This window comes from Thermus caldilimi (assembly GCF_004684245.1).
GTDB lineage: Bacteria > Deinococcota > Deinococci > Deinococcales > Thermaceae > Thermus > Thermus caldilimi.
On sequence record NZ_CP038452.1, the window covers coordinates 222677 to 1105464 of the forward strand.

Here is an 882788-nt window from a genome sequence, read left to right on the forward strand (position 1 = left end):
TTAAGGGATGGAGCCTCCCTGGAGGCGCGGGTCCATGCCCGTTTCCCCTCGGTTTCCGTGGGCTTCAGCCAGGTGGAGGGAAAGGAGCTTGTGCAGGCTCTCGAGGCGGCCGATGGGCTCATGTACCGGAAGAAGGGGAGATGAGAACCCTTGCCGCGGGGTTTTGGACCGGGTAAACTTTTGCCAGGGGTTCCCGTGGACCTGGAGAAATCCGTTCAGGCGCTGGCCCGGCGCTTTGCTCGGGAGCGCATCCTGCCCCAGGCCAGGCATCTGGACCAGGAGGCCCGGTTTCCCTGGCCCCTGTTTCGGGAGGCGGCAGAGCTTGGTTTTCCGGTACTGGTGGTCCCGGAGGAGCTGGGCGGGGCCGGGCTTGGGCCCAGGAGCCTGGTCCTGGTGGCGGAGGAACTGGCCTACGCTTGCACCGGGGTGGCGGCGGCCTTGCTCCTCAACAACCTGGTGGCGGACGCCCTTCTTCTCTCGGGAAGTGCCCACGCCCGAAGCTTTCTGCCCCGGCTCAGGGAGGAGGTGGCCTCCTACGCCCTCACCGAGCCCCACGCGGGCTCGGATGTGGCCGCCATCCGCACCCGGGCGGAAAGGGTGCCGGGCGGATACCGCCTCCACGGGCGCAAAACCTGGATCAGCCACGCCCCGGAGGCTTCTTTTTTCGTGGTCTTTGCCAAGGTGGCGGAGGGCCGGGAGGGGATCGCCGCCTTTCTGGTAGAGCGGGGGATGGGGGTGGAGGTGGGGCCTCCTTTGCCCAAGCTGGGGCAGAAAGCCTCCCCGGCGGCGGAGGTGTACCTGGACGGCGTACTGGTGCCCGAGGAGGGCTTGATCGCCCGGGAGGGGTTTGCCCTGGCCATGCGGGTGTTCAACCGCTCCCGGCCCATGGTGGCGGCCTTGGCGGTGGGGCTATTGCGGAGGGCCTTGGACGAGGCCCTGGCCTACGCTGCCATGCGGGAGGCTTTCGGTAGGCCTCTTCTGGAGCACCAGGGGGTGGGGTTTAAGCTTTCGGAGATGCACATGGACCTGGAGGCCGCCCGCCTCCTCACCTTGAAGGCCGCCGAACTGGCGGAACGGGGCGAGGAGAACGCCTTGGAGGCGGCCACGGCCAAGGCCTTTGCCGCCGATGCCGCGGTGCGTGGGGTATCCGAGGCCCTCCAGGTCTTTGGCGGCAACGGCTACAGCGAGGAGTATCCCTTGGCCAAGCTGTACCGCGATGCCAAGGTGCTCCAGATCTATGAGGGAACCTCCGAGATCCAAAGGCTCATCATCCTGCGGGAGGTGGTAAGGAGGAGGGTATGGGAGAGTCGGTGATCCTCGAGGCGGTACGGACCGCCATCGGCAAGAGAAATGGAGCCCTAAGGGGGTGGCGGCCCGATGCCCTTTATGCCCAGGTCTTGGATGCCCTCCTGGAGCGGACCGGTATCGACCCCGGGCTCATCGGGGATGTGGTCACGGGTTGCGTGACCCAAACCGGGGAGCAGGGGGCCAACATCGGACGGCTTGCCGTCCTCCTTTCCCGCCTACCCAAAGAGGTTCCTGCGGTAAGCCTAAACCGCATGTGCGGCTCCAGCCAACAGGCGGTTCACTTCGCTGCCCAGGCCATCGCTGCCGGCGACCTGGACTTCGTCATCGCCGGTGGGGTGGAGAGCATGACCCGATCCCCCATGTTCTCCGATATCGGGGGAGGTTTTCATACCTTGAATCCTGCCCTCTTCCAGCGGTACGAGCTCGTTCACCAAGGGGAAAGCGCTGAGCGTATCGCCAGGAAGTATGGCCTATGCCGAGAGGAGCTGGACGAGTGGAGCTATCTCTCCCATAGGCGGGCGGCCTGGGCCATCCAGGAGGGGCGCTTCCGGAGCCAGATCCTTCCCCTCGAGGGGGTGGATGGGGAGGGAAGGCCCTTCCTGCTGGACCGCGACGAAGGGGTGCGTTTCGACGTGGACTACGAGCGGATGCTGGCCTTGAAGCCTGTCTTCCGGGAGGACGGGGTGGTGACCGCGGGCAACTCCAGCCAGGTTTCCGACGGGGCGGCGGCCCTGCTCCTGGGGGATAGGGAAAAGGCCTTGGCCTTGGGCCTTCGCCCCCGGGCCCGTTTCCTTGCCCGGGTGGTGGTGGCGGGGGATCCCACCCTGCAACTATTGGAGGTGGTTCCCGCCACCCAAAAGGCCCTGGAGAAGGCGGGGCTTTCCCTTAAGGACTTAGACGTGATCGAGATCAACGAGGCCTTCGCCAGCGTGGTTCTGGCCTTCCTGCGGGAGTTTAGCCCCGACCCGGAAAGGGTGAACCCCAATGGCGGGGCCATCGCCCACGGGCACCCCTTGGGGGCTACGGGGGCCATCCTCATGACCAAGCTCCTTTACGAGCTGGAGCGCACCGGGGGGGAGTTGGGTCTGCAGGTGATGTGCATCGGCCACGGGCAGGCCACGGCCACCATCATCCAACGGATCTAGGGGTGGACCATGGAAAGAAGCGCTTTGGTGACGGGTGGGGCCTCGGGGCTGGGAAGGGCTATGGCCTTGGCCCTCCGGGAGAAGGGGTACCGGGTGGTGGTCCTGGACCTGAAGCGGGGAGAGGAGGAGGGCCTCCGCTACCTGGAGGGGGATGTGACTCGGGAGGAGGATGCCAGGCGGGCGGTGGAGCTCGCGGCCTCCCAGGCTCCCCTTTTCGCGGTGGTCAATGCCGCGGGCATCGGTTTGGCCTGCAAGGTTCTGGGGCGCGAAGGCCCCCACGACCTGGAGGGCTTCCGCAAGGTGGTGGAGGTGAACCTTATCGGCACCTTTAACGTCCTGCGTCTCGCGGCTTGGGCCATGCGGGAGAACCCTCCCGATGCCGAGGGGCAGCGGGGGGTGGTGGTGAACACCGCCAGCGTGGCGGCTTTTGAGGGCCAGGTGGGCCAGGCGGCCTATGCGGCCAGCAAGGGGGGAGTGGTGGGCCTCACCCTCCCCGTGGCCCGGGAGCTTGCGGACTGGGGCATCCGGGTGGTGACCATCGCCCCGGGCCTCTTCGATACCCCCCTCCTTCAAGGGCTCCCTGAAAAGGCCAAGGCCTCGTTGGCCGAACAGGTGCCCTTTCCCAGGCGCCTGGGCCGGCCGGAGGAGTACGCCCTATTGGTCCTCCACATCCTGGAAAACCCCATGCTGAACGGGGAGGTGATCCGCCTGGATGGCGCCTTGCGCATGGCCCCCAGGTAGGGTTGACAGCAGTCGTTTCCTTTATTGTCATCCATTACAGCCACGGGCAAAGCGACACCTGAAGCGGGTCATTTCTCCCCATCCTCTAGAATGGGCCAGGGGGAATAGCCCATGTGGGTCATCCAGGCCTTCCGCTTCGAGCTAGACCCCAACGCCACCCAGCGAAGGGCCCTGGCCCAGCACGTGGGGGCGGCCCGCTTCGCCTACAACTGGGGCCTGGAGCGGGTCTTCAAGGCTTTGGAAGAGGGGAGGAAGATCCCCACCTCCGTAGACCTCCACAGGGCCTGGAACGAATGGAAACGGGAAAACGCCCCCTGGTGGCAAGAGGTTTCCAAGTGCGCCCCCCAGGAGGCCTTCCGGGACCTGGAGCGGGCCGTGAAGGGGTGGAGGGCTGGGAGGGCCAGAAAGCCCCGCTTCAAGCGGAAAAAGCTCACCCCCGACAACGGTGCCCGGCTCACCGGGGCCATACGGGTCCACCCCCAGCACATCCAGCTCCCCCGCATCGGCCAGGTGCGGAGCAAGGAGCCCACGGATAAGCTTCTCCGGCTCCTGGAGGCGGGGAAGGCTCGCATCCGGTCGGCTACCCTCTCTCGGGAAGCCGATCGCTGGTATGTGAGCCTCGCCTGCGAGGTGGAACGGCCCGACCCCGAGCCAAAGGAGGGGGAGCCCGTGGGGGTGGACCTGGGCCTGAATGCCTTCGCCGTCCTCTCCGACGGAACCCGCTTTGAGGCCCCCAAACCCCTGGGGAAGCTGGAGAAGCGGCTCAAAAGGCTCAGCAAGAAGCTCTCTCGCAAGCAGAAGGGCTCAAATAACCACAGGAAAGCTTCCCTAGCCCTGGCCCGCCTGCACCGGCGGATCGCCAACATCCGCAAGGACTTCCTGCACAAGCTCAGCACCGGACTGGCGAGAACCAAGCCGGTCCTGGTGCTGGAGGATCTGAGTGCGAAAGCCCTGATGCGAAGCCGCCTCTCCAGGTCCGTGGCCGATGCGGGCTGGGGCTCCTTCCGGCGGATGCTGGAGTACAAGGCCAAATGGTATGGGAGCCAGGTCATCGTGGCCCCCAGGGACTTCCCCTCCACCCGCCTCTGCTCCTCCTGCGGATACCTGGCCCCCAAGATGCCCCTTCACGTCCGGGTCTACCGCTGTCCCGCATGCGGCCTGGAGATGGACCGGGACTGGAATGCGGCCCTGAACCTGCGTGCCTATGGTCTGGCCCACCTTACGGGCCCTACCGGGAGGCCAAGATAGCCCTACGGGCTGACCCTCGGGAAGTAACGCCTGTGGAGATCCCTCTGGCGGCGGAACGCCCTCTCGGGCGGTCTACGAGCCATGGGTCGGGGAAGCAGGAAGCATCCCTTCGTCTGGGTGAGATGGATGATGATGGGATGCGGAACGGTTCTGGATCTCACCCGGCTTCTTCCCGGGCCCTTGGCGGGAAAGTTCCTTGCGGATCTGGGCTTTCCCGTTCTCAAGGTGGAGCCCCCTCGAGGGGATCCCCTCAGGGACTGGGCCCCGGAGGCCTACCGCTTTTTGAACGGGAAAAAGGAGATCCTGACCCTGAACCTGAAGAGGGGGGAGGATCGGGAACGTTTCCTGGCCTTGGTTCCCGAGGCCGCCATCCTCCTCGAGGCCAACCGCCCCGGGGTCATGGAGCGGCTGGGCCTCGGGCCTGAGCTGCTCCTTGGGATCAACCCTCACCTGGTCTATGCCCGGCTTCGGGGCTATCCGGATGCCCCAGACCCCGGCCACGACCTCACCTACCTGGCGGAGGCGGGGCTTCTCGGGCGCTTTCCCTGGAGGTCCTTCCAGTTCGCCGACTTGGCCGGGGCCTATGCCCTGGTCCTGGTGGCCTTGAAGGGGCTGCTTCTTGGAGGTGGGGTGTACGAGGTGGCTCTCTCCGAGGCGGTGAAGGCCATGGCCTATCCCCCCATTCCCTTCCTGGATGGCTCTGTCCTGTGCTATGGGATTTACCCCACCCGGGAGGGGGAGGTGGCCCTAGCGGCGTTGGAGCCCCACTTTTGGGCCCGGTTTTGCGAGGAGGCGGGCCTTATGGAACTTCTTTCCTCGGCTTTCAGCCCGGCTAAGCCTGGCCTTCCGCCTTACGAGCGGCTCCTGACCTTCTTCCAAGGGAAAACCGCCCAGGAATGGGAAGCCTGGGCCAAGGAGAAGGGGATTCCCCTACGGGCGGTGCGGGGCTAGCGGGCGGTCCAGCCCAGGTCGATGGGGAAGACGGCGCCGGTGATGGCCGAGGCCTTCTCCGAGGCCAGGAAGAGGGCTAGTTCCGCCACCTCCTCGGGCTCGATGAGGCGCTTCACCGCCGCTTGCGCCAGGAAGACCTTCTCCACCACCTCCGCCTCCGGGATCCCCAGGGTGCGGGCCTGGTCGGCGATCTGGTTCTCCACCAAGGGGGTGCGCACGTAGGCGGGGGCGATGGCGTTTACGGTGATGCCAAAAGGACCCGCCTCGAGGGCCACGGTCTTGGTGAGGCCCAAGAGGCCGTGCTTGGCAGAGATGTAGGCGGACTTATAGGGACTGGCCACCAGGCCGTGGATGCTGGCGATGTTGAGGATCCGCCCCCAGCCCTTCGCCTTCATCCCGGGGAGTAGGGCCTTTATGAGCTGGAAGGGGGCGGTAAGCATCACCTGGATCATCCTTTGCCAGGTTTCCAGGGGAAAGTTTTCCACGGGGTCGACGTGCTGGAAGCCTGCATTGTTTACCAGGATGTCCACGCCATACTGGGCGGCTTCTCTTCCCAGCTCCTCTACCGCTTGGGGGTTTGTCAAGTCTGCTTGGAGAAAAATTCCTCCGAGCTCTTCCGCCAAAGCGGAGGCATCTTTAAGGTCGTGCACCAGCACCTTGGCGCCTTCCCGGGCGAAGGCCCGGGCCAGGGCTAGGCCGATGCCGCTTGCTGCGCCGGTGATCAGAATCGTATACTCTTTAAAGTTCACGGTAGTTAGACCCCTCCTTTACACCGGTTAAGGCCCGGATCCGCTCGGGGTCATGGCGGAGTTCCATGGCAGGGCCCGAATGGACTATCCGACCGTCGTCCAGGATGTAGACCCAGTCGGCCAGCTCGAGGGCCAAGCGGGCATTTTGTTCTGCTAGAAGTATGGAAACCCCTTCTCCCTTAAGCTTTTGCAAAGTTTCCCCAACCAAGCGAACCACAAGTGGCGCGAGGCCTTGGGAGGGCTCGTCTAGGATCAGGAGGTGGGGGTTTAGGAGCAAAGCTCTGGCGATGGCTAGCATCTGCTGTTCTCCTCCGGATAACTGGCGTCCAGAGTGATGCCGCCTTTCTTGGAGCCTAGGGAAGAGCTGGTATATACGGTTGAGGTCAAAGGGTCCGGGGCGCTTACCCAAAGTGATGCGCAGGTTCTCCTCCACGCTAAGGTTGGGGAATGCCCTCCGCCCCTCAGGCACATAGCCCACGCCCAGCATGGCAATCTGGTGGGGCGGTGCGTGGGTGATGTCCTGTCCAAAGAGAAAAACTTGACCCTCCTTCCTTGGAGGGATGAGACCCAGAATTGTACGGATGGTGGTGGTTTTTCCAGCCCCATTTCGTCCAAGGAGGGCAACAAGCGTTCCTGCTTTGACTTGTAAGGAAACCGAGTGCAGGATATGGCTTTTGCCGTAAAAGGCGTTGACCCTATCCAGTTGCAGGGCATTCACCCCGCCATCACCTCCTCCCCCAGGTAAGCCGCTTGAACCTTTTCGTCCTTGGTAATTTCATCGGGGGTCCCCTCTGCAAGAACCTCTCCTAGGTGAAGCACGGTGACCCGATCGGCAATACCAAAGACCACGGCCATGTCATGCTCAATGAAGAGGAGGGTGAGTCCTTCCTCACGGTGAAGGCTTTTAAGCGTTTGTACCGTGCGCCAGGTTTCGGCATCGCTCATCCCCGCTGTAGGTTCGTCGAGGAGAAGAAGTTTAGGACGCAAACAAAGAGCCAAGCCAATTTCCACCAGGCGCTGGTCCCCATGGGCTAACTCTCCCACAAGACGGCTGGCCTGTTCTTCCAGACCTAGACGTTCTAGGAGAGCGGATGCTTCCTCTTCCAGAAAACGGGATTTCCGGGACCAGGGGTAAGAGGAGAGGCTGTGGGCTGCCTCCAAGGCAATGATTAGGTTCTCCCTTACCATCAAATTGGTAAAGACCTGGGGTACCTGAAAGGTGCGGGAAAGGCCTAAGCGAATTCGTTCCTCAACGGCGATGTGGGTGATTTCCTTGTCCATGAAGTAAACCCTCCCACTATCAGGCCTTTTGGCCCCGGAGAGCAGGTCGAAGAGCGTTGACTTTCCCGCACCGTTGGGACCAATGATGGCGTGGATGCTGCCCGCTGCCACTTCCAGTTTCACCCCTGATACTGCTAGTAAGCGGCCAAAGGCCTTGCTTAGACCTTCTGCTCTCAGGATGGGCCTCACGTTGACCTCCTCTTGGTTGCAAGGCCAGCGATCCCACCGGGAAAGAATAGGACGACTAGGATGAAGAGGATTCCGATGAATAGCATCCATTCCTGTGTGTAGGAGCTAAGAAGTTCCTCAAGGAGCACGTAGAGGGCCGCACCAATTAAGGGGCCGAAAAAGTGCCACCTGCCCCCAAGAAAGGTCATCATTACCAGGGTTCCAGAAGTGGTCCAATGGAAGAAGCTAGGTTGGGCGAAGTTGATTTGGAGGGCAAGCAGGGCTCCTGCGATACCCACTATGCTTCCTGATATCGTGAATGATATCCAGAGATAACGTTCCGGCCTTAGGCCAAGGAATCGCGCACGAAGCGAATTCTCTCTTAGAGCCAAAAAGGAACGACCTAGCGGGGAATGCACTAGCTGCCAAAGCAAGAAGCTTGATAGGAGGAAGATGGGGAGGACAAAGTAATAGTAGGCCTCGCTGCTGGAGAGATCCAGGGTGAAGCTTGGAAAGTGCAGGGGTTGTCGGGCAAACCCCCTTAAACCATCATCTCCCCCGGTGAGATCGTTCCATTGAAAAGCTATAAAGTAGAAGAATTGACTAAAAGCGATGGTGAAGGTAGCGAAGTAAATCCCCCTTAGCCGAGTGATAAGTAGGCCCATTAGGGCAGCCGCAATACCAGCTAGGAGAAAGCCACAGGTTACGGCTAGCGGCGTGCTCGGGAAAAGATGTTTCAGGGTGAGGCCTGCCCCATAAGCTCCAAGGCCTAGGAAGGCGGCGTGCCCGAAGGATAATTGACCAGTATACCCCATGAGGAGATTGAGACCTATAGCAGCGAGGCCCCATATGAGGATATAGCTTGCGATGGCCGCGTAACTGCCTATAGCCTGGAGTATCCAGGGTAAGGGAAGGAGTACAGCCAAGAGGATGAACCAGGTTTTCATTCGAAAAACCCCTCCTGTCCAAAAAGCCCTCTAGGACGCAACAAGAGCACGAGAGCTAATATGATGTAGATGGACAGCTCGCTGGCTAGGGCCAAGAAGTTTCCGGCTAGACCAGTGGCCATGCCCACCAGCAGGCCTCCAAGGTAGCTGCCCCCCAGGCTTCCTACCCCACCCAAAATTAGGGCTACGAAGCTAGGCATGAGCAGACTCGTTCCCATGGTGGGCGAAAGGCCCAGCTGGCCAGCGGCCAGAACCCCAGCTAGACCAGCCAAAAAGGCTCCAAGGGCAAAGGCCAAAGTGTACAGACGTCTTACGTCCGTGCCAAGTGCGTTGAGGATTTCCCGGTCTTGGGCTCCTGCGCGGAGATAAAGACCCAGACGAGTGAAGCGCAGAAGCAGGTATACTCCTAGCCCAGCTACTAATGCGACGATTAGAACCAAGATCCGATAGCGCGTGAGGAAGAAAAGGCTGCTCCCTGGGAATAAAGGGCTTCCTAAGCCCTCTGGAATCCGGAAGGGTACCGCTACGGGGCCGAAGAGGACGCGCACCGCTTCCTCGAGAGCCAAGGCTAACCCAAAGGTGAGAAGAAGGCTCTCTAAGGGGTCGCGGCCGTATAGGGGGCGCAAAATACCCATCTCAAGGATGACCGCTAGGAGGGCAAGGCTGATTGGGGCTAGGAGTAAGGACCAGTAGAACCCCACTAGCCCAGAAAGTACATAGCCTATGTAAGCTCCTACTACCAGGAAGGCTCCATGGGCTAGGTTGATGATGCGGGTCAAAGAGAGGATTAAGGCCAGGCCTAGGGCTAGGAGGGCATAAAAAGCCCCGCTTACCAGGCCATTGAGAAGTTGTATTAAAAGTAGATCCATACTAAGGATAGACAATACGGCAACCCGTTTCCTGGACAGGGGGTGCAGCCTCTTCTCCTGGCACTACTCGTACCACCTCAAATATGTCATCGGGATCTTGACCTTGACGCACATATCCCACGAAGACCCCAGTCAGCAGTTGGTGATCCTCTTTTCGGTAGTAGACTCGCCCCGGCTGAAGGGCTATGCTGCGGGGCAACTCCAGGCCCTCCATGGCCTGAGCTACCTTAATGGCCTCCAGAGTCTTAGCCTTGTTAATGGCTAAGGCTAGGCTCCATATAGCAGCGTATCCGAACCAGCTTCTTGCAGTAGGTACTTTCCGGTAGCGCTTGCGGTACCGGTCTACGAAGGTTCTGACTTCAGGGACGTTGGGCTGGATCCAGTACCACTCGAAAGTCCACCAGCCTATTCGCGCTTCTTTAGGCAGGGCCACAATATTCTCCCATTCCTGTAGCCCTCCAGCGACAGCCATCTGTTTGTCCAGGCCGAACTGGGCGATCTGTTTGAGAATCGCTACCGCATCATCGCCTGCTTGGAACACGAGAAGAACGTCAGGCTTGGCCCTAGCTGCTTTGAGGAGAACGGCGGAATAGTCTACGGTACCCAAGGGTAACCGATCGGCTCCAAGTACCTTGCCACCCAACCGCTCTAACACTTTAGTGAAGCTCTCCTGCAACGACCAGCCGTAGGCGTAGTCGGGAGTGATAATATACCAGTTTTTCCCAAAGCGTTCGGCCAAAAGCCGACCAATGGCGTTGGCTTCCATGGAGGCACTTGTGGGAATACGAAAGGTGTTCCAGCGGCAGCTTCGGCCTGTAATGTCGTCAGCGTGTCCTCCAGTAACAATGTGGAGCATCTTATATTCGGCGGCGGTCTGGCTCAGTGCTAGGGACACTCCGCTGGATACTTCTCCCAAGGAGAACTGGATTCTGTCCCGCTCTACCAGCTTTCTTAGCTTCTGTACCCCTACGTCGGTTTTGGCAGCCGAATCTTCGGCCAAGAGCTCTAAGGGCCTACCTAGGACCCCACCCCTCACGTTAACGTCATCTACCGCCATGCGGGCCCCCTCAAGTTCATTCCGACCCAAGGCGGCGTACACGCCAGAAAAGGGATCGACAAGGCCGATGCGAATAGCTTCCCGTCCTTGTCCTTGGCTATTAAAGGTTAAGAAGGCGGAACCTAAACCTAACTTCAGAACCCCTCTACGCGTAAGCTTGTACTTCAACATACTTTAACCTCCTGTTATCACCACCGCCCGGCCCAGGATCGCCCCTTTGTTCAGACGTTGGTAGGCCAGGTCGGCTTCTTCCAAGGAGAAGCGATCGGTCACCTCTGCACCCGCCTTTACAACCCCGGTCTGCGCTAACCGGAGAAGGGTGGGCATATCCCTACGGGGTTTGGCCCCGTAGGAACCCAGGATCCTGAGCTTGCGCCGGACCAGGCGGGTGATTTCTACCCCAGCCTCGACGCCTTGAGGGGCGATGCCCACGGGTACCATCCTTCCCCCATCCCGGAGGAGGCTTAGGGCCAAACGGAAGGTTTCCGGTCTCCCTAGGGCCTCGAAGGCTACGTCCACTCCTCGCCCGTCCGTCAGGTCTTGAATGGCTTGAGGGGCTTCCGCTGGGACGAAGGCGTGGGTAGCGCCAAGGGCCATGGCCTTACTCAGTTTTTCGGGACGCAGGTCAATCGCCACCACTGGATAAGCGCCAAACGCCCGGGCAATCTGGACGATTCCTAGACCCACTCCACCGGTAGCTACCACAGCCACCGACTCCCCTCCCTCGAGGCCAGCGGTCTTCACCGCACCGTAAGCGGTGAAAAGGGCGCACCCTAGAATGGCTGCTGCCTCAAGGGTGATCCCTTCAGGCAGGGGAAAAACATCCGTGGCCGGAACCACCGCATACTCTGCCAAGCCCCCCATGGAGTACATCCATAGGGGACTTCCATCCTTACGGAAAAGTCGAGTGGTGCCGTCGTATAGAACCCCTTTCAGGCGGTTATAGCTGAAGAAGCGTTCGCATAGGTCTTCTTCTCCTCTAAGGCAGTAGTAGCACCGCCCGCAGGGCATGATGAAGCTGGCCACCACCCTCTCGCCTACCCTCAGACCTTCAACCCCTGGACCCAAGGCATCCACGGTGCCCGAGATCTCGTGCCCTAGCACGCAAGGGGTGGGGAAGGCCACCTCTCCTTTAATCACATGGAGATCTGTATGGCACACTCCACAAGCCGCGACCCGGACCAGCACCTCCCCGACTTTAGGTTCCGGAACGGGTACCTCCTCTACCCTTAAGGGTTCCCCCACCCGCTCTAAAACCGCAGCCCGCATCACCACCTTTCCACCACCACCTTCCTTTGGGTGTAGAAGAGGAAGGCATCAGGGCCATGAGGGTGGAGGTCACCGAAGAAGGAGTTCCGCCAGCCGGAAAAGGGGTAGAAGGCGAAGGGCTGGGCCACGCCCACGTTGATCCCCACCATCCCCGCCTGCACCCTCTCCCGGAACTCCCGGGCCGCCCGGCCGCTTTGGGTGAAGAGGGTGGCCATGTTGCCGTAGGGCACGGCGTTGGCCTGGGCGATGGCCTCCTCCAAGGTATCCGCATAGGAGACCGAGAGCACAGGACCGAAGATTTCCTCCCGGCCCACGGCCATCCGGGGGGAAACCCGGTCCAAGACGGTGGGTCCTAGGAAAAAGCCCTTCCCCTCGATCCCCCTTCCGTCCAGGGCCAGGCCGGCCCCCTCCTCCAGGCCCCTCTGGATGTAACCCACCACCCGTTTCCGGTGCTCCTCCCGGATCAAAGGCCCCACTTGCACCCCCTCCTCCCAGCCCGGGCCCACCCTGAGCCTGCGGGCGCTCTCCACGATTCTCTCCAAGAGCTCAGGGCCAATGCCCCCCACCCCCACGGCCACGCTCCCCGCCAGGCACCGTTCCCCGGCGTTGCCGAAGGCGGAGTTGAGGATGGCGGGGACGGCCTGGTCCAGGTTGGCGTCGGGCATGACCACCAGGTGGTTCTTGGCCCCCCCGGCGGCCGAGACCCTTTTGCCGTGCTCCGCGGCCAGCCGGTAAACCCTGCGGGCCACGGGCTCGGAGCCCACGAACTGCACCGCCCGCACCTCGGGGTGGCTCACCAGGGCCTCCGCCGCCTCCTGGCTCCCGTGGACCAGGTTGAGGACCCCCTCGGGAAAGCCCGCCTCCAGGAAGAGCTCCGCCAGGCGCACCGCCCCCAAGGGGGTTCTCTCCGAGGGCTTGAGGACGAAGGTGTTCCCCGCTACCACCGCGATGGGGAACATCCAAAGGGGGATCATGACGGGGAAGTTGAAGGGGGGGATGCCGGCCACGACCCCAGGGGGTAGTGGAAGAGGTTTTGGTCCACCCCGCCCGTGACCTCCCTGAGGGTGCGCCCTTGGAGGAGGGTGGGGGCGCCGCAGGCGAAGTCCACCACCTCGATGCCCCGGCGGACCTCACCCCTGGCCTCCTCCAGGGTCTTGCCGTGGTGCAGGGTCACCAGGCGGGCCAGGTCCTCGAAGTGCTTCTCCAAAAGCTCCTTGAAGCGGAACATGAGGCGGACCCGCTCCATGAGGGGAGTCCGACTCCAGACCTCAAAGGCCCTCTTGGCCGCGGCCACCGCCTGGTCCACCTCCTCTTTCCCCGAGAGGGGTACCTCCTCGATCACCTCCCCCGTGGCCGGGTTGTAGACGGGCAGGGTGGGGCGGGAAACCTCGCGCCACTCAGCACCGATCAGATTCTTGACCATCCTTCCTCCTGGGCGTTAACTCCTTTGGCTCTGCGTCTAAGTGTAGAGGTGCCGTTCCCGGCTGTCCACTGTGATCCCCCCCAAGCGAGGCCCTGGGATTTTGTGCTAGATCCCAAGGTGCCGACCCTTGCTATACTAGGGAAACGCCGAGGAGGGGAAGGCATGGGTGCTCTTCAGCGGACCTTTTGGTCTTGGGCTGAGACCATGGCCTGGCACTATGCCCGGGAGATTCCTGACTATGCCCGGCTAGACACACGCGTCCTCGAGCGGGATGTAGCCGTGGTTTCCTTTGAGTACTTGCGGGCACTCGAGGAAGGTGGTGAGGTGGACAACCTGGCCCTAGCGGTGGGCCAGCGCCGGTGGAGCCAGGGGGTCTCCCTCCCGGCCCTGCTCCGGGCTTATCGTATATGGGCAAGGGATACCATCGAGGCCTTAAAGGCCTCCATGCCAAGCCGTGTGGCGGAGCTAGCTCCTCGTGTGCTGGAGCTCTTGGACCGGGTTAGCGAGGCCTCGGCCCGGGGCTATCATCAGGCCCTTGAGGGGAGGCTTCCCCGCGGACCGCTGGTGGGGGTCGGGGTGGGGTTTGCCGATGCCGGGGCCATGGCCTTAGCCCCACGCCACTTGAGCTCCCCTCCTGAGGCGATGTTCTACGAACAGAGCCCCTTTGGCACCCTTCTCTTCCTGGCGGCAACGCTATCCGAGGTGGAGTGGGAGCTTAAGGGCCTAGCCCGGCAGTGCGGGGCTGTGCTTTGGGTGGAGGAAGGGACGGATGCCCTAAAAACCAGGGCGGGTTTGGAGGAAGCCCTGGTTCTTGGAAAGCATCTGCACCTACCCCCGGGGCTTTACCCCACCCGCTTCCTGTGGCCTTTGGCCATCGCCCTGGATTCCTCTAAGGGAAGGGATCGGCTCTTAGGGCTCCTGGCTCCCCTTAAATCCCACCCGGAGCTTTTGGCTACCTTGGAGGCTTATCTGCAGTCCGGGTTCTCCCTGAAGAGAGCAGCCCACTGCTTGGGGCTCCATTCCAACACGGTTCTTTATCGGCTCCGCCGGGCTGAGGAGCTGACGGGCCTTTGCCTAAGCCGGGTGGAGGATTTATGCCTCGTAAGCATGGCCCTCTACCTCTATCGTGCGCTGGGGAATGGTTCGTAGCCTGCCGGCTTCTAAAGGCTCAGATAGGCTTCTCTTACCCTGGGGTCCTCGAGGACCGCGGGGGCGGTACCCTGGAGCACGATGCGGCCGTGCTCCATCACATAGGCCCTGGCGGCTACCTCTAGGGAAAGTGCCACGTTCTGCTCCACTAGCAACACTCCCACCCCTTCCTCCGCCACCCGCTTAAGGGTAAGGAGGACCTCCTCGGCCAGCCGGGGTGCCAGGCCTAAGGAGGGTTCGTCTACCAGAAGGATTCTCGGGAAGCCCATAAGGGCCCGGGCGATGGCCAGCATCTGTTGTTCCCCGCCGGAGAGGGTGCCGGTGAGTTGCCTCCTGCGCTCTGCAAGCCGGGGAAAGAGGGCGTAGACCCGTTCAAAACCCTCTTTTTCCCGGCCAGGGGCCAAGAAGGCTGCTCCCAGGCGGAGGTTTTCCTCCACGGTCATCAGGGGAAAGAGCTGCCTGCCCTCGGGCACGTGGCCGAGCCCCAGCCTGGCTCTTTTGGCGGAGGAAAGACCCGCGAGGTCCCGCCCATCCCAGAGGATCCTGCCCCGCCAGGGGCGGATCAGGCCGGAAATGGTCCGGAGCAAGGTGGTCTTGCCCGCCCCATTGGCTCCTAGGAGGGCCACCAGTTCCCCTTCGCGCACCTCGAGGTCCACCCCGAAGAGCACCTGGGCCTTGCCGTAGCCGGTTTCCAGGCCCTCCACCCTGAACTTCATGCTCCCCTCCCCAGGTAGGCCTCTCGTACCCTCTGGTCCTGCGCTACCTTCTCGTAGGTTCCCTCGGCGATCACCTCGCCGTAGTCCAGAACCACCACCCGGTCGGCCAAAGCGCGCACCACGGGCATGAGATGTTCGATGAACAGGATGCTGACCCCGGCGTCGCGGATCCGCTGCACCAGGGCCACGGCTTCTTCGGCTTCCTTGGGGCGCAAACCGGCCATGACCTCATCCAGGAGGAGCACCTTGGGCCGGGTGGCCAGGGCCCGGGCCAGCTCTAGCCGTTTGTCCTCCAGAAGGGTAAGATCTCCGGCCAAAGCCTCCGCCCGTGCCTTCAATCCCGTGAGGCGCAGCACCTCCTCCACCCAGGCCTCCGCCTCCTTCTTCCGCACCTTGGGTTTGCCAAAGCGCGCCCCCACCAACAGGTTCTCCCGCACGGTGAGCTCGGGGAGGGGTTGCACGATCTGGAAGGCCCGTCCGAGGCCCAGGTGGGTGCGGGCTTCCGGAGGGAGATGGGTGATGTCCTGCCCTTGGAATAGGATCCGGCCCGAGTCGGGCCTTAGTAGGCCTGAAAGAAGGTTCAAGAGGGTGCTTTTTCCGGCTCCATTGGGGCCGATGACCGCCAGGATCTCCCCTTCTTCCAGGTGAAGGCTCACCTCCTTAAGGGCCTGTAGCCCCAGGAAGCGTTTGCTCACCCTTATGACTTCCAGAACCTTACCCACGGCGCCTCCCCAAAACGCCCACCAGGCCGCGGGGCAGGAAGAGGATGACCAGGATGAGAATGGCCCCGTAGACCACCAGGTATCCCTCCTTGATCCAAAGCCTAAGGGCCTGCTCGAGGCCTACCAAGGCCACGCCCCCCACTAGGGGTCCCAAGGTGGTGTAAAGGCCCCCGAAGATGGGGATAACCAGGGCTTCCACAGCCCTTCCCAAGCTGAAGGCGTCGTAGGGGGAGAGAAACAGGGTCTTCATCCCGTAGACCCCTCCGGCCAGGCCGGCCACCAGACTGCCCAAGAGGAGGGACCACAGCTTCACCCGGACCACCCGCACCCCCAAAACCCGGGCCACCGCCTCCGATTGCCGGGTGGCGGCTTGGGCGAGGCGGAATGGGCCCTTTTCCGCCCAGAGGCTTAAGGCCGTGGCCAGAAGGAGGACGCCAAAGCTCAGGTAGTAAGCGGCCAAAGGCCAGGTTCCCGCAAAAGGGGGCGGCACAGGAAGGCCGATGGGTCCTCCGGTAAAGGGCAACTTCAACGCAAGGGTGCGCAGCACCTCGCTGAAGGCCAGGCTAGCGATGGCGAAGTACAGGCCGTGGAGGCGCAAGGTTACCCACCCCAGGACCAGGGCCCCGGCCCCCGCTGCCAGGGCTCCCAGGCAAAGGGCGGGGAGCGTGCCCACCTGGGGAGCCAAGAGCCCTGCCCCATACGCCCCTAGACCGAAGAAGGCTCCGTGGGCCAAGGAAAGCTGGCCGGTGCGGGCCACCAGGTCCCAGGAGAGGGCCAAGGCGGTAAAGAGGAGGACGAAAAAACCCACGTCCAGGAGAAAGGCTCGCCAGACCCCCAAGGGGAGAAAAGGCAGCAGGGCAAAGAGGAGGAGGAAGAGGAGGATCCAAGGGAGCTGACTGAAACCCTTCATGCATTCCTCCATGCCCGGCCCACCAGGGCGAGGAAGAGCACCAAAAAGAAGACCGCCTCCACGAGCCCTCCGCCTCCCGGTAGATAGGTGCTCACCAAGGCCTCGGCCAGGGCCAGAACAAAGCTGGCGGGCACCACCCCCTTGAGGTTGCCAAGCCCGGCCAGGGCCACGATGGCGAAGGATTTGAGGGTAAAGGCGAAGCCCACGGTGGGGCTGGCGTACAGCATCACCGATAGCATCACCCCGGCTACTCCAGCCAGGGCAGCGGCCAGGCCGAAGGCCAGGAGGTAGACCCTTTCCGCCTCGATCCCCAGAAGCCCGGGGGCCAGGCGGTTTTGGGCCACGGCCCGCATGGCCAGGCCTAGCCGGCTTCGGGTGAGGAAGACCTGGAGCAACAAGAGGAGGGCGAGGGAGAGCAAAAAGGCCCCCAAGGGTACGGCTCCCAGGAAGAAGGGGCCCAGGGAGAGGGTGGTCGCTTGGTAGGGCGGGGCCACCACCCGGGTGTCGGCACCGAAAAGGAGGAGGGCTAGGTTTTGCAGGAGGATGGCCAGCCCGAAGGTGAGGAGCATCTGGTTGAGTTCCGGGGCCTTTAGCACCGGCCGGATCAGGCCCTGGTAGGCCAGGCCTCCCACCAAAAAGGCAGCCAGGAAGGCGAGGCCCAAGGAGAGGAGGGGGTCTACCCCCCAGAAGGCGAAGAGGAGGTAGGAGAGGAAGGCCCCTATCATCAAAAACTCCCCGTGGGCGAAGTTAACGATCCCCACCACCCCCAAGGAGAGGGCTAATCCCGTGGCCACCAAGGCGTAGATCCCGCTCATGAGGAGGCCGTTCAGGAGGGTTTGCAGCAGGAGCTCCATGGTCTTCCCGCCAACTCCTTATCTGAGGTAGTACTCCCCGGGATAACGCAAGGGCCTTGTGGCCACTTCCTTGGGGAACACGGGCCGGCGGCTTCCCTGCAGGTACTGGAACTGGAACCAGATCTCCGGACCAAACCCCTGGTACTTGGTGTGGCCCGTGTCCGAGGGCTTAAAGGATAGAGGGCCGAAGGGGGTGTTCATCTTGAGGCTGGCTAGGGCCTCGGCGATGCGGTTCTTGTCGGTGCTACCTGCCTTTTCCACCGCCAGGGCCAGGCTCTTGACAATGGTGTAGCCCATGGGGGCCATGTATTCCTCCGTGACCTCCCCATACTTCTTGCGGTAGGCCTCCACGAAGCGACGGGACTCGGGGTTGGCCACCGTGGGCAACCAGGCGGTCATGCCGGCGATGTCGTTGGAAAGCGGGTTCTTCTCGAAACCGATGGGCCAAGAGGGCGGGGCGCCGTAGATGAGCTTGGGCCTCAAGCCCACCTGCCTTGCCTGGGTGGCGATGGGCAAGGCATCCACGTCGTACCCGATCCAATAGAGGATGTCCGGGGCGAAGGCCCGGAAGCGGGTGAGGATGGCGGTGAACTGGCCGCTTCCCGCCTTGAAGGGTTCCGCCTGGACCTGGTAGCCCAGTTTTTCCAGCTGCTGTTTGTAGACCCCGATGCCCGCAGAGCCGAAGGGTCCGTCCTCGTAAAGGATGGCTACCTTCTTGGCCCCGTGCTCCCGGTTTAGGTACTGGAAGAACTGCAGGGCGGCGGCCACGTTGTGGTAGTCCCAGGGGTGGTAGTGGAAGAGGAGGGGGTACCCCTCGAAGGCCTGCTCCACCACGGAGCTGGCGGCCCCGATGGCCAAGAAGAGGGGCCCGTACTGCTTCACGGGGCCGGAAAGGGCAAAGGTGACGCCGCTAGCCAGGCCTCCGATCACGATGTCCACCTTGTCCACGGTCATGAGCTTGGTGAAGGCAGGGACAGCTTTGGCCGCATCGGTGCCGTCGTCCACCACCACCAGCTCCAACCGGACCTTGCCGGCGGTGTTCACCTCGTCGGCAGCCAGCTGGATGCCGTTCAGCGCCGCCTTACCCGAAACCGCCGAAGCCCCGGAGAGGGGGAGGATGACCCCCACCTTCAGGGAGGTCTGGGCAAAGGCCAGACCTGTCACGAGAGCCAGAAATCCCAACACCTTTCCCATCCCGTACCTCCTTTCCCTAGGGCCTTGCGCCCGTAGGTTCCTCGTAGAGCACCACCGCCTCACCCTCGATAACCCTCTCCCCCTGCTGGTTTTCGCAGAGGGTATCCAGGGTGAGGACCAGGCCGCCCTTCTCCCTCTCCCGCACCGCCTTGACGATGGCGGTGGCGGTGATGGTGTCCCCCAGGTAGGTGGGTTTAAGGAAGTGCAGGGTCTGGGAGAGGTAGATGGCCCCGGTGCCCGGCAGTTTCGTGCCGATTATCGTGGAGATGAGGCCCGCCACCAGGATGCCCTGGGCGATGCGTTTGCCGAAGCGGCTTCCTTTGGCATAGGCTTCGTCCACGTGCAGGGGGTTGGTGTCCCCCACCGCCCCCACGAAGAGGGCCACGTGGGCCTCGGAGATGGTCTGAGTGTAACTGGCCTTATCCCCTACCTTGAACCTCACCGTACACCTCCTTTACAAAGTCCTTCAGAATGTCTTTCAAGAGTGCCGGGCTTTCCAGGTTCACCGAGTGGCCCACCCCCTCGAGGGCGAGAAGCCTCCCCCTGGGGAAGAAGGCTGCGGTTTCCGCCGCCATAACCCGGGTGATGAGGGGGTCCAGGGTGCCGTAGACCACCAGGACTGGCCCGGGATAGATCCTTTCCAGCCGCCAGGCCGCCAGGGCCCGGGCGTTGCCCTGGAAGTGGGCGGGGTGCATCCCCTGCGCCTTCTCCACCAGCTCAGGAAACCAGGGGGGCCTGTGGGTGGGGGCCATGGCCGCCAGGGCCTGGGCCAGGGCCTCCCGGTTGTACCGGTAGCCTTCCAGGATGGGGTAGTAGGCCTCAGGGGTTTGCAACCCCGAGGGCGGGGCGGGGTTGATGAGGACGAGTCCCCGGGTCTTCTCGCCCGCCGCTTCCATCACCACCGCACCCCCCAGGGAGTGGCCCACCAGGATGGCTTCTTCCGCATCCTTTTCCTGGAGGAAGGCCCTTAGGGCCTGGGCGTAGGCGGGGATGGAAGGGGTGAAATCCCGGGGTGCCTGGCTTTCCCCGAAACCAGGGAGGTCGGGGGCCAAAAGCCAGGTCCCCTCGGGAGGGTTCTGCAAAACCTCCCACCACCACTCCTTGCAGGCAAAGTTTCCGTGGACCAGCACCACGGGGACTCCCTTTCCGCTTTCCAGGTGGCTAAGCATGGATTTCCTCCAGAAACTTCCCCACGGCTTGGGCGAAGGCCAAGGGGTCCTCCAGGGGGGCTGCGTGGCCTGTGGGCAGGGCTTGAAGCTCCGCTCCCAGGGCCTCGGCCAGGGCCTGGGCGTAGGGCTTGGGGAAGAGCAGGTCCTTCTTCCCGTAGAGGACCAGGGCGGGCAGGGCCAGGCTGTGAAGGCGGGGCCTGAGGTCCTCGAGGCTGAGAAACCCCAAAAGTAGCCTTTCCTGAGCCTTCTCGTCCGGGGCCTGGGCGATGAGGGAGGCTAGGCCCTCCTCCGTGAGGAGCTCGGGATGGGTGTTGAGGAAGCCCCCCCCATAGATCCAGGGTAGGGCTACCCTTAGGCGCAAGGGGGTGCCTCCGGCCTTCAGGGCGTGCAGCCAGCTGCCCACCTTGGCCCTTAGGGCGGGGTCCAGGTAAGGGGTGGTGCAGCAGAGGACCAGGCTCCGGAAGCGTGTAGGAGCCATGAGGGCGGCCTGCAGGGCCACGATGCCCCCGTTGGAAAGGCCGACCAAGGAGGCCTCCTCCCAGCCCAGCTCCTGCAAGAGGGCAAGAAGATCTTGAGCGTGCGCCTTTGGGGTGTAGGGGCCCTGGGGGGCCTGGCTTTCCCCCTGGCCTCGCATGTCGTAGCGGAGGAGGGTGTAGCCCCCAAGGAGGGGCACCACGGGGTCCCAGCTTTCCAGGCGTTGGAAGAGCCCGTTGAGGAGCACCACCTTTGGCCCCTCTCCCTCCACGCGGTACCTAAGCTTGGCCATGTTCCGCCTCCCACATCCTTTTCAGAACCTCCTTCTGCACCTTCCCGGGCCCGGACTTGGGAAGTTCCGGCAAGAGGACGATGTGTTTCGGCACCTTGTATCCGGCCAGCCGCTGCCGGAGAAAGGCGCGGAGGGCTTCCGCCTCCAGGGGTTCCCTAAGGGCCACGAAGGCCACCCCCACCTCGCCCCACCTGGGGTCCGGCACGCCCACCACCGCTGCCTCCCGCACCGCCGGGTGGTCGTATAAGGCCCGCTCCACCTCCACGGGGTAGACGTTCTCCCCCCCGGAGATGAACATCTCCTTCCTGCGCCCCACGATGTAGAAACGCCCCCCCTCATCCTGAAAGGCCAGGTCCCCGGTCCTGAGCCAGAGCCTCTCCCCGTCGTAGGCGAAGACCTTGGCGTTCTCCTCGGGGCGGCGGAAGTACCCCTTCATGACCGCGCTCCCCGAAAGCCAAAGTTCTCCGGTTTCCCCTGCCTTGGCCTCCTGCCCATCCTCCCGCACCAGCCGGGCCTTCAGGTGGGGCATGGGCCGGCCCACGCTTTCGGGATGCGCCTCCGCTTCCTCCAGCTCCAGGGTGAAGCAGTTCACCCCACATTCGGTGAGGCCGTACCCCTGCTTGAAGCGGACGCCCTTCCTGCGAAAGGCTTCTCGGACCGGGGCCGGACAAGGAGCCCCGCCGGAGATGGCGAAGCGCACGAAGGAAAGATCGGCCTCGAGGAAGCCCGGGGTTTCCAAGAGCATCTGGAACATGGTGGGTACCAGGAAGAGGAGGGTGGGGCGGTGGGTCAGGGCGAGGTCCAGGTACTCCTCGGGCCGGAAACGCTCCTGGATGACCACGCTCCCGCCCAGGTAGAGGAGGGGAGTGGCCAGGGCGTTCAGGGCGGCGTGGAACATGGGGGTGGCCACGATGTACCGATCTTCCCGGGAGAGTCCCCAAGAAAAGGCGGTCTGGACGGCGTTAACCAGGAGCTGGCGGTAGGGAAGGAGGGCCCCTTTGGGCAGGCCGGTGGTGCCTCCGGTGAAGAGGAGGAGGGCGGGGTCTTCCAGCCCTACCCGGGCGGTTTCCTCTATTTCCGCCCCCTCGAGGAGGACCTCGAGGGGCAGGGCCTTAGGATCCAAGGCCTGGGCGATTTCCTGGAGACCCTCCCCATAGAAGAGCGCTCGGGGCTCGGTATAGGCGTAAAGGGCCTGGAGCTCGGGAAGGCTGAGGCGGTGGTTGAAGGGAGTAAGGATGTGCCCGAGGAGGGGACCGGCGAAGAGGAGGTCCAGGTACGCCGGGTGGTTCCAGGCGAGAAGGCCCACCCGGTCCCCCTTACCCACCCCCAGGTCCCGGAGGGTTCCGGCGGCCCTTTGCGCCCTTTGGTAAAGCTCGGCGTAGGTCAGCCATGCCCCACGGAACCAGACCGCCTGGCGCCTTGGATGGTAGGCGGCAAGGCATCCCAGCCAGTTGGGCTCAAGCATAAAGCCCCCCTTCCAGGCGCAAGACCGCGGCCCCGTAGAAATAGCCCACGCCCGCCGCGGCCAGCGCCACCAGGCTTCCCTCCCGCAAAAGCCCCCTTTCCCAGGCCAGCTTTAGGGAGAGGATGGGGTCCAGCTGGCCCAGGTGGCCAAAGCGCTCCAGGTAGATGGATTGCTCCTCCCTTAGCCCCAGGCCCTCCAGCACCGCCCGGTGGGCTGAGCGCTTCATGTGGAGAAGGGCCAGGTAATCCAGATCGGCCTCGATATAGCCTGCTTCTGCCAGGGCTTCTCGTATTACTTCCAGGAAGGTGGAAATAGAGGTGGCGTCCAACCGCTGTTTCATGGCTTCGGGGTCCTCCACGCGGAGGCGGAACGCCGACAGGTTGCCCGGGGTGAACGGGTTACGGGTGCCGCCCACGGGCACCTTGACCGCCAGGGCCAGGGTTGGGTCCATGCGGTGGGCGAGGCCCAAAAGCCTAAGCCCTGGCCCGTCCCGGGTGAGGATCATGGCACCACCCCCTGCGGCCAGGTCGTAGAGGAAGCGGGTGTGGGGATCCAGGTAGTCCACCAGGTCCCCGTTGCGGTAGCCCCCCGCCACCAGGACCACCTGCGCCTCCTTACGGGTGGCGAAAAGCCCCCGGGCCACTTCCAAGGCCCCCATGAGGGAGGCGCACTTCTGGTTGAGGTCTAGCCCCTTGGCCCTCGAGGCCCCCAGGCCCAGGGCCAGGTAAGGGGCTGTGGTCCAGACGGGGTAATCCTTATATTCCTCCACGATGGAAATCACCCAGTCCACCGCTTCCCCGGGTACGCCTGCCACACTCAAGGCGGCCTGGGCAGCCCACAGCGCCATGTCGGCAGGGTGGTCCTTGGGTCCCGGTACGGGTTTTTCCAGGATGCCCAGCTTTTCCCGCACCACTTCCACGGGCAGTTGGGCCCAAAGGGCGATCTCCTCAGCGCCCACACGGCCCTCCGGCAGATAGACCCCAAGGCTGTGCACGACCATCTACCCCCAGGTTAGGGGTAGGGTGTTACCCATGCGTTACAAATCAACAAGGGGGGCGAAGCTACACTGATGGGAGTTAGGGGAGGTACGTGGTTACGCTGCATCTCCTGGGAGGGGCTTCGCTGGGGTTAGGGGACCGGCAGGTACCTTTGGAGCGCAAGGCAGCCGGGGTCCTGGCGTACCTGGCCCTCGAGGGACCCACACCCCGTTCCAAGCTGGCCGGTCTTCTTTGGCCGGAGACCCATGAGCGGGCCGCCCGCAACAACCTGGTCCAGTCCTTGCGGAGGCTCCGTGAGGCAGCGGGTGGATATGAAGCTGCAAAAGGGGAGGCGGTGCTCCAGCTTGCCGAGGACTTGGAGACCGATGTGGGTCGGCTTGTCTCCCTCACCCTTCAGGGCAAATACGCCCAGGTGGCGGATTTGGAGGGCGAGCTTTTAGCAGGCTACGACTACGACGACTGCCCCGACTTTGCGGACTGGCTGGAGGCCGAGCGGGAGCACCTTTCGGGGTTGTGGGGAGAGGCTCTGGAAAACGAGGCCAGGCGGTTGGAGGAGGGAGGTGAGCTGAGGAAGGCTTTAGCCCTGGCCCTGCGCCTATGGGAGGCCGACCCCTTTTCCGAGGAGCACCTGCGCCGGGTGATGCGCCTATACTACCTGCGAGGGGACCGGGGGGCAGCCCTCTCCGTTTACCATCAAGGCCGGGAGCGGCTCAGACGGGAGTTTGGGGTGGACCCCCTACCCGAGACCCAGGCCTTGGTGCAAGTGATAGAGCGGGGGATTGCTCTTCCCTTGGCCAGGCCACAGCCAAGGCGAGAGATCCCCCTTTCCCTTGGGGAACCCCCAGTGCTGGTGGGCCGGGAAGAGGCCTGGGGCCGGATGGAGGAGGCCTGGGAGGCAGGGAAGCTTATCTTCCTAACGGGTGAGCCGGGTATAGGCAAAACCCGGCTTTTAAAGGATTTTGCTAGGACAAAGGGTTCTTTTGTCTGGATGCCGGGTTTGCCTGGGGACCAGGGGACACCCTATGCCTTTTGCGCTCGGGGGTGGCGGGAGGTCATTGCGCGGTGCCCCGATCTTCCTTTGCCTTCATGGGTACGGCGGGAGCTGGGCCGTATCCTCCCCGAGGTCTTTGCCCTGGATCTGCCGCCCTGGAAGGACTCCACCGACCGCCTCCGCCTCTTCACCGCCCTGGTAGAGGCGGCGCGGGAGCTGGGAAGACACGTGGGTGTGTTGGCGATGGACGACCTGCAGTACCTGGATGCCGCAAGTGCCGAGGCTTGCGCTTATATGTTTTCCCAGCTTGCTTCTGCTTCCCCTAGTGTTCCCCGCCTTCTCGGCGCTTACCGCCAGGGGGAGCTTCCTCCTGAGGTTCAGGCCATCATGGACGGGTTGGTGGAGGCAGGGTTGGCAGTATGCATCGACCTCAAGCCCCTTCAGCCCGACGAGGTGGAGACATTTTTAACCTCACTAGACCTTCCCGGCCTGTCCCCCAGGGACCTCGCCCCAACCCTCTTTCACTACGCTGGGGGCAACCCTTTCTACATCCTGGAGACCCTGCGGACCCTTTGGGAGGTGGGGGAGTGGCCGGTGGCCCCAAGTCGTTTCCCGACTTCCCACCGGGCCAAGGCTCTGGCGATTCGCTGCGTGGGAATGCTGTCGCCGACGGCCCTGCGCCTGGCCCAGGTGGCGGCTGTCCTGGGGGATGACCTAAGCCTGGAGGTGGCTGCTGGGGTGCTTGAGAGCGCACCCCTAGAGTTGGCCGGGCCGTGGGCGGAGCTCGAGGCCGCGCGGGTTCTCCGCCAAGGCCGTTTTGCCCATGACTTGCTCCTGGAGGCGGTCAAGGAACGGATCCCGCTTTCACTTCAGGCCCACCTGCACCGCCGGATCGCCCAGGTCCTTGCCGAAACCGGGGCTCACCCTGCCCGCGTCGCCCAGCATTGGCTGGAGGCTGGCAGACCAGAGGTAGCTGCTCGCTGCTGGCTGGTTGCTGCGCGGGACTTCCAGGCGCAGGCCCTTTATGTCGAGGCCAAGGCCATGCTGGAAAAGGTGTTCCGCCATGGCCAAGCCGAGCGAAGCGAGATGGAGGAGACCGCCTGGGTCGAGGCCCAGCTTCTTTTGGCCGACATCTACCGCGAGGAGCGGCGGTACCGTGAAGCCGACGCCTTGCTGGTGGACTTGCTCAGCGGTCCGCTGCCCCTTAAGGTGCGGGTAGAAGCCCTACGGGCCCGCGCCTATCTCGCTATCGGTGATCATCCCCGAGCGGCGGAGTATGCCGGCGAAGCCTACCTGCTAGCCCAAAAGCTTGGGGACGAGGAGCTTGTGCACCTGACCCGAACCGCCTACGCTGCGGCCTTGTGGGGATTGGGCCGGGCCGATGAAGCCATACATCTTTTGGAGCCTGAGCTGGCCCATGGCCATCCCGACCCCCGCCACCGCATCCGCATCCTGGCCTACCTGGGGGCCCTATACGCCCATAAGGGCCGCTTCCCGGAGGCCTATCCCCTTTTGGAGGAGGGCTACTACCTGGCCCAGAAGCAGGATCCCTACTGGCAGGTCCTGGTAGCGGCCTTCCTGGTGGGGGCCGACGTGGAGCGGGGCGAGCCCCTGGCCCATCGAGAGCTGGCCCGGGCTGCATGGGCCCTGGGACCCTTTGACGTAAGCGAGTATCTGGCTTTGGTGTTGGCGCGGGCCTATTTGGAGGCCAACGAACCGGAGCCTGCTTTGAAGCTCTTGGCAGAGCGTCCAGGCGAGCACCTTGGGCGGGCCTACGCCTGCTTGAGCCTGGCCTATACCAGCCAGGCGCTCATGGCTTTGGGCCGGGTGGAGCCTGCCCGACAAGCCCTTACCGAGGCCCTGGCCTTGGCTGAGGGCCTGGAGGGAGCCCCGCGGGCCCTGGCCCAGGTGGCGGTGGCGGGTGCTCGGCTTGGGGAGGCCCGGGTGCAAATGCTCCTGGGGCGGATTCCCCTCGGGGCCTTGGGTCCTGCCGACCGCAGAGCCCTCGAGGAGGTTGGCTTAGCTCTCGGCCTCGAGTCCCCCTGAACCTGTCATTCTCCAGTCATCCGGGGCTATCTAACCTAACCTTACCCGGCTGGGTTTACCGCTGGGTAGGGAATGGAGGGAAGAAAAAGATGGCACATCCCTGTATTTATTGGGCAAGTTTAACCTAAAGAGGCACACATGAAAGGGAAAATCGAGAAGATCACGGGCAAGAGCTTCGATATCCCAGATGAAACGCGGCGGCCATTTGAAAAGGGCAAGATTGACGTGATCAGTGTCGGGGGGCTGACCTTCTACCGTGAAACCCTTGAGCCGGGCTGGCAGTGGTCCAAGCACGTCAAGCCGGTCGTGGGCGGCGAAAGCTGCCAGCGGTTCCATGTGAAGATCTTTTTCGCAGGGTGGCAACGGGTGCGGATGGATGACGGCACCGAGATGGAATTCGGTCCGGGGGATGTGGCGGTCATACATCCTGGGCATGACGCTTGGGTGGTTGGTGACGAACCCAATGTGCTGATCGAACTGGCAGGTATCGTCAAGATGTCCGCCAACGCGCCCGAAGAAATGCTGACAAAATTCACGCTCGAAGCGGTTCAGCGCTTCAACAACGCCATCAACAGACATGATGTTGGCGCGGCCATGGCTGCCATGACCGCGGACTGTGTGTTCGAAAACACTTATCCGCCCCCGGATGGCGGGCGTTATGAGGGCCAGGCGGCTGTCCGTGCCTTCTGGGAACGATTCTTCGCGACAAATCCAGATGCGCTCTTTGAGGTTGAGAAATGTTTGCCGTCGCCGATCAGTGCGTTGTCCGATGGGTTTACAGAGAGACGAAAGAAGGAACGCCGTGGTATCTGCACGGCGTGGATGTGTTTCGTGTACGGGATGGGAAGGTAGCTGAGAAGTTCTCCTACGTCAAAGGTTAGGTGGGTGACTGCTGCAGATAGTTCTCGGCATGGCCTAACCCAAGGTCGCCATTCGGATGAACAGCGCTGCCCAATACGCGCTTGCGCCTGACGTCGTCCCGCTGCGCTTCGCGGCGCAGTGAGGCGCAGATAGGCAGTACGTAGCGAGATTACCTAGGGGGTGGCATGATATTCGATATCGCGAGCATGGGTGCAGGTTCGGCGGGATGCGTCTTGACTGCCCGCTTGAGCGAGGGTAGAGGCCGTACGGTTCTGCTTCTCGAAGCTGGCTTGGATTACCCGGCTGGAGCCGAACTGCCAGCTGAAGTGTGCATCGGATCAAGGGGTGCGCTATCGCTCCAGATGTGCCGCCGAAAATGCTCACACAGGTGTGAAGGAATCAGCGCATCGGTTCGGAAGCACCCCGAACCTGGTGCTGTCATCCTTCGGTCATCCTGCGCTTGCTAACTTGACCCTGCCTGGCTGGATTACCGGTTGGGCAAGGAGGCAAGGGATGGCTAGATTGGGATTTCTCGGATTTGTAGTTGCGCTATCGGGTTTATTGGTAGGTGTTTTGGCGCAACCACCAGCGCAAAAGGCCAAAGCCCTGGGGTTGCCAGAAGGCGTGGTCCAGGTAAGCTCCTGTGTTCCGGGGATGGGTGAGCACTGGGCTAAGCCCCAGGACCTTCCCTTTGGCCCCATCTACGGGGTCATGGGGGAGAAGGTGGTGTTCGTGGAGATCATGGTTTCCCAGGCCGACTTTGTGGCTGGCAAGTCCTGGACCGAGGTGCTGAGGCCCCTGAAGGGTCATGCCATAGACCATGTGGACATAGAGTTCCAGCCCGGAGGCCACGAGGGCTACGAGGTTCCCCACTACGACGTCCACGCCTACTTTGTGCCGCACGCAGAACACACGGGGTACTGCCTATGAGGAGGGCTTGAAGGAGTCCTCACGTAGAGGGGTGGGTTGTCCACCCACCCCTATGTGCCTAAGGAGGAGGTATGCAGGCTCTTTGGTTCTTCAATACCCTGGTTCGCATCTGGGTCTCGGAAGTAGAGGGCCAGGATGGCCTTTCCGTCATGGAGCATTGGGCTCCTTTTGGGGATTCCCCACCCCTGCACATCCACCACACCGAGGACCAGGTCTTTATCGTTTTGGAAGGTGCGATCCGTTTTTTCGTGGGGGATACATCCCGGCTTGCTCTACCCTTTGAGGAAATCCTAGGCCCCAAGGGGGTGCCCCATACCCACCAGGTGGAGTCCCCTGAGGGAGCCCGCTGGGTTACGGTCAACGCCCACCGGGACTTCGAGCGCTTCGTGCGGGCTATAAGCCGGCCAGCGGAGCGGGAGGAGCTACCTCCCCCTGCCGGCCCACCCACCCCTGAAGAAATGGAGCGGATCGCAAGGATCGCGGAGACCTATGGCATCGAGTTCGTGGGCCCGCCCTTGGGATGAGGGGGTGAGGGGTGAAGGCAAAGCTAATGGGCTGGTTCTGGCTTTTGGTGCTGTTGTTGGCTGCCTGCACCGGTCCGGGTGGGGGTCAGGCCGAGGCAGGGCTTTGGGACCAGAGCCAGTGGGACCAGGCAAGCTGGCAGTGAGGTGATGGTACATGCAAGGGAAAAGGCTCAAGTACTTTGCGCTGGGATTTCTCCTTTCGGCCATGGGGTTTTATGTGGCTGCGGTGGGCAATCTGATCAGCTTCAGCCCGGGCACGCCCATCAAATCCGCTGAGGTCAACGCTAACTTCAAAACCCTGCGGGATGCGGTGGTGGCCCTCGAGGCTCCCGTCACCACTGAGCGCCTGGCTGACGGCGCGGTGAGTGCCAGTAAGCTTAGGACCGGCAATGGGGCTAGCGAGGGGAAGGTGCTCAAGTTCCAGGGCGGAGGGCTGGTCTGGGCCGACGATCTGAGCGGTGGGAGTGACAACCCAGGCTGGGGGCTCTCCGGCAACGTCGGCACCGACCCCACCACCCACTTCCTGGGTACCATCGATGATCAACCCCTGGTGGTGCGGGTTAACAACCAGCGGGTTTACCGGTTTGAGGCCGCCTCGAATGGCAGTGTGAACCTCATTGGCGGATACGTGTTCAACTCTCTGGCCCAGGGTGTGCGGGGGGCCACCATTGCCGGGGGAGGAACCAATGAGTTTTACCCGGGCACAAACCAGGTACTAGACAACTATGGCTTTGTTGGGGGTGGGGCGGGCAACCGGGCGGGCACCGAGGATCACAATGTACAAAGCCAGCGGTTTGCCAGCGTGGTAGGCGGGGCCTTCAACAGCGCCAGCGGGTTTGAGTCCTTTGTCGGGGGTGGGTCGGAGAATACCGCTTCTGGAGCTAACGCGGTGGTGCCGGGCGGCAAACACAACGTTGCCAGTGGGAGCTTCAGCTTCGCTGTCGGGTATCGGGCCAAAGCCCAACACAATGGAGCTTTCGTCTGGGGCGACTTCACCAATGCCGATGTGGCCTCGAGCGCAGACAACCAGTTCGTGGTCCGGGCCTCTGGCGGAGCCATCTTTTACACCAACGCCAACCTGACCAGCGGGGCCAGCCTGGCCCCCGGTTCGGGCAGCTGGAGTAGCCTGAGCGACCGCGCGGTGAAGACCGGCCTGGTTGCTGTGAACCCCAAGGCGGTCCTGGATCGCTTGGCAGCCATGCCCATTTACGAGTGGAGCTACCAAGCCCAGGGGTCCGGCGTGCGCCACCTGGGACCCACCGCCCAGGACTTCAAGGCGGCCTTTGGCCTAGGGGAGGACGACCGCCACATCAGCACGGTGGACGCCGACGGGGTGGCTCTGGCCGCCATCCAGGCCCTTTACCGGGAGAACCAGGAGCTCAAAGCCCGGCTTGAATCCCTGGAGGCCCGGTTGTTAGCCCTGGAGGGGAGAAAGCCATGAAGGTGCTTTGCAAGGTGGGCCAGGAAACCCTCTTGCTTGTCTCCCTGGACTCGGGTGAACTTCCAGGAATGCTCATAGGGTGAGGGAGTTGTGCTAAGGGGAATGGCAACCGGCTTTCTGGCCCTGGGGCTCTTGCTCCTGGCCCCTATCTGGGGCCAGGGCAACCCCCTAAGCTCGTTCCCAGGGTCCATCATCTACCTCCGGCAGGGAAACATCTGGACCTTCACCCCTTCCACCGGGGTTCGGCGGCAGCTGACCCGGGACGGGGGTTACCACAACCCCTCCCTGGCTGACGACGGCACCATCGGCGCGGTGCAGACGGTCGCCGGCCGCTCGCACTTCGTGACCATCCGTCCCGACGGGCAGAAGCGGGCTTTCCCGCCAGGGGAGATTATCAACCTGGTGCACGCCGAGCTATCGCCGGATGGGAGCCTCTTCGCCTTTGCCTACGTGGTCGTGACCCCCTTGGGGCCCAACCCCGCCCGCGTGGGCCTGACCTTCTCCGACCGCTGGGCCGCCGCCGGGGTGGCCGGGGGCAGTTGGGGGAGGTTTAGCTCGAGCTACTACCACGCCCGCTGGATGACCGCCGAGCGCCTCATCCTCTCGGGTGGGGGGGCGTATCCCTACCTGGTGCGCGGGGCGAAGAGCGGCTGGGAAGGCGAGGGGAGCCCCTACCAGTTTGAGATCCCGGGGCTTCGCTACGAGACCTACGACATCGCCCGCAACGGTGCGCGCTTTCTGGTGATCGGGGCCACTTACCAAATCGTGGGTTACGAGGAGCAAATTACCGGATGGCACGCCATCGCCTACCGCCCCGCCCGGCCGGAGGAGCGGGCCGTGGCCGAGTTCAGCCTGGAGGAGATGCGCGCCTGCCAGGGGGATTCTGCGGTGCGCTTTGGCGGGGGGAAGTGCGCCGTGGGCTGGATTCCGGAAGGGGGCTTTCCCCTCGAGGGGGAGCCCCAAGGGGGGGCCATCTCCCCCGACGGCCGGGCCATGGTCTTTGCCGATGCCCGGGGCCTTTGGGTCACTGATGGAATGGGCCCCTCCATGCGCGCCTATGTGGTGGATCCCCAGGGTTCTTACCCGGAATGGTCCCCCTTCACTCGCTAGGGAGGGGTTTAGTGAAAGGAGGATTCCAACCATGGCAAGGATAGGCTACTTGGCAGCGGCCCTGCTCCTGGGACTCCTGGGGGCTTGTAGCAGCGGCCCCCGGCCAGTTGAACCGGAACCCACCCCCAGGGGCACTCCCACCGGGGATCCGGTGACGGCCACCATCGGGCCCGAGGGGGGCAGCCTGGCCTCGGCGGATGGGGTGCTCACCCTCGAGGTCCCGCCGGGGACCGTGGAGGCCCCCACCGAGTTTGGCATCCAGCCCATCACCAACACCGCAAGGGGCCTGGGGAGCGGCTACCGGCTCACCCCGGAGGGAAGGACCTTCCCGAAGCCGGTAAAGCTCATCTTCCGCTACGCCGAGGAGGAACTGGAGGGGGCCAGGCCCGAGGGGCTGGGGCTGGCATTCCAGGACGGGAAGGGCGTTTGGTGGGCTCACCTGGGGAGCACGGTAGACCCCGTGACCCGGATCCTCACCGTGGAGACCAGGCACTTTAGCGACTGGGTGCGGAAGACCTTCTGGGTGTTCATCCCCGAGGAAGCCCGCCTCAAGGTGGGGGAGTCCATCGGGCTCATGGTGATCGCCTGTGTGCTGGAGAAGTACGCTGGGCCGGTGCCCGAGCCTTTCGAAGATGAGGAAGGGCTTCTTCTGGCACCGCTGATTCCCAAGGACCGGGAGGTCTGCGACTACTCGGTGCGCACGGGGAGGTGGGCGGTCAACGGGGTCCCTGGGGGCAACAGCGCCTACGGCACGGTTACCCCCTCACAGCCAAGCTCCCGGGCCACCTACACCGCCCCGGCCCAGGTCCCCAGCCCCAACCCGGTGACGGTCACCGCCGACATGACCTGGGAGGAGCGGAACGTCACCAAGCGCTTCACCTCGAGGATCACCATTTATGACGCCCTCGCTCAGGTTCACGTGATCGGTTCCTTCAGCTACGTTGGTTATCCCATTAATGTCGGCATCACTGCCGACGTCCAGGACCGCTTTGAGGCTGATCTCTGGCTCTCCAGCGAACCCAACGGCAGCGGCTCTTATGTGGGCAGCATGCAGAACACTCCCTCCACCGAAGCCAACGTCCGGCTCGAGCCGGGTTTAGAGCAGGGGGTCTGCAGCTTCCAACTGGACGGGGATTACGAGCACCTGACCCTCAGTTCTGGGAAGTTCATGGGGGCGACTGACAAGGATTACTTCTTCGCCTTGGAGGGCAGTAGGACGGTTCCCTCGGTCATCTTGTTCTTCCGCACCGACGAGGGGTGTATTGCCACGACCTTTCCTGGGTATTCGGATCAGGGTGAACTTTCTTTCGTGGTAGACCTCAGTCGCCTGCAGAAGCCGGGCGATGCCTATACCGCACCCGATCCGATGAATACAGGGTGGGAGCTTCGCTTCGAGCGCAGGTAAGGCATTAGGACTCGAATGGGCAGGTCTGCGAACCGGGGCTATGCCGAGCCCCGTTGACGGGGAGGTGGCTGTGATGAAACGATAACCGGCGCATTTCACAACCCCTTCTCAGCGGGCTATCTATCGTGGGCGGGGCGGTTTTTCCCCCGGATTTCAGGACGGTGGACAGCCGTTGTGTGTGCGCTAGCGAAGACGAGGGACTCGTGGTGCGCTCTGACGGGAGATTAAGCTGCCGGGTGCATGCTTGCCTCTAAAGCGGCTCCCGGGGAGAATAAGACTGTGCCCTACCCGGTGCCCGCCTCCAGGCTCCTGCTCCCTCGTACGGCCAAGGAGGTGCGACGGGACCGCCCAAGACGCTTGGTGGAGGAAGCCTTCCGCCAAAGCCCCGGGGTGGTCCTGGCTGCGGGGGCGGGGTACGGGAAGACCAGCCTGGCCTCGGAGTTTTCCGGGGTCTACGTGGCCCTGGCGGAGGAGGCCAAGGACCCGGCGGTTTTCCTGTGGCACCTTCTGGCGGCCTACCAAGGCCGGGCCGAGCTTCAGAAGGTGGCGGAGTTTTTGGAGGCGGGGGCCTGGCCCAGGGCTTTGGAGGCCTTGTTGGGTGCCTTGGAGCCCTTGGGTGGCCACCTTCTGGTGCTGGATGAGGTCCATCGGGCGGAAAGCCCAGGGTTACTTAAGGTGGTGCAGGGCCTGGTCCGGCTTCCTGGTTTAAGGCTCTTGCTCCTTTCGCGAAGGGCCACACCTTTTGCCTTCCTCACGGTGCTTTCCGAGCGAGAGTTGGCCTTTGATCCCGAGGAGGCCTGCCAGCTGGCCAGGGCCTTGGCCCCGGAACTTCCAGCCTTTGAGGTGGAACGAGCCCTTTCCCTGGTGAGGGGATGGCCCTTGGGCCTCCGGGTGGCCCTTTTGGCCATGCGCCGGGGGCTTAGGCCGGAGCTGGCGCTGGAAAGCGCCGAGGGGCTCTTGGCCTACCTGGCCTATGGGCTTCCCGAGGGAGTTTTGCAGGAAGCCTCGAGGCTGGCACTTTTGGGGGAGGTACCGGAGGCGGAGGGCCAGGCCCTTTTACCCTATGCCGAGGACCTTCTTCTGGAGAGGCGAGAGGGGAAGCTTTGTTTTCACCCCCTGGTGCGTAGCGCCTTGAAAACCCTCCTTCCCGAGGCGGAGGCCCGGGGGCTTTTGGCCAAGGCGGCGGCGGAAGCCCTAGCCCGCGGGGAGGGGATCCGGGCGGCCGGGTACCTCTTGGAGGCAGGCAGGCTGGGCCACGTGGCGGATCTCCTGGCGCAGGAAGGCTTTTCCTGGTTGGCGCACGGCCTCACCTACACCGTGCTCCGGCTTTTGGCCCATCTGCCGGAAGGCTTGCGCCAAGGACGGCGCGCCCTCGACCTGTTGGAGGCTGAGGCCTTGCGCCAGGCGGGGCGCTACCAGGAAGCGGAGGCCGCTTACCAGAAGGCCCTTAGGGCGGGGGAGGCTCGGGCCTACCTGGGTCTAGCCCGGCTTTTCCTGGACACCGTGGAACCGGCTCGAGGACGTCCTTACCTGGAGGAGGCCTCGAGGTTGTTTCCCGAGGAAGCCAGGCTTCTCCTGGCGGAGAACCTTCTCAACGAGGGCCGGGTAGCGGAGGCGGAAGCCTTAGGGTTCTCTGGGCCAAGGCTTCTCCTGAGGCAGGGGAGGCCTGCAGAGGCCCTGGCCCGCCTCAGGGAAAGCGAGGACCCCGGCCTGCACCGGCCGCCGCAGAACCATCGAGAGGGTACCCTTCTCCGGTCCCTTTTGGAGTGCGTGGCAGGGGATGCGGAGGAGGGCCTCAGATGGGCGGAGCGAGGGCTTTGGGAGGCCGAGGTGCTGGGGAGTCCTTTCGGCATGAGCCTGGCCCAGGCCAGGAGGGGGCATGCCCTTCTGGTTTTGGAACGCTTGGAGGAGGCCAAGGCAGCCTACCAGGCCGCCTTGGCCATGGCGGAAGGCGGTCCAGCGCGGCTTAAGGCGGAGGCCCTGGGGGGTCTGGCTGCCCTGGGGGATGAGGAGGCCTATAGGGAAATGGTCCGCCTGGCCCGGACCGCTGGGGATCTCTGGGTGGAAGGCTTCCTCACCCTTATGATGACGTTGGCTTGGCTTCGGCGGGGCGAGGTTTTTTCCTTGCCCGCCTTGCCCCTTTTGGACCCCTTCCTTCGGGCTTTGGCCGAGGCCTACCCCTTTGGGGATGGATGGGAAGACCTTTTGCGGGTTTACCCCTTCCTGGCTCACCGGACGCTTTTCGCACCCCCGGTTTCCCGGGTACGCCGGGCCCTTTGGCGGCTTGGCCGCCTTCCCGTTCCCTACCACCCCGGGGTGCGGGTGGAGATCCGGGTCCTGGGTGGGTTTGCGGTCCGGGTGGAAGGCCAGGCCGTCCGCTTCCGCCGGGAGAAGGCCCGGCTCCTCCTCGCCCTCCTGAGCGCCAGGGACTGGGAGAAGGAGGACCTCCTGGAGGCCTTGGGGGTATCCCCCGGGGAGTTCCGCGTCCTGTGGTGGGAGGTGGTGAACGCCCTGGAGCCGGGCCGGCCCAAGGGAGTGGTTCCCTACTTCCTCCGTACCCGCCCTTACGGGCTTAACCGCGGAGCGCCCGAGCTCTACCTGGACCTTTGGGACCCAGAGGCGCCCCTCGCCCCCCCTTACCGGGGCCTGGACCACCCGGTGCTGGACGAGGGGTCGCGGGTGTGGTTGGAGGAGCGCCGCCGCACCCTATTGCAAAGCCCCCACCCTGGGGACTGGCTGGCGGCCCTGCGCCTGGATCCATTGGACGAAACGGCCCTCCTGCGCCTGCAGGGCACCCCCGCCTACGAGGAGGGACTTCGCCTGCGCCAGCGGGCCCTGGAGGAGCTGGGGTTTCCCCCTTAGGCCGCCCTCACTCCCAGGGACCTTTCCCAGCTTCGTCCAGGAGGGGAAAAAGGCGGGGGCAGTCCTCCTCCCTTAGGGCCTGGGCCAGGGCTTCCGCGGTGCCGGGGACCCTAGGGCCCAGGAGGGGGAGGAGGTAGGAGAGGAAGAAGAGGCGGCTGGACGCCCAGGCGGCCCCCTCGTGCCCGCCGTTCAGGGGGCTCGGGCAGACCTGTTCCAGCAGGTGCCGCAGGTGGGCCAGGCCCTGCTGTGGGTCCCGGGGGAGCAGGTCCATGCCCAGGCCGGCCTCGAGGGCGTAGGCCAGGTCCAAGGTAGCTTCCCGAACCTCATCGGGATCCCGGAAGTGGACGGGAAGCTCCGAGCTCGGGTAAACCGCCCACAGGGCCGCCAGGGCTTCGCTCACCTGCGACCAGGCCGCAGGGGATAGGTGGGGCTTGAGGTCCTCCGCCAGGACCTGGAGCCGCCACAGGAGGAAGAATCCCCGGCGGTAGGCCGCCCTCTTCCCCAGGAAGCCCCCGCGGTAGCTCGCGGCCACCCCGTCCTCCCCCAGGGCCATCTGGACCAGAAGACCGGCCACAAGGGGCGGGTCCAGCTGGGGCACCAAGACCTGCTGTATCTGCTCCAGAAGCTGGAAGGCTTGGGGTAAGAGGGGCCGGAGTCCCTGGGGACCTTCCTGGGCCAGCTGCCGCACCTGGGTAGCGAGGGTCTCCAACTGGGCCTGGAGGTCGGGGTGGGGGCGCAGGTTACCTGCCAGGAGGACAAGCCCCTGGGCAAGGTCGGAGAGGGCCTGGTCCGAAGGGGCTTCGGCTTGGGCCTCGAGGGCTGCCCGGACGAGTTCACTTGCCCAGAGGTGCTCCACCTCCTCCCAGCGCCCAAGGAGCAAGGGCTGGCCCGAAGCCCAAGGCGCCAGGGCTAAGAAGCCCAAGCCCATGAGGCGCGTACGCACCGCTACCATGCTTCCTCCTGTTCTCCCCTTCAGGATAGCCCTCCTCCCCGGGTTCCAATGGAACCCAAGGAGGAGGGCTCAAGGCTTTAGGCCGCCCTTTTGCTCTGCCCCCGGCGTAGCTCCTTCCAGAACACCACCAGGGCGCTCACCACGTAGATGGAGCTGTAAGTTCCCACGAAGATGCCCACGAAGATGGCCAAGGAGAAGTCCCTGAGGACGCTTCCTCCCAGGAAGAGGAGGGCGACGATGGGTAAGAGGGTGGTGAGGCTGGTCATCACCGTGCGGGAGAGGGTCTGGTTGATGGAGCGGTTCACCATCTCCCGGTAGGGGATGCCCCGCATGAGCTTCTGGTTTTCCCGGATGCGGTCTGAAACCACGATGGAGTCGTTGATGGAGTAGCCCACGATGGTGAGGAGGGCGGCGATGGTGGGGATGGAGAACTCCAGGCCTAAGAGGCTGTACATTCCCGCCACGATGGCCACGTCGTGGGCCACGGCGATGACGCTGGCCACCCCGAAGGTCCAGTCGAAGCGGAAGGCCACGTAGAGGAGGATGAGGCCAAGGCCCACCAAGACCGCCATCACCGCGTTTCGCCTTAGCTCGGAGCCGATGGCGGGGCCCACCGTCTCGGAGGTGAGGACGTTGGCCTTTAGCTCCGTGGGAAAGAGCCGCTCCAGCTCCAGACGCTTGGCATCGGAAAGCGGCGGGAGCTTGAGGGAAAACTCCCGGAAGTCGGCGGTGGGAGCCTGCACCTGGGTGATGACCGCTTCCTTAGCGGGGAAGCCTTTGGCTTCCAGGAAGCGTCTCAGGGTGTCCACGCCCACCTCGGGGCCCGTGCGCAGGGTGTATGCCGTACCCCCGGTGAAGTCGATGGAGTAGTTGAAGCCCTTGATAAAGACCACCCCCGCCGCCAGTACGGCAAGGAGCAGGGTGGCCACGGTGACGAAGCGGGCTGGGCCCATGAAGTTGAACCTGGGGTCCACCAGCCACATGGGAGGGCGGATCTCCCCGCGCTCGGCCATGCGCTCCAGAAGGTAGCGGCTGAAAATCAGGTTGGAGAAGACGCTGGCCACCACCCCGATGGCCAGAACCACCGCAAATCCCCGAACGGGCCCGGTGGCGTACTGGTAAAGAGCGGCAGCCGCCAGCAGGTGGGCGGCGTTTACGTCCAGGATGGTCAGGGTGGAGTGTTTGAAACCCTCGGGGATGGCCTGGCGGAACTTCTTCCCGGCCCTGAGCTCCTCCTTGATGCGCTCAAAGGAAAGCACGTTCCCGTCCACCGCAGCCCCCAGGGTGAGGACCAAGCCGGCGATGCCGGGGAGGGTCAGGGTGGCCCCCAGGCCCGAAAGGAGCCCCAAGATGAGCACGGAGGTGTAGATGAGGCCCAAGGAGGCCACCAGGCCGAGGCCAAATCCGTAGTAGGCGAAGATGAGGAGGAAGATGGCCAGGGTGCCGATGAGGGCCGAGCGGATGCCCGCTTGGATGGCGTCCTGACCCAGGGTGGGACCGATGGCCCGGATCTCCGCCACCTGGAGGGGCACGGGCAATGCCCCGGAACGCAACACCAGGGCGATCTCGCTGGCCTCCTCGAGGCCCGATAGCCCCTCGATCACCGCCTGACCCCCGGTGATGGCCTGGCGGATCACGGGGGCGGTGTAGACCTTGCCGTCCAAGACGATGGCCAGCTGCTTGCCCACGTTGGCCCGGGTCACCTCCTCAAACTTCTTGGCCCCTTCCGGGGTAAAGGTGAGGGCTACCTGGGGACGGCCGAACTGGTCAAAAACCGCCCGGGCGTCGGCCAGGTCCGCTCCCGTGAGAAGGGCCGGGCCCAGGTCCTCGGGCTTGATCAGGTCTTTCTCCAGGTCCTCCCGCTTCAGGCGGGGGTTTTCCCGCAGGGCCTGGTTGATCTGGGCCACAGTGGTGCCGGTGGCCCCCTCCTTGAGGATGCGGAACTCCAGCACCGCCCGCTGGCCGATGAGCTTGAGGGCCCGGTCCTGGTCGGCCTGGGAGAGGCCAGGGAGCTCCACCACGATGCGCTTTTGCCCCTGGATCTGGATCAAGGGTTCCGCCACCCCCAGGGCGTTGATACGGTTTTCCAAGACGGTGCGGGCCTTTTCCAGGTCGTCGGGGGTGGGGTTTTCCACGGCGGCCTCGAGGACAATGCGCAGACCTCCTTTAAGGTCTAAGCCCAGCTTTACCTTGGGTTCCCCAGGGGCCCAGGGCTTCCAAACCATGAGAAGGGCCAGGAGAAAAAGGCCTAGGAGGAGCAGTCCGTTGAGAAGCTTGCGGTTCATACTCTTCACCTTTTGGGGCACACAGGTGCCCGATTCGCTAGCAGAAGGGTTTAAAGCCGTATACCAGAGCCTAACCTTAGACTGCGCCGGACGGTCTTTTGGGCTTGCGCCAGCGCAAGAAGAAAGGATGCCAGGCCCTAGCCCCCGTCCATCTGGAGGCGGCCATAAAGGAGGTAAAGGTGGGATGGGGAAGAGGTTTCCAGTGACGGCGGCTTGGCCTTCCTATTCTGGGGCTTAAGGGAAAAATGGGGAGGCCGGGTGGGAGCCTGGGCCAGGGGGGTAGGCCCGTTTCCTTGGCGGTCCTCCTTGAGGACCCAGGCAGGTCCCTTGGCGTGAAGCCCGGCTTCTCCCTTTCCCTTTCCCGCAGGGAAAGGGGGTAGGCCCTGGAGAACCAGGGCCAGGATGGCCAGGGCCAGCCCTAACCTTCCCCAAGCATTCCCTGGGGTCTTCCATTGCCCCAAGGAGGGCCTAAAGACCCCTGCCGCCTTAGGGCACGCCGCAAAGAAAGACCGCCCGATCCAGCGCAAGGAACCTCCTACGCTGGCACCTCCACCATCTGGAAAACTTCTATGATGTCCCCTTCCTGGAAGTCGTCGAACCCCTCGAGGCCGATGCCGCACTCGTAGCCCTGGGCCACCTCCCGCACGTCCTCCTTGAAGCGCTTGAGGCTGGCCATTTTCCCCTTCCAGATTTCCTCGCCCTTGCGCAAAACCCTTACCTCGGCGCTACGCACCACCTTACCCTGGGTGACCATGCATCCCGCCACCTGTTTGCCCCCGGGCAGGCGGAAGATGGCCCGCACCTCGGCCCGGCCCAGGACCTCCTCCTTGAACTTGGGCTCCCGCTGCCCTTTGACCATGGATCGGACCTCGTCGATGAGGTCATAGATGATGCGGAAGGTTTTGAGGAGAACCCCCTTGCTTTCCGCCGCCTTTTTCACCGCACCGGAGGGGTTCACCCCGAAGGCCAGGATGGCGGCGTTCGCGGTCTGGGCCAAAAGCACGTCGGACTCCGTGGGGGCCCCCACCTGGGCCAAGAGAACGTTGATCTTGACCTCCTCGGTGCTTTCCTTGGCCAGGATGTGCTGGATGGCTTCCAGGGAACCCTGGGTATCCGCCCGGAGGATGAGGTTAACCTCCTTCTGCCCTTCCTCCTGCAGGGCCCGGAGCAGGTCGGCCATGGTCCTGGGGCGGCGCTCCTTCTCGGCTTCCTCGCGGGCCTTGCGCTCCTCTTTGCGCTCCTCGGTGATCTCCTTGGCGGCCTCCAGGTCCGGTACCCACTCCACCACATCCCCGGCGTGGGGAAGCTCCTGGAAGCCCAAAACCTGCACGGCACTTCCCGGGCCCGCTTCCTTGCGCTGGTGGCCATCGGCGTCCATCATGGCCCGGATGCGGCCAAAGACCTCCCCGGCCACCACGTGGTCCCCCACCCGGAAGGTGCCCTCCTGGACCAGCATGTTGGCGATGATCCCCGCTTGCTTGTCCAGCTTGGACTCGAGGATAACCCCTTTGGGCTCGGCGTTTGGGTCGGCCCGGTAGTCCTCCAGCTCGGCGATGAGGAGGATCATCTCCAAAAGGTCCTGCACCCCTTGGCCCGTTTTGGCGCTGATGGGCACCACGATGGCATCCCCGCCGTACTCCTCGGGCACGAAGCCCCGCTCCATCAGCTGGCGCTTGACCCGTTCGGGGTCAGCTTGGGGTAGGTCCATTTTGTTCAGGGCGAAGATGATTTTGGCCCCGGCTGCCTTGGCATGGGCGATGGCCTCATCCGTTTGGGGCATAATCCCGTCGTCGGCGGCGATGACGATGACAGCGATGTCCGCCACCTTGGCTCCCCGCTGCCTTATGGTGGTGAAGGCCTCGTGCCCCGGGGTGTCTATGAAGACCACCGTGCCCTGAGGGGTCTTCACCTCAAAGGCACCCACGTGCTGGGTGATGCCCCCCGCCTCCTTCTCGGCGATGCGGCTTTTCCGCAGGTAGTCTAGGAGGGTGGTCTTCCCGTGGTCCACGTGACCCATGATCACCACCACGGGAGGCCTTTGGGGTAGGGCTTTCCTGCGTTCCTCCTCCGCCAGCTTCTCCTGCAGGCCCCGTTGCTCTTTTACCAGGTCCCGCACCGCCTCCGCATCCTCCTCGGAAAGGGTGGAGGCGTGGGACTTGTAGGCAACCCCCATCTGGTCCAGGAGCTCCAGGAGTTCCTCGTTGGTCATGCCCAGCTCTTTAGCCAGCTGGTAGATGCGTATTTTGGCCATCCGTACCTCCTAAAAGGATGACAAGCGCTTCCGACAAGGCTCTGGCTCGGCCCCCAGTAAAGCGCCTGAGTTTCTTTTCCGTCCAGCACTCTGGGTTGTCGGGGCAGATATAGGCCCCCCTGCCCGGCAGTTTCCCCGTGGGGTCCAGGCGAAACCCCTCCGGCATGAGCAGGATCCGCAAAAGCTCCCCCTTGGGCCGCCTCCTGCGGCAGGCCACGCACATGCGGATGGGGACATGCTTCGCCATTACTCGGAAAGATCCCGGAAGAGTTTCTCGAATTCCTCTTTCGCCCGGCTGGTGGTTTCCGCCTCTTCCTTGGCGGCCTTGCGAATGGCCTCGTCCAGGTCGGAGATCTCTGCCTCCTCAAAGTGGATCTCGTACCCCGTGAGCTTGGAGGCCAGGCGCACGTTCTGACCCCCGGTGCCGATGGCCAGGGAGTGCTGGTCCTTGGTCACCTTCACCCGAGCTTTCTTGCCCTCTGGGTCCAGCTCGATGGAGCCCACTTCGGCGGGAGAGAGGGCATTTCGGATGAAGTCCTTGGGGTCCTTGGCCCAGAGGATGATGTCCACCTTCTCCCGGCCTAGCTCGGCGGAAACCGCCTGGATGCGCTGCCCCTTGTGGCCGATGCAGGCCCCGATGGGGTCCACATTGGGGTTGTGGGTCATCACCGCCACCTTGCTGCGACGGCCGGGCTCGCGGGCGATGGCCTTGATCTCCACGATGCCCTCGGCGATCTCGGGGACTTCCTGCTTCAAGAGGTGCTCCAGAAGTTTCTCGTGGGCCCGGCTTACGATCAAGGAAGGGCCCTTGGCGGAGCGGTCCACCTTCTTCAGGTACACTTTGAGACGCTGCCCGGGGTAGTAGCGTTCCGTGGGGATCTGCTCGCTCTTGGGGAGGTAAGCCTCCCCCCGGCCCAGCTCCACGAAGACGTTGCCCCGGTTGTCCACCCGGGTCACCACCCCAGTGAGGACTTGGCCTTCCTTATCCTTGTACTCGTTGTAGATGCGGTTGCGCTCGGACTCCTTGAGGCGCTGGGTGAGGATCTGACGTAGGTCCTGGATGGCCATGCGGGAGAGGCCCTCGGGGTCGATGGGGAACTCCATCTCGTCGCCCACCTGGACCTCGGGGTCATACTGGAGGGCCTCGGAGAGGGCAATTTCCTTGTCCGGGTCCTCCACCTTCTCCACCACGCGGCGGACCTCCACCATCTCGATGCGCCCGGTCTGGGGGTCTATATAGACGTCCACCTCCGGACCCTTGCCCGCATCGATCTCCTCCTTGCGGTACCCCTTTTGCCGCTTGATGTAGGCCTTGCGCAGGGCTTCCTTGAAGGCCTCGAGGACCTCCTCGGTGGTCACCCCTCGCTCCAAGGCCAGCTGCTGCATGGCGTCTATAAATTCCCGGTTCATCTCTCCTCCCTGAATCTAAGCTGTTACCTGGGCTCCTCGGGCCACTCGGCAAGGTTGGCGCGGAAGGTGCCGATCCTCAAGCGCTTTTCCTCCTGGCCCACCTGGAAGACCACCTCGCCCTCTTCCACCCGAAGGATGCGCCCGGTGAAGCCCTCGGGCCCCGGCACCTTGGCCTTTAGGCCCTGGAAGCGCTCGAAGTGACGGCGGGTAAAGAGGGGGCGCTTGGGGCCGGGAGACTCCACCAGAAGGCGGTAGCTTCCCGGAATGGGGTCCTCCCGGTCAAGGATGGCTTCTATGGCCCGGCTGGCCTGTTCCAGGTCGGCCACGTGGATGGGCCTTTCGTCCTTGCGCTCCAGCCGGACCAAGACCTCTCCGGGGGCTTCCTTCACCTCCAGGACCTCGAGGCCCAGGGGCTCCACCGCTTCCTCCACCAACCGCCAAAGGTCCACAGGCACCTCCCTACCTCCCTTCACAAAGGAAGGGTGGGCTTACACCCACCCCCCTCCCTTGGGAGCACTGGACTTAGTGTACACCCAAAACCCCCTTGACTACAACCCCTTTAGCCTGGTACACTCAAGGTTGCCGGTCCGAGCCCGGCCAATCGCATGGGGGTGAACGGTCTCGACGGGGGTCGCCGAAGGCAGGTGGCGCGCCGAGGTGCGGGTGGCCTCGTAAAAACCCGCAAAAGAATAAAGGCCAACAAGCCTGCTTACGCTCTCGCGGCTTAATGACCGCGACCTCGCCCGGTAGCCCTGCCGGGGGCTCACCGACGCGGGGACACAAACCCGGCTAGCCTTGGCTAGGCCCCGTAACCCAAGGCGAAGTGAAGCGGGGCTTGCTCCTGGCCGCCCGTCCGCGGGCCAAGCCAGGAAGACACCCAAAACGCGGACTACGTGCGTAGAGGCCTGCCGTAGGGACTTTCGGACGGGGGTTCGACTCCCCCCACCTCCACCAATGGAAAAAAGGGGCCTGTGAAGGCCCTTTTTTGTTTTTGACACATGTAGTATAGCAGTCTAGAAAAGACCACCCTGTACCTGCTCAAGTCCTTGAAGCTTCTGCTGGAGATTAAGGCCCGGCGGGAGGGCCGCTCCCAGGCTGAGCCCGGTGCTTACCCTGGACACCCACTTTCTGGTCCTGGCCCGGGGTGAGGGTCTTAAGGTAGTCCATCCCAGCTTGTGATCTTCCTTCGGTTGTAAAGTAAGTTTGGTGCCGCCTGGCACCTCCTTCGGGGCGGGGTGGAAGTCCCCACCGGCGGTGAAAGCCCGCGAAGCCCCTTCGGGGCCCGATCCGGTGGAATTCCGGGGCCGACGGTGAAAGTCCGGATGGGAGAAGGAGGTCTTTTGCGAGAGCTGGACGAAAGGTTCCTTCGTAGGGCGTTGCAGCTGGCCGAGAGGGCTCGAGGCCACACCCACCCTAACCCCCTGGTGGGAGCTGTGCTGGTGCGGGAAGGCCGGATCGTGGGGGAAGGGTATCACCCTAGGGCCGGGGAGCCCCACGCGGAGGTCTTCGCCTTGAGGCAGGCGGGGGCCTTGGCCCAGGGGGCCACGGCCTACGTGTCCTTGGAGCCTTGCAACCATCACGGGCGCACGCCCCCTTGCTCCCTCGCCCTCTTGCAGGCGGGGGTAGCCCGGGTGGTGGTGGCGGTTCGGGACCCCAATCCCGTGGCCCAAGGGGGTCTGGAACGGCTTAGGGCTGGGGGGGTGGAGGTGGAGGCTGGGCTCCTAGAGGCTGAGGCCCAGGGGCAGAACGAGGTCTTCTTCCACGCGCAGAAAAAGGGCCGGCCCTTCGTGCTCCTCAAAGCTGCCTTGACCTTGGATGGCAAGGTGGCTGCCGTAGGCGGGGATGCCCGTTACGTGTCCTCGGAGGCAAGCCGGCGCGTGGCCCAGGCTTACCGCCAGTGGCTTCCCGTGGTGATGGTGGGGGTGGGAACGGTCCTCACGGACGATCCCTGGCTCACCGTGCGGGAGCCCGACTTCAGGCCCTTTCCCCTCATGCTGGAGCCCCCGCCCCTCAGGGACCCCGTGAAGGTGGTCCTGGACACGGAAGGCCGCACCCCCCCCACGGCTCAGATTTTCCGCGAGGGGCCCCGGGGGGAACCCGCCCGGGTGTATGTGCTGGTGGGCAAGGGTGCGCCCAAGGATCGGCTTAGGGCCCTCGAGGAGGCGGGTGCCCGGGTGGTGGAGCTTCCCCGGGAAGGGGGAAGGGTGAGCCTCGAGAGGGCCCTGGCCTTCCTTCTGGAGGAAGGGCTGGATGGGGTGCTCCTGGAGGGGGGCCCCCGCCTAGCCGGGGCCTTTTGGGAAAGGGGGCTGGTGGACAAGCTGGCTCTCTTCCTGGCCCCCAAGGTCTTGGGAGAGGGGAGGGGGTTCTTGGAGGGGTTTGCCCTGGAGCGCATGGCCGAGGCCAGGAGGCTGAGGCTCGTCCGAAGAGAATGGCTCGGGGAGGACCTTTGGCTGGAGGCATACCCGGAGGGGTGATGTTCACGGGATTGGTGGAGGAAACCGGCGAGATCGTGCAGGTCAGGGAGGGTCCTTTTCTCAGGGTCAGGATCGCCGCCAGGGAAGTGCTTTCTGACCTAAAGGTGGGGGATTCGGTGGCGGTGGATGGGGTCTGCCTCACCGCAGTGGAGGTGGACGAAGGAGGATTTTGGGTGGAGCTTGCCCGGGAAACCCTACGCCGCGCCGCCCCCACCTGGCGGGTGGGGCACCGGCCCAACCTGGAGAGAGCCCTTAAGGTGGGGGACCGGCTTGGGGGGCACTTCGTCACCGGGCATGTGGACGGGGTGGCGGAGGTGGTGGCCATCCGGGAGGCCCCGGGGGCCAAGGACTACTTCTTCCGACCTCCCCAAGACCTTGCCCGCTACATTGCCGAGAAGGGAAGCGTGGCCTTAAACGGCGTTTCCCTCACGGTGGCGGGCTTAAAGGGGCAGGACTTCTTCGTCACTCTCATCCCCCACACCCTTAAGGTCACCAACTTGGGAAGCCTAAAGGTGGGGGATGGGGTGAACCTGGAAGTGGACCTCATCGCCCGCTATCTGGAGCGGCTTGTGAAGGGGGAATGATGGAGGGTTTGGCCAGCGTCAGGGAACTCATGGAGGAACTCCGCCAAGGCCGCCCGGTGATCCTGGTGGACGACGAGGACCGGGAAAACGAGGGCGACCTCATCATGGCGGCAGAGCACGTGACCCCGGAGTGGGTGAACTTCATGCTCAAGGAGTGCCGGGGGCTCCTCTGCGTGGCCCTCCCGGAGGAGCGGGCCAAGGCCCTGGACCTGCCCCTCATGGTGGAGAGGAACCAGGATCCCCAGGGCACCCGCTTCACGGTGAGCGTGGATGCCCGGGGGACCACCACGGGGATCTCCGCCTTTGAGCGGGCGGCCACCATCCGCCTTCTGGCGGACCAGGAGGCCACCCCCCAGGACTTCCGGCGCCCTGGTCACATCTTTCCCCTGGTGGCCAGGCCGGGAGGGGTCTTGCGGCGGGCGGGGCACACCGAGGCCACGGTGGATCTCCTGCGCCTTGCCGGGCTTACCCCGGTGGGGAGCCTCATCGAGATCCTCAAGGAGGATGGCACCATGGCCCGGCTCCCGGACCTCCTGGAGTTTGCCCGCCGCCACGGCCTTAAGGTGGGCACCATCGCCGACCTCATCCGTTACCGCCTGGAGAAGGGGGACCTCTACGTGAAACGGGAGGCGGAGGCCCTTTTACCCACCCGGTTTGGCGAGTTCCGCATCCTGGGCTACCGGGATACCCTCACGGGAGAGGAGCACGCCGCCTTGGTCATGGGTAGCTGGGATTCTGAGGAGCCCATCCTGGTGCGCATGCACTCCGAGTGCCTCACCGGGGATGCCCTGCACTCCTTGAGGTGCGACTGCGGCTTCCAGCGGGACCTGGCTTTGGAGCGCATTTCCAAGGAGGGGAAGGGGGTCTTGGTCTACCTTCGGCAGGAGGGACGGGGAATTGGGCTCATCAACAAGATCCGCGCCTATCACCTGCAGGACCAAGGCCTGGACACGGTGGAGGCTAACCTGGCCCTGGGGTTTCCGCCGGACCTACGGGACTACGGGGTGGGGGCCCAGATCCTCTACGACCTGGGGGTGCGCAAGATGCGCCTCCTCACCAATAACCCCCGCAAGGTAAAGGCCCTGTCGGGTTTCGGCATCGAGATCGTGGAGCGCATTCCCCTGCGGGCCGGGGACAACCCCTTCAACGAGCGGTACCTCCAGGCCAAGAAGGAGAAGCTGGGGCACTGGATGGACTGAGGTGCCCTTTAGGATAGGGCTATGCTCCGCCTCCTGCGGGGAGGGGTGCTCCTCTTGCTCCTCCTGGCCTTCCTGGACCCCAGGTGGCCCCTGCCGGGCCGGGTGGTCTACCTCCTGGACTTCTCCCCCTCGGCCCGGGAGGGCGTCTTCACCCTAGCGGAGCGCCTGCCCAAGGATGGGATCTACGTGGCCTTTGCGGAGCGGGCGGTGCGGCTTCCCTCTCCCACGGCCCGCAGGCTGGACCTGGGGGAGAGGACAGACCTGAAGGCCGCCTTCCAGGAGGCGGAGGCCTTGAGGCCAAGCCGCGTGGTGTTGGTTTCCGATGGGCTCTTTGAGCCCATCCCCGCTCCCTTCACTTTGGACGCGGTCTACGTGCCCCCCAAGCCCCACGTGGGGGTGGAGCTGGTCCCCCCACCTTACCCCCTGTACGGGGAAACGGTGGGGGTGGGGGTGGTCCTCGAGGCGCCCCTCTCCGTGGAGGCACGCCTGAGGGTGGAGGGTCCCGCAGGGACCTGGGAACGAAGCCTTCGGGTGGAGGGGCGCAAGAGCCTGGTGTACACCTTTCCCCTCACGGAAAAGGCGGAGGTGCGGGCGGTGGCGGAAGGTTTTTGGGGCAGGAGCGAGGCCCAGGTGAACCTCCAACCCGCTGACCGCGGCAAGGCCCTGGTGCTGGGGGATGCGGCCCTTGCCCGGTACCTGGAGGCCCAGGGCTTCCAGGTGGAGGAAGGCCCTTTCCGCCTGCCCCTCGAGGCCGACCTGGTGGCGGTGGGCCTCGGGGTCTTGGACCTTCCGGAGGGAGCCCCGGAGGCTCTGAGGGGCTACCTCCGCCAAGGGGGCGCCCTCCTTTTCACCGCCACCCCTAAGGGCCTCTTCTTTGGCGGCTGGGACCGGGCTTTGCCGGAAGACCTCCCCTTAAAGCCCCTGGGCCGGAAGGGGGCGGCTCTGGTCTTGGTAATGGATGTATCGGGGAGCATGGAGGGGGAGAAGCTGGCCATGGCCGTGGCCGGGGCCTTGGAGCTCTTGCGCTCCGCGGCGGAGGAGGACTACCTGGGCGTGGTCCTCTTTTCCTCTACCCATCGGGTGCTTTTCCCCCCTAGGCCCATGACGGAGCAGGGGAAGAAGGAGGCGGAAAGCCTCCTCCTTTCCGTGCGGGCGGGGGGCGGGACGGTCCTGGGCCCGGCCTTCCGGGAGGCGGTGCGGCTTTTGCAGGGGGTGCCGGTGGAGCGCAAGGGGATCCTGGTGCTCAGCGATGGCCTTATCGCCGACCCTCAGGATCCCATCCTGGCCCTGGCGGGGGCCTCGGGCCTCGAGGTGAGCGCCATGGCCCTGGGGCCCGACGCCGACCGGGCCTTTTTAAAAGCCCTCGCTGAAAGGGGTGGGGGGCGGTACTACCAGGCGGCCACCGCAGGGGAGCTTCCCCGGCTTTTCCTGAAGGAAGGGCAGGAGGTTTTCCAGGGGGAGGGCCTGGAGGGCCGTTTCCCCGTCAGGGCCAGGCCCCATCCCCTGACCCAGGGCTTCTCCCCACCCCCCCTTTCCGTTCTCCTTCCGGCCCGGGCCGAGCCCTGGGCGGAGGTGGTTTTGGAAAGCGAGGGCAGGGCGGTGCTGGCCCTGGGGGAGAGGGGAGAGGGGCGGGTGGCCGCCTTGGCCACGGACCTATTCCGCTCCTGGCGGGGCTGGAAGGACGCGGCTTCTTTTCTGGGCGGCCTCGCCCGCTACCTCATGGGGGGCAAGAAGGCCCTCGCCCTGTACGCCTATCCCGAGGGAAAGGGGGCGCGGGTGGTGGTCCTAGGCCACCTGGAACGCCCCCTCTTCCTAAGCGGGGGCCAGGAGATGCCCCTGGTGCCCACGGGGCCTAGGCGGTACGAGGTCCAGGCCCAGGCTCCTGGGGTACTCCTGGACGGCCCGCGCCGCCTGCCCCTGGCCTTTCCCTTGCCCGGGGAGTGGACCCCGAGGGATGGGAAGGCGGTGCTGGAAGCGCTAGTCAAGGCCTCCGGGGGGCGGTTGCTGGGCCTCGAGGAGCTGGATCAGCCGGCCTCTACCCCCCTCCCCCTGCGCCCCTACCTCCTCCTTCTGGCCTTGGTCCTCTTTCTTCTAGAAAGGTTCCTTGAAATTCGAGTGAGCCAGGGCACACTGGTCCGGTTCCCTAGGGGGTAGCCTTTCTTGCAAGGAGGCAGTATGGAGCGCAGGCAGTTTCTGAAGGGTACAGGGGCCTTTTTGCTGGCTTCCGGCGCGGGGGCCTTGGCCCAAGGAGAGGGGCATTCGAGCCGGGGGGTGAACGGGGGGGGTTTTTACCGCTTTTCCCTGGGATCTTGGACCGCGGTGATCCTCTCCGACGGCCAGTCGGCCCCAGGGCCACTTTTGCCCAACTGGGGGGCAAACCCCGAGCTACAGGAGGCTTTCCGCCAAACCCTGAGGGAGCACTTCCTCGACCCGGAGGCTACCCGGAACAACTTCAACCCCGTCCTGTTGGACACGGGTCAAGCTAGGCTTCTGGTGGATACCGGCCGGGGAGCAGGCGCCGGAGGGAGGCTTTTGGAACACTTGGCCCTGGCGGGTTACGCTCCAGAGGACATCACCCACCTCTTCCTTACCCATGGCCACCCTGACCACATCGGCGGCCTGGTGGACGAGGGGGGAAGGCCGATCTTCCCCCAGGCGCAACACCTCATGGGCCAGGCGGAGCTAGCGTACTGGTTCCAGAACCCTTCCCCGGCGGTAAACCGGGCCCTCGTGCCCCTTAGGGACCGCATCCGACCCGTGCAGGATGGGGAGGAGATTCTGCCGGGGGTGCAGGCGGTGGCCTCCTTCGGCCACACCCCGGGGCACATGAGCCTGGAGGTCCTCTCCCAGGGCCGTCGCCTCTTTATCTTTGGCGATGCCGCGGGGCATTTCCTCCTCTCCTTGCGCTTCCCTCAGGCGTACCTGGGCTTCGACATGGACAAGGAACTGGCGGTGCGCACCCGGGCCCGCTTGCTCCGGAAGGTCTCCCAGGAGAGGAGCCTGGTCACCGCCTATCACTTTCCCTGGCCGGGGCTTGGCCACATCCACCCCTTGGGGGAAGGGTTCGAGTTTGTACCTGCCTTCTTCGAGTTTTGAGGCGATGGGCAAACCACGCGCGGTGGGCGGGGGCTTGGGTCGAGCCTACCCCTAGGCTCGCGCGGGGCGACGCCCTCGAGGGGCCTCGGCCTCCTGGCGCCTCCACGAGGACCATCTGACCAGGCTTCTTCATGAGCGGGAGGTGCCTTCCCGGTAGCGGAAAGGGGGGAGATCAAGCGGGTGCGGGAGGAGGCCTGGCTGGATCGGGTCGTTCACACCTCCCCCAAGGCGGAGGCTCCCTCCCCCTTGATCCACTTCAGGGAGCGCTATCTCCTTGGCCGAAGCCTTCAGTGATCTGCACCAGGACTGCCTCTCCCCGCACCGTAAGCACCCCTTCAGCGTAGAGTTCGGTTTCCACCACCACCTTCCTCCCCTTTACCTCCTTGGCCCGGCCCACCAGGACGAGCTCCGGACCCAGGGGGGTGGGCTTCAGGTAGTCCACCTTGAGGCTGGCGGTGACGAAACGGAGGGGATGGGTTTCTAGATCTAGGCCCTCAGCATGGGCCTTGGCGGCGGCGGCGGTGGCGGTGGAGTGGCAGTCCACCAGGGAGGCGAGAAGCCCCCCGTAGACGAACCCGGGAATGGCGGTGTGGTGGGGGCTTGGGGTGAAACGGGTTTCGCTCTGGCCCTCGTCCGCCTTCCAGTAGGTCTTGAGGTGGAGGCCCATGGGGTTCAAGTAGCCGCACCCGTAGCAGTGGGCCCACTCCGGGGGGTAGTAAAGCTGGATGGCCTTCATGCCAAGCCCTGGGCCCGCCAGCGCTCGGGCACCGCCCGTTTCAAGAAGTCCACGATGTCCTGGGTGCTGGTGCCGGGGCCGAATACCGCCGCCACCCCCAGCTCCTTCAGCCTGGGCACATCCTCATCGGGGATGATCCCTCCCCCGAAGAGGAGGATATCCGAGGCTCCTTGCTCCTCGAGGAGCCGCTTCACTTCCCGGAAGTAGTGCATGTGGGCCCCGGAGAGGATGGATAGCCCTATGGCGTCCACGTCCTCCTGGATGGCCGCGGACACGATCATCTCCGGGGTCTGCCTGAGCCCCGTGTAGATCACCTCCATGCCGGCATCCCTTAAGGCCCGGGCCACCACCTTGGCCCCGCGGTCGTGGCCGTCCAGCCCGGGCTTGGCGATGAGCACCCGTATGCGCCTGTCCATACGCTAATCCTAAACGTAAGCTGGCTCCTGGTAAGTGCCGTAGACCTCCCGCAAGACGTCCATCATCTCCCCCAGGGTACAGTAGGCCAGGGCGCACTCCACGAAGTGGGGCATGGTGTTCTGCCCCTCCACCGCAGCCCGCCTTAGGCCCGCAAGGGCCTCCTCCACCCGCTTGGGGTCCCGCTCCCGGCGCACCCGGGCCAGGCGCTCTGCCTGCACCCGTTCCACCTCGGGGTCCACCAGCTGGATAGGCACCTTCAAGGGGATCTCGTCGGTGAAGGCGTTCACCCCCACGATGATCCTTTCCTTGCGCTCCACCTCCTGCTGGTAGCGGTAGCTGGCCTCGGCCAGTTCCCGCAGGAAGTAGCCTTCCTCAATGGCCCGCACCACGCCCCCCATGCGGCGGATCTCCTCAATGATGGCCATGGCCTGGCGCTCCATTTCGTCGGTGAGCCACTCCACGTAGTAGCTCCCCGCCAGGGGGTCGATGGTGTGGGTGACCCCGCTTTCGTAGGCGATGATCTGCTGGGTACGGAGGGCGATGGTGGCGGATTCCTCCGTGGGCAGGGCTAGGGCCTCGTCGTAGGCGTCGGTGTGCAAGCTGTTGGTGCCCCCAAGGACGGCAGCCAGGGCCTGGATGGCCACCCGGGCGATGTTGTTCAGGGGTTGCTGGGCGGTGAGGGAAACCCCGGCGGTCTGGGCGTGGGTGCGGAGCATCCAGCTTTGGGGGTTCTTGGCCCCGTAGCGGTGGCGCATCTCCTTGGCCCAGATGCGCCTGGCCGCGCGGAACTTGGCGATCTCCTCAAAGAAGTCGTTGTGGACGTCGAAGAAGAAGCTGATGCGGGGGGCGAACTCGTCCACGTCCAGGCCCCGCTTGAGGGCGGCTTCCACGTACTCAAACCCGTCGGCTAGGGTCCAGGCCAGCTCCTGCACCGCCGTGGAGCCCGCTTCCCGGATGTGGTAGCCGGATACGGAAATGAAGTTCCACTTGGGGACGTTCTTGGGCCCCCACTCGAAGGTGTCGATGACCAGCTTCACGCTGGGCTCGGGGGGGAAGATGAACTCCTTCTGGGCGATGAACTCCTTGAGGATGTCGTTCTGGATGGTGCCCCCCAGCTTCTTCCAGTCGTGGCCCCGCTTCTTGGCCACTGCCAGGTACATGGCCCAGATGGCGTTGGCGGGGCTGTTGATGGTCATGGAGGTGGTGACCTCCTCGAGGTTGATCCCCTCGAAGAGGATCTCCATGTCCGCAAGGCTACTGACCGCCACCCCGCACTTCCCCACCTCCCCCTTGGAAAGGGGGTGATCGGAGTCGTAGCCCATGAGGGTGGGGAGGTCGAAGGCCACGGAGAGCCCGGTCTGGCCCGCCTTGAGGAGCTTTTTAAAGCGCTCGTTGGTCTGCTCGGCGGTGCCGAAGCCGGCGAACATGCGCATGGTCCAGAGCTTGGACCGGTACATGGAGCCGTAGACCCCGCGGGTGTAGGGGTACTCCCCGGGGTAGCCCCGCTTCTCCTCGTACTCCGGGTCCAGGACCCCGATGTCCTCCGGGGTGTAGAGGGGGTCCGGGGCGATGTCCGAAAGGGTGCGGTGGGCCACGGGCCTCTCGGGCATCTTCTCCAGGCTCTTCTGGTAGGTTTCCCTGAGCCAGTCGTGCTTCTTGCGCATGGGTCCTCCCTTGGACCATATTCTACGCTTTTATGCGCCTAAGGAAAAGAGCGTTAGAAGACTCCTTCGCCGGTGGGGAAAAGCCAACCTGTCGGCGGCACCTTGAAGCCACCTTCTCGAGTGGCCAGGGGGCAGCCCTATCCTTTAGCGCTTCCGCTCGCTTTCCGGCTCCACGTGGATGGTGACGGCAAGCCCGGGGAAAGTTTTCTCCAAAGTCCTTTCCAGCTCGTCGCAGAGCCGGTGGGCTTCCTCCACGGTCATGGACCCCGGCACCACCAGGTGGAACTCCAAAAAGGCCCGGTTCCCCGCCTTGCGGGTTTTGAGGTCGTGGACCTCGAGGGCCCTTCCCCCCAAGGCCTCGGCGATGGTTTTTCGGATCCGGCCCACCTCCGCTGGGGAGAGTCCCTCATCCATAAGCCCTCCCACGGACTGGCGCACCAGGCGGAAGCCCATGAGGAGGATGTTCCCCGCCACCAAAAGGGCCAGCAAGGGATCCAGCACCCATAACCCCGTGGCCCAGGCAAGGCTTACCCCGGCGAGAACCCCCACGGAGGTGAGCACGTCGGAAAGGACGTGGTAGCCATCGGCGGTGAGGGCGGGGGAGCGCAGGCGCCTCCCCTGGCGGAGGAGGTGCCAGGCGAGAAGGCCGTTGATCAGGGAAGCCAGGAGGCTGACCAGGAGGCCCGGTCCCAGGTCCCCTAGGGGCCTGGGATGAAGGAGGCGAGGGATGGATTCCTTGGCGATAAGAAAGGCGGCCAGCACCACAAGGACTCCCTCCAACACCGCGGAGAAGTATTCGGCCTTGCTGTGGCCGAAGGGGTGGGTTTCGTCGGGGGGGCGCTGGGCGAAGCGGATGGCGAAGAGGGCCATGAGGGCCGCGGCCACGTTCACCGTGGACTCGAGGGCGTCGGAAAGCAGGGCCACCGAGCCGGTGAGGAGGTAGGCCAAGGCCTTTAGCCCCAGGACCCACAGGGCCACCAGGAGGCTGAGGCGGGCAGCCCTTTCCGCCACCTAGGCTTCTTCCTCCACCAGTTCCCGCTTGGGTTTGAGCAAGGGGAAGAGGAGGACGTCCCTTAGGGAGGGCTGGTCGGTGAGGATCATGGCCAGACGGTCCAAGCCGAGGCCCAGCCCCGCCGCCGGGGGCATGCCGTACTCCAGGGCCAACAGGAAGTCCTCGTCGGGCTCGGGGGCCTCCTCGTCCCCTTCCCGTCTGCGCCGCGCTTGTTCCAAAAAGCGTTCCCTTTGGTCCAGGGGATCGTTAAGCTCGGAGTAGGCGGGGGCGAGTTCCATCCCACCTGCATAAAGGTCCCAGCGCTCCGTGAGCCCAGGCTTTTCCCGGTGCCGTTTGGCCAGGGGGCTGATGGCCAGGGGGAAGTCGAAGACCAAGGTGGGGTTCTGGAGTTCGGGCTCCACGTAGATGCCGAAAAGCTTGTCCAGAAGCTTGTAGCTGGGAACCTGGGCCAGTTCGGGGTGGTGGGCGTCGGCGAAGATCCTCAGCCTTTCCAGGTCCAAGGGGTCAAAGGGCAGGCCGGCCTTTTCCCTCAAAGCCTCCACGAAGGAGATGCGTTTAAAGGGTGGGGTAAAGTCCAGCACCCGGCCCTGATAGGGGACCTGGTAGCTGCCGAAGAGGTGGAGGACCAGTCCGGAAAGGAGTTCCTCCACCAGCTTGGCCATGTCCTGGTAGTCGGCGTAGGCCCAGTAGGCCTCCAGCATGGTGAACTCGGGGTTGTGGTTGTGGTCAATGCCCTCGTTGCGGAAGTTCCGCCCGATCTCAAAGACCTTTTCAAACCCGCCCACGAGAAGGCGCTTCAGGTAAAGCTCCAGGGAGATGCGCAGGTAAAACTCGTGGTCCAAGGCGTTGTGATAGGTCTTGAAGGGCCTGGCTTCCGCCCCGCCGGTGGTGGCCTGAAGGATGGGGGTTTCCACCTCCAAGAATCCCCGTTCCTCAAAGAAGCGGCGGATGTAGCGCACCATGGCGGTGCGCCGCCGAAAGACCTCCCGCACCTCGGGGTTCACGATGAGGTCCAGGTAGCGCTGCCGGTAGCGCACCTCCTTGTCCTTGATCCCGTGCCACTTGTCGGGGAGCGGGTGGAGGCTTTTCACCAGGGGGGTCCAGGAGAGGACCCTCACCGTGACCTCCCCGGTTTTGGTGGTGAAGACCGTGCCCTTGACCCCCAGGATGTCCCCCACGTCCAGCTTCTTCAAAAGCTCGTAGTTTGGGGTGAGGTCCTTTTGGAAATAGAGCTGGATCTTGCCGCTTTCGTCCAGGAGGTGGGCGAAGGTGACCTTCCCCATGCGCCTTAAGGCCACGATGCGCCCGGCCAAGGCCACCTCCTCCTCCCACTCGCTTTCCGGGGGAGCCCCCTCCTTGGCGGATAGGATTTCCTTTGCGCTGTGGGTCTTGGGATACCGATAGGGATAGGGTTGAAACCCCGCCTCCACCAGGGCTTCTAGGTTGAGTAGGCGTTGCCGCGTCTGCTCGTTCATGTTTAGCCGCGCACCGAAACCACCCGGAACTCCTTCTTGCCCTTGGGGGTTTCCAGGCTGAGCACATCCCCTTCCCTGTGGCCCAGGAGGGCTTTGCCCATGGGGGAGGCGTCGGAGATCTTCATGGGGGTTTCCAGGACGCTGGCCTCAGCGGGGGAGACCACCTGCACCTCCAGGCGCTCGCCGGTAACGGGGTCTTCCAGCTCCACCACCGAGCCCAGGCCGATGACCTCGGTGGCGGCCCCTTCTATGATCACCGCCCGGGAGAGGATGTCCTCGAGGCTGTCGATCCGGGCCTCGATGCGGGCCTTTTCCTGTTTGGCCGCTTCCAGCCCCGAATCGTCGTAGTCGTCGGAGGATTCCATGAGCTCCTGCAGGATGCGGGTAGCTTCCTGCAGGCGCTCCCTTTCCTGCAGGAGTTGCTGCATGAGCCGCTCGTAGCCGGCTTTGGTTAGCTTCACCTCGCGCGCCATAGCTCACCTCGTAAGTCATGAAGGTCGGCCAAAGCCGACCTCCTTGGCCCAAGGGCCTCCTTCTCAGGTGAGTATACCGCGAAGGAGGATTTCCCTCAAACGTTCGGGCTCCGCGTGGCTGGCGCAAGAGCCCGTGTCCAGGCAGAGCACCAGGTAGCGGAGGTGGGTTTCCCTGCCCCCCACCGGGTGGCGGAAAAAGCCCAGGGCGCTTCCTGAAAGGTGGCGGCGGCAGGCCTCGCACACCTGAGGGCTTCCCAGGGTTCCGGGCAGGGGTTCCAGGGTCAGGCGGAGCTCCGGGGGACCCTTTTCCTGGATGACCACCCGGCCTTCCTCGTCACGATAATAAAGAATCTCCCCAATGGGGAGGAGCTCGGGGGGAGTGCCTGGAAAGATCTCCAGGATCATCTCCCTTTCCTCGTGGTCCATAGGACTAGCTTAGCCCAAACCGCCCGAGGAGGGGAGGCAGGAAAAGGTAGAGGCCCAGGAGGAGGGCGAAGAAGCTCGCCAGAAGCACTGCCGCTGCCGCCGTGTCCTTGGCCCGTTTGACCAGGGGATGGAATACCGGACTCACCAGGTCGGCGAGGGCCTCGAGGGCGGTGTTCATGAGTTCCAGGGAAAGCACCAGGGCGCTAACGAGCAGCACCGGCACCGGGCTGACCTCCAGCCAAAGGGCAAGCCCGAGGGCCAGAAGGGCCAAGTAGGCCTCGAGGCGGAAGTTCCGCTGCACCCGCCAGGCGTAAAGAACCCCCTCCCAGGCATAGCCCAGGGAGCGCCAAATGCCCTTTAGAGGGCGAGGATCCTCTCTTGGACGCGGCGGAAGCCCTCCCAATCCTCCTCCTTCTGGTGGTCGTGGCCGAGGAGGTGCCATAGCCCATGGGCCGCCAGGACAAGCACCTCCTCTTCTAAAGGAACCCCTCGCTCCTCCGCTTGCCTTTTGGCGGTGTCCAGGCTGATCCAGATATCCCCCAGGTGGGAGGGTACAAAGGGGTCTCCGGGTTCGTAGTGGGGAAAGGAAAGGACATCCGTGGCCTCATCCTCCCCCCACCACTCCCGTTTCAGGGCCCGGATCCTGCGGTCCCCGGTGAGGATGACGGTGACGGCTCTCTCTCCCACGCCCAGTTCCTCCATCAAGGCGGAAAGGGCCCGGCGGAGTCTGGGGATAAGACCCCGGGGCGGACGCTTATTGGCTACGATCTCCACCACGCTCGGCTTCCTCGTAGGCCTTGATGATGCGGGCCACCAGGGGATGGCGCACCACGTCGGACTCCTTGAAGTAGATGAAGGCGATGCCCTCAATGCCCTTGAGGATGCGGGTGGCCTCGATGAGCCCCGACTTTTGGTGCTTGGGCAGGTCGATCTGGGTGACGTCCCCGGTGATGACCATCTTGGAGGAGAAGCCCATGCGGGTGAGGAACATCTTCATCTGCTCCGGGGTGGTGTTTTGCGCTTCGTCCAGGATGATGAAGGCGTCGTTGAGGGTACGGCCGCGCATGAAGGCCAGGGGGGCCACCTCGATGATCCCGGACTGCAGGTACTGTTCAAAGCGCTCGGCATCGATCATGTCAAAGAGGGCGTCGTAAAGGGGACGGAGATAAGGGTCCACCTTGGCCTGGATGTCCCCCGGCAAGAACCCCAACTTTTCCCCCGCCTCCACCGCCGGCCGGGTGAGGATGATGCGCTTGACCCTCCTGGCCCGGAGGTGGCTCACCGCCATGGCCACCGCCAAATAGGTCTTGCCGGTTCCCGCAGGGCCCACCCCGAAGGTGATGTCGTGGCGGGCGATGGCTTCCACGTAACGCCTCTGCCCCGGGGTTTTGGGCCTGAGACGGCCCGGTAGCGCCAGTTCGGTTTCCGGGGTGGTGGCCTGGTACAGGCCCTCCCCTTGCAGGGCCAGGGCCACGGATTGTTCCAGGGTGGGTGGGTCCAGCTCTGCCCCCTGCCTTAGCAGGGCCAGAAGGTCCCGCACGGCCCGCTCGGCCGCCTCCACCGCTTCCGGGTCGCCCTCCAGCTCCACCTGGTTGCCCCGCATGATGAGCTTGAGCCGGTCGCCGAAGGCTTCCCGGAAAAGGGAACGGAGCTTCTTCAGGTTTCGATCCGCCTGGCCTAAAAAGGCCAGGGTTTCCTCGGGTTTTAGGGGAATCACCAGCCTTTGGGCTTCTTCAGGATCTCGTGCCATATCACCCCTTTCAAGATGCTTTCACCGTCGGTGGTGAGCAGTCGTTTCCGCGGGCGCTTCTTTCGCTCTTCCTCCGGCAAGGATGCCTCGCGGAACCGCACTTCCAAGGGTTGCCGCTCGGGGCTCGAGGGCCCTTCTAAACTCTCTCCCTCCGGTTTTTGGGGTGGGGGAAGGGACGGGGGCGGAGGAACCTTGGGCCTGGGCCGGGCCTTGGGCTTGGGGCGAGGTTGGGGTTCGGGTAGGGGCAGGTCCTCGGGAAATCCCGGGGGGATGGGGGGAGGCTGGCCACGACGGCTTAAGCCCTGCAGGGCAGGGATGACGATGAAGAAGAGTAGGAAAAGGAGACCCAGGAGGTCGTCTAGGCTCATTCCTCACCTTCGGGCTTGGCCGCCCGGCTGATGGACTCCCGCATGTCGGTGTCGGCCTCGATGTTCTTCAAGCGGTAGTAGTCCATGACCCCAAGCCGCCCTGAGCGCAAGGCCTCGGCCAGGGCCAGAGGCACCTGGGCCTGGGCCTCCACCAGCTTGGCCCGCATGGCCTCCACCAGGGCCCGGTTCTCCTGCTCCGCAGCCACGGCCATGGCCCGGCGCTCCTCCGCCTTGGCCTGGGCGATCTTCTTGTCGGCCTCCGCCTGGTCTATTTGGAGCTGGGCCCCGATGTTCTTGCCCACGTCCACGTCGGCGATGTCCACCGAGAGGATCTCAAAGGCCGTGCCCGCGTCCAGACCCTTTTCCAATACGGTCTTGCTGATGCGGTCCGGGTTTTCCAGCACTTCCTTGTGGGAGAGGGCCGAGCCGATGGTGGTCACGATCCCTTCCCCCACCCGGGCGATGATGGTCTCCTCGCCGGCCCCGCCCACCAGGCGGTCGATGTTGGCCCGCACCGTCACCCGGGCGGTGGCGAGCAGTTGGATCCCGTCCTTGGCCACCGCGGCCACCATGGGGGTCTGGATCACCTTGGGGTTCACCGAGACCCGTACCGCCTCCAGCACATCCCGCCCCGCCAGGTCGATGGCCGCGGCCCGATCAAAGGTGAGCTTGATGCCCGCCTTGTCGGCGGCGATCAAGGCGTCCACCACCCGGTCCACATTGCCCCCGGCCAGGTAGTGGGCCTCGAGGCGGTCCAGCCGGACGTCCAGCCCCGCCTTGGTGGCCTTGATGAGGGGGTAGATGATCTTGGCCGGGGGAACCCGCCTTAAGCGCATGGCCACCAGGGTGATCAAGGGCACCCTGACCCCTGCGGCCCAGGCGGAGATCCAGAGGCCTACCGGGATGAAGCTGAAGAAAAGGAAGACGAAGATGAGGACGATAAAGGCCAGAAAGAGCACGCCAAGTCCTTCCATAGCTATTCCTCCAAAGCTTCCACCACCACCGTGGGTCCCCTGACCTCCACCACCCTCAAGGTGGTGCCCTTGGGCAGGAAACCCCGGTTGGCCACCACATCGATGCGCTTGTTGCCGAAGCGGGCCACACCCCCAGGCCTCAGGTCGGTGAGAGCCACGCCGATGGCGCCCACCTCCACCTCGTCCCCGGTGGCGTGTTCGGAGATGGCGCTTTCCAGCACCAAGGCCCTGGCAGGCCGGGTCCTGGGCAGGAAGCGGAAGACGAGGAGGAGGCCCAGGCCCAGGGCGATCACCGCAATGGCGATGACCATGAGGGCGTTCTCCCCGAAGGTGAAGTAGACGGAGGCCAAGATGGCCCCCACCCCCAGGGCCCCGGCGATGCCGAAGCCGGGGAAGAGGAAGGCCTCGGCCAGGAGGAGGGCCACGCCCAGGAAGAAGAGGACCAGCTCGAAGGCCCCGGAAAGCCCGGCAAGCCACCCCCCAGCAAAGTAAAGGGCTAAAAACGCCAGGCCCAAGGTCCCCATGACCCCGAAGCCCGGGGTGAAGAGCTCGAGGAGGAGGAGAAGAAGCCCAAGGGCCAGGAGAAGCCCCGCCACGGTGGAGCTGGTGAGGAACCGGGCCACCTGCACCCGGGGGCCAGGCTCAAGCCTTTCCGTTTCCAGGCTGTACCCTGCCTGGCGCAGGGCCTCGGAGAGGCTTCCTGCCTTGAAGTCCGCCACCTTGAGCTCCACCGCCTTGTCGGCGGAAAGGGTGAGGGGCTCTCCTTTGGCGGAAAGGCCAGGGATCTCCACCTGGGGGTCCACCATGGCCTCGGCCAGATCCACCGGCCTTCCCCGGGCCTCGGCCACCGCCCGGAACTTGCCCTTCAGGGCGGAGATGATCTTCTGGTCCGCCGCCTGGGGCTGCTGCAGGGGAAGAGCCACCACCGGCAGGGCGGCCCCGATCTCCGAGCCCGGCAGCATGGCGATCTGGCGGCAGGAAAGGGCGATCAGGGCGCCGGCGGAAAAGGCGTTCTGCACCACGGCTAGGGTGGGAAGGGGGCTTTGCAGGATCCGGTCGGAGATGCGGATGGCGGCGTCCACCCGGCCCCCTGGGGTGTCGATGAGGAAGGCCACGCCGCTGGCTCCCTCCCGTTCGGCGCGGGTCAGGGCCTGTTCCACGAAGACCGCCAAGGCGGGGTCGATCTCCCCCTGGATGGGGATGAGGTAGGTCTTCCCCAGGGCCAGGGAGAGCAGGAAGCATAGGGCAAGGAGCCTTTTCACCGACCTCATTCTATACGGCTTGGATGAGGGAGTGGGGTGGGGTATCCTGAGGTTCATGCTGCGCCTGGCGGTGTTGGGCAGTCCCATTGCCCACTCCCTGTCCCCGGCCATGCACCGGTACGCCTTGAGCTCCCTGGGCCTCGAGGGAAGCTACGAGGCCTTGGAAACCCCCCTTGAGGCCCTAAAGGACCGCCTGGAAAGGGTGCGCCGGGAATACCGGGGCGCCAACCTGACCATCCCTCTTAAGGAGGTGGCCTTACCCCTCTTGGACTGGGTGGCCCCGGAGGCCCAGGCCATCGGGGCGGTGAACACGGTACTTTCCGTGGAGGGGAGGCTTTTTGGCTTCAACACCGATGCCCCGGGGTTTTTGCAGGCCCTGAGGGCCGAGGGGATCCCCCTGATGGGCCCTGCCTTGGTCCTGGGGGCAGGGGGAGCGGGGCGGGCGGTGGCCTGGGCCTTGAAGGAGGCGGGGTTGGAGGTTTGGGTGTGGAACCGCACCTCCACTCGGGCGGAAGCCCTGGCGGAGGAGTTTGGCCTAGAGGCCGTGCCCCTGGAGCGGGCAAAGGAGGCCCGGCTCCTGGTGAACGCCACCAGCGTGGGGCTTAAGGACCCCACCGCTACCCCGTTGCCTGCGGAGTTCTTCCCCCGAGAGGGGGCGGCGGTGGACCTGGTCTACCGCCCCCTCTGGACCCGGTTTCTGCGGGAGGCCCAGGCGCGGGGGCTCATGGTGCAGACCGGGCTTCCCATGCTGGCCTGGCAGGGGGCCTTGGCCTTCCGCATCTGGACAGGCCTCCTGCCCGATGCCCGGGGGATGGAGGCGGCGGCCCTGCAGGCCCTGGGGGAGGGGTAGAAGGTGGCGGGGCTGACCCTGGCCGGTCCGGTGGAGTACGAGGAGGTCATCCAGAGAAGCCGCTTCCTTGCCAAGGCGGCCCCGGTGGCCTCGGAGGAGGAAGCCCTGGCCTTCTTGCAGGCCCACCGGGAACCCCAGGCCACCCACAACTGCTACGCCTACAAGCTGGGCAACCTCTACCGCTTCTCTGACGACGGCGAGCCCAGGGGTACGGCGGGTAAGCCCATCCTCCACGCCATAGAGGCCCAGGGGCTGGATAGGGTGGCGGTCCTGGTGGTGCGCTACTTCGGGGGGGTCAAGCTGGGGGCCGGGGGCCTGGTGCGGGCCTACGGGGGGGTGGCGGCGGAGGCCTTACGGCGGGCCCCCAAGGTACCCTTGGTGGACCTGGCGGAGGTGCGCTTCCGGGTGCCCTTTGCCCAGGCGGGCCGGGTGCGCGGGTTTCTCAGGGCCCGCGGCTTCCTGGCGGAGGAAACCTACCTGCCCGAGGGGTTGGCTTTCGCCCTGCGCCTTCCAGAAGAGGAGAAGGAGGCTTTTCTGCGGGCCCTTTGGGACCAAACCCGGGGGCAGGCCCAGGTGGAGGGGTGAGCCCTTACCATGGAGGCAATGCTGCCCCTCTTTGAATCCAAAGGCCGCCTCCTCCTCGTGGACGGCCACCACCTGGCCTACCGTACCTTTTTTGCCCTGAAGAGCCTCACCACCAGCCGCGGGGAGCCCGTGCAGGCGGTGTACGGCTTCGCCAAGAGCCTCCTCAAGGCCCTGAAGGAGGACGGGGACGGGGTGATCGTGGTCTTCGACGCCAAGGCCCCTTCCTTCCGCCACCAGGCCTACGAGGGGTACAAGGCGGGGCGGGCCCCCACGCCGGAGGATTTCCCCAGGCAGCTCGCCCTCATCAAGGAGCTCGTAGACCTTCTGGGCCTCACCCGCTTGGAGGTTCCCGGCTTCGAGGCGGATGACGTCCTGGCCACCCTGGCCAAGAAGGCGGAAAAGGAAGGCTACGAGGTGCGCATCCTCACCGCGGACCGGGACCTCTACCAGCTCCTTTCGGACCGGATCTCCATCCTGCACCCCGAGGGGTACCTGATCACCCCGGAGTGGCTTTGGCAGAAGTATGGTCTCCGTCCCGAGCAGTGGGTGGACTACCGGGCCCTGGCTGGGGATCCTTCCGACAACATCCCTGGGGTGAAGGGCATCGGGGAGAAGACGGCGGCCAAGCTGATCCGGGAGTGGGGGAGCCTGGAAAACCTTCTCAAGCACCTGGACCAGGTGAAGCCCGCTTCCGTGCGGGAGAAGATCCTCAGCCACATGGAGGACCTCGAGCTGTCCTTGGAGCTTTCCCGGGTGCGCACGGACTTGCCCCTTCAGGTGGACTTCACTCGGCGCCAGGAGCCGGACCGGGAGGGGCTTAGGGCTTTTTTGGAGAGGCTGGAGTTCGGAAGCCTCCTGCATGAGTTCGGCCTTCTGGAAAGCCCCACGGCAGCGGAAGAAGCCCCCTGGCCGCCCCCCAAAGGGGCGTTCGTGGGCTTTGTCCTCTCCCGGCCCGAGCCCATGTGGGCGGAGCTTAGGGCCCTGGCGGCGGCCCTAAAGGGGCGGGTTCACCGGGCGGAGGAGCCCTTGGCTGCCCTTAGGGAGCTGGAGGAGGTCCGGGGTCTTTTGGCCAAGGACCTGGTGGTCTTGGCCCTGAGGGAGGGGGTTCCCCTGGTGCCTGGGGACGATCCCATGCTCCTCGCCTACCTCCTGGATCCTTCCAACACCAGCCCCGAGGGGGTAGCCAGGCGCTACGGGGGGGAGTGGACCGCGGAGGCGGGGGAAAGGGCCCTGCTTTCTGAAAGGCTCTACGCCGCCCTCTTGGAGCGGCTTAAGGGGGAGGAGCGGCTTCTTTGGCTTTATGAGGAGGTGGAAAAACCCCTCTCGCGGGTTCTGGCCCAGATGGAGGCCACGGGGGTCCGGCTGGACGTGGCCTACCTGAAGGCCCTCTCCCTCGAGGTGGAGGCGGAGATGAAGCGCCTCGAGGAGGAGGTCTTCCGCCTGGCCGGGCACCCTTTCAACCTGAACTCCCGCGACCAGCTGGAGCGGGTGCTCTTTGACGAGCTGGGGCTTCCCGCCATCGGCAAGACGGAGAAGACGGGCAAGCGCTCCACCAGCGCTGCGGTGTTGGAGGCCCTAAGGCATGTCCACCCCATCGTGGACCGCATCCTGCAGTACCGGGAGCTTTCCAAGCTCAAGGGCACCTACATCGACCCTCTGCCCGCCCTGGTCCATCCCAAGACGGGCCGGCTTCACACCCGCTTCAACCAGACGGCCACGGCCACGGGGAGGCTTAGTAGCTCCGACCCCAACCTGCAAAACATCCCCGTGCGCACCCCCTTGGGCCAGCGGATCCGCCGGGCCTTCGTGGCCGAGGAGGGCTGGGTCCTGGTGGCCTTGGACTATAGCCAAATCGAGCTCCGGGTCCTGGCCCACCTCTCCGGGGACGAGAACCTCATCCGGGTCTTCCGGGAAGGGCAGGACATCCACACCCAGACCGCAAGCTGGATGTTTTCCGTGCCCCCGGAGGCCGTGGACCCCCTCATGCGCCGGGCGGCCAAGACCATCAACTTCGGGGTCCTCTACGGCATGTCCGCCCACCGGCTTTCCGCAGAGCTTGCCATCCCCTACGAGGAGGCGGTGGCCTTCATCGAGCGCTACTTCCAGAGCTACCCCAAGGTGCGGGCCTGGATTGAGAGAACCCTAAAGGAGGGGCGGGAGCGGGGCTATGTGGAAACCCTCTTTGGCCGCAGGCGCTACGTGCCGGATCTGGCTTCCCGGGTGAAGAGCGTGCGGGAGGCGGCGGAGCGCATGGCCTTCAACATGCCGGTGCAGGGCACCGCCGCGGATTTGATGAAGCTGGCCATGGTGAAGCTCTTTCCCAGGCTTGGGGAGCTAGGAGCCAGGATGCTTTTGCAGGTACACGACGAGCTGGTCCTCGAGGCCCCGAAAGAGCGGGCAGAGGCCGTGGCCGCCCTGGCCAAGGAGGTGATGGAAGGGGTCTGGCCCCTGGCCGTGCCCCTGGAGGTGGAGGTGGGCCTGGGGGACGACTGGCTTTCCGCCAAGGGGTAAGCACCCCGCCCTGACTCAAGCTGCGGCGGGGTTGATGTGTGCCTGGCCCCGGACCCAAGCGGGCCCCTCACGGGGCCGGAAGGGGACTCCATGCCTAGGGGAACGTGACCTCCTTCCAGAGGCAAAGGGGGAGTAATGCTTAGCCTAGGGGCATGGAATCCTTAGGGCCCGTCCTCCGCGCCCTGGAGGCGGGGCGGGAGGGGGAGGCGGAAGCGCTCCTCGGCGCCCTGCTCCCGGCGGGGCCGGAGGAGGCGGCGGAGGCCCTGGCCCTGAGGGGCTTCCTCCGGGGGAGGAGGGGGGACCTCCCGGGCTACCGCAGGCTCGCCCTGGAGGCCGCGAGGCAAGCCCCAACCCCCTTCACCCTCTACCATCTGGGCCTGGCCCTGCCCCCACGGGAAGGGGTGGTGGCCCTGGAGGAGGCCCTCCACTGCCTCAGGGGAGACCCGGAGGGGGAGGCCCGCCTCCACCTGGCCCTGGCCCGGGCCCGGGAGCTTCTGGGCCAGGAGGCGGCCCTGGCCCACGCGGCCTTGGCCCAGGCCAAGTGGCCCACCCCCTGGACCTATCTCCACCGCCTGAGGCTGGAGCTCCTCTTCGGGAAGATGCCCCTAGGGGAGGTCCTGGCCGGGGCGGAGAGTTACACCTTCCACCCCTACCCTGGGGTGCGCCTCCTGGCGGGCTTCACCCTCCTCCTGGCCCACCTCCTCCGGGGGAGGCGGGAGCAGGCGGCCGCGGCGATGCGGGGCCTGCTGCCCAGCCTGGGCCCCGGGGCCTACGGGAGCTTCCTGGGGGAGGGGGTCCTGGCCCTCCTGGGGGAGCCCGAGCTGGCCCTTCTTTTGGAGGGGGCCAAGGCCGCCCTGCCCGAGGGGAGGCAGGGTTACCTGGCCCTGGGCCGGGGGCTCGCCCTCTGGGAAGCCTACCCTGAGGAGGCTTACCCTCACTTGACAGAGGCGCTGCTTTGCCTGGGGGAAGGCCCCGGGGTGGACCGCCCCCGGGCCCTCCTGGCGGCCAGCCGCCTGGCCTGGTCCCGGAGCACACCCCTTCCCCCTGGGTTCCAAGGCTTGGCCTTGGCCCTCCGCCCCGAGGCTCAACGCCTCTACCTGGGTCCCTTGGCCCCAGAGGCGGGGGGCTTCCGGGCCCTGGGGGAAGCCCGGCTTTTCGGGAAGCCCCTGCCCCTCAGGCAGGCCGAGCTTCTGGTCCTCCTCCTGTTTAGGCCCGAGGGCTGGAGGGGAGAAGCCCTGGCCCTGGCCCTCTACGGGGAAGCGAATACCCCCGCCCTGCGCATGGAGCTCCATCGCCTGCGGGCGCGGGGGCTTGCTGTGGCGAGCCGCCCCTACCGCCTCCTCTCCCCCTTACGGGCGGACTTCCTGGAGGTGAGGGAAGCCCTGGAACAGGTGGACCTCCCCCGAGCCCTCCAACTCTACCGGGGCCCCCTCCTCCCCAGGAGCCAGGTCCCGGCCATAGAGGAGATGCGCGGCCACCTGGAAGAAGCTTTGCGCCATAAGGTCCTGGCCTCGGGGAACCCCCTCCTCCTGGAGGGCCTAGCAGAGCGGCTTGGGGACGACTTAGAGCTCTGGGAGGCCCTCCTGGAACGCCTCCCTCCCCTGGACCCCCGGCGCCCCGCGGTCCTGGCCCGGGTGGGGCGGCTCCGGCGGGAATGGGGCCTCTAGCCCCGCGGGGGCCAGCACCCCAGGTCCAGGCAGGCCAGGTCCGGGGGGTGCCCCAGGGCGAGGGCCCAAAGGAGAAGAACCGCCAAAAGGAGGAGGTGCACCCACCGCTCCATGCCCCCATCCTGCTCGGAAGGGCGTAACGTCCGGGAGGCTAAGGTAACGTCTGAGGGCAAAAGGTAACGTCTGACCAGGGAAGGTAACGAAATTTACCTCACCGGTTCGTTACCTCCTCCCTGCTACCCTGGGGGTGACCCTGAAGGGGGTGGGGGAGATGCTCCAGGAGGTACAGGAGGTCAAGGTGGGCGGCCGGACCCGGCGGGTGCACGTGCGGCCCTTTGCCTGGAACCTGCACGCGCCCACCCACATGGAGTGGACCCCGGACGGCAGGCTCCTGATTTCGAAACACACAGGGGACACCATCCGGGACACAACGGATAACTCTATTACACACGACTTGAGCCAAGTGCAATTTAACTCTAAAGGAAAAAAAAGAAAGGAGAAAAATCCATGAGCGCACCGATCACGAAGAGCACTGCTGAAGTGAAACTACTAAGGGTTGGTGAGTCGGCAACGACGGGGCTCCCATGTTTCATCTATCACGACCCCTATCACGAGCGCTTTGTCAACCATGTTCGCTCACTGGTGGCCCAGAACCTGCCCGTTCTGGTCCGTCTGCATCCGGGGTGGAACTACCCTGCAGAGGAGGACATTCTCCGTAAGGAAGTCGACCGAACTGGGCACGCGGTGCTGGTGGTGGGCTACGATGATGCTGCCGAGGAATTCATTCTTCTGGACCCGTGGGATCAAAGCCGCTGGGGGGGAAGCAGGGGCGGGGAGTGGCGCATTGGCTACCGTGAGTTCGGCCTCTTTACCGTGGACTGTACTAAGGACGCTGTGATTGTCGGTGACTTGCCGAAAGTGGAAATCCAGTTCGACGGCGTGGATAAACTCCGATGCAACGTCACGTATTCCTGTCCCGAACCTCTCTTCCAGACCTTTATCGCAGAGGAGGCATTCCTGACGCTGACCGTGCCAAAGGGCATGCAGCTGAACGCAGACGGGAATCGGATATGCCTTGGCCAGCTGCAGCCAGGGGAAACGTGCTCCGTGGTTATTCCCGTGACCCTGGGATATCCTGTAAACGGCGAGATTACGGCAGAGATCGAGTTCGTCATCCGCTCCCTTTGGTTGCGAGACTGGAAGGAACCAGTCCGGGTCGCCTCCCGTTATCGTATCACTGTCATCGAACGGGCCCTGGTCTAAGCAAGTGACCCATGGCCCTACTGTACGCCGCATTCCGTCATCTCAAAGGAAGCCACGCTTCTCCAAATACCGGCTCTCTGGGGAGCGTTTCATGTATGAAGCCATCGCCACCTTGATGACCAGGCTGGGGCTTGCGCTTTTCGCCCGAAACCCCACCTTCTCCTACTTTTTCCTCAGCAGGACCTCATCCCGCATCGGCGAGAACGTGTTCTCCCTTGCCGTCCCGTGGCTGGTGTTTCAGCTGACGGGCAGCGCCCTGCAACTTGGGCTGGCCTTTGCCGTCCAGGTTGTCCCTTCGCTGCTGCTGGCTCCCTTTGCTGGTGTTTACGCGGACGCTGCTTCAAGGACAAAAGTGATACTCGTTGCGGAAAGTTTCCGGGCCCTGCTCGGTCTGGCTGTGGCTGGGCTGTCGCTCCTGGGCAACTTGCAGGCGTGGCACCTGTACCTTGCTGTGGTGGCCCATGCGGTAACCGCCAGTTTTCTTACCGTCGCAGCCGGGGCTGTGGTCCCGACCATCGTTGACCAGGTGGACCTGACACGCGCCAACGCGCTGCTCAGGTTGAGCCGCAACGCGTGCGACCTGTTTGGCAAGGTTATGACGGGCGTACTCTTAGCCTGGGTAGGCCCGGTGTACACGTTCATGGCGAATGCGGCCTTGTCTGTGGCGTCGGCGGCTCTGTTGCCGATCCGTCGCATGGACGGGGAATCCCTAGTGGTGCGGGGCCGGCGGCCAAGGGTACTGCAGGATTTCGTGAGTGGGGTGGGTATCCTGCGCCGCCACGGCGCGGCTTTGCTCGCCATGGCCGATCTGGTGGTGGTCAACGTCGGTATTCCGGTTCTGGTAATAGCCCTGCCCGTTGTTTCTGAACAGGTTCTGCGCCACGGCGCCGCTGGCTATGGGTTCCTCACCGGGGCGATGGCGCTCGGGGCCATCGCTGCGACCCTGATGGCCACTCCACTGGCGGGGCGGATGGACGAGCACCGGTTGTCCGGGCTTGCCACGGTCCTGTTCGGCTTCCTGGTTGGGTCCCTGGGCTTCCTCGGGGGACTGGAGGGGTGGTTGCTGGCGGTGGCGCTCGCCGGTCTGACGGCCGAATTGGTTTCGGTCTACACGGCCAGCATCCTGCAGCGGACCCTGCCTTCGGAGGTCCTGGGCCGGGCCTTTGCTGTTCAGTATGCGGCCCTACGGGTCATCCCTGTGGTCGTGTTCCTAAGTGCCGGTGCGGTTCTCCAAAGGTTCGGCGTCCAAACGCTCTTGATCTTGGGTGGTTCGGCAACCGCCCTCATCGCGGCGCTCTTGCTCTACATCAGGGTGCGCGGTGCGCAATAGGGGAGCGGGGAGGTGGGGTTCCAACAAAGCCATCCGGGCTAAGGAGGTGATGGAAAGATGAAGCTGCGGTGGATCCAGTACATCCAAGGAGTCCCACGGTATCCTGTTCTGGTCGGCGACACTGTCATGATCGTGGCATACAACCGGACAGTACACCAGTACGAGGCGATGGCCTACTGCTCCCACAACGGGGAGCTCAGATGGAAGGTGACCCTCCCTGCCGGCGGTTACGGACGCCCAGTAACGGACGGCTCGAGACTTTACTTGCTCTGGGGCCAGTCCGGGTTGGCTGCCCTAAACGTCGAGAACGGTGACCTACAGTGGGCGTGGAAAACACCCTGGCGGATCAGGAGCGGCCCGGCTCTTTTTAAGGATATGGTCTACCTGTGTGCTGGAAACTGTCTCATCGCTGCCACCAAACAGGAAGGGCGGGAGACACGAAGGTTCCAGGTGGGGCAAACATTTCTGTTCGGCAACCCCTGCGTCTCCCTTTTTGACTCCCGCCCTTTGTTGTTTGTGTTGGGTACGGAACCGTCAAACAATTACCTGTACTGCGTTTCCCTAGACGACACGGGAGTACCCGTCAGCCTTGAGTGGAAACGGCCGATAGGTAAGACCGGGGTCGTGACGTCGGAAACGGCCGGACCTGCTGTGAGCGCTGGCCGTGTCGTGGTCGGATCGCTCGACGGCACAGTTACCTGCTTCGCGTGCGCCACGGGACAGGTGCTGTGGACAGATCACGTGGGGGAAGTCACGATTCGTAGCGCTGCCTTTACAGATGGGGAACGTGTTTACATCACCACGCTCGGGGGCTCCATCCTCGCTTACGACCTGCACACGGGGGTCCGGCTGTGGGGGCGACAAGTGTACGCAGAGGGGATTTGGGCCCCTCCGGCCCTGGCGGCCAGACATCTGATCGTCCTGGGCGGCGGTGTCCTGGAAGCCCTTGACCCGGCCAACGGGTCATCCGTGGCACAAGTTGCGGTGGGCCATGGCCCCTACTCCGCCCCCGTTCCCGCCGGAACTCAGGTATTTGTGGGTGGTGGGGATCCCCCGTTCACAGGCTATCTCTTCGCAGTGGACCTAGCGGTGACCGATTCCACCATCGTGGCGGACCCAGACCTTGCCGGTCTTGAAATCCAGCCTAGTGATTGGGAAATTCAGATTTCCTTCCAGGTTCCACCTTTGGTTACGGACCTCTGGCTCGATGGGCGGTCCCTGGGAGCGGACGCGGTGATTCGTCCCTCACGTCAGGCAGACCGGGCTTATTTTCGCTTCGCGCTTGCGCCCGGCAAGCGCATCGGAAAATATGCCCTCCCTGTTGCACTGCGGCACCAAGATGGGCTCATCTGGCACACGATTTTTGTCGATCTCGGAATGAACCGTGGACCTGCAGTGGGGTTACCCCAGCAGGCACAGGTCTCGCATCTCACCTTGGAGCACCAGGCCGAGCCAGCTGCCAGCGGTGCTGCAGCGTTAACTATGTTGCTTGGGCATTTTGGGCTGAAGGTATCCCAGCAGCACGTTAAGGAGATGGCGGACCGTCTGGTGGAAATGTGGCAGGTGGATCCACACCACAAGTGGGCGGGTGTGGCAATCCGGATTGCCCATGCAGGCACCCGCGATGTGCAAGCGAGGTAGAACTCGCCGGAATTCAGTCCAGGTCTTCCATAAGTCCACACCGGTAGACCCTGCCCGAGGCTCAGGAGCTTAGGAGCCGTTCCCATGCTTCCAGAATACCAGGCAGGGGCGTATAGTCTTCCCCATGAGGCGCTACTTCGGCACCGACGGGGTGCGGGGGGAGGCGGGGAAGCCCCCCCTCACCCCGGAGTTCGTCCTGAAGCTCGGCCAGGCGGCGGGGGCCTACTTCCGGGCCCATAGCCCCAAGCCTGTGGTCCTCCTGGCCAAGGACACCCGCGAGTCCTCCGACCTCCTGGAGGCGGCTTTGGCCGCGGGGCTCCTGAGCCAGGGCGTGAGGGTGGAGCACCTGGGGGTCCTGCCTACCCCGGGGGTGGCCTACCTGACCCGGCACCTTAAGGCCACCGCCGGGGCCATGATCTCCGCCAGCCACAACCCTTACCAGGACAACGGCATCAAGTTCTTCGGGCCCGAGGGGGAGAAGCTTCCCGACGAGGCGGAAGAGGAGATCGAGGCCCTTTTGGAGGAGGAGCATCCCACCCGGGTCATCGGCACCGTGGGGGACTTCCGGGAGGCGGAGAGGATGTACCTGGACTTCCTCCTGGCCCACGCTCCCGACCTCAGCGGGCTCAAGGTGGGCCTGGACCTGGCCCACGGGGCCACCTACCGCATAGGCCCAAGGCTCTTCCAGCGGGCGGGGGCCGAGGTGATGGCCTTCTTCAACACCCCGGATGGGCGGAACATCAACAAGGCCTGCGGCTCTACCCACCCCGAAGCCTTGAGCCGCTTCGTGGTGGAGCTGGGGTTGGACCTGGGCATCGCCTTTGACGGGGATGGGGACCGGGTGCAGTTCATTGACCGCCAGGGGCGGCTTTTCCACGGGGACCACATCCTCTACCTCACCGCCTTGGCCTTTGGGGAGGAGGGGGTGGTGGGCACGGTGATGAGCAACATGGGCCTCGAGGTGGCCCTGAAGGAGCGGGGCCTCGGCTTCCACCGGGCGGCGGTGGGGGACCGGTACGTTTTGGAAATGCTTAAGGAAAAGGGGCTTTCCCTGGGCGGGGAGCCCTCGGGGCACGTGATCTTCCTCAGGCACCACACCACGGGGGATGGCCTCCTCACCGCCCTCCTCACCCTAAAGGCCCTGAAGGCCTTGGGGGGGGACCTGGCCGACTGGTACGAGGCCCTCCCCATGTACCCCCAGGTGCTCCTCAACGTGCAGGTGGGGGACAAGGCCAAGGTGATGGGGCACCCGCGGCTTAGGGAAGCGGTACGGGAGGCCGAGGCAAAGCTCAAGGGTCTTGGCCGGGTGAACGTGCGCCCCTCCGGGACCGAGCCCGTGGTGCGGGTCATGGTGGAGGCCAAGGAGGGGGCGGAGGCGGTGGCGAGGGAGCTTGCCGACTTGGTTTCCGCCCTGGACCGGGAGTAAGCTTGAGGCGTGAGCTACGGGAAGGCCCACCTAGAGGAAAAACTCCTGCGCGCCCTGGCGGAGGCCATTGGGGAGCTGGAGGACCCCAGGCTTTTCCTCCTCACCGTGGAGGGGGTGCGCCTTTCCCCGGACGGTCGGGTGCTCACGGTGTACGTGGAAGCCTTTAGCGACGAGGAGAAAGCCCTCTTGGCCCTGCACCACGCCGAAAGAAGGCTCCTTTCCCAGATCGCCCGCAGGGTGCGCCTGCGCCACCTGCCCCGCCTGGAGTTCCTGCCGTGGAGAGCGAGACCCGCATAAAGGTGCGTTACGCGGAAACCGATCAGATGGGGGTGGTGCACCACTCCGTCTATGCGGTGTACCTCGAGGCGGCCCGGGTGGACTTCCTGGAGCGGGCGGGCCTCCCCTACCACCAGGTGGAGGCCCGGGGGGTATTCTTCCCCGTGGTGGAACTGGGCCTCACCTTCCGTGCCCCGGCCCGCTTCGGGGAAGAGGTCTTGGTGCGAACCCGCCTTGCCCACCTTTCCCGGCGGGATCTTCTCTTTCGCTACCGGGTGGAGCGGGAGGGGGCGCTCTTGGCGGAGGGCTTTACCCGGCATCTATGCCAGGTGGGGGAGAAGGCTGGCCGCATTCCGGAAGACCTCTACCAAGCCTTGAGTGTGCTACACTTAGGGTAGCCTTGTGGTCATGAACCCCGATCCCTTTACCCTCTTTGAGCGGCACATCAATCCCGGCTTGGCAGGGTTGCTTCGCTTCACCGGCCTGGACCGCATCGAGTCCCACGCGGAAGGCCCTTATGTGTGGGACACCACGGGCAAGCGCTACCTGGATTTCTTGGGCCTTTACGGCACCCTGAACCTGGGCCACCGCCACCCCAAGGTGGTGGAGGCCGTCAAGGCCCAGCTTGAGCGCATGCCCATGTCCGTGCGGGTGCTGGTTTCCGAGCCCACGGCGAGGCTTGCCGCCAAGCTTGCCGAGATCACCCCCGAGGGCCTGGAGATGGTCTTCTTCGGCAACTCCGGGGCGGAGGCGGTGGAGGCGGCCATCAAGTTGGCCCGGGCCTACACGGGGAAGCCGGGGATCGTCACCACCCAAGGCGGCTTCCACGGCAAGACCCTGGGGGCCCTTTCCCTCACCCCCAAGCCCGAGTACCAGAACCCCGCCAAGCCCCTCCTCCCCGGGGTAAAGGTGGTGCCCTACGGGGACCTGGGGGCCCTGGAAGCGGCCATCGACGAGGAAACCGCCGCGGTGATCGTGGAGCCCATCCAGGGGGAAGGCGGCATCCGCGTGCCTCCGGAGGGCTACCTGAAGGGGGTGCGGGAGCTTACCCGGGAAAGGGGCGTCCTCATGATCGCCGACGAGGTGCAGACCGGCCTCGGGCGCACGGGAAAGCTCTTTGGGGTGGACTGGGAGGGGGTGGCCCCCGACCTCATGACCCTGGCCAAGGCCCTGGGGGGCGGGGTGATGCCCATCGGGGCCTGTGTGGGGCGAAAGGAGGTCTTTGATATCTTCAAGCAGAACCCCCTCTTCCACTCCTCCACCTTCGGGGGGAACCCCCTGGCGGCGGCGGCGGCCCTAGCGGCCATTGAGGTTACCCTGGAGGAGAACCTGCCGCAAAGGGCCCTGGAGGTGGGGGGCTACCTCATGGAGGGGCTAAAAGCCCTTCAGGCCCGGTACCCCCACCTGATCGAGGAGGTGCGGGGCCGGGGGCTGATGCTGGGGGTGGAGTTTACCGATGCCGACATCGGGGCCCTGGTGGTGGCGGAGCTGGCGGAGAGGGGAGTGATCACCGCCTTCGGCCTCAACAACCCCAAGGTGGTGCGCCTCGAGCCCCCCCTCATCATCGGCAAGGAGCACGCGGACGAGGCCCTAGAGGCTTTCTCCGAAAGCCTAAAGGCCACGGAGAAGGCCCTGGAGGGCCTCCTGGGTTAGAATGCGGGAAACCTTACTGGAGTTTTTCAAGAAGACGGGCAGGCCCCACCGCCTGGAGGAGATCCTCAGGCGCTTTGGCCTGGAGAAGCGGGAGGCCAAGGCGTACCTCCGGGGACTGGTGCGGGAAGGGCTTCTGGAGAAAAAGGGAAGCCACTACTTCCTCCCGGCTCGGGTGCAGGGGCCCATCAGCCTCCACCGGGACGGGTACGGCTTTGTGCGCCTTCCCGAAAAGGACCTCTTCATCCCACCGGGCTACACCCTGGACGCCTGGCCCGAGGACCTGGTGGAGGCCCGGATCATGCCGCCTGGCCGGGACGGCAAGCCCTGGGGGGTGGTGGAGCGGGTACTCAGGCGGGCCCGCGAGCGGGTGGTGGGCACCCTGGACCTCCGCAAGGGGTACGCTGTCCTCCTCCCGGACGAGCCAGGCCTGCCGGAACTGAGGCTCCTTCCCGAGGGGCTCCACGGCCTCAAACGTGGAAGCCGCATCGTGGTGAGGGTGCACTACGGCAAGCGCCCTTTCGGGGAGTTTCTGGAGTACCTGGGGGAAGGGGATGCCCCGGAAACCGAAACCGAGGCGGTGATCGCCAAGTACGGCCTAAGGGCCGAGTTCCCGGAGGAGGTGCGGAAGGAGGCGGAGGCCATCCCCCTGGAGATCCCCGAGGCCGAGCTCAGAAGGCGGGAGGACTTCCGGCACCTTCGGGTCTTCACGGTGGACGGGGTGGACGCCAAGGACTTTGACGACGCCATCCACATCGAGCGCCTGCCCAAGGGGTACCGCATCGGGGTCCACATCGCCGACGTCGCCCACTACGTGAAGGAGGGAAGCCCTTTGGACCAGGAGGCCTTCTTGCGGGGGACCAGCGTCTACCTGCCGGGGCGGGTGCTGCCCATGCTCCCTGAGAGACTTTCCAACGGGGTGTGCTCCCTGAAGCCCCATGAGGACCGGCTGGTGCTTTCCGTCCTCTTTGACCTGAGCGAGGACCTGGAGGTAAAGCGGGTGCGCTTCGCCGAAGGGGTAATAAGGAGCGTGGCCCGCACCACCTACACTGAGGTGGAGGCCTTCGCCGAGGGGTATGGTTTACCGGAAGAACACGCTTTCTTGGCGGAGGACCTAAGGCTTCTCCTGGACCTCACGCAAAGGGTCAGGCAAAAGCGCCTTCAGGCCGGGGCTTTGGACTTCAGCTTCCCCGAGGTGAAGGTGGAGGTGGCGGAGGGCACCCTCCACCTCATCCCCCAGGAGGAGCCTAAGGCGCGAAGCCTGATTGAGGAGCTCATGCTCCTCGCCAACCAGGCGGTGGCGGAGCACCTGGTCAAGAAGGGGCTTCCCGGCCTCTTCCGGGTGCACGAGGAGCCCCTGGAGGAAGCCTACGCCAAGCTCCGGCAGGCCCTCTTCCGGCTGGGGTACGCCCTGCCCGAGAAGCTTTCCCCCAAAGCGCTGCAGAGGGTGCTCCTGGAGGCCAAGGGCCGCCCGGAGGAGCCGGTGGTGGCCAACCTGGTCCTGCGCTCCTTGCGCCTGGCCCGCTACGCCGCGGAGAACCTGGGCCACTTCGGCCTGGCCATGGAGCACTACCTGCACTTCACAAGCCCCATCCGCCGCTATCCGGACCTGGTGGTGCACCGGGTGCTGAAGGCCCTCCTGAGGCGCACCCTCACCCCGGCCAAGAGGGCCAGGTGGCAGGAAACCTTTCCCGCCATGGCCGAGCACGCCTCGGAGATGGAAAGAAAGGCGGAGGCGGCGGAGCGGGAACTCACCAAGTACTACATGGCCAAGTGGGCGGAGCTCCACCTGGGGGAACGCTTCACGGGGAAGGTGACGGGGGTGGCCAGCTTCGGGGCTTTCGTCATGCTGCGAAACGGGGTGGAGGGCCTGGTGCGCCTCGAGGTCCTGGGGCCCTACACCTACAGCGAGGAGGCCCTGGCCCTTTGGGGCCCCAAGGGCAAACGCATCCGCCTGGGGGACGAGATGGAGGTGGTGATCGCCGCCGCCAACCCCAGGCTTCGCCAGATTGATTTCCTGCCCTATCGGGAGGAGGAAAAGAAGGAAGCTTCCAGGGAAAAAACCCTGGTGAAGAAGGGAAAGGCAAAGGAGGAGGACATGCGCAAAGTGGTAGGACCCCCCAAGGAGAGGAATCGCGACGACCGGCCCGAGCGGGCCACGGTGCACACGGTGTACTTCGGCGAGTGGACGCCCAAGGAGGAAAAGGCGGGGATGCACCGCCCGGCCCAGACCCGAGCAAGGCGGAAGCGGCGGCACTGAAGGCCCTGCCGCGGCTTGGGCCGCGGGGGGTCAAAGCACGAGGGTTCCCGCCCCCACGGCGGAGAGGGTGAGGGCCTCGAGGTCCAGACGGTAGGCCAACACCTGGCCCTTCCGCCCCGCGAGGAGAGGGCTTAGGGAGGCCACCACCTCCACCGCGTCCACCCGGGTGGGGTTGGCCCCCAGGTGGGCTAAGGCGGCTTCGGGCTCCCCTTGGGCGAGCCGTTCCAGAAAGCCCAAGTCCCGCCTCCTGGCCTCCTCCGCCAGGGGGCGGGAAAAGGGCTGGTCCCCGAAGCGGGGCCCCACGTGGGAAAGGTCCACCGCCAGGACCAAAAGCCCAGGGTAGTCCCGCAGGACTACCTTGAGGGCCTCCCCCAGCTCCGGGCTTCGCCTTCCCACCAGGAGGGGAAGCGCCTTAGCCCGAGGGAAGGCCCCCTTCAGGAAGAAGAGGGGAAGTTCCAGGCTGTGCTCCTCCCGGAAGGCCAGGGGGGTGTTGAAGAGCTCAAAGGGGAGGAGGGCGTCCAGGGCCTGCAGGGCTTCGAGGTCGGGCTCCGCCGGGCCAAAAGGGGTTTGGAAGGGAACGGGCAGGGCAGCGGCCTTTTCCTTGAGGGGCCGGTGGGCTACCCCCACCAGGTAGACCCGCTCCGGTTCTGGTATACCTTCCAAGGCAACCAGGGCGGCCCCGTAGGCTTCGGGCACCCGGCTCGGCTCCAGGTGGGGAAGCAGGAGGATGGAGGGGTTCCCTTGGGGCCTTGGCCCCGGGAAGCTGGCCCGGAAGGCCTCGAGGAAGGCCCGGGCCTCCTTCTCCCCCGTGGGGTAGGAGAGCCCCGCCAGGCGCATGGGCCGCTCCTTCTTTAGCCTCCCCTCCTCCTCGCGCAGCCTTCTTTCCACCTCCTCCGTGAGGAGGAGGCCCGCCTCCTCCAGGGCCTTCAGGAGGTCTTCCAGCTCCTTTTTGGGCACCAGGACCCCGTGGGCCTTGAAGACCTCCTCCTGCACCTCTTCCAGGGTTTTCCCCTCCAAGAGGGAGAGGAGGAAAAGCCCCCCTTCCGTGAGGGCCAGGGGCTTTTCGAAGACCCCGTAGGGGTCGCTGAGGAGAAATCCCCCTTCCACCGGGGTGATCTGGGGTTCACGCAGGCGTATTCGTTCCATCGCCCTTCCAATATAGGAGAAAGGCCTTGGCCTCTTCCTTGGTGCATACCCTTCCCTCCGCCTGGGCCAGGAGGAGGGCCTCCAGGGCCTTTCCCACCTGCGGGCCGGGCTTAAGGCCCAAGAGGGCCATCACCTCCTCCCCGGAGAGGAGGGGGCGCTCGGGGAGGGGTTCGGAAAGGGTTTCCCGGTAGGCCTCCAGCACCTCCCAGGCTTCCTTCTCCACCCCTTTCGTGCCCAGGCGGTCTGCTGCCATGAGGTAGGGAAGGGCGGGAAGGAGGTTGTGGCGGCGGAAGTAGAAGCGGCGAAGGGCCTGTTTCCCCTCGGGAGGGCGGTCCATGTGCCGTCGCACCAGGGCTTTGGCCTTCTCCACCGTCTCCTTTGGGAACCGTAGCCATTCCAGGGAGGTCCCCGCTATCTCCGCCCCTACCTCCGCATGGTCAAGGAAGCGGAAGCGGCCCGCTTCCGGGTCAAAGCGACGGGTCAGGGGCTTGCCCACGTCGTGGTAAAGGGCGGCGAGGCGTGCCGCAAGGGGAGCCTCTGGCCAGAGCCAGGTGAGGTGGAAGAGGACGGAGAGGGTGTGCCGCCAGGCGTCCAGATGGTGCACCCCCCCCTGCTCTAGGCCCACCAGGGGGCGGAGCTCAGGAAGGTAGGCGTCCAAAAGGCCCGTGCGCTCCAGCAGGTGAAGGCCCCAGGCCGCTCTCGGGGAAAGGAGGAGCCGGCTCAGTTCCTCCTTCACCCGTTCCCGGGCGGGAAGAGCCTCGAGGTGGGCCTGGAGAAAGCGGGCGTGGCGGGCAAGGGCGTTTCGGGTTTTCCCGGGCAGGCCGAGGCCCAGGCTGGCCGCCAGGCGCACCGCGCGGAGGCTTCGCAGGTGGTCTTGGTAGAGGTTCTCCTCCCGCACCGGGACCAAGACCCTGCGCCGGAGGTCGTCCTCCACCCCCTTTAGCCCCCACACCCGCTCCCCCATCCAAGCCAGGGCATTTAGGCGGAAATCCCGCCTGAGAAGGTCTTCCTCCAAGGCGCCCTCCAAGGGGGAGAAGTCCAGGACCAGGTTTCCGGATACGAGACGGTACTGGCCCCGGGCTGTATCCAAGGGGAAGAGGCTACCTCCCAGGCGGCTTTGGGCTTCCTCGGCCGCCTTCAAGGGGTCCAAGGCGGCGAAGTCCAGGTCCCAGGGCCTTCGTCCCAGAAGGAGGTCCCTTAGGGCACCCCCCACGGGGATGGCCCCCTTGGGGGTATAAAAGGGGAAGTCCCTATGGGCGATCGGGCGAAGCACCCCATCATTATCGGCATCACCGGGAACATCGGAAGCGGCAAGAGCACGGTGGCCGCTCTCCTAAGGTCCTGGGGCTACCCGGTTTTGGACCTGGATGAGCTGGCGGCACGGGCCAGGGAGAACAAGAAGGCGGAGCTTGAGCGGCTTTTCCCGGAGGCCTTTGCGGGCGGGGAGCTGGACCGCAGGGCGCTGGCCCAGCGGGTCTTTTCCGACCCGGAAAGGCTTAAGGCCCTCGAGGACCTCCTCCACCCCGAGGTGCGGAGGCTTTTGGCCGAGGAGCTGGCCCGCATAAAAGCTCCCTTGATTTTTCTGGAAATTCCCCTACTTTTTGAGAAGGGGTGGGAGGCCCGTCTGGATGGAACCCTTTTGGTGGCGGCTCCTGTGGAGGAGCGGGTAAGGCGGGTGATGGCCCGCTCCGGGCTTTCGCGGGAGGAGGTCCTGGCCCGGGAAAAAGCCCAGATGCCCGAGGAGGAGAAGAGGGAGCGGGCTACCTGGGTTTTGGAGAACCGAGGGGGGCTTAAGGAGCTGGAGGAGGGGCTGAGGGAGATCCTGGCCCGGATCCAGGAGCGTTTTGGGCTAAGCTAGAGGGCATGCGGGTGGCCTTGGTATCGGGGGCGAGCCGGGGGATTGGGGAGGCCACCGCCCGGCTTCTCCACGCTAAAGGGTACAGGGTGGGGCTCTTTGCCCGGGATGGGGGAAGGCTCGAGGCCTTGGCCTCGGAGCTGGGGGAGGGGGCCTTGGCCTTGCCCGGGGACGTGCGCTCTTTTGCGGACTGGCAGAAGGCGGTGGCGGGCCTCTCGGAGGCTTACGGCCAGCTGGACCTCCTGGTCAACAACGCCGGGATTGGCGTGATGAAGCCCGTGGCCGAGCTCAGCGAGGAGGAGTTCCGCCAGGTTTTGGAGGTGAACCTGGTGGGGCCCTTTTTGGGCCTCAAGGCGGCTTTGCCAGCCCTCTTGGCCTCGAGGGGGTGGTGGTGAACATCGGAAGTTTAGCGGGCAAAAACGCCTTCAAGGGCGGAGCGGCCTACAACGCCAGCAAGTTCGGGCTTTTGGGCCTCATGGGGGCGGCCATGTTGGAGCTAAGGGAGGCCGGCGTGCGGGTGGTGAATATCCTGCCAGGCTCGGTGGACACGGGCTTTGCCGGAAACATCCCCGGAGCCTCCTGGAAGCTTTCCCCTCTTGATGTGGCCCAGGCGGTGGTTTTCGCAGCGGAAATGCCGGAAAGAGCCTTGGTGAGCGAGATAGAGCTCCGTCCCACCCATACCGCTCCCAAGGTGGGCTAAGCTAAGGCCATGGCCTTGCCCAAGAAGCTTCAGGAAGCCCTGGACCTGATTCGGGCCATGCCCAAGGAGCTCAAGGCCCAGGTGCTTCTGGAATACGCCAAAAAGGTGCCCACCCCCCCTCCTGGGGTGGAGCTGGAACGGGTCCACGAATGCCAGACCCCTTTTTTCCTGCGGGCGGAGGTGGAGGGGGGAAGGGTTAGGCTCTACTTCTTCGTCCCCGATGAAGCCCCCACGGTGAAGGCCTTCGCCGGCCTCCTGAAGGAGGGCCTCGAGGGGGAGCCCCCTGAGGCGGTGCTTTCCGTGCCCCCCACCTTCTACCAGGGGGCGGGGCTGGAGGAACTCCTCACCCCCTTGCGGCTAAGGGGCCTCGAGGCGGCCCTCTTGCGGCTCCAAGGCCAGGTGCAAAGGGCTCTTTCCTAGCCCATGTTCGTAGCCTTTCTTCTTGGGTACTTCCTGGGAAGCTTGCCCATCGCCTACTGGTTTGGGGCCCTTCGGGGAAGGAACCTCCTCCAGGAGGGATCGGGCAATCCAGGGGCCTTGAACGTCTACCGGGTGCTGGGGCCGGTACCGGGTTTCATGGTTCTCCTCCTGGACCTCTTCAAGGGAATCCTGGCGGTGGCCCTGGGGGAGGGAGTGGGGGGAAGCCCTCTGGGTGGCCTTGCCGGGGGCGTGGGGGCGGTGTGGGGGCATGCCTTTTCCCCCTGGCTCCTCTTCCAAGGGGGAAAGGGCTTGGCTACGGGGGCTGGGGTGCTCTTTGCCGTGGATCCCCGGCTTCTCTTCCTTTCCCTCCCGCTTTTCGCTACCCTTTTCGCCCTTTTCCGAAGGCCCTACCGCGTGGCCCTGGTCGTGGCCTTGGCCCAGCCCTTCCTGGCCGCCCTCCTGCACCCGTCTCCCGCTTACCTCCTTTTCGGGCTGGGGCTTGGCCTTCCCGTGGCCTTACGCCACCTTAAGGACTGGCACCGCTAGTTAGTAGGGGAGGGGCCAGGTGCGGAAGTAGTTGCGGATCCTCCCCCAAAGACCCACCAATCCCAGGGGTTCCAGGATCAGAAAGGCCAGGATGAGGAGGCCGAAGACCACGTTGCGCCAGGCCGCCAGGGTGGCGGCGTACTGGGGGCCAAGGGACCCCACCAGGCCGTTTAAGACCTCGGGGATGAGGAGTACGAAGAAGGCTCCCAAAATCGCTCCCAGCACCGTGCCTGCCCCGCCCACGATGACCATAGCCAGGTACTGGATGCTCACCGTGAGGGGGAAGTACTCGGGGGTTACCGCCTTGTAAAGCTGGGCCAGAAGCCCCCCGGCCATACCGGCATAGAAGGCGGAGAGGGCAAAGGCCAAGAGCTTTACCCGTACCAGGTCTACCCCCGCCACCCGGGCGGAGAGGTCATTATCCCGCACGGCCATGAAGGCGCGGCCCGCCCGGGTCATGAGGAGGCGCTTGCCGTAAAAGAACAGGGGTAGGGCGAACACGAGCACCAGGTACCAAAGCTTTCCAGGGGTGTCCAGGACGAAGCCGAAGAGCTCCGCAGGGGGTAGGGTCCGCCCCCGGATACCCCCCGTGACCGCTTCCCAGTTTTTGAAGACGTAATCCGCCAGAAACTGAAAGGCCAGGGTGGCGATGGCCAGGTACACCCCCTTGATGCGCAAGGAGGGAAGGCCCAGCACGAGACCCAAGAGGGCGGCGATACCTCCCCCGAGGAGGATGCCCAAGGGGGCCAAGGGACCGTAGAGGTGGCTTGCCGCGTAGGCTCCCACCCCCATGAAGGCGGCGTGGCCCAAGGAGATCTGCCCCGCACCCCCCACCAGGAGGTGGAGCCCCAAGGCGCTTAAAGCCCCGATGGCCACCAGGGTGGTCACGTACATGGGGTAGGGGGGAAGGAGGAGGGGAAGAAGAAGGAGGAAAACCAGGAAAACCCCTAGAGCCAGACGCCCCAGGGGCGTGCTGGCGTAGGCTTCGTCCTGCTGGTAGGTTTCCCGCACCGAACGGGCAAAGCGGCGGCTGAAGGCGTCGGTAAGCTGTTTGGCAAGGCGGTACATCCTAGACCTCCTGCACTTCCAAGGTGGCCTCGAGCCTCCCTTCCCCCTCGAGGTAGCGGATGGGGAGCACCACCTCCACCCGTCCCCCCTCCCCGTAGAGGGCCTGGATCACCGGGCCGTAGCGGGCCTCCACCACCTGGCGCCGCACCTTGCGGGTGCGGGTGATCTCCTCGTCGTCGGGGTGGAGTTCCTTGGGGAGGATGGCGAAGCGCTGGATCTTGAGCTTTTCGGGAAGGGTTTTGTTCACCATGCGGATTTCCTCGGCGATCAGGGCTTTGACCTCGGGCCTTTCCGTGAGGGAGAGGTAGGTGGTGAAGGGGATGCCTCGCCGACGGGCCCAGTTCTGCACGTTTTCCGGGTCCAGCTCGATGAGGGCGCTCACAAAGGGCTTGCCGTGGCCCAGGACCACGGCTTCGCGGATGTAAGGGGAGTACTTGAGCCGGTTTTCCAGGAACTGCGGGGCGAAGCGGGTGCCGTCCGCAAGGGCCCCCACCTCCTTCACCCGGCCCAGGATCACCAGGTGCCCCCGCTCGTCGAAGAAGCCCGCATCCCCGGTGCGGAAAAAGCCGTCTTCGGTGAAGGTTTCCTCAGTGGCCTTTGCCTGGCGGAAATAACCCTGGAAGACCTGGGGCCCTTTCACCTGGATCTCCCCTTCCTCGCTGATGCGCACCTCTGTGTGGGGAAGAGGGGGGCCCACGGTTTCCGGAGGGGCATCCCCGGTGGCGTGGGCGGTGGTGGCGGCGGCGGTTTCCGACTGGCCGTAGACCTGGCGGATGTCCAGGCCTAAGGCGCGGAAAAAGGTGAAAACCTCGTTCCCCAAAGGCGCTCCCCCGGTGACGGCAATCCTGCAGGCGGCAAGGCCCAGCCGGGCCCTAAGGGGCCTGGCGATGAGGGGGTAAAAAGGGCCCGCTTGAGGTTGAGCCAAGGGCCCACCCTCTCCCCCCGGAACTCCCGGCTCGCTCCTTCCAGGAGGGCCTCCATCCCCACCCGGTAGAAGAAGGCCTTTAGGAGGTCGGCGTCCGCCATGCGGCTTTGGATCAGGCTGGCCATGTCCTCCCAAAGCCGGGGTGGGGCCAGGAAAAAGTCGGGCTGGACCTCCTTAAGGTCCTCCCTCAGGGTGGTGGGGTCTTCGGGGAAGTGCACGGTGGAGCCCTCCACCAGGCCCTGAACCACGGTGAGCATCTGCTCCCCTATCCAGGGAAGGGGTAGGTAGCTGAAGACCCAGGCCCCCTTCTGGAACCCCAGGGCTTGGGCCAGGGCAAAGTGGCCGGCGAGGAGGTTCTGGTGGGAAAGCATGGCCAGCTTGCTCCTTCCCGTGGTGCCCGAAGTGGGGGCGAGGAGGGCGGTTTCCCCGGGGCGGCGCTTTTTTAGGGCCTCTTCCCCCACCTTGGGATCCCCGAAGGCCTGGCTAAACCGGAGCACCTTGCCCTGGAAGTGGCGGGACATCCCCGCCTCCTCCCAGACCAGGACGAAATCCACCCGGTGCAGGTGGGGGTAGACCTTGTCCAGTTGCTCCTCGTCGGAGACCACGATGCCCTTGGCCCCGGTGAACTCCAGGAAGTAGCCCACCTCCTCGGGCATGGCGTCCGCGTAGATGCCCATGGGAAGGGCTCCTAAGGTCTGGGCGGCCAGCTCGGCCTCCACCCACTCAGGAGCGTTATGCCCCAGGATGGCCAGGACCTCCCCTTCCCGAAGGCCCAAGGCCCAAAGCCCCCCTGCCAGGCTAAGGGTACGCTCCAAAAGCTCCTTCCAGGAGGTTTTCTGCCAGACCCCAAGCCGCTTCACCCGTAAGGCGGGGGCATGGGGAGTTTCCTTGGCGTGGTGGTACAGGTAGGCAAGCAGCGTTCCTTCCATAGTGCCTCAAACCTGCCCCAGGTAGGCTTCTGCCACCTTGGGATCCTGGCGCACCCCTTGCGGGGGGCCATGGTAGAGAACCTCCCCGTAGGAGAGGACCAGGACCCTGTCGGAAAGCTCCAAGACTGCCCTTAGGTCGTGTTCCACCCAGAGGAGGGTTACCCCCCATTCCTCCCGGGCGTCCAGGAGGAAGCGGGCGAGATCTTGCTTTTCCTCCAGGGAAAGCCCGGCCATGGGCTCGTCCAGGAGGAGGAGCTTGGGCCGGCTGGCCAGGGCCCGGGCTACCTCCACCCGCTTCTGCAGGCCGTAGGGAAGCATTCCGGCGGGGGCGTGGCGAAAGGGGGAGAGGTGGAGGTAGTCCAGGACCTCCTCGGCCCAAGCCCTGAGTTGCCACTCCCGCTCGGCCCGGGGTAGGGCGAGAGGATAGGAGGAAAGGGCCAACTCGGCTCCCAGCTTTACGTTGTCCAAAACGCTCATGCCCCGGAAGATCTCCAGACCCTGGAAGGTACGCCCCAAACCCATGCGGGCCCTTTCCTGGGGGCTTTTCCCCCGAGGCTTTGGCCCAGGAAGATCACCTCGCCCTTATCGGGCTCATACACCCCGGAAAGTACGTTGAGAAGCGTGGTTTTCCCAGCCCCGTTGGGTCCTATCACGGCGAAGAACTCGCCTTCGGCAACGCTAAACTCCACTCCCGCTAGGGCCTTTACCCCTTTGAAGGAGAGGTGGAGGTTCTTGGCCTCGAGGATCACACCCACCGCTTCCTCCTTCGGTAGCGCTTGGCCTGGCGGAAGCCAACCTCCTCCTTGCCCAGGTAGAACTCCATCACGTCCTGGTCCTCCTGGGCGGTTTTGGCATCGCCTTCAAACACCACCCGACCCCGTTCCATGACGTAAACCCGGTCCACGATGGCCAGGGCTGCCCGGGCGTTTTGCTCCACCAAAAGGAGGCTCAGGTTTTTCTCCCGCCTTAAGGCCTCCAGGGTGCGCATCACCTCCTCCACCAGCTTGGGGGCTAGGCCCAAGGAAGGCTCGTCCACCACCAGCACCCTGGGCCGGGTGAGGAGGGCCATGCCCAATAGCAGCATCTGCTGCTCGCCCCCGGAAAGGTAGCCCGCCTGCTCGTGGCGCCTTTCGTAGAGCCGGGGGAAACGGGCGAAGACCTCTTCCATGCCCTCCTTAAGCTCCCGGGGAGAGAGGCGGTGGCCGGCGGCCACCAGGTTCTCCACGGGGGTCAGGTAGCGGAAGAGGGGGCGGCCCTCGAGGACCGCGGTAAGCCCCAGGCCCGTGATGCGCACCGGGTCCAGATGGGTGGCCTCCTGGCCCAAGAGGCGCACGTGCCCATCCAGCACCCTTCCCTCAAACTTGGGGAGAAGCCCCGACACCGCTCGCACCAAAGAGCTTTTGCCGGCCCCGTTGGGCCCCAAAAGGGCCACCGCTTCCCCTTCCCTCACCTCCAGGGAAACCCCGTCCAGGACCAGGATCACCCCCCGGTAGACCACCTTGAGGTTTTCTACGGACAGGACCATACCGTTTCCCTCTCCCTCCTCGTGCGGCTGAGAAAGCCTCTGTCGGGACTCCCGGCCGGGTGGCATCACACCCTCTCAATCTGCCGCTCGCCCAATAGGCCATAGGGGCGCACCAGGAGCACGAAAAGGACCACCACGAAGGGCAAGGCCTCGGTGAATCCGGGGAGGATGGGTTCCAGATAGCGTTGGGAAAGCGCTTCCAAGACCCCAAGGATAAACCCTGCCAGCAGGGCCCCCCCCACCGAGTCCAGCCCGCCCAGGATGGCCACGGGGAAGACCTTGAGGCCCAGGAAAACCAGGTTGGGGCCTACCCCGCTAGCCACCGCCAAAAGGGCTCCCGCCAAGGTGGCCAGGAGGGCCGAGATCCCCCAAACCCCGGCCAGGATGCGGGCTGTGGGAATCCCCAAGGCCAGGGCGGCCACTTCCCTTTCGGAGATGGCCCGCACCAGGATGCCGTAGCGGCTTCTCCGAAGGAGCCAGAGGAGGCCAAGGCCCAGGGGCAAGGCCAAGAGGAGGTTCCAGACGGCCCTGGAGGGTACGAACACCTCCCCCAACTGGAAGCCGAGCTGGGGGAGTTCCCCACTGAGGTACTTAAGATCCGGCCCCCAGACCAGCTGGACCCCGCCGTCCAGGGCCGCGGCCAACCCAATGGTGGCCATGATCACCGCCACCACGTTCCGCCCCAGAAGGGGCCGCACAAAACCCCTTTCCACCAAAAGTCCGAAGAGGAAGGCGGCTGGGAGGGCGGCCAGCATGGCCAGGGACAGGGGCAGGAAGAGGGCAAAGGTGTAAGTGAGGTAGGCCCCTACCAGCAGGAACTCGCCTATGGCGAAGTTCACCACGCTGGTGGCCCGGTAGACCAAGACGAAGCCCAAGGCCAGGAGGCCGTAGAGGGCCCCGTTGCTTAGGCCGCCGATCAGATACGGTAGGAGGTCGGACATGGGCGCCTCGGGAAGCCCCCAGGCAGGGTAAACCTGGGGGCGGTACAGGGGCTAAGCCAGCTTGACCCAATCGGTAATGGCGTTGAAGCGGCCATCCTTCACACTGGCCCGGTACAGCTTGGTGTAGGGCAGGCGATGGTTCACGAACTGGTAGCTCCGCTGTAGGCCCAGGCCGTTGTAGTCCCCGAGCTTGTCCAAGTACTCCACCACCCCTGCCCGGGTGAGTTTGCCTGCCTGCGCCGCCCGGCGCATGGCCTCGGCGATGCCCAAGACCACCGCCAAGCTACCCATGTAGTAGGTGGGGCGGTAGGAGGTGTCCCGGCCCTTCCTCTGGCGGAACTTCCGCATCTCGTCCACCGCTGGCACCAGGGTGTCGTACCAGTAGGCATTGTGGTAGGTGACGGTGAAGCCCTCCGCAGCTGGACCAGCCCGCTGGATGAGGGCTAGGTCCGCCGAGTAGTAGGTGCCCATAAACTGGGCTTGTAGGCCTTGCTCCCTGGCGGCCCGCAGGATGAGGGGTTCCGCGGAAAGGGCATAGCCTTGAAGGATCACGAAGTCGGGGTTTGCCCGGCGCAGGTTCAGCACCACCGGGGTGGCGTCGGTGAAGGCGGGGGGTGTCACCTCCTCGTGGACCACCTCCATGCCTAAGGCCTTGGCCCTCTCCTTGGCGTAAGGGATGGGGTCGCGCCCGAACTCGGTGTTGGAGTAAACCAAGGCGATCCTGGCCCGGCCCTTTTGCAGGCGGACCTGGCGGAGGAGGGCCTCCATCATGTCGTTGTAGGTGGGGCCGAAGACGAAGATGGTGGGGTAGGTTTTGGGGTCGGCCAGCTCGTTGGCAAAGCTGGTGGCGGAGTAGGGGAGGCTCATGCGGGCGATCTCCGGGGCCAGGGCCTTGGAAAGCCCGGTGGAGTCCCCGTAGACGAAGAGAAGCTCATCGGGACGCTCCCGGGATACCACCCGGTTGAAGGCGGCGGTGCCCTTGGCCACGTCGTAGCCGGTATCCTCCACAATGAGCTCCAGCCTGCGGCCCCCGATCCCGCCCAGGACCTCGTTCACGTAGTCCACCCCGTCCACGAACCCCTCCCGCCCGGCGTTGCCCGCGAAGGCGAAGGGCCCGGTGAGGGGAAGGAGGGCAGCCAGCTTAACAGGCCGTGCCTGAGCGGCGGCGAAATAGGGCATGCCTAAGGCCGTCAACCCACCTACACCCAGCTTCCTTAGAAACTCCCTGCGCTTCATCCTGTGCCTCCTTTCCGGTTGTGCTTGCCGCAAAGATACCATGCTCGTCCTTCTTCGGCAAGCCCTGGGACCATGACCCGTCGGGCTCCTGGTCCGTAGGAGGTCTATTTCCCTGAGAGCATGGGGGTTGGGATGCGGTGCTGCACCTGCCCGGAGGGGCGCCTTCGCGAAGTTGGGGTTCATGTGCCCCGTCGTGGCGCAAGCTATGACGGGGTACTTAGGATGGGATCATGCGCTGGCATGCTGTTTACCGCCGCTTTGTTCTGGGCCGTCACTACCGATTCGCCCGCGAAGCCCTAGTTCCCCACTTCTTCGATGCCCTCACCGCTTACGGCATGGAGCTTTCCCGGTTGGGCATCCCAAGAGCGCAGGAAGCGGTGGCCGCTTTAAGGGAACTCCGTACGCTCCCCTTGCCTAGTTTCACGGGGGAGGTGGAGGACGTCTTCTTCTCCATCTACTCCCAGCTTGCCGAGCACTGGGGGGAGGAGGTGGCGGGGGCCATACGCCGGGGGCTATCCCGCAACGACCTGGACCTCACGGCCTTTCGCGCTTACCTGAGGGACCGGGCGGTGGCCTTGCTGGGGGATTTTCTTCGCCTACGGGGGGCGGTACTCGGAGTCGCCCGGGCCCACGCCGGGGTACCCCTGGTCCTCCGCACCCACCACCGGCCGGCCCAGCCCTCCACCTTGGACCATTACCTCCTCGGGGTGGAGGCACTTTTGGAAAGGGACTTCCGCCGTTTGCGGCAGGCTTTGGATACCTTGGATCGGTGCCCTTTGGGGGCCAGTGCCCTGGCGGGGAACCCCTACCCTGTAGACCGGTTGCGGCTTGCCGCCCTTTTGGGTTTTGCCGGACCGGTGGAGAACACCTTGGATGCCGTGGCCTCGGGGGATTATGCCCTGGAGCTGGCCTCGGCCCTGGCGGGACTGGGTACCAGCCTCTCCCGTTTTCTCACCGACCTGCTGGCCCTGGCGGAGCGGGGGGCCTTTGTGGTGGGGGAGGGGTTGGCCCAGGGTTCCAGCTTCATGCCGCAGAAGCGGAATCCCGTGGTGCTGGAGCACGCCCGCATCTATGCGGGCCAGCTGGTGGGCGGGATGGGTACGCTGGCTTCCCTGAACCACAACACCCCCTTCACCGACTTGAACGACCACTCCACCGGGGTACTGGAGCCTTTGACGGCCCTGATGGAAAGCGCCGAGGCAGCCTTGGAGCTTACCCGGGTGGCCCTCGAGGAAAGCCGGTTTGAGCCAGCCCTTCTTCTGGAAGAGCTTTCCCCGGAGGTCCTGGCCTCGGAGGCGGTGGACCTTTTGGTGCGCAAGGGGGTACCCCTTGCCGAGGCGTACCGGCGGGTACAGGGCGCCCTGCCTGGGGTCCGGCCCGAGCTCTTGGGGGTGGAACGGGAGGAACTCCTTGCCTGGATGAGCCTCGAGGGCTTTTTCGCCCGCCGGGAGGTCCTGGGAGGTGTGGGGCCTAAGGCCCGGGGGGAGGCTTTGGCTTGGGCCAGGAAGCGCCTTAAGGAAGACCGCAAGGCCCTAGCGGCCCTGCGGGCTCGGGTGCGCCTGGCCAGGCGCCTGTTGGCCAAAGGGCCTGAGGGTTTCCAGACGGAGGAAGGCGAGAAGGCTACGGACCAGCAGGGGCAGGTGGAAGGCCAGGAGCACCAGGAAGAGCCCCTGGGCTAGGAGGTGCAGGAGTAGGCTGTGCAAGCCCTCGGCCAGGGCCCGGGTGGCCAGGGTGAAGGCCGCCAAGGGAAAGACCAAGCCCCAAAGCCCCGGTTGGAAGACTAAACGCACCCGGTGCAGGAGGAGGTTTTCCAGGAAGAGGGTCATGGCCAGGGCAAACCACCATCCCCCTAAGCCCCAGAGGGCAGCGCCGAAGAGATGGAAGTTCTCCAGGTCCACGGCCAAAAGGCCCGCCGCCTTGGCCCCTTGGAGGAGGGAGAGGGGGGCCAGGATGCCCACCCCCACCGGGGCCAGGCCGATGAAGAGGCTGGGCACCAGCTCAGGGGCGGGGCGCTCGTGGGCGTAGAGGCGGGCGAAGAGGGTCGACCCCACCCAGAGGAAGAGCACCAGCCCGAGCCCCAGGAACATCAGCATCCAGAAGAAAGCCTCCCTCGCCCAGGGCCCCATGAGGGGAAGGAGAGGCCCCCCCGCCAGGGGCACCACGATGGCGGACACCGGGGGGATGAACCAGGTGCCGTTGGCCGCCTCAAAGGGGAGGCGCATCCGGGTGAAGACCAAGTAGCCCAGGAGGAGGCTGGAGAGGAGGACCAAGGGGGCTCCCACAGCGAAGAGGGTGAGGGCCAGGCCCTTCAGGCCCGCTACCTCCTGGCTGGCCAGACCGAACAGGAGGAAGGCCAGGGGGAAGGTGGCGTAGAGCTGGGAAAGAAGGGGATGGTGGAGCTCCTCCCAGACCCGCTCCCGGTGGCCGAAAAGCTTCGCCAAGAAGATGCCCAGGCTTGCCAGGAAAAGAAGGGCCACCACACCGTAATTCACCAGGGCCAGGGCCTCGAGGCCGAAGCGATGGAGGGCCAGGGTTACCCCGCTTCCCCCCATGACCATGGCGAACCAGGCGGGGTGAAAGAAACGAACGCTCATACCCCCCATCATCGGATAGGGGTGGGGGGTATGTCAACGGGCGCGGAAGTATTCCACGGTGAGCCGGATGCCCTCCCGGAAACCCACCTCGGGCCGCCAGCCATGGGCCATGAGCTTCAAGGGAGAGAGCACGCTTCTTTCCAGATCGCCGGGACGCGGAGGGGCTGGATGGACCTGCGGGGTTCGCCCTGCGGCCTCGGCCACGGCCTGGAGGACCTCCTGGGTGGTGTGTCCCTCGCCGGTGCCCACATTGTAGATCCCTTCTAGGCCCTTGAGGGCCAGGTTGTGAGCCCGCACCACATCGGCCACGTAGATGTAGTCCCGCACACACCCCTCGTCCCCGGGGGTTCTTCTGGCGTAGAGGGTGACCGGTTCTCCCCTGAGGATCCTCTCCGAGAAAATGGCCACCACCCCGGCCTCCCCATGGGGGTCCTGCCGGGGGCCGTAGACGTTGCCGTAGCGAAGAGAGACCCACTTGAGCCCGTAGTTTTGCCCGTAAGCGGAGAGGTAGTGCTCAAAGGAGGCCTTGCTGGCGGCGTAGGGGCTTTTGGGCTTGGGGGGCCAGGTTTCCTCGGCCCGTTCCCCTTCGGGAACCTCCCCGTAGATGGCCCCTCCTGTGGAGGCGAAGACCAGCTTCTCGGCCCCCCACTTTCGCATGGCCTCGAGGAGGTTCAAACCGCCCAGGAGGTTCACCTCGAAGTCCAGGACGGGGTTATCCACGCTCACCTTCACCGAGGCCTGGGCTGCCTGGTGGGAGACGTGGGTGGGGCGGAACTCCCGGAAAACCCTTTCCAGCCCCTCCCGGTTCCTGAGGTCCACCTTGTAGAAGTAGATGCCTTGGGGAACGTTTTCCCGCTTGCCCGTGGCGAGGTTGTCCAAGACCGCCACCTCCACGCCCTCGCGCATCAGGCTCTCCGCAATGTGGCTACCGATGAAACCTGCTCCACCCGTCACCAGTACGCGCATGCATACCCTCCTCGACCGCCCCTAGCGGGGCGGGGTAAACGGCCTCCATCCTATAGGGCCCTAGGCCAAGGATTAGCCGATTTGGACCTCAGGCTCGTTTCCCGGGCGCCACTTGATGGTGCAGCCGATGGCCGGGGCTTCCGCCAAAGGGGGCTCTTTCCCCTTGAGCAAGGCTTCGATGGCGGCCTCGAGGTCGTGGGTCTGGACCTGTTCGGGGAACTTGGGGCTATCGTTCACCCGGCCGTGGTAGCGGAGGAGGCGCCTTTCGTCGAAGAGGAAGACCTCGGGGGTGCGCAAAGCCTTGTAGGCCTTGGCCACCTCCTGGCTCTCGTCCAGGAGATAGGGGAAGAAGATGCCGTGCTCCTTGGCGAACTCCACCATCTTCTCCGGGGCGTCGTCGGGGTAGCGCTCGTAGTCGTTGGGATTGATGCCTACGAAGGCCACCCGGCCGCGGTACTTCTCCGCCAGGCTCACGATCTCCTGGATGGAGCCCTTCACGTAGGGGCAGTGGTTGCACATGAAGATCACGGCCAAGAGGGGTTCCTGGAACTGGGAAAGCCGGTACCGCCCGCCCCGGGGGTCGGGAAGCTCGGCGTCGATCAAAGGGCTTCCTAGGGGTAGCTCCGGGTACTGTAACATAGGGCCATCTTACCTTAGGACTCCGGAAGGGGACAATAAGCCCCTCACCCTCCCGGTATCATGTCTCCATGCGGGGGCTTACCTCACAGGAGGCGCAAAAACGCTTGGTAGAATACGGCCCCAACGCCCTTCCGGAAAAACCCCCTGAACCTCTTTGGCAACGGTTCCTGCGCCAGTTTCAAAGCCCTCTCATCTACATCCTCCTCTTTGCCTTGGCGGTGGACCTGGGCCTTTGGCTCTATAAGGGAGCCCATGGGCTTCCCCTGGAGGCCTTGGCCATTCTGGCCATCCTGGTCCTTAACGCTACCCTGGGCACCCTGCAGGAGAAGCGCTCCGAGGAGGCCCTTAGGCGTCTTAAAGCCCTGGCGGAGCCCCTGGTGTGGGTTTTGCGGGATGGTCGCTTCCAACACCTTCCCAGCCGGGAGATCGTGCCGGGGGATGTGGTTCGCCTCGAGGCCGGGGACCGGGTGCCCGCAGATGGCCTCCTGATAGAGGCCAGCGGGACCTTGGTGGACGAGAGCGCCCTCACCGGGGAGAGCATCCCCGTGGAAAAGGAAGCAGGTGAGGAGGTTTACGCGGGGACCCTCTTGGTGAGGGGCCGGGCCCTCGTGGAGGTTACGCGAACAGGGTTCCAGAGCGCCATGGGCCGCATCGCTGGCCTCCTGGCGGAAATGGAGGAGGAAAAAACCCCGTTGGAGCGGCGTCTGGCAACTTTCGGCCACCGGGTTGCGCGCTGGGTCATCCTCTTGGCCTTGGCCCTGGTGCTCCTCGGCTTCCTGATGGAGGGGTTTTCGGCGCAGGTGGTGCTCTTCGCCGTGGCCCTGGCGGTGGCGGCGGTGCCCGAGGGGCTGCCTGCCGTGCTCACCCTGGCCTTGGCCCTGGGGGTGGAGCGCATGGCGCGCCGCAAGGCGGTGGTTCGGCGCCTTTCGGCGGTGGAGGCCTTGGGGAGCGTTACCGTTATCGCCACCGACAAGACGGGTACCCTCACGGAAAACCGCATGGAGGTGCAAAAGGTGGTGGGGCCGGACCCCCAAAGGGCTCTTCTCGCCATAGTCCTCTGTAACGATGCCGACCTGGAAACCGGCGCAGGGGACCCCTTGGAGCTGGGTCTTTTGCGCTATGCGGCCCGGCACCTGGATGTGAAGCGGGTGCGCCAGGAACACCCCAGGCTTTCCGAGAGGCCCTTTGACAGCGCTTGGAAGTACATGCGGGTGACCACACCCGAGGGAAGCTTCCTCAAAGGGGCCCCCGAGGTCCTTCTCCCCCGCCTCGCCCTAAGCCCAGAGGACAAAGCTTCCCTTTTGAAACAGGGGGAGGCCTACGCAAAGGAGGGCTTTCGGGTGCTGGCCTTGGCCCATGGCGAGGGGGAGAAGGAAGAGGAGCTAGGTTTTTTGGGCTTCGTCCTCCTCCTGGATCCTCCACGCCCGGAGGTGCCGGAGGCGGTGGCTAAGGTTTTGAAGGCGGGGGTTAGGGTGGTGATGGTGACGGGGGACCATCCGGCCACCGCCTTGGCTATCGCCCGTAAGGTGGGCATTCCTGCCGAGGTGGTGGCCACCGGGGAGGAGATCAGGGAGCTCGCCGACGAGGAGCTTTTGGAGGTGGATGTCTTCGCCCGGGTAAAGCCCGAGGACAAGCTACGCATCGTTGAGGCATTCCAAAAAGCGGGCGAGGTGGTGGCCATGACCGGGGACGGGGTGAACGATGCCCCAGCCCTTAAGCGGGCGGACGTGGGGGTGGCCATGGGTCAACGGGGCTCAGAGGTCTCCCGGGAGGTGGCGGATCTGATTCTCCTAGACGATAACTTCGCCACCATCGTGGCGGCCATTGAGGAGGGGCGGAGCATTTACGAGAACATCCAGAAGTTCATCCGCTTCCTCTTCTCCACCAACCTCTCTGAGGTCTTGGTGGTGGCCTTGGGTATGGTGTTTGCCGCCCTCCTCAACCTCAGGGACGAGGCTGGGCACCTCCTTCTTCCCCTCACCGCGGTGCAGATTCTCTGGATCAACCTGGTGACCGATGGCCTTCCTGCCCTTGCCCTGGCCGTGGACCGTAATCCCGGGGTATTGAAGCGGCCGCCTAGGCCCAAGGACAGCCCCCTTTTGGACCCCCCCTCCTTGCGGTTCATCCTCCTCACGGGAACCATCAAGGCCGCCTTTGCCTTGTTGCTCTTGGCCCTTCTGCCGGGATGGGGATATACCCAGGCCCCTTTGGGTGCCGCCGAGGTGGCGCGTACCGCCACCTTCCACTTCATGACCCTGGGCCAGCTCTTCTTCGCTTACGCTGCTCGGCACACTCACCTGATGCCCCTGCCCAACCCGTATTTGCACGGGGCTGTGGCTTTGGGCATCGCCATTCAGCTCCTGCTGGGTACCCTGGCCCCGGGAGTCTTGGAAGCCGTTCCGGTGCCCGCATGGGTCTGGGGGCTGGCCTTGGGTATGGCGCTCCTTGCCTGGCTCATGGCTGAAGGAATAGACCGGTTAGTATGGCGGAAGGAGGTTAAGAGATGAAGGCCAAGGACGCCATGACCAGCCCAGTGGTGAGTGTGCTTCCGGATACCTCCCTGGCGGAGGTGGCCCAGCTGATGTTGAGAAAAGGAATCGGGAGCGTGCTGGTGGTGGACAAAAAGGGCCGCTTGGTGGGCATTGTGACGGAAAGCGATTTCCTTAAGGAACGGGGTGTGCCCTTTTCCACCTTTCGGGCGCCCATGCTTCTAGGTCGCTTCTTGGGTTCCGACGGCTTGGAGGCGATTCTGGCGGAAGCCAGGAGTACCCGGGTAGAGGAGATCATGAGCAGCTCGGTACACGCCGTGGGGCCGGAGGAACCGCTTTTCCGCGTTTTGGAGCTCATGCTGGCTTACGATATCAACCACGTTCCCGTGGTGGATGGGGAGGGTAAGCCCATGGGGATCATCACCCGGTTTGACCTGCTCCGCCTACTCCAGTCCCAGCTATGACCTGGCTGGCCTTTTTGGCGGTGGCCTTGGTCATCCTCCTGGCTGGGCGGCAGGTGGCCTTTTACGGGGATGTGCTATCGGAAAAGACCGGGCTCGGCCGTACCTTTATGGGGCTTTTCCTGGTGGGTATCACCACCAGCCTTCCTGAACTCTTCAACGTCACCAGCGCTGCCCTTCAGGGCCTTCCCGATATCGCCGTGGGGAATCTCCTTGGGGCCAGCATGGTCAACTTTCTTCTGCTCACTGTGCTGGATGCCGTTCATCCCCGTCCCCTCACCGCCCGGGCCAGCCAGGGACACGCCTTGAGCCTGGGACTCGTGGTTCTCCTTTTAGCGGTGGCGGGGCTTGGCCTTTTGGCAGAGCGGGGCCTGGGGCGAGTCGGAGGGTTTGCCCTGGGGCTTTTTCCCCTGTACCTTTTCGCTCTGTGGCTTTCCTTTCGCTACGCCAGGCGTTTCCCCCACGATGAGGCCCTCGAGGAGGAGGCCTACGCCCATATTCCTTTGAGAACGGCCTTAGGACGCTACCTCCTGGGGGCGGGGGTTTTGGTGGGGGCGGCGGTTTTGCTTCCGGATTTGGCCGAGGCCCTGGCCCGGGAAACAGGGCTGGGCCAGGCCTGGGTGGGCACCTTCCTGGTGGGGCTGGTCACCACCTTGCCTGAGGCCACGGTAACCCTGGCGGCCGCCCGCCTGGGGGCGGTGGACTTGGCCTTGGGCAACGCGCTGGGGAGCGTGATGTTTAACACCTTTCTGCTCTCCTATGCGGATGTTCTAACCCCTGGTCCCCTGCTGATCCAGATGGGGGGAAGTCATCTGCTCAGCGTCCTTGTGCTTTTGGGTATGGCAGGGACGGTGCTCACCGGGCTCATGTACCAGAGCCTGAGAAAGCTATGGGTCCTGGCCTACGATTCCTGGGCCATCGTGGCCCTTTACCTGCTTGCGGCTTCGCTTCCGCTGGTGCGGTAGGGGACTACCAAAACCGGTTTGGAGCTTCGCCGGACCACCTCCTGGGTTACGCTACCCAAAAGCACCGCATCCAACCCCGTCCGCCCGTGGGTGGCCATCGCCAGAAGGTCGTGCTTTTCTGCCTCCTTTAGGATGACCTCCGCCGCCCGCCCCTCGAGGAGATGGGCCTCAAACCCCACCCCGAACTCCTCCGCCATCCGGGTGGCCCGGTCCAAGGCGGCCATGCCCTCTTTCCGCATGTCCTCCACCAGGGCCTGGTAGTAGGGAAGGGTTTCCGGGCCCAGGAAAAGCCTTGGCCCTATGGGCTCCAGCACGTAAAGAAAGGCTACCCGGGCCCCCAGGGCCTTGGCCAGGCGGAGCCCCTCCTTTACCCCAGCTTCGGCAGCCGGGCTTCCGTCTGTGGGAAGAAGAAGGCTTCGGTACATGATTTACCCCTCGATGACCACGGGAAGGATCATGGGATCCCGGCCCGTGGCCTTCTTCAGGAACTTTTTCACCGGGAAGTAGATGTCGTCCCGGATGCGTTCCAAAGGTTTCTTTTCTCGCACCCCGTTTCGCAGGGCCTCGAGGGCCATGCGTTTCACCTCGCCCAAAAGCCGTTCCCCGGCCTTCACAAACCCCCGGGAGACCACCTCCACCACCGGGTCCTGCGCGGCCAGGGCGGTGATGACCACAATGCCCTCCTCGGCCATGTGCTGGCGGTCGGCCAGGATCTCCTCGGTGATGTCCCCGACCCCCAGGCCGTCCACATAGAGGACCCCGGAAGGCACCTGGCCCACCTTCTCAAAGGTGTCCCGGGTTAGACGGTAAATGGCCCCATTCTCCCCGATGAGGGTTTTCTCCGGGGGGCGGCTCATGGACTCCGCCAGCCACTTGAAGTTGGTCTGGTGGCGCACCTCCCCGTGCCAGGGCATGAAGAAACGGGGGGTGGTGAGGTTCAGGATGAGCTTGAGCTCCTCCTGGGAGGCGTGCCCCGAGGCGTGGACCCTGTAGGTGGGGGGGTAGAGGACGTAGGCCCCCAGGGCGTAGAGCCGGTTGATGACCCGGTTCACCGCCTCCTCGTTGCCGGGGATGGGGCTAGAGGAGAGGATCACCGTGTCCCCAGGCTTGATGGCCATCTTGGCGTGGCCCTCAAAGGCCAGGCGGTGGAGGACGGACATGGGCTGTCCCTGGCTTCCCGTGGCCAGGATCAGCACCTGGTGGTCGGGGAGGTCCTTGACCTCCTCCAGGGTGTAGAGGCGGTCCTTGACCTTCAGGTAGCCCAGCTCTAGGGCGATGCGGCTGAACTTCAGCATGCTCCGCCCCTCCATGGCCACCTTGCGCCCGTACTTCTCCGCCGCCCAGATCACCGCCTGGATGCGGTGGATGTGGCTGGCGAAGGTGGTGACGAAGACCCTGCCCGGAGCCCGGCCGATGACCCGGTCCAGCTCCTTGGCGATCTCCATCTCGCTCGGGGTGTAGCCGGGGCGCTCGGCGTTGGTGGCGTCGGCGATGAGGAGCAAGACCCCTTCTGCCCCCGCCTGGGCCAACTTGGCCAGATGAGAGAGTTTGCCGTCTATGGGGGTGGCGTCCAGCTTGAAGTCTCCGGTGTGCACGAGGGTGCCGACGGGGGTGCGGATGACCAGACCGGAGTTATCGGGGATGGAGTGGGTCATGCGGAAGAGGTCCAGGGTGAAGTAGCGCCCCACCTGGATGCGGTCGTCGGGGGAAACCTCTTTGAGGTTGAAGGCGCCCGGCCTGAGGCCAAACTCCTCGAGCTTGCCCTTCAAGAGGCCGAGGGTCAACCTGGCCCCGTAGATGGGCACCTGGCTTTCCTTCCCGAAGACCATGGGGAGGATGAAAGGAAGCCCCCCGATGTGGTCCTCGTGTCCGTGGGTCAGGACCCAGGCCTTGATGAGGTGTCGGTTTTCGATGAGGTAGTCCACCCGGGGAATGAGGAGGTCCACCCCTGGCATCCCCTCTTCGGGGAAGGCCAGCCCCCCGTCCAGCACGAAGATCTCGTCCCGAAAGCGGAAGGCGGTGATGTTCTTGCCGATCTCCCCCATCCCCCCTAGGGGGATGATCTCCACGTGGTCCTTACCCTCTCCAAGGCCTAGGGGAGCGGCGTCCGATGGCCTTCTGCGCCGTCTTTTTCGTGGCTTGCGTTCCTGGTTTTCCATAAACCTCCCATCTTCCCGGCCTGGCCGGGATCTTGTCCTAAGGAAAACCCCCCAGGGCTAGCTGCGCCGCCTGGGGGGGATCTTGCCCTCCAGCTCGGGCCGGATCAGGTCGATCTTCCCCCGCTCGTCGATGCGGTGCACCTTGACCTTGATCACGTCCCCCACCTTTAAATGGTCCTCCACCCGCTCCACCCGGCCGGGGGCGATCTGGCTGATGTGGAGGAGCCCTTCGGTGCCGGGGAACAGGCTCACGAAGGCGCCAAAGGGGGTGATCTTGGTCACGGTGCCCTCGTAGATCTCGCCCACCTTGGCCTCCATGGTGAGCTCCTCTATGCGCTTCTTGGCCTTTTGGGCGGCCTCCATGTCGCTGGAGTAGATGCGCACCGTTCCGTCCTCTTCGATGTCCACTTCCACCCCGAGCTCCTCGAGGGCGCGGACGTTCTTGCCCCCAGGACCGATGACGAGGCCGATCTTCTCCACCGGCACCTTCAGGGTGAGGATGCGGGGGGCGAAGGGCTTGAGCTCGGGGCGCGGGGTGGGGAGGACGCTTTCCATGAGGTCCAGGATTTTCATGCGGGCCTCACGGGCCTGCATAAGGGCTTCCTTCAGCACTTCCCGGGGAAGCCCGCCCACCTTGTTGTCCATCTGCAGGGCGGTGACCCCTTTTCGGGTGCCCGCCACTTTGAAGTCCATGTCCCCCAGGGCGTCCTCAAGCCCCAGGATGTCGGTAAGGATCACCGCCCGCTCCCCTTCCCACACCAGGCCCATGGCCACCCCGGCCACGGGGGCGCGGACGGGCACGCCGGCGTCCATCAGGGCCAGGGAGCCCGCGCAGACCGTGGCCATGGAGCTAGAGCCGTTGGACTCCAGCACGTCCCCCACCACGCGGATGGTGTAGGGGAAGGCCTCCTCGGGAGGCAGGACCGCCTTAAGGGCCCGCTTGGCCAGGTTGCCGTGCCCCACCTCCCGGCGGGAAACCCCCCTCAGGCGCTTGACCTCCCCGGTGGAGAAGGGAGGGAAGTTGTAGTGCACCAGGAACTTTTCCGTTTCGTCAATCCCCAGGTCGTCGATGATCTGCTCGTCCCGGCCCGTGCCCAGGGTGACGGTGCCCAGCACCTGGGTTTCCCCTCGGGTGAAGACGGCGGAGCCATGGGCGCGGGGTAGGACGTCCACCTCGATCCAGATGGGGCGGAGGTCTTTGGGACCCCGGCCGTCTGCCCGCTTGCTTTCCTCCAGCACGAGGCGCCTGAGCTCTTTGCGCACCACCTCGTCAAAGGCGCTTTCGTAAAGAGGTTTTTTGCTCTCGTCCGGGGTGCCGTCCTCCAGCCTGGGCAGGGCCTCGAGGATCAGCGCTTCCGCGAAGGCCTCGAGGGCCCGGCTCCTTTCCCCCTTGCTGGCGGTCTGCAAGACGGCGGAAAGCCCTCGCTCCAGGGCCAAGCGGTAGAAGGCTTCCTTTTCCTCTTCACTGAGGGTCTCCGGTGGGGTCCAGGCCATCTTGGGCTTGCCCAAGGCCTGGGCCATGGCCTCCTGCAGGTCCAGGATGGGTTGCATCTCCCGGTGGGCGAACTCCAGGGCCTGGACCAGGGTTTCCTCGTCCACCTCTCCTGCCCCGGCCTCCACCATGAGGATGGCATCCCGGCTTCCCGCCACCACCAGGTCCAGGGTGCTCTCCTCCAGCCCCTGCAGGGTGGGGTTCAGGACAAACTGCCCCCCGATGAGCCCCACCCGCACCGCGGCCACCGGGCCTTCCCAGGGAATGTCCGAGAGCATGAGGGCGGCGCTGGCCGCCGTGGGCCCCAGGATGTCCGGGGGGTTCTTCTGGTCCGCGGAGAGCACGGTGACGATCACCTGCACCTCGTGCCGGAACCCCTTGGGGAAGAGGGGGCGGATGGGCCGGTCGGTCATGCGGGCGGAGAGGATGGCCTTTTCCCCTGGGCGGCCTTCCCGGCGCATGAAGCTTCCCGGGATCTTGCCCACCGCATAGTGCCGCTCCTCAAACTCCACGGTGAGGGGAAGGAAGTCCGCCTCTATAGGCTCCTCCGAGGCTTGGGCGGTGGCCAGGACCACGGTGTCGCCGTAGCGCGCCAGGACCGAGCCCGAGGCCTGCTTGGCGTATTTCCCCGTCTCCAACACCAGGGGGCGGCCAGCCACCTGGGTTTCGTACCTATGGGCCTGTGGGGTGTTGGGTGTGGCTTCCGGCATAGTTTCCTCAAGGGAAAGGCGGAGCCCTAAGGCCCCGCCCCCGACCTGGATACCAGTTTACTTCCTGAGGCCCAGCTTCTCAACCAGGGCCTGGTAGCGCTCGGGGTCTTCCCGCTCCAGGTAGCGGAGAAGCCTGCGCCTTTGTCCCACCAGCATGAGAAGGCCACGGTGGGAATGGTGATCGTGCTTGTGGACCTTGAGGTGCTCGGAAAGCCGGTTGATGCGCAAGGTGAGTAAAGCCACCTGCACCTCGGTGCTCCCCGTGTCCCCGGGGAAGCGGGCGAACTCCTGTATGACCTTTTGCTTTTCCTCTTTGCTGATGGGCATCTCTACCTCCGTCAGGGGGGAAGACGCTTTTGGCCCCTTCCTCCTCGAGGCCCCAAAGGGCCTCTATCAGGTTAGGGCCTAGCCCTCCTTCCGTCAAGCAGGAAAAGCAGGAGAGCCAAAAGGGCCAGACCCGCCCCCATGCCGAAGGCCAGCTCAGGCCCATAACTTTGCCAGAGAAAACCGAAGATCAAACTGGCTGGAAGGAGCAGAATCCCCACCACCGTGTGGTAGAGGCCGATGGCGGTGGCCTTGGCTTCCTGGGGTATCAGGGTGGCCAGGTAGGCCCGGCTTGCCCCTTCAAAGGCCGCCGAGTACAGGGCGTAAAGAAGCAGAAGGGCCACGCCCCAAAACGCCGTCTCAGCCCAGGCGAAACCCAGGTAGACCGTGGCGTAAAGGGCAAATCCCAAGGCCACCACCCGCCTCAACCCCACCCGGTCCGCAAGCCCACCCAGGGGGTAGGACAAAAGGGCATAGAGGAAGTTGTAGCCGGTGTAGGCCAGGGTGACTTGCTCCTGCGGGAGGCCTAGGTCCTTGAGCCGAAGGAGAAGGAAGGCGTTGGAGGAAAGGGCGAGGGCAAAGATGCTGGAAACCAGAAGGAAGCGCCGGTAAGCGGCAGGGAGGGTCTTTAGGTAGCCAAGCCGAAGGGGTGGAAGGGGGTCCGTGGCTACCCTTACCCTTCTGGCTTCCCGGATCCAAAGGAGCGCCAGCACGGCCAGAAAGGCGGGAATGGCGGAAAGCCAAAACACGCCCCGCACTCCCACGTGGGGCAGGAGAAGGAAGGCCAGAAAGGGCCCCACGGTGGCCCCCAGGGTGTCCAGGCCCCGGTGAAGGCCGTAGGCCCGTCCCAGAGCGCTTTTGTCCACGCTTTCCGCCAGAAGGGCATCCCGGGGTGCGGTGCGCAAGCCTTTGCCAAGCCGGTCCAGGAAGCGGTAGAGGAGGACGTGCCAGGGGCTCGAGGCTAAGGCCAGGATGGGTCTTAAAGAAGCGGGAAGGCCATAGCCCGCAAGCAGGAGGGGCTTCCGGCGGCCTACCCGATCCGAAATCCTTCCCCCCACCACCTTGAAGAGGCTGGCGGTGGCCTCGGCCACTCCCTCTACCAAACCGATGGCCCCGGCTCCTGCGCCCAGGCTGGCGAGGAATAGGGGCAAAAGCGGGTAGACCATCTCGCTGGCCACATCCATCAGGAAGCTGACCAGCCCCAAAAGGTAAACCAAAGGAGGAAGTTTCATGGACGATGGCGAAAATAGAGCCAGAGCAGGAAAGGCTCAGGTAGAACCATGATGAGGGAAAGGGGGTCCAGGGGAGCGGGGGAGAGGAGGGCAGGACCCAACGGGGTGCGAAAGGGCAAGGGCAGGGTGCGGGTGGCCAGGAAAAGGAGGAGGAAAACCCCGGAAAGCCCTACCCCAAGCTTCCAGACCAGGGGAGCGAAGGGAGGGTCCCTAACTGGGTACATGAAGCGGAGGACCCAAAGGGCCAGGGCATAGGTTACCTTCAAGGCCAGGAGGACCAAAAAGAGCTGGCCGTAAAGGTAGTACTCGTTCACCAACCCGTACATGACGGCCTCAGCTTCGGAAACCCCCAGGGCGCTTCCGCAAAGCCCCTGGCCCAGCTTATCCCCCAAGCCCAGTCCTAGAAATTGCAGGAAGAAGGGAAGAAGGGAGAGGCCCACCACCCAAGGGAGGCTCCGGCCAGGGATAAAGCCCACGCCCATAGCCTTTTCCTTTGTGGCAAAAAGGTCAAGGGCCGGAAACTTCCGGCCCTTGCGCCACCCATGATCTACCAGAGGCGCATCCCCGGCACCGGGTTCAGGTTGCTGAAGAGCTGGACCAGGGTGGGGCCATAGGCCAGAAGCACCAGGATCACCGCCACCAGGAACCAGAACCCGATGCGGTCCATGGCCTGGACCAGGGGACGGTCCTCGGGTCCGGAGATGACCTCGGCGAAGGGTACCGGAGCCTCGGCCAGCTCTGCCTTGCGTTCCCGGCCCAGGAGGACGCTGAAGAGGCCGTAGATGAAAAGGAGCAGGGCTACCAGCAAGACGATGCCGGCGATGATGTTCAGGACCATGGGAATGGCCGTATAGGTGTAGGCGTCCGGCACCTGGGAGATGTAGGCCCTGCGGGGCACGTTGAGAAGGCCTTGCCAGTGGAGGCCAATGGCCATGATCATCATGCCGATGAACCAGAGCCAGACCACCGCCAGCCCGAGCCGCCTCTGGGCGTCGGAGATGGGCTTGCCCGTGAGGTTGGGGATGAGCCACCACAAGGAGCCCATGCCCGTGAGGGTCACCAGGCTGGCCACCTGCAGGTGGAAGTGGCCTGGGATCCAGACCGTGTTGTGGACAACGTAGTCCAGGGTGAAGCTGGCGTTCACCAGACCGCCGGCCCCTCCGGGGATGAAGCCGATCAGTCCCAAGACCGGGGCCACGAAGGCGGGGTTGTCCCAGGGCAGGGCCTTGATCCAGCCGAAGAGACCCTTACCCCCCCGCATCCTTCCCGCAAACTCCAGGCTGGCCGCAATGGTAAAGGCGGTCATCAGGCTGGGAACGGCCACGAACATGGTGAGGACGGAGTGGATCATCTTCCAGGTGGGGTCGATGCCCGGGTCAGCGAACTGGTGGTGGAAGCCCACCGGCGTGGAGAGCAGGAGGAAGAGGAGGAAGGCCAGGCGGGCCATGGGGTCGGAAACCAGCTTGCCCCCTGCCTGCTTGGGCAACACGGTGTAGATGATGGCGTAGGCGGGGAGGAGCCAGAAGTAGACGATGGGGTGGCCCGTCCACCAGAAGAGGGTGCGGGCGATGAGCGGGTCCACCCCCTTGATAAGGCCAAAGGACCAGGGCAGGAGGAAGAGGACCGCCTCCAATACCAACCCGATGGAGGCGATGAACCACATGAGCCAGAAGACCACGGCCATGTAGGTGGCAAGAGGGGTCACCTTGCCGGGGTTTCGCGCCTTCCAGCGCCGCCAGAGGTCCAGGACCAGGTAGATGCTCACCCAGCTGGAGAGGACGAAGACGCTAGCCCCCAGGTAGAAGGCCCAGTGGCCTTGGAGGGGAGGGTAGAAGGTGTAGAGCACCGTGGCCTCGTTGGCCAGAAGGGGCAAGGCGGCCATGACCAGACCGACGAAGGCCATCCACCAGGAGAACCACATGAGGCCCATGTTGGGCCGCATGTTGAGCTCTCGGGCGGGCAGATAAACCATTACCGCTTGGGCGAAGAGCTGGGTGAACACGATGGCGTTCAGCACCCCGTGCAGGGTGAGGCCCTGGTAGTAGGACTGGACAAAGGGCAGCAGGCGCTTGAGCAGGGGGTAGGCGTCCACATTGCCGTAGTTCAGCGCCTGGAAGGGGCCGAAGAGGCTCCCGATGATTACGGCAATGAAGCCCAAGACCAGGAAGTAGAGGGTGGCCTTCTTCTCTGGATAGGCCTCGTAGACCCGGCTGATGTCGGATGTGCGCACCGCCATAGCTCACTCCTTTACCACGATCTTGCCGAACATGTTCTGGTGGCCTATGCCGCAGTATTGATTGCAGATGATGCGGTATTCGCCCGCCTTCTTGAAGGTGTAGCGCACAGTGGACACCTCCCCGGGGAGCACCTCCACGTTGATGTTGGTGCCCTCCACGTGGAAGCCGTGAATGACGTCGGGGCTAGTTATTTTGAAGATGATTTCAGCTCCCTTAGGCACTTCTATGGGGTTGGGCTGATAGCCGAAGGCGAAGGCCAGGGCATAAACCGTGTACTGGTTGGGACCGGTCTGCACTATTGCCTGACCGGGATCGGCCCAGGGGCCTTCGGTGCGCACCTTCGTGGGATCTACATGCTCCAGTTTGCCCGCAGGGATAACCCCGGCGCTGTGGGTGGCCAGGGTGTAGGCGATGAGGGCGATGAAAACCACCAGCATGACCAAGGAGAAGGCCAGCCACCCCTTCTCGTAGGCAAGGATCGCTTTGTGGGCCTTGTGCTCGTCCACCATACCCTACCCCCTAGCGAAAAAGATGGCGTATACCCCCAGCCAGAAGACGAGGATGGTGAGGGTAAGAACCACTATCACTCCCATTGCACCGACCGGTTTTTCCTCCATACCCTTCCTCCCTTACGGCGGGTTGCCGTATACGGGGCCCATGTTAGCCCAAGGCTGAGAAAAGGGTGAAGTACATTTGTCCCTACATGAGAAGGTGCTGAGGGAATGGGGGCTCCTTTCAAGAAGATAGGGGCGAGGCCTGATGCCTCGCCCCTTGGGAAGGGAGATCCTTAAGTGCTTCCCACTCGGGCCAGCACCTGGCGGCTCACCTCCTTCAGGGTTTCAAATACCCCTCTTCCCTCTGTGGCCACGGCCTCAAAGGCGGGGAAGCGTCCTTCGGGGTCCACCACCGCCTGGATCATCTCCACGGGCAGGGCATCGGGTAGGTCCCGCTTGTTCACCTGGAGCACCACAGGGATATCCTCCACTTTTAGGCCGTACTCCGCCAGGTTCTCCCGCATGTTGCGCATACTCTCCGCGTTGGCCCTAAGGCGGTTGGGCGCGGAGTCGGCCACGAAGACGATGCCGTCTACGCCCCTAAGGATGAGCTTGCGGCTGGCGTTGTAGAAGACCTGGCCGGGGACGGTGTAGAGGTGGAAGCGGGTTTTGAAACCCTTGACCTCGCCCAGCTCCAGGGGGAGGAAGTCGAAGAAGAGGGTGCGCTCATCCTCGGTGGCCAGGGAGACCATCTCCCCCTTACGGCCTTCGGGGATTCGGCTATAAATCCACTTTAGATTGGTAGTCTTTCCGGAGAGCCCCGGGCCGTAGTACACGATTTTGAAGTTGATCTCGCGGTTGGCGAAGTTGATGGTGCTCATGCTAGTTGCCAAAGAGTTCGTCCAGCAGGGCTTTGGCCTCCTCGCGGTACTGGGTGTCCAGGTTCAATTTGGGTGGGTTGGCCAGGGCTTCCTCGGCCAGGCGGGCCAGGGTTTCCGCCGCCCGCTTCCCGTGGAGCTTGATCTTGCCCAAGGGAGCGTTCTCGTCAAAGACCAGGACCAGGAGGGCCACCTCACCGACCTCGTCCACATAAAGCCCCGTGTGTTCCCCTTGGTGCACCACCTCTTGGAAGCGTACCTCTCCCAGCAGCTTGGCCAGGGCTTGGGTGGCGGCGGCGTTTCCCGCCACCAGGGTGGCCAGGGAGTCCAGGGGCGGGGGCTTGGGGGCCCAGAGGGCCTCCTTGTGGGCCAGGACGAATCCCTTGCGGTCAATGAAGAGGGCATAGCGGGCCCCGGTTTCCTGCAGGGTTTCCTGCAGCACGTCCATGGCCCGCTGGTACAGGGTCCCGTAGAGGACCAGGGAAGGTTCCACCATAGTATGCTCAGTCTACCATGAGGTCGTTTCTGGAAGAGGCCAGGGCGCTATTGGAGGAGCTGGTAGCTTTGCCCACGGTGAGCGCCGAGGGAAGAGCCCTCGAGGAGGGTGCGGCCAAGGTGGCCGAGGTGCTTCGGGACCTAGGCCTTGAGGCGGAGCTCCATCGGGGTTATGGGCCCCCGGTGGTCTACGCCGAGGGGGGTGAGGGGGAAAGGGTCCTTTTGTTTTACAACCACTACGATGTTCAGCCCCCCGATCCCTTGGAGTTATGGGAAACCGAGCCCTTTCGCCTGGTGGAACGCGACGGCCTCTGGTTTGGCCGGGGTACCCATGACGACAAGGGGGAGCTGGTGGCCAGGGTTATGGCCCTGCGCTTGTTCCGGGAAAAGCATGGTTTTCTTCCCCGGGTGAAGTTCGTGGTGGAGGGGGAGGAGGAGGTGGGAAGCCCCCACCTCGCGGACTACGTCAGGGACAAAAAGGACCTCCTGAAGTCCGGGGCCATCGTCTGGGAGGCAGGGGGGGTGGACGCCAAGGGGCGCCCCTACCTGTATGCGGGCCTCAAGGGCATCGTGGCCCTCGAGCTTCGGGTGCGCACCGCTGCCTTTGACCTGCACTCCTCCTACGGGGCGGTGGTGGAGAACCCCATCTACCGCCTGAGCCGGGCCATCGTCAGCCTTAGGGATGAAGAGGGGAGGGTCCTCATCCCGGGCTTTTACGACCGGGTCCGTCCCCTTTCGCCCAAGGAGATGGAGGTGCTGGCGGAGATCCCCGATGAGTCGGAGGCGCTGAAGGAAGCCTTCGGCGTGCGGGACTTCCTGGGCGGGGCCAGGAACCTGGAGTTCAACCAGCGCCTTTATGCGGAGCCCTGCGTCAACGTAAACGGTTTCCACTCGGGCTACGGGGGCCCGGGTTCCAAGACCGTGCTGCCGGCGGAGGCCCTTGCCAAGCTGGACTTCCGCCTGGTACCCGACCAGGATCCGGAGGAGATCCCAGAGCTTTTGAGGCGGTACCTTGAGGCCCAAGGCTTCCACGATGTGGAAGTGGTGGTCCTGGAGAAGGGAGAGCACCCGGCACGCTCGGATCTTTCTCATCCCTTTGTGGGCCTTGCCCGGAGGGCGTTAGAGGAGGCCTTTGGGGCGAAGGCGGTGCTTTACCCCAACATGGCGGGGTCCGGTCCCATGCATCCTTTTCTGCACCACCTAAGAGCCCCGGCGGTGGGATTGGGGGTAGGGTATCCGGGAAGCCGGGTGCATAGCCCTAACGAGCACATCCGCATCCGGGATTTTGAGCGGGGCACCCTGGCCCTACTCCGGCTTCTTGAGCTTTACTTTCTCGGAAGCTAGCGCCATCTGCTAGGCTCTTAGGGGTATGCGTCTTTTCTTTGGCGAGCGGGATACCCCTTACGAGGAGGCCCGGGTGGTGGTCCTGCCCGTGCCCTACGACCTTTCCCTCTCCTTCTTGCCGGGGGCGAGGCGGGGCCCTGAGGCTATCTTGCTGGCCAGCCGGGAGCTGGAGCCTTTTCTCTTGGAGCTCGAGGTGGCCCCGGAGGAGGTGGGCATCCATGCGGCGGAGCCGGTGCCCTGGGTGGCGGGAAGCGCCGAGGAAAGCCACGCTCTGATCCGGGAAGCCGCCCTCGCCCATCTTCGGGCGGGCAAGTTCCTGGTGGCCCTGGGGGGGACCATTCCATCACCCACCCCCTGGTCCAGGCCCACCGGGAGGCCTTGGGGGCGTTTTCCCTTCTCCACATCGATGCGCACGCCGACCTTTACCCTGAGTGGCAAGGCTCGGTGTACTCCCATGCCTCGCCCTTTTTCCGCTTGCTGGGGGAGGGTTTCCCCTTGGTCCAGGTGGGGATCCGGGCCATGGATCAGGATTCCTTGGCCTTGGCCAGGGGGAAAGGGGTGGCCCTATTCCCCGCTCACCGCCTGCACCGCGAGGGCCTTCCCTTAAGGGAGATCCTCGAGGCCTTGGGGGAGAGGGTGTACATCAGCCTGGACTTTGACGCCCTGGATCCCAGCGTTATGCCCAGCGTGGGCACTCCCTTGCCCGGGGGGCTTTCCTACCGCCTGGTGGTGGACCTTCTGGAGGCGGTCTTCCGAGAAAAGGAAGTGGTGGGCATGGACTTCGTGGAGCTTTCCCCCAACGGCCAGTTCCATGCGGAGATGACCGCGGCCCAGCTGGTCTATCACGCCATTGGCCTGAAGGGCCTGCAGGCAGGGTGGCTCGAGGCCAGGGGCCTGTAGGCTACATTTCCTTCCCCCGCCTGCCGGTAGCCTGGGAACAGGATGCCCTGGCTCCTGGGCGTGCTCCTCCTGGGGGTGGGCCTGGCCCAGCCCCTCACCCTGCCCGACCTCTGGGAGAGGGCTTATGGGGAGGGGGGGTTCCGGGTGGAACGGGTCTTGGAGAGAAACCCCCGTTTCACCCGGGTGCTTTTCTCCTATCTTTCCGATGGGCTTCGGGTGTACGGATTTGCCAACCTGCCTTTGGGCCAGGGGCCCTTTCCCGTGGTGGTGGTGCTTCACGGGTATGTGGAGCCGAGCCGCTACCGGACCCTGGCCTACACCACTCCCTACGCCGACTTTTTGGCGGAGGCAGGGTACCTGGTCCTTCACCCCAACTACCGGGGCCACCCCCCCTCGGAGGGGAGGCCCGCCATGGGCCTGCGCCACGTCTATGCGGTGGATGTGCTGAACCTGCTGGCCGAGGTGCGCAAGGGCGTCCTGCCCCAGGCGGATGGGCGGTGCATCGGCCTCTTCGGCCACTCCATGGGTGGGGGGATTGCCCAGCTGGTGGCCCTGGTGGATCCCCGCCTGAAGGGCGTGGTGCTTTACGGGAGCATGAGCGGGGACGAGAGGCGGAATCTGGAGCGAATCCGCTACTGGTCGGGGGGTACTCGAGGCCGGGAGCTTCTCACCCTTCCTCCCAAAACCCTGGAGGAGGCTTCCGCCTGGACCTACCTGGACAGGCTTTCCGTGCCCTTCAGCGTCCACCACGGGACCCAAGACGCCCAGGTGCCCCCGGAGTGGTCATGGGAGCTTTGCCGCAGGCTTAAGTCCTTGGGGAAGCCGGTGGAATGCTTTAGCTACCCGGCGGGCCACCTCTTCCGCGGTCCGGTGGACCGGGCGTTCCGGCAAAGGGTCCTGGCCTTTTTCGGGCGGGTCTTGCGGTAACCTTGGGCCATGCAGGCCTTTTTTGAGAACCTCGAGGCCCTCTTCTTCGCCCTTGCCTTCGGCAGCGTGGTCTTTGGCCTTCTAGCCCGCCTGCTGGGGGTGCGGCGCACCTGGCCCTTCTTCCTGCTGGCTGCCCTTTGGCTGGTCCTTGGCTTCCTCCTTCGGTTAGAATAGCCCTTCGTGGCCAAGCACGTGGTTTCCGTGTCCCTGGGGGCTAGCCGTCGGGACTCCGTGGTCCAGGTGGAGCTCCTTGGGGAGGAAGTGGTGTTGGAAAGGCGGGGCACGGATGGGGACTTCCAGAAAGCCTTGCGCCTCATTGCTGAGCTGGATGGAAAGGTGGACGCCATCGGCCTCGGGGGCATTGACCTCTACCTTTGGGCAGGGGGGCGGCGCTACACCATCCGGGATGCCAAAAGGCTTAAGGAGGCGGCCCGTAAAACCCTGGTGGTGGATGGCTCGGGCCTCAAGCACACCCTGGAGCGCCGGGCGGTGGCCCAGCTGGCGGAGCTGATAGACTGGAAGGATACTAAGGTGCTTCTGCCCTCCGCCGTGGACCGCTTCGGCCTGGCCGAGGCCTTGCACGAGGCCGGGGCCAAGGTTCTTTACGGGGACTTCATCTTTGCCCTGGGTTTACCCATACCCCTTTACTCCCTCTCCTTCCTGCAGAAACTGGCCTTCGTCCTCCTCCCGGTACTTACCCAGCTTCCTTTCCAGCTCCTTTACCCCACGGGGGAAAAGCAGGAGAAGCGGGCGGTGGACTGGCGAAGCCGCTACTACACCTGGGCGGACCTGGTGGCGGGGGACTGGCACTACATCAAGCGGCACATGCCCGACGAGATGCGGGGGAAGGTGGTGCTCACCAACACCACCACGGAGGAGGACGTGGCCTTTTTGCGGAAGAGGGGGGTGAAACGCCTCATCACCACCACCCCTCGCTTGAACGGGCGAAGCTTTGGCACCAATGTCATGGAGGCCCTTTTGGTGGCCCTGGCCGGGCGGGAGCTTGGGGAAGAGGAGTACCTCCGGTATATTGACCTCTTAGGGCTTAGGCCCCAGGTCCTGGACCTACAGGAGGAAGCATGATCAGCGTGACCGACCTTAGACCCGGAACCAAGGTGAAGATGGAGGGCGGCCTTTGGGAGTGCGTGGAGTACCAGCACCAGAAGATCGGCCGCGGGGGGGCCAAGGTGGTGGCCAAGTTCAAGAACCTGGAGACGGGAGCTACCATTGAGCGCACCTTTAACTCCGGGGAGAAGCTGGAAGACATCTACGTGGAAACCCGGGAGCTCCAGTACCTGTACCAGGAGGGGGACGACCTGGTCTTCATGGACCTGGAGACCTACGAGCAGTTCCACCTGCCCAAGGATCAGGTGGAGGCGGCCCGGTTTCTCAAGGAGGGCATGACCGTTCTGGGGGATATGTACGAGGGGCGCCCCCTGAAGATTACCCCGCCCACCGTGGTGGAACTCAAGGTGGTGGACACCCCCCCGGGGGTGCGGGGGGATACGGTCTCCGGCGGGAGCAAGCCCGCCACCTTGGAAACGGGAGCGGTGGTGCAGGTGCCCCTTTTCGTGGAACCTGGCGAGGTCATCAAGGTGGATACCCGCACGGGCCAGTACGTGGGCCGGGCCTAGGCCAGGATAAGGGGCCTGGGTGAATCCCAGGCCCCTCTTGCTTCCGGTATATTTTGACCGGGTACAAAAGCTGTTTCGTGGGCACATGGGGTAAGCTTTATGCCGCGAGGTGTACCCATGACGCCCAAGGAGCTGAAACAGATCCTGCAGGCCCTGGTGGAGCACGGGGTGAGCGAGCTCACCCTGGAAACCCCGGATTACAAGCTGACCGTGCGCCGAGGAGGCGAGGTGCAGGTGGTGGCCTTGCCGCAAGGGGTAACCACCCCTCCGGCCCCGCCTCCCTCCTTGCCCACCCCCACTGCTTTTGGCGTTCCCGCCCCTGCGGATTTGGCTCCGGCAGCCGGAGCCCCGGGCCTCGAGGCCCAGGAGGCCAAGGGAGCCAAGGAGGCTAAGGAGGCTAAGGAGGAGTGTGCGGGTTGCGTGGAGGTGAGGGCCCCCATTGTGGGTACCTTCTACCGGGCACCGGCCCCGGATGCCCCCCCTTACGTGGAGGAAGGGGACCGGGTGGAAAAGGGACAGGTGCTCTGCATCATCGAGGCGATGAAGCTCATGAACGAGATCGAGTCGGAGGTTTCCGGGATCGTCAAGAAGATCCTGGTGAAAAACGGGGAACCCGTGGAGTACGGGCAGCCCCTCTTCCTGATCCAGCCGCTATGAAGAAGGTCTTAATCGCCAACCGGGGCGAGATCGCCTTGAGGATTATCCGGGCCGCCAAGGAGTTAGGGATCAAGACCGTGGTGGCCCACTCCACCGCCGACGAGAAGAGCCTTCCCGTGCTCCTGGCGGACGAGGCCATCTGCATCGGGCCTCCGCCTTCCGGGCAGAGCTACCTGAACATCCCCAACCTGCTCTCCGCAGCCATCGTGACCGGGGCCGACGCCATCCACCCCGGCTACGGCTTCCTGGCGGAGAACGCCACCTTCGCCGAGATGTGCCGGGACCACGGCATCACCTTCATCGGTCCCACCCCGGAGAACATGCGGGCCCTTGGGGACAAGGCCACCGCCAGGAAGGTGGCGCGGGAGGCGGGGGTGCCCACGGTGCCGGGGACGGACGAGCTGGGGAGCGTGGAGGAGGCCAAACGGGCCGCCCAGGAAATCGGCTATCCCGTGATCCTTAAAGCCTCCGCCGGGGGCGGGGGCCGGGGGATGCGGGTGGTGCACACCGAAGAGGAGCTGGAAAGGGCCATCCAGCAGGCCCAGGAGGAGGCCCGGGCCGCCTTTGGCAACCCGGCCGTCTACCTGGAGAAGTACATCGAGGAGCCCAAGCACATTGAGATCCAGGTCCTCGGGGATGGGGAGAACGTTATCCACCTTTGGGAACGGGACTGCTCCATCCAGCGCCGGCACCAGAAGCTCCTGGAGGAGGCTCCCAGCACCTTGCCCCTGGAAACCCGGAAGGCCATCGCCGAGGCGGCGGCCCGCCTGGCCCGGCACGTGGGGTATGTGTCTGCGGGTACCCTGGAGTTCCTGGTGGATAAGGAGGGGAACTTCTACTTCATCGAGATGAACACCCGCATCCAGGTGGAACATCCCGTGACCGAGATGATCACGGGCATTGACCTGGTGCAGGCCCAGTTCCGGATCGCCATGGGGGAGAAGCTTTGGCTCAAGCAGGGGGAGGTGGAGGTGCGGGGGCATGCCATAGAGGTGCGCGTCAACGCCGAGGATCCGGAGAAGGGCTTCAGGCCCTCCATAGGCAAGGTGGAAACCCTACTTTTCCCTGGGGGGCCGGGGATCCGGGTGGACAGCCACCTCTATGCGGGCTACCAGATCCCGCCCCACTACGACAGCCTGATCGCCAAGATCATCGCCTGGGCTCCCACCCGTGAGGAGGCCATCCGGCGCATGGAAAGGGCCCTTGCCGAGACGGTGATCGAGGGACCCGGCCTGAAGACCACCATCCCCTTCCACCAGAGGGTGCTGCAGAACGCCTTCTTCCGCCGGGGGGCGGTCTACACCAACTTCGTGGCCCGGCGGATGGAGATGTAGACTGGGCGTGTGATGGTGGAGTACGAGATCAGCGACCATGCCCTCGAGGGGCTGGTGGCCCATGCCCTTTCCGACCTCCAGGGGGTGCGGCTCTTGGAAACCGCTCCCCGCTCCCTGGGGGAGGTTTTCCGCCGCATGAAGCCCATCAAGGTGGAGCGCACCCCGGAGGGGTTCACGGTGGACCTGGTGCTCTCCGTGGACTACGGGGTTTCCATTCCCGAGGCGGCCCAGGCGGTGCAAAAAGCCGTAGCGGAAGCCCTTTACCTGGCCACAGGGGAGAAGGTGCAGGCGGTGAACCTCACCGTGGCCCAGGTGGAGTACCGGAAGGAGGCCCATGCTTAGGCGAGCCAGGGAACTGGCCATGCGGGCCTTGTTCGCCCATACCCAGGGGGGGTGGATCTGGAGGAGGCCTTCCGCCACGCCCTGGAAGAGATGGGAGGCGAGGAGGACTCTTATGGGGATCCCCTGGACCAGGAGGGCATGGCCTTCGCCCGGCGCTTGCTGGAGGGATACAAGGTTCATGCGCAAGAGGTGGACCAGGTGCTACGGGATACGGTGGAGGGCTGGGACTTCGCCCAGATGTCCAAAACCGACCTCACGGTGTTGCGCCTGGCAGCTTACGAGATGCTCTACGAGCCCACTCCCTTCGCCCCTCTGATCGAGGTGGCGGTGAAGATCGCCAACCGCTACGGGGGAGAGCACTCGGGAGCGTTTGTCAACGGGGTGCTGGGCCGCTTGTACCGGCGGATCCAGGGGGGTGAGCTGAAGGCGGTGCCCAAGGAGGACTGAGATGACCCTTGCCCGTACCCTTTCCGGCCATGAGGTGGCGGAGACCGTGTATCGGGAGCTGAGGGAAACCCTTGGCTCCCTGCCCTTTGTGCCCTCCCTCAGGGTGATCCGCCTGGGAGAGGATCCCGCCTCGGTGTCCTACGTGCGCCTTAAGGACAAGAGGGCCAGGGAGCTTGGCCTTTTGAGCCAGGTGGAGGTGTTCCCCGCGGATACCCCGGAGGAAGCCCTTCTCGGGCGCATAGAGGCCCTTAACCAGGACCCGGAGGTGGATGGCATCCTGGTCCAGCTCCCCTTGCCCGCTCACATCCACACGGAGCGGGTTTTGGAGGCCATCTCTCCCCTTAAGGATGTGGATGGCTTCCATCCCCTCAACGTGGGGAAGCTTTGGAGCGGGGGTGAGGGGCTTTTCCCCTGCACGCCCTTGGGTATCGTCCGCCTGCTCAAGCATTACGGGGTGGAGCTAAGGGGCAAGGAGGTGGTGGTGCTGGGCCGGTCCAACATTGTGGGGAAGCCCCTGGCAGGCCTCCTCCTGCGGGAGGACGCCACGGTGACCGTGGCCCATTCCCGTACCCGGAACCTTCCCGAGGTGACCCGGCGGGCGGAGGTGCTGGTGGTGGCGGTGGGGCGGCCCCATTTGGTGCCAAAGGAGTGGGTGCGTCCTGGTGCCGTGGTGGTGGACGTGGGGGTGAACCGGGTGGGGGGTAAGCTTCTTGGCGATGTTCACCCCGAGGTGGCCGAGGTGGCCTCCGCCCTCACCCCCGTGCCCGGGGGCGTGGGGCCCATGACCGTGGCCATGCTGATGGCCAATACCGTGAAGGCGGCGTTGCTTAGGCGGCATGGAGCTCCTCGCTAACCAGGTCTTTTGGACAGCCATCCTGGCCAACTTCTTGGCCCAGACCCTGAAGCTTTTCCTCTATTACCTGCTGGAGGGGCGGTTCCAGTGGGAACGTTTCCTGGAAACCGGGGGGATGCCCAGCTCCCACTCCGCCACCGTCAGCGCCTTGGCCATGGGGGTGGGCTTCCAGGAGGGTTTTGGCAGCACCCTGTTTGCTGTGGCCGCCGTCTTCGCCCTCATCGTCATGTACGACGCCACGGGAATCCGCCGGGCGGCTGGCCTGCACGCCCAGCTCCTAAACCAGTTGGTTCAGGAACTGCAACAGGTGCTGGAGAAAGGCCCTGCCCCAGAGCCCCTTAAGGAACTTTTGGGCCACACTTACCTCGAGGTCCTGGTGGGGGCCTTGCTCGGCGCCTTGGTGGCCTTCCTCAGCTTTCACCTTTTCCCGGCGGCGTAAAAGGCCAGAGTCTGTCCCAAAAGGAAGACGAGAAGCCCAAGCACGGGGGAGAGGAAGAAGGTGAAGAAGCTCACGAATAGGGCCAGCACCAGGGGCAGCAAGGGCTTCTTAAAGCGGTGGAAGACCCACAGGTTCAAAAGGCCGAAGAAGAGGAGGACGCCGAAGGCAACCGTTTCCACGGGGCTTTATTGTACGCCCTTGCCAGCTTGCCGGGATGGGGTAAACTTTTACCGAGTATAAGGAGGTTGCACCCATGCTGACGCTACCGGAGAAGATCCTCTTTATCCTGCTCCTTTTGGTAAGCCTTTACTACGCCTACACGGGCTTTCGCCGCGTGTATCTGGCCATCCGAAGGGGACGGCCGGAGGAACGCTTTGACCGCCTGCCCGAGCGCATTGGCCGGGCCCTTTGGCTTACCCTTACGCAGCAGACCGTTTTCAAGAGGCGGCCTCTGGTTTCCCTCCTCCACGCCTTCGTCTTCTACGGCTTCATCTACTACCTCCTGGTCAACCTGGTGGACCTTCTGGAGGGGTACTTCCCCCTGCACACCCAAGGAGGGCTTTGGAACGCCTATAACCTCGTGGCCGATCTCCTCACCGCCGCCATCCTAGTGGGCATCCTGGGGCTCATGCTTCGCCGCTACCTTCTCGCACCCCAGGATTTCACCTGGAATCCCAAGGTGCCTCTCCACGAACGGGTACGCCAGGGAATCCCCCGGGATTCGGCCATCGTGGGGGCCTTCATCACCTTCCACGTGGGAAGCCGCCTGCTTTCCAAGGCGGCGGGCCTGGCCCAAGGGGAGCCCGACCCCTTCCAGCCGGTGGCCAGCTTTCTGGCCATGGTTTTTTCGGGGCTTTCTCCTGGAGCCTTAGTGGCCATGGAGCATTTCTTCTGGTGGGGTGCTTTGGGCTCCATTCTCCTCTTCCTTCCCTACTTTCCCCGCTCCAAGCACATCCACCTGATGATGGGCCCCATCAACCTGGCCTTCCACCAGGAGAAGCCCGGGGCCCTTAGGCCCTTAGACTTTGAGAAGGAGGAGGAAAAGTTTGGGGCGGAGAAGCTGGAAGACCTCTCCTGGAAGCGGCTTCTGGACGCCTATGCCTGTATCATGTGCAACCGCTGTCAGGAGGCCTGCCCTGCTTACACCACGGGAAAGGCCCTCTCCCCGGCGGCCATCGTCATCTCCGAGCGGTACGAACTGAATGAGATCCTCCCGGCCTTTGCCAGCGGGCAGGAAAGCCCGAGGCCCCTCATGGACTTCGCCCTGAACGAGGAGGCCCTTTGGGCCTGCACCACCTGCATGGCCTGCGTGGAGGTCTGCCCGGTGGGCAACGAGCCCATGCTTCACATCCTGGATGTGCGCCGGGCCAAGGTGCTCATGGAAGGGGAGTTCCCTCAGGAGCTTAACAATGCCTTCCGGGGCATGGAGCGCTCGGGCAACCCCTGGGGCATCGGCCAGGACAAGCGCCTGGACTGGGCCGAGGGGCTTAGCGTACCCACGGTGGAGGAAAAGCCCCACCTCGAGGTCCTCTACTGGGTGGGGTGTGCGGCCAGCTATGACCCCCGGGCGCAGAAGATCGCCCGGAGCATGGTGGAGATCCTAAACGCCTCCGGGGTGGATTGGGCGGTTTTGGGCAAGAGGGAAAAGTGCACTGGGGATTCCGCCAGGCGGGCGGGGAACGAGTACCTCTTCTTCCAGCTGGCCACGGAGAACGTGGAAACCCTAAACCAGGTGGCTCCTAAAACCATCGTCACCACCTGCCCCCACTGCTTCCACACCCTGGGCAACGAGTACAAGGCCTTTGGCGGGGAGTACCGGGTGGTGCACCACTCGGAGTTCATCGCCGAGCTTCTACAAAGCGGTAGGCTTCAGGTGTCCGAGGAAACCAAGAAGGTGGTCTTCCACGATCCTTGCTACCTGGGCCGTCACAACGGGGTTTACGAGGCTCCCAGGGATGTGCTCAAGGAGGTAGGTTTCCAGCTTTTGGAGCCCCCCCGGAACCGGGAGCGAAGCTTCTGCTGTGGGGCGGGCGGAGCCCAGTTCTGGAAGGAGGAGGAGCCTGGGGCCATGCGGGTTTCGGAAAACCGCTACCGGGAGCTTAAGGGCACGGGGGCGGAGGTCATCGCCACGGGGTGCCCCTTCTGCATGGCCATGATGAACGTGGAGGCGGCCCAGGACGAGAAGCCCCCGGAGGTTTTGGATATCGCCGAGCTGGTGGCCCGGGGCCTTAGGGCTTAGGATTTTGATAGGCGGCGAAGACCCGGTAGCCCTCCATCCACCCCTCCCCGAAGGCCCGCAGCACGAGGCCTGGGGGAGGGGTGAGGAGTTCGTAGGGCTCCCAGTAGAAAGGACTTTCCGGCCTGTGGCGCCGCACGGCTTCCCGGCGGCTGAAGCCTTCCACCAGGAGAAGCCCCCCTGGGGTTAAGAGGGGAGGAAGGGCTTTGAGAAGGGGGCGGTTTACGTAATAGCTCATAAGGATGGCGGCGAAGGGGCCTTTGGGAAGGTGCGTAAGGGCGTTGGGGGCCTCGAGGTCTAGCTCCACCAGGGTCAGGCCGCGGATGCCTTTAAGCTTTCTTAGGGCCTCGCGGCTCCTTTCCACCAGGACCACGGGATGACCCCTGTCCAGGAAGTAAAGGGCGTTCCTGCCCAAGCCTCCCGCCAGGTCCAGGACCGAGCCCTTGGGGGCGAAGGGGCCGTAGGCCCGCACTACCTGGGCGGGGGCCCGCTCCAGGGCAGCTTGGCGGTAAAACGCATCCCAGTCCCTAGGCATGCTTGCGTAAAGCCAGAAGGCTTCCCCCCAAGAGGATGAGGAAGGTTACGCCCCAGAAGGCGGGTTTCGGCAGGTGCCAGGCCAGCTCCGGGCGGTGCAGGAGTTCCGCCAAGGTGGCGCTTCCTTCCAAGAGGAGCTTGACCCCGGCCCAGCCCACCAGAGCGTAGGCCACCTTCTCCAGGCTGGGATAGCGTTCCATCACCGTCACCACATAGCTCGCGGCCAGGCGGATGAAGAGGATGCCCAGGGCCACCCCCAGGAAGACCAGAAGGAGGTCCTTGGAAAAGGCTACCACCGCCAGGATGGAGTCCACGGCGAAGGCTAAGTCCACCAGGTTGATGAGGAGGACCACCCGCCAGAACTCCCGGGCGGTAGCCTCGGGCAAGGGCTTGGCCTCCGAATGGTCGCGGAAGTGCTGGAGCATGAGAAAGAGGAGGTAAAGCCCTCCCAGCACCTGGACCCACCAGAGACGTATGACGTACACGGCAAAAAGAAGGGCCAGGCCCCTTAGCAGGTAGGCCCCCAGGACCCCGTAGAAGAGGGCCTTGCGGCGCAGGTGGGTGGGCAGGGGTTTGACCATCACCGCCAGGACCAAGGCGTTGTCCCCGGATAGGAGAGCCTCGAGGGCCGCCACGGAAAGGAGCACCAGAAAGGCTTCCGGATTCATGCCTCCCCCAGCAGGTAGCGAAGCCCTGGGGCCAGGGCCTGCTTCCACGTTATCCAGTTGTGCCCCGAGGCCCTTTCCCGGTAGGCGTGGGGAACCTTGCGGTCAGCCAGGAGGGCGGCGAAGCGTCGGGCTGGGGCCAGGAGCCATTCCAAAAGGCCCACCTCCAGATAGATGCGGGGCAAAACCTGGGCCTCAGCGTATTGTTCCCAAAGCCACTCCCGGTCCCGGTAGGCATCGGTGCCGCCCGGGTGGGCCTTTAGGGCCGGGGAGAGGGCGAGGACCTTTGGGAAGCGGCTCGGGTGGCGCAGGGCCTGCCACAAGGAGAAAAGGCCTCCTAGGGAAGCCCCCACCAGGAGGATCTCCCCCAAGGGGTCCTTGCTGCGTTCCACTTCCCCTAGCACCCGGTGGAACTCCTCCTCGTAGGCTTCCGAAAAGCGGTACTCCCGGTTGCGGTCTATGGGCTCCACGAAAACCAGGCGCACCGGGGGGATTTCGCCTGCCTCCACCAGGGCCTGGGCCACCTTGTGGAGGCCTGCGGTGCGGTAGAAGGCCACCCCGTCCTGGGCCACCAGGGTGGCCTTGGGACTTGTCCCGGCTTCGGCCACGTAGAAGCGCCTTTCCCCCAGGCGGTGCCGCTCTACCCTGGGTTCTTCCCTGGGCTCGGGGGGGGCTTCAAAGCGGTGGCCGGGAAGGCGGACGGCCCGGGGGTAGGTCCACCAGGGATTGTCGGCCCTTTCCGGGTTGTCCGGGTCGGGGAAGGGCCTACCCTGTTCGTCCAGGAAGGCGTATTCCACATAGGCCCCTTCCGGGAACTCCAGGGTGATGGGGCCTTGAAGGGGGATGGGGTTCCTTTCCCAGTCGGTGAAATCCCCTATCAGGGCCCTGGCCTGGGCCGGGGGAAAGAAGGTGATGGTGCGCTTAGAAACCCGTACCACGGGAATACTCTACCCGGGCCTGGGGCGGACCTAAAGCTTCTCCAGCTCCGGGTAGAGGAGAAGGAGCTCTTCCTCCGTCAGGGCTTCGCCTTCCCTTTCAGGGGTCCAGGAGAGGTAAGCCGCCAGGAGGGTGAAGGAACTGGATCCCGCTAGGTCCATGAGGACCTCCCTGGCCAGGGACCGGGTCAAGGGGGATCGGGGAGGGAGGAGCCTGCGGTCGGCGAGGAGGAGGCTTACCACCAGGTAGCGCCCGCCGGGCTCCACCTGGGCCTGGTATGCCTCCACCGCTTGCTTCTTCCCCTCGAAGTGGCGGAAGGTTTCCTGGTACTTGCTCCTTTCCTCCAGCATCCAGGCGTCGAACCGGGCCAGGACCTCCTCCTCGGAACCCGCCGCCACCTGGTAATCCCCAAAGCGCCAGGCAGGCTCCTCCCTGAGGAGCAAGAGGGCCGCCTCGTCCAGCAGGTCGGCGAGGCCCTTGGCCGAGGTGGTGTCCGCTTCCTCAGCCAGCTGCCTTAGCGCCTTTTGCACCTGGGGGCGGGCCAGGAGGGCCAGGCGCAACCTGGCCGCGCTGGCGGTGGGCCCTTCCCCCGCCTGGCGGAGCCCCCGCACCATGTAGGCGGTCACCAAGACCAAACCCAAGACCACCAGGACGGGTACAATGCCTAGGCTTCCCCCTCCCCCGGGATAGACCACCACCGGACCAGGATACGGGGGATAGGAGGGGGCCGGGCTTGGGAAGACCGGGGCTGGCCCCGGGCTCATGGGAGGTGGGGTGGGGCTGTAGGGACGCCCACCTGCGCCGCCCCCGCTCTTCTGGGCCAGGGCCAAGGAGAGAGCCAGGAGAAGGAGCCAAATGAGGCGGCGCATGGCCTTCAGCATACTCCAGGGCCGGGAGGCTTTGTGCTAAAACCAACGATGCAGTAAACTTGATATAGGTAGGCTTAGGCTATGGACGAGAAGGGAGAAAGGAGGAAAACCATGCTGCCAGAGACCTTGCCCGTCTGCCCGGTGAGGGGGTCGGTCATCTACCCCACCATGGTCATGCCCATTGACGCGGGGAGGCCCGTTTCCATCCGGGCCATTGACGAGGCCTTGGCCCGGGAGCGGGTCTTGCTTATCGTGAGCCAGAAGGACAAGGAGGTGGAAAACCCCAAGCCCTCGGACCTCTACGAGGTGGGTACCGCCTGCAACATCCTCAAGATGCGCAAGAACCCGGACGGCTCCGTCCAGGTGCTGGTGCAGGCCTTTGCCCGGGTGCGGGTCCGGGAGTGGTTGGACCTGGGGGACCACCTCGAGGCCAAGGGGGAGGTGCTCTCCGATGAACCCGCTGACCCCACCTTGGTCAAGGCCCTGGTGCGGGAGGTAAAGGACAAGTTCCAGGCCCTCCTTAAGGAGGGCAAGTACCTGGCTCCCGAGGTGGCCCAGTTCGTCTTGAACCTGGAAGACCCGAGCCAGCTCGCCGATTACATCGCCTTTCACATGGACTTCCGCCTGGAGGACAAGCAGAGGGTTTTGGAAACCCCTAATGTGGCGGAGAGGCTGAAGCGGGTTTTGGTTCTCCTCGAGGCGGAGCTGGAGCTCATCGAAACGCAAAGGCGCATCCAGCAGCAGGTCAAGGAGGAAATCGACCGCAACCAGCGGGAGTACTTCCTGCGGGAGCAGATGAAGGCCATCCAGCGGGAGCTCCACGGCGAGGAAGGGGCGGAAGAGGTGGAGGAGTTCCGCAGAAAGGTGGAGGAACTCAACCTGCCCCCCGTGGTGCGGCAGGAGGTGGAGCGGGAGCTCAACCGCTTCGCTCGCATGCACCCCGATTCCGCCGAGGCCAGCGTCATCCGCACTTACCTGGACTGGATCGTGAACCTGCCCTGGAACACCCGCACCGAGGACAACCTGGATCTAAACCGGGCCAAGGAGATCCTGGAAAGGGACCACTACGGCCTGGAGAAGGTGAAGGACCGGGTCCTGGAGTACCTGGCGGTGCGGAAGCTCAAGGCGGAGCGGGCCAAGCGGGGGGAAATCCCACCGGACGAGGTGAACAAGGGGCCCATCCTCCTCTTCGTGGGGCCTCCTGGAGTGGGGAAGACCTCCATCGCCAAGAGTATCGCCGAGGCCCTGGGCCGCAAGTACGTGCGGATCTCTTTAGGTGGCGTGCGGGATGAATCCGACATCCGGGGGCACCGACGCACCTACATCGGGGCCATGCCGGGGCGCATCGTCCAAGGCCTGCGCCAGGCAGGCACCAAGAACCCCGTCTTTCTCCTGGACGAGGTGGACAAGCTGGGCATCTCCTACCAGGGGGACCCGGCGGCGGCGCTTTTGGAGGTTCTGGATCCCGCCCAGAACAAGGAGTTCGTGGACCACTACCTGGGGGTGCCCTTTGACCTCTCCGAGGTGATGTTCATCTGCACCGCCAACTTCCCCCAGAACATCCCCGCCCCCCTCTGGGACCGGATGGAGGCCATCGAGTTCACCAGCTACATCGAGCAGGAAAAGCTGGAGATCGCCAAGCGTTACCTCCTGCCCCGGCAGATGCGGGAAACCGGCCTTACCGAGGGCCAGGTGGTGATCACGGAAGCAGCCCTCATGCGCCTCATCACCCACTACACCCGGGAGGCGGGGGTGCGCCAGCTGGAGCGGGAGATCGGCTCCCTTTTGCGCAAGGCGGCCCGGCAGATCCTGGAGGAGGGCAAGCGGCGGGTGCGCATCACGGAGAAGGACCTGGAGCGGTACCTGGGCCCGCCCCGCTACTTGCCGGAAACCGAGGCCCGCGAGCCCCAGGTGGGGGTGGCCACGGGCATGTACTACACCCCGGTGGGGGGAGACATCATGTTCGTGGAGGTTTCCGTGATGCCCGGCAAGGGAAACCTGATCCTCACCGGGCAGCTTGGGGATGTGATGAAGGAGTCGGCGCGGGCGGCCCTTTCCTACGCCAAGCGGAACGCCGAGCGCTTCGGCATCCCCTTGAAGCGCTTTGAGGAGTCCGACATCCACATCCACGTGCCGGCAGGGGCCATTCCCAAGGAAGGGCCTTCGGCTGGGGTGGCCATCGTGAGCGCCTTGGTCAGCGCCCTCACGGAGGTGCCCGTCCGCCACGACATCGCCATGACCGGGGAGATCACCCTCACGGGCAGGGTGCTTCCCATCGGCGGGGTGAAGGAGAAGGTGCTGGGGGCCAGGCGGGCGGGGATTAGGGAGGTGATCCTGCCCAAGCAGAACGAGCCCGACCTCGCCGACATCCCCAAGCCCTTGCGCCAGAACATGACCTTCCACTTCGTGGAGCATCTGGACCAGGTTCTGGACCTGTCCCTGGTGGGCGGGCTCAAGGCCTTGGAGCATAGGGCCCGGGAGGCCAAGAGGTCCAGGGCACGGTCCAAAAAGGAAGTGGTGGCCCATGCCTAGGGGTAGCCTCTAGCGGGTAAAAGGGGTCCCCTTTCTCCCCGCCGGGTGGCTTGCCCGGCGGGGCTTGGTTCCTATTCAGGGGGAGTCCTCCAGGGCCTTTTGGTACACCTCCAGGTAGGCCTGGGTGATCCTTTCGGGGTGAAAGCGGGCGATGGCGTACTCCCGGGCAGCCTTGCGCATGCTGGAAAGTCTGGGATGGGCGAGGAGGTCCAGCACCGCTTGGGCGAAGCCTTCCAGGTCCCCAAGCTCCACCAGCCGCCCCACCTCGGGCCGTACCAGCTCGGGAACTCCTCCCACGGCGGTGGCCACCACGGGAACCCCACTGGCCAGGGCCTCGAGGGCCGCCTGCCCGAAGGATTCCTCCTCCGAGGCCAGCAGGAAAAGATCGGCGGCTCCCAGGATTTCCTCGGGATGGGGGGTGGGGGGGTGGAAGGTGACAAAGCGTTCCACCCCGAGCTCCTCCGCAACCCGCTTCGCCTCCCCTTCCTCCGGTCCCTTCCCCAGAAGAAGGAGCCGGGCCTGCACCTTCCTCCGTACCTTGGCAAAGGCCCGCACGATATCTGGCACCCTTTTGATGGGGCGGAAGTTGGAGGCGTGCACCAAAAGCCACTCCCCTTCCTCTGCGTAGAGCTTCTTGCGCTCCGGCCTGGGGTGGAAGCGGTCCGGGTCCACGGCGTTATGGATGACCACGGGGTTAACCCCGAAGGCCTTCTGCGCTTCCTGGGCTAGGGCCCGGCTCACCGCCGTGGTGGCCTTGGCCCTTTGGAGGGCCTTCCGGGTGGGTCCGTGGAAGGCCGGGTCCATGCCCAGCACCGAGACATCGGTGCCGTGGAGGGTATGCACCAGGGGGAGTTCCTCGCCAAGCCCCAGGTAGGCGGCGGCGGCGTGGGGGATGGCGTAGTGGGTGTGAACCAGCTCCAAGCTCAGCCGCCTGGCCTCCCGCTCCAGCACCCCCGCCAGGGAGAGGGTGTAGAGGGGGCCGGGGAAGACGGGGTAAAAGGGCAGGTCCACGGGGATGTAGACCACAGGGCTATCCTTGGGCAGGCGGAAGGGCCTTTCCGTGGCGAAAAGGTAAACCCGGTGGCCCATCTGGGTCAGGCGGTGGGCCAACTCCGTGGCCACGATGCCGCTACCCCCGAGGCCGGGGTAGGCCACCAGGCCCAGCCTCAGCACCCTCACGCCCAAACCCGCAAAAGGGGAAGGGAGAGAACCCATCCCCCCGGACCCTTGCCCATGGGAGACGCACCTTCAGGATGTTCCCCGATTGGTTGGCCAAAGAAGGTCATGCCTCCAGTTTACCGTAGGGGACGAGGAGCGCTCAGGGCCGCCAGCCTGAGGGGCTTGCGGGATAAGGAGGGTTGGCCCCGCGGGAAACCTCGAGGCGGAATAGCCGCGAGAGGAGGACCACGCCCCCCGTGGTTTGAGCCTGGGTAAGGGCCTGGTGCAGGAGTTGGGAAAGCTCCAGGAGGAAGCGGTCCTGCCGCTCCTTGGGCACAGGAAGGGCCCCAAAGGTGAAGCAGGCGGGGTTCGCCACCGGGCAGTGGGGTTCAAGCCTTAGCTTCCCCCCCAGGAAGTAGACCCGCCAGGCCCCGAGGTCCACCTGGTATCCCGCGCGCAGGTGGTCCTGGTACTGGCTGGAAAGCTTGCGCCAAAGCTCCTGGGCTTCCTTGCCCGAAGGGCCAAGGGTGTACCGCCACTCCCGGGCTCCCGCCTGGGTTAGGGTTTGGCTGCGGGTAAGCCGCCAGTCTTGGGCCAGGGCCCCAGGTAGGGCCAGGAGGGCCAGGATCGCCAGCCACCTGGATATCCACATGCCCATGCCTTTAGGGTGCCATGACGGGGGCAAGGGGCATGTGAGGAATGGGCCTGAGCTTTGGGATGCCCATAGCCTCCTCAGAGGTTTCTTAGGATTTCCTCCCCCTCCTCCATGTAGGTATCCCAGGGAATTAACACGTACTCCTGGCCTGAATGGGCGGCGTAGTAGGGGAGGTCCAGGCGGAGGGGTAGGCGCACCTGCTGAAGCTCCTGCACCAGAGCGGGAGGGGGTTTTAGGTAAACACGGGGACGGAGCCTTTCCAGAAGAAGACTCAGGCGGAAAACCCAGAGGGTTTTCCCGTTCCCCTTCCGGTGAGAGGCTCCCTGGTGCTTGAGGGGCTTCATGGCTCAGTTCCTTTGGACCTTCTTGTTTAGGAAGTCCAGGAGCAGGTACCGGCCGATGTTGCCGGGGTGGGTGAGGTAGGCCTTGCCCCGGGTGATCTGGGAAAGCTTCTTCACGAAGGCCAGGAGTTCCGGTTCCCGGGCCAGCATAAAGGTGTGGATGGGTATGCCTTCCTTGCGGGCCAGGGTGGCTTCCTTTAGGGTTTCCGCCAGGATCACGGGGTCAAGGCCCCAGGCGTTTTTATAGATCTCCCCGCTGGGAAGGGTGATGGCCGAGGGCTTGCCGTCGGTGATGAGGATGATCTGCCGCATCTCCCCGCCTATCTTTTTCAAGAGGGTCCTGGCCAGCTCCAGCCCCGCCTTGGTGTTGGTGTGGTAAGGGCCCACCTGGGCCAGGGGGAGCCGGGAAAGGGGGATCTCCTCGGCGGTGTCGTGGAAGAGGACGAAGCGCACCCGGTCCCCGGGGTACTGGGTGCGGATCAGATGGGCCAAGGCCAGGGCCACCTTCTTGGCAGGGGTGAAGCGGTCCTCCCCGTAGAGGATCATGGAGTGGGAGCAGTCTAAGAGGACCACGGTGCTCATGCTGGCCGTGTACTCGGAGAGGTCGATGACCAGGTCCCCGTGGGAGAGCTCCGTAAGTCCCTTGGCCATGGCCTTTTTGAGGGTTTCGGGCACGTTGAGCTCCAAGGGGTCTCCCCACTCCCACTCCTTGGTTTCCCCTGTCTTCTCCACCCCTGGGGCGTGGTGGGGGGTGGGGTGGAGCCCAGGAGCGTTTCGGCCCAGAGCCCCCAGGAGCTCCCGGAGGCTTTTTAGGCCCAGGAAATCCGAGGCCTTTTCCGTGAGCTCAAAGCGGGCCTCACCCGCCTCGCCCTTGTACCCGCCTTGGGCGGGGTTGGTGGGATCTTCTCCAGGAAGGCGGATATACCCGGCTTCACGGAGCTTTTCCATCATGCGGGTAATGGCCTGATGGAGCCGGGTTTCCTCCTTGTGGTCGGCGAAGCGGGCTTCCCTAAGCCAGTCCTCCGGCACCAACTCGTTTTTGAGGAGGGCCTCGAGAAGCGCATCGTAGAGATCCTCCAGGGTGGGCTGTCGCTCGGGGTCGGGGTCGTAGCGCTGGAAGGGATCGGAAAACCCGGAGTCCAGGAGGAAGTCCTCGAGGAGGCTCAGGATCTCCTCGGGGGAGAGGTCCTCGAGGCTTCCCTCGTAGCGGCTATAGCGAATGGCCTTCATTCATCCTCCTCAGCACCTGGCCCATAAGCTCCGTATGGCTTCTTACTTGTCTCGCTCCAGGCTAGTTGCCATAGCTCCGCGTCCTCTCCGCCGCCTGGTAGCTCATTTCTCCCCGGGCCAGCTTCCTCCTCCCTACGAGCCCCTCCAGGACGAACTCCGCCGCCGAAAGAAGCACCTCAGGCTCCTGGCTTTCCGCCAGGGCCCTTGCCGCCTCCAGGAGGCCCGGAACCTCCTCCATGGCGTTTAGGGCTTCCTCCACGCTTCCCTCGGGCAGGGTGAGGAGGTTTCCCTCTTCAAAATAGGCCACGATGGCCTCGGTCCGCAGGCGGTAGCGGGGGAGGACCATGCCAAAGGCCCTTTGCACCAGGTCCCGGGCCACCTTTTCCGCCCCCTGTAGCTCCCCCTCGTACTCCAGTTCCAGCTTCCCGGTGATGGCGGGAAGCCCCGCATACAGATCCAGGGGGCGGGCCACGGGCCTGGTGCCCTGAAGAAGAGCCTGCCTTTCGGCGCTGGCGGCCACCACTTCCAGAAGGCTTATGGAAAGGCGCTGGGAAACGCCGGCCGTCTGGTCCACCCGGCGGTCCTCCCGGGCGGCGAAGGCCACCGCTTCCACGGAAAGGCGGATCCACTCGGGGAGGACCACTTCTTCCGGTACGTAGGCTTCCTGGGCGCTGATCCTAAGGCCCTCCTCGAGGGTTTTGGGGTAATGGGTGCGGATCTCGCTGCCGATGCGGTCTTTGAGGGGGGTAACGATCCGTCCCCTGGCCGTGTAGTCCTGGGGATTGGCGGTGAACACCAGCCAGACATCCAAGGGCAGGCGGATGGGGTAGCCCCTTATCTGCACGTCTCCTTCCTCGAGGATGTTGAACAGGGCCACCTGCACCTTGGGGGCCAGGTCCGCCAGCTCGTTCACCGCAAAGATGCCCCGGTTGGCCCGGGGAAGAAGGCCAAAGTGGATGCTTTCCAGGTCCGCCATCCCCGTTCCCTTGCGGGCTGCCTTGATGGGGTCCATGTCCCCCAGGAGGTCGGCCACGGTGGTGTCGGGGGTAGCCAGTTTCTCCACATAGCGCTCCTCCCGGGTTATCCAGACGATGGGAGCTTCGTCTCCGGCCTCCTCCAGAAGCCGCTTCCCTTCCGGCGAGATGGGTCTTAGGGGGTTATCCCTAAGTTCCGTGGCCAGGGCGGGGATTTCCTCGTCCAGAAGGTTAACCAAGCTGCGAAGGATGCGGCTTTTGGCCTGGCCCCGGGTGCCCAGAAGGATGAAGTTTTGCTTGGCCAGGATGGCCTGGACCAAGGCGGGGATGACGGTGTCCTCGTACCCGTGGATGCCTGGGAAAAGCCTTTCCCCCTTGCGGAGCTTTTCCTTAAGGTTTTCCCGGGCCTCGTCCTTGACGGTGCGCTTGAGCTTATCCAAGGGATAGGTGCGCCGGAGTTCGCCGAGGGTCTTGGCCTTCACCCCTCCAGTTTAGGGCCAGAGGGAGTTAGGGATTTGTGGCGGAGGGTGGCAAGGGATTAGCATGGGGGCGTGAACCGGGCGAGGGACTGGGTGGAACAAGCCAGGTACAACCTGCGCCATGCCATAGGAAGCCTGGGCCTCGAGGACTACGCCTGGGCTTGCTTTGCTTCCCAGCAGGCTGCGGAAGCAGCGCTGAAAGGGCTCCATCTCGCCCGAGGCCAAGTGGCTTGGGGACACTCTATCCAGGATCTCCTGGGCGGTTTGCCAGGGGAGATAGAGGTGCCGGAAGAGCTCTTGGAGGCAGCCAAGGTTTTGGACAAGTATTACATCCCCACCTGGTATCCCGACGCCCACCCCGCAGGACCTGCCGCCAGGGCCTATACCCGTGGGGAGGCGGAGGAGGCCATCCGCTTGGCAGAGAAGGTTCTAAGGTTTGTGGAGGAGGTGTTGTGATGCGGATTTTTCCCTTTGATCCGCAGGCCCGCCGTGCGGAGTTGGAACAGGTGACAGCCAGGTTGGCTGAGCGGCCGGAGGTCCTGGCGGTGGTCCTCTTCGGCTCCTTAGCCCGGGGGGAGGCCACGGCCATGAGCGACGCGGACCTCTTTGTCCTTTTGGAAAGCTCCCCCCTGCCCTTCCCCGAGCGCCTGGTCCTCTACCGGCCGGAGGGGATCCGGGGGGTGGAGGTCTTTCCCTACACCTGGGAGGAAGCGGTAAAGGGTCTTTCGGAGGGGCAAGGCCTGGTTCATGCGGCTTTGAAGGAGGGTATTCCCCTTTTTGAACGGGAAGGGGCCTGGGCTCGCCTGAGGGGCCTGGCATCCTTCCCCTCATAACCCTCGCCTAACGCCCTTCTCATCCCCTAGGGGTAAGGTGCCTCTCGTGGAGATCCATGGCACTACCATCTTGGCCGTGCGCAAGGATGGGGTCACCACCTTGGCCGGGGATGGCCAGGTTACCTTCGGCCAGACCATCCTCAAGCGGGGGGCGGTGAAGGTGAGGCGCCTCGAGGTGGGGGAAGGCGTCCTGGTGGGTTTTGCCGGCGGGGTGGCGGATGCCCTGAGCCTTCTGGAACGCTTTGAGGAGAAGCTCAAGGAGGCCAAGGGCAACCTGCTCAAGGGGGCGGTGGAAACCGCTAAGCTCTGGCGCACCGACCGGGTGTTGCGCCACCTTCAGGCCATGATCATCGCCGCCGACCGGGAGGGGATGGTGCTCCTTTCCGGAAGCGGCGAGGTCATCACCCCGGAAGAACCCCTTTTGGCGGTGGGGTCTGGGGGTCCCTACGCCTTGGCGGCGGCCAAGGCCCTCTACCGGCACTCCAGCCTTTCCGCTCGGGAGATCGCCGAGGAATCGCTTAAAATTGCTGCCGAAGTGGACCTTTACACCTCGGGACAGGTAACGGTCCTCACCCTGGGGGAAGCATGAACCTCACGCCCGCGGAGATCGTTCGGGAGCTTTCCAAGCACATCGTGGGGCAGGAGGCGGCCAAGCGGGCGGTGGCCGTGGCCTTAAGAAACCGGTACCGCCGGAAGAAACTTCCGCCCGAGGTGGCTCGGGAGGTGACCCCCAAGAACATCCTCATGATTGGGCCCACGGGGGTGGGCAAAACGGAGATCGCCCGCCGCTTGGCCCGCCTGGCGGGGGCTCCTTTTGTCAAGGTGGAGGCCACCAAGTTCACCGAGGTGGGCTATGTGGGCCGGGACGTGGACGCCATCGTGCGGGATCTGGCGGAGGCCAGCTACCAGCTGGTGATGGAGGAAATGAAGAAGAAGGTGGAGGAAAAAGCCCTGGCCTTGGCCGAGGAGGAGCTGGCCACCCTCCTGCGTGCCTCCGTGGCCGAGGTGCGCGCGGGGCGGCTGGATAGCCTCTCGGTGGAGGTGCAGGTGGAGGAGGAGATAAGCCTGCCCTTCATGGGTGTTCTCGGGGGTGAGGGCTTTGGCGGCATGGGGGAGATGCTCAAGGGCCTGCTTCCCAAGCGGCCGGTGCGCAAGCGCATGACGGTGAAGGAAGCCCGGGAGGTCCTCAAGAACCAGCACGCCGAACGCCTCATCGATAAGGAGGAGCTGAAGGAGGAGGCCAGAAGGCGGGCCCAGGAGGACGGGATCGTCTTCATTGACGAGATCGACAAGGTGGCCCGTCGGGAGGGTACGGTGGGGCCGGATGTGTCCGGCGAGGGGGTCCAACGGGACCTCCTGCCCATCGTGGAGGGTACGGTGGTTTCCACCCGCATCGGTCCGGTGTCCACCGAGCATGTGCTCTTCATCGCCGCAGGAGCCTTTCATGTGGCCAAACCCTCGGACCTGATCCCCGAGCTCCAGGGCCGGTTCCCCATCCGGGTGGAGCTTTCCCCCTTGGGCCCCGAGGAGTTTTACCGCATCCTGAAGGAGCCGGAAAACTCCTTGATCCGCCAGTACACGGAGCTTTTGAGGGCAGACGGCACGGAACTCGTCTTTCACGAGGACGCCCTGAAGGCCATTGCTGAAGCAGCCTACCGGGCCAATCAGGAGCTCGAGGACATCGGGGCCAGGAGGTTAGCCACGGTCTTGGAGCGGGTGCTGGAGGAGGTCAGCTTCCAGACAAACCTGGGTCGGGTGGAGATCACCCGGGCCTACGTGGAGCAAAGGCTGGAGGCGGTTTTCGCTTCCCCGGACCTGACGCGGTTTGTGCTTTAGGAGGGAAAGATGCGCTGGATCCTTTTGGCTTTGGGTTTACTGGCTGTACCCAGTCTAGCCCAGACCCCCCACCCCCGTCCAACCAGGTGGAGAAGCAGGATACCTTCCGGCTTGGGGTGCAGCTTTACGCCCTGGGCCGGTACGAGGCGGCCTTGGAGCTTTTTGAACGGGCCTTGAAGGAGAAGCCCCAGGACCCGGATATCGTCTACTGGCTGGCCCGGGCCCAGCTCAAAGTGGGGCTTCTTAACCCCGCCTTGGAGAACGCCAAGGGGCTGGTGGCCAGGAACCCCCGGTACATCGGGGGGTACATGGTCCTCTCCGAGGCCTACGTGGCCCTCTTTCGGGCCTCGGAGGATCGGGAGAAAGGTAAGACCTACTTAGAGCAGGCCCTTACCGTGTTGCGCGATGCCGAGCGGGTGAACCCCCGTTACGCTCCCCTTTACGCCCAAAGGGGTCTGGTCTACGCCTTCCTGGGCCAGGCGGACAAGGCGGAGGAGGCCTTTAAGAAGGCCCTTAGCCTGCAGGATTCCGCAGAGGTGAGGGCGGCTTTGGCCGAGCTCTATCTGGCAGCAGGCCGCTTGGATGAGGCCTTGGAGCAGTACGGCAAAGCAGTCCAGCTTTCACCCCAGGATGGGAATCTAAGGGTTCGCTATGCCTCGGCCCTCCTGCTGAAGGGCCGGGCGGAGGAGGCGGCGAGGGTTTTGGAGGAAGGCCACCGCCTCAAGCCCTTGGACGCCGAGGGCTGGTACACCCTGGGCCAGGCCTATTTCGTCCTGGGCCGCCACAAGGAGGCGGGGGTGGCCTTGGAGAATGCGGTGGCCTTGGCTCCCTTACGCTTCCCCGTGGCCTACTACTACCTGGGTCAGATCTACCTGGCCCTGGGGGATGCCCAGAAGGCCAAAAGCCGCCTTACGGTGGCGGTGCGCCTCGAGCCCAAGCGGGCCGAGTACCGATACCAGCTCTGCCTGGCCAACGAGAAGCTGGGGGACAAGGAGGGTGCCCGGTACCAGTGCCAGGAGGCTTTAAAGCTGAAGCCCGGCTACAGGGAGGCGGAGGAGGTGCTTAAGCGGCTTTAGGGGGTATTGCCAACCTGGTAGTGAATGAAATCACTTAAAGGGCATCCCTGACGGGGTGCCCTTTAAGGACTTTTGCCCCTGGACAGCCTAACGGGGCGGGGGTATAAGGGGTGAGAAGGAGGTGAAGAAATGCTCACCCGCCGCAAGTTTATCGGCTTGGCGGGCGCGGTCACGGGAGGGGCTCTTTTCCTCGAACGGGGGATGGCCCAAGGTGCCCGGCCTGTGTTGCGCAAGCCCATAGGGGAAAAGCCCCTTATCTGCCCTTACTGCGCCACGGGTTGCGGGATGATCGCAGCGGTGCAGGGGGGGAGGTTAGTCAACCTCGAGGGCGACCCCGACCACCCCATCAACCAAGGGGCCCTTTGCTCCAAAGGCCAGGCGGCCCGGGGGTTTGTGCAAAGCCCATACCGGGTCACCAAGGTCCTCTACCGGGCCCCGGGTTCTGAGCGCTGGGAGGAGAAGGACTGGGAATGGGCCCTGGACCGGATCGCCCACTTGATCAAGGACACCCGGGACCGGGGCTGGGTGGAGGTGGACGACCAGGGCCAGACGGTGCGGCGCACGGAGGCCATCGCCACCTTGGGCACCAGCGTGGGCTCCAACGAGGAGGCCTACGCCATGAGCAAGCTCTTCCGGGCCCTGGGCATCGTCTACATTGAGCACCAGGCCCGCATCTGCCACTCCTCCACGGTTCCGGCCCTGGGCAACAGCTTTGGGCGCGGGGCCATGACCAACCACCCCATTGACTTCAAGAACGCTGATGTGATCTTGGTGCAGGGTGGGAACCCAGCAGAACAGCACCCTCTCACCTTCCGCTGGATCCTCGAGGCCAAGGAGCGGGGGGCCAAGCTCATCGTGGTGGACCCCCGCTTCAACCGCACCGCTTCCAAAGCCGACCTCTTCGCCCAGATCCGCCCGGGCACCGACATCGCCTTCATGGGCGGCATGATCCGCTACATCCTGGAGAACAAGCGCTACGATGAGTTCTACGTCAAGCACTACACCAACGCCTCCTTCCTGGTCCACCCGGAGTTCAAGACGGCCACGGAGCTGGACGGGCTTTTCTCCGGCTACGATCCTGAGAAGAAGACCTACGACACCTCCACCTGGGCCTACCAGGTGGACGAAAACGGCCAGGTCAAGACCGATCCCACCCTGCAGGACCCCCACTGCGTCTTCCAAATCCTGAAGCGGCAGTACGAGCGCTACACCCCCGAGGTGGTTTCCAAGATCACCGGTATCCCCGTGGAGAAGCTCCTGGCCATCTACGACCTCTATTCCTCCACAGGGCGCCCCGACCGGGCGGGCACCATCACCTACGCCATGGGGGCCACCCAGCACACCTACGGCACCCAGCACATCCGCACCTACGCCATCGTCCAGCTCCTCCTGGGCAACATCGGCATTCCAGGGGGCGGGGTGAACGCCCTCCGCGGCCACTCCAACGTCCAGGGGAGCACCGACTTCGCCCTTCTCTACCACGACCTCCCCGGCTACCTGGGCCTCCCCAGCGGAGACAAGCCCACCCTGAAGGAATGGCTGGGCTCCCGGGTACCCAAGGCCAACTACGCTCCCTCCGCCAACTGGTGGCAGAACTACCCCAAGTACTTCGTGAGCCTCCTGAAGGCCTGGTGGCCCAAAGTGGCCCCTGAGGAGGCCTACGGCTACCTGCCCAAGCTCTCCCCCCATAAGGACGGCATCCCCGACCAGAGCGCCGATTACTCCCACTATGCCCTCTTCCACGCTATGCTGGCGGGCCGCATCGAGGGGCTTATCGCTATCGGGCAAAACCCCGCCAACTCCGCCGCCAACGTCAACCTGGCCCGGAAGGCCCTGGACAAGCTGAGGTGGCTGGTGGTGGTGGACCCCATGGAAACGGAGACCGCCGCCCACTGGAAGCGGCCTGGGGTGGACCCCAAGGCCATCCAGACCGAGGTCTTCCTCCTGCCTTCGGCGGTGTGGGCGGAGAAGTCCGGGAGCATCACCAATACCGGCCGCTGGGCCCAGTGGTACGACAAGGCTCTGGATCCTCCAGGTGAAGCCAAGGATGAACTCTGGATCCTCACCGAGCTGGTACGGCGCCTTAAGAAGCTCTATGCGGAGGAGGGTGGGCCCAACAAGGAAGCCATCCTGAACCTCTCCTGGTGGGAGCACTCCGAGCATATGGCGGAGGAGGTGGCCAAGGAGTACAACGGCTACGACCTCACCACCGGGAAGCTCATGGCCAGGTTCGCCGACCTCCGGGACGACGGCACCACCGCCTGCGGCAACTGGCTCTACTGCGGGGCCTTCACCGAGGAGGGGAACAAGATGGCCCGCCGGGATCCCAGGGACACCCACCCCTTGGGGCTGGGGCTTTACCAGAACTGGGCTTTTGCTTGGCCCGCCAACCGGCGAATCCTCTACAATCGGGCTTCCACGGACCTTAAGGGCCAGCCCAGGAACCCCGCCAAGTGGCTGGTGCGCTGGAATCCAAAAGAGGAGAAGTGGGAAGGGGACGTTCCCGACGGCGTGGCGCCCCCGGAGAAAGCCCTGCCTTTCATCATGCTTCCCGAGGGGGTGGGGAGGCTCTTCGCTGCCCAGCTTAAGGACGGCCCCTTCCCCGAACACTACGAGCCTTGGGAGAGCGCCTTGGCCAACCTCATCTCCGGCCAGGACAAGAACCCGGTGTGCAAGGTCTGGGTGGGGGATCTGGACGTCTACGGCAGCCCCGAGGAGTACCCCATCGTGGCCACCACCTACCGCCTCACCGAGCACTGGCACACCGGGATGATGAGCCGCAACGTCCCCTGGCTTTTGGAGCTCCAGCCTGACCCCTTTGTGGAGATGGACGTGGAGCTGGCCAAGAGCCTGGGGGTCAAGAACGGGGAATGGGTGCGCATCAAAAGTGCCCGCGGCGAGATGAAGGCGGTGGCCCTGGTCACCCCCAGGGTCCAGCCGGTGAAGGTGGGGGACAAGACGTTGCACCAGGTGGGCATCGTCATCCACTGGGGCTACCAGGGCGGGAACCCCGGCGACTCGGCCAACCAGCTCACGCCCCAGGCCCTGGACCCCAACAGCTTCATCCAGGAGACCAAGGCCTTCCTGGTAAGGATTGAGAAGGCGTAGGAGGTGGGGGATGCCGAACCCGAAGGACTATGCCATCCTGTTTGACGCCAGCCGCTGCATCGGCTGCAAGGCCTGCCAGGTGGCCTGCAAGCAGTGGAATGACCTCGAGGCGGAAAAAACGGAGAACCGGGGAAGCTACACCAACCCCCCCAGGCTTACGGCCCATACCTGGATCTCCATGCGCTACTACGAGGGCTTGAGGCCGGATGGCGACCCCTATTTTGACTTCATCCGCGGGTCTTGCATGCACTGCACCCACGCCCCTTGCGTGGTGAGCTGCCCCACTGGGGCCATGGCCCACCGGGAAGGTGGGGTGGTCACGGTGGACGAGAAGACCTGCATCGGCTGTCGCTCCTGCGTTCAGGCCTGCCCCTATGGGGCGGTCCACTTTGACGAGGCTCGAGGGGTGGTCCACAAGTGCACCATGTGCTACGACCGCATCTCCAATGGCGACCAGCCCGCCTGCGTCAAGGCCTGCCCCACCGATGCTCTGACCTTTGGGACGTATCAGGAGATCCGGGCTTTGGCAGAAGAAAGGGTGCGGGTGCTCAAAGAGCGGGGTTATGCCAGGGCCAATGTTTACGGACTAGCGGAGCTTGGGGGCACCCACGTCCTCTATGTGCTCACCGAGCACCCGAGCCAATACGACTTACCTAAGGCGGTCCGGGAGGCGGAGAAGCGGGCGGCCACAGGCTGGCTCTCTGCTGGCATCGCCGCTGCGGCCCTGGGGGCGGGGCTTAAGTTTATCGTGGAGCGGCGCGAAGCCCTCAAAGGAGGCGGTCAATGATCACCGTAAACCTTCCCAACCCTATGGGCGAGGAGCACTGGGGTTTTTGGATTGCCCTTTACTTCTTCCTGGCGGGAACCACAGGGGGGGCTTACTTGCTCAGCGTCCTCTTCTACGACAAGGACCAGGGTTTGGTGCGTCGTAGCGCCCTGTGGGCGTTCCTAGGGGTGGCGGTGGGCGCTGGCTTGCTGGTCATAGACCTAGGCCAACCTTTGCGGTTTCTTAACCTTCTCTTGAACGGCTTTCACCCGGCTTCGGTCATGTGGCTGGGCAGTTGGTTCTTGGTCTTGGCTGGGGCTGGGCTTTTGTGGGTCTACCTTAGGCCCACCTCTAGGGGAGTGCAGCAGGGAGTAGCGGTGCTGGCGGCTTTGGTGGTGGGGTACACCGCGGTGCTCCTGATGCAAACCGCCAAGCCCTTCTGGAACGCCTCTCCCCTGCTTCCCTGGCTCTTCTTAGCCTCGGCGGCCACGGCGGGAGGGGCGCTCTTGCGGCTTTGGTATCCCCATGAAAAGCTGAGCCGTTTGGTCATTGCCTCCGCCCTCGTGGAAGGGGCAGTCTTGGCCTTGCACCTCATCTGGACGTATCCGGCTGCCACTCCTGGTGTTTTGGCCCTCCTGGTAGGTCCTCTGGCCTGGGCCTTCTGGGGGTTTGTGGTGGTAGGGTGGGGTCTGCCCCTCTTCTTGGAGCGGAGGAACGCGGCCCTGGCGGCCCTTCTCACCCTGGTGGGGGCTTTTTTGCTCCGCTACTTCGTGGTGATGGCAGGCCAAGTGTAACCTTAAAGCCCCCGCCCCTTTAGGGGCGGGGGTACCCTTTGCCCTAAGGGAGGTAAACCCGTGGAAATCCTGGAGGCGGTGCACCGTAGGTTGAGCCAGCTTGCGAGGCGTCGAGAACCCTGGCCGGAAGCTTTAAAAGAAGCCCTGTTGGATGTGCAACAGGCGGTGGAGCAGGTGGCTCCGGGTCTACTTTCCGGCGTGCGGCTTCCTACCCAAGGCAAGCTCTTGGAGGATGCGAAGCGCTTGCGAAGGGGTGAGGTTCCGGAGGATCCAGCTTATGCTTTTTGGCTTCACCAAGCCTTGCGGCTTATTTCCTGGCCGGAAGAAGGGGAGAGTGACCTCCCGGGGAAGGACTGGGCGGAGCGTTGCCCTGCGTGTGGAGGCTTTCCGGATGTGGGATACCTTGATGCGGAAGGGCGTCGCTTTCACGTCTGTGCCTTTTGCGATACCAGCTTCCGGGCCTTGCGCTTGGCCTGCCCTTACTGTGGAGAGGCTCGAGCGGACCACCTGGCGTACTACGAGGAGGGCCCTTACCGGGTTTATGTGTGCCGTTCCTGCGGGGAGCGCTTTGTGGTTCAGGACCTGAGGCTGAAAGCGGATCTGGATCTAGCTGTCCTTAGGGCCCAGGCTGCTTGGTACGCCCTGGCGGAGGAGGAGGATGTGGAGGTTTGAAGGGGGCCGCTTTCAGGAGGAAGCCTATCCCTTGCCGGAGGAGGAGCGATTCCTCCTTTTGGTGAACGGCAAGCCCTGGGCTTCCTTCAGCTATACCCCTGGGGATGAGGTCTACCTGGCCCTAGGCCATCTCTTCCTGAGCGGGGTGCTTTCGGGCCTCGAGGGGGTGCGGTGGCTGGTGGGCGAAGGGGTGGTGGCCGTGGACCTGCCCGGGGATCCCGAGAAGGGGGTGGGGGTGCGGGATAGCGGTTGCGCTGCGGGGCTACGCTATGGTGAACCCAGGCTTTCCCCCTTGCCGAAGGTACCCCTGGATCCCGAACTGCCCCTGGAGCTCATGGCCCAGCTGCGCCAGCATGCGGTGCGCTACGCCCGGACCCGAGGCATACATGGAGCGGCCCTCTTTGACCTTTCCGGACGGCTTCTCTACCTCAACGAGGATATCGGCCGCCACAACGCCGTGGACCGCCTGGCAGGGTACATGCTCCTGGAGGACATGCGGCCTCCCGTGCTCTTGGCGGTAACCGGCAGGGTGAGCCAGGAGATGGCGGGCAAGGCCATTGGCATGGGAGCGGTGCTCCTGGCAAGCCGCACGGGGGCAACTGCCCCTGCGGTGGGCCTGGCCCGCCGCTACGGCCTGGCCCTGGCGGCCTACGTGCGCCCAACAGGCTACCGCCTCTACGCCCCAGGCGGTATGCCGGTACCCGAAGGGGTTCTCAGGCCTTAGGCTCTTCCTTCTTCTCCTCGCCCTCCTGGAGGCCCTTTTTGAACTCCTTGGCCGACTGGCCAATGCCCCGGGCCAGCTCGGGAAGCTTCTTGGCGCCGAAGAGGAGGAGGATGACGAGAAGGATGAGGAGGATTTCCACCGGACCTAAGCGCATGGGGCCATTGTAGCACGCCTTGACCCTCTTGAGGTCAAGTGTTATCGTGGCCTCTGGGGTGGCCTTAGGCCCCGGGGCGTAGCGCAGGCCGGTAGCGCACCTGCTTTGGGAGCAGGGGGTCGCCCGTTCAAATCGGGCCGCCCCGACCACGCGGGAGTAGCTCAGTTGGTAGAGCATCGGCCTTCCAAGCCGAGGGTCGCGGGTTCGAGTCCCGTCTCCCGCTCCAGATGGCCGGGGTGAAGTTTCACCCCGGCTTCGCTTATGGGCCCGTAGCTCAGGGGACAGAGCAGCCGCCTTCTAAGCGGTAGGTCGGGGGTTCGAATCCCTCCGGGCCCGCCAGGTCCAGGATGGGGAAACCCGCCCCCTTGGGGGGCGGGGACTTTTTGTGCGGCAACCGCACCGAAACTCGCTCCATGGTCTAAGCCTGGCCGCCCCAGAGCGCTTTTACCTCCCACCCCACTTCCGCCAAACCCCAGTTCCGCCAGGGTGGTGACTCCGGTAAATCCTTCCCGCAGGCCTTATAGAGGGACGGCTAAGGAGCATAATTTGGAGGGAGGAGGTATCGATAGCTCAACCTACTCACCGTGATCGACGGTTCCCGTGCGAACGTCCACGATTTCCCAGCCTTGGTTGTCCTTCCTTAGCACTGCGATGAGCGGTTCAAACTGCCCCAAGCCATTTGGGGTGCGGGGATAGGCAATCAGCCGAGCCTCGCCTGCATGTAGGGAGAACTCCTTCACGAGAAACACCACTTTCTCTATGGGCACTGCGCCCTGAAGTGTATGCAGGATTGCCTCACGCTCAGGGTGTACCTCGGGAAATATCTCCGTAGGAACCTGGGGTAATTTTTCCTGGAAGCTTCTGTACAGAAAAGCAAGCACATCCACGGACTCCTCAGGACAAGCCACATAAGCGGGGTTAACGACGCCCTTTACCCTCCATTGCTCGCCCTCCTTGTGCAAGAGGGCGATAACCTCGAAGGCATAATTTTCCCCTTGGGCCTCCACCCACGCCCATCCGTCTTTTTCTATGAGGTGCCTCAGCTTTAACCTGACATCTATATCCTGGGACAGACGCACGTCCGCACGCTCGTACCTGAAACCTAAGCCAGCTGGGTCCTCGTCGGGGAATCGCTTCAAAGCTTCTCCTAACGCAGCCAGTATCGCTTCACGTTCAGAACCCTCCCTTCGCTCAACAGATGGGATAACCCGTACGGAGGATATCCTGTTATCCCAACCTATCCTGGAGAGGTCGGCAACGCTACCGGTCAGTTGCGTGGATTTTCCCTCGAAATGGGGATGTTCGTAAACCTCCAGAGTCCATCCAATAGGAACTTCAATGGAAGAGGTTTTGTCGTTAAACTTAAAAGCGTCAAGTTCCGCATAAAAACCATAGGTGCTCAGGTTAGGCAAAGACTGGAGAAGTGGAAGCGCTGCTCCCGTGAAGTCTTTCCCATCCCACAGGACAGCAAACGGGGGCAGATTCTGTGGCCGTCGGGGGGCACGTACAGAGCTGATTCTGTCCTCCCATCCCATCTTGTTCAGATAAGCCTCAGGATGGGTTAGGGTGAGTACCCTGCCTTGATAATTTGAGTGTTCGTAAAGGTCTAGGGACCAACCCCAAGGTGGTATCCACAGGGAGGAAACTCTATCGTTAAAGCCATTTACTTCGAGCCTTGCGCGATCGTTCAGAACGGGCAAGAATAGGCCGTCATAGTTTCTGTCGGCATAAAAAACCGGATACGAGGGCGGCTGGGGGAAATCTTCCATCATCCAGACGCTGACGTATATTCGGGCCCGCATGTCTCCTGTGCCGTCGCTTTTAATAAAGTAGCCCCCGCCTGGAGTCCGCCATATCTGATATCCGAGTTGCGATCCGTAACTTCCCGTTTCTGGGTCGAACTCCAACAAAAACGCCTTGGGGTCACCGGGAGCGATATCCATTTCCTCGTCCTTATGGTTTGTGGGGTCGCTTTCGAACATGTGGATTTGCACGCGTACCGGTTGGGTACCCCAGAGGGGTTTGATCACTCCCCAGACCGGATAGGAGTGGCTGCTATCCACATACTCTGCTTCCGTGTAGGGATGTTCGGTTTCGCCATTTATTATGAACATCACCCAATAGTCGCTGGTTCCCCCCACCTCCTCGTTATTTACGTTGTCCCAACCCGCACCCGTATCTAAATCCATCGCTTCAGGAATGCGCACTCTCAGCCATTTCACACGGTAATAGTCGCTCTGGGTTGACTTTGCCAGGAAGGAGATGGCATTGGAGATGACAGCATTATCCACAGGGAGCAGGGAATCTACATAACCGTGTACCACGTTTAAATTTTCCACGCGCAGCAACTTGATCAGGGTATACGTGCCGTTGAGTTTCAGCCGCACCTCGAACAGGTCCCGGGCGATTAGAGAAGCGTTTGAAAACCATTCTCTACCGAGAAAGGGATAGCCTGAGGACTGCTGCGTGATGCCAATACCCGGTACATTGGGCATATCATCCGCAAATATATCGCTTTCGCCCCACTGTCGCGGGGTTTTCCATGCACCGCCGTAGGTGCTTAGCCATCGTATTGTGCCCTCGTCAAAGTTGGTCAGGGTGTAGAGGTGTCCTCGATTCCCCGTGAACTGAAAGCCCTGCAGGCTATTCCAGAAATCGGGTTTCCTCATATCATCCACTATCCATTTCCGCATAAGACGTAGCCACTGCAGGGACGCTTTATAGGCGCAACGGTACGCCTGATCAAAATAGGGCTTGCCTGCGTGATCCTTGTGCAGAGCATCGTGGCTAAGCCCTCCCTCCCAGTGGGTGAACAGACCATTCTGTCCCCAAACGACGCTTCCGCTGAGAAGTGGTTCTAGTTGCTTTGGCGAGAGGTCAAAATAGGTGGCGTCTTTGATACCGGAGCGCCGAGGGAGATCAAGCTCTACCCAGTTCGAATGAGCATAGAAATCCTGCACAACGTGGAGCGTGACACCCATGACCATCAGCGCACCCAGTCTGTCCTGGGCGCGAACCTTTTCGGTGAGCGCCGCATGAGTATTGTGGATTAGCTGTCGCCAATAGCGGTTAATCCACTGCCCTTCAGGTAGCCCGTCGAAGTGGAGGAAGTCCACTAGCTGCTTTGACGCCCTGGCAAAATCATCGTCGATGACCCATTCCACAGCCTGCTCTTGGAAGAGGTCGGTATAGGAGTTTGCCGCCAGCGCTATGCTGAAAGCGTCTTTCCCGAATCCCTCCTGTCGCATTGCCTCACGAATAAGGTCATAGTGGTAGCCCATGGAGAGGCCGTAAGCGGGCGCGGGGAGCCCAAGGAACAAAATAACCACCAATGCCATCGCATGCGCGGTGGTCAAAAAAACTTGAACCGGCGTCTTCACCCGGGACCTCCTGTTTACAAGGTTGCGGAACGGAACCATGGGCAAGAAGTTGTCTGGGAACCGGCTTCTTTACTCAGAATAGCACCATGAGAAGATTTTGCCAACCGGCGCTGGGCCTGTCTTGGGTCCCCATATAGCGGCAAGGGTATGGGCAGAGTTCCCAGAACACATCGGGATCCCCTGGATGGCGGGCACGGGCTTGTAGCCAGCGGATGGGGGTTCCGCCTTCATCCTTTTGTTGGACGGCTACGGATTCCCAGCCTTCAGGACCAGTTAACTCCAATCTGCTCGACCTCGGGAGGCCTCGGCTCTTTGGGGCGTGGTATCCTCAAGGCCGGCCCTTGTGGCCCGGTCCATGCTGAAACTGGAGAACATCACCAAGCGCTTTGGTTCCGTGGTGGCCAACCGCCGGATCACCCTCGCGGTGGCCCGGGGGGAGGTCCTGGCCCTTCTGGGGGAAAACGGGGCGGGGAAGACCACCTTGGTGAGCATCCTCTACGGCCTTTATGCCCCGGATGAGGGGCGGATCCTCCTGGAGGGCAAAGAGGTACGTATCCCGTCCCCCAAGGCCGCCCAGCGGCTGGGCATCGCCTTGGTGCCCCAGCATCCGGAGCTCATTGAGGCCCACACCGTGGCCGAGAACCTGGCTCTGGGCCTGGACCTGCCCCTGGCTTTCTCCCGCCGGGCTCTGGTGAGGCGGCTTGCGGCGCTTTTAGAAGGGCATCCTTTGGGCGTGGACCTCGAGGCGCCCGTGGCCCGTCTTTCCGCAGGGGAGAAGCAAAGGGTGGAGCTCCTTCGCGCCCTCCTTAACCGCCCCCGGGTGCTCGTCCTGGACGAGCCCACCAGCGTCCTTACCCCCAAGGAGGTGGAGGGGCTCTTCCAGGAGATCCGGCGCCTCAAGGCCTTGGGCCTGGCGGTGATCTTCATCAGCCACAAGCTGGAGGAGGTCCTGGCCATCGCCGACCGGATTGCCGTGCTTAGGGCCGGGGAGAAGGTGGGGGAGGTTTGGCGCCAGGAGGCGGACAAGGACCTCCTGGTGCGCCTCATGGTGGGCCGGAGCCTGGCCCCGCCCCCCAAGGTGCCCCCGCCCCGGGAGGAAGTGGTCCTCGAGGTGGAGGACCTTCTGGTGCCCCGGCACGGTTTCCCCGTCCAGGGGGTTTCCTTCGCCTTGCGGGCAGGGGAGGTGCTGGGGATTGCGGGGGTGGCGGGAAGCGGGCAGGCGGAGCTCGTGCAGGCCCTGGCGGGTCTCAGGCCCCACCAGGGCCGGGTGCGGTTCCTTGGCAAGCCCTGGCCCCGGGACCCCATGGGCCTCTTCCGCCAAGGGGTGGCCCATATTCCCGAGGAGCGGAGCATGGGGGTGGTGGGGGGCATGAGCGTGGCCGAAAACCTGGCCCTTAGAACCTACCCTCGCTTTGTTCGCAGGGGCTTGCTGGATTACCGGGCCATGGAAATGGAGGCGGAGGGCTTGATCCAGCGCTACGGCATCCGCACCCCCTCCCCCCGCACCCCGGTGCGGTTCCTCTCGGGAGGAAACGTGCAGAAGGTGATCCTGGCCCGGGAGCTCCAGGGGGGGCCTCGCCTTCTCTTGGCCATGCACCCCACCTACGGGCTGGATGTGGGGGCCACCGAGGAGGTTCACGGGCGTATCCTGGAGCTTGTGCAAGGCGGTGCGGCCGTGCTTTTGGTCAGCGAGGACCTGGACGAGATCCTGGCCCTCTCCCATAGGGTGGCGGCCCTGTACCACGGGCGCTTCGTGGGGCCCGTTCCCCGGGAGGAGGCGGACCGGGAGCGGCTGGGGCGGATGATGACGGAGGGGCGGGTATGAGGTGGGAGCTGGATCCTAGCCCAAGCCCCTGGAAGGTGTTCTTGGCCTATAGCCTGGTCGTGGCCCTGGCCTTGTTGCTTTTAGGCCTTCTTTTCCTCCTCTATGGGGTATCCCCGCTAAAGGCCTACGGGCTTCTTCTCTCCCCTCTGGGGGATTCCTTGGGCCTGGCCGAGGTAGGGCGGCGCACCATCCCCCTCCTCCTTATCGGGGCAGGCTTGGCCCTGGCCTTTAGGGTAGGGTTTTTCAACATCGGGGCGGAGGGGCAGCTTCTCATGGGGGCGGTGGGAGGAGGCTACGTGGCCCTTTTCCTGCCTCCCGGACCCTGGACCCTGCCCCTCATGTTCCTTTTGGGGGGCGGTCTGGGGGCGGTTTGGAGTGGGCTTGCCGCCTGGCTTCGGGTGCGCTTTGGGGCCAACGAGATCCTAACCACCCTCATGCAGAACTACCTGGTCTACTACCTGGTGGTCTACCTGGTGGCGGGACCCTGGAAGGGGCAGATGGTCTTTGGCTTCCTCTACACGGACCGGTTTCCCCCGGAGGCCCAGCTTCCCCGCCTGGGGGATACCCTGGTGCACTGGCCCACCCTGCTTCTTGGGATTGCGGCGGCCTTGGGGCTTCAGCTCCTGCTCTTCCGCACCCCCTTGGGCTTTGAATGGCGCATCCTGGGGGAAAACCCGGAGGCTGCCCGGTACCTGGGCCTTAAGGGGGGCAGGCTGATCCTCTTGGCGGCGCTTCTTTCCGGTTTCCTTGCGGGCCTGGCGGGGGTGGGGGAGGTGGCGGGCATCCACCTGAGGCTTTTGGAGCCCGCCCAGATCTCCCTGGGGTACGGCTTCACCGCCATCCTGGTGGCCTGGCTGGCCCGGGGAAGGCCCCTTTGGGCGCTCTTTACCGCCCCCCTTCTCGGCCTCATCCTGGCCGGGGGGGATGCCTTGAAGCTTGCCCTTTCCATGCCCTTTCGGGTGGTGGACGTGGTGGCGGGGCTTTTGCTCCTCAGCCTCATCGGAGCCGAGGCCTTGAGCCAACGTCGCTTGGTCTGGAGGCGCTGATGGAAGAGGCTCTGGTGCGCGCGGTACTTTTCGGGACGCCCATACTCTTGGCCTCCCTGGGGGCCCTTCTTTCCGAGCGGGGAGGGGTGGTGAACCTGGGGGTGGAGGGCATGATGGCGCTTTCTGCCCTGGCCGCCTTTGCCGCGGCCCTCGAGGCCGGGCCGGTTTGGGGGGTTCTTTGCGGGGTTGGGGTGGGTTCCTTGCTGGGCCTTTTCCTGGGCGTCTTCGCCGTGTTTCTCCGGGCCAACCAGTTCGTGGCGGGGCTTGCCCTGGCCGCCTTGGGCCTTGGGGCCTCGGGGCTGTTGGGGAAGCGGTACGAGGGAACCCCCTTGCCCGACCCCCTGCCGGAAGGGGTGTTGGCCGGGCTGGCTTTGATCCTGGCCCTGGGCCTCCACCTCCTCCTTTCCCGCACCCGCTATGGCCTTTACCTGAGGAGCGTGGGGGAGAACCCCAAGGCGGCGGATCTCTTCGGGGTGAGCGTGGACGGGGTGCGGTACCTGGCCTTGGCCCTGGGGGGCGGGATGATCGGCCTGGCTGGGGCCTACCTTTCCCTGGCCTACCGCCCCTCCTGGACGGACGGCATGACCTCGGGGCTGGGCTGGGTGGCCATCGCCCTCGTGATCCTGGCGGGCTGGCAGCCTTTAAGGGCGGTGCTGGGGGCTTACTTTTTTGGCCTCCTGTTCTTCCTGCAGTTCCGTTTGCAGGGCAGTGTACCTATACCGTCCGAGGCCTTTGCCGCCATGCCCTACCTTTTGGTTATCCTGGTCCTGGCCCTCTCGGGCCGCGCCCGGGCCCCCAAGGCCCTGGGCCAGCCCTTTGACCGGGGGAGGTGAAGGATGAGGAGGATTCTGGGTTTGCTGCTATTGGCGTTGGGGTTGGTGTGGGCCCAAGGGGATAAGCTCAAGGCCTGCTTTATCTACGTGGGGCCCATCGGGGATGCGGGTTGGACCTACGCCCACGATCAAGGGCGGAAGAAGGCGGAGGCCGCCCTTCCCTGGCTGGAAACCCGGTATGTGGAAAGCGTGCCCGAGGCCCAGGCCCTTCCGGTCATCGACCGGTTAGTGAAGGAGGGGTGCCAGGTGATCTTCGCCACCAGCTTCGGGTACATGGAGGCGGTCCTCGAGGGGGCAAAGAAGTATCCGAACGTCATCTTTGCCCACGCCACCGGGATCAAGCGGGCTCCCAATGTGGCCACCTACATGGCGGACTTCTACCAGGTCTATTACCTGAACGGCCTGGCTGCCGGGGCCCTTTCCAAGACGGGCAAGGTGGGGTATGTGGCCGCCTTCCCCATCCCTGAGGTGAAGCGCCACATCAACGCCTTCACCCTGGGGGTTAGGGCGGTGAACCCCAAGGCCCAGGTGCTGGTGCGCTGGATCAACGCCTGGTACGACCCGGCCAAGGCCCGAGAGGCCACGGAGGCCCTTCTGGCCCAAGGGGCGGACGTCTTTGCCTTCACCGAGGACACCCCCACGGTGATCCAGACGGCGGCCAAGAAGGGGGCCTACTCCTTCGGCCACTACACCCCCATGCTGAAGTTCGCTCCCGACCACGTGGTCTCCGGCCAGATCGTCCACTGGGAGGTGATCTACATTGACTTCCTCAAGAAGGTGAAGGAGGGGGTCTACACCGCCAAGAACCTGGAGAATGTGGATTACTTCTGGCTCCTGCAGCACAAGGCGGTGGAGATGGGGGCGGACTACGGGGTGCCCATAAACCCCAAGCACGTGCCCCTGTTGCAGAAGGCAGAGATGACGGTGGGCGGGAAGAAGGTGAGCGTCTACGACCGCATCATGGCCCTTCTGAAGGATATGCAGAGCCCCAAGCCCACCTTTGACCCCTTCACGGGTCCCATCCAGGACCGGAAGGGGGTGTTGCGAATCCCGGCGGGGAAAAAGGCCACCCTCCAGGAGCTCCTCACCATGGAGTGGGCGGCGCCGGGGGTGGTGGGGGACTGGCCCGGAGAGCCCAAATAGAACCCGAAGGTTTGGGGCCAGGGAGGTTCTCCCTGGCCCAGTTTTCATCCCCCCTGGCTTTTAAGCGAACCGCTTCGCCGGGTATCGCGCCCTGTAGCCACTCCAGCATGGCCCCGGTGAAGGGTTTTCTGAACCCCTTGCCCTGGGGCAGGAGGGCGCTAGAGCGCCTGGAAGACCTCCTCGAGGATCTCCAGACCCAGGGCCGCCTCCTGTTCCGTGAGGATGAGGGGCGGGGCGATGCGGAGGGCGGAAGGCCCGGCGGGGAGGAGGAGAAGCCCCTTCTTGAAGGCCAGCTCCACCGCCTTGTCCCTGAGGTCGGGCCGCTCCTCCGTTGGGGTGCCGAAGTCCAGGCCGATCATGAGCCCCCTCCCCCGCACATCCCCCAGGAAGGGGAAGCGGCCCTGCATGGCCTTGAGCTCCCTGAGGAGGTAGGCCCCCACCTGCCTGGCGTTTTCCATGAGACCCGCCTCCAGGAGGTCCAAGGTGGCGTGGGCGGCGGCGGCGGCCACCGCCTGGCCGCCAAAGGTGGTGCCGTGGGCCCCGGGGCGCCAGCTTGCGAGTTCCTCCCGGAAAAGAAGGGCGCTCAGGGGGTAGCCGGAGGCCAGGCCCTTGGCCAGGACGTAGACGTCCGCCTTGACCCCCTCGTGCTCGAGGGCGAGGAAGAGCCCGGTGCGGCCAGCGCCCGACTGCACCTCATCCGCCACCAGGAGGATGCCGTAGCGTTCCAGAAGAGCCTTGAGCTCGGGGATGAAGCCCGGCGGAGGCACCAAATATCCCCCTTCGCCCTGGATGGGCTCCAGGAAGAAGGCGGCCACCTCCTCCGGGGGCACCACGGTGCGGAAAAGGTGCTCCAGGTGTTCCAGCACCGCTTTCCCCACCTCTTCCGGCCTTGCCCCCAGGGGGGGGCGGAAGGGATTGGGGAAGGGGACGTGGACCACCCCGGGAAGGAGAGGGGAGAAGCCCTTGCGGTAGGCGCTTTTGCTGGCGGTGAGGGAGAGGGCGCCCAGGCTCCTGCCGTGGAAGGCCCCGGTAAAGGCCAGGAGGTAAGGCCTTCCCGTGTGGTGGCGCACCAGCTTGATGGCGGCCTCGATCCCCTCGGTGCCGGAGTTGCCGAAGAAGACCCGGTAGCCTCCGCCGAGCCTCCCCACCAGCCTTTCCGCCAGGGAAAGGGTGGGCTCGTGGGTGAAGTCGGAAAAGCACACGTGGGCGAAGCGCTCCGCCTGGGCCCGCACGGCTTCCAGCACCCTGGGGTGGGCGTAGCCGGTGGTGTTGACCGCTATCCCCGCCATGAAGTCCAGGAAGATGTTCCCGTCCACGTCCTCCAGGAACACGCCCTGCCCCCGGGCGGGGACAAAGGGGTAGGGGCGGATGTAGGAAGGGGAGAGGACCTCCTGACCCCTTTCCAGGAGGGCCTTGGCCTTGGGACCGGGAAGCGGAGTGTGGATGCTGGGTTTCATACGGGGCCAGTCTACCAAGCCCCTGGCCCCTTTCCCAGGCGCGTTTTATGCACCCAGATACGGCTTTTTATACCCCTTCCCGCTACATCGTGCCCCACAGGGGTATCCGGGCGAGGGCAGGGTGGGGGTTTTACAGGAGGCCTTCGGCTTCCAGGTGGGGGCGGGCGTAGAAGAGGGTGAGGGCGGTGGAGGCGTCCTGGATCTCCCCGGTCTCCAGGAGGCGGTAGACCTCGGGAAGGGGGAGTTCCACGGTTTCCAGAAGCTCCCCGTCCTCGAGGGCCGGCTTGGCCACCACCTCCGCCTGAAGGGCCAGGAAGGGGTGGAAGACCACCGCGGTGAAGGAGGGCTGGGGGTGGAAGGGGGGAAGGGGGAAGAACCGCCTGGCCTCGGCGCCCACCTCCTCCAAAAGCTCCCTTTGGGCAGCCTCCAGGGGGGTTTCCCCGGGATCCACCTTGCCCGCGGGGATCTCCAGGAGGAACTTGCCCGTGGGGTGGCGGTACTGGCGGATGAGGAGGGCGGTGGCCTTGTCGGTCACGGGAAGGACGAAACTCGCTGCCACCGGCCCCGGGCGGTAGATGTAGGTGAGCTCCTTGCCGGTGTGGGTGCGCAACCTTTCCCGCACCAGCCTTACGGGCTCGGAGAGGATTTCTTCCAGCTCGAGGCGCTTCCAGGGGCTCATCTCGCCAAGCGCTCTATGACCCGGCGCACCTTCTCCCCGGGGGCCCTGGGGCCCAGGGCCTTGGTCACCACCCCGATGGCGGCCAGGGGGGTCTTGAACTGGGACAGGTCTATGTTTTCCCGGATCCAGGCCTCGATCTCCTCCTCGCTCATCTCCTTGGGGAGGAAGCGGTCCAGGAACTCCACCTCAAAGGTATTGCCCTGCTCCAGGGCGATCTCGCGCAGGGCCTTGAGCACCTTCACCGCCTCGGCATCGGGCAGGGGTTTGCCATCCCCTTTTCGGTCCAGCTCCGCCTTCACCACCCGGGCGAAGTCCAGGGTCTTCTGGTCCCGGGCCTTCATGGCCTCCTTGATGGTTTCCTTGATGGCCTCGTAGATGCTCATCCCCCTTAGTGTAGCCGGTAGAATGCACCTTATGTGGGCGCTTCTTTCCGTTTCCGACAAGAGGGGGCTCGTGCCCTTCGCCCAGGGGCTTTTAGAGCTGGGTTATAGGCTCTTGGCCACCGGGGGTACCCACAGGGCCTTGGTGGAGGCGGGGCTTCCCGTCACCTACATCTCGGACTTCACGGGTTTTCCCGAGGTCCTCGAGGGCCGGGTCAAGACCCTCCACCCCAAGGTGCATGCGGGGCTTCTCGCCCGGCCCGACCAGGAGGAGGAGCTCAGGGCCCTGGGCTTTGAGCGGATCGGGGTCCTGGCGGTGAACCTCTACCCCTTCCGGGAGACGGTGGCCAGGGGGGCGGATTTCGCCGAGGCCCTGGAGCAGATCGACATCGGGGGCCCCGCCATGCTACGGGCGGCGGCCAAGAACCACATGGCGGTCCTGCCCGTGTGCGACCCTGAGGACTACCCTCGGGTGCTTCAGGCCCTCGAGGAAGGCCCTTCCCTTGAGTTCCGCAGGGAGCTTGCCCGCAAGGCCTTCGCCCACACTGCCAGCTACGACGCCGCCATCGCCGAGTGGCTTGCCGGAGAGAAGTTCCCCCCCGAGAAGTTTTTGGTCCTCAGGCGGGAAAGCCCCTTGCGCTACGGGGAAAACCCGCACCAGGAAGCGGCCCTTTACCGGGTTTATGGGGAAAAGGGGCCTCTTTTGGAGGCCCGGGTCCTCCAGGGCAAGGCCATGAGCTTCAACAACTACCTGGACGCCGAGGCCGCCTGGAACCTGGTCTCGGAGTTTGAGGGCCCTGCTTGCGTGGCGATCAAGCACCAGAACCCCTGCGGGGTGGCCTTGGGGGAAGGTCCTTTGGAGGCGTACCGGAAGGCCTACGAGGCGGACCCGGTTTCCATCTTCGGGGGCATCGTGGCCTTTAACCGGGAGGTGGACGGACCCACGGCGGAGGCCATGAGGGAGGTCTTTTTGGAGGTGGTCCTGGCCCCGGGCTTCACCCCGGAGGCCCTGGCGGTCTTTTCCCGCAAGAAGAACCTCCGGCTCCTCGAGGTGCCCTTCCCCGCCCAGGGAGCCTACCTGGACTTGAGGCGCCTTAGGGGTGGGGTGCTTCTCCAGGATGCGGATACCCTGGATCCCATGGAGCCCAAGGTGGTCACGCAAAAGGCCCCCACCCAGGAGGAGTGGCAGGACCTCCTCTTCGCCTGGAAGGTGGTGAAGCACGTGCGGTCCAACGCCATCGTGGTGGCCAAGGGGGGCCAGACCCTGGGCATCGGGGTGGGGCAGACCAACCGCTACGCCTCCGCCAAGCATGCCCTGAAGACCGCCAAGGAGAAGGCCAGGGGGGCGGTATTGGCCTCGGATGCCTTCTTCCCCTTTGACGACGTGGTGCGCCTGGCGGGGGAGTTTGGCATCAGCGCCATCATCCAGCCCGGGGGAAGCGTACGGGACGAGGATTCCATCCGGGCGGCGGACGAGCTGGGCATGGCCATGGTGTTCACCGGGGTGCGGCACTTTAAGCACTAGGCGCACATGGGGTATGATGTTGCGTGTGAAAGCCCATGTGCGCTACACCATAAGCCTGGATCCTATTCTGGCGCAGTACGTGGAGGAGATGCGCACCCGCCTGGGCCTTACCAGAAGCGAGGTGTTCGCCTTGGCCCTGAAGCGTTTGAGAGAGGTGGAGCTTGCCCAGGGGTACCGCGCCCTAGCCAAGGATGCTGATTTTCTCCAGGATCCCCTCCTGGACTCCGGCTTGGAGGAAACCCTGGCAGAGACCTCGTGGAGCTGAGAAGGGGCGACATCCTCCTAGTAGACTTTGACCCGGGAAGCCCCGGGGAGGCCGCCAAGGTGAGGCCCGCCATCCTGGTGACCAACGATGTGGCCAACGCTTACTCCCCGGTTGTGGTGGTGGTGCCCTTAACTTCCAACATTTCCCGGATTTATCCCTTTGAGCTATTCCTTCCTGCAGACCGCACCGGTTTGGACCGGGACAGCAAAGCCCAGGTCCAGCTCATCCGCCATGTTCACCGCAGAAGGGTTAGGGCGCACCTGGGGACGCTTCCTGGGGACCTTCTAGAGGCTTTGGACATTCGGATTCGGGAGCATTTGGGTCTTGAGTAACAAAAAAAGGAGCCCGGCAGGGCTCCTTTAAACCTAAGGGAGCGCTTAGTAGGCCTTCTTGCCTTGGATTTCCCGCAGGCGCTGGTGGGCCTCCTTAAAGCCCACCAGCTTCCGGCTTTCCTCATCGTAGAGGTGCATGTCAGCGAAGGCGATTTTGAAGGCATCCTTGAGGGTAACCGTGGGGGCCACCTTCACCAGGTCCACCTCCTCCTGCACCTTGGGCAAGAGGTAGTTGGGGATCTTGGGGGCCAGGTGGTGGATGTGGTGGAAGCCGATGTTCCCGGTGAGCCACTGGAGCACCTTGGGGAGCTTCAGGTAGGTGCTTCCCTCCATGGCCGCCTTCAGGAACTCCCAGCGGGGGTCGTGCTCCCAGTAGACATCCTCAAACTGGTGCTGCACGTAGAAGAGGAAGATGCCGATCATTCCCGCCAGGTACTGGATGGGCAGGTAGACGAAGAGGAGGGTCTTAACCCCGAAAAAGACCACGATCCCCGCCAGCAAGAGGGCCAGGAAGAGGTTGGTTAAGGCCACGGAGTTGCGCACGGAAGGCTTGTCCGAGCCGTAGCCCAGAGGAAGCCGGTAGGAGAGCATGAAGACGTAGATGGGCCCCAGGAAGAACATGATCCAGGGGTTCCGGTAAAGGCGGTACTTGAGCCTGTCCCAGGGGCTGGCCTTCAGGTACTCTTCCAGGGTCATGGTGTAGATGTCCCCCACCCCCCGCTTGTCCAGGTTGCCGCTGGTGGCGTGGTGCCGGGCGTGGGATAGCTGCCAGTGGTGGTAGGGAACCAGGGTGAGGACCCCGGTGAAGAAGCCTAGAAGATCGTTGGCCCACTTCCTGGGGAAGAAGGAGCCGTGGCCGGCGTCGTGCTGCAGGATGAACAGGCGGACCAGGAACAAGGCGGCTGCGAAGTCCAGAAGGAGGGTCAGGGCCAGGGAAACGGAAAGGGCCTTGTGGGCCAGGTAAAAGAGGAGGAGAAGGGGAAGAAGGGTGTCCGCCACCTGGCGCAGGCTTCTTAGGGTGTCGGGCTTGGCATAGGGTTTGATGAGGGGGATCCAGTCCTTGGGTTCTACTTTACGCATGCTCACTCCTCCCTTTTTTCGGGAGCGGCTTATGGTACCCCCTTGGCGGATGAGGACCGTGAGGAAAGGGGAGAATTTTGTCCCTGATAAATGAAGTAATGTATGGTATGCCCAGGCGAACCCAGGTAACCCTTCAGCTCTCCGGGGTCCTCCTAAAGGAGGCTCCCTTACAGGCCAGGTTACAGGAGTTCCTCAAGGCCCTCCTGGAGGTACCTTGGCTTGGTTTGCAGGCCAGGGGGGCCATCTTCCTTAAGCAGGGGGAAAGCCTCCGCCTGGTGGCGGAGTACCGTCTGGACGAACCCTTGAAGACCGCCTGTGCCCTTTTGCCCTTGGGCCGGTGCCTGTGCGGACGGGTGGGGCTTACAGGGGAGTCGCTTTGGACTCCCGACGTGGATGAGGCTCACGAGATCACCTACCCGGGGATGCCTCCCCATGGCCACGCCATCCTTCCCCTCAAGGTGGGAAAGCGGGTTCTCGGGGTCTTGAACCTGTACCTGGAGCCAGGGGCAAGACTATCCCCCACCGCCAGGGCCACGTTGGGGATGGCCGCGGGCCTCCTGGCCCTGGCGGTGCTCAGGGAGCGGGCGGAGAGGGCAGCCAGGGTTTTGCACCGGGCCAGCCAGGTGGCCCTCGAGGCCCAGGACGAGGCCGAGTATTTCCGGCGCCTGTGCGGTTTGCTGGTGGAGGAGGGATACGCCCTGGCCTGGGTGGGGGAGGCCCTGCCCGACGGTCGGGTGCGCCCTCTGGAGGGGGCTGGGGCGGTGGGGTACCTGGAGGGACTGGTGGTGCGCCACGACGAAACCCCCGAGGGGCAGGGTCCCACGGGGAGGGCCATCCGCCTGGGCGAGCCCCAGGTGCTGAGGGATGTGGGCGAGGACCCAAACTACGGCCCTTGGCGCCTTCGGGCGCGAGCCTATGGCTTCGCCTCCGGTGTTGCCTTGCCCATTTGGTTTGGGCATCGAATCTTTGGCTCCCTGAACATATACGCCCCCGAGCCCGATGCCTTTGACCCGGAGGAGGTGGTCCTCCTCCAGGACCTGGCTCATTTGGCGGGGAGGGCCCTGGAGCGCTTCCGTGCCCAAGCCTTGGCCCATTTGCTCTCCCAGGTGGTGGAGCAGGTGCCGGAGGCCATCTTCGTCACGGACCTGGAAGGGCGCATCACCTACACCAACCCTGCCTTGCTGGCCCACACGGGCTATACCCTGGATGAGGTCTTGGGGCAGACCCCCCGCATCTTCAAATCAGGAAAGCACCCGGAGGTCTTCTACCGGCACCTCTGGGATACCTTGCGGCGGGGCCAGGTATTCCGAAGCCTCTTCTATAACCGCCGGAAAGACGGCCGGCTGGTGGTGGAGGATAAGATCCTAACCCCCATACGGGACCTCCGGGGCCAGATGGTGGCCTATGCCTCCACGGGGCGGGACATCACCCGGGAGTGGAGCCTTTACCGCATTCAGCAGGTGCTCATCCAGATGCTGGAGCGTTTTTTGCAGGAGGGGATTGGGCGTTCCTTCTTCCAGCACTTTCTCGACAAGGTCCTGGAGGCCATCCCGGGGGCTGAGGCGGGAAGCCTTCTTTTACGAAACCGGGACGGGAGCGTCTCCTTCGTGGCCCTTACGGGGCATGACCCCGGGCTAAGGGAAGTGCGCCTTGCTCCCGAGGAGGTTTACGCCCTAGAGGCCCAGGCTCCGCAGGGCCGGGTGTCTGGGGCGGTGCTTGGGGAGTTCCTCCGGCACCTGCCCCCGGAAAAGGGGGAGGTTCTCGGGCAAAAGGGGCGCCTTGGGGAGCTTAAAGAAAGCCTTTATGCCCGCCTCGAGGTGGAGGGGGAAGCCATCGGGGCCCTGTACCTGGATGCCTTCCAGGCTCCTTTCCCTGAGGAGGCCCTGGATCCCTTCCGTTTCCTGGCCCGTTGGCTGGAGATGATTTTCTCCTGGGAGCGGGCCCAGGTGCAGGCCCGGTACCTCCGCTACCACGATCCCCTTACCGGCCTGCCCAACCGCGCCTTGTTGGAGGAAGCCTGGCGGGAAGGGGATGAACCCCTTGTGCTGGTGCTGGCAGACCTGGACAGCTTCGGGGAGTTTAACCAGATACATGGCCGGAAGGTGGGGGATATGCTCCTGGCGGCAGCGGCCCAGGCCTGGGCGGAACTCCTTCCCAAGGGTGGGCAGCTTTACCGCTTGGGGGATGACGAGTTCCTCTTCGTGCTTCCCCTTGAACCGGGAAAGGTCCTGGGGTTTTATCAGGGCTTGACAAGGGCTTTGCAGGCCAGCGCCCCAAGCCCCTTGGAAAAGGCCAAGCTGGGGATCTCCGTGGGGGTGGTGGCCTACCCCACCGACGGGCGGAACCTGGGCGAACTCCTCCGGCGAGCGGACCTCGCCCTGCGGGAGGCCAAGAAGGGCCGGGGGATCGCTTACTTCAACCGCGAGCTGGAGGTCGCCTACATGGAGCGGGTGGAGGTCCTGGCCGCCCTGGAGGAAGCCTTGCGGGAAGGCCGGTTGGTCCTGTTCGGCCAGCCCATCGTGGATCTTTCCACCCTCGAGGCCGTGGCCACGGAGGTGCTGGTGCGCTGGCCCAGGGAGGGAGGCTTCTGGCCTGCGGGGGTCTTCATCCCCCTGGCGGAGGAAACCGGGTTGATCCGGGAGCTGGACCTTTACGTGCTCCGCCTGGTGGAGACCCTGCCCGAGAATAGCCTCTGGCACGTGAACCTTTCCCCGCAAACCCTGCGCGACCCCCGGTTCCTGGAAGCGGCCTCCCGCCTGCGGGGCAAGGGGGTGCGGTTTGAGATCACCGAGTACGCCCTGGCCCAAGGGGTGGAGGAGGTGCTACAAGAGCTGGTGGAAATGGGGTTCGGGCTGGTCCTGGATGACTTTGGCCAGGGCTACGCCTCCCTCAACACCTTGATCCAACACCCCTTCTGCATGGTCAAGATGGACCGGGGCTTCACCGCCGGGCTTGGGGAAAATCCCAAATCCCATGCGGTCCTGCGGGCCTCCTTGAGCCTGGCCCGGGAGCTGGGGTTGGAACTGGTGGCGGAAGGGGTGGAAACCCAGGCGCAGCGGGCCTGGTTGTTGCGCCTTGGGTACCGGTTCGCCCAGGGTTACCTCTTCGGGACTCCCCAGCCCATCAGCGGCTCCTGAACCTCTCCGCTTTCGCCTCCGAGTCCAATATGAGGGTCACGGGGCCATCGTTCACCAGGTGCACCCGCATGTGGGCCCCGTAAACCCCGGTTTCCACGTGCACGCCCTGTTGCAGGAAGGCCTCTATGGCCGCCTCGTAGAGGCGCTTGCCCAGGTCGGGCGGGGCCGCCCGGACAAAGGAGGGTCGGTTTCCCTTGCGGGTGTCCGCGTAAAGGGTGAACTGGCTCACGAGGAGCACCTCCCCGCCCACCTCCTTGAGGGACAGGTTCATCTTTCCGGCCTCGTCGGGGAAGATGCGCAGGGCCACGATCTTGCGCGCCAGGTAAAGGGCGTCCTCCACCGTGTCCCCGTGCCCCACCCCCAGGAGGACCAGAAGCCCGGGGCCGATCCTGCCCACCTCCTCGCCTTCCACCTCCACGAAGGCCTCGGAAACCCGTTGCACCACCGCCCGCATGCCTCACCCCCTGGGCCCGGCGAAGAGGGCCACGGTGCCCGGGCCCGCGTGGACGCTCACCGCAGCCCCTGCCCGCAAGGTGCCCAAGACCTCCACGCCTTCCGCCCTCAGGGCCTCGCCCAAGGTCCTGGCGCCCTCCGAGTTGCCCGCATGGGCCAGGTAGACGGGTCCCCCAGTCGGGAAGTCCCGGCGGAAGAGCTCCACCAGCCTGCGCAGGCCCTCCTTGAAGCCCCGCACCCGGGGGCCAGCCAGGACCCGGCTCCCCTTGACCTCCAGCACCGGAAGGATGCTGAGAAGCCCGCCCATGAACCTCTGCAGGCCGGAGATCCGCCCGGAGCGGTGCAGGTAGATAAGGGTTTCGGGGAGGACATAGCCCCGCACCCTCTCCCGGTAGGGGGCAAGGGCTTCCTCCAGGTGTTCCCAGGCCACCCCTCTTCCCAGAAGCCGGCGGGCTTCCTCCAGCACCAAGAGGAGGCCCCCGTTCAGGGACCAGGAATCCAGCACCTTTACCCTTTCCCCGAACTCCCGGGCCACCGCCATGGCGGTGGCCACGGTCCCCGAGAGGTGGCCGGACACGTGGACGGAAAGCACCCGCTCGTGGGTTTGCAGGAGGGTTTCGTAGGTGGAGCGCAGGTCCTCGAGGGCCACCTGGCTGGTGGAAAGCCGCTCCCCTCGGCGCAGGAGGTCCAGGACCTCCTCGTCGGTGATGCCCAGCTGGTCGCGGAGGGTTCTATTCCCCCAGATCACCTGCTGGGGCACCACGTGAATACCCTGCTTTAAGGCCCCTTCCGGGCTCAGGCCTAAGGTGGAGTCGGCCACAAAGGCTACTTTAGAGGCTGTAGGCATAGAACCCGTAGGTGCCGGGCCCGGTGTGGCTGGCGATCACCGCTCCCAGCTCGCTCACCAGGGCTTCCTCCACGGGAAGGCCCGAGGCCAAAACCATCTCCTTAAGCTCCCTTACGGCGTTTTCCTCAGCGCTATAAAGGAAGAAGGCCCGGATGTGCTCCCGTCCCCTGGCCCAGGCCTGGAAGTCCTTGAGGATCTCCTCTCTGGCTTTCCTTTCCCCCCGGGCCCGGCCCGCGGCCTCCACCCGCCCCTCCTTCAGGGTCAGGATGGGCTTGATGCCCAGGAGGGTGCCCAACAGGGCCTGGGCTCCGCCGATGCGCCCCCCTCGCTTCAAGAACTCCAGGGTGGCCACGCTGAAGCGCACGAAGTGATCCTGGCGCATGCGCTCCAGCTCGCGGAGGACCTCCGGCAGGGCCTGGCCCGCTTGCAAGAGCTCGTGGGCCCGCAGGACCATCATGCCTATCCCCAAGGAAGCGGCCTGGCTGTCAAAGACGGTGATCCGCTCGGGAAAGTTTTGTGCCGCAAGAAGGGCGGACTGCACCGTTCCCGAGAGCTTGGCCGAGATGTGGATGGAAAGCACGTGGTCGGCCTCCTGCAGGGCCTCCTGGTAGGCCCGCTGGAAATCCTCAGGGGAAGGCTGGCTGGTGGTGGGAAAGGCCTCCCCCTCCCGCACCTTCTTGAAGATCTCCTCGGGGGTGATCTCCTCCCAGTCCCTGTAGATGCGTCCTCCCAGGTTCACGTAAAGGGGCACCACCCTTACCCCCAGGCGTTCCCTTAGGGGCCTGGGTAGGTCAGAGGTGGAGTCGGTGATCAAGGCTACCTTCATATCTCCTCCTTGTGCTCCCGGACAAGATACCACAGGCTTGTGGTGTAGTGTAGCGGGCTTGTTGCTCTTAAAGGGGCTTTCTGCTAGGGTCAAGGGTATATGTGGCGGGTCTTGGTGTCCGACGAGATGCGGCTTGGGGATGTGAAGTACCCAGGGGTGCTTTTGGACTACCGGCCGGGGATCGGGCGGGAGGAGCTTTTGGAGATCATCCCCGCCTACGATGCCCTCATCACCCGGAGCCGAACCCAGGTGGATGCCGAGCTACTGAAGCGGGGCAAGCGGCTCAAGGTGGTGGGACGGGGCGGGGTGGGCGTGGACAACGTGGACCTCGAGGCGGCAAGCCGCCTGGGCATCCTGGTGGTCAACGTTCCCGAGGCCAACACCCGCTCGGCGGCGGAGCTGGCCTTTGGCCTCCTTCTGGCAGCGGCCCGGGGCATCGCCCTTTCCGACCGCAAGATCCGCGCCGGGGAGTGGGACCGGAAGTTCCTGGGCCTGGAGCTTAAGGGGAAAACCCTGGGCATCGTCGGCCTGGGGAGGATCGGAAGCCAGGTGGCCCGCTTCGCCAAGGGGTTTGAGATGCGGGTCTTGGCCTACGACCCCTACATCCCCCGGACCCGGGCGGAGAGCCTGGGGGTGGAGCTCCTGGAGGACCTTTCCGACCTCCTCCGTCAGAGCCACTTCCTCACCGTCCACACCCCCCTCACCGAGGAAACCCGGGGGATGATCGGGCGGAGGGAACTCTACCTCCTCCCCCGGGGGGCGGTGGTGGTGAACGCCGCCAGAGGGGGCATCGTGGACGAGAAGGCCCTGTTGGAGGTGTTGGAAGAGGGCCACCTGTTCGCTGCTGGCCTGGACGTGTTTGCCCAGGAGCCGCCCCCCAAGGACCACCCGCTTCTTAACCACCCGAAGGTGGTCCTCACCGCCCACCTGGGGGCCAACACCTTTGAGGCCCAGGACCGGGTGGGGGAGGCGGTTTTGGAGCGGGTGGTGCGCACCTTGGAGGGGGATCTTTCCTATGCCCTGAACACCGGGTTTGATCCCGAGGCCCTCGAGGCCCTGAGGGGGTTCCTGCCCCTGGGGGAGGCGTTGGGGAAACTTCTTGCCCAGATCACCCGGGGCCGGCCCGAGGTGCTGGAGGTAAGCTTCCTGGGCCGGTTTGAAAAGGACCCCGAGCCCGTGGCCAGCGCCGTGGCCAAGGGCTTCCTCTCCCGGGTGCTGGGGGAGGAGATGGTGAACCTGGTTTCCGCCAGGCCCCTTCTTAAGGACCGGGGCATCCGGCTCGTCACCCGCAGGCAGGAGGAGGCGGGGGAGTACACCAGGCTTCTGGAGGTGCGCCTTGCCACCGACCAGGAGGAGCGCCGGGCCCGCGGGGTGGTGATGGCGGGGAAACCCCGCTTGGTGGGCATCGACGACTATGCCCTCGAGGTGGTGCCGGAAGGGTACATGCTGGTCTGCATCAACTACGACCGCCCGGGGGTGGTGGGCCAGGTGGGAACCCTCCTGGGCGAGGCCGGGGTGAACATTGCCGGGATGCAACTGGGCCGGGATGTGCCGGGGGGAAGGGCCCTTTTTGTTCTCACCGTGGACGAGAAGCCAAGCCCGGAGGTCTTGGAGGCCCTTAGGGCCTTGCCGGTGCTGGAGAGGGTGGATCTGGCGGAGCTTTAGGTCTGGAATGGGGAGCTGGTTGGGGATGGGTTTTGGGGAGACATTGAGCACATGCGCGTTTAATCGTGAATATAAGCACACAATGCTACCTTCCCGCCGCAAGGAGTCGCCCTCATGCCGGGGCTAAGGGGGATTAGGAGAGGTGAATCGCTTCTCCGGCGTTTAGCAAAGCCCGGGCCCGGCGCCGAGTCTACGGGTTCAGCGCTTCTTCCCGAACCCGTAGACCAGTTCCTCCCCCTTGCGCACCACCAGGAGGATGGCGGACCGGCCCAGGCTGTCCTTGAGGAGGTAAAGGCTTCGCACCTCCCCGTCTATGGTTTTCTCCTCCTGCCTCTCCACGAAGTAGCCCGCGGCAGCAAAGCTGGTGAGGACCTGCTGGACGAAAGCAGCGTGGAGCCTGCTGGCGATGCCTTTGGCCACAAAGGCCTCGAGGGCATACCCCTTGGCCTCGGGAAAGCGAAGGAGGAGGGGTTCAGGGTTTTTGGCCTTGTAGCTTCCCGTGGGCAGGCGCACCGCTGGGTCCAGGCTGGAGGCCAAGGCCACCACGGCGGTGGCCTCCAGGAGGGTCTGGGCAAAGCCCACGCCGCCCAAAAGCAGGAGAACCAGGAGAACCACCCTGGGCTTTGGCATATAGGGATCTTACCCCATCAGGAGGTCTCGGGCCTTGAGGGCCAGGTGGATCTGGGCCAGGACCTCGGGGCGGGACAGGGAACCCAGGGCGGCTTCGATCCGCTTGAGGCGGTAGCGCAGGGTGTTGGGGTGGATGTGGAGGGAAGAGGCCGCCTCCTCCACATTGCCCGTGGCCATGTACACCTCGAGGGTCTTCAGGAGCTTCGGGGGCAGGGGTAGGTAGCGCTCCACCAGGGCCTTCAGGTCTTCGGGGGATTGCTGGAGGAGCACAAAGGCCACGGGATCCAGGCCGCTGAAGGAAAGGGCCTCCTCCGCCCGGGCCGCCTTGAGGGCGATGAGGGCCTCGCGGTAGGCGTTTTGCACCTCCTCGCCAGCGGCGTGGACCGCGGAATACCCCAGCCGGCTCCCCGGGGGCAGGGCAGAAAGGAGGCTTTGCGCCTCCTTCTTGGGGTTGTGCACCTGCCACATGGCCGCCAGGCGGTTTCCCCGGGTGGTGAGGAGGTAGGGCACGCCCAGCCGGTCCAGGAAGGTGCCGGCCCGGCGCCTCAGTTCCAGGGTGGCCTCCCTCCTCTGCTCCTCCGCCAGCCGGTGGCGGCCCGGTACCGCCTTGGGTTCCACCAGGGCCAGGACCCACTCCACCCCCTCGGTGAAGCCAAAGGCGAAGAGCCGGTCGGGTTCCGCTTCCCCCAGGATGAGGCCCTCCAGGAGCGCCCCGCCCAGGGATTCCTCCCGCATCCTTTCCAGGGAGCGTTCCAGGGCCCGCACCCGGAGGAGCCGGGTGGCCACCTCGAGAAGGCCCCGGGCCTGCCGTAGACCCTCCTCCTCCCCGTAGGCCACCAGAACGCCCTCCCCTGCCTCCAGGGAAAGCCATCCCCGACCTTCCCCGGGCTCCTTGGGGTGCTGGGGAGGCACGGGGCCGGCAAATCCCAGCACTTCTCCCCAGGGGGCTACCCGGGCCAGGGCCAGGCCTGTGGCCTGGTAGAGGACTTCCAGGAAGGGCCTTTCCGGAAGCCTCAACAGGAGGTCCAAAAGTCCAGCCATCCCCAGGCCCGAGCCCAGGTGGAAGAGGCGCAGGGCCACCGCCTTGGCCAGTTCCTCCCGCTTCAGCCAAGGAGGGTAGACCGCTACCCCCAGGCCCTCCTTCCGGGCATACTCCAGGAGTTCCGGGTCCGGGGCCGGAAGGAGGAAGCCGGAAGCGGTGCGGTAGCGCCAGAGGTTTCCCTCGGGACGGGTGAGGAGAAGGGCCCCCTCCAGGGGCAGGAGGGGTCTCGGCTCCTCCAGGAGGTAGAGGACCGGCCTGTGGGAGGGGACCAGGACCTCGAGGCCCAGGTCCTGGGCCAGATGGAGGAAGGTAATGGAGGTTGGGCTAAACTCTGGCGTGGGCATTGTTGTTTCGCACAATATACCCCGCTCGACCAGGGTGCAAGGGGGGTAATTTTGTATAAAGGAACAAATAAGGGCGCAATCTTGTGCTCCCTACAGTTGCCCTCCCGGGCCGGGAGGGCCATCCTAAGGGGCGAAAGGAGCAGCATGTTCCGCGGGTCCATTCCTCCCTTACCCACACCCTTTCGGCGGGGCCGGATCGACGAGGAAGCCCTCCGGGGTTTGGTGGAGCGGGTAATCCAAGGGGGTTCCCATGGCCTTAGCGTGGGGGGCACCACGGGCGAGCCCGGCACCCAGACCCTGGAGGAGCGAAAGCGGGTGATCGAGATCGCCCTGGAGCAGGCGGCGGGCCGGGTTCCCGTCATCCCCGGCACCGGGGCCCTCAGGCTTGAGGAAACCCTCGAGCTCACCCGTTTCGCCAGGGAAGCAGGGGCCCAGGGGGCCATGGTCATCGTCCCCTACTACGTTAAACCCAACCAGGAGGGACTTTACCGCTACTTCGCCGAGGTGGCCCAGGCGGTGCCCGACTTTCCCATCCTCATCTACAACATCCCGGGCCGGGCAGGGGTGGAGATCGCCCCCAGGACCGTGGCCCGCCTCAGGCGGGACTTTCCCAACATCGTGGGGCTCAAGCACTCCTCCAAGGACCTGGAGTACCTCTCCCAGCTCTTCCAGGAGGTGGGCCAGGACTTCCTGGTGTTCTGCGGCTTGGAAAGCCTCACCCTGCCCATGATGAGCCTGGGAGCGGTGGGGACCATCGCCGCCACCGCCAACTGGCTTCCCAAAGAGGTGGCGAGGCTCACGGAGCTGGCCCTGGCGGGGGATTTCCAAAGGGCCAGGGAGCTTCATTACCACCTCCTCGAGGCCAACGAGGCCATCTTCTGGGACACGAACCCCATTCCCCTGAAGACGGTGCTCTCCTGGATGGGCCTTTTGGAGAAGGAGTGGCGCCTCCCCTTGGGTCCCACCACCCCCGAGGTGGAGGAAAGGCTGAGGGCCATGGCCCGGCGCTACCGCCTGATCGGGGAGGAGGCATGAAGCTCTGCCGTTTCCTGGCTAAGGGAAGGCTCCATCACGGGGTTTATAGGGAGGGCGTCCTCCTGGACGAAGCTGGGGAGGCCCATGATCCCGAGGAGGTCACCTGGCTCCTTCCCTTCACCCCCGGCAAGGTGATCGGGGTGGCCCTGAACTATGCGGACCATGCCGAGGAGCTGGGCCTTTCCCGTCCCGAGGAGCCCGCGCTTTTTTGGAAGCCAAACAATAGCCTCCTTCCCCACAAGGGCGTGGTGCGTTACCCAAAAGGGGCGGAGTACATGCATTACGAGGTGGAGCTGGCGGTGGTGGTGGGCCGGCCCATGCGCAGGGTGAAGGCCAAGGAGGCCTTGGACTACGTCCTGGGATACACCATCGCCAACGACCTGGTGGTGCGGGACTACGTTTCCAACACCTTCCGCCCCCCCATCCGGGCCAAGGGACGGGATACCTTTGGCCCCCTGGGGCCCTTTCTGGTGGTGGGGGAGGTGGAGGATCCCCAGAACCTCACCCTAAGGGCCTATGTGAACGGGGAGCTTCGTCAGGAAGGGCACACCTCGAGGATGCTCTACAGCGTGGCGGAGCTTTTGGAGTACATATCCGAGTTCATGACCCTGGAGCCCTACGACGTCATTCTCACCGGGACGCCCAAGGGCATAAGCCGGGTGCTTCCCGGGGATGTGATGCGGCTGGAGATCCAAGGGCTTGGCGCTTTGGAAAACCCCATAGAGGAGGAGGCATGAGGTACCAGGACCAGGTGGCAGGGATTCCCTGGGAAAGGATCGAGGCCATTCGAAACGCCCTAAAGGGGTGGACGGCCCTCCACTTCATCGGCGGGGAGTTCCGCCCCTCGGAAAGCGGGGAGGTCTTTCCCACCTTGGATCCTTCCACCAACGAGGTGCTCTCCCACGCGGCCCGGGGCGGGGAGAGGGAAGTGGACCGGGCGGCCAAGGCGGCCCACGAGGCCTTCCAGCGGTGGAGCCGCACCCCGGCCCGGGAGAGGAAGCGCTACCTCCTGAGGATCGCTGAGCTTTTGGAAAAGCATGCGGATGAGCTGGCGGTGGTGGAGGCCTTGGATGCTGGGCAGGTGCTGCGGATTGTCAAGGCCCAGGTGGCCCGCTCCGCGGAGAACTTTGCCTTCTACGCCGAGTACGCCGAGCACGCCATGGAGGACCGCACCTTCCCCGTGGACCAGGACTGGCTTTACTACAGCCTGAGGGTCCCGGCTGGGCCGGTGGGCATCATCACTCCCTGGAACGCTCCCCTGATGCTTTCCACCTGGCGCATCGCCCCGGCCCTGGCCTTCGGGGACACGGTGGTGCTGAAGCCCGCGGAGTGGAGCCCCTTAACCGCCAGCAAGCTGGCGGAGATCGTGCAGGAGGCGGACCTTCCCCCTGGGGTCTTCAACCTGGTCCAGGGCTACGGCGAGGAGGCGGGGGCTGCCCTGGTGGCCCATCCCCTCGTTCCCCTCATCACCCTCACCGGGGAGACGGAAACCGGGAAGATCGTGATGCAAAACGCCGCCCGCCACCTTAAGCGGCTTTCCCTGGAGCTTGGCGGGAAAAGCCCGGCCCTGGTCTTTGCCGACGCCGATCTGGAAAGGGCTTTGGATGCGGTGGTCTTCCAGATCTACTCCTTCAACGGGGAGCGGTGCACAGCGAGCTCCCGCCTCCTGGTGGAGGAGTCCATCTTTGAAACCTTTGTGGAGAGGGTAGCCGAAAGGGCGCGGGCCATCCGGGTGGGCCATCCCCTGGACCCCGGGACCGAGGTGGGCCCCCTCATCCACCCCGAGCACCTGGAGAGGGTTTTGGGGTATGTGGAGGCGGGCCTTAAGGAGGGGGCGAGGCTTCTCGTGGGCGGAAGGAGGGCCACCACGTCCTTCCGCAGGGAGGATCTTTCCCAGGGGAACTACCTGGAGCCCACCCTCTTCGTGGGGGAAAACCACATGAAAATCGCTCAGGAGGAGATCTTCGGGCCCGTCTTGGTGGCCATTCCTTTCAAGGACGAGGAGGAAGCCCTTAGGAAGGCCAACGACACCCGGTATGGCCTTGCGGCCTACGTGTTCACCCGGGACTTGGAAAGGGCCCATCGCCTGGCCTTGGAGCTAGAGGCGGGCCTCGTATACCTGAACAGCCACAACGTGCGCCACCTGCCCACCCCCTTTGGCGGGGTGAAGGCCAGCGGGGAGCGGCGGGAGGGTGGCCTTTATGCTCTTGAGTTTTACACCGACCTCAAGGCCGTGGGGCTTCCCCTAAGGCCCCCCCACGTGCCCAAGTTCGGAAAGAGGTGAGAGGATGGCGAGAACAGGAGCGGAGTATCTGGAAGCCTTGAAGGAGCGGCCCCCCAACCTCTGGTACAAGGGGGAAAAGGTAGAGGACCCCACCACTCATCCCGTCTTCCGGGGCATCGTGCGCACCATGGCGGCCCTCTATGACCTGCAGCACGATCCTCGGTACCGGGAGGCCCTCACCTACGAGGAGGAGGGGAAGCGGCACGGGATGAGCTTCCTCATCCCCAAGACCAAGGAGGACCTGAAGCGGCGGGGCCAGGCCTACAAGCTCTGGGCCGACCAGAACCTGGGGATGATGGGCCGTAGCCCGGACTACCTGAACGCCGTGGTCATGGCCTATGCCGCCAGCGCCGAGTACTTTGGGGAGTTTGCGGACAACGTGCGGGCCTACTACCGCTACCTCCGCGACCACGACCTGGCCACCACCCACGCCCTCACCAACCCCCAGGTGAACCGGGCCAAGCCCCCCGCGGCCCAGCCCGACCCCTACATCCCCGTGGGGGTGGTGCGTCAGACGGAAAAGGGCATCGTGGTGCGGGGAGCCCGCATGACCGCCACCTTTCCCCTGGCGGACGAGGTCCTCATCTTCCCTTCCACCCTGCTTAAGGAGGGGCCGGGCAACGAGAAGTACGCCATTGCCTTCGCCCTGCCCACCTCGACCCCGGGCCTTCACTTCGTCTGCCGCGAGGCCTTGGTGGGAGGGGATAGCCCCTTCGACTACCCCCTTAGCAGCCGCCTCGAGGAGATGGACTGCCTGGTGATCTTTGACGATGTATTGGTCCCTTGGGAGCGGGTCTTCATTTTGGGGAACGTGGAGCTCTGCAACAACGCCTATGCCGCCACGGGGGCCTTGAACCACATGGCCCACCAGGTGGTGGCCTTGAAGACCGCCAAGACCGAGGCCTTTCTGGGGGTGGCGGCCTTGATGGCCGAGGGGATCGGGGCCGACGCCTACAGCCACGTACAGGAGAAGATCGCCGAGATCATCGTCTACCTGGAGGCCATGCGGGCCTTCTGGACCCGGGCGGAGGAGGAGGCCAAGGAGAATGCCTTTGGCCTGCTGGTACCCGACCGGGGGGCCTTGGACGGGGCGAGGAACCTGTACCCCAGGCTGTATCCCCGGCTTAGGGAGATCCTGGAGCAGATCGGGGCCAGCGGCCTGATCACCCTGCCCTCGGAGCGGGACTTTAAGGGGCCCCTGGCCCCCTTGCTGGAGAAGTATCTGCAGGGGGCTACCCTCGAGGCCAAGGAGCGGGTGGCCCTCTTCCGCCTGGGCTGGGACATGACCCTCTCGGGATTCGGAGCCCGGCAGGAGCTTTACGAGCGCTTCTTCTTCGGGGATCCGGTGCGCATGTACCAGACCCTCTTTAGCGTCTACGATAAAGAGCCCTACAAGGAGCGGATCCGCGCTTACCTGAAGAGGGCGCTTTCCGTGTTTGCGGAGGTGGAGGCGTGACGGGTGCCTTCCCCGAGGGGCCTGCGGGTTTGCCCAAGCCGGACGAGGCCTTGAGGGAGGCCTTTAAGGAGGCCCTAAGCCGGTTTGCCGCCGGGGTGACCGTGGTGTCCGCCCGGCTGGGGGAGGAGGAGCGGGGCATGACCGCCACCGCCTTCATGTCCTTGAGCCTCGAGCCTCCCCTGGTGGTCCTGGGCATCCACGAGAAGGCGAGGCTTTTGCCCCTTCTGGAGGCCTCCCGGGCCTTCACCGTTAGCGTTCTGAGGGAAGGGCAGGAGGCAGTCTCCCAGCACTTTGCCGGCAAACCCCAGGAAGGGGTGGGGTTGGTGGAGGCCAGGGTGCCAGGGGCCTTGGCGGTGCTGCGCTGCCGCCTGGAGGCGGTCTACCCCGGGGGGACCACCGGCTGGTGGTGGGCCGGGTGGAGGCGGTGGAGCTGGGGGAACCCGGCCTTCCCTTGGTGTACTTCGGCCGGGGTTACAGGAGGTTGGTATGGCCATCGTGAGGGTGGGGTTCATAGAGCTTTGGGTGAGGGACCTGGAGAAAAGCCTGGAGTTCTACGAGGGGCTTTTGGGCTTCCGCCTGGAGCGCAAGGAGGGGAAAAGCGCCTACCTCCGGGGCTACGAGGAGCTGGAGTGGAGCCTGAAGCTCACCCAGGCGGAACTTCCCGCGGTGCGGAGCCTGGGCTTCAAGGTGGACGAGAAGGGGATGGAAGAGGCCCAGGCTTGGGCGGAACAGGAGGGGCTTCCCCACCGGTTGGAAACGGACTGGGGTAGGCCCAGGATGCTCCGCGTTCAGGACCCCTTCGGCTATCCCCTGGTCTTCTACGCGGGGGCCGAGAAGCTTCCCCGGGTGTTGCAGGAGTACCACCTCTACCGGGGGCCGGGGATTTTGCGCATCGACCACTTGAACCTCTTCTCCCCCGAGGTGGAGCGGGCCACCCGCTATTACCAGGAGAGGCTGGGCTTCCGCCTCACCGAGTACACGGAGGACGATGAGGGGAGGCTTTGGGCCAGCTGGCTCCACCGCAAGGGGAACGTCCACGACGTGGCCTTCACCAACGGAGAGGGTCCGAGGCTCCACCACTTCGCCTACTGGCTTCCCGACCCCATGGCCATCCTGAAGGCGGCGGACATCCTGGCAGGAGCCCGCAGGACGGACCAGATCGAACGGGGGCCCGGGCGGCACGGGATCTCCAACGCCATGTTCCTCTACCTCAAGGACCCGGACGGGCACCGCATCGAGCTTTACACCTCCGACTACCTCACCGTGGACCCCGACCTGCCCCCGGTGCGCTGGAGCCTGAACGACCCCAGGCGGCAGACCCTCTGGGGGCACAGGACCCCAAAGAGCTGGTTCCTGGAGGGAAGCGCCCTTGTGGACCTCGAGGGGAAGCCCTTGCCCACGCGGCCCTCGCCCCTTGTCGGCATCCCCGAGCACGTGACCTAGCTTGACGGGACAGAAGTCCCTGGTTAAACTGGAAGGCAAACGATCGTTAGTTAGACCCAATCCGGGTCTCGCCCGGTGGGAATAGGCGGTGGGAAAGAGACGAAGGAGGGGAAGAAGATGAAGCGCTGGTTGGTAGCCCTGTTGGTTTTAGGCCTTTCGGCCATGGCCCAGGAGGCACTCAAGGTGGGTGTGGTGGTTTCGGCCACCGGCCCTGCCGCTTCCTTGGGCATTCCCGAGCGGAACACCTTCCTCATGCTCCAGGAGATGCTGGACCGCACGGGGGGCGTGGCTGGGCGCAAGGTGCAGTTCGTGATCCTGGACGATGCCTCGGATACCACCCAGGCGGTGCGGAATACCCGCCGCCTGGTGGAGGAGGGGTAGTGGCCGTCATCGGCACCACCACCACCCCGGCTTCCCTGGGCATGATCCCCGTGGTGGCCGAGGCCAAGGTGCCCATGATCTCGCTGGCGGCCAGCAAGGACATCATCTACCCCGTGGACGCCCAGCGGCACTGGGTCTTCAAGACCCCCCAGACGGAGGAGCTCATGGCCCGGGCCATCGTGGCGGACATGGTGGCCAGGGGGGTCAAGACCGTGGCCTACATCGGCTTTAACGATGCCTACGGGGAGGGCTGGGCCCGCTTCTTCGAGGCCGAGGCCAAGGCCAAGGGCCTGCAGGTGGTGGCCAGCGAGCGTTATGCCCGTACGGACACTTCCGTGACCGGCCAGGTGCTGCGCATCATCGCCCGGCGGCCCGACGCGGTATTGATCGGGGCCAGCGGTACCCCCGCCGTGCTTCCCCAGCGCACCCTGAAGGAGCGGGGCTATGCCGGCCTCATCTACCAAACCCATGGGGTGGCCAACCCCGACTTCCTCCGGGTGGGGGGTAAGGACGTGGAGGGCACCTTCCTCCCGGCCGGGCCCATCCTGGTGGCGGAGCAGCTTCCCGGCACTTTCCCCAGCAAGCGGGTAGCCCTGGACTACATCCAGCGTTACGAGGCCAAGTACGGCATCGGCAGCTACTCCACCTTCGGCGCCCATGCCTGGGATGCCTGGCTGATCCTGAAGCCGGCCCTGGAGCGGGCCTTGAAGCGGGCTGACCCGGCCAAAGACCTCGCTGCCTTCCGCGCTGCCTTGCGGGACGAGATCGAGGCCACCCGGAACCTGGTGGCCACCCACGGGGTCTTCACCTTCAGCCGGGAGGACCACCTGGGCCTGCGCTTTGAGGATGCCGCGGTGATGGTCCGGGTGGAGAACGGCCGCTGGAAGCTGGAACGCATCTTCCGCTAAGCCATGGACGCCACCATCCTCAGCTTCCTCCTTTTGGACGGATTGCAAAACGGGGTGGTCTACGGCCTTCTGGCCCTGTCCCTGGTTCTGGTCTTTGCCGTCACCCGGGTGATCCTGGTGCCCATCGGGGAACTTTTGATGTTCGCCCCCCTTTCCCTGGTGTGGCTCCTCGAGGGCAAGCTCCCCGGCACCCTGTGGCTGGCCCTGGTCCTGGGAGGGGCCTGGGCCCTCATGGCCCGGGGCCGGGGAGCCCTTCTGCCCCTTGTGGGCGGGGTGGGGCTTTTCCTCCTCTTCCTTCTGGCTAAAGAGGTTCCTCCCTTGGCCTATCTGGCGGCGGTGCTCCTCGTGGTGTACCTGGGGGTGGCCACCTACCGGGTCTTCTTCCAGCCCATGCGGGGGGCCACGGTGCTTTCGCTCCTCATCATGGCCGTGGGCCTTCACGTGGCCTACCAGGGGCTTGGCCTGGTCTTCTTTGGTCCCGAGCAGTTCCGTCCTGCCCCTCTTCTTTCGGGGGAGGTGGTGGTGGGCCTCTCCTGGCAGGGGGTTCTGGTCCTCCTCTTCGCCGCTTTGAGCCTGATGGCCCTTTACCTCTTCTTCCGTTTCTCCCTTTTCGGAAAGGCGCTGTTGGCGGCGGCGGAGAACCGGCTTGGGGCCAGGCTCTTGGGGATACGCCCGGAGGAAGCGGGGATGGTGGCCTTCGGCATCGCCAGTCTCTTGGCGGCTTTTTCCGGGCTTCTCTTGGCCCCCCTCATCAACGCCGCCTACTTCATGGGCTTCATGCTGGGGCTTAAGGGGTTCGTGGCCGCCATCCTGGGGGGGCTTGCCAGCTACCCGGTGGCCTTTTTGGGAGCCCTCCTTGTGGGCTTCTTTGAGAGCTTCACCAGCTTCTACGCCAGCGCCTACAAGGAGGCCTTGGTCTTCCTGCTCTTGGTGCCCGCTCTCTTCTACCAGAGCCTGCGGGCGCGAACGGTGGAGGAGTGATGCGCTACCTTTGGTTTTTGTTGCTCCTGTTGCCCCTGGCCCTGTCCCCCTTTCCCTACTACCTCACCCTCCTGAACTTCTTCGCCCTCTCCGCCATGGTGGCCCTCTCCCTCTACGTGCTCACGGGTCTGGCAGGGATGACCAGCTTTGCCCAGGCGGCCTTCATGGGCATGGGGGCCTACGCCACCGCCCTCCTCACGGTCAAGGCTGGGCTTTCCCCTTGGCTTGGGCTCGGGGCCGGGCTCCTTTTCGCCCTTCTGTTGGCTTTGCTCCTGGGTGCCCTGACGGTGCGGCTTAAGGGGCATTTTCTTCCTCTTTCCACCATCGCCTGGCAGGTGGCCCTGTACATCCTGGCGGGGAACCTGGTGGGGCTTACCGGGGGACACACTGGGCTTACCGATCTGCCCCCGATCCACTTCTTCGGCATCTCCCTGGACACCGGCTTCCGCTACGCCTTCCTCACCCTTTTCCTCCTGGTCCTCCTGGTCCTGGCCCTTTACAACCTGCGCCAAAGCCGTATCGGGCGGGCCCTTTTGGCCCTGAGGGGGGATGCCCTGGCTGCGGCCAGCTTCGGCGTGGACCCGGCAGCCCTCAGGCTCAAGGCCTTTTTGCTCTCGGGGGTCATAGCCGGCCTGGCGGGTTTCCTGTACGCCCACTTCCTGCGCTTCGTCAACCCCACGCCCTTTTCCCTGGAGGCTTCCATCAAGTACCTGGTGATGGCCGTGGCCGGGGGGGTGGGGAGCATTCCCGGGGTGATGCTGGGGGCGGCCTTTTTCACCGGCCTCGAGGATTGGTTAAAGGACCTCCTGCCCCTCCTCTTGGGGCAACAGGGCAACTACGAAACCATCGGCTATGGCCTCATTCTGGCCCTGATCCTCATCCTGGCCCCCAAGGGCCTCTGGCCCATGGTGGAGCGGTACCTGCCGAGCCGGGACCCAGGGCTACCCAAGGCGGAACCCCTTTCCCTCAAGAGCCCCGACGGCCCCCGGGGTGAGGTGGTTCTGGAGGTCCAGGGCCTGCAGAAGTCCTTCGGGGGACTGATGGCGGTGGCAGGGGTTTCCTTCGACCTGAAGCGGGGGGAGATCCTGGCCTTGATCGGCCCCAACGGGGCGGGGAAGAGCACCACCTTCAACCTGGTGGCGGGGGCCTTGCTCCCCGACCGGGGCCAGGTCCGTCTCTTCGGTAAGGACATCACGGGACTCCCTCCCTACCGGATCCACTCCCTGGGTCTGGGGCGCACCTTCCAGCACCCGCACCTTTTCCTGGAGCTCACGGTGCTGGAAAACGCCGCTTTGGGCACGTACAGCCGTACCCGGGCGGGCTTTCTCCAGGCGCTGCTGGGCCTTTCCCGCAGGGAGGAGGAGCGGGCGTTGGCCACTGCCTACCGGGCCTTAAAGCGGGTGGGGCTGGAGTCCTTGGCCCTGGAAAAGGCGGAGCGCCTTTCCGTGGGCCAGCAGCGCCTGCTGGAGATTGCCCGGCTCCTGGCCTCGGGGGCCGAGGTGCTCCTCCTGGACGAGCCGGCCGCGGGGCTCAGGGCCCAGGAGAAGCGGGAGCTTGCCTCCCTCCTCCGCTCCCTGGCCAGGGAGGGCTACACGGTGCTCATCGTGGACCACGACATGGACCTCATCATGGGCCTGGCAGACCGGGTGGTGGTGATGAACTACGGGGAGAAGATCGCCGAGGGCACGCCCAAGGAGGTCCAGAGGAACCCCTTGGTGCGGGCGGCCTACCTGGGAGAGGAGGAGGTGGCATGAGTCTCCTTTCCGTTCAGGGTCTCACCGTGCGCTACGGGCCCCTCGAGGCGGTGCGGGAGGTGAGTTTCTCCCTAAAGGAGGGGGAGGCCCTTACCCTCATCGGCCCCAACGGAGCGGGGAAGACCAGTGTCCTGAGGGGGCTCTTGGGCCTGGCCCAGGCGGAGGGGAAGGTCGTCCTGGACGGGGAGGAGGTGCGGGGGCGAAGCCCGGAGGCCCTTCTTTCCCGGGGTCTGGTGCTGGTGCCGGAGGGCCGGGCCCTCTTCCCCGGGCTTTCCGTGGAGGACAACCTCCTCCTGGGAGGCTTTACCCGTTTTCGCCGCAGGGAGAACCTGAGGCCGGACCTGGAAAGGGTCTACACCCTTTTCCCCAGGCTTTTGGAAAGGAGGAGGCAGCCCGCCGGCACCCTTTCCGGTGGGGAGCAGCAGATGCTGGCCATCGGCCGCGCCCTTATGGCCAGGCCCCGGCTCCTCCTCCTGGACGAGCCCTCCCTGGGCCTGGCTCCCCTGATGGTGCAGGAGATCTACCGCATCCTGAGGGAGCTTAAGGGCCAGGGGACCACCCTCCTGGTGGTGGAGCAAAACGCCAAGGTGGCCTTGGCCTTGGCCGATCGCGGGCTGGTCCTGGAAGCGGGGGAGGTGGTCCTCGAGGGGCCCGCCGAGGCTCTACGGCAGGATCACCGGGTGGTGGAGGCTTATTTGGGGCTTTCCCAGGAGTCGGACGTGGCGGTTACGCCAAGCGAGCACCTGGAGGAGGGGTAGGGAATGGGGCAGGCTGCTTCCCAGGGCGAACACCAGGAGGATGCCTTCATGCGGACCTTGGGCCTTCAGATTCAGCACCTGGCCCCGGGGGAGGCGGTGGTGGCCGGGGTGGTGGGGGAGGCGCACTTAAACCTCCACGGCACCGTGCATGGAGGATTTCTCTACGCCTTGGCGGATAGCGCCTTCGCCCTGGCCTCCAACTCCCGGGGGCCCGCCGTGGCCCTATCCTGCCGCATGGATTACTTCCGTCCCCTTTCCGCCGGAGCGCGGGTGGAGGCGAGGGCCCAGGAGGTCAACCTCTCCCGGCGCACCGCCACCTACCGGGTGGAGGTGGTGTCCGAAGGGAAGCTGGTGGCCTTATTCACGGGAACGGTGTTTCGCCTGGGAGGGGATGCCTTTCCCGGTTCAGGGGAAGGGCTACCTTCCGGGCAGAACGCTTGGCACAAGGAGGAGGGATGATGTACCAACCGGAATTGGAAACCCTACCCAGGGAAAAGCTGAGGGCTTTGCAGGAGGAAAGGCTTAGCAACATCGTGGCCTACGTGTACGAGAGGGTGCCCTTCTACCGGCGGCTTCTGGACGAGGCAGGGGTGGACCCGAAGGGAGTGCGGACCCTCGAGGACCTCCCTAAGCTCCCCTTTACCAAGAAGGACCACCTCAGGGAAAACTACCCCTTTGGCCTCTTTGCCGTGCCCCGGGAAAGGCTGGCGCGCATCCACGCCAGCAGCGGCACCACCGGCAAGCCCACCGTGGTGGGCTACACCAAAAACGACCTCCAGGTCTTTGCGGAGGTGGTGGCCCGCTCCCTGGCCGCGGCGGGGGCTAAGCCGGGGATGATGCTCCACAATGCGTATGGCTACGGGCTTTTCACCGGGGGCTTGGGTCTGCACGGGGGGGCGGAGGCCTTGGGAATGACGGTGGTCCCCGTTTCCGGCGGCATGACGGAGCGGCAGCTCATGCTCATTCAGGACTTCCGCCCGGAGGTGATCTCCTGCACCCCCTCCTATGCCCAGACCCTGGCGGAGGAGTTCAGGAAGCGGGGGGTCTCCCCGGAGGAGCTCTCCCTGGAATACGCCGTGCTGGGCGCTGAGCCCTGGACCGAGACCATCAGGAAGCAGGTGGACGAGGGGCTTGGGGTGAGGAGCACCAACATCTACGGGCTTTCCGAGATCATCGGTCCCGGGGTTGCCAACGAGTGCGTGGAGGAACGGCAGGGGAGCCACATCTGGGAGGATCACTTCCTGCCCGAGGTGGTGGACCCGGATAGCGGCGAGCCCCTTCCCGAGGGCAAGGTGGGGGTTTTGGTCTTCACCACCCTCACCAAGGAGGCCATGCCCCTCTTGCGGTACTGGACGGGGGACCTCACCTTCCTCACCTACGAGGCCTGCTCCTGCGGCCGCACGCACGTGCGCATGGGCCCCATCCTGGGCCGCACCGACGACATGCTCATCATCCGCGGGGTCAACGTGTACCCCACGCAGGTGGAGGCGGTGCTTTCGGGCATACCCGAGGTGGAGCCCTACTACCAGATCGTGGTGCGGCGGGAGGGTACCCTGGACGAGGCCGAGCTCAAGGTGGAGGTTTCCGAAGCCTTCTTCCAGGAGATCGGGCGCAAAGCCCTTTCCGATGAGGTCATCGAGGCGGACCACCGCCTCCACGCCCTGAGGGAGAAGGTGGCCCACAAGATCAAGGACAGCACCGGGGTGAGCATGAAGGTGACCCTCCTGGCCCCGGGGGAGGCCCCGAGGAGCGAGGGGGGGAAGCTGAGGCGGGTTGTGGATCTGAGAAAGAAGTAGCCATGCGTCCCATTCCCCCTGGCTTCCAGGCGGTTTTTGAGACCGTGGTCACCCCCGAGATGACCGTGAACTTCGAGGAGCTCGGCCCGGTCCACCCCGTTTACGCCACCTACTGGATGGCCAAGCACATGGAGCTGGCCGGACGCAAGATCATCCTCCCCTTCCTGGAGGAGGGGGAGGAGGGAATCGGCAGCTATGTGGAGGTGCGCCACCTGGCCTCGGCGCTTCCGGGAATGCGGGTGAGGATCGTCGCTCGCCACGAGCGCACGGAGGGGAACCGGGTTTACGCCAACATGGAGGCCTACAACGAGCTTGGGGACCTGATTGGCCGGGGGCGCACGGAACAGGTGATCCTCCCCAAGGAGAAGGTGGAGGCCCTCTTCGCCCGGCTGCGGGAGAGGTGGGAGGCTAGGGGAAGGGTCTAGCGCTGCCCCACCTTGGCTTTAGCCAAGGTGGGGGCCCCGGCAAAGCCTTTCCTAAAGCTTCAGGGGTCTGCCTGCAATAAGCAGGTAGACCTCCTGGGCTGCCTTCGCCAGCAGGGCGTTCACCTCTCCCAAGAGGTCCCGGTAGCGCCGGGCCAGGGGGTTTGCGGGAACGATCCCCATCCCCACCTCGTTGGAGATGACGATGACCCGCTTGCCGCTGGAGGAGACCGCTTCCAGGAACCGCCGGGCTTCCGCCAGGGGATCGCGGTCCCTTTCCAGAAGGTTGGAAACCCAAAGGGTGACGCAGTCCACCACCACCGTGGGGTAACGGGCCCTCTTAAGGGCTTCCACCAGGTCCAAGGGTTCTTCCAGGGTTTCCCAGGTGGGGGGGCGTTCCGCCCGGTGGCGGGCGATCCTCTCCGCCATCTCCCCATCCCGGGCCTCCGCGGTGGCGATGAGGGTGGCCCAGGGGCCAGCAAGCCTTTGGGCGTGGCGGCTTTTCCCGCTTTTGGCCCCGCCCAAGAGGAGGATGAGACCGGGGGGAGGTGGGGGGTCAAGGGATTCCGCTTTCCCCCTGGGCGCTGGGGAAGGGTTTGGCCTAAGCCCCAGGTGGCGGTGGAGGTACTCGAGGTCCAGGTGCTCCTCTAAGGCGTCGGCCAGCTGGTCCAGGACTGCCTCCAGGGCCTTGGCCTCCTGGCCGAAGAGGGCCCGCTGCACCCCAGGATTTTCCAAAAGGCCGTGAAGCCAGGTGGCGAGAAGGGGCCCCTCCTGGTGCACCGAGGGGATCCCCTGGCCGTGGTGGATCTCGTAACCCTGGGCCCTCAGGCCGTTCAGCCTGGCCCAGAAGCCGGAAAGCCCCCGGAAGACCACCCCGGCCGGGCGTACCGTTTTCTCCCTGAGCATCCGCACCTGGAAGGGAAGAAGGCCTAGGCCTGGAAAAACCCCCTTGGCCTCCACCCCTTCCTCGTCAAGGATGGCCTGGGCCAGCATCTCCGCTCCCCCGCAGATGGCCAGCACAGGTTTTCCCGCCTCGAGGTGGGCCCGCAGGAGGGGTAGGAAGCCCTGGAGCCAGGCCAGGTCCCTGGCGGGCAGGCGGCTTCCCGGGAGGATTAGGAGCTCGGCTCCCTGGGCCTCCTCGGGGGTACGGGCGTACACAGGCTGGGCGAGTTCCGAAAGAGGCCAGAACTCGTCCAGGTTGGAGGCATGGGGGTAGCGGAGGATGGCCACCTTTGGGCCCAGGCTCTTTCTCGGGTGGTGGCGGAATCCATCCTCCTCGGGCAACTCCAGGGGAAGCATGGGCAGCGTGCCTAGGACCGGGATTCCCGTCCAGCCCTCCAGGAGGCGGTAGGCGGGTTCCAGCAAGCGGATGTCCCCCCGGAACTTGTTGAGAATAAGGCCAAGGAGCTTTTCCCGGTGCTCCCCCAGCAGGGCCCAGGTGCCGTAGAGGGCGGCCAGGGACCCTCCCTGGTCCACGTCGGCCACCAGGAGGGCCTGGGCCCCCGCCCACTCCGCCACCTGAAGGTTGGGGAGGTCCGGCCAAAGGTTCCGCTCCACTGGGCTTCCCGCTCCCTCCAGGACCAGGACGTCGAACTCCTTCCCCAAGGCCTCCAGGGCTTCCCGTACGGGAGCCTCCAGATGGGGTCTACGCTCCTTCCACGAAAGCCGGGAAAGAAGGGGGTCCACCCGGCCCAGGACCACCACCTGGCTTCCCTCGAGGCCCATGGGTTTGATGAGGATGGGATTCATGCGGGGATCGGGTTCGGTCCCTGCCGCCACCGCCTGGAGCCACTGGGCGCTGGCCATCTCCCCGCCCGCCACCACCCGGGAGTGGTTGGACATGTTCTGGGCCTTAAAGGGAGCTGCCCGGAGGCCCAGGCGCCGGAAGTGCCTGAGGAGTCCAGCGGTGATGAGGCTTTTCCCCACCCCGCTTCCCGTCCCCCAGATGATGAGCGCCTTAGCCTTCACCCTGAACCTCCGGAACCGGTGCGAAGGAGGTCTTGGCCAACGTGCAAGCCTTCGCTGTTCCTTCCCAGCCGTTCTCGGCCTTCAGGCTTGGCCCAGTGGGCCGAGGTGCCCTAGGCGAGGGGAACCAGGGCTGTGTTTTAAGCCATCCCTTTTCCACGCTCATCAGGGTTCAATCCTCCATCAGGCCCTCGCGGCCAGGGTCTCGGCGAGGGTTGCCAGGAGGGCCTCTATAGCCTCCTCCTTCTGGGCAGAAAGCCTTAGCCACTCGGGCAGGCCAAAGCTGGTGGCGTCCCTTACCCGTATGCCCCTTTCCCTTAGCCTCCTGGCCACCTCCGTGGCCTGCCCCACCCGCACCAGGAGGAAGTTGGCCGGGCTTTCCCGCACCGGTAGGCCTAGCTCCCGTAGGCCGTGGGCCAGGAGACGGCGCAGGCGGATGAGTTCCCTTTTGCTCTCCTCCAACCACCCCTGGGCCTCCGGGTCCAGGTGGCCTAAGAGGAGGGCCTCCCCGTAGACGGAAACCGGCCAGGAAGGAGCCAGATGGCGGAAGGAAGTGAGGTCTATGGGGGCCAAAAGGTACCCGGCCCGTATCCCAGTGAGGCCGTGAGCCTTGTTGGGGCTGTACAGGCGCCAAGCGCCTTGGGGCAGGGGAAACGGCTTTTCCATAAGGGGGTAGTAGGCCAAATCCAACACCAAGGCCCCCCCGGCCCGTTGTGTGGCCTCCTCCAGGAAGGGGTACACCTCCCCCGTGGGGTTGTTGGGCACGCAGAGGAAGGCCAAGGAGCTCTGGGGTAGAAGCCTCAGGAACTCCTCCGGGCTTCCCGCCTCAAAAAGGGGCAGATCCAGGGCCCGCGCAGCCCTGGCGTACTCGCTGAAGGTGGGCCTGAGGAGGAGGATAGGGCCCCTGAGGTGGTTCCAGCGGGCCAGGCGGTGGATGAGTTCGCTGGTGCCCGTGCCCACGGCCACATGGCTTTCCGGAACCCCGTGGGCCTCGGCCAGAAGGCGGTGGGTTCTATGGTAGAGGGGGTCCGGGTAGCGGCTTGGATCGGCCTGCCTGAGGTACTCCAGGATCACCGGGTTGGGCCCCAGGGCGTTGGCGTTGGTGGAGAAGTCGTAGAGGGGCTCAGGACCCCCATCGGGCCCGCCGTGGATGGGCCTCAGCGCATCGTCCAGCATGGCTACATGCTACGCCCCTTTTGCTCCTCCGGAGCGTGGCCTGGCCCTAACCCCTGGCCCGCACCAGCCAGGCGGAAAGGCCCATGAGGCCTGTAAGGAGCAAGAGGGTGGCGGCGAAGGCCAGGCGGTGGTTGGGCAGGACGGCGTAGAAGAAGGCCAGGGAACCCCCGGCCAGGGCGCTTCCCAGGGCTTGGCCCAGGGCTCGGGCCACGGACAGGGCACCCGAGGCCAGCCCCTCGAGGCCCCCAGGCGCCAGGGAAAGCACCAGGGCGTTGTTGGCTGCTTGAAAAAGGGCCCGTCCTATCCCCAGGAGGAGGAGCCCCAAGGCCGAGCCCCAGAGGGGATGCCAAAGGGGCAAGAGGGCGAAGCCCACGCCCGCGGCCACCAGGAGGTAGGCCCCGAGGAGGGCCATGCGGTTGTACCCCAGGCGGTCTGCGGTGCGGCCGGCCCAGGCACCCAGGAGGAGAAGTTGCAAGGGGTTGAGGAGGAGAAGGGTGCCGATGGCGCTGGGGGAGAACCCCTCTGCCCCCAGGTGGAAGGCCAAGGCCACGGTGGTGCCCAGGGTGTGGAGGAAGTACAGGGAGGTGGCCGCGAGGGCCTGAAGGAACCCAGAGGCCTCGAACAAGCGCCTTAGAGAGCCTTCCTGCCTGGGAAGTTCCGGAAGATTGCCTGAGAGGAAGAGGGCGAGAAGCCCCACGGGAAGGGGGAGGAGAAAGACATAGGAAAGGCCCCAGGTGGCGGCCAAGCCCCCAAGGGCAGGGCCCAAGAGGGTGCCGGTGGCCACGGTGCTGGCCACCATGCCCATGGCGTAACCCCGGGCCTGGGGAAAGGCGCTGGTGGCCAGGCCGGGCACCAGGCCCACCACCATGGCGGTGGCCACTCCCTGGGCCAGGCGGAGGAGGATGAGGTAGGGAAGGCTCGAGGCCAGGGCTAGGGCCAAGGCCAAGGCGGCGTGCAGGATCAGGCCCAGGCGGAAAAGCCGCGCGGCACCCAGGTAGCGGGCCAGCCAGGCCACGGGCAAATAGGCCAAGGCCGCTCCCAAAAGCCCAGCGGAAACCGCCTGCTGGGCAGTATCCGGACCTACCTCGTAGATCTGGGACAGGAGGGGGAGGGCAGGGGCCAGGCTGCTTTCGCTCACCGTTCCGAGGAGTACGCCGAAGAGGAGGGCCACGAGCCTCGAGTCCACGGGAAAAGCCTACCCATAACCGGACCAGGGTGGGTAGGGCACGAAGCGGTGTAGACCTCCGGACCTTACACCTTTCCACGTTTCCATGCGCCGGGGGAAACTGGGGGCGTGGGTACGCACACGCAGGTGTATCTCCTTTCCGAGGCCCGGGGCCTTTCCCGGGATCTCTTGGGCGGCAAGGGGTTTGGGCTGGTGGAGATGGCCCAGGCGGGGCTTCCCGTTCCCCCGGCCCTCATCATCACCACGGAGGCTTGCCGCCGCTTCCTCAGGGAGGGGGCGGTGCCGGGCCTGTGGGAGGAGGTCCGGGCCAAGCTGGCAGCCCTCGAGGGCCTAGTAGGCAAGCGCTTCGGCAAAGGGGAGGGGAGCACCCCTCCCCTTTTGGTTTCCGTGCGGAGCGGGGCCCCGGTGTCCATGCCCGGGATGATGGACACCATCCTCAACCTGGGCCTCTCCTCGGAAGGAGTGGAAAGCCTGGCCCGGGCCACGGGGAATCCCCGCTTCGCCTGGGATGCCTTCAGAAGGCTCCTTTCCATGTACGGGGAGGTGGTCTTGGGGGAGAGGGCGGAGGTCTTTGAGGGCATGCTCTCCGCCTTGAAGGAGAAGCGGGGTGTCCAAAGCGACACGGAGCTTTCCCCCGAGGACCTCGAGGCGCTTTCCTTCCAATACCTGCGCCACCTGCAAGAGCGGGGTACGCCCTTCCCCATGGACCCCTGGCTTCAGCTGCAAGGGGCCATCGAGGCGGTCTTCCGCAGCTGGCTGAATCCCCGGGCCAAAACCTACCGCCGCATCTACGGCATCCCGGAGGACCTGGGCACGGCGGTGGTGGTCCAGGCCATGGTCTACGGGAACCTGGGGGAGGACTCGGGGACCGGGGTGGGCTTTACCCGCAACCCCGCCACCGGGGAGAAGGGCCTCTACGGGGAATACCTGCGGAACGCCCAGGGTGAGGATGTGGTGGCGGGTATCCGCACCCCTGAGCCCCTTTCCCGCCTCAAGGAGTACGCCCCCGAGCTCTATAGGGAGATCGAGCGGGTGGCCCACCTCTTGGAGCGCCACTTCCGCGACATGCAGGATTTTGAGTTCACCGTGGAACGGGGGAGGCTCTACCTGCTCCAAACCCGCTCCGGCAAGCGCACCGCCCAGGCCGCGGTACGCATCGCCGTGGAGATGGCGGAGGAGGGCCTGATCAGCAAGGAGGAGGCCGTGCTCCGGGTGGAGGCCAACGCCCTGCCCGGCCTCCTCAAGCCCACCGTGGACCGGGAGAAGGCTCCCAAACCCATTCTGCGGGGCCTTCCCGCAAGCCCAGGGGCGGCGTTCGGCCATGCGGTCTTCAGCAACGAGGCGGCGGAGCGCTACACCGCCCAAGGGCTTCCCACCATCCTGGTGCGCCCGGAAACCACTCCCGAGGACATCACCGGCATGTACCTTTCCAAGGGAATCCTCACCGCCCGGGGAGGCTTGACCTCCCATGCGGCGGTGGTGGCCCGGGGCCTGGGGGTGCCGGCGGTGGTGGGGGCGGAGGCCTTGAGGGTGGTGCCCGAGGAAGGTCGGGCCTGGGTGGACGGCCTGGAGATCCAGGAGGGGGAGCTGCTCACCCTGGACGGGAGCACCGGGGAGGTTTACCTGGGAGCGGTGCCCCTGGCTGAAGCGGCCGAGGAGGAGCTTTTGCATAAGCTTCTTTCCTGGGCGGAGCCCCACCGTTCCCTGGGGGTCAGGGCCAATGCCGATACCCCCCTGGACGCCCAAAGGGCCCGGGCTTTCGGCGCCGAGGGGATCGGACTTTGCCGTACCGAGCACATGTTTTTCCAGGAGGAACGCCTGCCTTGGGTTCGGCGGTTGATCCTGGCCCGCACCCCGGAGGAGGAAGCCGAGGCCTTGGAGCGGCTTTTCGTCTTCCAAAAGGAGGACTTCAAGGGCATCCTCAAGGCCATGGATGGCCTCCCGGTAACCGTACGCCTCCTGGATCCTCCCCTCCACGAGTTCCTGCCCTCCCTCGAGGAACTGAAGGTGCAGGCGGAGGCTGGGGACGAGGAGGCCAAGGCCCTTTGGGAGCGGGCCAAGGCCCTGGCGGAGCAGAACCCCATGCTGGGCTTTCGGGGCATCCGGCTTTTGCTCCTCAGGCCGGGCATCTTCCGCATGCAGCTTCGGGCGCTCCTGGAGGCGGCCAAGGAGCTAAGGGAAGAGGGTTTTGATCCCCGCCCTGAGGTCATGGTTCCCCTGGTGGCAGATCCCAAGGAGGTGGAAAGGGCCAAGGCCCTGGCGGAGGAGCTTTTCCGGGAGTACGGCCCCATTCCCTTCGGCACCATGATCGAGACTCCAAGGGCGGCCCTTCTGGCTTCGGAGATCGCTCCCCTGGTGGACTTTTTCAGCTTTGGCACCAACGACCTCACCCAGATGGCCTTTGGTCTTTCCCGGGACGATGCCGGGAAGTTCCTTCCCCAGTACGTGGAGGAAGGGCTTTTCCCCTTCGACCCCACGGAGCGCCTGGACGAGAAGGGGGTGGGAAGGCTTCTTCGGCTTGCGGTGCAGGAAGGGAAGCGGGCTAACCCCAGGCTTAAGGTAGGGCTGTGCGGGGAACATGGGGGCGAGGCTCGCAGCGTGGCCTTTGTGGCCGACCTCCTGGATTACACCTCGGCGAGCCCCTTCAGGGTGCTTACCGCCCGGCTTGCCGCAGCCCAGGCGGGGCTTCGGGCCTCGAGGTACGCAGGCACCTGACCGAGGCCTGAAGGAAGCCCAGGGGGGTAAGCCCCCCTGGGCTTAACGCTTTAAACTGGAATGGTTTACAGGATTAGCGGACTTAAGAAGAGGGCTATGAGGGAAGTCTACGCCTTTGTGGAGAAAAGGGACCTGGCGATGAGCCGACTGCTTTCTAGAAGGGTCTCACCTCTATCCCTGCTTCCTCCAGCGCCCTGCGCACCGCCAGTGCCACCTCGGGGGCGTTGGGGTTGTCCCCGTGGATGCAAAGGGTTTCCGCCCTGACCTCCACCTCCCCGCCATCCAGGGCCTCTATTTTTCCTTCTAGAACCATCCTGAGGGCCCGCCTGGCTGCCTCCTTGGGATCGCTGATCCAGCTTCCCGGGAGGGAGCGGGGGGCCAGCTGGCCGTTTTTCAGATACGCCCGTTCGGGAAAGGCCTCGAGGACCACCCTTAGCCCTGCCCTCCGGGCCTCCTCCTCGTACACCGTGCCGGGAAGCACCACCAAGGGCACTTCGGGGTCAAAGGCCTTCACCGCCTCGGCGATGGCCCGGGCGGTTTCCCGGTCGCGGCAGGCTCTGAGGTAGAGGGCCCCGTGGGGCTTCACGTGGTGAAGGCTTAGCCCTTCTGTCTTCAGGAAGGCGTAGAGGGCTCCTATCTGGTAGAGGACGTCCGCATAGACTTCCTCGGGCCTCAGGGCCATATCCCTGCGACCAAAGCCCACCAGGTCGGGGAAGCCCGGGTGGGCTCCCACCGCCACTCCATGGGCCTTGGCAAGAGTCACCGCCTCCCTTATGCGGGTGGGGCTTCCCCCATGAAAGCCGCAGGCCAGGTTTACCGAGGTCACCAGGGGGAAGATCTCCCGGTCGTGACCGTAGGTGAAGGCTCCATAGGACTCCCCAGCGTCGGCGTTGAGGTCTATGAACATGGCCACCCCCTTACAGGGAAAGCTTAACCCCAAACGGAATGACCTGCATGTTATCCCCCGGTCATGGTTCGGGGTAGCCACGTGGCCAACTCCGGGAACAGCATGAGGAGAACCACCATGAGAAGCAGCACCCCCATGAAGGGAAGGGCATAGCGAGCGATGTGGAAGAGGTCCTCCCCGGTTAAGGACTGGATGACGAAGAGGTTGAAGCCCACGGGGGGAGTGATCTGGGCCAGTTCCACCATGATCACCAGATACACGCCGAACCACAAGGGGTCCACGCCGATGGCCTTCACCACGGGAAGGATCACGCTGATGGTGAGGACCACGATGGAGATCCCATCCAGAAACCAGCCCAGAACGATGTAAACCAGGCTCAAGAAGAAGATGAGGGCCACGGGGGTGATCCCAGCTTCCACCGCCCAGGTGGCCAAGGCCCTGGGGATACCGGTGAACCCCATGGCCAGGGTCAGAACCCCGGCTCCTGCCAGGATCAGGCCGATCATGCTGGTGGTGCGTATGGCCCCCATCAAGCTTTCAAAGAACATCCTGGGGGATAGCTCCCGGTTTAGCCCCGCCAGGAGGAGGGACCCCGCTACCCCTATGGCCGCCGCCTCCGTGGGGGTGGCTACCCCCAGGTAGATGGAGCCCAGGACCAGGAGGATGAGGAAAAGCACCGGGAAAACGGATAGAAGGCCGACCAAGCTTTGGCGCAGGGGCTTCCGGGGTTCCCGAGGTAGTTGGTGGCGATAGAGGAAGGCCAGAAGGGCCACCAGGAGCATGAAGAGCAAGGTTAAAACCGCTCCTGGCACCACTCCAGCCATGAAAAGCCGGGCTACGGAAACCTCGGCCATGACCCCGTAGACGATCATGATGACGCTGGGGGGATGAGGAAGCCTAGGGTTCCGGCCCCGGCCAATGAGCCCAGGGCCAGGGGCTTGGGGTAGCCGCGGCGCAACAGCTCGGGCAGGGTAAACCGGCCCACGGTGGCGGTGGTGGCAGCGGAGGATCCGATGACGGCGGCGAAGAGGGCGCTGGCCACCACGTTCACATGAAGGAGTCCCCCAGGAAGGCGGGAGAGAAGGGGGCTAAGCCCCTGGAAGAGCCCCTGGGCCAGCCGGGAGCGGTAGAGAACCTCCCCCATCCAGACGAAAAGGGGCAGGGCGGCCAGGCTCCAGCCGGAGGTGGCGGACCATAGGGCGGTGGCCAGGTTGGCTCCCGGAGGGGCGGTGGTGAACAAGGCCAGGCCAGCGAGGCCCACCAGGAGGAGGGCCAGGCCCACGTAGACCCCCAGGGCCAGGAGGAGGAAAAGGAGGCCCACCAGGATAAGGCTTTCCCATAGGAGGCTCATTCCTTTCCCTCCTTCCAGGTTTTTAGGCCCGCCTCGAGAAGGGCCAGGGCGAAGATGCTGAGGCCCACCGCCAGGAAGCTTTGGGGTAGCCAGAGGGGAAGGGGGAGAAGCCCTGGGGCCAGGTCTCCGTAGCGGAAGCTCTCCGCCACCCTAAGCCAGGCTTGAACGGAGGCATAAAGGGTTGTTAGGAATCCGAGCCCCAGGGCGAAGGTTTCCAGCGGGCGACGGGTCCTGGGGGGAAGCTTTCGCAAGAGAAGCCGCATCTGGATGTGCCCCCCGGCCCTCAGGGTGGGAGCAAGGCCCAGGAAGATGAGCCCGGCGGTGGCGAAGCCGGCCATCTCTAGGGCGGAGGGCACCACGAAGCCCAGGTACCGCCCTGCCACCTGGGCCAGGATCACCAGGAGGATGAAAAGGCCCATGAGGGCCGCCAGGAACTCGGATAGACGGTAGAGGCCCTCGAGGGCCTTCTCCAAGAGGTTCATCGTCCAAGGTACTGACGGTAGATCTTGACCCCCGTGGCTCCCGCCTGCTTTTGCCACTCCAGGATCATGGTTTGCCCCACCTTCTTGAGGTCGGCCAGGAGGGTGGGGGAGGGCTTGACCACCTGCATGCCCCGGCTCGCCAGGGTTTGCATGGCCTTTTCCTCCTGTTCCTGGCTCAGCCGCCAGCCCCGCTCCTCTGCCCGCTTGGCCGCCTGCAACAGGGCTTCCCGATCCTGGGGGGAGAGGCTTTCAAAGGCCCGTCGGCCGACGACCACCATGTTCTTGGGGATCCAGGCCTTCACGTCGTAGAAGTAACGGGCGAAGTCCCAGGCCTGGCTGTCCACCCCGGTGACCGGGGAGGTGATCATGGCCTCCACAATCCCCGTGGCGAAGGCCTGGGGAATGTCTGCGGCCTCCACCTGAACTGGGTGCATGCCGAGTAGCTCCGCCAGCCGGGCGGTGGCGGGGTTGTAGGCCCGGAACCGCATGCCCTTTAAATCCGCCCCTGTATTCACGGGCCGCTTGGTGTAGAGCCCTTGAGGCGGCCAGGGAACGGCGTAGAGAAAGACCACTCCCCTTTGGGCCAGCCACTTTTCCACTTCAGGGCGCTGAGCCTGGTAAAGCCGACGGGCCTCTTCGTAGCTGGTGGCCACGAAGGGGATGGAGTCCAGGTTGAAGAGGGGGTTTTCGTTGGCGAGAAGGGACATGAGCACCTCCCCCATCTGCACCTGCCCGTTCCTTACCGCGGGCAGGATCTGGGGATGGGGGAAGAGGGAGCCTCCAGGGTGGACGGTGATCTTGAGCCGGCCTCCCGTGGTTTCCTCCACTTCCTTTACAAACTGCTGAATGTTTTGCGTGTGGAAGTTGGCCGGAGGATACGGGGTGGCCATGTTCCAGGTCTGGGCTTGGGCTACTAGGGCCAATGGGAAAAGCCAGAAAAGGAGCTTACGCATAACCATGCACCTCCAAGAATTATGTTACCGCTTGGGCACCCGGTCCACAAACTCATTGGTGTACGTGCGCTTGAGATCGATCCGGGCCCGGGCCACGTTGGGGTCAAAGGCGGAAAGCACCGTGAGGGGCCTCAGGGAAGCAGTGTCGCTGAAGCGCCCTGTGGGAGAGAAGGACTCCAGGGAGTTCCTGAGGACCTTGAGGTACAGGGCCCGGTCGCCTAGGAAGTACTCCTCCGGTAAGACGGCAGCGATTTCCTCAGGGGTTTTGCCCTGCATCCACCTCAGACCCCGCACCATGGCGTTCACCAGGCGCTGGGCGGTGTCGGGGTTCCGCTCCAACCAGGCCCGGGTGGTATAGAGGACGGCGGCCGGGTACTCCCCACCCAAAACCTCCCGGGTTCCCTTGGTGGAGCGGGTGTCCGCCAGTACCTTGATGAGGCCCCTTTCCTCCAGAAGGGTGATGGCGGGTTCCACATTGGAGATGGCGTCCACCTGGCGGTTTTGCACCGCGGCCACCGCTTGGGCCCCCACGGAAACCCCGATCACGGATACATCCGTGGGCTTGAGGCCGTTTTTCACCAGGAGGTAGTTGAGGAAGAAATGGGTGGAGCTTCCCGGAGCGGTGACCCCCACCTTCCTCCCCTTGAGGTCGGCGATGCTCCGCACCTGGTCTGCCAGGTCCGAGCGCACTCCCAGCACGATGGCCGGATAGCGCCCCACCTCCACGAAGGCCACGATGTCCCTGCCTTGGGCCTGCATCTGGATGGTGTGGTCGTAGTAGCCCATCACCACCTCCACGCTTCCCCCCACCAGGGCCTGGAGGGCCCTCGAGCCCGCCTGCAGGTCCTGGATCACCACGTCCAGGCCTTCTTCCTTGAAGTATCCCAGGCGCTCCACCACGGTGAGGGGCAGGTAGACCACGGCCGTCTTTCCTCCTACCCCCAGCACCACCCGCTTCTGGGCTAAGCCCGCCGCCAAAAGTAACACCAAAAGCGCTACAACCAGCCTCCTCATATTCCCTCCTTTCCTCTATTGACCGCTATTCCCCCTCCATTTTAGGGCGCCAACGGACTAAACGCCCTTCCACTTGGCCCACCACGGCATCCAACAGCAACACGAAGACCATGAGCACCACCATGCCGGCGAAGACCCCGGTGGTGTCAAAGACCCCTTCCGCCTGGGCGATGACGTAACCCAGCCCAGCGGCGCTTCCCAGGTACTCCCCCACCACGGCCCCGATTACCGCGAAGCCGATGGAGGTCCTTAAGCTGGAGAAGATCCAGCTGGCGGCGGCCGGGAGGTATACATGGCGCAGCAGGTGGCCGGGCCTGGCTCCCAAGAGCCTGGCGTTTTGCAGGACCACAGGGCTTACCTCCTTAACCCCCTGGTAGGTGTTGAAGAAGGCCACAAAGAAGACCAGGGTGACCCCTAGGGCTACCTTGGAGAGCACCCCCAGGCCGAACCAGAGGGTGAAGATGGGAGCCAAGACTACCCGAGGGATGGCGTTTAGGGCCTTGATGTAGGGGTCCAAGACCGCCGCCACGCTGGGGGCCAGGGCCAGCCAAAGCCCCAGGACCACCCCGAGCAGGGTTCCGAGGAAAAAGGCCAGGAGCATCTCCAGGGTGGTGATGTAAAGGTGCGGGTAGATCTCCCCGGTGCTGAACCAGCGCCAGACCCTCCCGGCGATCTCGGAGGGTTGGGAGAAGAAGAAGGGGTCCAGGCGGCCGGTCCTCGAGGCCCACTCCCACCAGGCGAGGAAGAGAAGGAGCAACCCCACCTGCCAAAGCCGTAGCCTAAGCCCCCGCATGGGCCCGCATCACCTCCCCCCTTAGGAGCTCCCAGATCTCCCGGTGCAGGCGCAAGAACTCCGGGGTGAGCCGGATCTCCGCCACATCCCTGGGCCGGGGGAGGGGGATGGGGAACTCCCCGATGACCCGGGAGCGGGGCCCCGCCGACATGACCACCACCCGGTCGGAAAGGGCAATGGCTTCCTCCAGGTCGTGGGTGACGAAGAGCACGGTCTTGCGATCCTCCTGCCAGAGCCTGAGGAGCTCGTTTTCCATGAGCTGCCGCGTCTGCACGTCCAGGGCGGAAAAGGGCTCGTCCATGAGGAGGAGCCGGGGGTTGGCGATGAGTACCTGGGCCAGCCCCACCCGCTTGCGCATCCCCCCGGAAAGCTGGTGGGGATAGTGGCGGGGAAACCGCCCCAGCCCCACCTTCTCCAGCCAGGCCTGGGCCCTTTCCCGAGCCTCTTTCAAGCCCGCGCCCCGGAAGACCAAGGGCAGGGCCACGTTGTCCAGGGCGGTCTTCCAGGGCAGGATGGCGTCCTGCTGGAAAAGGTAGCCCGCCACCGGGTTCAACCCCCTAAGGGGCTTCCCTTCCAGGAGGACCTCCCCCTGGGTGGGGGCCAGAAGGCCTGCCGCCACGTTCAGGAGGGTGCTTTTCCCGCATCCCGTGGGGCCTACCAGGCTCACAAACTCCCCTGAGGCCAGGCGGAGGCTTACTCCTTCCACGGCCACATAGGAGCCAAAGGCCACGGAGACCTGCTTAAATTCCAGAAAGCTCATGCGTAGTACTCGAGGTTGGGCTTAATGCCTAAAGCGTTGAGCAGGCGGTTGGTGAAGTTGAACATGGCTGCCACCTCGGCCGCCTCGAGGATGGCCTCATCGCTGAGACCCGCTTCCCTCAAGGGGGCGAGGTCCTCCTCGGTCATGGCGTGGTGCTGGTGCGTGACCTTGAGGGCAAACTCCACCAGGGCCCGCATCCTTTTAGGCATCTCCGCGCGGCGGGGGTTGGCGGCCAAAACCTCCGGGAGCACCCCATCCCCGGTGAGGTCCTTGAGGTAGCGCTTGTGGCTGGCCACGCAGTACTCGCACCGGTTCTCCCCGCTGATGGCCACGGCCATGGCTTCCCGCTCCTCCCGGGAGAGGAGGCCTTCCCCCCGCATAAGGGTGTCGTAGTACCGGAACCAGAGGAGAAACCTGGGGCTCAGGGCAAAGGCCCGGGCCACATTGGGAACAAAGCCCGTCTTCTCCCGGAACCGGGCGAACAGCTCCTGGACCTCCGGGCTCAACTCCTCATCCCCAGGGATGCGGAGCCAGGAGATCACCATACCGCCACCGCCCGCACGGGCCCTCCGGAGGCCCCCCGGTGCTTGGGGGCCCCCACGAAGATGAGGGTCCCGGCGGGAGGCACCTGGGCCAGGTTGGCCAGGTTTTCCAGGCCGTATTTCCCCGCGCCCAGGAGGGTCACGTGGGCCTTGAAGTCCTTGGAGGGGCCAAAGTCCAGGGAGAGGGTATCCACCCCTACCCCCACGATCTCCCGCTCCCGCACCAGAAACTCTGCCGCCTCCGGGGAGAAGCCGGGGAAGTGAAGGGTGCCCGTGGCGTCCTGGTTCAAAAAAGCCTTGGGGTCGCGCCAGCGGGCTTCCCAGCCGGAGTGCATGGCCACCAGGGCTCCTTTGGGCAGGCGGCCGTGCTGGCGCTCGTAGGCCAGGATGTCGTCTACGGTCACCTGGGCATCCGGGTTGCGGGCGGCCTTCTCGTGGATGTGGATCACGGCCAGGGGAGCGATGAGGGTTTCCACGGGCAGTTTTTCCGCGGTGAGCCCCCTTTCCGCGAAGTGGGCGGGGGCGTCCATATGGGTTCCCGAGTGCTCCCAGAAATCGATGCGGTTGCCGTAGTACCCGTTCTGCCGTACCGTGACCAGCGTGGTGATGCGCATGGGTTCAGCCCCGGGGAAGAGGGGGATCTCCGGGGAGAGCTCGTGGGTGAGGTCCACCGCCCGGCTAAAGGCCTTGCCCTGTACTTGTGCCTGGGCCACGGCTCGGCTAGCAAGAAGCCCCAGGCCCGCGCCCAACAGGGCCCTGCGGGAAATCTGCTTGGCCACTTCCTCCATCACCAGAGGGGCACACATGGTTTCCTCCTTTGTCAGGGGCAAGTTACCACGGGCCTGCAAAGGTATGCAAGCCCCTAACGCCGGGGGTCCAGGCGGTCCCGGAGGCCGTCTCCCAGGAGGTTAAAGCCCAAGACGGCCAGGGAAAGGGCCAACCCGGGAACCAGGGCGGGATAGGGGGAAAGGGGAAGGAAGCTTTGGGCTTCCCGGAGCATCCGGCCGAGGCTTGGGTTTGGGGGCTGGACGCCAAGGCCCAGGTAGGAGAGGGCGGCCTCGGCCAGGAGGGCGGCGGCGAAGGCCAGGCTGGCCTGGACCAGGAGGGGTCCCAGGAGGTTGGGGAGGAGGTGGCGGCGCATCACCCAGCCCGGAGGGGCTCCCAGGGCCAAAGCAGCTTCCACAAAGGGGGCGGCCTTAAGGGCCATGGCCCCGGCCCGGGCCACCCGGAAGAAGGCGGGAACCATGGAAAGCCCCACGGCCAGCATGCTGCTGTAGATCCCGGGGCCCATGAGGGCGGCGAGAAGAAGGGCAAGGAGCAGGCCCGGAAGAGCATAGAGGGCCTCCATGAGGAGGCTTAACGCCCCGTCCCAGTGCCGGCCCAGGTATCCCGCAAGAAGGCCTGCGGCCACGCCCAGGGTAAAACCCACGGAAACGGCGATGCCCCCCACCAGTAGGGCATTCCTAGCCCCGTGGAGGAGGCGGGCCAGGAGGTCCCGGCCCAAGGGGTCGGTGCCCAAGGGATGGGTGGGGGAAGGGGGGCGAGGCGGTGGAGGAAGTCGGGGGCGTTGGGGTCCACGGGGTAGAGGAAGGAGGCTAGGGCCATGAGGAGGAAGAGGCCCACCAGGAGGTTTCCCAGGAGGAGGCTTGGGCTACGCATACGCCACCCGCGGGTCCAAGAGGCCGTAGAGGAGGTCCACCAGGAGGTTGAAGAGGACGATGAGGGCGGCCATGACCAGCACCAGGCCCTGGAGGAGAGGGTAGTCGCGGGCCTCGAGGGCCGTCAGGGCCAGGCTTCCCATGCCCGGCAGGGCGAAGACCACCTCCACCACCACCGCCCCGGTAAGGAGGAACCCTCCCTCCAAGCCCAGCACGGTGATCAGGGGAAGGCTTGCGGGCTTCAGGGCGTGCTTGATGAGCACCCAGGTCTCGGGGACCCCCTTGGCCCGGGCGGTGCGGATGTAGTCCTGGCCCATCACCTCTAGGAGGCTTCCTCGGGCCATACGGAAGAGGATGGCTGCCCGGGAAAGGGTCAGGGTGAGGGCGGGGAGGGAAAGGTGGCGGAGGGCTTCCCATGGATGGGAAAACCCTGGGAAGCCGCTGGCGGGGAAAAGGGGCAGGTGCACCGCCAGGGCGTAGAGGAGGACCACCCCCAGAAAGAAGGTGGGCACGGATTGCAAAAAGGCCATAAGGCCGCTTAGGGCCAGGTCGCAAAGGGGAAACCTAAGGGCTAGAAGGGCCAGGGGTAAGGCCAGGAAAAGGGCGCCGCCAAGCCCCAGGAAGACGAGGCCCAGGGTGAGGGGGATCCGCTCGCCCAGGAGTTCGCCCACGGGCTTTCCGTAGCGGATGGACTCCCCTAGGTCTAAGCGGAGGGTGCGGGTGAGCCAGTCCGCATAGCGTTCCCAGGGGGGCCTGTCCAGGCCAAGGGCGCGTTCCAGGGCCTGCCGGGCAGCTGGCGAAGCCTCTAGGCCCAGGATGGCCTGCACCGGGTCCCCTGGGAGGAGGAGGAGGAAGGCGAAGACCAGGGTGGAGGCCAGCCAAAGGGTGGCTAGGGCCAGGAGGACCCGCCTCAGGAGGAAGCTTCGCATCTAGCGGTTCAAGTACACCCGGGTCACGTTGAGGCTCGGGGTGGGCTGGTTCTGCCACCAGCCCATGACCTCCTTGCGCATGGCGGCGATGTAGGGGGCGTTCATCACCCAGAGGTTCACCGCATCCTGGGCGAGAAGGCGCTGCATCTCCTTCATGATCTCGCAGGCCCGCTTGGGGTCGGGGGTGCGCAGGTACCTGGTGTAGAGGTCGCGGAAGCGGGGGGAGTCGTAGCGGAAGTAATAATTGGGGTTGGCGTAGATGCCGATGTCGTGAGGCTCGGAGTGGCCGATGATGGTCATCTGGTAGTCGGCTCCTCGGAAGACCCTGGAAAGCCAGGTGGCCCATTCCACCACCTCCAGCCGCGCTTGGACCCCGATCTGGGAAAGCTGGGCAGCGATGGCTTCCCCAAGCCGCCTCTCGTAGGGGTAAGGGGCGGCTAGGGTGAAGGTGAAGCGCAAGGGGTTATTGGGTCCGTAGCCGGCCTCTTGCAAAAGGGCCCGGGCTTTGGCGGGGTCGTAGGGGTAGTAGCCGGAAAGATCCTCGTAGCAACTCTCCCCTGGGGAGCGGTGGCTGCCGATGGGGGTGCCAAAGCCCAGCATCACCCCCTCCACCAGGGCCTTTTTGTCCACGGCATGCTGGATGGCCCGCCGTACCCGGATGTCGTTGAAGGGGGGGCGACTGTTGTTCATGCCCACGGTGATCTCCGTGGTGGTAAAGCCCGTGATCACCTTGAAGTTGGGATCCCGCTGGAGCACCAGGGCGTTTTCCGGGCTCACCCCGAGGCCGATCACCTGGATGTCCCCCGCCCGCAAGGCGGCAAGCTGGGCGTTTGGATCCGGCAGGAAACGGAAGAAGACCCGGTCCAGATAGGGAAGGCCGGGCTCATAGTATCCTTCAAACCGCTCCAGCCTCACCCCAACCCCCCGCTCCCAGGCCACGAAGCGGAAGGGTCCGGTTCCAATGGGCTGGGTTTTCTGTTCCTCCACCCTGCCCTTGGGGCCGATCACGGAATCGGGGCGGGCCAGGTTGAAGAGGAAGTCCTGGTTGGGCTGGCGCAGGCGGAAGACCACGGTGTAGGGGTCCTTGGCCTCCACGCTCTGGATGTCCTGGTAGTACTCGGGGTGGGTGTGGCCAGACTTGGGATCCCGGGCGCGGTTGAACTTAAAGACCACGTCCTCGGCGGTGAAGGGGGCACCGTTGTGGAAACGAACCCCCCGGCGCAGGTGGAAGGTCCAGGTGAGGCTGGAAGGGCTTCCTTGCCAGCGCTCGGCCAAGGCGGGGACGATCTCCCCCTTCTCGTTGAGCTTCACCAGCCCCTGGAGGACGTTGTCGTAGAGCATGCGGGGAATCTCCTGGCTGGTGGAGGCCGTGGGATCCAGGACAGGAGGCTCGGCCAGGATCGCCACCCTAAGCTCTCCTCCTTTGGGCTGGGCCAGGGCAAAGCTCAGGCCCAGCAGAAGGAACCACGCCAACCGCTTCTTCATGTCTTCCCTCCCTTTCCCCATACTATGCCCAAAGGCACTTACCCCAGATAGAGCACCGCCAAGGCGGCGTAAACCCGGGCTGCCTGGACAACTTCCCTCAGGTCCACCCACTCGTCCACCTGGTGGGGCAGGGTTTTCCCCCCAGGGCCCATGACCACCACGGGAAGACCCGCCCATGCCTGGAGGAAGGTGCCGTCCGTGGCCCCGGGTACCCCGCCGTGGCGCACGGGAAGGCCGAGAAGCCTTAGGGCTTCCTCCGCTGCCTGCACCAAAGGATCCTCCCTGGGGGTCTCCACGGGGGGGCGGTCCTCCAGGACCTCCACCTGGGTTCCCGCCAGGGCCTGGATCCTGGCCACCAACTCCTCGTGGTCCAACCCCGGCACGGTGCGCACGTCCATGGCCACCTCCGCTTCGGCGGGGATAACGTTGAGCTGCCCCTCCCCGGCGGTGGCCAGGATGCGGGTGGGGGTGAGGTAGGGAAGGCCCAGGAAGGGGTGGGAATGGACTTCCTGAAGCTCCCGTTGGAGGCCTTCCAGCTCGAGGATGAAGCGAGCCGCCTTGGGTATAGGGTTTTCCCCGGCGTAGGGCATGGCCCCGTGGGCCATGCGTCCGGGAAAGCGGAGGAATAGGCGCAGGGCTCCCTTCTGCCAGAGGCAGACCTCCATGGCCTCAGGCTCGGCCACCAAGGCACCACGGAAGCCTCGCGCCAGCCCTCCTCTCACGAAGGCCTTCACCCCCAGCATCATTCCCTCCTCATCGGCCAAAGCGGCGAGGCGTAGGGGGTACCGGGGCTGGCCTAGGGCTCGCTTCACCGCCAGCAGGGCTCCTATCAAGGCGGCGAGGCCTCCCTTCATGTCGCAGGCTCCTCGGCCGTACAGCCTGCCTCCCTCCACCACCCCTTCGTAGGGAGGGTAGCGCCATAGGCTTTCTGGGCCGGGGGTGACCACATCGGTGTGCCCCTCGAGGATCAACCCCCCCTCCCCCTCCCCCAGGTCCACAACCAGATTGGGCCGGCCCAAAGCTGCTTCCTGCCGGAAGGGGCGGAAACCCCGCTCCCTCAGGTACTCCTCCAGGAAGGCCACCACCCCCTCTTCCCCGGGTCCGGGATAGTGGCTTGGAATCCGCACCAGGGCTCTTAGGAGCTCCACCACTTCCTTCTCGTCCACCGCTTCCGCCGCCAGGAGGGCCTTTTCCATATGGAGTTCCCGAGGGGGATTATACCGCGGTATGCTGGCCTAAACGAAAGGAGGTGGCGGTGAACTACCGGCAACTTTTCGACCTAGGAGGGCAGGTGGCTTTGGTGGTGGGGGCGGCCTCCGGAATCGGGCGGGCCTCCGCGGAGGCCCTGGCGGCCTTTGGGGCTAAGGTGGTCCTGGCGGACCGGGATGAAAAGGGTCTGGAGGAGGTCCTCGAGGCCATCCGCAGGCAAGGCGGGGTGGCGGAGGCCCACCTCCTCGACCTGGCAGCCAGGGGCCAGGCCGAGGCGTTGGTGGAGAGGGTGCACCGGGCCCATGGCCGGCTGGATGCCTTGGTTTCCACCCCGGCCATCAACGTGCGCAAGCCCCTTCTGGACTACACCGACGAGGAGATCGACCGGGTGGTGGACCTGAACCTGAAGGGAACCTTGCGGCTTTTAAGGGCTGGGGGACGGGTGATGCGGGAGCAAAGGGGGGGAAGCCTCATCGCCTTTGCCTCCATAAGGGCCCTGGTGGTGGAACCAGGGCAGGGGGTTTATGCGGCCACCAAGGCGGGGATCCTCCAGATCATGCGTACCCTGGCCGCGGAGCTTGGGCCCTATGGGGTGCGGGCCAACGCCATTGCCCCTGGGCCCATAGAAACTCCCCTCACCGCTCCCATCAAAGCCCATCCCGATTGGTACCGGGCCTATGCGGAGAAAACCGCCCTCTTGCGCTGGGGAAAGCCCGAGGAAGTGGCCATGGCGGTGGTGTTCCTGGCCTCGCCGGCTTCCAGCTACGTGACCGGCACCCTCTTCCTGGTGGATGGGGGTTGGACGGCAGTGGACGGGCGGTTTACCCCGCCCCTTTAGCCCAGCTGGGCCCTAGCCCTTCAGGGCCACCAGGACCATCCGGCGCTTGATGAGGGTGCGGTCCCCTGGCCCTTCCCGGACCACCAGGGGGCGGGTCCCGGGGGAAGCCTGGGCCAGAACTTCCTCCACCCGCTTCGCTTCCCACCCTTTTGGGTCCAGGGGATAGAGCCACTCAGGCCAGGCGACTTCCTCCTCAAACGCCTCCAGGTGGAGGAGGCTTAAGCCCACCTCCTTAATGAGCCCCTGCCATTCCTCCACGGTGTACGCCCGCACGTGGGAGTTATCCCGGGCTGCCTCGAGGGCGTTGAAGAGTTGGGCGGCCTCTGGGTTTTCCGGGGCCACCATGTCGGCGATTCCCAGACGGCCTCCTGGCTTCAGCACCCTGGCCATCTCGGCTAAGGCTCTGGCGATGCGGGGAAAGTGATGGGCGGCCCTCCGGGTGGTGACCAGATGGAACTCCCCCTCAGGAAAGGGCAGGGACTCGGCGTCTCTCACCAGGAAGCGGACATTGCGCAAGCCCCGTTCGCGGGCGGCCTGGGCGAAAGGCATAGCCATTTCTGGGGTCAGGTCGATCCCGATGACTTCCCGCACAAAAGGGGCCAGGGCCAAAGCCGTGTGGCCGGGACCCGTGGCCACATCCAGGGCTCTTTCCGAGGACCTTGGTTCTAAAAGCTCCAGCAACCTCTTCAGATCGCGGCCTCCGGCGTGGCTGATGCTTTGGGCATACCCCTGGGCGTGGCGGGAGAAAAAGCTCCGGGCCAGCTCCTTCTGTTTTTTGTCCACGGCTTCCTCCGGGTTTCATTTTACGTCCGGATGTTGACGAGGGCCTGGTGGCCCCTTAGGCTGAAGGTTGAACGGGAAGGAGGAGCGTATGAAGCGATGGGCGGTTTGGTTCTTGGCGTTCCTGGGCTTGGCCGTGGCCCAGGACCGGACCCAGGTGCTGGTTTACGGCGGGGATTGGACGGACCTGATCACCCTGGATCCCCAGGTGGTCTACGAGTTCAGCGGGGTGATGATCGCCGATAACCTCTATGAAACCCTGGTGCGCTTTGAGGGGAACGACCTCTCCACCCTGCGCCCAGGGCTGGCGGAAAGCTGGAAGGTGGAGCGGGGCACCAGCGACTGGATCCTCACCTTCAAGCTTCGCAAGGGGAGCCGGTTCTCCACCGGACGGGAGGTCACAGCCAAGGACGTGGTCTTTAGCTTTGAACGGGCTTTAGCCCTTAAGGGGCCCGGCTCGTTCCTGTTCACCGAGATCGCCCAGCTCAAGCCGGGGGCGACCAAGGCCCTGGACCCCTACACGGTGGAGGTGCGCATCCCCAAGACCGCTTCGCCACAGTCCTTCCTCTCCATCCTTACCTTTACCCTGGGGGGCATTGTGGACTCGGAGGAGGCCCAGAAAAACGCTAAGGGGAACGATTACGGCAAGGATTTCCTCACCAACAACTCCGCCGGGTCCGGCCCTTACCGCCTGGTGCGCTGGGACCGGGGAAACCAGGTGATCCTCGAGGCCAACCCCTACGCCCGCATCAAGCCCAAGGTCCAGCGGGTGGTTCTGCGCTACATCCAGGAGCCCGCGGTTCTCCGCACGGCCTTGGAGTCCGGGGAGATCGACATCGCCGAGGGCCTCACCCCGGAGGGTTTGCGGGCCATCGCCAACAACCCCCGCTTCAAGGTGGTCCGGGCGGAAACCCTGCGCCTTCAGTACCTGGGCATGAACATGAAGCCAGGAAGCCCCTTCGCTAACCCGAAGGTGCGGGAGGCGGTGCGCTATGCGGTGAACCAGGATGAGCTCATTCAGGGTCTCCTCCAAGGCAATGCCGTGAAGATCCAGACCTTCATCCCCAAGGGCCTTCTGGGATATAACCCTATCGCTCCCTACACCTATGACCCAGCGCGGGCGAGGAAGCTTCTGGCGGAGGCGGGTTACCCCCAGGGCCTGGAGTTTGAACTCCTTACCAGCACCGGGATCTGCGGCGGTGGGGTACCTTGCCCGGATGTGGCCGCCAAGCTGCAGGCCGACATGGCCAGGGCAGGCCTGAAGGCCAGGATCCGCGCCATTGCCAATGCTGAAGTGCTCAACATCTACCGGGCCCAGAACCATCAGATGGTCCTGGCCGGTTGGAGCCCGGACTTCCCCGATCCCGACGGCAACGCCACCCCCTGGGCGGACTATGGGGCCCGCTCCTTGGCCTGGCGCAACAGCTACAACGACGAGGTGGCGGCCAAGCTGGCCCGGCAAGCGGCCCTCGAGGCAGACCCCACCAAGCGCAAGGCCCTGTACAAGGTGCTCACGGAAAAGGTCCTGCGGGAGGGCCCCTACGTGGTCCTCTACCAGCCTGCCTTGCCCATCGGCCTTTCGGCCAAGGTGGAGGGATTTGTGAAGAACCCCATGATGTCCGTACCCCTCTGGCAGGTGAGCAAGCAACCCTAAAGGGATGGGGTATAGTTAGGCCCGCAGGCGCTGGCTTGCGGGCTTCTGCTATGGGCGCTTACATCCTGAGGCGGCTTTTCATGGTGGTCTTCGTGGGGGTGGGCATCACCTTCATCACCTTCTTCATCGCCCAGGTGATCCCCATAGATCCGGCGGCAGCGGCTTTGGGCGAGAATGCCAGGGAGGAGCAGATCCGTGAGTTCCGGGAGCGCTACGGCCTGGACAAGCCCCTGCTGGTTCAGTATGGCATCTATCTGCAACGGCTTTTGCAGCTGGACCTAGGGCGCTCCCTGCGCACGGGGCGCCCTGTGGCCGAGGACCTCCGGGAGTTTTTCCCCGCCACCTTGGAGCTGGCCCTGGCCGCCTTTTGGGTGGCTATCCTCCTGGGTATACCCGCCGGGGTGTGGGCGGCCTTAAGGCAGAACCGGGTGCCGGACCTCCTGGTACGGCTTATGGCCCTTCTCCTCGGCTCTACCCCCGTTTTTTTCCTGGCCATCCTCCTTCTGGATCTCCTGCACCGTAGGCTTGGGGTTTTGCCGGGTCCAGGAAGACTGGATCCCTACCTCATCCCTCCTCCGCCGGTTACGGGCATGGTGACCGTGGACGCCCTCCTGGCCCGTGACTTCGCAGCCTTTCAGGATGCCCTGGCCCACCTTTTCCTGCCGGCCTTCGTCCTGGGCTCCGCCTCGGCCGCCTTGCTGGCCCGCATGGTGCGGGCGGCCATGCTGGAGGTGCTTTCCCAGGACTATGTGCGTACCGCCTGGGCTAAGGGGCTTTCTGAGCGCCAGGTGGTGCTCCGCCACGCCTTGAAAAACGCTGCCCTGCCCGTTCTCACCCTTCTGGGCGGGCTCATGGGTGGGCTTTTGTCGGGAGCGGTGCTCACGGAAACCATCTTTTCCTGGCCCGGCCTAGGCCGTTACGTGACCCAGTCGGCCACCAGCCTAGACTTTCCTGCGGTTATGGGGGTGACCCTCCTGGTAGGGGTCATCTACTCGCTGCTGAACCTGGTGGTGGACCTCCTTTACGCTCTTCTGGACCCGAGGATCCGGTATGCGTAAGTTCCTGCGCCGGTTTTTCCGCAACCCTGGGGCCGTTTTGGGCCTCGCCTTGCTGATTCTTCTCATTCTTGTGGCCCTTTTGGGACCCATGGTGGCCGGGGATCCTTTGGAACAGAACCTGCTGGAGCGGTTAAAGCCCCCAGGTCCTGGGCATCCCCTGGGCACCGACCAGCTTGGGCGGGATGTCTGGGCCCGGGTGGTTCATGGGACCAGGATTAGCCTTGGGGTGGGCTTCGGGGTGGTCCTTCTGGCCAGTTTTTTGGGCGTGAGCGTGGGCCTCTTGGCGGGCGGGCTTGGCGGGGTGTGGGACAACCTCCTCATGCGCCTCACCGACATCTTCTTTGCCTTTCCCTCCCTGATTCTGGCCATGGCCATCGCCGCCGCCTTGGGCCCGAACCTGACCAACACCGTCATCGCTGTGGCCCTGGTTACCTGGCCCATCTACGCCAGGTTGGTGCGGGCCCAGGTGCTGGCCTTGCGGGAGCGGGAGTTCGTGGAGGCAGCCAGGGCCTTGGGGGCAGGCCAAGGCCGGATTCTTTTCCGACACCTCCTTCCCAATGCCCTTACCCCCGTGCTGGTGCAGGCCAGCTACGAGGTGGGGGCCGCCATTCTGACCGCTGCGGGACTTTCCTTTATCGGCTTTGGCGCCCAGCCCCCCACCCCGGAGTGGGGGGCCATGGTGGCGGAAACCCGCAACTACATGGCCGAGGCTCCCTGGGCGGCCACAGCCCCGGCGGTGGGGATTCTGCTCACGGTTTTGGCCTTTAACCTCCTGGGGGATGGGCTTAGGGATGTGCTGGACCCCAGGGGACACTAGGCCAGCTGTTCCCCTTCCAGGTACACCTCCAGCACCCTTAGGGCCTTGTCCAGCACCACGAGATCCGCCCGCTTCCCCAAGGCGATCTCCCCCCGGTCCGAAAGGCCCAGGTACCGGGCCGGGTACAGGGATAGCCGCTTGGCCGCCTCTTCCAAGGGCACGCCCCAGGCCACCAGGTTCCTTAAGGCCCGGTCCAGGGTAAGGGTGCTCCCCGCCAGGGACTCCCCCAGCCACACCCCCTCCTTTCGCTTCTCCACCCGATGGGCCCCCAGGGGATAGGTGCCCTCCGGCATCCCCGCCGCGGCCACGGCGTCGCTCACAAAGTACAGCCCGGGAATGGTCTTCAAAGCCAGCCGGATGGCGGCCGGGTGCACATGCAGGCCATCGGGGATGATCTCGGCCCATTCCCCCCGTTCCAGGGCTAGGCCCACCACCCCCGGGGCCCGGTGGTGCAGGCCGGTCATGGCGTTATAGAGGTGGGTGAAGCCCACCGCCCCCGCCTCCAGGGCGGATAGGGCCTCCTCGTAGCGGGCTTCCGTGTGCCCGAGTTGGACCCGGATGCCCTTTTCCGCTAGGAAGCGGATGAGTTCTAGGGCCCCGGGAAGCTCGGGGGCCAGGGTAATGACCCGCACGGGAGCCAGGGAGAGAAGATGGCTGGCTATTTCCCGGTCCGGGGGAAGGGGGAAACGGGGCTGGGCTCCCAGGCGGTTTGGGCTGATGAAAGGACCCTCCAGGTGAACGCCCAGAAGGGCCTTTCCCCAAGGGCCTTCCATGGCCGCCTGCGCTCCTTTGAGGGCTCTTTCCAGGTCGGCCAGGGGAGCAGTGACGGTGGTGGCGAGGAGGCCTGTGGTGCCGTGCTGGAGGTGGAAGCGCAAGGTGGCTTCGACTCCCTCCTGGCCCTCCATCACCTCCCGTCCGCCTCCCCCGTGCACGTGGAGGTCCAGGAAGCCCGGGAGGATGTAAGGGCCCTCCACGGGAGCCTCCTCTATGGCCTCTATGCGCTCGCCGAAGTGGAGCCTGCCCCGTACGAAGCCTTGGGGAGTCAGGATGGAGCCTGTTAGCACAACCGCCTCCTTATCCGGGTTCCACCCGTTGCCCGGCCCTAAGGTCCCGGCCACCGGTGGCCCGGCCTAGCACATTCACCTCACCTATGGCGTGGAGGTAGCCCAATAGGGCGAAGGCCAGGGCTTCCCGCACCTTGGGGTTTTCCATCACGGATACGGGGAGATGTTGGGAAAGAAGCGCCACCAAAACCCGGTTTCTCGCTCCACCCCCGGCCAGGAGGACCTGGTCCACCTGACCCACAAAGCGCCGGTAAGCCTCGAGGATGCTCCGGGCGGTGAGTTCCAAGAGGCTACGGAGAAGGCGGGCGGGATCCTGGGGCAAGGGCGAGAGGTGCTCAAGCCGCCAGACCTCCCGGCCCGTGGTCTTGGGTGGGGGAGCCTGGAAGTAGGGATGGGAAAGCCAGGTCTTAAGGGCCTCCTCATCGGGCTTGGCTTTCTCCGCCAGGGCCGTGGCTTCTTCCCAGGTGAGCCCCAGGATACCAGCAGCCTCATCAAAAAGGCAGACCCCAGGCCCGGTATCAAAGGCCAGCAGGGAGCTGGGATCCTTTCCGTGGAAATAGGTTAGGTTGGAGATTCCCCCGAGGTTGTGAACGGCCTTGCGCTTTCCCGCCTCCCCGTAAAGAAGGAGGTCCGGATAGGCCACCAGGGGAGCCCCCTGGCCTCCTGCGGCCAGGTCCATGCTCCGGAAGCCGTAGACCACCGGCACCTCGAGGCCCAGGGCCAGGTGGCTGGGTTCCCCAAGTTGGAAGGTGGCCCTGGGCGGCTCATGCCAGATGGTCTGGCCCGAAAGGGCCACCAGCTCAGCACTTCCCCTGAAGGGGAACGCAGCCTCCAGATAGAACCGCCCCAGGTCGTGGTGGAGGAGGGCGATCTCCCGGGTGTCCGCGTGGCGCATGGCCCGGAGTACCCGCATCCGCAGCTCCTCCGGGTAGGCCACCTCCCGATGGGCCAGGACCCGGTGAGCCACCTCCGGAGGGGAGCCTGTGAACTCCGCCAGGACCAGGTCCACCCCGTCGGCGCTGGTTCCCGACATAAGGCCCAGTACCCTCATGAGAGCTCCACCAAAAGCTCGTACCGGTCCGCCCGGTACCAGCTCTTCACCCGTTCTACGGGCCTTCCGTCCTGCAGATAGCTTATCCGCTCCAGGTGAAGGAGGGGGCTTCCCGGCTCCACCCCAAGCAGCCTGGCCTCTTCCCGGGCGGCCACGGCCCGGAGGCGTTGCAGGGCGCGCACGGGCCTCAAGCCCTTGGCCTCGAGGGCCTGGTAGAGGGAACCTGGGGGGACCTCATCCAGAGCCCAGGCGGGCAGGGTGGCCCGTTCCAGGGCCATGGGCTCTCCGTCCGCAAGCCTAAGGCGCACTAGGCGGAGCACCTCTTCCCCCGGGGAGAGCCCCAGGGCCATGGCCTCCTCTGGGGTGGCAGGGCCTTTCTCCACGCCCAGGATCCTGGTGCTGGGCTTCATACCCAGGGCCTCCATTTCCTCGCTGAAACCCCTGAGCCGGGTGCGGAAGGTGGCCCTTTTGGCCACAAAGGTGCCGCTTCCTTGCCGGCGGACCACCAAGCCTTCCTCCTCCAGAAGGTCCAAGGCCTTGCGCACGCTATCCCGGGATACCCCGAAGGCCTCGGACAAGGCCCGTTCCGGGGGGAGGGCGTCCTGGAAGTTGCCCTGAAGGATGCCCTCCCTGAGCCGTCGGGCCAGTTCCAGGTAAAGGGGGCCGTGGGCCATGGCGATATTCTACCACTTGCCTACCAATGGCAGGCCGTTATACACTTGGGGCCATGCGGGCCAGGGCCCTTTTGGAGGAGGCGGTGGCCAGGGGTGTGGTTCCTGGGGCAGCCCTTGGGATAGTCCATGCGGATGGCCGTAAGGAGGTCGTCCACCTGGGGTTGGCCCAAAGGATACCCGAACCGGTTCCCCTGGAGGAGGGTTTCTACTTTGACCTGGCGAGCCTTACCAAACCGCTTTTCACCTTGCGGGAGGTGCTGAGGGCGGTGGAGGAGGGCCTTTTGGATCTGGATGACCCCCTCTCCCAGCACCTCCCCGAGATGCTCTGGCTTCAGGACCATCCCCTTAAGGGGGTAAGCGTGCGGGCTCTTTTGGCCCATACAGCGGGCCTCCCCGCCTGGGAGGCTTTGTACACCTGGGGGGAAGGGGAGGTTTTAAAGGCCCGGGTGCTCCAGCACCCCTGGCCCTTGGGCGAACCTCAGTACTCGGATATCGGCTACATTCTCCTGGGCCTTCTCCTGGAACGCCTAAGGGGTAAGCCCCTTGGGGCGTTCCCTTTACCCCCTGGCCTTAGCTTCTCCCCGCCTCCGGAGCGGAGCGTGGCCACGGAGCTTTGCCCCTGGAGGAAGCGGGTGCTCCGGGGAGAGGTGCATGATGAAAACGCCTTTGCCCTTGGGGGGGCGGCCGGGCATGCAGGGCTTTTCGGCACCCTGGAGGGCGTTCTGGACCAGCTTGCGGCTATCCTGGGGGGCACCTGGCTTTCCCGGGCAGCCCTGGAGGAAATGCAGAGGCCCCACGGGGAAAGGCTTTTGGGTTGGGAGAGGAAGAGGCCTGGCTGGCAAGGGGGGAGCCTGGCTTCGGAAAAGGCTTTCGGCCACACGGGCTTCACCGGGGTGGGGGTGTGGGTGGACCCGGAGCGGGGGTACGCCTGGGCTCTTTTGACCAACGCCGTGCACCCGACCCGGCACCGGTCCTCCCTGGCCCCCCTGCGCCGGGCGGTGGGAAATGCCCTGGCTGCGGAGGTGGTATGACGGAAGGCGTGGCCCAGCGCTACCGGGACCTGGACCTCTGGCCCGCAGGGGAGGTTCTCGAGGCCCTTTACGAGGCCCAGCTCCGGGCCGTGGCCGCCCTTAAGGAGGCCCTTCCTGCCCTGGAGAAAGCCGCCGGGGCCGCGGTGGAGCGTCTACGGGCAGGGGGCTACCTGGCCTACGCCGGGGCAGGGACCAGCGGGCGGCTGGCGGTGCTGGATGGGGTGGAGCTCCTGCCCACCTTTGGCTTCAGCCGGGTGCGCTTCCTCTTGGCCGGTGGGGAAAGGGCCTTTTCCGAGGCGGTAGAGGGCGCGGAGGACGACCTCGAGGGGGGGCTAACCCTGGGAAGGAGTGTGGCTCCCCAGGATGTCCTCCTGGCGGTGGCGGCCAGCGGCCAGACTCCCTTTACCCTCGGGGTACTGCGGGGGGCCAAGGAACAGGGAGCCCTGACCGTGGCCCTGGCCAACAATCCCGGAACTCCCCTCCTTCTGGAGGCGGACCATCCCATCCTTCTCAACACCGGGCCCGAGCCCATCGCCGGGAGCACCCGCCTGGGGGCAGGCACGGCCCAGAAGGTGGCCCTAAACCTTTTTTCCACCTTGGTGATGGTGCGTTTGGGCCGGGTTTATGGGAACCGTATGGCTCGCATGCGGGTGCAAAACGCCAAGCTCCGGACCCGGGCCGCGGAGATGGTGAAGGAAATGGCGGGGGTTTCGGGGGAGGAAGCGAAGAGGCTTCTGGAAGTCTACCGGGACCCCGCCTTGGCGGCCTTGGTGGCCTTGGGCCTGGGGGCGGAGGAAGCCTTGGCCCTCCTGGAGGAAAAGGGGGTCAGGGGGGCTTTGGTGGAGGTAAGGAGGTGAGGCTTTTGGCCATCCTGGCGGGAATGGGCATGGCGGCGGCCCAGGCGGGAAACTTTCTCATCGTGAGCTTCAAGGGGGAAGAGGTGCCGGTGGCCCTTCTCAAGGAGATCCGTCCCGCCGGGGTCATCCTTTACCCCTCCAACCTCCGCCGGGATCCCCAGGGGGTGGTGGCCCGTCTCAGGGCCTTGGATCCCAAGCTTCTTCTCCTGGTGGACCAGGAGGGGGGACCCTTTACGTCCTACCGGGAGGGGGTGGTGCGCTTCCCCTCGGCCATGGCCCTTTCCGCCAGCGGGGATGAGGGCCTGGTGGAGCGGGTGGGCTGGGCCCTGGGGTGCCAGGTGCGGCGGCTTGGGGCGGATGTGAACCTGGCGCCGGTTCTGGACGTGAACACCAACCCCAACAACCCCATCATCGGCCTTCGCTCCTTCGGCGCCGACCCCGAGCGGGTGGCCCGCATGGGCCTGGCCTTTGCCCGGGGGGTTTTGCGCTCCGGGGCGAAGCCCGTGGGCAAGCACTTCCCCGGGCATGGGGACACGGGGGTGGACTCCCACCTGGACCTGCCCCGGGTGGATAAGCCCAAGGAGGCCCTGGAGGGGGCGGAGCTCCTTCCCTTCCGCCGCTATGTGGCCGCGGGGATGCCGGCCCTCATGACCGCCCACATCCTCTTTCCCGCCTTGGATCCCAAATACCCCGCCACCCTTTCGGCCAAAATCCTCACAGGCTTGCTCCGGAGGGAGATGGGCTTTACCGGGGCCATCCTTACCGATGACATGGCTATGGGGGCCATCAAGCGCCACTACGGGGCGGGGGAGGCGGCGGTTCTAGCCGTGAAGGCCGGGGCTGATTTGCTCCTGCTGGAACCCGATGAGGCGGCCATCCGGGAGGTGCACGCCCGGCTCTCCAAGGCCCTGGGCCAGGAGATTCCCCTTTCCCGGGCAGAGGAGGCCAGAAGGCGGGCTCAGGGCCTTAAGGCAGGCCAGGGGGAATGCCCTTTCACCCCGAAGGAGGAGGAGGAGGCTTTGGCCCTCGAGGCGGCCCGGCGGGGCGTGGTGCACCGCTTTGGCCCCCTGCCCATACCCGGTCAGGGAACCTTGGTCTTGGGCCTGAGGATCTCCGACCGCTACGGAGCGGAGCCCACCCTGGCGGACCTTGCCCCCCAGTACCTTCCCGGAAGCCGGGGGCTCATCCTTTCGGAGGATCCCACCCCGGTGGAGATCCAGAAGGCCTTGGCGGAGGCCAGGAAGGCGGAGCGCCTGGTGGCCTCCACCTACCGCTGGCTTGGCGGTTTCAAGGAGGGGCAAAGGACCTTGGTGAAGGAGCTCCTGGCCCTGGGCAAACCCCTATACCTGGTGGCCTTGGGCAACCCCGACGACCTTCGCTTCCTTCCAGGGAGGCCCACGGGCTATCTGGCTACCCACGGCTACCGCGCGGTCCAGGTCCGGGCCGCGTTGGAGGCCCTCGCAGGGGTGTATGCCCCTACGGGGCAATGGGTCTTTGGAGGTGAACCATGAGAAGGTGGGTTGTGGCTGTTTTGGCGGTGCTCCTAGGGCTTGCTTCTGCCCAGAAGCTGGTCCTGGCCAGCTGGGGGAGCCAGGAGGAGATCAAGGCATACCAGGAGGTGCTTAAGGTCTTCCAGGAGAGGAACCCGGGTATCCAGGTGGAGTACATCAACATCCCCTCCGGGGAGTACCTGGCCAAGATCACCGCCATGATGGCGGCCGGTACCCCGCCGGATGTCTTCTTCCTCAACAACATAGACTTCCCGGGGATGGCCTCGAGAGGCGTGCTGGCTCCCCTGGACGCCTTTATCCAGCGGGACAAGTACCCCACCGCCGATATCTTCCCGGGCATCCTCAAGGCCTTCCAGTGGGAGGGGAAGCAATATGGCCTGCCCCGGGATGTGTCCAACCTGGTGGTCTTCTATAACCGCACCCTCCTCCGGAAGGCGGGCCTGCCCGATCCCAAGCCCGACTGGACCTGGGAGGATTTCCTCCGCTACGCCAAGGCCCTCACCGTGGAAAAGGATGGCAAAAGGGTCCAGTGGGGGGTTTCCTTCCAGACCTTCTACCTCTTCTGGGAACCCTGGGTCTGGAGTGCGGGCGGGCGGTTTTATGCCCCTGACCACAGCCGGTTCCTGCTGAATAGCCCGGCGTCCCTGGAGGGCTTGCAGTTTTATCTGGACCTCCGCTACAAGCACCACGTGGCCCCCACTCCCGAGGAGGCCCAGGACCGCGGGGCCTTCACCATGTTCCTGAACGGACAGACGGGGATGATCGTGGACGGGCGCTGGCGGGTACCCACCCTTAAGGCCCGGGCCAAGTTCGACTTCGACGTGGTGCCCTTTCCCCGGGGCAAGGCAGGAAGCATCGTGGACATAGACGGCTCCGGCTGGGTGATGGCGGCCGGTTCCAGGAACCCGGAGGCCGCTTGGAAGCTCCTTTCCTTCCTGGCTGGCCCTGAGGCCAGCCGCATCTTCACCAGGACCGGGCTCATCATCCCCGCCCGGGGGGTAGATGTGAAGAATGTGGACCGCAGCATCCAAAGCCTCAAGGACTTCTTCGTGCCCCCGCCTCCCAAGAACCAGCAATACTTCCTCACGGTAAACCGCACGGCAAGGCCCACGGAAACCTTCGAGCGCTGGAACGAGGCCCTGCAACTCATCAACAAGGCCTTGGAACCCGTGTGGCAGGGTAAGGCGGAGCTGAAGGCGGCCCTGGACGGCGTGGCCCCCCAGGTGCAGAAGATTCTGGACGAGGTCCAGGCGGAGCGCAAGAAGCGCTAGACCCTAAGGCCAGGAGGCCCCCATGCGTGTCTACTACCGATTCCCCCTCCTCTTCCTCCTGCCCTCCTTGGTGGGCTTCCTGGCCTTCAACCTGGGGCCCATCCTCACCAGCCTCCTCCTTTCCTTCGTCGCCTACGATGGGTTAAGACCCCTTGGCCTGGCCACCTTCCGGGAGAGCTGGGTGGGCTTGGAGAACTACCGCCAGCTCCTCGAGGACCCCGTCTTCCACAAGGCTTTCTTCAACACCCTTTTCTACGTGGCGGTGGCGGTGCCCTTGGAGATCGTGTTGGCCTTGCTCCTGGCTTTGGGCTTGAACCGCCCTTGGCCCGGGGTGCGGTTCATCCGCACCCTCTACCTCCTGCCCACGGTGACCAGCGTGGTGGCGGTGGGCCTCCTTTGGCGCTGGATCCTGAACCCCACCGTGGGGCCAGTGAACCTCTTCCTGCGCTGGGCGGGGGAGAGGATGGAGGGTGTCTATGGCCTTTTGGGGTTAACCCCTCCCTCGTGGGTGGCGTGGCTGGCCCGGGAGGGACCCGGATGGCTTTCCGATCCAGCCTGGGCCATGTGGGGGGTGATCCTGGCCTCGGTGTGGGCGGGGGTAGGGTTAAGGATGCTGATCTTCCTGGCGGGACTGCAGAACATCAACAAGGAATACCTGGAGGCGGCCAGCCTGGACGGGGCCAACAACCTGCAGCGCTTCTTCTACGTGGTTTTGCCCCTCCTTTCCCCCACGGTGTTTCTGAACACCCTTCTCGCCATGATCGGCGGTTTCCAGGTGTTCGGCCTGGTGTACACCATGACCGGGGGAGGGCCCTTGGATTCCACCAACGTGCTGATGCTTTACCTGTACCGCAAGGCCTTCGGCGTCTTTCCCTTCGAGATGGGGTATGCTTCGGCCATCGCCTGGGTCCTCTTCCTCATCCTGTTTGCCCTCACCTACCTGCAGTGGACCCTGCGCAAGCGGTGGGTGGTGGAGGAAGCATGAGGCTTTTGGGGAAGCTCTGGGATTCCCTCGTCTACCTGGTCCTCCTGGTCGGGGGGGTGAGCATGCTGGTGCCCTTCTTCTGGATGATCTCCACCAGCCTGAAGGCGCCGGGGGCGGTCTTTGACCTCCCTGTGGAGGTCTGGCCCAAGGAGCTCCACTGGGAAAACTACCAGCGGGTCCTCACCAGCGTGCCCTTCGGCCGCTGGTACCTGAACTCCTTGGTGGTGGCCTTGGGCCTCACTTTCCTGAACCTGACCAGCGGGGCCATGGCGGGTTATGCCTTCGCCCGCTTCCGTTTTAGGGGACAGGGGGCCTTGTTCCTCCTCTTCCTCGCCACCCTGATGATCCCTGTGCACGTGCTCATCATCCCCCTTTTCATCCTCATGCGGAACCTGGGCTGGGTGGACACCTACTACGCCCTTATTCTTCCCGGCCTCTTCGATGCCTTCGCCATCTTCCTCATGCGTCAACACTTCCTGCACCTGCCCAGGGAGCTGGAGGAGGCGGCCATCATGGACGGGGCTACTCCCTGGCAGGTGTACTGGAAGGTGGCCCTGCCCCTGGCAGCCCCCGCCTTGGCCACCTTGGGTACCTTCACCTTTTTGGCGGGCTGGAACAGCTTCCTCTGGCCCCTTATCGTCACCAACTCCTTGGAGATGCGCCCCCTAACCGTGGGCTTGGCGGTCTTCCAGGGGCAGTTTTCCACGGAGTGGACGGTACTCATGGCCGGGCTTACCCTGGGCACCATTCCGCCCATCCTGGTCTTTCTCCTGGCCCAGCGCTACTTCATCCAGGGCCTTACCCTGGGAAGCCTGAAGGGGTAGCATGCTGGATCCAACCTTTCAAAGAGCCTTGCTGGAAGCCCTGGATCGGTATCCCACGCCCTTTTACGCCTACGACTGGGGGCGGGTCCGGGCCCAGCTGGCGCGCCTGAGGGAGGCCTTCCCCTTTGCCCGTTTTTTCTACGCACTGAAGGCCAACCCCCGTCTTGGGCTTCTTCGGCGCCTCAGGGCCCTTGGCCTCGGGGCCGAGGCGGTTTCCCTGGGGGAGGTGCTCCGGGCCTACCGGTCGGGCTTTGGCCCGGACCAGGTGGTGTGGAACGGCCCGGTTAAGACCCCGGAGGCCCTTACCACCCTGAAGGGGCGGGAACCCCTTGTGGTCCTGGACTCCGAAGGGGATGTGGGGCGGGTGGCCCGGTACCTTCCCGGGGCCAGGGTGTTGTTGCGGGTGAACCCGGACCTCCCGGTGAACACCCACGGGCACCTGGCCACGGGCAGGGGGGAAAGCCAGTTTGGGGTGTTGCCGGAGGCGGTGCCGGGGCTGGTGAGAACTATCCGGGAAAAGGGGTTAACCTTTTTGGGCCTCCATCTGCACCTGGGTTCGGCCTTGAGCCGGGTGGAGGATTTCCTGGAAGGCTACGGGGTCCTCGATGCTCTTTATCCCCAGGTGGGGCCGGTGGCGGTCTTGAACCTGGGAGGGGGCTTCGGCTTGGACCTCCCCCTGGAGGCTCTCCAAGAACCCCTGAAGAGCCTGGCCCGGCTTTATGGGGCCCAGGTCTGGCTGGAGCCGGGAAGGTACCTGGTGGCCGAGGCAGGGGTCCTGGTGTCCAGGGTGGTGGGCCTGAAGGAAACCCGCAGGCGGTATGTGCTCCTGGATGCCGGGATGACCAGTCTCATCCGGCCTGCCCTTTATGGGGCCCGCCACCCCATCCTGCCCCTTTACCCTCGAGAAGGCCGGGAGGAAGGGATTTTTGACCTGGCGGGTCCCGCCTGCGAGGCAGGCGACATCCTGGCCCGGGAGGTGCGCCTGCCCGTGCCCCAGGAGGGGGAAGCCTTGGCTATCCTCGAGGCTGGAGCCTACGGGGCCAGCATGAGCCTTACCTACCTGGACACTCCAAGGCCCTTGGAGCTCCTTTGGACCGGGGCGGGGTGGGAGGTGCTTCGGACACGGGAGCCCTGGGAGCGGCTTTTGGAGGGGGAGGAGGCTTAGCCCGTTCACCCCAGCCGCCGAATCAACTTTCCTGTTTTGCCCTCCAGGGCTAAAAGCCACCATCCCTCCTGCGGAGGGCGGGGGAGGCTGAGGCCCTTGGGCACCGCTTGCCAGGTTCCTTGCTGGTACCGGGCCACCAGCGAGGCCTGTCCGCTGTACCCGGGCAGAACCCGCCAGAGTACTCCGCCCTCCCCCCACCAGGCCCGCACCGGTCCCTGGCCCAGGCCCACCAGGTCTCCAGGACCCTGGTAGTAGGCCCAGGTGGCCGGGCTCAACACGGCGAGGCCTTCCGGGCCCACCTCCACCACCATGCCAGGAGCCAAGTAGGGGAGAAGGGGGGTGCGCACCCGCAGGGCCCGGCCGCCAACCCATAGGGTGTCCTCCTCAACCCCCTCCACCTGGCCGTAGTAACGGAGGGCGGGCCGGTTCTCCTCCTTGGCCTCGTCCCTACGCTTTTTCCCCTCCTCGCCCTTCTTTTTCTCCCCTTCCTTCTCCTCTTCTCCCCACGCCGGGGCCAAGAAGGCCACGGCCAGGAGGAGGAGCTTAACGAGAAAGGTTCGCCGCTTCACCGCGCCACCTCGGAAGCCTCAAGCGTACCCGTAAGCCCGGGCGGGCATTTTCCAGTTCCAGCTTCCCGCCCAGCCGCTTCACCCCTTGCTCCACCAAGGCCAAGCCCAGGCCCAGCCCTTCGCGCTCTTTACGCTCCCGGAAAAAGGGCCGGGTCAGGTGGGGCAGGGCTTCTTCCGTGACTCCGGGCCCATGATCCCTCACCTCTATGACCACCTCCTCCTTTCCCCCACCAAGCCCGATCTCCACCGGGGGTGCCCCGTGGCGAAGGGCGTTTTCCAAGAGGTTATCCAGCATCCTTTCCAGCAGAAGGGGATGGGCTAGAATCCAGGCTTGCTCGGCAGGTCCTGGGTCCATCTGGCCTGGCGCTGGGCCGCCTTCCTTGGAGGGAAGGCGCCGAAACCGCACTCCCGCCTGACCTTTCAGGTAGTCCCTCAGGAACCCCGTAAGCTCCAGGGGAAGCAGGTCCACCTCCAGGTCCCCCTCCGCCCGGCTCAAGGCCAGGAGTCCCTCGAGGGTCCTTTCCATGCGGGCCAAGGCGCCTTCCAGGTGGGGCAGGACCTGTTCCAGGGGAAGAAGGCCTCCCTTGAGTGCCTCCACCTGGCTCCGGAGCACCGCCAGGGGGCTGCGGAGCTCGTGGGATGCGTAGCGGGTGAGGAGCCTTTCCCGTTCCAGCGCTCCCCGCACCGCTTCCACCAGGCGGTTGAAGCTATGGATGACCCGGGCGAGTTCCCGCTCCCGGACCGGGGCCAGGGGCTTGGGAAAGCGCAGGGCAGAGAGGCTTTCCACCGCTTGGGCCAGCTCCTGGAGAGGCCTGGAAAGAACCCCGGCGAAGTAGGACCCGAGGAGGGCGGCTAGGAGCAGCAGGGGCAAGAGGAGGCTCAGGCTTGCCCTGAGATAGGTGCCAAGGGCTCGCCGGTACTCCTCAACCCGGAGGTGGACCTCCAGCACGTACTCCTTCCAGGGGACCTTGGCCGTGCGCCAGGCCTCTCCTTCCTTGGGGGCGAAACCTCCTTCCAGAACGGGCACTCCATCCCGGGAAAGACGGAAGCCGAAGACGTAGTGGGTTCCCAGGAAGACATCCCCCTGCCTGAGCCTGGGGCCTGTTTCGGTGATTTCCAAGGCTTTCAGGACCCGCCCCGTGACCTCCGAGAGATCCAAGGCGATGTCCCGCTCCACCAGGTTGCGGAAGACCAGGTACCCCAGCAGGAGGGAGAGGAGGCCGATGGCGGCGGCCAGAAGGAAGAAGGCATAGGCTAAGCGCGCCCTAAGGCTCATGGCTTCCCCAGGCGGTAGCCCCCGGGTACCCGTTCCACCACCCAGGGGGCGAGGCTTTGACGGAGCTTTTGCACGTACACCCGGAGCACCGCATCCGTTTCGGCTCCCGGGAAGAGGCGCTCGAGGAGTTCCTCGCGGCTAAAAGTTCTGTCGGGGTGTTGCGCCAGAAGCTCCAGGAGGGCGAAGGCCTTGGGGGAAAGGGCCACCTCCCTCCCACCCAGGATCACCCGCCTGGCCACCAGGTCCACCTCGAGGGAACCCCTTCGCAGGATACGCCCCTTGAAGTCGGCATGCCTTCGGGCGAGGGCCTTGATTCGGGCCAGGAGCTCCTCCAGGTGGAAGGGTTTTACCAGGTAGTCGTCCCCGCCCAATTCTAGGCCATGGATTCGGTCCTCGAGGGCATCCCTGGCGGTGAGGAATAGGATGCCCCCGCGGAAGCCCCCTTGGCGCAGGGCCTCGGCGAAGCGGAAGCCCGCGTCCTCCCCCTCGGGCAGCATGATGTCCAGGATGAGGACATCGGGTTCCCCCTCGGCCAAGAGGCTCCAGGCTTCCTCCAGGTTCCTGGCCCCGAGGGCCTCGTACCGCTCCCGCCGCAAGAGGGCCAGGATGGGCTCCAGAATGCCTGGCTCGTCTTCCACCACCAAGATCCTCATGGCTTCCGGGCATGAAGGGCTAAGGCTCCAAGAAGCCCAAGCCCACTCAAGGCTAGGGGGGCTAGGGGTGGGGGAGAGCCTTCCTTTTCCCCTTCCCTCAAAGGCCCGGGGTAGGCGGGATATTCCCACCCCTCCTCGTCCACCAGCCGGACCACGGAGGGGGAAGAGGCCTCCAGGGCTTCCTGCATGTGCTCTACCAGGCCCAAAAGCCCCATGCCCCCCACCAGGAGGAGAAGCCCCGTGGCCCAAACCCTTCCTCTTGGGAACCCGAGGCCGAGGAGGATGGCCCCTGCTCCCAGCCCGGCGGCCAAGGGTGCCAGGATGCGGATACCCTCCCTGTGGTCCATCAGAACCAGCTCCGCTAAGACGGTGAGGAAACCCAAGCCGGTGAAAAGGGCCACCATATCGGGAAATCGCTTTTGCAGCACTTCGCCCATGACCTTCCTCCCTAGTCTCGCTTGCCCCAGGCTTTTCCGTCCAGCCCGTGGCAGTAGGCGCAGAAGTTGGGGGGCAGGGTGACGTTAAAGGCCTTTTCGTCCTCCGGGTTTTGGATCAGGGCCAGCTGGGCCCGCTGGAAGGCCTGGACCTTCAGGGCCTCTTGGGACGAAAGGCTTGAAGCTCCCCGGTGGCAGGTGGCACACTCCCTGGCCCCTTCTTCCTCGGCCCACTCTCCGTGGCTTGAGGTGAAGTCCCGGCCGTGGCTTTTGGGAGCGTGGCACTGGGAGCAGGAGGCGTCGGCCTTGCGGCCCCATGCGGTGAAGATGGGGTCCTTAAGGGAGCTTTGGCTTCCCCGTATGGCGACGGGCTGGGTCTTACCGTCGTGGCAGGTGGCGCAGAACCGCCCTAGGGAGGTAGCCCCGTGGGGCTCGAGGGCTGGGACCTGGGCCCTGCTCTTCCATACCTTGTTCTCGTCCAGGACGGTGTGGCAGGTTTCGCAGGTGCTTCCCTTGGCCCCCAGGGCCGCGAAGTGGCGTTCGTGGCTGAAGACCACGCGGCCCACCTCCCGGGGCAGGTAGACCTTGACCAGGTCCTGGGGTGGCTGCCACTGCCTCTTGGGCTTGATCCGTCCATGCTCCAGCTCCACGTACTGTCCAGGCACCACCGCAAGGCCAGGGGGAAGGGGAGAGCCATCGGAGAGGAAGGCCTGGCCCCTCTCCGCGTCCCAGCGCACATAGAGGTAGCGCTCTCCCTCGCTGGCCAGGGCCAAGCCCAAAAGGAGAAGGAGCCAGAGCCGCTTCACCTTGCCACCCCCTGGCCCTTGACCCGCACCACCACCCGGTCCTGAACCCGCATGCCCATGAAGCTGGGGGCCTTGAGCCCATAGTCGCTGAGGAGGAGCTCAAACTCGGCCTCAAAGCGCAGGGTTTGCCCCCCTTGTTCCAAAGTGTAGCGGACGGGAACCGCTACCTTGCGCTCCACGCCGTGAAGGCTCAGGGTACCCTGGACCAGGCTCTGACCAGGATCAAAGCCCTGAATGTTCAGGCAGGCCCGGGGGTACCGGTCCACCTGGAACATCTCCCGGGTATGCCGATCCCTCAAGGGTTCTTTGGAATCCCAGGCGGAAAGATCCAGGCAGACCCGTCCCTGTAGGAATCCTTTGGTAGGCTCAAAAACCACCTGCCCCTCGAGGGTAGGGTTGACCCCACGGAAAGCCCCCAGGGGAGCCCGGGCCTCGTAGAGGGTCTCCCCGCTCACCTGGTAGGTGGCGGCCGCGGCCCATCCCAGGAGGAAAAGAAGCGCTATTCCCCGCAACATTGCCTTACCTCCCACCTCGAGGTTAGAAGGAAAGCGTAAACGGGTCGTAAGCAAGGGGCGGGGCCTTGAGCCCCGCCCCCAGGTCCTTATGCCTAGCGGCCCTTAAGCTCCACCTTCTCTGCGGCGATGGTGGTTCCGGAAAGAGTCCCTTTTACCTCCACGCGGTCTCCGTTCTGCAAGAGGGTGAAGAAGTCCGCCCGGCTATAGGTTTGGTTGCGCCACTCAAAGCGGGTAGCCTCTGTGGTGGTCACGGTGTATCCCAGTAGCTGGAAGGTGTAACTGGTGGCATCCAGGTGGGAAACTGGGCCCTCCCACTCCTCCATCCCCTCGCCGTCCTGGTTGGTTTTCACCTCCACCTTGACGGCATAGTAGCGCATGTCGGCATTGGTCCGGGTGGGGTCGTACTGCACCTCCACGTAGTCCCCCACCTGGATGTCGGCGAAGGCGATGGGGCCGTCGGGGTCATCGCGTTTGAGGACGGTGGTGGCGTCCACGTAGAAGCCAAGGCTCCCCAGGGAGAAGGTATTGCCCTGGTGATCTATGGCGCTTACCGTTCCCTTGGCCTCCGCCCTGGCCGGGTAGCTCTTGGGGTACTTTACCTTCACCAGCTGGGCGTGGAAGAGGGTAGGGTCGTTGGCATCCACCTGGCCCTTGGCCTCCACGTAGGCCCCGTCAACCAAGGTGCCCACTACGTTGGCGGCGCTATAGTCCACGGTGTAGCCAAGGAGCTGGAAGGTTTTTTGGGTGGGATCCAGCCCGAGGATGGGTCCTTCCAGCTCCACCCGCCTCGAGGCTCCGAACTGGTTGTTCCCCGAGGTCTTGAACACCACCTTTGTAGCCTGAATGAGGGTACCGGAAAGGGTTCCCTTCACCTCCACCCACACCCCCTCCCTGGGGGTTCCCACCACATGGGCTTGGCCGTAGTCCACCGTGTAGCCGTTCAGGGTGAAGTGCTTGGCCGGCTCATCCAGGTTGGTGGCCCGGCCTTCCAGCTCCACCTCGTTGTTTCCCCTGGGGTGGCGTTCAATATAAGTGGCGAGGATGCCGCTTTCTGTAGCGGTTCCCTGGACCTCCACCACATCTCCTATTGCGAGATCGGAAAGGAGCAGGGTGCGGTAGGAACCCCCCACCTTTTCATAAATCCGGGTGTTGGCATCGGTGAGGACCTGTTGGCCAAGGACCGTGAGGGTTCCGGCGTTCACGTCCAGGGCAGCGATGGGGCCTTTGAGTTCTACCTGCACCTCGAGGCTCTGGAGGCGGAGGGTGTTTCCCTGGTCAGTGCCCTGAGCCACCACCACCATACCCGGCAGGACCGAGCCGCCATAGGGTTCCCCCTCCTTGGTCAGGGATGTTCCTTGCAGGTCCAAGGGCTTGCCCAGAAGGGTGGGCTTGGTTTCCGTGCCCCCCACCACCCCCGCCACCTGGACTGCCTGGGGAATGGACCCCGAGGGGTTCATCTGGCAGGACGCCAGGATGGCTAGGCCCAGCGCCAGCCAGACCAGCCGCGAAAAGCGCACCTCCTTAGCCATGGTTCACCTCCGGTAGCCACCCTAACCCATCCCCGTAAACGGAGCGTAAACGCCCGGTACCCCACCCACCTGGGCCTAGACCTTCAGAAGGCCAAAAAGAGGCCAGTGCTCCTTGATTAGCTCCGGGTGCCACTGGACCCCCAGGAAAAGGGGATGCCCATCCAGGGCTACCGCCTCCACCAGGCCGTCCGGGGCCAGGGCGATGGGCTTTAAGCCCTCTCCCAGGTCCTTGATCCCCTGGTGGTGGTAGGAGTTCACCCGGAAGCTAGGGGGGAAGAGGCGGGCGAGGGGGCTTTCGGCCACCAGCTTCATCCCGTGGGCCAGGGCAGGAGGGGGACTTTTTTCGGTGTGCTGGATCTCCCGGAAGCCCTGGGCCTCGAGGTCCTGGTAAAGGGTTCCCCCCATGGCCACGTTCATCACCTGGATTCCCCGGCATATCCCCAGGGTGGGAAGCCCCTTCTCCGCCGCGTAGCGGGCCAGGAAGAGCTCGTGTTCGTCCCGCTCGGGGCTGACCTCGCCCAGCCTTGGATGGGGTTCCTCCCTGTAGCGATCCGGGTCCACGTCGCCCCCTCCGGGAAGAAGGAGCCCATCCAGGTGGGGAAGGATTCTTTCCAAGGCTTCCGGGCCCTGGGGTGGAAGGAGCACATAGGCCAGGCCCTGGGAGGAGAGGGCTTCCAGATAGAACTCTAAAAGGCCCCAGAATCTTTTCGCCAGGAGGCCCTCGGCCATGCGGTACTGGGTGGCGACACCGATGAAGCGCATGGCTTCATGCTATGCCAGGTGGAGGGTTGCCTGCCGGGGTGGAGGCAGTATGATGGAAGCGCTTCTATGCGGGTAGGCAAAGGAGGCAATATGGGAAGAATCCTGGCGGTGTGGGTATGGCTTAGCCTGGCCCTGGCGGTCCCGGTGACCTTCCGCTACACACCTCCTTCGGGCCTCGAGGTGCGCTCGGTAAGCCTCCGGGGCTCCTTCAACAGCTGGGGGGAAACCCCCATGCAGAAGGAGGACGGGTCCTGGGCGGTAACCGTGGACCTGGATCCAGGGGAGCACCAGTACAAGTTCTTCATCAACGGCCAGTGGCCCAGGGACATGTGCAACGATCCCACCTTCGGCACGCCCATGGTGGACCCGAAGGCGGCAGGGTGTGTGGACGATGGCTTTGGGGGTCAGAATGCCGTGATCGTGGTCCAGGCCCCGGTAGCCCCCACCCCTCCTGCGGGGCCTGTGGCCCTGGACTTCACCCATGATCCGTTGGACGCCCAGTATGTGTCCCATGCCGACGGCAAGCTTTCCGTGCGCTTCCGGGCAGGGGAGGGGGCAGTGGCGGCCGCCTGGGTGGAGGTGCAGGGAAAGAGGCTCCCCATGCACCTGCAGCTGAGTTTTCCGGGAAGCGAGGTTTGGCGTGGGACCTTACCTGGAGGCGTGGGAGCCTACCGCATCCTGGTGCGGACCCAGGATGGCAAGGAGGAGGTGTTCGGCCCCTTTAACCCTCCCGAAAGGCCCTTCGCCGAGGTGGCCTGGGTGGGCGAGGGGGTGGGTTATCAGATCTTCCCCGAGCGCTTCTACAACGGGGATTCCAGCAACGATGCCCTGGCCCTGGAAACCGACGAGTACCGCTTTAACCAGGTGTGGCAGCGCTCCTCTGGGCCCAAGCCCCATCTTTCCCGCTGGGGCGATCCCCCCTCGCCCCTGCACTGCTGCCACCAGTACTTCGGGGGGGATCTTGCCGGGGTGCTGGCCAAGCTTCCTTACCTGAAGGCCCTGGGGGTTAGCGTCCTCTACCTGAATCCCATCTTTGATTCCGGGTCGGCCCACGGCTACGACACCCACGACTACCTCAAGGTTTCCCCCAAGTTCGGCGACAAATCCCTCTTGCGCAAGCTGCTGGACGAGGCCCACCGCCTCGACATGCGGGTGATCTTTGACTTCGTCCCCAACCACACTGGCCTGGGCTTTTGGGCTTTTCAGGATGTGGTAAAGAGGGGTCCCCGTTCCCCTTACTGGAACTGGTACTTCATCAAGCGGTGGCCCTTTGTGCCGGGTGACGGATCGGCCTACGAGGGATGGTGGGGGTTAGGGAGCCTGCCCAAGCTGAACACCGCAAACCCCGGGGTGAAGCGCTACCTGATCGAGGTGGCCAAATACTGGGTACGCTTCGGCTTTGACGGGGTGCGGGTGGATGTGCCCGGGGATGTGCTAAATCCTCACGCTTTCTTTAAGGAAATGCGGGCTGAACTGAAGGCCATCAAGCCCGACGCCTACCTGGTGGCGGAGATCTGGCAGAGGGATCCTAGCTGGCTTCGGGGGGATGAGTTTGACTCCCTGATGAACTACGCCATCGGCCGGGATATCCTCCTCCGCTTTGCTAAGGGGGGAAGCCTAGCCCTGTACAACGCCCGCCGAGCCTTGGCGGACCTAGCCCGGGTTTACGCCCTTTACCCGGAGGCGGTGGCCGGGATGGGCTTCAACTTGATCACCTCCCACGATACGGCCCGCCTCCTTACCGAGCTTGGGGGCGGGGGCCTGAAGGACCTTCCCAGCCCGGAAGCCAGGGCCCGGCAGCGGCTTGCGGCGGCCATGCTCTACGCCCTTCCCGGCCTCCCCGTAACCTTCCAGGGGGATGAGTGCGGTTTCACCGGGGAAAGGCCGGCCGACCCCCCTCACGAGCTCAACCGGTATCCCTTCCAGTGGGAGAAATGCCATGGGGAAACCCTGGGCTTTTACCAGGAGCTGGCGGGGCTGCGCCGGGAGCTTGCGGCCCTCAGGAGCGCCGTGTTCCGGACCTACTTCGGAGAGGGCCATCTTCTGGCCTTCTTCCGGGGTGAGCCTGGAGAAGGGGAGGTGCTTGCCGCCTTCAATAACGGGGTGGAGGCCGCCACCTTGCCCTTGCCTCCTGGGGGCTGGCGGGATCCCCTCGAGGGGCGCACCTACCGGAAGGAAGTGAGCCTGCCCCCCCTGGGCTTCCGGTACCTGGTCCACCTGGGGCGGTAGGGGGTTTGGCGGTAGCCCGTTGGCCAGGGCGGCTGAACGTAGGTCTTGCCACGGGGTATGGGCTCTTCGCTTTCCTTCACCTTGCTTTCAGCCTCGCCTCCGTATAATGTCCTCGAGGCGATGGGGCCCGCCTGAAACCGCCCAGCCGGGCTGATGGCTCCTACCCAGAAGGGGTAGGGGCCTTTTCTCCTACCCCGGAAAGGAGGAAACCCCATGGACTGGAGTGCGGCGGCAATCTGGATGGGCTTGGCGGTGGTGGCGGCCCTGCTTTCCATCTGGTTCCGGGTCTCCGTGGCCCTAACGGAGATCCTGGTGGGGGTAGCCGCAGGAGCCCTTATAGGCAAGGAGGCCCTTCACACCATGGCATCCTGGGTAACCTTTCTGGCAGGGGTGGGAAGCGTTGTCCTCACCTTTCTGGCTGGGGCTGAGCTGGATCCGGAAACCCTGAAGCGAAGCTGGAAGGAGGCCTTTGCCATAGGGCTCGCGGGCTTCTTTGCCCCGTTTCTTGGGTCAGCCTTCGTGGCCCATGCCCTCCTGGGCTGGGATCCCCGGGCCAGCTGGCTTGCTGGTGTGGCCCTGTCCACCACCAGCGTGGCCGTGGTCTATGCGGTGATGCTGGAGCTGGGGCTGAACCAGACTCCCTTTGGCAAGGTGATTTTAGCCGCTTGTTTCGTCAACGACCTGGGGACGGTTCTGGCCTTGGGCCTCCTATTCGCCCCCTTTGGGACGGCCACCTGGGTGTTTGCCCTAGGCCTTGGGGTAGGGTTGTACCTGCTCATCCGGGCTACCCCATGGCTGTTCGCTCGCTACGGCGGCAGCACCCATGAACTGGAGGCCAAGTTTCTCCTCTTCGCCCTCTTCGCCCTGGGGGCCTTAGCTGCCTGGAGCGGCTCGGAGGCGGTGCTTCCCGCCTACCTGGTGGGTATGGTTTTGGCCGGGAGTGTGGGCAAGGACCACGCGTTGATCCGCCGCCTGCGTACCCTTACCTTGGGGCTTCTCACGCCCTTCTATTTCATCAGGGCGGGTAGCCTGGTGAGCCTTCCCGCCCTCCTGCTCGGCCTGGGGGGTTTTTTCGTTTTGTTGCTGACCAAGATGGTAAGCAAGGTTCTTGGGGTCTATCCCATCACCCTGGTCTTTCGCTACCGGAGAAGGGATGCCGCCTACACCACCCTCCTCATGTCCACAGGGCTCACCTTCGGCACCATCAGCAGCCTTTACGGGTTAACCCATGGAATCATCAGTGAAGACCAGTATTCCCTGCTGGTGGCTGCGGTCATCGCCAGCGCCGTGGTGCCCACCTGGATCGCCAACCGCTTCTTCCTGCCCCACCATCACATTCAGGCAGCGCGGATTGGCCTCGAGGAGGTGCGGAATGAAGGATAGGTTGGGGCTGAGGGAAGAGGAGGTGAGAAAGCATGTTTCGTAGGATTTTGGTAGGATACGATGGATCGGAGCCTGCTAAAAAGGCCTTAATCGCTGCCCTGGAGCTGGCCCAGGCCTTCCGGGGGGAGGTATTGGCGTTGGCGGTGGTCCGGCCACCGGAGTTCGCAGAGCTGGGGATCGAGCTGGAAGGGGTACTGGAGGAGGCCAAAGGGCCCTTGGCCGAGGCCTTTCGCTTTGCCCAGCGCGAGGCCGCACGGCGGGGGGTGGTCCTGAGAACCCGAAGCCAGGTGGGGCATCCGGCGGAGACCCTGGTGCGGGTGGCGGAAGAGGAAGGCTTCGACCTCATCGTACTGGGGCGGCGGGGCCTAACCCCGGTCCAGCGCTGGATGCTGGGCTCGGTCTCGGAGAGGGTGTTGCGCTACGCCCCCTCTGCCGTGATGGTGGTGCACTGATGGAACTGCCTCCCTGCCCCTACCGTCAGGAGGGCCGCTGTAGCGCCGAAGAGGACCGACCCATCACCCCGGAGGACTGCCAGCGTTGCCCGATTCCCGAGGCCTTGGCCCATCCACAGGCGTGCCTGTACCTGGTTCCCTTCCGCATGGAAGGAACGGCTCTATTCGCCTGCCGTTTCACCTTCACCTGGGCCAGGGAACCTGCGGTGGCGGACTGGAGGTGCCTTTGCCCCTGCCCCTACTGGTTCCCCCGGGCCCCGGAGGAGGCATGGATCCGCGACCTCCGCTCCCTCCAAGACCGCTACCGCCGGGTGCTTAAGGGCGAGGAGCCCCGGTATCCTCCCTTGGTGCCCCCGAAAACCGACTCCCGAAGAAGGAGGTGGCCGTGGTCCAAAGGCTAGTCTTGGTGGGGCCCGAAGACCTCCACCGTACCCCACTTTTCCTGTCCCCACACCCCCAGCCACTTCCCCAGGTGCTGGAAGTTCTGCGTAGGTCCGTGGATGAACCCATGGACGGGGATCCCAGGGCCAGCTTTGTCCTTTACGAGGAGGGGCGTGCGCAACTTTACCGTGTACAGTACGACCTTCAGGGGCTTCTCGGGGCCCTGGAAGGTTTGCCGTTAGGCAAAGAGCAAAGGGCGGAGCTTCGCCGACTATATGAACGGGCTGGGTGAAAGCATGCGGGGGCATGAGGAAGCCGTGCTCTTGAGGATCTTTGTGAGTGAATCGGATCGCTACGAGGGTCGGCCCCTTTACCAGGCTATAATCCTAGAAGCCAGGAATCGGGGTCTGGCGGGAGCCACAGCCTTTAAGGGGTTTCTGGGATACGGGGTCCACTCCCGCATCCACAGCGCTAGATTTATTCGTTCCGAGGACTTGCCGGTTATGGTGGAGGTAGTGGATACGCAGGAGAAGATCCTCTTCTTCCTGAACGTCCTGAAGGGGATGCTGGCGGAGGGCTTGGCCACCCTGGAGCGGGTGGAGGTGATCAGATCTTCGCCGGAGGCGAGATGAACCCCGCCTGGCGTTTCGTGGTGGCCATCGGCTTGGTGAGCCTTTTTGCTGATCTTACCTACGAGGGAGGGCGCAGTATTGCTGGAGCCTTCCTGGAAACCCTCGGCTCCTCTGCAGCCCTGGTAGGCTTTGTTGCCGGGTTTGGGGAATTTCTAGGCTACTTGGTGCGCTTGGTTTCCGGAGGGCTTGCAGACCGGTTTCGGTTTCACTGGCCCCTTCTCTACCTGGGCTACGGGGTGAACCTGCTCTCGGTGCCGGCTCTGGCCTTGGCCCAAGGTCCTGTGGGGGCGGGCCTGCTTCTTTTTCTGGAACGCCTCGGGAAAGGTCTGCGCACTCCTGCCCGCGATGCCCTTCTGGCTAGGGCCGGGAAGGAGGTGGGTCACGGTAGGGTCTTTGGCCTGCACGAGACGGTGGACCAGATAGGTGCCTTTCTGGGCCCCTTGCTGGTGGCCTTGGGGGTAGCCCTGGGAGGCTACCGTCTCGGTTTTGCCTTCCTTCTTCTTCCCGCCCTCCTGGCCTTAGGCTTCCTCCTTCGGGCGCGCGGCCTCGAGCTCCAGGAGGAGAGGGTCCTTCAGGTCCAGCCCCTGCCCTCGGGCTTTTCCCTTTACCCGCTTTACAGCGCTCTCTTCGCCTTGGGATTCGTGCACTTTCAGCTTCTGGCCTTTCATCTGGAAAAGCTGGGGGCCGGGCCGGTACATATCCCCCTTTTCTACGCTTTAGCCATGGGTGCGGATGCCCTTTTTGCCCTCCTGGGTGGCCTGGCTTTTGACCGCTTGGGCCTAAGAAGCTTGTTCTTTGCTCCCCTTTTCGCCCTCGCAGCCCCCCTCCTCCTGGGGAATAACCCGGCCCTTTGGTGGACGGGCAGCTTCCTTTGGGGAGGGGCTCTGGGGCTGCAGGAAAGCGTCCTGCGGGCCGGGGTGGGCCACCTAGGGGGTTCGGCCTTTGCCTACGGGGTTTTCGACACGGCCTTCGGCTTTGCCTGGTTCTTGGGAAGCGTGGCCATGGGTTTCCTTTACGAGACCTCGCCGGTTCGTGCGATGGCCTTCGTAGGCGGCAGCGAGGTCTTTGCCCTCCTTGCCCTCCTTGCCCTTCTGGCTCGCATACGGAGGTAGAGACCATGGGGTTTTTCAGCCGGAATCGTCCGAAACCCAAGGATGCGGAAAGCGACCGCATGGTGGAGGAACTCAGGGCCAGCCTGGCCAAAGCGCAGGAGGAAATCGCCTTTCTGCGCTCGCAAAACGATCGTCTAAGCCAGGAAGCGGCGCCCGCCTTGAAGGAAAACGCGGTGTTGCGTTACGAACTCTTCAAGTGCCAAACGGACCGTCAGGTGTTGGAGTTCCACCTCTTTGGCCTGCGCGCCGAGCTGGGAGGGGCTCTGGCCCTTTTAGCCCGCTTGGCTCCGGGCGAACCCCCGAAGGAGCAGGCTGTGCTCCAGGCCTTTTTGGATCTGATGGAGGTGGGGCGGCGCCTGGGGGTGGAGGTCAGGGAACTCTACGAAGCGGAAACGCTGGCCAAGCGCTCCCTGGATGGGCCGCAGGGGTTTGATCCGGAGCGCTTTCTCCGTCTGCGCCTTGTCGGCATCCTGGCAGCTGTGGAGCGGATCCTAGGGGAGGAAATCCGGAGGGCGGAGCGGCCCGGGGAAGCCCTTGCCGGGTTCCCCGAGCATCTTCAGGAACTCCGTCAGCTCCTGGCCAAGGCCCTCTCCTCTTGGGCGGGGGCCAATTAGGCCTTGCCTAGCCGAAGATCCGGCGCAGAAGGTCGAGGCCGTAGGCGGTGGGCTCGGGAGGTGCCTCCTTGAGGCGGTAGGTGCGCCGGCCGTCGGGGAGGCGCTCGGCTCTTAGAAAAAGGGCCTTGGCGTTGCCTAAGAAAGCTGCCGCCAGGGTGTAGAAATGGGTGACGAACACCACCCGTATCCCCCGTTCCACCAGGGCTTGGATCACCTGTGCCCCCAGTTCCGATCCCTCGGGCTCGCTGGTGGCCGCGAAGCTCTCGTTGAAGAGAAAGAGCGGCCGGGCGGTCAGGTGGTCCACCAGGTCGCTAAGCCGCCTGAGCTCCTCCTCAAACCTCCCCGCCTCGAGGGATGGGTCCTCTTCCCGTTTGAAGTGCGTGAATAGGCCGTCCACCAGCCCGCTTTCAAAGAACTCGGCTCCCACGAAAAGCCCGGCCTGCATCATGATTTGGGCTAGGCCTAGGCTACGCAAAAAGGTGGTCTTGCCCCCGCGGTTTGCCCCAGTGATCAGAATCGGGTTCTTGCCGTGGGCTTCCAGATGGTTGCCCACCGCATACCCTTGCCGAAGGGCAAGGCCCACATCGTAGAGGTTGCGGAAGGCTAGGCGAACCCCTTCGGCAGGAACGGGAAAGGCTAAAGGCAGGCCTAGTGCCCGAAGCCTGTTGGCCAGCCGGATGGCTCCCAGGAGAAAGCCTACCTCGGCTCGGAGAGCCTCGAAGAACCGGGTGACTTCTTCCACCGCCAGCGCCAAGGCGCGTGCGGCGGCAAACACCCCTCTCTCCCGAAACTCCCCCAGGATCCTTGCCCCAGCCTCGTCCCGGGGGTGAAGGGTGAGAGTGAAGGCCTTCGGCCTGCTGCCGAAGGGCCAGGGGATGGGGTTTCTTTTCGGGAGCAAGAGGGTGTAGTCCCGGCTCCTTCCCCCTGGGCCCAAGGAAGCCGTCATCCAGATTCCTTGGGGAAAGCGCAGGGCTCGAAGGTGCCCTTCCGCTTCCCGGAAAAACTCCGGGGTGAGGTGGGCAGCCAGCTGATCCTTGAGACTCCGAAAGCCCCTCGTGGCCAGGTGAGCCGATTCCAGGAGCTCCCGTACCCCTCGTAAGCCCTCCAGAAGGGCCTCCATCGCCTTGATGCCCCCGTAGAGATCGGGGCGATCCCGCCGGAAAAGACCCCAGGACTCCTTGCGTTTTTCTTGCAGGGTTTGCCCGGCCAGGCGGTAAAGCGCTTCTATGAGCCTGGGATGCTCTAAAGCCTCGCGGAGCACCTCCTGACGGTGGTGGATGACCCGGGCTTCCTGGGATAATCCCTGGGCCAGGACCTGGCGGGCTACGTCTAGCAGGTAGGTGTCGCCCTCCGCCATGGCCTCCAGGACCGTTCCCAACCCGAGGTCGTGTTCCACCTCGGCCCAGGAGTAGGGGAGGGGCTTGGCCAGGCTTAGGTCCTCGTCCGGGTGCAGGAGTCCCACCCTCATGCCCCGCCTCCTAGGCGGCGCTTCAGCGCCTCGTAGGTCAGTCCGTGTCTGGCCGCCAAGGCCAGGGCGTAGGCCTTACCCTCCGCAGGCTTTTCACGGATGTGGAACGTCCGCCTTGAGGGGTCACTGGGATCCACTTCTGCCACCAGGCTCCTGGTTCCGGGAAGACGGGCAAGCTCATCCAAGAACGTGACCACCAGGGCCAAGCTCCCCTTGTCGCGTATCTTTTCCAGCAGAAAGCGGCCTATCATCCTTGCATCCACGAGGGTAGCGGAGGCCAGGGGCTCGTTCAGGATGAGGAGGGAACGAGCCGTGGCCTGCTCAAGGATATCCCTTAGCCTCAACAGGTCTGATTCCAGCTTGCTTCTAAGGTCCTCGGGGTTTTCCCGGACTTCGAAGTGGCTGAGAATCCGGTCGGGTAGAAGGAGGCGGGCCCGTCTTCCGGGCACCGGAAGACCCAGGGAGAAGAGGTGGTGAACCTGGCCTACCATACGGGCAAAGGTGGTCTTTCCCCCCTGGTTGGGCCCGGTGATCACGAGGATGTGCTCCCTTTCCACCCGAAAGTCGTTGGGTATGGGCACTTTTCCCTCGGCCACCAGCTTGGCTGCCAGGACCAGGTCGAAGGCTCCCTCCACGAAAAAGGGCGGGGTGTCCGCAGGTTCCGGGTAGGTAAAGGGAAGCCCCGCGGCACGCAAGGGGGAAAGAAAGTCCAGATAGGCCAGAAAGAAGCGCACTTCCCGCTCCAGCCGGGCCAGAACGGGGTCCAAAAACCCCTGATGGGTTGCAAAAAAGGACTGAAGGCGGGCAAAGGGCCCCGGGAAAAGAAGGGCCAGATGGTCCAGGAGCCACTCCTCTATGTGGTTGAGGATGGGGCCTTCTTCCATCCCGGGCTCTGGGAAGGTGGGGGAAGAAGGGCCGAAGAAGGGCCTGAAGGTTTCCATTATCCTCCGGCCGTAATCCCCTTCCCCCTGGTAGGCGCGAAGGGTAAGCCGCCCCTCGTGCACATGGAGCACGTAACGGAGCCCCTGCAGGTCCTGCCAGACGGTTTCTGCTTCCCGGCGTAGGTTGGAGAAGCCAGGGGATTGCAAGTAGGCCTCGAGGTGGGCGGCGTACGCCCTCAACCCTGGAGAATGGGGGGGAAGGAGGGACCAGTCCCGGCCCAAGGCCCCCACCCCCGCAAGGTAGGCCCGGGCGGCCTGCAGGTGGTAGAGGGCTTTTTGCCAGGGGTGCCGGGCCTTTTGCGAAAGCCCAAGCCGCCCCCGCACCTCCTCCATGGAGCGAAGGAAGCCCCGCAAGGAGGAGGCCTTTCCCTCCAGCTCCCGGCATACCGCCTGGCGGTGGAGCACTGCCGTTTTGTGATTGGGAAGGTTCCGGAAGAAGCTGAGGAGCCCAAAGCCGTCCTGGGAAGCAAGGAAGAGCCCCTCCAACTCGTCCAGAAGCAGATCCTGGAAGTAAGGAGGCGGGGGAACCTCCGGGGGGACCTCTTCCTCCGATCCCAAAAGGCTTGGCCTCCCCATCCATCGTAGAAGTTCCTCCTTGGCCACGGCCACCTCCTAATAGAAAAACTCCTACCGGTTTCCCGGTAGGAGTCATCAGCCCGTTTCGGGCGGTTCAGGCGGACTCCATCGCCCTCTCTTTAGTATACCTCCCCTTAAGGTTTTTTGGGGGCATGGGCTGCCGGTGCGGTGACCTTAACCGTCACCAAATTGCCGTCTTTGCCAATAGCCACATGGCGGTTCTTAAGCAGGATGGCCAGGGTGTAGGTGCTCTTCCCAATGTGCACCCGCAGGGCCTCGAGGCTACTGGCCTTTCCCACCACGGCGTAGCGATAGCTCTTCCCGTGGGGCAAGGCGAAGACCACGTAGGCTGCCTTGCCCAGCTCCTCGGCGCTCGGCAACATGCCCTTGCCCGTCTGCCACATCGCCAAACCCTTGGCATCTTCCAGGACGATGGCCGTACCCGGGGGCAGTGCCCTGGGCGGGAACACGCTGGACACCTTGAGGCCGCCACCCATGGGCGCTGCCAGGGCCAGAGCCGAAACCATAAGGAACCCAAGCATCCGTTTCATCCCTTCACCTCCGGAGCCTACGCTCCAAGGTCCATTGAAGGGGAAGAGGCTGAAGGGGGCCTGAAGAGCAGGCGGATCCGGAACCCGCCCTCCTGGGCAAGGTGGAGATTCGCTCCCAAGGCCTCGGCCACCTGGCGCACCACCCTCAGGCCCAAGCCCTCCCGGGCCCTGGGGGATGGTCCCGGTCCCTCATCTTGGACCTCCAGGTAAGCCTGCCCATCCGTGGTCCCCGTCCGCACGTACACCGTACCTTGGCCGTGAAGGAGGGCGTTGTGAACCAGGTTGTTCAAGGCCCTCTCCAAGAGGCGGGGATCGGCCACGGCTTTGGCCGGTTGGGTTTCCAGGATGAGTTCCCGCCCCCTGGCCACCGCCAAGGGTTGGAAGCGGTCGAAGGCCAGACCCGCCAGCTCGGGGAGGTCCACCTCCACCAGGCGCAGGTCCTGGGACTGGGTTCGGGAGAGGGCGAGGAGGTTTTCCGCCAGGGCCTCGAGGCGCTCCGCCTGGACCTTTAGCTTGGCCAGGGCGTCCCGTTCCAAGTGGGGAGCCTTGAGCAGGCGCTCCAACCCCACCCGAAAGGCGGCAATGGGGGTGCGCAGTTCATGGCTGGCTAAGGCCAGGAAGGCCTGCTCCCGCTCTCGTTCCGCCTTAAGGGTGCGCAGGAGCTTGGCAAAGGCCTGGGCAAGGCGGGCCACCTCGTCACGGCCCCCGGGGGCTCCACCACCTGGAAGCGCATGGCCCCGTCGGCCAAGCGGCGCAAGGGGCTGAGGGCCAGTCCCGCTAGGAAGTAGGCCAGCACCCCGGTGACCACCCCCACCAGGAAGAGAAGGGGCAGGCCCAGGCGTAGGTAAAGGAGGGCCAGGTGTTCCACCACGCCCAGGGGCTGGGCCACCACCAAGCGGTACTCTTGGCTCTCGAGGGTATAGATGCGCCAACCAGCCAGGCTTTGGGGGGTTTTGCCCTGGACCGAGCGTAGAAAAAGGGGAGGAGCAGAAAGCCCACCCGACCAAACCAGTTCTCCCTTGCGGTAGAGCCAGGCTGCTCCCGGGAGTTCCCCTGCCAGCACCTCCTGCTCCACCTCGGGGGGCACCAGGTGGTCGGGCTCTTCCCGAACGGTTTCCAGGAGGACCTTGGCCTGGAGCTTTAGGGCGTGGTCCACCTCAGCCAGGGCCAAGCGAACCAGGAACAGGCTGGAGAGCCAGAGCCCTAACCCCAGCCCCGAGAGGGCTAGGGCTGCGGTGATCAAGGCAAGGCGGAGGCGCAAGCTCATCCGGGAACACGGTAGCCTAGGCCCCGGATGGTTTCAATGACCTCCTCGCCCAGCTTCTTGCGCAGGTTCTTCACATAGACCTCCACCAGGTTGGACTCCCCCTCGTAGCCGGGCCCCCAGATCCGCTCCAGGATCTCATCCTTGGAGAAAACCCTTCCGCGGTTAAGGACGAGGAGTTCCAGCACCTGGTATTCCTTAGCGGTGAGGCCAATGGGAAGGCCGCCCTTGAGGACCCTCCGGGCTTCCACCTCCAGGACCACTTCTCCCACTTCCACCCGCCTGGGCCGCACCTCTCCCCTGCGGAGGAGGGCCCGTATGCGGGCAACCAGTTCGGAAAGGGCGAAGGGCTTGGTCAGGTAGTCCTCGCCCAGCTCGAGGCCGTGGAGCCGGTCGTCCAGGGCATCCTTGGCGGTCAGGAAGAGGATGGGTTGGGTGAAGCCCGCCTCCCGCAGGGTGCGGGCCAGGTGGAATCCCGCCTCTTCCCCTTCGGGAAGGCGCACATCCAACACCAGGGCCTGGAAAGGAACATCCCACAAGGCCTCCCAGGCCTCCTCCTGGGAGGTGGCCCAGACCACCTGGAAGCCATGCTCTTCCAGGGCCTGGGTTACGGTCCTTCCCAGGTCGGGATCGTCCTCCACCAGGAGAAGCCTCGTACCCATCAGAGCTTCAAAGTCTGCCGCAAGGCGTAGACCTTCTGTGGCGTAAGCTTCCTGGCCCGCTCCTTTTTTACCTCATCTGCGGTGTAGGGCTTGAACCCGGCCGGGGGTTTGTTGCCGAAGGCGGTGGTGATGTGGTTAAGGATGGCGGCGATAAGGTCGTCCTTGAGCTGGGGCCCCCAGGCTGGCATGGATCCGTTGTACGTCTGACCCTTCACCTTGATCTGTCCCTGCAGGCCAAACAGCACCACATCGAGCAGATAGGTCCGTCCGTCCTTCTTGGCCAGAATCTCGGGCACATGCCCAGCCAGCGGGGGGAAGGCCCCGGGTAGGCCCTGGCCATTGGCTTGGTGGCAGCTGGCGCAGTACTGTCCGTAAAGGGCCTGTCCGCTTTGTGCCGTGGCCAAACCTAGGAGAACCACCAAGGCCGCAAAGCCCAACTTCCTCATGCTTCACCTCCAGGATTTCAGGGTACTCCAAGAGCTGAAGGGGAAATGAAACCCCCCTGACTGGGGTCTTGGGTGTATCCTTAGGGCATGGGGCTTTTAGGCACGCCTAAAGCCCGGCCATGGTGGTGGTATCTGGGCCCGGGGTTTCTTGTTTCCGTGGGGTATATGGACCCTGGAAACTGGGCCACGAGCCTCGAGGCGGGAAGCCGGTATGGCTACCGACTCCTCTTCGTGGTGACCCTCTCCAGCGCCATGGCTGTTCTCTTTCAGGCCATCGCCGCCCGGCTCGGGGTGGCCACGGGGAAGGATCTCGCCGAGCATATGCGGGCGCACTATCCCGGGGCCTGGGGGCGCTTTCTTTTTCTCACCGCCTTCCTGGCCATGGTGGCCACGGACCTGGCCGAGTTCATGGGGATGGCGGTGGCCTTAAACCTTCTGTTTGGCCTTCCCCTGGTCCTGGCCGCCTGGCTGACGGTTCTCGATGTGTTCCTGATCCTTTACCTGGAACGCTTTGGTTTCCGGGCCCTGGAGTGGGCCATCACCGCCCTGGTAGCCGTAATCGGCCTAGCCTATGTGGTGGAGGTAGCCTTGGCTAGACCCCCGGCCCTGGAACTAGTCCGGCACCTTTTCCTTCCCAACGCCGCCTTGGGGGATGCCGGGGCCCTTTATGTGGCCTTGGGCATCCTCGGGGCCACGGTGATGCCCCATAACCTTTTCCTGCACTCCGCCCAGGTGAAGACCCGGCTGGGGGAAGGGAGGAAGCGGGTCTATCGATTCCTCCTCCTGGACACGGTGCTGGCCCTGTCGGGGGCCTGGCTGGTTAACGCCGCCATCCTGGTGGTGGCAGCTAGCGTTTTTCACACCCATGGCTTGGTCATCCGGGACCTTGGGGAGGCCTACCACACTTTGGTTCCCCTGTTGGGGCCCTTGGCGGCGTTCGCCTTCGGCATAGGCCTCCTGGCCAGCGGCCTCTCCAGCACCGTTACCGGCACCTTGGCCATGCAGGTGGTGGTGGAGGGTTTTCTGGGGGCTAAGGCCAACCGGGCCCGGCTACGGCTTCTGACCCGGATTTTGGCGGTACTCCCAGCCTCCCTGGCCCTCACCCTCCACGCCTCCCCCATGGCCCTCATCGTCTTCTCCCAGGTGCTCCTTTCCCTGCAGCTTCCCTTCACCCTCTTCCCGCTCATGCGGTTCAGCGGGGACCCCAACCTGATGGGTTCCTTGCTGGGACCTTCCTGGCTCCGTTTCCTGGGATGGGGGGCAACTTTTCTGGTGCTGGGCCTTAACCTCTACCTCCTCAAGCAGGCGCTGGGTTCATGAGAGGGCAGAAGCCAACAGGGAAGGATTTGGGGCAACCAGGGTTCGAGGGGAGAGGGGTGATCTACGGCAGAGTTCTGCAAGCGTTACCTTGAGCCCTGCTTCAGGCCAACTTCAGGGTTTGGCCTTTTCCTCAGGGCATGAGGCCTATAGCCTTGCTCCCGCTCCTTGGGTTGCTGTCCCTCGCCTGGGCAAAAGACCCCTTGGACAAGGGTGTGGTCATCGCTGATGCGGGCAACCACCGTTTGGTGGAGCTCGCTGGGGAGGGGAGGCTTGTTCGGGTGGTTCCCCTGCCCAGACCGTTCCGCTATACGGATGACGTCTTCTTGGCCCCCGGGGGGTCGGTGGCGTACATTACCGATCCCGAGGTGGATGTGGTGGGTGCGGTGGGCTATCCAGCGGGACGATTGCTTTGGCTCTACGGGCGGCCGGGCCACCCCGGAGCGGGACCGGGTCAGCTGGACAATCCCGATGACCTGGTGCCCTTGCCCTCGGGCCTGCTGGCCCTGGCGGACATCCGAAACTGCCGCATTCTCCTTTTTAGCCGGGAAGGAAAACTACAGAAGGTCCTGGGCCGGACAGGGGTCTGCCGCAACGCCGATGGGTTTTTCAATAAGCCCAATGGTGCTTTCCCCTTGGGGAAGGACAGGCTTCTGGTCACGGAGATCGCTGGGCATGACCTGGCGGTGGTGGACCTACAGGGCCACCGACTTGCCACCATTTCCCTTCCTGTGCACTACCCTTCCGACGCCAATCTGACGCCCTGGGGCACGGTTTTGGTGGTGGACTGGTGGTCCCCAGGGGCCGTGGTGGAGGTGGACCTTAAGGGGCACCTCCTCTGGCGCTACGCCCCTGAGGGGAAGGAGGAGCACCTCAACCATCCCTCGGTGGCCCTGGGCTTGAGGAATGGACTTGTGGTCTTTACCGACGACTGGCGACACCGGGTTCTGGTGGTGGATCGCAAGGAAAACCGGGTGGTCTTCCAGTACGGTAGGACCGACACTCCCGGCAGCGATCCGGGCTTCCTCCGGTATCCTGACGGCCTGGACCTTATCCGCTAGAGTGGGATCATGCTGGCCTTACTTCTGGCTTTGGCCCCCTTACCTTTGGTGGAGGGGTATGCCCCACCGAAACCCCTGCCCCAGGAGCCCTTGCCCTCCTTGACCCTGCGACTTCCCCAGGTGGTGAGGGCAAACTACCTGGGCAACGGTTATATGGAGGTGGGGTACGTCCTCCTTCAGGTCGCCTCTAGGGAAGCATCCCCTGCCAATCTTCTTCGCCTGGCCCAGGAGGCGGTGAGGGGTGCCCTCGAGGCCCGGGTAAGCTTGGCCGAGGTGGATCTGGCCATCTACCCTGCTCCCTACGCGGGTCCAAAGGACCTCCCCCTCTTTACCGCCAGCGTGCCGAAGGCCCGCGCGCCCGAGTTTTTGGCTTTAAGGACGCCCCTCGGCTACGATCGCCTCTGGTTGAACCCCGGGATCCGTCAGGAGAAGCCCTTGGAGGCCATTCTGGAGGACCGCCCTCGGTACGAGGGCCCCGAGGCCTACCGGGCCAAGGAGAGGGCCGAGCAAATCCTTGCCAGCCGGGTAGGCCACCGGGGAGGTGTCCTCTACCACGGCAACCCTGGGCGTCCCTACGTGGCCCTTACCTTTGACGATGCTCCCCATCCCCTTTTTACCCCTCTCCTGCTGGATTTGCTCAAGCGGGAAGGGATTAAGGCCACCTTCTTCGTGATCGGGCGGAACGCCGAAGCCTATCCCTACTTCATCCGGGATCTGGTGGCGGCGGGGCACGAGCTGGGCAACCACACCTACCACCACGTCCGCCTTCCCGGGCTTGAGCCAGGCGAGATCCGGAGAGAGCTTCTCCTTTGCAACCAGGTCCTGGAACGCCTTACCAGGGTTTCTCCCCGCTACTTCCGCCCGCCTGGGGGCCGGTACGACCGCACGGTGCTCCAGGTGTCCCGGGACCTGGGCCTGACCACGGTTTTCTGGACCGATGATCCCGGGGACTATGCGGGGCTTTCCCTCCCCGTCCTGGAAAGGCGCCTCGAGGACCACCTCCGCCCGGGAGGCATCGTTCTTCTTCACGACAACGTGGCCAACACCCTTAAGGTCCTTCCTGTCTTCATCCGTAAGGCCCGGGCCCAGGGGCTCGCCTTGGGTACGGTGGAGGGCCTGGTACTAGCCCAGCGATGACGCTCTCGGCGCGGAGCCTGGCCCTGGATGCCTTTCGGGGGCTCACCGTGGCCCTCATGCTTTTCGTCAACAACCTTCCCCCGGGGGCACCCCCGTACCTGGAACACGGCCCCTTCGGCGGAAGCGTCTACCTCGCCGACCTGGTCTTCCCCTGGTACCTCCTGGCCATGGGGGCCGCCATCCCTTTTAGCCGCGCCAGCGCCCTAAGGAGGGGCGTGGCCGAGTGGCTCTACGAACTCCGTATTCTTCGCCGGGTCGTTCTTTTGTTCCTCCTAGGCCTGGGTCTCACCAGTTTGCAGATGGGTCGGTGGGTCTTTGCCTTGGACGTCCTGCAGCTTCTGGCCCTGGCCTACTGGCTTGGGGCTTGGCTTTATGATCTTCCTCTCCTCCGCCGTACCCTTCTTGCCCTGTTCCTCATGGTCGCTTACGGGGCGGCCATTCTCCTGGTTCCCGTACCCGGAGTAGGGCCGGGGATCTTTGCCGAGGACCGAAACCTGCTCCTCCATCTGAACCGCACCTATCTGATGCCCTTGGGCTTAAGGGGGCTTCCTTCCGCCATACCCACGGGCGCCTTCGTCCTTTTGGCCACGGGCTTGGGGGAGGCCCTCATGAAAGGGCGAAGCCTCTGGCCGTGGGGGTACTGGGCCTTGTTGGGGGACTAGTTTTCCTGCCCTTTCTTCCACCCGATAAGACCTACTGGACTCCCACCTACCTCCTCCCAACCCTGTTCCTGGGGGCCTTGACCCTGGAGGTCCTTAAGCGCCTGCCCCGGGGTATCCTCCGGCCCCTGCGCCCGTTTGGGGCCAACCCCCTCTTGGCCTATGTCCTCCCCCTGGCCCTCAAGCTCACCTGGCTCCGGGGGTTTTGGAGCTTGCTCCTGGGAACCTTCTTGGCGCATGGGGGGCCTGCTGGGGGATACCTTTTCACCCTCAGCTATATCCTGTTCTGGTGGCTGGTGTTCTGGGTTCTGGACCGGCTGGGGCTATACCTTCGCCTTTAGCCTCGAGGGGGCCTTTCACCCTCGACCGGGGGTTTGGGCTGAGGAGCGTGGGGAACCGCTTGTGGATCCTCCTTCTCCGTTTTGGGTTCCTCGGCCAGGCCCTCCACGCTTTTCTTGAACTCCCGCACCGATTGCCCTAGGCCTCGGGCCAGCTCAGGCAACTTCCTCGGCCCAAACAGGAGAAGGGCTACCACCAGGATGGCCACCAACTGCGCTGGGCTGTCAATCATAGCTCTACCTTAGGCCGGGAAACTGAATCCCACCTGAAGCCCGCGCCTTTGCGGGGGAGAGCCTAAACCTTGGCAAGGGGAAGCGTTATGGCCACCCGGGCACCTCTAGAGGTATTTTGGGCGCTAACGCTCCCCCCATGCCACCGTACGATCGCGGCTACAATGGACAGGCCCAGACCGCTACCCTGAAGGCGGTGTTCCTCTTTAGCCTGGTAAAAACGCTGGAAAACGTAGGGCAAAGCCTCCTCGGGAAAACCAGGCCCTTCGTCCTCCACGGCCAACACGGCATATCCCCCTTGCCTTTGGAGAAAGAGGGTTACCCTGGCTCCCTGTGGGGAGAACTTGAGGGCGTTATCGAGGAGATTGCGCACTGCCATGGCCAGGGCTATCGGGTCTCCCCAAAGGATTAGGAGCTCCTGGGGTAGCTCCATCTCCAGCCTCACCCCCCTGGCGGCGAAGAGGGGAGAGATGTCCTCCACGGTCTCCTGGATTACGGCGCTAAGGTCTAGCCGCTCTCGCCTGAAGCCCTGGCCTGCTTCGGCCCTTGCCAAGTGCAGGAGGTCTTCCACCAATCGCAAAAGCTTTTGCCCTGCCTTTAAGGCCTGGGCTAAACGGAGTTCTAGGCGGGGGTCCCGGTTTTCCTCCCGGGCCTGTTCCAACCTCCCCAGGAGGACGGTGAGGGGGGTACGGAGTTCGTGCGCGGCGTCTTGAGTGAAGCGGCGTTCCCTTTCCAATGCCGACAACAGGGCGCTAAAAAGGGCGTTAAAGGCCTCAGCCAGGGTACGGAGCTCATCCTGGGAAGACGGCAAGGGGAGGGGTTCCCAAGTCTGGGTGTGGGCTCTGGTGTGGGCAGCCAGGGTAAGTTGGCGCACGGGTGCCAGGGCTCGGCCTACAAGGAGGTATCCCAGCAAACCGGTAAGCGTAAATGCCAGCGGACCAATCCAGAGCAGAACTCGGTCCATAGCCTCCAGGCTTTCCTGTATTCCCTCCAGGGGACGCCCGGCTAATAACACGCCACCCGGAAGTTTAAGCCCGCAAAAACGCCATGCTCTTTGGGAGAAGCATCCTTCCTGGAGGGATGAGGGGGGCGCAGGAGGCAGCTTCCCCAGGGTGCCCACGAGGTTTCCCTCACGGTAAAGCAGGATGGCCAAGTCTCCCGGGAGCTCCTTAAGAGCGGGGTCTTCCTCCCCAGGGTGCTCCAGGCGCAGGTGCCCATTTTCCTCATTGACCAAGGGGCGGGCAAGGGCCAGGGCCTCGAGGAGGGAGCGATCTAGGTTGGACCGTAAGAGGGTGGCAAGCCCCTGACGGAGACCAAGTCCCGAGACTAGGAGCACGGCCGAAACCAAGAATGCCGCAAAGAGGGTTAGGCGAAGCCTGAGGCTCATCCCACCAACCGGTAGCCCAAACCCCGACGGGTTTCGATGACGTCTTCGGCAAGTTTTCGCCTGAGGCGGGAAATGTAGGCGTCAAGACTCCTCGGATCCACGCTTGCCTCGCCGGGCCAGAGGTGCTCTAAAAGATCCTCCCGTTGAAAAAAGCGCCCGGGATTTAGGGCCAGGAACTCCAGAAGCGACCACTCCTTGGAGGTGAGGGAAACTTCTTCGCCTAGCCAAAAAGCCCGTTTTGCCCATAGGTCCAGGCGAAGCCGGCCGATCACCACCTGGTTGGCCGCCTCGCCAGCTGCCCGTCGCAGAAGGGCACGCACCCGGGCTCGCAGTTCCCGCAGGTGGAAGGGCTTCACCAGGTAGTCGTCTGCCCCGGCCTCCAGCCCCTCCACGCGGTCATCCACTCCATCCCGGGCAGTGAGGATCAGCACGGGCACACGGCTACCCCTCTGGCGCAGGTATTTTAGTACCCGTATACCGTCCTGCCGGGGTAAGCCAAGGTCCAGAACCAGGAGATCGTAGGGAAAAGCCTCTGCCAAACCTAGAGCTTCTTCCCCGTCGTGAGCCCAGTCCACCGCGTGAAGCTCCCCCTCGAGGGTTTCCTTTACCAAGGCTCCCACCTCTGGGTCGTCCTCCACGAGGAGAATCCGCATACCAACCCCCTTAGGACTTATTCGGCTGGAGCCAGACGAGAAGGGTCCAAAAGGTGGCTAAGGCCCATCCCGCCAGCACGTCCGAGGGATAGTGCACTTGGAGGTAGAGCCGTGAGATGCCTACCAAGAAGGCCCAGGGTAAGCCGAGGACCAAGACCCAAACGGCCTTATCGGGGAATCGGTGCCGAAGGAGAAAATATAGGCCTAACACCAAGGCCAGTGACGCCACGCTATGTCCGGAGGGGAAACTGAAATCGTGCTCTGGCGTGAGCTGGGGAAAGAGGTGAGGCCTTCCGCGGGCAAAGGCTAGCTTCCCCGCCTGGGTGAGAAGCACTGCTCCTCCGAAACCCAGGACAAACCGTGGCCAGGGCCAACGCCAGAGGTAGCCTCCCACCGCAAGGACCAATGCTAGTGGGCCGATAACCTTGGCCGAGGCGGTCTGGGTTAAGGCCATGGCCAATTGGTCCAAGGTGGGTGACCGCCACTGATGCAGCTGGTGCAGGATGGGCGTATCAAAGGGGAACCCCTCCTTCTCGTAAACGTCCTCAGCCAAGGATAGGAACCCCAGAAGAGCGATGAGGGAAATCCCCCACGCCCAAACAAGCGCCAAGGTGCCGGAAACTCGGAGGATGGGCCATCTGATTTTCACAGGTCCTCCCGGTCAGAATCCTAGCCTCGGGGCCGGTCGGCCCCGAGGCTAGGATAAGTTTAAGGCTTACTTATTCCTCACTTTCTCCTTCTTCCCCTCCTTGATCCTCGTGCTCACCTCCCTTGCCCTCGTGCTCCTCGTAGCCTGTAGCTTCCTTGTGGAGCACCTGCCCGTTGCCGGCATCCACCTTTACCTCCTGGCCAGTGATCACCACTTCCCAAGCCAAGTAGCCGTTCTCCACGGAAAGCTTCACTGCCGTTGGGGAAGCCTGGGTGCCCAGGGCTTTTTGAGCCACCCGTACCGCTTCGTCCGCCGTGACCTTGGCCAGGGACTGGTAGGCCTGGGAGGTAGCGTCCTCCTGCACAGGGATGCTCCCCACATAGCTAGGGGACTGGGCGCCGGCTTGGCTGGAGGAGTTCCCACCCATACCCTTCTGGGCTACAGCCATAACGCTTGCCAAGCTGCCAAGGGCCAACAGGATCCACTTTGCGTTCCTCTTCATCTTCGCCTCCTTTTTCCGAGCCTTCCGCCCGGACACCCTTACCCTAGGGGGGCAACCTTGCATGGCGGTGACAAGGCATGAGATGAGGATGATAACTTATTGCGAACGATAACTACTTGTATTTGGTTGACCTACTCCCTATACTGGTACCCATGAAGCTGGCCGACCTGGTTCAAAGTGAGCGCCATCTGGTCCTTCAGGTGGTTCAACCCGCCCTTCTTGGCCTCATGGACGGATCTGTGGCTACGCTGGCTCCTCTGTTTGCGGCTGCTGAGCTTACAGGGCAACCCCATAGTGCCTTTCTGGTAGGCATGGCCGCAGCCTTGGGGGCGGGGATTTCCATGGGCCTGGCGGAAGCGGTTTCCGACGACGGGAAGCTTTCGGGCCGGGGGCACCCCTTGCTAAGAGGAGGTGTTACAGGGTTAGCCACCTTCCTGGGAGGTACGTTTCACACCCTGCCCTTCCTGATCCCTCAGATCAGGCTGGCCCTCCTCCTGGCCTCCATGGTGGTGGTGGTGGAGCTCCTCGCCATCGCCTGGATCCGGTACCGCTATATGAAAAGCTCCTTGTGGAGCACTGTGATTCAGGTGCTCGGAGGGGGTTTGATCGTTTTCTTCGTGGGCTTGACCCTGGGTCGCTTCGGGGGTTGAGCCCAGAGGGGGGTTCATCATGGTGTTATGGTCGAGCATGTCCGGGAAGTTTTGGGAGACCCCACCACGGTGTTGTTCACCCTTCTGCGCGTGGCTGTGGTTTACCTGGTTCTCCTCGCGTACCTCCGGCTGAGCGGGAAGCGGGTCTTAGGCCAGATGACTCCTTTAGACCTTCTTACCCTCTTACTGCTATCCAACGTGGTGCAAAATGCCATGATCGGCCCGGACAACAGCCTCGTGGGTGGGTTGCTGGGGGCTGGACTGCTGCTGGCCTTGGACCGGCTCCTCTCTCAAAGTCCCCTGCGGCGGAGCTTTCTTGGGCACCCAACCCTTTTGGTCCATGATGGAAAGCCTATCCCCGACAACCTGTTGCGGGAAGGAGTGGACCTCGAGGAGCTCATGGCTGCCCTTCGCGAGCATGGAGTAGGGCACCTTGAGGACGTGCTAAGCGCTGTGTTGGAAGTGGACGGCACCATCAGCGTGGTACCCAGGGATCACCTCTTGCCTAAGCGCCTTAGGAAGGTACGCTCCAGCCGAAACCGCTAGGGGGCCATGGGCGGGTTGGAGGCGGGAGTAAAAAGCTCGTTCTTCCGCACAAAGGCCTCCATGAAGCGCCCGAGAATCTCCATCTGGCTACGATGGGCTTTAAGGGCTTGCAGTTTCCTTGCCTCCTCCTCCGGAGTGAGGTCCAGGCGCTGCCAGGCGAGGTGCCGGCCCCTGGGAGGCGGTTCCAGATAGAGCCCGGGGTGAAGGCCTTTAGGCAAGGGCCACTCCAGCCCCCCGTGGACGATGTAGAAACGGAGCCTGGAGAGCCATCCTCGCTCCCCTAGGAGCCTCAAGGCCATGTAAGCCGTGGCGCGGTGGTCCACGTGGGCATCCTCGGGGGCGGGCGCCACCACGATATCCGGGGCCACCCGCTCCAGGATACGTCGCAAGTCCGTTTCCCAGGCCTCCCCCGTGTAGGGGGCCCCTGGGGAGACGGTGCCGGGGTAGGCCACGCGATCCATGCGGGTGGCGGGGGAGCGGTAGGGGGTGAAAAAGTTTTCCAGGAACAGGTGAAGAAGACCCCGGTCCGGATACCCCAGGAAGAAGAGGTGGTTCTCGGGAACCCCTAAGGTGCGGGCCGCCGCCTTGGCTTCCCCAAGGCGCCTTTCCGCCAGTTTCCTAAGGTCTTCAGGCCTGGGCCTAAGGGTACGGTCCAAGAGAGCGGCGTCCCACTGGAAACCATCCCCCAGGGTCATCCAGGCTATGAACACCTGTCCTCCTGAGGCCTGTACCTTCTGGATCAGGCCACCCGCAGCCAGGGTTTCGTCATCGGGGTGGGGGGCCAAGACCAGGAGCCTCTGCCGGAACGACCCTTCCCAGGGTGTTAAGGCACCAACCCGGCCCCGATAGTACCATGCATACCCCTGTTGGAGAAGCCAAGGTGCGTTGATTACCAAGGCTGTCAGCAGGATTAGAAAAACGAAAAACCCAATGGCCATCCGCCGCCCCACAGCTTCAACCTAACACGGAACACTTGCCGGGGTAGAGGTCGGGGTTTCAGGTGGGCTACAGACAGGCGGACCACGCTAAGGGTGGAGGTGAGGTGGTTATGCTCAGGCGGTTGTGGATGGTAGCAGCAACGTTGGTTTTGGCTTTGGCCCAGGCCCAGGTTCAACCTCCAGACCCTGCCCAGTTTGGCTTTCCCACCGTGACGGCAAGCCTTATCGTCCAGCCGTGGGATTACATGCGCCTTGGGCTGGGCGGCTTGGTTCTCACGGTACCCTCTGGGGCCTTCGGACAGGATCCTGTGCGGCTGGAAATCCTGACCGGGGACCCTGCTTACTGGCAGGCCTACGCTCCCCAGGGGGAAAAGGTGGTCTTTGCCTTTGCCCTGCGGGTTACCGATCTCAAGACCGGACAAAGGATCCTGCGCTTTGCCAAGCCTCTCCACTTTTCCTACTATGGCCCCGCCATTACGCCTGATTCCCACTACCTGGATGTGAGCCTGACCAGTCCCCCTAGCGTGGCCCCCAATCCGGTGAAGCCCAACGTGGAGATCTTTCCCCTGGGGCCAAGGCATCGCAACGGACGGCTTTCCCATCCTATCGTGGGGGCCGGTGTGGGCTGGCTGGTGACTTCCCCCGCTACTACTTCTAGGTGAGGTCCCCATGTCCCGGCAGCACGCAGCCCTGGTCCTGGCGCTGGTGGCGCTTTCGGGCGGCATGCTTTGGTGGGCTCTGGATCGGGCCGACGGACAGGGCAGCGCACCGCCGCCACTCCCTTCGTCCGGAAACCTGCAAGGGCTTCTTCCGGATGAGGCCAACACGGTGGAGATCGCTGCCCGCTACGGCCCGGGGGTGGTTCTGGTGCAAAGCTTCCTTCCCGGACAAACCCTGCCTCCCAACGTGCCGCCCCAGTTTGCCCCCTTTTTCGCTCCCTTTCTCCAGCCTCCGCAGGTGGGTACGGGATCCGGGTTCTTTGTGGACCTCAAAGGTTACATCCTCACTAACTATCACGTGGTGCAGGGGGCGGAACGCATCCAGGTACGCCTTCAAGGGGATCCCAGGGCGTATCCCGCTTGGGTGGTGGGCTCCGTACCCTCCTTGGACTTGGCCCTGCTCAAAACCGATGCCAAGCCCCCTGTGGTGTTGCCCCTTGGGGACTCAGACAGGGTCTTGGTGGGCCAGAAGGCCATCGCTATCGGCAATCCCTTTGGCTTGGAGTTTACCGTGACCACCGGGGTGATCTCCGCCATCCGGCAAAACCCCGGGGCCGTGGATCCCTTGGTGCCCAAGCTTCTCCAGACCGATGCCCCTATCAATCCGGGAAACTCCGGTGGGCCCCTATTGGATTCCCGGGGTGAGGTGATCGGAGTGAATACCGCAATCCTTTCCCCCACGGGGCAGGTGGGAGCGCCCCAGTATTCCGGGGTAGGCTTCGCCATCCCCATCAACTTGGTGAAGGAGTGGCTACCCGCCATGAAGGCGGGGAGGCAGGTCACAGAAGGGGAGGTCTTGGCCAGGAGGCCGAGGCTAGGGGTAGAGGTTCTTCCCCTGAGCGCCCTGCCACCCACCTTGCGGGCCCAGTACCGTTTTCCGGACCAGGGTCTTTTGGTTCAGAAGGTGGCCCCGGGTTCCCCTGCCGCCTTAGCAGGGCTAAAGGGGGCGAGCCGCTTTGTTACGCTGGCCGATCCGGCGAGCGGGCAAGGCCTTCGGGTGGGGGTGGACGGCGACGTGATCCTCGAGGCTAACGGGAACTCCCTGGACCAGCCATGGGACCTGCAGAACCTCTTGGCCAACCTGGGTCCAGGCGAGACGGTGGTCCTAAAGGTTTGGCGGCAGGGTCGGATCCTGCAGGTCCGGGTGATGCCGGAAAGGGGTAGGTGATGGATTTCGGTAGCCTGATCAACAACCTCTTCTGGCTTTTCCTCGTCTTTGCCTTCTTGAGCCCCTATTTCCAGCGCCAGGCCCTCGAGGCCGCCCGCACCCGGCAGATCCTAAGCCTTGAAAGGAAGCGGGGAAGCCGGGTCATCACCCTGATCCACCGCCAAGAGGCCATCAATCTTCTCGGGATTCCCGTGGCCCGGTACATTGACGTGGACGACTCCGAGGAGGTGCTAAGGGCCATCCGCCTCACGGATCCCGGTATGCCCATCGACCTCGTTCTCCACACCCCCGGGGGGTTGGTCCTGGCGGCGGAGCAGATTGCCCTGGCTCTCCTGAAACACCCGGCCAAGGTAACCGTCTTCGTTCCCCACTATGCCATGTCTGGGGGAACGTTAATCGCCCTGGCCGCCGATGAAATCATCATGGATGAGAACGCGGTCCTGGGCCCAGTGGATCCGCAGATCGGAGAGTATCCGGCGGCGAGCCTCCTTGCCCTGGTTCAGAGCAAGCCCCTGGATAAGATCGAGGATGCTACCCTCATCAGGGCAGACATGGCTGCCAAGGCCATCAAACAGGTGGCGGAACTGGCAGAAAAGCTTCTGGCAAAGCACATGGACCCGGAGAGGGCCGCCACCACTGCCCGCCTCCTTTCCCAAGGCACCTGGACCCACGATTACCCCATCACGGTGGAAGAGGCCAGGGGACTCGGCCTTCCTGTATCCACCAGTATGCCTCGGGAGGTGTACGCCCTTATGAGCCTGTACCCCCAGACCCAGATTCGGCGACCCAGCGTGCAGTACATTCCCCTTCCCTATACCAAAGGGGGTCAAGAATGAGACGAAAACAGGAACCGTTAGGCCTTACCCAGACCATCCTTCTGGCGCTTCTTGTGGCCTTTGCAGGCACCACTTTTTACTTTGCCCTCAACTACCTGGCCTTGCGTGAACAGGGGGTAAGCAAGGGTTCCGCTACCGCCAACATCAGTGGCTCTATCCCTGCCCTCCCCCAGGACTTTCCTGGGAGTCTAGACCAGACCGTGGCCCTTGGTAAGGACATCTTCATGAACACCAAGGACCATCCCTTGAGCAAGGCCTATGTGGGCAACGCCCTCAGCTGCACCTCCTGCCACCTAAATGGGGGCACGGATCCCAAGGGGCTCACGTTGGTGGGCACTGCCACCGCCTTCCCCGCCTACTCCCCTCGGGAAAAGGCGGTCATCACCCTGCAAAACCGCATTGGGGACTGCTTTATGCGGAGCCTCAATGGTACCCTTCCCCCATTAGGGGGTCCGGTTCTGGTGGCCCTCGAGGCTTACATCGCTTCCCTTTCCCAGGGCATGCCCCTGCACATGAACCCCAAAAGCCCCACCGGACCCAATGCCTTAAAGCCCCTCTCGGTGGACTGGACCCGAGCGGACGCGCAACGGGGGAAGAGCCTCTACCAAGCCAAGTGTGCTGTCTGCCATGGGGCTGAGGGCCAGGGACAAGTAGGACCCCCCCTTTGGGGTCCGAAATCCTACAACGCCGGTGCCGGGATGGCCAACTGGAGGAATCTGGCCGCCTTCGTCCACGGGGCCATGCCCCTGGGTAACCCCAACTTATCCCCCGACGAGGCCCGGGACATCGCCGCTTATGTGGACAGCCAGCCCCGGCCCACCTTCCGCTTACAAGAACACCTTCCTCCCTCAGGGGAGCTAGGGGTTTACACCTCCAAGGTGCTGGATGAGGTTAAGGAAGTTCAGCCGGTGAGACCATGATGGGGAGAGCCTCGGCGGACCATGCTGCTTCAGGAGGGCCCGTTACCCATTTGGTGGTCTTGGGGATCAGCGGGGACCTGGCCCGGCGCCTTCTTGTGCCAGCCCTCGTGAGGCTCCAAGGGCAGGGTCAGCTTCCTCCCCTGAGGATATGGGGGTTTGGCGCAGAGAGCTGGGACACCGGGGAGCTTCTTGCCCACCTCGAGGCAGCCCTCCGGGAAAAGCCGGGTCTGGACCTTTCTGCCTGGCAGCGGCTGAAGGGATCCATCCGCTACCGGAACGCGGAGATCTCCCCGGAAGGGCTTTCCCCCTTGCGCCACCTGGAGGGGCCGGCCCTCTTCTACCTGGCCCTGCCCCCAAGCCTCTTTCCAAAGGCGGTGTTGGCCTTGGGTGAGCTCAATCTGGCCCAGGAAAACACGGGTTGGAGGCGGATTGCTGTGGAAAAACCCTTCGGCTACGACTTGGCTTCCGCACAGGCCTTGAACCGGCTTCTCCAACGCTACTTTCGGGAAGACCAGATCCTCAGGGTAGACCACTTCCTGGGCAAGACCTCCGTGACCAATCTCCTGGAGCTTCGCTATCGGAACCCTTCCCTTGAAGCCTTGTGGGAGCGGAAGGGAGTCGCCTGGGTAGAGATCACCTATGCGGAGACCTTGGGCCTCGAGGGAAGAGCCCGTTATTACGAGCAGGCCGGGGCTTTACGGGACATGCTTCAGAACCACCTGCTCCAACTCCTGGCCCTGGTGGTCATGGAACCCCCTTCCCGTCTGGAAGCCGCCTCCATTCGCGCCCAGAGGGCGGAGGCCCTGCGGTCGGTGCAGACGGCGGAGCCCCGCCTGGCCGTCCGCGGCCAGTACCAGGGTTACCTGGAAGAGCCCAGGGTGGCCCCGGATTCCCCGCGCGAAACCTTTGTGGCCGTAAGGCTTGCTACCCATGCTCCCAGGTGGCTTGGCGTACCTTTCTACCTGCGGAGCGGCAAGCGCCTAGCGGCGCGGTCCGGCTTCATCTTCCTGGCTTTTCATTCCTCCCCCGAGGGCCAAAGGGGCGGGCTTCTCCTTCGCCTGAGCCCAGAGGTGGGACTGGACCTGACCCTGCTGGGAAGGGGCAAGCCGGAAACCCTTTCCTTCCGGCTGGGGCCCGAGCCCGAGTTCGACGCCTACGAGGAAGTGCTCCTTGCCGCCTTATCCGGGGACCTCACCCCTTTTCCTTCCCAGGAGGAGGTGGAGGAGGCCTGGCGCATCCTTGACCCCGTGCTGAAGGCTTGGGAAGAGGGGGAACCCGAGGTCTATCCCCAGGGAAGCGAGGGACCTAGGGGCCAGATGGGGATCCTGAAGCCTGGCCATGCCTGGGTTTCCCTAAGGGGGTGAAGATGCTGGGGTTGATAGGGCTGGGACGCATGGGTTTGGGCATGGCCAAGAGGTGGCGGGCCCGGAGTCTGCCGGTGGTGGGGTATGACCCGGATCTGGAGGCTCAGGCCTGGGCCGGGAAAGAGGGTATAGGGTTGGCCACGAGCTTGGTGGCCCTTGCGGGGCAACTTCCTTCGCCCAAGACCTTCTGGCTCATGGTGCCGGCCGGGGCCGTGGACAGCGTTCTCGAGGGCTTGACCCCTCACCTTTCCCCAGGAGATTTGGTGGTGGATGGAGGAAACTCCTTCTACCGGGAAAGCCAGCGCCGGGGGGAAGCCCTAGCCCAAAAGGGGGTGGGCTTCGTGGATGTGGGGGTTTCCGGGGGCCTCTGGGGGCCAAGGAAGGTTACGGGCTTATGGTGGGAGGGGAGGCCAGATGGGTGGCCCGGCTTGAACCCTACCTGGCAGCCCTGGCCCCGGAGGGAGGGTGGGTGCACGCGGGGACGCTGGGGGCGGGGCACTACACCAAGATGGTACACAACGGGGTGGAGTACGCCCTTATGGAAGCTTATGCGGAGGGCGCAGAACTCCTCTATGCTGGCCGGGAGGAGTTGGGTTTGGATCCAGCCCGCATCCTTTCCGCTTGGCGCCAGGGGACCATCGTGAGGAGCTTCCTTCTGGACAGGCTAGCCGAGGTAGTCCAGGGCCCTTTGGAGGGGATAGCCCCGTTGGTGGAGGATTCGGGCGAGGGGCGCTGGGCGGTGGAGGAGGGCCTGCGCCGAGGGGTTGCCCTACCGGCCATGGCCCAGGCCTTGTTCGCTCGCTGGAAAAGCCAGGGCCGGGCCGACCTGCGCTTCCGGCTCTTAGCCCTATTGCGCCGGGCCTTTGGCGGCCATGCGGTGAGGAGGGAGGATGAGGGTTAAAACCTTCCCTAGCCCGCAGGCGGCCCTGGCGGGAGCCCTTGCCTGGCTTATGGAGAACTTGCTCTACGCCTCCTGCGGGGTTTTAGCCGGAGGGGAAACCCCTCTACCCGTGTATCGGGCCCTTGCCCGGCAGGGGGTCCGCTATCCTGGGGTTTTGCTCCTGTCGGACGAGCGCTGGCTGGAACCGGGGGATCCCGGAACCAACCTCTACCGGGTAGGCCAGGCCCTGGGGCCTCTAAGGGAGCGGCTCCTTCCCTTTCCCCTGGGGCTTTCCCCTGAGCAGGCTCGGGACTGGATGGAGGAACGGATTCGCCCTTTCTTACCCTTTGATTTTGCCCTTTTGGGGCTGGGTGAGGAAGGGCACACCGCAAGCCTTTTTCCCGGGAGTCCTGCCCTGGGGTCCTCCCGCCTGGTGGAGGTGGCGGTGGGGCCCACATACCCTTCCCTCCGCCTAACCCTCACCCCTAAGGCCCTTTCTGGCACTCGCCTGGTTCTCTTCCTGGCCCTGGGTCCGGCCAAACGGCAGGCCATCCTTCGGGTGGCCAGGGGAGAGGACCTCCCGCCTAACCGCATTCGGGCCGAAGAGAAGTGGATCTTCACCGATCAAGAGGTGTGAGCATGGAGGCCTTTGGTAAGCCGGGGATTCCGCCCACCTGGGCCAGCAGCGCAAAGGACTGGATAGGCACGGCCCTTGGGAGAAGCCGGGTCTGGTACACCCTGGGCCGCGGGATCCTCAACGAGGTTTACTGGCCCGCCACCGGCCGTCCCCAGATGCGGGACCTGGGCTTCATCGTGGCGAAAAGGGGGTTCTGGGCGGAGGTGAAGCGGGTTAACCGCTATCGCCTCGAGGCCACGCCCCTCTTCCCCACGGTGCGCGTGGTACACGAGGGCGAGGAGTACCGCCTTACCCTGGAACTGGTCCCCGATCCCCAACGGGATGTCCTGCTGATCGGTTATACCCTGGAGGGGGAAGGCTTTCGCCTGTATCCCCTCCTCGCTCCCCACCTTGGGGGAACGGGTTATGGGAACACCGCCTGGGTGAAGGAGGGCGCACTTCTGGCGGCCAAGGGATCCGAGGCCCTAGCCCTCCTGGGCCCGTTCCTTAGGGGAAGCGCAGGTTATGTGGGTTTCTCGGATGGCTGGCAAGATTTTGCCCAAAACGGGGCTATGACCTGGACCTTTGCCAGGGCCACGGATGGCAACGTGGCCCTCATGGGTGAGCTGGAGGGAAAGAAGGGCGTTATGGCCTTGGCCTTCGCCACTACCCCGGAGGGGGCCCTCACCCTAGGGCGGTCTGCCCTGGGGGAAGGTATAGAAACGATCCAGGAAAAAGCCTCTGCCACCTGGAGCGAGATAGCGCCACCCCAGTTTCCCGGAGAGGATGAGGAACTCTTACGGGAGGCACAGGTTTCCTACCACGTCCTCAAGGTGCACGAGGACCGCACCTACCCCGGGGCCTTGGTGGCGAGCCTGTCCGTGCCCTGGGGCAATACCCGGGACGACCCTGGGGGCTACCATCTGGTTTGGAGCCGGGACCTGGTGGAGGTGGCCTTCGCCTACCTGGGCCTTGGGCAGTTCGCCGAGACTCGAGGGATCCTCACCTACCTGGCGGCTGTTCAGGCCGAGGATGGCCACTGGGCGCAGAATTTCTACCCGGATGGCCGGGCCTACTGGCAGGGCGTGCAAATGGATGAAGCCGCTTTGCCCGTCCTTCTGGCCCTAAAGTTTAGGGAGTTGGGGCAACTTTCCCCAAACGGCCCTCTCCGCCAGATGGTGCGGCGGGCAGTGGGCTTTCTGGCCCGGGAGGGTCCGGTGAGCCCCCAGGACCGCTGGGAGGAAAGCCCTGGCCTTTCCCCCTTTACCTTGGCCGTAAGCGTTGCCGCCCTGTCTGGGGCTGCCTTATACGGCTTTTTGCAGGGGGAGGAGGCGGAGTATGCGCTTTCCCTTGCGGACTGTTGGAATGCGCGCATTGAGGAATGGTGCTACGTGAAGGGTTCGGGGCTGGACCGGGCGGTAGGTGTGGAGGGCCATTATGTTCGCTTATCCCCTTCGGGTCCCCTGGGTCCCAGGGGTCGGGTTCAGGTGGCCAACCGAGCTGGTGTGGCCGTGGATGTGGCGGAGCTTCTGGGCCTGGAGTTTTTGTGGCTGGTGCGCCTGGGTCTGCGACGTCCCCAAGACCCTCGCATCGTTTCTACCCTGGCCCTGGTGGACAGGCATCTTCGGGTGGATCTTCCCACCGGCATTTTCTACCGTCGCTACCCGGAGGATGGATACGGGGAGCATGGGGATGGAAGCGCCTTTGACGGCACTGGCCAGGGCCGGGCCTGGCCCCTTCTTACCGGGGAGCGGGGAATGTACGCACTGCTTTCCGGGGAAGACCCGTGCCCCTACCTAAGGAGCATGGCCCGGGGGACCGGGCGTGGTAGGCTCATCCCTGAGCAGGTATGGGATGCGGATCCTATCCCGGAAAAGGGGCTTCTTCCGGGCCGCCCTACCGGTAGCGCCCAACCTCTTCTTTGGGCCCATGCGGAGTACTTGAAGCTCTACACGGCCTATCACCAACGGACCGGTCCCGTGGAGCGCCTAGGACGGGTGATGGAGCGCTACGAGCGGGGGTCGTCGCCGCAGGTGCGCCATTGGCGGCGGGAGGTCCCCGTTCTTCGGCTTTCCCCCACGGAACGCCTTCTGGTGGAGTGCCGCAAGCCTTTCCGGCTCCACTTGGGCTGGGAGGGATGGAAGGATCCTGAGGATGTAGAGGCGGAACCCCTGCCGTTTGGGCTCTACGGGGTTCTTTTGGACCTCGAGGATCATTCCGAGGTAAACTTCACCTTCTTTTACCCGGACGAGAACCGCTGGGAAGGAAGGGACTACCAAGTGCGGAGGGGTTAGATGGAACGGGAGGATCCCACACTAAGGCGTGAGCGGCGCTTGATCCTGGCCCTGATAGGCACCAGCATGGGTTTCGCCACACTCTCGGCACTCTTGGTGGCCAAAGACCTCATTCCCAAACCTTCGCAGACCCCCGATAAGCTTCCGCCTCAGGTAGGGGACATGGTCTACGCAGCAGGTTACAAAGAGGGAACTCCCATTGACCCCGGGAGGCTTCCCTTGGGTGGGCCCTTCGTTCTGGCCTACCCCATGGATCCCAAGACCAGGGTCATCCGAAACGGGGATGCCAAAAGCACTCTCCTGGTGATACACCTGGACCCTGCATCCCTGGTTCCCGAAGTGCGGCAGCATGCCGTAGGGGGCGTCGTGGCCTATTCTGCGGTTTGCACCCACCTGGGTTGCATCGTGAGCCTGTGGCATCCCCAGAAGCAGTTAGCCCAATGCCCCTGCCATGGCGGGGAGTACGATCTGGCCCAGGATCGGGTGGTGGCGGGTCCCTTCACGGGGCCGGTGGGAGTAGTTTAGAGGAATGAGCGTTTGGGAGTTTAGCCTGGGGGTTTTCCTGGGCAGTACCCTGGCGGGGTTTCTGGGGGCACTCACGGGCCTAGGGGGAGGGGTGGTGTTGGTGCCCCTTTTGGTGCTGGTCTTCCGGGTAGACCTGCACCACGCTTTGGGGGCTTCCTTGGTGTCGGTGATCGCCACCAGCAGTGGGGCTGCTGCTGCCTATGTACGGGAAGGGTACACCAATCTCCGGCTGGGTATGTTCTTGGAGCTAGCCACCACCCTTGGGGCCCTCTTGGGTGCAGGCCTACTCGGTGTCCTGCCCAAACGGCTTGTGGCCCTGGTGTTTGGCCTTGTCTTACTTCACTCCGCCTACTTAAGCTACCAAGGTCGCCTCGAGGACCAGCCCATAGATCCCAAGGACTCGGATCCCCTGGCGAAAAGGTTGCGATTGGAAGGAGGCCTTCCCAGCCCTGAGGGGGAGCGGGCCTATGGGGTGCGCCGCCTGTTGGCGGGCCTGGGCCTTATGGGGTTGGCGGGGGTTCTCTCCGGACTTCTTGGCATCGGGTCGGGGGCCGTCAAGGTGTTGGCCATGGACCGGGTTATGGGGCTTCCTTATAAGGTTTCCACCACCACTTCCAACTTCATGATCGGAGTCACGGCCGCCGCCAGCGCTGGCATTTACCTTAGGCAGGGTTACATTGACCCCAGGGTGAGCTTTCCGGTGATGCTGGGTGTACTCCTTGGCGCCTTCCTGGGAGCAAGGATCTTGCCGCGAAGCTCTACCTCGTGGTTGCGAACCCTCTTTGCCCTGGTTATCGCGGCCCTTGGCTTGCAAATGGTAGCTCAGGGGGTTGGGAAGTGAGGCGGATGGAGCGCTGGCTTTCCTGGGTCCTGCGCACGGGGGTGCTCCTTGCCGCTCTTCTGGTAAGCGTGGGGGGGCTTTGGTATTTCATGGTTGACGGGCAAAGGGAGATTCTCTTGGACCGCGCTCTGAAGGGCGTGGACGTGCATCGGGGTCTGAGCCCCACTGGGTTGATCCACCTGGGCCTTTTGCTCCTGATCCTGACCCCCGTGGCCCGAGTGGCCCTGGCCTTGGGCCTTTACCTGGAGGAGCGGGATTGGACTTTTGCTCTTATCACCTTTTGGGTGCTCCTGGTGCTTTTGGGAAGCCTTTTGGGCTACCTTTAACCCCCGTTGGGACGAGGGTTGGGATGGGGTGGTCGGTCCTTTGTTCCGGAGGTGCCAGGCTCTAGCATAAGGGGGGTTGTTGCCTATGGAAACGCCACCTGTCCGCCGCTGGTTTTTAAGCCTGGCCCTTTTCCTGCTGGCCCTTTGGGCCCTCGGCCGCCTCTACAACCTTTTGCTCTGGGTCTTCCTCGCCTTTACCCTGGCTGCTGCCTTAGATCCCTTGGTGGGGCTTTTTGCCCGCAGGCTTCCCCGACCCTCTGCCGTTTTCCTGGCCTACCTCATGGTCCTGGGGGTGATGGGCCTGGGGTTTTACCTGGCTGCACCCCTCCTGGTCCTGCAGTTCCACCACCTGGGGGAACTCTTGCCCATGGTCCTCAAGTGGCTTCAGGATAACCTGGCCCTTTCCCTCCCTGACCTGGCCTCCTCCCTGGCTTCCTCCGCCCACGTGGCCGGGGATCTTCTCCTCAGGGTGGGGGAGACGGTTTCCGAGATGGTTTTGGCCCTGGTTCTTGCAGTGATGATCGCCCTCGAGCCCCACTTGGTGGCCCGGGCGGCACCGTACCTTCCCGGGAGCGGCTGGACCGAGGTGCTGGAGGATACCTGGAAGCGCATGGGCTACTGGGCCCGGGCTCAGTTCCTCATCGCCCTCTCCTTTGCCCTCCTCTTTGGGGGATGGCTTTTCATCCTTGGCGTTCCCAGCCCCTTCGCCCTGGGGGTGCTGGGCGGGGTCTTGGAGGTGGTGCCCTTTGTGGGCGGGATCGCCACCGCTTCCCTGGCGGCATTGGTGGCCCTTTCGGCCAAGGGCCCTTTGGCGGCGCTACTTGTGCTTACGGGTTATGGGGTCATCGCCCTTTTGGAGGGAAAGGTCCTCATTCCCTATATCTACGGGCGCACCGTGGGCTTTCATCCCGCCCTGGTGCTCCTCGCCATCTTCGCCTTCGGCAAGCTCTTCGGTTTTCTGGGCATATTCCTGGCGGTACCCATGACCATCCTGGGGGCGGGAATCCTGAAGCACTGGCGGCGCTAGCCTCCCACGTGCACGAAGGGGCGCTGGCTCCGATCGGGTTCGGTGCGGCGCAGGATCTCATGGGTAAGGGTGGGTACATCCCCTTCCCCGAAAAGGAGGAAGTCTAAGGCAGCCTGCAGGGGTCCCTCGTCCGACCACTCGAAGTAAATGTGGGGCCGTCGGCCGGTGCGGTTTCTCAGGTAGAGCAAAAAAGCAGCCAGGGTATTGGGTGCCGCTGTACCCAGGATGCGGAAGATGCGGGCCTCAGGGCGGTCCACCCCCCAGACCCGGGCTTGGGCGGTGAACTCCGAAGGATCCTGCACAAAGACCTCCACGAAGTAAATGGGATCCCCCACCGGGATGTGGGTGGCCTCGCGGATGCGGCGCTCCTTCTCCCAGTACACCCCCCGGCCTCCTCGCTCCGGCCGGTGGGCCACCAGGCGGATGGGGGCCTCCTGCGCCTTAAGCTGGGACACAAATTGCTCGGCCATCTCGTCCAGCTGGAAGCCCTCCACCCTGAGTTCAAACGCCCGTAGGGTCCGGGAGAGCAGGGAGATGATCAGGGTGGCCGCAATGAAAAAGGAGGCGATCTTCACCCCATCCGGTCGCTCCAGGACGTTGGCCAGAAGCACGTAGGCGAAGAGGGGGAGGAGGAGGCGGTAGTACCCGCTTTCGGGACGCTTCTCCTGCTCCGCCAGCAGGGCCGCCGAAAGGGCAGCGGAGGTCATGACCACCAGCACGCCGGTGGCGTAGGCAGCTGCCTGGGCCTCCACCCGGGCCTGGAAAAGGAGGGTGAGGGCAAAGGCCACCCCGGTGAAGAAAAGGACCATGGGACGTTGTTTCCTAGCCCATTCCGGGGCCATGCCAAAGCGGGGAAGGTAGCGGGGGACGATGGTAAGGAGGCCCGCCATGGCGCTGGCCCCAGCGAACCAGAGGATGACGATGGAAAGGAGGTCGTAAAGGGTGCCGAAGTCTTCCCCCAGGTAGCGGTGGGCCAGAAAGCTTATTGCCCTGCCGGAAACCTCCTCGCTGCCCCATAGCTCCTGGGGGATGAGGAGGGTGGTGGCGAAGCCCGCCCCTAAGAGGAAGATACCCATGACGAGGGCTGCGGCAAAGAGGAGGCGGTATGTTCCCCGGATGCGGCCCCAGGGGCGCTCCGGGGTATCCCCGGGCAGACCCTGGATCAAGGGCATGACGGCTACCCCGGTTTCGTAACCGGAAAGCCCCAGGGCCAGCTTGGGGAAGGCTAGGGCTGTGGCCAGCACCAGGCCTAGGGGGTCGGGCTGGCTGGAAAGGAGCTTCCGCCACCAGTCCTCCAGGTGCTCCGGGCGCACGTGGGGCAGGGCGGAGAGGAGGACTACTCCGTTGAGGAAGAGATACCCCAGGGTGATGGGTACCGCCAGGCCGATGGCCTCCCGGAACCCCAGGTAGAAGACGAAGCCCAGGAGGCCAATAAGCAGAAGGGTGAGGCCCACCTGGTGTCCCTGAAGCCAGGAGGGAGCCAGGGGGTTGCCCAGGAAGTGAACGGCGGCGTCGGCAGCGGAGAGGGTGATGGTGATCATGAAGTCCGTGGCCATGAAGCCCAGGACCACCAAAACCAAGACCTTGCCCCGCCAGCCGGGGATCAACCGGGTGAGAAGCCCGATGGATCCCTCACCGTGTGGGCTTTCCTCTGCTACCCGGCGGTAGACGGGGTAGACCGCCAGGAAGGCGAAGAGGACCAGGGCCAGGTTGGCCAAAGGGGACAGGAGCCCCGCGGCCAAAAGGGCGATCCCCGGCTGGTAGCCCAGGGAGGAGAAGAGGTCAACCCCTGTGAGGCAGAGAACCTTCCACCAGGGGTAGCGCCCCTCGTCTTCCGGGTGCCCTGAACCGGGGGGAGAAGCAGGGGGTTTCATAGACCCTTAAGGATAGCGGCCACGCTACGGGGTACGTGGCCATAGGCCCGGTAGAGGGCATGGGCCTCGAGGAGTAGGGACTTGGCCTCCATCCCCCTTCCCTCCTTTGCTAGGGTAAGCCCAAGGAGGTACCGGGCAAGAGGATTCCGGGGATCCAGGGCCACGGCCTTCCTCAGCATAGCCTCGGAGCGGGCGAGGCCTGTGGGAGTCCTCGGGGGCTTAAGAACCCCTCCTCGAGCCTGCTCGCCCCGATAGTAATAGAACTGGCTCCGGACGAAAGCGTAGGGCAGGGGCCCAACCTCATCGGGAAGCCACCTTCTTCCGTGGATGCGGTAGGCCACAATGGCTCCATCCCGGGCGTAGATGGGTTCGGCAAACCGGTACCCCTCCTTGGTGTTGAGGAAGACCCCCAAGTGCCGGGGGAAAGGAATGGGTTCCGAGGGATCCACCAGGTAGTCCTTTCCCTTAAGCCGTAGCACGGCCACGGCGTGGCCTAGGTTGCTCTCCCGGCCCTCAGGGTTTTTCCACACCATGTAGATGCCAGCGGAAAAACCCATGCTCTCCAAGAGACCTTGGACCAGGGTGGCCTGGAGCAGGCACTGCCGTTCCCCTTTCAAGGTGGCATAGGCGAACTCGTAGCCTTCCTCCAGGCTGAACCGGGGCAGTAGACGCTTCACCACCTGGAAGGCCCAGGTGGCGGCTTCTACGGGAGGGCGGTGGGAGAGTTGGCGGAGGGCCTCCTCCAGATCCCCAGGGTAGCCCCCAGGGGAGGATCTGGCAAAACCCTTACGGTAGGCGGACTTCAGCCAATCCAGAAAGGAAGGGGCTCCGGGAACCTGGTCGTAGGAGTCCTTTACGAGTCGCTGGAAAGCCGGGCTCTCCAGGGGAAAGGCCAAGGCAGTGGGGGATAGGATCAGGACAAAGGCTAAAACCCAAGGGACCACGATAAAGGAATATACACCCGACCCAGGCCTGCTGGGGTAAGGCAAGCGGGCGTGCGGCTATCTGGAGGGATGGGGCAGGTGGAGCATCCGGCTTCCCTCGTGGTAGGCCAGAAGGCCAGCGTACCGCCCCCACTCCAGGAGCACCGAGAGAACCCTTTTGGCCTCCGGTTCCGGCAGGTGTTCCTTTAGTCGGTTGAGCACCCATCCTTCAGGAACCCTTCTACGCTCCAAAAGGGCCCGGTGTAGACGAGCAAAAAGGGGTATCCGCCTAAGGAGGTGTTCGGCGAACATCACCTTGCGCTCCTCGAGGCTGGCCTCCGCCCAAGCCACGCCTGCCGGGGTGAGCTCCACGTCCCCCTTTTCCACCCGGGCAAATCCCAATAGCTCGAGGGCCTCCAGGAGGGGGAAGAGGTCGTCCACCTCGAGGCCTTCCTCCTCTGCCAGAAGGGGAAGGTCGGCCCGCCCCCCCAGGCGGGCGATGGCCTCGGCCAGGCTCATGAGGGCACCCACTCGGGCATCGGGCAGGCGGAGAAGCTCCTCCTCCAGACGCCTTTCCACCTCCTCCCGAGGGGTTAGGGCCTCATAGATTTGGTCTACCAGGGCGCGGAACTGGGGGTCGCTGGGGTCCCTGGGATGGGGAAGAGGGATGCGGATCTCCCTCCCAATGCGGGCTGGGCTTCCCTCGAGGATCAGGGCTCGGTCGGCCAAGGCCACCGCCTCCTCGATGTTGTGGGTGACCATGAGGACCGCCTTGGTGGAGATCCGCCCCGAAAGCCAAAGGTCCAGGAAATCCCCCCTAAGCCCCTCGGCAGTAAGGGGGTCCAGGGCGGAGAAAGCCTCGTCCAGGAGAAGGACCTCGGGTTCCACCACCAAGGCCCGGGCGAAGCCCACCCGTTGCCGCATCCCCCCGGAAAGCTCCTTGGGAAGAGCCTCCTCAAACCCCCTTAGGCCGATAAGGGCGATGGCCTCGCGAGCCCGTTTTAGGCGCTCTCCCTTGGGTATTCCCCGGGCCTCGAGGCCCAGGGCTACGTTGTCCAGCACCGTGAGCCAGGGGAAGAGGGCGAAGGTCTGGAAGACCATGGCCATGCCTTCCACGGGGCCTTCCACCCGCTTGCCCTTAAAGCGCACCTCCCCCGCATCGGGGAGGATGAGGCCCGCCAGGATGCGCAGGAGGGTGCTTTTCCCCCCTCCCGAGCGCCCCAGGAGGGCCACCACCTCGCCCTCCCTCAGGGTCAGGTTCACCCCGAAGAGCACCGGGTAGGCCCGTTCCCCTGCCCGGAAGGCCTTGACGATGTCCTTGGCGCTGAGCAGCATACTTTCCCCCTAGAAGCGGAACCTTTCCTCGGCCAGGCGGTATAACCGCCGCCAGACAAAGCGGTTGATGACCACCACGTAAAGGCTCATCACGGCTATGCCCAGGAGGAGATGGGGTCCTTGCCCTTCCTCCAGGGTCCAGCGGGCGATGTAACTGCCAAGGCCGGTGGCCTGGAGGGTGAGGGAGCCCCACTGCACCACCTCGGCCACGATGGCGGCGTTCCAGGTGCCCCCGCTGGCGGTGATGAGGCCCGTGAGAATGTGGGGGAAGGTGCCGGGCAGAAGAAGCCTTCTCCAAAGGGTTAGGCCCTTAAGGCCAAAGCTTCGGGCCGCTTCCTTCAAGTCCTCGGGCAGGGCCATGCTGCCCGCCACGGCGTTGAAGAGGATATACCACTGGGTCCCGAGGGCCATGAGAAAGGCGGAGAACACCTCCAGAGAGAGGTGGTGGCGGAGGAGGAAAAGGGCCAAAAGGGGATAGAGCAGGTTGACGGGGAAGGCGGCGAGGATCTGGAGAAGGGCCTCTACCCGCTGGGCAACCCGGGGCCTCAGGCCCAGGAGGATGCCCACGGGCACCCAGATGGCGGTGGCCAACAGGAGTACCCCCATGACCCGGAGGAAGGTGAAAAAGCCCAGGAGGAAGACCCGGGCCACCTCCAGCCATCCCAGGGGCTGAAGCTGGCGCCAAAGGATAAAGGCCCCAATCCCCCCGAGGAGAAGGAGGGGAAGGACCAGGACCCACTGGGGAAGGATAGGGCGGCGCGGAGGGCGCCTCCGTTCCAGCTGAAAGAGGGCCTCGAGGGCCCAGGAAAAGGTGGCCTCGGCGATTCCCCTTAGGGTGTGGGTCCGCCTTAGAAGGTCCAGAACCCAGCTTCTTGCTGGCTCGAGCCCGGGCCGTTCCTCGTACTTGAAGCGCTGGCTCCAGGCCACCAGGGGCCGGAAGAGAAGCTGGTCGTAGGCCAGGATGGCCACCAGCATGCTCAAGGAAGCGAGAACCACCGCCCGACCATCCCCCTGGGCGATGGCGGTGGCCAGGTAGGACCCGATGCCGGGAAGTTCCACCTGGGTCTTGCCCACGGCGATGGCCTCCGAGGCCACCACAAAGAACCATCCCCCCGACATGGACATCATGGCGTTCCAGACCAGGCCCGGCAGGGCAAAGGGGAGTTCCAGGCGAAAGAAGCGTTGCCAGGGGGAGAGGCGAAACAGGGTGGCCGCCTCATCCAGTTCCCGGGGAAGGGTTTTCAGGGACTGGTAGAAGCTGAAGGCCATGTTCCAGGCCTGGGAGGTAAAGACGGCGAAGATGGCCGCAAGCTCGTAGCCCAGGGCCCGTCCGGGGAACAAGGCGGCGAAGGCCCCTGCCGTGGCTGCCAGGAAGCCCAGGATGGGAACGGATTGCAGGATGTCCAAGAGGGAGATGAGGAAGGGCTCCAGCCGGGTCTTGGCCGCCAGGGGAGCGTAGACCAGGGTGAAGAGCGTGGAAAGCAGGAAGGCTACCCCCATGCGGAAGGCAGTGCGCAGGGTGTATTCCGGTAGCTTTAAAGGATCCAGGGAGATGGGATTTGGGTGAAAGGGACCTACTGTTTCCCGGGAAGCCTCGAGGAAAAGAGCCAGGAGGCCCAGGGTTAGGACAAGGGCCAGGAGGTCGTGGCGGTTCGGGCGTTCGGGAAAGCGGGTCAGGGCCATGGGGGTCTCCTTTCCCGGAGGGAAATGGACGGTGAGCGCAGACCTGAGGTCGGGCTCGGTGGGATTAGGGCCGCACTCCTCTTCCGCCGCCTCTCGGTGGATGGCGGCTTTCCTTTCCCGTTATACTCCTTTCTCCTGCGAAAGGGGCTCCCCCGCCCAAGGCACTATGATGACAATGGAAAGTGATATTGACAAATGACCCTGTCAATACTACGCTAGGAACATGCAGAACCTGGAGGAGCTTTTACGGCAGGGGGTGGAGTGGGACCTCGAGGGCCTGGTGCGGGAGGCCAACGCCCGCCTTTCCCGTTACCTTCCCGAGATGGGAAGCCGTCGGGTGCGGAATGCCCTCACCCCCCGCCTGGTCCGCCACTACGCCGGGCTCGGCATGCTGGACGAGCCCATCCGCAAGGGCAGAAGGGCCCTCTACACCCCCCGGCACCTGCTCCAGCTTCTGGTTCTGCGCCGGCTCATGGCCGAGGGGCATGCGGCAAGCGCCCTGGGGGACTTGGTTCGCCAGAAGAACGACCAGGAGCTCCTGGCCCTGTTGGAGGGCGGGGCCACCCTTGCTCCCAATCCCGCCCTGGGTTACTTGTCCGAGCTTCGGGAGCGTTACTCCTACTCCTACATGGTGCCGCCCACCGAATCCTCTCCGTCGCCACCTGAAAGGGAGGAGATTTGGCACCGCCTGGCGATTGCCCCGGGCCTCGAGGTGCACGTGCGGGAGGACTTCCGCCCGCCCAGGACCCAAAGCGAGATGGAGGCGGTTTTAGAGGAGGTAAGAAGGCGGTTAAAAGGACTAGCCCCCCACCGAAGCAGCAGCCGGACCTCAAGGAGGTGATCTGGATGAAGAACAAGAAGAAGGCGGTTTCCCAGGCAAACCCTCGGCCCGAGCTGGAGCTCCTTCCCTTGAAGCCCGGGGTGCGGGCCACGGGGCCAACCCGCATGCCCGTGCTCCTAAGGGTGAAGATTCCCCCCGTTCAGGCGGAGGTGGAGCGCCCGACCTTAAACCTGGCCTTTGTGCTGGACCGCTCGGGCTCCATGGCCGGCGATAAGCTCAGGTTCGCCAAGAAGGCCGTGGCCTACGCCGTGGAGAACCTGCGCCCCCACGACCGGGTGGCGGTGGTCATCTACGACCACCAGGTGGAGGTGGCGGTGCCCAGCACCCTGGCCGAGAACAAGGAGGAGATCCTCCGGCGCCTCCGGCCCGTGAGGCCTCGAGGCTCCACTAACTTGCATGCTGGTTGGCTGGAAGGATCCACCCAGGTGGCCGCCCATCTGGATGCCAAGCGGCTCAACCGGGTGATCGTGCTTTCCGACGGCCTCGCCAATACGGGGGAAACCAACCCCAACGTCATTGCGGAGCAGGTGCGGGGCCTATCCCAAAGGGGAGTGAGCACCAGCACCCTGGGGGTGGGCCTGGACTACAACGAGGACCTGATGATGGCCATGGCCGAGGCCGGGCAGGGGAACTACTACTTCATCGAAAGCCCCGATGACCTGCCCGGCATCTTTGCCCAGGAGCTTTCCGGCTTGGCCACCACCCTGGGCGCGGGGGTCAGGTTATGGCTTACCCCGCCCCACGGGGGAGAGATTCGCCTTCTCCACGACCTGGCTCGGGAAGACGGTGGAGTGTACCGGCTTCCGCCCCTGGTGGGCGGGCGAACCCTGGAGTATTTGCTGGAGGTGGAGGCCCCGGGAGGGGAGGCCTGGGTTGGGGTGAGGCTGGCCTGGGAAAGCCCGAGTGGCGGGGTGCACCAGGAGGAAGCCAGCCTGCATCTTCCCGCCCTGGAGGATGAGGTTTACCAAGGCCTGGACTCCCTGCCCGAGGTGGAGGCCGCGATGGCCAAGCTGAAGGCCACCTGGGCACGCCAGCAGGCCATGGAGGCTTTGTACCAGGGCGACTTCCATACGGCCCGGTCCTCCCTAAGCGCAACCCTGCCCCTGCTCGCCCCGTACCAACAGCTCCTGGAAACGGAGGGGGAAGAGCTAGAGGCGCTTCTTGAGGAGCTGGACCGCTCCCCCGCCCGTGCCCGCAAACTCCTTTCCAGCCAGGTCTACCGCAACCGCCAGGGGCGAAAGGATTCCTAGCCTGGGGGTTGTACCGGCCCGGAGCGCCCGAGGCGGCGCTTGGGCCGGACTTCCATCCGGATCAGGGTGTAGGGGTAGCGGATGACCTCGAGGCCCTGTTTCCGGAGCCAATCCTCCAGCAGGGTGGCCTCGAGGCCCGCCGTGGAGTGCACCACGTAAAGCCGGCCCGCAAGCCTTTCCGGAGGTAGGCGCTTTAAGGCCTCCAAGGCGGTGCATCCCGCCAGGTGGTAGTCCAGGCTGACCACCCAGGCCTCTCCGAAGTCCTCGGGAACCTCCGGGGAGAAGCGCACCGCCTCCACGCCCCAGCGGGAGCGTAGAAAAAGCCCCAGCACCTCGTACCGCTCTGGGGAGTCGTCCACCACCCAGGCCCACCTCATCCTTCCACCTCCCCCACGAAGAGGTGCCAGTCCTCCCGCCCATCCCGGCTCACCGCCAGGTGGTAGCGAAAGGGTCGGAGCCTGGGGTCCACCTCGGCCAAGGCCCGCTCAAAGGGCGAGAGGAAGAAATCCCGGCCCGCTCGCCGTTCTCCCCGGGTTACTTCCCTCCTCGGCCGCACCACCAGGGCGAGCTTCCCCCCGGGGCGCACCGCCTCGAGGCTCAGGCGGAGGAGCTCCATCAGGTACTCGATGTAGGCCGCATACCGCTCTTCCGGAGGCTCCCGGTGTCCTTCCGAGGCCAGCCAGGAGGCAAAGGTGGGCGGATGGAGGACCAGGAGGGCGGCCTCGCCCTGGAAACGCTCCGGAAGGGTCCGGATGTCCGCCCGTTCCACCAGGGGTCCCTTGGGATCGATGTCCCCGCCCCAGGCCCGGCGGCCCAGGGCCCTGGCGGCTTCCACCACCGTGCCGTAGCCGGCCATAGGGTCCACCACCAGCTCCCCTCTTTCCGTGTAAAGGCCCACCAGGGCCCGGGCTACCCCCTGGGGCAAGGCCTCCTTCCGGGTTTCTGGGGGGAAAAGCCACACGGGAGCCCTGGGATCCAGGTCCTCCCCGTTCCTTCCCAGGCCGACCCACGCCTCCAGGGGCCGGTGAGCCAGGTCCTCCAGGGAAACCTTTCCCCGCTTCAGGGCCCGGGCCAGGCGGTGGGCCTCGCGCAAGGGGAGGCCCACCGCCAGGGCCTGCCGCAAGGGCTTTGGGAGGAAGGCCATGGGAAGGAGATCGTACCTGAGGTACTTGGCCTGTAGACCCACCGCCTGGGCGAAGGCCAGGAACGCCTCCCGGGGCAAGTCCAGAAGAGCCCGGGCCACCTCCTGCTCTTCCCCTTGGGCCAGCCCCTGCCGGCGAGCAGCCTCCAGAACTTCTTGGTAGATCAGCCACGCCCTACGCCTCATGCCTCCAGGCTAGGGGATGGAAGCCTTCCGTCGGACGGAAAAAACCTCCCTCCTATCCTGGGGCCAGGAGGTGGTTGGGGTGAAAGGAGCCTTCCGGGGAAAACCCTTGCTTAAGGACGGGGCCCTGTGGCGGTACCAGGGGGAGTGCGGCCTCTGGGAGATATGGAGGGTTTGGGGCAAGGGGGAGAAGGAGGACCAAGGCCAGGAGCTGGCCTACCGGCAGCTGGACTGGTTCAGCGTGCGGGGGCGTAGCGGAAGCCTGCGTAGCCCCCGCCGCTTGCACCGGGAGCTGGTGCTTTCAGGGGAGGCGGAAACCCGGTTCCTCCGGGACCAGAGGGGGAAGCTTTGGCTCTACCTGGCCACGGTGGCCGAGGGAAGGCCCCAACTCGTCTGCCGGCCCTATGCCTTCCTGCAAAGGCACCAGGCCAGCCTGGTCCACAGCGTCCTCACCGATGGGGAGGGGTTCCTGCTCCTGCCCGGGAATCCCCCGGGGGATGGCACCTTCCTGGGCAAGAGGCACCCTTCCTGCCCTCCCCTGCCACCGGACCTGGACCCGGCGGTGGTCTATGGCCTCGAGGAGCGGACCCTCTGGTGGGAGCTCTTGGTCTTGCATCGGGACTGGCTCCGCCGGAACGGGGCAAAGCCCAAGGGCGAGAGAGCGTAAACCCTACTGGGGGTGAAACCCAGATGCGTCCCGTGCCTTCTGCGATGGCTTATGGAGGTACTTCGTTGCCGATCTAGTCCATCCTACGATGGTTTTCTTTCAGCGAGGTCCCCATGTGAGGAACCCCAGAACCAGACCTACTCCATAACCTAATGTAGCCACCAGGAACAAAGCCTTCCGGGTGCTTTCGTGGGTAGGAGAGGGGGCTTCTTCGTTTAAAGCGTACGCTCCCCGTTTGCGCAAACGGACCCCGAGCCTTAAGGCTAAAGCAGCCATGGGGAAGCCGGCGTTGGGGGAAGGGGTTTTGGGGGCCTCCGTTAGAAGCCGGGGCCAAAGCCTCGGGGGGCAAACGAGGAGGCCGGCGATGCGGGAGGGAAGCAGGTTAAGGAGGTCGTCGGCCCGGGCGGCCACGGTGCCCCGGGGGCCATGCTGGGGATAGCCCCACATGGCATCGGCGGTGTTGGCATATCGGTACAGGGCTGCCCCTGCGAGGCCGAAAAGGGTGTAGTAGAGGAGGGGGGCGAGGAGGCTATCCGAGAGGTTCTCGGCCAGGCTTTCCAAGGCGGCTTCCCGTACCTCTTCTGGGGAGAGGTCCTTGGTGGGGCGGCTTACGATGCGGGAGAGCCTTGCCCTGGCTTCCTCCAAATCTTCTCCCAAGGCAGCCTCCACCCCCCTCACCTCCTCCAGAAGCATCCGCAGGCTGAAAAGGGGCTTCAGGAGAAGCCCTAAGGCTACCCAGCCCCAGGCCAGGGGCCTTAGGAGGAGGTCCAGAAGGAGGGCGGGGAAGGTGAAGAGGAAAGCCCCGAGGCCCCAGAAGAAGGCCCCGGACCAGAAACCCCGCACCCTGGGCCAAGCCCAGGCCAGGTAACGGCCCATGAGGACCACAGGGTGGATGCGGCTTGGAGGCTCGCCCAGGAGGGCGTCTAGCAGGAGGGATAATATCAGGCTCATGGGGCAAACTCCGTCCTTGGGCCCACGTGCGCTTCCATTATCCTAAGGAGCCTGGTCCGCGGTGGCCATCCCTTCGGTAAACGCAAACCCCTGTGGGGCAACGGGTCCCCACAAGGGCTTTTGGTTTGAGCCACTAGCGGGTTATGGTGAGGCTAGCTCCCTTGGGGAGTAGAAAGGTCACCGCAACCACCGCCCTGGTGGAGCCCGGGTTCCCCACCACGGCGTACTCCCCCGGGATTTCCACCCAGCCCTCTCCCGGCCTGTAGGTTTTTTCCCCTCCCTTCGCTCGCACCAGAATGCTACCCTCCACTACGGTGGCGTAACCCAGGCCGCCATGGGTGTGCTCGGGAGTCCAGGTTCCGGGTGCGAAATCCAGCACGACCTGAACCAGATCGAACTGGGTGGGAAGATTGACTTCCTCAAAGCGGTTCTGGTAGAGGGTGGTTGGCCCGGGGGGAAGGGTTTGCCCGGCGGTGGCGGTGGGCACGACAAGGGTAAGGGCAGCTCCCTTGGGTAGGAGAAAGGAAACGAAGAGCCGGGCCTTGGCCTGGGTGGCGTTGCCCACCTCGGCGGCAGTTCCTGGGTGTTCGATCCAGGTTTCCCCGGCCTTGTAGGCGGTGGTCTTTCCCGCTTCCTTCACGGTCATGGTGCCTTCCAGGACGCTGATAAAGCCCACACCTCCGTGGGTGTGTAAGGGCGTCCAGGCTCCGGGAGCGAAGTCCAGGAAGAACTGTACCAGCTGCATGCGGTGGGCGTCGGCAAAGGTGTTGGAAGCCAATGCCTGGGGTCCTGGTGGGAGCTGTTGTGCCTGGGCTACCACCAGGAAGAAAACTGCACTCCAAAGGATCCGGCCAAGCTTTTTCATTCTCGTTCCTCCGTTCAAACCTCGAGGCTCACCTTGACTGGCACCGGGTTGCGAAGGATATCCAGCACCGGTGAGGTCTTCTGCACGTAGTCGCACAGCTCCAGGAGCTTCTCCTGGGAGGCATCCGCCTTGACCCGATAGCGCACCCTGATGCCCTCGTAGCCGGGGCGTGCCTTTTCGGAGAGTCCCAAAAAGCCCTGGAGGTCCAAGTCGCCCTCAATATCGAACTCCAGGGCATCCACCTGGATTCCCCTGGCGGCGGCGTTGTAGATGAAGCCCACTGCCAGGCAGGAGGCCAGAGCATGCAGCACCACCTCCACCGCATTCGGGCCCTTGTCGGTTCCAAGCAGGACGGAGGGCTCGTCGCCCTCGAGGGTGAAGGGAGCGGCCCTCGAGGTGTCCTCATGCCCTGCTCCATAGAACCCCTGGATGCGGGTCTTGACGTTGCCCCCTGAAACCCAGTCGGTGTGCGAGCGGAAGCGGAAGCGGGCCAGGTTAGGGTCAGCCTGGATAGCCTGAACCGTGGCCACAAGCCCGTCGATGTCGATGCCGTTAAGCCGGTTTTGCGCGGTCATATCCTCCTCCTTAGGTGGGGTTGGACCTTGCCATCCCCAAGCTCAGGATGGAGGAACCCTCCTTCCCAGAACCTTCCCGCGGGCATCCCAAGGGGGCTGGTTGGGGAAATACGCTTTCTGGGCCCGAGGAACTTCGAGCTGGCCAGGCTGGGTCAGGCCACCCGTGTCCATGAAGGCGAAACCAACCGGATAGGGGTCCTCAAGGCATAAGGAATGGAGTTCCAGAAGGTAAGCAGTCCGAGAGGCGGGGTATCAGGTCGATGGCGTGGCCCAGCGTGCGGAAAATGGAGGCGGCCTCGGCCAAGGCTACCCCGGCCTCTTCTGCCTGGCCTTGGGCAGCCAGGACCTCACCCTCCATCCACCGCGCCTGGGCGTAGCCAGACTGGTTCTGGAAGGCAGCGGCCAGTTCCGTGGCCTTGCGGGCGTAGTTCAAAGCGGTTTCCAGCTCCCCCGAGCACAGATGGTAGGCGGCAAGAGCTGGAAAAAGCTGAACGCTACAGACCGGACACTGCGCCCCGGAAACCTCGAGGCCCCTGCTCTTTTCGGCCAGCGTATGAAGGGCATCCAGGTCGCCAACGGCGAGCCGATTCCAGAGCCCGGCAGCGTAGAGGCGCGCCAGACAGTGATCGCGGACGGCCGCTTCTTGAGCGGCCTCGAGGCCCTGCTGTACCGCTTGCCACCCGGCTTCCAGCTCACCCCGTGCGGTGTGGAGTAGGGCTTCGCGCGCACGGGTGTAGGCCTCGCCCGCTGGGGAACCGATCCTTTGGTGCAACTCGAGGGCGCGTCCTAGGTGGTGCGCAGCCTGGTGGAAGTTGGCCCGAAGGAGCTCCATGCTTCCCAGCGCATAGTGGCACACCGCCACGCAACGCAGGTTGCCCATGGCTTGGGCGTGCTCCTGCACCTGGTGGACAAAGGTCTGGGCCTGCCGGTAAGGGTCTTCGCCATAGACGTGGTACTCCCATAGGCACAGGTGGGCGTCGGTGGCGAGGGCCACTTCCGGCGACCAGCCGGCCAGCCCACGCTTGAGCTCGTAGTGCAAGCCCTCCTCCCAGCGGCCCAGGGGCAGGTAGGAAAGGGCAAGCAGTTCGCAGGCTTGCTGGGCTTCCACCTGGGCACCCTGAGCCTCGGCGAGGTTCAGGACCTCGTGGGCCTCCGAGGCGGCTCGCTCGAACTCGTGCCAGTGCCAGTGGTAAAGAGCCCACACCAACAGGAGCTGGGCGCGCTCAAGGGGGGTATCGCCAAGGTGGGCCTCGGCCTTATGCAGGTAAGTTTTTGCGCTGACCATGTCGGTGGCAAGGATGGCGCAGAGGGCCAGCTTTCGGTAAAGGGCGGCTGGAGAGGAGGTGGCCTCAAGGGCTTCCCGGTAGGCCGCCAGGGCCTGATGCACGTTTCCCGTGGCCCGGTGGGCATCGCCGATGCGCTCCCAAATCCCCGCTCTAGTTTCACCGGAAAGCCCAAGCCCTAAGGCTTCCCGGTAGCGCTCAAGGGCGGCGGCATGGTCGTAGACCGCAGTGGCCCGCTCGCCCGCCTTAAGCAGGTACCCTAGCGCCTGCTCGGTCTTTCCCGCCTGGCGGTAATGGTAGGCCAGGGCCTCGGTGTAGGGTGTGGGATCAGAAGGATAGGTGGCCTCCAGGGCCCGGGCTAGCTCCCCGTGCAGGATGCTCCGTCGGGCCAACGAAAGCCCTTGGTAGAGGGCTTCGCGGTACAGGACGTGGCGGAAGCGGTAGCCCAGTCCCTCCTCGAGGAGGAGGTGCGCCGTCAGGGCCTCCTCCAGGGTGTCCGCTAGGCGGGGTCCCACGGCCGCCTCCAGAACCGCAAGGGGTACCGTCTGCCCGGCCACCGCTATGAGTTGGAGCAGGTGAAGGGCCTCCGGGCTAAGGCGCACGAGCCAGCCACCGACCAGCGTGGCGAGGGATGGGGGTAGGGGAGGGGAACCCAGTCCGGTACAGTGCCAACCCTCGTCCGTGCGGGTCAGCTGGCCGCTCTCCTGGAGTTGGCGGGTGACCTCCAGGGCAAACAGAGGGTTGCCTTCGGAGAGACGGTAGAGTCCCTCTTCCAGGGCCGGGGCCACCTCGCCGCCCAGCAGCTTGACCAGGAGGTCCCGGTGGGCGCTTTGGGCCAAGGGTTCCAGGGAAAGCCTGTGCAGACCTAAGCCCTCGAGGCTATGGATGAGTTGCCTTAGGGCCTGGGGTGGCTCGGGTTCGCTCCGCCAAGTGCCCAAGAGCAGGACGGGACTTTCCACGCCCTGGCGGGCGAGATAGTGGAAAAGGTGCAGGGTGCCCTCGTCGCTGTTATGGAGGTCCTCTAGGACCAGGACCAAGGGGCTATCGGTAGCCCGGCGGGACAGGAAGCGCCAGACGGCGGCAAAGAGGAGCCCCTGTGCGGCAAGGGGGTCGCCGGTGAGCACCGGTGCACCGCCCGCTGGCAGTTCGGGGATGTGCGCGCGAAGTTCGGTGGGGAGCAGTTCGGAGTCGGCGGGGTTGGTGCGTAACGCTTGCCGCAGGACTTCCACGAAAGGGGCGTAGGGAAGCTGGCCCTCGGCGGCGTGGGCGGTGCCCAAGAAGGTTTGGTAGCCCCTTTGGCGGGAGAGCCGCAAAACCTCCTGGGCGAGACGGGTTTTGCCGATGCCCGGGGGGCCCTCCAGGCCCAGCACCACCTCCCGGCCCAGGGCCAGGCGTTCGAGGGCCCGGGCCATCTGGCTAAGCTCTTCCTCCCGTCCCGCCAACGGCCACGTGGGAGAGGCGGGAACCGGGGCCTCTCCGGCCAAGGGTGGAAGGGGGGCCGCCCGAAGCCGCCGGTAAAGGGCTTCGGTTTCCGGGGCAGGCTCCACGCCCAGCTCCTCCGCCAGGGCTTGCCGGCACCGGTGGTACTGGCGATCCATCTGGAGGCGGCTTCCCTGGAGGGCATAGATCTGCATCAGACCGCGGTGAGCCTCCTCGTGGGCGGGGTCCAGCTTAAGGACGGTTCGGAAAGCTTCCGTGGCCTCTGCCAACAGGCCCTGGGTCAGCCGGGCCTGGCCCAGGGCCAGGGACAGCCGCACCTGGAGTTCCTGCAGGGCTTCGCGCCGCTCTAGGGTCCAGTCCTCGTAGCGATCGGCGGGCAATAGCTCGTCGTAGCTGGCCAGGGCCTGCTCCAATTGGGTTGTCTGTCCGCTGGCTAGGGCTATCCTGGCTTGGGCCTCGAAGGCCTCGAGGTCGCTTATCACCCCCCCTGGAGCTTGAAGGGAGAGCACCTCGCCTTTTAGGGCCAGAAGTTCCTCGGGTGGGAGGCCTAATCCTGCTGAGGCCAGGGCAGCCCTGGCTTGGTGCACTGCCTTGTAGAGCTGGCTCAGGGCAGCAGGGGGAGAAAGCGTGGGCCACAGCGCCTCCAGCACCTGATCCCTGTGTAGCCGATAGCCCTTTTGCAGGGACAAAAGCTTCAGCAGGCTCTGGGCCTTGCGCCGTTCAAAGGCCGCTTCGGCCACCTCGCACCCGCCCACCCGGACTGCAAAACCTCCCAGGAGGCGCAGTTCGATCGCCTCGAGCGGGCGGGCCATAAACGTGCCTCTTACCCAATTTGAATGCTAAATGGCAGATGTAAAGTAAGTTGCGTTACGGATTGGAAACGCCTTTGGACTCACCCCCGCTCATTGGGTGCCCTGCAGAGCCCACGGCCAAAGTTTCCTTGTCCTTTGACGTTCAGGGGGCGGACTGCTGGGTTTCGCTGGGCACCAGGCGGTCCAAAACCCTCCTTGGCCAGTCCAGGACCACGGCGCTGCCAGGAGGGAGGAGGGCATCCTCTCCCAAGGCCCGGAGCACAGCCCGGATCACCCCTCCATGGGTGAAGAGGAGGGCAGGTCCTGTGAGGCTTTCCAGAAAGCGGAAAACCCTTTCCTGAAAAGCCTCGAGGCTCTCCCCTCCTGGGGGATGGAAGCCCTCAAAGCGGAGGAGGGCTTCTTTATACCTGGGCTCCAGTTCCTCCCATAGGGCGCCCTCGAGGCTCCCGAAGTGAATCTCCCGTAGGGCAGGGGTGGGCATGGAGGGGAAGCCTGCCAGAAGGGCGGTTCTAAGGGCCCGTTGGAGGTCCGAGCTATAGGCGGGGAGGGAAGGGAGCTTCCCCCTCAGGCTTATGGCTTGGGCCTCCCCCGTGGGGGTGAGGGGCAGGTCGGTCCAGCCCAGAAGGCGGTGTTCGCGGTTCCAGAGGGTTTCGCCGTGGCGCACCAGCCATAGCTCCATGCCTCAGAGCTTATACTCCTGCCGTATGGGATACCAGGAGGTTCTGCAGGCAGCAAGGGAGCGCATGGAACGGCTCACCAAGCCCCCTAGGTCCTTGGGCCACCTGGAGGAGGTGGCGGTGCGGCTTGCCGCCATCCAGGGAAGGCTGAAACCGGAACTGGGCCTGGGGGCGGTGGTGGTGGCTGCCGCCGACCACGGGGTGGTGGCGGAGGGGGTTTCCGCTTATCCCCAGGAGGTGACCTACCAAATGGTCCTGAACTTCCTCCGGGGAGGGGCGGCCATCAACCAGCTGGCCCAGGCAGTTGGCTCTAGGGTGTACGTGTTGGACGTGGGGGTAAAGGGCGAGCTTCCCGACCACCCTGGATTGCTTAAGCGTAAGGTGCGACCGGGGACGAGGAATCTGGCCAAGGAGCCCGCCATGACCCTCGAGGAGGCGGAAAAAGCCCTGGAAGCGGGAAGGGAGGCAGCCCGGTGGGCCGTGGACCAGGGGGCCACGGTGCTGGCGGCAGGGGACATGGGCATCGGCAACACCACGGCGGCCAGCGCCCTAACCGCCGGGCTTCTCGGTCTTTCCCCGGAAAGGGTGGTGGGCCCGGGCACCGGGGTAGGAGAGGAGGGCCTTAGGCGGAAGCGGGAGGCGGTGGCCCAGGCCCTGGAACGCTTGCGCCCCGGGATGCACTCCTTGGAGGTGGCGGCGGAACTGGGAGGACTGGAGCTTTTGGCCATAGCGGGGGTCTACCTGGAGGGGTACGAAAGGGGTCTCCCCCTTGTCCTGGACGGCTTTCCCGTTTCCGCCGGGGCCCTTTTGGCCTTTAGGCTGAACCCCCGGGTGAAGGACCACTTCTTCGCCGGGCACAAGAGTCGGGAGCCCGGACACGGGTATATCCTTGAGGCCCTGGGGTTGAAACCTCTTTTGGACCTGGACCTGGCCCTGGGGGAAGGGACGGGGGCAGTGCTGGCCATGCCCCTCCTCAGGGCTGCGGCCCGCATCCTGCACATGGCCACCTTCGAGGAGGCAGGGGTTTCCGACCGCCCTTAAGCCCATGCTGCGGCTTCTGCGCCTGGCCCTAGGCCTTCTTACCGTCTTTCCCCTGGCTCCCCGGGAGGCCAGCCCGGAGGATTTCCGACGGAGCACGCTTTTCTTCCCCCTGGCGGGCTATGCCCTCGGGCTTCCCCTCTCTCTTCTCGCCCTTCTCCCCCTTCCCGAAGGGTTCCTGGCCGCCTTGCTGCTCGCCTGCCTTCTCCTCCTCACGGGGTTTTTGCACCTGGATGGGCTTTTGGACGCCGCCGATGCCCTCCTGGGCTCGAGGCCCAGGGCAGAGCGGCTTCGCATTCTCAAAGACCCCCACCTGGGTCCCTTCGCCTTCGGGGTGGGAGGGCTCTACCTTCTCCTGCTCTGGCAGGTTCTGGCCCTGGTGCGGGATCCCCTTTTCCTCCTCTTCCTCCCCGGCTTTGCCCGTTTCGCCATCCTGCCCTTTCTGAACCGGTATCCCCTTCTGCACCAAGGGATGGCTGGACTCATCCGGGGGGGACCGGTTTGGGGAGCCTTCCTCCTTGCCCTTCCCTTTCCCCTCCTTTACCCCTGGTCCGCCCTTTTGACCCTCTTCACCGCCTACCTGGTGGCCCGCTTCGCGCTTGCCCGCCTGGGCGGAATCAACGGGGATGTCCTCGGGGCCATGATCGCCCTGGGGGAACTTGGGGGCCTGGTAGGCTATGTCCTATGGCAAACCCTGAGCGGGTGAAGCCCTACACCCGGCCCACCGGGGAGCGGCGGGGCCTCCTCTTGGTCTACACCGGGGACGGCAAGGGAAAGAGCACCGCAGCCTTTGGCCTGGCCCTTCGGGCTCATGGCCGGGGCCTGAAGGTGAGGATCTTCCAGTTCATCAAGCACCAAGGGGCCCGCTTTGGGGAACATCGGGCCTTTTCTGCCCTGGGGATTCCCGTGGAGGGCTTGGGGGATGGATTCACCTGGAAAAGCCGGGACCTGGACCACTCGGCGGCCCTGGCTAGGGAAGGCTGGGAAAGGGCGAGGGCGGCCCTTCTTTCCGGGGAGTGGGACCTGGTGGTTCTGGATGAAGCCACCTATCCCGTGCGTTACGGCTGGATTCCCCTGGAGGAGTTCCTTGGGGTCCTGAGGGAACGGCCCCCCCACGTGCACGTGGTGGTGACGGGTCGGCTGGCTCCGGAGGCCCTCCTGGACCTCGCGGACACCGTGACCGAGATGCGCAAGGTGAAGCACGCCTTCGACCAGGGGGTGCCAGCGCAACGAGGGATAGAGCACTAGGGCTAAAGGGCTTGGCCTCCCTGGGCTATGGGTGGATTCCCTCACAGGGAAGGTAGAATGGTACGCATGACCGATAAGAGCCTTGGCCGTTTTTATGCTTTGGCCCAGGAGTTCTGGTCCCAGCTTCCCCCCTCCGCCCGTTTCCGCCCCCTGGAGGACGCCAGGGCTTTTTCCCGGCACAAGGAGCTCATGAGGGGCTGGGTGGGCCAGGTGGTCCAGGGCTTCTACGACACCCTCTTCGGCCACCCCGCCACCCGGGCCATCTTCCGGGAAGGGGAAAGGCCAGCTCGGGAGAAGACCCTAAGGGACTGGTACCTGCGCACCGTGGAGGGCCCCTTTAACGGCCAGTATTTCGCCTGGCAGACCCTGGTGGGGCTGGTGCACGTACGCCGGGGGGTGACCAACGCCATGATGGCCGCTATGTGGAACTGGGTGGTGGATACCGTTTCCCGCCTGGCCCGAGAGCACCTTCCCCAGGAGGAAGCCCAGGCCCTGGCGGATGCCTGGCGCCGGCTGGGCTTTACCGTAATGGCCTTGATCTCCGAAGGCTATCTCCACGCCTACCTCGAGGCCCTGGCGCAGGCGGAAGGGGTGGAGGTGGGGGTTTTCCTGCAAAGGGCCCAGGAGGAAGCCGCCCGCCTCCTGGCGGGCCTTTCTCCAGGCTAAGGCCATGGTGAGGCTCCCCCGGTTGGTCCTAGCCGCCCCCCATTCGGGGGCGGGAAAGACCACCGTGGCCCTGGCCCTCCTCCAGGCTCTTGGGGAGCGGGGTCTTAGGGTCCAGCCCTTCAAGGTGGGGCCGGATTACGTGGATCCCAGCCACCTCGAGGTGGCCTCCGGGCGCAGGGTTTACAATCTGGACGGCTTTTTCCTGGACGAAACCGGCCTCCTTTCCCTCTTCCAGCATGGAGCCAAGGGAGCCGACCTGGCCCTGGTGGAGGGGGTCATGGGGCTCTTTGACGGCAAGGATCCCTTGGGCCAGGTGGGCTCCACGGCCCAGGTGGCCAAGCTCCTCAAAGCCCCCGTGGCCTTGGTGGTGGATGCTTCGGGCATGGCGGGTTCCATCGTCCCCCTGGTGCAGGGCTTCCGGAACTTTGATCCTGGGGTCCAGGTGGTGGGCGTCTTCGCCAACCGGGTGGGTTCTCCCCGGCATGCGGAACTCATACGGGAGGCCCTCGGCCAGGTGGGCCTGCCCCTTTTGGGCTGGCTTCCGCAAGACCCCCTTCTGGAGATCCCGGAGCGCCATTTGGGCCTGGTCCTCGCCGGGGAGATACGCCCGCCTTTAGCAGCCTTGCGCCGGGCTTTCCAGGTGGACCTGGAAGCGGTCTTGCGCCTGGCCACCTCCGCCTTGCCCCTGCCCGAGGCTCCTCCTTTCCTCCCCGAGGGGAGGCCGGCCTGGGTGCGGGTGGCCTACGCCTGGGATCAGGCCTTCCGCTTCTACTACCCCGAAAGCCTGGAGCTTCTAGAAGCCATGGGGGCGGAGCTTGTCCCCTTCAGCCCCATAGGGGATTCGGCCCTTCCGGAGGCAGAGGCCATCCTCCTCGGAGGAGGCTACCCCGAGCTTTTCGCAGAGCAGCTTGCGGAAAACCGTGCCATGCGGGAGGCCATCCGTCGTTTCCCTGGCCCGGTGGTGGCGGAGTGCGGGGGGTACATGTACCTGTCCCAGGGGCTTTGGGTGGGGGAGGATTTCTTCCCCATGGTGGGCCTGGTTCCGGGGGAGGCCCATATGGCGGAAAGGCCCATCCTGGGCTACCGGCAGGTGGAGGCCTTGAGGGATAACCCGGTGGCCAAAAAGGGAGAGGCCTTCAAGGGGCACGAGTTCCACTACGCCCGGATGGAATTCTCCCCAAGCCCCGCCTGGCGGCGGGTGGGGGGAGAGGAGGTGGAGGGCTACACGGATGGGCGCATCCTGGGAAGCTTCGTCCACCTCTACCTGCCGGCCCGCCCGGAGGGAGCCGGAAGGTTCCTGGCCTTGGCCCATGGGAAGGCGAAGTTGCGCAGGCCCAGGTGAGGGCCTTTCCGTCTTCCGGGGAAGCCTTGGCTGCCCTAGACCCCTTCTTGAAGGATAGGGATCAGTTCAGGTCGTACCAGTTCGGCGGGTGGGGTTTTGCCTTCCCTTAAGAGGGACCGCACCTTGGTCATGCTGATGGAGATCCGCCTCTCCCGGTGGTGGTCGGGGCAAGTTCTTTCCGAGGCGATCCCGCCGCAGATGGGGCAGTGAAAGACCGCGCCCACCTTCACGATCTCGATGCCCAAGGGGGGAAGCTGGTCAAAGATGCGGTGGGCTGCGTAAGGATCGTAAAAATCTCCTACCCCCGCATGATCCCGGCCCACCAGGAAGTGGGTGGCCCCGAAGTTCTTGCGCACAAGGGCGTGGAATACCGCTTCCCGGGGGCCGGCGTAGCGCATCGGGGTGGCAAGGCCAAACAGGGCCACCCGTTCCCGGGGCAAAAAGCCGTCTATGAGGGCTTGGTAAGCCTTAACGATGACCTCCGTGGGGAAGTCGTCCTCTTTCTTGGCACCCAGGATGGGATGGACTAGAACTCCATCGGCCAGCTCCAGTCCTAACCGGATTAGGTACTCGTGGGCCCGGTGGGGGGCGTTGCGGGTTTGAAAGGCCACCACCTTACTCCAGCCCTTTTCCCGGAAGAAAGCCCGCATCTCCTCGGGGGTTTTCTCCAGCAGTGCAGACCGGGGTCTCCAGGCCAACACCTCTACCCGCCCCCCGAGGGCGTAGGGCCCCTTGGCGAGGAGCTTCTTGACCCCGGGGTGGGCCTCGCTCTCCGTACCGAACACCTGCCGGGACAAGGTCTTCAAGTCCAGCTCGTAGGCGTCCTCTACCTGGAGAAGGGCCACCGGCTTTTCCCGGTGCACGAGGACCACCTGATCCCCCTTGCCCACCCGGGGTCGCTCCTGGAGCTGGAGGAGGATGGGAATCGTCCAAACCTCTCCCGAAGGAAGGCGCATCTCCTGGGCCACGGAAAGGGTTTCCTCCCGAGTCATAAAGCCTCGCACAGGGTGGAAGGCTCCCGTGGCCAGGTTTTCTAGGTCCAGCCGCTCGTCCTCGCCAATGGTCACCTGGGGTAGGGTTTCCACCATGGTCCAACCTCCGCAAGGGCCCAAGCCTGTGGTGTTTTTTGGAGAACGTCAAAGACCTCCACCACCTTGCCGATCACCCAGACCGCTGGGGCGGCCACCTCCACCTTCCCCTCCGCCACCTCTTCCAGCCGGCTTAACACCTGCGCTTCCTTGGGGGTGGTGGCCCTCTCCACGAAGAGGCAAGGTTCCTTGGGATCCCTTCCCAACCGAATCAGCTCTTGGGCAATCCATGCCCGCCTTCTCACCCCCATAAGGACCACCAGGGTGGGCACCTTGGCGAAGGTGCTTAGGTCCGGGTATCCACCACCCTCTAAAACCCCGGAGACCACCGCAAAGCCCGAACTGAGGCCTCGGTGGGTGAGGGGAAGTCCTGTGGCCAGGACGCTGCTTACCCCAGGTACTACCTCCACCGCCACCCCATGGGCGCTGAGGAAAAGCACCTCCTCACCCCCTCTTCCGAAGACGAAGGGGTCCCCTCCCTTGAGCCGGACCACGAAGGGGTGGGTCCGGGCGTAGTGGAGGAGAAGCCGGTGGATGTCATCCTGCTTGCCGCTTTCCCCTTCCGCCTTGCCCACCTCCACCCTTTTCCCCTGGATTAGGGCCAGGATCTTCCCGTCCACCAGCCGGTCGTGGAGGACCACCGGGGCTTCCCTGAGGAGACGGTAGGCCTTCAGGGTGAGGAGGTCGGGATCTCCTGGCCCGGCTCCCACCAGGTAGACCTTAGCCATGGGCCACCCCCCGCCAGACCATCTGGGCACCGATGAAGAGAAGCCAGAGTAGGAGGGCTACCCGGAAGGGCTGCTTGGGCACGCGGGTGGCCACGAGGGCCCCCAGGCTGGCCCCCACGATCCCTCCTAGGCTTAGGGAGAGAAGGAGGTTTGGGTCCACCTGGCCGAAGTGGAGGTGCACCCCAGCCCCCGCCAGGGAGAGGACCAGGCCGAAGAGGATGTCCGTGCCCACCACCTGCTGGGGAGTAAGGCGGGTGGCGTAGAGCAGGAGGAGGCTGCCCAGGGCCCCTGCTCCTGCCGAGGAGAAGCCCACCTCGAGGCCAATCCCGAAGGCGGCGGGAGGCAGGAGCCAGGGCCGTTCCCGGCTTAGGATTAGCCGGGCCAGGCTCCGGTAAAGCCCAAGCCCCGCTGAAACCACCACGGTGAGCCCCACCAGGAGGAGGACCATGTCCTTGGCCCCCTTGAGGTGAACCAGGAGGAGGCTGCCCAGCAGGACCCCAGGAATCCCCCCCAAAAGGAGGAGGCTCAGCACCCTACCCGCCACCTGGCGCCTAAAGAGGTAGACGGCGCCAGCGGGAACCTTGACCAGAAAACCGAAGAGAAGGGCCGTGCCCACCGCGATCTCCGGGGAAAGGCCCAGGCCCAGGATGAGGAGGGGGGCGGTGATGGTGCCGGCCCCCACCCCGGTGATCCCGATGGCGAAGGCGATGAGGAAGCCCAGAAGAAAGGCCATCTATTCCTCCTTTGGGTGCAGGTGGATGCCACACTCCAGCTTGCCCTTGCCCGCCCAGCGGCCAGAGCGGGGGTCCTTGGGGTCTAGGGGCTTGGCCGTACAGGGAGCGCAGCCGATGGAGAGGTAGCCTTGGTCATAAAGGGGAAGGTGGGGGAGATCGGCCACAGCCAGGTAGGCGAAGACCTCCTTCAGGGTCCAATCGTAGAGGGGGTTCACCTTGATGAGGCGGTGGCCGCTTTCTAGGATGGCTTCCTCCCGGGGCTTCAGGTGGGCCCGGGTGGGGGACTGCTCCCGTCTAAGCCCTGTGAACCAAGTGTCGTAGTCCTCGAGGGCCCGGAATAGCGGGTCCACCTTGCGGATCTGGCAGCAGCGGGTGGGGTCGGTCTCGTAGAGCTTCCCGTATAGGCGTTCCTGCTCCTCCCGGGAAAGGCTTGGGGAGAGGTTGATGAGCTGGAAGCCAAGCTTCTCCTTTAGGGCATCCCGGTAGGCGTAGACCTCCGGGAAGTGGTAGCCGGTGTCCAGGAAGAGGACGGGGATGTCGGGTTTCTCCTCCAAGAGGAGATGGAGCACCACCACGTCCTCTGCTTGGAAACTGCACGTGAAGCAGGGCTTTTGGCCTTCCGCTAGGGCGTCCCGGATAAGGGCCTTGGCGCTTGTTACCTTGTCCATGGCTGAACCTCCGCAAGCACTTCCTCCACCTTTTCCTTGGCCCTGGTCAGGCCGGCCTCCGGATCCAGGTCAAGTTCCTCTAAGGCCAAATCCACTAGGCGGTACCAAAGCCGCTTGCGCTCTTCGAAGCAGGGGATCTCCGCTATCCGTGGCCTAAGGTGGCGCAGGTAGGCTACAAGTTCCCCGTACTCTGGACCCAAAAGCCGAAGAAAACGCTCCTTTAGGCGCACCGCCAAGGCAGGGGCAGCCCCAGAGGTGGAAAGGGCCACCACCAACTCCCCCCTTCGCACCACGGCGGGGAGGATGGCGGTGGCGTTTTCCGGGTCGTCCACCGCCACCAAAAACACCCTTCGCCTTTCCGCTTCTGCCTTTACCTGGGGGTGGATCCCCTTGTCCCGGGGATGGCTCACCACCAGGAAGAAGCCCTCGAGGTCCCCTTCCCGATAACCTCGGGGAAGCCAGCGGATCCTTCCCTCCTTGGCCAAGTCCGCCAGATTCCAATGGTCCTCCTCAGCCAGGACGGTGACCTGGGCCTGGGCCTCCAAGAGGGCTTGGAGCTTGGTCCCCGTCTCCGGGCCGCCGGCGATTAGGAGAACCGGCCTGTCCCTCAGGTTCAGCATGAGGGGAAAGTAGGTCATGCCACCTCCCGGTACAGGCGTAAGAAGCCCTGGAGCATGCTTCCTAGCCGCTCCTGCTCATCCACGTAGAAGGGCTGCACCCCCCACTCCCTTAAGGCATCCGCAGTAACCCGGCCCACGGCCAGGGCCTTTACCTCGTGCTGGAAGGTTCTCCTCAACTCCGAGGGGTTCCGGGCTCCCTCAAACAGGAACTCCACCTGGATGGCGGCTACAAAGGCTACCGCTTCCACCTCTTTGGCCAAAATGGTCTCCTCCAGAAGGCGGATCCCCTCAGGGTCCGGCAGGTGGCGGTAAGGCATGAGGGGGAGAACCTCATAGCCCCTTTCCTCCAACGCCTGTTCCAGGAGGGGTAGGGGCTTGCCGTAAAGCTGGAGGGCGGCCACTCCAGGTTCTTGGGGTAGGAGAGGCAGGAGGCTTGGCGTGGTCCCGTCTCCTACCCCATGAGGGGCAAGCCCTAGGTCCCTGAGTACCCGGGCGGCCTTGGCCCCCCGGGCCAAGCGGAGGGCTTTCTCCAGGCTCCCCTTCAGGTCTAGTTCCAAAACCCGCCCTCCTTCCAAAAGCTCCCTTACCCCTATCCCGGTGGTGGCCACGAAGAGATCCACCCCTTCTCCCAGCCGCCGGAGATGGTCCTGGTATTCGGGAACGGGTACCTTTTCCGTGGCCTGAACAGGGAGAAGGAGGGGGATTAAGCCTAGCTTTGTCGCCAGGGATTTGAACTCTTCCCTCCTCCTGAGACCGGCATAGGCGATGCGCATCCCCAACCTCCCTTACACCGCGCACTCCCCACGGCCTAGCTGCACCCGGAAGGTTTCCCCTTCCGCCCCCAGGTCCTGGTAGTACTCTGGGGCTTCCTCATGGGAAGGAATAGTCTGGAGGTCCTCGAGAAGGGGCTTGAAGGAGGCGGCCCCCACCCGGTCCACATAAGCCTGGAAACTTTCGCCCTGCTCCCGTTCCTCCTGGTAGCGCTTCAGGATCCTTTCCACCGCCTCAGGAGTGCGCCGGGCAGGAATCCGAGCCACTACTTGGCCAAAACGGGCCTCCCCCTCCCGGGTACGCCCCCCAGGAGGAGGGTGTAGTGAGGAACTTCGTTTTCCCCTACCTTACGGCTTGAGCCGTAAAGGCCGATATCGGCTATGTGGTGTTGACCGCAGGAGTTGGGGCAACCGGAGATCTTGATGCTAATGGACCGCACCGCTGGATCATGGGTCAGAGGAAGGGTGTGGAGGTGCGCTTCCAGGGCCTGCGCCAGCCCCCGGGAGCGGGTGATGGCCAGGTTGCAGGTGTCAGCTCCAGGGCAGCGGGTTATGTCCAGGATGGTGTGGGCCTCAGGATGGGCCAGGCCCACCCGCAACAGGGCTTCGTAAAGCCCACCCAAAGCGTCCTCGGGCACGAAGCGAAGGAGTAAGTTCTGGCTGATGGCACTCCTTATTTCTCCAGCGTAGGTTTCGGCGATATCCGCCAGCGCCCTGAGCCCTTCCGGGGTGATATCCCCAAGGGGAAGGCGCACGGCCACGGTGTAGTAGCCCTCTTGCTTTTGACGAAAGAGGTTGGTGCGGCGCCAGGCATCAAACCCGGGAGCGAAGGAGAAGGGCTTCCTGGGAGGGGAGGGAAGGCTTGGGGGTGGGAGGTCCTGCGGAGGTTGCCAGGCCTTTAGGTCCTCACCGCTTGCGGTGAGCTTCACGATCCGCCTTTCCTCCCTTACCGCCTCGCGGAAGGCGGAAATTCCCCACTTCTTTACCAGAAACTTGAGCCGGGCTTGGGTTAGGACCTTGCGGTTACCGTGGCGGTCAAAGAGACGGATGATGGCCAGCATGGTGGGGAGGAGGTCCTCCTCTGGGGTGAAGGGTTCCAAAAGTTCCGCGCTCATGGGAGCCGCTCCCAAGCCCCCGCCCACATAAAGGCGGAAGCCCCTTTTGCCCCCCTCCACCGCGGCCACCACCCCGATGTCGTGAATGGGGGTACGGGCATGGTCTGTGGCGCACCCCTCGAAGGCAATCTTGAATTTGCGGGGCAGGTTCTGCCCCACGGGGTGACGGAGGAAGTAGCGGTAGGCGGCCTCGGCGTAGGGAGTCACGTCAAAGGGCTCCTCAGGGGAAACTCCGGCGTACGGGCAGCAGGTGATGGCTCGGATGGAGTGGCCGCAGGCCTCGCGGGTAGTGAGGCCAACTCCGTTTACAGCCCGGAGGACGTGGGGTACGTCCCTTCGGTGCACGTGGTGAAGCTGCACCGCCTGCCGGGTAGTTACGTGGGCCAGACGGTTTTCTGCATACCGCTCCGCCACCTCTGCCAGAACCCTTAGGGCCTCCGGGCTTACCCGGCCCACGGGGAGTTTGATGCGCACCATGTGGTGCTCTGGCCTTCCCCGAATGCTGTAGATGCCGTTTTTCAGGCGGTAGACCCGGAAGTCCTCGGGGTCCTCCTCCCCCGCCTCGAGGCGGGCAATCATGGCCTCCAGATACTGGATTTCGGCTTCGGCCTCCGCGCTGAGTCCTGCCATCCTGCCTCCTTTCCCCCCTCCCGGGGGATTGCCCGGCATAATATACCATTGAGTGTATGAAAATCAAGGGTATAGGCTCTGTTCCCCAGGTCGGGTTTTCGAGAGCCCCGCATGCTATAGTGGAGGGGACAGGCTAGGGGTGCCCCAATGGAGGGGCTGAGAGCTGGGTTTCTCCCAGCAACCCTTAGAACCTGATCCGGGTAATGCCGGCGGAGGGAAGCCTATGCGGAAGAATCCCCTTACAAACCGACCTCTCCCCAGGCCGCGTGGGCCCTGGATACCCGCTTGAGGCTTTACCCGTAGGGCACATGCGCTGGGGAGGTGAAAGCTTGCTGGGAAGGCTCTACCTGGTGGTGACCCCGAGGCCCGGTTGGTCCATGGAGGAGGTGCTGGATCGGACGGAACGGGCCCTGGCGGGTGGGGTGGAGGTGTTGCAGCTTCGGGCTAAGGACTGGGAGGCGAGGCCCATCCTGGACCTGGGGGAGAGGATGCTGGCCCTGGCTCGACGGTATGGGGTGCCCTTCTTCCTCAACGACCGGCCGGACCTGGCGGCCCTTCTGGGAGCGGATGGGGTGCACCTTGGCCAGAGGGACCTGACGCCCGCGGAGGCCCGGCGCTTCTTTCAGGGGATGGTGGGCCGCTCTACCCACGCTCCCGAACAGGCCCTAAGAGCCCTCGAGGAAGGAGTGGACTACCTCTCCATAGGCCCTGTGTGGGAAACCCCCACCAAGCCGGGGAGGCAGGCCGCGGGCCTGGGCTATGTGCGCTGGGCCCGGGAGAACCTGGGGGAGGGGCCCTGGTACGCCATCGGCGGAATCACCCTGGAGAACCTGGGGGAGGTTTTGGAGGCTGGGGCGCGCCGAGTTGTGGTGGTCCGCGCCATCCTGGACGCTGAGAACCCCGAGCGGGCGGCCCGGGCATTCAGGGAGCGGCTTTATGGTGTGGCTTAACGGGGAGGCTAAGCCCCTCGAGGGCAAGACGCTAAGGGAGGTTCTGGAGGAGCTGGACGTGGATCTTTCCCGGGTGGCGGTCCTCCTCAACGAGGAGGCCTACCTGGGGCGGGAGCTTCCTCATCACGTCCTGAAGGAGGGGGATGTGGTGGAGGTGGTCACCCTCATGCAAGGAGGCTAGATGGACACCTGGAAGGTCGGGAACATAGAGCTTAAAAGCCGTCTTATCCTGGGCTCGGGCAAGTTCCGGGACTTCGGGGTGATGCGAGAGGCCATAAAGGCTGCGGGGGCCGAGGTGGTCACCGTGGCCATCCGCCGGGTGGAGGCCAGGATGCCCGGGCACGTGGGTCTCCTCGAGGCCTTAGGGGGCGTGCGCCTCCTGCCCAACACGGCAGGTGCCAGGACGGCGGAGGAAGCGTTGAGGATAGCCCGGCTGGGCCGGGTTCTCACCGGGGAGAGGTGGGTGAAGCTGGAGGTGATCCCTGACCCCACCTATCTCCTCCCCGATCCCGTGGAGACCCTGAGGGCGGCGAGGATGCTCATCGACGAGGGCTTCCTGGTCCTGCCCTACATCGGTCCTGACCTCGTCCTGGCCAAGAAGCTTTCGGAGCAGGGCACGGCTACGGTGATGCCCCTGGCGGCCCCCATCGGCTCCGGCTGGGGGGTGAGGACCCGGGCCCTTTTGGAGCTCTTCGCCCGGGAGAAGGCCTCACTGCCCCCGGTGGTGGTGGACGCAGGGCTTGGCCTTCCTTCCCATGCAGCGGAGGTGATGGAGATGGGTTTGGACGCTGTGCTGGTGAACACCGCCATTGCCGAGGCCCAAGATCCCGTGGCCATGGCTGAGGCCTTTCGTTTGGCTGTGGAGGCGGGGAGGAGGGCCTTTTTGGCCGGCCCCATGCGACCCCGGGAGGTGGCGAGCCCCTCGAGCCCCAGGGAGGGCATCCCTTTGGGAGGTCCTAAGCCGTGAGGGTGGAGGTGGCGGTGGTGGGGGCGGGGATTATCGGAACCCTCGCCGCCTACGAGCTCAGGAAGCGGGGGCTTTCCGTCCTCCTCCTAGATGCCGGTAAGGAGGGAGCGGCTACCCTGGCCAGTGCGGGGATGCTGGCTCCTTATCCCGAGGGGCTTTCCGGGGAGGTTCTGGAGGCGGCCCTTTTCGGCCTGGAGTACTATCCAGGCCTCCTCGAGGAGCTTGCCGCCAAGGGATGGAAGGTGGAGGCGGGGTTTGGCGGCACCCAGGTGGTGGCCCTGTCCCAGGTGGAAAAGGAGGCCTGGGAGGCCCAGGAGTCCTTGTCCTACCCGGTTCGCGGTGGAAGGGGAGCGCATACCTTCCCTGGGGGGTATGTCCATCCCAAGGCCCTCCGCAAGGCCTTACTGAAAGCTCTGGAGGTCATGGAAACCCCTTTCCTTCAAGCCGAGGTGGAGGAGGTGAAGGAAGGGGGAGTGCGAGGGCGCTGGCTGGAGGAGCCCTTTACCGCCCAGGCCCGGTTCGTCCTCCTGGCCGTGGGCGCCTGGGGTAGCCGATTTGGCCTTGGGGTCCGGCCCCTGAAGGGGGAGGCCTTGGTCCTCGAGGGCCCGGCTCCTCCCTCCCCCCTTTTCGCCGGGGAAGGGTACCTCCTCCCCCGGGAGGGTGGGGTATACGTGGGGGCCACCCAGCGAGAGGGATGGGCTCAGGGAGTGGATCTATTCGGCCTAAGGTGGCTTTCCGACTACGCCCACGAGCGCTTTCCCCTGCTGGCAGGGGCCAGGTTCCGGGAGGCCCTTTGGGGGTACAGGCCGGTGGGAGAGCTTTTCGTGGGTGAGGTGGAAAGGGGAGTGCTGGCTGCGGTGGGCCATGGAAGGAACGGCGTCCTCCTGGCCCCGTGGACGGCGAAGAGGATTCTCGAGCTTTTGGGGGTGTAGCTATGACCCAGATGGAAGCGGCAAGGAAGGGCATCGTGACCGAGGAGATGGCTTACGTGGCGGAGAAGGAGGGGGTTTCCCCTGAGTTTGTGCGGGAAGGGGTGGCGTCGGGGCGGATCGTGATTCCTAGGAACCCCAACCACCGCACCCTTCGGGACTTCAAGGGGATCGGGGAAGGGCTCAGCGTGAAGGTGAACGCCAACCTGGGTACTTCCTACGACTACGTCAACCTTGAGGAGGAGGTGGAAAAGGCCAGGGTGGCCATTCAGTACGGGGCGGACACCATCATGGATCTCTCCACAGGGGGGGACTTGAAGGCCATCCGGGAAAGAATCCTCGAGGTGGCCACCGTTCCTTTGGGCACCGTGCCCATCTATGAGGCGGAGTTCCGCGCCGCCAAGAGGAAGAGCTTCTTCGACATGTCCGCGGATGAGCTTTTCGAGGTCATAGAGGAACACGGGCGGCAGGGGGTGGACTATATCACCGTGCACGTGGGGGTTACCCTGAAGAACCTGGAGGTCTACCGGAATTCCTCCCGGACCACGGGGATTGTGAGCCGGGGTGGAGGGCTTCTCGCCGCCTGGATGCTCCACCGGGGAGAGGAGAACCCCCTTTACGCCCGCTTTGACGACCTCCTGGACATCGCCCGCACCTACGACATGACCCTCTCCTTGGGTGACGGCCTCAGGCCAGGGTCTCTGGCGGACAGCACCGACCGGGCCCAGATTGCAGAACTCCTCACCATCGGGGAGTTGGTGGAAAGGGCCCGCCGGGCAGGGGTGCAGGCTATGGTGGAGGGACCGGGCCACATTCCTTTGAACGAGGTGGCCACCAACGTGCAGATCCAGAAGAAGCTCACGGGCCATGCTCCCTTCTACATCCTGGGGATGCTTCCCGTGGATACCGCCGCTGGCTTCGACCACATCGCCGGGGCCATCGGAGGCGCCTTGGCCGGTTGGATGGGGGCGGATATGCTCTGCTACCTGACCCCGGCGGAGCACCTGGGCCTGCCCACCCCTGAGCACGTGAAGGAAGGGGTGATCGCCTTTAAAATCGCTGCTCATGCCGCCGATGTGGCCCGGGGGAACCCGCGGGCTTTGGAGAGGAATCGGCGCATGTCCGAGGCCCGCTACCGCCTGGACTGGGAAGGCCAGTTCGCTCTTTGCCTCTATCCTGAGGAGGCCCGCCGCCTCAAGGAGGAGCGGGGCTCCAGGACCAAGGCCTGCAGCATGTGCGGCCCCTTCTGCCCCATGAACCTGGTGGAGGCGGTCTTACGGGGCAAGGCCCGGATGGAACTTCAGCGTGCACCCTACGTCCATGACCCCGTGGGCTAGGGCGGGGGGTCAAGATGCTGACGAAAAGCTTCGGCCACGTCCCCCACCTCCTGATGGCACTGGGCAACCTCCTCTACCAAGGAGAAGGCCTCCTCGTCGCTAAGGGTAAGCCGGAAACCGGAAAGCCGCAGGTGGATGTCGGCCACGGCGAAGGCCGTCCGCTTGTTGCCATCCACAAAAGGATGGCCTTTGGCTATGCCGGTAAGGTAAGCTGCGGCCTTTTCCCAGGGGGTTGGGAAGCTTTCTTGCCCGGCGAAACCAGCCCACGGGCGTTCCAAGGCAGCCTCAAGCCTGCCCAGATCCAGTACCCCGGGGCTTCCCCCATAGCGGCGAAGGAGGTCCTCGTGGATGGCCAGGACCAAGGAGAGGGGAAGCTTAGGCATCGGCCAGGCGCCGGTAAAGCGCTTCGCGCTCCTTTAGGGACTGGAGGTAGGCCATCAAGGCCTTCAAGGTTTCCACGCTGGTCCCCGGCTCTGCCACCAGCAAGGTTCCTTCCGACTCCAGCACCTCCACCTCCTGGCCCGGCTTTAGCCCGGGGGCATGACCCTCGAGGACCAAAGCCAAGTGCCCGTCCAGCTCCATCACCTTGGCGCGCATATCCTCATTATGCCCGAGGTGAGGCATGCAAGTAGCGCTTACCATCGCCGGTTCCGACTCCGGGGGCGGGGCCGGGGTGCAGGCGGATCTCAAGACTTTTTTCCGCTTCGGGGTCTATGGGGTAAGCGCCCTTACCCTGGTCACCGCCCAAAACACCCTGGGGGTGCAACGGGTAAAACTCCTACCTCCTGACCTGGTTTATGCCCAGATCCAAAGCGTGGCGGACGACCTCCCCATCCATGCTGCCAAGACAGGGGCTTTGGGCAACGCGGCCATCGTGGAGGCGGTGGCCGAGGGGGTGAAGCGGTATGGGATCCGTCCCCTGGTGGTGGATCCGGTGATGGTGGCCAAGGGCGGGGATCCCCTCCTTTCCCCCGAAGCGGTCCGGGCGCTAACAGAAAGGCTTTTCCCCCTGGCCACCCTCGTCACCCCCAACCGCCTCGAGGCGGAGGCCCTCCTTTCCCGGCCTATCCGGACCCTGGCGGAAGCCCAGGAGGCGGCCCGGGAACTTTTGGCCCTCGGCCCCCAGGCGGTCCTGCTTAAAGGCGGCCATTTCGAGGGGAAGGAGGCGGTGGACCTTCTAGCTACTCGGGAAAGTATCCAGGTTTTCCGTGCCCCCCGCATTCCCACCCTTAACACCCACGGCACGGGCTGCACCCTTTCCGCAGCCATCACTGCCCTCCTGGCTTTGGGAAAGCCCCTGGAGGAAGCCGTGGCTGAGGCTAAGGCCTACCTCACCCGGGCCTTGGAAACCGCACCTTCCTTGGGTCACGGCCACGGCCCCGTGAACCACTTCGCCTAGTTCAGAGGGCGGTAGCCCCGCCGTCCACGGGAAGAATGGCCCCGGTGATGTAGTCGGAGGCGGGGCTTGCCAGGAAAAGCACCGCTCCTCCCAGCTCCCCGGGTTTCCCGGGACGCCCCAGGGGCAGGGTGGCCTTCAGGAAGGCCTCGGCCTTGGGCAGGACCTTCTCCGTCATGCGGGTGGGGAAAAACCCAGGGGCTAAGGCGTTCACCCGAATACCGAACCGGCCCCATTTCACCGCCAGATCCCGGGTAAGGGCGATAAGCCCACCCTTGGAAGCGGAATAGCCCACGGCGTCCAGGACCTCAGGGTACTCTCCTTTTAGCCCTGCCACGGAGGCGATGTGGATGATCTTGCCGTAGCCCCTTTCCCGCATGCGCTGGGCGGCGGCGCGGCTTGCCAGGAAGGCTCCCACCAGGTTGACCTCGAGGACCTCCCGCACCTTTTCCACGGGCATCTCCCAGGAGGGGGCCCCCCAGGAGATCCCTGCGGCGTTCACCAGGATGGTGAGGGGCCCAAGTTCCCGCTCCACCAGGTCCACCACCTCGAGAAGCCGCTCCTCGTCCCGCACATCCCCTTCCAGGTAAAGGGCTTCCCCAAGGTGCTTTTTGGCTTCCTCAAAGAAGCTGGCCCTCCGGGCGAGAACCGCCACCTTGGCCCCGGCCTCCTTGAGGGCTAGGGCCGCCTCGAGGCCAAGCCCCCGGGATCCCCCCGTCACCAGGGCTACTTTGCCGTTCAGGCGGAACTGCTCCAGGAACATAGTCCCCCCTTATCCCTCTGAGGAATCGTGGAACAGGTCCTTATACTGTTCCCTGAGGGCACGCTTTAGGAACTTCCCTGCGCTGGTGCGGGGGATTTCCTCCACGAAGACGAAGGCATCGGGAAGTTGCCACTTGGCAAAACCAGCCTTTAAGAGATGTTCCCGAAGCTCCTCCTCGCTGGGTTTCTCTCCCCTGGGCACCACCACGGCTAAGGGCCTTTCCTGCCACCTGGGGTGGGGAATGGCCACCACCGCCGCCTCCTTCACCTTGGGATGTCCCATGAGGGTGTTTTCCAGATCCACGCTGGAGATCCACTCCCCGCCCGACTTGATGAGGTCCTTGAGCCGATCTTTAATGTCCAAGTAGCCCTCCTCATCCCACACGGCGATGTCTCCGGTTCGGAACCATCCGTCGGGGGTTAGGGCGTTACGGCTAGCCTCCTCGTTCCGGTAGTACCCTCCGGTGATCCAGGGTCCCTTGAGCTGGACCTCCCCCATGGTTCTGCCATCCTTGGGCACCGGGCGGCCTTCCTCGTCCGCCACCCGAAGGCGCACAAGAGGAGTGGGGAGGCCGGTCTTGGCCTTGAGGCGGATCCTTTCCTCCCAGGGGAGGCCTTCCAGGTGGCTTTTCACGAAGTTCTGCACCACCACCGGAGAAGTTTCCGTGAGGCCGTAGCCCTGCCGTACCTCTATGCCCATGCGCTCAAAACGCTCCACTAGGCTTCTCGGAGCGGCGCTTCCCCCCACTACCAGGCGCCGCAGGGTCTTGAGGCGGTGTCCCGTGCTCTCCAGGTAATCGGCCAAGGCCAGCCACACCGTGGGCACTCCGGCGGTAAAAGTCACTCCTTCTCCGTCAAAGAGTTCCACCAAGGAGGCGGGATCTAGCTTGGGTCCTGGCAGGACCTGTTTGGCTCCCACCAGGGTGGCGGCATAGGGTAGACACCAGGCGTTCACGTGGAACATGGGTACCACTGGGAGGACCGAGTCCTTTTCCGAGAGGGCGGTGCCATCCTCGAGGCTCGCCGCCAGGGTGTGGAGGACCAAGGCCCGGTGGCTGTAGACCACTCCCTTGGGAAGACCGGTGGTCCCCGTGGTGTAGGCCATGCCGCAGGCGGCCCGTTCGGGTACCCGGATGGGGTCCGCCTCCTCGCCCAACACCTCCTCGTAGGCCAAGTATCCCTCTGGCGCCTTCTCGTCCATCACCACGAAGTGGCGCACGGTGGAAAGCTCCGGGCGCAGGGTCTCCACCAAGGGAAGGAGCTGGGGATCAAACAGAAGGACCTTGTCCTCCGCATGGTTCAGGATGTAGGCGATCTCCTTGGGGGAAAGCCGGGGGTTTGCGGTGTGGAGGACGGCCCCCATTCCCGGCACGGCGAAGTAGGTTTCCAGGTGGCGGAAGTGGTTGAAGCCCAAGGTGGCCACCCGGTCCCCCACCTCCACCCCGAGCCGCCTCAGGCCCCCCATGAGCCTTCTAGCCCGCCGGTAAACCTCGGCGTAGGAGATGCGGTGGACCTCCCCTGTATGGAGCCGGGATACCACTTCCTTCCTGGGAAAAAGCTCTGCCGCCCGTTCCAGGAAGTCCCACAGATTGAGTTCCTCCTCCATCATGGTGCTCGGGAACATGCCGCCTCCTTTCCTATTTGCCCCCAGCATATCCCCAGCAGGGCGTTCACGTCACCCAGTAGAACCTCCCGTGCAACACCCCTCCTCCAAACTCTCCTTCGATTAACAAGGGAACCGCCCACACCGGTAGCCCTTCCCTGGCGCTTGGGCTGGATCTCGGCTTGGAACCACCGGGCAAGGGGGCTTTGCATGCGCTATTCCTGGGGTTTCCTGCGGACCAAGGTGACGAATTCTCCTTCTTGAACTACCTCGTCCCGCTGGTTCAGGACCCGTACCCGCTGCACCACCACACCCCGGTCGGGTTTACTGGTTTCATGTTTCTCCAGGATCTCGCTTTCCCCCCTCACGGTGTCCCCTATAAATACGGGTTTCAGGAACTTGTAGTTGCGGATCTCCATCCAGGCGATAATGGTGCCCTCAAAGTGCCCGCTCCGCTGCCGAAGGCCGGTGAGCATGGAAAGGACCAGAAGCCCATGGGCGATGCGCTGGCCGAAGGGGGTGTTCTTGGCAAACTCGGCGTCGGTGTGGATGGGGTTGTAGTCCCCGGAAACTCCGGCAAAGTTCACCACGTCCGCCTCGGTTACCGTGCGGGCCGGGGTGGTAAAGCGCTGGCCTACCTGGAAGTCCTCAAAGTACATGGGCATCCTAATCACCTCCCTAGCCTTCTCCAAAAGCTTTGATCCCGGTGAGGTGGGCCCCGATCACCAGGGTCTGCACCTCGCTGGTTCCCTCGTAAAGGGTGAGGATGCGGGCGTCCCGATAAAGCCGGGCCACCTCGTACTCCTCGAAGAAGCCGTAGCCCCCGTGGACCTGGATAGCCCGGTAGGCCACGCGGTTGGCAGCTTCGGAAGCAAAGAGCTTGGCCATGCTGGCCTCGAGGGTATACCGCTCCCCTTTAAGCTTCTTGGCCACCGCCTGGTAGGTGAGGAGGCGGCTGGCCTCGAGGTCCAGCTTCATCTGGGCCAGATGCGCCTGGACCAGCTGAAAGCTGGCGATGGGCCTTCCGAACTGGTGCCTTTCCTTGGCGTAGCGGAGGGAAAGGTCCAAGGCCCGTTGCATGAGCCCCACCGCTCCCGCCGCCAGGGAAACCCGGCCGGTATCCAGGGTGGAAAGGGCGATTTTGAAGCCCTGTCCTTCCTCTCCCAAAACCCTGTCCTTGGGTATGCGCACCCCCTCCAGGAAGACCATGCCCGTGTCCGCAGCCCTAAGCCCCAGTTTTCCCTTTAACGGCGTGGTGCGTACCCCGTCCTCCCGTTCCACCAGGAAGGCAGTTATGCCCCTGCTGCCTTTCTCTGGATCGGTTTTGGCGAAGATGAGGAACACCTGGGCCACGTTGGCGTGGGAGATGAAGGTCTTCTGTCCTTCCAGCACATAGTGATCGCCATCCCGGTAAGCCCGGGTGCGGAGGCTTCCTGCATCCGAGCCCGCCTCAGGCTCGGTAAGGCCGTAGGCCCCTAGGATTTCCCCCCGGGCCAGGTGGGGGATGTAGCGCTTCTTCTGCTCGGGGGTGCCGTAGGTGAGGAGAGGGGTGAGGACCAGGCTTTGCTGCACGGAAAGAATGGAGCGCAAGGAAGCGTATCCCCCAAGCTCCTCCAGAAGGGCGATGTAGGCCCAAAAGTCCAGGCCAGCTCCTCCCAGCTCCTCGGGCACGAACACCCCCAGAAAACCCAGCTCCCCCATTCGCTTCACCAGGGGCCAGGGAAAGACTTCCTGGGCCTCGTACTCCGCCAGAGCAGGACCTGCTTCTTCCAGAAAGCGCCTGGCCAGCTGCCGGATCTCCTTGTGTTCAGGAATCTCCATGTTCTAACCCCTTTAGGATGAGATCAAAGTAGAACCTGGCCACCTCCTCCGCCCGCAAGGGCCCGCCCGGGCGGAACCAGCGGATCATCCAGTTGAGGAGGGAGAGGATGGCCCGGGCTGTGAGGCCCACATCCAGAGGGCGGAATACCCCCAGTGCCATGCCCCGCTCCAGGATGCTTCGGAGCATGCCCTCGTACCGGTCGCGCAGGGCGATGGTAACAGCTCGCTTCTCGGGAGAGAGGCTTTGCAACCCTTGAAGCATGGCCACGAAAAAGGGCCGATTCTCTTCAAAGAAGCGGGCATGGCCTTCCATGAAGCGCAGAAGGGCTACCTTGGGGTCGGGTTCGGATAGGGCTCTTTCTCCTTGGCGACGAAGGCCCTCCAGGGCCTGAAGGCTGATCTCGTAGAGAACCTCCTCCTTGCTCCGGAAGTGGTGGTAGAGTGCCGCCTTGGAGAGGCCCAGTGCCTCGGCCAGATCTTGGACGCTGGTCGCCTCGTAGCCTCTTTCCGTGAAAAGCCGGGCGGCTTCTTCCAGGATGCGGTCGCGTGTGGCGGTTCCCATATCTCACCGACCGGTCGGTAAGTACACTCTACCCCTGGAGAAGAGGATAGTCAAGTGGCTTGGTGCCCTCTTCCACGTTTCCAAGCGCCTTGGCGTTATCTGGCCGATAGGGTGTTGCCAAACCCGCCATAAGTGTGGAAGTATGGAACACGAAGGAGGAGCTTATGAAAATCACCCTTAGCGTCCTCAAGGCCGACATCGGTTCCGTCGGAGGCCACACCTTACCCAGCCGCAGGGTGCTGGCCAAGGTGGAGGAGGTGGTACGGGAGGAGGTGGGCCGCCTGCTCTTGGACGCCCACGTATTCCATATCGGGGACGACATCGTCCTCCTCCTCTCGCATACCCACGGCATTCGAAACGCATCCGTCCACGAGCTGGCCTGGAAAGCCTTCCGGGAAGGTACCCAGGTGGCCAAGGAGGAGGGTCTTTACGGGGCCGGGCAGGATCTTTTGAAGGATGCCTTCTCCGGTAACCTCCACGGCCTGGGGCCCCAGGTGGCGGAGATGGAATTCGAGGAGCGCCCCGCCGAGCCCTTCATGGTGCTGGCCGCCGATAAGACCGAGCCCGGGGCCTTCAACCTGCCCCTATACCTGGTTTTCGCCGACCCCATGTACTCCTCTGGTCTCCTGCTTTCCTCGGAGCTGCGCCCCGGTTTCCGCTTTCGCATCATGGACCTAGCCCAGACGGAGAGGGATAGCTACATCGTTTTGGATGCTCCCGAAAGGCTTTATGACATAGCCGCCTTACTTAGGGACTCCCACCGCTTCGGGATAGAGTCCATCTGGTCCAGGCGCTACGGGGAAATTGCTGCGGTGGTGAGCACCACGCGCTTGCGGAACATCGCCGGGCGCTACGTGGGTAAGGACGATCCCGTGGCCATCATCCGCACCCAGAAGATCTTCCCCGCAACGGAGGAGTTCGGTCCACCCTTTGCCCTGGCGCCCTTCGTGGCCGGGGATACCCGGGGAAGCCACCACCTGCCCCTGATGCCGGTAAAGGCCAATACCCCTGCCTCCACGTTCTTCTGCGTACCCATGGTGTGCGGGCTGGCCTTCTCCCTCAAGGAGGGCCGGTTCTCTGAGCCTGTGGATCTCTTTGCGGATCCGGTCTGGGATGCGGTGCGGGCCAAGGTGGTGGAAAAAGCTCAGGAAATGCGCCGTCAGGGATTTTACGGCCCGGCCATGCTGCCCATGGAGGAGCTCGAATACACGGGCATTGCCGAGCGGCTGAAGGAGCTTGAACGGGAGTTCTCCTAGAGCCTCGAGGGGCCCCTGGGCTTAAGGCTTGGCGCTTCAGGTGGGGGTGTAGAACTTTTCCAAGGCCTGGGCTAAATAGAGAAGGGCGAGAGCCTCTTCCTCCACTCCCCGGGTAAGTTGCGCACAAGCCGGGCGAGGTTATGCCCGCAGGGATTCAAGCCCAGAACGAACGGAAGGCTTTTCAGGGCCCTTCCCCCGGCCTACTCGGCCATGATAGCGGCCCAAGCCTTTAAGCCGCTTCTTCTCAGGACTTATAAAGGAGCACGGCTTCTTTTCCCAGGCCCTGATGCTCCCGCCAGGTCATGGGCCAGAGGACAAGATGGGCGGCCCTGCCCGCCAGGGTTTCCGCCAGGTGGGCGTGGAGGAGGAGGTGGGCGGAGCCCGTGAGCACGAAGTGTCCCGGAATGCGGGCCTCATCCACTGAGCGCTTGATGGCCAGGAGGAGTTCAGGTACCCGCTGTACCTCGTCCAGGATGAGCTTGTCCTCCCTGCTCAGGAGGGCGCGCGGGTCAGCTTCCGCCTGGAGGGGAAGGTCCAGGTGGCCCAGGGTGAGGTAGAGGTGCTGGCTCAGGCTGGGCAGGTTGCGCACCAGGGTGGTTTTGCCTACATGCCGGCCTTCCATGACCGCCACCACTAGGGAAGACCCGCATGAGCCTTTCCAGAAGGGACGCGGCCGTACGGGGTACGCAAGGCATTTCCAGGTCCGAATGATCGTCATTCACAAGCGGAATAACAAAGGGAACCCACTTGACCTCGAGGGAAGGTAAGGGGCACGCTGAAGCCCAAACTCCGACCAGGGCGCTCCACCCAGCCGAGGGATCGGGGTTCACAAGGAGAGCAGGGCCATCACCTCGTCCTTGTGCATCAACTCCTGCATGCTTCCTTCCACCCGCACCTTCCCGATTTCGAAAACGTAGCCTCGGTCCGCTACCCGGCCCGTGAAGCGGAGATTCTGCTTGGCTAGGAGCACGCGCATACCCTCCCGCTTCCACTTTTCGCTTACGGGCGGCTTTTGAGCCGTTCCTGGGACACCCTTCTCATGGTGGTGCATGGCGGGGTCATCCGGGCGCTGCTCTCCTACGCCCTCACCGGGGAGAGGCGCTTGCTGGCCCTGGAGGTGCATCCCTGCGGCCTTTCCGTGCTGGACGTGGGCGAAAAGACCTTGCTCAGGGCCCACAACATCGTGGCCTACGACCTCTTGCCGGAAAGCCGCCTGTCCACGATGGAAATGCTGTGGGAGATGTACCGGGCGTAGCCGAGGGTGTTCTCCACCGGCGAGACCTGGCTATGTTGTCCAAACCCGAGCTTCGAGTGAGGATGCATAGCGAGGATTTATTGGAAGAGTGTCTTTGAAGCCAAAATACCAGAATACCTTCTTCAAGATCCCTTAAAGCTTACCGTCCTCTGTGCAGCGGAAGGAGCAGAATGGAAGTGGGCTGGGCGGAGGTTGAAGGGTTTTGCTGGGGTGGCGGTTCATTTGGGGTTGGGGCCCCAAAGCAGATAGAGTTGAAGCGGAGGCTGGAGCAGCGTTATGCTCCCCAAACACAAACGCTTACACATAAATCTTGACATGACCGGGGAGGAGGTTTTGAGTGGTCTCTTCGATAAGACGAAGAGAACTGTGGGCCCACTTTTCAGGAAGTCAAGAGGGAAACGCCGACAGGAAAGGGGGTTCCAGGGTTGGAGACCTCAAATCCGGACTGGTGGTAAAAGGGTGGGTGGCCTAAGCCCAGCTTGTACCCGTTGAACGCGTCCCTGGAACCCACCTTCCCTTACCTGAATCTTTGCCTTATGAAACGTTGGCCAGAAAAGACTTGCTCTGCAGCGGTACTAGCCTACGGTCGGTGCACGACGCCAGCTAAGGTAAGCGCATATGGATGACGCGCCTATCGATGTCCCAGCTCACTTGGACTCCGAGGATTTCCGCAAACAATGCCGCAGGTACGAATAGATTCCCTTCTTCGAGGAATTCGGCTTCCCAATCCATGCCTATCCTGGTTCCGTTCCATTGGGCTTCGCGTGAACGCGGGAAGACGTGGAGCTCTCCTCGGTTAACGAGTAGAACCCTATATGCGGACGTGGAGCTGTCCCACATCACCCTTGCACCCAGAGCTTCAGCCACCGGTTGCAGCGGGACCATGATGTGGCCTGCCACGATCTTTGGGGACTGGGGTAGGGTGCGTCCATTCACAGTGAGCCCCAGCGCAGGACCCCCCAGGTTGCTGAAGTGTGCTTTAGAGATGAGTGCATGAATGCCTTTGGTACGGTCCACCACCTGCGAAACCTCGAAATCCCCCGCCACGCTGAGGTAAGCATAGGCCGTAGCCCTATCCAAACCCAGGCTCTCCACAAAGGCGATGGCCTCGCGGGTAGCCTTTTTCATCGCTTCATCAAGGTCAGGATCGAGTCCGATGGGTACCCATGCATCTGGTAGGTCAATGAAGGGTTGCACGAGCGTTCCCTTCCCCCCAGGAATTTGTGCATCTCCCTTACGGAGCAGGCTGAGTCGTAAGCGGGCACGCAACGATCCCTCGAGGGCCGTGAGGGCCACCTCCCCGTTTCCCTGAACAAAGTGGGGATCGCCCACGTAGAAGAGCGCACCCTGTACGAAGACAGGCAAGTAAACGGTGGCTCCCACTCCTACGTACTTTACATCCATGTTTCCACCATACTCTGCTGGTGGTATCGAGTTAACGCGCTCGCTGGTGTTGGGTGCTACCCCCATAATGCCTAGAAATGGTCGGAGCGGGAAGCGGATCTCGTCACCGTTCTGAGCATATAGGATGCCGTACCATGTACCCTTGATCTGGCGGATGGGGGTGAAAATGGACACGTTGTAGTACAAGTGAGGCCTCGACGGACTCGCTTCGGGTTGCCGTCCTTGGTTAGCTGGCAATTCACCAGGTAGCGCACCCTTACCGTGGCGATTCGAGATCACGCCATACGGCACGCGTGGTGTTAGTTCCAGCACCTCAACTTTCAACACATCTCCAGGCTGTGCGCCATCGATGGCGATGGGACCTGTCACAACATGCGGTCCGTCCTTGTCGAAGTCATGGGGCACGGAGCGAGCAATGGCTTTAGCGTCCTCCAGGACATCTTCGGGGCGTATACCATACTTGCCAAAGAACCGTACAGGGTCACGACCTTGATCTTCGAGGATCCCCTCGTGAGACACGGTGTCGATGATAATTTCGGTGCCCGACTTTACGGTCATTACGGGCTTTGCGTCCTTGTTTGGCAAGTAGCCCCAGCGGACTGTATCTGGCGAGGAGGGGAGATATTGGACCGCTGGTGGTATTGCGACTCCAGGTTGCAACACCTTGACCCCCTGTTTTTGAGCATATGAATGCAAGGTGATGGCAAGTCCTATGAAGGCGATCAGCACCCTTGACTTCCCGAGGCGTTTCATCATGGTTCACCTCCTCCTGTGCTACACCAGGGTGGGCCCACCCTTGGCCCGGAAGTATAAATATAAGGCCACGCAATGTCAAGCGGACGGATGGCGGGTGCACACAGAAGACATCACAGCGCTCACTTCTGGGCGCTATAAAGGGACTGCCTGCCACTATAGTATTGGCCAAACGAACAATACTATATCTACAAAATGCGAATCTAGCCAGCCTGGCGACCCTCCCATTTACCTGTGGCTTCGTTGTGAACGCACGGCCTTCGGGGCAGATGAGCGCTTAAGGAAGCCTCCGAGAAGTTGTGACTGTGTTGGATGGTTCTGCGCCGGAAAAACGAGAATAGCAGGAGCATTAATCAAGAGGAGAACATAGAGCCTATACTGCAGAAACAGAAAGTGAAAAAGATGCGATATACAGAACATAGTGAGCCCTAACTGGATCCTAATTGTCGAGAATCGAGTTGACGCTACGCACATGCAAGTTTATGATATTCGGCGGAAGTCGAGCCCTAGGGGCTTCTGGAGGTAGGGTATGGGGAGCGACGCTGGAGGGCTGAATATCTGGCAGGAGGGGCTAGAGGTCCCGACGTGGGGATGTCCCAGAGAGGGAAACCCGAATGAACATTTCGGAACGGTCCTGGGCATTGCGGCTACTCATAAGGTTGCATTAAGAGGGGCCCTGTTGGCCAGCAAGGAAAGCTTAACCCATGGAATGGCTCAGAGAGCGCTGAGGGTCGATGGAGTGGTAGGTGTGGCATTTACTGGTTTCGGGGTGGTTGACAAGTCCTCTGGAAGTGGTTAGCTTATGTGTCAACAGTGGTCTAACCATAAGACCAATGACCCGCATGAGACGCACCCGCTTAGCCAACCTCATTGCCCATGAGCTTGAAACCCTTATCCAGGAGGGGGTTTGGGTGCCGGGTGCGTACCTGCCCCCGGAGCGGGTTCTTGCCGACCGGTTTAAGGTCAGCAGGGTTTCCATACGGGAGGCCCTGCGTTTGCTGGAGGCACGAGGGGTTATCGAGATCCACCCAAGCAGTGGCGCAAGGGTTAGGTCCTCGACCACCGCGGTAGGGCACCTGCTGGCCAGCCGCCTGGAAGGCCTGAGCCTTACCGACCTCTTCGAATTCCGCTATATCGTCGAGCCGGAGGCGGCGGCCCTGGCCGCGAAGCGGGCGGATAAGGATGTGCTGGACCGCCTGGCGGAGATCCTTACGGAACAGGAGGCGTCCCTCCAGGACGTTCACGGCTTCCTGGCCCTGGATTTGGAATTTCACCGACTCATCGCCGTGGCCTCCGGAAACGGCGTTCTTCAGGAGATGGTTTCCGCGCTGAATGCGGGGCTCAGGGAAACCCGTCTGCGCGCGATCAAGGCCACATTCGACCCGATCCGTAGCCTGGAGGGCCACAGGCGGGTGCTAAAGGCCATCCTTTCAGGGGATGCAGATGGGGCCCGCCAGGCGATGAGGCAACACCTGAAGGAGGTGGAAGCGTCGGCTCTGGGAGCTGGCGTGCCACGGGGAGGTGATGAAGGATGGGAAGGGCATGGCTAGTGGCGGCGGTGGCGCTGTTAAGTTTGGCTACCGCGAAAACGACGGTGACCGTGGGCCTGGATGCGGATCCCCCTAACCTCGATCCCGTGTTTTCCTCGGCCTTGGTGGACCGTCAGGTGCTGAACCAGATCTACGACAAGCTCCTCGACATCGACCAGGATCTGAAGATCGTGCCCATGCTGGCCACCAGCTGGTCGGTGGGGAACAACGGCACGGTATACACCTTCAAGCTCCGCCAGGGGGTCAAGTTCCACGATGGCACGGACTTCGATGCGGAAGCGGTTAAGTTCAACCTTGACCGCGCGCTTACCGCCGAGGGTTCGCGTCGGAAAGGGGAACTTGCCCCGGTAAAGGAGGTGCAGGTCGTCGACAAGTACACGGTTCGCGTCGTCCTGAAGGACGCCTTCTCGCCATTCCTGTACGTCTTGACCGACCGGGCCGGGATGATGGTCAGTCCGGCTGCCGCGAAGCGGTACGGCCAGGACCTGGCCAACAATCCCGTGGGCACCGGACCCTTCCGGTTTGTTGAGCGGAAGCGCCAGGACCGCATTGTTCTCCAGAGAAACGAGGGCTACTGGAAGCGGGGCTACCCGAAGATCGATGAGCTGATCTACAGGCCTTTCCCTGACGACGATGTCCGGTTGGCCAACCTGCTTTCGGGTGCGGTCACGGTGATTACTCCCGTGGCCCCCAAGGATCTGGCGCGGGTTCGCGGCGATGCGAACTTAAACCTCTTCGCCTTCCCGAGCCTGGGGTTCCAGGGCGTCTGGCTCAACGTGACCCGGCCCCCCTTCAACAACAAGGCTCTCCGGCAAGCCTTTGCGGCCACCGTCGACCGCGAGACCATCGACCGGGTGGTCTTCCTGGGCACGGCCACCCCGGCCAACGGGCCCTTTCCTCCTGGCTCCCCGGCCTACGATCCCAGTATCCCGATCCCCAAGCGGGACATCAACCTCGCGCGGAAAAAGCTTCAGGAGACGGGCTTTGCCAGCGGCTTCTCCTTCACCCTGCTGACCACGCCGGGCCCTGTCCTGACCCAGCTGGCCCAGGTTTACCAGGCCATGGCCGCCGAGGCGGGGATTCGCATTCAGATCCAACAGGTGGAGTTCGGCACCCTGCTGGACCGGACAGATAAAAAGGACTACGAGGCAGCCCTCCTGGGCTGGAGCGGCCGACCGGATCCGGACGGGAATATCTACGATTTCATGCGCTGCGGCGGCCCCTTGAACAATGCGGGTTACTGTAACCCCAAGGTGGACGCCCTGCTTAACCGGGCCCGGGCCACGCGGGTCATGGAGGTGCGGAGAAGCCTGTACTCGGAGGCCCTCAGGATCATCCACGAGGATGTTCCCTACGTCTACGTCTATCACCCCCAGGTTCTGATCGGGGCCTCCAAGCGGCTCAGCGGTCTTCCCCTGATCCCCGATGGGATTCTTCGGTTTGTAGGAGCGGAGCTGAAGTGATCCCCTACCTCCTCCGCCGCCTTGTGGAAGCTTTGCCCACCCTGTTCCTGGTGTCGGTGGTGGTGTTCTTCCTGACGCGGATACTTCCTGGCGATCCCGTCCGCCTCCTGCTCGGGGAAGAGCCCGACCCCAAGGTGGCGGAGGAGGTGCGGAGAAGCCTGGGTCTGGATCGACCTCTCCTCGTCCAGTATGCCGGCTGGCTGTGGAACCTGTTTCAGGGCGACCTGGGCCGGTCCATCAAGGATGGAACTCCCGTGGCGAGGCTGATTCTCGAGAAGCTTCCCACGACCATAGAGCTCGCCACCCTGGCCATGCTGGTGGCACTGGCCATCGGCCTGCCTAGCGGAGTGGTAGCGGCCGTTCGCAGGGGGACGTGGCTCGACGGCCTGGTGACGTCGACCTCCCTAATGGGCGTTTCCGTTCCCAACTTTTTCCTCGGCATCATGCTTATTTACCTTTTTAGCCTGCGCTTGGGCTGGGTGCCGCCCTCGGGATACGTGGAGCTGTGGACCGACCCTAAGCGCAATTTACTGCTAATGGTCTTGCCGGCCTTCACATTGGGCACGGCGTTGGCTGGAGCGATCGCGAGGTTTACCCGTAACAGCTTACTGGAGGTGCTTTCTCAGGACTACATCCGGACGGCGAAGGCGAAAGGGGTTTCATCCGCGGCCATCGTGCTGAAGCATGGGCTCCGCAACGCAGCCATTCCCATCGTGACGGTCCTGGGTCTACAACTTGGGGGGCTTTTGGGAGGCGCTGTGGTCACAGAGCAGATCTTCTCCATACCGGGCTTTGGACGTTTGGTGGTGGACGCCGTGTTTACCCGCGACTTCACCGTTTTGCAGGGAGTGGTGTTGACATCCGCCCTGGCCGTATTCGTGGTCAATACCGCGGTGGACGTCCTTTATGCCCTGATCGATCCCCGGATCAGGTATCGGTGACCCATGGTTGCGCGTAGGGTATGGCGCCGCCTCCTTGGGCATCCCACCGGGGCACTGGGTGGGTTGGTCTTGGGGCTCTTTGTCCTGGGCTCCCTGGGTGCTCCCTGGCTCAGCGCTCACTCCCCCGTAACCACCGACTTCAACAGCCTCCTGCGCCCGCCTTCCCTTACCCACCCCTTTGGTACGGACGAGCTAGGAAGGGACGTGTTGGCCAGGGTCCTGTACGGGGGCAGGGTGTCCCTGACCGTAGGGGTAGCCTCAGTAGCGCTCGCCCTCCTGGTGGGCGGTCTTTGGGGGTTGGCGGCGGGTTACTTCCGGGGGTGGTTGGACTCCGTGCTCATGCGGTTGGTGGATGCGCTCCTGGCCTTCCCCTTTCTGGTGCTCGCCATCACCCTGGCGGCGATCCTGGGGCCGGGTCTTTCCAACAGCATCCTGGCCATTACCGTGGTAACTTCCCCGGCGGTAGCCCGGCTGGTGCGGGGCCAGGTTCTGGCGGAGGTGGGAAAGGATTATGTGACCGCGGCAGAGGCCATAGGGGCACCCCATTCCCGGATCCTCTTTCGGCATATTCTGCCCAACCTGTGGGGCCCGTTGATCGTGCAGGGAAGCCTGGCCACAGCGAACGCCATTTTGGCGGAGGCGACCTTGTCTTTTCTTGGCCTGGGGGTTCAGCCTCCCACGCCGGCCTGGGGCTCGATGCTAAACGCCGCTCGCGGCTATTTGGACAGCGCACCCTGGCTGGCGGTCTTTCCCGGTTTGGCCATCTTTTTGGTGGTGCTGTCGTTCAACCTGCTGGGCGATGCCCTGAGGGATGCCCTTGACCCACGGACGGAGAGGAAGCTTGCGTAAGGTAAGGGAATCCAGGACCCGATACCGCAGGCCCCACCGCCTCCTTGAGGCCGGGGTGGGCCTGGGTAACGGGGTGGAGGTGGTCGACGCCCAGGTTTCCTCCGTACCAGGGTACATTTGGTGCGGTGAGGACCGTGATGGGATCGGTGGAGAGGGGCGGTGAGGATCCGGGGGCCTGGCCTGCGGGCAGAGGATTTTCCTGTGCGCTATTCGGAGGTTTCCCTATGGGAAGGGGAGAGCATACGGAGATCCTCGATCTGGGGGCGGCGCCCTGCTGGCCACAAGGACCCCTCGGATCCTTCAAGAGGAGGGCGGGATGGGGGCCACCTGGTTGGAGCGTATGGGGGGCAATGGGCCGTCAGGCCCTGCCCTTGGAACCCCAATCCGATGGAGGAGGTCGTGGGCTGGATAGCTTTCTTTGCCACCCCGCTCATGGGTCAAGACCTTCAGCTGGCCACGAGGAGGCGATACATGATAGGGCGGTTGCTTAGGAAACACCATCAGTTTCAGGAGTTGACTTGCAGGCTTTGGGGAGCGGCTATGGACCCCAAGGTGGATGGGGTGGCGGATGCGCCCATACGGGTTGGGTCCACCCGCGGCGGTAGGGGGGGTGCACGGTGATGGACCTCACCTACTACCCCTACCCTTCCCGCCGGCACGTGGTTCTTGGCCGCCGGGGTGCGGTGGCCACCAGCCAACCCCTGGCGGCGTTGGCGGGGATGGAGATGCTGCTCAAAGGGGGAAACGCGGTGGATGCGGCCATCGCCATGGCGGCCACCCTCACGGTGGTGGAGCCCACCAGCAACGGGATCGGGGGCGACCTGTTTGCCATGGTATGGGACGGCACGCTCCACGGGCTGAACGCTTCCGGAAAGAGCCCCTTAAGCCTGACTCCCGAGCGGATTCCCGAGGGGGGAATGCCGGAAAGGGGCTGGCTCCCGGTGACGGTGCCCGGAGCGGTCTCGGGGTGGCGCGCTTTGCACGAACGCTTCGGCAGGCTCCCGTTCCCCGAGGTCCTTGCCCCCGCCATCCGCTACGCGGAGGAGGGCTTCCCGGTGGGACCGGAGACGGCCCGGGCCTGGCGCAGGGCGGAGGGGATCTACCTGCCCCTGAAGGGCCCGGAATTCCAGCCCTTCCAGGAGACCTTCTTCCCCCAGGGAAGAGCCCCCCGGGCCGGGGAGGTGTGGCGAAGCCCTGGGCACGCCAAGACCCTAAGGGAGATCGCTGAAACCTACGGGGAGAGCTTCTACCGGGGAAACCTGGCGGAGGCCATGGCGGGGTTCAGCGAGGCCACGGGAGGCCTCCTTACCCTGGAAGACCTCAAGACCCACGAGGCGGAATGGGTGAACCCCCTCTCCCTGGAGTACCGGGGCCTCACGGTCCACGAACTGCCCCCCAACGGACAGGGAATCGCCACCCTGCTGGCCCTGGCCATCCTGGAGGGCTTCGAACTCCGACCGGAAGACCCCTTCAGCTACCACTTACAGATCGAGGCCATGCGCCTGGCCCTGGCGGACGCCTTCCACTACGTGGCCGACCCCCGCTACCTGGAGAAGCCCCCCCAGGCCCTGCTCTCCCCCGAATACGTGGCCTCCCGCCGAAGCCTCATCGGGGAACGAGCCCTGCCCCAGGCCCTGCCCGGGGTGAGACCCGGGGGAACCGTCTACCTGGCGGCGGCGGACGGGGAACTCATGGTCTCCCTCATCCAGTCCAACTACCAGGGCTTCGGCTCGGGGATCCTGGTTCCCGGGACGGGGATCGCCCTGCAAAACCGGGGCCTGGGCTTTTCCCTGGAGGAGGGCCACCCCAACCGGGTGGGACCGGGTAAACGGCCCTATCACACCATCATCCCGGGATTTCTCACCCGGGAGGGCAGGGCCCTGGGCCCCTTTGGGGTCATGGGGGGCTATATGCAACCCCAGGGACACCTGCAGGTGGTGGTGGGCCTGACGAACTTTGACCTGAACCCCCAGGCGGCGCTGGACCGGCCGCGGTGGCAGGTGGTGCCGGGTAGGGGAGGGGAGGACCGGGTGGTGCTGGAGCCGGGAATCCCGCAGGCCACCGCCTTGCTCCTGCGGGACCTGGGTCACCGGGTGGAATACGGGATGGAGCCCGGATACTTTGGCCGGGGCCAGGTGATCCTGCGTCAGGGAGAGGTGCTGGTGGCGGGATCGGATCCCCGGGCGGAGGGGTTGGCTTTGGTGTGGTAATTGGGGAGAGATTGAGCACAAGGGAGTTTCATCGTGAATATTAACACAAATACCATGCACAAACGCTACTACCACTCACGCCAGCCCTTCCCTAAGGCATACAAGTACACCACCGCTGCCGCATCCCATGCCTGGGGCCTGCAAGCTACGGGATAGGGAACCGGAGGCAAGCCTCCTTCTCTGGGAAACCCCCCAACCAGCTCGGGCAGGCGCATGTCGGGTTGGGAGAGGGCCAGGTCCAAGAGCGCATTGGCCACCCTCTGGCCCTCTTCCTGGAAACCATATCGAAACAATCCCCCCGCCAAAAGCGCCGTGTCATGGGGCCATACTGAACCGTTGTGGTAGGAAAGGGGGTTATAACGCACCTCCCGGGCACCCAAGGTACGTATCCCCCAACCTGACCATAATTCCTCGGAAAACAACGTTTCCAGCAGTTCGGGCAGGACCTCCCTAGGAACAGCTCCGGCCCAGAGGAGATGGCCAGCGTTGGAAGCCTTGACCTTAAGGGGCTCTTTATAGCGGTCTAAGGCCAGGGCGTAGGTGGAAAGCTCGGGAAGCCAAAACTTTTCCTGGATGAGGCGGAAGAGCCTTCCTGCGTGCTCCAGTAAACTCTTGGCTCTATCCTTTTCCCCTAGAACCTGGTAGAGCTTTGCTCCTTCCAGGTAGGCAGCGTAGGCGTATCCCTGCACCTCACTCACCGCCAAGGGAGTTTCAGCCAAGCGGCCGTCCCGGTGGCTCATGGAATCGTGGGAATCTTTCCAGGCCTGGACGGCCAGGCCCGTGCCGCTTGGCTGAAACTCCAAAAGCCCATCCCCATCCAGATCCGCCTGATCCAGCCAGGCTAGGGCAGCCTCCCACTGTGGCCGAAGCTCCTGAATCAGGGCCAGGTCTCCTACCAAATCCAGGTACCGGCCCAGAAGGATGAGGAAGAGGGGTGTAGCGTCCACCGTGCCGTAGTACCGGAAAAAAGGCACCCGGTGAGTGCGAGAAAGCTCTCCAACCCGCACCTCGTGCAGGATCTTTCCTGGCTCCTCCTCCCGCCAGGGGTCAAAAACTGCCCCCTGCCTTGCGGCCAGGTAGCGGAGAACCCCCTGGGCCACTCTCTTTCCCCAGGGGAGGATCATAAAGGCAGTGATGAGGCTGTCCCGACCGAAGGGGGCTACAAACCAGGGAATTCCGGCAGCAGGCACAGGCCCCTGGGGGGTGGAAAGGAGAAGGGCTCTGAGGTCCAAGAGGGCCTGGCGCAAAGCACCTTCCCAAGAACCCTCTCCTTGAGGAAAGGCCTCGAGGAACTCCTCGTACCCGGGTAGGGAGCCCGGAGCCTCGAGGGGACTTTCCAACCGTACCTCCCAACCCACCTCCCCAACTCCCTTGGGGGGTAGGTAGAGACGAAAACCCCCCTCCGGTGCCTCAGGAACAAACACCACCCGCTGCTCCACTCCATCTGCGGCTCGGTAGAGAAAACCCACCCCGTTTTCCACCTTGGGATGCCATCCCCGGGCTTGAAAGAGGTCGGAGAACTCACCTTGGGCCTGCACCTCCACTCGCACTTCCTCAGGCTCAGGGGAAAGGTTTAGGAAGCTTAACCGCTCCTCCACCTTCCCCCGGTGAACCCGGAGGAGGCGGCGCAGGTAGAGCTCCCCTTCTGCGCCACGAAAGCGGGCCCAGTCCTGAACCAGGTAATCGGGTCTTGGAGAACGGCTTTCCAAGAGCACTAGACCTCGCGGCAATAGAAGCCGGTAACGGGAAAGGAAGCGGGTGTCGTGCCGGTAGAATCCCTCCGCCTCCTCTTCAGCAAAACCCCTCTCGTTCAAAACCAGGTAGGTGTCGTCCTCCTTAAGAGGCACCATGGCTACTCCCTTAGGGCACCCAGGCTGGGCCCTTCCACAAAATAGCGCTGGAAGAACATGAAAAGCACCAGGACCGGGATCATGGAGAAGAACCCCCCTGCCAGGATCAGCCCCCAGTCTCCCACTTGACCGTAGGCGTTGCGAAAGGAAAGAAGACCTAAGGGCAACGTGTAGATGTCCCGGGGGCTGGTGAGGACCACAAAAGGCCAGAAGAACTCGTTCCAAGCTCCCTGGAAGGTCAGGATCGCCAGAGCTCCCAGAGCGGGAGTGGACATGGGCAACACAATGCGGAACAGGATCTGCACCGGAGTGGCCCCATCAATAAGGGCTGCTTCTTCTACCTCCCGAGGGATGGACTCGAAGAACTGCCTCATGATAAAGACAGCTCCCGCACCCACCAATCCGGATAGGACCAAACCGGTATAGGTGTTGAGGAGGGTATCCACGCCAAAAACCTTAGAAAGGCCGAATATCCCGTCCCGCAGGACCAGGTAGTTGGAAATAAAGGTCACCTGTGCCGGCACCATCATGGAAAAGAGCATGAACAAAAAGAGAGCCTGCTTGCCGGGAAATCGCAGCCTGGCCAGGGCGTAGCCCGCCATCGAGGCGAACACCAAGGTGGTCAGAACCTTCACCGAGGCAAGGAGGAAGGAATTCAACGTCCAGCGGAGGAAGAGGCTTTCTCCTGTTTCCAGACTCCGGGTTTCCCGGAAGGCCCGCACGTAGTTGTGAAAGACATAGCCCAGAAGCCCAGGAGCAACGTTATCCCAACTGGCCACCCGTCCCCGCCGCTCCAGCCGGGTGGGATCCAGGGTTGCGCCCACCAGGACCACTCCGCGAGGCGTTTCAAGGTCTAGAGGCACCCGCTCCAGAAAGGGACCTTTCCCCGGGTAAACCAGGCGCAGCCGATAGCGAAAAACAGTGCCCTCCTGATCCCCCAAGGTAGCCGCCCTAACCTCCACCAGCTCGGGTCCCTCGAGGTGCACATAGTCGGTAGCATAGGGAGTCTCAAACACCGCTCCCATGCCGGCTCCCGGCCTTCTGCGAGGAATCACCGCCAGGACCTCGGGCTCCTGCCCTCCAGGGCTGAAGTAGGCCACATCGAACACGAGCGACCTGCCCGGGGCCATGCCGCCCAACCATGGGTTTCCTGCGCCCTCCCAACCGAGTTGCCAGGCCGCCGTCCAGTTTTTAGGATTCACCTGAGCAAAACGCAGGGTAAAGGGCCACTCCAGGGGATTGGCCTTGAGGCTGGCCAGGAAGCCCATAACGAAGGGACCGATGAAGAATACTCCAAAGGCCAGCAGTAGCCCGTAAACCCACGCCAGCCTGGTCCATATGCGCAAGGGGGCCATTAGGACCACCCCCTTTCTCCCACACCAAAGCGTCGTTGAAGAAGTACGATGGCCAGGGTAAGCACCGCCAGGACCAAGGCGGCAGCCGAGGCCAGGCCTACCCGGGGCGAGGCCCCGGCGGGGAAGACGTTTCCGTACACGTAGTAGGCCAGGGTGATGGTACTCTCCAAGGGTGCACCCCCTGCACCCCCTACGAAGAGCACCTGGTCAAAGAGCTGCAGGGTGCCGATGAGGCCCAGGGTGATGACCAAAAAGAGAACTGGTCTCAGAAGGGGCAAGGTGATACGCCAGAACATCGTCCAAGAAGTGGCACCGTCCAGGGCAGCCGCTTCGTAAAGGGTTCTGGGGATGCCTTTCAGCCCAGCTAGGAAGATGACCATGAAGGTAGGGATGGTGGTGTAGGTGTTCATGAGAATGATGGCCCAGAGGGGGTAGGGGAGACCTAAGAGGGTGGCCCGGCTGGTAAACCAGGGAATGTCCACCTGGACCTCCCGAGTAGGAGGCCAACCCAAGTGCCCCAGGGCGTACATCCCGAGGAGGGCCAAGGCAAGGGAAGCTAGGGCCAGACCTGGGTCCCAGAAGGGGGTGGGGAAACCCTGTTGCCTTCGCCAGAACACCCGCAGGCCCTGCAAAAGGACGAAGAGCCCCGCCCCGATTAGGAGGTGGGGCAGGTAGCTGAGCATCAGGGACAGCCCCTGGTTCACCACGCCGGTCCGCTGGAATAGCCAAAGGAGGAGAAGGCTTGCTGCAGCGGTGGACACCACAGAAGGAAGGTAATAAACGGTTCGGAAAAAAGTAACACCTCTCAAAGGTCGATTCAGGGATACGGCCAGAAGAAGGGCCAGGGCCGTTTGAAGGCTGGTGACGATTACGCTGTAAGCCAGGGTATGCTTTAGGGCAGTCAGGAAAAGGGGATCTTGAAATAGGCGTAGATAGTTCCTCAGGCCCACCCACTGGGGTGGGTTGAATAGGTCGTAGTCGGAGAAGCTAAAAATAAAGTGCGTAGAAAGGCGTAGAGGAAGAAGACCGTCAACGTAAAAACAAAAGGGAAAATGAGGAGAAGGGCGTAAAAGCCCTCGAGGGTCCGCGCCTTGAAACGCATAGGGGTTCCCTTAAGGGGGGCGGCTTAGCCGCCCCCCTTGACGATCACCTTCTGCCCGTAAGGCGATCCAATGCGGTCTGGGCGTCCCTTATGGCTTGATCCACGCTCTTTTGCCCGCTGATCACCGCCTGGATCGCCTCGTTGATGGGCCTCATCCAGTCACCGCCGAACCCCCGGAAGCTGAAGGGGTAAACATTCCCTCCTTGCGCAGTAGAACCCTGGAAGACCACCCGGTTCAGTTCCGACTCCTTGGTGGGGCGTTGGAAGTAGGGATTGTTGGCCAAGGCTCGGCGGCTGGGGATGGCGAGACCACGTTCCAGCACCCACTGCTGGGCCTCAGGGGAGGTGAGAGCCTTTAAAACCTTAACCGCCGCGGCCTTGTTGGCGCTGGCCGCGTTAAGGCTCCAGGAAACAGTGAAGATGAAGTTTCCGCGCTTCCGGGTGACGGGATCCAGGGGCAGGAAGGTGGTGCCGTACCTCAGGTTGGGGGCTTTGTCCCTTAGGAATCCTGCGATCCAAGCTCCCTCGAGGGCCGTGGCAGCCTTCTCGCTACCGAAGCATCCCCCGGTCCAGCCTTCACCCAGGTCCTGGGCAAACTTTGCGGCACCTCGCCGGATGAGGCCGGTGTACCACTCGAAGGCACGCCGGAAGTTCTGGTCCAGGACGGAGTGTCCTTTCTCGTCAAAGGGCTTCCAACCGGTGGCAAAGGCAAAGGCTCCAAAGCGAGCGAAGTCCGCCACCAAGCATATCCCTGCCACATCCTTCAACTGCGACTGCACCTGACGGATTTTGGCTTCAAAGGTTTCCCAGGTATCCTGCTGGTTCGGGTAGGGGACCTTGGCCTCGTCGAAGAGGTCCTTGTTGAAGACCAAGGCCAGGGTGTTGAAGTCCTTGGGGATTCCGTAGAGCTTTCCCCGGTACGTGAAGGCCTGGACCAAGTTGGGGAGGAACTCGCCCACTTCCTGTTTACTAAAGTAAGCGTCCAGGGGCTCTACCCTTCCCGTGGCAAAAAGGCTTTCCGCCCAGAAGATGTCCACATAGAAGAGGTCGGGAGCCGTGCCAGCGGAGAGGGCATTGAAAAGCCACTGCGTATAGTCGCCTTCGATGGGTTGGTAGATAACACGTATCCCTTCCCGGTCCAGCTTAGGCTGGACCACTTCCTTGAGAAGACCGTTGACAATAGCGATGTCTGTACCGCCCCAGCCAGAGATGCGCACCTGGGTCTGGGCCAAGACCAGCCCGAGCATGGCTAAAAAGACAACCAGAATTCTTAGCATACTCCTCCTCCTTCACCAGTCTGCCTAAAGCCTATAGCCTGAAGCCGATCGGGTGAGAGATCCTTTCCCTATTCCACCTCCCTTCGCGCCGTAGAACCCCTGGGAACCAGATGAACAGGCACCCGCTTCCCATATGGGCTCTTTCTCTGTAGGGCTTCCCGGAGAAGCCTTACCGCTTCGCGGGCGATGGTAGGGATGTCCTGGTGGATGGTGGTGAGCCTTTCCCCTACCTCGGGGAGGTCGTCGTACCCCACCAGGCTCACGTCAGCAGGAACATGAAGGCCCAGATCCTCCAAAGCAGCCCAGGCCCCCAAGGCCATTTCGTCGGAGGCGGCAAAAAGAGCCGAGAAGCGCAAGCCCCCTTCCCATGCCCGCCTCACCACCCGGTAGGCATGGAGGGCATCAAAGTTGCCGTCCAGAACCAGCTCCGGGCGCCAAGTTAGCCCCGCTTCCAGAAGGGCCCTCTTATACCCAAGAAGCCGCTCCCTTCCCGCCTGGTGATGTAAGTGCCCCGTGAGAAGAGCAATGTCCCGGTGACCCAGTTCTAACAGGTGTCGGGTGGCCTTATAGCCCCCCTCCTCATCGTCTGGGGCTACCCAGAAGGTTCCGGGATAACAGCCGATGAGCACAAAGGGTACGTTGTTCCTCCGCAGGGTCTCGATGCGGGGGTCGTGGTCATGAGCACCCAGTAAGAGGTACGCCCTAGTCTTCTCTAAAGGTAGGCCGCGGGCATCCGTGGCAACCTCCGTCACCCGCAAACCCAGGCGCCACACCTCCTCGGAGAGGGCTTCCAGCAGGAGGGTAAAGTAGGGTGTATAGCGCCGCACTCCTGGGGCCAGAAGGAGGCCAACGGCCGTGGATTGCCCCACCAGTTCCCTGGCAGCGGCATTGGGAACGAAACCCTGGGTACGAACCACCTCTAACACCCGGGCCCGGGTTTCCGGGCTAACCCCAGGCCGGCCGTTGAGGACTCGGCTTACGGTACCCACGGAAACGTTTGCGAACCTAGCGATCTCTTTTATCGTCAGCTTCTTTTTGGTTTCCATCGTAAACGTTTTCTACAGCTTAACCCAGGACCCGGCCCGCGTCAAGCCAAGGTTGCCCCGCTAGGATAGGGACATGGGAATATCCGAGCTGGAGGAAACCTTGAGGGCCAAGGCGGAAACGTTCTTGGCCCAAAGGCAAGGCTTCCGGGTTGAGAAAACGGAGGACGTGTTTGCCCGGCGCTTTTACCTTTCCCCGGAACGGGTGGAGGTGGTGAACCACTTGAGGGGAAAACCCCTGGCGGTATTTAACCCCGGGGTAGTGTACAGGGACGGAGTAGTACACCTTTTTGTACGTCTGATCTTCGATTACTACAGCTACGCCTCCAGCGTGGGGTACGTGGCCCTTCCCCTGGAAGACCTGCTCACCGGTCAGCTGCCTGACCCTTTGCCGGTGGAGATCGTCCTTTACCCGACTGAAGTCTGGGAGGCCTCGAGGGGATGCGAGGATCCCCGAGCCCACACCTGTGGCGCAGGCTTCCTCCTCTTCTATACCGGCGTGGGCAAGGTGGGTGAAGCCCGCCTCACCGACCACAAGGATGTCTTTTTCCCAGCCTTGGCCCTGGCCGAGTTCGATCCGGACCTCAAGCTCCGGCGCAAAGGATTGGTGCGAATAGGCCCGGAAGGAAAGAGCCTCCTTCTGCCAGCTAAGGGGGCCACGTTACTCCAGGGGAATGCCGTTCTTCTAAGGCCCAGCCTTGCCGGAGTTCCAGACCTGGGTTGGCGGGGGCGGCTGGATTGGAACAACCTCTCCATCGACCAGTTGGAACCTATCCTGGCCCCAGAGTCCTTTGAGTTTAAGGTGGGGTGGTCTACCAATGCCTACCCCTTGGGGGATGGAACCTATTTGGTGGCCTATCACGGCATCCTCCGCCGGGACTTGTCCTATCGTCATGGTTTCGCATTGCTTTCCGGCGACGGTGAACTTCTCGCTCTGTCCTCCTACCTTTTGGCCCCTCAGGGTCTCGTGGAAACGTACGGGGACCGGCCATTTACCTTGTACGGCAACGGCCTCTTCCTGCACGAGGACGAATTGGTTTTCGTGGGAGGTGTGGGGGACTACGCCGTGGGCGTTTTTACCGCCCCTTGGCAGGAGGTGCTCGGGCGGCTCAAGCCCCTGTAATGGACCGTACCACAAAAGTCTGGGATCGAGCAACCGGGAAAACCAGCGCAGGGTATTGACGGCTTTCCCCAACAAGTTGTAGCCTCCTGGGTAGGACACCCAACACTTGGGGTGTCCCGGCTGCGATGCCAGGCTGACAGGCCTGGACGCCTGCAGGCGGTGGGGGAAGTCCGGTGAAAGTCCGGCGCTGTCCCGCAACGGTAACCGGCTCTGTCCGGAAGCCCGAGTACCCGCTTCGCGGCCTTACCCCGTAGCCCTCGAGGCAAGGGTGAAGGTGGTGATGCCTGTGGGACCTTAGACTCCTAACCCCCCAAAACCCGGTGGCCCAAGGGACCTTGGGCCAGGCGACCTTAGGCAAGTTCTTGCCCAGCACGGGGTTATTCCCCTTGGGCAGGCAGCAGGCATGGTTTAGCTCTTGCGGGCCCAAAGACGGCCCTTGGAGGTCCGTGGTGAAGGAAACGCGCATGGTCTACCCAGTTTTCCCTGGGGAAACCAACCATTACGGGACCCTTTTTGGCGGCACCGCCATGGCCTGGATGGACCAGGCAGCCTTCGTGGCTGCAACCCGCCACGCCAGGCGCAAGGTGGTGACGGTGCACTCGGATGCGGTGGACTTCAAGCGCCCCGTACCCCTGGGCTCCATTGTGGAGCTGGTGGCCCGGGTGGTAGAGGTGGGCCGCACCTCCATGCGGGTAGAGGTGGAGATGTGGGTGGAACCCATTGAGCCAGGTAAGGAAGCCTATCTGGCGGCTAAGGGCGGGTTCGTGCTGGTGGCGGTGGATGGGGAGGGGCGTCCTGTTCCCGTGCCACCTCTGGAGGGGAAGGAATGATCCGTACGCTGGCTTACGGTCTTCCACGGCTCGGTCCTAACCGGGAATACAAAAGGCTTCTGGAGGGCTTCTGGTCAGGTTCCATATCGCGGGAGGATTTTTTCGAGGGCCTGGAGGCTCTCGAGGCCCTAAGGCTCGCCACCTACCGGGAACAGGTGGACCTTTACCCGGCGGGCGAGCTGAGCCTTTATGACCCCATGCTGGACCTGGCGGTGGCCTTGGGCCTTTACCCCCTGGATCCCGGGGACCTGGAGGGCTACTACGCCCTGGCCCGGGGCAAGGAAGCTCTGCCCCTCCGAAAGTGGTTCGGCACCAACTACCACTACTTGGTTCCACGCTTGCCAGAAAGGCCCCGGTATACCCCCCAGCCGGGCTGGGGCCTACCCTATCCCGTAGGCCGGAACCAGGCTTTGAAGGAGGGGCTCCCGACCCTGCTCGGACCCTACACCCTTCTGCGCATGGCGCAAAACCCCCCGGATCACCTGGGAGTACACCTGGAAGCCCTGACGGAAGCTTACGTGGAGCTGGTCCAGCCGGTTAGGGGAAGAACCGTGCTCCTCCAAGAACCCGCCTTGGGGTTGGATGGGGCAGAGGAGAACCTCCCCCACCTTCTGGCCTTCTACGGTACCTTAGCGCAGGAGGTTTCCTTGGTCCTCCTGCCCTACTACCTACCCCCCGCTCCAAGGGTGGTTGAGGCCCTGGCCACCCTTCCCCTTCGCGGTTTAGGGGTAATCCTGGCCCCAGGGATCTCCTTACCCCAAGTACCCAAGGGCACAGCCCTGGTGGTGGAGGTGGTGGAGGGTCTTGGGGTGTGGCGCACCAACCTCCTTGCCCTTGGGAAGGTTCTATCGCCTCTGGCAGAGACCGGGCAGGAGGTGTGGGTGGCTCCCAAAGCACCCTTGTACCACCTGCCGTGGGAAGTAGCGGAACCTTTGCCCGGAGCCTTGGCAGGCCGGTTGGCCTTTGCCCGAGAGCGGCTTAAGGAGCTTGCCCTGCTGAAGGCCATCCTCTTAACGTGGACCACCTCCCAGGAATCGCCGCCCTCGCCTGAGGAGGAAACTGCCTTCGCACAAGCCCGGGCCTGGTACACCCCACCCCCGCCTTGGGACTTCCGCCCCTCCCCAGTGCCGGCCTCGAGGCCACCCAGGGAAGAGCGCTCCAAAGCCCAGCAGAACCTGGCCCTTCCCCCTTTCCCCACCACCACCATAGGAAGCTTCCCCCAAACCAAGGGGCTTCGCGACTTCCGGAAAAGATTGCGCTCCAGGGCTCTTGACCAGACGGCTTACTGGCTGCACATCCAGGAAGCCATCCGGGCAAACATCCGCCTCCAAGAGGAACTGGGCCTGGACGTTTTGGTCCACGGAGAGCCCGAGCGCAGCGATATGGTGGAGTTTTTCGCGGAGCGTTTAGAGGGCTTCTATCCCACCCAGAAGGGTTTCGTCCTCTCCTACGGGAGCCGCGTCTGGCGCCCACCCATCCTCTTCGCCCCGCCCCGCCGGAGGGAGCCTTTGGTCCTTAGGGAAACCCTGTTCGCCCAAAGCCTCACCCCTAAGCCAGTAAAGGCCATCCTTACGGGACCCATCACCCTGGCTGCCTGGAGCTACCTACCCCAGGGGGTGGAGTTCAAAGAAGCGGTAATCGCCCTGGCGGAGGCCCTGCGGGAGGAGGTAAAGGAAGTGGCTTCCCACGGAATCCGGGTGGTGCAGGTGGACGAGCCGGCGCTTCTGGAGAAGCTCCCTTTGAAGGCAAAGGAGCGCCCTGGGTATTTGGCCCTGGTGGGGGAGGCCTTCCTGCGGGTAGTGGGGGAGCTTCCGCCGGAGGTCCAGGTGCACCTCCACCTCTGCTACTCCGATTACGCCGCCTTGCGCCCCTTCCTGGAGGTCATGGACCCGGATGTGGCAAGCCTTGAGGGAGCAAGGCAAGACCCCAGCTTTCTCCAAACCCTCACAGGGCTTTCCCTAGGCCTGGGCCCCGGAGCCTTTGACGTCCACTCCCCCCTGGAGGTTCCGACGGAGGAAATCCTTACCCGCCTTCAAGCCTACCTCCGGTACCTGCCTGCGGAAAGGCTATGGGTGAACCCGGACTGTGGCCTTAAGACCCGGAAGCCCGAGGAGGCCCTGGCCAACCTCAAGAACATGGTGGAGGCAGCCAAGAGGCTTCGGAAGGCCTTTGGAGGGAGCCATGCTCACGGATCCTAGGCCCCACTACCGTCCCTACGAGTATCCGAGGCTTTTAGCCTACCGGGACGCCATCCGGCACAGCTACTGGCTCCACACGGAGTTCAGCTATGCGGCAGACGTCCAGGACTACGCCCTGGCGGGTCCTGAGGTGCGCTCGTTGGTGGAGCGCTCCCTTCTTGCCATCTCCCAGGTGGAGCTTTCCGTGAAGCTCTACTGGGCCCGAACCTACGAGGTCTTCCCCAAGCCGGAGGTGGCCGAGGTGGGCATGACCTTCGCCGAGAGCGAGGTGCGTCACGCCAATGCCTACGCCCACCTTTTGGATCTCCTGGCCCTCGAGGACCGCTTTGCCCAGGCCTTGGAGGAGGAGACCGCCTTAAGGGAACGGCACCGCCACTTAACCGAGGTCCTGGGATCCGCCTTCCGAGGCGACCTGAGGGGACACGCCCTCGCCCTCCTTCTCTTTTCCGCCTTCACCGAACACGCCTCCCTTTTCTCCCAGTTCTACGTGCTGATGGCCCTGAACAAGCGCCTTGGTCGCTTCAAGGGGATCTCCAACGCCATCGAGGCCACCAGTAAGGAGGAAAACCTGCACGGCCTCTTTGGGGTAGAGCTCCTCAGGATCCTTAGGGAAGAGCGGCCGGACCTCTTCGGGCCCTCCTTTACCGAGGAGGCCCTGGATAGGGTAGAGGCCTTCTTTCGCACGGAGGAAGCCCTCCTGGAGTGGATCTTCGCCCGGGGGGACACCGAGGTGGTGAGGGGAGAGGAGGTCCTGGAGTTCCTTAAGTGGCGGTACAACCAGGTTCTTTCCCTCCACGGCCTGCCCGCGCCCTTCCCCGTGCGGAAGGAGTGCCTAAGGGATACGGAGTGGTTTGACCTAGAGCTTTTGGCGGACAAGGAAGTGGACTTCTTCAACAAGAGGAGCGTGGCCTACGCCCGCAGGGTGCAGAGCTACGACCCGGAAAGCCTTTTCTAGGAGGGAAGGATGACCAAGACCAAGCGGGAATACCGGCCCTGGTACTGGGCCAACGAATGGACGAGGCTCTACATGAGCCGGGGCTACCTTCTCCCTGGGGTGACGGTGGAGGAGAGGGTGAAGGAGATCGCCGACCGGGCTGAGGCCCTGACCCGCATCGAGGGCTTCTCCCGCAAGTTCCAGGAGTACATGGCCCGGGGCTGGTACTCCCTCGCCACCCCCATCTGGGCCAACTACGGCCTCAAGCGGGGTCTCCCCATCTCCTGCTACGGCACCTACGTGGAAGACGACACCGCCTCCATCCTGAGGGCGGTGGCGGAGATCGGCATGATGAGCAAACAGGGTGGGGGCACCTCTGTTTACCTGGGGGCCCTCCGCCCCAGGGGGGCCCCCATCCGGGACAACGGGGAAAGCAACGGTTCCTACGCCTTCGCTTCGCTCTTCGACCGGGTGATCGAGGTGTTCAACCAGGGTTCCACCCGGCGGGGGCAGTGCGCCGCCTACCTCCCTATTGAGCACCCGGACTTCGAGGAGTGGCTCAAGATCCAGCGGGAAGGAGGGGAGATCCAGTCCCTCTTCTGGGGGGTTTCCGTGGGGGATGCCTGGCTAGAGGAGGCCATCGCCGGGGACAGGGAGAAACGGGAAAGGTGGGCTAAGGTACTCAAAAGCCGTGCCGAGGTGGGGATCCCCTACATCTTCTTCCGGGACAACGCCAACCGCCAGGCCCCGGAGGTCTTCAAGAAGCTGGGGAAGACGATTCATGCCAGCAACCTCTGCACCGAGATCATGCTCCCCTCGAGCCCCGAGGAAAGCTTCGTGTGCTGCCTCTCCTCCCTAAACCTCCTCCACTTCGACGAGTGGAAGGACACAGACGCCGTGGAAACCCTCACCATCTTCCTGGACTCCGTGCTGGACGACTTCATCGAGAAGGCGGAGGGCATCCCCTACATGGAGCGGGCGGTGCGCTTCGCCAAGCGGTACCGGGCCATCGGGATCGGGGTTTTGGGCTGGCACAGCTACCTCCAGTCCAAGGGAATTCCCCTGGAGAGCGCGGAGGCCCTTTTCCTTAACAACCTCATCTTCAAGACCATCCGGGAAAAGGCGGAGGAGGCGAGCCGCTGGCTTAGGAAGCGCCATCCGGAGGACGAACTGGCCGACCTAATGGAAAGGCGGAACGCCACCCTCCTGGCCATCGCCCCCACCAAGAGCAGCTCCTTCATCCTGGGGCAGGTTTCCCCCTCCATCGAGCCCTACACCAGCAACTACTACCTCAAGGACCTGCAAAAGGCCCGAATCGCCTTCAAGAATCCCTTTTTGGAGGAGCTCCTCCAGGCGAAGGGCAAGAACGAGGAGAAGGTGTGGCGGAGCATCCTGGAGCATAACGGCTCCGTGCAGCACCTAGACTTCCTTTCCGACGAGGAGAAGGACGTGTTCAAGACCTTTTCCGAGATTTCCCAAAAGACCCTGGTCAACCTGGCCATCGCCCGGCAGAAGTACATCGACCAGGGCCAGTCCCTCAACCTGGTCATCCACCCCGAGGCTCCACCCAAGGACGTGAACGAGCTGTACCTGCACGCCTGGAGGGGTGGGCTCAAGGCCCTTTACTACCAGTTCAGCGCCAGTGCGGCCCAAGCCTACAGCCGGGACCTGCTGCTTTCCTGCCGGGCTTGCGAAAGTTAAGAGCACCCTTGGCAGCCACCACGCAAGGGGGTTATACCACCCCCACTTTGGAAGGACCAGGCTGGGGGCTCAGGCAAGGATCTTCCTTAGTTAGACCTTGTCATGGGGTGGCTGGGGGGCAAGGGGGGCGGGAAAGGGGATGCTCGGGTTAGACCCCGGCTCTGTGTTCGTGAAAAATCTTTCGCGAATGGAGTCCCCATGGCTCCTCTCGAGAAGGGCAAGCGAGCCTTCCTAGCCCACACCCCTCGGGTATGGGCCGGGGGAAGGCTTTGAGCCGAGGGTGGGGTGGGCTTAACCCCAGAAGGAAGTGCCAAAGCGGAGGCTTGTAGAGCCTCACATGGAAGATGGAAGAGGGGGTAGAGAGTATGGAGGTGCAAGCCCAACTAAGCTTCGGGAACCACTAAGTGGCACTATGAGGTCGCTTAGGGTGGCGGACGGTTTTTGGCATAGGGAGCAAGGTGGACCATCGTCACCTCGCGGTAAGTTTTTGAACGTCGTCACGCCGTTTTACCCAAGCCCATACTTAGGAACCTTTGCATGACCGGGAGCGCCCCCCTTTATACCCGATACTGGGCCCGGGCCTTACTCGCCGAATTCGACGTTGCCGGGCGAAAGGGAAAGGTAGACGGTCGGTGATCCCATCCCGGTATTGACCGTTTTCGAGTGGCCGGTGGACGCGAACCCTCTCTTTCCCGATGCGAGGAGCTGACGGAGGGTATGCGCCGGTGAATTCTCGAGTGCAGGAGGGGAAACCCATCGCGGCCCTTCGGCGGCGATGTTGATCGCTCACGCCCTCAGGTTGTTATTCCCCTTTCGTCTCTATCGACGTTTACTGGCCGATATGCCAGGCACGCCAGCCGACCTTGACATGCATGGTGCGCCAGGATACACTGGGCCAGACGAGGTTAGGAAACTAACTACGCCCATGACCGACGCGGCTACCCCGGCCATTGCGGATTTGCAAGCCTTAGGCTTCAGCCAGTACGAGGCCAAGGCTTATCTTGCCCTCCTTCGGGGCGGGCGCCAGAAAGGGTATGAAGTTGCAAAGGAAAGTGGGGTACCTCGCTCGATGGTCTACCAGGCCCTGGATCGCTTGGTGGCACGCGGTGCGGCATACCGGACGGAGGACAAGGAGGGGGTTTTTTACGGAGCCGTTCCTCCCGAAGAGCTTCTCTCCCGGTTTGAAAGGGATCTGGCGCGAAAGATAGCCCGCGCCAGGGAGAGCCTGAGCCGCATAGGGCCGGAGCGTCCCGCCGAGGCCATCTGGCGTGTTCGAGGCCCTGAAAGAACCGTGGCCGAGGCCCAGACCCTGGTGGAACAGGCGGACCGGGCCCTCACCCTTTCCCTGTGGCAGGAACAGCTGGACATTCTTCAGGATGCCCTGTTAGAGGTACGGAGGCGCGGTGTGCGCATCCGCCTTGTCCTTTTCGGAAACCGGGCTGACCCCGAACTGGGGAAGATCTACTACCACCACTTCGTTGACCCCAGGGTGGTGGAGGGAAGGCTTCGGGCACGGCTTTTTGTCGTGGTGCGGGACCACGAGGAAGTGGTGGTGGGAAACCTGGTTGGGGAAGGGGAGAGCTGGGCGGTGCGGACCAGGGACCCAGCACTGGTCCTGGTGGCGGAGGAGTACGTGCGCCACGACGTGGTGCTGGCGGAGATGACCCTTGCCTACGGCGTGGACAAGCTCACCGCCCTGTGGACGGGACGGGAGGATCTCAGGCAAATGGTGACGGGGGAGGAGGTCCATGGGGCTCCTTGACCTCTACCGGCTCATGTACCGGATCCGCCGCTTCGAGGAGCGGGTGGAGCGACTCTTTCTTACGGGAAAGATCCCTGGCTTCGTCCACCTCTACATCGGGCAGGAGGCCGTGGCGGCAGGAGTCTTGGCCCACTACCGTCCGGGGGACTACCTCACCAGCACGCACCGGGGCCACGGCCACGCCCTGGCGGTGGGGGTCGAACCGAAGGCCATGATGGCGGAGCTCTTCGGCCGTAAGACGGGGATCTGCCGGGGAAAGGGGGGGAGCATGCACCTCTTTGACGCCGACCGGGGGATGCTGGGGGCCAACGGCATCGTGGCTGGCGGTATCCCCATTGCCGTGGGTGCCGGGCTGGGGCTCCGGGTTTTAGGGCGGGAGGGAGTGGTCTTCTGCTTCTTCGGGGATGGGGCCTTGGGCCGCGGGGTGCTCCACGAGGGACTGAACCTGACGGCCTTGTGGAGGCTTCCCGTGCTGTTTGTTCTGGAAAACAACCGGTATGCTTCCACCACTGGATTTGCGGAGAGCCATGCCTTCCGTGTTCCCGCCCTGGTCGCCGCCTACGGGGTGCCGTATCTGGAAGCGGATGGGACCGAGGTGGAGGAGGTCTATGGGGCTACGGCTGAACTCCTCTCCGGCATTCGCATGGGCCGGGGGCCAGCCTTCCTGGAGGTGCACACCTATCGCTTCAAGGGGCATTATGTGGGCGATCCCGAGCGGTACCGGAGCCGCCAGGAGGTGGAGGAAGCCCGAAGAAGGGACCCCTTGGCCATCGCCCGGGGTAAGCTCCTGGCCTCAGGCGTTGCCCAGAAAGAACTGGAGGACCTGGAAAGGGAAGAGGAGGAGCCTCTGGAGGAGGCGGTGGCCTTTGCGGAACGCAGTCCCTGGCCGGACCCGGAGGAAGCCCTTACGGACCTATTCGCCGAGCCGGTGGGCGACTACCCGTGGGGGGAGGGATGAGGCAGATCACCTTCGCCGAGGCCACCCGCGAGGCCATGGAGGAGGAGATGGCCCGGGATCCCCGGGTCTTTCTCATGGGGGAAGACATTGCCAAGCAGGGGGGCATTTTCGGACAGTTCAAGGGGTTGCCGGAGCGGTTCGGCCTGGAAAGGGTTCGGGATACCCCGATCAGCGAGCCCACCCTGGTGGGGGCGGCCTTGGGGGCGGCGCTGGTGGGTGCCCGTCCCGTCTTGGACATCCACTTCGCGGACTTCCTTCTTCTGGCCATGGATGAGCTGGCCAACCAGGCGGCCAGCATCCGCTACATGTCCGGGGGCAAGCTCCGGGTTCCCCTGGTGATCCGGGCCCCGGATGGGGCCATCCGTTCCGCTGGCGCCCATCATTCCAAGAGCCTCGAGGCCCTTTTCCTCCACCTGCCGGGCTTCAAGGTGGTGGCTCCCGCTACCCCCAAGGATGCCAAGGGCCTATTAAAAAGCGCCATTCGGTCTGAGGACCCCGTGCTCTATCTTGAGCACAAGGCCCTTTATCCGCGAAAAGGACCCGTCCTCGAGGGGGAGTACCTAGTCCCCTTGGGCCGGGCGGAGGTGGTGCGCCCGGGGACGGACCTCACCCTCATCAGCTACTCCCTGACCCTGCACAAGGCCCTGGAAGCTGCCGAACTCCTGGCCGGGGAGGGCGTGCAGGCGGAGGTGGTGGACCTTAAGACCCTCTATCCCCTGGACTGGGATACCCTGCTGGCCTCCGTGGAAAGGACGGGCAGGGCGGTGGTGGCCCACGAGGGGTGGCGCTTCCTGGGTCCGGGTGCCGAGATCGCCGCCACCTTGGAGGAGAGGCTTTGGGGAAAGCTCAAGGCCCCCGTGGCGAGGGTGGGGGCGGCCCATGTGCCCATTCCCTTCAGCCCTCCGTTGGAGCGCCGGGTTCTTCCCCAGGTGGAGGACATCCTCAAAGCGGCAAAGGAGGTGTTGGCGTGGCGCTAAAACCCATCCTGATGCCCCAGCTCGGCCTCACCATGCAGGAGGGAACCTTCCAGGGTTTCCTCAAGGAGGTGGGTGAGGGGTTTCGCCGTGGGGAACCCCTCTTTCAGGTGGAAAGCGACAAGGCCTTGGTGGAGGTGGAGGCCGAGGCGGATGGCGTCTTGAGGGAGGCCTTGGCGGAGGTAGGCAGAACCTACCCCGTGGGCGCAATTCTCGGGTACTACGAGGAGGTGTGAGATGAAGAGGATCTTGACCGGCATCCTGGTGCTCTTGGGACTTGCTTTCGCCCAGTTCAAGAGCGAGTACAAGCTCTCCGTGGTGGTGGCTCCCAACACCGCCTGGGGCATGGGAGCCCAGAAGTTCGCCGATCTGGTCAAGGAAAAGACGGGGGGCCGGGTCAACATCAAGGTGTACTTCTCGGGCCAGCTCTTTGCCGGACAGCAGACCAACGAGTTCCAGCTTCTGCGCACCGGCGTGGCGGATTTCGCCATTGGCTCCACCATCAACTGGTCTCCCCAGGTGAAGGAGCTGAACCTCTTCAACCTGCCCTTCTTCTTCCCCAGCTATAAGGAGCTGGACGCGGTGGAGGAGGGCCAGGCGGGCAAGGCCATCTTCCAAAGGCTCCGGCAGCTTGGCGCCGAGCCCCTTGCCTGGGGGGAGAACGGATACCGGCAGCTCACCAACTCCAAGCGGCCCGTCCGCACCCCGGAGGACCTCCAGGGGCTGAAGATCCGGGTGGTGGGGGCCCCTATCTTCATCGATACCTTCCGTGCCCTTGGGGCTAACCCCACCTCCATGAGCTGGGCGGAGGTGCTGACCGCCCTGCAGCAAGGGGTCATTGAGGGCCAGGAGAACCCCATCGTGGGGGTGATCATTCCCTACAAGCTCTGGGAGCTTGGGCAGCGCTACCTCACGGTGTGGAACTACGTGATCGATCCCCTGATCTTCGCCGCCAGCGCCCAGACCTGGCGCACCTTCCCCAGCGATGTGCAGAAGGCCATCCAGGAGGCTGCCCTCGAGGCGGCCCGTTACCAGAAGGCCCTGGCCCGCGCGGGAATGGACGACGGCACCGCCCTCCGCTACCTTTCCTCCCTGGGGGTGAAGGTGGAGATCACCGATCCCCTGGCCTATCTCCGGTCCCAGGGCGTGCAGGTCACGGTCCTGACGCCCCTGGAGATCGGCCGCTTCCGGGAGCGGGTGTCGGGCGTGGTCCAGCGGTGGATGGGGGAGATTGGGGGGACCCTGATCGTCCAGGCGGAGGCGGATAAGAAGCGGGCCAAGTGATGCTGCGCAAGGTAGAGGAAACCCTCTTGGCCCTGCTCCTGGGCGGCATGGCCACCTTGGCCTTCGCCAACGTGCTTACCCGCTACTTCCTGCGCTATCCCCTGGCCTTCACGGAGGAACTCCTGGTGAACGCCTTTGTCTGGGCCACCCTGCTGGGCGTGGCCATCGGTTTGCGGGAGGGCCAGGAGGGTGCCCACATCCGCTTTGTGGCCCTCACGGAGGTTCTCCCTGCGCCCTGGCGCCGGGGTTTCGTCGCCCTGGGCTTTGCCGTGTTTGCCCTCCTCTTCCTGCTCTTGGCCCTTTTGGCCTGGAGGCAGGCCCAGGACGACCTCCTCCTCAGGACCACCTCCCCCTCCCTGGGCCTGCCCAATGCGGTCTACACCCTGCCCACCCCCTTCCTGGCCCTCTGGGTGGCCTTTCGTGCCTTAGAAGGGGTGTGGCGGAGCCTCCGGGGGTAGGTGGATGGGGCTCGGGATCCTCCTCATAGGGCTCTTTCTTGCCCTTCTCCTGTTGCGCGTCCCCGTGGCCGCTGCCCTGGGGGCCAGCGCCGTTTGCGTGATTGCTGCCGGGGGGCTTGGGCTTCAGGTGGTTTCCTTCAACTTCCAGGCGGGCATTGCCAAGTTTCCCCTGCTGGCCATCCCCTTCTTCATCCTGGCTGGAGCGGTGATGGACCGGGCCGGCATCGCCGAGAGGATCGTGCGCCTTCTGCTGGCCCTCATGGGGGGATGGCGGGCGGGGGCGGCGATAACCACGGTTCTGGCCGGGATGTTCTGGGGTGCCGTGTCCGGTTCGGGCCCCGCCACCGTGGCCGCTTTGGGTGGGATTCTCATCCCCATGATGGTGCGCCAAGGGTATGCCCCGGGGTTCGCCGCTGGCTTGGTGGCCGCCTCGGCGGAGCTCTCCATCATCATCCCTCCTTCCATCGCCCTGATCGTCTACGCTACCCTGGCCAGCACCTCGGTGGCCCAGCAGTTTTGGGCGGGGATCCTTCCGGGAATCCTCATAGGGGGGCTCCTGGGTCTGGCTGCGGTCCTGGTGGTCCGGGCCCGGGGCTGGGGAGAAGCGGTGAAGGTGGAGGTGCCCCGGTTCCGCCTCTTCCTCGAGGCGGTGCCCGGGCTCCTGACCCCACTGGTCATCCTGGGGGGCATCTACGGTGGGGTCTTCACCCCCACGGAGGCGGCCGCCGTGGGGGTGTTTTGGGGGCTATTTGTGGGCTTCTTCGTCTACCGGACTCTGCGCCCCGCCCATCTCGTTCCTCTCCTGGTGGAGGCAGGAGTATCCAGCGCCGTGGTCATGGCCATCGTGGCCTGGGCGGGGATCTTCGCCTGGGCTGCAGACACCGTGGGCCTGGTGGGAAGGGCTTCCCAGGTCCTTCTGGAGTGGGCCGGGAATCCCCTGGCCCTGATGCTCGTCCTCAACCTCTTCTGGCTGGTGCTGGGGATGCTTTTGGATGCCGTGAGCATCTACTACCTGACCCTGCCCATCCTGCTTCCGGTCATGCTCCACATGGGTTGGGATCCGGTGTGGATGGGCATCGTCATGACCGTGAACATGGCCATCGGGCAGATCACCCCACCGGTGGCGGTGAACCTCTTCGTGAGTGCCCGGATTAGCGGACTACCCATCGAGAAGATCTGGCGGGAGATCTGGCCTTTCGTCCTGGCCTCGGCGGTGGGCCTCCTCCTTCTGGCCTACTGGCCCTTCTTGCGGCGGGTGCTGTGGGGCAGCTAGGCGCAAGGCTCTTGCCCTACGCCCTGGGCTACGCCCTCTCCTACTTGTTGCGCTCCGCCAACGCCGTGCTGGCGGATCCCCTGGCCCGGGACCTTGGGCTCTCCCCGGCGGCCCTGGGAGGCCTGACCGCCACCTTCTACCTGGCCTTCGCCCTGGGCCAGCTCCCCCTGGGCGGCCTCCTGGACCGGTACGGCCCGCGCCGGGTGCTTTTCCCCCTTCTCCTTGTTGCAGGCCTTGGTTCCCTCCTTTTTGCCCTGGGAAGGGGCTTCACCCTGTTGCTGGTGGGGCGGGGCCTGATGGGGGCCGGTGTGGCCCTGGCCCTGGTGGGGGCCATCCGGGCGTACCAGCTCCACAGCCCCCAGCGCATGGGGGCCATGAGCGGGTTTACCGTGGCCCTGGGGGGCCTGGGTGGGTTGCTGGCCACGAGCCCGTTGGCCTACGCCGGCGAGAACCTGGGCTGGCGGGGAGCCTTTTTGCTGCTGGCCCTGCTGGCCATGGCCCTGGCCCTCTTGGGCCTGGGGGTAGCCCCACGGGACCCGTTGGCAGGAGAGGACCGCTTGGGGAGGGGCCCTCGAGGCGGCCCGTCGGGTACGGCTTCCCGCGCTTTCCAAGGGGAGGGTTCCTTGGGGAGAGGTGCGGGCAGGTGGCGAGGGAGCGCGGTTGTGGCCTCCATGGGCCTGGTGGCCTTCGCCTACATCGGCGGCTTTTTTGCCGTGCAGAGCCTGTGGGCCGGAGCCTATGCCTACGAGATGGGCCTCGAGGGGCCCTGGGTAGGTCGGTGGCTTCTGGTCCTAAACGCTGCCTCCATTGGTGGAGGCGTGCTGGCCGGGGTGCTGGCTGGCACACTGGGTACCGGGCGCTCCCTGGGGATGGGGGTGGCTCTATTCAGCCTGGGCCTGGTGCTTTGGGCGTTGGGCGCTCCCTTGCCCCTGGCCTACGCCCTGGTGGGCCTAGGGGGTGGTTTCAACGCCATGGTCCTTGCGCAAACGGCCTCCCTGGCTGCGGATTCCGCTGGCCGTGCCATGGCCCTGGTCAACGTCACGGGGGTTTTGGGCATCTTTGCCATCCAGACCTCCTTTGGCCTGGCCGTGGAGCGGGTGGGGTACCCCCTCCCGCTCCTGGGGCTGGCCCTGCTTCAAGGCCTTGCCCTGGTGGGCGCCATGCGCATTCACCGGGAAGTCCTTGGGAAGGGGAGCCGGCCCTAACCCCCACCCATCCTTTTCTTGGTGGGCTAGGGTTTCCACACGAACCTAGGGGTGCCTCGGGAAAAAGCCGGGCGTCCCGGGAGCTCGTTTCTCCCCAGGGTTCTTCGGGAACCTCCGGGACAGGTCTTGACATAATCGCGCAGGTACGCTTAAAATCGCGCAAACAATGCCCCTAGCCAGCTTAAGACGGCAAAACCTGCTTGAGCTTCTCCGCCAGCACGGGGGGTTGAGCACCAAGGACCTGGCCCGGCACCTGGGGGTTTCCGAGGCCACGGTAAGGCGGGACCTGGCTGCCTTGGCCAGGCAGGGCCTCCTGCAGCGGGACCACGGCGGGGCCTTTCTCCCCGAGGCGGAGCCCCCCTACGCCGTGAAGCTCACCCAGAATCCCAGCCAGAAGGAGGCCATTGCCCGCAGGGCGAGCAGCATGGTCCCGGATGGGGCCACGGTGATTCTGGACTCCGGCACCACCACCCTGGCTCTGGCCCGCCTGCTGGCGGGCAGGGCCCTACGGGTTGTAGCCCTGGACGTGGCCTTGGCCCAGGTCCTGGCCCAGGGGGAGACGGAGGTCCTGCTCCCGGGCGGAAGGGTTCGGAATGGGTTCTACAGCCTGGTGGGCTTCTGGACCGATGAGCTTCTGGGCCAGGTGCGGGCGGACATCTTCTTCCTGGGGGCCGATGCCTTCAATCCCGAGGGGATAACCAACCACACCTTCGAGGAGGCGGCGGTGAAGAGGAAAGCCATGGCGGTGAGCCAGCGCACCGTCCTCCTGGCGGACCGCAGCAAGTGGGGGAAAAGGGCCCCTGCCTTCGTGGCCCCTCTGAACGCCCTGCATCTCGTGATCACGGACCTCGAGGACCCTACCCTCGAGGCCCTGGTACCGGTGGAGGTGGTACGTGAAACGCTTTGAAGCCCTTTTCGGATACAAGCCGGTCATCGCCATGGTGCACCTCAAGGCCCTTCCGGGCGCTCCCCTTTACGACGGGGACCTGGAGGGGATCGTGAGCGCGGCGCGGCAGGACCTCCTGGCCCTGCAACAGGCCGGAGTGGATGCGGTGATGTTCGGGAACGAGAACGACCGGCCCTACGAGCTCCAGGTGGACCCCGCCAGCACCGCCACCATGGCCTACGTGATCGGCCGCCTGAAGCAGGAGATCCGGGTTCCCTTCGGGGTGGACGTGCTCTGGGACCCCATGGCCACCATGGCCCTGGCGGCCGCCACGGGGGCACGCTTCGTACGGGAGATCTTCACCGGCCTCTACGGATCGGACATGGGCCTCTGGCAGGGAAGGGCAGCGGAGGCCCTGCGCTACCAGAGGCGGCTCGGGCGGGATGACCTCTTCCTCCTGTACAACGTTTCCGCCGAGTTCGCCTCTCCCCTGGACTCCCGCTCACTGGTGGAAAGGGCTAAAAGCGCGGTGTTTTCCAGCCTGGCGGATGCCATCCTGGTTTCCGGCCCCATGACCGGGGAGGGGGTGAACCTGGAGCATCTGCGGGCGGTGAAGGAAGCCTTGCCCCAGGTGCCGGTGCTGGCCAACACCGGCGTCCGGCACGAGACCGTGGAGGAGATCCTTAGGGTGGCGGATGGGGTCATCGTGGGCACGGCCCTCAAGGAGGAGGGGATCACCTGGAACCCCGTGGACCCCAAGCGGGCCCGGGAGTTCATGGAGATCGTGCGGCGGGCAAGGGGGCGGTGATGATCCTCGGGGTGGATGTGGGGACGACCTCGGTGAAAGCGGTCCTCCTGTCGGGGGAGGGGGAGGTGCTGGCGGAGGCGGAACACCCCCACGCCCTCCACTCCCCCCATCCCGGCTTCGCCGAGGAGGACCCGGAGAGCTGGTGGCAGGGCCTTAAGGCCACGGTCCGCCAGGTGCTCCAGGGCCGGGATCCCCGGGGCTTAAAGGCCCTGGGCATCTCCGGCATGGTGCCGGCCCTGGTCCTCCACGATGCCCGGGGACGTCCCCTGAGGCCCTCCATCCAGCAGAACGACGCCCGGGCTGTGGAGGAGATCCGGGAGCTTAAGGAGCGCTTCGGCGACGATTGGCTCTTCGCCCGCACCGGGGCCACCTGGAACCAGCAGGTCCTGGCCCCGAAGCTCCTCTGGCTCAGAAGGCGGGAGCCCGAGGCCTGGGCAGGGGTGGCCTGGATCTCGGGGTCCTACGAGCACATGGCCTTCCGGCTCACGGGGGCCCGGTACCAGGAGGCCAACTGGGCCCTGGAGTCGGGGCTCTGGAACCCCTCCAGCGAGGCCTGGCTTGGGGAGGTGCTGGAGTACATTGGCTTGGAGGCGTCTCTCCTGGGCCCCGTGCGGCGGCCCTGGGAGGTGGTGGGGGAGGTGGATGCCCAGGTGGCCCAGGAGGTGGGCCTTCCCCATGGCCTTCCCGTCATCGCCGGGAGCGCCGACCACATCGCCGCCGCGCTGGCCTCCGGCCTCAAGGAGGAAGGGGAGGCGGTGGTCAAGCTGGGAGGGGCGGGGGACTTCCTCTATGCGGTGGACCGGTTCGCCCCCGTGCCCGAGCTCTTCATCGACTTCCACGACATTCCCGGCCTGTACGTGATCAACGGGTGCATGGCCACCACGGGAAGCCTCCTCCGGTGGTTTAGGGATGGGTTCCGGCCCGGGGTGGGGTTTGCCCAGCTGGACCAGGAGGCGGAGGCCGTGCCCGCGGGGGCCCAGGGCCTGGTGGTCCTGCCCTACTTCCTGGGGGAGAAGACCCCCATCCACGACCCCGAGGCCCGGGGCACCGTGGTGGGCCTCACCCTCACCCACACCCCCGCCCACCTCTGGCGGGCCCTGTTGGAGGCGGTGGCCTATGCCTTCCGCCACCATGTGGAGGTCCTCGAGGCCAGGGGGCACCGGGTGGAGCGGCTTTTCGTCATGGACGGGGGTGCCAGGAGCCGGCTTTGGCGGAGGATCCTGGCCAGCGTCCTGGAGAGGCCCCTGGAGAGGCTTTCTGAAGCGAACCTGGGTAGCGCCTTCGGCACCGCCTTCCTGGCGGGGGTGGCCGCAGGGCTCTGGGGGTACGGGGATATAAGGCGCAGGGTAGAGGAGGTGACGGAGCCTGTGGGGGAGTGGGTCCCTGTTTACCGGGAACTTTACGAGGTCTACCGGGAACTCTACGGCCGCCTCAAGGACCTCTACCCGCGCCTGGGAGGTAAGTATGCCTAACGCCTTGGTGACGGGTGCGGGTACCGGCATCGGCAAGGCCATCGCCGAGCGGCTGGCCCGGGATGGCTTCAAGGTGTGGGTCACGGACCTGGATGGGGAACGGGCCAAGGCGGTGGGGGAGGCCTTGGGGATGCCCTATCTGCCCCTGGACGTGACCTCGAGGAAGGACCTGGAGGCCGCCCGGGACAGGGTGTTCCGGGAGGACGGCCGGCTGGACGTCCTGGTGGCCAACGCCGGGGTGTCCACCATGAACCGCTTTCTGGACCTGACGGAGGAGGAGTGGGACTTCAACCTCACCGTGAACGCCAAGGGCACCTTCCTCACCGTACAGACCTTTGCCCGGGCCATGGTGCACCAACCCTTGATGCCGGGACGGGAGCTTAGGGGAAAGATCATCGCCACCGCCTCCATGGCCGCCCGGCAGGCGGCCCCCCTCCTGGCCCACTACACCGCCAGCAAGTTCGCCGTCTTGGGCCTGGTGCAGGCGGTGGCCAAGGAGCTCGCCCCCTACCGGATCACGGCCAACGCTGTCAACCCGGGCTTTGTGCGCACCTCCATGCAGGAGAGGGAGGTCCTCTGGGAAAGCCAGCTTCGCGGCATCTCCCCGGAGGAGGTGGTCCAGGAGTACATCCGCCAGACTCCCTTGGGCCGGCTGGAGCTGCCCGAGGACGTGGCCAAGGTGGTGAGCTTCCTGGCGGGTCCGGACTCGGACTTCATCACCGGGGAAGCGGTGGAGGTGAACGGCGGTGCCTGGATCTTCTAGGGCGATGAGGTGGCTGGCCCACGGGGGCCTGTGGCTTTTCAACCTGCTCTTCCTTCTGCCCCTGCTCTGGACCCTGCGAAGCGCCCTCCTCCCCGAGGGGCTGGCCTACGCCCTGCCCCCCGCCTTCGGACCCTGGACCCTGGAGAACTTCCGGAATGTCCTCGAGGGGCCTTTTGGAAAGGCCTTTCGCAACAGCTTCCTGGTGGCCATCTCCGTGGTGCTCCTGGGCCTGCCCCTGGCGGCGGGCCTGGGGTATGCCCTGGCCCGCTACCGGGTGGGAGGGCACGGGCTGCGCTTCGCCGTGCTGGCCACCCAGATGCTCCCCCCATCGTCCTGGCCCTGCCCCTCTTCGCCCTCATGCGGCTCTTCGGCCTGTCGGGGACCCTTTGGGCCCTGGTGCTCTCCTACCTGGCCTTCGCCCTTCCCTTCATGGCCTGGTTGCTCCTGGGGTTTTTCCAGAACCTTCCCCGGGAGCTGGAGGAGGCGGCCTACGTGGACGGGGCCACGCCCTTCCAGGTGTTCTTCCGCGTGGTGCTGCCCCTGGCCACCCCCGGGCTCTTCGCCGCCGGCATCCTGGGCTTCTTGCTCTCGTGGAACGAGTTCCTCTTCGCCCTGCTCCTTTCGGGCCGGGACACCCAGACGGTACCCGTGGCCCTGTCCACCTTCGTCACCCAGCGGGGGGTGCTCTTCGCCCAGGTGGCGGCGGGGGTGGTGCTTTCCGTTCTTCCCGTGGCCCTTCTCGCCCGCATGGTGGACCGGTATCTGGTGGAGGGTCTCACCCTGGGGGCGGTGAAGTGAAGGAAGGAGGTGGGCTGGCATGAAAAGGTGGCTGGCGGTGTGGTTGGCTCTCGGGCTTGGGGCTTCCCTGGCCCAGGGGGTGGTGCTTCGGGCCCTGATGGAGGACGTGCCGGAAACCCGGATCATCGAGGCGCTCCTCCCCGAGTTCGAGCGAGCCACGGGCATCCGGGTGGAGTTCGAGAAGGTCCAGTACGGGGCCATGCACGACAAGCTGGTGGCCCAGTTCCTGGCCCCGGAAAACGCCTACGACTTCCTGCAGGTGGACTTCCTCTGGGCGGGGGAGTTTCCCGCCGCCGGGTGGCTTGAGCCCCTGGAGCCTTATGTGAAGGCCTCGGGCTTCGACCTCTCCGTCTACTACCCCTCCATGCTGGACCTGGTGGGGTACTACCAGGGGAAGCTCTACATGATCCCCATGTACAACTACGCCATGGGGCTCATCTACCGCAAGGACCTGCTGGAGCGCAAGGACCTCAACGACCGCTTCCAGGCCCAGTACAAGCGCCCCCTGGCCCTGCCCCGCACCCTGGAGGAGTACGTGGACCTCTCCCTCTTCATGGCCAAAAACGCCGGGGTTTCCGGGGCCGCCATGCAGGGGCAGCGGGGGGACCCCAACTTCATGGAGTTCTCCAACTACCTCTTCGCCGCCGGGGGGGATTACGTGGACCGCAACTGGCGGGTGACCCTGAATAGCCCCCAGGGGGAGAAGGCCCTGAGCCTGTACGTGAGGAACATCCGGGAGGCGGCGCCCAAGGGGGCCCTGAACTTCAACCTGGACGACACCTTCCGGGTCATGTGCCAGGGCCAGGCCTTCAGCATGGTCACCTACTGGTGGATGCTTCCCCAGCTGGACGACGCCAAGCAGTGCCCCAAGGTGGCGGGCAAGGTGGCCCTGGCCCCCATGCCCGGAGGAGCAGGGGTGAACGGGGGGTGGGGCTGGGCCATCCCCAAAAACAGCCGCAACAAGGAAGCGGCCTGGAAGTTCATCTCCTGGGTGGAGTCCAAGGAGATCGTCAAGAAGCGTGCCCTGATGGGCCACGCTCCCACCCGCAAGGATGCCTTCCAGGATCCGGAGGTGCTGAGGAAGTACCCCTACTACCGCCAGGCGGAGGCCATCATCGCCAAGGCCAAGAAGGTGCCCATCTTCGCCTACACGGCGGAGATGGAGGACGTGGTGGGCCGGGAGATCAGCCTGGCGGCGGCCGGACAGAAGGCGGTTAAGCAGGCCCTACAGGATGCGGCCAAGGGCCTCGAGGGGCTCTTGCGGAAGGCGGGGCTTCTCCGCTGAGGAGGCGGGAGATGGGGCAGAGGGGGGTGGCCTGGTTCCTGGCCCTTCCGGGACTGGCGGTCCTGGGTGGGGTGGTGGGCCTCCCCCTTCTGTACGCCCTCTTCCTCTCCCTGACCGGCTACAGCTTCCTCAGGCCAAGCTACGACTGGGTGGGGCCTGCCCGGTACCAGGAGGCCTTCCGCGACCCCTATTTCCTCCATGCCCTGGGCCTCACCGCCTTGTACGTGGCTGTTACCGTGGGCCTCACCCTGGTGCTGGCCCTGATCCTGGCGGTGCTCCTGCAGCAGAACCTGCCCTGGAAGGGGTTTCACTACTTCGTGGTGAGCCTGCCCATGCTCATCGCCCCGGTGGGGGTGGGGCTCATATGGAAGATGATCCTGCACCCGGAGCTAGGGATTCTCTCCTACCTCTTCGGGAAGGTGGATTTCTTTGGGGATGCCCGCTACGCCCTCTTTTCCCTGGCCCTGGTGGACGTGTGGCAGCAGGTGTCCTTTGCCGCCTTGGTGCTCCTGGCGGGCCTGAGGAGCCTGCCCAAGGAGCCCCTGGAGGCCGCCTACGTGGACGGGGCCACCCCCTGGCAGGCCTTTTTGCGGGTGACCCTACCCCTCCTGCGTCCCGTGCTGGTGGTCCTTCTCATCCTGCAGACCCTGGCGGAGGTGCGCACCTACGACCTGGTCTACGTGCTGACCCGCGGAGGGCCCGGTTCCGCCACGGACCTGGTGAGCTACTACATCTACCGCAAGGCCTTTTTGGGCCTGGACCTCTCCGGGGCCAGCGCCATGGGCTACCTCCTCCTTCTCCTCACCCTGGCCCTGGTGGCGGCCTACTACCGGCTCCTGACGCGGGGCTGACAAGTCCTTGGGAAGGTGGTGTGCGGTGGTGGAGCTTTTGGGGGTGCGAAAGCGCTACGGCGAGGTGGTGGCCGTGGACGGGGTGGACCTGGGGCTTAAGGAGGGGGAGTTCTTCACCCTGCTGGGCCCCTCGGGGTGCGGCAAGACCACCACCCTGCGCCTGGTGGCGGGGTTCGAGGCGCCCGATGCCGGGGAGGTGCGCATCGGGGGGGAGCGGGTCAACAGCCTTCCCCCCGAGCGGAGGCCCATCGGCATGGTGTTCCAGAACTACGCTCTCTTTCCCAACATGACCGTATTCGGGAACGTGGCCTTTCCCTTGAGGCTGAAGGGGCTTCCCGAGAGGGAGGTGCGCCGCAAGGTGGGGATGCTCCTGGAGATGGTCCACCTGGTGGGCCTCGAGGGGCGCTACCCCAAGGAGCTCTCCGGGGGCCAGCAGCAACGGGTGGCCCTGGCCCGGGCCCTGGCCCGGGAGCCCAAGGTACTCCTTTTGGACGAGCCCCTCTCGGCTCTGGACGCCAAGATCCGGGAGGAACTGAGGGGGGAGCTTAAGCGCCTCCAGAGGGAAACGGGCCTCACCACCCTGTACGTGACCCACGACCAGGAGGAGGCCCTGGCCCTTTCCGATCGGATCGCGGTGATGCGGGAGGGGAGGGTGGAGCACCTGGGGACCCCCAGGGAGATCTACGAGGAGCCCGCCACCCCCTTCGTGGCCGCCTTTGTGGGAACCGGGGTCCTGGTGCCCGGGGAGGCCCGGGAGGGCCTGTTCCACCGGGACCGTCCCTGGCCCGTGCGGGTCAAGGGGGAGGGCCCGGGGTTCCTGCTCCTGCGCCCCGAGCAGCTCCACCTGGAGGAGGGGGGGTTCCTGGAGGGCACGGTGGTGCTGGCCACCTACCTGGGGAGCCTGGTGCGCCTGGAGGTGGAGGTGGAGGGGCTGGTGCTGAAGGTGGACCTGCCCCCCGGCAGGGTGCCTGCCCTGGGGGAAAGGGTCCGCCTGGGGCTTCCCGAGGAGGCCCCCTTTGTACGGGAGGAGCGATGAGGCTGGGTTTTCGTCCCCCTAAGGATCCTGCGGCCTTCCTGGACTACGCCAGGGGTTTGCTTAACCGCTACCAGTTCATAGAGGTTCCCGGTTCCGCTGCTTTGGAGCTCTTCGACGCCGCGCAGGAGGCCCGGTCCATGGGCTACGCCCTTACCTTCCACGCCCGCTACATGGACCTGTATCCCGGCTCTGGGGTTCCCGAGATCCGCCAGGTCTCCTTAAGGGTGCTCCGAGAGGATCTGGAGCGGGCCGCCCAAATGGGGGCCTTTCTGGTTAACCTGCATGCGGGCAACCTTCCCTGGACCGACTACCCGCCCCCCGGCCTCTCCCCGGCCCACGAGGCCCTGAGGGAGCAGGAGGAAAAGCTTAGGCGGGAGTATCTGGAAAGGGCCCTCGAGGGTCTGGCGGAGCTCGCCCTGCTGGCTTCGGACCTGGGCCTTAGGCTTACCCTGGAGAACCTTCCGGCTCCCCAGGAGGTTCCCAGGACCCCGGAGGAGATGGCCTTCTTCCTCCAGGTGCCCCAGCTGGAGTTCTGCCTGGACCTGGGCCACGCCCGTATGGCGGGACAGGACCCCATGGCCTTCGTGGAAGTCCTGGGAACCCGGTTGGTCCACGTTCACGCCCACGCAAACGACGGACGGTACGACCTCCACCTGCCCCCAGACCCGGAGGACCTAAGGGCCTTTGCCGGGAAACCCTGCACGGTGCTGGTGGAGCTTCCCCCCCGGAACGCATCGGAATACCTGGAGGTGTACGGCAGGTTGGCCTCAACGGGGCTGGTCCCCGAGGCAATGGGAGGTGAAGGATGAAGCGGCAAGCGGTTTGGATTCTAGCCGGTATAGGGGCCCTGGTGCTGGGCTCCCTGGCCCTAAAAGGTGGGGCCTTGGCCCAGGCGGGTGCGCAGCTTCCCCCGGAACTGGACACCCCTTACATCCGCGACCTGGCGCAGAAGGCCCGGGCGGAGGGCGGGGTCATCAACAGCTACGGGATGCCCAACGACTGGGCTAACTACGGGGGCATCTACGCCGAGTTCCAGCGGCTTTTCGGCATCCGCCAGCAGGACATCGACATGGGTAGCGCCGTGGTCTTGGCCCGCATGCGGGAGGAGAAGGCCAGCAAAAACGACGTGGCCGATCTGAAGCCGGCCTTCGCCATGACCCTGGCGGAGGAAGGGCTCACCTTGCCCTACAAGGTCACCTCCTGGGATGCCCTTCCGGAAGGGCAGAAGGGCGTGGGCAAGGATGGCTCCGCCTGGTACACGGGGTACAAGGGCACCCTGGGTTGGATCGTGAACACCCGGCTGGTCAAGAAGGTGCCCAGGACCTGGAAGGAACTGGAAAGCCCCGAGTACAAGGGCCTGATCCAGTACATGGACCCGAGGGCCACCGGCACCGGGGTAGCCACCATCATGAGCGCCGCCTACGCCCTCAGCGGGGATCCCTACAACTACAAGGCGGGGGTGGACTTCTTCGCCAGGCTTCACAAGCTGGGGGTGATCGGGGCGGTGGAGGCCAAGGTGACCACCGCCAAGTTTGAGCGGGGCGAGGTGGGGATCTTCATCAACTACGACTACAACCTCCTGGCCTGGAAGGAGCGCTTCCCCTTCCCCACGGAGGTGGTGATCCCCCAGGACGGCACCTTGGCCAACGGGGGAGGGATCGTTGCCGCCCGCAATGCCCCGCATCCCAACACCGCAAGGCTCTTCCTGGAGTTCATCTTCTCCAAGTACGGGCAAAGCCTGTTCGCCAAGGCCTTTGTGTCCCCCATCCGTCCCGACGTGGAGCTGCCCAAGGACATAGCGGCCAAGTACCCGCCTAAGAGCGCCTACGCCAAGGTGAAGTTCGTGGACTACAAGCGAGAGGAGGCGGTTTCCGAGGCCCTGCAGAAGTACTACGGGGAGACCATCCGTTAGGGGGTGACGGGTGCGCGGCGAGCGCTTCTTGCTCCTTCCCGGGCTTCTCTTTCTCCTCCTCTTCTTCGCCTATCCCCTCTTTTCCATCGTGGAGCGGAGCCTCGCCGCCCCCGAGGGCCTGACCCTGGCCCGGTACGCCAAGGCCCTCACGGCTCCCGCCTACCTGGAGGCCTGGCGGAACTCGGTGGTCTTTGCCACCCTGTCCACCCTGGTGGCCGCCCTGGGCGGTCTTTTCCTCGCCTACTGGACCAGCAAGCTTCCCCTTCGGTGGAAGGGGTTTTTGATGAGCCTCTACGCCATCCCCGTCTCCCTGTCCGGATTGGTGGTGGCCTTCGGCTTCATCGTGCTTCTGGGAAGGAATGGGGTGCTGAACCAGATTTTTGCCTCCTTAGGATGGCCCCGGTTTGACCTCTACTCCTGGGCAGGGTTGTTCTCGGTGTTTCCCTTCTACAACATCCCCCTCTTCGCCCTTGCCCTCATGCCCCTCCTGGAGAGCGTGGGCCGGAGCCTGATGGAGGCCGCCCGGGCCTCGGGGGCCACGCCTTTCCAGGCCTGGGTACGGGTCCTCCTGCCCGCCCTGATGCCGGGGATCCTGGCGGGGAGCAGCATCGTCTTCGCCGGGATGATGGGGGCCTTCGGCACGGCCCTGGCCCTCACGGGCTTTGCCAAGAACCTCCTCTCCTTGCAGATCTACAGCCTGGTGGCGGAGAGCACCTTTGACCTGCCCCTGGCCGCCGCCTTGTCCGTGGTCCTCATGGCCTCCACGGGGGTGGGGCTGTATCTGCTCGCCCTTTGGGAAAGGAGGTACCAGCGATGAGGGCTTTGGGCTGGCTTTTTTTTGCCTTCCTCCTCCTTTACCTCATTCTGCCCATGCTGGCCCCAGTGGTCTACTCCTTCAGCCGCATGTGGCTGGACGTGCTTCCCGAGGGATTCACCCTGGACTGGTATGTCCGGATCGCCAGGGATCCCAAGTACGTGGAGGCGGGCCTCCTCTCCCTGCGGATTGCCTTTACGGCTGTGGCCATCAACATCGTGGTGGGGGTGCCCACCGCCTACGCGGCCTACACCTGGGCTGGGCGGGCGGGGGAAGGGCTGAGGCGGCTTTTGCAGGTTTTGCCCCTTCTGGTGCCCCCCCTGGTGGTGGGCCTGGGGTTTCTCCTGGCCTTTAACCGCCCACCCCTTTCCCTGTCGGGAACTTTGTGGATCGTGGTGCTGGGGCATGCGGCCTTGGGGTTTCCCTTCTTCTTCCGCACGGTGTACGCGGGGTTGGCGGGCCTCGAGGTGGGCCTCCTCATGGAGGCGGCGCGGGCCTCGGGGGCGGGGCTTTGGGCCAGGCTGCGGTACGTGCTGGTGCCGAACCTGGTGCCCGCCGTGCTCTCGGGAAGCCTGGTGGCCTTTGCCATCTCCATGGGGGAGTTTGAGATCACCAGCATGGTGGCGGGGTTTGGCACCATCACCCTGCCCCTCCTCCTTTTCCAGAGCCTGCGCGAGGACTTCCGGGCGGCCAGCGCCGTGGCGGCGGTCCTTCTCTACGTCACCCTTCTCGCCCTCCTGGGCCTTACTTTCCTGAGGCGGCGTTAAGGGTCACGGGTCGGGTAAGGTATGGGTTACCGGAACTTCTGGTAGGCCTGTACATCCTGGCCTGGAGCGGGACCAGGGCTACCGCTTCTACCTGTGGCGGGTGGAGGTGAGCTCTAACCAGCTTAGGGTGGGGGAGGCCTTTACCCTGCGCTTCTGCCTGGGGAACCAAGGATTCGGGGGCTTTTGCAACCCCAAGGGGCTGGAGGTGGTGTTCAAGAGGGAGGGGGGATGGCCTAGAGGTGGAGCGTGGGTGGATGGGGTTTTCGTTGGCTCCATCCTAGGGAGAAGAGGCGGCGTACACGGTGCAGGCTTCCACGGAGCCGGGGGTCTAGGTTCTTTTGGCTGAGGATCTATGATCTGGACCTTCCCGGGAGAGCCGGTACAACCCGGGCCTGGTCGGCTGGCTGGAGTACCGGGATGGGAGGAACCATCTGGCCCTTTACGTGCAGGTGCTATGAGCAGGAACCTGCTTGGCGGGTCCGCGGGTTGCTATTCCACAGGCCGCTCTTGAGAGACGGGTGGAGTCGCCAAGAGGTAGGAGGCGTGGAGGAGGCTACGAGCCCTACCCTCCTCGACTTCCAAGAACACAAAGCTCACCCGGGCCGGGCCCTCCGCAGACCGTAGGACAAAACCTCTAGGGGGGATTCGTTTCCTTAATGCCTCCACCAGGAACTCCGGGTCGTACCCCTGGTAACCCCCGTCGTTGCCCACCATGCCCACGTCGGACACATAGGCTGTGCCCTTGGGCAGGATCCGGGCATCCTGGGTGGCCACATGGGTGTGGGTCCCCACCACGGCAACCGCCTTCCCATCAAAGAGGTAGGCGAAGCCGAGCTTTTCGAACACGGACTCCGAGTGGTAATCCACCAGGATGGGCACCCTGGGCCATTGGGACAAAAGATTTTCAAAGGCCTCGATGGGATCCCCAGCTTGCGGTAAGGCGGATCGACCCGCCAGGTTAACCACCAAGAGCTCCTTTCCCCCCTTCCTTAGGAGCAGGCTTCCCTTGCCCGGGGCGTGGCGGCTATGGTTTAGGGGACGGAGTACCCGGGCGTGGCCCAGGACCTGTTCGGCCCAGGGGGGATCGAAGGAGTGGTTGCCTCCGGTGACCGCGTCCACCCCGAGGGCGAGGAGGGCCTTTAGGGTATCGGGATGCATACCTGCCTTCCCCGCCTCGGGGAGCGTGATGTCCAGATTTTCCCCGTTGACCACCACGAAGTCGGGCCGGAACTCCTGGCGCAGGCCAGGGAGTTCCTGGGCCAAGGCCTTTAACCCAGGTTCGGCCACCACGTCGCCAAAGAACAGGATGCGCATCATCCCCTCACTCCCCCTTCCATTAGGGTTTCCAGGATGCGTCGGTGGAAGGCCAGGTAGAGGAGAAGGGTGGGCAGGGTGGCGAGAACGGAGGCGGCCATGAGAGGCCCCCATGCGTTGGCCCCTTCCCCTCCGGCAAACCGCTGCACCGCCACCGTAAGCACGTACATGTCGGGCCGGTTGGCCACCAGCAAAGGCCATATGAACTGGTTCCAGGCTCCTATGAAGAGGGTGATGGCCAAGGCGGCCAGGGTAGGAAGATTGGCGGGTATCAGGATTTGCAGGAAAAGGTCCCTGGTGGAAGCCCCGTCTACCCAGGCTGCCTCCAGGATCTCCCGGGGGAAGCTGAGGAGGTGCTGTCGCAGGAGGAAGGTGGCGTACCCTGCTGTGAGCATGGGAAGGATGAGGCCGGGGAAGGTGTTGAGGAGGCCAAGGCGAGCCACCAGGAGGTAGTTGGGCAGGTAGGTGACCACGAAGGGAACCAGCATGCTGAGCACGAAGAGGGAGAAGAGGAGCCCCGAAAGGGGTGGCCTGCGGAAGACGAAGGCGTAGGCTGCGAGAAGCCCCAAAAGGAGCTGCCCCAAGGCGGAAACTCCAGCGAAGACCAGGGTGTTGAGGACGTAACGGGCCATGGGCAGTTTCTCCAGCACCACCCGATAGTTCTCCAGGGTTATGGGATGGGCGAAGGGCCAGGGGGAGGCGAAGAGGGCTTCCGGAGGGGTGAGGGATAGGCTGAACTGGTAGCCGAAGGGAGCCAGGAGCAAGAGGGTGGCGAGAAAAAGGAGTAGGTGGACCAGAGCCTTCCTAAGCATGCTTTCTCCCCATCATGTGGAGCTGGCCCAGGATGATGAGCCCGAGACCAAGGGTCAGGAGAGCCGCTTGGGCGGCTGCCACCCCAGACCGGAAGAACCGGAAGGCCTCCTGGTACACGGCGTACAACAGGTTGGAAGTGTGGCCGAAGGGGCCCCCCTGGGTCATCACGTCGATGGGGACAAAGGCGTACTCGAGGCCGCTGGCCAGGGCGCTCAGGAAGAGGAACAGGAGGGTGGGTCCGAGGAGGGGGAAAAGGACCTTTAGCAAAAAGACCCAGCCTTCAGCCCCATCTACCCGCGCCGCCTCCAGCACTTCCCGGGGAAGGCTTTTAAGGGCGGCCAGGGCGATGAGGTAGTGGAAACCCAGGAACTTCCAGTTGGCCACCAGGCTTACCGAAAGGAGGGCGTACCGGGGGTCCGAAAGGAAATTGGGAGCTTCTATACCGACCATCCCGGCCAGCTTGGCCAAGGGACCGGCTGCGGGAAGGTAGAGGTACAGCCAAACCAAAGCCGCCACTGACACCGCCACCACCGTGGGGGCGAACAGCAGGGATTGATAAAACTCCGCCCAGCGTCCACCCACCTGGAGGGTGAGGAGGGCGAGTCCCAGGGGAAGGAGGAAGTTGCCAAGGGCGGCGAGGCCCATGTAGAGGAGGCTTTGGCGGAGAAGTTGGCTGAAGAGTGGATCCTGCAGGAGGGCCTGGTAGTTGGCGAGGCCCACAAACTCAGCCTGGGGCCGCACCAGGTTCCAGTCGTGAAGGCTCAGCCAAAGGTTGTAGACCAGGGGCCAGTAGACGAAGACCAAAAGGAGGCCGAACCCCGGGGCCACCAGGAGGATGCCCTCGAGGTCAGGCCGCCTCCCCATCCCCGGGGTTCGTTGGCGCACGGCTACTCGCTGCACCGCTCCGTTCCGATGAGGCGATGGATCTCCTGGGCGGCTTCCCTAAGGGCTGCCTCGGCTGTGGCCTGGCTGGACAGGGCCTTCTGGGTGGCCCGGAAGAGGGCTTGGCTGGCCGCCAACCCGTTGGGCCCGGGGAAGCTCGTCCAGGGAACCGTGAAGGGAAGCTGCTCCACCGCCACCTTTTGGATGGGATTCTTCTCCACGAAGTCCTTGAGGTACCGGGGGTCGCGGATGAGCTCGGGAAGGAGGGGTACATACCCCGTTCCCTTGGTCCAGATGGTGAATCCCTCCGGGGAGGTGAGGAACTGGATGAACTTCCAGGCCGCCTCCTGCTTCCTGGGGTCGCGGCTGAAGACCATAAGGACGTTGCCTCCGCCGGGGAGGGCGGGAGGCTTGCCGCCAAAGGTGGGGAAGCGGGCGGCCCGGAGCTCGAACCGGCCGCGCGTCTGCTCTTGGAGGCCCGCCCTGCGGGCGATGGTGGTCATGAAGCTGGCCGCCTCCCCTGCCAGAAAGGCCTGTTCACCCTGTTGGAGGGGGGCCCCAAGGGCCAGGCCCTCCTTGACCAGGCCCGCCCACATGGCCAGGGCCTCGATGGCCTCCTTGTCCCCGATCCCGGTGCGGTACACCCCGTTCTCGCACCGCAGGAGGGTGCCCCCGTTGGAACGGATGAGGGCCTCGATGGCCCAGTTGTCATCCAGGAGGATGAGATAGATTCCGTACTTTCCCGTGCGCTCCTTGATCTGGCGGGCGGCCCTCCGCCATCCCTCCCAGGTGCTGGGGGGGCGGTCCGGATCCAGGCCTGCACGGCGGAACAGGTCTGCGTTGTTGTAGGCGACGATGTTGGACAGGGAGTAGGGCATGCCCACCAGGACGCCATCCACCTGGCCCAAGGCCAGGATGTTGGGGGCAAAGCGACGCAGGTGCCTTTCGTTCCCGTACTTTCTCGCCAGCTCGGCGATGGGCACATACGGCAGGTTCTTGGCGGCGTACCGGGTGTAAAGGTACCCCATCTGGACCACGTCGGGTGGATTCCCGGCGGCGAGGGCGGCCTGCAGGTTTTGGAGGAGGCCCGTGTAGGCGTTGGGGTGGTACCGCTCTTCCACCTTGATACCTGGGTTCCTCCGTTCGAACTCCCGGATGAGCTCCCTTACCGCCGGCAGGCCGAAGGCCTCCGTGTTGATGTGCCAGTACTGCAGGGTGACGGTTCCCTGCCCTAAGGCCAATCCCAGGCCTAGCGCCGTGACCAGCCATGCCCGCTTCATCGCCTCACCTCCGCCAGAAGCCTAGACCTCTGCCGTCATGGCAGGGTCAGGGAGGCCCTGGGGAAAGCGGAGAAGGGGGTGGATCTGCAGCCTCACCCGCTCCCCCACCCCCGCCTCGAGGCGCACCCAGGCCTCCCCCCATTCCAGCTGGACCCGGCAGAGAACCTCCCCCCTGAGCTCCCGCCGCTCCAGAACCAGGGCCTCCAGGCTGCCGCCGGGGCGCACCCACTCCTGCCGGAAGGCCAGCACCTCCCCATCCCGGGAAAACACGTTGGCCCGGCCGAAGGCCAGGAAGCTCTCCAGAGAGTTGGGCCTCAGGTAGACCTCCTTGGGCGCCCCCACCTGGAGGAGACGCCCTTGGCTCATCACCCCCACCCGATCCGCCAGGAGCATGGCCTCCTCCGGGTCGTGGGTCACGTGGAGGGCGGTGGTTCCCCTTTCCTTCAGCAGGGTGCGCACCTCGAGGCGGAGCTCCTCCCTCAGCACCGGATCCAGGGCGCTGTAGGGCTCGTCCAGGAGGAGGAGGCGGGGCCTGCGGGCCAGGGCCCTGGCCAAGGCCACCCGTTGCCTTTGGCCGCCGGACAGTTGGTGGGGGCGCTTGTGGGCGTGGTCCAGAAGGCCCACCCTTTCCAAAAGGGCCAGGGCCTCCTTCCGGTCGGGCCTTGGCATCACCAGGAGGAGGTGGTCCAGGGCGGTCAGGTGGGGCCAAAGCCCCTGGTCCTGGAAGACATAGCCCAGCTCCCGCCTCTCCGGGGGCAGGTGGGTGATCTCCTTCCCCGCCAGGAGGATCCGGCCCCGGTCCGGGGAAAGCAGGCCCGCCACCAGGTTGAGGAGGGTGGTCTTGCCGCTTCCCGAGGCCCCCAGGAGCACGAACACCTCCCCCTCGAGGATCTCCAGTTCCACTCCCTCCACCCCTCCCCCCTGGGGAAAGCGCTTGCTGAGGCCCTCGAGGCGGATCATCTGGGCCTCCCCAAAAGGGCCAAGGCGGCCAGGGCCATGAGGACCAGGCCCAAAGCGCTGGCTTCCCGGTAAAGACCCCCATTCAGGGCGGAAAGCACCGCCACCCCCACGGTTTCCGCTCCCGGGGCGTAGAGGAGGGCGGAGAGGGTGATCTCGGAAAAGGCCAAGGGGAATATGAGAAAAACCCCGGCGTAGAGGGAAGGAAGGAGCAGGGGATACCCGAGCCGCCACCAGGCCCGCCCCGGGGAGAGGCCGTGCACCCTTCCCGCCAGGACCGCGCCCTCCACGGCGGGTCCCCCCTCAAGGGCCCTCAACGCCAGGGCGGCGAAGTGGAGCAGGTAGGCGAGGAGGAGGAGCCAGGGGGTCCCGTAGAGGGGGGTGGGGGCCAGGAGGAGGATGAGGCTCACCCCCAGGAGGGTCCCCGGGAGGAGGTAGTGGATGTCCAGCACCCCACGTATCCCCTTCAGGAGGCGGGGAGAGGGCCTCAGGGTCAGGGCCAGGAGGAGGAGCAGGCCCGTGGCCCCCAGGGCCAGGAGAAGGGAGTTCCGTAGCCCCTTCTGCACCAGGGGCAGGCCCAGGGCCTGGGTGAAGGCGGGGTCCCACCGACCCGTGTAGGGGTTCTGCAGGGCTTCCCGCAGGAGGCCCAGGAGCACCAGGGCCAGGGCGGTGAGGGCGTAGAGGGCGAAGAGAAGCCGGTAGAGGGGCTTGGGCGGGGGCAAGAGGGGTTTCCTGGCCTCCAGGAGGGCGCTACGCGCCAGGAGCACAGCGGGCAGGGCCAGGAGCGCCAGCCATAGGCCCAGGGCGGCCGCCTCCCCTAGGGGGTCCTGGGCCACAGGGCTCAGCAGGCGGGCGTAGGCCAGGGTGGGAAGCACGTACACCCGTTCGGGTAGCCCCAGGACCGCCGGTACCCCGAAGTTCCCCAAGAGGGCGAGGTACAGGGTGCCCCCTGCCACCAGGAGGGGTGGGAAGAGGGGTGGGAGGAAGGCCTTCAGGGACCGGATGCCCGTGGCCCCGTGGACCCGGGCCGTGGCCAGGAGCCCCAGGGCGAGGCCCACCTGGGGCTTGAGGAGGAGGTAGGCCAAGGGGGCGTAGTGGAGGGTCCAGGCCAGGAGGATTCCCGGCACCCCCTGGATCCGCACCCCCAGGGCCCCCAGGCTGAAGAGCAGCCCCATCCCGGTCACGAAGGGGGGACCAGGTACCCCAAAAGGAGAAGGGCCTCCCATCCCCCCACCACCCTCCCCGCCAGGCCCAGCACGGCCAGGGTCAGGGCCAGGAACAGGGTAAGGAGGGTTCCCAGGCCTGCCAGGACCAGGCTGAAAAGGATTACGTCCAGGTCGCGCCCGGTGCTGGGGAAATGAGGCAACCCCCGGACGAAGAGCACCAGGAAGGGGAGGGCAAGGGCCAGGGCCAGGGGAAGGTGCCAGGGGAAGGAGAGGGGGCGGGAAAACCCGGGTCCTGTCATCGCCTGAGCCCGAAAAGGGCGTTAAACCGGGACAGGGTTTCGGAGTCGGCAAAGCGGGCCCGGATGCCCACCACCTGGGCCGGGCTTCCCTTGGGCTTGGGGGCGCCGGGCATCACCGGATAGTACCCCCTTTCCGCAAAGAGGCGCTGGGCCTCCGGGGAGAGGAGGAAGAGGAGGAAGCGGGTGGCCAGCTCCGGATTTTTGCTCCAGGAGGTGACGGCGATGGGGGTGGGCACCAGGATGGCCCCATCCCGGGGGTATACGGTGGCCAGGGGCGCTCCCTTGGCCACTTCCTGGCGCACCCCGAAGTCCGTGGTGATGGCGAGGCCGTACTCGCCGCGGGCCAGTTTCTGCTGCAGGACGGGGTTGGACTGCTCGATGCGCATGCCTCCCGCCTTCAGGGCCTCGAAAAAGCCGAAGCCCAGACGCTGGGAAAGGGTTCCAAGGGTGGCCAGGGCCGCCCCGGAGAAGTTGGGGTCGGGCATGGCCAGGAGGCCCGGGAAGGGGGGCTTTAGGAGATCCCTCCAGGAAGTGGGGGCTTCCCGCACCCGCTGGGTGTTCACGGCGATCACGTTGTAGAGGAGGCGCACCTCGTAGTAGAGGCCGCCCCCGTGGGCATACTGCACAGGATATCCCGGCACCGTGGGGGGAATGCGGCGCAAAAGACCCTTGCCCGCCAGCTCCCGGAGGAAGTCCTCGTTGGCGAACCAGAGCAGGTCCGGCTGGGGGTTTCCCGCCTCCAGCTCCGCCCGGAGCTTGGCCACCACCTCCCCGGTGCCCGAGCGGAACACCTGGACCTGCACCCCTGGGTTCTGGGCCCGGAAAGCCTCCACCAGGGCGTTCACGTCCGCCAGGATCTCGGAGGTGTAGAGGGTGAGGGTACCCCCCTGGGCCAGTCCCACGCTTAGAGCCATACCCGCCAGGATCAGGAGCCTCTTCATGGCACCCTGACCCTAAGGGGCCCAGGTCAGGAAAAGGTCAAGGGAGGCCCAGTGGGCCTCCCAAAGACCCACGCAGGGATCACCTGCAGAAGGGCTTCAGGGCCTCGTCCACCCGGCGCTGGGCCTCGCGGGTGGCCTCCCGCACCTCCTTGCGGCCCAGGACCACCGCCTGCTCCGCCTCGGCGATGATGTCCTTCACCTGTTGCAGGTTATAGACGGGAAGCTCCGCCTTGGCGTAGGCCAGCTGCTCCCGGGCGGTGAGGGCCTGGGGCCACTGCCGCACGTAATCCCGCATGAGGGGCAGGTTCCAGCTGGACCTCCGGGCCGCCACATACCCCGAGTCAATGGACCAGCGGGCCTGGAGCTCGGGGCTGGTCATGAACTTGATGAAGCGCAGGGTGGCCTCCCGCTTGGCGAGGTCCGAGCCCTTGAAGAGGTAGAAGTTGGCCCCTCCGGTGGGCACCCCGTAGCGCACCAGCTTGGGCTGGAAGGCGGTGCCGAAGGCGAAGCGGGCGTTGGTGCGGATGAAGCCCAAGGACCCCGTGGAGTGGTAGATCATGGCCACCTTGCCGGCGGCGAAGTCCCCGGGGGTGGTACCCCAGGCGATGACCCCTTCCGGGCTCACCCCGTGCTTCCTCGCCAGGTCCGCCTTGAACTGCATGGCCTTCCGCACGGGCTCGGTGTCCACCAGGACCTTGCACCCCTTGCCGGCTGGGTCGTAGAGGAGGCCTCCCGCCTGGATGACCAACCCCTCCAGCAACCACGTGGAGCGGTCCTCCGTGGGGATGGCCACCCCGTAGCGGACCACCCGGCCCTGGGCGTCCCGCTTGGTGAGGCGCTTGGCGTACTCCACCAGCTCCTCCCAGGTGATGGGGGGCTTTTCCGGGTCCAGACCGGCCTCCCGGAAGGCCTCCTTGTTGTAGTAGAGAATCGGGGTGGAGCGCTGGAAGGGGAGGCTCCAGACCTTACCGTCCAGGGTGGAGTTCATCACGAAGGCGGGAAAGAAGTCCTGAACCGCCTTTTTCAGCTCGGGATCCCGGGCGATATAGGGGTCGAAGGACTCGATGGCGTCCATGGCCAGGAGGGTGTGGAGCTGCTGGGAAAGGAGGATGGCGGTGTCCGGGGGGTTCCCCGCCCGGATGGCCGCCACCACCTTGGCCTGGTTCTCCTCGTAGTTGCCCCCGAAGACAGTGTTCACCCGTATCTGGGGGTTCTGCTTCTCGAAGTCGCTGACGTAGCTTTCGATGAACCGGGCCAAGGGACCCGCCACACCCACCGGGTAATAGAAGGTGATGGTGGTCTGCTGGCCGAGACCCAGACCTAGGAGCGCCAACAATCCGATGCCGATCCTCTTCATGTTCATGCGACCTCACCTCCTTAGCCTTTCAACCCGCTTCGGGTGAAGGCCTCCACGAAACCCCTCTGGAAGAGGAGGAATCCGAGGACCATGGGCAGGGCCACCAGAATGGCACCGGCGGCGATAAGGCCCCACTCCATACCGCTTTCCGCTGAGCGGGCGAAGCTGGCGAAGCCCAGGGAAAGCACCCGCTTTTCCGGGCTCTGGATCACCACCAGGGGCCAGAGGAACTCGTTCCAGTGGTAGACCAGGCTCACCAGGGAGAAGGCGGCCAGGTGGGGCCGGACCAGGGGCAGAAGGACCCTCCACAGGATCTGCCAGGAGGTGGCCCCGTCCACCTGGGCTGCCTCGATGAGCTCCCTGGGGATCTGCAGGAATCCCTGGCGGAGAAGGAAGGCTCCTGTGGCCGAGGCCACGTAGGGCAGGGCCAGGGCGGTAAGGGTATCGCTGAGCCCCAGCTTGTGGATGAGGATGTAGTTGAGGAGGATCAGGGCGGAGGCGGGCAGGAAAAGCTGGGCCAGGACTAGGTAGAAGGGGCCATTCCTTCCCCGGGCCTTCAGCTGGGCTAGGGCGAAGCCCGCCGTGGTGACCGTGACGAGCTGGACGAGGAGAAGCCCAAAGGTAAACAACACCGTGTTCCCGTAGAGCCGGGGAAAGTCCGCCGCCTGCCAGGCCAGGCGGAAGTTTTCCAGGGTAAGGGTGCCCAGCTGGCCCCGGTTGAGGTCGGCGGTGGGGGTGAAGGCGGCGATCAGGGTAAAGGTGGCGATGAGGAGGAAGGGCAAGGACACGATAAGGGCAGGCACCTCCCGGAGGAAGGAGGCGGCCTTGGCCAGCCGCTTCCTGGTCCTGGCCAGGGGCAGGGCTTGCCTACCCGTCATAGTGCACCCCCCTTTCCAGCCTGGGCAGGGCCAGAAGGGCCAGGGCGGTTAGGGCCGTGAGCAGGACCAGGGTCAAGGCCCCCGCCTGCGGGAAGTCGAAGTACTCGAAGCCCAGGGTGTAGACCCGGTAGAGGAGGTGGTCCGTGGCCCCCACCGGTCCCCCCTTGGTGAGGATGAAGATGTGGTCGACGTTGCGGAGGGCCCCCAGGGTGGCCATGATCCCCACGAAGAAGGTGGTGGGGGAGAGCAAGGGCAGGGTGATTCGGAAGAAGGTGGCCAGGCGGCCTGCCCCGTCCACCCGGGCCGCCTCGAGGACCTCCTTGGGCAGGGCCTGGAGGCCGGCCAGGTAGTAGAGCATGTACAGGCCGGCATCCTTCAGCACGCCCACCAGGACCACGGCGAGAAAGGCCCCCATGGGGTCCCCCAAGGGGTTTTGCAGGCCCAGCCAGCGGAGAAGGCCCTGGAGGGGGCCCAGGGGGTTCAGGAGGTAGAGGAAGACCGCGGCGAAGGCCACCGTGGGCAGGATCACCGGGTGGAAGATCAGGGCTCTGGCCAGAAGCCGGAGCCGGGAGGTCCCCTCCACGGCCACGGCCGCCAGGAGGCCCAGGCCCACGGATAGGGGCACGGCCAGCAGGGTGTAGAGGGCGGTAACCCGCAAGGCGTTGAGGTTTTCCCGTTGGAAAAGGGATCCTAAAGCGCTGATCCCCTCCAGGGCCGCGACCCCAAAGGGCAGATAGGTGAAGGCCACCAGGAAGACCAGGGTGGGAAGGAGGAAGATCCCGACGCTCCGCATCCAGGCTGAAGCTAACCGGGGCCAGTCAGGTAAAAGTCAAGGGCAAGGCTCGGGGGCAAGAATGGCAAGCCTCTTACCTTGGCCTAGCGGGTGAGTGTCTCCTGCCTGAGGAACCCGGTTGGCGAGAACAAGGGCGCCCTGGGCCCTTTGAGCCAGGGCGCCCTGTGGCCTGCGCCTAGCGCAGGGCTTGCGGGAGAAGGACCAGCCAGAGGCGGCTGGGTCCTTCTTTGCCGGTGATGGCGAAGTCGTTATCGTCGGCAATGGCCAGGGTGCGTCCGTCTTCCAACAGGGTCAGGCCTTCCAGCTTGTTCGTATCGAACTCGGGCAGCTTCCAGGTTTCCAGAACCAGGTTGCGCTGGGGAAGGCGGATCCCCAAGGCCCCGAAGTCCGTCCCCACCTTGTCCAGCTCCGGGCCAGGCGGGGGGGTGAGGTGCTGGGAGGGGATTCGTAGTTGCAAATGCAATATCGCTATCATTAATCTGCCCCTCCCGGCCCAGGGAGGGGAGAGGCAAGGAGGTAAGGATGAAGCGCTTTCTAACCCTGGCCCTCTTCATCGTGTTGGCGGCTTTGGCCGAGAAGCCGGTGTTCGTAGCCACCCTTAAGCCCTATGGCCTCCTCCTGTCCCAGCTGGTGGGGGAAACAGGGGAGGTGGTGGTGCTGGTGCCCCCTTCCGCCAACCCCCATGTGTACGAGCCCACGCCTTCTCAGGTGCGGTTGGTGGCCCAAGCCAGGTTGGTGGTGGCCAACGGTGCTCACCCGGACGGCTGGGTGGTGGAGAAGCTGATCCGGCCCAACGCCTTGGCCACGCCGGTCCTTTGGGTGGCCGATACCGTGCAGGAGGAGCTCATTCCCACCCCCACCGGGCCCGATCCGCACGTATGGGTGGATCCCCTGCTGATGGCCAAGGCGGTGCCCGCCCTGGTGGCGGCTTTGGAAAGGGTTGATCCCGCCCACGGGGTCCTATACCGAACCCGCGGGCATTGGCTTCAGGCGGAACTGCTGAAGCTGGACCGGGAGGTGCGCGCTCTCCTTGGCGAGCGGACCAGGCCCGGAGTCTTGGCCTTAAGGAACCCGGTTCGTTACTTTGCCCGGCGGTACAGCATTCCCATTCTTTACACCGTGGTCCCCAACCCCGAGGCCCCTGAGGCCAGCGCCAGGGCGGTGGCCGAGGCCCGGAGGATCGCACAGGAGAAGCAGATCCGCTACCTGCTGGCGCCCTTAGCCACCCGCACTCAAGCCCTACCCCTGGGCAGGAACCTTGGCCTCGAGGTGATCTTCCTGGACATCCTGGGGGAGGAGGCCTCCAGCTACCCGGGGTTGGTGCGCCAGATAGCCACCGGGTTTGCCCAGGCCCTGCGCTAGAGAGAGCACAAACCGAACGAACGGGCGAGTTAAGGCAAATCCCCTACCCCAGGGCCGGGGTAGGGGATGGCTTTAGGGGGCCTTAGAGGGAACGCTTCAGGAGGGTTTCCCAGGTGGGATTGGGGGTGAGTTTCACCAGCCCCTCGGCGTTCACCTGACGGCCTTCCGTCACGGCCACCCGCCATACCTGGACCACGTTGGCCTGGGGGTCAATAGGTGGCGGAAAAGAGGTTTTTCTTCTGCTGTAGATACCGGGCGATGGCCGAATCCTCCTGGGCGGCCTTGGCCACCATGCCCGGTCCCCACCAGGGCCTTCAGGGCGTTTTTGGTAAGGCCGTAGTTCACCTCGGGGGTCGCCTGTCCCCCGAAGATCAGGGCCACGGCCTCCTCCTGCGGCTTCAAGGGAGGCACTTCCTCGGGGGCGACGAAGGTGGTCACCTTGAGCTGGCGCTGGCCCTCGAGGTCCAGGTAGCTGGCCCCCATGGCTCCCACCAGGCCAGCACGGATGCTGGTGTTGTTGGTGAGGATGTGCAGGCTCTTAAGCCCCAGGTTCTGGGCCAGCACCTGGCCAAAGGCCTTTCCCGTGCAGCCCCGGAGCACCAGGTGCTCACCCAAACTCAGGCTCTGCGCCATACCTCCCCCTACAGCGGCCAGAAACAGGATGCCCGAAATCAAAAAGCGCTTGTTCATACTGGCCCTCCCGTGGGGGCTTTTTTCATGCCTCATTTACCTTACCCAGGTGATGTATGACCGAAGGTGAACATTGGCACACTTCCATCCTCCGCGCCTTCCAGGGCCAGCATCAGGTGGTCCTTAAGCCTTAAGGGTGGAAGCCCGTGCTTCTGCCGAAACCGCTCGAGGAAGAACCGGCGCTCATCCCGGCGGTTGCCGTGGCTTTGGTTGGCGCCGTGCACCCCGATGCTCACCCCCCTTCCCTTCAGGTATCGGAAGGGAACCCCCTTGCGATAGGCCCTGAGCCAGAGGTCCCAGTCCCAGTAGTCCCCCACCTCCGGGTCCAGGCCCCCGAGCTCCCTTACAAGCCGGAGGGGAAGGGCCGTGCCCGAGGCCAGGATGCGGTTATCCACCAGGATCCAGTCCCCAGGCTCGCCGGGGCGGAAGGGTATCTCCCACGAGCCCAGGTTCAGCACCCCCTCCCCGTAGACCAGGGCCTCCTCCCTGGGCAGAATGCGCCATACCCGGTACAGGTAAGCGGGGTCCAGGAGAAGGTCGTCGTCGTCCAGGAAGAGAACCACCTCTCCCCGGGCCTGGGCCAGGGCCTGCATACGGGCCTCCACCTGGCCCCGACCCGGGTTAGGAAGGGCCCGGAGCCGCGGATCTGCCAGGCCAGCCACCACTTCCATCCCCTCGCCCTCCCCGTCGTCCACCACCACCGCCTCAAACCGGGTAAAGGTCTGCCGGAGAAGGGAGGCCAGGGCTTGGCGCAGGGCGTCCGGCCGGCTCCGGGTGGGGATGAGGACGCTAATCATGGGCCAGGGCCGGTTGGAGGCGGGCCTCGTCGGTGAGGTCCAGCCTGAGGGGGGTGGCGGCGATAAACCCCTGCTCCACCGCCCAGCGGTCCGTGCCCTCCTCCGCTTCCTTAAGGGGTTTGGCGGCGAACCAGTAAAGGGGTCTTCCCATGGGATCTTCCCCTTCCACCACCACCCCCTCATAGGCCCGCACGGATTGCCGGGTCCAGAGGAACCCCTTGGGCCGGTGAGGCAGGTTGATGTTGACCAAAAAGGGCTTTTCCAGCCGGAGAAGGTTCTCCAGCACCCGTTCCACCCAGGGCCGCAAGGCGGCGAAGTCCGGTCCGCTTCCGTTCATGGGGGTGCTGAAGGCGGCCGCGGAGATCCCGAAGAGGCGGCCCTGCTTGGCCGCGGCCACGGTGCCCGAGTGCCAGATCTCGTGGCCCAGGTTGCTCCCCAGGTTGATGCCGGAAAGGACCAGATCCACAGGCCCGAAGAGGTGGAGCCCCAGGGCCACGCAGTCGGCGGGGGTGCCCCGCACCCGGTAGGAGGGGAAGTGGGGAGCGGGCAGGGGGGAGGGATGGGGGAAGGCCCGCACGGGGTGGGCGATGGTGATGGCGTGGCCCACCCCGCTCTGCTCCACGTCAGGGGCCACCACGAAGACCTCGCCAAAGGGGCTTGCGGCCTCGGCCAGCGCCCAAAGCCCTGGGCTGAAGACGCCGTCGTCGTTGGTCACCAGGATCCGCATGCCCCTACCCTAAGGGGCCAATGTCAGCTCAAGATCAGCGGCAAAAACCGCTGGGGGACACCCCCAGCGGGAAGGAGGAGCCTGGTGGGTCAGGGTTGGGCCACGCTCCGGTTGTAGCGCTCCAGGGCCTGGTCTGCCCGGGCCTTGGCCTCCCTCAGGGCCTCGAGGGCAGGCTTCCCCTTCAGGGTTTCTTCCCAGGCGGTCTGCACGTACTGGCGTATTTCGGGGAAGGCCCCCATCAGGCAACCGGCGCTGGAGGGGTTAACCTTGCTGGTGGCTAGCTGCTGGATGGCGGTGGTGTAGTTGGGCTGCTTCACGTGGGCCTGGCGTACCTGGGGAAGCTCGGTCACGCCCCGCACTATGGGGAAGTAACCGGTGGCCAGGTGCCAGCGGGCCTGGGTTTCCGGCTCCAGGAGGAAGCGCACGAACTCCCAGGCCGCCTGGACCTGTTCCTCGGGGAAGCCCTTCAGCACGTAGAGGGCAGCGCCCCCGATGGCTACCCCATTCCGCTCCCGGAGGAAGGGGTAGAAGGCAGTGCGCAAGGGAAAGCGGTTCCCCACCTGCCGCAGCACCCCCGTGAGGCTGGCCGTGGAGTAGGCGGCGATGGCCGCCTGGCCCTGGGCGAAGAGGCTTTGCGAGTCGGCCCAGTTGCGCCCGGTGTTGGCGGCCACCCCCTCCCGCACCAAACGGGCGTACATGTCCAGGAAGGCCGCGGCGGCCGGGTTGCCAAAGGTGACCGCGGTGGCCCTGGCCTTGCGGCCGTTCTCGTTGTTGCAGAAGTATTCCCCGGAGTTATAGGAGATCTGCTCCACGAACCAGGAATCGATGGGAATGGAAAGCCCGTAGCGTACGGTACGGCCCTGGGCGTCCTTCTTGGTGAGCTTGCGGGCGGCTTCCTCCAGGTCCTTAAGGCTCCAGGTCGGCTTGAAGGGGATCCCCGCCTCCTGGAAGGCGGCCATGTTGAGGTAGAGGATGGGGTTCGAGGAGTTAAAGGGAAGCCCGTAGAGCTTCCCCTCCACCGTGTAGTAGTTGCGGGGCTGGGGGAGGAAGCGACCCAGGTCAAACCCGCTCTTCCGGGCCAGGTCCTCGAGGGGCACCACCGCCCCGGAGTCTGCCATGATCCGGGCCCCGATGTCGTAGACCTGGATCACGTGGGGGTAACCCCGGCCCGCGCGCAAGGCGGCGAGAAGCTTGTTGATGCCGTCATCGTAGCTGCCCACGTACTGGCTTTTCACCTGAATCCGGTCCTGGCTTTTGTTGAAGTCCTGCACCAGCTTTTCCGTGGCTTCCCCCAGAACCCCACCCATGGAGTGCCAGAACTCCAGGGTGACCCTTTGGGCCTGAGCGCCGCCCAAAAGGAGCAGGGTGCTGAGGATGGCCTGTGCCCAAACCCGTCTCGTCCACATGCGCATACCTATACCTCCTATCCCTTCAGCCCGCCCATGGCGATGCCCCGGACAAAGGCCCGCTGGGCGAGCAGGAAGGCCAAAAGGCTGGGGAGGAGCACCAGGATGGCCGCAGCGGCCACCACGTTCCAGCGGGCTACTTCCTCGTTGAGGATGAAGTTCACGGCGATCTGGGCCGTTTGCATCTCCCGGCTTTTGGTCACCACCAGGGGCCAGAGGTACATGTTCCAGGCCCCGATGAAGGTGAGGGCCGCCAGGGCCCCCAGGGCGGGGGCCGAAAGGGGCAGGGCCACGTGGCGGAGCATCTGCCAGTGGTTGGCCCCGTCGATCCGGGCGGCATCGAAGTAGTCCTCAGGGATGGTGCGCAGGAACTGCCTGAGGAGAAAAACCCCCAGGGGGCTTGCCAGGAAGGGAACCGTGAGGGCCAGATAGGAGTCCAGCCAGCCCAGGCGGTCCACCAGGAGGTAAAGGGGCAGGAAGGTGACCTCCCCAGGCACCAGAAGGAGGGCCACCGCCAACCCGAAGAGGGCCTCCCTTCCAAGGAAGCGGAGCCGGGCGAGGGCGTAGGCGGCCAGGAAGCTGGTGGTGAGTACGCCCAGGGTGATGAGGCTGGACACCAGGAGGCTATTCAATAGGAACCGCCCCAGGGGGAACTTGGTGAGGGCCTCCTGGTAGGCCTCGAGGCTGGGCCGCGGGGGGAGGAGGCCCGGGGCGTAGAGGTCCCCCTCCGGGCGGAGGCTTGCGGAGAGGAGGGTGAGGAGGGGGAGGAGAAGGAGAAGGGCATACCCCCCGGCCAGGAGGTAGGTGGGCCAGAGCCTTCGCCGCCTACCCATAGTGCACCCTCCGACCGAGAAGCCAAAACTGCAAGGCCGCCAGGAGCAGGAGCACCACGAAAAGCAACAAGGCCTCGGCGGCGGCCAGGGGCACCCGGAAGTTGAAGAAGGCATCCTGGTACACCCGGTAGATCCAGACCATGGAGCTTTCCGCCGGCCCCCCGCGGGTGAGGAGGTGGATCTGCCCAAAGGCGGTGAGGCTCTTCAACACCACCAGGAGGCCCACCAGGAAGAGGGTGGGGGAGAGGAGGGGCAGGGTGATCCTCCAGAAGCGGGTCCAGGGGCCGGCCCCGTCCACCTCCACCGCCTCCAGGATCTCCGCAGGGATGTTCTGCAGGCCTGCGGTGAGGAGGACCGCGGTGAACCCCACCCCGGCCCAGGCGGTGATCACCGCCAGGGTGGGCAGGGCTAGCTCCGGGCTGGTGAGCCAGGGCTGGGGCGGCAGGCCCAAGGAGGCCAGGAGGCGGTTGGCAAGGCCCCCCACGGGATGCAGGAACCAACCCCAGGCCACCGCCGCCACCGCGGTGGGCACCGCCGTGGTGAGGAAGAAGAGGGTGCGGAAGAGGGCCACCCCCGGGTAGGGCCGGTAGACCAAGAGGGCCGCCAGGAGCCCCAGAAGGAGCTCCAGGGGCGCGGTGATCAGGGCGAACTTCAGGGTGAGCCAGGCGCTTTTCCAGAACTCCGGGCGGCTTACGGCCTCCTGGTAGTTGGCAAGCCCGGTCCAGACCCGTCCCCGGCCGAAGAGATCCTCCTGGTGCAGGGAAAGCCAAAGGGCCTCGAGGAGGGGCAGGACCAGGAAGAGGAGGAAAAGGGCGTAGGCGGGTAGCAGGAAGATCAAAGCCTCCCCCTGGCCCCTCAGGTGTCTTTGGAGGCGCTGGGCCCGGCTGAGGGTGGCGTACATGTCCGGGATAAGGCTAGGCCCCTCCGGTCAGGGCTCGGTCAGGGAGGCTTTCCCGCAGGCTTCTCAGGAAGGCGATGGAAGGGGCCGGGTCAACCCGCACCTCCAGGACCAAGGTGCGGTCCAGGTAGGGACCAAGCCAGGTCCGGTGGCCGAGGACCCCGGTTCCCAGGTTCCAGTGCCGGTCGTAGAGGCCGTCTGTGTCGTTCAGGTGGAGGTGGTCGGGCTCCAAGGCCAGCCAGGGCCCTGGTTCCGGCACCCGGCTGAAAACCCGGGCATGGGCGGCGTCGAAGCAAAATCCCACCTCGGGGTAGGCCTCCAGGATGGGGGCCAGGGCCCTGGGCTCCGGCTCGTGGGTGTTCTCCAGGACCAGCTCCACCCCCAAGGTCCCGGCCCGCCGCACCACCGGCTTCAGGGCCTGGATGAGCCGGTCCGCCCGGTCCAGGGCCTCCTCCAGGGTGCGGCCGTGGGGGATGCCCGAGTGGAAGACCGCCCGGTCCGCCCCGAGCTCCGCCGCCCGGTCCAAGCCCAGGAGAAGCCGCCTGAGGGTGAGGTTGCGCACCTCCGGGTCCGGGGAGACCAGGTCCAGGTTCCAGAAGGGGAGGTGAACGGAGAGAGTTCCCTCGTAGCCGGTGGCCAGTTTGGCGAAGAGGGCGTCCTCCTCCAGGAGGGCGGGCTCCAGGTAGACCTCGAGGCCCAGCCAGGGATCCTCAGGCGCCGAAAATCTTAGAGCTTCCTCTAGGCCCATGGCGATGCGCAGGTCCATGGGTTCACCGTAAGCCCCTTGGGTCAGAGCGCGGTCAGGGTCCTTTCCATAAGGGTCGCTGGCGGCCCATCAAGGAGTTTGCCAGCGAGAAGGGCATGCTCCTCCCTAGAGGTACTCGAGGGGGCTTTCCCGCATGGCCTGAAACGCAGGGGGCAGGGCCGCCAGGATGCCCAGGGGCAGCAGGGCGAAGGCCCGGGCCAGGAGGTCCAGGCTAAGTTTCGGAGGGGGGAGGTAGAAGCCAAGCCGCTCCCCCAAGGCCCCGGAGCCGGCGGCGGCGAGCCCCCAGCCCAAGAGGACGCCGAGAAGGATCCCGAGCCCCACCTCGAGGGTCGTCTCCCACAGCAACACCGAAAACACCAGCCCCCGCGGTGCTCCCAGGGCCCGCAGGAGGGCGTTGTGGCGGCGGCGCTCGAGGCCCTGGGCATAGATTCCTTGCCAGATGAGGAGGGCGGCCAGAAAGAGCACCAGGAGGGACAAGGCCCCGTAGGCGGACTGCCCCTGGAGCATCGCCTCCCTCAGCTGGGCAAAGACCTGGCCGGGCAGGACCGCCTGGGCTTCCGGGCTCCGGTTAACCTCCTGGGCCACCTGGTACACATCGGAGAGGCGCCGGCCTGTGAAGAGCACGGCGGTAACTTCCCGCTTCCCCTCACCTTCCCCGTGGACCTCCCAGTAGGCCTCTATGGGCACCAGGATGGCCCGGTCCCAGGGGCCTCCCGTGGGCTCGAGGATCCCCACCACCCGGTACTTTTCCTCCTGGTGGTGGGCAAGGGCGCTGGCAGCCTCCGCTTGGCTGGCGAAAAACCCGTGGTCGCTCAGAAACTCGGCGCCCACCTTCAGGCCCGTTTCCCGTGCGGCCCTAGCCCCCAGCACCGCCTCGTACGTGTGGAGGAAGGGCCGCCCCTGCTTCAGGCGGAAATACGGCGGATCCGTGGGCGTAAGCCTGAGCTCAAAGACCTGGGTACTGGTCCCTATGAGCGGAAAGCCCCGATAGCTGTCCCCAAAGGCCAGGGGGACCACCCGCCTTGCTCTGGGGTCACGGGCCAGTCGCTCGTAGGTGGCGTAGGGCAGGTTGGCGATGGGGGGTTGCAGGAGATACAGGCTCGAAAGCACGGCCTGGGTAGGGCTACCTTTGGCGGCGATGAGGAGGTCGAAGACCTGGGCGGCATTGGCCGCCCCTCTTTCCAGGGACTGGAGCACCAGGGGAACCACCAAGGCCATGGCCGTGGCCAGGGCTATCCCCAGAAGGGTGAGGAAAGTGGAAAAGGCCCTCACCCTTAGGTTTCTGACGACGATCCACAGGGTCATGGACGCCTCCAAGCGGGAGACTAAAGCTCCACCTGGCGGGGGAAATGGCCCACCACCCACGGGTCGTGGGTGGCCAGCACCAGGGTGGCCTTAAGGCCGATGGCCGTGTGGATCAAGAGCTCCAGGGCCACCTTTGCCCTGGAACGATCCAGGTGGGCCGTGGGCTCATCGGCCAGGAGGAGGCTTGGCCGGTGGGCCACCGCCCGGGCCAGGGCCACCCGTTGCCGCTCCCCAGTGGAAAGGCGTTTGGGAGTGTGCCCCAGACGGTGTTCCAGACCCAGGGTCTTAAGGACCTCCTTGGCACGGTTTTCCGCCACCCTCCCCCTTATGCCCGCAAGGCCCAACCCCAGGAGCACGTTCTCCAGCACGGTATAGCCTTCGGCCAGGTAAAAGTCCTGGAAGAGATAGCCCACCTTTCCTCTCCGATAGGCATCCCGCTGGGATTCGTTCAAGGCAGCCAGGTTCATCCCGGCAACCCAGACCTCTCCCTCGCTAGGCACCAACAGGCCAGCGAGGAGGTGTAAAAGGGTGGTTTTCCCGCTCCCGGAGGGACCCAGCAGGACCACCTGTTCCCCGGCGGCCAGCTCCAGGTCCGGCAACGTCACGGCCACCTCCTCCCCGTAGCGCACCACCACCCCCTTGAGGCACACCTCCCCCATCAGGGCACCTCCTCCACCCGGTCCGCGTAGATCCGCACCAGGCTCACGAACCCGGTCTGGGAATCTTCCTTAACCCCGATATCCAGGCGCCCCGTTACCCGGATGCGGCGGGTGGTGGGCTTGGCCTCCTGACCTTTAGGCATGATCACCAGCACGATATCCGGGGGCCAGTCGGCGGCCGTGGAGCAGAAGGGGCAGGTGGCCAGGGGGACCTTGGTCAGAACAAAGAAGTCCAGCTTGGGTTTGAGGGGTGGGGCCATCCAGCCCGTCATGCTCACCCGCTGACCGTTAAGGGCTTTCAACCGGGGTGAAAACTCGATTCCCCTTACGGTCACCCGGCTGTAAAGGTCGGCAAAGTCCAGGGTGACCTGGGCGAGCCCTCCCCCGCCCAACCAAAACCCCAGCAAGAGGACCCAGATCGCGGGATTCCAGGGCAAGGGGTTTGAGGTCGGGCGGGGAAGGCTCATGGGGTATGACCCTCTTTAGAAAACGGGCTAGCGGCCCAGGTAGGGGTTGAGACCCAGGGCCTGGGCCATGCGGAAGAAGATCTCCGTTTGGTCAATCAGGCCGTTGAAGAGCTGGGATCCGGCGCCGAAGGCAAAGAGGGGGAGTGGATCGGCGGTGTGCACCCCCTGGCTGGAGTTGACGGGGAGGTTGCCGGTGCGAAGGTAGGCGCCGGGTTCCTTGCACACCTCCGGGTTGGCCACGTAGCCGCCCTTGCCGTCGGAAATGGTGGGGTCCTTGTACACTTCCCGGCCCCGGAAGGTTTCGCAGTAGTCAGGGGTGGCGGCAAAGCCCACCGCAATACCCCAGCTGGTTTCGGGCAGGGGGAACCCGTTGGCGTCCTTCCGATCACCGTAGGTGGGGAACTTCGCGTTTTGATAGACCCCGACACCCTCGCGACCCTGCTTGGAGTAGTCGTAGCCGCCGAAGACGGAGATGGAGTGCCCGTGGTCGGCGGTCACGATGACCAGGGTATCGGGGTGCTCGGCAGCGTACTGCTTGGCCCAGGCCACTGCCCGGTCCAGCTCTAGCACATCCCACAGGGCCCGTTGCCAGTCCAGGGGGTGTTCGTACTTGTCCACCATTCCCGCTTCCACCAGCAGAAAGAACCCGTTGGGGTTTTGGGAGAGGGTTTCCACGGCCTTCTGGGTCATTTCCCACAGGTAGGGCATGTCGGTGAAGCTACCCAGCATCTCAGGCCGCTTCCAAACCGCCCGGTCCAGATAGCTGGGGAAGTTGTCCAGGTGGAAGAGGCCAAAGAGCTTCCCCTGGGGTTTGGCGGCCAGGAGCTCGGTGCGGGTGCTGACGAAGGTATAGCCCATCTTTTGGGCCTCGCTGATCCAGTCGGTATCGTCCTTGCGGCGGGAGCCCGGTGCGCTTTTGGGGATGAAGTCGCGGGAACCCCCGAAGAGCATGACGTCCAGGGGAATGCCGAATCCCCCGCGCCCGAAGTACTGGTCGGCGATGGCCTGGTAATCGCTACGCCGGCGGGTGTGGGCGTTGACCGAGGCCGGGGTGGCGTCCGTACCGAAGGTGGTGGTGACCACGCCGAGGCTGGCCCCGCGCACCCGCTTCATCATCTCGGCCAGGGTTTCCACCCGGGGGTGGGCCAGGGTGTCCTTGAGGTTGGCCGGGCCGGCGTTGAGGGCGTTAACCGGCAGCTTAAGCCCCGACATGATGGAGGAAGCTGAGTTTGCGGAATCGACAATGAAGCTGTCGAGGCTGCTGGTCACCACCGTGGCCATGCCGCCATAGCCGGTTTCGATCTCGAGGAATCCCTTAGGTATCCCGTTTTCCGGGTTGTACCCTTTGGCGATGATGCGGGCGGCGTTAAGGGTGTTCCAGCCCATCCCGTCGCCGATAAAGAGGATGACGTTCTTGGCTGGACGGAGAGGACGGGGGTACTGCCTTGCCTCCCAACGCACGATCCTTTGGGTTTCGCCGGCTTCGTCCTTGACCTTCACCTCGAGGGTGTGGCTGCCTGGACGCAAGGAGAGGCCACGGAGGGTCCACTCGGCCGTTCCCGTTGCCTGGGAGGTCTGTTCCAAGCCCGTTAGCGGTACCCCATCCAGGGTGATGTGGTAATCCTTTAGCGCACCGTTTAACTCCGAGGCCTCCACCCGGAGGTCGAAGCGTTGGCCAGCCAGCAGGGCCGCCCCGTCGTAGGGAAAAACGGCCAGCTTAGCTGCCCACGCCGAACCCAAGGCTAAGGCCAGTCCCAATAGAACCCGGAAGGTCTTCCTCATAGCCTTACCTCCCGATCGCACCCTAAGGGAGACGGGTCATGGGAATGTCATCCCTTGCCCCCAGAGCCCTCCCCACCGGGATCGAAAGTTTTGTTGAGCCTCTAATAGGCTCAGGAGGTCAGAAGAGCCTTTCCTAGAAGCTCTGCTCTGCGCCTTACCTGGGTGGACTGTTAACCCGACGTTGCCGGGACCCGTTAATCCTCAGACAGAAACAGGTTGTGATCCATCAACTCATCATGTGGGAGGAAGCGATGGCCCGGCAAGACCGGAAAAGGTTGTCCAGAGCAAGATCCTCAGCAGCTAGAAGCAAGAGCGAGTGCCCCACCCTACCCGGTTACCCTTAGGTATGGGTGAGGCCACCGCTTGGGCTGGGCGGACGAAAGTATTCAGGATCTCTTTCCGTTGCGGTTCTCGGATGGAGGGAACCCCGCTTGCCTGTCGTGCACGCACAAGGCGAGCCCGGGAGGGGGGTTGACGGTTTCCAGAGGGTCCGATAAACTCTCGCGGCGTAAAGGGGGTGAGGGATGAGGGTACTCTTCATCATCAACGACGCTCCTTACGGATCTGAAAAGGCGTACAACGCCTTGCGAATGGCCATGACGCTGCAGAAGCAACACCCAGATGTAGAAATTTCCATCTTTCTGTTGGCGGATGCGGTCATCTGCGCTCTACCCAATCAAACAACGCCCCAGGGGTACTACAACATTGAGCGGATGCTGAGGGCAGTTATCAGCAAAGGTGGGAGAGTGAAGGCTTGTGGGACTTGTTCGGAAGCTCGGGGGATAAAGGGCCTTCCCTTGATTGAAGGGGTCGAAATCGGCACAATGGCCGATTTAGCACAGTGGACTGTCGAAGCGGATAAGGTGCTTGTGTTTTGAACGGCGAGCCGAGGGTGGGGTCGTGAGGCTCAGACACAAGTTCCCACCAGGGTCAGCCTGGCCCCTTCTGCGGAAATAGGCCCCGGCGTTTAGGGATCTCCTTCATCTTGTCAACAGGTGGCACCCCTCAAATCGTTGCAACTGGCGTCGTGGAGGAGCCGTAGGGGAGTTCGTGTTGGAGGTGTTCACCCCCTTTCCGAGCCTATCATCAAGGGCCAGGCCCAGGGTCTGGAAGTCTTACCCGGTGCCACCGTCCCCTTCTCCATCGCGCTTGAAGGTGAGGGGTTTCCCGCCGTTTGATCCCTCTCGGCTACCGGTGCTGGGCAGGAGCTGACTCGCCCCCCATCGTCCTAATGGTGCAAGACCCGTTGCAGGAAGGCCCGGGTCCTCTCCTCCCTGGGGGAGGAGAAGATCCCCTCCGGCCTCCCCTCCTCCACAATCTGACCCCCGTCCATGAAGATCACCCGGTCCGCCACCTCCCGGGCAAACCCCATCTCGTGGGTCACCACCAGCATGGTCATACCCCCTCGGGCCAGGTCCCGCATCACGTCCAACACCTCCCCCACCATCTCCGGGTCCAACGCACTGGTGGGCTCGTCAAACAGCATCACCTTGGGCTCCATGGCCAAGGCCCGGGCTATGGCCACCCGCTGCTGCTGGCCCCCGGATAGCTGCCCCGGGTACTTCCTCGCCTGGTCCAGGATCCCCACCCGCTCCAAAAGCTCCAAGGCCTTCCGCTCCGCCCGCTCCCGGGACCAGCCCCTCACCCGCATGGGGGCCAGGGTGATGTTCTCCAGCACCGTCATGTGGGGGAAGAGGTTGAACTGCTGGAAGACCATCCCCACCTCCCGCCGCACCTCCTTGAGGGCCCGCTCCTCCTTCACGTTGTGGCCGTCCACCACCACCTCCCCCTCCTGGAAGTCCTCCAGGCGGTTGATGCAGCGGATCAGGGTGCTCTTCCCCGAGCCCGAGGGACCGATGATCACCAGCTTCTCCCCAGGGGCCACCTCCAAATGGATCCCCTTGAGCACGTGCAGGGTACCAAACCACTTGTGCAGGTTGTGGATGCGGATGATGGGGTCCATCCTCTACCTCACGCCGAGTCCCATGCGCCGTTCCACCAGCCTTCCCACGTAGGAGAAGGCGCCCGACACCACCAGGTAGACCACTGCCAGAAACAGGTAAACCTCCCGCTCCAGACCCACGTTTCTCGGATTGGCCAGCACCGCCCTGGCCACCCCCATGAGGTCCAGGATGCCGATGAGGGCCACCAGGGAGGTGTCCTTGAAGAGGGAGATGAACTGGCCCACCAGGGCGGGGACCACCGCCCTGAGGGCCTGGGGCAGGACCACGTAAAGGGCCGCCTGGAAGGAGCTCAGGCCCAGGCTGTGGGCCGCCTCCCACTGCCCCTTGGGCACCGCTTGCAGACCGCCCCGCACGTTTTCCGCCAGGTAGGCGGCGGCGAAGAGGGTAAAGGCCAGGAGGGCCCTGACCACCTGGGGAAGCCGGAAGTCCTCGGGAAGGAAGAGGGGGAGGGTCACGAAGGCCAGGAAGAGAAGGGAAACCAGGGGTACCCCCCTCACGGCCTCGATGTAGGCGATGGCCAGGAGCCGAAGCCCCACGAGCCGGCTTTGCCGGGCAAAGGCCAGGGCCACCCCCAAGGGGAAGGCCAGGGCCATGGCGCTGAGGGAGAGGAGGAGGGAGAGAAAAAGCCCGCTCCATAGGGTTACGGGGAGGGGCAGGGCCAGAATTCCCGCTCCTATCCCTACCACCAGCACCCAGCCCGCCTTGGGCAGGGGCAGGATCCCCAGCCTTCCCAGCCATCCCGCCAGGGCAACAAGCCCGGCCAGCAGGGTAACCCAGGCCCTCCAGGTGAGCTCGGGGGGCATCTGACCCACGAACAAGTAGCGGAGGTTTTCCGTCACCACCCACCACTGGGCCCCCAGGGCCCAAAGGAGAAGGGCCTTGCCCAAGGCGTACAGGAGAGCCAGCAGAAGAAGGGTGAGGAGGGCGTTGCCGGGGGAACCGAAAAGGGCGCGGATGAGCCTCATAGCTTCCACCTCAGGGCCACGCGGCGGTTGTAGACGTTGACCAGGGCACTGATGCCCAGGCTCAGGCTCAGGTACACCCCCATGACCAGGAGGATGGCCTCGAGGCTCCTCCCGGACTGGTTGGCCACCGTGGAGTAGACGGAGAAGAGGTCGGGATACCCCACCCCCACCCCCAGGGAGGTGTTCTTGGCCAGGTTCAGGTACTGGTTGGCCAGGGGGGGAACGGCGATGCGCACCGCCTGGGGGAGGATCACGAGGAAGAAGGTATCCCTGGGGGAAAGCCCCAGGCTTAAACCCGCCTCCCACTGCCCCCTGGGCACCGCCAGGATGGCCCCGCGGATCACCTCGGCGATGAAGGCCGAGGTGTACACCGTGAGGCCAAAGAGGAGGGCGGCGAACTCCGGGGTCAGGGAGGTCCCACCCCTGGGGCCAAAGGGCCCCACCTCCACCGGGACGAGCCGGATGGGCGGCCCCAGGACCAGCCAGGCCGCAACAAGGGCCAGGAGGGGCCCGATCCATGCCCACCTCCCGGCCTTGCGCAGGGCATACCCCAAGAGGACGGCCCCGAGGAGCCCCAGGGCTCCGGGAGCCAGGGTAACTTCAGGCAGAACCAAGCCCCGCTGGGATAGATAGGCCCCCCCGAGGGCCAGCCCCTTCTCCCAAGGGGGAAGCTTGAGGAGGAGGCCGAAGTACCACACAAAAAGCTGGAGGAGAAGCGGGGTGTTGCGCACCAGCTCCACGTAGCCGAAGGCCAGTCCCCGGGCCAAGGGATTGCCGGATAAGCGGCCCATGGCCACCAGGAGGCCCAGGAGGCTTGCGGCCACAAGCCCCAGAACCGTTACCCTAAGGGTGTTGAAAAAGCCCGCCAGCAAGGCCTGCCAGTAGGTGTCCGAGGGGTAGTAGGGCCTAAGGCCCTCGCCCTGCGACCAGGTGACCCCCTCGGAGAGGGAGAAGCCCGCCTCCTGGGAGAGGAAGGCGAAGCTGAAAGGGATGCCCTGGGCGGCCATGCGGGCCTTGGCCGTCCCCACCAGGTAAGCCAGCCCCCAGGCCACCAGCCCGAAGACCAGTGCCTGGAGGACCAGGTCCCTTAGGCGAGGCATGCTTTAGCGGAAGGGAGGGCTGTACATGAGGCCGCCAAAGCGCTGCAGGGCGTTCAGGGTGCCGGTGCGCGGTATGTGGAAGGGGCTCTTGGCACCGAAGAACCGGTCGTAGATCTCCCCGTAGTTGCCCACGGCCCGGATCACCCGCACGGTGAAGTCCTTAGGGAGGCCGAGGTCCTGGCCCAAGGTCCCCTCGAGGCCCAGGAACCGCCGGATCTCGGGCACATCGGATTTCAAGAAACTATCCAGGTTCTTGCTGGTGATGCCGTATTCCTCCGCCTGAATGGTGGCGTACACAATCCAGGCGAGGGCATCCCGCCAACGGGAGTCGTTCTCGCGCACGAACCCCGCCAAGGGCTCCTTGGAGATGGTTTCCTTGAGGATGACCAGCTCCTCGGGGTTGGGGGCCGTGGCCCGGAACCCCACCAGCTGCGACTTGTCGGCGGTAAAGGCGTCGCACCTGCCCTGGAGGAAAGCGGCCATCACCTTGGCCCCGTCCTCAAAGGTGAGCAGCTTGGTGTTCCGCCAACGCTTGGCCCGGATGTAGTCGGAGATGTTCTTCTCGTTGGTGGTGCCCTGGGTGGTGCAGAAGGTGGCCCCTTCCAGCTCCCTCAGGCTGTTGGCCCGGCCCTTGCGCACCATTACGCCCTGGCCGTCGTAGAAGGTGACGGGGAGGAAGTCCACCCCCAGGGCCCCGTCCCGGTTGGCGGTGACGGTGGTGTTGCGGAAGGCCACGTCCACCTCACCGTTCTGGACCGCCTGGAAGCGGACGCGGGCGTCCAAGGGAACGTAATCCACCTTGTCCGGGTCCCCGAAGATGGCGGCGGCCACCGCCCGGCAAAACTCCACGTCAAAGCCTGTGTACTTGCCGGTTTTCTGGTCCAGGAAGCCGAACCCGGGCAGTACGGCGTTCACGCCGCAGATGAGCTTTCCCCGGGACTTGACCAGATCCATGCGGGATTGCTGGGCCCAGGATGGGGCCATGGCCAGGATGGCTAGAACCAACAAACCAACCAACCAACGCTTCATGCCAAAACCTCCTTCTGGTTCCGCGACAAGATATCACCCTGTGTTTGGCCCTGTCAACGGGGGCTTGGGGCTCTCGGGGATGGGAGTTCGCACCCGGTTTTGCCGCAGGAAGTTTGTGGTTGATCCGGGAACGAAATAGGGGTAGCTCCCGAACCTGCCCAAGCGCTGGAGTACCGGCCAAGGTCCACCCTCACCAGTCCCCAGCTCTGGCGGAACCCGTAGAGACGGTCCGTGAGCGCCCCGAGTAGGCCCGCGCCTTCGCTGGCTGTGCCGCGAAGCACCAGGTGCCCCTGGGCGGTGGAACTCCAGGCCAGTGCCCAGGTTCCCCCAAGTTCCATGCCCGGGTCGGGGGCAGGCCAGGTCCAGAACCCGCTCGCCAGGTAAGGGCGTCCTTCCATGAACCCAGGCTGGCTGGCGTTGAGGGGACTGAGCAGGAGGGCGTCCCGGAACAGGGGGATGGAGCCTTGGTCCACGTCGGTGCGTGCGTCTAAGAAGACGAAGTCCCATGCCTCGCCTCTCGCAATCCGGCCCAAGGCCCAGGTTTCCAAAAGGCCAAAGCGGGCACCGGGTTCCAGCCAGACCCTTGTTCGTTGTTCCAGGGCTGCTCGGGGGAACAGGATGGAGAGCCCCGGGTAGAACTCCAATTCGCTTTCCTGGGCGGCTTGGATCACCACCTCTTGACGCGCAAGTCCTGGATGGACCTTCCCTGCGGATTGGTTCACCAAAAGCGCCTTGGCTCCTGGCCCCAGGTGCACCTCGATGCGGAAAAGGTCGCCGTCCAGGAGGCCAGGGCCCAGGGTGATGAGCTGAAGAAGGATCCTGTCCCCTAGGTCGAAGGGGCGGAGGATGCGGAGGGCTCCTGAGGAATGGGCCCGTTGCACCAGGGTCCTTCCACCACGGTAGACCAGATGGATCTCGAGGGAGTGGACCCTCTTAGGCTCAGGCCTCTTCAAAAAGGACCTCTCGGCGAATCCAAGCCAGGATTTCATCCAGTCCCTTTCCCGTTTGGAGGTTGGTGAAAACGAAGGGACGCTCTCCCCGCTGCCTCTTGGCATCCCGTGCCATCACGCTGAGATCGGCCCCCACGAAGGGGGCAAGGTCGATTTTGTTGATGACCAAGAGGTCGCTGCGCACGATGCCGGGACCTCCCTTGCGCGGGATCTTATCCCCCCCGGCCACATCGATCACATAGATGAACACATCCACAAGCTCGGGGCTGAAGGCGGCGGCGAGGTTGTCCCCGCCGGATTCCAGGAACAGAATGTCCAGGTCGGGGAAGCGGGTCAGCATTTCCTCCACCGCTTCCTGGTTGACGGAGGGGTCCTCGCGGATGGCCGTGTGGGGGCAGCCACCCGTCTGGACGCCTTTGATGCGTTCGGGCGGTAGGGCGCCTGAACGCACCAGGAACTCCGCGTCCTCGTACGTGTAGATGTCATTGGTGATGACCGCCAGGGAGTAACGGTCCCGCATGGCCTTGCACAAACGGTCGATCAAGGCGGTTTTCCCTGATCCCACAGGGCCAGCGACGCCAATCTTCACCGGTCGCACGCATCTCACCTCCTCACGACAAGAAGAGACGGGTTTCCAAATGGGGTTGCACCGCCGCCCAGAAATCCCAACCCGGTGTGGCCGTGTGGAAGTGGCCGTCAGGGTCTTTGAGGATGGCCATGGCCTTGGTTGCGATGTGTGGCTGAAGCTGGGTAAGGATTTCTTGGGCGGCTTCGGGTGAAAGGGCCATGCTCCGTATGGCTGCGGCCAATAAGGCCATCAGGCTGCTTTGCAGGTATAGGGGCAAGGCGAGGGATAGGGGCAAGCCCAACCGGGCGAGGGCCCAGCCTGTGACCAGGGATTGGTGGGGAGGAACGGAAGAGGGCCAGGCCAAACCGTAGAGGCGGCTGAGAATGCGGAGGAGTCGTCCACCTAGCCGCAAGCTGGTTTCCCTGGGGCCCGCTATGGGTGTCCAAGCTGCGAGCTGGTGGGCAAGCTCCAATAGCTCTTTGGGACGACCTGCTCGGGAGTGGGCCAGGGCGCAAGCCGCCCCCTCGAGGCCCACGCTGCCTTGGGTTAAGCTGGCATAGAGAAGGTCATATAGGGCCCGTTGGGACAGGTTTCCCCCTTGAGCGTAGGCCTCCAGACCCCACGAGTGGGCGAAAGCTCCGATGGGGAACTGGGAGTCAAGGATCTGCTGCAAGCGCAGGAGCAAGAGCGTTCCCCCCATACCTCCTCCTAGTGGGCGTGCTCCCCTGGGGCGTTCCCCACGAATGGCCCTTGGACCCGCTCGACCGCAAAGCCCTTTTGCCTAAGCCGATGGTAAAGGCCTTCGTCCCAGAGGGCGTAGATAAACCTTCCTTCCGCAACCATGTCCCTGTGGAGGTTGCCCAAGAGGTGGCCTACCTGGGCGGCCTCCCTAAGGGTTCGTGGCCTGACCCGGAGGAGATCCTCTTCCGCCGCCGTTACCATATACGCTTTGCCCCCACCAGCCCAGAGCACGGTGCCTGGGCGCAACACGGTTCCCGTCGGCAGGGCGAGGTAGAAGGCCTGACCGTCCGGAGCGGTCAGGAGACGGCGTACCCTTCTGCGGTCGGCTGCGGTCAAGGGAATCGGTACGGTTTCAAGGCCTTGCTCACGGTTGCCGGCATCGGGTAGCGTTGTGATTAGAATCGGTTCCATGACATCCTCCTAAAAGAGAAAGTAGCGCTGGGCCAAGGGTAGACGCCCGGCCGGATGGCTGGTAATGGGTTGGCCGTCCACCCGCACCTCGTAGGTTTCCGGATCCACCTCGATGGAGGGGAGAACGTCGTTTAATCGCATGTCCCTTTTGCTAAGGTTTCGGACGCCCCCCACAGGAAGGAGCCTGCGCCGCAGGCGTGCCGGCAGGTTCCCTGATTCCAAGGAGGCCCTGGACACGAAGGTGAAGGCCACCTCTTCCAAGGCCCGACCAAAGGCGGCGAACATGGGCCGGTAGTAAACCGGTTCCGGGGTGGGGATGGAGGCGTTGGGATCCCCCATAGGGGCGGCCACAATAAAGCCCGCCTTAATGACGAGATCGGGTTTTACCCCGAAAAAACGGGGATCCCAGAGGACGAGGTCGGCGTACTTGCCGGGTTCCACAGAACCCACGTACTGTGCGATCCCGTGAGCGATCGCTGGGTTGATGGTGTACTTGGCCAGGTAGCGCCGGATGCGGAAATTGTCGTTCCTCTCCGAGTCCTCCGGCAAGGAACCACGTTCCTCCTTCATCTTGTGGGCTGTTTGCCAGGTGCGGAGGATGGTTTCCCCCACACGCCCCATGGCCTGGGAATCGCTGGACATCATGCTGATGGCGCCTATGTCGTGCAGGACGTCCTCGGCCGCCATGGTTTCTGGCCGTATGCGGGACTCGGCAAAGGCCACGTCCTCGGGGATCCGGGGGGAGAGGTGATGGCAGACCATCAGCATGTCCAGGTGCTCCGCCAGGGTGTTCTCCGTGTAGGGCATGGTGGGGTTGGTGCTGGAAGGAAGCACGTTGGCGTGGCCTACCACCTTCAGGATGTCCGGAGCATGCCCGCCGCCTGCCCCCTCGGAGTGGTAAGCGTGGATAGTGCGGCCGCCGATGGCCCTCAGGGTGTCTTCGACAAAGCCGCTTTCGTTCAAGGTGTCGGTGTGGATGGCCACCTGTACGTCGTAGAGGTCCGCAACCCGCAATGCGACGTCGATGACCGCGGGTGTGGCGCCCCAGTCCTCGTGGATCTTCAATCCGATGGCCCCGGCGAGGATCTGTTCCTCCAGTGCGCCTACTAGGGAAGCGTTGCCTTTACCCAGGAGCCCGAAGTTGACGGGTAGCCCCTCGAGGGCTTCCAGCATGCGGTGGAGATTCCAGGGGCCTGGGGTGCAGGTGGTGGCCTTGGTCCCCTCCGCAGGACCGGTACCCCCGCCGATCATTGTGGTGATGCCGCTGTAAAGGGCTTCCCATGCCTGTTGAGGGGAGACGAAGTGGATATGGGCGTCGATTCCGCCGGCCGTGAGGATCTTTCCTTCCCCGGATATCACCTCGGTGCCGGGACCGATGACTAGACCGGGGGTTACGCCCTCCTGGACATCGGGATTGCCCGCCTTACCCAGGGCCACGATGCGGCCATCCTTGATCCCCACATCCGCTTTGACCACGCCCCAGTAATCCAGGACGATCACGTTGGTGATCACCAAATCCAGGGCTCCTTGCTCCCGGCTCAGCTGGGACTGGCCCATCCCATCCCTAATCACCTTGCCCCCGCCGAAGACCACCTCTTCCCCCGGAACAGTCCGGTCCTCCTCGATTTCCAGCAGGAGGTTGGTATCCCCCAGTCTTATGCGGTCACCCTTGGTAGGGCCGTAAAGCCTGGCATAGTCTTCTCTCCGGAGCCTCATAGGAACCCCCTCTCATGGGCTTTCCTTAGAGCCACTCCTCGGTTTTCCTCCAACGATCCCGTAACCAGGGCATTCATGCCGAAAACCGTTCGCTTACCTCCCAATTCGACCAGCTCCACTTCTCGCGTTTCCCCAGGTTCAAACCGCACCGCCGTGCCAGCAGGGATGTTGAGCCGGAACCCGTAGGCTTTCTCCCGATCGAACCAAAGGGCCCGGTTCACCTCGAAGAAATGGGCATGGGAACCTACCTGGACGGGCCGGTCCCCCGTGTTGGCCACCAGGATGCGGATAACCCTGCGGCCTGAGTTGATTTCTATGGGTGTCTCCTCCAACATGTACTCTCCCGGGATCATGCTCCCCCCCGTAAAAAGTCCCACACGATGGCCGAGGCCACAGCCAGACTGCCGAGGGCAACCCCTACCGAGGCCAGGCGTTGCAGGTACCGGACCCGTCCCGCCACCAGCACAAAGGGCGCCCCCACGGCCAGGCTCATAAGGAACATTCCCAACAGGGCACCTGCGCCGAAGACGAGCACATAGAGGAAGGCCCAAAGAGGGCTGGGCATTTGGCTGGAAGCCAGGAGAACCAAAGCGGCCGAACCGGACAGGCCGTGGATAACCCCCCAGAAGGTGGGGGAGAGTAGGGGGCTTCTTGGAGAACGACCCACAAAGGAGCTCCGCTTCCAGGTTCTCAAGGTTCCCAGGCCTAGCCAGGCTAGAGCCAGAGCCACTATGAGCTCCATGGCTGCCGAGATTCCCCGGGGTAGGGGCAGGTGCAAGGCAAGGATCACGCCCCCTACCGCCGCCAGGGTCAGGAGGTGCCCCAGGCCCCAAAGGGCGCCGACCCCTGCTGCTTTCCAGGGGTTGTTTTGCTGGGTCACCAGGTTGACCACCGCTGCCACGTGGTCGGGTTCCAAGGCATGGCGCAGGCCTAAAAGCACCCCCACGGCTAAGAGGGAAAGGAACGATCCAGCGTCCACGAGCTACCTCCTCAGGAAAGGCTTGGTTGCCTGTGCGTGGGCTAGCGGGTCTGGCCTGCTAGAGACTACGAAAATCAGAAGCCGTCTTTCCACTTGCATCCCGGGCCTCCTTGCTCTGCCTCCTATCGGATGGGGTTGTGGATGGTGACCAGCTTGGTGCCATCCGGAAAAGTGCCCTCCACCTGGATCTCCTGGATCATCTCCGCAACCCCCTCCATCACCTCGTCGCGCGTGAGGACCTGTGTCCCAAGCTCCATTAGCTCGGCAACGCTCTTTCCATCCCTTATTCCCTCCAGGATCTCGGCTGTAATCAAGGCCACCGCCTCGGGGTAGTTAAGCTTTAAGCCGCGGGCTCGGCGCCGGCGGGCCACTTCTCCCGCCAGGAAAATCAGGAGCTTATCTATCTCCCGTGGGGTAAGGCGCATCTTCCCACCTCCTAGAGGCTCACCATCTGGGCCACGGTTTCCGGATTGGCCTCCCGGACCTTGCCACCCATGACCACTTGGCCCCGATCCATGACGTAGAAGCGTTGGGCAAAGCCCCAAACGAAGTCCAGGTTTTGCTCCACAACCAGGAGGGCGATGCGCAGCTCGCTACGGATCCAGAGCAAAGCCTCCTGGATCTTCTCCACCACAGAGGGCTGGATGCCCTCCGTGGGTTCGTCGAGCAGAAGCAGATCGGGAAGGCCCACGAGGGCCCGGGCGATGGCCAGCTGCTGCTGCTGGCCTCCGGAGAGGGCACCCGCCCTCTTAGCCCGCAGCTCCCAGAGGATGGGGAATAGTTCGAATACCGCCTCGGGTATCCGCTGGGCCCGCGGATGAAGGCGGCCCGCTAGGGCTGCCAAACCCGTCTTAAGGTTCTCCTCCACCGTGAGGAAGGGGAAGATACCCCGTCCTTGGGGCACGTACCCTATACCCAGCCGTGCGCGGTGGTGGGGGGCTAAGCGGGTGATGTCCCGACCCCTGTACACCACGCGGCCCGATTTCAGGGGAAGATGGCCGAGAACGGTTTTCAGAAGCGTGGTTTTCCCCACCCCATTGCGCCCCAGGAGGGCTACCGCCTCTGCCCGGTCCACAGCTAGGCTCACGCCCCAGAGGACCTGGCCATCGCCGTAGCCTGTCTCCACGTCCAGGACTTCAAGCATAGGCCCTCCCCAGGTAAACTGCCCGTACTTCGGGATCCTGGCGCACTTCCTCAAAGGTTCCTTCCCGAAGCACCTTGCCCAAATGCAGGACCGTAACGCTTGCTGCGAGTTTCCCCACGAAGTTCATGTCGTGCTCCACCACTACCACGGTTTTTGCACCCCTTAAGCGGTTCAAAAGGTCGGCGACGGCCTCCGTTTCGCTCCGGGTCAGACCAGCGGTGGGTTCGTCCAGAAGTAGGAGCTCCGCTCCGGTGGAGAGCACCATGGCCAGCTCGAGCCGCTGGCGTTCCCCGTGGCTGAGGGCGGCAGCCTTCACGTACCGCTTATCCTGTAGCCCCACGAGCCCTAGGGTGCTCTCCAATACCTCCCATTCCTCGGCGCTAAGGCCTGGTCCTAGGGATGTGAGGAGCCCTTTTCGCCTGCGGGTGGCCACCACGAGGTTTTCCAACACCGTAAGCCCGTTGAGGACTCCTGGGTTCTGGAACTTGCGTCCCACTCCCTTCCAGGCCAGGACGTGTTCGGGGGTTCCCCCGATTTCCTTTCCCCTGAACAGGATGCGTCCGCGGGATGGGCGCACCCTTCCACTTATGGCGTCCAAAAGGGTGGTCTTTCCTGCACCGTTGGGACCGAGGAGGACCCTAAGCTCTCCCTTCGTAACCTTCAGGTCCACCCCGTCCAGGGCTTTAAATCCGCCTTCGTAGGTTACCTCAAGCCCTTCTACCCTGAGGAAGTCTTCCATGGCCTTGCACCCCTTTTGCCCCTTTCCTGTAGGTGGACCGGAGGGCCGGAAGTAGGACCACCAACACGAAGAGCCCTCCCACCAGGTAGAGCCAAAGATCGGGGAAGAGGCTGCTTACCCGATCCCGTACAAATCCTCCTAGCAAGGAGGCCAACACCGCTCCGAAGAAGCTCTCCTTACCCCCCAAGACCGTCCAGATGACGAATTCGATGGAGGGCTGGACCCCCACGAAGGCCGGGGAGACCACACCCGCATGCAGGGTGAAGAGGGCTCCCCCAAGACCCGCTAGAAAGCCTGCCAGGGAAAAGGCCGCCGCCTTGTAGAGGGCCACGTCGTAACCCAGGAAGCGGGTGCGGTTTTCTCCTTCCCGAAGGGCACGAAGTACCAAGCCAAAGTGGGTGGACCGGAGGGCTAGGGAGCTCCCTATAGCCAGCAGGACCAGGAGGGCCGTGGCCCAGTAGAGGCCCCGCTGGAAAATGGGGTCGGCGAAGGACTGCCCGAGGAAGGAGGCGAAGTTGGTTAAGCCGTTGAATCCTCCTGTCAGACCCTGCTGGCTTATCAGCAGCGTGGAAAAGGCTAGGGCTAGGGCCTGGGTGATCAGGGAGAAGTACACCCCGGTTACCCGTCGGCGGAAGAGGAGAATACCCAGGGTAAAGGCTAGGGTGGCAGGCAGCAGGACAGCCATCGACATGGCAAAGGCCGGATTCCTGAAGGGAGCCCACCACCAGGGTAGGGCCTCGATGCCGTTCCAGACCATAAAGTCAGGGAGCTCCCCAGGGGAGAGGGCACTCAGTTTCAGGTGCATGGCGATGGCGTACCCTCCGAGTCCGAAGAAAATGCCCTGGCCCAGGCTTAGGATCCCTGCGTACCCCCAGGCCCAAACCAGGCCGAGAGCAACCAAACCCACCGCCAGAAATCTGCCCATGAGGGAGAGGTCGTAAGGGGTCACCAGGAAGGGTAAAACGGTAAGTACCACCGCCATGAGCAGGAGGGCCACAAGGCTTCTCTGCATGTCACACCTCCTCGAGGGCCCGCGTGCGCGAGGGTAGGAGCCCCCGGGGCCTGAGCTGTAGGAAGAGGACCACGAGGAAAAGGAGAATAACCTTGGCCAAGCTCACGCTGGTCAGCCCTTGCAAGGTGGCCGAGGTTAACCCCAGGAGGAGGGCAGCCAAGGCGGCGCCGCCCAGACTGCCCACACCCCCGAGGATGACCACCAGGAAGGCATCCACAATGTAGCTTTGCCCCACGGTGGGGGTTACCGGGGCGATCAAGGCCAGCGCTGCCCCGGCCAGTCCTGCCAGTCCTCCTCCCAGGGCAAAGGCCACGGCGTCCACCCCCCGGGTGTGGATGCCCAGGGAAGCAGCCATTTCCCGGTTCTGACTCACGGCCCTTAGCTGTAGGCCTAGGGTGGTGTGGCGCAGGAAAGCGGCGAGGCCCATAAGGGCAGCCGCGGCCAGACCGATGACAAAGAGCCGTACCCACGGGAGGCTTATCTCGCCTAGGAGGCTTATCTCGCCTAGGTGGATCGTTCCAGCCAGCCAAGTGGGTGCGGCCACCTCCACCCCCACAGGGCCGAAGGCGTTCCGTGCGGCTTGTTGAAGGATGAGGGATACACCCCAGGTGGCCAGGAGGGTCTCTAGGGGCCGCCCATACAGGTGGCGTATCACGGCAACCTCCAGCAGCAGGGCGGCAAGGGCTCCTACAACGAAGCCAAGGGGTAACGCTGCCAGGAGGTAAAGGGGGAGGGGCAGGACCTGGTGCGCCAGGTAGGCCATATAACCCCCTAGCATCAGCCATTCCCCATGGGCCATATTGATGACCCGTTGGAGCCCAAAGCTCATGGCCAGACCCACCGCCACCAGGGCTAGAATGGAGGCGACGCTAAGCCCGTTAAAGGTTTGGTTTGCAAAAAACGCCCACTCCCCCATGATGTCGTTCACCTCCTAATGGAGCTTGCAGGTCTTGCCTGGGAAGGCCAGCGGGTCGTAGGGTTCCGGCTTAATGGGTTCCTTGGAGGCCCAGAGAATCTTGAACTGGCCGTTGTCCTGTAGCTCTCCCACGTAGGCGGTTTGGTAGAGGCTCTGGTTGACATCCAGGCGCACACGCCCCAGTGGGGTTTCCACCCAACCCATGGAAACAGCCGCCTTGCGGACCTTGTCGACGTCAAAGGACCCGGCTTTTTCCACCGCCGCCTTCCACAGGTAGACCCCCACGTACCCGTGGACCATGGGATCCGTCACCACCGCCTCCTTGCCATACCGGGCCTGGTAGGCCTGTAGAAACCGCCTATTCGCCGGTGAATCCAAGGTCATGAAGTAGTTCCACGTGGCCAGGCTTCCCTTGAGAAGAGAGGGGCCTATGGCTTTGGCCTCCTGCTCTGCGATGCTGAAGGACATGACCGGAAGCTTCGCTGGCGGAAGGCCGGAGGCAGCCATCTGCTTGAAGAAAGCCACGTTGGAATCCCCGTTAATGGTGTTCAGAACGATGTCCGCACCCGAAGCCTTGATTTTGGTTACCACGCTGCTGAAGTCTGTGCCGCCCAGGGGAACGTATTCTTCCCCCACGGCCTCCCCCTTCCGGCTTTCGATGTGCTTTTTCAGGATTAGGTTGGCGGTGCGCGGAAAGACATAGTCCGACCCCACTAGGAAATAGCGCCGGTATCCCTTGCTCCAGGCCCACTCCAGGGCGGGGAGGATCTGTTGGTTGGGCTGGGCGCCAGTGTACATGATGTTCGGGGAACATTCGTTGCCCTCGAACTGAACTGGATACCAAAGGAGGCCTCCCAGCCGCTCAAAGACCGGAAGCATGGCCTTACGGCTTGCCGAAGTCCAGCCTCCGAAAACGGTAGCCACCTTGTCCTGTTGCAGGAGCTTTTGGGCCTTCTGGGCGAAAACGGCAGGATCCGAGGCGCCGTCCTCCACGATCGGCGTGACCTTGCGTCCCAAAACACCGCCTTTGGCGTTGATCTCCTCAATGGCCAGGAGCGTGGCGTTCTTCACGGTCACCTCGCTAATGGCCATGGTGCCGGAAAGGGAGTGAAGGACGCCCACCCTAACCGTTTCTTCTGCATAAGCATGCAGAAAGGTCGCAAGTCCTGCGAGGGCAAGCCATAGCCTTGATCTTTTTAGGGCCTTCAACATGGTTCACCTCCCATGGCGGTCGGGTGGGCCCACCCTTGGGCAAGCAGTATAAATGTGCGTAAGCAGAATGTCAAGTAAGGAATGGACTGGTGAAGCATATAACGTTAACGACATGTATGAGATGCTCAACTTTAGATACTTATTGTGGTGGTAGTAAAGGCCTAGTGTTAACCAACTAGCTAACAAGACGCATGATCTGACCTGCCTGCACCCCAATCCACCAGAGGTTGTGGAAGTAGGCAAGGCATCGATCAAGGAGCCGGGGTTCCAGGAAGGGAGTTCAGGCTAGACTACCCATTAGGAGCGGGATCGCCCCACGTACCGGCCACGCGGTCCCCCGAGGGTAGGAAGGGTGTACCGCAACGGGGCACCAGGGGAACACCGGCTGGGTCCTTGCGGTCACGCGAAAACCTTAATGTACCTGGCAAGGTTACCAGGCCTCGTAGATCCCTGCCCGTCAGGAGACGGGAGGCCTATGCCGATAGGGCTTCACAGAAGGTAACGGAGCCCCACCCAGGCGAGATAACCTGCAAGGACAAGCGAAAGGGCTAGAATCACGGCGGCCGCTAGCCGGCTTTGTGGAAGAGAATCTAACTTTTCGGCCTTCTCCCTGGCCTCTCGCAGAATTTCCTCGGGAATAAGGCGGAGTACCAGGGCAACTCCAAGGGGGATCAGCACAAGGTCGTCGAGGTGGCCTAGGATGGGCACAAAGTCAGGGATCAGGTCAACGGGGCTCAGGGCGTAAGCCACCACCAAAGAGGCCAGGAGACGAGCATGCCAGGGTAGCCGGGGATGGTGAAGGGCCAAGTAGAGAGCGCTAACTTCCCGTTTAAATGCCCTGGCCCTGGTCTTCCAGCCACTGATGAGGCGGTGTATCGCCCACGGGTCTTCTCCGAGGAACCTGGGCACGAGGTGAAGTATAAAGCTACGCCTGCCAGCCGTGAGGCTGGGGTCCTGAAGGGGGCAACCCTGGCGGCGCCTAAACCCCTGGCGGCTGAAAGGGGCGTGGCATTCAGCGGAAGGCACTGTCCGGAAAAGGGTGGGAACGACATCCAAGGTACTGAAAGAAGGGGTATACCTAGATGATGGGGGATACCGAGGACGCGGAGCTCCTCCGGCAGGTGACCCTGGGGAACGAGGAGGCCCTGCTGGCCCTGTACCGCCGCCATGCCTCTTATGTGCACGCTTTGGCCAGGCGGATCCTTAGGGATAAAGACGAGGCTAAAAACGTCGTCCAGGAAACGTTCTTGCGCATCTGGCACAAGGCCGAGTACTTTGACCCCGAGTTGGGAACGCCCCGCACTTGGATCCTCACCATCGCTCACCGCTTGGCCCTGAAGGCCCTGAAGCGGCGCCCGGATACCCTTCCCCTCGAGGACTGGGATGCTCCTGTGGAGAGCGTGGGCACGGAGGAACACCTTGACCGAATCCGGGTGGCTAGGGCCCTGGAGGCTCTGGATGGCGAGGAGCGGAGGCTCTTGGAGCTGGCCTACTTCTACGGCTACAGCCACAGCGATCTGGCCCTGATCCTGGGCTGGCCCCTGGGCACGGTGAAAAGCCGCCTGCGGCGGGCCTTGAAAAAGCTGGAGGTGGAGTTGAGATGATCCATCCGGACCCGGATAGCTTGATTGCCCTGGCCCTGGATACCCTTCCCGAAGCTCAGCGGAAGAACCTTATGGCTCATATCCGGCGGTGCTCTTCTTGCCGCGAGACCTACCGGCGCCACCTCGAGGCCCTCGCCCACCTGGCCCAGTCCCAGGAACCCTTGCCTGTACCGGTGGAATGGGAGCAGGAGCTCAAGGAATGCCTCAGGACATCCGCTCCACCATCGTTGCCTTCCCGTTTCCGTGCGCAACGCCGCGCCTTCCTGCTGGTCTTAGGAGGAGCCCTTCTGGGTCTGGTAGCCCTTTGGGCGTATCCCAAGTACCAAGACATCCTGGCCTGGAGGCGTTTCATGGCCCTTTCTTCCCAACCCGGGGCAAGGCTTATGCCCCTGGTGGATCCCGCAGGGTACCAGACGGGATGGGCCTTGCGCACTGCGGACGGGGGAGTGGTGCTCTACCTTAAGAAACCGCCTCCTCCGGGCCGGGTGTATCAGGCGTGGTGGATCCAGGGGGAGGGACGCAAGAGCCTGGGAACCACGCCGGGCCGGATGCTGGAGGTTGGGGTTCCTCTGCCGGAAGGCAGCTGGCTGGGCGTTTCCGTGGAACCCCCAGGTGGAAGCCCATCACCCACCACCCCATCGGTGGGGAGGGCTCAACTTTAACTTTTTGGGGGAGGGAGGAGGGCGGAAGATGGTTGGGAAGGACGTGGTCCGGGGTGCCTTGACGGGAGCAGGACTGGCGGCCATCGGCTGGGGTTTGTACCAGGGGTGGGGTCTGAGCCATCCCTTGCTCAACCTCTACGGCTGGATCACCTTCTGGCTTGGGGTCCCGAGCGTGTTCCAGTTCGCTCACAGGGTCTTCGGCTACGGGAGTTGGGCAAGAACCTGGCCTTTTTCGGCACGGTGGGGCTCTGGCTTTTCCTGCACATGGCCTTGACCTGGCTTTGGCGGACTCGGGGCCCTGTGGCCCTCCCGACCGCCCTGGTGCTCTACCTCCTGCTGAGCGGATGGCTTGCCGGACTGATCTACACGGGTCTGCTGGCGCTCTTTTGGTGGAGGAAGCGAGGCCGAACCCACTTTAGAGCCGCAGGGGGCAGGGAAGGGGTTAGCCGCCGAAAGCTCTTGGCGGTGCTGGGCGTGCTGGCTACCAGGAACGGGAGACAAGGGGCCAAGGCCCAGTCTGCTACACCCTCTAGGATCGCGTGGGACAGGGTTCCCGGCCTCTCCCTGGAGGTTACGCCCCAGGGAAAACTCTACATCGTGTCCAAAAATCCCGCCATCTTCGACCCCAACCTTAAGGGGAGGCCCTACAGCCTAGAGGTGGGCGGACTTGTGGAAAAGCCCCTTAAGCTCGGCCTGGAGGAGCTAAAGGCCCTGCCTGCCAGCCACCTTTGGAACACCCTGGTCTGCATCTCCAACCCAGTTGGGGGTGATCTCATCGGTTGCGCCCGGTGGACGGGGGTGCCCCTAAAGTTCCTGCTGGACAGGGCTGGTATGAAGCCTCAGGCCAGATGGCTGGTCTTTGAGGCTGCGGATGGGTACCGGGAATCCCTGCCCCTAGCGGAGCTTCCCGCTCAGGCCCTGATCGCCTACGCCATCAACGGTGAGGAGCTTGAGCCCCGCCATGGCTACCCGACGCGCCTGATCCTGCCTGGCCGGTATGGGATGAAACAACCCAAGTGGCTTACGCGTATCCTGGTGCTGGAGAGGGAAGAGGTGGGCTACTGGGCCCAGCGGGGTTGGAGCCGGGAAGCAGTGATCCGCACCCTAAGCCGGATCGACGTCCCCAGACCTGGCGTGCAACTGAAGGAAGGGGAAGAGGTGCTTGTCGCCGGGGTGGCCTATGCGGGCGGGCGTCCGCTGGAACGGGTAGAGATCTCCACGGATAGAGGGCCTTACGTGGCAAAGGGCCGAGCTCAAGCCACCCCGCGGCCAGTTTGCCTGGCAGCTATGGGCTTTGCCCTGGAGGCCCCTCCAGGGCAACTACACCCTAAAGGTGCGGGCGGTGGAGGTGGGTGGACGGGTCCAGGATCCCGTGGACCGGGAACCCTTGCCCGAGGGGGCGAGCGGCTACCACACGGTTCGGGTGAGGGTCAGGTAGGGGGCCAGGAATCCAAACGACCCCAATAGGGGATATACCCAGGTGGGAGGTTACGATATGAGGCGAAGGGAAGCGTTAAGGGTGGTGGGCGGCACGGCGCTTTGGATCCTGGGCCGCGGCCTGGCCCTGGGCCGGGCTACTGGGGAGCCCATCTTCCGGCGTTATCCGGAACTTGCAGCGGACGTAGCGGTTGCCCCGGATCGCCCCTTTGTGGTCAAGGGTTTGGGGGAAACCCCCTTGGGCACTTCGGTTCTAATCCGCACCCGCACGGAACAACCCCTCCATTACCACCGGGAGAGGCTGGAGGTGGCCCTGGTGCTCCAGGGGGAGGGACGTCTCGTGGTGGGAGGCAGGGAGGCCACCCTTCGTCCCGGCCAACTGGTGGTGATACCCCCTATGACCGCCCACGCCTTCGTGGGGCAGATGGACATCCTCTCCCGTTTCAGCCCAAAGCTCATGGGGGATGTGGTCTTTGTTCAGGCAGGCTCCGGCCCCAACGAGGGCACGCCTCTGGTTCTGGGATATCGGGCCCCGGAGATCCCGCAGGACCGCCCTTTTGCTGCCACTCCCTTGGCCAATGCTCCCCTGGGAACCGTGGTGGCGGTGGCCACGCGCCTGGGCCAGCCCTGGCACTACCACCGGTCCAAGGATGAGCAGATTTATGTGGTGGCCGGGGAGGGAGTGGCTCAGATGGAGTTAACCCGTGAGAAGGTAGGACCGGGGAGCCTGGTCCTGGTACCCGCCGGGGCCATCCACCAGTTCCAGGGAAGCCTTCAGTTTGTCTCCGTGTTCGGGCCTGCCCTCATGGGTGATGTGGTCTTTTTATGAGGTTGGCGGTTCTAGGCCTCGCCCTTGTTCTGGCAGGCTGCTTTCCCCGGGAAGGAGTGCCCTCAGCGGACTTGGAGCCTCATGCCGCTCCCTCTCGGGAGGTGGTGGTATCGATGAAGGATTTCACCTTTCGGCCGGACACCCTCCGGATTCCTCCGGGAACCGCCGTGGTCTTTGCCAATCAGGGCCGGTATCCCCATACCGCCACGGAGAGCGGGGGCCTCTTCGATAGCGGGGTCTTAGCCCCGGGTGAGCGTTTCCGTTACACCTTTACCCTCCCTCGGGAATATTCGGTTTACTGCAAACTCCATCCCTACATGGTGCTCCACATTATGGTCGGCCCTTGAAAAAAGGATAGGCGGCCCTGCACCTTCAACATCCCGCGCTTGACCTTTTGGCCTGAAGTCAGGTCTGGTGAACCGAGGCTGGGAGTTCCATGGGGAAGGGCACTGGTAGCAGCTTGTACCTGACCCTTTTGTCCCATGGCAGTGTTGAGGTTAACGAGAAATTCAGGCCACAGGGACAGTGCGTCTGCCTCCCTCTGCTAGGGGGTTGGTTGGATGGGCTGAGGCTACAGGGTGGGGGATTCCCAAGGGGGGCCGAGGGATCGTGAAGGAAGAGCTAGAAGGACATAAGGCTCGGGTCGGAAATTACGAAGCGTGCCGCGGAGTCGTCCGTGCCCGCGGTTGCACGCTTGCACAAGGGAGCTAGTTCAGAACAGCGTTTACCGGGGGACTCGGGCAAAGCCCTGTTCCAGCATCCTGGGCTCTGGCGGAAATGGGTAGGGGCTTGGGCTAGAATACTATCGAAGGAGCAAGTCACATGGCGAGCAAACCCGTCCGGCATAGCATAGAGTGCTGGATCATTTGTCGCAGGGTGGGTGCAGAGGATGCCGTTCTTCTCTTACACGTGGTGGAGGAGCCTGATATCCCGGGCGGCTTCTGGCAACCTATTACGGGAGGAATCAAGGAGGGTGAAGCCTCGCACGAAGCTTGCGTTCGGGAGATCTATGAGGAAACATCCCTGAGAGTACGGGCTGAGGATCTCCACCAGGTTCCCGGGCACTGGGAGTTTCAGCTACCCCATCAGGTCATCCGGAAAGATCTGTATTGGGTGGAGGTTTCTGAAACCGCCATTCGTATTGCCCCTGAGGAGCATGACGACTGGAAGTGGGTGCCCATCTCCGCCGTGGAGTCGGAGCTCCACTGGGAATCCAATCGCCGCACGTGGAAGGCAGTGCTCAGCTGCCTCCGATTATAAGTTAGAAAGTAGGGTCACTGGGCTTACGCCCCCGATTTTGTACTCTGCCCTTCTCCTCCATGTGAGGCTTTTCCAGCCTCCGCTAAGGCCTCCTTTCTCCTCCCTGGTGACGGGCGTAGCCGGTACCTTGCCTCGCGGCAAAGAACGGCTCCATCACCGGGTTCCCCCGAGGACCTGTCAGGCTGTCCGCTTCCTTGAGGGGGCGTGTTCTGGAAACCCTCTGGCGATCCAGAAGAAGCAACTCTCGTTCCCCGACGGTAGTGCCGCGGCATTGCTCAGCTAGCGTCAACCTGTAGGAGGCTCACGGCCCTCAGGTTGCCTCGGGTAGGACGCAACCAAGAAGGAAAGGGAAAGAGGCCTCGAGGACCCCAGGTTCAACCCTGGCCGCCCGGAGGCCGTGCCACCTCGACCGGAAGGCTTTCAGGCCTTCCACTTGGTGTTGACGGACCTTTGACGGATCACGAGGCACGCTGGTTCTGGAGGTGAAGAAGCTGCATAGGAAAGACCATTTGACGCAGGTTGGGGCGTTTTTTAGGCGCGCTGCGGGTGCTTCTAAGTGGGTGGCCCGTCTCCGTTTCCTACCGGCGGGACCCGGGAGCCCTGCAACTATTGCGGGAGGTTAAAAGCAACGTGCGCAAGACCTTTAATTTCGTAGAACCCCTCCGTGGCCTGGGCGAGGAGGTCTATTGGGTGGATCACTTTCGCCTCTACGTTTGGGTCAAGGGCGGGCTCCTCGTCATCGACCATGGGTTCACGGCTAACCAGAAGGAGCTGTCCATGCACCTAGCGAAGCTGGCAATGGGGCGGATCCGCTAAGGGGGTGGTGGATGGGAAGGTCTGAGGCGTTGGCTTTCTGGCTTTGGATCACCACTGTGCGGGTTTTTAGGAGCGTGCTCCGGTCTGGGATAACGGGAGGTGCGAAGCATGAAAGGAAAGCTCGTGGTCGTTTTGGCGGTAGCCCTGTGCCCGGTGCTCTTGCCTTTCGGCAAAGCCGGTAGCGGGGGCAATGCCTGTGATCTTGTGACCAAGGAGGAGGTGGAGGAAATCATCGGACAAAAGATCAATACCGTGGAGGTGCAGCCAGGGTACGGGAACTGCATCTACTCTACTAAGGAGAAATTCCTTAACGAGACCTTGAAGATTCCGGTCGTTACCATTGGTTACACTCGGAGCGACGTTCAGGAACGGTGGAACTCCTGGTCCTCCATGCCGAAGAGCGAAACCATCAAGGGACTTGGCGATGGGGCCGTTTGGTCCCCCACCTACGGATTTTTCGTCTGCAAATTCAAGGGAGGGCTCCTGATGATCTCGGTACAAAACAAGGATATGGCCATTAAGCTTGCGAAGAAGGCTCTGGGACGCATAAAACCGTGACGTGCGTGGGTTCGGAGACACAGCCACCCGGCTTATCTGTCGCTGGAGGGGCCCATTCAACGGGCGTTCCTGGCGGACCGTATCCGCAGGGGCAAGGCCCTTGCGGCAACATCCCATGGGGCGGCTTCAGGGATACTGCCTAACAGGAGCCGCCTGGTGGGCCGGGCAAGCCTCCCCGAGGCACTGGACACTGGAAGGGCGGTCGAAGTCCCTGGCGGTGGTCTGGACCTGGAGGAGGCGGGAATCGGTAGGACCGCCCTAGCCCGCCACTTCCTGGAGGGTAAGCCCCACGCTCTCCTTGCGGCACACCCGGAAGATGCCAACATCCCCTACACTTCCGTGGTCCGCTGGCTGGGCTTTAACCCTGGGCAGCCTGAAGAGGATTGGGCTTAGACGCTGAGCCCGTACTTCTGGAACAGGGCTTCCATGAGGTCCATAAGCTCCTCCTCCCTTTCCTCCCGATAGAGGCGGCGGATCCTTTCCACCTCTTCCTGGGGCAGCACCTCCATGAGGAGGTAGGAGCTGGCCTCGGCGGTGCGGGACACCGCATAGGCGAGGAGGGCCTCGAGGGCCTCGGCCCGGGCTCCTCCAAAGGAGTCTTCGGTGTAAACCAGCGCCTCCACGGTACGGCCCCCTAGGGGTCCCCGGCCCAGATCCCTCAACACCACCCCCACCCCGGAAACGGGGCCGCCCAGAGGAATCTGCTCGATGAACTCCCCGAAGGCGGCGGGCTCGTGGGGGTTGCGCGCCCGGTACTTGTTGGTGTACCGGGCCAGATTCTCCATGGGGACCCGGAACCCCAGGCCCAGCACCGGGCCGGAGACCTCCAGCATCACCCTCTTGCCCACGGTTTGGTCTGGCAACTTGTACATTTCCTACCCCGGTATGCAGTCATCTTAGCACACACCCGATACGGACCAGGGCCAGGTCCAGAAGTTGGTCAATCTCTCTCCTGGGCTCTTCGCCCCTTAGGGGCTTGCGCCCCCAATCTTGTACTCTCTAGCCCCCTCCTCCATGTGAGGCTCTACGAGCCTCTGCTAAGGCTTTCCTGGGTGTCCGGTACCCCAGCCCAGAGTGGAGCCGCTTTGCGACCCCCACCCCAAGTGAACCGTCCCTCATGGTAGCCGCAACCTCTCCGCTATCACCTCCTTCAGCTCCGTCAGGTCCTTCGCCTCCAAGAAGAGGTCCCGGTTCTCCCCCTTGGTCACGGGCGTAGTCCGTACCTTGCCCCGCGAGAAAAGCGACTACATCACCGGGTACCCCCGAGGTCCCCTTAGGCTGTCTGCGTCCTTAAGGGGACACGTTCTGGAAACCCTCTGGCCGTCTCCAAGAAGCGACTGCCCCATCCACTCGTGGCTCAAGTCAGCCGTCAGGCTAGGTTTCCTGGCTCCCCTCTGGTCGTGGTAAAATGATGGCTTGCGGTAATCCTCCCCTCAGCTCTTGGATAGCAACCTTTGCCCGCTTCCGTACCTCCAAGCCGCCTCGGGGAAAGCGGAACACCGCCCAGGCCAGCATCAGCCTTGAGCTAGCTTGCAGACACTCGGCATTCTGAGTAGGGGAGTCAAACCCCTGGCCAGGGCAGGAACCTAGCCTTGGGGCTGACGCCTGGCCAAAGCGATGCACTCCCCAAGAGACATTTTGGCTAGCTCCCCTGCCTTAGCATCACGCAAAGGGTAGAGGTTGCCTTTTAGGAGGGCGATTGCCACTTCCTCCTTGCCAATGGGTTGTTTCGAGCTCCCATATCATATCTTCTTCGCGTACTCCTTCGCCAGGGTGTTGTCCGAGAAGCAGGAGGCCCGCCAGCTCAGCAACTCAACAAGCTACGGGCTCCGCCCGTGGTCCCGGTACTTCCACAGTGTGTTGGAATTAATACCGTAGGCACAGGCGATCTCTACCGCTCTCTTCTCGCCTTTGACGGCCTCCACAGCGATCTGGAACTTCACCTAGGGTGGAAGGGACTCGGCCTTTTTCGCTTTTCTTTCCCTTCCCTCGATGCTAAGCGTATGGCCTAAGAGTCGCGTGTCCCCTTAGGCCTACCCTGCACTGTGTTCCAGCACTTCTTTTGAGCCCACCTGGCGCGCCTGGGGGTGCACGTGGCGGTTCTCAACCTGAATCGCCACCACGGGGGGTGGCACGGCTACAGGGGTGGGACTACATCACCTCCCTGACTGAAAGAGGCGCGGACGTGAGCGTAAAGTTTAAACCATCGGAACCGCCCGGCCTCGACCTAGGCCGCCCAACAGCTGGAGCATCACAGCTTCCACTCTCCTGGAACAATAAGGGCACGGTAACACGGTCTTTTCCTCGGCTAAGAGGGTTGGCTCCAGAGAGTTGTTGGGCCCGCCTCATAATTCTTGTGCCTCCTGTGGTGAAGGAAAGATATACCATCGGTAACGAGCAATCTCCCGAAAGCCGATCCGCCGATATACGGTTTCGCCCATCGGAGTTGCTTGAAGGGAGGCCAGCCGAGCTCCGCGGTCGAAGCCGGCGGATATAACAGCGCGGGTGACCAACTCACCGAGGCCTCGCCTCCGATACGCCGGGCTTACACCGACGTGGATTACCTCGGCGACCCCATGGCTCACGTACACCATCGCACCTGCCACTGGGCTGCGCTCGAGATAGGCAACAATGGCCACGATATGTGGCGCCGATAGGCTTCTCACGTCTGGATACGCCGCCCACCAAGTGTCGGCCCGTACCCCCAACTCCCGAAAGCCGCTGGAGACCGCGGTGAGGAAGTCCTCCCGCTGCTCATCGGTGTTGACCTCCTGCATCGTGACGCCAGGAAGAACCGGGGGCGGCTGGATGGGGGCTTCGAGAACCATCTGGGGGCTGTCGCTATCAGCCTTGCGGCCGATGGATTTCATGGTCGCATCTACATCGGGATCCAGCGGCCCCATCGCATGCAGAGTAAAGCCGCGCCCTCTTTCCTCGAAGAACCTCCGCGCCCGGCTGACAACCTCCTTTGCCGGAAGGCCGGGATGCACCCTTAGGGCGCCGTTCCATAGGGCAGGGTCCAGCGGCGCGCCCGCATAGAGGAGCAAGCCGCCCTCCTCGTGCACCACACCGCGGGACCGCCGTGTAATTTCACGAATGGTCTCGGCGAGATTCTGATGGACCAGCTCGACTATATCGGCTTGGTACATCTTGTGTGGGTGTAACAGACCGGCCGAGGCCTAACGACCCGCGTTTCAGCAGCGGCCAAGGGTAGCGAAGCCGTCCGCTAGAAACGCAAGCTGGGCGCATGCGCATGCCGCCACAAGACCGCTCAGCTTCACGCGCCGTCCTCCGCCGCAGGCAAGTCACAAACGATAGAAGCACGTACAAACATTATACGTGCAGCCGCAGGCAAAAGACAACAGCCGGTGATTGGCCCACACTCTACCCCGCCATCCTTAAGAAGACAAGGCTACGGATGAGGTTGTGCGCCAGGAGAGTGAGGTTAACCCAGGCCACCAGTCCCCAGTAGGACCGCGGCGCCAACCGGTGCAACCCAAAAGACTGCGCTATCGCGCCAAAACGTGTCTCAATCGAGTTCCGCACTTTTTCTAAGACCCTAGTCGTATGGCTGACCCTTCCTTGCTACCTCCTGGAAACCACTACCCCCACAGGTGCGAATGGCCAGCGTCGGCACCCCCTCCAGCCAGCGGAGGCCCTGGTCTAACAACACCGGACCCAGCCCTTCCACCCCTACTACCAACTCCCTTGCCCAGGCTGCCCGGCTTTTGGGGTCCTTTGGCGTGAGCGAGGACCTGGCCCTGGGGCGAGGACCTGGCCCTGGGGCTGGGCTGGGCCTATTTGGATGCCCAGGAGCCCCAGTCTGTTTTGGGGGTTCTGAACGAGCACCCAGGTGAGCACCTGAGGCGGGCCCATGCCTGCTTGGGCCTAGCCTATCGCAGCCAGGCTCTCCTAGCCTTGGGCCGGGAGGAGGCTACCTACCAAGCCCTGACGGAGGCCCTGGCCCAGGTGGCCGTGGCGGCCTTGCGGCTCGGGGAGGCGGCGTAGGCCCTCTTGGAGCGGATTCCCCTCGAGGCCTTGAGTCCTGGCGACCACAGAGGCCACGAGGAGGTTGGCTTCGCCCTCGGCCTTGGGTCCCCCCAAACCTGTCATCCTCCAGTCATCTTGGGCTACCTAGTCTAGTTTTACCCGGCTGGGTTTACCGCTGGGTAGGGCATGGAGGGAAGAAAAAGGGGCACATCACTGAATTTGTCGGGCAAGTTTAGCCTAAGGAGATACCATGAAAGGGAAATTCGAGAAGATCACGGGCAAGAGCTTTGATAATCCAGATGAAACGCGGCGACCGTTCGAAAAAGGCAAGATTGACGTGATCACTGTCGGGGGGCTGCCATTCTACCGTGAAACCCTTGCGCCGGGGTGGCAGTGGTCCAAGCACGTCAAGCCGGTCGTGGGTGGCAACAGCTGCCAGCGGTTCCATGTGAAGATCTTTCTCGCAGGACGGCAACGGGTCCGGATGGATGACGGTACCGAGATGGAATTCGGTCCGGGGGACGTGGCGGTCATGCATCCTGGGCATGACGCCTGGGTAGTGGGTGATGAAGCGAACGTGTTGATCGAGCTGGCAGATATCGTCAAGATGCCTGCCGACGTGCCCGAAGAAACGCTGACAAAAATCACCCTCGAAGCGGTTCGGCGCTTCAACGAGGCCATCAACAGGCATGATGTTGATGCGGTGATGGCAGCCATGACCGAGGACTGTGTGTTCGAAAACACCTACCCGCCCCGGATGGCGCACGTTATGAGGGCCAGGCGGCCGTCCGATCTGTGTGGGAGCGATTCTTTGTGGCCAACCCAGATGCGCACTTTGAGGTTGAAGAGATGTTTGCTGTTGCTGATCGCTGTGTTGTTCGATGGATTTACAGAAAGACGAAAGAAGGAAGGCCCTGGTATCTGCGCGGCGTGGATGTGTTTCGTGTGCGGGACGGGAAGGTAGCGGAGAAGTTCTCCTACGTCAAAGGTTAGGTTGGTGACTCCTTCAGATGGTCCTCCGCATGGCCTAAGCCGAGGATGCCATTCGATGAACAGCGTTGCTCAATACGCGACGTCGCCCCGGTGCGCTTTGCGGCGCAGTCGGGTGCGGATAGGGGTGCGTAACAAGATTCCTAAAGTGGCGACTTGATCTTCGATAGAGCGACCATGGGTGCAGGTTCGGCGTAATGCGCCTTGGCCGCCCTTTTGAGCGGGGATTGGGGCTGGACGGTTCCGTTTCTCAAAGCTGGGGCGGCCCGGTTTACCCGGCGGAGGCCAAACCCCTGGCTGAAGTGCGCATCGGAGCACAGGGGGTGCGGTATTGGTCCAGATATGTTGCCAAAAGGGCACGCATGGATGCTAAGGAGTCAATCCGTTCAGAAGCCCCTCGAACCCGTTCCCGTCACGCTTCGGTCATTATGCCCTTGTACCGGGCATGGGTGAGCACTGGGCTCAGCCGCAAAACCTTCCCTTCGGACCTATCTTTGGGGTCATGAAGGAGAAGGTGGTGTTCGTGGAGATCATGGTTTCCCAGGCCGACTTTGCCGCTGGCAAATCCTGGACCGAGGCGCTGAAGCCCTTGACGGGCCATGCTGTAGACCATGTGGACCTGGAGTTCTTGCCCAAGGGCCATGAGGGCTACGAGGTCCCGCACTACGACATCCATGCCTACTTCGTGTCCCACCAGGAGCACCTGGGGAACTGCCCTGCCCCCAAGCCCGCCCCCAAAGGAGTGCCCCACATGAAAGAGTGAGGGAGCCGCTGGGTGACAATCATCGCCCACTGGGGCTTTGAGCGCTTTGTGCGGGGCTATAAGCTGGCCGGCGGAGTGGAGGGTTCTGCCTCCTTCCGCCGGCCCGCCTACCCCTGGCGAAATGAGGCGGGCTACGAAGGTTGCCCGGATCTATACCATCGAGTTTGTAGGGCTGCCCTTCGGATGAGGAGGTAGGATATCGCAACCCCAAACGACATTTCACGCTGGTCTTGCCCGCCCCGTTGGGTCCCACTAGGATGAGAGCCTCGCCTCTCTCCACAGTGAAAGAGATTCCATCTGCTCCTGTGGGTAGGGAAGGAAAAGGGCCTCTAGCCACTCCTATTCCCAGCGCTCTCCCGGTCAGGAGAGCAGGCCTACCACGCAGGGCTTCCCTCGAGGCACCCGGGGTGTGAACCCGGTAAGGGAACCCGGGACTAAGGGAGTTTGAAGACCGTTCGTTATCAGCTCGTGAAAAAGAACCGTGGGAGCGCCCTGCGGGGCAATGCCTGAGTGAAGCCCGGATCGTCCTTTGGCTTCAGTCCAACACGCTTTCATTTGGCCTTCAGGGGCCAGGGTTAAAGTAGGCAATAGGAGGCAGAACATGTCCCGGCCCCTCTCCTTATCGGACGCCCAGCACCTATTGCGCCGGGTAGCGGCCCGGGGGACCCGGGAGGAGGCGGAGGAGCTTTCGGCCATGGGCCTCGAGGAGGCGGTGGATCGTCTCCTTAGGGACCCTGCCCCAGCACCCCCCTACGCCACCCGCTTCGCCCGCAACCAGCGGGCCCAGCAACACCGCGAGATCAGCCTGCTCTGGATCGAGCACTGGCTCACCACCCCCACCCCGGCTGCGGAACGGCTTGTGCTCTTTTGGCACGGCCATTTCACCTCCGCCTTCCAAGCCACCATGGGGGCCCAGGGCGTTGACTTTTGGAATCAGTTTGCGATGTTCCGCCGGCTAGGGTACGGGACTTTTGGCGACTTCCTTAAGGCGGTGGCCCGGGATCCCGTCATGCTCCTATATCTGAACAATGCGGAAAGCCGCAAGGAGCACCCGAACCAGAACTGGGCCCGCGAGCTTCTGGAGCTCTACACCCTGGGCCCCGGCCACTATTCCGAGGCGGACATCCTAGAGGCGGCCCGGGCCTTTACCGGCTGGACTGTACGCCTGAAGGGGGGCCTGAACCCGCGCGAGGCCGACGCTAACGTGCCGTGGGAGTTCACCTTCCGGCCCGCCTGGCACGACCCGGGGCCGAAAACCTTCCTGGGCCAGAGGGTTGAGGGTGGGGAAGAGGTGCTGGAGGTGCTTATCGCCCACCCTCAGACCTACCGCTTCCTCTCCCGAAAGCTTCTCCGGTTTTATCTTTCCCCGGAGCCTCCGGAGGCTATGGTGGAGGAGGGGGCGAGGGTTCTGCGATCGGAAGGAACGAGGGGTTTCCTGCGATGGCTTTTCACCCACGAGGCCTTTTACCATCCTTCGTTCCGGAATAGCTTGATCAAAGGCCCTCTGGAATACCTGGTGGGGCTCCTTTACGCTGCCGGGATCAGGGAATTACCCGCGGACTCCTCGTTAGGGAAGGGGGTGTACCAGGCCCTGGCTGCCATGAGCCAGATACCCTTCGATCCCCCCACGGTGGCGGGGTGGGAGGGGGGCCCCACCTGGCTGGCGGAAACGCCCTATTTGGCACGGCTGAACCTGATCACCGCGGTGGCAAACCAGGGGAAGAGCCTGGATCTTTTCGTCTTCATGGAAGGCGGAAAGGCGCTGGCGGATCTGGTGAAGCCGGAAGCCCAGCTCTTGTAGAGGTGGAGGATGGATCGGCGCGAGTTTTTGCAAAAATCCCTGCTTGCCCTGGCTCTGGGCCAAGGGGCACCCTCCCTGTTGGTGCGTACTGCCCTGGCCGCCAAAACCCGGGGAAGGATCCTGGTGGTGGTCAACCTCTTCGGGGGCAACGACCAGCTCAACACCCTGGTGCCCTACCGCAACGAGCTCTACCATCGCCTCAGGCCCAACCTGGCCCTGAAGGGGAAAGAGGTGCTGGATCTCGGGGTGCGGGGCAAGTGGTTGGGCCTGCACCCGGCCTTGCGACCCCTGATGGCCATGTGGGAAAAGGGGGAGCTGGCCCTCATTCCCCAGGTGGGGTACCCCAACCCCAACCGCAGCCACTTCATCTCCACGGCCATCTGGCACACCGCTGACCCTGATCGGCGGGCCCAGACCGGCTGGCTGGGCCGCTGGGCGGATGGGCAGGAGGACCCTTTCTGCGAAACCTTCCTGGGGGGTGCTGCCCCCCTGGCCCTCAGGGGCGAGCGGCGCACCGCCCCGGCCATCGCCAGCATCGATGCCTTCACCCTCCGGCTCACCCCGGCCCTCCAGCGTGCCTTTGAGGAGGAGGCCCGCCACCCGCGCCAGGGCACGGCGGAGGAGATTCGGCGGGCGATGCTTTCCCTCCGGGGGGCGCTAGACCGCGTGGGCCGGCTGCGCACGGTGAAGAACCGGGCCCAGTACCCGGAGGGCGCCTTCGGCCGGAGCCTGGCGGACATCGCCCGGATGATCGCAGGGGGCCTGGAGAGCAGCGTCTACTACACCACCCTGGGCGGATGGGACACCCATGCCAACCAGCCACCCCGCCATGAGGAGCTTCTGGGGCAGTTGGCCCAAGGGCTGGCGGCCTTGCGGGAAGACCTCCGGGCCATAGGACGGGACGGGGACGTGCTGATCCTGATCTTCAGCGAGTTCGGCCGCCAGGTGGCCGAGAACGCCTCCCTGGGCACGGACCACGGCGAAGGAGGGCTGATGCTGGCCCTGGGGCCCGGGGTAAACGGGGGGCTCTACGGCGACGAACCGGACCTCGAGGACCTCAGCCTGAATGCCCTCAAGTACCGAACAGACTTCCGCCATGTGTACGCCACGGCCCTGCAGTGGATTGGCGCCGACCCCAAGGCCGTGCTGGGGGCGGAGTTTACCCCGATGGGGCTCCTGCGGAACGCAGGGTCGTGATCCGGGATGACACTTCGCAGGGCGATAAGGTTGATTAGTGTGTTCGCGAAAGGTACATTTCGCGCATATGTTATACTACCCCGTGGAACCCGGTCTTATTTGGAAATCCATCGGCATTAAAAAGCCTGAGAAGGCCCTTCAACCCCTGGCCCCCTATGCCGAATACCTCCTTTTGGAGCGGGGATACTCCTCCAGGGGGGTGCGCCGCTACCTCCAGGACCTGGCCCTCTGGTTTCGCTTCCTCCAGGAAGAGGGTTTCACCCCGGGCCCTGAGGCGGTCCGGGCGCTCCTCCTCAAGGAGCGTTGGGCCCCAAGAAGGGTGCAGGGGTTCTTGGCGGCCCTCCGCAGCTATTACCGCTACCTGGCCCAGGTCAAGGGAGAGGCCGTGTCCGATCCCACGGAGGGCATCGGCCGCCCCAAGGCCGGGCGCAGGCTTCCCTTGCACCCCGCTCCCGAGGAGCTCAGGCGTTTCCTCGAGGCCCTGGAAACCGAAAGGGAGGCCCAGCTCCTCAGCCGCCTGGCCCGGTTCCTCTACGGCACAGGGCTTCGCATCTCCGAAGCCCTTTCCCTGAAGGGGCGGAACGTGATCCTCGAGGGCTCGGTTCCCGTGGCCATCCGGGTGGTGGGCAAGGGCAACAAGGAAAGGCTGGTGCCCCTTTCCAGGACCGCCCAGGAGGTGCTTTTGGAGCTGGGGCCGCCCCAGGGTAATGTGAGTATTTTCACGTTTGCTCAGGGAAGGCACCGGGGCAGGGTCCCTTCCGCCCGGTACGTGGAGGCCAAGTTCCGGGAAGCGGCCCTGACGGCGGGCCTGGATCCAAGGCGCTTCACCCCGCACAAGCTCCGCCACGCCTACGCCACCTTGCTGGTGGAAAACGGCGTGGAGCTGGATGCCGTAAAGGACCTTCTGGGCCACGAGTCCATCGCCACCACCCAGATCTACCTGCACGCCTCGAGGGAGCGGCTCAGGGAGGCGGCCTCGAGGTTGCCCGAGCTTTAAGCCGGATACACTGGTTCCCGTAGGAGGTACCCATGTTTGTGGTCATGAACCGCATCCCCGTCAAACCCGAGTACGCCGACCAGTTCGAGGAGGCCTTCCGCACCCGGGCCCGCCTGGTGGACCGCATGCCGGGCTTCATCCGGAACCTGGTCCTTCGTCCGCAGACCCCAGGAGACCCCTATGTGGTGATGACCTTCTGGGAAAGCGAGGCCGCCTTCCGGGCCTGGACGGAAAGCCCGGAGTTCCGCCAAGGCCACGCCCGAAGCGGCACCCTACCCAAGGAGGCCTTCCTGGGACCCAGCAAGCTGGAAACCTTCACGGCCTTTTGGGACTCGGAGGCCAGCTAGGCCCTCCTTGGCCTACCGGGACCCGCAAAAGGTGATGTGGGACACTTGTCCCTTCGCCTTAGGTGTGCTACCCTAACAAACGACCGTTAGCCATGGAGCGGCGCGAGCAGATCCTCACCCTAGCAGGCCACCTCTTCAGCCAGCGGGGCTACCACGCCACCAGCATGCGGGAGCTGGCCAAGCACTTAAACCTCCAGGGGGGAAGCCTGTACGCCCACATCACCTCCAAGGAGGAGCTCCTCCTGGAGGTGGTGCGCCAGGCCGCCGAGCGCTTCCTTAAAGTTCTGGAGGGACTTGGGGGCGATCCCGTATCCAAGCTGAAAGGCCTGGTACGGGGCCACCTTGAGGTCATCGCCCAGGAGCTACCCCGGGCCACGGTCTTCTTCCACGAGTGGAAACACCTCTCCCCTCCCCTTCTGGAGGAGGCCAAGGCCTTAAGGCGCCGCTATGAGGAAGGCGTCCAGGCGGTGATCCAGGAGGGAATGGAACAAGGGGTCTTCCGGGTGGAAAACCTCCGTCTGGCCACCCTCTTTGTCCTTTCCGCCCTGAACTGGACCTACCAGTGGTACCGGCCCGAAGGGCCCCTTTCCTTGGAAGGACTTGCGGAAGCCTATGCCACCCTCATCCTGAGGGCCTTGGGCGTAGAGGCGAATGAGGGGAAAGGAGGCGAGGATGGTTAAGCTTAAGCTCGGATACCCAGAGGATCCCGACTACGGGGAAAGGCTTGCGGAGTTTGAGGCCCGCATCGCCCGGGGGGAGAAGATCGAGCCCGGGGATTGGATGCCCGCCGAGTACCGGCGCCAGCTCATCCGCATGATCTCCCAGCATGCCCACAGCGAGTGGGTGGGGATGCTTCCGGAAGGGGCTTGGATCACCCGGGCGCCTTCCCTGAGGCGGAAGCTCATCCTGCTGGCCAAGGTTCAGGACGAGGCCGGGCACGGGCAGTACCTCTACCACGCCGCCGAAACCCTGGGGATCACCCGAGAGGAGATGGTGGAGGCCCTTCTTTCCGGCAAGGCCAAGTACTCCAGCATCTTCAACTACCCCACCCTTACCTGGGCGGACGTGGGCGTCATCGGCTGGCTGGTGGACGGGATGGCCATCAAGAACCAGACCATGCTGGCCCAATCCTCCTACGGGCCCTACTCCCGGGCTATGGTGCGCATCTGCGCCGAGGAAACCTTCCACCACAAGCAGGGGAAGGAGGCTGTCCTCCTCTACGCCAGGGGCTCCAAGAAGCAGCGCCAGATGGTGCAGGATGCCCTGAACCGCTGGTGGTGGCCCACCCTGATGATGGCCGGGCCCCACGACAGCGACTCCCCCCACACCCCCCTCCTTCTCCGGTGGGGCATCAAGACCAAGACCAACGACCAAGTGCGCCAGGAGTTCCTGAACGAGCATGTCCCCGAGCTCCTGGACGCTGGACTCACCATCCCCGATCCCGACCTCCGCTACGACGAGAAGACGGGCAACTGGATCCACGGGCCCATCCCCTGGGAGGAGTTCTGGAAGGTGATTGGCGGAGAAGGCCCCATGAACCGGCACCGGCTCATGGCCCGGAGGAGGGCCCACGAGGAGGGGCGCTGGGTCCGGGAGGCCCTCGAGGCCTACGGCCAGCGCCACCTGGCCCAGGCCGCGGATTAGGAGGGCACCATGTGGGGAACCGAGTGGCCCCGGTTTGAGGTGATCAAGCAGGACACCAAGCATGGCCCCCCGCAGATGGTGGGTTCGGTACACGCCGCTGACCCGGAGCACGCCCTCTTGGTGGCCCGGCACGTGTTCGTGCGGCGCCCCGCCACCCTCGCCCTCTTCGTGGCCCCGGCCGAGGCCTTCTTTCACGTTTCCCAGGAGGGCCTGAAGGATCTGAAGCCCAGCCGCAAGGAGGGAGGCAGCGAGGAGCCTTACTGGGTCTTCGCCAAGCGGAGCCACCGCCGGAGCATGGTCTACGGGGACCTGGTGGGCCGCTTCCTGGCGCAGGGCCCGGAGGATGCCGTAGCCCAAGCCCTCCTACAGGCCCAGGGGGTGGCCTTCTGGGCGGTTCCCGAGCGGTTGGTGGTGGGGACCGAGTCCACGGAGGAAGTGGTGGAAAGCTGGTTTGCCCCGGCCAAGGAGAAGACCTACCGCCTGCAAAGCTACTACGGGCTCATCACCGCCAAGGGGGTGGAGAATGCTTGAAGCCTACCTGAAGGACGCTCTGGTGGCCCGGCTCACCGCTCTTGCCGACGACGAGGTGGTCCTGGCCCAGCGGCTTTCCGAGTGGGTGGGGCACGCCCCCATCCTCGAGGAGGACATCGCCATCGCCAACCTGGCCCAGGACGAGCTGGGCCACGGCAAGGTCTGGCTGGAGCTCCGGCAGGAGCTGGACGGATCCGACCCCGACCGCCTGGTCTACTTCCGCGACCCCCTGGAGTTCCAAAACGCCATCCTGGTGGAGCTCCCCAAGGGGGACTGGGCCTTCACCATGGTGCGGCAGTACCTCTTTGACGCCTACGAGAACCTCTGGCTCAAGGAGGCGGCGAAGAGTGCCTACCCCCCCTGGCCGAGGCAGCAAGCCGCATCCTGAAGGAGGAAAGGTTCCACCTGAAGCACACTTCCCTCTGGGTAGAGCGCCTGGGCCAGGGCACGGAGGAATCCCACCGCCGGGCGCAAGAAGCCTTGGAAACCCTCTTCCCCTACGTTCGCCAGCTCTTCCGGCCCCTCCCCGGGGACGAGGCCCTGGTGGAGGCAGGGGTGGTACCGGACTTTCGCGCCCTCGAGGCCCCTTACCTGGAGGAGGTGACCGCCCACCTGGTGCGCTCGGGCCTAAGGCCGCCCGAGGGAGGGTACGTGCCCAAAAACCGCCAGGAACACACGGAGTACCTCTGGTCCCTCCTTGCGGAGATGCAGTCCGTGGCCCGCTGGGACCCGGAGGCCAAGGCATGGTAGAGCGGTACTGGGAAGCCCTAAAAGGAGTTAAGGACCCGGAGATCCCCGTCCTCAACATCGTGGAAATGGGGATGGTCCTGGGGGTGGAGGCGGAAGGGGAAAGGGTCAGGGTGCGCTTCCGCCCCACCTTCTCCGGCTGCCCTGCCCTAAGGCTCATTCGCGAAGAGATGGAAAGGGCCCTGCGGGAGGCGGGGGCCAAGGAGGTGGAGGTGGTGGAGGCCAGGGCCCCCTGGAGCACCGAGGACATGGCCGAGGAAGCCCGAGGAAAGCTCCGGGATTACGGCGTGGCCCCACCCCTGCCCCTCCCCCTGGCGGGGAAGGATCCCCCCTGCCCTCGGTGCGGGAGCCAGGAGGTGGTCCTCAAGAACGCCTTTGGGGCCACCCTGTGCAAAATGCTCTACCAGTGCACCGCCTGCGGGGAGGTTTTTGAGGCCTTTAAGACCGTCTGAAGGGGAAACTCCAGGCCCGGGACTAGGAGGTTGTGCTGGGCCTTTGTCCTGGAGGACATGAAGGAAAATAGACCAGCTTCAAGGAGGAAGCCTTGAAGGTCAAAAGCTACCTCATGGGCCAATGGTTAACGGGCGCAGGAGAAGGGGTGCCGGTGCAGGATGCCGCCACCCTCGAGGTGTTGGCCCACGTGACCTCGGAGGGCCTGCCCCTCAAGGAGGCGGTGGCCTGGGGGAGGGAGGTGGGGGGGAAGGCCCTCCTTGCCCTGGGTTTCCAGGAGCGGGGCCGAAGGCTTCGGGCCCTGGCTCAGTACCTTTCCGAGCGGAAGGAGGAGCTCTATCGGCTCTACGCCACCACCGGGGGAACCCGCCGGGATGCCTGGTACGATGTGGACGGGGGCATTGGGGCACTCTTCACCTATAGTTCCCTAGCCCGGACACTTCCCGAGGGAAACCTCCTCCCTGAGGAGGAAAGCCCTCCCTTAAGCAAGGACTTTTCCTTCCAGGGAAGGCATCTCCTGGGCCCCAAGGGCGGGATCACGGTTCAGATCAACGCCTTCAACTTCCCGGTCTGGGGCCTTTTGGAGAAGTTCGCCCCTGCCTTCCTGGCGGGGGTGCCCACCCTGGCCAAGCCGGCCACCCCCACCGCCCACGTGGCCGAGGGGCTGGTGCGCCTCATGGTGGAGTCCGGGCTTTTGCCAGAGGGAAGCCTCCAGTTCGTGGCGGGAAGCCTGGGGGATGCCCTGGAGGCCCTACACCACCGGGATAGCGTCTACTTCACGGGCTCCAAGGCCACGGCCGACCGCTTAAGACGCCACCCCGCCTTTTGGGAACGGGGCGTCCTCTTCAATGCGGAAACCGACTCCCTAAACGCCGCCATCCTGGGGGAAAAGGCAGGGGAAGAGGAGGTGGAGAGGCTGGCCCGGGAGATCGCCCAGGAGCTTTCCATCAAAACCGGGCAGCGGTGCACGGCCATCCGCCGGGTCCTGGCACCCCAAGGCCGCCTCGAGGCTCTCCTCGAGGCCACCCGCAGGCACCTGGAAGGCCTCCGGCTGGGCGATCCCCGGGAGGAGGGGGTGGACCTGGGCCCCCTGGCCTCTCTGGGGCAGAAGGAGGAGGTGGAAAGGGCCGTGGAAGCCCTCCTGGCCGCCGGGGCCAGGGTGTACTGGCAACACCCAGGCAGGCGGGATGGCGCCTTTTTTCCCCCTACCCTGCTCCTGGCGGAGGATCCCTGGGCGGAAACCCTCCACCAGGTGGAGCCCTTCGGTCCGGTGGCCACCTTCTTCCCCTACCGGGACCGGGAGGAAGCCCTGCGCCTGGCCCGGTTAGGAGGGGGGATGCTGGCGACCACCCTGGCCACCCCCGACCCCGAGGAGGCCCGCTTCCACCTCCTTGGGCTTTCCGGGGAGGTGGGCCGGCTCCACATCCTGAACCGCTTCAACGCCCATAGCTCCACGGGCCACGGCTCCCCCTTGCCCCGCCTCCTCCACGGGGGACCTGGACGGGCAGGGGGCGGGGAGGAGCTGGGAGGGCTTCTTGCCGTCAAGCGGCACCTGGCCCGCCTGGCCCTCCAAGCGGATCCCCACACCCTGCAAGCCCTCACCGGGGAGTACACCAGGGGAGCGGAAAAACCCGCCAGCCTCCACCCCTTCCGCAAGTACTACGAGGAACTGGAGGTTGGGGAAACCCTCTGGACCCATCGCCGCACGGTCACGGAGGCGGACATCGCCCTCTTCGCCCACCTTTCCTGGGACCATTTCTACGCCCACACCGACGAGATCGCCGCCCAAAAGAGCCTTTTCGGGAAGCGGGTGGCCCACGGATACTTCGTCCTCTCCGCCGCCGCCGGGCTCTTCGTGGACCCGGCCCCGGGTCCGGTCCTGGCCAACTACGGCCTCGAGGGCCTGCGCTTCACCGAACCTGTGGGCATCGGGGATACCGTGCAAGCCCGGCTCACGGTGAAGGCCAAGCGGCCCAGGGACGAAAAGTCCGGGGTGGTGGAGTGGGCGGTGGAGGTGGTGAACCAGGAGGGCAAAACCGTGGCCGCCTATACCGTCCTCACCCTGGTGGCGCGAAAGCCCACGGAGGCTTCCTCCTAGCCTGTGCTACCATGGGGGTATGGCCGAGCACGAACCGGCCTTCTGCCCTGTCTACGCCGCCTTGAACCTCCTCCAGGAGAAGTGGACCCTGCACATCATCAGGGCTCTCCTGGAAGGTCCCAAGGGGTTTAACGAGCTGTCCCGGGCCATTGGGGGGGTAAACCCCGCCACCCTTTCCCAACGCCTGGAGCACCTGGTGGACCTGGGCGTGGTGGAGAAGAAGGTGGAATCCTACATGCCCCCCCGCACCCGCTACAGCCTCACCGAGGCGGGTCGGGAACTGGAGGCGGTCATCGCCGCCATCGACCGCTGGGCCCGCAGGAACCTCAAGGCCCCCGTGGGCTAAGGTTTCGTGGCCGGGGCCGGTCTGGAGTATCCGTGGCCCAGGACCCCTTTAAAACCTATTCCGCTTCCCCGGCCAGGTACTGGAGGTAGTTGGGCAACCCCATCTGGTTCAAAAGTTCCCGCTGGGCCTCTAGCCAGTCCACGTGGCCTTCCTCGTCCTTGAGGATCTCCGCCACCATGTCCCGGGTGCCGTTATCCCCCAGGCTTTGGGCCAGGTTCATGGTTTCGTTGTAGCCCTTCACCGCCTGGAGTTCCCCCTCATAGTCCCGGAAAAGGATTTCCTCCACCGTTTTGCCGATCCGGATCTCCCCGATCCGGCTCACCTCCGGAAAACCCTCCAGAAAAAGGATGCGCTCGATGTGCCTCTCCGCATGGCGCATCTCGGTGATGGCGTGGGCCTTCAGGTGGCGGGCCAGGGCCTTAAAGCCCCAGTTCTCCGCCATCTCCGCATGGACCATGTACTGCAAAATGGCAGCCAACTCCTCAGAAAGCCGTTCTTGCAGGCTTTGGATCACGTCTGGATGGCCTTTCATAAAGAACCTCCAAGGGCATTATACCCCCACCGGAACTCGGTGAAGGTAGGGGCCTTCAGCCTCCAGGTGGTAGGCTGCCCCTCCTGCCTGAGGGAAGTCCTCGCGGAAGTGGGCTCCCCGGCTTTCCTCCCGGAAGAGGGCCATCCTGAGGAGGAGCCGGGCCAGGAAGGCGAGGTTCCCCGCTTCCAAGGCCGGGCGCAGCCCCAAAGACCCCTCTTGGAGGCCCGGGACTACCTCCTTTAGCGGGAGGGCTGTCATAAAGGCCAAAGCCTCCGCCAAGTCCTCGCACCGGCGCACCACCCCGGCTGCCTGGCCCATCCGTTGGCGTAATGTTTCCAGGTAAATGGGGTCCAGAAGATAGGCGGGAAGGGGCTCCGGTGCCTTGGGGGAGGTGAGATCCTGCAGAGCCGCTTCGGCTGCCCTTTGCCCCATAACCAAGCCTTCCAGGAGGCTATTGGAGGCCAGGCGGTTTGCCCCGTGGAAACCCGTGGAGGCCACCTCCCCGGCAGCATAAAGGCCGGGGATGCCCGTAAAGCCCTGGAGGTCAGTCTTTACGCCCCCCATGGCATAGTGGGCGGCTGGGGCCACGGGCACAGGCTCCTTCAAGGGGTCCAAGCCCAAGGCCCGGGCTGCGGCCACCACCGTGGGGAAGCGGGACTCCAGGTGGGGAATGGGCCTCAGGTCCAGGTAAACCCCGCCGGTCCTCGCCCTCTCCCGGTGCACCGCCCGGGCCACCACATCCCGGGGGGCCAGCTCCGCCAAGGGATCGTAGCGGGGCATAAACCGTTGCCCTTGGGCGTTGATCAAGATGGCCCCTTCTCCCCGGCACGCCTCGCTCACCAGGCTCCCATCGGGGAGGGCGGTGGGGTGAAACTGGACGAACTCCAGATCCCTGAGGGTGGCTCCCGCCAGATAGGCCAGGGCCATCCCGTCCCCCGTGGCCCCTTCAGGGTTGGTGGTCACCGGGAAAAGTCGCCCCAGGCCTCCCGTGGCCAAAAGGACTGCCCCGGCTCGCACCTCCTTAACCCCTTCCGGCCCCAAGGCCAAGGCCCCTGCCACCCTTTCCCCCTCCAGGAGAAGGCTTACCGCCATGTACCCCTCGAGGATCGGGCTTTTAAGCCGGGCAAGAAGCTCCCGGAGAAGAAAAAGGCCGCTTCGGTCCCCCCCCAGGTGCCGCACCCGGGCCCGGGAATGGCCTCCTTCCCGGGTGGGCTGGGGGTGGAAGGGAAGCCCCAGGGCAAGAAGCCTCTCCAAATGCCGGGGGGCTTCCTCCAGGATGGACCGGGCCACACGCTCCTCCACCAAACCCCGCCCGGCCCTAAGGGTGTCCTGAAGGTGGGCTTCCAGGTCGGCTTCATCCAAAGGGAAGGCTACCCCCCCTTGGGCCCAGGGGGTGGAACCCGAGGGCAAGGGGTCCTTGCTGAGAAGGAGGACCTTAGCTCCCCTTTCCTCCGCCGCCAAGGCGGCGTAGACCCCTGCCACCCCGGCTCCCAAGACGAGGAGGTCTACCCTCTCCATCAGCCCACCGCCACCATGGCCTCAAGGGCCCGCCGGGCCCTGCGGGCCACCTCCTCGGGGACCTGGACCACGTGGCGCATCTCCTTAAGGGACAGGTAAACCTTCTCCAGGGTGATCCGCTTCATGTACTCGCAGATGGCATCCGGCTTCACCGGGATGAAGGCCTTGCCCGGAGCCTCCTTGGCGAGGCGGTGGAGGATCCCCACCTCCGTGGCCACCACGAACTCCTTGGCCTCCGCCTTCCTGGCGTAGCGCACCATACCCTCGGTGGAGAGCATCTTGGCGTCAGGCTTGAGGAAAAGGCAACTACTGCCGCACCCGCACTCGGGATGGATCATGAACTCCGCCCCTGGGTGCTCCTCCAAAAGGGCCTTGATGTGCTCCTCGCGGATCCCCGCGTGCACGTGGCACTCCCCGGGGAAGAGGTCCAGCTTCCTCCCCGTCACCCGGGCCACGTGGGCCCCGAGGAACATGTCGGGCACGAAGAAGATGGGCCGGTCCTTGGGCAGGCGGGCCACCACCTCCGCCGCATTGGCGCTGGTGACGCACACGTCCGCCAAAGCCTTCACCTCGGCCTTGGTGTTCACGTAGGCCACCACGATGCCCTCGGGGTTGGCCTCCCTCCAAGCCAGGATGTCTTCGGGGCGGATGCTGTCCGCCAGGGAGCAGCCCGCCTCCAGGTCAGGAAGGAGGACGGTTTTCTCCGGGTTCAGGATGGCGGCGGTTTCCGCCATGAAGTGCACCCCGGCGAAGACGATGACCTTCGCCTTGGTTCTTTGGGCCTCCCGGGCTAGACCCAGGGAGTCCCCCACGAAGTCCGCCACCTCCTGCACCTCGGGGAGCTGGTAGGAGTGGGCTAGGATGACCGCCTGCCGCTCCGCCTTCAGACGGAGAACCTCTTGGATGAGAAGATCCCTTTCCATGCTTTGCGCTTCCGCTGGAAGAACACCCCTTCCGCTGGGCCAGGACCTTCAGGCGCCGGGCCTGCACCTCTTTGGGACCCCATTCCCCCCAAATGAACCGCAGGAAGCTGCGCCTGGGTCCGCACCATGCCCCTATGGTAGCACCCTATGGCCTCAGGGGTGCACCACCAGGAGGGAGAGGTCTAAAGCCTTGGCGGAATGGGTTAGGGCCCCCACGCTCACGTAGTCCACGCCTGCTTCGGCTGCGGCCCGGGCTCTTTCCAGGGTCATGTTGCCGCTAGCCTCCAAAAGTACCCGCCCCCCCACCCGGCGCACGGCCTCGCGGAGGTCCTCCATGGAGAAGTTATCCAGAAGAAGGAGGTCCGCCCCCGCTTCCAGGGCCTCCTCCAGCTCGGCCAGGCTCGTCACCTCCACCTCCACCTTCAGGTAGTGGGGAGCCCCGGCCTTGGCCCTTTTCACCGCCTCGGCCACGCCTCCCGCCGCCCGGATGTGGTTCTCCTTGATAAGGATCCCGTCGAAAAGGCCATGGCGGTGGTTCCTCCCCCCGCCCACCCGCACCGCGTACTTCTCCAGGGCCCTCAGGCCCGGGGTGGTCTTGCGGGTGTCCAGGACCTGGGCCTTGGTTCCTTTGAGGGCCTCCACGTAGGCCCGGGTGAGGGTGGCGATGCCGGATAGGCGTTGGAGGAGGTTGAGGGCAAGCCTTTCCCCAGCCAGGATGCCCCTTAAGGGCCCCTCGAGGCGGGCTACCTCTTGGCCGAGGCCCACCTTTTCTCCTTCTCCCACCAAAGCGGTGAAGGCAATGCGGGCATCCGCCAGGAAAAAAACCTCCTTGGCAACTGGCAATCCAGCGATAACGCCTTCCTCCTTGGCCAGGATGACGGCGCGGCTCCAAGGATCCTCCGGCACCGTGAGGAGGGTGGTGAGGTCCCCATGGCCGAGGTCCTCGAGGAGCCAGGCCTTTAGGGTTTCCGAAGGCACCATGGCCCCCATTGTAGACAAGGCAGGGTGCCTTTGGGGGCACCCTGTCAGGAACGTCTAAGTCATCTACGGGAGGGTAATGCTGCCAGTTCCGCTCTGTGTGTACTGGTTGGTGGCGTGGACTAAGGCAATATCGGTGATAGCGCTAAACGAAGCGGGGTTATTGCTATCCAGGCCCAAAACCGCCTGGGGAGAAAAGATGGCGCTCACGGAAACATAGACCGTGGTGGACGAGGCGAAGGGGATATAGGTAAGCTGGCTGGAAAGATCCGGTGCGGCATGTGGATGGAACTCCTCCCCGGCTCCCTCGAGGGCCAAACCCACCCCCGGTAGGGCCTGGGCTTCGTCCAAGAGGGCCTTTCCCCTTTCCGGAAGGCCCAGGAGGTAAAAAGCCCGGGCCTGGGAGGCAAAGGCCCCATGGACCTCCAGGGCGACTCGCTCCCGAGCGCTCCACACCCACTCCTCCAGTTCCTCTCCCAAGGGAAGCTCCACCCCCTCCAGGAAGGTTCCCCGGTAAAGCCGGCGGGCTTCCTCCAGGTGACCTTCCCTCAGAGCTTGGCGGAGGGCCTCGAGGTCCGTGGAAACCCGGGCCCGGAGGATCTCGTTCCCCTCTATAGCCCCCGTGGGCTTCAGCTGGTTCAAGGCCACGGAGAGACTATTCAAGGGGTCCTGGGCCCGGGGCCAGAAGAGCTGGGCCAGGTGTCGGCGGGCCTTGGGACCCTCCAAGGCTAAATAGGCAAGCAACAAAAGGGGTTTTAAACGGTGGAAGGTATGCCCCTCCAACTCCAGCCCTCCCAGCACCCGGAGCATGCCTCCATCTTAAGAGGCCTTTGCCCTTTCACCAAGGGAGTCCACGGGCCTGGTGCGCCGTGTGAGATGGCTACCTTTGCTCCCTTCCCCGACCAGCTAGGCTAAGGGCATGGCCAACCGCCTAAGGGGTTCTAGAAGCCCTTACCTCCTCCAGCACGCGGAAGACCCCGTGGACTGGTACCCCTTTGGAGAGGAAGCCTTTGCCACGGCTCTGCAGGAGGATAAACCCATCTTCCTCTCCGTGGGGTACAGTGCCTGTCACTGGTGCCACGTGATGCACCGGGAGTCCTTCCAAGACCCCGAGGTGGCGGGGATCCTCAACCGGCACTTCATCCCGGTGAAGGTGGATCGGGAGGAACGGCCCGATGTGGACGCCGCCTATATGCAGGCCCTCATCAGCCTCACCGGCCAGGGGGGCTGGCCCATGAGCCTCTTCCTCACCCCGGAGGGCAAACCCTTCTTCGGGGGAACGTATTTCCCCAAGGAAGACCGCGGAAGCCTTCCCTCTTTTAGACGGGTCCTCCAGGCGGTAGCCCGGGCCTGGCGGGAGGAACGGGAAGCCATCACCCAGGAGGCGGAGCGCCTTTCCCAGGCTCTTTGGCGAAGTCTGACTCCTCCTCCCGGACCTGTGCCCCAGGATGGGGAGGAAAAGGCTTTGTCGTTTCTTGCCCGCTCCTTTGACCCGGAGTGGGGTGGGCTTCTCCCCGCACCCAAGTTTCCCCAAGGGAATCTGCTCCTTTATCTCCTGGCCCTGGCCTGGCGGGGCGAGGAGGAGGCCCGCAGGATGCTCCATAAGACCCTAAGGGCTATGGCCCTGGGTGGGATCTACGACCAGGTGGGTGGAGGGTTCCACCGCTACGCCGTGGACCGCTTCTGGTATCTCCCCCACTTTGAAAAGATGCTATACGACAACGCCCTCTTGGCCCGCGTCTACCTGGGAGCTTACCGGGTTTTCGCCGACCCCCTTTTTCTCAGGGTGGCTTGGGAAACCCTGAACTGGCTTCTTTCCATGCAAAGCCCTGGCCAAGGAGGGTTCTACACGGCTTTGGATGCGGAGAGCGGGGGGGAGGAAGGACGCTATTACACCTGGACCCCGGACGAGCTACGGGCGGCTTTAGGGGAGGATTACCCCCTAGCCCACCGCTATTTTGCCCTGGGAAAGGCCTCGCCCCTGGAGGAAGGAGAATCTCCCGCGTACGTGCTTACCGCCTGGGGTGAGGAAGAGATAACGAAGGAGCTGGGGGAAGGCTTTGCAGTCTGGCGGGAGCGCCTCCGGGCTAGGCTCCTTGCCTCGAGGCGGCGCCGTATGCCTCCCAACTTGGACGACAAGGTCTTAGCCGACGGGTCTGCCTTGGCGGTGCGGGCTTTGGCCGAGGCGGGCAGGCTTTTAAGGGACGGCCGCTACTTGATGGCAGCCCGGCGAGGGGCCCACTTCTTGGTGGAAACCATGGGCAGGGACGGCCTTATACGCCACGTGTGGCGGGCCGGGGCCCTAGGGGAAGAGGCTTTCCTGCAAGACCAAAGCTTCACCGCCTTGGCCTTACTGGAGCTTTACACCGCCACCGGCGAGTGGCCTTATCTGGAGAGGGCAAGGTCCTTGGCGGAGGCAGCCTGGGAGGTCTTTCGAAAGGAAGGTCTTGAAGGACCAAGTACCCGTCCCGCCCTGAACTCCCTTCCCCTTCCCGCCAGGGAAGTGGAGGAAACCACCCTTCCCTCTGGTAAAAGCGCCCTGGCCGAGGCCTTCTGGCGCTTACAGGCCGCCTTTGGCGGGGACTACCGAAGGCGGGCCCAGTTGCTTTTGGAGGAAGGGGCTCTGTGGCTTGAGCGCCATCCCCACGCCCTCCCTGGCTTGCTCCTGGTTCACCGCCTGCTTAAGGAAGGAACGGAGCTTGCCCTCCCTACGCCCTCCCCGATTCTGGAGTCGGTACGGGAACTCTATCTACCCCTTACCCAGTTGGTGGTAGGGCCAGCGGATGCCCTTCCGGGCCTTCGCGGGAGGGAGCCCGGAAGGGCTTACCTGTGCCGGGAGGGAGCCTGCCGGCTGCCAGTTGAGGAGGCGAATAGTCTGGTGGAGGAAGTACGGGCGGTCTATGGTGGGTAATCCTCTTCGCTTGTGTGATTATTCACGATTAAAATAGCTTGTCCTTTTCCTCTCCTCAAAAGGATTGACTTTACCTCCCGGCTCCCCTACACTGTTACCGAACGGTCGGTAAGGAGGTCCCATGCCCGAAGCCTGGATTGTGGAAGCCCTCAGAACCCCCATCGGCAAGCACGGGGGAGCCCTGGCCAGTGTGCGCCCCGACGATCTCTTGGCCCTCGCCCTCTCCGCCCTCATAGAACGAAGCGGGGTCCCCAAGGAGGAGGTGGAGGATGTCTACGCCGGCTGCGCCAACCAAGCCGGAGAAGACAACCGCAACGTGGCCCGCATGGCCCTCCTCCTGGCGGGTTTCCCCGTGGAAGTGGCGGGGTGCACGGTCAACCGCCTTTGTGGATCCGGCCTGGAGGCTGTGGCCCAGGCGGTACGGGCCATCTGGGCAGGGGAAGGCCAGGTCTACATCGGGAGCGGGGTGGAGTCCATGTCCCGGGCTCCCTTTGTGGTGCCCAAGGCGGAAAGGCCCTTCCCCACCGGCAACCAGGTGATGTACGACACCACCCTGGGCTGGCGCCTGATTAACCCCAAAATGCAGGCCCTTTACGGCACGGAAAGCATGGGGGAAACCGCCGAGAACCTGGCGGAGATGTACAAGATTCCCCGGGAGGAGCAGGACCGCTTCGCCCTCCTCTCCCATCAAAAGGCCACCCGTGCCTGGGACGAGGGGCGCTTCGCCCAAGAAGTGATCCCGGTTTCCGTGAAGCGGGGGAAGGAGGAAGTCCGGGTGGAGGTGGATGAGGGGCCAAGGAGGGATACCTCCCTGGAAAAACTGGCCCAGCTCAGGCCCGTGTTCCGGGAAGGGGGCACCGTCACCGCAGGGAACTCCAGCCCCCTGAACGATGGGGCCGCCGCCGTCCTCCTGGTCTCCGATGCCTACGCCAAAACCCACGGCCTCACCCCCCTGGCCCGGGTGCGGAGCATCGCCGTGGCTGGGGTTCCCCCCAGGATCATGGGCATCGGGCCGGTGCCCGCCACCAAGAAGGCCTTGGAACGGGCAGGGCTTACCCTGAAGGACATCGGTCTGATCGAGCTCAACGAGGCCTTCGCTGCCCAGAGCCTGGCGGTGCTCAGGGAATGGGGCCTGGACATGGAGGACCCCCGCCTGAATCCCAACGGTGGGGCCATTGCCATCGGCCACCCCCTGGGAGCCTCCGGAGCCCGCATCCTCACCACCTTGCTCCACGAAATGCGGCGAAGGAAGGTCCAGTTCGGCCTGGCTACCATGTGCATCGGCGTGGGTCAGGGAATCGCCATGGTGGTGGAAGCGGTGTGAGGCTTCCCCTAGTCTTCCCAGGCGAAGACTGAAGACATGTGCTGCTTTTCACGATTGAATCTGCTCGTGAACGTCAGCTCCGCTCCCGGCCAAACCTGGCCAAGAATCCAAAAATCCCCAGGATGAACCCTGGCAGGCTTGGCGTAGCCCCCAAGGCTCCCCTTGTCCACCAAAAGCACCAGGGGGCGCCCGGAAGGCGGCACCTGGATACCTCCCAAGGGCGTAGCTTCGGAAAGCCCTTCCCCCCCGGGCACTTCCGGCCCCACGAGTTCCACGCCCATCCGGTCCGCCCGCACCACCCGGAAAGAGGCGGAAACCAGGGCCTTAAAGGCCTCCCAGGAAAACTGAGGCCCGGGAAGGAGACGGAGGCGAAAGGTTTCCGGCAAGGGCCTTTGCCGGAAGGCGAGTCCCGGCCGCACCGCCCTTTCCTCCCCTAGGCCCAAGATATCCCCCGCCACCAACGGACGGCCGATCCTGCCCCGGAGGTCTGGGGACACGGAGCCCATAAAGGAACGGCCCTCGAGGGCTCCCGCCACCGCCAAGTAAACCCTGACCCCCCGGCCCTTGGGCCGGAAGGAGAGGGTTTTGCCCCTAGGCCAGAAAAAGCTCCGGCCCGGTGGGATCTCTTCCCCCTCCAGGAGGGCGGTAAGCCCATACCCCGCCACCGCCGCCACCACATCCCTAAGAGCGGTAAGGACCGGGCCCCGGTAGGCCACCTCCAAAAGGGGTGCGCCAGGGGGATTCCCCACCAGGCGGTTGGCCAGGAAGGCGGAGTAGGGATCCAAGGGCCCGGAACGGGCCAAGCCCAGGTGGCCGGCCAGGAACCTTCCCCCATCCACCACCAGGTCCAGAAGACCCGGTTCCTCCACCCGCAGGGCAGGAATCCTGGGCTCCTGGGGAAGAAGGGCCAAGGGGCTGGGCTCCGGAGGAGGGGAGCCCCCGGCTTCCCGGAAGCGCACCCGGTCCCCGGGCCTAAGGAGAAAGGGTTCCTCCCGATGGGGATCGTAGACCGCCACCAAGGCGGTGCCCAAAAGATGCCACCCCCCAGGGGAGGGCAGGGGGTAGATGCCCGTCTGGGGCCCAGCCATGGCCACCGCATGGGCCGGCACCCTGGGCCTTGGGTGGGGGCGACGGGGCAGGCGCAAGGCCGGTTCCACCGGGGCCAAAAAGGGAAACCCGGGGGTAAACCCCAGGGCATAGACCCGGTAAAGGGGTGCTTGGTGCAGGCGCTTCACCTCCTCCAGGGGAAGCCCCGTGCGCCTGGCCACCTCCAAGAGATCTTCCCCATCGTAGCGCACGGGGATCTCCACCAGCCTGCTTTCCTCCCCGCTTTCGGCCAAGGTGGTGCCGAGGCAGGAAACAAGCCCAAGGAGCCGTTTGCGGGAAAGCCGCTTGGCATCGTACTCCAAGTACAGGGTGCCGTAGGCGGGAACCGCCTCCCAAAGGCCCTCAGGGGGAGCCTTTAGAAGCAGGCCGGCCAGGGCCTGGGCCAGGCGGTTGGCTTCCTCGGAAAGCCCCTCGCCAAAGGCCAGGTAAAACCCGTCCACCCCTTCACTCTAGCGAAGGCCGGGGCCCCAGGCCCCCCGAAAGCTCCAGGTCCGGCAGAAACACCAGGGTCACGAGGGAAAGACCAACAAAGAGGGCGCTAAGGAGAAAGATCCGCCGGAGAGCCTCCACGATGCCCTCCTGCAAGGCTTCCTTGAGCTTAAGCCGAACCGCCTCGAGGCGGGACACCACCTGGGCAGGCGCTTGGGATAGGGCCTGAGCCTCCGCCCTTTTCAAGGAAGCCTGCGCCTGGGCCACCACCCGGTCCTCCAGGGTTTTAAGCTGGGACAACACCCGGGCCCTAAGGGCTGGGGAGGGAGGTGCGGCAAGAAACCCCTCGAGGCTTTTTCCCCAGGGCAGCTGGAAAAGGGCCTCCCTGGCCGCCCCATCCCCGGACCAAATCCGCTCCAGCAAGGCGAGAGTCCCCTGGGCCACCCCGCCGGGGAGGAGAAAAACCTTAATCTCGGGCGGCAAGGTGGGATCCGCCCAAACCGCCTTCCGCGCCCCTTCGTCCCCTCGCAAGGCCTTGGCCACCAGGTCCTGGACCTCGGCGAACTGGGCGGGAATGCCCCCGGGCCTCAGGGACCGCTTGAAATCCCCGGGCAGGAAGGGATCCGCCATCAAGGCCTGGTAGGCTTCTTCCTCCCCCTTGAGGGCTCTTACCAGCAGGTCCTCGAGGCGGGCAAACTCCCGGTCCAGGTCCAGGGCCATCCCCTCCCCCGCACGGCTCAGGGCGGGGGTGGAGGTCCCCGAGGGAAAAGCACCCTGGAGGTGGTCCGTGAGGCTTTGAGCCAGGATGGTCCCCAGCAGGGCAATCCCCATGGTGGACCCGATCTGGCGCATGAACTGGACCATGCTGGTCCCACTCCCCATGCGTTCCTTGGGCAGGCCGCTTTGCGCCACGATGTTGAGGACGCTCTGGGCTGGACCCAAACCAAGGCCCAGCAGGAAGAATAAACCCACCACCTCCGCCAGAGGGGTTCCCACCGTGAGGGTGAAGTGGAGAACCAGGAAAAGGGCCAACAGAAACCCGGCGCTGGTGAGGAGGAGGGCCTTGTACCGCCCGAAACGGGCCAGGAGCTGTCCGCCGCCCAAACTTCCTACCACCACGCCCAGGGTCAAGGGCAGGACGGTGATCCCGCTTTGGCTGGCGGAAACCCCCTTCACCACCTGCAGGTATAGGGGCAGGAAGGCCACCGCCCCCAGAAAGGCCGGGCCGTAGAAGAAGGCCGCCACCGCCGAGAGGCTGAACACCCTTCCCTGGAAAACCGAGAGGTCAAAAAGCGGGTAGGGAAGCCGGGTCTCCGTCCAAATCCAAAGGAGAAGCCCCAGAAGAGCCCAGGTGAAAAGCCCCAGGATCGCTGGACTGCCCCAAGGGTAGGTGCTTCCTCCCCAGGAAAAGGCCAGCATTAGGGGCACCGTCCAGAGGACGAGGAGCATGGCTCCCAGGAAGTCGAAGGGTTCCCGCCCTTCAGGCCGAAGCCGGGGCATGTAGCGCAGGATGAACCCCAGGGCCACCGCCCCCACGGGCATGTTGATGTAAAAAACCCATCTCCAGGAAAGGTGGTCGGTGAGGAGGCCACCCAGCCAGGGTCCCACCGCGGAGGAAAGGCCGAAAATAGCCCCGAAAGCCCCCGCCAGCTTGCCCCGCTGGCGAGGGGGAAAGAGCACAGCGATGGTGGTGAGGGCCAGGGCGAAAAGGGCCCCACCCCCCACCCCCTGCAGCCCCCGGAAGAGGATAAGCTGGGTCATGTTCTGGGATAGCCCAGAAAGGGCCGAACCCAGAAGGAAAAGGCTTACCGCCCAAAGCAAAACCGCCTTGCGGGAGAAGAGCTCCGTGAGCCTACCAAAGATGGGAGCGGAAACCGTGGAGGTGAGGAGGTAGCTGGTGGTGACCCAGGCGTAGTACTCGGCTCCCCTAAGCTCTCCCACAATGCGGGGCATGGCGGTGGACACGATGGTCTGGTCCAGGGCCGCCAGCAAAACCCCCAGCAGGACCCCGATCATGGTGAAGCGAACCTCTTGCGGTGTGGGATTCATGCTTCCTCCAGCTTGCCCAGCAACTCCAACAAGTGGGCTATTTCTTCCGGCTTAAGCCGGGCGAGGCGCCGCCTGAGCGCCGCCTCCATAAGCCCCTCTGCTTGCCGCAAGGCGCTCCTTCCCTTTTCCGTGAGGCGAAAGCTGAAGCGGCGAAGGTCCTTGTTGTCCAAGGAGCGCTCCAAAAAGTTCTTTTCCTCAAGCCTCCTTAGCATGTGGCTTACGGTGGGCGGGGGCAGGCCCATGCGCCGGGCGGCGTCCGAGGGGTACGGATGAGTATCCACCACCCGGAGCAACCAGGCCTCGAGGCCGGAAAGCCCTAGGGCCTCGAGGTCCGCCTCCATCTCCTCGCGCAAGGCCCGTTGCAAACGCCAAATTCGGCCCATCACCTCCCATACCATAAGGTCATATTATTTCATCACAAACTATTTGAGTGTGGACCACCTCACCTTGACGCACCCCATGCCCGGGGTTAGCCTGGGGTTGGAGGAAGCCATGAGGGTGCGCTTTTACAGCCAAGGCGAAGATCACTATAAGCTTGACCCGGATCTGAAAGCGATATTAGCCACATTTACCCCCGGCCTCCCGCAGGAGGAGCTCTCCGCCTTCGGAAGGCTGGTGGGAGAGGAGGTTTTGGAGGTGGCCCACCACGTGGACCAGGATGCCCCACCCCGCCTGCAGATGCATGACCTGGATGGAAATCGCATAGATCGGGCCCTCCTCTCCCCTGCGCAAAAGGCTCTTTTGGAAAAGCTTCGCCCCATAATCCGCCCCGCCTATGAGGGCCGGGGCTGGCCCCTCCACTACGCTTTTGGGTACCTCCTGGCGGATGGAGGGCTTTACTGCATCCTCACCATCACCCACCAGGTGGCCTACGCCCTCCACAAGTACGCCCCCGAGCACGAAGGGGTGAAGCGGGATCTCCTTTACGGCCCGGCCTTCGGCGCCACCTGGATGACGGAAATCCAGGGAGGAAGCGACCTGGGAGCCAACCGCACCGTGGCCCGGCGGGAGGGAAACGCCTACCGCCTGTACCAGGGGGACAAGTACTTCGCCTCGGGGGCGGGCCTGGCCGATTACGCCATCGTCACCGCCAGGCCGGAGGGAGCCCCAGCCGGACCCAAGGGCCTTGGCCTCTTCCTCCTGCCCCGGGAGGTGGAGGGGAGGCTGAACTTTACCGTGCGCCGGTTTAAGGAGAAACTGGCCACCCGAGCGGTGCCCTCAGGGGAGGTGGAGCTCGAGGGAAGCCTGGCCTACCCCATCGGCAGGCTGGAGGAGGGCATTTACTACACCCTGGAAAACCTCACGGTGAGCCGGCTGGCCAATGCGGCCGCCGCCATGGGCATCGCTAAGAAAGCCCACCTCGAGGCCCTCTTCCGGGTGAGGAGACGGACTGCCTTCGGGAAAACCCTCCTCCAGCACGACCTCATTCAGCACGACCTCCTGGAGATGCGCCTGAGGCAGGTGGGAGGCACCGCCCTGGCCTTTCTGGCCATCCAGGCCTTTGACCAAGCCTGGGAGGAGCGGCCCCCCTACAGCGAGGGCTACCACCTGGCCCGCCTCCTCTCCCACCTGGCCAAGGGGCGCACCGCCGAACACGCCAGCGCCATCACCGCCTTGGCCATGGAGCTCTTCGGGGGCCTGGGCTTCCTGGAGGAATACGGGGTGGCCCGCTGGCACCGGGAAGCCCTCATCACCCCCATCTGGGAGGGCCCCGCCAACATCCAGGCCCTGGACATGCTGGAGGCCATCCTCAAGAAGCGCGCCCATGAGCCCCTCTTGGCCATGCTGGGGGAAAGCCCAAGGGCCCAGGCTGAAGCGCACCAGGTTCTCAAGAAACTGCAAGAGGAAGGGCCTTGGTACGCCAAGGAAGCCCTTAGGGCTTTGGCGGACCTGGTGACGGCCTACGCCTTGGAGAAGGTGGCCGCCGAACCCTTCCCCGAGCTTGCAGAGCTCTACGCCCGCCGCTTCCTTAAAGGGGAAACCCTTCCCCCCTCCGCCCAAAGGCCTGAGCTTTACGACCCATGGTCCAGCCTCTCGTAAAGGGGCCCCAGGTCCTCAGGGCGGAAGCGGGCGGTGTAGCCCTTGGGCGGAAGGGGCTCCTCGTAGAAGAAGCCTGGGAGGCGGTCATCCTGGTGGGTGAAGCCCGCCAGGTGGTTGAAGCGGTGTTCCAACCGCAAAACCCCTTCCCCAAGCTCGCGCCAGAAAGCAGGGGACAGGTTCGTGCCCAGGGCGGCGTTTAAGCTTTTCACCACGAACTCCACCTGCTTGTGGGTGACGCTCCCCCCGAAGACGCAAAGGCCCAGAGCGTCGTTGGCGGCGGCGTTCACCTGGGCCTGGTAACTGGCCTCGAGGATCTCCTCCACGGGCATGGCCCGGGTTTCCAGGCGCGGGGCATTCCCCGCGGTGTGGTCCGCCCCCTGGGCGGTGACCATCATGGTGATCCCCGTAGCCTCCACCACCCTGGGATCGTAGGCGCTGATGGCCTGGCGCTTGATGACGGGAACCCGCTTAAGCCCAAGCGCCTCCCCCACCCGGGCGGTGCCTTGGGCCAGGAAGCGGGCCTCCTCACTCGGGGTGTAGAGGGCTTTGAGCCTGGCCTCCATAAAGGCATAGTCCCCCCAGTCCGCCTCTCCCTTTTCCATGAAAAGGGCCAAGGTGGCCCCGGTTTCGATGGTGTCCACCCCCAGGTCGTTGGCCAGGCGATTGAGGCGGGCGAGCTGGTCCGGGTCGGCGAGACCACAGTTGGTGCCCAAGAGGCCGATGGTCTCGTACTCCAGGGGAGAAACCACCTCCTCCCCTTTTTCGTCCACGATGACGTTGGAGCACTGGATCACGCACCCCGGCATGCAGGCGTGGGTGTGTTTCCCTCCCCGGGCCTTGTTGAGGGGAGCGATGTACTGGCCACCCATGCGAAACTCCTCCGGGGAGGCGAGCTGGCCCTGGCGAAAGTTCCTCACCGGCAGGCCCCCAAAGGCATTCTGGAAGTCCGCCATTCCCATGGTGCCGATAGCGTTGTAGAACTGCATCACCAAGGGGTCCTGGCGCAAAAGCTCCGCATAGCGGCGGATGGCCCCGGTGACCTTGGGCTTGTCCCAGACCTCCACCTTCCCCGGCACCTCCACCACGATGGCCTTGACCCGCTTAGCCCCCATCACCGCCCCCACGCCCCCCCGGGCGGCCAGGCGGGAGGGGCGGCCATCCGTGTCGGAGAAGGCGATGCCGGAAAGGAGGCCCAGATACTCCCCCACCGGCCCCAAAAGGGCGAAAGCGATCCTCCTGCCATAGGCAGCAAAGAGCTTGGCCGCCGCCTGAAAGTTGCCGAGACCGAGGAGGTCCTCCGCCGGGTCAAAGAAGACCTGGTCCTCCCGGGTGATGCGGAGGACCACCCAGTCGGGGCTCGCCCCCTCGAGGACCAGGTGGGAAAGCTTCATCTGGCCTAGGGCGTAGCCAAAGGTGCCGCCCCCGTTGGCCTCCTTGATGCCCAGGGTCAGGGGACTTCGCGTGCCCACGCTGGTGCGGTTGGCGTTGGAAAAGCCCGTTCCCGCCAGGGGACCTATGGCGAACACCAGGGGGTTCTCCGGGGAAAGGGGATCCATGCGGTAGGCCTCCCGCTCCAGAAGAAGCCGGCCCGTGCGGTAGCGGCCGCCATAGGCCACCTCCTCGGGGGAGGCCGTCTGCCAGTAAACCCGTTTATCCGTAAGGTCAACCCTCAAAGACCGCCACACCATCCACCTCCACGCGTACCACCCGGGCCTCCTCCGGGTGGGTCAAAGGATTCTCCGAGAACACCACAAGATCCGCTGGCTGTCCGGACCAAAGGCGCAGGGCCTCGAGGCCACTGGCTTCCGGAGGGGTGTGGTAGAACAGGGAGCACAACATCGCTTGGGCCGCCTCTCTGCCCTTTAGCCTATTCCTCCACCCGCCTTACCTCCAAGCCCCGAAGCCGGTTCACCGCCGCCCCCAGCTCTAGAGGGCGCACCTCCGCCACCTCGGGGGCCTCTTCCAGGGAGAAAAAGTCCTCTACCCCTCCCAGTACCCCCTCCACCAGCTTCCGCAAGGGCGTCTTGCCGTCCGCCTGCCGCCAAAGCCGCTGGAACCATGCCCCCAAAGCCCGCACCTGGGCGTTTTCAAAAAGGTCCAGGGCGGACAGGTCCACCACCTCCTCCCCGTAAACCAGCTCCCTGAGGCCCCGACCCTTCACCCGGGCCTTCCTGCCCCGCCTGGGATCAAAGCTTTCGGGCAAGGGAGCCCGGGAAGCCACGGCAAGGGGATACCGAGGCTCGCCGAAAGCCCGCCCCGTGGGATGGGCTTGGGCAATGGCCTGGGCCTCAAGGGTGGCCTCCCTCGGCCGGTACTCCTCCAGAAGCAAGACCGTGTCCGCCAGGTCCAGGTAATCCCCCACCCCACCCACCACCAGGATCAGGCTCACCCCTTTGGCCTTCAAATCCCGCACCCGGTCCAAGAGGGGGGTGAGGGTTTCCCGCCTCACCAGGGCCTGCATGCGGGCATCGCGCACCAGGAGGTTGGTGGCGGAGGTGTCCTCGTCCAGGAGAAGCACCTGGGCACCCAGCTCCAGGGCCTCCAGGATGGCGGCGGCCAGGCTGGTGGAGCCCGAGGCATCCTCCGTGGAGAAGAAGGAGGTATCCTGGCCTAGGGGAAGGTCGTGGACGAAGGGCCTTAGGTCCACACCCTTCACGCTTCGGCCGTCTTCCGACTGGACCCGATGCGCCAGGGCATGGGTCACCACCCATTCCCGCCCATCTCCCGGGATATGGGGATACACCCCGTGCACCAGGGCCTCGAGGAGGGTGGTCTTCCCATGGAAGCCTCCGCCGGTGATGAGGGTGAGCCCTTGGGGAAGCCCCATGCCCAAGACCTCCCCCGCGTGGGGTACCCGAAAGGAAACCCGCAAGGAAGGGGGGCTTTGGAAGGGGACCGCACCCCTTAAGGGTCTTTGGCTCACCCCGCTTTCCCGGGGGAGGACAGCCCCATCCCCCACGAAGGCCACCAGGCCCCTTTGGGAAAGGTTTTCCTGAATGTGGGCGAAGTCCTCGGCCTGGTGGACGTGGGCAAGAAGCCCCCTCCCGTCCAGCTCCCCCAAGAAAGCCGAGAGGTGCTCTATGAGCGCCCGGAAAAGCCTCGCCGCCTCCTTGCCCAGAATCCTTCGGCCCGAGGCAGGAAGCCCCACCCGGAAACGCAGATAAAGCGCCTCCTGGCCAAGATGGGCCCCAGCCCGCCGCAACACCTTGGGGCTTTCCACCTCCACCAAGACCCTCCCCGAGTGCCCGCTCCCTCCGAGAAAGGGCAGGTGGCGGAACCGGGCCTTGAGGGCCCTCAGAAGGAAGTCCTCCACCGCCACGCGGCCCGTAGGGTGGCGGTAAACCCGAAGTTTCTCCACCGCCTTGGCCGGATAGCGCACCTCCAAAACGCTTGGGATGGCGAAGGGATCCCCCTGCACGTGGACAAAGCGAAGGTCAAACCCCTCACCCCTCCAGGTTCCCTTTAGATCCTTGTAAAAAGGGTAAGGCCTCCCCTCGAGGGAGGCCAGGAAAGGGAAAAGCTCCTCCAGCCGCCGCACCCTTCCAGGTTAGCCCAAAGCCTCCACCTCCACCTGCCTGAGGGCACGGGAAAGGCGCTCCACACCTTCCAAGAACTCCTCCTCCTTTATGGTGAGGGGTGGGGCCACCACCAGGATGTTGTGCTTGGCCAGGAGATAAACCCCCTCCTGCCACAAGGCCTTTTGCAGGGCCTGCATGGCCGGGCTAAAGGGAGCGTGCCAAGGGGAAAGGGGTTCTTTAGTATCCCGGTCCCGGACCAGCTCCACGGCGTAAAAGGCCCCGAGCCCCCGGACATCCCCCACCACGGGATGCCGGTCCTGTAGGGTCTTAAGGCTTTCCCGGAAGAAATCCTCCATGGCCAAAACCCGCTCAAAGAGACCTTCCTCCCGGTAGGCCTCGAGGGCGGCCAGCCCCGCCGCCACCGCCAAGGGATGCCCGGCGTAGGTATGCCCGGTGGGCAAGGGATTCTCGTCAAAGTAGCGGGCCAGGGTCTCCCGCAGGAGCACCCCTCCTAAGGGCACGTAAGCGGAGGTGACCCCCTTGGCGAAGGTGATGAGGTCGGGCGCCACGCCAAACCTTAGGGCGGCAAAGGCTGCCCCAAGACGCCCAAAACCGGTCATCACCTCGTCAAAGACCAGAAGGATGCCATGCCGGTCGCATAGGGCCCGCACCCCCTCGAGGTACCCTTCCGGGTAGACGATGACCCCATTGGAGCCCACCACGGGCTCTAAGAAGATGGCCGCCACCCGCTTGGGATCCTCGTGGAGGAGAATCCTCTCCAGATGGTCCAGGGCCCGGGCGGTTTCCTCCTTGAGGTCTTCCGTGTAAAAAGGGCTCCGGTAGGGATAGGGGGCGAAGAAGTGGACCACCCCGGGGACGGTGCCTGGCTCCGCTGGCCAGCGGCGGTTCTCCCCGGTAAGGCTGGCGGAGGCGTGGGTGGCCCCGTGGAAGGACCGGTAGGCGGCAAGGACCTTGAAGCGGCCCGTAAGGTGGCGCACGAACTTCAGGGCGTCCTCGTTGGCCTCGGTGCCCGAGGGGGTGAAGAAGACCCTGGCCCCTTCGGGCCAGGGGGAGAGGTCGGACAAGGCCTTGGCGAGAAGGGCCCGCTTATCGTGGAAAAGGCTAGGGGCCGCATAGGCCAAGGTGGCCGCCTGCTCGGCAATGGCCCGCACCAGCCTAGGGTGGCCATGGCCCAGGTTCAAGGCCACCAGGCCGCTGGAAAGGTCCAGGTAACGCCGCCCCTCCTCGTCGTACAGCCAGACTCCCTCACCCCGCACCACCAAGGGGGAGTTAAGGGGAGCCTGGGCCACCCAGGGGGTAAGGACGTGCTTCTTGTGGAGGGCTTTTAGGCTCATTTCCCCCTGAGTATACCCTGCTCCCTTATAAGCCCGAGGACAGCTCAGGGAGGCTTGCAGGTATACCGATAATGGTTTATCATTACTTCATGCTACGGCTAGCCCTGCTGCTCCTCCTCCTTTCCCCCGCCTGGGCCCAGGTGCAGGTGGCGGCCACCACCCCCATCCTGGCTGACCTGGTGTCCCAGGTGGGGGGGAACCGGGTCAAGGTAGAAAGCGTGGTCCCCCCGGGGGCCGACCCCCACACCTTCGAGCCCACCCCCAACACCGCCAAAAACCTGGCCCGAAGCCGCCTCCTCTTCGCCAATGGTCTGGGCCTCGAGGCCTTCTTACCCAAGCTGCAACGCCTCCTCCCCCAAGGCGCCCGGGTGGTGAAGCTGGCGGAAGGGCAACCCGGCCTTATCTGCCAGGAGGAACATCCAGAGGAAGGGCCGGGGGAACGGGAGCACGCCCACGGCCCCTGCAACCCCCACCTGTGGCTGGACCCCACCTACGCCCTGCGCTATGCCGAGCGCATCACCCAAGAACTCGCCCAGGTGGACCCCCAGGGAAAGGCCATCTACCAGGCCAACCTAAAGCGCTTTAGGGCGGAGGTGGAAAAGCGCGATAAGGCCTTCCAAGCCTGCAACCTAAAGGGCCTCAAGGTGGTCACCCAGCACGATGCCTTCGCCTACTTTGCCCGTCGGTACGGCCTGCGGGTGGTGGGGAGCCTCACCGCCTCGGGGGTGCAGGAGGCGGGAAGCCGGACCTTCCTCACCCTCCTGGAGCGAGCGCGCCGGGAGGGGGTAAAGCTGCTCCTGGCCGAACCCCAGTTCCAAGGAACCGCCCTCAAGGCCCTGGCTGAGGCCCTGGGAGCCCGCATCGCGGTGCTCTACACCGACACCCTGGACCAAAAGGTACCCACCTACCTGGCCCTTTTGGACCACAACCTCAAGGCCCTGTGCCCATAATGGAGGCATGGGGTTTAAGGAAGTCTTCGGTGCCCTGCCCGAGGCCAGCGCCCAGGCCCCTGGGCGGGTGAACCTCTTAGGGGAACACACCGACTACCAGGAGGGCTACGTCCTTCCCACCCCCCTCCCCTACTTCACCCAGGTGGAGGCGGCCAAGGCTGAGGGCCGGGTGGAGGCCTACAGCGAGGAGCTCAAGGAGCTCAGGGCCCGGCCTTTGGAAAGCCCGGCCCAAGGGGACTTTCTGGACTACCTCCTGGGGGTAGTCTGGGCCCTGAGGGAGGCGGGGTACGAGGTTCCTGGGGCTCGCTTTTATGTGCGGAGCAGGGTACCCATGGGGGCGGGGCTTTCCAGCTCGGCGGCCCTCGAGGTGGCGGCGCTAAAGGCCCTGCGCCTCCTCTACCGCCTGCCCCTTTCCGACAAGGAGGTCGCCCTTTTGGGCCAGAAGGCGGAGGTGGAGTACGTGGGGGTGCGCTGCGGCCTCATGGACCAGATGGCCGCAAGCCTGGGGGAGGTGGGCAAGGCCCTTTTCCTGGACACCCGCACCCTGGACCACGAAAACCTTCCTCTACCCCCAGGGGTGCGGGTGGCGGTTTTGGACCTGGGGTTAAAGCGGCGCCTAGCGGAGGCGGGGTACAACGAGAGGCGCCTCGAGGCGGAGGAGGCGGCGCGGAGGCTAGGGGTGCACTCCCTTAGGGACGTGGCCGACCTCTGCCTGGTGGAAAGCCTGCCCTCCCCCCTGGACAAGAGGGCGCGGCACATCGTGGGGGAAAATCTGAGGGTGCTCCGAGGGGTGGAGGCCTTGCGCAAGGGGGACCCCCAGGCCTTCGGCGAGCTCATGGTGCAAAGCCACCGCTCCCTCTCCCGGGACTACGAGGTGAGCCTCCCGGAACTGGACACCCTGGTGGAGGAGGCCTTGAGGGCCGGGGCCTACGGGGCCAAGCTCACGGGGGCAGGGTTCGGCGGGGCGGTGGTGGCCCTGGTGCCCGAAGACCGCATGGAAGGTTTCCAAAAGCACCTCCTCTCCCGTTTTCCCCATCTCCGCATCCTTTGACTGACCTAACCCCCTCGGCCAGGTAAGCTAAGGGCATGGAAAAGCCAAGCCTCCTCCCCCTCCTGGACGCCCGCCTTCCCCTAAGCGAGGAGAAGGTGGCCGAGGCCGCCCGGCTTGCCGGGGTACCCCTGGCCCAGGCCTGGGGGGTGGTGCGCTACTACCCCCGGTACCGGGGCTTGCCCCAGGGGAGGCTTTTGGTGGACGATCCCGTGGCCCGGGCCCGGGGATTCGCCCGCCTCCTAGAGGGAGCCGACGGAACCCATCCTCCCTTGGGCCTCGAGGCCCTCTCCCCCATCCACGTGCGGGTGGAGGGGGAAGAACGCTATGTGGAATGGGAGGGCCGGCTCATCCCCTTTAAGGAGTTCCGCCTTCCCTTCGCCCTGGGACAGGGAAACCGGCTCCTTCCCCCCGAACCCATCCTGGAACTTGACCAGTATGAAGCGCTGGGAGGGTCGGTGTTCTTGCGGAGGGCCTTGAAAAACCTCCTAGCCCCGGAAGCCATCCTCCAGGCTGTGGAGGAGGCCGGGCTTTTGGGCCGGGGAGGAGCCGCCTTTCCCGCCCACATCAAGATGCGGGCCGTGGCCCGGGGGGAACCCCCCAGGTATCTGGTGGTGAACGCCGACGAATCGGAACCGGGCAACTTCAAGGACCGCTTCCTCCTGGAGCACCATCCCTTCCTGGTCCTGGAGGGAGCGCTTTTGGCCGCCCTGGCCGTGGGGGCAAGCCAGGTTTTCCTCTACGTGCGGGATGAGTTCGAAGCCGCCATCCTGGGCCTGGAAAATGCCATCCGCCAACTTGGGGAAGCTGGCCTCCTTCCCGTTCCCACCGAGGTCTTCCCAAGCGGGGGCCTCTACATCTGCGGCGAGGAAACCGCCCTTCTGGAGTCCATAGAGGGCAAAAGGGCCGAGCCCCGCTTAAAGCCCCCTTTTCCCGTGGAAAAAGGCCTGTGGGGAAGGCCCACCCTGGTGCAAAACGTGGAAACCCTGGCCAACCTGCCCCTGATCCTGAGGGAGGGCCCGGGGACCTGGCGTCAAACGGAGCCCAAACTCTTCTCCGTCACCGGGGACGTGGCCAGGCCAGGGCTTTACGAGCTTCCCCTGGGAACATCCTTGGAAGACGCCTTACAGAGGGCTCAAGGTGAACCGGAGGCTTTGAAGGCCGTACTCCTGGGCGGAGCCGCCGGGGTGTTTACCCGCGATTTCACCTTCCCTTTGCGCTACAAGGGTAGGCTCCCCTTGGGAGCCGGCGCCATCGTGGCCTTCGGAAAGGAGGTGGACCTATGGGAAGTCCTTTTGGGCCTGGCCGAGTTTTTCCGGGAGGAGTCCTGCGGGGAGTGCTTCCCCTGTCCTTTGGGCACGGCGGTACAGGTGGAGATGGTGAGGCGGCGGGAGAGGAACCCGGACCTGGTTCACTCCCTGGGGCAAACCCTCAAGGGAAGCCTGTGCGGACTGGGCCAGTCCGCCTACTGGGCCTACCAAAGCCTGTTGGAGGTGGAAGGTGCGGCTTAAGGTGAACGGACAAGAGGTGGAGGTCCAGGAGGGAACCCTCCTCCTGGAGATCACGGATCCTCCCCACCTGTGCTACCATCCCCACACGGAAACCCGGGGGCTTTGCCGCCTCTGCCTGGTGGAGGTGAATGGCCGCCTGCTTCCCGCCTGCGCCACCCAGGCCCAGGAGGGCATGGAGGTGCGAACGGACACGGAAGACCTCCGCACCTTGCGCAAAACCCTTTTGGAGTGGCTGGCCCTTTTCACCGACCTCAGCCTGGCCCCGGGGCTCCAAGGGCTTCTCGAGGCCTACGGAGCCCACCCTGGGCGCTGGGGACGGGTGCCCGAAACCCGGAAGGAACGGGAGCCCATCCGGGACAATCCCTTCTTCCTTAGGGACTACGCCAAGTGCATAAACTGCCGCCGCTGCGTGGACGCCTGCGGGGAGGGGATCATGGGGGTTTGGGCCCTGACCTTGGAGGGAAGGGGCCTTCTGGCCCACCCCACCACCCCCCTGGACCGGCCCCTTCCCGAAACCCCTTGCGTCTTCTGCGGCAACTGCATCCAGGTTTGCCCCACGGGGGCCCTAAGGCCCCTGAGCATGGAGGTGTAGGATGCGCACCACGTGCCCTTACTGCGGTGTGGGTTGCCAGGTGGAGCCCGAGATCCAAGGAGGCCGCATCCTCCGGGTGCTGGCCCCGGACATCCCCCCCAACCACGGGGCTCTCTGCGTGAAAGGCCGCTTCGGCCTGGACTTCCCCTTCTCGGGAAAGCGCCTCCTCTACCCCATGGTGCGGGAAGACCGTCGCCAAGCCTTCCGCCGGGTTAGCTGGGACGAGGCCCTGGATTATACGGCAAGCCAGCTTCTCGCCGTGCTGAAAAGGCGAGGACCCGAGGCCATCGCCATCTTCCCCTCCGCCAAGACCACCAACGAGGAGGTCTATCTTACGCAGAAACTGGCCCGCGCTCTCCTCTCCACCAACCACGTGGACCACTGCTCCAGGCTTTGCCACTCCTCCTCCACCGTGGCCCTTTCCCGTTCCCTGGGCGGGGCCAGCATGACCAATCCCATAGAGGACATCTGGAAAACCGATCTCTTCCTGGTGGTGGGCTCCAACACCACGGAAACCCACCCCGTGATTGGGGCCATGATCAAGAAGAGGGTGCGGCAGGGAGCAGGGCTCATCGTGGTGGACCCCCGTTACACCGGCATGGCCGAGGCCGCCACCCTGTGGCTACGGGTACGCCCGGGTACCGACCTCTTCCTCCTGAACGCCATGGCCCGGCACATCCTCGAGGAAGGCCTTTGGGACCAAGGATACGTGGAGGAGCGCACCGAGGGCTTCGCCGAGTGGCGGGCCTCCTTGGAGCCCTACACCCTGGAGGAAGCCGAGCGCATCACCTCTGTGGAAAAGGAAAAAATCGCTCTGGCCGCCCGGCTTTACGCCACCACGAAGAGGGCGGGGGCTTACTGGGCCATGGGGGTCACCCAGCACACCAAGGGCACCGCCACCGCCCAGGCCCTGGTGAACCTGGCCCTTCTCACGGGCAAGGTGGGCAAGGAAGGAGCGGGCCTCAACCCCTTACGGGGGCAGAACAACGTGCAAGGGGCGGGGGATATGGGGGCCCTGCCCGATGTCTTCCCCGGGTACCTGAAGGTGTCGGACCAAGCGGCCAGGAAACGTTTTGAAGCCCTCTGGGGGGTGGAATTGAACCCCGAGCCGGGCCTGCGCATGACCGAGGTCTTCGAGGGGATCCCCAAGGTGGAGGCCATCTACCTCATCGGGGAGGACCCCGTGACCAGCGAACCTTACCAGGACCACCTGAAGGCCAAGCTGAAAGCCCTCCCCTTCCTTGTGGTGCAGGACATCCTGGAAAACGAAACCACCCCCTTCGCCCACGTGGTCCTGCCGGCGGCCAGTTTCCTGGAAAAGGACGGAACCTTCACCAACACCGACCGCAGGGTTCAGAGGATTCGGAAGCTCCTGGACCCACCGGGAGAGGCCCGGCCCGATTGGTGGATCGTCCAGGAGCTGGGCAAGCGCCTGGCCCGGGCCTTGGGCCGTCCCTGGGCCCTCTATCCTGGCCCCGAGGCCATCTGGGAGGAGGTCCGCCGGGCCATTCCGGAGATGATGGGCGGGATCACCTACCGCCGCCTGGAAGGCGAGGGCGTTCGCTGGCCCTGCCCCCACGAGGACCATCCCGGCGAGGCGGTGCTCTTCCGAGAGCGCTTCAACACCCCCTCGGGGAAGGCCCGCTTCTTCCCCGTGCACTTCACCCCCCCGGCGGAAACCCCCTCCGAGGAGTACCCCTTTACCCTCTCCACCGGCCGGGTCCTCTTCCACTGGCACGGGGGTACTCTAAGCCGCAACAGCCAACTCAAGGAAGCCTACCCCGAACTCAAGGTGGAGGTGAACCCCAAGGACGCCCAAAGGCTTGGCATAGGCGACGGGGAGGTGATCCAGGTGGTGAGCCGTCGGGGGCGCATCCAGGCCCGGGCCTGGGTCACGGAGCGCACCCCTGAAGGGGTGGTCTATGCCCCCTTCCACTTCGCCGAGGCCCCAGCCAACCGCCTCACCCTGAATGCCCTGGATCCCTTCAGCCGCATTCCTGAGTACAAGGTGAGCGCAGTGCGACTGGAGAAGCTGGACTGAGAACCTCCCTAAGCTTTCTTAAGCGGTGGGGAAGGCGAAGCTTTCGTAGCCCAGCTCGGCCACGGAGAACCAGCGGTACTGTTCGTTGCGGAAGGCCCAGTAAGCGGAGTACACCTTGCGGTAGGTGGCGTCCTTGGCCGCCTGCTCCTCATAGAGGGCCTGGGCCTCCTCGAGGGCTTTCTTCATGATCTCCCCCGGCCAGCGGCGCAGGCGCACCCCCGCCTTAAGGAGGCGGTTCAAAGCCGGAGGGTTCTCAGCGTCGTACTTGGCCATCATGGTGAGGTTGACCTCGGCGGCGGCCACCTGGAAAGCCTCCTGGAACTCCTTGGGAAGCCGCTGCCACTCCCTTTGGGCCACCAGGAAGGAAAGCTGGGCGCTGGGTTCCCAGAAGGAAGGGTAGTAGTAGTAGCGGGCCACCTTATAAAAGCCCAGCTTCTCGTCGTCGTAGGGGCCGGAGAACTCGGTGGCGTCTATGGTGCCCCGCTCCAGGGCCGGGTAGATATCCCCAGCGGCCAGGGTCTGCGGCACCACCCCAAGCCGCCCCATGACCATGCCCCCAAGGCCGGGGATGCGCATGCGGATCCCTTTGAGGTCGGACAGGCCGCGGATTTCCTTGCGAAACCAGCCCCCCATCTGGGTCCCGGTGTTGCCCCCGGGGAACTGCACCACGCCGAAGTCCGCATAGACCTGGCGGAGGAGCTCCAAGCCCCCGCCGTGGATCATCCAAGCGTTGTGCTGGCGGTAGGTCATGCCAAAGGGGACGCCGCCATCGAAGGCCAGGGCCGGGTTTTTACCCACGTAGAAGGGCCCATAGGTGTGCCCCGCCTCCACCGTGCCCTGTTGCACCGCGTCCAGCACTTGGCCGCCCGGGACGATCTCCCCTGCCTGGTAGGCGCGGATCTGGAAGCGGCCCCCGGTGAGCTCCGCCACCCTCTTGGCCAGATCCTCCGCACCGCCATAGAGGGTATCCAGGCTCTTGGGGTAGCTGGAAACGAGCCGCCAGCGCACCTGCGGGGCGGCCTGGGCAAAGGCCTTATAGGAAAGGCTTGCCGCTAAACCCACCCCCACCCCTTTGAGAAACTGCCTCCGCCTCATACCTGCCTCCTTTGCGCGTATAAGTATACACCACCCCGGGCCACCCCCAACCCCGCTAACCCTCGCCCCCGGCCAAGAGGCGGTCCACCTGGGCCAACAGGGTCTGGGCCTCAAAGGGTTTCCCCAGAAAGGCCTGGGCCCCCGCCTCGAGGGCCTCCCGCCGGCTTTTCTCGGAAACGCTGGCGGAAAGGGCCAGGATGGGGGTAAAGAGGCCCAAGGCCCGCATCTTTTGGATCACCTCGAGGCCCGATACCCCGGGCATCACCAGGTCGCAGACCACAAGGTCATAGGGCTCGGAAAGCTTCTCCAGGGCCGCACCCCCAGAAGGGGCCCAGTCCACCCGGTGCCCGGCCCGCTCCAGGATGCGGCGCACCAGGTGGGCCACCAAGGGTTCGTCCTCAACCAGAAGGATGCGGGCCATATACGGGTAGGATAACCCTGAAAAGGCTTCCCTTGCCCTCCTCGCTTTCCACCTCTATCCGGCCCCCATGGGCCTCCACGATGTGCTTGGAAATGAAAAGGCCAAGCCCCGTGCCTGAAATCCCCCGGGTCTCTGCGCTCTTGGCCCGGGCGTAGCGTTGGAAGAGCTTCGGGAGCTCCTCCTTGGGGATGCCGGGGCCCGTGTCCTCCACCTCCAGGACCACCTTGTCCCCTTCTTGCCGGGCCCGAAGGAAAACCCGCCCGCCCTGTGGGGTGAACTTGAAGGCGTTGGAAAGAAGGTTCCCCATCACCTGAACCACCCGGTCGGGGTCCGCCTCCAGAAGGGGAAGCTCCTCCAAAGCCACCTGGAACTCCACCCCGGAAAGCCGGGCCACGCCCTGGAAGCTCCTGGCCAGGTCCTGAAGAAGGGGCTTTAGGTCCACGGGTCTTTTGCTTACCTCAAAGCGGCCGGCCTCGAGGCGGCTGGTGTCCAGGAGGTTATCCACCATGGTCTTGAGCCGGAAGGCGCTTTCCAGGATGAGGTCCACCGACTCCTGGGCCGAGGGGGAAAGCCCCTCTTCCCGCAGAAGCTCGGCCAGGCCCATGATCACCGCCAAAGGAGTGCGGAGTTCGTGGCTTACGGCAGCGATGAACTCCCCCTTAAGCCGCTCGGCCTCCAGCCTGGGCCTGAGGTCGTGCAGGTCCACCACCACCCCTTGCACCCGCGGGTCAGCCAGAAGGTTCCGCCCCCAGGCCTCCACGGGAATCGGGGTACCGTCCGCGTGAAGGACCCGGAACTCCCCGGCGCGCACCTCCCCTGGGTGGCTCAAAAGCTCGCGGAATAGGGTCTCCGCCAGGAACCGATCCTCCGGGTGGACGAAGTCCAAGGCCCTCAAAGGGGCCTTCTTGTACCCCTCCGGGTCATAGCCCAGCACCGGGCGCACGCTGGCGCTCACATAGCGGATTACGCCTTCCCCGTCCAGCACGTACACCACGTCCTGGGAGTGCTCCAAAAGAGCCTTAAGCCGCTCCTCCTCGGCCTCCACCAGTTCCAAGAAGCGGGCCTTTTCCAACACCAGGGCCAACAAGGTACCCACCTGAACCAGGCGGGAGAGGAGCCTTTCGGAAAAGCGCCTCTCCCGCCGAAAGCCCAAGAGGAGCCCACCCCGGAACCCCCCCGCCCGGAAGGGAACCACCAAGGCGCTCTTAAGGCCCAGCATCCGCGCGACCCCACAGTCCTGGGCCTCCAGTACCTCTACCCCCAGGGGCCCTCCCTCCATCAAGGCCTTTTCCAAAAGGTTGGGCCGGGGTAGGGATTCGGGCAAGGAGCAGGTGCTGTAAAGCACCCGCTGGCTACCCCCTTCTTCCGCCAAAAGCAGCCCCTCGTCGGCGACGAAGAGGGCCTGCAAGCGCTTGACGATGGCCCCGGTCAAGGGGGCCAACCCCCGTTGTTGCAAGGCCTCCTTGGCCAGGTCCACCAAGGTCTGGGTGAAGGCCACCTGCTCCCTCAGGGCCCGCTCCATGCGGGTGCGCTCGGTGATGTCGTGGAGGACCAAAACCCGCATCTCCCCCACCAGCTTTCCCCGGACGCTATACGTGGCCCCACCCAGGCTGAACTCCAACCTTCCCCCCTCCAAGGCAGGCTCCAGGGCTGCGGGAAGGTCCTCGAGGGACACCGCAGAGCCCACGGAAAGCGCCTGGCGGGCCTTCCCGTTGGCAAAGCCCTCGGAACCGAAAAGAACCACCACCCCGTCGGGAAGCTCCTCCAGCACCTGGAAAAGCCGCCTCCGCTCCGCAGCCAAGGCCAGGGAAAGCTCCTTCTTTTCCCGGTAGAGCTGGGCATTCCTGAGGGCCACCCCCGCCACGCCCGTGAGGAGCTCCACGTAGCGCACCTCCGCCTCGCTTATCCCTGGCCCTTCGGGGCCGTGGTCCACCGCCACCACCCCCAAGGCCTCCCCCTCAGCCAGAATGGGAACAAAGGCGATAGCTGGACCCATCTCCTGGGCCACATGCGGGGGCAGGCTCTCCTTCTCCACCACCAAGGTCCTCCGTTCCCGCACCGCCTTGGCCAGGGGATCCGGGGAAGAAGCCAGGGGCAAGCGGATGCGGCTGATACCCTCCGTCCAGTACACGTCTTTTCCCCGCACGGTGAGGTAGCCCTCCAGGTAATCCTCACCCCCCTCCCCCTTCACCAGGGCCACGGTCACCCGGAAGAAACCGAAGCGCTCCGAAAGGGCCTCGGCAAGGGTTTCCAGCACGGCAGCGGGTTCTAAGGCCTTAACCACTTCCCGGGCCAAGGCGCTCACGTGGGAAAGAGCCTCAGCGTGGCGGGAAAGCTCGGCCAAAGCCCGGTTGCGCTCCGAAAGGAGCTCGCCGTTTTTCAAAGCCAGGGCCGTGAGCTGGGCCAGAAGGGGCAGAAGAGGCCTCAGGGTCTGGGGGACTCCCTCCAGGCTCAACACCCCCTTGGGCGAAAAGTAAGCACAGCTGGGACAGACCAGGAAGCGGGTCTCCCGGGTGGCCCGGGGGCGGACCATACAGCGAGCCTCGGGATCGGCCCAGCAGTAGGAGGCCTCCTCTCCCACCACCGGCAAAAGCCATTCCTCTCCCCGCCGCACGGGACCCTCGGCGAAAAAGGCCTCCTGCACATACCCTTTTGCGTATAGGGGAAGGGCGATGGCGGAAACCGTGTAGTGGCGGCCCCGGCCCGAGGCCACCTCTCCCACCAGCTCCCGGGTTTCCCGGTGGTAGAGAAAAAGGGCTGCCCGCTCCACTCCTTCCTCCGTGGCCACCTCGAGGAGGTTGCGAAGTATTTGCACAGGCTCCAGGTCTCTTAATAAGGCCCGCTGAAAACGCCCGAGGATCTCCCATTGGCCCGAGGTTCTCATCTGCCTCCAATGGTAGCATGGGAGCGGGGTTGCAAGGGGGTGGGCGAAATCTTAGACTGGGTCAAAGAGTGGGCCCTAGGCCCCACCCCTGGCAGGCCGCCAAGGAGGAGGTTATGCCCATAGACTTCAGCCTCACCGAGGAACAACGTCAGCTCCAGGCCCTGGCCCGGCGCTTCGCCAAGGAGGTCATCCTCCCCGTGGCCCAGGAGTACGACGAGAAGGAAGAGGTGCCCTGGCCGGTCATAGAAAAGCTCCACGAGGTCGGCCTCCTGAACGCCATCATCCCCGAGGCGTACGGGGGGATGGGTCTCAAGATGCTGGACGAGGTCATCGTGGGGGAAGAGCTGGCCTACGCCTGCATGGGCATCTACACCATCCCCATGGCCAGCGACCTGGGGATCACCCCCGTGCTTTTGGCCGGGAACGAGGAGCAAAAGCGCCGCTTCCTCAAACCCCTCACGGAAAAGCCCGCCCTGGCGGCCTTCGCCCTCAGCGAGCCCGGAAATGGCTCCGACGCCGCTGCCCTCAAGACCCGGGCGGTGCGCCAGGGGGATTACTACATCCTCAACGGTACCAAGATGTGGATCTCCAACGGGGGCGAGGCCGAGTGGGTGGTGGTCTTCGCCACCTTGAACCCCGAGCTACGCCACAAGGGGGTGGTGGCCCTGGTGGTGGAAAAGGGCACCCCGGGCTTCAGCGCCGTGAAGATCCACGGCAAGATGGGGCAAAGGGCCTCGGGAACCTGCGAGCTCGTATTTGAGGACGTCAAGGTACCCGTGCAAAACCGCCTGGGGGAGGAAGGGGAGGGGTTCAAGATCGCCATGAACACCCTCAACAAAACCCGCATCCCCGTGGCGGCGGGAAGTGTGGGAGTGGCGCGAAGGGCCCTGGACGAGGCCAGAAAGTACGCTAAGGAACGGGAAGCCTTCGGGAAGCCCATCGCGGACTTCCAGGCCATCCAGTTCAAGCTGGCGGACATGATGATCGGCATAGAAACCGCCCGCACGTACACCTACTATGCCGCCTGGCTCGCCGATCAGGGCCTGCCCCACGCCCACGCCAGCGCCATCGCCAAGGCCTATGCCTCGGAGATGGCCTTTGAAGCCGCCAACCAGGCCATCCAGATCCACGGGGGCTACGGGTACGTGCGGGAGTTCCCGGTGGAGAAGCTCTTGAGGGACGTGAAGCTCAACCAGATCTACGAGGGCACCAACGAGATCCAAAGGCTCATCATCGCCAGGCATCTCCTGGCGGAATAGGAGGTAAGGGATGAAGTTCGTGGCGGTCATCAGACAGGTACCGGACGGGGAAAGCAGGCTGAGGATCCAGGGGGATCGGGTGGACCTTTCCGGGGCCACCCTGATCCTGGACCAGATGGACGAGTACGGGGTGGAGGAAGCCCTTCGCCTAAAGGAGAAGCATGGGGGCGAGGCCATCGTGGTGGGCTTCGGCCCCGAGCGCACCGAGGAGGCCATCCGCACCGCCTTGGCCATGGGGATGGACCGGGGCATCCACGTGGTTTACGAGGGGTACGCCGATCCCGTGACCGTGGCCGAGGCTCTGGCCCCCATCCTGAAGGAGGAATCCCCTACCCTCATCCTCACGGGCGGGCAACAGGCCGACTGGGATAGCCAGGCCCTGGGCGGGGCTTTGGCGGAAGCCCTGGACGTGCCGGTGGTGGCCTGGACCACGGCCCTCGAGCTGGAAGGGGAAACCGCCAGGGCCAAGCACGACCTGGACGAGGGAGCGGAGTGGGTACGGGTACGGCTTCCTGCGGTCTTCACCACCCAACAAGGCCTGAACGAACCCCGCTACCCCACCCTGCCCGGCATCATGAAGGCCAAGAAGAAGGAAATCAAAAAGGTGGCCTTTCAAGGGGCAAGCCGGGTGGAAATCCTCCAGGAGAGCATCCAGGAGAAGACCCGGCTTCAGAAGATTCTGGACGGCAAGGACCCCGTGGCGGCGGCCGAGGAGCTGGTGCGGCTTCTGCACGAGGAAGCCAAGGTGATCTGAGGAGGCATCCATGATCCTGGTGGTTCTGGACCATGATGGAAACAAGCTGAGGAAGGCGAGCCTCGAGGCCCTGACCCGGGCCCGGAAGCTGGCCGAGGCCTTGGGAGAAGGGGTGGCCGGGGTGCTTTTGGCGGAGGGCCAAGCCCCCGTGGAAGAGGCCCGAGGCTACGTGGAAACCCTTTACGTGGCGGAGCTCGGTCCCTACACCGCCGAGAAGTGGGCGGCGGGAATCCTGGAAGCCGCCAAGGCTGGGGTAAAGGCCATTGTTGCCCCATCTTCCCGGCAAAGCCGCACCTACATGGGCCGGGTAGCCTATGCCCTAAAGGCCGGGCTCCTGGAGGACACCCTGGAGTCTTGGGCGGAGGGAAGCGAGGTCTACGCCACCCGCTACGCCTACCTAAACCGGGTGACGCAGAAGGTGAAAAGCGCTCCCCCGGTGGTCCTCACGGTGAAGCCCAACACCACTCCCCTGGCGGAACCCCTGGGCCAGGTGGGCCAGGTGGTGGCGCTTCCCATCCCCCCGGTTTCCAGCGTGGAGGTGCTGGAAAGGGTGCAGGAGGAGAAAAAGGGTGTTTCCCTCACCGAGGCGGATGTGGTGGTCACGGGAGGCCGGGGCATGGGTGGCTCCGAGGCTTTCAAGCAAGTAGAGGAGCTTGCCGCCCTCCTGGGCGGGGCTGTGGGAGCGACCCGGGCGGTGGTGGATGCCGGCTGGCGTCCCTATAGCGAACAGGTGGGCCAGACGGGGAAAACCGTGCAACCCTCCCTGTACATTGCCCTGGGAGTTTCCGGGGCGGTCCAGCACCTGGCGGGGATGAACAAGAGCAAGTACATCGTGGCGGTGAACAAGGACCCCGAGGCTCCCATCTTCAAGCACGCCGACTACGGCATCGTGGGGGATGTGCACCAGGTGCTTCCCGCTTTAATCCAAGCGGTGAAGAAGCTAAAAGACTAGGCCCCAGCCGGCAGAAAGGGGGCGGGCAGGGAAATCCCTGCCCGCTCGGAGTTAGAGTCCATTCCTACTCTTTCTTGGGCGGAGCTCCTTCGTTCTCCATACGGGAGGCCTCGAGGTTCTCTTGGGATGGGGACCCCTGTCCCTCGCCCCTCTCCTTTCCTCGGCTACCCCGAAGAAGCTGCAAGAGGAAGAAAAGGAGCACCGCCGCCACCACCACGCCCACCGCATAGGGCCAGGCAGGGGCGCTTGGGGCCTTTGGCACTTCAGGGAGGGAAAGGGGTGGGGACGGAGCCTTGAAGACCTCCTCCTCCAGCTTCCCCACCCGATCCCCCAAGGCCTTCAAGGCTTGCTCCTGGGCCTGCACCTGGGCTTCCAAGGCGGCCACCTGGCCCTCGAGGGCCCGGAGGCGGGCATAGCCCTGGTAGCCTGCCCAGACCACAAGGAGCGCCACTACCAGCAACAGGACTAGGCTTAACCAGCGCTTCATTCCTCTCACCTCCTCTACCGGGCCCCTTGCCGTGGAAGCAAACCCGGCTTCTTAGTATATCATGCGGCCAGTATGGCCGATAACGCCAAGCTTATCCTGGATGAGCTACTGGCTGAGCTGGAGGAAAGGCGGAAAAAGGTCCTCCTTGGCGGGGGAGAGGAACGCATCCGCAAGCAGCACCAGCAAGGGAAACTCACCGCCCGGGAGCGAATAGAATACCTTTTGGACCCGGGAAGCTTTGTGGAACTCATGCCCTTCGCTGAGCACCTGGAAACCGGCCTCATGGAGGGGGTTGAGGCTGCGGCGGACGGGGTGGTGACCGGCTACGGCACCATCGGAGGGCGCCTGGTCTTCGTCTTCAGCCAGGACTTCACCGTTTTAGGAGGCTCCCTGGGGAAGATGCACGGGCGCAAGATCGCAAGCCTCATGGACCTGGCGGCCAAGGTGGGGGCTCCCATCATCGGCCTCAATGATTCCGCCGGGGCCCGCATCCAGGAGGGGGTGGATAGCCTCTCCGGGTACGGGGAGGTCTTCTACCGCAACGCCATCTACTCCGGAGTGGTGCCCCAGATCTCCGCCATCCTGGGCCCCTGCGCCGGGGGAGCGGTCTACAGCCCCGCCATGACCGACTTCATCCTCATGAGCCGCGGTACCAGTTACATGTTCATCACCGGCCCCGAGGTGATCCGGAGTGTGACCCGGGAGGAGGTGAGCTTTGAGGAGCTGGGCGGGGCGGACGTGCACATGGAAAAAAGCGGGGTGGCCCACCTCGAGGGGCAAAACGACCAGGAAGTCCTGGACCTCATCAAGAAGCTCCTCTCCTACCTCCCGCAAAACAGCCGGGAAAAGCCCCCGGTGGTGGAACCCAAGGACGACCCCCACCGCCCCACCCCGGAGCTTCTGGACATCGTTCACCCGGACGCCCGGAGGCCCTACAACATGCACCAGGTGATCCGGACCCTCCTGGACGAGGGGGAGTTCTTGGAGATCCAGCCCGGCTTCGCCCGGAACATCATCGTGGGCCTGGGGCGGCTCGGGGGCCACCCCGTGGGGGTCATCGCCAACAACCCCCGCTTCATGGCCGGGGCCCTGGACATCAACGCCTCCGACAAGGCCGCCCGCTTCATCCGCACCATGGACGCCTTCAACATCCCCCTCCTTACCCTGGTGGACGTGACGGGCTTTCTGCCCGGGGTGGCCCAGGAGCACGGGGGCATCATCCGCCACGGGGCCAAGATGCTTTTCGCCTACGCCGAGGCCACGGTGCCCAAGATCACCCTCATCGCCCGCAAGGCCTACGGGGGGGCCTACCTGGCCATGAACTCCAAGGACATGGGGGCGGATGTGGTGCTGGCCTGGCCCACGGCGGCGGTGGCGGTGATGGGGGCGGAAGGGGCCGCCAACATCATCTACCGCAAGGAGATCCAGTCCTCCCCCAACCCCAAGGAAACCCGCCGCCGCAAGATTGAGGAGTACAAGAAGGCTTTTGACAACCCCTGGGTGGCGGCAGCCCGGGGCTACATCGACGATGTCATCGACCCCACCCACACCCGGCGCCTCCTCTACCAGCACCTGCGGATGCTCTGGGACAAAAAGGAGGAACGGCCCTTCAAAAAGCACGACAACATCCCCCTCTGAAACCCAAGGGCGCCGGGGTCGGCCCAAAGTCTTAGGACTTTGGGCCGTTTTCGTGGGGCAGCGGCTGGTCTAGCCTGGACATGAACGGGAGGTGAAGCAGAAATGAAAACCTATGGAAAGGCGCTTATCGGCGGGCTAACCCTCCTCTTCCTCGCTGCCTGCTCCGGGCCGCAGGGGGAGGTGGGGCCGCAGGAGATCGTGGTGACGGAAGGGATCCCTGCCCCTAGCGCCAAGGGGGTGGTGGTCCGGCCCCAGGGGAACCTCGAGGGCCAGCTGGCTTCCTTGGTGGGTTCCCAAACCACCCCCCTGGCGGTGGACGGGTGCGCCCACGGGGCCCCCAGCACGGTGCAGGTGGGCTACACCATCAAGACGCCGCCCGGACAGGCCTACCCCGCCTCCTTCAAGGTCTACACCACCTGGACTTACGAGGCCGGGTCGTGGGTGGGGTCGGACGAAACCACCGTAACCTTCCAGAGCGCCAGCGACCAGCCTAGGTCGGTGACGCTCACCGTGCGGAACGGGGGTGCCCCGGCTACGGGCACCAGCGCCTTCAAGGTGGAACCCCGTGACCCACAACCCAACACAGGATCAGGAAAGCTCCAGACCCCCCCCGGGCAATCCGAGGTAACCGTGTACGTGGCCTTCACCTCCTGCCCTGGCGCCGAACCCCCGCCCCCTCCCCCCAACACACCCCCCACCCTCGCCGTGCCCAACTTCGTCCTGGCCGAGGCCACCAGCCCCGCGGGGGCCCAGGTGAGCTTCCTGGTCACGGCCACGGACCAAGAGGATGGGGACCTCACGGGGAGCGTGGTCTGCACCTCAGCAAGCGGTACCCTCTTCCCCATCGGCGAAACCACGGTGACCTGTTCCGTGACCGACTCCGGGGGGCTTTCCGCCAGCGCGAGCTTCCCCGTGTACGTGGAGGACTCCACCCCGCCCGTCTTCTCTGGCCTGCCGAGTGGTACCGTGACCCGGGTCGCCCAGAACCTCCAGGGGTGGCTCCTTAGCCTTGCCGACCTCGGCATCTCCGCCAGCGACCCCAACGGGGTGTCGGAGCCCGTAACCGTGACCTGCGCCCCTGCGGAAGGGAGCTACATTCCCATCGGGGCCACCCAGACCGTGGTCTGCACCGCCCGGGACAGCGCCACCTACCGCGCCCCGGTGAGCCCTGCCCCCCCTACCCCCAACGAGAGCCAGGCCAGCTTCCAGGTCTTCGTGACCCTGAACGTGAACCCTGCAGGCTTCCTACCCCCCTTGCGCATGGCGGTCCCCTACAGCGCCCACAAGCGGGGCTCCACCATCCCCCACAAGTTCTACCCGCCCACCTACGCCGATGGCACCCCCGCCACGGATCTGGCCGACGGCCTGCGCCTCGTCCTCCGCTACACCGGCAGCTGCAACTCCACAAGCGGGGAGGCAATCGAGGGCAACGACTACCCCACCGGCTCCACCGCCTGGCGCTACGACCCCGACAGCGGCCAGTACGTCTTCAACCTGAAGACCCAGGCCGGCTGGAGCCTGGGCTGCTACCGCACCACGGTCTCCTACGCGGGCATCCCCTTGGCGGAGACCCATTTCAGCCTCATCCGCTAGGGCTAAACCAAGGTTTGGGTAAACTGGGGTCAGGCCATGGTGAAGGTCTGGCTCCAGTTTCCCATCTTCACCGAGCAGGAAGCCTTGGCGGAAGCCCTGAGGGCCCGGGGCTTCGAGGTGGTGGAGCATCCCCTCCTGGCCCAGGTGGGCCTGGTGGAGGCCGACCGGGAGGTCCCTGCCCCCCCGCCCGTCCCCGCGGTGGTCCTCTTAAAGACCCGGGAACAGTCGGCCCAAGCCCTGAAGAAGGGGTACAGGGGCTACCTCTACCCGGACCAGGGCCTCGAGGTCCTGGAAAGGGCCCTCAAGGCCGTGGCCCAGGGGGAGGTCTGGGCGGAAAGGCGGGTGGTGGCCGCCTTGGTGGGGGAGCCCCTTCCCCACCTCACCCAGCGGGAGAAGGAGGTGGCTGCCCTGGCCGCCCTCGGCCTCAGCAACGAGGAGATCGCCAAGGAGCTCGGCATCTCCGTGAAGACGGTGAAGGCCCACCTCTCCGTTGTCTTTCAGAAGCTTGGGGTAAAGAAGCGGAGCCAGCTAGCCCACGTGCGCTTCCTGAGCTGATCTATCCCGCTAAAGGCCTAGGCCTCCTGGTGCAAAAGCCTTAAGACTTTCGGCTTAAAAAGACCTAGACCAAAAGCCCGTTGCGTGCCTTCGCCCCTGCCCCCATGCTGAGGGTGAAAGGAGGTCTTTATGAGGTCCACTAGAGCGTTTTGGTTCCTGGCTGGGGCCGCCCTAGCCTTGGTCCTGGCGGCCTGCGGCGGGCAGACGGGCTCCCTGGGAGCCAGCAGCTCCAGCCTGCAGGCGGCCAACGCTCCCCTCACCGGGGCCATCTACACCACCTTGGGGGACGGCTCCCTGGTGAACGGCAACGTCTACGACGCCAAGGAGGACGTCTACCTGAACGGCGGCCCGCCCCCCAACGCCCCCTGCACCGCCGCCGGCCTGCCGGACGGGGAGTACTACTTCCAGGTGACCGACCCCTCGGGGAGCACCCTCCTCACCACCGACCCCATCGACCACCGCCGGGTGCGGGTCCAGGGCGGGGTCTTCGTGGAGTACACGGGGGCCCTTTACGGGGGCACCCGCCAGGTGGGAGTGGGCAAGTGCCCCGGGGCCATCAGCGTGCAGCTTTACCCCTACGCCGACACCCCTAACCCCGGGGGGGAGTACAAGGTCTGGGTGACCCCGGTGGCGGACTACGCCCCCGGACAGGGCGTCTACGGCTTCCTCCCCGCCCGGAGCAAGACCGACAACTTCAAGGTGCGCATGCGCGGGGAGGAACCCGCGGAAGTGGCCATCTGGGGCTACAAGTGGTACGACGCCAACACCAACGGCATGTGGGACCCGGGTGAGCCCGCCATCCCCGGCTGGCGCATCGAGAAGGTGCCCCCCACGCCCTCCGACGTGACCTACACCTCCGCAAGCGGCCAGTACAGCTTCCTGGTGCCCAGGAACTCCGGAGCCTACACCCTCACCGAGGTGCCCCCGCCTCCCGGCTGGTGGCCCGCGGGCCGCTGGCTCAACACCACCCCCACCTCGGGCACGGTCACGGTGGGCACCGCCGACGTCCACGGCCCCGATTTCGGCAACGTCTGCCTGGGCGCAGGGGGCGGCAGGACCCTGGGCTTCTGGAGCAACCGCAACGGCCAGAGCGCCATGAACGGTCTGGGGATGGACGCCATCCTGGCGGAGCTTCGCAACCTGAACCTGGTGCGGGCGGACGGAAGCCCCTTTGATCCCGGGAGCTACAGCGAGTTCCGCACCTGGCTCCTTGGGGCCAACGCCACCAACATGGCCTACATGCTCTCCGCCCAGATGGCGGCCATGTACCTGAACGTGCGGGCGGGGTTTGTGGACGGGAACGCCCTGGTCTATGCCCCAGGCACCATGAGCGCCAACGCGGCGGGCTTCGCCACGGTGAATGCCCTCCTGGCTGAAGCGAACGCGGAGCTGGCCCTCCACCCCACCGCCTATGACGGCAACCCCTGGCGCGCCTACCAGGAGGCACTGAAGGACGCCTTCGACTGGGCCAATAACAACCGGACCTTCGTCCAGCCTGGCCCCGAGGCCTGCCCCTTTGACTCCCCCTACTGAAACCCCTGGCCTCCTATCCCCCGCCCCAAAGGGGCGGGGGTTTGCTACCCTTAGGGGCGTGGACCTGGTCCGCTTCCGGGAGGAGCTCACCGCCTGCCGCCTCTGCCCCCGGCTGGTGGCCTGGCGGGAGGAGGTGGGACGAACCAAGCGCCGGGCCTACCGGGACTGGGCGTACTGGGCAAGGCCCGTCCCCGGCTTTGGCGATCCCCAAGCCCGGCTGGTGCTCTTCGGCCTCGCCCCTGGGGCCCACGGCTCCAACCGCACGGGCCGCCCCTTCACCGGGGACGCCTCCGGGGCCTTCCTCTACCCCCTTCTTTACGAGGCGGGGCTTTCCAGCAAGCCCCAAAGCGAGCCCGGGGATGACCTCCGGCTCTTTGGGGTCTACCTCACCGCCGCGGTGCGCTGCGCCCCCCCAGGGAACAAGCCCACCCGGGAGGAGATCGCCACCTGCGCCGCCTGGACCCGGGTGGAGCTCGGCCTCCTTCGGGAGGCCAGGGTCTACCTGGCCCTGGGGGGGGTGGCCCTCGAGGCTCTCCTAGACCACTTCGGCCTGAAGAAGTCGGCCCATCCCTTCTTCCACGGGGCCCACTACCCCCTGCCCCAGGGGGGGCACCTCCTGGCTAGCTACCACGTCTCCCGGCAGAACACCCAGACCGGCAGGCTCACCCGGGAGATGTTCCTGGAAATTCTGCTAAAGGCTAAAGGCCTCGCCGGGCTTTGAGCCAAGCCATAAGGTCTTCGTAGGAGAGGGTGTTCAGCACCCTCTCGGGTCCGATCCAGGCCCTTTGCGCCGTGCCCACCGCCAGCTCCATGAAGCGCAGGTGCTCCACCTGGTGGGCATCGGTGGAAAGGCTAATCCAAAGCCCCATCCCATAGGCCATCCGGGCCAGGTCGTCGGGGAGGTCCATGCGATCGTAGTAGCCGTCGATCTCCACCGCCACCCCCTTCTCCTTGGCCTTTTGGAAGATGGCCTCCCAGTCGGCCTCGATGGGGGGCCTGCGGCCGATGAGCCGGGCGGTGGGGTGGGCCAGGACGTGAACAAAGGGGTTCTCCAAGGCCTTCAGGATGCGCCGGGTCTGCTCGGCCTTGGGCAGCTTGAACTGGGAGTGGATGGAAACGAGCACCAGGTCCAGCTCCCTCAGGACCCAGTCCGGATAGTCCAGGGAGCCATCGGGCCGTATGTCCACCTCGGCCCCCGCCAGGAGGTAGGGAGGACCGTGGGTCTCGTTGAAGCGGCGGATGGCCTCAATGCGCTTTAGGGCCTCTTCCGGGGAAGGACCCCCCGCCACCCGCACCGCCGGGGAGTGGTCCGTAACCCCTAGGTACTGGTAGCCCAGGGCCCCCGCCGCCTGCCAGAGTTCCTCGAGGCTATTCTGCCCGTCGGAGTACGTGGAGTGGACCTGCAAGTCCCCCTTCACCTCGGAAAGCTCAAGAAGCCTGGGAAGACTTCCCTCCAAGGCCGCCTCGATCTCCCCGTGGTCCTCCCGCAAGGGAGGGGGAATGAAGGGTAGCCCCAGGGCCTCGTAAACCCCTTCCTCCGTCTCCCCTGCCAGGCGCTTTTCGCCCCTAAAAACCCCGTACTCGGAAAGCTTCAAACCCTTTTCCTGGGCAAGGCCCCGGAGCCGGATGGAGTGCTCCTTGCTCCCGGTGAGGTACTGGAGCCCGGAACCCCAACTCTCGGGCGGCACCACCCTCAGGTCCACTTGGAGGCCGCTTTTCAAAAACACCGTGGCCCGCTCCTTGCCCTGGGCGTACACCTCCTTCACCTGGGGAAGCTTCACGAACGCCCTCACCACCTCCTCGCTTCTTTCGCTGGCCACCAGGTAGTCCAGGTCCCCCACCGTGTCCTTATACCGCCGGGCGGACCCGCAAAGCGCTGCCCGCCCTACCCCCGGTAGGTCCTGGATGGCGGCAAGGAGGTTCCGGGCCAGGGAAAGCACCGCCCCCAGGGGCCTTCGCTTGCCCGCCACCTGCACCAGGGCCAGGCCCTCCCGAATGCGCTCCGCCTTCTTCTGGCCAAAGCCCTTCAGGCGAAGGAGATCCCCTCTATCCAGGGCTTCCCTTAATTTTTCCAGGGAGTCAATGCCCAGCTCGTCGTAGAGCTGCCGGGCGGTCTTGGGCCCCACCCCGGGCACCTCCATCACCGCCAAAACCCCTTTGGGCACCCGCTCCGAAAGCTCTCGGTGCTTCCTAATCCCTCCGGTGGCGAGAAACTCCAAAATCTTCTCCGCCAGATCGGGCCCGATCCCGGGAAGGGTCAGAAGGGCCTCCCTGCCTCCCTTGGCCACCTCCTCAATGGGGGTATCCAGGTCGTACAGGGTGCGAGCCGCCTGGTAGTAGGCCCGCACCCTAAAGGGGTTGTCCCCCAAGAACTCGCTCATGAGCCCGATCTCCTCAAAGAGGCGGGCCAGCTCCTGGTTCCTCATGCCCTCACTATACGGGTATACTGGGCCTGCCCATGCCCCCACCGGACCGGTTCCGCAAGGCGGTGTTGGAGATGCTGAAACAGGAGGGCCGGCCCCTCCACTATACCGAGGTGGGCCGCCGTCTGAAGGAAGCGGGACTCTGGGCCGAGGTGAAGGAGCCGGAAAAGATCGCCAGGATCCGCCTTTCCGCCTTAGCCCGCTGGCATAGAAGCCCGGTGGTGGCCCTGGGCAAGGGGTTTTACGCCCTCAGGGAAGAAGGCGATACGAGCCCAGAACCTTGAGGTAGTTGGCCCGTTCCAGGGCGGCGGGTTCCGCCACCTTCAGGTAGCTCATCACCCCCCGCATCTCCCCCACGCTGGCGTACTCCTTTTCCTCCATAAAGGCCTTAAGCTCCTCCAGCACGGTGCGGAAGTGCCCTGGCCCCCCTTCCAGGACGGCCGAGGTCATCATCACCACCTGGGCCCCGGCCAGAAGTCCCTTGGCCGCCTCCTTCCCCGAATGCACCCCCCCCGTCAAGGCCAGCTCCAGGCCGACCCGACCGTAGAGGAGGGCGATCCAGTGGATACGCAAAAGGGCCTCGTAGGGACGCGAAAGGCTTAAGGTAGGCACCACGGAAAGGGTCTCCAGGTCCAAGTCGGGCTGGTAGAAACGGTTAAAGAGGACCAGGGCCCGGGCCCCTGTGGCCTCCACCCGTTTGGCGAAGTGGGCGAAGGCGGTGAAGGCGTGCCCCACCTTGACCGCCACCGGGATCCGTACGGTTTCCACCACCGCCCGGATGGTATCCAGGTACATGGCCTCCACCTCCGCCCCAGAAAGGGCGGGATCGGTGGGAATGTAGTAGAGGTTGAGCTCTATCGCGTCGGCCCCCGCCTCCTCCAGGAGCCTGGCGTACTCCACCCAGCCCCCCCGGCTGATGCCGTTCAAGCTGGCGATGATGGGGATGGAAACCCGTTCCTTGGCCCGGGAGAGAAGATCCAGATGGCGGTCCGGGGTCAGGCGGTACTCGTGGGCCCGGGGAAAGTAGGAAAGGGCCTCGGCGTAGCTTTCGTGGCCGTAGTGCAGGTAATGGTCCAGCATCTCCTCCTCGAGGGTCACCTGCTCCTCAAAGAGGGAGTGCATCACGATGGCCGCCGCACCCCCATCCTCCAGGCGAAGAAACCCATCCAGCCGCTCGGTAAGGGGTGAGGCCGAAGCCACCAAAGGGTGCTCCAGCTTCAATCCCAAGTAGGTGGTGCTGAGGTCCATACCCTCCTCCCTCCTCTAGCTTGGCACAGTTTCCTTTTGGGCCATGCGGGAAAGCCTTTCCCACCTTTCCCGCACCGCTTCCTCCGCCAGCTTCAAGAAGGCCTCGGCCCCCTCGGGGTGGGTCTGGAGGAGGAGACGGTAGCGGTTTTCCGCGTAGAGGTACTCCCTCAGGGGAAGGGTAGGGGGCTTGGAGTCCAGGAAGAGGCCCTGGCCCGGTAGGTAACGGAAAAGCGGCCAGTATCCCGTGCGCTCCGCCAGCTTCTGGTGCTCCATCCCCTTGGCCATGTCGATGCCGTGGGCGATGCAGTGGCTGTAGGCGATGAGGAGGGCCGGGCCCTCATGGGCCTCGGCCTCGAGGAAGGCCCGCAGGGTATGGGCGTCGTTGGCCCCCATGGCGATTTGGGCCACGTAGACATGCCCGTAGCTCATGGCCATGAAGGCCAGGTCCTTCTTGGGGGTGGGCTTGCCTGCCGCGGCGAACTTGGCCACCGCCCCCAGCCCCGTGGCCTTGGAAGCCTGTCCCCCTGTGTTGGAGTAGACCTCGGTGTCCAGGACCAAAACCTTCACGTTGGCCCCGCTGGCCAGCACGTGGTCCAGGCCCCCGTAGCCGATATCGTAGGCCCAGCCATCCCCGCCCACGATCCACACGGAATGGGGGATGAGGGCATCCGCCACCGCCAGGAGGTCCTTGGCCCTGGGATCCGCCAGGTCCTTGAGCTTTTCCCTTAAGAGGGCCACATCCTGCCGCCTCTTCTCCACCCCCTCTGGCCCCGTTTCCGCAAGAAGCCTCTCCACCAGCTCCTCCCCCAGAACCTGCCGGAAATCCTTAAGCAACTCCCGGGCGTACTCCGCCTTTTTGTCCAAGGCCAGGCGCATGCCGAGGCCGAACTCGGCGTTGTCCTCAAAGAGGGAGTTGGCCCAGGCGGGACCCCGCCCTTCCTTGTTCTTGCTCCAAGGGGTGGTGGGGAGGTTCCCCCCGTAGATGGAGCTGCACCCGGTGGCGTTGGCCACGATGAGGCGGTCGCCGAAGAGCTGGGAAAGGAGCCTTAGGTAAGGAGTTTCCCCGCACCCCGCGCAGGCCCCAGGGAACTCAAACAAAGGCTCCAGAAGTTGCACATCCTTCACGGTGTGGAGCTTAAGGCCGGCCCTGGGGGTTTCCGGCAGGGAGAGGAAGAAGTCCCAGTGCCGGTTCATCTCTTCCCGCACCTCGAGGCGGGGGGCCAGGTTCAAGGCCTTACGGCTCGGGTTCTGCTTGTCCTTGGCGGGGCAGACCTCCACACAAAGGGAGCAACCCGTGCAGTCGTCGGGGCTAATGGCCAGGGTAAACTCCCCGGTGAGTTCCTTCCACATGGCCTTGCGGTGGGGGAAACCTTCCGGGGCCTGGACCAAGACCTCCTCCGGCACCACCTTGGCCCGGATCACCGCATGGGGGCAGACCAGGACACACTTGCCGCACTGCACGCACACCTGGGGGTCCCAGGTGGGGATGAACTCCGCGATGCCCCGCTTCTCGTACCTGGCCGTCCCCGTGGGGTAGGTTCCATCCGGGGGAAAGGCGGAAACCGGTAGGGCGTCCCCAAGCCCCAGGGCGATGGGCCCCAGCACCTCCCGCACAAAGGCAGGCGGGTGGTCCACCATAGGGGGCACCAGCTCCTTTTCCGAGGTGACCTTGCCGGGGATGGGCAGGGGCTCCACCGCCTCAAAACCCAGCTCCACCGCCTGGAAGTTCCTTTCCAGCACCGATCGGCCCCGCTTGCCGTAGCTTTTTTCTATACCCTTCTTGATGCGGGCCTTGGCCTCCTCCTCGGGCAAGACCTTGGAAAGCTTGAAGAAGGCCGCTTGCATGATGGTGTTGATACGCCCGGGAAGGCCCACCCGCCTGGCCAACTCGTAGGCGTTGACCACATAGACCCTGAGGTTCTTCCTCAGGATCTCCTCCTGAACAGGCCTGGGCAAGCGGTCCCAGACCTCCTCCTTGGGGTAGGGGCTGTTGAGGAGGACCGAGGCCCCCTCCTCCGCCACCTCCAGCATGGGAAGGCGCTCCAGGAAGCTCCACTGGTGGATGCCCACGAAGTTTGCCCGCCGGATAAGGTAGGGCTTCTGAAGAGGATTTGGGCCAAAGCGCAGGTGGCTTACCGTGCGGGAGCCTGATTTCTTAGAGTCATAAACGAAGTACCCCTGGGCGTAAAGCGGGGTTTCCTCGCCGATGATCTTGATGGTGTTCTTGTTGGCGCTCACGGTGCCGTCCGCCCCCAGGGCGAAGAAGACCGCCCGCACCGAGGCCGGGTCCTCAAAGTCCACCTGGGGGTAGGAAAGGCTTGTGCCCGTCACATCGTCCACGATGCCCAGGGTGAAGCCGTGCCGGGGCCTCTCCTTCTTGAGCTCCTCAAAAACCCCCAGGGCCATGGCCGGGGTGAACTCCTTGGAGGAAAGCCCGTAGCGCCCGCCCACCAGGATGGGCACCTCCCCGCCCCGGAGGGCAAAGGCCGCCGCCACCTCCTGGAAGAGGGGCTCCCCCACGGCACCGGGCTCCTTACCCCGGTCCAGAACGGCCACCTTCTTCACGGTCCGGGGGAAGGAGGCAAGAAAGGCCTCCCCGTGGAAAGGGCGGTAAAGGCGCACCCGCACCATGCCCACCCTTTCCCCCCGCCTCAAGAGGTACTCCACCGCCTCCTCCACCGCCAAGGAGGCCGAGCCCATGACCACCACCACCCGCTCCGCCTCCGGGTGGCCGAAGTACTCGTAGGGGGCATAGCGGCGCCCCGTCACCTGGGCAAAGTGTTCCATGGTCTCGGCCACCACCTGGGGCAGGCGCAGGTAGTAGGGGTTGATGGCCTCCCGGTTCTGGAAGTAGTGGTCGGGGTTTTGCGCGGTGCCGCGAATCACCGGGGCCTCAGGGGTCAAGGCACGCCGCCGGTAGGCCTCGAGGGCCCCGAAGGGAAAGAGGGCCTTAAGCTCCCGATCGGAAAGGGGCACGATCTTCTGCACCTCGTGGGAGGTGCGGAAGCCATCCATGGCGTGAAGCACGGGCAGGCTTGCCTTCAGGGCGGTAATGTGGGCTATGGCCGCCAAGTCCTGGGCCGCCTGCACGGAGTCCGACACCAAGATCGCCCACCCTGTGGGCCGCACCGCATAGAGGTCCTGATGATCCCCGAAGATGGACAGGGCATGGGTGGCCAAAGCCCGGGCGGCCACGTGGATGACCCCGGGCAGGGCCTGGCCAGCGATCTTGTACATGTCGGGGATCATGAGCAGGAGGCCCTGGCTGGCGGTGAAGGTGGTGACCAGCACCCCCTCTTGGAGGGCTCCGTGCAGGGCCCCCGCCGCGCCCCCCTCGGACTGCATCTCCATCACTCGGGGCACCAACCCGAACAGATTGGGCTCCCCTTCGGCCGCCCACTCGTCGGAAAGCTCCGCCATGGGGCTGGAAGGGGTAATGGGATAAATGGCGATCACCTCGCTTAGGCGGTAGGCTACCCGGGCCACCGCCTCGTTGCCATCCACGGTGATGGGGCGCATAGGATTCACCTCTCCCTTACCATAAAGGCCCGGGCGGGTGAGGAATGTCCCAACCCTGGCCCCGCCCGGGTGTACCATGAGGCCATGCCCCTACGGTATCCCTTAGCCCTTCTCTTCCTTTTGGCGGCTTTCCTCCTCGAGGATTACCGGCCTCCCCTGCTCCTCTTGGCCGGGGTCGTCCTCCTCTTGGGAAGGCCCAGAAGCTGCCCCAGGGCTTGACGGAAACCCCCGGGAGCAAAAGACTTGAGGGCGTGAGCACGTTTCAAGAGAACCTAGAAAAGCTGGCGGATCTGGCCATCCGGGTGGGGCTCAACCTAGAACGAGGGCAGGAGGTCATTGCCACCGCCCCCATCGAGGCGGTGGACTTCGTGCGCCTCCTGGCGGAAAAGGCCTACCAGCACGGGGCGAGCCTCTTCACGGTCCTCTACGGGGATAACGTCCTGTCCCGCAAGCGCCTTTCCCTAGCCCCGGAGGAAGGTCTGGACAAGGCCCCGGCCTGGCTCTACGAGGGTATGGCCAAGGCCTTCCGGGAGGGAGCGGCCCGGCTTGCGGTTTCCGGCAACGATCCCAAGGCCCTGGAGGGCCTTCCCCCGGAGCGCATAGGACGGGCCCAGCAGGCCCAGAGCCGAGCCTACAAGCCGGCCCTCGAGGCCATCACGGAGTTCGTCACCAACTGGACCATCGTCCCCTTCGCCCACCCCGGCTGGGCCAGGGCGGTCTTCCCGGATCTTCCCGAGCAGGAAGCCGTGGCCAAGCTCTGGCAGGCCATCTTTCAGGTCACCCGGGTGGACGGGCCGGACCCTGTGGCCGCTTGGGAGGCCCACAACCGAAGCCTCCACGAAAAGGTGGCCTACTTGAACGAACGCCGCTTCCAAGCCCTCCACTTCCAGGGGCCCGGCACGGACCTGACGGTGGGCCTCGCGGAGGGCCACCTGTGGCAAGGTGGGGCCACCCCCACCAAAAAGGGGCGCATCTGCAACCCCAACCTGCCCACGGAGGAGGTCTTCACCGCCCCCCACCGGGAGCGGGTGGAGGGGGTGGTGCGCTCAACCCGGCCCCTGGCCCTGGGAGGCCAGTTGGTGGAGGGCCTATGGGCCCGGTTTGAAGGGGGGTATGCGGTGGAGGTAGGGGCGGAAAAAGGCCAGGAGGTCCTCCTCAAGGTCCTCTCCACCGACGAGGGGGCTCGCAGACTTGGAGAAGTGGCCCTGGTACCCGCCGACAACCCCATCGCCAGGACGGGCTTGGTCTTCTTCGACACCCTCTTCGACGAAAACGCCGCCAGCCACATCGCCTTCGGCCAGGCCTATGCGGAGAACCTGGAGGGCCGCCCTACCGGGGAGGAGTTCCGGAAGCGCGGGGCCAACGAAAGCCTGGTGCACATCGACTGGATGATCGGCTCTGTGGAGGTGCAGGTGGATGGGATTTTGGAAGATGGTACCCGCGTGCCCCTCATGCGCGAGGGGCTTTGGGTGATCTGAAAGCTAGGACATCCTTAAGGGATCCTGCCGTGGGGCTTCCATGGCGGGATCTAAGCTTCGGATGAGAAGTTGGTGCATAGCTTCACGATGTTACACGCTTGTGCTTTTCTTCCCCCCTAAGCCCCTTCCAAGGCCTCCCGGAACCAAGCCACAAGATCCTCAGGATCCTCCAGCCCCACGGAAACCCGCACCAGCCCCGGGGTAACCCCCGCCTGCAGCCTCCCCTCCTCCGAAAGGCGGCTATGGGTGGTGGTCCAGGGATGCACCAGAAGGGTGCGGGCATCCCCCAGGTTGGCGGCCTTGGGCAAGGGGATGGCCCGGAGGAAGCGGCTTGCTGCCTCCTGGCTTCCCAGGTCCAGGGTGAGCATGGGCCCCCCCGAGGCCAGGTACTTCCGGGCCATGGGGTAGGCCGGATCCTGGGGCAGGCCAGGGTAGCGAAGGGACTGGAGCTTCGGGTGGCCCTTTAGGGCCTCGGCCAGGCGATGGGCGGTTTCGCTCATGCGCCTCACCCGTAGGGCCACGGTTTCCAAACCCTGAAAGAGAAGGTAGGCGTTGAAGGGGGAAAGGGCCATGCCCATCAGGGATAGCCCCAGGGTACGCACCCGCTCCGGATAACACCGAGGTCCCAGGGCCTCCCAGGGAACCTGGCCCCTGGCATCTTTCTCCAGGAACTGGGGATAGTTTTGCCAGATGCGGCTTTCCCTCACCACCACCGCCCCTCCCAGCACAGAGCCGTGGCCGCTTGCCCATTTGGTGAGGCTTTCCACCACCACGTGGGCCCCCCACTGAAGGGGCTTGGCTAGGGCACCGGCAGCGCCAAAGGTGTTGTCCACCACCAGGGCAATGGCCTTTTCCTCTGCCAAGGAGGCTAAGCCCTCGAGGTCCGGAACCACCAGGGCCGGGTTGGCCATGGTTTCCACGAAGATGGCCCGGGTCCTCCCCGTGAGGGCCGCCCGCACCCGGTCGGGTTCGGGCTCCACGTAGCGCACCCCTATGCCCAAGGGGGCCAAGACCTGCCCGAAAAGGCCGATGGTCTGGCCGAAAAGCCCCTTGGCCGCCACCACCTCATCCCCCGGGCGCAACAGGGAAAAGAGGGCGGCAAAGGTGGCCGCCTGGCCCGAGGCGAAGACCAGTGCCTCCATGGCCCCTTCCAGGGCCTTAAGCCTTTCCTCCAGGGCCCTCGCCGTGGGGTCCTTCTGCCTCGCGTAAACGTAACCCTCCCCGGTGGCGAAGCGCTCGGCCCCCTCCTCCAGGGTGGCGAAGCCGTAGGCCGCCACCGCGTAGATGGGGAGGCCCAAAGCCCCGTGGGGGTCCTGGGGAAGGCCACTGAGGACCGCCAGGGTTGCGTAGCGCATACCCTAAAGTCTACCCCTTCAGGCCCAGGCCCGGGCCTTTTCCCATACCCTCTCGGCCAGCCGCTCTCCCGCCTCCAGGAGGGGGTGGAAGATCACGTCCACGCCCGCTTCCAGGAGGGGAGTGTCCTCCTCCCGGGCGTAGCTCACCGCCCCCACCACGCCGCGGAAATCCTTCTGCCTCAGGGCGCGGGTGGCCCGGAGGCGGGCCTCCAAATCCGGGAGCGCGAGGATCACCCCCCGAACCCCCACCAGGTCCAGCCCTTCCCAGAGGCTGGGGTCCTCCGCATCCCCGTAAAGGACCCGCCGCCCCTTGCCGGTGTGGTAGGCCACCTTAGCGGGGTCGCTGTCCAACCCCAAGACCGCCTCCCCCTGCTCCGCCAAAAAGCGGTAGGCCGCCGCCCCCATGCGGCCCATCCCCACCACCAGCCACCTGGTCCCCAAGGCCCCTTGGGGCTCCTCGTCGGGGTGGAGGCCAGGCCGCTCGAGCCGGAGGAGCCAAGACTTCCAAAGCTCGTAAAGCCTATGCGCCCGCTGCAGAAGGGGGGCTCCCAAGAGAAAAGATCCCCCCACAGCCAGGGCCACCGCCCCCACCCCCGAAGGGGCCAGGTGCCCCAGGGCCTGAAGAACCCCGGCGGCCACCAGGGCGAACTCGGAATAGGTGGCGAGGCCCACCCCCACCAAAAAGGCGGTGCGGGCACGGAAGCCTTGGCGCACCAGAGGCAGGAACAGAAAGGGCGGCTTGAGGAAAAGGGCCAAGAGGAGGAGGAGGCCAGCGAAAAACCCATCTGGCCCCACGGCCATCCCCGCTTGCACGAAGAAGGCCACAAGAAAAGCTTCCCTGAGAGCCCAAAGCCGATCGGCCACCTCCCCTGCCCCGGGGTGGCGGGCGAGGCCAAGGCCCATGAAGAGGGCCCCCAGGGCCTCGGGGGCCCCCAGGAGGCGGGCGGCCTCAGCTCCCAGGAGGGCCAGGGCCACGCCCAAAAGGAGCTTGAGCTCCGCTCCTTGCGCCCAGGCGAAAAGGTGCACCAAAAAGGGCCTCAGGAGGGGAAAGAGGAGGACCAAAAAGCCCAAGGGCCCCACCCCCTGGAACCCCACCAGGATGAGCAAGGCCAGGGAGGCCACGTCCAAAAAGACGGAAACCCCCAAGGCGATCTGGCCGTGGAGGGCGGAAAGCTCCCCCTTGCCCTGGAGCACCCGGGCCAGGAGCACCGTGCTGGGGTTGACGAGGGCCACGGCCAGGACCAGGAGGGCCAAGGGGTTTTGGGCCAGGCCCAGGAGGTAGAGGAGGAGCAGGAAAGGAGGGAGGAGGAGGAGCTGGAAAACCCCTGTTCCCAGCACCTCCCTCCGCACCAGGCGCTCCAGCCTGAGGCCCAGGCCCACGGTGAAAAGGAGGAGGTAGACCCCGAGGTCGGCGAAAAGGGCCAGGAGGGGATCCCTCGGAAAGCCTGCCATGCGCAGGACCACCCCCACCGCCAGGTAGCCCAGGAAGGCGGGCAGGCCCAGGCGCACCATTAGGATCCCGGAGAAGTAGGCCAAAAGGAGAACCCCTGCCAAGCACACCTCCTTTGGTGCCGGAACCTTCGTTTTCGCTTGGGGAACGGGGGCCCAAGCGCCTCGGTTACCCCAGTATAGTGGGCCTAATGCCCACGGAATTTTGGGGCCCCGCCGCGGCGAAGTGCTTTAGAACCCTTAGGGCGGGGTCTGGCTCAGCGCACCAGGAGCACGGGGCAAGGAGCCTCCGCCAACACCTTCTGGCTTTGGCTTCCCAGGAAAAGGCTGCCAATCGCCCCCAGGCCCCGGGTACCCATAACGATAAGGTCGGCCTTCTCCCCAATGGCGGCTTCCAGGATGGCCTCCGCCGGGCGGCCCTCCAACAAGAGCCCGTCCTCCTTGGGAATCCCGGTGAGGGCCACGGCCTCCGCCAAAACCCTTTCCGCCCGCTCCAGGCGGCGCTTCAGGGCCTCCTGGAAGAAGGGCTCTCCCAGGTAGTCGGGGACGGGCTCGTAGACATGAACCACCACCAGCCTAGCCCCGTGAGCTTCCGCTTCCGCCTTGGCCACCTGCGCCGCCCGCTTGGCATGATCCGAACCGTCGTAAGCCAGGAGGATGGTCTTGAACATGGCCTAAGCTTATCAGGCCTGGGCTCGTTTTTCCGAAGGAATTTCCACCTTACGCCCGCAACGGCAGGTATCCCCCTCGATCCGGAAAAGCGTGCCGTCCGCCTTGGGATACAGCCAAAGGGTGCCGCAGTCAGGGCAACGCACCTCCGCCACCAGGGAACGGATCTCCTCCGGGGAGAAGCGGTAGACCTCGCCGCACCAGTGGCAGACCACCTCCGCACCTCCGTCCTTCACGATCATGTCCTCCCGTTCCTCCGGGGTGAAGAAGACCAGGGCCTCGAGGGCCTTCTCCCGGCTGCAGCGACAGCGGAAGTGGGCAGGGATCTCGTTCAGCGCGTAGCCCAGGGCCCGGAGGTCCGTGCGCTCAAACCCCAGCCCCGCCAGGAGCACCTCCAGGGCGCCCTCCAAACCCCTTTCCTTGAGGAGGGGCGTGAGGCCCGCTCGGCCCGAAAGGTTGGCCTCCAGGCGTTGCAGCACCTCTTCCGGGGCCTCCGGCATCACCTGGATCGCCACGCCCCCCGCCACATCCACCTCTCCTTCCCCTTTCACCCGCACCCCCAGGAGGACCGCGGAGGGGATCTGCTCCGACTGCCAGAGGTAGTGGGCCAGGTCCTCGGCGATCTCCCCGGAAACCAAAGGCACCGTGCTGGTATAGACCTCCCCATTCGGGAGGCTCCGGTCTACCCGCAAGACCCCAGCGCCCACCAGCTCGCCCACGTTGAGCTTGCCGTCGGCACGCAAAGGCGCCTCCGCCCCTGGGTTTTGCACGTAGCCCCGCACGTGGCCCTGGGCATCCGCCTCCACCACCAGTCCCCCCAAAGGCCCGGTCCCCTCCAGGCGCAGGGTGAGGCGCTCCTTGGGGGTTTTGAGGAGGAGCTGGGCCAGAAGAAGCGCACCCGTCATGGCCCGCCCTAGAGCGGCAGTGGCCGTGGGGGAAAGGCCGTGCCGCCTGCGGGCCTCTTCCGCCACATCCGAAGTTTCCGCCGCTACTACCCGCAGGTGGCCCTCCCCCGCCAGGCCCCTCAGGATCCTTCCCATACCCCGCCATTATGCCACGGGGCCTATAATCGCCCTATGGGCCTGCGCATATACGATACCCTGCAGCGCGCGAAGGTGGACTTCATCCCCGCCACCCCGGGGCACGTGGGCATCTACGTGTGCGGCCCCACCGTCTACTCCGACCCCCACTTGGGCCACGCCCGGGGGCCCATCGTTTACGATGTCCTGCGCCGCTACTTCTTGCACATGGGCTACAAGGTGCGCTTCGTTTCCAACATCACCGACGTGGGCCACCTCACCGACGACGCCGACCAGGGGGAGGACAAGATTGAGCGCCGGGCCAAGCTGGAAAGGCTCGAACCCATGGAGGTGGCGGAGAAGTACACTTGGAGCTACTTTGATGCCATCACCGCCCTAAACGTGCTCCGGCCCTCCATCGCCCCTAGGGCCAGCGGCCACATCCCCGAGCAGATTGAGCTCACGGAAAGGCTCCTAAAGCTCGGCTTCGCCTACGAGCGCAAGGGCAGCGTCTACTTCCGGGTACGGGCCTTCCCCGAGTACGGGAAGCTTTCCGGCAAGCGCCTGGAGGAGCTTCGGGCCGGGGCCCGGGTGGAGGTGCGGGAGGAGAAGGAAGACCCCCTAGACTTCGCCCTCTGGAAGGCTGCCGAACCCGGCCACCTCATGCGCTGGAAGAGCCCCTGGGGGGAAGGCTACCCCGGCTGGCACATCGAGTGCACCGCCATGAGCCTAAAGTACCTGGGGGAAGGGTTTGACATCCACGCCGGGGGCATAGACCTTCAGTTTCCCCACCACGAGTGCGAGATCGCCCAGGCGGAAGCGGCCGGCTACCGCTTCGCCCGCCACTGGATGCACCACAACCACGTGCTCCTGGCAGGGGAAAAGATGGCCAAGAGCACGGGGAACCTGGTCCTCCTCCACGACCTCCTTAAGGCCCACGAGCCCATGGCCCTGCGGTTTTACCTCCTCCAGACCCACTACCGGAGCCCCATGGACTTCACCTGGGAGGGCCTCGAGGCCGCCAAGCGGGGCTACACCCGCCTCCTGCAGGCCTACCGGGAGGTGCGGGAAAGGCGGCGCGCCGCGGCCCCCGGAACCACCCCCGAGCTGGAGCGGGCCCTGGACGCCTTGGAGCGGAGCTTTTTCCAGGCGATAGAGGACGACCTCTCCACCCCCGAGGCCCTGGCCGCCTTCTTCTCCTTCCTCCCCGAACTCTACCGCCTTCTGCCCGAGGCCAGGGCAGAAAGCCTAAAGCGGGCCCAAGATACCTTCCACAGCCTTGGGGAGGACCTCTTAGGCCTCTTCCCCGAGAGGGTCCTGGAGGAGCGGGTTTCTGGCCCCCTCCTGGAAGGCCTCGTCGCCCTCCTCCTGGAGCTCCGCGAGGAGGCCCGGCGGGCCAAGGACTACGCCAAGAGCGACCTGATCCGGGAGCGGCTAAAGGCCCTGGGAGTGGTGGTGGAGGACACCAAGGAAGGCCCTAAGTGGCGTCTAGAGATGGCCTAAACGCCCAACCTGCAAAAAAAGACCCCCGGGACGCCCCGGGGGTCCTGCCATTTACCCTCTAGCGGGAGATGGGGTAGCCCTCGGCCTCGAGGACCGCCTCCGCCACCTCCCGCCTTAAGGCCACCAGGTCCACGGGCTCATGCTTGGTGAGCCTGCGGGCCGCGGAGTAGACCACCCGGGCCTCATCCCCCTCCACCAGGCGGGGAAGCACGGAAAGCGCCCCCGCCTGGGCCCGGTCCAGGGCCTGGAGGAGGTAGAGGCGGGCCATGGCCCCGGCCACGCCGCCAAGCCTCCGGGCGCGGAGGAGGGCGCTTTCCGCAGCGTAGGCGTCGATCAGGATATCCGCCACCGCCCCCAGGACCTCCTGCTCCTCCTCCACCTTCTGCCCGTACTTCTGGGCCGCCAGGCCCGCCACCATGAGGGCGAGCTTCTTGAGGTTTCCGACCTGGTGGAGCTCCAGGTCCTCGGGCTCCTCAAAGCTGGGCTCCAGAAGCTCCTTCTGCAACCGCATGGCCGCCTGGAAGAGGGGTAGCTGCCCCTTGAGGGCCCGCCTCAGGAGCATGCCGGGGATGAGGAGGCGGTTGATCTCGTTGGTGCCCTCAAAGATGCGGTTGATGCGGGCATCCCGGTAGGCCCGCTCAATGGGGTACTCCTGGGAGTAGCCGTAGCCCCCGTGGATCTGCACCCCCTCGTCCACCACGTAGTCCAGGACCTCCGAGCCCAGCACCTTGATGATGCTGGCCTCCACCGCATACTCCTCGATCCCCGCCATCACCGCCTCAGGCCCCTTCTTGCCCTCAAGGGCCTCGTCGATAAGGCCCACGGTGCGGTAGACGGCGCTTTCCGCGGCGTAGATGCGGGAGGCCATCTCCCCGAGCTTCTGCTTTATGAGGCCGAAGCTCCCGATGGGGCGGCCGAACTGGTGCCGCTCCTTGGCGTACTTGGCGGAAAGCTCCAGGGCCCTTTTGGCCCCGCCCACCGCCCCCGCCCCCAGCTTGTACCGGCCCACGTTGAGGACGTTGAAGGCGATCTTGTGCCCCTTGCCAATCTCCCCCAGGACGTTTTCCACGGGGACCTTGGCGTCCTCGAGGATCACCTGGCGGGTGCTGGAGGCCTTGATGCCCATCTTCTTCTCCTCGGGGCCGAAGGAGAGCCCGGGAGTATCCCGCTCCACCAGAAAGGCGGTGAAGTGCTCCCCATCCACCTTGGCGAAAACGGTGAAGAGCTGGGCAAAGCCGGCGTTAGAGATCCACTGCTTGACCCCGTTCAGGAGGTAGTGCCGGCCGTCTTCGGAAAGGGTGGCCCGGGTCTTGGCGGAAAGGGCGTCCGAGCCCGAACCCGGCTCGGTGAGGCAGTAGGCGGCGATCCACTCCCCGCTCGCCAGCTTGGGAAGGTACTTCCGCTTCTGCTCCTCGGTGCCGAAGTAGACCAAAGGCAGGGTGCCGATGGAGGTGTGGGCCCCGTAGGTGACGGAAAAGCCCCCCGAGCCGGAAAGCTCCTCCGCCACCACCGTGGAGATCACCTTGGGAAGGTCCAGACCCCCGTACTCCTCGGGCACATCGATCCCCAGGAGCCCAAGCTCCCCCGCCTTCCGCATGAGGGGCACGTTGAGCTCCAGCTCCCCGTGCTCCATGCGCTCCAGAAGGGGGAGCACTTCCTTCTCCACAAAGGTGCGGGTGGTGCGGGCGATCTCCTTGACGCTCTCGTCAAAGTCCTCGGGGGTGTAGACCCTTTCGGGCACCTCCAAAAGCCAGCCGCCGCCCTTTTGCCAAAGCTTCTTCTCCTCGGTCATCTTGGCCTCCTTACGCCGGATACACCTCAAAGATCCCCGCGGCCCCCATGCCGCCGCCGATGCACATGGTGACGAGGCCATAGCCCCCGCCCCGCCGCCCCAGCTCGGTGACGAGCTGGGCGGTGAGCTTGGCTCCCGTGGCCCCTAAGGGGTGGCCCAGGGCGATGGCCCCGCCGTTCACGTTGGTCCTCTCCTCGGGCATTTCCAGGGTGCGCATCACCGCCAGCACCTGGGCGGCGAAGGCCTCGTTGAACTCGATGAGGCTGATCTGGTCCAGGCTCAGGCCTGCCCGCTTCAGGGCCTTGGGCACCGCCTTGATGGGGCCGATGCCCATCACGTCGGGCTCCACGCCCGCCACCGCGAAGGTGACGAAGCGGGCGAGGGGCTTTAGGCCCAAAGCCTCCGCCTTCTCCCGGCTCATGACCACCACCGCCGCCGCCCCATCGGAATAGGGGCTGGCGTTCCCCGCGGTCACCGTGCCCCCCTTCTTGAAGGCGGGCCGGAGCTTGGCCAGGGCCTCCAAGGAGGTGTCGGGGCGCACGGTTTCGTCCCGTTCAAAAAGGGTTTCCTCCACCACCTTCTTGGTGCCCTGGTAGCGCACCTTGGGCACCCTTATGGGCACCACCTCGAGGAAGCGCCCCTCCGCCCAGGCCTGGGCCGCCCTTTGGTGGCTACGGAGGGCCCAGCGGTCCTGGTCCTCCCGGCTGATGCCGAAGCGCTCCGCCACCCTTTCCGCGGTGAAGCCCATGCCGATGTAAGTGGAGTAGCCCTCCGGGGTCCACTCCGTGGGGGTGAGGTCGGGGTGGAGGCGGGTGTGGTAGCCCGACATGGGCACCTGGCTCATCATCTCCACACCCCCCGCCAAGACCCCATCCGCCATCCCGGTCATCACCGCCTGGGCGGCCATGGCGACGGTCTGAAGGCCAGAGGAGCAAAAGCGGTTGATGGTGGCCCCCGCCACTTCCACGGGAAAACCCGCCCTTAAAAGGGCCAGGCGGGCGATGTTGAGCCCCTGGGCTGCCTCGGGCATGGCGCAACCCCAGAGGACGTCCTCGAGCTCCTGGGGATCCAGGCCCACCCGCTCCACCGCCTGCCGCATCACTTGGGCGGAGAGGTCCACGGGATGCAAGGTGGCTAAGGCCCCATCCTTCTTGCCCCGGGCCACGGGGCTCCGCACTGCGCTGACGATTACCGCTTCCCGCATGATTCCACCTCTTTAGTTCCTAAGGGGCTTGCCCGTCTTCAGGGTGTGGGCGATGCGCTCCTGGGTCTTACGGGTGCCGAGGAGCTTCAAGAAGGCCTCCCGTTCCAGGTCCAAAAGGTCCCACTCGGAAACCTCCCTAGGCGCCCCTTCCCCACCCGAAAGGACGTGGGCGATCTCCAGGCCGATGCGCATATCGTGGTCCGTGATCTCCCCCGCCTCCCGGAAGGCCCAGACCGCATAGCGCAGGTTGCCCAAGGCCTCGCTACCCAGGACGCGAATCCTGGGGGGAAGGGGCGGGCGGTAGTCCGGGGCAAGATCCAGAACCCGACGCTTGGCGTCGGCGATGAGGAAATCCCGGTTCATGCTGATCCGGTCCCGATCGCGGAGGAAGCCCAGCTTCTTGGCCTCGAGGGCGCTGGTGGAGGTCTTGGCCAGGGCGATGAGGTTGAAGGCCCTCTTCACCGCCTCAAAGGGATCCGCCTCCTCGTAAGGCTCAAGCTCCTGGGTAAAGCGGAAGAGCATTTCCTTGGTGCCGCCTCCTGCGGGCAAAAGCCCCACCCCCGCCTCCACCAGGCCCATGTAGAGCTCCGCGTGGGCCTGGACCGCGTCGGCGTGAAGGGTGAACTCCGCCCCGCCCCCCAGGGTAAGCCCGAAGGGGGCCACCACCACCGGGAAGGGGCTATAGCGGAGGGACATGGAGGCCTTCTGGAACTGCCGCACCGCCAAGGCCAGCTCGTCCCAGTCCCCCTCCTGGGCCAGGGAGAGGATCAAGGCCAGGTTGGCCCCGGCGGAGAAGGCCCTCGGGTCCTCGTTGCCGATGACGAGGCCCACATAGCCCTTTTCCTCCACGTACTCCAGGCTTTTCTGGAGCATGCGGATCACGCCCTCCCCGATGGCGTTCATCTTGGTGCGGAACTCCAAAAGGGCCACCCCATCCCCAAGGTCGATGAGGGCCGCCTCCTTGCCCTCCAGCAGGGTCTTGCCCTCGGACTTGAGGGCTTTCAGGGAGATCACCCCTTCCCGCTTGGGCAGGGGGTGGTAGGCTCCGTCAAAGCCCAGGTAGGTGCCGTTCCGGTAGAAGGCCCCCTGAGCCTTGCCCAAAAGCTCGGGCTCGGAAAGGCCGTGTTCGGCAAGCAGGGCCTTAAGGCCCTCGAGGCCCAGGGCGTCCATGTTCTTGAAGGGCCCTTCCTCCCAGCCGAAGCCCCACTCCAGGGCCTGGTCCACGGAGACCAGGTCGTAGGCGATCTCAGGGGCCTTCTCCAGGGTGTAGTGGGCGGTGCGGGCGAAAAGCTCCCTGAGGAAGGCCCCGTACTTTCCGGGAAGCTGCAAAGCCCCCCGCAGCCGCTCAGGGAGGGGCAGGTCCCGAAGGGCCTTGAGCTCGGGCAGGTCCACCTTGGCCCGGGGCGCGTACCCCAGGGTGCGGTGGTCCAGGGTGTGGATCTCCCCGTTTACCCGTTTGTAAAACCCCGCACCCGTCTTTTCGCCAAGCCGGCCTTCCGCCACCAGGCGCAGGACCCACTCGGGCAGGGCGAAGTCCTCCCCGGTGGCCTGGGCCAGCTCCTCCGTCACCAGCTTCAGCACGTCCAATCCCGTGAGGTCGGCGGTGCGGAAGGTGGCGGAGTTGGGGCGGCCCAGGAGGGGCCCCGTGAGGGCGTCCACCTCGTCGATGCTGAGGCCGTGCTTTTCCATAAGGCGCACCGCCTGCACCATGCCGTAAACCCCAAGCCGGTTGGCGATGAAGCCGGGGGAATCTTTGGCCAGGACCGTGCCCTTGCCCAGGATGCGCTCGCCGAAGCGGCGGATTTCCCCTAGGACCTCCGGGTCGGTTTCAGGGGTAGGGATCAGCTCCAAGAGGTGCAGGTAGCGGGGCGGGTTGAAGAAGTGGGTGCCCAAAAAGCGCCTGCGGAAGCCTTCCGAGCGCCCCTCCAGGAGCACCCGCATGGGGATGCCGCTGGTGTTGGAGCTCACGATGGCCGTGGGTTTTAGGATCGCCTCGAGGCGCTCGTAAAGGGCCCGCTTGGGCTCGGGCTTCTCGATGATAGCCTCCACCACCCAGTCGCAGTCGGCGAGCTTTCCCAGATCATCCTCGGTGTTGCCGATTTCCACATAGCGGGCCAGATCGGGGTCCATGAAGGCTGCGGGCTTGGCCTTCAAGGCCCTCTCCAGGCCTCTTTTGGCCAGCTCGTTGCGGTCCTCCCTGCCCGGGATGTCCAACAGGACCACCGGGATCCCAGCGCTCACCACCAAGGCGGCAATCCCGCTCCCCATGGTTCCCGCGCCCAACACGCCTACCTTCTTAATCATGGCCACCTCCTTATACTGAGTCAAAGTTTACGGCAGGATTAGCGGGCTTGTCAAAGGGGGTCTCTCGACCTGGAGGGCTGTCCAGGTAGAATGCATCTGGTATGAAAAGGGCTGCCGTTTTTCTTATGGCGAGCCTCCTGGGCTTTACCCTGGCCCAGGGGGTGCGGAGCTTGGGCATGGGAGGCGTCCTTCTGCCAGGCCCTAGCGGGCAAGTAGCCAACCCCGCGTACGCCGCCTTTCCCAGCAAGTGGGACGCGGAGGGCCTGCAGGTCCCGCTAGGCCTGTTACGATTTTTGCCTTTCTTCAAGGACACCAGTCCATTCGCCTACTTTACGGATCCGGCTTCCTTCCGGAACAATTTTGATTTCCTCAGCTTCTACGATCAGGCCACCCATCTGGATAGCTTCCTCCTCAGCCCTGCCCGGAGCCCCGATGAGGTGGTGTTCAGGGTTAGCGCCAACGGAATCTCCATCACCGATGGTCAAGGAAACCCCCTAATACCCGCCTTCCAGATGGGCACCGCACCGGATAGGCCCAGCGCCTCCATCCCCCAGCCCTTCCTCCCGATACGCATGGATTTGGGACCCGGCACGTACCTTTCCCTTGGCCCCTTTATGGGTTCCCAGGGGGTACGGGTAGCTCCAAGTCCGGAGCTGGAGCAAGCCATAAAGGATGGCTCCTTTGACCGCTGTAAGACTAACACTCCGTCCCCGTGTGCCCTCGAGGGCCAAGCTTCCTTCATCTCCGGCATCAGCCTGGCCCTGGGCTTCTCAATTCCTCTTCCGGAGATTCCTGGCCTCGGCCAGGTGTACGCAGGGGTGCGGGGCGAAGGCTTTTACGGCCTAGGGTACGCAGAAGCCTCGGCCAAAGCCCGCCCCACCTTCGACCAGGATGGCAACGTAAGCGGCGTAAGCTACGAAGCCCGCTACTTCCTCAGCTATCCCTCCTACCTGGAAGGCAGCCTAGGCCAAGGCGGTGGGGGTATGGGCTACGGCCTTAGGGGGGATGTGGGCGTGGCGGTGGATGGAGGCGACTGGGCCTTTGGCCTTGGGGTGCAAAACCTCTTAGGGCTCGCCCAGTGGAGCGGCGTGGAGGTAACGGTGGTGGATGGTACAGAAACCGGCCGTGCGCCCACCACGAAGAAAAGTGATTTCTCCGCTCCCATCCTTACCCTTAACGGCGCCTACCGCTTACCCTTGGAAGTGGGCGAGCTACTCCTGGCTGCGGATACCCGTTTCGGCGCCACCGCTCCTGCCTTCCACCTGGGTTTAGAATACGGCCTTGGCCCGATGGCTCTGCGCACTGGGATAGGTCTGGAAGGAGGCCTGCGCTTTGGCCTCGGGGCTGGCTTCAATCTGGAAACCCTCAGTCTAGACCTTGCCCTCACTACCCACGAGGCGCCCTTGGTGGGTGGGACTGTGTACGGCATCGCCATGGCGGTGCGGTTTTAAGGAGGTTAAGCTGTGAAGCGCCTAGCCCTTCTGTTTGTGTCCCTGGCCTTGGCCGCCTGTAGCGGCCACACCATCCATCGGTTTGAAGTGAATCTCTTAAGCTTCATCCCTCAAGACCAGCGCCAGGGGGAACTGAATCTCACCACATCCCAAATCCTGCTTCCCGATAACCCCGCAGGACAGCTGGTGGAGGTGCCTGGGGCTGAGGCCCTGGTGGACGGACGCTTGCACCTAGAAACTACCTTGAAGAATACCGGTACCGTACCCAGTACCCTGGACCTCGTGGTCCGCTTGGGCCCTGGGAGCGACACCGACCTTTACGATGGCCAAGGAGGGGATTTTACCGCTATCCAGCAATCCGTCACCCTAAACCCTGGCGAAGAGCAGACCGTCATCCTCTCCCTAGACGTACAACCGGGTACACAGGCTTTTGACCTCATCAAGAGCGGCACGTTCCGCGTCGGTGCCAAACTAAACCTGATCGGGGAGCGGGTGCAGTACACCCTGACCCAGGCTGAAATCAGCCTAAGGCTGAAGTTTTTCAACTTTATTCCAAACCCCTAGCGATCCGCAAAGAGGTAGAGGGCCTGGAGCAAAGCCTCGGGGTAATCCCGGGGCTTCAAACCTTTTTTCTCCAGGCGGAAGCCCGGAGGGTACTGGGTGAGCTCTACCCGGAAAGGCAGTTGCCTCAGGGCCCGGGCATCGTAATCTAAGGGCCAGCGGGGGAAGATCACCTGGAGGTGGGCAAGATCCTCGGCGATGGAGACCACCCCTTTCCGCTCCGCTACTAGGCGGAGCCGGGCCAGGGCCAGGAAGTTCTCCGCCTCTTCGGGAAGGAGGCCATACCGGTCCTTGAGCTCCCTGGCGATGCGGGAAACCTCCGCCAAGCTCCTGGCCTCAGCCAGTTGGCCATAGTAGCGGCTACGGGCCTCGAGGCTCGGCACGTACTCCACGGGAAGCCGGGCGGAAACCCCTAGGTCCAGGGTGACGTGCCTCCGCTCCTCTTTGGCCTCGCCCCTAAGCTTGCGAATGGCCTCCTCCAGAAGCTCCGCGTACACCTCGAGGGATAGCACCCGAATGTGCCCGTGCTGTTCCGAGCCAAGGAGGTTCCCTACCCCTCGTATTTCCATATCCTTCTCCGCCAGGAGATGGCCGCTTCCCAGGTCGGAAAGATCAGCGATGGCGCTAAGGCGCTTTTCCGCCGCCTCGGTGAGCCTGGAAGGATGGAAGAGGTAGGCGTAGGCCTCCTGCTCCCGCCGCCCCACCCGGCCCCGGAGCTGGTACAAGGTGGCCAGGCCCAGACGGTCCGCCCGCTCAATGAGGATGGTGTTGGCCTCGCCCACATCCAGGCCCGATTCAATGATGGTAGTGGCCAACAGGACGTCGTAAGCCCCCTCGGCGAAGAGGAGCATGGTCTCCTCAATCAGCCCTTCGGGCATCTGCCCGTGGACCACCCCGATCCGGGCCTCGGGCACCAGGTTCTCCAGGTACCGCCTTCTCGCCTCAATGGAGGCCACCCGGTCGTACACGTAAAACACCTTGCCTCCCCTTTCCAGTTCCAAGAGGATGGCCTCCCGTACCAAAAGGGGGTCAAAGGGAGCAAGGAAGGTGCGAATGGGCTTCCGGCCTGGGGGTGGGGTCTTGATACTGGATAAGTCCTTCAGGCCCACGAGGGCGGAATAAAGGGTACGGGGGATGGGCGTGGCGGAGAGGTAAAGGGTATCCACTTCGGCCTTCAGCTCCCGGATCCGCTCCTTCTGCGCCACTCCGAAGCGGTGCTCCTCGTCCACAATCAAAAGCCCAAGATCCTTAAAGCGCACGTCGGACTGGAGAAGACGGTGGGTGCCGATGACGATGTCCAGGGTGCCCTTTTCCAAGCCCTCCAGGATGGACTTCTCCTCTTTCTCGGGGGTAAAACGGGAAAGCACCCCGATGCGCACGGGAAGCCCGGCAAACCGCTCCCGGAAGGTCTTGCCATGCTGCTCCGCCAAGAGGGTGGTGGGCACCAAAAAGGCCACCTGGGCCCCGTGCCCCACCACCCGGTGGGCAGCCCGGAGGGCGATCTCCGTCTTGCCGAAGCCCACATCCCCCGAAACCAAGCGGTCCATGGGATGGGGAGCCTCCAGATCCCGCATCACCTCTTCTAAGGCTTGTCCCTGATCCGGGGTGAGCTCGTAGGGGAAACCCTTTTCTATTAAAGGGTCCCACTCCGGCAAGGGGGGGAAGACCCGGCCCGGGGTAGCCTTCCGCTTGGCCTGAAGGATGAGAAGCCGTGCCGCCAACTCCTCCACATCCTTCCTGGCCTTCTCCTTAAGCCTTTGCCACTCCCCTTTGCCTAGGGAGGAAAGCTCCGGCGGATCATCCGTGGTACCGGGATGGCGCTTGAGAAGGGGTAGCTGCTCCACCGGAAGGTAAAGCTTTCCCTCCCCCTTGTAGCGGAGGACCAGGTAGTCCCGCTTAACTCCCAGGACCTCCCGGGTTTCCAAGCCCAGGTACTGGCCCACGCCGTGGTCAGGGTGGATGAGGAAATCCCCAGGGGAAAGAGCCCCGGGGTCGGTAAGCCCCTCCCCCACCCGCAACCTGGCCCGCACCGCTCCGGTGGCAAAGACCAAGGCCTCGGTGAGGAAAACCTCTTCCCCCCACTCCGCCCCCCCCTCAAAGGCTCCCTTGAAAAGGGAAAGCTGGCCTTTGGAACCCGGAAACCGCTCGGGTACCTGGGGATGAAAGAGGGCAAGCCGCCTTTTTAGGTAGTCCAGGGTGCGTTCGTGGGCCACGAAGAGGCTCACCCGCCTCCCTTCCCCAAGCCAACGGGCAAGGTCCTTTTCCAGGGCTTTAAGGCTTCCCCTGTACGGGGGGAGGGGCCTCACCCCCAGGTCCAAGGGAGGAAACTCCACCCCGTTCCCCAAGGCCACCACCTGACGCCCCCTTAACAGGGACCAGATCTCCTTGGGGGCCAGGGCTGGGGTGTCCAGGTACACGGGGCCAGGAAAGTGGAGGAGTTTTCTGGAGGTAAAGGCTTCGGCCTTGCCCGGCTTGGGTAGAAGGATGTGTCGCTTGCGTTCCTCTCCCTCCACCAAAAGCCTCTCTAGCTCTTCTCCGAAGAACTCCAGCCGGACCCCGGAAAGCTCCAGCACTTCCCCCAGCACCCGGTAATCCTCATCCCGGGCATACCCCATGCGCAGGAGGCGGTCCAGTAGCTCCCCTCGAGGATAGCTCCGCCCCACCTCCAGGACCAGGCGCCAGGCCTCGGGGTCCTCGGGGAAGGGGGCTAAGGCTTCCTCGTAGGAGAGGACGAAGAGGGCCCGCTCCTCCCAGGCCTCGAGGCCTGGGTTTAGGTAAACCGGCACGCCAAAGGCCAAAAGATCCCGGTAGCGCCTCACGCGCTCCTCTGGGGCCAGAAGGAGGGCCGGGGGCCTCTCCCGAGCAAAGAGCAAGGCCGCCACCACCTGGGGCAGGGCCAAGCGGTGCCCGTAATACCGTTCCAGGGCGATCTCCATGGGCAAGAAACATCCGCCCCCTCTGACCCGGGAGCCGGAGGGAGCACCCTTGGCCTATTCTATCGAATAAGCATGGATGGCTATGGCCCCGAGACCCACGTTGGCGGCGATGGTGGCTCCGCTGCGCGTGATGCGCCCCTTTTCCAGGCGCAAAGCGCCCTCCAAGCTCTTCTTTAAACCCTCAATCCACTCGCTTTTGGCATCGGTGTGGGCAATGGTGATGCGGGCCGGTTTTCCTTGAAGCTCCTCGAGGACCAAGCGGGCAAGAACCTCGGGCACCGCACCCTCCCTGGCCACCTTGAGAAACCGGATATGCCCCTTCTCTATGCGCAATATAGGGCGGAGGCCCAAAAGGTTACCCACCACCTCGCCGAACCGGGGAAGCCGGCCGTTCCGTGCCAAGTGGGACAAATCCGCCACGCTGAAGTACAGGCTAGAATGCTTAAGCCTCTCCCACTCCCGCACCACAGCCTCCTCCTCCGCCCCCTTCCTCAGCATCTCCACTGCCCTGAGCACCATGGCCCCAAGCCCAGCGGAAACCATACCCGAGTCCACCACCCGGATGCGGGTGGGAGCCACCTTCAAGGCTGCTTCCCGGGCCCTGTCCACGGTTTTGGAGAGTTCCCCGGAAACATGTAGGGAAAGAATGCGGTCATAGACCTGGAGGTAGCGCTCGTAAACCCCGGCAAAGTCCTCCACCCCTGGAGGCTCGGTCACGGGCTCGGCCCCTGCCCGCATGGCTTGGTAGAGAGCATCCGGGGTCAGCTCCTGCCAGTCCTTGTACTTACGCCCCATGAGGTGCACGTAAATGGGCACCAGGCCCACCGCCTCCTCCTCCAAGACCCGCGGGGACAGGTCCGCTGCGGTATCGGTTACCAGACCCAGCTCCACGCTCCCATCTTATACCGGGTCAAAGGATGGGGGGCTATAATGCTAAGAGGGTTTTATTCATGATCCTGGTAACCGGCTTCGAACCCTTTGGCAACCTTACCCACAACCCTTCGGCTGCCCTCATGGAGTTGCTCCCCCAAGAACTAGCTGGACGCCCTCTTCATAAGGCTATCCTTCCGGTAAACGCCGTAACCCTTCCCCAGGTCCTTAAGGACCTTCACGCCCTAAAGCCGCAGGCTGTTTTCACTTGGGCTTGGCGGAGACAAGGCCGCTTATCGCCCTGGAACGCCTCGCAATCAACCTCCTGGATTTTGAGCGTCCTGACAACCGGGGAAACCTTTGGGAGGACGCACCGGTGGTTCCCGGAGGACCCCTGGCCCTCGAGGCCCGTTTTCCCTTAAAAGAGGCGCTTCGTCGCTTGCGGGAAGCAGGGATCCCCGCAAAGCAAAGCCTCTCCGCCGGGAGCTACCTTTGCAACCAGGCCTTTTACCTGTCGCTTTTTCATCTGCCCCCGGAGGTCCCCGTGGCCTTTATCCACCTGCCCCCCGATGAAACCCTAGCCCTGGAACGAGGCGGGGCCTATCTCCCCCTAGCGGAACAGGCCCGGGCGGTCAGGCTCCTTCTACGGCTTCTATGAGGATACTTTTCGTGACCGATGCTAAAACCGTGGGAGGAAGCGAGATCTACCTTAAGGAAATGCTCCCCCGATTGCGCCAGCTGGGCCTCGAGGCCGAAGCGGCCATGCCCTTGGCAGAAAAAACCGCATTCATCCGGGAAGCCCTGGAAGCTATGGGGGTGCCCGTACACGCTTACCGCTCCCTAGAAGAGCTTCCCCAAGACTACGACCGCGTGGTGGCCTCCGCTTGGTATCCGCAAAGCTACAAGCGGTTCTTTGAGAGATTCCCCCGCTTAACCTTGCTGATTCACGACCAGATCGAGATTTTCTACCCTCTAGGCCTTCGATACCTCTACCGCCTAGGCTACCACCTTCTTCAGGTACCCAACCTGGTTCGCAGCGAGGCCGTGATCACCGTTTCCCGGTGGGCAGCACGCTGGTTGCAAGAGGTTCATGGGGTCAAGCAGGTCTACCCCGTACCCAATGGGGTGGACACGGAACGGTTCCGCCCTCCACAGCCCGGGGAGAAGGAAAAGCTCAGGGAACGCTACGGCCTTAAGAGGTTTTCCGTGATCGTACCCGCCCGGATGAGCCCGGAAAAGAACCACCTCACGGTGCTTCTCACCGCTAGGCTTACGCCCGGCGTAGATTTTTTGCTGGTGGGTACGGGAGAGCTGATGGGGGTCTGGCAAAAAACCGCCCGCCTCCTTAACTTAAAGAACGTGCGCTTCCTCGGGCGCCGCACCGACATGCCGGACCTTTACCGGGCTGTGGATGCCATGCTCCTGCCGACCCTGGGAGAGAACCAAAGCCTGGCCACCCTCGAGGCCATGGCCTCCGCCCTACCCACCGTAACCACGCCCATTCCGGCGCAACAGGAACTGATCACCAGCGGGCAAACAGGCCTGCTCGTACCTCCAAAGCCCTCGGCCTTGGCCCAAGCCTTGCGAAATCTACCTTTCCACCTGGGAAAGCAAGCGCGAGATCACGTTCTTGCCCACCACACCTTGGAAAAGAGCGCACATACCCTAGCATGCGTTCTGACAACCACATGATGTTAAAGGTTGCTTTTATAACCGACGCCCCGCGAATAGCTGGCAGCGAGATCTGGCTTTTAGAAACGTTACCAGAACTCCCGCAATATGGCCTTGAGCCTGCTGTCTTCCTTCCAACATCCCCAGGGGGACTTCGCCTTAAAGAACTCTTGGAGGCCAGGGGGATCCCCGCCCATCCATACCCGAACCTCGACGCCATACCTGGCCTCACCCAAAACCACCAGGTTCGCATCCTCCAGGCATGGTATGTGACCACCTATGGCCTCTTAAAGAAGCTCCCTTCCCCCAAGGTGGTGTTCCTGCACGACCAGCTGGAATACCATTATCCATTGGGGATCAAGCGGCTATACCAATTCATCTACGGCGTCAGCAAGGCAGCCAAACTCAAGGACGCAGACGCGGTCTTGGTGGGTACGCGCTGGGCCGCCCATTACTTACGCCGCCACTTCGGCCTGGAAACCCAAGTGGTACCCGTGGGCGTGGACCCCTACCGTTTTCGCCCTCCCTCCCCTGAAGAGCGGCAAGCGTTGCGATCCTTATATCAATTTTCCCGCTTTACCCTTCTCACACCCGCCAGATTCACCCTAGAAAAAAACCATCTGGCTGTCCTCTTAACCGCACGCCTCACGCCAGATGCTGATTTTGTTCTGGTGGGAGAAGGTTCCTGGTCCAAGGGCTTACGCCTCCTGGCCCGAGCCCTGAACTTATCCAACGCAAGGTTCTTGGGAAAGAGGGAGGATATCGCGGAACTCTATCGGGCAGCGGACGCGGTGCTTTTCCCTACCTTGGGGGACAATCCAGGGCTGGTCATTTTAGAAGGCATGGCCTCCGGCATACCCGTTATCACCAGCCCCTTCCCCCCGCAACGGGAAGTCATCTCACTCAAGGAGGGCTTGCTCGTGCCACCCCATCCCAGGAACTTGAGCTGGGCCGTGCGCTGGTTGATGGAAAATCCCCAGGGAGCATGGGAACTGGGCATGAAAGGCCGCCAACGAATACTTTCCGAACGGACTGTGGACGGCGGAGCACGCGCACTGGCAACCGTACTCCACGGCCTATCCAAGGTTCCGTTGTAAAATTGTGGCCGCATGCGCCTCTACCGCGTAGGCCTCTTCACCGATGTCTACTTCCCCAACCCCAACGGGGTCACCACCAGCGTCTACCTCCTCCTTAGGGAGCTTAGGCGCATGGGGCACGAGGCCTGGGTGGTGGCTCCCCACCATCCCGAAGCCCCAGCAAACGAGGAAGGGGTGGTGCGGGTGCCCTCTGTGGCCTACCCCTTTTACGAGGGGCAGCAGATCGCCCTGCCCTCCGCCCGCCATCTGCCCACGGAGTTTGAGATCATCCATACTCATACCCCCTTAACCCTGGGCGTGTGGGGGCTTAGGATTGCGCGCAATAAAGAGCTCCCCCACGTATCCACCTTCCACACCCATTACGAAAAGTACGCCCACTACGTGCCAGGTCTCGCCGTCCTGGACAAGTACACGGGAATCATCCCTAGGCTTGCCAAGGCCTTTTACAACCGGGTGGAGGTGGTCATCGCCCCCACGGAACCCGTAAAGCGGCTGGCAGAGGGCTACGGCATCCAAAGGCCCATACGGGTCATTCCCACGGGTATTGACAACCGTATCCTGGAGGAAGCGCCCCTTCCCTCCCCCTCCCCCTGGCCCGAGGGCAAACGGCGCCTCATCACCGTGGGCCGGCTCGGGAAGGAAAAGTCCTTTGATGTAGTTTTGAAAGCTGTGGCCGAGTTGGCCCGGGAGGAGGATGTTTTCCTGGTGCACATCGGGGAAGGACCGGAGCTAGAACCCTTGAAGCGCCTGGCGGAAACCCTGGGCATTGTGGACCGGGTTCGTTTCTTGGGCACGGTGCCCTACCGGTACATCGGGGGCTACTACCGGATGGCGGAGCTCTTCCTCTTCGCCAGCGAAACGGAAACCCAGGGGCTGGTGATCTGGGAAGCCCAGGCCATGGGGGTTCCGGTGGTGGCCGTGGGAGCAGAAGGGGTGCTGGAGGGGGTAGTGGACGGCCAAACCGGGTACCTGGTGGCTCCAAAGGATTTCCAGGCCCTGGCCGCCAGGGCCTTGGAGCTCCTGAAAGACGAGGATAAGCGCCGGCGCTTCAGCCTTGAGGCCCGGGCCTGGGCCATGGAACGCTCCGCGGAGCGGATCGCCGAAAAAATCGTGGCCGTATACGACGAAGCCAACGAAATCCTGCGGGTGGAACCCCGAAGGCTCATCTTTCCCTTCCCCCGTCTTCCCCGAAGTAGCCTCGAGGATCACCCAGGAGGTTTTTGACCTGCTGGGCCAAAAACCTTCCCCATCCTCCCTTTAACCTTCGGGGCGAGGTTAGGACCAAGGCCTCGGGTACATACCTGACCCTTCCCATCCGCTTGAGCTTCCAGCCCAAAAGTACGTCCTCCCGGGCCTCCACCTCGGGAAACCCTCCCACTTCCAAGGCGGCCTCCCTAAAAAACATCATGTTGGCCCCGGCCAGGTTGGGCTTTCCCAGGAGGGCCATGAGGTTCAGGAAAGCTCGGTAGCCCCACTCGGAAACCAAAGCCGTCCAGGGAGAAACCCCATAGAAGCGCAAGGGACCGTAGAGGGCCACCGCCCCTTCCCCATGCCGGGCTAGGGTCTGAAGCCACGTGGGAAGGGGAATGGAGTCGGCATCGGTCATGGCCACCCACTCCCCACGGGCGGCCAGAAGCCCTGCCTGGCGGGCGTAGGCTACCCCCTTTTGGGGGCAATACACCACCCGCACACCCAATCCCTCCGCCACCTCCCGGGTGCGGTCGGTGGAGGCATTGTCCACCACGATCACCTCAAAAGGCGGCAGAGTTTGCGTCAAAACCGCCTGTAAGGCCTTGGGCAAAAAAGCCTCCTCGTTGTGGGCGGGAATCACCACACTGATGCGCACGGGTATACTTTAGCGTGTTTCGCTATCTGCCATGGGCCAGGGAGGGACTTTTCGTATTCCTGCGCCTGGTCCTAGCTGTAGGCCTCATGGAGGGGGTACGGAGCGGCTTCTTCGCTGGCCTTCTCCCCTTCTACGCCCCCGAGCACCTGGGGCTTGGCCCCGCCACCTTCACCTTGGCCTTCACCTTTCATCAACTCTCTGAGAACCTCTCCAAAACCTTCGGGGGGCTCCTAGCGGAAAGGGTGGGGTTCGGCCGCACGGTCACCCTAGCGGCCCTCATCGGTTTTCTGGTTCTCCTCCTCACCCCCAAGGCCCACGCCGGCTGGCTTCTTTGGGGGCTCGCCATCCTCTGGGGCCTCACCATGTCCACCCTCTACCCCGGGCTCATGACCCTGGCGAGCCGCATCGCCGTGCCCGGGCGGGAGGCACGGGCCCTATCCTTTACCCTGACCCTGGTGATGCCCTGGGTGGGCATCGGCCTGGTGGGGGTGGGGCAGGTGGCCCAGAAAGAACCCGAGGCCGCCCTCACCCTGCTCCTCGCCGCCCAGGGCGTAACCCTCCTCCTCGCCCTAAGCCTCTTCCCCTTCCGCATCCCCATTCCGCAAGAGGCGCGGGAAGCCTATCCCCTTAAGCGGCTTTTGCTTTTCCTGCCCGCAGCCTTTGGTCAGACCTTCGCTCCCGCCTTGGTTTCCCTCTTCATCCTCCGCTACGCTAAAGAGGAGCTGGCCCTCGAGCCCATTGCCCTGGGAGGGCTTCTCCTTTTGGGGGGAGGCCTGGCCTTCGGCCTTTTGCCCTTTACCGGCCGGCAAGTAGACCGGAGGGGCTACCGCTTCGCCCTGGTGAGCGGGCTCCTCCTCTTGGCCTTGGTGATGGTCCGCCTGGCCTTTACCCCTAGCCTGGGCGAACTTGCCCTGCTGGCTGCCTTGGGAGGCCTGGGCTTCAGCCTTTTCCTGCCCGGGTGGAACGGCTTCCTGGCCAGAAACCTGCCCGAGGAAAACCGGGCAGCCATATGGGGCGGGCTGATGACCGTGGAGGGGCTGGGGGTAGCCTTGGGACCTGCGGTGGGAGGTCTTTTATGGGAAACCTTGGGCATAAAGGCACCCTTTCTCGCAGGTAGCGCCACCTTTTTCCTTCTCAGCGTCTTTTACACGGTTCTTTTCTGGAGGATGCGGTGGAACTGATCCTGGGCCTGATCCTCCTACTCTACGGGCTTTCCGATCTCCTCTTTCGCTTTCTGGGCCTCGGAGCTTACGCCCACGCCTCGAGGCGCACCTCCAAGGTGGCCCTGACCTTCGACGACGGCCCCTCGGAGAGGACGGAGGCTCTCTTGGCGCTCCTGCGCCAGCACGGGGTCAAGGCCACCTTCTTCCTGACCGGGGAACGGGCCAAGGCCCGGCCGGACCTGGTGGAGGCCCTAAAGCGCGAAGACCACCAGGTGGAGGACCACGGGGAGTGGCATCAGGCCTGGGGGCTTTTCCTGCCCTGGGTGGAGTGGAAGCACATGCGCAGGAACCCTGGCCGCTACTATAGGCCTCCCCATGGGCTCCACACCCCTTTTACCCGCCTCTTTGCTCGTCTCCTGGGCAAGCGCATCGCCCTATGGGATCTGGAAAGCAAGGACTGGCTGAACCTCCCCCCCGAGGCCTTAGCAGAACGCCTGCTCTACTACTTGCGGCCAGGCTCCATCGTCCTTCTCCACGACGGGCCGGAGCGAACCCTGAGGCTATTGGAACGGGCGCTTCCGGAAATGCTACGCCTGGGGTACAAGCCCGTCACCTTGGACGACCTTGCCCCCTTACCCCTCACCCCAAGGCTCGCCCTTATCCGGGGACTTCAGGGATTTGAGGAACGGTACAACGCCAAGCATCGGGTGGCCCGGGCGGGATACGGTCCCTTCGACCTCTTCCGGGTGGAGAAGAAACCCTTTCCCGGACCCGACCTGCCCGGGCTACCCCGGGGTAGCCTTGCCTTGGAGCTTCATCTGGAAAGCCAGCGGAGCATGGAGCTTTCCCCCCTCGAGGCCATCCGATACGTACGAGAAAGCCTCAAGAAGGTGGCGGAACGGGTAGCCCAAGACCCCGAAGTGCGCTTGGTCTACGGCTACAGCTACCTGGCCCAGGGGGCCAGGCTCTTTGGCTTCCACACCCATCCCCTTCCTCCTTGGCCCCGTCTCGTGGCCACCCTGAGCAGCGCCTGGTTCTTTTGGCTATACCGGGGGGAGTTACCCAAGCCGGACCGCTCCTGGGCCGAGCTGGCCTATCTCAACCGGGAGGAGGTTTTAAGGCGATTCCCACCGTCCACTCCCGCTTACCCACCCCCGGCACCCGGTGAAGGGCAAACCCCGCCTCCTTAAGGGCGCGGCGAAAGGCCCCTTGGGCGGAGTAGGTGGCAAGCCTTCCCCCACGCCGCAAAGCCCGGTGAAGCCCCTTTAGAACAGGCAAGGACCAAGGCCCCGGGTTCACTCGGGGGCTGAAGGGATCCAGGTAAACCGCCGTGGCCCAGTCCTGGGGAGGCGCCAAAGCTTCCACCTCCCCGAAGAAAATGCGAAGCTCCCCCCAAGGTCCCCGGAAGCAGGCAGCGGGCCAGCCCTTAAGGATTTCCGCAAACACCTCCTCCGCCCTGGGAAGGGGCAGGCGCACGTGGGCGAGGGCCTCCGGGGACAGGGGTTCCCGCTCCACGGCCAGGTAACGGAGGTACACCCCCCGGGCCAAGGCGCTTTCTAAGGTCACGCGGAAGTTCACCAAAAGCCCCAGACCCACCTCGAGGACCCTGGGAGCGGGATGGAGATGGGTGAGGGTCTTCTCCAGGTAAAGCCGCCTGGCCTGGAGCAAGGCTCCCTGCCGGGGATGGTAAGCCTCCCCGTAGGCCGGATGGAAGAGGGTGGGGGTTCCGTCCTGGGTGAGGATGGGCTCCACTCCCGTAGAATAGCCTCCATGGAGCTCACCCTTCTGGACAAGCTTTCGGGAACCCTGGCCAACGCCGCCACCGTGACCCTGGGCACAGGACTTGGCCTTCTGCTCCGGGGCCGGCTCCCCGAACGCATGGCCCGCATCATGGTCCAGGGGGTAGGGCTCACCACTCTTTTTATCGGGTTCTCAATGGCCAGCACCCTGGGAAAAGCCAGGGGCGGGGCCATAGACGGGGTGGTCCTGGGGCTCATCGCCCTGGTGCTGGGAGGGCTTCTTGGGGAGTGGTGGCGGATCGAGGAGGCCCTCGAGGGCATCGGAGAGAAGATCAAGCGGGCGGTAAGGGGCGGGGGAAGCTTCACCGAGGGCTTCGTAGCCGCAAGCCTTCTCTTTTGCGTGGGTCCCATGACCCTTCTCGGCTCCATCCAAAACGGCCTCACCGGGGATCCCAGCATCCTTCTCTTAAAGGCCACCCTGGACGGCCTCTCTGCCATCGCCCTCACCAGCTCCTTCGGCATCGGGGTGGGGTTTAGCGTCCTGGTCATCCTCGGCTACCAGGGAGGCATCGCCCTTCTGGCCGGTACCTTAAGCCAGGTCCTCCCCGACCCCGCCGCCGACCCCCGGGTCCTCCTGGTCACGGGGGTGGGGGGGCTCATGGTCCTGGGGGTGGGGATCAACCTCCTGGGCCTCACCAAGGTGCGGGTGGGCTCCTTTCTTCCCGCCCTCCTCCTGGCCCCTTTGGTCTGGGCTTTGGCCAACTGGCTTTCGTAGGGCTTCCCGAGGGTAAAATGCGGGGCATGGAGCTATCCCCGGAGCTTCTGCGCAAGCTGGAAAGCCTTGCCAAAATCCGGCTTTCCCCCGAGGAGGAAACCTTGCTGCTAACGGATCTTAAGCGGATCCTGGAGTTCGTGGACGCCCTTCCCCAGGTGGGGGAAGCCTCGGAGGAGGAAGCCCAAGGCCGCCTCAGGGAGGATGAGCCCCTTCCTTCCCTTTCCCAGGAAGAAGCCCTAAAGGTAGCCCCGGAGGCAGAGGAGGGGTTTTTCCGGGTGCCCAAGGTGCTGGAGTAGCCATGGTGGACCTGAAGCATCTCCGCCGCAACCCCGAGGTCTATCGGGAAGCCATCCGCCTGAAGGGGGTGGCCCTGGATCTGGATGCCCTTCTAGCCCTGGACGCCGAGGTACAGGGCTTAAAGGCCCAGCTCCAGGAGCTCCAGACCGAGCGCAACCGCATCGCCAAGGAGGTCCCCAAGGCACCCCCAGAGGCGAGGCCCGACCTGGCGGCCCGGGGCAAGGTCCTGGCAGAGGAGGCCAAGAGGGTGGAGGAAGCCCTGCGGGAGAAGGAAGCCCAGCTCTGGGAGCTTCTCCTTAAGGTGCCCCTTCCCCCCTGGCCGGGGGCCCCGGCGGGCCCCGACGACTCGGCCAACGTGGAGATCCGGCGGGTGGGCACCCCCCCGGAGTTTTCCTTCCCGCCCCTGGACCACGTGAGCCTCCTGGAGAAAAACGGCTGGTGGGAGCCCCGGGTGAGCCAGGTTTCGGGAAGCCGCACCTACGCCTTGAGGGGGGACCTGGCCCTCTATGAGCTGGCCCTGATCCGCTTCGCCGTGGACTTCATGGTGCGAAAGGGCTACACTCCCTTGACCCTTCCCTCCTACGCCAGGGAGAAGGCCTTCATCGGCACCGGGCACTTCCCGGCCGCCAGGGACCAGGTCTGGCCCATCGCCGGCACGGACCTCTACCTCACGGGCACTGCCGAGGTGGTCTTAAACGCCCTTCATAGCGGGGAGATCCTGCGGCAGGAAGAGCTTCCCAAGCGGTACGCGGGCTACGCCCCCGCCTTCCGCTCGGAGGCGGGGAGCTTCGGCAAGGACGTGCGGGGCCTCATGCGGGTGCACCAGTTCCACAAGGTGGAGCAGTACGTGCTCACCGAGGCCAGCCTCGAGGCCTCGGACCGAGCCTTTGAGGAGCTTTTGCAAAACGCCGAGGAGATCCTGAGGCTTCTGGAACTTCCCTACCGCCTTCTGGAGGTCTCCACCGGGGACATGGGCCCGGGGAAGTGGCGGCAGGTGGACCTGGAGGTCTGGGTCCCCTCGGAAGGGCGCTACCGGGAAACCCACTCCTGCTCGGCCCTTCTGGACTGGCAGGCCCGGCGGGCGGACCTCCGCTACCGGGACCGGGAGGGCAGGGTGCAGTACGCCTACACCCTGAACAACACCGCCCTGGCCACCCCCAGGATCCTGGTGATGCTATTGGAAAACCACCAGCTCCCCGATGGACGGGTGCGGGTGCCGGAGGCCCTCGCCCCCTACCTGGGCAAGGAGGTGCTGGAACCGTGCGCATAGAGGCGGCCGAGCTGCGCATCCTGGAACTTCCCCTGAAGTTCCGCTTTGAGACCAGCTTCGGGGTGCAGACCAAAAGGACCATCCTCCTCCTGAGGCTTTTCGGGGAGGGCCTCGAGGGGCTTGGGGAAGGGGTGATGGAAAAGCTTCCCCTCTACCGGGAGGAGACCGTGGCCAGCGCCCGCTACCTCCTGGAGGAGGTCTTCCTGCCCCAGATTCTGGGAAGGGATTTGCCCAACCCCGAGGCCCTGGGCCAGGTCCTTAACCCTTTCCGGGGCAACCCCATGGCCAAGGCGGTCCTGGAGATGGCCTTCTGGGACCTCTTTGCCAAGAGCCTGGGAAAGCCCCTTTGGCAGGTCCTGGGCGGGGTGAGGGAGCGGGTGGAGGTGGGGGTTTCCCTGGGCATCCAGCCCTCCATCGCCGACACCTTGAAGGTGGTGGAGAAGCACCTGGCCCAGGGGTACCGGCGCATCAAGCTCAAGATCAAACCGGGCTGGGACTACGAGGTGCTGAAAGCCGTGCGCCAGGCCTTCCCCGAGGCCACCCTCACCGCCGACGCCAACAGCGCCTACCGCCTCGCCGACTTCCCCCGGCTTAGGCGCTTGGACGAGCTCTTCTTAGACTACATCGAGCAACCCCTGGGCTACGACGACCTCCTGGACCACGCCAAGCTCGGGCGGGAGCTCGCCACCCCCATCTGCCTGGACGAAAGCCTAACCTCCTCGGAAAAGGCGAGAAAGGCCATAGAGCTCATGGCGGGAAGGGTGTTCAACATCAAGCCGGCCCGGCTTGGGGGCCACGGGGAAAGCCTCAAGGTCCACGCCCTGGCCCAAAGCGCCGGGATCCCCCTCTGGATGGGAGGAATGCTGGAGGCTGGGGTAGGTCGGGCCCATAACCTCCACCTGGCTACCCTGCCCGCCTTCACCAAGCCGGGGGACGTGAGCTCCAGTAGCCGCTACTGGGAGGAGGACATTGTGGAGGAGGCCCTCGAGGCGGAGGAGGGCCTCATGCCCGTGCCCGAGGGTCCAGGTATCGGCGTGCATCTGAAGCTTCCCATGGTGGAGCGGATCACCCTATGGCAGAGGCACATGTCCGCGAGCTAAAGGGCCCCGAGGAGATGGAGGCCGTGGTGGAGCTCCAGCGGGAGGTCTGGGGCCGCGCGGAAAGCGATCTGGTACCAAGGGGCCTTCTCATTGCGGTTCAGGATGAAGGGGGCCTGGTGGCGGGAGCCTTCGTGGAAGGGCGGATGGTGGGCTTCGTCTTTGGCTTCCCCACCCAAGACCCCACCTTGCAGCACTCCCACATGCTGGGGGTGCTGGAAGCCTACCGGGGCACGGGGGCCGCCCTCCTCCTGAAGCGCTTCCAGCGGGACTGGTGCCTGGCCCGGGGCATCAGGAGGGTGGTCTGGACCTTCGACCCCCTGCGGGGCCCTAACGCCAACTTCAACCTGAGGAAGCTTGGGGCCACCGCCAAAACCTACCTCCCCGACCACTACGGCCCCATGACGGGCATCAACGCCGGGGCCCCCTCGGACCGGCTCCTGGCGGAGTGGGAACTCCTCTCGGAAAGGGTCTACGCCCGCATCTACGCCCCGCCCGAGGAGCCCCGGGTGGACGACCTCCCCCAGGCCAACCGGGTGGAGGAGGAAAAGCCCCTGGAGGCCTTCCTGGACCTCGAGGGCCCCCGCCTCCTCTTCCAGATCCCCGAGGACTGGGGAAGGATCCTGCGGGAAGACCCAGCCCTAGCGCTAGCGTGGCGGGAACACAGCCGCCTGGTCCTGGGCCACTACTTCGCCCGGGGCTACCGGGCCGTGGACTTCACCCGAAACCCCAACCGCTATGTTCTGGCTAAAGACTGAGCTCTGGACCGCCGAGGTGGTCTATACGGGTTTCGGCACCCCCATGCTCCGGGGGGCCATCGCGGTCCAGGGAAAGCACGTGGTGGGCCAGGGAAGCCTGGAGGAGCTTCGGGCGCGCTTCCCCCAGGCGGAAGTGGTCCACAAGGGAAAGGCCCTCTTCCCACCCCCGGTGAACGCCCACACCCACCTGGACCTCTCCCTCCACCCCCTCTATCGGGGCCCCTTTTCCGGCTTCATCCCCCACGTGGTGGCCCACCGGGAAAAGCGGGGGCTGGAAGCAGCAAGGCAAGGCCTGGAGGAACTCCTGCGCTCCGGGGCGGGGGCCTTCGCTGACGTGGTGTTTAAGGACGAGGTCATGGAGTTCCTGCTCCGGGAAAGCCCCCTCCCCGGGGTGGCCTTCTACGAGGTTTTCGCCCCGGATCCCGAGGACGCCGAGGAAGTGTTCCAGCAGGTCCAGGCTAAGGTCAGGGCCTGGCGACGCTTGGAAGGACGGGTGAGGGTGGGGCTTTCCCCCCATGCCCCCTACTCGGTGAGCGCACCCCTGTTGCGGCGGCTCGCCCAGTACGCCAGGGCCGAGGGCCTTCCCCTTATGATCCACGCGGGGGAAAGCCCGGAAGAAGTGGCCTTCCTGCAAAGGGGGGAGGGCTTCTTAACCCAGATCCACAGACGCTTCAGCCGAACCCCCTTTGAACCCCCGGGCCTAACCCCCATCCGTCACCTTCAGGCCCTTGGCGCCTTGGGCCCCAATACCCTTTTGGTCCACGGGGTGCAGGTGGACGAGGAAGAGGTGAGGATGCTGGCGGATTCCGGCACCAAGGTCATCCTCTGCCCCCGGTCCAACGCCCATCTGGAGGTGGGGGAGGCCCCCATCCACCTCTACGCCCGCCACGGGGTGGAACTGGCCCTGGGCACGGACTCCCGGGCCAGCAGCCCAGACCTGGACGTGAAAAACGAGGCCCTTTTCCTCTGGGAGAAGGTGGATCCCCGGCTTCCCATCCGGGCCCTGACCCGGGGAGGGTACCGGGCCCTGGGCCTTCCCACCCCCCGCCTGACCCGGGGAAGCCCCGCCAGTCTGGTACACTCCCTCTGATGCGCCCCTTGGGCCGTGGCCCCCAGCTCAGCTTCCCCTCCCTCTGGGACCAGGAGGTCCGGCATACGGGACCCCTCATCCTCTATAGCGCCTTCACCGGAGCCCTGGCCGGGCTCCTCTTGGCCTTCCTGAACGCCTTGCTTAGAGCCTTGACCGAGGCCTTGGGCCTTTTCTTTGGGTACCTGGCCCCCGAGCCCCCCGGGGAAGGAGGCCTGGCCCAAGCCTTCACCGGACCATCCCTCTGGCCCCTTGCCTTCCTCCTGCCCCTCCTCTTCGCCCTCACCAGCTTCCTGGGAACCGGGCAGGGGCTTGCCGCTTTCCTCCTCCAGGCCCGGGAGGATCGGCCGAGCCCTGCCTCTTCCCACCTGCGGGCCGTGCTGGGAGGGACGCTCCAGCTTTCCCTCTACTCCCCCATGGGGCGCGAGGGTCCCTTTGGAGTGCTGGGGCTTTGGCTGGGCCGGGGGCTGGACCGGCGCTTTCCTCGGCTGGGCGGGGGGCTGGCCTTTGCCGGGCTGGCCGCCGGGCTGGGAGCCAGCCTCCACGCCCCCGTGGCCGGAGCCCTTTTGGCCACGGAGATCCTTTACCGGAGCCTCCTCCTCGAGGCCCGGGCCCTCACCCCAGCCTTGATCGGAGCCTTGGCTGGTTTTGCCGTCTACGGAGCCTTCTACGGCTACACTCCCCTTCTAACCTTCCAGGCCCAGGTGGATATGGGTGCCCTCCCCGCCGGCGCCCTGGTAGGGCTGGTGGCCGCTGCCCTGACCACCCTGTGGGTGGAAGGCTCGCGCTTTCTGGAAGCCCGCATCCGCCCTCTTCCCTACCCCTGGCGCCATGCCCTCCTGGGCCTGGCCTTGGCCCTGGCCCTCCTCCTCCTGCCCGAAGCCTTGGGGAGTGGCCTGGGCTGGGTAGCCGTGGCCACCACTCCCCTTCTGCCCCCCCTAGCCGTGCTGTCCCTCCTTTTCGCCAAGCTCCTCCTTCTCCTCCTGGCCAGCGGGATAAGGGCCTACGGAGGCCCCTATACCCCTGCCCTGGCCTTAGGGGGGCTTTTAGGGGCCTTCCTGGCCCACCTGCCGGGTCCTCTGGCCCTTCCCCCCGAAACCCTGGCCTTGGCCGGGGGTGTGGCGGTGTTGGCGGGGGTGGCACGCGCCCCCTTTGCCGCCACCGTTCTGGCGGCGGAGTGGGGCGGGTACGCCACTTTGCCCCTGGTCCTTCCCGCAGTGCTCTTAGCCTACGTGCTCACCCCCGCCTACAATCCCGCGGAAGGCGTTAGGGAAGAGCAGACCACGGCAGAGGAGAGTCCGTCTGAAACGCCTCCGCAAAGGGAACCCCCGCCTCCCGACCCTGAAGCCGCCGGCGGGCGCGAAACTCCTCCAGGGTAAGGGGCCAGCGGTAGAACTCCTGGTAAAAGGCAAACACCGCCTCGGCCACCTCTTGGGTGGCGGCGGTATCCACGTAGAGCCACGGTCTCAAAAGCTCCTTTCTGGGATAGTGGTAAAGCCGTACTGGCTTCCGGTGCGCTTTCCCCACGAGTTTGGGTATGCGGCAGAACTTCAAGGCGGAAAGGACCGCCTGGTGCGTGGCCCGGTGGTCAGGGTGGACGTCCAGGGGATCCCAGGTGATCACCGCATCCGGCTGGAACTCGGCCATCAACCGAGCCAAGGCCAGGGCTTCCTCCCTGCCCCCGGTGAGAAAGGTATCGCGAAAGGGTAGAAACCGGTACTCGGCCCCGATCAACTGGGCCACATGGGCCCCGTGCCCCTCCCGGATTTCGGCCACCCTGGCCTCCTCCAGCCCTCCGAACTGGCTTGCCAACTCCCCCTTGGTCATCCAGACCAAAAGCACCCGGTCCCCTCGCCGGGCGTGGAGGGCCAGGGTGCCTGCAGCCCCGATCTCGTCATCGGGATGGGCGAACACCGCCATCAGATTCACAACTCCCAGTCTACCCGTCTTGTGCCAACGACCTAAACCCCTTAGCATGGGGCCCAACTATGGTCCGGGGCATCAGGGGTGCCATCACCGTGGAGGAGGATACGCCGGAGGCCATCCACCAAGCCACGCGGGAGCTTCTCCTTAAGATGCTGGAGGCCAACGGCATCCAAAGCCATGAGGAGCTGGCGGCCATCATCTTCACGGTTACGGAGGACCTGTGTTCGGCCTTTCCCGCCGAGGCTGCCCGCCAGATTGGCATGCATCGGGTTCCTCTGCTCTCCGCCCGGGAGGTACCGGTGCCAGGAAGCCTGCCCCGGGTCATCCGGGTCCTGGCCCTTTGGAACACCAACACCCCCCAGGACCAGGTGCGCCACGTATACCTTAGAGATGCGGTGCGCCTGAGGCCCGACCTGGAAAGCGCCCAATGATGCCACCCCACCCTGGCCTCGCCAAGGTGGGGTAGTGACAAACCCCTTTTGAGCGAAATGAGTCCGCGCTAGAAACCCAGGACCTCGGCCCAGGGGGTAGGGGCCTTGGGGCTCACGTAGCCCGTATCCATCTGGGCCAGCTGGAGGCGGCCCGAGTACTCCTCGTTCACCGCATGCCAGTAAGTGTACTCCTCTATGACCCAGATCCCGGATTCCCGAGCCCCGTTGCCGCTGGCCTTTACCCCGCCGAAGGGCAGGTGGGCCTCGGCACCCACGGTGGTGTTGTTGATGCTGGTCATCCCCGCCCGGATGCCCACCTTGAAGAGGTAGGCCCAGTGACGGTGGTTGGTGTAAATGGCGCTGGATAGGCCGTAGGGCGTGGCGTTGGCCACCTCTATGGCCTCCTCGATGCCGTCCACCTTAACCAGGTTGATGGTGGGGCCGAAGATCTCCTCGGTAAACTGGCGCATGCCGGGCCTGGCCTCCCAGACCGTGGGCCAGCCGTAAAGACCAGCCTCGGGGTCGCTCTGGAAGCGGGGGTAGGGGTTTTCCCGGGTGATCCGCCCTTTGCCAAAAAGTAAGGTAGCCCCATCCTCCTGCCCCCAGGTGTAATGCTCCAGCCAGCGCTGGAACAGGCGCTCGTTGATAAAGGGGCCGTAGGTGACCTCGGGGTGGAGAAGAGGGTTTCCCACCACCGTGGCCTCGGTCCTTTCCAGGAAGCGTTTCTTGAACTCCTCGTAGATGGGGGCATCCACCAGGATGTTCCCCGCCGAGGTGCACCGCTGTCCCCCGGTGGCGAAGGCGCTCCACCAGGCCCCCTCCACCGCCAGGTCCAAGTCGGCGTCCCGCATGACCACCAGGGGGTTCTTTCCCCCGAGCTCCAGGGTGGGCCGGATCAGGTTCCGTCCCGCCACCTCCCCGATCCAGCGCCCCACCTTGGTGCTCCCGGTGAAGGCGAACTTGTTGAGGAGGCCCTCGTCCATGAGCTCCACCAACCACTGGCCCGTGGAGTCCTTCCCCCCGCCAAAGACCACGTTGATGACCCCAGGAGGCAGGCCTGCCCCCTCAAAGAGCTTCACGAAGATGTAGGAAAGGGTGGGGGAGTCGTCGGAGGGCTTCCAGACCACCGTGTTCCCGGCCAGCACCGCCGGGATCAGCTTCCAGCTGGGGACGGCGATGGGGAAGTTCCCGGCGGTGATCATCCCCACCACGCCTAAAGGCCTGCGGAAGGTGAAGAGCTCCTTGTTCCGCATCTCGCTGGGCACGGTTTGGCCGTAGAGTCTGCGCCCTTCTGAGGCGAAGAAAATGGCGGTGTCGATGGCCTCCTGGACGTCCCCGCCCGCCTCCTTGAAGGTCTTCCCCACCTCCCTGACCATGAGCCGGGTCAGGGTGGGCTTCTCCCGTTCAAGGATCTTGGCCAAGTTGAAAAGCACCTGCCCCCGCACGGGCGCCGGGGTCTGGCTCCACTCTTTGAAGGCCTCCTGCGCCTTTTGGGCAGCCTTCCTCAGGGTTTCCTTGGTGCCCTCGGGGAAACGGGCCACCAGGTCCTCACGGTCCGAGGGATTCCGCCTTTCTAGAACCGCCCCCTCGTAAACCTCCTCTCCGCCGATGAGGTGGCCGAACTCTAGGACGTTGCCATACTTGCTGGCGAAAGCCTTCATGGTAACCTCCGCCAAGGATTTTACCTGTTAGGCTCAAGGCATGCCGCCCCATCGGGACCCTCTCGTTTACCTACCCCCCTCCTCTGGGCCTGCAACGTGGTGGCCTCGAGGACCGCCATGCAGGAGATCCCCCCTGAGTGGGGATCCTTTCTCCGCTTCGCCCTGGCCCTGCCTTTCTTCTTCCTGGTGCTTCGGAGACTACCCCCGATCCAGCCCCTGGGCCAAACCCTCTTCCTGGCCTTAAGCGGGGTGGCCCTCTTCAACCTGGTCTTCTTCCAGGGCATCCGCCTGGCCCCAGCCTCCGATGCGGCGGCCGTGGCCGCCGTCTACCCTCTCGCCACCGCCTTGGCGTACAGCCTGTACTTCCGTTGGCCCCTGACCCGGCCCCTCCTCCGGGGCCTCCTCTTCTCGGGAACCGGGGTGGTCTGGCTGGCCCTGGTCCACGCGGGCCACGGGAGCGGCCCTCACCGCCTCCTCGGGGACCTCTTCCTGATAACCGCTGCCCTGATGTGGGGCCTTTACAGCGTGGGGGTAAGCCTGGCCGTGCGGAAGCGCACCCCCTAGAGGTGAGCGCGGCCAGCATGCTCCTAGGAAGCCTCCTTCTCCTGCCCTTAGCCCTGACCCGACCCTTCCCCTCCGCAAGCCCCCTGGCCTGGCTGAGCCTTTTGTACACCGCCGTAGGGGGAGCCTTCCTCGCCTTTACCCTGTGGGGAGCGGTGCTGCAGCGCCACCCCGCCAGCCAGGTGGCCCCTTTCATGAACCTCACCCCAGCCCTGGCCCTGGTCCTGGCAGCCCTGACCCTGGGGGAACCCCCGAGCCCCTGGGACCTCCCCGGCCTCCTCCTCATCGCCCTGGGGGTCTACGGGTCGCAACGGGGCTAACCGAACCTGGCCTTGAGGGCCCTTAGGGTGGCCGGGGGCACCAGCTTGGACACATCTCCCCCGTAGCGGGCGATCTCCTTGACCATGGTGCTGGACACAAAGGAATACCGGGTAGCGGCCAGGATGAAGAGGGTTTCCAAGCCCGGCAAAAGCTGGCGGTTCAGGTGGGCCATCTGGAGCTCGTACTCGTAGTCGGAAACCGCCCTCAGGCCCTTGACGATGGCCTGGGCCCCCACCTGCCTCACGAAATCCACCAGAAGACCGGAAAAGGTGCGGGCCTCCACGTTGGATAGGTGGGCGGTGGCCTCCCGCACGATGTTGAGGCGCTCCTCGGCGGTAAAGAGGTACTGCCCCCGCTTGTTGGGGTTTTCCAGCACCGCCACCGTAACCCGGTCAAAGAGGCGGCTTGCCCGCTGGATCACGTCCAGATGGCCATTGGTCAAGGGATCAAAGCTTCCGGGATAGACCACGTGCATCTAAGCCTCCACCAGGGTGAGGGCGTTTTCCCCGTAAACCCGCCGCTCCCCGAAGGGTAGGTGCAGGTCCTTAGGGTGTTGCAGGATGTAAAGCCCTCCCTTCTCCACCAGGCCGCTTTCCAGGAGAGCCTGGAAGGCCTGAACCAGGTCCAGGGGATAGGGTGGGGCCATGAAGGCCACCGTGTAGCGTTCGCCCCGGGCCTTGGCCTCCGGCAGGAAGACCTCTACGGGAAGGGGAACGATCCGGGCCCGGAGCCCCGTGCGGCGGAGGTTTTCCTTAAGAAGGGCCACCGCTTCCTGGTCCTTCTCCACCAGGATGGCCTCAAAGCCCTCGCTGGCCGCCTCGAGGCCCACCGCCCCGCTCCCCGCATAGAGGTCCAAAAACCGCCCCCGCTTGGGGTAGCGCAGGCGCAGGTAGTCAAAAAGAGCCTTCCGCAAGCGCACGGGGGAGGGTCTAGCCGAAGCCGGCACCTTCAAGGGCACCCCCTTGGCCTTGCCGCCCAGGATCCTCACCACGCTTTCTAGCTTAAAGCTCCAGGACCAGGCGGCAAAGCCTGTCCACCCCACCGGAAACCTCTTCCAGGGTGATGAGGAGGTCCAGGTGGGCCAAGGTGGTGGCCCGGCTTTCCGCCCGACCGCTCTCCAAACGGCTCAGGTGGGCCCGGCGCAGGCGATCCAGAAAGGCCGCCACCTCCCCTTCCTCGGACAAAACCCCCTCCGCCAGGGCCTTGTCCCCCGTGGCCAAGGCGGCTGCCATGCGCTCCAAGCGTCCTAGCACCAACCTTCCCGCCTCTAAAAGGTCCTCTTTGCCTTCCGGGCTAAAGGTGAGGCCCTGGGCCCAAAGCTTCGCCGCCTGGCGCACCACCCGGCGCACCAGGTCCCCGAGGTGCTCAAGCTCACTGGCCGCCACGAAAAACCGCACCGCCCGCTCGTCCCGGGTGCGGGTGGAAAGCTCGGCGGTATAGAGGACCACCTCCCGGGTAAGCCGGTCCACCTTGTCCTCCAGCGCCTCGAGGTCCGCCTCGCCCCCTTCCTCCTGGGCCAGGATCCGCACCGCCCGCGCCAGCATGTTCCGCACGGCATCCGCTACCCGGCCAAGCTCCCGCTGCACCAGGGCGTAGGCCAGGCTAGGGGTTTCCAAAGCCTCGGGGGAAAGGTACTTGGGGCTTACGGTGCGGCGGGGAAAGAGACCTTCGGTAAGGCGCAAGTAACGCCCCTGGAGGGGAAGAAAGGCTATGGCGTAGGCCAGGTGGCTTAGAAGGTGGAGCCCCACCACCCCCAGCCCCCCAAGCGGCCCAAGCAGAAGCAAAAAGGGCAGGGAAAAGAGAAAGCGATGCCCCAAAAGGACCACCCCTAAAGCCCATCCCTCCCGCCTGCCCCCCAAGGCCGCCAGAAAAAGGGCTCCCGAAACCCCCACTCCCGCCCCCAGGGTCAAGGCCATGCTCCCCCCCTGTCCCCAAAAGGGCCCAAGGGCCAGGGCCAAGGCCGCCACCCCGTTGGCGGTTCCCAAGAAAAAAGCCAGGACGATCCCCACCAGGTACAGGGCCCATGGACCCGGATTAAGCAGGCTCAAAAGGGGCGCAAAAGCCTTGGCCCCCTGCCCCATCTCCAAAAAGCCCAGGAAAAGAAGGCCCAAGCCCAAAAGGACCAACCCGCCACTTCGGCTTCCCCGGAAAAGGAAAAGGGGGAGGCCCAAGGCCAGCAGGACCTCGGCCACCTCCCTTTGCGCCAGGGCTACCACCCCCACCCAGCCGCTGGCCCCAGCGGTGGCGGCCAGGGAAAGGAGGGCGGCCTGCCCCAGGGAGAAGATTCCCCCTTCCCAAAGCCCCAAAGCTAGGAGGGAAAGGCCAGTGCCGCTACCCGAAAGAAGCCCCAGGAGAAGACCGGAAAATAGAAGGCTCCCCGGCCTGGAAAAGGCCCGGGCCAGCAGGTATCTCTTTCCCTTGACCGAGGAAAGCCCCTCCCCGATCAGGTACAAACCCAAAAGCAAAAGGGCAAGGCCCGCCAGAAAGGCCACGGGAGGAGTATACGAAAAGCCGGCCCAAGGGCCGGCTTTCTGGTCGGGGAGACTGGATTTGAACCAGCGACCCCCTCGTCCCGAACGAGGTGCGCTACCGGGCTGCGCTACTCCCCGTAGCGGAGTTCAGTATAGGGGAGGAGGGCCAAAAGGTCAAAGGGTGTTGACGGCCAAGCCCCAAGCCCCTACACTGACCCTTAACCGCGCCGGGGCGCGGCGAAAACCAGCCCGTTCTCTTATCCAGAGCGGTGGAGGGTACGGCCCTGTGAAACCGCGGCAACCTCCCATCCCTTCCGTTTCATGGCCGGATGCGGGTGGGGCTGGTGCCAAGGCCGGCCCGGGTGGGGGAAACGCCCGGGGACGATAAGAGAGGGGGGTAAGCGCCACGCCCAACCCCTTCCAGGCGAGAGAACGGTGCCTCTTGCTGGAAGGGGCCTCTTTTTGGCCCCTTCCCAAGCGCCTCAGGCGGGTTCTTGGAAAGGAGGCCAAGGATGCGCTTTGAAACCTTGCAGCTCCACGCGGGCTACGAGCCCGAACCCACAACCTTAAGCCGCCAGGTGCCCATCTACCCCACCACCAGCTACCTGTTCCAGAGTCCCGAGCACGCCGCCAACCTCTTCGCCTTGAAGGAGTTCGGGAACATCTATAGCCGCATTATGAACCCCACGGTGGAGGTGCTGGAACGGCGTCTGGCGGCCCTCGAGGGGGGCAAGGCTGCGCTGGCCACCTCCTCAGGCCACGCCGCTCAGTTCCTGGCCCTCACCACCCTGGCCCAGGCAGGGGACAGCATCGTTTCCACCCCAAACCTCTACGGGGGCACCTTCAACCAGTTCAAGGTGACCCTGAAGCGGCTCGGGATAGAGGTGCGCTTCACCTCCAAAGAAGAGCGCCCCGAAGAGTTCTTAGCCCTCACCGACGAGAAAACCCGGGCCTGGTGGGTGGAGTCCATCGGCAACCCCGCCCTGAACATCCCGGACCTCGAGGCCTTGGCCCAAGCCGCTCGGGAAGTGGGGGTAGCCCTTTTCGTGGACAACACCTTTGGCATGGGAGGCTACCTCCTTAGGCCCTTGGAATGGGGGGCGGCGGTGGTGACCCATTCCCTCACCAAGTGGGTGGGAGGGCACGGGGCGGTGATCGCCGGGGGCATCGTGGACGGGGGGAACTTTCCCTGGGACAACAGCCGCTACCCCCTCCTCACCGAGCCCCAGCCCGGGTACCACGGCCTCAGGCTGGTGGAGGCCTTTGGGAACTTGGCCTTCATCGTGAAGGCCCGGGTGGATGGGCTTCGGGATCAGGGGCAGGCCCTGGGACCCTTTGAGGCCTGGGTGGTGCTTCTTGGGATGGAAACCCTTTCCCTACGGGCCGAGCGCCACGTGGAAAACACCCTCCATCTGGCCCACTGGCTTGCGGAGCAACCCCAGGTGGCCTGGGTGAACTACCCGGGCCTCCCCCACCATCCCCACCACACCCGCGCCCAGAAGTACTTCCGGGGGAAACCGGGAGCTGTCCTCACCTTTGGCCTGAAGGGGGGTTACGAGGCCGCCAAGCGCTTCATCTCCCGCCTTAAGCTCATCTCCCACCTGGCCAACGTGGGGGACACCAGAACCCTGGCCATCCACCCCGCCTCCACCACCCACTCCCAGCTCTCCCCGGAAGAGCAGGCCTTGGCGGGGGTTTTGCCGGAGATGGTGCGCTTGAGCGTGGGCCTCGAGCACGTGGAGGACTTGAAAGCGGAGCTTAAGGAGGCCCTGGCATGAGCGAGATCGCCCTGGAAACCTGGGGGGAGCACGAGGCCCTCATCCTCAAGCCTCCCCGCTCCCCCCTTTCCATCCCTCCTCCCAGGCCCCGCATCGCCGTGCTCTTCCCTAGACAGGAAGGGTTTTACACCGAGCTGGGAGGCTTCCTGCCCGAGGTGCGCCTGCGGTTTGAAACCTACGGCCGGCTTTCCCGGCTCAGGGACAACGCGGTCTTGGTCTTCCACGCCCTCACGGGAAGCGCCCACCTGGCAGGCACCTACGACAAGGCCACCTTCCAGAGCCTCTCCCCCCTGGAGAAGGCCTTCGGCCCCCAGGGGTGGTGGGATTCCCTGGTGGGCCCTGGGCGGATCCTGGACCCCACCCTCTACTACGTGATCTCCGCCAACCACCTGGGAAGTTGCTACGGCTCCACCGGACCTCTCTCCCTAGACCCCCGCACGGGGAAGCCCTACGGCAAGGAGTTCCCTCCCCTTACCATCCGGGACCTGGCCCGGGCCCAGGCCAGGCTTTTGGACCACCTAGGGGTGGAGAAGGCCATCGTGATCGGGGGAAGCCTGGGGGGAATGGTGGCCCTGGAGTTTGCCCTCATGTACCCGGAAAGGGTGAAGAAACTGGTGGTGCTGGCCGCCCCCGCACGGCATGGACCCTGGGCCCGGGCCTTCAACCATTTAAGCCGCCAGGCCATCCTGCAAGACCCCGAGTATCGCGCAGGTCATCCTGCCCCCAAGGGGATGGCCCTGGCCCGGGGCATCGCCATGATGAGCTACCGCGCCCCCAGGGGCTTCGAAGCCCGCTGGGGCCAGGAGCCGGAAAAGGGGGAAACCTACCTGGACTACCAGGGGGAGAAGTTCCTTAAGCGCTTCCATGCGGAAAGCTACCTGGTTCTCTCCCGGGCCATGGATACCCACGATGTAGGCCGGGGAAGGGGTGGAATGGAGGAAGCCCTGAAACGGCTAAAAAACCTGCCCTCCCTCTTCGTGGGCATCGACACCGACCTCCTCTACCCCGCCGAGGAGGTGCGGCAGGTGGCCCGCTTAAGCGGAGGAAGGTACCGGGAGATCCGTAGCCCCCACGGCCACGACGCCTTCCTGATTGAAACCGACCAGGTGGAGGCCATCCTGGATTCCTTCCTGCCCTGAAGGGCCCGGCTACTTCCCCACGCAGAAATTCTGGAAAACCCGGGCCACCACCTCCTCGGAAACCTCCTTCCTGCCCCTCAAGGAAGCCAGGGCTTTGAGGGCCTCCTCCAGGGCCAATCCCATGAGATCCTCCGGGAGGTTTTGCGCCTCTGAAAGCCTCTCCTTGGCCATATAAAGGGCCTCGATCTGCCGCTCGCTCAAGAGGTACTCCCCTCCCCCCCTACCCAAAAGCACCTCCCGGATGGCCTCCTTAAGCTGGCCCAATCCCTCCCCCGTCACGCTGGACACCGGGATGAACTCCGCATCCTCCCAAAGGAGGGGGAGGTCCGCCTTGGTGGCCACCTTCAAGGTCCTTGGGGGTAAGGGAGGAAAGGGAGGCCTGGGAGCCGAGCGGTCAGCCACGTAGAGCACAAGATCAGCTTCCTCAGCGATTCTCAGAGCCCTTTCCACCCCTGCCCGCTCCAGGGGGTCCAAGGTATCCCGAACCCCCGCGGTGTCCACCGCCACCAGGGGGATGCCGAAGAGCTCCAAAGGCGCTTCCAGGTAGTCCCGGGTGGTGCCGGGGATAGGGGAAACCAAGGCCCGCTCGTACCCTAAAAGTGCGTTTAGAAGCGAGCTCTTGCCCGCGTTAGGAGCTCCGATCAAGGCCAGACGGGCCCCCCGTTGCGCCAGGCGGGAGGACCTTGCCTGGGCAAGGAGGGCCTCCACCTCCCCAAGGACTTCCCCAATCACCCGCCTGGCCTCCAAGGGTTCCACCCCCTCCTCGGGATAGTCCAGAAGAGCCTGGATGTGGGCGAGCAGGGAAAGAAGCCTATCCTCCAAGGCGGCGATTTTGCGGGAAAAGCTCCCCTCGAGGCTCCTTAAGGCCTGGCGGCGGGCAAGGTCCCCTTCCGCTTCCACCAGGGCCAAAACCGCTTCGGCCTGGGCCAGGTCCAGCTTCCCGTTCATGTAGGCCCGGAAGGTGAACTCCCCAGGACCGGCCAGACGGGCTCCCGCCTTCATCAGGGCCTCCAGGACCCTCCGCAGCACCGCCGGGGAGCCGTGGGTCTGGAACTCGCAGACATCCTCCCCGGTGTAGGAACGCGGGGCGCGGAAGACGAGGAGGAGGGCCTGGTCCAGCACCTCCCCCGTATCCGGGTCCACCACCTCCCCCAGGGTAAAGCGCCCTCCTTTGAGCTTCCTGGGGTCCTTCCCCCGCCACACCCGGCTGGCCACCTCCAAGGCCCCCTCCCCGGAAAGCCGCACCACCCCGATGGCCCCTTTGCCCGGGGGGTGGCGATGGCGCAGATGGGGTCTTTCAGGTTCATGCGTCAGAGGGCTTTTTCCAAGGCCTCGAGGGTCAGGGCCACCTCCGCCTCCCCGTGGGCGATGGAGAGGAAGGCCGCCTCGAAGTTGGAGGGCGGCCAGTACACCCCCCGGTCCAAGAGGCCGTGGAAGAAGCGCCGGAAAAGCTCCGTGTCCGTGCGCTTAGCCTCGGTAAAGGTGCGCACCGGCCCCTCGGTAAAGAAGACGGTGAACATGGAGCCCACCCGGTTCACCGCGTGGGGGATGCCCTTGCGGGAGAGGATATCCTTGAGCCCTGCTTCCAGCTTCGCCCCCACCTCCTCGAGGCGGGCGTAGTACCCGGGGTTTTTCTCCAGAATCTCCAGGGTGGCCAGGCCCGCGGCCATGGCCAAAGGGTTCCCCGAAAGCGTGCCCGCCTGGTACACGGGGCCTAAGGGGGCCACCTTTTCCATGATCTCCCGCCTCCCCCCGTAGGCGGCGGCGGGAAGGCCGCCCCCCAGGATTTTGCCCAGGGTGACCAGGTCGGGCTTGAGGCCAAGCCGCTCCGTGGCCCCACCATAGGCCAGGCGGAAGCCCGTCATCACCTCGTCGGCAACGAGGAGAACGCCGTAGTCCTTGGCCTCGTGCAGGGCCTTCAGGAACTCCTCGGTGGGCACGAGGACCCCAGCGTTCCCCACCACCGGCTCGAAGATGATGGCGGCGATCTCCTCCCCCCGCGCCCGGAGGAGGGCGCGCAGGGCCTCGGGGTCGTTGTACTCCAGGACCAGGGTGAGCTGCGCGTACTCTTCCGGGACCCCGGCGCTAGAGGGCACCCCCAGGGTGAGGGCTCCGCTTCCCGCCTCCACCAAAAGCCCATCCGCATGCCCGTGGTAGTTGCCCCGGAACTTGACGATATACTTCCTCCCCGTATACCCCCGGGCCAGGCGCAGGGCGCTCATGGTGGCCTCGGTCCCCGAGTTCACGAAACGTACCAGCTCCACCTCCGGGTAGGCCCGTTTCACCGCCTGGGCCAGCTCGGCCTCGAGGGGATGGGGAGCCCCGAAGGTCAGACCCTGCTCCGCCACCTCCTTAACCCTCCTGACCACCTCCGGGTGGGCGTGGCCCAGGATCAAGGGCCCCCAGCTCAGCACGTAGTCCACGTACCGGTTCCCATCGACGTCCCACACGTAGGCTCCCTCCCCCCGCACCAGGAAGGGAGGGATACCCCCCACCGCCTTGAAGGCCCGCACCGGACTGCTGACTCCCCCCGGGATGTGCCGTTGCGCCTCGGCGAAGAGCCTCTCAGAAGTAGGCCGCTCCATACCCTAGTAGGTTAGCACCCGCCTCAGGGCGGCGAGAACCCTCCTGGCGCTCGGGCGGTAGTGGTGTTCGATGGCGCTGAAAGGGGGGTAGGGGGCATCGTATCCCGCCACCCGCACCACGGGAGCCTGGAGGTAATCGATGGCTCCCTCAGCGATGCGGGCGGCGATCTCGGCCCCAAACCCTCCGGTGCGCATGGCCTCGTAGACCACCACCGCCCGGCCGGTTTCCCGAACGGCTTCCAGAAGCGTATCCTCGTCCAAAGGGACCAGGGTTTCCAGGTCCACCACCATGACCTCCACGCCTTCCCGAGCCGCCACCTCCGCCGCCTCCAGCATCACCTCCACCATGCCCCCGTAACCGATGAGGGTGGCCGCACCTCCTTCCCGCACCACCCGGGCCCTGCCCAAGGGGAGGGTGTAGTAGCCCTCCGGCACCTCGGCCCGGGCACCCCGGTAGAGCTTGATGGCCTCCAGGAAGAAGACCGGGTCCTCGTCCTCTATGGCGGCGAGAAGGAGGCCTTTGGCCCTTTCAGGGCTCGAGGGAATCACCACCTTTACCCCAGGGGCATGGGCCAGAAGGGCCTCGGGGGAGTCCGCGTGCTGCTCAGGGGTGTGCACCCCACCCCCATAGGGGGCCCGCACCACCACGGGGAGGCCCACCCGACCCCGGGAGCGGTGGCGCCAGCGGCCCAGGTGGGAGAGGATCTGGTCCAGGGCGGGGTAGAGAAAACCCGCAAACTGGATCTCCGCCACCGGGCGCATCCCCCCCATGGCGAGGCCAATGGCCAGGCCCAGGATGCCGCTTTCCGCCAAGGGGGTATCGAACACCCGGCCCTCGCCGTATTTGGCCTGGAGGCCCTCCGTGACCCGGAATACCCCCCCAAGCCGCCCCACGTCCTCCCCGAAGACCAAAACCCTTTCGTCCCGAGCCAAGGCCAGGTCCAGGGCCTCGTTGATGGCCTGGACCAGGTTCAGCACCCTGGCCTTTTCCGCTACCATAGCTCCTCCACGTGCTTCCCTTGCCTCAAGGCCTCCCAGGCCCGTTTCTGGTCAGGGCCCATTTCCTTGTACACATGCTCCACGATCATCTCAGGGCTGGGCTCGGGAGCCTGGTCGGCCAAGGCCAGCTCCCGGGCAAACTCCTCCTCCAGCTCCCTCAAAAGGGCCTCCTCCGCATCCCCACCCCAAAGCCCCGCCGCCTCCAGGGCCTTGCCGAGGCGCAGGATGGGATCCTTGGAGCGCCAGGCTTCCTCCTCCTCCCGGGTGCGGTAGCGGGAGGGGTCATCGGAGGTGGTGTGGGGAGCCAGGCGGTAGGTGAGGGCCTCGAGGAGGGTGGGCCCCTCCCCCTTCCGCACCCGTTCCACCGCCTTCCTGGCCTCCAGGTAAACGGCCACGGCGTCGTTGCCGTCCACCACCACCCCGGGAATCCCATATCCCTCCGCCCTCCTGGCGACGAAGTCCACCCGCATCTGCCGGCTTCGGGGCACGCTGATGGCGTAACCGTTGTTCTGCACCAGGAAGAGGACCGGAGCGTTGAAGACCGCGGCAAAATTAAGCCCCTCATGGAAATCCCCTTCGCTGGTCCCGCCATCCCCGATGGAGGTGGCCACCACCCAGTCCGCTCCCCGGTACCGGCCCGCCAGGGCCAGACCCACCGCCTGGGGAATCTGGGTGGCGATGGGGATGTAGGGATTCACCGCCCGTACCTCCTCGGGAAAGCGCCAGCCCCCGGGGTGGGCCCGCCAGTAAAGGATCAGAACATGGATGGGAAGCCCCCGGGCCAGGAGCAGGGCGGACTCCCGGTAGCTGGGCACCACCCAGTCCCCCTCCCCCAAGGCCAGGGCCACCCCCACCTGGGCCGCCTCCTGGCCCATAAAGGGGGCATAGACCCCAAGCCGCCCCTGGCGCTGGAGGGTCAAGGCCTTCTCGTCGAAAAACCGGGCCCGGCGCATGGCCCGGTAGAGGGCAAGGGCTTCCCCCTCCTTAAGGGGAAGCTCTCCTCTATCCAGGTACTGGACCACCTTGGGTTTCACGCAGGGGAGTTTACCACGGCGGCCAGGCGGTCCAGGGCCAGGGAGATCTCCTCCTTGCTCTTGCAGAAGGCAAAGCGGAAAAGCCCAAGGGGAGGGTCCTCCCGGTAGAAGGCGCTGGCGGGAATCAAGGCCACCCTGGCTGCTTCCACCAGCTGGAAGGCATCCAAGCCGGGAAGCTCGGCCATGAGGAAGTAGGTGCCCTCGGGCTCGTAAGCCTTAAGGCCCATGGACCTGAGCCCAGAAAGGAGCAGGTCCCGCCTCTCCCGGTAGCCTTCCCGCAGGGCCTCGTAAAACCCCTCCTTCCGGGCCAGCCTCAAGGCCTCCGCCACCCCCGCCTGCAGGGGGCTTGGAGCGGAAAAGCTGGTCCACTGACGCATCCCCGCCAGGGTGGGCATGAACTCCTTGGGCCCCACGATCCAGCCCACCCGGTAACCCGTGGCCTCGAGGCGTTTCCCCGCACTGCCCACGGTAAAGGTGCGCTCGGGAGCGAACTCCCTCAGGCGCCTTGGCCTTTGCCCAAAGTAAAGCTCGTCGTACACCTCGTCGGAAACCAGGAAGAGGTCGTACCTTTGGGCCAAGGTTGCCAGGGCCCTTAGCTCCTCCTCGCGGAAAACCAAGCCCGTGGGGTTCATGGGGGCGTTGACCAGAAGCAGGCGGGTGCGGGGGGTGATGGCTTTTTCCAAGGCCAAGAGGTCCAGACGGAAGCCCTTTTCCCCCAGTTCAAGCCGCACCAGCCTGGCCTCGGCCCCAGCCAGGAAGGCATCGGGCAGGTACACGTCGAAGAAGGGCTCCAGGACCACCACCTCGTCCCCGGGACCCACCAGGCTTTGCAGGAGAACATGGATGGCCTCCGTGGCCCCGGAGGTGACCACCACGTTCTCGGGCTCCACCCCGAACTCCTCCGCTAAGGCCTCCCTGAGCAGGGGAAGCCCCGCCGGGGGAGCGTACTGGTCGTAGCGCCCCAAGGCTTTGCGGACCGCCTCGAGGAGGAAAGCGGGCGGTGGATTGGAGGGAAAACCCTGGCCCAGGTTCACCGCCTGGAGCCTGGCGGCCAGCTGGCTCATCTTGGGAAAGATGCTCTCCCGGGCCGCCTGGGTGCGGGGATGCAGGCGCATAGGTAAAGGGTAGCCCAAAGCCTCCCTCGGCTCAACCGGCAATCCTGAGGAGGCTTAAAAAGCTTTCCAGCTCCAGGCTGGCCCCGCCCACCAGTCCCCCGTCCACGTTGGGCCTGGAAAGAAGATCGGCGAAGTTCTTGGGGTTCACGCTCCCCCCATAAAGGATCCGCACCCTCCTGGCGAACTCCTCGCCGTAAAGCTCGGCCAGGGCCTGCCGGATGGCCTGGTGCATGGCCTCAGCGTCCTCAGGGGTGGCGTTATGCCCGGTGCCGATGGCCCAGACCGGCTCATAGGCGATCACCAAGGCCTCGGGACCTGGGGGGTTCAGGCCCTCGAGGCTTCCCCTGAGCTGGGCCAGGGTATAGGGCACCGCCTCTCCCCTTTCCCTCACCTCCAAGGGTTCCCCCACGCACAGGATGGGGGTAATCCCTTCCTCCAAGAGCCTTTTCGCCTTTTCCGCCACCAGGGCATCCGTCTCGTGGTGGTAGCGCCGCCTCTCCGAGTGGCCCACGAGGGTGTAGCGGCACCCCAGATCGGAAAGCATCCGGGCGGAAACCTCCCCCGTATAGGCTCCCTCCCGGTGGGGGGAGACATCCTGGGCCCCGTAGGCCACCTGGGTACCGGAAAGCACCTCCTTGGCCACGGGAAGCATGGGAAAAGCGGGCAGCACCGCCACCTCGGAATCTAAAGGAGGCAGAAGCCTCTTGAGCTCGGCAAGCCAGACCCGGGCCTCCGAGGGCACCTTGTGCATCTTCCAGTTTCCCGCCACCAAAACCCTGCGCATGCCGCCATCCTACAGGAAAACCCCGCCCCAGGGGGCGGGGTTGGAACAGGCGTTCCTACTCCAGGACCTCAATCCCCGGGAGGGTGCCCTTCTCCAGGTACTCGAGGCTCGCCCCACCCCCGGTGGACACGTGGCTAAACCGGTCCTTAAGCCCTAGGCGGTTCACCGCCGCCACGGAGTCACCCCCTCCCACCACGGTGAAGGCTCCCTGCAAGGCGGCCACCGCCCGGCCCACCGCCAGGGTACCCTCGTCGAAGGGCGGTACCTCGAAGACCCCCATGGGCCCGTTCCAGAAGACCGTTCTGGCCCCCTTCAAGGCTTCGGCAAAGGCCTTCTGAGTCCTGGGCCCGATGTCCAAGCCCATATAGGGCACGGGAATGGCGTCCGCAGGGAAGGTGTGGGTTTCCACCCCAGCCTCAATCCGCTCGGCCGCCACCACATCCACGGGCAGGTACACCCTCACCCCCAAGGATTCCGCCCGCCCAAGCAGGTCCTTGGCCAGATCCAGCCGGTCCTCCTCCACCAGGCTTTTCCCCACCTCGCCCCCTAAGGCCTTGAGGAAGGTGAAGGCCATGGCCCCGCCGATGAGAAGACGGTCTATGCGGGGAAGGAGGTTTTCTATGACCCCGATCTTATCGGAAACCTTGGCCCCCCCGAGGACCACCGCATAGGGCTTTTCCGGATCGCGAAGGAGGCGGGAAAGGGCCTTCACCTCCTTTTCCATGAGGAGCCCGGCGAAGGAGGGGAGAAGCCTCGCCACCCCCACCACGCTGGCATGGGCCCGGTGGGCACTGCCAAAGGCATCCAGGACAAAGGCCTCCCCCAGCCGGGCGTAACGGGCAGCAAGGTCAGGGTCGTTCTTCTCCTCCCCTGGCTCAAAACGCACGTTCTCCAGGAGGGCCACCTCCCCCGGGGCCAGGGCCTGCACCGCCTGGTGCGCCTGGTCGGAACCGGGGCTATGGGGCACGAAGCGGACACCGGAAAGGTAGCGGCCCAAGGCCTCCGCCACCGGGGCCAAGGAGTACTTGGGGTCCACCCCCTTGGGCCGGCCCAGGTGGGAGAGGAGGACCAGGGAAGCCCCGGCCTCGAGGAGGTGGCGCAGGGTGGGAAGGCTTTCTTGGATGCGGGTATCGTCCTGCACCACGCCCTCCTGGATGGGGACGTTGTAGTCCACCCGCACCAGGATGCGCTTCCCCCGGGGGTCCAGGTCCTTAAGGGTGCGCATCTAAACCCCCTTCTTCAGCACCAGCTCCACCAGATCCGCCACCCGGTTGGAGTAGCCCCACTCGTTGTCGTACCAGGCAAAGACCTTCACCAAGTTGCCCAGGGCCTTGGTGAGCTTGCCGTCCACGATGGAGGAGTGGGGATCCATCACGATATCCTGAAGGACGATCTCGTCCTCGGTGTAGGCCAGGATGCCCTTCAAGGGCCCCTCGGCCGCCGCCTTGAGGGCGGTATTCACCTTTTCCGCGGTCACCTCCCGCTTGAGAAGGGCGGTGATGTCGGAGATGCTCCCCGTGGCCGTGGGCACCCTCAAAGCGCTTCCGTCGAAACGACCCTTCAGGGAAGGAAGCACCAGGGCCGTGGCCTTGGCGGCCCCGGTGGTGGTGGGGATGATGTTGATGGCTGCCGCCCGCGCCCGGCGCAGATCCTTATGGGGCAGGTCCAGGACCCGCTGGTCGTTGGTGTAGGAGTGGACGGTGGTCATGAGGGCCTTTTCCACGCCAAAGGCCTCCTCCAAAACCTTCATCACCGGGGCCAGGGAGTTGGTGGTGCAGGAGGCGTTGGAGAGGATGTGGTGCCTGGCCGGGTCGTACTGCTCGTGGTTCACCCCCATGACGATGGTGATGTCCTCCCCTTTGGCCGGGGCAGTGATGATGACCTTCTTGGCTCCCGCCTCGAGGTGGGCCTTGGCCCTGTCGGCATCGGTGAACACCCCCGTGGACTCGATGACCACATCCACACCCAGGCTTCCCCAGGGCAGCTCCTTGGGATCCTTGATGGCGGTGGCCCGGATGGCCTTGCCGTCCACGTAAATGTTCTCGTCATCGTATCCCACCTCGCCGGGGAAGCGGTGGTAGATGGAATCGTACTTGAGCAGGTGGGCCAGGGTCCGGTTGTCGGTAAGGTCGTTGATGAGGGCTACCTCCACCCCTCGCCCGTGGAGGATGCGAAACACCTGACGGCCGATTCTGCCGAATCCGTTGATGCCTACCTTCATAGCTTACCTCCCCACGTGGCTCCTCGCCCCCTTGCCCTAGGGGTCAAGAGCTATGGCTTCAGTATATCGGCTTTCTCATAAGTGATTGACGGAACTTGCCTTAAGCAAACCCTCCCCCTTGACCCGTCAACCAGAAAAGCATATTTTTGTTGACGACCACCCTGCGTGGTCCGGGAGGTACGGACGATGAAAACCGAGGTTCTCCCCTATCCACCCCTGGTTAAAACCCTCTGGCCCCACCGCACCCTGGCCCGGGACCTGGCCCTGATCCTGGCGGGTAGCCTTCTGGTGGCCCTGGCTGCCCGGATCAGCATTCCTTTACCGTTCACCCCCGTGCCCATCACCGGCCAGACCCTGGCGATCCTCCTGGTGGGAGCAGCTTTGGGAAGCCGCCTTGGGTTCCTGTCCCTCTTGGCCTACCTGGCGGAAGGAGCCATAGGCCTACCCGTCTTTGCCGGGGGTACAGGGGGCTTAGGCAAGATCCTCGGCCCCACCGGGGGCTTCCTCCTGGCCTTCCCCCTGGCCGCAGGCTTGGTGGGGCTACTGGTGGAGCGGTTCGGCCTGGACCGGAGCTTCCTAGGAACCCTTTTGGCCATGCTGGCGGGCAATGTCCTGCTCTACCTGGTGGGGCTTCCCTGGCTTACCGCCTGGCTCATGGGGGCAGGAAAGTTTGCGGGCACCGGCGCCCTTCTGGCCATGGGACTTTTCCCCTTCATCCCCGGGGACCTGGTGAAGGCGGTGGTGGCGGCCTTGGTCCTGCCCTCTGCCTGGAAGGTCCTGGGAAGGCGCTAGCGTGCGGCTGGCCCTGGCGCATCTTGGAAGGCAGGAAAGCTTACCCAGGCTTTTAAAGATCCTCGTCCCCCTGGTGCACCAGGCCCGGGAGGAGGAGGCCTTGGCCCTCCTCCTCCCCGAGCTGGTCCTGGGGAGGCAAGGGGAAGAAGACCTTCCCCAAGTCCTCGAGGCCCTGGCGGAGGAAAGCCGCATGACGGTGGTGGCGGGCTACCTGGCCCAAGGCCCCAGGAACCGGCTTAGCGTCTTCCCCCAGGGCCCCTTTTACGACAAGGTGCATCCCTTCCTGGCCCTGGGAGAAGAAGGGGACGAGGGCGTTGAGCCTGGGGAAGGCCCCGTGATGTGGGAGTTCCAGGGACGAAGGTTCGGGCTTGCCCTCTGCTATGACCTGGATTTCCCCGAACTTTTTCGCAGCTATGCCTTGATGGGCGCCGAGGTTTTCCTGGTGGGTTCGGCCTGGCCCGGGGAGTACCTGGAGCTTCTTGCGGTCCTGGCCCGGGCGAGGGCCGCGGAGAACCAGGCCTACCTTCTTCTCGCCAACCGGGCGGACACGGGAAGCCCTTCCCTGGCGGTAGCCCCCGATGGGCGCCTTTTGGCCTCGAGGGGGGAGGAAGGCCTCCTCGTGGTGGACCTGGACCTGGGTTTCCTGGAAGAGTACCGCGCCCGCTACCCCATCCTCCGCCACCGCCGGATGGAGGCATACCGGCTCTGGTAAGATGGCCTCCGTGCTGGAGAACCGCCGGGCACGGCACGACTACGAGATCCTGGAAACCTACGAGGCGGGGATCGTCCTGAAGGGAACCGAGGTCAAGTCCCTGCGCGCCGGTAAGGTGGATTTCACGGGAAGCTTTGCCAAGTTTGAAAACGGCGAGCTTTACCTGGAAAACCTTTACATCGCTCCCTATGAAAAGGGATCCTATACCAACGTGGACCCCAGGAGAAAGCGCAAGCTTCTCCTTCATCGCCACGAGCTCAACCGGCTAAGGGGCAGGGTGGAACAGAAGGGCCTCACCCTGGTACCCCTTAAGATTTACTTTAACGAAAGGGGTTACGCCAAGGTGCTCCTGGGCCTAGCCCGGGGCAAAAAGGCCTATCAAAGAAAAGAAGACGACAAGAAGCGGGCCGTGCGCCGCGCCCTGGAGGAGCTATGAGGTTTTTTGCTCTAGCCCTGGTTCTCCTTCCCGCCCTGGCCCAGGCTCCAAAACCCCTCCTGGTGGGGGGTGAGGTGGGCCAGGCCCTTTACCCAGGGGGGCGGGGCGTGGCCTATGGGGAGGCGCGCCTGATAGCCCGGGGCCTGGGGCTTGCCCTGTGGCAAGGGGAAGGCCAGGCGGCCCTGGGCCTGGGAAGCCGCTACAAGGTTTTCCCCCTGGTGGAAAACGAGGCCCAGGCCGCCGCCCGGGGGGCTGCCTGGAAACGGGGACAGGAGGTCTTCGTCCCCTTGCGGCCGTTAAGCGAGGCCTTGGGCCTGGAATACCGGGCCCAGGAGGGCATCCTCCTCCAGCTGCCCTGGGCCCGGCTTTTGGGGGTGGAACAGAGGCCGGGCCGGATCCTCCTTCGCTTCTCCCGGGAGGTGAACGCCCTGTTGGAGGGCAATAGCGTCCTCTTCCTCCTGGCCCAAGGGGAAGGAGCGGGCCTGAGCCAGGAAGCCCGGGGACTTCGCCTCCGCCTGGATACCCCGCCCACTAGGCTCTACTACCCCGGAGGAGGCCAGGTGATCCTGGAGTGGAGCCCCCCAGCCAGACCCAGGCCCACGGTCCTCCTGGACCCCGGCCACGGGGGGAAGGACCCGGGCATCTCGGCAGGAGGGCTTCTGGAGAAGGACCTTACCCTGGACCTAGCCAGGCGGGTGGCCGCCCGCCTGCCGGGTGCCCGGCTCTCCCGGCAAGGGGATGAAACCGTGCCCCTCGAGGCCCGCTTGAGCCTGGCCCAGTCAGCCTCGGTGGTGGTTTCCCTCCATGTCACCCAGGGGAGTGCGGTGAACCTCTACCTGCCCAAGGCCCGCTCCACCCCCTTAGCCCAAAACGCCGAGGCCCTCCTGGCCTCGGCCCCAGCAGAGCAGGCCGCCTTGCTGAAGGTCTACGCCGGCGACCCACGGCGCCTGGCCGAGGCTCTGGAAAAGGCTTTTTCCGCCCTGGGCATTGTGCTGGCCCGGGCAGAGGGTCCTTACGCCCTCACCGACATCCCCGGGGCGGCCGTGGTCCTGGAGGTGGGAGTGGAACGGTTGAAGACCCCTGAGGCCCGCAATCAGGTGGCGGAGGCCATTGCCCAGGCCATCCGCACCTATCTGGAGTAGCCATGCGCCGACTCTTGACCTTCTGGAACCTCCTTGGTCTCGCCTTCTTTACCTTGGGAGCTCTGGTCTACTGGCAAAGCCAAGGATGGCGGGCTTCATCCGCCCTGCCCTTGCCCTCGGAGGAAACCTCGGCCGCAAGCAACCTGCCCATGATCCTCTACCTACCCAACCCGCCCCAGGGCCTCCTGAAGGAAACCCGCACCCTCGAGCTGGCCCCAGGGGATACCCCGGAAAACAAGGTCCTGGCCGCCTGGGCTGAGGCCCTGGGGGCCCCCAAGCCCCGGGCCCTTTACCGGCTGGGCAAGCTTTTCGTGGTGGATCTTCCCGCCGACTTTGCCCTGGGTCTGGATGCCAGCCAGGAAGCCCTGCGCCTCTACAGTCTGGCCTATACCCTCCTTTCCACCTTCCCCCAGGCCCAGGAGGTGCGCTTCCTGGTGGAGGGTGAACCCAAGCCGGGCCTAGCCCATCTGGATCTAAGCCAGCCTTTCCGCCTGCCATGAGGGATACCTGGCGCATCGACCGCCTCGTCCTCCAGGGGTTCAAGTCCTTTGCGGAGCGCATCGCCTTAGACTTCCCGGACCCCATCACCGGGATCATCGGGCCCAATGGCTCCGGCAAGAGCAACCTGGTGGAAGCCTTGCGCTTCGTGACCGGGGCCCGCGCCCATGAGCTACGCGGGCAGGAACTGAGCACCTTTCTCTTCCATGGTGGCGAGGGCCGCCCACCCCAGGCCATGGCGGAGGTCCGCTTGGAGCTTTCCCGGGGAAGGGAAAGGCTCACCGTGGAACGGCGCATCGAAGGGGACCGCTCCCTCTTTCGGGTAAACGGCCGCCCCTTAAGCGCCAAGGCCCTGGCCCTCCACCTTGCGGGCACGGGCCTGGGCCGAGGGGGATACGCCATCGTGGGTCAGGGGGAGGTGGCCGCCCTCCTGGAAGCCCCGGAGGAAGTTCTGCTGGCCCACCTCGAGGAGGCCGCCGGGCTGAGGCCGGTGGCGGAAGCCGCCCGGGTGGCGGAGAAGGAGTTGCAAGAAGCAAGCCGCCTTCTGGAAGAGCGCCAGCGAGAACTCCAGGAGCTTAAGGCCCAGGCAGAACGGCTTAGAGGGGAAGCCCACCGGGCCAGGCGCGCCCAGGCCCTGGACCTCGAGGCCCTTGCCCTTAGGGCAAGCCTCCTGGAAGCCCGCATGGAGGAAGCCCAAGCCGAAATAGCGAAGGCCGAGGAGCGGCTTAGGGCCCTGACCAGGGAGGAGGAAACCCTAGAGAAGGAGCGCCAAGCCCTGGAGAAAAGGCGCCTGGCCCTGGCCCGCGAAGAGGAATCCCTGCGCCAAAAGCTGGAAGCGGTGCGCCTGCGCCTGAAGGAGCGGGAGGGCATTGAGCGGGAGCTTAAGGAACTCGCCCGCCTGCAAAGGGCCCTGGACCGTCCCCCACCCGAAGACCCCGGCCCCCCAGTACCCCCTCCCCCCCGGCCCCTCGAGGAGCTCCGCACCCAGCTGAGGCATCTGAAAGCGGAAGAAACCCGCCTGCTGGCCGCCAAAAAGCGTCACGAGGAAGCCTTCCGCCGGTACCTGGCGGAAACCGCCCGCTACGAGGAACGCCTGAAGGCTTACCAGGAAGCCCTGGCGGAACGTACCCGCTTGGAGGAGGAGCTTGCTGGGAGGCTTGAGGAACTCCGGGACCTCGAGGGGAAAATGGCCGAACGGAAGGGGTTGGAAACCCGCCTCGCCGACCTGCGCGCCCAGGCCCAGGGAGCCCTCAGGGAGGCCGAGCGGCTCAGGCGGCTTCTGGAGGCCGGCAGCGACCTGCTCGAGGGCCCGCGAAAGGTGCGGAGGCTTCCTGGAGTACTGGGGGTGGTGGCGGACCTGGTGCGACCCGAAGCGGGGCTGGAGCTGGCCTTGGAGGTGGCCCTGGGCCCCCGGCTCCAATGGGTCCTCACCCAGGACGAGGAGGCCGCCAAGAACGCCATCGCCCTCCTGAAACGGGAAGGGGGCCGGGCCACCTTCCTGCCCCTAACCCTTCTATCCCCGCCACCTCCCCCCTCTCCCCCTCCCGCGCCCGGCCTCCTGGGACCTGCCTTCCGCCTGGCCCGGCTCCGGCACCTGGGCTTGCCCGAGGAGCAAATCCTCCTGGCCCTCCTGGGGGATACCCTGGTCTTCGCCGACTTGGATGCGGCCCTGGCTTACCGGAAAGCGGGAGGCCGGGAAAGGGCGGTCACCCTGGAAGGGGAGGTGCTGGAGCGCCTGGGGGCCCTTTCCGGTGGGCGGCTAAAGGGAAGTGGGGAAACCCTCCTCTTAAGGCGGCGCCTGGAGGATCTGGAAACCGAGCAGGAGCAGCTCGCCAGGGAGATCAAAGCCTTGGAGGAAGCCTTGGCCTCCTTTCCTCCCCCTCGCCGCCTCGAGGAGGCCCGGGCCCAGGTGGGGGCCCTGCAAGCTAGGCTTCGCTCCCCCCTACCCCTGCCTCCCCAACCCCCCGCACCCCCTCAGGAAACCTGGGAGGAGGCCCGGCTTCTGGCTTTAGGAAAGGAAAAAGAGGAGCTGGAAGGAATCCTGGCCCAAGCGGAGGCCCACGAGCGCTGGCGCCTGCTCTCCCAGGCCCGGGAGGCTTGGGCGGCATCCCAGGAGGAAGTGCGCCGCATCCAAACCAGGATGGAGGAACTGAAGGCCAAGCTCGCCGCCACCCAGCCCCTTCTGGCCAAGGCCCAGGAGCTAGAGGAGCGCCTTAAGGCCGTGCGGGCGGAAAGGACAAACCTCGAGGACCAGCAAACCCGGGCCCTCACCCGGGCTAACGCCCTCTTGAGCGAGCGGGAAAACCTCCGCCTGCTCCTGGCCCGCAGGGAAGCCCTCCTGGAAGAACTGGGCCGGGAGAGGGCCTCCTTCCTCCCGCTAGACCGCCTGCCCGGCACCCCCAGGACCCTCCAGGCCAAGCTAGCCCAGGTGGAGCGGGAACGGGTAGCCTTGGGACCCGTAAACGCCCTGGCAGAAAGAGAGCTAATGGAGTTGGAAACCCGCCTCGAGGCCCAGGTCAAAGAGGTGCTGGAGGCCACGGAAGCCCTCCTTCGCCTCGAGGCCGAGGCCAAGGCTGTGGAACAAGCCTACGGGGAGAGGCTGAAGGAAAGCTACCAGGTTTTCCAAAATGCCTTTCAAAAATACGCCCTAGCCCTCCTCGGGGCCCGGGCCGAGGTGAAGCGGGAAGGCCAAGGGCTGAAGCTGGTGGTGATCCCGGCGGGAAAGCGCACCCAGGACCTCCGCCTCCTCTCCCTGGGGGAAAAGACTCTGGGGGCCCTCGCCTTCCTCTTTTCCTTGGGCGAACTCCAGGGCGGTTTGCCCTTGGCCGTGCTGGACGAGGTGGACGCCGCCCTTGACGAGGCCAACCTCGTCCGCTTCACCCGCTTCCTCAACTCCGGCAAGCAGTTCATCCTGGTCACCCATCAGAAGCGCACCATGGAAGCCTGCCACGCCCTCTATGGGGTCACCGCCCAAGGGGGCGTGAGCCGGGTGTTCTCTATCCGCAAGGAGGCTAGCCATGACCCTAAATGAGTACCAGCAGGAGGCCAAGAAAACCGCCCTTTACCCCGAAGCCTACCGGCTTCTTTACCCCACCCTGGGCCTGACGGGGGAAGCCGGGGAACTGGCCAACAAGGTAAAAAAAATCCTCCGGGACCATGGAGGAAACCTCAGCCAAGCTGCCCGGGAGGATCTGGTGGCTGAGCTCGGGGATGTGCTTTGGTATATAGCCCAGCTGGCCACCGACCTGGGGGTGAGCCTGGAGGAGGTGGCTCAAGGCAACCTGACCAAGCTCCGCTCCCGCCTGGAACGGGGGAAGCTGGGAGGCTCAGGAGATAATCGCTAACGAAAATCACTTGCATCTAATACCTCATTAGGGTATGATGGCCTTTGGCTGGCATATCAGCCGAGGAGGTAAAAGATGGAAGAAACCGTTACCCTACCCCGTTTGAACGAACCCGCCCCGGACTTCGTGGCCAAGACCACGGCTGGAGAGCTTCGGCTATCCGACCTCAAGGGCAAATGGGTGGTGCTCTTCAGCCACCCCGCCGACTTCACCCCGGTCTGCTCCACGGAGTTCCTGGCCTTCGCCCGGCGTCAAAAGGAGTTTGAAGAACTGGGAGTCCAGCTGGTGGGCCTTTCCATTGACTCCATCTACTCCCACCTAGCCTGGCTTAAGGACCTCGAGGAGGTGTCCGGGATCTCCATCAACTTCCCGGTCATCGCCGACCTGGACATGAAGGTGTCCAGGCTCTACGGCATGATCCACCCCGCAGCCAGCGAAACCGCTGCGGTGCGGGCGGTGTTCATCATCGACCCCAACGGCATCCTCCGGGGCATGCTCTACTATCCCCTCACCACTGGCCGCAACATCGACGAGATCCTGCGCTTCATCCGGGCCCTCCAGTTCACCGACCGCACCGGCTTGAACACCCCCGCCGACTGGCAGCCGGGTGAGCCCGCCATCGTGAAGCCCCCAGCCACCCTGGACGAGGTCAAGGCCGACGAGGCCAGGAAGGCCGAGTACACGGAGTACAAGCGCTGGTATCTACGCCTTAAGAAGGCGGAGTAAGAAGGCGGTGTAGGAAAATCCCCCGGGGACCCCACCCCGGGGGGCTTTCCTTAAAGCCTAATCGAAGAGGTCAAAGATCTCCAGGAAGCCCTTTTTCTTTCGGTAGGGCTTCCCCTCCTTGCGGTAGTAGGCCTCCCGCTCCTCCTCGTAGGCTCGCTCCACCTCCTTGGCCTCTGCCAGGAGTTTTTCCAGCTCCCCCTTATCCAGCCACACCCCCCCGCACTGGGGGCAGACGTCGATGAGGACCCCGCGCCTTTCCACCTCCTTCATGCCCACCTGGCAGTTGGGACAAAGGAGGAGGGGCATCTACTCCTCCCTCCGGCCCATGAGAAGGCTGGCATAGTAAAGGATAGTGGCCAAGGAGCTGGCCAAGGCGGCCACGTAGGTGAGGGCTGCCCAGGTGAGCACCTGCCGGGCAGGGGCCATCTCCTGCTGGGAAAGGAAGCCCATGCGCCGCAGGAACTCCAGGGCCCGCCTGGAGGCATCGAACTCCACGGGGAGGGTCACCAGCTGGAATAGGGCCACCGCCAGGTAGAGGTAAAGCCCGAGCTTGGCCAAGCCGATGGCCCCCAGCATCAACCCGCCCACCACCAGGATTGGACCTAGGTTGGTGCCCAGGCTGGCCGCCGGCCACAGGCTAGCCCGCACCCGAAGCCAGGTGTAGCCATGGGCATCCTGGACCGCATGCCCCACCTCGTGGGCGGACACCGCCAGGGCCGCCAGGCTGGGCGAGGCGTAGTTAGGCTCGGAAAGCCGCACCGCCTTGGCGTGGGGGTCGTAGTGGTCTGTGAGGGCCCCGGGCACCGGCTCCACCCGGACGTGGGTGAGGCCATGGGCATCCAGGATGGCCCGGGCCACCTGGGCCCCCGTAAGCCCCCGGCTGTTGGCCACCCGGCTGAACCGGGCAAAGGTGGCCTGGAGACCGCCTTGAATCGCCAGGCTGGCCACGAAGACCAACCCCATGAGCAAGAGCGCCAGCATGTCCATTCCCGTCCACCTCCTTCCGGAGAGTAGCAAAAACCGAGGCCACCCATACAGGTGGTCTCGCCATGCGCCCTTAAGCGCCCCAGCCGACCGGGGATTTCTCCCGTACTGACGACCGGCTGGCCCCATAAGGGGCGGCTACTCCCCGCGGTTCCCTTTATACCAGACTCCGCCCTTTCTGGCAAGGATCGGGACGGGAATGTGCACGGACCCCCTTTACTGTTCCTCGCTCAAGGGTATCTTGTGGGCGGGAGGTGAGGTATGGGCTACGCGCATCCCGAGGTTCTGGTGAGCACGGACTGGGTCCAGGAGCACCTGGGGGATCCTAGGGTGAGGATCCTCGAGGTGGACGAGGACATCCTGCTCTACGAGACCGGCCATATTCCCGGGGCACAGAAGGTGGACTGGCAACGGGATTTCTGGGATCCGGTGGTGCGGGACTTTGTGGACGAGGAGGGGTTCGCCAACCTCATGGAAAGGCTTGGGATCTCCAACGACACCACCGTGGTCCTTTACGGGGACAAGAACAACTGGTGGGCCGCCTATGCCTTCTGGTTCTTCAAATATAACGGCCACCAGGATGTGCGCCTCATGAACGGAGGGCGGCAGAAGTGGGTGGAGGAAGGCCGTCCCCTTTCCACCGAGGTGCCCACTTACCCCAAGGGGAGCTACCGGGTACCCTACCGGGACGAGTCCATCCGCGCTTACCGGGACGAGGTCCTCAAGCACATCCTCAAGGTGAAAGAGGGCAAGGGGGCTCTGGTGGACGTGCGGAGCCCCGAGGAGTACCGGGGGGAGCTCACCCACATGCCCAACTACCCTCAGGAAGGAGCCCTACGGGCCGGCCATATCCCAGGGGCCAAGAACATCCCCTGGGCCAAGGCGGTGAACCCCGATGGCACCTTTAAAAGCGCCGAGGAGCTGAGGGCCCTCTACGAGCCCTTAGGGGTAACCCCTGACAAGGATGTGGTGGTCTATTGCCGCATCGCCGAGCGCTCCAGCCACTCCTGGTTTGTCCTCAAGTACCTCCTCGGCCACCCCCACGTGAAAAACTACGACGGCTCCTGGACGGAGTGGGGCAACCTGGTGGGGGTTCCGGTAGCCAAAGGGGAGGAATAGCTCAATCCTCGGAAGCCTCCCCCAGGGCCTGGGCGGCCAGCCGACGCCCCGTGGGGGTGTCCGCCAACCCCCCCAGGCCTGTTTCCTTGAGCTCCAAGGGCAGGAGGCGGCCGATGCCCGCCATGGCCAGGATCACCTCGTCGGGGGGGATCACGCTCCTTATCCCCGCCAGGGCCATGGAGGCGGCGCTCACCGCATGCACCGCATAAAAACCATTGCGCATCACGCAGGGCACCTCCACGAACCCCCCCACGGGATCACAAACCAGGCCCAGGGTGTTCTGCAGGGCCAAGGCCGCCGCATGGGCAGAGGCCTCGGAGCTTCCCCCGAGAAGCTCGGTAACGGCGGCTGCCGCCATGGCCGCCGAGGAGCCAATTTCCGCCTGGCACCCCCCGCTGGCCCCGGCGATGTAGATCTGGCGGTGGATGATCTTGGCCACCCCGGCGGCCAGGACCATGGGCATGAGGAGGTCCTCGTCGGGGATGCCCAGGTGATCCGCCACGCCCAGCAAGGCCCCAGGAAGCGTCCCGGCGCTACCCGCCGTGGGTGCGGCCACGATTCGGCCCATGCGGGCATTTTCCTCGTTGACCGCCATGGCGTAGGCCTGGACCCGCTTTAAAAGCGGATCCCGCAAGGTATCCGGGGCCTCCCACAAGGTCTTGGCATTCTTCCCCACCATGCCCGCCACGCTGGGGGCATCCGAGGCAAGACCCCTCCGGATGGAATCCCGCATGACGCCAAGGCGCTCCCGAAGCTTATCCAGAATAGCCTCGGGAGCCAGCCCGGTTTCCTCCACCTCCTCGCGGAGCAGGGCCTCCGACGCCCGGCCGGGAAGGGCGGCAAGGTCGTTCAGGGTCAAGGGCATAGCCTAAGTATAGGCTTTGGCCTCGTTTTCACACCTCGGGCCTATGCTAAAAGCCAGGATGGGCAACCCTGGATCCCGCCTCCGCGTGCTGATCGCCGACGACCACCCCCTCTTCCGCTTGGGGCTTAGGGCGGGCCTCGAGGGGGAAGGGCTCGTGGTGGTGGCCGAGGCCCAGGATGGGAAGGAGGCCTTGGAAAAGACCCTGGCCCTGAACCCGGAGGCGGTCCTCCTGGACCTGAGGATGCCCGTATTGGATGGGCTAGAGTGCACCCGTATGCTCCGGAAGAAGGGGTATTCCGGCCTCATCGCCCTCCTCACCACCTACCAGGAGCCCGCCCTGGTGCGGGAGGCGTTTTTGGCCGGGGCCGACGCCTACTTTTCCAAGGAGCTCTCCGCTCCCGAACTCAAAAGGCGCCTTCTCCGCGTGGCCCAGGGGGAGGAAAAACTGAAGCCCCCCGACCTTCCCAGCCTCACCTCGAGGGAGGAGGAAGTCCTCCGCCTCCTGGCCCAGGGGCTTTCCGTGAAGGAGGTGGCCAAGGCCCTGGGCCTTTCCCCGGACACGGTAAAGGACCACCTGGAAAGCCTCTACGGCAAGCTCCTGGCCCGAAACCGGGTGGAAGCCCTGGAAAAGGCAAGGTACCTGGGATTCCTGGCGAAGAAATAAGGAAGGGCGGGCAAACCCACCCTTCCCATAGCCCCCAGTTTACTCGGCGGAGGGTTCCCCTTCGGAAGCCGCCTGAGTAGCGTCCTGGGGAACTTCCGCCTCCTCCTTGGCCACCCGGGCCCTTTCCTGGTCCTGGCCGATGCGCTTGCGGTCGGCGCGGAGCTTGCGGCGGATCTCCCTTTCGGAAAGCTCACGGATGAAGTAGAGCTTGGCCCGCCGGGCCCGGCCCCGCTGGACGATCTCGATCTTCTCGATGAGAGGGGAGTTCAAGGGAAAGATGCGCTCCACCCCCACGCCGTAGCTTACCTTGCGCACGGTGAAGCTGGTGTTATACCCGTTCCGCTTGATCTTGATGACGATGCCCTCAAAGTTCTGCACCCGGGTACGGTTGCCTTCCTTTACCCGGTAGGCCACCCGCACGGTATCCCCGGGCCGGAACTCGGGGAGATCGGTGCGGGCATACTTGGCCTCCACTATCTTAAGCAGCGCTCCTCGGTTCATGTTCTCCTCCCTCCCAGAGGAACCCCGAGGGGTTCATGGGCAACAGACCTAAGTCTAGCCCTCGCGGTCCATTTCCGCAAGCCAGGCCACCTCGAGGGGACCAAGCCTGGCCTCCCGCACCAGGTCCGGCCTCACGGCAAGGGTCTTCCTCAAGGCTTCCTGCCTGCGCCACCGGTCCACCTCCAGGTGGTTTCCCGAAAGGAGAACCTCCGGCACCCGAAGCCCGCGGAACTCCGGGGGACGGGTGTAGTGGGGGTGGTCCAGGAGCCCCCGGACAAAGGAATCCCTCCGGTGGCTTTCCGGATCCCCGATCACCCCAGGAATAAGCCGGGCGGTGGCCTCCAGCACCGCCAAGGCCGCCACCTCTCCCCCCATGAGCACATAATCCCCGATGGAAAGGGAGCGGGTCACAAAGGCTTCCACCCGGGCATCGAACCCCTCGTACCGCCCGGAAAGCAGGACCAGGTGATCCCTCTGGGCCAGTTCTTCTGCCACCCGTTGGGTAAAGGGTTCCCCCGATGGGGAAAGGAGGATCACCTCATCCGCAGGCAGAACGGCCTCCAAGGCGGCCACCGCCACATCTGGGCGGATCACCATCCCCGCCCCGCCGCCATAGGGGGTGTCGTCCACGCTGCGGTGCCGCCCCAGGCCATAGGCCCTGAGGTCCACCACCTCCACTTGGACGAGACCCCGCTCCTGGGCCTTCTTCAGGAGGGATTCCGAAAGCCAGGGGCGTATGAGACCGGGGAAAAGGGTGAGGATACTGTAGCGCATTCAGTCAAAGAGACCGGGGATGGGCTCCACATGGATACCCTCTGCCTCCACCCGCACGTAAGGTGCCTGCAGGGGTACCAGGCGCTCCGTCTGGTCGCGAAGCCTTTCCCCCACGCCCTTGATCACCAGGACATCCTGGGCTCCCGCGTCCAGGATGTCCACCACCTCCCCCATCTTCACCCCCCCTACGTAAACGGGTAAGCCGATAAGGGCAAAATAGTAGTACTGGCCTTCCTCGAGGGGAGGAAGCTCCTCCACCTCGGCATACACCCGGAGGCCCACCAAGGGCTCGGCCAGCTCCCGGCTGGAAACCCCCGCCAGGTGAACCACCAGGTCATCCCCCACCTGGTAGAGATCCTCCACCGCCCGCCAGCCATGCCCTTCCACGTAGACCCGCTCCAGGTGAACCACCACCGGCTCACCCCGGAACTTCAGACCCCCGCGCAGGGCATAGGGGGCACCGAACCGACCGATCTCCACCAAACGCATCCCTAATCCATTATGCCAAAGCCCCGCGGCCTAGCGCACCTCCACCCCCACCTTGCGCTTGGCGTAGGCCCTTACCAGGGTACGGATGGACTCAATGACCCGGCCCTGCTTGCCGATGAGCCGGCCCTTGTCCTCGGGGGCCACTTCCACCACGTAAAGGGGACCTTCCCGGGTACGCCTTTCCTGCACCCGGACCCGTTCTGGCTGGTCCACCACGCTCTTGGCCAGGTACTCCACCAAATCCTTCATGGCCCCATGTTAAGGCAAAAGCGCCGGATGGGTACACCCACCGGCGCCCTCAGGAGTCCTAACCCCTAGCCTTCCTTCCTGAAAACCCCCGCCTGCCTGAGAAGCCTCCGGGCGGTGTCCGTGGGCTGGGCTCCCACGGAAAGCCAGTACTTAGCCCGCTCCACGTCCACCTTCAGCCACTCGGGAGTGGTCTTGCGAGGATCGTAGTAGCCGATCTTTTCGATGTAAGCGCCGTCGCGCTTCCTTCGGCTGTCGGTGACCACGATACGGTAGTGCGGGTTGTGCTTGGAGCCGAAACGAGAAAGCCGGATCTTTACCATTCTTTCCTACCTCCTGAACATTCCCATGAGTCCCCGGCCCTTGTTCTTCTCCAGGGACTTCATTAGGGCCTTGGTTTCCTCAAAGGCCTTGATGAAGCGGTTGATCTCCTGCACGCTGGTGCCGCTTCCCCTGGCGATGCGCTTGCGCCGGGAGGCGTTTAGGATGCGGGGGTCCTTTCGCTCCTCGGGGGTCATGGAAAGGACGATGGCCTCCAGGCGCTTGATGGCCCTATCGTCCACCTGGACCCCAGCGGGCAAGGCCTTACCCACCCCCGGAAGCATGGCGAGGATCTCTGAGAAAGAGCCCAGGCGCTTGAGGTTCTGCATCTGCTTAAGGAAATCCTCCAGGGTGAGCTCCTTAGCGGACTTGGGTGTTTCGGCCTCGAGGCCCGCAGCCCGAACCTTCTCCGCCAGGGTGGCCACATCCCCCATGCCCAGGATGCGGCTCGCCAGCCGGTCGGGGTAGAAAGGTTCCAGGCCCTCGGGGCGCTCGGAAACCCCGGCGAAGTAAATGGGCTTCCCCGTCACGTGCCGGGCCGAAAGAGCCGCCCCGCCCCGGGCATCCCCATCCAGCTTGGTGAGGATGAGCCCCGTGACCCCCACCCGCTCGTCAAAAGCTTTAGCCACCGAAAGGGCCTCCTGGCCCGTCATGGCATCCAGGACCAGGAGCACCTCGTCAGGGTTCATGGCCTCCTTGAGACGGGCAAGCTCCGCCATCAAAGGCTCGTCGATCTGCAGGCGCCCGGCGGTGTCCACCAGGATGAGGTCGCGAACCTCCTGCCTGGCCCTCTCCTCCACCCGGCGGCGGATGGACTCGGGGCTCTCCCCATCCTGCACCTCCAGAACCGGTACCCCGATCTTTTCCCCCAGGATGCGAAGCTGCTCCCGGGCTGCCGGGCGCTGGGTGTCGGCCGCCACCAGCAGGGGCCTCCTTCCCTTCCCCTTGTAGAAAAGGGCCAGCTTGGCCGCGGTGGTGGTTTTACCGGATCCCTGGAGCCCCACCAGGAACCACAGGTTCTGGTTCTTCAGGGTGGGGAAACGGGGTTCCCCGCCCAAGGCCTCCTTCAGGGCCTCGTAGACCGTGGCCAGGACCACCTCCGCCGGGGTGAGGCTTTCCAGGACCTTCTGGCCCAAGGACTTCTCCCGGACACTTTCCACAAAGGCCTTCGCCACCTCCAGGTTCACGTCGGCCTCCATCAGAGCCCGACGGATCTCCCTGAGGGTGGCCTTCAGGTCCTCCTCGGTGATACGGCCCCGTCCCCTTAAGCGGTCTATGGCCTCCTGCAGTCTTCCCGCCAGCTTCGCAAACATGAGCCTCCCGGCCACCAGGCCGGGCCTTAGGATAGGCCAGACCCCTTGAGCGTGTCAACCTCAATTTTTCCCACATTTCTAGTGGCCATGGTTGACGGCCCCGACGGGGAACCCTAGGCTAAGGAAGGTATGCTAGGGGCTTTGCCCTCGAGTCCTAGGCCCTGAAGGCCGCCCAACAGGCGGCCTTCGGGTGAAAGGAGGCCGCCTGTGGAGACGACCCTTTCCCCTCTGCGCCAAGCCCTGCAAGAAGGCGACACCCTGAAGCTAAAGAGGCTTCTGGAGGAAACCCATCCCCGGGACCTGTTGGCCCTTTGGGATGACCTCGAGGGGGAACACCGCTACGTGGTCCTCACCCTCCTTCCCAAGGACCGGGCCGCGGAGGTCTTCGCCAACCTCCCTGCGGAGGAACAGGCAGAGTACTTGAAGACCCTTCCCCCCTGGCGGGTGCGGGAGCTCTTGGGGGAGCTCTCCCTGGACGACCTGGCCGACGCCCTCCAGGCGGTGGAGGAGGAAGACCCCGGTCTAGCCCACCGCCTTAAGGAGGCCCTGGACCCTGAGACCCGGGCCGAGGTGGAGGAGCTCACCCAGTACGAGGAGGACGAGGCAGGCGGCCTCATGACCCCCGAGTACGTGGCGGTGCGGGAGGGTATGACCGTGGAGGAGGTCATCCGCTTCCTGCGCCGGGCCGCCCCCGATGCGGAAACCATTTACTACATTTACGTGGTGGACGAGGCGGGCCGCCTCAAGGGGGTCCTGTCCTTGAGGGACCTCATCGTGGCCGACCCGAAGACCAAGGTGGCGGAGATCATGAACCCCAAGGTGGTCTTCGCCCGCACGGACACCGACCAGGAAGAGGTGGCCCGCCTCATGGCCGACTACGACTTCACCGTCTTGCCCGTGGTGGACGAGGACGGGGTACTGGTGGGTATCGTCACGGTGGACGACGTGCTGGACGTCTTGGAAGAGGAGGCCACGGAGGACATCCACCGGCTGGCGGCGGTGGACGTGCCCGACCTGGTCTACAGCCAGGCCTCCCCCATCGCCCTCTGGATGGCCCGGGTGCGCTGGCTGGTGATCCTGATCCTCACCGGCATGGTCACCAGTTCCATCCTCCAGGGGTTCGAGAGCCTCTTGGACGCCCTGACCGCCCTGGCCTTCTACGTTCCCGTGCTCATCGGCACCGGGGGGAACACGGGCAACCAGTCGGCCACCCTCATCATCCGGGCCCTGGCCACCCGGGACCTGGATCTTAAGGACTGGCGCCGAGTCCTGCTAAAGGAGGGTGCCGTGGGCTTTCTCCTGGGCCTCACCCTGGCCCTCCTCCTCCTGGGCAAGGTGGTCCTGGACGGACAGTGGGCCCTGGTGCCGGTGGTGGGCCTAGCCCTCTTCCTCATCGTCCTCTTTGCCAACCTGGTGGGAGCCCTCCTGCCCTTTGCCCTGAGGCGCCTCGGGGTGGACCCGGCCCTTCTCTCCAACCCCCTCATCGCCACCCTCACCGACGTCACGGGCCTGCTCATCTACCTCACCTTGGCCCGCCTCCTCCTAAACTTGGCATGATGCGGCTACGCATGGTGGTGGAGTGGAGCAAGGGAAGCCCCTTCCGCTATGCCTGGAAGGGGGGGTCCCTGGCCCTGGTGGCTGTGGACCAACCGGCGCCGGTGAACTATGGCCTCATCCCTGGCCTCATCAACCCCGCCGACGGGGAAGAGGTGGATGCGGTTTTCCTGGGACCTCCCCTCTCCCCGGGAACCGAGGTGGAGGGGGAAGTGGTGGGCATGGTGTGGCTGACGGATGGGGATCACAAGATCCTCCTCGAGGCCCAGGGGCAGGGGCCAAGCCCAAGGGAAGCCCAAGAACTCCTCGCCTGGTTCCACCAAAGCCGCAAGCCCCTTCTCCTCAGCCCACAAGAGGCCAGGGACTGGCTGGAGAAGTTGCTCAGAGGATAAGCATAGCGTCCCCTAAAGAGTAAAACCGGTACCGCTCCACCACCGCAAGCCGGTACGCCTCCATGGTTCTTTCGTAGCCTAGGAAGGCGGCCACCAGCATGAGGAGGGTGGAACGGGGCAGGTGGAAGTTGGTGAAAAGAGCGTCTATGACCTGGAAGGCATAGGGCGGGCGGATGAAAAGCCGGGTTTCCCCCATCCCCGGCACCACCTCCATCCCTTCCCGGAAGGCACTCTCCAAGGCCCGGACCACGGTGGTGCCCACCGCCACCACCCTCCGGCCCTCCTTCTTGGCCCGGTTGATGGCTTCTGCGGTTTCCTCAGGGATTTCGTAGGGCTCAGGATGCATCTCGTGCTTCTCGGGATCCCCTTTCACCGGGCGGAAGGTGCCGGGGCCCACGTGCAGGGTGAGGTAGCGGAGCTCCACCCCCGCCTCCGCCAGGCGCCTCAGCAGCTCGGGGGTGAAGTGCAGACCCGCGGTAGGAGCGGCCACAGAACCCGGGCGCCTGGCGTACACGGTCTGGTAGCGTTCCGGAGGAATTTGGGACTTGATGTAGGGGGGCAGGGGCACCTCCCCCACCTCCTCCAGGTGAGCCATCAGGTCCCCCTGGAAACGGAGGAGCCGCACCCCATCCTCCTCCACCCCCACCACCTCCGCCTCAAGGTCCGGAACCACGCGAAGGTCCCGGGGAGATAGAAAGCGGAGCCTGGTGCCGGGCTTGGCCTTGCGGCCGGGCCCCACCAGGGCCTCCCAAAGCCCTAGAGCCCGCTCCCGCACCAAAAGCACCTCCACCCTGCCCCCCGTGGGTCTTTGGGCCAAGAGGCGGGCGGGGATCACCTTGCTCTCGTTAAAGACCAGCACATCCCCAGGGCGAAGGTACTCGGGAAGGTCCCTGACCTGGCGATGCTCGGCCCGAAAGGCCCCTTCCCGGCGGACCACCAGCATCCGGGCCCTGTCCCTAGGCTCCACCCCTTCCTGGGCGATGAGCTCCGGGGGAAGAAAATAGTCGTAGGCCTCGAGGTTCATCGCTCGGTGTTCTTGGGCTCCATGAAGGCATGCGGGATATCGGGAAGGTGCACGAAGCGGTCCACAGCATCGATGAGCTTTTGCGCCGTGGTCTCCCGGAAGGCGATCACCTCCACCCGGATGCCCCGTTCCATGAGGACCTCGAGAATCTCCACAAAGTCCCCATCCCCGCTTCCCAGGACCACCACATCCAGGTGAGGCATAAGCCGCACCATGTCCGCGGCGATGCCCATGTCCCAGTTCCCCTCGTAGATGGGCTTTCCGCCCTCACCCAGCTCCTTCACCGTGAGGTACATGCGCCGCACCCGGTAGCCGATGGTGGAAAGCTTGTAAATGAAGGGCCAGGCGGAGGTATCCCCCTCCTTTTCCACCACGTAGGCGGTGGCCCGCACCAGACGCCTCCCCCCCACGGCGAACCGCAGGAGGCTTTCAAAGTTCACGTTGCGCTCGTAGTAATCCCGAGCGGAGTGGTAAAGGTTCTGGGTGTCCACGAAAACCCCCACCCGCTGGTCAGGATGCTGGCCAAGCTCCATCGGCCTCCATCTTAACCCGCATTTCTAAGGCCCGCCGCCACCCCCAGGATGGAAAGGAGAAGGGCCTTCTTCAAGGCTTCATCCTCCCGGCCCCCAGGAGCGCGGTAGCGGCGGAGAAGCTCTACCTGCACGAAGTTGATGGGGTCCACGTAGGGGTTACGCAAGGCGATCTGTCTTTCCAGGGTCCTTTGGTTGTGAAGGAGAGGGGCCTGGAAGATGCTTTCCAAAAGCGCCACCGTCTTTTGGTACTCCTGGGCGAGGCCGTGGAAGAGGAAGTGTAGCTTTTCCGGTACCAGGCGCAGGTAAAGCTCCGCCACCCCCAAATCCGCCTTGGCCAAGGCCATGGCGGCATTCTCCAGGGTAGTGGCAAAGAAGGGCCACTCCCGGTACATCCGCCTGAGAAGGTCCAGGGGCCAGGCCTCCAGGGCCGTAAGCCCGTACCAGCCGGGCAGGAGCAGGCGCACCTGGGTCCAGGCCATCACCCAGGGAATAGCCCTGAGGTCGCGGATCTCCCGCACCCGGCCGTGGCGGTACACAGGGCGGCTGGCAATGGGGAGTTCCCCAATCTCCCGGATGGGGGTAAAAGCCTCAAAAAAGGGGAAGAAACCCTCCTGGGCCAAAAGGGCCCGGTAGCGGCGCATGCTCTCTTCCCCTGCCCGCCCCAAAGCCTCCCGCCACTCAGGTCTGGGCTCCACTCCCTCCCCCAAGGCCGCCTGGGCGAAGTGAAAGAGGAGTTGTTCCAGGTGGCGCACGGCCAGCTCAGGGTGACTGTACCGGTCCGCCAAGGCTTCCCCCTGCTCCGTGAGGCGAATGCGGTGCCCCACGCTCCTGGGAGGCAGGCTGGCGATGGCCCGGCCCGCAGGCCCCCCGCCCCGGGCAGTGGAGGTACCCCGGCCATGGAAGAAGAAAACCGGCAGGCCGAAGCTTTGCCCCACCTTGGCTAAGGCCTCCTGGGCCTCGTAAAGGGCCAGGTTGGCAGCCAGGAAGCCGGCATCTTTGTTGGAATCGGAGTAGCCGATCATGATCTCCACCCCGCCCCGGCCCCGGGCGTGGGCCAGGAAGACGGGGTTTTGCAGAAGGCGGATGAGCACCTCCGGGGCCCGGTGGAGGTCCTCGAGGGTCTCAAAGAGGGGCACCACATCCAGGGGCAAAGGGGCTCCCGGCCGGTAAAGCCCCACCTCACGGGCGAGAAGGAACACGGAAAGGAGATCCCCGGGGTGGTGGGTCATGGACACCACGTGGGCCCCCTTGTCCCGCCAGGCCCGAAAGGCCCCGAGCGCCACCCGCAGGGCCTCCCCCTGGGGCTCGTGGCCCACGGGAAGGAGGGGACGGGCGCTTCTCAGCTCCTCGGTGAGGAGGGCCTCCTGGGCCTCGGGGGGCAAAGAGAGAAAATCGGGGTGGACTCCTCCCACCCTAAGAAGCTCCGCCGCGGCCTCCAAAAGCTTCCCAGACTCCTCCCGTAGGTCCAGGGGGGCAAGCTCCAGGCCGAAGGCGAAAAGGCGGACCTCGAGGGGACGGAGGAAGGAGGCCGCCACCTGGTCCAGGCCCACGGAGGCCAGGCCCTCCTCCGCCACCCTCAGGGCTCGCAAAAGCTCCTCCGTGCTCACCTCCCCCTTCTCCAGGCGGGCGTAGAGCCTGGCGAAAAACCGCCGGTAGGGCTCCCCGGGGAAACGCTCCGTTCCCTCCCCTCCCTCCCGCACTCCCCTGGGCACGGGAACTTTGGTTTCGGAAAGGGAAAGGTCCCGCACCAGGTTTTCCAGTTCCAGCAAAAACCGCTCCCGGGCCACCTGGCGAGCATATCGGGCGGCAAAGGCGGTCACCTCAGGGGTGACGAAGGGGTTGCCATCCCGGTCCCCTCCGATCCAGCTCCTGAAGCGCACCGGGCTCTTCAGGCGGGGGCGCCTGCCATAGACCTTCTCCAGAGCGGCCTCGAGGCCCTCCACCACCCGGGGCACCGCCTGCCAGAGGGTGGTGGGCAGGTAGTAAAGCCCGCCCTTGATCTCGTCCTCCACCGTGGGCCTGGCCTTACGCACCTCCTCGGTGGCGTAGAGCAGGGCCACCCTGGCCGCCAAGCGGGAACGGTCTTGGGCCTCCAGCTCCTCCTGTAGTCTTTCCAGATGGTGCCTTAGGGTCCGCCTGCGGGTTTCGGTGGGATGGGCGGTAAAGGTGAGCCATAACTCTAGGCGGTTCAGGTGGGCCTCCACCTCTTCCAGGGAAAGCCCCCTTTCCTTCAAGGCCCTGGCCAGGGCCAAGAAGCCCTCGGGCCTCGGGCTCTCCGGGGTTTCCGCCTGGGCCCTAAGGCGGTTCACCCGCACCCGGTGCCTCTCCTCCGCCAGGTTCACCAGGTGGAAGTAATGGGTAAAAGCCCGTACTAGGGCCTCGGCCTCCTCGAGGGAAAGCCCCTCCACCCGCTTCAAAAGGGTGGTCCTCGCTCCTTCGTCCCCCTGTCGTCGGGCCTTGGATAGGAGGCGCACCTCCTCCACCAAGGCGAAAAAACGCTCCCCCGAAACCGCCCGGATGGCCTCCCCCAGAAGGCGGCCCAGAAGGTCCACTTCTGCCCGCAAGAGGTCAAAGGTATCCTCCCTCGCAGGCTTCACGGCTCCTCCCACACGTAAGGACCTATGGAAACCCCTTTGCCGCCTTCGAAAACCAGCTCGGTGGCATGGAAGCGCGCCCTTCCCTGGGCAGCCCGAAAAGGCTGGGGCCTGCCCGTAAGGAAGCGGGCCAGGAAGGTCTCCACCTCCCCACCGATGATGGAGGCATATGTGCCGGTCATGCCCACGTCGGTCTGGTACAGGGTTCCCTTCGGCAGACGCATGGCATCTAGGGTGGGCACATGGGTGTGGGTGCCCAGCACGGCCGTGACCCGCCCATCCAGGTAGTGGGCCAGGGCCATCTTCTCGCTGGTGGCCTCAGCATGCACCTCCACCAGGAGGTAATCCGCCTTCTCCTGAGCTAAAAGGGCATCCAGGGTGCGGAAGGGATCGTCCAGGGGATCCATGAAGATCCGGCCCATCACCTGCACGAAGAGAAGGCTCTCCCCCCCTGCGCTAAGCCGCCACCACCCCCGCCCTGGGGTGCCGGGGGGTAGTTAAGGGCCCGCACCACGGGCTCCCCTTCCAAAAGCTCGTAGACCTCCTTGTGATCCCAAGCGTGGTTTCCCAGGGAAACCAGGTCCACCCCCGCCTCGCGTAGGAGGCGGTAGGAACGCCGGTCCAGACCCTTACCCCGGGCGGCGTTCTCCCCGTTGGCTATGACCAGGTCATACTGGTCCCGGATGTCCGGCAGGTGGAGGCTCACCGCCCTCAGGCCGGGCTCAGCCATCACGTCGCCGATGAAGAGAACCCGCATGGGGGCATTATACGCACCCATGCGGGTCCTTCCAGGTTCAGCCTACCTTGATGTACGCGTACCCCTTGGCCTGAAGTTCTCCCAAAGCCCCCACCCCGGAAGGCACCCATTTAAGGAACTCATCCGGAAGAAGTTTGTCCTTGGGGATGTTGTTCCGGCTAAAGGTGATCTCGCAGAGGTAGTACTCCACTCCAAGCTGGGCGAGCTGCTTCACCCGGCTGAACAAGGCCTCCCGGTCGTACTGGGCCGAGGCCCAGGGGGTACCCTCAAGATCCTTGAGGAAAAACTGCACCCCGGCCCCATGGGCCACCACCACGATCTTGATCTTGAAGGGGTCGTTGTCGTACACGGACAGGTGGTTGCTGATGTTGGTCAGCATCTGTCCAAAGCGGTTGGGATCCCCGAAGTCCAGGTGGTAAACCACGGCCACCGGGGTTTCCTTCTTGAAGTCTTTGTAGGCCAGCCGCTCGTTGGCCCGGGCTCCCAGCAGGGAACCTGCCCCCAGAAAAGCTCCTAACCTCAGCAGAAATCTGCGGTCCATGCTCCCTCCCTTCTATTGGGGGAAAGCATACACCCCCCACATTTCCTCCGTCAAGGGTATAAAGCGCCCTAAGGATAAGCCCAGCCCCTTAAACGGAGGCTGGGCACTTATTTCGGGTTATCCCAGGCTTTCCTCGAGCCGCTACCCTATGCCGTGCGCTTCTGCAATAGATAGACCACCCCGTAGCCGATGGCCGCCAGGATCAGCAAGGGGATAGCGAACCGCAGAAGCTCCCAGATGAGGCCGGAAAGGGCCAGAAGTACCCGGCCCAAAAAGGTGAAAACCCATCCCCCCACCCAGAGGGCCAAAAGCACTCCCACCACCACCAATAGGCCCAAAACCACCCATTCCAGGAGGTCGCGCAGGTTCCGTTCCATACTCTCAGCATACACTGGAAGGGTGGAGCGGTACCGCCTGGAGGAAGGCATCGTGGTGGGCCGGAAGGCCCTGCTCCAAGGGGACCTCCTTTTACGGTTCCTCACCCCCAAGGGAAGCCTGGAAGCCGTGGCCCGCAAGGGGGTGCGCCCCTCGGGGCGCTCGGGCAGGCTCTCCCTGTTCCACCACGTGCGCTTCCAACTTTACACCAAGGGGGAGGGCCTTCCCACCCTTACCCAGGCGGAGCTCCTCGGGAGGCTACACGGCCTGGAGGAACCCAGGCGCTTCCTTCTGGCCTCTTTTCTGGCGGAGCTCTCCTACCGCTTGGCCTCCCCGGAGGCCGCCCCCAGGATCTACCCGGTCTTCATCTCTGGCCTCCGGGGCATCGCCAAGCACGAGAGGCCCCTTCTGCCCCTGGTATGGGCGGGATGGCGGGTGGTGAAGGCGGGAGGCTTAAGCCCAAACCTTCTGGGGCCTGGCCTATACCTGAAGGCAGGCCGCCTCGTTCACGGGTCCGGCCAGCATGGGGAGGAGGGCACCTACCTGGGGGAAAAGGGCGTGGAGGCCCTCCGGGCCATCCTCCATCTCCCGGGTAGTGAGGCCCTTCCCTACCTGGAAGACGCTCCCCTGGAAAGGCTATTCCTCGCCCTGAAACACCATGCGGAAGAGGCCCTAGGCCCCCTTAAGGCCACACCTGCGCTCACCGCAAAGCTATAGGGGCTTGATCTCCAGGATGGTGTAGACCTGGGCTCCCTTCTTGCCCCTTATCTCCACCACGTCCCCCACCTTCTTACCCAAAAGCGCTTGGCCAAGGGGAGACTCGTCCGAGATCTTGCCGCTGAAGATATCCGCCTCGTGGCTACCCACGATGGCCAGGGAAAGCCGCTCCCCGGATTCGGTTTCCAGCTCCACCTGGCAGCCCAAGGCCACCTGGTCGTAGGAGCCATTCCCCTCCACCACCACCGCCCGGGCCAAGAGGTCCTCCAACTGGGCGATGCGGGCCTCATTCTGCCACATGGCCCGGCGCGCCTCGTCGTAACCGGCGTTCTCCCTTAAATCCCCTTCCTCCAGGGCCTGTTCAAAGTCAGCGGAAATCTCCTGCCGCTTGGTGGTCTTCAGGTGATGCAGCTCCTCCTGAAGGCGCCTAAAGCCTTCTGGGGTGAGGTAAACCGGCTTCTTCATTCCTTCCCTCCGTGCAAAAAGGGCACCAGCCCATGGCCATGGGCTGGAGGTACCGCTATTCAGTATAGCAGGCGGGAAGGAAGCGCTCCACCAGGGGAAGGAGCTCCTTGGGGGCCGGCCCCACGGGCAAAAGCCCTACCCCGCTTCCCGCCAGGAGCAACACCCCCTTCGCTTCCTCCCGCTCCCCTCCCCGGCGGCGCAGGGCCTGGTGGGGAGGAAGAGGAGGGAGCGTGGCCAGGGGAAGCTCCCAGGGGTAAAGCCGGGCCCACTCCACCCGAAGGCCCATCTCCCGGGCTACCTGGGCCACCTTTTCCCGGGTGATGCCCTCGAGGCCCCCCTCCAGCAGAACGAGCGCTCCCTCCCGGTAAAGAAGGGGGCTGGTGCGGCTTCCATCCACCACGTACCCCTCGCTGTCCTGCAAAAGCCCTTCAAAGACTCCCTGCCCTTCCGCTTCCTTTTGGGCCAGGCGGTAGGGCAGGTAGTTTCCGGTCTTGAAGCGGCAAAGGTCCGGATGCACCCGGTAAGGGGTGAGGAGAACCCGAACCCCCTCCTCGTAAGCGGCCAGGGGCGGTGGGGAGTAGGGACGGGCCTCGGAAAGCCACACCCCCTCCCCCACGGTGAAGCGGAGGCGGAAGCAGGGAAGGTGGGCGAACCCCTTGGCCAGGGCCTCGAGGTCCTTCAAAAACACTCCATCCCCTGGGTAGGGAAGCCCCAAGGCCAAGGCATGCCGGCGCAGGCGAAAAAGATGCTCCTCCAGCCAAAGGGGTCGGCCCTTTTCCACCCGCAAGGTGGTGAAGACGCTCATCCCGTGGTACAAAAAACCCTCGGGCAAGGGTTCGTGGAAGGGCTCCCCCTTCAGGAGCACCTGCCTCATGCTTCCTCCAAAAACCGGGCCAGAAGCTCCATCCCCCATGGAGAAAGGATACTCTCCGGATGAAACTGCACGCCGTAGGCCCGCCTGCCATCCCAGATGGCCATGGGCACCCCATCTTCCGTCCAGGCCAGGAGGCGCACCCCTCTGGGAAGGTTCCTTATGGCCAAGGAGTGGTAGCGGGCGAAGGGAAGGGGGTTGGGCAGACCCTGAAAGAGGCCTTCTCCCCGGTGGTGGATGGCATGGGCCTCCCCGTGCACGGGGGCTTCCCGGTAAAGCTCGGCCCCCAGGGCCACCCCCAGAGCCTGGTGGCCCAGGCAGACCCCGAGGAAGGGAACGCCCTCATCCAGAGCCCTTCGGGTCCACTCCAACACCCTTCCCGCCGTAAAGGGGTCCTTGGGACCTGGCCCTACCACCAGGTGGCTGAACCCCCGGAGGCTCGGAGGTTCCTCCTGGTCCACCACGGCCACCTCCGCCCCCAGGGCCTGTAGGTAGTCCACCAGGTTGTAGCTGAAGGAATCGCGGTTTTCCAGGAAAAGCACCCGGGCCCTCACTCTCCTTGGAGGAGGGGGCGGGGCCCAGGAAGCCATGGGCTTGGGAGGCAGGGGCTTGACCCCAGGCCGGCCCCGGTTCAGGGCCAGAAGGAGGCTTTCCGCCTTATAGAGGGTTTCCTGGTACTCCGCTTCCGCTTCCGAGGCGATGACGATGCCCGCTCCCGCAGAGAAATACACCTCCTCCCCCACCCTCTGGAAGGAGCGGATGAGGATGTTGAAATCCACCCCCCGGCCCGACACGTACCCCAGGCTTCCCGTGTAAGCCCCCCTTGGCACAGGCTCCAGCTCCCGTATGGTCTCCATCACCGTTCCCTTGGGAGCCCCGGTGATGGTACCTCCCGGGAATAGGCTGGCGAAAACCTGTCCCAGGGAGGCCCGGGTGTAGCCTTCCACCTGGGAAACCAAGTGCATCACGTGGGCGTAGCGCTCCACGGTGAAAAGCTCCTGCACCCGCACCGTGCCCGGCAGGGCCACCCTGGCCAGGTCGTTGCGGAGAAGATCCACCAGCATGGCGTGCTCGGCCCGCTCCTTGGGCGAGGCAAGGAGGTCCTTTTCCAAAGCCAGGTCCTCCGCCTCCGTTTTTCCTCGGGGCCGGGTCCCCGCGATGGGCCGGGCCAGGACCCGGCTACCCACCTTTTTAAAAAGCCTCTCCGGGCTACCCGAGACCACCGCCCAACCTTCTCTCTCCACAAGCCCCATAAAGGGGGAGGGGTTTAAGGCGCGGAGGCGGGCATAAAGGAGGAGGGGATCCACACCCCCCAGGAGCCGGAAGCGGTGGGAAAGGTTCACCTGGTAAACCACCCCGGCCCGGATCCTCTCCTGGACCGAAAACACCCCCTCGAGGAAAGCCTCCCTGGGAAAGTCGGACGCCAAGGGGTGGTGGGGCAAGGGAGGGGGATTGTAAGGAAGGGGCCTCAAGGGGAAGGAAGGGGTTTCCACCAATCGCCCCTCCAGGAGGGCGAATCCCTCGGGGTAGTAGAAAAAAGCGGCCTCGGGAAGGCCAGGAAGGGGCTTGTGGGTGGAGAGGCCCAGGTGCTGGGCAAACTCGTAGGCGAAGAACCCTATCCAGGCAGGGAAATACCCCCTCCCCAGGCCCTTTCCTAGGTAGGTAAAGATATCCAGGGCCTCCCCCACCTCCCTCCCGTCCAGGTAGAGCCGGCCCTCCCACACCTCGAGGCGGTGCGCTGGCCTTAAGCCCAAAAGGGAAAGCCGGGAAAAGGGGGCCCTTATCCCCAAGGATTCCAGCAGGGCTGGCCGTAGGCCCAGGCTCCTGGCGGCGTGGTAAAGGCCCAGCACGGGGCCAAGTATACCGGGCTAAGGGATGGTCTCCCCAGGAAGGCCTACCTCAAGGCCGGGAGCAGGCTCCCCTTTAGTCCACGTTGAAATACCGCGCCTCCGGGTGATGGACCACGATGGCGCTGGTGGCGTGTTCGGGATCCAGCTGGAAGTTCTCCGTGAGGCGCACCCCAACCCTGCTGAAGCCCATGAGCCGGTCCAGCTTAGCCTGGTCCGCTAGGTCCGGGCAGGCGGGGTAACCAAAGGAGTAGCGGGCTCCCTGGTAGCCCTGCTGGAAGAGCTTGCGGATCTCCGTGGCGTCCTTCCCGGCGATGCCCCACATCTGGCGCATCCTCTTGTGCCAGTACTCCGCCAAGGCCTCGGTCATCTCCACGCTGAAGCCATGCACGAAAAGGTAATCCTGGTAGGCCCCAGCCTCAAAAAGGGCCTTGGCCTTCCTGGAAGGCTCCTCCCCCATGGTTACGAGCTGCACCCCCAGGACATCCCTGGCCCCAGCTTCATAGGCGGGAAGCCACTTTTCTTCATCCGCCAAAGGAGGGGCGAAGCGGGGACGGAAGTAGTCCACCAGGCTGAGGCCCCCGCCCTTCTGCCGGGGGAAGGCAAAGCGTTCCAAAACCTCCCCGGTCTCGGGGGAGAACACCAGAAGCTCCTCCCCTTCCCGGGCCACGGGAAAGAAGCCGTAGAGGACCTTGGGCCTGAGCCACCCCTCCTCCATGGCCTCCCTAAGAAGCCTCCGGAAAACCGGCTCCGCTTCCCGCTCCACCAAAGCCTGCCACTCTTCTTGGGTGAGGCCCCTGCGGCTATACCCCCACTGGCCGCGGAAAAGGGCGAGCTTGTTCACGTAATGGGCCAGGGTGGCCAGGTCCAAGTTCTCCTCCACCCGCACCCCGAAAAAAGGAGGGCGGGGAACGAAGGGCGCCTCCCCCACGGGCTTGGCCTTGGGCGCCACCCTGGGGGCTTCCGCCTTGGGTTTAGGGGCTTTTTGGTGGACCGAGGGGGCCTTCCCGCTGGTGAGGGCTTCCATGAGCCTAAGGCCTTCGAAGGCATCCTCCGCGTAGTGGACGTTGGGGTAGATGGCCTTAAGCTCGTCCACATAGGAACGGGTGAGGGCCGCTCCCCCCAGGATCACCGGCAGGGTATACCCCCTATCCCGCATGTACTCCAGGTTCTCCTTCATGACCACGGTGCTCTTGACCAGGAGGCCGGACATGCCCACCGCATGGGGCTGGTGCTCCTCCACCGCCTTCAGGATCGCCTCGATGGGCACCTTGATGCCCAGGTTGATCACCTGGTAGCCGTTGTTGCTGAGGATGATGTCCACCAGGTTCTTGCCGATATCGTGCACGTCCCCCTTCACCGTGGCCAGGACCATCTTGCCCCGACCCTCGCCCCGCCGTTCCATGTGGGGCTCGAGGTGGGCCACCGCCCGCTTCATCACCTCGGCAGCCTGGAGGACAAAGGGAAGCTGCATCTTTCCTGCCCCGAAAAGCTCCCCCACCTCCTTCATGCCCGAAAGAAGAGAGCCGTTGATGAGGTCCAGGGGTTTATGGCCTTCCCGCAAGGCCTCGTCCAGATCCGCCTCGAGGCCCCTTTTCCTTCCCTCCACCACCCGGCGCTTCAACCTCTCCAGAAGGGGCAGGGCCTGGAAGGCATCCTCCTTAAGGACAGCGTCTTCCCGGTGGGTTTCAAAGTAGCCCATAAAGGCCAAAAGGGGGTCAAATCCCTCCCGCCTCCGGTCGTAGATGAGGTCCAGGGCCAGGGCATAGGCCTCCTCGGGAATCTGGTTTATGGGGAGGATCTTGCCCGCATCCACGATGGCGGCGGTGAGACCCTTTTTGCGGGCCTCGTCCAGGAAGACCGAGTTGAGAACCCGCCTGGCCCGGGGCTTCAGGCCAAAGGACACGTTGGACACCCCCAGGATGAACCCCACCCCGGGAAGCCTCTTTCTTAGCTCCTCCATGGCCCAAAGGGTTTCCCTGGCCAAAGGGCGGCTTTCCTCGTCCCCTTGGGTGATGGGGAAGGTGAGGAGATCAAAGAGGAGGTCCTCCGGGCGGAAGCCGTGGTGAAGGGTGAGGCGCTCGTACATGCGCAAGGCCACCCGCACCTTCTCCTCCTGGGTTTTGGCCATGCCCTTTTCGTCGATGGTGAGGACTACCAGAGCCGCCCCGTGGGCCTTGGCCAGGGAGGCCACCCGGTCAAACTTCTCCAGGCCCTCCTCCAGGTTGGCGGAGTTCAGGAGAACCCGTCCGGGAAGGTGCTTGAGGGCCAATTCCATGGCCTCGGGGCTGGTGGAGTCCACCATGAAGGGCACGGTGACCGCGGTGGCCAAGTGAGGAAGGAGCCAGGCAAGGTCCTGAAGCTCATCCCTTCCCGTCCAGGCCACGGAAAGGTCCAGGGCGTGGGCTCCCTCCTCCACTTGTTCCCGGGCCAGGGCCAGGATGCCCTCGAGGTCCCGGGCAAAGAGCATCTCGCGAAACCGTTTGCTCCCCGTGGCGTTCAAGCGCTCCCCCACCAGGAAAACGCTTGCCTCCTGGCGTAGAGGAACCGCCTGGTAGAGGGAGGCCACCTGGGGGGGGAAGGTTTCCTTCCGCTTGGGAGCGGGTTTTCCCTTCACCACCTCCGCCACCTTGCGGATGTGCTCCGGCCCCGTGCCGCAACACCCCCCCACGGCGTTCACCCCGTACTCGGTCACGAACTTGAGGTGCCATTGGGCCAGCTCCTCCGGGGTGAGGTCGTAGACCACCTTCCCCCCCTCGTTCCGGGGCAGGCCGGCGTTGGGCAGGCAGCTCACGAAGCGGGTGGCGTTCTCGGCGAAATAGCGGATCTTGGCGTCCATGAGGTCGGGGCCCGTGGCGCAGTTCATGCCCACCACGTCAATGGGTAGGCTCTCCAAGGCCGCCAGGGCCGCCTGCTCGTCGGTGCCCACCAGCATGGTGCCCGTGGCCTCCATGGTCACCTGCACCTGCAAGGGCACTTCCCTGCCCACCTCGGCCATGGCCTCCCGGGCCGCCAGGACCGCACAGCGCACCTGCAGGATGTCCTGGGCGGTTTCCAGAAGGATCAGGTCCACCCCGCCCCGAAGAAGCCCCCGCACCGCCTCCTTGTAGGCGGCAAACAACTCATCCCAGGAGATCTGGCCCAGGGAGATGAGCTTGGTGCCCGGTCCCAAGGCCCCCGCCACAAAAGCCCCGTAGGGCTCGGCCACCTCCTTGGCGACCCTGGCTCCCAGGTAGGCTAGCTCCTCCGCCTTCTCGCCCAAACCATACTCGGCCAGCACATGGCGCAGAGCACCGAAGGTATTGGTCTCGATCACCTCCGCCCCGGCCTCGAGGTAAGCCCGGTGAATCTCCTGGATGACCTCGGGTCGGGTTAGGTTCAGCACCTCCGGGCAGCCGTAATAGGCCTCTCCCCCGTAGTCCTCCGGGGTAAGGTGGCGCTTTTGCAGCTCGGTACCCATGGCCCCGTCAAAGACGAGGGGTCTCTGCAAGAGGGCCTTAAGGTAAGGGAACTTCTCTGCCCGGGCCTCCTTGTTGTAACCCAGCCGCACCAAGGGGGCATCCCCAAACCCCGCCCCTCCGAGGTGGTGGCGGCAACCAGGGCTACAGGTGTGGACCTCCACCATATCCCGCTAGTGTAGCGAAAAAAGGCGGGCTATGCTAGGCCCATGGACCCCTTCGGCATCCTCTACACGGACCTTTACCAGCTCACCATGGGCCAGGTTTACTTTAGACTTGGCCTTCACGAGAAGGAGGCCCTCTTTGAAGCCTTTTATCGTAAGAACCCCGACTACGGAGCCCACCAGGCGGGTTACACCATCTTCGCCGGGCTAGATCCCCTCCTGACCTGGATGGAGGAAGCCCGCTTCGGCGAGGAGGAGCTCGCCGCCCTGAGCGCCTTGAAAGGCCGGAGCGGGAAACCCCTTTTCGCCGAAGACTACCTGCGCTACCTAAAGGGGATAGGGGGCTTCCAGGGCCTGACCCTTAGGGCCCTTCCCGAGGGCCGAGTAGCCCACCCCCAGGTGCCCCTCATCAGCGTGGAAGGCCCCCTGCTACAGGCCCAGCTCCTGGAAACCGCCCTCTTAAACCGCATCAACTACGAAACCCTCATCGCCACCAAGGCGAGCCGGGTGCGGGAAGCCGCGGGGGAAGCCCTGGTGCTGGAATTCGGGCTCCGCCGCGCCCCCGCCAAAGGAGGGGAGGCCGCCACCCGGGCGAGCCTCATCGGAGGGGCCAACCGGTCCAGCGCCGTGAGCCTTTCCCACCTCCTTGGGCTCCCCTCCTCGGGTACCCATGCCCACAGCATGGTCCAGGCCTTCTTGGCCCTGGGCCACTCCGAGGAGGAAGCCTTCCAGGCCTTTGCCGAGGTCTTCCCCGACGACACCATCCTCCTTTTGGACACCGTGGACACCTTGGACTCGGGTCTTCCCAACGCCATCCGGGTCTTTGAGCGGTTGCGGCGCAAGGGGCACAAACCGGTGGGGGTGCGCATAGACTCCGGGGACCTCGCTTACCTGGCCATACAGGTGGCCCAGGAGCTGGACAAGGCGGGCTTCCCCGACACCCTCATCGTCCTTTCGGGGGACCTGGACGAGCTGGTCATCTGGCAAATCAAAAGCCAGATTCAGGAGGAGGCCCCCCGCTACGGGGTGGACCCGGACCGCCTCCTCAAGCGCCTGGTCTATGGGGTGGGAACCCGGATGGTGGTTTCCTGGGGTTATCCGGCCCTGGGAGGAGTCTACAAGCTGGTGGCCATCCGGGAAAACGGCACCTGGGCCCCGGCCATAAAGATCTCCGATTCCCTGGAAAAGGTGCTGAACCCCGGGCACAAGAAGGTCTACCGGGTATACGACCGCCGGGGCCTGGCCACCGCTGACCTTTTGACGGCCCACGATGAGGAGGTGCGGGAGGATCAGGCCCTGTGCCTGCGCCACCCCACGGACCCCACCAAGCGCCGCACCCTCCGCCCAGGGGAGTTCACCCTCGAGCCCCTATTGGAGGAGGCCTACCGGGGCAGGCGCCTCTTCCCGCCGCTACCCCTGGAGACACTACAGGAAAGGCGGCGAAGGGATGTGGAACGCCTGGACCCCGGGGTACGCCGCCTGGTAAATCCCCACATCTACCATGTCTCCCTCAGCGAAAGGCTCTTCGCCCTGAAGGAGGAGCTGGTGGCCCGCCTGGGCCAGGGGTAGCTCCCTAGGAAGCCTGACGAAGCTTGGCCTCCTCGAGGGCCTTCAGGGGTTGGTCCAGGTGGGGAAGGTCGATTACCAGCTCGCGGACCCCGCTTCCCGGGGCCTCAAACATGAGGTCCACCATGGTCTTCTCCAGGATGGCCCTGAGGCCCCGGGCTCCCGTGCCCCGCTTCAGGGCCCGGCGGGCGATCTCCTTCAGGGCCGCCTGGGTGAAGCGGAGCTCAATGCCCTCCATGCGCAAAAGCTCCTGGTACTGCTTCACCAGAGCGTTCTTGGGCTCGGTGAGGATGCGCACCAGGTCTTCCTCCGTGAGGGGGTTGAGCTGGACAATCAGGGGAGCGCGGCCCACAAACTCGGGAATTAAGCCAAACTTCACCAGGTCCTCGGGGATGACCTCCAGGGGCTCCTCCTTGGCCTTGGTCCGGGTGAAGCCGATGGCCGTGCGCTCCGTACGGGCCTTGACGATGTTCTCCAGCCCCTCAAAGGCCCCGCCCAGGATGAAGAGGATGTTCTTGGTGTTCACGGGAATGAACTCCTGGTGCGGGTGCTTGCGCCCGCCCTGTGGGGGCACGTTGGCGATGGTACCCTCAATGATCTTCAGAAGAGCCTGCTGCACCCCTTCCCCGGAAACATCCCGGGTCAAGGAGGGGTTTTCCGACTTGCGGGCGATCTTGTCGATCTCGTCGATGTAGACGATGCCCATCTCCGCCCGCTCCACATCGAAGTCGGCGTTTTGCAGAAGGCGGAGGATGACGTTTTCCACGTCCTCCCCCACGTACCCCGCCTCGGTGAGGGTGGTGGCGTCGGCGATGGCGAAGGGCACATCCAGGAAACGGGCCAGGGTTTCCGCCAGGAGGGTCTTACCCGTACCCGTGGGCCCGATGAGAAGGATGTTGGCCTTGCCGATCTCCGCCTCCGGGTGGAGGAGGCGCTTATAGTGGTTGTAGACGGCCACGCTTAAGGCCCGCTTGGCCGCCTCCTGCCCCACCACGTACTGGTCCAGGTGGGCCTTGATCTCCTGGGGCTTGGGAAGGCGGGTTGGCCCCTTGGGCCCCCGCTTCTCCTGGCGCAGAAGCTCCTGGGCCCGCTCCACGCAGTCCTCGCAGATGTAGACCTCGGCGATGGGGCTTTCCAAAAGCCGCCCCACCTCCGGCGGGCGCAGGCCGCAAAAGCTGCAGGAGGGTCTAGGCTTCCTCACGGGTCACCACCTGGTCAATAAGGCCGTACTCCAAGGCCTCCTGGGCGGAAAGGTAATAGTCCCGGTCGGTGTCCTTCTCCACCTTCTCCAGGGGCTGGCCGGTGTGCCGGGCCAGGATCTCGTTCAAAAGCTTCTTGGCCTTCAGGATCTCCTGGGCCTGGATGGCGATGTCGCTGGCCGTGCCCCGGACCCCGCCCCAGGGCTGGTGGATCATCACCTTGGAGTGGGGCAGGGCATAGCGCCGGCCCTTCTCCCCGGCGGCCAGGATCACCGCGGCCATGCTGGCCGCCATGCCGATGACGATGGTGGAAACCGGGGCCCGGACGAACTGCATGGTGTCGTAGATGGCAAGCCCGGCATCCACCTCGCCCCCAGGGGAGTTGATGTACAGGCGGATCTCCTGATTGGGATTCTGGGCATCCAGGAAAAGTAGCTGGGCCACGATGGTGTTGGCCACCTGGGAGTCAATGGGGGTGCCCAGGAAGATGATGCGATCCTTGAGAAGCCGGGAGTAGATGTCGTAGACCCGCTCGCCGCGGGCGGTCTGCTCTATGACGTAGGGTATGACCATACCAGTCCCCATTGTAGCGGCAAGCCCAGGGGGAAAAGCCCCCTGGGCCACCATGACGCTCCTACAGGAGCTGGGCCAAGGCCTCCTTTACGGCCTTGTCCTGGATGTAGCCCGCCCGCAAGCGGGCAAGGCCCCTCTCCCCAAACTCCCGCCTGAGCTCCTGCAAGGAGATCCCGTAGGAGCGGGCCAAGGCCTGCAGGTAGGCCTGCCACTCCTCCTCGCTCACCTCGGGTTTGAGTTCCTCCGCCAGGCGCTCCTTGGCCAAGGACCGCTTCACCCGCTTCAAGGCCTCCTGCCTCAGCTCCTCCCGGAACTTCTCGAACTCCCCCTTCTCCTCCAGGGCCTTGAGGTAGGCCTCGAGGGGAATCCCCTGCCGGGCGAGGTCCTCCGCCAGGTGTTCCAGGAGGTGACGCTCCTCCGCCTCCTGCATGGAAGGAGGTATCTCCGCCTCCAACCCCTCGGCGAGCTTCTCCAGGAAGGCCTGCTCCCGCGCCTCCTGGTACCTGGCTTCCGCCTGGCGCTTAAGGCTTTCGCGCACCTTCTCCCTCAGCTCCTCTAGGCTTTCCGCCTCGAGGGTCTTGGCAAACTCCTCATCCAGCTCGGGAAGCTGAAGGGTCTTCACCTCCAGGATCTCGGTGCGCACCTCCCGCACCTTCGTCCCCTTCTCGTTCAAGACGGGGACCATGACCACCTCCCCTGCCCGCTTGCCCAAAAGGGCCTCTCTCACATGGGGAAGGGCCTTGGAAAGGTCAATGGGAAACTCCGCTCCCTCCTCCGTGCGCACGAAGACGTGGTCGCCCTCCTGCGCTTCCCGCTCCACGGGCGAAAGCTCGGCGTAGCGATGGCGGAGCTCCTCCAAGGCCTTGTCCACCATCTCCTCCGTGACCTCCTCCTGGGCTACCTGGAGGTCAAAGCTCCGCCAGTCGGGAAGCCGCACCTCGGGGTAATTCTCCACCTCGGCCACGTAGCGAAAACCTTCCCCCTCGCTCAGCTCCTCCTCCACCACCCTCGCCGCCACGGGCAAGAGGCCCAGCTCCTGCACCGCAAGGGGATAGGTTTCCTCCACCAGGCGCTCCTTGAGGTCAGAGAGGAGCTCTTCCCGCCCGATACGGGCTTCTACCACCTTCAAGGGAGCCTTCCCCGGGCGGAACCCCGGGATCTTCACCCGCTTGGCCACGTCCCTAAGGAGGGCCTGGTACCTTTCCTCCACCTTCTCCTTAGGTACCTCCACCCGGACCTTTACCAGATAGCCGGAACGTTCCAGGATTTCCGCCACGCCTCACCTCGCGCTTCAAAAAGGGGCCCCGCCCTTGTGGTGCGAGGAGCGGGACTTGAACCCGCACGGGTTACCCCACCGGATCCTAAGTCCGGCGCGTCTACCGGTTCCGCCATCCTCGCAAAAGGAGGGCGAGGCCCCCCTTTAAAATACCACCCCTTACGGGGTGGCGGGATTGGGGTGAGCGATGGGACTTGAACCCACGACCCCCGGATCCACAGTCCGGTGCTCTGACCAGCTGAGCTACGCTCACCACGCTCAGCATCCGCCATTCTAAGGAGCTACTTGCCCCCCGTCAAGGCCTGCAGCCCGCCCTCCAGGCTCATGGCCTCGTACCCTTCCGCCTCCAGGTAAAGGGCCGCCACCTGGCTGATCAACCCCTTTTCGCACACCAAGAGCAAGGGAACCTTGGGCAGGTGGTGCTCCCCCGCCTGGATTTTCTCCAAAGGCACCCACTCCGCGGGAAAGGGCAAGGGGGTATGGCGCTTGTCCGCCGGGCGAACGTCCACCACCTTCACCCCCTGGTTCAGGAGGGCCGGCAGATCCTCGAGTTTGACCCTGCGCATACCCTTGATTGTACCAGGCGAAGGCAAGGCCTTTGCGCAAGGTTATGCAGTTAAACCCGGGTACTTTGCATAAGAAGTGGCCTTCTCCTTGGACAACCCGGGCCAAGTATGTTATCCTCGCCCATTGGGTACGCGATGCCGCCGAGAAGAGACCTCAAGAAAATCCTCATCATCGGTTCCGGGCCCATCACCATCGGCCAGGCTGCGGAGTTCGACTACTCGGGCACCCAGGCGGTGAAGGCCCTCAGGGGAGCGGGGTACGAGGCCATCCTGGTGAACTCCAACCCCGCCACCATCATGACCGACCCCGAGCTGGCCGAGCGCACCTACCTGGAGCCCCTCACCCTGGAGTACCTGGAAAGGGTGATCGCCAAGGAGCGCCCGGATGCCCTTCTCCCCACCCTGGGGGGACAGACCGCCTTGAACCTCTCCATGGCCCTTCACGAGGAAGGGATCCTTGCCCGCTACGGGGTGGAGCTCATCGGGGCCAAGGCCGAGGCCATAAGGAAGGGGGAGGACCGGGAGGAGTTCCAAAAGGCCATGCGCAAGATCGGCCTCGAGGTGCCTCGAGGGCAGATGGTGGGGAGTGTGGAGGAGGGCCTCCACTTCGCCCGGGAGGTGGGCTACCCCGTGGTGGTCCGCCCCTCCTTTACCCTGGGGGGCACCGGGGGCGGCATCGCCAGGAACGAGGCCGAACTGAGGGAGGTCCTCGGCCGGGGGCTTCTCCTTTCCCCGGTACACACCGCCCTCGTGGAGGAGTCCGTTCTGGGCTGGAAGGAGTTTGAACTGGAGGTGATGCGGGACCACGCGGACACCGTGGTCATCATCACCAGCATCGAAAACGTGGACCCCATGGGGGTCCACACCGGGGACTCCATCACCGTGGCCCCCGCCCAGACCCTCTCCGACGCGGAGTACCAAAGGATGCGGGACGCGGCCAAGGCGGTGATCCGGGAGATCGGGGTGGACACCGGGGGCTCCAACATCCAGTTCGCCGTGGACCCTAAAACGGGCCGCCAGGTGGTCATTGAGATGAATCCCCGGGTCTCCCGTTCCAGCGCCCTGGCCTCCAAGGCCACGGGCTTCCCCATCGCCAAGATCGCGGCCCTTCTGGCGGTGGGCTACCGCCTGGAGGAGCTTCCCAACGACATCACCCGCAAGACCCCGGCCTCCTTTGAGCCCACCATCGACTACGTGGTGGTCAAGATCCCCCGCTTCGCCTTTGAGAAGTTCAAAGACCTTCCCAACACCCTGGGGGAGCTAAAGGACGAACTCGGCACCCAGATGAAGTCCGTGGGGGAGGTGATGGCCATTGGCCGCACCTTCAAGGAGGCCCTCATGAAGGCCCTCCGGGGCCTGGAGCGGGACGTGCGGGCCCTGGCAGGGGTGCCCACGGAGGACCTGGAGCGGAAGCTCTACCCCAACCCCGACCGGATCTACGCCGTCTTGGAACTCCTCCGGCGGGGCATGCCCATAGAGGACCTATACCAGGCCACCCGCATCGACCCCTGGTTCCTCCACCAGATGCAGGAGATCGTGGAGGCCGAGGAATGGCTGAAAACCCACCCCCCCAAGGACCGGGAGGACTGGCGCTTTTACAAGGGCCTGGGCCTCACCGATGCCCGCATGGGGGGGCTTCTGGGCAGAAAGGGAGTGGAGCTCCGCCAGGAGCGGAAGGCCCTGGGGGTGGTGCCCGTGTACAAGACCGTGGACACCTGCGCCGCAGAGTTTGAGGCCTACACCCCCTACCACTACTCCACCTACGAGGTGGAGGATGAGGTCTGGCCCTCCAGCAAGCCCAAGGTGGTAATCCTGGGCTCAGGGCCCATACGGATTGGCCAGGGAGTGGAGTTTGACTACGCCACGGTGCACGCGGTTTGGGCACTGAGGGAGGCAGGGTACGAGACCATCATGGTGAACTCCAACCCTGAAACGGTGTCCACGGATTACGACACCGCCGACCGCCTTTACTTTGAGCCCTTGACCCTCGAGGACGTCCTGAACCTGGTGGAACACGAAAAGCCCATCGGGGTCATCGCTACCCTGGGGGGCCAGACCCCCTTGAAGCTGGCGGAGGGCCTCGAGGCGGCCGGGGTCAAGCTCCTCGGCACCCCCTTCGCCGCTATCCACCAGGCGGAGGACCGCCACGAGTTCAACCGGCTCTGCCGGGAGCTGGGCATCCCTCAGCCTGAGGGCCGGGTGGCGGCCACCCCCGGGGAGGCCCTGGAGCTTGCCGAGGCAGTGGGCTACCCCCTCCTGGCCCGGCCCAGCTACGTCCTGGGGGGGCGGGCCATGCGGGTCCTCCAGAGCCCTGAGGAACTAAAGCGCTACCTGGAGGAGGTCTACGAGCCCCTTCAGGACAAGCCCTCCATCCTCCTGGATCGGTACCTGGAGGGGGCTTTGGAGCTGGATGTGGACGCCCTTTCCGACGGGGAGGAGGTGATGATCGCCGGGGTGATGGAGCACGTGGAAAGGGCCGGGGTGCACTCGGGGGACTCGGCCACGGTGCTTCCCCCGGTCCACCTGTCCCCTACCGCCTTGGCCAAGGTGAAGGACTACACCCGCCGCCTGGCCTTGAGCCTGGGGGTGCGGGGGCTTCTCAACGTGCAGTACGCGGTGTTGGGGGAGGAGGTCTACATCCTCGAGGCCAACCCCCGGGCCTCCCGCACCGTGCCCTTCGTGTCCAAGGCCATCGGGGTGCCCCTGGCCAAGCTGGCGGCCCTGATCGCCGTGGGCAAAACCTTGCGGGAACTCGGGGTCCGCGACCTGGACCCCGTGCCCCCTTACTACGCGGTGAAGGAGGTGGTCATCCCCTGGCTCAAGTTCCCCGGGGTCATCCCGGTGCTGGGCCCGGAGATGCGCTCCACCGGGGAGAGCATGGGCCTCGATGAAGATCCCTACCTGGCCTACTACAAGGCCCAGTTGGGGGCCGGGCAGAGGCTTCCCTTGCAGGGCAGGGTGCGCTTCCTGGCCGAGGGGCTACCGCCGGGGGAGGCAGAGCGCTTGGAGGAGCTGAAGCGGGCCTACCGGGAAGCGGGCTTTACCCTTTCGGAGGATGCCTACGACCTCCTTATCTCCCCTACCCCTCACCCGGAGCTCCGAAGGGCCGTGGAAAAGGGCCTTCCCTTCATCACCACCCTGGAGGGAGCCTGGTGGAGTTTAAAGGCCATTCTGAGGGCCCGGGAAAAAGGCCCCGAGGCCAGAAGCCTGCAGGAATGGCACGGTATCCTGCAAAAAGCCTGAGGACAAGGAGGCCCAGCAGTGTACAATGAAGACCAATGAAGCTCATCGTGGCCATCGTGCAGGATACCGACGCCCCCGGGCTCACCAAGGCCCTTTTGGAGCGGGGCTTGCAGTCCACCAAGCTGGCTTCCACCGGCGGCTTCCTGCGGGAGGGGAACACCACCTTGCTGATCGGGGTGGGGGACGAAAGGGTCCAAGAAGTGCTGGAGCTGATCCGGGAAAAATGCCGTACCCGCACCCGCCTGGTCACCCGGGGCTTTCCCCTTTCCGAGGCCCCAGACCCATTCCTGGCCCAGCCGGTGGAGGTGCAGGTGGGCGGGGCGGTGGTCTTCGTCCTGCCGGTGGAAGGGTTTTTCAAGGTGTGAGGGGCTAGGCCCTGCGCTTGGGACTCTGCTTCTGCGGGATCCCAGAGGGTTTCAAACCCCTGTGAGCTGGAGAGGGCCCTGGACTCCAGGGCCCTGGCCCGCTAAAGTGTTCGGGATGGAAGGTGAGCTCTTTCTTCTCAAGGACGCCAAAGGCCGAGCCTTCCTGATTCGCCTTAAGGAGGGTGGAGTCTTTCACCACCACCGGGGCACCGTGCCTCACGAGGAAATCCGTAAGGCCGGCCCAGGGGGAAAGGTGTGGACCCACCTGGGAGAGGAACTTTCCGTCCACCACCCCACCCTGGAGGAGTACCTCCTTCACATGCGGCGTAGCGCCACCCCCACGTACCCCAAGGACGCCAGCGCCATGGTAACCCTTTTGGATCTGGCTCCGGGGATGCGGGTCCTCGAGGCGGGCACGGGCTCCGGGGGGCTCACCCTCTTCCTGGCCCGAGCGGTGGGGCCCACGGGACTCGTGGAAAGCTACGAGAAACGGCCCCAGCACCTGGCCCAGGCGGAGGCCAATGTGAAGGCCTTCTGGCAGGTGGAAAACGTGCGTTTCCACTTGGGTAGCCTGGAGGAAGCCTCCTTAGAGCCGGAAAGCGTTCACGGGGTAGCCCTGGACCTCATGGAACCCTGGAAGGTCCTGGCCAAGGCCACGGAAGCTCTTAAGCCCGATCGTTTCCTGGTGGCCTACCTCCCCAACATCACCCAGGTGCTGGAGCTGGTACAAAGGGCAGAGGGCCTGCCCCTTAAATTGGAGCGGGTCCTGGAAGTAGCCTGGCGGGAGTGGGAGATCCGGCTTCCCGTGGCCCATCCCTGGTTCCAGCAGGTGGGGCATACAGCCTTTCTGGTGGTCTTTAGAAAATGGAAGGATTGCTGATCCACGCCTTCCTGCGGGAGCTACGAAAGGAACTTCCCGCTTTAAACCTGGGCCTGGCCTTTCCCGAGGAAGGTAGCCTGGCCATCCTCCTCAAGGGTCAGTCGGGCCGTACCTTCAACCTGGTGGCCCGCTACCGCCCCCCGTCCCCCAGCCTGGCCCTGGAGGAGGGAACTCTCTTGGGAGAGCCCAAGACTCCTTTCCAGCGGCAGATCCAGGCCCGGGTAAAGGGCCCCCTGCTGGAGGCGGAGCAGATCAAGCTGGACCGGGTGGTCCTCTTCCGCTTTGCCGGGGAAAAGGGGTTCGTGGATACCCCACCCGCCACCTTGGTCCTCGAGGCCACGGGGCGGAACGCCAACCTCATCCTTTTGGATGAAGAAGGCGTGATCCTGGGGGTAGACCGCCCCATCACCCGCGAGGTGAACCGCTACCGCCAGGTGAAGCCCGGCCTGCCCTACGTGCCCCCACCCCCTTACGAGAAGCTGGATCCCAGGACCTTGACCCTGGAGGAACTCCGGGTCCTCCTGGGAAAACCCCTTAAGGAAGTGGTGCGACACGTGGATGGAATAGGGCTGGAACTCCTACGGGAGCTGGCCAAAAGGGCGGCCCTCACCCCGGAAACTCCCTTGGACGAGGCTGGCCTGGCCAGGGTTTTCCAGGCGCTAAAGGATCTTGTGGAGAATCCCTCCCTGGGCACCGCTCTTTCGCAGGAACTTCGGGAACGGTGGGCCGAGGAAGAGAAAGAGGCCTTGAGAAAACCGCTTCTCGAGGCTCTAAAGCAGGAGCAGAAAACCCTTTTGGCGAGGCTTGCCGACTACCACCGGGCCCTCGAGCGCCTGGAGGAAGCGGAAAGCTTGCGACAGAAAGCCGATCTCCTCCTGGCCCGGCTTAAGGAGGTACCTCGAGGTATGGGAAAGGCGGTTCTGGAAGGGTTTGACGGCAAACCGGTGGAAATCCCCTTGGACCCCACCCTATCTCCCCAGGAAAACGCCAAAAAGCTCTACGACCGGGCCCGCCGCCTGGAGGAGCTGGCGGAAAGGGCCCTAGAGCTCATCCCGCAAACGGAGGAGAAGCTAAAGGCACTGGAAAGGGAGATGGAGCGGGTCAGGCAGGCGGACCTCCAGGAGCTTTTGGACCTTTCCCGAAAACCCAAGGAGGGGAAGGGACCGAGGCTTGGCCTAAGGTACACCTCCCCCTCGGGCTATCCCGTCCTGGTGGGCCGGAACGCCAAGGAAAACGACCTCCTCACCCGAGCCGCCCACTCGGAGGACCTCTGGTTCCACGCCCAAGGGGTGCCGGGAAGCCACGTGATCCTCAAGGTGGAGGGGAAGAACCCTCCCCTAGAAGACCTCCTCTTTGCCGCCAGGCTCGCCGCTTACCACTCCAAGGCCAGGGGGGAAACCCAAGTCCCCGTGGACTACACCCGCAAAAAGCACGTGTGGCGGCCCAGGAAAGCGGCACCCGGCCAGGTGCTCTACACCCACGCCAAGACCCTCTTCGTGGAGGGGGCGCTTCCTCAGGAAGGAGGCGAAGGGTAAACTGGACCTTTGTGAAAAGGGTCATGTTCCACGCCAAGATCCACCGGGCTACGGTAACCCACGCAGACCTACACTATGTGGGCTCGGTCACCGTGGACCAGGATCTTTTGGACGCCGCCGGCATCCTGCCCTACGAACAGGTGGACATCTACGACATCACCAACGGGGCCCGGCTCACCACCTACGCCCTACCCGGGCCAAGGAGATCAAGGGTGGTGCAGATCAACGGGGCCGCCGCCCATCTGGTGCGCCCAGGGGACCGGGTGATCCTGGTGGCCTACGGCATCTTTGAGGAAGAGGAGGCGAGGAATCACAAGCCCACCGTGGTACTGGTGGACCAGGCAAACCGGATTCTTGAGGTGCGTCGGGGATGAGGCGGCTTCGGCTCTATCTGGAGCTCATCCGCTTCGAGCACACCCTTTTCGCTCTTCCCTTTGCCTACGGGGGGATGCTCCTGGCAGCGGGGGGCTGGCCAGGTTTCCGCACCTTTTTCCTGGTCACCCTGGCCATGGTGGGGGCCAGGACCATGGCCATGGCCCTGAACCGCCTCATTGACTGGCGCCTGGACGCCCTGAACCCCCGCACCCAAGGCCGCCACCTGCCCAAGGGTCTGGTCAAACCCTGGGAAACCCTGTTTCTAGCCCTTCTGGGCCTCCTCCCTCTGGCCTACGCGGGCCTTGCCCTGAACCCCCTCACCGCCCGGCTCCTTCCCGTGGCCGTCTTCTTCCTCACTGTCTACAGCTACACCAAGCGCTTCACCTGGCTCTGCCATTACGTGCTGGGCCTCACCATCGGGGCTGCTGCCGCAGGTGGCTGGATCGCCGTCACGGGAAGCTTCCACCCCACCGCCTACTGGCTCTGGGCAGGGGTGGGGCTTTGGATCGCAGGGTTCGACATCCTCTACGCCACGCAGGACTACGCCTTCGACCGCGCTTACGGGGTAAAGAGCATCCCGGCCCGCTTCGGCATCCCCTTGGCCCTCGGGATTGCCCGGGCCACCCACCTTACCGCCTGGCTGGCTTTCCTCCTGGCCGGCCTTAGCTACGGAGCGGGAAGCCTCTACTTTTTAGGCCTCCTCCTGGTGGGAGGGCTTCTTTTCTACGAGCACCGCCTGGTGAGCCCCGAGGATCTAAGCCGGGTGGACCTGGCCTTCTTCCAGGCCAACGTGGGGGTGAGCCTGGGCATGTTCCTTTTTATCCTCCTGGACCTCTTTCTCTGAGGGCGTTCAGGGGTAGGCTTGGGGCATGGAGGGGATTCGCAGGTCGGCGGAGAAAGCCATCCGGGAGTTTTTGGAGCTTTTCCCCATGGAGCGGGGAAGTCTCTTCGTCCTGGGGGGGTCCACCAGCGAGGTCTTGGGGGAGAAGGTGGGGACGAAGCCCAGCCTCGAGGTGGCCGAGGCCATCCTCGAGGGACTCCTTCCTCCCCTCCTCGAACGGGGGATATGGGTAGCCGTCCAGGGATGCGAGCACCTAAACCGGGCCCTGGTGGTGGAACGGGAGGCCGCCCGGGCCTTTGGCCTGGAGGAAGTGACGGTCTACCCCCACCTCAAGGCAGGGGGGAGCCTGGCCACGGCCGCCTTCCTGCGCTACCGGGACCCGGTGATGGTGGAGTCCTTGAAAGCCCAGGCCCAAGGAGGGATGGACATCGGGGGCGTCCTCATCGGCATGCATCTCCGCCCCGTGGCCGTGCCCCTGAGGCTTTCCCTGCGCCGGATCGGCGAGGCGGTGCTCCTCGCCGCCAAAACCCGGCCCAAGCTGGTGGGCGGGGCCAGGGCGGTTTACACCCGGGAGGAGATGCTCAGGAAGCTGGAAGAATATCGGCAAAAGCTTCCCTGAAAAGGGCCGCCACCCCGAAGGCCTCGTAGCGGTTGTAATAACCCATGAGGGAAAGGCGGAACACCCTGCCCTTCAAGGGCCCCTGGCCCCCGGCGATCACCGCCTGCCTTCGGGCAAAGGCCTCCTTCACCGCCCGGTAGGAAACCCCCTCGGGCAGGTAAAAGGCGGCCACCGCCGGGCTTGGTACCTCGGGTACAGGGTTTAATCCCAGCTCCACCCCAACCCGGTACAGAAGATCGTTCTGCCAGGCCTTTAAGGCCAGGTGTTCGGGAAGCTTGGGCAACACCTCCTCCAGCACCGCCGCCACCGCCCCCACGAGGTTGATGGCCGGGGTCCAGGCGCTTTCCCCCTCCCGCTGGGCCTTGAGCTCCCGGGCGAGGTCCAGGTAGTAGCCCCGGGGACGAAGGCGCTCCAGGGCCCTGGGGCCTAGGGCCACGAAGCCCAGCCCCGGCGGGCACATGAGACCTTTCTGGCTGCCGGAGGCAGCGGCGTCTACTCCCCAGGCCTCGAGGGCCACCTCCCGTACCAGCAAGCTGGTCACCATGTCCGCCCCCACCAGACCCTCGGGGTTGGCCTCCCGGAAGGCTTGGGCCAGGGCGGGAAGGTCCACCATGGCCCCGGTGGAGGTCTCCGAGTGAACCAGAAGAAGCCCTTGGTAACCCGGCCTTGCCACCTGGTCTGGACTTGGTACCTGCCCGTAAGGGAGCTCCAACCGGTCCACCTCGAGGCCCGCGCTTTCCGCAATCTCGGCGAAGCGCTCAGAGAACTTGCCGTAGACCGGTACCAAAACCCTTTCCCCAGGGGCGAAGAGGTTCAAGACCAGGGCCTCCATGGCCAGGGTGCCGCTTCCCGTGAGGATGAGCACCTCGCCCTGGGTGCGGAAGGCTTCCCGAAGAAGGCCTCGGGCCTTGAGAAAAAGCCCCCTGGCAGGCTCAGTCCGGTGGTGCAGCTGAGGGCGGGACAGAGCCTCTAGCGCCTTGGGATGAAGCCGTACAGGACCCGGTGTGAGGAGCCAGTCCATGGCAAGAGCTTAGCGCAAAACCCCCTCTACCAGCCGCTGGGTCATGCGGCCCACCAAAAGCATCAAGCCGTGGAGGATGGCTCCGGGCCTTGGCGGATCCCCAGGCACGTACACGTCCACAGGTACCACCCGGTCCACGCCGGACAGAACCTGAGGACTTCCCGCAAACACCCCTCCCGAAATGGCCTCGTTCCCCACAGCCACCACCCCTTTGGGCTCCGGCATGGCCTCGTAGGTGCGCCTTAGGGCCTCGGCCATGTTGCGGCTCACGGGGCCCGTGACCAGAAGGGCGTCCGCGTGCCGGGGCGAAGCCCCCACCTGGAACCCAAAGCGGCCCATGTCGTTAAAAGGGTTGCCAAGAAGGGCGACCTCTGAATCAGCAAGACCCGTGTCCCCGGCACTCACCTCGCGAAGGGCTAGGGTGGGTAAGCGAAGCGCTGTCCGAGGGAAAGGGGGAGGGCCTGGGTCCAGAAACCCTCCCCTTTTCAGGTCCACCCGCTGGACCAGATCCTCCTTGCGGGTCACGGCCACCTCCAGGGACCTCATCTCTCCCACGGCCTCCGGGTATACCAGGGCACACCGCCCGCATCCCACGCACCGGGCGAGGTCCAGGCTGAAAATCCCTTCCGCCTCGGCAAAAGCCTCGCCCGGGCAAAGATGGATAAGCCCTTCGCGAGCCCTCGGGGTCAAGCCCGCTGGCTTCAGCAAGGGGTAGCCAAAAGCGTGCTGGGGAACCTTCAGGATCTCCTCCAGCTTGCGGGCCAACCTGCCCACCTTAAGCGTGTGCATCAAGCTCATGGCACCCCCTAGAGGTCGCTTCCCGCATAGGACAGGTCAAAGGACTTGTTGCAAAGGGGAAAGTCCGGCAAGCCTTCCCCCCGGACCGCAAGCTCCAAAGCCCGCCAGTTCTTGAAGCTCGGGTCCACCCCCTCGGCCATGACCACCTTCCCAGCCTGCACCCGGACGAACCACACCACCTCACCCCTTCCCGCCTCCACCCGGACCAAGGCCTCACCCTCCCCCGGAGGGGGATCCAGGGCCAGAGGCCCGGCGGGAAGATGGCGAAGGAAGAAAAGGGCGTAATCGAGGGCCTTAAGGGTCTCCTCAGCATACACCTGGGCCCGGGACAGCACATCCCCTCCCTGGCGCACCACGGGGGTAAAGTCGGGGTAAAGGGGGTCGTCCTGCCTGAGGTCCCTCCCCACCCCGCTGGCCCGGGCCGTGGGGCCCACGAAACCCAGGGCCAAAGCTTCGGCCCGGCGCACCCCCCCCACATAGCGCATGCGGTCCAGCACCTGGGGATTTTTGAGGAGCCTGGGCAGCAGGCGGGCCAGCTCCTCCCGGTAGGCGGCGATGGCCTCGAGGTCCGGCTGGCCCTCCCGCCACACCCCCCCAACCCTTAGGAAGTTTCTCCCGTAGCGGTGGCCGGTTAATCGGTCCAGTTCCCCCTGCAGAAGAGCCCGTATCCGCCCTAACTGGGTAGCCCCATAGGCGTAGCCGATATCGGTGAAGAGCCCAGCCAGATGTCCCATATGGCCAAAGGCCCGCTCCAACTCCAGGGCTGCCCGGCGAAGGTACTGCGCCCGAGAAGGGGCCTCCCAGCCCAAGGCCCTTTCCCAGACCTCGGCGAAAGCCATGGCGTGGGCCACGGGCTCACTCCCCGCCCGCTCCACCAGAAGGAGCGCAGCCTCAGCCCCTTTGCCCGGAATGAGGGAGAGCAAGCCCCGGTGCTGGTAACCCAGGCGGATCTCCAGGTTCACGATCCGCTCGCCCAAAACGCTAAACCGGAAGTGCCCGGGTTCGATGATCCCCGCATGCACGGGTCCCACAGGCACCTCGTGGAGGAGGGGAAACTCCCGGAAGGTATAGGGAAGGTCGTGACGCCTGAGGGGTTTCAACCCAGGGTGCCCCACCGGCTCAAAACCCCTCTCCCAAAGGGCCCGTTCAAACCAATCCAGAGCGGGAAACTCGGCGGCCAGGCTAGGAAAGCGCCTCCTCTCACCCAAGAGGAAGGTCTCGGTGAGGCCTAAAGCACCCTTCTGGCCCCCGGGACGCTCTACCCACAGAAGCACCCGGTCTCCATAAGGGAAAAGCGCCACAGGCCTCCCCTCGCGCAGGGCCTCCCTCACTTTCTCCACAGCACCACCTCCAACCCCTTAAACACCTCCACCCCCGGGAACACGCCGAGGATCACCAGGATGCCCAGGAGCAACCACAGGATCCAGAGATCCAAGCCCTGCCCCCTAAGGGGTTTCCCCCTACCAAAGCCCATCTGGGCCATGGGAGAAAGGAGGCCAGCAAACGCCATACCCAGGCCCAAAAGGTAGAGCCCCGCCAGCCCAGGCCAGCGCATGGCCGCCTCCACCGCCTTAAACTCGGCCAAAAATAGGGGGAAGGGAGGCAGGCTCCCCAGGGCCGCCAAGGCCAGGACGTAGGGGATCCCCAAGGCCGGCAGGTGGAAGACCAACCCGCCCACCCGCCCCACCTCCTTGGCGTGCGTGAGGGACAGGATACCGCTGGCCCCCAAAAAGGCCAAGGTCTTGGCCAGGGAGTGGGCCAGGGTATGGAAAAGGGCCAGCCAGGGCAATCCCAGGCCCAAGGCGAAGACCGCCAGGCCCATGTGCTCCATGCTGGAGTAGGCGAGAAGCCTCTTGTATTCCTTCTGTCCAAAGAGGAAGAGGGCCGCAAATAAAAGGGTAAGCAGGCCAAAGGTAAGGAGCAGGCTGGAGGCAAAGGCGAAAAGCCCTGCTGCCTGCATGATGGCGGCGTAGCGGAGAAGGGCGTAAAAGGCCACGTTGAGGAGGGTTCCCGAAAGCAAGGCCGAAGCCGGCCCCGGGGCCTCGGCGTGGGCATCGGGAAGCCAGGCCTGCAAGGGGAATAGCCCCACCTTGGTCCCAAAGCCCACCAAAAGAAGGGCAAAGGCCACCTTAAGCCCCTCGGGATCGGCCTCCCCCACCAGGGACCGAACCTCTCCCCAGTCCAAGGTGGCCCCACCCACCAGGGCGTAGACCAGGATGACCCCGATGAGCCCCATGGCGATGCCCACGCTGCCCAGCATGAGGTATTTCCAGGTGGCCTCGAGGGGACGGGCTCCACCCTTGTGGTAGACCAGAAGGGCCGAGGCCAGGGTGCTCCCCTCCACGAAAACCCAGAGCATGCCCAGGTTGTGGGCCAGGTAGGCCCCATGGGCCGAGGCCAGGAAAAGGGCACCCGCCCAGTAGAAGCGCCAGGCTTCCTCCCGGGCAAAGTAGCCCCGGGCAAAAAGCGCCACCAGGGCGTAGATCAGGTTGGTCAGAAGAAGATAAAAGAGCCCTACCCCATCCAACCGGAAAGGACCCGCTGCCGTACCCAGCAGAAACGGAGCCAGAAGAAAGCTGAGGAGGGGCACGAGAACGGAAAGCCGCACCAGCAGACTGGCCTCCTTGCGGGCCAGGAAGACCACCAAGGGTAAGAGGACCAGAAGATACAGCACCATTACCCCCTTAGAGAGCGCATCCTCGCGGTATCCACATGCCCCATTTCCCCCTTAATGCGGAAGATGAGGATCCCCGCCAAAAACACGGCGGCGAAGGCATCCAAGGCCACCCCCAACTCCACGAAGAGGGGCAGGCCGTGGCTCTCGGAAAGGGCCATGAGGAAAACCCCATTCTCCAGCGCCAGGAAGCCCAGAACCTGGCTTATCGCCTTTTTTCGGCTCACCATGGAAAGGATTCCCAAAAGGACCAAGGCGAGGGCCACGGGCACCCCTTGGGGCAAGGGAGCCTCGGGTAGCACAAAGGCCTTCCCTACCCGGAAGGCCAAGGCGGTGAGGAGCCCTGCCAAGAGGAGGGAGAGGGAAACGGAGAGGTACCCCTCCACCTCGTGGCTTACCTCGAGGCGGTCGATCAGCCAGAACAGGTACCAGGGTATGAGGACCCCCTTAACCGCAAAGAGGGCCAGGCCGGCCAGCACGAAGTGGAACTCCCCTCCCGCGAGCCCGAAGGAAACCAGGGCCAAAAGGACATTCTGCAGGGCGTAGAGCCGGATGATGGCGTCCAGGCTGCGGCGGCTCACTATCAGGAACCCTGTGGCCAGAATGGCCAGGACTAAGGTGTTTAAAAGCGCCATATCGCCCCCAAAAGCGCCAGCACCCCGAAAAGGGTGTTGTACGAAAGAAAGTCCGGAAGCCTCAGGTAGCGAAGCTTTACCCCGTAGGTCTCCAGGTAGGCCAGCGCCAAAACCCAGGCCACCCCCACCCCCAGGAAGACCAGGGGCTTGAACCCTGGCAACAACAAGGCCATCAGCCCCGCATAGAAGAGCATCTTGAGCGACCCGGCAAGCTCGTACAGGGCCAGAAGAGGACCGCTATGGTCCAGAATCTGCGCCTCGTGGATCATGGTGAGCTCCAGGTGGGTGGTGGGATCGTCCACCGGCATCCTGGCTCCCTCGGCCAAAAGGCCAAGGGCGAGAGAGGCCAGGGCCAGGAGCAGCACCAAGCTGTTCTCCACCCCAAGCTCGGGTAGACCGCTCAGGGAAAACCCTTCCCCCAAGAGGACTGCCCCGGCCAAGGCCATAAGGGTCCCGGGCTCCGCCAACACCGTGACCACACCCTCCCGGTAGCCTCCCTGGGCCCCAAAACTGCTGCCCGCATCCAAGGCCGCCAGCATTGGAAAAAAGCGCCCGAGGCCCAGGAGGTAAAGGGCGAGGAGGAAGTCCCCTTTGAAGGTTGGGCCAGGGAGGATGGGCAAGAGGGCCAAGGCCCCCAGGGTTCCCAAAAGGGCCAGGATGGGCCCGAGGAGGAAAAGGGGAGTGGTGGGATGGGGCGCTATCCAGACCTTTCGCCAGAGCTTGATCAGATTTCGGTATTCCATCAGCGGGCTAAGCCCCTCCCGGTGGGTAAGCCTAGCCTTCAGCCACTTGACGCTTCCCGAAAAAAGCGGAGCCAACACCAGGGCCAAGAACGCCGTCATAGCAAGACCACCCCCAGAACCACCACCAAGGTGAGGAGTTGCAGGAGAAGGTAAAGGTGCAGGCTTCCTGACTGCAGGGTCTGCACCCAAGCCGCAAGGCGGGCGTAGATCCGCCCCACCCCGGGGTACACCTCGGCCAAGGGTTCCTCCAGACGGGGATGCTCCCCCACCTGGAGGCGAAGGAAGGGGAAAAGGCGAAGGGCCGGTTCGGCGAAGCCCAGGCCGTTGGGTTGCATCCTGGGGCTGAGGGGCTGGAAACCGCAGTCCCAGGTACCGTAGGCCCGCATGGGCATCCGGAGTAGGCCCCGGTAAAACACCCCAGCCAGAACCCCAAGAAGGATCAAGAGAAGCCCGTTGGGGTAGGTGCGAACCCCAAGGGGGTCCAGGACCAGCCCGGGCACCAAGGCCAAAAGGAGGAGGAGCCCCGCCAGCACCCCAAGACCGAGGCGCATCCCCTGGGTCCAGTGCAGGGCAGCCTCGCCTCGAGGTAGGCCCAAGAAGGCTAGCCCGTATAGGCGCACGTAGAAGTAGAGGGCCAAGGCCCCCACCAGGGCCAAGGCCCCGGCGGCCAGGGGCATCAGGAAAGGACCCTGCAAAAAGCCTTGGTAAAGCTGCCATTCCGCAAGAAAGACCGGGCCAGGAGGCAGACCCGCCCCCACCCCCATTCCCCACAAGGCGAGGGCTCCAAGTCCGGGAGCCTTGCGGAAAAGCCCACCCAAGTGGGAAATCCGCCGCTCCCCCAGGGCTCCTGCACCCAGGAAAAGGAGCCCCTTGAACAGGGCATGGGCCACCTGATGGAGGAAAAAGGCCCCCAGGAGCACGGGCATGGGCTTCAGCAAATAGGCCCCCAAGGCGGCAAGCATGAGGCCCAGGTTCTCTACGCTGGAATAGGCCAAAGCGCCCTTTAGGTCCTCTTCCCCAAGGCCCCGCACCAGGGCATACACCGCACCCAAAAGGCCCAGGAGGAGCAAAACCCACCCCACCCAGGGCGGGGGTGGACCGAACCAGTACCGGGACTGGTACAAGCCAAGAAGGCCCAGCTTGGTCATGGCCCCGGAAAGCAGGGCCGAAACCGGGCTTATGGCCACCGGGTGGGCCTGGGGCAACCAGGCGTGGAAGGGGAAGACGGCTGCCTTCACCCCGAAGCCCAAAAGAAGCCCGGCCCAGACCCAGTCAGCTCCCACATGTCCGTGCCCCAAAAAGGCCAGGTAAAGCCCAGCCCCAGAAAGGCGGCTCGCCAGGAAAAAGGCCCGGGCCCCAGCCAGGGCGTTTGGCCCCTCGAGGGCGATGAGAAAATAGCCCAAAAGGGCCATACCCTCCCACAAAAAGAGGAAGCCAAGCCCTGGGGAAGCCAAGGCCACCCCCGCCATGCTGGCCAGAAAAAGGGGAAGCAGAAGGCCATAAAGGTGCGCCTCACGGGGGTGATGGGCCAGGTAGGCAGGAAGGTAGGGAGCAAGGCCCAGGGTCAAGGCTCCGAGGAGAAAGAGGTAAAGGTAAGAAGCACCCAACCCCGAAGCCCAGCCCATACCCCCCAGCACCCCCCAAGCCAGGCCCGTCATGCCCAGGAAGAGGGAAAGCCCCCGGAAACGCCAGGGGGTCCCGGCGGATAGAAGTGCCAGGACCAAGGGCAAAAAGGTCCAAAGGGGGCTCATTCCTCCTCCCTCAGGGCTTCCAGGCGCTCCCTTTCCGCCTCGAGGTGCCGCTCAAAGATCCGCCGCCCCAGATCTAAGAAGGCGTAGACCTCCGGGTCCCGGGTGCGGTAGTAGACCATCTGCCCTTCCCTCCTGGCCTCCACCAGGCCCCGCTCCCGCAGGAGGGAAAGCTGCCTGGAAAGCACCGACTGTTCCACCCCAAGCTCCCGTTGCAGGGCGGAAACCGAGCGCTCTCCCCCCCGCAGGGCATCCAGGATGGCCAGGCGCAAGGGATGGCCCAGGGCCTTAAAGAACTCCGCCTTGTAGCGGTGGAGGGTGCTAGGCATACTTCCTCCTTTGGCTATATGCATATAGCCACATACTTTCAACCTTAAGCCTCCCCCCCGGTCCTGTCAACAGCCCCACGTGGTATCATGTCCCGCCAGCGGCCCCTTTATGCCAGACCCCATGTTTCGCCTCCGCTACCGAAGCCCAGGGCAGGAAACCCTCCTGCTTCCCCTGCCCCAAAGCCTTCCCGGGCAGAAAGTGGGGGGCCTGCTCCTCTCCCGGCGGCCCGAGGAGGTGTACGAGGCCCAGGGGAACATCCTGGCCCGCTTTTCCCTCTCCGAGGGGGAGGTCCTCGAGGTGCGCTTTCCCTTGAAGACCGAACCCCTGAAGCACCTTCCCCCCTGGGGAAAAACCCTCCTCTTTGAACCCCCGGAGGCCTGGCCCGGCATCCTGGCCCACAAAGGACACAAGGTGGAAAGGGCCTTTGGCTTTCTTCTCTCCGGCCAGCCCCACGCCTGGTACCTGGTGGACGGGCTTCCCCTGGACCCCCTCCTCTACCAAACCCTCCAGGAAAACCCCACCCACCTCCTCCCCCTGGGGGTAGCCCCCAAGCCCCCCCTCTACCTGGGGGGGCACGAGGGGAAAAGGCTTCTCCTCCTAAGAACCCCCTGGCCAGGAGGGGAGGAACCCCTGTGGCAACAGCTCCACCCCCTTGGGTTCCAACCCCTGCCCTTCCTTCGGGGCCTGGCCTTCGCCAGCCTGGGGGTTTCCGCCCTGGGCCTAGCCACCGGCCCTTGGTTCTACCTTCCCTACCTGGGGGCGCTGATCCTGCAGCAGGGGCCTGCCCTCAGAAAGCTTTTCTTGCGCACCCCGCGCCATGTTTTGGAAAGCCTTTTGTTCCATGCCTTCGCTCTTTCCGTAACGGTAAACCCCAGACCGGAGCTCGGCCTGGGGTACCTGGGCCTATTTCTCTGGAACCGCCTTAGGCCTTCCGCCGCAACTCCGAAAGAATCTCCCGAAGAAGCTTGACCTCCTCTGGCGGCTCAGGAGGAGGGGGTGGAGAAGCCTCGGCCTCCTTCTTCAGGCGCCGCTGCACCTCCTGCATGGGCCCCACCACCAGGAAGTAGATGGCCGCGCCCACCACCAGAAAGTTCGCCACGGTGTTGATGAACTTCCCCAAAGGGATGGGCCCCAGCTTGATGGCGGAAAAATCCGGCGCCCCTCCCAAAGCCCCGATCAAGGGGGTGAGGACATCCGCCGCCAAGGGGTTCACCACCTGGCCGAAGGCCCCCGATAACCACGGCCACCGACAGATCCACCACGTTGCCCCGCATGATGAAATCCCTAAAACCCTTCAACATACGTACCTCCTTGCACGTTCTCTAACGCCAAACCTGGTCCGAATCCCTGGACCCATAGCCACCCCACCCGCCCCCTTTGAAAACCTTGTGAAGAGAACCCCCGCCTGAAAGGCCAACCCCGCCCTTCCCCTGTATTCCAGACCTGGCCCACTTTGGGAAATACCCTCACCGAAGGGAGAAGCCCAGGCGGTATATAATGCCCCCGAGCCCCCGATGGGCCAAGGTCAGCCCGAAGGGCTACCTTGCGGGCTCAAAGCGTGGGGCCTAGGAGGTAAAGCATGGCCAAGGTTAGGCTGGAGCACGTTTGGAAGCGCTTCGGCAAGGTGGTGGCGGTCAAGGACTTCAACCTGGAGACCGAGGACGGGGAGTTTGTGGTCTTCGTGGGGCCTTCGGGCTGCGGCAAGACCACCACCCTGCGGATGATCGCCGGCCTCGAGGAGGTCTCCGAGGGCCGCATCCATATCGGCGACCGCCTGGTGAACGACGTCCCCCCCAAGGACCGGGACATCGCCATGGTCTTCCAGAACTACGCCCTTTACCCCCACATGAACGTCTATGAGAACATGGCCTTCGGCCTGCGCCTAAGGCGCTACCCCAAGGAGGAGATCGACCGCCGGGTGAAGGAGGCCGCCCGTATTCTCAAGATCGAGCATCTTCTAAACCGCAAACCCCGGGAGCTTTCCGGCGGCCAGCGCCAACGGGTGGCCATGGGCCGGGCCATCGTGCGGGAGCCCAAGGTCTTCCTCATGGACGAGCCCCTTTCCAACCTGGACGCCAAGCTCCGGGTAGAGATGCGGGCGGAGATCGCCAAGCTGCAACGACGGCTTGGGGTCACCACCATCTACGTGACCCACGACCAGGTGGAGGCCATGACCCTGGGCCACCGCATCGTGGTCATGAAGGATGGGGAAATCCAGCAGGTGGACACTCCCCTAAACCTCTACGACTTCCCCGCCAACCGCTTCGTGGCGGGCTTTATCGGTAGCCCCTCCATGAACTTCATCCGGGCTGGGGTGGAAGCGCAGGGGGAAAAGGTATACCTGGTGGCCCCGGGCTTCCGGGTCCGGGCCAACCCCATCCTGGCCCAGGCCCTGAGGCCCTATGCGGGCAAGGAGGTTTGGATGGGCATCCGCCCCGAGCACCTGGGCTTGAAGGGCTACACGGTGATTCCCGAGGAGGAAAACGCCATCCGGGGCGAGGTGGAGGTGGCCGAGCCCCTGGGGGCGGAAACCGAGATCCACGTGAGCGTGGACGGCACGGTCCTGGTGGCCAAAGTGGACGGCCACGCTCCGGTGAAGCCCGGGGATAGGGTGGAGCTTCTGGCCGACACCTCCCGCCTCCATGCCTTTGACGTGGAAAGCGACCAGACCATCGGCCACGCCCAGGAACGGGAAGCGGTGGCCCGCTAGGAATAGGCCTTTGGGCGGGGGATGTCCTCCCCCGCCCTTATCATGGAAGGGTGAACCGGCGGGATAAGCCCTTCATCATAGGCATCGCTGGGGGGAGCGCCAGCGGCAAAACCACCCTGGCCCGCTCCCTGGCCAAGGCCTTGGGGGAGCGGGTGGCCCTACTCCCCATGGACCACTACTACCGGGATCTTTCCCACGTGCCCTTTCCGGAGCGCCTCCAAGCCAACTACGACCACCCGGAGGCCTTTGACCTTCCCCTCTATCTTGAGCACGTGCACGCCCTTCTTTCCGGGCAGGCGGTGGAGATGCCCCTTTACGACTTCCGGGCCTATACGCGAAGCTCGAAGACGGAAAGGGTCTTGCCCGCTCCTGTGGTGATCCTCGAGGGCATCCTGGTTCTTTACCCCGAGCCCCTCAGGGCCCTTATGGACCTCAAGGTCTTCGTGGATGCGGACGCCGACGAGCGTTTCATCCGGCGGTTGGAGCGGGACGTCCAGGAACGAGGTCGTAGCCTGGAAAGCGTGGTGCGCCAGTACTTGGAAAAGGTAAAGCCCATGCACCTGGCCTTCGTGGAACCCACCAAGCGGCATGCGGACGTGATCCTGCCCGGTGGCGGGCAGAACCCGGTGGCCTTGGAGATGCTCAAGGCCAAGGCCTTGGCCCGCCTGGCGGAGATGGGGGTAGCATGAAAAGGCTCCTCCACCTTCTCCTCCTCCTGGCCCTGGTGCCCTCCCTCCTGGCCCTTCAGCCCCGCTTGCGGGCGGAGCGGCCGGGTCCCGTGGTGCTCCTCCTGGACGCAGAAGCCCTGCGGGAGGAGGCCCAAAGCCAAGGGAAAAGCCTTTTAGAGGTGCTGGAGTCCTACCGCCCCCTGGGGGTCAGAGGGGTAGCCTTCCCGGAACGATTTGTGAAGGATTGGGTGGGGCTAGGGGAGCTTATTTATCGGACCGGGAGGGAACTTTTGGAAGCGGGGCTACCCACCAAACCCAGCTGGTACTACCTCCGGGGCAACCGGGAGCTTCTTGAGCTATTACAGACGGCCTATGACCTTCCCCATGAATGGGTGGGTCCCTGGCTGGGCTTTCCCCTGGACGTCCAGGCCTTCCCCGCCTTCTACCCTTTGGACGAGATCTGGGCGGCCAAGGCTGCGGGCTTTTACGTGGCAGTCCGCCCCATCAACCAGCGTTACCGCCGCCTGGACCCTTCCCTACCCATCGTTCCCAAGGAGGCGGACGCTGTGGTCTTCGCTGGCCTCGAAGCCCTGGGCTACCCCTACCGCCTGGGGGAAGCCCGAGAGCTGATACCGGTGCCCGTGGCCCTCATCGAGGGCACTCCCCAGCCCGGCCTCGCCGCCTTTCGAGACAAGGGCATCCTCCGCCTTTTCAGCCTCCGCTACGAGTGGCAGCTCACCCTAACCCCCGAGGAGGCCGCGGACAAGTATGTGCTGGCCGCCCGGGAACGGGGCCACCAGCTCCTCTACCTCCGGCCCTACCCCTACCGCCAGGACACGGAGCGCCTCCTTAAGCGGATCCAGGAGGGCCTAAAGGCCAGCCACATTCCCCTGGGCCATCCTGGGGTCCGGGAGTTCACGCCAAGCCCCCTCCGCCTGGCCGCCTGGGTGGGGGTGGTATCGGGGCTAGGGCTTTTGGCCCTGGGGCTACCCGTGTACGGGCCGGGGGTGGCCTTCCTCCTTCTTCTCCTGGCCCTGGGGTATGCGGGAAGCCAGGCAGGAGCCCTTCTAGCCGCTTTGGTCTTTCCCGTGCTGGGCTTTCTAGGCCCCAGGAATGGCCTCTGGATGTGGCTTCGCACCCTGGGGTACGCCCTAGCCGGGACGGTTTTCCTCTCGGCCCTGGGCTCTACCCCGGAGACCCTCCTGGGGCTTCAAGCCTTCAAGGGCGTTTCCCTCACCCTCCTGGTGCCTCCCCTCCTGGTGGCCTTCAGCTTCCTGGACAGGAACTACAAGGAAACCCTGACCCGGCTTTTCCTGCACCCCCTGCGCCTGGGGGAAGTGGCCCTGGCAGGGGTGGCCCTGGCCCTCCTCCTCCTGGCCCTCCTGCGCCGGGGCAACGAGGCTCCGGTGGTGCCGGAAGTAGAGCTCAAGCTACGCAGCCTGCTGCAGGACGTGATGGTGCGCCCCCGCTTCAAGGAGGTCTTCGGCCACGCCCTCTTCCCCCTGGCCCTCCTCCTTCCCTGGCCGAAGTGGGTGCAAAACGGCCTCCTCTTCCTGGCTGCTCTCGGGGTGGCCTCCATCCTGAACACCTTCAGCCACTTCCACACTCCCCTTCCCATCTCCTTCTTCCGGGTGGTGAACGGGGCGCTTTTGGGCCTTTCCCTCGGGCTTCTCGGGGTTATGCTGGTAAGGAGGCTTCGGGCATGGTGGTTGGGGTAGCGGGGTACTACGGGTTTAAAAACGCCGGGGACGAGGCCATCCTCGAGGCCATCGCCCGGGAGCTGAAGGCCCGGGGACACCAGATTCTGGCCCTTTCCGGCGATCCTAAACAGACCGCCAAGGAGCACGGGATCCGGGCCGCCCATCGTCTAAACCCCTTGGCCCTTCTCCGGGCGGACCTCTGGCTTCTGGGGGGCGGAGGGCTTTTGCAGGATGCCACCAGCTCCCTAAGCCTTCTTTACTACCTGTCCGTGCTCCGGGCTGCCCGCTTCTTCCGCAAGAGGGTGGTGGTATTCAACCAGTCCCTCGGCCCCCTCACCCCCTGGGGGGAAAAGCAGGTGAAACGGGCCTTGCGAGGCGTGCCCATAATCCTTCGCGACCAAGATTCCTGGGAATACGCCAAGAATCTGGGCCTTTCCCCCGCCTTGGGTGCCGACCCTGCTCTCCTCCTCACCCCGCCCCCTGTAAAGCGGGAAGAGGACCTGGTCCTCGTCATTCCCCGGGCTGGGGTGGACCAGGAAGCCCTCACCAACCTCTACATCACCGCCAACCACCTGGTGCACGAGGGAAGAAGGGTGCTGGTCCTCCTCCTCCAGCCGGGATACGACGACGAGGTCATCGAGATCTTCCGCCTGCACCGGGTGGAGAAGACCGCCGATCCCAGGCGGGTCCTCTACCTGGCAGCCCAGGCAGGATACGTGATCTCCATGCGCCTGCACGGCCTCATCCTGGCCGCGGCCGCCGGCACCCCCTTCGCCGCCCTTTCCTACGACCCCAAGGTGGCCGCCTTCGCCAAGGAAACCGGGGCCTACTACCAGGAGCTCCCCGGCGACCCCATCAAGCTTTCCAAGGCCGCCATGTACGGCCGCTATCCCGACTGGGAAAAGGTGGCGGCCCTGAAGGAAAGGGCCCGGCAAAGCTTTGACCTGGCCCTGGGGGAGGCCAGCCTGGTCAAAAAGACCCACGGACGCGGTTCAAGCGGCCCCTAAGCCCCTGGGCGAAGGTCTCGAGGTCGGAAAGCGCTTCCTCCACCCCCTGCCTCAGTAGAAATTCCCCCGGGGAAAGGCGCTTGAGCACCAGGAAGGGCGGCTGGGAGAGCACCTCCACCCCCTGCCGCACCACCTCGGGGATGAGGCCTTCCTCCAGGGCCTCCGCCTCCAGGTCCGCCAGCCAAAACACCTCCCCCATGGACTTGCGGGAAAGCAAAAGGAGGAAGGCGGCAAAGGCCCCGCGCTCGGAAAGCTCGGCCACCAGCCGGTCCTCCAGGGACTCCACCGCCTCGAGGTCCACAAAACCTTCCCGAAGAAGGTCCTCCAGGTCCAAAGGCGAAAGGGGAAAGCGGGCTTTAAGGCGCACCAGGCGGCTCACCGCCTCCGGGGAAAGGTATCCCACTCCCTCCGGCACCCCTTCCTTCTGGGATTCCGGCGCCAGGATGGCCACGTACGCCCCCTGCTGGCGGTAGGACTTGAGCAAGCTGGGCTCCCCTTCCCCCAGGCGCAGCAGCACCAGAAGCACTTGGCGGCGCCCCAAGGGGGCTTTGTACACCCAAGGCGGGCCACCCTCCAGGAGGAAGCCAAGCCGCCTCAAGTCCTCGGTAACCCCAGGGGGCTCCAAGGCCCTTTGCGGCTCGTTGGGGAAAAGCACCTCCTTGGGATAGGGTGTCACCCGCACCCGCCGCTTCTCCGGCTTGGGATCCCCTGCCTCCTTGGCTTCTTTTCCGGAAGCAGTCGGCCTCGCCTCCCGCCTCTCGGGCTGGGCAGGCTCCCTGGACTCCGTCTGCCCGATCCGGGGGAGGCCCCTAGGGGTGGCCTTGAGCTCCACCTCCTCCCCGCGGAAGTGGAGAAGGATGGTCTCGTTCACGGCAAGGCGGCGCTTTTGATAGTAGGGTAGAAGCCCCCGCACCACCCCCTGTTTCCAGTCCACCTCCACCTCGTACACCTCCCCATCCTCGTCCACGAAGCGCACCCGCTCCTTGCCGAGGAGGTGCTGGCGGAGGGAGACGGTTAGGGCCATGGTGCCCGTTTGGATACAGGTGCTGGTCAACACATAACGTGCGGTCATATCACCTCCCGAGGTCCACCAAGGGACGGGGAATCCCTGAAGTGAGCATATAATACACCTCGTAGGCCACGGCAAGGGTGCGCTCCACATCCCTAAGGGCCCGGTGGGCTTCCCTGGGAGGAAGCTCCAGGACCTGGGAAAGAGCGTCCAGGCCGTAGCGCCTGAGGCCAGGCATGGCCCTTTTGGCCAGGCGGATGGTGTCCACCACCGGGTTCTCCAGGAAATAGCCCATGCCCTCAAGGGCGGGCCGCAGAAACCCCAGGTCAAAGCTGGCGTTTTGGATGACCAAGGTGGCCCCCCGCAAGAGGGGGTAAGCCTTCTCCAGAACCTCCTCGAGGGGAGGAGCCCCCTCCAGCTCCCAAGCGCGAATCCCCGTGAGCCTCTCGATAAAGGGGCTGGGAGGGCGGCTTGGGCGCACCAGGCTCTGAAAGCTTTGGCGCTCTCCCCGCCCCAGCCGCACCAAGCCCACTTCGATCACCTCGTTGAGGCCGGGGGAAAGCCCGGTGGTTTCCAGGTCCAAGACCACCACCGCCTCCCCGGGATGGGGGAAAGGGTAGTGCCACTCCCAAAGCTCCACCTCCTCCCCCAAGCGGAAGCGCCCGTCCAGCAGGGGCCGCACCACGGGCTCCACCGGACCCCTTAGCCCCAGGGCCTCCCCCAGGGCGGGAAAAGGTAAAGGCCTGCCCTCGGCCCTAAGCCTTCGGGCCAGGCGGGTGGCCAGGCGGTGGCGAAAGAAAGCCTCCACTACAAAGCCTCGCCCAAAGGGGTACGGAGGAAAGCCCGGTCGGTAGCCTCCTCAAAAGCCAAGGCCGCCCGCAGGAGGAGTTCATCCCTCCCCCAGGGAGCGAAAAGCTGAAGGCCCACGGGGAGGCCGTCCTCAAAGCCGGCGGGGAGGGATAGGGCGGGAAGGCCCGCCAGGTTAGCCCCCACGGTGTAGAGGTCCTCCCGGTACATGGCCAAGGGATCGGGCCTGCCTCCCAGGGGAAAGGCGGGATGGGGGGTGGTGGGGAGGAGGAAGAGGTCCACCTCCTGGAAAAGGGCCCGGGCCTCCGCCTTAAGCCGCCTGCGGAAGGCCTGGGCCCGGCCGTAATAGGCCTCGTAGTACCCGCTGGAGAGCACAAAGGTGCCCACCAGGATGCGGCGTTTCACCTCGAGACCCAATCGGGCCCGCGTCTCCTCCACCACCCGCCATAGCTCTTCCCCTTCGGCCCGATAGCCGAAAAGGGTCCCGTCGTAACGGGCCAGGTTGGAGCTGGCCTCCGCAGGGGCCAGGATGTAGTAGGCGTTTAGGGCCAGGGGCAAGGAAGGCCAGGACACCTCCTTCACCTGAAGGCCAAGCCCCCGGAAAACCTTCAAGGCCTGCCGCAAAGCCTCCTCCACCCCGGGGCTATTCCCGGAAAGGGCCTCCCGCACCACCCCAAGCCGCAAGGAGGGCAGGGGCTCCGCCAGGGCCTCCTGAAACCGGGGCTTCAGGTCCAGGCTGGTGGCGTCCAGGGGATCGGGACCGGAGATGGCGTCCATGACCAGGGCAAGATCTCGCACCGAGCGGGCCATGGGGCCGATTTGGTCCAGGCTCGAGGCGTAAGCGATAAGGCCATAGCGGCTTACCCGGCCATAGGTGGGCTTAAGACCATAGATCCCACAGAAGGCCGCAGGCTGGCGCACGCTTCCCCCGGTATCCGACCCCAAGGCCACAGGCGCCAGATCCGCCGCCACCGCCACCGCGCTTCCCCCGCTAGACCCCCCGGGCACCCGGGTGGGGTCGAAGGGATTCCGGCTGGGGAAAAAGGCGGAGTGCTCGGTGGAGGAACCCATCCCAAACTCGTCCAGGTTGGTCTTGCCTATGACCAGGGCGCCAAGGGCCTTTAGCCGGGCCACCGCCGTGGCCTCGTAAGGGGGCAGGAAACCCTGCAAAAGCCGGCTTCCCGCCGTGGTAGGGATGCCCTTGGTGACGATGTTGTCCTTAACGGCCACAACAAGCCCCGCAAGGGGAAGGGAAGGGTCCAGGGAACGGGCCTCCTCCAGCACCCCCTGGTTTACCGTGAGGAAGGCTCCAAGGCCTGGGTCCAAGGAGCGGATCCGCTCCAGGTAAACCTGGGCCACCTCCAGGGGAGATATCTCCCCTTGCGCCACCTTGGCGCGGATCTCGTGGGCCAACATGCCCCTACTATAGCCCGAAGTGGAGATCAAGCCAGTCCCGAAAGCCCGGGTAAGCCTCCTCCCCTCCCCTCGGCAAATAGGTGACGTCCCCGGGTTCGTGACGGAACCACGTGTACTGCCTTTTGGCGTAGGCCTTCACCGCCCGGATATCCCGGGCCAGGGCTTCCTCCAGGCTGTACGCACCCTGGAGGTATCCCACCACCTCCTTGTAGCCGATGGCCTGAAGGGCGGTGGGCATGGCGGGGTACCGCTCCAACAGGCGCTTCACCTCCTCCACCAGACCCTGGGCGAACTGGCGCCTGGCCCTTTCCTCCAGCTTGGAAAAAAGCCAGGTGCGCTCGGGCCAGAGAACCAGTTTCCTGTAGGCAAACCGGGGCGAGCGAAGGGGAAAGCGGGCAGGAGGCGTTCCCGTGCGCCTTACCACCTCCAAGGCCCGCACCAGCCTCCTGGGGTTCCTATCCACCCGCAGGGCATCCTCCGGGCTAACCCTGGAAAGCTCGGCCAACAGGGCCTCAAGACCCCTTTCCTCGAGCTCCCGCCAAAGGGCCTCTTGGACCTCTGGATCGGGCGGAGGCAGGGTGGGAAGCCCCTGGGAAAGAGCCCGGATGTAGTACCCCGTACCCCCAACCACCAAAGGTACCTTCCCCCGAGCCAAAATATCGGCGATGGCTGCCTCCGCCAGCTCCACCCAGCGCACCACGCTCAGGGCCTCGGAGGGCTCCAGGATGTCCACCAGGTGGTGGGGAACCCTTTGCCTTTCCTCCGGACTGGGCTTGTCCGTGCCGATGTCTAGGCCCCGATAGACCATGGTGGCGTCGGCGGAAACCGCCTCGAGGGGAAGCTCCTCCCCAAGCCTCAAGGCCAGGAGGGTCTTCCCGCTCCCCGTGGGGCCCGCCAGGACCGGGATCGCCTCCACATCCCTTATGCTAAGGGCATGCTGGAGCGCCTAGACCGCCTGGAGACCCTACGCAAGCTGAAAGAGCTACAGGAGCGCATCGCCGAGCTGGCCTACCAGCTCACGGGGGAGGAACCCGCCGCCTGGACCCCCAAGGTGGACCTCCTCGAGGAGGAGGACCACTACGTCCTCCTCGTGGACCTCCCTGGGGTACGCCCCGAGGATTTGGAGCTTCTGGAGGAGGGAAGCCGCATCATCCTGGCCGGGATCCGCCATCCCCTACCTGGGGTCTACCTCCTGGAGGAACGGCCCATGGGCACCTTCCGCCGCACCCTGGACCTGCCCGGCCCCATCGAGGAGGGTAGCGCCCAGGCAAGTCTGCGCCAGGGGGTGCTGGAGGTACGGTTCAAGAAGCGCAAAGGGGCTCCCCTGCCCCTCTCTCAGTAACGAACCTGGTGGCAGGCTCGGCAACGGGGCTCGTAGTGCTCCTTGGCCCCCACCAGGATCACGGGGTCCGTGTAGCGGGCGGGCTTTCCGTTTACCAGGCGCTGCGTGCGGGTGGCAGGAGCCCCGCACTGGGCGCAGATGGCCGTAAGCTTTTCCACGAACTCCGCCCGGGCCAAAAGCTCCGGCATGAGGCCGAAGGGCTCACCCCGGAAGTCCAGATCCAGCCCTGCCAGGATCACCCGCACTCCCTGGCGGGCCAGATCCTCTGCCAAGGGGAGAAGGCCAGCATCCAAAAACTGGACCTCGTCCACCGCCACCACCTGGGGCAAGGAGGATAGGTACGCTTCGATTTCCCTGGCCTCGCCAACCGGGATAGCCTCCACCCGCTGGCCGTCGTGGCTCACCACCTGGCTTTCGTGGTACCGGGTGTCCAGCCGGGGCTTGAACACCAAAACCCGTTGCCGGGCGATGAGGGCCCGCTTGACCCTGCGGATGAGTTCCTCGCTCTTGCCCGAGAACATGGGCCCGGTGATAACCTCAATCCAACCTTGACGATGCAGTACCGGGGGCATCCTGGCCCAGATTCTACCCGGGCATAGGGTATACTTTCTCCAAAATGGCGGCCTTGGACCGGGTTCGGAGGATGCTGGAGGAAGGCTCTGAGGGGGAGGCCCTGGCCCACGCTTATGACGGGTAGCTAGCGGAGGGAGCGATATCTCAAAACTTGCACTTATCCACCCCCCGCATACCCATGCGCCAGGGGACCACTTGAAAAGGGCCGCCGGGTTCCCTTCGGATGAAGGGTGCCATGACCCAAACGGCCCATTCTCTACTCTGGACCCTCCTGGCCCTCCTGCCAACCCCCCACCTCCGCGAATCCCTCAAAGCGCTTCTTCTCCTCCTTCTCACCGGCCACGGCAAGGCCAGGCCCCAGCACAGCAAGACCAAGTCCCCTTCCGCCCTCTCCCGCTTCCTCAACCGCTATCCCTGGCCCACCCGCGCCCTCATCCGCCTGGCTCGCAAGAAGGCCCAGGAAACCCTCCACCGGGCCAGGCCCAGGCGGGGGCCCAAGCCCAGGCTCCTGGTGGTCCTGGACCTGGTCACCCTGGAGAAGCGGGGCCTCTTCCCCGCCTTGCCCCTCTCCTTTTTCCACGGCAAGTGGGGGCTCCACCTGGTGGTGCTCTATCTGGTGCTGGGAGAGCTGCGCATCCCCTGGGCCTACCGGGTGTGGCGGGGGAAGGGGGAGAAGGCCCTTTCCCTCCTTGCCCTGCGTCTTCTGGCCTCCCTGCCCCCCTGGATGCGCAAGTCCTTCCACCTTCGGGTGGTGGCCGATGCTGCCTTCGGCACCGCCCGGTTTCTTGTGGGGGTGCGGGGGTTGGGTCTGGAAGCGGTGGTGGGGATGCGGCGGGACCGAAAGACGCGGGAGGGGCTTCCCCTCTTTGGGCTCAGACGGCAGGGGAGTCGGGTGCATCTGCGGGGACTTCCCTTTCCCGTGTGGGTGAGCTGGTACCGCTATCCCTTACCCGGGGGAGGGTGGGAGTGGCGGTACGTGGTGGCCACCTTTCCTGCGGGGCCACGGACTGTGCTGGTGTGGGGGCGGCGGCGGTTTACCATTGAGCACTTCTTCCGCACGGTAAAGAGCGAGTTTTCCCTGGGGCGTTTTGGGCAGCGGACGGCCTTGGGGGTGCATCGGTTTCTGGTGCTGTCCTTCCTGGCTTACCTGCTGGCCCACTGGGTGAGGCTAGCTCCAGACGGGAGAGGTCTTTCTTGGCGGGAGGCTGGGTGGGCAGCGGCGCGCCTGCTGCTGCCGGAGGTGGTCTTGCGGGTCCTCATGGCCGAGCTGGGAGCTTTGGGTCTTTGGCCCCCGCCTGCGGGGGGAAGGGGGTGTTCATGCAGGGTATTCGGGAGGTGCAAGTTTTGAGATATTGGAAAAGTGGGGACGATAAAAGCATACCTGCCCCACCCCCCATAGAAGGGCCGGGAATAAGCCGAAGGGGACCGCCACGGGAAACCCCGTTCCTGACCCCAACCAAAGAAGCGGCGAGGCCCTTTAAGGCCTCGCCGTAGACCAAAAACCTGCCCTTACCGTCCCTTGCGGTAAGAATCCCCGTAGCGGCGCTGGAAGCGCTCCACGCGACCTTCCGTGTCCACAAAGCGCTGCTGCCCCGTGTAGAAGGGGTGGCAGTTGCTGCAAACTTCCACGTGGATCTCCGGACGGGTGGAATAGGTGTGGATGACGTTGCCGCAACCGCAGATGATGCGGGCGGGAACCAGCTTGGGGTGGATGCCTTCCTTCACGTTTCGCCTCCTTTCGCACGGTCTTGGCCGTGCGCAAAGCCATCTCTTACTCTACCAGGACCCCAAGGCATCCCGCAACCTTAAGGCGGGGGCAGGCGGCGCCACCTGGGGCCGAAGAGGCGGCGGCGTAGCCGCTCCCAGGCCATCCAGAACACCCCCACCCCCACGCCTAAGACCGCCAGGAGCCAGAGAATCCCCAAAACCCCAAGCCCCACCAGGGCGAAAAAGAGGAGGAGAAGGGGCAGGTACCAGGGAAGCCTCACGCCTTCACTTTACTCCCTAGCTGGACTAGAATGAAGGATGCCCCAGGACAGGGGGGCGGTCGCGCCCGGGAGCCGAACCTCCCGGGTGAGGAAAGTCCGGGCACCATAGGGCAGGGTGCCAGCTAACGGCTGGGCGGGGTAACCCGACGGAAAGTGCCACAGAGAAAAGACCGCCAGCGGCCAGGCCAAGGCCTGGTGCGGGCAAGGGTGAAACGGTGGGGTAAGAGCCCACCGCGCCTCCTGGCAACAGGGGCGGCACGGCAAACCCCACCCGGTGCAAGGCCCAGTAGAGGGGAAGGGCTTGCCCGGCCCGCCACAACCCCTGGGATGGACCGCTTGAGGCCGGCGGCGACGCCGGTCCCAGAGAGATGACCGCCGAAAACAGAACCCGGCTTACGCCCTGTCCTGGGGCTCCCCAAGCTTCGGCTTGGGGTTTTTCTTTGCATCCGGGGTGGGAAATGTGTGGGATGTAGGTGGGAGGTAGTGGAAAACTGTGGGGAATCCGTGCTATACTCCTGGGCAAGAACTCCTCTGCGGGTAAGGCTCCAAACCGGACGCCCAAGCCCAGCCAGCCCCAGAGGGTGGGACCAGGTGGGAAATGCCCTTCGGCGAGTACCAGTACAGCCTGGACGACAAGGGGCGGGTGGTGATCCCCGGCCCCTTCCGGGATTTCCTCGAGGACGGCCTGGTACTCACCCGGGGAATGGAGGGCTGCCTCTACGTCTTTCCCTCGGACCGCTGGCGCAAGATTGAAGAGCAGCTGGTCAACCTTCCCCTCACCGACGCTCAGGCCCGGGCCTTCGTGCGCTTCTTCTACTCCGGGGCCCACAAAACCCGCATGGACAACGCCTCCCGGGTCCTGATTCCCCCACCCCTCCGTCAATTCGCAGGTCTTCAGGAGGGTGGGGAGGTGGTGATCGCCGGTGCCCCGGGACGGCTGGAGATCTGGAGCCAGGAACGCTGGTGGAAGACCATTGAGGAGATCATGCAAAACCCCCCGGCCCCCGAGGCCCTCAAGGGGCTTATCGGATAGGAGACTATGGACGCCATTACCGAGCACATTCCCGTTCTTTACGAAGAAGTTCTAAACCTGCTGCAAGTCCGCCCGGGGCAGGTGTACGTGGACGCCACTTTGGGAGGAGCTGGGCACACCAAGGGCATCCTGGAACGCGGAGGCCTGGTCATCGGCCTGGACCAGGACCCCGAGGCTGTGGCCCGGGCAAAGGCCCTGGGGCTCCCTGGGCTCAGGGTTTTTCAGCGGAACTTCCGCCATCTAAAGGAGGTCCTCCAGGAGGCCAGGGTTAGCCAGGTGGCGGGCATCCTGGCGGATCTAGGGGTGAGCAGCTTCCACCTGGAGGATCCCAAGCGGGGCTTCAGCTACCAGAGGGAAGGCCCCCTGGACATGCGCATGGGGGAGGAAGGCCCCACCGCCTACGAGGTGGTGAACATCCTTCCCCTGGAAGACCTCCGGCGGATTCTGCGGGACCTGGGGGAGGAAAAAGAGGCCCATCGCATCGCCAAGGCCATCGTGGAGAGAAGGCGGAAAGCCCACATCCGCACCACTTTGGAGCTGGCCGAGGTGGTGCGGCAGGCGGTGGGTTTCCGGAAGGCGGGCCACCCCGCCCGCAAAACCTTCCAGGCCATCCGGATGTACGTGAACGACGAGCTGGGTGCTCTGGAGGAATTCCTTAGGCAAGCCGAGGAGGTCTTGGCCCCTGGAGGGAGGCTTCTGGTCATCACCTTCCACTCCCTGGAAGACCGGTTGGTGAAGCGTTTCCTTAAGGAAAGCTGCCTCAAGATACTCACCAAAAAGCCCATCACCCCGAGTCCAGAGGAGGTAGCGAAGAACCCCAGGTCCCGTAGCGCCAAGCTCAGGGCGGCGGAGAAGGAGGTGGCCTGATGCACCGCCAGGGAAGCCTGGGCACAACCCTTCGCTTCGGCCTCCTCTACCTCTTAGCCCTTCTCTTGGTCTTCGCCGTGGGCCACCGCAACCAAATGGAGAAGGCGCACCTGGCCAAGATGGAAGAGGAGCTCGCCAGGTTAAAAGCCCGGGAGGAAACCTTGCTCAAGGAAAGGTGGCAGGCCACCGAGCCCCATCGGGTGCTCTCCTGGGCCAAGGAGAAGGGCTTCGTGCCCATGAGCCAGGGGAGGTGGGCGGAGTGACCGTAGGGGTAAGCCGGGTCTCCTGGGTTTTTCTGGGGTTCGCCCTCTGGCTGGCCCTCTTCGGCTTAGGCCTTTACAGCCTGATCGCCCACCCTCCAAGGCTCTCCGCCCCCCTGCCTCCCGCTACCCCCCTCGAGGCACCCTGTATGCCCAGGATGGCACCCCCTTGGCCCTTGACCTCAAGGAAGGACGCTACTACCCCTTGGGAAAAAGCGCCAGCCAGCTCCTGGGCTTCGGGGAACGGGGCACGGGGAAGGGGCTTGAGGGGCTGGAACGGGATTTGAACGGGGCCCTGGAGGCGGGCCGCTCCTTCACCCTCACCTTGGACCCCTGGATCCAGGCCCTGGCGGAGAAGGCCCTCTGGGAGGGCCTGGCGCGAAGCCGGGGAGCCTTTGGCACCCTGCTGGTCATGGACCGGGAAGGCAACCTCAGGGCGGTGGCCAACGGGCCAGCCTTTGATCCCCTAGCCCCCAGGGGGGATCCCAACCGGGACATCTCCTGGCGGAACCACGCCTTTTTGGTACCCCTGGAGCCTGGTTCCACCATGAAGGCCCTCACCGCCGCCATGCTCCTGGAGGAAGGAGCGGCCAGCCTCACCACCCGCGTGGAAGCCCCCATGCAACGGGTGGTGGACGAATGGACCATCCGGGACGTGATTCCCCACCCTTCCATCCTCACCCTGGCCGAGGTGCTTCGCTACTCCTCCAACGTGGGCATCAGCCTGCTGGCCGAGGCCCTGCCCAAGCAGGTGTTTTACCATTATATGGAACGTCTACACCTCACCGATCCCACCCCCCTGCCCGGGGTCAGGGTGGCTAGCCCAATCGTTACCTCTCCCCGTACCTGGAGCCCCGCCGCCTATGCCAACCACACCTTCGGCCAGGGTTTCCTTATCACTCCCCTTCACCTCACCGCTGCCTTCAACACCCTGGCGGACGGCCTCTACCACCCACCCAAGCTCTTCGTCCAGCAGGAAGGTCAGGCGGAGCGGGTCTTCTCCCCAGCCACCGCCAGGGCCATCCGTCAGGCCCTGCAGGAAGGCATCGCTCCCCGGGCCCACCTGGCGGGGTACCCCTTGGCGGGCAAAACGGGAACCGCCCAGGTGGTGGTGAACGGAAGGTATTCCCAGGAGGTCTTCACCGCTTGGTTTGCCGGCTTCGTGCCTGGGGATGAACCCCTCTACACCGTGGTGGTGGCCGTCCACCATCCCAAAGGGGAGATCCACGGTAGCCTGGTGGCCGCCCCCATTTTCCGGGAGGTGGCCGCCGGGCTCTTGGCGTACCGGGGCGTACCCCCCTATGCTGAAGGGCGGTGAGTGGCTTGTGTATCTTCATCATGTTAGGGAAGTAACGCCGGATTGGGTGGCCAGGGCCACCGGGGGAAAGCTTCACCCTGGGGGGAAACCCGTGCGCGACCTCCACTGGGATAGCCGCAAGACCACCCCCGGCAGTCTCTTCGTGGCCCTGCCCGGGAAGCGGGTCCATGGACGGGAGTATGTGGACGAAGCCCGGGCCAAAGGAGCCCACCTGGTCCTCTCCGACCGTCCGGGACCCGCCACGGTGGAGGTGGCGGACACTCACCAAGCCCTTCTCCACCTGGGAAGAGCCTTGCGGGAGCTTTTCCCCAGCCAGGTGGTGGCGGTGGGAGGCAGCTCGGGCAAAACCACCACCAAGGAAGCCCTGGCCCAAGGCCTGGGGCTTCCCGCCCCTCCCGGAAACCAAAACACGGCCCCGCCCCTCGCCCGTTTCTTCCTGAGGCTGGATCCCGAGGCCCCGGGCTGCGTGGTGGAGCTCGGGGTGGACCGGGTGGGGGAGATGGCCGAGCTCATGGGCCTGGCCAAGCCGCACCTGGCGGTGCTCACCGCCTTGGGAGAGGAACACCTGGAAGCCTTCGGCAGCCTCCAGGGAGTGGTGGAGGAGGAAGTGGGCCTGCTGTCCGCCCCCCAGGCCCTGGTGAGCCTCCAGGCGGCCGAGGTCCTGGAGCGCTTCGGCCTGGGCCGGGGCCTCCCCACTTACGGCTTTGGCGAGGCCACCTTTCGGGGAGAAGACTTGAGGCTTCTCCTTCACGAAAGCCGCTTCCGCTACGGGGCCCTCGAGGTCCGCATCCCCTACCCCGGCATGGGCCCGGCCGTGGCCGCCTTGGCCGCCTTGGGGGTGGCGGAGATGCTGGGCCTAGATCCCAAGGAAGTGGCGGAGAGGCTAGCCCACCTGATGCTTCCCCCGGGACGGATGGAGCGGCGGGAAAGGGATGGGGTGGTGTTCTTGAACGACGCCTACAACGCCAACCCCCTCTCGGTGAAAGCGGGGCTAGCCTGGCTGGCCCAGCAACCCGGCAGGAAGTGGGCGGTCCTGGGAGAGATGCGGGAATTGGGGGAGGAAGCCCTAAGGCTCCACCTGGAGGTGGCGGAAGAGGCAGCTCGGCTTGGCCTTAAACCCCTGTACCTGGGCCCCTACGCCAAGGCCCAGGCCTCCTTAGGCGGGGAAGGGGTGGAAGACCTCGAGGAGGCCGTGGCCTGGCTCAAGGAACGGGTTCAACCCGGGGACCTGGTCTACCTGAAGGCCTCCAGGAGCGTGGGCCTGGAAAGGATTCTGGAGCTATGGGACGCCTGAACGCCCTGCCCCTTCTCGCCCTCCTCAGCGCCTGTGCTCCCCTCCAGGCCACTGCCCCTGTGCTTCCTTACCCGGGCGGCTTCGCCGAGGGAGGGTGGGTGACGGGCCGCTTCTCCGTGGCCCTGCCAGGACCTCCCCTCTTGCTGGATGCTGACCAGCAAAGCCTCTACGCCGCCTACCCGTACCAGCTTCTCATCTACCGGGACGGTCATTGGCAAAGCCTTCCCCTGCCAGGCATCCCCCAATTTCTTAGGGCCTATTCAGGGAAAGTGGTGGTGGGGCTAGGAGAAAGCGTCTACATGGAAGAAGGGTTTCTCCCCTACCCTGCCCGGGACGCCGTCTGGGGCCAAGAAGGGCTCTTCTGGGTGGGGGAAAGGGGGCTTTACCGGGACACCACCCTTTTGCGCCCAGGAACGTTCTCTCAGGTGGTGGCTTGGGGCACCGGGGTGGTGGCCCTGGGCCAGGAAGCCTACTTCTACCCGGAAGGCCTCCTCCTCCCCCTGCCCCAGCTTGTCCGCAAAGCCCAGGCCGGGGCCTGCGGGGTGGTGGCCCTCATGGAGGGCTGGGTCTACCTGGTGCGGCCCGAGGGAGCGAAACCCGTGACGGCGGCTAAGGACTTTGCCGCCTGGAAAGAGGCCATCTACCTTACCCCAGGCCAACGGGTGGTTTCCTGCAAGGAGGTGGTATGGCCCTAGCCCTTCTCCTCTCCTGGTTCCTCACCGCAGTCTGGATCGTGTTCATGAGAAGCCTGGGCCTGGGCAAGAAGGTGCGGACCGATGGGCCCCAAAGCCACCTGGCCAAGCAGGGTACCCCTAGCATGGGGGGTGTGGCCTTCCTCCTAGCGGGTTTTCTGGCCTACAGCCTGATAGGGCGGGACGGGTTCGCCGGCCTTTGGCTCCTGGGCCTGGGCTTCGCCCTCCTGGGGCTTGTGGACGACCTGGGGGGAAACCTCGCCCGGCCCCTAAGGGCCCGCGAGAAGCTGGCCCTGCAGACCCTCATGGCCTTGATCTTTGCCCTTTGGGCGGTGCGGCAGGTGGCCTACACTCCCTGGCCCCTTGCGGATGTGCTGCTCATCCTCATGGCGGTGGTGGGCGCGGCCAACGCCTTCAACTTCACGGATGGCCTGGACGGTCTTTTGGCCAGCGTGGCCGCCGTCCTCCTCCTTCCCTTTTACCCCTACCCCTTTGCCCAAACCCTCCTGGGCACCCTCCTGGGCTTCCTCTGGCACAACGCCCCCAGGGCCAGGGTTTTCATGGGGGATACGGGAAGCCAGGCCCTGGGAGCCATGCTGGCCGGGCTTTTCGTCCTCACGGGGAAGCTTTGGCTTCTGCCCTTGGCGGGCATCGTACCCGTACTGGAGGTGCTCTCCGTGGTGGTCCAGGTCCTCTACTTCCGAAGGACAGGGAGGCGCCTTCTGCGCATGAGCCCCCTGCACCACCACCTGGAACTTTCCGGATGGGAGGAAAGCAAGATCGTCTTCCGCTTCACCGTGCTCACCGCCTTGGCCACGGCCTTGGCCTTCAGCCTGGGAGGAGGAGCATGATCCTGGTCTATGGGCTAGGACGAAGCGGGCTTGGGGTACTGCGCTTCTTGAAGAAGCGGGGACTTCCCGCCCGTTTCTACGACGACCGCCCTCGGGAAGAGGAGGTGCGGGAAGCCCTGGACTTGGGCTTCACCCCGGACTGGAACCTGGAGGGGGACTACCCAGAGGTGGTGGCCGCCCCCGGGGTACCCCTTTCCCACCCCCACCTCGAGGCTCTGAAGGCCCGCGGGGCCCTGATCCTTGGGGAAGCGGAGCTGGCCTACCGTTTCTCCCCCACCCCAATCATCGGCATCACCGGCACCGCCGGCAAAACTTCCACCACCCTCTTCACCGCCCATCTCCTTAAGGGGCAGGGGCTTAAGGCCCTCGAGGGGGGCAATGTGGATCCCCCCTTGGTCAGCGTGGTGGACGAGGCTGAGGTGGCAGTGGCCGAACTTTCCAGTTTCCAGCTGGAAAGAATCCATGCCTTCCGCCCCCGGGTGGCGGTTCTCCTCAACCTTGGGGTGGACCACCTGGACCGGCACGGCAGCGTGGAGGCCTACCACCAGGCCAAGCTGAACCTCCTCAAGAACCTCATCCCTGAGGACGCTCTGGTCTACAACGAAGGGGACCCCAAGGTGCGGCGGGCGGCCCTGGCCTCCCCCGCCCGGCTCTATCCCTTCCGGCCCGCGGAAAGCCCCAGGGAGACCAACCTCCGAGCGGCCCTCGAGGCCACCCGGGCTTACCTGGACCTCCTGGGCCGCCCTTTGAACCCAGCCCTTCTCCAAGAAAGCCTGCGGACCCTGCCCTCCCCACCCCACCGCTTTCAGGTCTTTGCCAAGAAGGGGGAAGTGGTTTTCATCGACGACTCCATCGCCACCCGCACCCCCTCGGTGGCCGCTGCCTTGAAGGCCGCCCCGGCCCCCATCGCCTGGATCCTGGGCGGGGAGGACAAGGGAGCCGACCTCGAGCCCCTACGCCCTCTCCTTTCTCGGGTACGGGTGGTTTTGGCCATCGGTCGGGATGGCCTCAAAATGGCCGAGGCCCTGGGGGGTGAAGTGGAGGTGGTGGCCCTCCCCCAGGCCGATGGGCGGGCCGCCTTGCGGCAAGCGGTGGCCGAGGCTTTGAAGCGCCTGGAACGGGGAAGCGTCCTCCTGGCTCCCCTGGCCGCCAGCTTCGATCAGTTCCGGGACTACCAGGACCGCGCCCAGGCCTTCCGGGAAGCGGTCTACGCCCTAGGAGGTGAGCCTTGGACCCCATCCTCCTCCTAAGCGCCCTTCTCCTCATGGCCTTCGGCCTCCTGGGCGTGGGGGTGGCGGAGCCCAATCTCCTCCCTAGCCACCTCCTCCGCATTGGAGCCGCGCTTGGGGCCATGATCCTGGGCCTTCTCCTGCCTCCCGCAAGGCTCCTTCGCCACGCCCGCTTCCTGCTTGCCGCCACCTTCGCTCTCCTCGCGTTGGTCCTCCTCGTGGGAAGCGGCCCGGGAGGGGTGCGGCGGTGGTTTTACTTGGGGCCCTTTGCCTTCCAACCCTCGGAACTCGCCAAGGTGGTGCTGGCCTACTACCTGGCTTCCTTCGTGGGACGGAAGGGAAACGACTACCCCATCGTGGGGGCCGCAGCCTTGGTGGGCCTCACCGCAGGGTTGGTGCTGGTGGAGCCCGACTTCGCCACCGCCCTCTTCCTGGTAACCCTAGCCGGCCTCCTCTTCATTCTGGCGGGGGTACCCTGGCGAAGGCTCATCATGGTGAGCCTGGCAGGGACCTTGGTCCTAGCCCCCTTTTCCGGGATCTACTTCGCCCGCTTCCGCTACGTGTCCGAGCGCTTTACGGGCTTTGTGGATTACCTTCAGGGTGAGGCCAGCCCCTCCCAGACCGCCTACCAGGTTCTCCAGGCCCAGAAGGCCCTGATCCTGGCCGGTCCCCTTGGCCAGGGTCCTTCGGGAAACCTTCCGCACCTGCCCGAGGCCCACAACGACATGGTCTTTGCCAGCGTGGTCTTCGCCACCGGCTGGCTAGGAGGGTTCATGGTGCTCTTGCTCTACTTTCTGATCTTCGTCCGGGGGCTCTCCCTGGCCCTCAGGCTTCCTGGACCCTTGGGGTTGGTGGCCCTGGGCCTTACCCTTTACCTCACCCTACAGGCTGCTTTGAACATCGGAGTGACCGTGGGATTCCTGCCGGTCACGGGGGTACCGCTCCCCCTGGTTTCCTATGGGGGAAGCTCCCTTTTGGTTTCCGGCTTCGCCGTGGGCGCCCTGATGCGCCTGGCCCGGGAAACCCCAAGGAAGGAGGTGCAACCGTGGTCCTCCTGACGGGGGGTGGAACCGGGGGGCACCTTTTCCCCGCCTTGGCGGTGGCGGAGGAGCTGAGGCGGCGGGGCCTCGAGGTCTTCTACCTGGGAAGCCAAGGGGGCCTCGAGGCCCGCCTCCTCCCCGAAACCTCCATTCCCCACGCCCTGATCCCCGCAGGAAAGCTGGACCGAAGTGCCTTCAGGCCAAAGGAAGCCCAGAAACTCCTCCTGGGCCTTAGGGCCGCCTGGCGCCTTCTTGTTGGGACAAGGCCCAGGGCCATCCTCTCCACCGGAGGGTATGCCGGGTTTCCCGGGGCCATGGTGGGAGAACTTAAGGGCATTCCCGTCCTCCTCCACGAACAAAACGCCAAGCTGGGTCTGGCCGTAAGGCTCCTCGCCCCCATGGCCCGGGGTCTTGCCCTCTCCGTGCCGGTACCCCTTTCCCCCGGACTCGCCCGCAAGGCCCGGGTCACCGGTTACCCCGTGCGGGAGGTGCGCTACCCCAAGGCCGAGGCCAAGGCCAGGCTGGGTTTCCCCCTGGACAAGCCCTTGCTCCTCATTCTCGGGGGAAGCCAGGGTAGCCTGGAACTCAACGAGCGGCTCCCTCCCCTGCTCAAACCCCTAGGCCTCCCTGTCCTTCACCAGGTGGGGGAGCGCTGGCTGGAACGTTACCGGCATCTGGAGGAAGAGGGCTACCGGATTGCGGGGTTCGTGGACACCCCCCTGGCCATGAGCGCCGCGGATCTCCTCCTCGCCCGGGCCGGGGCGGGTACCCTGGCAGAGGCCGCCTACCACCGCCTGCCCGCCTTGCTCTTTCCCCTTTCCCCCAGCCTGGACGGGGGTGCCCAGGCGGCCAACGCCCGAGCCTATCGGCAGGCAGGTGGGGCGGAGCTTGGGGATCTGGCGGGGCTTGCAAAGCAGGTGGAAGGGATCCTGGCCCACCCCGAACCCTACCGGGAGGGCATGGCCCGCCTTTCCCCCGAGGGCGCCGCGGGCAGGCTGGCGGATTGGCTGGAGGAATTCCTATGACACGGGTACACATCATGGGCCTCGAGGGAGTGGGCATGAGCGCCTTGGCCCACCTCTTGCTGGGGGAAGGAATGGAGGTGACCGGGTGCGACCTAGCCCCTGGCCGGCGGGCGGAAAGCCTAGGGGTCCCGGTCCATAGGGGTCACGATCCTGCCCATCTCCAGGAGGAGGACACCCTGGTGGTTCCCACCCCCATTCCCTTGGACCACCCCGAGGTGGAAGAAGCCAGGCGCAAGGGGATGCGGGTGCTGAGGAGGATGGAGCTTCTTGCCCATCTGCTAAGGCAACGATCCTCCTTGGGGGTTACCGGTACCCACGGCAAGACCACCACCACGGGGATGCTGGCCAGCATCCTTCTGGCCGCGGACCTGGACCCCTGGGTGCTGCTCGGGGGCGAGCTTTCCCTCCTACCTGGAAACGCCCGCTTTGGCCTCGGCCCCCGCCTGGCGGAGGTGGACGAGTCCGATCCCCTCTTCCAGGAGGTGGAGGTGGAGGTGGCGGTGGCCACCAACCTCGAGGCGGACCACATCGCCCCCGCCGGGCAAAGGGCCCCCAACTACCACGCGAGTCTGGAGGAATTGGAAAAAGCCATGCGGGGCTTTTTGAGCAGGGCCAAGACGGTGGTGGTGCCCACCTTCGACCCCAGGCTTCTAAGGCTTTCCCAAGGACTCCCCAGGAAGCTTTTCGGGGAGGGAGGGGACCTTTGGGCCGAGGAAGCTGAGCTTGGCCCCACGGGAAGCCGTTTCCAACTGGTGTACCAAGGCCGGACCCTGGGGGAGGCTAGGCTCCAAGTCCCGGGCGTTCACAACGTGCAAAACGCCCTGGCTGCCGCCTTAGCTGCCCTAAGCTTCGGGGTGGAACCCGGGGCGGTCCTCGAGGGCCTGGCCCGTTTCCCGGGGGTAGGGCGCCGGTTCCAGAAAATCGGGGAGGTGCGGGGCGCATGGGTGGTGGACGATTACGCCCACCACCCCACGGAGGTGAAGGCCACCCTGGCCACCGCCAGGCTCCTGGGCCGCCGGGTTCGGGTGCTCTTCCAGCCCCACCGCCTCCTCCGCACCCAGGAACTTTGGGAAGGCTTTGCCGAGGCGCTATCCTCCGCATACGAGGTGGTGGTTCTCCCCGTGTACACCGCGGGGGAGAAGGCAAGTATCTCCCCCGAAGCCCTTTCCCAAAGGATCGCCGAACGGCTTCTGGCCCTGGGGAAATCCGCCCGTTTTCTGGACAAGGAGGAGGCCCTGGCGTACGCCAGGGCCACCGCTACCCCGGAGGACCTCTGGCTCACCCTGGGGGCCGGGGACGTGACGGAACTCGCCTGGAGGCTCGTCCATGAGGGTTGAGCGGGTGCTTCTCAAGGACTACACCACCTTAGGGGTGGGAGGCCCGGCGGAGCTTTGGACCGTGGAAACCCAGGAGGAACTCCTAAAGGCCACGGAGGCCCCATACCGGGTCCTGGGGAACGGCTCCAACCTTCTGGTAATGGACGAGGGGGTGCCCGAAAGGGTGATCCGCCTTGCAGGAGAGTTCACCACCTATGACCTAAGGGGCTGGGTGGGAGCAGGGGTCCTTCTTCCCCTTTTGGCCCAGGAAGCCGCCCGCCAAGGGCTTTCCGGCCTCGAGGGCCTCCTCGGCATCCCCGCTCAGGTGGGGGGGGCGGTCAAGATGAATGCGGGCACCCGGTTTGGGGAGATGGCGGATGCCCTCGAGGCGGTGGAGATCTTCCACGAGGGCCGTTTTCACATCTATCTCCCCCAGGAACTGGGCTTCGGCTATCGCCAAAGCCACCTTCCCCCCGGGGGCATCGTGACCCGGGTCCGCCTGAGGCTGAAAGAACGCCCCCTGGAGGAGATAAGGCGGCGCATGGCCGAGGTGGATGCCGCCAGGAAGGGCCAGCCCAAGCGGAAAAGCGCCGGCTGCGCCTTTAAAAATCCCCCAGGCCACTCCGCGGGAAAACTTATAGACGAACGGGGCCTCAAGGGCCTTAGGGTGGGCGACGCCATGGTATCCCTAGAACATGGCAACTTCATCGTTAATCTGGGGCAGGCCACAGCCAAGGACGTGCTGGAACTCCTAAAGCGGATCCAGGAAGAACTGCCCCTGGAGCTGGAGTGGGAGGTGTGGCCTTGAGGTTTAGTCGGTTTTTCACAGGCGGGGATTAAGATGTGGGGGATGAGGCTTCTGCTGGCCTTGCTTCTCGCCGCCACCTTATATGTGGCCAGCCTGGTGCTCTTCCCCGTGGAACACATCGTGGTGATGGGCAACAAGTATTTAAAAACGGAGGACATCCTCGCCCGCACGCAGCTCCATGTTGGCGAGCCCTGGCTTTGGATTCGCTCGGACCGCCTCCAAAGCCTTCGGCGGGATCCCTGGGTGGCAGAAGTCCGGCTGGAGAAGCCTCGGATAGGAGAGGTTCACCTGATCCTGAGGGAACGGGAACCCCTCCTTCCCCTGGCGGACGACAACGCCTTGGCCACCGACGGGACCGTGCTTCCTGGAGGGGCCCGCATGGCCAAGGGCCCCCAGGTGGAGGGCCAAGGTCCCCTGCCGGTCCAAGACCTCCTGGCCGTGGCCCGCGCCTACCCCGAGGCCACCCGGCTTCGCTACACGCCCGCCGGGTTCTGGGTGGAAACACCCCAGGGCGTGGTCTTTGCCCCGGAAGCCCAGCTTTTAGTAAAGTATGCCCAGGCGGGCGTACCAAAGGGCAGGGTTTACCTGTATTCTTGGGGGGTGAGTGTAAGCCCATGATTATCGCTGGATTGGACGTCGGCACCAGCAAGGTCACCACCGTGATCGGGGAACTGGCCCCCGATGGCGTGCTGGATATCATCGGCGAGGGCAGCGTGCCCTCCCAGGGCTTGAAGCGGGGCGTAGTGGTCAACCTGGAGCGCACCACGGAGGCCATCCGCCAAAGCGTCCACCAGGCGGAGAGGGTGGCCGGGGTGAAGGTGGAGCGGGTCATCCTGGGGGTGGGAGGACCCCATCTCAAAAGCGTGACCAGCCATGGCCTGGCCGCCATCCGCCGGGGCCAAAGCATCAGCGCCGCCGACGTGGAGCGGGCCATAGAGCAGGCCAAGGCCTACCCCTTTGATGCCGATCTGGAGCTCCTGCACGCCCTACCCCTGGAGTTCAAGGTGGACGGCCAGGAGGGCATCCGCGATCCTGTGGGCATGGCGGGAGTGCGCCTCGAGGTGGATGTGCACTTGGTGGCCGCCGGCCGGGGACCCTTGGCCAACCTGCGCCGGGCGGTGGGGGAAGCGGGCCTAGAGATCGAGGCCCTGGTGGCCCAACCCCTGGCCAGCGGTCTCGGTGTGCTGTCCCCCGAGGAGGAACATATGACCGTGCTCCTCCTGGACGTGGGTGGAGGCACCACCGAGGTGGCGGTCTTCCGGGAAGGCCGTCTGGCCCACTCCTCCGTTCTCCCCTTGGGTGGGGATCACGTGACCCAGGACATCGCCCAGCTCCTCAAAATCCCCTTTGAGGAGGCGGAAAGGGTGAAGCGCAAGTACGGGGCAGCCTTGCCGGAGCTGGCGGATCCCGAGCTGGTTCTGGAGATCAATCAGGAAGGAGGGTCCTTGGGCGAGGTGCCTGCCCCCGAGCTCGCCCGCATCATCCGCCCCCGCTTGCGGGAGATCCTGCACCTGGCCCGCCAGTCGGTGGACGAGGCCCTGGGACCCTTGGAGATCAAGGTCAATCGGGTCATCCTCACCGGGGGAAGCGCCCTTCTTAAGGGCTTTGACCTCCTGGCAAGACAGCAGTACGGCCTTCCCGTGCGGGTGGGTAAGCCCCACGGGGTTTCCGGCCTCACCGACGTGGTGGCCACCCCCGCCCATGCCACCGCCGTGGGCTTGGTCCGGTACGCCACCACCTTGCCCCTCACCGCACCCGAGCCCCGGAGGGCCAGGGAAAGAAGGGAACGGCGTGAGGAAAAGACTAAGGGTGAGGGTCTTTGGGCGCGGATCAAGGAGATTCTGAATAACCTGTTCTAGTTCTGGATCTATTTGGGGAGAGGAGGCAGAGATGGAGGGAGCGGTTATCAAGGTCATCGGTCTCGGGGGAGCGGGGAACAACGCGGTGAACCGCATGATTGAGGCGGGCCTCGTGGGGGTGGAGTTCATCGCCGCCAACACCGACGCCCAGGTGCTGGCCAAGAGCCTGGCCGACCAGCGCATCCAGCTTGGGGAGAAGCTCACCCGGGGCCTTGGGGCCGGGGCCAACCCCGAGATCGGGGAGAAGGCAGCCCTCGAGGCCGAAGACCTCATCGCCGAAACCTTGGACGGGGCCGACCTGGTCTTTATCACCGCCGGCATGGGGGGCGGCACCGGAACGGGAAGCGCCCCGGTGGTGGCGGATATCGCCAAGCGGCTTGGAGCCCTCACGGTGGCCGTGGTGACCCGCCCCTTCGGCTTCGAAGGCCCGAAACGCCTCAAGGCGGCGGAAGAGGGTATCAAGCGCCTAAAGGAACGGGTGGATGCCATGGTGGTGGTGCAGAACGACCGCCTCCTCTCCGCGGTGGACAAGAAGGTGAGCCTCAAGGATGCCTTCCTTATCGCCGACCGGGTCCTCTACCACGGGGTCAAGGGCATCACCGATGTCATCAATCTCCCGGGCCTCATCAACGTGGACTTCGCCGACGTGAAAACCCTTTTGGAGGGAGCAGGCCAGGTGCTCATGGGCATCGGGGCGGGACGGGGCGAAAACCGGGTGGAGGAAGCCGCCAAGACCGCCACCCACAGCCCCCTCCTGGAACGCTCCATTGAGGGAGCCAAGCGGCTTCTCCTCAACGTGGTGGGATCCGAGGACCTTTCCCTTATGGAGGCGGCGGATGTGGTGGAGCGGGTGCGGGAGGCCACGGGCAACGAGGATGTGGACATCCTCTACGGGGTCACCTATGACGACCGGGCCCAGGACGAGCTCAGGGTGATCCTCATCGCCGCAGGCTTTGGGGAAAGCACCGTGGTGCCCAAGCCGCTTAGGCCCGTGGACTTCCCGACCCACGCCGACCCCTATAACTTCGACATCCCCGCCTTTATCCGCTACGGGGATGCGGACTACCCCCTAGAAAGGGCAACTAAGAACCTCGAGGCATGGTGGTTTTGGGCATAGACCCTGGCATCACCCATCTGGGCCTGGGGGTGGTGGAGGTGGAGCCCAAGGGCACCCTAAAAGCCCGCCTCCTCCACGGAGAGGTGGTGAGGACCTCCCACAAGGAACCCGCCCAGGAACGGGTGGGGCGTATCCACGCCCGGGTAAAGGGAACCCTTGCCCGCTTCTGCCCCGAGGCCCTGGCGGTGGAGGAGCAGTACTTCTACCGGCAGAACGAGCTGGCCTACAAGGTGGGCTGGGCCCTGGGAGCGGTGCTGGTGGCGGCCTTTGAAGCCGGGGTTCCCGTCTTTGCCTACGGCCCCATGCAGGTGAAGCAGGCCCTGGCCGGGCACGGGCACGCCGGTAAGGAAGAGGTGGCCTTGATGGTCCGGGGCATCCTGGGCCTGAAGGAGGCTCCCAAGCCCAGCCACTTGGCTGATGCCCTGGCCATCGCCTTGACCCACGCCTTCTACGCCCGCTTAGGAGCGGGGAAGCCCTTGTAGACCTCTCCCAAAAACAATGGCCCACGCCATCCGGTTAGAGGGCCGGGCTGGGTGAAGCATCCCCCACGCACCTCAGGGGCCGTCACCGGATGCCAAGCCCTTGCCAGCGTGGCCAGCATCTTCCTTCTCACAGCAGGGAGGGTAACGGTCTCCCCTTACACGGCGGCAATCAACCCCACCCGGTGAATTGGCGGATATTGCCCACGGGACATCCCTCCCTTGATACCCGTGATACAGTTGGCATAGTGGGTAGGAGGTGAACGGTGATATCCGCCTTCAGAAGCGCCCAAACCCAAACCCAGTGGGCCTTGGAGTTCATCCGCCTGGTCATGCTTCTTCTGTGCTTGGTGGGATGGGTGATGTATCCGGTGGAGCTCCTCCTCCTGGACCACTGGACGGAAAGCTGGCAGAGTAAGATCCCCTTCTTTGTAGCCATCCCGGGGTTCATTTTCACCCTATGGGTGCTCTTTGACCGGAAAACCCCCTGGGTGAGGTGGGCCTTCATCCTCACCATGTGGGCTTCGGTGTTCACCGGTCTAATTGGGGCCTACTTCCACTTGCTCTGGAACTTTGAGGGGGAGATGGTTTGGAAGTTTGAGGCTGCTATGAAGGCCATGGCCGGAAGCCGCCCGGTGCTGGCCGCCATGGCCTTCACCCACATGGGCGTGACCGGGCTCTTGTCCATCTATAGGGCGAACTAGGAGGCAAGCATGGTAGAAGCCTTGATCAAGGCCAAAACCGAGGAGGAAAGGCTCCTGGAGTTTCTCCGCGCCGTCTTCCTTCTCATCGCCATGGTGGGCTTTGCCTTCTATGGCATGGAGCACTGGATCTTAGACCACTGGACGGAAAGCTGGCAAAGCAAAATCCCCTTCTTCGTATCCCTGGTGGGCTTTCCCCTAACCCTTCTCATGTTCTTCCACCGGGGCAAGTGGGTACGCTACCCCTTCCTTTTCTGGATGCTGGTCAGCGTGCTCACGGGAATCATGGGCGCCTATTACCACCTGCTCTGGAACGCCCAGGATGCCGAGGTAAATCTGTGGAGCCTTTCCGGCTTCCTCGAGGCCTTCAAGGGAAGCCGGCCGGTTTTGGCGGCCTTGGCCCATACCCACGTGGGCGCCGTGGCCTTTGTGGTGGGGATAACCATGCGGGACTAAGAGGAGGTAGGGGATGAGAAGAACTCTGGTCTGGCTTCTGGTTCTGGTCCTAGGCGCGGCGCTAGCCCAGGCTCCCAAGGTAGACGGCAAGATCGCAGGCGGGGAGTACGCCAAAACCTACAAGCACGAAAAAAGCGGGATCACCCTGTATTGGAGCATCGTAGGGGATACGCTGTATCTGGCCCTCGAGGGCAAGAGCAAGGGCTGGATCGGCATTGGCTTCCTGCCGGAGAAGACCGACAAGAAGAAGGGGGCAGACCAGTACCTCTTCTACATGGAAGGGGGCAAGCTGGTGGCCTTGGACATGTACCAGGTGAAGCGCACGGGAACCCCTGTAGCCGACGAAAAGGAAGGGGGAAAGAACTCCATCCTTTCCGCCGCAGCCAGCTATGCGGATGAAACCTGGGTGGTGGAGTTCAGCCGCAAGCTGAAAACTGGAGAAGCCACGGACGTGGAGATCACCCCAGGTAAAAAGCTCATCGTCCTCCTGGCCCACGCGGGAAAGATGGACCCCAAGGAGGAGCATAAGAAGACCGAGCGCTGGTACCTCGAGGACTTCGTTTTCTAAGGGCTTCTATCCCCTTCTAAGGGCTTCTATCCCCAGGGCCTGGAATCCCCTTCCAGGCCCACTGTCTTGTCAGGGGATAGATACCCTTGACTTTTACAGGCTCATAGGTACCATAAAAGGCATGAATCGACCGCAGCCCATCCAGCCCCTTTATCTCGGTCTTTTTCTCCTGGCAACCCTGGGTCTTTCCTACGCCGTTTGGCTGGCTTCCGGTGTCAGGCTGGTCCTGGCCTTCTGGGTAGCCATCCTCCTAGGACTAGCCCTTTTCCACGCCAAGTTTGGCTTCGCCTCGGGGTTCCGGCGTTTCCTCCTCTCGGGGGAAAGCCGCTTGTTGAGGGCCCACTTTCTCCTCTTTGCCCTCGCCAGCCTGCTTTTCTTCCCCTTCCTGGTCCAAGGGGAGGCTTTTGGCCAGGCGGTGCAGGGGTTTGTGGTACCCGTCGGGATCGCCCTCGCCGTGGGGGCTTTCCTTTTCGGTATCGGTATGCAGCTGGGGGACGGGTGCGCCTCCGGTACCCTCTACCACACGGGAAGCGGGGACAGCCGGGGGATTTTGGTCCTCCTGGGCTTCATGGTGGGCTCTTTGCTGGGGGTCTACCACCTTCCTTACTGGCAAGCCCTTCCCGCCTGGAGCCCAGGTAGTGCCCTCACCTGGTTTCCCTCCCCCTACATGGGCCTGCTCCTCTGGATAGGCCTTTTGGCCTTCCTCTACCTTCTGGTTTCCCGGGTGGAAAAAAGGCGCACGGGCCAGGTGGTACCCCTCTGGCAACGGGAAGCCACCCACCCCCTCTTTGGCCCTTGGAGCCTGGTGGGAGGTGCCGCAGTCCTAGCCTTAGGAAGCCTCCTTATCCTCCTGCTATTGGGCCGCCCCTGGGGGGTAACGGCGGCCTTCGCCCTTTGGGGAGGCAAGCTGGCCCAACTTTTGGGGATCCCGGTGATGGATTGGGCCCTTTTCAACAACCCGGCCTTTGCCGAAAAACTAGAGCAGAGCATCCTTAAAGACTCCACCAGTGTGACCAACTTCGGGGTCTTCCTGGGAGCTTTCCTGGGAGCCACCCTGGGTGGGGCCTTTAGGCTTCAGGACCTGCGCCGCATCCCCTGGACCACCCACCTAGGGGTCTTTCTGGGCGGGGTGCTCATGGGCTACGGAGCCCGCCTGGCGGCAGGTTGCAACATCGGGGCCTACCTGGGAGGCACGGCCTCCTTCAGCCTGCACGGACCCATCTGGGGGGTTTTCGCCCTCTTGGGCACAGCCGTGGGGGTGCGGCTTAGGCCGGCCTGCCGCCTGGAAAACGAAAGCAGGACGGGGAGGAGCCTGCCTAGCACTTGAGGTAGGTGGGAAGGACCTCCTCCAAGGCCCTGGGGGCCGGGAGGAGGTCCTTTAGGGTTTCGGGAAGGGGAGCGGTGTTCCCCTCCTTCAGCATGAGGTACTGGTCCTGGGTGATGGGGGCGAAGGGAAGGCGGGACACCCAGGGAACCAGGAGGTCCATGAGGGGGAGGGGGATGGGCAAAAAGGGCTTGCGGCGGCCCAGGGCCCCCATGGTGAGCTCCAAGAGCTCCCGGAAGGTGTACTCCTTGGGGCCCACCAGATCGTAGGTACCCTCGAGGCCCCCCTCCAACGCCCGGACAAAGGCCTCCGCTACATCCCCCACATACACGGGGCGGAAGGGAAAATGGCCATCCCCAATCAGGGGCACAAAGGGTAAGGGTCCGCAGATGAGACCCCTGAGCACCCGGCCGAAGAACTCGTCCCCGGGACCGAAGATCAGACTGGGGCGGAAGATGGCGTAGCTCAAGCCACTATCCCGCACCAGCTCCTCCGCTTCCGCCTTGGTTTCGTAGTAGCGGCTTCCCGTTCCCCGGCGCGCCCCCAGGGCCGACATGTGCAGGAGCCTTCCCACCCCGGCCCGCCGCATGCCCTCCAGGAGGTTCCTCACCCCCTCCACATGAACCTGCCGGAAGGTCTGGCCCCTTTCCCGGATGATCCCCGCCAGGTAGATGGCAGCCTCCACCCCCTCCAGGGCCGGCACCTCCCGAGTAATGTCCCCAGGGATATGGACCGCTCCCTGGGGAAGGTCCCTAGGGGTGCGGGAAAGAACCAAGGGGGTGTGATCCCCCTCCAAAAGGCGGGAGACCAGATGCCGACCCACAAACCCTGTTCCTCCCACCACCAGAACCCGCATCTAGGCCGCCTCGAGGACCCCTTGGGCTTCCTGCTCCAGGGCTTTCACGTTTAAGAGATAAACCTTGCGATAAGCGGTAACGATCAGGCCCTCGTAGCGCAGGTCGGAAAGGATCTTGGACACCGACTCCCGGGTGGAGGCGGTGGCGTCGGCGATCTCCTCGTGGGAAGCGGTCACGTACAGGCCCCGCTCGTCCCGGTAGGAAGCCGGGGTGTCGGCCAAAAAGAGGAGGTAGCGGGCAATCCGGGCACGAAGCTCACCCGATTGCAAGTGGGCCTCATAGGCCTGCATCCTCCGCATTTGCCGGGCCAGGTTTCGCGCCACCTGTTGCAGCTCCTCGTGCCCCATCCCCCGCGGATCGTACCCCCGCACCACCGCCTCCGTCATGGCCTCAGCCGCATAGCGATACCGCTTGCCCTCCAAGGCTTCCTCGCCGAAGAAATCGCCAGGGAGGACGTGGCGCAGGGTGAGGGTACGGCCATCCGGCAGAAGCTCCACGATGCGCACCAGACCCGACTCCAAGCGGTACAGGGTGTCGGCTCGGTCGCCGGCCAGATAGACCACTTCCTTACGGGCAATCCTTTTCATCCTTCCTCCTCCAAGACTTTGGGCAGGGCTTCCAAACCCTCCACGTACCGGGCACCTAGCCTCTGGGCCGCCTCGAGGCTGGCCCCTGTGCCCCCCACCACCACCTTGGGGGCAAGGGAAGCCAAGGCCCCATCGGGCAAAGCCTCCAGGGATTCGGCCACTAGAACGGAAAGCACCACAGCCCGCGCCCCCAGGGCTTCCGCCAAGCCCTTGAGGTCGGGAAGGGGCGTGTCGGGACCCAGGTAGATGGCGGGAAAACCGCGGCGGCGCAGATGGTAGGCGGCCAGCATGGCCCCAAGCTCGTGCCGCTCCCCGGGGGGGTGGTGACCAGGATGGGTGCCCCCCGGGGGTAACCCGCCAGGTCCAAAAGCTCCTGAAGCCGCGCCCGCAGGAACTGGGTGGCCAGGTGCTCCTGGGCCACGCTCACCTCGCCCCGGTGCCAACCCTCCCCGAGCTCCCGCAACACGGGAACGAGGAGGCTCTGCACCGCTCCCTCGGGCCCCAGAAGGCGAACCCCCCGCCGGAAGGCGGCCTCCGCCCGGGGCAGGTCAGCCTCCAGAAGGGCTTGCTTGACCTCAAGGCCCAGAGCCTCGGGGTGGGTTTCCTGGGCCAGGTACCTGCGTATGGCCGCCTGCGGGGTGGCCCCCTCCTCCAGCCAGCGGCGGATCTGCCTCAGGGCCTCCACCTCCTCTTCCCGGTAAAGGCGGTGGCCCCCAGGGGTGCGCTCGGGACGGGGGAAGCCGTAGCGGCGCTCCCACTGGCGGAGGACCTCCGCCGAGAGGCCGGTCATGGACTCCACCTCGGCGATGGTGTACACCCCGGGCCTGGTCATGCCCTTAGCGTAGCCGGTTGAAAACTTTTTGTCAAGGTATTGTACAACTCTCAGGAGTGTGGGCAGGACAAAAGTCCCATCCCCGTGTTAGGCTGAGAGTAGAGAACGTATGGAGCCAGACTGGAAAGCCCTGGTGGGCCTCCTCCGCCGGTATTCCACCACCTTCTACGTGGGAAGCCTCCTCTTTCCCCCTGAGGCCCGCAAGGGGGCATGGGCAGTGTACGCCGCCTGCCGCCTGGGGGACGAGGCGGTGGACGGCCCGGAGGGCGGGGCGGCGGGGCTGGAGGCGTGGTGGCGGGGGGTGGAAAGGGCCTATGGGGGAAGGCCCAAGGAGGAGTGGGAGAAGGGCCTAGCCTGGGCCCTGGAGCGCTGGCCCATCCCCTTTGCAGCCTTCCAGGACATGCGGGAAGGCTTCCTCACCGACCTAGGTCCCGTGCGCCTCAACACGGAAGACGACCTCATGGGCTATTGCTACCAGGTGGCGGGGACCGTGGGCCGGATGATCGCCCCCATCGCGGGCGGCGGCCCCGAGGTGGAGGCCAAGGCCGTGCGCTTGGGGCAGGCCATGCAGCTCACCAACATCCTGCGGGACGTGGGGGAGGACCTGGAGCGGGGCCGGGTCTACCTGCCCGCGGAACTCCTGGAGCGCTTTGGCGTGGCCCTTTCCGACCTGCCCGAGGGGCGCATTACCCCCCAGTACCGGGCCCTCATGGCCCACCTGGAGGCCAAGGCCCGAGCCCTCTACCGCGAGGGGCTTTCCGGCCTCTCTGGGCTCAGGCTGGGCCGCGCGGCCATCGCCATGGCCGCCCTCCAGTACCAGGGCATCCTGGACAAGCTCCGCCTCTTTGGCTACGATAACCTGCACCGCCGGGCCCATCTGGGAACCTGGGAACGGCTCCGGCTTCTCCCCAAAGCCCTCCTCCTCTCCCGAAACGGGGTTCCGGCTACGGAAGCCTAAGGCCAGACCCCGGTACCTTAACCCCATGTACCTGGTCTGGCACCGGGCCGACCTGCGGCTTGCCGACCACCCGGCCCTCCTCGAGGCCCTGCGCTCGGGACCCCTGGTGGGGCTGGTGGTCCTGGACCCCAACAACCTGGCCGCCGCCTCCCCCAGGCGCCGGGCCTGGTTCCTGGAGAACGTGCGGGCCCTCCGGGAGGCCTACCGGGAGCGGGGCGGGGCCCTCTGGGTGCGCCAGGGTTTCCCCTGGGAGGAAGTCCCCCAGGCGGCGAGGGCGCTTGGAGCCAAGGCCGTCTACGCCCTGAAGAGCTACACCCCTTACGGCCGCTACCGGGACCAGAGGGTGCGGGAAGCCCTGCCCATTCCCCTCCACCTCCTCCCCGCCCCCCACCTCGTCCCCCCGGACCTCCCCCGGGCCTACCGGGTCTACACCCCCTTCAGCCGGAACTTTCAGGGTGTAGACCCCCCTCTCCCCGCCCCGGAGGCCCTGCCCCCAGGGCCGGAGGAGGGGGAAATCCCCAAAGAAGACCCCGGCATCCCCCTGCCCGAGCCGGGAGAAGGGGCGGCTTGGGCAAAGCTCCTGGGATTCCTCAAGGCCAAACTCCCCCGCTACCCCCTGGAGCGGGACCGGCTGGACGGGGAAGGGGGCTCGCGGCTTTCCCCCTACTTCACCCTAGGGGTCCTCTCCCCCCGGCAGGCGGCCTGGGAAGCCCTTAGGCGGGAAGGCGAGGGGGCCAGGAAATGGGTTAGCGAACTCCTCTGGCGCGACTTTTCCTACCACCTCCTCTACCACTTCCCCTGGATGCGGGAACAGGCGCTGGACCAGCGTTTCGAGGCCCTCCCCTGGCAGGAGGACGAGGAACTCTTCCTGGCCTGGTACCTGGGCAAGACCGGGGTGCCCCTGGTGGACGCGGCCATGCGGGAGCTGCACGCCACGGGCTTCCTCTCCAACCGGGCGCGAATGGCGGTGGCCCAGTTTGCGGTGAAGTACCTCCTCCTCCCCTGGCAAAAGGCGGAAGCCTGCTTCAAAGACCTTCTCCTGGACGGGGACACCCCGCAAAACCTCCAGGGCTGGCAGTGGGCGGGGGGCCTGGGGGTGGACGCCGCCCCCTACTTCCGGGTGTTCAACCTGGTGGAGCAGGGGCGGCGGCACGACCCCGAGGGAAGCTGGCTCCGGCGCTGGGCCCCCGAGTACCCCTCGTACGAACCCCAAGATCCCGTGGTGGACCTCCCTCAAGCCCGCAAGCGCTACCTGGAGCTGGCCCAGAGGCTAACCCGAGGGTAGGCGGGGCCACACCTTTTGGAAATCCGGGTAGAGTAGGCTCAGGCCATGTTCCAGGTGCGCGATCCCCAGAAGGCCCTTCGTGCCATCGCCTTTGTGCGCTACGGTATGGCCGCCCTCTTCCTCCTCCTGGCCCTTCTCCAGCCGGAAAAGCTCCTTTTCCTGGGCCTCGCCTTCCTGGCCCTGGCGATGGCCCGCACGGGCTACTGCCCCCTCCTCCGCCGCTAAGATGGCCCCATGACCGCCACCTTGGACCTCAAAAAGGCCCTGCCCGACCTGAGGCGGCTCCGGGAAGACCCCCTCTCCGCCCTCCTGGACTGGGGCCGGACGCACCCCCGGCTGCGCCTGCCCCTGCCGGGCATGCCCCTCCACCTGGTCTTCGACCCCCAAGGGGTGGAAAAGGTACTCCACGCCACCGACCACAAGGCCACCTTCCAGTACCGGGAACTTTCCCGCCTTACCGGGCGGGGCCTCCTCACCGACTGGGGGGAAGCCTACCAAAGGGCCCGCAAGGCCCTCAAAGACCCCTTCTTCCCTCGGAGCGTGGCGGGCTACCGGGGGGCGCTGGAGGAGGAGGCGGAGGCCTTCTTTGCCTCGTGGCGCCCCGGGGAGCGGCGGGAGCTGGACCACGCCATGCTGGCCCTTTCCCTGCGCTTCCTGGGCCGGGCCCTTTGGGGGAAACCCCTCCCCGAGCGGATCGCCGAGTTGGCCCTCGCCGCCCTGGAGCGGGTCGTGGAGCGGATGCAAAACCCCTTCTCCCGGCTGGACCTCCTGGCGGAGTGGCGCTTCCATCAGCAGAGAAGGGCCCTGGAGGAGGCGGCCCTTCCCCTCCTTTCCGAGCCCCCCCTCTCCGCCCTTCCCCGGGAAAGGGCCTTAGCCGAGGCCAAGACCCTCCTGGTGGCGGGGCACGAGACCACGGCCAGCGCCCTCACCTGGAGCCTCTACCTCCTCTCCCACAGGCCGGACTGGCAGGAGAAGGTAGCGGAAAGCGAGGCCCAGGCCCTGGCCGCCTTCCAGGAGGCCCTGAGGCTTTACCCCCCCGCCTGGATCCTCACCCGCAAGGCGGAGGCCCCCCTAGACCTGGGGAACGAGGAGGTCCCCCCAGGGACCACGGTGGTCCTCTCCCCCTACGTGACCCACCGCCTGGCCTTCCCCGAGGGGGAGGCCTTCCGACCCGAGCGCTTCCTGGAAAAACGGGGCACCCCTTCCGGGCGCTACTTCCCCTTCGGCCTGGGGAGGCGGCTCTGCCTAGGGCGGGACTTCGCCCTCTTAGAAGGCCCCGTGGCCCTCATGGCCTTCTTCCGCCGCTTCCGGCTCTCCCCCTTGCCCACGCCTAAGGTTCACGCCGGAGTGACCTTACGGCCCGAGGGAGGGCTTTGGGCCACCCTGGAGGCCGCATGACCTACCTGGAGTTCCACCTCGTCTTTCTCCTTCCCCCCTTGGCCCTGCTCCTCCTCTGGGCCCGGCCCAGGCCCTCGAGGCTATGGGCCTACCTCCTCATGCCCCTCATCGCCCTCCTCTACACCACCCCTTGGGACAACTACCTGGTCTGGCAGGGGATTTGGGGCTACCCCGAGGGGCGGGTGCTCTTCCGCATCGGCTACGTGCCCTTTGAGGAGTACCTCTTCTTCCTCCTCCAGCCCCTCCTCACCGGCGCCCTCCTCTTCCGCCTGGCGGGTGAGCCCCCACGCCCAGGCCCGGGCCTGGCCCGGGTGGTGGGGGGTGGGCTCTGGCTCCTCCTCACCGCCTTGGGGGTGATGCTCTTGGCGCTGGGGGGACCCTACCTCTACCTGGGCCTCATCCTGGCCTACTTCGCCCCTGTCTTCGTGTTGCAGTGGGCCTTTGGGGGGACCTCCTCTTCGCCTGGCGCAAGCCCCTTCTCCTCGGGGTCCTCCTGCCCACCCTCTACCTGTGGCTCGCGGACTTCTGGGCCATTACCCGGGAGGGGATCTGGTGGATCTCCAAGGCCCACACCCTGGGGGTGAAGGCCTGGGGGCTTCCCCTGGAGGAGATGACCTTCTTCCTCTTCACCAACCTGGCCGTGGTGCAGGGCCTCCTCCTGGCCTGGCACCCCGAGGCCCTGAAGCGGCTGCGATGACCCTGGACCCCAGGCGCCCCTTCGCCCGCTTCCTCCGGTTTTTGGTGGAGGCCATGCTCCTCGGAAGCCTCAAAGGGGGCCTGCGGGGGGTGTACCTCAGGGGGGAGGTGCCGGAAGGCCCCCTGGTCTTGGCCATGAACCACCACAGCTTCTACGATGGGCACCTGGTCTGGTTTCTGGCCCGGCGGGCCCGGAGACCCGCAAGCCTCTTGGTGGCGGAGGAAAACCTCAAGGCCTTCCCCGTTCTGGCCCTGGCGGGGGCCCTCGAGGCGGGGCGGGTGCGGGAGGCCTTAAGGCACCTGCAGCGGGGGGAGTGGGTGGCCGTCTTCCCCGAGGGGGAGATGCGCTACCCCGGCCCCCTGGGCCCCTTGCGCCCCGGGGCGGCCTGGCTCTCCGCCAGGGCCAAGGTGCCCCTCCTCCCCGTGGCCTGCCGGGTGGTCCTGCGGGGCTTCGAGCACCCCGAGGCCTTCCTCTGGGTGGGGGAACCCCTTCCCCCGGGGGGCGACCCCGCCGAGGCCCTAGGGGGACTCCTGGCCAGCCTGGACGCCCTCCTGGCCAGGACCCACCCCCGGGAGGTACCCGAGGGCTTCCGGGAGGCCTTGCGAGGGCGGCGGAGCCTGGAGGAGCGGGTGAGGCTCCTCGTGGAGGCCATGCGGCGGCTATGACTCCGTTTCCCGAGTTTGACTTTTTCTTTGGGGTCTTTCTCTTCCTCCTCCTCCGCCTCCTCGCCCTCCTCTACAACCTCCTGCGCCTTCCCCGCCTGGCCCCTAAGCCCACGCCCGCAAGACCCACCGCCTCCCTCCTGGTCCCCGCCCGGAACGAGGCGGGAAACCTGAGGCGCACCCTCCCCACCCTCCTTGGGCAGGGGGCCATGGAGGTCCTGGTCCTGGACGACGGCTCGGAGGACGGCACAGGGGAGGTGGCCCGGGCCCTGGGGGCGGGGCACCCCGGCTTCCGCCTCCTGAAGGGCAAGCCCCTGCCCCCGGGCTGGACGGGCAAGAACTGGGCCTGCTGGCAGCTGGCCCAGGAGGCCCGGGGAGAGGTCTTGGTCTTCACCGACGCCGACGCGCGCTGGGAGGAAGGGGCCCTGGGGGGGCTCTTGGAGGGGCTAAAGGGTGCGGACCTCCTCTCCGCCCTGCCCCGCCAGGAGGCCAGGGGGACCTTTGCAGGGGCCCTGGTCCCCTTCGTGATGGGGGGGCTTTTCTCCTTCCTGCCCCACCCCCTATTGGAAGCCCTCCGGGTGGCCAACGGCCAGGTGCTGGCCTTCCGCCGGGAGGCCTACTTCGCCCAAGGGGGGCACCGGGCGGTGCGGGGGGAGGTGCTCGAGGACGTGGCCCTGGCCAGGCGGGCGCCCCGGTTCCGCCTGGCCCTGGGAGTGGCCCTCTTTTCCGTGGAGATGTACCGGGGCTACCGGGAGGCGGTAGAGGGCTTCGGCAAAAACTTCCTGGAGATCCACCTCAAAAACCCCGCGGTCCTCCTGGGAAGCGCCTTCTACCACCTCGCCCTCTACACCCTTCCCTGGGCCTTGGGCCGCTGGGAGCTGGGGCTTTTGGGCCTTCTGGAGAGGCTTGCCCTCCAGGCCGCCCTGGGAGGCCCCCTCTGGCCCGCCTTCCTCTCCCCCATCGCCCCCCTCCTGCTCCTCCCCGTCTACCTCCGGGCCCTCCTCCCGGGCAAGCGGTGGAAAGGGCGGGCGCTCTGAACCCCACGCGGGCTCCGCTCGTGTGGGGGCCCCGGTGAGGAGCACTGTGGGCGGGGCCTAACTTCTCCGGAAAGGGCCCCTGGTAAACTGCCCTCCATGCGAGCCATCGTCATCGGAAGCGGCGTGGGCGGCCTTTCCGCCGCCATACGCCTGGCGGCCATGGGCCTCGAGGTCCTGGTCCTGGAGAAGCTGGACGGCCCCGGGGGCCGGGCCAGGGTGCACCAGGCCGAGGGCTTCACCTTCGACATGGGGCCCACGGTGATCACCGTGCCCCAGTTCCTGGAAGACCTCTTCGCCACCCGCCCGGGGGAGCCCCGGCTCTACCCCGACTTTTCCCGGGAGGAAGGCCTCCGGCACACCCCCCAGTACGTGGAGATCGTCCCCTTAGACCCCTTCTACCGCATCCACTTCCCGGACGGCACCCACTTCGACTACAACAACGACCGGGAACACCTCCTTTCCGAGATCCGCCGCCTGGCCCCGGAGGACCTCGAGGGCTACCTCCGCTTCGAGAAGGACGCCCGGGCCATCTTCCAGCGGGGCTTCCTCGAGCTTGGCTTCACCCACTTCGGGAGCTTTTGGGACCTCCTCCGGGTGGCCCCGGACCTCCTCAGGCTGGACGCGGTGCGGCCCCTGTTCTCCTTCGTGAAGAAGTACTTCCAGAACCCCAAGATGCGCCGGGTCTTCTCCTTTGAAAGCCTCCTCATCGGGGGGAACCCCCTATCCGTCCCCGCCATCTACGCCATGATCCACTTCGTGGAGCGGAACTGGGGGGTGCACTTCGCCATGGGAGGAACGGGAGCCCTGGTGCGGGGGCTGGTGCGGAAGCTGGAGGAGCTGGGGGGCAGGATCCGCTACCGCGCCCCCGTGCGCCGCATCCTCACCTGGAAGGGCCGGGTGGTGGGGGTAGTGCTGGAAAGCGGGGAGCGGCTGGACGCCGACCTGGTGGTCTCCAACGCGGACTACGTGCACACCTACGGGGAGCTCCTGGCCCCGGAGGACCGCCTTTGGCACGGGGACTGGCGGCTTGGGCGCACCCGGCTTTCCATGAGCCTCTTCGTGGCCTACTTCGGCTTCCGCGCCCAGGGGGACGAGGGGGAAAAGCTCCGCCACCACAACGTCCTCCTCTCCGAGCGCTACGAGGGGCTTCTGAAGGACATCTTCGTCCGCAAGGTCCTCCCCGAGGACTTCGCCCACTACCTCCACCTCCCCACCCTCACCGACCCCTCCCTGGCCCCCCGGGGCACCACGCCGCCTACACCCTGGTGCCCGTGCCCCACAACGGGAGCGGCCTGGACTGGCGGGAACTCGGCCCCCGGTACCTGGAAAAGGCCCTGGGGTATCTGGACGAGGCGGGCTACCTCCCCGGGCTCAGGGACCGCCTGGCCTACACCCACTTCATCACCCCGGACTACTTCCAGTGGACCCTCAATAGCCACCTGGGGAACGCCTTCGGCCCCGAGCCCGTCCTCTGGCAGACGGCCAGCTTCCGCCCCCACAACCGCTCTGAGGACGTCCGGGGCCTCTACCTGGTGGGCCAGAGCTACCAGCCGGGGGCGGGGCTGCCCAGCGTGATGATGTCCGCCAAGATGACCGCCCGACTCATCGCCCACGACCTGGGGCTGGAGCGGGCCCCCAAGGCCCTCCTGGAGGCCCGGGCTTGAACATCCAGGAGAGGAAGCGCAAGCACCTGGAGGCCTGCCTCCAGGGGGAGGTGGCCTACCAGAGGACCACCACGGGCTTTGAGGCGTACCGCCTCCGCTACCAGGCCCTGGCGGGCCTGGCCCTCGGCGAGGTGGACCTCTCCACCCCCTTCCTGGGCAAGACCCTAAAGGCCCCCTTCCTCATCGGGGCCATGACCGGGGGAGAGGAAAACGGGGAAAGGATCAACCTGGCCCTGGCGGAGGCGGCCGAGGCCCTGGGGGTGGGGATGATGCTGGGCTCGGGGCGCGTGGTCCTGGAACGCCCCGAGGCCCTGCGGAGCTTTAGGGTGCGCAAGGTAGCCCCCAGGGTTCTCCTCATCGCCAACCTGGGCCTGGCCCAGCTCCGGCGCTACGGGCGGGAGGACCTCCTGCGGCTGGTGGAGATGCTGGAGGCGGACGCCCTGGCCCTCCACGTGAACCCCCTGCAGGAGGCGGTGCAGCGGGGGGACACGGACTTCCGGGGGCTTCTGGAGCGCCTGGCAGCGCTCCTTCCCCTCCCCTTCCCCGTCCTGGTGAAGGAGGTGGGGCACGGGCTTTCCCGGGAGGCGGCCTTGGCCCTCAAGGGGCTTCCCCTGGCGGCCTTGGACGTGGCCGGGGCCGGGGGGACCAGCTGGGCCCGGGTGGAGGAGTGGGTGCGCTATGGGGAGGTGCGCCACCCGGAGCTTTGCGAGATCGGCATTCCCACGGCCAGGGCCATAAGGGAGGTGCGGGAAGTCCTCCCCGAGATCCCCCTCATCGCCTCCGGGGGGGTCTACACGGGCACGGAGGCGGTGAAGGCCCTGGCCCTGGGGGCCGACCTGGTGGCGGTGGCCAGACCCCTCCTCAGACCCGCCCTGGAGGGCCCTGAGGCCGTGGCTACTTTTCTTGCCGACTACCTGGGGGAGATGCGCACCGCCCTCTTCGCCATCGGGGCCAAGGGCCCCAAGGAAGCCCGGGGACGCATTGAGCCTAGGAGCTCCTCAAATCCATGAGGGCTTTCGGGTAGGGCTCAAAAAGGGCCTGGGCCTCGAGGTAATCCTCCCCAAAGCGCAAGGCCCAGGAACGGAGGAGGGCCAGGGGAGCCTCCAGGGGCACCCGCTCCTCCCGAAAATCCGCCAGCAGATCCAGGAAATGGGCTTTCTCCTTGGAGGAAAGGGCCTTTTTGAAGTACCCAAAGGCATGGAGCAGGGCATCAGCCATGGCCGGAAGGCGGAAAGGATGTCGGGTGGCCCTAAGGAAACCTTCCTCGTAAGCCCTTCGCACCTCGTGAAAAGGCTTTCCCTTAGCCTCGGCCAAAAGCCTCCCCAGGCTTCGAATCTCGGCTTGGTGGTGGGCGTGGAGCAGGAGCTTATACCGGGCGTGGAAGGCCATAAGGCCCGCCAGGTCCCGCACCTCCCTAAGCCGGGCTAGACCAAAAATACGGAAAAGAAAATGGGTCCGGATTCGGGCACTGGTTAACCGTCCCTCATCCTCCTTGGGCAGGAGGGGAAAGGCCTCCTCCACTTCCCGGGCGAAAAGTCCCGGCCCCCTGGCCACCGCCCCACCCTGGTCCGCATAGGCATATACCTTGGCATCCTTAAGGGCACAGGAAGGGGAGCGGTTCTTGAGGATGAACCCTTCCACCCGGCCCAGGGAAGCGAGGAATCCCCGGCTGAAGGCCCGCATTTTCTGGGTGAGGTCCTCTTTCGTGAGGGGCTGGACCATGTGCACCTCCTCACCCACCCGCACCAACCGCACCGTGGGCCTCGGCACCCCCAGGCCGATCTCCACTTCCGGGCACATGGGGATGAAGTCCACATGCTCCCGCAAGGCAGCCACAATCCGATCTGGTATCAGTTCCCCCGAGTAGCGCACGGCGGCAAAGCCCAAGCAGGCGCTCACCACCACTCTGGGCCTTGGCCAAAGAAGCTCCATGGGCTCATTTTCCCATGGCTTCCCTAGACAAAGCGTAGCCCTCGCCATGGAGAAATCTTCGACCCCTGACCCCCAGGAACCACCCCGTGCCCCCCTTTCACGCCCTACCGTACCCTACCTGACCTTCTTACAGAAAAAGGCTGAGGAAGGAGGCCTAAAAGGAGGCCCCCGCCCCCAGAGGGGGCGGGGATAGGCGAGCGTCAGGACTTAGTCAAACTTGTTCTGTTGCAGGAGGCTAGCCGCCTGCTGCACGAAGGGGAGGGCCCCTGCCACCTTGCGGAGGTTAGCCCGGGTGCCCTTGTACCACGGAATGGTGGTCTTGGGATCGGTGTAGCCGGAGACCAAGGAGTTGGAAGTACCCCGCCAGTGGTACATGACCAGGAAGATCATGCCGGGCTTCACCGCATCCGTCACGTACACCATGAAGGTGCCGTTTCCCTCTTCGTTGTAGACCTCCACCAGGTCCCCCGACTGGAGGCCAAGCCGCTTGGCATCCTGCGGGTTGACCTCCACATAGGGCAAGGGGAGGGCCATTGCCTTTTCCGGCAGGTGACGGTCGTGGTAGGCGGTCTGCCAGATGGTCTGGGCCCGCCCCGTGGTGACCCAGAAGGGATACTGCCGGGCCCTTTCCCCTTCCAGGTACTTGGCCACCTCTGGAGGGTAGCCCTCCCAGTCGTCGGTACCGTACCACTTGAACTTGCCGTCGGTGGTGCCGAACTTGTGGGTATAGCGGCGCACGGTACCCACCAGCTTCCCGGTCTTGGGATCCCGGCGCACAGGTGTTTGTATGCCTTGCTGACCCACCTCTTTGAGGAACTTGTAGGTGACCCCCTTGTAGTTCTCGGGCTCCAGCTTGGCCTCGTCCTCCCCGCTCACCCGGTTGTCGCTAAACTCCTCCGCCCCGGCCAGGAAGACCTCCTCATCGGTGTTCCAGTTCTTGCCGAACTCAAACTTGGCGGCCTCCTGGTGCTTGCCCTCGGCCCGATAGAGTTCAGCGATCCGCAGGCCCACCCACTTGAAGATCTCCCAATCGGGCTTGGCCTCACCGGGGGGATCCATGAACTTCTCGTACAGGCGGAGCAGACGGCTATTGCAATTGATGGAGGTGTCGTTGGCCTCACCCCAGGCGGCCGCGGGCAGGATCAGGTGGGCGTCGCGGGCGGTCTCCGTCATGTAAATGTCCTGGACCACCATGAAAAGGGCATCCGGGTCGGAGTAGAGCACGTCCAGGATTTTCTTCACCCGTTCCTGGATGGTCCCGGGCTCCCCACCAGCACCCAGGGCCTTGGTGAGCTTCTCCGTACGCTCGTGGATGCGCTTGCGGAAGACCTGGGCGTTTGGCGTGGACAAGTAAGGATCAGTGGCGATCACCCAGTAGAACTTGCCCTTGCCGTCCACCAGGAACTTGTCCACGTTGACGGGAGGCCCGCCCCGGTAGATGGAGCCCGGGGTGGGGGCAGGAGGCCGCACGTACCCCTCCTGGTGCCCGCCCTGACGGCCACAGCCCGTGCCGGGGCGGCCGATGTTGTGGGTGAGGACCGCCAGCTGCACGATGGCCGCCACCTGATCGTAGTTCTTCATGTTCCAGATGATGCCCTTCTCGTAGATGGTGAGGGTGCGGCGCTTGAACTTGCCCGCCTTGGGCTTGGCAATCCAGTCCGCAGCCTTCTCGATCTGGGCCCGGGGCACCCCGGTGATCCTTTCCACCTGGGCCATGAACTCGGCATAGGGCACCTGAAGCTTGAGGCTCTTCTGCTTGTACTCCTCGAAAAGCTTCACGTCGGTGCGGGCCTCGAGGTAGGCCATGTCGTAGTAGCCCCGCTCCCAGACCACCCGGGCGATGGCATTGGCCAGGATGTAGTCCGTGCCCAAGTTGGGCTGAAGGAGAAGGACCCGGTCCTTAGCCGCGGTTTCGGCGACGGTATAGGAGGAGGTCTTCCGCGGGTCAATCACGATCAGGTACCCGGGTTCCGCAGGCTCCCCTCGGTCAAAGACCCTCTGCTTTTCCGCCACCGTGTTCCCCTGGATGTTGGGGAGCATGTGCTCGGCGTAGAACACCGTGGCGGTTTCGTACGGGTTAGCCCCCCAGAGAACGATGGTGTCGGCCAGCCGGGCGTCCTCATAGGTGTAGTTGAGCTCGTGCACCCCCCGCTCGCGGCTGCCCCAGACCTCGGAGTTATAGGCGGGCCGGTTGTGAATGGCGATGTGCTTCACGGAAAGCGCGGTAAAGAAGAGCTTGCCCGCCCCGTAGTTGTCCTCAAAGCCCTGGCCTGATCCCCCGTGGTCGTAGCACTTCACGGCGAGGTTGTCGTCGTTGCCATCCCGGTCCCGGATACCCTTGATGACCCCGGCCATGAGGGTGAGGGCGTCCTGCCAGGTGATGGCCTGGAACTGGTCTCCCAACTCAAAACTTGCACCTCCCGAATACCCTGCATGAACACCCCCTTCCCCCCGCAGGCGGAGGCCAAAGACCCAAAGCTCCCAGCTCGGCCATGAGGACCCGCAAGACCACCTCCGGCAGAAGCAGGCGCGCCGCCTCCCGCCCAGCCTCCCGCCAAGAAAGACCTCTCCCGTCTGGAGCTAGCCTCACCCAGTGGGCCAGCAGGTAAGCCAGGAAGGACAACACCAGAAACCGATGCACCCCCAAGGCCGTCCGCTGCCCAAAACGCCCCAGGGAAAACTCGCTCTTTACCGTGCGGAAGAAGTGCTCAATGGTAAACCGCCGCCGCCCCCACACCAGCACAGTCCGTGGCCCCGCGGGAAAGGTGGCCACCACGTACCGCCACTCCCACCCTCCCCCGGGTAAGGGATAGCGGTACCAGCTCACCCACACGGGAAAGGGAAGTCCCCGCAGGTGCACCCGGCTCCCCTGCCGTCTGAGCCCAAAGAGGGGAAGCCCCTCCCGCGTCTTTCGGTCCCGCCGCATCCCCACCACCGCTTCCAGACCCAACCCCCGCACCCCCACAAGAAACCGGGCGGTGCCGAAGGCAGCATCGGCCACCACCCGAAGGTGGAAGGACTTGCGCATCCAGGGGGGCAGGGAGGCCAGAAGACGCAGGGCAAGGAGGGAAAGGGCCTTCTCCCCCTTCCCCCGCCACACCCGGTAGGCCCAGGGGATGCGCAGCTCTCCCAGCACCAGATAGAGCACCACCAGGTGGAGCCCCCACTTGCCGTGGAAAAAGGAGAGGGGCAAGGCGGGGAAGAGGCCCCGCTTCTCCAGGGTGACCAGGTCCAGGACCACCAGGAGCCTGGGCTTGGGCCCCCGCCTGGGCCTGGCCCGGTGGAGGGTTTCCTGGGCCTTCTTGCGAGCCAGGCGGATGAGGGCGCGGGTGGGCCAGGGATAGCGGTTGAGGAAGCGGGAGAGGGCGGAAGGGGACTTGGTCTTGCTGTGCTGGGGCCTGGCCTTGCCGTGGCCGGTGAGAAGGAGGAGAAGAAGCGCTTTGAGGGACTCCCGGAGGTGGGGGGTTGGCAGGAGGGCCAGGAGGGTCCAGAGTAGAGCTTGGGCCGTCTGGTGCATGGCACCCTTCATCCGAAGGGAACCGGGCGGCCCTTTTCAAGTGGTCCCCTGGCGCATGGGTATGCGGGGGGTGGATAAGTGCAAGTTTTGAGCCAAGCGAAGAAGGGGATACTCAAGACGGTCCTGGGTGCCCCGGTCCAGGCTCCAGACCGTGAGGGCGTTGGTGCCGCCCCGGATGGAGTAGTTGCCCCGGTTGATGGGGCTATCCTTGGCGGGAACGATGACCACATTGTACTGGCGGCCGTCCTTGCCCACGGTGACCGCGTGCATGGTCTCCGTGTAGCTCTGACCGGCTAAGGGAGGCTGGGCCCGGGAAAGATCCAGGCCGAAAGCGTTCTGATCAGGCTTCAGACCGCCCTGCTCGCCCACCGGCCAAACGTACACCTTGTAGCCACAACCCACGTTGCAGTACTGGCACACCGTGTTGTGCACCCGAGCGTTCTTGGGAGGAATGGGAAGCTGGTCCCTTCTAGGAATAAGCGCCATACCCTACACCTCCTACACGTTCTTAACCCGGCCCCAGATGAGACCGGCCACGGCCACCGCGTAAATATCACCCTTGCCGTCTATGCGCAAAGGAATCTGGGGAAGCCAGGAGCTGGCCAAGCCCTGGTAGGTCTGCCCGGCCTTGGCGGGGTCGAACATGGAGTAGTGGCACCGGCAGATGAACCTCTCCCCCTCGTATTGGATAGGGCAGCCCATATGGGTGCAAAGGCCCGAGAAGGCCACGATGTCCCGCCCAGGCCCCACGCCTCCAATGGCCGGCTTGCCCAGCTTAACCAGGATGGCCGGGGCGGAGGCATCGGGGTAGTTAAAGGTGATGGGCTGACCCGTTTTCACCTGAGCAACGTTGGCCACCTTCACCGCCGGGTACGTAAGGCTGGGTGCATATCCCCACTGGGCCTTGCCCCCTGCGGCGAAGAGGGCGGCGGCCGCCGCCGTCAGCTTGACAAACCGCCTACGCGACAAGGTTTGCGTCATAGCCACACACCTCCTTGGGTGCAGTTGAAAACTATCAAATACAAGGGACTTTTGTCAATCCCTTTTGACATCTGTCCATATACCCCCAAAGGGTATTGGGTTGTCTCCGCCCTCCCGATGGGCCCTCACAGGCATCAGGAATCTCCCGTTTGGCATAAGCATCCTTTCCCAAACGAGGGACCTTTGCTAAAGTATAACCTGATGGCTTGTGATCCAGCGCCCGGCCGCCCCAATGTGGCCCTTAAGTTGACCGAAGCCCTGGCGCATCCCGCCAGGCTAACTATCGTCCGCCTCCTGGCGGAGCTTCCCGACGAGCACACCGCCTTTGACCCTCGCTGCGGCACTGCTTACGGGGTGTGCTTTTGCCATCTGAAGGAGAAGACCGGGCTTTCGGGCCCCACGGTAAGCCACCACCTCAAGATCCTTCGCGAAGCCGGGCTGGTGGAGGGCGTGCGGGTGGGGCGTTGGACCTATTTCCGCCTTAAGCCAGGGGGCCTCGAGGCCCTAGCCCACGAGCTCCTTCACCTGGCCCGCCAAGCGGAGAGGGCCGCCGCCAAGGCGGGGTAAGCGCTTGTCTAAAACCCCCACCCCTGCCACCATGAGGGCATGGGAGAGATCCGGGTGGGTACCGCCAGCTGGACGGACGAAACCCTCCTCGCCTCCGGGTGGTATCCTCCCGAGGTACGCCACCATCCCGAGAAGCGCCTCCGCTACTATGCGGAGCACTTTGACACCGTGGAGGTGGACAGCACCTTCTACGCCCTACCCCGGCGGGAGGTGGTGGAGAAATGGGCCGAGAGGACCCCAGCGGGCTTTCTCTTCCACGTGAAGGCATTTTCCGCCTTTACCGGACATGGCCTCGACGCCGCCACCCTTCCCAAGGACCTTCGCTCCCTTCTCCCCAAAACGGAAGGCCACCTGGCCCAACGGGAAATCCCCCAAGAGGTTCTAGAGGAAGCCTGGAACCGGTTCTTCGCCGCCATCACCCCCTTAAGGGAGGCCGGCAAGCTGGGGTACCTGCACTTCGGCCTTCCGCCCTGGACCGAACCCAAGCCCCGCAGCTTTCGCTACCTGGAGCACCTGGCAGAAAGGACCCAGGGCTACTGGGTGGCGGTGGAGTTTCGCAACCCCAGGTGGTACGTGGCCTGGGGATTCGTGAGGAAGGAATTGGAGCGGCTCGGCCTCATCCACGTGAGCGTGGATGCCCCACCCCATCCCGAGGCCCCACCCCGGGTCCTGGAACCCACCCATCCCGTGGCGGTGCTCCGATGCCATGGAAGAAACGCGGAGTCCTGGAAAGGCCCCCACCAGAAGCCCTACGAGCGCTTCAACTGGCGTTACTCAGAGGAGGAGCTTCAAGACCTGGCCCAAGCCACCCTGACCCTTGCGGAGAAGGCCGAGACGGTTTTCGTCATCTTTAACAACAACTACGGCACCCAGGGCGTGGAGGCAGCCATGGGGCTTAAAGGCCTCCTGGGCCTAGGGCCTCCTCCCTGGGCCAAGAAACTGCTTTAACCCCTGGTGTTTCATGCTACCTTGAGGGGGATGGCGCGCCCTCCCCTGTCCGAGGCCCAGGAGGACTACCTGAAGCAGCTTTTCCTCCTGGAGGCGGAGCGGCAAGGCCCGGTGCCCACCCAGGCGCTTGCCGAGCGCTTGGGGGTTAAGCCCCCTTCGGTCACGGAGATGCTCAAAAAGCTCACCGCCTTGGGCTTGGTGGAGCATGCCCCTTACCAGGGGGCCCGGCTCACCGAGGCCGGGCGGCGGATCGCCCTGGAGGTCTTAAGGCACCACCGGCTCCTCGAGGCCTACCTGCACCAGGCCCTCGGCTACGGTTGGGAAGAGGTCCACCAGGAAGCGGAACGGCTGGAACACGTGATCAGCGAGGCCTTTGAGGAAAGGATCGCCGAGCTCTTAGGCCACCCTCCCTTTGACCCCCACGGGGACCCCATCCCCACCAAGGACCTGGCCCTGCCGGAAGCCCCAGCCCTCCCCCTCTCCCAGGCCCCCTTGGGGAAGGCCCGGGTGGTGCGGGCCCTGGCCCAGGACCGGGGCACCCTCAACCTCCTGGCCAAGCTGGGCCTGGTTCCCGGAAAGGTCCTGAGGGTGGTGGAGAAAGGGGACGGGGTGGGCATCGAAATGGCCGGGGAGGTCTTCCGCCTTCCCGAGGAGCTGGCCCAGGCCGTTGGGGTGGAGGCCCTTCAGGAAAGGGCCCCGTAAACCAGGGTGCGGAAGGCCAGGCCAAGCCGCTGCCCAAGCCGGGAATAGAGAGTCTTTTCCGGCTCCAGCACGGAAAGGAGATTGGGGGCCTGGGTGAAAAGCAAGGCACTCAGTTCTAGGGCGGGATCCGCCAGGAAGTAGGTGCCGGCAAACCCCCACCAGTAGAAGTCCCCGGGGCTTCCCGGAGCCAGACCCCCAGGGCCCAAACGCACCGCCACCCCCAGGCCGAAGCCGTAACCCGGGCCTGGGGTGTACTCCAAGCCCCGCCGCAACCCGGCTTCGTAAAGGGGACCCAGATGGTCCTGGGTCATGAGGCGGCACAGGCTCGGATGCAACACACCCCGGCCCGTGCGTAGGGCCTCCAGGAACCGCAGGTAGTCCCAGGCTGTGCTCACCCCGCCCAGGCCCCCCGCATACCGGGGGGGCTCCGCTTCCACGGGGATGAGGCGGATGGACCTGCCCGTTTCCGGGTCCTGGGGAAAGGGCTTTGCCAGACGGGTGGGATCCCTGGCCCAAAAACCCGAGTCCCGCATCCCCAAGGGGGCGAACACCCGTTCCTCCAAGAGCTCCGCCAGGCTCCTCCCCGCAAGCACCTCCAAAAGATGTCCAAGCACATCGGTGGAAAGCCCATACTCAAAGGCCTCTCCCGGCTGAAAGCGCAGGGGCAAAGCGGCCAGGCGCTCAAGAAACTCCTCCCGGGAAAGGTCAAACCGGTCCACCCCCGCCTCCAGGTAGAGCCGTTTCACCGGGGAGCGGAAGAAGACCCCGTAGGTGAAGCCCGCCGTGTGGCGCAGGAGGTCGTAGACGGTGAGGGGACGCCTAAGGGGCTCTGGCACCACCTCCTCCCCTACCTCCCGCCCCACCTTGAGTCTGGCAAACTCCGGCAGGTATTTCTCCACCGGGTCCAGAAGGGAAAGGCTGCCCTCCTCCACGAAGATGAGGGCCAGGGCGGAAACCCATGGCTTGGTCATGGAGTAGATGCGGAAAAGGGCGTCCTCCCGCATGGGAAGAGCCTTTTCCGGGCCCATATGCCCTCCCATGCCCTGGTAGACCACCTCTCCCCCCCGGGCCACCAGGGCCACGTATCCGGGAAGAAGGCCCTCAGCCACCTGCCTATTCAAAAAACCATCCAGCCGGGAAAAATTCATGGTGCCCCCTTGGAAACCGAGCCCCCCTACCCTCAGGCGGGAGCAGCCCCCACCGTTCTACCCCCGTCCACGAAGAGGACCTGGCCGGTGATGAAGCTGGACTCATCGGAAACAAGGAACAAGGCGGCGTAGGCCACCTCCATGGGCTGGCCGGCACGGCCCAAGGGGGTAGCGGCGATGGCCTTCTCCCGCACCCTCTCCGGCACCTTAGCCGTCATCCGGGTCTCGATGAACCCCGGGGCCAGGGCGTTCACCCGGATCCCGTACCGCCCAAGCTCCAGGGCCAGGGTGCGGGTAAGCCCCACCACCCCCGCCTTGGAAGCCGCATAGTTGGCCTGCCCCAGGTTGCCCAGGTACACCCGGGAACTGGTGAGCACAATGGAACCAGGGTTCCGCTCCCGCATGGCCTCGCTGGCCGCCTTGGCCACCAGGAAGCTCCCCGTGAGGTTCACCCGGATCACGACCTCCCAGTCCTCCAGGGGCATCTTCCAGTGGAAGTTGTCCCGGGTAATGCCCGCATAGTGCACCACCCCGTCCAGGCGGCCCATGGCCTGAAGGGCCTCCCGGAACCCCCTCTCCACCGAAGCAGGGTCGGCCACGTCCATGGGAAGGGCCAAGGCCCCCGTGGCCGCTGCCGCCTCCTTTAAGGGCCCTTCCTCTAGGTCGCAGGCCACCAGCCTGGCGCCCTCCCGGGCGAAAAGCTCCAGGGTAGCCCGGCCGATCCCGTGGGCCGCCCCCGTGATCAGCACCACCTTGTTCTTTAGCCGCATCCGCCACCTCCTGTGTCTGGCGACCGAACGGTCGGTAAGTTCACCCTACCCCGTGGCGGTGTTTCCGTCAAGGACTTCTTCGCCTCACCCCAGCCGCCAGGCGTAGTAAGGGGTTTCCACAAAGGCCGGAGGCCCTCCCAGATACACCCTAAGCCCCGGAAAGATCAGGGTTTCCCCTTCCCACTCAAAGGCCAAGGGGTCCACCGGCAAAGGGTAGTGGAGAACCCCTTCCCGGGGCAGGCCAAGCCGCAAGCGCTCAGGCAGGGAAAGCTGACCCACCAGGAGGTAACGGGCTCTCTTGGGTCCGGATTCCGTGTAAAAGGCCACCTCCTCCCCAAGGTCCAGGAGGAAAGCCCGGCCCCGGATGTAGAGCCTAGCCCTATCCGTCCAGGTAGACATGGGGCCTCCCCATGAGGTGGGCCACCCGCACCCCTGTACCGTAGAGGTTTTGCAGAAGGGTTTCTGTGAGCACCGCTTCCGGCCTTCCTTCCGCCAAAAGCCGTCCCCCTTTCAACACCGCCACCCGTCCGGCCAAAGCCGCCTGGTTGGGGTCGTGAAGGACGGAAAGAATCCCCATTCCCTTGACAACCAGGTTTTGGAAGAGGGCCAGAAGGCCACCCTGGTATTCCAGGTCCAGGAAGGTGGTGGGTTCGTCCAGAAGGAGGTAGCGGGGCCTAGCCGCCAGGGCCCGGGCCAGAAGAACCCGCTGGCGCTCCCCGCCGGAAAGGCTACCCAGGTACCTGCCCCGGAAACGGGAAGCCCCAGTAACCTCCAAAGCCCACTCCACCGCTTCCGCATCCTCCCGCCTCTCCCGCCCCCAAAGGCCCAGGTGGGGAAGCCTTCCTAAGCGCACCACCTCCTCCACCAAGAGCCCCTCCGGGTAAAGGCCTCCCTGGGGCAGGTAGGCGAGGAGGCGGCCCCGGGCATAGCTTCCATGGGCCGGAAGGGGCTTTCCCTCCAGAAAGACCTCTCCCGCCCTGGGCCGGAGGAGCCCCGCCATCACCCTTAGGAGGGTGCTCTTCCCCGATCCATTGGGGCCCAAAAGGGCCACCCACTCCCCTGGCCTTACGGTCAGGTCCACCCCCAAAAGGGCATAGGGCCCCACGATTCCCTTGGCCTCAAGCCCTTCCACGCCGCCTCCACATCAGGTAGAGGAAGAATGGCCCCCCAAGAAGCGTGGTCACCACCCCCACGGGAAGCTCCGCCGGCCGGGTAAGGGTGCGGGCCAGGAGGTCCGCCACGGTTAGGAGGACCGCCCCTCCTAGGGCGGAAGCGGGAAGAAGCAGGCGGTAATCCTCCCCCAAGAGACGCCGGAGGAGGTGGGGGTGATGAGGCCCACGAAGCCGATGATCCCTGCCTGGGCCACGGCGGCGGCCACCAAGAGGCTCGCCGCCAGGAGGAGGAGGAGTTTCAGGCCCTCGAGGGGTAGCCCCATACTCCGGGCCACCTCCTCCCCCAGCTGGAGGGCGTTCAACACCCGCCCCAGAAGCAACAGCGGGGGAAGGGCCAGAAGGAAAAAAAGGACCATGGCCTTCACCGAAGGCCAGCCCATGAAGGCCAGGTTGCCCAGGGTGTAGGCGAAGACCGCCCGCACCCGGTCGGCATCCTGGAGCATCAGGTAGGTGGTGGCCCCGGTGAGCACGCTCCCCACCACCACCCCCGCCAGGACCAGCTCCCCTGTCCGGGCCGCTCCCCCTGCCAGCACCAGGGTGAGGAAGGTGGCGGAGAGGGCCCCGAGGAACCCGAAGAGGGTGGCGGAAAGGGGCAGGCTTTGGAAGATGGCGTGCTGGGCAAAGGCGGGGGCCAGGCCCCCCAGCAAGCTGGCCAGAAGGGTCACGGCGAAGGCTGCCCCCGCCGCGGAGCCCATGAGGTAGGGGTCGGCCAGGGGATTGCGGAATAACCCCTGGAAGCTGGCCCCCGCCACCCCCAAGGCCGCCCCCACCAGCATCCCTCCCAGCACCCGGGGCAGGCGCATTTCGGTGACGATGGGGTTGGCCTCGAGGCCCAAAAGAGCCCGCACCACCTCCCCTGGGGAAAGGGCCACCGCCCCCAGGCCCACCCCTAGGAGCAGGGCCAGGACAAGGAGCCCCACGAGCCAAAGGAAGACCAGACTCCGCTTGAGGGCCAGGGGAAGGGCCTGGACCATGGCCTAGCGCCCGTGGAAGCAGTCCACCAGGAGCCTAAGCCCCTGGGCCACCCGGGGACCTGGGCGGGAGAGGAGGCTATCCTGACCCCCGGTAAACACGCAGATGCGCCCTGTCTGCACCGCCTTCACCCGGCTCCAGCCCGGCCTGGCCCGGATGGTTTCCAGGGCACCCGGGTAGGTGGCCACGATCACCTCGGGGTTCTTCTCCACCACGAACTCCGGGGCGATCTTGGGGAAAAGGCCCAGCTCCTTGGGAATGATGTTCACCCCCCGGGCCTTTTGGATCAGAACCCCGATGAAGCTCTCCGGACCCACGGTGTAGGGGGTGGGGTCGATCTCGTAGTAAACCCGGGGCCGGGTCTTGGCCTTGGCCGCACGGGACTCCTCCTGGTACACCTCCCGCTGAATCTGGGCCACCAGGCGCTCCGCCTGGGCCTCGAGGCCAAGAAGCTTCCCCAGGGTGCGGGTGGTGCGGAAGATATCCTCGTAGGTCTCGGTGCGCACCGCATACACCGTTAGGCCCGCCCGCTCCAGGGTTTCGTACAAACGCCCGTACTTGGAAACCAAAACCAGGTCCGGTTTCAAGGAAACGATGAGCTCGGGGTTGGGGTTGTAAAGCCCCCCCGCCTTGGGCAGGCGCTTGACGCTTTCCGGCCAGTCGGAAAAATCGTCGGTGGCCACGAGGCGGTCGCAAGCCCCTAGGGCGCAGACCGTTTCCGTCGCCGAGGGCAACAGGGTGACGATCCGTTTGGGCGGCGCCTTGACGGTGACCGTGCGCCCCAGGTCGTCGGTGAGGGTTAGGGGAAAAGCGAAGGCCAGAGCGAAAAGAACCGAAAGAACCGCCAGAACTCTCCTCATGCCTACCTCCCTAAAGCCGCTAGGGCCAGGCCCGGGGGAGGTAGGGAAAACCCCTGCCGGAAAGCGGCAGGGGCGCAAATGGCTTTGCAAACCCCCATCGCTCCCCCATCCGCGTGAGGTGCCCGCCTCGGGGTCTGGCGGGCGGCCCTGGCAGGTATTCGGGCTTCCGGCCTGGGAAGCTTAAGCCCAAAGCGTGGCCGGTTACCGTTGCGGGACAGCGCCGGACTTGCACCGGACTTCCCCACTTTAAGCCTGGACTACGCGCCCAGGCACCAGGGCAACGGACCTGGCTTTGAGGCCCTAGCGAGCCTTAAGGCCAGGCTAAGCCTAACGGGGCAAAAAGGCAAGGGCTTGACACGTCCGGGGACGGGTGATTTACTTAGTCCCGAGAACGAACTAAAGGGGCAAGGGAAAGGAGCTGGGATGCGCAAAGGGGACACGCAGGAAATCCGCAGGCTCAACCGCCGGGCCATCCTGGCCCACCTGAGGCGGGGCCCCCTTACCCGCGCGGACCTTTCCCGGCTTACCGGTTTAGCTAAAAGCGCGGTAAGCCGCCTGGTGGATGAGCTTTTACAGGAGGGCCTTCTGGAGGAAGGGGCCTTTACCTCTCCCCCCGTGGGCCGGCCCGGCACCCTCTTGCACCTGCGCCCTGGCGCCCGCTTTGCCCTAGGCGCGGAACTGGGGGTGGAGGAAACCGTCCTTCTGGCCCTGGACTGGCGGGGGGAGGTTCTATGGGCCAAGGAATGGAGCCACCCCCGGGAGGCCGGTCCCAAGGAACGCCTGGAACGGCTTCTGCAGGAGGTTCTTCCCCATGTACCGGGGCCCTTGGGCCTGGGGTTCACCCTGCCTGGGGTGGTGGTGGAGGACCGGCTCCTCCTGGCCCCCAACCTGGGCTGGAAAAACCTAGACCTCCGGCCCCTGCTCTCCCACTTTCCCCTGCCCACGGCCTTGGAAAACGATGCCAAGGCCTCGGCCCTGTCCGAGGTCTTCTTTCACGGAGAGGCCAACCTCGCCTACCTGGTGCTCAGCACGGGCCTGGGAATCGGGGTGGTATCGGATAGCCGGATCCTGCGGGGAGCGGGTGGAGCCGCTGGGGAGCTGGGCCATTGGCTCGGCCAGGGGCACAAGCCCTGCGCTTGCGGCCGGGTGGGGTGTTTAGAAACCGAACTAGGCCTTGGTGCCCTCTTGGAGCATTACCGGTTCCTGGGTGGAAAGACAGGGGACCTCGAGGCCCTGCTCCAGCAGGCCAAGCAGGGGGAGGCTTTGGCCCTCGAGGCCATCCACCACTTGGGCGAGGCCTTGGGCCGCTTCCTGGCCAACCTGGCTGTGGCCTATGACCCGGCCCGGGTGGTCATAGGGGGCAAGGCAGCCGAATTTTTCCCCTACCTGGAGCAACCCTTGCGCCAGTCCTTGGCGGCCCATGCCTTCCTGGAAGCCCATCGTTCCTTGCCCGTGCAACCTTCCCTTTATGGTCACCTGGCCCCGGCGGTGGGAGGGGCCAGTCTCTTTTTGGTGAGGTTTTTCGAGCTGGGCGGCCTGTGGGCGGAAAGCCCACGTCGCAATGGAGGTAGATATGAGGAAGTGGCTTTTGGCGATCGGCGTGGCCCTGGGGCTTAGCGCCCTGGCCCAGACGGGCAAGCTGGAGATCTTCTCCTGGTGGGCAGGGGACGAAGGTCCCGCTCTGGAGGCCCTCATCCGGCTCTACAAGCAGAAGTACCCGGGCGTGGAGGTGATCAACGCCACCGTAACCGGCGGGGCAGGGGTGAACGCCAAGGCAGTCCTGAAGACCCGCATGCTGGGCGGTGACCCGCCCGACACCTTCCAGGTGCACGCCGGACAGGAACTCATCGGCACCTGGGTGGTGGCCGAGCGCATGGAGGACCTCACCAGCCTCTTCCGGCAGGAGGGTTGGCTCCAAGCCTTCCCCAAGGGCCTCATCGACCTCCTTTCTTACAAGGGGGGCATCTGGAGCGTGCCCGTCAACATCCACCGCTCCAACGTCATGTGGTACATCCCCGCCAAGCTGAAGGAATGGGGCGTGGCCCCGCCCAAGACCTGGGCGGAGTTCCTCGCCACCTGCCAGACCTTGAAGCGGAAGGGCCTCGAGGCGCCCCTGGCCCTGGGCGAGAACTGGACCCAGCAGCACCTTTGGGAAAGCGTGGCCCTGGCCACCTTGGGCGCGGACGGCTGGGCCAACCTCTGGAGCGGCAAGCTGAAGTTCACCGACCCCAAGGCGGTGGCCGTATGGGAAACCTTCGGCAAGGTGCTGGACTGCGCCAACAAGGACGCCGCAGGGCTTTCCTGGCAGCAGGCGGTGGACCGGGTAGTCCAGGGCCAGGCCGCTTTCAACATCATGGGCGACTGGGCCGCCGGCTACATGAGCACCACCTTGAAGCTCAAGCCTGGCACGGACTTTGCCTGGGTCCCCTCCCCCGGCACCTCCGGGATCTTCATGATGCTCTCCGACTCCTTTGGCCTGCCCAAGGGAGCCAAGAACCGGCAAAACGCCCTCAACTGGCTTAAGCTGGTGGGCTCCAAGGAAGGGCAGGACGCCTTCAACCCCCTGAAGGGCTCCATCGCTGCAAGGCTGGACTCCGACCCCGCCAAGTACAACGCCTACGGCCAGTCGGCCATGAAGGACTGGAAGACGAACCGCATCGTGGGCTCTTTGGTGCATGGGGCGGTGGCACCCGAAAGCTTCATGAGCCAGTTCGGCACGGTGATGGAGATCTTCTTGCAGAGCAAGAACCCGCAAGCGGCGGCCAACGCTGCCCAGGCCATCGCCAACCAGGTGGGCTTGGGCCGTTAGAACCCCTCGGTCCGTGGGGGCTAAAGCCCCCACGGACTTTTCCCGAAAGGCTTTATGCGCGACCGGATCACGGCCTTTTTGGTCCTCCTTCCCTCCTTGGCGGCGGTGGGCATCTTCGTCTACGGCTTCATCGGGCAAAACCTCTGGGTTTCCCTCACCGATTGGGGGAAAAACCCCGCCCAGGCCCTGGCCCTCAGGCCCGAGCTCCGCTTCGTGGGCCTGGAAAACTACCGTGAGCTCTTCACCGGCTTCGTGGACGTGCGTTTCCGCCAAAGCGTGGTCAACCTCATCTTCTTCACCTTCTTCTTCATGGGGGGAAGCCTGGGCCTAGGCCTCCTCCTGGCCATGGCCCTGGACCGCGGGCCCAAGGGAGAAGGCTTTTTCCGCACCGTCTTCCTCTTCCCCATGGCCCTCTCCTTCGTGGTCACCGGCACCATCTGGCGCTGGCTCTTACAGCCCCAAGGCGGGGTCAACGTCCTGCCCACCCTCTTTGGCCTACCTCCCTTCCACTTTCCCTGGCTCACCACCCGGCAGCAAACCTGGGTCTTTGACTGGAACCAGCTGCCCTTTTACACCGCCTTGGCGGTGGGCCTAACCCTCTTGTACGTGGCTTGGAAAGCCCACCGGGAAGGGGAAAGGAAGCGGCTTTTCTGGAGCCTGTTGTCCAGTGGAGTCCTCCTGGTTTGGGCCTTCACCCTGGGCAGGACCACCCACCTTCTCCCCTATCCCGAACCCCACGGCTTCAGCCTAGCCCTGGTGGGGGTCATCCTGGCGGCGGTGTGGCAGATGTCCGGCTACACCATGGCCCTTTATCTGGCGGGTCTAAGGGGAATCCCCGTGGAGGTGCTGGAAGCGGCCAAGGTGGACGGGGCCAGCGAGTGGCAGACCTACCGGCACGTCGTCCTTCCCCTCCTCGCCCCCATCACCCTTTCCGCCATGATCGTCCTGGGGCACATCGCCCTGAAGATCTTCGACCTCATCTTCGCCATGGCTGGGTTGGATTACGCCCCCACCGATGTACCCGCCATCTACATGTACCTCCTGGCCTTCCGCGGCAACCAGTTCGCCAAGGGGGCGGCCATCGGCATACTCCTTTTGCTTTTGGTGGCCTTGGTGGTCATCCCCTACCTGGTAAGCCAGCTTCGGAAGGAGGTCAGGCGCTGATGGGCCGCTTCTTCCTGTACGCCCTCTTACTCCTCGCCACCCTCCTCTTTCTTCTCCCCGTCTATCTGGTGATCCTCACCGCTCTGAAGGAACCCGCCAAGATTACCCTGGACACGGTCTGGCACTGGCCGGACCCTGTGTACTGGGAGAGCTTCAAAATCGCCTGGGATGCCTTCCGGCCCAAGTTTCAAAACAGCGTGGTCTTGGCCCTCTCGGCCACGGCCCTCTCTGCCCTGGTGGGAGCCCTCAACGGCTACGTCCTGGCCAAGTGGCCCTTTAGGGGTTCCAACCTCTTGTTTGCTCTCATGCTCTTCGGGATGTTCATCCCCTACCAGAGCATCCTCATTCCCCTTTTCCAGTTCGTAAAGGCAATAGGCCTTTACGGCACCCTATGGGGCCTCATCCTGGTTCACGTGGTCTACGGCATCCCCATCGTCACCCTTATCTTCAAGAACTACTACAGTGAAATCCCCGATGAGCTGGTGGAGGCTGCCCGCATCGACGGGGCAAGCTTCTTCGGCATCTTCCGCCACGTCATCCTGCCCCTTTCTGCCCCCGCCTTCGTGGTGGTGGCCATCTGGCAGTTCACCCAGATCTGGAACGAGTTCCTCTTCGCTGTGACCCTCACCCGGCCGGAAAGCCAGCCCATCACCGTGGCCCTGGCGCAACTGGCAGGCGGTGAGGCGGTGAAGTGGAACCTGCCCATGGCCGGGGCCATCCTGGCCGCTTTACCCACCCTTCTGGTCTACATCTTCCTGGGGCGGTACTTCCTTCGGGGACTCCTGGCTGGCTCGGTGAAGGGGTAGACTCCTGCCATGCGCGCCTGGGTGCAAGAACGCCTTCCAGGCCCCATGACCCTTGAGGAGATCCCCAACCCCACGCCGGGCCGGGGAGAGGGGTGTTGAAAGTGGAGGCGGTGGGTCTGAACTTTGCCGGCCACCTCATGCGGCTTAGCGGATACCTCACCCGGATTCATCCGGGGCCCTATAGGCAAGATCGTCGTCCGCCTTTAGTCCAAGCCCAGGAGGTACCGCACCGCCGCCAGGTCAAAAAGGGCGTGGCCCACGCTCTTGAAAAGCACGGGGTCCCCTTCTGACCGCTTGCCCAAAAGGGCTTCCCTTAAGGTCACCACTGGCTTAGAAAGGCCCTGAAGCTCCCCGGCCTCCACAAGGGCATCCTCCGTATCGCAATAAACCGCCGCCCGCTCCACCAAGGCCCCGGGCACCTCCCGCATCTCCGGGCGGAAACTCCCCACGGCGGCGATGAAGGTGCCTTCCGGCACCCTCTCGGGCAACACCGGGGTAGGGCTCGAGGTGGCCGTGACGATGAAGGCCACCTCCTCAGGCACCTCAGGGGCCACCCATTCCTCCGCCTCGAGGCCCATACCCCTGGCCTTGGCCAAAAGGGCCTCGGTCCGCTCCCTGCTCCTTCCCCGGATCCACACCCGGCGCAGGGCAAATCCCTCGGCGAAGGCCTCGAGGTGGGCTTCCCCCTGAACCCCAGGCCCCACCAAGAGCAGGGCCCCCTCTCGCCTAGGGGTGAGGAGCCGGGCGGCGAGGAGGGAAAGGGCAGCGGTGCGCCTTTTCGTGATCTCCTCCCCCGGCAGGTGGAAAACCTCCCCGGTATCTAGCCGCTTGGCCCAGACCTCCGCCTGGACCGAAGGGCGGCGATGGGCTTCCACCGTGACCAGCTTGCAAAGGGCCACCTCTTGGTCTGCAGCGGGCATTACCAAAAACTGCCCCCCTGGAATGGGAAGGACCTGCCTTCTCGGAACCTCCGCTTTTCGGAGGAGCACCCTCTCTATAGCCTTAGAAAGCGCCAAATAGCCTGCCATGCCTTTAGAATGCCTCACATGCAGGCCCTTCTCAACACGGTTCTTCCCGTGGCCCTGGTGGTCTTCTCTGGGTATCTGTTGGGAAAGCGCATTCCCATGGACCTCACCACCCTAAGCCGCCTTACCCTCTACCTCCTGGTGCCCGCCCTCATCTTTGACGCCATGTACCGGGCGGAATACTCCCGGGAAGGCTTGGTGGGCCTTGCCTTGGGCTTTACCCTCACCTACCTCCTCCTCTTTCTGGCCATCACCGGGATGGCCAGACTCCTGGGCCTCCCCCCCGAGGCCGCCAAGTCCCTTCTCGTCTGCAGCCTGTTCCCCAACTCCGGCAACATGGGGCTTTCCCTGGTCTACTTCGCCCTAGGAGAAGAGGGCCTGAGGCGGGCCGTGGTGTACTTCATCCTCTCCAGCGTGGTCATGTTCGGCCTGGGGCCGGCCTTCATAAGGGGAGGCAGCCTCAAGGAAGGGCTCCTTTTCACCCTGCGCCTGCCCCTCTTTTACACCCTCCTTCTGGGCCTGCTGCTAAAAGCCCTTGGGGTAAGCCTTCCCTTCCGCCTGGACGAGGGGGTGCGCCTCATGGGCCAGGCGGCCATCCCCGTTCTCCTCCTCACCCTGGGAATGCAGATGAGCCAGACCCGCTTCCAGGTGGGGGCCTTTGAGGGAGTGGCCAGCAGCCTGCGGCTCCTCGTGGCCCCCCTTCTGGCCTACGGGGTGGGGTTTATCCTGGGCCTTCCCCGTCTGGAGCACCAGGTCCTGGTCCTGCAGTCGGCCACCCCGGTGGCGGTGAACGCCTTCCTCCTCACCCGGGAATTTGGAGGGGAAGCCCTGCGGGTGGCCAGGAGCGTGGTGGTTTCCACCTTCCTAGCCTTCCTGACCATTCCCCTTTTTCTCCTCCTCATCGGGGTCCGGTAGCCTGGGCGTCCCCAGGTCCAGCTGGAAAAGAACCCCACCCGCCCAAAGCCCCACCAGGCGGTGGTAGCCCTCGCTCAAGGGAAAGGAAACCCGGTAGAAGCCCACCTCCTCCAGAAAGAGGGTTTTCTCCTGGAGCAAAGCCTCCTCCCGGAACCACTTAAGGTGAAGGTAGCCCGGGGAAGGAAGGCGCTCCACCCTGAGGACCAGGATGACCTCCTCCGTGCCCTTCTCTAGGCGGGCCACCACAAAAGGCCTTTCCGGGGGCAGGGGTTTGCCGGGGTCCAGGGGCAGGAAGGTGTAGCGGCAGCCCGCAAGGAAAAGGAGGAGCGCCACACCCCCAAGCCAGCCGAAGATCCTCATCTCCCCTCCCCGGCGGTGCACAGGGCGAGGAGGGCGATGGCCGCCGTTTCCGCCCGCAAAATCCTCCGGCCCAGGAAGATTGGGGTAAAGCCCTTTTCCTGCAAAAGCTCCACCTCCTCCTCCGCAAATCCCCCTTCCGGTCCCACGGCCAAGGCCAGGGGCTTCCCAAGGTCCAGCACCTCCTGAACCAGGCTTCTTGCTCCCAGATGGGCCACCATACCCTGCTCCACCTTCGGAAGGGCGTTCAGGGGAATGGGAGGCAGGACCTCTGGCACCCTCAGCCTCCCCGACTGCTTGGCCGCCTCCACGGCGATGGCCTGAAGCCTTTTCAGTTTCCCCTCCCCCATCTCCTTGGGCACGGAGTGCCGGGTAACGAGGGGTTGGATGCGGGTGACCCCGAGCTCCGTGGCCGCGCGCACCACCTCGGCAAGCTTGTCCCCCTTTAAAAGGGCGGGGTAAAGGGCCACCTCCACCCCCACCTCCCGCTCCGGACGCCGTTCCTCCAGGATGCGGTAGCGCACCGGCGGCCCCAGCTCCACCACCTCCGCCAGGGCTTCCCGGTCCACGTCGAAGACGGTGAAGCGATCTCCCACCTTGGCCCGCAACACCTCCAGGAGGTGCCGGCTTTCCCTTAAGGGAAGCTCCCCGGTAAGGCCTGGGCTGTAGGCGCGGTGCGGGCGCATGGCTCAGATCCCGTAGGCCAGCAACACCCACTCCCCTTCCCTCTCCTCCTCCAGGAGGGAAAAGCCTTCCCTGGCCATGGCCTCCTTCACCAGGGTGGCCTTTTCCGCCAGGATCCCCGTGAGGAGAAGCCTCCCCCCAGGGGCCAAGGCCTTTGGATAAAGGGGGGCCAGCTCCCGGTGAAGCTCCGCAAACAGGTTGGCCACCAGGAGATCAAAGGGCCCGTAAGGCAGGGCTTCCTCGAGGCTACCCGGGAGGAAGCGGACCCCGGCCCCGTTTCTTCTGGCGTTCTCCTCCGCCTGGGGAAGCACGGTTTCGTCAATATCCACCCCCAAGGCCTTGCCCCCCAGCTTGGCGGCGGCAATGGCCAGGATGCCCGAGCCCGTACCTAGGTCTAGCACCCTTTCCCCAGGACGCAGGTAGCGGGCCAGGGCGGAGAGGGCCAGGCGGGTGGTCTCGTGGTGCCCGGTGCCAAAGGCCATGCCGGGCTCGATCACCAAGGGTATCCCCTCCCCCTCCCAGGGGTGCCAGGGAGCCAGCACAAGGAAGGGCCCAGCCCACACAGGCTTAAGGTCCCGCCGCCAAGCCTCTAGCCAGTCCTCGTCGGGAAACTCCTCCCATACTCCCCCAAAGGGGAGGTCCAGAGGAGCGGGGAAATAGGCCCACACCTCCCCCTCCCGCTCCTCGAGGCCCCGGGCCCCCCGGTCAAAGAGCTCGGGGATCAGGGGGTCCAGCTCCGCCGCCGTACCCTTCAGGCGGTAAACCCACACCTCGCTATTCTACCCGGTAGCGGCAGCAGCTCCCCCCTTCGGCGATGCGCTCCTCCCGAAGGAGGGGTAGGCCCAGGAGCTCCTGGTAAGCCAGGAGTTCGCTTTGGCAAAGGGCCTCGTGCTCCCGGGAGAGGGCCAGCTTGGGGCAGCGCTTCTGGCAAAGGTACAGCTTCCCCCCTTCCTCCACCACCTCCGCCTCGTAGCCCTGCTCCCTCAGGAACTGGGCCAGGCGGGCCAGCCGCTCCCTCAAGGGCAAAGCCCCTAGGTTCAGGGGGGCGAAAAGACTCCGGTTCCTTTCCAGAAGCAGGCGTACTACCCCCTCCTGACCCAGAACCTTTTCCGCTTCTCTAAGCACATCCCCACAAAGGGAAGCGTAGGGAGCCTCCCTGTCCTGGGCTATGTACAGGCGGTAGGGCCGGCCCCGGCCCAGGCACTTCCTCATCTCCGAGCGCACCAGGCCCCGGGCCTCGAGGTCCTGGAGGTGCTTCAAGATGGCCACCCGGCTCACCCCAAGGGCTTCGGCCAGCTCCTTGGCGGTATAGGGCCTGAGCCTCAGGAGGTCCAGAACGCGTTCCTTGGTGCCTTCCAGAACAAGGGCCATATCAGGCCATGGGCAAGGCGATGAAGGCTTGCACGCTGAGGGCGGCGGCCAGCTCCCGGGCCGCCTTGCGGAAGGCTTCCGCCTCGGGACCCTCGGGGGCCTCCACCAGGATGGGCCGCCCGCGGTCGCCGCTTTCCCTAAGGGGGAGGGTGAGGGGGATCTCCCCCAGGAAGCGGGTCTTGAGCTTCTCCGCAAGCCGCCTTCCCCCCCCTTCCCCGAAGATGGGGGTGGGCTTGCCGCAGTGGGGGCAGAGGAAGTGGCTCATGTTCTCCAAAACCCCCAGGACGGGCACCTGAACCTTCTTGAACATGTCCGCAGCCCTCTCGGCATCGATCAGGGCCACCTCCTGCGGGGTGGTCACGATCACCCCACCGGAAACCTTGGTGAGCTGGGTGAGGGAAAGCTGCACATCCCCGGTGCCCGGAGGAAGGTCCACCACCAAATAGTCCAGCTCCCCCCAGTTCACGTCCTCCAGGAATTGCTTTATGGTGCCGTGAAGGATGGGCCCGCGCCAGATCATGGCCTGACCCGGGGGGACGATGTTGGCGATGGAAAGGACCTTGAGGCCAAAGGCCTCGAGGGGGAGGATCTTGCGGTTTTCGTCCACCTTGAGCCTCTGCCCTTCCAGCCCGAACATCTTGGCCTGGCTGGGCCCGTAGAGATCGGCGTCCAAGAGGCCCACCCGGGCCCCCTCCTGCAAGAGGGCCAGGGCCAGGTTGGCGGCCACGGTGCTCTTGCCGACACCCCCCTTGCCGGAGCCCACCGCCACCACGTGCTTCACCCCAGGGATGGGGTACTGCTCGGGAGCCCTAACCCCACCGCCGAAACGCACCCGTACCTCCTCCACCCCCAAAGGATGAAGGGCTCGCTTGATGTCTGCCTCTATCTGGCCCTTTAAGGGACAGGCGGGGGTGGTGAGGTTGACCAGGAGGTCCACCCGGCTTCCCTCCAGCCTCACCTCCCCCACCATGCCCAAGGAAACCAGATCCTTGCCCAACTCGGGGTCCATCACCGTGCGCAGGGCCTCGAGGACCCGCTCTTCCGTAAGCGCCATACCGGGCTCAGGGTATACCCGGATATGGTTTTGGGCAAGGGGGAGACTCACAGTTTTCATCAAAACCCTCCCCAGGCCTGGGCTAATATGGGTTCGCATGTACCCCGAGTGGCGGAAGCAACCCTTCTTTGAACTCCACCTGGCCTGGCTGGTTCAGGGACCCAGGGGCTACGACCTTCTCTTCAAGGTCAACCCCTATAGCCTTTACAAAACCCGCGAGGAAGCCCTGGAGGCCGCCAAAGCCCTTCTAAAGGGAGAAAGGCTGGACCAGGATCCCAAGGTGGGAAGGAACAAGGCTCCCGTACTCCTTTCCCCGGAGGACCACACCCGCTTCCTGGTCCTTTTGGAAAGCGGCAAAGCCCTTTTGCCCCTGGACCGCTATGCCCTTTTGGGAGAGATCTCCTTGGTGGAAGAGCGCCTTCTCCACCGGGCTCCCTTCCGGGACCCCAGCAACGTCCTCTATAGCCTCAAGGACCTCCCCGTCCGGCTCTTCCACACGCCCGTCAACGACCCCGAGGCGGATTCAAAGGAGGTATCCCAGGGAATCCTCCAGCTGGAACCTGAGGGGATACGGGTGGGGGAAACCTTCCTGGCCATCCCCGGGGAAACCCCGATAGAGGGCCTGGCCTACGAGGATGCCTTCTTCGACCTGGGGGAGGGCCACTACTACCTCTATGCGCTTTCCGGTTCCACGCCCTCGTAGAGTCTAAGGTGCCCTCCAAGAGGGCCAACCGGGCCCTTTCTGGGCCAGCATCCCCTGAATGCACCCACCCAGCTTGGGTAAACTATCGGAAGCATGGACCTACCCAAGGCCTACGACCCCAAGACCGTGGAACCCAAGTGGGCGGAGAAATGGGCGAACCACCCCTTTGTGGCCAACCCCAAAAGCGGCAAGACCCCCTTCGTCATCTTCATGCCGCCCCCCAACGTGACGGGAAGCCTGCACATGGGCCACGCCCTGGACAACTCCCTACAGGATGCCCTCATCCGCTATAAGCGCATGCAAGGGTATGAAGCGGTCTGGCTCCCCGGCACGGACCACGCGGGCATCGCCACCCAGGTGGTGGTGGAAAGGCTTCTCCTGAAAGAGGGCAAGACCCGGCATGACCTGGGCCGTGAAGCCTTCCTGAAGCGGGTTTGGGAGTGGAAGGAGGAATCGGGGGGCACCATCCTAAAGCAACTCAAACGCCTTGGGGCCAGCGCCGACTGGAGCCGGGAGGCCTTCACCATGGACGAAGTCCGCTCCAAGGCGGTGCGCTACGCCTTCAGCCGCTACTATCACGAGGGCCTGGCCTACCGGGCCCCCCGCCTGGTCAACTGGTGCCCCCGGTGCGAAACCACGCTTTCGGACCTGGAGGTGGAAACCGAGCCCACCCCGGGAAAGCTCTACACCCTGGCCTACGAGGTGGAAGGCGGCGACCGCCTCGCCATCGCCACCGTAAGGCCGGAAACCGTATTCGCTGACCAGGCCATCGCCGTCCACCCCGAGGACGAGCGCTACCGGCACCTTGTCGGCAAAAAGGCCCGCATCCCCCTCACGAACATCTGGATCCCCATCCTGGCGGACAGCGCCGTGGAGCGGGAGTTCGGCACCGGGGCCCTCAAGGTGACCCCAGCCCACGACCCCCTGGACTACGAGATCGGGGAACGGCACGGACTGGAGCCGGTTTCCGTCATCAACCTGGAAGGACGTATGGAGGGGGAACGGGTGCCCGAGGCCCTGCGGGGCCTGGACCGGTTCGAAGCCCGGAAAAAAGCGGTGGAGCTCTTCCGGGAGGCAGGCCACCTCCTGAAGGAGGAAGACTACACCATCCAGATGGCCACCTGCTCCCGCTGCGGCACGCCCATTGAGTACGCCATCTTCCCCCAGTGGTGGCTTTCCATGAAGCCCCTGGCGGAAAAAGTCATCCAGGGCCTAGAACGGGACGAGATCGCCTTCGTGCCCGAGCGCTGGAAGAAGGTGAACATCGACTGGCTGAGGAACGTCAAAGACTGGAACATCTCCCGCCAGCTCTGGTGGGGGCACCAGATCCCCGCCTGGTACTGTGAGGACTGCGGGGCGGTGAACGTGCCGCACCCTGAGCGCTACCTGGAAGACCCCAAGGTTTGTGAGGCTTGCGGAGGCCAGAACCTCAGGCGGGATGAGGACGTCTTCGACACCTGGTTCTCCTCGGCCCTTTGGCCCCTTTCCACCCTGGGTTGGCCCGAGGCGACGGAGGACCTCCAGGCCTTCTACCCCGGGGACGTCCTGGTCACGGGCTACGACATCCTCTTCCTATGGGTGAGCCGCATGGAGGTCTCCGGCTACCACTTCCGGGGGGAAAGGCCCTTTAAGACCGTGCTCCTGCACGGCCTGGTTCTGGACGAGAAGGGGCAGAAGATGTCCAAATCCAAGGGGAACGTCATAGACCCCTTGGAGATGGTGGAGCGCTATGGGGCGGACGCCTTGCGCTTCGCCCTCACCTATCTGGCCACCGGGGGACAGGACATCAGGCTGGACCTCCGCTGGCTGGAAATGGCCCGGAATTTCGCCAACAAGCTTTACAATGCCGCCCGCTTCGTCCTCATGAGCCGCGAAGGCTTCCAGGCCAAAGCGGAAGAGCCCACCCTGGCCGACCGCTTTATGCAAAGCCGTTTAAGCCGGGGGGTGGCGGAAATAACCCGCTTTTACGAAGCCCTGGACCTGGCCCAAGCGGCCAGGGAGATCTACGAGCTGGTCTGGAGCGAGTTCTGCGACTGGTACCTGGAAGCCAGCAAGCCAGCCCTGAAGGCGGGGAACGCCTTTACCTTACGCACCCTCGAGGAAACCCTCGCCACCCTCCTGAAGCTCCTCCACCCCCTCATGCCCTTCCTCACCAGCGAGCTCCACCAGGCCCTCACGGGCAAGGAGGAACTGGCCCTCGAGGCCTGGCCCCAACCCAAGGCCACGGACGAGGAAGCCGAAGCTCAGTTTGAAGCCCTCAAGCAGGCGGTAACGGCGGTGCGGGCCCTGAAGGCCGAGGCCGGGCTTCCCTTGGCCCAGGAGGTGCGGGTCTACCTGGAGGGGGAAGCTACGCCCGTGGTGGAGAACCTGGAGGTTTTCCGCTTCCTGGCTCGGGCCGAGCTGTTACCCGAGCGGCCCCACAGGGCCCTGGTGAAGGCCATGCCCAAGGTGACGGTGCGCATGCCCCTAGAGGGCCTCCTCGACGTGGAGGAGTGGAGGCGTCGGCAGGAGAAGCGTCTGCAAGAACTCCTGGCCCTGGCAGAAAGGAGCCAGAAAAAGCTTTCCGCCCCCGGCTTCCGGGAGAAGGCTCCCAAGGAGGTGGTGGAGGCCGAGGAGGAAAGGCTGAGGGAAAACCTGGCCCAGATCGAGCGCCTCCGGGAGGCCCTCAGCCAAATAGGGTGAGCCGGGGATCTTGGGCCTCTCCCGGAGCCTCGGCCACCGCCTCGGCCCGGCGCAGGTTCAAGGTGACGAAGGGAAAGGTTTCCAAAGGTTCCAGGTTCACGACGGGTTCGTGGGGGTTGAGGACGTAAAGCTTGGCCTCGAGGAGGGTCTGGAAGGGCTTGGCCTGGGAAAGGTGGTCGGAAAGCCGCACCCCCCGGGGAAGCAGGAGCTCGCCCGAAAGAAGGTAGTCCCCAAAGAGAAAGGCCAGCTTGCGCCGCTCGAGAAGGCTTGGGCTGGTGCGGGGCTCGCTGGGTTTCCCCCCCGCCACCCACTGGATCCGCTCCTTGCGCAGAGCCAGGAAGCTGGTGCTGGCCTTGAGGTCCTTGGCTTCCGGGGGATGGGTGTAGCCCGGGGTGTAAAGGAGGGCACCGGTGACGGGAAGATAGGGCCTCTCCTGGTTCAAGAGGTCGGCGGTGCCCGCCCCGGGCACCAGGTAGATGAGCCCGTAGACCCGGTAAGCCTGGGTGTAGATCCTGGCCTCATGTACCTCTCGGGGCTGCTTGTACATCCTTCACCCCCTATTCGGCAATACATGTGCCCTATCGGGCAAAGCCGCCCAGTAGGCCAACAGGGCCTCGCTGAAAAGGGGGGCATGCCCTCGCTGATAGGCGAAGAGGAGCCTCTGCCCCACCAAGGCCCTAAGCCGCTCCTCGTCCGTGGGGAGCATGGGCGGAGCCAGGAGCCTGGCCCGGGTACCCGCCCCCAGGGCCACATACACCGGACCGCGGGGAAGCCCCACGGGGGTAGGGGGTATCCCTAGCCAAAGGGTAGCTTCCTCAGGGCTTAATAGGCGAAACCCCGCCCTCTTCACATACTCCAGGCCCTCGGGGTTATCCTCGGGAACGTATACCCCCTCCCCCATCCTGGCCCGGGCCAAGGCCTCGGGCAAAGGAATGGGATAGGCAAAGGGCTCCATCCCTCCCTCCAGCTCCCCGGGCTCCCGGAAGTCCAGGGCCTGGGCCTCATAGGACACGGTACCGTTCCAGCGGTTTTCCACCAGTAAGACAGCGGCTTCCAACTCCGAGGGCATAGCGGCCGCCCGCTCCCCCATGCGCCAGGCCACCACCCTAACCCCCTGCAGGCGGAAGGCGAGGTGCTTTCCCTCCCCCATGGAGCGGATCTCCTCCGGGGAGCCTTGGAGAAGGAAAAGGGGCTCGGGATTCCCTTCCCCAAAGGGCTCTAAGGCCAGCAAGGCTCGGTGAAGGTCTGGAAGGGACGCCAAAGGGGGTAAAAGCCCTACAAGGGGCACTTCCCGCACGGGGTCGGGGAGGGAGGCGGCAAAGGCCTCCACCCGCTCCTTAAACCGGGGGAAATGGGCCTCATCCACGGCAAAGCCCGCAGCCTCCCGGTGGCCCCCATAGCGGAGAAGAAGGTCCTCGGCACTCCTTAAGGCCTCCACGGCGCTGATGGGGGGGAGGCTTCGCACCGTGCCCTTTCCCTGAGCCACGAGGAAGACCGGGCGCAAGGTGGCCTCGAGGATCCGGCTCGCCACGATACCCATCACGCCCGGATGCCCCTCCGGGTCGTGGAGGACGATGGCCTTGGCCTCGGGATCCGCCTGGGGAAGGAGCCTTTTCAGCATCTCCTCCTCTATGGCCTGGCGGCGAGCGTTCAGCCGATTGAGCTCCTCCACCAAATCCCTGGCCTCCTCCTCGTCCTCCGTGAGCAGGAGCCTAAGGGCTTTCTCCCCCTCCCCCAGGCGGCTTGCCGCATTGATGCGGGGAGCGATGCGGAAGGCCACCTCCACCGCCTTCCCCGTGTAGCCCACGTTTTCTGCAAGGAGGCGAAGCCCCAAGGAGCAGGAGTCCTTAAGGCGCTCAAGCCCTTCCCGCACCAAGGCCCGGTTCCACCCCCAAAGGGGAGCCACGTCGGCGATGGTGCCCACCGCCGCCAGGTCGGCATACTCCAGGGGCGGGGGCAGGCCCAGCCGCTCATGTAAGGCCCAAAGGAGCAGGAAGGCCACCCCGGCCCCCGTGGGGTGCTCCTTAAGGTCCGGGGTGTAGGCGGGATGGAGAATGACCCCCGGAGGCGGGGTATCGCGGGGCGTGTGGTGGTCGGTCACCAGAACCTCCACCCCGTTCTCCACCAGCTCCCGAAGCTCGGCATGGTTGGCGATGCCGCAGTCCACCGTCAGGAAGAGATCGGCGGCTTCCCGATGCTCGGGGAGGCGCTTGGGGTGGACTCCATACCCCTCCTCGAGACGGTGGGGGATAAAGGGATGCACCTCCGCCCCCAAAGCCCTAAGGCCCCGCACCAGGATGGCAGTTCCGGTGAGGCCATCCGCATCGTAGTCCCCGTGGATGCGGATGCGCTTCTTCCCCTCTAGCGCCCAAAGGAGAAGCTCCACCGCCTCCTTAAGGCCGCTTAGGGGAAGAAGGCCCAGGGAAGGCCTGAGGTCCACCGGGCGGCGCACCCCCCGGTGCCAGTAGGCTAAAGCAGCCTCCGGCCCCACCCCAAAGGCCTCCATCACCTCCCGCCACTCCTTCAAGGGCGGCAAGGGAAGAAGACGCCAGCGCACCCGGTCCTTCATATAACCCCCTAAGCCTCCCTCCCCCATCCCCCAAAGTGGGGATCGCTACACCTCTTCCCGATCGGGGATTCTGGGAATCTCCTCAATGCGTTCCCGCTTTAAGGCGTTGACCTCGCCCTGAAGCCGCCGCACCTCCCGGAGAAGGGCACGCCTTTCCCCCACGCCCCAAAGCCAAAGAACCAGGGCATACACTCCCCCCACCAAAAACCCCAGGGCATAGACCCCCGGAAGAAGGTAGTAAAGGGGCCAGGAACCCAAGGGCGTGGGCACCTCCAGGAAGGGGAAGGCCAGGTACAGGTAAAACCCCGCTCCCGCCACCCCCAGGGTGACGAGGAGAAACACCCAGTGGGCCAGCTTCATGGCCTTAGAATACCCCCTCTTTGTAGTCGGAAAGGCGCACCCGCCCCTCGTACAGGGCCTTGCCTAAAAGGGCGCCCTCCACCCCCAGGCGCTTTAAACCCAGAAGGTCCTCCGGGCCAGCAATCCCCCCGCCTGCGATGAGCTCATGGGGCCAAGCCTGCCGCACCCGGGCCACCGCCTCCAGGTCCAAGCCCTTCAGGGTCCCATCCCGCCGCACATCGGTGTAGATCACCGTGCGCACCCCCAGGGCTTCCCAACGCCCAAGGAGGTCCAGGGCGGAAAGGGAAGTGGCCTCCTGCCACCCTGAGACCACCACCTCGAGGCCCCGGGCATCCAAACCCACCGCCAGCCTAGCAGGCCCCACCTCCGCCAACATGGCCTCCAAGAGGGCAGGATTCTTCACCGCCACCGTGCCCACCACCACCCGGGAAGCCCCCAGCAGGAGGATCTCCTGGAGAACCTCCAAGGAACGCACCCCACCCCCCACCTCAAAGGGAATGCGTATCTCCTGGGCGATCCGCCGGAGGGCCTCGAGGTTATCCCCCTTTCCCAGGGCCCGGTCCAGGTCCACCAGGTGCAGGAGCCTGGCCCCCTCTTCCTGCCAGCGCAAGGCGGCCGCCACCGGATCCCCGTACTGGGTCTCCCGCCCCGGGTCCCCCTCGTAAAGCCGGACCGCCTTGCCCCCCTTCAGGTCCACGGCGGGAATCAGCAACATGGGGCTATCCTTACACATTTAGACATGATACCTAGGGTTCTTGGCTACGGAGTGGACACCTTCCGGGTCAACCTGTATTGGGATGAGGGACGCTATCAGTTGCCGGAAGGTCTGGAGGCCGCCCTTGATAATCTCAAGGACTTGTATCGTCAGAACCCTGGTGCGGCCATTTTGTGGGGCGTCGATGCCTATTTCCCCCTTCCTCGTTTGGATGGTTCCGTGAATATCATCTCTGGAGACCTTCCCCTTTATGAAGCGGCTTTGGTCCAGCCTACTCGTCATTACGCTTGGCAGTTGAGCTTCGCTAACCTCCTGTTCGTCCGCCTCTCGGCGGTCCGGGACACTACCCGCCGGGCTTCCTTCCCTGCGGTGGTGGTGGAGATCACGGGTACCTACATGATGCAGGCGGGTAGGGATGTCCGGCGTGTGGTGGATTGGGTCATGGAAGCCGCCACAAACCTGGTGGGTACTCGTCCGTCAAGGGTCCAGGTGTCCCGTGTTGACCTTTTCGCTGATATCGAGGTGCCCCATGGCGCCTTCCATGTGGAGGACATAGCTCGGTTCACTAGCCGGGCTCGGTCCCGGTCCATGTGGCTCGCTGAGGGGCAGGTCCCCGCCGAAGGCGGGGCCGCCCCCAGTGGGGGGCCCATGAGTAACACGCCCCCCGCTATTCAAGTTCCTGCGTCCCTCGGTGAGGCCCCTGCTACCATGTCCGTTCATCTTCGGGGTCATACCTGGTCGGGCTTCACCTTCGGGCGTGGCCCCCTGCTGGCTCGGGTCTATTCCAAGACCCTTGAGGCCAAGACCAAACCCGCTTCCCGCTTGCTCCTCAAGGCGTATGAGGAGGTTCACGGTGCCCTTCAGGGGGAGGTCGTACGGGTGGAGTTCCAGCTAACCCCGGAGGTGTTGGCCGAAATGGTGGTGCCTGGGGATGGGGTGGATGTGCGGGATTGGGACGTGTTTGGTCCGTCTATCCCGGCGATTTGGGCGTATCTCACTGAGTCGTGGCTTGTGTTGCGTGATAAAGCCACTTACCTCAACTACTCCGTTTTGGGAAATGCCCCTGTGGATCCGCTTTGGCGGTTGGTCCAGGGTGCTTTTCGTGAGGGAGGTGATACGGGAAAGGCGGTTAGAGTGAAGTGGCAAGCACAGGTGGATGTCCTTTCGCTGGCCAAGCAGGCTCTTGGGGCCTATCTGACTGCTCTAGCGGCGGTTGGTAAGGCGGGTAAAGTCAACCTCCTCAACCCCTTCATTGCTCTTTTCCGTGTCCTTGCTGGTACTGCTGAAGATCGCAAGCGGTTCGTTGAGGAGGCTAAGGTGTCCTACTTCAAGGGTGTGGAAACAAAGCAGGCTCGCTTTGGCTACATGCCTGAGCGCATGGCATACGGAGGTGTGTGATGTTTGACGGCGTTCCGGTTAGCACGGTGGATCTCTTGGTCCTTGGTGTTTCGTCCGGTGTGCGGAAGGACGGCGTGGCCTATGCCCGTGTCCTGGTTGCCATGAGCCCCCAGATGCCTAACGTGCGGGGCCTGGAAGCGGTCTACCTGGAGGCCGATCCATCCGTGGAGGCTTCCTTCAAGACCCTCCCCGCCGTCTACCGCCTGCGCCTTCGGAAGGGTGCGGTGCGGGGTTATGGCACCCGGCGGGATGAGGTGCGGGAAGTGGTCGTGGGTGCTGAGCTCATCGGCACCCTGGCCCTCAAGGAGGCTCGGGAGGTAAAGAGTGCTTGACCTTCAGGCCCTCATGCCCTTCTTCCAGGTCGTTGCCTTTGGCCTCGGCCTCATTGGTGGGGCTCTGGTGGGGGGTGAGTGGTGAACCCGTCTGCCTGGTTCATCTGGACCCTGGCCTTTACGGTGGTGCCCTTCTCCCTGCTAGCGGCCTACCGCTACATGGGCAGGCTCTATGGAGGCTTCTAATGTGGACTGGACTCCGGTCTTTCAGGCGTTTTGGTGGGGGTTCGGTGCGGGTCTGGTGGCATCGTTCCTCCGTAATCTCCTCAAGCGGCTTTAGGGACAACCGGGGTGCTAACCCCGTAGAGGTCCAGAAAGGAGGTGAGTAGCGTGGAGTTCGAGCCTTCTCAAATCGCTTCCCAGGTTACCAACTATATCGGCCTTGTGGCTGCGGCTGGCGTCGGCGTGCTGGCTCTGAGCATTGGGCTCTCTGCGGCTTGGCGCTATGCCAAGAAGTTCCTGAAGGGGTAGCCCTATGAGGAAGGCCCTCCTGCTGGTGGCTCTCCTGCTCCTGGCAGGGGGGCCTGTCTACTCTAGCGGTGTTATCGATGTGGACTATGCTCCCGTGCGGCAGACGGTGTCCATGGTGCTGCGTACGTCCAGCAGTACTGAGATTGTGCAGCTGGCATCTGGGCAATTGCGTAACTCAAAACTTGCACCTCCCGAATACCCTGCATGAACACCCCCTTCCCCCCGCAGGCGGAGGCCAAAGACCCAAAGCTCCCAGCTCGGCCATGAGGACCCGCAAGACCACCTCCGGCAGAAGCAGGCGCGCCGCCTCCCGCCCAGCCTCCCGCCAAGAAAGACCTCTCCCGTCTGGAGCTAGCCTCACCCAGTGGGCCAGCAGGTAAGCCAGGAAGGACAGCACCAGAAACCGATGCACCCCCAAGGCCGTCCGCTGCCCAAAACGCCCCAGGGAAAACTCGCTCTTTACCGTGCGGAAGAAGTGCTCAATGGTAAACCGCCGCCGCCCCCACACCAGCACAGTCCGTGGCCCCGCAGGAAAGGTGGCCACCACGTACCGCCACTCCCACCCTCCCCCGGGTAAGGGATAGCGGTACCAGCTCACCCACACGGGAAAGGGAAGTCCCCGCAGATGCACCCGACTCCCCTGCCGTCTGAGCCCAAAGAGGGGAAGCCCCTCCCGCGTCTTTCGGTCCCGCCGCATCCCCACCACCGCTTCCAGACCCAACCCCCGCACCCCCACAAGAAACCGGGCGGTGCCGAAGGCAGCATCGGCCACCACCCGAAGGTGGAAGGACTTGCGCATCCAGGGGGGCAGGGAGGCCAGAAGACGCAGGGCAAGGAGGGAAAGGGCCTTCTCCCCCTTCCCCCGCCACACCCGGTAGGCCCAGGGGATGCGCAGCTCTCCCAGCACCAGATAGAGCACCACCAGGTGGAGCCCCCACTTGCCGTGGAAAAAGGAGAGGGGCAAGGCGGGGAAGAGGCCCCGCTTCTCCAGGGTGACCAGGTCCAGGACCACCAGGAGCCTGGGCTTGGGCCCCCGCCTGGGCCTGGCCCGGTGGAGGGTTTCCTGGGCCTTCTTGCGAGCCAGGCGGATGAGGGCGCGGGTGGGCCAGGGATAGCGGTTGAGGAAGCGGGAGAGGGCGGAAGGGGACTTGGTCTTGCTGTGCTGGGGCCTGGCCTTGCCGTGGCCGGTGAGAAGGAGGAGAAGAAGCGCTTTGAGGGATTCGCGGAGGTGGGGGGTTGGCAGGAGGGCCAGGAGGGTCCAGAGTAGAGAATGGGCCGTTTGGGTCATGGCACCCTTCATCCGAAGGGAACCCGGCGGCCCTTTTCAAGTGGTCCCCTGGCGCATGGGTATGCGGGGGGTGGATAAGTGCAAGTTTTGAGATAACCCTTTCACTCGCCCCGACATAGATACGGACGGGGATGGCTGGCCCGACTGGGTGGAGTGGTATGAGGCTAATCGCCGGGGAGTACCCTGGCCGGACGTGATCAACAACCCCCAGGTCTACCCTGACCCTAACGCTGACCCTGACGGGGACGGCTTTCCCACCTGGCAGGAGGTATCCGTAGGCACCAACCCCTATGATCCTGCGTCCCATCCTCAACCTCGCCCTAACCCTGGCACTCGCACGGATACCGACGGGGATGGCTGGCCGGATGCGGACGAGATCGCCCAGGGCACGGATCCTCGGGACCCCAACAGCAAGCCCACTGGTATCCCCCCCTTGCAGGACACGGATGGGGACGGCGTCCCGGACGTGGAGGAGATCGCCAAGGGCACTGACCCTTATAACCCGGACGATAAGCCTCAGCAGGATGCGGATACATGGCCTGGCGGCCCTCCTCCCGGTGATCTGCGCCCTGTCGAGTTGCCCCAGCGGGAGGCTCTGGAGAAAAAGAATTTGCCTGAGCTCAAAGAAGAGATATGGCAGTCTTTCCAAGAGAACGTGACCCAGCGTTGGCAGGAAGCTCTTCAGGAGTTGCGGACAACGGCGGCCCAGCGGTTTCCCTTTGCCATTGTTTCATCCTTCCGCTTCCGTGTTGAGGGTGGCTCTGCCCCCTGCGCCTTTACGGTTCCCATAGGTCCGTATCAAGCCCAAATGGACATATGTTCTACCTCTATCTGGCAAGCTGCCACCGCTTTCCGCCCCATCCTGGGGGTGCTGGTCTGGATGAGCGCCGCTTTGCTCCTGATCCGGAGGGGCCTGGATGTCCAGAAGTGAAACCCCTCACAAAACCCTTGCGCTTTTTCCCCTTGCGCCCCTTAGTTGCTCCCTATCAGGGGCGGGGTGCCGTCAAGGGCGCAAGCCCCGGAGGGCCGCCCCCATCCCATCGCGCACGTTTACCGGACGGAAGGAGGACGGGGTTTGCATATGCGGTAGGGGGCGGCCCGGAGGGGTCCTCTGGACCCTTGACGGCGGGGTCCCCGCCCCCGGATACCCTGGCTTTGGGGGCGCAAGGGGAAAGCAGGGAAAGGGGAGGTGAGGTATGGGTGCCCTGATCTCTGGCCTTCTAGAACTCCTCCAGTGGCTGGCCGCCACCTTCGCCCGCCTGGGCGGGTGGCTCGTGGATACCGTCCAGCGGGTGGCCGCCTGGATCTGGGGTGTCCTGGATTACGCCCTCACGTGGCTCTGGAATGCTGCCGTTGACGTCATCATCTGGACCTTCAACGCCTTCTTCTGGGTTCTGGGCCACGTCCTGGAGTTGCCCATACTCGCCTTGACCCTTCTGGTCCGTATCCTCCCCCAAATGCCTAGTGATTGGGTCTTTGTTGATAACGTCCTCATCCCCGCTTTCAACGTGGCTAATCAGATACTCCCTATCTCTGAGGCTGTTTCTATTCTCAGCCTTTGGCTCTCCTTCTACAGCCTTATGGCCGTCTGGCGCATCATCACCTTCATTCGGGGAGGTCGCTAGTGATTGAGGCTTTCGTGGGCATCCCTGGTAGCGGCAAAAGCTACGCCCTCGTCCTCAAGGGCCTTGAGGCCCTTTCTGCTCCCTCTCCTCGCCCCGTTTACGCTAACTTCGGTTTCATCCGGGAAAACGTCTACCACTACCTCCGCCGTCGCAAAAAGCTTCCTCACCGGGAGGCCGTCCTCAGGACCGATCTCATCCGGGAGATACGGGACTACTCGGACCTCCTCAACGTCCATGATGGCGTTCTCCTCTTTGACGAGGCCCACATGTGGCTTCCCTCCAGACAGTTTGACCTTATCCCGGTGGAGGTCATTGCCTTCTGGTCCCAGCACCGCAAGGTGGGCGTGGATGTCTATCTAGCTACCCAGCGCTACGGGTCTGTGGACGCTATCGTCCGTGAGCTGGTGGCCTTCGTCTACTGGGCTCGTCCTGCTCCGTTCTGGCTCCGTGTTCTCCTCATCCCCTGGGCTCGGGGCCGCAAGGTCCTCCGCTACACGTCCATCATGGATGAGTCCCTGGGCATGATGCAGAAACAGGCCAAGGGCATCTTTGAGGGCGTGGCTAGGAACTCCGTGGTTATCCTGGACCCCTTGGCGGCCGCTTGCTATGACACCTACGCCATCTTCGAACCCCCCATTGTCCGGCTCCAAAGGGAACTGGACCCCAAGAAGCGGGCCATCTTCGACCGCATGGGCCTAGCCTGGGACGCTTCACGGGTCCGTGGCCGTAGGGATATGCCCCGTGCCGTGGATGGTGCCCCCTATCTCACCATGGAGGAACTAGCCCATGCCTACCGCCATGGCCTCAAGCCCCACGAACTCCTTCGCAAGAAGTGGGAGGAGTGGGTAAGCTCTTCTCATGACGAACCTGCTGGTTCTCCTGCGGTCCTTTCTTCTGAAGATACTTCGGATGCTCCGCTTGACTGGTCCCGTTTCGCCTGGGGTGGCTAGGTGCCCCAAATGTGGCATGCCTCATTCCTTGGCCCTCCAAGTAAAGCAAGGCAAGCGCTTTTGCCCTCACGTGGCTTACTTGGGGTGCCCCTATGACCCCCGCCGTGGCGTCTACCGCCAAAGGCGCTAGAATGCTTGCGGGGCGGGCTGAGTGGTCGAGGGCTATCCTGGCCCTTGTGGTCGTCTGGTAGACTGGCCCCATCCCCATAGGCGTCGTTGAGGTTGGCCCTTAGTGGTCGGGTGTAAGAGTGCCATAGGGGAGGCCCGCCCCGTATATGTATGCGCTTTTTCCTGCGAGGCCTTCCACCGATAAGCCTGGTTTTATGCACGATGAGCGCATTTGTAGGCGTTGACGTATCTGCAAGGTGGCTCGATGTTGCCCTTCCCTCTGGGGAAGTCCTCCGGGTGCCGAACCCTGAGGGTATCCCTTCCCTTCTCGAGGCTCTCCCTCCCGGTGCTTCCGTTGGCCTAGAGGCCACCAGTACCTACTACCGCCCTTTGGCCTACGCCCTCCACCAGGCAGGCTTCTGGGTCTACGTCCTCAACCCTCAGGCAGTCAAAGCCTATGCCCGGTCCCTCTTGCGTAGGGCCAAGACCGATAAGGCGGATGCTAGGCTCATCGCTCGCTTTCTTGCTGAGCGGCATGTGGACTTACCCCTTTACACCCCCTTGGAGGACTCCCTTGTCCTGCTCTCCCTTCTGGTTCGCTTTTCTGAGGCCCTAACCTCTGACCGGGTGGGTGCCCTCAACCGGCTTCATGCCTGGGAGTACGTTGTGCCCGGTGTATCGGGCATCCTGGGATATGTCCCCCGTACCCTCCGGGGGCTCCGGGAGGAGGTCATGCAGAAAGCCCTTGAGGTTGCCCAGGCTGACCCTGTGGTGTCCCGGTGGCTGGACTCTCTCACCACGCTTCCGGGTTTCGGTCACGTTCTCGCTCTGAAGGTTCTCGCCTACTCTGGCGATATGACCCGCTTCCGTTCGGCTCGGGCATATGCGGCCTTTACGGGTTTGACCCCCAGGATTTACCAGTCTGGGGACGCCCCGGAGAAGTCGGCCATCTCCAGGGTAGGCCCTTCCCGCCTCCGGTCTGCCTTTTACATGGCGGCCCTATCTGCATACCGCTTCGATGCTGAGCGTAGGGAGTGGGTGGATAGGATGGTAGCTAGAGGTAAACCAAAGAGACTTGCACTCACGGCTTTGGCGGCCCGTCTAGCACGTGCGGCGTGGGCTGTGTGCGTCAGGGGGGCTTGACAAATCGCCGTTGAGGTCTACCAGCGCCCTCAGGGCTTCCTCCAGATCAGGGCTTTTCATGAGGCTGGTGCCGATGAGCACGGCGTCGAAAAGCCCCTCCAAGGGTTTCAGCTCCTCCCGGCGGGAATAGCCCGACTCCGCCACCAAAACCCCGCCAAAGCCAGCCTCTCGGGCCAAGCGGCCAAGCCTTGGGGCCGCGGTGAGGTCTATCTGCAGGGTGGTGAGATTCCGGTTGTTGATGCCCACCATCTCCGCCCCCGCCTCGAGGGCCAGCTCCAGCTCCCTTTCCGTGTGCACCTCCACCAGGGCATCCAGGCCAAGGCGCCTCGCCTCCTCCAGGTAGACCCCGGTGAGTTCCCCCAAAACGGCCACGATAAGGAGAACCGCACTGGCCCCATAGGCCCTGGCCTCCTGGAGCATGAAGGGATCCACCACGAAGTCCTTGCGCAAGAGGGGGAGGTCCACCGCTTGGCGGACCCTAAGGAGGTCCTCGAGGCTGCCTCCAAAGTAATGGGGCTCAGTGAGGACGCTGAGGGCCCTGGCCCCGCCCCGCTGGTAGGCCTGGGCAGCTGCCGCGGGATCCAGCGCCCTTATGGCCCCTTCCGAGGGGCTTGACTTCTTCACCTCAGCGATCACGGAAAGCCCTGGCTGAAGCAGGGCCTCCCGGAAGGAGGGCACCGCCTCGGGAGCAGGGGGAAGGGGATAGGGAACCACCTCTTCCGCCCGCCTGCGGGCAATCTCCCCCAGAACGCCGGGAACCCTACTCAAGTGGGGGCGCATGCCCTCGTTATACCACGCCTTCATACGATGCCTTTTTACGTGTAGGGTAAGGATTGTGCGAGGGGTGGCCCTGGCCTTGGGAGGTGGCGGTGTGCGCGGGTACGCTCACCTGGGGGTGCTGGCGGTTTTGGAGGAGGCCGGAATACCCATCCGAGGCCTTGCGGGAAGCTCCGCCGGTGCCTTGGCAGCCGCCGCCTACGCCTTCGGCCACAAGGATCCCTGGAGGGTTCACGAGGCCATCTTTGACCGGGAGATCGCCGGGCTCCGCCAGGGGGGGAACCTCCGCACCCTGGCCAGGCTCTTCACCGCCTTCCGGCGCCCTCACCTTTTTGAAGCGGAAAGGATCGCCCTGGGGTTACAGCGCCTCTTCGGAGAGGCCCGCCTCGAGGCCAGCCCCATCCCCTTAGCCATCCAGGCGGCGGACCTCCTCACGGGGGAACGGATCGTCCTTCGCCAGGGACCAGCGTGGAAGGCGGTTCTCGCCAGCATGGCTATTCCTGGCCTTTTCCCTCCCGTGCCCTGGGAGGGAAGGCTTTTGGTGGATGGGGACGTGGCGGAAAAGGTGCCGGTGCGGGCAGCCAAGGAGCTTTTCCCCAAGGTGGTGGCGGTGGACGTGTCCAACCCTCCACCCAAGGAAGGGCCAAAAACGGCCCTGGAGGCAGCGCTTCTAGCCGGGGAGGCGAGCCGCAGGCGCCTTAAGGACCTTGCCCTGCAGGAGGCTGACCTGGTCATCGCCCTAAATCCTCCCATGGCCATCGGCACCTTCGACCACAAGGCCCTCCCCTTGGTCTACCAGCTCGGGCAGAAGCGGGCCAGGGAACACCTCGAGGGGATCAAAGCCCTTTCCCGGGTCCGCCTAAAGGATGTGGCCCGGGCCCTGAGGCTTTCCCAATAGAAACTACTTTCTGGCCAGCAAGGCCTGTTCCGAACGGTACCAAAGGTACAAAAACCCAAGGGCCCCCAGGAGAAAGAGCAGAAAACCCCCTGGCCAAAGGAGGAGGCCCATCACCCCCAAAAAGAAGAAAAGGGCTCCCCCCAAACCCACCACCCGCAAGGGTGTGAGGGGCTCCTCCCCTTCCCTCCGCCAGCTGGCCTCCGCCTGAAAAAGAAGCCATAAACCGCCTCCTAGGGCCAAGGCCCAAAGCAGGGAGTGGGACGCCCGGGGCAATACCCAGGCCAGAAGGAGGAGCACCCCTCCTTGAAGAACCAGGAGGAAACCCGCGTAAAGCCTAAGCCCACGAAGGCGCAGGGAAGAAGGAGCCTTCGGATCCAGGAGGGCCTCCAAAAGCCCCCAAAGACCTTCTTTGCGCTCGGGAGCAGGCATGGGCCTAGTGGTGCAGGACCCGTTGCAGGAAGGCCCGGGTCCTTTCCTCCTTGGGGGAAGAGAAGATCTCCTCCGGCCTCCCCTCCTCCACGATCTGACCCCCGTCCATGAAGATCACCCGGTCCGCCACCTCCCGGGCAAACCCCATCTCGTGGGTCACCACCAGCATGGTCATCCCTCCACGGGCCAGGTCCCGCATCACGTCCAACACCTCCCCCACCATCTCCGGATCCAAAGCGCTGGTGGGCTCGTCAAAAAGCATCACCTTGGGCTCCATGGCCAAAGCCCGGGCGATGGCCACCCGCTGCTGCTGGCCCCCGGATAGCTGCCCAGGGTACTTCCTCGCCTGGTCCAGGATCCCCACCCGCTCCAAAAGCTCCAAAGCCTTCCGCTCCGCCCTCTCCCGAGACCAGCCCCTCACCCGCATGGGGGCCAGGGTGATGTTCTCCAGCACCGTCATGTGGGGGAAGAGGTTGAACTGCTGAAAGACCATCCCCACCTCCCGCCGCACCTCCTTGAGGGCCCTTTCGTCTTTTACCCTGTGCCCGTCCACCACCACCTCGCCCTCCTGGAAGTCCTCCAGGCGGTTGATGCAGCGGATCAGGGTGCTCTTCCCCGAACCCGAGGGGCCGATGATCACCAGCTTCTCCCCAGGGGCCACCTCCAAGTGAATGCCCTTCAACACGTGCAATGAACCGAACCACTTGTGCAGGTTGTGGATACGGATGATGGGGTCCACCGCCTTCATTTTCGCACCCGTTGCATGGCGTAGACCAGGAGGAAAAGGGCCAGACCGAGGGCATCCGTAAGAAGGCCCGGTATCACCAAGGTGAGGGCCGCCGCCATGAGCAGGGCCCTCTCCAAAAGGGTGGTGCGCTTGTGCAGGAAGCCCACCAGGCTGGCGCTGAAGGCGGTCATGCCCAAAAGGGCAGAGAGGACGATCCAAGCCCCCTCCAGGACGCTATCCACCCCGAGGAGGAGGAGCTTGGGGCTGAAAAAGAACATGTAGGCGAGGAGGGCGGTGCGAAGCTCGTACACGAAGCCCTGAACCGCCGTCTTCCAAAAATCGGATCTGGCGATGGCGCTGGCCGCGTAGGCGGCCAAGGCCACCGGAGGCGTGGAGTCCGCCATGATGCCGAAGTAGAAGACGAACATGTGGGCGGCCACGGGCGGCACCGCGTAGCCCGCTTTCTCCGAAAGCTGAAGCACCACCGGCACCACCAAGGAGGCCATGACAATGTAGTTGGCGGTGGTGGGGAGGCCCATGCCGAGAAGGAGGCTGGTGAGCTGGGCCAGGATGAGAACCAGGATCAGATTCCCCCCCGATAAGCGTTCCACGACGTCCGTGAGGCCAAAGCCAATCCCGGTCATGGTGACGATGCCCACGATGACCCCCGCGGTGGCGGTAGCCAAGGCGATGCCCACCATGCCCCGAGCGCCCGCCTCGAGACCCTCCAGGATGAGCCTTCCCCCCCTAAGCAGGCCGAAGCCGAGCCCGGTTCTCGCCCGATAGGCCCGCCACACCTCCTGGACCAGGATGAGAACCAGCATGAGGAAGATGGTGTTCAAGGCTGCCCGCTCGGGGGTCAGGCGCAGGGCCACCAGGGCGTAGACCAGGTAGACCAGGGGAAGAAGGTAATGGAGGCCCGAGCGCAGAATAGGACCCACGGGGGGTAGCTCCGACCTGGGTACCCCCTTGAGGCCCAGCTGGAGGGCCTCGAGGTGCACGGTGATGAAGAGGGTGGCATAAGCCAGGAGGGCGGGGATGACCGCGATCAGAATGAGCTGGCTATAAGGGATGCCCAAGAACTCCGCCATGATGAAGGCCGCAGCCCCCATGACCGGAGGCATGAGCTGCCCGTTGGAGGAGGAGGCCACCTCCACTGCCCCAGCCTTCTCCGGCGGATACCCCACCCGCTTCATCAAGGGGATGGTGAAGGTGCCCGTGGTGACCACATTGGAAACGGAACTGCCCGAAACCACCCCCGTAAGGGCGCTGGCCACCACCGCCGCCTTGGCGGGCCCCCCGCGGAAGTGGCCCAACAGGGCGTAGGCCACCTGGATGAAGAAATGCCCCGCCCCAGCTTTTTCCAGAAGCGCGCCAAAGAGGACGAAGAGAAACACAAAGGTGGCAGAAACCCCCAAGGGTACCCCCCAGATGCCCTCGGCGGTGGTGTAGAGCTGCCCCATGAGCTGCCCCCACTGGCTGCCCGCATGGAGCTGGAGCCAGGAGGGAAGGGTAAAGGGTAGAAGCCCCTTGGGCCCGGTAAGGGCGTAGAGGACAAACACCGAGGCGATGATGGGCAGCGCAGGCCCCACCACCCGCCAGGCAGCCAGGAAGAGAACCAAAAGGGTCAGGGTCCCCATGAAGACATCCCGCTGGCTGGGGATACCCCCCCGGAGCTGGGTGATCCCGTAGTAATCCCAGACCACGTAAAGGGCCCCGACTACTCCCAAGAGGGCCATGCTCCAATCCAGGAGGGGGATACGCTCTCGCGGTCCCCGCCTCCCCGGGTAGGCCAAAAAGGCTAGAGCCAAAGCAAAGGCCAGGTGCACCGCCCTAAGCCGCATGGGGTCCAGGGTACCCAGCTCGGTGGCCCAAAGCTGAAAGAGGCTCCAAGCCACCCCCAGGCCGAAGAGCACATACCGGCCCGCTCCCTTGAGCCTTCGCCCCCCTAGCTCGGTTTCCTCCACCAAAAGCGAGGCGTCCTTCTCCATGCTTCCTCCAGGCAAAGGGGGCCCCAGGCGGGGCCCCCTGGGCTCAGCCAAGAGCCTACTTGAGGACTCCTACCTCCTTGTAGAACCGCTCCGCACCAGGGTGCAAGGGAATGGGCAGGCCCTTCACCGCCTTCTGCAGGCTGAAGAAACGCTCCAGGTTGGGGTGGATCTTCTTGAAGGCCTCCTGGTTGCCGAACACCGCCTTCATGAACTTGTACACGGTATCGGCGGACAGCTTCTCCGAGGCAATCAACATGGCCTGCACCGCCACCGTGGGCGTGGTGACCTCCACTCCCTTGTAGGTGCTCCCAGGGATGTTGAAGCCCACGTAGAAGGGGTACTTCTTGGCGATGGCCTGGACCTTGCCCAGGTCCACCGCCACCAAGGTGATGGGCGTGGTGAGGGCCAGTTGCTGGATGGCGCTAGCCCCTAGGCCCACCGTGTAGAAGAGGGCATCCGCCCGCTTATCCTGCATGAGCTGGATGCCCTGGGTGGCGCTCACCCGGATGGCCTGGCCCAGGTCCTCAAAACGGAGGTTGTAGGCCTCGAGGATCTGCCTCGCGTTCTGCTCCGTCCCCGAGCCCACATCGCCCACCACCACCCGCTTACCCTTGAGGTCCGCCACGGTGCGGATGCCCGCATCGGCCCGGGCCACGATATGGATGACCTCAGGGTAAAGGGCCGCCAAAGCGCGGATGCCCTTCACGGGCTTCCCATCAAAGGCAGCGATGCAACATCCCTGATAGGCGTAGTAGGCGATGTCGTTTTGCGCTAAGGCCAACTCGAACTCCCCGGCAGCGATGGCGTTAATGTTGGCCACGCTGCCCCCGGTGGAGCGGGCGTTGGCCCGAATGCCCACGTTGGCATCGTTCACCAGCTTGGCCATACCCGTGGCCACGGGAAAGTAGACCCCCGTGGTGGCCCCCGAGCCGATGGTGACGAACTCCTGGGCTAGGCTCAAGCCCAGGAAGGCGATCCCTGCCAATAACGTATTCCTTAGCCGCATAACCTTACACCTCCTTTATGCCGCAGGCAGTATACCCGTAGCCCCTTCCCCTCCACAAGCCCTACCTCCCCGCCACCTGGAGCCTCTGCTCCAAAAGGTTTGTGAAGAAGGTGAGCACGGTGGTCAGGAGGAGGTAAATGGCCGCCACCGCCAGGTAGACCTCCACCGGCCGGAAGGTGGCCGAAATGATGCGTTGCCCGGAAAGGGCCAGCTCGGTAAGGGCGATGACGCTGGCCAGGGAAGAATCCTTGAGAAGGGCCACCACGTTGTTGACCAAGGGAGGTACCACGATGCGCAGGGCCTGGGGCAGGACCACGAAGCGCATGGTGTCCGCCGGGGAAAGCCCAAGAGACCAGGCGGCCTCCCACTGCCCCTTGGGAATGGCCTGGATCCCGGCCCGGACCACCTCGGCGTTGTACGCCCCCACGTTGAAGGAAAGGGCGATGAAGGCCGCCCAGTAGGGGGTGAGAACCTGCTGGGCCTCGGGCCAGAGGGGCTGAAGCAGGAGGGGCAAGGCATTGTAGGCGAAGAGGATCTGCACCAAAAGGGGCGTGCCACGGGTAACCCAGATGTAAAAGCTGGCGGGAAGCCGCACCCACAAACGCCGGGAAAGGCGGAACATCCCGGCGAACACCCCGATGACCAGCCCCGCCAGGCCGGAGATCAAGGTGAGCTTTAAGGTGATCTCCGCACCCAAGGCCATGGCCTGGCCCGCGGAAGCCGCCCGGTCAGGTCCAAAGCCGGTGAGGAGGAAGTAGCGCTCCAGCACCGCACCCAAAAGGGCGAACAGGCCGAAATACCCCCCAAGGAGGAGGGCCAGGAGCAAAAAGACCCGCAACCAAGATGGCATCTTCACGGCAGGAAAAGGGCCCAGGGCAACCCCCTCACCCCGGGCCCGGGGTTAGCTTACTTACAGCGCACGTCCTCGCCGAACCACTTCTTGCTGATCTGGGCGTAGGTACCGTCCTTCATCAGGTCGGCCAGGGCCTGGTTAAGAGCCTGGAGCACGCTCTTATTGCCCTTGGCCACGGCCATGGCCACCCTTTCCTGGAAGACCAACTCTCCCAGCTGGAGGGTATTCTCCAGCTTCCGCTCCTTGATGGCCTCCTTGGCCACGAAGCGGTCCGTAATCCACGCGTCCAGGCGGCCCGAAAGGAGGTCCTGAAGAGCATCGGGATCCTTCTGGTAGGTGCGGACCTGCTTGATGCCGGGAATCTTCTGAGCAGCTTCCATGTAGGTGGTGCCGATCTGCACCCCCACCACCTTGCCCTGAAGTTCCTTAGCCGTCTTGGGGCCTCCCTTCTTGCTCACGATGATGCCGCCCGTGCAGTAGTGGGGGTTGGTGAAGTCCACGGCCTTGGCCCGCTCCTCGGTGATGCCGTGGGAGGCGATCACGAAGTCAAACCGGCCCTGGTTCAGCTGGATGAGAAGGCTGTCAAAGGCTTGGGTGATCCACACGGGCTTCAGCCCCAGCTTTTTAGCGATGGCGTTGCCCAGGTCGATCTCAAACCCCGTGAGCTGGTTCTTCTCGTCGAAGTAGTTAAAGGGCGGGAAGGCCCCCTCCGTACCGATACGGATCTCCCCAGAGCGCTTGATCTGTTCCCAGGTGCGCACCTGAGCGAAGGCCACGGTCAACCCCAAAGCCACAAGCAAAAACAGGATCCTCCTCATGCTCATCCTCCCTGGTGCACGGGCCGATTATACCGGGTGCGCCCAAGGGGTCAAGGGAAGGGGGTGGTATCAGGCCCAACGCACCCAGACTACCCTCCCGGTGACGGGGTGCTTGAGGGCTAGGCGCACCCCGTAGGCGTAGCTCCCCGGGCGGGGGGGGCGGTAGAGCGCCTCGTACCCCTCCGGTCCCCCCTCCATGGGCACCACCTCGAGGTGGCTGCCCGCCCGGCGCACCACCAGCTGCACCTCCAGAAAAGGCCGTAGGGCCTCAGGCACCTCCCCCTGCACGTGGGCCCGCACCCGCATGGGGGTGCCGTTCAGGGTGAGGTCCCCCGGAACCTGCGCCCGCAGGCCCAGGCGCTCCAGGGCGGGAAGGGCCTGGTGGAACTGGGCGAGGAGGGCGTGTTGCCCTTGGGCCACCGCCGCCCAGTGCGCCCCCCGCTCGTAGCGCTCCAGGTACTCCCGCACCATGCGGGCAGCGCTGAAGTGGGGACCCACGGTGCGCAGGCTTTCGTGGACCATGGAAAGCCACCCCGAGGAGTAACCCTCGGGACCCTTGGCGTAGAAAAGGGGTAGCACCTCCCCCTCCAGCACGTCGTAAAGAGCCTGGGCATCGGCCATATCCTGGGCCTCCTCGCTCTCGTAGACCCGTTCATCGCCGATGGCAAAACCGTTCTTTCCGTTGTAGGCCTCAGCCCACCAACCGTCCAGGACGCTCAGGTTCAAGACGCCGTTCAAAGCCGCCTTCATCCCGCTGGTGCCCGAGGCCTCCATGGGCCTCCGGGGAGTGTTGAGCCAGACATCGCTGCCGTGGACCAAAACCCGGGCCAGGTACATGTCGTAGTCCTCCAGGACCACCATGCGCTCCTCGAGGCCGTACTCCTTGATCTTGGCAAAGAGCTCCTGGAGATAGGCCTTGCCGGGCTCGTCCTTGGGATGGGCCTTGCCCGCAAAGACAAACTGCACGGGATAGGGCCCCTGGAGGATGCGGAGGAGGCGCTCGGGATCCTTGAACAGCAACACGGCCCGCTTGTAGGTGGCGAAGCGACGGGCAAAGCCAATGGTGAGGGCCTCCGGGTCCAGGACGCGCTCCGCCTGGCGGAGGCGGCTGGGGCTTTCCCCATTCCTGCGGCGTTGTTCGTAAACCCGAGCGCGCACCTCCCGCACCAGCTCGGCCCGGAGGTCCTTGTGGATGCGCCAGAACTCCTCTCCCAGACCCTCCACCTTCCAGGTGGCGGGGTCCTCGGGCCGCTTCAGCCACTCGGGGCCGAAGACCTCGGCGTAGTGGCGGCGAAGCCTAGGATGGAGGAAGGTCCAGGTGTGGACCCCGTTGGTGACGTGGCCGATGGGCACCTCTTCCTGAAGAAGCTCCGGCCAGAGGTGGTGGAACATCTGCCGGGAAACCTCCCCGTGGAGGCGGGAAACCCCCCCGGCCTGGGCGCTGGTCCTGAGGGCCAGGTTGGACATGGAGAACACCTTGCCCCAGGGCTTCTCCTCGAGGCCCAGGGCGAAAAAGGCCTCCCTGTCCACCCCCAGCCTCTCCCAGAAGCCAAAGAGGTATCGTTCCACAAGCTCCAGGGGGAAGGCGTCGTGCCCTGCGGGCACCGGGGTGTGGGTGGTGAAAAGGGCCCCGGCGCGGGCCAGCTCCAGGGCCACCGGGAAGGCATGCCCCTCGGCCACCAGCTCCCGCACCCTCTCCAGGCCCAAAAAGGCCGAGTGCCCTTCGTTCATGTGGAAGACCTGGGGGTTAAGCCCTAAAGCCCGTAGCAGCCTGATTCCCCCGATCCCCAAGACCATCTCCTGCTGGATGCGCGTCTCCAGGCCGGGAGCGTAAAGCCTGGCGGTGATGGCCCGGTCCTCTGGAAGGTTTTCCGGGAGATCGGCGGTGAGGAGGTATACGGACACGGCGCCCACCTGCACCCGGAAGGCCCCAAGCCAGACCGTGCGCCCCGGGAACTCCACCCCCACCCTAAGGGGGCGGCCCTCCCGGTCCTGGACGGGCAGAAGGGGCAGCTCTTCCGGATGCAAAGCCTCGTACACCTCCACCTGGGCCCCATCGGGGGTAAGGCGCTGGTGGAAGTAGCCCTCGTGGTAAAAGATCCCCACCCCCACCAGGTTCAAACCCAAATCGCTGGCCGCCTTGATGTGATCCCCGGCCAGCACCCCTAGCCCACCCGCGTAGATGGGCAGGGAGCTATGGAAGCCGTACTCCGCGGAAAAGTACGCCGTGAGGGGTCCCCTCTTCGCCTCCCGCTCCTTGAGGTAAGCCTCCAAGGCCGCCACCACCGCCTGGACCCGGGCGGGATAGGTGCCCTCCGCCAGGCCCTCGAGGCGGGCGGGGTCCACCTCCAGGAGCAACCTGACCGGGTTGCCGCGGAAACGCTTCCAAAGCGAGGAATCTATCTCCTGGAAAAGCTCTGCCGCCTCCGGATTCCAACTCCACCAAAGGTTATAGGCCAGCTTCCTCAAACCCCTAAGGGCCTCGGGAAGCTCGGGCATGGCGGTAAGACGCCCCAGCACCTTCATGGGGTGGATTATACCCTTCACCGAAGCCGCCGCCAGAGCTCTGGGCTGAAAAGGAGGACCACGGGAAGGATCTCTATCCGCCCCGCCCACATCTGGAAGATGAGGACGACCTTGGAAACAGGATGGAGTTCCGCATAGGAACCCATGGGGCCCACCGTCCCAAGCCCCGGCCCGATGTTGCCGATGGCCTGGGCGCTGGCGGTAAAGGCCTCCACAAAGCTCCCCTCCAAAAGCGCCAGGGTCAGGGTACCGAAGCCAAAAAGAAGGGTGTAAAGAAAGATGAAGACGGAAACCTGCCGCAAGGCCTCCTCGGAGACCACCCGGTGTCCCAAGCGCAGGGGAAGGACCGCCCTGGGGTGGAGGGTGCGGGTGATCTCCCGCCTTAGAAGCCCGAAAAGCAGAAGCCAGCGCACCACCTTGATGCCCCCCGCCCCCGAGCCCGCGCTTCCCCCCACGAACATGAGGAGCACCAGGATGGCCTGGGCGGGCACCACCCACTGAGCGAAGTTCACGCTGGCGAAACCCGTGGTGGTCACGATGGAGATCACCTGGAAAAACGCATGGCGGAGGCTGGCCTCGAGGCTATACAGGTGGTGGGTGTAGAGGTAAAGGGAAAGCAGTAAACCCGCAAGGAGCACCAGCAGGGCATAGGCCCGGAACTCCGCATCCCTGAAGAGGGGTTTGACCTCCCGTCCGAAGAACAGCCGGTACTGCAGGAGGAAGTTCACCCCCGCCAGGAACATGAAGAAGCTTCCCAGCCACTGGGCCAGGAGGGGGTAGGCGGCAAAGCTTTGCGGGTTCGGGCTGAACCCTCCCGCCGGGATGGTGGTGAGGGCGTTGGCCAAGGCCTCAAAGACGGGTATGCCCGCCCACCAGTAGGCCAGGAAGGCCAAAGCGGTCAGGGTCAGGTACACCCGCAAGACCGCCTGGGCGGTATGCCGCAACCTGGGGGTAAGCCTTTCCTTCTCCACCCCTGTGCTCTCGGCGAAAAAGGCCTGGCGGCCCGCTACCTGAAGCTGGGGAAAGACCACCAGGAAAAGCACCACGATGCCGATACCCCCCATCCACTGGGTGAAACTTCTCCAGAGAAAAAGGCTCTTGCCAAACTGCCCGAAATCCGAAAGCACCGTGGCCCCGGTGGTGGTAAAGCCGGAAACCGCCTCAAAAAGAGCGTCCAGGTAGTTCAGCCCCCCCGAGATCCAGTAGGGTATGGCCCCCAAGGCGGGCACCAAAAGCCAAAGCAGGGCCACGGCGGCGAAGACCTCGGCCCGGTGCGGCTGGGCCTCCGCATGCCCCACCCCCTGCAGGGCCTTGCCCAACCCCACCCCCATCACCGCCCCCAGGAGAAACCCCCGGGCGTCCTCCTTAAAGCCCAGGGCCAAGAGGGCGAAGGCCAGCATGAGAAGGCCAAAGCCCTGGTAGGTAAGGCCCAGGAGGTAGAGGCTGGAGCGAAACCCCTGCCTAGCCGACGACACGGGCCACGGCTTCATCCGCCACCTCCCGGGCCACCACCAAAAAGAGCCGGTCGTTGGGCAGGGCCTCGAGGTCCTCACGGTAGAGCATCACCCGATGGTCCCGCTCCAGGGCCACCGGGGCCACCTGGGGCGTGGCCAGGGTGCTCAGGTACCGGGGTCTGAAGCTCTCTGGAAGCTCCACCTCCAGGAGCTCGATGTTCTCGTCCATGGTGGACACGTGCTCCACGTTCTCGGGCCCCAAGTAGTCCAAGACCGCCCGCACCGCCGCCTGGCGGGGAGTGAGGGGCAGGTCTATGCCCACCTGCTCAAAGAGCCTGCGGGTTTCCGAGCGGGACACCCGGGTGATTACCTTCCCCACCCCAAGCTGCTTGGCCAGGAGGGAGGCGAGGAGGTTCTTCTCGTCGTTATCCGTTACCGCCACCACCGCATCGGCTTCCTGCAATCCCTCCGCCTCCAGAAGCTCCAGATCGGTACCATCCCCTTGGATGATGAGGGCACCGGGAAGCTCCTGGGAAAGCCACTCGCACCGCTCGCGGCTGGGCTCGATGATCACCACCTCGAGGCGCCGTCTTAGAAGCTCCTGGGCCACCATGAAGCCCACATTGCCCCCGCCGATGACCATCACCCTGCGCACGCCCCGCCCCGTGGCAAAGCAGGCCTCCAGCTCAGGGAAAGCCTTTAAGGTGGTAACGAAGAGGATCTTGTCCCCGGGCTCCAGGATGACCTCCGGATACCCCGGGTGGGCAAAGCTCCAGAAGGCCCCGTCCCGCACCACCCCCACCACCAGGACGCCCTCCGGCCAGGGGAGCTCGGATAGAAGCCGGTGGGCGTAGGGCCCCCCCTCCTTCACCCGGTACTCCACGAAGCGGAGCCGCCCCTCCGCCAGCACCTCGGTGTCCACGGCCCCAGGAACCAGGATCACCTCCACGATCTCCCTGGCCATGGCCCTCTGGGGCCAGAGGACCTTGTCGATGCGGGTACCCAGAATCTCGGCGGTGCGGGGATCGGTGAGCACCTCCATGTACCCCCCCTTGCCCACAAAGCACAGGGTTTCCTTGGCCCCAAGGCCCTTGGCCAGAAGGGAGGCCAGCAGGTTCACCTCGTCGGAATCGGTGCTGGCAATGAAGAGATCCGCTCGGTCCACCCCGGCCTCCCGAAGGGCGTCGGGGTCCGTGGCCCCACCCAACACCACCTTCACGTCCAGATGGGCAAAGCGCTCCTTGGCCTGGGGGTTGCGGTCCAACACCACCACCTCGTGGGCCTTTTCCAGGGTGCGGGCCAGCTCCCCGCCCACCTCCCCGCCCCCGGCGATGACGATGTACATACCGCTCCTATCCTAAGCCTGGACCCCGTAAAGGTCGTAGGTATCCGCCCGGGTTATCCGGACCCGAATCCTCTCCCCCACCCGGGCCGTGCCGTCGGTCTCCACGTAGACCACCCCGTCTATCCCCGGGGAATCCCGATAGCTCCGGCCCACGGCCAAGCCGGGCTCCGGGAGCTCGTCCACCAGGACCTCGAGGGTCTTACCCACGAAGCCTTGGTTCTTTCGCAGGCTGATCCCCGCCTGCACCTCCATGAGCCTGGCCTTCCGTTCCTCCTTGACCTCCTCGGGGACGTGACCCGGAAGGGCGTTGGCCTCAGCCCCCTCCACGGGGGAATAGGTGAAGACCCCCACCCGGTCCAGCTCTGCCTCCTGCAAAAAGTCCAGGAGGATCTGGAAGTCCTCTTCGGTTTCCCCCGGGAAACCCACGATGAAGGTGGAACGGATGGCGAGCTCTGGGACCACCTCCCGCCAGACCTTGAGGGTCTTCAGGTGGCTTTGGTACCCCCCAGGACGGCGCATGAGACGGAGGATTCTTTCGGAAGCGTGTTGCAAGGGCACATCCAGATAGGGAAGCACCTTGCCCTCGGCCATGAGGGGAAGAAGCTCCCGCACGTGGGGGTAGGGGTAGACGTAGTGAAGCCGTATCCAGGCTCCAAGCTCCGCCATATGGGAAAGAAGTTCCTTAAGCTCCGCCCTCACCAGGCGGTCGCCCCAGAAGCTTTCCCGGTGGTGGAGGTCTACCCCGTAAGCGGAGAGGTCCTGGGCGATGAGGAGGAGTTCCCGGGTGCCCGTGGCCACCAGCCGGGCGGCCTCCGCCAGGACCTCCCCGGCCTCGCGGGAGCGCAAGCCTCCCCTCAGCTTGGGGATGATGCAGAAGCTACAGCGGTGGTCGCATCCCTCGGAAAGCTTCACGTAGGCGTAGTGCCGGGGGGTGAGCTTCACCTGGGGCGGGATGAGGTCCAAAAGGGGGTTGCGGGGTGCGGGCAGCACCTCCTGCACCGCCTCCAAGACCCGCTCTACCTCCCCCGGGCCGGTGACTTCCAGCACATTGGGGTACCTTTCCCGGATCACCTCGGGCCTGGCCCCCAGGCATCCCGTCACCACCACCTTGCCGTTTTCCCGCAAGGCCTCCCCGATGGCCTCGAGGCTCTCCTCTATGGCCGGGGTGATGAAGCCGCAGGTGTTCACCACCACCAGCTCCGCCTCCTCATAGGTGGGACTGGTCTCGTAACCCAGGGCTTTCAGCCGGGAAAGGATCTGTTCCGAATCCACCAGGGCCTTGGGGCAGCCCAGGCTCACAAAGCCGATCTTCGCCATAGACCTCCAGGAGCCCAACCAGCCCGAAGAGGCATCTTCGGGGCTCCAAGGGACCAGTATAGCCCCCTTCCCAGCCTCCTGCGCTGGGGCATCAGGGTGCCTCGAAGCGGCGGGTAAGGGGCTTCCCTGACTCCCCCAAGGGCCCCAGGTCCTTGCCGTCCAGAAAAACCCGCACCGCCCCGGGATTCCCCGAGCGCACCTCCACCGGTAGGTCAAAGGTGAGCTCCGCCCCCACCTCGGGGATGCCCTCGTATAGGCGCTTCCCCCCCTGGGTGACCCTGAGCCAGCTCCGGCCCTCGAGGCGAAGCACCAGCTTCCCCGGGGCAATCTGCGGCTGGGGATTGGAAGAGGAGGGCTCAGGGGAAGGCTTGGGAACCAGGCGGTACCTCAAGGAGAGGTCCCGGTCCAGGTTCACCTCCTCCTCCACCGGCTCGTACCCGGGTAGCTCCAACCTAAGAAGGCGCCTGCCTCCTTCCAGGGGTGGCGAGGCCAAGGGCGTCTGGCCCAGGTAGAAGCCATCCAGGTACACCCGGGCCCCCGGGGGCTCGCTCACCACCCGAAGCCCATAGCGCTCCGGCGGCTTGGGTGGGGGCTCGGGCGGCAGGGTCACCGTCCGCACCGGCGCCGGGCGCAAGACCAGGTAAGCCCCGTACCCCAAGGCCCCCAAGAGGATCAAAACCAGCAGTATAGGCCAGGGGAAGGAGCGGCGGGAGACCGGCGGGGGGGGAGGTGAGAAGGCGGGGGCCAAAGGGTAGAGGGCCAGAAGGGGCTCGGGATCCAGCCCCAAGAGGAGGGCGTAGCGCCGGAGGTAGCCCCGGGCCAGGGCCGGCTCGGGGAGCTCCTCAAAACGGCACGCCTCGAGGGCCTCCAGCACCTTGGCCTTCAGGGCCAACCGCGCCGCCGCCTCCTTAAGGGAAAGCCCCTTCTCCTCCCGGGCCCGCCTCAGCCTTTCCCCCAGTTCGCACACAAGGCTATTCTAGCCCGGCCAAGGCCAGGGCCACCCGGGCCGCCAGGCGGGCGTTTTCCAGGAGAAGCCTCTCGTTAACCCGGTCGGTCTCCCCTTGGGAAAGCTTGGAAAGGCGCCTTAAGAGGTAAGGCGTAAGGGCCTTGCCAAAAATCCCCTCCCTGGCCGCTTGGTGGTTGGCTTCCTCCACCCAAAGGGCCACCTCCTCGTAAGGCAGGCCCTGGGAAACGGGGTTCACCAGGAGGACCGCTCCCAGGCCCAGCTCCCGGGCCTTGCGGAGGACGAGGGCGGCCTCGAGGGGGGTTTCCACCCGGGCGGGCACGGGAAAGGGGGAGGAGGGAGAAAAGAAGGCGGGCAAGCGGTCCGTGCGGTAGCCCACCACGGAAACCCCCAGGGTTTCCAAGCGCTCCAGGGTAGCCCTCAGGTCCAGGATGGCCTTGGGCCCCGAGGAAACCACCAGGATGGGAGTGCGGGCCAGGGCCAGAAGATCGGCGCTCTCGTCAAAAGGCTCGGGATGCACCCCCCCGATCCCCCCGGTGGCGAAGACCGCTATCCCGTGGCGGTGGGCCAGGTGGACCGTGGCCGCCACCGTGGTTCCAGCGCTCCTCTTCTGGACCATAAGGGCAGGCAGGTTCCATAGGCTGGCCTTTTCCACGCCCCCTTGAGCCAAGGCCTCCATCTCCTCTTGGGAAAGGCCGAGGCGCACCTCTCCCTGCACGAGGGCGAGGGTCTTGGGAGTGGCCCCCTCAGCCCGCACCGCTTCCTCCAGGGCCTTAGCGGTGCGCAGGTTCAGGGGGTAGGGCAACCCGTGGGTGAGGAGAGCGGACTCCAGGGCCACCAACGCTTCCGCCATGGGGGAAGAATACCACGCCTCACACTTCCGGCCACACCAAGACCTCCTCCCCCACCTGGAGCCCGTGGAAAAGAAGCAGCTCCGGCGCAAGGCGGATCTCCACCCCAAGACCCTCCGCGCCCTCCACCGGAAGGAGTAGCTCCTTCTGGGCCTTCACCCTTACCCGCTGAAAGGGGCCGTAATGTCCCCGCCAAGCGGAAAGGAGCAAGGCCTCCACCTGCGCCCCCTGGCGCCCCAGGGCTATCCGAAGCCGAGCCGTGCGCGGCACCCGGGGAAACACCTCCACCAGGCGCAACCGGGCCAGGTGGCCCAGGCGCCTCAGAACCTCTCCCAAGGGCAGGGTGAGCCGGGAGGCCAGGTCCAAGGGGCTTTGGCCACTTCCCACGGCCAAAAGGAGGGAAAGCTCCACGGGGTCCAGGGTGCCTTGGACCGCCTGGGCCCGGGACCCAAGCCGAACCAGGTCAAAAAGACCCACCTCCACCCGCTCATCCAGAAGGCGGATGGCCTGCAAGAGGTAAACCTCTAGGGGCCCTTCCAAAGAGCCTAAGGGAGGGCGCACGGAAAGCAGAAAGCGAAAGCGCCCCTCCTTCAACGCCAGCACCTCCAGCAAGGCCTCCCGCCCCACCTTCTCCCCAAACACCGCGTGGACAGGCCGGCCCTGCTCCAGGTACACCTCCCCCCTCCCGCCCTCCGCCTCCACGGCGAAAACCCCCGTCTTTCCCCCCTGGGCCAGGAGCTGCAGCCAGTCAATGGGACCTAAGAGGCGGAAATCGCCTTCCATAGGGAACCGAGGTAGCCCTTGCCGAAGAAGTGGACATGGGCCAGGAGGTAGTAAACCTGGTACCGGGGCAGGGCCTCCTCCACCTCCTCCGGAATGGGGTAAAGAGCCCGGTAAGCCTGCCAGAAAGCCTGGGGAAACCCTCCGAAGAGGCGCATCATGGCCAAATCCACCCCCCGTTCCCCCACGAAAAAGGAAGGGTCCAGCAGGGCCGGTCCCTCCGGGGTAAAGCGGACGTTGCCGTGCCAAAGATCCCCGTGCAGGGGTGCAGGGCCCTCGGCGGGTAGAGGCCTTTGAAAGAGAGCTTCCACCCTGGGTCCAAGGCCCTCGAGGCGGTCCCAGGTGGCCTGCAAAAGGGGCTCTATGCACCGCAAAAAGAAGAACTCCGTCCAGTCGCTCCCCTCTCCACCAGGCAAGGGAAAGGTGCCTAAAAACTCTGCCTCCGCCCAATACGAGGCCTCGCGCTGCCGGTGTAGCTCCACCAGCATGCGGGCCAAGCCTTCCCAATCAGCGGGTCCTTCCGGTAAATACTCCAGGACTAGCCCCTCCTCCGCCGCAAAGAACACCCGGGGCACCCGCACCCCCCGCTCGGCCAGGGCCCTAAGCCCCCGGGCTTCCGCGGGGAAGAGGCCTGGAGGAGGGTTGGGCGCCAGTTTCACCACGTAGGCCCCCAGGCGGTACACCCGGGAAATATCCCCGCCGTAAAGGGGCTGAGGCACACCCTTGGCCTCAAGCCCCGCCCGTTCAAGGAGTTTCCCGGGGTCCATCCTCCCCCAAAAGCTGGTCCAGGAAAGCCCTGGCGGCAGCCTCCACCATCCAGTAAACCTCCTGGCAGTCCGCAAGGTCCCCATGGTACGGGTCCGGCACCTCTCCCCCGCTCAGGTAGTCCAGGAAAAGGCGCACCTTTCCCCTGGCCTCGGGGAAGCGCCTTTGCACCTCCGCCAGGTTCTCCCGGTCCATCACCAGGATGTGGTCGTAACGCCGGGCATCCTCTCGGGTCATTTGCCGGGCCACATGGGGGAAGTAGGCCCCCTCCCGCTCCAGCACCTTGCGGGCCCTGGGATCCATGGGCTCCCCGGTGTGCCAGGCCCCCGTGCCGGCGGAATCCACCTCAAACCGGGCCTCGAGGCCCCGCTCCCGGATGAGCTTGCGGAAAGCCCCTTCCGCCAGGGGACTTCGGCAGATATTCCCCAGGCAGACGAAGAGCACCCCTAAAGGGCGATCCATGCCTACCATGATAAGCGGGTCCTCAGTAAGGAACCTCCGCCACCACCTCCGTACCCTTTCCCGGCTCTGAACGCACCTGGAAACGCCCACCCCGGGCCTCTACCCGTTCCCGCATCTGGGTGAGGCCGAACCCGCCTAAACCCTGAGCCTCGGCGTTTTGGAACCCCTTCCCGTTGTCCCGGACCACGAGCCTGGCCCCTCGTTCCCCCAAGGGAAGGAGTTCCACCTCCACCCGGGTGGGCTTACCGTGCTTGGCAGCATTGGTGAGGGCCTCCTGCAAAACCCGGAAAAGAACCAGCTCGCTGGCCTGGGAAAGCCCCACCCCCTCCGGCAGGGAAAGCTGCACCCGAAAGCCCGCCTGCTCGGCAAAGGCCTGGGCGTAGCGGCGCACCGATTCCAGGAAGCCGTAGCGCTCCAGGTCAATGGGTCTTAGGGCAAAGATGCTCCGGCGCACCTCCCGGATCTGCGCCCTAAGGGTTTCCTTCACCTCGTTCAAGGCCTTTAAGGCGGTTTCCTGATCCTTGGAAAGGAGCCTTTCCGCCAAATCCAGCTTCAAGGCCATGAAGGCCAGGCTCTGGGCGATGCCGTCGTGGATCTCCCGGGCAATGCGGGTGCGCTCCTCGTTGATGGCGAGCTCCTCCGCCCGGAGGTAGGCCTGGGCGTTGCGCACCGCCAAGGCCACCTGGGAGGCCAGGAAGGAGAGGAAAGGGATGCGCCGGGAAAGGCCCTTGCCCTTGAGAACCAGCACCCCCACCGTCTCCCGGGCCTTTAAGGGCAGGGCCAAGGTTTCCTCGTCCACGAACACCGGCCCCTCGAGGCTCCCCTTCCAAACCCCATCCGGCAGGAAAGGATGGGAGGGTAGAACCAGGTTCCGCACCACCCGGGGCACCAGGAACCCTTCCTCGTCCAGCAGGAGAACCCCGCCCCCTTCCGCCTCCGCCCAGGCCTGGATCCGCTCCAGAAGCCCTTCCAGGAGGCGGTCCAGGTTGGCTTCGGCCTTGAGGGCCTGGTCCACCTCAAAGAGGGTCAGGCGGTCCCGGCTCCGGGCCACCACGGATTGCAAGGCCCCCGCCACCTCGTGGGCCAGCACCTCCAAAAACACCCTTTCCGGCTCCGGAGGGCAGGCCTCCAGGTGCCCCTTCAAACCCGGAAGCTCCACCCGCACCCCCCCGCATTCCTCCCCAGCATGCACCCCCTCGGCCTCGAGGGCCACGGGGTACCCCAAGGTCTCCCCCAAAGCCCGGGCGATGCGGGAGACCGCCTCCTCGAGGTTCTCGCTCTCCAAGGCCTCGCGGAACACCCGCCCTGCCGCCAAAAGGCGGCGGTTCGCCTCCTCCAAGGCCCTTTCCGCCCGCACCTTTTCCAAGGTCTCCTGGGCGATCCACTCCAGCACCGCATAGGTGACCAGAGGGCCCACCAGGCCGTAAAAGCCGAGCCGTAGCCAGAGGAGGCTATCCACGTGCCGGTAGGGCAGCAGGGCCAGCTCAAAGACCACCACCACCGCGGCGATCAGCGGTGGCAACAACCCCTGGGCCAGGCGTACCAGTCGGTACAGGCTGTGGCTAGCCATCCTTTCCCTTCGTACCCTCCTTTTTCAGGGGGGAGGCTATCGCATACCGGCTTTGGTGCAGAAGCCCCCTGAGAAGCTGCACCTCCCCCGGGGAAAGCCGGGCCTTGTGGAAGATGCGGCGCAGGCGGCGCATGGCGTAGGGGTGGCGATGGGGGTCGGTGAACCCGATCTCCAGCACATACCGCCCCAAGTCGGCGAAGAATCCCTCCAGAGCCGCCACATCCGCCAGTTCCTCCTTGGATACCGTACTGCCCTGCTGCAACCAGGCCTGGTAAAGCTCGTAGGCGAAGACCACCACCGCCTGGGCCAGGTTCAAGGAAGGCTGCTCGGGAGCGGTGGGGATGGTGCCGATGAGGTGGGCCAGGTCCAGCTCCTCGTTGGTGAGGCCAAAGGTTTCCCGGCCAAAGACCAGGGCAACCTCTCCCCTTACGGAAAGCACGTGGGCCGGCACCTCGCGGGCCGTCACCACCGGGGCCGGGTACAGCTCCCGGGGTCTTCCCGTGGTGGCCACCACGAAGCTCACCCCCTCGAGGGCCTCCCCGAGGCCTCCCACCGCCACCGCCCGGTCCAGCACCTCCTCAGCATGCACCGCCAGCCAGTAGGCCTCCCGGGCCCATGGAGGTCCCACCCGGGGCGAGGGATTCACCAGGTAAAGCCGCGAAAGGCCAAAGTTCCGCATGGCCCGGGCCACCGCCCCCACGTTCATGGGCTCCTGGGGTTCCACCAAGACGATGCGCGTGCGTTCCAGCACAGCCTCCTCCTCGAGGTCCTCACTGCCCGGGTGGGGGGGTAGGGGAAGCCTCCTCGTTAGAACCCGGGGGGTAGTCCGTAGGCCCCACCCCAACCGGAGGGGCTTCCTGAGGAAGCCCAATTCCATCCGAGGGTGGAGCCTGCAGAGGAAGCACGGGTACCTTCCCCTGGGGGAACCAGACCTTTACCCCTTCCTGGGAAGGCTGCCCCGAGAGGAGATCCATTCCCACCTGCACCAGGCCCGCAGGCGGGGGGAAGTCCCCGCCAGGGCGCCCCCTCAGGGCCCCCGCCACAAACTCCCGCCAGATGGGGGGGTTGACCACGGAGCTGGAAGGCTCCCTCCCTCCCATGCGCAAGGGCTTGTTGTCGTCCCGGCCCACCCAGACCACCGCGGAAAGCCCGCGGGTCACCCCGGCAAACCAAAGGTCCCGGGCATCGTTGGTGGTGCCGGTCTTTCCCCCACCACCCGCCCGGGGATGCGGGCCCCTTTGGCCAGGCCCTTCTCCCCCAGGTCGTAGACATAGCCCTTCAGGAGGTCCCACCCCTGGTAGGCCACCTGGGGATCAAAGAGCCGCCTCCGTTCCGGAAGAGCCTGGTAGAGCACCTGCCCCTGGGCATCCTCCACCCGCTTCACGTAGAGGGGAGTAACCCGGTAGCCCCCGTTGGCGAAGGCGGCATAGGCCGCCGCCAGGTCCACCGGGGTGATGGAGGCGCCCCCGATGGCGATGGCCAAGGTGGGATACTTTACCGCAAAACCCGCCTGGGAAAGCTTTCTCGCCACCTTCTCCACCCCTACGGCCTGAGCGGTGTAGATGGCGGGCAGGTTGAGGGAGAGGTCCAGGGCATAACGCACGGTGATCTCCCGGTTGAGGAAGGTTCCGGAAAAGTTTTTGGGCCGCCAAACCCCTCCCTTCTGGCTGGGATCGGGAAACTCCAGGGGGCGGTCGGGAACCAAGGTGGCCTGGGTCCAGCCCTCCTCCAAGGCGGTGGCGTAGACGAAGGGTTTGACCGCACTCCCGGGGTTGCGCAGGGCCCGGATGGCCCGGTTGTACTCATCCCCCTCCCGTCTAATCCCCCCACCAGGGCCAGCACCTCCCCCGTTTCCGGGTCCAGGCCCACGATGGCCAGCTCCGCCCCCTCCGGTAGCCTGGCTCCCTTGGCCGCAGCCTCCGCCGCCCGCTGCATGGCGGGGTCCAAGGTGGTGTACACCTTAAGCCCTCCCTCGCCGTAGACCTTTTCCTTCCCGAAGCGGGCCTCGAGGAAGCGGCGCACCTCGAGGACGAAATGGGGGGCCATCCGGTAGTCCAGCTGCCTGAGGATGCGGGCCTCGGGATCTATCAGCCTAGCCTCCTGGAGGTTCCCCTCCCCGTCGTAGCGCACCTCCCACCCCTTGGGGGCAAGGGGCTCCCGCCAGGCAGCCTCGGCCACCTCCGGACTCACCCAGCCCTCGGCCACCATCTGGTCCAGAAGCAGGCGCATCCGCTCCCGCACCCCCTTCAGGTCCTGGTACCGGGCGTTGGGAGCCGGGATCAGGGAGGCCAGGTAGAGGCCTTCCGCCAGGGTCAAGGCGGCAGGGTCCTTACCGAAATAGGCCTCCGCCGCCCCCTTGATGCCCACGGCATTGCCTCCCCAGGGCACCACATTCAGGTACATCTCCAGGATCTCCTCCTTGGTGTAGCGCCTCTCCAGCTCCAGGGCCAAGGCCCACTCCTTAAACTTGCGCTCCAGGGAACGGGCCTGGGCCAGCTCCTTGAGGAGGGTGTTTTTGATCACCTGGGTGGTGATGGTGCTCCCCCCTGAAGATCCCCCCGCAGAATGGCGTAGAGGGCCCCAACAAGGCGCACGAAATCCACCCCGTAATGCTGAAAGTACCGACGGTCCTCCGAAAAAACCACCGCCGCCACCGCCGCCGGGGAAACCTCAGAAAGCCGCACCAGGCTCCGGTGGATGGCCCTTCCCTCCTCCACGCTGGCGATCTGGGCCAAGGGGGTGCCGTCCCGGGCGTAGAGGGTGGAGGTGGCAGTGAGGCGCAGCCGATCAAACTGGGAGAGGTCGGGAAGCTGGCGGGTGTAGGCGTACGCCAGATACCCCAGGGCCAGCCCCGCGCCCGCAAGAAGTCCGGCCAGGGACAGGAGGAGGAAGCGGAGCACCCGCACGGCCCTCAGTTTACATGGGCCTACCCCAAACCCAAAAAGCGAAAGAGCTTGTCCCGGGTGAGGGGTTTTTCTAGGGCCTTCACCCGCACCACCTCGGCGGTGGTCCGGTGCTTCTCAGAAGGCTCTATGAGCACCGCCAAGGGCACCTCCTTAAGCCGGCGCACATGCCGGATGCGCGCGGCCACGGCAAAGGGATCCACGTCCAGATCCTGGTCCAAAAGCACATACCTGGGCGTATGGTCCAACAGCCAAAAGAGGCCTTCCCGGGCTAGGTCAAAGTGGCGGACGGGGATGCCCCGCTCGGAAAGCACCAAGTCCACATAAGCCCGCAGGGCATCGTTGCGGCTTAATAGGAGAAGCCCCGGATAATCCGTCGCCACGGGGCCAGTTTATCTAAGGGTTGCGAAAAGGATGTGAAAAAAATTGGCTGGGGCGCGTGGACTCGAACCACGACCGGCGGATCCAAAGTCCGCTGTCCTGCCATTAGACGACGCCCCAGCGCACAAGGTGCCTGCCCTAACGGGCAAAGCCACCCAGATTGTAGGGCAAAGAGGACCTCCCGTCAAATCCCCTTTGTTTGGGTTGGCCTCGGCCAAGCCCAGATGGGATCATACGTTAAAGAGAACGTAGAGGACATCCCCATCCTGGACCTCGTACTCCTTGCCCTCGAGGCGCACCCAACCCCTTTCCTTGGCCCTAGCCCATCCCCCAGCCTCCACCAGCCTTTCCCAGGGGATGACCTCAGCCCGGATGAACCCCTTCTCCATGTCGGAGTGGATCTCCCCCGCTGCCTCCGGGGCCTTGGTTCCCCGGCGCACCGTCCAGGCCCGTACCTCCTTCTCCCCTGCGGTAAAGAAGGTGATAAGGCCAAGGGCCCTGTACCCCGCCTGGGCCAGGCGCTGGAGGCCGCTCTCCCTCAAGCCATAGGCGGCGAGAAGTTCCTGTGCCTCCTCTGGGGAAAGCTCGGCCAGCTCCGCCTCGAGCCGGGCGGAAACCACCACCACCTCTGCCCCCTCGGCCTTGGCCTTTTCCCGCACCACCCCCACGTGGGGGTTACCTTCCCCCTCCGGTAGGTCCTCCTCACCCACGTTGGCCACGTAGATCACCGGCTTGGCGGTGAGGAGGGGGGTTTCCTTAAGCAGGCGGCGAAGCTCGGCATCCTCTCCTTGCTCTCGGTTTAAGAGGAAGGTGCGGGCGGGCTTCCCCCCTTGCAAGTGGGCGTAAAGGGCCTCCGCCACCTCGAGGGTGGGAATCAGATCCCGGTTGGCCCTAGCTTCCTTCCTAAGCCGCTCAAGCCGCCTTTCCCAGGTGGCGAGATCGGCCAGGAGGAGCTCGGTTTCCACCACCTCGGCATCTTCCAGGGGATCCACCCGGCCCATCACGTGCACCACATCGGGATCGGGAAAGCACCGGAGCACGTGGGCGATGGCCGCCACCTCGCGGATGTGGGCCAGAAACTGGTTGCCAAGGCCTTCTCCCTTGTGGGCTCCCTTGACCAGGCCCGCGATGTCCACAAACTCCACATGGGTGGGGACAACCGGAGGCCTCCGATCCCCCTTGGCAAAGACCTCCTGCAAGGCGTAAAGCCTTTCGTCCTCCAGGGATACCACGCCCACGTTCTTGTCGATGGTGGCGAAAGGGTAGTTGGCCGCCAAGGCCTGCGCCCGGGTTAGGGCGTTAAAGAGGGTGGACTTGCCCACATTGGGTAGACCGACGATTCCCACAGCCAGCATCTCGACCTCAAAAAAAGCCCCAGCTAGGGGCCTCTTTTCATCCTATCACATCCCTTGCGTATGATGGCAGGGTATGGACCTGGCCGCCCACATTGACCACACCCTCTTAAAACCCACCGCCACCCCGGAAGAAATCCTGAAGGTGGCGGAGGAAGCCCTGGAATACGGGTTTTTCGGCCTCTGCATCCCTCCATCCTATGTTCCCTTGGTGCGGGAGCGTTACCCCCATGCTCCTTTTCGCCTGGTCACCGTGGTGGGCTTTCCCCTGGGCTACCAGGCCAAGGAAGCTAAGGCCCTGGAGGCAGCCTTGGCCATCGCCCAGGGAGCCGATGAGGTGGATATGGTGATCCACCTGGGCCGGGCCGCGGCTGGGGACTACCCCTACATCGAAGAGGAGGTCCGCGCGGTGCGCCAGGCAACGCCAAAGGCTGGGCTCAAGGTAATCCTGGAAACGGGGCACTTTACCCCGGAAACCCTAGAAAACCTGGCCGAGGCCGCCATCCAGGGCGGGGCTGACTTCTTGAAAACCTCCACCGGCTTCGGACCCCGGGGGCCAGCCTAGAGGACGTGGCACTCCTGGTGCGGGTGGCCCGAGGCCGGACCCAGATCAAGGCGGCAGGCGGCATCCGCGACCGGGACACTGCCATCAAGCTCCTCGAGGCGGGGGCCACCCGGCTGGGAACCTCCAGCGGGGTAGCCCTGGTGCAGGGAGAAGGCGGGGATGGGTACTAAAAGGCGGCGGGAAAAGCCCACCCTGGCCGGGCTTCCCGGCTATTTGCTCCTCCTGGTCATCCTCCTCCTTTGGCTCTTCCAGGAGCTCCGTCCGGGCTTCCCCCCCCAGGCGGAAGCGGGGGGCGTGGAGGTCTACTTCATGCCCCAGGAAGGGGAGGCCGCCAAGGCCCGGCTCATCGCCCTTATGGACGGGGCCAAGGAAAGCCTGGATGGGGCCTTCTACGAGTTTCGCGACCTGGAGATCGCCAAGGCCCTGCTCAGGGCCAAGGAGCGGGGGGTGAGGGTGAGGCTCTACGGGGAAAGCGACTACCGAAACGACTTCCGCCGCTACCTGGTGGGTGGGGCCTTAGGCCAGCAAGGGGAAACTCCCCGGGTGCCCCAGGCAGCCCTACGGGAACGCATCCGGCCTTTGTCCCTGGACTGCGAGGAAATCGTGGGGATTCCCGTGTGCTTTGACGAACGGGAAGGCTTCATGCACCACAAGTTCTTGGTGGTGGACGGGCAGGCGGTCTGGACGGGAAGCACCAACATGACCTGGAACGCCTTCGCCCGGAACAACGAAAACAGCCTCCTCCTACCTTCTTCCACCCTGGCCCAAGGCTATGCCCAGGAGTTCACCGCCCTCTTCGAGGGCATCAAAGAAGGTCTGGGGAAACCCGTGGCCTTCCACCTTTCCCCGGAAAAGGGCATTCCGGCCGAGGGCACCGCCTACTTCAGCCCGAAAGGAGGTGCTTTGGGCCGGGAGGCCATCTTGGAACGGCTTAGGGCTTCCAGGACGGAAATCCTGGTGGCGGCCTTCGTCCTCACGGACCGGGAGGTGGTGGAAGCCTTGGTCCAGGCTCAGAGGAGGGGAGTGGGGGTCCAGGTCCTCCTGGAAGCCCGCAACCTTGGGGATAGCCGGGAAGACGACCTCCTGCGGGCCGGGGTGGCGGTGCGGAAGGACGGCAACCCCTACACCCTCCACCACAAGGTGATGGTGATCGACGGAACCTTTGTCATCACGGGAAGCTACAACTTCACCGCCAGGGCCTGGCAGGTGAACAACGAGAACCTTCTGATCCTGCAAAGCCCCGCCCTGGCGGAACGCTACCGGGAGGAGATCCTAAGGCTATGGCGGGAAGGGCAACCCCTTTAGTGCTGACCCTGGCCTCGGGAAGCCCTAGGCGCAGGGCGCTCCTCGAGGCCCTGGGCTTTCCCCTTAGGGTGGTGCCCCCTAGGGTGGAGGAAGCTGGGGAAGACCTTCCCCAAGACCCCAGGGAGCTGGCCCTAGCCCTGGCCCGGCGCAAAGGGGAGGAGGTGCCGGGGGAGTGGGTGCTGGCGGCGGACACCGTGGTGGACCTGGACGGCCGGGTTCTCGGCAAACCCAGGGATCGGGTGGAAAACCACCTTTTCCTCCGCCTCCTTTCCGGCAGAACCCACCAGGTCCACACCGCCATTTACCTGCGCACCCCTCAGGACCTGGTGGTGGAGGTGCACACCGCCCGGGTGCGCTTCCGCCACTTTTCCGAGGAGGAAATCGCTTGGTACGTGCAAAGCGGGGAAGGGCTGGACAAGGCCGGAGGCTACGGAGCCCAAGGCCTGGGAATGGCCCTCCTGGAGGGAATCGAGGGGGATTTCTACACGGTGGTGGGCCTGCCCGTGGCCCGGGTCTTTGTCCTCCTCTGGGAAAGGGGGTTTAAGCCGTGAGGGAAGTGGCCTTGCGGCGAAGCCTCTTCCTCTTCCTCCTGGCCTTGGGCCTGGCCATGGCGGCCCTAACGCGCCCCCTTGCCCCCCGCCTCGCCCTCACCCTTTCCCCCCTCACCGCCCCCCTGCCCGCCCTGGGCCACCGCCTGGGGCAGAACCTGCGGGCTGCCTCCGCCTTTCTCCTAAACCGCCAGGACCTCTACGGGGAAAACCGCGCCCTGAAGGCCCAGCTCGCCCAGTTGGAAAGCGAAAACCGCAGGCTTCGCCTCGAGGTGGAGCGCCTTTCCCGGGCCCTCAGGGTGCGGGCCTCGCAGGCCCCAGGGGTGGTGGCGGTGGCCCCGGTGGTGGGGGAGGATCTCTCTGGCCTTTACCGCCGCCTGATCCTGGGCCTAGGGGAGCGGGATGGCCTCCGGGTGGGCATGCCGGTGACCGCCCCGGAGGGACTGGTGGGGCTCATCGTGGAGGTGGAGGAACGCCGGGCCCTGGTGCGCACCCTCCTGGACCCGGAAAGCCAGGTGGGCGTGCGGCCGGAAAAGGTCCCGGGGCGGGGAGTGGCCCGGGGTGTTCCCCCTGACCACCTGGTGGCGGAGTTTCCCCCCACGGTCCAGGTGGCTCCGGGAGATCTCCTGCTCACCGGAGCTCCCTTGGGCCTTTTCCCGGACGGGATCCCCGTGGGCCGGGTGGAACGCATCGAGCGCGTCCAAGGCGGTTTAAAGCTACGGGCTTGGGTCAAGCCTCTGGTGGAGCTTTCCCTACTGGAGGAGGTTATCGTGCTGAGGCCCTTATGATGGGGATCCTTCTCCTCCTCACCCTTGTGCTCTCCGGATTCCTAGGAGCCCTCTGGCCCCAGGGGTTGATGGCCCCTGACCTCTTCCTGGTCCTGGCCCTCCTTTATGCCCGTAGCCTTCCCTATTACCTGGGCCTCCCTTGGGCCTTTTTTCTTGGACTTGTGCAAGACCTCCTGGGCTACGGGCTTTTGGGCCTCCATGCGGTGGGGCTCCTGAGCGCCAGCTACGCCTTCTATGCGGCAAGCCGCCGGCTGGCCCCGGGAGAGACCCCTGGGGTTCTCTTTTCCTTTTTGTGGGCCTTTTTGGCCAAGTGGGCGGGCTACTTTCTGGTGGCCTACTGGCTCCGCCTGGAGCTTCCTTCCCTCTTGCCTCTGGACCTTCTCCTCGAGGGCCTCTTCACCTTCCCCTTGCTCCTCCTGGCCTGGCGCCTTCTGCCCTCCCCCCGACGACCATGACCGGCCGGCTTTACACCCTCATGCTCTTCTTCCTCCTGGCCTTCGGCCTCCTGGCCTTAAGGGCCTGGCACCTCCAGGTGTTGGAGCACGAACGGTACGCCCTAAGGAGCCAGGGCAACTACCTGAAGACCGAGGGCATTCCCGCCCCCCGGGGCCGCATCCTGGACCGCAAGGGGCGGGTGATCGCCCAGGACCGGCTGGTGGTGGACCTGGTGTACGAGGGGGGCGAGGTGGCCTTCAAGGAAAGGCTCCTCCCCCTCCTGGGCTTGCAGGAACTCCCCAAGGTCCAAGGCCCCACGGTCCTCAAGGCAGGGGTACCCGAGCACCTTCTGCCCACCCTGGCGGAGATCACCGCTGGGCAGAAGAACCTCAAGCTGGTGGAGCGCATCGAGCGCTCCTACCCCAATCCCATCTCGGGTCCCGTGCTGGGGTATGTGCTCCAGGCCAACGCCGAGCAGGTGAAACGGGGATACAGCCCCGACGAGCAAGTGGGCCAAGCGGGCCTGGAAGCAGCCCTCGAGACCTACCTCCGGGGCAAGCGCGGGGTGAAGGCGGTGGAGGTCAACGTCCGGGGCGAGCGCCTCAGGGAAACCATCCTGGAGGAACCCACCCCCGGACAGGATGTGGTCCTCACCCTGGACCTGGACCTCCAGCGAGCGGCGGAAAAGGCCCTGGAGGAAGCCTTGGCTGACATCAATGCCGGGCGGAAGTCCAAGGGTCTTCCCCCCGCCACTCGGGTCAAGGGAGCCATCGTGGCCGTGAATCCCAAAACGGGGGAGGTTCTGGCCATGGCCAGCGCCCCCTCCTTCGATCCGAGCCTTTTCGCCAAGCGGCCCGTACCTCAAGAGGTCCAGGCCCTTCTTAAAGACAAGGACCTTCCCCTCCTGAACCGGGCGGTGCAACCCTACACCCCGGGTTCCACCTTCAAGTTGGCCACCAGCTATGCCCTGCTAGAGGAAGGGTACGTGACCCCCTCTACCACCTTCCGCTGTAGCCCTTACGTGGTCTTTGGGGGCCAGGTACGGCGCAACTGGGCCACCTGGGACATGGGCCCCATGACCGTGAAGGAGGCCATCGCCTGGAGCTGCAACACCTGGTACTACCAGGCGGTGGCCCAGGATCCCCTGGGGGTAGTGGACCGCCTGGCGGCGAGGGCCCACCTTCTGGGCCTAGGGGAAGCTACCGGGCTGGAAATCGCCGAGCGAACTGGGCTTCTCCCCACCCGGGCTTGGAAGCGACAGACCTTGAAAGAACCCTGGTACCCGGGGGAAACCCTTTCCCTGGCCATCGGGCAGGGCTCCCTCCTCACCACCCCAGCCCAGGTGGCCAGGATGCTCTCCACCCTCGTCAACAGCGGAGAGAAGCCCACCCTTCACCTGGTCAAACGCCTCGGCCCAAGGGAGGTTAAACCCCGTCTTGAACCGGTTCCCGGGCGTTTCTGGACCATCCTTCAAGAGGGCCTACGAAAGACCGTGAAGGAGGGTACCGCCCGCCATATCCTCGGGAACTTTCCCGTACCCACCGGCGGCAAAACGGGCACCGCGGAAACCCCAGGCAAGCGGGCGGGCCTCGAGCACGCCTGGTACATGGGTTACGGCCCTGCTGAACCCGGCTCCCCCTACCCTCCCCTGGTGGTGGTGGCCTTCTTTGAAAACGGCGGGGAGGGAAGCCGCGTGGCCCTTCCTGCGGTGCGCAAGGTAATGGCCGCCTACTGGCAGGTGGAAGAAGCCCAGGCCAGGTAGAATAGCGCCATGCGCCTCCGCGCCACCCCCAAAGCCCTAGCCCTGCGCCTGGATGGGGGCGAAACCCCAGAAGAAATTCAAAACCTCAAGCTGCCAGAAGATCTTCCCCTCGAGGTGGAGGTGGCCGGGCCTGTTTCGGGACCAGTGCTCCAAACCCTCCTGGAGCTAGGCCGGCCCCTTACCCTGATCCCTCCCAGAAACCGCCTTCCCGTCGGTACCCTGGTCCTCAGCAAGACCCTGCGTTCCGGCGAACGGGTGGAGCACCCCGGCACGGTGGTGGTCCTGGGGGATGTGAACCCGGGAGCCGAGGTGGTGGCCGGCGGGGATGTGATCGTGGTGGGCAAGCTGCGCGGCCTCGCTCATGCCGGGGCTGGCGGGGACGAGGAGCGCTTCATCTTTGCCCTGGAGCTGGCCGCCAAGCAGGTGCGCATCGGCCCCCATTTGGCCCAGGCGCCAGAGGAACAGGAAACCCGGGGCCCCGAGATCGCCCGGGTCCGGGAAGGAAAGATCGTGGTGGAGGCTGCTAGAAAGCGATAGTTCCCGTTTCCACCCCGTAGCGCTTCAGCACCACATAAATAATCCAACCCGACACGGCCACGTACAGCCATATGGGCACCAGTACCCTAGCCCAACGCTTGTGCAGGACGAACTCCCCCTTAAAAGCCCGCCAGATCACGTAAAGGGCCAAGGGGCCATTGATAGCGGCCAGTAGGGTATGGGTGATTAGGAGGAAGTAGTAACCGCCCCGCCAGGCCTCCGGCCCCCCGTAGGTGGTGGTGCCGTGAAGGGCCCATTTGGCAAGATAGAACACCAGGAAAAGGAGGGCTAAGGAAGTAGCCGTCAACATGGCCCGATGGTGGGCCACCCTGTTCCCCTTCTTGATCAAGACCACCCCTGTCACTAAGGCCAACCCGGAAAGCACGATGCTCCAAACCGCCAGCAAGCCCAGAAGCTCCTTCACCGCTCCCCCTCCCCTAAACGCTCGCCTAGAAGCCGCACCGGCTCCAGCTTTGCGGTACGCGCGTAGCTATAGCCCTTCAGATAATCCTCTTCTTGGCCCAAAAGCTGGTAGAGCCTAAGGTAGGCCACAGCCAACAGCCCATCCCGCTCCCGCCCTGGGGGAAGCCGGTGGAGAAGCCTGACGATCTCGCGGAACCTGGGGACCTGGCTGGCCTCGAGGGGAGTTCCCCTCAACGCCCGGGCCAAGTCCGCCAAGGTATCACCGTTAGGCCTCATAGCCCCCAGGAGTGTACCACACCCTGCCCCTAGGGAATACGCCGGCTGGTGCGGTTCCCAGCGGCATCCACCGCCAGCAACACAGCCCCGGCCGGCACCTCCGCGGAAAAGGCCACCGTAGCCTCCTTGGGGAGGGAAAGGGGATTGTAGCGATCGCCTACCTGAACCACCACCCGGTCCACTTGGACGTTGTCCTCCACCCGTCCATAAACCCGGTACAAGTTCCCCTCCCGCTCCACCCGCTCCAGCACGATGCGAGGGGGCGCTGCATCCAGCACCAGGGAAACCCGCTTCCCCCCACGGTTACCCCGGGTATCCTCCGCCTCCAGGAGAAGCTCCACCTTCCCGGAGGCGGGGGCCTGCAAGCGGAAACGAAACTGAACCAAGCGCTTACCCGCTTCCTCAGGGGGCAGGACCTCTTGCCCATTCACCTTTACACTCGCCACCCCCGAGGGATCAAAGGCATAGCCCTGCACCCTAACCTCCCTTCCCGGGGCCACCGCTCCACCCAAGGGCTCGGTAAGCCCCATCTCAGGGGGGGCGGTGTCGGGCCTGGCGCAGGAGGAAAGAGCAAAAATAATGAGGAGAGGATAGAGGAGATGCGCACGCATCTCCCCTATCCTACAGGGTAAGCGCACTTCAACGCAGAATCACACCTACGCGCCCCGCAAAATACGGCCCCAAAATTGGGGTGGGGAAGAGCACATGCGCACCAAGCTGACCCTCAAAGTAGGGATTAATGGCAGGATCGGGTAGTTGCATCTCCACCCCTACAAGCCCATGGGGGTAGATTCCAAACACCGTGCCACCTAAGGCAATCGTTGCCCCCACGCCAAGCCCATAGTACCAGCTCATTCCTATGCTCGAGTAACCAGGCAAGGAAGCCTTTGCCAGGATCAAAGCGGCATCCCCCGCAATACCAAAGAAACCAAACCCGGCTCCGAGGCGGAGATTAGCGCTTTGATACTGGAGGCCAAGATACGTAGGGTAACCAGAATAGAAACCAACCCCTGGCGTCTGAGCAAAGCCAACAGATAACGCAAACATTCCTAACAAGCCCCAAAAAATTTTCCTCATTGCTGGCACCTCCACTTTAAGGTTAGGGAAACCGCCGATAGATGTCAAGTAGTATATAAAGAATTTATCCTCACATAGCCCTCCGTCAGATCACACCCCCATGCCACGCCTTCCCCCTTCCCCTCCTGAAGGTCCACCAGGATCTCCACCTCCTCGGAACGCATGGCTTGGCTCGCCACTTCCCGGTCAAAGGGGAGGGCACCCCCGGCGTAAAGGGGCATGCCCTGGAGGAAGATGTGGACCCTAAAGGGGTCGAAACGGGCCCCAGAGTTGCCGAGGGCAGCCAGAATCCTGCCCCAGTTGGGGTCGTTGCCGTAAAGGGCGCTCTTCCAGAGGGCGCTTCCCGCTACAGTTCTCGCCGCCCGCCTCGCCTCCTCCTCCGTGGCCGCTCCCACCACCCGCACGGTCATGAGCTTGGTGGCTCCCTCCCCATCCCGGGCGATCTTCCTCGCCAGCTCCTGGGCCACTGCCTCCAGGGCGGGGGAAAAGGCCTCAAGGGGGACTGCACCATAAGACCCATTCGCCATCACCAGGGCGAGATCGTTGGTAGAGGTATCCCCATCCACGGTCACCTGGTTGAACGTGCGGTCTACGATACCCCGCCAGGCCTCCCTCAAGGCCTCCTGGGGTAAAGCGGCATCCGTCACCACGAAGGCCAGCATGGTGGCCATGTTGGGATGGATCATCCCGCTGCCCTTGGCGATACCCACGATCCTCGCCCCCCCTACCTCGGCCTCCGCCACCTTGGGAACTAAGTCGGTGGTAAGGATGGCCTCGGCAAAGGCATCGGCATAGGGAGCAAGTTCTATCTGGGGCAAACCCGCCTCTACCTTCTCCACGGGAAGAGGAACCCCGATAACCCCCGTGGAAGCGGTCAAAACCTCCTCCGCGGAAAGCCCCAAACGCAAGGCGGCCGCCTCCGCCATCCGCAGGTCATCCGCGAAGCCCCTTTCTCCGGTGGCGCAGTTGGCGTTACCTGCGTTGGCCACCACTGCCCGCAAGGTCCCGCCCTGGGCATAAAGGGCCCTACCCCGGTGGATGGAAGGGGCTGCAGCCCGGTTCTGCGTGGCCACATAGGCCCAGGAAGCGGGAAGACCAGAAACCAGCAAAGCCAGATCGGGCTTGCCGGAAGGCTTGATGCCCGCCCGGGTAGCCCCGGCGCGAAAACCCCGGGGGAGCCTCACGGCCATAGGCCCTCCTTGGGAAGTGCGGTCTCCTCAGGCAGACCCAGCATCCGGTTCAGGTTCTGGACCGCCTGCCCCGCCATCCCTTTCACCAGGTTGTCCAAGGCCGAAAACACCATAACACGCCCCGTTCTAGCTTCAAAAAGAGGCTTCACATCCACCCGGTTGGAAGCATAGGTGCCCTTGGTTTCCGGCAAGGCCCCTGTGATCCGCACAAAAGGTTCCTGGGCGTAGAAGTCCTGGTAAAGCTCGTCCAAGGCCTTTTGGTCCCAGTCCCCTTCCACCGCCGCCTCCGCCGTGACCAAGATACCCCGGGTCATGGGCACCAGGTGGGGGACGAAGGAAAGGCGCACCTCCCCTAGGGGCCCATGGGTGCGCACCGGGCGCCCCTGGGCCACAAGGCGGCCCAGGTTTCTTTCCATCTCCGGAATATGGCGGTGAACACCCCCCACCTTGTAGGGCTTAAGGTTCTCGTTGACCTCGGCAAAAAAGGTACCCTCCCCTTCCCTGCCCGCCCCGGAAACCCCGCTTAGACCCACCACAAAGGCCCCCCGCAGGGCACCTTCCGCCGCCAGAGGGGCCAGGGCCAAGGTGGTGGCCGTCACGTAACATCCGGGATTGGCCACCAGGCGCGCCCCCCCAAGCTCTTCCCGATGCAGCTCGGGAAGGCCATAGACCGCCTCCCGGTAGAGCTCTGGGCTTTTGTGCGGGATCCCGTACCAGGACTCGTAAACCTCCGGGGGAAGCCGGAAGTCCCCGGAGAGGTCTATGACCCGCTTGCCCTCCTCCAAGGCCTTGGGAGCAAGCTCCATGGCAAGCCCATTGGGCAAGGCCAAAAAAACCACCTCAGCCTGTTCCAGCACCTCTTCCAGGGTGCCAAAAAGCCCCTCATCCCATAGCTGGGGCCAGGCAGCGGAAAGGGGTTTGCCCTCGTGTTTGCGGCTGCTAAACCCTACCAGCTTCACCCCGGGGTGGGCCTTAAGAAGGCGGATCAGTTCCCCACCCCCATACCCCGAGGCCCCGATGATCCCCACCCTTACCACAGCGCCTCCAAAGGGATATTGGGGAAGGCCAAGGGAGCCAGTTTTTCCCCAGGAGAAAGCCAAAGCTGCTCCCGGTAGGGGTCGCCCGCAGGACCCCGGAACTCCTCGAGGGAGAAGCGGTAAGGCCGGACCATACCCCTAGCTTAGCAGGCGCAGGAGGACGGCCTTAGCGGTGTGGAGACGGTTTTCCGCCTGATCAAAGACCCGGCTACGGGGCCCGTGCACCGCCTCCTCGGTGGTTTCCTCCCCATAGTGGGCCGGAAGGCAGTGGAGAAAGACGCCCTGGGGCCGTAGCAGTTGCAAAAGCTCCCCGTTTACCTGGAATGCATTGAAGTCCCTGAGCCGCCTTTCCCGCTCCGCTTCCTGGCCCATGCTGGTCCAGACGTCGGTGTAAAGGGCATGGGCTCCCAAGGCGGCCTCCTTGGGATCATGGGTAAAGAAGGCTCCCGCCTTCTGCAAAAGGCCTGGATCCGGCTCGTACCCTCTTGGCGTGGCCACCCGCATCCTAAGACCCACCAGGGGAGCCACCTCAAGAAGGGAGTTCAACACGTTATTGCCATCCCCCACCCAGGCCACCTCGAGGCCCTCCCAACCTCCGAAAACCTCCTTCAGGGTGAGGAGGTCCGCCAAAGCCTGCAAGGGATGGGCCCGGTCAGAAAGGGCGTTGATCACCGGGATGCGGGCGTGGCGGGCGAGTTCCTCCACGGTCTCGTGCCGGTATACGCGGGCCGCGATCCCCTCCACGAAGCGCTCCAGGTTCTTGGCTATGTCCCTCACGGGCTCCCGCTCGCCGATGCCCACCTGTTTCTGGTCCAGGTAGACGGCATGTCCTCCCAGGTGAAGCATGGCCACCTCGAGGGTGGTGCGGGTGCGCAAGGAGGGCTTCTCAAAGAGAAGGGCCAGGACCTTCCCCTTAAGGTCCTCCCCGCGGTAGCGCTCCCTTTTCAGCCTCTCCGCCAAGGCCAAAAGGGCCTCGATCTCCTGGCGACCGTGGGCCGAGAAGTCCAAAAGATCCTTGGGCCGGGTGAGGGCGTCTCCCACCATGAGGCTTATAGGATACCCCATCCTTGCAAACTTATGCAACCCCGGCCTCCGGTTGACACGGGATGAGCCCGCGGGCTAGCATCCCCTTAGCCTCCGAGCCCGGAGAGACCCCCAGGGCCTTCCGGGCCGGGCTTATGGCCCCGGGGTAGCGGGGGCAACTCCGCTGCCTGCCGTGGTTGCAAAGGAGGTGGCAATGACCAAGTCCGGATGGCTTCTCTGGATTTTAGCCGTGTTCCTTGGGTTAGGCCCAGCCTGGGCCCAGCCCAAGCAGGTGCGGGTGGTAGCGGCCGCCGACCTGCAGTACGCCCTAGCCGACGTCGCCAAGGCCTTTGAAGCGAAAAACCCTGACATCCGCGTGCTTCTCTCCTTCGGTTCCTCGGGTAAGTTCTACACCCAGCTCACCCAGGGCCTCGAGGCCGACCTCTACTTCTCCGCCGAAAAGATCTACCCCGAGCGCCTCGAGAAAGAGGGCCTGGCGGAGCCCGGCACCCGCAAGCCTTACGCCACCGGGCGCATGGTCATCTGGCTGGACCGCAGGCTGGGCTTAAACCCCAACCCCGAGGCCCTCAAGGACCCCCGCATCACCCGCCTGGCCATCGCCAACCCGGTGCATGCCCCTTACGGCCGGGCCGCCGTCACCCTGTTGGAACACTACGGCCTCCTAAGGCGCCGGGCCGATGCCCAGGTCCCCGGCCTAAGCAAACCCTTTTCCACCCTTTCCTGGGAAGAAATCCCTTGGGAGAGGCTTACCAGGGGTGTGGAGGCCTACTGGGATATCACCCCCTTGCGGCAAGGCAAGCCGAACTTTGAACTGGTCTATGGCGAGAACATCTCCCAAACCGCCCAGCTGGCCCTGACCGCTACCCAGGCCGGCATCCTGGCCCTGTCCCTGGCGGTGCACGAAAGCCTCTCCCGCCCTGGCGTGTACTGGCTCGCCCCTTTGGAAAGCCACCTCACCTTGGAGCAGGACTATGTGATCTTGAAAGGTCGCAGGCGCCCCGAGGTCTTGGCCTTCTACACCTTCGTGGGAAGCCCTGAGGCGCGAGCCATTTTTAAGCGCTACGGCTTCCTTCTCCCGGGGGAGTAGATGCCGGAGCCCCTCTTCTGGACCTCCCTGAAGCTCTCCCTGGTGGTGGCGCTGGTCGCCTCCCTGATCCTCCTCCTTCTGGGAGTTCCCCTGGCCTGGCTTCTGGCCTTCCGCCGCTTCCCAGGCAAATCCATCCTGGAAGCCATCTTCCTCTTACCCCTGGTCCTTCCGCCCACGGTGCTAGGGTTTTACCTCCTCCTCTTCCTGGGGCCGGAGGGGCTTTGGCGCAAGCTTACCGGGCTTTCCTGGGCCTTCCGGTTCGAGGGGCTGGTCTTCGCCAGCGTCCTCTTCAGCCTCCCCTTCGCCCTCACCGCCTACCGGGAGGCCTTTTTGGCCCTAGACCGGAACCTCTTGGAGGTAGCCCGAACCCTAGGGGTCCCCCCCTGGAAGACCTGGGGACGGGTGGTGCTGCCTTTGGTCTGGCCTGGGTTGCTCTCAGGGACCCTTTTAGCCTTCGCCCACACCCTGGGGGAGTTCGGGGTGGTCCTCATGGTGGGTGGTTCCATCCCCGGGAAAACCCAGATGGTGAGCATTTACATCTACGACCTGGTGCAGGCCCTCCGCTTTGAGGAAGCCTCCAAGGCAGCCTCGGTGCTCCTTTTCCTCAGCCTGGCCATCCTGGTGGCGGCAAGAACCCTGGAGGCCCAGGGGCGAGCATGGAAGTCCACTACCTGATAAGGAAACCCATCCTCCTCGAGGTCCGGTTCCACATCCAGGGCTTCACCGTGCTCCTGGGGGAAAGCGGTGTAGGTAAGACCACGCTTCTCAAGGCCCTGGCGGGTCTGGCGCCTGCCGAGGGAAGGCCCTACGGCGGCCTTCCCCCCGAAAGACGGCCCGTGGGCTACCTGCCCCAGGAGCTGGCCCTCTTCCCCCACATGACCGCCTGGGAGAACGTGGCCTTTCCCCTGGCGGGAGGGAACCGGAAGGCTAGGGCCCTGGCCCTCTTGGAGCGGGTTGGCCTCGAGGAGCACGCCCACAAACGCCCGAGCCAGCTTTCCGGCGGCCAGAGGCAACGGGTAGCCCTTGCCCGGGCTTTGGCCAGGAACCCGGAGATTCTCCTTCTGGACGAACCTACCAGCGCCCTGGATCCCCTCACCAAGGACCAGGTTCTGGGGGAGCTGGTGGAACTCATCCGCCAGGAAGGAATCCCCACCCTGGCGGTGAGTCACGACCCCATCCTGGCCCGCATGGCCGACTGGCTTGTGGTGATGGGGTCAGGAACGATCCTGCAAGAAGGCCCGCCCGAGGAAGTGTACTCTGCCCCAAGCCAGCTTCCGGTGGCCAGGCTCTTGGGTTACGAAAACCTATTCCCGGCCCGCATAGAACCTGGGGGTGTGGAGGTCAACGGGGTCCATCTCCGCCTTTCCCTCCCCCCCTGGGCCCGGCCCGGGGAAACCGCCTGGGTGGGCATCCGGGCCGAGGAGGTCATCGTGGTGCGCCAGGACCGGCCCCCACCCCCGGAAAACCTCCTAGAAGGTGTGCTGGTAAACCTTCACCCGGAAGGCCTCGCCTACCGGGGCGTGTTCCAGGGATCCATCCGCCTGCAGATCCTGCTCCCCAGGCACGTCCAAGCCCGGTTGAACCTGCGCCCCGGGCAGAAGCTCCAGGTGGTCCTTAAGCCCCATTACCTTCATCTGATGCCGGGCCAAGTGGACTAACCCCTCCTCCCCCAGGCCAAACTTGTTGGTAACCCCCTTCAGGAAAAAGCGGGCCCGGTCCCGGGAAAACCCCAGGGCCCAGGCCAAGGCCCCCACCCTCGGGGGAACTCCGTTTCCCACCGCCCACAACACTGCCTTTTCCCCCGGAAGGAGCCGTAGGCCCACCCGCCCCCCAAGGCCCGAAACCAAGGTCCTAGGATCATCCCTACGGGTGAGGAAGGCCATGCCCCGAGGGTCATAGGCCCTAAGCCCCCAAGGGGTGACCCAAAGAAGCACCTCGCCCTTTTCCATCTGGTCCAGCCCCGCCAGGGCCAGACCGTGGCCTTCCTTCCAGTACACCTTCCAACCCGCTGGGCCAAGCGCCCCGTGCACCAGGGCATAAAGCTGCAAACTTTCCGTGTACACCACTGCTTCCAAAATCCTACCCTCCTTTCGCCCAAGGAGCCTTCGCCTAACTCAAGCGACGATCTTCTAGGGCAAAAGGAGGGGAGCGGGGAGAAAAAGCCCTTCCCTGGGGTTCCGGATAGCCGGGCACGGGGGCGACTCTGGCCCGCAGCACCCGCACCAGGGTAGGAGGCGCCACCTCCCCTATCGGAGGCATGCCCGGAGCCACCTGCAGGCCGCAGAAGAGGGAGTGGTCCACCTCCCTCTCCTCCCCAGGGGCCTGGCAGAGATCCGTCCGGAGGCCGGGGTTCTGCACCTGCATGAGGTACATTTGCAAGGCCACCCCGGTGGAGGCGGTGAGGGTGAGGAGGAGGTAGAGGAATACCAGAAACCCCCGTACGGAACCCCTCGAGGGCATGGCTGCAGTATAGCCTTCCCCCTCAGGTAAAGTGAAGGGGTATGGCCGTGCGCGGCACCAAGGATCTTTTCGGCAAAGAGCTAAGGCTCCACCAGCACATCGTGGCCACCGCCCGCCGGGTGCTGGAGGCGGCGGGGGCTTTGGAGCTCATCACCCCGGTGTTTGAGGAAACCCAGGTCTTCGAGAAAGGGGTGGGGATCGCCACCGACATCGTCAGGAAGGAGATGTTCACCTTCCAAGACCGGGGAGGGCGTTCCCTCACCCTGCGCCCGGAGGGCACCGCCGCCATGGTACGGGCCTATCTGGAACACGGGATGAAGGTCTGGCCCCAGCCCGTGAGGCTCTGGATGGCAGGGCCCATGTTCCGGGCAGAGCGCCCCCAGAAGGGGCGCTACCGCCAGTTCCACCAGGTGAACTACGAGGCCCTGGGCTCGGAAAGCCCCATCCTGGATGCGGAGGCCGTGGTGCTCCTGTATGAAAGCCTTAAGGAGCTCGGCCTAAGGCACCTCACCGTCAAGCTGTCCTCCGTGGGGGACCCCGAGGACCGGGCCCGCTACAACGCCTACCTGCGGGAGGTCCTCTCCCCCCATCGGGAGGCCCTCTCCCAGGACTCCCAGGAGCGCCTGGAGCTCAACCCCATGCGCATCCTGGACTCCAAGAGCGAGCAAGACCAAGCCCTCCTCAAGGAGCTCCGGATCCGGCCCATGCTGGACTTCCTGGGGGAGGAAGCGAAGGCCCATCTGAAGGCGGTAGAACGCCATCTGGGAAGGCTTTCCGTGCCCTACGAACTGGACCCAACCCTGGTGCGGGGCCTGGACTACTACGTGCGTACCGCCTTCGAGGTACACCATGCGGAGATCGGGGCGCAGAGCGCCCTGGGGGGCGGGGGAAGGTACGACGGGCTTTCCGAGCTCCTGGGGGGGCCACGGGTACCTGGGGTGGGTTTCGCCTTCGGGGTGGAGAGGGTGGCCCTGGCCCTCGAGGCGGAGGGATTCGGGCTTTCCGAGGAAAGAGGCCCGGACCTCTACCTCATCCCCCTCACGGAGGGTGCGGTGGCCGAGGCCTTTTACCTGGCGGAGAGGCTGAGGCCCCGCCTGCGGGTGGAATACGCCCTTACCCCCAAGAAACCGGGCAAAGGCGTGGAGGAAGCCTTGAAACGAGGTACCGCCTTCGTCGGCTTTCTGGGAGAGGATGAGCTCAAAGCGGGAGAGGTCACCCTAAAGCGGCTTTCCACGGGGGAGCAGGTTCGCTTACCCCAGACGGAAGCGTTGGGCTTCCTTCTTTCCGCCCTGGCGTGAGAATCCGTTAAGATTTGGGGGATTATGCGCCGTACCCACTTCGCCGGAAGCCTAAGGGAAGAACACGTGGGGGAGGAGGTGGTCCTCGAGGGGTGGATAAACCGCCGCCGGGACCTGGGGGGGCTCATCTTCCTGGACCTCCGGGACCGCGAGGGTTTGGTCCAGCTGGTGGCCCACCCGGAAAGCCCCGCCTACCAGGAAGCGGAGCGCGTCCGCTCGGAGTGGGTGGTGCGGGTGAAGGGCACCGTGCGCCTCCGCCCGGAGCCCAACCCCCGCCTGCCCACCGGAAAGGTGGAGGTGGAGCTTTCCTCCCTCGAGGTCCTCTCCGAGGCCAAAACACCCCCCTTCCCCGTGGACGCCGGCTGGCGGGGCGAGGAGGAAAAGGAGGTTTCCGAAGAGCTCAGGCTCAAGTACCGCTACCTTGACCTGCGCCGGAGGAGGATGCAGGAAAACCTGCGCCTCCGCCATCGGGTCATCAAGGCCATCTGGGACTTCCTGGATCGGGAGGGCTTCATCCAGGTGGAAACCCCCTTCCTGACCAAAAGCACCCCGGAAGGGGCCCGGGATTTCCTGGTGCCCTACCGCCAGCAGCCTGGCCTCTTCTACGCCCTCCCCCAGTCGCCCCAGCTTTTCAAGCAAATGCTCATGGTGGCGGGTTTTGACCGCTACTTCCAGATCGCCCGCTGCTTCCGCGACGAAGACCTCCGGGCCGACCGCCAGCCCGACTTCACCCAGATGGACCTGGAGATGAGCTTCGTGGAGGTGGAGGATATCCTGGAGGTTAACGAAAGGCTCATGGCCCACGTGTTCCGGGAAGCCCTGGGGGTGGAGCTTCCCCTCCCCTTCCCCCGCCTCACCTACCAGGAGGCCATGGAGCGCTTCGGCTCGGACAAACCCGACACCCGCTTCGGCCTGGAGCTCAAGGAGGTGGGGCACCTCTTCCGGGAAAGCGAGTTTCGGGTTTTCCGGGAAGCGGAAAGGATAAAGGCCCTGGCGGTGCCCAAGGCCCTTTCCCGAAAGGAGATCGCCGACCTGGAGGAGCTGGCCAAACGCCATGGGGCGGGGGGCCTCGCCTTTGCCCGGGTGGAGGAGGGAGGATTCGCAGGCGGGGTGGCCAGGTTTCTGGAGCCCGTGCGGCAAAGCCTCCTGGAGGCCACGGAAGCCGGCCTGGGGGACACCCTCCTCTTCGTGGCCGGGCCCGCCAAGGTGGCGGCCACCGCCTTGGGGCAGGTGCGGCTTAAGCTGGCGGAGATCTTAGGCCTCCCCCGGGAGGGCTTCCGGTTCCTCTGGGTGGTGGACTTCCCCCTTCTGGAGTGGGACGAGGAAAGGGGCCAGTACACCTACATGCACCATCCCTTTACCAGCCCTCATCCCGAGGACCTACCCCTCTTGGATGCCGATCCTGGGAGGGTGCGGGCCTTGGCCTACGACCTGGTGCTGAACGGCACCGAGGTGGGAGGCGGGTCCATCCGCATCCACGACCCCGCTCTTCAGGCCAAGATGTTCCAGGTGTTGGGTATCGGGGAGGAGGAGCAGCGGGAAAAGTTTGGCTTCTTCCTCGAAGCCCTCACCTACGGGGCCCCACCCCACGGCGGCATCGCCTGGGGCCTGGACCGCCTCCTGGCCCTTATGACGGCCAGCCCGTCCATCCGCGAGGTTATCGCCTTCCCCAAGAACAAGGAGGGCAAAGACCCCCTCACTGGGGCCCCAAGCCCGGTGTCCGAGGAACAGCTTCGGGAACTCGGCCTCATGGTGATCGCCCATGGCTAGGATTCCCTACGTGATCGTGGACGCCTTCGCCTCCACCCCGGGGGCCGGGAACCGGGTGGCCATAGTGCTGGACGCCCGGGGCATGAACCTCGAGGAGATGCGAAACCTGGCCCGGCACCTAGGCGAACCGGAAACCGCCTTCGTAATGGAAAGGCAAGAGACCCTGTTCGCCGTGCGCTTCTTCACCCCGTCGGGAGAGGTGGAGTTCTCCGGCCATGCCGCCATAGCCCTAGGCCTTACCCTGGTGCGCCTGGGCCTGGCCCCCGAGGGCAGCAAGAGGCTTTTCCTGCACACCCCCACGGAGGCCCTGCCGGTGGAGATCCTGTACGAGGCCGGGGAACCCAAGAAGGCCCTGGTGAGGGGCCCCGCCCCGAGGTTCCGGGATCTCCCCCCCTACCAGGTGCTCAAGGAGGTCCTCGAGGCCCTGGGCTCGGATGAGCGCTACCTGCACCGGGGTCTGCCTTACGGCATCGCCTACACCGGGCTTTGGAGCCTCTTCGTCCCCCTCATCGCCCCCGGGGTGGTGGATACCCTAGAGCCAGAGATGAAGGCCCTGGCCGAACTTTCCCACCAGCTGGAGGTGGCCACCGTCCATGCCTACGCCCCCATGGGACCAAGGAGTTTCTACGCCCGGGACTTTGCCCCCATCCTGGGCATTCCCGAAGACCCGGTGACAGGCTCCGCCAACGCCGCCCTGGGCGCCCTTCTGGCCCGGGCAGGGGTGGTGCCCAGGCGGGAAGGCCGGGTGGCCCTCACCATCTACCAGGGCCACCGCCTGGGCAACCCGGGCGTGGTGGAGGTGGTGGTGGAGTACAGCCCCACGGGCCAGCCCTACGGGGTGCAGATTGGGGGGGAAGCGGTCCAGGTATCCGCTGGGGAAGTTTGATGGTGCGACTGGTCTTCGTGGACGTGGACGGTACCTTGGTGGGCAAGGAGGGGGTGCCGGAGTGCGTGTGGCCAGCGGTGGAGGCCTTAAGGGCCAAAGGCATCCGCCTAAGCCTCATCACCGGTCGGCCGGGCCGGGGGCACGCCCTGGCTTACGCCCGCAGGCTGGACCCCGCAGGTCTCCACGTGTTCGAGTCTGGGGCAGTGGTCCTGGCGTTGTCCCGGGATCCTCACTCCCCTCCCGCTCACCCCCTCCTGGTGGAGGCCCTGCCCCAGGAGGCGGCCCGGGAAGCCATCCGCCTGGCCCGCAGGCTGGGGCTTCCCCTCGAGGGCTACACCGCCGACGGGGGCTTTTTCGTAGAGGGGGATAGCCCCCTCCTAAAGGCCCACCAGGAACTCCTGGGCGTGGTGGCCGAGGAAGCGGACCTGCTAAGGCTTCCTACCCCCCTGGTCCGCCTCCAGGTGCTGGCCGAGGCCCAAGCCCCCCTGGGCGCCCTCATGGACCCTTTGCCCCAGGACCTCCAGGCCCACGTGGCGGAAAGCCCCAGGATGCCCGGGGTGCGGTTCGTATCCCTGACCAAGCGGGGCGTGAGCAAGCTCTCGGCCGCCCGCTTTGTGGCGGAAAGCTACGGCCTGACCCTGGCCCAATGCGCCATGGTGGGGGATGGGGAAAACGACCTGGAACTTATCCAAGGAGTAGGCCTGGGCATCGCCATGGGGAACGCTTCGCCCCAGGTCAAGAAAGCGGCCCAACGGGTGGTGGCTCCCGTGGAGGCATGCGGCCTGGCGGAGGCCCTTGCCAGCCTATTGCCCAGTCAAAGGCCTTAAGGGAATGGCTTAAACCGCGCCCATACCACCCGCCCATCCCGATAAACGCCTGTCCCTTCCACCCAACCTGGAGCCAAGCTGGGGGTAGCAGACCCGAGCCCCGGGGGCAGAGCCAAGAAGCGCTTTCCATTCCGGTCCGCCGCGAGAATCCCTTGGAAAAGGAGCTGGCAAACACGGGTGCCAGGCCTCGGGAACCTCTGCGCACGCGGCAGGCTGTGCCTTCAAGCAGGGAAAGGCCTTCCCCCGTTGAGCAGGCCTCTAGGGCTATAGCCAACACACCGCGAGGTCATGCCCTTCACCCCTCAGGTTCAGGGTAGGGAATGCAGGCAAGCGCCAGGTAAACCCCTCGAGGCCCTTTAGGATATAAGGGTATGCGGGCCTTTATTGATGAGATCGCCAGATACGAGGGACAGGAAGTGGAGCTCAGGGGATGGCTCTACCAGAAGCGCTCCAAGGGAAAGATCCACTTCCTCATCCTCCGGGACGGTACCGGCTTTCTCCAGGCCACCCTTTTTAAGGGGGAGGTACCGGAGGAGGTCTTTGAAGAGGCGGGCCATCTCCCCCAGGAAACCGCCCTCAAGGTCTATGGCCTGGTGCGACGGGACGAAAGGGCCCCAGGGGGCTTTGAGCTTTCCGTGCGCGGCCTCGAGGTGGTGAGCCTCCCGCAAGCGGAGTACCCCATCGGCCCTAAGGAGCACGGGATCGACTTCCTCATGGACTACCGGCACCTTTGGCTCCGCCACCGCCGCCCCTTTGCGGTGATGCGCATCCGGGACGAGGTGGAAAGGGCCATACACGACTTCTTCGCCGAGCGGGGCTTCCTACGCTTTGACGCCCCCATCCTCACCCCAAGCGCCGTGGAGGGCACCACCGACCTCTTCCAGGTGGACCTCTTTGATGGGGAAAAGGCCTACCTCTCCCAGTCGGGGCAACTTTACGCGGAGGCCGGAGCCTTGGCCTACGGGAAGGTCTACACCTTCGGCCCCACCTTCCGCGCAGAGAGGAGCAAAACCCGCCGCCACCTTTTGGAGTTCTGGATGATTGAGCCCGAGGTGGCCTTCATGACCCACGAAGAGAACATGGCCCTGCAGGAGGAGTTGGTGAGCTACCTGGCAGGGCGCATTCTGGAGCGCAGGGCAAAGGAGCTGGAGATGCTGGGGCGGGACCCCAAGGTGCTGGAACCCGCCGCAGAAGGAAACTACCCCCGCCTCACCTACAAGGAAGCCGTGGCGCTGGTAAACCGGCTAGCAGAGAAGGACCCCGATCTATCCCCTCTTCCCTACGGGGAGGACTTCGGCGCCCCCCACGAGGCCGCCCTAAGCCGCCAGTTTGACCGGCCTGTCTTCATAGAGCGCTACCCCGCCCGCATCAAGGCCTTTTACATGGAGTCGGACCCGGAGGATCCGGAACTGGTCCTCAACGACGACCTCCTTGCCCCCGAGGGGTACGGGGAGATCATCGGGGGTAGCCAGAGGATCCATGACCTGGAACTTCTACGCAGGAAAATCCAAGAGTTCGGCCTCCCAGAGGAGGTCTACGACTGGTATCTGGATCTGAGGCGCTTTGGTAGCGTGCCCCATTCGGGTTTCGGATTGGGCCTCGAGCGTACCGTGGTCTGGATCTGCGGCCTCGCCCACGTGCGCGAGGCGATTCCCTTCCCCCGGATGTACACCCGGATGCGGCCCTAAAGGCCCGCTAGCTCCAGGAAGTACCGGTGAAGCCTGGGGTCCTGGGTAAGCTCGGGGTGGAAAGTGCTGGCCAAAATCTTACCCTGGCGCACCAGTACAGGTAGGCCCTCTAGCTCCGAAAGCACCTCTACTCCTTCTCCCAGGCGGCGGAAGGCGGGAGCCCGGATGAAGACCCCGTGGAAGGGCCCCAGGCCCCGAATCTCCAAGTCTTCCTCAAAGCTCTCCACCTGCCGGCCAAAGGCGTTGCGCTCCACCGCCACGTCCAGCACTCCCAGCCGGGGCTGTTCGGGGTAGCCTAGAATCTCCCGGGCAAGCCAGATGGCCCCGGCGCAGGTGCCAAAGAGGGCAAGGGAGCCCTCCCCCACCCGCCTTCGCACCTCCTCTTCTATGCCATACTCCCGAGCCAGCTTGCCGATGGTGGTGGACTCGCCCCCCGGGATCAACAAAGCGCTCACTCCTTCCAGGTGCTCCTTCTTACGCACCTCCTTAGCCTCTATCCCCAAGCGCCTAAGCGCTTCCTTGTGTTCACGGAAATCCCCCTGTAGGGCCAAAACGCCAACCACGCTCCTCATCCTGGACCTAGGCCCGGGCCCTGTCAAGGGAAGCCCGCACCAGGATAAACCCCAGTAGCCCCGCCAGCAGGGAAGCGGAGAGGATCCCCACCTTGGCCTGGTCCAGCAGGCCCTCCTCAAAGGCCAATCCGGCAATGAAAAGGGCCATGGTGAAGCCAATGCCCGCAAGGAAACCCACCCCTAGGATGGCCTTCAGGTCCACCCCTTCGGGTAAAACCCCAAGTCTCAAGCGCAAGGCGAGCCAGACCAAAAGCAGGATTCCCAGGGGTTTACCCAGCAAAAGCCCCAGGGCCACACCGAGGGCCACCGCTCCGAACTCTAGGCCCGTCAACGCCACCCCGGCATTGAAGAAGGCAAAGGTGGGAAGTACCCCGTACGCCACCCAGGGATGCAGGGTGTGCTCCAGGCGGTGCAGGGGGCTTTGGGCCTCTCCCACCTCTTCCTCCAAGGCCTCCAGTTCCCCTTCCAGGGCCTCAGGATCCGTTTCCATGGCAGCTCCCTGAAAAGGCCTGCCCCGCCGCAAAGGTATGGCCAAGGCCAGGAGCACCCCGGCCAAAGTGGCGTGAAGGCCGGACTTCAGAACAAAGTACCAAAGGGGCAGTCCTAAGAGCAGGTAAGGCCACAGGTACCAAATCCCCACCCGGTTCAGGAGAAGGAGTACCCCTAAGGTCAGGGCTGCCAGGAGAAGGTAGGTTCCCTCGAGGCCCCCCGTGTAGAAAAGGGCGATGACCAGAACCGCCCCCAGGTCATCCACAATGGCCAAGGCGGTGAGAAAGAGCTTTAACCCCAAGGGCACCCGGGGTACCAGAGCCAACACCCCTAGGGCAAAAGCGATATCGGTGGCCATGGGCACGCCCCATCCCCGGGCCTGGGGCAGGCTGGGATTGACCATGAGGTAGAGGACAGCGGGAAAGGCCATACCTCCCAAAGCCCCCGCCAGGACTAGGCCCGCTTTACGAAGCTCCTTCAGCTCCCCGGAAAGAATTTCCCGTTTGAGCTCCAACCCCACCAGCAGGAAGAACAGGGCCATCAGAAGGTCGTTGACCCAAAGGAGGAGGGGCTTTTCTAGGGAGAAACCGCCAAAGCGCAAGCCTACCGGAATTTCCCGCAAAGCAAAGTACGCCGCGGCCCCTGGGGAGTTGGCCAACACAAAGGCGAGAAAAGCTGCCAAAAAGAGGACCAAACCCCCCTTGGCTTCGCTCTCAAGGAACTGCTCCAGAAGTCTGGGATACCTGGGCCTGGGCATGGAATGACTATACACGGCTCCACAAAAGACGCAGGCTGTTCACCGTCACCAACACCAGCGCCCCGTTGTCCGCCAGCACCGCAGCCCAAAGCCCCGTGTACCCCAGGAGGGTGGTGAGGAGGAAAAGCCCCTTGAGCCCCACCGCCAGGGCCACGTTCTGGCGGACCACGCCCAGGGTCAGGCGGCTTAGACGGAAAGCCCGGGGCAAGGCCGCAAGGCTTAGAAGGCCCACGTCCGCTCTCTGCAAGGCCGCTTCGGCGCCCTCGGCCACCGCCAGTCCCACCGTAGCCCGGGCCAGGGCGGGGGTGTCGTTGACCCCGTCCCCCACCATGGCCACCCTGCCCCTTCCCTCCATCTCCTCCACCAGGCGGAGCTTCTCCAGGGGGGAAAGACCAGCCCGGACCTCCTCGGAAGCCAGCCCCAAGGCCGTGGCCAAGGCCAGGGCGGAGGCCTCCCGGTCGCCGGTGAGCAGGACAGGCTTAAGGCCCAGCTGGCGTAGCTTGGCCAAAGCTTCCCGAGCCTCGAGGCGAGGGGTATCCTGGAAGGCCAAGAGGGCCAGGGGAGCCCCTTCCCTAACCAGGAGGGAAAGGCTTAGGCCTTCCTCCGCCAAGGCCTTCCCCTGGGCCTGCACCCCAGGGGACAGGTCCCAGGCTTCTGGCCGCACCAAGCCCACCTCCCGGCCCTCCACCCGGGCGAAGGCCCCGAGGCCCGGCACCGTCCGGTGCTCCTCCGAGGGCAAAGCCTCAGGACCCGAAGCCTCCCGCACCGCCCGAGCAAGGGGATGGGAGGAGCCTTCCGCTACCCCTTTGGCTAGGGCCAAGGCCTCCTCCCTGGAAACCCCAAAGGTAACCACCCGCACCAGGGTGGGCTTTCCCAGGGTCAGGGTTCCCGTCTTGTCCAAGGCCACAAAGCGCACCCCGGCCAGGCGCTCCAAGGCCGCCCCGCTCTTAAAGAGCACCCCCGCCCTGGCCCCCCGGGCTACCCCCGCGGCGATGGCTGCCGGCACCGAGACCACCAGGGCGCAGGGACAGGCGATGAGGAGAAGGGCTAAGGCCTTGTACACATGCCCAAGGAAATCCCCCTGAAAAAGGGGAAGGACCAGGGCCACAAAGCCTGCCAAGGCCAGGACCGCCGGGGTGTAGCGACGGCTAAAGGCATCCACCACCCGCTCCGCCTGGCTTTTCTTGAGAAGGGCCTCCTCCGCCAGGCGTTCCATCTCCGCCAGGAAGCCCTCCTCGGGAAGGCGCTCCACCTTTACCACCAGGCTTCCCTCCACCACCAGGCTGCCCCCGTAAACCCGATCCCCTGCTCCCTTGGGCCTAGGCAGGGGCTCCCCGGTGAAGGCGGCCTCCTCCAAGGAAGCCTGCCCCGACACCACCACCCCGTCGGCCGGTACCCGCTCCCCCGGGGGCACCCGCACCAGGTCCCCCACCCGCAGGGCACTTAGGGGCACCTCCTCCAAGCCGCCTTCCCTCAGGCGGTAGGCCCTTCGGGGAAGAAGCTCTCCCAGAGCGAAAAGGGCCCGTCTGGCCTGGGCCACGCTATAGGCCTCCAATACCTCCCCCACGAGGAAGAGAAAAACCACCACCGCCGCCTCGGCCTCCGCCCCGATGAGGAGGGCTCCCAACGTGGCCACCGTGACCAGGGCCTGCATGCTGAAGGGGTTTTTCCGAAAAAGGGACGCCGCACGGCGGGCAAGGGGGAAAACCCCCACCAAGGCCGCCAGCCCATAACCCCAAGGGGCTAGTCCGGGAAAGAGGAAGGAGGCTAAAAAGGCCGCCAGGAGAAGCCCCCCAGAAGCCAAGGCCCAGCGCCAGGGTCCCAAAACACCCCTGCTCGTTTCCCCCTCGGGCTTCAAGCGATAGCCCAAGGCGGAAACCGCCTTTTCCGCCTCCTTCTCCGCCCCGGGAACCTCGAGGTGCAGGTACGCCTTACCGCTGGCAAAGCTAACCTGGGCCTGCACCACCCCAGGTACCCTGGAAAGGGCTTTCTCCACCTTTAAGGCGCAGTCGGCGCAGTCCAGACCCTCCACCCGGAACACGCGAACCCTGGGAGCCTCCATGCCCCCAGGGTAGCATCGCTTGAATGGACGTTCAAGTATTCTCTAGCGCGTGCTCCAGGGCTCCTTCCAGCAGCCTCTCCACGTGGTGGTCCGCCAGGCGGTAATAGACCTGCTTCCCCTCCCGGCGGAAGGCCACCAGCCGGGCCTGGCGCAGAAGCCTGAGCTGGTGGCTCACCGCGGAAACCGAAACCCCGGCAAGGAGGGCCAGATCGCACACGCAAAGCTCCTCCGCCGCCTTCAACGCCAGAAGAAGGCGCATCCGGGTGGGGTCGGCCAAAGCCTTAAGGAGGAGGGCGGCTTCCCCTAGCACCGCCCCCTCGGGCAAGGCCGCGCGGGCCTTCTCCACCCGCTCAGGGTGGATCTCGTACACCCCACACACTGCCCGCGCCATGGCCTTACCCTTACCCTGGGCTTCCCTTACCAGCCTCGCTTGGCCAGGCGCTCCTCTTCCCTAAGCTGGTCCAGGTTGATGCCCACCATGGGCTCGCCCAGGTCCTCGGAAACCTCGGCCAGCACCTCGGGATCGTTGTAGTGGGTCACCGCCCGCACGATGGCCCGGGCCCGCTTCTTGGGATCCCCAGACTTGAAAATGCCACTTCCCACGAAAACCCCATCCATGCCCAGGTGCATCATGAGGGCCGCGTCCGCGGGGGTGGCGATGCCGCCAGCGGCGAAGTTCACCACGGGAAGGCGGCCGTGGTCGTGGACCCACCTTACCAGCTCCAAGGGAGCCCCGATCTCCTTGGCGTAGGCCACGAGTTCGTCCTCCCGGAGGGACTGGACGTAGCGGATCTGCTTCCACATGGTGCGGGCGTGGCGCACCGCCTCCACCACGTTGCCCGTGCCCGCCTCCCCCTTGGTGCGGATCATGGCCGCCCCTTCAGCGATGCGCCTCAGGGCCTCCCCCAGGTCCCGGGCCCCGTTCACGAAGGGCACCTTGAACTTCCATTTGTCAATGTGGTGCTCCTCATCGGCGGGGGTGAGGACCTCAGACTCGTCGATGAAGTCCACCCCGATGGCCTCGAGGATCATGGCCTCCACGAAGTGCCCGATCCGCACCTTGGCCATCACGGGAATGGACACCGCGGCCATGATCTCCTTGATGACCTTGGGGTCGGACATGCGGGCCACACCCCCCTGGGCGCGGATGTCCGCGGGAACCCGCTCCAGGGCCATCACCGCCACCGCCCCCGCCTCCTCGGCGATCACCGCCTGCTCGGGGGTGGTCACGTCCATGATCACCCCGCCCTTGAACATCTCGGCAAAGCCGGTCTTGATCTGGAAGGTACCCTTCTCCATCCCGTCCTCCATCCTCCAGCTTACCGCCCGGCGGGTCAAGCCCAAAGAAGCCGGGGGCCCAAAGGCCCCCACGGCGCTAAGGCCCACCTAGGGCAGATAGGCCAAGGGGTTGCGGGCCACCCCGCCCACCCGCACCTCAAAGTGCAGGTGGGGCCCGGTGGACCAACCGGTGGACCCCACGTACCCGATCACCTGCCCGGCTTCCACCCACTGGCCCGCCCGCACGGCGATGCGGGACATGTGGGCGTAAAGGGTTTCCACCCCTCCACCATGATCCAGCACCACGTGGAAGCCGTACCCCACCGAGCTCCAACCCGCCACCTCCACCTGGCCCGCCTTGGCGGCCACGATGGGGGTGCCGTAAGGAGCAGCCAGGTCGATCCCCGTGTGGTAGCGCTGGAAAGCTCCCCGCTGGCCGAAGTAGGTGGTGATACGAAAGTCGGAAAGGGGCCAGCGCATGGCCCCTTCCTGGTAGCTCACCCGCCGCACCTGGGGCTGCTGGGCCTGGGCCCGCCGCGCCTCCTGGGCGCGCTGTTGGGCCAAAGCCTGCTGCCTCCTGCGTTCCTCCGCCAGGCGCCTCAGCTCCTCCTGGCGGCGCCGCTCGGCCTCGAGGCGGGCTTGGCGCTCCGCCTCCTGTTTGGCCAAAAGGCGCTGGTACGTGGTTTTGGCCTGAATGCCGGGCAGGAGGACCAGGTCCCCTGGCTTCAAATCCAAGGGATCCTTCACCCCATTGGCCCGGGCCACCGCCACCGGGGAGAGGCCGAAACGGGCCGCCAGGTCCACCAGGGTCTGCCCCTCGGACAGGGATACCACCAAGCCCCTAGCCCCTTTGGGAATGTAAAGGACACTCCCCGCCACCAGCTGGTCTAGGCTTTCTAAGGAAGGGTTAGCGGAAACCAAGTCCAGGACGCTTACACCATAACGGCTCGCCACTCCCTGCAGGGTATCCCCCGGGCGTACCCGGTACACCTCCACCCCCGGGGGTACCCGGGGGGAACGGTCCTCCACGGCCGCCAAGGGGATAAGTAGCCTCTGCCCCACCTGCAAGCGGTCGCTTTGCAGGTTGCTGGACCACAGGATGTGCCTTGGATCCACCCCATAACGAGCGGCAATCTGCACCAGGGTATCCCCGGGCTTCACCTCGTAGAGCACCCACCCCTTTTTAGCCGCCTGGCCCACCTCCACCGTGTTCTCGGGAAGGGGAAGGGGGCTAAGAATAGGGAGCTTAGCAAAGGCCAGAGAGGAAACCAATAGGCATAAACTTCCCCACCATATTCCCCGCAACGCTCACCTCCCAAAAAACCCCGCCCAAACCTCGCGGGGATTATACCAGGACCAAGCAGGGAAAACGCAAGGGGCACAAGGCCTTGGGGGGCGGAAAGCCCGCCCCCCAAGGGAAAATCCCGCCTAACGGGCGGCCAAGGACGCCAGAAACTCCTTGTTGTTCTTGGTACGCCCCAAACGGGCCAGGAGCATCTCCATGGCCTCCGCCGGGTCCATGTCCGCCAGGACCTTGCGCAGAAGCCACATCTTGTGCACCACCTCCTCGCCCAAGAGGAGCTCCTCCCGACGGGTCCCGGACTTCAGGATGTCGATGGCCGGGAAGATGCGCCGCTCCTCGAGGCGGCGGGAAAGGTGGAGCTCCATGTTGCCCGTCCCCTTGAACTCCTCAAAGATCACGTCGTCCATGCGGCTTCCCGTTTCCACCAGGGCGGTGGCCAGGATGGTGAGGCTTCCCCCACCCCTTATGTTCCTGGCCGCTCCCAAGAAGCGCTTGGGGAAGTAGAGGGCAGCGGAGTCCAAACCGCCCGACAGGGTACGGCCCGTGGGCGGGGTTACCAGGTTGTTGGCCCGGGCCAGGCGGGTGATGGAGTCCAGGAGGATCATCACGTGCCCCCCATCCTCCACGATGCGCTTGGCCCTCTCATGGACGAACTCCGCCACCCGGATGTGGTTCTGGGGAGGTTCATCAAAGGTGCTGGCGATGACCTCAGCTCCCTGGACGCTTTCCCGGAAGTCCGTGACCTCCTCGGGGCGCTCATCGATGAGGAGCACGATCACCTTGATGTCGGGTTCATTCTTCAGGACCGCATTGGCGATCTTCTTGAGCAGGGTGGTCTTGCCCGCCTTGGGCGGGGCCACGATGAGCCCCCGCTGCCCCCGGCCGATGGGGGCCAGGAGGTCGATCACCCGGGTGGAAAGCTCATCGGGGGTGGTCTCCAGCCGGATCTGCCGGTCAGGGAACTGGGGGATGAGCTCGTCAAAGCGGGGCCGGTTCTTGGCGGCCTCGGGATCCAGATCGTTCACCGCCTCCACCTTGAGGAGGGTGCCGTAGCGCTCGTTCTCCCGCGGAGGCCGCACCCGGCCCACGATATAATCCCCGCTCCTCAAGGCATACTGCCGGATGAGCCCCGCAGAGACGATGGCCACCCTGGATTCCAGGTTGTATAGGTTCTCGGTGATGAACCCATAGCCATCCGGGCTGATCTCCAGGTAACCCTTGACCAGCTGCAAACCCTCCCCTTGGGTCTGCCGCTCCAGGAGGGCCATGATGAGCTGGTCCTTCTTCATGCGCTTGTAGTTCTCAATCCCCGCTTCCTGGGCCAGCAGGTGGAGCTCCGGAAGGATCTTGGCCGAAAGCTCCTGGTAGGTGAGGGGCGCTTCTTGTTGGGTATCCGCTTTTCTCCTCATGGCTTGACCTTCTCCCAGTCCTCCATAAAGCGTCTAAGGCCTATGTCCGTCAAAGGATGCTTAAGGAGCTGCTTGAAGACCGCATAAGGCATGGTGGCGATGTCCGCCCCCAAAAGAGCCGCCTCCGTCACATGGCGGGGGTGGCGGATGGAGGCGGCGATGACCTTGACCGGCAGGTTCTGGACCTGGATCAGCTCCACGATCTCCCGCAAAAGCTCTCCCCCGTCCCAGGAGATATCGTCCACCCGGCCCAGGAAGGGGGACACATAGGCCGCCCCCGCCCGGGCTGCCAGAAGGGCCTGGTTGGCGGAAAAGATCAAGGTCATGTTCACCTTCACCCCTGGGTGGAAAGGCGCTTACAGGCCTTCAGGCCCTCCTCGGTGGTGGGCAACTTAACCACAATGTGGGGGTGGATGGCGGCAAGCCGCAGGCCCTCCTCCACCATGGCCTCGGCCTCCAGCGCGGTCACCTCCGCCGACACAGGCCCCTTCGCCACCTCGCATATGGCCCGTAGGTGGGCGAAGAGAACCTCCTCGGTCAGCTTTGCTCCTCGGCCCGCATACTCCTTAGCCACCAAAGTGGGATTGGTGGTAACCCCGGAAAGTACCCCCCAGGCAGCGATCTCCCGTATCTCCTCCAAGTTGGCGGTATCCAGGTACAGCTCCATGAGCACTCCTTTTGTCGGGAAGTGGACCGGCTTAGCTTGATTCTAGCAGACCCAGCCCAGGCGTTGTCAAGGAAGGGGAGGGCTGCTAGCATGGGCTTAGCCGCCAACGGGGGATTTTACCCCAGGGGGCATGAGCTGTAAAGGCGAGGATGGGGAGAGTACCCCTTTCCGATAGCCTAGAGCGAGCCGGGGAGGGTGGAAGCCCGGTGGTGAGGAAAGGCGGGAAGATCACCCCGGAGCCGCGGGAGGAAAAGGGCCGGTCCCTGAGTAATGCCCGCCGGGTGCGCCCGTGATCGCGTGGCAATGAGGGCCTGGAAGGTTCTTCCAGGAAGCGCGGTGGTACCGCGGAAGCCGTTAGCGCTTTCGTCCGCGCCCCAAGGGCGCGGGCGTTTCTTTAGGGAGGAGCGTATGTTCAAGGAGGTCGGTGAACCCAACTTTCCCAGGCTGGAAGAGGAGGTTCTGGAGTTTTGGAAGCGGGAGAGGATCTTTGAGAAAAGCGTGGAGAACCGTAAAGGCGGGCCCCGCTACACCGTCTACGAGGGTCCCCCCACCGCCAACGGCATGCCCCACGTGGGCCATGCCCAGGCCCGAAGCTACAAGGACCTCTTCCCCCGGTACAAGACCATGCGGGGCTACTACGTGCCCCGCCGCGCCGGCTGGGACACCCACGGCCTGCCGGTGGAACTGGAGGTGGAGAAGAAGCTCGGGCTAAAGAGCAAACGGGAGATCGAAGCCTACGGCATCGAACGCTTCAACCAAGCCTGCCGGGAGTCGGTCTTCACCTACGAGAAGGAGTGGGAGGCCTTCACCGAGCGCATCGCCTACTGGGTGGATCTCAAGAACGCCTACGCCACCCTGCACCCCACCTATGTGGAAAGCATCTGGTGGAGCCTGAAGAACCTTTTCGACCGGGGGCTCCTCTACCGGGACCACAAGGTGGTGCCCTACTGCCCCCGGTGCGGCACGCCCCTTTCCTCCCACGAGCTCTCCTTGGGGTACAAGGAGATCACCGACCCTTCGGTCTACGTGCGCCTGCCCCTTAAGGAACCGGGGAGGCTGGGCCTGGAAAAGGCCAGCCTCCTCATCTGGACCACCACCCCCTGGACCCTGCCCGGGAACGTGGCCGCGGCGGTGCACCCGGAGTTCACCTACGCCGCCTTCCAGGGGGAAGGGGAAGCCCTCCTCTTGGAGGAAAACCTGGGGAAAAAGCTCCTGGGCGAGGAAACCCCCATCCTCAAGACCTTTTCAGGGAAAGAGCTGGAGGGCCTCCCCTACGAGCCGCCCTATCCCCAAGGGGTGGAGCGGGGCTACTTCGTGGTCCTGGCGGAGTACGTGAGCCGGGAGGACGGCACGGGCATCGTCCACCAGGCCCCCGCCTTCGGGGCGGAGGACCTGGAAACGGGAAGGCGTTACGGCCTCCCCCTCCTCAAGACGGTGGACGAGGAGGGCAAGCTTCTGGTGGAGCCTTTTAAGGGCCTCTTCTTCCGCGAGGCCAACCGGGCCATCCTGAAAGACCTCCGCTCCCGGGGGCTTCTTTTCAAGGAGGAAAGCTACCTCCACAGCTACCCCCACTGCTGGCGCTGCTCCACCCCCCTCATGTACTACGCCACGGAAACCTGGTTCATTAAAAACACCTTCTTCAAAGAAGAACTCATCCGCAAAAACCAGGAGATCAACTGGGTCCCGCCCCACATCCGGGAGGGTCGCTACGGGGAGTGGCTAAGGAACCTGGTGGACTGGGCCCTAAGCCGCAACCGTTACTGGGGTACGCCCCTTCCCATCTGGGTCTGCGACACCTGTGGGAAGGAGGAGGCCATCGGCAGCTTCCAGGAGCTCAGGGAAAGGGCCACCCACCCCCTCCCCGAGCCCTTCGACCCCCACCGGCCCCACGTGGACCGGGTGGAACTCCGGTGCACCTGCGGGGGCACCATGCGGCGGGTGCCCTACGTGATCGACGTCTGGTACGACTCCGGGGCCATGCCCTTTGCTTCCTTGCATTACCCTTTTGAAAACGAGGAGGAGTTCAAGGAAGCCTTCCCCGCGGACTTCATTGCGGAAGGCATTGACCAGACCCGGGGCTGGTTCAACTCCCTGCACCAGCTTGGGGTGATGCTCTTCGGCTCCATCGCCTTCAAAAACGTCATCTGCCACGGCCTCATCCTGGACGAAAAGGGCCAGAAGATGAGCAAGTCCAAGGGGAACGTGGTGGACCCCTGGGACATCCTCCGGGAGTTTGGGGCCGATGCCCTTAGGTGGTACATCTACATCTCTGCCCCCCCGGAGGCCGACCGCCGCTTCGGGCCCAGTCTGGTGCGGGAGGCGGTGCGGGATCACTTCCTCACCCTCTGGAACGTGTACAGCTTCTTCGTCACCTACGCCAACCTGGACCGGCCGGACCTCAGGAACCCGCCCCCTCCGGAGAAGCGCCCCGAGCTGGACCGCTGGCTTTTAGCCCGGATGCAGGACCTGATCGGGAGGGTGACGGAGGCCCTCGAGGCCTACGACCCCACGCAAAGCAGCCGGGCCCTGCGGGACTTTGTGGTGGAGGACCTCTCCCAGTGGTACGTGCGCCGGGGAAGGAGGCGGTACTGGAAGAACGAGGACCCCTTGGACCGGGAGGCGGCCTACGCCACCCTGTACGAGGCCCTGGTCCTCATCGCCAAGCTCTCCGCCCCCTTCACCCCCTTCCTGGCGGAGGTGCTCTGGCAGAACCTGGTGCGCTCGGTCTTCCCGGAAGCCCCCCTCTCCGTGCACCTCGCCGACTGGCCGGAGGTGGATCCCCACCTGGTGGACGAGGAGCTGGTGGCCAAGATGCGCGCCGTGCTCAAGGTGGTGGACCTGGCCCGCTCCGCGCGGGCCAAAAGCGGGGTTAAGACCCGCACCCCTCTTCCCCTTCTCCTCCTCACCGCACCCAGCGCCTTGGAGCGGGAGGGCTTAAGGCACTTCGCCCCCGAGATCGCCGAGGAGCTAAATGTCAAGGAGGTGCGGGTTTTGGAGCCTGGGGAAGAGATCCTCTCCTACCGGGTGCTTCCCAACCTGAAACTTTTGGGGAAGAAGTACGGCAAGCGGGTGCCCGCCCTCCGCGAGGCCTTGGAAAGGGAGGCCTCGAGGGTGGCCAGGTCGGTCCTGAAGGGGGAGCCCGTGGCCCTAGAGGTGGAAGGGGAAACCCTGGTCCTCGCCCCGGAGGAGGTGCTCCTGGAGGCCCAGGCCCCCGAGGGCTACCTGGCCCTGGAGAAGGACGGGTACGTGGCCGCCCTGGAGGTGCGGGTCACGGAGGAGCTAAGGCTTGAGGGCCTGGCCCGGGACCTGATCCGCCATCTGCAGCAGACCCGCAAGGAGATGGGCCTCAAGGTTTCCGACCGCATCCGGGTGGGCTACGAGGCGGAAGGAGCCTACCGCGAGGCCCTCGCCCGCCATGGGGCCTGGATCGCGGGGGAGGTCCTGGCCCTGGAGTTCGGGGAAGGCCTCTTCCCCGGCCACGAGACCCGCCTCGAGGACGAGGAGGGGCGGGTGCGCTTCAGCGTGGCGAGGCTGGGATAGCCGCAGGGCGGAGGCCACGGGAAGGACCCTTGGCCTCGAGACCTACCTGCGGAGAGATGGCAGGTCCGGGCGTGAACCTAGAAGAGGGTTAGCGGGTGGTATAGTAGGCCCCGTGCTGGACCCGAAGACCCTCCTCGAGCCCCTAGGGCTGGATGCCCTTTACGTGACCCGTCCCGAGAACGTGCGCTACCTATCGGGCTTTCCCCACCCCGAAGACGCCCAGGTCCTCGTTACCCACGAAGGAGCCTTCCTCCTCACGGATCCCCGCTACCCCGAGGCGGAGCGGGAAAGCCGCATCCCCGCCAAGGTGCTGAAGCGCGAGGAAAAAGAGGAGGTCTTCAAGGGCTTGAAGGGCCGAGTGGGCTTTGAGGCGGAACATCTCCCCTACGCCGCCCTGGAACGCCTCAGGGAACTGGCCCCCGCGGAGTGGGTACCCACCAAGGGGGTTATCGAGCGGCTCCGGCTCAAAAAGACCCCGGAAGAAGTGGAAAGGATCCGCAAGGCCCAGGCCCTGGCGGAGGAAGCCCTGGCCCACGCCCTTACCCTGCTCAAGCCAGGGGTTTTGGAACGGGAGGTCGCCTTGGAAATAGAGTTCTTCCTGAAACGACGGGGTGCCGAGGTGGCCTTCCCCCCCATCGTGGCCTCGGGGGTGCGGGGAGCCCTGCCCCACGCCGGGGCCTCGGAGAAGCCCCTCGAGGCGGGGGAGCTCGTTACCCTGGACCTGGGGGCCAGGGTGGAGGGGTACCACTCGGACATGACCCGCACCGTGGCCTTGGGAAAAGTGAACGGGGAGCTCAAGCGGACCTTTGAAGCTACCCTGGCCGCCCTGGAGCGGGTTCTAGAAGTTCTGGGCCCAGGGAAGAGCACCAAGGAGATGGACGCCCTCGCCCGGGAGGAGCTTAAGCGCTTTGACCTGGACCGCTACTTCGTCCACTCCCTGGGGCACGGGGTGGGGCTTGCCGTGCACGAGGGGCCGGGGCTTTCCCCCTACATGGAGGAGACCCTGGAGCCCAGCATGGTGGTCACCGTGGAACCCGGGGTCTACCTGCCTGGGGTGGGCGGGGTGCGGATTGAGGAGCTCGTCCTCATCACGGAAACGGGCATAGAACTCCTCTCCCGCTTCCCCCGGGGCTGGCGGGAGGTTTAGGTGCGCGCCCTCATCCTGGCCCTCCTCCTTTCCAGCGCCCTGGCCCAGACCTACACCGTGCAAAAAGGGGACACCCTTTTCCGCATCGCCAAGGCCCACGGCCTGAGCGTGGCCGAACTCAAACGCCTGAACGGACTCCAAGACGACCTCATCCGCCCAGGGCAGGTCCTGCGGGTAGCTCCTGAAGAACCCTCCCAGGAGCCTGGGGAGAAGGCCCGGGTGTTCCAAGAAGGCCTGGCGGTGTGGTACGGCCCAGGCTTCCATGGAAAGCGCACCGCCAGCGGGGAGCACTACGACATGCACGCCCTCACCGCCGCCCACCCCACCCTGCCCTTCGGCACGCGGGTGCGGGTCACCAACCTGAAAAACGGCCGGAGCGTGGTGGTGCGCATCAACGACCGGGGGCCCTTTGGGGGAAGGTACATCATTGACCTCTCCTACGCCGCCGCCAAGGCCATCGGGGCCCTTTCCGCCACCCGGGTGCGGCTGGAGGTGCTGGAATGAGGCGCTACGGCTTTCACCTCTCCATCGCCGGCAAGAAGGGGGTGGCGGGGGCGGTGGAGGAGGCCCAGGCCCTGGGCCTTTCCGCCTTCCAGATCTTTGCCAAAAGCCCGAGGAGCTGGAAGAGCCGCGCCCTCTCCCCCGCCGAGGTGGAAGCCTTCCGGGCCCTCAAGGAGATGGCCGGGGAGCTTCCCGGGGTGATCCATGCCTCCTACCTGGTGAACCTGGGGGCGGAAGGGGAGCTTTGGGAAAAAAGCGTGGTGAGCCTGGCGGACGACCTGGAAAAGGCCCGCCTCCTGGGCCTGGAGTACGTGGTGGTCCACCCCGGCTCCGGAAGTCCGGAGCGGGTGAAGGAAGGGCTCCTTAAGGCCCTCCGCCTCGCCGGGGTACGGGATAAACCCAAGCTTCTCGTGGAGAACACCGCGGGAGGCGGGGAGAAGGTGGGGGCGCGGTTTGAGGAACTGGCCTGGCTCATAGAGGGCACCCCCTTAGGGGTCTGCCTGGACACCTGCCACGCCTACGCCGCGGGCTATGACGTGAAGGAGGCCCCGGAAGCCGTCCTCTCCGAGCTGGACCGCGCCGTGGGCCTGGAACGGGTGCCCGTTATCCACCTCAACGACTCCGTGGGGGGCCTGGGAAGCCGCATCGACCACCACGCCCACCTCCTCCAGGGCCAGATCGGGGAAGGGCTTAAGGGCGTGCTCCTGGACCCCCGCCTTACGGGCAAGGTCTTCATCCTGGAAACCCCCAGGAGCCCGGAGGAGGACGCCTGGAACCTAAAGGTTCTCCGCGGCTGGTTGGCAAACTTAGAATAAGGTTGGTTGCGGGAAGGAAATCTCTAACGGCCCAGCCCAGACCCAACGAGGTGGTGGAATGGACATCCAAACGATGGAAAACTGGCTGTGGAGCGCTGCGTGCGCCATCCGTGGCCCCGTGGATGCCCCCAAATTCAAGGATTACATCCTGCCGCTAATTTTCCTGAAGCGGCTTTCGGACGTGTTTGAGGACGAAATTGCCCGCCTGAGCGCTAGGTTTGGGAATGAAAAGGTAGCGCGCGACCTCGTCGAGAAAGAGCGCCAGCGCGGGAACGTGACGCTCGTGCGTTTTTACATCCCTGAAGAGGCCCGCTGGGAAACCATCCGCCGCCAGACCGTGGGCCTTGGCCAGTTCCTCACCGACGCCGTGCGGGCCGTGGCGCGGGAAAACCCTCAACTGGCCGGCGTGATAGATATGGTGGACTTCAACGCCACCGCCGCCGGTCAACGCATCGTTTCCGATGAACATTTGAAGGCTCTCATTGAGGTGCTTTCCCAGCACCGCTTGGGGCTTGTGGACGTGGAGCCGGACATCCTGGGCCGCGCCTACGAGTATCTGCTCCGCAAGTTCGCCGAAGGGCAAGGGCAGAGCGCAGGGGAGTTCTACACCCCCCGGGAGGTGGGCCTCCTCATGGCACGCCTGCTGGAGCCGGAACCGGGGATGTCGGTCTACGACCCGGCCTGTGGGTCTGGGGGGTTGCTCATCAAGTGCCACCTGCGGCTGGTGGAGAAGTACGGGCAGAAGGACCCCTCGGGCCATCTGGACCTGCCCTCCACCATCGCCCCCCTCAAAGTTTTTGGCCAGGAGATCAACCCGGCCACCTTCGCCATGGCGCGCATGAACGCCGTCATCCACGACATCGAGGCCGACATTCGCCCTGGGGATACCATGCGCCAGCCCGCCTTCAGGGACGGGAGCGGCCGCCTGCAAACCTTTGACCTGATCACGGCCAACCCCATGTGGAACCAGAAGTTCCCCCAGGAGCTCTACGAAAACGATCCCTTTGAGCGCTTCCGCTACGGGGTGCCGCCCTCCTCTTCCGCCGACTGGGGCTGGCTGCAGCACATGCTGGCTTCCCTGAACGAGCGCGGCCGCATGGCGGTGGTGCTGGATACTGGGGCGGTCAGCCGCGGCAGCGGCAACCAAGGGTCCAACCGGGAGCGGGACATCCGCAAGGCCTTCGTGGAGGCCGATCTGATTGAAGCCGTGATCCTTTTGCCCGAAAATCTCTTCTACAACACCACCGCGCCGGGGGTGATCCTGGTGATCAACCGGCAGAAGCGCCATCCGGGCGAGATTTTGCTCATCAACGCCAGCCAGCTATTTGCCAAAGGGCGCCCCAAGAACTACCTGACCGAAGAGCACATTGAGACCATCGCCGAGGTCTATCACCGCTGGGAAGCGCGCCAGGGGCTTTCGGCCATCATCACCCGCGAAGAAGCGGCCCGCAACGATTACAACCTCTCCCCCAGCCGCTACGTGAGCACAAACGGCAAGGAGGAAACCCTGCCGCTGGAGGAAGCCCTGGTGCGCTTGGAGGAAGCCGAAGAGGAGCGCGCCCAAGCCGAGCGCGCCCTGCGGGAGGTCCTGCGCGCCCTTTTCCCAAGCGAAGCTGCGAGGGAGGCATGAACGTCAAGGTCTTTCGCGAGACCAACTTCAAAGACACCAAACTAGGTCCCCTGCCTGAGGAGTGGCAGGTGGTGAGGTTGGGAGAGGTAATGATGTCTGTTCCAAAACAGAGCCGTCGTATCTATGTGCAAGACAACCAAATGTATAACTTGCTTTCAGTAGGACTTTATGCGCAGGGAGTTAAAGTAAAGGAACAGGTCCTTGGTAAAAAGTTGAGGACTAAAATATGGTATCGTGTAGAACGTGGCGACTTCCTGTTGCTCAAAATTTGGGCCAGGAAAGGCTCTTATGGGTTTCTAAAAGTTGATGTGTTTAATTCCATTGTAAGCGCAGATTACCCCATCCTTCGCGTTGATGAAAAAAGAGCTATTCTAGACTTTATAGAGCTGTACTTATCGCAGTCGTGGGTTTGGGAAAAATTGGGCACTATTGCAAAAGGTACCACGAATCGTCAGCGAGTCCACGAAAAGCAATTTCTTTCATTGATTGTATCGCCTCTCCCCCCTCTCCCCGAGCAGCAGGCGATTGCTCAAAACTTGCACCTCCCGAATACCCTGCATGAACACCCCCTTCCCCCCGCAGGCGGGGGCCAAAGACCCAAAGCTCCCAGCTCGGCCATGAGGACCCGCAAGACCACCTCCGGCAGCAGCAGGCGCGCCGCTGCCCACCCAGCCTCCCGCCAAGAAAGACCTCTCCCGTCTGGAGCTAGCCTCACCCAGTGGGCCAGCAGGTAAGCCAGGAAGGACAGCACCAGAAACCGATGCACCCCCAAGGCCGTCCGCTGCCCAAAACGCCCCAGGGAAAACTCGCTCTTTACCGTGCGGAAGAAGTGCTCAATGGTAAACCGCCGCCGCCCCCACACCAGCACAGTCCGTGGCCCCGCAGGAAAGGTGGCCACCACGTACCGCCACTCCCACCCTCCCCCGGGTAAGGGATAGCGGTACCAGCTCACCCACACGGGAAAGGGAAGTCCCCGCAGATGCACCCGACTCCCCTGCCGTCTGAGCCCAAAGAGGGGAAGCCCCTCCCGCGTCTTTCGGTCCCGCCGCATCCCCACCACCGCTTCCAGACCCAACCCCCGCACCCCCACAAGAAACCGGGCGGTGCCGAAGGCAGCATCGGCCACCACCCGAAGGTGGAAGGACTTGCGCATCCAGGGGGGCAGGGAGGCCAGAAGACGCAGGGCAAGGAGGGAAAGGGCCTTCTCCCCCTTCCCCCGCCACACCCGGTAGGCCCAGGGGATGCGCAGCTCTCCCAGCACCAGATAGAGCACCACCAGGTGGAGCCCCCACTTGCCGTGGAAAAAGGAGAGGGGCAAGGCGGGGAAGAGGCCCCGCTTCTCCAGGGTGACCAGGTCCAGGACCACCAGGAGCCTGGGCTTGGGCCCCCGCCTGGGCCTGGCCCGGTGGAGGGTTTCCTGGGCCTTCTTGCGAGCCAGGCGGATGAGGGCGCGGGTGGGCCAGGGATAGCGGTTGAGGAAGCGGGAGAGGGCGGAAGGGGACTTGGTCTTGCTGTGCTGGGGCCTGGCCTTGCCGTGGCCGGTGAGAAGGAGGAGAAGAAGCGCTTTGAGGGATTCGCGGAGGTGGGGGGTTGGCAGGAGGGCCAGGAGGGTCCAGAGTAGAGAATGGGCCGTTTGGGTCATGGCACCCTTCATCCGAAGGGAACCCGGCGGCCCTTTTCAAGTGGTCCCCTGGCGCATGGGTATGCGGGGGGTGGATAAGTGCAAGTTTTGAGATTGCGTATGTCCTTCGGACGGTGCAGGAGGCGAAGCGGGCGACGGAGCGGGTCATCGCCGCCTTGCGCGAGCTGAAAAAGAGCCTGATGCGGCATCTCTTCACCTACGGGCCCGTGCCCATCAGCGATGTAGGGGCGCAGCATGCTGCGCCCCTACAAGACACCGAAATCGGCCCCATCCCCGCACACTGGCAGGTGGTACAGCTGGGGGAGGTTGCGTTGCGCATTTTTGGTGGAGGGACTCCGTCTACTAGAAACCCCGATTTCTGGAATGGGACAATACCATGGACCACATCCGCAGAAATCCAGAACGAAGAGATTGAGCTCCGCACATCTCGGAGAACAATAACGGAAGCCGGGCTGAGGAACTCTGCCACAAACGTTGTTCCGAAGGGGAGTTTGCTTATAGGAACACGCGTAGGTGTTGGAAAGAGCATTGTTACCACGTTTGATGTAGCTCAAAACTTGCACCTCCCGAATACCCTGCATGAACACCCCCTTCCCCCCGCAGGCGGGGGCCAAAGACCCAAAGCTCCCAGCTCGGCCATGAGGACCCGCAAGACCACCTCCGGCAGCAGCAGGCGCGCCGCTGCCCACCCAGCCTCCCGCCAAGAAAGACCTCTCCCGTCTGGAGCTAGCCTCACCCAGTGGGCCAGCAGGTAAGCCAGGAAGGACAGCACCAGAAACCGATGCACCCCCAAGGCCGTCCGCTGCCCAAAACGCCCCAGGGAAAACTCGCTCTTTACCGTGCGGAAGAAGTGCTCAATGGTAAACCGCCGCCGCCCCCACACCAGCACAGTCCGTGGCCCCGCAGGAAAGGTGGCCACCACGTACCGCCACTCCCACCCTCCCCCGGGTAAGGGATAGCGGTACCAGCTCACCCACACGGGAAAGGGAAGTCCCCGCAGATGCACCCGACTCCCCTGCCGTCTGAGCCCAAAGAGGGGAAGCCCCTCCCGCGTCTTTCGGTCCCGCCGCATCCCCACCACCGCTTCCAGACCCAACCCCCGCACCCCCACAAGAAACCGGGCGGTGCCGAAGGCAGCATCGGCCACCACCCGAAGGTGGAAGGACTTGCGCATCCAGGGGGGCAGGGAGGCCAGAAGACGCAGGGCAAGGAGGGAAAGGGCCTTCTCCCCCTTCCCCCGCCACACCCGGTAGGCCCAGGGGATGCGCAGCTCTCCCAGCACCAGATAGAGCACCACCAGGTGGAGCCCCCACTTGCCGTGGAAAAAGGAGAGGGGCAAGGCGGGGAAGAGGCCCCGCTTCTCCAGGGTGACCAGGTCCAGGACCACCAGGAGCCTGGGCTTGGGCCCCCGCCTGGGCCTGGCCCGGTGGAGGGTTTCCTGGGCCTTCTTGCGAGCCAGGCGGATGAGGGCGCGGGTGGGCCAGGGATAGCGGTTGAGGAAGCGGGAGAGGGCGGAAGGGGACTTGGTCTTGCTGTGCTGGGGCCTGGCCTTGCCGTGGCCGGTGAGAAGGAGGAGAAGAAGCGCTTTGAGGGATTCGCGGAGGTGGGGGGTTGGCAGGAGGGCCAGGAGGGTCCAGAGTAGAGAATGGGCCGTTTGGGTCATGGCACCCTTCATCCGAAGGGAACCCGGCGGCCCTTTTCAAGTGGTCCCCTGGCGCATGGGTATGCGGGGGGTGGATAAGTGCAAGTTTTGAGGTAGCTATCAATCAAGATTTGACAGCATTTATCCTTAATGAAGAAGTTGTTACTCCGTACTTTTTGGTTTATTTGCTAAAAGAGGAACGTTATCAAGCTTGGTTCGCCAACAACAAGAAAGGCACAACGATTAAGGGAGTTCCACGCCAAGAGCTTGTTGGTATCAAGATTCCCCTCCCTCCCCTCCCCGAGCAACAAGAAATCGCCCGCATCCTGCGGGCGGTGGATGAGCGCATCCAGGCGGAGGAGGCCTATGCCCGCGCGCTGGACGACCTTTTCAAAAGCCTATTGAGCGAGCTGATGACCGGGCGGCTTCGGGTAGCGCCCGACTCAGCAACGGAAACAGAACCCGTAGGGACAGGCCAGCCCGGGGTAGGGGCAAGGTACCGCCTCGCCCCTACGACGTCCACCACCGAAGAAACAAAGGGGGGATGATGCCCTACGATCCGAACCGCCACCACCGCCGTTCCATTCGCCTGAAGGGGTACGATTACACCCAACCGGGCGCGTACTTCATCACCATCTGCACCCACGAGCGGGCACATCTCTTCGGCGCCGTGGTGGAGGGAGAAATGCAGAAGCTGATGAACCGGAGCGCACCCCCTCGGGAGGACCCGCCATGAGCCTCTCCTCTGAGCGCCATAACGTGCAAAACCCCCTCATCCGCTACGCCAGGGAAGCGGGATGGGAATATCTTCCGCCTGAAGAGGCGCTCCGCCTGCGCGGCGGCGAGGCCAAGCCCTTCCTGCACGCCGTGCTGGTGGAGCAGCTTCAGCGCCTCAACCCCGCCGTGGTGACCAACCCCACCAAAGCCGAGGAGGTCGTCCGCCGCCTGCTTTCCATCCGCGCCGATATTGAAGGCAACTATGAGGCCTGGGAATACCTTAAGGGTCTGAAGACGGTGTTCGTGGAAGCCGAGCGCCGTGAGCGCAACCTGCGCCTGCTGGATGCGGACCGCCCCGAAGTTAACCGCTTCCACGTCACCGACGAATTCCCTTTCCGGAGCGGCGCCCACCGCATCCGCGCCGATGTGGTCTTCTTGATCAACGGCATTCCCGTCCTCATCGTGGAAACCAAAGGGGCCACGCGGTTGGAGGGCATCGCCGAGGCCTTTGACCAAATCCGCCGCTATCACCAAGAAGCCCCCGATCTGATGGCACAGGCCCAGCTCTTTGTCCTCACCCAGCTGGTGCAGTTCTTCTACGGGGCCACCTGGTCGCTTTCGCGCAAGACCCTATTCAATTGGCGCGAAGATGTGGGGGCGCATCGCGATTCGTCCCTAGGATCCGATTTTGAAACGCTGGTCAAAGCCTTCGTTGCGCCGCGCCGCGTCCTGCGCGTGCTCACCGATTACATTCTCTTTGCCCGTAAGGATGGCGAGCTGAGCAAGGTCATCCTGCGCCCCCACCAGATGCGCGCCGCGGAACGGGTGCTGGGACGGGCGCGCGACCCTGAGAAACAGCGCGGACTGGTCTGGCACACGCAGGGCTCTGGCAAAACCTACACCATGCTCACCATCGCCCGGAAGCTCATGGAGACGCCCGAGTTCCAGAACCCCACCGTGTTGCTCATCGTGGACCGCAACGAGCTGGAGCAGCAGCTTTTCCAGAACCTCGAGGCCCTCGGCTTCGGGCACGTTCACCTGGCCACCTCCAAGCGCCACCTGCGCCACCTGCTCCAGCGCGATACGCGGGGCCTCATCGTCTCCATGATCCACAAGTTTGACGACATGCCCGCCAACCTGTGCACGCGGCGCAACGTCTTCGTTCTGGTGGACGAAGCGCACCGCTCCACCGGTGGCGACCTGGGCAACTACCTGATGGGTGCCCTGCCCAACGCCACCTTCATCGGCTTTACGGGCACACCCATAGACAAAACCGCCCACGGCAAAGGGACGTTCAAGACCTTTGGCGGCGACGACCCGCAAGGCTACCTGGACAAATACTCCATCCGCGAGTCCATAGAAGACGGCACCACCGTGCCGCTGCACTACCAACTTGCCCCCAACGACCTGATGGCCGACCGCGAGGCCATGGAAAGGGAGTTTTGGACGGTGGCTGAACTGGAGGGCGTGGCCGATGTGGAGGAAATCAACCGCGTCCTGGACCGCGCCGTCACCCTGACCAACATGCTCAAGAACCGCGACCGGGTGGACAAAATCGCCGGCTTCGTGGCCGAGCATTTCAAAAACTACGTCCAGCCCATGGGTTATAAGGCCTTTCTCGTGGCCGCCGACCGCGAAGCCTGCGCCTTCTACAAAGAAGCCCTGGACCGTTACCTGCCACCCGAATGGAGCGCGGTGGTCATCAGCGCTGCGCACAACGATCCGCCGCACCTCAAGCGCTTTCACCTCGGCGAAGAAGAAGAGCGTCGCCTACGCCAAGCCTTCCGCAAGCCGGGGGAAAACCCGCAGATTTTCATCGTCACGGAAAAGCTGCTCACCGGCTACGATGCGCCTATTCTCTACTGCATGTACCTGGACAAGCCCATGCGGGACCACGTGCTCTTGCAGGCCATCGCCCGCGTTAACCGCCCTTACGAGAGCGAGGAGGGTCAGCGCAAAACCACCGGCCTGATCCTGGATTTTGTCGGCATCTTTGAGGACCTCGAGCGGGCCCTAGCGTTTGATTCACAAGACGTGAGCGGCGTGGTGCAGGGCATCGAGGTCTTGCAAGCGCGCTTCCAGAAATTCATGGAGCAGGCCCGGGCCGAGTACCTGACCTTGACGGGCGGAAAGGAGGGCGACGAAGCCATAGAGGCGGTGTTGGAGCACTTCCGCGACAAGGAAACGCGGGAAGTATTTTACCGCTTCTTCCGCGAGCTGGAAGAGCTTTACGAAATCCTCTCGCCCGACCCATTCCTGCGCCCGTACCTGGACGATTACCAGCGCATGGTGGAGACGTACCGCCTGCTCAGTGCCGCCTACGAGCCGCACGTGCCGGTGGATAAATCCTTCCTCCGCAAGACCGCCGAAATCGTTCAACGGCATAGCCGCACGAACGCAGTTCACCAACCTAACGCCACCCACACAATCAGCCCCGCGGCCCTGCTGGCCCTGCTGCAGGAGGGAAAGCCCGAGACGGTCAGGGTCTTCAACCTCCTCAAGGAGCTGCACCGCTTGGTGGACGAACAGGGAAGAGCGGCTCCCTATCTGCTTTCCATCGGCGAGCGTGCCGAGGAAATCCGCCGCCGCTTTGAGGAGCGGCAAATGGAATCGCAGGAGGCCCTGCGTGAACTGGAAGAACTGGTCAAGCAGCTGAATCAGGCGCAGGCCGAACGGGCCTCCAGCCCTCTTTCCCCCCAAGCCTTTGCTGTGGAGTGGTGGTTGCGCACCCATCGGGTGGATCCCCCACAGGCGGCACAGGTGGCGCGGGAAATGGAAGCGGCCTTTGCCGAATACCCCCACTGGATGATCAGCCGCAAACAGGAAGGCGATCTGCGTACTCGCCTGTACGAGGGGTTGCTGAAGATTGGCGTTTCGGAATCGGAAGTGGTCGCTTGGGCAGATGCCCTTCTAAGCCTGCTGCGGAGGGCAGCGCAATGAGAAAATCCCCTTCCGAGTGGCAACCGCTGGAACAGGCTGTGCCTTCCGATATCTTCCGCGCCGAGGTGGAAGCTTGGGCGCGGCGCCTGGGCGTGACCCCGCGGGAGATCCACATTCGCCCCATGAAGCGCAAATGGGCAAGCTGCTCCTCGAGGGGGCGCCTCACCTTTTCCACCGACCTCCTGCACCAACCGGCGGAGTTTCGCCGCGAGGTGATTGTGCACGAACTGCTCCACCTAAAGTTACCCAACCACGGCCGGCTGTTTAAGGCCCTCCTCAAAGCGTACCTGAAGCAGGACTTTTAACCGAAGAAAAAGCCGAAGAAAACCCTGCGGGCCAAGCGCAACACCTCCTGGATAGGCCCCCGCAACACGGTAAGGATCAGAAGAAAGGAAAGCCAGGCATACTGCTCCAGCCGCCAAAGAAGGGGTTGCCAGGAAAGGGGAAGAAGGCTTTGCAGGATCTTGGAGCCGTCCAAAGGGGGGATGGGCAGAAGGTTGAAGACCGCCAGGACCAGGTTGATGGAACTGGCGAAAAAGGCCGCTAGGGCCAAAAGCCCCGTTAACGTCTGCCCCTCCCCCCTCAGGGTCAGCACCACCCCTAAGGGGTCCAGGGCAAATAGCCCCCGCACCAGAAGGGCAAAGAGCACGGCCAGAACCAGGTTGATGACGATCCCGGCAATGGAGACCACAAAAAGCCCCAGGCGGTAGGGGCGGAAGGCCGGGGGATAGATGGGCACGGGCCTGGCCCACCCAAACCCCACCAGGAGAAGGAGCACCGTGCCCAAGGGATCCAGGTGCCTTAAGGGGTTAAGGGTAAGCCGCCCCTGGCGCTTGGCGGTGGCGTCCCCGAAGAGGTAGGCGGCGTAGGCGTGGCCCAGCTCGTGCAGGACCAGGCTAAACACCAAGGCGGCAAAGGCCAGTACAAAGGCCAAGGGGTCCTGCTGCAAAAGTCCGATCATAGCCCAAAAGCCCTGTAGAAGGTTTCCAAAAGCCCTGCAAGTCCCCGGATCACCGAGCCCGTGACCCCAGTAAAGGAGAGAACCAGGAAGATCAGGATGAAGCCCAGGGGTCCATAGGCCGCAAGCTGGTCCAGAAAGCGCCGGGCCTCATACCCGCCCACCGCATACAGGGCCTTAGCCCCGTCCAAAGGGGGCACGGGGAAAAGGTAGATGGCGGCGTGGAGAAGCATGAGCCTTTGGGCCAGCAAAAGCCCTTCGCCGAAGGGATAGGGCAGAAAGCGGGCGAAAAGGCCATAGAAGAAGGCGGCCACAAAGAACCCCAGAGGCCCCATGAGGGCCACCATGGCCCCTTCCTCCCGGGAAGGTTCGTGGGCACGAACCGGGGCCAGCCGAAGCCCAGAAGGACCAAGAGGACCAGGCCCAAGGGCTCCAGGTGGGCCCGGAGGTCCAGGGAAAGAAAACCATAACGTCGGGGGGCGGTCTCCCCATATCGGTCCGCCAGGTAGGCTTGGAACAGGTTGTGGACTACCAGGCCAAAAACAGCGAAGGCGAAGGCCACCAGGAAGACCGGGGGGTCATTGAGGTACGGAAAAAGACCCATCGCCTATCAGTCTACGCGCTAAGGCCAGTTCCTCTTCAAAGGTCCTTACCTCCCCCCGAGCCCGCGCCTCGGCCACCTGGCGCAGGATCTCCCCCACCTTAGGACCCGGCTTCAGGCCCAGCTGCAAGAGGTCCCGCCCCATGAGGACCCGCCTTTTTTCCATTAGCCAGCCCTCCTTCTCGGGGAATAGGGCCAGAAAAACCCCACGCAAGGGCTCTTTTCCCAAAATTTCCTTGTCCGCCTCTTCCCAGGAGCCTTTGAGCAGCAGAGCCAAAACCTCCTGCAACCGCTTGGGAAGCCCCAAGGCCGAGGCCTTTTCCAGAGGGTTTTCCTGGAAGTAGAGGAGAAGGAGGAGGCGGGTTTCCACCCTCGCTCGCCCAGGCGGGAACCCTTCCTCTTCCAGGGACCCCCACCTGAGCCGTAAAAAGGGGTCCTTGGGTGGAAGCTTTAGCCCATAAAGGGGGCCCAAAACCCCAAGCTCCTCTAAAAGAAAAAGGGCTTCCAGGAAAGTCTCCTCCTCCAGGGTCAAGAAGAGTTCGTCGCGGAGGCGGCTTTTGCTGGCGGTCCTAAGCACCTCCGGCAGGAGGGCGGGAGGCAGGGCCTTCAAGGCTTCCTCGGCGAAGCGGAAGGCGAGCCTGGCCGCAAGGCGCGCCCCCCGGACGATGCGGCTCGGGTCCTCCACGAAGGAAAGGGGATGAAGGGGACGTAGAAGGCGGTTCCTTAGATCCTCGAGGCCCCCATAAGGATCCAAAAGCTCTAAGGTGGCCAAGGACAGGGCCATGGCGTTCACCGTGTAATCCCGCCTCTCCAGGTCCTTGGCGATGGGGGCCGGACGCACCTGGGGTAAGGCGCCGGGATAGGGGTAGACCTCCTCCCGGCTTTCCGCCAGGTCCACGGTAAGGCCGAAACTCAGGTGCACCCGGGCGGTACCAAAGGCATAGTGGAGGCCAAAGCTACCCCCGAAGCGCTCCGCCAAAAAGCGGGCCACCTCCCCCACCCTGACCCCCGGTTCCAGAACCAGGTCCAGGTCGGGGCCCGACCGGTCCAAAAGGGCATCCCGCACCGCCCCCCCCACCAGGTAGATCCCTTGCGGGAACACCTCCCTAAGGGCCAGAACCACCCGCCTGGCCCCTTCGGGCAAGGCTTCCAGGATCCGCTCCCCCAGGGGCTTCTCCAAAGCGGGCCTCTTGCGGTAGAGGTCGGTACGGGTGAAGATTCCAAGAAGCTTAACACCCTCCCCCAACCTCTCCCCCACCAGGACCCTTCCCCCTCCCGTCTTCAAGTGGGGCTCCACCTCGGAGAGAGGGGTCTTTGGGGGAAGGACCAGGGCCCGGGCCAAAAACCCCTCCACAGGGTGCTCGGCTAAGCCGAGCCTTTCCGCCTTCCTGAGGTCCCTTCTCCGGGCCAGGCCCAAGACCCGCACCCTTCCCCCCTCCAGGGGCTCCACCACCGGCATGGCCCCGTACCCCCGCTCCTCGAGGGTCCGCAGGGCTTCCCGCACGGTGGTGGGGCGCAGGGTTTCCACAGGCGCGGACATGACTTCGGCTAGGGTGGGCTCGGGCTCCAGGTACTGGGGAAGGCTTTCCAAAAGGCGCCGCACCGCATTGCGTACCCCCCGCACCCGGGCAAAGGCCGCCCGGGGGTGCCCCCCACCTCCCACCTGGGAAAGCCAGCGGCCCACATCCAACCGCTCCCGGCTCCGGGCGATGAGGAGGACCTCCCGGGCAAGCCGGAGGACCAGGAGAACGCCATCGGCCTCGTGCAGGTCCAAAAGAGCATGGGCAAGGGGGGCCAAGGCCGGCACATAGCCCTCCTCCTGAGCCCGGGCGAGGAGGAGCCGGAACCCCTGCCGTTCCACCACCTTGGCAGTGCGGATAAGGCTCTTCAGAACCTCCCGGGCCTCCGCTCCCAGCTGGGGCCGCACCCACTCCCGCACCCGGGGGATCTCCGCCCCCTGCTGGGCTAAAAAGTGAGCGGCCTCGAGGTCCAAGGGGGTGGTGGAGGGAAAGCTGAACCCTCCGGTATCCTCCCAGATCCCCGTGTAGGCCAAGGTGGCCTCCAAAGGCGTGAGGGTCAGGCCTCGCTCCCGGATTAAGGGAACCAGGAGGCTTACCGTGGCCCCCACCTGGGCCGCCCTACCCCCCACCGCGGGCACATCCCCCGGGGCCCGCGGATGGTGGTCATAGACCTGGAACGGCACCCGCCCCACCAGGGCCTTAAAGGGACCGATGCGCTCGGGCCGGGCGTTGTCCACCAAGACCACCTCGGTCACCCTTTCCACGGGGATCTCCGCAGCCGGAACCAGATCCAGACGATCCTCCAAAAGGGGGGCGATTTCCTTCAAGGGCCCCTCGAGGCCCCCAATCAAGGCCAGAACGCTTCCCGGAAAGAGCCTTCCCGCCAGGACCATGGAACCCAGAGCGTCAAAGTCCAGGTTCTCGTGGGCTACCACCACCCGCACACCTTCAGCTTACTTGACGATAAAAACGGGCCTTGTTAAACTCAGGCTTGGCACTTGGAGAGGTGCCCGAGTGGCTGAAGGGACACGACTGGAAATCGTGTAGGCGGGCTTAAACCTGCCTCGCGGGTTCGAATCCCGCCCTCTCCGCCAAAAGTCCCCTGCCCTTCAGGGCAGGGGATTGTCTACTTGAACGACCCGCCCCTTCCTCCTGGCCTCCTCGGCCAGGAAGGTGAGCCGGTGGGCCAGCACCGCTTCGGCGAAGGGCTCCAAAAGCCCCTCGTCCCCCCGGGCCACCGCCTCCAAAAAGGCCCGCGTGAGCCCCTGGTCCCCACCCCCGTGCCCCGTGCGGATGGAACCCTCCCGCTCCGTCTCCAGGTCAATCACCCGCTCCCCCCGCACAAAGGGGTAGACCCGCAGGTACCGCCCGTCCCCAAAAAGCTCCCCCTCCGTGCCAAAAATGCGCGTCTCCCGAAACCGCATCCGGGATAGCCCCTCCACGTGCAGGCTCGCCGTCTTCCCGTCCTCGTACTCCAGGGCCACCACCTGGTGGTCCGCCACGTCGTTTCGCCCCAGGTACACGCACTCCCCGTAGGGGCCCTCCGCCAGGGCCCTCTCCAGGTTCTCCCTGGTCACCGGGTAGGCCACCACGTCCAGGGGCCACCCCCGCTCCCCCCTTTGGTAGCTCTCCAGGTAGATGCGCCGGGCGGAAAAGGGGCAGGCCCGCTCCACCTCCTCCGGGCAGAGGAGGCAGCGGTCGGCCGCCCCCTTGGGCCTCCTCTCGGGGCGGAAGTGGTAAAGCCCCCCGAAGGAGGCCACCCGCCGCACCGTCCCGGGCAGGACGAAAAGCAGCCAGTCCAGGTCGTGGATGCTCTTGGCCAGGAGGAAGGGGCTGGACTCCGCCTCCTTCCGCCAGTTCCCCCGCACGAAGCTGTGGGCGTAGTGCCAGTGGCCCACGGGCTCCAGGTGTTGCACGGAAACGGGCTCCCCGATGGCCCCCTCCCGCAGCAGGCGCTTCAGGGCCTGGGCGTAGGGGGTGTAGCGCAGGACGTGGGCCACGGCCACCATCCTCCCGGTGCGGGCCTTGGCCTGGGCCACCTCCCACACCTCCTCCCAGGTGGGGGCGATGGGCTTTTCCAGGAGGAGGTGGTAGCCCTTTTCCATCAGGGCCACCGCCGCCTCCTTATGGAGGCGGTCGGGCAGGGCCACCACCGCGGCCTGGGCCAGCTGCGGCTTCTCCAGCGCTTCCCGCCAGTCCCGGAAGGAGTGCTCCACGTGGAAGGCCTGCCGGAAGGCCTCAAGCCGCTCGGGACGGGGGTCCGCCACCCCCAGGATGCGGGCGCCCAGGGCGTGGGCGTGGCGGGCGTAGGCGAAACCGCGGTTGCCCGCCCCCAGCACCAGGAGGGAAACCGGCATGCTTCCAGTTTAAGCGCCTCCTTCGTGCGAACAGGGGGCATGGGGGTTAAACGCTTTTCCCCCCTCGCTACCGAGGGGGGAAGCTTTGCAGCCTGGAGCTGGTGGAGCGGAGGGGATTCGAACCCCTGACCTCCCGCTTGCAAGGTCTGCGATTCACCCCCACTTCACCCCAGGTTATCGATTGCCAATCGGCAAAGGGACGTTACGGAGGCCACGAAAACCTCCTTGGGAATGGACCGAAATAGGCACCCTTCCTACCGGATAAGGGGTAAATAAGGGGTAAGACGGGAGATGCGTCCTGGACGAGGCTCCCAAAGGGGGGAGGGACTGCCAAGTGGCAAAGGGATTCCGTGCGTGGGGGCTCCCCGGGCACATGACCACCTGCTCCCCCGGGTCTCGTACCATGTTCCCGTGAGGGGGGACCCGTGCATCACCCCATTGGCCAAGGCCCTTGAGGGAATCCCCGGAGGTGAGGAGGCCCAGGCTTTGCTGGTCCTGCTCCCCTTGGGGGACGCTCCCCTCCCCAAGACCATCACCGCCTCCCTGGACGCCCTCGCCAAAGCCCATGGGGATTCCCTTCCGAAGGAGGCCTTCCCCACCCTCCTGGACCACGCCTGGGACTGTGCCCCCCTCATGCGCAAGCTGGCGGCCCGCAAGGAGGCCCCGCCCGAGGTCCTGGACCGCCTGGCCCAACACCCCGAGCCCACGGTGCGGGCTCTCGTGGCCTTCCACCCCAAGGCCCACCCGGAGACCCTTACGGTCCTCTACCGGGACCCCACCGTCCCCTGGTGGGTCCTGAGGGGCCTGGTGCGCAACCCCAACACCCCCAGGGAGGTCCTGGAGGCCATCGCGAGGGCCAAATGGGGCAGGGAGATCACGGAGAGGGCAAGGGTCCGCCTGGATGCCACACCGGGAGGAAACCCCTGACTTCCCTCGAGGGCCAATGCGCTTGCACCACTTTCTAGGGGATCAGGGGATACGAAACACATCGCCCCCCTCTAAACCGTATGGGCCTCCGCGAGGACATTTGTCCTCATAAGGGTTTGCAAGCGGATAACAATTCGTTTGGGTATAATCCCACCATGGAGCACACCAGGAAACCACAGGATATCCCAAGCCAAAGAACACCTTGTGCACGAAAAGCAGACTTTTGGACACTGGATAAACTGAGGTTTCTTGAGAAATACTTACCGGCTTTCATCAAGGCAACACAGAGAGCTAAGCATCGCTACTATATAGACGGGTTCGCAGGCCCCGGGAAGAATCTTGTGGGGCAGAAAACATATTTGGGATCGCCCCTGATCGCACTGGAAGCATGCCAAACCCCGCCAGGATTCGATAAGCTCTTCCTCGTTGAAAAGAGCAAGGAAAACTTCCGCTGTTTACAAGAAGAAGTTAATAAGTATCCTGCAGAAGTCAGAGAAAAAACCATTTTGATCAACGACGATTTCAACGAAGTGGTAGACAATATCCTTCGGGAAATACCGATCAGGGCACCAACCATGTTCCTGCTAGATCCTCATGGCCTGGAACTTTCTTGGGACACGATCGAAAAGATAGCTCAACGTGAAAAGGCCGACATTTTTATCCTCATAAGCGCTAGCGGCGTAAACAGAAACATCAAAAACGCCTCGGCACACAACACAATAACCAGGTTTTTCGGCAATGAGGGGTGGAAAAATTTAACCTCCAGCAAACCATCCTTCTACAGTTTCGCAGAACTGTATCGAAAGCGACTAGAAGAACTCGGCCTTGAAGGAACAGAACTTTTTATTGTGGCACGCAACAGGAAGAACTCCCCGATGCACATTCTTGCTTTGCATTCCAAACACAAGATAGCTCTAAAAATAGCAAATGACGTAATTGAGAGGTTAGAGGAGGAAAAACGGGGTAGGAATCTTTTCCGATACTGAGATTGCGCTTGCGGATAAGGCAGGTGAGGTATTCTCAAGCCGTACCTTCTCCGGCACCATGGGAAACTCGTCCCACGTGCGCCCGTCCAGCAACCTGCCCCCGCTCCCGGGTGTCCTTCCTCCCCATTGCTTGAAGAAAAAGGGGACGCCTGCGCTGACGCACTGGTCCCGTATCGAGCGCACCCACTCAGGCTTCATCGGGCGGTGTTTAGGCCCAGACTCTCCCCCAACGATAACCCAGTGGATGCCTGTCAGATCCAGCTCTAGCGGCCCCAACAGGGGTTCGCAGGAAAGAAAACGGACTTTCGCTGGAACCTGCCGAAGCAGGTCTGCGCGGTAGGCGTAACGTTGGTTCTCCACAGACACCCCTATCCAGACATTCTCCGGCCAAGGAAGGAGTTCCGGCACAGTTTCCACAAGTCGCTCCGCCCTCTTAGTCAAAACCTGATAGGTGTGCCAGGGAGTGTCGCGCATAACCTGAAAAATGGCCCTCAGAAAGAAAAGCGGCATCTCCTCGTGAAAAAGGTCGCTCATGGAGTTGACAAAGACCCTTCTAGGTTTGCGCCAACGGTAGGGTTCCAGCAACCTCTTGGGGTGCAGCGTGAAACGGAATCCGTTGGGGAACTGGTGGCGAAACCGCTCCGTTATCCTCTCGGCATAGCAGAACTTGCACCCAGGGCTCACCTTGGAGCAACCAGTTGTAGGATTCCAGGTTACATCCGTCCACTCTATAGCGGTTCGCAGACTTGCCATGAGCTAGAGTCTAGAGCATAAATACCCTACTAGGGGGGAGAAAGCCACATTCAAGCAAACCCTCAAAGATCACCGCCTCCCGCACCGCCTCCAGGGGAAGCCCGTAGTCCTCCGCCAGGGCTTCCAAGCTCTCCCCGCTGTCGTACCGAAGGGCCAGCACCCGGGTCTTCACCCCCGCCACCGTGGGGGCCCCGAAGGCCACCCGGGGGTCCAGGACCACCCGCTCGCTCCGCACCTGTCCTGCCACGGGCGGACGGAAGCGCACGGGGAAACCCCCCTCGTCCCGCTCCACCCGGGAGAGGTAGTCCCGCAGGATGGCCTCGAGGGCCATCTGCCCCGCCCGGGTGAGGGCCAGAAGGCCCTGGGGATCCTCCAGAAAGATGTCTCCCAAACCCGCCTTGAGGTCCAGGAGCAAGGGGCGGGCCACCCCCAGGCGCTTCCGGGCGTAAGCCACCATCTGGCGCACCTTGCCCATGGTGATGCGGTGCTCCTTCCGCAGGGCTGCAAGGACGTTGGCCTCCACCAGGTTGTGGAAGGAAAGCAGGGGACCGCCCTCGGGAGTCGCGATCAAGGGCTCAGACCACCCCTGGCCCCCATGCACCGGGTAGCTCCGCCCCCGCACCCAGGTGCGCAGGGTGGCCTCGGGAACCCCCAGGTACCGGGCCGCCTCCCGCAGGGTGTACAGGGGCCGGTCCCGAGGGTCCAGGGCCAGGACGCTGGCGATGCCCTTAGCTCCCGCCCTCATCCCCACTAAAGTACCACAGGAACATCGAGGAACACGGGAGCAGGACTCCATGAGGCCATCCCCAAAAGACGAGGGGACCCCCCAAGGGAGTCCTCCGGCCACCAGAGGGCTTGCCACAAAGGAGGCCCGCTTCAGGGTAGCTTGAGTATGTCAGAGTGTGGCAAGTTAGGGGCTTTGGCGGCTCTGGATGCCGAAGTAAAAGCCTAGGACCGCGCCGAAGATGCCCACTAAGGGGGAGAGCACAATGCCTGAGAGCTTTAGTAAATCGTCCAAGGTGTGAACCAGGGGCCACCCCTTTATGAGTAGGGCTAAGGTGATGCCCACTAGGGCCAAGACTAGGATGAAAGCAAGGGCAACCCGGGTCCATTCCTGGGGCACCCTCGGGTCGAAGGGGCGCGTTGGGGGTGGCCCCAGGTCGCTTTCGGGTACCCCTGGAAGGCGGATTTCCTCTGCTTCCTTGCCACTCTCGGAAGCCATTTGGATCCCCCTAGCGGACCACCACCTCCACCATGGACCCGTCCGGACGCCGCAGAAGCACCTTGCTCCCCTTCTCCACCTCCTCCACAAAAAACTTGCTGAGCTGCAAGGCCCGCTGCACCGCCACCGTCTGGTTGGTCCCCTCGTGCTCCGCCAGGAAGCGGATGGCCTCCAAGTCCCGCTCCGTGAGGTTCATGCTGACCCGCTTCACATTGGCCGCCATCTTTTTCCTCCTCCTGTCTGCCTGGTATGTGAACATCAGGCATACGCAATGTACCCTAGAGGTATCTATGGTGCAAAATGGGAAAGCTATGGCTTCCCATCGGCTGGAATGGGTCATAAGAACTCCTTTGGGGTGGAGAAAAGGACATAAAGGGGGGAACTCCTAGTGGGCCAGAAGTTCTCCCCTCATCGGAACCGGTCCTCCGTGTACGCCCTCAGGGGGCGCACCCGTCCCGCCTCCCAAGGGTAGCGGGGCCGCAGGCGGTCCAGGGGGAAGGCCGATAGCCGCCCGAGGATGTGGGCCCGCTCTTCCTCCGTGAGCCCGAAAAGGTCAAAGACAGCCTCGTCCACCTCTCTTAACCTTCGGAAGAAGGCCTCCTGTACCCCGGCGAAGGAACGGGCTTTCGCCTCATAGGTCGCCAGGAGTTCCTTGTAGTCCGTGGGCACGAAAAGCTTCTGGAGTTCCTCGCTTCCCACCCGCTCCGTTTCGACCGAGGTCAGCATCAGGTACACGAACCGGGCCAGGTCTGGGTCCTTCAGGTCAAGGCGGTCAAAGAGGCCCGCCTGGAGGACCGTGCCCTCCACCCGAAGCTCCTCCGGGGAAGGTGCCCCCTGCCACTCCGTGAAGTTCAGCCCTAAACCGGGGGCGCGCAAGGAAAGGCCCTCCCGGGCCTGCATCCGCTTCTCCACCTCCGCCAGAAGCCAAGCCCGGGGGTTGTCCCGGGACACCCCGGCCAGGCGCTCCAACTCCCTGTAGAGCTCCCCAAGACGCCCCAGGGTTTCCTGGTTGGGTTCCTTGGGCCAGGGAAGGGCCTCGAGGGTCCGGGGGTAGATGTGGGCAAAATAGCCCTGTATGACGCCGCTACGCAATCGCAAAACGTAGTACCAGCGCACCAGAGAGGAGTTCAGGTAGGCCGCTAGGGCTTCGCCGAGGTGCGCTTGGGGAACACCTACAATCAGCGTATCAAGCGGTACCGGCTCACCTTCTTTGTTCCCAACCAGGGCTCCGAAGGGTGACAAAGCGATATTGGCAACGGCCAGGTACGCGTCTGGGGGGTTTGCGTTACCCCAAAGGCTCAGTTTCCCGTAGGGCCTTCCCCTCACCGCCTCCAGGTCCACGTAGCCCACGGGCTCCCCGGAGTAGGCCACCGCCAGCCCCCGCCCGGCGATGACCAGCACGGGATCGGCCCCGGTGGGCCCCTCCGTGACCTCCACCCCGCCCCGCTGCACCCCGTAGGTCCACCAGAAAGGCTTTGGCCGCCTCTCCCGGGTATACTGCGTGACCATGGCCTCCGTGAGGGGCACGTACCGGCTTCCGTTGGGGTAGAGCTTGCGCAAAAGGGGAGCGTCCCCTTCCCGCAAAAGGGGGAGTAGGTACTCCCCGTAAAGATCCTTTGCCTCCCGGTTCTCCCTTGAGGCGGGATTGACCTTCTCGTCAAAGAAATCCCCGTAGGGAATGCGGGCCACCTCGTGGGGCTCGGGCTCCTTGGGCCAGGAGGAGGGTACCCAGAGCTCGATTTCGTCCTCGGGATTGGCAGGGGTGCGCTCCACGATGAGGACCATGGGCACCCGGGCCGCGTCCCAGATGGGCTTCTGCCTGCCCTCTTCTTCCACGAACTCCAGCCACACCAGCTTCCTAAGGGCGTACCCCTTCCCCGGCCACAGGAGGGACCACACGGGGGCTGCGGCTTCGCTGGAGGCGTATCCCCCAGAAACCACCATCCCCAGCTTTCCCCCCTTTCGCACCCAAGGTGTTGCCGAACCTTTCGAACCCTTGAGGGCCCTCCACAGGAAGAGGAGGCCCGTGTCCCCGTTCTGGCCCCAAACCTCCTCGTAGAGGTCCTGGATAGCCGGGCCGTACTTGGCCCGTTCGGCCCGGATGTACGGGGGATTGCCCACCACGTAGTCCCACTCCCCAGTGTCCCGGGCTCGTTCCCCTTCGGACAGGTGTTCCTCTCCAATGGCTTGGGCTACGTCCCGGTCGTCCAGGAGGCTGTTGAGGTTGTAGACGTTCACCCGGTGCTTCCCCTTGGGGTCCAGGCGCAAGAGCCCCCAGAGGAGCTGGAACATGCTGATGTAGCTGGCGAAGGGGTTGAGGTCAAAGCCCCAGATGGAGGCTCCCAGAGCCTCGGGGTCCGGGGAGACCCCCCGCCTCCGGGCGTCCTCCACCCGGTGGTGCAGGTAGCGCACCAGGAAGGAGCCCGAGCCGCAGGCGGGGTCCAGGACCCGGGGGTACTCCTCGGGGTGGGCCAGGGCGGTTTCTCGCAGGATGAAGTCCACCACCTCCTTGGGGGTGTAGAACTCCCCAAGGCGTTTGCGTTTGTCGGGTGGGAGGAAGCTCTGGTAGATGTCCCCCAGAATCTCCTCAGAAAGCCCGGAGAAGTCGTAGGCGTTCACCCGCAGAATAAGCCGCTGGAGGGCCAGGTCCATCTCCCCATTGGTTTCCAGGACCCAAGCAAAAGTCTCCTCCTCGAAGGGCTCCCGGTAGGCTTCCGACAGGTCCAGGGAGGCCACCCGCACCAGGGCCGTGGCCCGGTCGGTGAGGAACTCCACGAACTCCCGCCACCGCTCCGGTCCCCCATTGGTTAGGCGGCGTTTGGTGAGCCCCAGGTCCTCCAAAAACCGCAGGAAAAGCACCCGGGCGATAAGCGCCGCAGCAGAGTCCGCGGCGAAGGCCTCCCGGATACGAGGGTTGGTGGGGGCTTCTGACCCTTCCACCTCCCTCCCGTACTGGTCTGCGAACCGGGGCAGGTGCCGCTCGAAGAGGGCCTTGAGCCTTTCCGGGTACTCCCCTTCGATACGAGCCAGAGCCCGCCGCCGGGTGTCCTCGTGCGTTCCCTGAAGTTGCTTTCGGGCGTCCTCCAGGCGCTCCCGGTATTCCCGGTAGCGCCTCTCCAGGGCCTTCAACGCCTGCTTCGCCGCCTCTTCGAGTTCAGCAAAGGATGCCTTGAGATCCTCCTGGAGCTTCCTCGCTCCCTCCGTGTCCAAGGAGATGTAGGCATAGGGAAGCTTCCCTGCTACCAAGGTCTTCCAGAGTTTCCCGTGCTGGGCCTGCTCCCAGAGGATGGAGGCCAGCTTCTCCCGCAAGGAGGCCGTGGTCTCCTGGGTGAGGTCCAGGGTGAGGAGAACCTTCCCCGTGGCCTCCCGAAGCTGAAGGTGGCGGGGAGTAAGGAAGAGGACGTAGCGGGTGAGGCCCGTAACATACTTGCGCTTGTCCTGCCAAAGAGCTTCGTTGTCCCTGGGGTTGACAATATGGCGGTCCTCCAGCTTGAAGTCCCCCACTACCCAGGGGTCCCCATGGGCATCTAAGAGCACCAGGTCTGGGTAGCCTCCCCCCAGGCGGTCCTCCGTGACCACCTTGGTCCGGGGATAACCGAGGAGGCCAGAAAGGAAGGCCTGGAGGTCTGGATTGTAGGACCGCTCGGGCCGTGTGAAGTCCAGGGAAAGCCAGACGCTCAAGGGGTCAGTAGCAGGACGGGACATCTCCCCAGGGAGTCTACCATCCCCAAGGGGTGTTCCCGGTTTTCCGGGAACACCCGGGATTTTCGGGAACGGGATCTTTGCCTTCGTTATGGGCAAAATGGCCCTTGTTCCCGATGTTCCCGGTTTCTGCGAGATAAGACCCCCTAGGGCTCCGCAGCTTCCGTAAGCCCTAGGGGGGTTGACGGCCTCAGTCCGTTGTATCCTTAGGCCGTGAAGCGCACCTTCACCGCCCACCTTTGGCAGGAAGGGGACCTCTGGGTGGCCTAGTGCCTGGAGGTGGATGTGGCCAGCCAGGGGGCCACCGAAGAGGAAGCCCTGGCCAACCTCAAGGAGGCCCTGGAGCTTTACTTCGAGCCTCCGACCCCCACCCGGGTGCCCGTGGCGCAGAAAGTGGAGGTGGAGCTTGGGGCCGCTTAGGCCCCTGCCCTTCCGGGAGGTGAAGCGCCGCCTCGAGGCCGCGGGCTTCCAGCCCCATTCCCAGCGGGGAAGCCACCTGAAGCTCGTCAAGGAAACCCCCCGTGTTCCCGGAAGACCGGAAAGGCCCTTCGGGACCAGGGAGTTGTTCCCGGTGTGCCCGGAAGAGGAGGCTTACCGGAAACGGGGAAAGCGCCCTCTGAGAAATGGCAAACCCCTCTTGTTCCCGATGTTCCCGGTAAATGGACATGGGGCGTTCCAGGGCTTTGTGATACCTTGGGTCTAAGGGAAGGGGGGATGTCCATGGGAAGCCAAGGAAGGGCAAATGGGGGTGTCGCTCCCTTGCGTTTGCGCGTGGAGGGTTTCCGCTCCGTGCGGGAACAGGAAGTTGCCCTCGGTCCCATCACCCTTCTCTACGGCCCCAATGGGGCGGGGAAGTCCTCCCTGCTCTACGCCCTCTTTGTCCTGAAAAACCTCCTTTTGGCCCCCAACCAGCCGCTACCCTCCTTCTTCAACCTGGGCTTCCTCAACCTAGGGGGGTTCAGGGAGGTGGTGTACCGGAGGAACCCCCAAGGAACCCTGGCCCTGGCCCTGGAGGTGGAAGAGGCGTGGCAAGGGGAGCGGCTGCGCCTGAGGCACGGGGTGGCCTTGCGGGAACCCAACTGGGTGGAGTTCGCTTACACCGCTTGGGCGGAAGAGGATGAAAGGCCCCTCTTGCAAGCCCGTGTGGAGGCCAGCCTCCCCTATCCGGGGGGCGCTCTAGCCCCGGTTCCCTTCTCGTACAAGGGCACCTCGTTGCAGCTTCGCTGGAACGGCTTGGCCTGGACCCTGGAGTCCACCCCTTCCCCCGAGGTGGCCGCGGAGGTGCAGGACCTCCTGGCCCATCTCAACGCTCCCCTGGAGCGCTTGCGCCGGGTGGCCTTCGCTCCCTTGGGGCGGGGGTTTACCCAGCCCCAGTACCAGCCCGCTTCCTTCAGCGGCTTGCCCCTGCGGGAGGGGGAGGTGGCCACGGTTTTGGTCCAGGATCCAGAGCTGGAACTCAAGGTGAGCGCTTACCTGGAGGAGATCGCGGGCCGCCAGCTTCGGGCCCGGCCCCAGGTGGGCACCTCGTTGTTCGGTCTGTGGGTGCTGGATACGGCCACCAAGGTCGCCCACGAACTGGTCAACGAGGGCTTTGGCGTCAACCAGATGGTCCACCTGCTGGCCCAAGCCCTCTACCGGGACACGGAGACGCTCCTGGTGGAGGAGCCTGAGGTCCACCTCCACCCCAGCCTGGTCCGCCGCCTGGCCCGGGAGCTTGCCCGCATCGCCCTGGAGGAGGGCAAGCGCTTCGTCCTCTCCACCCACAGCGAGGCCCTCGTGAGCGCCTTCCTGGGCCTGGTGGCCGAGGGTACTTTGCCCCCGGAAGCTTTGGTCTGCTACCTGGCGGGGAAGGAGGCTGGAGAGACCCGCTTCCAGCCCCAGAGGGTCACCCCCGATGGCCGGGTGGAAGGAGGGCTCCTGAGCTTTCTAGAGGGGGAGCTGGAGGACCTGAGGACCCTCCTGAGCGTGCGGCGTGGGTAAGGGGATGGCAGGGCGGATCCTTGCCCTGGACGAGTGGCTCTTTCACGACCTCTGGGGAGAGAACGGCCCCGAGCGCCTGGGGGAAACCCTCCACCTCTTAGAGGCCATCCTAGCCCAGTGCGACCGCATTCTGTTTCCCCCAGGTAGCCCCTGGGCGGAGAAGGCCTTCGCCTTAGCCAAGCGGGGAGATCCTCCAATCAGAGTGGCGGCAAGGCTTCTCTTCGGGGGCTTCCTCTGGAACGCCGAAAAGACGACCGTGCCCGATCATGAGGGAAACCTGGGAACCCAAGGGAGCTCCATCCCCCAGGAGGATCGCTACCTGGTAAAAGCGGCCTTGGCGTCTCGGGCAGAGGTCCTGGTCACCACGGATCAGGGGCTGCTTCAGGCCCTGAGGGCAACGAACCTGTTGCCCGTGAAGGAGCGTGGAGAGTTTCTCCAGGAGTACCTGGGAAAGGGTGTCTCCTGATGCCCCGCGTCCCGGGCCATGAGGAAACCTTGCAGAACGCCCCCCATGCGCCCACTGGCATTTGGGACGGGTCACAGGATGACCCCTCGCAAACACCTAGGGGGTATACCTCGGAATTTCCGGGAACACCGGGAACAGAGGGGATTTATGCCGTGCTGAAGGGCATTTCTGGTGTTCCCGGTAAGTTGGGTGTTCCCGGAAAACCGGGAACACCCGGCGTCCCCCGAGGTCATGAATGAGCCCGGGGCGCACACGGCTTCCCGCTAATCTTTAGGAAAACCCTTTCTCCTTGGGGAGGGGGCTATCCCAAGGTCTTCCGCCCGGTGGCCCGTGCGTAATTCACGGGCGAAGCCCGTATCTTGCGGGTCAGGGGGTCAAGCTCGATCTCCCCCGGCCACGCCAGGGCCCCAAACTCGGGGTCGGGGCGGGCCTGGGCGAAGAAGGCGGGGTCCCGTGAACTCCCCCGGGGAGAAGGCCACCTCTCCCTCCGTGCCGTCGTCGAAGCCCAGGAGGAGCCGGTAGCCCCCCAGGGGCTCTGCCCTCGCGATCCGCCTCACCCCCACACCCGCACCTCCCCCACGGCCCGGTGGAGGGCAAAGTCCCCCTTCTCCAGGGTGCGCCGCTCCGGAGGGCACCCCAGGGTCTCCACCACGTAGCTCTTCCGGGGGGTGAGGCCCAGGAAGCGCACGGGGTACGGGGGCATCTCCCCCTCCCGGGCCGCCACCACCGCCAGCTCCCCCGGCTCCGGCTCCTCCCCCTCCCGGTACACCACGAACCCCTCCCGGTGCCGGAGGGCCCGCAGGTCCTTGGGGTCCACCTCGGCCCCCGGCAAGCCCAGGACCAGGTAGTCCCCCGTGCCCCACACGGGCACCTTCAGGAGGGGCACGGGAGGGGCCCCGGGCACCTCCTCGGCGGTGAGCCCCGGCACCGCCACCCCCGTGGCCTGGGCGAACTCCTCCGGGGTCCAGCGCAGGGCCCGCATCAGGGCCGTAAGCCGCCCGTAGGACACGTTCTCCAGGTTGATCAGCCCCTTCTCCAGCTTCCACACGTACCCGTCGGAAGCCTCCAACACCTGCGCCACCTGCCCCAGGGTCAGCCCCAGCTCCCGCCGCCGCCTCGCAATCGCCTCCGCCGCCCGTTGCCTCGCGCTCTCCACCATACCCCCCAGAGTTTACCACTTGGCAAAAGAAGGGGGGTGAGAGGGGGGTAGGAGTAGAGTGGGGTGCCTCCTGGCGGGGAGGGCCAGGGGGGCCCAGCCTGGGGGCATGGACTCCCCCATTTGGGGGATGTACGGGAAGCTCAAGTAGGGTATTTTCGGTTTGCAAGGAGGGGGTGATGCACAGGAAAGGGCTTACGGTAATAGAACTCCTGGTGATCGTGAGCGTGTTGGGGATCCTCCTGGGCTTGGCAGTCTCCAATCTCCTTGGCTTCCGCCGCCACCTAAGTCTGGAGGACGCGGTGAATTTACTCTCACAAGACATCCAGACATGCCGCACCAACGCCCTTTCCTGGGGAGACAGCTGCCGTCTGCGCTTCATGGGAAACCAGACCTATGTCATGGAACGAAAGACCTCCCCCACGGATTACACGTTGGTGCTGACGCGTAACCTATCCAGCCCTGTGAGCATAAGCAACGTCCCTGCCGGGGCTTGGTTGGAGTTCGACCCCCGTACTGTGCTCACGTACAGCGCGGGCTTCCCCCTGGCAAGCCCCGGCATTGCTGCCCCTGAGATCCGCCTGACTAATGGTAGCAAGACCTTCCGCCTCCTCGTTTCCATGGTGGGGGCGGTAAAAACAGCGGCTCTGTAGAAGGAGGTGGCATGAGGAGAGCCCACGGCATAACCCTGGTGGAGGTCCTGGTAGCCCTCGCCGTTCTAGGGCTAGTGGTAGGGGCGTTTACCAGCACGGTGGTGTCCAGCCTGCGGATGAACAGTGACGACCGGATCCGGACCAGGGCCATCGCTGCCGCTGAGGTTTGGCTGGACCGTTTCCGGGCTAAGAGCTTAGACTTCACGGCCTTCACGGGAGGGCGTGAGTACAGCTATGGATACGACTATGCTGGCGATTCCACCTTCGTGGCAGCGGGGGACCCCGACCCTTCGGTCTTGAACCAGGAGTGGGGACCTTTCAGGTTCAGGGTGCAGGCACGATCGTTCTCCAGTTCCCCCCAAGTGTGGACCGTGACGGTAACCACGTGGTACCGCAAGACGGGAGGAGGTGAGTCCAGCTTTGTTCTCAGCACGCTCATCAACCAGTAAAATGGGGTTCACCCTCATCGAGATTTTGGTGGCTCTGGCCATCCTGGGGATCCTCTTCACCCTCACCCTGAGGGCGTTCTCCGAGTCCCTTACCTTTAAGCGCCATGAGGACCTTCGCCTGAAGACCCAGCAGAATCTTCGGGCCGCCCTGCACTACATCACTCAGGATCTGCGTTCGGGATCCTACCTTCATGTTTGGCATCAAACCCCCTGCGACAGCACCAAGGCCTGCAGCAACCACCAACAGGTGGCCGTGGTCACCCTGACCGGGGAGTCTTCCCCAGTGGCCGAACCCCCTGGCAACAGCTTCACCAACTCGGCGGAAACAGGTATCTGTGACGCAAGGGCCTTCCAGGATGGGGATCTGGCCCTCCTGTACAACGGCGGGGAGTACCAGCTCTTACGCATCACCCAGCGGCAGCTTCAAGCCAACTACGCCCAACCCTGCTCAGGACCGCCCAACCCCAACCGGGATAAGGTCCAACACAACCAGGATAAGATCTCTGGACAGTGGACCACCAGCGCTTACCTCTTCAAGGTGGATCTCGCCACCTATGTCATCCGTGAGGATCCCCTGGAACCGGGGCTTAAAGTGCTTTACCGTATGACGGGCTACGACGGAACCGGCACCGCGGGAGCCGGCATCGTGGCCTTTGGTATCACGGACCTGCGGGTGTGGTACGGGGTACCGGAGGATCCCAACGCCCTCTCTTCCCGCCTGGTCTTCTACCCCACCCTGGAGGACGCGGCCGCTGCCTTCAGCACCCAGGGTTACGGGGCAACCCCTGACAGCACCAAATACATCGGCGGCCTGGTGCGGGCAGTGCGCATCACCCTGACGGGGACAAGCCCCGGCAACCTGCCGGGGAAGGGCACTCCTGACACCCTTTCGGTGACCCAGACGGTGGAGCTCAGGAGGTAGGGATGAGGACAAGCGGTGTCGCTTTGCTTGCGGTACTCGTGGTGGCTGCGGTGATGGCCTTGGTGGGCAGTATCCTCTTCATGGGCACCATCGGCGACCTGCGGCAAACTCGCTCCAGCCTGCAGGCGGCGCAGGCTCGCGCCGCCTCCGAGGCTGGCCTGACCTATGCCCGGTACGCTCTCGAAGTCGCCCGCCCCAATATCAAAGCCTTCCTGGCTCCCAAGATGAACCTCACGGCCAATCCGGCCACCGACTGGGTTCTCCCCGAGAGCCAGTGGGCTAGCATCGCCAGCGGCATCCAGAGCATCCTCAACTCGGGGTACAGCACCTTGCCTTCCGGCGCCATCGACCAGGGCCAGGCCACGGTCCAGTTCACCGTGGCGCGGTTCCGCGGCCACACCAAAGGGGCCACCGCTCAGGCCTACCGGGCGGACTACGTGGTGGTGGCCACAGGTCGGGTAGGGAATGCCGTGCGCCGCACCGAGGAAAAGGGGTTCTTTGAGGTCCAGCTTGGCCGTCCATCCCTCTCCCAGTGGCTCTTTCTGGTGGACGATGCTGGCGGACAAAACGGCTTCTTCCCCACGGGCAGCGTCTTCAACGGCCCGGTGCACGCCAACCACAACTGGGGATTCTGGGGGCGCCCGGTCTTCAAGGATGTGGTGAGCACCAGCGACAACGGGGCCTGGTACTGGCACCTCTCGGGAGATGGATGTACGGGACCCGGAAAACTGTGGGTTCAAGGTGACTCTCGCCCCCCTTGCACCGTACCCGATTTCCAGAAGGGGTTCCTCAGGAACCAGCCGGTGATCGAGCTGCCCACCTCGACCCTTTCCCAGCAACGGGCCGCCCTGGGGATGGACCCATCGGATACCACGACCCCTTCTAGCCGGGACATTTGCTTCGCCCTGGGGCTCCACAATCCGCCCGCCAAGAACTGCAACAGCAACCCCTCCGTGCCCAACGGGGTCTACCTGGTGAACGACGGAAGCCAGGTCAAGGGAGGGATCTACGTCCAGGGGAACCTGGATGAACTGGTGCTCCAGGCCACCGGCACCGGGCAGCAGGTATATCGCTTCAAGCAGGGCAGCAACACCTGGACCATCACCGTGGACTACACAACCAACACCACCACTCTGGTGAAAAACACCACCACCGTGGGCGTTTATACGGGTGTCCCCAACGGCCCTGCTCCCCTGGGCACGGGGGGACCCACGGGCCAGATCTACGTCACCGGAAGCATCGGTAGCCTTAAGGGACCTGAGCGCACCGCACCTTTGCCTTGCGGCAACGATTACCCAGGGAACGCAGATCTCTGCCCGGACCACCCTCCCCCATCCCAGATCCCGCCTGCCCTGTCCAAGGAAACCCAGCTTCACATCACGGCGGTCAACAAGGTGGGCATCACTGGGGACCTGGTGTACGAGTGCGATCCCACGAAGGTGAGCGATGCCGCTTACCTTGCCAGCCGACCGAGGTGCGCCCTGGGTGCGGGCCAAACCCTGCCCACGGTTCTCGGGGTGATGTCCCAAACCGATAACGTGGTCATCGAAGACTCCCCTATCAAGGCCCCCAGCAACCTCTATCTCTGGGGGTCGTACCTCTCTGGCACCTCGGGGAAGGGCTTAGCGGTGGAGAACTATTCTGGCCGTGGGAAGCAGGGGAAGCTCCGGCTTTTTGGAGGCCTCATCCAGTCCGCGGATCAGCTCCGGGGCACTATCGACTCCTCGGGTCGGCTCATCTCCGGCTACATCGAGACCTACGATTTCGACCTGCGCTTCGCCGACAGCGCTCTAGCCCCGCCCAACTTCCCCACGGTCAGGACCTTTGACGTCCAGCGGATCCTGGCCACGCCCCTCTCCTTCAGGGAGTTCTAGTGGTTCATTTGGGGGTAGGGGGCCCCAAAGCGGAGCCCCCCGGGGCCAGGCAGGCAAACCTCAGGCCTCGCCTTTGGCGTTGAGGGTAGGGAGGATTTCCAAGCTCACCCGGGCCCCCTTGGCGTGCACCCCCTCTTCCGTGGGCAGGAGGGCGAGGACGGTGTACCCCTCCGCCCGGGAGCGCTCCACCAGGTCCACCAGGACCCGGCGGACGCGGGTGCGGTAGGGCTCCTCCAGGTGCTTGAGGAGGTCGTACAGGGCCGTCTCCAGGTCCTCCGGGGTCTCCCCCCACACGATGAGCCCGGGGACGCCCTCCGCCCCCTCCACCTCCGCCCGCAAGGCCCGAAGCAGCTCCTCCCCAAAGTCGTTCACCGTCATGCTACCAGGGGAAAGCATGATCAAAGACATGATACCTCCTCCAGAAGGAAAACGGGGATTTCGTAAACTCCCGCCGTCGTGGTCAAGACCCGCCGCACTTCCAGAGTGCGGAACGAGGGAAAGCGTTTGGCGATCTGGACCATAAGCTCGGTCAACGATACCTCGTCCGCCACCAACCTTCCTCCGGGGAAAAGCTCTTCTCCATTTACGGTTACACGAAGCTTGACCGGGAAAACCTCCTCTTCCCAAAGGCGTTTGGCGAGAACTTCCGCTTCCCACATCTCCGCACAGAAAACCCCGCCTGAGGTCAGGCGGGGCTTAAGAGACCCGAGATCAGGCCTCTACTACCCAAGGTTCCAACTCTCGCCGGAGGTAGGCTACTACCTCATCGGCAAACTCCACCCCAAGGTCTAACTGGTACGAGGCGGCGTAGGGCGCCACCCCGTCCATGAGGAGTTCCACGAACTCCTCACCTTGGGGACCCCAAAAAACCCTCACTTCCTCCCTGACCTTTTTTACCCTCTCTCGAAGGAGGTATGTATCGTAATCCACCTCCAGGTCCACCTCTGCGGTGGGGTCCACCCCCACCTCCAGGAAGGCGTCCACCGACAGCTCTCCCCCCGCCTCCAGCGCCCCCCGAAGCTCCTTGGAAAGACCCGCCTTCTCAGCGGCTTCCTTGGAAGACAAGCCGTGCTTCTTGATCAAGGCAAAGTAGCGCCGCACGGCCTCCGCCTCCCGCCAGGAAAGCCGGAACACCCCGACCTCCCTGGCCCGAAGCTCCAAGAGGAACTTGCGCACCTCGGCCACGAGGTAAACCATGGGGTTCACCTTCATGGCCTTGCCCTTGAGCCTCCTCGCCACCTTTATCCCCTCCAGAACCCCCTCCTGGAAGGCGGACTCGGGATCCTTGAACCCCAAGACCTGCACCTCCCAGGCCACGGGAGCCTGGAGGAGCCTGTAGACCTGCCAATCTCCCCCTTTCCTCTCCGCAAAAACCTCTTTTACCTCCCGGTAAGTGAAGAAACGCCCGTACCGGACGACCTCCTCCACCATCCGCCGCCAACCCGTGGGCTGACGGCAAAAAGGGCGAGCCTCGAGGCCCAGGACGCGGTGGAGCTCCTCGGGGTTGTAAACGTCCACCTCCACCCCGTCCAGAAGACCCAAGACCTCCTCCTCCGGAAGGTAGACCGCCTCCACTCCCCTGGCCTCCGGGTCCAGCTGGACCCAAAGGGCCTTGAGGGCCCGCCGGGAAACCCGGGTCTGGTGCGCCCAGTCCCCAGCTACCTCGTTCTCTTCCTCCTCCTCTACCACCTCCTCCACAAGCTTCCGAAGTTCCCGAAGCGCCGCCGCAATGCGGGGCTCGGGAGCTTCCAGATCCTCCCACCTGTCCCCCTTGAGCAGGGGAACCTCCTCCCCCCAAGGCATCCGCACCTTGGAAGCAGCCTTAGCCAAAAGCCTCGCCGCCCGGTCCAAGACCATCCGCTTGACCTTGTGGGCCACCGGGCCCACAAGGTAAACGACCTTGCCCTCAGCCACCAGGTAGGCCGCCTTCCAGAGGGCAGCTTGGGAAAGCCCTTGCGGGCCCACCCGGAAAACGGCCTCCTTCGGCAAGTCCTTGGCCTGGACCACCACCACCACCCGCCGGGCCACCTCCTCGGTGACCCGGAGCTTGGAGGATCCCCCACCCCGCTTCCACCCGTACCGCTCCGCAAGCCTCCGGGTGGCCTCCGCCAGGGCCATGAGAACGACCCTGGCTTCGGGGGAGGTGTCCCCCTCGATCTCCCACCCGCCTCCAACCCAGGCCAGGTGGGCTTCTCCGATGAACTCCTCCTTCTCCGCGGGGTTGGCACGGAGAAGGGCCCCCAGCACCGCCAGGGCCTCCTCGGGCGTCTGGGGGACACGCCCAAGGGCCGCCACCACCGCCTCTACCCACTTCCTTGCCATAGCACCTGTATTCTACCATGGTGGTTGTATGGTAGGATAAGGGCACCGGGGTCAAACCCGGCCACCGCCATACCCGCCTTGCTCATAGCCGCCCGGGGTGCCCTTCAGGGGCACCCCGAAGGCGTGTAGGATGGGATCATGGTCAGGTATGCCCTCATCGGTGCGGGAACCGTGGTCCTCGCGTCCCTCCTCGGGATAAAACCTGATCCGTGGGCCCTGCACCTCTACCTGGTGGGCCTGACCTGGGACGTGTGGACCACTCTCCGCGGTCTGGAAGTTGGCGCAGAGGAGATGAACCCCCTAGCACGCCTCTTCCTGCGGTTAGGGCCTTGGGGCTTGCCTCTTTTGAGCTTCCTCTTGGCCGCCGTGCTCTCCGGGCTAAGCCAAGATCCCTGGAAAACCCTGCTCTTCATGGGGATAACCCACCTGGCGGCGGGAACCGGCAACTACATGGGGATCCGCCGGGCAGGGTTTTCCCTGGGGTGAGGGATGCCCTTCCTCGTTTACCCCCTGATCGGCCTGCTCACGATCTACACCCTGGCCCTAGGGCTGGGCCAGCCCGAAGTGTGGAAGGAGGCCTGGCCCTGGGCCCTGGCCTACTACGGGACTACCCTGGCGGGAGACCTCTGGACCACCCTGCGGGGCCTGGAGCGGGGCTACCGGGAAAGCAACCTGCTCTACGCTAAAGCCCTCCAGTTCGGCTCCTGGGGCATGCCCCTGGTGGACCTGGGGCTCCTCTCCCTGAAGGTCGTCTTTCTCACCCGCCTCACCGGGGATCCCCTCCTCTCCTACCCCCTGGCCCTGGCCATCGCAGGGCACGGGCACCTGGTGGGGTTCCTGTGGAATCTGGGACAACTCACGAGAGCACAACCCTGATTTCAGCGAAAACCCCCAGGTCTTCCAATCCGACCAAGAGGTGCCGTGGACTTCCCTTTCGGGAGCGGTTAACGCGGTTAACAAGGAAGGCTTCGGCCAGGGCGTCCCCCACGGTGCTTTCGATGACCCGCTGGAGGTCGCGGGCCCCGAACCTGGGGTCGCAGCGGGAAGCCAGATGGGCGTACACCCCCTCCTCCACCTCCACCTGAAGGCGCAACCCATTCGCCTCCTGCCAGCGCCTCAGGTATGCCCAAAGGTGGCGCTTGGCGATCTCCCGCAGGGTGGCCTCGTCAAAGGGACGGAAGGCCACCACCACGTCCAGGCGGTTCACGAACTCCGGCCTCAGCCCCAGGTGCACCAGGCGCTCCCGAAGCTCCCCCTCGGGGATCTCCTGCCCAAGAAAGGCTTCTTGGGACAGGAGGTTGGTGGTGAAGACCAGGATGGCCTCGTGGGCTTGCGCTACCTGCCCCTGGGAAAGCTCCTGAAACCGCCCCTCGTCTAAAAGCTGGAGCAGGGGGTCAAGGACCAGGGGGTGCGCTTTCTCCATCTCGTCAAAGAGAAAGACCCCCTCCGGGTGCGCCGCCAAGTCCCGGTAAAGCCTCCCGGGTTCCTCGGAGCCCACGTATCCCGGGGGGGATCCCACCAGGGCCGTGGCGGCGAACTCCTGCCCGAAGGCGTTCATGTCGTAGCGAACCAAAGGACGCCTCAGGGCCTCGGCGAGCGTCTTCGCCAGCTCGGTCTTCCCTGTGCCCGTGGGCCCCGCCAGCATCAGGGAAAGGGGCTTCTCCCTGCGGGTGAGGCCTGCCGCCTTCCGCTTGAGCCCCCGGATCACCGCTTCCACCGCCCGGTCCTGCCCGATCACCCGTTCCTTGAGAAGGGCCTCGAGGCGAGGAAAGTCCCTGAAAGACCCGTCCTGACGCACTTCCTTGGCCCGCGTTTCCCTCACCTTCGCATGGTATTCCGCTCCCTCCCTAGTCCAACCCCGGCCTACCCTGTACCCGCGAAGGGTGGACCAGACCCCCAGGGTGAGGAGGACCAAGGCTCCCCCTAGGGCCCATTCGGCTACCCCTCTGGCCGAACCCAAAAACAGGGCCAGGAACCACCCCAGCGTCCCCAGAAGGAGGGCGGCAAAGAGGATGCTCGCCAGGGCCGCCGCCCCGGTGCCGAACCACCGGGGCCGACCCGTGCGGAAGTAGGCCCAAAGGAGAAGAAACACCAGGAGCAGGACCAGAGCCTCAGCCCGCCGTTCCAGGGCAAAAAAGCCCCCGCTGGCGAGGGCCAGGAGCAAGTAAACCGCCTCCCCCCCGATCCGGGGCAACGGCTTTCCCCGCCACACCACACCTCACCCCCTAAACGGAAGTCTAGCCCTCCGCCTTGGGAACGGGACCAGACACCGCGTGGAGGCCGTACCGGAAGGTCAAGGGACGGAGGTCCAGGAGGAGCCGCGCCACTTCCACGGCCCGTGCGAGGCCCTTACGCTCCCGCACGGCCAGCAGCGCCGTCAGCTCCCCCAGGTGAGCCGTGTGGGCGATGGCTACCAGGGTTGCCCCGGGTTCCCCCTTGGGGTCTATTCTTTCCTCGGAAAGGAGTTCCCATATTTGCCTCCAGCCCCCTGCGGGAGGGCCATACACTGTGCGCTTCTCCAGGCTGGGATGGTGGGTGTACCCGAAGGCCAACCAGGCAGCCTCCTCCAAGTCCCCCTTGGTCAGGACCTCCATGACTTCCAAAAGCTGCCGGGTGTAAAGGGCTTGGGAAGCCAGGATGAGGGAAAACCCTTCCCGGTGACTGCCCCGAAGGAGAAGCCCCGCACCCGCATAGGCAAGGTCCTGCCTAACCTTCTTTTCCTGATTCCGATCGAGAGAGACCGTTACCATTTTGAGATTCCCCCCCTTTCTCCAGGGCTAAAAGCAGGGAGTAACCCAAGAACCCTCCGCCCATAGCGGTTATGAGCCCAGCTAAGGCAGCAGTTTCCAGACCCCATCCTGCCCTTGCCGCCCGTTCCGCTCCCCAAATCCCAAAGAGCAAGCTTCCGGCAAAATCCAGGGTCAGGGCCAAAAGGGGCGGCAAGGGTACCCGCCAAGAGCCGTAGGCGGCCAGGATCGCCACAAGGGGGTAAAGAGGATGATCCAAAACCCAAAGGGGCAAGCCCAGGAGCAAGTCCCGCAGAATTCCTCCTCCAACTGCGGCAAAGAAACCGATCAGCAAAACAGCCCCAAGTCCTCTCCTCCGAAACTGGCTCCCGGCCCCCAAGGCAATGGCCGCCCCTACAAGGTGTTCAATCCCCACTATGAAACCCCCCTTGCCAGGAAACAGCCCCATCCTTTCCCAAAACGACTAGAACCTGGCCTTTTCGGTCCCGCAATTCCAGGGGAACCATCCAGGCCTCAAACCCCCGCCGGGCCAGAAGCCCCCGGCTGCCAAGGAGATCCTCTGTACCGGGATACGGGACCACCTTACCCTTATAAGGTTCCCATCGCGCATACCCCCCAAGAGCTTCAAACAAGAACAGGTTCTCCCCATAGGCAACCCATCCCAACGGGTTTGCCCGCCAGAAGACCTCCTTCCACCCCTTCAACAAACGCTGTGCCTCCTCCACGATTTCCCCAGGAACACGGGCCTCCTTATTTCCCAAGAAGGTCTTTCGCAGTCTGATCTCCGTATACACGTAGGCCAAAGGCTCCATCCTCATGTCCCACTTCCCCATGTTCTACCACAGTTGTAGAATATCACTGAGCCGAAAGGCTCAGGGGGAAATCTCCCATCTGAAATCTCAAATCTCAGGAGGCAGGTATGGAAAAAATCTCATGGACCAGAGTCGTCTTTGGGGTCGGCCTTGGACTCACCCTTTTGGCAGCCGCGTTGCCTACCCTCTTCAATCTCCTCGGCCTTTAGCCCCCCCTGGCCTCCCGCTGATCCCAGCGGGAGGTTTTCGGTTTCTTCAGCGCCAGACACCGCGCCTTTCCCGCCGGGCTTCCTCCTGGGCTTGGAGGAGAAGGGAGGCGTAAAGGCCCTGCCCTGTGGTCCAAGCGCAACCTCGCAGGACCAAAAGGAGGTTGATCTGGTCTAACTTTATTTCTCCCACCTGGAAGAGAGGTCTGGGAAGCAAGAGGCTTTCCTGCCAGGGAATGTAAAGGTAACCCCGCATTCTCTGCGGATCCCCTTCCAGCTCTAAATAGGCTTGAGGTCTCACAAGTTCCTGAACACAAAGCTGGCTTTCCTGCCCCCTTGATAGGAGAGTGGAGAAGAAAAGCTTTCTCCTCCTCGCCTGTTCAGTTGCGGGGGATCCTTCCCTATGGTAGGGAAGCTCTATGCCCTCCAAAACTACCCTATGCCCGGTCGTCAGAACCGCTACATTCGGTGGATCTACCCTTTGGACCTCCAAAGGACCGTACAAGGCCCCTTGAGGCGTCAAAGAAGCCAAGGCTATCGCACCTAGTGCCAGAAGGACCGCACCTTTCATGCTCGCACCCCCTTCATGCCGATTAGGAAGAGAGAAAGAAGGATCAAAAGGTCGCCCGGGGAAAGAACCCTCCCAGGCAAAGCAATCCAGTCCCCCAGGGGAAAAGCTTCCCCGAGGTAATGCAGGCCGTCGTTCAAGCGCTCTGCCGTATGGGCAAGACCTGCCTTTTCAAGGGCTATGGGATCCACAGGCATTCCCCCGTGAAGGAAGATGGCAACGGCATTCAAGGTGGCACCAAGGGTCAAGGGGTAAACCGCCCCTTCCTTTCGGTTCAAAACCCCCCACAAGGCCACCAAAGCGTAAACCGCTCCTTGCACAGGTACTCGCAACAAAACCCCCCCGATCTCCACAGCTAGGGCAAGAAAACCAAGAAGGAAACCTTTGAGGGCTACCGGATGGAAGCGGAACCCCAAAAGGTGCCCCACATACCTCAGGGCAACCCCCATTCCTAGAGCAACCATCGCCGCCAGGGTCATGCCACGGTCACTAAGTACCGTTTCCGCTCCCGCCAGTCGGGGTTTCTTGCCCAAGCTCGGGCAAAGGCCTCCACCACCCTGGGATCAAACTGCCACCCCGCTAGGTCCAAAAGCTCTCGCATGGCCTTCTCTGGTTTTTTGGCCCTCCGGTACGGGCGATCCGAAGTCATCGCCTCGTAAGCATCGGCCACGGCCACAATGCGGGCCAGCAGGGGGATTTCGTTTCCAGAAAGACCCTGGGGGTACCCCCGGCCATCAAAACGTTCGCGATGATACAGGACCACGGGGATCACATTCCCCAAGTAGTGGACCAAGGGACGGAGGAGCATTTCACCTAACTCCGGGTGACGCCGCATCCAGGCCCACTCCTCCTCGGAAAGTGTCTGCTCTTTACGGAGGATCCTGTCAGGCACCCCCACCTTGCCGATATCGTGAAGCCTAGCTCCCCGCTCCAGAAGCTCCAGTTCCCTTTCTTCAAGACCCATCTCCCGTCCCACATCCGTAGCGATGGCGGCCACACGCTCGGAGTGGAAGGCCGTATACGGATCTCTGGCTTCCAAAGCCCGCACCATGCCCAATACCATTGCGTCCACCGCCTCTGTGAGCCGCACTTGGTAAAGCCACATCCTCCAGGCGTAAACCACAGGAAGAACCATCAGCAAAACACCCCATCCCCCCCAACCCCCTAAAGGAGAGGTTTCGTAGACACGGGCCATCAAAATAGGCCACCGGAGAAAGGCCCAGATAAGCCAGGGCGAAACCTTGGTAGTTGCGCCGCCAAAGTGTCCTGGGGTTGTAACCAAGAAAAAAGAAAAGGATCATCACCGCCAGGGTATTTACCAAGAAGTATGCCACGACCGCTCCCGGGAACCCCTCCCAGGCGTGGTAAAGCAGACTTGCCACCCCAGCAGCTAGCCCCAGTTGGGAACGGTTGAAAACTTCCTTCAGAAAAACAGGACGCTCCCGCGGCCAGTACCCAAGGGCTCCCGCAAAAAAGGCCCAGCCCGGCGGGAGAACCATTGCACTGGCCAGGGAACCCACGAAACCCATAGTCACCCGTCCTACAAGGGGCAAGGGCACGGTCAACAGAGAAAAGAAAAGGGTGAGGAGGGTGAAAAAAAGAAAGTCCCCCAACAGCGCCAGGGAAACGGAGAAACCCACACTCCCTACAAAAGCGACCGCCAAAAGGAAAACCAAAAGGACGTAAGCCTGTACCCGCCTCATTCGTTTCGCCTCACAAAGACTGCCCGGGGGGTCCCCCCGGGCAACCCAACTGCTGTCACCAAACCCAACCGCCGCCCGCGGCTACCGCCATAGCCACTAGGCCTAGCGCCCAAACCAGGGAACGGAAAACCTGGCGGTTCACTCTTCCACCCCCTTTCACATCCAAGATACCAGAAACACCTATAGTAGGAAATCCAGCCGTGGAGCAATCATCACACTATCGGGGTGCGAAAAGGGCCGCACCCCTTGGTCTACTGCAACACCGCCTCGGGCGCGATTCCCCGGGCGAGGGCCTCGAGGCGGGCCGCCTCCTTCTCCACGCTGTAGGCGATGCGGGCCATCTCCAGGTTGGCCTCGGCCACCCGCAGCACGGCCCGGGCGCTCCGCACCGCCTCCTCCTGCTCCTTGGTCTTTGCCAGGAGTTCCGCCTGGCGGGCCTGCTCGTTCTTGCCCTCCAGGCCCTCCCGGATGGCCCTGGCCCGGGCGTCCTCCAGGGCGTCCAGGGCGGCCTCGTAGGCCAGCTTGGCCTCCGCGTGGGCGGCGATGGCGGCGATGAGGGCCTGGGCTCTTTGCCGAAGAGTTTCCGTGTTCATCCCTCCTCCTTTCAGAAAAACTCCTTTCTCAAGGCCTCCGCAGAGTTGTCCTCGTCCTTGTGGATGAGTTTTTCCAGGGCGTAGACCTGACTAGCCAGGGTGCTGATCTGTTCGGCCAGGGGCTGGAGGGCTTTGGCTACCCTGTAGCGCTCCTTGCCCTTGGCCTTACGGAGGTGGTTGGCCTCCAGGAGCAAGAAGCGGGCTGAGGACTCCAGAAGCTCCAGAGCTTTTCCCAGAGGGTCTTTCATGCTTTTCCTCCTGGTCAAGATGCTCCTGTGGGCCCCCGCTCCGGGGGGGCGGGGCGTCTGGGGAGGAGGAAGGGGGTGTTAGCCTGCCTTTTCCTTTTCCCCGTCCCACGCTCCTGCCAGGGTGTCTAGCTCTTCCATTTTTCACCTCCTTCAGAACAGCAGAGGGCCAAAGACCTCCAGGTCCGCCCCCCTGGCTGCCTCCTCTGGGGCAAGCCTGGCCTCCCGCCTCAGCCTCCGGTAGGCGGCCACCCACTCCCCTAGCTCCTGCGCCTCCTCCTCCGTCCGCCCCTCGAGGGCCTGCTCCCAGGGGTCGGGGTGGGCCAGGGGCTCCCCGGGCACCCGGCCCGTGCCCTCGCAGGCCGGGCACTCGTCCCAGAGCTCCGCCGGGTCCCACAGGCCCAGGAGGGGAAGCCGGGGCGGGCCGCCCTCCAGGGGGCGGAAGGTGGGCAGAAAGCCCTCCCCCCGGCAGACGGGGCAGACCTCCATCCGGAGGCTTTTGACCTTGATTTGGACCTGTGCTTTTTCCGTCTGTACCATGGCACAAAAGCCCGAGGGGGCCTAAAGGCCCCCCCTTTAGCCGCCCAGCACCCTCTCCAGGTCTCCCCTGGTGGGGAAGGCCAGGAGGCGGCTTTCCGGCCAGCGCTCGCAGAAGAAGAGCCCGAGGAAGCCCCGGAAGGGGGTGATGGACCCCAGGACCAGGGTCGCGCCGTCCGTGAGGTCCGGGTCCGCCTCCGCCTCCTCCAGGAGGCCGTCCACCTCCAGGGGCATGAGGCGGAGGCCTCCCCTCTGGTGGGCCTCCTCGAGGGCCTTCCTGAGGGCCGGGCTCTTGACCCGCTCCACCCGGACCATGGGCCCCGCCAGGTACTTGGGCAGGAGGGCGGCGAGGCCGTACCTGTTGGCCTCGGCGTCCTGCCAGCACCCCGCCAGGGCGTTCAGGGCGCTCAGGTGGAAAAGCCCCACCGCCGGGTAGTCTGGCCCTCCAGGTACGGGTTCGAGGGGCACGGCTACCCGCTCCACACCACCCTCCCGCTGCCGTCCACGAGAGCCCCCTGCAGGGGCTCCACCTTCCCCTCCTCCACCACCCGGTAGCCGTACAGGAGCTCCTCGTCGTCGGAGAGGACGATGACCTCTCCTTTCACCAGGAAGTGGGAGAGGAAGAGGGCCTCGGCCACGCCGCCCCCGTTGTAGACCGCTCCCAGGGTGAGGAAGCCGTCTTTGTCCAGGTAGGGGTCGTCGCTGTTGAGGACGGCCCCCACCCCCTCGGGGGTGAAGGCCTCCTTCAGGTGGGGAAGCTCCTTCTGGAGGAGGGCGGCGAAGCCCTCCCGGGTGCCCTCCTCCCCGATGGCCCTCTCCCGGAGCTCCAGGATGCGCTCCATGTCCCGCACCCGCTCCGGGCGCACCTCCAAAGCCGTCAGGTACAGCACTTCGTAGCCCACTCCAAGCCTCCTTTTGGGTATCTTCAGGCCGTGAAGGCCCTTCCCTTGTTCCTGGCCCTTTTCCCCCTGTGGCTCCTGCCCCGCCTGCGGCGGCCTGCCCTCGACCTCCGCCTCCCCCTGGCCCTGGCCTTCCTCCTCCTTTGGAGCGAACTCGGGGCCGAGGTGGCCCTGGCGGCCCTGCCCGGCATGTCCGCCCTCTTCGTGGGCGGGGAGCTCCTCTACCGGAGCGGGCTCCGCCTGCCCCGGTGGGGCTACGGTTACCGCTGGGCCGTACTCCTCACCCTGCCCTGGGCCCTTGGGCTCTGGGCCCTTTGGTTTGGCGTCCTCGAGGGCCAGCTGGACTTTGCCCTGGAGGGAGGGGTCTTGGCCCTCCTGGGCTTTTTCCCCTTGAGGCACCGCTTGGAGGAGGGGTGGCGGGCTCTTTCGGTAGGGGCTGACCCCTAGTTCTCCTCCTCCGGCGTCAGGGCCACCAGGCGGTCCCCGAAGCGCTCTACGAAGTCCTCGAGGCTCCTGGCCTCCTCCTCCGTCAGCACCGCGATGTGGGTGATGGGGTTGTAGTCTTCGCTGTCCAGGTTCACACCGTACACAAACCGCCTCATCCTTCACCTCCGCACCAGGTAGTAGCTCCCCGTGGGGCTCTTCCGGGCCAGCCCCTCTTCCTTGAGCCAGGTCCTCAGGCTCTCCCAAACCTCCTCCAGGGCCTTCGGCAGGTAGCCCTCGCACTCCCGCTCCGCCTGGAGCAGGTTGAGGAGGGCCACCGCCTGCTCGGGGGTGAGCTTGAGTTCCCGCATCGGGCACCTCCCAGGCGGCTTCCGGTTCGGGGAAGAGGGGTATACGCTTGTCTCCTTTCATCCCTTCCCGGGCCGCTTTTTTCCAAGATTCAGGCAGAGGTAGGGAGAGAAGGACCTGGGCTAGGGCGGGGTCCGCCTGGAGCTTACGGGCCACCAGGACTTCCGCCTTCCGCCCCTCCTGTCCTTCCAGAAGCTCCTGAAGGAGCCTGCTCCCCAGGAAGGGGAGGCCGAAGGCGGTCTCCTCCAAAAGTCCCTGGAGGATGCGGTTGGCCCGAGCCTGAGGTGTTTTGGGCAACACTTGCAGGCGCATGGGAAGCTTCCCGCCTTTTCGCCTTTCAGACTGGGGGAGGGCCTGGGTCAGAAACCCTGGCGCACCAAAGGTTTCAGACAAACCTCTCCTTGGCCCAAGGCCTCCCCAGGCCCTCCCCCGTCTTTTTAGAGGCGGATGCGGTCCAAGGAGAGGACCATAGCCACCGCCTCCTTGCGGTCTTTAGGCACGCGGGGGAGGAGGGTGGCGAGGGTTTCTAGGGGAATGCCCCGCAGGTCTTCAGGCCGAAGGACTTCCTTGCGGATGCTCTCTGCGGGTTGGTCGAGGGCAAGGGCCACGGCCAAAACGAAAGCTTGCTCCAGCTGAGGGTGATCCCGAAGGTGCCCATCGTAGGAGTCCACGAGTTCCCGCAGGCGCTTTTTCAGAGCTCCCCAACGCTCCAGCACCTCATCGGACTTGAGGGGGGAATAGGAGGGTGCGGTGATTTGAAGGCGGCTTTTCCCCTCACCAAGGGCAGCGAGAACCACTTCGGCCATGGCTTGGCGGACATTTCCGTTGTCCACGAAGTCCAGGGCGTGGGTGAGGTCCTTAGCGAGGTTAAGGCGGGCTCGGGTGGTAGCGGGCAAGGAGTCGGAGTCTTGGGATTTCGCCTTGGATCGTTCGTAAACCAGCTCCAGGCCGCCGTATCCCCAGCGCAAGCCGTAAACCTTGTAGCCTTCGGCCTCCAAGTTTTTAGCGGTGGCGGCGATGTTTTCTGGGTCTGGGCTTACGGGGCGGCTATGCCAGGGCTTGTCCTCCACATGGATGGGGACGCCTGCGGCCTCAGCGAGGCGGGTCATGTGCTGGAGTTGAAGGCGGTAGACCACATCCCGGGAAACGTAGTGGGGGTTGCCTTCCAGGTCGTGGACCACCACACCTCCCGCCTGGCGGTATTCCTCCTCCGTGAAAAGGAAGCCCTTTTGGCTCTTGTGGCCTTCCAGGTAACGAAGAACACCATCGGGCTCCCAATGGAAACCAAAGTGCCGGAGGACTTCCTCCTGGATCTCCTCGGGAAGGCGAACCAGAAGAGCTATCTGTCGGTAGGTAAGTTGCCCTTTCTGGAAAGCTTCTTTGCCTCTGGAAACGAGCTTGTCCCTTATGGCTTGTCGGAGGGCCACGTAAGCTGGGGAGCGTCCCAGGCGTTCTGCGGCCTCTTCCACTCCCAAGAGGTCAGCGAGGCGGGCCACGCCTTCGGCTTCCTCCAAGGGGGAGAGGTCTTCGCGCTCCAGGTTTTCCACCAGGGCCACCACGGCGGCTTCCTCCCGGGGAAGAACTTTGACGGGCACGGGAGGCACATCGTGGCCTGCTTCGTGGAGAAGCCACAGGGCCCTCAGTCTACGGCCACCCCCCACCACGTAGTAGGTGCCCCCCTCCTCATAAGCCACCAGGTTTTGCAAGACTCCCACTTGGCGGATGGAATCCGCCAGGGCGGCGATGCCTTCTTCTGTGAGGACCTGGCGAGGATTTTCCGGGGCTAGCTCAAGCTTCTCCAAGGGAACCTCAACAGTCATGGCACCTCCTTTCACCTCCAAGACCGGGACGGGGGGCTTGCCCCCCCGTCCCGTTTTGTTTGTTCAGCGGGTTTCCAGGTACTTCCAGACTTCCAGAAGGTGCAGGAAGGCTTCCCTGGCCCTAGGCAGGTCCACCTCTTGGGTTTCAAAGGAGCCATCTTTGCCGATGCGAACGAGGAGTCCTTTTTGGGGGCGGAGGCCTTCCCACCACTCCAGGGCAAGGGCGTATCCCCCCAGCTGGAGGGCGTATTCGGGGTACAGGGCTTTGGAGGTCTTGAAGTCCACGAGGGTGCGGTCGGAGAGAACGAGGTCCACCTTGCCCGCGTACCCCAGCGGGGGATGGGCCACGATTTCCTCGGAGAGGAGGAAACGCCTTGGGGTGGTTTCCCACCATTCCAGGAAGCGTTCTACTGCCCTTTGGGCTTTTGGGTCCTGAGGGAGTGAGCGGGGTATACCTCCGAGGAAAGCTTCAATCCAATCGTGGACTTCGCTTCCTGTATTGGCAGCGCTTCGGGCTTCTTTGCGGTGAAGGCCAGCGGCTTCCTGGGTGAGGTAGAGCAGTTCTTCGTGGGTCATGCCCGGAGCGTAGTTGTTGAGGATGTGTTGGGCCATGAGGTCCATGGCCCAAGCTTGCAGCCTGGGTTTACCCAGGAGGGAAAGGATGCGGGTAACGGAAGGTAAGGTGCGTTCCTCGCCCTGAGGAGAGGTGAGGCGGTATTCGTGACTTTGGGGATCAAAGCGAAGGGTGTACCCCCTCCGGTTTCTGAGTATGGGTTCAGCGCGGTTCATGGGGTTCTACCATGTAGTAAACCTTGTTTTCCAGCACCTTGTACCAGGCCACTCCGTGCTGCCCTCCCTGGGAAATCCTGCGGTATTCCCTCAAGCTTCCACATGGGGCGTAGGGGAAAGCACGAGCGGTAAACCCCAGGAAAACGGGTGTGCCCAGGGAACGCAACTGGTTTTCTGCCAAGACTTCCCAGCTGGACTTACCTGATTTAGAAGGGTACACCTTGGGCCTCCAAGGTGAAGAACTGGTACACCTTTTTCGCCCGCTTGATGGCCTCTGCCTCGGCCTCTTGGGGATGGATGCGGGTGCCGTGGAGGAGGACGAGGCCGTAGACCTCACCGGGGGCATCCACCACTTCCACTCCCCACTCCACTCCTTCGTCAAAAGCCTGTGTGTAGGCCCGGAGATGCCCGTCCCCGAGGGGGCCTATGTAGGCCACCTTGCGGTCCTCCCCCAGGTCCACGAACTGGCCGGGAGCCTGCCGGAGGAGATCGCCCACCACAGTTTCCCTTTGGGCTATAAGGAGGAGGCGAGCGTAAGCCTGGGAGGGCAGGGGGAGAAGCTCCTGGAGGAAGATCAGGGCGGTTGCCGAAGCGATCCACCAGGTTTTCTGTGGAAATGGGTTCACTCACCTCCTCTTCCGCAAGGGGGAGGAGATGGGTGATGGAGCCGTGGGTCTTGGTGTCAAGGTTTACGCCGTAGGGTATCCACTTCATGTTTCCTCCTTTCGCGCACCGCCAGGATGTGCTTGCAGGGACGGGTGCGCCCATGCGTAAACGCTGGGCAGGTGCAGATGCCGGGAGGATCTTTTACCTCGTACCACCCTCGTCCGCTTTGGGAGCGCACCCGGTAATACCCAGCGCCGAAGTCCAAGATCACTCCGTTTTTGGCCAAAAGCTTTGCCCGTTCCACGACCCTATTGGGCGTCTGGCTCACGTCTACCTCCGAAGACGGACCGGGCTGCTTCCAGAGCCAGGGGGCCTTGGTGCAGGACCATGTGGGCCATCCGGGCCTTTCCCGACCAGACCTCCAGGCCGAAGGCTTGCTGCTGGGGGTCAAAAAAGGCCACCAGGGCGTCACCCCGGGCAGGAGGGAGGGGAAAGTCCCTCTCCTCCTCGTAGGTCACCCAGTAGCGGTACACCCCGTCGGGCTCCAGGTAAAGGAGGCGGTTGCCCACCCGAGCGACCGGAACAAAGGTGTCTTCGTAGGGGCAGAGGAACAAGGGGACTCCTTCGGGGGCTTCACCAAGGTTTTCGTAAACACCCTGGGGACGAGGAGAGTGCCCGTAAAAGATGAGCTTCATGGTTCCTCCTCAAAGGATGCGTCCTCCTCTTCTTCGTTTTCCTCCAGAAGGAGCCGTTTGAGTTCCTTTAGAGCCTTTTCCGTGGGTTGCCCATCTTTGAGGGGAACCCAGACTTTTTCCAGTTCATAGAGGTAGCGGCCCACTCCGAACTTGACTGCGGCTCGTTTGAGGGCATCAGAAAAGGCGGATTTGAGGGAATCGCCTTCTCCCACGTCCTCCTTAGTGACACCCAGGACTGTGAGGCGGCAACGGACTTCCACCAGGCGTTCCCGTCGTTCTCCCCGTTCGGAGCGCACGGTATAGGTGTGGTCTGCGAGAATTTCGTAGGCGTCGTGCCACCCCTCGGGACCCACCGCCTCGTCCAGGCGGTCCACTACGGTGCGGGCGTCCACGTAGGCCACCACGAGGCCGCGGGTCCGGTCCTTGTTGGTAGACTGGACCTTCCAGCCCACCTTGCTTGGGGGAAATGGAGCCTTGAGGATCCGGGAAACCTCTTGCCAGTTCATCTTCCCTCCTTTCGCCTTTCAGACTGGGGCGGGGGTTTATCCCCCGCCCCGCCCCCTAAAGCCGGTGTACCACCCTGCCCTCGCGGTCCAAGGCTTCCAAGTAGGCCACCTGGCCCCGCAACCGGGCATACAGCCAAGCCACAGCTGCGGGATGAAGCTTTTCGTAGATTTCGTTTCCATCTTCTGTGACCACTTGGTACAAAACAGCCCCTTTCCGAAGCAAAGCGGACTCGTCTAGGAACACAGGGGAAGCTCCTAAGACCTCAATCCATCCCGTGTGGTGCTTCACAACCACGACCAAGGCGTCAGCGAACATTCCTTTTCACCTCCTTCGCAAGGTGCTCAGACGCTGTGCTCTCAAAATGGAGGTGCAACCGTTGCTCCAAGTACCAAGAAAACTCTTCCCCCTCCTCCTTTCTCAGAAGCCACGCGATCTCCACGTCCACCGCTCCCCGGTCCCTAGCCTTCCGAACCTCCTGCACCGCCTCCGCCAAGGACCGAACCCGCTTCACCTCCACCCGCTCACCCGCTAAATAGGTGGCCGAAACCGCCACCACCTCCGCCTCCTCCCGCCAAAACTCCCGCAACCGAATCACCTTCCCACCTCCCTTCTCATGAAAGCTCTCATCTTTACCCTCCACAGGAGAGACGATGAGAGGTAAATTCTCATCGTAGAGAGTGCCCTTAGAAAGCCATCTGTTCTCGGTTATCCGGGAAGGAACCCACTACTGACCGAGATTGACTCTATGGTGAAGGATGAAAAGATGAGATACCCTCTCATCCTTCACCATGATTTGCGATGAGAAACGGACTGAGATCATGAGGTGAAGGATGGTGAAGGATGAGAGCCTCTCATCCTTCACCCGAGAACGCCGTGTTTAAGGGCGTTTTTGCCACGGTGAAGGATGAGAGGGGGGTTTTCCCTATTCTCATAAAAAGGACCAATACTTCCATTTCAGGTAGCCACCATTAGCGATGGAGAAAAGTTGAGCGCACTATTATCAAAGTGGACAGGCCCCCTCTGGTCACGAGGGGGCCTGCGGTTACCAGTCCAGGGAGGCGATTTGGGCGAGGCCGGAGACGGCCTCGGTGGTTTCCCTGCCGTGGTAGCCGATGGAGGGGTGGTAGGGGAGGTGCTGGCCGGGGGTTTCGGTGAAGAAGCGGCTGGGGCGGACGGGGCCCCGCTCGCCCACCTGGTAGGTGGTGAGGTAGAGGTTTTCCTTAGCCCGGGTGAGGCCCACGTAGTGGAGCCTGCGTTCCTCCTCCAGCTGGGCGGGGTTCTGGGCGCTTCTCCAGGAGGGGAAGACGCCCTCCACTAGGCCCACCAGGAAGACGCTGTGGAACTCCAGGCCCTTGGAGGCGTGCAGGGTCATGAGCCTCACGCCCTGGGGCTTCTCCAGGTCCCCATCTTCCATCTCCAGGAGTATGTCCTGGAGGAAGGTAGCCAGGTCCCCCTGGGGAGTGTGTTCGGCGAAGCCCCGCATGGCGTTCGCCACTTCCTCCGTGTTCATGTAGCGTTCGCTTGCGGCTTCCGTGTTCCCCTCGGCCCAGTCCAGGAGGACGGGCCAGAGGAACTCCCGCCACCGGCGAAGCCAGGCTTCGGTCTCCCCGGCCAGGGCCAAACCCCGGGCCTCGGCGATGCGCCGGGCATCCTCCACAGCCTGGAGGAGTTGCCGCCCCTCAGGCACGGGAAGGAGGAGCCTGGGGTCCTCGGCGGCCTTTTGGGCCTTCTTGGGGCCAAACCTGGGCACGGTGGCGGCGATGGCCTCCGCCAGGGCCAGGGTGTCCCCGGTGGCCGCCCGGAGGAAGTGGAGAAGGAGCTTGACCTCCCGGCGCTCCCAGAAGCCCACGCCTCCCACCACGGTGTAGGGGACGCGGAACCGGCGCAGGGCGGCCTCCAGGGGACGGGAGAGGGAGAGGGAGCGCATGAGGACGGCGATCTCCTCGGGGGGCACCCCGGAGGCGAGGGTCTGGGCGGCGGCCTCGGCCACGAAGAGGGCCTCGGCCTCCCGGGTTTCGGCGGTGACCTTGAGGGGGGGTCGCCGTCCCGGAGGGCGGTGAGGGGGAGGTCTTCCCGGTGGTGGTTCTGGCGGATGACCGCGGTGGCGGCGTCGGTGATGCCCCGGTGGGAGCGGTAGTTGAGGGGGAGCTTGTAGACCAGGGCGTGGGGGAAGTGGCGCTTGAACTCCAGGATGAGGCGGTAGTCGGCCCCGCGCCAGGAGTAGATGGCCTGGTTGGGGTCCCCCACGGCCATGAGGTTCTCTTCCCCGGTCAGGAGGAGCCTGACCAGTTCAAACTGGACCAGGTTGGTGTCCTGGTACTCGTCCACGGTGAGGAAGCGGCAGCGCTTTTGCCAGTCCCGCTGAAGGGAGGGGTCGGCCTTGAGGTCTTCCACGGCGGCCAGGAGGAGGTCGTCGAAGTCCAGGTAGCCCCGGGTTTCCTTCCACTCCTCGTAGCGTTCCCAGACCTGGGAGAGGTAGGGTTCAAAGTCGGCGTACTGGCTTGCGAGGGTTTCCCGGTCCCAGCGGGCGTTCTTGGCCCGGGAGATGGCCCCGTGGGCGGCCTTGGGGGTGAGGCGGTGGGGGGCTTGGAGGTCTTCCAGGAGGTTGCCGATGAGTTTGCGCGCGGTATCGGCGTCCAGGACCTTGAGGTCTTTGCGGCTTTGGCGGAGGACGGTAGCGGCGAGGCTGTGGAAGGTGGAGATCCACAGGCGGCTGGCCTCGTCTTCGGGGAGCATGTGGGCGAGGCGTTCCCGCATTTCCCCCGCGGCCTTGCGGGTGAAGGTGACCAGGGCGATTTCCTCAGGGGAGAAGCCTTCCCTCACCAGGCGGGCGGCGCGGTGGGTGACGGTGCGGGTCTTGCCGCTGCCGGGTCCGGCGATGACCAGGGCGGGCCCGAAGGTGTGCCCCACCACCGCCTGCTGTTCGCTGTTGAGCACGCATCACCTCCTACTTCAACCATGGTAGTCAAAGCCACGCAAGAAGGGGGGATTAGCCCCCCCCTTCTTGCCTGTGGTCAAGATACGGGCTTCGCCCGTGACCTAGCGCCGCTTGCGGGGAGTGATCACGTCCTCCTCCTCTTCCTCGGCTTCGGCCTCCTCGTTAGGGGGGAGAAGGACCAGCTTGCCGTTGAGGGGGAGAGCGTCCAGGAGGACGGTGATCCCCTTCTCCGAGCGGAAGGCCCGGCCCACCTGGACCCAGTAGGTGCGGGTCTCCCCCTCGCTGTCCTCGTACTCCCGGGTGGTGAACGCCCGGAGCACTTCCCGCTCTGCCTGCTTGCCCTTGCCGTTCTTCATCCTTCACCTCCTTTCACCTCTCCGACCGGGACGGCGATGCCGTCCCGTCTTGCTAAATCCACGCTCAACTTTTCTTCAGCCGTGATGGTGGCTGCCCGAAATGGAAGTATTGGCCGTTTTTATGAGAATAGGCAAAAACGGCCTCTCATCCTTCACCCACGGTAGGAATGCCCTTTAGAAGGGCATTTCGTAGTGAAGGATGAGAGCCTCTCATCCTTCACCATCCTTCACCTCATGGTTCCACCCCCTTTCCTATCGCAAAACCGGGTGAAGGATGAAAGGGCATCTCATTTTCTCATCCTTCACCGAAGAGTCAGTCTAGGATATCTGCGGGTTCCTTCCGGGATAACTTTGCTAACCCCCCTTCTGTGCGTTTTCTTCTTTCATGAGAATCGCCCCCTCATCTTTCCCTGTGTAGATGAGAGTTCTCATGATGCCACGATGGTGCGGATCCAGGGGGGAGGTGTGGGGGCGTGGGGTTGGAGGAGGACGGCGAGGAGGGGGACGGGTGTGGGGGAGGTGGGCCAGGGGGTGAGGCCGTCGGTGAGGGCGACGATGAGGTCGGGTGGGGGTTTATGGGCGAGGGCGGCGTGGATGCCGAGGGTGATGTCGGTGCCGCCGCCTCCGAGGAGGTTGATTTGTTCTTTGCGGAAGACCTTTTGGGCGGTGTGGACGGCGGCGTCCACGGTGTAGACCCTGACTTCTTTGACCCTTTGGAGGATGCCTTGGACTTCGGCGAGGGCCTGGCCGAGGAGTTCTTCGTCCATGGAGCCGGAGGTATCGATGACCACGGCCACCCGGGGTTTGAGGCCGTAGGTGCCTGGGAGGATCACGGGGTGGTAGGTGCTGGCCCGGCGGTGGGGGCGTGTGTAGGTGGCCCGCTGGCGGGCGGCGAGGTCGGCGAGGCTCTTGCGGAGGGTGTTGCGGAGGACGCTGCGCCAGTCCACCTTGGGGTTGAGGTAAGCTTCTGCCCAACGGCGCACCCCGGCGGGTACGGTGCCTCGTCCCTTGGCCTCGTAGTCCCGGATGGCTTGGGCGGTGGCCTGGCGGGCCACCTCCAGGTTGGCCCCTTCCACTCCTCCGGTGGAGGGAGAGGGGTTGCCCAGTTCCCAGTCCCCGGGATCCCCTCCTGCTCCTGTTCCGTGTTCTTGTGGGGTTTTGGGCCTTTTCTCAGGCGGGAAGCCCAGGAGCAGCTTCAGGTACTCCTCTGCCAGAAGCCCTGTGGGAAACCCGTACATTTCGGGGAAATGCCCGGCGTAGGGGTGATTTCCCCGGGGAAGGTCCACCCCTGCGGTCTGGGCGTCGTCGTTGATTTCCAGGTCCAGGGCGATTTTGGAGAGGTAGGGGTGGCGCTGGTGGAGGTTTTCTCCCCGGGGTCCCGGGTGTTCCCGGAGGAGGTGGTGGACCTCGTGCCAGAGGAGGCCCACCACCTGGGTGTCGGTGAGGGCATCCAGGAAGCAGGGATTGTAGTAGAGGCGGGCGTGCCGGTCGACGGCCATAGTTTGGAGGCGGTCGGTTTCCACGAGGGTGAGGAGGTAGACGATGGGGTAGAGGTAGGGGAACCGGGCCGCAAGGGCGGCCCTTGCGGCCCGGAGGCGTTCCCCGTGGGGTGTGGTGGGGTTGATGTACATGGTCACCTCCGCATTTCTGCCACCTTTTGCACGAGGGGAAGGAAGCGTTGGGCGGCCTCGGGGAAGGTCCAGGTGGGCTTGCGTTCCTCCCTGGCCCGTTGGTGGGCGCGGATGAGGCGTCCTGCGGCGGGGACGGCGATGTCGGCGCGGCCTTCTTGGGCGGCGTGTCCGAGGACACGCCAGGCTTGCTTCCACCGCTCCTCGCTCCACTCGCTGACCACGAGGGAGGCCACGCTCATGAGGGTGGCGTAGGCCCGGTCATCGCGGGAGGGGAGGAGGGAGGGGTTGTGGAGGACCTCTTTGGGGTCGGGGAGGTCCAGATCCAGGAGGAAGGTCATGAAGGCGTACCCCGCCTTACCCACGGCTCCGGCCACGAGGGTGCTCTGGACGCTTTCTCCGAACCCGAGGGCGCGGGCGGTACCCAGGGCTTGGGCGGCCATGGTCCAGGTGCGGTAGGAAGGCCAGGCTCTTCCCCTACCTTCACCCTGGGGGAGGTGGTAGGCGTGGGTGGGGTTGCGTTCCAGGTAGAGGGCCACCATGTCTCGGGCCCACTCTTGGTGGGCGGCGAGGGTTTCTGGGGGTGGCGGGGGCGGCAGTTTGGGGTAGATGGTGTCCCATCCTTCCCGGAGGCCCTGGGCCCACTCCTGGGGGGTCAGGTTCCACTCCAGGTGGAGGAGGCGGTTGGCTATGGGGGGTTCCAGGTCAAAGCCGCCCACGGCGATTTCGGCGGGGTTAGCGGCGGCGGCGATGCGGGAGGGGATGGGGGTATCCCCGGCCACTCTTTCGTTGATGACCCGGAGGAGGGCTGGGCGGACGTCCTCGGGAGTGGAGGAGAGTTCGTCGAGGAAGAGGATGCTTTCCCGTCCTTTTTCCAGGAGGCGGGTGAGCCAGGGGAGAGGGACCAGGCTCACCCGTCCTTCGTGGGCCACGGGGAATCCCCCGAAGTCGGTGCGGTCCCGGGTGGCACCGATGAGGACTTCCAGGTGCCACCCGAGCCGCCGGGCCAGGTGGGTGAGGGTGGCGGTTTTGCCTGTGCCTGGGGGTCCCCAGAGGATGATGGGGACGTCTCCCACGAGGGCGGTGTAGAGGGCTTCCACTTGTTCTCGGAACATTTCAATCCTCCAGGAGGTGAGCCCGGCGGCGGGCCAGGCTTCTGGGGTTTCCGCGGGGCTTTCTGCGGTCGCGGTGGCGTTTGCCCCTCTTGCGGAACTCCAGGTAGTCCTGGAGTTCCTGTGGGTTGAGCTTGATCCTGGGCATGTTATTCCACCGCGACCCAGCCTTTGGGACCGGGGGCCAACACCAGGGCTCCTTTAGGGGGGTTGGGGGTGACTACGACGGTCACTCCGGCAGGCAGGTCTTCTTCTGGGACAAGTGTGCCCTCACAGAGGGCCTGGGGATGGGCGTAGACCTGTCCTTCCAGGAGGGCCAGGTGCTTCATGCCGGTTTCGGAGAGCCTTTTGCCTTGGTGCCTTGTCTTTCCGCCTAGGAAGTAGAGCATGGCTACCTCCTTTCACCTTTCGGACGGCCAGGGGCACTAAAGGTGCCCCTGGCGTTTGGATTCGCTAGAAGGATTTTCCTCACCCTCCCCCGGAGGAAGCGCCAGCTTCCTGGGCGGAGGCCTTCCTTCAGCCACCTCTCCAGGGTGGTCTGCTTGAGCTCGAGGCGCTGAGCGGCTTCTGCCAGCCCTCCCTGGGCTCGTATGAAGGTCCAGAGGTACTCCTGGGGGTGGAAGGTGTCCGCGTAGGTCCCGCACCGGGGACAGGGGCGGGTGAACCATCCGTCTCCCCAGTCGTAGGGGAAGCCGCACAGCACGCGGGGAGGGCCTCGAGGACCAGGGTTTGCCCGGCATCATGGGTTAGCCGGGCGGCCTTCCGCGTGCCGTTGCCCCCTCCCTCCCAGCGGTGAGATCGGGACCCAGGCACAGCTCCTAGAGAGCCGTTCGGCTTGCGCCCACCTAGGCGGCTTCGCCTTCCAGACTGCCAGGGGCACCTTTGGTGCCCCTGGCGTGTTTCGGTTCACCATAGAGTTCGCTCCCTCTGGGCCGCGATGACTCCCCTCCCCCCAAAGGGGGGAGGGGTGCGGGGGGAGGGGGGATACAACCTCCCTGATTACCCATCCGCATCAAGTTTCCTTTGGCTCCTCAAGCTACCTTCTCCTCTCCTCACCCTCTTGTGTTAGGAATGCTTTCCTCAAGGAAAATCTTTTCTTTCGTTCCTTTGCCGGGATTTTTCTTAGAATGATGCGTTTGGGGTAAACGGGGCGAAGGTTGTTGGGGGCGGGGTTTTGACTTGGGGAATGGGAGTTTTTGATGTGGCGGGGGGATTTATCCCCTCTTGCTGTCAACCACGATGCCATCGGGGTCTTCTTTTCTGAGAGCCTGATCGATGGCGGCGGTGAAGTCGGGGTAAACTTTGTAGACGCCTTTAGCGAGTACGGCGATGCCTACCCGAAACACGGGGCGGGTGAGGCGTTTGCCGGTTTCCAGGTCCGGGTATCCCAGGAGGGGTCGGAGGACGGGGTTTTCCAGGACATCCCGCAGGTCTTCCCCGTGGACGGTGGCTACGATGTCCACACCCCTCCGCCTGGCGGTTTCCAGCACCTCCACGTCCCCGTGGTAGCCGATCTCGTCCACCACGATGGTTTCGGGGGAGTGGTTGGTGATGGCCTGCAAGATGATGTTGGCCTGCTTCCGGGGGTCTCCCACCATCATCCTCCGAGCAGACCCGATGATGGGGTGAGGGACTGCACCGTCCCCTGCAATCTCGTTGGAGGTGTCCACGATAACCAGGCGGGCCTTCAGGGTTTTGGCTTTTTCCTCTACGATTCCCCGCAGAAGCGTGGTCTTCCCTACTCCGGGAGGACCAATGATGAGGGTTGAGTCCCTGCCTCCTATCCAGTCCCGCAAAGGGGTGGCTATGCCTGGAATAGCCCTGCCGAACCGGATGGTGAAACCGATAGGCAGGTCATCCGCATCCCGGATTACCGAGATACGGTGAAGTGTCCCGGGTATCCCCGCCCGCCCGTTAGACCGGAAACTGCCCACTTTGGCATAGAAGTAGTCAATATCCCCTTGGGACACCTCTCGGTGCAGCTTCTGCTCTCCCCGCACCCGCACTACCAGGGGCCGCCCCAAGTCCATCGCCACCTCTTCCACGCCCTCAATGTCTTCCTGCAGAATGGCCCGTATCCAGGCGGGAAAGTAGGAAAGAAGCCGCTCCGTCCCTATCCGTTCAGCTTCCTCTATGTGCCGAAGGGTCTCCTCTTTGGGGCCCCCCACCCCCAAATGAACCGCTTTGGGGCCCCCCACCCCCAAATGAACCTCCTTCAAGCCTTACCTCCTTGCATCAAACGGGGCCCTGAACGGACCACCCACCGCCCACCCTCCTTTTCCACCAAACCTTTCTCTTCAAGGGCCTTCAACCGCTTGTAAACCGCTGCTTTACTCACTCCAAAGATCTCCACTAGCTCCTTCGCCGTCCGGGGAGTTTGCAACACCCTTAGGTAGTCTTCGTGGGAACCCTTGGATTGCCGAAATGACCCCGTTTCCTCTTCGTTTACCTCTGCTCTCCCTTCCGCACTTTCAGGCTCTTGCGAGTTTACCGAAACATCAAGGAGAAAACTTTTGGTTTCCGCTTTGGGGCCCCCTACCCCCAAATGAACCTCCCCTTGGGAAACCCAGGTGACAGCGTTTTTTTGTCCTTCAAGGAGTTCCCCAAGCACCTTGGCAATGACAAAAGTGGACACGGGAACGAACAAGGAAGAAAGGAAGACCTCAACTTCCGCCACTCCTATTCCTGCTCGCCGCATGGAGAAGTAGTTGCCTACCCACACCAGGCCAAGGGCTACCACCGCCCCCCACGATGCCCATCGCGATCCCCGAAGGAGAGAGTTGGAAAGCAACGACAGCAGGAAGGCGCTCATCTCCAAGGCCGCCGCCAGACCCACAGCAAACCATCCAGGAAGGTTTCCCAGGGTGAGCCTGTACCACTCGCTCAGGTGTCCCGTGGACATCACCAGGGCAAAGGCGTAGGACACCACCAAAAGCGTGGCTAAAAACCCCCTCACATCACCCCTCCTCTCCAACGCCAGTAAACCCGCAAAACCCGCTCCACATAGCGCACCGTGGAGGCGGGGATCCGCCCCGAGCGCACCGCCCCCAGCCCCGCGTTGTAGGCGGCCAGGGCCAGCCGCCAGTCCCGGGTGGCTAGCCAAAGCTCCCGCAGGTGCTTGGCCGTGGCCCAGAGCGCCCAGTCGGGGTCAGTCCTCCACTCCGGGGGGGCTCCCCCGGTGGTCCGGTGCCAGGTGCCGGGCATGAACTGCCCCAGGCCCACCTCCCCCGCCCGGCCCACCGCCTGGGGGCAGTAGCCGCTCTCCACCCAGACCACCGCCGCCACCAGGTAGGGGTCCACCCCCCAGGCCAGGGCGTGCCGCCAGGTGAGGTGCCAGAGGTCCTGAGGTACATACCTACAGGCCAAAGCGGGAAACAGTAACCCTAGGAAAATAACCCATCCCCTTTTCATTCCCCAGGTTTACCTGTGGTCGGTTCTCCCGAGGTTGCCTCGGTCAACTTCTTGAACTCCCCCACGTAGGCTAGCTCCTCCAGGGTTTCCAGGTGAGTAAACCACCTTTCCCACAGAAGGGGAACACCCCAAGCCAACAGGATGGCGTATGGGGTGTACCAGAGATTGAGAAAGAACACCAGGGGCACCTCTGCCCAAAGGAGTACCCTGGCCCAAAGGGGAAACTTCATCGCCCACCTCCCAAGATGCCCAATCGCCGCATCACGTGAAGCCTCATGGCCACCTCGAGGTCGTACCTGACCTCCCTGCCTGCCTGCATAAGGGCTAACCCGTAGTCCCGCCACAAACGGGCTTCATCGGGAGTCATCTCCCGCGTCCTACCCTCCAGATCAGCAATTCCAGCCACCAAAGGCCCTATCACACCTTTCCTCCCATCCACCACCACAAACGACCCCTCTATCTTCAGGGGCCAGGGGTGAACCTGGTACAGCTTCCCCCCTAACCCGCTGAACACCAGAAAGTAACTCCCCGGATCCCTTGAGGCTTCCAAAGAACCCACCAAGTAAACCCCCCCTTTTCCCTCCCGCAACCGCCTCCACACCGCCTCCATCAGGGGACGCTCCCGAAACACGGGGGCCACCAAAATAACCTCCCTCCCCCTCTCCACAAAGGAAAGAAACGCCTGCCATTCCCATCCAGACGCCTCACTCAAACAACCAGTCCAGCCCAGAGTCCCCAGAACGAGGAGAACGACTCCCCTGGGTCCCAGAAACCTCTGGAGAAACACCTTTCCTGTTCTCCCTTTCCGCTTTATCGCCTTTGTCCCCACTGCCCTCGCCCTTAGCCTTTTCCACCACCATTTCGGCACCTTTTGCGCTTTCGCCTTCTGACTGGCTATCCCACAGGTATTCTACCACAGCAGGCAGTTTCACACTCTTTATTCCCTTTCTTTGGGTGTTCTTGAGAGGCATTAGTTCCCTCACCCTTGGGGCCTCGGGGCCGAAAATTTCCTTGAAAGCTCCCTCGGGGATGGTAAGGGTAGCTTCTTCAAAGTAGGCCAAGGGAAGGTCTACCTGTTCCCCCAAGCCCTGTATGTGTTCGCGATGCTTCTTTACCCAGTCCACAAGCTTCCATGCCAAACCTAGGCGCTCCAATCCCCTTACCGTTTCCACCGGAAGAACTTCTAACCCTTTGGGCGTGATGGCAATGGCCTTCTCGTTCTTCTCAAAACGCACCCACCCTTGCCTCTTCCACTCTGGGAAGAAGGGAGGTGTACCCAGGGGTTCCGGTAAGGTTTCCCGGTTCACCTGTACCTTGGTCAACTCCAGGGTGTGAGGGTTCCTTCCCAGGTGTACCCGGTACTCTCCGTTTACCACAGCTTCCGCCCACTCTCGGAAGCGGACCAAAGGAGTGGTTTCTTCTTCGGAATCCACAGGGAAGAGGTGTTTTTCCACCTCTGCCATGACTTCATCGGGTTGTTCCCGCAAAGCCCCTAAGTGTTTCCCATAAGGGTAAAGAGGATTGCGGTGGCCTCCTATTTGCGGTTCATCCACCCGGGGCAACCACACTTTCACCGGGTAGATTCCTGGACCAAAGACGAGTCCTTGGCCCTCCGTAAACTCGTTCATCTCCATAGGAGCCAGGAAAGGACGGGCCACTTCCTTCTCTGCCACCTGAAGCCGTGGATCAAAGATAGGTATGGCTCCCTTCCACCCCTGAGCTACCGTGCGCTCGTAAGCGGTGGTCTGCCCCAGGAACTCAGACAGGTAAATGCGGTCCTCAATGGATATGGCGTAGGGAAAGATTACCCAGTGCCCCAGGTTGTTCAAGATGGCCTTGAACTCCGGCTCCCCGTAATCCTTGATCCCCTGGTGCAGGTTTTGCAAAGTGAGAATGTAGGCGATACGCCTCTCCCGCACCGTCGCCAGCATCACGTCCATCCCCGGCAGATAGCCCAGGTTCGCCCACTCGTCCAGGTAAATGATCACAGGCACCGGGCACCGCCCCCCATGGTTCCGAGCTTCCCGCAAGAGCGTGCGGTTGATATACCGCACAATCATCTGCAAGAAAACCTGGCCCACCCCTTCCATCAGCTGGTCCTGCGGTATGCCAATGTAGAAAAAGGTGGGCTCCCTAGCAATCCGGGCAACATCGATTTCCTCTTCCTCCCCTCCCCTCCCCGTGGCCCTCTCCAAGCGAGGGTCATCAAAGGGCTGTAGCTTCCCCAGGAGACCCGCAACTAGCCCCGTCTTTTGGTTAGGGGTGAGGTCCAGGAAAAATCCGATCTCTTCCTTGGCCCGGTCATCCCCCAGGCTTTCCACAAACTCCTCCACCGCCTCCGGTCCTCGCTTCAGCAAACGCACCAAGCGCCCCAAAGAGCCGGAACCTACGGTGGCTTCCAGCCGCAACAGCGTGGAGAGGATGGCCCGTTCCTGATCCTTGTAGTAGGTCATGGCGGTAGCCCTTTGGTCGACGGGAATAATCCCCTCGGCGATCTCCATAGCCACCAAAGGGTCCGCGGCATCACGAAGCAGGGGAAGTTTCTTGGAGCCCAGGGTGTAAGGCAGGAAAAGCTCTATCCGGTGCCCGGCGTTTTCAAAGAGGGGGATAAACCTGGGAAACCCCTGGGTGTTGGGCCACTTCAAGTCCACTACCACCACGCTGTTGCCGTCTAAGGCGTCCATCACCAGATTGGGTTCGTAAAACCGGGAAGTTTTCCCCGCCCCCGGCTGACCCAGGACCAGGGTGTGGGCAAAGCGGGTCCTGCTGGGGTACCGCAGGGGCCTACCCTCGTACAGGCCCAGCCACCCACTCCTTTCTCTGCCGTGAAGATACCGCCCCAGGTCCGCTTTCTGGGCATAACGGGAGGTGCCAGGAGCTTTCCTGGGTTTTTCGCTCATCTTAGCCCTTGCCAGGGCAGCCAAGGGCACCAAAGGGAGAAGGTAGTAAGGGAGGTTCTCGTCAAACCCCGAAACCACCCTTTCCTGATACCACCGATTGCATGCCCGGTCCCCCAAGCACCGAACAAGGCTCACTCCTCGCGCATTGAGTTCCTGTGTGGCCTGGATCACCCCCCGGACAAAGGTCCAAATCCCGTATCCCATCCCCAAAAGGATGGCGAGAACGCTTAGGAGAAACACCAAAAGCCACCTTCTCCGAGCCGCTTCGTCCATGGCGCTAAATCCTCACCGCAGAAGCTACCCGGTTCAAAGTGATGGAAACGCCAATCAGTATCCCCAGGATGGTCAGAAGGTACATGAAGATGCCCACAACGCCGGTTACAATCCAGCTGGCAAGGGAAGTCAGCATGTTGTTCAGCGGGGCCAACACGGTATTCATGGCGTTGCCCACCGCTTGTGCCGCACCGGAAACTGCCCCGGCAAACCACTCCCTGATGTCATCCCACTTCTTTTGAAGCGTGTTCTGCGCAACCTGGTTTTCCACCTGGTTGCCGTAGTTTTCCACCTCACTCCGTAGCTGGGCAATAGCCTGCCGTTGCTGTTGCCGCACAGATTCCGCCTCTGCCATGATCTGTTGCAGCTGTTGCTGCATTTGCGCCACGCTTGTGTGCTGTAAGAGGCGAAGAGATGCCCCAAGGACCACAGGAGCAACGATGCCCAGCAATAACCCCGAAAGGTAAAGGGAAAGGACGGCCCTGAAAACGGCTGGTACACCCAGAGCCATTGCGGTAGCGGCCAGCGGGAGAAGCACGATGGCGAGGTAGACCATGACCCCGGAAAGCATCATCGCTCCCACATAGGGAGCCGTAAGCAGAAGGGCCCCCTGCCCCATTTTGCTTACACTCGTCTTGACCGCTTGGTATGCTCCGGCTCCTCCTATACCCCGAGTGGTGCCCCCTAGCTCCCCCTTGGCTACCGTGCTTGCCCTCACAGCCGCTCGCGCCCCCGCCAGTCCCCCGCGAAAAACATTCAGCGCAAAGCCTCCCACAGCAAAGCTTCCTATGGCAACCAAAGCATTGCGGACTGTGTCCCGAATGTCCAGCAGGGCTTGCCCCACACTGTCTGCAACCGGCCCCAAAGCCCTCTGGGCAGCCACCCGGTGCCCGTTTCGCCAAGCGTCGTAGAGGGAACTCTTAAAGGCGGCCCCTTCTGGACGTGTAGCCAGATTGAACAGCAATAGGGCCACCATGGCCCTTACGAAAACGGCTTGCGCCGCCATCCGGTTGCCCCACGCGAACAGCGCCAAGGCCCACACGAAGGCAAAAACAATTGCCGCCCCTGCCGCTCCCGTGAACCACCCCTGAAGCCCCATTCCTTGTACGGTAGCGATAAACTGGCCGATGAAGTAGCTGTAGTCAGGAATACCCGGAAGGTTCATCCTTCACCCCCTACCAAGAGAGACTTCCCCCGTCGGGGAGGTTATCCGCCATGTCCACCAACGACTGAAAACGCTCTCCCAAAACCCTCAGTTCGTTTTCCGCTTCCCTCGCTCCCTCCTCAACGGCTACCGCATACGCCTGTAGCTCGTACTCGGCTTCGCCCGAATCCTTTTCCGCAAGAGCGGCGATCTCGTCGTACAACCCCACCAAGGACCCATTGGTGTAAAGCTGCGCCTGAACCTGCTTTTGCAGGAAGTCAACCAAGATGGGACTCGTGGCCGCCTGGAGCCTCAACAGGTACGAGATCCCCTCTACGGTAGCCTCCATAACTTCTCTCGTTGATGCCGCCGTTTTTGCCTTATCCACCAGCTGATCCGCCACACCTGCTCGCACCACCCCTCCCGTGGTCTGCTCCGCCTCCTTTGGTGTGACCACTTTTGTTACCAAGCTAGTTAGCTCCCCTATCGTCTCGTTGCTCTTTTTCAGTTCCTCCGAAAGGTTGGACGTGGCCTGTATGGCCGCCACACGCTTCCCGATGTCCTTGACCTCCTCCAGGTAGTCCCCCAAGAAACCCCCCGCGATAGTGGGGTTGCTCTGGGCTTGTTGGACCAAAAGGTCAGGGGGGCTCCCTGTGGGATACCGTCCCGTTAGGGGTATATGCCTCACCTTTGCATCCTCTAGCATCGCCCTGGCAATCGCTCTTCGCAAAAGCTGCGGTGCCCGCCTTACCTGCTGAGCGGCATCGGCGATTTGGTCCACAAACTGGTTCACCCCCGGTCCTATGTACCACCCCAAGGACTGCATAAAGCCCTCAATGACACCTATGCCTGCTTGGATGGCAAAGTCCTGCACATAGTCCTGGAAGTTCTCCGCTATCCAGCGGAAGTTGCCGTACACGCTCCTCAGGGTGCAAATCCAGTCCCAGTTACCGCCAAAGTTGAAGTCATAGGTAGCGCTGCAAGCGCTATTGAGCACTCCCCCAAGGGTGTCCCAGAACCCGTTGGCTTTTGCTGGAAAAGCTCCTGGGACAAAGGTCAGGACTGCTCCCACAAGAATGGCTTTCGCTCTCATGCTTCCCCCCGAGCTAGGGCTAGAACGGCATCTTTCGGATTCCCGTAGCGCTTGACAGCCTCTTCTCGCCTCCTTTTGTCGTTATTGTCTGTTGTGTAGCTCCAGTATTCCAGGGGAGAAACCCTTACTCTCAACACGCCCCCCTCGAGGCCCGTTCCCGTCCTGAGGACTACCAGCACATCCGAATACTGCCCCTTTTTGTATTCCAGCTTCTTGTAAACCTCTTCAATGGCTCGCTCAGGTATGCCAAAAAGCTTCATGATGTGTTCCTCCTGTTCCGAGGCCCGGAGAAGGTAGTGATAGTACGTGTTGCTCACGATCCCTTGGGCATACCCCGAGGTAAAGTCCTTCAGTTCCTGCGTGATGGCGTAAATCGCCGCTCCGAAGGTCCGGCTCCGCCGGTAAAGGTTCTCCACCACCCCCGCCCCGTACTTGTTCTTCAAAAGCGCCCACGCCTCGTCTAAAACCACCAGCTTGGGCCCCTTCTTCTTGGTAATCTTTTTCCAAATGAGGTCCGAAATGAGGAGGAGGCCCACCTGAGTCAAGGGGCCGTCGTTTCCCAGCCTGCCCGTTTCAAAGTAGACCACCTGGTTGTCCAGGTTCACCTGGGAAGGGCGGTCAATGAGACGCCCGTACACGGAGTCTCCCGTCCAGTTGTCCAGGGCCAGGGCAAGGCGCTGGGCGATTTCCTTCTCCGAGGGGCCCATGGGTTTGCCGTTCACCTGTTCCATGGTGCGGAGCTTGCGCACCACCGTGGAGAGGGTAAAGGGTTCCAGGTACTTCTGGCCCCTTTCGTCCTCCTGCTGCTGCATCAGGTAGGTCTGCTCCACGGCGGCCATCCAGATGGCCTCCTCTACCATGGCCTCCTGTTCGTTCAAGGGAGGAGGTATCATGGCCCGGAAAATAGCCCGAATCAGGTCTCTCTTTTCTTCCGAGGGAAAAAGCTCCCCTTCGGACAGCTCAAAGGGGTTGACGCTGGTGCCCTCTACGGGGTCCATGACCACCACGCTCCCTCCTAAAAGTTCCACCAGGAACGCGTAGTTGAAACCCCGGTCCACGATGATGACTTCCACCCCCCGGAGGGCCACCTGACTGATGAGGGACTGCACGAAAAAGCTCTTACCCGATCCGCTTCCCCCCACCACAATCCCGTGCTTGGCCGGGAATCGGTCAGAAAACAGGTCAATCTTTACTGGTACGCCCCCTGCTCCCTCATAGATAGCCATCGGCCTGTCCAAACCCCTCCAGGGGGACCACGTGGGCATCAAGTCTGCGGCGTTGTCTTCCAACAAAAGGGTCTTGTAGTACGGCACCTTGCCCGAACCCGGCGATAGGCTCACCCACGCCTCAAAAAAGTCGGCCACAGGAATACCTCTAGCTCCCCCCACCTGAGCAAAACGCCCCCTCGCCGCCGGTATCCTTTTTTTCAAATCTCGCAAACTCTTTTCGAGAAGGACCAGGTGCAGGCTAGTTTCAAAAAAGTGGCGGCTTTCCCCCTGGGCTCTCTTTAGTGCCTCTTCGTAGTTTTGTGCTTTGACAAACACCGAAGGGTCCACCACCGTGTCCGAGCGGGCCATGGCGCTAGCCGTGCGGTGCCCCGTGCTTACCTTACGGACTTCCCTCTCCCAAGGCTTGTGGTACCAATCCGCTATCAGGTAGAACTCCCCTTCGGTGCGCAAAAGCGCGTCCGCGATCCCAGGCCACGTGGAATCGGGGGAGGAAGCCATGGCTACACCGCCCACCCACCGCTCTCCCAAGCGGATGTAAAAGGGGTAAGCGTTGTCCACCTCCGTTTGCGCCACCTGTCGGGTCAACCCCCGGTAGTCAGGCGTCCCGTAAGGGGCCCTGGCCCTCGGAGGCTCGTACTCCGGGGTGGGCTTGTCTGGGTTGAACCACCGCCACAAGGTCTCAAAGAGACGCTTGTCGTCCGCCGGTACAGCCTTGATCCCCGCCCCTGCCAGCTGGACCACCACCTCTTCCCGGTACGCCAAGGCGAGGTCTTTGGCCTCCTGGTACTCCCGCTCGGAAAACATTCCCCGTATCCTCCCTCGAGGAGGGGTCAGGGACAAAAACCCGTAGTACCGCCAGGTGCGCAAAACCCCGGCTTCCGCGAGTTTACGGAAGAGTTTGACTTTTTCTCCAAAAAATAGCTTACCTAAGGGGTGAACAAAAGTGGCCTCTTCCTTTTCTATTTCTTGCAGGTAGCCCTCTGCTTCTTGCCTGGCTTCCACGAGTAGGCGGAACCGTTCTCCCTCAGGCACCGTGAGCCGTAAAAAGGTGGCAAAGCGCTCAGCGAAGTCCAGGAGATCCCGATCCGAAAAGAGGAGCATGACCGGTAGCTGAAGTTCAAACCCCACCTCCAGCCTTCCCTCTCGGGTAAAAAAGATGCCGTCCTCCAACTCCCAATGGGGAAGCTCATCGGCCAAGGGCAAGGTCTTCGTACCCAGAACGCTCATTGACCACCTCCGGTTCGGCAAGCCCAGCCCGAGAAAGTGTCAACGGAACCTCCCTCTGCGGCTCCGAAGGATAGTAGACATCCGCCTTCGTAATGAACCGAATAAACCGCCACCCCACCCCATACCCGTAGTTGTCATTCACCCAAAGGCTCACCTTGTAAACCAGCACCACCGCAGCAATGGAAACCAGTCCTCGTATCCAAATGTTCGCCACCAAAATCTGTACCACCTGAAGGGCCAAAAATCCCCCAAACAAAGAGGCCATCACCACCCCCAGGGGAAGCCCAAACAGGGTCAGGCTCGTGTCCAAGCGCGGTACCTTACGCCTGATCCGCTCCCTCTCCACCTTACCCCCCTCCATCAACACATGAGGGGAGGGAAAGCACCCCCCCTCCCCTCACGTTCCTCAACCGCCTCAACTTCTTAGGCGCACCCTGTTGCTCCCAAAATAGCGTTCCCCAAAGCCTTGGCCGCCAAGAGCAAAGCACCCCCCGCAATGGCCGTGATGATGAGCCCCATGGAGTTCCGGTTGCCGATGATAAGCCCACCAAATCCAAGGGCCAGCATGATGATAGCCAAAGCCGCCCCAAAGGGTCCCGTGACCGCATCCACAACTCCACAAATGATGCCCTGAATGCGGTTCATGGGCCCCGCCAGGGGGTTGCTACCTCCACCGCCGCCCGCCAAAGCCAGCTGGGTCCCCATCGCCATCAAAACCCCAACCGCCATCCCAGGGGACAGCCTAAAAACCCGCAACCAGTCCTTCAGCCACATCTTCACCTCACTTTCACAACACAGTTTCTCCGTTTCTACCTCAGTTGTCAATACCCCCAGCTGTGAGGTAATATTCTCTCGTGGAAAAGGAAAGGCGAGTGGACAGGGAAGCGATCAAATCAGCGCTCAAGGCAAAGTACCCGGATATGCCTGAGCCGGGAACGGCACCTTGGACGGAGTTTCTAAGGAAGCTGAAGGAGTCGGCTCCCGAGGACTACCGTTCGGCGCTTCTCCTGGGAGGAGGGGTAACCCAAGCCCTTCAGAAAGAAATCCAACGGGCTCAGCGCCGGGATGCTCTAAGAAATCTCTTCACCCGTTTTTTCCTCAGGGATCACCCCACAGGAAAAGTGCCAGACAAGCGCAAGATCGGCCTCCTGATCTTCCTCCTCGTAGGAGGACTCTTCAGTGCAGCCTTCTTCCTGGGGAACTCCCCCAAAAAGGAGGCGCGAGGGGGGGGACTGGGTGCGGGAGTGGTTTCAGGGCTAGCTTCATCTGGGAACTCTTCGGGGTCTTCGATCCCTAAGGTTTCTGTTTCCCCTCAAGAAGTCCCGGGAAACACCTCTGAGCCGGTCAGTTCCTCTTCTACCTCTGAAGCACCTTCGCCGGGTTCCTCTTCCCTGGGAAGCTCTACCTCGGGAAGCTCCGCCACACCCTTTCCGTCCACGGGTTCTCCTACACAGGGAGAAGGCATGGGAAACGTAGGTCAGCAGAACACCTTAGGTAATCTTCCACCACCTCCTCCTCCGGTGTACGGTGGAGTAGCAGGAGGAACCGTACCTCCTCCACCAGACGCCTCCCTAAGTACCCAAGGTGCACAGGTGGTAGGCCCGCCTCCCATGGTGTTGTATGCCAATCCCGGTATGCCTACAGGGACCGCTTCTTCTCCTCCGGGATTTGCCGGGTCCACACCGCCCCCTTCCGGACCTTCTGAACCTGGGGTGAGTTCCTCGCAGGGTTCAGGAAACACAGGAGAGATGGCTGTTTTCCAAACTCCCCCTGGCGGAATGTTGGTCGTACAGAGCGCTCCTGCAAGCGGTATGCAGGTAGTTAGCGAAACACCCTCCCCTTCTGGAGTAGGGGAAACTCCCACTTCTCCTGTCCCCATGGGTCCCATGGGACCTCAGTTCCCCCAAGGAGGTGGCAAGTGAGATTTCACGCCCTTGCCCTCTTCTTGTTGAGCATGGGTTTGGCCCAAAACCCAGATCCCTGGATCGTTTATCAGCGTCCTTCCTCTCCTCCAGTTCTACCTCCGGCAACACCTCCTGCTTCTTCTCCTCCTTCCGCCGTTCCTGCCCTTCCCTCCAGTCTTCCCACCAACCCTTTGCCTTTTGGGGGCTTGCCCTCTCCTTCCTCTGCCTCTCCACCTTCTGGTGAGACCCCTTACTTACCCGGCACTTTGTTGAAGGGCCGTCTTCTCACGGGGGTCTACCTTGTTCCAGGGAAGTTTGTCCCCGTAGCGGTAGAACTGGAGGACCGAGCGGTGTTGGTGGGTCAAGCGAGGTTTGATCCCACAGGACGCATCTGGATTGACCTGACCACCGCCGTAAAGGAAGGGAGCGTAACCCCTGTTAGGGCAGTGGCCCTGGAGGCCTCCGAAATTACCCAAGGGCTTCCCGCTAAGGTGGGAGAAGAAGCTCCTACCCTGTTAGCCGACCTGGTTCGCGGAGCTTTGGGGGGCATATCCGATTTTGTGAAGGCTTCCCTGGAGGCCACTCAGGTCATCACTCTTCCCGGAGGAGGGCAGGCGGTGCAGCGTTCTACTCCTCCTCTGGAGCTTTTTCTGCTTGCCCGGGCTGCCAACCTTGTAGCCTTACCTCAGGACCAAACGGCCATTATCCGCACGGTGAAGGTGGAACGTGACACTCCTCTCTATGTCCTCTTCCTTTCCGGTTCTGACGCCGGGGCTAGCGAAGAAACTTCGCCTACCCCTAGAAGGTAGGGTTCCTCATTCCATAGAGGTCCCCGCCCATAAGGGCAAGGACCGCCTTGTCCTTTCGCTTTACCTTTCTCCTCAAACAGAGGAACTATCCCCTCCCCTCTTGTACCACCTGGCTCTCACCGCTCAAGCCGTAAGCCTCCTTCAGCCCGAAGTCTGGGAAATCCCCGTGTACGGGGATACCTTCACCCCAGATGCCTACCTCCTCTTCCCTTGGGGGCCAGCCTGGCTCGAAGTGGACACAGGCCATTACGCCCAGGAAGTGGTGAAACAAAAGCTTCGCGCCTTCACGAAGAAAAACCCCCTTTACTGGGCTTCCCCTAACCAGGCTCGCTTGAAGTGGGTACAGAACCTTGCGCATAAGCTGAAAACGCCTCTAACCCCTCTTTGGCTACCTCCTCTGGAATGAACTCCACCTCAGGGTACTCTTTGAGGAACCTTCCGAACCTTCTCTTGGGAGCAGGCAGGAACCAAAAGGTTCCCGCTGTTTGCTTCACGTACCTGGCTATCTTAGTGTAAAGGGCACGGATCCCCGAAGGGGTGTACCCTCCCCACTTGGCAGCCAGGAAGACCTTTTGTTCCGTGGGGCTCTCCAGGACCATGACTTCTCCTATCCGCCCTTTCAAGCGAAATCCCTTCTCTTCCAGTACCTTGACCAGGGCGTACCGCAAGAGGGCATTCCTGGCTCCCTCAGGACTAGGTGTATACCGGGTGAAAGCAAAAAACCCTTCCCGCCCCGTGCGATCGAGCACCAATACTCTTCCCCAAAGGAAACGCTCCTCCCTCAGTCCCGTCACCATCCCCTCGCTCAGCGGTAAGACCCCGAAAAACCTAGCCTGTCCTACAGGATCCCCTTCGTATTCCCGATAGTTCAGCGCGAGAAAACGCCTAGCCACCGCAGACCTCCTAAAAACCACAGGTGTCCCGCATAGAAAGCGTAGAAAAACCACCAGGGCGCCCTTCTGCCTTCCATACGCTCCCGCAAGAGGAAAGCCCACAGGGGTACAGATAGACCCGTCAAAACCATCCCGTAAAGCGGCCACCCCATGAGCAGGGCGCTTCCTCCGTGGGCCACCGCTGCCCAGCCCCATCTCCCTTGGGACAGCAGGTAAGCCGCTATCCCCGTCAGGGGATACTCGGTCAGAAGGCCCATGATCCCTCCCAGCCAAGGACTCTTCCGCACCGCTATCACGCCCGCCAAGAGGGCCACCAAGGCGTTCAGGGGCCACAAGAGGGGAAAACCGAAGGCCAGCGCATACCCCGGCTGGGCTAGAAGCCCGAACACCCCTAGCCGCCAGAGGTACTTCCCCGTGGGCACCCCGTGGGAGAGGTTGCCCACCAGGAGAACGAGAAACCCACCGAACACCAGCCTCCCCGGCAGCCTGCCCCATCCGGAGGGGTCCACCTGGTAGGCCAGGTGGTCCACCACCATGAGGCCCACCAGGACCCACTTCGCCCCCTCGAGGCTCACCGGACAACAACGGAAAAGTACCCTCGCAACACCGCTACCACTTCCGGGCTTTCCACAATCAGCCACACCACCCTCCCGCGCTCCATCTTCCTAGCCAGAAAAAACCGCCCGTCAGCCAGAATGAACATCCCGCTGAAAGGCGTCCCTCCTAACCTCACCACCCTCGCCCCTTGTGCCCATTTGGGAGGAGCTTCCGTCCCTAACACCAAGGTCACCTTTTTGGTCCGCAAAGCTTCTCCGACCTGTTCGGGAGGAAGTCCTACCACAAAAGCCTCTCTCACCCGGTTCACCACAAACCAGTACGCTTGGTCTTCGTCCACTTCCCTCACTTGAGGTATACCCTGAGCTACCGCTAATCCCAACCAGATTGCTATCCAGAACAACACAAAAGCCCTCACCGCACCTCCTCCTCCCGGCGGGAAGCGTCCGCCACATACCGGGTGGCCAGGTTCACCACCAGGGCCACCTTGCTGGACACCGGACCGTCAAAGGTCAGCCAGAGCCAGCGGTCCGGGGTGGAGTACCCGGGGGCGAACAGGTAGGGGCGTCCCCCGGACCACACCAGGGGCAGGCCCAGGATCACCCGGGCCAGCTCCGGGCTGTCCCGCTCCCCCCCACCCCCACCACCTTGAAGAGGTTGGGGTCGTTCAGAACCTTGAGTTTTTCCTTCAGCTTCCGGGCCGTGCCGCTGTCGGTCACCACGTAGGCCCGGGTGATCTGCATCCCCCCAGGGGGGCAGGTGTAGATGGGCACCCCCCCGTAGGAGATGTTCTGGCAGGCACCCCCCTTGGCCACGAGGACGAGGTAGTCCAGGATGGCCTCCACCCCGGCCCCCGAACCCACGACCATGATGTCCCCCCGGTTGAACCCCTGCAGGACCTCGTTCCAGGAGGCGGGGTAGAGCATCTCGTCCGGGAAGCCGCACATCTTCAGGGTCAGGCAGAGGACGCACTTGGTGACCTTGTACACCCCCCGGAGGACCAGGCTGGGCTGGCTGAAGTCCAGCTGGGAGAGGCTTTGGGGGTTGCAGCTCATCACCGCCCCCACCTGCTGGAGGTTGTTGCTGATGCCTCCCCAGTCCAGCCCCGCAAGCCAGTCGAACTGGGCCAGGGCCGGACTCAGGGCCACCGCTAGCGTCAAAAGGAACCGCCTCATCCTTTCACCTCCCCAAAAGGGGCCGGTACAGGGCCGAAAGGTCCGGCCCAATCCCCCCCAGGTCCCCCAGCACCTTGTAGGGGGTGCCCTTGACCCCGGGCACCTCGTACCCCTCGGGCACCGAAACCCAGCGCCAGTGCGTCCTTTCCGCCACAAACGGCAGGGTGTAGGGGGCCACCCCCAGGGGTTGGGCGGGGCCCTCCAGGGGCGGGGAGGGGTAGGCCAGGGCGCAAGGGGGGCAGTACTCCACCCGGATGTCGATGGTGATGGGCACGTGCCAGTACACCACGAGCCGGGACAGCTGGCTCCAGGCCCAGCCCACCCAGTTGCTGGCGTTGATCTGGCTCAGGTCGATGTTGCGGATGTCCGGGATGTTGGTGGCCTCCAGGAGGTTCATGGCCTGGAAGAAGGCGGTGTACCCGAAGGCCTCGTAGACGGGAAGGGAGGAAGGGGGAAGCCACCGCTTGGCCTCCTCGAACTTCCAGAGGCCCGGGGACTCCTTCGTCCCCTTGATGGGCTCGTTCTGGGGCCGGTTGCCCATCAGCTGGGCCACGTCGTTTCCCACCTTCACCGCCCAGTCCACCTTCATCAGGGCGTTGGCGGCGCAGTCCGCCACCTGGTCCAGGCTCCCCGTGCATTCCTTCAGGACCGGTATCCCCTGGGTCAGGGCGCGCAGGGGGCTTTCCACCAGGCGCACCAGGCCCTGCTTCAGGGTGTCCGCCAGCCCCGGGATGCCGTAGAAGGCCCGGGAGTTGTACAGGGTCCTCGCCGAGCGGTAGAAGTGCACATGGTAGTAGACCTTCTCCACCTCGCTCCCCGCCTTGTCGATGAGCCCCTTGTAGGTGTTCCACATGCCCTCCAGGGTGTTCCAGAGGGCCTGGGGGTCCCGGGGCACCAGCTCCGTGTACACCGGGGCCACCACCGCCCCCCCGTTCAGGAGGTGCCCCTGCCAGGGCACGGGGAGGTACACCTTGGGGGCTCCCAGGTTCTGGAAGCTGTTCAGGCCCAGGGAGGAGAGGAAGCTGGCGGGGTCATTGGGCCTGGGTTTCAGGAGGATCTCCGCCACCTCCCGGAGGTACTCGGGGTAGTACTTCTGCCAGGCGTGCTCCATGGCCGCCCTCACCCGGGCGTCGGCGGCGTCCCAGTTGAACCAGAGGGGCCTCGAGGGGTAGCCGGGGGTGCGGAAGACCTCCCACCCCTGGATCACCACCTTGAACCCGGGGATGTACATGACGGGCAGGATTTCCAGGCCCAGGCCGTCGCAGAAGTCCTCCTTGGGGATCTGGGGGACGGGCAGGTACCTGTCCAGGCTGTGGAGCCCCGCGGAGGCCATCTTTCCCGGGTCAAAGGGGGTGAGCTTGCCCAGCATGGCGGTGTCCAGGCTCTCGGAGGGGATGTTCAGCTTTACCTCCGGCAAGGGGGGGTTCAGGTCCGGCCCCCTCAGCCCGAACCCGCAGTAGGCCAGGTAGAAGGCGGGGTTGTTCAGCTGGGTGATGACCCGCCAGTAGTACCGCTCCTCGAACCGCTGCCAGGCCTTCCGCAGGTCCCGGGCCACCTCCCGGGTGGCCTCCAGGCTGGACAGGGGCAGGCGGAACTCGTGGGCCTGGGCCTCCGCCCAGGGGAGCCGGTCCTTGCACTGGTTGGGGTCCTTCTGGGGGTCGCACGGGCCCTTCTGGTAGTCCCGCCATCGGTCCTTCCTCAGCACCTCCAGGTAGGGCCACCGCCCCTTCAGCACCTGCTCCAAGCGGTAGTCAGGCTGGGAAAGCAGGTACTTGGTCCAGTCCTCGTACTTGGGCCCCGGGGCCTGGGCCAGGGCCAGGGCGAGAAAGGGTAGCAGAGCCAGCCCGCGCATCCGTCACCTCCCCTTGATCTGGCACCACTGGGCCAGGGGCTTGTACCACTCCTGTGCCTCGGACCTGCCCGTCTGGGCGTAGGGGTTGCGGTCGGGGAGGAGGCTGCGGGTGATGTAGGTCACGTAGGGGTCCCCCTCCACCGCCTCGATCTCCTTGCCCTGGGGCATCAGGTACCCCTCGAGGCCCGGTATCCGGTACCGCTTGCCCTCCGCCGTCACGAAGCCCCCCGGCTCCACCGGGCGGTCGTTGTCCGCGGCCAGGCGCCAGGTGACCTGCCAGCGGGAGAGGTACCAGTACGCCTGCCAGGAGGTGATTTGAACCGTGGCCTTCCAGGGATAGAGGTCTGCAGTATAGGAGAAGGAGTACGTTTCCATTTCCCCCCAAAACACCTCCCTTACCGTGACCCTGGCACGACCCCGGTCCTGGTTCTGGCCGTCCCTCACCCCGCACCCATAGACGGTATCCGGGTAGTTGCTGGAAAGGACAGAGCACCCCCTGAACCAAAGGGTTTCCGGGCCTCGCCCCACGTCCGCCACAAAGGTTCGCCCCTCAGGACTCGAGTACCAATACTGGCTGAACGCACCGGTCCTCCCCACCGTTTGGGTCGTGTCCAGGCTCCAGGTGGTGGTGGCTTGGGCATACACCTGGGCGTAGCCCCGGTTCCGCCCCTGGGTGTCCGTAGCGGGCTCCACCCGGGTCCAGGCGGTGGGCGGGGGCGAGGGGAGGATGATCCGCACCTCCTCGGTACCGTTTCCCAGATCGAAGGTGTCGGAGCCGCTCCAGTCCCTCCCGTAGGTCCGGTAGCCCACATACCCCACCCCGCCCAAGGCGGTCTCCTTGAACTCCACCCGGGCCTTCAGGTTGGCCTGGGAAATGCACCCGTACAGGTAGGCCCGGGCCTCGGGCAGGCCCTGCACCGCGGGCACCAGGGCCAGGGTTTGGCCCAGGCAGTCCGGTCCGTCGGGCCAGTCGGGCCGGTCCACCAGGTACCGCCCCGCCATGGCCGCCCCCTTCTGGCTGGCGTTCTGGGGGGGCCAGATGACGGCCAGGCTGTCCTTCTTGTCCAGGGAGGGCTTGGGCAGGACATGGAAGCGGCTGTCGTTGCGGTACGTGGTAGGGCAGTAGCTCTGGGCCGTGCCCTCGGGCACCACAAACCGCACCGGTCCCCCCACCCGGGCCTGGTACTCCTGGGCCAGCTGGAAGGTCCAGGGGGACACCTCCGGCACGAAGACCCACAGCTCGCTCCCCCGCACCTGCCTCCCGTAGAAGGCCCTCAGCTTCGCCATGGAGTCGATGAGGGTCTTCCGGGCCAGGTCCCGGTCCTGGGGGCCGATCCCGGCGAAGATGCTCCCCCCGGAAGGGGGCCGGTAGCCCTCCATCCCCGGGTAGCGGTAGCGCTCGGGGCTTCCCCCTGGGGGCCTGGCGGTGAGCCACCCGCCCGTTTCCACGGGCACGGGGTTGTCCGGGCTGGGCTGCCAGGTCTTGGTGCCCTGGGGGGGCCAGACCGCGTACTCCACCCGGTAGCGGTAGGGCTGGCTGTTGTAGTACTCCGTGGTCACGCCCGCCTTACCCCTGAGCCGGTTCTGGCTGTCGTAGAGGTGGTAGACCTGCCCGCTCGGGTAGCTCCCCGGAACGAACCCCTGAAGGGCGAAGGTGTCGCAGCCTCCCACGCAAAGGTAAAGCCTGCCGTTCCAGCCCAGGGACTGGTAGACCGTCCCCTGGGTGGGGTTGGTCCCGCTTTCCAGGTAAAACTCCACCCGCACCCGGTAGCCCTCCTGGGCGTTGCCCTCCAGGTAGCCCCGCACCTCCGTGGTGGGCCTGGGGCCGTCCAGGAGCCCCACCTGGGCCAGGGCCAGGCCAAGAAAAAGGAGAACCGCTGACCCCCGCATCACCGCTTCCCCCATCCGTGAAGAGCAGGCGGACGAACCCAAAGCTCACCAGAATCAACCCTGTCCAGAACCAATGACCGCCCAGGGGCAGAAACCCTGCCCCCACAAAAACCTCGGGAAACCTCCATACCATCATGGGTACTGCCTCCCTCTCTGGAACATGGGGTCAATCATCAGGAGGGTCTTCAGGGTGGGCACGATGCCCGTGGGGGTTTCCACCACGGCCAGGCACCGCCTGCCCTCCTGGGTGTCCTTGTAGAGCCGGCAGGACTGGAGGACCTGGTTCCTCTCCTCCTCGGGCACCCCGGGGTAGTCCCGGTCCGAGGGGTCGTAGTACTTGCGGGGGATGAGCCGGTCCAGGAGGAGGTAGTCGTGCCGCCACCCCTTCACCATGAGGAAGGTCTTGATCTCCACCTTGGGGCCGATGTCCGCCCCCCGGCTGTTCTGCCCGCCGAAGCAGAAGGTGATGAACCCCCCGCAGAGCCTGCCCGTGTAGAGGAGGCCGCTGAGGATGCTGGGCACGTCCGTGAGGATCTTGATCTCCCCCGCGGGGTCCGCCCGCTGGCAAATGCCCAGCCAGTTGCAGTCGTAGAAGTACCCCTGGGCCGCCCTGGCCAGGGCGCTCCGCACCGGGTCGTTGAGCTCCTTGGCGTAGGCGTAGGCCCGCATGCTGGCGGTGGCCCGCTTGTGGTCCTCCTGGATGCGGTCGGCCAGGGCCTGCAAGACGGCATCGTAGCTGGTGCCCGCCCTCTGCTCCCAAGAGATGTAGGCGTAGGCGGTCCGCGTGGCGCTCACCACCTGGCTCTTCACCTGCCAGTAGCGGGTGTTGGGCACCTCCTGGCAGTAGCTGGGAGCGGTGTAGGAGGGGGAAACCTGGTAGTACTGGTAGTAGGTAACGGTTTGCCAACTGCTCCCGTTCCACTGCTGGGTGGTGCACTTGAAGTTCGCCCACTGCTCCCGCCAGTAGACCAGGGCCTCGGCCCGGAAGGTGTGCTGGCCGTTGTCCCGGTCGTCCAGTTCACGGGTGCTGGTGTTTACCGAAGGACACCCTTGCACCCACTGGCCTCCGTTCGGCCCCTTGAGGGGAGGGTCGTACCCGGGGGTGCCCCAGGCCACGTCCCTGACCGCCAACTGCCCCCCGGACCAGGACACCCGCACCCAGGCGGTGGCCGAGGGGCTCGTGGTGCCGGCGGTAACGGTGAAGCTTCCCGTCCGGGTCAGGGCGTTGGGGGTAACGGCGAGGCTCAGCTGGGGCATGTACAGGGGAAGCTCCTTGTAGTCGGGGGGCGTCATCTGCACCTGGCAGGTCTGGGCCAGGGTCAGGGAAAAGAGAAAGGCTCCCAAGGCTAGGCTTCGCATACCCACCTCAGGAGCTATTATACCGTAGTCAATCTACGGACCAGATGGGAGTTTGTAGGTAATAGTGAAGGAAGCCGTCTGCCCAGCCTGCACCGCCACCGTACCCCCGGGAGGATTGGGATTGTACTGCATCCCGTTCACCACCACGGCGTAGGCGGTAATCGTGTAGGTACCTGGGGGCAGGGTAAGCACCTGGCTCCGGGTTACCGTCTGGTCCCCACTCGGCCCAGACACCACCACATAGCCCTCGGTCCCCGGAGGAGCCCCCTCAAACAGGATGGAGAGGGCCAGCTGGCCGGTGGTGGGGGACACCTGCACGCTCAGGGTCTGGGTGCGGCTCACCCCGCCCCCCTCGGCTTTCACCACCAGGCTGTAGGTACCCGGGGCCACACTGGCGCTAACGCTCAGGACCAGAGGCACGTCCGTGGGGCCGTTCGGGCTCACGGGTCCCCCGGAAAGACTGAACCCCGCAGGCGGGTTGACCAGGGAGAAGCTGACCTGCCCGCTGAAGCCGTTCTGGGGGCTGACGGAGGCGATGAGGGTGGTGCTCTGCCCCTGGGACAGGCTCACACTCTGGGGGGAGAGGGAGAAGGTGAAGTCCGGCTGGGGCACCACGAGGGAGAAACCTGCGCTGGCGCTGACGCCTTGTCCCTGGGCGGTGAGGGCGATGGGGTAGGTGTCCGGAGCCACGCTGGCCCCCACCCTCAGGGTGAGGGTCGCCTGGGTGGTGCCGTTCACCTGCAGGGTGGTGGGGCTCAGGCTGATCCCGTCGGGTGCGCCCTGCAGGCCGAGGCTCACCTGGCCCTGGAAGTTCTGGGCGGTCAGGGTGGCCCGGAGGGTGGCGGCGGCTCCCCTGGGAACGGTGAGGCTGGCGGGCTCAAGGCTGAGGCTCAGGGACGCTGGCCGGTGCTCGTAGACAATCCGCACCTCCGCCTGGCCCCCCGCCTGCACCTGGACCGGGGAACCGGACACCTGGGGGACATAGGTGTCCACCGGGTCCGCTTCCACGAAGTACACCCCTGCGGGAAGGGTGAGGAGACGGCTCTCAAGGAGGGAAGCCACCGTGGTCCCATTGCCATCCTTGACCAGCACTCGGGCCTCGAGGCCAGAGGGGAGTCCCTCCACACGCACAAGCAACTCCCCTGTGCGAACTTCCTTAGTGTAGGTCACCGTTTTGGAAATCACCCCTCCCGGTGAGAGAACCACCACCTCCTGCGTGGGTGTGGGGACATATCTCTCCCCAGCCCACCCCACAGGTTCCGCCCGTAGCAAGTAGGTTCCGGCAGGAAGGCTAAGCTGCCGTGTGCCTTTGATGGACTGGTCAACCCCCTCTCCAGAGATCCGAACGCTTGCCTCTGCTCCCTGCGGCAGTCCCTCCACCACCACCACTAGAGTCCCCGGAAGGGTATCCCGGTCCAAAGCGTACACCACCCTCACCCGGCTTTCCTTCCCATACTCCACCTTGGCGGGAGAACCCTCCACGGAAGGAACAAAAACCTCCCCCGAGGACAACTGCACCGGATCAGCCTGGACCTCGTACATGCCTTCGGGCAACTCCAGCACCCCAGAAGCCGTCAGGGTTTTGTCCGAAGGCACAACGCGCACCCGAGCTTCCACTCCCGATGGAAGCCCACTCACCTCCACCGCCAACCTGCCGTTCAGAGAACCCTGTACGCTGGTGCACGCTGTAAGCCCTAACCCCAAAAGGCTCAGGGCCAAAAACCACAACCTCACCATTGGTACATCACCCCCACGCCAAACCGGGACACGATAGGACCAGACCCCAACGGGTAGGAGTAAACCCCCTCCGCCACCAGGGACAACCCGCTCAGCAAATCCACCTTGAGCCCAAAAGATCCCTCGCCATAGGTGAAGCCCGGGCCAAAAAACCCACGCCCCAGCCCCAGACCTATCCGGTACCCCACGCCTTCCCCCTCGTGTCGGTAACCCAAGGAACCGGAAAGGTACGGGCCAGGATTGCCCAAGGCCCCCAACAAGCGCACAGAAAAGCCCCCGGAGGTAACGTACTCCCCCACGCCAAACCCGGAACTTAGGCCTGAAAGGTAAAGGCCCACTCCAAACGGCTTGGGCTTGCGCACCCTAGGCACTTCCTCACGAAGCTTCCGCACCTCTTCCCGAAGAGTCTTCAGCCCCTCCTCCAGACTCGTCACACGCCTCTCCAGTGCGGCTAGATTTTTCTCTAGCTCCCCCACCTTACCCAAACTCGCTTCCAAAGCAGCCACCTTGGAAGCCGCTTGGGACAACGAAGAGGAAAGCGCATTCCACCTTTCCTCAAGCGTCCTGCGATCACCCTCCCGAGCTTGGTTCCAGGCTTCCTCCAGGGCTTTGACCTTGGCATCCAAATCACGCAAGGCTCCCGCCAAAGCCGAAAGCTCTTCCCGCTGGTCCTTGAGGGCCTTATACACCAACCCCTCAAGCCCAGAAAGCCTGGCGTAAGCCTCTTGCAGTTGTCTCAGCGCTTCTTCTCCCGCTTCCACCCCCTTGCCCGCCAAGGAAGAAAGCTCATCCCTCAGGGAAGCCAGCCTCCCTTCCATTCCCGTCAGCCTGTCCGCCAAAGTGTTCGTCCCCTGACGAGCTTCCTCCACTCCCTCCTGAAGAGCCTTTACCGCTGCCAAAAGTCCTTTCAGCCGCTCTATGTCCTCCCGGGTAAGCTCCCTCAAGTCCTTCAAGCGATACTGGAGAATCAGCCGCCACAGCGTCACCGCCGCTTGGGCCCGGCTGAACTGCCCGTCAGGACGAAAGGTTCCCTCAGGAAACCCATACAGAAGCCCCTCGTTCGCTAGCTGCTCGATGGCCTCCCTAGCCCAATGCCCCTGAGGAACATCGGAAAACTGCGCCCACCCCAGGGCACTCAAAAGCATCCCCAAGAGAAGAACCCTCCTCATTTCACCTCACCCCACCGCTGGCTCAGCATCACCTCACGACCGCTTCCCACCACCGTAGCCGTCCAAGTAAGCTCCAGAGGAGGGGTTCCCTTCTCCACAAGAAGAGCTCCCCGCTCCGTTTCCCCAGGCATCAGCCGCCCCGGAACCGCCGCTCCCTCACGCCAAAGCAGCCGGAAGCTGTAAGGCCCACCAGCTCCCCGCAAAGAAAGACGAGCCGTGTCCAGGATCACAGGATCCCGTCCCGCGTTGTAGATGCGGTACTCCAGCAACAACCCCTCCCCCGCTCGGGTAACCGTAAACTCCCCCTGCACGGGAAGTGCCACAGGAGAAGAGGCCGCACGTGAAGCCGCAGACTTCTGTTCCGGCAACGGAGGTTCAGGGTTGTCCGCCTTGGGATAACGCACCCGGTAGCGGTACGTGCTGAAGCTCCGCTCGTCAATGACCAGCCGGAGCATGAACACCCTTCCCCCCGCCGTCACCACCAAATCCGTGGTCCCCGCCCGCTTCGTGGGCCTCAGGTAGATGCTGTTGCCAAACACCCGAAGCTCAAACAGGTCCGAACGAGCAGAAACCGCCTGCTCCACCTGCTCGTCCACATCCACCACCGTCAAAAATCCCGGCGTGAGCACCACGATACCCGGACGGGTCATCAAATCCCGCACATCGTAAATCCGCTCCACGTAAGGGCCAAGTTGTGCCAGGGCTATGCTCCAAAGGGCCAACACCCAACCGAGAACGCGCATCACTCCTTACCTCCTCACCGAAAGCGGTAGGTCTTAGCCAAGGTCTTGTCCGCCACCACCACCTCTAGCCTGTATTCCCTGCCATCCCGAAGCATGATCCAGAGCTCCCCCTGCCCCTCCCGAACCAAGGGACGGAGCAGAACCAAGGTGCCTTCCAAAACCGCCACCTGGACATAGGGCCACCCTGTGGCTACATACCTCACCTCCTCCCCAAAACGAAGCACCGTTGTCCCGTAAGGAACCAGCTCCACCTTTGCCGTTACCCTCATGGGCGGGCGAACCCACCCTCCCCCCGCCGCCCAGGCCAAGCTCCCTATCGCCAACACCACTACCCAAAGGCGAAAAAAGGTCATCTCGCAAAGATTATACACCGTAGTTGAAATCTCGTGGATTGAACCTGTGATATACTCTACTTGATCCGAAAGGAGGGGATGATGAGGAAGGTTGTGGCAACCTTGGCAGTGTTCGTGGCTGTGGGAGTCCCCGCTTTACGGGCGTGGAGGGGGGAACTTCCCTTCCCTAACGTGGAAGCGGCTTGGGTTTTCGTCCTGCTAATGGTGGCGGCTGTAGCGATGGCTGCCACCGAAAGGAGGTAGGCGGTGAGGAAACCCGAACTCCCACCCGGTGACCCCCACGTCATCGATGTGGAGTGGAGGGAGATTGAGGAAAGGCCGAGGAAAGGCTTCCACCAAGCGGTCAGGGAATGGGCTCTGACTGTTCTGGTGGTGGCCGGAGCCATCGCTGGCTTCTGGCTGGCGATGGGCATTCTGGCCTACCTGCTGGGTTTCTGATCGCAGAAGCCCACGGACCGCCCTCGACCTCGAGGGCGGTTTTCAGGTTTCCTCATCCAGGGCAAGGGCTAGGAGGTAAAACAGGAAGGCCCCTAGCCACCCCAGGCTTTCCCAAAGGAACCGGATGAGAAAGAAGAAGACCCCCATTCCATGCAACAGGATGGGGGATGAAGCGGGAAAGCGCCTTTAGTTCGCCTTGAGCGTGCCCAAACGGGCCTTGGCCTCCTCGTAGGTGGGGCGGTCCACGGGCGTACCCCGCTCAAAGGCGCTAACGATGGACTCATACACCGTACGAGCTTCCCCCAGCCGTCCTAGGCCCTCAAGAGCCTTCCCCCGCTCTAAAACCACCCGCCAAAGGGCCGGGAGGCTCACCAAGGGGTTCAGCTCTCCACGCCAGGTTTCCCACTCCTTGAAGTAAACCTCCGCTTCCGAGAGGGCTTCCTCGTAGGATTTCGCAGCCACAAGTGCCCGCACCAAGAGTTCCCTCCCCCGAAGCTTCTGGGGGAGCCGGGAACTTAGGCGAAACCGATCGGAAACCGGGGCTGCCTTTTCCACCAGAACCCGTGCATCCCGCACAGCCTTCTCGGGAGTAAAGCGCAGATACGCCTCTGCCCTCCCGTACCCGTACTCCCACACGTCCCTCCCCTGGCGGTCAAAGGCATAGGGGTACAGGGCCCGCAGGCCAAGGTTGAAGTAGCTGGCCGCTACTGAGTAGTCCCCTGAGGCCAGATAGTAGCGCCCGTAGAGGTAGTAGAACTCCGGCCCCACCTCCGCTCCCCGACGCTCTCTGGACAGCTGGTCAAAAGCAATCTCCCTCACCCGAGGATCAGGGCTCACCAAGCGCTCCTCCGAAACCGAAGGCAACGCCGTTCTCTCGCGGTAAATCCCGCTCCCCGGCAAGACCTGACCCAAATCCACCTCGCCTAACGGATTGCCCGTTAGGGTAGGAGCACACCCAGCAAACACCCCAACGAAAACCAGGAAAAAGACCCGCATTTCCCCTCACCTTCCTAGAAGTCCCAGGTCAAACCCCAAGGCCACCACCATCAAAGTCGCCACAAAAACTAGTCCTGCGATCACGCTCCAGGTCACCACCGCATCCCGGTACCGTCCCCGAACCCAAGAAAGCCACACCTGCCCCCCATCTAAAGGAGGCAACGGGATAAGGTTGAACCAACCCAGGATCATGTTCAGGACAGTCCAGAAACCCAGAGCCTTGACCACACCACCTTCCACCATCTCCGCACCCCCCCGGAAAAAGGCCACGAACCCCATGTCCTCCCGGCTCAACCCACCCGAAAAAAGAAGGAACAGGTTCTCCCCCAAAATCCACGGGACGAGAAAAAAGGTGCTTATCCCCCTAACCAAAACCTCTCCGTTTCCCGTAAGTATCCCGGCCAAGACCAGGCCCAGAAAAGCTCCCAGGAAAGAGAAGAGAGGTCCTGCCAGGTAAACCCGGGTTGCTTGCCAGGGGGAAGCTGTGGAGAAGCGTTCCCCGGGTTTGACAAAGGCGTAGAGGGGCAAAAGCCCGAGGCGGTACTCGGTTTCTCCCACCCGCTTGCGCCAAACCCAAGGCGGACCGCCCAGGGCCACCGTTGCCACAGGGAAACCCATCCACTTTAGGGCCCACAGGTGTCCCTGTTCATGCACCACCAAGGCCAAGTAGAGGATGAGGAGCACGACCAAAAGCTCAAGCACTCTTCACCTCCATTCCCATGTAAGGAGGTGTGGTCTCCCCTCCTCCATGTTTCCGGCCTTCGGGGAGATACTGAACCATCCGTTTGACCACCTCCCCCAAGACCTCCGGCTCAACGCCAGCCTCCATGAGTTCCAGAAGCAAGAGAACCTCGGACTCATCCGCTTCCCCCTTCAACCGCACCGCCGCTTCCAGCACTTTCACATCGCCCAGGGGAAGAACCCGCTCCACCAAACCCTCTAGCTCCCGCCAACCCGCCCTGGGGGCTTTGCGGTTGGGAAACTTGTAGGCGTAGGGGCTCCTCGCCAGGATAATGGCGTAGGCTCCCGCCTCCCCCAAACGCCCCTCCCGCACCCAAGCCCCGTACCGGGCGAACTCCCGGTCCAAAAGCACCTTGAAACCCATGGTGAGGGCTTTCGCCAAGTAGCGGTCCCCCGAAATCCAAACCTCGGCCACCTTACGCGCCACCTCCGGTTGTTGCCTCAACTTCACCCTCGTCATGCCTCCCCTCCTTCGGCATCTCAGGCCCAGGAACCACAAACCCTATGCCCAATCTCTCCAGCATAAGCCGGTGTTCCCTCAACCACCGCACCGCGAAAGACAGGTCCTCCCAACTCACCTCCTTTCCTAGCCTCCTGTGCAAAAGCTCAAGCCAACGAGCTTCCGGCCAACTTGCCCGGCGTTTGAGGTGGATGGCCGCCTCCGCCCCCACCGCGTCCCCCTGGCGGGAAAAAAGCTCCACCAAAGGGTCCAGCTCGCGCCATCCCCCTGCAGGGCGCTCAGGCTGGTCCTTGTAAAACCAGGGGGATTTGACCATCAACCCCGCCAGCACCGCCGCCTCGCACGTCCGCCCCCGCTCCACAAGCTCCAAAAGCTTCCTCATCTCCCTCCGCCACAGCACACCCACGGCCCCTAAAAGCCCCAGGGCCAAAAACGTTTCCCCCTTCCGCAGTAGGGAAAGGATCTCGAGAGAAAGATTCTCCACAGGCTTCAAGACAGCACCCTCCCCAAGACCCCCGCCCAAAACGCAAGCTTGGTCCCCAAGCTCATAAGCTTCTCAGAAAGGTAAACCGCAGCACCCTGGGGATCCCCTAGAACCCAGGACGCCCACCTCATGGTCGTTGCTACAAATCCTTCCACTTCCCGCTCCAACCAAAGGGCCCAGCTTTGCAACCAGGCTTCCACCTCCTTCGGTGCCCAAAGCCAGTATCCCAGGACGAGTACCCCTGCAACTCCCAAGGCCCAGCGAAGGGGCACCCTAAGGAAGCTCCCCACCACCAATCCCGCCATGAACGCCAGGCTCATCGAGAAAAACACCTGCTCATACGGAAGCTGCCCTGGCATAGCTTTCCCCCCTCAACAGACCAGCGTACCTTGCCAACCCCAGGGCATCCAGAGCATGAGGGCGGTCCTTTCGGGACATTCGCCTGAGCTCGTCCAAAAGAGGGCCCCACCCGTCCAGGTACAACCGCAACCAAATCCCCCTGTCTGTGGGGTCCAGCCCCGAGGGAGGATGAAAACCGGGGATCCCTTTGAACCCTTGCGGAATCCGGGGAGCCATCTCCTGCTTCCAGCGGGGAGACACCGTTTCCGCCCCCAGGGCAACAAACGCTCCCACCAAAGCCACAGGAACCAGCGCATGCCGTCCCGGTCGTTTGCCCCGCACGCTCCACCCTTCCACCAAAATCACCTCCGCCTCCAAGAGAAGAGGGTGGAGTTCTCGCAAAGCTACACGCACAGCCTCTGTGGCATCTTCGGGTAAGCGTAGAACCCCCATTTTCCCTGGGGGAACAAGAGCGTAACCAAGGTGCTGTCCCGGATCAATCCCCAAGACCGAGAGCTTTTTTGACCCTTCCAGCCCAACCCTCATACCCTCTAAACCCCACGATGACCTCGTAATCCGAATCCCCCCGCCAAATCACGGTCGTGGGGGTGAGCTTAGCACCGGAAAGAGCGGCCTGAACTATACCCTTTTGCACCCAACGCTCGGCTTCCTCTTCCGTCCAGCCTTCCTCCTTCAGACGCTTCACCCAAAGGTCAAACGACCCCTGGTGTTTGGTCACCGGCACGTAGCGAACAAAAGGTACCAAATCGGCGTCTTGAGAGAGAGCTTCTTCCAAGCGCTGACAAAACGGACAAAGAGGATCCATAAAGAGTAAAACAAAGGGGGGTTTGCGGTAAGGCCAGGCCTCCTCCAGAACCCAGGAGGTGGGAACCACAGGAGACCGCGCGGGAGAGGTCAGAATCCCCCATGTCAACCCTATAGCCAAGAGAACCACCCCGAGAAATACTCGTTTAAGCCACCGGGGCATTCGTTACCTCCTCTATGGCTTTGGAAGCCCCTATGGAGCCATACTTCCGCAAGATGCCTACCGCCTGAGCCACCTCCACCATGCCCCGCCATCCTCTTCCCTGAGCGGCTGTTCCAAGCACCTGAAGAACCGAAGCCTCCAACCTGCCCCCGGCCAGCATCAGAAGCTCCACAACGGGCAAGCGATATTTCCCCTCTATCTCGGAAAGCACCCTCTCCGCACCTCTTCCCCTGAGCAAACCCCCCTCGTAGCTGAGCTCCGCTCCCAACAACCCAGCCCAGCTCAAGAGATGCCCCAACTCTTTGGCCTCGCGCTCTCTCAACATCCCTCACTTCAACGGTAGCATAAGAAACTTCCCTGGTAGAAAACAGGGCGACAAAACCCCCTATCCCCCTTTTGAAAGATCCGCGCCCTCCAACTCCTCCTCAAAGATCACCCCAGGGCTCTTGACCACTTCCTCCCGCTTCAGGTACAGGAGGAAACGCCTTCCCTCCTTCGTGTGCCTCACCTCCACCTCTATCCCCAATGCCCTCAGCGAGGAACGGAACCGCTGCACCAACCGCCCAAACGCCACAGGAGATGAAGGCCATCCCTTGGGACGAAACTTCGTCCCTTTGTAACCCACATGCTCCTCCAATGCCTCCAAGATCTCCTGGGAAAAACCCTCCAAACTCCCCCTCACCTGCACCAGGCTCACCAAAGTTGAGATGGCCTGGTTTTCGTGAACCGCCGTGACCTCCAAGGCCTCCCGAGAACGCTCGTAAGCCGCAAGAAACTTGTGGTGCAGATTCAGCGGAGAAAGCGCACGGTATACAAAACGAGTAAAATCCGCCATCCGGGGCAAATGAGAAAGCGTCTCCTGAGAAGCCAACCCCCAGGCCACCAGGTTCAACAACCCCCCCAGAATCGCCGAGTGCAAACGAGTAAACTCCCCCCAAACCTCCTCCTCCGGCTTACGCTCGTCCTCCGGCACCCGCACCAAGCTCACAGCTAATGACCGATCAATGAGGTCTGGTTGCGTCATGGGGTCAACCACCGAAGTCAGCACCACAGGACGCGCGTACTCCGCTACCTCCTCCTCCGCATCCGTAAAAAGCCGCCGCGCCACAAACCCCTCCCCCGTGGCTAAACGGCAAAGCGTGTCTGAAAGGTCCAAGGAAAGCTCAGAAATGTTGTCAAAAGCTAGGATCCAGCTCCAGCGGGCAGCCACCATGAGGTCCTTGGGGTCGCGTTTGGGAATGGCGCGAAGAGGAGCACGACCGGGATCCACCAGCATTTTCAAGAGCTTGGCCGTGGTTGACTTTCCAGCCCCTCGTTCCCCCTTGAGAAGCAGGGTGGGGTAAGGTCCCCTGGGGTTCAGGGTGCCCAAAAGCCAAGCCAGGAGGAGCGTAAAAGCCTCTTCTCCCTCTTCCTCATCTGGAAGGTTCAGAAGACGCCTGAGGAGCAAGGGATCCCCGTTCTTGTCAGGGAGAGGCAGAGGTCCAGCATGAGGGGAACGGACAAAACGAACGGGAGCCTCCTCAAGAGGAAGGGTATCCCACCCTCCAGGGTAAATGCGCACCACAGGCAGACCTTCCCCCAGGTCCAAGTAAATGTCCCCCCGTAGCCGGCCACCCGAACGAAAAGGGGAAACTCCGGAGCCTGATCCCCGTCAGCCTCCAGATGCAACACCAAATCGCTCCATTCGCTTCCCCGAAGCAGCACCCCCTCAGCCCGCATCTGGCCCAAAGCCCATGCCCGAAACCGACCATCCCTCACCCGGTACGAGCGTCCCCCAGGAAGGTCAGCAAAAACCTCCCGATCCTCCGTTCGCCAAAGCGATACCCTAGAACGCAAAAGGGAAAGCGCCGCATCCAGTTTGGAGCCCCCTTCAGACCTCGAGGGACTAGAAGATGACCTCCCGCCCGCCCGGTCAAGGGTCATCTCCCCATAGGTCCTACCTCCCCGGTCCTCGTCCCACTTTGGACGGTACAGGCCGGAAAGGCGGAACAACCGGTCTGCCTCGCCCTTGTCCCCCCGAGTAAAACGAAGCAAATGGGAAGCCAACGCCAAGTCAGCCTCACTCTGCGAGGGATAGCGCTCTTCCCATTCTCCCCGCCATAAGGCCTTCACCTCAGGGTGGGCCTCCAAATAGCGCACAAAGGCTTCCGGCAAAACCCTGGCGGCCAGGGAACGCAAGCGTTCCTCGGAAGCCTCCCGCAAGACACACTTTCCTTCCCAGCATCGTTCCGTCAGGGTGAAAAAGCGACCTCCAGGGGAGGAATAGACGTAGATCTCCACTCCCACACCTGACGGGAGCAAACCTCGGGAAGCTACAGGAGCAAACTGCCCCCTAAACAGAATGTGGACACCCTCCCCCGAAGGACTCCACTCCGTGTAGCTCCCCAGCGCCTCTATGATCTCAACAACCTCCTCGGGAACCCCCTCCCTCCCCTTCCAATCCAGGTCCACCCCGTGCAGGTCCCCGCCTAAAACAACGCCCACCCCGTCAAAACGCTTGGCTAAAACAAGAGCCTCCTCGTAAGTAAGCCACCCCTCCGGATTTCGCACCGAGGCTCTTCCCTTGCCGTTGTAAGGCACCTTGGTGCGCTTACCTCCGCGCTCTTCGTACCGCCACACCACAAAACGCTTGCCCAACGCCGCCCAATCAACACTCACGGCATACCTCCAAAACACAAACCACAGCGCTCCCGCTTCTACCCAACAAAACCCTCAACTCCCGCAAAACCTCCTCCAACGCCAAACCCTCCCATACCCCCACCAAACGCAAGTCCTCCTCCCGCCCCGTGGGAGAAATCAGAAGCCCCACTTCGCCCGGAAGCAAAACCACCTCCACCCGCTTCATGAAACCGCCTCCAGGTAGCTTTCAGCGAAACGGTCTAGTTCTGCCAGAGAAAACACGAGCATCCCCCGGGGGCCGGGAATGGAGCGGGGACGCAAACGGCCTTCCCGCACCGCTTGACGCACGGCTGCCTGGGAAAGTCCCAGATAACGCGCGGCCTCGGGTAGGCTAAGATAGCGGGGAATCACCCGTACCTCCAGAGGTTCCGTTCCCTCCATCCCCATGAGCTCCGCTAGAACATCGCCCACCCCCCGTCCCGTGAGCTCCGCCAGCACCCGTGCCAGTTTGGCTATGACAACTGGACGGCCCTGACGCTGGCCCATCTCCAAACGCCACACGGTGGCTTCCTCCACCCCTGCCCTCTGGGCCAACTCCCGGCGCGATAAACGAGCTTGCTCACGCAAGCGGCGCAAAACCTCTCCTCGCATACAATCATGCTATCTTTGTCTTGTCATTATGTCAATACACCCCTCAAAGTGGATATCCAAAATGGCTTTTCTTACCGCTCGGAAAATGCAGTAGTATGCTCCTATGTCCCTGGTTTGGGAGGGTTTAGACCCGAAGTCGTTATCTCAGATGAAGCCCAAGGAGTTCGGATCCTTCCTCAGGGAAGTAAGGCAAAGAAAGGGGCTTCGTCAACACCAAGTGGCCGCGAGGGCGGGGCTACATCCCGCCTACATCTCCAAGGTGGAACTGGGGGAGCGGGACATCCGCCGTATGAAAGCTACCACTGCCAGCGCCATCCTTAGGGCCTATGGGTTGAGTGAAGACATAATAGACGCACTTCTTCGCTTCTGGAGAAAACCCCAATCGCTCCCCGAACCCCCCGAACCCGTTTCTGAGAAAGAGGAGGGAGAACCCTTATATCCCGTTACTTTGCCCATCGTGGATGCAGGAGCAGGATCACCCTCGTGGGACGATGCCCGGGAGTTCGTCACCTTGTTTTTGCCGGAACTCAAAGGCAAGCGAAACCAAATCTTCGGCATCCGCATCGTGGGAGACTCAATGGAACCTCTCCTTTACGAGGGGGACGTGGCTGTGGTCTGGACAGAAGGAGGATACGACCCTGGCGCTATCGTCGCTATAGGCATCCCTGGAAACGGAATTGTGGTCAAACAACTCTATTACGCACAAAAAGGCGAACCCCTCATGCACAGCCTAAACCCTCGTTACCCAGATGAGCCATTACCTGAAGGGGCTAAAATATGGGGCCCCGTCATTCAGATAATCCGAAGCCTCCCCAATGGGAAACCAAAGAAAAAGCTTCTGACCTAGTTGGGCCTCTACTTCACCTTCCTCCCATGCGCCGGGGCCTCCTCCTCCAAACGCCGCACAAACCCCTCCAGCTCCTCCACCCGGATCAGCGTCCGCTTCCCCGCCTTGAAAGCCCTCAGCTCCCCCCGGGCAATCCAGTCCCGCACCTGCTTCTGCGACACCCCCAGCGCAAACGCCGCCTCCTTCACCCCCACCGCCAACCGCGAAAACCCACCCGCCCCTAAATGCCCTTCCAAAAACTCCCTGGACATCTCTCTCGCCTCCTTCACCTACTAAAGTAGAAAACACCTACCCCCGCTGTCAAGCGGTATCCTCTTCCCATGCCCCGCCGTCCCAAGGGTGAAGGATCCGTGCGCTACCGCAAGGACCTCAAGGCCTACGAGATCCGCCTCACCGTGGCCGGGAAGAGGAAGAGCGTCTACCTCAAGGGCCCCAGGAACCGGGAAAACGACCGGCGGGCCGATCTCCTCCGCCGCAAGCTGGCCCTGGCCTACGGCCTCACCCCCCTGGAAGGCTCGCCCCCTCCCCTCCTGGACTGGCTGGAGGCCCACACCGAAGCCCTCGCCGCCGAAGGCCGCCGGGACAACACCGTCTACAACTACGTCCTCTACCTCCGCCTCGTGCGCCTCCACCTGGGTAATCCCCGCCTGGACCAGGTGACCCCCGAGGCCCTGGAGGCCCTCTACCGCCGCCTGGCCGCAGAAGGCTACTCCAAAAGCGTCATCGCCCACGTGCGCAACTTCCTCCACAGCGCCTACGAACGCGCCCTCCGCTACGGACGCACCCCCCACAACCCCGTGGACCTCGCCAAGCTCCCCAGGCTCCCCTCCCGTGAAGCAGGCCGTGAACTCGGCGAAGACGAACTCCAGCGCATCCTCCAGGCCGCCCAAGGACACCGCCTCTTCCCCGTCTTCTACCTGGCCGCCGCCCTCGGCCTCCGCCGGGGCGAAATCCTCGGCCTCACCTGGGACGACCTGGACCTGGAACGGGGCGAGCTCCGCGTCCGCCGGGCCCTCGTCCCCAACCACATGACCGGCAAACCCACCCTCGGCCCCACCAAAACCCCAGGCTCCCAACGCACCCTCCCCCTCCCCGAAGAGGCCCGCCAGGTCCTCCTGGCCCACCGGGAACGCCTGGAAACCGAAGGCCTCTACCACCCCCAGGGCCTCGTCTTCCCCTCCACCACCGGCACACCCCTCCGCCCAGAAAACCTCCGCCGCATCTGGCTGGACATCCTCCAAAAGGCCGGGGTCCCCAGGGCCCGCCTTCACGACCTCCGGGCCACCTTCATCACCCGCATCATCCGCCAAACGGGCAACCCCAAACTCGCCGCTGCCCTGGCCGGACACCGAAGCCTCACCACCGCCCTCCAGCACTACGCCAAGGTCTCCCAAGACGACCTCAAGGCCACCCTCCGCTCCCTCAAGCTCTTGCCATCCGGCAACCCCGAGAAGGAGGATAAGGGGTAAACAAGGGGTAAGACCAAAGGAAAGCCCCGGGGGCTTCCCCGGGGATTTCTTCGTCCCCCAGCCTGGTGGAGCGGAGGGGATTCGAACCCCTGACCTCCCGCTTGCAAGGCGGGTGCTCTCCCTCTGAGCTACCGCCCCAAGCCTAGGGGAGTATAGCCCAAAAGGGGGGGCTTACGCAAAGGGCCTTCGCCCCCTATAATCGGGAAGGCGTGCCGAGCCAGCCCGCGGGCAGGGGAAGGTCCCGCGGGAAGTAGGTCGGTGCGCCAACGGAACGCCAAGCCCAACCTTCCCCGAACGGGAGGAATATGCCTGTGAACATCAGCGTCAAGGAGCTTCTGGAGGCAGGGGTCCACTTCGGCCACGAGCGCAAGCGCTGGAACCCCAAGTTCGGCCGCTTCATCTACGCGGAGCGCAACGGCATCCACATCATCGACCTGCAGAAGACCATGGTGGAGCTGGAGCGCACCTTCCGCTTCCTCGAGGACCTGGCCATGCGCGGGGGCACGGTGCTCTTCGTGGGCACCAAGAAGCAGGCCCAGGACATTGTGCGCATGGAGGCCGACCGGGCGGGGATGCCCTACGTGAACCAGCGCTGGCTGGGCGGGATGCTCACCAACTTCAAGACCATCTCCCAGCGGGTAAACCGCCTGGAGGAGCTGGAGAACCTCTTCGCCTCCCCGGAGATCCAGGACCGGCCCAAGAAGGAGCAGGTGCGCTTAAAGCACGAGCTGGATCGGTTGCACAAGTACCTTTCGGGCTTCCGCCGCCTGAAGCGCCTTCCTGACGCCATCTTCGTGGTGGACCCCACCAAGGAGGCCATCGCCGTGCGGGAGGCCCGCAAGCTCTTCATCCCCGTGGTGGCCCTGGCGGACACCGACTCCGACCCCGAACTGGTGGACTACATCATCCCCGGCAACGACGACGCCATCCGCTCCATCCAGCTCATCGTCTCCCGGGCCGTGGACCTCGTCATCCAGGCTCGAGGCGGGGTGGTGGAACCCTCCCCCTCCTACGCCCTGGTGGAGGAGGCCGAGAAGGCGGAAGCCCAGGTCCAAGGGGAATCCGACTTCGGCGAGGACGAGGTGGAAGCATGAGCCAGATGGAACTCATCAAGAAGCTGCGCGAGGCCACCGGGGCCGGGATGATGGACGTGAAGAAGGCCCTGGAAGACGCCGGCTGGAACGAGGAAAAGGCCGTCCAGCTCCTAAGGGAGCGCGGGGCCATGAAGGCGGCCAAGAAGGCGGAGCGGGAGGCCCGGGAGGGCATCATCGGCCACTACATCCACCACAACCAGCGGGTAGGGGTGCTGGTGGAGCTCAACTGCGAGACCGACTTCGTGGCCCGGAACGAGGTCTTCCAAAACCTGGCCAAGGACCTGGCCATGCACATCGCCATGATGAACCCCCGCTACGTCTCCGCCGAGGAGATCCCCGCGGAGGAGCTGGAACGGGAGCGGCAGATCTACATCCAGGCCGCCCTGAACGAAGGCAAGCCCCAGCAGATCGCCGAGAAGATCGCCGAAGGCCGTCTGAAGAAGTACCTGGAAGAGGTGGCCCTTTTGGAGCAACCCTTCGTCAAGGACGACAAGGTGAAGGTGAAGGAACTTCTCCAGCAAGCCATCGCCAAAACGGGGGAGAACATCGTGGTGCGGCGCTTCTGCCGCTTTGAGCTGGGGGCATAGGCCATGCGGGAAACCGGGGCCCTTACCCAAAGGGGCCCCGGTTTTGTTAAATCAGGTTGTGGGGCCAGATAAGCCATGAAGTACAAAAGGGTTCTCCTTAAACTCTCCGGCGAGTTTCTGACCGCAAATGGCTTCGGCATTGAACCCGAGGCCACCAAGGCCCTGGCCAAGGAGATCAAGGCCGCCTACGACACGGGAGTCCAGCTGGCCATCGTGATCGGGGCGGGGAACCTCTGGCGGGGAGCAAGGCAGGGGGTGGGTATGGACCGGGCCACCGCCGACTATATCGGCATGCTGGCCACCATCATGAACGCCCTAGCCCTGCAAGACGCCCTGGAGTCCCTAGGAATCCCCACCCGGGTCCAGACCGCCCTCACCATCACCCAGGTGGCCGAGCCCTACATCCGCAGGCGGGCCTTGCGCCACCTGGAGAAGGAACGCATCGTCATCTTCGGCGGGGGGACGGGCAACCCCTTCTTCTCCACGGACACCGCCGCCGCCCTAAGGGCCCTGGAGGTGGGGGCCGAGGTGGTCCTCATGGCCAAGAGCAAGGTGGATGGGGTCTACTCCGACGACCCCCGGAAGAACCCCAACGCGGTACGCTTTGACGAGCTCACCTACCTGCAGGTCTTGAACCGGGGCCTGCAGGTCATGGACACCACCGCCATCACCCTGTGCATGGAAGCGGGGCTTCCCATCGTGGTCTTTGATATCTTCAAACCCGGCGCCCTGGTGGGTATTATCCAGGGGGAAAAGGTAGGTACCTTGATCCACACCTGAAGGAGGTGCCATGAACCTGAAAGAGCTTTACGCGGAAACAAGGGCGCACATGCAAAAGAGCCTCGAGGCCCTGGAGCACAGCCTGGCGGGCCTTCGTACCGGGCGGGCCAACCCCGCCCTTCTCCTCCACCTCAAGGTGGAGTACTACGGCACCCATGTGCCCCTGAACCAGATCGCCACCGTAACCGCCCCCGACGCCAAGACCCTGGTGGTGCAGTCCTGGGACCAAAACGCCCTGAAGGCCATAGAGAAGGCCATCCGCGACTCGGACCTGGGCTTGAACCCCAGCAACAAAGGGGACGCCCTGTACATCAACATCCCCCCCTCACCGAGGAACGGCGTAAGGAGCTGGTGAAAACCGCCCGCCACTACGCCGAGGAGGGACGGATCGCCATCCGCAACGTTCGGCGCGAGGCCCTGGAAAAACTCAAGAAGCTCTCCAAGGAACTCCACCTCTCAGAGGACGATACCAAGCGGGCGGAAGCCGAAATCCAGAAGATCACCGACGAGTTCATCGCCAAGGCCGACGAGCTTCTGGAGAAGAAGGAGCAGGAGATCCTAGGCTAGGAAAGCCCCTTAGGACCCCGTTTTGTTGGCTGTGGACGGCTTACCCAAATCGTATGGGCCCCTTACCCGGGGGCCCACGGGGAGGGAGGGGTGATGGAGGGCAGGGACGACCTGCCCACCCGGGTCCTCTCCGCCCTGGTAGGGGTTCTTTTGCTCCTATGGGTGCTCTGGGGGGGACTCGCCCTCATCCTGCCCACCCTGGTCTTCGTCCTGTGGCTGGGGAGCCTGGAGCTTAGGGACATGCTGGCCAAAAGGGGCATCCGGCTGAACCTGCCCTTCCTGGTGGGCGGGGGGGTACTCCTCTTCCTCTTCTCCTTACCCCAGCTCTACTGGCACTTCCCCCAGGTGCCCTGGCGGGAGGTGGCCCTGGGGCTTTTCCTGCTGGGGAGCTTCAGCCATGAGCTGCTCAAGGGAGCCGACCTCACCCGCTTCGCCTTCACCCTCATGGCCTTTTTGTACCTGCCCTGGAGCCTGGGGTATGTTCTCCTCCTGCGGGAGATCCCGGACAGCACCCTGGGCCTTTGGACCCTTTCCCTGCCCCTGGTGGCCAGCTTCGCCACCGACATCGGCGCCTACTTCGTGGGCCGGGCCTTGGGGCGGCAAAAGCTGGCCCCGGAAATCTCCCCCGGCAAGACGGTGGAGGGCTCTTTGGGAGGGATTGCGGTAAGCTTCCTGGCCCTGGCCCTCTATACCGGGCTGGTGCGGGAGGTCTTCCCCTTCGGCCTCTTGGAACTTTGGCTTTTCAGCCTCCTCCTTTCCCTGGCTGCCCAGCTTGGGGACCTGGTGGAGTCCATGTTGAAGCGGTACTGTGGGGTGAAGGACTCGGGGCACTTCCTTCCCGGCCACGGCGGCCTTCTGGATAGGATTGACAGCCTTCTCTTCACCTTCCCCCTCACCTACTTTTTGGTGGTGCTCTTCACATGAAACGGGTGGTGATCCTGGGCTCCACGGGTTCCATAGGGCAGCAGGCCCTCGAGGTGTGCCGCTGGCGGGGCTACCGGGTGGTGGGGCTTGCCGCCGGGCAAAACCTGGAGGAGCTCTCCCGCCAAATTCAAGATTGGAGGCCCCTCCTGGTGGCCGCCCACAAAAGCCTCCACGGGGAGCTAAAGGCTCGCTTCCCCGGGCTAAGGCTTGGCACCCCGGAAGAGGTGGCCTCCTTGGAAGCGGAGGTGGCCGTGGCCGCCATTCCGGGCCTTGCGGGGCTTGCTCCTACCCGGGCTGCGGCCAGAACAGGAAAGCGCCTGGCCCTGGCCAACAAGGAGGCCATGGTGGCAGCGGGGCCCCTCCTCTGGCAGGAGGTGGAAGCCCAGGGGGCCGAGATCCTCCCCGTGGACTCCGAGCACTCGGCGCTTTTCCAGGCCCTTTTGGGGGAAAGGCGGGAGGACGTGGCCGAGCTCATCCTCACGGCAAGCGGAGGGCCTTTCCTGCGGGAGCCCGAGGACCTCTCCCAGGTCACCCCGGCCATGGCCTTAAACCATCCCCGCTGGCGCATGGGCCCCAAGGTGACGATAGACTCCGCCACCCTCTTCAACAAGGGCCTCGAGGTCCTCGAGGCCAAGGAGCTTTTCCGCTTTCCCTTAGAGAAGATCAAGGTCCTGGTTCACCCCCAGGCTTATGTCCACGGCCTGGTCCGCTTCGTGGACGGGAGCCTCAAGGCCCAACTGGGCCCCACGGACATGCGCCTTCCCATCCAGTACGCCCTCACCTACCCCGAAAGGGCGGAAACTCCTTTGCAGAACCTGCCTATCCCCGGGGTGCTGGAGTTTTTGGAGCCGGACCTAAAGCGCTTCCCCGCCCTGGCGGTGGCTTATGAAGCGGGCAGGCGGGGCGGGGTGGCCCAGGTAGCGGTTTCCGCCGCCGACGAGGTGGCGGTGGAGGCCTTTCTTGCCGGAAAGATCCCCTTTACTGAAATCCCAAAGATCCTGGCCCAAGTCCTGGAAAACACCCCTTCCCTTCCCCTAACATGGGAGAACCTCTTCGCCGTGGATACCTGGGCCCGGGAAGAGGCCAAGAGGTGGGCATGAGCCTGTTCTGGTTTTTGATCATCATCGGCGTGAGCATCTTCGTGCACGAGCTGGGGCACTACCTGGCGGCACGGGTCCAAGGGGTGCGGGTCAAGGCCTTCAGCCTGGGCTTCGGCCCCGTCCTTTTCCGGCGGCAAGCCTGGGGAACGGAGTGGCGGCTTTCCGCCATTCCCCTGGGAGGGTACGCGGACATCGAGGGCCTCCTCCCCGAGGAGCGGGGCCGGGGGTATGATGCCCTTCCCTTCTTGGGGAAGCTTTGGGTCCTTTTGGCGGGAGTGGTCATGAACGTCCTCCTGGCCTGGGGACTCCTGGCCTACCTCTTCAGCACTCAAGGGGTGCCGGAGGCCACGGGAAGGGCGGTGATCCTGGAAGTCCTCCCGGGGAGCGTGGCGGAAGCAGCGGGGCTACGGGCCGGGGACATCCTGGTGGCCGTGGACGGGATACCCCTCACCCAGGCCCAGGGGATTGAACGGGTGAAGACCCCAGGGGAGCACACCCTCACCGTGCGCCGTCAGGGACAAGAGGTCACCCTCTCCCTCACCTGGCAGGAAGGCACGGAGCGGCTTGGGGTGGTGTACCAGCCCGAGGTGGCCTTCCGCCGGGTGGGGTTCTTGGAAGGACTGGGGCTGGCCGTGGGCCGTACCCTGTCCTTCGGACCCCAGATGGTGAAGGCATTGGTGGGAGGGCTTTTGGGGGTGCTGGCCGGGAACCCGGATAGTGGGGTGGTGGGCCCCTTGGGCATCGTGGCGGAAACAGGCCGGGCAGCCCAAGAGGGGCCTTTCCGCCTCCTGGAGCTTACCGTGGCCATCAACCTCTCCCTGGCCCTTTTCAACCTTTTGCCCATCCCTGCCCTGGATGGCGGGCGCATCCTCCTCCTCTTCCTCTCCCGTTTCCTCCGCATCCGCCCCGAGCAGGAGGCGATGGTCCACTACCTGGGCTTCGCCTTCCTCATCCTCCTGGTCATCCTGGTCACCTTCCAGGACCTAAGGAGGCTTCTCGGGGGCTAGATGGAGGCCACGGTCCTCATCCCTGCCTACAACGAGGAGGCCACCATCGCAGGGGTGGTGCGGGTGGCCAAGGAGGCAGGGTTCCCCGTGGTAGTGGCGGACGACGGCTCAGAGGATCGCACCGCCCAGGAGGCCGCCAGCGCTGGAGCCCAGGTGGTGCGCCTGCCCCACAACCGGGGTAAGGGCGGGGCCATCGCCGAAGGGCTCAAACGGGTGAACACCCCCTTGGTCCTCCTCCTTGATGCGGATCTTCTGGGTCTTGCCCCGCACCATTTGGAGTCCCTGCTGGACCCTGTGGCAGAGGGAAAGGCGGAGATGACGGTGGGCATCTTCCAAGGGGGAAGGCTCTCCACGGATCTCGCCATGCGCCTCACCCCCTTTCTCTCCGGACAGCGGGCCCTGAAGACGGAGGATTTGCGAGGGGTGCAGGGCCTCGAGGGTGCCCGATACGACTTGGAGCTCCTCCTCACCCGCCACGCCAAAAAGGCGGGCTGGCGGGTCCTCTACCTGCCCCTTCCTGGGGTGAGCCAGGTGATGAAGGAGGAAAAGCGGGGACTTCTACCGGGATTTCTCCACCGCCTGCGCATGTACCGGGAAATCCTGCGCTACTACCTCAAGGCCAAGGCTTAGGGCCCCTGCCTGGGCGTAAGGGCCTGCGGAAGCCTTAAAAGCTCCACCCAGGCCTCCCCGGTGCGGTAGGCCACCACCCCGAGGCCGGGAACCAGGAAGATCTCCTTGAGATCCGTACCTCCTTTCTCCGTGGTGTAGGCTACCCGCACCCGGTAGGCGTTGAAGGCCCCGGCCTTCACCCTTACCCCTTCGATTCCCTCCACCCGTGCGGAAAGGGCCACCCGCTGTCCACGAAATTGGGCGCTTCCGCCCCAGGAAAGCCCCAGGTCCAGCCTCGAGGGGTAGAGGAGAAGGGGGGGCGTAAAGGGAAAGTACCCCTCGGGCAGACCCACCCCCAGGAGAAAAAGCCCCTCGGTTCCCCCCTTGAGCCGGTCCTCACGGAAGACCCGCCCCTCCTTTAGGTAGCGGAGGCGATACCCCTCCTGGGTGGGGAGGAGCTCCTGCTGGGTGCCATCGGAGTACAGGTACCGTCCCCCTCCCTGGGGAAAGACCTGGCCCAGAGCCAGGGAAAGGAAAACCGGCACCGCCCAGAGGAACCGCCAAAGTCCCCCGCCCTTAGCGCCTCCCATACCCTTACTCCGCCTCTCCCAGCTCGTGCCCGCGCCGGGTGGCGGCCTCCACCGCCTCGTAGAAGGCGGCTCTTAAGGAACGGGCCTCGAGGGCATGAAGGCCGTGGATGGTGGTTCCCCCGGGGCTTGCCACCTCGTCCTTGAGCTGGGCGGGATGACGGCTTTTCAAAAGCTCCCCCGTGGCCGCCAGGGCCTCCGCCGCCAGGCGCAGGGCCAGGGCCCGGGGCATACCCATCTTCACCCCAGCATCGGCCAAAGCCTCCGCCACCACCGCCAAATAGGCGGGGGCAGAAGCGGACATGGCGGTGAAGGGGTCAAAGAGGTGTTCGGGGATCTCGTACACATCCCCCACGGTGGCGAAAAGGGTGCGGGCGAAGTCCAGGTCCCCGGCCTCCCGGGCCTCCCTTAAGGCGGTGAGGGCGGTGGAACTCTCCCCGATCACCGCCGCCAGGTTGGGCATGGCCCGCACCACCCGCCGGGTATCCAGCCTGCGGGAAAGGACCGCCGTGGATACCCCGGCCATGATGGAGATGTACCCCACCCCGGGGTGGGCGATCTCCGGGGCCAGATGGGGAAAATCCCGGGGCTGGACCGCCAAAAGCACCCTCTCCGCCTGGGCGAGTTCCTTAAGGGCCAGAGGACGAAGGCCAAAGGCCTCGGCCAGCTCCCGGGTACGCTCCGGGGTACGGCCCACCACCCCCACCTCCCCGGGCCTGAGGAAGCCCCGGTCCAAGGCCCCCTTCAGGATGCTTTTCCCCATCTTGCCCAGGCCCACGAACACCAGCTTCATGATCTAGAGTTTACCTTCCGCAGGCGCAGGTAATAAAACCCATCCAAGCCTCCCTCCGGGGCCACATAGATACCCAGGCCCGACCGCAGTACGGGGAAGGGGCAGGCTATGGGCTCCGGCTCAAACTCCGGGTGCTGGGCAAGAAAGGCCCGGGCCACCCCTTCCCCCTCCTCCTCCGTCAGGGTGCAGACGCTATAGACCAGCACCCCTCCCTCCTCCGTGGCCCGGGCGGCGGTCTCCAGAAGCTTAAGCTGCAGCTCCGCCATGCGCCTCGGGTCTTCTGGAGCTAAGCGGTAGCGGAGCTCGGGATGGCTCCGGAAAGTGCCGGTTCCGGTGCAAGGGGCGTCCAGAAGAACCTTTTTGGCCTTCTCGGAAAGGGGTTCCGTCAGGTCCTGGGTGCGGTAGGCCACCCTCAGGCCCAGCTTCCTCGCCGTTTTCTCCCCCGCCTCCTGGCGCCTGGGGTTAAGGTCGTAGGAAACCACCTCCGCCCCCTTGGCGGCCAGGTAAAAGGCCTTAAGCCCCGCACCCCCGCACAGGTCCAGCACCCTTTCCCCCGACTTGGGCTCCAAAAGCTGCGCAGCGAACAGGGAGGCCGGGTTTTGCGGCTGCAGGCCCAAGGCGGAGAAATCGGTCTTGGGACCTTCCCAGACGTAGCTGTCCGGAAGGGGCCCCGGCCTCAACCCCTCCACGGGGCGGTACGCGGTGACGAAGAGGGGAGCGGGCTCGTTGAACCCTTCGGCGAAGGCCACCTGGCCGAAGAATTCTTGCCAGGCTTGGCAAAGCCAGCCGGGCAGGCTGAGGCGTACGCACTCCGGGGCCTCCCGCAGGCTTAAACGACGGAGCACGGCGTTGACCAGGCCGGCAAGGCGAGGAGAGGCCTTCTTGGCCTCCTCCACCCAGGGGCTCACCCGGGCATGGTCCGCCTTGCCAGACAGCCACTCCCAGGCCCCCAGGCGCAGGATCCAGCGCACCTGGGGAGGAAGCCTCTCCGGCTTCCTGAGGTGGGGCTCCAAGAGAAAGTCCAAGTACTTCAGGCGGCGCAGGACCCCGTACACCAGGTGGGTGGCGTAGGCCTTGTCCCGCTCGGACCAGGGCAGACGGTCTAAAGTCCGGTCCAGAAGCAATTGGGCCCGGCCACCCCGCTCCACCTCGAGGAGGATGCGAACGGCCAGGGCCCTGGGGCTTTCCGGCCTCAAGACTCCAGGGGATGGGCCTTGATGCTGAACTTAAGGGCGGTCCGCTCCTCGTTCTCCAGGTCCAGCTTGACGAAGGCCGGCTTGACCACCAGGTCCAGGTTGTCGGGGGCGATGTACCCCCGGGCGATGGCGATGGCCTTCACCGCCTGGTTCACCGCCTGGGGCCCGATGGCCTGCACCTCCACCTCCCCCTTGGTGCGCAAGAGCGCCGCGATGGCGCCGGCCACGGAGTTGGGGCGGGACTTGGAAGACACGCGCAACGTTTCCACTTTGACCTCCTGAAAGCTCTTGGGCCACCCCGCTTTGGAAGGACATGGGCGGCTTCAGGCCCATGGTAGAGCAAAAGGGCCCCATGTGCAACTAGGAAGCCAGAACCCGTTCCTCCAGGCCCTTAAGAAGGCTTTCTATGTTCTCCTGCATGAGCTTTTGCACCAGCTTCTGCAAAAGCCCCCCGAAGATGGGGATGGTGAGCTCATAGGTCAGGCTCAGGACCACCCGGGTCCCCTCCCCCTCCGGCAGGAAGACCCAGGTGCCCTCGTACCGGTCAAAATCCCCTTCCGGGGAGTAGAAGCGGTTCCTCAGGTTCTGGTCGTCCCACTCCTCCTCCTCCAGCCAACGCACCTTCTTGCCCATGGCCACCGCCACCCATTCGCTTCGGGTGCGGTTGCCCTCCTGGGAGAGCACCTTGAGGCTTTCCACCTCCTTGAGGTAGGGCTTCAAGCCCTCCAGGTCCTTGGCCAGGGCATACACCTTTTCCGCTGGCGCCTTGATCCAGCGTTCCGCGCGCACCTCGGGCATGGGCTCTTTTTACCCGCTTTCCTCCTCCTTGACAAGCCGGTAGGCCTCTAGCGCCACGGAAAGGGGAAAACCCCGGCCCTGAAGGAAGCGCACCGCCTTGGCCTTGTCCTGGCGGCGGGGGTAGCGGCGGAGGACGTTGAGCGCGGCCTCCAGGCTCTCCTCCTCCCCATAGGCGGCAAGGACTTCCTCCACCACCTCCTCCGGAACCCCCTGGGCTTTCAGGAGAAACCGGAGCTTATGGGGGCCGTACTTCCGCCTGCTGGCCACGAAGGTTTCCGCAAAGGCCCGGTCGTCCAGATAACCCAGCTCCTCGAGGCGGGCCAGGGCTCCCTCCACCTCCCCTTCGGGAAAGCGGCCGAGAAGCTTCTCCCGCAGGCGGGCCCGGCTCATGGCCCTTTGGGAAAGGAGCCTTAAGGCATAGGCCAGGGCCTCAGCCTTTTCCATACCCATAGGGTACGCTAAAGCCCATGCGGGTCTTCGCCATCGCCGACCCCCACCTCTCCCGCCTGCACCCCAAGCCCATGACCATCTTCGGTCCCAACTGGCAGGGCCACCCGGAGGCCTTCTTCCGGGGCTGGCGGGAGGTGGTGGCGGAGGGGGACCTGGTAATCGTCCCCGGGGACATCTCCTGGGCCATGCGCCTCTCGGAGGCCCTGCCGGACCTTTTGGACCTGGCCGCCTTGCCCGGCAAAAAAGTGCTCCTGAAGGGGAACCACGACTACTGGTGGCCTTCCATAACCCGCCTGAGGGCCGTTTTGCCCGAGGGCATGTACGCCCTGCAAAACGATGCCCTGGTCCTAGACGGGGTGGCGGTGGCGGGAAGTAGGGGCTGGCAGTACCCCCCCGCCGCCCCGGAGGACGAACGGATCTTCGCCCGGGAGGTGGAGCGGCTCAAGCTCTCCCTACAGGACCTCAAGGGCAAACCCTACCGCCACCTGGTGGTGGCCTTCCACTTCCCCCCCTTCGGCCCCAAGGGGGAGGCCACCTCCCTTTTGGAGCTGGCCGCGGAGGCCAAGCCCCAGGCCATCGTCTACGGCCACCTGCACGGGGCCGACCCGGAAAAGCTTCCCAAGGAGTACCAGGGCATCCCCCTCCACTTGGTGGCCGCCGACGCCCTGGCCTTCCGGCCCAAGCTGATCCTGGAGGTAGGATAAAGGGGTGATCACCGCCTTCGTACTCATCCGTGCCCGCGGGGACCGGATCGCCGCCTTGGGCGAGGCCATCGCCGAACTCCCCCAGGTGGCCGAGGTCTACTCGGTTACGGGCCCCTTCGACCTGGTGGCCCTTTTGCGCCTGAAGGACCTCGAGGAACTGGACGATGCCGTCACCCAGGGGATCCTGGCCCTGGAAGGGGTGGAGCGCACGGAAACCCTCCTGGCCTTCCGCGCTTACCCCAAGAAGCTCCTGGACCAGGGCTTCGCCCTGGGCGGGGAGTAGGCCTTAAGGCCTTGGTTCCCTCACCCCTGGGCTTCCTCCTGGCCCTCCAAGGAGGGCTACTCCTCCTTGGGGCTTCGGGCATGCTCCTCTTGGGCCTTCCCTTTGGCCAGGCGGGCCCCAAGGAGCTTTTCTATGCCCTGGGCCTCTTCCTGGCCTTGGCCGCTTTGGAGGAAGCCTTCCGACACCTTTTCCCCGCTTCCTTCCGGGAGGCGGAAAGCCTCCACCGGGCCTTGGGAGAGGCCCTGCGCCGGGCCGGGGTAGGACCTGCAATCCTCCTTCTCCTCGCCCTCCTTTCGGGGGTGGCGGAGGAGGTCTTCTTCCGAGGGCTTCTGCAAAGCCTCCTCATGGCCTGGCTGGGGCCCTCGGGGCTCTTCTTTCAGGCCCTGGTCTTCGCCCTTCTTCACCCCGCCCCCAGGCGGGCCCTTGCCTACCCGGTATACACCGGGCTTGCCGGGCTCCTTTTCGGGCTCACCTACCTTCTCACCGGAAGCCTTCTTCCCAGCATCCTGGCCCACTTCCTCCACAACGCCCGGGGGTTCTACGAGATCTCAAGAAGCTAGAAAAGCTTAGCGCAAAACCCCTTCCCCGGCTAGAACCAGGGCCACATTCTCCGCCCAGAACCTGCTACAATAAAGACATAGCTATCAAAACCCGTCCCTGGCCGGTATGAAGGAGGGCGTCCATGAACGAACTGGAGCGCATCCGTCGCCGTCAAGACCTCGAGGCCTACCGGGCCCTGAGCTGGGAAGGCTCCTTCGCCGACTATCTAGGCCTTCTCAAGAAGGACCCCAGGCCCTTGAGGACCAGCTTCCAGCGGGTCCACGACATGATCCTCTCCTACGGGGTGGAGGAGTATACCCTCTTCAGGGAAAAGCTTCTCCATTACCGCTTCTTCGAGGACCCCTTCGAAGGGGGAAAGGACGCCATCTTCGGCCTAGACAAGCCCCTCATGCGCCTGGTGGCCACCTTAAAGGCTGCCGCCCACCGCCTGGGGCCGGAACGGCGGATCCTCCTCCTCCACGGTCCCGTGGGCTCGGCCAAGAGCACCATCGCCCGGCTTCTCAAGAAGGGCCTCGAGGCCTACAGCCGCACGGAGGAGGGAAAGCTCTTCACCTTCTATTGGAAGACCAAGGAAGGCCCCCTTCCCTGCCCCATGCACGAGGAGCCTCTCCTCCTCCTGCCCAAGGAGATCCGAAACGAGTTTCTCGAGGAGCTTAAGCACCTCCATCCCGAGTACCCTTACCCCCTCGAGCTGGAGGGGGATCTCTGCCCGGTATGCCGCTTCCAGATGCGGGAGGCCTTGGCCCGCCACGGTGGGGATCTAGCCAAGGTGCTGGAGGAGGAGATCGTGGTGCGACGCCTGGTCCTTTCGGAAAAGGACCGTATCGGCATCGGCACCTTCCAGCCCAAGGACGAGAAGAACCAGGACTCCACCGAGCTCACCGGGGACATCAACTACCGCAAGGTGGCCATCTACGGCTCCGACTCCGACCCCAGGGCCTTTAACTTCGACGGGGAGCTCAACATCGCCAACCGCGGCCTGGTGGAGTTTATCGAGATCCTCAAGCTGGACGTGGCCTTCCTCTACGACCTCCTCACCGCCAGCCAGGAGCACAAGATCAAGTCCAAGAAGTTCGCCCAGACGGACATCGACGAGATCATCCTGGGGCATAGCGTCTCCGGAAACACACCAATCCTGTACCGCTACCGGGGCATCCCCGGGTGGACGACGCTCCAAGGCCTTTGGGAAAGGTTCAGCCACGACCCCACGGGACTCGAAGTGCTCGCACACGACTTCTCGTCCGGCAAGACGCGCTGGACCCCTGTGCGCTCGATCTTCCGGCACCGGTTTACGGGCGAGATGCTCAGCACCTCCCAGAAGTGGGGCGTGGTGGAAACGACCCCCAACCACTCCCTCTACGACCGCGACGGACGGACTTTTTACCCGGTGGAGCGGCGCGAGATCGCGGCGGTGCGCCGGATCGATGTGGATCTCGCCTTAAAGGACGAAGGGGCACTTGTGGATGTCGTGGAAGGTGTTGACGGCTTCATCCGCGAAGACGTTCGTGCAGCGGTGGGAAGCGGACTCCTGACGCGCCCCGCCCGTCCCGGGTGGGCAAGGCTCGCCCTCCCACGGCACGCAACAGAGATCCGAGCGGTTTACCACCCGGTTCAGGACGAGAGCGCCCTCAAGGACCTCCTCACCGTCCTCCTCTGGTACGCCACCGAGGGCCACGTGAACGGCAAAAACGGCGGCGTCGTGATTAGCCATGGGGACCGGAACGAGTTGGAACGGGTCCGTAGGGCTTACGCCCGCATCACCACCGCACACGGCTACATCGATGCCGGCGCCAAGACCGATTCGGCATGGCGACTCTACCTTGGTTCACAGGCTATCGCCGTGCTTGCGCGCCACCACTGTGGTGAACACGCAACCTCGAAGAGGCTCCCAGACTTCCTCTTTCGGTTGCCAAGGCCGCTTCTCGAACACGCCTTTGACGAACTGATGCGCACCGACGGTTCCCGTAAGCTCTCCGCAGAGCTCGACCGGACCGCATCGGCCGATTACCGTTCCCGCTTCTTTGAGTTCAAGACCATCTCGCCCATGCTGGCCGCCCAGGTCGGCACCTTGGCGACATTACTTGGTTACGACTATAGTGTCTACCGACAGGAGCGACCCGGTCGGCTTCCGGCCTACCGGATCCGGTTCGTTTCAGGGGATGGAAAGCGAGGGGGCCGCCACCGCCGCTTCCAGGCCCGAGTGCACTCCCGAAAGGCATTTGCGGAGTGGGTCTACGACATCGAATGCGAGGGCCTCCACAACTTTGTCTGCGGCGTCGGAAACGTTGTCTGCCACAACACCAACGAGCCTGAATACCGTAAGCTCCAAGCCAACGAGTACATGGAGGCCCTCCGGGACCGCACCATCAAGATCGACGTCCCCTACATCCTTCGGGTTTCCGACGAGGTGAAAATCTACCAGCGGGACTTCAGCAAGGTCAGAGCCAAGCACATCGCCCCCCACACCCTGGAGATGGCCGCCACCTGGGCGGTGCTCACCCGGCTGGAGCCCCCCAAGCGGGCGGGGCTCACCCTCATGCAGAAACTCAAGCTCTACGACGGCAAGCTCCTTCCCGGCTGGACGGAGGAGGCGGTGCGGGAGCTCATGGCCGAGGCCAAGCGGGAGGGCCTCGAGGGCATCAGCCCCCGCTACATCCAGGACAAGATCTCCAACGTCCTGGTCACCTCGGAGGAACCCTGCATCAACCCCTTCATGGTGATGAATGAGCTGGAAGAAGGCCTCAAGCACCACTCCCTGATCTCCGACGAGAAGACCCGGGAACGCTACAAGGCCCTTCTGCAGGAGGTCAAGGCCGAGTACGCGGAAATCGTGAAGAACGAGGTGCAGAGGGCCATCGCCGCCGACGAGGAGGCCCTAAACCGCCTCTTCCACAACTACATCGACCACGTAAAGGCCTACGTCCTGGGGGAAAAGGTGAAAAACCCCTATACCGGTGCCCCCGAGCCCCCCAACGAAAGGCTCATGCGCTCCATAGAGGAACGCATCGAGATCCCCGAGTCCCGCAAGGACGACTTCCGCCGGGAGATCATGAACTATATCGGCGCCCTGGCCCTGGAGGGGAGGCAGTTCACCTACAAGGACAACGAAAGGCTCCGCCGGGCCCTGGAGCTCAAGCTCTTCGACGACCAGAAGGACACCATCCGCCTCTCCGCCCTGGTCTCGGGGGTGGTGGACCCGGAAACCCAGGCCAAGATCGACGTGGTCAAGGCCCGCCTCATCCGCGACCATGGCTACTGCGAGCACTGCGCCAGCGGGGTTTTGGAGTTCGCCGCCTCCATCTTCGCCCGGGGTGAGCGATGAGGCCCATTGAGCGCGACCTTCTGCGCTTTAAGGAGATCGTTCGCGGGGAGGTGAAAAAACGGGCCCGGGAGTTTTTAACCCGGGAGGAGCTCTTCGGCCAGGTGGAAGGCCGCCTGGTCTCCATCCCCCTGCCCCAGCTGGAGCTTCCCAAGATCGTCTACGGGGAGCCCCTGGGGGAAGACCTGGGCCTTGGGGGTCCGGGGACGGAAAGCCTGGGCCCTGCGGGCCACGTGCCCGTGGCCGAGCTGGAGCTGGAGGAGTTCTTGGATCTGGTGGGCGAGGCCCTGCGGCTTCCCCGGCTCAGGCCCAAGGGGGAAGGGGAGGTTACGGAGGAGGCCTTCCGCTACACCACCATCGCCCGCAAGGGGCCGAGGGGCCTGCGCCACGTGCGCCGGACCCTTAAGGAAAGCCTCAGGCGGGCCCTCATCACCGGGGAGTACCGTCCGGATGAGCCCCTTTTGGTCCCCGAGCGGGAGGACCTCCGTTACAAGGCCCCGAGGAGCAAGCCCAGGCCCCACGCCCAGGCGGTGGTCCTCTTCGCCCTGGACGTTTCCGGAAGCATGCGGGAGGAGGAGCTTAGGCTGGTGAAGACCCTCTCCTTCTGGATCACCCTCTGGATCCGGCGCCACTTCCCCCGCCTGGAACGGCGCTACCTCCTCCACGACGCCGAGGCCTGGGAGGTAACGGAGGAGGAGTTCTTCCGGGCCCGGGAAGGCGGGGGTACCCGGCTTTCCAGCGCCCTCCTCCTGGCGGAGGAGATCCTGAAGCCCTACCCGGAGGCCTTTTACAACCGCTACCTCTACCACTTCTCCGACGGGGAGAACTGGCAGGGGGACACCCCCGTGGCCCTCGAGGCCCTAAGACGCCTCCTCCCCACCCTGGCCCTCTACGGCTACGCCCAGGTGCAGGGGCCCTACGGCCAGGGGCGGTTTCTGGAGGACCTGAAGGAAGCCCTGGGCAAGGAGGAAGGGCTGGCCACCACCGAGGTACGGGGCAAAGAGGATCTGCCCTTGGCCCTTAAGAGGCTTTTGGGAGGTTAAGGGATGCGCAAGGAGCTAAGGCGCTGGGCCGAGATCCTGCGGGAAAGAGCCCTGGCGGAAGGGCTTTCCTTTCCCCCGGTGCTCTTTGAGGAGGTGGGCCCGGAGGAGATGGCCATGCTGGCCGCCTACGGGGGCTTTCCCCGGCGCTATTCCCACTGGCGCTTCGGTAGTGAGTACCTGCGCTACCGGGAAACCTACCGCTATGGCCTCGGGCGCATCTACGAGCTGGTGGCCAACACCTACCCCGTGCACGCTTACCTCCTTAAGGGCAACACCCTTCTCGCCCAGAAGCTGGTCATGGCCCACGTCTACGCCCACGCCGACTTCTTTCACAACAACCTGGCCTTCAAACCCATCCCCAAGGACATGGAAGCGGAGATGGCCCACCATGCGGCCTTCGTGGAAAAGGCCATGGAGCGGCATGGGGCGAGAAGCGTGGAGGAGTTTCTGGACCTGGCCCTTTCCCTGGAAAACCTCATCGATCCCCACGCCCTCTACATCCAAAGGCAGGCGGGGGAGGATAAGGAGGAAAGACCCCCTGACCGCCTCCAGGTGCGCCCCTACCTGGATCCCTACGTGAACCCTCCTCCAGCGCCTCCCAAGGAAGCCGAGGAGGGGGCAAGCCCCATCCCCCTCCCCCCCAGGCCCACCCGGGACATCCTGGGCTTTCTGGCCCGGCACGCCCCCTTGGCCCCCTGGCAGAAGGGCATTCTGGAGATCATCCGGGAGGAGAGCCTGTACTACGTTCCCCAAGCCGCCACCAAGATCCTCAACGAGGGCTGGGCCACCTACTGGCACACCCGCCTCCTCCTCCCCCTTCTCTCCCCGGAAGAAGCCCTGGAGTTCGCCGAGCTCCAGGCAGGGCTTCTCGCCCCACACGGCTTTAACCCTTACCGCCTGGGCTACCTGCTCCTCAAGGAGGTGGAGGAACGCTGGGATAAGGGGCGGTTCGGCCCGGAGTACGAGGCTCTGCCCCTAGGGGAGCGGCTCACCTACGAGAGGCCCACCGGCCTAGGGCTCAAGCAGCTTTTCCAGGTGCGCACCGTCCACACGGACCTGAGCTTCCTGGATAGTTTCCTGACCCCCGAGTTCGCCCTCAGGCAAAGGCTCCTCAACCCCGAGGACCTTCCCCGCTTCGCCGAGGCCAAGAAGGCCCTCCTCTTCCGCCTCACCAACGGGGGCTACCCCATCGTGGAGCTGGTGGACGCCAACTATGGGAACCGAGGAGAGCTTCTTCTGGAACACGCCTACGAGGGCGTGGAGCTGGACCTGAAAAAGACCCAGGCGGTGCTGGAGAACCTCTACCGCCTGTGGGGCCGGCCGGTGCACCTGAAGACGGTGGTGGGGGAGAAGGAAACCCTGCTTTCCGCGGGAAGCTAGCGCAAAACCCTCAGATAACCAAGAAGAAGGGCCTCGGAAAGCTCCCCCAGGTGCCGGGCCACCAGGCGCCCCTGCCGGTCAAAGAAGAAGGTGGTGGGAAGGCCCTGGGTCTTCAGAACCTGGGAAAGCTGGGTTTCCGGATCCAGGAGAACCCACTCAGGGGCGAGCCCCTCTTCCTCCAGAAAGTTCCGAACCACCACCGGCCCCTCCCCCTGGCTGGCGAAGACGAAGCGCACCTCGGGGTTTTCCTGGCTCAGGCGCACCATCATGGGTAGCTCCCGCCGGCAAGGAGGGCACCAGGTGGCCCAAAGGTTCAGGACTAGGGGCTTGCCCCGGAAGTCCTGCAGGTTCACCCGGGTACCCCCCAGGGCGGTGAGGGTGAGGGAGGGCAGGCGCACCTCCTCCCCTCCCCGCTTCTGCACCAGGAAGACCCCAAAGACCAAGCCCGCCGCCAAAGCGGCCAACAGGGCATACCGCCAGAGGTTCTTGGGCAATACCATCAGCGTGTACCCTCCCGCAGCCAGGATACCCCAAAGGGGGTCAAACCCCCCTTGCCACACATAGAGGATGGAAAGGGGATCCCGGGCATAAATGGACGCATTCTCCAGAACGAAACCGACTCGGGCCCCAAGAAAACCCACAAAGATAGCGTTGTAGGCCCACAGAGGAAGCCTTCGGTCCACCCTTCGGGCCAGGACCTCAGCCACCGCCACCATGGCCAAAAGGGCCAGGAACACCTGGAACCTGGCCCAGGGAATGGCGAAGGGCCCTACCTGCACCGCATCCATCAGCGAACCAGGGGGAAGCCCTCCCTCTGGATGGCCAGGATCCCGCCCTCGAGGTTGTAGAGGTTGGTGTACCCCTTCCGCTTCAGGTACTCCGCCGCCTGGCGGCTGCGGTTGCCGCTACGGCAGTAGAGGTAAACCGGCTTGTCCTTGGGAAGGGTATCCGCCCACTGGGCGACGGCCTCCACCGGGAGGTTGATGGCCCCGGGCACGTGCCCCTGGGCGAACTCCTCTGGGGTACGCACGTCCACCACCACCGCCCCCTGGTCCACCGCCTGGTAAAGCTCCTGGGGACCGACGTTTTGGTAGCTGCCCTTGGGCCCGCAGGCCGCCAGGGCCAAAAGGGCGAAAAACCCGAGGAGGGCCCGCCGGGTCATGTTAGGCGCTCACCCCCACCGCCTTGCGGATGGCCTGGAGGAACTGGGAAAGGGGCTGGGCCCCGAGAATCCTCTCCTTGCCGTGGTTCACGATGGTGTCCGGCACCCCGTGGATGTGGTAGCGGCTGGAAAGCTCGGGAAACTCGTTGGCCTCGATCATCTCGCCCCACACCTTGGGGGAAGCGTAGGCCATGCGGTGGGCGGTGCGCACCGCCTGCGGGCAGTAGGGGCAGGTGGGGGTGACAAAGACCTGGAGGACCACCTCCTGGGGAAGGTTGTTAAGCTCTTGGACTACGTTTTCCGGAAGCCCGTGCCCGTCCCGCCCCAACATCTCGATGTCCTCGAGGAGGCTCGCGAACTCGTACCCCGCCGGGATACCCCGGTAGCGCAGGTTGATGGCCTCAGAGCCCTTCTCCCGCAGGATCAGGGTGGGAGGGTCCTCCACCCTGTACTCCTTGGCCTTCTCCTTGCCCTCGGGGGTAGCCAGGTCGTAGACCACCAGGTGAAGCCTATCCGAAAGGGCGGCCAGCTCCTCCAAAAGCTGCTTGGTTTCCTTGCAGTACAGGCAAGGCTCCTTACCTGGGGCGATTAGCGTAGAGGTGTCGGTGAAAAGCACCAGCTCCACATCCCGCACCAGGTTGGAAAGCCGCTCGCGTACGATCTCCTGCTCCTTAGGTCCCAGTAGCGCCATCGTTTCCTCCCAGATACCCCCGTAGGGGTACATCCTTTATTGAATATAGCAGATGTTTCCCGTAAAAGATAGACCTCCGTGAACGCTGTCCCCGTTGACACCTAGTACCCCCATAGGGTATTTTGGCGGTGTGGGGACAATGGTCCCATACCGGAGGTAAAGCCATGGTTTTCAGGCAAATCTACGAGGAAGGCTTGGCCCAAATGAGCTACCTCCTGGGGTGCGCCGCCACCGGAGAGGCCCTGGTGGTGGACCCCAAGCGGGACGTGGACACCTACCTGGAGCTAGCGGAAAGCCTGGGCCTGCGCATCACCGCCATCGCCGAAACCCACATCCACGCCGACTACCTCTCGGGGGCCCGGGAGCTGGCCAAGGCCACCGGAGCCACCCTGTACCTCTCGGACGAAGGGGACGAGAACTGGAAGTACAAGGGGCTGGAGGGCTTCTCCCATGTCCTCCTCAGGGATGGGGATGAGTTCAGGGTGGGGAATATCCGGGTGAAGGCCGTGCACACCCCGGGCCACACCCCGGAGCACCTTTCCTTCCTGGTGGCGGATGGGGCGGTGACGGACGAACCCCTCCTCTTTCTCACGGGCGACTTCGTCTTCGTGGGGGACATCGGCCGACCGGACCTTCTGGAGGAGGCCGCGGGCATTAAGGGGACCGCTCTACCCGGGGCCCGGCGCATGTTCCAAAGCCTCAAGACAAAGTTCCTCACCCTTCCCGACCACGTGCAGGTCTGGCCAGGCCACGGGGCAGGTTCCGCCTGCGGCAAGGCCCTGGGGGCCCTTCCCGCCACCACCGTGGGCTACGAGAAGCGGCACGCCTGGTGGGCGGAGTACCTGGAAAGGAACGATGAAGAAGGCTTCGTAAAGGCGCTTCTTGCCGGACAGCCGGAAGCCCCCACCTACTTCAAGGAGATGAAGCGGCTCAACCGGGATGGCATGCCCATCCTGGGAGGCATCCCCCACCCGGGCCGCCTCACCAAGCCCCAGTTTGACCGGTACCTGCGGGAGGGGGCCATCCTGGTGGACACCCGGGACAAGTTCGCCTTCGCCGGGGGGCACATCCGGGGAGCCATCAACATCCCCGCGGGCAGGAACTTCTCCACCTGGGCCGGGTGGCTTCTTCCCTACGACCGGCCCCTCGTCCTCCTGGCCCACCCTTCCGAGGTGGAGGCCCTGACCCGGGCCCTGATTCGCATTGGCCTGGACGAGGTGGTGGGGTATATCCCAAGCCTCCAGGGGTATGCGGATGGAGAGCTGGAAACCGTACCCCAGATCACGGCCCGGGAGGCCAAGGCCCTCTGGGAGCGGGGCGAGGCGGTGATCCTGGACGTGCGGGGCCGGGACGAGCACCTGGCCGGGCACATCCCAGGGGCTTTGAACCTCCACGCCGGGCGTGTGCTGGCCCACCTGGACCGGCTACCCAAGAACAAGCCCCTCATCGTCCACTGCGTGGGCGGGGACCGCTCCAGCACCGCCATCAGCGCCCTCTTGTCCCATGGCTTCAGGAACGCCCTGAACCTCACCGGGGGGATTAGGGCCTGGCAGGAAGCCGGCTTCCCGGTGGAAAAGGGTGAGGAGCTGGTAAACGCCTGAGCGTAGGGCAGGGGGACTGGGGTTCTGCCCCAGTTCCCCAAACACCCCAAGGAGGTAAACATGTACGAAGCCGAGGTCAAGGACCTGAACCCAGAGGAAGCCAAAAAGCTCTACGACCAGGGCGTGGCATTCATCGATGTGCGGGAGGTGGAGGAGTACGCCCAGGCCCGGATTCCTGGGGCAGGCCTAGTGCCCCTTTCCGAGTTTATGGCCCGCTACGGGGAGATCCCCAAGGACCGGCCTGTGGTCCTCTACTGCCGCACGGGAAACCGCTCCTGGCAGGCGGCCGCCTGGCTTTCCGCCCAGGGCTACGGGAACATCTACAACCTCGAGGGGGGCATCGTCCGCTGGTACAGGGCGGGACTCCCCGTGGACACCAGCCCGGTGGAGGTGGGCTACACCGCCACCCCGTACCAGGAGGTGGGCCCCCACGAGGCGGAAAAGCTTCTAAGCGAAGCCTTGGTGGTGGACGTGCGGGAACCCTGGGAGTACGCGGATGGGCACGTGCCCGGGGCGGTGAACATCCCCCTTTCCTCCCTGCCGCAACGGCTTAAGGACCTGCCCAAGGACCGGCCCATCCTCCTGGTCTGCAACTCCGGCAACCGCTCGGGGGTGGCGGCGGACTTCCTGGTGGGCCAGGGCTTCCCCGGGGAACGGGTGTACAACCTCGAGGGGGGCACCTACGCCTGGATGGGGGCGGGCCTTCCGGTGGAACGATGAGCCTTGCCCTTTTAGGCGCGCTTCTCATAGGGCTCTCCCTGGGGCTTCTGGGCTCGGGAGGGTCCATCCTCACCGTACCCGTGCTGGTCTACCTCCTGGGAGAGCCTCCTAAGCAGGCCATCGCCGAAAGCCTCCTCATCGTGGGGGGAATCGCCCTTTTGGGGGCCGTGCCCTATGCCCTAAGGGGCCTGGTGGACTGGCGCAATGTGCTCTTCTTCGGCCTTCCGGGCATGGCGGGCACCTACCTGGGGGCTTGGCTTTCCCGCTTCGTTTCCGGGGAGGTGCAGCTTCTCACCTTTGCCCTGGTGATGCTTCTTGCCGCCTACTTCATGGCCCGGCCAAGCCCCCTGAGGGCCCAGGGCCATGGGGGCCGCAAGCCCGGGAAGATCCTCCTGGACGGGCTGGCGGTGGGGGCCCTCACCGGCTTCGTAGGGGTGGGGGGAGGCTTTCTCATCGTGCCCGCCCTGGTCCTCTTGGGAGGGCTTCCCATGCACCTAGCCATCGGAACCAGCCTCCTCATCATTGCCCTCAAGTCCTTTGCTGGGTTTTACAAGTACCTCCACCTTTTACCCGAGCTGGGACTGGCCGTGAACTATGAGGTGGCCCTCCTCTTCGTGGGGGTGGGGACCCTGGGAAGCTTCCTGGGCGGCCGGCTGGCGGTGCGGCTACCCCAGGGAGGCCTGAGGCGGGGGTTTGCCCTTTTCCTGGTGGTGATGGGGATTTTTATCGTGGGCCAGAACCTGGTCCAAGGGCATTAGACTGAAGGGGTGCGCTTCCGCACCCTCTTGGCCATCCAGGCGGAGGTCAAGCCGGATTTCTACCGCACGCAAGAAGCCTTCCGCGAGCGGATCTTCTCCCTCTTAAGCCCCCTCGAGGGCACCCCCTCCCCCCGGCTTGCCGCCTTCCCCGAGCTCTTCGGGCTCCCCCTTCTCCTGCATCTGGAAAGGGATTTCCACCCCCAGGAGCTCCTCACCTCTCCCCTCTCCCCCTGGAAACGGGCGCGGAAGGCCTACGGGGTCGTTCACCGGACCATGGCCGAGGCCGCTAGGGCCTTCGGCACCTATCTCTTGGCGGGCACCCTGCTCTCCCCGCCCTATGAGGAGGAGCTGGCCCGGGGGCGGTTTGCCCGCACGCCCCTTTTCCAGAACCTCGCCCTTTTCCTCAACCCCGAAGGCCGCCTGTTGGCCCAGGTGCCCAAGATGGAACTCACGCCCCCGGAGCGCTGGCTCAAGCGGGGCACCTTCGGCCCCCACCTGGTGGAAACCCAGGCGGGCAGGGTGGGCATCCTCATCTGCCTGGACGGCTTTTTTGAGCGGTATCTGGCCCGGTTGGACGCCCTGGGGGCGGAAGTCCTCCTGCAACCCTCTGCCAACCCCGCCCCTTGGGACCGCCCCTGGCCCTGGGAGGGATCCCGAAGGGAAGGAGAGGTCTGGAGGGCTTCCGCCCAGGAGAGGCTCGTGGGCCGGGAAAACCTCCGATTCCTTTTAAACCCCATGCTGAACGGCAAGATTCTCGGCCTCACCTTTGAGGGGCAAAGCGGCATCTACGCCCCCGGGGAGGCCCTGGCCTTGGCCCCTGCCCCAAGGGGGGATGCCGCCCTCCTCCTAACCCTATAGGCGCTCGGGGAAAAGGGCGATGGGATAGGAACGGATCAGGGCCTTGGCGAGCTTTTCCCAAGCCTTGTCCTTCACCCCTTGGGCCAGCTCCTCCGCCACCTCCTCCAGGGGGTAGCGGCCCGGGGGTACCAGCCTTTCCAGGAGGATCACGTGGAAGCCAAACTCCGTCCCCACGGGAGGGGAAACCTCCCCGGGCTTCAGGGCCAGCAGGGCCTTTTCAAAGGCGGGGATGTAGGTGCCTTCCGGCTCGCAGCCCAGATCCCCCCCGGCTTCCTTGGAGCCAGGGTCCTGGGACACCTCCTTGGCCACCTGGGCGAAGGCCTCCCCCTTGGCCAGGCGGGCCAGGACCTCTTTGGCCGCCTCGAGGGTGGGCACCAGGATGTGCCGGGCGCAGTAGAGGGCGGGGTGGCGGTACTCCGGGGAAAGGAGCCATAGGGCCTTCAAGGCCGCGGGAGAAACGCTAAGCTTGGCGCGGTAGTGAGCCTCCAGGGCCTCGAGGGCCATGGCCTCGGAAAGCAGGGTGCGGTAGGTGGCGAGGTCGGGCACCCCTGCCCCCTCCAGGGCCTTCCGCAGGGCCTCTTCCTCCGGGAAGGCCTTCACGAGCTCCGCCACCCGGGCCTCCACGCTGTCGGGCAGGGGCCAGAACCCCTGGCGCCGGGCCAGGAGGAGAAGGGCGCGCTCCTCCGCCAGGGCCTCCAGGTAAGGGGCCCGGTACTGGGCGAGAAGATCGCGGGTTTCCTCCGAGTCGGGGAGGCCAAGCTGCCGGAGTGCGCTTTTGACGAAGAGGCCAAAGCGGAGCTCAAACTGGCTCTTGGTGATGTGTTCGGGCCCCACCTGGGCCACCACGGGATCTTCCTGGGCCCGGGCAAAGGGGGATAAGCTTAGGCTTAAGGTTAGGAGGAAAAAAAGGAAGCGCATGCCCCATGCTAGCATGGAGGGCGTGAACGACCTCATCCTCCAGGCGGCCCGGGGCAGGCCCACCTCGAGGCCCCCCGTCTGGTTCATGCGCCAGGCGGGGCGTTACCAGAAGGAGTACCAGGAGATCCGACGGCGCTACACCCTACCGGAGATTGTGCAGAACCCCGAGGTCTGCGCCGAGGTTACCCTTTTGCCCGTGAAGCAGCTTGGGGTGGACGCCGCCATCCTCTTTGCGGACATCACCACCCCCCTCTATGGGATGGGGGTGAAGCTGGACCTGGTGGAAGGCAAAGGCCCGGTCATCCACCAGCCCATCCGGGATTCCAAGGGGGTGGAGGCCCTAAGGCCCCTGGAGCCGGAAGAGGCCGTGCCCTTCGTGCTGGAAACCATCCGCCTCCTGAAAAAGGAGCTTAAGGTGCCCCTCATCGGCTTCGCCGGGGCTCCTTTCACCCTGGCCAGCTACCTCATCGAGGGCGGGCCGAGCCGCCAGTTCAGGGAAGTCAAGGCCTTCATGTACCAGGAGGAAGCCCTCTGGCATCAACTCCTGGAGAAGCTCACCCAGGCTATGGCCCGCTACCTGAAGGCCCAGGTGGAGGCGGGGGCCGAGCTCCTCCAGGTCTTCGACTCCTGGGTGGGGGCCTTATCCCCTGCGGACTACCGGCGGTACGTGAAGCCCCACATGGCCAAGCTCTTCCAGGAGCTGAGGCTCCTTGGGGTGCCCGTGATTCACTTTGGGGTGGGGACCATGGGCCTTCTTAAGGAGATGCGGGAGGCCGGGGGGGATGTGATCGGCCTGGACCACCACACCCCCCTTCCCTGGGCCCGGGACCTCTTGGGGAACACCCCGGTCCAGGGCAACCTGGACCCCGTGGTCCTCTTCGCCCCCAAGGAGGTGATCCGGCGGGAGGTGGAGAGGATCCTTGCGGAAAACGCTGGCCGGCCCGGGCACATCTTCAACCTGGGCCACGGAATCCTGCCCGGCACTCCGGTGGAACACGTGCGCTATGTGGTAGAACTCCTCAAGGAAAAGGAGGGAGCGGCATGAACGTACTCCTCATGGCCTACGGCACCCCCTACACCCCGGAAGAGATCGAACCCTACTACACCGACATCCGCCGGGGAAGGCACCCATCCCAAGAGCTCATCAAGGAGCTGGAAGAGCGCTACGCCGCCATCGGCAAAAGCCCCTTGAACGAGATCACCCTGGTCCAGGCCATCAGGCTTCAGGCCCTTTTGAACCTCGAGGCCCCCGCCTACCCCAAGCGCCTCCTGGGCCCCTTCGGCCCCCGCATCCCCCAGGGGCCGGCCCGGGTCTACGTGGGCACCAAGCACTGGCATCCCTCCATCGGGGAGGCCATGGCCGCCATGCACGAGGATGGGGTGAGGCGGGCGGTGGCCATCGTGGCCGCTCCCCATTACTCCTTAAGGAGCGTGGCCGAGTACCAGGAAAAGGTGGAAGCCGCCCTAAAGTCTCTGCCCGAGCCCATTGAGATGGTCTGGGTGGAAAGTTACGAGGCCCATCCCAGCTTGATCGCCGCCTACGCCAAAAGGCTCGAGGAGGCCATCTGGCGGCTCAAAGAGCCCAGGAAGGCCGCCTACGTCTTCACCGCCCACTCCATCCCCCTCTCGGCGGTGGAGCGGGGCGACCCCTACCCGCGCCAGGTGGAGAGGACGGCAGAGCTCATCGCCCAGAGGCTTGCCCTGCCCCGGTTCAGCGTGGCCTACCAGTCCGCAGGGCGCACCCCTGAGCCCTGGCTCGGCCCCGACATCAACGAGCACCTAAGGGCCCTAAGGGAGGAAGGTTTTGAGGAGGTGGTGGTCCAGGCGGTGGGCTTCCCTGCGGACCACCTGGAGGTCTACTACGACCTGGACCTCGAGGCCCAGGCCACCGCCCAGGAGGTGGGACTAAGGCTCATCCGGGCCCGGAGCCTCAACGCCGACTTGGACTATATCCACGTTCTAAAGGAGCTGGTGGAGGCAGCGTGGCTCAGGTAGCCGTGGTGGGCGGGGGCTGGGCGGGGCTTGCCGCCGCCCTTGCCCTTAAGGAGGCGGGGGTGGACTTCCTCCTCCTGGAGGCCACCCCCAGGCTGGGGGGCAAGGTGCGCACCCACAAGGGGGAGGGGTTTTTGGTGGAAGGGGGCCCGGACGCCAGCGTGCGCTACAAGAAGGAGGTCCTGGAGCTTGCCGAGCGCTTCGGCCTCACCCCCATTGGCACCCTTCCCGCCAAGCCCGCGGCCTACATCCTGCGCAAAGGAAAGGCCCACCCCCTTCCGGAGGGTCTTCTACAGATCGTCCCCGGAGACCTTAGGGGTCTCTACCGCACCTCCCTCCTCTCCTTTTCCGGGAAGCTCAGGGCGCTTTATGACCTTTTCCTTCCCCGGGGAACCAAGGAGGACGAAAGCCTGAGGGAGTTCGTGGAAAGGCGGCTCGGCCCGGAGGTTTTTGCCGCCCTGGTGGCACCCCTGGCGGGGGGCATCTACGGGGGGGAACCCGACGAGCTTTCCATGAAGGCTGCCTTCCCTCAGCTTCTGGATTTGGAGCGGAAACACCGGAGCCTCATCCTGGGGGCCATGCGGGCTCGGAGAGCACGGGGAAGCCGGGAAGGGGGAAGTCTCTTCTTCTCCTTCCAGGAGGGGCTTTCCGCTCTAACGCGGAGGCTTGCCGAGGAGGTGGCGGGGAAAACCCTCCTGGGCACCCCGGTCCTGGCCCTCGAGCCCCTGGGCGGCCGCTACCGCCTCCACACCCCTAGGGGACCCCTGGAGGTGGAGGCGGTGGTCCTCGCCACCCCCGCCCCCGTGGCGGCCCACCTCCTAAGACCCTTCCTCCCCGAAGCCACGGCCCTTCTCAAGGGCATTCCCCACACCCCGGCGGCCACGGTGAGCCTGGCCTTTAAAGAAGCGCTTCCCGTGGCAGGGCACGGCCTCCTCATCGCCAAGGGGGAAGGCTACAGGGCCAGGGGGTTTACCTGGACGCACCAGAAATGGCCCGGGAGGGCCCCGGAGGGGTTTAGCCTGGCCAGGGCCTACTTCTCCGGGGAGGTGGCGCGGCTTTCCGAGGCAGAGCTTGCCCGGGTAGCCCTGGAGGACCTCCGCCGTTTCCTGGGCCAGGAAGTGCGGGCGGAGCGCACCTTCGTCTTCCGCTTCCCCGAGGGGATGCCCGCCTACCGGGTGGGGCACCTGGAGCGCGTAGAGCGGCTGGAAATGGCCCTAGTAAAGGCCCCAGGCCTCTTCCTGGCGGGGAACTACCTGGAGGGGGTGGGCCTCCCCGAGGTGGTGCGCTCGGGGCGCAGAGCGGCGGAGAGGGCCCTCGGGTACCTGGCCCTCACCCCCACCCCCTAGGCAAGGACGGGGGATCCCGTTAGGATGGACCAAACATGGTCCTGCCCTATCCGGTTATCGCCTTGGGATCCGTCCTCTTGGGCCTCTGGGTAGGGCTTTTGGGCTACACCGACCCTTACATCCTCCCTTGGTTCATGGTCTTCACCGCGGCCACCGCCAGCGTGTACGGGCTCGGCTGGGGCCTTCTTGCCGCCGGGCTCTCCACCCTCCTCCTGCTCCCCTTCCCTGGGTTTAACCTGATGGCCCTGGCCCTGCTCCTCCTCTCCGCGCTGCTGGCGGACGGGATCGGCCAGAGCCTGCGCCGGGCCCACCGCCGGGCCAAGGCCCTGGCCCGAAGCCAGAAGCTCTTGGCGGAGGCCCTCGAGGCCCTGCCCCAAGCTCCGGACCGGGAGGCCCTTCTCCGGACCCTCCCTGAGCGCCTGGCGGCCTTAGGGGAAGGGGGGCACGTGGGGGTCTGGGTGCCCACCCCTCAGGGCTTCCGCCTCTTGGAAAGCGTCCCTCCCCTCCCCCTCCAAGAAGTACCCGCCAGCGGGGTGCTGGGCCGGGCCTTCCGGGAGGGGCACCCCGCGTATGTTCCCGACGTAAGCCAAGAGCCCGGCTACATCCCCGCCCCGGGCCTGCGCACCCTGGCGGAGCTGGCCCTGCCCCTCTGGGAACGGGGGGAGGTGGTGGCCATCCTGAACCTCGAGCGGGATAGCCCCTTTGCACCGGAAGAGGTGGAGGGCCTTTCCCGCTTCGCCCAGGCGGTGAGCCTCCAGCTGGACCGCCTGGTGGACCTGGAAGAGCGAAGGCTCATGGCTGAGCTCGCGGAACGCCTGCAGAGCGCCACCCGCCTGTCCGAGGCCGGGGAAAAGGCCCTGGCCCTGCTCCTCCAGGCCTTGAACCTGCCCTCGGGCACCCTCTGGGAGGCCCGCGGCGGGCGCATGGAAGCCCTGGCCCACCAAGGGGTGGAGGAGCCCACCCTCCTCCGGGTGCTGAAGGAGGGGCTCCCCTACGGGGTGGGCCTGGCCTGGCAGGTGTACGAGACGCAAAGCCCCGTCTTCACCGCCCGCTACGCGGAGGAAAACCAGGTGGTGCCCGCCCTCAAGGCCCTGGGCTGGCGCACCTTCGCCGCCTTGCCCATCCCCTCCCCTGGCGCCCCCAGAAGCCGCCGGGTGCTGGTGGTGGGCCAAAAGGAGGAGCGGCCTTGGCGCCAGGCGGAGGTGGAACTCCTCCTCCTCTTCTGCCGCACCCTGGGGCTGGGCTTGGAACGTTTGACGGAGAAAAACCGCCACCAGGGGGTCAACCAGCTTTTCCTCAACCTCCTCCAACACCCCCCGGAAGACCTCTACCAGCCCCTCCTGGAAGAGGCCATCCGCCAGGTGCCGGGGGCGGAGGCGGGAAGCCTCCTGGTGTTGGAGGAGGGGGTGTACCGCTTCAGGGCGGCGGTGGGGTACGACCTGGAAGGATTGCAAGCGGTACGCTTCACCCCCGAGGCCATGCTTCTTTGGTACAGCCGTCCTCCCGAAAAGGCCCGCCGAGGGGAACCCCGGGTCATGAGCACAGAGGAGCGCCCCATTGCGGAGATCAGCCACCAAACGGCGCCGGAAGAGGTCATCGACCGGGCGGGCCGCGCCCGGGAGATCCAGGCCAACCTCTGCCTGCCCATCCCCTATAAGGGGGAAATCCTGGCCTACCTGAACCTGGACAACCTCCACGACCCCAAGGCCTTCGGGGAGGATTCCCTGGGAGCCGCCCACTTCTTCGCCGCCCCCCTCGCCACCCTGCTCCACGAAAGCCGCACCCGCAAGCTCCTGGAGGAGGCCGCCCTTACCGACCCCCTCACGGGCCTCGGGAACCGGCGGGCCTTCGACCGCTTCCTCCTGGAGGAGCTGAGGCGGGCTGAGCGCTACGGCTATCCCCTTTCCCTGGCCATCCTGGACCTAAGGGGCTTCAAGGGGGTGAACGACCGCCTGGGCCACGCCGTGGGCGACCTAGCCCTCATAAAGGTGGCGGAAGCCCTGCAAAAGGAAAGGCGCAACGGGGACCGCCTCTTCCGCTGGGGCGGGGACGAGTTCGCCGCCATCTTCCCCCATACCCCCAAGAATGGGGCCATCGCCGCCGCCTTCCGCTACGCCCGGGCGATAGAGGGGCTTTGCTTTGACGGGCTTTGCCTGGGGGTGAACATCGGCGTGGCCGCCTACCCCGAGGACGGGAGGTCTGCGGACGAACTCCTCTCCACCGCCGACACCCGCATGTACCAGGCCAAAAACCTGGGCCTCCCGGTCATGGCTTGAACTTGAAGCCGGGCGGGAGGCGTGTATACTGGAGTAGCCCTAGCCATGGAGCGCACACCGGGCGGGCGCATCGTTTGGCCCCTGCTTCCCCTCCTGCGGAAGGGGCTTTCCGGCCTGGGGGAGTCCCTGCAACTGGTGGCGGAGGCCCTCTCGGCCCAACGGGCCTACCTCTTCCGCTTGGAAAGGCGGGGCGAGGCTTGGTTCGCCTCTCAGCTGGCGGAGTGGGCAGCCTCTGGCGTTTCGCCCCAGCTCCAGAACCCCGCTTTGCAGAACCTGCCTCTGCGGGAGGCGGGGTACGGGCGCTGGCTGGAGCGCTTCCTGGAGGACCAGGCGGTGGCAGGCCCCGTAGCCTCCTTCCCCGAGGAGGAAAGGCCCCTCCTGGAGGCCCAGGACATCCAAAGCCTCCTGGTGGTGCCCATCCGGGTGGAAGGGGAGCTCTGGGGCTTCCTGGGGGTGGACGACTGCCAGCGCCCCCGGGCCTTCAGCCCGGAAGAAGAGGCTTCCCTCCGGGGACTGGCGGAAGCCCTAGCCCGCACCCTGGAGCTTTGGGAACAGAGCCGTTGGCTAAAGCAGCTGGTGGAGGCCTCTCCCTTCTACCTGGCCCGCCTGGACCGGGAAGGTCGCCTCCTCTACGCCAACCCCGCCCTCCGGGCCGCCTTCCCGGACCCCCCCTCCCTCCCCCTGGCGGAGGCCTTGGCCGTCCCGGGCCGCCCCCGCACCCACACTTCCCGGGGCATGCGGGCGGTGGAGTGGACGCTCCTGGCCGTTCCGGGCCCAGGAGGTGAGGTGCTGGAGATCCTCGCCTTAGGGGTGGACGTGACGGAAAGGGAGGAAGCCCAGGCCAAGGAGGCGCGTTGGAGCACCTTCCGCAAGAACCTTCTAAAGGTCTACGAGACCCTCATGGCCGAAGGGCTTTCCGACTCCATCTTCGGCCTGATCCTGGACGCCGCCTTGGACACCCTCCCCAGCGCCCAGGCGGGGAGCGTCACCGTGCTCATGGAGGACGGTTGCTACCACTTCGTGGCCGCCCGGGGCTACGACCTGAGGACCCTGCGCCAGGTGTGCCTGCGCCCCGAGGAACCCCTCTCCCTGACCGGCCACCGGGAGGCCCAGATCTTTACCTGGAAGGACCTGGAGCGCTTTAACGCCCGCTTGGACGAGAAAAGGCGCAAGGTGATGGAGGAAGCCGGTAGGGTGCGGGAGATCCAGGCCATCCTCTCCGTCCCCGTGTACCTGGCGGGGGAGCGTAAGGCCTTTTTGTACCTGGATAACTTTGAGCGGGAGGATGCCTTCACCCCCTTGGACCTGGAGCTGGCCCAGGCCTTCGCCAGCCAGCTGGGGCTTCTCCTTAGAAGGCTGGAGCTCGAGGGGAGGCTACAGCACCTGGTCTACCACGACCCTCTCACCGGCCTTCCCAACCGCCTCTTCTTCCTGGAGAAGCTGGCCCAGGCCCTAAAGGAGGTTGGGGAAGAAACCCATAGCCTGGCCGTCTTGTACCTGGACCTGGACGGCCTCAAGCTGGTGAACGACCTGGAGGGCCACGCCGCCGGGGACGAGGTGCTGCGGACCATGGCCGCTCGGCTAAGGGCCGCCCTCCGTCCCCGGGATCTCCTGGCCCGGCAAGGTGGGGACGAGTTTTTGGTCCTCCTCACGGGGCTCAAGGCACCCGAAGAGGCCGCGCGGGTAGCGGAGCGGCTTTTAGAGGTGGTGCGCCTGCCCCTGCCCCTGGGGGGCCGGGTCCACCACCTCTCCACCTCCATCGGGATCGCCCTAGGGGAACCCGGCCTCTCCCCAGGAGAGCTCCTGCAGAGGGCCGACCTGGCCCTCTACCGGGCCAAGGGGGAAGGGAAGGACCGCCTGGCCTTCTTCGAGGCCCACCTGCAGGAGGCCCTGCGCCGGGAGATGCGCCTCTTGGAGGCCCTGCGGGAGGACCTGGAGCGGGGGGAGGGCCTTTGGCTCGCCTACCAACCCATCGTGGATCTCAGGACCGGTAAAAAAGTGGCTCTAGAAGCGCTTCTCCGCTGGCGGCTCGCCCCCCCTGCGGAGTTCGTCCCCTTGGCGGAGCGGCACCGCCTCATGCCCGAGCTGGGGCGGTGGGTGCTGCGCCAGGTCTGCCGGGAAAGGGAAAGGCACGGCCTGCCCGTCCACGTGAACGTAAGCCCCCAGGAGCTTTTGGACCCCGGTTACCCCGCTCGAGTGGCGGAGGTGTTGGAGGAAGCGGCCTGCCCCCCGGAGGAACTGGTCCTGGAGGTCACGGAAACCTCCCTCATCCCCGACGAGCGAGGCAGGGACGCCAACAAGGCCCTCGCCCTCCTCCGGAAGCTAGGGGTGAGGGTCTTCCTGGACGACTTCGGCTCCGGCTACTCCAGCCTGGAGCGCCTCTCAGCCCTCCCCGTGGACGGGGTCAAGCTGGGCCAGGCCTTCACCCGGGCCTTGGGAAGCCCCCCGGACCCGGAAAGCCCCGCCGCCCGGCTGGTGGCCGCTGTCTTGGCCTTGGCGCGGGCCCTGGGCCTCACCGCCATCGCCGAGGGCATCGAGGACGAGGCCACCCGCGACTACCTGCGGCGCCTGGGCTTCCCCTTGGGCCAGGGTTACCTCTGGGGGAGGCCCGAGCCCCTGGCACCCCTATAATGAAAAGAAGCGTGCGGCTGAGCGAGCCCTTGAAAATCACCCTCGTCTACGCCGTGTTCTCCCTGGCCTGGATCCTAGGTAGCGACCGCCTCCTCCTAGGCCTCTTCCCCGCCGCCGAAGCGCTTACGCGGTGGCAGACCGGAAAGGGCCTGCTCTTTGTCCTCCTCTCCTCCCTGCTCATCCACCTCCTGGCAAAACGCTGGGAGGAAAGCCACAGGCAAGCGGCGGAAACCCTGGAAGTTGCGGAACGACGCTTCCGTCTCCTCTTCCAGGCCCATCCCCTGCCCATGTGGGTGTACGACCTGGAGAGCTTGCGTTTCTTGGAGGTAAATCAGGCTGCCGTGGAAAAGTACGGCTATACCCGGGAAGAGTTCCTCACCATGACCATTTTGGGCATCCGGCCCGAAAGGGAACGCACCAAGCTCCTAGAGGACCTAAAAAACCCGAGGCCTCCCCTGCAACACTCGGGCCCCTGGACTCACCGCCTCAAGAACGGGCGGGAGATCCAGGTGGAAATCTTCTCCCATCTCCTTGAATGGGAGGAGAGGCCTGCGGTGCTGGTGGTAGCCCTGGACGTAACCCAACGCCTTCAGGCTGAGGCCACCATGCGCCTCTTGCAAAATGCCCTGGAAGCCGCCTATGAAGCCGTGGTCCTCACCGACCGCTCGGGACACATAGAGTGGGTGAACCCCGCCTTCACCCAGCTTACTGGCTACACCCTGGAGAAAGCCCTGGGGAAAAACCCCCGCATCCTGAAGTCCGGTGTGCAGGACCAGGCCTTCTACGAGAATCTTTGGGACACCATCCTCTCCGGAAGGGTGTGGGAAGGGGAAATCGTCAACCGCCGCAAGGACGGCACCCTTTACACCGAGCACATGACCATAACCCCCGTAAGGGAGGGCGGGGAGATCCGTCACTTCGTTGCCATCAAGCGGGACGTCACCGAAGAAAAGGCCCGGGAAAGAGCCTTAAGGGAATCGGAAGCCCTCTTCCGCACCCTGGCGGAAACCGCCCCTGCCCTCATCCTCATGTGGCAGGAGGAGCGCCTTACCTTTGCCAACGAGGAAGCCATCCGCCTCACCGGCTACACCCGGGAGGAACTCGCTAGCCGCCCCATCTGGGAGTTTGTCCACCCCGCTGACCGAGCTATGGTCCGGGAACGGGGTCTGGCCCGGCTCCGGGGGGAAGCCCCTCCCAGCCGCTACACCTTCCGCATCCTCACCAAGGAGGGGGAGGTGCGCTGGCTGGACTACTCCGCCGCCCGAGTGGAGATCGGCGGTAAGCCCGCCATCATGGGCGTGGGCCTAGACATCACCGAGGCCAAGGAACGGGAACTGGCCCTCGAGGCCTTCGCCCGGGTCAGCATAGCCCTGCGGCAAAGCGAGGAGCTTAAGGAAATGATGGAGGCCGCTTTGGATGCGGCCCTGAAAGCCTTGGAGGCCCCGGTGGGTAGCATCCTCCTCTATGACGCTGACACCGGCCGATTAGAGGAAGCGGCGAGCCACGGCTGGCTTAAGGAGATCCCCACGCCGGAAACCCTGGGGGAGGAGGGCCTGGTGGCCCGGGCCTTCCGGGGTGAGGTGGTGGTGAGCCCGGATTTGAAGCGGGATCCAAGGGTACGCCCCGGAGCCAAGCCCTTGGTCCCCGAAGGGTGGAGCGGGGTGGTGGCTCCCCTCCTGGCGGGGAAAGAACCCGTGGGCACCCTCACCCTGGCCTGGCCCCACCCCCGCACCCCCACGGCCTCTGAGGCGAACCGGATCCTCCTCTTGGTTGAGGCCATAGGCAACGCCGTCCGCCGGGCGAGCCTACGGCGCAAGCTGGCCCTGCGGGTGGAGCACCTCGAGGCCCTGCGGGCCGTGGACCAGGCCATCGCCGCCTCCCTGGAACTGGAGCCCGCCCTAGAGGTCTTCTTCAATCAGGTGATGCGCCTCCCCCTGGAGGCCGCAGCCCTCTTCCTTTATGACCCGAAGGAAAAGGTCCTGGAGCTCCGGGGCCTGCGGGGGTTCTACACCCCCAAGCGGGCGGTTCCCCGGCGCTTACTCTTGGGCCAAGGCCACGTGGGAAGGGCCGCCCTCACGGGTGAGGTGGTCTTCGTTCCCGACCTGGCCCAAGACCCTGGGACCGAGCCCGAGTTCACGCTAAAGGAGGGGCTGGTGGCGGAAAAGGCCTACCCCCTCTTCGCCAAGGGGCGGCTCCTTGGGGTTCTTGCAACCTTCACCCGTAGACCTTGGAACCTTGCACCTGAGGACGAGGAGTTTTTGGAGTCCTTGGTATCCCAGGGGGCCGTGGCCCTGGACAATGCCCTCACCTTCCAGGACCTTCTGAAAAGCCAACGGGAACTGGAGGCCGCTTACGACCTGACCCTTTGGGGCTGGGCTAAGGCGGTGGAGTTAAGGGACCAGGAAACCGCCGGCCACACCGAGCGGGTCACGGAGCTCACCCTGCGCCTCGCCCGCGCCCTGGGGGTGCCCGAGGAAGACCTGGACGACATCCGGCGGGGGGCCATCCTCCACGACGTGGGCAAGCTGGCCATCCCCGACGCCATCCTCCTCAAGCCCGGCCCCCTCACCGAGGAGGAGTGGACCATCATGAAGAAGCACCCCGTCTACGCTTACGAGTGGCTTTCCGGCATCCCCTTCCTCAAAAAGGCCCTGGAGATCCCCTACGCCCACCACGAGCGCTGGGACGGCTTGGGCTACCCCCGGGGGCTGAAGGGGCAGGAGATCCCCCTTGCCGCCCGCATCTTCGCCGTGGTGGACGTGTACGACGCCCTGACCTCCGACCGCCCTTACCGGAAGGCTTGGTCCAGGGAAAAGGCCCTGGCCTACATAGAGGAGCAAGGAGGCCAGCAGTTTGACCCCGAGGTGGTGGCGGCCTTCCTGAGGTTGATGGCCGGGGAAGAGCATCGCCTGTCCTAAGGGCCGATGCGCGAAACTTACCCGGGAGAAGGCGAGGAGGCATGACCCCGGCTTTTTGGGGGCCCCGTCGTAGCCCAAGCCAAGACAGAGCACTTAGACCCAGCCCAGGAGCCGCCGGGCCTCCGGGGAGAGGCGGGCCGGAGTCCAGGGGGGTCAAAGGTAAGCTCCACCGCCACCTCCTCTATGCCCGGGATGCGGCTTAAGGCCTGGCGCACCGCCTCCCCCATACTGTCGTGCAGGGGGCAGCCCGGGGTGGTGAGGGTCATGCGCACATAGGCCCTGGGGGGGTCCACCTTGAGCTCGTAGATGAGCCCCAGGTTGACCACATCCAGGCCCAGCTCCGGGTCATAGACCGTCCGCAAAAGGTTCCACGCCTGTTCCTCCAAAGGGTTCATCGCCGCATCACCTCCCAAAGGGCGTAAACATGGGGGAAAACCCCCAAGAGGTAGGCCCAGCCCGCCCCAGGAAAGAGGGGAAAAAGGAAGGCCCCAAGGGCCAACAAGGCCCCTGCCCCATACCCTGCACCTTCCGGGAGCATTTCCTTAAGCAGGGGCACCTTTTCCTTCCCTGCCCTTGGGGCATACCGGTGGGTCCAGACCAGAAAGGGCAGGATCTTGTAAAGCATCCCCGTCACCATCAGCCCCACGAAGCCCAAGGCAAACCAAAGAGCCGCCCATACGGGGTTAAAGGGCAGGGCCAGAAGGGCCAGGCCCAGGAAGAAGAGGCCGAGGAGGTAGTGCCGCACCCCGATATCCAGGGCTTTTTTCATGCGGTTTTTGAGGATGCGCCAGGTGTCGTAGAGGGCCAGGGCGTAGGAAAGAAGAAGGAGGAGATAGCCCAACCTCTCCCCCATGGCCAAACCCAGGAGCCCCAGGTTGGCCGCCCAAAGAAAGAGTCCCAAAACCCGCTCGTCCACCCCATGGGTGAGGGTGAACATGGAAAGAAGCTTGTACCCTACCCCCAGGATGGAGAGGAGAAAGACCCCGCCCAAACCGGCAAGGAGGTGCCAGGTGAGCCTTTCCGGATCGTAAAAGCCGTAGCGCTGGGAAAGGGCCTGGAAAAGCCCTAAGAGGGGGGTGAGGACCAGGTAGAAGACCACCCAGGCCAAGGCGGTGGCCACCCGGTTCCAGCGGGGAGCCTGGCGGAAGGTGAGGTAGGCGTGATAGGCGAAAAAGAGGAGGGCGAAAAACGCCAAGCCTCCTCCTACCGGAACCAAGGAAGGGGCCTGAGCAAAGCCCCAGGCCAGGAGCACCACCCCCAAGCCCCAAAGGGCCATCACGGGATAGCCCCACTCCGGGCGGTACAGGGGCGCCTCGAGGACCACCGGCAAGAGCTGGTGCATGGCCCCAAGAAGCACCCCCACCCCGAAGCCCAAAAGGAAGAGGTGGGCCACGGCCAAGCCCCAAGGATGCCGGGGCATGAAAAGGGCCTCGGGATGAAGGGCAAATAGGAGGCTTGCCGCTAAGAAAAAGGCCTCCCCCAGAAAGACGAAGCCAGCGGGAATGGAGAGGGGGATCACGCGGTTATGGGCGGTGACCAGCATCGGCTTAATCCTGAACTACCCGCTCGGAATCGGCCATGACCCAGGTCAAGCCCTAGCGGCCCGGGGGCAGAAGGGTGAGAAGGTCGCCTTCTCGCAAAGGGGTGGCCAGGCCCTGAAGGTAACGCACATCCCGGCCGTTTAGAAGCACCGCCCACCGGGGCCTAAGCCGCCAGAGGGTCTTAGGCTCCAGCCAAAGCCCCACCTCCTCCTCGGCGGCCAGGGCCTCCAGGGCCAGGTCCCTTAAAGCGGGGGTTGCGGTGAAAACCTTGTGTAACGCCTCCCCTACGCTTCCCGCCCTTAAGGAAAGGGGTCTGGGCAGGGCGGGGTGGGCCAGGCCCAAAGCCTGGAAGCGCACAGCCGCCTTCCCCTCCCTAAGGGCAAGGGCGGCGTCAAACCCTTTCCGCATCACCTCCTCCTGGGCGGAGAGGTAGATGAGCCAGGGGCGCACATCCCGCACCCTCTCCGCCACGTACCGCCCCACCTGGGCGAAGGAAAGGCCCACGTACTCCGGGGGAATCCAGGCTCTCTTGGGGCCCAAGCCCCCATGCCAGAGCCCCGCCCGGTATACCTCCCGGGCGAACTCCTTGGAGGTATCCACCCCGATGGCGCGGGCCAGCCAGGCGGAGAAGAAAGCCCGCCTCGCGTAAAGCTCCTCCTCCGGCACCCTTCCCTCCCAGCCCAAGGCCCGGGCGGTTCCGGGGTGGCGGCTTAGGTGGTCGTAAACCCCAGCCACAAAGGAAGCCGCTTCCTCAAGGAGCCTTTCCGCATCCAGGCGCATGGCCCGTTTCTCCTCCTCCCCAAGGCCGCCAAAGGCGAGAAGGTCGGCAAAGACCTCCTCAGGCAAAGGCGGCAGGTCCAGGACAAGGGCTTCCTCGCGCAGCACCACCCTTTTCACCCTCCCCTCCTTTCCCTTTCCTCCCGCATTTTCCTCAGCATATCCCCCGTGACCACCCGCCTGTGCATGGCACAGGCGAAGACCAAGGTGGCCAAAAGCTGAAGCCCACCGGACACCGCAAGCCAAGGGCGCAGGCCCTCTTGGCCCAGGAAATAGAGGGGCTCGAGGACGAGCCTTAGGAGCAGGCCAGCGTTGAGAAGAACGAAGGTGAGCCCCTCGAGGCGATCCTGCCTCAGGCCCCCGGGCCTGGGCATCATCCAGTAGGCCACCCCCATGACCATCTGCAGGAAGAAGCCCACCAGCCCCGCATGCACGTGGGAGGGGCGAAAAGGGCCTTGCAGGCCGGGAAAGAGGTAGAAGAAGGTGCCCAGCCAAGCAGTGTAGACCAGGTAAACCAAGGCCGCCCGCACGAAGAGGTAGTGCCAAAAGCCCATGGGTCCCTCCTGGGAAACCGGCCCCCAGGGCCTAGCCTCCCTTGCGGATCAGGATCCTCACCTGCCCCGGGCCCAGGTCCTTGAGGAGGTAGGCGTGCCCCTCCTCCTCGAGGCGGGCCAGGAGGTGCACCGGACGGCGCACGTGGTGGACCAGAAGCTTCTCCCCAGGCCTTAGCCTGGCCAAGGCCTCCAGGACCCGCATCATGGGCAGGGGGGGCTCGAGGTTCTCCTCAATGAAAACCTCCGCCTGGTAGTCCCGCCAGTCCTCCTCGCTTAAGGAAGCAGGACCCGCGACCACCCCCTGCCCTTCCCTCACCCCCTGGCGGTAAAAGTGAACGCGGTAGTGCCTCTCCCCAAGCCGCTCGCACCAGGCCAAAAAGCCCTGCTTTCCCAGGACCTTGTAAAGGGGAATGGGTTCAAAGAGCACCTCCAAAACCAGCTTCGTTCCGGGTCCCACCTCCCGGGCCGCTGCCATGATGGCCTGGAAGGGCTCTCCTCCCTGCTCCAGAATGGGCCGCACGTCCAAGTGGAAGCCAAGGGGGGCGGATAGCCAGGGAGGAGGTGGGGTGCCAAGAAGGCTTTCCACTTCCCCCACCGGCACCTCCGGCCTGGCCTCCACCCCCAGGGCCCGGTTGAGGCGGGCCACCAGCTCCTCTGGCTCCAGCCCCCCGATCTTGGCCGCCTGGGCCACGGTGACCAGGTTGGGCATAGTCTTGCGCAGAAGGGGGTTTTTGAGCTTCTGGAAAGCGGGGCTGGCCTCCGCCAGGACCTGAAGGAGCTGGGGCCAGCGCCGCAAAACCTCGGCCACCTTCATCTCAGGCCGGACTACCTCTTGCCGATCCGCACCCGCCATACCTCCGGGCCCTCCTCGAGGTACGCCCAGTCCACCTGCCCCGGCCTTTCCGCCATGAACTGGTAGTAAAGGGGCTTAGGGTCGTGGTCATTGACCAGGACAAAGCTTTCCCCGGCCTTTAGGCTGTCAAACAAGGCAAAAATCCTAGGGTGCCGTTCCCGTGGGGGTAAGGTGCGCACATCCAGCTCCATGGCCCAAGCTTCCCTCGTCTTCTCCCTATCCGCCATGACCTGGGTCAAGGGAAGACCCGGGCAAGGATGCCTTGCCCGGGAGCTTTCCCTATCCCACCCTCGCTATCGCATGCCTTCCGACCTTCCAGCTTATGAAAAGCCCTCACCAGGGCTCCCACCCTGGCAGAGCCAGGGTGGGGTGACCTCAGCAGGGCTTCTCTGCCCCCTTGCGGGCGTAGTAGTACCAGTTCAGGAAGAGGTTCAGGGCGTAGAAGACCATGAGGCCGTAGAAGAAGGCGGTGAACCCCCCGGTGGCCTTCTGGGTGTAGCCGGCCAGGGTGGAGAAGAGGAAGGGCCCGTAGGCGGCGATGGCCGCGGTCCAGCCGATGACCCCTCCCGCCTGCCTGGGCGGGAAGATCATGGGCATTTGCTTGAAGGTACTGGCGTTCCCCACCCCACTGAAGAAGAAGACCAGGAGCATGGCCAGGACAAAGAAGGGGAACTGCTCCAAGGAAGTGGGCCGGGTGAAGAGGGTGACCAGGAGAGCGGAAAGGAAGATGCCGACGGCGGAAACCTGGGTGACGATGGCCCCGCCATAGCGGTCCGAGAGGGGCCCGGCAACGATGCGGGCCAGAGAACCCACCAATGGACCCAAAAAGGCATACTTCAAGGGATCGGGCGCCCCATCAAACTTCCCGTATACCTCCCGGATCAAAAGGGGAAAGATGGCGGAAAACCCGGAGAAGGAGCCGAAGGTCATGACGTAGAGGCTGGTCATGATCCAGGTGTGCTTGTCCCGGAAAATATCAAACTGCTCCCGGAAGTTGGCCCGCACCGGGACGCTTCTCAGGTAGACCCAGGCCAGCCAAGACCCCACTAGGACGAAGGGCACCCAGAGGAAGGTGGCGTTCTGGAGCCAGATGGGCTGGGAAACCCCGGGCTGGGGGGTGAAGGTCTGGGGCCCACCCAGAAGGGAGCCGAAGAGGGCGAAGCCGATGACCCAGGGAGTCACGAACTGGACCACGGAAACCCCGAAGTTGCCGATGCCCGCTTGCAACCCCAGGGCCGTCCCCTGGAGGCGCTTGGGGAAGAAGTAGCTGGTGGAGGGCATGAAGCCGGAGAAGTTCCCCCCGCCGATCCCCGCCAAAAAGGCCAGAAGGAGAAGGACCCAGTAGGGGGTATTCGTGTTCTGCACAGCAAAGCTCCAGCCCAGCAAGGGTATGAGCAAAAGCAAGGTGGAGAAGGTCACCAGGTGCCGGGTGCCCAGGATAGGGGGCAGGAAGGTCCAGATGATGCGCAAGGAGCCCCCCGCAAGCCCCGGCATGGCCGTGAGCCAGAAGAGCTGGAGGGTGGAAAGCTCAAAGCCCACCTTGGGAAGCCGGACCACCAGGGCGCTCACCACGAACCAGGCGATGAAGGCCAGGGTGAGGTTGAAGGTGGTGATCCAGAGGGTGCGCCAGGCCAAGGCGGAATCCCAGCGCTTGGGATCCTCGGGGTTCCACTCGGGGATCCAGGTACCCTTGTAAGCCTTTAGCATGGGCGGTCTCCTTTCAGCTCAAACTCGTTCCTCAGGTGCTTGGCCTCCTCCTGCAAAAGCTGCAAAACGGTGAGGTGCATCCAGAGGAAAGCGATGGCCGTGAGGACAAAGAGGACAAAGAAGGTTGTCTGGGGCACACCGGTCCAGGCCTGGGCATAGGCGAAGAGGGGCGGCAGGAAAAAGCCCCCCAAGGCCCCCAGCATGCCCACCAACCCCCCCACCGCCCCCACGTCCTTAGGGAAGTAGGTGGGGATGTGTTTATAGACCGCCGCCTTACCCACACCCATCCCCACACCGATCAGGAACACCAAGGCGGTAAAGAGCCAAACGTTCATGGTGAACTGCATGACCTCCTTGCTCCCCTGCTTGGTGTAGAGGACGATGTGCCCTTCCGGCATCATGAGAACCCCAGTGGCCAAGAGGATGATGCCAAAGGTCCAGTACATGACCCGCCGGGCCCCGAAGCGGTCGGAAAAGTAGCCCCCGAGGGGCCTCAACAGGCTTGCCGGGAAAATGAAAAGGGCGGTGAGCAAAGCGGCCTCATGGAGGGGAAGGCCAAAGACGTCCACGTAGTACTTGGGAAGCCAGGCGCTCAAGGCCACGTAGGCCCCAAAGACCACCACGTAGTAGAGGCTGAAGCGCCAAACCCTTATGTACTTAAGCGGTGTCAGCATCTCCAAGAAGGGCCTTCCCTGTCCCGGGCGCTTGTCCTTCCGGGGCGTGCCGAACCACATGAGGAATCCCATGAGCACGAGGAGCACCGCGTAAAGAAAGGGAATGAAACGCCAGCCTCCGGGGATTAAGCCCCCCAGGTATCCCGCTGCCGGAACACTGGCGATGAGGGCTGGGCCAATGAACTTGGTCACGCTGGCCCCCACGTTTCCCGCCCCAAAGACCCCCAGGGCAAAGCCCTGCTGCTCCTTGGGGAACCAGGCGGAGTTCCAGGCGATGCCCACGCTGAAGGCATTTCCCGCAAACCCCACCAGGAAGGCGTAGAGGAGAAGCTCCTGGTAGCTTCCCGCCCGGGACACCAGATAGGCGGGGATGGCGGTGAAGAAGAGCATGAGGGTGAAGACCAGCCGCCCCCCATACCGGTCGGTGAGGATGCCGGCAAGAAGCCGCCACAGGGAGCCGTTCAGGATGGCCACCGCTGAGAGCCAGGAAAGCTGCACATCCGTGAGGCCAAACTCCTTACGGATGGGCACCCCCAGCACCCCGAACATCAGCCACACGGCGAACATCAGGGTGAAGCCGAGGGTGGAGAGCCAAAGGACCCGAAGCCGTTCGGGACGCTCTTTCTCCAGTTGAATGGGGTCGTGGACCATAGCTCACCTCGCCAACTTGCGCACCCAGATGACGATCTGCCAAGGCCTCACCACGTAGCCCAAGGGCACCGTGATGATGTGGACGAGCCGGGAGAAGGGGAATACCGCCAGGAAGACCCAGAAGTTAAAGACGTGAAGCTGGGTCCAAAAAGGGAGGTCCGCGATGAGTTCCGGCCTGGGTTGCAGGGTAAGGATGGACCAGAGGTAGGGGGTCATGACCGCGGGGAACCAAAAGCTCCCGTAGCGGTAAAGGAGGGCGGTGAGGACCCCCGTGAGGGCTGAGAGGAAGACCACCACCAGCACCGCGTAGTCCATGGAGGTGGAGGCCGCCCGCACCCGGGCCACGGAGATCCGCCGGGCCAGGAGCACGTAGGTGCCCACCAGGGCCCAAAGCCCGAGGCCAAGCCCGGTAATCTCCAGGAGGTAGAGCCTCAAAGGCACGGCGTTCCAGAGAAGAAGCCCTTTGGGGAGGAGGAGGGCCAGGAGGTGGCCCAAGAGCACGATCACCAAGCCCCAGTGCATGGCCACGGAGCCGAAGAAGAGGCGCTTTTGCTCCAGAAGCTGGCTGGACTGGGCGGAAACGGAAAAGGGCCTGTAGACCATGCGGTAGGCGGTGACCGCCACCGCCAGGGTGAGGGCGATGTAGGGGAAGACGCCGAAAAGAAGGGTGTTCCAGTTCATCCTTCACCTCCTTGCCAAGACCCCTTGCAAGGCTTCCTGGACCCCCTCGAGGACCAGGAGATAGGGGTTCTTGGCGTCTAAGGTCTTCAAGGTCTTATGCATCTCCTCCAGGGCCTTGGGCAGGATCTCCAGAAGCTCGGGAAGGGGGTTTTCCGAGCGGGCCAGGTAGCGGAGGACGTTGGCCAGATGGTCGGGAAGCTCGCTTCCCGGGTCCAGGTTGATCTCCCGAAAGGCCCGCACCAAAGCGGCCAGGAGCTCTCCCCGCTGGTAGCTTTCCCCGTAGACGGCAAAGCCCACATAGGGAGCGGTGGTGGGGGTGAGGTCCAGGGTGCGGGTGTAAAGCTCCTCCCACTCCTCCAGGGAAAGCTCCTCCACCTGGCGCAAAAAGCGCTCCAGCTTCTGCTTGGCGGGGCCCCTAGAGCACTGGATCCAGCGCCGCCAGAGTTCCTCCAAGCGCCCCGGCATGGGGTAATCCAGGGCCAGGGCCAGGGTTTCCAAAAGGGTGGCGTTGCCCATGGCTTCCTCCTACTCCCCCCTCAAGGGCGGCTGGATGTAGCCGAAGCCGGTCTCCCCCTTGTGGGCCAAGGGATCCTTCCACACCTCCGCCGCCATCTCCCGGTGGTAGGGGGGCAGCACGAAGCGCTCCTCCAGGGTGGGCAGGGTGGTGAGGCGGTAGATGGCCTCGGCCTCCTCGAGGGTGAGCCCCGCATCCTGCAAGACCTTCTGAGCCTTTTCCGTCACGCCACCTTCCAGGCTTTCCTGCCTTTTCAGGATGCGCACCGCCAGCATCTTCTTAAGCGCGGGCACGATGAGGCTTTCGTTGCCGGCGGCGAAGAGGTTGGCCAGATACTTCACCGGCATCCTTGCCTTTTCCAGGCTCTCGTACACCTCAAAGTCCAAGTCGGTTTCGGGAATATCCAGGCGCACCAGCCCCCCATTCCCCTGGCTGGCCCTTAAGGCCTTCTCCAAGGTGGACACCACCGGGGAAAGGGGCGGAACGTAGAACATCATGGCCAGGGTGCGGTACTCGGGGTGCAGGGGGAAGGCCAGCCCCCAGACCTTCACGAACTTGTAAATAGGGGAGTTCTGGGCGGCCTTGATCCAACCCTCGTCAATCCCCTCAGCCTTGGCGGCAGCGATGACCTCCGGGTCAAAGGGATCCAGGATGATCCCAAGCTGGGACTCCACCAGCTTCTCGTCGGGCACCATGGCCGCCTCGGGGATGCGATCGGCATCGTAGAGGAGGACCCCCATGTAGCGGATCCGCCCCACGCAGGAGTGGGCGCAGGCGGGGGCCTGGCCGGTTTCCAGCCGGGGGAAGCAGAGGATGCACTTCTCGCTTTTGCCCGTGGCCCAGTTGTAGTAGACCTTCTTGTAAGGACAGGCGGCCACGCACATCCGCCAGGCCTTGCATTTGTTCTCGTTGACCAGGACCACCCCATCCTCCGCCCGCTTGTAGATGGCCCCCGAGGGGCAGGCGGCCACGCAGGAAGGGTTCAGGCAGTGGTTGCAGATGCGGGGCAGGTACTGGAAGACCACCCCCTCGATCTCGGAAAGTTGGGCCTGTACCTCTGGGTCCAGCCCCTTTAGGTTGGGATCGTTTTGGGCGTAGAGGGGGCTTCCCCCCAGGTCGTCGTCCCAGTTGGGGCCGGCCTCGGGGGTCATGGGCTCCCCCGTGATCATGGAGATGGGGATGGCGGTGGGCTGATCCTCCCCTTCCGGGCTGGTGAAGAGGTCGTTGTAGCGGAAGGTGTAGGGTTCGTAGTAGTCGTCCAGGGAAGGCAAGGCAGGGTTGAAGAAGAGGCGGAAAAGTCCCTGGGTGCGGGAGTGCAGGCGCAGGTCCAGATGGCCGTCCTTATACTCCCAGCCCCCCTTGAAGCGCTCCTGGTCCTCCCAGCCCGTGGGGTAGCCGGCACCGGGCCGGGTTTCCACGTTGTTCCACCACATGTACTCCGCACCCTTGCGGTCGGTCCAGAGGTTCTTGCAGGCCACGGAGCAGGTGTGGCAGCCGATGCATTTGTCCAGGTGGAAGAGCATGGACATGTGGGCTCTAACCTTCATGGCGTTCCTCCTTTACCACTCTGGGGGCCGCTCCAGCTTGCGCACGAAGACCCAGGTGTCCCGGTTCACCCCCACCGGCCCCCAGTAGTTGAAGGCGTAGGTGAACTGGGCGTAGCCCCCGGACATCAAAACGGGCTTGAGGCGGGCCCGGGTGAGGGAGTTGTTCATGCCCGCCCGCTTGCCCCTAAGGGGGCTCTTGGGAATGCCCACCGTGCGCTCGGTGGCGTGGTACACGAAGACGGTTCCCCTGGGGATGCGGGCGGAGACGATGGCCCGCTGTACAAAGACCCCGTTGTCGTTGAAAAGCTCCACCCAGTCGTTGTCCTTGATGCCCAGCTCCGCCGCATCCTTGTCGTTGAGCCAGACCGGGTAGCCGCCCCGGGAGAGGGTCATCATGCGGTGGTTCTCCGAGTAGGTGGAGTGGATGGACCACTTCCCGTGGGGGGTGATGTAGTTGAGGAGCTTGCCCTGGGCCTCCTTGGCGCTCTTTTCCGTTTCCTGGAGCATGAGGACGTCCGGCCGCGGCTTGTAGGTGGGCAGGTGCTCCCCAAAAGCCAGGTAGTTGGGGTGATCCAGATAGAAGTGCTGCCTGCCCGTAAGGGTGCGCCAGGGGATGAGGCGCTCCACGTTTAGGGTGTAGGGGCTATAGGCCCGGCCCTGGTTGATGATGGCGCTCCAGGTGGGGGTGGTGAGCTGGCGACGGGGCTGGGCCACCAGGTCCTTGAAGGCAATGCGCACGTGGCGGTTCCCCTCGGCCAGGTCGGTGAGCTTAACCCCGGTCTTCTTCTCCTCGTCCAAGAAGGCCCGGTAGGCCAGTTCCCCGTTGGAAACCGGGTCCAGGAAAAGGATGGCCTCGGCCACCTGGCGGGCCTCCTCGAGGCTCGGCCGCTTCTCCCCCTGGAAGAGCCGGGGCTGGCGCTCGGCGAGTTCCCGGTAGAAGTCCTCCACGGGGATGGTAAGGCCGTGCATCCCCACCCCCACCTTCTCCACCCCCGGCCCCAGGGTGACCATCTTCTCGTAGAGCAGGGTGTAGTCCCGCTCCACCACCCGGAACTTGGGCATGGTCTTGCCGGGAATGGGCTCTACCTCCCCTTTCTTCCAGTCCCGGTCCTCCAGCTGGGCCAGCTCGTCCGGGGTGTCGTGCTGCAGGGGAATCATGACCAGGTCCTTCACCGGGGTGGGCAGGTGCACCCGTGCCAATTCGGATACCTTCTTGGCGATGGCCTTGAAGATCTCCCAGTCCGGCTTGGACTCCCAGGCAGGGGGCACGGCGGCCTGCAGGGGATTGATGAAGCTGTGCATGTCGGTGGTGTTCAGGTCGTCCTTCTCGTACCAGGTGGCGGCGGGGAGGACGAGGTCAGAGTAGAGGGCGCTGGTATCCATGCGGAAGTTGAGATCCACCACCAAATCCAGCTTCCCCTCGGGGGCCGGCTTGCGGTAAACCACCTCCTGGACCTGCCCCTCCGCCTTCTCCTCCGCCACCAGGTTTGTATGGGTGCCCAGGTAGTGCTTGAGGAAGAACTCGTGCCCCTTGGCGCTGGTGCCGATGGCGTTCCCCCGCCAGATGAACCAGACCCTGGGCCAGTTCTCGGGGGCGTCGGGGTCCTCCACCGCGAACCTAAGCTCTCCCCGCTTCAGGGCTTCCACCACGTACTGGACGATCTCCGCCTCGGTCTTGGCTCCCCTGGCCTCCGCCTCCTTGACCACCTCCAGAGGGCTCTTGTTGAACTGGGGGAAGAAGGGAAGCCACCCCTTGCGCACCGCCCGCACCTGGTGGTCGATGGTGTGGTCGGAAAGCCCCTGGGCCGTCTTGTCGTAGGCGGAGAAGCCCCGCTCGTAGCGCCACTGGTCGGAGTGGACGTAGTGGAAGCTCGGGGTGTTCTGCTGCCTGGGGGGATAGCCCCAGTCGGTGGCGAAGGCAATGGGACCCCAGGAGGCCTGGTTGGCCAGCTTCTCCTGGCCCACGTAGTGGGCCAGGCCCCCGCCGTTCACCCCCACGCTTCCCGTGAGCATCAAAGCCACGATCCCCGCCCGGTACATGAGGTTGTTGTGGTACCAGTGGTTGATGCCCGCCCCGATGATGATGAGGTTTTTCCCCTTGGTCTTGAGGCCGTTTTCCGCCCAGGAGCGGGCGTACTTAAGGAGGGTATCCCGGTGGATCCCGGTCCACTTCTCTTGCCAAGCGGGGGTGTAAGGCTGTTCGTCCTCGTAATCCCTGGGGTAATCCCCCGGAAGACCCCGCCCCACCCCGAACTGGGCCATGAGGAGGTCAAAGACGGTGGCCACCGCCACCTTTTCCCCCTCCTTGGTCACCACGTACTTGACGGGCACGCCCCGCTTGAGCTTTTGGTCGGAGGCGAAGTCGTCAAACTCCAAGAGAAGGACCTCGTCCTCCACCCCCAAGAGGCTCAGGTGGGGGTTTAAGGGCTCGCCGGTTCTGGGGTCTTCCAGCTTCAGGTTCCACTTACCCTTCTCCTTCTGCCAGCGGAAGCCGAGGGTTCCCCCGGGCATCCGGGGGCCTTTCTCCTCATCCCAGAGGAGGAGCTTGAAGTCCCCGTTCTCCTCCTCGGCGTACTCCGAGAGGCGGTTCGCCCTGAGGTAGCGCCCGGGGCGGCCATCCCGAATCTCAATCAGGAAGGGGGCGTCGGTGTACCGCTTCAGGTAGTCCAGGAAGTAGGGCACCTCCCGCTCGGCGTAGTATTCCTTGAGGAGGACGTGGTTCACCGCCATCCAGAAGGCCCCATCCTGGCCGGGGTTGATGGGAATCCACCAGTCGGCGTACTTGGAAACCTGGGAGAAGTCGGGGCTGAAGACGGTGAGCTTGGCCCCTGCATGCCGCACCTCGGAGATGAAATGGGTGTCCGGGGTACGGGTCATGTTGAGGTTGGAGCCCATGACGGCGATGAAGCGGGCGTTGTACCAGTCGGCGGACTCGTGAACGTCCGTCTGTTCTCCCCAGATCTCGGGAGAAGCGTTGGGCAGGTCGCAGTACCAGTCGTAAAAGCTCAGGGGCACGCCGCCCAGGAGGGAGAGGAAGCGGCTTCCAGCGGCGTAGGAGATCTGGCTCATGGCGGGGATGGGGGAGAACCCGATCACCCGGTCCGGCCCGTAGCGCTTCACCGTGGAGACCACCGCGGCGGCGATGAGCTCCAAAACCTCATCCCAAGAGGCGCGGCGGAAACCTCCCTTGCCGCGGGCCTTCTGGTAGCGCTTGCGCTTATGGGGATCGCTCTGGATGGCCTCCCAGGCGGCCACGGGGTCCGGGTGCTGCTTCCTGGCCTCCCGCCAGAGGTCCAAAAGGGCCCCCTTGGCGTAGGGGTACTTCACCCGGATGGGGCTATAGAGGTACCAGCTGAAGCTGATGCCCCGCTGGCAGCCCCGGGGCTCGTAGGGGGGCAGGCCCGCCTCGAGGCTCGGGTAGTCGGTGGCCTGGAGCTCCCAGGTGACGATCCCGTCCTTAACGAAAACCTCCCACGAGCAAGACCCCGTGCAGTTCACCCCGTGGGTGGTGCGCACCCGCTTGTCGTGTTGGAACCGGTTGCGGTAGAACTCCTCCCACTTCCTCTCCGCTGGGCTTTCTATTTCCTTAATCCAATCCTTCATGTTTACCTCCTAAGCTGGTCTTGGATACGCTCCGCCAGGCTCTTGGGCCTCAGCTGCCAGAGGATGGCCTGGTAAAGCAGCAGGAGCCCCAAAAGGACCAACCCCGCCACCAAGAACCGACCCAGGTACAGGGAAGCGGGCCTTGGCACCTCGTTGGCAACCTGCACCAAAAAAGCGGCCAGGGCTGACGCCTCCACCTCGGTCAGGGGCTTGCCCTTGTAGGCTTCCCGCATCACAGGGAAAGCGGGGTTTTGTAATAGGGCCGTAAGCCCTGCCTCGCCCCCTAGGCGCTTGGCGGCATCCGTGAGGTCTTTCCCCATAGACCCCCCGCCCAGGAAGCCCACCCCCGCCACCGTGTGGCAGGCTTGGCAGGGCGCCCCACCGTTTTGCAGGGCTTTTTGCCCCAGGTACAGGGCCCGGCCCAAAGCGGGATCCCCTCGGACCTGGGAAGCGGGCGCCTTGGCCTCGGCTTGCGCACCCGATAAACCCTTTAGGTACTGGGCGATGGCCCGGACCTCGGCCTCGGACACCTGGGGCATGGGGGGCATGACCCCGCTATAGGTCACCCCGTTTACCTCCAGCGGGCCAGAAAGCCCCTCCCGCACCACCTTCACCACATGGGCCTCGTCCTGCACCTTGGGGTTCCCCGCTAAGGGAGGGATGGCCCCGGGGATGCCCTGCCCCTCTGCGCCATGGCAGGCCGCGCAGTACTGGCCGTAAAGGGCCTGCCCGTCCTGGGCTAGCGCCAGGGAAAGGGACAGGAGCAAGGCCAGGGGAAAGAAGCGTTTGCCCTTCATCCTCACCTCCGGCTTCCAGTGTGGGAAGGGGATCTGGCGCCCACTTTTCCTCCCCGGGACATTCGTCCTAAAAGAAGCCCCCTATCCTGGAAGGGGATGAGGCCCTTAGCCCGGCTACGGCTAGACCCCAAGGGGGTGGCCACGGTCCTCGAGGCCGACCCCTCCTTGGGTCTGGAAGGGGACAGCCTCCCTTGTGCCCTACTGGTCCAGGGGCAGGACCCCTTCGGCCGCCCCCTCTGCGCCCGCTGCCCCGTGCAGCGGGAGCTCAGGCGGGGAGCCTACCGGGCCAGCACCCCCCTTCTCCTCAAAGGAAGGCGGCTGCGTTGCCAGGGGTACCGAGAAGGGGAAGGTTTTTTGGTGGAGCTTCACCCCGAACGGGCCGAGCCCCCGGACCTACTTCTAGAGCTCTCCCTCCTCACCCAGCACCTCCTGAAAAACCCCGAGAGGTTCCCCGAGGCCCTGGAGGACTTCCTCCGCGCCCTCCGCCAAGCCTTGGGGATGGAAGCCGCGGAGCTTTTCCTGAGCGACCCCGAGGGGCACCACCTGATCTTGACGGCCTATGAGGGCCTGCATCGGGAGGCTTTCCTGGAAAGGCCCTGGTTCCAGTTGGGGGAAGGGTACCCCGGCCTCGTGGCCCTGAGGCGGGAACCCTTCTTCACCCACGCCCTCCCGGAAGACCCTCGGTATCTGCGGCAAAAGGTCAAGCAGCTGGGCTACCAGACCTACATCTGCTACCCCTTAGAGCTTCCCCAGGGGCTCATCGGGGTCCTGAACCTGGCCTCCCGCAATCCAAACCTGGACCACCAGGAGCCCCTGGAAACCCTCTCCCGCATCGGCCCCCTCTTCGCCAGCACCCTGTATACCCTTCTTACCCGGCTGGGAGAGGTGGGCTTACAGGCCCTCCACCAACATTTCTACCGGGGCGAAGTTTCCGAGGCCCGGTTGTCCTTCCTGCAGGAGATTCGGCGCCTCACCCAGGCTACTGGGGTCCGGGCGGTGGCACGGGAAGGAGAGCGGTGGGAGGTGGGCCTGGTTCCCGCTTGCGCCATGCGGGATTGCCCCGCCTGGAAGGGGAGGGTGATGGGCCACAAAAACGGGCTTCCCGAATGCCCCGAAGCCCAGGGGCGGCCCAGGACCTGCCTGCCCCTTTGGGCCCGGGGAGAAGTGGTGGCCATGGTCACCCTATTCCACGCCCGTCCCCCCAAGCCCGCCACCCGTCCCGCGGCCCCTGCCCTGTGGTTCTCCAGGCTGGCGGTTCCCTTTCTCTTCCCTTCCGCAAACCAGGAAAAGGCCGATTCCCCGGAGCTGGAAATCTACGCCCTGGGGCAGTTCCGCCTACGGTACCGGGGAAGGGAGCTCACCCCGAAGCATTTCGGCCGGAGCGGGGCCTTCCAGCTTTTCAAGTACCTTCTGGCCAACAAGGACCGGGCCCTCTACGCGGACGAGCTTTGTGAGGTCCTGTCCCCCCATCTGCCACCCGAAAAGGCCCGGCAGGAGCTCTACACCTTGGTTTACCACCTGCGCAAAACCCTCCCGGGCATCGTGGAGCGGGAAGGGGAATACTACCGCCTGAAACTGCCCCAGGATCGCTTCTTGGATTTTGAGCGTTTTGAGGAGCTGATGCGCAAGGCCGACCTCGAGGACGGGCTTTCCGCCTTCAAAACGCTTCGGCAGGCCCTGGACCTCTACAAAGGCCCCCTCTTCGGGGACGACCCCTACGGGGAGTGGGCGGAGGTGGAGCGGAACTACCTGCAGGACCGGGCCCTTGCCGGCCTCCTACGTCTTGGGGAGTTGGCCGAAGCGTTGGGCTACGTGGAAGTGGCCAAGGAAGCCTACGCCCGGGCCCTAAAGCTGGAGCCCTACTTGGAAGACGCGCAAAGGCGCCTGGCCCTCCTCAGGGGGTAAGGGATGGACCTCAAGCAGGTTCCCCTCTTCCGAGACCTGGCCCTCGAGGACCTCAAGGCTTTGGAACACGAGGCCCGGGCCAGGCGGCTAAAGCGGGGGGAGGTGCTCTTCCTCGAGGGGGAGCCTGTGCGCTCCCTCTTCGTGGTGGAAAGGGGCCTCATCAAGGTATATAAGCTGGACCCTGAGGGGCGCAAGCAAGTGGTGCTCCACCTGGAAGGCCCAGGACGGGTCCTGGCCGAGGTGGCCCTCTTCCTGGACCGGCCCACCTACCCCGCCAGCGCCGAGGCCCTGGAGGACAGCCAGGTCCTGGCCATTCCCAAGGAACGCTTCTTCCAGCTGGTGGAGGCCCGCCCTCCCTTGGCCCGGGCCCTCATCCGCTACCTGGCCCGTCGCCAGGGGCAGCTTCTCCACCTTCTGGACCGCCTGGTCTTCCATGAGGTGCGGGAGCGGCTTTGCGAGTTTCTCCTGGACAAGCTTGCCCAGGAGGGGCAGGGTTTTCACCTGCCCACCAACCCCGAGCTTGCCGCCCTTTTGGGCACCGTGCCCGAGGCGGTTTCCCGCAACCTAGGCCAGCTCTACCGCCAGGGTCTGATCCGCTTGAGGGGGCGACGGGTGGAGATCCCCAACCCCGAGGCCCTGGGGGAGTTGATCAAGTGAAAGTAGTTATCGTTTGTAATTTGTAAAATCCGAGCGGAATACTTGACATTACCCCGGCCCCGGTTTAGCCTAGCTCCAGGAGGTTCGGTTATGCTCTCCCTAGCCCAGCTCTCCCCTGGCCACCGGGCCCGTATCCTCCGGGTGCCCCCGGAAAAGAGGCGGCTTCTCGCCTTGGGGTTAAGACCTGGGGCGGTGGTGGAGGTTCTCCTCAAAGCCCCTATGGGAGACCCCCTCGAGGTCCGGGCGGGGGAAACCTACCTGCTGGTACGCCAAGCAGAGGCTAAGGGAATCCTGGTGGAGGCCCTGATCGCCCCAAGAACCCCATGAACTGCCCCCGGTGCAACCCAGATAGCGCCACCCTGGAGGCCCCCTCCGCCCGCACGCAGCGCTGGGCCTTGGTGGGTGGGCCCAACACCGGAAAATCCTCCCTCATCAACGCCTTGGCGGGAAGCCAGCTCTCGGTGGGCAACTGGCCGGGGACCACCTTGGAGCGCCTTTCCGCCCACCTGGACCTGGGAGGAACCCAGGTGGAGCTGGTGGACCTGCCCGGCACCTACAGCCTTCTGGCTACCTCGCCCGAGGAGGCCCTGGTGGTCCGCGAGCTCCTGCAGCACCCCCCGGACCTGGTCCTCAACGTCCTGGACGCGGGCAACCTGGAAAGGAGCCTGGTCCTCACCCTGGAGCTCATGGAGCTTGGGTTGCCCATGGTCCTGGTGGTCAACCTCCTGGACGAAGCGGAGGCTAAGGGCTTAAAGATTGACCTCGAGGCCCTGGAGGAAGCCCTGGGGTTACCCGTGGCCGGCACCGTGGCCAGCCGGGGCCAGGTGGCGGACGTCTTGGCCAAAGCGAAGGTGGCCCGCATTCCCAGCCCCAAGGTGCGCTATCCCGAACCCCTGGAGAAGGCCATAAGCCACCTGGGTCCTTGGATACCCAACCGGGCCCTGGCCCTTTTGGCCCTCATGGGGGAGGAGAACCTTCCCCTGTCCCAAGGGGCGCTGGGGGCCCTCCGGAGGGAGCGGGAAAATTTGGAACGCATGGGCCACGACCCCTACCTCCTGGCCCTCGAGGCCCGGTACGCCACGGCGCAGGAGGTCTACCAACGGGCGGCCCGCCGGACGGGAAACGGGGCCCCCCTTACCGAGAAGCTGGACCGCCTGGTCCTCCACCCCCTCCTGGGGTTCCCCTTTTTTCTCCTGGCCCTGTTCCTTACCTTCCGCTTCACCTTTAACCTTTCCACCCCCTGGGTGGACCTGATCGGCAGGGTCCAGGAGGTCCTCGCGGGATGGGCCCTGGCCCTCCCCATCCCTTCCCTGGCCCGATCCTTTCTGGCGGAAGGGCTGGTGGCCGGGGTGGGCACGGTCTTGGCCTTCACGCCCCTCCTCTTCCTGCTCTATCTGGCCCTGGCCTTCTTGGAGCTATCCGGTTTCCTGGCCCGCATGGCCTTCGTGGCCGACCGGGCCATGCAGTGGGCGGGACTGCCCGGCAAGGCCTTCATCCCCCTGGTGCTGGGCTTCGGCTGCAACGTGCCGGCCGTCTACGCCACCCGCACCCTCTCCCACCCCTTAGACCGCCTCAGGACCGCCCTGGCCATCCCCTTCATGGCCTGCGGGGCCAGGCTTCCCGTCTTTACCCTTTTCGCCTTCGTCTTCTTCCCCAGGCAAGCCCCCCTTGTGGTCTTGGGGCTCTACCTCCTGGGGTTGGTCACGGGGCTAGCCACCGCCCTTCTTTTGGGCAAGGTGCTACGGGCCGAAAGAGGGGAGGGGGCCATGGAGCTTCCCCCCTACCGCTTCCCCCCTTGGCGGCTCCTCTTCCGCTTGGCCTGGGCCCGGACCCAGAGCTTCGTGCAAGGGGCGGGGGGACCCATCCTGATAGCGGTCCTAACCGTCTGGGCGCTTCTCCACCTCCCCTTCCCAGGAGGAAGCCCCTATGCCTTCTTGGCCCAGGCCCTCACCCCCTTCTTCCGCCCCTTGGGCCTCGAGGACTGGCGGTTGGTGGGGGCCCTGATCCCGGGGTTCATCGCCAAGGAGGTGGTGGTGGGCACCCTGGGGGTCAGCTTCCTTGGGGCAGAAGGCCTTAGCCCCTTGGGCTTTGCGGCGGGGGTAAAAGAGCTTCTTGCTGGCCTCCTTTCCGCCTTAGCCGGTACCCTTCAGGGCCTCGGGTCCCTCTTCCTTCCCTTCCACCTGAACCTCGTCCCCGAGCCTACCCCCCTCCAAATGGCCCTCAAGGGAGCGGTCTCCCCCTCGGGGGCCTTGGCCTACCTGGTCTTCGTCCTCCTTTACACCCCTTGCGTGGCCACCTTGGCCGCACTCCGCCAGGTGGCGGGCGGGAAGGCGGCCCTGGCCGCCGTGGTCTACCAGCTTTCGGTGGCCTATGGGTTGGCCTTTTTGGCCAGCCGGGTACTCCCATGATGGCCAAGGCCCTGGACCTCCTCGCTTCCCCCAGGACCCCCCGGGAGCTGGCGGGGGCGCTGGGGCTAAGCCTCGAGGCCACCCTCCTCCTCCTGCAACAGCTGGAGCGAAAGGGCTATGTGCAACCCCTCCCCTGCGCCACACGCTGCGGGGCCTGCGCCTTCCGCAACCTCTGCCCCGGGCCCAGCGAAACCCCCTGGGTACGGGTCTCGGTCAAACAGCCCGCTCCACGCTTTAGCCCTTAACCCACTAGAACGCGTTAATGCCTTTGCCCACCAAGGCCACAAAGCTCTTCAGGAGCAGTCGGATCCTTTCTCCGGAGCTCCCATGACCTGGGTCATGGTCAGGACACCCATATCGGCCTTACCATCAAATCATGGCGATGGGCAGGCATTTCTTTCAGGCTCAATACGGGAAACTTGTACATTATGACAAAGAACGCTTTAACCCCATCTTCCTGGGAGAAGGGGCTCATCTTAGAGTGCTGCTCACCGCCTTGCTCCCGGGTCAGTTCATCCCTTTGCACACGCCTGGGGTGGACCTGGCACTTTTGGTCCTCCGGGGAAAGGGATGGCTGGTAGTTGGGGAAAGCGAAATAGAACTCGGCCCTGGCAGTGTGGCTCTGGTACCCCAAGGAATCCGGTGGAGCATCCATGCCACCACCAGATTGGTACTTTTCCAAGTAGTGTCTCCGCCACCCACGGAAACTGATCACAGCGAGGTGCAAGACCAGTTAATGAGGGGGGTGCTCTGAAAGAATGCCTAGGGCTACCTTCTTTCAAGGTAAGCTGCTGATGCGCCCCGGGGGGAAAGTTCAGATCCTGGACCTGCAACCCGGAGAAGAGGTTTCCCTAGAAGTCTGGAAAGGTGAAGATGTCCTGGTCGCTCCCCTTCGGGGGAGGTTGCAGCTTCTGTTTTGGCGGAAGGCAGTGGAGGTGGAGGTCGGAGAGGTAGCGCGCCTGCACCGCGGAAGGCTTGCCCTAAAGGCCCTTGAGAGGACAAGGGCCCTCTTGGTGACCCTGGGAGTTTCTCCCGACATCCTGGCCCAAGATCACGAGCGCCTTCTGGCCCTCCTCGAGGCCCTTCCCACGCGGGAAGCGACAGAGACCCTAGCCCGGAAGCTGGAGGAGCACATCGCCAAAGAGGAGGCCCTCTATTACCCCACCCTTTCCCCGGGCAAGCTAAAGGAGCGACTTCTAGAGCACCGGCTCTTAAGGGAGCTACTGGCAGAGCTTCTCACTGCCCTAAAGGAAAACCGGCCCACAGAAGGCATCGTCCAGAGGTTCAAGGCCGCTCTTCTGGCCCACTCCGAGGCGGAGCTGGAAGAATAAGGGGTCCTTCGCGAAGGGACGTGCCGGGTACCAGTTCCCGTAGGAGAATCCGTACTCCTGGCTCCCGAAAGAAATAGGTGTAGGCCCAATCCAAAAGGACCAAGAGGCGGTTGCGGAACCCGACGAGTTCGGCAAGGTGCACTAAGGCCCAAAGGAGCCATGCGGGAAGGCCATAGAACCCCAAGGTGCCTATCTGGGCCACGGCCCGGTTACGCCCGATCACCGCCAGCTGACCATGGTCCCGGTAATGAAAGGGCAGGGGCTCCTTCCCCCGCATGGTCCGCACCAGGTTGAAGGCCGCATGCCGGCCCTGCTGCAGGGCCACAGGGGCTAGCTGCGGCCAAGGTAGGCCATTGAGATCCCCCACCACATACACCTCGGGGTGTTGGGAAAGCCGCAGGAAAGAATCCGTAGGCACCCGCCCCCTGGAGTCCACGGGGAGGCCCACAAGGGCATTCCCCTTAACCCCCACCGCCCACAGGATCAGATCCCCCCCCCAAACGGGCCCCACCCTGCAAATGGACCCCTCTTGGAAATACCTCCGCTACCTTCGCCTCAAGCCGTACCTCCACCCCTAAGCGTTCCAGGGTCCTCAGTGCATAGCAGGAAAGGGCCGGGTTAAAGGAAGAGAGGAGCTGCTCTCCAGCCTCCAAAAGGACCACCTGGGCTTTGGGCACCTCCGGGTAGTCCCGGGGAAGTACATGGCAGAAAAATTCCGCCATGGCCCCGGCAAGCTCCACCCCTGTAGGCCCACCCCCAACCACCAAGACCTGGAAGGGTACCCTCCTACTGGCGGCCTCTTCCAAGCGGTAAAGTAGGGTATACCGGATCCTAAGGGCATCCTCGAGGGTCTTCAAAGGGTAGGTATAGGCTGTGACCCCGGGTATCCCCAGGGAGTGAGGTCTACTCCCCGTGGCCACGATGAGGTAGCGGTAGGGAAGCCTTTCCCCACCGGCCAGCAGCAAATAACGGCCCCTTAAGTCCACTGCCTCGACCTGGGCTAGGAGGAAGCGGCCTGCCTTCACCAGGGACCGCAGGGGGTGGGCCACGGCGGGAGCCTCCAAAAAACCGGTGGCCACCTGGTAGAGGAGAGGCTGAAACAGGTGGTGGTTTCTGGCGTCCACGAGGAGGTAGGGAATTCCGAAGCGGGCCAAAACCCTACTTGCGGCCAGCCCCGCAAACCCACCCCCAACAACCACCACTTCGGGTTCCATCAGACAGCCTCCTCTAGAATCCGGCGCTTCACCTCCGTAATCAGCTGGTTTACGTCAATCCCCCTGGGGCAAGCCTCGGTGCAGTTATGGGCGTTCCGGCAACGCCATACCCCATTCCTCCCCCCCAGCCAGCCCTTAACCCGATCGGCCAAACCCCGGTCCCGGGAGTCGAAGAGGAAACGATGGGCCTGGACGATAGCAGCAGGGCCAATGTACTGGCCGTTAACCCAGTATACGGGGCAGCTGGAGGTGCAAGCAGCGCAGAGAATGCAACGGGTGCCCTCCTCATACCGGGCCAGCTCCTCCGGAGCCTGGAGCCTTTCCGTAGCCGGCGGTAGCTCATCATTGATAAGGTAAGGCTTCACCGCCCTGTAGCTAGCAAAGAAGGGCTCCATATCCACCACCAAGTCCTTCAGAGGGGGTAAGGCCCTCAGGGGTTCCACGCTTATCCTGGGGCCCAAGTCCCTCACCAAGGTCTTGCAGGCTAGGCGGTTTCGCCCATTGATGGTCATGGCATCAGAGCCACAGACCCCCTGGCCGCAGGAGTAACGGAAGCTCAGGGTGCCATCCACCTCACCCTTAATCCTTAGCTCAAAACTTGCACCTCCCGAATACCCTGCATGAACACCCCCTTCCCCCCGCAGGCGGGGGCCAAAGACCCAAAGCTCCCAGCTCGGCCATGAGGACCCGCAAGACCACCTCCGGCAGCAGCAGGCGCGCCGCTGCCCACCCAGCCTCCCGCCAAGAAAGACCTCTCCCGTCTGGAGCTAGCCTCACCCAGTGGGCCAGCAGGTAAGCCAGGAAGGACAGCACCAGAAACCGATGCACCCCCAAGGCCGTCCGCTGCCCAAAACGCCCCAGGGAAAACTCGCTCTTTACCGTGCGGAAGAAGTGCTCAATGGTAAACCGCCGCCGCCCCCACACCAGCACAGTCCGTGGCCCCGCAGGAAAGGTGGCCACCACGTACCGCCACTCCCACCCTCCCCCGGGTAAGGGATAGCGGTACCAGCTCACCCACACGGGAAAGGGAAGTCCCCGCAGATGCACCCGACTCCCCTGCCGTCTGAGCCCAAAGAGGGGAAGCCCCTCCCGCGTCTTTCGGTCCCGCCGCATCCCCACCACCGCTTCCAGACCCAACCCCCGCACCCCCACAAGAAACCGGGCGGTGCCGAAGGCAGCATCGGCCACCACCCGAAGGTGGAAGGACTTGCGCATCCAGGGGGGCAGGGAGGCCAGAAGACGCAGGGCAAGGAGGGAAAGGGCCTTCTCCCCCTTCCCCCGCCACACCCGGTAGGCCCAGGGGATGCGCAGCTCTCCCAGCACCAGATAGAGCACCACCAGGTGGAGCCCCCACTTGCCGTGGAAAAAGGAGAGGGGCAAGGCGGGGAAGAGGCCCCGCTTCTCCAGGGTGACCAGGTCCAGGACCACCAGGAGCCTGGGCTTGGGCCCCCGCCTGGGCCTGGCCCGGTGGAGGGTTTCCTGGGCCTTCTTGCGAGCCAGGCGGATGAGGGCGCGGGTGGGCCAGGGATAGCGGTTGAGGAAGCGGGAGAGGGCGGAAGGGGACTTGGTCTTGCTGTGCTGGGGCCTGGCCTTGCCGTGGCCGGTGAGAAGGAGGAGAAGAAGCGCTTTGAGGGATTCGCGGAGGTGGGGGGTTGGCAGGAGGGCCAGGAGGGTCCAGAGTAGAGAATGGGCCGTTTGGGTCATGGCACCCTTCATCCGAAGGGAACCCGGCGGCCCTTTTCAAGTGGTCCCCTGGCGCATGGGTATGCGGGGGGTGGATAAGTGCAAGTTTTGAGTTAGGAGAAGATCAAGCACCCGATCCCAGGGCATCGCTTCCAGGGTGTACCTAGCCCAGTAAGGATCCTTGCCTACATCCCGTCTAAGGATGGCCACCTCCACCCTCATGGCTTCTCCAACAAAAAGCGGTGATAGCGGAATAGGAGGCCGCGTCTTTCCTGTCCGAGGAGGCGATATCCGTATTTGGAAGCCCATGCGGGCATCTCGTAGGGCGCGTAAATGTCCCGGGAAAGGAGTTCGAGGACCGTTCCCGAAGGAAGGCTTTCCATCACCTCCCTAGCCCGGATCAAGCCCAAGGCACAAGGGGTTTTACGGTTATCCAGACGACGAAGAGGCCGCACCCTAAGGTCATCCAGGCTGCACACGCCTCTTACGGGCGAGCACTGGCGATATAGAGGGCAGGTGATGAAGATGGCTACAAGAGCCAGAATGAGGCCCAGCTTGAGGGCGATAAGGCTAAAGGGGAAAAATCCCCAGGCCTCTAAGGGGATTCTGTAGCCAAAGGCCATGAGCAGCCCCGTAAGTAGTAGAGTGGGAAGGGCCAAGCGCACCGTGAGGCGGAATCGCTCCAGTTGCCTTGCCCCAGCTACCACCGCTTCCACAAAAGGGTATCGCATGCCTACCGGAATGTTCACCGTGAGGTTGAAAAGCGCTCCTCCCAACCAAAGGCCAAAGGCGGCCAAGTGCAGGGCTCGCAAGGTGAAGGACCAAAGGCCTTGGGTATCCCGCTCCGCCCAAAACAGGGTAAGGACTAGGGAAAGCCCCAGGGCTAGCCACGGTCTACCCAGCCAAAACGCTAAGCCAAGAGACGCTTGTGTAAGGGAAATAAGTCCCCAAGCGTGGCCGAGATAAGGGAAAAGCGCAAGGGAAGGACTAAGAAGAGCAAGAGCCAGACCCAAGGGCTGGGCCAAGCTTCTCCAGGCTGCTTGCTCCCCTGCTACGAAAGCCTGGGCCTCCGCCCCTAAATCCTTTTCCTCGCGTAGGTAAAGGGTATGCCAAGCGCTGAAACCCAAGGCTAAAGCCAACAGCCAAAGAAGAAGCCAGCGTAGTAAAAGGCCAAGAGGGGTAAGGCCTAGATGTAGGCCAGTAAAAACCGCCCCCGCCAAGGAGGCTAGGGATATGAGGGTAAAAGCCACCTTGGGCAGAAAGGGTACCTCCTGTCGTACCTCCACCAGGCCTGGCATTAGGTTCCCTCCAGTACGTGCACATTGGGTAAGGTCTGGGCCCACCGGCGGTTTTTCTCAATGTAGACCTTCCAATGCTCGGGCACGTCCTCCTCGGGGTAGATGGCGTTCACCGGGCAGGCGGGGACACAGGCCCCGCAGTCGATGCACTCGTCCGGGTGGATGTAAAGCTGCTCTCCGGCGTCGTAGATGCACTCCACCGGACAGACCTCCTGGCAGGATCGGTCCTTCACGCCGATGCAGGGCTCGCAGATCACGTGGGGCATGGTTCACCTCCGAGGACCAGCTTCGCCCCTCCTCCCGGGACCGTCCATGACCGGGGTCAAGGGGACAAGCGCCCTTAGAGCACCTTGGCCGGGGAGGAAACGGGGTACCCTAAGGACATGATCCGCCTGCGCGCCCCCCTTCCCCCCTACCTCCTCTGGACCCCGGAGGGGGCCAAGGTCTACCTGCCGGACCTCAAGGGGAGAATTCTGATCTTGATGCGAAATCCTGCCCTGGCCCAGGCCCTGGCGGAGCGGCAGGAAGAGCTCCGGGAGCTTGCCGCCCAAGCCTACCTCCTGGCCCAGGCCCCCGCCGCAAGCCCCCTCCCGGTCCTCCTGGACCCGGGGGGCCAGCTCCTTGCGGCCCTCCCCGAGGAGGGGGTTCTGGTGGCCGACGCCTACCTGGAGGTCTACCACTTAGGCCCCGTGGCCGATGCGGAGGAGGTGCTGGCCTGGGTGGGCTTCGTGGCCGCCCAGTGCCCGGAGTGCGTGCTGCCGGAGGCGGCATGGACCTGAGGGTCAAGCGGGTCTACGACCCCCCTTCCCCCGAGGACGGGGTGCGGGTGCTCGTGGACCGCCTCTGGCCCCGGGGGCTCAGCAAAGAGGGGGCCAAGGTGGACTGGTGGGCCAAGGAACTCGCCCCCTCCGACGAGCTCCGCCGCTTCTTCGCCCACGACCCCGAGAAATACCTGGAGTTCCTCCGCCGCTACCGGGAGGAACTGGAGGGCAACCCCACCTTGGAGCGGTTGCGGGCCCTGGCCCAGCGGGGGAGGGTGACCCTCCTTTTCGGGGCCCGGGAAGCCCGGTACAACAACGCCACCGCCCTGGCGGAGATCCTCAGGGAAAATCCGGGGGAAGCCGTGTAATACCACCCCACCCCGGCTCGCACCGGGGTGGGGGCTCGGTAAAAGGGTGTCCAAGGCTCTCAGTGGAAGAAGGCAGCGAACGGTTGGTTCAGCGTGGAAGGGTATAAGGCTCCCTAGGCGGGGGTGAACCTTCAGGGGAAAGGCCTACCTGGGGTCCCCCGAGGCCTTGACGGTTAGGGGTGCCGGGCTTATCATTTAGGAGTCCTAAGGAGGTGAAGCATGAGGAAGATTTTGGGAATCCTCGGCGCCTTGGCCTTAGGCCTCCTGGTCCTGGCCCAGTACGGGGGAGGGGCGACGCAACCCACCTTCCCCTACCCCGAGGGCCACCGGCTCTGGACCCACGTGAAGAGCATGGAGCTCAGGCCCGGCCACCCCCTCTACGAGAGCTTCGGCGGCCTGCACCACATCTACGTGAACCAGGCGGGGCTAAAGACCTACCTGGAGGGCAAGAGGACCCCCTTCCCTAAGGGCACGGTCATCGTCTTCGACCTCCTCGAGGCCAAGGCGGAAGGGAACGCCCTCCTGGAAGGCCCTAGGAAGCTCATCGGCGTTATGGTCAAGGATCCGGACCGCTACCGGGACACGGGGGGCTGGGGGTACTACGCCTTTGGCCCGGACAAGAGGCCCCTCAGCATCGACCCCCAATCCTGCCACGCCTGCCACCAGGGAGCCGCCCACACCGACTATGTATTCAGCGCCTTCCGGCCCTAAGATGGGAGGGTGGAGGCTTCGCCAAGCGAACAGCAAGGGGAAAAACTCGTAACCTTGCTAGAGCGCCTAGCCCAGGCGGAGCGGGCCCTCCTCACCCGAAGGGCACACCGCCTGGGCCTCACCGCCCTCCAGGCCCAGCTTCTCCTCCACCTCTCCGAAAGGCCCTACGGGGTAGTGGCCCTGGCCGAGCTCCTGGCCCTTACCCCAGCCACGGTAAGCGAAGCCCTTACCACCTTGGAACGCAAAGGTTTTCTCTCCCGGGCTAAGGATCCGGGGGACGGCCGACGGTGGCTCCTCAAACCCACGGAAAAAGGGCTTAGGATGGCCCAGGCCCTGAAAGGTTACGCAGGGCCCCTCCACCAAGCCCTGGGGAAGGTATCCCATCAAGAGGGGCTCCTTTTAGGGCTCACGGAGTTATTGGCGGAGCTGGTACGGCAAGGAACGGTACCCGAAACCGGCCTTTGCCTTACCTGCCGCCACCTACGGCGGGAAGAAGGGTTTTTTTGCGCCCTTCTTAGCCTAGCCCTCACACCTTGGGACCTCCGCCTTGCCTGCCCGGACCACACACCCGCCTGACCCCCTTTATCCTGCCGCGGGAACCCTGCCCCGTTCCAGCCAGGCCGGGGGTACATAAACGCACCGGGGCTCGCTTTGCAGGTAGTCCCCGGTTTCCGCCCAGGCCCTGGCCCGGCTCCCCCCGCACACATAGCGGTACTCACAGACCCCGCACTTCCCCTTCAGGCGGTCCTTATCGCGCAGCGCCTGGAAGAGGGGGCTATGCCGGTAGATTTCCAGAAGGGGCCTTTCCCGCACGTTCCCCGCATAGACCGGCAGGAAGCCTGAGGGAGCCACGTCCCCGGTGGCGGACACGAAGACAAAGCCGTTTCCGTCCGTAACCCCCAGCCGCGAGTGCTCCATGCCGTCTTGGAAATACTCCCGGTACATGCTCTCCCCCGCCGCCAGGGCCCGGTCCTGCGCACCCGCTTCCCGCCGCTTTTGCAACACCACCCGGCGAAAGTGGTGGGCCTCGGTGGTTTTGACGTGGAAGGGATAGGAGAGGGCAACCTGGTAAAGCCAGTGGAGCACCTCCTCAAACTGCCGGGCGGAGAGTTGCCTGAGAAGGGCTCCCCGCCCTACTGGAACCAGAAAAAAGAGGCTCCAAAGGACCACCCCCTTCCCGGCTAGCAGATCGGGCAAAGCCTGGATCTCCGGCCAGTTCTCCCGGGTCACGGTGGTGTTCACCTGGGTAGGAAGCCCCGCCTCCTTGGCCCAGTCCAGGGCCGCCAGGGTCCGGGCAAAGGTGCCTTCCTCTCCCCGAAAGGCGTCGTGGCTCTGGGGGCTAGCCCCGTCCAGGGAAAGGGCCAGCCGGGTCACCCCGGCCTCCTTGAGCTGGAAGACCTTCTCCCGGGTGAAGAGGGGGTGGCCGCCGGGGTGAGGCCCACCTTCAGGCCCAGCTCCCGGGCCTTTTGGATGAGGGAAAGGAGGTCGGGACGGGCCAAGGGGTCCCCTCCGGTGAGGAGCAGGAGGGGCTTGGGGCGGTAGGTGGCCACCTCCTCGATGAGTCGCAAGCCCTCGTCCGTGGAAAGCTCCCCGGGCAGGGGGTGGGGCATGGCGGAAGCCCGGCAGTGACGGCAGGCGAGGAGACAGGCGTTGGTCACCTCCCAGGCGACCAGATAAGGGTACTGGGCGAACTCGGGACGCTCCATAGGGCCAAGCTAACCGGAAGACCCCTTGCCAGCCATGACCGGGATCAAGGCCAGGCGGGGAGCGTTTGGATGCTCCCCGCCCTCAACCCAGGAGGCTAATAGATGTCGTAAGCGGTGTTGTACACGTTGAACTTGCCCGTGGGGGTGCGCACCCAGTCCCCAGTGATGCGGGCCTTCTCCTTCAGGGTGAGGGCGTCGTAGACCACGATAAAGGTGGGGGTGTCCTTGGCGCCCCAAGCGGAGACCCAGATCTCGGTCCCGCCCTTGTTGAACTCGGGATGCACCATGCGGGCCTTGAGCTCCTGGGCTTTCGGCACCTCCCAACACTTGGTAACCTCCAGCTTGCGCTTGTCTATGGCGCAGAGGCTAGCCGCCGCCTGGGGGCTTGGGCTCATGGGGAAGTCCACGATGACCCAGGGGCTGTTGGGGTGGGTCTTGATGAAGAGGGTGCCGGCGTAGGGGAGGGTGATCCGCTTGACCACCTTCCAGGCGTACTGGGGATGCCTCTCGGGATCCACCCCCACCACGGTCACCTCGGGGCTGCCGATGTTCCCCGTAGCCCAAACGGGCCCGTAAGTGGGATGCTCCCAGTTGGAGCCCCGGCCCGGGTGGGGCCTGACCCCCGCCTCCACCTCAGCGGTGAACTCCCGGGTCTTGGTATCGATGACGATCAGCTTGTTCAAGGCGTTGGCCGCCACGATGAAGTAGCGCTTCAGAGCCCAGCCCCCATCGTGCAGGAAAAGGTCGGTGTCGATCATGGTGATGGGCAGGGGCCGGCCCTTCTTATGCAGATTGGAGTAGTCCACCAGCCAAGTCTGGCCCGACTCCTTGAGGTTTACGATCCACTCGGGGTTAAAGTGGCTGGCCACGATGGCCGCCACCCGGGCTTCCGTCACCAGTTCCCCGGCCCCCTTGGCGTAGGAGATGGTGGAGACCATCTTGAGGGGCTCGAGGGTCAGGCCATCCAGGACCACCATGGTGGGCGGCCAGTAGCACCCCACCACCGCGTACTTGTCCTCGTAACCCTTAAACTTGCTGGACTCGATGGAACGGGCGTCCACGCAGGGCTTGGACTCGGCCACCACCTGGGGCGGGTTCATCCAAAGATCGATGAGGCTCGCTTTCCCATCCCGGCCGATGGCCATGAAGTAGCGGCCCGTGGCCGAGGAGCGCAGGATGTGGGTGGCGAAACCCGTGGGCACGATGGCGACCAGTTCCTTCTTGTCCCCGTCGATGATGGCCACCTGACCGGTATCCCGGAGCACCTGGCCGAAGAAGTTCTGCCAGTTGCGGTTATGGAGCGGTTTGGTGGGCCGCTTTTCCGGAGGAACCTGCACCTTCCAGGTCTTCCGGATCTCCTCAAAGGTGGGGACCGGAGGCGCCGGGGGCTGCTCCAAAAGGAAGCGGGCCACAAGCTCGATATCCTTTTCCTTAAGAATCCCCTGCCGTCCCCAATCGGGCATGCCCCCAGGCAGGCCGCCGAAGATCACCGCCTTCAGGTACTCCACCCCCTTTTCCGCCATCTTCTTGGGGTCAAGGGCGGGACCCGTGGCTCCCTTCCGCAACACCCCATGACAACCTGCGCAGCGGTCAAAGTAGATTTTAGCTGCCTCCTCCTTTTCCACCGGATTTAGGGGTGCCGGAGCCTGGGCCAAGGCCAAAGCCCCTACCAACAGAAAGCCTAATAGGTCTAACCTCATCCTCATGGCTTTCACCTCCAGCAACTAGGATAGAGAACTCCGAGTAGTACAGATGTCCTATGGCCAAAGTCCCTACAAAACTCCGCGCTGAAACAAGGAAACCGGACCCCAGATGGGGTCCGGCACGGGAAGGAAAGCCTAATGGGCGTGCTCCTTCTCGTGAAAGGTGGTCACCACCCACCACATCCCTTGGGGAATGAATAGGTAGACCATGGAGCTGAAGGCGATCAGGTACTTCCAGAAGGGGTCCAGGTAGGGTGGCAGGATCATGCCCAAAGCCCCCAGGGCCTGCAAGGCGGCGAAGAGGTAGGAGAAAGCAACAACGGCAGGCCTCCCCAGCATCCGCCCCAGGGCGTAGAACATGGCGTAGAACCCTGCGGCGGAAACCATGAGCATCCCATAGAGCATCAGGTCCCGCACCGCCTCGCTAGTCATGGGCCCCCACCTCCTTGGGCACCTTGGCCTCGCCCTTGCCGATGGTCGCCACATCCCAGAGAAGGACCAGGTAGCTCACCAGGAAGAAGACCCCAAAGACGAAGCGCCAGACCATGCCGTTTTGGAACCAGGGATGCTGCTGGGCGTCTATGTAAGCCTGCCAGGTGCTGCCTCCGATGGCCCGCTCCACCATGGTCTGGGTGAAGCCAGCCACGGTCATGGCCGCGGACATGCCAAAGATGCTCACCACCATCAGCACAAACGCCCACTTCCAGAGCTTAGAGTCAAAACGGGGAAGCTCAGGACGACGCACCTGGTGAAGGGCCATGTAGATCACCGTGAGGATGGCGGTAACGTACGCCCCAAAGAAGGCCAGGTGGCCGTGGGCCGGGGCCAGCTGGGTGCCGTGGGAGTACAGGTTGATCTGGGGCAGGGTCTGCATGAACCCCCAGACCCCGGCGCCGATGAAGTTGCCGAAGGCTTGGGCGATGGCCCAGAAGAGGGCGGGCTGGTTCACGGTCTGCATGCGGTGGACTCCAGCGTCGTAGACGGCGTGGACCACCATGGCCACCAGGGGTATGGGCTCGAGGGCGCTAAAGAACCCCCCTAGGCCCAACCAGTACTCCGGGGTGCCGATCCAGAAGTAGTGGTGCCCAAGGCCCAGGATCCCGGTGCCGAAGACCAAGGCCACCTCCAGGTAAAGCCAAGTCTCCACGATGCGCCGGGGGGTACCCAAGAGGTGCATGAGGGCCATGGCCATGATGGAGCCCACCAGCACCTCCCAGGTGGCCTCCACCCAAAGGTGGACCACCCACCACCAGAAGTACTGGTCCATGGAGATGTTGGGGGTATAGTGCATGCCGGCGGTGTAGAGCCCGGCCAGGGCCACCAGGTCGAACATGAGGACCGCCACCACCCCGGTGATGCGCTTGGCCTTGAGGGCGGTGGCCACCACGTTGTAGAGGAAGACGGTCATCACCGCAACGATGCCGAAATCCGCCCAGCGGGGGGCCTCGATGTACTCCCGGCCCTCGGTGATGAACCATAGGGTAAAGGCATTGCCCGGCCCGTACTGCACGAGGAGGTAGACCAGGACCACGATGCCCACCGCGGCGATGAGGGTGAAAAAGGCGAATCGGGCGAGCCGGATGCCCACCACCTCCCGCCCGAGCTCCAGGGGCAAGAACCAGTATACGCCCCCCATGAAGCCTAAAAGGAGCCAGACGATCATGGCGTTGATGTGGAGCATCCGGTTGGTCACGAAGTTAAGCTTGCCGTAGAGGAAATTGGGGTCTAGGTACTGCCAGGCCGCCAGCAGACCGAAAAGAACCTGGGCCCCAAAAAGGGCCAGGGCCACCCAGAAGTACCAAAGGGCCAGCTTCTGGGACTCGTAGAGTTTTCCTTGCGGTACAGCTTGGGTCATGGGACACCTCCTACTGCGCCCCGGCGAAGCGGTCGGGGAAGCCGTTGGTATCGATGGCTGACATCCACTTCAAGAAGGCCACCAAAGCCTTAGCCTCCTCCTCGGTTAGACCGAGGTTGGGCATCCGGCGGACAAAGGTGGGATAGCGGTTTGGGTGTTGAAGCCATTCCGCCATGGCCTCCTCCTTGGTGGCCTTGCCGGTCATGCCCTTGACCATGGTCTCCCACTTGGGATCCAACCAGGCGCGGGTGAGGTCCGGAGCGAAATAGGCCCCGTTGCCTAAAAGGGTGTGGCAGTCCATGCAGTTGCGGCTTTGCAAGGTCATCTTGCCCTTGTTGACCAGAGCGTAGGCCTCCTCCTCGCTCCAAATCTTGCCGAAAAACCCCACCTCCTCCCCAATGACCGGGATATCCCGGCGCTTCTCGTAGTCCCGCTTGAGCCCAATGGTCCTGTTGATCACGGTATAGGCTGGCACCCGGGCCGAGCCTTCCCGGATCTGGTTCAGGGAATCAATGGTCAAATAGACCAGGATCCCGGTCATGATGAGGGAACTAACCACGGCAGCGTTGCGCCAGAAGCGGGGCTCGAGCCACCCGGACCCTCGGGAAAGCCATAGGGTGAGGATTACGGTGGCGAAGAGGGCTCCGATGGTGGTTTCTATCCAGCCAATCTCCATACCTTAACCTCCTTTCACCTCCAGCTCATAAACTCGGACCTATAGGGCGCCTTTTCCATGACTCAGGTCAAGGGCAAAAGTCCCTGGGGACACCCGCCTGGCTCCGTGTCGGCGCAGGGATTCCTGGGAAGCCGTCGAAGCGGGCTCGATTATTCTTGCGACACCTGTCCCAAATGGGGATAACCCTTGATGCCAGTCGAAGCCAATTCTTTAGGGAAAGGGTATTTTGAGGCCTATGAAGGTGGCTTTTCTCGGCCTGGGCTTCCTCTTCGTCGGGCTGGGTTTTTTGGGGGCCTTCCTCCCCCTCCTCCCTGCCACCCCTTTCTTCCTGGTGGCGGCCTACCTCTTCTCCCGAAGCCACCCCCGCCTCGAGGCCTGGCTTCTCTCCTTACCCCAGGTGGGTCCCCTGGTGCGGAACTACCGGGCGGGCCGGGGCATCCCCCGAAAGGCTAAGCTCCTGGCCACAGGCATGGCTTTGGGGGCCGCAACCCTCAGCGCCTACGGCCTGCCCCACCCCGCGGGCCGGGCCCTGGTCCTCCTCCTCGTGGGCTACGGCCTCTACTTCCTCTGGCGGCGGGTGCGGACCTCGCATTAGGAGGAAATCCCCTGCCCGAAGGCTTACCATGAGGCCATGGCCCTGCGTAGCCTCCTCAAGCGGGAAGAGTCCTACGCCCTCCACGCCCTTTTGCTCCTGGCGGAGGAACCGGGGCTTGGCGCGGCGGAGATCGCCAGGAAGCTCAAAGCTCCCCCCGCCTTCATGGCCAAGGTCCTCTCCAAGCTGGCCAAGGCGGGCCTGGTGGAAAGCCGCATGGGCCGAACCGGGGGGGTGTGGCTCCGGGTTCCCCCAGAGGAGGTCACCCTCCTCAAGGTGATGGAAAGCCTCTTCGGCCCAGTGGCCCTGGACCTCTGCGCCACCCTGAGGCGCTGCCCCACGGAGGAAAGGCGGGGGTTCTGCCACCTCAAGCCCAACCTGGTGCGTCTAAACCAGGAAATCCGTAGGGCCTTTGCCAGCCTCACCCTCAAGGACCTCCTGCCCGAAGCACCCAAGGAGGCTTGATCTAGGTCATAGCGAGGAAATCCCTAAGAGCCCAAGGCTAAGGGGTATGGAAGGGATCACCCTGAAGACCACAGTGAACGAAATCCTTAGGCACTTCCCCGAAACGGTAGGGCTTCTAAGCGGGCTTGGCCTGGACACCTGCTGCGGTGGGGCAGAGCCCCTGGAGGAGGCGGCCAAGGCCGCAGGCCAGGACCCGGAGGCCGTGCTCCGGGCCTTGGAGGCTTTCTTGGAGGAGGAAAAGGCATGAACCTCCGGGAGAAGGCCCGCTACGGAGCGGTGCGGGGGGTGGAGCTCCTCGCCGACCACCCGGAGGTGCGCCTGGTCCTCTTTAGCCTGCAACAGGGGCAGGAGGTACGGGGCCAAGGGGAGCCCAGGGTGCACCTCGTCTGCCTCGAGGGGGAGGGCATCTTGTGGGCTGGGGAACGGAGCCTCCCCGCCACCCCCGGTACCCTCATGGCCGCAGAGCCGGGGGAAGCCCATGGGGCCAAGGCCGGGGAGGGAACCTTTTTGGTGCTTGGCATCATCACCCCCAGGCCATGATCCCGGCGAGCCGGCTCGCCCTCACCGCGGCCCTCCTCTGGTTCTTGGCCGCTAGCCTGGTGGGCCTGCTCCTAGGCCTGGGCCTCCTGCCCTATACCTGGCGGCCCGCCCACGCCCACATGCAGCTTCTGGGCTTCGTAAGCCTTATGATCTACGGGGTAGCCTACCATGCCCTTCCCCGGTTCCGGGGGGTGGTCTTTCGCAGACCGGGACTGGCCCTCTTCCAAGTGCTCCTGGCCAACCTCGGACTTCTGGGAATGGTCTTGGCTTGGGGCCTGGGGCTTGGGATCCATGTATGGGGGTTCTTTGCTTTCCTCTCGCTTGTGGCGGGAAGCCTCTTTGTCCTCCTCATGCTGGAGGTACTCTGGGGCTAAAGGGTCTTCGGACCACAGCTTGGAGAGCGGTATGCGCGCAACCGGTGTTCCCCTTAAGACCATAGCCCTCCCCACGGAGCACGGGGGCTGGGGGTTTACCCTAGAACCCATCCTCCTGGGCCTATTCATCTCGCCAGGACCCCACACCCTGGGGCTGTTCCTCCTGGGTCTTTTCGGGTTCCTGGCCCGGCACCCCTTGAAGCTGGTTTACCAGGACCTAAGGAAGGGCAAGCGCTACCCCCGCACCGCCCTAGCCTCGAGGGTGGGCGGGATCTATCTGGCCCTGGCCCTTCTGGGCCTTCTCCTTGCTGCCTGGACCGCCCGAGGCCCCTTTCTCCTACCCCTTCTCCTCGCCCTCCCCCTGGGGGCCTACATGCTCTGGGCGGATGCCTCAAACCGCTCCCGGGACCTTTTCCCGGAAATCGCTGCTGCCTTGGCCATGGCCTCCTTAGCGCCAGCAGGGGTTTTGGCAGGTGGCTTGGAGACGGAAATCGCCTTGGGGAGCTTTTTGGCCTTGGCCCTAAGGGATATCGCCGCCCTCTACTATGCCCGCACCCAGGTGCTCAGGGCCCGGGGAGGAAGCCCCAAGCGCTACCCCGCCCTCCTGGCCCTTTGGGCCTCCTTCCTCCTCGCCCTTTTTCTTCAAGGCCAAGGGCTCCTTCCCGCTCCCACCACCCTCGCCCTTCTCCTCCTCGCCCTTTACGGAAGCCTGGCCCTCTTGAAACCCCCGGTGGCGGCCCGGATCATCGGCTGGACGCAGATGGGCTTTGGCCTTTTGGTGGTCTTGGCCACCGCTATAGGCTACACCCTTCAAGGCCTTCCCACGGCCCTGCTGGGTGTCCCTAGCCTCCACCGCCTCCTGGGGTGGGCCCTGGTGGGGCTAGCCTTCCTAACCGGGCTTTACCTCTTCTTCCGCCGGGAGGTACCCCGGGAGGTACGCCTTCTGGTAGGGCTTTACGACCTGAACGCCCTCTTGGGCCTTCTCTACTTGGCCTTCGTTTGGAAGCCCCTTCCCCATCCCTTCCTGGCCCTCTTGGGGGTGGCCCTCCTCCACCTCCTTCTCCGAAGGCACCACCCCTGGCCGGCAGCAGGGTTCCTCCTCCTGGGATTTCTCCTCCTCTGGCACTGAGGCCCGGATGGTGGGGAAGACCCCCTTTGCGGCGGCGGAGCGGTTGCACAATGAGAGCATGAGGCAAGCCTGGGGTCTTGCCCTTCTGGTCCCCTTTGGCCTGGCCCTTTACGCCCTCTTTGGCAAGGAACCGCCCCTCCGCTGGGCCGAACCCGTGCAGGCCCCGCCCGCGGGCCTGCAGGAGGTCTACGCCCGGGCCCACCCCGCCGTCCTCCGCATAGAGGGCCCCGAGGGGAGCCGCGGCACGGGCTTCTTCTACGCCCCGGGCCTGGTCCTCACCGCCTACCACGTGGTGGCGGAAGGAGGCCCTTACACCCTGGTGCTCGCCAACCGGGAGCGGGCTGCCGCCACCCTCCTCGGCTTCGCCGAGCCTTTGGACCTGGCGGTCCTCCGCACCGAGGCCCAGGCCCCCGCCCTCCTGCCCTTGGAAACGGGAAGGGCCCCGCGGGTGGGGGAAGCGGTGCTCCACATCGGCAACAGCCGGGACCAGTTCATCGCCCCCCGCTACGGCCGCATCACCCGGCTTGGGGTGAGCCCCTCCCCCTTCCTGCCCCAGGGCCTGGGGGAGGCCAGCCTTCCCCTCGCCCCCGGGGACTCGGGGGGACCAGTGCTGGACGGGGAGGGGCGGGTGCTGGGGGTGGCGGTGGCCATCGGCCAGACGGAGGAGGGCTTCCGGAGCTTCTTCACCCCCCTCTTGGGCCGACAGGCGGTCCTGGCCGCCCTGGAGCGCGGGGAAAGGAGCTACTGGCCCTACCTGGGCCTAAGAGGCCCCCGGGCCCTGACCCCAGAGCTGGCTCGGGAGCTGGGCCTCCCCCCGGGGGGTGTGGTGGTGGGGGAGGTGGTGCCGGGCGGGGCCGCCCACCGGGGGGGGCTAAGGGGGCTGGAGGCGGGCGGGGTGCCGGACGTGATCCTGGAGGTGAACGGGGTCCCGGTGAACAGCTTTGAGGACCTCCTGCGGGAGGTGCGCCGCTACCAGGTGGGGGACCGGATCCGCCTTAGTGTGCGCCGGGGTGGGGAGGTATTCCAGGTGGAGGCGGAGCTCGCCCCCTTTCCCGGAAGGTGATCCTCAGCCCATGAGGTCCCGGTAAGCGGGGATCCCCGGTGCGCTTTCCGAAAGGAGCACCGCCCGGAGGATGGCCCGGGTTACGGCATCGGCGGCGTAGGCCCCAAGGCGGAGAAGGGTATAAGGGCCCACCCCATTCCCCTCCCCTTGGGCCAAAGCAAAGACCAGATCCCCATCCAAAGGCGTATGGGCCGGGCGGATGGCCCGGGCGATCCCGTCCTGGGCCATGATGGCGAGCCTTTTGGCCTGGGCCTTGCTAAGGGGGGCGTCGGTGGCCACCACCGCCAGGGTGGTGTTCTGGCCGAGGAGGAAGGGGTAACGGTAGTCCTCCGGGCTTCCCTGGTAGCGGGAGCGATCCGGGATCAGGGCCCTCTCCCTTTCGGTCAGGAAGTCCTCCCCGTAAAGCCTCCCCGTCCAGGGGTCAAAGGGACGGCCTAGGCTATTCACCGCCGCCAGGGCCATGACCCGGTACCCCTCCTCCAGGAGGTACCCCGCCAGGCCCACCCCGCCCTTCACCCCTCCCGCCACCGCCCCGGTGCCCACCCCCACGCTCCCTTCAGCCACCTCCTCCCCTGCGGCTAGGGCCGCCCGGTAGCCTGCTTCCGCCCCCGGTGCCCGGTTCACCCTTCCCCGGCCCAGGTCGTAGAGCACAGCGGCAGGAACAATAGGCACCACACCCCCCGGGGTAGGGAAACCCTTTCTCCTTTCCGCCAGGAAGCGCATCACCCCCTCGGCCGCCGCCAGGCCAAAGGCGCTTCCCCCTGTGAGCACCACCGCCTGCACCCTTTCCACGGTGTTTTCCGGCAGGAGCAGGTCCGTCTCCCGGGTGCCGGGGGCTGCCCCCCGCACATCCGCCGCCGCCACCCACCCCTCCTCCCCCAGGACCACGGTGCAGCCGGTGAGGGCCTCGAGGTCGGTGAAATGCCCCACCCTCAACCCCGGCAAAAGGGCCGCCTTACCCTCCAAGGCTTCCGCCATAAGGCCAGTATCGGGTAGGCTAGGGAGCAGAGCAAGGAGGGAGTATGTGGGAGTACCTGATCCACGGCGAACCTTCTCCTAAGGTCCAGGCTTTTCTGGAAGGTCTGGGGAAAGCTTTGGAAGCCCAGGGGTTTCACCATAACCCTAAGGCCGAGGCCCCCAACCTGGTGCTGAACGCCATTTCCCCGGAAAACCCTAAGCCCTACCGCCGGCGGGCCCAGGCCACCTTCGTGGCCTCGGTGCTGGAGCTTCCCAGGTTCCCCGAAGACCCCCTGAAGGAGCTCTACCCCTACCTGGTCCGAGCTCTTTCCAACGTGCTCCTGGCCTATGTGCCCCACCAGGGGGTCAAGTTCCTCACCCTGGAGCTCGGGCACTACGACGAGCCCAACGGGGAAGGGTTTTACGAGAGGGTAGCCGGGCGCCTTAAGCCCATCGCCTGCAGCCGCCTGGTCATCCACAACGTCTTTCACACGGACCTCGAGCCCGAGCTTTGGCAAGGGGATGCGCTCACGGAAAGCATGTACCGGGCGGGGAAGAAACTCAAGGAATGGGACCTCCTTCCCGCCCCCTTCCCCATCGAGGAGATCCTCTCCCCCGAGGACCTGCGGCATGTCAAGCGGCTTTACGGTATCGGGGGACTTTCCTATGGCAACCTCTCCGTGCGCAAGGATGAGCGCCGCTTCTGGATGTCCGCAAGCGGGGTGGACAAGGCGAACCTCAAGGAGATCGGCCGGGACATCCTCATGGTGAAGGACTACGACCCTGAAGAAAACGCCATCCTCCTCTCCGTTCCCCCCCACGTGGAACCCCGGCGGGTCAGCGTGGACGCCATCGAACACTGGATGATCTACCGGGAACACCCCGGGGTGGGAGCCATCCTGCACGTGCACGCCTGGATGGAAGGGGTGCCCGCCACCCCCTTCAACTACCCCTGCGGCACCTACGAGCTGGCCCAGGCGGTGGCGGAAAAGGTACGGGAAGCTCCTGACCCCACGCGGGCGGTGGTGGGCCTGAAAAACCACGGCCTCACCATCACCGGGCGGAGCCTGGACGAGATCATGGAAAGGATCGAGGGCCGGCTCATCCGCACCGTGCCCATGACATGAAGGCCCTCCTCTACACCCCTTCCCTGCCCCGCTTCTTCGCCGCCAGGGCCCTGGGCAAGCGCTTTCCCAAGGGGCTTCTCCCCTTGCGCCTGGTGGAGGTGCCCCTACCCGAGCGGCAGGGCTTCGTAAAGGTCAAGGTGAGGCTAAGCGGGGTCTGCGGTTCGGACCTGGCCCTTCTCTACGGGAAAAGCCCCCCTTCCATCAGCCCCTTTTTCTCCTTCCCCGCTGTCCTTGGCCACGAGATCCTGGGGGAGGTAGAGGGAAGCCTGGTGGCGGTGAACCCCCTCCTCTCCTGCACTGACCGCGGACTTCCCCCCTGCCCAAGGTGCCAGCAGGGCGAGGAGGGCCTATGCCAAAACGTGGCCGAAGGCCCCCTAGCCCCCGGGATGCTGGGCTACAACCGGGACCTGCCCGGGGGCTGGGGGGAGTGGGTCCTGGTCCGGCCCGAGAGGCTTTACCCCATTCCCGAGGGCGTGCCCGAGGAGCGGGCGGTGCTCGCCGAGCCCCTGGCGGTGGTGGTGCGGGGCCTCAAGAAGCTTAAACCATGGCCAGATGAGATCTTGGTGCTAGGCATGGGCACCCTGGGGCTTTCGGCCCTCAAGGCCCTTAGGGCCCTGGGGTTTTCCGGAAAAGCCTACGCGGTGGCCAAGTACCCCCGCCAAGCGGAGCGGGCTTTGGTCTTCGGAGCGGATAGGGTCTACGGAAGCGCCAAGGAGGCCCTGCTGGAGCGGGCCAAGTGCTACCGCTACCTCCTCTTTGAAGGGTACCGGGGTGGGTACGAGGCGGTCATTGAAGCCTCGGGGAGTGGGGCAGGTTTCCGCCAAGCCCTTACCCTGGCCCAGGAGGGAGGCAGGGTGCTCCTCTTGGGGGCTCCGGGCGTGGACTGGGCCGACCTCTCCCCCTTCTGGTTCAAGGAGGTGGGCCTGGTGGGCAGCTACACCTACACCCATGAGGAGTTCGCCCAGGCGGTGGGCCTATTGCCGGAGCTAAAGGGATTGGAAGGCCTCATCGGAGGCATCTTTCCCCTCGAGGCCTGGCCAAAAGCCCTTTCCGCCAAGGGCAAAGCCCTATTCCGGCCAAATGTGTCCTGAGGGGGAGTATCCCCTGGCCTGAGGGGCTACACTCCAGGGAAACCCTTAGGGGGTGGGCATGGCCTGGGAAGAGGAACCCTTCTTGGCGGCAGGGGAAAGGTTTCGGGCCCTCCTGAAGGAGGTCAAGCGGGTCATCGTGGGCCAGGACCACCTCCTGGAGAGGATGCTGGTGGCCCTTCTCGCCCGGGGCCACCTCCTGATCGAGGGGGTGCCGGGGCTGGCCAAGACCCTGGCAGTGAAGACCCTGGCCCAAGCGGTGGGGGGGAGTTTCAAAAGGATCCAGTTCACCCCCGACCTGGTGCCCGCCGACCTCCTGGGAACCCGCATCTACAACCCCAAGGAGGGAGAGTTCAGGACCGAGCTCGGTCCCATCTTCGCCCACCTCCTTCTGGCGGACGAGATCAACCGGGCCCCGGCCAAGGTGCAGTCGGCCCTCCTCGAGGCCATGCAGGAGCGCCAGGTGACTCTGGGCAAGGAAACCTACCCCCTGCCCAAGCCCTTCCTGGTCCTGGCCACGCAAAACCCCATAGAAAGCGAGGGCACCTATCCCCTGCCGGAGGCCCAGCTGGATCGCTTCCTCCTCAAGGTGGTGGTGGGCTACCCTGCCTTCCACGAGGAGCTCCTCATCGTGGGGCGCATGACCACGGGGGAGGAGATCCAGGTGGGCCAGGTGCTTTCCCTGGAGGAGGTTTCGGAGCTTTCCCGCTTGGCCGACCGCGTCTACATCCACCCCAAGGTGGCCGAGCACGCCGTGGCCCTGGTCCAAGCCACCCGGGACCTGGAAAGGGCGGGGCTTAAGGACCTAAAGCCCTTCGTGACCTACGGGGCCAGCCCCCGAGCCTCCTTGGCCCTGGTCCAGGGGGCCAAGGCCCTGGCCCTGGTCCGGGGGCGGGCCCACGCCTTGCCGGAGGATGTGCGGGACCTGTACCTGGACGCTCTCCGCCATCGCGTGATCCTCTCCTACCAGGCCCTGGCGGAGGGCGTGCGGGTGGAAGACGTGCTGGAAGCCATCCTAAACCGCCTTCCCCCGCCCTTTGTACCCCTTCACGACCCCTATGGAGACGCCCGAAGCCCTCTTGGCCCGCCTGGAGCTTAAGGTGGTGCGTCCCCTGGACGGGCTCCTCTTCGGGGACTACCGGGGGGTGTTCTACGGCAAGAGCCTGGAACTCGCCGAGATCAGCCCCTATGCCCCGGGGGACGAGGCCGAGCGCATTGACTGGCCCGCCACCGCCCGGACCGGGGAACTCCACGTGCGCCGCTTTCGCGAGGAGCGGGAGCTTACCCTATGGCTCCTCCTGGACGGAAGCCCCTCCATGCGCTTTGGCTCCCGTAGGCGAGAAAAGTACACCCTGGCCCTGGAGCTGGCCCTGAGCGTGGCCTACATCGCCCTGCGCCACGGGAACCGGGTGGGGGCTATCCTGCCCTCAGGCCTCCTGCCCCCCAAAGGGGGCAAGGCCCAGGCCCTCCTCCTGGCCCGGGAGGCCCTTAAAGGCGGGAAGGCGCTTCCCCTGGGGGAGGCCTTGGGGCTTCTGGAGCGGGTGGCCCGGCGCCGGAGCCTGGTCTTCGTCTTTTCGGACTTCCTGGATCCTTTCTTTGCCCCCTGGGCCCGCTTGGCTGCTCGGCACGACTTGGTGGCAGTCCTGGTGGAAGATCCCCTGGAGCGGACTTTACCCCAGGCAGGGGTGCTTTCCTTCTTCGACCCGGAAACCGGGGCCCAGGTGGAGGTGAACACCTTAGACCCAAGGGTGCGGGAAGCCTACCGCCTCCGGGCGGAGGCCCTTAGGGCGGGCAGGATGCGGGAGATCCTCAGAGCCGGTGCCGATCTCCTCCTGGCCTCCACGGAGATGGACCTGCTCCCCCTCCTCCTGGGCTTTGTGGAAAGGAGGCGCAGATGGTCTTCAAAAGCCCCGAGGGCTTCCTCCTAGGCCTTCTCCTCCTGGGGGCCGGCGGGCTTTTCCTCCTCCTGGGGGAGCGAGCCGGAAGGCGGCGGCTTCTTTCTGCCCTGGACCCCGGCTTCGCTCCCCGGCCTAGGCCCTTGGGCTGGCCCTTCCTCCTGGCCCCTCTCCTCCTCTTCCTGGCGGCGGGCCGGCCCGAGGCCCCCCTGCCCTGGCGGGAGAACCTCACCCAGGCCCTGCTGGTGGTGGACACCAGCCACTCCATGGCCGCGGACGACGAGGCCCCCACCCGGCTGGAACGGGCCAAGGCCCTGGCCCAAAGCTTCCTTCGCGGCCTGGACCCCTCGGTCAAGGTGGGGCTGGTGAGCTTCGGACCCCAGGCGGTCCTGGTCCTCTCCCCTACCCGGGACCGCCAGGCCCTCCTCAAGGCCCTGCAGGGCCTCAAACCCGGGGGGACCACCCCCTTGGGCCAAGGCCTCCTCCAGGCCAAACGGGTCCTGCGTCCAGAAGGCCCCGAGCGGGACCTGCCCCAGGCCAAACCCCCTGCCGCCCTCCTTCTTTTCTCCGACGGGGCCGCCAACGTCGGTCGGGATCCCCTCGAGGTGGCAGGAGAGCTCTCCCGGGCAGGCCTCCCCGTCTTTGTGCGTCCCCTGGGCGACCCCAAGGGAGCGGTGAGCCGCATCGGGGAAGGGCTTTACTTCGTGCCCACCAACCCCACAAGCCTCCTGCGCCTGGCCCAGGCCACCGGAGGCCAGGTGCTCGGTGAGGATTTCCAACCCCTCTACCGGGCCCTCCGCCCCTACCGCGTGTGGCGAACCCAGACCTTAGACCTCACCCAGGCCCTGGTGGTGGCCGGATTTCTATCCCTTTCCTTCGGCGCTTACCTGAACCTGGCCCGGGAAGGGAGGTGGCCGTGAGCCTGCAGACCCCCGAGGCCCTAAGCCTCCTCATCCTTCTGGCCTTCCTGCTCCTGGGCCTCTATCCAAGGCGCCCTAAGGCACGCCTACCCCATCCTTTGGTCCCCCTGCTCCAGCAAGCAGCCCGGGAGTCCCGGGGAGTCCTTCCCTGGTTGCCCCCGGCCCTCTTTTTCCTGGGGCTTCTCCTCCTGGTCTTGGCGGCCACCCGGCCCCTATTGCCCCTCCCCGGCCCGGCGAGCCGAAACGTGGTGATCCTGGTCATGGACGTAAGCCGGAGCATGATGGCGGGCGACCTGAAGCCAAGCCGCCTCGAGGCGGCCAAGGAAGCTGCCCGGGTCTTCCTCCGCGAGGCGCCGAAGGCCCTGAGGATAGGGCTGGTGGCCTTTAGCGGCTACGCCCAGACCATCCACCCCCCCACCACCGACCGCAGGCTCCTGCGGGAAAGTCTGGACAGCCTGGAGTTCGGCCGCTCTACGGCCATCGGGGAGGGAATCCTGGAGGCCCTGCGCAACATCCGCGAGGCGGGGGGTGAAGGGGAAATCCTCCTCCTGACCGACGGCAGGAACCGCACGGGCACCGACCCCGTGGAGGCGGCGACCGAGGCCGCCAGGATGGGGGTGCGCATCTACGCCGTGGGGGTGGGGGTCCCAGGCTGGACCCCGGGCCCCGAGGACCCGGTGAGCGCCTTTGGCTTCTTCGCTGGGGCTTACGAGGTGGACGAGGAACTCCTCTGGTCCCTGGCAGAGTTCACCGGGGGGCGGTATTACCTGGTGGCCTCGGAGAGGGAGCTTTCTGAGCTTTACCAAAAGCTCGCTCGCTCCGTGCGCCTCGAGGTCAAGCCAGGGGAGGCGGCTGGACTTCTGGGAGCCCTGGGAGGGTTTTTGGCCCTCTTGGGGATGGCCTTGCGGCGCTACCTCTCCCCCGCTTAGGAGCCACCAAAGGGGTTAGGAACGGGCTCCACCGGGAAAAGCTCCTGGGGCTCACCCCCAGGCACCGGGAGCATGCGGAAAAACTCCCCGTTCAAGAAGAGGTACACCTGCGGCTCGCAGGCCCCTTCCCCTGGAGGGGGAAGCTGTACAGGTAAGGCCGCAGGCCGAGCCTCGGGTGCCCGAAGCATCCAAGCCGTCCCCACCCCCAGAAGACCCCCTAGGCACAGGCCCAGCAGGAAGGGTTTCATACCTCCAAAGTAGCAGGCCAAGCCCCGGGAGAAGAAAGCCAGACCACCTTCGTGCTAACCTACCTCAAGGAGCGGCTATGGTGAGGGTCATCTACCACCTGGCGGTGAGCCTGGACGGGGTGGCGGTCCATCCCGCAGGGCCGGGTTGGCTCCTGCCCTTTGCCGAAGCCGCCGAAGCCTACATCCCCAGGCTTCTGGCGGAAGTGGACGGCCTCCTCATGGGAAGGCGCACCTATGAGGAGGCCCTGGCCCTGGGATGGGTCTATGGGGAAAAGCCCGCCTTGGTGGTGAGCCAAAGACCTGACCTCAGGGGCCCCGGCATGCAGGTGCCAAGCCCCGAAGCCCTCTTCCCCCAAGCCACGGCCATGGGCCTCACCACCTTGTGGCTTGTGGGGGGGCCCACCTTGGCCAAGGCCCTCACAGCGCACCTGGAAGAGGTGCGGCTCGCCTACTGCCCGGTAGTCCTGGGCCAGGGAAGGGGGTTTCTAGATGATTTCTTGGAGTTAACGCTCCTGGACACGGAAACCCTTCCCCAAGGCGTTCTCCTCGCCCGCTACCGACCGCGGCGCTTTCTCACACAAGGGGCGTAAGATATAGGACGTGTACGCTATCCGCGAGGGCCTGCGGCAAATCCTCCGCCATCCCACGGCCAGCCTCGCCACCTTCTTCACCGCCCTCGTATCCTTCGCCCTGCTCTACTTCCTGGGCCTTGTCCTTTGGAACCTGGAGCGGGTAGTGCATACCCTGGAGCGGGAACTGGAAGTAGCGGCTTTCCTGAAAAGCGGTGCCAACGTGGAAGCCCTCCTCACCGAGATCCAGGGCTGGCCGGAAGTGGGCGAGGTGCGGCTCCAAAGCAAGGAAGAAGCCCTGGCCCAGCTGGTCCTGGACTACCCCTATTTGGCCGAGGCCAAGGACCTGGTGGAAAACCCCTTGCCCGACACCCTGCGCCTAAGGCTTAAGGATCCGGAGGCGGTGCGCAAGGTAGCGGAAAGGCTACGGAGGCTTCCGGGTGTGGAAGGGGTGGAGTACGGGGGGGAGCTCACGGAAAGGCTGGTCCAGGTGCTATCCGGAAGCCGGCTGGCCATGGGGGTCCTGGTGGGGCTCCTTCTCCTCAACACCTTCTTCAGCGTCATGGGCTCCATCCGGCTTTCCTTAGAAAGCCGCAAGGAAGCCCTGGGCATCATGCTCCTGGTGGGGGCCACCCGGCGCTTTATTCAGGCTCCCTTTATGGTGGAAGGAATACTGCTCACCCTGGGAGCAAGCCTCCTGGCGGTGGCCTTCGGTAGCCTTCTCTACCGAGGCCTGGCGCAGGCCCTCCAGGGGCTCCTTCCCTTCCTCCCCGTGCTGGGGGTCAGGGACCTCTGGCAGACGGGTCTCATGGTCCTGGCCCTGGCAATGGTCCTAGGAGCCGGTGGAGCCCTCATGGCCACCCGGGCCTATCTGAGGGAAGTTTAGGATGCGTCTTAGCTGGCTTCTCCTCCCCCTGCTTTTGTGCCCAAGCCTTCTCCCCTGGGCCTTGGGTCAGAACGTGCCCGTCCAGGAGCGCACCGTGCGCAACCTGGAAAGCCAGCTGAACCGGGCCAAGGCCCTCGAGGAGCAAAGCCAAAGGCGGATCCAGATCCTAAACCAGGAGCTTTCCCGCCTCTCCAGCCGGGTGGAGAACCTGCTTAAGGAGAAGGCCCGCCTGGAAGGGGAGATCGCCCGATTGGAAAAGGAGCGTGCCACCTTAAGCCGGCAGATCGCCCAGCTGAAAGAGGAGATCCGCCGGACAGAAGGGCGCATCGCCCAACTGGAAAAGGACCTGGAAAGCCTCAAGGAACGGCTTCAGGCCCTGATGCGTAGCCTTCACCGGGAAAAGGCGGGCCGCTACTTACCCCTCCTCAGGGCCCAGTCCTTCACCGACCTGGCGGTCCGGGCCCGCTGGGTGGGGTACATCTCCAAGCGGGATGCGGACCTGGTCCGCGCCCTCCAGGCCACCCTGAAGGCCCTAAGGGAAGAACGGGAGCGCCTAAGCCTTCTCCTCACCGACCTCACCGCCAAGGAAAAGGCGCTCGGGGAAACCCAAAGGGCCCTCGAGGGGCAGAAGAAGGAGCTGGAAACCACCCTCTCCAGCCTAGAGCAGGAAGCCCAGGGCAAAAGGGCCCTCCTGCGGGAGGCTTTACAGGAAAGGCAACGCCTGCAAGCGGAGCTTGCCCAGCTCCAGGCCCGGGTCCTGGCGGAGAGGCAACGCCTCCTGGAGCTCAAGCGCCAGGAGGAGGAACGGCGAAGGCAGGAGGAGGAACGGCGAAGGCGGGAAGCCGAGCGCCGCCAGGCCGCAGCCCAGCCAGCGCCCCGGGAAGCCAGCGTGGTGGTACCCCTCCTCCCCTGCCCGCCACCGTGGGCCGGTTGGCCTTCCCTGTCCCCGGGGGCAGGATCCTGGTGCCCTACGGGCAGGAAGGCCCGTTCCAGGTCATCCAGGGCCCCGCCCCGGGAAGCCCCGTGCAGGCAGCCGCCGAAGGGTACGTGGCCGGAATCCTCTATCTGCCCAACCTGGGCTACACCGTGATGCTGGTGCACACGGAAACCCTCTCCACCGTCTACACCAACCTGCAGGAACCCCTGGTGCAGGAAGGGCAAAAGGTAGAGCGGGGCCAACTCCTCGGCCACACCGGGGGCGGCCTTCTCATCCGTCCGGAAGAGCTGGAGTTTAGGGTGGCGGTACGCATAGGCGGAGAGACCCGCTTCGTGGATCCCTCCGCCTATTACTAAAGGCCTTGGCTATGCGGGCTCAATCAGCCCGTAGTTGCCGTCCTTGCGGCGGTAGATGACGTTGATCTCGTCGGTCTTGGCGTTGCGGAACACGAAAAAGTCGTGGCCCAAAGCCTCCATCTGGAAGGCCGCCTCCTCGGGATCCATGGGCTTCATCTCAAAGCGCTTGACCCGGACGATTTTAGGACCCTCCTCTTCCTCGGGTTTGCGAAGGGCCTCGAGGTCCTGAATCTCCGGGGGTGGGGGCCCCTGGTAGGAGTGGCGCTTGCCGATGAAGCGCCGTTCCTTATACCGCTTGAGCTGGGTTTCCAGGCGGTCCACCATGCGATCGATGGCCGCGTAGAGGTCCTGGTCCTCCTCCTCCACCCGCACGAGCCCCCCGGGGAGGTCCACCTGCACCTCGGCCTTGGCCTTGCGGGCCACGTGATTGCTACCCGCCAGGGAAAGCACCACCTTGGCCATGAGCTCCCCGTTCTGGTAGCGGTCCAGGCGGGAGAGCTTCCGCTCCACGTAGTCCCGAATGGCGTCGGTGATCTCCAGGTTACGGCCGATGAGTTTGTAGACGTTCATACGCCCTCCTTTCCGCCCCGGTCAGGGCTTTCCCTTACCCTTATGCTACCACCTTCCCCCGGACGTTCGTCCCGCACCACCTGCCCGGCCTTCAGCATCACCACCCGGGCCGGATACGCCTCCAGAAGTTCCCGGCTATGGGTGGCCACCACCACCGTGGCCCCCCTTTGGTGGGCAGCTTTAAGGATATCCAGTACCTGCAGGGCGTTTTCCAGATCCAGGTTCCCCGTGGGCTCGTCCGCCAGGATGACGGGAGGGTCCAGAAGCAAGGCCCGGGCGATGGCCACCCGCTGGGCCTCACCCACGGAAAGTTCCTCGGGAAAGGCCCTTTTCTTGTGGGAAAGCCCCACCCGGCGCAGGGCCGTGGCGATGCGCTCTCCCCATTCCCTCTGGGGAACCCCCTGCACCCGGAGGACAAAGGCCAGGTTTTCCTCCACGGTCATGTCGGAAAGGAGGCGGTGGTCCTGGAAGACCATGCCGATCCTGCGGCGGTGGAGGGCCACCTGGTCTCCCTTGAGGAGCTTTAGATTTTGTCCGGCGAAATACACCGCCCCCTGGGTGGGAAGAAGCCGGCGCAGGATGAGGGAAAGCAGCGTGGACTTCCCCGCCCCCGAGTGCCCCACCACGTAGACGAACTCCCCCTTCTTCACCTCGAGGCTCACGTTGTAAAGCGCCTTGGTCCCCGTGCGGGGGTACTCCAGGCCCACCCGGTGGAAGGCGATCATGTCCCTACTATACGGAAGGCGGGCCAGACTTTCTTCTCATGGAAAGGCGCTATAGTGGGAATAGGTGAGGGAAGAGATGAAAAAACGCGCATGGCTCATCGCAGGGCTCGGGGTGGTCCTGGCCCTGGTCTATGCCCAGCTTCCTCGTCCCCAGGCGGAAAACCTCCTGCAAAACCCCAACGGCCAGGCCCTCCTGGAGGTCTACCAGAGGATCCAGCAGGACTACCTGGAGCCCCTTTCCAAAGACAAACTCAACGCCCTCCTGGAAGGGGCCATCGGGGGTATGGTTTCCGCCCTGAAGGACCCCTTCACCAGCTACTCCCCGCCCCAGCGGGCAAGCCTAAGGCAGGAGGACCTCAGGGGGGAGTTCTTTGGCATCGGGGCCACCCTTTCCCCCGCCAACCCCGACGGGACGGGGGCGAAGATCGAAGGGGTGATGAAGGGCCTTCCCGCCCAGCGGGCAGGGATGCGGGCCGGGGATGTGATCCTCGAGGTGGACGGGGAGGATGTGACCGGCCTCCCCCTCCAGGAGGTGGTGGCCAGAATCCGTGGCCGCGAGGGCACCAAGGTCACCATCAAGGTGCGCCGGGAGGGCACCCCCGCCCCTCTGGTCTTCGAGCTTGTCCGGGAAAAGGTGGAGATCATCTCCGTCTCCACGGCCAGGATCGGGGACGTGGGCTACATCGCCCTGGAGACCTTCGCCAACTTCAAGGTGGAGGACCAGCTGAAGAAGGCCATCGACGAGCTCAAGGCCCAGGGGATGAAGAAGCTCATCTTCGACCTCCGGGACAACGGGGGAGGGCTCCTGGACCAGGGGTGCGCGGTGGCCAGCGCCTTCCTCAAGGAGGGCCCCATCGTCTACACCCGCACCAAGAACCTCACCCGGGTCTGGTGTGAGGCCTCGGGGAGGCCTTTGTGGGACGGCCCCATGGTGGTCCTGGTAAACGGGAACAGCGCCTCTGCCAGCGAGATCGTGGCCGGGGCCCTCCAGGACTACGGCCGGGCCAAGGTTATCGGGGAGAAAACCTTCGGCAAGGGCGTGGGCCAGACCCCCTACACCCTGGCCAACGGGGGCGAGCTCACCCTGGTCACGTTCGAGTGGCTCACCCCCAAGCGCCGGGCCATCAACAAGGAGGGCCTGAAGCCCGACATCGAGGTGAAGGACACCCGCTTCCCCACTCCCTTCTCCCTGCAAGGGGCCGGGGCACCGCCGGGGGCCGAGATCAGCGTTACCTTAAATGGCAAGACCGTGAAGGTGAAGGCCGACGCCGAGGGCAAGTTCACCTACGCCGAACCCCAGCGCCAGCGGCCCCTCCCCGAGGACCGGGGGCAGGCAGTCTTGGACCTGGAGCAAGATGCCATCCTCAAGCGGGCCCTAGAGGAGCTTAACGCTGCCCGCTAGCTGGGAGGAAGGCTAGGGGGGCCGGGCAAAACCCGGCCCCCTTCAACCCTACTTCACCACCGCCCCTGGGGGGATATCCCCCTCCACGGTGACCAGGGTGAGCTTATCCCCTTCCGAAGCCGCCAGGATCATTCCCTGGCTCTCCACACCCCGGAGCTTGGCCGGTTTCAGGTTGGCCACCAGCACCACCTTCTTCCCCACGAGCTCCTCGGGGCGGTACCAACGGGCGATGCCGGAAACCACGGTGCGCTCCTCGTTCCCCAGGGAAAGCCTAAGCACCAAAAGCCTATCGGCGTTGGGGTGCTTCTCCGCCGCCACCACCTCCGCCACCCTCAGCTCCACCTTGGCGAAGTCCTCCACGCTGATGGAGCGATCCTCTGCCATAGCCTCCTTCATTGCGTCCTCTCCAAAACCCCTGGCCTCCTCCCTGGGAGCCTCCTTGGGAAAGAGAACCCCTGCCTCCTGGGGAAGGGGAAGGGGTTCCGCCAAGCCCCAACGCTCCGCCTCCTCGAGGCGCACCTCCTCCCTCAGCCCCAAAGCTCGGCGCAGCTCGGCCATCTTGTCCGGCATGGCCGGGGTAAGGAGGATGGAGGCGATCCTCAGGCCCTCCACCACCCGGTAAAGCACGGCCCTAGCCTCCCTCGGATCCTCCTTGAATAGCTCCCAGGGACGTTTTTCGTTAATGTAGCGGTTCAGGGCCTTCACATAGGCCATAGCCTCCTCGAGGGCCACGTGGAAGCGGAGGTCCCGCACCAGACCCCTTAGGCGTCCTGCAAGCCGCGTGCCCTCCTCCAGCACCTCCCCGGGAACCGGCTCGGGGATGCGCCCTTCCGCGAAACGGAAGAGCATGCCCCGGGTCCGCTGGAGAAGGTTTCCCAGGTCATCGGCCAAATCCGCCTCGTACCTGGCCCTCAGGGCCTCCTCGCTCACGGGCGTATCCTGACCGTAGGGGATTTCCCGCAAAAGGTAGTACCGCACCGCATCCCGGCCATACTTCTCCGTGAGGGCAAAGGGGTCCACCACGTTCCCCAGGGTCTTGCTCATCTTCCGCCCATCCGGCCCCAGCAGGAACCCTCCCACGTTCAGGTGCCGGTACATGGGAATCCCTGCCGCCTTCAGCATGGTGGGCCAGAAGACCGCGTGGGGCTTCAGGATGTCCTTGCCGATCAGGTGCCAAGCCTGCGGCCAGAAGGTGGCGTAGCGGGGGTCATCGGGGTAGCCCAGGGCGGACACGTAGTTGAGGAGAGCGTCAAACCACACGTAGGTCACGTGGGCCTCATCCCAGGGCAAGGGGATACCCCAGGGTACCCGGGCCTTGGGCCGGGAGATGGAAAGGTCCCCGATGGGCTCCGAGAGCATGGAAAGCACCTCGTTTCTATACCCTTCGGGCCGGATCAGGTCAGGGTGGGTCTGGAGGTAGTCAATCAGCCACTCCCGGTACTTTTCCATGCGGAAGAAGTAGTTCCCCTCCCGCCTCCTCTCCACAGGCCGGCCGTGAATGGGACAGAGGTCCCCTTGAAGCTCCTTCTCCGTGTAGAAGCGCTCGCAGCTTACGCAGTAAAGCCCCTCGTACTCCCCGTAGTAGATGTCCCCTGCCTCATAGACCCTTTGCAACACCCTTTGCACCACCCGCTTGTGCCGCTCCTCGGTGGTGCGGATGAAATCGTCGTAGGCGATGCCCAAAAGCTCCCAAGCCTTGCGGAAGCGCCGGGATACCCGGTCCACAAAGGCCTGGGGCTCCTCCCCTGCCCTCTGGGCTGCCCGGTAGACGGTCTCCCCGTGCTCATCCGTACCGGTCAGGAAGAAGGTTTGGTACCCGTCCAACCGGTGCCAGCGGGCCAGGAAGTCCGCCACCACCGTGGTGTAGGCGTGGCCCAGGTGGGGTTCCGCGTTCACGTAGTAGATGGGGGTAGTGATGTAAAAAACCTTTTCCATCCCTCCTCCAAGAAAAACCGGGGCATGCGCCCCGGGCGGGAAGGTCCTTCCCGCCCTAGCCCAAAGGCATGCCCTTCATGACCTCCATCTTAGCACCCGGCCCCTAGGGGAGGAGCTCCTCCACCCCCATGGGGCCCGCCACCAGGGCCCGGGTGGCGAGCCCCACGAAGATCCCCGTTTCCACCACCCCGGGGATCGCCAAAAGGGCCTTGTGGAGGCCTAAAGGATCCCCAATGGGGCCAAAGCGCACATCGGCGATGAGGTGGCCCCCGTCAGTGAAATAGACCTCATCCCCGTTCATCCTCAGCTCCGGCTCCCCCCCAAGGGCGCGGATGGCCCTTAGGGTGGCCAGGTGGCCAAAGGGCACGATCTCCACCGGCACCACTCCCCGGCCCAACACGGACACCTTCTTGGTGTGGTCGGCGATGACGATGAACTCCTTGGCGTTGCTCTCCACGATCTTCTCCCGCAAAAGAGCCCCGCCAAGACCCTTGATGAGGGAGAGGTCCGGAGCGATCTCATCAGCCCCGTCAATGGCCAGGTCCACCCCCTCTGGGGGAAGATCCAACAGGGGAATCCCCTCCCTCAGGGCCAGGTCCTTGGTGGCCTCCGAGGTGGGAACCCCTTTAACCCCCCTAAGCTCCCCTTCCCGGAGGCGCCGGGCCAGCTCCAAGACGGCATACCGGGCCGTGGACCCCGTGCCCAAGCCCACCACCATGCCATCCTGCACAAAGGCCACCGCCGCATGGGCAGCCTCTTTCTTGTAGCTTTCCAAAGGCCTTTCCATCCTCAAGACCCCCTCAGGGCCCGCAGGGCCTCAGCCACCTCCTCGGCGTGGCCCTCCGGGGATACCTTGCGCCAGACTTGGGCAATCCGGCCCTCGGGATCAATCAGGAAGGTCTGGCGTAAAACCCCCTCGTACTCCTTACCGTAAAGGTTCTTCTTCCCCCAAGCCCCGTAGGCCAGGATGACCCCCCGCTCGGGATCAGCCAGGAGGGGAAAGTTCAAACCGTACTTCTCGGCGAAGCGCTTATGGCTTGAAATGTCGTCCGCCGACACCCCGAGCACCACGGCCCCCAGCTCCTGCAGATCCCCCATGCGGTCGCGGAAGCCGCAGGCCTCCTTGGTGCAACCCGGGGTGTCGTCCTTGGGGTAGAAGTAGAGAACCACCCATTTCCCCCGGTAATCGGAAAGCCGGTGAATCCGCCCCTCCTGGTCCGGCAGGGCGAAATCGGGCGCAGCAGTTCCAGGCTCCATGAGGGCATCTTACCCCAAGCCCCCGGAGCGGGGATAAGAGGGCGCTAAAGTTTGTAGCCGAAACGGCGGAGAAGGTCTTTGCGCCAGGCCACCTCAGCCTCGTCCTCCACCCCCAGGGGCTTAAAACCATCCATGACCCCCAGGATGGCCCTTTGCTCCCCCTCCTCCGCCACCACCACCTTGAGGGGATTGGCGGTGGCGGCATAGATGCGCACCACCTCCGGGCAGGCCTTCACCGCATGGAGCACGTTGATGGGGTAAAACCCCTCCCCTAAAACGATGAGGAAGCTGTGCCCCGCCGCCAGGTTGAGGAGGTTCTTGACTGCAAGCTCGGTAAGCTGGGGATCGGTGCCCGAGCGCCGCACCAGGCGCTTGCCGCTGGCCTCGGAGAAGGCAAGGCCGAACTTTATACCTGGCACCGCCGTCACCAAGGCCTCGTGCAGGTCCTCCACCGTCTTAATGAAGTGGGCCTGGCCCAGGATGACATTCAGGTTTCCCGGCTTCTCGATGGAGATTACCTTGAGTTCCATGCTTTCATTTTACCCGTGGCCCAGCTTCCACCCGGCGAAGCCCTAAGGGTGTAGCATAAGGCCCATGGATGTGCTGGAAAAGGCCGTGGCGGGAGAAAGGCTTTCCGAGGCGGAGGTCATAGCCCTCTTTGACCTGCCCCTTCCCGAGCTGGCCGCCGCCGCCCATGAGGTCCGTTTGCAGAAGACCGACCCCGAGGTGGTCACCTTCTTGATAGACCGCAACATCAACTACACCAACGTCTGCACCGTGGCCTGCGCCTTCTGCGCTTTTTACCGCACCCGGCGGCAAGAAGACGCTTACACCCTCACCTACGAGGAAATCGCCAGGAAGGTGGAGGAACTCTACCAGGTGGGGGGAAGGCGCATCCTCATGCAAGGAGGCGTGAACCCCGACCTGCCCTTGGAGTGGTACCTGGACCTTCTGCGCTACCTGAAGGGCCGTTTCCCCGACCTGCGCATCGATGCCTTCAGCCCCGAGGAAATCCTGGGGCTAGAACGGCTTACCGGACTTAAGGCCGAGGAAATCCTGGAAAAGCTGATGGAAGCTGGCCTGGATGGGATGCCGGGGGCGGGGGCGGAGATTTTAGTGGACGAGGTGCGGCACAGGGCCGCCCCTGCCCGCATCCGGACCGCCGACTGGTACCGCATCGTGGACGCCGCCCAGGCCCTGGGGCTTTACACCCTGGCCAGCATGGTGATCGGCTTCGGGGAAGGCCCAAAGGAGCGCACCCTTCACCTCTTAGGCATCCGCACCCAGCAAGACAAGGCCCTGAAGCAGTACCGGAACGGCTTTGCCGCCTTCGCCCTCTGGACCCTGCAGGTGGAGCACACCCGCCTGAAGGGGAAAGCCCCAGGGGCCACGGCCCACGAGTACCTGAAAACCCTGAGCGTGGCCCGGCTCGCCCTGGACAACTTCGCCCACCTGCAGGCCTCCTGGCCCACCCTGGGGTTCAAGGTGGCCCAAGCGGCGCTTTACTACGGGGCAGACGACTTCGGTAGCACCATGCTGGAGGAGAACGTGGTCTCGGCGGCAGGGGGGCACGGGCGCACCCACGCCACGGTGCGCCAGATCGTGCGCCACATCGTGGACGCAGGGTTCAAGCCTGCGGAGCGGGACCCCCTCTACCGCATCCTGCGCTACCCGGACCCCGAGGCCATCCTGGCCGAGGAGGAGCCGGTGGAGCTCCCCCTGGCCTGACACCCTTTTCCGCCGAACCCCCTGCCTCACCGAGACGGAGGAGGTGGCCACCCTTCCCACGGACCCCCAGGGGGACGGGGTCCGCGTGGGGTGGCCTCAGGGGCGCTGCCCCTGGCGGTAAAGATCAAAGCCGGTGTAAAGGGCGGCCTGGTAGGGCTCGCCCTCCTGGGCGGCATCATAGCCGTTCCAGCCGTGGCGCACCCGGAGAAGCCGCAGGGTACCCGCCCAGTAAAGCTTGTCCCCGGAGCCATTGGCGTAGAGGAGGTACCGGCTGCAGGTGTCGCCCAGCACCGTATCTCCCCGGCTGAAGTGGCCGTTGTTGTCCTCGTCCCGGTAAGCCACCACCTGGTAGCTGCCCTCGGCGGCCACGGGGAGAAGCTCCATCCAGTAGCCCCGGAGGAGGCTCGGGTCCTTGATCTCCAGCGGGTTGGAGTAGTCCACCTGGCCCTCGGAGGTCAGGCCCACCAGGGCCAACCTCAGGCCCGAGGCCACCTCCTGCCAGTCCCCCTGAAACCCGCCCGTCACCTTAGGACCTCCAAAACCAGGGATAAGGCCACACGCAGCCAAGAACAGCAGCCCTGCCCCTACGGGGAAGATCCTCGTCAACCCCACGGTTCACCTCCGGAGGGGAGGCTACCCCCCGGAGGTTAACAGGCGGTAAACGATCCCCTCCCCAGGGCACCTCTCCCGGCGAAGCCAGGGCAGCGTCAGGCCGGCTCCTTCTGGAAGAGCCCCTGCCGGACCTCCTCCAGGATCGGCGCCAAGGGGCGGCCCGCCTCGAGGGCCCGCACCAAGGCGCTTCCCACCACCACCCCGTCGGCCACCGCCGCCTGGGCCGCGGTCTCCCGCCCCGAAACCCCGAAGCCCACGGCCACGGGCAAGGAGGTTTTGGTCTTGATCCGCCGCACCAGGTCCCGCACCTCCTCGGGCAGGCGCTCCCGCTCCCCGGTGACCCCGGTGACGGAAACCGCATAGATGAACCCGGTGGCGTAGCCCACCACGGTTTCCACCCGCCTATCCGTGGAGGTGGGGGCCAGGAGAAATACCGTTTCCAGGCCGATCTCCTGCGCCAGGCGCACCAGGGAGGGGTCCTCATCGGGAGGAAGGTCAGGCAGGATGAGGCCCGTGGCCCCCGCCTGCTTGAAAAGGCTAAAGAACCGCTCCGGCCCCCAGGCCAGCACGGGGTTCAGGTAGGTCATAAGGAAAAGGGGCTTTTCGGTGAGGGCCCGCACCTCCCGGAAGAGCTCCAGAACACCCTGAACGCTCATCCCCTTCCTCAAGGCCTCCTCGCTGGCCCGCTGGATCACCGGGCCGTCCCCCAGGGGGTCGGAGTAGGGCAGGCCGATCTCCAAAAGATCGGCGTAGGGCAGCACCTCCTTCACCGCCTGCAAGAACCCTTCCCGGCTGGGGAAGCCCGCGGTGAGGTAGGGGATTAAAGCAGCCCGGCCCTCGGCCCTGGCCCGGGCAAAGGCTTCCAGCGTGGTCATAGCTCCCCTCCCAGAAGGCGCATCGCCTCGGTCACATCCTTATCCCCCCGGCCCGAGAGGTTGATGACCACGATCTGGTCCTTCTCCATCTCGGGCACCACTTTGGCGGCGTGGGCGATGGCATGGGCGGACTCCAAGGCGGGGATGATCCCCTCGAGGCGCGCCAGGAGCTTGAAGCCCTCCAGGGCCTCCTCATCGGTGACCGCCGCATACTCGGCGATGCCCTGGTCGGCGTAGTAGCTGTGCTCCGGCCCCACCCCCGGGTAGTCCAGGCCCGCGGAAACGGAGTGGGCCGGGGTGATCTGGCCGTCGTGGTCGTAGAGGAGGTACATGTAGCTCCCGTGCAAGACCCCCCGCTTTCCCGCCCCGATGCTGGCGGCATGGCGCCCGGTGGAAAGCCCCTCCCCCGCCGCCTCCACCCCGATGAGCCTTGGGCGCTCCCCTTCCGGCAGGTAGGCGAAGGGGGCGAAGAGGCCGATGGCGTTGGAACCCCCGCCCACGGCGGCGATGAGGGCGTCGGGGTAGCGGCCGAAAAGCTCCAGGCTCTGGGCCTTCACCTCCTCGCCTATCACGCTCTGGAACTCCCGCACCATCATGGGGTAAGGGTGGGGGCCCACCACCGAGCCCAGGATGTAGAAGGTGGTGCGCACATTCGTAAGCCAGTCGCGGATGGCCTCGTTGGTGGCGTCCTTCAGGGTGCGGCTCCCCGCGGCCACGGGCCGGACCTCAGCCCCCAGGAGCTTCATGCGGAAGACGTTTAGGGCCTGCCGCCTCACGTCCTCCTCCCCCATGTACACCACGCATTCCAGGCCAAAGAGAGCGGCCACCGTGGCCACGGAAACCCCGTGCTGCCCAGCTCCGGTTTCGGCGATCACCCGCCTTTTGCCCATACGCCGGGCCAAAAGGGCCTGGCCCAGGGTGTTATTGATCTTGTGGGCCCCGGTGTGCAGGAGGTCCTCCCGCTTCAGGTACACCCGGGCCCCACCCCAGTACTCGGAAAGCCTCTTGGCGTGGTAAAGGGGAGTGGGCCGGCCAGCAAAGGTCTTGAGGTAGTACTCAAGCTCCGCCAAGAATGCCGGGTCCTTCTTGGCCTCCCGGTAGGCGGCCTCCACCTCCTCCAAGGCCGGGATCAAGGTTTCGGGAACGTACCTACCTCCGTAAGGACCGAAGCGTCCTCGAGGGTCGGGCAGGGGAAAGTCTGGCAACCTCAACATACTTGCTCCGAAAATGGGCGCCCTAGCGCCGCAAAGCCCATCCATCCTACACGCCGCAAGCCCTTAGAGCCAAGGTCAAGAGGGCCTGTAGCGCCCATGCCGCCACTTGTAGGCAAAGGGGGTGCGGACCCGCATGAGCTTAGGGTAGACCCCTTCGGGCCAAAGGGCAAGTAGACTCAAAGGCATGGGTCATGCGGAAGCGTACCTTGAGATTGCGGTTTTGGACAAGGGGTTCGTGCGCTTGGTGGAGGTGATGGGAAGCGATGCCTCCATCGTCCAGGCGGCCAGGGTTTCCTACGGCCCCGGCACCAAGACGGTGCGGGAGGACGCCGCCCTCATCGACTACCTCATGCGCCACCGCCACACCAGCCCCTTCGAGATGGTGGAGTTCAAGTTCCACGTGAAGGCTCCCATCTTCGTGGTGCGCCAGTGGTTCCGCCACCGCACCGCCAGCGTGAACGAGATCTCCGGTCGCTACTCCGTCCTTAAGGAGCAGTTTTACGAGCCACAAGCGTGGCGGAAACAAGCCCGGCGGAACAAGCAAGGCTCCGAGGGGGAGCTTTCCAATGAGGAAGCCTCCCTTCTCCTCAAAGACGTGGAGCGGGAAGCCTACCAGGCCTACCAAACCCTTCTGGAAAAGGGGATCGCCCGGGAGATGGCCCGCATGGTCCTGCCCCTAAACCTCTACACCGAGTTCTACTGGAAGCAGGACCTCCACAATCTTTTCCACTTCCTGGCCCTGCGCCTGGACCCCCATGCCCAGTGGGAGATAAGGCAGTACGCCAAGGCCATCGCCGAAATCGTCAAGGCCCATGTGCCCCTGGCCTGGCAAAGCTTTGAGGAGCATGTATTAAAGGGAGCCCATCTTTCCCGTACGGAGCTTAAGGCCCTCCAAGGGCTTCTCACCCCGGAGCTTTACGAAAAGGCCCTGAAAGAGCTTGGTTTATCGGGTTCCAGGCTCCAGGAGGCCCTGGGAAAGATCTTTAACCCAGGCCTTCCAGACTGACCCCACCCGGCCACCCGCCCTAGGAGGCCAGGGTTTCCAGACGCTTTCCCGTGCGTTCCTCTATGAGCCTGTACAGCTCCTCCTCCGTCAGGGTGGGCACCCCTAAGGCCTTGGCCTTCTCCAGCTTGCTCCCTGGGGCCTCCCCCACCACCAGGTAGCCCGTCTTGCGGCTCACGGAGTCCGTCACCTTGGCCCCAAGGCGCCTTAGGAGGGCCTTCACCTCCTCCCGCGGGCGGGAAAGCTCCCCGGTGATGACGAAGGTAAGGCCCTTTAAAGCCTCCTCCCCCCGTTCCTTGGCCTCCATCTCCACCCCAGCCTCCTTGAGGCGCCTTATCAGGTCCCGGAAGGCAGGGTCCTGCAGGGTTTCGTAAATCCCCCGGGCGGTGAGTTCCCCCACCTCCTCCACCTGGAGGAGTTCCTCCAGGGTGGCCTCGAGGAGGCGGTCCATGGTGCCGAAGTGGGCCGCCAGGTTGCGGGCCAGCACCTCCCCCACCCCCGGCAATCCCAGGGCATAGAGGAGCCGCTCCAGGCCCCGCCCCTTGCTCTCCTCAATCTGGCGCAGGAGGTTTTGCGCACTTTTCCTCCCCATGCGCTCGAGGCCCACCAGGTCCTCCTCCTTAAGCCGGTAAAGGTCAGCCACATCCTTCACCAAGCCCTTTTCCAGGAGCTTCTCAATGAGCTTCTCCCCGAGGCCCCCGATGTCCATGGCCTTACGGGAGGCGTAATGGCGGATGGCCTCAAAGCGCTTGGCCGGGCACAAGGGGTTGGGGCAGCGGTGCACCTTGCCCTCCTTAACCAGGCGGTGGCCGCACTCGGGACAGGTTTCCGGCCAGCGAATGGGCCTCTCCTCCCCGGTCCTCTTCTCCTTCAGGACCCTGAGGACCTCGGGGATCACCCCCCCCGCCTTGTGCACCAGGACCCAGTCCCCGATGCGCACATCCAACTCCTCGATGTAGCTTTCGTTGTGGAGAGTGACCCGGCTGACCTCACTTCCCTCTATGAAGACGGGCTCCAAAATACCCACCGGCGTCACCCTGCCCGTGCGTCCCACCTGGAAAACCACCTGCAGCAGGCGGGTTTCCTTCTCCTCCGCGGGGAACTTGTAGGCGATGGCAAAGCGCGGGGCTCGGGCGGTGTACCCCAGTTCCCGCCAGAGGGAAAGGTCATCCAGCTTCACCACCACCCCATCCGCCTCAAAGGGAAGGCTGCGCCGCTCCTTCAGCCAGTCCTGGTAGATCCTTTCCACCCCCTCTGCCCCTTTAGCCCGGGCGAAGCCGTGCTCCACGGGAAACCCCTTCTCCCTAAGCCAGCGAAGGAGGTCCAGCTGGGTCTTGAGCCCGCTCTCCTCCAGGCCAAGGCCCAGGGCGTAGAAGGTGGTCCTGAGGCCCCTCCTTGCGGTGATCCGGGGGTCCTTCTGCCTGAGGGAGCCGGCGGCGGCGTTTCTGGGGTTTTTGAAGATCTTCTCTCCTTTTTCCTCCAGCTCCTCGTTGAGGCGGAGGAAGGCCTCTATGGGCATGTACACCTCGCCCCGGACCTCGAGGCGCTCCGGTACCCCTTCAAGCCTTCGGGGAATGGTGGGGATGGTGAGGAGGTTTTGGGTGACCTCCTCCCCTGTTTCCCCGTCCCCCCGGGTGGCCCCCCAGACCAGGATCCCTTCCTCGTAGTAGAGGTTCACGGAAAGGCCATCCACCTTGTGCTCCACCGTGTAGGGGAAAGGCCCCTTCCTGCCCAGGGCCCGTTCAATCCGTTCCTCAAAGGCCCTGACCTCCTCCAAGGTGAAGGCGTTATCCAGGGAGTACATGCGGGTGGGATGGCGGATGGGGCGAAAAGTAGCCTCGAGGTAGCCTAAGGGCTGACCGAAGGGCTTAGCCCCCACCTGCTCCGTGGGGGAATCCGGGCTTTTGAGCTCGGGAAAGCGTTCCTCCAGCTCCTTAAGCTCCCTCAAAAGCCGGTCGTATTCGGCATCGGAGATCTCCGGGGCATCCAGGACGTAGTAACGGTAGTTGTGGTAGCGGATGAGGTCCCGGAGCTCGTTGATCCGTTTGCGAGCCTCCTCCAGGGTCATGCCTTGAGTTTACCGAACCGGGTATAATGCCCTACGGCGAAATGCCATAGGAGGTGGCAGATGAAACGTATGGTGGCCCTTTTGGCGGTATTGGCCCTAGGTTTAAGCCTGGCCCAGGTGCGTGTGGGGATCGCCTTTGATGCGGGCGGCAAGTTTGACCGCTCCTTCAACCAGTCCGCTTGGGAAGGAGCCCAGAAGGCAGCCAAGGACTTCGGGGTTAAGCTCTTCGACTTCGAGCCCGCCGACCCCTCCCAGGTGGGCCAGGGCATCCGCACCTTCGCCGAGGAGGGCTTTGACCTGGTGATCGGGGTGGGCTTCGCCAACGAACCCGCCATCACCGCCACCGCCAAGGAATTCCCCAAGGTGAACTTTGCGGTGATCGACGCCGTCCCCGGGGAAGGTAAGCTGCCCAACGCCGTGGGCCTGGTCTTCCGGGAGCACGAGGGAAGCTTCCTGGTGGGCTACATCGCCGGCAAGATGAGCCGCACCGGGGTGGTGGGCTTCATCGGCGGCATGGACATCCCCCTCATCCACAAGTTTGAGGCAGGCTTCCGGGCCGGGGCGGAGTACGCCTTCAAGGAGGACAAGATCCAGGGCAAGGTCCTGGTGGGCTACGTGGGCAACACCCCCGCTGCCTGGAACGACCCCGCCAAGGCCAAGGAAATCGCCGCCAGCCAGGTGCGCCAGGGAGCCGACATCATCTACGCCGCCGCCGGTGGTTCAGGCCTGGGACTCATCGACTACGTGAAGCAGGCCAAGTGCCTGAAAGAAGGCGGAGCCGTCCGCTTCGTGCGGAAGGCTGACCCCTACGCCAAGGTGCCCAAGTACGCCGACTACACCAAGACCTGCGGCACCGACGGCACCAAGGCCACGCCTCTCTTCTTCATCGGGGTGGACGCCAACCAGAACTACCTGGGGGACACCGACAACAATCCCGCCACCTTGAACCACGGCCTCACCTCCATGATGAAGCGGGTGGACGTGGCCACCTACGAGGTCATCAAGAGCGTGGTGCAGAAGGCCTTCAAGGGTGGGGTGCGGGAGTTCGGCCTGGCCAACAACGGGGTAGGCTACGCCTTGGACGAGTACAACAAGGCCCTGATCCCCGCTGCGGTGGTGAGCAAGCTGGAGGTTTTGAAGCAACAGGTCATCAAGGGCCAGCTCAAGGTGCCTGAAAAGCGCTAAAAAAGGGCTCTCTAGGCCGGGGAGTTCCCCCGGCCTTTTTGTATACTCCGGGCGTGGAGGCTAGCGGAACCATCGCAAAGGCCCTGGTGCTCAAGGACATCACCAAGCGCTTCCCCCTGGTCCTGGCCAACGACCACATCAGCCTGGACCTGAACTGGGGCGAGGTCTTGGCCCTGGTGGGGGAAAACGGGGCGGGGAAGTCCACCCTGATGAAGATCGTCTACGGCCTGCAGCCGCCGGACAAAGGGGAGATGTGGGTGGACGGCAAGCCCTACCGGCCCAAGAGCCCCCTGGACGCCATCGCCCACGGCATCGGCATGGTCCACCAGCACTTCATGCTGGTGGAGCCCTTCACCGTGCTGGAGAACCTGGTCCTGGGCCTCGAGCCGGGAAGCCCTCTATACCTCAATCTGGACGAGGCTAGGAAGCGGGCCACCGCCCTCATGGAGGAGCTGGGCTTCCAGGTACCCCTGGACGAGCGCATCGAGAACCTTCCCGTGGGCTTGCAGCAGCGGGTGGAGATCCTCAAAGCCCTCTACCGCCAGGCCACAATCCTCATCCTGGACGAACCCACCGCCGTTCTAACCCCCCAGGAGGCGGAGGAGCTTTTCCGCTTCCTCAGGGCCTATGTGGCCAAGGGAAACGCCGCCATCTTCATCAGCCACAAGCTGAAGGAGGTGCTTTCCGTATCCGACCGGGTCACGGTGATCCGGGACGGGAAGGTGGTGGGCACGGTAAAGACCGGGGAGACCTCCCTGGAGGAGCTGGCTCGGATGATGGTGGGAAGGGAGGTGGTCCTAAGGGTAGAAAAAGGGCCTGCCAAGCCGGGCGAGGTGGTGCTGGAGGTGGAGGGCCTCGAGGCCGCCCCCAGGCTCAAGGGGGTGAGCTTCCAGGTGCGCTCCGGGGAGATCGTGGGCATCGCCGGGGTGGAAGGGAACGGCCAGACCGAGCTGGTGGAGGCCCTGGCGGGCCTGCGCAAGTACCGGGGAACGGTGCGCTACCTGGGCCACCCTCTTCCCCACCTGGCTCTCAAAGTACGGGAGGCAGGCGTGAGCCACATCCCCGAGGACCGGCTTGCCCGGGGGCTGGTCCTGGACTTCTCCGTGCGGGAGAACGCCATCCTGGGGGACCAGCACCGGAGGCCCTTCCGGGGGTTCTTGGGGTTTTTAGATGGCGAAGCGGTGGAGACCCACGCCCGCCGCTTGGTGGAAGACTTTGACGTCCGCCCCCGCTCCACGGAACTTTCCGCACGGCGGTTCTCCGGGGGCAACCAGCAGAAGATCGTGGTGGGCCGGGAACTCCTAAGGGACCCCAGGCTCCTCATTGCCGCCCAGCCCACCCGGGGCGTGGACGTGGGGGCCATCGAGTTCATCCACCAGCGCCTGGTGGAGGCCCGGGACCGGGGCCTGGCGGTGCTCCTGGTCTCTGCCGACCTTTCCGAGGTGATCAGCCTCTCCGACCGCATCCTGGTCATGTACGAGGGGCGCATCGTGGGGGAACTCACCCCGGAAGAAGCCAAGGAAGAGCGCCTGGGCCTCCTGATGGCGGGCGTGCCCGCCTAGTCGCCGCGGAACTCCCCGGCCACCCCACCCAGGACCACCACTTCCCCGGTCTTCAGGGCGTAGCGCACCCGCTCCCCCCGCACCACACCCCTTTCGTCCCGGCTTTCCACCTTCCCATACAGGAAGGCGTACCCTTCCTTTTCCCTGAGAAGCGCCCGCTCAGCCTTGGTGGTGCGCCTGCCCTGGGTAAGCTCCACCCCTCCGAGAAGCCAGATCCGGTCCTCGTCCAGAAAATAGCGCAAGGAGCCCGCCTTGCCCGAAAGGGGCTTTTCCCCTTCCCGGCGCACTTCCAGAGGACCCTCCAATAGGGCCTCCCCGGTATCGTTTTGGTAACGGAGCCTCTGCCCCTCCACCCGCACCTGCCCCTGGGCCAGCGCCACCTTTCCGGGGGCCGGCCTTAGCTCCAGCCGGCCTTCTTCCTCCAGGTACCGGGCCTCTCCCCCGGAGAGGAAGAGCTCCTCCACCCCACCCCGCTCCACCACCGCCAGGGGCCCCCTGGCCTCCACCTCCTCCCCCAGGCGCACCTCCACCCCCTTGGGGTCAAAGAGGACGAGGCGGAGGTAGCGGTCCCCTTTCCCTTCTCCAGCCCTTCGCAAACGCATCAGGTAGGGATGCCCCTCCTGTTCCCAATCGGGGTTATAGGCCACCTCCACCCTTTCCCCCACCTTCAGCCCCTCCTCCACCGTGCTCCCCGCATCCCTGAAAAAAGCCTGATCTCCCACCTGGACCCTCTCGGGGGAAAGGGCCTGCAGCTCCCCCACCAAGAGGTCCCCGTAGTCCGCGTAGAAGAGGCTTCCCTCCTCCTCGCTCACCCAGGCCACCACTCGCTTGTCCTTGCGGACCAGCTCCACCTCGGGGCGGAAAACCTCCTGGGCTAGGGCCCAGAGAAGGACCGCTCCAACGGCACTTCCCAGGAGGCCGAGGCGGAGGCAACCCATACTTAGAACCTACTTCTCCCCTAGCTTTTTGAACTCCTCCACGGGCAAACGGAAAGGCTTTCCATAAACCCGCACCTGGCGGCGATTTACGTTATGCTGTAGGGTGCTCCCCGAAAGCCTGAAGCCCTCTTTTTTATTCTCGCTCACCGCCGGCCTGCCCAGCACCAAGGCCTCCCCGGTGGTGTCGTCGTAGTAAAGGCTCTCCCCGGTGGTCACCAGATCCCCATCCTGCAGGCGTACCCCTCCGGTGGCGATGAGCCTTTTGGACCCGGTGAGGCTCCGCACCTCCTTGGCCCGAATCACCAAATCCCCTTCCTTGCGCTTGCGGACGAGGACCACCTCCTTGGGGTCGGTGAAGACCGCCAGGCCCTTCTCCTCCTCGTAGTAGACCAAGGCGGCCCGCCCCTCTTGGTTGCCGCTCTTAAGGAGGGCATTTTCGCTGCTGGAGGTGTCCGTGTCCACCTGAAAGGTCATGCGGCTGGCCTCCACCTCCACCGGGTCCTCCCCGGGCTTGGGCTCCTGGCGCATGCGGGCCGGGCCCAGAAGCTCCCCCTCCCCGGTCTTCTCCCGGTAGACCAGAACCGGTCCCCTGGCCTCCACCCGGCCCCGGCGCACCACCACCCCGCCCTCAAAGCGGGCCTCCCGCTCCCCTTCCGCCTCCTGCATGGTCTTGCCCTTGGGTGCGGTGAGGGTGGCCTTGGGGGAGCGGATCTCCAGGTCCTTCACCCGGCCCCTCACCTCCCCCTCAAAGGTCCAGGGGCCGTAGCGCAGGTCCCCCGAAAGGCGCCCCCCCTCCACCTGGATGATCCGGACGTTGGCAGCCGCTAAGGCCAAACCCAAAAGGGACAACCAAACCCACCTTCTCATGAGCTACCTCCTTCCACGGTACAAGGACCAAAGGTGCCACCCGCGGGCAACTCAAACCGCGGGCTTTCCGCTTCTATGCGCTCCATGCCGAAATCCGAGCGAAAGCCCTGGGCCTCTCCCCTCAGGTTAGGGGCCTCGATCCGCACCCAGGGGGCAAAAAACCCCTCCTTCTGCCGGATAAGGACCTCTCCCCTGCCCGGGGCGGAAAGCTGAAGGCGGAAGCATCCCTTCAGGATCTCCACCCGGGCGAAAGGAGCCCGCAGGTTATCCCCTGGCTCCACCGCCACCTCGGGGGCGAAAAGGCGCAGGTCCAGCCGGTCCTCCACATAGCGTTCCCCCTTAAGCTCCCCCTGGATGCGGAAAACCCCCCCCTCCTCCACCATCTCCTGGGCGGCGAACCGCCACTCCACCCCCTCCTCCTCGGGGAAAAGGTAGAACTCCACCCCCTTAAGGCGCACGCCTTCCGTGGGCAAGGGCTTGGGCTGGGGCCGGAGGAACCAAAAAACCACACTGAGAACGACAAGAAGGAGAAGGAGGAGCCGCACCACCTTCCCACCTTACCCAAGGCCCCTTGAGAAAGATGACAAGACCCGCAAGCCCTTTCAGCCTAAGACATCCCGCGGGTTCCCCCGCACCCGCAGGTTCACCCAGGTCTTGCGCAGGCGCAGGAGGAGCTTCAAAGGGCGGTAGAGGGGGGAAAGGGGCAGGGTGTAGGCGGGAAACCGGACGCGCCTACCCCCAAACCCCTCCTTGAAGCGCCATATCCCCTCCGCGTGGCTACCCTCCGGGGTCCTGGGCACGCCCCAGAGGTCGTAGATGCGGTAGCCGCGTCCGATCCCATGGCGGATGGCCGCCAGGTGCATGCCCATGGGCGCCTTGGCCTCGGGGTGGCTGCGGCTGCTTCCCCCATAGAGGTAGTCCACCTTACCGGCGAAGGCCACGAAAAGCCCCGCCGCCAAGGCTTCCCCCTCCTTACGGGCCAAGGACAAAAAGGCCTCCCCGTAGGGCTGGTTCATCTCCCTAAGCACCGCCTGGTAGTACTCCCTTGCGTGTTGCAGGAGCTTGGCCCGGCGGTTGGTTTCCTCAAAGAGGTGGAAGAACTCGGGAAAGGCCTCCTCCCCCTCCACGCTGAGCTCCGTGCGCTTGAGGGCTAGGCGGGCGTTGCGGCGGTGCATCTCCTTCATCCCCCTGAGGAGGGCTTCTTCCCCTTGGGTGAGGTCCAGCCATAGGGAATAGGCGGGCTGGACGGATTCCTCGAGGAGGAGGCCAGGAAAGGTGGGGGGAGGTTCCTCCGCCGGCAACCCCGCCTCGGGCTCGAGGACCAGGTGGGTGCCCCGGACCCCCTGGGCCAGGGCCTTGGCCACCAGGGGCAGGTCCTCGAGGCGGGCCAGGGCAGGTCCCCTAGGGACATAGGCCAGGCGGAGACCCCCAGGCAGGGGGCGCAGCAGCACCTGGGCCGCCCCCAGAAGCCCTTCCTTTCCGTAGACCGCAAGCCGCCTGGGCACCCAGCCGGAAAGCCGCTTCACCTCCCCCCAGCCCCAGGACTGCAAGGCGCTGGTGATGGGGAGGCTGGAAACCATCAGGTTCCAGGCCTCAGGATCGGTGATCTCTAAAAGTTCGGCCACCCCCTAAGCGTACAGGGCCTGGGCCAGCTCTTCCAGGAGGCCGTTCCCCTCCAGGGGTAGCCGCTTCTCCTCCAGATAGGCCTCCAGGTGGGAAGCCAGGCGGGGGTCCTGCACCCGGGCCGCCCGCTCCCTTAAGGACACCAGGGGCCAGCCAAAGGCCAGGTGGCCGAGGAGGTCATAGAGGTCGTATTCACCGGGAAGAAGGCGCCGCAAAAGGGCCTCGGTCCAGCCCTTGGCCAAAAGGTTTTTGAGAAGGGCACGGCGGCTTGCCGTCTTTCGCCAAAGGAGCTTGAAGCGGGCCTCTTCGGGCAAGGCGTGCCGCAAGCGGCTACCCACCTCCTCGAGGCTATTTACCCGCTCCCCGCCGGGCAGCACATACCCTTCCCGAGCGAGAAGGTTTTCCACCACCTCCTTGAGCCGGCGGCCGGAAACGGGCTTCTCCAGGAAGAGATCCGCCCCCAGGGCCCGGCCCAGCCCCTCCAGCTCCTTGCCACCCCCGGTGAACAGGATCACCGGCACCTTGGCCAGGCGGCGCACCGCCCGGATGCGCCCCAGGAGGGTGAGGCCATCCATGTCCGGCATCATGATGTCCAAAAGGATCAGATCCGGGGTTTCCCGGCGCAGGTACTCCAGAGCGGCCTTGGCGGAATCCGCCAGCACCACCTGGTGGCCGGCCCCGGAAAGAAGGAGCTCCAACAGGTGCCGGATGCGGGGGTCATCGTCCACCACAAGCAGCCGCGCCACAGGGGCCATGCTAAGGGAAGCGCCTTTCCCCTGTCTACGGGAAGCGGTAGGATGGAGAGCATGAGGATCGCCTTCCAGGGAACGGAAGGAGCCTATAGCGAGGAGGCCCTGCTCAGGAGCTTTCCCGGCTCCACCCCCATAGGCTTTCCCACCTTCCACCAGGTCTTCGAGGCGGTAGAAGCCGGGGAGGCGCAGCTCGGGGTGGTGCCCGTGGAGAACACCACCGCAGGGAGCATCAACCAGACCTACGACTTGCTTCTGGAAAGCGACCTCCACGTGGTGGGGGAGATCATCCACCGGGTGGAGCACTGCCTCCTCGCTCCCGAGGGCACCGAGCTCAAAGACCTCAAGGCGGTCAAAAGCCATCCCCAGGCCCTGGCCCAGTGTGACGGCTTCCTAGCCCGCATGCGCCTTACTCCTATCCCGGTTTTTGATACGGCGGGGGCAGCCCGGTCCCTGTCGGAGGACCCCGAGCCCAGGGTGGGGGCCATCGCCAGCCGGCGGGCCGCGGAGCTTTACGGCCTAAAGGTGCTGGCGGAAAACATTGAGGATTACCCCCACAACTACACCCGGTTCTTCGTCATCGGGCGGGAGGAAGCCCCTAAGGGGGAAGGTCCCCACAAGACCAGCATCGTCTTCGCCGTGCGCCACCGGCCCGGAGGGCTTCTGGAGGCTCTTTCCGTGTTCGCCGAGGCCGGGGTGAACCTCACCAAGCTGGAGTCCCGGCCCAGGCGCGATAAGCCCTTCAGCTACCTCTTTTACCTGGACCTCGAGGGCCACCTGGAAGACCCTGGGCCCGCCCAAGCCCTTCTGGGCCTGCTCCGGCGGGCGGCCTTCCTCAAGGTTCTGGGCTCCTATCCCGCCTACCGCAACGGCGCCTAACCGGGGCGTACGTCCACCACCCGCTCCCCGGCGGCCCGAAGCCGGTCAGGGACACCCTCCACATCCTCCCCCACCACCCTCAGGACCAGGCGCTGGTACCCGTTCAAATGGGCAGCAGTGGCGATGGAAACGATGTTGGCCGGGGGAACCGCCCGGGCCATCTGGGCCAGAGCCCCGGGGACATCGGGGATGTCCACGGTGATGCGCAAGCCCCCCATTTTAAGCCCCAATACCTCAATAAAGGCCCTCAGGACATCGGTCACGGTGATGATGCCCACCAGTTTCTCCCCGTCCATCACCGGAAGGCCGCCGATCTTCTTCTCCTCCATCAAAAGAGCTGCCCTCTCCAGGGGGGCGTCGGCCTCCACGGTGATCACCGGCTTGGCCATGACCTCCTGCACCGTGAGCTTGGAGAGGAGGTAGTTCATCTCCCACACGGAGAGGGTGGTGGCCTTGGAGGGCATGGCGTCCTTGAGGTCCTTGTCGGTGACCAGGCCGATGAGCTTCCCGTCCTTCACCACCGGCAAGCGCCGGAAACCCTTGTTCTTCAAAAGATTGATGGCTTCCAGCACCGGGGTATCCGGGGCCACGGTGAGGGGGTCCTTGGTCATCCAGTCCCTGACCAGCATGGCTTCACCTCCGGCTTTTAGTCTACCCCGAGACCTAAAGAAAAATGTCCCCACCCGAGGTTGGGTGGGGAAGGGAGGGCCGCCTTAGCGCAGGTTGACCCCGATCACCGTGCGCCCAAAGCGGCCCGGGCCGCCGAAGGGATAGAAGTACTCCCCATCCAGGAAGATCCCCGTGCGGGCATCCAGGAGGAACTCCACTCCCAGGGACAGGTTAAGCCCCACGTCGCCGGAGCCGGCAAAGTACCCAGCAAGCCCCCCACCAAAGTAGGGGCGTACGCCCCTGAGGTCCCGGTCCAGCTGGCCCAGGTCGGGCTTGAAGAGCACCTCGCCCGCTGCCAGGAAGCTGGGCCCACCGGGGAAGAGGTCCACGAAGCCCCGGAAGGCCAGGTTGCGCTCCAAGGGCGCCTCGAGGCCCAATCCCAGCCCCGCCGGGGGCAGGGAGAGGCGGAAGGACACCGCCCGCTGGGCCAAAGCTCCCGTGCCTAAGGCTAATAGTGCCAAAACCCAGAACGCCTTGCGCATAATCCACCTCCGCCATGCATGGTACCCCCACCGGGGGCAAAGGGGAAGAGAGGCTTCTCTCACATCTCCTTCACCCTACGGCCTTAGGCTCTAGGCTATGAAGCGCTTCTCCCTTGCGGCCCTCCTCCTGGCCTTCGGCGCCCTCCTCACCCCCATGCTGGCCCAAAACAGGAGTGTGGCCACTCGGATAGGGTTCGTGGACGCTGATGCCTTGGTGCAGGCTCACCCCGACTACAAGAAGGTGCAGGATCTCCAGGCCCAGGCCCGTAAGGAGCTGGCCCCCCTGGAGGAAAAGCTCAAGCCCCTGGACCAAAAGGTCCGCTCGGGACAGGCCACGGCCAAGGAACGCCAGGACTACGAAGCTCTCCTCAAGACCTACCAGGACACCCTGAAGAAATGGCAGGACCGGCAGAATCCGGTGCTCAAACCCATCCTGGAGGAGGTGGACCAGGCCATCGCCAAGGTGGCCAAGGCCCAGGGCTTCGCCGTGGTCATGAGCCGCCAGGTGGCGGCCCAGTCGGGGCTGGTGGTCTACGCCGACGAGGACACCGACCTCACCCAGGCGGTGATTAGAGAGTTAAAGAAGTAGCCCTCCAACCTCAGGCCCGGGGGAAGTATGCCCCGGGCTTCCCTTTTCCCCTCCACGCCACCAGGTTATAATCCTTCCGATGGCGAAGCGGAAACCGGCTAGGCTCAGCCGAAACCGCGACCTCGAGGCCCTGGGTACAGTGGCCTTGGGGGCGGGGGTCTTCTTCGCCGCTCCCCTTCTACCCTTGCCCACAGGGGCCTTCGGGTCCTTCCTCCGGGAAACCTTCTACCAGGCGCTGGGCCTACCCGCCTACCTCTTTCCACCAAGCCTTTTCCTCCTGGGGACCTTCCTCTTCCGGAATAAACCCCTAAAGCCTCTTCTTCGCCACCTTCTTTTCCTTTACCTCCTGGCCTTCGCCCTCCTTCCCCTTCTGGGACCCCTTTCCGGCCGGATGGGCGAGGAAGTGCGCTCCTTCCTGGAAGCCAAGGTAGGGGCCTTGGGCTTCCTCCTTCCCCCCATCCTGGCCTCCTTGGTCCTGGACCTCTGGCGGCGAAAACCTCCTTTTCACCTCCTTCTCACCGGCCTGCACCTGGGGGTGGAGGGCGTGCGCCGGATCCGCCACCGCCTGAAAGCCCTTCTTCTCAGGCAAAGGATCGGCCTCCTCGCCCGCCTTTACCCGGAACACACCGCCCTAAAGGCCCTGGCGCAGAACCTCTCCTCTGCGGAACTCCCGGGGGTGGAAAAGGCTTTAAGGGAGTTCCTGAAGGAACGGGCCGCCGAGCTGAAGCGGCAGATGGAAGAGGACCAAAGGCCCCTGGAACCCCGGCTCCAAGCCCTTCTCCAAGCCTTGAAAACCCCTGTGCCCGGGGGAGGTCCCTTGCGGGATGCCCTGGAGGAACGGCGGGCAGCCCTTCTCCTCGAGGCCCAGGCCCTTTTATCCCGCTTGAAAGCCCTTCTCACCTTTTCCGCGCCCAAGCCCAGCGTGGGAGGCCTGGTCCAGGGCCTAAGGCTTCGGGAAGAGCGCAAGGCCCGTTGGGAGGAGCTTTCCGGTTTGGTCCAGGACCTCGAGGGGCGCTACGAGGAACTTTCATCTTGGCTATCCTTCCTCTCCCGTCATCCCGAGGCCCAGGCCGAGGGGCTGAGGGCCCTGCTCACGGGGAACCCCCCGCCCGTGATTTCTCCCCCACCCCCTGCCCCTGAGCCGGAACCCTTTGACCTGGACCTGGTCTTCCCCGAACCTTCCCCAGCCCAGGTCCAGCCGGACCTCCCTTCACCGCCCCGCTCCCGTCCCCAGAGCACGGCCCTGGCCCTCCCCACCCTGGACCTCCTGGACCCCCCGGAGCCCAAGGGAACCGCCCGGGGCCTGGAGGAGGAGGCGGAAAGGCTGAAGCGCACCATCGCCGACACCCTCAAGCACTTCGGGGTGCAGGCGGAGGTGGTGGGCCATGCCCGCGGCCCCTCCGTGATCCGCTACGAGCTTCTGCCTGCCCCCGGGGAGAAGATCAGCCGCATCCAGAGCCTGCAAAACGACCTGGCCCGGGCCCTGGCGGTGGGGGCGGTGCGCATCGAGGCCCCCATCCCTGGGAAGAACACCGTGGGCCTCGAGGTGCCAAACCCCAAAAGGGAGCTGGTGCGCTTTTCCGAGGCGGTCCTCTCCCCCGCCTTCCAAAACGCCAAGGCCCTTCTGCCCTTAGTCCTCGGCAAGAGCATCGAGGGGGAGATCTGGGTGAGGGATCTCGCCAAAATGCCCCACCTCCTCATCGCCGGCTCCACGGGAAGCGGCAAGAGCGTGGCCATCAACGTCCTTATCGCAAGCCTCCTCTTTAAGCACCTCCCCACCTCCTTGCGCTTCCTCCTCATCGATCCCAAGATGGTGGAGCTCACCCCCTACGAGGGCATCCCCCACCTGGTGCGCCCCGTGGTCACCAGCCCCGAGGAAGCCGCCGGGGTCCTGCAAGGAGCGGTAGCCCACATGGAACGGCGCTACCGGCTCCTAAGCGGGGTGGGGGCCAGGAACCTGGAACAGTACAACACCAAGATGGAACGGGAGGGCGGGGAAACCCTTCCCTACCTGATCATCGTGGTGGACGAGCTGGCCGACCTGATGATGACCGCTCCCAAGGAGGTGGAAACCGCCATTTTGCGCCTGGCCCAGATGGCCCGGGCCACGGGCATGCACTTAATCCTCGCCACCCAGCGGCCCAGTGTGGACATCCTCACCTCCCTCATCAAGGTAAACATCCCCGCCCGCCTGGCCTTTGCCGTGTCCAGCGGCTTCGATTCCCGCACCATCCTGGACACCCAGGGAGCGGAAAAGCTCATCGGCCAGGGGGATGCCCTCTTCTACCAGCCCGGGCTCACCAAGCCCGTGCGCCTCCAGGTACCCTACCTATCCGAGGAGGAAGTGCAACGCCTGGCTGGCTTCCTCAGGGGCCAGAGCTACGAGGACCGCTTCGCCGAGGCCTACGGCCAGGACTTTGAGCCCCCCAAGGGGCCGGAAGGCGCGGGCCCCGGCGAGGTGGACTTCTCGGATCCCCTTCTCAAGAAGGCGGCGGAGATCGTGGTGGAGGAGGGTTACGGCTCCGTAAGCCGCCTGCAGCGCCGCCTTTCCATCGGCCACGCCCGGGCCGGAAAGCTGATGGATGCCCTCGAGGCCATGGGCATCGTGGGCCCCTCCAAGGGTTCCAAGCCCCGGGAGGTTCTCGTTAGCAAAGAGCAGCTCAAGGATTTCTTCGGGTAAAGGTGTGCTATCATAGCCCCTTGTGGAAACGGTGCCGGGCGGGCGCTGGGTGGCGGAAATCTACGGCTGCGACCTGGATGTCTTGGAAAACCCCAAGATGGTGGAGGCCGCCCTCCTGGATGCGGTGATGCGCTTGGGGGCACCCAGGGGCTCGGCCCAGTCGGTGGTGTACAAGTTTCATCCCCAGGGGCTCTCGGCGGCGGTGGTGAGCCCGGTGGCGGCGGTGATGATCCACACCTGGCCCGAGGACAACGCCTCCGCCACCCTGGACCTCTACTTCTACCGGGATGGAGTGGACCCCGAGGAGGTCCTGAAGGGGCTCTCCCGGGCCTTCGGGGCCAAGGAGGAATCGGCCTTCCGCTACTGGCGGGGAACGGAACACGCCATCAAGCGCCGGGCCTTTGGTGGTCAGCAAGGAGGTTGAAGCTATGGACTACGGCATGTACTTTTTTGAGCACATCACCCCTTACGAAACCATGGTGCGGCGCATGGAAAGGGTGATCGCCTCCGGCCGCACCCGGTACCAGGACTACTTTCTCTTTGAAACCGAGGGCTTCGGCAAGGTGCTGGTCCTGGACAAGGACGTGCAGAGCACCGAAAGGGACGAGTACGTCTACCACGAAACCCTGGTCCACCCCGCCATGCTCTCCCACCCCGAGCCCAGGACCGTGCTCATCGTGGGAGGCGGGGAAGGGGCCACCCTGAGGGAGGTGCTCAAGCACCCCACCGTGGAACGGGCGGTGATGGTGGACATCGACGGGGAACTGGTGGAGGTGGCCAAGCGCCACATGCCCGAATGGCACCAGGGAGCCTTCGAGGATCCCCGAACGGTCCTGATCATCGACGACGCCCGGGCTTACCTGGAGCGCACCCAGGACACGTACGATGTCATCATCATCGACCTCACGGACCCCGTGGGGGAGGACAACCCCGCACGGCTTCTCTACACGGTGGAGTTTTACCGTCTGGTGAAGGCCCACTTGAACCCCGGAGGGGTCATGGGGATGCAGGCGGGGATGATCATGCTCACCCACCACCGCGTGCATCCCGTGGTGCACCGCACGGTGCGGGAAGTGTTCCGCCACGTGCGGAGCTACAAGAACCACATCCCGGGCTTCTTCCTCAACTTCGGCTTCCTCCTGGCCTCGGATGCCTTTGACCCTGCGGCCTTCTCCGAAGGGGTTATCGAAGCCCGCATCCGGGAGCGGCAGCTGGCTTTAAGGCACCTCTCCGCCCCCTACCTCGAGGCCATGTTCGTCCTGCCCAAGGACATCCAGGAGGCAGTGGAAACGGAAACCATGGTATCCACCGATGCGAACCCCTTCTACCTCACCCCGGAGGGCGAGGCCCGTCAGTCCCCCTACCGGGGCTAAGGGGGCCTCTCTCAGGGTTTCTCACTGGGAGCGTGGTAGAGTAAACCCATGCAGCGGGCTATAGTTCTCGTAGTGGTGGCCCTGGCCCTTCTCGGCTTGGGCTGGATCCTTTGGGGTCCCAAGGGGAAAGCCGGGCTGGACCCCGCCCAAGGTGCCCGCTTCGCCCTGGGCGACCCCAATGCCCCCGTGGTGGTGGTGGACTTTTCCAACTACCTCTGCCCCCACTGCCAGAACCACGCTTTAAACGTCCTCCCCCGACTTAAAGCCGAGTACATCGACACCGGTAAGGTGCGTTACCTCTTCCGCGACTTCCCCTTCCCTGGCCAGGCCAACGTGATCCGGGCCAGCGAGGCCGCTGCCTGTGCCGCCGACCAAGGGCGCTACTACGAGTACCACGAGGTCCTCTTCCGGGCTGCCCCTAATTGGGGAAACCTGCAGGGGAGCGTGCTGGACCGCTACTTGGTGGATCTGGCGAGGCAGATGGGGCTGGACGAGAACACCTTTAGCCAGTGCCTTTCCTCCAATAAGCACCGCGAGGGGGTCCTGGCCGACCAGAAGCTGGCCTCGGACCTAGGCCTCACGGGTACCCCCACCTTCTTCATCGCAGGGGAAAAGCGCACGGGCTTCCTGCCCTACGAGGAGTGGAAGACCCTCTTGGACAAGGCCCTGGCAGAAAAGAAGTGAACCTTTCGGTGTAGGGGCAAGGGAGGGTACACCCCCTTTGTCCCATGTTGGTCTGTTACCCTGGAAGCCATGGAAGCCCTCTGGGTGGCCGCTGCCTTTACTCTGGGCCTCTTAGCCAGCCGCCTGGGGCTTCCTCCCTTGGTGGGCTATCTGGGGGCAGGCTTCGCCCTGCACAGCTTGGGCCTAAGGGAGACGGAATTCCTGCATCATGCCGCCGAGATCGGGGTCCTGCTCCTCCTCTTCAGCGTGGGGCTAAAGCTTCGCGCGCAGGACCTGCTGGAACCCCGGGTCCTGGGGGTGGGAAGCCTTCACCTCTTCCTCTTTAGCCTCTTGGCCGCCCTTTGGCTGAAACACCTTCCCCTGGCCTTGGCCCTGGCCTTCTCCAGCACGGTGCTGGTGGCCAAGGTCCTGGAGGACAAGAAGGAACTCACCACCTATCATGGCCGCCTGAGCATCGGCATCCTGGTCCTCCAGGATCTGGTGGCGGTGGGCCTCCTCACCCTTTACGGGGGTAAGGAGGTGAGCCCGTGGGCGGTCCTGCTCCTCCTTTACCCCCTGGTTCGCCACGGGGTGGCCTGGCTTCTGGAAAGGAGCGGCCACGATGAGCTCCTCGTCCTCTTCGGCCTCGGGCTGGCCCTTCTGGGAGGGGAAACCTTCCGCCAGGTGGGCCTTTCCCCCGAGCTGGGAGCCCTTCTCATGGGCAGCCTGCTCTCGGGCCACGCCAAGGGTACGGAGATGGCCCGTGCCCTTTGGAGCCTCAAAGAGGCCTTCTTGGTGGCCTTCTTCCTGGACCTCGGCCTAAAGGAGGGGTTTCGGAGCGTGGATATAGGGCTCGTGGCCAGCCTGCTCCTCCTCTCCTTGCTTAAGGCCCCTCTCTTCTTCGCCCTCTTCCTACTCCTTGGCCTCCGGGCCCGGACGGGCTTCGTGGCCGGGCTCTACCTGGCCAACTACTCAGAGTTTGCCCTCATCGTGGGGGTGGTCTTGGAACGGGCCGGCTACCTGCCCCTTAACCTCAGCACCCTGGCCGTGGTCGTGGCCCTCTCCATGGCCCTCTCCGCCCCCTTCGCCCGGTACAGCCACGGCCTTTACAAGCGCCTCGAGCCCTGGCTTTTGCGTCTGGAGCGCAAAGGAGGGCATCCGGACCAGGAACCCGAGCGCCTGGACGGGGCCACGGTGCTCATCATGGGGATGGGGCGCACGGGGGGAGCCGTCTACCGGGTGCTGGAGGGAGGGGGGGAGCAACCCGTTGGCCTGGATGCGGATCCGGAGAAGGTGGAGCGCCACCGGGCCAAGGGCAGGCGGGTGCTCTACGGGGATGCGGAGGACCCCGAGCTCTGGGAGCGCTTGGACCTCACAGGGCTTAAGGCGGTGGTCCTGGCCCTGCCGGACCTCGAGGCCAAGCTCCTGGCCGCCCGTTGGCTGAAGGAGCGGGGCTTTAAGGGGATCCTGGCCGCCACCAGCTTCCACCTGGAGGAAGACCCCGTTCTGGAGGCTGCCGGCGTCACCCTCCTCTTCCACCCCTTCCGCGAAGCCGGGGAACGGCTGGCGGAGAAGGTACTGGAAAGGCTGGCTATAATGGGTGAGGTGAGCCATGGCCGGTCATAGCAAGTGGGCACAGATCAAGCGCAAAAAGGCCGCCAACGACCTCAAGCGCGGCAAGATCATCTCCAAACACCTGCGGGCCATCCAGGCGGCAGCCCGCGCCGGGGGAAGCCCCCTCCCCGAGGTTAACGTCCAGCTCCGTAACGCCATCGAGGCCGCCCGGGCCGACGACGTTCCCATGGAGAACATCGAGCGCCTCCTGCAGAAACTGCAAGGGGGCGGGGAAGGCGCCGAGCAGTACGAGGAGATCGTCTACGAGGGTTACGCCCCGGGCGGGGTGGCCCTTCTGGTCTACGCCCTCACGGAGAACCGCAACCGCACCGCCGGAGAGGTGCGCCACGTCTTCAACAAGCACGGGGGCTCCTTAGGGGCCAGCGGCAGCGTGGCCTGGCAGTTTGAGCGCAAAGGCGTGATCGTCTGCCAGAACTCCGAAGCGGCCCAGGAGGCAGCCATAGAGCTTGGAGCCCTGGACCTCGAGGAGGAAGGGGAAAGCCTCACCATCTACACCGACCCCGCCGAGGCCTACCGCATGGCTGAGGAGCTTAAAAGGCGGGGCATTCCCGTGGAGGCGGTGGAGGTGGTGCAGCATCCTCAGAATACCGTGGCCCTGCCTCCTGAGGAGGCCGCCAAGGTGATGCGCCTGGTGGAGGCTTTGGAGGACCTGGACGACGTGCAGCACGTCTACACCAACCTGGACCCTACGAGCCTCCAGGTGGAGGCCTAACCGAATTCGCCTTCCGGCCCGGGGTTACCCCGGGCCGGTTTGCTCACTCTTTCTTGCGCTTCTTCTCCTCCCGCATGAGCCTTCGGCGCTCGGCCCGGGAAAGGCCAGGCTGGGGCGGCGTGGTGGGGCGCTTCTTCTCCACGCCAAAGGGCCGGGCTTCCCCAAGCTGCTCTCTTCGCAAAGCATCCTGGGGAGCGGGCACGGGCACGTAAGGAGCCTCCCGTACCGGGCGCACCGGCTCCGCCTCCACCTTAAGGCGGAAGAGGAACTTGGCCACCTCCCCCTTGATGAAGCCCACCATGTCGTTGAAAAGCCGGGTGGCCTCGATCTTGTACTCCTGGAAGGGGTCCTTCTGGCCATAGCCCCGCAGGAAGATGCCCTGACGGAGCACGTCCAGGTTGTGCAGGTGCTCCTTCCAGGCGGAATCCACCACGTTGAGGATCACAAAGCGCTCCACCGCCCGCATCAGGGGAGGGGAAAGCTCCTGCTCCCTGGCCTCGTAGGCCTTTAGGGCCGCCTCCACCAGGCGCTCCACGCCCTCTTCCGGTTTTAAAGTGCGAAGCCCCTCAAAGGGGAAGTCCGCCAGCTGGGGCACGGTGTCCAGGAGAGCAGCTTTCAAGGCATCCAGGTCCCAGTCCTCGGGGTGCACCTGCGGGTTCAGGAAGTTTTCCGCAATCCCCGCCACCGTCTCCTCCACCATGCCCAAGGCCGCCTCCTTCACCTCCTCGTCCTTCCCCAGAAGGATCAGGCGGCGCTGGGCGTAGATCACCTCCCGCTGGCGGGCCATCACGTCGTCAAACTGCAAAAGCTGCTTGCGGATGGCGAAGTTGCGGTCCTCCACCCGCTTCTGGGCCCTTTCGATGGAACGGGTCACCATGGGATGTTCGATGGGCTCGGAGTCGTCAAAGCCCATGCGGTCCAGCATGGCGATGACCCGGTCCGAGGCGAAAAGGCGCATGAGGTCGTCGTCAAAGCTCACGTAGAAGCGGCTTCCCCCCGGGTCCCCCTGGCGCCCGGCCCGGCCCCGAAGCTGGTTGTCGATGCGGCGGGACTCGTGCCGCTCGGTGCCCAGGATGAAAAGCCCTCCCAGTTGCCGCACCCGTTCCTCATCAGCCTTGCACTCTTCCCGGATCTGGTGGATCTTTTCCTGGAGCTCTTCCTTTATGCCCAACTCCTGGGCCAGGGCCCGGGCCTCTTCCTCCTGACCCGCCACCATCTTCTTGATGAAGAGCTCCACCTTCCACTCGTACCGGTCAAAGCCCTCCTTTTCCAAAAGGGCTGCCGCCAGGTACTCGGGGTTGCCCCCCAGCTTGATGTCCGTGCCCCGGCCAGCCATGTTGGTGGCGATGGTGACCGTCTTGCTCCGGCCCGCCTGGGCCACGATCTCCGCCTCCTTGGCGTGGTGCTTGGCGTTCAGCACCTGATGGGGAATGCCCTGGCGCAGGATGCCCAGGGTGTGCACCGCCCGCTTTAAGCCTTCCCAGGCGGCCCGCAGATTCCCCTTCTGGGGGATGAGCCCCTCAAAGGCGGCCAGGTCCTCATCCTTAAGCTGGGTGGGCTTTTCCAGAAGCTTCCTCAGGCGCTCCCACTCCTCCCCCTGCTGCTTCTGGCTGGCCTTCTTGAAGAGCTCCAGGCGCATCTCCAGCCTGGGCAGATAGAGGCGGGGCTCCTTGAGCATCTGGGAAAGTCTTTCGGACTTCTCGATGCTGATGGTGCCCACCAATACGGGTTGGCCCCGTTCGTATTTCTCGGCGATCTCCTCCACCACCGCGTAGAACTTGCCCTTCTCCGTGCGGTAGACCACGTCGGGGAAATCCTGCCGGATCATGGGGCGGTTGGTGGGCACCACCACCACGTCCATGCCGTAGATCTCCTGGAACTCCTTCTCCTCGGTTTTAGCGGTGCCGGTCATGCCGGCCCGCTTCTCGTAGAGGCGGAAGAAGTTCTGGTAGGTGATGGTGGCCAGGGTCTGGTTCTCCCGCTCGATCCTCACCCCCTCCTTGGCCTCAATGGCCTGGTGGAGGCCCTCCCCATAGCGCCGCCCCGGCATGAGGCGGCCCGTGAACTCGTCCACGATGATGACCTGGCCGTCTTGGACGATGTAGTCCCGGTCCCGGTGGTAAAGCTCCTTGGCCCTTATGGCCTGGATGAGCATGTGGGCAAGCTCCATGTTCTCCGGGCTGAAAAGCCCCTCCACCCCCAGGAGCTTTTCCGCCTTGGCGATGCCCTGGAGGGTGAGATGGACGGAGCGGTTCTTTTCCTCAATGGTGTAGTCCCCCGTGGGCTCCTTGCGCACCCCAGGCTCTGGAGGAAGGCCACGTTCCAGCTTCTTGGCGATCTCCGCCATCTTGTAGTAGAGGTCGGTGGCCTTCTCCGCCGGGCCACTGATGATGAGGGGGGTGCGGGCCTCATCGATGAGGATGGAGTCCACCTCGTCGATGATGGCGTAGTGCAAGGGGGTATCGTGGCGGAGCACCAGCTGGTCTGGACTGATGGCCATGTTGTCCCGAAGGTAGTCGAAGCCCAGCTCGGAGTTGGTCACGTAGGTGACGTCGGCGAGGTAGGCCTTGCGACGCTCCTCGGGGGTGGAGCCGTGCTGGATGACCCCCACCGTAAGGCCCAGGCCCCGGTACACGGGCCCCATCCACTCCGCGTCGCGGCGGGCCAGGTAGTCGTTCACCGTGACCACGTGCACGCCCTTGCCGGTGAGGGCGTTTAAGGCCACGGCCAGGGTGGCCACCAGGGTCTTGCCCTCCCCGGTCTTCATCTCCGCGATCTTGCCCTCGTGGAGCACCGCCCCGCCGATGAGCTGCACGTCAAAGTGGCGCATGCCCAAATAGCGCTTGGCGGACTCCCGGGTCAAGGCGAAGGCCATGGGGAGAAGCTCCTCGAGGCTCGCTCCCCTCTCGTGCTTCTCCTTGAGCTCCGCATAGGCCACGGCCAGGTCAGCGATCTTCTCCACCTCCGGCTCCAGCCGGTTGGTGGGCTCCACCACCTGCTTGTAGTAGCGGGCGATCTCCCGCTCGTTGTTGTCAAAGAGCTTCCGTATGAGGCCCAGCATCCTAGGGCCGATTGTACTCCCCTTTTGGATGAGAAACCCTCCTGAGGGCCCGCATGCAAAGCCCCCTATAGCCGGCGGAAGGGCATAACCATCGCCTCCTTAGGGCCCCCACCACAGGCCACAGCGGAGCATTTAAGCCTCCTCGAGGGGCCAGTAGGCGGTGGCCCCAAGCGACAGGGGGCTTGGGGGAAAGCCCGCCTGGTGGCGCCTCCAGGCCGCCAGGGCCACCATGGCCCCGTTGTCCTGGGAAAGGCCTTTGGGAGGAAAGTACACGGTAAGCCCCGCCTCCTGGAAGCGAGCCTGCAGGGCCCGGTTGGCGGCCACACCTCCCGCTACCAGAAGCACCCTGTGGCCCGTGTCCTGGGCAGCCCGGATGACCACCTGAGCCAGGTGCTCCACCGCCGCCTCCTGAAACCCCCTGGCCAAGGCTGGAGCGGGATGCCCAGCCTCCACCAGCTGCACCGCCTTCGTCTTTAGGCCGGAGAAGCTGAACTCGTACCCCTTCTGGTCCTTGAGGGGAACGGGGAAGGGCACTTTCTCCCTGGCTTCCTGGGCCAGGCGCTCGATCTCGGGTCCCCCAGGAAAGCCCAGGCCCAGAAGCCTCGCCACCTTGTCAAAGGCCTCCCCAGCGGCGTCGTCCCGGGTGGCCCCCAGAAGGCGGTACTTTCCCAGGCCCCGAACCTCAAAGAGGTGGGTGTGCCCTCCCGAGGCCACCAGGGCCAGGAAGGGAGGCTCTAGCCCCTCGGGCCAAGCGGCGGCGATGTGGGCCTCGAGGTGATGGACGGCGTAGAAGGGCCGCCCCAGGGCCCAGGCCAGACCCTTGGCGAAGGTGTACCCCACCAGCAGAGCCCCGATGAGCCCAGGGCCACGGGTAGCCGCCACCAGGGAAAGGTCCTTGGGCCCTATCCCCGCCTCGGCCAAGGCCCTTTCCGCCAGGGGGCGGAGGACCTTAAGGTGCTCGCGGCTCGCCAGCTCCGGCACCACCCCGCCATAGGCCTCGTGCAGGGCCACCTGGCTGGCCACCAGGTTCACCACCACTTTCCCGTCCTTCACCAGGCCTACCCCTGTGTCGTCGCAGGAGGTGTCAATACCCAAAATCCACATGGCTATCCTTCCAGCCAGGAAAAAGCCCTGCCCCCTTTCCAAGGACACTCCAGAGGAAAGCATTCGCCACTTCCCTCGTCAAAAAAGGTAACCCGGGCTGCCCTCTCAGGCGATACCCTTTCCCTGTCGTATCCGGGCACTCCCAAGGCACCTTGGCTGGCGTCGGCCTAAGCCCCATGCCACCCCTACCCTAGCAGATGCCCAGGGACCGGACTAGGCTAAGGACAATGCTCTGGCTCCTCCTTCCGGTGCTCCTCCTCGTATACCTCCTTTACCGGGCGAAGAGGCCCAGGGTGCGCCCCTGGGCCGGGGTATGGCTTTGGCAGAGGGGCAGGAAGAAGCGCTTTCGGCCCTGGCTGGACTTAAGGCTTTTCCTCCTTCTCCTGGCAGCCGCCTTGATGGTCCTGGCCCTCGAGGATCCCCCCTTGGGGCCCTCCCCCATGGTCTTCGTGGTGGACACCTCGGCCAGTATGGCCTCCCGGGAAGGGGCCAAGACCCGTTTGGACCTGGCCAAGGAAAGGCTTCTTCCCCTCCTGGAAAGAGCCCCGGAGGCCGTCTTGGTGCGGGCTGGGGAAAGGCCGGAAGCCTATGGCCCCGCCCCCGGCATCGCCCTGAGAACCCGGCTCCTGGCGCTGGAGGCCAAGGACCGGGAGGCCCGGCTGGAGGAGGCCATCGCCCTAGGGCGGAGGCTTCTAAAAGCTCCGGTGCTGGTGGCCACGGATGGCCCCCCGCCCCCTGGGGCGGAGGGGTACATCGGGGTGGGAAGCCCCAGGGAGAACCTGGGGATCGTGGCCGTGGCCCAAGGGTTTCTGGCCTTAGGGAATAGCGCAAGCCGCCCCCTTGTCGCCCAGGTGGAGGTAGGTGGCAGGGTGGAAGAGGTGCGGGTTCCGGCCCGGGGCTTTGCCCAGCTGGAAAACCTTCCCCCCACCTTTACCGCCCGGCTCCTGAATGGAGGTGTCCTGGACTTGGACGACGAAGCGGGCTTCGGCCTAAAGCGGATCGGGGTGGACTACCCCAAGGCCCCTGCCTTGGAAAGGCTCTTCCTCCTTCTGGGGGCGGTTCCTGGGGAGGAGGTGCGGGTGCGCATCGGGGTACCCCAGGGGCTTCCCGACAGGCCTACCCTCTATCTGGCCCCTTCCGGGGGAAACCCTACCCTGGTTCTCCTCACCACCCCCCACCCCCTACTGGAAGGAGTAGCCCTCTTGGGGGAGAGACTCCCCCCACCCCCCAAGCCCCCCGCCCCCTGGCAGCCCCTGGTGGAAGGGGAGGATGGGGTGGGCCTCGTCTACTTGACGGAAAGAGGCCTGTACCTGCCTCCCTTGGCCGCCCTCCAGGAGCGCCCCTTCTTCCCCCTCCTGGTTTACAACTTCCTCAAACCCTACCGGGAGGTGCGCGCGGGCCTCCTTTCCCCCGGAGAAACCCTCCTGCCCACCCCCGGGCCCAGCTTCCTTCCTTCAAAGCAGGGAGGGGCAGGCCGGTTCCTCGCCCTCCTCGCTGCCTTGGTGCTCCTTCTCGAAGCCTTTCTCTTCCGCCCCAAACCCCGGGCCCAGGAAGCATAATGGGCCCATGCGCTTCCGTCCTTTTACCGAGCTGGACCTGGACCTCCTCAACCGGGTGGCGGGAAGCCGGCCCTTGAGCCTGGGTGCTGTGCGCTTTTTCGCCCGCACCGGCCACTCCTTCCTGGCGGAAGGGGGGAGGAGCCCATGGGCTTTGCCCTGGCCCAGGCGGTGTGGCAGGGGGAGGCCACCACGGTCCTCGTCACCCGGGTGGAGGGCAGGAGCCAGGCCGTCCTGGAGGGCCTCCTGGCTGCGGTGGTGAAAAGCGCCTACGACGCCGGGGTTTACGAGGTGGCCCTGCACCTGGACCCCACACGGGAGGACCTTCAAAGAGCCTTGCAGGCCCAGGGCTTCGCCATCGGGCCCCTGGTGCTGGCGGTGCGGGTCCTGGGGAGCCGGGGGCAAAGGGGGGAAACCCGGGGCGTCCTAGAATAGGGACCATGAACCGGGTTCTCATCGGCATCCGGGGAGAGCCTACCCCCGAGGGGATGGAGCGGATCCTTAGGGCGTTGCGGGACCTCGAGGGCACCTCCCAGGTCCAGGCCACCGGCCCCACCCAGGTCCTGGTGGAGTACGACCCTCAGGTTCTCACGGTGATGGACCTTCTCCGCACCATCCGGGAACAGGGCTTCCTGGCAGGCATGCTTTAGCGTCCCCAAGAGATAGACTGGTACCCGAGGTGCCCCATGCTGGACTTCTACGCCCTGGAAGACCTCCTCACCCCGGAGGAAAAGGAGATTAGGAAGGCCGCCCGCCGCTTCCTGGAAAAGGAGGCCCTGCCCTTTATCCGCGACTGGTGGGAGGAAGGGGTCTTCCCCACCCACCTCATCCCCCGGTTCGCGGAGCTGGGCTTCCTAGGACCCACCCTGCCCCCGGAGTACGGGGGGGCAGGGGTTTCTAGCGCCGCCTACGGCCTCATCGCCTACGAGCTAGAAAGGGTGGACTCGGGGCTCAGGAGCTTCGTGAGCGTGCAGAGCTCCTTGGTCATGTACCCCATCTACGCCTTCGGGAGCGAGGAGCAGAAGCGGGAGTTCCTGCCCAAACTGGCCCGGGGGGAGATGGTGGGCTGCTTCGGCCTCACCGAGCCCGACGGGGGGTCGGACCCCTACGGCAACATGAAGACCAAGGCCCGCCGGGAAGGAGACATCTGGGTGCTGAACGGCACCAAGATGTGGATCACCAACGGCAACCTGGCCCATATCGCCATCGTCTGGGCCAAGGACGAGGAGGGGCGGGTTCTGGGCTTCATCGTCCCCACCGACACCCCAGGCTTCCAGGCCCGGGAGGTGAAGCACAAGATGAGCCTAAGGGCCTCGGTGACCAGCGAGCTCATCCTGGAGGAGGTGCGGGTGCCCGAATCCCTGCGCCTGCCCAAGGCGGAGGGGCTCAAGGCCCCCCTCTCCTGCCTCACCCAGGCCCGCTTCGGCATCGCCTGGGGGGTCCTGGGGGCCCTGGAGGCGGTCTATACCGAGGCGGTGGAGTTCGCCAAGAGCCGAAGCACCTTCGGCGAGCCCATCGCCAAAAAGCAGCTGGTACAGGCCAAGCTGGCGGAGATGCTGGCCGACCACACGGAGG

The 882788-nt window shown here is 64.5% G+C and carries 860 protein-coding genes, 9 tRNA genes, 2 other RNA genes, 44 pseudogenes, 8 riboswitches and 1 other annotated feature (2 of these 924 running past the window's edge); of the genes and pseudogenes, 433 read left to right on the top strand and 482 right to left on the bottom strand.

The window, feature by feature from the left end:
- From EBI04_RS01080 to EBI04_RS01105, 6 genes are all read left to right on the top strand, one after another.
- Positions 1–144, top strand: partial view of a GGDEF domain-containing protein gene (locus EBI04_RS01080; RefSeq protein WP_167481851.1) — the final stretch only. It extends 780 nt beyond the left edge of the window; 144 of the gene's 924 nt are visible here — the last part of the coding sequence; the start codon falls outside the window, past its left edge; the stop codon is at positions 142–144.
- Between the two features lie 51 nt (positions 145–195).
- A complete protein-coding gene (locus EBI04_RS01085) occupies positions 196–1314 on the top strand; it encodes an acyl-CoA dehydrogenase family protein (protein ID WP_135255678.1) in 1119 nt (372 codons plus the stop codon).
- Entirely contained in the window at positions 1299–2453 is a 1155-nt protein-coding gene (locus EBI04_RS01090) for a thiolase family protein (RefSeq protein ID WP_135255679.1), read from the top strand. Before EBI04_RS01085 ends, EBI04_RS01090 begins: the two co-directional genes overlap by 16 nt.
- A gap of 9 nt (positions 2454–2462) precedes the next feature.
- Positions 2463–3194, top strand: coding sequence for a 3-hydroxyacyl-CoA dehydrogenase (locus tag EBI04_RS01095; protein ID WP_135255680.1), 732 nt, complete (start codon positions 2463–2465; stop codon positions 3192–3194).
- Positions 3195–3305: 111 nt separating this feature from the next.
- The gene (tnpB, locus tag EBI04_RS01100) at positions 3306–4442 is read left to right on the top strand and encodes an IS607 family element RNA-guided endonuclease TnpB (protein ID WP_135255681.1); all 1137 of its coding nucleotides are present in this window, start codon (positions 3306–3308) and stop codon (positions 4440–4442) included.
- Positions 4443–4568: 126 nt separating this feature from the next.
- Complete coding sequence (locus EBI04_RS01105; protein ID WP_135257829.1) at positions 4569–5393, top strand: CoA transferase; 825 nt, start codon at positions 4569–4571, stop codon at positions 5391–5393.
- Here EBI04_RS01105 and EBI04_RS01110 read toward each other — a convergent pair.
- The 8 genes and pseudogenes from EBI04_RS01110 to EBI04_RS01145 all read right to left on the bottom strand — a co-directional run bounded on the left by EBI04_RS01110 (position 5390) and on the right by EBI04_RS01145 (position 13156).
- The gene (locus EBI04_RS01110; protein ID WP_135255682.1) at positions 5390–6142 is read right to left on the bottom strand and encodes a 3-hydroxybutyrate dehydrogenase; all 753 of its coding nucleotides are present in this window, start codon (positions 6140–6142) and stop codon (positions 5390–5392) included. The two genes, EBI04_RS01105 and EBI04_RS01110, sit on opposite strands and share 4 nt — an antisense overlap.
- Positions 6132–6860 carry an ABC transporter ATP-binding protein gene (locus EBI04_RS01115; RefSeq protein WP_135255683.1) on the bottom strand — a complete coding sequence of 243 codons (729 nt, stop codon included), beginning with the start codon at positions 6858–6860 and terminating at the stop codon, positions 6132–6134. Before EBI04_RS01115 ends, EBI04_RS01110 begins: the two co-directional genes overlap by 11 nt.
- Positions 6857–7612, bottom strand: coding sequence for an ABC transporter ATP-binding protein (locus EBI04_RS01120; RefSeq protein WP_206202049.1), 756 nt, complete (start codon positions 7610–7612; stop codon positions 6857–6859). The genes EBI04_RS01115 and EBI04_RS01120 overlap by 4 nt, the downstream gene beginning before the upstream one ends.
- Complete coding sequence (locus EBI04_RS01125; protein ID WP_135255685.1) at positions 7609–8538, bottom strand: branched-chain amino acid ABC transporter permease; 930 nt, start codon at positions 8536–8538, stop codon at positions 7609–7611. The genes EBI04_RS01120 and EBI04_RS01125 overlap by 4 nt, the downstream gene beginning before the upstream one ends.
- Positions 8535–9407, bottom strand: coding sequence for a branched-chain amino acid ABC transporter permease (locus tag EBI04_RS01130; protein ID WP_135255686.1), 873 nt, complete (start codon positions 9405–9407; stop codon positions 8535–8537). Before EBI04_RS01130 ends, EBI04_RS01125 begins: the two co-directional genes overlap by 4 nt.
- Before the next feature lies 1 nt (position 9408).
- Complete coding sequence (locus tag EBI04_RS01135) at positions 9409–10635, bottom strand: ABC transporter substrate-binding protein (RefSeq protein WP_135255687.1); 1227 nt, start codon at positions 10633–10635, stop codon at positions 9409–9411.
- A 3-nt stretch (positions 10636–10638) separates the two neighbouring features.
- Positions 10639–11604: a zinc-binding dehydrogenase gene (locus EBI04_RS01140; RefSeq protein ID WP_240695337.1), complete on the bottom strand. Its 966-nt coding sequence runs from the start codon at positions 11602–11604 to the stop codon at positions 10639–10641.
- Positions 11605–11732: 128 nt separating this feature from the next.
- A pseudogene (locus tag EBI04_RS01145) lies at positions 11733–13156 on the bottom strand (CoA-acylating methylmalonate-semialdehyde dehydrogenase).
- Positions 13157–13318: 162 nt separating this feature from the next.
- On the opposite strand from EBI04_RS01145, the gene EBI04_RS01150 reads away from it, so the two are divergent.
- Positions 13319–14305, top strand: coding sequence for a PucR family transcriptional regulator (locus tag EBI04_RS01150; RefSeq protein WP_135255689.1), 987 nt, complete (start codon positions 13319–13321; stop codon positions 14303–14305).
- Between the two features lie 11 nt (positions 14306–14316).
- On the opposite strand, the gene EBI04_RS01155 is transcribed toward EBI04_RS01150, so the two are convergent.
- The 10 genes from EBI04_RS01155 to EBI04_RS01200 are packed head-to-tail and all read right to left on the bottom strand — an operon-like array spanning position 14317 to position 23101.
- Positions 14317–15021: an ABC transporter ATP-binding protein gene (locus EBI04_RS01155; protein WP_135255690.1), complete on the bottom strand. Its 705-nt coding sequence runs from the start codon at positions 15019–15021 to the stop codon at positions 14317–14319.
- Positions 15018–15743, bottom strand: coding sequence for an ABC transporter ATP-binding protein (locus tag EBI04_RS01160; protein ID WP_135255691.1), 726 nt, complete (start codon positions 15741–15743; stop codon positions 15018–15020). The genes EBI04_RS01155 and EBI04_RS01160 overlap by 4 nt, the downstream gene beginning before the upstream one ends.
- Entirely contained in the window at positions 15736–16653 is a 918-nt protein-coding gene (locus EBI04_RS01165) for a branched-chain amino acid ABC transporter permease (RefSeq protein ID WP_135255692.1), read from the bottom strand. The genes EBI04_RS01160 and EBI04_RS01165 overlap by 8 nt, the downstream gene beginning before the upstream one ends.
- Positions 16650–17507: a branched-chain amino acid ABC transporter permease gene (locus tag EBI04_RS01170; RefSeq protein WP_135255693.1), complete on the bottom strand. Its 858-nt coding sequence runs from the start codon at positions 17505–17507 to the stop codon at positions 16650–16652. Before EBI04_RS01170 ends, EBI04_RS01165 begins: the two co-directional genes overlap by 4 nt.
- A gap of 18 nt (positions 17508–17525) precedes the next feature.
- Complete coding sequence (locus EBI04_RS01175; RefSeq protein ID WP_135255694.1) at positions 17526–18701, bottom strand: ABC transporter substrate-binding protein; 1176 nt, start codon at positions 18699–18701, stop codon at positions 17526–17528.
- A 16-nt stretch (positions 18702–18717) separates the two neighbouring features.
- Positions 18718–19143, bottom strand: coding sequence for a MaoC family dehydratase (locus tag EBI04_RS01180; RefSeq protein WP_135255695.1), 426 nt, complete (start codon positions 19141–19143; stop codon positions 18718–18720).
- On the bottom strand, positions 19121–19870 hold the full coding sequence (locus EBI04_RS01185; RefSeq protein WP_135255696.1) for an alpha/beta fold hydrolase: 750 nt from the start codon (positions 19868–19870) through the stop codon (positions 19121–19123). The genes EBI04_RS01180 and EBI04_RS01185 overlap by 23 nt, the downstream gene beginning before the upstream one ends.
- Positions 19863–20636: an alpha/beta fold hydrolase gene (locus EBI04_RS01190; protein ID WP_135255697.1), complete on the bottom strand. Its 774-nt coding sequence runs from the start codon at positions 20634–20636 to the stop codon at positions 19863–19865. The genes EBI04_RS01185 and EBI04_RS01190 overlap by 8 nt, the downstream gene beginning before the upstream one ends.
- Positions 20623–22101, bottom strand: coding sequence for a class I adenylate-forming enzyme family protein (locus tag EBI04_RS01195; RefSeq protein WP_135255698.1), 1479 nt, complete (start codon positions 22099–22101; stop codon positions 20623–20625). Before EBI04_RS01195 ends, EBI04_RS01190 begins: the two co-directional genes overlap by 14 nt.
- Positions 22094–23101: a 3-oxoacyl-ACP synthase gene (locus EBI04_RS01200; RefSeq protein WP_135255699.1), complete on the bottom strand. Its 1008-nt coding sequence runs from the start codon at positions 23099–23101 to the stop codon at positions 22094–22096. Before EBI04_RS01200 ends, EBI04_RS01195 begins: the two co-directional genes overlap by 8 nt.
- Positions 23102–23190: 89 nt before the next feature.
- Here EBI04_RS01200 and EBI04_RS01205 point away from each other — a divergent pair, with 89 nt between their 5' ends.
- From EBI04_RS01205 to EBI04_RS01245, 9 genes and pseudogenes are all read left to right on the top strand, one after another.
- On the top strand, positions 23191–26136 hold the full coding sequence (locus tag EBI04_RS01205; RefSeq protein ID WP_240695340.1) for an ATP-binding protein: 2946 nt from the start codon (positions 23191–23193) through the stop codon (positions 26134–26136).
- A 603-nt stretch (positions 26137–26739) separates the two neighbouring features.
- Positions 26740–27017 (top strand): annotated as a pseudogene (locus tag EBI04_RS13920) (nuclear transport factor 2 family protein).
- A 634-nt stretch (positions 27018–27651) separates the two neighbouring features.
- Complete coding sequence (locus EBI04_RS01220) at positions 27652–27927, top strand: hypothetical protein (protein ID WP_240695341.1); 276 nt, start codon at positions 27652–27654, stop codon at positions 27925–27927.
- Positions 27928–27998: 71 nt separating this feature from the next.
- Positions 27999–28451, top strand: coding sequence for a cupin domain-containing protein (locus EBI04_RS01225; protein ID WP_135255701.1), 453 nt, complete (start codon positions 27999–28001; stop codon positions 28449–28451).
- A gap of 11 nt (positions 28452–28462) precedes the next feature.
- Complete coding sequence (locus EBI04_RS13730; protein WP_276605490.1) at positions 28463–28594, top strand: hypothetical protein; 132 nt, start codon at positions 28463–28465, stop codon at positions 28592–28594.
- An 11-nt stretch (positions 28595–28605) separates the two neighbouring features.
- Positions 28606–29892, top strand: coding sequence for a tail fiber domain-containing protein (locus tag EBI04_RS01230; protein WP_135255702.1), 1287 nt, complete (start codon positions 28606–28608; stop codon positions 29890–29892).
- A gap of 102 nt (positions 29893–29994) precedes the next feature.
- Positions 29995–31002, top strand: coding sequence for a hypothetical protein (locus EBI04_RS01235; protein WP_135255703.1), 1008 nt, complete (start codon positions 29995–29997; stop codon positions 31000–31002).
- A 31-nt stretch (positions 31003–31033) separates the two neighbouring features.
- Positions 31034–32407, top strand: a complete 1374-nt coding sequence (locus tag EBI04_RS01240) for a phosphoribosylglycinamide synthetase (RefSeq protein WP_135255704.1) — start codon at positions 31034–31036, stop codon at positions 32405–32407.
- 240 nt (positions 32408–32647) lie between these two features.
- A complete protein-coding gene (locus EBI04_RS01245) occupies positions 32648–35269 on the top strand; it encodes a hypothetical protein (protein ID WP_135255705.1) in 2622 nt (873 codons plus the stop codon).
- A gap of 7 nt (positions 35270–35276) precedes the next feature.
- Here EBI04_RS01245 and EBI04_RS01250 read toward each other — a convergent pair whose 3' ends face one another.
- The 6 genes from EBI04_RS01250 to rimP form a co-directional block, all read right to left on the bottom strand.
- Positions 35277–36221, bottom strand: coding sequence for a hypothetical protein (locus EBI04_RS01250; RefSeq protein ID WP_135255706.1), 945 nt, complete (start codon positions 36219–36221; stop codon positions 35277–35279).
- 77 nt (positions 36222–36298) lie between these two features.
- A complete protein-coding gene (gene secD, locus EBI04_RS01255) occupies positions 36299–38506 on the bottom strand; it encodes a protein translocase subunit SecD (RefSeq protein ID WP_135255707.1) in 2208 nt (735 codons plus the stop codon).
- A gap of 535 nt (positions 38507–39041) precedes the next feature.
- Entirely contained in the window at positions 39042–40757 is a 1716-nt protein-coding gene (gene infB / locus EBI04_RS01265; protein WP_135255708.1) for a translation initiation factor IF-2, read from the bottom strand.
- Complete coding sequence (locus EBI04_RS01270) at positions 40726–41004, bottom strand: YlxR family protein (RefSeq protein WP_135255709.1); 279 nt, start codon at positions 41002–41004, stop codon at positions 40726–40728. Before EBI04_RS01270 ends, infB begins: the two co-directional genes overlap by 32 nt.
- The gene (gene nusA / locus EBI04_RS01275; RefSeq protein ID WP_135255710.1) at positions 41004–42167 is read right to left on the bottom strand and encodes a transcription termination factor NusA; all 1164 of its coding nucleotides are present in this window, start codon (positions 42165–42167) and stop codon (positions 41004–41006) included. Before nusA ends, EBI04_RS01270 begins: the two co-directional genes overlap by 1 nt.
- A gap of 23 nt (positions 42168–42190) precedes the next feature.
- A complete protein-coding gene (rimP, locus tag EBI04_RS01280) occupies positions 42191–42616 on the bottom strand; it encodes a ribosome maturation factor RimP (protein ID WP_240695423.1) in 426 nt (141 codons plus the stop codon).
- 158 nt (positions 42617–42774) lie between these two features.
- Here rimP and ssrA point away from each other — a divergent pair.
- The 6 genes from ssrA (at position 42775) to EBI04_RS01310 (ending at position 49520) form a co-directional block, all read left to right on the top strand.
- Positions 42775–43121, top strand: a transfer-messenger RNA (tmRNA) gene (ssrA, locus tag EBI04_RS01285).
- A gap of 263 nt (positions 43122–43384) precedes the next feature.
- A riboswitch (FMN riboswitch) is annotated at positions 43385–43505 on the top strand.
- Positions 43506–43507: 2 nt separating this feature from the next.
- Positions 43508–44641 (top strand): bifunctional diaminohydroxyphosphoribosylaminopyrimidine deaminase/5-amino-6-(5-phosphoribosylamino)uracil reductase RibD, encoded by a 1134-nt coding sequence (ribD, locus tag EBI04_RS01290; protein ID WP_135255712.1) that lies wholly within the window; start codon positions 43508–43510, stop codon positions 44639–44641.
- On the top strand, positions 44641–45225 hold the full coding sequence (locus EBI04_RS01295; protein ID WP_135255713.1) for a riboflavin synthase: 585 nt from the start codon (positions 44641–44643) through the stop codon (positions 45223–45225). Before ribD ends, EBI04_RS01295 begins: the two co-directional genes overlap by 1 nt.
- Positions 45225–46424 carry a bifunctional 3,4-dihydroxy-2-butanone-4-phosphate synthase/GTP cyclohydrolase II gene (locus tag EBI04_RS01300; RefSeq protein ID WP_135257833.1) on the top strand — a complete coding sequence of 400 codons (1200 nt, stop codon included), beginning with the start codon at positions 45225–45227 and terminating at the stop codon, positions 46422–46424. The genes EBI04_RS01295 and EBI04_RS01300 overlap by 1 nt, the downstream gene beginning before the upstream one ends.
- A 21-nt stretch (positions 46425–46445) precedes the next feature.
- On the top strand, positions 46446–48578 hold the full coding sequence (locus EBI04_RS01305; protein WP_135255714.1) for a vWA domain-containing protein: 2133 nt from the start codon (positions 46446–46448) through the stop codon (positions 48576–48578).
- 21 nt (positions 48579–48599) lie between these two features.
- Positions 48600–49520 (top strand): MBL fold metallo-hydrolase, encoded by a 921-nt coding sequence (locus tag EBI04_RS01310; RefSeq protein WP_206202050.1) that lies wholly within the window; start codon positions 48600–48602, stop codon positions 49518–49520.
- Between the two features lie 256 nt (positions 49521–49776).
- Here the strand turns inward: EBI04_RS01310 and EBI04_RS01315 are convergent, their stop codons facing one another.
- The 13 genes from EBI04_RS01315 to EBI04_RS01375 form a co-directional block, all read right to left on the bottom strand.
- Positions 49777–50256: a PaaI family thioesterase gene (locus EBI04_RS01315; protein ID WP_135255715.1), complete on the bottom strand. Its 480-nt coding sequence runs from the start codon at positions 50254–50256 to the stop codon at positions 49777–49779.
- The gene (locus EBI04_RS01320; RefSeq protein WP_135255716.1) at positions 50253–50672 is read right to left on the bottom strand and encodes a cobalamin B12-binding domain-containing protein; all 420 of its coding nucleotides are present in this window, start codon (positions 50670–50672) and stop codon (positions 50253–50255) included. Before EBI04_RS01320 ends, EBI04_RS01315 begins: the two co-directional genes overlap by 4 nt.
- A gap of 9 nt (positions 50673–50681) precedes the next feature.
- Positions 50682–52337, bottom strand: a complete 1656-nt coding sequence (locus tag EBI04_RS01325; RefSeq protein WP_135255717.1) for an acyl-CoA mutase large subunit family protein — start codon at positions 52335–52337, stop codon at positions 50682–50684.
- A gap of 144 nt (positions 52338–52481) precedes the next feature.
- Positions 52482–53348 carry a cation diffusion facilitator family transporter gene (locus EBI04_RS01330; protein ID WP_135255718.1) on the bottom strand — a complete coding sequence of 289 codons (867 nt, stop codon included), beginning with the start codon at positions 53346–53348 and terminating at the stop codon, positions 52482–52484.
- Positions 53349–54824 (bottom strand): lysine--tRNA ligase, encoded by a 1476-nt coding sequence (gene lysS, locus EBI04_RS01335; RefSeq protein WP_135255719.1) that lies wholly within the window; start codon positions 54822–54824, stop codon positions 53349–53351.
- A gap of 2 nt (positions 54825–54826) precedes the next feature.
- On the bottom strand, positions 54827–55297 hold the full coding sequence (locus tag EBI04_RS01340; RefSeq protein WP_038042767.1) for a GreA/GreB family elongation factor: 471 nt from the start codon (positions 55295–55297) through the stop codon (positions 54827–54829).
- 63 nt (positions 55298–55360) lie between these two features.
- The gene (locus tag EBI04_RS01345; RefSeq protein ID WP_135255720.1) at positions 55361–55723 is read right to left on the bottom strand and encodes a hypothetical protein; all 363 of its coding nucleotides are present in this window, start codon (positions 55721–55723) and stop codon (positions 55361–55363) included.
- A 4-nt stretch (positions 55724–55727) separates the two neighbouring features.
- Entirely contained in the window at positions 55728–56126 is a 399-nt protein-coding gene (locus EBI04_RS01350; protein WP_135255721.1) for a diacylglycerol kinase, read from the bottom strand.
- Positions 56081–56500 carry an rRNA maturation RNase YbeY gene (gene ybeY, locus EBI04_RS01355; RefSeq protein ID WP_135255722.1) on the bottom strand — a complete coding sequence of 140 codons (420 nt, stop codon included), beginning with the start codon at positions 56498–56500 and terminating at the stop codon, positions 56081–56083. The genes EBI04_RS01350 and ybeY overlap by 46 nt, the downstream gene beginning before the upstream one ends.
- Complete coding sequence (locus EBI04_RS01360) at positions 56478–57473, bottom strand: PhoH family protein (protein ID WP_135255723.1); 996 nt, start codon at positions 57471–57473, stop codon at positions 56478–56480. The genes ybeY and EBI04_RS01360 overlap by 23 nt, the downstream gene beginning before the upstream one ends.
- Complete coding sequence (locus EBI04_RS01365) at positions 57437–57841, bottom strand: hypothetical protein (protein ID WP_135255724.1); 405 nt, start codon at positions 57839–57841, stop codon at positions 57437–57439. Before EBI04_RS01365 ends, EBI04_RS01360 begins: the two co-directional genes overlap by 37 nt.
- A complete protein-coding gene (gene floA, locus EBI04_RS01370) occupies positions 57838–58815 on the bottom strand; it encodes a flotillin-like protein FloA (RefSeq protein WP_135255725.1) in 978 nt (325 codons plus the stop codon). The genes EBI04_RS01365 and floA overlap by 4 nt, the downstream gene beginning before the upstream one ends.
- Before the next feature lie 2 nt (positions 58816–58817).
- Positions 58818–60086: an NfeD family protein gene (locus EBI04_RS01375; protein WP_206202051.1), complete on the bottom strand. Its 1269-nt coding sequence runs from the start codon at positions 60084–60086 to the stop codon at positions 58818–58820.
- Between the two features lie 46 nt (positions 60087–60132).
- Between EBI04_RS01375 and aroE the strand changes: the two genes are divergently transcribed.
- The 12 genes from aroE (at position 60133) to rnr (ending at position 75536) form a co-directional block, all read left to right on the top strand.
- Positions 60133–60927: a shikimate dehydrogenase gene (aroE, locus tag EBI04_RS01380; RefSeq protein WP_135255726.1), complete on the top strand. Its 795-nt coding sequence runs from the start codon at positions 60133–60135 to the stop codon at positions 60925–60927.
- A 12-nt stretch (positions 60928–60939) separates the two neighbouring features.
- Positions 60940–61512 (top strand): IMPACT family protein, encoded by a 573-nt coding sequence (locus tag EBI04_RS01385; RefSeq protein WP_135257836.1) that lies wholly within the window; start codon positions 60940–60942, stop codon positions 61510–61512.
- Between the two features lie 9 nt (positions 61513–61521).
- Entirely contained in the window at positions 61522–64023 is a 2502-nt protein-coding gene (gene polA / locus EBI04_RS01390; protein ID WP_135255727.1) for a DNA polymerase I, read from the top strand.
- A gap of 152 nt (positions 64024–64175) precedes the next feature.
- The gene (locus EBI04_RS01395) at positions 64176–65690 is read left to right on the top strand and encodes a hypothetical protein (RefSeq protein ID WP_135255728.1); all 1515 of its coding nucleotides are present in this window, start codon (positions 64176–64178) and stop codon (positions 65688–65690) included.
- Between the two features lie 507 nt (positions 65691–66197).
- Entirely contained in the window at positions 66198–66953 is a 756-nt protein-coding gene (locus tag EBI04_RS01405; protein WP_135255730.1) for a C39 family peptidase, read from the top strand.
- 91 nt (positions 66954–67044) lie between these two features.
- A complete protein-coding gene (locus tag EBI04_RS01410) occupies positions 67045–68283 on the top strand; it encodes an MFS transporter (RefSeq protein ID WP_135255731.1) in 1239 nt (412 codons plus the stop codon).
- 57 nt (positions 68284–68340) lie between these two features.
- Positions 68341–69924: a PQQ-binding-like beta-propeller repeat protein gene (locus EBI04_RS01415; protein ID WP_135255732.1), complete on the top strand. Its 1584-nt coding sequence runs from the start codon at positions 68341–68343 to the stop codon at positions 69922–69924.
- A gap of 124 nt (positions 69925–70048) precedes the next feature.
- Positions 70049–71350, top strand: coding sequence for a phosphoglucosamine mutase (gene glmM / locus EBI04_RS01420; protein ID WP_135255733.1), 1302 nt, complete (start codon positions 70049–70051; stop codon positions 71348–71350).
- Positions 71351–71359: 9 nt separating this feature from the next.
- Complete coding sequence (locus EBI04_RS01425; RefSeq protein WP_135255734.1) at positions 71360–71647, top strand: ribosome-binding factor A; 288 nt, start codon at positions 71360–71362, stop codon at positions 71645–71647.
- Complete coding sequence (locus tag EBI04_RS01430; RefSeq protein WP_135255735.1) at positions 71626–72024, top strand: acyl-CoA thioesterase; 399 nt, start codon at positions 71626–71628, stop codon at positions 72022–72024. The genes EBI04_RS01425 and EBI04_RS01430 overlap by 22 nt, the downstream gene beginning before the upstream one ends.
- 10 nt (positions 72025–72034) lie before the next feature.
- Positions 72035–73279 (top strand): aspartate aminotransferase family protein, encoded by a 1245-nt coding sequence (locus tag EBI04_RS01435; RefSeq protein WP_135255736.1) that lies wholly within the window; start codon positions 72035–72037, stop codon positions 73277–73279.
- Between the two features lies 1 nt (position 73280).
- Positions 73281–75536, top strand: coding sequence for a ribonuclease R (gene rnr, locus EBI04_RS01440; RefSeq protein WP_135255737.1), 2256 nt, complete (start codon positions 73281–73283; stop codon positions 75534–75536).
- A 30-nt stretch (positions 75537–75566) separates the two neighbouring features.
- Here the strand turns inward: rnr and amrB are convergent, their stop codons facing one another.
- Both amrB and EBI04_RS01450 read right to left on the bottom strand, forming a co-directional pair.
- Positions 75567–76682 carry an AmmeMemoRadiSam system protein B gene (gene amrB, locus EBI04_RS01445; RefSeq protein WP_167481855.1) on the bottom strand — a complete coding sequence of 372 codons (1116 nt, stop codon included), beginning with the start codon at positions 76680–76682 and terminating at the stop codon, positions 75567–75569.
- Entirely contained in the window at positions 76660–77955 is a 1296-nt protein-coding gene (locus EBI04_RS01450) for an HDIG domain-containing metalloprotein (RefSeq protein ID WP_135255738.1), read from the bottom strand. Before EBI04_RS01450 ends, amrB begins: the two co-directional genes overlap by 23 nt.
- Between EBI04_RS01450 and coaE the strand changes: the two genes are divergently transcribed.
- From coaE to EBI04_RS01470, 4 genes and pseudogenes are all read left to right on the top strand, one after another.
- Positions 77935–78540, top strand: coding sequence for a dephospho-CoA kinase (gene coaE / locus EBI04_RS01455; protein WP_135255739.1), 606 nt, complete (start codon positions 77935–77937; stop codon positions 78538–78540). The genes EBI04_RS01450 and coaE overlap by 21 nt on opposite strands.
- 5 nt (positions 78541–78545) lie before the next feature.
- A pseudogene (locus tag EBI04_RS01460) lies at positions 78546–79237 on the top strand (SDR family oxidoreductase).
- A 9-nt stretch (positions 79238–79246) separates the two neighbouring features.
- Positions 79247–79657 (top strand): SufE family protein, encoded by a 411-nt coding sequence (locus EBI04_RS01465; RefSeq protein ID WP_038042730.1) that lies wholly within the window; start codon positions 79247–79249, stop codon positions 79655–79657.
- Positions 79658–79660: 3 nt separating this feature from the next.
- Positions 79661–80203, top strand: coding sequence for a glycerol-3-phosphate acyltransferase (locus tag EBI04_RS01470; protein WP_135255740.1), 543 nt, complete (start codon positions 79661–79663; stop codon positions 80201–80203).
- Here EBI04_RS01470 and EBI04_RS01475 read toward each other — a convergent pair whose 3' ends face one another.
- From EBI04_RS01475 to EBI04_RS01500, 7 genes and pseudogenes are all read right to left on the bottom strand, one after another.
- A complete protein-coding gene (locus EBI04_RS01475) occupies positions 80204–81271 on the bottom strand; it encodes a branched-chain amino acid ABC transporter permease (protein ID WP_135255741.1) in 1068 nt (355 codons plus the stop codon).
- Position 81272: 1 nt separating this feature from the next.
- Positions 81273–83125, bottom strand: a pseudogene (locus EBI04_RS01480) (AMP-binding protein).
- A gap of 6 nt (positions 83126–83131) precedes the next feature.
- Positions 83132–83647, bottom strand: a complete 516-nt coding sequence (locus EBI04_RS01485) for an ABC transporter ATP-binding protein (protein WP_444545751.1) — start codon at positions 83645–83647, stop codon at positions 83132–83134.
- Between the two features lie 50 nt (positions 83648–83697).
- Positions 83698–83793, bottom strand: a pseudogene (locus EBI04_RS14035) (ATP-binding cassette domain-containing protein); the annotation flags it as partial.
- Between the two features lie 77 nt (positions 83794–83870).
- Positions 83871–84650: an ABC transporter ATP-binding protein gene (locus EBI04_RS01490; RefSeq protein WP_135255742.1), complete on the bottom strand. Its 780-nt coding sequence runs from the start codon at positions 84648–84650 to the stop codon at positions 83871–83873.
- A 65-nt stretch (positions 84651–84715) separates the two neighbouring features.
- Positions 84716–85591 (bottom strand): branched-chain amino acid ABC transporter permease, encoded by an 876-nt coding sequence (locus EBI04_RS01495; protein ID WP_135255743.1) that lies wholly within the window; start codon positions 85589–85591, stop codon positions 84716–84718.
- Between the two features lie 51 nt (positions 85592–85642).
- Positions 85643–86827, bottom strand: coding sequence for an ABC transporter substrate-binding protein (locus EBI04_RS01500; protein ID WP_135255744.1), 1185 nt, complete (start codon positions 86825–86827; stop codon positions 85643–85645).
- A gap of 230 nt (positions 86828–87057) precedes the next feature.
- Here EBI04_RS01500 and EBI04_RS01505 point away from each other — a divergent pair, with 230 nt between their 5' ends.
- On the top strand, positions 87058–88506 hold the full coding sequence (locus EBI04_RS01505) for a lyase family protein (RefSeq protein WP_135255745.1): 1449 nt from the start codon (positions 87058–87060) through the stop codon (positions 88504–88506).
- 3 nt (positions 88507–88509) lie between these two features.
- Here the strand turns inward: EBI04_RS01505 and EBI04_RS13380 are convergent.
- The 3 genes and pseudogenes from EBI04_RS13380 to EBI04_RS01520 all read right to left on the bottom strand — a co-directional run.
- A pseudogene (locus EBI04_RS13380) lies at positions 88510–89433 on the bottom strand (SLAC1 family transporter); the annotation flags it as partial.
- 21 nt (positions 89434–89454) lie between these two features.
- Positions 89455–90387, bottom strand: coding sequence for an NAD-dependent epimerase/dehydratase family protein (locus EBI04_RS01515; RefSeq protein WP_135255747.1), 933 nt, complete (start codon positions 90385–90387; stop codon positions 89455–89457).
- A gap of 72 nt (positions 90388–90459) precedes the next feature.
- The gene (locus EBI04_RS01520; protein WP_135255748.1) at positions 90460–91026 is read right to left on the bottom strand and encodes a thioredoxin family protein; all 567 of its coding nucleotides are present in this window, start codon (positions 91024–91026) and stop codon (positions 90460–90462) included.
- 68 nt (positions 91027–91094) lie between these two features.
- On the opposite strand from EBI04_RS01520, the gene EBI04_RS01525 reads away from it, so the two are divergent.
- From EBI04_RS01525 to EBI04_RS01535, 3 genes are read left to right on the top strand one after another with little or no spacing between them, the layout of a single operon-like run.
- Positions 91095–93533 carry a cation-translocating P-type ATPase gene (locus tag EBI04_RS01525; protein ID WP_135255749.1) on the top strand — a complete coding sequence of 813 codons (2439 nt, stop codon included), beginning with the start codon at positions 91095–91097 and terminating at the stop codon, positions 93531–93533.
- Positions 93530–93979: a CBS domain-containing protein gene (locus EBI04_RS01530; protein WP_135255750.1), complete on the top strand. Its 450-nt coding sequence runs from the start codon at positions 93530–93532 to the stop codon at positions 93977–93979. The genes EBI04_RS01525 and EBI04_RS01530 overlap by 4 nt, the downstream gene beginning before the upstream one ends.
- Positions 93976–94941 carry a sodium:calcium antiporter gene (locus EBI04_RS01535; RefSeq protein ID WP_135255751.1) on the top strand — a complete coding sequence of 322 codons (966 nt, stop codon included), beginning with the start codon at positions 93976–93978 and terminating at the stop codon, positions 94939–94941. The genes EBI04_RS01530 and EBI04_RS01535 overlap by 4 nt, the downstream gene beginning before the upstream one ends.
- Here the strand turns inward: EBI04_RS01535 and EBI04_RS01540 are convergent.
- The 11 genes from EBI04_RS01540 to mglB form a co-directional block, all read right to left on the bottom strand.
- Entirely contained in the window at positions 94905–95366 is a 462-nt protein-coding gene (locus tag EBI04_RS01540; RefSeq protein ID WP_135255752.1) for a universal stress protein, read from the bottom strand. The genes EBI04_RS01535 and EBI04_RS01540 overlap by 37 nt on opposite strands.
- Before the next feature lie 3 nt (positions 95367–95369).
- Positions 95370–97100: a ribonuclease J gene (locus EBI04_RS01545; protein WP_135255753.1), complete on the bottom strand. Its 1731-nt coding sequence runs from the start codon at positions 97098–97100 to the stop codon at positions 95370–95372.
- 57 nt (positions 97101–97157) lie between these two features.
- Positions 97158–99302 (bottom strand): polyribonucleotide nucleotidyltransferase, encoded by a 2145-nt coding sequence (gene pnp / locus EBI04_RS01550; RefSeq protein ID WP_135255754.1) that lies wholly within the window; start codon positions 99300–99302, stop codon positions 97158–97160.
- A gap of 57 nt (positions 99303–99359) precedes the next feature.
- Positions 99360–99629, bottom strand: coding sequence for a 30S ribosomal protein S15 (rpsO, locus tag EBI04_RS01555; protein WP_028493281.1), 270 nt, complete (start codon positions 99627–99629; stop codon positions 99360–99362).
- A gap of 71 nt (positions 99630–99700) precedes the next feature.
- Positions 99701–100858, bottom strand: a complete 1158-nt coding sequence (locus EBI04_RS01560; RefSeq protein ID WP_135255755.1) for an MFS transporter — start codon at positions 100856–100858, stop codon at positions 99701–99703.
- Complete coding sequence (locus EBI04_RS01565; RefSeq protein ID WP_135255756.1) at positions 100855–101340, bottom strand: hypothetical protein; 486 nt, start codon at positions 101338–101340, stop codon at positions 100855–100857. Before EBI04_RS01565 ends, EBI04_RS01560 begins: the two co-directional genes overlap by 4 nt.
- Before the next feature lie 65 nt (positions 101341–101405).
- Positions 101406–103094: a b(o/a)3-type cytochrome-c oxidase subunit 1 gene (locus tag EBI04_RS01570; protein WP_135255757.1), complete on the bottom strand. Its 1689-nt coding sequence runs from the start codon at positions 103092–103094 to the stop codon at positions 101406–101408.
- 3 nt (positions 103095–103097) lie between these two features.
- Positions 103098–103604 carry a cupredoxin domain-containing protein gene (locus EBI04_RS01575; RefSeq protein ID WP_135255758.1) on the bottom strand — a complete coding sequence of 169 codons (507 nt, stop codon included), beginning with the start codon at positions 103602–103604 and terminating at the stop codon, positions 103098–103100.
- A gap of 3 nt (positions 103605–103607) precedes the next feature.
- Positions 103608–103712, bottom strand: coding sequence for a cytochrome c oxidase subunit 2A (locus EBI04_RS01580; protein WP_105317922.1), 105 nt, complete (start codon positions 103710–103712; stop codon positions 103608–103610).
- Positions 103713–103882: 170 nt separating this feature from the next.
- On the bottom strand, positions 103883–104470 hold the full coding sequence (gene mglA / locus EBI04_RS01585) for a GTPase MglA (RefSeq protein WP_135255759.1): 588 nt from the start codon (positions 104468–104470) through the stop codon (positions 103883–103885).
- A gap of 1 nt (position 104471) precedes the next feature.
- Positions 104472–104963 (bottom strand): GTPase-activating protein MglB, encoded by a 492-nt coding sequence (gene mglB, locus EBI04_RS01590; RefSeq protein ID WP_135255760.1) that lies wholly within the window; start codon positions 104961–104963, stop codon positions 104472–104474.
- Between the two features lie 17 nt (positions 104964–104980).
- Between mglB and EBI04_RS01595 the strand changes: the two genes are divergently transcribed.
- From EBI04_RS01595 to EBI04_RS01645, 12 genes and pseudogenes are all read left to right on the top strand, one after another.
- Positions 104981–106306, top strand: coding sequence for a M20/M25/M40 family metallo-hydrolase (locus EBI04_RS01595; protein WP_135255761.1), 1326 nt, complete (start codon positions 104981–104983; stop codon positions 106304–106306).
- Positions 106307–106331: 25 nt separating this feature from the next.
- A pseudogene (gene speB / locus EBI04_RS01600) lies at positions 106332–107206 on the top strand (agmatinase).
- A gap of 42 nt (positions 107207–107248) precedes the next feature.
- Complete coding sequence (locus tag EBI04_RS01605) at positions 107249–108133, top strand: alpha/beta hydrolase family protein (protein ID WP_135255762.1); 885 nt, start codon at positions 107249–107251, stop codon at positions 108131–108133.
- 9 nt (positions 108134–108142) lie between these two features.
- Complete coding sequence (locus tag EBI04_RS13105) at positions 108143–108307, top strand: hypothetical protein (RefSeq protein ID WP_015716877.1); 165 nt, start codon at positions 108143–108145, stop codon at positions 108305–108307.
- Between the two features lie 6 nt (positions 108308–108313).
- Positions 108314–109216, top strand: coding sequence for a DUF8754 domain-containing protein (locus EBI04_RS01610; protein ID WP_135255763.1), 903 nt, complete (start codon positions 108314–108316; stop codon positions 109214–109216).
- On the top strand, positions 109213–109767 hold the full coding sequence (gene efp / locus EBI04_RS01615) for an elongation factor P (RefSeq protein WP_015716879.1): 555 nt from the start codon (positions 109213–109215) through the stop codon (positions 109765–109767). The genes EBI04_RS01610 and efp overlap by 4 nt, the downstream gene beginning before the upstream one ends.
- A gap of 117 nt (positions 109768–109884) precedes the next feature.
- Complete coding sequence (accB, locus tag EBI04_RS01620; RefSeq protein ID WP_135255764.1) at positions 109885–110424, top strand: acetyl-CoA carboxylase biotin carboxyl carrier protein; 540 nt, start codon at positions 109885–109887, stop codon at positions 110422–110424.
- Positions 110421–111758 carry an acetyl-CoA carboxylase biotin carboxylase subunit gene (gene accC / locus EBI04_RS01625; RefSeq protein ID WP_135255765.1) on the top strand — a complete coding sequence of 446 codons (1338 nt, stop codon included), beginning with the start codon at positions 110421–110423 and terminating at the stop codon, positions 111756–111758. The genes accB and accC overlap by 4 nt, the downstream gene beginning before the upstream one ends.
- A 12-nt stretch (positions 111759–111770) precedes the next feature.
- Entirely contained in the window at positions 111771–112100 is a 330-nt protein-coding gene (locus EBI04_RS01630) for an Asp23/Gls24 family envelope stress response protein (RefSeq protein WP_015716882.1), read from the top strand.
- Positions 112093–112547 (top strand): annotated as a pseudogene (gene nusB, locus EBI04_RS01635) (transcription antitermination factor NusB). The gene EBI04_RS01630 and the pseudogene nusB overlap by 8 nt, the downstream one beginning before the upstream one ends.
- A 1-nt stretch (position 112548) precedes the next feature.
- Positions 112549–113400 carry a tetrahydrofolate dehydrogenase/cyclohydrolase catalytic domain-containing protein gene (locus EBI04_RS01640; RefSeq protein ID WP_135255766.1) on the top strand — a complete coding sequence of 284 codons (852 nt, stop codon included), beginning with the start codon at positions 112549–112551 and terminating at the stop codon, positions 113398–113400.
- Positions 113384–113839, top strand: coding sequence for a divergent PAP2 family protein (locus EBI04_RS01645; protein ID WP_135255767.1), 456 nt, complete (start codon positions 113384–113386; stop codon positions 113837–113839). The genes EBI04_RS01640 and EBI04_RS01645 overlap by 17 nt, the downstream gene beginning before the upstream one ends.
- Here the strand turns inward: EBI04_RS01645 and EBI04_RS01650 are convergent.
- Positions 113818–114018, bottom strand: coding sequence for a hypothetical protein (locus EBI04_RS01650; RefSeq protein WP_135255768.1), 201 nt, complete (start codon positions 114016–114018; stop codon positions 113818–113820). The two genes, EBI04_RS01645 and EBI04_RS01650, sit on opposite strands and share 22 nt — an antisense overlap.
- 74 nt (positions 114019–114092) lie before the next feature.
- On the opposite strand from EBI04_RS01650, the gene EBI04_RS01655 reads away from it, so the two are divergent.
- Complete coding sequence (locus tag EBI04_RS01655) at positions 114093–116078, top strand: (Fe-S)-binding protein (RefSeq protein WP_135255769.1); 1986 nt, start codon at positions 114093–114095, stop codon at positions 116076–116078.
- On the opposite strand, the gene EBI04_RS01660 is transcribed toward EBI04_RS01655, so the two are convergent.
- The 4 genes from EBI04_RS01660 to EBI04_RS01675 are packed head-to-tail and all read right to left on the bottom strand — an operon-like array spanning position 116068 to position 119079.
- Positions 116068–116610, bottom strand: coding sequence for a class I SAM-dependent methyltransferase (locus tag EBI04_RS01660; protein WP_135255770.1), 543 nt, complete (start codon positions 116608–116610; stop codon positions 116068–116070). The two genes, EBI04_RS01655 and EBI04_RS01660, sit on opposite strands and share 11 nt — an antisense overlap.
- Complete coding sequence (locus EBI04_RS01665; protein WP_135255771.1) at positions 116603–117277, bottom strand: TerC family protein; 675 nt, start codon at positions 117275–117277, stop codon at positions 116603–116605. Before EBI04_RS01665 ends, EBI04_RS01660 begins: the two co-directional genes overlap by 8 nt.
- Entirely contained in the window at positions 117274–118212 is a 939-nt protein-coding gene (locus tag EBI04_RS01670) for an alpha/beta hydrolase-fold protein (RefSeq protein WP_135255772.1), read from the bottom strand. The genes EBI04_RS01665 and EBI04_RS01670 overlap by 4 nt, the downstream gene beginning before the upstream one ends.
- A 30-nt stretch (positions 118213–118242) precedes the next feature.
- Entirely contained in the window at positions 118243–119079 is an 837-nt protein-coding gene (locus EBI04_RS01675; RefSeq protein ID WP_167481856.1) for a DUF1517 domain-containing protein, read from the bottom strand.
- Positions 119080–119190: 111 nt separating this feature from the next.
- Between EBI04_RS01675 and lon the strand changes: the two genes are divergently transcribed.
- Positions 119191–121611 carry an endopeptidase La gene (gene lon / locus EBI04_RS01680; protein WP_135257838.1) on the top strand — a complete coding sequence of 807 codons (2421 nt, stop codon included), beginning with the start codon at positions 119191–119193 and terminating at the stop codon, positions 121609–121611.
- Positions 121612–121686: 75 nt separating this feature from the next.
- Here the strand turns inward: lon and bshA are convergent, their stop codons facing one another.
- From bshA to EBI04_RS01705, 5 genes are all read right to left on the bottom strand, one after another.
- Positions 121687–122826 carry an N-acetyl-alpha-D-glucosaminyl L-malate synthase BshA gene (gene bshA / locus EBI04_RS01685; protein ID WP_206202052.1) on the bottom strand — a complete coding sequence of 380 codons (1140 nt, stop codon included), beginning with the start codon at positions 122824–122826 and terminating at the stop codon, positions 121687–121689.
- A gap of 103 nt (positions 122827–122929) precedes the next feature.
- Positions 122930–123427 (bottom strand): hypothetical protein, encoded by a 498-nt coding sequence (locus EBI04_RS01690; RefSeq protein WP_135255775.1) that lies wholly within the window; start codon positions 123425–123427, stop codon positions 122930–122932.
- 74 nt (positions 123428–123501) lie between these two features.
- Positions 123502–123768: a hypothetical protein gene (locus EBI04_RS01695; protein WP_135255776.1), complete on the bottom strand. Its 267-nt coding sequence runs from the start codon at positions 123766–123768 to the stop codon at positions 123502–123504.
- Between the two features lie 3 nt (positions 123769–123771).
- Entirely contained in the window at positions 123772–124995 is a 1224-nt protein-coding gene (locus EBI04_RS01700) for a vWA domain-containing protein (protein ID WP_135255777.1), read from the bottom strand.
- 61 nt (positions 124996–125056) lie between these two features.
- On the bottom strand, positions 125057–126451 hold the full coding sequence (locus EBI04_RS01705) for a sigma 54-interacting transcriptional regulator (RefSeq protein WP_135255778.1): 1395 nt from the start codon (positions 126449–126451) through the stop codon (positions 125057–125059).
- Between the two features lie 69 nt (positions 126452–126520).
- On the opposite strand from EBI04_RS01705, the gene EBI04_RS01710 reads away from it, so the two are divergent.
- The 10 genes and pseudogenes from EBI04_RS01710 to EBI04_RS01755 all read left to right on the top strand — a co-directional run bounded on the left by EBI04_RS01710 (position 126521) and on the right by EBI04_RS01755 (position 136257).
- Positions 126521–126904: a HEPN domain-containing protein gene (locus EBI04_RS01710; protein WP_135255779.1), complete on the top strand. Its 384-nt coding sequence runs from the start codon at positions 126521–126523 to the stop codon at positions 126902–126904.
- The gene (locus tag EBI04_RS01715; protein ID WP_167481857.1) at positions 126901–127281 is read left to right on the top strand and encodes a nucleotidyltransferase domain-containing protein; all 381 of its coding nucleotides are present in this window, start codon (positions 126901–126903) and stop codon (positions 127279–127281) included. The genes EBI04_RS01710 and EBI04_RS01715 overlap by 4 nt, the downstream gene beginning before the upstream one ends.
- Before the next feature lie 46 nt (positions 127282–127327).
- Positions 127328–127870 carry an ATP-dependent protease subunit HslV gene (hslV, locus tag EBI04_RS01720; protein ID WP_135255781.1) on the top strand — a complete coding sequence of 181 codons (543 nt, stop codon included), beginning with the start codon at positions 127328–127330 and terminating at the stop codon, positions 127868–127870.
- Positions 127867–129117, top strand: a complete 1251-nt coding sequence (locus EBI04_RS01725; protein ID WP_135255782.1) for an ATP-dependent protease ATPase subunit HslU — start codon at positions 127867–127869, stop codon at positions 129115–129117. Before hslV ends, EBI04_RS01725 begins: the two co-directional genes overlap by 4 nt.
- A gap of 9 nt (positions 129118–129126) precedes the next feature.
- A pseudogene (locus EBI04_RS01730) lies at positions 129127–130193 on the top strand (tetratricopeptide repeat protein).
- Between the two features lie 129 nt (positions 130194–130322).
- On the top strand, positions 130323–133301 hold the full coding sequence (gene fdnG, locus EBI04_RS01735; RefSeq protein ID WP_135255783.1) for a formate dehydrogenase-N subunit alpha: 2979 nt from the start codon (positions 130323–130325) through the stop codon (positions 133299–133301).
- 10 nt (positions 133302–133311) lie between these two features.
- Entirely contained in the window at positions 133312–134088 is a 777-nt protein-coding gene (locus EBI04_RS01740; protein WP_135255784.1) for a 4Fe-4S dicluster domain-containing protein, read from the top strand.
- Positions 134085–134861, top strand: coding sequence for an NrfD/PsrC family molybdoenzyme membrane anchor subunit (nrfD, locus tag EBI04_RS01745; protein WP_135255785.1), 777 nt, complete (start codon positions 134085–134087; stop codon positions 134859–134861). Before EBI04_RS01740 ends, nrfD begins: the two co-directional genes overlap by 4 nt.
- A 393-nt stretch (positions 134862–135254) precedes the next feature.
- A complete protein-coding gene (locus EBI04_RS14040; protein ID WP_444545752.1) occupies positions 135255–135533 on the top strand; it encodes a hypothetical protein in 279 nt (92 codons plus the stop codon).
- A complete protein-coding gene (locus tag EBI04_RS01755) occupies positions 135520–136257 on the top strand; it encodes a formate dehydrogenase accessory sulfurtransferase FdhD (protein ID WP_135255787.1) in 738 nt (245 codons plus the stop codon). Before EBI04_RS14040 ends, EBI04_RS01755 begins: the two co-directional genes overlap by 14 nt.
- On the opposite strand, the gene tatA is transcribed toward EBI04_RS01755, so the two are convergent.
- Entirely contained in the window at positions 136247–136411 is a 165-nt protein-coding gene (tatA, locus tag EBI04_RS01760; protein ID WP_038030191.1) for a twin-arginine translocase TatA/TatE family subunit, read from the bottom strand. The two genes, EBI04_RS01755 and tatA, sit on opposite strands and share 11 nt — an antisense overlap.
- Positions 136412–136483: 72 nt before the next feature.
- Between tatA and EBI04_RS01765 the strand changes: the two genes are divergently transcribed.
- From EBI04_RS01765 to EBI04_RS01775, 3 genes are all read left to right on the top strand, one after another.
- Positions 136484–136560 (top strand) — tRNA-Pro (locus EBI04_RS01765).
- Position 136561: 1 nt separating this feature from the next.
- Positions 136562–136637: transfer RNA gene (locus tag EBI04_RS01770), tRNA-Gly, on the top strand.
- Positions 136638–136674: 37 nt separating this feature from the next.
- Positions 136675–136750: transfer RNA gene (locus EBI04_RS01775), tRNA-Arg, on the top strand.
- A gap of 236 nt (positions 136751–136986) precedes the next feature.
- Here the strand turns inward: EBI04_RS01775 and EBI04_RS01780 are convergent.
- Positions 136987–139791 carry a beta/gamma crystallin-related protein gene (locus tag EBI04_RS01780; RefSeq protein ID WP_167481858.1) on the bottom strand — a complete coding sequence of 935 codons (2805 nt, stop codon included), beginning with the start codon at positions 139789–139791 and terminating at the stop codon, positions 136987–136989.
- A 355-nt stretch (positions 139792–140146) separates the two neighbouring features.
- Between EBI04_RS01780 and EBI04_RS01785 the strand changes: the two genes are divergently transcribed.
- The 4 genes from EBI04_RS01785 to EBI04_RS01800 are packed head-to-tail and all read left to right on the top strand — an operon-like array spanning position 140147 to position 144638.
- A complete protein-coding gene (locus tag EBI04_RS01785; RefSeq protein WP_135257839.1) occupies positions 140147–141616 on the top strand; it encodes an ABC transporter ATP-binding protein in 1470 nt (489 codons plus the stop codon).
- Positions 141613–142662, top strand: coding sequence for an ABC transporter permease (locus tag EBI04_RS01790; RefSeq protein WP_135255789.1), 1050 nt, complete (start codon positions 141613–141615; stop codon positions 142660–142662). The genes EBI04_RS01785 and EBI04_RS01790 overlap by 4 nt, the downstream gene beginning before the upstream one ends.
- Complete coding sequence (locus EBI04_RS01795; RefSeq protein WP_038068994.1) at positions 142662–143495, top strand: ABC transporter permease; 834 nt, start codon at positions 142662–142664, stop codon at positions 143493–143495. The genes EBI04_RS01790 and EBI04_RS01795 overlap by 1 nt, the downstream gene beginning before the upstream one ends.
- A 3-nt stretch (positions 143496–143498) precedes the next feature.
- On the top strand, positions 143499–144638 hold the full coding sequence (locus EBI04_RS01800; protein ID WP_135255790.1) for a BMP family ABC transporter substrate-binding protein: 1140 nt from the start codon (positions 143499–143501) through the stop codon (positions 144636–144638).
- Positions 144639–144796: 158 nt separating this feature from the next.
- On the opposite strand, the gene EBI04_RS01805 is transcribed toward EBI04_RS01800, so the two are convergent.
- The 3 genes from EBI04_RS01805 to EBI04_RS01815 all read right to left on the bottom strand — a co-directional run bounded on the left by EBI04_RS01805 (position 144797) and on the right by EBI04_RS01815 (position 147157).
- A complete protein-coding gene (locus EBI04_RS01805) occupies positions 144797–146095 on the bottom strand; it encodes an acetyl ornithine aminotransferase family protein (RefSeq protein WP_135255791.1) in 1299 nt (432 codons plus the stop codon).
- Positions 146096–146225: 130 nt separating this feature from the next.
- Positions 146226–146774: an NUDIX hydrolase gene (locus tag EBI04_RS01810; protein WP_135255792.1), complete on the bottom strand. Its 549-nt coding sequence runs from the start codon at positions 146772–146774 to the stop codon at positions 146226–146228.
- On the bottom strand, positions 146771–147157 hold the full coding sequence (locus tag EBI04_RS01815; protein ID WP_135255793.1) for a GatB/YqeY domain-containing protein: 387 nt from the start codon (positions 147155–147157) through the stop codon (positions 146771–146773). Before EBI04_RS01815 ends, EBI04_RS01810 begins: the two co-directional genes overlap by 4 nt.
- Positions 147158–147188: 31 nt before the next feature.
- Between EBI04_RS01815 and purH the strand changes: the two genes are divergently transcribed.
- The 3 genes from purH to EBI04_RS01830 are packed head-to-tail and all read left to right on the top strand — an operon-like array spanning position 147189 to position 149276.
- Positions 147189–148679, top strand: a complete 1491-nt coding sequence (gene purH / locus EBI04_RS01820; protein WP_167481859.1) for a bifunctional phosphoribosylaminoimidazolecarboxamide formyltransferase/IMP cyclohydrolase — start codon at positions 147189–147191, stop codon at positions 148677–148679.
- A 16-nt stretch (positions 148680–148695) separates the two neighbouring features.
- Positions 148696–148944 (top strand): hypothetical protein, encoded by a 249-nt coding sequence (locus EBI04_RS01825; RefSeq protein ID WP_240695399.1) that lies wholly within the window; start codon positions 148696–148698, stop codon positions 148942–148944.
- A complete protein-coding gene (locus EBI04_RS01830; protein WP_038030209.1) occupies positions 148935–149276 on the top strand; it encodes a type II toxin-antitoxin system PemK/MazF family toxin in 342 nt (113 codons plus the stop codon). Before EBI04_RS01825 ends, EBI04_RS01830 begins: the two co-directional genes overlap by 10 nt.
- A 45-nt stretch (positions 149277–149321) precedes the next feature.
- On the opposite strand, the gene EBI04_RS01835 is transcribed toward EBI04_RS01830, so the two are convergent.
- Positions 149322–150356 carry a fatty acid desaturase gene (locus EBI04_RS01835; RefSeq protein WP_135255795.1) on the bottom strand — a complete coding sequence of 345 codons (1035 nt, stop codon included), beginning with the start codon at positions 150354–150356 and terminating at the stop codon, positions 149322–149324.
- Positions 150357–150463: 107 nt separating this feature from the next.
- On the opposite strand from EBI04_RS01835, the gene EBI04_RS01840 reads away from it, so the two are divergent.
- Entirely contained in the window at positions 150464–153493 is a 3030-nt protein-coding gene (locus tag EBI04_RS01840; protein ID WP_135255796.1) for a bifunctional diguanylate cyclase/phosphodiesterase, read from the top strand.
- Here the strand turns inward: EBI04_RS01840 and dtd are convergent.
- From dtd to fakB, 3 genes are read right to left on the bottom strand one after another with little or no spacing between them, the layout of a single operon-like run.
- On the bottom strand, positions 153480–153947 hold the full coding sequence (gene dtd, locus EBI04_RS01845; RefSeq protein ID WP_135255797.1) for a D-aminoacyl-tRNA deacylase: 468 nt from the start codon (positions 153945–153947) through the stop codon (positions 153480–153482). The two genes, EBI04_RS01840 and dtd, sit on opposite strands and share 14 nt — an antisense overlap.
- Positions 153948–153950: 3 nt before the next feature.
- Positions 153951–154793 (bottom strand): DegV family protein, encoded by an 843-nt coding sequence (locus EBI04_RS01850; RefSeq protein ID WP_135255798.1) that lies wholly within the window; start codon positions 154791–154793, stop codon positions 153951–153953.
- On the bottom strand, positions 154777–155619 hold the full coding sequence (fakB, locus tag EBI04_RS01855; RefSeq protein WP_135255799.1) for a DegV family protein: 843 nt from the start codon (positions 155617–155619) through the stop codon (positions 154777–154779). Before fakB ends, EBI04_RS01850 begins: the two co-directional genes overlap by 17 nt.
- A 99-nt stretch (positions 155620–155718) precedes the next feature.
- Between fakB and serA the strand changes: the two genes are divergently transcribed.
- Positions 155719–157284, top strand: coding sequence for a phosphoglycerate dehydrogenase (gene serA / locus EBI04_RS01860; RefSeq protein WP_038069018.1), 1566 nt, complete (start codon positions 155719–155721; stop codon positions 157282–157284).
- 198 nt (positions 157285–157482) lie between these two features.
- Here the strand turns inward: serA and EBI04_RS01865 are convergent, their stop codons facing one another.
- On the bottom strand, positions 157483–157914 hold the full coding sequence (locus EBI04_RS01865) for a hypothetical protein (protein WP_135255800.1): 432 nt from the start codon (positions 157912–157914) through the stop codon (positions 157483–157485).
- 9 nt (positions 157915–157923) lie between these two features.
- Entirely contained in the window at positions 157924–159300 is a 1377-nt protein-coding gene (locus EBI04_RS01870; RefSeq protein ID WP_135255801.1) for a PucR family transcriptional regulator, read from the bottom strand.
- 144 nt (positions 159301–159444) lie between these two features.
- On the opposite strand from EBI04_RS01870, the gene hpaI reads away from it, so the two are divergent.
- From hpaI to EBI04_RS01935, 13 genes and pseudogenes are all read left to right on the top strand, one after another.
- Positions 159445–160335 carry a 2,4-dihydroxyhept-2-ene-1,7-dioic acid aldolase gene (gene hpaI / locus EBI04_RS01875; protein WP_135255802.1) on the top strand — a complete coding sequence of 297 codons (891 nt, stop codon included), beginning with the start codon at positions 159445–159447 and terminating at the stop codon, positions 160333–160335.
- A complete protein-coding gene (locus EBI04_RS01880) occupies positions 160332–161072 on the top strand; it encodes a fumarylacetoacetate hydrolase family protein (RefSeq protein WP_135255803.1) in 741 nt (246 codons plus the stop codon). Before hpaI ends, EBI04_RS01880 begins: the two co-directional genes overlap by 4 nt.
- Positions 161069–162619, top strand: coding sequence for a 5-carboxymethyl-2-hydroxymuconate semialdehyde dehydrogenase (gene hpaE, locus EBI04_RS01885; RefSeq protein ID WP_135255804.1), 1551 nt, complete (start codon positions 161069–161071; stop codon positions 162617–162619). Before EBI04_RS01880 ends, hpaE begins: the two co-directional genes overlap by 4 nt.
- 4 nt (positions 162620–162623) lie before the next feature.
- Positions 162624–164075: a 4-hydroxyphenylacetate 3-monooxygenase, oxygenase component gene (hpaB, locus tag EBI04_RS01890; protein ID WP_135255805.1), complete on the top strand. Its 1452-nt coding sequence runs from the start codon at positions 162624–162626 to the stop codon at positions 164073–164075.
- A 50-nt stretch (positions 164076–164125) separates the two neighbouring features.
- Positions 164126–164574, top strand: a pseudogene (gene hpaC, locus EBI04_RS01895) (4-hydroxyphenylacetate 3-monooxygenase reductase subunit).
- Positions 164562–165518 (top strand): 3,4-dihydroxyphenylacetate 2,3-dioxygenase, encoded by a 957-nt coding sequence (hpaD, locus tag EBI04_RS01900; protein WP_135255806.1) that lies wholly within the window; start codon positions 164562–164564, stop codon positions 165516–165518. Before hpaC ends, hpaD begins: the two are co-directional and overlap by 13 nt.
- Before the next feature lie 117 nt (positions 165519–165635).
- Positions 165636–166807, top strand: a pseudogene (locus EBI04_RS01905) (ABC transporter substrate-binding protein).
- Between the two features lie 3 nt (positions 166808–166810).
- On the top strand, positions 166811–167788 hold the full coding sequence (locus EBI04_RS01910) for a branched-chain amino acid ABC transporter permease (protein WP_105317267.1): 978 nt from the start codon (positions 166811–166813) through the stop codon (positions 167786–167788).
- Positions 167788–169542, top strand: a complete 1755-nt coding sequence (locus EBI04_RS01915) for a branched-chain amino acid ABC transporter ATP-binding protein/permease (RefSeq protein WP_135255807.1) — start codon at positions 167788–167790, stop codon at positions 169540–169542. Before EBI04_RS01910 ends, EBI04_RS01915 begins: the two co-directional genes overlap by 1 nt.
- Positions 169539–170300, top strand: a complete 762-nt coding sequence (locus EBI04_RS01920) for an ABC transporter ATP-binding protein (RefSeq protein ID WP_135255808.1) — start codon at positions 169539–169541, stop codon at positions 170298–170300. The genes EBI04_RS01915 and EBI04_RS01920 overlap by 4 nt, the downstream gene beginning before the upstream one ends.
- 3 nt (positions 170301–170303) lie before the next feature.
- Positions 170304–170759 carry a hydroxyphenylacetyl-CoA thioesterase PaaI gene (paaI, locus tag EBI04_RS01925; protein WP_135255809.1) on the top strand — a complete coding sequence of 152 codons (456 nt, stop codon included), beginning with the start codon at positions 170304–170306 and terminating at the stop codon, positions 170757–170759.
- Positions 170759–172096, top strand: a complete 1338-nt coding sequence (locus EBI04_RS01930; protein WP_135257840.1) for a phenylacetate--CoA ligase family protein — start codon at positions 170759–170761, stop codon at positions 172094–172096. The genes paaI and EBI04_RS01930 overlap by 1 nt, the downstream gene beginning before the upstream one ends.
- Positions 172097–172098: 2 nt before the next feature.
- A complete protein-coding gene (locus EBI04_RS01935) occupies positions 172099–172521 on the top strand; it encodes a thioesterase family protein (RefSeq protein ID WP_135255810.1) in 423 nt (140 codons plus the stop codon).
- A 51-nt stretch (positions 172522–172572) separates the two neighbouring features.
- Here the strand turns inward: EBI04_RS01935 and EBI04_RS01940 are convergent, their stop codons facing one another.
- The 3 genes from EBI04_RS01940 to EBI04_RS01950 all read right to left on the bottom strand — a co-directional run bounded on the left by EBI04_RS01940 (position 172573) and on the right by EBI04_RS01950 (position 176845).
- Positions 172573–174486 (bottom strand): cobyric acid synthase, encoded by a 1914-nt coding sequence (locus EBI04_RS01940; RefSeq protein ID WP_135255811.1) that lies wholly within the window; start codon positions 174484–174486, stop codon positions 172573–172575.
- Between the two features lie 180 nt (positions 174487–174666).
- Positions 174667–175659, bottom strand: a complete 993-nt coding sequence (locus EBI04_RS01945) for a pyridoxal phosphate-dependent aminotransferase (RefSeq protein WP_135255812.1) — start codon at positions 175657–175659, stop codon at positions 174667–174669.
- A 46-nt stretch (positions 175660–175705) separates the two neighbouring features.
- Complete coding sequence (locus tag EBI04_RS01950) at positions 175706–176845, bottom strand: MFS transporter (protein WP_135255813.1); 1140 nt, start codon at positions 176843–176845, stop codon at positions 175706–175708.
- A 108-nt stretch (positions 176846–176953) separates the two neighbouring features.
- Here EBI04_RS01950 and ppdK point away from each other — a divergent pair, with 108 nt between their 5' ends.
- Positions 176954–179560, top strand: a complete 2607-nt coding sequence (gene ppdK, locus EBI04_RS01955) for a pyruvate, phosphate dikinase (RefSeq protein ID WP_135255814.1) — start codon at positions 176954–176956, stop codon at positions 179558–179560.
- A gap of 154 nt (positions 179561–179714) precedes the next feature.
- Here the strand turns inward: ppdK and EBI04_RS01960 are convergent, their stop codons facing one another.
- The 13 genes and pseudogenes from EBI04_RS01960 to EBI04_RS02020 all read right to left on the bottom strand — a co-directional run bounded on the left by EBI04_RS01960 (position 179715) and on the right by EBI04_RS02020 (position 191630).
- Positions 179715–180467 (bottom strand): LamB/YcsF family protein, encoded by a 753-nt coding sequence (locus EBI04_RS01960; RefSeq protein ID WP_135255815.1) that lies wholly within the window; start codon positions 180465–180467, stop codon positions 179715–179717.
- 50 nt (positions 180468–180517) lie between these two features.
- Positions 180518–181818: pseudogene (locus EBI04_RS13925) on the bottom strand (TRAP transporter large permease).
- On the bottom strand, positions 181815–182300 hold the full coding sequence (locus EBI04_RS01970; protein ID WP_135255816.1) for a TRAP transporter small permease: 486 nt from the start codon (positions 182298–182300) through the stop codon (positions 181815–181817). The pseudogene EBI04_RS13925 and the gene EBI04_RS01970 overlap by 4 nt, the downstream one beginning before the upstream one ends.
- Entirely contained in the window at positions 182297–183253 is a 957-nt protein-coding gene (locus EBI04_RS01975) for a TRAP transporter substrate-binding protein (protein WP_135255817.1), read from the bottom strand. Before EBI04_RS01975 ends, EBI04_RS01970 begins: the two co-directional genes overlap by 4 nt.
- 24 nt (positions 183254–183277) lie before the next feature.
- Complete coding sequence (locus tag EBI04_RS01980) at positions 183278–184267, bottom strand: ABC transporter substrate-binding protein (protein WP_135255818.1); 990 nt, start codon at positions 184265–184267, stop codon at positions 183278–183280.
- 25 nt (positions 184268–184292) lie between these two features.
- Entirely contained in the window at positions 184293–185060 is a 768-nt protein-coding gene (locus EBI04_RS01985) for an ABC transporter permease (protein WP_135255819.1), read from the bottom strand.
- On the bottom strand, positions 185047–185820 hold the full coding sequence (locus EBI04_RS01990) for an ABC transporter ATP-binding protein (RefSeq protein ID WP_135255820.1): 774 nt from the start codon (positions 185818–185820) through the stop codon (positions 185047–185049). The genes EBI04_RS01985 and EBI04_RS01990 overlap by 14 nt, the downstream gene beginning before the upstream one ends.
- Positions 185817–186365, bottom strand: coding sequence for a peroxidase-related enzyme (locus tag EBI04_RS01995; protein ID WP_135255821.1), 549 nt, complete (start codon positions 186363–186365; stop codon positions 185817–185819). Before EBI04_RS01995 ends, EBI04_RS01990 begins: the two co-directional genes overlap by 4 nt.
- Positions 186359–187168: a cyclase family protein gene (locus EBI04_RS02000; protein WP_135255822.1), complete on the bottom strand. Its 810-nt coding sequence runs from the start codon at positions 187166–187168 to the stop codon at positions 186359–186361. The genes EBI04_RS01995 and EBI04_RS02000 overlap by 7 nt, the downstream gene beginning before the upstream one ends.
- 56 nt (positions 187169–187224) lie before the next feature.
- Positions 187225–188021 (bottom strand): annotated as a pseudogene (locus tag EBI04_RS02005) (ABC transporter permease).
- Positions 188014–188949: an ABC transporter permease gene (locus EBI04_RS02010; RefSeq protein ID WP_135255823.1), complete on the bottom strand. Its 936-nt coding sequence runs from the start codon at positions 188947–188949 to the stop codon at positions 188014–188016. Before EBI04_RS02010 ends, EBI04_RS02005 begins: the two are co-directional and overlap by 8 nt.
- The gene (locus EBI04_RS02015; protein ID WP_135255824.1) at positions 188950–190434 is read right to left on the bottom strand and encodes an ABC transporter substrate-binding protein; all 1485 of its coding nucleotides are present in this window, start codon (positions 190432–190434) and stop codon (positions 188950–188952) included.
- 38 nt (positions 190435–190472) lie between these two features.
- Positions 190473–191630, bottom strand: a complete 1158-nt coding sequence (locus EBI04_RS02020) for a M20 family metallopeptidase (RefSeq protein WP_135255825.1) — start codon at positions 191628–191630, stop codon at positions 190473–190475.
- A gap of 59 nt (positions 191631–191689) precedes the next feature.
- Here EBI04_RS02020 and EBI04_RS02025 point away from each other — a divergent pair, with 59 nt between their 5' ends.
- Positions 191690–192481, top strand: a complete 792-nt coding sequence (locus EBI04_RS02025) for an SDR family NAD(P)-dependent oxidoreductase (protein ID WP_135255826.1) — start codon at positions 191690–191692, stop codon at positions 192479–192481.
- 12 nt (positions 192482–192493) lie between these two features.
- Here EBI04_RS02025 and EBI04_RS02030 read toward each other — a convergent pair whose 3' ends face one another.
- Positions 192494–193264 carry a class I SAM-dependent methyltransferase gene (locus EBI04_RS02030; protein WP_135255827.1) on the bottom strand — a complete coding sequence of 257 codons (771 nt, stop codon included), beginning with the start codon at positions 193262–193264 and terminating at the stop codon, positions 192494–192496.
- Positions 193265–193352: 88 nt separating this feature from the next.
- Here EBI04_RS02030 and EBI04_RS02035 point away from each other — a divergent pair, with 88 nt between their 5' ends.
- From EBI04_RS02035 to nikC, 3 genes are read left to right on the top strand one after another with little or no spacing between them, the layout of a single operon-like run.
- Complete coding sequence (locus tag EBI04_RS02035; RefSeq protein WP_015716974.1) at positions 193353–194915, top strand: ABC transporter substrate-binding protein; 1563 nt, start codon at positions 193353–193355, stop codon at positions 194913–194915.
- Between the two features lie 50 nt (positions 194916–194965).
- A complete protein-coding gene (locus tag EBI04_RS02040; protein ID WP_135255828.1) occupies positions 194966–195973 on the top strand; it encodes an ABC transporter permease in 1008 nt (335 codons plus the stop codon).
- A complete protein-coding gene (gene nikC / locus EBI04_RS02045) occupies positions 195966–196790 on the top strand; it encodes a nickel transporter permease (RefSeq protein WP_038069103.1) in 825 nt (274 codons plus the stop codon). Before EBI04_RS02040 ends, nikC begins: the two co-directional genes overlap by 8 nt.
- Here the strand turns inward: nikC and nagA are convergent.
- Genes nagA through EBI04_RS02060 form a run of 3 tightly spaced genes read right to left on the bottom strand, consistent with a single transcriptional unit; the run spans position 196787 to position 199579 of the window.
- Positions 196787–197854, bottom strand: a complete 1068-nt coding sequence (nagA, locus tag EBI04_RS02050; protein WP_135255829.1) for an N-acetylglucosamine-6-phosphate deacetylase — start codon at positions 197852–197854, stop codon at positions 196787–196789. The two genes, nikC and nagA, sit on opposite strands and share 4 nt — an antisense overlap.
- A 10-nt stretch (positions 197855–197864) precedes the next feature.
- Positions 197865–198905, bottom strand: coding sequence for an anhydro-N-acetylmuramic acid kinase (locus tag EBI04_RS02055; RefSeq protein ID WP_126208950.1), 1041 nt, complete (start codon positions 198903–198905; stop codon positions 197865–197867).
- Positions 198902–199579: a GntR family transcriptional regulator gene (locus EBI04_RS02060; protein WP_015716979.1), complete on the bottom strand. Its 678-nt coding sequence runs from the start codon at positions 199577–199579 to the stop codon at positions 198902–198904. The genes EBI04_RS02055 and EBI04_RS02060 overlap by 4 nt, the downstream gene beginning before the upstream one ends.
- Before the next feature lie 53 nt (positions 199580–199632).
- Between EBI04_RS02060 and EBI04_RS02065 the strand changes: the two genes are divergently transcribed.
- Genes EBI04_RS02065 through lysA form a run of 7 tightly spaced genes read left to right on the top strand, consistent with a single transcriptional unit; the run spans position 199633 to position 207223 of the window.
- A complete protein-coding gene (locus EBI04_RS02065) occupies positions 199633–200610 on the top strand; it encodes a serine hydrolase domain-containing protein (RefSeq protein WP_135255830.1) in 978 nt (325 codons plus the stop codon).
- On the top strand, positions 200607–201467 hold the full coding sequence (locus EBI04_RS02070; protein WP_135255831.1) for an N-acetylmuramic acid 6-phosphate etherase: 861 nt from the start codon (positions 200607–200609) through the stop codon (positions 201465–201467). The genes EBI04_RS02065 and EBI04_RS02070 overlap by 4 nt, the downstream gene beginning before the upstream one ends.
- The gene (locus tag EBI04_RS02075; RefSeq protein WP_135255832.1) at positions 201464–202978 is read left to right on the top strand and encodes a glycoside hydrolase family 3 N-terminal domain-containing protein; all 1515 of its coding nucleotides are present in this window, start codon (positions 201464–201466) and stop codon (positions 202976–202978) included. Before EBI04_RS02070 ends, EBI04_RS02075 begins: the two co-directional genes overlap by 4 nt.
- Complete coding sequence (locus tag EBI04_RS02080) at positions 202975–204249, top strand: ABC transporter substrate-binding protein (protein ID WP_135255833.1); 1275 nt, start codon at positions 202975–202977, stop codon at positions 204247–204249. Before EBI04_RS02075 ends, EBI04_RS02080 begins: the two co-directional genes overlap by 4 nt.
- 22 nt (positions 204250–204271) lie before the next feature.
- A complete protein-coding gene (locus EBI04_RS02085; protein WP_135255834.1) occupies positions 204272–205234 on the top strand; it encodes a carbohydrate ABC transporter permease in 963 nt (320 codons plus the stop codon).
- Positions 205231–206058: a carbohydrate ABC transporter permease gene (locus tag EBI04_RS02090; protein WP_135255835.1), complete on the top strand. Its 828-nt coding sequence runs from the start codon at positions 205231–205233 to the stop codon at positions 206056–206058. The genes EBI04_RS02085 and EBI04_RS02090 overlap by 4 nt, the downstream gene beginning before the upstream one ends.
- Before the next feature lies 1 nt (position 206059).
- Positions 206060–207223 carry a diaminopimelate decarboxylase gene (gene lysA / locus EBI04_RS02095; RefSeq protein WP_135255836.1) on the top strand — a complete coding sequence of 388 codons (1164 nt, stop codon included), beginning with the start codon at positions 206060–206062 and terminating at the stop codon, positions 207221–207223.
- Between the two features lie 5 nt (positions 207224–207228).
- Here the strand turns inward: lysA and EBI04_RS02100 are convergent, their stop codons facing one another.
- From EBI04_RS02100 to EBI04_RS02135, 8 genes are all read right to left on the bottom strand, one after another.
- Complete coding sequence (locus tag EBI04_RS02100; protein ID WP_135255837.1) at positions 207229–207792, bottom strand: hypothetical protein; 564 nt, start codon at positions 207790–207792, stop codon at positions 207229–207231.
- Positions 207767–209068 carry a HAMP domain-containing sensor histidine kinase gene (locus EBI04_RS02105; RefSeq protein ID WP_135255838.1) on the bottom strand — a complete coding sequence of 434 codons (1302 nt, stop codon included), beginning with the start codon at positions 209066–209068 and terminating at the stop codon, positions 207767–207769. Before EBI04_RS02105 ends, EBI04_RS02100 begins: the two co-directional genes overlap by 26 nt.
- Entirely contained in the window at positions 209065–209721 is a 657-nt protein-coding gene (locus EBI04_RS02110) for a response regulator transcription factor (RefSeq protein ID WP_135255839.1), read from the bottom strand. Before EBI04_RS02110 ends, EBI04_RS02105 begins: the two co-directional genes overlap by 4 nt.
- On the bottom strand, positions 209718–210158 hold the full coding sequence (locus EBI04_RS02115) for a hypothetical protein (protein ID WP_135255840.1): 441 nt from the start codon (positions 210156–210158) through the stop codon (positions 209718–209720). Before EBI04_RS02115 ends, EBI04_RS02110 begins: the two co-directional genes overlap by 4 nt.
- Positions 210159–210169: 11 nt before the next feature.
- Positions 210170–210961 (bottom strand): cytochrome c3 family protein, encoded by a 792-nt coding sequence (locus EBI04_RS02120; RefSeq protein WP_135255841.1) that lies wholly within the window; start codon positions 210959–210961, stop codon positions 210170–210172.
- Positions 210958–211476, bottom strand: coding sequence for a YceI family protein (locus tag EBI04_RS02125; protein ID WP_135255842.1), 519 nt, complete (start codon positions 211474–211476; stop codon positions 210958–210960). Before EBI04_RS02125 ends, EBI04_RS02120 begins: the two co-directional genes overlap by 4 nt.
- 92 nt (positions 211477–211568) lie before the next feature.
- Entirely contained in the window at positions 211569–213005 is a 1437-nt protein-coding gene (locus EBI04_RS02130) for a DUF5666 domain-containing protein (protein ID WP_135255843.1), read from the bottom strand.
- A 75-nt stretch (positions 213006–213080) separates the two neighbouring features.
- Positions 213081–213767, bottom strand: a complete 687-nt coding sequence (locus tag EBI04_RS02135) for a gamma-glutamyl-gamma-aminobutyrate hydrolase family protein (protein WP_135255844.1) — start codon at positions 213765–213767, stop codon at positions 213081–213083.
- 90 nt (positions 213768–213857) lie between these two features.
- On the opposite strand from EBI04_RS02135, the gene EBI04_RS02140 reads away from it, so the two are divergent.
- The 8 genes from EBI04_RS02140 (at position 213858) to EBI04_RS02165 (ending at position 220570) form a co-directional block, all read left to right on the top strand.
- Positions 213858–215996: an alpha-amylase family glycosyl hydrolase gene (locus EBI04_RS02140; RefSeq protein WP_135255845.1), complete on the top strand. Its 2139-nt coding sequence runs from the start codon at positions 213858–213860 to the stop codon at positions 215994–215996.
- Between the two features lie 107 nt (positions 215997–216103).
- Positions 216104–216166, top strand: a riboswitch (Fluoride riboswitch).
- Positions 216167–216209: 43 nt separating this feature from the next.
- On the top strand, positions 216210–217379 hold the full coding sequence (locus tag EBI04_RS02145; RefSeq protein WP_015716995.1) for a cation:proton antiporter: 1170 nt from the start codon (positions 216210–216212) through the stop codon (positions 217377–217379).
- Between the two features lie 32 nt (positions 217380–217411).
- Positions 217412–217831 (top strand): universal stress protein, encoded by a 420-nt coding sequence (locus EBI04_RS02150; RefSeq protein WP_015716996.1) that lies wholly within the window; start codon positions 217412–217414, stop codon positions 217829–217831.
- Entirely contained in the window at positions 217831–218232 is a 402-nt protein-coding gene (locus EBI04_RS13110) for a hypothetical protein (protein WP_167481836.1), read from the top strand. Before EBI04_RS02150 ends, EBI04_RS13110 begins: the two co-directional genes overlap by 1 nt.
- A 95-nt stretch (positions 218233–218327) precedes the next feature.
- Positions 218328–218504: a hypothetical protein gene (locus EBI04_RS13115; RefSeq protein ID WP_158305228.1), complete on the top strand. Its 177-nt coding sequence runs from the start codon at positions 218328–218330 to the stop codon at positions 218502–218504.
- Positions 218505–218508: 4 nt separating this feature from the next.
- Positions 218509–218844, top strand: a complete 336-nt coding sequence (locus EBI04_RS02155) for a DUF190 domain-containing protein (protein WP_038071658.1) — start codon at positions 218509–218511, stop codon at positions 218842–218844.
- The gene (locus tag EBI04_RS02160; protein WP_135255846.1) at positions 218841–219956 is read left to right on the top strand and encodes an MFS transporter; all 1116 of its coding nucleotides are present in this window, start codon (positions 218841–218843) and stop codon (positions 219954–219956) included. The genes EBI04_RS02155 and EBI04_RS02160 overlap by 4 nt, the downstream gene beginning before the upstream one ends.
- A 5-nt stretch (positions 219957–219961) precedes the next feature.
- Positions 219962–220570, top strand: coding sequence for a hypothetical protein (locus EBI04_RS02165; protein ID WP_135255847.1), 609 nt, complete (start codon positions 219962–219964; stop codon positions 220568–220570).
- 7 nt (positions 220571–220577) lie between these two features.
- Here the strand turns inward: EBI04_RS02165 and EBI04_RS02170 are convergent, their stop codons facing one another.
- The 7 genes from EBI04_RS02170 to EBI04_RS02200 form a co-directional block, all read right to left on the bottom strand.
- Complete coding sequence (locus tag EBI04_RS02170) at positions 220578–222038, bottom strand: MutS-related protein (RefSeq protein ID WP_135255848.1); 1461 nt, start codon at positions 222036–222038, stop codon at positions 220578–220580.
- Positions 222035–223555: a MutS-related protein gene (locus EBI04_RS02175; RefSeq protein ID WP_135255849.1), complete on the bottom strand. Its 1521-nt coding sequence runs from the start codon at positions 223553–223555 to the stop codon at positions 222035–222037. The genes EBI04_RS02170 and EBI04_RS02175 overlap by 4 nt, the downstream gene beginning before the upstream one ends.
- 59 nt (positions 223556–223614) lie before the next feature.
- Positions 223615–223677: riboswitch (Fluoride riboswitch) on the bottom strand.
- A 12-nt stretch (positions 223678–223689) separates the two neighbouring features.
- The gene (locus EBI04_RS02180) at positions 223690–224106 is read right to left on the bottom strand and encodes a hypothetical protein (RefSeq protein ID WP_135255850.1); all 417 of its coding nucleotides are present in this window, start codon (positions 224104–224106) and stop codon (positions 223690–223692) included.
- Positions 224107–224123: 17 nt separating this feature from the next.
- Positions 224124–224798 (bottom strand): sensor histidine kinase, encoded by a 675-nt coding sequence (locus EBI04_RS02185; protein WP_135255851.1) that lies wholly within the window; start codon positions 224796–224798, stop codon positions 224124–224126.
- On the bottom strand, positions 224714–225373 hold the full coding sequence (locus EBI04_RS02190; RefSeq protein WP_135255852.1) for a hypothetical protein: 660 nt from the start codon (positions 225371–225373) through the stop codon (positions 224714–224716). The genes EBI04_RS02185 and EBI04_RS02190 overlap by 85 nt, the downstream gene beginning before the upstream one ends.
- Positions 225370–226032: a response regulator transcription factor gene (locus EBI04_RS02195; RefSeq protein ID WP_038069155.1), complete on the bottom strand. Its 663-nt coding sequence runs from the start codon at positions 226030–226032 to the stop codon at positions 225370–225372. Before EBI04_RS02195 ends, EBI04_RS02190 begins: the two co-directional genes overlap by 4 nt.
- Positions 226032–226478, bottom strand: coding sequence for a c-type cytochrome (locus EBI04_RS02200; RefSeq protein WP_038069163.1), 447 nt, complete (start codon positions 226476–226478; stop codon positions 226032–226034). Before EBI04_RS02200 ends, EBI04_RS02195 begins: the two co-directional genes overlap by 1 nt.
- A gap of 87 nt (positions 226479–226565) precedes the next feature.
- On the opposite strand from EBI04_RS02200, the gene EBI04_RS02205 reads away from it, so the two are divergent.
- From EBI04_RS02205 to EBI04_RS02225, 5 genes are all read left to right on the top strand, one after another.
- On the top strand, positions 226566–227798 hold the full coding sequence (locus tag EBI04_RS02205) for an Nramp family divalent metal transporter (RefSeq protein ID WP_038069165.1): 1233 nt from the start codon (positions 226566–226568) through the stop codon (positions 227796–227798).
- 137 nt (positions 227799–227935) lie between these two features.
- Positions 227936–228856: an NHL repeat-containing protein gene (locus EBI04_RS02210; protein WP_206202053.1), complete on the top strand. Its 921-nt coding sequence runs from the start codon at positions 227936–227938 to the stop codon at positions 228854–228856.
- A 9-nt stretch (positions 228857–228865) separates the two neighbouring features.
- Positions 228866–229993 (top strand): polysaccharide deacetylase family protein, encoded by a 1128-nt coding sequence (locus tag EBI04_RS02215; protein ID WP_038069171.1) that lies wholly within the window; start codon positions 228866–228868, stop codon positions 229991–229993.
- The gene (locus EBI04_RS02220; protein ID WP_135255854.1) at positions 229990–230655 is read left to right on the top strand and encodes a heparan-alpha-glucosaminide N-acetyltransferase domain-containing protein; all 666 of its coding nucleotides are present in this window, start codon (positions 229990–229992) and stop codon (positions 230653–230655) included. Before EBI04_RS02215 ends, EBI04_RS02220 begins: the two co-directional genes overlap by 4 nt.
- A gap of 77 nt (positions 230656–230732) precedes the next feature.
- On the top strand, positions 230733–230993 hold the full coding sequence (locus tag EBI04_RS02225; protein ID WP_135255855.1) for a hypothetical protein: 261 nt from the start codon (positions 230733–230735) through the stop codon (positions 230991–230993).
- Here EBI04_RS02225 and EBI04_RS02230 read toward each other — a convergent pair.
- From EBI04_RS02230 to EBI04_RS02250, 5 genes are all read right to left on the bottom strand, one after another.
- Entirely contained in the window at positions 230990–231223 is a 234-nt protein-coding gene (locus EBI04_RS02230; protein WP_015717011.1) for a Sec-independent protein translocase subunit TatA/TatB, read from the bottom strand. The genes EBI04_RS02225 and EBI04_RS02230 overlap by 4 nt on opposite strands.
- A 62-nt stretch (positions 231224–231285) precedes the next feature.
- Positions 231286–232608 carry a sensor histidine kinase gene (locus tag EBI04_RS02235; RefSeq protein WP_135255856.1) on the bottom strand — a complete coding sequence of 441 codons (1323 nt, stop codon included), beginning with the start codon at positions 232606–232608 and terminating at the stop codon, positions 231286–231288.
- The gene (locus EBI04_RS02240) at positions 232605–233261 is read right to left on the bottom strand and encodes a response regulator transcription factor (RefSeq protein WP_135255857.1); all 657 of its coding nucleotides are present in this window, start codon (positions 233259–233261) and stop codon (positions 232605–232607) included. The genes EBI04_RS02235 and EBI04_RS02240 overlap by 4 nt, the downstream gene beginning before the upstream one ends.
- Before the next feature lie 10 nt (positions 233262–233271).
- Entirely contained in the window at positions 233272–233910 is a 639-nt protein-coding gene (locus EBI04_RS02245) for a phosphatase PAP2 family protein (RefSeq protein WP_135255858.1), read from the bottom strand.
- 70 nt (positions 233911–233980) lie between these two features.
- On the bottom strand, positions 233981–234412 hold the full coding sequence (locus EBI04_RS02250) for a PepSY domain-containing protein (RefSeq protein WP_135255859.1): 432 nt from the start codon (positions 234410–234412) through the stop codon (positions 233981–233983).
- Between the two features lie 152 nt (positions 234413–234564).
- Between EBI04_RS02250 and EBI04_RS02255 the strand changes: the two genes are divergently transcribed.
- Both EBI04_RS02255 and EBI04_RS02260 read left to right on the top strand, forming a co-directional pair.
- Positions 234565–235062: a VIT1/CCC1 transporter family protein gene (locus EBI04_RS02255; protein WP_135255860.1), complete on the top strand. Its 498-nt coding sequence runs from the start codon at positions 234565–234567 to the stop codon at positions 235060–235062.
- Positions 235063–235089: 27 nt separating this feature from the next.
- A complete protein-coding gene (locus tag EBI04_RS02260) occupies positions 235090–235608 on the top strand; it encodes a DUF421 domain-containing protein (RefSeq protein WP_135255861.1) in 519 nt (172 codons plus the stop codon).
- On the opposite strand, the gene EBI04_RS02265 is transcribed toward EBI04_RS02260, so the two are convergent.
- Positions 235605–236546 (bottom strand): PIG-L deacetylase family protein, encoded by a 942-nt coding sequence (locus tag EBI04_RS02265; protein WP_135255862.1) that lies wholly within the window; start codon positions 236544–236546, stop codon positions 235605–235607. The genes EBI04_RS02260 and EBI04_RS02265 overlap by 4 nt on opposite strands.
- A gap of 128 nt (positions 236547–236674) precedes the next feature.
- On the opposite strand from EBI04_RS02265, the gene EBI04_RS13120 reads away from it, so the two are divergent.
- The 13 genes and pseudogenes from EBI04_RS13120 (at position 236675) to EBI04_RS02325 (ending at position 248062) form a co-directional block, all read left to right on the top strand.
- Positions 236675–237208 (top strand): hypothetical protein, encoded by a 534-nt coding sequence (locus EBI04_RS13120; protein ID WP_167481860.1) that lies wholly within the window; start codon positions 236675–236677, stop codon positions 237206–237208.
- Between the two features lie 7 nt (positions 237209–237215).
- The gene (locus tag EBI04_RS02275) at positions 237216–238433 is read left to right on the top strand and encodes a S1C family serine protease (RefSeq protein WP_135255863.1); all 1218 of its coding nucleotides are present in this window, start codon (positions 237216–237218) and stop codon (positions 238431–238433) included.
- Positions 238433–239269, top strand: a complete 837-nt coding sequence (locus EBI04_RS02280; protein WP_041438272.1) for an SDH family Clp fold serine proteinase — start codon at positions 238433–238435, stop codon at positions 239267–239269. Before EBI04_RS02275 ends, EBI04_RS02280 begins: the two co-directional genes overlap by 1 nt.
- Entirely contained in the window at positions 239266–240189 is a 924-nt protein-coding gene (locus EBI04_RS02285; RefSeq protein WP_135255864.1) for a c-type cytochrome, read from the top strand. Before EBI04_RS02280 ends, EBI04_RS02285 begins: the two co-directional genes overlap by 4 nt.
- A gap of 53 nt (positions 240190–240242) precedes the next feature.
- Positions 240243–241553, top strand: a complete 1311-nt coding sequence (locus tag EBI04_RS02290) for a glucose-6-phosphate dehydrogenase (NADP(+)) (protein WP_234944462.1) — start codon at positions 240243–240245, stop codon at positions 241551–241553.
- A gap of 41 nt (positions 241554–241594) precedes the next feature.
- A pseudogene (locus EBI04_RS13395) lies at positions 241595–241879 on the top strand (NAD(P)-binding domain-containing protein); the annotation flags it as partial.
- 92 nt (positions 241880–241971) lie between these two features.
- A complete protein-coding gene (locus tag EBI04_RS13400; RefSeq protein WP_240695347.1) occupies positions 241972–242454 on the top strand; it encodes a hypothetical protein in 483 nt (160 codons plus the stop codon).
- On the top strand, positions 242444–243070 hold the full coding sequence (locus EBI04_RS02300; protein WP_135255865.1) for a 6-phosphogluconolactonase: 627 nt from the start codon (positions 242444–242446) through the stop codon (positions 243068–243070). The genes EBI04_RS13400 and EBI04_RS02300 overlap by 11 nt, the downstream gene beginning before the upstream one ends.
- Before the next feature lie 2 nt (positions 243071–243072).
- On the top strand, positions 243073–245343 hold the full coding sequence (locus EBI04_RS02305) for a glycoside hydrolase family 15 protein (protein ID WP_135255866.1): 2271 nt from the start codon (positions 243073–243075) through the stop codon (positions 245341–245343).
- Positions 245344–245868, top strand: a complete 525-nt coding sequence (locus EBI04_RS02310) for a Rieske (2Fe-2S) protein (protein ID WP_015717022.1) — start codon at positions 245344–245346, stop codon at positions 245866–245868.
- 4 nt (positions 245869–245872) lie between these two features.
- Positions 245873–246709 (top strand): sulfite exporter TauE/SafE family protein, encoded by an 837-nt coding sequence (locus tag EBI04_RS02315; protein WP_015717023.1) that lies wholly within the window; start codon positions 245873–245875, stop codon positions 246707–246709.
- Positions 246710–246714: 5 nt separating this feature from the next.
- On the top strand, positions 246715–247035 hold the full coding sequence (locus tag EBI04_RS02320; RefSeq protein WP_049775623.1) for a DUF1634 domain-containing protein: 321 nt from the start codon (positions 246715–246717) through the stop codon (positions 247033–247035).
- An 85-nt stretch (positions 247036–247120) separates the two neighbouring features.
- Complete coding sequence (locus EBI04_RS02325) at positions 247121–248062, top strand: AI-2E family transporter (RefSeq protein WP_135255867.1); 942 nt, start codon at positions 247121–247123, stop codon at positions 248060–248062.
- Here the strand turns inward: EBI04_RS02325 and EBI04_RS02330 are convergent.
- The 4 genes from EBI04_RS02330 to EBI04_RS02345 are packed head-to-tail and all read right to left on the bottom strand — an operon-like array spanning position 248059 to position 253877.
- On the bottom strand, positions 248059–249936 hold the full coding sequence (locus EBI04_RS02330) for an APC family permease (protein WP_135255868.1): 1878 nt from the start codon (positions 249934–249936) through the stop codon (positions 248059–248061). The two genes, EBI04_RS02325 and EBI04_RS02330, sit on opposite strands and share 4 nt — an antisense overlap.
- The gene (locus EBI04_RS02335; protein WP_135255869.1) at positions 249933–250880 is read right to left on the bottom strand and encodes a tetratricopeptide repeat protein; all 948 of its coding nucleotides are present in this window, start codon (positions 250878–250880) and stop codon (positions 249933–249935) included. Before EBI04_RS02335 ends, EBI04_RS02330 begins: the two co-directional genes overlap by 4 nt.
- 57 nt (positions 250881–250937) lie before the next feature.
- Positions 250938–252194, bottom strand: a complete 1257-nt coding sequence (locus tag EBI04_RS02340; RefSeq protein ID WP_135255870.1) for an ABC transporter ATP-binding protein — start codon at positions 252192–252194, stop codon at positions 250938–250940.
- Positions 252195–252203: 9 nt separating this feature from the next.
- Positions 252204–253877, bottom strand: coding sequence for an ABC transporter permease (locus tag EBI04_RS02345; RefSeq protein ID WP_135255871.1), 1674 nt, complete (start codon positions 253875–253877; stop codon positions 252204–252206).
- 223 nt (positions 253878–254100) lie between these two features.
- Between EBI04_RS02345 and EBI04_RS02350 the strand changes: the two genes are divergently transcribed.
- Together EBI04_RS02350 and EBI04_RS13735 are read left to right on the top strand one after the other, a co-directional pair.
- Positions 254101–254718, top strand: coding sequence for a MerR family transcriptional regulator (locus EBI04_RS02350; protein ID WP_135255872.1), 618 nt, complete (start codon positions 254101–254103; stop codon positions 254716–254718).
- 5 nt (positions 254719–254723) lie between these two features.
- Positions 254724–255968 (top strand): vWA domain-containing protein, encoded by a 1245-nt coding sequence (locus EBI04_RS13735; RefSeq protein WP_135255873.1) that lies wholly within the window; start codon positions 254724–254726, stop codon positions 255966–255968.
- Here EBI04_RS13735 and EBI04_RS02360 read toward each other — a convergent pair.
- Positions 255965–256345 (bottom strand): hypothetical protein, encoded by a 381-nt coding sequence (locus tag EBI04_RS02360; RefSeq protein ID WP_135255874.1) that lies wholly within the window; start codon positions 256343–256345, stop codon positions 255965–255967. The two genes, EBI04_RS13735 and EBI04_RS02360, sit on opposite strands and share 4 nt — an antisense overlap.
- Positions 256342–257295 (bottom strand): DNA methyltransferase, encoded by a 954-nt coding sequence (locus EBI04_RS02365; RefSeq protein WP_135255875.1) that lies wholly within the window; start codon positions 257293–257295, stop codon positions 256342–256344. The genes EBI04_RS02360 and EBI04_RS02365 overlap by 4 nt, the downstream gene beginning before the upstream one ends.
- Positions 257296–257374: 79 nt before the next feature.
- Here EBI04_RS02365 and EBI04_RS02370 point away from each other — a divergent pair, with 79 nt between their 5' ends.
- Complete coding sequence (locus tag EBI04_RS02370) at positions 257375–257959, top strand: hypothetical protein (RefSeq protein ID WP_135255876.1); 585 nt, start codon at positions 257375–257377, stop codon at positions 257957–257959.
- Positions 257960–258058: 99 nt separating this feature from the next.
- Here the strand turns inward: EBI04_RS02370 and cbiB are convergent, their stop codons facing one another.
- The 5 genes from cbiB to EBI04_RS02395 form a co-directional block, all read right to left on the bottom strand.
- Positions 258059–258910: an adenosylcobinamide-phosphate synthase CbiB gene (gene cbiB, locus EBI04_RS02375; RefSeq protein WP_135255877.1), complete on the bottom strand. Its 852-nt coding sequence runs from the start codon at positions 258908–258910 to the stop codon at positions 258059–258061.
- A gap of 133 nt (positions 258911–259043) precedes the next feature.
- A complete protein-coding gene (locus EBI04_RS02380) occupies positions 259044–259775 on the bottom strand; it encodes a cupin domain-containing protein (protein WP_135255878.1) in 732 nt (243 codons plus the stop codon).
- 14 nt (positions 259776–259789) lie between these two features.
- Positions 259790–260350, bottom strand: coding sequence for an OsmC family protein (locus EBI04_RS02385; protein ID WP_135255879.1), 561 nt, complete (start codon positions 260348–260350; stop codon positions 259790–259792).
- Between the two features lie 199 nt (positions 260351–260549).
- The gene (locus EBI04_RS02390; protein ID WP_135255880.1) at positions 260550–263885 is read right to left on the bottom strand and encodes an ATP-binding protein; all 3336 of its coding nucleotides are present in this window, start codon (positions 263883–263885) and stop codon (positions 260550–260552) included.
- 142 nt (positions 263886–264027) lie between these two features.
- Positions 264028–264564, bottom strand: coding sequence for a histidine phosphatase family protein (locus EBI04_RS02395; protein WP_135255881.1), 537 nt, complete (start codon positions 264562–264564; stop codon positions 264028–264030).
- Positions 264565–264589: 25 nt separating this feature from the next.
- Between EBI04_RS02395 and cobT the strand changes: the two genes are divergently transcribed.
- From cobT to EBI04_RS02420, 5 genes are all read left to right on the top strand, one after another.
- The gene (gene cobT / locus EBI04_RS02400) at positions 264590–265603 is read left to right on the top strand and encodes a nicotinate-nucleotide--dimethylbenzimidazole phosphoribosyltransferase (protein WP_135255882.1); all 1014 of its coding nucleotides are present in this window, start codon (positions 264590–264592) and stop codon (positions 265601–265603) included.
- A 4-nt stretch (positions 265604–265607) separates the two neighbouring features.
- Positions 265608–266306, top strand: a complete 699-nt coding sequence (locus EBI04_RS02405) for an adenosylcobinamide-GDP ribazoletransferase (RefSeq protein ID WP_135255883.1) — start codon at positions 265608–265610, stop codon at positions 266304–266306.
- Complete coding sequence (gene cobO / locus EBI04_RS02410; RefSeq protein WP_135255884.1) at positions 266285–266848, top strand: cob(I)yrinic acid a,c-diamide adenosyltransferase; 564 nt, start codon at positions 266285–266287, stop codon at positions 266846–266848. The genes EBI04_RS02405 and cobO overlap by 22 nt, the downstream gene beginning before the upstream one ends.
- A gap of 66 nt (positions 266849–266914) precedes the next feature.
- Complete coding sequence (locus EBI04_RS02415) at positions 266915–267514, top strand: protoglobin domain-containing protein (protein ID WP_135255885.1); 600 nt, start codon at positions 266915–266917, stop codon at positions 267512–267514.
- A 4-nt stretch (positions 267515–267518) separates the two neighbouring features.
- The gene (locus EBI04_RS02420) at positions 267519–268856 is read left to right on the top strand and encodes a cobyrinic acid a,c-diamide synthase CobB (RefSeq protein WP_135255886.1); all 1338 of its coding nucleotides are present in this window, start codon (positions 267519–267521) and stop codon (positions 268854–268856) included.
- Positions 268857–268891: 35 nt separating this feature from the next.
- Here EBI04_RS02420 and sat read toward each other — a convergent pair whose 3' ends face one another.
- The 7 genes and pseudogenes from sat to EBI04_RS02455 all read right to left on the bottom strand — a co-directional run bounded on the left by sat (position 268892) and on the right by EBI04_RS02455 (position 275209).
- Positions 268892–269944, bottom strand: a complete 1053-nt coding sequence (gene sat, locus EBI04_RS02425; protein WP_135255887.1) for a sulfate adenylyltransferase — start codon at positions 269942–269944, stop codon at positions 268892–268894.
- Positions 269920–270672 carry a uroporphyrinogen-III C-methyltransferase gene (cobA, locus tag EBI04_RS02430; RefSeq protein ID WP_135255888.1) on the bottom strand — a complete coding sequence of 251 codons (753 nt, stop codon included), beginning with the start codon at positions 270670–270672 and terminating at the stop codon, positions 269920–269922. The genes sat and cobA overlap by 25 nt, the downstream gene beginning before the upstream one ends.
- The gene (locus EBI04_RS02435) at positions 270665–271405 is read right to left on the bottom strand and encodes a sulfite exporter TauE/SafE family protein (protein ID WP_135255889.1); all 741 of its coding nucleotides are present in this window, start codon (positions 271403–271405) and stop codon (positions 270665–270667) included. Before EBI04_RS02435 ends, cobA begins: the two co-directional genes overlap by 8 nt.
- Positions 271406–272074: a phosphoadenylyl-sulfate reductase gene (locus EBI04_RS02440; protein WP_135255890.1), complete on the bottom strand. Its 669-nt coding sequence runs from the start codon at positions 272072–272074 to the stop codon at positions 271406–271408.
- A complete protein-coding gene (locus EBI04_RS02445) occupies positions 272062–272712 on the bottom strand; it encodes a precorrin-2 dehydrogenase/sirohydrochlorin ferrochelatase family protein (protein WP_135255891.1) in 651 nt (216 codons plus the stop codon). The genes EBI04_RS02440 and EBI04_RS02445 overlap by 13 nt, the downstream gene beginning before the upstream one ends.
- Positions 272709–273467 carry a uroporphyrinogen-III synthase gene (locus EBI04_RS02450; RefSeq protein ID WP_135255892.1) on the bottom strand — a complete coding sequence of 253 codons (759 nt, stop codon included), beginning with the start codon at positions 273465–273467 and terminating at the stop codon, positions 272709–272711. Before EBI04_RS02450 ends, EBI04_RS02445 begins: the two co-directional genes overlap by 4 nt.
- A 12-nt stretch (positions 273468–273479) precedes the next feature.
- Positions 273480–275209: pseudogene (locus tag EBI04_RS02455) on the bottom strand (nitrite/sulfite reductase).
- A 125-nt stretch (positions 275210–275334) separates the two neighbouring features.
- A riboswitch (TPP riboswitch) is annotated at positions 275335–275444 on the top strand.
- A gap of 94 nt (positions 275445–275538) precedes the next feature.
- Here EBI04_RS02455 and thiE point away from each other — a divergent pair.
- The 5 genes from thiE to thiC are packed head-to-tail and all read left to right on the top strand — an operon-like array spanning position 275539 to position 279392.
- A complete protein-coding gene (gene thiE, locus EBI04_RS02460; RefSeq protein WP_135257841.1) occupies positions 275539–276159 on the top strand; it encodes a thiamine phosphate synthase in 621 nt (206 codons plus the stop codon).
- A complete protein-coding gene (thiS, locus tag EBI04_RS02465) occupies positions 276146–276340 on the top strand; it encodes a sulfur carrier protein ThiS (protein WP_019550911.1) in 195 nt (64 codons plus the stop codon). The genes thiE and thiS overlap by 14 nt, the downstream gene beginning before the upstream one ends.
- Complete coding sequence (locus EBI04_RS02470; protein ID WP_135255893.1) at positions 276341–277126, top strand: thiazole synthase; 786 nt, start codon at positions 276341–276343, stop codon at positions 277124–277126. It abuts the gene before it with no gap.
- A complete protein-coding gene (locus EBI04_RS02475; RefSeq protein WP_135255894.1) occupies positions 277123–278058 on the top strand; it encodes an NAD(P)/FAD-dependent oxidoreductase in 936 nt (311 codons plus the stop codon). Before EBI04_RS02470 ends, EBI04_RS02475 begins: the two co-directional genes overlap by 4 nt.
- A gap of 2 nt (positions 278059–278060) precedes the next feature.
- Positions 278061–279392, top strand: coding sequence for a phosphomethylpyrimidine synthase ThiC (thiC, locus tag EBI04_RS02480; RefSeq protein WP_135255895.1), 1332 nt, complete (start codon positions 278061–278063; stop codon positions 279390–279392).
- Here the strand turns inward: thiC and EBI04_RS02485 are convergent.
- Together EBI04_RS02485 and EBI04_RS02490 are read right to left on the bottom strand one after the other, a co-directional pair.
- Positions 279389–279775: a type II toxin-antitoxin system death-on-curing family toxin gene (locus tag EBI04_RS02485; protein WP_135255896.1), complete on the bottom strand. Its 387-nt coding sequence runs from the start codon at positions 279773–279775 to the stop codon at positions 279389–279391. The two genes, thiC and EBI04_RS02485, sit on opposite strands and share 4 nt — an antisense overlap.
- Positions 279768–279989, bottom strand: coding sequence for a hypothetical protein (locus EBI04_RS02490; RefSeq protein WP_135255897.1), 222 nt, complete (start codon positions 279987–279989; stop codon positions 279768–279770). Before EBI04_RS02490 ends, EBI04_RS02485 begins: the two co-directional genes overlap by 8 nt.
- 25 nt (positions 279990–280014) lie before the next feature.
- On the opposite strand from EBI04_RS02490, the gene thiD reads away from it, so the two are divergent.
- Positions 280015–280791, top strand: a complete 777-nt coding sequence (gene thiD / locus EBI04_RS02495; RefSeq protein WP_135255898.1) for a bifunctional hydroxymethylpyrimidine kinase/phosphomethylpyrimidine kinase — start codon at positions 280015–280017, stop codon at positions 280789–280791.
- A 1-nt stretch (position 280792) separates the two neighbouring features.
- Here the strand turns inward: thiD and EBI04_RS02500 are convergent, their stop codons facing one another.
- From EBI04_RS02500 to pfmR, 5 genes are all read right to left on the bottom strand, one after another.
- Positions 280793–281551 carry an SDR family oxidoreductase gene (locus tag EBI04_RS02500; RefSeq protein WP_135255899.1) on the bottom strand — a complete coding sequence of 253 codons (759 nt, stop codon included), beginning with the start codon at positions 281549–281551 and terminating at the stop codon, positions 280793–280795.
- A 9-nt stretch (positions 281552–281560) separates the two neighbouring features.
- Positions 281561–283174 carry a long-chain fatty acid--CoA ligase gene (locus EBI04_RS02505; protein WP_135255900.1) on the bottom strand — a complete coding sequence of 538 codons (1614 nt, stop codon included), beginning with the start codon at positions 283172–283174 and terminating at the stop codon, positions 281561–281563.
- Positions 283175–283368: 194 nt separating this feature from the next.
- Positions 283369–283818 (bottom strand): MaoC family dehydratase, encoded by a 450-nt coding sequence (locus EBI04_RS02510; RefSeq protein WP_028492817.1) that lies wholly within the window; start codon positions 283816–283818, stop codon positions 283369–283371.
- A gap of 13 nt (positions 283819–283831) precedes the next feature.
- Complete coding sequence (locus EBI04_RS02515; RefSeq protein WP_135255901.1) at positions 283832–284974, bottom strand: acyl-CoA dehydrogenase family protein; 1143 nt, start codon at positions 284972–284974, stop codon at positions 283832–283834.
- A complete protein-coding gene (gene pfmR / locus EBI04_RS02520) occupies positions 284961–285536 on the bottom strand; it encodes a TetR/AcrR family transcriptional regulator (RefSeq protein ID WP_135255902.1) in 576 nt (191 codons plus the stop codon). Before pfmR ends, EBI04_RS02515 begins: the two co-directional genes overlap by 14 nt.
- 164 nt (positions 285537–285700) lie before the next feature.
- Between pfmR and fbp the strand changes: the two genes are divergently transcribed.
- Complete coding sequence (gene fbp, locus EBI04_RS02525) at positions 285701–286792, top strand: fructose-1,6-bisphosphate aldolase/phosphatase (RefSeq protein ID WP_135255903.1); 1092 nt, start codon at positions 285701–285703, stop codon at positions 286790–286792.
- Between the two features lie 244 nt (positions 286793–287036).
- Here the strand turns inward: fbp and EBI04_RS02530 are convergent, their stop codons facing one another.
- Both EBI04_RS02530 and EBI04_RS13125 read right to left on the bottom strand, forming a co-directional pair.
- Positions 287037–287414 carry an AAA family ATPase gene (locus tag EBI04_RS02530; RefSeq protein ID WP_240695348.1) on the bottom strand — a complete coding sequence of 126 codons (378 nt, stop codon included), beginning with the start codon at positions 287412–287414 and terminating at the stop codon, positions 287037–287039.
- 204 nt (positions 287415–287618) lie between these two features.
- Positions 287619–287768: a hypothetical protein gene (locus EBI04_RS13125; protein ID WP_167481861.1), complete on the bottom strand. Its 150-nt coding sequence runs from the start codon at positions 287766–287768 to the stop codon at positions 287619–287621.
- A 36-nt stretch (positions 287769–287804) separates the two neighbouring features.
- On the opposite strand from EBI04_RS13125, the gene EBI04_RS02535 reads away from it, so the two are divergent.
- Complete coding sequence (locus EBI04_RS02535) at positions 287805–288047, top strand: histidine phosphatase family protein (RefSeq protein WP_240695349.1); 243 nt, start codon at positions 287805–287807, stop codon at positions 288045–288047.
- A 603-nt stretch (positions 288048–288650) separates the two neighbouring features.
- Here the strand turns inward: EBI04_RS02535 and EBI04_RS02540 are convergent.
- Positions 288651–290207 (bottom strand): acetamidase/formamidase family protein, encoded by a 1557-nt coding sequence (locus EBI04_RS02540; protein WP_135255904.1) that lies wholly within the window; start codon positions 290205–290207, stop codon positions 288651–288653.
- A 526-nt stretch (positions 290208–290733) separates the two neighbouring features.
- Here EBI04_RS02540 and EBI04_RS02545 point away from each other — a divergent pair.
- The 6 genes from EBI04_RS02545 (at position 290734) to EBI04_RS02570 (ending at position 297217) form a co-directional block, all read left to right on the top strand.
- A complete protein-coding gene (locus EBI04_RS02545; RefSeq protein ID WP_135255905.1) occupies positions 290734–291003 on the top strand; it encodes a hypothetical protein in 270 nt (89 codons plus the stop codon).
- A gap of 34 nt (positions 291004–291037) precedes the next feature.
- Positions 291038–291754, top strand: a complete 717-nt coding sequence (locus tag EBI04_RS02550) for a FadR/GntR family transcriptional regulator (protein WP_135255906.1) — start codon at positions 291038–291040, stop codon at positions 291752–291754.
- A 23-nt stretch (positions 291755–291777) separates the two neighbouring features.
- A complete protein-coding gene (locus tag EBI04_RS02555; RefSeq protein WP_240695350.1) occupies positions 291778–293217 on the top strand; it encodes an ABC transporter substrate-binding protein in 1440 nt (479 codons plus the stop codon).
- Complete coding sequence (locus EBI04_RS02560) at positions 293214–294158, top strand: ABC transporter permease (protein WP_135255908.1); 945 nt, start codon at positions 293214–293216, stop codon at positions 294156–294158. The genes EBI04_RS02555 and EBI04_RS02560 overlap by 4 nt, the downstream gene beginning before the upstream one ends.
- 3 nt (positions 294159–294161) lie before the next feature.
- Positions 294162–295007: an ABC transporter permease gene (locus EBI04_RS02565; protein WP_015717098.1), complete on the top strand. Its 846-nt coding sequence runs from the start codon at positions 294162–294164 to the stop codon at positions 295005–295007.
- A 620-nt stretch (positions 295008–295627) separates the two neighbouring features.
- Entirely contained in the window at positions 295628–297217 is a 1590-nt protein-coding gene (locus EBI04_RS02570) for a gamma-glutamyltransferase family protein (protein ID WP_135255909.1), read from the top strand.
- 68 nt (positions 297218–297285) lie between these two features.
- On the opposite strand, the gene EBI04_RS02575 is transcribed toward EBI04_RS02570, so the two are convergent.
- The 5 genes and pseudogenes from EBI04_RS02575 to EBI04_RS02595 form a co-directional block, all read right to left on the bottom strand.
- The gene (locus EBI04_RS02575) at positions 297286–299067 is read right to left on the bottom strand and encodes a glycogen debranching N-terminal domain-containing protein (RefSeq protein ID WP_135255910.1); all 1782 of its coding nucleotides are present in this window, start codon (positions 299065–299067) and stop codon (positions 297286–297288) included.
- Positions 299068–299069: 2 nt separating this feature from the next.
- On the bottom strand, positions 299070–300422 hold the full coding sequence (locus EBI04_RS02580) for a carbohydrate ABC transporter permease (RefSeq protein WP_135255911.1): 1353 nt from the start codon (positions 300420–300422) through the stop codon (positions 299070–299072).
- A pseudogene (locus tag EBI04_RS02585) lies at positions 300422–301524 on the bottom strand (carbohydrate ABC transporter permease). The gene EBI04_RS02580 and the pseudogene EBI04_RS02585 overlap by 1 nt, the downstream one beginning before the upstream one ends.
- A gap of 44 nt (positions 301525–301568) precedes the next feature.
- Positions 301569–302801: an extracellular solute-binding protein gene (locus EBI04_RS02590; RefSeq protein WP_135255912.1), complete on the bottom strand. Its 1233-nt coding sequence runs from the start codon at positions 302799–302801 to the stop codon at positions 301569–301571.
- Positions 302802–302869: 68 nt separating this feature from the next.
- Positions 302870–303847, bottom strand: a complete 978-nt coding sequence (locus EBI04_RS02595; protein ID WP_135255913.1) for a LacI family DNA-binding transcriptional regulator — start codon at positions 303845–303847, stop codon at positions 302870–302872.
- Between the two features lie 73 nt (positions 303848–303920).
- Between EBI04_RS02595 and EBI04_RS02600 the strand changes: the two genes are divergently transcribed.
- From EBI04_RS02600 to EBI04_RS02720, 25 genes are all read left to right on the top strand, one after another.
- A complete protein-coding gene (locus EBI04_RS02600; RefSeq protein WP_135255914.1) occupies positions 303921–304967 on the top strand; it encodes a glycoside hydrolase family 130 protein in 1047 nt (348 codons plus the stop codon).
- A gap of 121 nt (positions 304968–305088) precedes the next feature.
- A riboswitch (cobalamin riboswitch) is annotated at positions 305089–305219 on the top strand.
- 212 nt (positions 305220–305431) lie between these two features.
- Entirely contained in the window at positions 305432–305797 is a 366-nt protein-coding gene (locus EBI04_RS02605; protein WP_167481970.1) for an acyl-CoA thioesterase, read from the top strand.
- Complete coding sequence (gene metE / locus EBI04_RS02610; protein ID WP_135255916.1) at positions 305794–307995, top strand: 5-methyltetrahydropteroyltriglutamate--homocysteine S-methyltransferase; 2202 nt, start codon at positions 305794–305796, stop codon at positions 307993–307995. The genes EBI04_RS02605 and metE overlap by 4 nt, the downstream gene beginning before the upstream one ends.
- Positions 307979–308950 (top strand): ribonucleotide-diphosphate reductase subunit beta, encoded by a 972-nt coding sequence (locus EBI04_RS02615; protein WP_135255917.1) that lies wholly within the window; start codon positions 307979–307981, stop codon positions 308948–308950. Before metE ends, EBI04_RS02615 begins: the two co-directional genes overlap by 17 nt.
- A gap of 9 nt (positions 308951–308959) precedes the next feature.
- Positions 308960–310630: a ribonucleoside-diphosphate reductase subunit alpha gene (locus EBI04_RS02620; protein ID WP_135255918.1), complete on the top strand. Its 1671-nt coding sequence runs from the start codon at positions 308960–308962 to the stop codon at positions 310628–310630.
- 925 nt (positions 310631–311555) lie between these two features.
- Entirely contained in the window at positions 311556–312392 is an 837-nt protein-coding gene (locus EBI04_RS02625; protein ID WP_167481862.1) for a TrmB family transcriptional regulator, read from the top strand.
- Complete coding sequence (locus EBI04_RS02630) at positions 312379–313350, top strand: thiamine pyrophosphate-dependent dehydrogenase E1 component subunit alpha (RefSeq protein WP_135255920.1); 972 nt, start codon at positions 312379–312381, stop codon at positions 313348–313350. Before EBI04_RS02625 ends, EBI04_RS02630 begins: the two co-directional genes overlap by 14 nt.
- A complete protein-coding gene (locus EBI04_RS02635; protein WP_135255921.1) occupies positions 313347–314327 on the top strand; it encodes an alpha-ketoacid dehydrogenase subunit beta in 981 nt (326 codons plus the stop codon). Before EBI04_RS02630 ends, EBI04_RS02635 begins: the two co-directional genes overlap by 4 nt.
- Complete coding sequence (locus EBI04_RS02640) at positions 314318–314560, top strand: lipoyl domain-containing protein (protein ID WP_135255922.1); 243 nt, start codon at positions 314318–314320, stop codon at positions 314558–314560. The genes EBI04_RS02635 and EBI04_RS02640 overlap by 10 nt, the downstream gene beginning before the upstream one ends.
- A 1-nt stretch (position 314561) precedes the next feature.
- Positions 314562–315608, top strand: a complete 1047-nt coding sequence (locus tag EBI04_RS02645) for a DctP family TRAP transporter solute-binding subunit (protein WP_135255923.1) — start codon at positions 314562–314564, stop codon at positions 315606–315608.
- On the top strand, positions 315608–316066 hold the full coding sequence (locus tag EBI04_RS02650; protein ID WP_135255924.1) for a TRAP transporter small permease: 459 nt from the start codon (positions 315608–315610) through the stop codon (positions 316064–316066). The genes EBI04_RS02645 and EBI04_RS02650 overlap by 1 nt, the downstream gene beginning before the upstream one ends.
- Before the next feature lie 4 nt (positions 316067–316070).
- Positions 316071–317339 (top strand): TRAP transporter large permease, encoded by a 1269-nt coding sequence (locus EBI04_RS02655; RefSeq protein ID WP_135255925.1) that lies wholly within the window; start codon positions 316071–316073, stop codon positions 317337–317339.
- Positions 317327–318544 (top strand): MFS transporter, encoded by a 1218-nt coding sequence (locus EBI04_RS02660; protein WP_167481863.1) that lies wholly within the window; start codon positions 317327–317329, stop codon positions 318542–318544. Before EBI04_RS02655 ends, EBI04_RS02660 begins: the two co-directional genes overlap by 13 nt.
- A 166-nt stretch (positions 318545–318710) precedes the next feature.
- Positions 318711–319451: a DeoR/GlpR family DNA-binding transcription regulator gene (locus tag EBI04_RS02665; protein ID WP_135255927.1), complete on the top strand. Its 741-nt coding sequence runs from the start codon at positions 318711–318713 to the stop codon at positions 319449–319451.
- The gene (locus tag EBI04_RS02670) at positions 319438–320238 is read left to right on the top strand and encodes a BtpA/SgcQ family protein (protein ID WP_135255928.1); all 801 of its coding nucleotides are present in this window, start codon (positions 319438–319440) and stop codon (positions 320236–320238) included. The genes EBI04_RS02665 and EBI04_RS02670 overlap by 14 nt, the downstream gene beginning before the upstream one ends.
- Positions 320238–321710 carry an FGGY-family carbohydrate kinase gene (locus tag EBI04_RS02675; RefSeq protein WP_240695351.1) on the top strand — a complete coding sequence of 491 codons (1473 nt, stop codon included), beginning with the start codon at positions 320238–320240 and terminating at the stop codon, positions 321708–321710. The genes EBI04_RS02670 and EBI04_RS02675 overlap by 1 nt, the downstream gene beginning before the upstream one ends.
- On the top strand, positions 321703–322473 hold the full coding sequence (locus EBI04_RS02680) for an SDR family NAD(P)-dependent oxidoreductase (protein WP_135255930.1): 771 nt from the start codon (positions 321703–321705) through the stop codon (positions 322471–322473). Before EBI04_RS02675 ends, EBI04_RS02680 begins: the two co-directional genes overlap by 8 nt.
- Positions 322474–322830: 357 nt before the next feature.
- A complete protein-coding gene (locus EBI04_RS13275) occupies positions 322831–323271 on the top strand; it encodes a carbohydrate ABC transporter permease (RefSeq protein ID WP_206202054.1) in 441 nt (146 codons plus the stop codon).
- 19 nt (positions 323272–323290) lie between these two features.
- Entirely contained in the window at positions 323291–324556 is a 1266-nt protein-coding gene (locus EBI04_RS02690; protein ID WP_135255931.1) for an extracellular solute-binding protein, read from the top strand.
- Between the two features lie 11 nt (positions 324557–324567).
- Positions 324568–325407 carry a carbohydrate ABC transporter permease gene (locus EBI04_RS02695; protein ID WP_135255932.1) on the top strand — a complete coding sequence of 280 codons (840 nt, stop codon included), beginning with the start codon at positions 324568–324570 and terminating at the stop codon, positions 325405–325407.
- Between the two features lie 25 nt (positions 325408–325432).
- A complete protein-coding gene (locus EBI04_RS02700; RefSeq protein WP_167481864.1) occupies positions 325433–326443 on the top strand; it encodes an ABC transporter ATP-binding protein in 1011 nt (336 codons plus the stop codon).
- Entirely contained in the window at positions 326440–327252 is an 813-nt protein-coding gene (locus tag EBI04_RS02705; RefSeq protein WP_135255934.1) for a sugar phosphate isomerase/epimerase family protein, read from the top strand. Before EBI04_RS02700 ends, EBI04_RS02705 begins: the two co-directional genes overlap by 4 nt.
- On the top strand, positions 327249–328355 hold the full coding sequence (locus tag EBI04_RS02710; RefSeq protein ID WP_135255935.1) for an extracellular solute-binding protein: 1107 nt from the start codon (positions 327249–327251) through the stop codon (positions 328353–328355). Before EBI04_RS02705 ends, EBI04_RS02710 begins: the two co-directional genes overlap by 4 nt.
- A 10-nt stretch (positions 328356–328365) precedes the next feature.
- Entirely contained in the window at positions 328366–329172 is an 807-nt protein-coding gene (locus tag EBI04_RS02715; protein ID WP_135255936.1) for an ABC transporter permease, read from the top strand.
- Positions 329169–329936, top strand: coding sequence for an ABC transporter permease (locus EBI04_RS02720; RefSeq protein ID WP_135255937.1), 768 nt, complete (start codon positions 329169–329171; stop codon positions 329934–329936). The genes EBI04_RS02715 and EBI04_RS02720 overlap by 4 nt, the downstream gene beginning before the upstream one ends.
- Before the next feature lie 489 nt (positions 329937–330425).
- On the opposite strand, the gene EBI04_RS02730 is transcribed toward EBI04_RS02720, so the two are convergent.
- The 12 genes from EBI04_RS02730 to EBI04_RS02780 form a co-directional block, all read right to left on the bottom strand.
- Entirely contained in the window at positions 330426–331253 is an 828-nt protein-coding gene (locus EBI04_RS02730) for a TIGR00282 family metallophosphoesterase (RefSeq protein WP_240695352.1), read from the bottom strand.
- On the bottom strand, positions 331250–332062 hold the full coding sequence (locus EBI04_RS02735) for a carbohydrate ABC transporter permease (protein ID WP_135255938.1): 813 nt from the start codon (positions 332060–332062) through the stop codon (positions 331250–331252). Before EBI04_RS02735 ends, EBI04_RS02730 begins: the two co-directional genes overlap by 4 nt.
- Positions 332055–332963: a carbohydrate ABC transporter permease gene (locus EBI04_RS02740; RefSeq protein WP_240695353.1), complete on the bottom strand. Its 909-nt coding sequence runs from the start codon at positions 332961–332963 to the stop codon at positions 332055–332057. The genes EBI04_RS02735 and EBI04_RS02740 overlap by 8 nt, the downstream gene beginning before the upstream one ends.
- The gene (locus EBI04_RS02745; RefSeq protein ID WP_135255939.1) at positions 332951–334225 is read right to left on the bottom strand and encodes an ABC transporter substrate-binding protein; all 1275 of its coding nucleotides are present in this window, start codon (positions 334223–334225) and stop codon (positions 332951–332953) included. The genes EBI04_RS02740 and EBI04_RS02745 overlap by 13 nt, the downstream gene beginning before the upstream one ends.
- A gap of 21 nt (positions 334226–334246) precedes the next feature.
- A complete protein-coding gene (locus EBI04_RS02750) occupies positions 334247–335185 on the bottom strand; it encodes an ABC transporter ATP-binding protein (protein WP_135255940.1) in 939 nt (312 codons plus the stop codon).
- Complete coding sequence (locus EBI04_RS02755; protein WP_240695354.1) at positions 335182–336357, bottom strand: ABC transporter permease; 1176 nt, start codon at positions 336355–336357, stop codon at positions 335182–335184. Before EBI04_RS02755 ends, EBI04_RS02750 begins: the two co-directional genes overlap by 4 nt.
- A 5-nt stretch (positions 336358–336362) precedes the next feature.
- Complete coding sequence (locus EBI04_RS13415; RefSeq protein ID WP_240695355.1) at positions 336363–336647, bottom strand: hypothetical protein; 285 nt, start codon at positions 336645–336647, stop codon at positions 336363–336365.
- Positions 336644–337588, bottom strand: coding sequence for an ABC transporter substrate-binding protein (locus tag EBI04_RS02760; RefSeq protein ID WP_135255941.1), 945 nt, complete (start codon positions 337586–337588; stop codon positions 336644–336646). Before EBI04_RS02760 ends, EBI04_RS13415 begins: the two co-directional genes overlap by 4 nt.
- 79 nt (positions 337589–337667) lie before the next feature.
- Positions 337668–338951, bottom strand: coding sequence for an ABC transporter substrate-binding protein (locus EBI04_RS02765; RefSeq protein WP_135255942.1), 1284 nt, complete (start codon positions 338949–338951; stop codon positions 337668–337670).
- 14 nt (positions 338952–338965) lie between these two features.
- On the bottom strand, positions 338966–339823 hold the full coding sequence (locus tag EBI04_RS02770) for a carbohydrate ABC transporter permease (protein ID WP_135255943.1): 858 nt from the start codon (positions 339821–339823) through the stop codon (positions 338966–338968).
- Entirely contained in the window at positions 339813–340616 is an 804-nt protein-coding gene (locus tag EBI04_RS02775; protein WP_126188054.1) for a carbohydrate ABC transporter permease, read from the bottom strand. Before EBI04_RS02775 ends, EBI04_RS02770 begins: the two co-directional genes overlap by 11 nt.
- A 175-nt stretch (positions 340617–340791) precedes the next feature.
- Positions 340792–341091, bottom strand: a complete 300-nt coding sequence (locus EBI04_RS02780; protein WP_206202055.1) for a hypothetical protein — start codon at positions 341089–341091, stop codon at positions 340792–340794.
- Positions 341092–341138: 47 nt separating this feature from the next.
- Between EBI04_RS02780 and EBI04_RS02785 the strand changes: the two genes are divergently transcribed.
- Entirely contained in the window at positions 341139–341978 is an 840-nt protein-coding gene (locus tag EBI04_RS02785; protein WP_135255944.1) for a metal ABC transporter substrate-binding protein, read from the top strand.
- Positions 341979–342146: 168 nt separating this feature from the next.
- Here the strand turns inward: EBI04_RS02785 and EBI04_RS02790 are convergent, their stop codons facing one another.
- From EBI04_RS02790 to EBI04_RS02840, 11 genes are all read right to left on the bottom strand, one after another.
- Positions 342147–342668 carry a hypothetical protein gene (locus EBI04_RS02790; RefSeq protein ID WP_240695356.1) on the bottom strand — a complete coding sequence of 174 codons (522 nt, stop codon included), beginning with the start codon at positions 342666–342668 and terminating at the stop codon, positions 342147–342149.
- 41 nt (positions 342669–342709) lie between these two features.
- Complete coding sequence (locus EBI04_RS02795; protein ID WP_135255945.1) at positions 342710–343465, bottom strand: glycosyltransferase family 2 protein; 756 nt, start codon at positions 343463–343465, stop codon at positions 342710–342712.
- Positions 343458–344192: a 5'/3'-nucleotidase SurE gene (gene surE, locus EBI04_RS02800; RefSeq protein WP_135255946.1), complete on the bottom strand. Its 735-nt coding sequence runs from the start codon at positions 344190–344192 to the stop codon at positions 343458–343460. The genes EBI04_RS02795 and surE overlap by 8 nt, the downstream gene beginning before the upstream one ends.
- An 89-nt stretch (positions 344193–344281) precedes the next feature.
- Positions 344282–345604 carry an ABC transporter substrate-binding protein gene (locus EBI04_RS02805; protein ID WP_135255947.1) on the bottom strand — a complete coding sequence of 441 codons (1323 nt, stop codon included), beginning with the start codon at positions 345602–345604 and terminating at the stop codon, positions 344282–344284.
- 11 nt (positions 345605–345615) lie between these two features.
- Positions 345616–346431 (bottom strand): carbohydrate ABC transporter permease, encoded by an 816-nt coding sequence (locus EBI04_RS02810; RefSeq protein WP_135255948.1) that lies wholly within the window; start codon positions 346429–346431, stop codon positions 345616–345618.
- Entirely contained in the window at positions 346424–347332 is a 909-nt protein-coding gene (locus EBI04_RS02815) for a carbohydrate ABC transporter permease (protein WP_135255949.1), read from the bottom strand. Before EBI04_RS02815 ends, EBI04_RS02810 begins: the two co-directional genes overlap by 8 nt.
- A 13-nt stretch (positions 347333–347345) precedes the next feature.
- Positions 347346–348095 carry a TIM barrel protein gene (locus EBI04_RS02820; protein ID WP_135255950.1) on the bottom strand — a complete coding sequence of 250 codons (750 nt, stop codon included), beginning with the start codon at positions 348093–348095 and terminating at the stop codon, positions 347346–347348.
- Between the two features lie 105 nt (positions 348096–348200).
- Positions 348201–349400: an ABC transporter permease gene (locus EBI04_RS02825; RefSeq protein ID WP_135255951.1), complete on the bottom strand. Its 1200-nt coding sequence runs from the start codon at positions 349398–349400 to the stop codon at positions 348201–348203.
- A gap of 20 nt (positions 349401–349420) precedes the next feature.
- Complete coding sequence (locus tag EBI04_RS02830; protein WP_135255952.1) at positions 349421–350059, bottom strand: ABC transporter ATP-binding protein; 639 nt, start codon at positions 350057–350059, stop codon at positions 349421–349423.
- Positions 350059–350526 (bottom strand): hypothetical protein, encoded by a 468-nt coding sequence (locus EBI04_RS02835; protein ID WP_240695357.1) that lies wholly within the window; start codon positions 350524–350526, stop codon positions 350059–350061. Before EBI04_RS02835 ends, EBI04_RS02830 begins: the two co-directional genes overlap by 1 nt.
- A 27-nt stretch (positions 350527–350553) precedes the next feature.
- A complete protein-coding gene (locus EBI04_RS02840) occupies positions 350554–352308 on the bottom strand; it encodes an alkaline phosphatase (protein ID WP_135255953.1) in 1755 nt (584 codons plus the stop codon).
- A 524-nt stretch (positions 352309–352832) separates the two neighbouring features.
- Here EBI04_RS02840 and EBI04_RS02845 point away from each other — a divergent pair.
- Positions 352833–353186 carry a DsrE/DsrF/TusD sulfur relay family protein gene (locus tag EBI04_RS02845; protein WP_135255954.1) on the top strand — a complete coding sequence of 118 codons (354 nt, stop codon included), beginning with the start codon at positions 352833–352835 and terminating at the stop codon, positions 353184–353186.
- 350 nt (positions 353187–353536) lie between these two features.
- Here the strand turns inward: EBI04_RS02845 and EBI04_RS02850 are convergent, their stop codons facing one another.
- The 18 genes from EBI04_RS02850 to EBI04_RS02935 all read right to left on the bottom strand — a co-directional run bounded on the left by EBI04_RS02850 (position 353537) and on the right by EBI04_RS02935 (position 368663).
- Positions 353537–354271 carry an amino acid ABC transporter ATP-binding protein gene (locus tag EBI04_RS02850; protein WP_135255955.1) on the bottom strand — a complete coding sequence of 245 codons (735 nt, stop codon included), beginning with the start codon at positions 354269–354271 and terminating at the stop codon, positions 353537–353539.
- A gap of 3 nt (positions 354272–354274) precedes the next feature.
- Positions 354275–355237, bottom strand: a complete 963-nt coding sequence (locus tag EBI04_RS02855) for an amino acid ABC transporter permease (RefSeq protein WP_135255956.1) — start codon at positions 355235–355237, stop codon at positions 354275–354277.
- Complete coding sequence (locus tag EBI04_RS02860) at positions 355234–356337, bottom strand: amino acid ABC transporter permease (protein ID WP_135255957.1); 1104 nt, start codon at positions 356335–356337, stop codon at positions 355234–355236. Before EBI04_RS02860 ends, EBI04_RS02855 begins: the two co-directional genes overlap by 4 nt.
- Positions 356338–356340: 3 nt before the next feature.
- Positions 356341–357366, bottom strand: coding sequence for an amino acid ABC transporter substrate-binding protein (locus EBI04_RS02865; protein WP_135255958.1), 1026 nt, complete (start codon positions 357364–357366; stop codon positions 356341–356343).
- 53 nt (positions 357367–357419) lie between these two features.
- Positions 357420–358319, bottom strand: a complete 900-nt coding sequence (locus EBI04_RS02870; RefSeq protein WP_167481865.1) for an urease accessory protein UreD — start codon at positions 358317–358319, stop codon at positions 357420–357422.
- Positions 358306–358914, bottom strand: coding sequence for an urease accessory protein UreG (ureG, locus tag EBI04_RS02875; RefSeq protein ID WP_135255960.1), 609 nt, complete (start codon positions 358912–358914; stop codon positions 358306–358308). The genes EBI04_RS02870 and ureG overlap by 14 nt, the downstream gene beginning before the upstream one ends.
- A 13-nt stretch (positions 358915–358927) precedes the next feature.
- On the bottom strand, positions 358928–359584 hold the full coding sequence (locus EBI04_RS02880; RefSeq protein WP_135255961.1) for an urease accessory protein UreF: 657 nt from the start codon (positions 359582–359584) through the stop codon (positions 358928–358930).
- 8 nt (positions 359585–359592) lie between these two features.
- Positions 359593–360036 (bottom strand): urease accessory protein UreE, encoded by a 444-nt coding sequence (locus EBI04_RS02885; RefSeq protein ID WP_135255962.1) that lies wholly within the window; start codon positions 360034–360036, stop codon positions 359593–359595.
- Positions 360037–360045: 9 nt separating this feature from the next.
- Entirely contained in the window at positions 360046–361752 is a 1707-nt protein-coding gene (gene ureC / locus EBI04_RS02890; protein WP_135255963.1) for an urease subunit alpha, read from the bottom strand.
- On the bottom strand, positions 361749–362105 hold the full coding sequence (locus EBI04_RS02895; RefSeq protein ID WP_135255964.1) for an urease subunit beta: 357 nt from the start codon (positions 362103–362105) through the stop codon (positions 361749–361751). The genes ureC and EBI04_RS02895 overlap by 4 nt, the downstream gene beginning before the upstream one ends.
- The gene (locus tag EBI04_RS02900) at positions 362102–362731 is read right to left on the bottom strand and encodes a HupE/UreJ family protein (RefSeq protein ID WP_135255965.1); all 630 of its coding nucleotides are present in this window, start codon (positions 362729–362731) and stop codon (positions 362102–362104) included. Before EBI04_RS02900 ends, EBI04_RS02895 begins: the two co-directional genes overlap by 4 nt.
- Before the next feature lie 122 nt (positions 362732–362853).
- Positions 362854–363156, bottom strand: a complete 303-nt coding sequence (ureA, locus tag EBI04_RS02905; protein WP_135255966.1) for an urease subunit gamma — start codon at positions 363154–363156, stop codon at positions 362854–362856.
- A gap of 11 nt (positions 363157–363167) precedes the next feature.
- On the bottom strand, positions 363168–363875 hold the full coding sequence (gene urtE, locus EBI04_RS02910) for an urea ABC transporter ATP-binding subunit UrtE (RefSeq protein ID WP_135255967.1): 708 nt from the start codon (positions 363873–363875) through the stop codon (positions 363168–363170).
- On the bottom strand, positions 363868–364614 hold the full coding sequence (locus EBI04_RS02915) for an ABC transporter ATP-binding protein (protein WP_135255968.1): 747 nt from the start codon (positions 364612–364614) through the stop codon (positions 363868–363870). The genes urtE and EBI04_RS02915 overlap by 8 nt, the downstream gene beginning before the upstream one ends.
- On the bottom strand, positions 364583–365626 hold the full coding sequence (gene urtC / locus EBI04_RS02920; RefSeq protein WP_206202056.1) for an urea ABC transporter permease subunit UrtC: 1044 nt from the start codon (positions 365624–365626) through the stop codon (positions 364583–364585). The genes EBI04_RS02915 and urtC overlap by 32 nt, the downstream gene beginning before the upstream one ends.
- Position 365627: 1 nt before the next feature.
- A complete protein-coding gene (gene urtB, locus EBI04_RS02925) occupies positions 365628–366554 on the bottom strand; it encodes an urea ABC transporter permease subunit UrtB (protein WP_206202057.1) in 927 nt (308 codons plus the stop codon).
- Between the two features lie 3 nt (positions 366555–366557).
- Positions 366558–367634 carry an urea ABC transporter substrate-binding protein gene (gene urtA, locus EBI04_RS02930; RefSeq protein WP_206202058.1) on the bottom strand — a complete coding sequence of 359 codons (1077 nt, stop codon included), beginning with the start codon at positions 367632–367634 and terminating at the stop codon, positions 366558–366560.
- A 609-nt stretch (positions 367635–368243) separates the two neighbouring features.
- Positions 368244–368663, bottom strand: coding sequence for a YkvA family protein (locus EBI04_RS02935; RefSeq protein WP_206202059.1), 420 nt, complete (start codon positions 368661–368663; stop codon positions 368244–368246).
- Between the two features lie 173 nt (positions 368664–368836).
- On the opposite strand from EBI04_RS02935, the gene EBI04_RS02940 reads away from it, so the two are divergent.
- The 8 genes from EBI04_RS02940 to EBI04_RS02975 all read left to right on the top strand — a co-directional run bounded on the left by EBI04_RS02940 (position 368837) and on the right by EBI04_RS02975 (position 374920).
- On the top strand, positions 368837–369358 hold the full coding sequence (locus EBI04_RS02940) for a sigma-70 family RNA polymerase sigma factor (protein ID WP_135255970.1): 522 nt from the start codon (positions 368837–368839) through the stop codon (positions 369356–369358).
- The gene (locus tag EBI04_RS02945) at positions 369355–370020 is read left to right on the top strand and encodes an anti-sigma factor (RefSeq protein WP_135255971.1); all 666 of its coding nucleotides are present in this window, start codon (positions 369355–369357) and stop codon (positions 370018–370020) included. The genes EBI04_RS02940 and EBI04_RS02945 overlap by 4 nt, the downstream gene beginning before the upstream one ends.
- A 210-nt stretch (positions 370021–370230) precedes the next feature.
- Entirely contained in the window at positions 370231–371487 is a 1257-nt protein-coding gene (locus EBI04_RS02950; protein ID WP_240695358.1) for a molybdopterin-dependent oxidoreductase, read from the top strand.
- Between the two features lie 28 nt (positions 371488–371515).
- On the top strand, positions 371516–372286 hold the full coding sequence (locus EBI04_RS02955; protein WP_135255972.1) for a cupin domain-containing protein: 771 nt from the start codon (positions 371516–371518) through the stop codon (positions 372284–372286).
- A 113-nt stretch (positions 372287–372399) separates the two neighbouring features.
- On the top strand, positions 372400–372633 hold the full coding sequence (locus tag EBI04_RS02960; RefSeq protein WP_240695402.1) for a cupredoxin domain-containing protein: 234 nt from the start codon (positions 372400–372402) through the stop codon (positions 372631–372633).
- A 475-nt stretch (positions 372634–373108) separates the two neighbouring features.
- Positions 373109–373546, top strand: coding sequence for an NUDIX hydrolase (locus EBI04_RS02965; RefSeq protein ID WP_135255974.1), 438 nt, complete (start codon positions 373109–373111; stop codon positions 373544–373546).
- Between the two features lie 546 nt (positions 373547–374092).
- Positions 374093–374362: a hypothetical protein gene (locus tag EBI04_RS02970; RefSeq protein WP_135255975.1), complete on the top strand. Its 270-nt coding sequence runs from the start codon at positions 374093–374095 to the stop codon at positions 374360–374362.
- A 108-nt stretch (positions 374363–374470) separates the two neighbouring features.
- Entirely contained in the window at positions 374471–374920 is a 450-nt protein-coding gene (locus EBI04_RS02975; protein ID WP_135255976.1) for a hypothetical protein, read from the top strand.
- 389 nt (positions 374921–375309) lie between these two features.
- On the opposite strand, the gene EBI04_RS02980 is transcribed toward EBI04_RS02975, so the two are convergent.
- The gene (locus EBI04_RS02980) at positions 375310–375792 is read right to left on the bottom strand and encodes a hypothetical protein (RefSeq protein WP_135255977.1); all 483 of its coding nucleotides are present in this window, start codon (positions 375790–375792) and stop codon (positions 375310–375312) included.
- 1473 nt (positions 375793–377265) lie between these two features.
- Positions 377266–378069: a GNAT family N-acetyltransferase gene (locus tag EBI04_RS02985; RefSeq protein ID WP_135255978.1), complete on the bottom strand. Its 804-nt coding sequence runs from the start codon at positions 378067–378069 to the stop codon at positions 377266–377268.
- A 652-nt stretch (positions 378070–378721) separates the two neighbouring features.
- Between EBI04_RS02985 and EBI04_RS02990 the strand changes: the two genes are divergently transcribed.
- The 4 genes and pseudogenes from EBI04_RS02990 (at position 378722) to EBI04_RS03000 (ending at position 380663) form a co-directional block, all read left to right on the top strand.
- Complete coding sequence (locus tag EBI04_RS02990) at positions 378722–378928, top strand: hypothetical protein (protein WP_135255979.1); 207 nt, start codon at positions 378722–378724, stop codon at positions 378926–378928.
- Between the two features lie 589 nt (positions 378929–379517).
- Positions 379518–379613: pseudogene (locus tag EBI04_RS13930) on the top strand (hypothetical protein); the annotation flags it as partial.
- A gap of 92 nt (positions 379614–379705) precedes the next feature.
- Positions 379706–379903: a nuclear transport factor 2 family protein gene (locus tag EBI04_RS13935; protein WP_373277632.1), complete on the top strand. Its 198-nt coding sequence runs from the start codon at positions 379706–379708 to the stop codon at positions 379901–379903.
- Between the two features lie 499 nt (positions 379904–380402).
- On the top strand, positions 380403–380663 hold the full coding sequence (locus tag EBI04_RS03000) for a hypothetical protein (protein WP_240695359.1): 261 nt from the start codon (positions 380403–380405) through the stop codon (positions 380661–380663).
- A 19-nt stretch (positions 380664–380682) separates the two neighbouring features.
- Here the strand turns inward: EBI04_RS03000 and EBI04_RS03005 are convergent, their stop codons facing one another.
- Positions 380683–381000, bottom strand: coding sequence for an ATP-binding cassette domain-containing protein (locus tag EBI04_RS03005; protein ID WP_308418060.1), 318 nt, complete (start codon positions 380998–381000; stop codon positions 380683–380685).
- Between the two features lie 264 nt (positions 381001–381264).
- Between EBI04_RS03005 and EBI04_RS03010 the strand changes: the two genes are divergently transcribed.
- The 11 genes and pseudogenes from EBI04_RS03010 (at position 381265) to EBI04_RS03060 (ending at position 390821) form a co-directional block, all read left to right on the top strand.
- Entirely contained in the window at positions 381265–382464 is a 1200-nt protein-coding gene (locus EBI04_RS03010; protein ID WP_135255980.1) for a DUF1800 domain-containing protein, read from the top strand.
- 9 nt (positions 382465–382473) lie between these two features.
- On the top strand, positions 382474–383661 hold the full coding sequence (locus EBI04_RS03015; RefSeq protein ID WP_135255981.1) for a DUF1501 domain-containing protein: 1188 nt from the start codon (positions 382474–382476) through the stop codon (positions 383659–383661).
- Between the two features lie 67 nt (positions 383662–383728).
- Entirely contained in the window at positions 383729–384658 is a 930-nt protein-coding gene (locus EBI04_RS03020; protein WP_135255982.1) for a tyrosine-type recombinase/integrase, read from the top strand.
- A gap of 32 nt (positions 384659–384690) precedes the next feature.
- Positions 384691–385005, top strand: coding sequence for an antibiotic biosynthesis monooxygenase family protein (locus EBI04_RS03025; RefSeq protein ID WP_135255983.1), 315 nt, complete (start codon positions 384691–384693; stop codon positions 385003–385005).
- A 92-nt stretch (positions 385006–385097) separates the two neighbouring features.
- Positions 385098–385685 carry a TetR/AcrR family transcriptional regulator gene (locus tag EBI04_RS03030; RefSeq protein WP_135255984.1) on the top strand — a complete coding sequence of 196 codons (588 nt, stop codon included), beginning with the start codon at positions 385098–385100 and terminating at the stop codon, positions 385683–385685.
- A complete protein-coding gene (gene paaA, locus EBI04_RS03035) occupies positions 385678–386649 on the top strand; it encodes a 1,2-phenylacetyl-CoA epoxidase subunit PaaA (RefSeq protein WP_135255985.1) in 972 nt (323 codons plus the stop codon). The genes EBI04_RS03030 and paaA overlap by 8 nt, the downstream gene beginning before the upstream one ends.
- Before the next feature lie 9 nt (positions 386650–386658).
- A complete protein-coding gene (locus tag EBI04_RS03040) occupies positions 386659–387180 on the top strand; it encodes a phenylacetic acid degradation protein (protein WP_135255986.1) in 522 nt (173 codons plus the stop codon).
- Positions 387173–387930 (top strand): annotated as a pseudogene (paaC, locus tag EBI04_RS03045) (1,2-phenylacetyl-CoA epoxidase subunit PaaC). Before EBI04_RS03040 ends, paaC begins: the two are co-directional and overlap by 8 nt.
- Complete coding sequence (paaD, locus tag EBI04_RS03050) at positions 387924–388379, top strand: 1,2-phenylacetyl-CoA epoxidase subunit PaaD (protein ID WP_167481867.1); 456 nt, start codon at positions 387924–387926, stop codon at positions 388377–388379. Before paaC ends, paaD begins: the two are co-directional and overlap by 7 nt.
- Positions 388380–388471: 92 nt before the next feature.
- Complete coding sequence (paaZ, locus tag EBI04_RS03055; protein ID WP_135255988.1) at positions 388472–390475, top strand: phenylacetic acid degradation bifunctional protein PaaZ; 2004 nt, start codon at positions 388472–388474, stop codon at positions 390473–390475.
- A 19-nt stretch (positions 390476–390494) separates the two neighbouring features.
- Positions 390495–390821: a winged helix-turn-helix transcriptional regulator gene (locus EBI04_RS03060; protein WP_038069284.1), complete on the top strand. Its 327-nt coding sequence runs from the start codon at positions 390495–390497 to the stop codon at positions 390819–390821.
- A 55-nt stretch (positions 390822–390876) separates the two neighbouring features.
- On the opposite strand, the gene bfr is transcribed toward EBI04_RS03060, so the two are convergent.
- The 5 genes from bfr to EBI04_RS03085 form a co-directional block, all read right to left on the bottom strand.
- Positions 390877–391353 (bottom strand): bacterioferritin, encoded by a 477-nt coding sequence (gene bfr / locus EBI04_RS03065; RefSeq protein ID WP_019550930.1) that lies wholly within the window; start codon positions 391351–391353, stop codon positions 390877–390879.
- Positions 391354–391371: 18 nt separating this feature from the next.
- Complete coding sequence (nadB, locus tag EBI04_RS03070; protein WP_135255989.1) at positions 391372–392871, bottom strand: L-aspartate oxidase; 1500 nt, start codon at positions 392869–392871, stop codon at positions 391372–391374.
- Entirely contained in the window at positions 392871–393794 is a 924-nt protein-coding gene (nadA, locus tag EBI04_RS03075) for a quinolinate synthase NadA (protein ID WP_135255990.1), read from the bottom strand. The genes nadB and nadA overlap by 1 nt, the downstream gene beginning before the upstream one ends.
- Before the next feature lie 153 nt (positions 393795–393947).
- Positions 393948–394775, bottom strand: coding sequence for a carboxylating nicotinate-nucleotide diphosphorylase (gene nadC, locus EBI04_RS03080; RefSeq protein WP_206202061.1), 828 nt, complete (start codon positions 394773–394775; stop codon positions 393948–393950).
- A 63-nt stretch (positions 394776–394838) separates the two neighbouring features.
- Complete coding sequence (locus EBI04_RS03085; protein WP_206202062.1) at positions 394839–395582, bottom strand: AfsR/SARP family transcriptional regulator; 744 nt, start codon at positions 395580–395582, stop codon at positions 394839–394841.
- 109 nt (positions 395583–395691) lie between these two features.
- On the opposite strand from EBI04_RS03085, the gene EBI04_RS03090 reads away from it, so the two are divergent.
- Complete coding sequence (locus EBI04_RS03090; RefSeq protein ID WP_135255992.1) at positions 395692–397683, top strand: thioredoxin domain-containing protein; 1992 nt, start codon at positions 395692–395694, stop codon at positions 397681–397683.
- 121 nt (positions 397684–397804) lie between these two features.
- Positions 397805–399007 (top strand): thiolase family protein, encoded by a 1203-nt coding sequence (locus tag EBI04_RS03100; protein WP_135255993.1) that lies wholly within the window; start codon positions 397805–397807, stop codon positions 399005–399007.
- An 8-nt stretch (positions 399008–399015) separates the two neighbouring features.
- Here the strand turns inward: EBI04_RS03100 and pxpB are convergent, their stop codons facing one another.
- From pxpB to EBI04_RS03115, 3 genes are read right to left on the bottom strand one after another with little or no spacing between them, the layout of a single operon-like run.
- Positions 399016–400554, bottom strand: a complete 1539-nt coding sequence (gene pxpB / locus EBI04_RS03105) for a 5-oxoprolinase subunit PxpB (protein WP_135255994.1) — start codon at positions 400552–400554, stop codon at positions 399016–399018.
- Between the two features lie 4 nt (positions 400555–400558).
- Positions 400559–402592: an MDR family MFS transporter gene (locus tag EBI04_RS03110; RefSeq protein ID WP_135255995.1), complete on the bottom strand. Its 2034-nt coding sequence runs from the start codon at positions 402590–402592 to the stop codon at positions 400559–400561.
- Positions 402589–402990 (bottom strand): MarR family winged helix-turn-helix transcriptional regulator, encoded by a 402-nt coding sequence (locus EBI04_RS03115; protein WP_135255996.1) that lies wholly within the window; start codon positions 402988–402990, stop codon positions 402589–402591. Before EBI04_RS03115 ends, EBI04_RS03110 begins: the two co-directional genes overlap by 4 nt.
- A gap of 94 nt (positions 402991–403084) precedes the next feature.
- Here EBI04_RS03115 and EBI04_RS03120 point away from each other — a divergent pair, with 94 nt between their 5' ends.
- On the top strand, positions 403085–404632 hold the full coding sequence (locus EBI04_RS03120; protein WP_135255997.1) for an acyl-CoA dehydrogenase family protein: 1548 nt from the start codon (positions 403085–403087) through the stop codon (positions 404630–404632).
- Here the strand turns inward: EBI04_RS03120 and EBI04_RS03125 are convergent.
- Genes EBI04_RS03125 through EBI04_RS03140 form a run of 4 tightly spaced genes read right to left on the bottom strand, consistent with a single transcriptional unit; the run spans position 404605 to position 409505 of the window.
- Positions 404605–406317 carry an aldehyde ferredoxin oxidoreductase C-terminal domain-containing protein gene (locus EBI04_RS03125; RefSeq protein ID WP_135257852.1) on the bottom strand — a complete coding sequence of 571 codons (1713 nt, stop codon included), beginning with the start codon at positions 406315–406317 and terminating at the stop codon, positions 404605–404607. The two genes, EBI04_RS03120 and EBI04_RS03125, sit on opposite strands and share 28 nt — an antisense overlap.
- Positions 406295–406471 carry a hypothetical protein gene (locus EBI04_RS03130; RefSeq protein ID WP_240695362.1) on the bottom strand — a complete coding sequence of 59 codons (177 nt, stop codon included), beginning with the start codon at positions 406469–406471 and terminating at the stop codon, positions 406295–406297. The genes EBI04_RS03125 and EBI04_RS03130 overlap by 23 nt, the downstream gene beginning before the upstream one ends.
- 28 nt (positions 406472–406499) lie before the next feature.
- Positions 406500–408170 carry an ABC-ATPase domain-containing protein gene (locus EBI04_RS03135; RefSeq protein ID WP_135255998.1) on the bottom strand — a complete coding sequence of 557 codons (1671 nt, stop codon included), beginning with the start codon at positions 408168–408170 and terminating at the stop codon, positions 406500–406502.
- Positions 408171–408179: 9 nt separating this feature from the next.
- Positions 408180–409505, bottom strand: coding sequence for an aminotransferase class III-fold pyridoxal phosphate-dependent enzyme (locus tag EBI04_RS03140; protein ID WP_135255999.1), 1326 nt, complete (start codon positions 409503–409505; stop codon positions 408180–408182).
- An 89-nt stretch (positions 409506–409594) separates the two neighbouring features.
- Between EBI04_RS03140 and EBI04_RS03145 the strand changes: the two genes are divergently transcribed.
- The 5 genes from EBI04_RS03145 to fdhF are packed head-to-tail and all read left to right on the top strand — an operon-like array spanning position 409595 to position 415647.
- On the top strand, positions 409595–410455 hold the full coding sequence (locus EBI04_RS03145) for a metal ABC transporter substrate-binding protein (RefSeq protein ID WP_135256000.1): 861 nt from the start codon (positions 409595–409597) through the stop codon (positions 410453–410455).
- 7 nt (positions 410456–410462) lie between these two features.
- A complete protein-coding gene (gene galK, locus EBI04_RS03150; protein WP_135256001.1) occupies positions 410463–411506 on the top strand; it encodes a galactokinase in 1044 nt (347 codons plus the stop codon).
- Positions 411507–411541: 35 nt separating this feature from the next.
- On the top strand, positions 411542–413014 hold the full coding sequence (locus tag EBI04_RS03155) for an NADH-ubiquinone oxidoreductase-F iron-sulfur binding region domain-containing protein (RefSeq protein WP_135256002.1): 1473 nt from the start codon (positions 411542–411544) through the stop codon (positions 413012–413014).
- Complete coding sequence (locus EBI04_RS03160) at positions 413004–413606, top strand: 2Fe-2S iron-sulfur cluster-binding protein (protein ID WP_135256003.1); 603 nt, start codon at positions 413004–413006, stop codon at positions 413604–413606. The genes EBI04_RS03155 and EBI04_RS03160 overlap by 11 nt, the downstream gene beginning before the upstream one ends.
- Before the next feature lies 1 nt (position 413607).
- Positions 413608–415647, top strand: coding sequence for a formate dehydrogenase subunit alpha (fdhF, locus tag EBI04_RS03165; RefSeq protein ID WP_135256004.1), 2040 nt, complete (start codon positions 413608–413610; stop codon positions 415645–415647).
- A gap of 18 nt (positions 415648–415665) precedes the next feature.
- Here fdhF and EBI04_RS03170 read toward each other — a convergent pair whose 3' ends face one another.
- The 3 genes from EBI04_RS03170 to EBI04_RS03180 are packed head-to-tail and all read right to left on the bottom strand — an operon-like array spanning position 415666 to position 420047.
- On the bottom strand, positions 415666–416742 hold the full coding sequence (locus tag EBI04_RS03170) for a TRAP transporter substrate-binding protein (protein ID WP_135256005.1): 1077 nt from the start codon (positions 416740–416742) through the stop codon (positions 415666–415668).
- Positions 416743–416797: 55 nt separating this feature from the next.
- Entirely contained in the window at positions 416798–417163 is a 366-nt protein-coding gene (locus EBI04_RS03175; RefSeq protein WP_135256006.1) for a response regulator transcription factor, read from the bottom strand.
- Entirely contained in the window at positions 417141–420047 is a 2907-nt protein-coding gene (locus EBI04_RS03180) for an ATP-binding protein (RefSeq protein WP_135256007.1), read from the bottom strand. The genes EBI04_RS03175 and EBI04_RS03180 overlap by 23 nt, the downstream gene beginning before the upstream one ends.
- 113 nt (positions 420048–420160) lie before the next feature.
- Here EBI04_RS03180 and EBI04_RS03185 point away from each other — a divergent pair, with 113 nt between their 5' ends.
- The 3 genes from EBI04_RS03185 to EBI04_RS03195 are packed head-to-tail and all read left to right on the top strand — an operon-like array spanning position 420161 to position 423012.
- Entirely contained in the window at positions 420161–421306 is a 1146-nt protein-coding gene (locus tag EBI04_RS03185; protein ID WP_135257853.1) for an acyl-CoA dehydrogenase family protein, read from the top strand.
- Between the two features lie 10 nt (positions 421307–421316).
- Complete coding sequence (locus EBI04_RS03190) at positions 421317–422060, top strand: electron transfer flavoprotein subunit beta/FixA family protein (RefSeq protein ID WP_135256008.1); 744 nt, start codon at positions 421317–421319, stop codon at positions 422058–422060.
- A 10-nt stretch (positions 422061–422070) separates the two neighbouring features.
- Entirely contained in the window at positions 422071–423012 is a 942-nt protein-coding gene (locus EBI04_RS03195) for an electron transfer flavoprotein subunit alpha/FixB family protein (protein ID WP_135256009.1), read from the top strand.
- Positions 423013–423076: 64 nt separating this feature from the next.
- Here the strand turns inward: EBI04_RS03195 and EBI04_RS03200 are convergent, their stop codons facing one another.
- Positions 423077–423499, bottom strand: coding sequence for a hypothetical protein (locus tag EBI04_RS03200; RefSeq protein ID WP_135256010.1), 423 nt, complete (start codon positions 423497–423499; stop codon positions 423077–423079).
- Between the two features lie 72 nt (positions 423500–423571).
- On the opposite strand from EBI04_RS03200, the gene EBI04_RS03205 reads away from it, so the two are divergent.
- From EBI04_RS03205 to EBI04_RS03225, 5 genes are all read left to right on the top strand, one after another.
- Positions 423572–425137 (top strand): acyl-CoA carboxylase subunit beta, encoded by a 1566-nt coding sequence (locus EBI04_RS03205; protein WP_135256011.1) that lies wholly within the window; start codon positions 423572–423574, stop codon positions 425135–425137.
- A gap of 102 nt (positions 425138–425239) precedes the next feature.
- Positions 425240–426730, top strand: a complete 1491-nt coding sequence (locus tag EBI04_RS03210; protein ID WP_135256012.1) for a PxKF domain-containing protein — start codon at positions 425240–425242, stop codon at positions 426728–426730.
- 36 nt (positions 426731–426766) lie between these two features.
- The gene (locus tag EBI04_RS13740; RefSeq protein WP_135256013.1) at positions 426767–427285 is read left to right on the top strand and encodes a helix-turn-helix transcriptional regulator; all 519 of its coding nucleotides are present in this window, start codon (positions 426767–426769) and stop codon (positions 427283–427285) included.
- Between the two features lie 129 nt (positions 427286–427414).
- Positions 427415–428818, top strand: a complete 1404-nt coding sequence (locus EBI04_RS03220; protein WP_135256014.1) for a hypothetical protein — start codon at positions 427415–427417, stop codon at positions 428816–428818.
- 58 nt (positions 428819–428876) lie between these two features.
- Positions 428877–429539, top strand: coding sequence for a type-5 uracil-DNA glycosylase (locus tag EBI04_RS03225; RefSeq protein ID WP_135256015.1), 663 nt, complete (start codon positions 428877–428879; stop codon positions 429537–429539).
- On the opposite strand, the gene polX is transcribed toward EBI04_RS03225, so the two are convergent.
- Positions 429517–431244, bottom strand: coding sequence for a DNA polymerase/3'-5' exonuclease PolX (polX, locus tag EBI04_RS03230; RefSeq protein WP_135256016.1), 1728 nt, complete (start codon positions 431242–431244; stop codon positions 429517–429519). The genes EBI04_RS03225 and polX overlap by 23 nt on opposite strands.
- Before the next feature lie 32 nt (positions 431245–431276).
- Between polX and EBI04_RS03235 the strand changes: the two genes are divergently transcribed.
- Positions 431277–431525, top strand: coding sequence for an HTH domain-containing protein (locus EBI04_RS03235; RefSeq protein WP_135256017.1), 249 nt, complete (start codon positions 431277–431279; stop codon positions 431523–431525).
- Here EBI04_RS03235 and EBI04_RS03240 read toward each other — a convergent pair.
- Both EBI04_RS03240 and nifJ read right to left on the bottom strand, forming a co-directional pair.
- Entirely contained in the window at positions 431491–432489 is a 999-nt protein-coding gene (locus tag EBI04_RS03240; RefSeq protein WP_135256018.1) for a dihydroorotate dehydrogenase-like protein, read from the bottom strand. The genes EBI04_RS03235 and EBI04_RS03240 overlap by 35 nt on opposite strands.
- Before the next feature lie 15 nt (positions 432490–432504).
- A complete protein-coding gene (nifJ, locus tag EBI04_RS03245; RefSeq protein WP_135256019.1) occupies positions 432505–436008 on the bottom strand; it encodes a pyruvate:ferredoxin (flavodoxin) oxidoreductase in 3504 nt (1167 codons plus the stop codon).
- 84 nt (positions 436009–436092) lie between these two features.
- Here nifJ and EBI04_RS13745 point away from each other — a divergent pair, with 84 nt between their 5' ends.
- On the top strand, positions 436093–436227 hold the full coding sequence (locus tag EBI04_RS13745; protein ID WP_015717205.1) for a hypothetical protein: 135 nt from the start codon (positions 436093–436095) through the stop codon (positions 436225–436227).
- Positions 436228–436259: 32 nt separating this feature from the next.
- Positions 436260–437486: an aminopeptidase gene (locus EBI04_RS03250; protein WP_135256020.1), complete on the top strand. Its 1227-nt coding sequence runs from the start codon at positions 436260–436262 to the stop codon at positions 437484–437486.
- Positions 437487–437602: 116 nt separating this feature from the next.
- Here EBI04_RS03250 and EBI04_RS03255 read toward each other — a convergent pair whose 3' ends face one another.
- From EBI04_RS03255 to hslO, 4 genes are all read right to left on the bottom strand, one after another.
- Positions 437603–438841 carry an aminotransferase class I/II-fold pyridoxal phosphate-dependent enzyme gene (locus EBI04_RS03255; RefSeq protein WP_135256021.1) on the bottom strand — a complete coding sequence of 413 codons (1239 nt, stop codon included), beginning with the start codon at positions 438839–438841 and terminating at the stop codon, positions 437603–437605.
- A gap of 18 nt (positions 438842–438859) precedes the next feature.
- Positions 438860–440401, bottom strand: coding sequence for a cation:proton antiporter domain-containing protein (locus tag EBI04_RS03260; protein WP_240695363.1), 1542 nt, complete (start codon positions 440399–440401; stop codon positions 438860–438862).
- Between the two features lie 146 nt (positions 440402–440547).
- On the bottom strand, positions 440548–440961 hold the full coding sequence (locus tag EBI04_RS03265) for a universal stress protein (protein ID WP_135256023.1): 414 nt from the start codon (positions 440959–440961) through the stop codon (positions 440548–440550).
- Positions 440962–440973: 12 nt separating this feature from the next.
- Positions 440974–441999, bottom strand: a complete 1026-nt coding sequence (gene hslO / locus EBI04_RS03270) for an Hsp33 family molecular chaperone HslO (protein WP_135256024.1) — start codon at positions 441997–441999, stop codon at positions 440974–440976.
- A gap of 36 nt (positions 442000–442035) precedes the next feature.
- Between hslO and cysS the strand changes: the two genes are divergently transcribed.
- Entirely contained in the window at positions 442036–443481 is a 1446-nt protein-coding gene (cysS, locus tag EBI04_RS03275; protein ID WP_135256025.1) for a cysteine--tRNA ligase, read from the top strand.
- A 58-nt stretch (positions 443482–443539) separates the two neighbouring features.
- Here the strand turns inward: cysS and EBI04_RS03280 are convergent, their stop codons facing one another.
- The 3 genes from EBI04_RS03280 to EBI04_RS03290 are packed head-to-tail and all read right to left on the bottom strand — an operon-like array spanning position 443540 to position 448781.
- Positions 443540–445273, bottom strand: coding sequence for an acyl-CoA dehydrogenase FadE (locus EBI04_RS03280; RefSeq protein WP_135256026.1), 1734 nt, complete (start codon positions 445271–445273; stop codon positions 443540–443542).
- 10 nt (positions 445274–445283) lie between these two features.
- Positions 445284–446477, bottom strand: a complete 1194-nt coding sequence (locus tag EBI04_RS03285; RefSeq protein ID WP_135256027.1) for a thiolase family protein — start codon at positions 446475–446477, stop codon at positions 445284–445286.
- A 12-nt stretch (positions 446478–446489) separates the two neighbouring features.
- Positions 446490–448781: a 3-hydroxyacyl-CoA dehydrogenase/enoyl-CoA hydratase family protein gene (locus tag EBI04_RS03290; protein ID WP_135256028.1), complete on the bottom strand. Its 2292-nt coding sequence runs from the start codon at positions 448779–448781 to the stop codon at positions 446490–446492.
- Positions 448782–448882: 101 nt separating this feature from the next.
- On the opposite strand from EBI04_RS03290, the gene EBI04_RS03295 reads away from it, so the two are divergent.
- Entirely contained in the window at positions 448883–450232 is a 1350-nt protein-coding gene (locus tag EBI04_RS03295; protein ID WP_135256029.1) for a hypothetical protein, read from the top strand.
- A 12-nt stretch (positions 450233–450244) separates the two neighbouring features.
- Entirely contained in the window at positions 450245–450796 is a 552-nt protein-coding gene (locus EBI04_RS03300) for a putative periplasmic lipoprotein (RefSeq protein ID WP_135256030.1), read from the top strand.
- Here EBI04_RS03300 and mfd read toward each other — a convergent pair.
- Positions 450793–453729, bottom strand: a complete 2937-nt coding sequence (gene mfd, locus EBI04_RS03305) for a transcription-repair coupling factor (RefSeq protein WP_135256031.1) — start codon at positions 453727–453729, stop codon at positions 450793–450795. The genes EBI04_RS03300 and mfd overlap by 4 nt on opposite strands.
- 54 nt (positions 453730–453783) lie before the next feature.
- Positions 453784–454620: a DegV family protein gene (locus tag EBI04_RS03310; RefSeq protein ID WP_135256032.1), complete on the bottom strand. Its 837-nt coding sequence runs from the start codon at positions 454618–454620 to the stop codon at positions 453784–453786.
- 59 nt (positions 454621–454679) lie between these two features.
- On the opposite strand from EBI04_RS03310, the pseudogene EBI04_RS03315 reads away from it, so the two are divergent.
- The 4 genes and pseudogenes from EBI04_RS03315 to EBI04_RS03330 all read left to right on the top strand — a co-directional run bounded on the left by EBI04_RS03315 (position 454680) and on the right by EBI04_RS03330 (position 458591).
- Positions 454680–455257, top strand: a pseudogene (locus EBI04_RS03315) (pyroglutamyl-peptidase I).
- On the top strand, positions 455254–456291 hold the full coding sequence (locus EBI04_RS03320; RefSeq protein WP_135256033.1) for a glycosyltransferase family 4 protein: 1038 nt from the start codon (positions 455254–455256) through the stop codon (positions 456289–456291). The pseudogene EBI04_RS03315 and the gene EBI04_RS03320 overlap by 4 nt, the downstream one beginning before the upstream one ends.
- Positions 456270–457367, top strand: a complete 1098-nt coding sequence (locus tag EBI04_RS03325) for a glycosyltransferase family 4 protein (protein ID WP_240695364.1) — start codon at positions 456270–456272, stop codon at positions 457365–457367. Before EBI04_RS03320 ends, EBI04_RS03325 begins: the two co-directional genes overlap by 22 nt.
- A gap of 12 nt (positions 457368–457379) precedes the next feature.
- Entirely contained in the window at positions 457380–458591 is a 1212-nt protein-coding gene (locus tag EBI04_RS03330; RefSeq protein ID WP_135256034.1) for a glycosyltransferase family 4 protein, read from the top strand.
- Here EBI04_RS03330 and EBI04_RS03335 read toward each other — a convergent pair.
- A complete protein-coding gene (locus EBI04_RS03335) occupies positions 458530–459213 on the bottom strand; it encodes a glycosyltransferase family 2 protein (RefSeq protein ID WP_135256035.1) in 684 nt (227 codons plus the stop codon). The genes EBI04_RS03330 and EBI04_RS03335 overlap by 62 nt on opposite strands.
- Before the next feature lie 14 nt (positions 459214–459227).
- On the opposite strand from EBI04_RS03335, the gene EBI04_RS03340 reads away from it, so the two are divergent.
- Together EBI04_RS03340 and EBI04_RS03345 are read left to right on the top strand one after the other, a co-directional pair.
- Positions 459228–460394: an MFS transporter gene (locus tag EBI04_RS03340; protein ID WP_135256036.1), complete on the top strand. Its 1167-nt coding sequence runs from the start codon at positions 459228–459230 to the stop codon at positions 460392–460394.
- Entirely contained in the window at positions 460385–461566 is a 1182-nt protein-coding gene (locus EBI04_RS03345; RefSeq protein WP_135256037.1) for a polysaccharide deacetylase family protein, read from the top strand. The genes EBI04_RS03340 and EBI04_RS03345 overlap by 10 nt, the downstream gene beginning before the upstream one ends.
- On the opposite strand, the gene mnmC2 is transcribed toward EBI04_RS03345, so the two are convergent.
- Complete coding sequence (gene mnmC2 / locus EBI04_RS03350) at positions 461475–462128, bottom strand: tRNA (5-methylaminomethyl-2-thiouridine)(34)-methyltransferase MnmC2 (RefSeq protein ID WP_135256038.1); 654 nt, start codon at positions 462126–462128, stop codon at positions 461475–461477. The genes EBI04_RS03345 and mnmC2 overlap by 92 nt on opposite strands.
- An 18-nt stretch (positions 462129–462146) precedes the next feature.
- Between mnmC2 and EBI04_RS03355 the strand changes: the two genes are divergently transcribed.
- The 7 genes from EBI04_RS03355 to EBI04_RS03385 are packed head-to-tail and all read left to right on the top strand — an operon-like array spanning position 462147 to position 468778.
- Positions 462147–462890: a DUF554 domain-containing protein gene (locus EBI04_RS03355; protein WP_135256039.1), complete on the top strand. Its 744-nt coding sequence runs from the start codon at positions 462147–462149 to the stop codon at positions 462888–462890.
- Positions 462891–462916: 26 nt separating this feature from the next.
- Positions 462917–463186 carry an Asp-tRNA(Asn)/Glu-tRNA(Gln) amidotransferase subunit GatC gene (gene gatC / locus EBI04_RS03360; protein ID WP_206202063.1) on the top strand — a complete coding sequence of 90 codons (270 nt, stop codon included), beginning with the start codon at positions 462917–462919 and terminating at the stop codon, positions 463184–463186.
- A gap of 2 nt (positions 463187–463188) precedes the next feature.
- Entirely contained in the window at positions 463189–464457 is a 1269-nt protein-coding gene (gene serS / locus EBI04_RS03365) for a serine--tRNA ligase (protein ID WP_135256041.1), read from the top strand.
- On the top strand, positions 464448–465557 hold the full coding sequence (menC, locus tag EBI04_RS03370) for an o-succinylbenzoate synthase (protein ID WP_135256042.1): 1110 nt from the start codon (positions 464448–464450) through the stop codon (positions 465555–465557). The genes serS and menC overlap by 10 nt, the downstream gene beginning before the upstream one ends.
- Entirely contained in the window at positions 465530–466312 is a 783-nt protein-coding gene (locus EBI04_RS03375; RefSeq protein ID WP_135256043.1) for a GNAT family N-acetyltransferase, read from the top strand. Before menC ends, EBI04_RS03375 begins: the two co-directional genes overlap by 28 nt.
- Positions 466293–467402, top strand: coding sequence for an amidohydrolase family protein (locus tag EBI04_RS03380; RefSeq protein ID WP_135256044.1), 1110 nt, complete (start codon positions 466293–466295; stop codon positions 467400–467402). The genes EBI04_RS03375 and EBI04_RS03380 overlap by 20 nt, the downstream gene beginning before the upstream one ends.
- The gene (locus EBI04_RS03385; protein ID WP_206202064.1) at positions 467402–468778 is read left to right on the top strand and encodes a chloride channel protein; all 1377 of its coding nucleotides are present in this window, start codon (positions 467402–467404) and stop codon (positions 468776–468778) included. Before EBI04_RS03380 ends, EBI04_RS03385 begins: the two co-directional genes overlap by 1 nt.
- Here the strand turns inward: EBI04_RS03385 and EBI04_RS03390 are convergent.
- Positions 468666–469319, bottom strand: a complete 654-nt coding sequence (locus EBI04_RS03390; RefSeq protein ID WP_135257855.1) for a PIG-L deacetylase family protein — start codon at positions 469317–469319, stop codon at positions 468666–468668. The two genes, EBI04_RS03385 and EBI04_RS03390, sit on opposite strands and share 113 nt — an antisense overlap.
- 68 nt (positions 469320–469387) lie before the next feature.
- Between EBI04_RS03390 and aroH the strand changes: the two genes are divergently transcribed.
- A complete protein-coding gene (gene aroH / locus EBI04_RS03395) occupies positions 469388–469756 on the top strand; it encodes a chorismate mutase (protein WP_135256045.1) in 369 nt (122 codons plus the stop codon).
- A 68-nt stretch (positions 469757–469824) separates the two neighbouring features.
- Here aroH and EBI04_RS03400 read toward each other — a convergent pair whose 3' ends face one another.
- Positions 469825–471417 carry an aldehyde dehydrogenase family protein gene (locus EBI04_RS03400; RefSeq protein ID WP_135256046.1) on the bottom strand — a complete coding sequence of 531 codons (1593 nt, stop codon included), beginning with the start codon at positions 471415–471417 and terminating at the stop codon, positions 469825–469827.
- Positions 471418–471534: 117 nt separating this feature from the next.
- Here EBI04_RS03400 and EBI04_RS13425 point away from each other — a divergent pair, with 117 nt between their 5' ends.
- Both EBI04_RS13425 and EBI04_RS13430 read left to right on the top strand, forming a co-directional pair.
- Positions 471535–471981, top strand: coding sequence for an EamA family transporter (locus EBI04_RS13425; RefSeq protein ID WP_240695365.1), 447 nt, complete (start codon positions 471535–471537; stop codon positions 471979–471981).
- Between the two features lie 17 nt (positions 471982–471998).
- The gene (locus EBI04_RS13430) at positions 471999–472298 is read left to right on the top strand and encodes an EamA family transporter (protein ID WP_240695366.1); all 300 of its coding nucleotides are present in this window, start codon (positions 471999–472001) and stop codon (positions 472296–472298) included.
- On the opposite strand, the gene coaD is transcribed toward EBI04_RS13430, so the two are convergent.
- The 4 genes from coaD to EBI04_RS03425 form a co-directional block, all read right to left on the bottom strand.
- The gene (gene coaD, locus EBI04_RS03410) at positions 472295–472774 is read right to left on the bottom strand and encodes a pantetheine-phosphate adenylyltransferase (RefSeq protein ID WP_135256047.1); all 480 of its coding nucleotides are present in this window, start codon (positions 472772–472774) and stop codon (positions 472295–472297) included. The genes EBI04_RS13430 and coaD overlap by 4 nt on opposite strands.
- A complete protein-coding gene (locus EBI04_RS03415; RefSeq protein WP_135256048.1) occupies positions 472775–473290 on the bottom strand; it encodes an RsmD family RNA methyltransferase in 516 nt (171 codons plus the stop codon).
- 10 nt (positions 473291–473300) lie between these two features.
- Positions 473301–474791 carry a PhoU domain-containing protein gene (locus tag EBI04_RS03420; RefSeq protein WP_135256049.1) on the bottom strand — a complete coding sequence of 497 codons (1491 nt, stop codon included), beginning with the start codon at positions 474789–474791 and terminating at the stop codon, positions 473301–473303.
- 40 nt (positions 474792–474831) lie between these two features.
- A tRNA-Pro gene (locus EBI04_RS03425) sits at positions 474832–474908 on the bottom strand.
- Between the two features lie 116 nt (positions 474909–475024).
- Positions 475025–475161: riboswitch (SAM riboswitch) on the top strand.
- A 121-nt stretch (positions 475162–475282) separates the two neighbouring features.
- On the opposite strand from EBI04_RS03425, the gene EBI04_RS03430 reads away from it, so the two are divergent.
- Together EBI04_RS03430 and metX are read left to right on the top strand one after the other, a co-directional pair.
- Positions 475283–476548, top strand: coding sequence for an O-acetylhomoserine aminocarboxypropyltransferase/cysteine synthase family protein (locus tag EBI04_RS03430; RefSeq protein WP_135256050.1), 1266 nt, complete (start codon positions 475283–475285; stop codon positions 476546–476548).
- Positions 476545–477687 carry a homoserine O-acetyltransferase MetX gene (gene metX, locus EBI04_RS03435; protein WP_135256051.1) on the top strand — a complete coding sequence of 381 codons (1143 nt, stop codon included), beginning with the start codon at positions 476545–476547 and terminating at the stop codon, positions 477685–477687. Before EBI04_RS03430 ends, metX begins: the two co-directional genes overlap by 4 nt.
- Positions 477688–477696: 9 nt before the next feature.
- Here the strand turns inward: metX and mnmE are convergent.
- From mnmE to gap, 8 genes and pseudogenes are all read right to left on the bottom strand, one after another.
- Positions 477697–478994 (bottom strand): annotated as a pseudogene (gene mnmE / locus EBI04_RS03440) (tRNA uridine-5-carboxymethylaminomethyl(34) synthesis GTPase MnmE).
- A gap of 3 nt (positions 478995–478997) precedes the next feature.
- Entirely contained in the window at positions 478998–480272 is a 1275-nt protein-coding gene (gene hemL / locus EBI04_RS03445; protein WP_135256052.1) for a glutamate-1-semialdehyde 2,1-aminomutase, read from the bottom strand.
- 3 nt (positions 480273–480275) lie between these two features.
- Positions 480276–481271 carry an alpha-ketoacid dehydrogenase subunit beta gene (locus EBI04_RS03450; RefSeq protein ID WP_135256053.1) on the bottom strand — a complete coding sequence of 332 codons (996 nt, stop codon included), beginning with the start codon at positions 481269–481271 and terminating at the stop codon, positions 480276–480278.
- Positions 481265–482305, bottom strand: coding sequence for a pyruvate dehydrogenase (acetyl-transferring) E1 component subunit alpha (gene pdhA / locus EBI04_RS03455; protein WP_135256054.1), 1041 nt, complete (start codon positions 482303–482305; stop codon positions 481265–481267). The genes EBI04_RS03450 and pdhA overlap by 7 nt, the downstream gene beginning before the upstream one ends.
- On the bottom strand, positions 482302–483420 hold the full coding sequence (locus EBI04_RS03460; protein ID WP_135256055.1) for a pyridoxal phosphate-dependent aminotransferase: 1119 nt from the start codon (positions 483418–483420) through the stop codon (positions 482302–482304). The genes pdhA and EBI04_RS03460 overlap by 4 nt, the downstream gene beginning before the upstream one ends.
- A 31-nt stretch (positions 483421–483451) precedes the next feature.
- Complete coding sequence (gene tpiA / locus EBI04_RS03465) at positions 483452–484204, bottom strand: triose-phosphate isomerase (RefSeq protein ID WP_135256056.1); 753 nt, start codon at positions 484202–484204, stop codon at positions 483452–483454.
- A gap of 55 nt (positions 484205–484259) precedes the next feature.
- Positions 484260–485429: a phosphoglycerate kinase gene (locus tag EBI04_RS03470; RefSeq protein ID WP_135256057.1), complete on the bottom strand. Its 1170-nt coding sequence runs from the start codon at positions 485427–485429 to the stop codon at positions 484260–484262.
- Positions 485430–486425 (bottom strand): type I glyceraldehyde-3-phosphate dehydrogenase, encoded by a 996-nt coding sequence (gap, locus tag EBI04_RS03475; protein WP_135256058.1) that lies wholly within the window; start codon positions 486423–486425, stop codon positions 485430–485432.
- Between the two features lie 186 nt (positions 486426–486611).
- On the opposite strand from gap, the gene EBI04_RS03480 reads away from it, so the two are divergent.
- The 8 genes from EBI04_RS03480 to EBI04_RS03515 all read left to right on the top strand — a co-directional run bounded on the left by EBI04_RS03480 (position 486612) and on the right by EBI04_RS03515 (position 494075).
- Entirely contained in the window at positions 486612–487217 is a 606-nt protein-coding gene (locus tag EBI04_RS03480; protein ID WP_135256059.1) for a biotin transporter BioY, read from the top strand.
- Position 487218: 1 nt separating this feature from the next.
- The gene (locus tag EBI04_RS03485) at positions 487219–487929 is read left to right on the top strand and encodes a carbon-nitrogen hydrolase family protein (protein ID WP_135256060.1); all 711 of its coding nucleotides are present in this window, start codon (positions 487219–487221) and stop codon (positions 487927–487929) included.
- Between the two features lies 1 nt (position 487930).
- Entirely contained in the window at positions 487931–488365 is a 435-nt protein-coding gene (smpB, locus tag EBI04_RS03490; protein ID WP_015717255.1) for an SsrA-binding protein SmpB, read from the top strand.
- The gene (locus tag EBI04_RS03495; protein ID WP_135256061.1) at positions 488362–489507 is read left to right on the top strand and encodes an N-acetylmuramoyl-L-alanine amidase family protein; all 1146 of its coding nucleotides are present in this window, start codon (positions 488362–488364) and stop codon (positions 489505–489507) included. The genes smpB and EBI04_RS03495 overlap by 4 nt, the downstream gene beginning before the upstream one ends.
- Positions 489508–489509: 2 nt before the next feature.
- Positions 489510–490007 (top strand): GerMN domain-containing protein, encoded by a 498-nt coding sequence (locus tag EBI04_RS03500; protein ID WP_135256062.1) that lies wholly within the window; start codon positions 489510–489512, stop codon positions 490005–490007.
- Complete coding sequence (locus EBI04_RS03505; protein ID WP_135256063.1) at positions 490004–493036, top strand: SMC hinge domain-related protein; 3033 nt, start codon at positions 490004–490006, stop codon at positions 493034–493036. The genes EBI04_RS03500 and EBI04_RS03505 overlap by 4 nt, the downstream gene beginning before the upstream one ends.
- A complete protein-coding gene (locus EBI04_RS03510; protein WP_135256064.1) occupies positions 493023–493349 on the top strand; it encodes a nucleoside triphosphate pyrophosphohydrolase family protein in 327 nt (108 codons plus the stop codon). The genes EBI04_RS03505 and EBI04_RS03510 overlap by 14 nt, the downstream gene beginning before the upstream one ends.
- 75 nt (positions 493350–493424) lie before the next feature.
- Positions 493425–494075 carry a peroxiredoxin gene (locus EBI04_RS03515; protein ID WP_135256065.1) on the top strand — a complete coding sequence of 217 codons (651 nt, stop codon included), beginning with the start codon at positions 493425–493427 and terminating at the stop codon, positions 494073–494075.
- A 57-nt stretch (positions 494076–494132) separates the two neighbouring features.
- Here EBI04_RS03515 and EBI04_RS03520 read toward each other — a convergent pair whose 3' ends face one another.
- Together EBI04_RS03520 and EBI04_RS03525 are read right to left on the bottom strand one after the other, a co-directional pair.
- On the bottom strand, positions 494133–494381 hold the full coding sequence (locus tag EBI04_RS03520) for a TFIIB-type zinc ribbon-containing protein (protein ID WP_038042318.1): 249 nt from the start codon (positions 494379–494381) through the stop codon (positions 494133–494135).
- Positions 494382–495062: a zinc metallopeptidase gene (locus tag EBI04_RS03525; protein WP_135256066.1), complete on the bottom strand. Its 681-nt coding sequence runs from the start codon at positions 495060–495062 to the stop codon at positions 494382–494384.
- Positions 495063–495320: 258 nt separating this feature from the next.
- Between EBI04_RS03525 and EBI04_RS03530 the strand changes: the two genes are divergently transcribed.
- The gene (locus EBI04_RS03530) at positions 495321–496178 is read left to right on the top strand and encodes a sulfurtransferase (RefSeq protein WP_135256067.1); all 858 of its coding nucleotides are present in this window, start codon (positions 495321–495323) and stop codon (positions 496176–496178) included.
- A gap of 1 nt (position 496179) precedes the next feature.
- Here the strand turns inward: EBI04_RS03530 and sdaAA are convergent, their stop codons facing one another.
- Positions 496180–497043 (bottom strand): L-serine ammonia-lyase, iron-sulfur-dependent, subunit alpha, encoded by an 864-nt coding sequence (gene sdaAA, locus EBI04_RS03535; protein WP_135256068.1) that lies wholly within the window; start codon positions 497041–497043, stop codon positions 496180–496182.
- A gap of 43 nt (positions 497044–497086) precedes the next feature.
- Between sdaAA and EBI04_RS03540 the strand changes: the two genes are divergently transcribed.
- On the top strand, positions 497087–497707 hold the full coding sequence (locus EBI04_RS03540; RefSeq protein WP_135256069.1) for a response regulator: 621 nt from the start codon (positions 497087–497089) through the stop codon (positions 497705–497707).
- 39 nt (positions 497708–497746) lie between these two features.
- On the opposite strand, the gene rplS is transcribed toward EBI04_RS03540, so the two are convergent.
- The 6 genes from rplS to ffh form a co-directional block, all read right to left on the bottom strand.
- Positions 497747–498208 (bottom strand): 50S ribosomal protein L19, encoded by a 462-nt coding sequence (gene rplS, locus EBI04_RS03545; RefSeq protein ID WP_135256070.1) that lies wholly within the window; start codon positions 498206–498208, stop codon positions 497747–497749.
- A 54-nt stretch (positions 498209–498262) separates the two neighbouring features.
- Entirely contained in the window at positions 498263–498982 is a 720-nt protein-coding gene (gene trmD / locus EBI04_RS03550; RefSeq protein ID WP_135256071.1) for a tRNA (guanosine(37)-N1)-methyltransferase TrmD, read from the bottom strand.
- Positions 498983–499471: a ribosome maturation factor RimM gene (gene rimM / locus EBI04_RS03555; RefSeq protein WP_135256072.1), complete on the bottom strand. Its 489-nt coding sequence runs from the start codon at positions 499469–499471 to the stop codon at positions 498983–498985.
- A 30-nt stretch (positions 499472–499501) separates the two neighbouring features.
- Entirely contained in the window at positions 499502–499720 is a 219-nt protein-coding gene (locus tag EBI04_RS03560) for a KH domain-containing protein (RefSeq protein ID WP_015717278.1), read from the bottom strand.
- Positions 499721–499785: 65 nt separating this feature from the next.
- Positions 499786–500040 (bottom strand): 30S ribosomal protein S16, encoded by a 255-nt coding sequence (rpsP, locus tag EBI04_RS03565; protein ID WP_015717279.1) that lies wholly within the window; start codon positions 500038–500040, stop codon positions 499786–499788.
- A 6-nt stretch (positions 500041–500046) separates the two neighbouring features.
- Positions 500047–501351 carry a signal recognition particle protein gene (gene ffh / locus EBI04_RS03570; RefSeq protein WP_135256073.1) on the bottom strand — a complete coding sequence of 435 codons (1305 nt, stop codon included), beginning with the start codon at positions 501349–501351 and terminating at the stop codon, positions 500047–500049.
- A 207-nt stretch (positions 501352–501558) separates the two neighbouring features.
- On the opposite strand from ffh, the gene mgtE reads away from it, so the two are divergent.
- The gene (gene mgtE / locus EBI04_RS03575) at positions 501559–502908 is read left to right on the top strand and encodes a magnesium transporter (RefSeq protein WP_135256074.1); all 1350 of its coding nucleotides are present in this window, start codon (positions 501559–501561) and stop codon (positions 502906–502908) included.
- Positions 502905–503297, top strand: coding sequence for an inorganic diphosphatase (locus EBI04_RS03580; RefSeq protein WP_135256075.1), 393 nt, complete (start codon positions 502905–502907; stop codon positions 503295–503297). Before mgtE ends, EBI04_RS03580 begins: the two co-directional genes overlap by 4 nt.
- Here the strand turns inward: EBI04_RS03580 and queA are convergent.
- The 6 genes and pseudogenes from queA to EBI04_RS03610 all read right to left on the bottom strand — a co-directional run bounded on the left by queA (position 503287) and on the right by EBI04_RS03610 (position 509123).
- Positions 503287–504321 carry a tRNA preQ1(34) S-adenosylmethionine ribosyltransferase-isomerase QueA gene (queA, locus tag EBI04_RS03585; protein WP_135256076.1) on the bottom strand — a complete coding sequence of 345 codons (1035 nt, stop codon included), beginning with the start codon at positions 504319–504321 and terminating at the stop codon, positions 503287–503289. The genes EBI04_RS03580 and queA overlap by 11 nt on opposite strands.
- Positions 504318–504854 (bottom strand): LabA-like NYN domain-containing protein, encoded by a 537-nt coding sequence (locus EBI04_RS03590; protein WP_135256077.1) that lies wholly within the window; start codon positions 504852–504854, stop codon positions 504318–504320. Before EBI04_RS03590 ends, queA begins: the two co-directional genes overlap by 4 nt.
- A gap of 11 nt (positions 504855–504865) precedes the next feature.
- On the bottom strand, positions 504866–507451 hold the full coding sequence (locus EBI04_RS03595; protein ID WP_135256078.1) for a phosphoenolpyruvate carboxylase: 2586 nt from the start codon (positions 507449–507451) through the stop codon (positions 504866–504868).
- Positions 507448–508226 (bottom strand): annotated as a pseudogene (locus EBI04_RS03600) (TIGR00282 family metallophosphoesterase). Before EBI04_RS03600 ends, EBI04_RS03595 begins: the two are co-directional and overlap by 4 nt.
- Positions 508227–508242: 16 nt before the next feature.
- Positions 508243–508746, bottom strand: a complete 504-nt coding sequence (locus tag EBI04_RS03605) for a DsrE family protein (RefSeq protein ID WP_135256079.1) — start codon at positions 508744–508746, stop codon at positions 508243–508245.
- A 146-nt stretch (positions 508747–508892) separates the two neighbouring features.
- A complete protein-coding gene (locus tag EBI04_RS03610) occupies positions 508893–509123 on the bottom strand; it encodes a hypothetical protein (protein ID WP_135256080.1) in 231 nt (76 codons plus the stop codon).
- A gap of 22 nt (positions 509124–509145) precedes the next feature.
- On the opposite strand from EBI04_RS03610, the gene recO reads away from it, so the two are divergent.
- Positions 509146–509838, top strand: coding sequence for a DNA repair protein RecO (gene recO / locus EBI04_RS03615; RefSeq protein ID WP_167481869.1), 693 nt, complete (start codon positions 509146–509148; stop codon positions 509836–509838).
- On the opposite strand, the gene greA is transcribed toward recO, so the two are convergent.
- The 4 genes from greA to metH all read right to left on the bottom strand — a co-directional run bounded on the left by greA (position 509833) and on the right by metH (position 516646).
- Positions 509833–510303, bottom strand: a complete 471-nt coding sequence (gene greA / locus EBI04_RS03620; RefSeq protein WP_015717289.1) for a transcription elongation factor GreA — start codon at positions 510301–510303, stop codon at positions 509833–509835. The two genes, recO and greA, sit on opposite strands and share 6 nt — an antisense overlap.
- Before the next feature lie 55 nt (positions 510304–510358).
- Positions 510359–511177, bottom strand: a complete 819-nt coding sequence (locus tag EBI04_RS03625) for an aminotransferase class IV (protein ID WP_135256081.1) — start codon at positions 511175–511177, stop codon at positions 510359–510361.
- Positions 511174–513024 carry a chorismate-binding protein gene (locus EBI04_RS03630; protein WP_240695367.1) on the bottom strand — a complete coding sequence of 617 codons (1851 nt, stop codon included), beginning with the start codon at positions 513022–513024 and terminating at the stop codon, positions 511174–511176. The genes EBI04_RS03625 and EBI04_RS03630 overlap by 4 nt, the downstream gene beginning before the upstream one ends.
- A 73-nt stretch (positions 513025–513097) precedes the next feature.
- Entirely contained in the window at positions 513098–516646 is a 3549-nt protein-coding gene (gene metH / locus EBI04_RS03635; protein ID WP_135256083.1) for a methionine synthase, read from the bottom strand.
- Between the two features lie 42 nt (positions 516647–516688).
- On the opposite strand from metH, the gene EBI04_RS03640 reads away from it, so the two are divergent.
- Positions 516689–518212, top strand: coding sequence for a nicotinate phosphoribosyltransferase (locus EBI04_RS03640; RefSeq protein ID WP_135256084.1), 1524 nt, complete (start codon positions 516689–516691; stop codon positions 518210–518212).
- Between the two features lie 4 nt (positions 518213–518216).
- Here EBI04_RS03640 and clpX read toward each other — a convergent pair whose 3' ends face one another.
- The 6 genes from clpX to EBI04_RS03670 all read right to left on the bottom strand — a co-directional run bounded on the left by clpX (position 518217) and on the right by EBI04_RS03670 (position 521823).
- Entirely contained in the window at positions 518217–519410 is a 1194-nt protein-coding gene (gene clpX / locus EBI04_RS03645; protein WP_135256085.1) for an ATP-dependent Clp protease ATP-binding subunit ClpX, read from the bottom strand.
- Positions 519397–519981, bottom strand: a complete 585-nt coding sequence (clpP, locus tag EBI04_RS03650; RefSeq protein ID WP_135256086.1) for an ATP-dependent Clp endopeptidase proteolytic subunit ClpP — start codon at positions 519979–519981, stop codon at positions 519397–519399. The genes clpX and clpP overlap by 14 nt, the downstream gene beginning before the upstream one ends.
- A 61-nt stretch (positions 519982–520042) precedes the next feature.
- Positions 520043–521257 carry a trigger factor gene (gene tig, locus EBI04_RS03655; RefSeq protein WP_135256087.1) on the bottom strand — a complete coding sequence of 405 codons (1215 nt, stop codon included), beginning with the start codon at positions 521255–521257 and terminating at the stop codon, positions 520043–520045.
- Positions 521258–521294: 37 nt separating this feature from the next.
- Positions 521295–521379, bottom strand: a tRNA-Leu gene (locus EBI04_RS03660).
- A 54-nt stretch (positions 521380–521433) separates the two neighbouring features.
- A tRNA-His gene (locus EBI04_RS03665) sits at positions 521434–521510 on the bottom strand.
- 28 nt (positions 521511–521538) lie between these two features.
- Positions 521539–521823 carry a rhodanese-like domain-containing protein gene (locus EBI04_RS03670; RefSeq protein ID WP_135256088.1) on the bottom strand — a complete coding sequence of 95 codons (285 nt, stop codon included), beginning with the start codon at positions 521821–521823 and terminating at the stop codon, positions 521539–521541.
- A 135-nt stretch (positions 521824–521958) separates the two neighbouring features.
- Between EBI04_RS03670 and carB the strand changes: the two genes are divergently transcribed.
- The 7 genes from carB to EBI04_RS03705 all read left to right on the top strand — a co-directional run bounded on the left by carB (position 521959) and on the right by EBI04_RS03705 (position 529681).
- Positions 521959–525066, top strand: coding sequence for a carbamoyl-phosphate synthase large subunit (carB, locus tag EBI04_RS03675; RefSeq protein WP_135256089.1), 3108 nt, complete (start codon positions 521959–521961; stop codon positions 525064–525066).
- Between the two features lie 35 nt (positions 525067–525101).
- Positions 525102–525431 carry a cyclic-di-AMP receptor gene (locus EBI04_RS03680; protein WP_135256090.1) on the top strand — a complete coding sequence of 110 codons (330 nt, stop codon included), beginning with the start codon at positions 525102–525104 and terminating at the stop codon, positions 525429–525431.
- A gap of 115 nt (positions 525432–525546) precedes the next feature.
- Positions 525547–526311 (top strand): tRNA (adenine-N1)-methyltransferase, encoded by a 765-nt coding sequence (locus EBI04_RS03685; protein ID WP_135256091.1) that lies wholly within the window; start codon positions 525547–525549, stop codon positions 526309–526311.
- Positions 526296–527846 (top strand): Rqc2 family fibronectin-binding protein, encoded by a 1551-nt coding sequence (locus EBI04_RS03690; protein ID WP_135256092.1) that lies wholly within the window; start codon positions 526296–526298, stop codon positions 527844–527846. Before EBI04_RS03685 ends, EBI04_RS03690 begins: the two co-directional genes overlap by 16 nt.
- A gap of 23 nt (positions 527847–527869) precedes the next feature.
- Positions 527870–528220: an aspartate 1-decarboxylase gene (gene panD / locus EBI04_RS03695; RefSeq protein WP_135257858.1), complete on the top strand. Its 351-nt coding sequence runs from the start codon at positions 527870–527872 to the stop codon at positions 528218–528220.
- Positions 528217–529065: a menaquinone biosynthesis prenyltransferase MqnP gene (mqnP, locus tag EBI04_RS03700; protein WP_135256093.1), complete on the top strand. Its 849-nt coding sequence runs from the start codon at positions 528217–528219 to the stop codon at positions 529063–529065. Before panD ends, mqnP begins: the two co-directional genes overlap by 4 nt.
- A gap of 25 nt (positions 529066–529090) precedes the next feature.
- Entirely contained in the window at positions 529091–529681 is a 591-nt protein-coding gene (locus EBI04_RS03705) for a TIGR01440 family protein (protein ID WP_135256094.1), read from the top strand.
- On the opposite strand, the gene EBI04_RS03710 is transcribed toward EBI04_RS03705, so the two are convergent.
- Genes EBI04_RS03710 through EBI04_RS03745 form a run of 8 tightly spaced genes read right to left on the bottom strand, consistent with a single transcriptional unit; the run spans position 529644 to position 537629 of the window.
- The gene (locus tag EBI04_RS03710; RefSeq protein WP_135256095.1) at positions 529644–530702 is read right to left on the bottom strand and encodes a pyridoxal-phosphate-dependent aminotransferase family protein; all 1059 of its coding nucleotides are present in this window, start codon (positions 530700–530702) and stop codon (positions 529644–529646) included. The two genes, EBI04_RS03705 and EBI04_RS03710, sit on opposite strands and share 38 nt — an antisense overlap.
- 9 nt (positions 530703–530711) lie before the next feature.
- Complete coding sequence (locus EBI04_RS03715) at positions 530712–531500, bottom strand: NADH-quinone oxidoreductase subunit B family protein (RefSeq protein WP_135256096.1); 789 nt, start codon at positions 531498–531500, stop codon at positions 530712–530714.
- A gap of 8 nt (positions 531501–531508) precedes the next feature.
- On the bottom strand, positions 531509–532840 hold the full coding sequence (locus EBI04_RS03720; protein WP_135256097.1) for a hydrogenase large subunit: 1332 nt from the start codon (positions 532838–532840) through the stop codon (positions 531509–531511).
- Complete coding sequence (locus EBI04_RS03725) at positions 532828–534177, bottom strand: proton-conducting transporter transmembrane domain-containing protein (protein ID WP_240695368.1); 1350 nt, start codon at positions 534175–534177, stop codon at positions 532828–532830. Before EBI04_RS03725 ends, EBI04_RS03720 begins: the two co-directional genes overlap by 13 nt.
- Positions 534177–534809 (bottom strand): hypothetical protein, encoded by a 633-nt coding sequence (locus EBI04_RS03730; protein WP_206202066.1) that lies wholly within the window; start codon positions 534807–534809, stop codon positions 534177–534179. Before EBI04_RS03730 ends, EBI04_RS03725 begins: the two co-directional genes overlap by 1 nt.
- Positions 534797–535651, bottom strand: coding sequence for a respiratory chain complex I subunit 1 family protein (locus EBI04_RS03735; RefSeq protein ID WP_135256098.1), 855 nt, complete (start codon positions 535649–535651; stop codon positions 534797–534799). The genes EBI04_RS03730 and EBI04_RS03735 overlap by 13 nt, the downstream gene beginning before the upstream one ends.
- Positions 535648–537303 (bottom strand): proton-conducting transporter transmembrane domain-containing protein, encoded by a 1656-nt coding sequence (locus tag EBI04_RS03740; protein ID WP_135256099.1) that lies wholly within the window; start codon positions 537301–537303, stop codon positions 535648–535650. Before EBI04_RS03740 ends, EBI04_RS03735 begins: the two co-directional genes overlap by 4 nt.
- Positions 537300–537629 carry an ArsR/SmtB family transcription factor gene (locus EBI04_RS03745; RefSeq protein WP_015717312.1) on the bottom strand — a complete coding sequence of 110 codons (330 nt, stop codon included), beginning with the start codon at positions 537627–537629 and terminating at the stop codon, positions 537300–537302. Before EBI04_RS03745 ends, EBI04_RS03740 begins: the two co-directional genes overlap by 4 nt.
- A gap of 121 nt (positions 537630–537750) precedes the next feature.
- Here EBI04_RS03745 and EBI04_RS03750 point away from each other — a divergent pair, with 121 nt between their 5' ends.
- Positions 537751–538599, top strand: a complete 849-nt coding sequence (locus EBI04_RS03750; protein ID WP_135256100.1) for a hypothetical protein — start codon at positions 537751–537753, stop codon at positions 538597–538599.
- Here EBI04_RS03750 and mscL read toward each other — a convergent pair.
- Positions 538553–538931, bottom strand: a pseudogene (mscL, locus tag EBI04_RS03755) (large conductance mechanosensitive channel protein MscL). The gene EBI04_RS03750 and the pseudogene mscL overlap by 47 nt on opposite strands.
- A gap of 278 nt (positions 538932–539209) precedes the next feature.
- On the opposite strand from mscL, the gene EBI04_RS03760 reads away from it, so the two are divergent.
- From EBI04_RS03760 to csaB, 4 genes are read left to right on the top strand one after another with little or no spacing between them, the layout of a single operon-like run.
- The gene (locus EBI04_RS03760; protein WP_135256101.1) at positions 539210–540340 is read left to right on the top strand and encodes an ABC transporter ATP-binding protein; all 1131 of its coding nucleotides are present in this window, start codon (positions 539210–539212) and stop codon (positions 540338–540340) included.
- Positions 540341–540390: 50 nt separating this feature from the next.
- Complete coding sequence (gene udk, locus EBI04_RS03765) at positions 540391–541029, top strand: uridine kinase (protein ID WP_135256102.1); 639 nt, start codon at positions 540391–540393, stop codon at positions 541027–541029.
- The gene (locus EBI04_RS03770; RefSeq protein ID WP_135256103.1) at positions 541026–542726 is read left to right on the top strand and encodes a DUF5693 family protein; all 1701 of its coding nucleotides are present in this window, start codon (positions 541026–541028) and stop codon (positions 542724–542726) included. The genes udk and EBI04_RS03770 overlap by 4 nt, the downstream gene beginning before the upstream one ends.
- A complete protein-coding gene (gene csaB / locus EBI04_RS03775; RefSeq protein WP_135256104.1) occupies positions 542711–543715 on the top strand; it encodes a polysaccharide pyruvyl transferase CsaB in 1005 nt (334 codons plus the stop codon). The genes EBI04_RS03770 and csaB overlap by 16 nt, the downstream gene beginning before the upstream one ends.
- On the opposite strand, the gene EBI04_RS03780 is transcribed toward csaB, so the two are convergent.
- The 4 genes from EBI04_RS03780 to miaA are packed head-to-tail and all read right to left on the bottom strand — an operon-like array spanning position 543678 to position 547863.
- Positions 543678–544787 carry a hypothetical protein gene (locus EBI04_RS03780; RefSeq protein WP_135256105.1) on the bottom strand — a complete coding sequence of 370 codons (1110 nt, stop codon included), beginning with the start codon at positions 544785–544787 and terminating at the stop codon, positions 543678–543680. The two genes, csaB and EBI04_RS03780, sit on opposite strands and share 38 nt — an antisense overlap.
- A 1-nt stretch (position 544788) precedes the next feature.
- Positions 544789–545532, bottom strand: coding sequence for a 3'-5' exonuclease (locus EBI04_RS03785; protein ID WP_135256106.1), 744 nt, complete (start codon positions 545530–545532; stop codon positions 544789–544791).
- On the bottom strand, positions 545532–546947 hold the full coding sequence (gene gatA, locus EBI04_RS03790; protein WP_135256107.1) for an Asp-tRNA(Asn)/Glu-tRNA(Gln) amidotransferase subunit GatA: 1416 nt from the start codon (positions 546945–546947) through the stop codon (positions 545532–545534). The genes EBI04_RS03785 and gatA overlap by 1 nt, the downstream gene beginning before the upstream one ends.
- A gap of 7 nt (positions 546948–546954) precedes the next feature.
- Positions 546955–547863 (bottom strand): tRNA (adenosine(37)-N6)-dimethylallyltransferase MiaA, encoded by a 909-nt coding sequence (gene miaA / locus EBI04_RS03795; protein ID WP_135256108.1) that lies wholly within the window; start codon positions 547861–547863, stop codon positions 546955–546957.
- An 18-nt stretch (positions 547864–547881) separates the two neighbouring features.
- On the opposite strand from miaA, the gene EBI04_RS03800 reads away from it, so the two are divergent.
- Complete coding sequence (locus EBI04_RS03800; RefSeq protein ID WP_135256109.1) at positions 547882–548289, top strand: Hsp20/alpha crystallin family protein; 408 nt, start codon at positions 547882–547884, stop codon at positions 548287–548289.
- Here the strand turns inward: EBI04_RS03800 and EBI04_RS03805 are convergent.
- Complete coding sequence (locus EBI04_RS03805; protein ID WP_135256110.1) at positions 548283–548861, bottom strand: thymidine kinase; 579 nt, start codon at positions 548859–548861, stop codon at positions 548283–548285. The genes EBI04_RS03800 and EBI04_RS03805 overlap by 7 nt on opposite strands.
- Positions 548862–549085: 224 nt before the next feature.
- Here EBI04_RS03805 and EBI04_RS03810 point away from each other — a divergent pair, with 224 nt between their 5' ends.
- Positions 549086–550210, top strand: a complete 1125-nt coding sequence (locus EBI04_RS03810) for a transposase (protein WP_444545749.1) — start codon at positions 549086–549088, stop codon at positions 550208–550210.
- A 161-nt stretch (positions 550211–550371) separates the two neighbouring features.
- On the opposite strand, the gene rpmE is transcribed toward EBI04_RS03810, so the two are convergent.
- Complete coding sequence (gene rpmE, locus EBI04_RS03815; RefSeq protein WP_015717326.1) at positions 550372–550587, bottom strand: 50S ribosomal protein L31; 216 nt, start codon at positions 550585–550587, stop codon at positions 550372–550374.
- Between the two features lie 80 nt (positions 550588–550667).
- Positions 550668–550850 (bottom strand): hypothetical protein, encoded by a 183-nt coding sequence (locus tag EBI04_RS03820; protein ID WP_019551117.1) that lies wholly within the window; start codon positions 550848–550850, stop codon positions 550668–550670.
- Positions 550851–550893: 43 nt separating this feature from the next.
- Between EBI04_RS03820 and rnpB the strand changes: the two genes are divergently transcribed.
- The 21 genes and pseudogenes from rnpB (at position 550894) to EBI04_RS03925 (ending at position 569090) form a co-directional block, all read left to right on the top strand.
- An RNA gene (gene rnpB / locus EBI04_RS03825) (RNase P RNA component class A) lies at positions 550894–551262 on the top strand.
- A gap of 186 nt (positions 551263–551448) precedes the next feature.
- Entirely contained in the window at positions 551449–551883 is a 435-nt protein-coding gene (gene mraZ / locus EBI04_RS03830) for a division/cell wall cluster transcriptional repressor MraZ (protein WP_038028266.1), read from the top strand.
- Between the two features lie 6 nt (positions 551884–551889).
- A complete protein-coding gene (gene rsmH, locus EBI04_RS03835; protein WP_135256111.1) occupies positions 551890–552750 on the top strand; it encodes a 16S rRNA (cytosine(1402)-N(4))-methyltransferase RsmH in 861 nt (286 codons plus the stop codon).
- Entirely contained in the window at positions 552750–553013 is a 264-nt protein-coding gene (locus tag EBI04_RS03840) for a hypothetical protein (protein WP_135256112.1), read from the top strand. The genes rsmH and EBI04_RS03840 overlap by 1 nt, the downstream gene beginning before the upstream one ends.
- Positions 553010–554328: pseudogene (locus EBI04_RS03845) on the top strand (peptidoglycan D,D-transpeptidase FtsI family protein). Before EBI04_RS03840 ends, EBI04_RS03845 begins: the two are co-directional and overlap by 4 nt.
- A complete protein-coding gene (locus tag EBI04_RS03850; protein ID WP_206202067.1) occupies positions 554312–555622 on the top strand; it encodes a UDP-N-acetylmuramoyl-tripeptide--D-alanyl-D-alanine ligase in 1311 nt (436 codons plus the stop codon). Before EBI04_RS03845 ends, EBI04_RS03850 begins: the two are co-directional and overlap by 17 nt.
- The gene (locus EBI04_RS03855) at positions 555610–556317 is read left to right on the top strand and encodes a hypothetical protein (RefSeq protein WP_135256115.1); all 708 of its coding nucleotides are present in this window, start codon (positions 555610–555612) and stop codon (positions 556315–556317) included. Before EBI04_RS03850 ends, EBI04_RS03855 begins: the two co-directional genes overlap by 13 nt.
- Positions 556308–557165, top strand: coding sequence for a phospho-N-acetylmuramoyl-pentapeptide-transferase (locus tag EBI04_RS03860; RefSeq protein ID WP_135256116.1), 858 nt, complete (start codon positions 556308–556310; stop codon positions 557163–557165). The genes EBI04_RS03855 and EBI04_RS03860 overlap by 10 nt, the downstream gene beginning before the upstream one ends.
- On the top strand, positions 557162–558415 hold the full coding sequence (locus EBI04_RS03865) for a Mur ligase family protein (protein WP_135256117.1): 1254 nt from the start codon (positions 557162–557164) through the stop codon (positions 558413–558415). The genes EBI04_RS03860 and EBI04_RS03865 overlap by 4 nt, the downstream gene beginning before the upstream one ends.
- Positions 558394–559452 (top strand): FtsW/RodA/SpoVE family cell cycle protein, encoded by a 1059-nt coding sequence (locus tag EBI04_RS03870; RefSeq protein ID WP_135256118.1) that lies wholly within the window; start codon positions 558394–558396, stop codon positions 559450–559452. The genes EBI04_RS03865 and EBI04_RS03870 overlap by 22 nt, the downstream gene beginning before the upstream one ends.
- Positions 559440–560459, top strand: coding sequence for a UDP-N-acetylglucosamine--N-acetylmuramyl-(pentapeptide) pyrophosphoryl-undecaprenol N-acetylglucosamine transferase (locus tag EBI04_RS03875; protein ID WP_135256119.1), 1020 nt, complete (start codon positions 559440–559442; stop codon positions 560457–560459). The genes EBI04_RS03870 and EBI04_RS03875 overlap by 13 nt, the downstream gene beginning before the upstream one ends.
- A complete protein-coding gene (gene murC / locus EBI04_RS03880; RefSeq protein WP_135256120.1) occupies positions 560456–561796 on the top strand; it encodes a UDP-N-acetylmuramate--L-alanine ligase in 1341 nt (446 codons plus the stop codon). Before EBI04_RS03875 ends, murC begins: the two co-directional genes overlap by 4 nt.
- On the top strand, positions 561786–562583 hold the full coding sequence (locus tag EBI04_RS03885) for a UDP-N-acetylmuramate dehydrogenase (RefSeq protein WP_135256121.1): 798 nt from the start codon (positions 561786–561788) through the stop codon (positions 562581–562583). Before murC ends, EBI04_RS03885 begins: the two co-directional genes overlap by 11 nt.
- A 33-nt stretch (positions 562584–562616) precedes the next feature.
- A complete protein-coding gene (locus EBI04_RS03890) occupies positions 562617–563201 on the top strand; it encodes an FtsQ-type POTRA domain-containing protein (protein WP_135256122.1) in 585 nt (194 codons plus the stop codon).
- Positions 563198–564442 carry a cell division protein FtsA gene (gene ftsA / locus EBI04_RS03895; RefSeq protein ID WP_135256123.1) on the top strand — a complete coding sequence of 415 codons (1245 nt, stop codon included), beginning with the start codon at positions 563198–563200 and terminating at the stop codon, positions 564440–564442. The genes EBI04_RS03890 and ftsA overlap by 4 nt, the downstream gene beginning before the upstream one ends.
- A gap of 31 nt (positions 564443–564473) precedes the next feature.
- Positions 564474–565559, top strand: coding sequence for a cell division protein FtsZ (gene ftsZ / locus EBI04_RS03900; RefSeq protein WP_135256124.1), 1086 nt, complete (start codon positions 564474–564476; stop codon positions 565557–565559).
- Positions 565541–566041, top strand: a complete 501-nt coding sequence (gene ruvC / locus EBI04_RS03905; RefSeq protein ID WP_135256125.1) for a crossover junction endodeoxyribonuclease RuvC — start codon at positions 565541–565543, stop codon at positions 566039–566041. Before ftsZ ends, ruvC begins: the two co-directional genes overlap by 19 nt.
- A 263-nt stretch (positions 566042–566304) precedes the next feature.
- Entirely contained in the window at positions 566305–566742 is a 438-nt protein-coding gene (locus EBI04_RS03910; RefSeq protein WP_135256126.1) for a hypothetical protein, read from the top strand.
- A 9-nt stretch (positions 566743–566751) separates the two neighbouring features.
- Positions 566752–567195: a hypothetical protein gene (locus EBI04_RS03915; RefSeq protein ID WP_135256127.1), complete on the top strand. Its 444-nt coding sequence runs from the start codon at positions 566752–566754 to the stop codon at positions 567193–567195.
- 13 nt (positions 567196–567208) lie between these two features.
- Entirely contained in the window at positions 567209–567763 is a 555-nt protein-coding gene (locus EBI04_RS03920; RefSeq protein ID WP_135256129.1) for a DOMON domain-containing protein, read from the top strand.
- A 121-nt stretch (positions 567764–567884) separates the two neighbouring features.
- Entirely contained in the window at positions 567885–569090 is a 1206-nt protein-coding gene (locus EBI04_RS03925) for a YeeE/YedE family protein (RefSeq protein WP_135256131.1), read from the top strand.
- On the opposite strand, the gene EBI04_RS03930 is transcribed toward EBI04_RS03925, so the two are convergent.
- From EBI04_RS03930 to carH, 3 genes and pseudogenes are all read right to left on the bottom strand, one after another.
- A complete protein-coding gene (locus EBI04_RS03930; protein ID WP_135256133.1) occupies positions 569080–569943 on the bottom strand; it encodes a complex I NDUFA9 subunit family protein in 864 nt (287 codons plus the stop codon). The two genes, EBI04_RS03925 and EBI04_RS03930, sit on opposite strands and share 11 nt — an antisense overlap.
- Positions 569944–570531, bottom strand: coding sequence for a transcriptional regulator LdrP (gene ldrP / locus EBI04_RS03935; RefSeq protein WP_135256135.1), 588 nt, complete (start codon positions 570529–570531; stop codon positions 569944–569946). It lies immediately after the preceding gene.
- Positions 570528–571363 (bottom strand): annotated as a pseudogene (gene carH, locus EBI04_RS03940) (HTH-type transcriptional repressor CarH). Before carH ends, ldrP begins: the two are co-directional and overlap by 4 nt.
- Before the next feature lie 109 nt (positions 571364–571472).
- On the opposite strand from carH, the gene EBI04_RS03945 reads away from it, so the two are divergent.
- From EBI04_RS03945 to fni, 10 genes and pseudogenes are all read left to right on the top strand, one after another.
- The gene (locus tag EBI04_RS03945; protein ID WP_135256137.1) at positions 571473–572321 is read left to right on the top strand and encodes a phytoene/squalene synthase family protein; all 849 of its coding nucleotides are present in this window, start codon (positions 571473–571475) and stop codon (positions 572319–572321) included.
- Positions 572322–572346: 25 nt separating this feature from the next.
- On the top strand, positions 572347–573606 hold the full coding sequence (gene phr / locus EBI04_RS03950) for a deoxyribodipyrimidine photo-lyase (protein ID WP_135256139.1): 1260 nt from the start codon (positions 572347–572349) through the stop codon (positions 573604–573606).
- 45 nt (positions 573607–573651) lie between these two features.
- Positions 573652–573831, top strand: a complete 180-nt coding sequence (locus tag EBI04_RS03955) for a hypothetical protein (RefSeq protein WP_135256141.1) — start codon at positions 573652–573654, stop codon at positions 573829–573831.
- A 9-nt stretch (positions 573832–573840) separates the two neighbouring features.
- Entirely contained in the window at positions 573841–575004 is a 1164-nt protein-coding gene (locus EBI04_RS03960; protein WP_135256143.1) for a cytochrome P450, read from the top strand.
- Positions 575001–575588 carry a lycopene cyclase domain-containing protein gene (locus EBI04_RS03965; protein ID WP_240695369.1) on the top strand — a complete coding sequence of 196 codons (588 nt, stop codon included), beginning with the start codon at positions 575001–575003 and terminating at the stop codon, positions 575586–575588. Before EBI04_RS03960 ends, EBI04_RS03965 begins: the two co-directional genes overlap by 4 nt.
- A complete protein-coding gene (locus tag EBI04_RS13435; RefSeq protein WP_240695404.1) occupies positions 575513–575701 on the top strand; it encodes a lycopene cyclase domain-containing protein in 189 nt (62 codons plus the stop codon). The genes EBI04_RS03965 and EBI04_RS13435 overlap by 76 nt, the downstream gene beginning before the upstream one ends.
- Entirely contained in the window at positions 575698–576366 is a 669-nt protein-coding gene (locus EBI04_RS03970; RefSeq protein ID WP_135256145.1) for a lysophospholipid acyltransferase family protein, read from the top strand. The genes EBI04_RS13435 and EBI04_RS03970 overlap by 4 nt, the downstream gene beginning before the upstream one ends.
- Positions 576363–577400, top strand: coding sequence for a glycosyltransferase family 2 protein (locus tag EBI04_RS03975; RefSeq protein ID WP_135256147.1), 1038 nt, complete (start codon positions 576363–576365; stop codon positions 577398–577400). Before EBI04_RS03970 ends, EBI04_RS03975 begins: the two co-directional genes overlap by 4 nt.
- A 96-nt stretch (positions 577401–577496) precedes the next feature.
- Positions 577497–579064 (top strand): annotated as a pseudogene (crtI, locus tag EBI04_RS03980) (phytoene desaturase family protein).
- A complete protein-coding gene (gene fni / locus EBI04_RS03985) occupies positions 579061–580074 on the top strand; it encodes a type 2 isopentenyl-diphosphate Delta-isomerase (RefSeq protein ID WP_135256149.1) in 1014 nt (337 codons plus the stop codon). Before crtI ends, fni begins: the two are co-directional and overlap by 4 nt.
- Here fni and EBI04_RS03990 read toward each other — a convergent pair.
- The 5 genes from EBI04_RS03990 to EBI04_RS04010 form a co-directional block, all read right to left on the bottom strand.
- Positions 580052–580996 (bottom strand): YbgA family protein, encoded by a 945-nt coding sequence (locus EBI04_RS03990; RefSeq protein ID WP_135256151.1) that lies wholly within the window; start codon positions 580994–580996, stop codon positions 580052–580054. The genes fni and EBI04_RS03990 overlap by 23 nt on opposite strands.
- Positions 580997–581203: 207 nt before the next feature.
- On the bottom strand, positions 581204–583399 hold the full coding sequence (locus EBI04_RS03995; RefSeq protein WP_240695370.1) for an arsenate reductase (azurin) large subunit: 2196 nt from the start codon (positions 583397–583399) through the stop codon (positions 581204–581206).
- A 1-nt stretch (position 583400) separates the two neighbouring features.
- The gene (locus tag EBI04_RS04000; RefSeq protein ID WP_135257862.1) at positions 583401–584513 is read right to left on the bottom strand and encodes a transposase; all 1113 of its coding nucleotides are present in this window, start codon (positions 584511–584513) and stop codon (positions 583401–583403) included.
- 36 nt (positions 584514–584549) lie between these two features.
- Positions 584550–584999, bottom strand: a complete 450-nt coding sequence (locus tag EBI04_RS04005; RefSeq protein WP_240695371.1) for a hypothetical protein — start codon at positions 584997–584999, stop codon at positions 584550–584552.
- Between the two features lie 12 nt (positions 585000–585011).
- Positions 585012–585494 (bottom strand): arsenate reductase (azurin) small subunit, encoded by a 483-nt coding sequence (locus tag EBI04_RS04010; RefSeq protein WP_135256153.1) that lies wholly within the window; start codon positions 585492–585494, stop codon positions 585012–585014.
- A 201-nt stretch (positions 585495–585695) separates the two neighbouring features.
- Between EBI04_RS04010 and EBI04_RS04015 the strand changes: the two genes are divergently transcribed.
- From EBI04_RS04015 to mntR, 3 genes are read left to right on the top strand one after another with little or no spacing between them, the layout of a single operon-like run.
- Entirely contained in the window at positions 585696–586061 is a 366-nt protein-coding gene (locus EBI04_RS04015; protein ID WP_049775669.1) for an ArsR/SmtB family transcription factor, read from the top strand.
- A 39-nt stretch (positions 586062–586100) separates the two neighbouring features.
- Positions 586101–587009 carry a DUF72 domain-containing protein gene (locus tag EBI04_RS04020; protein WP_135256155.1) on the top strand — a complete coding sequence of 303 codons (909 nt, stop codon included), beginning with the start codon at positions 586101–586103 and terminating at the stop codon, positions 587007–587009.
- Between the two features lie 30 nt (positions 587010–587039).
- On the top strand, positions 587040–587711 hold the full coding sequence (gene mntR / locus EBI04_RS04025; RefSeq protein WP_135256157.1) for a manganese-dependent transcriptional regulator MntR: 672 nt from the start codon (positions 587040–587042) through the stop codon (positions 587709–587711).
- Here mntR and EBI04_RS04030 read toward each other — a convergent pair.
- From EBI04_RS04030 to EBI04_RS04055, 6 genes and pseudogenes are all read right to left on the bottom strand, one after another.
- Positions 587693–588859, bottom strand: a complete 1167-nt coding sequence (locus EBI04_RS04030) for a serine hydrolase domain-containing protein (RefSeq protein ID WP_135256159.1) — start codon at positions 588857–588859, stop codon at positions 587693–587695. The two genes, mntR and EBI04_RS04030, sit on opposite strands and share 19 nt — an antisense overlap.
- A gap of 32 nt (positions 588860–588891) precedes the next feature.
- Complete coding sequence (locus tag EBI04_RS04035; protein ID WP_135256161.1) at positions 588892–589629, bottom strand: SDR family oxidoreductase; 738 nt, start codon at positions 589627–589629, stop codon at positions 588892–588894.
- An 84-nt stretch (positions 589630–589713) separates the two neighbouring features.
- Entirely contained in the window at positions 589714–590028 is a 315-nt protein-coding gene (locus EBI04_RS04040) for a hypothetical protein (protein WP_135256163.1), read from the bottom strand.
- Positions 590009–590716: pseudogene (locus EBI04_RS04045) on the bottom strand (ABC transporter ATP-binding protein); the annotation flags it as partial. The gene EBI04_RS04040 and the pseudogene EBI04_RS04045, both read right to left, overlap by 20 nt.
- 31 nt (positions 590717–590747) lie before the next feature.
- Positions 590748–591775, bottom strand: a pseudogene (locus tag EBI04_RS04050) (FecCD family ABC transporter permease).
- Positions 591776–591778: 3 nt separating this feature from the next.
- A complete protein-coding gene (locus EBI04_RS04055; protein ID WP_135256166.1) occupies positions 591779–592633 on the bottom strand; it encodes an ABC transporter substrate-binding protein in 855 nt (284 codons plus the stop codon).
- A 132-nt stretch (positions 592634–592765) separates the two neighbouring features.
- Positions 592766–592925: riboswitch (cobalamin riboswitch) on the bottom strand.
- A gap of 131 nt (positions 592926–593056) precedes the next feature.
- Between EBI04_RS04055 and EBI04_RS04060 the strand changes: the two genes are divergently transcribed.
- The 5 genes and pseudogenes from EBI04_RS04060 to EBI04_RS13880 form a co-directional block, all read left to right on the top strand.
- Entirely contained in the window at positions 593057–594250 is a 1194-nt protein-coding gene (locus tag EBI04_RS04060; protein WP_135256168.1) for an ROK family transcriptional regulator, read from the top strand.
- Positions 594207–595442 carry an ABC transporter substrate-binding protein gene (locus EBI04_RS04065; protein ID WP_167481870.1) on the top strand — a complete coding sequence of 412 codons (1236 nt, stop codon included), beginning with the start codon at positions 594207–594209 and terminating at the stop codon, positions 595440–595442. Before EBI04_RS04060 ends, EBI04_RS04065 begins: the two co-directional genes overlap by 44 nt.
- Positions 595443–595496: 54 nt before the next feature.
- Positions 595497–596606 carry a carbohydrate ABC transporter permease gene (locus tag EBI04_RS04070; protein ID WP_135256172.1) on the top strand — a complete coding sequence of 370 codons (1110 nt, stop codon included), beginning with the start codon at positions 595497–595499 and terminating at the stop codon, positions 596604–596606.
- A complete protein-coding gene (locus tag EBI04_RS04075; RefSeq protein ID WP_135256174.1) occupies positions 596606–597412 on the top strand; it encodes a carbohydrate ABC transporter permease in 807 nt (268 codons plus the stop codon). The genes EBI04_RS04070 and EBI04_RS04075 overlap by 1 nt, the downstream gene beginning before the upstream one ends.
- Before the next feature lie 9 nt (positions 597413–597421).
- A pseudogene (locus EBI04_RS13880) lies at positions 597422–597585 on the top strand (NADPH:quinone oxidoreductase family protein); the annotation flags it as partial.
- A gap of 30 nt (positions 597586–597615) precedes the next feature.
- Here the strand turns inward: EBI04_RS13880 and EBI04_RS04085 are convergent.
- On the bottom strand, positions 597616–598440 hold the full coding sequence (locus tag EBI04_RS04085) for a Rossmann-fold NAD(P)-binding domain-containing protein (protein ID WP_135256176.1): 825 nt from the start codon (positions 598438–598440) through the stop codon (positions 597616–597618).
- A gap of 9 nt (positions 598441–598449) precedes the next feature.
- On the opposite strand from EBI04_RS04085, the gene EBI04_RS04090 reads away from it, so the two are divergent.
- Positions 598450–599352: an AEC family transporter gene (locus EBI04_RS04090; RefSeq protein WP_135256178.1), complete on the top strand. Its 903-nt coding sequence runs from the start codon at positions 598450–598452 to the stop codon at positions 599350–599352.
- Here EBI04_RS04090 and EBI04_RS04095 read toward each other — a convergent pair.
- The 5 genes from EBI04_RS04095 to EBI04_RS04115 are packed head-to-tail and all read right to left on the bottom strand — an operon-like array spanning position 599302 to position 602818.
- A complete protein-coding gene (locus tag EBI04_RS04095) occupies positions 599302–599712 on the bottom strand; it encodes a hypothetical protein (protein ID WP_135256179.1) in 411 nt (136 codons plus the stop codon). The genes EBI04_RS04090 and EBI04_RS04095 overlap by 51 nt on opposite strands.
- The gene (locus tag EBI04_RS04100; protein WP_135256181.1) at positions 599709–600395 is read right to left on the bottom strand and encodes a 16S rRNA (uracil(1498)-N(3))-methyltransferase; all 687 of its coding nucleotides are present in this window, start codon (positions 600393–600395) and stop codon (positions 599709–599711) included. Before EBI04_RS04100 ends, EBI04_RS04095 begins: the two co-directional genes overlap by 4 nt.
- 3 nt (positions 600396–600398) lie before the next feature.
- The gene (locus EBI04_RS04105; protein ID WP_135256183.1) at positions 600399–601163 is read right to left on the bottom strand and encodes a 50S ribosomal protein L11 methyltransferase; all 765 of its coding nucleotides are present in this window, start codon (positions 601161–601163) and stop codon (positions 600399–600401) included.
- Positions 601164–601167: 4 nt separating this feature from the next.
- Complete coding sequence (locus EBI04_RS04110; protein ID WP_135256185.1) at positions 601168–601764, bottom strand: helix-turn-helix transcriptional regulator; 597 nt, start codon at positions 601762–601764, stop codon at positions 601168–601170.
- A 1-nt stretch (position 601765) separates the two neighbouring features.
- The gene (locus tag EBI04_RS04115; RefSeq protein ID WP_135256187.1) at positions 601766–602818 is read right to left on the bottom strand and encodes an Mrp/NBP35 family ATP-binding protein; all 1053 of its coding nucleotides are present in this window, start codon (positions 602816–602818) and stop codon (positions 601766–601768) included.
- Positions 602819–602915: 97 nt separating this feature from the next.
- Between EBI04_RS04115 and EBI04_RS04120 the strand changes: the two genes are divergently transcribed.
- Both EBI04_RS04120 and EBI04_RS04125 read left to right on the top strand, forming a co-directional pair.
- Positions 602916–603521, top strand: coding sequence for a hypothetical protein (locus tag EBI04_RS04120; RefSeq protein WP_135256189.1), 606 nt, complete (start codon positions 602916–602918; stop codon positions 603519–603521).
- Between the two features lie 93 nt (positions 603522–603614).
- Entirely contained in the window at positions 603615–606203 is a 2589-nt protein-coding gene (locus tag EBI04_RS04125) for a valine--tRNA ligase (RefSeq protein ID WP_135256191.1), read from the top strand.
- Here EBI04_RS04125 and EBI04_RS04130 read toward each other — a convergent pair.
- From EBI04_RS04130 to hisA, 4 genes are read right to left on the bottom strand one after another with little or no spacing between them, the layout of a single operon-like run.
- Positions 606187–606750, bottom strand: coding sequence for a DUF6812 domain-containing protein (locus tag EBI04_RS04130; RefSeq protein WP_135256193.1), 564 nt, complete (start codon positions 606748–606750; stop codon positions 606187–606189). The two genes, EBI04_RS04125 and EBI04_RS04130, sit on opposite strands and share 17 nt — an antisense overlap.
- 3 nt (positions 606751–606753) lie before the next feature.
- Positions 606754–608772 (bottom strand): single-stranded-DNA-specific exonuclease RecJ, encoded by a 2019-nt coding sequence (locus EBI04_RS04135; protein WP_135256195.1) that lies wholly within the window; start codon positions 608770–608772, stop codon positions 606754–606756.
- Positions 608773–608817: 45 nt separating this feature from the next.
- Complete coding sequence (locus EBI04_RS04140) at positions 608818–609132, bottom strand: hypothetical protein (RefSeq protein WP_135256197.1); 315 nt, start codon at positions 609130–609132, stop codon at positions 608818–608820.
- A 4-nt stretch (positions 609133–609136) separates the two neighbouring features.
- A complete protein-coding gene (gene hisA / locus EBI04_RS04145; RefSeq protein WP_135256199.1) occupies positions 609137–609847 on the bottom strand; it encodes a 1-(5-phosphoribosyl)-5-[(5-phosphoribosylamino)methylideneamino]imidazole-4-carboxamide isomerase in 711 nt (236 codons plus the stop codon).
- A gap of 24 nt (positions 609848–609871) precedes the next feature.
- On the opposite strand from hisA, the gene EBI04_RS04150 reads away from it, so the two are divergent.
- The 3 genes from EBI04_RS04150 to EBI04_RS13135 all read left to right on the top strand — a co-directional run bounded on the left by EBI04_RS04150 (position 609872) and on the right by EBI04_RS13135 (position 612048).
- Positions 609872–611245: a hypothetical protein gene (locus EBI04_RS04150; protein ID WP_206202068.1), complete on the top strand. Its 1374-nt coding sequence runs from the start codon at positions 609872–609874 to the stop codon at positions 611243–611245.
- The gene (locus tag EBI04_RS04155; RefSeq protein WP_135256203.1) at positions 611245–611577 is read left to right on the top strand and encodes a hypothetical protein; all 333 of its coding nucleotides are present in this window, start codon (positions 611245–611247) and stop codon (positions 611575–611577) included. Before EBI04_RS04150 ends, EBI04_RS04155 begins: the two co-directional genes overlap by 1 nt.
- Before the next feature lie 330 nt (positions 611578–611907).
- A complete protein-coding gene (locus EBI04_RS13135; RefSeq protein WP_167481872.1) occupies positions 611908–612048 on the top strand; it encodes a hypothetical protein in 141 nt (46 codons plus the stop codon).
- Positions 612049–612223: 175 nt separating this feature from the next.
- Here the strand turns inward: EBI04_RS13135 and EBI04_RS04160 are convergent, their stop codons facing one another.
- Entirely contained in the window at positions 612224–613348 is a 1125-nt protein-coding gene (locus tag EBI04_RS04160; RefSeq protein ID WP_444545750.1) for a transposase, read from the bottom strand.
- Positions 613349–613529: 181 nt separating this feature from the next.
- On the opposite strand from EBI04_RS04160, the pseudogene EBI04_RS13940 reads away from it, so the two are divergent.
- The 5 genes and pseudogenes from EBI04_RS13940 to EBI04_RS04180 form a co-directional block, all read left to right on the top strand.
- A pseudogene (locus EBI04_RS13940) lies at positions 613530–613712 on the top strand (hypothetical protein); the annotation flags it as partial.
- 90 nt (positions 613713–613802) lie between these two features.
- Positions 613803–614267, top strand: a complete 465-nt coding sequence (locus EBI04_RS04165) for a hypothetical protein (protein WP_135256205.1) — start codon at positions 613803–613805, stop codon at positions 614265–614267.
- A gap of 265 nt (positions 614268–614532) precedes the next feature.
- The gene (locus EBI04_RS04170) at positions 614533–614961 is read left to right on the top strand and encodes a hypothetical protein (RefSeq protein ID WP_135256207.1); all 429 of its coding nucleotides are present in this window, start codon (positions 614533–614535) and stop codon (positions 614959–614961) included.
- Positions 614961–615911 (top strand): zonular occludens toxin domain-containing protein, encoded by a 951-nt coding sequence (locus tag EBI04_RS04175; RefSeq protein ID WP_135256208.1) that lies wholly within the window; start codon positions 614961–614963, stop codon positions 615909–615911. The genes EBI04_RS04170 and EBI04_RS04175 overlap by 1 nt, the downstream gene beginning before the upstream one ends.
- Before the next feature lie 279 nt (positions 615912–616190).
- Complete coding sequence (locus EBI04_RS04180; protein ID WP_240695372.1) at positions 616191–617162, top strand: IS110 family RNA-guided transposase; 972 nt, start codon at positions 616191–616193, stop codon at positions 617160–617162.
- On the opposite strand, the gene trpC is transcribed toward EBI04_RS04180, so the two are convergent.
- Entirely contained in the window at positions 617121–617942 is an 822-nt protein-coding gene (trpC, locus tag EBI04_RS04185) for an indole-3-glycerol phosphate synthase TrpC (protein ID WP_135257865.1), read from the bottom strand. The genes EBI04_RS04180 and trpC overlap by 42 nt on opposite strands.
- Before the next feature lie 55 nt (positions 617943–617997).
- Here trpC and EBI04_RS04190 point away from each other — a divergent pair, with 55 nt between their 5' ends.
- Positions 617998–618837 (top strand): patatin-like phospholipase family protein, encoded by an 840-nt coding sequence (locus EBI04_RS04190; protein WP_135256210.1) that lies wholly within the window; start codon positions 617998–618000, stop codon positions 618835–618837.
- A 3-nt stretch (positions 618838–618840) separates the two neighbouring features.
- Here the strand turns inward: EBI04_RS04190 and EBI04_RS04195 are convergent, their stop codons facing one another.
- The 21 genes and pseudogenes from EBI04_RS04195 to ychF all read right to left on the bottom strand — a co-directional run bounded on the left by EBI04_RS04195 (position 618841) and on the right by ychF (position 641334).
- On the bottom strand, positions 618841–619266 hold the full coding sequence (locus EBI04_RS04195; protein ID WP_135256212.1) for a hypothetical protein: 426 nt from the start codon (positions 619264–619266) through the stop codon (positions 618841–618843).
- Between the two features lie 4 nt (positions 619267–619270).
- Positions 619271–620014 carry an amino acid ABC transporter ATP-binding protein gene (locus EBI04_RS04200; protein WP_167481873.1) on the bottom strand — a complete coding sequence of 248 codons (744 nt, stop codon included), beginning with the start codon at positions 620012–620014 and terminating at the stop codon, positions 619271–619273.
- The gene (locus tag EBI04_RS04205) at positions 620011–621984 is read right to left on the bottom strand and encodes a TRAP transporter permease (protein ID WP_135256214.1); all 1974 of its coding nucleotides are present in this window, start codon (positions 621982–621984) and stop codon (positions 620011–620013) included. Before EBI04_RS04205 ends, EBI04_RS04200 begins: the two co-directional genes overlap by 4 nt.
- A gap of 55 nt (positions 621985–622039) precedes the next feature.
- Complete coding sequence (locus EBI04_RS04210; protein WP_135256216.1) at positions 622040–622990, bottom strand: TAXI family TRAP transporter solute-binding subunit; 951 nt, start codon at positions 622988–622990, stop codon at positions 622040–622042.
- 61 nt (positions 622991–623051) lie between these two features.
- On the bottom strand, positions 623052–623840 hold the full coding sequence (locus EBI04_RS04215) for an amino acid ABC transporter permease (protein WP_135256217.1): 789 nt from the start codon (positions 623838–623840) through the stop codon (positions 623052–623054).
- A gap of 56 nt (positions 623841–623896) precedes the next feature.
- Complete coding sequence (locus EBI04_RS04220) at positions 623897–624661, bottom strand: ABC transporter substrate-binding protein (protein ID WP_135256219.1); 765 nt, start codon at positions 624659–624661, stop codon at positions 623897–623899.
- Positions 624662–624730: 69 nt separating this feature from the next.
- Positions 624731–627187, bottom strand: coding sequence for an alpha-glucan family phosphorylase (gene glgP, locus EBI04_RS04225; RefSeq protein ID WP_135256221.1), 2457 nt, complete (start codon positions 627185–627187; stop codon positions 624731–624733).
- 17 nt (positions 627188–627204) lie between these two features.
- Complete coding sequence (locus EBI04_RS04230; RefSeq protein WP_135256223.1) at positions 627205–628677, bottom strand: TrkH family potassium uptake protein; 1473 nt, start codon at positions 628675–628677, stop codon at positions 627205–627207.
- The gene (gene trkA, locus EBI04_RS04235) at positions 628649–629986 is read right to left on the bottom strand and encodes a Trk system potassium transporter TrkA (RefSeq protein ID WP_135256225.1); all 1338 of its coding nucleotides are present in this window, start codon (positions 629984–629986) and stop codon (positions 628649–628651) included. Before trkA ends, EBI04_RS04230 begins: the two co-directional genes overlap by 29 nt.
- A 12-nt stretch (positions 629987–629998) precedes the next feature.
- Positions 629999–631303, bottom strand: coding sequence for a 30S ribosomal protein S12 methylthiotransferase RimO (gene rimO, locus EBI04_RS04240; protein WP_135256227.1), 1305 nt, complete (start codon positions 631301–631303; stop codon positions 629999–630001).
- A 91-nt stretch (positions 631304–631394) separates the two neighbouring features.
- Complete coding sequence (locus tag EBI04_RS04245; protein WP_135256229.1) at positions 631395–632270, bottom strand: RodZ domain-containing protein; 876 nt, start codon at positions 632268–632270, stop codon at positions 631395–631397.
- A gap of 4 nt (positions 632271–632274) precedes the next feature.
- Positions 632275–633120, bottom strand: coding sequence for a pseudouridine-5'-phosphate glycosidase (locus EBI04_RS04250; RefSeq protein WP_135256231.1), 846 nt, complete (start codon positions 633118–633120; stop codon positions 632275–632277).
- Positions 633121–633139: 19 nt separating this feature from the next.
- Positions 633140–633901, bottom strand: a complete 762-nt coding sequence (locus tag EBI04_RS04255; RefSeq protein WP_135256233.1) for a DUF4388 domain-containing protein — start codon at positions 633899–633901, stop codon at positions 633140–633142.
- Positions 633877–634665 (bottom strand): fructosamine kinase family protein, encoded by a 789-nt coding sequence (locus EBI04_RS04260; protein WP_135256235.1) that lies wholly within the window; start codon positions 634663–634665, stop codon positions 633877–633879. Before EBI04_RS04260 ends, EBI04_RS04255 begins: the two co-directional genes overlap by 25 nt.
- Positions 634643–635125, bottom strand: a complete 483-nt coding sequence (locus tag EBI04_RS04265) for a low molecular weight protein-tyrosine-phosphatase (protein ID WP_135256236.1) — start codon at positions 635123–635125, stop codon at positions 634643–634645. Before EBI04_RS04265 ends, EBI04_RS04260 begins: the two co-directional genes overlap by 23 nt.
- Positions 635126–635147: 22 nt before the next feature.
- Positions 635148–636695 (bottom strand): sensor histidine kinase, encoded by a 1548-nt coding sequence (locus EBI04_RS04270; protein WP_135256238.1) that lies wholly within the window; start codon positions 636693–636695, stop codon positions 635148–635150.
- Positions 636688–637443: an RNA methyltransferase gene (locus EBI04_RS04275; RefSeq protein ID WP_135257867.1), complete on the bottom strand. Its 756-nt coding sequence runs from the start codon at positions 637441–637443 to the stop codon at positions 636688–636690. Before EBI04_RS04275 ends, EBI04_RS04270 begins: the two co-directional genes overlap by 8 nt.
- Before the next feature lie 22 nt (positions 637444–637465).
- Positions 637466–639601: pseudogene (locus EBI04_RS04280) on the bottom strand (transglycosylase domain-containing protein).
- A 20-nt stretch (positions 639602–639621) separates the two neighbouring features.
- Positions 639622–639981, bottom strand: a complete 360-nt coding sequence (locus tag EBI04_RS04285) for a response regulator (RefSeq protein WP_135256240.1) — start codon at positions 639979–639981, stop codon at positions 639622–639624.
- Between the two features lie 44 nt (positions 639982–640025).
- Positions 640026–640099: transfer RNA gene (locus EBI04_RS04290), tRNA-Gln, on the bottom strand.
- Between the two features lie 110 nt (positions 640100–640209).
- Positions 640210–641334 (bottom strand): redox-regulated ATPase YchF, encoded by a 1125-nt coding sequence (ychF, locus tag EBI04_RS04295; protein WP_135256242.1) that lies wholly within the window; start codon positions 641332–641334, stop codon positions 640210–640212.
- 73 nt (positions 641335–641407) lie between these two features.
- On the opposite strand from ychF, the pseudogene deoC reads away from it, so the two are divergent.
- From deoC to EBI04_RS04330, 7 genes and pseudogenes are all read left to right on the top strand, one after another.
- A pseudogene (deoC, locus tag EBI04_RS04300) lies at positions 641408–642066 on the top strand (deoxyribose-phosphate aldolase).
- Positions 642056–643201: a phospholipase D-like domain-containing protein gene (locus tag EBI04_RS04305; RefSeq protein WP_135256244.1), complete on the top strand. Its 1146-nt coding sequence runs from the start codon at positions 642056–642058 to the stop codon at positions 643199–643201. Before deoC ends, EBI04_RS04305 begins: the two are co-directional and overlap by 11 nt.
- The gene (locus EBI04_RS04310; RefSeq protein WP_135256246.1) at positions 643177–643752 is read left to right on the top strand and encodes a Maf family protein; all 576 of its coding nucleotides are present in this window, start codon (positions 643177–643179) and stop codon (positions 643750–643752) included. The genes EBI04_RS04305 and EBI04_RS04310 overlap by 25 nt, the downstream gene beginning before the upstream one ends.
- A complete protein-coding gene (mreC, locus tag EBI04_RS04315) occupies positions 643749–644537 on the top strand; it encodes a rod shape-determining protein MreC (RefSeq protein WP_135256247.1) in 789 nt (262 codons plus the stop codon). The genes EBI04_RS04310 and mreC overlap by 4 nt, the downstream gene beginning before the upstream one ends.
- The gene (mreD, locus tag EBI04_RS04320) at positions 644534–644992 is read left to right on the top strand and encodes a rod shape-determining protein MreD (protein ID WP_135256249.1); all 459 of its coding nucleotides are present in this window, start codon (positions 644534–644536) and stop codon (positions 644990–644992) included. The genes mreC and mreD overlap by 4 nt, the downstream gene beginning before the upstream one ends.
- Positions 644989–646734, top strand: a complete 1746-nt coding sequence (locus EBI04_RS04325) for a penicillin-binding transpeptidase domain-containing protein (protein ID WP_135256251.1) — start codon at positions 644989–644991, stop codon at positions 646732–646734. Before mreD ends, EBI04_RS04325 begins: the two co-directional genes overlap by 4 nt.
- Positions 646735–646743: 9 nt before the next feature.
- On the top strand, positions 646744–647271 hold the full coding sequence (locus EBI04_RS04330; protein ID WP_135256253.1) for a septum site-determining protein MinC: 528 nt from the start codon (positions 646744–646746) through the stop codon (positions 647269–647271).
- On the opposite strand, the gene EBI04_RS04335 is transcribed toward EBI04_RS04330, so the two are convergent.
- The 8 genes from EBI04_RS04335 to argF are packed head-to-tail and all read right to left on the bottom strand — an operon-like array spanning position 647258 to position 652318.
- The gene (locus tag EBI04_RS04335; RefSeq protein ID WP_135256255.1) at positions 647258–647695 is read right to left on the bottom strand and encodes a DUF420 domain-containing protein; all 438 of its coding nucleotides are present in this window, start codon (positions 647693–647695) and stop codon (positions 647258–647260) included. The two genes, EBI04_RS04330 and EBI04_RS04335, sit on opposite strands and share 14 nt — an antisense overlap.
- Entirely contained in the window at positions 647692–647970 is a 279-nt protein-coding gene (locus tag EBI04_RS04340; RefSeq protein WP_135256257.1) for a hypothetical protein, read from the bottom strand. The genes EBI04_RS04335 and EBI04_RS04340 overlap by 4 nt, the downstream gene beginning before the upstream one ends.
- Before the next feature lie 29 nt (positions 647971–647999).
- The gene (locus EBI04_RS04345) at positions 648000–648581 is read right to left on the bottom strand and encodes an Ig-like domain-containing protein (protein ID WP_135256259.1); all 582 of its coding nucleotides are present in this window, start codon (positions 648579–648581) and stop codon (positions 648000–648002) included.
- Between the two features lie 28 nt (positions 648582–648609).
- Positions 648610–649047 carry a hypothetical protein gene (locus tag EBI04_RS04350; protein WP_135256261.1) on the bottom strand — a complete coding sequence of 146 codons (438 nt, stop codon included), beginning with the start codon at positions 649045–649047 and terminating at the stop codon, positions 648610–648612.
- Positions 649048–649091: 44 nt separating this feature from the next.
- The gene (gene argJ / locus EBI04_RS04355; RefSeq protein WP_135256263.1) at positions 649092–650237 is read right to left on the bottom strand and encodes a bifunctional glutamate N-acetyltransferase/amino-acid acetyltransferase ArgJ; all 1146 of its coding nucleotides are present in this window, start codon (positions 650235–650237) and stop codon (positions 649092–649094) included.
- Positions 650228–651265: an N-acetyl-gamma-glutamyl-phosphate reductase gene (argC, locus tag EBI04_RS04360; RefSeq protein ID WP_206202086.1), complete on the bottom strand. Its 1038-nt coding sequence runs from the start codon at positions 651263–651265 to the stop codon at positions 650228–650230. Before argC ends, argJ begins: the two co-directional genes overlap by 10 nt.
- A gap of 2 nt (positions 651266–651267) precedes the next feature.
- Complete coding sequence (locus tag EBI04_RS04365; protein ID WP_240695373.1) at positions 651268–651408, bottom strand: hypothetical protein; 141 nt, start codon at positions 651406–651408, stop codon at positions 651268–651270.
- Between the two features lie 4 nt (positions 651409–651412).
- Positions 651413–652318: an ornithine carbamoyltransferase gene (gene argF, locus EBI04_RS04370; RefSeq protein WP_135256267.1), complete on the bottom strand. Its 906-nt coding sequence runs from the start codon at positions 652316–652318 to the stop codon at positions 651413–651415.
- A gap of 79 nt (positions 652319–652397) precedes the next feature.
- Positions 652398–652521, top strand: a riboswitch (molybdenum cofactor riboswitch).
- Here argF and modA point away from each other — a divergent pair.
- The 3 genes from modA to EBI04_RS04385 all read left to right on the top strand — a co-directional run bounded on the left by modA (position 652512) and on the right by EBI04_RS04385 (position 655063).
- Positions 652512–653405: a molybdate ABC transporter substrate-binding protein gene (gene modA / locus EBI04_RS04375; protein WP_135256269.1), complete on the top strand. Its 894-nt coding sequence runs from the start codon at positions 652512–652514 to the stop codon at positions 653403–653405. It overlaps the preceding riboswitch by 10 nt.
- Positions 653406–654080, top strand: a complete 675-nt coding sequence (gene modB / locus EBI04_RS04380) for a molybdate ABC transporter permease subunit (RefSeq protein WP_135256271.1) — start codon at positions 653406–653408, stop codon at positions 654078–654080.
- Complete coding sequence (locus tag EBI04_RS04385) at positions 654062–655063, top strand: ABC transporter ATP-binding protein (protein ID WP_135256272.1); 1002 nt, start codon at positions 654062–654064, stop codon at positions 655061–655063. Before modB ends, EBI04_RS04385 begins: the two co-directional genes overlap by 19 nt.
- A gap of 451 nt (positions 655064–655514) precedes the next feature.
- Here the strand turns inward: EBI04_RS04385 and EBI04_RS04390 are convergent, their stop codons facing one another.
- Positions 655515–655865 carry a hypothetical protein gene (locus EBI04_RS04390; RefSeq protein WP_135256274.1) on the bottom strand — a complete coding sequence of 117 codons (351 nt, stop codon included), beginning with the start codon at positions 655863–655865 and terminating at the stop codon, positions 655515–655517.
- A 41-nt stretch (positions 655866–655906) separates the two neighbouring features.
- Here EBI04_RS04390 and hisS point away from each other — a divergent pair, with 41 nt between their 5' ends.
- The 5 genes from hisS to asnS all read left to right on the top strand — a co-directional run bounded on the left by hisS (position 655907) and on the right by asnS (position 662334).
- Complete coding sequence (gene hisS, locus EBI04_RS04395; RefSeq protein WP_135256276.1) at positions 655907–657163, top strand: histidine--tRNA ligase; 1257 nt, start codon at positions 655907–655909, stop codon at positions 657161–657163.
- Between the two features lie 24 nt (positions 657164–657187).
- On the top strand, positions 657188–658933 hold the full coding sequence (gene aspS / locus EBI04_RS04400; protein ID WP_135256277.1) for an aspartate--tRNA ligase: 1746 nt from the start codon (positions 657188–657190) through the stop codon (positions 658931–658933).
- A complete protein-coding gene (locus tag EBI04_RS04405) occupies positions 658926–659819 on the top strand; it encodes a PhzF family phenazine biosynthesis protein (RefSeq protein ID WP_135256279.1) in 894 nt (297 codons plus the stop codon). Before aspS ends, EBI04_RS04405 begins: the two co-directional genes overlap by 8 nt.
- Positions 659819–660646, top strand: coding sequence for an HAD family hydrolase (locus EBI04_RS04410; protein WP_135256281.1), 828 nt, complete (start codon positions 659819–659821; stop codon positions 660644–660646). The genes EBI04_RS04405 and EBI04_RS04410 overlap by 1 nt, the downstream gene beginning before the upstream one ends.
- Before the next feature lie 371 nt (positions 660647–661017).
- Entirely contained in the window at positions 661018–662334 is a 1317-nt protein-coding gene (asnS, locus tag EBI04_RS04415) for an asparagine--tRNA ligase (protein ID WP_135256283.1), read from the top strand.
- Here the strand turns inward: asnS and pdxT are convergent.
- From pdxT to fsa, 8 genes and pseudogenes are all read right to left on the bottom strand, one after another.
- Positions 662331–662906, bottom strand: a complete 576-nt coding sequence (pdxT, locus tag EBI04_RS04420) for a pyridoxal 5'-phosphate synthase glutaminase subunit PdxT (RefSeq protein WP_135256285.1) — start codon at positions 662904–662906, stop codon at positions 662331–662333. The two genes, asnS and pdxT, sit on opposite strands and share 4 nt — an antisense overlap.
- A 7-nt stretch (positions 662907–662913) precedes the next feature.
- Positions 662914–664152, bottom strand: a complete 1239-nt coding sequence (gene nhaA / locus EBI04_RS04425; RefSeq protein WP_135256287.1) for a Na+/H+ antiporter NhaA — start codon at positions 664150–664152, stop codon at positions 662914–662916.
- Between the two features lie 7 nt (positions 664153–664159).
- The gene (locus EBI04_RS04430) at positions 664160–666214 is read right to left on the bottom strand and encodes a heavy metal translocating P-type ATPase (RefSeq protein ID WP_135256289.1); all 2055 of its coding nucleotides are present in this window, start codon (positions 666212–666214) and stop codon (positions 664160–664162) included.
- A 31-nt stretch (positions 666215–666245) separates the two neighbouring features.
- Positions 666246–666605, bottom strand: a complete 360-nt coding sequence (locus tag EBI04_RS04435; protein ID WP_135256290.1) for an ArsR/SmtB family transcription factor — start codon at positions 666603–666605, stop codon at positions 666246–666248.
- A gap of 26 nt (positions 666606–666631) precedes the next feature.
- Complete coding sequence (gene pdxS / locus EBI04_RS04440; protein WP_167481876.1) at positions 666632–667513, bottom strand: pyridoxal 5'-phosphate synthase lyase subunit PdxS; 882 nt, start codon at positions 667511–667513, stop codon at positions 666632–666634.
- Positions 667514–667600: 87 nt separating this feature from the next.
- The gene (locus EBI04_RS04445) at positions 667601–668797 is read right to left on the bottom strand and encodes a LysM peptidoglycan-binding domain-containing M23 family metallopeptidase (RefSeq protein ID WP_135256294.1); all 1197 of its coding nucleotides are present in this window, start codon (positions 668795–668797) and stop codon (positions 667601–667603) included.
- Between the two features lie 123 nt (positions 668798–668920).
- Positions 668921–670204, bottom strand: coding sequence for a transcription termination factor Rho (rho, locus tag EBI04_RS04450; protein ID WP_135256296.1), 1284 nt, complete (start codon positions 670202–670204; stop codon positions 668921–668923).
- Positions 670201–670871, bottom strand: a pseudogene (fsa, locus tag EBI04_RS04455) (fructose-6-phosphate aldolase). The gene rho and the pseudogene fsa overlap by 4 nt, the downstream one beginning before the upstream one ends.
- Before the next feature lie 137 nt (positions 670872–671008).
- Positions 671009–671245 (top strand) — a binding site (T-box leader).
- Positions 671246–671279: 34 nt separating this feature from the next.
- Here fsa and ileS point away from each other — a divergent pair.
- The 6 genes and pseudogenes from ileS to EBI04_RS13945 all read left to right on the top strand — a co-directional run.
- Positions 671280–674411 carry an isoleucine--tRNA ligase gene (gene ileS / locus EBI04_RS04460; protein WP_135256298.1) on the top strand — a complete coding sequence of 1044 codons (3132 nt, stop codon included), beginning with the start codon at positions 671280–671282 and terminating at the stop codon, positions 674409–674411.
- A gap of 115 nt (positions 674412–674526) precedes the next feature.
- Positions 674527–675558 (top strand): M24 family metallopeptidase, encoded by a 1032-nt coding sequence (locus EBI04_RS04465; protein ID WP_135257868.1) that lies wholly within the window; start codon positions 674527–674529, stop codon positions 675556–675558.
- Positions 675559–676062, top strand: coding sequence for a septal ring lytic transglycosylase RlpA family protein (locus EBI04_RS04470; protein WP_135256300.1), 504 nt, complete (start codon positions 675559–675561; stop codon positions 676060–676062).
- Positions 676059–676874 (top strand): endonuclease IV, encoded by an 816-nt coding sequence (gene nfo, locus EBI04_RS04475; RefSeq protein ID WP_135256301.1) that lies wholly within the window; start codon positions 676059–676061, stop codon positions 676872–676874. Before EBI04_RS04470 ends, nfo begins: the two co-directional genes overlap by 4 nt.
- Positions 676875–676932: 58 nt before the next feature.
- Positions 676933–678504, top strand: a complete 1572-nt coding sequence (locus tag EBI04_RS04480) for a type I restriction-modification system subunit M (protein ID WP_135256303.1) — start codon at positions 676933–676935, stop codon at positions 678502–678504.
- Positions 678505–678596: 92 nt separating this feature from the next.
- Positions 678597–678983, top strand: a pseudogene (locus tag EBI04_RS13945) (hypothetical protein); the annotation flags it as partial.
- Positions 678984–679033: 50 nt separating this feature from the next.
- On the opposite strand, the gene EBI04_RS04490 reads toward EBI04_RS13945, so the two are convergent.
- Positions 679034–680158 (bottom strand): transposase, encoded by a 1125-nt coding sequence (locus EBI04_RS04490; protein WP_444545749.1) that lies wholly within the window; start codon positions 680156–680158, stop codon positions 679034–679036.
- A gap of 167 nt (positions 680159–680325) precedes the next feature.
- Between EBI04_RS04490 and EBI04_RS13950 the strand changes: the two are divergent.
- A pseudogene (locus EBI04_RS13950) lies at positions 680326–680643 on the top strand (restriction endonuclease subunit S domain-containing protein); the annotation flags it as partial.
- Between the two features lie 53 nt (positions 680644–680696).
- Here EBI04_RS13950 and EBI04_RS04500 read toward each other — a convergent pair.
- On the bottom strand, positions 680697–681821 hold the full coding sequence (locus EBI04_RS04500; protein ID WP_444545749.1) for a transposase: 1125 nt from the start codon (positions 681819–681821) through the stop codon (positions 680697–680699).
- A 98-nt stretch (positions 681822–681919) separates the two neighbouring features.
- Between EBI04_RS04500 and EBI04_RS04505 the strand changes: the two genes are divergently transcribed.
- The 4 genes from EBI04_RS04505 to EBI04_RS04520 all read left to right on the top strand — a co-directional run bounded on the left by EBI04_RS04505 (position 681920) and on the right by EBI04_RS04520 (position 685750).
- Positions 681920–682336 (top strand): restriction endonuclease subunit S, encoded by a 417-nt coding sequence (locus EBI04_RS04505; RefSeq protein ID WP_167481878.1) that lies wholly within the window; start codon positions 681920–681922, stop codon positions 682334–682336.
- Positions 682333–682524: a hypothetical protein gene (locus EBI04_RS04510; protein WP_240695374.1), complete on the top strand. Its 192-nt coding sequence runs from the start codon at positions 682333–682335 to the stop codon at positions 682522–682524. The genes EBI04_RS04505 and EBI04_RS04510 overlap by 4 nt, the downstream gene beginning before the upstream one ends.
- Positions 682521–685445, top strand: a complete 2925-nt coding sequence (locus tag EBI04_RS04515; protein WP_135256311.1) for a type I restriction endonuclease subunit R — start codon at positions 682521–682523, stop codon at positions 685443–685445. The genes EBI04_RS04510 and EBI04_RS04515 overlap by 4 nt, the downstream gene beginning before the upstream one ends.
- A 65-nt stretch (positions 685446–685510) precedes the next feature.
- The gene (locus EBI04_RS04520; RefSeq protein WP_240695375.1) at positions 685511–685750 is read left to right on the top strand and encodes a M48 metallopeptidase family protein; all 240 of its coding nucleotides are present in this window, start codon (positions 685511–685513) and stop codon (positions 685748–685750) included.
- Here the strand turns inward: EBI04_RS04520 and EBI04_RS04525 are convergent.
- The 3 genes and pseudogenes from EBI04_RS04525 to EBI04_RS04535 all read right to left on the bottom strand — a co-directional run bounded on the left by EBI04_RS04525 (position 685747) and on the right by EBI04_RS04535 (position 689468).
- A complete protein-coding gene (locus EBI04_RS04525; protein WP_135256315.1) occupies positions 685747–686406 on the bottom strand; it encodes a site-2 protease family protein in 660 nt (219 codons plus the stop codon). The two genes, EBI04_RS04520 and EBI04_RS04525, sit on opposite strands and share 4 nt — an antisense overlap.
- Positions 686403–687007: pseudogene (locus EBI04_RS04530) on the bottom strand (zinc metalloprotease). The gene EBI04_RS04525 and the pseudogene EBI04_RS04530 overlap by 4 nt, the downstream one beginning before the upstream one ends.
- On the bottom strand, positions 686982–689468 hold the full coding sequence (locus tag EBI04_RS04535; protein WP_135256317.1) for a CBS domain-containing protein: 2487 nt from the start codon (positions 689466–689468) through the stop codon (positions 686982–686984). Before EBI04_RS04535 ends, EBI04_RS04530 begins: the two are co-directional and overlap by 26 nt.
- 56 nt (positions 689469–689524) lie before the next feature.
- Between EBI04_RS04535 and EBI04_RS04540 the strand changes: the two genes are divergently transcribed.
- A tRNA-Ser gene (locus EBI04_RS04540) sits at positions 689525–689618 on the top strand.
- Positions 689619–689633: 15 nt separating this feature from the next.
- Here EBI04_RS04540 and EBI04_RS04545 read toward each other — a convergent pair.
- Positions 689634–690881 carry a Gfo/Idh/MocA family protein gene (locus EBI04_RS04545; protein ID WP_135256319.1) on the bottom strand — a complete coding sequence of 416 codons (1248 nt, stop codon included), beginning with the start codon at positions 690879–690881 and terminating at the stop codon, positions 689634–689636.
- Between the two features lie 411 nt (positions 690882–691292).
- Here EBI04_RS04545 and EBI04_RS04550 point away from each other — a divergent pair, with 411 nt between their 5' ends.
- Positions 691293–691808 (top strand): hypothetical protein, encoded by a 516-nt coding sequence (locus EBI04_RS04550; protein WP_135256321.1) that lies wholly within the window; start codon positions 691293–691295, stop codon positions 691806–691808.
- A 155-nt stretch (positions 691809–691963) separates the two neighbouring features.
- Entirely contained in the window at positions 691964–692794 is an 831-nt protein-coding gene (gene tcmP / locus EBI04_RS04555; protein WP_167481879.1) for a three-Cys-motif partner protein TcmP, read from the top strand.
- On the opposite strand, the gene EBI04_RS04560 is transcribed toward tcmP, so the two are convergent.
- The 5 genes from EBI04_RS04560 to EBI04_RS04580 form a co-directional block, all read right to left on the bottom strand.
- A complete protein-coding gene (locus EBI04_RS04560) occupies positions 692753–693547 on the bottom strand; it encodes a DUF5131 family protein (protein ID WP_135256324.1) in 795 nt (264 codons plus the stop codon). The genes tcmP and EBI04_RS04560 overlap by 42 nt on opposite strands.
- 10 nt (positions 693548–693557) lie before the next feature.
- Positions 693558–694292, bottom strand: a complete 735-nt coding sequence (locus EBI04_RS04565) for a DUF433 domain-containing protein (RefSeq protein WP_240695376.1) — start codon at positions 694290–694292, stop codon at positions 693558–693560.
- Positions 694293–694457: 165 nt separating this feature from the next.
- Positions 694458–694769, bottom strand: coding sequence for a hypothetical protein (locus EBI04_RS04570; RefSeq protein ID WP_135256326.1), 312 nt, complete (start codon positions 694767–694769; stop codon positions 694458–694460).
- 10 nt (positions 694770–694779) lie between these two features.
- On the bottom strand, positions 694780–694992 hold the full coding sequence (locus EBI04_RS04575) for a hypothetical protein (RefSeq protein ID WP_135256328.1): 213 nt from the start codon (positions 694990–694992) through the stop codon (positions 694780–694782).
- A gap of 185 nt (positions 694993–695177) precedes the next feature.
- Entirely contained in the window at positions 695178–698474 is a 3297-nt protein-coding gene (locus EBI04_RS04580) for an N-6 DNA methylase (RefSeq protein ID WP_135256330.1), read from the bottom strand.
- Positions 698475–698756: 282 nt separating this feature from the next.
- On the opposite strand from EBI04_RS04580, the gene EBI04_RS13755 reads away from it, so the two are divergent.
- From EBI04_RS13755 to EBI04_RS04595, 3 genes are all read left to right on the top strand, one after another.
- Positions 698757–698891 carry a type II toxin-antitoxin system HicB family antitoxin gene (locus EBI04_RS13755; protein ID WP_276605494.1) on the top strand — a complete coding sequence of 45 codons (135 nt, stop codon included), beginning with the start codon at positions 698757–698759 and terminating at the stop codon, positions 698889–698891.
- Positions 698892–699230: 339 nt separating this feature from the next.
- Positions 699231–700451, top strand: a complete 1221-nt coding sequence (locus EBI04_RS04590; RefSeq protein ID WP_167481880.1) for an ATP-binding protein — start codon at positions 699231–699233, stop codon at positions 700449–700451.
- 4 nt (positions 700452–700455) lie between these two features.
- Positions 700456–700917 carry a hypothetical protein gene (locus EBI04_RS04595; protein ID WP_135256336.1) on the top strand — a complete coding sequence of 154 codons (462 nt, stop codon included), beginning with the start codon at positions 700456–700458 and terminating at the stop codon, positions 700915–700917.
- Between the two features lie 374 nt (positions 700918–701291).
- Here the strand turns inward: EBI04_RS04595 and EBI04_RS04600 are convergent, their stop codons facing one another.
- Both EBI04_RS04600 and EBI04_RS13760 read right to left on the bottom strand, forming a co-directional pair.
- The gene (locus EBI04_RS04600; RefSeq protein WP_206202070.1) at positions 701292–701474 is read right to left on the bottom strand and encodes a DUF2442 domain-containing protein; all 183 of its coding nucleotides are present in this window, start codon (positions 701472–701474) and stop codon (positions 701292–701294) included.
- Entirely contained in the window at positions 701471–702076 is a 606-nt protein-coding gene (locus EBI04_RS13760; RefSeq protein ID WP_135256338.1) for a helix-turn-helix domain-containing protein, read from the bottom strand. Before EBI04_RS13760 ends, EBI04_RS04600 begins: the two co-directional genes overlap by 4 nt.
- A gap of 176 nt (positions 702077–702252) precedes the next feature.
- Between EBI04_RS13760 and EBI04_RS04610 the strand changes: the two genes are divergently transcribed.
- Genes EBI04_RS04610 through EBI04_RS04625 form a run of 4 tightly spaced genes read left to right on the top strand, consistent with a single transcriptional unit; the run spans position 702253 to position 705971 of the window.
- The gene (locus EBI04_RS04610) at positions 702253–702726 is read left to right on the top strand and encodes a prepilin-type cleavage/methylation domain-containing protein (RefSeq protein WP_135256340.1); all 474 of its coding nucleotides are present in this window, start codon (positions 702253–702255) and stop codon (positions 702724–702726) included.
- Between the two features lie 11 nt (positions 702727–702737).
- Positions 702738–703175 (top strand): type IV pilus modification PilV family protein, encoded by a 438-nt coding sequence (locus EBI04_RS04615; protein WP_135256341.1) that lies wholly within the window; start codon positions 702738–702740, stop codon positions 703173–703175.
- Between the two features lies 1 nt (position 703176).
- On the top strand, positions 703177–704097 hold the full coding sequence (locus tag EBI04_RS04620) for a PilW family protein (protein WP_240695377.1): 921 nt from the start codon (positions 703177–703179) through the stop codon (positions 704095–704097).
- A 2-nt stretch (positions 704098–704099) separates the two neighbouring features.
- Positions 704100–705971, top strand: coding sequence for a DUF4900 domain-containing protein (locus tag EBI04_RS04625; protein WP_135256343.1), 1872 nt, complete (start codon positions 704100–704102; stop codon positions 705969–705971).
- A gap of 60 nt (positions 705972–706031) precedes the next feature.
- Here the strand turns inward: EBI04_RS04625 and EBI04_RS13765 are convergent, their stop codons facing one another.
- Genes EBI04_RS13765 through EBI04_RS04640 form a run of 3 tightly spaced genes read right to left on the bottom strand, consistent with a single transcriptional unit; the run spans position 706032 to position 708293 of the window.
- The gene (locus EBI04_RS13765) at positions 706032–706379 is read right to left on the bottom strand and encodes a hypothetical protein (RefSeq protein ID WP_135256345.1); all 348 of its coding nucleotides are present in this window, start codon (positions 706377–706379) and stop codon (positions 706032–706034) included.
- Positions 706370–706630 carry a hypothetical protein gene (locus EBI04_RS04635; RefSeq protein WP_135256347.1) on the bottom strand — a complete coding sequence of 87 codons (261 nt, stop codon included), beginning with the start codon at positions 706628–706630 and terminating at the stop codon, positions 706370–706372. Before EBI04_RS04635 ends, EBI04_RS13765 begins: the two co-directional genes overlap by 10 nt.
- Before the next feature lie 52 nt (positions 706631–706682).
- Positions 706683–708293 (bottom strand): hypothetical protein, encoded by a 1611-nt coding sequence (locus tag EBI04_RS04640; RefSeq protein ID WP_135256349.1) that lies wholly within the window; start codon positions 708291–708293, stop codon positions 706683–706685.
- Positions 708294–708431: 138 nt separating this feature from the next.
- Between EBI04_RS04640 and EBI04_RS04645 the strand changes: the two genes are divergently transcribed.
- On the top strand, positions 708432–708779 hold the full coding sequence (locus tag EBI04_RS04645) for a hypothetical protein (protein ID WP_135256350.1): 348 nt from the start codon (positions 708432–708434) through the stop codon (positions 708777–708779).
- Positions 708780–708782: 3 nt separating this feature from the next.
- A complete protein-coding gene (locus tag EBI04_RS04650; protein WP_135256352.1) occupies positions 708783–709169 on the top strand; it encodes a hypothetical protein in 387 nt (128 codons plus the stop codon).
- Here EBI04_RS04650 and EBI04_RS04655 read toward each other — a convergent pair.
- The 12 genes and pseudogenes from EBI04_RS04655 to EBI04_RS04705 form a co-directional block, all read right to left on the bottom strand.
- Entirely contained in the window at positions 709150–710508 is a 1359-nt protein-coding gene (locus EBI04_RS04655; protein ID WP_135256353.1) for an AAA family ATPase, read from the bottom strand. The two genes, EBI04_RS04650 and EBI04_RS04655, sit on opposite strands and share 20 nt — an antisense overlap.
- Before the next feature lie 22 nt (positions 710509–710530).
- Positions 710531–711043, bottom strand: coding sequence for a hypothetical protein (locus EBI04_RS04660; RefSeq protein ID WP_135256355.1), 513 nt, complete (start codon positions 711041–711043; stop codon positions 710531–710533).
- The gene (locus tag EBI04_RS13960; RefSeq protein WP_135256357.1) at positions 711000–711488 is read right to left on the bottom strand and encodes a TRIC cation channel family protein; all 489 of its coding nucleotides are present in this window, start codon (positions 711486–711488) and stop codon (positions 711000–711002) included. The genes EBI04_RS04660 and EBI04_RS13960 overlap by 44 nt, the downstream gene beginning before the upstream one ends.
- A gap of 619 nt (positions 711489–712107) precedes the next feature.
- Entirely contained in the window at positions 712108–712314 is a 207-nt protein-coding gene (locus EBI04_RS04670; protein WP_135256359.1) for a thermonuclease family protein, read from the bottom strand.
- A 311-nt stretch (positions 712315–712625) separates the two neighbouring features.
- The gene (locus tag EBI04_RS13965) at positions 712626–713105 is read right to left on the bottom strand and encodes a DUF5317 family protein (protein ID WP_373277641.1); all 480 of its coding nucleotides are present in this window, start codon (positions 713103–713105) and stop codon (positions 712626–712628) included.
- Positions 713102–713731 carry an HD-GYP domain-containing protein gene (locus EBI04_RS04680; RefSeq protein WP_167481882.1) on the bottom strand — a complete coding sequence of 210 codons (630 nt, stop codon included), beginning with the start codon at positions 713729–713731 and terminating at the stop codon, positions 713102–713104. Before EBI04_RS04680 ends, EBI04_RS13965 begins: the two co-directional genes overlap by 4 nt.
- A gap of 160 nt (positions 713732–713891) precedes the next feature.
- Positions 713892–714329, bottom strand: a pseudogene (locus tag EBI04_RS13970) (hypothetical protein); the annotation flags it as partial.
- Positions 714330–714580: 251 nt separating this feature from the next.
- Positions 714581–714922 (bottom strand): hypothetical protein, encoded by a 342-nt coding sequence (locus EBI04_RS04685; protein WP_135256365.1) that lies wholly within the window; start codon positions 714920–714922, stop codon positions 714581–714583.
- Between the two features lie 11 nt (positions 714923–714933).
- Complete coding sequence (locus tag EBI04_RS04690; protein ID WP_135256367.1) at positions 714934–715170, bottom strand: hypothetical protein; 237 nt, start codon at positions 715168–715170, stop codon at positions 714934–714936.
- 150 nt (positions 715171–715320) lie between these two features.
- Positions 715321–715656, bottom strand: coding sequence for a hypothetical protein (locus tag EBI04_RS04695; RefSeq protein WP_135256369.1), 336 nt, complete (start codon positions 715654–715656; stop codon positions 715321–715323).
- Positions 715657–715743: 87 nt separating this feature from the next.
- The gene (locus tag EBI04_RS04700; protein ID WP_135256371.1) at positions 715744–716187 is read right to left on the bottom strand and encodes a hypothetical protein; all 444 of its coding nucleotides are present in this window, start codon (positions 716185–716187) and stop codon (positions 715744–715746) included.
- Positions 716175–716606: a hypothetical protein gene (locus EBI04_RS04705; protein WP_135256373.1), complete on the bottom strand. Its 432-nt coding sequence runs from the start codon at positions 716604–716606 to the stop codon at positions 716175–716177. Before EBI04_RS04705 ends, EBI04_RS04700 begins: the two co-directional genes overlap by 13 nt.
- 30 nt (positions 716607–716636) lie before the next feature.
- Between EBI04_RS04705 and EBI04_RS04710 the strand changes: the two genes are divergently transcribed.
- Positions 716637–717050, top strand: coding sequence for a hypothetical protein (locus EBI04_RS04710; RefSeq protein ID WP_135256375.1), 414 nt, complete (start codon positions 716637–716639; stop codon positions 717048–717050).
- Here EBI04_RS04710 and EBI04_RS13145 read toward each other — a convergent pair.
- The 27 genes and pseudogenes from EBI04_RS13145 to EBI04_RS04835 all read right to left on the bottom strand — a co-directional run bounded on the left by EBI04_RS13145 (position 717047) and on the right by EBI04_RS04835 (position 739897).
- Positions 717047–717205, bottom strand: a complete 159-nt coding sequence (locus EBI04_RS13145; protein ID WP_167481883.1) for a hypothetical protein — start codon at positions 717203–717205, stop codon at positions 717047–717049. The genes EBI04_RS04710 and EBI04_RS13145 overlap by 4 nt on opposite strands.
- Positions 717206–717208: 3 nt before the next feature.
- Positions 717209–717397, bottom strand: a complete 189-nt coding sequence (locus EBI04_RS04715) for a hypothetical protein (protein ID WP_135256377.1) — start codon at positions 717395–717397, stop codon at positions 717209–717211.
- A gap of 435 nt (positions 717398–717832) precedes the next feature.
- A complete protein-coding gene (locus tag EBI04_RS04720; protein ID WP_135256379.1) occupies positions 717833–719215 on the bottom strand; it encodes a ParB/RepB/Spo0J family partition protein in 1383 nt (460 codons plus the stop codon).
- A 63-nt stretch (positions 719216–719278) separates the two neighbouring features.
- On the bottom strand, positions 719279–720004 hold the full coding sequence (locus tag EBI04_RS04725; protein ID WP_240695378.1) for a PD-(D/E)XK nuclease family protein: 726 nt from the start codon (positions 720002–720004) through the stop codon (positions 719279–719281).
- Between the two features lie 206 nt (positions 720005–720210).
- Entirely contained in the window at positions 720211–720630 is a 420-nt protein-coding gene (locus EBI04_RS04735) for a hypothetical protein (RefSeq protein WP_135256381.1), read from the bottom strand.
- A gap of 56 nt (positions 720631–720686) precedes the next feature.
- On the bottom strand, positions 720687–720938 hold the full coding sequence (locus EBI04_RS13975) for an SWIM zinc finger family protein (RefSeq protein WP_373277642.1): 252 nt from the start codon (positions 720936–720938) through the stop codon (positions 720687–720689).
- On the bottom strand, positions 720919–721305 hold the full coding sequence (locus EBI04_RS13155) for a hypothetical protein (RefSeq protein WP_167481885.1): 387 nt from the start codon (positions 721303–721305) through the stop codon (positions 720919–720921). Before EBI04_RS13155 ends, EBI04_RS13975 begins: the two co-directional genes overlap by 20 nt.
- Positions 721305–721811 (bottom strand): annotated as a pseudogene (locus EBI04_RS04745) (Rad52/Rad22 family DNA repair protein); the annotation flags it as partial. The pseudogene EBI04_RS04745 and the gene EBI04_RS13155, both read right to left, overlap by 1 nt.
- A 305-nt stretch (positions 721812–722116) precedes the next feature.
- Positions 722117–722407 (bottom strand): hypothetical protein, encoded by a 291-nt coding sequence (locus EBI04_RS04750; RefSeq protein WP_135256385.1) that lies wholly within the window; start codon positions 722405–722407, stop codon positions 722117–722119.
- Between the two features lie 447 nt (positions 722408–722854).
- Positions 722855–723802 (bottom strand): 3'-5' exonuclease, encoded by a 948-nt coding sequence (locus EBI04_RS13770; RefSeq protein ID WP_167481887.1) that lies wholly within the window; start codon positions 723800–723802, stop codon positions 722855–722857.
- A gap of 236 nt (positions 723803–724038) precedes the next feature.
- A pseudogene (locus EBI04_RS13980) lies at positions 724039–724749 on the bottom strand (ATP-dependent helicase); the annotation flags it as partial.
- A gap of 102 nt (positions 724750–724851) precedes the next feature.
- A complete protein-coding gene (locus EBI04_RS04765) occupies positions 724852–725106 on the bottom strand; it encodes a hypothetical protein (RefSeq protein ID WP_135256391.1) in 255 nt (84 codons plus the stop codon).
- A gap of 428 nt (positions 725107–725534) precedes the next feature.
- Complete coding sequence (locus tag EBI04_RS04770) at positions 725535–726737, bottom strand: vWA domain-containing protein (protein ID WP_135256393.1); 1203 nt, start codon at positions 726735–726737, stop codon at positions 725535–725537.
- A 2-nt stretch (positions 726738–726739) separates the two neighbouring features.
- On the bottom strand, positions 726740–727849 hold the full coding sequence (locus EBI04_RS04775; protein WP_135256395.1) for an ATP-binding protein: 1110 nt from the start codon (positions 727847–727849) through the stop codon (positions 726740–726742).
- Between the two features lies 1 nt (position 727850).
- Positions 727851–727994, bottom strand: a complete 144-nt coding sequence (locus EBI04_RS13165; protein WP_167481888.1) for a hypothetical protein — start codon at positions 727992–727994, stop codon at positions 727851–727853.
- 1 nt (position 727995) lies between these two features.
- Positions 727996–728235, bottom strand: coding sequence for a hypothetical protein (locus tag EBI04_RS04780; protein ID WP_135256397.1), 240 nt, complete (start codon positions 728233–728235; stop codon positions 727996–727998).
- 825 nt (positions 728236–729060) lie between these two features.
- Positions 729061–730065, bottom strand: a complete 1005-nt coding sequence (locus EBI04_RS04785) for an AAA ATPase domain-containing protein (protein ID WP_240695379.1) — start codon at positions 730063–730065, stop codon at positions 729061–729063.
- Entirely contained in the window at positions 730062–730802 is a 741-nt protein-coding gene (locus tag EBI04_RS04790; RefSeq protein ID WP_240695380.1) for a winged helix-turn-helix domain-containing protein, read from the bottom strand. Before EBI04_RS04790 ends, EBI04_RS04785 begins: the two co-directional genes overlap by 4 nt.
- Entirely contained in the window at positions 730799–731257 is a 459-nt protein-coding gene (locus EBI04_RS04795) for a lytic transglycosylase domain-containing protein (protein WP_135256399.1), read from the bottom strand. Before EBI04_RS04795 ends, EBI04_RS04790 begins: the two co-directional genes overlap by 4 nt.
- Positions 731254–731487 carry a hypothetical protein gene (locus tag EBI04_RS04800; RefSeq protein ID WP_135256401.1) on the bottom strand — a complete coding sequence of 78 codons (234 nt, stop codon included), beginning with the start codon at positions 731485–731487 and terminating at the stop codon, positions 731254–731256. Before EBI04_RS04800 ends, EBI04_RS04795 begins: the two co-directional genes overlap by 4 nt.
- A complete protein-coding gene (locus EBI04_RS04805) occupies positions 731484–731897 on the bottom strand; it encodes a hypothetical protein (RefSeq protein ID WP_240695381.1) in 414 nt (137 codons plus the stop codon). The genes EBI04_RS04800 and EBI04_RS04805 overlap by 4 nt, the downstream gene beginning before the upstream one ends.
- Positions 731898–731961: 64 nt before the next feature.
- Entirely contained in the window at positions 731962–734430 is a 2469-nt protein-coding gene (locus tag EBI04_RS04810; protein ID WP_135256403.1) for a type IV secretory system conjugative DNA transfer family protein, read from the bottom strand.
- 4 nt (positions 734431–734434) lie between these two features.
- Entirely contained in the window at positions 734435–735595 is a 1161-nt protein-coding gene (locus EBI04_RS04815) for a hypothetical protein (protein ID WP_135256405.1), read from the bottom strand.
- A gap of 10 nt (positions 735596–735605) precedes the next feature.
- Complete coding sequence (locus tag EBI04_RS04820) at positions 735606–736667, bottom strand: hypothetical protein (RefSeq protein ID WP_135256407.1); 1062 nt, start codon at positions 736665–736667, stop codon at positions 735606–735608.
- A complete protein-coding gene (locus EBI04_RS04825) occupies positions 736664–739123 on the bottom strand; it encodes a TraG/VirB4 family ATPase (protein ID WP_135256409.1) in 2460 nt (819 codons plus the stop codon). Before EBI04_RS04825 ends, EBI04_RS04820 begins: the two co-directional genes overlap by 4 nt.
- Positions 739083–739433, bottom strand: coding sequence for a hypothetical protein (locus tag EBI04_RS04830; RefSeq protein ID WP_240695382.1), 351 nt, complete (start codon positions 739431–739433; stop codon positions 739083–739085). The genes EBI04_RS04825 and EBI04_RS04830 overlap by 41 nt, the downstream gene beginning before the upstream one ends.
- Before the next feature lie 113 nt (positions 739434–739546).
- A complete protein-coding gene (locus EBI04_RS04835) occupies positions 739547–739897 on the bottom strand; it encodes a TrbC/VirB2 family protein (protein ID WP_135256411.1) in 351 nt (116 codons plus the stop codon).
- A gap of 1399 nt (positions 739898–741296) precedes the next feature.
- Here EBI04_RS04835 and EBI04_RS04840 point away from each other — a divergent pair.
- The gene (locus EBI04_RS04840) at positions 741297–741836 is read left to right on the top strand and encodes a hypothetical protein (protein ID WP_206202071.1); all 540 of its coding nucleotides are present in this window, start codon (positions 741297–741299) and stop codon (positions 741834–741836) included.
- 85 nt (positions 741837–741921) lie between these two features.
- On the opposite strand, the gene EBI04_RS04845 is transcribed toward EBI04_RS04840, so the two are convergent.
- The 13 genes from EBI04_RS04845 to EBI04_RS04900 all read right to left on the bottom strand — a co-directional run bounded on the left by EBI04_RS04845 (position 741922) and on the right by EBI04_RS04900 (position 753562).
- Positions 741922–742194 carry a hypothetical protein gene (locus EBI04_RS04845; protein WP_135256414.1) on the bottom strand — a complete coding sequence of 91 codons (273 nt, stop codon included), beginning with the start codon at positions 742192–742194 and terminating at the stop codon, positions 741922–741924.
- The gene (locus EBI04_RS04850; protein ID WP_135256416.1) at positions 742154–742729 is read right to left on the bottom strand and encodes a hypothetical protein; all 576 of its coding nucleotides are present in this window, start codon (positions 742727–742729) and stop codon (positions 742154–742156) included. Before EBI04_RS04850 ends, EBI04_RS04845 begins: the two co-directional genes overlap by 41 nt.
- Positions 742705–743304, bottom strand: coding sequence for a TraX family protein (locus EBI04_RS04855; RefSeq protein ID WP_135256418.1), 600 nt, complete (start codon positions 743302–743304; stop codon positions 742705–742707). Before EBI04_RS04855 ends, EBI04_RS04850 begins: the two co-directional genes overlap by 25 nt.
- The gene (locus tag EBI04_RS04860; protein WP_135256420.1) at positions 743301–743702 is read right to left on the bottom strand and encodes a hypothetical protein; all 402 of its coding nucleotides are present in this window, start codon (positions 743700–743702) and stop codon (positions 743301–743303) included. Before EBI04_RS04860 ends, EBI04_RS04855 begins: the two co-directional genes overlap by 4 nt.
- Entirely contained in the window at positions 743699–743887 is a 189-nt protein-coding gene (locus EBI04_RS13465; protein ID WP_240695383.1) for a hypothetical protein, read from the bottom strand. The genes EBI04_RS04860 and EBI04_RS13465 overlap by 4 nt, the downstream gene beginning before the upstream one ends.
- A complete protein-coding gene (locus EBI04_RS04865) occupies positions 743884–744459 on the bottom strand; it encodes a hypothetical protein (protein WP_240695384.1) in 576 nt (191 codons plus the stop codon). Before EBI04_RS04865 ends, EBI04_RS13465 begins: the two co-directional genes overlap by 4 nt.
- A gap of 4 nt (positions 744460–744463) precedes the next feature.
- The gene (locus tag EBI04_RS04870) at positions 744464–746311 is read right to left on the bottom strand and encodes a hypothetical protein (protein ID WP_135256422.1); all 1848 of its coding nucleotides are present in this window, start codon (positions 746309–746311) and stop codon (positions 744464–744466) included.
- Between the two features lie 3 nt (positions 746312–746314).
- Positions 746315–748201 carry a hypothetical protein gene (locus EBI04_RS04875; RefSeq protein WP_135256424.1) on the bottom strand — a complete coding sequence of 629 codons (1887 nt, stop codon included), beginning with the start codon at positions 748199–748201 and terminating at the stop codon, positions 746315–746317.
- A gap of 132 nt (positions 748202–748333) precedes the next feature.
- Positions 748334–749560 carry a hypothetical protein gene (locus tag EBI04_RS04880; RefSeq protein ID WP_135256426.1) on the bottom strand — a complete coding sequence of 409 codons (1227 nt, stop codon included), beginning with the start codon at positions 749558–749560 and terminating at the stop codon, positions 748334–748336.
- Positions 749561–749593: 33 nt separating this feature from the next.
- On the bottom strand, positions 749594–751165 hold the full coding sequence (locus EBI04_RS04885; RefSeq protein WP_135256428.1) for a COG1470 family protein: 1572 nt from the start codon (positions 751163–751165) through the stop codon (positions 749594–749596).
- A 125-nt stretch (positions 751166–751290) separates the two neighbouring features.
- Positions 751291–752466: an S-layer homology domain-containing protein gene (locus EBI04_RS04890; RefSeq protein ID WP_135256430.1), complete on the bottom strand. Its 1176-nt coding sequence runs from the start codon at positions 752464–752466 to the stop codon at positions 751291–751293.
- The gene (locus EBI04_RS04895; protein WP_240695385.1) at positions 752463–753209 is read right to left on the bottom strand and encodes a TrbG/VirB9 family P-type conjugative transfer protein; all 747 of its coding nucleotides are present in this window, start codon (positions 753207–753209) and stop codon (positions 752463–752465) included. Before EBI04_RS04895 ends, EBI04_RS04890 begins: the two co-directional genes overlap by 4 nt.
- Positions 753210–753223: 14 nt before the next feature.
- Positions 753224–753562, bottom strand: a complete 339-nt coding sequence (locus EBI04_RS04900) for a hypothetical protein (RefSeq protein ID WP_240695386.1) — start codon at positions 753560–753562, stop codon at positions 753224–753226.
- Positions 753563–753622: 60 nt separating this feature from the next.
- Between EBI04_RS04900 and EBI04_RS04905 the strand changes: the two genes are divergently transcribed.
- A complete protein-coding gene (locus tag EBI04_RS04905; RefSeq protein ID WP_135256432.1) occupies positions 753623–753805 on the top strand; it encodes a hypothetical protein in 183 nt (60 codons plus the stop codon).
- Positions 753806–753808: 3 nt separating this feature from the next.
- Entirely contained in the window at positions 753809–754000 is a 192-nt protein-coding gene (locus EBI04_RS04910; protein ID WP_135256434.1) for a hypothetical protein, read from the top strand.
- 186 nt (positions 754001–754186) lie between these two features.
- Here EBI04_RS04910 and EBI04_RS04915 read toward each other — a convergent pair whose 3' ends face one another.
- From EBI04_RS04915 to EBI04_RS04960, 9 genes are all read right to left on the bottom strand, one after another.
- Entirely contained in the window at positions 754187–754996 is an 810-nt protein-coding gene (locus EBI04_RS04915; RefSeq protein WP_135256436.1) for a hypothetical protein, read from the bottom strand.
- A 6-nt stretch (positions 754997–755002) separates the two neighbouring features.
- Positions 755003–755698, bottom strand: a complete 696-nt coding sequence (locus tag EBI04_RS04920; RefSeq protein WP_135256438.1) for a site-2 protease family protein — start codon at positions 755696–755698, stop codon at positions 755003–755005.
- Positions 755691–756197 carry a hypothetical protein gene (locus EBI04_RS04925; RefSeq protein ID WP_135256440.1) on the bottom strand — a complete coding sequence of 169 codons (507 nt, stop codon included), beginning with the start codon at positions 756195–756197 and terminating at the stop codon, positions 755691–755693. Before EBI04_RS04925 ends, EBI04_RS04920 begins: the two co-directional genes overlap by 8 nt.
- Entirely contained in the window at positions 756154–756579 is a 426-nt protein-coding gene (locus EBI04_RS04930; protein ID WP_167481889.1) for a hypothetical protein, read from the bottom strand. Before EBI04_RS04930 ends, EBI04_RS04925 begins: the two co-directional genes overlap by 44 nt.
- Positions 756580–757516: 937 nt before the next feature.
- Positions 757517–758008, bottom strand: coding sequence for a thioredoxin fold domain-containing protein (locus tag EBI04_RS04935; RefSeq protein WP_135256444.1), 492 nt, complete (start codon positions 758006–758008; stop codon positions 757517–757519).
- The gene (locus EBI04_RS04940) at positions 757992–758333 is read right to left on the bottom strand and encodes a hypothetical protein (protein WP_135256446.1); all 342 of its coding nucleotides are present in this window, start codon (positions 758331–758333) and stop codon (positions 757992–757994) included. Before EBI04_RS04940 ends, EBI04_RS04935 begins: the two co-directional genes overlap by 17 nt.
- Positions 758334–758393: 60 nt before the next feature.
- On the bottom strand, positions 758394–759455 hold the full coding sequence (locus EBI04_RS04945; RefSeq protein WP_135256448.1) for an AICE element replication initiation protein: 1062 nt from the start codon (positions 759453–759455) through the stop codon (positions 758394–758396).
- Complete coding sequence (locus tag EBI04_RS13290; RefSeq protein ID WP_206202072.1) at positions 759434–760666, bottom strand: phage NrS-1 polymerase family protein; 1233 nt, start codon at positions 760664–760666, stop codon at positions 759434–759436. The genes EBI04_RS04945 and EBI04_RS13290 overlap by 22 nt, the downstream gene beginning before the upstream one ends.
- 183 nt (positions 760667–760849) lie before the next feature.
- On the bottom strand, positions 760850–761278 hold the full coding sequence (locus tag EBI04_RS04960) for a helix-turn-helix domain-containing protein (RefSeq protein ID WP_135256452.1): 429 nt from the start codon (positions 761276–761278) through the stop codon (positions 760850–760852).
- A gap of 103 nt (positions 761279–761381) precedes the next feature.
- Between EBI04_RS04960 and EBI04_RS04965 the strand changes: the two genes are divergently transcribed.
- Positions 761382–762125: a S24 family peptidase gene (locus tag EBI04_RS04965; protein WP_135256454.1), complete on the top strand. Its 744-nt coding sequence runs from the start codon at positions 761382–761384 to the stop codon at positions 762123–762125.
- Between the two features lie 8 nt (positions 762126–762133).
- Here the strand turns inward: EBI04_RS04965 and EBI04_RS04970 are convergent, their stop codons facing one another.
- Positions 762134–762394, bottom strand: coding sequence for a helix-turn-helix domain-containing protein (locus EBI04_RS04970; protein WP_206202073.1), 261 nt, complete (start codon positions 762392–762394; stop codon positions 762134–762136).
- Positions 762395–762445: 51 nt separating this feature from the next.
- Here EBI04_RS04970 and EBI04_RS04975 point away from each other — a divergent pair, with 51 nt between their 5' ends.
- Positions 762446–763594, top strand: a complete 1149-nt coding sequence (locus tag EBI04_RS04975) for a tyrosine-type recombinase/integrase (RefSeq protein WP_135256456.1) — start codon at positions 762446–762448, stop codon at positions 763592–763594.
- Between the two features lie 63 nt (positions 763595–763657).
- On the opposite strand, the gene EBI04_RS04980 is transcribed toward EBI04_RS04975, so the two are convergent.
- Positions 763658–763732 (bottom strand) — tRNA-Ala (locus tag EBI04_RS04980).
- Positions 763733–763899: 167 nt separating this feature from the next.
- Here EBI04_RS04980 and rpsB point away from each other — a divergent pair.
- From rpsB to EBI04_RS05020, 8 genes and pseudogenes are all read left to right on the top strand, one after another.
- Positions 763900–764688 carry a 30S ribosomal protein S2 gene (gene rpsB / locus EBI04_RS04985; RefSeq protein ID WP_135256458.1) on the top strand — a complete coding sequence of 263 codons (789 nt, stop codon included), beginning with the start codon at positions 763900–763902 and terminating at the stop codon, positions 764686–764688.
- Positions 764685–765275, top strand: coding sequence for a translation elongation factor Ts (tsf, locus tag EBI04_RS04990; protein WP_135256460.1), 591 nt, complete (start codon positions 764685–764687; stop codon positions 765273–765275). Before rpsB ends, tsf begins: the two co-directional genes overlap by 4 nt.
- A gap of 75 nt (positions 765276–765350) precedes the next feature.
- Positions 765351–766055: a UMP kinase gene (gene pyrH, locus EBI04_RS04995; RefSeq protein ID WP_135256462.1), complete on the top strand. Its 705-nt coding sequence runs from the start codon at positions 765351–765353 to the stop codon at positions 766053–766055.
- A gap of 49 nt (positions 766056–766104) precedes the next feature.
- Positions 766105–766622, top strand: a pseudogene (gene frr, locus EBI04_RS05000) (ribosome recycling factor).
- A 93-nt stretch (positions 766623–766715) separates the two neighbouring features.
- Complete coding sequence (locus EBI04_RS05005; protein ID WP_135256464.1) at positions 766716–767546, top strand: phosphatidate cytidylyltransferase; 831 nt, start codon at positions 766716–766718, stop codon at positions 767544–767546.
- Positions 767543–768646 carry a 1-deoxy-D-xylulose-5-phosphate reductoisomerase gene (dxr, locus tag EBI04_RS05010; protein WP_135256466.1) on the top strand — a complete coding sequence of 368 codons (1104 nt, stop codon included), beginning with the start codon at positions 767543–767545 and terminating at the stop codon, positions 768644–768646. Before EBI04_RS05005 ends, dxr begins: the two co-directional genes overlap by 4 nt.
- Positions 768643–769653, top strand: coding sequence for a M50 family metallopeptidase (locus EBI04_RS05015; RefSeq protein WP_135256468.1), 1011 nt, complete (start codon positions 768643–768645; stop codon positions 769651–769653). Before dxr ends, EBI04_RS05015 begins: the two co-directional genes overlap by 4 nt.
- Positions 769654–770283, top strand: a complete 630-nt coding sequence (locus EBI04_RS05020; RefSeq protein WP_135256470.1) for a glycosyltransferase family 2 protein — start codon at positions 769654–769656, stop codon at positions 770281–770283.
- Here EBI04_RS05020 and EBI04_RS05025 read toward each other — a convergent pair.
- From EBI04_RS05025 to EBI04_RS05050, 6 genes are all read right to left on the bottom strand, one after another.
- Positions 770280–770852 (bottom strand): hypothetical protein, encoded by a 573-nt coding sequence (locus tag EBI04_RS05025; protein ID WP_135256472.1) that lies wholly within the window; start codon positions 770850–770852, stop codon positions 770280–770282. The two genes, EBI04_RS05020 and EBI04_RS05025, sit on opposite strands and share 4 nt — an antisense overlap.
- A 4-nt stretch (positions 770853–770856) precedes the next feature.
- Entirely contained in the window at positions 770857–771642 is a 786-nt protein-coding gene (proC, locus tag EBI04_RS05030; protein WP_135256474.1) for a pyrroline-5-carboxylate reductase, read from the bottom strand.
- On the bottom strand, positions 771639–772838 hold the full coding sequence (locus EBI04_RS05035; protein WP_135256476.1) for a transcription antitermination factor NusB: 1200 nt from the start codon (positions 772836–772838) through the stop codon (positions 771639–771641). Before EBI04_RS05035 ends, proC begins: the two co-directional genes overlap by 4 nt.
- Complete coding sequence (locus tag EBI04_RS05040) at positions 772835–773107, bottom strand: stage V sporulation protein S (RefSeq protein ID WP_014515944.1); 273 nt, start codon at positions 773105–773107, stop codon at positions 772835–772837. The genes EBI04_RS05035 and EBI04_RS05040 overlap by 4 nt, the downstream gene beginning before the upstream one ends.
- A gap of 91 nt (positions 773108–773198) precedes the next feature.
- Positions 773199–773636, bottom strand: a complete 438-nt coding sequence (locus EBI04_RS05045) for a type II toxin-antitoxin system RatA family toxin (protein WP_135256478.1) — start codon at positions 773634–773636, stop codon at positions 773199–773201.
- Between the two features lie 9 nt (positions 773637–773645).
- Positions 773646–774086, bottom strand: a complete 441-nt coding sequence (locus tag EBI04_RS05050) for a regulatory protein RecX (RefSeq protein WP_135256480.1) — start codon at positions 774084–774086, stop codon at positions 773646–773648.
- A 17-nt stretch (positions 774087–774103) separates the two neighbouring features.
- Between EBI04_RS05050 and EBI04_RS05055 the strand changes: the two genes are divergently transcribed.
- The 6 genes from EBI04_RS05055 to EBI04_RS05080 all read left to right on the top strand — a co-directional run bounded on the left by EBI04_RS05055 (position 774104) and on the right by EBI04_RS05080 (position 781376).
- Positions 774104–774790 carry a metallophosphoesterase gene (locus EBI04_RS05055; protein WP_135256482.1) on the top strand — a complete coding sequence of 229 codons (687 nt, stop codon included), beginning with the start codon at positions 774104–774106 and terminating at the stop codon, positions 774788–774790.
- Positions 774791–774794: 4 nt separating this feature from the next.
- Positions 774795–775073 carry an Lrp/AsnC family transcriptional regulator gene (locus EBI04_RS05060; protein WP_105317644.1) on the top strand — a complete coding sequence of 93 codons (279 nt, stop codon included), beginning with the start codon at positions 774795–774797 and terminating at the stop codon, positions 775071–775073.
- Positions 775074–775084: 11 nt separating this feature from the next.
- The gene (locus EBI04_RS05065) at positions 775085–775633 is read left to right on the top strand and encodes a CPBP family intramembrane glutamic endopeptidase (RefSeq protein ID WP_135256484.1); all 549 of its coding nucleotides are present in this window, start codon (positions 775085–775087) and stop codon (positions 775631–775633) included.
- A gap of 122 nt (positions 775634–775755) precedes the next feature.
- Positions 775756–778956 carry a serine/threonine protein kinase gene (locus EBI04_RS05070; protein ID WP_135256486.1) on the top strand — a complete coding sequence of 1067 codons (3201 nt, stop codon included), beginning with the start codon at positions 775756–775758 and terminating at the stop codon, positions 778954–778956.
- Positions 778953–779996, top strand: a complete 1044-nt coding sequence (locus EBI04_RS05075; protein ID WP_135256488.1) for a DUF444 family protein — start codon at positions 778953–778955, stop codon at positions 779994–779996. Before EBI04_RS05070 ends, EBI04_RS05075 begins: the two co-directional genes overlap by 4 nt.
- Positions 779997–779999: 3 nt before the next feature.
- On the top strand, positions 780000–781376 hold the full coding sequence (locus EBI04_RS05080; RefSeq protein ID WP_135256490.1) for a SpoVR family protein: 1377 nt from the start codon (positions 780000–780002) through the stop codon (positions 781374–781376).
- On the opposite strand, the gene EBI04_RS05085 is transcribed toward EBI04_RS05080, so the two are convergent.
- The 3 genes from EBI04_RS05085 to pdo are packed head-to-tail and all read right to left on the bottom strand — an operon-like array spanning position 781373 to position 783229.
- Positions 781373–782164, bottom strand: a complete 792-nt coding sequence (locus EBI04_RS05085; RefSeq protein ID WP_135256492.1) for a TlpA disulfide reductase family protein — start codon at positions 782162–782164, stop codon at positions 781373–781375. The two genes, EBI04_RS05080 and EBI04_RS05085, sit on opposite strands and share 4 nt — an antisense overlap.
- Entirely contained in the window at positions 782164–782538 is a 375-nt protein-coding gene (locus EBI04_RS05090; RefSeq protein WP_135256494.1) for a rhodanese-like domain-containing protein, read from the bottom strand. The genes EBI04_RS05085 and EBI04_RS05090 overlap by 1 nt, the downstream gene beginning before the upstream one ends.
- Before the next feature lies 1 nt (position 782539).
- Entirely contained in the window at positions 782540–783229 is a 690-nt protein-coding gene (pdo, locus tag EBI04_RS05095) for a protein disulfide oxidoreductase (RefSeq protein ID WP_135256496.1), read from the bottom strand.
- Between the two features lie 164 nt (positions 783230–783393).
- On the opposite strand from pdo, the gene EBI04_RS05100 reads away from it, so the two are divergent.
- Genes EBI04_RS05100 through EBI04_RS05115 form a run of 4 tightly spaced genes read left to right on the top strand, consistent with a single transcriptional unit; the run spans position 783394 to position 787166 of the window.
- Positions 783394–784830, top strand: a complete 1437-nt coding sequence (locus EBI04_RS05100; protein WP_135256498.1) for an MBL fold metallo-hydrolase — start codon at positions 783394–783396, stop codon at positions 784828–784830.
- Positions 784831–784890: 60 nt separating this feature from the next.
- Complete coding sequence (locus EBI04_RS05105) at positions 784891–785550, top strand: rhodanese-like domain-containing protein (RefSeq protein ID WP_135256500.1); 660 nt, start codon at positions 784891–784893, stop codon at positions 785548–785550.
- Entirely contained in the window at positions 785547–786308 is a 762-nt protein-coding gene (locus EBI04_RS05110; protein WP_135256502.1) for a sulfite exporter TauE/SafE family protein, read from the top strand. Before EBI04_RS05105 ends, EBI04_RS05110 begins: the two co-directional genes overlap by 4 nt.
- A gap of 9 nt (positions 786309–786317) precedes the next feature.
- Positions 786318–787166 (top strand): carbon-nitrogen hydrolase family protein, encoded by an 849-nt coding sequence (locus tag EBI04_RS05115; protein ID WP_135256504.1) that lies wholly within the window; start codon positions 786318–786320, stop codon positions 787164–787166.
- Here EBI04_RS05115 and EBI04_RS05120 read toward each other — a convergent pair.
- Positions 787161–788084, bottom strand: coding sequence for a peptidylprolyl isomerase (locus tag EBI04_RS05120; protein WP_135256506.1), 924 nt, complete (start codon positions 788082–788084; stop codon positions 787161–787163). The genes EBI04_RS05115 and EBI04_RS05120 overlap by 6 nt on opposite strands.
- 13 nt (positions 788085–788097) lie before the next feature.
- On the opposite strand from EBI04_RS05120, the gene hemE reads away from it, so the two are divergent.
- The 6 genes from hemE to EBI04_RS05150 are packed head-to-tail and all read left to right on the top strand — an operon-like array spanning position 788098 to position 799247.
- Positions 788098–789129: a uroporphyrinogen decarboxylase gene (gene hemE / locus EBI04_RS05125; RefSeq protein ID WP_135257881.1), complete on the top strand. Its 1032-nt coding sequence runs from the start codon at positions 788098–788100 to the stop codon at positions 789127–789129.
- Positions 789126–790079 carry a ferrochelatase gene (gene hemH / locus EBI04_RS05130; protein ID WP_135256508.1) on the top strand — a complete coding sequence of 318 codons (954 nt, stop codon included), beginning with the start codon at positions 789126–789128 and terminating at the stop codon, positions 790077–790079. The genes hemE and hemH overlap by 4 nt, the downstream gene beginning before the upstream one ends.
- Positions 790067–791422 carry a protoporphyrinogen oxidase gene (gene hemG, locus EBI04_RS05135; protein ID WP_135256510.1) on the top strand — a complete coding sequence of 452 codons (1356 nt, stop codon included), beginning with the start codon at positions 790067–790069 and terminating at the stop codon, positions 791420–791422. The genes hemH and hemG overlap by 13 nt, the downstream gene beginning before the upstream one ends.
- Positions 791423–791457: 35 nt before the next feature.
- Positions 791458–793698 (top strand): diguanylate cyclase, encoded by a 2241-nt coding sequence (locus EBI04_RS05140; RefSeq protein ID WP_135256512.1) that lies wholly within the window; start codon positions 791458–791460, stop codon positions 793696–793698.
- A 45-nt stretch (positions 793699–793743) separates the two neighbouring features.
- Entirely contained in the window at positions 793744–796329 is a 2586-nt protein-coding gene (locus EBI04_RS05145) for a bifunctional diguanylate cyclase/phosphodiesterase (protein ID WP_135256514.1), read from the top strand.
- Between the two features lie 11 nt (positions 796330–796340).
- Positions 796341–799247 carry a PAS domain S-box protein gene (locus EBI04_RS05150; protein WP_206202074.1) on the top strand — a complete coding sequence of 969 codons (2907 nt, stop codon included), beginning with the start codon at positions 796341–796343 and terminating at the stop codon, positions 799245–799247.
- A gap of 93 nt (positions 799248–799340) precedes the next feature.
- Here the strand turns inward: EBI04_RS05150 and EBI04_RS05155 are convergent.
- The 13 genes and pseudogenes from EBI04_RS05155 to EBI04_RS05215 form a co-directional block, all read right to left on the bottom strand.
- Positions 799341–799642, bottom strand: a pseudogene (locus tag EBI04_RS05155) (metal-sulfur cluster assembly factor).
- On the bottom strand, positions 799639–800790 hold the full coding sequence (locus EBI04_RS05160; RefSeq protein WP_135256518.1) for a hypothetical protein: 1152 nt from the start codon (positions 800788–800790) through the stop codon (positions 799639–799641). The pseudogene EBI04_RS05155 and the gene EBI04_RS05160 overlap by 4 nt, the downstream one beginning before the upstream one ends.
- Before the next feature lie 52 nt (positions 800791–800842).
- The gene (locus tag EBI04_RS05165) at positions 800843–801685 is read right to left on the bottom strand and encodes a protoglobin domain-containing protein (protein WP_206202075.1); all 843 of its coding nucleotides are present in this window, start codon (positions 801683–801685) and stop codon (positions 800843–800845) included.
- The gene (locus EBI04_RS05170; RefSeq protein WP_135256520.1) at positions 801682–802119 is read right to left on the bottom strand and encodes a hypothetical protein; all 438 of its coding nucleotides are present in this window, start codon (positions 802117–802119) and stop codon (positions 801682–801684) included. The genes EBI04_RS05165 and EBI04_RS05170 overlap by 4 nt, the downstream gene beginning before the upstream one ends.
- A gap of 31 nt (positions 802120–802150) precedes the next feature.
- The gene (locus EBI04_RS05175) at positions 802151–802972 is read right to left on the bottom strand and encodes a DUF2249 domain-containing protein (protein ID WP_135256522.1); all 822 of its coding nucleotides are present in this window, start codon (positions 802970–802972) and stop codon (positions 802151–802153) included.
- Positions 802945–803163, bottom strand: coding sequence for a DUF2249 domain-containing protein (locus tag EBI04_RS05180; RefSeq protein ID WP_135257883.1), 219 nt, complete (start codon positions 803161–803163; stop codon positions 802945–802947). The genes EBI04_RS05175 and EBI04_RS05180 overlap by 28 nt, the downstream gene beginning before the upstream one ends.
- A 184-nt stretch (positions 803164–803347) precedes the next feature.
- Positions 803348–804679 (bottom strand): MFS transporter, encoded by a 1332-nt coding sequence (locus EBI04_RS05185; protein ID WP_135256524.1) that lies wholly within the window; start codon positions 804677–804679, stop codon positions 803348–803350.
- Entirely contained in the window at positions 804673–806004 is a 1332-nt protein-coding gene (locus tag EBI04_RS05190) for an MFS transporter (protein WP_135256526.1), read from the bottom strand. The genes EBI04_RS05185 and EBI04_RS05190 overlap by 7 nt, the downstream gene beginning before the upstream one ends.
- A gap of 3 nt (positions 806005–806007) precedes the next feature.
- A complete protein-coding gene (gene narI / locus EBI04_RS05195; RefSeq protein ID WP_135256528.1) occupies positions 806008–806685 on the bottom strand; it encodes a respiratory nitrate reductase subunit gamma in 678 nt (225 codons plus the stop codon).
- Between the two features lie 3 nt (positions 806686–806688).
- Entirely contained in the window at positions 806689–807201 is a 513-nt protein-coding gene (locus EBI04_RS05200) for a molecular chaperone TorD family protein (protein ID WP_135256530.1), read from the bottom strand.
- Between the two features lie 9 nt (positions 807202–807210).
- Positions 807211–808746 (bottom strand): nitrate reductase subunit beta, encoded by a 1536-nt coding sequence (gene narH / locus EBI04_RS05205; RefSeq protein ID WP_135256532.1) that lies wholly within the window; start codon positions 808744–808746, stop codon positions 807211–807213.
- A 12-nt stretch (positions 808747–808758) separates the two neighbouring features.
- Positions 808759–812349, bottom strand: coding sequence for a nitrate reductase subunit alpha (locus EBI04_RS05210; RefSeq protein ID WP_135256534.1), 3591 nt, complete (start codon positions 812347–812349; stop codon positions 808759–808761).
- Positions 812350–812351: 2 nt separating this feature from the next.
- On the bottom strand, positions 812352–813146 hold the full coding sequence (locus tag EBI04_RS05215) for a c-type cytochrome (RefSeq protein ID WP_135256536.1): 795 nt from the start codon (positions 813144–813146) through the stop codon (positions 812352–812354).
- Between the two features lie 96 nt (positions 813147–813242).
- Between EBI04_RS05215 and EBI04_RS05220 the strand changes: the two genes are divergently transcribed.
- The 6 genes from EBI04_RS05220 to EBI04_RS05250 all read left to right on the top strand — a co-directional run bounded on the left by EBI04_RS05220 (position 813243) and on the right by EBI04_RS05250 (position 819447).
- Positions 813243–815051, top strand: coding sequence for an AfsR/SARP family transcriptional regulator (locus EBI04_RS05220; RefSeq protein ID WP_135256538.1), 1809 nt, complete (start codon positions 813243–813245; stop codon positions 815049–815051).
- A 3-nt stretch (positions 815052–815054) separates the two neighbouring features.
- The gene (locus EBI04_RS05225) at positions 815055–815708 is read left to right on the top strand and encodes a Crp/Fnr family transcriptional regulator (protein WP_135256540.1); all 654 of its coding nucleotides are present in this window, start codon (positions 815055–815057) and stop codon (positions 815706–815708) included.
- 90 nt (positions 815709–815798) lie between these two features.
- Positions 815799–816035, top strand: coding sequence for a FeoA family protein (locus EBI04_RS05230; RefSeq protein ID WP_135256542.1), 237 nt, complete (start codon positions 815799–815801; stop codon positions 816033–816035).
- The gene (feoB, locus tag EBI04_RS05235) at positions 816032–818116 is read left to right on the top strand and encodes a ferrous iron transport protein B (protein ID WP_135256544.1); all 2085 of its coding nucleotides are present in this window, start codon (positions 816032–816034) and stop codon (positions 818114–818116) included. The genes EBI04_RS05230 and feoB overlap by 4 nt, the downstream gene beginning before the upstream one ends.
- Positions 818113–818361 carry a hypothetical protein gene (locus EBI04_RS05240; RefSeq protein ID WP_135256546.1) on the top strand — a complete coding sequence of 83 codons (249 nt, stop codon included), beginning with the start codon at positions 818113–818115 and terminating at the stop codon, positions 818359–818361. Before feoB ends, EBI04_RS05240 begins: the two co-directional genes overlap by 4 nt.
- 549 nt (positions 818362–818910) lie before the next feature.
- Positions 818911–819447, top strand: coding sequence for a hemerythrin domain-containing protein (locus tag EBI04_RS05250; RefSeq protein ID WP_240695388.1), 537 nt, complete (start codon positions 818911–818913; stop codon positions 819445–819447).
- Here EBI04_RS05250 and EBI04_RS13775 read toward each other — a convergent pair.
- The 6 genes and pseudogenes from EBI04_RS13775 to EBI04_RS05275 all read right to left on the bottom strand — a co-directional run bounded on the left by EBI04_RS13775 (position 819401) and on the right by EBI04_RS05275 (position 823908).
- Complete coding sequence (locus EBI04_RS13775; RefSeq protein ID WP_308418062.1) at positions 819401–819958, bottom strand: NAD(P)/FAD-dependent oxidoreductase; 558 nt, start codon at positions 819956–819958, stop codon at positions 819401–819403. The genes EBI04_RS05250 and EBI04_RS13775 overlap by 47 nt on opposite strands.
- Complete coding sequence (locus EBI04_RS13780; RefSeq protein WP_276605495.1) at positions 819909–820661, bottom strand: NAD(P)/FAD-dependent oxidoreductase; 753 nt, start codon at positions 820659–820661, stop codon at positions 819909–819911. Before EBI04_RS13780 ends, EBI04_RS13775 begins: the two co-directional genes overlap by 50 nt.
- Positions 820661–821236, bottom strand: a pseudogene (locus tag EBI04_RS05260) (succinate dehydrogenase iron-sulfur subunit); the annotation flags it as partial. The pseudogene EBI04_RS05260 and the gene EBI04_RS13780, both read right to left, overlap by 1 nt.
- Before the next feature lie 16 nt (positions 821237–821252).
- Positions 821253–822377, bottom strand: a complete 1125-nt coding sequence (locus tag EBI04_RS05265; RefSeq protein ID WP_444545749.1) for a transposase — start codon at positions 822375–822377, stop codon at positions 821253–821255.
- 185 nt (positions 822378–822562) lie between these two features.
- Positions 822563–823075 (bottom strand): sulfurtransferase TusA family protein, encoded by a 513-nt coding sequence (locus tag EBI04_RS13170; protein ID WP_167481890.1) that lies wholly within the window; start codon positions 823073–823075, stop codon positions 822563–822565.
- 566 nt (positions 823076–823641) lie between these two features.
- Positions 823642–823908 carry a ferredoxin family protein gene (locus EBI04_RS05275; RefSeq protein ID WP_135256555.1) on the bottom strand — a complete coding sequence of 89 codons (267 nt, stop codon included), beginning with the start codon at positions 823906–823908 and terminating at the stop codon, positions 823642–823644.
- A 117-nt stretch (positions 823909–824025) separates the two neighbouring features.
- Between EBI04_RS05275 and EBI04_RS05280 the strand changes: the two genes are divergently transcribed.
- From EBI04_RS05280 to EBI04_RS05295, 4 genes are all read left to right on the top strand, one after another.
- Positions 824026–824421: a hypothetical protein gene (locus tag EBI04_RS05280; protein WP_135256557.1), complete on the top strand. Its 396-nt coding sequence runs from the start codon at positions 824026–824028 to the stop codon at positions 824419–824421.
- Positions 824412–824771: a DUF488 domain-containing protein gene (locus tag EBI04_RS05285; protein WP_135256559.1), complete on the top strand. Its 360-nt coding sequence runs from the start codon at positions 824412–824414 to the stop codon at positions 824769–824771. The genes EBI04_RS05280 and EBI04_RS05285 overlap by 10 nt, the downstream gene beginning before the upstream one ends.
- Before the next feature lie 219 nt (positions 824772–824990).
- Positions 824991–825482 (top strand): cytochrome P460 family protein, encoded by a 492-nt coding sequence (locus tag EBI04_RS05290; RefSeq protein WP_135256561.1) that lies wholly within the window; start codon positions 824991–824993, stop codon positions 825480–825482.
- A gap of 54 nt (positions 825483–825536) precedes the next feature.
- Positions 825537–826058 carry a MarR family transcriptional regulator gene (locus tag EBI04_RS05295; protein WP_240695389.1) on the top strand — a complete coding sequence of 174 codons (522 nt, stop codon included), beginning with the start codon at positions 825537–825539 and terminating at the stop codon, positions 826056–826058.
- Positions 826059–826064: 6 nt separating this feature from the next.
- Here EBI04_RS05295 and EBI04_RS13785 read toward each other — a convergent pair.
- The 5 genes and pseudogenes from EBI04_RS13785 to EBI04_RS05320 all read right to left on the bottom strand — a co-directional run bounded on the left by EBI04_RS13785 (position 826065) and on the right by EBI04_RS05320 (position 831422).
- Positions 826065–827188, bottom strand: a pseudogene (locus EBI04_RS13785) (TIGR04053 family radical SAM/SPASM domain-containing protein).
- Positions 827189–827283: 95 nt separating this feature from the next.
- Positions 827284–828888 (bottom strand): nitrite reductase, encoded by a 1605-nt coding sequence (locus EBI04_RS05305; protein ID WP_206202076.1) that lies wholly within the window; start codon positions 828886–828888, stop codon positions 827284–827286.
- A gap of 138 nt (positions 828889–829026) precedes the next feature.
- The gene (locus tag EBI04_RS05310) at positions 829027–829323 is read right to left on the bottom strand and encodes a hypothetical protein (RefSeq protein ID WP_038041943.1); all 297 of its coding nucleotides are present in this window, start codon (positions 829321–829323) and stop codon (positions 829027–829029) included.
- Entirely contained in the window at positions 829316–830746 is a 1431-nt protein-coding gene (locus tag EBI04_RS05315; RefSeq protein WP_135256567.1) for a cbb3-type cytochrome c oxidase subunit I, read from the bottom strand. The genes EBI04_RS05310 and EBI04_RS05315 overlap by 8 nt, the downstream gene beginning before the upstream one ends.
- A gap of 10 nt (positions 830747–830756) precedes the next feature.
- The gene (locus EBI04_RS05320) at positions 830757–831422 is read right to left on the bottom strand and encodes a c-type cytochrome (protein WP_135256569.1); all 666 of its coding nucleotides are present in this window, start codon (positions 831420–831422) and stop codon (positions 830757–830759) included.
- Positions 831423–831657: 235 nt separating this feature from the next.
- On the opposite strand from EBI04_RS05320, the gene EBI04_RS05325 reads away from it, so the two are divergent.
- The 7 genes from EBI04_RS05325 to EBI04_RS05355 are packed head-to-tail and all read left to right on the top strand — an operon-like array spanning position 831658 to position 835585.
- Positions 831658–832017 (top strand): YbaN family protein, encoded by a 360-nt coding sequence (locus EBI04_RS05325; RefSeq protein WP_038041937.1) that lies wholly within the window; start codon positions 831658–831660, stop codon positions 832015–832017.
- Between the two features lie 36 nt (positions 832018–832053).
- Entirely contained in the window at positions 832054–832479 is a 426-nt protein-coding gene (locus EBI04_RS05330) for an RrF2 family transcriptional regulator (protein ID WP_135256571.1), read from the top strand.
- 46 nt (positions 832480–832525) lie between these two features.
- Positions 832526–832726, top strand: coding sequence for a DUF542 domain-containing protein (locus tag EBI04_RS05335; protein ID WP_135256573.1), 201 nt, complete (start codon positions 832526–832528; stop codon positions 832724–832726).
- Positions 832723–833019 (top strand): cupin domain-containing protein, encoded by a 297-nt coding sequence (locus tag EBI04_RS05340; RefSeq protein ID WP_135256575.1) that lies wholly within the window; start codon positions 832723–832725, stop codon positions 833017–833019. Before EBI04_RS05335 ends, EBI04_RS05340 begins: the two co-directional genes overlap by 4 nt.
- Positions 833016–833393, top strand: coding sequence for a hypothetical protein (locus EBI04_RS05345; RefSeq protein ID WP_038041929.1), 378 nt, complete (start codon positions 833016–833018; stop codon positions 833391–833393). Before EBI04_RS05340 ends, EBI04_RS05345 begins: the two co-directional genes overlap by 4 nt.
- Positions 833394–833424: 31 nt before the next feature.
- Positions 833425–834522 (top strand): YwiC-like family protein, encoded by a 1098-nt coding sequence (locus EBI04_RS05350; protein ID WP_135256577.1) that lies wholly within the window; start codon positions 833425–833427, stop codon positions 834520–834522.
- 58 nt (positions 834523–834580) lie between these two features.
- Positions 834581–835585: a S1C family serine protease gene (locus EBI04_RS05355; RefSeq protein ID WP_135256579.1), complete on the top strand. Its 1005-nt coding sequence runs from the start codon at positions 834581–834583 to the stop codon at positions 835583–835585.
- 3 nt (positions 835586–835588) lie between these two features.
- On the opposite strand, the gene EBI04_RS05360 is transcribed toward EBI04_RS05355, so the two are convergent.
- On the bottom strand, positions 835589–836563 hold the full coding sequence (locus tag EBI04_RS05360) for a P1 family peptidase (RefSeq protein WP_135256581.1): 975 nt from the start codon (positions 836561–836563) through the stop codon (positions 835589–835591).
- Positions 836564–836607: 44 nt separating this feature from the next.
- On the opposite strand from EBI04_RS05360, the gene EBI04_RS05365 reads away from it, so the two are divergent.
- Genes EBI04_RS05365 through EBI04_RS05390 form a run of 6 tightly spaced genes read left to right on the top strand, consistent with a single transcriptional unit; the run spans position 836608 to position 842501 of the window.
- Positions 836608–837669 carry a class II aldolase/adducin family protein gene (locus EBI04_RS05365; RefSeq protein ID WP_135256583.1) on the top strand — a complete coding sequence of 354 codons (1062 nt, stop codon included), beginning with the start codon at positions 836608–836610 and terminating at the stop codon, positions 837667–837669.
- Positions 837666–838760, top strand: a complete 1095-nt coding sequence (locus EBI04_RS05370; RefSeq protein WP_135256585.1) for a zinc-dependent alcohol dehydrogenase — start codon at positions 837666–837668, stop codon at positions 838758–838760. The genes EBI04_RS05365 and EBI04_RS05370 overlap by 4 nt, the downstream gene beginning before the upstream one ends.
- Before the next feature lie 58 nt (positions 838761–838818).
- Positions 838819–839856, top strand: coding sequence for an AAA family ATPase (locus EBI04_RS05375; RefSeq protein WP_135256587.1), 1038 nt, complete (start codon positions 838819–838821; stop codon positions 839854–839856).
- Positions 839816–840685 (top strand): DUF58 domain-containing protein, encoded by an 870-nt coding sequence (locus tag EBI04_RS05380; RefSeq protein ID WP_135256589.1) that lies wholly within the window; start codon positions 839816–839818, stop codon positions 840683–840685. Before EBI04_RS05375 ends, EBI04_RS05380 begins: the two co-directional genes overlap by 41 nt.
- Positions 840652–841572 carry a vWA domain-containing protein gene (locus tag EBI04_RS05385; RefSeq protein ID WP_135256591.1) on the top strand — a complete coding sequence of 307 codons (921 nt, stop codon included), beginning with the start codon at positions 840652–840654 and terminating at the stop codon, positions 841570–841572. Before EBI04_RS05380 ends, EBI04_RS05385 begins: the two co-directional genes overlap by 34 nt.
- Positions 841569–842501, top strand: a complete 933-nt coding sequence (locus tag EBI04_RS05390) for a vWA domain-containing protein (protein WP_135256593.1) — start codon at positions 841569–841571, stop codon at positions 842499–842501. Before EBI04_RS05385 ends, EBI04_RS05390 begins: the two co-directional genes overlap by 4 nt.
- Here the strand turns inward: EBI04_RS05390 and EBI04_RS05395 are convergent.
- Positions 842498–842749: a hypothetical protein gene (locus tag EBI04_RS05395; protein ID WP_135256595.1), complete on the bottom strand. Its 252-nt coding sequence runs from the start codon at positions 842747–842749 to the stop codon at positions 842498–842500. The genes EBI04_RS05390 and EBI04_RS05395 overlap by 4 nt on opposite strands.
- A 77-nt stretch (positions 842750–842826) precedes the next feature.
- On the opposite strand from EBI04_RS05395, the gene EBI04_RS05400 reads away from it, so the two are divergent.
- From EBI04_RS05400 to EBI04_RS05410, 3 genes and pseudogenes are all read left to right on the top strand, one after another.
- Positions 842827–843339: a dihydrofolate reductase family protein gene (locus EBI04_RS05400; protein WP_135256597.1), complete on the top strand. Its 513-nt coding sequence runs from the start codon at positions 842827–842829 to the stop codon at positions 843337–843339.
- Between the two features lie 10 nt (positions 843340–843349).
- Positions 843350–844204, top strand: a complete 855-nt coding sequence (locus EBI04_RS05405) for a cell division protein FtsX (protein WP_135256599.1) — start codon at positions 843350–843352, stop codon at positions 844202–844204.
- Position 844205: 1 nt separating this feature from the next.
- Positions 844206–845497 (top strand): annotated as a pseudogene (locus EBI04_RS05410) (murein hydrolase activator EnvC family protein).
- A gap of 9 nt (positions 845498–845506) precedes the next feature.
- Here EBI04_RS05410 and hpf read toward each other — a convergent pair.
- Entirely contained in the window at positions 845507–846067 is a 561-nt protein-coding gene (gene hpf, locus EBI04_RS05415) for a ribosome hibernation-promoting factor, HPF/YfiA family (protein WP_135256601.1), read from the bottom strand.
- Positions 846064–846792: a cell division ATP-binding protein FtsE gene (gene ftsE, locus EBI04_RS05420; protein ID WP_135256603.1), complete on the bottom strand. Its 729-nt coding sequence runs from the start codon at positions 846790–846792 to the stop codon at positions 846064–846066. Before ftsE ends, hpf begins: the two co-directional genes overlap by 4 nt.
- Positions 846793–846868: 76 nt before the next feature.
- Here ftsE and EBI04_RS05425 point away from each other — a divergent pair, with 76 nt between their 5' ends.
- Complete coding sequence (locus tag EBI04_RS05425) at positions 846869–848194, top strand: S41 family peptidase (protein WP_135256605.1); 1326 nt, start codon at positions 846869–846871, stop codon at positions 848192–848194.
- 48 nt (positions 848195–848242) lie between these two features.
- Here EBI04_RS05425 and metG read toward each other — a convergent pair whose 3' ends face one another.
- From metG to EBI04_RS05445, 4 genes are all read right to left on the bottom strand, one after another.
- Positions 848243–850129 carry a methionine--tRNA ligase gene (metG, locus tag EBI04_RS05430; protein ID WP_135256607.1) on the bottom strand — a complete coding sequence of 629 codons (1887 nt, stop codon included), beginning with the start codon at positions 850127–850129 and terminating at the stop codon, positions 848243–848245.
- 103 nt (positions 850130–850232) lie between these two features.
- Positions 850233–850916 (bottom strand): ribose-5-phosphate isomerase RpiA, encoded by a 684-nt coding sequence (gene rpiA / locus EBI04_RS05435; RefSeq protein ID WP_135256609.1) that lies wholly within the window; start codon positions 850914–850916, stop codon positions 850233–850235.
- 2 nt (positions 850917–850918) lie between these two features.
- Positions 850919–851386 carry a thioredoxin-dependent thiol peroxidase gene (bcp, locus tag EBI04_RS05440; RefSeq protein ID WP_135256611.1) on the bottom strand — a complete coding sequence of 156 codons (468 nt, stop codon included), beginning with the start codon at positions 851384–851386 and terminating at the stop codon, positions 850919–850921.
- A 44-nt stretch (positions 851387–851430) separates the two neighbouring features.
- Positions 851431–851916, bottom strand: a complete 486-nt coding sequence (locus EBI04_RS05445) for an adenosine diphosphatase (protein WP_135256613.1) — start codon at positions 851914–851916, stop codon at positions 851431–851433.
- Positions 851917–851980: 64 nt separating this feature from the next.
- Here EBI04_RS05445 and mqnC point away from each other — a divergent pair, with 64 nt between their 5' ends.
- Positions 851981–853114 carry a cyclic dehypoxanthinyl futalosine synthase gene (gene mqnC / locus EBI04_RS05450; RefSeq protein WP_167481891.1) on the top strand — a complete coding sequence of 378 codons (1134 nt, stop codon included), beginning with the start codon at positions 851981–851983 and terminating at the stop codon, positions 853112–853114.
- 96 nt (positions 853115–853210) lie between these two features.
- Here the strand turns inward: mqnC and EBI04_RS05455 are convergent, their stop codons facing one another.
- The 3 genes from EBI04_RS05455 to trpB form a co-directional block, all read right to left on the bottom strand.
- Entirely contained in the window at positions 853211–853639 is a 429-nt protein-coding gene (locus EBI04_RS05455) for a hypothetical protein (protein ID WP_240695390.1), read from the bottom strand.
- A gap of 182 nt (positions 853640–853821) precedes the next feature.
- Positions 853822–854601 (bottom strand): tryptophan synthase subunit alpha, encoded by a 780-nt coding sequence (gene trpA, locus EBI04_RS05460; protein ID WP_135256617.1) that lies wholly within the window; start codon positions 854599–854601, stop codon positions 853822–853824.
- On the bottom strand, positions 854598–855815 hold the full coding sequence (gene trpB, locus EBI04_RS05465; protein ID WP_135256619.1) for a tryptophan synthase subunit beta: 1218 nt from the start codon (positions 855813–855815) through the stop codon (positions 854598–854600). The genes trpA and trpB overlap by 4 nt, the downstream gene beginning before the upstream one ends.
- 184 nt (positions 855816–855999) lie before the next feature.
- Here trpB and thyX point away from each other — a divergent pair, with 184 nt between their 5' ends.
- Complete coding sequence (thyX, locus tag EBI04_RS05470) at positions 856000–856821, top strand: FAD-dependent thymidylate synthase (RefSeq protein ID WP_135256621.1); 822 nt, start codon at positions 856000–856002, stop codon at positions 856819–856821.
- Positions 856822–856840: 19 nt separating this feature from the next.
- Here thyX and ligA read toward each other — a convergent pair whose 3' ends face one another.
- Positions 856841–858886, bottom strand: a complete 2046-nt coding sequence (ligA, locus tag EBI04_RS05475; protein ID WP_135256623.1) for an NAD-dependent DNA ligase LigA — start codon at positions 858884–858886, stop codon at positions 856841–856843.
- Positions 858887–858946: 60 nt separating this feature from the next.
- Between ligA and EBI04_RS05480 the strand changes: the two genes are divergently transcribed.
- Together EBI04_RS05480 and EBI04_RS05485 are read left to right on the top strand one after the other, a co-directional pair.
- A complete protein-coding gene (locus tag EBI04_RS05480) occupies positions 858947–860071 on the top strand; it encodes a BMP family lipoprotein (RefSeq protein ID WP_135256625.1) in 1125 nt (374 codons plus the stop codon).
- Positions 860072–860142: 71 nt separating this feature from the next.
- Positions 860143–861633 carry an ABC transporter ATP-binding protein gene (locus tag EBI04_RS05485; RefSeq protein ID WP_135257885.1) on the top strand — a complete coding sequence of 497 codons (1491 nt, stop codon included), beginning with the start codon at positions 860143–860145 and terminating at the stop codon, positions 861631–861633.
- Here the strand turns inward: EBI04_RS05485 and lptC are convergent.
- Genes lptC through EBI04_RS05510 form a run of 5 tightly spaced genes read right to left on the bottom strand, consistent with a single transcriptional unit; the run spans position 861630 to position 865816 of the window.
- Positions 861630–862571, bottom strand: coding sequence for an LPS export ABC transporter periplasmic protein LptC (gene lptC, locus EBI04_RS05490; protein WP_135256626.1), 942 nt, complete (start codon positions 862569–862571; stop codon positions 861630–861632). The two genes, EBI04_RS05485 and lptC, sit on opposite strands and share 4 nt — an antisense overlap.
- Positions 862572–862580: 9 nt before the next feature.
- Complete coding sequence (locus tag EBI04_RS05495; RefSeq protein ID WP_135256627.1) at positions 862581–863438, bottom strand: LptA/OstA family protein; 858 nt, start codon at positions 863436–863438, stop codon at positions 862581–862583.
- Positions 863435–863986 carry a hypothetical protein gene (locus EBI04_RS05500; protein ID WP_206202077.1) on the bottom strand — a complete coding sequence of 184 codons (552 nt, stop codon included), beginning with the start codon at positions 863984–863986 and terminating at the stop codon, positions 863435–863437. The genes EBI04_RS05495 and EBI04_RS05500 overlap by 4 nt, the downstream gene beginning before the upstream one ends.
- A gap of 54 nt (positions 863987–864040) precedes the next feature.
- A complete protein-coding gene (locus EBI04_RS05505) occupies positions 864041–865063 on the bottom strand; it encodes a lipid II:glycine glycyltransferase FemX (protein ID WP_135256628.1) in 1023 nt (340 codons plus the stop codon).
- Between the two features lie 3 nt (positions 865064–865066).
- Positions 865067–865816, bottom strand: coding sequence for a response regulator (locus EBI04_RS05510; protein ID WP_135256629.1), 750 nt, complete (start codon positions 865814–865816; stop codon positions 865067–865069).
- A gap of 51 nt (positions 865817–865867) precedes the next feature.
- On the opposite strand from EBI04_RS05510, the gene pheA reads away from it, so the two are divergent.
- Positions 865868–866689, top strand: a complete 822-nt coding sequence (gene pheA / locus EBI04_RS05515) for a prephenate dehydratase (RefSeq protein WP_167481892.1) — start codon at positions 865868–865870, stop codon at positions 866687–866689.
- Here pheA and EBI04_RS05520 read toward each other — a convergent pair.
- Both EBI04_RS05520 and EBI04_RS05525 read right to left on the bottom strand, forming a co-directional pair.
- Positions 866686–867318 carry a CBS and ACT domain-containing protein gene (locus tag EBI04_RS05520; protein ID WP_135256631.1) on the bottom strand — a complete coding sequence of 211 codons (633 nt, stop codon included), beginning with the start codon at positions 867316–867318 and terminating at the stop codon, positions 866686–866688. The genes pheA and EBI04_RS05520 overlap by 4 nt on opposite strands.
- Positions 867319–867402: 84 nt before the next feature.
- The gene (locus EBI04_RS05525; protein WP_135256632.1) at positions 867403–867840 is read right to left on the bottom strand and encodes a hypothetical protein; all 438 of its coding nucleotides are present in this window, start codon (positions 867838–867840) and stop codon (positions 867403–867405) included.
- A 97-nt stretch (positions 867841–867937) separates the two neighbouring features.
- Between EBI04_RS05525 and EBI04_RS05530 the strand changes: the two genes are divergently transcribed.
- From EBI04_RS05530 to EBI04_RS05560, 7 genes are all read left to right on the top strand, one after another.
- Positions 867938–868429, top strand: a complete 492-nt coding sequence (locus EBI04_RS05530) for an OmpH family outer membrane protein (protein WP_135256633.1) — start codon at positions 867938–867940, stop codon at positions 868427–868429.
- A 79-nt stretch (positions 868430–868508) separates the two neighbouring features.
- A complete protein-coding gene (locus EBI04_RS05535) occupies positions 868509–871109 on the top strand; it encodes an FtsK/SpoIIIE family DNA translocase (RefSeq protein ID WP_135256634.1) in 2601 nt (866 codons plus the stop codon).
- A gap of 22 nt (positions 871110–871131) precedes the next feature.
- On the top strand, positions 871132–871533 hold the full coding sequence (gene speD / locus EBI04_RS05540) for an S-adenosylmethionine decarboxylase (protein WP_038030290.1): 402 nt from the start codon (positions 871132–871134) through the stop codon (positions 871531–871533).
- A 4-nt stretch (positions 871534–871537) separates the two neighbouring features.
- Entirely contained in the window at positions 871538–872482 is a 945-nt protein-coding gene (speE, locus tag EBI04_RS05545; protein ID WP_135256635.1) for a polyamine aminopropyltransferase, read from the top strand.
- Positions 872483–872530: 48 nt separating this feature from the next.
- Positions 872531–873166 carry a DsbA family protein gene (locus EBI04_RS05550; protein ID WP_135256636.1) on the top strand — a complete coding sequence of 212 codons (636 nt, stop codon included), beginning with the start codon at positions 872531–872533 and terminating at the stop codon, positions 873164–873166.
- A gap of 69 nt (positions 873167–873235) precedes the next feature.
- The gene (locus EBI04_RS05555) at positions 873236–874771 is read left to right on the top strand and encodes a cation:proton antiporter domain-containing protein (protein ID WP_135256637.1); all 1536 of its coding nucleotides are present in this window, start codon (positions 873236–873238) and stop codon (positions 874769–874771) included.
- Positions 874758–875492 carry a YebC/PmpR family DNA-binding transcriptional regulator gene (locus EBI04_RS05560; RefSeq protein ID WP_135256638.1) on the top strand — a complete coding sequence of 245 codons (735 nt, stop codon included), beginning with the start codon at positions 874758–874760 and terminating at the stop codon, positions 875490–875492. The genes EBI04_RS05555 and EBI04_RS05560 overlap by 14 nt, the downstream gene beginning before the upstream one ends.
- A gap of 43 nt (positions 875493–875535) precedes the next feature.
- On the opposite strand, the gene secA is transcribed toward EBI04_RS05560, so the two are convergent.
- Both secA and tsaD read right to left on the bottom strand, forming a co-directional pair.
- Positions 875536–878553 (bottom strand): preprotein translocase subunit SecA, encoded by a 3018-nt coding sequence (gene secA / locus EBI04_RS05565; protein WP_135256639.1) that lies wholly within the window; start codon positions 878551–878553, stop codon positions 875536–875538.
- Positions 878554–878685: 132 nt separating this feature from the next.
- The gene (gene tsaD / locus EBI04_RS05570) at positions 878686–879657 is read right to left on the bottom strand and encodes a tRNA (adenosine(37)-N6)-threonylcarbamoyltransferase complex transferase subunit TsaD (RefSeq protein WP_135256640.1); all 972 of its coding nucleotides are present in this window, start codon (positions 879655–879657) and stop codon (positions 878686–878688) included.
- A 227-nt stretch (positions 879658–879884) separates the two neighbouring features.
- Between tsaD and EBI04_RS05575 the strand changes: the two genes are divergently transcribed.
- The 4 genes and pseudogenes from EBI04_RS05575 to EBI04_RS05590 form a co-directional block, all read left to right on the top strand.
- A complete protein-coding gene (locus EBI04_RS05575; protein ID WP_135256641.1) occupies positions 879885–881216 on the top strand; it encodes a vWA domain-containing protein in 1332 nt (443 codons plus the stop codon).
- 7 nt (positions 881217–881223) lie between these two features.
- A pseudogene (locus tag EBI04_RS05580) lies at positions 881224–881648 on the top strand (DUF1999 family protein).
- A 5-nt stretch (positions 881649–881653) separates the two neighbouring features.
- Positions 881654–881863: a heavy-metal-associated domain-containing protein gene (locus EBI04_RS05585; RefSeq protein ID WP_135256642.1), complete on the top strand. Its 210-nt coding sequence runs from the start codon at positions 881654–881656 to the stop codon at positions 881861–881863.
- A 36-nt stretch (positions 881864–881899) separates the two neighbouring features.
- Positions 881900–882788 carry the 5' portion of an acyl-CoA dehydrogenase family protein gene (locus EBI04_RS05590; RefSeq protein ID WP_135256643.1) on the top strand. 269 nt of this gene lie beyond the right edge of the window, so the window shows 889 of its 1158 coding nt (coding positions 1–889); its start codon is at positions 881900–881902; the stop codon falls past the right edge of the window.

What these genes read in the sequence shown, in the direction of transcription:
- EBI04_RS01295 (WP_135255713.1), top strand. Translation starts at nt 44,641, where the DNA reads ATGTTCACGGGATTGGTGGAGGAAACCGGCGAGATCGTGCAGGTCAGG.
- EBI04_RS04390 (WP_135256274.1), bottom strand. Translation starts at nt 655,865, where the DNA reads ATGCCCTCGAGGGGTTCCGTACGGGGGTTTCTGGTATTCCTCTACCTC.
- trkA (WP_135256225.1), bottom strand. Translation starts at nt 629,986, where the DNA reads ATGTACATCGTCATCGCCGGGGGCGGGGAGGTGGGCGGGGAGCTGGCC.
- EBI04_RS13430 (WP_240695366.1), top strand. Translation starts at nt 471,999, where the DNA reads ATGCTCCTAGGAAGCCTCCTTCTCCTGCCCTTAGCCCTGACCCGACCC.
- argF (WP_135256267.1), bottom strand. Translation starts at nt 652,318, where the DNA reads ATGGTGGGAGACGCCCTCACCCGGCCCAAGGATCTTTTGGACTTCTCG.
- EBI04_RS05110 (WP_135256502.1), top strand. Translation starts at nt 785,547, where the DNA reads ATGAGCCTTGCCCTTTTAGGCGCGCTTCTCATAGGGCTCTCCCTGGGG.
- EBI04_RS05560 (WP_135256638.1), top strand. Translation starts at nt 874,758, where the DNA reads ATGGCCGGTCATAGCAAGTGGGCACAGATCAAGCGCAAAAAGGCCGCC.
- EBI04_RS04680 (WP_167481882.1), bottom strand. Translation starts at nt 713,731, where the DNA reads ATGTGGCTTTACCAAGTGCGGCTCACAGAGGCGGTGGACGCAATGGTA.
- EBI04_RS04490 (WP_444545749.1), bottom strand. Translation starts at nt 680,158, where the DNA reads ATGAAGGGTGCCATGACCCAAACGGCCCATTCTCTACTCTGGACCCTC.
- EBI04_RS04595 (WP_135256336.1), top strand. Translation starts at nt 700,456, where the DNA reads ATGGCAGGGCGGATCCTTGCCCTGGACGAGTGGCTCTTTCACGACCTC.
- EBI04_RS01155 (WP_135255690.1), bottom strand. Translation starts at nt 15,021, where the DNA reads ATGAAGTTCAGGGTGGAGGGCCTGGAAACCGGCTACGGCAAGGCCCAG.
- EBI04_RS03515 (WP_135256065.1), top strand. Translation starts at nt 493,425, where the DNA reads ATGGAAGAAACCGTTACCCTACCCCGTTTGAACGAACCCGCCCCGGAC.
- EBI04_RS02690 (WP_135255931.1), top strand. Translation starts at nt 323,291, where the DNA reads ATGAAAAGGTGGCTGGCGGTGTGGTTGGCTCTCGGGCTTGGGGCTTCC.
- EBI04_RS01200 (WP_135255699.1), bottom strand. Translation starts at nt 23,101, where the DNA reads ATGGTCGTGCACAGCCTTGGGGTCTATCTGCCGGAGGGCCGTGTGGGC.
- EBI04_RS04900 (WP_240695386.1), bottom strand. Translation starts at nt 753,562, where the DNA reads ATGACCTTTTTTCGCCTTTGGGTAGTGGTGTTGGCGATAGGGAGCTTG.
- EBI04_RS02845 (WP_135255954.1), top strand. Translation starts at nt 352,833, where the DNA reads ATGAGGGTACTCTTCATCATCAACGACGCTCCTTACGGATCTGAAAAG.
- EBI04_RS05120 (WP_135256506.1), bottom strand. Translation starts at nt 788,084, where the DNA reads ATGCGCTTCCTTTTTTTCCTCCTAACCTTAAGCCTAAGCTTATCCCCC.
- EBI04_RS04660 (WP_135256355.1), bottom strand. Translation starts at nt 711,043, where the DNA reads ATGGTAACGGTCTCTCTCGATCGGAATCAGGAAAAGAAGGTTAGGCAG.
- urtC (WP_206202056.1), bottom strand. Translation starts at nt 365,626, where the DNA reads ATGCAGAGAAGCCTTGTGGCCCTCCTGCTCATGGCGGTGGTACTTACC.
- EBI04_RS04580 (WP_135256330.1), bottom strand. Translation starts at nt 698,474, where the DNA reads ATGTCCCGTCCTGCTACTGACCCCTTGAGCGTCTGGCTTTCCCTGGAC.
- hisA (WP_135256199.1), bottom strand. Translation starts at nt 609,847, where the DNA reads ATGTTGCTGATTCCCGCCGTGGACCTGAAGGGGGGCAAGGCGGTCCGG.
- EBI04_RS02055 (WP_126208950.1), bottom strand. Translation starts at nt 198,905, where the DNA reads ATGAGGGTACTGGGCCTTATGTCGGGAACCAGCGCCGACGGGGTGGAC.
- EBI04_RS04645 (WP_135256350.1), top strand. Translation starts at nt 708,432, where the DNA reads ATGGTCAGGTATGCCCTCATCGGTGCGGGAACCGTGGTCCTCGCGTCC.
- EBI04_RS03100 (WP_135255993.1), top strand. Translation starts at nt 397,805, where the DNA reads ATGCCCGAAGCCTGGATTGTGGAAGCCCTCAGAACCCCCATCGGCAAG.
- ychF (WP_135256242.1), bottom strand. Translation starts at nt 641,334, where the DNA reads ATGCTGGCTGTGGGAATCGTCGGTCTACCCAATGTGGGCAAGTCCACC.
- EBI04_RS05375 (WP_135256587.1), top strand. Translation starts at nt 838,819, where the DNA reads ATGGCCTGGGAAGAGGAACCCTTCTTGGCGGCAGGGGAAAGGTTTCGG.
- urtA (WP_206202058.1), bottom strand. Translation starts at nt 367,634, where the DNA reads ATGGCCATTAGCGAGGTGACCGTGAAGAACGCCACGCTCCTGGCCATT.
- EBI04_RS03180 (WP_135256007.1), bottom strand. Translation starts at nt 420,047, where the DNA reads ATGAGAACCTCGGGCCAATGGGAGATCCTCGGGCGTTTTCAGCGGGCC.
- EBI04_RS01580 (WP_105317922.1), bottom strand. Translation starts at nt 103,712, where the DNA reads ATGGAGGAAAAACCGGTCGGTGCAATGGGAGTGATAGTGGTTCTTACC.
- narI (WP_135256528.1), bottom strand. Translation starts at nt 806,685, where the DNA reads ATGAACTGGAACACCCTTCTTTTCGGCGTCTTCCCCTACATCGCCCTC.
- EBI04_RS03970 (WP_135256145.1), top strand. Translation starts at nt 575,698, where the DNA reads ATGACCCTGGACCCCAGGCGCCCCTTCGCCCGCTTCCTCCGGTTTTTG.
- rplS (WP_135256070.1), bottom strand. Translation starts at nt 498,208, where the DNA reads ATGAACCGAGGAGCGCTGCTTAAGATAGTGGAGGCCAAGTATGCCCGC.
- EBI04_RS04880 (WP_135256426.1), bottom strand. Translation starts at nt 749,560, where the DNA reads ATGCGAAGCCTAGCCTTGGGAGCCTTTCTCTTTTCCCTGACCCTGGCC.
- EBI04_RS03380 (WP_135256044.1), top strand. Translation starts at nt 466,293, where the DNA reads ATGTTCTGGCTAAAGACTGAGCTCTGGACCGCCGAGGTGGTCTATACG.
- EBI04_RS05340 (WP_135256575.1), top strand. Translation starts at nt 832,723, where the DNA reads ATGAACCTCCGGGAGAAGGCCCGCTACGGAGCGGTGCGGGGGGTGGAG.
- EBI04_RS04200 (WP_167481873.1), bottom strand. Translation starts at nt 620,014, where the DNA reads ATGAAGGCGGTGGACCCCATCATCCGTATCCACAACCTGCACAAGTGG.
- EBI04_RS04930 (WP_167481889.1), bottom strand. Translation starts at nt 756,579, where the DNA reads ATGAGGAAGCTTTTGGAGCTTGTGGAGCGGGGGCGGACGTGCGAGGCG.
- EBI04_RS05265 (WP_444545749.1), bottom strand. Translation starts at nt 822,377, where the DNA reads ATGAAGGGTGCCATGACCCAAACGGCCCATTCTCTACTCTGGACCCTC.
- EBI04_RS04020 (WP_135256155.1), top strand. Translation starts at nt 586,101, where the DNA reads ATGGGAGAGATCCGGGTGGGTACCGCCAGCTGGACGGACGAAACCCTC.
- EBI04_RS05075 (WP_135256488.1), top strand. Translation starts at nt 778,953, where the DNA reads ATGAGGCCCATTGAGCGCGACCTTCTGCGCTTTAAGGAGATCGTTCGC.
- EBI04_RS03450 (WP_135256053.1), bottom strand. Translation starts at nt 481,271, where the DNA reads ATGGTAGCGGAAAAGGCCAGGGTGCTGAACCTGGTCCAGGCCATCAAC.
- EBI04_RS02010 (WP_135255823.1), bottom strand. Translation starts at nt 188,949, where the DNA reads ATGCGAAGCTTCCTCCTGAGGCGGGTCCTCCTGGCCCTAGCCACCCTT.
- EBI04_RS03255 (WP_135256021.1), bottom strand. Translation starts at nt 438,841, where the DNA reads ATGCGCTACGCAACCCTGGCGGTCCTCAGTGGCCTTCCCCAGGACCCC.
- EBI04_RS03195 (WP_135256009.1), top strand. Translation starts at nt 422,071, where the DNA reads ATGATCCTGGTGGTTCTGGACCATGATGGAAACAAGCTGAGGAAGGCG.
- EBI04_RS13780 (WP_276605495.1), bottom strand. Translation starts at nt 820,661, where the DNA reads ATGGAACCCGAAGTGGTGGTTGTTGGGGGTGGGTTTGCGGGGCTGGCC.
- EBI04_RS03385 (WP_206202064.1), top strand. Translation starts at nt 467,402, where the DNA reads ATGCGCCCCTTGGGCCGTGGCCCCCAGCTCAGCTTCCCCTCCCTCTGG.
- EBI04_RS01655 (WP_135255769.1), top strand. Translation starts at nt 114,093, where the DNA reads ATGCTGACGCTACCGGAGAAGATCCTCTTTATCCTGCTCCTTTTGGTA.
- EBI04_RS01930 (WP_135257840.1), top strand. Translation starts at nt 170,759, where the DNA reads ATGTACCAACCGGAATTGGAAACCCTACCCAGGGAAAAGCTGAGGGCT.
- EBI04_RS02665 (WP_135255927.1), top strand. Translation starts at nt 318,711, where the DNA reads ATGCCCCTAGCCAGCTTAAGACGGCAAAACCTGCTTGAGCTTCTCCGC.
- EBI04_RS01725 (WP_135255782.1), top strand. Translation starts at nt 127,867, where the DNA reads ATGAACCTCACGCCCGCGGAGATCGTTCGGGAGCTTTCCAAGCACATC.
- EBI04_RS03130 (WP_240695362.1), bottom strand. Translation starts at nt 406,471, where the DNA reads ATGTTGTGCTCCCTGTTCTACCACACCCCTCCGGAAGCCAGTGGCCTC.
- dxr (WP_135256466.1), top strand. Translation starts at nt 767,543, where the DNA reads ATGAAACGGGTGGTGATCCTGGGCTCCACGGGTTCCATAGGGCAGCAG.
- EBI04_RS04350 (WP_135256261.1), bottom strand. Translation starts at nt 649,047, where the DNA reads ATGAGGAAAATTTTTTGGGGCTTGTTAGGAATGTTTGCGTTATCTGTT.
- EBI04_RS13745 (WP_015717205.1), top strand. Translation starts at nt 436,093, where the DNA reads ATGCCCCTACGGTATCCCTTAGCCCTTCTCTTCCTTTTGGCGGCTTTC.
- fbp (WP_135255903.1), top strand. Translation starts at nt 285,701, where the DNA reads ATGAAAATCACCCTTAGCGTCCTCAAGGCCGACATCGGTTCCGTCGGA.
- EBI04_RS05330 (WP_135256571.1), top strand. Translation starts at nt 832,054, where the DNA reads ATGGCCCTGCGTAGCCTCCTCAAGCGGGAAGAGTCCTACGCCCTCCAC.
- EBI04_RS04835 (WP_135256411.1), bottom strand. Translation starts at nt 739,897, where the DNA reads ATGTGGCTGAAGGACTGGTTGCGGGTTTTTAGGCTGTCCCCTGGGATG.
- ureC (WP_135255963.1), bottom strand. Translation starts at nt 361,752, where the DNA reads ATGAGGCTCCGGAGAGAAGACTATGCCAGGCTTTACGGCCCTACCAAG.
- EBI04_RS01305 (WP_135255714.1), top strand. Translation starts at nt 46,446, where the DNA reads ATGCTCCGCCTCCTGCGGGGAGGGGTGCTCCTCTTGCTCCTCCTGGCC.
- EBI04_RS05395 (WP_135256595.1), bottom strand. Translation starts at nt 842,749, where the DNA reads ATGAAACCCTTCCTGCTGGGCCTGTGCCTAGGGGGTCTTCTGGGGGTG.
- EBI04_RS04260 (WP_135256235.1), bottom strand. Translation starts at nt 634,665, where the DNA reads ATGGACCCCGGGAAACTCCTTGAACGGGCGGGGCTTGAGGCCAAGGGT.
- EBI04_RS02490 (WP_135255897.1), bottom strand. Translation starts at nt 279,989, where the DNA reads ATGCGCGCCAAGGTGATGGAGCTGGACGGGCACTTGGCTTTGGTCCTC.
- EBI04_RS01125 (WP_135255685.1), bottom strand. Translation starts at nt 8,538, where the DNA reads ATGAAAACCTGGTTCATCCTCTTGGCTGTACTCCTTCCCTTACCCTGG.
- EBI04_RS03580 (WP_135256075.1), top strand. Translation starts at nt 502,905, where the DNA reads ATGATGCGGCTACGCATGGTGGTGGAGTGGAGCAAGGGAAGCCCCTTC.
- EBI04_RS04085 (WP_135256176.1), bottom strand. Translation starts at nt 598,440, where the DNA reads ATGGCAGGCTATTTGGCGCTTTCTAAGGCTATAGAGAGGGTGCTCCTC.
- EBI04_RS01415 (WP_135255732.1), top strand. Translation starts at nt 68,341, where the DNA reads ATGAAGCTGCGGTGGATCCAGTACATCCAAGGAGTCCCACGGTATCCT.
- EBI04_RS03325 (WP_240695364.1), top strand. Translation starts at nt 456,270, where the DNA reads ATGCGTTCTGACAACCACATGATGTTAAAGGTTGCTTTTATAACCGAC.
- EBI04_RS02470 (WP_135255893.1), top strand. Translation starts at nt 276,341, where the DNA reads ATGGACACCTGGAAGGTCGGGAACATAGAGCTTAAAAGCCGTCTTATC.
- EBI04_RS02545 (WP_135255905.1), top strand. Translation starts at nt 290,734, where the DNA reads ATGGGGAGCGACGCTGGAGGGCTGAATATCTGGCAGGAGGGGCTAGAG.
- proC (WP_135256474.1), bottom strand. Translation starts at nt 771,642, where the DNA reads ATGAAGCTGGTGTTCGTGGGCCTGGGCAAGATGGGGAAAAGCATCCTG.
- EBI04_RS13425 (WP_240695365.1), top strand. Translation starts at nt 471,535, where the DNA reads ATGCAGGAGATCCCCCCTGAGTGGGGATCCTTTCTCCGCTTCGCCCTG.
- EBI04_RS05100 (WP_135256498.1), top strand. Translation starts at nt 783,394, where the DNA reads ATGGTTTTCAGGCAAATCTACGAGGAAGGCTTGGCCCAAATGAGCTAC.
- mglA (WP_135255759.1), bottom strand. Translation starts at nt 104,470, where the DNA reads ATGAGCACCATCAACTTCGCCAACCGCGAGATCAACTTCAAAATCGTG.
- EBI04_RS02210 (WP_206202053.1), top strand. Translation starts at nt 227,936, where the DNA reads ATGAGGCCTATAGCCTTGCTCCCGCTCCTTGGGTTGCTGTCCCTCGCC.
- EBI04_RS04005 (WP_240695371.1), bottom strand. Translation starts at nt 584,999, where the DNA reads ATGGCGCTTATTCCTAGAAGGGACCAGCTTCCCATTCCTCCCAAGAAC.
- EBI04_RS05345 (WP_038041929.1), top strand. Translation starts at nt 833,016, where the DNA reads ATGATCCCGGCGAGCCGGCTCGCCCTCACCGCGGCCCTCCTCTGGTTC.
- EBI04_RS05145 (WP_135256514.1), top strand. Translation starts at nt 793,744, where the DNA reads ATGGAGCGCACACCGGGCGGGCGCATCGTTTGGCCCCTGCTTCCCCTC.
- hpaB (WP_135255805.1), top strand. Translation starts at nt 162,624, where the DNA reads ATGGCGAGAACAGGAGCGGAGTATCTGGAAGCCTTGAAGGAGCGGCCC.
- EBI04_RS03025 (WP_135255983.1), top strand. Translation starts at nt 384,691, where the DNA reads ATGTTTGTGGTCATGAACCGCATCCCCGTCAAACCCGAGTACGCCGAC.
- EBI04_RS04800 (WP_135256401.1), bottom strand. Translation starts at nt 731,487, where the DNA reads ATGAAGTTTCCCCTTTGGGCCAGGGTACTCCTTTGGGCAGAGGTGCCC.
- EBI04_RS02815 (WP_135255949.1), bottom strand. Translation starts at nt 347,332, where the DNA reads ATGTACGCCACCCTCAGCCGGGCCCAGCGCCTCCAAAGACACCTGAGG.
- EBI04_RS04625 (WP_135256343.1), top strand. Translation starts at nt 704,100, where the DNA reads ATGAGGACAAGCGGTGTCGCTTTGCTTGCGGTACTCGTGGTGGCTGCG.
- EBI04_RS01325 (WP_135255717.1), bottom strand. Translation starts at nt 52,337, where the DNA reads ATGCGCAAGAAGCACGACTGGCTCAGGGAAACCTACCAGAAGAGCCTG.
- EBI04_RS01815 (WP_135255793.1), bottom strand. Translation starts at nt 147,157, where the DNA reads ATGAGCATCTACGAGGCCATCAAGGAAACCATCAAGGAGGCCATGAAG.
- EBI04_RS04685 (WP_135256365.1), bottom strand. Translation starts at nt 714,922, where the DNA reads ATGAACACGGAAACTCTTCGGCAAAGAGCCCAGGCCCTCATCGCCGCC.
- EBI04_RS03860 (WP_135256116.1), top strand. Translation starts at nt 556,308, where the DNA reads ATGGCCCTAGCCCTTCTCCTCTCCTGGTTCCTCACCGCAGTCTGGATC.
- EBI04_RS02360 (WP_135255874.1), bottom strand. Translation starts at nt 256,345, where the DNA reads ATGAGGTGGGCCTGGGTGGTGGACGACTCCCCAGAGCGGTACGAGGTG.
- argJ (WP_135256263.1), bottom strand. Translation starts at nt 650,237, where the DNA reads ATGGCCGTGAGGCTCCCCCGGGGTTTTCGCGCCGGGGCTACCCGGGCG.
- EBI04_RS02310 (WP_015717022.1), top strand. Translation starts at nt 245,344, where the DNA reads ATGGAACGGGAGGATCCCACACTAAGGCGTGAGCGGCGCTTGATCCTG.
- EBI04_RS03960 (WP_135256143.1), top strand. Translation starts at nt 573,841, where the DNA reads ATGACCGCCACCTTGGACCTCAAAAAGGCCCTGCCCGACCTGAGGCGG.
- cbiB (WP_135255877.1), bottom strand. Translation starts at nt 258,910, where the DNA reads ATGAGCCTGATATTATCCCTCCTGCTAGACGCCCTCCTGGGCGAGCCT.
- EBI04_RS01755 (WP_135255787.1), top strand. Translation starts at nt 135,520, where the DNA reads ATGTGGAGGTTTGAAGGGGGCCGCTTTCAGGAGGAAGCCTATCCCTTG.
- EBI04_RS01185 (WP_135255696.1), bottom strand. Translation starts at nt 19,870, where the DNA reads ATGCTTAGCCACCTGGAAAGCGGAAAGGGAGTCCCCGTGGTGCTGGTC.
- rpsB (WP_135256458.1), top strand. Translation starts at nt 763,900, where the DNA reads ATGCCTGTGAACATCAGCGTCAAGGAGCTTCTGGAGGCAGGGGTCCAC.
- EBI04_RS04560 (WP_135256324.1), bottom strand. Translation starts at nt 693,547, where the DNA reads ATGGCAAGTCTGCGAACCGCTATAGAGTGGACGGATGTAACCTGGAAT.
- EBI04_RS02770 (WP_135255943.1), bottom strand. Translation starts at nt 339,823, where the DNA reads ATGACGGGTAGGCAAGCCCTGCCCCTGGCCAGGACCAGGAAGCGGCTG.
- greA (WP_015717289.1), bottom strand. Translation starts at nt 510,303, where the DNA reads ATGAAGAAGCCGGTTTACCTCACCCCAGAAGGCTTTAGGCGCCTTCAG.
- EBI04_RS13145 (WP_167481883.1), bottom strand. Translation starts at nt 717,205, where the DNA reads ATGAGGCGGTTTGTGTACGGTGTGAACCTGGACAGCGAAGACTACAAC.
- EBI04_RS03840 (WP_135256112.1), top strand. Translation starts at nt 552,750, where the DNA reads ATGCACCGCCAGGGAAGCCTGGGCACAACCCTTCGCTTCGGCCTCCTC.
- EBI04_RS01250 (WP_135255706.1), bottom strand. Translation starts at nt 36,221, where the DNA reads ATGGTAGCGGTGCGTACGCGCCTCATGGGCTTGGGCTTCTTAGCCCTG.
- EBI04_RS01105 (WP_135257829.1), top strand. Translation starts at nt 4,569, where the DNA reads ATGATGATGGGATGCGGAACGGTTCTGGATCTCACCCGGCTTCTTCCC.
- ftsZ (WP_135256124.1), top strand. Translation starts at nt 564,474, where the DNA reads ATGGAGGGAGCGGTTATCAAGGTCATCGGTCTCGGGGGAGCGGGGAAC.
- EBI04_RS01405 (WP_135255730.1), top strand. Translation starts at nt 66,198, where the DNA reads ATGAGCGCACCGATCACGAAGAGCACTGCTGAAGTGAAACTACTAAGG.
- EBI04_RS02390 (WP_135255880.1), bottom strand. Translation starts at nt 263,885, where the DNA reads ATGGCCCGCCCGCTCGAGGCGATCGAACTGCGCCTCCTGGGAGGTTTT.
- EBI04_RS01195 (WP_135255698.1), bottom strand. Translation starts at nt 22,101, where the DNA reads ATGCTTGAGCCCAACTGGCTGGGATGCCTTGCCGCCTACCATCCAAGG.
- EBI04_RS02365 (WP_135255875.1), bottom strand. Translation starts at nt 257,295, where the DNA reads ATGAGGCGTAGGGCGTGGCTGATCTACCAAGAAGTTCTGGAGGCTGCT.
- EBI04_RS03865 (WP_135256117.1), top strand. Translation starts at nt 557,162, where the DNA reads ATGATCCTGGTCTATGGGCTAGGACGAAGCGGGCTTGGGGTACTGCGC.
- EBI04_RS02625 (WP_167481862.1), top strand. Translation starts at nt 311,556, where the DNA reads ATGACCGACGCGGCTACCCCGGCCATTGCGGATTTGCAAGCCTTAGGC.
- EBI04_RS02205 (WP_038069165.1), top strand. Translation starts at nt 226,566, where the DNA reads ATGGGGCTTTTAGGCACGCCTAAAGCCCGGCCATGGTGGTGGTATCTG.
- EBI04_RS05050 (WP_135256480.1), bottom strand. Translation starts at nt 774,086, where the DNA reads ATGGGTATGGAAAAGGCTGAGGCCCTGGCCTATGCCTTAAGGCTCCTT.
- EBI04_RS02325 (WP_135255867.1), top strand. Translation starts at nt 247,121, where the DNA reads ATGGAAACGCCACCTGTCCGCCGCTGGTTTTTAAGCCTGGCCCTTTTC.
- nfo (WP_135256301.1), top strand. Translation starts at nt 676,059, where the DNA reads ATGAGGCGCTACGGCTTTCACCTCTCCATCGCCGGCAAGAAGGGGGTG.
- EBI04_RS05200 (WP_135256530.1), bottom strand. Translation starts at nt 807,201, where the DNA reads ATGGGCAACGCCACCCTTTTGGAAACCCTGGCCCTGGCCCTGGATTAC.
- pdxT (WP_135256285.1), bottom strand. Translation starts at nt 662,906, where the DNA reads ATGAGGAGCGTGGTTGGCGTTTTGGCCCTACAGGGGGATTTCCGTGAA.
- EBI04_RS13165 (WP_167481888.1), bottom strand. Translation starts at nt 727,994, where the DNA reads ATGCCCAGGATCAAGCTCAACCCACAGGAACTCCAGGACTACCTGGAG.
- EBI04_RS03745 (WP_015717312.1), bottom strand. Translation starts at nt 537,629, where the DNA reads ATGCCTAGCACCCTCCACCGCTACAAGGCGGAGTTCTTTAAGGCCCTG.
- mfd (WP_135256031.1), bottom strand. Translation starts at nt 453,729, where the DNA reads ATGGAGATCGCCCTGGAACGGTATTACGGGCACCGCTTGGCCCTGCCC.
- EBI04_RS01150 (WP_135255689.1), top strand. Translation starts at nt 13,319, where the DNA reads ATGGGTGCTCTTCAGCGGACCTTTTGGTCTTGGGCTGAGACCATGGCC.
- EBI04_RS04575 (WP_135256328.1), bottom strand. Translation starts at nt 694,992, where the DNA reads ATGGCGGCCAATGTGAAGCGGGTCAGCATGAACCTCACGGAGCGGGAC.
- EBI04_RS02330 (WP_135255868.1), bottom strand. Translation starts at nt 249,936, where the DNA reads ATGAAACCCCCTGCTTCTCCCCCCGGTTCAGGGCACCCGGAAGACGAG.
- EBI04_RS05510 (WP_135256629.1), bottom strand. Translation starts at nt 865,816, where the DNA reads ATGGCCCCTGTGGCGCGGCTGCTTGTGGTGGACGATGACCCCCGCATC.
- EBI04_RS03685 (WP_135256091.1), top strand. Translation starts at nt 525,547, where the DNA reads ATGGAAGGTGAGCTCTTTCTTCTCAAGGACGCCAAAGGCCGAGCCTTC.
- EBI04_RS04345 (WP_135256259.1), bottom strand. Translation starts at nt 648,581, where the DNA reads ATGCGTGCGCATCTCCTCTATCCTCTCCTCATTATTTTTGCTCTTTCC.
- EBI04_RS02115 (WP_135255840.1), bottom strand. Translation starts at nt 210,158, where the DNA reads ATGGGCGAAGTGCTGCAAAAGCGATTTCCCGATATGGTGGCCCTTTTC.
- EBI04_RS01805 (WP_135255791.1), bottom strand. Translation starts at nt 146,095, where the DNA reads ATGAAACCCAGCATCCACACTCCGCTTCCCGGTCCCAAGGCCAAGGCC.
- EBI04_RS01675 (WP_167481856.1), bottom strand. Translation starts at nt 119,079, where the DNA reads ATGCGCCGCCTCATTTGGCTCCTTCTCCTGGCTCTCTCCTTGGCCCTG.
- EBI04_RS04265 (WP_135256236.1), bottom strand. Translation starts at nt 635,125, where the DNA reads ATGGATCGCCCTTTAGGGGTGCTCTTCGTCTGCCTGGGGAATATCTGC.
- EBI04_RS03810 (WP_444545749.1), top strand. Translation starts at nt 549,086, where the DNA reads ATGAAGGGTGCCATGACCCAAACGGCCCATTCTCTACTCTGGACCCTC.
- thiC (WP_135255895.1), top strand. Translation starts at nt 278,061, where the DNA reads ATGACCCAGATGGAAGCGGCAAGGAAGGGCATCGTGACCGAGGAGATG.
- mqnC (WP_167481891.1), top strand. Translation starts at nt 851,981, where the DNA reads ATGGATGTGCTGGAAAAGGCCGTGGCGGGAGAAAGGCTTTCCGAGGCG.
- EBI04_RS02345 (WP_135255871.1), bottom strand. Translation starts at nt 253,877, where the DNA reads ATGGCCCTGACCCGCTTTCCCGAACGCCCGAACCGCCACGACCTCCTG.
- EBI04_RS02980 (WP_135255977.1), bottom strand. Translation starts at nt 375,792, where the DNA reads ATGTACAAGTTGCCAGACCAAACCGTGGGCAAGAGGGTGATGCTGGAG.
- EBI04_RS01660 (WP_135255770.1), bottom strand. Translation starts at nt 116,610, where the DNA reads ATGCCTAGGGACTGGGATGCGTTTTACCGCCAAGCTGCCCTGGAGCGG.
- EBI04_RS02080 (WP_135255833.1), top strand. Translation starts at nt 202,975, where the DNA reads ATGAGAAGGTGGGTTGTGGCTGTTTTGGCGGTGCTCCTAGGGCTTGCT.
- thiS (WP_019550911.1), top strand. Translation starts at nt 276,146, where the DNA reads ATGGTGTGGCTTAACGGGGAGGCTAAGCCCCTCGAGGGCAAGACGCTA.
- ftsA (WP_135256123.1), top strand. Translation starts at nt 563,198, where the DNA reads ATGATTATCGCTGGATTGGACGTCGGCACCAGCAAGGTCACCACCGTG.
- EBI04_RS02150 (WP_015716996.1), top strand. Translation starts at nt 217,412, where the DNA reads ATGTTTCGTAGGATTTTGGTAGGATACGATGGATCGGAGCCTGCTAAA.
- EBI04_RS01175 (WP_135255694.1), bottom strand. Translation starts at nt 18,701, where the DNA reads ATGGGAAAGGTGTTGGGATTTCTGGCTCTCGTGACAGGTCTGGCCTTT.
- EBI04_RS02720 (WP_135255937.1), top strand. Translation starts at nt 329,169, where the DNA reads ATGAGGGCTTTGGGCTGGCTTTTTTTTGCCTTCCTCCTCCTTTACCTC.
- EBI04_RS03090 (WP_135255992.1), top strand. Translation starts at nt 395,692, where the DNA reads ATGGCCAACCGCCTAAGGGGTTCTAGAAGCCCTTACCTCCTCCAGCAC.
- lysA (WP_135255836.1), top strand. Translation starts at nt 206,060, where the DNA reads ATGCTGGATCCAACCTTTCAAAGAGCCTTGCTGGAAGCCCTGGATCGG.
- EBI04_RS04875 (WP_135256424.1), bottom strand. Translation starts at nt 748,201, where the DNA reads ATGCGGGGGTCAGCGGTTCTCCTTTTTCTTGGCCTGGCCCTGGCCCAG.
- EBI04_RS05305 (WP_206202076.1), bottom strand. Translation starts at nt 828,888, where the DNA reads ATGAGGTTAGACCTATTAGGCTTTCTGTTGGTAGGGGCTTTGGCCTTG.
- EBI04_RS02300 (WP_135255865.1), top strand. Translation starts at nt 242,444, where the DNA reads ATGAGGGTTAAAACCTTCCCTAGCCCGCAGGCGGCCCTGGCGGGAGCC.
- EBI04_RS02830 (WP_135255952.1), bottom strand. Translation starts at nt 350,059, where the DNA reads ATGGGGGAGGTGTGCCTCAAGGGGGTGGTGGTGCGCTACGGGGAGGAG.
- cobO (WP_135255884.1), top strand. Translation starts at nt 266,285, where the DNA reads ATGGCAAACCCTGAGCGGGTGAAGCCCTACACCCGGCCCACCGGGGAG.
- tatA (WP_038030191.1), bottom strand. Translation starts at nt 136,411, where the DNA reads ATGCGCTTAGGTCCGGTGGAAATCCTCCTCATCCTTCTCGTCATCCTC.
- EBI04_RS04330 (WP_135256253.1), top strand. Translation starts at nt 646,744, where the DNA reads ATGCGCCTCCGCGCCACCCCCAAAGCCCTAGCCCTGCGCCTGGATGGG.
- EBI04_RS04385 (WP_135256272.1), top strand. Translation starts at nt 654,062, where the DNA reads ATGGAAGTCCACTACCTGATAAGGAAACCCATCCTCCTCGAGGTCCGG.
- EBI04_RS03140 (WP_135255999.1), bottom strand. Translation starts at nt 409,505, where the DNA reads ATGAGCCTAAAAGCCCTCCACAAGAAGCACGTCCTTACCCCCTGGGTG.
- EBI04_RS01985 (WP_135255819.1), bottom strand. Translation starts at nt 185,060, where the DNA reads ATGCGGGGGCTTAGGCTACGGCTTTGGCAGGTGGGGTTGCTCCTTCTC.
- EBI04_RS01645 (WP_135255767.1), top strand. Translation starts at nt 113,384, where the DNA reads ATGGAGCTCCTCGCTAACCAGGTCTTTTGGACAGCCATCCTGGCCAAC.
- EBI04_RS02265 (WP_135255862.1), bottom strand. Translation starts at nt 236,546, where the DNA reads ATGGCCATTGGGTTTTTCGTTTTTCTAATCCTGCTGACAGCCTTGGTA.
- EBI04_RS04480 (WP_135256303.1), top strand. Translation starts at nt 676,933, where the DNA reads ATGGACATCCAAACGATGGAAAACTGGCTGTGGAGCGCTGCGTGCGCC.
- panD (WP_135257858.1), top strand. Translation starts at nt 527,870, where the DNA reads ATGTTCCACGCCAAGATCCACCGGGCTACGGTAACCCACGCAGACCTA.
- EBI04_RS05215 (WP_135256536.1), bottom strand. Translation starts at nt 813,146, where the DNA reads ATGAAGGGCAAACGCTTCTTTCCCCTGGCCTTGCTCCTGTCCCTTTCC.
- hpaE (WP_135255804.1), top strand. Translation starts at nt 161,069, where the DNA reads ATGAGGTACCAGGACCAGGTGGCAGGGATTCCCTGGGAAAGGATCGAG.
- EBI04_RS04650 (WP_135256352.1), top strand. Translation starts at nt 708,783, where the DNA reads ATGCCCTTCCTCGTTTACCCCCTGATCGGCCTGCTCACGATCTACACC.
- EBI04_RS04690 (WP_135256367.1), bottom strand. Translation starts at nt 715,170, where the DNA reads ATGAAAGACCCTCTGGGAAAAGCTCTGGAGCTTCTGGAGTCCTCAGCC.
- EBI04_RS04620 (WP_240695377.1), top strand. Translation starts at nt 703,177, where the DNA reads ATGGGGTTCACCCTCATCGAGATTTTGGTGGCTCTGGCCATCCTGGGG.
- EBI04_RS04715 (WP_135256377.1), bottom strand. Translation starts at nt 717,397, where the DNA reads ATGCGGGAACTCAAGCTCACCCCCGAGCAGGCGGTGGCCCTCCTCAAC.
- EBI04_RS04940 (WP_135256446.1), bottom strand. Translation starts at nt 758,333, where the DNA reads ATGTTGAGAGAGCGCGAGGCCAAAGAGTTGGGGCATCTCTTGAGCTGG.
- EBI04_RS04250 (WP_135256231.1), bottom strand. Translation starts at nt 633,120, where the DNA reads ATGGCGGAAGCGTTGGTGGCCCTGGAGTCCGCTCTCCTCACCCACGGG.
- EBI04_RS04435 (WP_135256290.1), bottom strand. Translation starts at nt 666,605, where the DNA reads ATGGCGCGGGCAGTGTGTGGGGTGTACGAGATCCACCCTGAGCGGGTG.
- surE (WP_135255946.1), bottom strand. Translation starts at nt 344,192, where the DNA reads ATGCGGATCCTGGTGACCAACGACGACGGCGTCTTCAGCCCAGGGCTT.
- EBI04_RS02645 (WP_135255923.1), top strand. Translation starts at nt 314,562, where the DNA reads ATGAAGAGGATCTTGACCGGCATCCTGGTGCTCTTGGGACTTGCTTTC.
- carB (WP_135256089.1), top strand. Translation starts at nt 521,959, where the DNA reads ATGCCGCCGAGAAGAGACCTCAAGAAAATCCTCATCATCGGTTCCGGG.
- EBI04_RS01515 (WP_135255747.1), bottom strand. Translation starts at nt 90,387, where the DNA reads ATGCGCGTACTGGTGACGGGTGGAGCAGGTTTCATCGGTAGCCACATT.
- EBI04_RS02140 (WP_135255845.1), top strand. Translation starts at nt 213,858, where the DNA reads ATGGGAAGAATCCTGGCGGTGTGGGTATGGCTTAGCCTGGCCCTGGCG.
- EBI04_RS04825 (WP_135256409.1), bottom strand. Translation starts at nt 739,123, where the DNA reads ATGAGCGTTCTGGGTACGAAGACCTTGCCCTTGGCCGATGAGCTTCCC.
- EBI04_RS04095 (WP_135256179.1), bottom strand. Translation starts at nt 599,712, where the DNA reads ATGAGGATCTTCGGCTGGCTTGGGGGTGTGGCGCTCCTCCTTTTCCTT.
- EBI04_RS02965 (WP_135255974.1), top strand. Translation starts at nt 373,109, where the DNA reads ATGGCGAGCAAACCCGTCCGGCATAGCATAGAGTGCTGGATCATTTGT.
- EBI04_RS03930 (WP_135256133.1), bottom strand. Translation starts at nt 569,943, where the DNA reads ATGCGGGTTCTGGTGGTGGGAGGAACAGGGTTTGTGGGTCGGCATCTG.
- modA (WP_135256269.1), top strand. Translation starts at nt 652,512, where the DNA reads ATGACCAAGTCCGGATGGCTTCTCTGGATTTTAGCCGTGTTCCTTGGG.
- EBI04_RS04325 (WP_135256251.1), top strand. Translation starts at nt 644,989, where the DNA reads ATGACCGGCCGGCTTTACACCCTCATGCTCTTCTTCCTCCTGGCCTTC.
- EBI04_RS13105 (WP_015716877.1), top strand. Translation starts at nt 108,143, where the DNA reads ATGCAGGCCTTTTTTGAGAACCTCGAGGCCCTCTTCTTCGCCCTTGCC.
- efp (WP_015716879.1), top strand. Translation starts at nt 109,213, where the DNA reads ATGATCAGCGTGACCGACCTTAGACCCGGAACCAAGGTGAAGATGGAG.
- EBI04_RS03715 (WP_135256096.1), bottom strand. Translation starts at nt 531,500, where the DNA reads ATGAGCTTGATGCACACGCTTAAGGTGGGCAGGTTGGCCCGCAAGCTG.
- polX (WP_135256016.1), bottom strand. Translation starts at nt 431,244, where the DNA reads ATGAGGAACCAGGAGCTGGCCCGCCTCTTTGAGGAGATCGGGCTCATG.
- EBI04_RS02070 (WP_135255831.1), top strand. Translation starts at nt 200,607, where the DNA reads ATGACGGAAGGCGTGGCCCAGCGCTACCGGGACCTGGACCTCTGGCCC.
- EBI04_RS05310 (WP_038041943.1), bottom strand. Translation starts at nt 829,323, where the DNA reads ATGACTAGCGAGGCGGTGCGGGACCTGATGCTCTATGGGATGCTCATG.
- EBI04_RS02885 (WP_135255962.1), bottom strand. Translation starts at nt 360,036, where the DNA reads ATGGAACCGATTCTAATCACAACGCTACCCGATGCCGGCAACCGTGAG.
- EBI04_RS04155 (WP_135256203.1), top strand. Translation starts at nt 611,245, where the DNA reads ATGTTTGACGGCGTTCCGGTTAGCACGGTGGATCTCTTGGTCCTTGGT.
- EBI04_RS03525 (WP_135256066.1), bottom strand. Translation starts at nt 495,062, where the DNA reads ATGGACATGCTGGCGCTCTTGCTCATGGGGTTGGTCTTCGTGGCCAGC.
- EBI04_RS01695 (WP_135255776.1), bottom strand. Translation starts at nt 123,768, where the DNA reads ATGAAGCCCCTCAAGCACCAGGGAGCCTCTCACCGGAAGGGGAACGGG.
- EBI04_RS02730 (WP_240695352.1), bottom strand. Translation starts at nt 331,253, where the DNA reads ATGATGCGCATCCTGTTCTTTGGCGACGTGGTGGCCGAACCTGGGTTA.
- murC (WP_135256120.1), top strand. Translation starts at nt 560,456, where the DNA reads ATGACACGGGTACACATCATGGGCCTCGAGGGAGTGGGCATGAGCGCC.
- EBI04_RS02835 (WP_240695357.1), bottom strand. Translation starts at nt 350,526, where the DNA reads ATGAGCCTTCCCCGCCCGACCTCAAACCCCTTGCCCTGGAATCCCGCG.
- EBI04_RS13110 (WP_167481836.1), top strand. Translation starts at nt 217,831, where the DNA reads ATGGAACTGCCTCCCTGCCCCTACCGTCAGGAGGGCCGCTGTAGCGCC.
- EBI04_RS02655 (WP_135255925.1), top strand. Translation starts at nt 316,071, where the DNA reads ATGGGGCTCGGGATCCTCCTCATAGGGCTCTTTCTTGCCCTTCTCCTG.
- bfr (WP_019550930.1), bottom strand. Translation starts at nt 391,353, where the DNA reads ATGAAAGGCCATCCAGACGTGATCCAAAGCCTGCAAGAACGGCTTTCT.
- EBI04_RS01545 (WP_135255753.1), bottom strand. Translation starts at nt 97,100, where the DNA reads ATGGAAAACCAGGAACGCAAGCCACGAAAAAGACGGCGCAGAAGGCCA.
- EBI04_RS02105 (WP_135255838.1), bottom strand. Translation starts at nt 209,068, where the DNA reads ATGAGCCTTAGGGCGCGCTTAGCCTATGCCTTCTTCCTTCTGGCCGCC.
- EBI04_RS02630 (WP_135255920.1), top strand. Translation starts at nt 312,379, where the DNA reads ATGGGGCTCCTTGACCTCTACCGGCTCATGTACCGGATCCGCCGCTTC.
- EBI04_RS02945 (WP_135255971.1), top strand. Translation starts at nt 369,355, where the DNA reads ATGATCCATCCGGACCCGGATAGCTTGATTGCCCTGGCCCTGGATACC.
- hemE (WP_135257881.1), top strand. Translation starts at nt 788,098, where the DNA reads ATGGAGGGCGTGAACGACCTCATCCTCCAGGCGGCCCGGGGCAGGCCC.
- EBI04_RS03355 (WP_135256039.1), top strand. Translation starts at nt 462,147, where the DNA reads ATGGAGCTCACCCTTCTGGACAAGCTTTCGGGAACCCTGGCCAACGCC.
- EBI04_RS04610 (WP_135256340.1), top strand. Translation starts at nt 702,253, where the DNA reads ATGCACAGGAAAGGGCTTACGGTAATAGAACTCCTGGTGATCGTGAGC.
- EBI04_RS02710 (WP_135255935.1), top strand. Translation starts at nt 327,249, where the DNA reads ATGAAGCGGCAAGCGGTTTGGATTCTAGCCGGTATAGGGGCCCTGGTG.
- EBI04_RS04410 (WP_135256281.1), top strand. Translation starts at nt 659,819, where the DNA reads ATGGTGCGACTGGTCTTCGTGGACGTGGACGGTACCTTGGTGGGCAAG.
- rpsO (WP_028493281.1), bottom strand. Translation starts at nt 99,629, where the DNA reads ATGCCCATCAGCAAAGAGGAAAAGCAAAAGGTCATACAGGAGTTCGCC.
- modB (WP_135256271.1), top strand. Translation starts at nt 653,406, where the DNA reads ATGCCGGAGCCCCTCTTCTGGACCTCCCTGAAGCTCTCCCTGGTGGTG.
- EBI04_RS01525 (WP_135255749.1), top strand. Translation starts at nt 91,095, where the DNA reads ATGCGGGGGCTTACCTCACAGGAGGCGCAAAAACGCTTGGTAGAATAC.
- trpC (WP_135257865.1), bottom strand. Translation starts at nt 617,942, where the DNA reads ATGCGCCCCCACTTGAGTAGGGTTCCCGGCGTTCTGGGGGAGATTGCC.
- EBI04_RS03000 (WP_240695359.1), top strand. Translation starts at nt 380,403, where the DNA reads ATGAAGGAGAAGGTGGTGTTCGTGGAGATCATGGTTTCCCAGGCCGAC.
- EBI04_RS04230 (WP_135256223.1), bottom strand. Translation starts at nt 628,677, where the DNA reads ATGAAGCCGTGGCCCGTGTCGTCGGCTAGGCAGGGGTTTCGCTCCAGC.
- EBI04_RS04770 (WP_135256393.1), bottom strand. Translation starts at nt 726,737, where the DNA reads ATGTACATCAACCCCACCACACCCCACGGGGAACGCCTCCGGGCCGCA.
- EBI04_RS03850 (WP_206202067.1), top strand. Translation starts at nt 554,312, where the DNA reads ATGCTGAAGGGCGGTGAGTGGCTTGTGTATCTTCATCATGTTAGGGAA.
- EBI04_RS05080 (WP_135256490.1), top strand. Translation starts at nt 780,000, where the DNA reads ATGCGCAAGGAGCTAAGGCGCTGGGCCGAGATCCTGCGGGAAAGAGCC.
- EBI04_RS05380 (WP_135256589.1), top strand. Translation starts at nt 839,816, where the DNA reads ATGGAGACGCCCGAAGCCCTCTTGGCCCGCCTGGAGCTTAAGGTGGTG.
- EBI04_RS02420 (WP_135255886.1), top strand. Translation starts at nt 267,519, where the DNA reads ATGGTGAGGCTCCCCCGGTTGGTCCTAGCCGCCCCCCATTCGGGGGCG.
- EBI04_RS02240 (WP_135255857.1), bottom strand. Translation starts at nt 233,261, where the DNA reads ATGCGGATTCTCCTCGTGGAGGACGACCCAGAGGTGGGAGCCTTGGTA.
- EBI04_RS01490 (WP_135255742.1), bottom strand. Translation starts at nt 84,650, where the DNA reads ATGGTCCTGTCCGTAGAAAACCTCAAGGTGGTCTACCGGGGGGTGATC.
- EBI04_RS03210 (WP_135256012.1), top strand. Translation starts at nt 425,240, where the DNA reads ATGAAAACCTATGGAAAGGCGCTTATCGGCGGGCTAACCCTCCTCTTC.
- EBI04_RS03640 (WP_135256084.1), top strand. Translation starts at nt 516,689, where the DNA reads ATGGACCCCTTCGGCATCCTCTACACGGACCTTTACCAGCTCACCATG.
- EBI04_RS05220 (WP_135256538.1), top strand. Translation starts at nt 813,243, where the DNA reads ATGAGGCCCTTAGCCCGGCTACGGCTAGACCCCAAGGGGGTGGCCACG.
- EBI04_RS02215 (WP_038069171.1), top strand. Translation starts at nt 228,866, where the DNA reads ATGCTGGCCTTACTTCTGGCTTTGGCCCCCTTACCTTTGGTGGAGGGG.
- ffh (WP_135256073.1), bottom strand. Translation starts at nt 501,351, where the DNA reads ATGTTTGCGAAGCTGGCGGGAAGACTGCAGGAGGCCATAGACCGCTTA.
- phr (WP_135256139.1), top strand. Translation starts at nt 572,347, where the DNA reads ATGTACCTGGTCTGGCACCGGGCCGACCTGCGGCTTGCCGACCACCCG.
- paaA (WP_135255985.1), top strand. Translation starts at nt 385,678, where the DNA reads ATGGTTAAGCTTAAGCTCGGATACCCAGAGGATCCCGACTACGGGGAA.
- EBI04_RS03120 (WP_135255997.1), top strand. Translation starts at nt 403,085, where the DNA reads ATGAGGGTGCGCTTTTACAGCCAAGGCGAAGATCACTATAAGCTTGAC.
- EBI04_RS02590 (WP_135255912.1), bottom strand. Translation starts at nt 302,801, where the DNA reads ATGCTAAGAATTCTGGTTGTCTTTTTAGCCATGCTCGGGCTGGTCTTG.
- EBI04_RS01485 (WP_444545751.1), bottom strand. Translation starts at nt 83,647, where the DNA reads ATGGGTTTGGGGCGTACCTTCCAGGGTCTGGAGATCTTCCGGGGCATG.
- EBI04_RS02880 (WP_135255961.1), bottom strand. Translation starts at nt 359,584, where the DNA reads ATGGGGGGAACGCTCTTGCTCCTGCGCTTGCAGCAGATCCTTGACTCC.
- EBI04_RS04500 (WP_444545749.1), bottom strand. Translation starts at nt 681,821, where the DNA reads ATGAAGGGTGCCATGACCCAAACGGCCCATTCTCTACTCTGGACCCTC.
- EBI04_RS02805 (WP_135255947.1), bottom strand. Translation starts at nt 345,604, where the DNA reads ATGCGCATGTGGACGAGACGGGTTTGGGCACAGGCCATCCTCAGCACC.
- EBI04_RS02755 (WP_240695354.1), bottom strand. Translation starts at nt 336,357, where the DNA reads ATGGGGCTGCTCTTCAGCCTGGGGGCCCTGGGGGTGCGGATCCAGGGG.
- EBI04_RS13170 (WP_167481890.1), bottom strand. Translation starts at nt 823,075, where the DNA reads ATGCGATACCCTTTTGTGGAAGCGGTGGTAGCTGGGGCAAGGCAACTG.
- EBI04_RS03710 (WP_135256095.1), bottom strand. Translation starts at nt 530,702, where the DNA reads ATGGACTGGCTCCTCACACCGGGTCCTGTACGGCTTCATCCCAAGGCG.
- hemH (WP_135256508.1), top strand. Translation starts at nt 789,126, where the DNA reads ATGAACGTACTCCTCATGGCCTACGGCACCCCCTACACCCCGGAAGAG.
- asnS (WP_135256283.1), top strand. Translation starts at nt 661,018, where the DNA reads ATGCGGGCCTTTATTGATGAGATCGCCAGATACGAGGGACAGGAAGTG.
- thyX (WP_135256621.1), top strand. Translation starts at nt 856,000, where the DNA reads ATGGGTCATGCGGAAGCGTACCTTGAGATTGCGGTTTTGGACAAGGGG.
- EBI04_RS02165 (WP_135255847.1), top strand. Translation starts at nt 219,962, where the DNA reads ATGGGGTTTTTCAGCCGGAATCGTCCGAAACCCAAGGATGCGGAAAGC.
- EBI04_RS02220 (WP_135255854.1), top strand. Translation starts at nt 229,990, where the DNA reads ATGACGCTCTCGGCGCGGAGCCTGGCCCTGGATGCCTTTCGGGGGCTC.
- EBI04_RS05320 (WP_135256569.1), bottom strand. Translation starts at nt 831,422, where the DNA reads ATGGAGATTGGCTGGATAGAAACCACCATCGGAGCCCTCTTCGCCACC.
- EBI04_RS04515 (WP_135256311.1), top strand. Translation starts at nt 682,521, where the DNA reads ATGAGCCTCTCCTCTGAGCGCCATAACGTGCAAAACCCCCTCATCCGC.
- tpiA (WP_135256056.1), bottom strand. Translation starts at nt 484,204, where the DNA reads ATGCGCAGGGTTTTGGTGGCGGGAAACTGGAAGATGCACAAGGTGCCC.
- EBI04_RS13275 (WP_206202054.1), top strand. Translation starts at nt 322,831, where the DNA reads ATGCGGCTCTTCGGCCTGTCGGGGACCCTTTGGGCCCTGGTGCTCTCC.
- EBI04_RS02180 (WP_135255850.1), bottom strand. Translation starts at nt 224,106, where the DNA reads ATGAAACGGATGCTTGGGTTCCTTATGGTTTCGGCTCTGGCCCTGGCA.
- EBI04_RS01395 (WP_135255728.1), top strand. Translation starts at nt 64,176, where the DNA reads ATGGAATCCTTAGGGCCCGTCCTCCGCGCCCTGGAGGCGGGGCGGGAG.
- EBI04_RS02275 (WP_135255863.1), top strand. Translation starts at nt 237,216, where the DNA reads ATGTCCCGGCAGCACGCAGCCCTGGTCCTGGCGCTGGTGGCGCTTTCG.
- ureA (WP_135255966.1), bottom strand. Translation starts at nt 363,156, where the DNA reads ATGCGCCTTACCCCACGGGAGATAGATAAGCTCCTGATTTTCCTGGCG.
- EBI04_RS05180 (WP_135257883.1), bottom strand. Translation starts at nt 803,163, where the DNA reads ATGGAGCTGGATGTGCGCACCTTACCCCCACGGGAACGGCACCCTAGG.
- EBI04_RS03330 (WP_135256034.1), top strand. Translation starts at nt 457,380, where the DNA reads ATGCGCCTCTACCGCGTAGGCCTCTTCACCGATGTCTACTTCCCCAAC.
- EBI04_RS03955 (WP_135256141.1), top strand. Translation starts at nt 573,652, where the DNA reads ATGTTCCAGGTGCGCGATCCCCAGAAGGCCCTTCGTGCCATCGCCTTT.
- EBI04_RS03925 (WP_135256131.1), top strand. Translation starts at nt 567,885, where the DNA reads ATGAATCGACCGCAGCCCATCCAGCCCCTTTATCTCGGTCTTTTTCTC.
- gap (WP_135256058.1), bottom strand. Translation starts at nt 486,425, where the DNA reads ATGAAGGTAGGCATCAACGGATTCGGCAGAATCGGCCGTCAGGTGTTT.
- EBI04_RS03680 (WP_135256090.1), top strand. Translation starts at nt 525,102, where the DNA reads ATGAAGCTCATCGTGGCCATCGTGCAGGATACCGACGCCCCCGGGCTC.
- EBI04_RS01225 (WP_135255701.1), top strand. Translation starts at nt 27,999, where the DNA reads ATGCAGGCTCTTTGGTTCTTCAATACCCTGGTTCGCATCTGGGTCTCG.
- EBI04_RS01605 (WP_135255762.1), top strand. Translation starts at nt 107,249, where the DNA reads ATGCCCTGGCTCCTGGGCGTGCTCCTCCTGGGGGTGGGCCTGGCCCAG.
- cysS (WP_135256025.1), top strand. Translation starts at nt 442,036, where the DNA reads ATGGGCCTGCGCATATACGATACCCTGCAGCGCGCGAAGGTGGACTTC.
- EBI04_RS02605 (WP_167481970.1), top strand. Translation starts at nt 305,432, where the DNA reads ATGGTCTACCCAGTTTTCCCTGGGGAAACCAACCATTACGGGACCCTT.
- EBI04_RS01865 (WP_135255800.1), bottom strand. Translation starts at nt 157,914, where the DNA reads ATGCCAAAGCCCAGGGTGGTTCTCCTGGTTCTCCTGCTTTTGGGCGGC.
- EBI04_RS01975 (WP_135255817.1), bottom strand. Translation starts at nt 183,253, where the DNA reads ATGCGTAAGCTCCTTTTCTGGCTTTTCCCATTGGCCCTAGTAGCCCAA.
- EBI04_RS04640 (WP_135256349.1), bottom strand. Translation starts at nt 708,293, where the DNA reads ATGGCAAGGAAGTGGGTAGAGGCGGTGGTGGCGGCCCTTGGGCGTGTC.
- gatA (WP_135256107.1), bottom strand. Translation starts at nt 546,947, where the DNA reads ATGTTGGCCCACGAGATCCGCGCCAAGGTGGCGCAAGGGGAGATATCT.
- EBI04_RS04070 (WP_135256172.1), top strand. Translation starts at nt 595,497, where the DNA reads ATGCGCGACCGGATCACGGCCTTTTTGGTCCTCCTTCCCTCCTTGGCG.
- serS (WP_135256041.1), top strand. Translation starts at nt 463,189, where the DNA reads ATGGTGGACCTGAAGCATCTCCGCCGCAACCCCGAGGTCTATCGGGAA.
- EBI04_RS02450 (WP_135255892.1), bottom strand. Translation starts at nt 273,467, where the DNA reads ATGCGCATCGCCTATGCCGGTCTCAGGAGGAGGGAAGAGTTCAAATCC.
- EBI04_RS04210 (WP_135256216.1), bottom strand. Translation starts at nt 622,990, where the DNA reads ATGCGGCTAAGGAATACGTTATTGGCAGGGATCGCCTTCCTGGGCTTG.
- EBI04_RS03295 (WP_135256029.1), top strand. Translation starts at nt 448,883, where the DNA reads ATGAAAAGGGCTGCCGTTTTTCTTATGGCGAGCCTCCTGGGCTTTACC.
- EBI04_RS03110 (WP_135255995.1), bottom strand. Translation starts at nt 402,592, where the DNA reads ATGAATCCCACACCGCAAGAGGTTCGCTTCACCATGATCGGGGTCCTG.
- EBI04_RS01535 (WP_135255751.1), top strand. Translation starts at nt 93,976, where the DNA reads ATGACCTGGCTGGCCTTTTTGGCGGTGGCCTTGGTCATCCTCCTGGCT.
- EBI04_RS01640 (WP_135255766.1), top strand. Translation starts at nt 112,549, where the DNA reads ATGACCCTTGCCCGTACCCTTTCCGGCCATGAGGTGGCGGAGACCGTG.
- EBI04_RS05210 (WP_135256534.1), bottom strand. Translation starts at nt 812,349, where the DNA reads ATGAAGGATTGGATTAAGGAAATAGAAAGCCCAGCGGAGAGGAAGTGG.
- EBI04_RS03320 (WP_135256033.1), top strand. Translation starts at nt 455,254, where the DNA reads ATGAGGATACTTTTCGTGACCGATGCTAAAACCGTGGGAGGAAGCGAG.
- EBI04_RS01530 (WP_135255750.1), top strand. Translation starts at nt 93,530, where the DNA reads ATGAAGGCCAAGGACGCCATGACCAGCCCAGTGGTGAGTGTGCTTCCG.
- EBI04_RS04065 (WP_167481870.1), top strand. Translation starts at nt 594,207, where the DNA reads ATGAGGAAGTGGCTTTTGGCGATCGGCGTGGCCCTGGGGCTTAGCGCC.
- pheA (WP_167481892.1), top strand. Translation starts at nt 865,868, where the DNA reads ATGAGGATCGCCTTCCAGGGAACGGAAGGAGCCTATAGCGAGGAGGCC.
- fdhF (WP_135256004.1), top strand. Translation starts at nt 413,608, where the DNA reads ATGCGCACCACGTGCCCTTACTGCGGTGTGGGTTGCCAGGTGGAGCCC.
- EBI04_RS03265 (WP_135256023.1), bottom strand. Translation starts at nt 440,961, where the DNA reads ATGTTCAAGACCATCCTCCTGGCTTACGACGGTTCGGATCATGCCAAG.
- EBI04_RS02825 (WP_135255951.1), bottom strand. Translation starts at nt 349,400, where the DNA reads ATGACCCTGTGGATCGTCGTCAGAAACCTAAGGGTGAGGGCCTTTTCC.
- EBI04_RS02745 (WP_135255939.1), bottom strand. Translation starts at nt 334,225, where the DNA reads ATGAAGCGGGCATGGCTGGTCACGGCGCTAGGCCTGGGATTGGCCTTA.
- EBI04_RS01960 (WP_135255815.1), bottom strand. Translation starts at nt 180,467, where the DNA reads ATGTTCATAGACCTCAACGCCGACGCTGGGGAGTCCTATGGAGCCTTC.
- EBI04_RS04810 (WP_135256403.1), bottom strand. Translation starts at nt 734,430, where the DNA reads ATGGACGAAGCGGCTCGGAGAAGGTGGCTTTTGGTGTTTCTCCTAAGC.
- EBI04_RS04055 (WP_135256166.1), bottom strand. Translation starts at nt 592,633, where the DNA reads ATGAGGAGAGTTCTGGCGGTTCTTTCGGTTCTTTTCGCTCTGGCCTTC.
- EBI04_RS02785 (WP_135255944.1), top strand. Translation starts at nt 341,139, where the DNA reads ATGAAGCGCTTTCTAACCCTGGCCCTCTTCATCGTGTTGGCGGCTTTG.
- EBI04_RS13965 (WP_373277641.1), bottom strand. Translation starts at nt 713,105, where the DNA reads ATGACCCTGGCGGCGATGGTTGCTCTAGGAATGGGGGTTGCCCTGAGG.
- EBI04_RS02200 (WP_038069163.1), bottom strand. Translation starts at nt 226,478, where the DNA reads ATGAGGAAGTTGGGCTTTGCGGCCTTGGTGGTTCTCCTAGGTTTGGCC.
- nusA (WP_135255710.1), bottom strand. Translation starts at nt 42,167, where the DNA reads ATGAACCGGGAATTTATAGACGCCATGCAGCAGCTGGCCTTGGAGCGA.
- EBI04_RS05140 (WP_135256512.1), top strand. Translation starts at nt 791,458, where the DNA reads ATGGTCCTGCCCTATCCGGTTATCGCCTTGGGATCCGTCCTCTTGGGC.
- EBI04_RS02510 (WP_028492817.1), bottom strand. Translation starts at nt 283,818, where the DNA reads ATGCCCATGTACTTTGAGGACTTCCAGGTAGGCCAGCGCTTTACCACC.
- EBI04_RS04310 (WP_135256246.1), top strand. Translation starts at nt 643,177, where the DNA reads ATGGCGGGAAGGGCAACCCCTTTAGTGCTGACCCTGGCCTCGGGAAGC.
- EBI04_RS03690 (WP_135256092.1), top strand. Translation starts at nt 526,296, where the DNA reads ATGGAAGGATTGCTGATCCACGCCTTCCTGCGGGAGCTACGAAAGGAA.
- EBI04_RS01095 (WP_135255680.1), top strand. Translation starts at nt 2,463, where the DNA reads ATGGAAAGAAGCGCTTTGGTGACGGGTGGGGCCTCGGGGCTGGGAAGG.
- EBI04_RS05090 (WP_135256494.1), bottom strand. Translation starts at nt 782,538, where the DNA reads ATGACCCGGCGGGCCCTCCTCGGGTTTTTCGCCCTTTTGGCCCTGGCG.
- EBI04_RS03780 (WP_135256105.1), bottom strand. Translation starts at nt 544,787, where the DNA reads ATGACCGCACGTTATGTGTTGACCAGCACCTGTATCCAAACGGGCACC.
- EBI04_RS03740 (WP_135256099.1), bottom strand. Translation starts at nt 537,303, where the DNA reads ATGAGCCCCCTTTGGACCTTTTTGCCCTTGGTCCTGGCACTTCTATCC.
- EBI04_RS02320 (WP_049775623.1), top strand. Translation starts at nt 246,715, where the DNA reads ATGGAGCGCTGGCTTTCCTGGGTCCTGCGCACGGGGGTGCTCCTTGCC.
- paaI (WP_135255809.1), top strand. Translation starts at nt 170,304, where the DNA reads ATGGGGCAGGCTGCTTCCCAGGGCGAACACCAGGAGGATGCCTTCATG.
- EBI04_RS03965 (WP_240695369.1), top strand. Translation starts at nt 575,001, where the DNA reads ATGACCTACCTGGAGTTCCACCTCGTCTTTCTCCTTCCCCCCTTGGCC.
- hpaI (WP_135255802.1), top strand. Translation starts at nt 159,445, where the DNA reads ATGTTCCGCGGGTCCATTCCTCCCTTACCCACACCCTTTCGGCGGGGC.
- EBI04_RS03470 (WP_135256057.1), bottom strand. Translation starts at nt 485,429, where the DNA reads ATGCGCACCCTTAAGGACCTGGACCCCCGGGGGAAGCGCATCCTGGTG.
- EBI04_RS01315 (WP_135255715.1), bottom strand. Translation starts at nt 50,256, where the DNA reads ATGAAGGCCATCCAGCTTTACTACCCCCCGGAGTGGGCCCACTGCTAC.
- EBI04_RS04195 (WP_135256212.1), bottom strand. Translation starts at nt 619,266, where the DNA reads ATGCCTGCTCCCGAGCGCAAAGAAGGTCTTTGGGGGCTTTTGGAGGCC.
- EBI04_RS03625 (WP_135256081.1), bottom strand. Translation starts at nt 511,177, where the DNA reads ATGAGGCAGGTGCTCCTGAAGGGGGAGCCCTTCCACGAACCCTTGCCC.
- ileS (WP_135256298.1), top strand. Translation starts at nt 671,280, where the DNA reads ATGTTCAAGGAGGTCGGTGAACCCAACTTTCCCAGGCTGGAAGAGGAG.
- EBI04_RS03510 (WP_135256064.1), top strand. Translation starts at nt 493,023, where the DNA reads ATGACCCTAAATGAGTACCAGCAGGAGGCCAAGAAAACCGCCCTTTAC.
- EBI04_RS04670 (WP_135256359.1), bottom strand. Translation starts at nt 712,314, where the DNA reads ATGCGGGGTTACCTTTACATTCCCTGGCAGGAAAGCCTCTTGCTTCCC.
- rimM (WP_135256072.1), bottom strand. Translation starts at nt 499,471, where the DNA reads ATGCGTTTGGTGGAGATCGGTCGGTTCGGTGCCCCCTATGCCCTGCGC.
- EBI04_RS04615 (WP_135256341.1), top strand. Translation starts at nt 702,738, where the DNA reads ATGAGGAGAGCCCACGGCATAACCCTGGTGGAGGTCCTGGTAGCCCTC.
- EBI04_RS02795 (WP_135255945.1), bottom strand. Translation starts at nt 343,465, where the DNA reads ATGATTAGCGTCCTCATCCCCACCCGGAGCCGGCCGGACGCCCTGCGC.
- trpB (WP_135256619.1), bottom strand. Translation starts at nt 855,815, where the DNA reads ATGTTGAGGTTGCCAGACTTTCCCCTGCCCGACCCTCGAGGACGCTTC.
- EBI04_RS01810 (WP_135255792.1), bottom strand. Translation starts at nt 146,774, where the DNA reads ATGAGCCCCTGGAAGCGCCTCGAGCTGGAAGAAATCCTCTCCGAGCCC.
- EBI04_RS05055 (WP_135256482.1), top strand. Translation starts at nt 774,104, where the DNA reads ATGCGGGTCTTCGCCATCGCCGACCCCCACCTCTCCCGCCTGCACCCC.
- mqnP (WP_135256093.1), top strand. Translation starts at nt 528,217, where the DNA reads ATGAGGCGGCTTCGGCTCTATCTGGAGCTCATCCGCTTCGAGCACACC.
- EBI04_RS02500 (WP_135255899.1), bottom strand. Translation starts at nt 281,551, where the DNA reads ATGTTCCTGGAGCAGTTCCGCCTGAACGGCAAAGTAGCCCTGGTGACG.
- EBI04_RS02865 (WP_135255958.1), bottom strand. Translation starts at nt 357,366, where the DNA reads ATGAAGCGTTGGTTGGTTGGTTTGTTGGTTCTAGCCATCCTGGCCATG.
- EBI04_RS03285 (WP_135256027.1), bottom strand. Translation starts at nt 446,477, where the DNA reads ATGCGGGAAGCGGTAATCGTCAGCGCAGTGCGGAGCCCCGTGGCCCGG.
- EBI04_RS03390 (WP_135257855.1), bottom strand. Translation starts at nt 469,319, where the DNA reads ATGGCGGTGTTCGCCCATCCCGATGACGAGATCGGGGCTGCAGGCACC.
- EBI04_RS02145 (WP_015716995.1), top strand. Translation starts at nt 216,210, where the DNA reads ATGGACTGGAGTGCGGCGGCAATCTGGATGGGCTTGGCGGTGGTGGCG.
- EBI04_RS05520 (WP_135256631.1), bottom strand. Translation starts at nt 867,318, where the DNA reads ATGCTGGTCAGGGACTGGATGACCAAGGACCCCCTCACCGTGGCCCCG.
- EBI04_RS01230 (WP_135255702.1), top strand. Translation starts at nt 28,606, where the DNA reads ATGCAAGGGAAAAGGCTCAAGTACTTTGCGCTGGGATTTCTCCTTTCG.
- EBI04_RS04845 (WP_135256414.1), bottom strand. Translation starts at nt 742,194, where the DNA reads ATGCGCAAGGTTCTGTACCCACTTCAAGCGAGCCTGGTTAGGGGAAGC.
- EBI04_RS02695 (WP_135255932.1), top strand. Translation starts at nt 324,568, where the DNA reads ATGGGGCAGAGGGGGGTGGCCTGGTTCCTGGCCCTTCCGGGACTGGCG.
- EBI04_RS01465 (WP_038042730.1), top strand. Translation starts at nt 79,247, where the DNA reads ATGGCCTTGCCCAAGAAGCTTCAGGAAGCCCTGGACCTGATTCGGGCC.
- EBI04_RS03730 (WP_206202066.1), bottom strand. Translation starts at nt 534,809, where the DNA reads ATGGCGCTTTTAAACACCTTAGTCCTGGCCATTCTGGCCACAGGGTTC.
- EBI04_RS03235 (WP_135256017.1), top strand. Translation starts at nt 431,277, where the DNA reads ATGCCCCCACCGGACCGGTTCCGCAAGGCGGTGTTGGAGATGCTGAAA.
- rnr (WP_135255737.1), top strand. Translation starts at nt 73,281, where the DNA reads ATGCGGGAAACCTTACTGGAGTTTTTCAAGAAGACGGGCAGGCCCCAC.
- aroE (WP_135255726.1), top strand. Translation starts at nt 60,133, where the DNA reads ATGCTGCGCCTGGCGGTGTTGGGCAGTCCCATTGCCCACTCCCTGTCC.
- EBI04_RS04960 (WP_135256452.1), bottom strand. Translation starts at nt 761,278, where the DNA reads ATGCGAGGAGAGGTTTTGCGCCGCTTGCGTGAGCAAGCTCGTTTATCG.
- EBI04_RS01945 (WP_135255812.1), bottom strand. Translation starts at nt 175,659, where the DNA reads ATGCTGGACGATGCGCTGAGGCCCATCCACGGCGGGCCCGATGGGGGT.
- EBI04_RS02975 (WP_135255976.1), top strand. Translation starts at nt 374,471, where the DNA reads ATGAAAGGAAAGCTCGTGGTCGTTTTGGCGGTAGCCCTGTGCCCGGTG.
- EBI04_RS05070 (WP_135256486.1), top strand. Translation starts at nt 775,756, where the DNA reads ATGAACGAACTGGAGCGCATCCGTCGCCGTCAAGACCTCGAGGCCTAC.
- gatC (WP_206202063.1), top strand. Translation starts at nt 462,917, where the DNA reads ATGGAGCTATCCCCGGAGCTTCTGCGCAAGCTGGAAAGCCTTGCCAAA.
- EBI04_RS01300 (WP_135257833.1), top strand. Translation starts at nt 45,225, where the DNA reads ATGGAGGGTTTGGCCAGCGTCAGGGAACTCATGGAGGAACTCCGCCAA.
- EBI04_RS04720 (WP_135256379.1), bottom strand. Translation starts at nt 719,215, where the DNA reads ATGACTGTTGAGGTTCCCTTGGAGAAGCTTGAGCTAGCCCCGGAAAAT.
- EBI04_RS03605 (WP_135256079.1), bottom strand. Translation starts at nt 508,746, where the DNA reads ATGGACCGCAGATTTCTGCTGAGGTTAGGAGCTTTTCTGGGGGCAGGT.
- lysS (WP_135255719.1), bottom strand. Translation starts at nt 54,824, where the DNA reads ATGAACGAGCAGACGCGGCAACGCCTACTCAACCTAGAAGCCCTGGTG.
- EBI04_RS05550 (WP_135256636.1), top strand. Translation starts at nt 872,531, where the DNA reads ATGCAGCGGGCTATAGTTCTCGTAGTGGTGGCCCTGGCCCTTCTCGGC.
- EBI04_RS05425 (WP_135256605.1), top strand. Translation starts at nt 846,869, where the DNA reads ATGAAAAAACGCGCATGGCTCATCGCAGGGCTCGGGGTGGTCCTGGCC.
- hpaD (WP_135255806.1), top strand. Translation starts at nt 164,562, where the DNA reads ATGGCCATCGTGAGGGTGGGGTTCATAGAGCTTTGGGTGAGGGACCTG.
- fakB (WP_135255799.1), bottom strand. Translation starts at nt 155,619, where the DNA reads ATGAAGGTAGCCTTGATCACCGACTCCACCTCTGACCTACCCAGGCCC.
- EBI04_RS02415 (WP_135255885.1), top strand. Translation starts at nt 266,915, where the DNA reads ATGACCGATAAGAGCCTTGGCCGTTTTTATGCTTTGGCCCAGGAGTTC.
- mglB (WP_135255760.1), bottom strand. Translation starts at nt 104,963, where the DNA reads ATGGTGGAACCTTCCCTGGTCCTCTACGGGACCCTGTACCAGCGGGCC.
- EBI04_RS04040 (WP_135256163.1), bottom strand. Translation starts at nt 590,028, where the DNA reads ATGTCTACCTGGACGGATAGGGCTAGGCTCTACATCCGGGGCCGGGCT.
- coaE (WP_135255739.1), top strand. Translation starts at nt 77,935, where the DNA reads ATGGGCGATCGGGCGAAGCACCCCATCATTATCGGCATCACCGGGAAC.
- EBI04_RS02090 (WP_135255835.1), top strand. Translation starts at nt 205,231, where the DNA reads ATGAGGCTTTTGGGGAAGCTCTGGGATTCCCTCGTCTACCTGGTCCTC.
- EBI04_RS01345 (WP_135255720.1), bottom strand. Translation starts at nt 55,723, where the DNA reads ATGGACCACGAGGAAAGGGAGATGATCCTGGAGATCTTTCCAGGCACT.
- EBI04_RS03520 (WP_038042318.1), bottom strand. Translation starts at nt 494,381, where the DNA reads ATGCCCCTCCTCCTTTGTCCCAACTGCCAGGTGGGCATGAAGGAGGTG.
- EBI04_RS04170 (WP_135256207.1), top strand. Translation starts at nt 614,533, where the DNA reads ATGGGTGCCCTGATCTCTGGCCTTCTAGAACTCCTCCAGTGGCTGGCC.
- EBI04_RS02550 (WP_135255906.1), top strand. Translation starts at nt 291,038, where the DNA reads ATGACCCGCATGAGACGCACCCGCTTAGCCAACCTCATTGCCCATGAG.
- EBI04_RS05290 (WP_135256561.1), top strand. Translation starts at nt 824,991, where the DNA reads ATGAGGAAGATTTTGGGAATCCTCGGCGCCTTGGCCTTAGGCCTCCTG.
- EBI04_RS05175 (WP_135256522.1), bottom strand. Translation starts at nt 802,972, where the DNA reads ATGGCGGGTGCGGATCGGCAAGAGGTAGTCCGGCCTGAGATGAAGGTG.
- EBI04_RS05400 (WP_135256597.1), top strand. Translation starts at nt 842,827, where the DNA reads ATGGTGAGGGTCATCTACCACCTGGCGGTGAGCCTGGACGGGGTGGCG.
- EBI04_RS04870 (WP_135256422.1), bottom strand. Translation starts at nt 746,311, where the DNA reads ATGCGCGGGCTGGCTCTGCTACCCTTTCTCGCCCTGGCCCTGGCCCAG.
- EBI04_RS04895 (WP_240695385.1), bottom strand. Translation starts at nt 753,209, where the DNA reads ATGCGCGTTCTCGGTTGGGTGTTGGCCCTTTGGAGCATAGCCCTGGCA.
- urtE (WP_135255967.1), bottom strand. Translation starts at nt 363,875, where the DNA reads ATGCTTGAAGTCCTGGACGTGGAGACAGGCTACGGCGATGGCCAGGTC.
- EBI04_RS05555 (WP_135256637.1), top strand. Translation starts at nt 873,236, where the DNA reads ATGGAAGCCCTCTGGGTGGCCGCTGCCTTTACTCTGGGCCTCTTAGCC.
- EBI04_RS02735 (WP_135255938.1), bottom strand. Translation starts at nt 332,062, where the DNA reads ATGCTTAGGAAGGCTCTGGTCCACCTACTCCTTTTTCTCGCCACCCTC.
- EBI04_RS02620 (WP_135255918.1), top strand. Translation starts at nt 308,960, where the DNA reads ATGACCAAGACCAAGCGGGAATACCGGCCCTGGTACTGGGCCAACGAA.
- tnpB (WP_135255681.1), top strand. Translation starts at nt 3,306, where the DNA reads ATGTGGGTCATCCAGGCCTTCCGCTTCGAGCTAGACCCCAACGCCACC.
- EBI04_RS02315 (WP_015717023.1), top strand. Translation starts at nt 245,873, where the DNA reads ATGAGCGTTTGGGAGTTTAGCCTGGGGGTTTTCCTGGGCAGTACCCTG.
- hisS (WP_135256276.1), top strand. Translation starts at nt 655,907, where the DNA reads ATGGCCGTGCGCGGCACCAAGGATCTTTTCGGCAAAGAGCTAAGGCTC.
- EBI04_RS13125 (WP_167481861.1), bottom strand. Translation starts at nt 287,768, where the DNA reads ATGCGCGTGCTCCTAGCCAAGCAGAATCTCCGCTTCACGGGCCGGGTA.
- rpiA (WP_135256609.1), bottom strand. Translation starts at nt 850,916, where the DNA reads ATGGAAAGGCCTTTGGAAAGCTACAAGAAAGAGGCTGCCCATGCGGCG.
- bshA (WP_206202052.1), bottom strand. Translation starts at nt 122,826, where the DNA reads ATGGGTTCTCTCCCTTCCCCTTTTGCGGGTTTGGGCGTGAGGGTGCTG.
- EBI04_RS02760 (WP_135255941.1), bottom strand. Translation starts at nt 337,588, where the DNA reads ATGAAGAGGCTCCTGATCCTGGCGGGTATGGCTCTAAGCGTGGGACTG.
- EBI04_RS04135 (WP_135256195.1), bottom strand. Translation starts at nt 608,772, where the DNA reads ATGAAGGACCGGGTGCGCTGGCGTCTTCTTCCCTTGCCGCCCTTGAAG.
- EBI04_RS03030 (WP_135255984.1), top strand. Translation starts at nt 385,098, where the DNA reads ATGGAGCGGCGCGAGCAGATCCTCACCCTAGCAGGCCACCTCTTCAGC.
- EBI04_RS03750 (WP_135256100.1), top strand. Translation starts at nt 537,751, where the DNA reads ATGTTTCGCCTCCGCTACCGAAGCCCAGGGCAGGAAACCCTCCTGCTT.
- EBI04_RS01840 (WP_135255796.1), top strand. Translation starts at nt 150,464, where the DNA reads ATGCCCAGGCGAACCCAGGTAACCCTTCAGCTCTCCGGGGTCCTCCTA.
- EBI04_RS01170 (WP_135255693.1), bottom strand. Translation starts at nt 17,507, where the DNA reads ATGGAGCTCCTGCTGCAAACCCTCCTGAACGGCCTCCTCATGAGCGGG.
- EBI04_RS02575 (WP_135255910.1), bottom strand. Translation starts at nt 299,067, where the DNA reads ATGGTGCCTCTTAAGGAGGACGACACCTACCTGGTTTTGAACGAGAGG.
- EBI04_RS01090 (WP_135255679.1), top strand. Translation starts at nt 1,299, where the DNA reads ATGGGAGAGTCGGTGATCCTCGAGGCGGTACGGACCGCCATCGGCAAG.
- feoB (WP_135256544.1), top strand. Translation starts at nt 816,032, where the DNA reads ATGAACTGCCCCCGGTGCAACCCAGATAGCGCCACCCTGGAGGCCCCC.
- EBI04_RS01835 (WP_135255795.1), bottom strand. Translation starts at nt 150,356, where the DNA reads ATGCGTAAAGTAGAACCCAAGGACTGGATCCCCCTCATCAAACCCTAT.
- EBI04_RS05160 (WP_135256518.1), bottom strand. Translation starts at nt 800,790, where the DNA reads ATGCTGGTCACCGCCCATAACCGCGTGATCCCCCTCTCCATTCCCGCT.
- EBI04_RS02035 (WP_015716974.1), top strand. Translation starts at nt 193,353, where the DNA reads ATGAAGCGATGGGCGGTTTGGTTCTTGGCGTTCCTGGGCTTGGCCGTG.
- EBI04_RS02170 (WP_135255848.1), bottom strand. Translation starts at nt 222,038, where the DNA reads ATGAGGGTGGGACTCCTGCACCCGGACGAGGACCTAAGCCTGGCCAAG.
- EBI04_RS03175 (WP_135256006.1), bottom strand. Translation starts at nt 417,163, where the DNA reads ATGGCCCGCATCCTTCTGGTTGAGGACGAACCCTTGGTGGCCCACCTG.
- fdnG (WP_135255783.1), top strand. Translation starts at nt 130,323, where the DNA reads ATGCTCACCCGCCGCAAGTTTATCGGCTTGGCGGGCGCGGTCACGGGA.
- EBI04_RS03590 (WP_135256077.1), bottom strand. Translation starts at nt 504,854, where the DNA reads ATGGAGCTTGGCCAGCATCCTGACCAGCGGGTGGGGGTTTTCGTGGAC.
- EBI04_RS05335 (WP_135256573.1), top strand. Translation starts at nt 832,526, where the DNA reads ATGGAAGGGATCACCCTGAAGACCACAGTGAACGAAATCCTTAGGCAC.
- EBI04_RS05005 (WP_135256464.1), top strand. Translation starts at nt 766,716, where the DNA reads ATGGAGGGCAGGGACGACCTGCCCACCCGGGTCCTCTCCGCCCTGGTA.
- EBI04_RS03505 (WP_135256063.1), top strand. Translation starts at nt 490,004, where the DNA reads ATGAGGGATACCTGGCGCATCGACCGCCTCGTCCTCCAGGGGTTCAAG.
- EBI04_RS05350 (WP_135256577.1), top strand. Translation starts at nt 833,425, where the DNA reads ATGCGCGCAACCGGTGTTCCCCTTAAGACCATAGCCCTCCCCACGGAG.
- EBI04_RS02820 (WP_135255950.1), bottom strand. Translation starts at nt 348,095, where the DNA reads ATGGACCTGCGCATCGCCATGGGCCTAGAGGAAGCTCTAAGATTTTCG.
- EBI04_RS03760 (WP_135256101.1), top strand. Translation starts at nt 539,210, where the DNA reads ATGGCCAAGGTTAGGCTGGAGCACGTTTGGAAGCGCTTCGGCAAGGTG.
- EBI04_RS03020 (WP_135255982.1), top strand. Translation starts at nt 383,729, where the DNA reads ATGTTATACTACCCCGTGGAACCCGGTCTTATTTGGAAATCCATCGGC.
- EBI04_RS13120 (WP_167481860.1), top strand. Translation starts at nt 236,675, where the DNA reads ATGGTAGCAGCAACGTTGGTTTTGGCTTTGGCCCAGGCCCAGGTTCAA.
- tcmP (WP_167481879.1), top strand. Translation starts at nt 691,964, where the DNA reads ATGGAGCACACCAGGAAACCACAGGATATCCCAAGCCAAAGAACACCT.
- EBI04_RS13740 (WP_135256013.1), top strand. Translation starts at nt 426,767, where the DNA reads ATGGTGAAGGTCTGGCTCCAGTTTCCCATCTTCACCGAGCAGGAAGCC.
- EBI04_RS01575 (WP_135255758.1), bottom strand. Translation starts at nt 103,604, where the DNA reads ATGGTGGACGAGCACAAGGCCCACAAAGCGATCCTTGCCTACGAGAAG.
- nikC (WP_038069103.1), top strand. Translation starts at nt 195,966, where the DNA reads ATGCGTAAGTTCCTGCGCCGGTTTTTCCGCAACCCTGGGGCCGTTTTG.
- EBI04_RS04975 (WP_135256456.1), top strand. Translation starts at nt 762,446, where the DNA reads ATGCCCCGCCGTCCCAAGGGTGAAGGATCCGTGCGCTACCGCAAGGAC.
- EBI04_RS02840 (WP_135255953.1), bottom strand. Translation starts at nt 352,308, where the DNA reads ATGAGGAAGACCTTCCGGGTTCTATTGGGACTGGCCTTAGCCTTGGGT.
- EBI04_RS01560 (WP_135255755.1), bottom strand. Translation starts at nt 100,858, where the DNA reads ATGAAACTTCCTCCTTTGGTTTACCTTTTGGGGCTGGTCAGCTTCCTG.
- EBI04_RS04000 (WP_135257862.1), bottom strand. Translation starts at nt 584,513, where the DNA reads ATGCACCAGACGGCCCAAGCTCTACTCTGGACCCTCCTGGCCCTCCTG.
- EBI04_RS01990 (WP_135255820.1), bottom strand. Translation starts at nt 185,820, where the DNA reads ATGAGCTTTCTGGAATTTAAGCAGGTCTCCGTGGCCTTTGGCTCCTAT.
- EBI04_RS01310 (WP_206202050.1), top strand. Translation starts at nt 48,600, where the DNA reads ATGGAGCGCAGGCAGTTTCTGAAGGGTACAGGGGCCTTTTTGCTGGCT.
- EBI04_RS04125 (WP_135256191.1), top strand. Translation starts at nt 603,615, where the DNA reads ATGGACCTACCCAAGGCCTACGACCCCAAGACCGTGGAACCCAAGTGG.
- EBI04_RS05045 (WP_135256478.1), bottom strand. Translation starts at nt 773,636, where the DNA reads ATGCCCGAGGTGCGCGCGGAACGCTGGATCAAGGCGCCAGCGGAAAAG.
- cobT (WP_135255882.1), top strand. Translation starts at nt 264,590, where the DNA reads ATGGGATACCAGGAGGTTCTGCAGGCAGCAAGGGAGCGCATGGAACGG.
- EBI04_RS02255 (WP_135255860.1), top strand. Translation starts at nt 234,565, where the DNA reads ATGAAGCTGGCCGACCTGGTTCAAAGTGAGCGCCATCTGGTCCTTCAG.
- queA (WP_135256076.1), bottom strand. Translation starts at nt 504,321, where the DNA reads ATGAACCTCGAGGCCTACGACTATTTTCTTCCCCCGGAGCTCATCGCC.
- EBI04_RS01785 (WP_135257839.1), top strand. Translation starts at nt 140,147, where the DNA reads ATGCTGAAACTGGAGAACATCACCAAGCGCTTTGGTTCCGTGGTGGCC.
- EBI04_RS02860 (WP_135255957.1), bottom strand. Translation starts at nt 356,337, where the DNA reads ATGCCTCGCCTAAGGGACCTGGTCCTCCAGGCACTGGTCTTCGGGCTG.
- EBI04_RS13735 (WP_135255873.1), top strand. Translation starts at nt 254,724, where the DNA reads ATGAAGAACAAGAAGAAGGCGGTTTCCCAGGCAAACCCTCGGCCCGAG.
- EBI04_RS04130 (WP_135256193.1), bottom strand. Translation starts at nt 606,750, where the DNA reads ATGTACAAGCAGCCCCGAGAGGTACATGAGGCCAGGATCTACACCCAG.
- pfmR (WP_135255902.1), bottom strand. Translation starts at nt 285,536, where the DNA reads ATGGGAACCGCCACACGCGACCGCATCCTGGAAGAAGCCGCCCGGCTT.
- EBI04_RS02985 (WP_135255978.1), bottom strand. Translation starts at nt 378,069, where the DNA reads ATGTACCAAGCCGATATAGTCGAGCTGGTCCATCAGAATCTCGCCGAG.
- EBI04_RS04635 (WP_135256347.1), bottom strand. Translation starts at nt 706,630, where the DNA reads ATGTGGGAAGCGGAAGTTCTCGCCAAACGCCTTTGGGAAGAGGAGGTT.
- EBI04_RS02650 (WP_135255924.1), top strand. Translation starts at nt 315,608, where the DNA reads ATGCTGCGCAAGGTAGAGGAAACCCTCTTGGCCCTGCTCCTGGGCGGC.
- EBI04_RS01475 (WP_135255741.1), bottom strand. Translation starts at nt 81,271, where the DNA reads ATGTACCGCCTTGCCAAACAGCTTACCGACGCCTTCAGCCGCCGCTTT.
- EBI04_RS04820 (WP_135256407.1), bottom strand. Translation starts at nt 736,667, where the DNA reads ATGAGAGCGAAAGCCATTCTTGTGGGAGCAGTCCTGACCTTTGTCCCA.
- EBI04_RS04545 (WP_135256319.1), bottom strand. Translation starts at nt 690,881, where the DNA reads ATGCCGGTTTCCCTCCTGGTGCTGGGGGCGGGCAACCGCGGTTTCGCC.
- EBI04_RS05025 (WP_135256472.1), bottom strand. Translation starts at nt 770,852, where the DNA reads ATGGGAGGCGCTAAGGGCGGGGGACTTTGGCGGTTCCTCTGGGCGGTG.
- hpf (WP_135256601.1), bottom strand. Translation starts at nt 846,067, where the DNA reads ATGAACGTCTACAAACTCATCGGCCGTAACCTGGAGATCACCGACGCC.
- speE (WP_135256635.1), top strand. Translation starts at nt 871,538, where the DNA reads ATGGACTACGGCATGTACTTTTTTGAGCACATCACCCCTTACGAAACC.
- EBI04_RS04110 (WP_135256185.1), bottom strand. Translation starts at nt 601,764, where the DNA reads ATGGCCCTTGTTCTGGAAGGCACCAAGGAACGCGTTCTGGACCTCCTG.
- EBI04_RS01520 (WP_135255748.1), bottom strand. Translation starts at nt 91,026, where the DNA reads ATGTTACAGTACCCGGAGCTACCCCTAGGAAGCCCTTTGATCGACGCC.
- EBI04_RS04725 (WP_240695378.1), bottom strand. Translation starts at nt 720,004, where the DNA reads ATGAACCGCGCTGAACCCATACTCAGAAACCGGAGGGGGTACACCCTT.
- metH (WP_135256083.1), bottom strand. Translation starts at nt 516,646, where the DNA reads ATGGTGGAGGTCCACACCTGTAGCCCTGGTTGCCGCCACCACCTCGGA.
- EBI04_RS03500 (WP_135256062.1), top strand. Translation starts at nt 489,510, where the DNA reads ATGCGCCGACTCTTGACCTTCTGGAACCTCCTTGGTCTCGCCTTCTTT.
- EBI04_RS02440 (WP_135255890.1), bottom strand. Translation starts at nt 272,074, where the DNA reads ATGGACAAGGTAACAAGCGCCAAGGCCCTTATCCGGGACGCCCTAGCG.
- metX (WP_135256051.1), top strand. Translation starts at nt 476,545, where the DNA reads ATGAGCGAGATCGCCCTGGAAACCTGGGGGGAGCACGAGGCCCTCATC.
- EBI04_RS04035 (WP_135256161.1), bottom strand. Translation starts at nt 589,629, where the DNA reads ATGCGGCTAAAGAACAAGGTGGTGCTGATCACGGGGGCGGCCCACGGG.
- EBI04_RS05240 (WP_135256546.1), top strand. Translation starts at nt 818,113, where the DNA reads ATGATGGCCAAGGCCCTGGACCTCCTCGCTTCCCCCAGGACCCCCCGG.
- EBI04_RS05370 (WP_135256585.1), top strand. Translation starts at nt 837,666, where the DNA reads ATGAAGGCCCTCCTCTACACCCCTTCCCTGCCCCGCTTCTTCGCCGCC.
- EBI04_RS05530 (WP_135256633.1), top strand. Translation starts at nt 867,938, where the DNA reads ATGAAGCGCTTCTCCCTTGCGGCCCTCCTCCTGGCCTTCGGCGCCCTC.
- EBI04_RS05185 (WP_135256524.1), bottom strand. Translation starts at nt 804,679, where the DNA reads ATGCTAAAGGCTTACAAGGGTACCTGGATCCCCGAGTGGAACCCCGAG.
- EBI04_RS04965 (WP_135256454.1), top strand. Translation starts at nt 761,382, where the DNA reads ATGTCCCTGGTTTGGGAGGGTTTAGACCCGAAGTCGTTATCTCAGATG.
- EBI04_RS03040 (WP_135255986.1), top strand. Translation starts at nt 386,659, where the DNA reads ATGTGGGGAACCGAGTGGCCCCGGTTTGAGGTGATCAAGCAGGACACC.
- EBI04_RS02940 (WP_135255970.1), top strand. Translation starts at nt 368,837, where the DNA reads ATGATGGGGGATACCGAGGACGCGGAGCTCCTCCGGCAGGTGACCCTG.
- EBI04_RS02615 (WP_135255917.1), top strand. Translation starts at nt 307,979, where the DNA reads ATGCTCACGGATCCTAGGCCCCACTACCGTCCCTACGAGTATCCGAGG.
- EBI04_RS01220 (WP_240695341.1), top strand. Translation starts at nt 27,652, where the DNA reads ATGGGTGAGCACTGGGCTAAGCCCCAGGACCTTCCCTTTGGCCCCATC.
- EBI04_RS02175 (WP_135255849.1), bottom strand. Translation starts at nt 223,555, where the DNA reads ATGGGGAGGCCAAGCCTTTTGGGATCGGAGGAAGAGGTCCCCCCGGAG.
- EBI04_RS03155 (WP_135256002.1), top strand. Translation starts at nt 411,542, where the DNA reads ATGGAAAAGCCAAGCCTCCTCCCCCTCCTGGACGCCCGCCTTCCCCTA.
- EBI04_RS02380 (WP_135255878.1), bottom strand. Translation starts at nt 259,775, where the DNA reads ATGAAAAAGCTTGGCCGGATCCTTTGGAGTGCAGTTTTCTTCCTGGTG.
- EBI04_RS01915 (WP_135255807.1), top strand. Translation starts at nt 167,788, where the DNA reads ATGCGCTACCTTTGGTTTTTGTTGCTCCTGTTGCCCCTGGCCCTGTCC.
- EBI04_RS01800 (WP_135255790.1), top strand. Translation starts at nt 143,499, where the DNA reads ATGAGGAGGATTCTGGGTTTGCTGCTATTGGCGTTGGGGTTGGTGTGG.
- EBI04_RS04765 (WP_135256391.1), bottom strand. Translation starts at nt 725,106, where the DNA reads ATGAAGAACGGCAAGGGCAAGCAGGCAGAGCGGGAAGTGCTCCGGGCG.
- EBI04_RS04255 (WP_135256233.1), bottom strand. Translation starts at nt 633,901, where the DNA reads ATGGAAGGCGATTTCCGCCTCTTAGGTCCCATTGACTGGCTGCAGCTC.
- EBI04_RS02230 (WP_015717011.1), bottom strand. Translation starts at nt 231,223, where the DNA reads ATGATTGACAGCCCAGCGCAGTTGGTGGCCATCCTGGTGGTAGCCCTT.
- nifJ (WP_135256019.1), bottom strand. Translation starts at nt 436,008, where the DNA reads ATGCGCCCCATCACCGTGGATGGCAACGAGGCGGTGGCCCGGGTAGCC.
- EBI04_RS02780 (WP_206202055.1), bottom strand. Translation starts at nt 341,091, where the DNA reads ATGATAGCGATATTGCATTTGCAACTACGAATCCCCTCCCAGCACCTC.
- EBI04_RS03060 (WP_038069284.1), top strand. Translation starts at nt 390,495, where the DNA reads ATGGCCGAGCACGAACCGGCCTTCTGCCCTGTCTACGCCGCCTTGAAC.
- secD (WP_135255707.1), bottom strand. Translation starts at nt 38,506, where the DNA reads ATGAACCGCAAGCTTCTCAACGGACTGCTCCTCCTAGGCCTTTTTCTC.
- paaD (WP_167481867.1), top strand. Translation starts at nt 387,924, where the DNA reads ATGGTAGAGCGGTACTGGGAAGCCCTAAAAGGAGTTAAGGACCCGGAG.
- EBI04_RS03735 (WP_135256098.1), bottom strand. Translation starts at nt 535,651, where the DNA reads ATGACGGCGTTCTTGGCCCTGGTGTTGGCTCCGCTTTTTTCGGGAAGC.
- EBI04_RS04220 (WP_135256219.1), bottom strand. Translation starts at nt 624,661, where the DNA reads ATGAGGAGGATCCTGTTTTTGCTTGTGGCTTTGGGGTTGACCGTGGCC.
- EBI04_RS04270 (WP_135256238.1), bottom strand. Translation starts at nt 636,695, where the DNA reads ATGGCTAGCCACAGCCTGTACCGACTGGTACGCCTGGCCCAGGGGTTG.
- EBI04_RS01505 (WP_135255745.1), top strand. Translation starts at nt 87,058, where the DNA reads ATGCGCTGGCATGCTGTTTACCGCCGCTTTGTTCTGGGCCGTCACTAC.
- EBI04_RS04525 (WP_135256315.1), bottom strand. Translation starts at nt 686,406, where the DNA reads ATGATCGGACTTTTGCAGCAGGACCCCTTGGCCTTTGTACTGGCCTTT.
- EBI04_RS01540 (WP_135255752.1), bottom strand. Translation starts at nt 95,366, where the DNA reads ATGTACCGAAGCCTTCTTCTTCCCACAGACGGAAGCCCGGCTGCCGAA.
- EBI04_RS02020 (WP_135255825.1), bottom strand. Translation starts at nt 191,630, where the DNA reads ATGGAAAAGGCCCTCCTGGCGGCGGAAGCGGTGGACGAGAAGGAAGTG.
- EBI04_RS02960 (WP_240695402.1), top strand. Translation starts at nt 372,400, where the DNA reads ATGAAGGATTTCACCTTTCGGCCGGACACCCTCCGGATTCCTCCGGGA.
- EBI04_RS04015 (WP_049775669.1), top strand. Translation starts at nt 585,696, where the DNA reads ATGGCTTGTGATCCAGCGCCCGGCCGCCCCAATGTGGCCCTTAAGTTG.
- EBI04_RS04925 (WP_135256440.1), bottom strand. Translation starts at nt 756,197, where the DNA reads ATGACGAGGGTGAAGTTGAGGCAACAACCGGAGGTGGCGCGTAAGGTG.
- EBI04_RS04405 (WP_135256279.1), top strand. Translation starts at nt 658,926, where the DNA reads ATGGCTAGGATTCCCTACGTGATCGTGGACGCCTTCGCCTCCACCCCG.
- EBI04_RS04340 (WP_135256257.1), bottom strand. Translation starts at nt 647,970, where the DNA reads ATGAGGCCTAACGGTGATACCTTGGCGGACTTGGCCCGGGCGTTGAGG.
- EBI04_RS05445 (WP_135256613.1), bottom strand. Translation starts at nt 851,916, where the DNA reads ATGGAACTCAAGGTAATCTCCATCGAGAAGCCGGGAAACCTGAATGTC.
- EBI04_RS01690 (WP_135255775.1), bottom strand. Translation starts at nt 123,427, where the DNA reads ATGGGCATGTGGATATCCAGGTGGCTGGCGATCCTGGCCCTCCTGGCC.
- ldrP (WP_135256135.1), bottom strand. Translation starts at nt 570,531, where the DNA reads ATGAAAAGGATTGCCCGTAAGGAAGTGGTCTATCTGGCCGGCGACCGA.
- EBI04_RS02635 (WP_135255921.1), top strand. Translation starts at nt 313,347, where the DNA reads ATGAGGCAGATCACCTTCGCCGAGGCCACCCGCGAGGCCATGGAGGAG.
- EBI04_RS05285 (WP_135256559.1), top strand. Translation starts at nt 824,412, where the DNA reads ATGGACCTGAGGGTCAAGCGGGTCTACGACCCCCCTTCCCCCGAGGAC.
- EBI04_RS03885 (WP_135256121.1), top strand. Translation starts at nt 561,786, where the DNA reads ATGAGGGTTGAGCGGGTGCTTCTCAAGGACTACACCACCTTAGGGGTG.
- EBI04_RS02135 (WP_135255844.1), bottom strand. Translation starts at nt 213,767, where the DNA reads ATGCGCTTCATCGGTGTCGCCACCCAGTACCGCATGGCCGAGGGCCTC.
- EBI04_RS03975 (WP_135256147.1), top strand. Translation starts at nt 576,363, where the DNA reads ATGACTCCGTTTCCCGAGTTTGACTTTTTCTTTGGGGTCTTTCTCTTC.
- aroH (WP_135256045.1), top strand. Translation starts at nt 469,388, where the DNA reads ATGGTCCGGGGCATCAGGGGTGCCATCACCGTGGAGGAGGATACGCCG.
- bcp (WP_135256611.1), bottom strand. Translation starts at nt 851,386, where the DNA reads ATGGAGCCTGGAACTGCTGCGCCCGATTTCGCCCTGCCGGACCAGGAG.
- EBI04_RS01320 (WP_135255716.1), bottom strand. Translation starts at nt 50,672, where the DNA reads ATGGACAGGCGCATACGGGTGCTCATCGCCAAGCCCGGGCTGGACGGC.
- tsaD (WP_135256640.1), bottom strand. Translation starts at nt 879,657, where the DNA reads ATGTGGATTTTGGGTATTGACACCTCCTGCGACGACACAGGGGTAGGC.
- EBI04_RS01740 (WP_135255784.1), top strand. Translation starts at nt 133,312, where the DNA reads ATGCCGAACCCGAAGGACTATGCCATCCTGTTTGACGCCAGCCGCTGC.
- trpA (WP_135256617.1), bottom strand. Translation starts at nt 854,601, where the DNA reads ATGACCACGCTGGAAGCCTTTGCCCGGGCCAGGGCCGAGGGCCGGGCT.
- serA (WP_038069018.1), top strand. Translation starts at nt 155,719, where the DNA reads ATGTGGCGGGTCTTGGTGTCCGACGAGATGCGGCTTGGGGATGTGAAG.
- ligA (WP_135256623.1), bottom strand. Translation starts at nt 858,886, where the DNA reads ATGACCCTGGAGGAGGCTCGCAAACGGATCAACGAGCTCCGGGACCTC.
- EBI04_RS04890 (WP_135256430.1), bottom strand. Translation starts at nt 752,466, where the DNA reads ATGAGGAGGGTTCTTCTCTTGGGGATGCTTTTGAGTGCCCTGGGGTGG.
- pdo (WP_135256496.1), bottom strand. Translation starts at nt 783,229, where the DNA reads ATGGCGCTACTGGGACCTAAGGAGCAGGAGATCGTACGCGAGCGGCTT.
- EBI04_RS05360 (WP_135256581.1), bottom strand. Translation starts at nt 836,563, where the DNA reads ATGGCGGAAGCCTTGGAGGGTAAGGCGGCCCTTTTGCCGGGGTTGAGG.
- EBI04_RS04030 (WP_135256159.1), bottom strand. Translation starts at nt 588,859, where the DNA reads ATGAATTTTTCCCGGCTGGATGGTTTTTTGAATAGGCAGGTGGCTGAG.
- EBI04_RS01500 (WP_135255744.1), bottom strand. Translation starts at nt 86,827, where the DNA reads ATGAAGCGCAGGGAGTTTCTAAGGAAGCTGGGTGTAGGTGGGTTGACG.
- EBI04_RS02060 (WP_015716979.1), bottom strand. Translation starts at nt 199,579, where the DNA reads ATGGCCCACGGCCCCCTTTACCTGGAACTGGCCCGACGGCTCAGGGAG.
- EBI04_RS13960 (WP_135256357.1), bottom strand. Translation starts at nt 711,488, where the DNA reads ATGGGGCTGTTTCCTGGCAAGGGGGGTTTCATAGTGGGGATTGAACAC.
- EBI04_RS04570 (WP_135256326.1), bottom strand. Translation starts at nt 694,769, where the DNA reads ATGGCTTCCGAGAGTGGCAAGGAAGCAGAGGAAATCCGCCTTCCAGGG.
- infB (WP_135255708.1), bottom strand. Translation starts at nt 40,757, where the DNA reads ATGGCCAAAATACGCATCTACCAGCTGGCTAAAGAGCTGGGCATGACC.
- EBI04_RS04075 (WP_135256174.1), top strand. Translation starts at nt 596,606, where the DNA reads ATGGGCCGCTTCTTCCTGTACGCCCTCTTACTCCTCGCCACCCTCCTC.
- EBI04_RS01495 (WP_135255743.1), bottom strand. Translation starts at nt 85,591, where the DNA reads ATGTCCGACCTCCTACCGTATCTGATCGGCGGCCTAAGCAACGGGGCC.
- aspS (WP_135256277.1), top strand. Translation starts at nt 657,188, where the DNA reads ATGCGCCGTACCCACTTCGCCGGAAGCCTAAGGGAAGAACACGTGGGG.
- EBI04_RS01825 (WP_240695399.1), top strand. Translation starts at nt 148,696, where the DNA reads ATGTTGCGTGTGAAAGCCCATGTGCGCTACACCATAAGCCTGGATCCT.
- EBI04_RS02405 (WP_135255883.1), top strand. Translation starts at nt 265,608, where the DNA reads ATGCTGCGGCTTCTGCGCCTGGCCCTAGGCCTTCTTACCGTCTTTCCC.
- EBI04_RS05230 (WP_135256542.1), top strand. Translation starts at nt 815,799, where the DNA reads ATGCTCTCCCTAGCCCAGCTCTCCCCTGGCCACCGGGCCCGTATCCTC.
- ruvC (WP_135256125.1), top strand. Translation starts at nt 565,541, where the DNA reads ATGGTGGTTTTGGGCATAGACCCTGGCATCACCCATCTGGGCCTGGGG.
- EBI04_RS01870 (WP_135255801.1), bottom strand. Translation starts at nt 159,300, where the DNA reads ATGCCCACGCCAGAGTTTAGCCCAACCTCCATTACCTTCCTCCATCTG.
- EBI04_RS02395 (WP_135255881.1), bottom strand. Translation starts at nt 264,564, where the DNA reads ATGGAGCTATGGCTGGTGCGCCACGGCGAAACCCTCTGGAACCGCGAA.
- EBI04_RS01235 (WP_135255703.1), top strand. Translation starts at nt 29,995, where the DNA reads ATGGCAACCGGCTTTCTGGCCCTGGGGCTCTTGCTCCTGGCCCCTATC.
- EBI04_RS02155 (WP_038071658.1), top strand. Translation starts at nt 218,509, where the DNA reads ATGCGGGGGCATGAGGAAGCCGTGCTCTTGAGGATCTTTGTGAGTGAA.
- EBI04_RS03920 (WP_135256129.1), top strand. Translation starts at nt 567,209, where the DNA reads ATGAGAAGAACTCTGGTCTGGCTTCTGGTTCTGGTCCTAGGCGCGGCG.
- EBI04_RS02810 (WP_135255948.1), bottom strand. Translation starts at nt 346,431, where the DNA reads ATGGGTAGGCGGCGAAGGCTCTGGCCCACCTACCTCCTGGCCGGGGGG.
- nadA (WP_135255990.1), bottom strand. Translation starts at nt 393,794, where the DNA reads ATGGAAAGGGATCTTCTCATCCAAGAGGTTCTCCGTCTGAAGGCGGAG.
- EBI04_RS02775 (WP_126188054.1), bottom strand. Translation starts at nt 340,616, where the DNA reads ATGCGGAGCGTCGGGATCTTCCTCCTTCCCACCCTGGTCTTCCTGGTG.
- EBI04_RS01790 (WP_135255789.1), top strand. Translation starts at nt 141,613, where the DNA reads ATGAGGTGGGAGCTGGATCCTAGCCCAAGCCCCTGGAAGGTGTTCTTG.
- EBI04_RS02790 (WP_240695356.1), bottom strand. Translation starts at nt 342,668, where the DNA reads ATGAACAAGCGCTTTTTGATTTCGGGCATCCTGTTTCTGGCCGCTGTA.
- EBI04_RS01340 (WP_038042767.1), bottom strand. Translation starts at nt 55,297, where the DNA reads ATGGCGCGCGAGGTGAAGCTAACCAAAGCCGGCTACGAGCGGCTCATG.
- EBI04_RS04935 (WP_135256444.1), bottom strand. Translation starts at nt 758,008, where the DNA reads ATGCCCCGGTGGCTTAAACGAGTATTTCTCGGGGTGGTTCTCTTGGCT.
- EBI04_RS03145 (WP_135256000.1), top strand. Translation starts at nt 409,595, where the DNA reads ATGCTACGGCTAGCCCTGCTGCTCCTCCTCCTTTCCCCCGCCTGGGCC.
- EBI04_RS03890 (WP_135256122.1), top strand. Translation starts at nt 562,617, where the DNA reads ATGTGGGGGATGAGGCTTCTGCTGGCCTTGCTTCTCGCCGCCACCTTA.
- EBI04_RS02595 (WP_135255913.1), bottom strand. Translation starts at nt 303,847, where the DNA reads ATGGAAACCAAAAAGAAGCTGACGATAAAAGAGATCGCTAGGTTCGCA.
- EBI04_RS01270 (WP_135255709.1), bottom strand. Translation starts at nt 41,004, where the DNA reads ATGGCGAAGCATGTCCCCATCCGCATGTGCGTGGCCTGCCGCAGGAGG.
- EBI04_RS03560 (WP_015717278.1), bottom strand. Translation starts at nt 499,720, where the DNA reads ATGAAGGATTTGGTGGAGTACCTGGCCAAGAGCGTGGTGGACCAGCCA.
- coaD (WP_135256047.1), bottom strand. Translation starts at nt 472,774, where the DNA reads ATGCACGTGGTCTATCCCGGAAGCTTTGATCCCTTGACCAATGGCCAT.
- EBI04_RS05225 (WP_135256540.1), top strand. Translation starts at nt 815,055, where the DNA reads ATGGACCTCAAGCAGGTTCCCCTCTTCCGAGACCTGGCCCTCGAGGAC.
- EBI04_RS02015 (WP_135255824.1), bottom strand. Translation starts at nt 190,434, where the DNA reads ATGAAGAAGCGGTTGGCGTGGTTCCTTCTGCTGGGCCTGAGCTTTGCC.
- thiD (WP_135255898.1), top strand. Translation starts at nt 280,015, where the DNA reads ATGCAAGTAGCGCTTACCATCGCCGGTTCCGACTCCGGGGGCGGGGCC.
- EBI04_RS04775 (WP_135256395.1), bottom strand. Translation starts at nt 727,849, where the DNA reads ATGTTCCGAGAACAAGTGGAAGCCCTCTACACCGCCCTCGTGGGAGAC.
- EBI04_RS01880 (WP_135255803.1), top strand. Translation starts at nt 160,332, where the DNA reads ATGAAGCTCTGCCGTTTCCTGGCTAAGGGAAGGCTCCATCACGGGGTT.
- EBI04_RS03855 (WP_135256115.1), top strand. Translation starts at nt 555,610, where the DNA reads ATGGGACGCCTGAACGCCCTGCCCCTTCTCGCCCTCCTCAGCGCCTGT.
- EBI04_RS05170 (WP_135256520.1), bottom strand. Translation starts at nt 802,119, where the DNA reads ATGGGCTTTTGGCACTACCTCTTCGTGCGGGCGGCCTTGGTTTACCTG.
- EBI04_RS03480 (WP_135256059.1), top strand. Translation starts at nt 486,612, where the DNA reads ATGAAAACCGAGGTTCTCCCCTATCCACCCCTGGTTAAAACCCTCTGG.
- trmD (WP_135256071.1), bottom strand. Translation starts at nt 498,982, where the DNA reads ATGCGCTACAGTATCCTCACCCTTTTCCCCGGTCTCATACGCCCCTGG.
- EBI04_RS02705 (WP_135255934.1), top strand. Translation starts at nt 326,440, where the DNA reads ATGAGGCTGGGTTTTCGTCCCCCTAAGGATCCTGCGGCCTTCCTGGAC.
- EBI04_RS01245 (WP_135255705.1), top strand. Translation starts at nt 32,648, where the DNA reads ATGCTTGCCTCTAAAGCGGCTCCCGGGGAGAATAAGACTGTGCCCTAC.
- EBI04_RS02505 (WP_135255900.1), bottom strand. Translation starts at nt 283,174, where the DNA reads ATGTTCCCGAGCACCATGATGGAGGAGGAACTCAATCTGTGGGACTTC.
- EBI04_RS02250 (WP_135255859.1), bottom strand. Translation starts at nt 234,412, where the DNA reads ATGAAGAGGAACGCAAAGTGGATCCTGTTGGCCCTTGGCAGCTTGGCA.
- EBI04_RS01360 (WP_135255723.1), bottom strand. Translation starts at nt 57,473, where the DNA reads ATGGCACGAGATCCTGAAGAAGCCCAAAGGCTGGTGATTCCCCTAAAA.
- EBI04_RS02285 (WP_135255864.1), top strand. Translation starts at nt 239,266, where the DNA reads ATGAGACGAAAACAGGAACCGTTAGGCCTTACCCAGACCATCCTTCTG.
- EBI04_RS04060 (WP_135256168.1), top strand. Translation starts at nt 593,057, where the DNA reads ATGCGCAAAGGGGACACGCAGGAAATCCGCAGGCTCAACCGCCGGGCC.
- EBI04_RS04565 (WP_240695376.1), bottom strand. Translation starts at nt 694,292, where the DNA reads ATGAGGGCGGGAGCTAAGGGCATCGCCAGCGTCCTGGCCCTGGACCCT.
- EBI04_RS04140 (WP_135256197.1), bottom strand. Translation starts at nt 609,132, where the DNA reads ATGAAGCTGGCCCACTGGGTGTTTCTCCTCGTCACCCTGGGGGTGGCG.
- nadC (WP_206202061.1), bottom strand. Translation starts at nt 394,775, where the DNA reads ATGGTGCCTTCGGAAACCCTAAAGGCCTGGCTCCTCGAGGACCTCGGC.
- mraZ (WP_038028266.1), top strand. Translation starts at nt 551,449, where the DNA reads ATGCCCTTCGGCGAGTACCAGTACAGCCTGGACGACAAGGGGCGGGTG.
- EBI04_RS02235 (WP_135255856.1), bottom strand. Translation starts at nt 232,608, where the DNA reads ATGAGCCTCAGGCTTCGCCTAACCCTCTTTGCGGCATTCTTGGTTTCG.
- EBI04_RS03290 (WP_135256028.1), bottom strand. Translation starts at nt 448,781, where the DNA reads ATGATTAAGAAGGTAGGCGTGTTGGGCGCGGGAACCATGGGGAGCGGG.
- tsf (WP_135256460.1), top strand. Translation starts at nt 764,685, where the DNA reads ATGAGCCAGATGGAACTCATCAAGAAGCTGCGCGAGGCCACCGGGGCC.
- EBI04_RS02160 (WP_135255846.1), top strand. Translation starts at nt 218,841, where the DNA reads ATGAACCCCGCCTGGCGTTTCGTGGTGGCCATCGGCTTGGTGAGCCTT.
- EBI04_RS02435 (WP_135255889.1), bottom strand. Translation starts at nt 271,405, where the DNA reads ATGGCCTTTCTTCTGGGCTTCCTCATCGCCTTCGCCATCGGGATCACC.
- EBI04_RS04150 (WP_206202068.1), top strand. Translation starts at nt 609,872, where the DNA reads ATGATACCTAGGGTTCTTGGCTACGGAGTGGACACCTTCCGGGTCAAC.
- EBI04_RS03170 (WP_135256005.1), bottom strand. Translation starts at nt 416,742, where the DNA reads ATGAGGCGGAGGCAGTTTCTCAAAGGGGTGGGGGTGGGTTTAGCGGCA.
- EBI04_RS01920 (WP_135255808.1), top strand. Translation starts at nt 169,539, where the DNA reads ATGAGTCTCCTTTCCGTTCAGGGTCTCACCGTGCGCTACGGGCCCCTC.
- EBI04_RS05495 (WP_135256627.1), bottom strand. Translation starts at nt 863,438, where the DNA reads ATGAGAAGGTGGGTTTGGTTGTCCCTTTTGGGTTTGGCCTTAGCGGCT.
- EBI04_RS03770 (WP_135256103.1), top strand. Translation starts at nt 541,026, where the DNA reads ATGAAAAGGCTCCTCCACCTTCTCCTCCTCCTGGCCCTGGTGCCCTCC.
- EBI04_RS02130 (WP_135255843.1), bottom strand. Translation starts at nt 213,005, where the DNA reads ATGGCTAAGGAGGTGCGCTTTTCGCGGCTGGTCTGGCTGGCGCTGGGC.
- EBI04_RS04815 (WP_135256405.1), bottom strand. Translation starts at nt 735,595, where the DNA reads ATGAACCTTCCGGGTATTCCTGACTACAGCTACTTCATCGGCCAGTTT.
- EBI04_RS03915 (WP_135256127.1), top strand. Translation starts at nt 566,752, where the DNA reads ATGGTAGAAGCCTTGATCAAGGCCAAAACCGAGGAGGAAAGGCTCCTG.
- glmM (WP_135255733.1), top strand. Translation starts at nt 70,049, where the DNA reads ATGAGGCGCTACTTCGGCACCGACGGGGTGCGGGGGGAGGCGGGGAAG.
- EBI04_RS03705 (WP_135256094.1), top strand. Translation starts at nt 529,091, where the DNA reads ATGGAGGGGATTCGCAGGTCGGCGGAGAAAGCCATCCGGGAGTTTTTG.
- EBI04_RS01565 (WP_135255756.1), bottom strand. Translation starts at nt 101,340, where the DNA reads ATGGGCGTGGGCTTTATCCCTGGCCGGAGCCTCCCTTGGGTGGTGGGC.
- EBI04_RS05315 (WP_135256567.1), bottom strand. Translation starts at nt 830,746, where the DNA reads ATGACCCAAGCTGTACCGCAAGGAAAACTCTACGAGTCCCAGAAGCTG.
- sdaAA (WP_135256068.1), bottom strand. Translation starts at nt 497,043, where the DNA reads ATGCCCTTGACCCTGAACGACCTTGCCGCCCTTCCCGGCCGGGCGTCG.
- EBI04_RS05275 (WP_135256555.1), bottom strand. Translation starts at nt 823,908, where the DNA reads ATGCCCCACGTGATCTGCGAGCCCTGCATCGGCGTGAAGGACCGATCC.
- EBI04_RS02540 (WP_135255904.1), bottom strand. Translation starts at nt 290,207, where the DNA reads ATGATGAAACGCCTCGGGAAGTCAAGGGTGCTGATCGCCTTCATAGGA.
- EBI04_RS02765 (WP_135255942.1), bottom strand. Translation starts at nt 338,951, where the DNA reads ATGAACATGAAGAGGATCGGCATCGGATTGTTGGCGCTCCTAGGTCTG.
- EBI04_RS01910 (WP_105317267.1), top strand. Translation starts at nt 166,811, where the DNA reads ATGGACGCCACCATCCTCAGCTTCCTCCTTTTGGACGGATTGCAAAAC.
- EBI04_RS02040 (WP_135255828.1), top strand. Translation starts at nt 194,966, where the DNA reads ATGGGCGCTTACATCCTGAGGCGGCTTTTCATGGTGGTCTTCGTGGGG.
- EBI04_RS03205 (WP_135256011.1), top strand. Translation starts at nt 423,572, where the DNA reads ATGGCCGATAACGCCAAGCTTATCCTGGATGAGCTACTGGCTGAGCTG.
- pdxS (WP_167481876.1), bottom strand. Translation starts at nt 667,513, where the DNA reads ATGGAGAAGGGTACCTTCCAGATCAAGACCGGCTTTGCCGAGATGTTC.
- EBI04_RS02190 (WP_135255852.1), bottom strand. Translation starts at nt 225,373, where the DNA reads ATGAGCTTGCGCCTCCGCCTTGCCTTGATCACCGCAGCCCTAGCCCTC.
- sat (WP_135255887.1), bottom strand. Translation starts at nt 269,944, where the DNA reads ATGGTGGAAACCCTACCCCAGGTGACCATTGGCGAGGACGAGCGGCTG.
- EBI04_RS03990 (WP_135256151.1), bottom strand. Translation starts at nt 580,996, where the DNA reads ATGGAGCTTCTTTGGCCAAGGCCCAGAGTGGTGGTGAGCGCCTGCTTG.
- EBI04_RS02065 (WP_135255830.1), top strand. Translation starts at nt 199,633, where the DNA reads ATGCGGGCCAGGGCCCTTTTGGAGGAGGCGGTGGCCAGGGGTGTGGTT.
- EBI04_RS03530 (WP_135256067.1), top strand. Translation starts at nt 495,321, where the DNA reads ATGGGCTACGCGCATCCCGAGGTTCTGGTGAGCACGGACTGGGTCCAG.
- ftsE (WP_135256603.1), bottom strand. Translation starts at nt 846,792, where the DNA reads ATGATCGCCTTCCACCGGGTGGGCCTGGAGTACCCCCGCACGGGGACC.
- polA (WP_135255727.1), top strand. Translation starts at nt 61,522, where the DNA reads ATGGAGGCAATGCTGCCCCTCTTTGAATCCAAAGGCCGCCTCCTCCTC.
- EBI04_RS02125 (WP_135255842.1), bottom strand. Translation starts at nt 211,476, where the DNA reads ATGTTGCGGGGAATAGCGCTTCTTTTCCTCCTGGGATGGGCCGCGGCC.
- pyrH (WP_135256462.1), top strand. Translation starts at nt 765,351, where the DNA reads ATGAAGTACAAAAGGGTTCTCCTTAAACTCTCCGGCGAGTTTCTGACC.
- EBI04_RS03670 (WP_135256088.1), bottom strand. Translation starts at nt 521,823, where the DNA reads ATGCGCAGGGTCAAACTCGAGGATCTGCCGGCCCTCCTGAACCAGGGG.
- EBI04_RS01850 (WP_135255798.1), bottom strand. Translation starts at nt 154,793, where the DNA reads ATGCCTACAGCCTCTAAAGTAGCCTTTGTGGCCGACTCCACCTTAGGC.
- EBI04_RS04865 (WP_240695384.1), bottom strand. Translation starts at nt 744,459, where the DNA reads ATGAGGCGGTTCCTTTTGACGCTAGCGGTGGCCCTGAGTCCGGCCCTG.
- EBI04_RS05280 (WP_135256557.1), top strand. Translation starts at nt 824,026, where the DNA reads ATGATCCGCCTGCGCGCCCCCCTTCCCCCCTACCTCCTCTGGACCCCG.
- clpP (WP_135256086.1), bottom strand. Translation starts at nt 519,981, where the DNA reads ATGGTCATACCCTACGTCATAGAGCAGACCGCCCGCGGCGAGCGGGTC.
- EBI04_RS03015 (WP_135255981.1), top strand. Translation starts at nt 382,474, where the DNA reads ATGGATCGGCGCGAGTTTTTGCAAAAATCCCTGCTTGCCCTGGCTCTG.
- EBI04_RS02385 (WP_135255879.1), bottom strand. Translation starts at nt 260,350, where the DNA reads ATGACCGCGCAAAACCGGCTTAACGGCATCGACATCGACGGGCTTGTG.
- EBI04_RS02445 (WP_135255891.1), bottom strand. Translation starts at nt 272,712, where the DNA reads ATGACCTACTTTCCCCTCATGCTGAACCTGAGGGACAGGCCGGTTCTC.
- EBI04_RS04115 (WP_135256187.1), bottom strand. Translation starts at nt 602,818, where the DNA reads ATGGCGCTTACGGAAGAGCGGGTCCTCGAGGCCCTGCGCACGGTGATG.
- EBI04_RS02260 (WP_135255861.1), top strand. Translation starts at nt 235,090, where the DNA reads ATGGTCGAGCATGTCCGGGAAGTTTTGGGAGACCCCACCACGGTGTTG.
- EBI04_RS03800 (WP_135256109.1), top strand. Translation starts at nt 547,882, where the DNA reads ATGCTGGAGCGCCTAGACCGCCTGGAGACCCTACGCAAGCTGAAAGAG.
- EBI04_RS03725 (WP_240695368.1), bottom strand. Translation starts at nt 534,177, where the DNA reads ATGGTGCTGTATCTTCTGGTCCTCTTACCCTTGGTGGTCTTCCTGGCC.
- EBI04_RS01135 (WP_135255687.1), bottom strand. Translation starts at nt 10,635, where the DNA reads ATGTTGAAGTACAAGCTTACGCGTAGAGGGGTTCTGAAGTTAGGTTTA.
- accC (WP_135255765.1), top strand. Translation starts at nt 110,421, where the DNA reads ATGAAGAAGGTCTTAATCGCCAACCGGGGCGAGATCGCCTTGAGGATT.
- EBI04_RS03945 (WP_135256137.1), top strand. Translation starts at nt 571,473, where the DNA reads ATGGAGCCAGACTGGAAAGCCCTGGTGGGCCTCCTCCGCCGGTATTCC.
- nhaA (WP_135256287.1), bottom strand. Translation starts at nt 664,152, where the DNA reads ATGCCCAGGCCCAGGTATCCCAGACTTCTGGAGCAGTTCCTTGAGAGC.
- EBI04_RS02570 (WP_135255909.1), top strand. Translation starts at nt 295,628, where the DNA reads ATGGACCTCACCTACTACCCCTACCCTTCCCGCCGGCACGTGGTTCTT.
- EBI04_RS05575 (WP_135256641.1), top strand. Translation starts at nt 879,885, where the DNA reads ATGCTCTGGCTCCTCCTTCCGGTGCTCCTCCTCGTATACCTCCTTTAC.
- galK (WP_135256001.1), top strand. Translation starts at nt 410,463, where the DNA reads ATGGGGTTTAAGGAAGTCTTCGGTGCCCTGCCCGAGGCCAGCGCCCAG.
- EBI04_RS01970 (WP_135255816.1), bottom strand. Translation starts at nt 182,300, where the DNA reads ATGAACCTCTTGGAGAAGGCCCTCGAGGGCCTCTACCGTCTATCCGAG.
- EBI04_RS02195 (WP_038069155.1), bottom strand. Translation starts at nt 226,032, where the DNA reads ATGGGTACGAGGCTTCTCCTGGTGGAGGACGATCCCGACCTGGGAAGG.
- lptC (WP_135256626.1), bottom strand. Translation starts at nt 862,571, where the DNA reads ATGGGTTGCCTCCGCCTCGGCCTCCTGGGAAGTGCCGTTGGAGCGGTC.
- EBI04_RS04695 (WP_135256369.1), bottom strand. Translation starts at nt 715,656, where the DNA reads ATGGAGGTCTGCCCCGTCTGCCGGGGGGAGGGCTTTCTGCCCACCTTC.
- rho (WP_135256296.1), bottom strand. Translation starts at nt 670,204, where the DNA reads ATGAGGAGAAAAGCGGATACCCAACAAGAAGCGCCCCTCACCTACCAG.
- EBI04_RS02600 (WP_135255914.1), top strand. Translation starts at nt 303,921, where the DNA reads ATGGGAATATCCGAGCTGGAGGAAACCTTGAGGGCCAAGGCGGAAACG.
- csaB (WP_135256104.1), top strand. Translation starts at nt 542,711, where the DNA reads ATGGTGGTTGGGGTAGCGGGGTACTACGGGTTTAAAAACGCCGGGGAC.
- metG (WP_135256607.1), bottom strand. Translation starts at nt 850,129, where the DNA reads ATGGAAAAGGTTTTTTACATCACTACCCCCATCTACTACGTGAACGCG.
- EBI04_RS04795 (WP_135256399.1), bottom strand. Translation starts at nt 731,257, where the DNA reads ATGAAAAGGGGATGGGTTATTTTCCTAGGGTTACTGTTTCCCGCTTTG.
- EBI04_RS03200 (WP_135256010.1), bottom strand. Translation starts at nt 423,499, where the DNA reads ATGAAGCGCTGGTTAAGCCTAGTCCTGTTGCTGGTAGTGGCGCTCCTT.
- EBI04_RS03220 (WP_135256014.1), top strand. Translation starts at nt 427,415, where the DNA reads ATGAGGTCCACTAGAGCGTTTTGGTTCCTGGCTGGGGCCGCCCTAGCC.
- EBI04_RS03610 (WP_135256080.1), bottom strand. Translation starts at nt 509,123, where the DNA reads ATGGAACGGAACCTGCGCGACCTCCTGGAATGGGTGGTTTTGGGCCTA.
- mreD (WP_135256249.1), top strand. Translation starts at nt 644,534, where the DNA reads ATGATGGGGATCCTTCTCCTCCTCACCCTTGTGCTCTCCGGATTCCTA.
- EBI04_RS03240 (WP_135256018.1), bottom strand. Translation starts at nt 432,489, where the DNA reads ATGGACCTCAGCACCACCTACTTGGGATTGAAGCTGGAGCACCCTTTG.
- EBI04_RS02000 (WP_135255822.1), bottom strand. Translation starts at nt 187,168, where the DNA reads ATGTGTGCCCCTCTGGTGATGGAGGAAGTGGCCAAGCAGATTTCCCGC.
- rpsP (WP_015717279.1), bottom strand. Translation starts at nt 500,040, where the DNA reads ATGGTAAAGATCCGGCTTTCTCGTTTCGGCTCCAAGCACAACCCGCAC.
- EBI04_RS03430 (WP_135256050.1), top strand. Translation starts at nt 475,283, where the DNA reads ATGCGCTTTGAAACCTTGCAGCTCCACGCGGGCTACGAGCCCGAACCC.
- EBI04_RS02340 (WP_135255870.1), bottom strand. Translation starts at nt 252,194, where the DNA reads ATGCTGCTCAGCGCCAAGGACATCGTCAAGGCCTTCCGGGCAGGGGAA.
- EBI04_RS05325 (WP_038041937.1), top strand. Translation starts at nt 831,658, where the DNA reads ATGAAGGTGGCTTTTCTCGGCCTGGGCTTCCTCTTCGTCGGGCTGGGT.
- purH (WP_167481859.1), top strand. Translation starts at nt 147,189, where the DNA reads ATGTGGGCGCTTCTTTCCGTTTCCGACAAGAGGGGGCTCGTGCCCTTC.
- amrB (WP_167481855.1), bottom strand. Translation starts at nt 76,682, where the DNA reads ATGGAACGAATACGCCTGCGTGAACCCCAGATCACCCCGGTGGAAGGG.
- EBI04_RS05365 (WP_135256583.1), top strand. Translation starts at nt 836,608, where the DNA reads ATGTGGGAGTACCTGATCCACGGCGAACCTTCTCCTAAGGTCCAGGCT.
- EBI04_RS13765 (WP_135256345.1), bottom strand. Translation starts at nt 706,379, where the DNA reads ATGTCTTTGATCATGCTTTCCCCTGGTAGCATGACGGTGAACGACTTT.
- EBI04_RS02855 (WP_135255956.1), bottom strand. Translation starts at nt 355,237, where the DNA reads ATGAGGCTCATCCGCGCCCTTTTCGGTTCCCCCGGCAACGCCCTCCTC.
- EBI04_RS01665 (WP_135255771.1), bottom strand. Translation starts at nt 117,277, where the DNA reads ATGAATCCGGAAGCCTTTCTGGTGCTCCTTTCCGTGGCGGCCCTCGAG.
- EBI04_RS05535 (WP_135256634.1), top strand. Translation starts at nt 868,509, where the DNA reads ATGGCGAAGCGGAAACCGGCTAGGCTCAGCCGAAACCGCGACCTCGAG.
- EBI04_RS02915 (WP_135255968.1), bottom strand. Translation starts at nt 364,614, where the DNA reads ATGGAAGACTTCCTCAGGGTAGAAGGGCTTGAGGTAACCTACGAAGGC.
- floA (WP_135255725.1), bottom strand. Translation starts at nt 58,815, where the DNA reads ATGGAAGGACTTGGCGTGCTCTTTCTGGCCTTTATCGTCCTCATCTTC.
- EBI04_RS02515 (WP_135255901.1), bottom strand. Translation starts at nt 284,974, where the DNA reads ATGGAGATTCCTGAACACAAGGAGATCCGGCAGCTGGCCAGGCGCTTT.
- EBI04_RS01240 (WP_135255704.1), top strand. Translation starts at nt 31,034, where the DNA reads ATGGCAAGGATAGGCTACTTGGCAGCGGCCCTGCTCCTGGGACTCCTG.
- EBI04_RS04090 (WP_135256178.1), top strand. Translation starts at nt 598,450, where the DNA reads ATGCCTCACATGCAGGCCCTTCTCAACACGGTTCTTCCCGTGGCCCTG.
- EBI04_RS01190 (WP_135255697.1), bottom strand. Translation starts at nt 20,636, where the DNA reads ATGGCCAAGCTTAGGTACCGCGTGGAGGGAGAGGGGCCAAAGGTGGTG.
- mntR (WP_135256157.1), top strand. Translation starts at nt 587,040, where the DNA reads ATGGCGCGCCCTCCCCTGTCCGAGGCCCAGGAGGACTACCTGAAGCAG.
- EBI04_RS02675 (WP_240695351.1), top strand. Translation starts at nt 320,238, where the DNA reads ATGATCCTCGGGGTGGATGTGGGGACGACCTCGGTGAAAGCGGTCCTC.
- EBI04_RS03085 (WP_206202062.1), bottom strand. Translation starts at nt 395,582, where the DNA reads ATGCTCCGGGTGCTGGGAGGGCTGGAGTTGGAGGGGCATACCTTCCAC.
- EBI04_RS05355 (WP_135256579.1), top strand. Translation starts at nt 834,581, where the DNA reads ATGAGGCAAGCCTGGGGTCTTGCCCTTCTGGTCCCCTTTGGCCTGGCC.
- EBI04_RS01935 (WP_135255810.1), top strand. Translation starts at nt 172,099, where the DNA reads ATGCGTCCCATTCCCCCTGGCTTCCAGGCGGTTTTTGAGACCGTGGTC.
- EBI04_RS01365 (WP_135255724.1), bottom strand. Translation starts at nt 57,841, where the DNA reads ATGAGCCTAGACGACCTCCTGGGTCTCCTTTTCCTACTCTTCTTCATC.
- EBI04_RS04915 (WP_135256436.1), bottom strand. Translation starts at nt 754,996, where the DNA reads ATGCGGGTCTTTTTCCTGGTTTTCGTTGGGGTGTTTGCTGGGTGTGCT.
- EBI04_RS01570 (WP_135255757.1), bottom strand. Translation starts at nt 103,094, where the DNA reads ATGGCGGTGCGCACATCCGACATCAGCCGGGTCTACGAGGCCTATCCA.
- EBI04_RS01630 (WP_015716882.1), top strand. Translation starts at nt 111,771, where the DNA reads ATGGTGGAGTACGAGATCAGCGACCATGCCCTCGAGGGGCTGGTGGCC.
- rimO (WP_135256227.1), bottom strand. Translation starts at nt 631,303, where the DNA reads ATGGCGAAGATCGGCTTTGTGAGCCTGGGCTGCCCCAAGGCCCTGGTG.
- EBI04_RS02485 (WP_135255896.1), bottom strand. Translation starts at nt 279,775, where the DNA reads ATGCCTAAGCTTCCCCTCTCCTTGGTCCTGGCCATCCACGAGGACCTC.
- EBI04_RS01130 (WP_135255686.1), bottom strand. Translation starts at nt 9,407, where the DNA reads ATGGATCTACTTTTAATACAACTTCTCAATGGCCTGGTAAGCGGGGCT.
- EBI04_RS05190 (WP_135256526.1), bottom strand. Translation starts at nt 806,004, where the DNA reads ATGGTCCACGACCCCATTCAACTGGAGAAAGAGCGTCCCGAACGGCTT.
- dtd (WP_135255797.1), bottom strand. Translation starts at nt 153,947, where the DNA reads ATGCGGGCGGTGGTGCAACGGGTTTCCGAGGCCTTCGTGGAGGTGGAA.
- EBI04_RS04205 (WP_135256214.1), bottom strand. Translation starts at nt 621,984, where the DNA reads ATGGAGAAGGACGCCTCGCTTTTGGTGGAGGAAACCGAGCTAGGGGGG.
- secA (WP_135256639.1), bottom strand. Translation starts at nt 878,553, where the DNA reads ATGCTGGGCCTCATACGGAAGCTCTTTGACAACAACGAGCGGGAGATC.
- EBI04_RS13155 (WP_167481885.1), bottom strand. Translation starts at nt 721,305, where the DNA reads ATGAAGCTCATCTTTTACGGGCACTCTCCTCGTCCCCAGGGTGTTTAC.
- EBI04_RS04180 (WP_240695372.1), top strand. Translation starts at nt 616,191, where the DNA reads ATGCGCTTTTTCCTGCGAGGCCTTCCACCGATAAGCCTGGTTTTATGC.
- EBI04_RS02085 (WP_135255834.1), top strand. Translation starts at nt 204,272, where the DNA reads ATGCGTGTCTACTACCGATTCCCCCTCCTCTTCCTCCTGCCCTCCTTG.
- EBI04_RS04305 (WP_135256244.1), top strand. Translation starts at nt 642,056, where the DNA reads ATGGGTACTAAAAGGCGGCGGGAAAAGCCCACCCTGGCCGGGCTTCCC.
- EBI04_RS04365 (WP_240695373.1), bottom strand. Translation starts at nt 651,408, where the DNA reads ATGGTCCGGCCTTACCGCTTCTCCCTCGAGGAGTTCCGGGGTCCTGCG.
- EBI04_RS04510 (WP_240695374.1), top strand. Translation starts at nt 682,333, where the DNA reads ATGATGCCCTACGATCCGAACCGCCACCACCGCCGTTCCATTCGCCTG.
- EBI04_RS01410 (WP_135255731.1), top strand. Translation starts at nt 67,045, where the DNA reads ATGTATGAAGCCATCGCCACCTTGATGACCAGGCTGGGGCTTGCGCTT.
- glgP (WP_135256221.1), bottom strand. Translation starts at nt 627,187, where the DNA reads ATGAAGGTGCTGGGGCGTCTTACCGCCATGCCCGAGCTTCCCGAGGCC.
- EBI04_RS02680 (WP_135255930.1), top strand. Translation starts at nt 321,703, where the DNA reads ATGCCTAACGCCTTGGTGACGGGTGCGGGTACCGGCATCGGCAAGGCC.
- EBI04_RS05105 (WP_135256500.1), top strand. Translation starts at nt 784,891, where the DNA reads ATGTACGAAGCCGAGGTCAAGGACCTGAACCCAGAGGAAGCCAAAAAG.
- EBI04_RS05385 (WP_135256591.1), top strand. Translation starts at nt 840,652, where the DNA reads ATGGTCTTCAAAAGCCCCGAGGGCTTCCTCCTAGGCCTTCTCCTCCTG.
- EBI04_RS05020 (WP_135256470.1), top strand. Translation starts at nt 769,654, where the DNA reads ATGGAGGCCACGGTCCTCATCCCTGCCTACAACGAGGAGGCCACCATC.
- lon (WP_135257838.1), top strand. Translation starts at nt 119,191, where the DNA reads ATGCTGCCAGAGACCTTGCCCGTCTGCCCGGTGAGGGGGTCGGTCATC.
- EBI04_RS04780 (WP_135256397.1), bottom strand. Translation starts at nt 728,235, where the DNA reads ATGCTCTACTTCCTAGGCGGAAAGACAAGGCACCAAGGCAAAAGGCTC.
- EBI04_RS03460 (WP_135256055.1), bottom strand. Translation starts at nt 483,420, where the DNA reads ATGCGCCTGCATCCCCGCACCCAGGCGGCCCGGGAGAGCATCTTTCCC.
- EBI04_RS02280 (WP_041438272.1), top strand. Translation starts at nt 238,433, where the DNA reads ATGGATTTCGGTAGCCTGATCAACAACCTCTTCTGGCTTTTCCTCGTC.
- EBI04_RS13760 (WP_135256338.1), bottom strand. Translation starts at nt 702,076, where the DNA reads ATGGTGGAGAGCGCGAGGCAACGGGCGGCGGAGGCGATTGCGAGGCGG.
- EBI04_RS04010 (WP_135256153.1), bottom strand. Translation starts at nt 585,494, where the DNA reads ATGACGCAAACCTTGTCGCGTAGGCGGTTTGTCAAGCTGACGGCGGCG.
- EBI04_RS03540 (WP_135256069.1), top strand. Translation starts at nt 497,087, where the DNA reads ATGCTAAAAGCCAGGATGGGCAACCCTGGATCCCGCCTCCGCGTGCTG.
- EBI04_RS01595 (WP_135255761.1), top strand. Translation starts at nt 104,981, where the DNA reads ATGAGGTCGTTTCTGGAAGAGGCCAGGGCGCTATTGGAGGAGCTGGTA.
- EBI04_RS01470 (WP_135255740.1), top strand. Translation starts at nt 79,661, where the DNA reads ATGTTCGTAGCCTTTCTTCTTGGGTACTTCCTGGGAAGCTTGCCCATC.
- EBI04_RS04100 (WP_135256181.1), bottom strand. Translation starts at nt 600,395, where the DNA reads ATGCGCCCGCACCGCGCCTACAGCCCAGGCCTTACCGGGGAGCTTCCC.
- EBI04_RS04215 (WP_135256217.1), bottom strand. Translation starts at nt 623,840, where the DNA reads ATGCCATCTTGGTTGCGGGTCTTTTTGCTCCTGGCCCTCCTCCTTGGG.
- EBI04_RS02350 (WP_135255872.1), top strand. Translation starts at nt 254,101, where the DNA reads ATGCAGAACCTGGAGGAGCTTTTACGGCAGGGGGTGGAGTGGGACCTC.
- nadB (WP_135255989.1), bottom strand. Translation starts at nt 392,871, where the DNA reads ATGGAGAGGGTAGACCTCCTCGTCTTGGGAGCCGGGGTGGCAGGGGTC.
- EBI04_RS01980 (WP_135255818.1), bottom strand. Translation starts at nt 184,267, where the DNA reads ATGAGGAGGCTGGTTGTAGCGCTTTTGGTGTTACTTTTGGCGGCGGGC.
- EBI04_RS03400 (WP_135256046.1), bottom strand. Translation starts at nt 471,417, where the DNA reads ATGAAGGCTTTCGCCAGCAAGTATGGCAACGTCCTAGAGTTCGGCCAC.
- EBI04_RS03495 (WP_135256061.1), top strand. Translation starts at nt 488,362, where the DNA reads ATGAGGTTTTTTGCTCTAGCCCTGGTTCTCCTTCCCGCCCTGGCCCAG.
- EBI04_RS01700 (WP_135255777.1), bottom strand. Translation starts at nt 124,995, where the DNA reads ATGAAGGCCATTCGCTATAGCCGCTACGAGGGAAGCCTCGAGGACCTC.
- EBI04_RS02530 (WP_240695348.1), bottom strand. Translation starts at nt 287,414, where the DNA reads ATGGAAGGCCGGCATGTAGGCAAAACCACCCTGGTGCGCAACCTGCCC.
- pnp (WP_135255754.1), bottom strand. Translation starts at nt 99,302, where the DNA reads ATGCCGGAAGCCACACCCAACACCCCACAGGCCCATAGGTACGAAACC.
- EBI04_RS05015 (WP_135256468.1), top strand. Translation starts at nt 768,643, where the DNA reads ATGAGCCTGTTCTGGTTTTTGATCATCATCGGCGTGAGCATCTTCGTG.
- hslO (WP_135256024.1), bottom strand. Translation starts at nt 441,999, where the DNA reads ATGGGAAGGATCCTGAGGGGCCTGGCGGGGGAGGGCCACCTGCGGGTA.
- EBI04_RS03185 (WP_135257853.1), top strand. Translation starts at nt 420,161, where the DNA reads ATGCCCATAGACTTCAGCCTCACCGAGGAACAACGTCAGCTCCAGGCC.
- hemL (WP_135256052.1), bottom strand. Translation starts at nt 480,272, where the DNA reads ATGGAGCGGCCTACTTCTGAGAGGCTCTTCGCCGAGGCGCAACGGCAC.
- smpB (WP_015717255.1), top strand. Translation starts at nt 487,931, where the DNA reads ATGGCCTCCGTGCTGGAGAACCGCCGGGCACGGCACGACTACGAGATC.
- EBI04_RS04430 (WP_135256289.1), bottom strand. Translation starts at nt 666,214, where the DNA reads ATGGAGGCTCCCAGGGTTCGCGTGTTCCGGGTGGAGGGTCTGGACTGC.
- EBI04_RS03375 (WP_135256043.1), top strand. Translation starts at nt 465,530, where the DNA reads ATGGCAGAGGCACATGTCCGCGAGCTAAAGGGCCCCGAGGAGATGGAG.
- narH (WP_135256532.1), bottom strand. Translation starts at nt 808,746, where the DNA reads ATGAAGGTTAGAGCCCACATGTCCATGCTCTTCCACCTGGACAAATGC.
- EBI04_RS01995 (WP_135255821.1), bottom strand. Translation starts at nt 186,365, where the DNA reads ATGGTGATCTCCTGGCTCCGCATCCCTGGGGATGAGGAGTTGAGCCCG.
- EBI04_RS02110 (WP_135255839.1), bottom strand. Translation starts at nt 209,721, where the DNA reads ATGAGGATCTTGGTGGTGGAAGACGAGCCAGGCATTCTGGAGCCCATC.
- EBI04_RS04120 (WP_135256189.1), top strand. Translation starts at nt 602,916, where the DNA reads ATGTACCCCGAGTGGCGGAAGCAACCCTTCTTTGAACTCCACCTGGCC.
- EBI04_RS02580 (WP_135255911.1), bottom strand. Translation starts at nt 300,422, where the DNA reads ATGGCCCCCTTGCGCATATGGACCAGGCTGGCGTGGGTTTACGGGCTA.
- EBI04_RS04160 (WP_444545750.1), bottom strand. Translation starts at nt 613,348, where the DNA reads ATGAAGGGTGCCATGACCCAAACGGCCCATTCTCTACTCTGGACCCTC.
- EBI04_RS05085 (WP_135256492.1), bottom strand. Translation starts at nt 782,164, where the DNA reads ATGGATGCGGTGCAGGTAGGGCCCTTCGCCATTCCCTGGGCCAGGTTC.
- EBI04_RS03280 (WP_135256026.1), bottom strand. Translation starts at nt 445,273, where the DNA reads ATGACCGAGGAGAAGAAGCTTTGGCAAAAGGGCGGCGGCTGGCTTTTG.
- EBI04_RS02305 (WP_135255866.1), top strand. Translation starts at nt 243,073, where the DNA reads ATGGAGGCCTTTGGTAAGCCGGGGATTCCGCCCACCTGGGCCAGCAGC.
- EBI04_RS02850 (WP_135255955.1), bottom strand. Translation starts at nt 354,271, where the DNA reads ATGGACCCCATCATCCGCATCCACAACCTGCACAAGTGGTTTGGTACC.
- EBI04_RS01165 (WP_135255692.1), bottom strand. Translation starts at nt 16,653, where the DNA reads ATGAAGGGTTTCAGTCAGCTCCCTTGGATCCTCCTCTTCCTCCTCCTC.
- nrfD (WP_135255785.1), top strand. Translation starts at nt 134,085, where the DNA reads ATGATCACCGTAAACCTTCCCAACCCTATGGGCGAGGAGCACTGGGGT.
- EBI04_RS02750 (WP_135255940.1), bottom strand. Translation starts at nt 335,185, where the DNA reads ATGATCCGCCTCGAGGGCCTCAGCAAGCGCTTTCCCCAGGGGGGAGGG.
- EBI04_RS13415 (WP_240695355.1), bottom strand. Translation starts at nt 336,647, where the DNA reads ATGACAGGACCCGGGTTTTCCCGCCCCCTCTCCTTCCCCTGGCACCTT.
- EBI04_RS03190 (WP_135256008.1), top strand. Translation starts at nt 421,317, where the DNA reads ATGAAGTTCGTGGCGGTCATCAGACAGGTACCGGACGGGGAAAGCAGG.
- EBI04_RS03010 (WP_135255980.1), top strand. Translation starts at nt 381,265, where the DNA reads ATGTCCCGGCCCCTCTCCTTATCGGACGCCCAGCACCTATTGCGCCGG.
- EBI04_RS05480 (WP_135256625.1), top strand. Translation starts at nt 858,947, where the DNA reads ATGAAACGTATGGTGGCCCTTTTGGCGGTATTGGCCCTAGGTTTAAGC.
- cobA (WP_135255888.1), bottom strand. Translation starts at nt 270,672, where the DNA reads ATGGCTAAGGTCTACCTGGTGGGAGCCGGGCCAGGAGATCCCGACCTC.
- EBI04_RS05525 (WP_135256632.1), bottom strand. Translation starts at nt 867,840, where the DNA reads ATGCGCAAGGCGTTCTGGGTTTTGGCACTATTAGCCTTAGGCACGGGA.
- EBI04_RS05250 (WP_240695388.1), top strand. Translation starts at nt 818,911, where the DNA reads ATGCGCCCCGGGGGGAAAGTTCAGATCCTGGACCTGCAACCCGGAGAA.
- EBI04_RS01795 (WP_038068994.1), top strand. Translation starts at nt 142,662, where the DNA reads ATGGAAGAGGCTCTGGTGCGCGCGGTACTTTTCGGGACGCCCATACTC.
- EBI04_RS02565 (WP_015717098.1), top strand. Translation starts at nt 294,162, where the DNA reads ATGGTTGCGCGTAGGGTATGGCGCCGCCTCCTTGGGCATCCCACCGGG.
- rsmH (WP_135256111.1), top strand. Translation starts at nt 551,890, where the DNA reads ATGGACGCCATTACCGAGCACATTCCCGTTCTTTACGAAGAAGTTCTA.
- EBI04_RS02895 (WP_135255964.1), bottom strand. Translation starts at nt 362,105, where the DNA reads ATGATCCCGGGAGAGTACATGTTGGAGGAGACACCCATAGAAATCAAC.
- EBI04_RS03805 (WP_135256110.1), bottom strand. Translation starts at nt 548,861, where the DNA reads ATGCCCCCGGTACTGCATCGTCAAGGTTGGATTGAGGTTATCACCGGG.
- EBI04_RS01375 (WP_206202051.1), bottom strand. Translation starts at nt 60,086, where the DNA reads ATGAGGTCGGTGAAAAGGCTCCTTGCCCTATGCTTCCTGCTCTCCCTG.
- EBI04_RS03115 (WP_135255996.1), bottom strand. Translation starts at nt 402,990, where the DNA reads ATGGTATGGGAGGTGATGGGCCGAATTTGGCGTTTGCAACGGGCCTTG.
- EBI04_RS01435 (WP_135255736.1), top strand. Translation starts at nt 72,035, where the DNA reads ATGAACCCCGATCCCTTTACCCTCTTTGAGCGGCACATCAATCCCGGC.
- metE (WP_135255916.1), top strand. Translation starts at nt 305,794, where the DNA reads ATGATCCGTACGCTGGCTTACGGTCTTCCACGGCTCGGTCCTAACCGG.
- accB (WP_135255764.1), top strand. Translation starts at nt 109,885, where the DNA reads ATGACGCCCAAGGAGCTGAAACAGATCCTGCAGGCCCTGGTGGAGCAC.
- EBI04_RS02955 (WP_135255972.1), top strand. Translation starts at nt 371,516, where the DNA reads ATGAGGCGAAGGGAAGCGTTAAGGGTGGTGGGCGGCACGGCGCTTTGG.
- EBI04_RS05585 (WP_135256642.1), top strand. Translation starts at nt 881,654, where the DNA reads ATGAACCGGGTTCTCATCGGCATCCGGGGAGAGCCTACCCCCGAGGGG.